General features: G+C 70.4%; 749 protein-coding genes, 1 tRNA gene, 23 pseudogenes and 2 riboswitches (2 of these 775 cut by a window edge). Of the genes and pseudogenes, 321 read left to right on the top strand and 452 right to left on the bottom strand.

The window, feature by feature from the left end:
- Positions 1-180: the 3' end of an acyl-ACP desaturase gene (locus tag OHB13_RS32000; RefSeq protein WP_328379400.1), read on the top strand. It extends 798 nt beyond the left edge of the window; only the last 180 of its 978 coding nucleotides appear in the window; its start codon lies beyond the left edge, outside the window; the stop codon is at positions 178-180.
- Positions 181-350: 170 nt separating this feature from the next.
- Here OHB13_RS32000 and OHB13_RS31995 read toward each other — a convergent pair whose 3' ends face one another.
- A complete protein-coding gene (locus OHB13_RS31995; protein WP_266851211.1) occupies positions 351-596 on the bottom strand; it encodes a WhiB family transcriptional regulator in 246 nt (81 codons plus the stop codon).
- Positions 597-666: 70 nt separating this feature from the next.
- A complete protein-coding gene (locus OHB13_RS31990; RefSeq protein ID WP_328379399.1) occupies positions 667-1446 on the bottom strand; it encodes a VOC family protein in 780 nt (259 codons plus the stop codon).
- A 241-nt stretch (positions 1447-1687) separates the two neighbouring features.
- Here OHB13_RS31990 and OHB13_RS31985 point away from each other — a divergent pair, with 241 nt between their 5' ends.
- Positions 1688-3985, top strand: a complete 2298-nt coding sequence (locus tag OHB13_RS31985; RefSeq protein ID WP_328380440.1) for a DEAD/DEAH box helicase — start codon at positions 1688-1690, stop codon at positions 3983-3985.
- Positions 3986-4042: 57 nt separating this feature from the next.
- Here OHB13_RS31985 and OHB13_RS31980 read toward each other — a convergent pair whose 3' ends face one another.
- The 15 genes from OHB13_RS31980 to OHB13_RS31910 all read right to left on the bottom strand — a co-directional run bounded on the left by OHB13_RS31980 (position 4043) and on the right by OHB13_RS31910 (position 18992).
- Complete coding sequence (locus tag OHB13_RS31980; RefSeq protein WP_328379398.1) at positions 4043-5482, bottom strand: gamma-aminobutyraldehyde dehydrogenase; 1440 nt, start codon at positions 5480-5482, stop codon at positions 4043-4045.
- A 144-nt stretch (positions 5483-5626) separates the two neighbouring features.
- Positions 5627-6868, bottom strand: a complete 1242-nt coding sequence (locus OHB13_RS31975; protein ID WP_328379397.1) for a lytic transglycosylase domain-containing protein — start codon at positions 6866-6868, stop codon at positions 5627-5629.
- Between the two features lie 41 nt (positions 6869-6909).
- Positions 6910-7695 (bottom strand): hypothetical protein, encoded by a 786-nt coding sequence (locus OHB13_RS31970; protein WP_328379396.1) that lies wholly within the window; start codon positions 7693-7695, stop codon positions 6910-6912.
- A 24-nt stretch (positions 7696-7719) separates the two neighbouring features.
- The gene (locus OHB13_RS31965; RefSeq protein WP_328379395.1) at positions 7720-8289 is read right to left on the bottom strand and encodes a hypothetical protein; all 570 of its coding nucleotides are present in this window, start codon (positions 8287-8289) and stop codon (positions 7720-7722) included.
- 11 nt (positions 8290-8300) lie between these two features.
- A complete protein-coding gene (locus tag OHB13_RS31960; RefSeq protein WP_328379394.1) occupies positions 8301-8909 on the bottom strand; it encodes a hypothetical protein in 609 nt (202 codons plus the stop codon).
- A complete protein-coding gene (locus tag OHB13_RS31955; protein WP_266851220.1) occupies positions 8906-9418 on the bottom strand; it encodes a hypothetical protein in 513 nt (170 codons plus the stop codon). The genes OHB13_RS31960 and OHB13_RS31955 overlap by 4 nt, the downstream gene beginning before the upstream one ends.
- Entirely contained in the window at positions 9415-10677 is a 1263-nt protein-coding gene (locus OHB13_RS31950) for an MlaD family protein (protein ID WP_266851221.1), read from the bottom strand. The genes OHB13_RS31955 and OHB13_RS31950 overlap by 4 nt, the downstream gene beginning before the upstream one ends.
- On the bottom strand, positions 10677-11852 hold the full coding sequence (locus tag OHB13_RS31945; protein WP_405754464.1) for an MCE family protein: 1176 nt from the start codon (positions 11850-11852) through the stop codon (positions 10677-10679). Before OHB13_RS31945 ends, OHB13_RS31950 begins: the two co-directional genes overlap by 1 nt.
- The gene (locus OHB13_RS31940) at positions 11849-13033 is read right to left on the bottom strand and encodes an MCE family protein (RefSeq protein WP_328379393.1); all 1185 of its coding nucleotides are present in this window, start codon (positions 13031-13033) and stop codon (positions 11849-11851) included. Before OHB13_RS31940 ends, OHB13_RS31945 begins: the two co-directional genes overlap by 4 nt.
- Entirely contained in the window at positions 13030-14079 is a 1050-nt protein-coding gene (locus OHB13_RS31935; protein ID WP_266851223.1) for an MCE family protein, read from the bottom strand. The genes OHB13_RS31940 and OHB13_RS31935 overlap by 4 nt, the downstream gene beginning before the upstream one ends.
- Positions 14076-15107, bottom strand: a complete 1032-nt coding sequence (locus OHB13_RS31930; protein ID WP_328379392.1) for an MCE family protein — start codon at positions 15105-15107, stop codon at positions 14076-14078. The genes OHB13_RS31935 and OHB13_RS31930 overlap by 4 nt, the downstream gene beginning before the upstream one ends.
- Entirely contained in the window at positions 15104-16345 is a 1242-nt protein-coding gene (locus tag OHB13_RS31925; protein WP_328379391.1) for an MCE family protein, read from the bottom strand. Before OHB13_RS31925 ends, OHB13_RS31930 begins: the two co-directional genes overlap by 4 nt.
- Complete coding sequence (locus tag OHB13_RS31920) at positions 16342-17145, bottom strand: MlaE family ABC transporter permease (protein WP_328379390.1); 804 nt, start codon at positions 17143-17145, stop codon at positions 16342-16344. The genes OHB13_RS31925 and OHB13_RS31920 overlap by 4 nt, the downstream gene beginning before the upstream one ends.
- Positions 17146-17148: 3 nt before the next feature.
- The gene (locus OHB13_RS31915) at positions 17149-18006 is read right to left on the bottom strand and encodes an MlaE family ABC transporter permease (protein ID WP_266851227.1); all 858 of its coding nucleotides are present in this window, start codon (positions 18004-18006) and stop codon (positions 17149-17151) included.
- Entirely contained in the window at positions 18003-18992 is a 990-nt protein-coding gene (locus OHB13_RS31910) for an ABC transporter ATP-binding protein (protein ID WP_266851228.1), read from the bottom strand. The genes OHB13_RS31915 and OHB13_RS31910 overlap by 4 nt, the downstream gene beginning before the upstream one ends.
- A 505-nt stretch (positions 18993-19497) precedes the next feature.
- Between OHB13_RS31910 and OHB13_RS31905 the strand changes: the two genes are divergently transcribed.
- Complete coding sequence (locus OHB13_RS31905; RefSeq protein ID WP_328379389.1) at positions 19498-20442, top strand: hypothetical protein; 945 nt, start codon at positions 19498-19500, stop codon at positions 20440-20442.
- Positions 20443-20591: 149 nt separating this feature from the next.
- Here the strand turns inward: OHB13_RS31905 and OHB13_RS31900 are convergent, their stop codons facing one another.
- Together OHB13_RS31900 and OHB13_RS31895 are read right to left on the bottom strand one after the other, a co-directional pair.
- Positions 20592-22097 (bottom strand): DUF6801 domain-containing protein, encoded by a 1506-nt coding sequence (locus OHB13_RS31900; RefSeq protein ID WP_328379388.1) that lies wholly within the window; start codon positions 22095-22097, stop codon positions 20592-20594.
- A gap of 171 nt (positions 22098-22268) precedes the next feature.
- Positions 22269-22841 carry a hypothetical protein gene (locus OHB13_RS31895; protein WP_328379387.1) on the bottom strand — a complete coding sequence of 191 codons (573 nt, stop codon included), beginning with the start codon at positions 22839-22841 and terminating at the stop codon, positions 22269-22271.
- Between the two features lie 644 nt (positions 22842-23485).
- On the opposite strand from OHB13_RS31895, the gene OHB13_RS31890 reads away from it, so the two are divergent.
- The 7 genes from OHB13_RS31890 to OHB13_RS31860 all read left to right on the top strand — a co-directional run bounded on the left by OHB13_RS31890 (position 23486) and on the right by OHB13_RS31860 (position 33287).
- Positions 23486-24688 (top strand): helix-turn-helix domain-containing protein, encoded by a 1203-nt coding sequence (locus OHB13_RS31890; RefSeq protein ID WP_328379386.1) that lies wholly within the window; start codon positions 23486-23488, stop codon positions 24686-24688.
- A gap of 132 nt (positions 24689-24820) precedes the next feature.
- Positions 24821-25282 carry an SCP2 sterol-binding domain-containing protein gene (locus OHB13_RS31885; protein ID WP_328379385.1) on the top strand — a complete coding sequence of 154 codons (462 nt, stop codon included), beginning with the start codon at positions 24821-24823 and terminating at the stop codon, positions 25280-25282.
- Between the two features lie 130 nt (positions 25283-25412).
- Complete coding sequence (locus OHB13_RS31880) at positions 25413-27476, top strand: MDR family MFS transporter (RefSeq protein ID WP_328379384.1); 2064 nt, start codon at positions 25413-25415, stop codon at positions 27474-27476.
- Between the two features lie 177 nt (positions 27477-27653).
- Positions 27654-28025, top strand: a complete 372-nt coding sequence (locus OHB13_RS31875) for a BlaI/MecI/CopY family transcriptional regulator (RefSeq protein WP_266851235.1) — start codon at positions 27654-27656, stop codon at positions 28023-28025.
- The gene (locus OHB13_RS31870) at positions 28022-28969 is read left to right on the top strand and encodes a M56 family metallopeptidase (protein ID WP_328379383.1); all 948 of its coding nucleotides are present in this window, start codon (positions 28022-28024) and stop codon (positions 28967-28969) included. The genes OHB13_RS31875 and OHB13_RS31870 overlap by 4 nt, the downstream gene beginning before the upstream one ends.
- 105 nt (positions 28970-29074) lie before the next feature.
- Positions 29075-30349: an FAD-binding protein gene (locus OHB13_RS31865; RefSeq protein ID WP_328380438.1), complete on the top strand. Its 1275-nt coding sequence runs from the start codon at positions 29075-29077 to the stop codon at positions 30347-30349.
- Positions 30350-30404: 55 nt separating this feature from the next.
- On the top strand, positions 30405-33287 hold the full coding sequence (locus OHB13_RS31860) for a glycoside hydrolase family 2 TIM barrel-domain containing protein (protein WP_328379382.1): 2883 nt from the start codon (positions 30405-30407) through the stop codon (positions 33285-33287).
- A 65-nt stretch (positions 33288-33352) separates the two neighbouring features.
- Here the strand turns inward: OHB13_RS31860 and OHB13_RS31855 are convergent, their stop codons facing one another.
- Genes OHB13_RS31855 through tdh form a run of 3 tightly spaced genes read right to left on the bottom strand, consistent with a single transcriptional unit; the run spans position 33353 to position 36533 of the window.
- Positions 33353-34267, bottom strand: coding sequence for a LysR family transcriptional regulator (locus OHB13_RS31855; RefSeq protein WP_266851238.1), 915 nt, complete (start codon positions 34265-34267; stop codon positions 33353-33355).
- Positions 34264-35451, bottom strand: a complete 1188-nt coding sequence (locus OHB13_RS31850) for a glycine C-acetyltransferase (protein WP_266851240.1) — start codon at positions 35449-35451, stop codon at positions 34264-34266. Before OHB13_RS31850 ends, OHB13_RS31855 begins: the two co-directional genes overlap by 4 nt.
- Before the next feature lie 53 nt (positions 35452-35504).
- Positions 35505-36533 carry an L-threonine 3-dehydrogenase gene (tdh, locus tag OHB13_RS31845; RefSeq protein WP_266851242.1) on the bottom strand — a complete coding sequence of 343 codons (1029 nt, stop codon included), beginning with the start codon at positions 36531-36533 and terminating at the stop codon, positions 35505-35507.
- Between the two features lie 268 nt (positions 36534-36801).
- On the opposite strand from tdh, the gene OHB13_RS31840 reads away from it, so the two are divergent.
- Positions 36802-37197: a ribonuclease gene (locus tag OHB13_RS31840; protein ID WP_266851243.1), complete on the top strand. Its 396-nt coding sequence runs from the start codon at positions 36802-36804 to the stop codon at positions 37195-37197.
- A 6-nt stretch (positions 37198-37203) separates the two neighbouring features.
- On the opposite strand, the gene OHB13_RS31835 is transcribed toward OHB13_RS31840, so the two are convergent.
- A complete protein-coding gene (locus tag OHB13_RS31835; RefSeq protein WP_328379381.1) occupies positions 37204-37707 on the bottom strand; it encodes a YchJ family protein in 504 nt (167 codons plus the stop codon).
- Positions 37708-37899: 192 nt separating this feature from the next.
- Here OHB13_RS31835 and OHB13_RS31830 point away from each other — a divergent pair, with 192 nt between their 5' ends.
- Together OHB13_RS31830 and OHB13_RS31825 are read left to right on the top strand one after the other, a co-directional pair.
- Entirely contained in the window at positions 37900-38829 is a 930-nt protein-coding gene (locus tag OHB13_RS31830) for a GNAT family N-acetyltransferase (protein WP_328379380.1), read from the top strand.
- 10 nt (positions 38830-38839) lie between these two features.
- A complete protein-coding gene (locus OHB13_RS31825; RefSeq protein WP_328379379.1) occupies positions 38840-39133 on the top strand; it encodes a YciI family protein in 294 nt (97 codons plus the stop codon).
- A gap of 193 nt (positions 39134-39326) precedes the next feature.
- On the opposite strand, the gene OHB13_RS31820 is transcribed toward OHB13_RS31825, so the two are convergent.
- Positions 39327-39989 (bottom strand): TetR/AcrR family transcriptional regulator, encoded by a 663-nt coding sequence (locus OHB13_RS31820; protein WP_328379378.1) that lies wholly within the window; start codon positions 39987-39989, stop codon positions 39327-39329.
- A gap of 274 nt (positions 39990-40263) precedes the next feature.
- On the opposite strand from OHB13_RS31820, the gene OHB13_RS31815 reads away from it, so the two are divergent.
- Positions 40264-41412, top strand: coding sequence for a DMT family transporter (locus OHB13_RS31815; protein ID WP_328379377.1), 1149 nt, complete (start codon positions 40264-40266; stop codon positions 41410-41412).
- Here OHB13_RS31815 and OHB13_RS31810 read toward each other — a convergent pair.
- Positions 41330-43513, bottom strand: coding sequence for an alpha-galactosidase (locus OHB13_RS31810; RefSeq protein ID WP_328379376.1), 2184 nt, complete (start codon positions 43511-43513; stop codon positions 41330-41332). The genes OHB13_RS31815 and OHB13_RS31810 overlap by 83 nt on opposite strands.
- A 182-nt stretch (positions 43514-43695) precedes the next feature.
- Here OHB13_RS31810 and OHB13_RS31805 point away from each other — a divergent pair, with 182 nt between their 5' ends.
- On the top strand, positions 43696-44781 hold the full coding sequence (locus OHB13_RS31805) for a terpene synthase family protein (protein ID WP_328379375.1): 1086 nt from the start codon (positions 43696-43698) through the stop codon (positions 44779-44781).
- Here OHB13_RS31805 and OHB13_RS31800 read toward each other — a convergent pair.
- The 6 genes from OHB13_RS31800 to OHB13_RS31775 all read right to left on the bottom strand — a co-directional run bounded on the left by OHB13_RS31800 (position 44775) and on the right by OHB13_RS31775 (position 52166).
- Positions 44775-46277: a cytochrome P450 gene (locus tag OHB13_RS31800; protein ID WP_328379374.1), complete on the bottom strand. Its 1503-nt coding sequence runs from the start codon at positions 46275-46277 to the stop codon at positions 44775-44777. The two genes, OHB13_RS31805 and OHB13_RS31800, sit on opposite strands and share 7 nt — an antisense overlap.
- 45 nt (positions 46278-46322) lie before the next feature.
- Positions 46323-46937: a GTP-binding protein gene (locus OHB13_RS31795; protein ID WP_266851258.1), complete on the bottom strand. Its 615-nt coding sequence runs from the start codon at positions 46935-46937 to the stop codon at positions 46323-46325.
- A complete protein-coding gene (locus OHB13_RS31790) occupies positions 46918-47292 on the bottom strand; it encodes a DUF742 domain-containing protein (RefSeq protein ID WP_266851260.1) in 375 nt (124 codons plus the stop codon). Before OHB13_RS31790 ends, OHB13_RS31795 begins: the two co-directional genes overlap by 20 nt.
- Positions 47289-47696: a roadblock/LC7 domain-containing protein gene (locus tag OHB13_RS31785; RefSeq protein ID WP_266851262.1), complete on the bottom strand. Its 408-nt coding sequence runs from the start codon at positions 47694-47696 to the stop codon at positions 47289-47291. Before OHB13_RS31785 ends, OHB13_RS31790 begins: the two co-directional genes overlap by 4 nt.
- Complete coding sequence (locus OHB13_RS31780; RefSeq protein WP_328379373.1) at positions 47693-49273, bottom strand: ATP-binding protein; 1581 nt, start codon at positions 49271-49273, stop codon at positions 47693-47695. Before OHB13_RS31780 ends, OHB13_RS31785 begins: the two co-directional genes overlap by 4 nt.
- Positions 49274-49532: 259 nt before the next feature.
- Complete coding sequence (locus OHB13_RS31775) at positions 49533-52166, bottom strand: ATP-binding protein (RefSeq protein ID WP_328379372.1); 2634 nt, start codon at positions 52164-52166, stop codon at positions 49533-49535.
- Positions 52167-52518: 352 nt separating this feature from the next.
- On the opposite strand from OHB13_RS31775, the gene OHB13_RS31770 reads away from it, so the two are divergent.
- Entirely contained in the window at positions 52519-53292 is a 774-nt protein-coding gene (locus tag OHB13_RS31770; protein ID WP_328379371.1) for a DUF2127 domain-containing protein, read from the top strand.
- Here OHB13_RS31770 and OHB13_RS31765 read toward each other — a convergent pair.
- Together OHB13_RS31765 and OHB13_RS31760 are read right to left on the bottom strand one after the other, a co-directional pair.
- Entirely contained in the window at positions 53282-53905 is a 624-nt protein-coding gene (locus OHB13_RS31765; RefSeq protein WP_266851269.1) for a histidine phosphatase family protein, read from the bottom strand. The genes OHB13_RS31770 and OHB13_RS31765 overlap by 11 nt on opposite strands.
- A gap of 251 nt (positions 53906-54156) precedes the next feature.
- A complete protein-coding gene (locus OHB13_RS31760) occupies positions 54157-54726 on the bottom strand; it encodes a histidine phosphatase family protein (protein ID WP_266851271.1) in 570 nt (189 codons plus the stop codon).
- A gap of 282 nt (positions 54727-55008) precedes the next feature.
- Between OHB13_RS31760 and OHB13_RS31755 the strand changes: the two genes are divergently transcribed.
- The 3 genes from OHB13_RS31755 to OHB13_RS31745 all read left to right on the top strand — a co-directional run bounded on the left by OHB13_RS31755 (position 55009) and on the right by OHB13_RS31745 (position 57780).
- Positions 55009-55233, top strand: a complete 225-nt coding sequence (locus tag OHB13_RS31755; RefSeq protein ID WP_328379370.1) for a CbtB domain-containing protein — start codon at positions 55009-55011, stop codon at positions 55231-55233.
- Between the two features lie 27 nt (positions 55234-55260).
- A complete protein-coding gene (locus tag OHB13_RS31750) occupies positions 55261-56028 on the top strand; it encodes a CbtA family protein (protein ID WP_328379369.1) in 768 nt (255 codons plus the stop codon).
- Between the two features lie 324 nt (positions 56029-56352).
- Positions 56353-57780: an alkaline phosphatase family protein gene (locus OHB13_RS31745; protein WP_328379368.1), complete on the top strand. Its 1428-nt coding sequence runs from the start codon at positions 56353-56355 to the stop codon at positions 57778-57780.
- Positions 57781-57956: 176 nt separating this feature from the next.
- Here OHB13_RS31745 and OHB13_RS31740 read toward each other — a convergent pair whose 3' ends face one another.
- The 5 genes from OHB13_RS31740 to OHB13_RS31720 all read right to left on the bottom strand — a co-directional run bounded on the left by OHB13_RS31740 (position 57957) and on the right by OHB13_RS31720 (position 63317).
- The gene (locus OHB13_RS31740) at positions 57957-58385 is read right to left on the bottom strand and encodes a VOC family protein (protein WP_328379367.1); all 429 of its coding nucleotides are present in this window, start codon (positions 58383-58385) and stop codon (positions 57957-57959) included.
- Between the two features lie 229 nt (positions 58386-58614).
- Positions 58615-60660, bottom strand: a complete 2046-nt coding sequence (locus OHB13_RS31735; protein ID WP_328379366.1) for a hypothetical protein — start codon at positions 60658-60660, stop codon at positions 58615-58617.
- Positions 60661-60799: 139 nt separating this feature from the next.
- Positions 60800-61294 (bottom strand): HD domain-containing protein, encoded by a 495-nt coding sequence (locus OHB13_RS31730; protein WP_328379365.1) that lies wholly within the window; start codon positions 61292-61294, stop codon positions 60800-60802.
- Between the two features lie 61 nt (positions 61295-61355).
- Positions 61356-62525: an agmatine deiminase family protein gene (locus OHB13_RS31725; RefSeq protein WP_328379364.1), complete on the bottom strand. Its 1170-nt coding sequence runs from the start codon at positions 62523-62525 to the stop codon at positions 61356-61358.
- 144 nt (positions 62526-62669) lie between these two features.
- Positions 62670-63317 (bottom strand): TetR/AcrR family transcriptional regulator, encoded by a 648-nt coding sequence (locus tag OHB13_RS31720; RefSeq protein WP_328380437.1) that lies wholly within the window; start codon positions 63315-63317, stop codon positions 62670-62672.
- A 112-nt stretch (positions 63318-63429) separates the two neighbouring features.
- Here OHB13_RS31720 and OHB13_RS31715 point away from each other — a divergent pair, with 112 nt between their 5' ends.
- From OHB13_RS31715 to OHB13_RS31645, 15 genes and pseudogenes are all read left to right on the top strand, one after another.
- Complete coding sequence (locus OHB13_RS31715) at positions 63430-64011, top strand: TetR/AcrR family transcriptional regulator (protein WP_328379363.1); 582 nt, start codon at positions 63430-63432, stop codon at positions 64009-64011.
- Positions 64012-64328: 317 nt separating this feature from the next.
- Positions 64329-65066, top strand: a complete 738-nt coding sequence (gene ureA / locus OHB13_RS31710; RefSeq protein ID WP_328379362.1) for an urease subunit gamma — start codon at positions 64329-64331, stop codon at positions 65064-65066.
- Complete coding sequence (locus OHB13_RS31705) at positions 65063-66811, top strand: urease subunit alpha (protein WP_328379361.1); 1749 nt, start codon at positions 65063-65065, stop codon at positions 66809-66811. Before ureA ends, OHB13_RS31705 begins: the two co-directional genes overlap by 4 nt.
- Before the next feature lie 85 nt (positions 66812-66896).
- The gene (locus OHB13_RS31700; protein WP_328379360.1) at positions 66897-67916 is read left to right on the top strand and encodes an agmatine deiminase family protein; all 1020 of its coding nucleotides are present in this window, start codon (positions 66897-66899) and stop codon (positions 67914-67916) included.
- A gap of 72 nt (positions 67917-67988) precedes the next feature.
- Positions 67989-69647 carry an ABC transporter substrate-binding protein gene (locus OHB13_RS31695; protein ID WP_328379359.1) on the top strand — a complete coding sequence of 553 codons (1659 nt, stop codon included), beginning with the start codon at positions 67989-67991 and terminating at the stop codon, positions 69645-69647.
- Complete coding sequence (locus OHB13_RS31690; RefSeq protein WP_328379358.1) at positions 69644-70603, top strand: ABC transporter permease; 960 nt, start codon at positions 69644-69646, stop codon at positions 70601-70603. The genes OHB13_RS31695 and OHB13_RS31690 overlap by 4 nt, the downstream gene beginning before the upstream one ends.
- Positions 70600-71460, top strand: coding sequence for an ABC transporter permease (locus OHB13_RS31685; protein ID WP_328379357.1), 861 nt, complete (start codon positions 70600-70602; stop codon positions 71458-71460). Before OHB13_RS31690 ends, OHB13_RS31685 begins: the two co-directional genes overlap by 4 nt.
- Positions 71457-72461 (top strand): ABC transporter ATP-binding protein, encoded by a 1005-nt coding sequence (locus tag OHB13_RS31680; RefSeq protein ID WP_328379356.1) that lies wholly within the window; start codon positions 71457-71459, stop codon positions 72459-72461. Before OHB13_RS31685 ends, OHB13_RS31680 begins: the two co-directional genes overlap by 4 nt.
- Positions 72454-73251: an ABC transporter ATP-binding protein gene (locus tag OHB13_RS31675; RefSeq protein ID WP_328379355.1), complete on the top strand. Its 798-nt coding sequence runs from the start codon at positions 72454-72456 to the stop codon at positions 73249-73251. The genes OHB13_RS31680 and OHB13_RS31675 overlap by 8 nt, the downstream gene beginning before the upstream one ends.
- Positions 73252-73357: 106 nt before the next feature.
- Positions 73358-74521 (top strand): agmatine deiminase family protein, encoded by a 1164-nt coding sequence (locus OHB13_RS31670; protein WP_328379354.1) that lies wholly within the window; start codon positions 73358-73360, stop codon positions 74519-74521.
- A gap of 84 nt (positions 74522-74605) precedes the next feature.
- Positions 74606-75337, top strand: a complete 732-nt coding sequence (locus OHB13_RS31665) for a response regulator transcription factor (RefSeq protein WP_328379353.1) — start codon at positions 74606-74608, stop codon at positions 75335-75337.
- 109 nt (positions 75338-75446) lie between these two features.
- Positions 75447-77393 carry a sensor histidine kinase gene (locus OHB13_RS31660; protein WP_328379352.1) on the top strand — a complete coding sequence of 649 codons (1947 nt, stop codon included), beginning with the start codon at positions 75447-75449 and terminating at the stop codon, positions 77391-77393.
- Positions 77394-77515: 122 nt separating this feature from the next.
- Positions 77516-78004: a hypothetical protein gene (locus tag OHB13_RS31655; protein ID WP_266860567.1), complete on the top strand. Its 489-nt coding sequence runs from the start codon at positions 77516-77518 to the stop codon at positions 78002-78004.
- 129 nt (positions 78005-78133) lie between these two features.
- On the top strand, positions 78134-78790 hold the full coding sequence (locus OHB13_RS31650) for a class F sortase (protein ID WP_328379351.1): 657 nt from the start codon (positions 78134-78136) through the stop codon (positions 78788-78790).
- 164 nt (positions 78791-78954) lie between these two features.
- Positions 78955-79377: pseudogene (locus OHB13_RS31645) on the top strand (SPW repeat protein); the annotation flags it as partial.
- Positions 79378-79603: 226 nt separating this feature from the next.
- Here the strand turns inward: OHB13_RS31645 and OHB13_RS31640 are convergent.
- The 3 genes from OHB13_RS31640 to sucC all read right to left on the bottom strand — a co-directional run bounded on the left by OHB13_RS31640 (position 79604) and on the right by sucC (position 82040).
- A tRNA-Leu gene (locus OHB13_RS31640) sits at positions 79604-79688 on the bottom strand.
- Positions 79689-79864: 176 nt separating this feature from the next.
- The gene (gene sucD, locus OHB13_RS31635; protein ID WP_328379350.1) at positions 79865-80818 is read right to left on the bottom strand and encodes a succinate--CoA ligase subunit alpha; all 954 of its coding nucleotides are present in this window, start codon (positions 80816-80818) and stop codon (positions 79865-79867) included.
- Position 80819: 1 nt separating this feature from the next.
- A complete protein-coding gene (sucC, locus tag OHB13_RS31630) occupies positions 80820-82040 on the bottom strand; it encodes an ADP-forming succinate--CoA ligase subunit beta (RefSeq protein ID WP_328379349.1) in 1221 nt (406 codons plus the stop codon).
- A gap of 165 nt (positions 82041-82205) precedes the next feature.
- Here sucC and OHB13_RS31625 point away from each other — a divergent pair, with 165 nt between their 5' ends.
- The 4 genes from OHB13_RS31625 to OHB13_RS31610 all read left to right on the top strand — a co-directional run bounded on the left by OHB13_RS31625 (position 82206) and on the right by OHB13_RS31610 (position 88731).
- Positions 82206-83888 (top strand): thiamine pyrophosphate-binding protein, encoded by a 1683-nt coding sequence (locus OHB13_RS31625; protein ID WP_266851289.1) that lies wholly within the window; start codon positions 82206-82208, stop codon positions 83886-83888.
- An 11-nt stretch (positions 83889-83899) separates the two neighbouring features.
- A complete protein-coding gene (gene frc / locus OHB13_RS31620; protein ID WP_328379348.1) occupies positions 83900-85129 on the top strand; it encodes a formyl-CoA transferase in 1230 nt (409 codons plus the stop codon).
- A complete protein-coding gene (locus OHB13_RS31615) occupies positions 85129-87264 on the top strand; it encodes an acetate--CoA ligase family protein (RefSeq protein ID WP_328379347.1) in 2136 nt (711 codons plus the stop codon). Before frc ends, OHB13_RS31615 begins: the two co-directional genes overlap by 1 nt.
- A gap of 69 nt (positions 87265-87333) precedes the next feature.
- A complete protein-coding gene (locus OHB13_RS31610; protein ID WP_266851294.1) occupies positions 87334-88731 on the top strand; it encodes an OFA family MFS transporter in 1398 nt (465 codons plus the stop codon).
- 148 nt (positions 88732-88879) lie between these two features.
- Here OHB13_RS31610 and OHB13_RS31605 read toward each other — a convergent pair whose 3' ends face one another.
- Both OHB13_RS31605 and OHB13_RS31600 read right to left on the bottom strand, forming a co-directional pair.
- Positions 88880-89557, bottom strand: a complete 678-nt coding sequence (locus OHB13_RS31605; protein ID WP_266851295.1) for a GntR family transcriptional regulator — start codon at positions 89555-89557, stop codon at positions 88880-88882.
- 141 nt (positions 89558-89698) lie between these two features.
- Positions 89699-90637: a beta-ketoacyl-ACP synthase III gene (locus OHB13_RS31600; protein WP_328379346.1), complete on the bottom strand. Its 939-nt coding sequence runs from the start codon at positions 90635-90637 to the stop codon at positions 89699-89701.
- Between the two features lie 296 nt (positions 90638-90933).
- Between OHB13_RS31600 and OHB13_RS31595 the strand changes: the two genes are divergently transcribed.
- The 6 genes from OHB13_RS31595 to OHB13_RS31570 all read left to right on the top strand — a co-directional run bounded on the left by OHB13_RS31595 (position 90934) and on the right by OHB13_RS31570 (position 98526).
- Positions 90934-91950, top strand: a complete 1017-nt coding sequence (locus OHB13_RS31595) for a 2-dehydropantoate 2-reductase (RefSeq protein WP_328379345.1) — start codon at positions 90934-90936, stop codon at positions 91948-91950.
- 104 nt (positions 91951-92054) lie between these two features.
- Positions 92055-94013: a molybdopterin oxidoreductase family protein gene (locus OHB13_RS31590; protein ID WP_328380436.1), complete on the top strand. Its 1959-nt coding sequence runs from the start codon at positions 92055-92057 to the stop codon at positions 94011-94013.
- A gap of 4 nt (positions 94014-94017) precedes the next feature.
- A complete protein-coding gene (locus tag OHB13_RS31585; RefSeq protein WP_328379344.1) occupies positions 94018-95973 on the top strand; it encodes an NAD(P)H-dependent oxidoreductase subunit E in 1956 nt (651 codons plus the stop codon).
- Positions 95970-96827 (top strand): 2Fe-2S iron-sulfur cluster-binding protein, encoded by an 858-nt coding sequence (locus OHB13_RS31580; protein ID WP_328379343.1) that lies wholly within the window; start codon positions 95970-95972, stop codon positions 96825-96827. The genes OHB13_RS31585 and OHB13_RS31580 overlap by 4 nt, the downstream gene beginning before the upstream one ends.
- Before the next feature lie 67 nt (positions 96828-96894).
- Complete coding sequence (gene fdhD, locus OHB13_RS31575) at positions 96895-97734, top strand: formate dehydrogenase accessory sulfurtransferase FdhD (RefSeq protein ID WP_328379342.1); 840 nt, start codon at positions 96895-96897, stop codon at positions 97732-97734.
- Between the two features lie 147 nt (positions 97735-97881).
- Positions 97882-98526 carry a hypothetical protein gene (locus tag OHB13_RS31570; protein WP_328379341.1) on the top strand — a complete coding sequence of 215 codons (645 nt, stop codon included), beginning with the start codon at positions 97882-97884 and terminating at the stop codon, positions 98524-98526.
- 53 nt (positions 98527-98579) lie between these two features.
- Here OHB13_RS31570 and OHB13_RS31565 read toward each other — a convergent pair whose 3' ends face one another.
- A complete protein-coding gene (locus tag OHB13_RS31565) occupies positions 98580-99047 on the bottom strand; it encodes a MarR family winged helix-turn-helix transcriptional regulator (protein WP_328379340.1) in 468 nt (155 codons plus the stop codon).
- 113 nt (positions 99048-99160) lie between these two features.
- Here OHB13_RS31565 and OHB13_RS31560 point away from each other — a divergent pair, with 113 nt between their 5' ends.
- The gene (locus OHB13_RS31560) at positions 99161-100087 is read left to right on the top strand and encodes a quinone oxidoreductase family protein (RefSeq protein WP_328379339.1); all 927 of its coding nucleotides are present in this window, start codon (positions 99161-99163) and stop codon (positions 100085-100087) included.
- Here OHB13_RS31560 and OHB13_RS31555 read toward each other — a convergent pair.
- Positions 100077-101099: a bile acid:sodium symporter family protein gene (locus OHB13_RS31555; RefSeq protein WP_328379338.1), complete on the bottom strand. Its 1023-nt coding sequence runs from the start codon at positions 101097-101099 to the stop codon at positions 100077-100079. The two genes, OHB13_RS31560 and OHB13_RS31555, sit on opposite strands and share 11 nt — an antisense overlap.
- A 119-nt stretch (positions 101100-101218) precedes the next feature.
- Between OHB13_RS31555 and OHB13_RS31550 the strand changes: the two genes are divergently transcribed.
- The 3 genes and pseudogenes from OHB13_RS31550 (at position 101219) to OHB13_RS31540 (ending at position 104559) form a co-directional block, all read left to right on the top strand.
- A complete protein-coding gene (locus OHB13_RS31550) occupies positions 101219-102085 on the top strand; it encodes a LysR substrate-binding domain-containing protein (RefSeq protein ID WP_266851316.1) in 867 nt (288 codons plus the stop codon).
- A gap of 270 nt (positions 102086-102355) precedes the next feature.
- Positions 102356-103564 (top strand): IS701 family transposase, encoded by a 1209-nt coding sequence (locus tag OHB13_RS31545; protein ID WP_328378665.1) that lies wholly within the window; start codon positions 102356-102358, stop codon positions 103562-103564.
- Positions 103565-103729: 165 nt separating this feature from the next.
- Positions 103730-104559 (top strand): annotated as a pseudogene (locus OHB13_RS31540) (IS5 family transposase).
- A 25-nt stretch (positions 104560-104584) separates the two neighbouring features.
- On the opposite strand, the gene OHB13_RS31535 reads toward OHB13_RS31540, so the two are convergent.
- Both OHB13_RS31535 and OHB13_RS31530 read right to left on the bottom strand, forming a co-directional pair.
- Complete coding sequence (locus tag OHB13_RS31535; protein WP_328374641.1) at positions 104585-104890, bottom strand: DUF7677 family protein; 306 nt, start codon at positions 104888-104890, stop codon at positions 104585-104587.
- A 55-nt stretch (positions 104891-104945) separates the two neighbouring features.
- Positions 104946-105956 carry an Lrp/AsnC family transcriptional regulator gene (locus OHB13_RS31530; protein ID WP_328380435.1) on the bottom strand — a complete coding sequence of 337 codons (1011 nt, stop codon included), beginning with the start codon at positions 105954-105956 and terminating at the stop codon, positions 104946-104948.
- Between the two features lie 136 nt (positions 105957-106092).
- On the opposite strand from OHB13_RS31530, the gene OHB13_RS31525 reads away from it, so the two are divergent.
- A complete protein-coding gene (locus tag OHB13_RS31525) occupies positions 106093-107595 on the top strand; it encodes an MFS transporter (RefSeq protein WP_328379337.1) in 1503 nt (500 codons plus the stop codon).
- A gap of 458 nt (positions 107596-108053) precedes the next feature.
- A complete protein-coding gene (locus OHB13_RS31520) occupies positions 108054-109874 on the top strand; it encodes an AMP-dependent synthetase/ligase (protein WP_328379336.1) in 1821 nt (606 codons plus the stop codon).
- A 108-nt stretch (positions 109875-109982) separates the two neighbouring features.
- On the opposite strand, the gene OHB13_RS31515 is transcribed toward OHB13_RS31520, so the two are convergent.
- Positions 109983-110975 carry a chitinase gene (locus OHB13_RS31515; protein ID WP_328379335.1) on the bottom strand — a complete coding sequence of 331 codons (993 nt, stop codon included), beginning with the start codon at positions 110973-110975 and terminating at the stop codon, positions 109983-109985.
- Between the two features lie 293 nt (positions 110976-111268).
- On the opposite strand from OHB13_RS31515, the gene OHB13_RS31510 reads away from it, so the two are divergent.
- Positions 111269-112105, top strand: a complete 837-nt coding sequence (locus tag OHB13_RS31510) for an aldo/keto reductase (protein WP_328379334.1) — start codon at positions 111269-111271, stop codon at positions 112103-112105.
- A 183-nt stretch (positions 112106-112288) separates the two neighbouring features.
- On the opposite strand, the gene OHB13_RS31505 is transcribed toward OHB13_RS31510, so the two are convergent.
- The gene (locus tag OHB13_RS31505; protein WP_328379333.1) at positions 112289-113152 is read right to left on the bottom strand and encodes a class I SAM-dependent methyltransferase; all 864 of its coding nucleotides are present in this window, start codon (positions 113150-113152) and stop codon (positions 112289-112291) included.
- Positions 113153-113255: 103 nt separating this feature from the next.
- The gene (locus OHB13_RS31500) at positions 113256-113561 is read right to left on the bottom strand and encodes a 4a-hydroxytetrahydrobiopterin dehydratase (protein ID WP_328379332.1); all 306 of its coding nucleotides are present in this window, start codon (positions 113559-113561) and stop codon (positions 113256-113258) included.
- 49 nt (positions 113562-113610) lie between these two features.
- On the opposite strand from OHB13_RS31500, the gene OHB13_RS31495 reads away from it, so the two are divergent.
- On the top strand, positions 113611-114417 hold the full coding sequence (locus tag OHB13_RS31495) for a helix-turn-helix domain-containing protein (RefSeq protein ID WP_328379331.1): 807 nt from the start codon (positions 113611-113613) through the stop codon (positions 114415-114417).
- A gap of 280 nt (positions 114418-114697) precedes the next feature.
- Here the strand turns inward: OHB13_RS31495 and OHB13_RS31490 are convergent, their stop codons facing one another.
- The 4 genes from OHB13_RS31490 to OHB13_RS31475 form a co-directional block, all read right to left on the bottom strand.
- On the bottom strand, positions 114698-115651 hold the full coding sequence (locus tag OHB13_RS31490; RefSeq protein ID WP_328374625.1) for an IS481 family transposase: 954 nt from the start codon (positions 115649-115651) through the stop codon (positions 114698-114700).
- A gap of 120 nt (positions 115652-115771) precedes the next feature.
- Complete coding sequence (locus OHB13_RS31485; RefSeq protein ID WP_266851329.1) at positions 115772-115996, bottom strand: hypothetical protein; 225 nt, start codon at positions 115994-115996, stop codon at positions 115772-115774.
- Between the two features lie 112 nt (positions 115997-116108).
- The gene (locus OHB13_RS31480) at positions 116109-116480 is read right to left on the bottom strand and encodes a hypothetical protein (RefSeq protein ID WP_328379330.1); all 372 of its coding nucleotides are present in this window, start codon (positions 116478-116480) and stop codon (positions 116109-116111) included.
- A gap of 72 nt (positions 116481-116552) precedes the next feature.
- The gene (locus tag OHB13_RS31475; protein WP_328379329.1) at positions 116553-117956 is read right to left on the bottom strand and encodes an NADP-dependent succinic semialdehyde dehydrogenase; all 1404 of its coding nucleotides are present in this window, start codon (positions 117954-117956) and stop codon (positions 116553-116555) included.
- A gap of 173 nt (positions 117957-118129) precedes the next feature.
- Here OHB13_RS31475 and OHB13_RS31470 point away from each other — a divergent pair, with 173 nt between their 5' ends.
- Together OHB13_RS31470 and OHB13_RS31465 are read left to right on the top strand one after the other, a co-directional pair.
- A complete protein-coding gene (locus OHB13_RS31470) occupies positions 118130-118588 on the top strand; it encodes a MarR family winged helix-turn-helix transcriptional regulator (protein ID WP_405756138.1) in 459 nt (152 codons plus the stop codon).
- A gap of 197 nt (positions 118589-118785) precedes the next feature.
- The gene (locus OHB13_RS31465; RefSeq protein WP_328379328.1) at positions 118786-120843 is read left to right on the top strand and encodes a phosphocholine-specific phospholipase C; all 2058 of its coding nucleotides are present in this window, start codon (positions 118786-118788) and stop codon (positions 120841-120843) included.
- 95 nt (positions 120844-120938) lie between these two features.
- On the opposite strand, the gene OHB13_RS31460 is transcribed toward OHB13_RS31465, so the two are convergent.
- Complete coding sequence (locus OHB13_RS31460) at positions 120939-123020, bottom strand: phage holin family protein (RefSeq protein WP_328379327.1); 2082 nt, start codon at positions 123018-123020, stop codon at positions 120939-120941.
- 366 nt (positions 123021-123386) lie between these two features.
- Here OHB13_RS31460 and OHB13_RS31455 point away from each other — a divergent pair, with 366 nt between their 5' ends.
- The 6 genes from OHB13_RS31455 to OHB13_RS31430 all read left to right on the top strand — a co-directional run bounded on the left by OHB13_RS31455 (position 123387) and on the right by OHB13_RS31430 (position 129109).
- Positions 123387-124157, top strand: coding sequence for an MBL fold metallo-hydrolase (locus OHB13_RS31455; protein WP_328379326.1), 771 nt, complete (start codon positions 123387-123389; stop codon positions 124155-124157).
- Positions 124154-124786: a DedA family protein gene (locus tag OHB13_RS31450; protein WP_266851339.1), complete on the top strand. Its 633-nt coding sequence runs from the start codon at positions 124154-124156 to the stop codon at positions 124784-124786. The genes OHB13_RS31455 and OHB13_RS31450 overlap by 4 nt, the downstream gene beginning before the upstream one ends.
- A gap of 215 nt (positions 124787-125001) precedes the next feature.
- Positions 125002-125970, top strand: a complete 969-nt coding sequence (locus tag OHB13_RS31445) for an alpha/beta hydrolase (protein ID WP_266851341.1) — start codon at positions 125002-125004, stop codon at positions 125968-125970.
- On the top strand, positions 125963-127129 hold the full coding sequence (locus OHB13_RS31440; RefSeq protein WP_328379325.1) for an acyltransferase family protein: 1167 nt from the start codon (positions 125963-125965) through the stop codon (positions 127127-127129). Before OHB13_RS31445 ends, OHB13_RS31440 begins: the two co-directional genes overlap by 8 nt.
- Positions 127116-128444 (top strand): sensor histidine kinase, encoded by a 1329-nt coding sequence (locus OHB13_RS31435; protein WP_328379324.1) that lies wholly within the window; start codon positions 127116-127118, stop codon positions 128442-128444. Before OHB13_RS31440 ends, OHB13_RS31435 begins: the two co-directional genes overlap by 14 nt.
- Complete coding sequence (locus OHB13_RS31430; protein WP_266851347.1) at positions 128441-129109, top strand: response regulator; 669 nt, start codon at positions 128441-128443, stop codon at positions 129107-129109. The genes OHB13_RS31435 and OHB13_RS31430 overlap by 4 nt, the downstream gene beginning before the upstream one ends.
- Before the next feature lie 127 nt (positions 129110-129236).
- Here OHB13_RS31430 and OHB13_RS31425 read toward each other — a convergent pair whose 3' ends face one another.
- Both OHB13_RS31425 and OHB13_RS31420 read right to left on the bottom strand, forming a co-directional pair.
- Positions 129237-130418: an MBL fold metallo-hydrolase gene (locus OHB13_RS31425; protein WP_328379323.1), complete on the bottom strand. Its 1182-nt coding sequence runs from the start codon at positions 130416-130418 to the stop codon at positions 129237-129239.
- Between the two features lie 31 nt (positions 130419-130449).
- The gene (locus OHB13_RS31420; RefSeq protein WP_328379322.1) at positions 130450-131667 is read right to left on the bottom strand and encodes an aminotransferase class I/II-fold pyridoxal phosphate-dependent enzyme; all 1218 of its coding nucleotides are present in this window, start codon (positions 131665-131667) and stop codon (positions 130450-130452) included.
- 306 nt (positions 131668-131973) lie between these two features.
- On the opposite strand from OHB13_RS31420, the gene OHB13_RS31415 reads away from it, so the two are divergent.
- Both OHB13_RS31415 and OHB13_RS31410 read left to right on the top strand, forming a co-directional pair.
- Positions 131974-133479: a bifunctional phosphatase PAP2/diacylglycerol kinase family protein gene (locus OHB13_RS31415; protein WP_328379321.1), complete on the top strand. Its 1506-nt coding sequence runs from the start codon at positions 131974-131976 to the stop codon at positions 133477-133479.
- Between the two features lie 120 nt (positions 133480-133599).
- On the top strand, positions 133600-134553 hold the full coding sequence (locus OHB13_RS31410) for an IS481 family transposase (protein WP_328379320.1): 954 nt from the start codon (positions 133600-133602) through the stop codon (positions 134551-134553).
- Positions 134554-134990: 437 nt separating this feature from the next.
- On the opposite strand, the gene OHB13_RS31405 is transcribed toward OHB13_RS31410, so the two are convergent.
- Positions 134991-136859 (bottom strand): transketolase, encoded by a 1869-nt coding sequence (locus OHB13_RS31405; protein WP_328379319.1) that lies wholly within the window; start codon positions 136857-136859, stop codon positions 134991-134993.
- Between the two features lie 312 nt (positions 136860-137171).
- On the opposite strand from OHB13_RS31405, the gene OHB13_RS31400 reads away from it, so the two are divergent.
- Both OHB13_RS31400 and OHB13_RS31395 read left to right on the top strand, forming a co-directional pair.
- The gene (locus tag OHB13_RS31400) at positions 137172-137981 is read left to right on the top strand and encodes a methyltransferase domain-containing protein (RefSeq protein ID WP_328379318.1); all 810 of its coding nucleotides are present in this window, start codon (positions 137172-137174) and stop codon (positions 137979-137981) included.
- 115 nt (positions 137982-138096) lie between these two features.
- Positions 138097-138471, top strand: coding sequence for a VOC family protein (locus OHB13_RS31395; protein ID WP_328379317.1), 375 nt, complete (start codon positions 138097-138099; stop codon positions 138469-138471).
- 65 nt (positions 138472-138536) lie between these two features.
- Here OHB13_RS31395 and OHB13_RS31390 read toward each other — a convergent pair whose 3' ends face one another.
- Positions 138537-140477, bottom strand: a complete 1941-nt coding sequence (locus tag OHB13_RS31390) for a DUF5107 domain-containing protein (RefSeq protein WP_328379316.1) — start codon at positions 140475-140477, stop codon at positions 138537-138539.
- A gap of 253 nt (positions 140478-140730) precedes the next feature.
- Here OHB13_RS31390 and OHB13_RS31385 point away from each other — a divergent pair, with 253 nt between their 5' ends.
- On the top strand, positions 140731-141066 hold the full coding sequence (locus OHB13_RS31385; protein WP_266851362.1) for a DUF6204 family protein: 336 nt from the start codon (positions 140731-140733) through the stop codon (positions 141064-141066).
- Positions 141067-141149: 83 nt separating this feature from the next.
- Here OHB13_RS31385 and OHB13_RS31380 read toward each other — a convergent pair whose 3' ends face one another.
- From OHB13_RS31380 to OHB13_RS31355, 6 genes are all read right to left on the bottom strand, one after another.
- Entirely contained in the window at positions 141150-141704 is a 555-nt protein-coding gene (locus OHB13_RS31380; RefSeq protein ID WP_328379315.1) for a GNAT family N-acetyltransferase, read from the bottom strand.
- Positions 141705-141768: 64 nt separating this feature from the next.
- On the bottom strand, positions 141769-142749 hold the full coding sequence (locus OHB13_RS31375) for a S66 peptidase family protein (protein WP_328380433.1): 981 nt from the start codon (positions 142747-142749) through the stop codon (positions 141769-141771).
- 53 nt (positions 142750-142802) lie between these two features.
- Positions 142803-144800, bottom strand: a complete 1998-nt coding sequence (locus tag OHB13_RS31370) for a S9 family peptidase (protein ID WP_328379314.1) — start codon at positions 144798-144800, stop codon at positions 142803-142805.
- A gap of 13 nt (positions 144801-144813) precedes the next feature.
- Positions 144814-146160 carry a M20/M25/M40 family metallo-hydrolase gene (locus OHB13_RS31365; protein WP_328379313.1) on the bottom strand — a complete coding sequence of 449 codons (1347 nt, stop codon included), beginning with the start codon at positions 146158-146160 and terminating at the stop codon, positions 144814-144816.
- Positions 146153-146986: a M55 family metallopeptidase gene (locus OHB13_RS31360; RefSeq protein WP_266851370.1), complete on the bottom strand. Its 834-nt coding sequence runs from the start codon at positions 146984-146986 to the stop codon at positions 146153-146155. The genes OHB13_RS31365 and OHB13_RS31360 overlap by 8 nt, the downstream gene beginning before the upstream one ends.
- A 106-nt stretch (positions 146987-147092) precedes the next feature.
- Positions 147093-147857: a helix-turn-helix transcriptional regulator gene (locus OHB13_RS31355; protein ID WP_266851372.1), complete on the bottom strand. Its 765-nt coding sequence runs from the start codon at positions 147855-147857 to the stop codon at positions 147093-147095.
- A 100-nt stretch (positions 147858-147957) separates the two neighbouring features.
- Between OHB13_RS31355 and OHB13_RS31350 the strand changes: the two genes are divergently transcribed.
- Complete coding sequence (locus tag OHB13_RS31350; RefSeq protein WP_328379312.1) at positions 147958-148782, top strand: phytanoyl-CoA dioxygenase family protein; 825 nt, start codon at positions 147958-147960, stop codon at positions 148780-148782.
- Between the two features lie 48 nt (positions 148783-148830).
- On the opposite strand, the gene OHB13_RS31345 is transcribed toward OHB13_RS31350, so the two are convergent.
- Positions 148831-149994 carry an ROK family protein gene (locus OHB13_RS31345; protein WP_266851376.1) on the bottom strand — a complete coding sequence of 388 codons (1164 nt, stop codon included), beginning with the start codon at positions 149992-149994 and terminating at the stop codon, positions 148831-148833.
- A gap of 152 nt (positions 149995-150146) precedes the next feature.
- Here OHB13_RS31345 and OHB13_RS31340 point away from each other — a divergent pair, with 152 nt between their 5' ends.
- The 6 genes from OHB13_RS31340 to OHB13_RS31315 all read left to right on the top strand — a co-directional run bounded on the left by OHB13_RS31340 (position 150147) and on the right by OHB13_RS31315 (position 158124).
- Positions 150147-151451, top strand: coding sequence for an extracellular solute-binding protein (locus tag OHB13_RS31340; RefSeq protein WP_328379311.1), 1305 nt, complete (start codon positions 150147-150149; stop codon positions 151449-151451).
- A complete protein-coding gene (locus OHB13_RS31335) occupies positions 151448-152374 on the top strand; it encodes a carbohydrate ABC transporter permease (protein ID WP_328379310.1) in 927 nt (308 codons plus the stop codon). Before OHB13_RS31340 ends, OHB13_RS31335 begins: the two co-directional genes overlap by 4 nt.
- Entirely contained in the window at positions 152371-153249 is an 879-nt protein-coding gene (locus OHB13_RS31330) for a carbohydrate ABC transporter permease (protein WP_328379309.1), read from the top strand. Before OHB13_RS31335 ends, OHB13_RS31330 begins: the two co-directional genes overlap by 4 nt.
- Positions 153246-154502, top strand: a complete 1257-nt coding sequence (locus OHB13_RS31325) for a Gfo/Idh/MocA family protein (RefSeq protein WP_328379308.1) — start codon at positions 153246-153248, stop codon at positions 154500-154502. The genes OHB13_RS31330 and OHB13_RS31325 overlap by 4 nt, the downstream gene beginning before the upstream one ends.
- 83 nt (positions 154503-154585) lie before the next feature.
- Positions 154586-156973 (top strand): Ig domain-containing protein, encoded by a 2388-nt coding sequence (locus OHB13_RS31320; RefSeq protein ID WP_328379307.1) that lies wholly within the window; start codon positions 154586-154588, stop codon positions 156971-156973.
- Positions 156974-157131: 158 nt separating this feature from the next.
- Complete coding sequence (locus tag OHB13_RS31315) at positions 157132-158124, top strand: MASE1 domain-containing protein (RefSeq protein ID WP_328379306.1); 993 nt, start codon at positions 157132-157134, stop codon at positions 158122-158124.
- A 55-nt stretch (positions 158125-158179) separates the two neighbouring features.
- Here OHB13_RS31315 and OHB13_RS31310 read toward each other — a convergent pair whose 3' ends face one another.
- The 4 genes from OHB13_RS31310 to OHB13_RS31295 form a co-directional block, all read right to left on the bottom strand.
- Complete coding sequence (locus OHB13_RS31310; protein ID WP_328379305.1) at positions 158180-158902, bottom strand: class I SAM-dependent methyltransferase; 723 nt, start codon at positions 158900-158902, stop codon at positions 158180-158182.
- 110 nt (positions 158903-159012) lie between these two features.
- Entirely contained in the window at positions 159013-161457 is a 2445-nt protein-coding gene (locus tag OHB13_RS31305; RefSeq protein WP_328379304.1) for an ATP-binding SpoIIE family protein phosphatase, read from the bottom strand.
- 218 nt (positions 161458-161675) lie between these two features.
- Positions 161676-164081, bottom strand: a complete 2406-nt coding sequence (locus OHB13_RS31300) for an MFS transporter (protein ID WP_328379303.1) — start codon at positions 164079-164081, stop codon at positions 161676-161678.
- A 186-nt stretch (positions 164082-164267) separates the two neighbouring features.
- Positions 164268-164723 (bottom strand): SRPBCC family protein, encoded by a 456-nt coding sequence (locus OHB13_RS31295; RefSeq protein WP_266851393.1) that lies wholly within the window; start codon positions 164721-164723, stop codon positions 164268-164270.
- Positions 164724-164867: 144 nt separating this feature from the next.
- On the opposite strand from OHB13_RS31295, the gene OHB13_RS31290 reads away from it, so the two are divergent.
- Positions 164868-165923 (top strand): Rv2578c family radical SAM protein, encoded by a 1056-nt coding sequence (locus OHB13_RS31290; protein ID WP_328379302.1) that lies wholly within the window; start codon positions 164868-164870, stop codon positions 165921-165923.
- Between the two features lie 28 nt (positions 165924-165951).
- Here the strand turns inward: OHB13_RS31290 and OHB13_RS31285 are convergent, their stop codons facing one another.
- The 4 genes from OHB13_RS31285 to OHB13_RS31270 form a co-directional block, all read right to left on the bottom strand.
- Positions 165952-166536: a HEAT repeat domain-containing protein gene (locus OHB13_RS31285; protein WP_328379301.1), complete on the bottom strand. Its 585-nt coding sequence runs from the start codon at positions 166534-166536 to the stop codon at positions 165952-165954.
- A 107-nt stretch (positions 166537-166643) separates the two neighbouring features.
- Positions 166644-167342 (bottom strand): gamma-glutamyl-gamma-aminobutyrate hydrolase family protein, encoded by a 699-nt coding sequence (locus tag OHB13_RS31280; protein WP_328379300.1) that lies wholly within the window; start codon positions 167340-167342, stop codon positions 166644-166646.
- An 88-nt stretch (positions 167343-167430) separates the two neighbouring features.
- Positions 167431-168909: an ethanolamine permease gene (eat, locus tag OHB13_RS31275; RefSeq protein WP_328379299.1), complete on the bottom strand. Its 1479-nt coding sequence runs from the start codon at positions 168907-168909 to the stop codon at positions 167431-167433.
- Between the two features lie 137 nt (positions 168910-169046).
- The gene (locus OHB13_RS31270) at positions 169047-169778 is read right to left on the bottom strand and encodes a FadR/GntR family transcriptional regulator (protein ID WP_328379298.1); all 732 of its coding nucleotides are present in this window, start codon (positions 169776-169778) and stop codon (positions 169047-169049) included.
- Between the two features lie 74 nt (positions 169779-169852).
- Here OHB13_RS31270 and OHB13_RS31265 point away from each other — a divergent pair, with 74 nt between their 5' ends.
- The 12 genes from OHB13_RS31265 (at position 169853) to pssA (OHB13_RS31210) (ending at position 184720) form a co-directional block, all read left to right on the top strand.
- Positions 169853-171220 (top strand): glutamine synthetase family protein, encoded by a 1368-nt coding sequence (locus OHB13_RS31265; RefSeq protein ID WP_328379297.1) that lies wholly within the window; start codon positions 169853-169855, stop codon positions 171218-171220.
- Positions 171221-171231: 11 nt separating this feature from the next.
- Positions 171232-172605, top strand: a complete 1374-nt coding sequence (locus tag OHB13_RS31260) for an aldehyde dehydrogenase family protein (RefSeq protein ID WP_328379296.1) — start codon at positions 171232-171234, stop codon at positions 172603-172605.
- A gap of 10 nt (positions 172606-172615) precedes the next feature.
- Positions 172616-173401, top strand: a complete 786-nt coding sequence (locus tag OHB13_RS31255) for a 3-oxoacyl-ACP reductase (RefSeq protein WP_328380432.1) — start codon at positions 172616-172618, stop codon at positions 173399-173401.
- Between the two features lie 441 nt (positions 173402-173842).
- Positions 173843-175624 carry a 3-hydroxyacyl-CoA dehydrogenase family protein gene (locus OHB13_RS31250; protein ID WP_328379295.1) on the top strand — a complete coding sequence of 594 codons (1782 nt, stop codon included), beginning with the start codon at positions 173843-173845 and terminating at the stop codon, positions 175622-175624.
- A 91-nt stretch (positions 175625-175715) separates the two neighbouring features.
- Positions 175716-176531 carry a TetR family transcriptional regulator gene (locus tag OHB13_RS31245; RefSeq protein ID WP_328379294.1) on the top strand — a complete coding sequence of 272 codons (816 nt, stop codon included), beginning with the start codon at positions 175716-175718 and terminating at the stop codon, positions 176529-176531.
- 388 nt (positions 176532-176919) lie between these two features.
- Entirely contained in the window at positions 176920-178314 is a 1395-nt protein-coding gene (gene ccrA / locus OHB13_RS31240; protein WP_328379293.1) for a crotonyl-CoA carboxylase/reductase, read from the top strand.
- A gap of 9 nt (positions 178315-178323) precedes the next feature.
- Positions 178324-180336, top strand: coding sequence for a protein meaA (locus OHB13_RS31235; protein WP_266851412.1), 2013 nt, complete (start codon positions 178324-178326; stop codon positions 180334-180336).
- Positions 180333-181307, top strand: coding sequence for an HpcH/HpaI aldolase/citrate lyase family protein (locus OHB13_RS31230; protein ID WP_266851414.1), 975 nt, complete (start codon positions 180333-180335; stop codon positions 181305-181307). Before OHB13_RS31235 ends, OHB13_RS31230 begins: the two co-directional genes overlap by 4 nt.
- Before the next feature lie 3 nt (positions 181308-181310).
- On the top strand, positions 181311-181814 hold the full coding sequence (locus OHB13_RS31225) for a MaoC family dehydratase (RefSeq protein WP_266851416.1): 504 nt from the start codon (positions 181311-181313) through the stop codon (positions 181812-181814).
- A 42-nt stretch (positions 181815-181856) separates the two neighbouring features.
- Positions 181857-183062, top strand: coding sequence for an acyl-CoA dehydrogenase family protein (locus OHB13_RS31220; RefSeq protein WP_266851417.1), 1206 nt, complete (start codon positions 181857-181859; stop codon positions 183060-183062).
- A 169-nt stretch (positions 183063-183231) separates the two neighbouring features.
- Entirely contained in the window at positions 183232-183879 is a 648-nt protein-coding gene (locus OHB13_RS31215) for a phosphatidylserine decarboxylase (protein WP_266851419.1), read from the top strand.
- A complete protein-coding gene (gene pssA, locus OHB13_RS31210; protein ID WP_328379292.1) occupies positions 183866-184720 on the top strand; it encodes a CDP-diacylglycerol--serine O-phosphatidyltransferase in 855 nt (284 codons plus the stop codon). Before OHB13_RS31215 ends, pssA (OHB13_RS31210) begins: the two co-directional genes overlap by 14 nt.
- A gap of 91 nt (positions 184721-184811) precedes the next feature.
- On the opposite strand, the gene OHB13_RS31205 is transcribed toward pssA (OHB13_RS31210), so the two are convergent.
- The 5 genes from OHB13_RS31205 to OHB13_RS31185 form a co-directional block, all read right to left on the bottom strand.
- On the bottom strand, positions 184812-185258 hold the full coding sequence (locus tag OHB13_RS31205) for a MarR family winged helix-turn-helix transcriptional regulator (RefSeq protein WP_443062979.1): 447 nt from the start codon (positions 185256-185258) through the stop codon (positions 184812-184814).
- A 132-nt stretch (positions 185259-185390) separates the two neighbouring features.
- Positions 185391-186551, bottom strand: a complete 1161-nt coding sequence (locus tag OHB13_RS31200; protein ID WP_328379291.1) for a glycerate kinase — start codon at positions 186549-186551, stop codon at positions 185391-185393.
- A gap of 99 nt (positions 186552-186650) precedes the next feature.
- Positions 186651-187193 carry a methylated-DNA--[protein]-cysteine S-methyltransferase gene (locus tag OHB13_RS31195; RefSeq protein ID WP_328379290.1) on the bottom strand — a complete coding sequence of 181 codons (543 nt, stop codon included), beginning with the start codon at positions 187191-187193 and terminating at the stop codon, positions 186651-186653.
- A 31-nt stretch (positions 187194-187224) separates the two neighbouring features.
- A complete protein-coding gene (locus OHB13_RS31190) occupies positions 187225-188694 on the bottom strand; it encodes an AlkA N-terminal domain-containing protein (RefSeq protein ID WP_328379289.1) in 1470 nt (489 codons plus the stop codon).
- 76 nt (positions 188695-188770) lie between these two features.
- Positions 188771-190186 carry a phytoene desaturase family protein gene (locus OHB13_RS31185; RefSeq protein WP_328379288.1) on the bottom strand — a complete coding sequence of 472 codons (1416 nt, stop codon included), beginning with the start codon at positions 190184-190186 and terminating at the stop codon, positions 188771-188773.
- Positions 190187-190273: 87 nt separating this feature from the next.
- On the opposite strand from OHB13_RS31185, the gene OHB13_RS31180 reads away from it, so the two are divergent.
- A complete protein-coding gene (locus tag OHB13_RS31180) occupies positions 190274-191077 on the top strand; it encodes a nucleotidyltransferase domain-containing protein (protein WP_328379287.1) in 804 nt (267 codons plus the stop codon).
- A 38-nt stretch (positions 191078-191115) separates the two neighbouring features.
- On the opposite strand, the gene OHB13_RS31175 is transcribed toward OHB13_RS31180, so the two are convergent.
- A complete protein-coding gene (locus tag OHB13_RS31175) occupies positions 191116-192660 on the bottom strand; it encodes a purine-cytosine permease family protein (RefSeq protein ID WP_328379286.1) in 1545 nt (514 codons plus the stop codon).
- A 203-nt stretch (positions 192661-192863) separates the two neighbouring features.
- Here OHB13_RS31175 and OHB13_RS31170 point away from each other — a divergent pair, with 203 nt between their 5' ends.
- Entirely contained in the window at positions 192864-193637 is a 774-nt protein-coding gene (locus OHB13_RS31170) for a GntR family transcriptional regulator (protein WP_328379285.1), read from the top strand.
- A 30-nt stretch (positions 193638-193667) separates the two neighbouring features.
- Here OHB13_RS31170 and OHB13_RS31165 read toward each other — a convergent pair whose 3' ends face one another.
- The 5 genes from OHB13_RS31165 to OHB13_RS31145 are packed head-to-tail and all read right to left on the bottom strand — an operon-like array spanning position 193668 to position 198246.
- On the bottom strand, positions 193668-195173 hold the full coding sequence (locus OHB13_RS31165) for an aldehyde dehydrogenase (RefSeq protein WP_328379284.1): 1506 nt from the start codon (positions 195171-195173) through the stop codon (positions 193668-193670).
- A complete protein-coding gene (locus tag OHB13_RS31160) occupies positions 195145-195924 on the bottom strand; it encodes an alpha/beta fold hydrolase (protein WP_266851438.1) in 780 nt (259 codons plus the stop codon). The genes OHB13_RS31165 and OHB13_RS31160 overlap by 29 nt, the downstream gene beginning before the upstream one ends.
- Positions 195921-196472 carry an amino acid synthesis family protein gene (locus OHB13_RS31155; RefSeq protein WP_328379283.1) on the bottom strand — a complete coding sequence of 184 codons (552 nt, stop codon included), beginning with the start codon at positions 196470-196472 and terminating at the stop codon, positions 195921-195923. Before OHB13_RS31155 ends, OHB13_RS31160 begins: the two co-directional genes overlap by 4 nt.
- A complete protein-coding gene (locus OHB13_RS31150) occupies positions 196469-197071 on the bottom strand; it encodes an amino acid synthesis family protein (protein ID WP_266851442.1) in 603 nt (200 codons plus the stop codon). Before OHB13_RS31150 ends, OHB13_RS31155 begins: the two co-directional genes overlap by 4 nt.
- Entirely contained in the window at positions 197068-198246 is a 1179-nt protein-coding gene (locus tag OHB13_RS31145; RefSeq protein WP_328379282.1) for an LLM class flavin-dependent oxidoreductase, read from the bottom strand. The genes OHB13_RS31150 and OHB13_RS31145 overlap by 4 nt, the downstream gene beginning before the upstream one ends.
- 304 nt (positions 198247-198550) lie before the next feature.
- On the opposite strand from OHB13_RS31145, the gene OHB13_RS31140 reads away from it, so the two are divergent.
- The 3 genes from OHB13_RS31140 to OHB13_RS31130 are packed head-to-tail and all read left to right on the top strand — an operon-like array spanning position 198551 to position 200185.
- Positions 198551-199042, top strand: coding sequence for an ester cyclase (locus OHB13_RS31140; RefSeq protein WP_328379281.1), 492 nt, complete (start codon positions 198551-198553; stop codon positions 199040-199042).
- Positions 199039-199560, top strand: coding sequence for a flavin reductase family protein (locus tag OHB13_RS31135; protein ID WP_328379280.1), 522 nt, complete (start codon positions 199039-199041; stop codon positions 199558-199560). Before OHB13_RS31140 ends, OHB13_RS31135 begins: the two co-directional genes overlap by 4 nt.
- Positions 199544-200185, top strand: a complete 642-nt coding sequence (locus OHB13_RS31130) for a cysteine hydrolase family protein (RefSeq protein ID WP_328379279.1) — start codon at positions 199544-199546, stop codon at positions 200183-200185. Before OHB13_RS31135 ends, OHB13_RS31130 begins: the two co-directional genes overlap by 17 nt.
- 9 nt (positions 200186-200194) lie before the next feature.
- Here OHB13_RS31130 and OHB13_RS31125 read toward each other — a convergent pair whose 3' ends face one another.
- The 6 genes from OHB13_RS31125 to OHB13_RS31100 form a co-directional block, all read right to left on the bottom strand.
- Positions 200195-201022 carry an inositol monophosphatase family protein gene (locus OHB13_RS31125; RefSeq protein ID WP_328379278.1) on the bottom strand — a complete coding sequence of 276 codons (828 nt, stop codon included), beginning with the start codon at positions 201020-201022 and terminating at the stop codon, positions 200195-200197.
- A gap of 41 nt (positions 201023-201063) precedes the next feature.
- The gene (locus OHB13_RS31120) at positions 201064-202866 is read right to left on the bottom strand and encodes a gamma-glutamyltransferase family protein (protein ID WP_328379277.1); all 1803 of its coding nucleotides are present in this window, start codon (positions 202864-202866) and stop codon (positions 201064-201066) included.
- 445 nt (positions 202867-203311) lie between these two features.
- On the bottom strand, positions 203312-203830 hold the full coding sequence (locus OHB13_RS31115; RefSeq protein WP_328379276.1) for a DUF2231 domain-containing protein: 519 nt from the start codon (positions 203828-203830) through the stop codon (positions 203312-203314).
- 134 nt (positions 203831-203964) lie between these two features.
- Positions 203965-204732, bottom strand: a complete 768-nt coding sequence (locus OHB13_RS31110; RefSeq protein ID WP_266860576.1) for an FAD:protein FMN transferase — start codon at positions 204730-204732, stop codon at positions 203965-203967.
- Between the two features lie 633 nt (positions 204733-205365).
- Positions 205366-206229 (bottom strand): universal stress protein, encoded by an 864-nt coding sequence (locus tag OHB13_RS31105; protein WP_266851456.1) that lies wholly within the window; start codon positions 206227-206229, stop codon positions 205366-205368.
- A complete protein-coding gene (locus OHB13_RS31100) occupies positions 206226-206522 on the bottom strand; it encodes a hypothetical protein (RefSeq protein ID WP_328379275.1) in 297 nt (98 codons plus the stop codon). The genes OHB13_RS31105 and OHB13_RS31100 overlap by 4 nt, the downstream gene beginning before the upstream one ends.
- Before the next feature lie 170 nt (positions 206523-206692).
- On the opposite strand from OHB13_RS31100, the gene OHB13_RS31095 reads away from it, so the two are divergent.
- From OHB13_RS31095 to OHB13_RS31080, 3 genes are all read left to right on the top strand, one after another.
- Positions 206693-206971 carry a dsRBD fold-containing protein gene (locus OHB13_RS31095; RefSeq protein ID WP_328379274.1) on the top strand — a complete coding sequence of 93 codons (279 nt, stop codon included), beginning with the start codon at positions 206693-206695 and terminating at the stop codon, positions 206969-206971.
- Positions 206972-207423: 452 nt separating this feature from the next.
- Complete coding sequence (locus tag OHB13_RS31085) at positions 207424-208773, top strand: ferredoxin reductase family protein (RefSeq protein ID WP_328379273.1); 1350 nt, start codon at positions 207424-207426, stop codon at positions 208771-208773.
- 11 nt (positions 208774-208784) lie between these two features.
- A complete protein-coding gene (locus OHB13_RS31080) occupies positions 208785-209237 on the top strand; it encodes an FMN-binding protein (protein ID WP_328379272.1) in 453 nt (150 codons plus the stop codon).
- 340 nt (positions 209238-209577) lie between these two features.
- Here OHB13_RS31080 and OHB13_RS31075 read toward each other — a convergent pair whose 3' ends face one another.
- Positions 209578-210018, bottom strand: coding sequence for a phage holin family protein (locus tag OHB13_RS31075; protein WP_328379271.1), 441 nt, complete (start codon positions 210016-210018; stop codon positions 209578-209580).
- 242 nt (positions 210019-210260) lie between these two features.
- Between OHB13_RS31075 and OHB13_RS31070 the strand changes: the two genes are divergently transcribed.
- From OHB13_RS31070 to OHB13_RS31050, 5 genes are all read left to right on the top strand, one after another.
- Positions 210261-210920, top strand: coding sequence for a DedA family protein (locus tag OHB13_RS31070; protein ID WP_266851462.1), 660 nt, complete (start codon positions 210261-210263; stop codon positions 210918-210920).
- The gene (locus tag OHB13_RS31065; protein ID WP_328379270.1) at positions 210917-211522 is read left to right on the top strand and encodes a phosphatase PAP2 family protein; all 606 of its coding nucleotides are present in this window, start codon (positions 210917-210919) and stop codon (positions 211520-211522) included. Before OHB13_RS31070 ends, OHB13_RS31065 begins: the two co-directional genes overlap by 4 nt.
- Positions 211519-212271, top strand: a complete 753-nt coding sequence (locus OHB13_RS31060; protein WP_328379269.1) for a phosphatase PAP2 family protein — start codon at positions 211519-211521, stop codon at positions 212269-212271. Before OHB13_RS31065 ends, OHB13_RS31060 begins: the two co-directional genes overlap by 4 nt.
- A 256-nt stretch (positions 212272-212527) precedes the next feature.
- Positions 212528-213361: a COG4705 family protein gene (locus tag OHB13_RS31055; protein ID WP_328379268.1), complete on the top strand. Its 834-nt coding sequence runs from the start codon at positions 212528-212530 to the stop codon at positions 213359-213361.
- Between the two features lie 101 nt (positions 213362-213462).
- A complete protein-coding gene (locus tag OHB13_RS31050; protein ID WP_328379267.1) occupies positions 213463-214512 on the top strand; it encodes a lipoate--protein ligase family protein in 1050 nt (349 codons plus the stop codon).
- A 30-nt stretch (positions 214513-214542) separates the two neighbouring features.
- Here the strand turns inward: OHB13_RS31050 and OHB13_RS31045 are convergent, their stop codons facing one another.
- A complete protein-coding gene (locus OHB13_RS31045) occupies positions 214543-215541 on the bottom strand; it encodes a TIGR03842 family LLM class F420-dependent oxidoreductase (RefSeq protein WP_328379266.1) in 999 nt (332 codons plus the stop codon).
- A gap of 410 nt (positions 215542-215951) precedes the next feature.
- Here OHB13_RS31045 and OHB13_RS31040 point away from each other — a divergent pair, with 410 nt between their 5' ends.
- Both OHB13_RS31040 and OHB13_RS31035 read left to right on the top strand, forming a co-directional pair.
- On the top strand, positions 215952-216536 hold the full coding sequence (locus tag OHB13_RS31040; RefSeq protein WP_328379265.1) for a nuclear transport factor 2 family protein: 585 nt from the start codon (positions 215952-215954) through the stop codon (positions 216534-216536).
- A 153-nt stretch (positions 216537-216689) separates the two neighbouring features.
- Positions 216690-217655, top strand: a complete 966-nt coding sequence (locus OHB13_RS31035) for a cyclase family protein (RefSeq protein WP_266851476.1) — start codon at positions 216690-216692, stop codon at positions 217653-217655.
- 31 nt (positions 217656-217686) lie between these two features.
- Here OHB13_RS31035 and hydA read toward each other — a convergent pair whose 3' ends face one another.
- The 4 genes from hydA to OHB13_RS31015 form a co-directional block, all read right to left on the bottom strand.
- Positions 217687-219090 carry a dihydropyrimidinase gene (gene hydA / locus OHB13_RS31030; protein WP_266851478.1) on the bottom strand — a complete coding sequence of 468 codons (1404 nt, stop codon included), beginning with the start codon at positions 219088-219090 and terminating at the stop codon, positions 217687-217689.
- A 216-nt stretch (positions 219091-219306) separates the two neighbouring features.
- The gene (locus OHB13_RS31025) at positions 219307-220584 is read right to left on the bottom strand and encodes an aspartate aminotransferase family protein (protein ID WP_328379264.1); all 1278 of its coding nucleotides are present in this window, start codon (positions 220582-220584) and stop codon (positions 219307-219309) included.
- Entirely contained in the window at positions 220581-221423 is an 843-nt protein-coding gene (locus OHB13_RS31020; RefSeq protein ID WP_328379263.1) for a nitrilase-related carbon-nitrogen hydrolase, read from the bottom strand. The genes OHB13_RS31025 and OHB13_RS31020 overlap by 4 nt, the downstream gene beginning before the upstream one ends.
- Positions 221424-221687: 264 nt before the next feature.
- Positions 221688-221939, bottom strand: coding sequence for a helix-turn-helix domain-containing protein (locus OHB13_RS31015; protein ID WP_266851482.1), 252 nt, complete (start codon positions 221937-221939; stop codon positions 221688-221690).
- Between the two features lie 41 nt (positions 221940-221980).
- Between OHB13_RS31015 and map the strand changes: the two genes are divergently transcribed.
- Positions 221981-222748 (top strand): type I methionyl aminopeptidase, encoded by a 768-nt coding sequence (gene map, locus OHB13_RS31010; RefSeq protein ID WP_328379262.1) that lies wholly within the window; start codon positions 221981-221983, stop codon positions 222746-222748.
- Positions 222749-222769: 21 nt separating this feature from the next.
- Here map and ggt read toward each other — a convergent pair whose 3' ends face one another.
- Positions 222770-224596, bottom strand: a complete 1827-nt coding sequence (ggt, locus tag OHB13_RS31005) for a gamma-glutamyltransferase (RefSeq protein ID WP_328379261.1) — start codon at positions 224594-224596, stop codon at positions 222770-222772.
- Between the two features lie 118 nt (positions 224597-224714).
- Here ggt and OHB13_RS31000 point away from each other — a divergent pair, with 118 nt between their 5' ends.
- The gene (locus OHB13_RS31000) at positions 224715-225458 is read left to right on the top strand and encodes a hypothetical protein (protein ID WP_266851487.1); all 744 of its coding nucleotides are present in this window, start codon (positions 224715-224717) and stop codon (positions 225456-225458) included.
- Here OHB13_RS31000 and OHB13_RS30995 read toward each other — a convergent pair.
- On the bottom strand, positions 225397-226020 hold the full coding sequence (locus tag OHB13_RS30995) for a hypothetical protein (RefSeq protein ID WP_266851489.1): 624 nt from the start codon (positions 226018-226020) through the stop codon (positions 225397-225399). The two genes, OHB13_RS31000 and OHB13_RS30995, sit on opposite strands and share 62 nt — an antisense overlap.
- Before the next feature lie 94 nt (positions 226021-226114).
- Here OHB13_RS30995 and OHB13_RS30990 point away from each other — a divergent pair.
- A pseudogene (locus OHB13_RS30990) lies at positions 226115-226423 on the top strand (CocE/NonD family hydrolase C-terminal non-catalytic domain-containing protein); the annotation flags it as partial.
- A gap of 210 nt (positions 226424-226633) precedes the next feature.
- Here the strand turns inward: OHB13_RS30990 and OHB13_RS30985 are convergent.
- The 6 genes from OHB13_RS30985 to OHB13_RS30960 form a co-directional block, all read right to left on the bottom strand.
- Positions 226634-227074, bottom strand: a complete 441-nt coding sequence (locus tag OHB13_RS30985; protein ID WP_266851491.1) for a DUF6278 family protein — start codon at positions 227072-227074, stop codon at positions 226634-226636.
- An 82-nt stretch (positions 227075-227156) separates the two neighbouring features.
- Positions 227157-227936, bottom strand: coding sequence for an exodeoxyribonuclease III (locus OHB13_RS30980; RefSeq protein WP_328379260.1), 780 nt, complete (start codon positions 227934-227936; stop codon positions 227157-227159).
- Between the two features lie 30 nt (positions 227937-227966).
- The gene (locus OHB13_RS30975) at positions 227967-228605 is read right to left on the bottom strand and encodes an MBL fold metallo-hydrolase (protein WP_401608675.1); all 639 of its coding nucleotides are present in this window, start codon (positions 228603-228605) and stop codon (positions 227967-227969) included.
- Between the two features lie 13 nt (positions 228606-228618).
- On the bottom strand, positions 228619-229920 hold the full coding sequence (gene pcaDC / locus OHB13_RS30970) for a bifunctional 3-oxoadipate enol-lactonase/4-carboxymuconolactone decarboxylase PcaDC (protein WP_328379259.1): 1302 nt from the start codon (positions 229918-229920) through the stop codon (positions 228619-228621).
- Between the two features lie 13 nt (positions 229921-229933).
- Positions 229934-230344 (bottom strand): hypothetical protein, encoded by a 411-nt coding sequence (locus OHB13_RS30965; protein ID WP_328379258.1) that lies wholly within the window; start codon positions 230342-230344, stop codon positions 229934-229936.
- Positions 230345-230832: 488 nt separating this feature from the next.
- A complete protein-coding gene (locus tag OHB13_RS30960) occupies positions 230833-231738 on the bottom strand; it encodes an RNA polymerase sigma factor (protein WP_328379257.1) in 906 nt (301 codons plus the stop codon).
- A 98-nt stretch (positions 231739-231836) separates the two neighbouring features.
- On the opposite strand from OHB13_RS30960, the gene OHB13_RS30955 reads away from it, so the two are divergent.
- Positions 231837-232052, top strand: a complete 216-nt coding sequence (locus tag OHB13_RS30955) for a hypothetical protein (RefSeq protein ID WP_266851499.1) — start codon at positions 231837-231839, stop codon at positions 232050-232052.
- 128 nt (positions 232053-232180) lie between these two features.
- On the opposite strand, the gene OHB13_RS30950 is transcribed toward OHB13_RS30955, so the two are convergent.
- The 4 genes from OHB13_RS30950 to OHB13_RS30930 all read right to left on the bottom strand — a co-directional run bounded on the left by OHB13_RS30950 (position 232181) and on the right by OHB13_RS30930 (position 234702).
- Positions 232181-232324, bottom strand: coding sequence for a hypothetical protein (locus OHB13_RS30950; protein ID WP_328379256.1), 144 nt, complete (start codon positions 232322-232324; stop codon positions 232181-232183).
- A 144-nt stretch (positions 232325-232468) separates the two neighbouring features.
- On the bottom strand, positions 232469-232795 hold the full coding sequence (locus OHB13_RS30940) for a hypothetical protein (protein WP_266851501.1): 327 nt from the start codon (positions 232793-232795) through the stop codon (positions 232469-232471).
- Positions 232796-232894: 99 nt separating this feature from the next.
- Positions 232895-234292: a DUF4331 domain-containing protein gene (locus OHB13_RS30935; protein ID WP_328379255.1), complete on the bottom strand. Its 1398-nt coding sequence runs from the start codon at positions 234290-234292 to the stop codon at positions 232895-232897.
- 77 nt (positions 234293-234369) lie between these two features.
- The gene (locus tag OHB13_RS30930) at positions 234370-234702 is read right to left on the bottom strand and encodes a hypothetical protein (RefSeq protein ID WP_328379254.1); all 333 of its coding nucleotides are present in this window, start codon (positions 234700-234702) and stop codon (positions 234370-234372) included.
- Between the two features lie 736 nt (positions 234703-235438).
- Here OHB13_RS30930 and OHB13_RS30925 point away from each other — a divergent pair.
- Both OHB13_RS30925 and OHB13_RS30920 read left to right on the top strand, forming a co-directional pair.
- Entirely contained in the window at positions 235439-236623 is a 1185-nt protein-coding gene (locus OHB13_RS30925; RefSeq protein WP_328379253.1) for an alpha/beta hydrolase, read from the top strand.
- Between the two features lie 74 nt (positions 236624-236697).
- A pseudogene (locus tag OHB13_RS30920) lies at positions 236698-237493 on the top strand (IS5 family transposase).
- A 5-nt stretch (positions 237494-237498) separates the two neighbouring features.
- Here OHB13_RS30920 and OHB13_RS30915 read toward each other — a convergent pair.
- Positions 237499-237654: a hypothetical protein gene (locus tag OHB13_RS30915; protein WP_405754322.1), complete on the bottom strand. Its 156-nt coding sequence runs from the start codon at positions 237652-237654 to the stop codon at positions 237499-237501.
- Between the two features lie 85 nt (positions 237655-237739).
- Here OHB13_RS30915 and OHB13_RS30910 point away from each other — a divergent pair, with 85 nt between their 5' ends.
- The 3 genes and pseudogenes from OHB13_RS30910 to OHB13_RS30895 all read left to right on the top strand — a co-directional run bounded on the left by OHB13_RS30910 (position 237740) and on the right by OHB13_RS30895 (position 240380).
- The gene (locus OHB13_RS30910) at positions 237740-238534 is read left to right on the top strand and encodes an SDR family oxidoreductase (RefSeq protein WP_328379252.1); all 795 of its coding nucleotides are present in this window, start codon (positions 237740-237742) and stop codon (positions 238532-238534) included.
- Positions 238535-238588: 54 nt separating this feature from the next.
- A pseudogene (locus OHB13_RS38820) lies at positions 238589-239481 on the top strand (IS5 family transposase).
- A gap of 69 nt (positions 239482-239550) precedes the next feature.
- Positions 239551-240380: pseudogene (locus tag OHB13_RS30895) on the top strand (IS5 family transposase).
- 25 nt (positions 240381-240405) lie between these two features.
- Here the strand turns inward: OHB13_RS30895 and OHB13_RS30890 are convergent.
- Positions 240406-240711: a DUF7677 family protein gene (locus tag OHB13_RS30890; RefSeq protein WP_328374641.1), complete on the bottom strand. Its 306-nt coding sequence runs from the start codon at positions 240709-240711 to the stop codon at positions 240406-240408.
- A gap of 191 nt (positions 240712-240902) precedes the next feature.
- Between OHB13_RS30890 and OHB13_RS30885 the strand changes: the two genes are divergently transcribed.
- The 3 genes and pseudogenes from OHB13_RS30885 to OHB13_RS30875 form a co-directional block, all read left to right on the top strand.
- On the top strand, positions 240903-241262 hold the full coding sequence (locus OHB13_RS30885) for a hypothetical protein (RefSeq protein ID WP_328379249.1): 360 nt from the start codon (positions 240903-240905) through the stop codon (positions 241260-241262).
- Between the two features lie 218 nt (positions 241263-241480).
- Positions 241481-242068 (top strand): annotated as a pseudogene (locus tag OHB13_RS30880) (DUF1206 domain-containing protein).
- An 11-nt stretch (positions 242069-242079) separates the two neighbouring features.
- A pseudogene (locus OHB13_RS30875) lies at positions 242080-242249 on the top strand (RNA polymerase sigma factor SigF); the annotation flags it as partial.
- Positions 242250-242273: 24 nt separating this feature from the next.
- Here OHB13_RS30875 and OHB13_RS30870 read toward each other — a convergent pair.
- Genes OHB13_RS30870 through OHB13_RS30860 form a run of 3 tightly spaced genes read right to left on the bottom strand, consistent with a single transcriptional unit; the run spans position 242274 to position 244739 of the window.
- The gene (locus OHB13_RS30870) at positions 242274-242651 is read right to left on the bottom strand and encodes an STAS domain-containing protein (protein ID WP_266851515.1); all 378 of its coding nucleotides are present in this window, start codon (positions 242649-242651) and stop codon (positions 242274-242276) included.
- 1 nt (position 242652) lies between these two features.
- On the bottom strand, positions 242653-243936 hold the full coding sequence (locus tag OHB13_RS30865) for a PP2C family protein-serine/threonine phosphatase (protein ID WP_328379248.1): 1284 nt from the start codon (positions 243934-243936) through the stop codon (positions 242653-242655).
- Complete coding sequence (locus OHB13_RS30860) at positions 243936-244739, bottom strand: alpha/beta fold hydrolase (RefSeq protein WP_328379247.1); 804 nt, start codon at positions 244737-244739, stop codon at positions 243936-243938. Before OHB13_RS30860 ends, OHB13_RS30865 begins: the two co-directional genes overlap by 1 nt.
- Before the next feature lie 205 nt (positions 244740-244944).
- On the opposite strand from OHB13_RS30860, the gene OHB13_RS30855 reads away from it, so the two are divergent.
- Positions 244945-245958: a YdcF family protein gene (locus OHB13_RS30855; RefSeq protein WP_328379246.1), complete on the top strand. Its 1014-nt coding sequence runs from the start codon at positions 244945-244947 to the stop codon at positions 245956-245958.
- Between the two features lie 149 nt (positions 245959-246107).
- On the opposite strand, the gene OHB13_RS30850 is transcribed toward OHB13_RS30855, so the two are convergent.
- Complete coding sequence (locus OHB13_RS30850; protein ID WP_328379245.1) at positions 246108-246485, bottom strand: hypothetical protein; 378 nt, start codon at positions 246483-246485, stop codon at positions 246108-246110.
- Between the two features lie 151 nt (positions 246486-246636).
- Between OHB13_RS30850 and OHB13_RS30845 the strand changes: the two genes are divergently transcribed.
- Both OHB13_RS30845 and OHB13_RS30840 read left to right on the top strand, forming a co-directional pair.
- A complete protein-coding gene (locus tag OHB13_RS30845; protein ID WP_328379244.1) occupies positions 246637-247155 on the top strand; it encodes an adenylate kinase in 519 nt (172 codons plus the stop codon).
- 577 nt (positions 247156-247732) lie between these two features.
- Complete coding sequence (locus tag OHB13_RS30840) at positions 247733-248941, top strand: IS701 family transposase (protein ID WP_328378665.1); 1209 nt, start codon at positions 247733-247735, stop codon at positions 248939-248941.
- 117 nt (positions 248942-249058) lie between these two features.
- Here the strand turns inward: OHB13_RS30840 and OHB13_RS30835 are convergent, their stop codons facing one another.
- Entirely contained in the window at positions 249059-250027 is a 969-nt protein-coding gene (locus OHB13_RS30835) for an alpha/beta hydrolase (protein WP_328379243.1), read from the bottom strand.
- 215 nt (positions 250028-250242) lie between these two features.
- On the opposite strand from OHB13_RS30835, the gene OHB13_RS30830 reads away from it, so the two are divergent.
- Positions 250243-250659, top strand: coding sequence for an NmrA family NAD(P)-binding protein (locus OHB13_RS30830; protein ID WP_328379242.1), 417 nt, complete (start codon positions 250243-250245; stop codon positions 250657-250659).
- Between the two features lie 318 nt (positions 250660-250977).
- On the opposite strand, the gene OHB13_RS30825 is transcribed toward OHB13_RS30830, so the two are convergent.
- Together OHB13_RS30825 and OHB13_RS30820 are read right to left on the bottom strand one after the other, a co-directional pair.
- Complete coding sequence (locus OHB13_RS30825; protein WP_328379241.1) at positions 250978-251391, bottom strand: NUDIX domain-containing protein; 414 nt, start codon at positions 251389-251391, stop codon at positions 250978-250980.
- Positions 251392-251465: 74 nt separating this feature from the next.
- Entirely contained in the window at positions 251466-252575 is a 1110-nt protein-coding gene (locus OHB13_RS30820) for a hypothetical protein (RefSeq protein ID WP_328379240.1), read from the bottom strand.
- A gap of 423 nt (positions 252576-252998) precedes the next feature.
- Between OHB13_RS30820 and OHB13_RS30815 the strand changes: the two genes are divergently transcribed.
- Positions 252999-253646: a hypothetical protein gene (locus tag OHB13_RS30815; protein ID WP_328379239.1), complete on the top strand. Its 648-nt coding sequence runs from the start codon at positions 252999-253001 to the stop codon at positions 253644-253646.
- A gap of 511 nt (positions 253647-254157) precedes the next feature.
- Here OHB13_RS30815 and OHB13_RS30810 read toward each other — a convergent pair.
- Positions 254158-254982 (bottom strand): SDR family oxidoreductase, encoded by an 825-nt coding sequence (locus tag OHB13_RS30810; protein ID WP_328379238.1) that lies wholly within the window; start codon positions 254980-254982, stop codon positions 254158-254160.
- A 153-nt stretch (positions 254983-255135) separates the two neighbouring features.
- Positions 255136-255496: pseudogene (locus tag OHB13_RS30805) on the bottom strand (DNA polymerase III subunit alpha); the annotation flags it as partial.
- A gap of 30 nt (positions 255497-255526) precedes the next feature.
- On the opposite strand from OHB13_RS30805, the gene OHB13_RS30800 reads away from it, so the two are divergent.
- Entirely contained in the window at positions 255527-255985 is a 459-nt protein-coding gene (locus OHB13_RS30800; protein WP_328379237.1) for a GlcG/HbpS family heme-binding protein, read from the top strand.
- Between the two features lie 108 nt (positions 255986-256093).
- On the opposite strand, the gene OHB13_RS30795 is transcribed toward OHB13_RS30800, so the two are convergent.
- The 6 genes from OHB13_RS30795 to OHB13_RS30770 all read right to left on the bottom strand — a co-directional run bounded on the left by OHB13_RS30795 (position 256094) and on the right by OHB13_RS30770 (position 261881).
- Positions 256094-256675 (bottom strand): hypothetical protein, encoded by a 582-nt coding sequence (locus OHB13_RS30795; protein ID WP_328379236.1) that lies wholly within the window; start codon positions 256673-256675, stop codon positions 256094-256096.
- Positions 256675-257820 (bottom strand): ROK family glucokinase, encoded by a 1146-nt coding sequence (locus tag OHB13_RS30790; RefSeq protein ID WP_266851538.1) that lies wholly within the window; start codon positions 257818-257820, stop codon positions 256675-256677. The genes OHB13_RS30795 and OHB13_RS30790 overlap by 1 nt, the downstream gene beginning before the upstream one ends.
- 25 nt (positions 257821-257845) lie before the next feature.
- Positions 257846-258769 (bottom strand): ATP-binding cassette domain-containing protein, encoded by a 924-nt coding sequence (locus OHB13_RS30785; protein ID WP_328379235.1) that lies wholly within the window; start codon positions 258767-258769, stop codon positions 257846-257848.
- Positions 258766-259803 (bottom strand): ABC transporter permease, encoded by a 1038-nt coding sequence (locus OHB13_RS30780; protein ID WP_266851542.1) that lies wholly within the window; start codon positions 259801-259803, stop codon positions 258766-258768. The genes OHB13_RS30785 and OHB13_RS30780 overlap by 4 nt, the downstream gene beginning before the upstream one ends.
- Complete coding sequence (locus tag OHB13_RS30775; RefSeq protein ID WP_266851544.1) at positions 259800-260804, bottom strand: sugar ABC transporter substrate-binding protein; 1005 nt, start codon at positions 260802-260804, stop codon at positions 259800-259802. Before OHB13_RS30775 ends, OHB13_RS30780 begins: the two co-directional genes overlap by 4 nt.
- A 312-nt stretch (positions 260805-261116) precedes the next feature.
- Entirely contained in the window at positions 261117-261881 is a 765-nt protein-coding gene (locus tag OHB13_RS30770; RefSeq protein WP_266851546.1) for a GntR family transcriptional regulator, read from the bottom strand.
- A 76-nt stretch (positions 261882-261957) separates the two neighbouring features.
- On the opposite strand from OHB13_RS30770, the gene OHB13_RS30765 reads away from it, so the two are divergent.
- A complete protein-coding gene (locus OHB13_RS30765) occupies positions 261958-262962 on the top strand; it encodes a Gfo/Idh/MocA family protein (RefSeq protein WP_328379234.1) in 1005 nt (334 codons plus the stop codon).
- A gap of 72 nt (positions 262963-263034) precedes the next feature.
- Here OHB13_RS30765 and OHB13_RS30760 read toward each other — a convergent pair whose 3' ends face one another.
- The 5 genes from OHB13_RS30760 to OHB13_RS30740 form a co-directional block, all read right to left on the bottom strand.
- On the bottom strand, positions 263035-263463 hold the full coding sequence (locus OHB13_RS30760) for a PaaI family thioesterase (RefSeq protein ID WP_328379233.1): 429 nt from the start codon (positions 263461-263463) through the stop codon (positions 263035-263037).
- Positions 263464-263506: 43 nt separating this feature from the next.
- Positions 263507-264694, bottom strand: coding sequence for a cytochrome P450 family protein (locus OHB13_RS30755; protein ID WP_266851569.1), 1188 nt, complete (start codon positions 264692-264694; stop codon positions 263507-263509).
- Between the two features lie 4 nt (positions 264695-264698).
- A complete protein-coding gene (locus tag OHB13_RS30750; RefSeq protein ID WP_405756133.1) occupies positions 264699-265313 on the bottom strand; it encodes a response regulator in 615 nt (204 codons plus the stop codon).
- A gap of 53 nt (positions 265314-265366) precedes the next feature.
- The gene (locus tag OHB13_RS30745; protein ID WP_266851571.1) at positions 265367-266581 is read right to left on the bottom strand and encodes a sensor histidine kinase; all 1215 of its coding nucleotides are present in this window, start codon (positions 266579-266581) and stop codon (positions 265367-265369) included.
- A 192-nt stretch (positions 266582-266773) separates the two neighbouring features.
- Positions 266774-267601 carry an AIM24 family protein gene (locus tag OHB13_RS30740; RefSeq protein WP_266851573.1) on the bottom strand — a complete coding sequence of 276 codons (828 nt, stop codon included), beginning with the start codon at positions 267599-267601 and terminating at the stop codon, positions 266774-266776.
- A gap of 217 nt (positions 267602-267818) precedes the next feature.
- Between OHB13_RS30740 and OHB13_RS30735 the strand changes: the two genes are divergently transcribed.
- Positions 267819-268556: an SDR family NAD(P)-dependent oxidoreductase gene (locus OHB13_RS30735; protein ID WP_266851575.1), complete on the top strand. Its 738-nt coding sequence runs from the start codon at positions 267819-267821 to the stop codon at positions 268554-268556.
- Between the two features lie 133 nt (positions 268557-268689).
- On the opposite strand, the gene allB is transcribed toward OHB13_RS30735, so the two are convergent.
- On the bottom strand, positions 268690-270027 hold the full coding sequence (gene allB, locus OHB13_RS30730; RefSeq protein ID WP_266851577.1) for an allantoinase AllB: 1338 nt from the start codon (positions 270025-270027) through the stop codon (positions 268690-268692).
- Between the two features lie 298 nt (positions 270028-270325).
- Here allB and OHB13_RS30725 point away from each other — a divergent pair, with 298 nt between their 5' ends.
- Positions 270326-271129 carry an IclR family transcriptional regulator gene (locus tag OHB13_RS30725; protein WP_266851579.1) on the top strand — a complete coding sequence of 268 codons (804 nt, stop codon included), beginning with the start codon at positions 270326-270328 and terminating at the stop codon, positions 271127-271129.
- A gap of 109 nt (positions 271130-271238) precedes the next feature.
- Here the strand turns inward: OHB13_RS30725 and OHB13_RS30720 are convergent, their stop codons facing one another.
- Both OHB13_RS30720 and OHB13_RS30715 read right to left on the bottom strand, forming a co-directional pair.
- Positions 271239-271931, bottom strand: a complete 693-nt coding sequence (locus tag OHB13_RS30720; RefSeq protein WP_266851581.1) for an ABC transporter ATP-binding protein — start codon at positions 271929-271931, stop codon at positions 271239-271241.
- Positions 271928-272971 (bottom strand): ABC transporter permease, encoded by a 1044-nt coding sequence (locus OHB13_RS30715; RefSeq protein WP_266851583.1) that lies wholly within the window; start codon positions 272969-272971, stop codon positions 271928-271930. The genes OHB13_RS30720 and OHB13_RS30715 overlap by 4 nt, the downstream gene beginning before the upstream one ends.
- 135 nt (positions 272972-273106) lie before the next feature.
- Between OHB13_RS30715 and OHB13_RS30710 the strand changes: the two genes are divergently transcribed.
- On the top strand, positions 273107-274312 hold the full coding sequence (locus OHB13_RS30710) for a sensor histidine kinase (protein ID WP_328379232.1): 1206 nt from the start codon (positions 273107-273109) through the stop codon (positions 274310-274312).
- Positions 274309-274953, top strand: a complete 645-nt coding sequence (locus OHB13_RS30705) for a response regulator transcription factor (RefSeq protein WP_328379231.1) — start codon at positions 274309-274311, stop codon at positions 274951-274953. Before OHB13_RS30710 ends, OHB13_RS30705 begins: the two co-directional genes overlap by 4 nt.
- Here OHB13_RS30705 and OHB13_RS30700 read toward each other — a convergent pair.
- Both OHB13_RS30700 and OHB13_RS30695 read right to left on the bottom strand, forming a co-directional pair.
- Positions 274922-275278 carry a VOC family protein gene (locus OHB13_RS30700; RefSeq protein WP_266851587.1) on the bottom strand — a complete coding sequence of 119 codons (357 nt, stop codon included), beginning with the start codon at positions 275276-275278 and terminating at the stop codon, positions 274922-274924. The genes OHB13_RS30705 and OHB13_RS30700 overlap by 32 nt on opposite strands.
- A complete protein-coding gene (locus tag OHB13_RS30695) occupies positions 275278-275586 on the bottom strand; it encodes a DUF5955 family protein (protein ID WP_266851588.1) in 309 nt (102 codons plus the stop codon). The genes OHB13_RS30700 and OHB13_RS30695 overlap by 1 nt, the downstream gene beginning before the upstream one ends.
- A gap of 263 nt (positions 275587-275849) precedes the next feature.
- Between OHB13_RS30695 and OHB13_RS30690 the strand changes: the two genes are divergently transcribed.
- The 5 genes from OHB13_RS30690 (at position 275850) to OHB13_RS30670 (ending at position 281806) form a co-directional block, all read left to right on the top strand.
- A complete protein-coding gene (locus OHB13_RS30690; protein WP_266860582.1) occupies positions 275850-276419 on the top strand; it encodes a nucleotidyltransferase family protein in 570 nt (189 codons plus the stop codon).
- Positions 276420-276632: 213 nt separating this feature from the next.
- The gene (gene aceB / locus OHB13_RS30685) at positions 276633-278255 is read left to right on the top strand and encodes a malate synthase A (protein WP_328379230.1); all 1623 of its coding nucleotides are present in this window, start codon (positions 276633-276635) and stop codon (positions 278253-278255) included.
- Positions 278256-278767: 512 nt separating this feature from the next.
- On the top strand, positions 278768-280207 hold the full coding sequence (locus OHB13_RS30680; protein ID WP_328380430.1) for an NCS1 family nucleobase:cation symporter-1: 1440 nt from the start codon (positions 278768-278770) through the stop codon (positions 280205-280207).
- An 82-nt stretch (positions 280208-280289) separates the two neighbouring features.
- The gene (locus tag OHB13_RS30675) at positions 280290-281054 is read left to right on the top strand and encodes an aspartate/glutamate racemase family protein (RefSeq protein ID WP_328379229.1); all 765 of its coding nucleotides are present in this window, start codon (positions 280290-280292) and stop codon (positions 281052-281054) included.
- Between the two features lie 98 nt (positions 281055-281152).
- Positions 281153-281806 carry a TIGR03086 family metal-binding protein gene (locus OHB13_RS30670; RefSeq protein ID WP_443062978.1) on the top strand — a complete coding sequence of 218 codons (654 nt, stop codon included), beginning with the start codon at positions 281153-281155 and terminating at the stop codon, positions 281804-281806.
- Positions 281807-281995: 189 nt separating this feature from the next.
- Here OHB13_RS30670 and OHB13_RS30665 read toward each other — a convergent pair whose 3' ends face one another.
- Together OHB13_RS30665 and OHB13_RS30660 are read right to left on the bottom strand one after the other, a co-directional pair.
- Complete coding sequence (locus OHB13_RS30665; protein WP_328379228.1) at positions 281996-283393, bottom strand: purine-cytosine permease family protein; 1398 nt, start codon at positions 283391-283393, stop codon at positions 281996-281998.
- Positions 283385-283479: riboswitch (TPP riboswitch) on the bottom strand. It overlaps the preceding gene by 9 nt.
- A gap of 116 nt (positions 283480-283595) precedes the next feature.
- Positions 283596-284279, bottom strand: coding sequence for an alpha/beta fold hydrolase (locus OHB13_RS30660; RefSeq protein WP_266851593.1), 684 nt, complete (start codon positions 284277-284279; stop codon positions 283596-283598).
- Positions 284280-284546: 267 nt separating this feature from the next.
- Between OHB13_RS30660 and OHB13_RS30655 the strand changes: the two genes are divergently transcribed.
- Positions 284547-285461: a chitosanase gene (locus OHB13_RS30655; RefSeq protein ID WP_328379227.1), complete on the top strand. Its 915-nt coding sequence runs from the start codon at positions 284547-284549 to the stop codon at positions 285459-285461.
- 109 nt (positions 285462-285570) lie between these two features.
- On the opposite strand, the gene OHB13_RS30650 is transcribed toward OHB13_RS30655, so the two are convergent.
- From OHB13_RS30650 to OHB13_RS30620, 7 genes are all read right to left on the bottom strand, one after another.
- Positions 285571-286920, bottom strand: a complete 1350-nt coding sequence (locus OHB13_RS30650; protein WP_266860586.1) for a nucleobase:cation symporter-2 family protein — start codon at positions 286918-286920, stop codon at positions 285571-285573.
- A 456-nt stretch (positions 286921-287376) separates the two neighbouring features.
- Positions 287377-288762, bottom strand: coding sequence for an 8-oxoguanine deaminase (locus tag OHB13_RS30645; protein ID WP_266851595.1), 1386 nt, complete (start codon positions 288760-288762; stop codon positions 287377-287379).
- Between the two features lie 174 nt (positions 288763-288936).
- The gene (gene pucL / locus OHB13_RS30640) at positions 288937-289860 is read right to left on the bottom strand and encodes a factor-independent urate hydroxylase (protein WP_328379226.1); all 924 of its coding nucleotides are present in this window, start codon (positions 289858-289860) and stop codon (positions 288937-288939) included.
- Between the two features lie 7 nt (positions 289861-289867).
- On the bottom strand, positions 289868-290257 hold the full coding sequence (gene uraH / locus OHB13_RS30635; protein ID WP_266851597.1) for a hydroxyisourate hydrolase: 390 nt from the start codon (positions 290255-290257) through the stop codon (positions 289868-289870).
- Positions 290258-290262: 5 nt separating this feature from the next.
- Complete coding sequence (gene uraD, locus OHB13_RS30630; protein WP_328379225.1) at positions 290263-290832, bottom strand: 2-oxo-4-hydroxy-4-carboxy-5-ureidoimidazoline decarboxylase; 570 nt, start codon at positions 290830-290832, stop codon at positions 290263-290265.
- 217 nt (positions 290833-291049) lie between these two features.
- Positions 291050-291427, bottom strand: a complete 378-nt coding sequence (locus OHB13_RS30625; protein WP_266851599.1) for a helix-turn-helix domain-containing protein — start codon at positions 291425-291427, stop codon at positions 291050-291052.
- A complete protein-coding gene (locus OHB13_RS30620; RefSeq protein WP_266851601.1) occupies positions 291424-291684 on the bottom strand; it encodes a hypothetical protein in 261 nt (86 codons plus the stop codon). Before OHB13_RS30620 ends, OHB13_RS30625 begins: the two co-directional genes overlap by 4 nt.
- Before the next feature lie 125 nt (positions 291685-291809).
- Between OHB13_RS30620 and OHB13_RS30615 the strand changes: the two genes are divergently transcribed.
- From OHB13_RS30615 to OHB13_RS30605, 3 genes are all read left to right on the top strand, one after another.
- On the top strand, positions 291810-292631 hold the full coding sequence (locus tag OHB13_RS30615; RefSeq protein WP_266851603.1) for a TIM barrel protein: 822 nt from the start codon (positions 291810-291812) through the stop codon (positions 292629-292631).
- A gap of 35 nt (positions 292632-292666) precedes the next feature.
- A complete protein-coding gene (locus OHB13_RS30610) occupies positions 292667-293557 on the top strand; it encodes a 2-hydroxy-3-oxopropionate reductase (RefSeq protein ID WP_266851604.1) in 891 nt (296 codons plus the stop codon).
- Between the two features lie 199 nt (positions 293558-293756).
- Complete coding sequence (locus tag OHB13_RS30605; RefSeq protein ID WP_328379224.1) at positions 293757-295214, top strand: catalase; 1458 nt, start codon at positions 293757-293759, stop codon at positions 295212-295214.
- A gap of 435 nt (positions 295215-295649) precedes the next feature.
- Here OHB13_RS30605 and OHB13_RS30600 read toward each other — a convergent pair whose 3' ends face one another.
- Complete coding sequence (locus tag OHB13_RS30600; protein ID WP_266851607.1) at positions 295650-296306, bottom strand: response regulator; 657 nt, start codon at positions 296304-296306, stop codon at positions 295650-295652.
- Positions 296303-297508: a sensor histidine kinase gene (locus OHB13_RS30595; protein WP_328380428.1), complete on the bottom strand. Its 1206-nt coding sequence runs from the start codon at positions 297506-297508 to the stop codon at positions 296303-296305. The genes OHB13_RS30600 and OHB13_RS30595 overlap by 4 nt, the downstream gene beginning before the upstream one ends.
- A gap of 343 nt (positions 297509-297851) precedes the next feature.
- Between OHB13_RS30595 and OHB13_RS30590 the strand changes: the two genes are divergently transcribed.
- Together OHB13_RS30590 and OHB13_RS30585 are read left to right on the top strand one after the other, a co-directional pair.
- Positions 297852-298838 carry an ABC transporter ATP-binding protein gene (locus OHB13_RS30590; RefSeq protein ID WP_328379223.1) on the top strand — a complete coding sequence of 329 codons (987 nt, stop codon included), beginning with the start codon at positions 297852-297854 and terminating at the stop codon, positions 298836-298838.
- Complete coding sequence (locus tag OHB13_RS30585; RefSeq protein WP_328379222.1) at positions 298835-299857, top strand: ABC transporter permease; 1023 nt, start codon at positions 298835-298837, stop codon at positions 299855-299857. The genes OHB13_RS30590 and OHB13_RS30585 overlap by 4 nt, the downstream gene beginning before the upstream one ends.
- Before the next feature lie 95 nt (positions 299858-299952).
- On the opposite strand, the gene gcl is transcribed toward OHB13_RS30585, so the two are convergent.
- Positions 299953-301743, bottom strand: a complete 1791-nt coding sequence (gcl, locus tag OHB13_RS30580) for a glyoxylate carboligase (RefSeq protein WP_328379221.1) — start codon at positions 301741-301743, stop codon at positions 299953-299955.
- Positions 301744-301946: 203 nt separating this feature from the next.
- On the opposite strand from gcl, the gene OHB13_RS30575 reads away from it, so the two are divergent.
- Positions 301947-302801, top strand: coding sequence for a hypothetical protein (locus tag OHB13_RS30575; RefSeq protein WP_328379220.1), 855 nt, complete (start codon positions 301947-301949; stop codon positions 302799-302801).
- Positions 302802-302851: 50 nt separating this feature from the next.
- Here OHB13_RS30575 and OHB13_RS30570 read toward each other — a convergent pair whose 3' ends face one another.
- Both OHB13_RS30570 and OHB13_RS30565 read right to left on the bottom strand, forming a co-directional pair.
- Positions 302852-304450: an AMP-binding protein gene (locus OHB13_RS30570; protein WP_328379219.1), complete on the bottom strand. Its 1599-nt coding sequence runs from the start codon at positions 304448-304450 to the stop codon at positions 302852-302854.
- Positions 304447-306126 carry an AMP-binding protein gene (locus tag OHB13_RS30565; RefSeq protein ID WP_328379218.1) on the bottom strand — a complete coding sequence of 560 codons (1680 nt, stop codon included), beginning with the start codon at positions 306124-306126 and terminating at the stop codon, positions 304447-304449. The genes OHB13_RS30570 and OHB13_RS30565 overlap by 4 nt, the downstream gene beginning before the upstream one ends.
- Before the next feature lie 139 nt (positions 306127-306265).
- On the opposite strand from OHB13_RS30565, the gene OHB13_RS30560 reads away from it, so the two are divergent.
- Together OHB13_RS30560 and OHB13_RS30555 are read left to right on the top strand one after the other, a co-directional pair.
- On the top strand, positions 306266-307093 hold the full coding sequence (locus OHB13_RS30560; RefSeq protein WP_328379217.1) for a helix-turn-helix transcriptional regulator: 828 nt from the start codon (positions 306266-306268) through the stop codon (positions 307091-307093).
- A 126-nt stretch (positions 307094-307219) separates the two neighbouring features.
- Positions 307220-308074, top strand: a complete 855-nt coding sequence (locus tag OHB13_RS30555; RefSeq protein WP_328379216.1) for a GNAT family N-acetyltransferase — start codon at positions 307220-307222, stop codon at positions 308072-308074.
- A 24-nt stretch (positions 308075-308098) separates the two neighbouring features.
- On the opposite strand, the gene dmpI is transcribed toward OHB13_RS30555, so the two are convergent.
- The 3 genes from dmpI to OHB13_RS30540 all read right to left on the bottom strand — a co-directional run bounded on the left by dmpI (position 308099) and on the right by OHB13_RS30540 (position 310478).
- Complete coding sequence (gene dmpI, locus OHB13_RS30550; protein ID WP_266851622.1) at positions 308099-308281, bottom strand: 4-oxalocrotonate tautomerase DmpI; 183 nt, start codon at positions 308279-308281, stop codon at positions 308099-308101.
- 115 nt (positions 308282-308396) lie between these two features.
- Positions 308397-309287, bottom strand: coding sequence for a LysR family transcriptional regulator (locus OHB13_RS30545; protein ID WP_266851624.1), 891 nt, complete (start codon positions 309285-309287; stop codon positions 308397-308399).
- Between the two features lie 87 nt (positions 309288-309374).
- Positions 309375-310478 (bottom strand): winged helix DNA-binding domain-containing protein, encoded by a 1104-nt coding sequence (locus OHB13_RS30540; RefSeq protein ID WP_328379215.1) that lies wholly within the window; start codon positions 310476-310478, stop codon positions 309375-309377.
- A 264-nt stretch (positions 310479-310742) separates the two neighbouring features.
- Here OHB13_RS30540 and OHB13_RS30535 point away from each other — a divergent pair, with 264 nt between their 5' ends.
- Positions 310743-311897: a magnesium and cobalt transport protein CorA gene (locus OHB13_RS30535; RefSeq protein WP_328379214.1), complete on the top strand. Its 1155-nt coding sequence runs from the start codon at positions 310743-310745 to the stop codon at positions 311895-311897.
- Positions 311898-312146: 249 nt separating this feature from the next.
- Positions 312147-314369, top strand: a complete 2223-nt coding sequence (locus tag OHB13_RS30530) for an NEW3 domain-containing protein (protein ID WP_328379213.1) — start codon at positions 312147-312149, stop codon at positions 314367-314369.
- A gap of 192 nt (positions 314370-314561) precedes the next feature.
- Here OHB13_RS30530 and OHB13_RS30525 read toward each other — a convergent pair whose 3' ends face one another.
- From OHB13_RS30525 to OHB13_RS30500, 6 genes are all read right to left on the bottom strand, one after another.
- Entirely contained in the window at positions 314562-315326 is a 765-nt protein-coding gene (locus OHB13_RS30525; RefSeq protein ID WP_328379212.1) for a hypothetical protein, read from the bottom strand.
- 172 nt (positions 315327-315498) lie between these two features.
- Entirely contained in the window at positions 315499-316788 is a 1290-nt protein-coding gene (locus tag OHB13_RS30520; protein ID WP_328379211.1) for an MFS transporter, read from the bottom strand.
- 152 nt (positions 316789-316940) lie between these two features.
- On the bottom strand, positions 316941-317879 hold the full coding sequence (locus OHB13_RS30515) for a sugar phosphate isomerase/epimerase family protein (protein WP_328379210.1): 939 nt from the start codon (positions 317877-317879) through the stop codon (positions 316941-316943).
- A 145-nt stretch (positions 317880-318024) separates the two neighbouring features.
- The gene (locus OHB13_RS30510) at positions 318025-319143 is read right to left on the bottom strand and encodes a Gfo/Idh/MocA family protein (RefSeq protein ID WP_328379209.1); all 1119 of its coding nucleotides are present in this window, start codon (positions 319141-319143) and stop codon (positions 318025-318027) included.
- An 83-nt stretch (positions 319144-319226) separates the two neighbouring features.
- Positions 319227-320150, bottom strand: a complete 924-nt coding sequence (locus tag OHB13_RS30505; RefSeq protein ID WP_328379208.1) for a sugar phosphate isomerase/epimerase family protein — start codon at positions 320148-320150, stop codon at positions 319227-319229.
- On the bottom strand, positions 320147-321328 hold the full coding sequence (locus tag OHB13_RS30500; RefSeq protein ID WP_328379207.1) for a Gfo/Idh/MocA family protein: 1182 nt from the start codon (positions 321326-321328) through the stop codon (positions 320147-320149). Before OHB13_RS30500 ends, OHB13_RS30505 begins: the two co-directional genes overlap by 4 nt.
- Positions 321329-321497: 169 nt before the next feature.
- Here OHB13_RS30500 and OHB13_RS30495 point away from each other — a divergent pair, with 169 nt between their 5' ends.
- The 5 genes and pseudogenes from OHB13_RS30495 (at position 321498) to OHB13_RS30475 (ending at position 327502) form a co-directional block, all read left to right on the top strand.
- The gene (locus OHB13_RS30495; RefSeq protein WP_328379206.1) at positions 321498-322685 is read left to right on the top strand and encodes an ROK family transcriptional regulator; all 1188 of its coding nucleotides are present in this window, start codon (positions 321498-321500) and stop codon (positions 322683-322685) included.
- 352 nt (positions 322686-323037) lie between these two features.
- A pseudogene (locus OHB13_RS30490) lies at positions 323038-324111 on the top strand (alkaline phosphatase family protein); the annotation flags it as partial.
- Complete coding sequence (locus OHB13_RS30485) at positions 324112-324984, top strand: chitosanase (RefSeq protein WP_328380427.1); 873 nt, start codon at positions 324112-324114, stop codon at positions 324982-324984. It abuts the pseudogene before it with no gap.
- Between the two features lie 194 nt (positions 324985-325178).
- Positions 325179-326444, top strand: coding sequence for an MFS transporter (locus tag OHB13_RS30480; protein WP_328379205.1), 1266 nt, complete (start codon positions 325179-325181; stop codon positions 326442-326444).
- Between the two features lie 41 nt (positions 326445-326485).
- On the top strand, positions 326486-327502 hold the full coding sequence (locus OHB13_RS30475; RefSeq protein ID WP_328379204.1) for a TolB family protein: 1017 nt from the start codon (positions 326486-326488) through the stop codon (positions 327500-327502).
- A 55-nt stretch (positions 327503-327557) separates the two neighbouring features.
- On the opposite strand, the gene OHB13_RS30470 is transcribed toward OHB13_RS30475, so the two are convergent.
- The 3 genes from OHB13_RS30470 to OHB13_RS30460 form a co-directional block, all read right to left on the bottom strand.
- Positions 327558-328355: an SAM-dependent methyltransferase gene (locus OHB13_RS30470; RefSeq protein ID WP_328379203.1), complete on the bottom strand. Its 798-nt coding sequence runs from the start codon at positions 328353-328355 to the stop codon at positions 327558-327560.
- A 108-nt stretch (positions 328356-328463) separates the two neighbouring features.
- Positions 328464-329168: a M24 family metallopeptidase gene (locus OHB13_RS30465; RefSeq protein WP_328379202.1), complete on the bottom strand. Its 705-nt coding sequence runs from the start codon at positions 329166-329168 to the stop codon at positions 328464-328466.
- Positions 329155-329973: a class I SAM-dependent methyltransferase gene (locus OHB13_RS30460; protein ID WP_266851651.1), complete on the bottom strand. Its 819-nt coding sequence runs from the start codon at positions 329971-329973 to the stop codon at positions 329155-329157. Before OHB13_RS30460 ends, OHB13_RS30465 begins: the two co-directional genes overlap by 14 nt.
- A gap of 374 nt (positions 329974-330347) precedes the next feature.
- On the opposite strand from OHB13_RS30460, the pseudogene OHB13_RS30455 reads away from it, so the two are divergent.
- Positions 330348-330734: pseudogene (locus tag OHB13_RS30455) on the top strand (sensor histidine kinase); the annotation flags it as partial.
- Positions 330731-331387 carry a response regulator transcription factor gene (locus tag OHB13_RS30450; RefSeq protein ID WP_328379201.1) on the top strand — a complete coding sequence of 219 codons (657 nt, stop codon included), beginning with the start codon at positions 330731-330733 and terminating at the stop codon, positions 331385-331387. The pseudogene OHB13_RS30455 and the gene OHB13_RS30450, both read left to right, overlap by 4 nt.
- A gap of 6 nt (positions 331388-331393) precedes the next feature.
- Here the strand turns inward: OHB13_RS30450 and OHB13_RS30445 are convergent, their stop codons facing one another.
- The 7 genes from OHB13_RS30445 to OHB13_RS30415 all read right to left on the bottom strand — a co-directional run bounded on the left by OHB13_RS30445 (position 331394) and on the right by OHB13_RS30415 (position 337353).
- Positions 331394-332335: an urease accessory protein UreD gene (locus tag OHB13_RS30445; RefSeq protein WP_401603021.1), complete on the bottom strand. Its 942-nt coding sequence runs from the start codon at positions 332333-332335 to the stop codon at positions 331394-331396.
- Positions 332332-333009: an urease accessory protein UreG gene (gene ureG, locus OHB13_RS30440; protein WP_266860594.1), complete on the bottom strand. Its 678-nt coding sequence runs from the start codon at positions 333007-333009 to the stop codon at positions 332332-332334. Before ureG ends, OHB13_RS30445 begins: the two co-directional genes overlap by 4 nt.
- Before the next feature lie 113 nt (positions 333010-333122).
- Entirely contained in the window at positions 333123-333809 is a 687-nt protein-coding gene (locus tag OHB13_RS30435) for an urease accessory protein UreF (protein ID WP_328380425.1), read from the bottom strand.
- A 77-nt stretch (positions 333810-333886) separates the two neighbouring features.
- On the bottom strand, positions 333887-335611 hold the full coding sequence (gene ureC / locus OHB13_RS30430) for an urease subunit alpha (protein WP_328379200.1): 1725 nt from the start codon (positions 335609-335611) through the stop codon (positions 333887-333889).
- Positions 335611-336057, bottom strand: coding sequence for an urease subunit beta (locus OHB13_RS30425; protein WP_328379199.1), 447 nt, complete (start codon positions 336055-336057; stop codon positions 335611-335613). Before OHB13_RS30425 ends, ureC begins: the two co-directional genes overlap by 1 nt.
- Positions 336058-336089: 32 nt before the next feature.
- Positions 336090-336395, bottom strand: coding sequence for an urease subunit gamma (locus OHB13_RS30420; protein WP_328379198.1), 306 nt, complete (start codon positions 336393-336395; stop codon positions 336090-336092).
- Between the two features lie 4 nt (positions 336396-336399).
- Positions 336400-337353, bottom strand: a complete 954-nt coding sequence (locus OHB13_RS30415; protein WP_328379197.1) for an urea transporter — start codon at positions 337351-337353, stop codon at positions 336400-336402.
- A gap of 580 nt (positions 337354-337933) precedes the next feature.
- Between OHB13_RS30415 and OHB13_RS30410 the strand changes: the two genes are divergently transcribed.
- Positions 337934-338284 carry a hypothetical protein gene (locus OHB13_RS30410; protein WP_328379196.1) on the top strand — a complete coding sequence of 117 codons (351 nt, stop codon included), beginning with the start codon at positions 337934-337936 and terminating at the stop codon, positions 338282-338284.
- Between the two features lie 58 nt (positions 338285-338342).
- Here the strand turns inward: OHB13_RS30410 and OHB13_RS30405 are convergent, their stop codons facing one another.
- A complete protein-coding gene (locus OHB13_RS30405; RefSeq protein ID WP_328379195.1) occupies positions 338343-338822 on the bottom strand; it encodes a hypothetical protein in 480 nt (159 codons plus the stop codon).
- 374 nt (positions 338823-339196) lie between these two features.
- Here OHB13_RS30405 and OHB13_RS30400 point away from each other — a divergent pair, with 374 nt between their 5' ends.
- Positions 339197-340339, top strand: coding sequence for a D-alanyl-D-alanine carboxypeptidase family protein (locus OHB13_RS30400; RefSeq protein ID WP_328379194.1), 1143 nt, complete (start codon positions 339197-339199; stop codon positions 340337-340339).
- Positions 340340-340448: 109 nt separating this feature from the next.
- On the opposite strand, the gene OHB13_RS30395 is transcribed toward OHB13_RS30400, so the two are convergent.
- Entirely contained in the window at positions 340449-341318 is an 870-nt protein-coding gene (locus OHB13_RS30395) for a UbiA family prenyltransferase (RefSeq protein ID WP_328379193.1), read from the bottom strand.
- A 167-nt stretch (positions 341319-341485) separates the two neighbouring features.
- Here OHB13_RS30395 and OHB13_RS30390 point away from each other — a divergent pair, with 167 nt between their 5' ends.
- The 3 genes from OHB13_RS30390 to OHB13_RS30380 all read left to right on the top strand — a co-directional run bounded on the left by OHB13_RS30390 (position 341486) and on the right by OHB13_RS30380 (position 344226).
- On the top strand, positions 341486-342553 hold the full coding sequence (locus tag OHB13_RS30390) for a type III polyketide synthase (protein WP_328379192.1): 1068 nt from the start codon (positions 341486-341488) through the stop codon (positions 342551-342553).
- 117 nt (positions 342554-342670) lie between these two features.
- Positions 342671-343216 carry an isoprenylcysteine carboxyl methyltransferase family protein gene (locus OHB13_RS30385; RefSeq protein WP_328379191.1) on the top strand — a complete coding sequence of 182 codons (546 nt, stop codon included), beginning with the start codon at positions 342671-342673 and terminating at the stop codon, positions 343214-343216.
- Positions 343213-344226 carry an NAD(P)/FAD-dependent oxidoreductase gene (locus OHB13_RS30380; RefSeq protein WP_328379190.1) on the top strand — a complete coding sequence of 338 codons (1014 nt, stop codon included), beginning with the start codon at positions 343213-343215 and terminating at the stop codon, positions 344224-344226. Before OHB13_RS30385 ends, OHB13_RS30380 begins: the two co-directional genes overlap by 4 nt.
- A gap of 13 nt (positions 344227-344239) precedes the next feature.
- Here the strand turns inward: OHB13_RS30380 and OHB13_RS30375 are convergent, their stop codons facing one another.
- From OHB13_RS30375 to OHB13_RS30350, 6 genes are all read right to left on the bottom strand, one after another.
- Positions 344240-345646 (bottom strand): LLM class flavin-dependent oxidoreductase, encoded by a 1407-nt coding sequence (locus OHB13_RS30375; protein WP_328379189.1) that lies wholly within the window; start codon positions 345644-345646, stop codon positions 344240-344242.
- Between the two features lie 123 nt (positions 345647-345769).
- Entirely contained in the window at positions 345770-346525 is a 756-nt protein-coding gene (locus OHB13_RS30370; protein WP_266851673.1) for an ABC transporter ATP-binding protein, read from the bottom strand.
- Positions 346501-347433: an ABC transporter permease gene (locus tag OHB13_RS30365; protein WP_328379188.1), complete on the bottom strand. Its 933-nt coding sequence runs from the start codon at positions 347431-347433 to the stop codon at positions 346501-346503. Before OHB13_RS30365 ends, OHB13_RS30370 begins: the two co-directional genes overlap by 25 nt.
- Positions 347430-348494: an ABC transporter substrate-binding protein gene (locus OHB13_RS30360; RefSeq protein ID WP_266851677.1), complete on the bottom strand. Its 1065-nt coding sequence runs from the start codon at positions 348492-348494 to the stop codon at positions 347430-347432. The genes OHB13_RS30365 and OHB13_RS30360 overlap by 4 nt, the downstream gene beginning before the upstream one ends.
- 50 nt (positions 348495-348544) lie before the next feature.
- The gene (locus OHB13_RS30355) at positions 348545-349087 is read right to left on the bottom strand and encodes a flavin reductase family protein (RefSeq protein ID WP_328379187.1); all 543 of its coding nucleotides are present in this window, start codon (positions 349085-349087) and stop codon (positions 348545-348547) included.
- Between the two features lie 369 nt (positions 349088-349456).
- Positions 349457-350746: an ROK family transcriptional regulator gene (locus tag OHB13_RS30350; RefSeq protein ID WP_328379186.1), complete on the bottom strand. Its 1290-nt coding sequence runs from the start codon at positions 350744-350746 to the stop codon at positions 349457-349459.
- Positions 350747-351171: 425 nt separating this feature from the next.
- Between OHB13_RS30350 and OHB13_RS30345 the strand changes: the two genes are divergently transcribed.
- Positions 351172-351678, top strand: a complete 507-nt coding sequence (locus tag OHB13_RS30345) for a MarR family winged helix-turn-helix transcriptional regulator (protein WP_328379185.1) — start codon at positions 351172-351174, stop codon at positions 351676-351678.
- Between the two features lie 40 nt (positions 351679-351718).
- On the opposite strand, the gene OHB13_RS30340 is transcribed toward OHB13_RS30345, so the two are convergent.
- Positions 351719-352966: a cytochrome P450 family protein gene (locus OHB13_RS30340; RefSeq protein ID WP_328379184.1), complete on the bottom strand. Its 1248-nt coding sequence runs from the start codon at positions 352964-352966 to the stop codon at positions 351719-351721.
- A 150-nt stretch (positions 352967-353116) separates the two neighbouring features.
- Between OHB13_RS30340 and OHB13_RS30335 the strand changes: the two genes are divergently transcribed.
- The 3 genes from OHB13_RS30335 (at position 353117) to OHB13_RS30325 (ending at position 354962) form a co-directional block, all read left to right on the top strand.
- Entirely contained in the window at positions 353117-353296 is a 180-nt protein-coding gene (locus OHB13_RS30335) for a hypothetical protein (protein ID WP_266851686.1), read from the top strand.
- A 197-nt stretch (positions 353297-353493) separates the two neighbouring features.
- The gene (locus tag OHB13_RS30330; RefSeq protein WP_323183625.1) at positions 353494-354477 is read left to right on the top strand and encodes a glycosyltransferase family 2 protein; all 984 of its coding nucleotides are present in this window, start codon (positions 353494-353496) and stop codon (positions 354475-354477) included.
- A complete protein-coding gene (locus OHB13_RS30325; protein ID WP_328379183.1) occupies positions 354474-354962 on the top strand; it encodes a GtrA family protein in 489 nt (162 codons plus the stop codon). The genes OHB13_RS30330 and OHB13_RS30325 overlap by 4 nt, the downstream gene beginning before the upstream one ends.
- Here the strand turns inward: OHB13_RS30325 and OHB13_RS30320 are convergent.
- The 6 genes from OHB13_RS30320 to OHB13_RS30295 form a co-directional block, all read right to left on the bottom strand.
- Positions 354937-356433, bottom strand: a complete 1497-nt coding sequence (locus OHB13_RS30320) for a DUF6056 family protein (protein WP_266851689.1) — start codon at positions 356431-356433, stop codon at positions 354937-354939. The genes OHB13_RS30325 and OHB13_RS30320 overlap by 26 nt on opposite strands.
- A gap of 153 nt (positions 356434-356586) precedes the next feature.
- The gene (locus OHB13_RS30315; RefSeq protein WP_328379182.1) at positions 356587-357738 is read right to left on the bottom strand and encodes an XdhC/CoxI family protein; all 1152 of its coding nucleotides are present in this window, start codon (positions 357736-357738) and stop codon (positions 356587-356589) included.
- A 38-nt stretch (positions 357739-357776) separates the two neighbouring features.
- Complete coding sequence (locus OHB13_RS30310) at positions 357777-359255, bottom strand: NCS2 family permease (protein WP_266851692.1); 1479 nt, start codon at positions 359253-359255, stop codon at positions 357777-357779.
- A gap of 236 nt (positions 359256-359491) precedes the next feature.
- Positions 359492-361876: a xanthine dehydrogenase family protein molybdopterin-binding subunit gene (locus OHB13_RS30305; protein ID WP_328379181.1), complete on the bottom strand. Its 2385-nt coding sequence runs from the start codon at positions 361874-361876 to the stop codon at positions 359492-359494.
- Between the two features lie 2 nt (positions 361877-361878).
- Positions 361879-362472: a (2Fe-2S)-binding protein gene (locus OHB13_RS30300; protein ID WP_328379180.1), complete on the bottom strand. Its 594-nt coding sequence runs from the start codon at positions 362470-362472 to the stop codon at positions 361879-361881.
- Positions 362472-363362: an FAD binding domain-containing protein gene (locus OHB13_RS30295; RefSeq protein WP_266851698.1), complete on the bottom strand. Its 891-nt coding sequence runs from the start codon at positions 363360-363362 to the stop codon at positions 362472-362474. Before OHB13_RS30295 ends, OHB13_RS30300 begins: the two co-directional genes overlap by 1 nt.
- Positions 363363-363648: 286 nt before the next feature.
- On the opposite strand from OHB13_RS30295, the gene OHB13_RS30290 reads away from it, so the two are divergent.
- Together OHB13_RS30290 and OHB13_RS30285 are read left to right on the top strand one after the other, a co-directional pair.
- Positions 363649-365352, top strand: coding sequence for a PucR family transcriptional regulator (locus tag OHB13_RS30290; protein ID WP_328379179.1), 1704 nt, complete (start codon positions 363649-363651; stop codon positions 365350-365352).
- Between the two features lie 151 nt (positions 365353-365503).
- A complete protein-coding gene (locus OHB13_RS30285; RefSeq protein ID WP_266860600.1) occupies positions 365504-366274 on the top strand; it encodes a hypothetical protein in 771 nt (256 codons plus the stop codon).
- A gap of 86 nt (positions 366275-366360) precedes the next feature.
- Here OHB13_RS30285 and OHB13_RS30280 read toward each other — a convergent pair whose 3' ends face one another.
- Positions 366361-367191: a GntR family transcriptional regulator gene (locus OHB13_RS30280; RefSeq protein WP_266851702.1), complete on the bottom strand. Its 831-nt coding sequence runs from the start codon at positions 367189-367191 to the stop codon at positions 366361-366363.
- Between the two features lie 120 nt (positions 367192-367311).
- On the opposite strand from OHB13_RS30280, the gene OHB13_RS30275 reads away from it, so the two are divergent.
- Both OHB13_RS30275 and OHB13_RS30270 read left to right on the top strand, forming a co-directional pair.
- A complete protein-coding gene (locus OHB13_RS30275; protein ID WP_328379178.1) occupies positions 367312-368160 on the top strand; it encodes a (2Fe-2S)-binding protein in 849 nt (282 codons plus the stop codon).
- A gap of 166 nt (positions 368161-368326) precedes the next feature.
- Entirely contained in the window at positions 368327-369397 is a 1071-nt protein-coding gene (locus tag OHB13_RS30270) for a DUF2637 domain-containing protein (RefSeq protein ID WP_266851705.1), read from the top strand.
- Positions 369398-369423: 26 nt separating this feature from the next.
- On the opposite strand, the gene OHB13_RS30265 is transcribed toward OHB13_RS30270, so the two are convergent.
- Positions 369424-369822, bottom strand: a complete 399-nt coding sequence (locus OHB13_RS30265) for an ATP-binding protein (RefSeq protein ID WP_266851707.1) — start codon at positions 369820-369822, stop codon at positions 369424-369426.
- Between the two features lie 220 nt (positions 369823-370042).
- Between OHB13_RS30265 and OHB13_RS30260 the strand changes: the two genes are divergently transcribed.
- Positions 370043-373189 carry an alpha-mannosidase gene (locus OHB13_RS30260; RefSeq protein WP_328379177.1) on the top strand — a complete coding sequence of 1049 codons (3147 nt, stop codon included), beginning with the start codon at positions 370043-370045 and terminating at the stop codon, positions 373187-373189.
- A gap of 182 nt (positions 373190-373371) precedes the next feature.
- Positions 373372-374571: a cytochrome P450 gene (locus OHB13_RS30255; protein WP_328379176.1), complete on the top strand. Its 1200-nt coding sequence runs from the start codon at positions 373372-373374 to the stop codon at positions 374569-374571.
- Positions 374572-374613: 42 nt separating this feature from the next.
- On the opposite strand, the gene OHB13_RS30250 is transcribed toward OHB13_RS30255, so the two are convergent.
- Together OHB13_RS30250 and OHB13_RS30245 are read right to left on the bottom strand one after the other, a co-directional pair.
- Positions 374614-376356 (bottom strand): pyruvate dehydrogenase, encoded by a 1743-nt coding sequence (locus OHB13_RS30250; protein WP_328379175.1) that lies wholly within the window; start codon positions 376354-376356, stop codon positions 374614-374616.
- Between the two features lie 108 nt (positions 376357-376464).
- On the bottom strand, positions 376465-377823 hold the full coding sequence (locus OHB13_RS30245) for a protein phosphatase 2C domain-containing protein (RefSeq protein ID WP_328379174.1): 1359 nt from the start codon (positions 377821-377823) through the stop codon (positions 376465-376467).
- Positions 377824-378089: 266 nt separating this feature from the next.
- Between OHB13_RS30245 and OHB13_RS30240 the strand changes: the two genes are divergently transcribed.
- The 3 genes from OHB13_RS30240 (at position 378090) to OHB13_RS30230 (ending at position 382244) form a co-directional block, all read left to right on the top strand.
- Positions 378090-379133 carry a helix-turn-helix domain-containing protein gene (locus tag OHB13_RS30240; protein WP_328380424.1) on the top strand — a complete coding sequence of 348 codons (1044 nt, stop codon included), beginning with the start codon at positions 378090-378092 and terminating at the stop codon, positions 379131-379133.
- A gap of 140 nt (positions 379134-379273) precedes the next feature.
- Entirely contained in the window at positions 379274-379756 is a 483-nt protein-coding gene (locus OHB13_RS30235; protein WP_328379173.1) for a DUF456 domain-containing protein, read from the top strand.
- 133 nt (positions 379757-379889) lie between these two features.
- Positions 379890-382244: a glycosyl hydrolase family 95 catalytic domain-containing protein gene (locus OHB13_RS30230; RefSeq protein WP_328379172.1), complete on the top strand. Its 2355-nt coding sequence runs from the start codon at positions 379890-379892 to the stop codon at positions 382242-382244.
- Positions 382245-382404: 160 nt separating this feature from the next.
- Here OHB13_RS30230 and OHB13_RS30225 read toward each other — a convergent pair whose 3' ends face one another.
- The 4 genes from OHB13_RS30225 to OHB13_RS30210 form a co-directional block, all read right to left on the bottom strand.
- Positions 382405-383187, bottom strand: coding sequence for an ABC transporter permease (locus OHB13_RS30225; protein WP_328379171.1), 783 nt, complete (start codon positions 383185-383187; stop codon positions 382405-382407).
- Positions 383184-384203, bottom strand: a complete 1020-nt coding sequence (locus OHB13_RS30220) for an ATP-binding cassette domain-containing protein (protein WP_328379170.1) — start codon at positions 384201-384203, stop codon at positions 383184-383186. Before OHB13_RS30220 ends, OHB13_RS30225 begins: the two co-directional genes overlap by 4 nt.
- An 81-nt stretch (positions 384204-384284) precedes the next feature.
- Entirely contained in the window at positions 384285-385142 is an 858-nt protein-coding gene (locus OHB13_RS30215) for a DUF4097 family beta strand repeat-containing protein (protein ID WP_328379169.1), read from the bottom strand.
- 110 nt (positions 385143-385252) lie between these two features.
- Positions 385253-385777, bottom strand: coding sequence for a toxin-antitoxin system HicB family antitoxin (locus tag OHB13_RS30210; RefSeq protein ID WP_266851724.1), 525 nt, complete (start codon positions 385775-385777; stop codon positions 385253-385255).
- 255 nt (positions 385778-386032) lie between these two features.
- On the opposite strand from OHB13_RS30210, the gene OHB13_RS30205 reads away from it, so the two are divergent.
- Positions 386033-386398, top strand: a complete 366-nt coding sequence (locus tag OHB13_RS30205; RefSeq protein ID WP_266851726.1) for a PPOX class F420-dependent oxidoreductase — start codon at positions 386033-386035, stop codon at positions 386396-386398.
- An 83-nt stretch (positions 386399-386481) separates the two neighbouring features.
- Here OHB13_RS30205 and OHB13_RS30200 read toward each other — a convergent pair whose 3' ends face one another.
- Positions 386482-387813 (bottom strand): DNA-3-methyladenine glycosylase 2 family protein, encoded by a 1332-nt coding sequence (locus OHB13_RS30200; RefSeq protein ID WP_328380423.1) that lies wholly within the window; start codon positions 387811-387813, stop codon positions 386482-386484.
- Between the two features lie 81 nt (positions 387814-387894).
- Entirely contained in the window at positions 387895-389013 is a 1119-nt protein-coding gene (rsgA, locus tag OHB13_RS30195; RefSeq protein WP_328379168.1) for a ribosome small subunit-dependent GTPase A, read from the bottom strand.
- A gap of 460 nt (positions 389014-389473) precedes the next feature.
- Here rsgA and OHB13_RS30190 point away from each other — a divergent pair, with 460 nt between their 5' ends.
- The 3 genes from OHB13_RS30190 to OHB13_RS30180 all read left to right on the top strand — a co-directional run bounded on the left by OHB13_RS30190 (position 389474) and on the right by OHB13_RS30180 (position 394050).
- Complete coding sequence (locus tag OHB13_RS30190) at positions 389474-391090, top strand: N,N-dimethylformamidase beta subunit family domain-containing protein (RefSeq protein ID WP_328379167.1); 1617 nt, start codon at positions 389474-389476, stop codon at positions 391088-391090.
- Between the two features lie 125 nt (positions 391091-391215).
- Positions 391216-392433 carry an alpha/beta hydrolase gene (locus OHB13_RS30185; protein ID WP_328379166.1) on the top strand — a complete coding sequence of 406 codons (1218 nt, stop codon included), beginning with the start codon at positions 391216-391218 and terminating at the stop codon, positions 392431-392433.
- Positions 392434-392520: 87 nt separating this feature from the next.
- Positions 392521-394050, top strand: coding sequence for a hypothetical protein (locus OHB13_RS30180; RefSeq protein ID WP_328379165.1), 1530 nt, complete (start codon positions 392521-392523; stop codon positions 394048-394050).
- Positions 394051-394079: 29 nt separating this feature from the next.
- On the opposite strand, the gene OHB13_RS30175 is transcribed toward OHB13_RS30180, so the two are convergent.
- From OHB13_RS30175 to OHB13_RS30160, 4 genes are all read right to left on the bottom strand, one after another.
- Complete coding sequence (locus OHB13_RS30175; protein ID WP_328379164.1) at positions 394080-394286, bottom strand: hypothetical protein; 207 nt, start codon at positions 394284-394286, stop codon at positions 394080-394082.
- Complete coding sequence (locus OHB13_RS30170) at positions 394283-395077, bottom strand: COG4280 domain-containing protein (protein ID WP_328379163.1); 795 nt, start codon at positions 395075-395077, stop codon at positions 394283-394285. Before OHB13_RS30170 ends, OHB13_RS30175 begins: the two co-directional genes overlap by 4 nt.
- A gap of 6 nt (positions 395078-395083) precedes the next feature.
- Entirely contained in the window at positions 395084-396433 is a 1350-nt protein-coding gene (locus OHB13_RS30165) for a hypothetical protein (RefSeq protein ID WP_328379162.1), read from the bottom strand.
- A gap of 458 nt (positions 396434-396891) precedes the next feature.
- The gene (locus OHB13_RS30160; RefSeq protein WP_328379161.1) at positions 396892-397659 is read right to left on the bottom strand and encodes a TetR/AcrR family transcriptional regulator; all 768 of its coding nucleotides are present in this window, start codon (positions 397657-397659) and stop codon (positions 396892-396894) included.
- A gap of 146 nt (positions 397660-397805) precedes the next feature.
- On the opposite strand from OHB13_RS30160, the gene OHB13_RS30155 reads away from it, so the two are divergent.
- A complete protein-coding gene (locus OHB13_RS30155; RefSeq protein WP_328374641.1) occupies positions 397806-398111 on the top strand; it encodes a DUF7677 family protein in 306 nt (101 codons plus the stop codon).
- 25 nt (positions 398112-398136) lie between these two features.
- On the opposite strand, the gene OHB13_RS30150 is transcribed toward OHB13_RS30155, so the two are convergent.
- Positions 398137-398964 (bottom strand): IS5 family transposase, encoded by an 828-nt coding sequence (locus OHB13_RS30150; RefSeq protein ID WP_328380422.1) that lies wholly within the window; start codon positions 398962-398964, stop codon positions 398137-398139.
- Between the two features lie 137 nt (positions 398965-399101).
- Between OHB13_RS30150 and OHB13_RS30145 the strand changes: the two genes are divergently transcribed.
- Positions 399102-400673, top strand: a complete 1572-nt coding sequence (locus tag OHB13_RS30145; RefSeq protein ID WP_328379160.1) for a carboxylesterase/lipase family protein — start codon at positions 399102-399104, stop codon at positions 400671-400673.
- A 135-nt stretch (positions 400674-400808) separates the two neighbouring features.
- On the opposite strand, the gene OHB13_RS30140 is transcribed toward OHB13_RS30145, so the two are convergent.
- Positions 400809-401144, bottom strand: coding sequence for a hypothetical protein (locus OHB13_RS30140; RefSeq protein WP_266851743.1), 336 nt, complete (start codon positions 401142-401144; stop codon positions 400809-400811).
- Positions 401145-401350: 206 nt separating this feature from the next.
- Between OHB13_RS30140 and OHB13_RS30135 the strand changes: the two genes are divergently transcribed.
- Complete coding sequence (locus OHB13_RS30135) at positions 401351-402151, top strand: SAM-dependent methyltransferase (protein WP_266851745.1); 801 nt, start codon at positions 401351-401353, stop codon at positions 402149-402151.
- Positions 402152-402387: 236 nt separating this feature from the next.
- Here the strand turns inward: OHB13_RS30135 and OHB13_RS30130 are convergent, their stop codons facing one another.
- Positions 402388-403167: a FadR/GntR family transcriptional regulator gene (locus OHB13_RS30130; protein WP_328379159.1), complete on the bottom strand. Its 780-nt coding sequence runs from the start codon at positions 403165-403167 to the stop codon at positions 402388-402390.
- Positions 403168-403576: 409 nt separating this feature from the next.
- On the opposite strand from OHB13_RS30130, the gene OHB13_RS30125 reads away from it, so the two are divergent.
- Together OHB13_RS30125 and OHB13_RS30120 are read left to right on the top strand one after the other, a co-directional pair.
- Positions 403577-404746 (top strand): Gfo/Idh/MocA family protein, encoded by a 1170-nt coding sequence (locus tag OHB13_RS30125; protein ID WP_328379158.1) that lies wholly within the window; start codon positions 403577-403579, stop codon positions 404744-404746.
- A gap of 383 nt (positions 404747-405129) precedes the next feature.
- Complete coding sequence (locus OHB13_RS30120) at positions 405130-406173, top strand: enolase C-terminal domain-like protein (protein WP_266851751.1); 1044 nt, start codon at positions 405130-405132, stop codon at positions 406171-406173.
- Positions 406174-406374: 201 nt separating this feature from the next.
- On the opposite strand, the pseudogene OHB13_RS30115 reads toward OHB13_RS30120, so the two are convergent.
- A pseudogene (locus tag OHB13_RS30115) lies at positions 406375-406719 on the bottom strand (NF041680 family putative transposase); the annotation flags it as partial.
- An 805-nt stretch (positions 406720-407524) separates the two neighbouring features.
- Between OHB13_RS30115 and OHB13_RS38815 the strand changes: the two are divergent.
- Positions 407525-407890, top strand: a pseudogene (locus OHB13_RS38815) (hypothetical protein); the annotation flags it as partial.
- A 165-nt stretch (positions 407891-408055) separates the two neighbouring features.
- Here OHB13_RS38815 and OHB13_RS30105 read toward each other — a convergent pair.
- From OHB13_RS30105 to OHB13_RS30090, 4 genes and pseudogenes are all read right to left on the bottom strand, one after another.
- Positions 408056-408370, bottom strand: a pseudogene (locus tag OHB13_RS30105) (amidohydrolase family protein); the annotation flags it as partial.
- A gap of 86 nt (positions 408371-408456) precedes the next feature.
- Complete coding sequence (locus OHB13_RS30100) at positions 408457-409287, bottom strand: carbohydrate ABC transporter permease (protein WP_328379157.1); 831 nt, start codon at positions 409285-409287, stop codon at positions 408457-408459.
- Positions 409287-410264 (bottom strand): carbohydrate ABC transporter permease, encoded by a 978-nt coding sequence (locus tag OHB13_RS30095; protein ID WP_328379156.1) that lies wholly within the window; start codon positions 410262-410264, stop codon positions 409287-409289. Before OHB13_RS30095 ends, OHB13_RS30100 begins: the two co-directional genes overlap by 1 nt.
- Positions 410264-411556, bottom strand: coding sequence for an extracellular solute-binding protein (locus OHB13_RS30090; RefSeq protein ID WP_328379155.1), 1293 nt, complete (start codon positions 411554-411556; stop codon positions 410264-410266). Before OHB13_RS30090 ends, OHB13_RS30095 begins: the two co-directional genes overlap by 1 nt.
- A 318-nt stretch (positions 411557-411874) precedes the next feature.
- Here OHB13_RS30090 and OHB13_RS30085 point away from each other — a divergent pair, with 318 nt between their 5' ends.
- Positions 411875-414256, top strand: a complete 2382-nt coding sequence (locus OHB13_RS30085) for an Ig domain-containing protein (RefSeq protein WP_328379154.1) — start codon at positions 411875-411877, stop codon at positions 414254-414256.
- A gap of 94 nt (positions 414257-414350) precedes the next feature.
- Here the strand turns inward: OHB13_RS30085 and OHB13_RS30080 are convergent, their stop codons facing one another.
- The 4 genes from OHB13_RS30080 to OHB13_RS30065 form a co-directional block, all read right to left on the bottom strand.
- Positions 414351-416747, bottom strand: a complete 2397-nt coding sequence (locus tag OHB13_RS30080; RefSeq protein ID WP_328379153.1) for an Ig domain-containing protein — start codon at positions 416745-416747, stop codon at positions 414351-414353.
- Between the two features lie 50 nt (positions 416748-416797).
- The gene (locus tag OHB13_RS30075) at positions 416798-419203 is read right to left on the bottom strand and encodes a ricin-type beta-trefoil lectin domain protein (RefSeq protein WP_328379152.1); all 2406 of its coding nucleotides are present in this window, start codon (positions 419201-419203) and stop codon (positions 416798-416800) included.
- Positions 419204-419703: 500 nt separating this feature from the next.
- Complete coding sequence (locus OHB13_RS30070; protein ID WP_328379151.1) at positions 419704-420918, bottom strand: low temperature requirement protein A; 1215 nt, start codon at positions 420916-420918, stop codon at positions 419704-419706.
- A 155-nt stretch (positions 420919-421073) separates the two neighbouring features.
- Positions 421074-422057, bottom strand: a complete 984-nt coding sequence (locus OHB13_RS30065; RefSeq protein WP_266860609.1) for a L,D-transpeptidase — start codon at positions 422055-422057, stop codon at positions 421074-421076.
- A 248-nt stretch (positions 422058-422305) separates the two neighbouring features.
- On the opposite strand from OHB13_RS30065, the gene OHB13_RS30060 reads away from it, so the two are divergent.
- Together OHB13_RS30060 and OHB13_RS30055 are read left to right on the top strand one after the other, a co-directional pair.
- Positions 422306-426346 carry an amino acid adenylation domain-containing protein gene (locus OHB13_RS30060; protein ID WP_328379150.1) on the top strand — a complete coding sequence of 1347 codons (4041 nt, stop codon included), beginning with the start codon at positions 422306-422308 and terminating at the stop codon, positions 426344-426346.
- 91 nt (positions 426347-426437) lie between these two features.
- Entirely contained in the window at positions 426438-426788 is a 351-nt protein-coding gene (locus OHB13_RS30055; RefSeq protein WP_328379149.1) for a hypothetical protein, read from the top strand.
- A 204-nt stretch (positions 426789-426992) separates the two neighbouring features.
- Here OHB13_RS30055 and OHB13_RS30050 read toward each other — a convergent pair whose 3' ends face one another.
- The 3 genes and pseudogenes from OHB13_RS30050 to OHB13_RS30040 form a co-directional block, all read right to left on the bottom strand.
- Positions 426993-429359: an ATP-binding protein gene (locus OHB13_RS30050; protein ID WP_328379148.1), complete on the bottom strand. Its 2367-nt coding sequence runs from the start codon at positions 429357-429359 to the stop codon at positions 426993-426995.
- Between the two features lie 269 nt (positions 429360-429628).
- Positions 429629-429733 (bottom strand): annotated as a pseudogene (locus OHB13_RS30045) (AraC family transcriptional regulator); the annotation flags it as partial.
- Positions 429734-429811: 78 nt separating this feature from the next.
- On the bottom strand, positions 429812-429988 hold the full coding sequence (locus OHB13_RS30040) for a hypothetical protein (RefSeq protein ID WP_266851779.1): 177 nt from the start codon (positions 429986-429988) through the stop codon (positions 429812-429814).
- Between the two features lie 165 nt (positions 429989-430153).
- Here OHB13_RS30040 and OHB13_RS30035 point away from each other — a divergent pair, with 165 nt between their 5' ends.
- A complete protein-coding gene (locus OHB13_RS30035) occupies positions 430154-430678 on the top strand; it encodes a hypothetical protein (RefSeq protein ID WP_328379147.1) in 525 nt (174 codons plus the stop codon).
- Positions 430679-430717: 39 nt separating this feature from the next.
- Here OHB13_RS30035 and OHB13_RS30030 read toward each other — a convergent pair whose 3' ends face one another.
- Positions 430718-431572, bottom strand: a complete 855-nt coding sequence (locus OHB13_RS30030) for an alpha/beta fold hydrolase (RefSeq protein ID WP_328379146.1) — start codon at positions 431570-431572, stop codon at positions 430718-430720.
- Between the two features lie 90 nt (positions 431573-431662).
- On the opposite strand from OHB13_RS30030, the gene OHB13_RS30025 reads away from it, so the two are divergent.
- Entirely contained in the window at positions 431663-432619 is a 957-nt protein-coding gene (locus tag OHB13_RS30025) for a LysR family transcriptional regulator (protein WP_328380421.1), read from the top strand.
- A 389-nt stretch (positions 432620-433008) separates the two neighbouring features.
- Here the strand turns inward: OHB13_RS30025 and OHB13_RS30020 are convergent, their stop codons facing one another.
- Positions 433009-434163, bottom strand: coding sequence for a YihY/virulence factor BrkB family protein (locus OHB13_RS30020; protein WP_266851787.1), 1155 nt, complete (start codon positions 434161-434163; stop codon positions 433009-433011).
- 17 nt (positions 434164-434180) lie between these two features.
- Between OHB13_RS30020 and OHB13_RS30015 the strand changes: the two genes are divergently transcribed.
- The 17 genes from OHB13_RS30015 (at position 434181) to OHB13_RS29935 (ending at position 452675) form a co-directional block, all read left to right on the top strand.
- Entirely contained in the window at positions 434181-435818 is a 1638-nt protein-coding gene (locus tag OHB13_RS30015) for an acyl-CoA dehydrogenase family protein (protein ID WP_328379145.1), read from the top strand.
- A 284-nt stretch (positions 435819-436102) separates the two neighbouring features.
- On the top strand, positions 436103-437416 hold the full coding sequence (locus OHB13_RS30010) for a helix-turn-helix domain-containing protein (protein ID WP_328379144.1): 1314 nt from the start codon (positions 436103-436105) through the stop codon (positions 437414-437416).
- A gap of 39 nt (positions 437417-437455) precedes the next feature.
- A complete protein-coding gene (locus tag OHB13_RS30005) occupies positions 437456-440098 on the top strand; it encodes a GNAT family N-acetyltransferase (RefSeq protein WP_328379143.1) in 2643 nt (880 codons plus the stop codon).
- 33 nt (positions 440099-440131) lie between these two features.
- Positions 440132-440710: a GNAT family N-acetyltransferase gene (locus OHB13_RS30000; RefSeq protein WP_328379142.1), complete on the top strand. Its 579-nt coding sequence runs from the start codon at positions 440132-440134 to the stop codon at positions 440708-440710.
- A 134-nt stretch (positions 440711-440844) separates the two neighbouring features.
- Complete coding sequence (locus OHB13_RS29995) at positions 440845-440928, top strand: putative leader peptide (protein ID WP_310591794.1); 84 nt, start codon at positions 440845-440847, stop codon at positions 440926-440928.
- 174 nt (positions 440929-441102) lie between these two features.
- Positions 441103-442800, top strand: coding sequence for a nitrite/sulfite reductase (locus OHB13_RS29990; RefSeq protein WP_328379141.1), 1698 nt, complete (start codon positions 441103-441105; stop codon positions 442798-442800).
- Positions 442797-442985: a hypothetical protein gene (locus tag OHB13_RS29985; RefSeq protein WP_328379140.1), complete on the top strand. Its 189-nt coding sequence runs from the start codon at positions 442797-442799 to the stop codon at positions 442983-442985. Before OHB13_RS29990 ends, OHB13_RS29985 begins: the two co-directional genes overlap by 4 nt.
- The gene (locus OHB13_RS29980; protein WP_328379139.1) at positions 442982-443683 is read left to right on the top strand and encodes a phosphoadenylyl-sulfate reductase; all 702 of its coding nucleotides are present in this window, start codon (positions 442982-442984) and stop codon (positions 443681-443683) included. The genes OHB13_RS29985 and OHB13_RS29980 overlap by 4 nt, the downstream gene beginning before the upstream one ends.
- Complete coding sequence (cysC, locus tag OHB13_RS29975) at positions 443683-444252, top strand: adenylyl-sulfate kinase (protein ID WP_328379138.1); 570 nt, start codon at positions 443683-443685, stop codon at positions 444250-444252. Before OHB13_RS29980 ends, cysC begins: the two co-directional genes overlap by 1 nt.
- On the top strand, positions 444249-445184 hold the full coding sequence (gene cysD / locus OHB13_RS29970) for a sulfate adenylyltransferase subunit CysD (protein WP_266851804.1): 936 nt from the start codon (positions 444249-444251) through the stop codon (positions 445182-445184). Before cysC ends, cysD begins: the two co-directional genes overlap by 4 nt.
- The gene (locus OHB13_RS29965; RefSeq protein WP_328379137.1) at positions 445185-446543 is read left to right on the top strand and encodes a sulfate adenylyltransferase subunit 1; all 1359 of its coding nucleotides are present in this window, start codon (positions 445185-445187) and stop codon (positions 446541-446543) included.
- Positions 446544-446789: 246 nt separating this feature from the next.
- The gene (locus OHB13_RS29960) at positions 446790-447902 is read left to right on the top strand and encodes an aliphatic sulfonate ABC transporter substrate-binding protein (RefSeq protein WP_266851807.1); all 1113 of its coding nucleotides are present in this window, start codon (positions 446790-446792) and stop codon (positions 447900-447902) included.
- A gap of 103 nt (positions 447903-448005) precedes the next feature.
- Positions 448006-448791, top strand: coding sequence for an ABC transporter ATP-binding protein (locus tag OHB13_RS29955; RefSeq protein ID WP_266851808.1), 786 nt, complete (start codon positions 448006-448008; stop codon positions 448789-448791).
- Positions 448778-449656, top strand: coding sequence for an ABC transporter permease (locus OHB13_RS29950; protein ID WP_328379136.1), 879 nt, complete (start codon positions 448778-448780; stop codon positions 449654-449656). The genes OHB13_RS29955 and OHB13_RS29950 overlap by 14 nt, the downstream gene beginning before the upstream one ends.
- A gap of 6 nt (positions 449657-449662) precedes the next feature.
- The gene (locus OHB13_RS29945) at positions 449663-450412 is read left to right on the top strand and encodes a sirohydrochlorin chelatase (protein ID WP_266851812.1); all 750 of its coding nucleotides are present in this window, start codon (positions 449663-449665) and stop codon (positions 450410-450412) included.
- A 366-nt stretch (positions 450413-450778) separates the two neighbouring features.
- A complete protein-coding gene (locus OHB13_RS29940) occupies positions 450779-451687 on the top strand; it encodes a zinc-binding dehydrogenase (protein WP_328379135.1) in 909 nt (302 codons plus the stop codon).
- 70 nt (positions 451688-451757) lie between these two features.
- The gene (locus OHB13_RS29935) at positions 451758-452675 is read left to right on the top strand and encodes an AraC family transcriptional regulator (RefSeq protein WP_328380420.1); all 918 of its coding nucleotides are present in this window, start codon (positions 451758-451760) and stop codon (positions 452673-452675) included.
- 260 nt (positions 452676-452935) lie between these two features.
- Here OHB13_RS29935 and OHB13_RS29930 read toward each other — a convergent pair whose 3' ends face one another.
- Together OHB13_RS29930 and OHB13_RS29925 are read right to left on the bottom strand one after the other, a co-directional pair.
- Entirely contained in the window at positions 452936-455584 is a 2649-nt protein-coding gene (locus tag OHB13_RS29930; RefSeq protein WP_328379134.1) for a fibronectin type III domain-containing protein, read from the bottom strand.
- 182 nt (positions 455585-455766) lie between these two features.
- Positions 455767-456789 (bottom strand): ketopantoate reductase family protein, encoded by a 1023-nt coding sequence (locus tag OHB13_RS29925; RefSeq protein ID WP_328379133.1) that lies wholly within the window; start codon positions 456787-456789, stop codon positions 455767-455769.
- A 237-nt stretch (positions 456790-457026) separates the two neighbouring features.
- Here OHB13_RS29925 and OHB13_RS29920 point away from each other — a divergent pair, with 237 nt between their 5' ends.
- Positions 457027-457215 carry a hypothetical protein gene (locus tag OHB13_RS29920; RefSeq protein ID WP_328379132.1) on the top strand — a complete coding sequence of 63 codons (189 nt, stop codon included), beginning with the start codon at positions 457027-457029 and terminating at the stop codon, positions 457213-457215.
- Positions 457212-458012: an ABC transporter ATP-binding protein gene (locus OHB13_RS29915; RefSeq protein WP_266851821.1), complete on the top strand. Its 801-nt coding sequence runs from the start codon at positions 457212-457214 to the stop codon at positions 458010-458012. Before OHB13_RS29920 ends, OHB13_RS29915 begins: the two co-directional genes overlap by 4 nt.
- Positions 458013-458033: 21 nt before the next feature.
- Here the strand turns inward: OHB13_RS29915 and OHB13_RS29910 are convergent, their stop codons facing one another.
- Entirely contained in the window at positions 458034-458582 is a 549-nt protein-coding gene (locus OHB13_RS29910; protein WP_328379131.1) for a DUF1697 domain-containing protein, read from the bottom strand.
- A gap of 68 nt (positions 458583-458650) precedes the next feature.
- On the bottom strand, positions 458651-459862 hold the full coding sequence (gene mgt, locus OHB13_RS29905) for a macrolide-inactivating glycosyltransferase (RefSeq protein ID WP_328379130.1): 1212 nt from the start codon (positions 459860-459862) through the stop codon (positions 458651-458653).
- Positions 459863-459994: 132 nt separating this feature from the next.
- On the opposite strand from mgt, the gene OHB13_RS29900 reads away from it, so the two are divergent.
- Together OHB13_RS29900 and OHB13_RS29895 are read left to right on the top strand one after the other, a co-directional pair.
- Positions 459995-460846: a phosphotransferase enzyme family protein gene (locus OHB13_RS29900; protein ID WP_328379129.1), complete on the top strand. Its 852-nt coding sequence runs from the start codon at positions 459995-459997 to the stop codon at positions 460844-460846.
- A gap of 191 nt (positions 460847-461037) precedes the next feature.
- Positions 461038-461382 (top strand): VOC family protein, encoded by a 345-nt coding sequence (locus tag OHB13_RS29895; protein ID WP_266851827.1) that lies wholly within the window; start codon positions 461038-461040, stop codon positions 461380-461382.
- 156 nt (positions 461383-461538) lie between these two features.
- Here the strand turns inward: OHB13_RS29895 and OHB13_RS29890 are convergent, their stop codons facing one another.
- The gene (locus OHB13_RS29890; RefSeq protein WP_328379128.1) at positions 461539-462252 is read right to left on the bottom strand and encodes a 3'-5' exonuclease; all 714 of its coding nucleotides are present in this window, start codon (positions 462250-462252) and stop codon (positions 461539-461541) included.
- A 144-nt stretch (positions 462253-462396) separates the two neighbouring features.
- Entirely contained in the window at positions 462397-463629 is a 1233-nt protein-coding gene (locus OHB13_RS29885; RefSeq protein ID WP_266851830.1) for an SAV2148 family HEPN domain-containing protein, read from the bottom strand.
- Positions 463630-463847: 218 nt separating this feature from the next.
- Here OHB13_RS29885 and glgX point away from each other — a divergent pair, with 218 nt between their 5' ends.
- Both glgX and treY read left to right on the top strand, forming a co-directional pair.
- Entirely contained in the window at positions 463848-466040 is a 2193-nt protein-coding gene (glgX, locus tag OHB13_RS29880; protein ID WP_328379127.1) for a glycogen debranching protein GlgX, read from the top strand.
- Positions 466041-466089: 49 nt separating this feature from the next.
- On the top strand, positions 466090-468441 hold the full coding sequence (gene treY / locus OHB13_RS29875) for a malto-oligosyltrehalose synthase (protein ID WP_328379126.1): 2352 nt from the start codon (positions 466090-466092) through the stop codon (positions 468439-468441).
- 39 nt (positions 468442-468480) lie between these two features.
- Here the strand turns inward: treY and OHB13_RS29870 are convergent, their stop codons facing one another.
- Positions 468481-469047 carry a DUF1707 and FHA domain-containing protein gene (locus OHB13_RS29870; protein ID WP_266860612.1) on the bottom strand — a complete coding sequence of 189 codons (567 nt, stop codon included), beginning with the start codon at positions 469045-469047 and terminating at the stop codon, positions 468481-468483.
- Positions 469048-469175: 128 nt separating this feature from the next.
- On the opposite strand from OHB13_RS29870, the gene OHB13_RS29865 reads away from it, so the two are divergent.
- Positions 469176-470138: a GNAT family N-acetyltransferase gene (locus OHB13_RS29865; RefSeq protein ID WP_328379125.1), complete on the top strand. Its 963-nt coding sequence runs from the start codon at positions 469176-469178 to the stop codon at positions 470136-470138.
- A gap of 81 nt (positions 470139-470219) precedes the next feature.
- Here OHB13_RS29865 and OHB13_RS29860 read toward each other — a convergent pair whose 3' ends face one another.
- Positions 470220-471332 (bottom strand): alpha-L-fucosidase, encoded by a 1113-nt coding sequence (locus OHB13_RS29860; RefSeq protein WP_328379124.1) that lies wholly within the window; start codon positions 471330-471332, stop codon positions 470220-470222.
- Complete coding sequence (locus OHB13_RS29855; RefSeq protein ID WP_328379123.1) at positions 471329-472708, bottom strand: GH1 family beta-glucosidase; 1380 nt, start codon at positions 472706-472708, stop codon at positions 471329-471331. The genes OHB13_RS29860 and OHB13_RS29855 overlap by 4 nt, the downstream gene beginning before the upstream one ends.
- Positions 472709-472857: 149 nt before the next feature.
- On the opposite strand from OHB13_RS29855, the gene treZ reads away from it, so the two are divergent.
- A complete protein-coding gene (gene treZ / locus OHB13_RS29850; protein WP_266851841.1) occupies positions 472858-474603 on the top strand; it encodes a malto-oligosyltrehalose trehalohydrolase in 1746 nt (581 codons plus the stop codon).
- A gap of 28 nt (positions 474604-474631) precedes the next feature.
- On the opposite strand, the gene OHB13_RS29845 is transcribed toward treZ, so the two are convergent.
- Entirely contained in the window at positions 474632-475756 is a 1125-nt protein-coding gene (locus OHB13_RS29845; RefSeq protein WP_328379122.1) for an aminopeptidase P family protein, read from the bottom strand.
- Between the two features lie 77 nt (positions 475757-475833).
- Positions 475834-476454, bottom strand: coding sequence for a nucleoside/nucleotide kinase family protein (locus OHB13_RS29840; protein ID WP_266851845.1), 621 nt, complete (start codon positions 476452-476454; stop codon positions 475834-475836).
- 35 nt (positions 476455-476489) lie between these two features.
- Here OHB13_RS29840 and OHB13_RS29835 point away from each other — a divergent pair.
- Positions 476490-476615: pseudogene (locus OHB13_RS29835) on the top strand (VOC family protein); the annotation flags it as partial.
- Between the two features lie 34 nt (positions 476616-476649).
- Entirely contained in the window at positions 476650-478140 is a 1491-nt protein-coding gene (locus OHB13_RS29830) for a hypothetical protein (protein ID WP_328379121.1), read from the top strand.
- Between the two features lie 245 nt (positions 478141-478385).
- Here OHB13_RS29830 and OHB13_RS29825 read toward each other — a convergent pair whose 3' ends face one another.
- Complete coding sequence (locus OHB13_RS29825; RefSeq protein ID WP_328379120.1) at positions 478386-479243, bottom strand: class II fructose-bisphosphate aldolase; 858 nt, start codon at positions 479241-479243, stop codon at positions 478386-478388.
- A gap of 3 nt (positions 479244-479246) precedes the next feature.
- Positions 479247-480131: an SIS domain-containing protein gene (locus OHB13_RS29820; protein ID WP_266851852.1), complete on the bottom strand. Its 885-nt coding sequence runs from the start codon at positions 480129-480131 to the stop codon at positions 479247-479249.
- 124 nt (positions 480132-480255) lie between these two features.
- Here OHB13_RS29820 and OHB13_RS29815 point away from each other — a divergent pair, with 124 nt between their 5' ends.
- Positions 480256-481041: a DeoR/GlpR family DNA-binding transcription regulator gene (locus OHB13_RS29815; protein ID WP_328379119.1), complete on the top strand. Its 786-nt coding sequence runs from the start codon at positions 480256-480258 to the stop codon at positions 481039-481041.
- Here OHB13_RS29815 and OHB13_RS29810 read toward each other — a convergent pair.
- The 10 genes from OHB13_RS29810 to OHB13_RS29765 form a co-directional block, all read right to left on the bottom strand.
- Complete coding sequence (locus tag OHB13_RS29810; protein ID WP_266851856.1) at positions 481028-482245, bottom strand: Gfo/Idh/MocA family protein; 1218 nt, start codon at positions 482243-482245, stop codon at positions 481028-481030. The two genes, OHB13_RS29815 and OHB13_RS29810, sit on opposite strands and share 14 nt — an antisense overlap.
- Positions 482246-482292: 47 nt before the next feature.
- A complete protein-coding gene (locus OHB13_RS29805; RefSeq protein WP_328379118.1) occupies positions 482293-483942 on the bottom strand; it encodes an extracellular solute-binding protein in 1650 nt (549 codons plus the stop codon).
- A gap of 34 nt (positions 483943-483976) precedes the next feature.
- Complete coding sequence (locus OHB13_RS29800; RefSeq protein WP_401602866.1) at positions 483977-484915, bottom strand: carbohydrate ABC transporter permease; 939 nt, start codon at positions 484913-484915, stop codon at positions 483977-483979.
- Positions 484912-485925 (bottom strand): ABC transporter permease, encoded by a 1014-nt coding sequence (locus OHB13_RS29795; protein ID WP_266860616.1) that lies wholly within the window; start codon positions 485923-485925, stop codon positions 484912-484914. Before OHB13_RS29795 ends, OHB13_RS29800 begins: the two co-directional genes overlap by 4 nt.
- A gap of 337 nt (positions 485926-486262) precedes the next feature.
- A complete protein-coding gene (locus tag OHB13_RS29790) occupies positions 486263-486991 on the bottom strand; it encodes a 4'-phosphopantetheinyl transferase family protein (protein ID WP_328379117.1) in 729 nt (242 codons plus the stop codon).
- An 8-nt stretch (positions 486992-486999) separates the two neighbouring features.
- A complete protein-coding gene (locus tag OHB13_RS29785) occupies positions 487000-487620 on the bottom strand; it encodes an acyl-CoA-like ligand-binding transcription factor (protein WP_328379116.1) in 621 nt (206 codons plus the stop codon).
- A gap of 136 nt (positions 487621-487756) precedes the next feature.
- On the bottom strand, positions 487757-488164 hold the full coding sequence (gene msrB, locus OHB13_RS29780) for a peptide-methionine (R)-S-oxide reductase MsrB (protein WP_266851863.1): 408 nt from the start codon (positions 488162-488164) through the stop codon (positions 487757-487759).
- Between the two features lie 9 nt (positions 488165-488173).
- Complete coding sequence (gene murC, locus OHB13_RS29775) at positions 488174-489568, bottom strand: UDP-N-acetylmuramate--L-alanine ligase (protein WP_328379115.1); 1395 nt, start codon at positions 489566-489568, stop codon at positions 488174-488176.
- Between the two features lie 45 nt (positions 489569-489613).
- The gene (locus OHB13_RS29770) at positions 489614-490084 is read right to left on the bottom strand and encodes an indole-3-glycerol phosphate synthase (RefSeq protein ID WP_266851865.1); all 471 of its coding nucleotides are present in this window, start codon (positions 490082-490084) and stop codon (positions 489614-489616) included.
- Positions 490085-490188: 104 nt separating this feature from the next.
- Complete coding sequence (locus tag OHB13_RS29765; protein WP_266851867.1) at positions 490189-490986, bottom strand: pyrimidine reductase family protein; 798 nt, start codon at positions 490984-490986, stop codon at positions 490189-490191.
- 35 nt (positions 490987-491021) lie between these two features.
- Here OHB13_RS29765 and zapE point away from each other — a divergent pair, with 35 nt between their 5' ends.
- Complete coding sequence (gene zapE / locus OHB13_RS29760) at positions 491022-492092, top strand: cell division protein ZapE (protein ID WP_405943724.1); 1071 nt, start codon at positions 491022-491024, stop codon at positions 492090-492092.
- A 43-nt stretch (positions 492093-492135) separates the two neighbouring features.
- Positions 492136-492561: an OsmC family protein gene (locus OHB13_RS29755; RefSeq protein ID WP_266851870.1), complete on the top strand. Its 426-nt coding sequence runs from the start codon at positions 492136-492138 to the stop codon at positions 492559-492561.
- 43 nt (positions 492562-492604) lie between these two features.
- On the opposite strand, the gene OHB13_RS29750 is transcribed toward OHB13_RS29755, so the two are convergent.
- The 4 genes from OHB13_RS29750 to OHB13_RS29735 form a co-directional block, all read right to left on the bottom strand.
- Positions 492605-492802 (bottom strand): hypothetical protein, encoded by a 198-nt coding sequence (locus OHB13_RS29750; RefSeq protein WP_328379113.1) that lies wholly within the window; start codon positions 492800-492802, stop codon positions 492605-492607.
- A gap of 81 nt (positions 492803-492883) precedes the next feature.
- The gene (locus OHB13_RS29745) at positions 492884-493552 is read right to left on the bottom strand and encodes an ABC transporter (protein ID WP_328379112.1); all 669 of its coding nucleotides are present in this window, start codon (positions 493550-493552) and stop codon (positions 492884-492886) included.
- The gene (locus OHB13_RS29740) at positions 493549-494418 is read right to left on the bottom strand and encodes an ABC transporter ATP-binding protein (RefSeq protein ID WP_328380419.1); all 870 of its coding nucleotides are present in this window, start codon (positions 494416-494418) and stop codon (positions 493549-493551) included. Before OHB13_RS29740 ends, OHB13_RS29745 begins: the two co-directional genes overlap by 4 nt.
- Positions 494415-495092 carry an AIM24 family protein gene (locus tag OHB13_RS29735; protein WP_266851876.1) on the bottom strand — a complete coding sequence of 226 codons (678 nt, stop codon included), beginning with the start codon at positions 495090-495092 and terminating at the stop codon, positions 494415-494417. Before OHB13_RS29735 ends, OHB13_RS29740 begins: the two co-directional genes overlap by 4 nt.
- A 114-nt stretch (positions 495093-495206) precedes the next feature.
- Between OHB13_RS29735 and OHB13_RS29730 the strand changes: the two genes are divergently transcribed.
- Positions 495207-495932 carry a peptidyl-tRNA hydrolase gene (locus OHB13_RS29730; protein ID WP_328379111.1) on the top strand — a complete coding sequence of 242 codons (726 nt, stop codon included), beginning with the start codon at positions 495207-495209 and terminating at the stop codon, positions 495930-495932.
- 101 nt (positions 495933-496033) lie between these two features.
- Here OHB13_RS29730 and yicI read toward each other — a convergent pair whose 3' ends face one another.
- The 5 genes from yicI to OHB13_RS29705 all read right to left on the bottom strand — a co-directional run bounded on the left by yicI (position 496034) and on the right by OHB13_RS29705 (position 502746).
- Positions 496034-498343, bottom strand: coding sequence for an alpha-xylosidase (gene yicI / locus OHB13_RS29725; protein WP_328379110.1), 2310 nt, complete (start codon positions 498341-498343; stop codon positions 496034-496036).
- Between the two features lie 107 nt (positions 498344-498450).
- Positions 498451-499266 (bottom strand): carbohydrate ABC transporter permease, encoded by an 816-nt coding sequence (locus OHB13_RS29720; RefSeq protein WP_328379109.1) that lies wholly within the window; start codon positions 499264-499266, stop codon positions 498451-498453.
- Between the two features lie 5 nt (positions 499267-499271).
- A complete protein-coding gene (locus tag OHB13_RS29715) occupies positions 499272-500228 on the bottom strand; it encodes a carbohydrate ABC transporter permease (protein ID WP_328379108.1) in 957 nt (318 codons plus the stop codon).
- 12 nt (positions 500229-500240) lie between these two features.
- Complete coding sequence (locus tag OHB13_RS29710; protein WP_328379107.1) at positions 500241-501476, bottom strand: sugar ABC transporter substrate-binding protein; 1236 nt, start codon at positions 501474-501476, stop codon at positions 500241-500243.
- A gap of 196 nt (positions 501477-501672) precedes the next feature.
- Positions 501673-502746, bottom strand: coding sequence for a LacI family DNA-binding transcriptional regulator (locus tag OHB13_RS29705; RefSeq protein ID WP_328379106.1), 1074 nt, complete (start codon positions 502744-502746; stop codon positions 501673-501675).
- A gap of 279 nt (positions 502747-503025) precedes the next feature.
- Between OHB13_RS29705 and OHB13_RS29700 the strand changes: the two genes are divergently transcribed.
- Positions 503026-504402 (top strand): DUF692 domain-containing protein, encoded by a 1377-nt coding sequence (locus OHB13_RS29700; protein WP_328379105.1) that lies wholly within the window; start codon positions 503026-503028, stop codon positions 504400-504402.
- A 136-nt stretch (positions 504403-504538) separates the two neighbouring features.
- Positions 504539-506197: an alpha/beta hydrolase gene (locus tag OHB13_RS29695; protein WP_328379104.1), complete on the top strand. Its 1659-nt coding sequence runs from the start codon at positions 504539-504541 to the stop codon at positions 506195-506197.
- A gap of 30 nt (positions 506198-506227) precedes the next feature.
- Here the strand turns inward: OHB13_RS29695 and hemQ are convergent, their stop codons facing one another.
- The gene (gene hemQ, locus OHB13_RS29690; RefSeq protein ID WP_266851883.1) at positions 506228-506965 is read right to left on the bottom strand and encodes a hydrogen peroxide-dependent heme synthase; all 738 of its coding nucleotides are present in this window, start codon (positions 506963-506965) and stop codon (positions 506228-506230) included.
- A gap of 4 nt (positions 506966-506969) precedes the next feature.
- On the bottom strand, positions 506970-508391 hold the full coding sequence (gene hemG / locus OHB13_RS29685; RefSeq protein WP_266851885.1) for a protoporphyrinogen oxidase: 1422 nt from the start codon (positions 508389-508391) through the stop codon (positions 506970-506972).
- Between the two features lie 216 nt (positions 508392-508607).
- Between hemG and OHB13_RS29680 the strand changes: the two genes are divergently transcribed.
- Positions 508608-509987 (top strand): FAD-dependent oxidoreductase, encoded by a 1380-nt coding sequence (locus OHB13_RS29680; RefSeq protein WP_266851887.1) that lies wholly within the window; start codon positions 508608-508610, stop codon positions 509985-509987.
- A gap of 69 nt (positions 509988-510056) precedes the next feature.
- Here the strand turns inward: OHB13_RS29680 and hemE are convergent, their stop codons facing one another.
- Positions 510057-511121 (bottom strand): uroporphyrinogen decarboxylase, encoded by a 1065-nt coding sequence (gene hemE / locus OHB13_RS29675; RefSeq protein WP_266851889.1) that lies wholly within the window; start codon positions 511119-511121, stop codon positions 510057-510059.
- Between the two features lie 92 nt (positions 511122-511213).
- Between hemE and OHB13_RS29670 the strand changes: the two genes are divergently transcribed.
- From OHB13_RS29670 to OHB13_RS29640, 7 genes are all read left to right on the top strand, one after another.
- Positions 511214-511864: a DUF3000 domain-containing protein gene (locus OHB13_RS29670; RefSeq protein ID WP_266851891.1), complete on the top strand. Its 651-nt coding sequence runs from the start codon at positions 511214-511216 to the stop codon at positions 511862-511864.
- Positions 511865-512152: 288 nt separating this feature from the next.
- On the top strand, positions 512153-512809 hold the full coding sequence (locus OHB13_RS29665) for a response regulator transcription factor (protein WP_164259399.1): 657 nt from the start codon (positions 512153-512155) through the stop codon (positions 512807-512809).
- 118 nt (positions 512810-512927) lie between these two features.
- Positions 512928-514211, top strand: coding sequence for a ribonuclease D (locus tag OHB13_RS29660; RefSeq protein ID WP_328379103.1), 1284 nt, complete (start codon positions 512928-512930; stop codon positions 514209-514211).
- Positions 514212-514352: 141 nt separating this feature from the next.
- The gene (locus OHB13_RS29655) at positions 514353-518009 is read left to right on the top strand and encodes a beta-galactosidase (RefSeq protein WP_328379102.1); all 3657 of its coding nucleotides are present in this window, start codon (positions 514353-514355) and stop codon (positions 518007-518009) included.
- Between the two features lie 181 nt (positions 518010-518190).
- Positions 518191-519420: a thiolase family protein gene (locus OHB13_RS29650; RefSeq protein WP_266851897.1), complete on the top strand. Its 1230-nt coding sequence runs from the start codon at positions 518191-518193 to the stop codon at positions 519418-519420.
- Positions 519417-521549, top strand: coding sequence for a 3-hydroxyacyl-CoA dehydrogenase NAD-binding domain-containing protein (locus tag OHB13_RS29645; RefSeq protein ID WP_328379101.1), 2133 nt, complete (start codon positions 519417-519419; stop codon positions 521547-521549). Before OHB13_RS29650 ends, OHB13_RS29645 begins: the two co-directional genes overlap by 4 nt.
- Before the next feature lie 180 nt (positions 521550-521729).
- A complete protein-coding gene (locus OHB13_RS29640; RefSeq protein ID WP_328379100.1) occupies positions 521730-522761 on the top strand; it encodes a phage baseplate protein in 1032 nt (343 codons plus the stop codon).
- 108 nt (positions 522762-522869) lie between these two features.
- Here the strand turns inward: OHB13_RS29640 and OHB13_RS29635 are convergent, their stop codons facing one another.
- The 5 genes from OHB13_RS29635 to OHB13_RS29615 all read right to left on the bottom strand — a co-directional run bounded on the left by OHB13_RS29635 (position 522870) and on the right by OHB13_RS29615 (position 530207).
- Positions 522870-524486, bottom strand: coding sequence for a glycosyltransferase family 2 protein (locus OHB13_RS29635; RefSeq protein ID WP_328379099.1), 1617 nt, complete (start codon positions 524484-524486; stop codon positions 522870-522872).
- 43 nt (positions 524487-524529) lie between these two features.
- Positions 524530-525357 (bottom strand): Ig-like domain-containing protein, encoded by an 828-nt coding sequence (locus tag OHB13_RS29630; RefSeq protein WP_328379098.1) that lies wholly within the window; start codon positions 525355-525357, stop codon positions 524530-524532.
- On the bottom strand, positions 525354-526169 hold the full coding sequence (locus OHB13_RS29625) for a rhamnogalacturonan acetylesterase (RefSeq protein WP_328379097.1): 816 nt from the start codon (positions 526167-526169) through the stop codon (positions 525354-525356). The genes OHB13_RS29630 and OHB13_RS29625 overlap by 4 nt, the downstream gene beginning before the upstream one ends.
- 50 nt (positions 526170-526219) lie before the next feature.
- Positions 526220-528373, bottom strand: a complete 2154-nt coding sequence (locus OHB13_RS29620; protein WP_328379096.1) for a hypothetical protein — start codon at positions 528371-528373, stop codon at positions 526220-526222.
- A 262-nt stretch (positions 528374-528635) separates the two neighbouring features.
- Positions 528636-530207: a hypothetical protein gene (locus OHB13_RS29615; RefSeq protein ID WP_328379095.1), complete on the bottom strand. Its 1572-nt coding sequence runs from the start codon at positions 530205-530207 to the stop codon at positions 528636-528638.
- A 286-nt stretch (positions 530208-530493) separates the two neighbouring features.
- Between OHB13_RS29615 and OHB13_RS29610 the strand changes: the two genes are divergently transcribed.
- Complete coding sequence (locus OHB13_RS29610; protein WP_266851912.1) at positions 530494-531555, top strand: LCP family protein; 1062 nt, start codon at positions 530494-530496, stop codon at positions 531553-531555.
- 156 nt (positions 531556-531711) lie between these two features.
- Here the strand turns inward: OHB13_RS29610 and OHB13_RS29605 are convergent, their stop codons facing one another.
- The 10 genes from OHB13_RS29605 to ngcE form a co-directional block, all read right to left on the bottom strand.
- Complete coding sequence (locus OHB13_RS29605; protein WP_328379094.1) at positions 531712-532758, bottom strand: hypothetical protein; 1047 nt, start codon at positions 532756-532758, stop codon at positions 531712-531714.
- Between the two features lie 112 nt (positions 532759-532870).
- Positions 532871-534346 carry an amino acid permease gene (locus OHB13_RS29600; protein WP_266851915.1) on the bottom strand — a complete coding sequence of 492 codons (1476 nt, stop codon included), beginning with the start codon at positions 534344-534346 and terminating at the stop codon, positions 532871-532873.
- Between the two features lie 163 nt (positions 534347-534509).
- Entirely contained in the window at positions 534510-536432 is a 1923-nt protein-coding gene (dxs, locus tag OHB13_RS29595) for a 1-deoxy-D-xylulose-5-phosphate synthase (protein ID WP_328379093.1), read from the bottom strand.
- Positions 536433-536617: 185 nt separating this feature from the next.
- Positions 536618-537904, bottom strand: coding sequence for a sugar ABC transporter permease (locus OHB13_RS29590; RefSeq protein WP_266851918.1), 1287 nt, complete (start codon positions 537902-537904; stop codon positions 536618-536620).
- A complete protein-coding gene (locus OHB13_RS29585) occupies positions 537901-538689 on the bottom strand; it encodes an ATP-binding cassette domain-containing protein (RefSeq protein WP_266851920.1) in 789 nt (262 codons plus the stop codon). The genes OHB13_RS29590 and OHB13_RS29585 overlap by 4 nt, the downstream gene beginning before the upstream one ends.
- Positions 538690-538862: 173 nt before the next feature.
- Positions 538863-539969 carry an ABC transporter substrate-binding protein gene (locus OHB13_RS29580; RefSeq protein WP_328380418.1) on the bottom strand — a complete coding sequence of 369 codons (1107 nt, stop codon included), beginning with the start codon at positions 539967-539969 and terminating at the stop codon, positions 538863-538865.
- Between the two features lie 132 nt (positions 539970-540101).
- Positions 540102-541301: an ROK family transcriptional regulator gene (locus tag OHB13_RS29575; protein ID WP_266851922.1), complete on the bottom strand. Its 1200-nt coding sequence runs from the start codon at positions 541299-541301 to the stop codon at positions 540102-540104.
- 305 nt (positions 541302-541606) lie between these two features.
- The gene (locus OHB13_RS29570) at positions 541607-542521 is read right to left on the bottom strand and encodes a carbohydrate ABC transporter permease (RefSeq protein WP_266851924.1); all 915 of its coding nucleotides are present in this window, start codon (positions 542519-542521) and stop codon (positions 541607-541609) included.
- 1 nt (position 542522) lies between these two features.
- Positions 542523-543446, bottom strand: a complete 924-nt coding sequence (locus tag OHB13_RS29565) for a carbohydrate ABC transporter permease (protein WP_266851926.1) — start codon at positions 543444-543446, stop codon at positions 542523-542525.
- A gap of 49 nt (positions 543447-543495) precedes the next feature.
- Positions 543496-544941 (bottom strand): N-acetylglucosamine/diacetylchitobiose ABC transporter substrate-binding protein, encoded by a 1446-nt coding sequence (gene ngcE / locus OHB13_RS29560; RefSeq protein WP_266851928.1) that lies wholly within the window; start codon positions 544939-544941, stop codon positions 543496-543498.
- A gap of 472 nt (positions 544942-545413) precedes the next feature.
- Here ngcE and OHB13_RS29555 point away from each other — a divergent pair, with 472 nt between their 5' ends.
- The gene (locus OHB13_RS29555) at positions 545414-549238 is read left to right on the top strand and encodes a GH92 family glycosyl hydrolase (protein ID WP_328379092.1); all 3825 of its coding nucleotides are present in this window, start codon (positions 545414-545416) and stop codon (positions 549236-549238) included.
- A gap of 259 nt (positions 549239-549497) precedes the next feature.
- Complete coding sequence (gene xylA, locus OHB13_RS29550) at positions 549498-550667, top strand: xylose isomerase (protein WP_328379091.1); 1170 nt, start codon at positions 549498-549500, stop codon at positions 550665-550667.
- A 92-nt stretch (positions 550668-550759) separates the two neighbouring features.
- Here the strand turns inward: xylA and acnA are convergent, their stop codons facing one another.
- Positions 550760-553474 (bottom strand): aconitate hydratase AcnA, encoded by a 2715-nt coding sequence (gene acnA / locus OHB13_RS29545; protein WP_323183627.1) that lies wholly within the window; start codon positions 553472-553474, stop codon positions 550760-550762.
- A gap of 446 nt (positions 553475-553920) precedes the next feature.
- Between acnA and OHB13_RS29540 the strand changes: the two genes are divergently transcribed.
- A complete protein-coding gene (locus OHB13_RS29540) occupies positions 553921-554961 on the top strand; it encodes a hypothetical protein (protein ID WP_328379090.1) in 1041 nt (346 codons plus the stop codon).
- Between the two features lie 173 nt (positions 554962-555134).
- Here the strand turns inward: OHB13_RS29540 and OHB13_RS29535 are convergent, their stop codons facing one another.
- Positions 555135-556073, bottom strand: coding sequence for a S41 family peptidase (locus tag OHB13_RS29535; RefSeq protein WP_328379089.1), 939 nt, complete (start codon positions 556071-556073; stop codon positions 555135-555137).
- A gap of 57 nt (positions 556074-556130) precedes the next feature.
- Between OHB13_RS29535 and OHB13_RS29530 the strand changes: the two genes are divergently transcribed.
- Positions 556131-556673, top strand: a complete 543-nt coding sequence (locus OHB13_RS29530) for an ArsR/SmtB family transcription factor (protein WP_328379088.1) — start codon at positions 556131-556133, stop codon at positions 556671-556673.
- A 270-nt stretch (positions 556674-556943) separates the two neighbouring features.
- Positions 556944-558473, top strand: a complete 1530-nt coding sequence (locus tag OHB13_RS29525; RefSeq protein ID WP_328379087.1) for a helix-turn-helix domain-containing protein — start codon at positions 556944-556946, stop codon at positions 558471-558473.
- A 1119-nt stretch (positions 558474-559592) separates the two neighbouring features.
- Here OHB13_RS29525 and OHB13_RS29520 read toward each other — a convergent pair.
- Positions 559593-559997, bottom strand: coding sequence for a MerR family transcriptional regulator (locus OHB13_RS29520; RefSeq protein WP_328379086.1), 405 nt, complete (start codon positions 559995-559997; stop codon positions 559593-559595).
- A 79-nt stretch (positions 559998-560076) separates the two neighbouring features.
- Between OHB13_RS29520 and OHB13_RS29515 the strand changes: the two genes are divergently transcribed.
- Positions 560077-560886: an alpha/beta fold hydrolase gene (locus OHB13_RS29515; RefSeq protein ID WP_328379085.1), complete on the top strand. Its 810-nt coding sequence runs from the start codon at positions 560077-560079 to the stop codon at positions 560884-560886.
- A gap of 771 nt (positions 560887-561657) precedes the next feature.
- Here OHB13_RS29515 and OHB13_RS29510 read toward each other — a convergent pair.
- From OHB13_RS29510 to OHB13_RS29400, 23 genes are all read right to left on the bottom strand, one after another.
- Entirely contained in the window at positions 561658-562509 is an 852-nt protein-coding gene (locus OHB13_RS29510) for a class I SAM-dependent methyltransferase (RefSeq protein WP_328379084.1), read from the bottom strand.
- Between the two features lie 5 nt (positions 562510-562514).
- A complete protein-coding gene (locus OHB13_RS29505; RefSeq protein WP_328379083.1) occupies positions 562515-563303 on the bottom strand; it encodes an alpha/beta fold hydrolase in 789 nt (262 codons plus the stop codon).
- Positions 563300-563938, bottom strand: coding sequence for a LysR substrate-binding domain-containing protein (locus OHB13_RS29500; protein WP_328379082.1), 639 nt, complete (start codon positions 563936-563938; stop codon positions 563300-563302). The genes OHB13_RS29505 and OHB13_RS29500 overlap by 4 nt, the downstream gene beginning before the upstream one ends.
- Before the next feature lie 2 nt (positions 563939-563940).
- Positions 563941-564750 (bottom strand): DUF6182 family protein, encoded by an 810-nt coding sequence (locus OHB13_RS29495; RefSeq protein WP_328379081.1) that lies wholly within the window; start codon positions 564748-564750, stop codon positions 563941-563943.
- Positions 564747-565880: a hypothetical protein gene (locus OHB13_RS29490; RefSeq protein ID WP_328379080.1), complete on the bottom strand. Its 1134-nt coding sequence runs from the start codon at positions 565878-565880 to the stop codon at positions 564747-564749. The genes OHB13_RS29495 and OHB13_RS29490 overlap by 4 nt, the downstream gene beginning before the upstream one ends.
- Positions 565880-567355, bottom strand: a complete 1476-nt coding sequence (locus OHB13_RS29485; RefSeq protein WP_328379079.1) for an NAD(P)/FAD-dependent oxidoreductase — start codon at positions 567353-567355, stop codon at positions 565880-565882. Before OHB13_RS29485 ends, OHB13_RS29490 begins: the two co-directional genes overlap by 1 nt.
- On the bottom strand, positions 567352-568209 hold the full coding sequence (locus OHB13_RS29480) for a class I SAM-dependent methyltransferase (protein ID WP_328379078.1): 858 nt from the start codon (positions 568207-568209) through the stop codon (positions 567352-567354). The genes OHB13_RS29485 and OHB13_RS29480 overlap by 4 nt, the downstream gene beginning before the upstream one ends.
- 108 nt (positions 568210-568317) lie before the next feature.
- The gene (locus OHB13_RS29475; RefSeq protein ID WP_328379077.1) at positions 568318-570030 is read right to left on the bottom strand and encodes a GH3 family domain-containing protein; all 1713 of its coding nucleotides are present in this window, start codon (positions 570028-570030) and stop codon (positions 568318-568320) included.
- Positions 570027-570707 carry a hypothetical protein gene (locus tag OHB13_RS29470; RefSeq protein WP_328379076.1) on the bottom strand — a complete coding sequence of 227 codons (681 nt, stop codon included), beginning with the start codon at positions 570705-570707 and terminating at the stop codon, positions 570027-570029. Before OHB13_RS29470 ends, OHB13_RS29475 begins: the two co-directional genes overlap by 4 nt.
- Positions 570708-571083: 376 nt before the next feature.
- Complete coding sequence (locus OHB13_RS29465; protein ID WP_328379075.1) at positions 571084-571983, bottom strand: alcohol dehydrogenase catalytic domain-containing protein; 900 nt, start codon at positions 571981-571983, stop codon at positions 571084-571086.
- Positions 571980-573083, bottom strand: coding sequence for an acyltransferase family protein (locus OHB13_RS29460; RefSeq protein WP_328379074.1), 1104 nt, complete (start codon positions 573081-573083; stop codon positions 571980-571982). Before OHB13_RS29460 ends, OHB13_RS29465 begins: the two co-directional genes overlap by 4 nt.
- Positions 573084-573277: 194 nt before the next feature.
- Positions 573278-574060: an alpha/beta fold hydrolase gene (locus OHB13_RS29455; protein WP_328379073.1), complete on the bottom strand. Its 783-nt coding sequence runs from the start codon at positions 574058-574060 to the stop codon at positions 573278-573280.
- A gap of 77 nt (positions 574061-574137) precedes the next feature.
- Complete coding sequence (locus OHB13_RS29450; RefSeq protein ID WP_328379072.1) at positions 574138-575268, bottom strand: acyltransferase family protein; 1131 nt, start codon at positions 575266-575268, stop codon at positions 574138-574140.
- Between the two features lie 86 nt (positions 575269-575354).
- The gene (locus OHB13_RS29445) at positions 575355-576524 is read right to left on the bottom strand and encodes an acyltransferase family protein (RefSeq protein ID WP_328379071.1); all 1170 of its coding nucleotides are present in this window, start codon (positions 576522-576524) and stop codon (positions 575355-575357) included.
- 83 nt (positions 576525-576607) lie between these two features.
- The gene (locus OHB13_RS29440) at positions 576608-577789 is read right to left on the bottom strand and encodes an MFS transporter (RefSeq protein WP_328379070.1); all 1182 of its coding nucleotides are present in this window, start codon (positions 577787-577789) and stop codon (positions 576608-576610) included.
- Positions 577790-578053: 264 nt separating this feature from the next.
- Positions 578054-579370 carry an MFS transporter gene (locus OHB13_RS29435; RefSeq protein ID WP_328379069.1) on the bottom strand — a complete coding sequence of 439 codons (1317 nt, stop codon included), beginning with the start codon at positions 579368-579370 and terminating at the stop codon, positions 578054-578056.
- Positions 579367-580437, bottom strand: coding sequence for a zinc-dependent alcohol dehydrogenase (locus OHB13_RS29430; protein ID WP_328379068.1), 1071 nt, complete (start codon positions 580435-580437; stop codon positions 579367-579369). Before OHB13_RS29430 ends, OHB13_RS29435 begins: the two co-directional genes overlap by 4 nt.
- Positions 580434-581234: a sugar phosphate isomerase/epimerase family protein gene (locus OHB13_RS29425; RefSeq protein WP_328379067.1), complete on the bottom strand. Its 801-nt coding sequence runs from the start codon at positions 581232-581234 to the stop codon at positions 580434-580436. The genes OHB13_RS29430 and OHB13_RS29425 overlap by 4 nt, the downstream gene beginning before the upstream one ends.
- Positions 581231-582325, bottom strand: a complete 1095-nt coding sequence (locus tag OHB13_RS29420) for an alcohol dehydrogenase catalytic domain-containing protein (RefSeq protein WP_328379066.1) — start codon at positions 582323-582325, stop codon at positions 581231-581233. Before OHB13_RS29420 ends, OHB13_RS29425 begins: the two co-directional genes overlap by 4 nt.
- On the bottom strand, positions 582322-583335 hold the full coding sequence (locus OHB13_RS29415) for an ROK family protein (protein WP_328379065.1): 1014 nt from the start codon (positions 583333-583335) through the stop codon (positions 582322-582324). Before OHB13_RS29415 ends, OHB13_RS29420 begins: the two co-directional genes overlap by 4 nt.
- On the bottom strand, positions 583332-584012 hold the full coding sequence (locus tag OHB13_RS29410; protein WP_328379064.1) for an HAD-IA family hydrolase: 681 nt from the start codon (positions 584010-584012) through the stop codon (positions 583332-583334). The genes OHB13_RS29415 and OHB13_RS29410 overlap by 4 nt, the downstream gene beginning before the upstream one ends.
- A gap of 64 nt (positions 584013-584076) precedes the next feature.
- A complete protein-coding gene (locus OHB13_RS29405; RefSeq protein WP_328379063.1) occupies positions 584077-584844 on the bottom strand; it encodes an SDR family NAD(P)-dependent oxidoreductase in 768 nt (255 codons plus the stop codon).
- The gene (locus OHB13_RS29400) at positions 584841-586088 is read right to left on the bottom strand and encodes a sedoheptulose 7-phosphate cyclase (protein ID WP_328379062.1); all 1248 of its coding nucleotides are present in this window, start codon (positions 586086-586088) and stop codon (positions 584841-584843) included. Before OHB13_RS29400 ends, OHB13_RS29405 begins: the two co-directional genes overlap by 4 nt.
- Before the next feature lie 216 nt (positions 586089-586304).
- On the opposite strand from OHB13_RS29400, the gene OHB13_RS29395 reads away from it, so the two are divergent.
- On the top strand, positions 586305-586760 hold the full coding sequence (locus OHB13_RS29395) for a hypothetical protein (RefSeq protein ID WP_328379061.1): 456 nt from the start codon (positions 586305-586307) through the stop codon (positions 586758-586760).
- Positions 586761-586774: 14 nt separating this feature from the next.
- On the opposite strand, the gene OHB13_RS29390 is transcribed toward OHB13_RS29395, so the two are convergent.
- The 4 genes and pseudogenes from OHB13_RS29390 to OHB13_RS29375 form a co-directional block, all read right to left on the bottom strand.
- Positions 586775-587947: an MAB_1171c family putative transporter gene (locus OHB13_RS29390; protein WP_328380417.1), complete on the bottom strand. Its 1173-nt coding sequence runs from the start codon at positions 587945-587947 to the stop codon at positions 586775-586777.
- A 2-nt stretch (positions 587948-587949) separates the two neighbouring features.
- Positions 587950-588381, bottom strand: coding sequence for a hypothetical protein (locus OHB13_RS29385; protein ID WP_328379060.1), 432 nt, complete (start codon positions 588379-588381; stop codon positions 587950-587952).
- A 298-nt stretch (positions 588382-588679) separates the two neighbouring features.
- Positions 588680-589870 (bottom strand): transposase, encoded by a 1191-nt coding sequence (locus OHB13_RS29380; protein WP_328379059.1) that lies wholly within the window; start codon positions 589868-589870, stop codon positions 588680-588682.
- A gap of 106 nt (positions 589871-589976) precedes the next feature.
- Positions 589977-590249, bottom strand: a pseudogene (locus OHB13_RS29375) (IS1380 family transposase); the annotation flags it as partial.
- 1008 nt (positions 590250-591257) lie between these two features.
- On the opposite strand from OHB13_RS29375, the gene OHB13_RS29370 reads away from it, so the two are divergent.
- The 3 genes from OHB13_RS29370 (at position 591258) to OHB13_RS29360 (ending at position 595053) form a co-directional block, all read left to right on the top strand.
- Positions 591258-591494: a hypothetical protein gene (locus OHB13_RS29370; RefSeq protein ID WP_328379058.1), complete on the top strand. Its 237-nt coding sequence runs from the start codon at positions 591258-591260 to the stop codon at positions 591492-591494.
- Between the two features lie 79 nt (positions 591495-591573).
- Positions 591574-592017: a hypothetical protein gene (locus OHB13_RS29365; RefSeq protein WP_328379057.1), complete on the top strand. Its 444-nt coding sequence runs from the start codon at positions 591574-591576 to the stop codon at positions 592015-592017.
- A gap of 207 nt (positions 592018-592224) precedes the next feature.
- On the top strand, positions 592225-595053 hold the full coding sequence (locus tag OHB13_RS29360) for a glycoside hydrolase family 2 protein (RefSeq protein WP_328379056.1): 2829 nt from the start codon (positions 592225-592227) through the stop codon (positions 595051-595053).
- A gap of 83 nt (positions 595054-595136) precedes the next feature.
- Here the strand turns inward: OHB13_RS29360 and OHB13_RS29355 are convergent, their stop codons facing one another.
- A complete protein-coding gene (locus OHB13_RS29355) occupies positions 595137-596732 on the bottom strand; it encodes a hypothetical protein (RefSeq protein ID WP_328379055.1) in 1596 nt (531 codons plus the stop codon).
- Between the two features lie 88 nt (positions 596733-596820).
- Here OHB13_RS29355 and OHB13_RS29350 point away from each other — a divergent pair, with 88 nt between their 5' ends.
- A complete protein-coding gene (locus OHB13_RS29350; protein ID WP_328379054.1) occupies positions 596821-597543 on the top strand; it encodes a TetR/AcrR family transcriptional regulator in 723 nt (240 codons plus the stop codon).
- A gap of 219 nt (positions 597544-597762) precedes the next feature.
- On the opposite strand, the gene OHB13_RS29345 is transcribed toward OHB13_RS29350, so the two are convergent.
- From OHB13_RS29345 to OHB13_RS29335, 3 genes are all read right to left on the bottom strand, one after another.
- Positions 597763-598137, bottom strand: a complete 375-nt coding sequence (locus OHB13_RS29345) for an SH3 domain-containing protein (RefSeq protein WP_266851949.1) — start codon at positions 598135-598137, stop codon at positions 597763-597765.
- A gap of 298 nt (positions 598138-598435) precedes the next feature.
- Positions 598436-599242: an ABC transporter permease gene (locus tag OHB13_RS29340; RefSeq protein ID WP_328379053.1), complete on the bottom strand. Its 807-nt coding sequence runs from the start codon at positions 599240-599242 to the stop codon at positions 598436-598438.
- Positions 599243-599425: 183 nt separating this feature from the next.
- Entirely contained in the window at positions 599426-599944 is a 519-nt protein-coding gene (locus OHB13_RS29335) for a hypothetical protein (protein ID WP_328379052.1), read from the bottom strand.
- A 198-nt stretch (positions 599945-600142) separates the two neighbouring features.
- Here OHB13_RS29335 and OHB13_RS29330 point away from each other — a divergent pair, with 198 nt between their 5' ends.
- The 6 genes from OHB13_RS29330 (at position 600143) to OHB13_RS29305 (ending at position 605591) form a co-directional block, all read left to right on the top strand.
- Positions 600143-601264 carry a PP2C family protein-serine/threonine phosphatase gene (locus OHB13_RS29330; RefSeq protein WP_328379051.1) on the top strand — a complete coding sequence of 374 codons (1122 nt, stop codon included), beginning with the start codon at positions 600143-600145 and terminating at the stop codon, positions 601262-601264.
- 446 nt (positions 601265-601710) lie between these two features.
- A complete protein-coding gene (locus tag OHB13_RS29325) occupies positions 601711-602868 on the top strand; it encodes an ATP-binding protein (RefSeq protein WP_266851956.1) in 1158 nt (385 codons plus the stop codon).
- Positions 602865-603275, top strand: coding sequence for a roadblock/LC7 domain-containing protein (locus OHB13_RS29320; protein WP_328379050.1), 411 nt, complete (start codon positions 602865-602867; stop codon positions 603273-603275). The genes OHB13_RS29325 and OHB13_RS29320 overlap by 4 nt, the downstream gene beginning before the upstream one ends.
- Complete coding sequence (locus tag OHB13_RS29315; protein ID WP_266851959.1) at positions 603272-603652, top strand: DUF742 domain-containing protein; 381 nt, start codon at positions 603272-603274, stop codon at positions 603650-603652. The genes OHB13_RS29320 and OHB13_RS29315 overlap by 4 nt, the downstream gene beginning before the upstream one ends.
- A complete protein-coding gene (locus tag OHB13_RS29310) occupies positions 603627-604217 on the top strand; it encodes a GTP-binding protein (protein WP_328379049.1) in 591 nt (196 codons plus the stop codon). Before OHB13_RS29315 ends, OHB13_RS29310 begins: the two co-directional genes overlap by 26 nt.
- Positions 604218-604229: 12 nt before the next feature.
- Positions 604230-605591, top strand: a complete 1362-nt coding sequence (locus OHB13_RS29305; RefSeq protein WP_328379048.1) for a cytochrome P450 — start codon at positions 604230-604232, stop codon at positions 605589-605591.
- A gap of 8 nt (positions 605592-605599) precedes the next feature.
- Here OHB13_RS29305 and OHB13_RS29300 read toward each other — a convergent pair whose 3' ends face one another.
- The 4 genes from OHB13_RS29300 to OHB13_RS29285 all read right to left on the bottom strand — a co-directional run bounded on the left by OHB13_RS29300 (position 605600) and on the right by OHB13_RS29285 (position 610461).
- Positions 605600-607525, bottom strand: coding sequence for an acyl-CoA dehydrogenase (locus OHB13_RS29300; protein ID WP_405945297.1), 1926 nt, complete (start codon positions 607523-607525; stop codon positions 605600-605602).
- Between the two features lie 558 nt (positions 607526-608083).
- Positions 608084-608917, bottom strand: coding sequence for an alpha/beta fold hydrolase (locus tag OHB13_RS29295; RefSeq protein WP_328379046.1), 834 nt, complete (start codon positions 608915-608917; stop codon positions 608084-608086).
- Between the two features lies 1 nt (position 608918).
- Positions 608919-609317: a RidA family protein gene (locus OHB13_RS29290; protein ID WP_328379045.1), complete on the bottom strand. Its 399-nt coding sequence runs from the start codon at positions 609315-609317 to the stop codon at positions 608919-608921.
- 34 nt (positions 609318-609351) lie between these two features.
- Positions 609352-610461 (bottom strand): acyl-CoA dehydrogenase family protein, encoded by a 1110-nt coding sequence (locus OHB13_RS29285; protein ID WP_266851969.1) that lies wholly within the window; start codon positions 610459-610461, stop codon positions 609352-609354.
- 88 nt (positions 610462-610549) lie between these two features.
- On the opposite strand from OHB13_RS29285, the gene OHB13_RS29280 reads away from it, so the two are divergent.
- A complete protein-coding gene (locus tag OHB13_RS29280; protein WP_328379044.1) occupies positions 610550-612148 on the top strand; it encodes an AMP-binding protein in 1599 nt (532 codons plus the stop codon).
- 73 nt (positions 612149-612221) lie between these two features.
- A complete protein-coding gene (locus OHB13_RS29275; protein WP_328379043.1) occupies positions 612222-613064 on the top strand; it encodes a GNAT family N-acetyltransferase in 843 nt (280 codons plus the stop codon).
- On the opposite strand, the gene OHB13_RS29270 is transcribed toward OHB13_RS29275, so the two are convergent.
- Together OHB13_RS29270 and OHB13_RS29265 are read right to left on the bottom strand one after the other, a co-directional pair.
- Positions 613057-615375, bottom strand: coding sequence for a bifunctional salicylyl-CoA 5-hydroxylase/oxidoreductase (locus OHB13_RS29270; RefSeq protein ID WP_328379042.1), 2319 nt, complete (start codon positions 615373-615375; stop codon positions 613057-613059). The genes OHB13_RS29275 and OHB13_RS29270 overlap by 8 nt on opposite strands.
- Positions 615360-616187 (bottom strand): enoyl-CoA hydratase family protein, encoded by an 828-nt coding sequence (locus tag OHB13_RS29265; RefSeq protein ID WP_266851977.1) that lies wholly within the window; start codon positions 616185-616187, stop codon positions 615360-615362. Before OHB13_RS29265 ends, OHB13_RS29270 begins: the two co-directional genes overlap by 16 nt.
- Before the next feature lie 267 nt (positions 616188-616454).
- Here OHB13_RS29265 and OHB13_RS29260 point away from each other — a divergent pair, with 267 nt between their 5' ends.
- Entirely contained in the window at positions 616455-616886 is a 432-nt protein-coding gene (locus OHB13_RS29260; RefSeq protein WP_328379041.1) for an ATP-binding protein, read from the top strand.
- On the opposite strand, the gene OHB13_RS29255 is transcribed toward OHB13_RS29260, so the two are convergent.
- From OHB13_RS29255 to OHB13_RS29200, 12 genes are all read right to left on the bottom strand, one after another.
- Complete coding sequence (locus OHB13_RS29255; RefSeq protein WP_328379040.1) at positions 616858-618324, bottom strand: amino acid permease; 1467 nt, start codon at positions 618322-618324, stop codon at positions 616858-616860. The two genes, OHB13_RS29260 and OHB13_RS29255, sit on opposite strands and share 29 nt — an antisense overlap.
- Before the next feature lie 146 nt (positions 618325-618470).
- The gene (gene argF, locus OHB13_RS29250; protein ID WP_328379039.1) at positions 618471-619478 is read right to left on the bottom strand and encodes an ornithine carbamoyltransferase; all 1008 of its coding nucleotides are present in this window, start codon (positions 619476-619478) and stop codon (positions 618471-618473) included.
- 136 nt (positions 619479-619614) lie between these two features.
- Positions 619615-620841, bottom strand: coding sequence for an arginine deiminase (locus OHB13_RS29245; protein WP_328379038.1), 1227 nt, complete (start codon positions 620839-620841; stop codon positions 619615-619617).
- A gap of 87 nt (positions 620842-620928) precedes the next feature.
- On the bottom strand, positions 620929-623550 hold the full coding sequence (locus OHB13_RS29240) for a polynucleotide kinase-phosphatase (RefSeq protein ID WP_328379037.1): 2622 nt from the start codon (positions 623548-623550) through the stop codon (positions 620929-620931).
- Positions 623547-625061 (bottom strand): 3' terminal RNA ribose 2'-O-methyltransferase Hen1, encoded by a 1515-nt coding sequence (locus OHB13_RS29235; protein WP_328379036.1) that lies wholly within the window; start codon positions 625059-625061, stop codon positions 623547-623549. The genes OHB13_RS29240 and OHB13_RS29235 overlap by 4 nt, the downstream gene beginning before the upstream one ends.
- A gap of 44 nt (positions 625062-625105) precedes the next feature.
- The gene (gene mmuM / locus OHB13_RS29230) at positions 625106-626020 is read right to left on the bottom strand and encodes a homocysteine S-methyltransferase (protein WP_328379035.1); all 915 of its coding nucleotides are present in this window, start codon (positions 626018-626020) and stop codon (positions 625106-625108) included.
- An 8-nt stretch (positions 626021-626028) separates the two neighbouring features.
- Positions 626029-626949, bottom strand: coding sequence for an LLM class F420-dependent oxidoreductase (locus OHB13_RS29225; RefSeq protein ID WP_328379034.1), 921 nt, complete (start codon positions 626947-626949; stop codon positions 626029-626031).
- A 106-nt stretch (positions 626950-627055) separates the two neighbouring features.
- The gene (locus OHB13_RS29220; RefSeq protein ID WP_328379033.1) at positions 627056-627544 is read right to left on the bottom strand and encodes a DUF6099 family protein; all 489 of its coding nucleotides are present in this window, start codon (positions 627542-627544) and stop codon (positions 627056-627058) included.
- 122 nt (positions 627545-627666) lie between these two features.
- Positions 627667-628017 carry a nucleotide pyrophosphohydrolase gene (locus OHB13_RS29215; RefSeq protein ID WP_328379032.1) on the bottom strand — a complete coding sequence of 117 codons (351 nt, stop codon included), beginning with the start codon at positions 628015-628017 and terminating at the stop codon, positions 627667-627669.
- Complete coding sequence (locus OHB13_RS29210; RefSeq protein ID WP_266851996.1) at positions 628014-629138, bottom strand: AAA family ATPase; 1125 nt, start codon at positions 629136-629138, stop codon at positions 628014-628016. Before OHB13_RS29210 ends, OHB13_RS29215 begins: the two co-directional genes overlap by 4 nt.
- 56 nt (positions 629139-629194) lie before the next feature.
- Positions 629195-629590 (bottom strand): cell division protein SepF, encoded by a 396-nt coding sequence (locus OHB13_RS29205; RefSeq protein ID WP_164266402.1) that lies wholly within the window; start codon positions 629588-629590, stop codon positions 629195-629197.
- A gap of 175 nt (positions 629591-629765) precedes the next feature.
- On the bottom strand, positions 629766-630641 hold the full coding sequence (locus tag OHB13_RS29200) for an ABC transporter substrate-binding protein (protein ID WP_328379031.1): 876 nt from the start codon (positions 630639-630641) through the stop codon (positions 629766-629768).
- A gap of 296 nt (positions 630642-630937) precedes the next feature.
- On the opposite strand from OHB13_RS29200, the gene OHB13_RS29195 reads away from it, so the two are divergent.
- From OHB13_RS29195 to OHB13_RS29185, 3 genes are all read left to right on the top strand, one after another.
- Positions 630938-631288, top strand: a complete 351-nt coding sequence (locus OHB13_RS29195) for an SCO4225 family membrane protein (protein WP_328379030.1) — start codon at positions 630938-630940, stop codon at positions 631286-631288.
- Positions 631289-631358: 70 nt separating this feature from the next.
- Positions 631359-631691, top strand: a complete 333-nt coding sequence (locus OHB13_RS29190; RefSeq protein WP_266852001.1) for a cupin domain-containing protein — start codon at positions 631359-631361, stop codon at positions 631689-631691.
- Positions 631692-631777: 86 nt separating this feature from the next.
- Complete coding sequence (locus OHB13_RS29185) at positions 631778-632200, top strand: hypothetical protein (RefSeq protein WP_266852002.1); 423 nt, start codon at positions 631778-631780, stop codon at positions 632198-632200.
- A gap of 112 nt (positions 632201-632312) precedes the next feature.
- On the opposite strand, the gene OHB13_RS29180 is transcribed toward OHB13_RS29185, so the two are convergent.
- Complete coding sequence (locus tag OHB13_RS29180; protein WP_328379029.1) at positions 632313-633041, bottom strand: GntR family transcriptional regulator; 729 nt, start codon at positions 633039-633041, stop codon at positions 632313-632315.
- Entirely contained in the window at positions 633038-633565 is a 528-nt protein-coding gene (locus OHB13_RS29175) for a peptide deformylase (protein WP_266852005.1), read from the bottom strand. Before OHB13_RS29175 ends, OHB13_RS29180 begins: the two co-directional genes overlap by 4 nt.
- A gap of 25 nt (positions 633566-633590) precedes the next feature.
- Between OHB13_RS29175 and OHB13_RS29170 the strand changes: the two genes are divergently transcribed.
- On the top strand, positions 633591-634499 hold the full coding sequence (locus OHB13_RS29170; RefSeq protein WP_266852007.1) for a threonine ammonia-lyase: 909 nt from the start codon (positions 633591-633593) through the stop codon (positions 634497-634499).
- Positions 634500-634650: 151 nt separating this feature from the next.
- Positions 634651-635430 carry an SDR family NAD(P)-dependent oxidoreductase gene (locus OHB13_RS29165; RefSeq protein WP_266852009.1) on the top strand — a complete coding sequence of 260 codons (780 nt, stop codon included), beginning with the start codon at positions 634651-634653 and terminating at the stop codon, positions 635428-635430.
- A 54-nt stretch (positions 635431-635484) separates the two neighbouring features.
- On the opposite strand, the gene hypB is transcribed toward OHB13_RS29165, so the two are convergent.
- Both hypB and OHB13_RS29155 read right to left on the bottom strand, forming a co-directional pair.
- Positions 635485-636312 (bottom strand): hydrogenase nickel incorporation protein HypB, encoded by an 828-nt coding sequence (gene hypB / locus OHB13_RS29160; protein WP_328379028.1) that lies wholly within the window; start codon positions 636310-636312, stop codon positions 635485-635487.
- A 2-nt stretch (positions 636313-636314) separates the two neighbouring features.
- Positions 636315-636644: a hydrogenase maturation nickel metallochaperone HypA/HybF gene (locus tag OHB13_RS29155; protein WP_266852011.1), complete on the bottom strand. Its 330-nt coding sequence runs from the start codon at positions 636642-636644 to the stop codon at positions 636315-636317.
- A 353-nt stretch (positions 636645-636997) separates the two neighbouring features.
- Between OHB13_RS29155 and OHB13_RS29150 the strand changes: the two genes are divergently transcribed.
- From OHB13_RS29150 to OHB13_RS29095, 13 genes are all read left to right on the top strand, one after another.
- Positions 636998-638053 carry a hydrogenase expression protein HypE gene (locus OHB13_RS29150; RefSeq protein WP_266852012.1) on the top strand — a complete coding sequence of 352 codons (1056 nt, stop codon included), beginning with the start codon at positions 636998-637000 and terminating at the stop codon, positions 638051-638053.
- 34 nt (positions 638054-638087) lie between these two features.
- Positions 638088-639881, top strand: a complete 1794-nt coding sequence (locus OHB13_RS29145) for a nickel-dependent hydrogenase large subunit (RefSeq protein ID WP_266852013.1) — start codon at positions 638088-638090, stop codon at positions 639879-639881.
- A complete protein-coding gene (locus tag OHB13_RS29140) occupies positions 639881-640825 on the top strand; it encodes a NifU family protein (RefSeq protein WP_328379027.1) in 945 nt (314 codons plus the stop codon). The genes OHB13_RS29145 and OHB13_RS29140 overlap by 1 nt, the downstream gene beginning before the upstream one ends.
- On the top strand, positions 640822-641475 hold the full coding sequence (locus OHB13_RS29135; RefSeq protein WP_266852017.1) for a DUF5947 family protein: 654 nt from the start codon (positions 640822-640824) through the stop codon (positions 641473-641475). The genes OHB13_RS29140 and OHB13_RS29135 overlap by 4 nt, the downstream gene beginning before the upstream one ends.
- Positions 641472-642128 carry a DUF6084 family protein gene (locus OHB13_RS29130; protein WP_328379026.1) on the top strand — a complete coding sequence of 219 codons (657 nt, stop codon included), beginning with the start codon at positions 641472-641474 and terminating at the stop codon, positions 642126-642128. The genes OHB13_RS29135 and OHB13_RS29130 overlap by 4 nt, the downstream gene beginning before the upstream one ends.
- Positions 642129-642133: 5 nt before the next feature.
- On the top strand, positions 642134-643549 hold the full coding sequence (locus OHB13_RS29125) for a hypothetical protein (RefSeq protein WP_328379025.1): 1416 nt from the start codon (positions 642134-642136) through the stop codon (positions 643547-643549).
- The gene (locus tag OHB13_RS38810; RefSeq protein WP_371534969.1) at positions 643546-643665 is read left to right on the top strand and encodes a DUF6893 family small protein; all 120 of its coding nucleotides are present in this window, start codon (positions 643546-643548) and stop codon (positions 643663-643665) included. Before OHB13_RS29125 ends, OHB13_RS38810 begins: the two co-directional genes overlap by 4 nt.
- A 52-nt stretch (positions 643666-643717) precedes the next feature.
- A complete protein-coding gene (locus OHB13_RS29120; protein ID WP_328379024.1) occupies positions 643718-644212 on the top strand; it encodes a hydrogenase maturation protease in 495 nt (164 codons plus the stop codon).
- Between the two features lie 2 nt (positions 644213-644214).
- Complete coding sequence (hypF, locus tag OHB13_RS29115) at positions 644215-646842, top strand: carbamoyltransferase HypF (protein WP_328379023.1); 2628 nt, start codon at positions 644215-644217, stop codon at positions 646840-646842.
- Between the two features lie 108 nt (positions 646843-646950).
- Positions 646951-647253, top strand: a complete 303-nt coding sequence (locus tag OHB13_RS29110) for a HypC/HybG/HupF family hydrogenase formation chaperone (protein ID WP_266852026.1) — start codon at positions 646951-646953, stop codon at positions 647251-647253.
- Positions 647250-648353 (top strand): hydrogenase formation protein HypD, encoded by a 1104-nt coding sequence (hypD, locus tag OHB13_RS29105; RefSeq protein WP_328379022.1) that lies wholly within the window; start codon positions 647250-647252, stop codon positions 648351-648353. The genes OHB13_RS29110 and hypD overlap by 4 nt, the downstream gene beginning before the upstream one ends.
- 8 nt (positions 648354-648361) lie before the next feature.
- A complete protein-coding gene (hypE, locus tag OHB13_RS29100; protein WP_328380416.1) occupies positions 648362-649429 on the top strand; it encodes a hydrogenase expression/formation protein HypE in 1068 nt (355 codons plus the stop codon).
- Complete coding sequence (locus OHB13_RS29095) at positions 649430-650146, top strand: DUF6390 family protein (protein ID WP_328379021.1); 717 nt, start codon at positions 649430-649432, stop codon at positions 650144-650146.
- Between the two features lies 1 nt (position 650147).
- Here OHB13_RS29095 and OHB13_RS29090 read toward each other — a convergent pair whose 3' ends face one another.
- A complete protein-coding gene (locus tag OHB13_RS29090) occupies positions 650148-650675 on the bottom strand; it encodes a DUF6790 family protein (protein ID WP_328379020.1) in 528 nt (175 codons plus the stop codon).
- A 57-nt stretch (positions 650676-650732) separates the two neighbouring features.
- Between OHB13_RS29090 and OHB13_RS29085 the strand changes: the two genes are divergently transcribed.
- Entirely contained in the window at positions 650733-651197 is a 465-nt protein-coding gene (locus tag OHB13_RS29085) for a MarR family winged helix-turn-helix transcriptional regulator (RefSeq protein WP_328379019.1), read from the top strand.
- 166 nt (positions 651198-651363) lie between these two features.
- A pseudogene (locus OHB13_RS29080) lies at positions 651364-652404 on the top strand (transposase); the annotation flags it as partial.
- Here OHB13_RS29080 and OHB13_RS29075 read toward each other — a convergent pair.
- Positions 652405-652749 (bottom strand): annotated as a pseudogene (locus OHB13_RS29075) (transposase family protein); the annotation flags it as partial. It lies immediately after the preceding pseudogene.
- Between the two features lie 2 nt (positions 652750-652751).
- Here OHB13_RS29075 and OHB13_RS29070 point away from each other — a divergent pair.
- Positions 652752-653096: pseudogene (locus OHB13_RS29070) on the top strand (transposase); the annotation flags it as partial.
- Positions 653097-653363: 267 nt separating this feature from the next.
- Here OHB13_RS29070 and OHB13_RS29065 read toward each other — a convergent pair.
- A complete protein-coding gene (locus OHB13_RS29065) occupies positions 653364-654929 on the bottom strand; it encodes a gamma-glutamyltransferase (RefSeq protein WP_328379018.1) in 1566 nt (521 codons plus the stop codon).
- Between the two features lie 66 nt (positions 654930-654995).
- On the opposite strand from OHB13_RS29065, the gene OHB13_RS29060 reads away from it, so the two are divergent.
- From OHB13_RS29060 to OHB13_RS29045, 4 genes are all read left to right on the top strand, one after another.
- Complete coding sequence (locus OHB13_RS29060; protein ID WP_328379017.1) at positions 654996-655982, top strand: transcriptional regulator; 987 nt, start codon at positions 654996-654998, stop codon at positions 655980-655982.
- 31 nt (positions 655983-656013) lie between these two features.
- Entirely contained in the window at positions 656014-656733 is a 720-nt protein-coding gene (locus OHB13_RS29055; RefSeq protein WP_328379016.1) for a VC0807 family protein, read from the top strand.
- A 139-nt stretch (positions 656734-656872) separates the two neighbouring features.
- A complete protein-coding gene (locus tag OHB13_RS29050; RefSeq protein WP_328379015.1) occupies positions 656873-657136 on the top strand; it encodes a DUF1877 family protein in 264 nt (87 codons plus the stop codon).
- Positions 657030-657389, top strand: coding sequence for a DUF1877 family protein (locus OHB13_RS29045; RefSeq protein WP_328380415.1), 360 nt, complete (start codon positions 657030-657032; stop codon positions 657387-657389). Before OHB13_RS29050 ends, OHB13_RS29045 begins: the two co-directional genes overlap by 107 nt.
- Before the next feature lie 98 nt (positions 657390-657487).
- On the opposite strand, the gene OHB13_RS29040 is transcribed toward OHB13_RS29045, so the two are convergent.
- Both OHB13_RS29040 and OHB13_RS29035 read right to left on the bottom strand, forming a co-directional pair.
- Positions 657488-658417, bottom strand: coding sequence for a LysR family transcriptional regulator (locus OHB13_RS29040; RefSeq protein ID WP_266852040.1), 930 nt, complete (start codon positions 658415-658417; stop codon positions 657488-657490).
- A 170-nt stretch (positions 658418-658587) separates the two neighbouring features.
- On the bottom strand, positions 658588-659190 hold the full coding sequence (locus OHB13_RS29035) for a TetR/AcrR family transcriptional regulator (RefSeq protein ID WP_328379014.1): 603 nt from the start codon (positions 659188-659190) through the stop codon (positions 658588-658590).
- Positions 659191-659333: 143 nt separating this feature from the next.
- Here OHB13_RS29035 and OHB13_RS29030 point away from each other — a divergent pair, with 143 nt between their 5' ends.
- The 5 genes from OHB13_RS29030 to OHB13_RS29010 all read left to right on the top strand — a co-directional run bounded on the left by OHB13_RS29030 (position 659334) and on the right by OHB13_RS29010 (position 666757).
- Complete coding sequence (locus OHB13_RS29030) at positions 659334-660830, top strand: purine-cytosine permease family protein (RefSeq protein WP_328379013.1); 1497 nt, start codon at positions 659334-659336, stop codon at positions 660828-660830.
- Complete coding sequence (locus OHB13_RS29025) at positions 660827-662299, top strand: aldehyde dehydrogenase (protein ID WP_328379012.1); 1473 nt, start codon at positions 660827-660829, stop codon at positions 662297-662299. The genes OHB13_RS29030 and OHB13_RS29025 overlap by 4 nt, the downstream gene beginning before the upstream one ends.
- The gene (locus tag OHB13_RS29020) at positions 662296-663609 is read left to right on the top strand and encodes an ArgE/DapE family deacylase (RefSeq protein ID WP_328379011.1); all 1314 of its coding nucleotides are present in this window, start codon (positions 662296-662298) and stop codon (positions 663607-663609) included. The genes OHB13_RS29025 and OHB13_RS29020 overlap by 4 nt, the downstream gene beginning before the upstream one ends.
- A 122-nt stretch (positions 663610-663731) precedes the next feature.
- Complete coding sequence (locus OHB13_RS29015) at positions 663732-665081, top strand: aminotransferase family protein (protein ID WP_266852049.1); 1350 nt, start codon at positions 663732-663734, stop codon at positions 665079-665081.
- Positions 665082-665218: 137 nt separating this feature from the next.
- Positions 665219-666757 (top strand): APC family permease, encoded by a 1539-nt coding sequence (locus OHB13_RS29010; protein WP_328379010.1) that lies wholly within the window; start codon positions 665219-665221, stop codon positions 666755-666757.
- Positions 666758-666786: 29 nt separating this feature from the next.
- Here the strand turns inward: OHB13_RS29010 and OHB13_RS29005 are convergent, their stop codons facing one another.
- Complete coding sequence (locus tag OHB13_RS29005) at positions 666787-667935, bottom strand: hypothetical protein (RefSeq protein WP_328380497.1); 1149 nt, start codon at positions 667933-667935, stop codon at positions 666787-666789.
- A 330-nt stretch (positions 667936-668265) separates the two neighbouring features.
- A pseudogene (locus OHB13_RS29000) lies at positions 668266-668451 on the bottom strand (helix-turn-helix domain-containing protein); the annotation flags it as partial.
- A gap of 212 nt (positions 668452-668663) precedes the next feature.
- On the opposite strand from OHB13_RS29000, the gene OHB13_RS28995 reads away from it, so the two are divergent.
- The 3 genes from OHB13_RS28995 to OHB13_RS28985 all read left to right on the top strand — a co-directional run bounded on the left by OHB13_RS28995 (position 668664) and on the right by OHB13_RS28985 (position 671399).
- Positions 668664-669089, top strand: a complete 426-nt coding sequence (locus OHB13_RS28995) for a hypothetical protein (RefSeq protein WP_328379009.1) — start codon at positions 668664-668666, stop codon at positions 669087-669089.
- Positions 669090-669267: 178 nt separating this feature from the next.
- Positions 669268-670080, top strand: a complete 813-nt coding sequence (locus tag OHB13_RS28990; RefSeq protein ID WP_323183628.1) for a FadR/GntR family transcriptional regulator — start codon at positions 669268-669270, stop codon at positions 670078-670080.
- Positions 670077-671399, top strand: a complete 1323-nt coding sequence (locus OHB13_RS28985; RefSeq protein WP_328379008.1) for a CynX/NimT family MFS transporter — start codon at positions 670077-670079, stop codon at positions 671397-671399. The genes OHB13_RS28990 and OHB13_RS28985 overlap by 4 nt, the downstream gene beginning before the upstream one ends.
- 84 nt (positions 671400-671483) lie before the next feature.
- Here the strand turns inward: OHB13_RS28985 and OHB13_RS28980 are convergent, their stop codons facing one another.
- The 3 genes from OHB13_RS28980 to proP form a co-directional block, all read right to left on the bottom strand.
- On the bottom strand, positions 671484-674366 hold the full coding sequence (locus tag OHB13_RS28980) for an FUSC family protein (RefSeq protein ID WP_328379007.1): 2883 nt from the start codon (positions 674364-674366) through the stop codon (positions 671484-671486).
- On the bottom strand, positions 674363-674821 hold the full coding sequence (locus tag OHB13_RS28975) for a MarR family winged helix-turn-helix transcriptional regulator (RefSeq protein WP_266852067.1): 459 nt from the start codon (positions 674819-674821) through the stop codon (positions 674363-674365). The genes OHB13_RS28980 and OHB13_RS28975 overlap by 4 nt, the downstream gene beginning before the upstream one ends.
- A gap of 95 nt (positions 674822-674916) precedes the next feature.
- Complete coding sequence (proP, locus tag OHB13_RS28970) at positions 674917-676449, bottom strand: glycine betaine/L-proline transporter ProP (protein ID WP_266860631.1); 1533 nt, start codon at positions 676447-676449, stop codon at positions 674917-674919.
- 392 nt (positions 676450-676841) lie between these two features.
- On the opposite strand from proP, the gene OHB13_RS28965 reads away from it, so the two are divergent.
- Positions 676842-678149 carry an MFS transporter gene (locus OHB13_RS28965; protein WP_266852069.1) on the top strand — a complete coding sequence of 436 codons (1308 nt, stop codon included), beginning with the start codon at positions 676842-676844 and terminating at the stop codon, positions 678147-678149.
- Between the two features lie 160 nt (positions 678150-678309).
- Entirely contained in the window at positions 678310-678885 is a 576-nt protein-coding gene (locus tag OHB13_RS28960; RefSeq protein ID WP_328379006.1) for a DUF4232 domain-containing protein, read from the top strand.
- An 82-nt stretch (positions 678886-678967) separates the two neighbouring features.
- Here OHB13_RS28960 and OHB13_RS28955 read toward each other — a convergent pair whose 3' ends face one another.
- Both OHB13_RS28955 and OHB13_RS28950 read right to left on the bottom strand, forming a co-directional pair.
- Complete coding sequence (locus OHB13_RS28955; RefSeq protein WP_328379005.1) at positions 678968-679768, bottom strand: DUF4232 domain-containing protein; 801 nt, start codon at positions 679766-679768, stop codon at positions 678968-678970.
- Positions 679769-679833: 65 nt separating this feature from the next.
- The gene (locus OHB13_RS28950; protein ID WP_328379004.1) at positions 679834-681732 is read right to left on the bottom strand and encodes a protein kinase domain-containing protein; all 1899 of its coding nucleotides are present in this window, start codon (positions 681730-681732) and stop codon (positions 679834-679836) included.
- A gap of 13 nt (positions 681733-681745) precedes the next feature.
- Between OHB13_RS28950 and OHB13_RS28945 the strand changes: the two genes are divergently transcribed.
- The gene (locus tag OHB13_RS28945; RefSeq protein WP_401602729.1) at positions 681746-682381 is read left to right on the top strand and encodes an RNA polymerase sigma factor; all 636 of its coding nucleotides are present in this window, start codon (positions 681746-681748) and stop codon (positions 682379-682381) included.
- Positions 682382-682558: 177 nt separating this feature from the next.
- Here OHB13_RS28945 and OHB13_RS28940 read toward each other — a convergent pair whose 3' ends face one another.
- The 3 genes from OHB13_RS28940 to OHB13_RS28930 form a co-directional block, all read right to left on the bottom strand.
- Positions 682559-683836 (bottom strand): MFS transporter, encoded by a 1278-nt coding sequence (locus OHB13_RS28940; protein ID WP_266860632.1) that lies wholly within the window; start codon positions 683834-683836, stop codon positions 682559-682561.
- A 263-nt stretch (positions 683837-684099) separates the two neighbouring features.
- Positions 684100-685269: an acyl-CoA dehydrogenase family protein gene (locus OHB13_RS28935; protein ID WP_328379003.1), complete on the bottom strand. Its 1170-nt coding sequence runs from the start codon at positions 685267-685269 to the stop codon at positions 684100-684102.
- 45 nt (positions 685270-685314) lie between these two features.
- Complete coding sequence (locus OHB13_RS28930) at positions 685315-686871, bottom strand: acyl-CoA synthetase (RefSeq protein WP_328379002.1); 1557 nt, start codon at positions 686869-686871, stop codon at positions 685315-685317.
- A 142-nt stretch (positions 686872-687013) separates the two neighbouring features.
- On the opposite strand from OHB13_RS28930, the gene OHB13_RS28925 reads away from it, so the two are divergent.
- Both OHB13_RS28925 and OHB13_RS28920 read left to right on the top strand, forming a co-directional pair.
- Positions 687014-687655: a TetR/AcrR family transcriptional regulator gene (locus tag OHB13_RS28925; RefSeq protein WP_328379001.1), complete on the top strand. Its 642-nt coding sequence runs from the start codon at positions 687014-687016 to the stop codon at positions 687653-687655.
- Between the two features lie 86 nt (positions 687656-687741).
- Positions 687742-688953 carry a serine hydrolase domain-containing protein gene (locus tag OHB13_RS28920; protein ID WP_328379000.1) on the top strand — a complete coding sequence of 404 codons (1212 nt, stop codon included), beginning with the start codon at positions 687742-687744 and terminating at the stop codon, positions 688951-688953.
- Between the two features lie 48 nt (positions 688954-689001).
- Here OHB13_RS28920 and OHB13_RS28915 read toward each other — a convergent pair whose 3' ends face one another.
- Positions 689002-690018: an Lrp/AsnC family transcriptional regulator gene (locus tag OHB13_RS28915; protein ID WP_266852081.1), complete on the bottom strand. Its 1017-nt coding sequence runs from the start codon at positions 690016-690018 to the stop codon at positions 689002-689004.
- A 171-nt stretch (positions 690019-690189) separates the two neighbouring features.
- On the opposite strand from OHB13_RS28915, the gene OHB13_RS28910 reads away from it, so the two are divergent.
- Positions 690190-691599 (top strand): MFS transporter, encoded by a 1410-nt coding sequence (locus OHB13_RS28910; RefSeq protein ID WP_328378999.1) that lies wholly within the window; start codon positions 690190-690192, stop codon positions 691597-691599.
- Complete coding sequence (locus tag OHB13_RS28905) at positions 691596-692789, top strand: amidohydrolase (protein ID WP_328378998.1); 1194 nt, start codon at positions 691596-691598, stop codon at positions 692787-692789. Before OHB13_RS28910 ends, OHB13_RS28905 begins: the two co-directional genes overlap by 4 nt.
- A gap of 67 nt (positions 692790-692856) precedes the next feature.
- Here the strand turns inward: OHB13_RS28905 and OHB13_RS28900 are convergent, their stop codons facing one another.
- The 11 genes from OHB13_RS28900 to OHB13_RS28850 all read right to left on the bottom strand — a co-directional run bounded on the left by OHB13_RS28900 (position 692857) and on the right by OHB13_RS28850 (position 704942).
- Positions 692857-694170 carry an MFS transporter gene (locus OHB13_RS28900; protein WP_328378997.1) on the bottom strand — a complete coding sequence of 438 codons (1314 nt, stop codon included), beginning with the start codon at positions 694168-694170 and terminating at the stop codon, positions 692857-692859.
- The gene (locus OHB13_RS28895; protein WP_328378996.1) at positions 694167-695468 is read right to left on the bottom strand and encodes an ATP-grasp domain-containing protein; all 1302 of its coding nucleotides are present in this window, start codon (positions 695466-695468) and stop codon (positions 694167-694169) included. Before OHB13_RS28895 ends, OHB13_RS28900 begins: the two co-directional genes overlap by 4 nt.
- Positions 695469-695503: 35 nt before the next feature.
- Entirely contained in the window at positions 695504-696349 is an 846-nt protein-coding gene (gene pssA / locus OHB13_RS28890) for a CDP-diacylglycerol--serine O-phosphatidyltransferase (RefSeq protein ID WP_443062977.1), read from the bottom strand.
- A 138-nt stretch (positions 696350-696487) separates the two neighbouring features.
- Positions 696488-697477, bottom strand: a complete 990-nt coding sequence (locus OHB13_RS28885) for a branched-chain amino acid transaminase (RefSeq protein WP_328378995.1) — start codon at positions 697475-697477, stop codon at positions 696488-696490.
- Positions 697474-698151: an HAD family hydrolase gene (locus OHB13_RS28880; protein ID WP_328378994.1), complete on the bottom strand. Its 678-nt coding sequence runs from the start codon at positions 698149-698151 to the stop codon at positions 697474-697476. Before OHB13_RS28880 ends, OHB13_RS28885 begins: the two co-directional genes overlap by 4 nt.
- Positions 698148-699485 (bottom strand): D-arabinono-1,4-lactone oxidase, encoded by a 1338-nt coding sequence (locus OHB13_RS28875; protein WP_266852095.1) that lies wholly within the window; start codon positions 699483-699485, stop codon positions 698148-698150. Before OHB13_RS28875 ends, OHB13_RS28880 begins: the two co-directional genes overlap by 4 nt.
- Positions 699482-700390, bottom strand: coding sequence for an SDR family oxidoreductase (locus OHB13_RS28870; protein ID WP_328378993.1), 909 nt, complete (start codon positions 700388-700390; stop codon positions 699482-699484). Before OHB13_RS28870 ends, OHB13_RS28875 begins: the two co-directional genes overlap by 4 nt.
- 9 nt (positions 700391-700399) lie before the next feature.
- A complete protein-coding gene (locus OHB13_RS28865; protein WP_328378992.1) occupies positions 700400-701074 on the bottom strand; it encodes an RraA family protein in 675 nt (224 codons plus the stop codon).
- A 50-nt stretch (positions 701075-701124) separates the two neighbouring features.
- Positions 701125-703041, bottom strand: a complete 1917-nt coding sequence (locus OHB13_RS28860) for a transketolase C-terminal domain-containing protein (protein ID WP_328378991.1) — start codon at positions 703039-703041, stop codon at positions 701125-701127.
- 34 nt (positions 703042-703075) lie between these two features.
- On the bottom strand, positions 703076-703885 hold the full coding sequence (locus OHB13_RS28855) for an SDR family oxidoreductase (RefSeq protein ID WP_328378990.1): 810 nt from the start codon (positions 703883-703885) through the stop codon (positions 703076-703078).
- 7 nt (positions 703886-703892) lie between these two features.
- On the bottom strand, positions 703893-704942 hold the full coding sequence (locus OHB13_RS28850; RefSeq protein ID WP_266852102.1) for an N-acetylneuraminate synthase family protein: 1050 nt from the start codon (positions 704940-704942) through the stop codon (positions 703893-703895).
- A gap of 402 nt (positions 704943-705344) precedes the next feature.
- On the opposite strand from OHB13_RS28850, the gene OHB13_RS28845 reads away from it, so the two are divergent.
- Positions 705345-706505, top strand: a complete 1161-nt coding sequence (locus OHB13_RS28845) for an ATP-grasp domain-containing protein (protein WP_328378989.1) — start codon at positions 705345-705347, stop codon at positions 706503-706505.
- Positions 706502-707773: an ATP-grasp domain-containing protein gene (locus OHB13_RS28840; protein WP_328378988.1), complete on the top strand. Its 1272-nt coding sequence runs from the start codon at positions 706502-706504 to the stop codon at positions 707771-707773. Before OHB13_RS28845 ends, OHB13_RS28840 begins: the two co-directional genes overlap by 4 nt.
- A gap of 56 nt (positions 707774-707829) precedes the next feature.
- On the opposite strand, the gene OHB13_RS28835 is transcribed toward OHB13_RS28840, so the two are convergent.
- The 3 genes from OHB13_RS28835 to OHB13_RS28825 form a co-directional block, all read right to left on the bottom strand.
- Positions 707830-708675: a hypothetical protein gene (locus tag OHB13_RS28835; RefSeq protein ID WP_328378987.1), complete on the bottom strand. Its 846-nt coding sequence runs from the start codon at positions 708673-708675 to the stop codon at positions 707830-707832.
- Between the two features lie 367 nt (positions 708676-709042).
- Positions 709043-711850: a helix-turn-helix transcriptional regulator gene (locus tag OHB13_RS28830; RefSeq protein ID WP_266852109.1), complete on the bottom strand. Its 2808-nt coding sequence runs from the start codon at positions 711848-711850 to the stop codon at positions 709043-709045.
- Between the two features lie 116 nt (positions 711851-711966).
- Positions 711967-712767, bottom strand: coding sequence for a TetR/AcrR family transcriptional regulator (locus OHB13_RS28825; protein WP_328378986.1), 801 nt, complete (start codon positions 712765-712767; stop codon positions 711967-711969).
- Positions 712768-712849: 82 nt separating this feature from the next.
- Between OHB13_RS28825 and OHB13_RS28820 the strand changes: the two genes are divergently transcribed.
- From OHB13_RS28820 to OHB13_RS28810, 3 genes are all read left to right on the top strand, one after another.
- Positions 712850-713035: a hypothetical protein gene (locus OHB13_RS28820; protein ID WP_328378985.1), complete on the top strand. Its 186-nt coding sequence runs from the start codon at positions 712850-712852 to the stop codon at positions 713033-713035.
- A 374-nt stretch (positions 713036-713409) separates the two neighbouring features.
- A complete protein-coding gene (locus tag OHB13_RS28815; RefSeq protein ID WP_266852111.1) occupies positions 713410-714981 on the top strand; it encodes an MFS transporter in 1572 nt (523 codons plus the stop codon).
- Positions 714982-715243: 262 nt separating this feature from the next.
- On the top strand, positions 715244-715924 hold the full coding sequence (locus OHB13_RS28810; protein ID WP_266852112.1) for a TetR/AcrR family transcriptional regulator: 681 nt from the start codon (positions 715244-715246) through the stop codon (positions 715922-715924).
- A 33-nt stretch (positions 715925-715957) separates the two neighbouring features.
- Here the strand turns inward: OHB13_RS28810 and OHB13_RS28805 are convergent, their stop codons facing one another.
- From OHB13_RS28805 to OHB13_RS28740, 14 genes are all read right to left on the bottom strand, one after another.
- Positions 715958-721249: a type I polyketide synthase gene (locus OHB13_RS28805; RefSeq protein WP_328378984.1), complete on the bottom strand. Its 5292-nt coding sequence runs from the start codon at positions 721247-721249 to the stop codon at positions 715958-715960.
- Between the two features lie 19 nt (positions 721250-721268).
- Positions 721269-737579 (bottom strand): type I polyketide synthase, encoded by a 16311-nt coding sequence (locus tag OHB13_RS28800; protein ID WP_443062976.1) that lies wholly within the window; start codon positions 737577-737579, stop codon positions 721269-721271.
- A 123-nt stretch (positions 737580-737702) separates the two neighbouring features.
- Positions 737703-738371: an O-methyltransferase gene (locus OHB13_RS28795; RefSeq protein ID WP_266852118.1), complete on the bottom strand. Its 669-nt coding sequence runs from the start codon at positions 738369-738371 to the stop codon at positions 737703-737705.
- 219 nt (positions 738372-738590) lie between these two features.
- A complete protein-coding gene (locus OHB13_RS28790; RefSeq protein ID WP_328378982.1) occupies positions 738591-739700 on the bottom strand; it encodes an HAD-IIIC family phosphatase in 1110 nt (369 codons plus the stop codon).
- Positions 739701-739724: 24 nt separating this feature from the next.
- Positions 739725-740834, bottom strand: coding sequence for an acyl-CoA dehydrogenase family protein (locus OHB13_RS28785; protein ID WP_405913567.1), 1110 nt, complete (start codon positions 740832-740834; stop codon positions 739725-739727).
- Positions 740827-741117 carry an acyl carrier protein gene (locus OHB13_RS28780; RefSeq protein ID WP_266852121.1) on the bottom strand — a complete coding sequence of 97 codons (291 nt, stop codon included), beginning with the start codon at positions 741115-741117 and terminating at the stop codon, positions 740827-740829. The genes OHB13_RS28785 and OHB13_RS28780 overlap by 8 nt, the downstream gene beginning before the upstream one ends.
- Positions 741114-741980, bottom strand: a complete 867-nt coding sequence (locus OHB13_RS28775; protein ID WP_328378981.1) for a 3-hydroxyacyl-CoA dehydrogenase family protein — start codon at positions 741978-741980, stop codon at positions 741114-741116. Before OHB13_RS28775 ends, OHB13_RS28780 begins: the two co-directional genes overlap by 4 nt.
- The gene (locus tag OHB13_RS28770) at positions 741977-743389 is read right to left on the bottom strand and encodes a methylaspartate mutase (RefSeq protein ID WP_328378980.1); all 1413 of its coding nucleotides are present in this window, start codon (positions 743387-743389) and stop codon (positions 741977-741979) included. Before OHB13_RS28770 ends, OHB13_RS28775 begins: the two co-directional genes overlap by 4 nt.
- On the bottom strand, positions 743386-743877 hold the full coding sequence (locus OHB13_RS28765; protein WP_266852127.1) for a cobalamin B12-binding domain-containing protein: 492 nt from the start codon (positions 743875-743877) through the stop codon (positions 743386-743388). The genes OHB13_RS28770 and OHB13_RS28765 overlap by 4 nt, the downstream gene beginning before the upstream one ends.
- Complete coding sequence (locus tag OHB13_RS28760; RefSeq protein WP_328378979.1) at positions 743874-745115, bottom strand: type III PLP-dependent enzyme; 1242 nt, start codon at positions 745113-745115, stop codon at positions 743874-743876. The genes OHB13_RS28765 and OHB13_RS28760 overlap by 4 nt, the downstream gene beginning before the upstream one ends.
- Positions 745112-746587, bottom strand: coding sequence for an AMP-binding protein (locus OHB13_RS28755; RefSeq protein WP_328380413.1), 1476 nt, complete (start codon positions 746585-746587; stop codon positions 745112-745114). Before OHB13_RS28755 ends, OHB13_RS28760 begins: the two co-directional genes overlap by 4 nt.
- Before the next feature lie 155 nt (positions 746588-746742).
- On the bottom strand, positions 746743-746940 hold the full coding sequence (locus OHB13_RS28750) for a ferredoxin (protein ID WP_266852131.1): 198 nt from the start codon (positions 746938-746940) through the stop codon (positions 746743-746745).
- Positions 746941-746956: 16 nt separating this feature from the next.
- A complete protein-coding gene (locus OHB13_RS28745) occupies positions 746957-748072 on the bottom strand; it encodes a cytochrome P450 (protein ID WP_328378978.1) in 1116 nt (371 codons plus the stop codon).
- A 264-nt stretch (positions 748073-748336) separates the two neighbouring features.
- Positions 748337-749905, bottom strand: coding sequence for an AMP-binding protein (locus tag OHB13_RS28740; RefSeq protein ID WP_328378977.1), 1569 nt, complete (start codon positions 749903-749905; stop codon positions 748337-748339).
- Positions 749906-750092: 187 nt separating this feature from the next.
- Here OHB13_RS28740 and OHB13_RS28735 point away from each other — a divergent pair, with 187 nt between their 5' ends.
- Positions 750093-750335: a phosphopantetheine-binding protein gene (locus tag OHB13_RS28735; protein WP_266852135.1), complete on the top strand. Its 243-nt coding sequence runs from the start codon at positions 750093-750095 to the stop codon at positions 750333-750335.
- A 104-nt stretch (positions 750336-750439) separates the two neighbouring features.
- Here the strand turns inward: OHB13_RS28735 and OHB13_RS28730 are convergent, their stop codons facing one another.
- The 6 genes and pseudogenes from OHB13_RS28730 to OHB13_RS28705 all read right to left on the bottom strand — a co-directional run.
- Positions 750440-751339, bottom strand: coding sequence for an ACP S-malonyltransferase (locus OHB13_RS28730; RefSeq protein WP_401602681.1), 900 nt, complete (start codon positions 751337-751339; stop codon positions 750440-750442).
- Positions 751340-751534: 195 nt separating this feature from the next.
- Complete coding sequence (locus tag OHB13_RS28725) at positions 751535-752452, bottom strand: proline iminopeptidase-family hydrolase (protein ID WP_328378975.1); 918 nt, start codon at positions 752450-752452, stop codon at positions 751535-751537.
- Positions 752449-763809 (bottom strand): type I polyketide synthase, encoded by an 11361-nt coding sequence (locus OHB13_RS28720; protein WP_328378974.1) that lies wholly within the window; start codon positions 763807-763809, stop codon positions 752449-752451. The genes OHB13_RS28725 and OHB13_RS28720 overlap by 4 nt, the downstream gene beginning before the upstream one ends.
- Positions 763810-763816: 7 nt before the next feature.
- A complete protein-coding gene (locus OHB13_RS28715; protein ID WP_328378973.1) occupies positions 763817-774625 on the bottom strand; it encodes a type I polyketide synthase in 10809 nt (3602 codons plus the stop codon).
- 44 nt (positions 774626-774669) lie between these two features.
- Positions 774670-779385 carry a type I polyketide synthase gene (locus OHB13_RS28710; protein ID WP_328378972.1) on the bottom strand — a complete coding sequence of 1572 codons (4716 nt, stop codon included), beginning with the start codon at positions 779383-779385 and terminating at the stop codon, positions 774670-774672.
- A 131-nt stretch (positions 779386-779516) separates the two neighbouring features.
- Positions 779517-785063 (bottom strand): annotated as a pseudogene (locus tag OHB13_RS28705) (SDR family NAD(P)-dependent oxidoreductase); the annotation flags it as partial.
- A gap of 358 nt (positions 785064-785421) precedes the next feature.
- Here OHB13_RS28705 and OHB13_RS28700 point away from each other — a divergent pair.
- The 6 genes from OHB13_RS28700 to metF all read left to right on the top strand — a co-directional run bounded on the left by OHB13_RS28700 (position 785422) and on the right by metF (position 790242).
- A complete protein-coding gene (locus OHB13_RS28700) occupies positions 785422-786195 on the top strand; it encodes a thioesterase II family protein (RefSeq protein WP_328378970.1) in 774 nt (257 codons plus the stop codon).
- 38 nt (positions 786196-786233) lie between these two features.
- The gene (locus OHB13_RS28695; RefSeq protein ID WP_328378969.1) at positions 786234-787103 is read left to right on the top strand and encodes a metallophosphoesterase family protein; all 870 of its coding nucleotides are present in this window, start codon (positions 786234-786236) and stop codon (positions 787101-787103) included.
- Positions 787100-787870 carry a 4'-phosphopantetheinyl transferase family protein gene (locus OHB13_RS28690; RefSeq protein WP_328378968.1) on the top strand — a complete coding sequence of 257 codons (771 nt, stop codon included), beginning with the start codon at positions 787100-787102 and terminating at the stop codon, positions 787868-787870. The genes OHB13_RS28695 and OHB13_RS28690 overlap by 4 nt, the downstream gene beginning before the upstream one ends.
- A gap of 107 nt (positions 787871-787977) precedes the next feature.
- Positions 787978-789195: a methionine adenosyltransferase gene (metK, locus tag OHB13_RS28685; RefSeq protein WP_328378967.1), complete on the top strand. Its 1218-nt coding sequence runs from the start codon at positions 787978-787980 to the stop codon at positions 789193-789195.
- A gap of 1 nt (position 789196) precedes the next feature.
- Positions 789197-789322 carry a hypothetical protein gene (locus tag OHB13_RS28680; RefSeq protein ID WP_328378966.1) on the top strand — a complete coding sequence of 42 codons (126 nt, stop codon included), beginning with the start codon at positions 789197-789199 and terminating at the stop codon, positions 789320-789322.
- Positions 789319-790242 carry a methylenetetrahydrofolate reductase [NAD(P)H] gene (metF, locus tag OHB13_RS28675; RefSeq protein WP_328378965.1) on the top strand — a complete coding sequence of 308 codons (924 nt, stop codon included), beginning with the start codon at positions 789319-789321 and terminating at the stop codon, positions 790240-790242. The genes OHB13_RS28680 and metF overlap by 4 nt, the downstream gene beginning before the upstream one ends.
- On the opposite strand, the gene OHB13_RS28670 is transcribed toward metF, so the two are convergent.
- The 3 genes from OHB13_RS28670 to OHB13_RS28660 all read right to left on the bottom strand — a co-directional run bounded on the left by OHB13_RS28670 (position 790194) and on the right by OHB13_RS28660 (position 796968).
- A complete protein-coding gene (locus OHB13_RS28670) occupies positions 790194-792464 on the bottom strand; it encodes a GH92 family glycosyl hydrolase (protein WP_328378964.1) in 2271 nt (756 codons plus the stop codon). The two genes, metF and OHB13_RS28670, sit on opposite strands and share 49 nt — an antisense overlap.
- 234 nt (positions 792465-792698) lie before the next feature.
- A complete protein-coding gene (locus OHB13_RS28665; RefSeq protein ID WP_328378963.1) occupies positions 792699-795497 on the bottom strand; it encodes a galactosylceramidase in 2799 nt (932 codons plus the stop codon).
- Between the two features lie 814 nt (positions 795498-796311).
- Entirely contained in the window at positions 796312-796968 is a 657-nt protein-coding gene (locus tag OHB13_RS28660) for a TetR/AcrR family transcriptional regulator (protein WP_328378962.1), read from the bottom strand.
- Positions 796969-797146: 178 nt separating this feature from the next.
- On the opposite strand from OHB13_RS28660, the gene OHB13_RS28655 reads away from it, so the two are divergent.
- The 5 genes from OHB13_RS28655 (at position 797147) to OHB13_RS28635 (ending at position 805199) form a co-directional block, all read left to right on the top strand.
- Positions 797147-799423 carry a glycoside hydrolase family 3 C-terminal domain-containing protein gene (locus OHB13_RS28655; RefSeq protein WP_328378961.1) on the top strand — a complete coding sequence of 759 codons (2277 nt, stop codon included), beginning with the start codon at positions 797147-797149 and terminating at the stop codon, positions 799421-799423.
- Positions 799424-799542: 119 nt separating this feature from the next.
- The gene (locus tag OHB13_RS28650; RefSeq protein ID WP_328378960.1) at positions 799543-800757 is read left to right on the top strand and encodes a glycoside hydrolase family 1 protein; all 1215 of its coding nucleotides are present in this window, start codon (positions 799543-799545) and stop codon (positions 800755-800757) included.
- A gap of 157 nt (positions 800758-800914) precedes the next feature.
- Complete coding sequence (locus OHB13_RS28645; RefSeq protein WP_328378959.1) at positions 800915-802678, top strand: sulfatase; 1764 nt, start codon at positions 800915-800917, stop codon at positions 802676-802678.
- Positions 802679-802856: 178 nt separating this feature from the next.
- The gene (locus tag OHB13_RS28640; RefSeq protein WP_328378958.1) at positions 802857-804200 is read left to right on the top strand and encodes an MFS transporter; all 1344 of its coding nucleotides are present in this window, start codon (positions 802857-802859) and stop codon (positions 804198-804200) included.
- 42 nt (positions 804201-804242) lie between these two features.
- Positions 804243-805199 carry a formylglycine-generating enzyme family protein gene (locus tag OHB13_RS28635; protein ID WP_443062975.1) on the top strand — a complete coding sequence of 319 codons (957 nt, stop codon included), beginning with the start codon at positions 804243-804245 and terminating at the stop codon, positions 805197-805199.
- Between the two features lie 128 nt (positions 805200-805327).
- On the opposite strand, the gene OHB13_RS28630 is transcribed toward OHB13_RS28635, so the two are convergent.
- Positions 805328-806656: a class I SAM-dependent RNA methyltransferase gene (locus tag OHB13_RS28630; protein ID WP_328378956.1), complete on the bottom strand. Its 1329-nt coding sequence runs from the start codon at positions 806654-806656 to the stop codon at positions 805328-805330.
- Between the two features lie 150 nt (positions 806657-806806).
- Entirely contained in the window at positions 806807-808936 is a 2130-nt protein-coding gene (locus OHB13_RS28625; protein WP_328378955.1) for an APC family permease, read from the bottom strand.
- A gap of 235 nt (positions 808937-809171) precedes the next feature.
- Here OHB13_RS28625 and OHB13_RS28620 point away from each other — a divergent pair, with 235 nt between their 5' ends.
- Positions 809172-809840 (top strand): potassium channel family protein, encoded by a 669-nt coding sequence (locus OHB13_RS28620; RefSeq protein ID WP_266852179.1) that lies wholly within the window; start codon positions 809172-809174, stop codon positions 809838-809840.
- Positions 809840-810517 (top strand): potassium channel family protein, encoded by a 678-nt coding sequence (locus OHB13_RS28615; protein ID WP_266852181.1) that lies wholly within the window; start codon positions 809840-809842, stop codon positions 810515-810517. The genes OHB13_RS28620 and OHB13_RS28615 overlap by 1 nt, the downstream gene beginning before the upstream one ends.
- A 150-nt stretch (positions 810518-810667) precedes the next feature.
- On the opposite strand, the gene OHB13_RS28610 is transcribed toward OHB13_RS28615, so the two are convergent.
- The 8 genes from OHB13_RS28610 to OHB13_RS28575 form a co-directional block, all read right to left on the bottom strand.
- Positions 810668-811405, bottom strand: coding sequence for a DUF3159 domain-containing protein (locus OHB13_RS28610; protein ID WP_266852183.1), 738 nt, complete (start codon positions 811403-811405; stop codon positions 810668-810670).
- A 3-nt stretch (positions 811406-811408) separates the two neighbouring features.
- Positions 811409-811759 (bottom strand): OB-fold nucleic acid binding domain-containing protein, encoded by a 351-nt coding sequence (locus OHB13_RS28605; protein ID WP_266860640.1) that lies wholly within the window; start codon positions 811757-811759, stop codon positions 811409-811411.
- 145 nt (positions 811760-811904) lie between these two features.
- Positions 811905-812603, bottom strand: coding sequence for a response regulator (locus tag OHB13_RS28600; protein WP_266852185.1), 699 nt, complete (start codon positions 812601-812603; stop codon positions 811905-811907).
- Positions 812600-815158, bottom strand: coding sequence for an ATP-binding protein (locus tag OHB13_RS28595; protein WP_328378954.1), 2559 nt, complete (start codon positions 815156-815158; stop codon positions 812600-812602). Before OHB13_RS28595 ends, OHB13_RS28600 begins: the two co-directional genes overlap by 4 nt.
- Before the next feature lie 214 nt (positions 815159-815372).
- Positions 815373-816515 carry an XdhC/CoxI family protein gene (locus OHB13_RS28590; RefSeq protein ID WP_328378953.1) on the bottom strand — a complete coding sequence of 381 codons (1143 nt, stop codon included), beginning with the start codon at positions 816513-816515 and terminating at the stop codon, positions 815373-815375.
- A complete protein-coding gene (locus OHB13_RS28585; RefSeq protein WP_328378952.1) occupies positions 816508-818649 on the bottom strand; it encodes a xanthine dehydrogenase family protein molybdopterin-binding subunit in 2142 nt (713 codons plus the stop codon). Before OHB13_RS28585 ends, OHB13_RS28590 begins: the two co-directional genes overlap by 8 nt.
- Entirely contained in the window at positions 818646-819638 is a 993-nt protein-coding gene (locus OHB13_RS28580; RefSeq protein WP_328378951.1) for an FAD binding domain-containing protein, read from the bottom strand. The genes OHB13_RS28585 and OHB13_RS28580 overlap by 4 nt, the downstream gene beginning before the upstream one ends.
- Positions 819635-820252: a 2Fe-2S iron-sulfur cluster-binding protein gene (locus OHB13_RS28575; RefSeq protein WP_328378950.1), complete on the bottom strand. Its 618-nt coding sequence runs from the start codon at positions 820250-820252 to the stop codon at positions 819635-819637. The genes OHB13_RS28580 and OHB13_RS28575 overlap by 4 nt, the downstream gene beginning before the upstream one ends.
- 297 nt (positions 820253-820549) lie before the next feature.
- Here OHB13_RS28575 and OHB13_RS28570 point away from each other — a divergent pair, with 297 nt between their 5' ends.
- Positions 820550-821128: a TetR/AcrR family transcriptional regulator gene (locus tag OHB13_RS28570; protein ID WP_266852197.1), complete on the top strand. Its 579-nt coding sequence runs from the start codon at positions 820550-820552 to the stop codon at positions 821126-821128.
- Positions 821129-821313: 185 nt separating this feature from the next.
- On the opposite strand, the gene OHB13_RS28565 is transcribed toward OHB13_RS28570, so the two are convergent.
- From OHB13_RS28565 to OHB13_RS28530, 8 genes are all read right to left on the bottom strand, one after another.
- The gene (locus OHB13_RS28565; protein ID WP_328378949.1) at positions 821314-821979 is read right to left on the bottom strand and encodes a potassium-transporting ATPase subunit C; all 666 of its coding nucleotides are present in this window, start codon (positions 821977-821979) and stop codon (positions 821314-821316) included.
- Positions 821980-821984: 5 nt separating this feature from the next.
- A complete protein-coding gene (gene kdpB / locus OHB13_RS28560) occupies positions 821985-824081 on the bottom strand; it encodes a potassium-transporting ATPase subunit KdpB (RefSeq protein ID WP_328378948.1) in 2097 nt (698 codons plus the stop codon).
- A complete protein-coding gene (kdpA, locus tag OHB13_RS28555; protein WP_266852202.1) occupies positions 824078-825754 on the bottom strand; it encodes a potassium-transporting ATPase subunit KdpA in 1677 nt (558 codons plus the stop codon). The genes kdpB and kdpA overlap by 4 nt, the downstream gene beginning before the upstream one ends.
- A gap of 6 nt (positions 825755-825760) precedes the next feature.
- Positions 825761-825859, bottom strand: coding sequence for a K(+)-transporting ATPase subunit F (gene kdpF, locus OHB13_RS28550; RefSeq protein WP_266852204.1), 99 nt, complete (start codon positions 825857-825859; stop codon positions 825761-825763).
- Positions 825856-825990, bottom strand: coding sequence for a hypothetical protein (locus OHB13_RS28545; protein ID WP_266852205.1), 135 nt, complete (start codon positions 825988-825990; stop codon positions 825856-825858). Before OHB13_RS28545 ends, kdpF begins: the two co-directional genes overlap by 4 nt.
- A 207-nt stretch (positions 825991-826197) precedes the next feature.
- The gene (locus OHB13_RS28540; RefSeq protein WP_328378947.1) at positions 826198-826971 is read right to left on the bottom strand and encodes a DUF3710 domain-containing protein; all 774 of its coding nucleotides are present in this window, start codon (positions 826969-826971) and stop codon (positions 826198-826200) included.
- Position 826972: 1 nt separating this feature from the next.
- Positions 826973-827488 (bottom strand): dUTP diphosphatase, encoded by a 516-nt coding sequence (dut, locus tag OHB13_RS28535; RefSeq protein WP_266852209.1) that lies wholly within the window; start codon positions 827486-827488, stop codon positions 826973-826975.
- Positions 827485-828069: a PaaI family thioesterase gene (locus OHB13_RS28530; RefSeq protein ID WP_266852211.1), complete on the bottom strand. Its 585-nt coding sequence runs from the start codon at positions 828067-828069 to the stop codon at positions 827485-827487. Before OHB13_RS28530 ends, dut begins: the two co-directional genes overlap by 4 nt.
- Before the next feature lie 58 nt (positions 828070-828127).
- Here OHB13_RS28530 and OHB13_RS28525 point away from each other — a divergent pair, with 58 nt between their 5' ends.
- The gene (locus OHB13_RS28525; RefSeq protein ID WP_266852212.1) at positions 828128-828580 is read left to right on the top strand and encodes a DUF3093 domain-containing protein; all 453 of its coding nucleotides are present in this window, start codon (positions 828128-828130) and stop codon (positions 828578-828580) included.
- Positions 828581-828596: 16 nt separating this feature from the next.
- Here the strand turns inward: OHB13_RS28525 and OHB13_RS28520 are convergent, their stop codons facing one another.
- The 4 genes from OHB13_RS28520 to OHB13_RS28505 all read right to left on the bottom strand — a co-directional run bounded on the left by OHB13_RS28520 (position 828597) and on the right by OHB13_RS28505 (position 832180).
- A complete protein-coding gene (locus tag OHB13_RS28520; RefSeq protein ID WP_328378946.1) occupies positions 828597-829580 on the bottom strand; it encodes a hypothetical protein in 984 nt (327 codons plus the stop codon).
- A gap of 11 nt (positions 829581-829591) precedes the next feature.
- Complete coding sequence (locus tag OHB13_RS28515; RefSeq protein ID WP_164260119.1) at positions 829592-829888, bottom strand: DUF4193 domain-containing protein; 297 nt, start codon at positions 829886-829888, stop codon at positions 829592-829594.
- Between the two features lie 395 nt (positions 829889-830283).
- Positions 830284-831519 carry a sensor histidine kinase gene (locus OHB13_RS28510; protein ID WP_328378945.1) on the bottom strand — a complete coding sequence of 412 codons (1236 nt, stop codon included), beginning with the start codon at positions 831517-831519 and terminating at the stop codon, positions 830284-830286.
- A 7-nt stretch (positions 831520-831526) separates the two neighbouring features.
- Entirely contained in the window at positions 831527-832180 is a 654-nt protein-coding gene (locus OHB13_RS28505; protein WP_266852218.1) for a response regulator transcription factor, read from the bottom strand.
- Between the two features lie 299 nt (positions 832181-832479).
- On the opposite strand from OHB13_RS28505, the gene OHB13_RS28500 reads away from it, so the two are divergent.
- The gene (locus tag OHB13_RS28500; RefSeq protein ID WP_266852220.1) at positions 832480-832689 is read left to right on the top strand and encodes a hypothetical protein; all 210 of its coding nucleotides are present in this window, start codon (positions 832480-832482) and stop codon (positions 832687-832689) included.
- A 98-nt stretch (positions 832690-832787) separates the two neighbouring features.
- Here the strand turns inward: OHB13_RS28500 and OHB13_RS28495 are convergent, their stop codons facing one another.
- Positions 832788-833588 carry an inositol monophosphatase family protein gene (locus tag OHB13_RS28495; protein ID WP_266852222.1) on the bottom strand — a complete coding sequence of 267 codons (801 nt, stop codon included), beginning with the start codon at positions 833586-833588 and terminating at the stop codon, positions 832788-832790.
- 55 nt (positions 833589-833643) lie between these two features.
- Positions 833644-834756: a ferrochelatase gene (locus tag OHB13_RS28490; protein WP_328378944.1), complete on the bottom strand. Its 1113-nt coding sequence runs from the start codon at positions 834754-834756 to the stop codon at positions 833644-833646.
- Between the two features lie 139 nt (positions 834757-834895).
- Here OHB13_RS28490 and OHB13_RS28485 point away from each other — a divergent pair, with 139 nt between their 5' ends.
- The gene (locus OHB13_RS28485) at positions 834896-836173 is read left to right on the top strand and encodes an MFS transporter (protein WP_266852226.1); all 1278 of its coding nucleotides are present in this window, start codon (positions 834896-834898) and stop codon (positions 836171-836173) included.
- Positions 836100-837452: a D-arabinono-1,4-lactone oxidase gene (locus OHB13_RS28480; protein WP_328378943.1), complete on the top strand. Its 1353-nt coding sequence runs from the start codon at positions 836100-836102 to the stop codon at positions 837450-837452. Before OHB13_RS28485 ends, OHB13_RS28480 begins: the two co-directional genes overlap by 74 nt.
- Positions 837453-837498: 46 nt before the next feature.
- On the opposite strand, the gene OHB13_RS28475 is transcribed toward OHB13_RS28480, so the two are convergent.
- Positions 837499-838461 carry a hypothetical protein gene (locus tag OHB13_RS28475; protein ID WP_328378942.1) on the bottom strand — a complete coding sequence of 321 codons (963 nt, stop codon included), beginning with the start codon at positions 838459-838461 and terminating at the stop codon, positions 837499-837501.
- 496 nt (positions 838462-838957) lie between these two features.
- Between OHB13_RS28475 and sepH the strand changes: the two genes are divergently transcribed.
- Complete coding sequence (sepH, locus tag OHB13_RS28470) at positions 838958-840016, top strand: septation protein SepH (RefSeq protein WP_328378941.1); 1059 nt, start codon at positions 838958-838960, stop codon at positions 840014-840016.
- 68 nt (positions 840017-840084) lie between these two features.
- Here the strand turns inward: sepH and OHB13_RS28465 are convergent, their stop codons facing one another.
- Entirely contained in the window at positions 840085-840912 is an 828-nt protein-coding gene (locus tag OHB13_RS28465) for a sulfurtransferase (protein ID WP_328378940.1), read from the bottom strand.
- 205 nt (positions 840913-841117) lie between these two features.
- On the opposite strand from OHB13_RS28465, the gene OHB13_RS28460 reads away from it, so the two are divergent.
- Positions 841118-841891 carry a VOC family protein gene (locus OHB13_RS28460; RefSeq protein WP_266852236.1) on the top strand — a complete coding sequence of 258 codons (774 nt, stop codon included), beginning with the start codon at positions 841118-841120 and terminating at the stop codon, positions 841889-841891.
- An 81-nt stretch (positions 841892-841972) separates the two neighbouring features.
- On the opposite strand, the gene OHB13_RS28455 is transcribed toward OHB13_RS28460, so the two are convergent.
- The 7 genes from OHB13_RS28455 to argH all read right to left on the bottom strand — a co-directional run bounded on the left by OHB13_RS28455 (position 841973) and on the right by argH (position 849666).
- Positions 841973-843418 (bottom strand): MmgE/PrpD family protein, encoded by a 1446-nt coding sequence (locus OHB13_RS28455; RefSeq protein ID WP_328378939.1) that lies wholly within the window; start codon positions 843416-843418, stop codon positions 841973-841975.
- Complete coding sequence (locus tag OHB13_RS28450) at positions 843415-844389, bottom strand: polysaccharide deacetylase family protein (RefSeq protein ID WP_328378938.1); 975 nt, start codon at positions 844387-844389, stop codon at positions 843415-843417. The genes OHB13_RS28455 and OHB13_RS28450 overlap by 4 nt, the downstream gene beginning before the upstream one ends.
- The gene (locus OHB13_RS28445) at positions 844382-845296 is read right to left on the bottom strand and encodes a polysaccharide deacetylase family protein (RefSeq protein ID WP_328378937.1); all 915 of its coding nucleotides are present in this window, start codon (positions 845294-845296) and stop codon (positions 844382-844384) included. Before OHB13_RS28445 ends, OHB13_RS28450 begins: the two co-directional genes overlap by 8 nt.
- Positions 845297-845357: 61 nt before the next feature.
- Positions 845358-846233 carry an ABC transporter substrate-binding protein gene (locus tag OHB13_RS28440; protein ID WP_328378936.1) on the bottom strand — a complete coding sequence of 292 codons (876 nt, stop codon included), beginning with the start codon at positions 846231-846233 and terminating at the stop codon, positions 845358-845360.
- 118 nt (positions 846234-846351) lie between these two features.
- Positions 846352-847155 (bottom strand): amino acid ABC transporter ATP-binding protein, encoded by an 804-nt coding sequence (locus OHB13_RS28435; RefSeq protein WP_323183632.1) that lies wholly within the window; start codon positions 847153-847155, stop codon positions 846352-846354.
- Positions 847152-848081 (bottom strand): amino acid ABC transporter permease, encoded by a 930-nt coding sequence (locus tag OHB13_RS28430; protein WP_328378935.1) that lies wholly within the window; start codon positions 848079-848081, stop codon positions 847152-847154. Before OHB13_RS28430 ends, OHB13_RS28435 begins: the two co-directional genes overlap by 4 nt.
- A gap of 160 nt (positions 848082-848241) precedes the next feature.
- Complete coding sequence (argH, locus tag OHB13_RS28425; protein ID WP_328378934.1) at positions 848242-849666, bottom strand: argininosuccinate lyase; 1425 nt, start codon at positions 849664-849666, stop codon at positions 848242-848244.
- Between the two features lie 215 nt (positions 849667-849881).
- On the opposite strand from argH, the gene OHB13_RS28420 reads away from it, so the two are divergent.
- The gene (locus OHB13_RS28420) at positions 849882-850529 is read left to right on the top strand and encodes a GntR family transcriptional regulator (RefSeq protein ID WP_328378933.1); all 648 of its coding nucleotides are present in this window, start codon (positions 849882-849884) and stop codon (positions 850527-850529) included.
- A 98-nt stretch (positions 850530-850627) separates the two neighbouring features.
- Here the strand turns inward: OHB13_RS28420 and OHB13_RS28415 are convergent, their stop codons facing one another.
- From OHB13_RS28415 to OHB13_RS28400, 4 genes are all read right to left on the bottom strand, one after another.
- The gene (locus OHB13_RS28415) at positions 850628-851278 is read right to left on the bottom strand and encodes a thymidine kinase (RefSeq protein ID WP_266852251.1); all 651 of its coding nucleotides are present in this window, start codon (positions 851276-851278) and stop codon (positions 850628-850630) included.
- Between the two features lie 62 nt (positions 851279-851340).
- Positions 851341-852537 (bottom strand): alkaline phosphatase family protein, encoded by a 1197-nt coding sequence (locus tag OHB13_RS28410; protein WP_328378932.1) that lies wholly within the window; start codon positions 852535-852537, stop codon positions 851341-851343.
- Positions 852537-853124: a DUF5998 family protein gene (locus OHB13_RS28405; RefSeq protein ID WP_164260094.1), complete on the bottom strand. Its 588-nt coding sequence runs from the start codon at positions 853122-853124 to the stop codon at positions 852537-852539. Before OHB13_RS28405 ends, OHB13_RS28410 begins: the two co-directional genes overlap by 1 nt.
- 151 nt (positions 853125-853275) lie before the next feature.
- Positions 853276-856260, bottom strand: a complete 2985-nt coding sequence (locus OHB13_RS28400) for a bifunctional acetate--CoA ligase family protein/GNAT family N-acetyltransferase (RefSeq protein ID WP_328378931.1) — start codon at positions 856258-856260, stop codon at positions 853276-853278.
- A 140-nt stretch (positions 856261-856400) separates the two neighbouring features.
- Between OHB13_RS28400 and OHB13_RS28395 the strand changes: the two genes are divergently transcribed.
- Entirely contained in the window at positions 856401-856682 is a 282-nt protein-coding gene (locus OHB13_RS28395; protein ID WP_266852258.1) for an HPr family phosphocarrier protein, read from the top strand.
- An 11-nt stretch (positions 856683-856693) separates the two neighbouring features.
- Here OHB13_RS28395 and OHB13_RS28390 read toward each other — a convergent pair whose 3' ends face one another.
- Positions 856694-857587, bottom strand: coding sequence for an NADP-dependent oxidoreductase (locus tag OHB13_RS28390; protein WP_328378930.1), 894 nt, complete (start codon positions 857585-857587; stop codon positions 856694-856696).
- Between the two features lie 70 nt (positions 857588-857657).
- Here OHB13_RS28390 and OHB13_RS28385 point away from each other — a divergent pair, with 70 nt between their 5' ends.
- On the top strand, positions 857658-858227 hold the full coding sequence (locus OHB13_RS28385; protein ID WP_266852262.1) for a TetR/AcrR family transcriptional regulator: 570 nt from the start codon (positions 857658-857660) through the stop codon (positions 858225-858227).
- A 205-nt stretch (positions 858228-858432) separates the two neighbouring features.
- Here OHB13_RS28385 and OHB13_RS28380 read toward each other — a convergent pair whose 3' ends face one another.
- The 4 genes from OHB13_RS28380 to OHB13_RS28365 form a co-directional block, all read right to left on the bottom strand.
- On the bottom strand, positions 858433-859110 hold the full coding sequence (locus OHB13_RS28380) for a GntR family transcriptional regulator (protein WP_328378929.1): 678 nt from the start codon (positions 859108-859110) through the stop codon (positions 858433-858435).
- A 229-nt stretch (positions 859111-859339) separates the two neighbouring features.
- Positions 859340-860101, bottom strand: a complete 762-nt coding sequence (locus OHB13_RS28375; RefSeq protein WP_328378928.1) for a M23 family metallopeptidase — start codon at positions 860099-860101, stop codon at positions 859340-859342.
- A 12-nt stretch (positions 860102-860113) separates the two neighbouring features.
- Positions 860114-860273: riboswitch (cyclic di-AMP (ydaO/yuaA leader) on the bottom strand.
- A gap of 260 nt (positions 860274-860533) precedes the next feature.
- Entirely contained in the window at positions 860534-861901 is a 1368-nt protein-coding gene (locus OHB13_RS28370) for a M16 family metallopeptidase (protein ID WP_266860644.1), read from the bottom strand.
- A gap of 20 nt (positions 861902-861921) precedes the next feature.
- On the bottom strand, positions 861922-863316 hold the full coding sequence (locus OHB13_RS28365) for a M16 family metallopeptidase (protein ID WP_328378927.1): 1395 nt from the start codon (positions 863314-863316) through the stop codon (positions 861922-861924).
- Between the two features lie 181 nt (positions 863317-863497).
- Between OHB13_RS28365 and OHB13_RS28360 the strand changes: the two genes are divergently transcribed.
- Positions 863498-865945 carry a DNA gyrase/topoisomerase IV subunit A gene (locus OHB13_RS28360; protein ID WP_328378926.1) on the top strand — a complete coding sequence of 816 codons (2448 nt, stop codon included), beginning with the start codon at positions 863498-863500 and terminating at the stop codon, positions 865943-865945.
- A 30-nt stretch (positions 865946-865975) separates the two neighbouring features.
- Here the strand turns inward: OHB13_RS28360 and OHB13_RS28355 are convergent, their stop codons facing one another.
- Together OHB13_RS28355 and OHB13_RS28350 are read right to left on the bottom strand one after the other, a co-directional pair.
- Entirely contained in the window at positions 865976-867127 is a 1152-nt protein-coding gene (locus tag OHB13_RS28355) for a CobW family GTP-binding protein (RefSeq protein WP_328378925.1), read from the bottom strand.
- A 152-nt stretch (positions 867128-867279) separates the two neighbouring features.
- Positions 867280-868419 carry a citrate synthase/methylcitrate synthase gene (locus OHB13_RS28350; RefSeq protein WP_266852272.1) on the bottom strand — a complete coding sequence of 380 codons (1140 nt, stop codon included), beginning with the start codon at positions 868417-868419 and terminating at the stop codon, positions 867280-867282.
- Between the two features lie 165 nt (positions 868420-868584).
- On the opposite strand from OHB13_RS28350, the gene OHB13_RS28345 reads away from it, so the two are divergent.
- Complete coding sequence (locus OHB13_RS28345) at positions 868585-869913, top strand: citrate/2-methylcitrate synthase (RefSeq protein ID WP_328378924.1); 1329 nt, start codon at positions 868585-868587, stop codon at positions 869911-869913.
- A gap of 41 nt (positions 869914-869954) precedes the next feature.
- Complete coding sequence (locus OHB13_RS28340; protein ID WP_328378923.1) at positions 869955-871589, top strand: sensor histidine kinase; 1635 nt, start codon at positions 869955-869957, stop codon at positions 871587-871589.
- Between the two features lie 111 nt (positions 871590-871700).
- Here OHB13_RS28340 and OHB13_RS28335 read toward each other — a convergent pair whose 3' ends face one another.
- The 7 genes from OHB13_RS28335 to OHB13_RS28305 form a co-directional block, all read right to left on the bottom strand.
- The gene (locus OHB13_RS28335; protein WP_328378922.1) at positions 871701-872213 is read right to left on the bottom strand and encodes an SRPBCC family protein; all 513 of its coding nucleotides are present in this window, start codon (positions 872211-872213) and stop codon (positions 871701-871703) included.
- Between the two features lie 240 nt (positions 872214-872453).
- Positions 872454-872945: a nucleoside deaminase gene (locus OHB13_RS28330; RefSeq protein ID WP_328378921.1), complete on the bottom strand. Its 492-nt coding sequence runs from the start codon at positions 872943-872945 to the stop codon at positions 872454-872456.
- Positions 872946-873011: 66 nt separating this feature from the next.
- The gene (locus OHB13_RS28325; protein WP_328378920.1) at positions 873012-873419 is read right to left on the bottom strand and encodes a Dabb family protein; all 408 of its coding nucleotides are present in this window, start codon (positions 873417-873419) and stop codon (positions 873012-873014) included.
- Positions 873416-874063, bottom strand: a complete 648-nt coding sequence (locus OHB13_RS28320; RefSeq protein ID WP_328378919.1) for a TetR/AcrR family transcriptional regulator — start codon at positions 874061-874063, stop codon at positions 873416-873418. The genes OHB13_RS28325 and OHB13_RS28320 overlap by 4 nt, the downstream gene beginning before the upstream one ends.
- 334 nt (positions 874064-874397) lie before the next feature.
- On the bottom strand, positions 874398-875429 hold the full coding sequence (locus tag OHB13_RS28315; RefSeq protein WP_266852284.1) for an ABC transporter substrate-binding protein: 1032 nt from the start codon (positions 875427-875429) through the stop codon (positions 874398-874400).
- Positions 875430-875600: 171 nt separating this feature from the next.
- Positions 875601-876503 (bottom strand): ABC transporter permease, encoded by a 903-nt coding sequence (locus tag OHB13_RS28310; protein WP_328378918.1) that lies wholly within the window; start codon positions 876501-876503, stop codon positions 875601-875603.
- Entirely contained in the window at positions 876493-877308 is an 816-nt protein-coding gene (locus tag OHB13_RS28305; protein ID WP_328378917.1) for an ABC transporter ATP-binding protein, read from the bottom strand. The genes OHB13_RS28310 and OHB13_RS28305 overlap by 11 nt, the downstream gene beginning before the upstream one ends.
- Before the next feature lie 168 nt (positions 877309-877476).
- On the opposite strand from OHB13_RS28305, the gene OHB13_RS28300 reads away from it, so the two are divergent.
- Entirely contained in the window at positions 877477-878199 is a 723-nt protein-coding gene (locus tag OHB13_RS28300) for a response regulator (RefSeq protein ID WP_328378916.1), read from the top strand.
- Here the strand turns inward: OHB13_RS28300 and OHB13_RS28295 are convergent.
- From OHB13_RS28295 to OHB13_RS28285, 3 genes are all read right to left on the bottom strand, one after another.
- Positions 878173-879765 (bottom strand): solute symporter family protein, encoded by a 1593-nt coding sequence (locus OHB13_RS28295; RefSeq protein ID WP_328380412.1) that lies wholly within the window; start codon positions 879763-879765, stop codon positions 878173-878175. The two genes, OHB13_RS28300 and OHB13_RS28295, sit on opposite strands and share 27 nt — an antisense overlap.
- An 11-nt stretch (positions 879766-879776) precedes the next feature.
- Positions 879777-880247: a DUF485 domain-containing protein gene (locus tag OHB13_RS28290; RefSeq protein ID WP_266852291.1), complete on the bottom strand. Its 471-nt coding sequence runs from the start codon at positions 880245-880247 to the stop codon at positions 879777-879779.
- A gap of 174 nt (positions 880248-880421) precedes the next feature.
- A complete protein-coding gene (locus OHB13_RS28285) occupies positions 880422-881009 on the bottom strand; it encodes a hypothetical protein (protein ID WP_328378915.1) in 588 nt (195 codons plus the stop codon).
- On the opposite strand from OHB13_RS28285, the pseudogene OHB13_RS28280 reads away from it, so the two are divergent.
- Positions 880890-881593 (top strand): annotated as a pseudogene (locus OHB13_RS28280) (zinc-binding dehydrogenase); the annotation flags it as partial. The gene OHB13_RS28285 and the pseudogene OHB13_RS28280 overlap by 120 nt on opposite strands.
- Positions 881594-881682: 89 nt before the next feature.
- On the opposite strand, the gene OHB13_RS28275 reads toward OHB13_RS28280, so the two are convergent.
- The 4 genes from OHB13_RS28275 to OHB13_RS28260 all read right to left on the bottom strand — a co-directional run bounded on the left by OHB13_RS28275 (position 881683) and on the right by OHB13_RS28260 (position 886309).
- Positions 881683-882357, bottom strand: a complete 675-nt coding sequence (locus OHB13_RS28275; RefSeq protein WP_266852297.1) for a response regulator transcription factor — start codon at positions 882355-882357, stop codon at positions 881683-881685.
- Entirely contained in the window at positions 882354-883502 is a 1149-nt protein-coding gene (locus tag OHB13_RS28270) for a sensor histidine kinase (protein ID WP_328378914.1), read from the bottom strand. The genes OHB13_RS28275 and OHB13_RS28270 overlap by 4 nt, the downstream gene beginning before the upstream one ends.
- Entirely contained in the window at positions 883499-884020 is a 522-nt protein-coding gene (locus OHB13_RS28265; protein WP_328378913.1) for a DUF1453 domain-containing protein, read from the bottom strand. The genes OHB13_RS28270 and OHB13_RS28265 overlap by 4 nt, the downstream gene beginning before the upstream one ends.
- Before the next feature lie 168 nt (positions 884021-884188).
- Positions 884189-886309, bottom strand: a complete 2121-nt coding sequence (locus OHB13_RS28260) for a DNA gyrase/topoisomerase IV subunit B (RefSeq protein WP_328378911.1) — start codon at positions 886307-886309, stop codon at positions 884189-884191.
- Between the two features lie 432 nt (positions 886310-886741).
- On the opposite strand from OHB13_RS28260, the gene OHB13_RS28255 reads away from it, so the two are divergent.
- Positions 886742-886972 carry a DUF7455 domain-containing protein gene (locus OHB13_RS28255; protein WP_266852304.1) on the top strand — a complete coding sequence of 77 codons (231 nt, stop codon included), beginning with the start codon at positions 886742-886744 and terminating at the stop codon, positions 886970-886972.
- 238 nt (positions 886973-887210) lie between these two features.
- Here the strand turns inward: OHB13_RS28255 and OHB13_RS28250 are convergent, their stop codons facing one another.
- The 7 genes from OHB13_RS28250 to OHB13_RS28220 all read right to left on the bottom strand — a co-directional run bounded on the left by OHB13_RS28250 (position 887211) and on the right by OHB13_RS28220 (position 897447).
- A complete protein-coding gene (locus tag OHB13_RS28250) occupies positions 887211-888038 on the bottom strand; it encodes a S1 family peptidase (RefSeq protein ID WP_328378910.1) in 828 nt (275 codons plus the stop codon).
- A 152-nt stretch (positions 888039-888190) separates the two neighbouring features.
- Positions 888191-889738, bottom strand: coding sequence for an RNA polymerase sigma factor (locus OHB13_RS28245; protein ID WP_266852307.1), 1548 nt, complete (start codon positions 889736-889738; stop codon positions 888191-888193).
- Positions 889739-890068: 330 nt separating this feature from the next.
- Positions 890069-891010, bottom strand: coding sequence for a FadR/GntR family transcriptional regulator (locus tag OHB13_RS28240; RefSeq protein ID WP_323183633.1), 942 nt, complete (start codon positions 891008-891010; stop codon positions 890069-890071).
- 105 nt (positions 891011-891115) lie between these two features.
- A complete protein-coding gene (locus tag OHB13_RS28235; RefSeq protein ID WP_328378909.1) occupies positions 891116-893026 on the bottom strand; it encodes an ABC transporter ATP-binding protein in 1911 nt (636 codons plus the stop codon).
- Between the two features lie 100 nt (positions 893027-893126).
- Positions 893127-893897: an NUDIX hydrolase gene (locus tag OHB13_RS28230; protein WP_328378908.1), complete on the bottom strand. Its 771-nt coding sequence runs from the start codon at positions 893895-893897 to the stop codon at positions 893127-893129.
- 95 nt (positions 893898-893992) lie between these two features.
- Complete coding sequence (locus OHB13_RS28225; protein WP_406070911.1) at positions 893993-896029, bottom strand: glycogen debranching N-terminal domain-containing protein; 2037 nt, start codon at positions 896027-896029, stop codon at positions 893993-893995.
- A 122-nt stretch (positions 896030-896151) separates the two neighbouring features.
- Positions 896152-897447: a DUF4192 domain-containing protein gene (locus tag OHB13_RS28220; RefSeq protein WP_328378906.1), complete on the bottom strand. Its 1296-nt coding sequence runs from the start codon at positions 897445-897447 to the stop codon at positions 896152-896154.
- A gap of 110 nt (positions 897448-897557) precedes the next feature.
- On the opposite strand from OHB13_RS28220, the gene OHB13_RS28215 reads away from it, so the two are divergent.
- Positions 897558-899726 carry a RecQ family ATP-dependent DNA helicase gene (locus OHB13_RS28215; RefSeq protein ID WP_328378905.1) on the top strand — a complete coding sequence of 723 codons (2169 nt, stop codon included), beginning with the start codon at positions 897558-897560 and terminating at the stop codon, positions 899724-899726.
- Between the two features lie 215 nt (positions 899727-899941).
- Positions 899942-900574, top strand: a complete 633-nt coding sequence (locus tag OHB13_RS28210; RefSeq protein WP_328378904.1) for a hypothetical protein — start codon at positions 899942-899944, stop codon at positions 900572-900574.
- A 153-nt stretch (positions 900575-900727) separates the two neighbouring features.
- Here OHB13_RS28210 and OHB13_RS28205 read toward each other — a convergent pair whose 3' ends face one another.
- From OHB13_RS28205 to nrdR, 7 genes are all read right to left on the bottom strand, one after another.
- The gene (locus OHB13_RS28205) at positions 900728-901390 is read right to left on the bottom strand and encodes a hypothetical protein (RefSeq protein WP_328378903.1); all 663 of its coding nucleotides are present in this window, start codon (positions 901388-901390) and stop codon (positions 900728-900730) included.
- 96 nt (positions 901391-901486) lie between these two features.
- Positions 901487-902197, bottom strand: a complete 711-nt coding sequence (locus OHB13_RS28200) for a ribonuclease HII (RefSeq protein WP_328378902.1) — start codon at positions 902195-902197, stop codon at positions 901487-901489.
- Positions 902198-902728: 531 nt separating this feature from the next.
- Positions 902729-903658, bottom strand: a complete 930-nt coding sequence (locus OHB13_RS28195) for an ADP-ribosylglycohydrolase family protein (RefSeq protein ID WP_328378901.1) — start codon at positions 903656-903658, stop codon at positions 902729-902731.
- A 33-nt stretch (positions 903659-903691) separates the two neighbouring features.
- Positions 903692-904351 (bottom strand): histidine phosphatase family protein, encoded by a 660-nt coding sequence (locus OHB13_RS28190; RefSeq protein WP_328378900.1) that lies wholly within the window; start codon positions 904349-904351, stop codon positions 903692-903694.
- A 52-nt stretch (positions 904352-904403) separates the two neighbouring features.
- Positions 904404-905009 (bottom strand): YdbC family protein, encoded by a 606-nt coding sequence (locus OHB13_RS28185; protein WP_266852327.1) that lies wholly within the window; start codon positions 905007-905009, stop codon positions 904404-904406.
- A gap of 301 nt (positions 905010-905310) precedes the next feature.
- Positions 905311-908193: a vitamin B12-dependent ribonucleotide reductase gene (locus tag OHB13_RS28180; protein WP_328378899.1), complete on the bottom strand. Its 2883-nt coding sequence runs from the start codon at positions 908191-908193 to the stop codon at positions 905311-905313.
- A 125-nt stretch (positions 908194-908318) separates the two neighbouring features.
- Positions 908319-908831, bottom strand: a complete 513-nt coding sequence (gene nrdR / locus OHB13_RS28175) for a transcriptional regulator NrdR (protein WP_266852331.1) — start codon at positions 908829-908831, stop codon at positions 908319-908321.
- Positions 908832-909385: 554 nt separating this feature from the next.
- On the opposite strand from nrdR, the gene lexA reads away from it, so the two are divergent.
- On the top strand, positions 909386-910180 hold the full coding sequence (lexA, locus tag OHB13_RS28170; protein ID WP_266852333.1) for a transcriptional repressor LexA: 795 nt from the start codon (positions 909386-909388) through the stop codon (positions 910178-910180).
- Between the two features lie 172 nt (positions 910181-910352).
- Here lexA and OHB13_RS28165 read toward each other — a convergent pair whose 3' ends face one another.
- The 5 genes from OHB13_RS28165 to OHB13_RS28145 form a co-directional block, all read right to left on the bottom strand.
- Entirely contained in the window at positions 910353-912323 is a 1971-nt protein-coding gene (locus tag OHB13_RS28165) for an ATP-dependent DNA helicase (protein WP_328378898.1), read from the bottom strand.
- A 38-nt stretch (positions 912324-912361) separates the two neighbouring features.
- Positions 912362-914167, bottom strand: a complete 1806-nt coding sequence (locus OHB13_RS28160; protein ID WP_328378897.1) for an IucA/IucC family protein — start codon at positions 914165-914167, stop codon at positions 912362-912364.
- 270 nt (positions 914168-914437) lie between these two features.
- On the bottom strand, positions 914438-915178 hold the full coding sequence (locus tag OHB13_RS28155) for a GNAT family N-acetyltransferase (protein WP_328378896.1): 741 nt from the start codon (positions 915176-915178) through the stop codon (positions 914438-914440).
- Between the two features lie 38 nt (positions 915179-915216).
- Entirely contained in the window at positions 915217-917175 is a 1959-nt protein-coding gene (locus OHB13_RS28150; RefSeq protein ID WP_328378895.1) for an IucA/IucC family protein, read from the bottom strand.
- A gap of 44 nt (positions 917176-917219) precedes the next feature.
- Positions 917220-918650, bottom strand: coding sequence for a diaminobutyrate--2-oxoglutarate transaminase family protein (locus OHB13_RS28145; protein ID WP_328378894.1), 1431 nt, complete (start codon positions 918648-918650; stop codon positions 917220-917222).
- A gap of 309 nt (positions 918651-918959) precedes the next feature.
- On the opposite strand from OHB13_RS28145, the gene OHB13_RS28140 reads away from it, so the two are divergent.
- Positions 918960-920186 (top strand): trypsin-like serine peptidase, encoded by a 1227-nt coding sequence (locus OHB13_RS28140; RefSeq protein WP_328378893.1) that lies wholly within the window; start codon positions 918960-918962, stop codon positions 920184-920186.
- Positions 920187-920261: 75 nt separating this feature from the next.
- Entirely contained in the window at positions 920262-921431 is a 1170-nt protein-coding gene (locus OHB13_RS28135) for a trypsin-like serine peptidase (protein ID WP_328378892.1), read from the top strand.
- 133 nt (positions 921432-921564) lie between these two features.
- On the opposite strand, the gene hflX is transcribed toward OHB13_RS28135, so the two are convergent.
- Positions 921565-922746: the 3' portion of a GTPase HflX gene (gene hflX, locus OHB13_RS28130; protein ID WP_328378891.1), read on the bottom strand. 336 nt of this gene lie beyond the right edge of the window; the window shows 1182 of its 1518 coding nt (coding positions 337-1518); the start codon falls outside the window, past its right edge — the gene reads right to left on this strand; the stop codon is at positions 921565-921567.

Raw genomic sequence — 922746 nt, 5'->3', positions numbered from 1 at the left:
CTCCAGCCCGTCCTGCGGTACCTGAAGGTCCTGGACATCGACGGGCTCGGCCCGGAGGGACTGAAGGCGCAGGAGGAGTTGGGCATGTACATGGGCGGTCTGGACTCCGAGGCTGCCAAGTTCGACGCGAAGCTCGCGGCCCGCAAGGCCCGGATGGCCGCACGCGCCGCAGCGTCGTAGCCCCGGAGGCTCGGACGCCCGGAGAACCCGGAGCCACGGTGGAGCCGGTGGCTCCGGAAACGCACCGGCGCGCTCTTCCCACCCCGGCCGGTGCCGCATGGCGGCCGTCGGCCGGGGTGGTGGCGCCCCCGGTTGCGGGCCCCCCGGCCCGTGTCCCCGTCCGGCCCGCGTCAGCTCGCGTCGCGTCTCAGGCCGTACCGCTCCTTCTCGGAGAGTCCTCCCCAGACTCCGAACCGCTCGTCGTGATCGAGTGCGTACTCCAGACAGGCCACTCGCTCCTCGCAGATTCCGCAGAGCCGCTTGGCCTCACGCGTGGAGCTGCCCGGGTCGGGAAAGAAGAACTCCGGCCCCGTCTGGGCGCACAGAGCCCGCTCCTGCCAGGCGAGCTCAGGGGCGTTGCTGGTGGTGATCGACATGATGGACACAGTGCCCGGCAGCGATCAATGTCTGTTCAACAAACGATGAACGAGCTTCCCGCCGCAGGTCTCACGCACCGCCGGACTCACCCTTGATCAGCGCGAACTGCGCTCCGTGGGGGTCGGTCGCCTTGGCGATCCGGCCCACGCCCGGCAGGTCGACCGGCTCCATGACGACGGAGCCGCCCAGCCGTTGCGCCGATGCCACCGCCGCGTCGGTGTCGGACACCTCGAAGTACGGCAGCCAGTAACCCGCGTCGGCCGCGCCGGTCTGGACGAAGCCCCCGATATTGGCCTCGGGGCCGCGGCCCGCCGGGGCCGCCATCGTGTACGTACCCCCGGGGTACGGCGCGGAGTTGGTCTCCCAGCCGAACACCGCGTGGTAGAAAGCGGCGGCAGCCGGGACATCCGTGGTGTACAGCTCGGTCCAGCAGAGCGAGTTCGGGTCGTTCACCACGCCCATGCCCTTGTTCTCCCCCGGCTGCCAGGTCGAGAAGGGCGCACCTGTCCTGTCCTTGAATCCGGACATACGACCCAGCGTGGCCACGTCGTGCGGTCCGAAGAGCGAGGTTCCGCCCGCCGCCTCGACGTCCCGCGCGGTCGCTTCGGCGTCCTCGGTCCGGAAGTAGACGGACCAGGACGCCCTGCCCGCCGGGCCCTCCGTCCCCTGCATCACCCCGCCGACCATTTTCCCGTCCAGGAAATACAGGCCGTAGCCGCCGAAATCGGGGCCCGCCGACCGGAACTCCCAGCCGAACAGCGCGCCGTAGAAGGCGGTGGCCCCCTCCTGGTCGGGGGTCGCCAGATCGATCCAGTTGGGTGAGCCTGCGACGAACGGGATGCTCAGCATGGTGCGCTCCTCGGTTCGGGGGTGGTCGGGGTCCCCCGTCGGCCTGCGTTTCCGAGTCTTGCACCGGGCACTGACAATCCGGCCCGCCGCGGGCCTCCGGGTACGGCCGGGCGGGTAGCCGGGCGACCCCAATGGCGTACCTGATCCGCACCCCGGACGCCGCCCTGCCCGCCCTTCCGGCGCGCCCCGGGACCGGCCGGAGTGTCCGGCGCCGCGTGAGATCATCCCTCCGGTGAGCGGCGTGAAGCACGGTCCGGCCCCGGCCGGCAGAAGAGCCCGAGCCCTCCTCCTGGAGGCGGAGCGGCTGCTCGGTGCGGCGCGGGCCGTCGTCGCCGACCGTGCCGCGGCCGCCGACGCCGTACGGAGCGCGCTCGCCCCGCTCCAGCAGGAGCTGGCCAGGGCCGAGCTGGAGCCGATCCCGCTCTCGCGGTTGCGGGACGTCACCGAGGGGCGGCTGCGGCTCGGCGCCCTGGAACAGGCGGGTCTCACCACGGTCGTCCAGGTGCACGACGCGGGCCGCTACGCGCTGCGGCAGCTGCCCGGGGTCGGCGCCCAGACCGCCGACCAGGCCGTCGCCGCCGCCGGGCAGATCGCCCGGGCGGTCGAGGAGACCGTCACCGTACGGATCGACATCGACCGCCCCGAGCCGCGCACGACGGCGCTCGTCAGATCGCTGCACGTGCTGGCGCAGGCCGGGCCCGAACTGCGCCGCGCCCATGACGCGGCGCAGCGGCTCAGCGCCGGGCTCGACCGGCTCCTGCCGCCGGCCGGGCCGGCCCGCAGCAGGCTCCGCATGGCGCTGGCCGGCCGGACCCGGCGTACGGAGGTGCTCGCCGCGCTCGAAGCCGTCGGGGAACTCACCCGGCAGTCGGCGGCGGACGGGGTGCCGCTGCTCTTCGCTCAGGTCTCGGCCGATCTGCTGCGGGTGCCCGCGTCCGACGCCGAGGCCTGGGTCGGCTTCGAGCTGCGCTCCGCCGACTACTACAGCCTCCTGGCGGAGTTCTCGGGCCAGGGCGCCGATCTCGCCGCGGCGGAGGGGTTCGTGCCCTCCGCCATCGCCGAACGGGTCCGTGCCCAGCCGCTGGACGACAGCAGGCTGCGGGTGTCCCTGCGCGGCTACCAGGCTTTCGGGGCACGGTTCGCGCTGGTGCAGCGCCGGGTGATCATCGGGGACGAGATGGGGCTCGGCAAGACGGTCCAGGCCATCGCGGCGATGGCCCATCTCGCGGCGGGCGGCGCCACGCACTTCCTGGTCGTCTGCCCGGCGAGCGTACTGATCAACTGGACGCGCGAGGTGGGCTCGCGCTCCACGCTGGCCGCCCGGTCCGTGCACGGACCGGCGCGCCGGACGGCCTTCGCCCGGTGGTGCGAGCAGGGCGGGGTGGCGGTCACCACCTTCGACGTGCTGCCTCTGCTCGCGGTCCCGGACGGCGTACGCCCGGGGATGCTCGTCGTCGACGAGGCGCACTTCGTCAAGAACCCCCTCACCCGGCGGGCGAAGGCCGTGGCGGACTGGGCCGGCCCGTCCGAACGGGTGCTCTTCCTGACCGGCACGCCGATGGAGAACCGGGTCGAGGAGTTCCGCAGTCTGGTCCGCAGGCTCCAGCCCGAGCTGGTGCCCGCGGTCCGCGACCGGGACGCGGCAGCCGGCTCACAGGTGTTCCGCAGGGCGGTGGCCCCGGCCTATCTCCGCCGCAACCAGGACGATGTCCTCACGGAGCTGCCCGCGCTGGTGCACGTGGACGAGTGGGAGGAGCTCAGTGCGGGGGACCTGACCGCGTACCGGGAGGCCGTGGCGGACGGGCACTTCATGCGGATGCGCCGGGCCGCGTACGCCCGCCCGGAGGGTTCGGCGAAGCTCCGGCGGCTGCGCGAGCTGGTCGGTGAGGCGGCCGCCAACGGGCTGAAGGTCGTGGTGTTCTCGTACTTCCGCGAGGTACTGGCCACAGTGGGGACGGCCCTCGGCGGGACGGCGTACGGACCGGTGGAGGGCGCTCTGCCGGCCGCCCGCCGCCAGGAGCTGGTCGACGCGTTCTCGGCTGCCCCCGGGCACGCGGTGCTGCTGAGCCAGTTCCAGGCCGGCGGGGTGGGCCTCAACATGCAGGCGGCTTCCGTCGTCATCCTGTGCGAGCCGCAGATCAAACCGGCCATGGAGCACCAGGCCGTGGCGCGCGCCCACCGCATGGGCCAGGTCAGGACGGTGCGGGTGCACCGGCTGCTGGCCGCCGACAGCGTGGATACGCGGATGCTCGGCGTACTGGCCGACAAGACCCGGCTGTTCGACGCGTACGCCCGGCGCAGCGAGGTGGCCGAGGCGACGCCCGACGCCGTCGACGTCTCCGACGGGGGCCTCGCCCGGCGGATCGTGGAGGAGGAGCAGCTGCGGCTGTTCCTGGCGAAGCGGGAACCGGCCGAGGGGGGACCCGCCGGGAGCGAACTCTCCGGGGGACAGCCTCCCGCGCCGGAGATGCGGGAGATCCCGCGGCAAGGGGCTCCTGAGCGGCGGATCTGTGAGCAGGAGGCGGCCGGGGACGGGTGAAGGCCCGCATCCCTGCGGGCCTTCACGGGTACCGGTGTCGCGGCGGACCGCCGAGTGTCAGAGCGCGGTCATGACGTGCTTGATCCGCGTGTAGTCCTCGAATCCGTACGCCGAGAGGTCCTTGCCGTAACCGGAGAGCTTGAATCCGCCGTGCGGCATCTCCGCGGCGAGCGCCCCGTGGTTGTTGATCCACACACAGCCGAAGTCCAGGCTCCTGGACATCCGCATCGCGCGCTGGTGGTCCTTGGTCCACACCGATGAGGCGAGCGCGAAGTCGACGCCGTTGGCGTAGGCGACGGCCTGGTCCTCGGTGCTGAACGACTGGACGGTGATGACCGGGCCGAAGACCTCGTTCTGGATGATCTCGTCGTCCTGGTGCAGTCCGGAGACGACCGTGGGGGCGTAGAAGTACCCCTGGTCGCCGACCCGGTGGCCGCCCGCCTCGACCGTGGCGTGACCGGGGAGCCGGTCGATGAACCCGGTCACCTGGGCCAGCTGGTTCGCGTTGTTCAGCGGGCCGAAGAACGCGTCGGCGACCTCCGGGCCGCCGGTCCTGGTGGCTGTCGCCGCCTTGGCGAGCGCCTCGACGAACGCGTCGTGGACCGACTCGTGCACGATGACACGGGTCGCCGCCGTGCAGTCCTGGCCCGCGTTGAAGTAGCCGGCCACCGCGATGTCCTCGGCGGCCCTGGTGAGAGCTTCCCCGTCGAGGTCGTCGAAGACGACGACCGGCGCCTTGCCGCCCAGTTCCAGGTGGACCCGCTTGACGTCCTTGGCCGCCGAGGCCGCGACCTGCATGCCCGCCCGTACCGAGCCGGTGATCGCGGCCATCGCCGGGGTGGCGTGCTCGACCATCAGCCGGCCGGTCTCCCGGTCTCCGCACAGGACGTTGAACACGCCTTCGCTGTGGCCGAGTTCGGCCAGCACTCCGCCGATGATCTCCGCGACCAGGACGGTCGACGCGGGGGTGGTGTCGGACGGCTTGATGACGACCGTGTTCCCGGCCGCGAGGGCGGGAGCGAACTTCCAGACCGCCATCATCAGCGGATAGTTCCACGGCGCGACCTGCGCCACGACGCCGACCGGCTCCCGCCTGATGATCGAGGTCAGCCCCTCCATGTACTCGCCCGCCGACCGGCCCTCCAGGAGCCGGGCCGCCCCCGCGAAGAAGCGGATCTGGTCCACGACCGGCGGGATCTCGTCGTCCGTCAGCTGCGCGAGCGGCTTGCCCGTGTCGCGCGCCTCGGCCGCGATCAGCTCGGCCGCCCGCTCCTCGAAGACGTCCGCCACCCGCAGCAGCACCTTCTGGCGCGCGGCGGGGGTCGCGTCGCGCCACGCGGGGAACGCGGCGGCCGCGGCCTCCATGGCGGCGTCGACGTCGGCGGCCCCCGACAGCGCGGACGTCTCGTACACCTCTCCCGTACAGGGGTCGATCACATCGAGAGTGCGGCCGTCGGCCGCCTCCTTGAACTCACCGTTGATGTAGTTGCGCAGCATGGACACCAGCCTCACGGAATCCGCGGCCCGCGTGACCGGACAATGTGGAGCACCCGCCCCAGCCGCCCCCTACAGAACGGCACAGTCGGAGGAGCGGCACGGACGAAGGAGCCTGGTTGGAGGAGCAGGGCCCGAGGAGCACCGTCAGGACGGCACACCCGGGGCTCCGGGGCCGGACGCGCAGCCGTCGCCCGGGGTGCCCGGCGTGCTCGTCGGGGCCGGGTCCGGCGTGGGCGAGCCGGAAGGCGACGGTGACGGCGACGGGCAGTCCGGCGGTGTGCTGCCGCCGCCGCCGGGGTCGGGCGACGAGGTGTCCGGCGGTCCCGATGTGGGGCCGGACGAAGGCGAGCCGGTGCCGCCGCCCGGATCTCCCGGGGCACTCGGTGAACTGCCGGGCGGAGTCGGCGTGCCGCCGTCGGACGGGCTCGCGGACGGTGTGTGGGAGGGCGCGGGACCGATGACGATCCCGCCGCCGTGGCCCCCGTGTCCGTGCCCCTGTCCGTGTCCGTGTCCGCCGTGCTGATGCGCCTTGCCGGTCTGTGCACCGTCGTTCGCGCCGCCCGCGCCCGGGCTCCTCGGCAGGACCCCTTCGCCGTCCGGGACCGCGTGCGTCCCGTGCCGGTAGAAGGAGAGCCAGGACAGCACCAGCCTCAGATAGGCGTCGGAGTGGTTGTAGCTGAGGACGGCGCTGTCCAGACCGCCGCTGCTGCGGAGATCACGGCCCCCGGCACAGAGATAGTGTCCGGCGGCGAGCGCGGCGTCGAAGACGTTGTCGGGGTCCTTCTTGCCGTCGTGATTCCCGTCCTGCCCCCAGGCCGCCCAGGTGGACGGGATGAACTGCATCGGGCCCACCGCCCGGTCGTACGTCGCGTCACCGTCGTACGCGCCGTGGTCGGTGTCGGGGATGTGCGCGAAGCCCGAGCCGTTGAGCACCGGCCCGAGGATCGGCGCGAGGGTGGTGCCGTGCTTGTCGACCGCCCCGCCCCGCGCCTGCCCCGATTCGACCTTGCCGATAGCGGCGAGCAGCTGCCAGGGCAGCCCGCAGGCGCGGTCGCTGCGGCGCAGCTGTGCCTCGGCCGACCGGTAGGCGGCCAGCACGGTCGCCGGGATCCCCGACTGTTCGTACACCGGTCCCACGCCACTGGCATCGACCGGATTGCCCGGCGGGGGCGGAGTGACCAGCGGCGGGATCTCGGTGTGGAACGAGTTGTCCGTGGGGCCTTCGACCTGAGCGGTGGTCTCACCGGCCGGTACGGATGATCTCTTGGGCTGCGGCAGCTGATGGTGCACGAGCCCTGGCGCCTGCGAGGCCGTGAGCGCGGCCATGGCCACCGCGGCCACCGCACTGCCCCCCAGTCCCCGCCGCATCCGCCGCACGTGCCTCATATGCCGCTCCCTCATCGGAGTTCCGGAATCCCCGGGCTGGGTCACCGGGTGAAGGTGTCGATGTTCGCGATCCGCCACTTGCCGCCACCGCGCACCGCGTCCACGGCGAACATGGCCGCGGCGTAGGTCGTCCGGTCCTTCTTCGCCGCTGTGCCGGTGTTGCTCTGGTCGGCGTAGAGGAGCACGCGCGCGCGGTCGCCGTCGATCAGCTCCACACCGCTCTCGGTGACGGTGGTGGTCAGCACGAGCTTCTGCTTGGCCGCCTGCGCGCGTACGGCCGCCAGCATGTCCTTGTGCTGCTTGACGGCCTTGCCGGTGAGGAGGGTCGCCGCGGCCCGGTCGGCCTTGGCCGTGTTGGTGTAGTCGTACGAGAAGAGGGCGTTGACGGCGCTGGTGACCTGACCCTTCACCTCGGTCGTACGGGCCACGTCGCTCAGTGCGCCGTTGCTGGTCGCGGCGGAGTCGTGCAGGGCGGACGCCCGCGTCCCCGCGTAGGCGGCGAATCCGCCGAGCAGCACGGTGAGGACGGCGAGCACCACGGGCAGCCGCACCAGGGTACGGAGCCACGGGCGTGCAGCCCCGGCCGTCCCGGACGCGGCCCCGGCGCCGGACCCCGTAGCCCCGGCCTCTTCCGGTCCGGTCTCTTCCCGTTCGGCCTCTTCCGGTTCGGCCCCTACGGCTTCGGCATCCGCGACGGCACCAGGACCGGCACCGGCGCCGGGACCGGGCGCTTCGGGCTGGTCCTCCGCCGGCCGTGGCCTGACGCGTACCGGGGCCACGGCCGCCAGTCGCCGCTGCCGGTTGATGAGATGACGGGTGGTCGACATGTCGTCCTCAGCTCCTCTCCTGGGTCAGCCGGCGGTGTTGCCGACGGGTGCCTGGCCCAGGGCGCTGAGTTTCCAGCCCCCGGACGTACGCGTGAGTTCGCCGAGCAGCCGGCTCTCCTTCTCGGCCGGTTTGCCCTTCGGCGCGGTCACCGTGATCCGCAGCGCCACCATCACGCTCGCCCTGCCCGCCCGGACGTCCAGTTCGGTGACCGCGCCGGAGAGCACCCTCGCCGTGGAGACCGTCTGCGCCTGTTTGATCTGCTTCTCGAACTCTGGCCTGCCATCGGTGAGTTGCTTGTGCAGATCCCCGGTGGTCGACGCCTCCCACGCGTCGAGGCCGGTCGTCAGCTTCCGGTGGTCCAGGGTGTTCATGTTCTGTACGGCCTGCTCCCCCGCGGCCAGTACCTGGTCCCGCGACCGTGCGTACGCGGCGGAGTCGTCGTGCGCGGCGGCGTACCAGGACCACCCTCCCCAGCCCGCCGCACCCGCGGCCAGCAGCGCCAGCGCGAGCGCCACGACGGTCAGCGGATTCCTTGCCGTCCTGAGCGTCCCGAGCGTCCCGAGCGTCCTGGTTGTCCTGGGTGTCCTGCGCATGTACGTCTCCCTCAGCGGGCCGTGATGTCGGTGATCAGCCAGTTGCCGCCGCGGAGTTCGGCGGTCACCGACAGCTGCGCGGCCACCACCCCGGCCGGTCTGCCCTTGCGCTGTGCGGTCTGGTCGAGGAAGACCAGCAGTCGCGCCTCGCTGCCGGTCAGCCGGGTGACTCCGGCCCGTACCACCTGGGTCGTGAGCGTCAGCTTCTGCTCCTTCGCCCGCTTCCCGACCTGTCCGAAGAGCGCCGTGTACTGCTTCGCGGCCTTCCCCGCGAGCAGTTCGCGCGCCGACTGCGCGGTGACGTCGGTGGCCTGCGGCGTGTAGGAGAGGACCTTGCCGAGCGTGTCACTGACGTCCCCGGTGACCTGCGAAGTGGCCTCCGTGTCGGTGAGCGCGCGGTTCCCGGCGGCCGGGGTGCTCCTCAACTGGTGGGCCCTGAACAGCATCCCGGCCCCACCGAGCACCAGCAGCAGGACGGCAAGACCTGCCGCGAGCAGGGCCCGCCGGTGACCGCGACCGCTCGCCTCGGGCGTCTCCTCGTCCGGGGCGTCCGGGGCGCCCTGCGTGTCCTGCGTGTCCTGGGCGTCCACTCCTCCGACGTCCTCCACAGTGCTGCTCACGCGCCCTCCTTGCCGACCGGCACTGCGCTGAGTGCGGTGACTTTCCAGCCGTCCGGGGTGCGGGCGAGCGTGGCAGTGAAACGTTTACGGTCGGTCGTGGCCGTACCGCCCCTGGGGGTGATGGCGACCTTGACGGTGGCGATCAGCGCCGCCGTGCCCGCCCGGTCGTCGAGCGCGGTGAGCGCGGCGTCGGTGACAGTGCCGCGCGCGGAGGTGCCGGCCTTGGTGAGGGTGGTGCGGTCGGTGGCCCGGGTGGCCGCCAGCTTGTCGTGGAGCGCTCCGGTCGAGGCGTCGAGCCACTGCCGAAGCCCGCTGTCGGTGTCCTTCACATCGAGGGTGTTGAGCTGGGCGACCCGTTCGCGCCCGGCCGCCAGCGCGGCGTCCCGGGACGCCGCGTACCTCAGCGAACCGTCCTGGTGCGCCTGCCAGTACACCCACCCGGAGACCGCGCAGAAGACGACGGCCAGCGCGACGGCCACCCAGCTCAGCACCTTGGTACGGGTGGTCACGCGCCGCCTCCGAGACCGAGCAGGCCGCCCAGATCGGTGGGGCCGCCGGCGGGCAGTGCGGGCGTCCCCAGGGCGCCGGGGAGTGAGCCCGACCCTCCGGCGTCCGTGCCCAGGAGCAGGGATCCCGGCTTGGCGGGTGCCCGGAGCGGGCCGCCGCCCGGTGCGTTCGCCGAACCGCGCACTTCCTTGCCGGTACTGGGCGGGGAGGTGCAGCGGGCGCTGGTGTTGAGCTCCGAAGTGGCGCTGGTGTCCAGGCCGTTGCGGTACGTCGTCCCGCCGTACCCGGCGGTGCACGGCAGCGGCGAGAAGAAGGTGACGGCCATACCGAAACGTGCTCCCTTGGCGTTGATCGCCGTCGCCCCGGCCGCGGCCACCGCCGGCAGTTTCACCAGCAGTTCCTCCGTACCGCGCTGCCGGGTGACCGCCACGTCGGAGGTGGTCAGCAGATTGGCGACGACCACACTCAGATCCGGGTTCAGATCTCTGAGCAGTCCGCTGACCTGTGTCGCGGCCTCGGGTGTGGCCGCGATGAGCGCGCGCAGATCGGTGTCGGATTCCACCAGCTGTCCGGCAAGGCCCTTGGCGCCCCTGGCGAAGGACTTCAGCGCTTCGCCCTCCTGTGTCTGGGTGTGGAGCACCGTCTCGCCGTCGGTCATCAGCTTGGTGTCGGTGGGCAGCGCCTTGTCCGCTGCCTTGAGGAAGTCCTTGCTGCTGTCCATCAGGACCTGGAGGTCCTCGCCGCGCCCGTCGAACGCGGCGCCCGACTCGTCCACGACCGTGCGCAGCGCGTCCAGATCCACCGAGGACGTCAGGTCGTTGACGCTGGTGAGGACGTTGGTCACCGGGGCCGGGATGCTGGCGTCGGCGCGGGCGATCCGGGAGCCGTCCTCCAGGTACGGGCTGCCCGTGGCGGCCGGCCGCAGGTCGATGTACTCCTCGCCGACCGCCGACAGGTTGGCGACGGACGCCTTGAGATCGGCGGGGATGGGGGGCGCCGAGTCACTGATCCGCAGGTCGGCCTCCACCCCGTCACCGGTCAGCCGGATCGGTCCGACCCGGCCCACCGAGACGCCCCGGTAGGTGACGTTGGCGTGGGTGAAGAGGCCTCCGGTCTCCGGGAGTTCGACCTTCACCACGTAGTAGCCGCGCAGCCCGACCAGATGCCCGAGGTCGGCGTAGCGGGCGCCGAGGTAGCCGAGGACGAGCACCGCGATCAGCAGGAAGGCGATGTTCTTCAGCCGGGTGGCCCTGGTGACCATCAGTGGCCGCCTTCCGTGGACGGGGCGGTGAGGGAGGGCAGCGGCAGCGGCGGGGTGGCGGCGCCCGCCTTCCGCGACGCGGTGGCCCCGTCGGTGGTACCTCCCTGCGCGCCTCCTCCCGAAAGGGTGATCGGCGGAACGATCCGGGTCCCGGGCACGGCCGTCACATCCAGATAGACATTGAGGTAGTCGCCCTTCACGCCGCGCAGCACCTCATCGGTGAAGGGGTACGTGAAGAGCACCTGCAGCGAGTCGGGCAGGTCCTTGCCGGAGTCGGCGAGCTGCCGGAGCGTCGGCGCGAGCGCCTTGAGGTCGGCGACCATGTCGGCCTTGCTCTTGTTCACGGTGTCGACGGCGACCCCGGAGAGGGTGTCGAGCGCCTTGAGCATGGTGATCAGGGAGCCGCGCTGTTTCTCCAGCACCTTCAGCCCGGGGCTGAGCCCGGTGAGCGCCTTGCTGATCTTCTCCTTGCGGGTGGCGAGCGTCGCGGAGAGCCGGTTGACGCCGTCGAGCGCCTGGGTGATGTCGCTCTTGTGCCCGTCCAGGCTGGTCACCAGGGTGTTGACGGACTGGAGCGTGGAGCGGATCTGCGGCTCCCGGCCGCCCAGGGTCTTGTTGAGTTCGGTACTGATGGTCTTGAGCTGCTGGACGCCGCCGCCGTTGAGCAGCAGCGAGAGCGCGCCGAAGACCTCCTCGACCTCCGGGTTGCGGTTGGTGCGCGAGATCGGGATGGTCTGGCCGTCGGTGAGCCGGCCGGCCGAAGCGCCCTTGTCGGGGGCGGTGAGCTGGATGAACTTCTCGCCGAGCAGGCTGGACTGTTCGAGTTGGGCGTAGGCGTTCCGCGGCAGGCGCACCTTGCCGTTGACCCGCATGGTGACCCGCGCCGACCAGCTCCCCGGCGAGAGCGTGATCCTGGAGACCCGGCCGACGGCCACATCGTTCACCTTGACCGCGGCCTGCGGGACCAGATTCAGCACATCGCCGAAGTCCGCGGTGATCTCGTACGGGTGCGAGCCGAGGTCGGCGCCACCGGGCAGCGGCAGGTTCTCGATGCCGGAGAACGACGGCGCCGCGCAGCCGCCGAGGGCAACGGTGCAGCCGACGGCCATAGCGACCGCGGCCGCGATGCCCGTACGCGAGGTGCGGGACGTACGGGAAGCAGTGGTCCGGCTCATCGGGCGGCCCCCTTGTGTGCCGTGGGATTCGCGGCCGTCCTCGACGGGGACCCGTACACGTCACCGACCGCCGGGAGCGGCAGCGTGGGCAGCGACTTCCGCTGTGACGGCTGTATGGGGACCAGGCCGTCGAGCCCCGCGCCGGCCGGGACCCCGCCGGCGGCTCCGGTCGCCGTTCCGGCCGTGGACGCCGCGCCCGCACCGCCGAGTTGGCCGTTCATGCTGATCTCGTTGAGGTTGCCCCGGCCGTCGATGGTGCGGTGCACGGGGTCGTAGGCGTTGAGGAGGTTCCCGGCCGCGAGCGGCGCGTCATCCAGCATCTCGGCGAGCGAGGCCCGCTGTTCGACCAGCGTGTCGGTGATGGGCCGCAGCCGGCTGACGCTCTTCTTGAGGGACCCGCGGTTCTCCTCGATGAAGGTCTTCACCTGGCCGAGCGCGGTGCCCAGTTCCTTCAGGGCGGTCCCGAGATCGTCCTTGTCGTCGTTGAGGAAGCCCGAGACCGTGGCGAGCTGCTGTTCCGCCGTGTGCACCTTTCCGTCGTTGCCCTTGAGCATCGTGGTGAAGGACTGGAGGTAGGCGAGGGTGTCGAAGAGGTTGCCGCTGCTCTTGTCGAGTGTCTTGGCCGCCTTGCCGAACTGCTCGATCGAGTCGCCGATCGCCTTGCCGTTGCCCTTCAGGTTGGCCGCGCCGGTCTTGAGCAGATCGTCCAGCGCACCCTTCGAGTTGGCGCCCTTCGGCCCGAGTGCGGTGGCCAGCTGGGTGACGCTCGCGTACAGCTGGTCGACCTCGACGGGGGTGGCGTTGCGGTCCGCCGCGAGTGTGGCCCGGTCCTTGAGCTGCGGGCCGCCGGCGTACGCGGGTGACAGCTGGACGTACCGGTCGGCGACGATGCTGGGCGCGACGATCAGGGCGCGGGCGTCGGCCGGCACCTTCACGCCCTTGTCGAGGGCGAGGACCACCCGTACCTCCCGGCCCTCCGGCCGCACGGAATCGACCCGGCCCACCTTGACTCCGAGAATCCTCAGGTCGGAGCCTGCGTAGAGGCCGGTGGCCCGGTCGAAGTAGGCGGTGATCCGGTGGCCTCCCGCGCTGTCGAGGGCCATGACCCCGGTGGTGGTCACTCCCGCGACCAGGACGAGCCCGGCCCCGATCCCCACGAACCGCCTGGTGGTGTGGTTCATCGGCTGCTCCCCTGGCTCTGCCGGGGCGACACACATCCGGTGGCCGGAGGTGTGCCCGCGGGCAGGTAGTTCTTCGGGACGAGCCCGCAGATGTAGCTGTCGAACCAGCGCCCGTTGCCCAGGGTGTTGCCGACGAGCCGGTAGTAAGGACCGGCCAGGGACAGCGCCTTGTCCAGGCTCTTGCGGTTCTTCAGCAGGACGGCCGTGACCTTGTCGAGCGCGGTCAGGGTGGGCTTCAGCTGTTTGTTGTTGTCCTTGACCAGACCGGTCAGTTCCGTACCGAGGTCGGTGGTGCCGGTGAGCAGCCGGCGGATGGAGTCCCGGCGGTTCTGGATCTCGCCGAGCAGCAGGTTGCCGTCCTTGAGGAGGGCGTCGAAGCTGCTGTTCTTGTCGGAGAGGGTCTTGGTGAGCTGTTTGCTGCCCTTGAGCAGCTTGGCCAGTTCGGCGTCGCGCTGCGAGACCGTCCGCGACAGCGCGGAGAGGCCGGTCGCCGCGTTCTTCACGTCGGGGGGCGAGTCCTTGAAGGTGTCCGAGATCGTCTCGAAGCTCTTCGCGAGCTGCTTGGTGTCGAGGTCGCCGATGGTGTCGCTGAGTCCGCTGAATGCCTGGGTGACGTCGTACGGCGATGTGGTGCGGCTCAGCGGGATCCGGTCCGACGGGTTCTGCGGCCCGGTGCCGACCGGGTCGAGTGCCAGGTACTTGTCGCCGAGCAGCGTCTTGATGGCGATGGCCGCCGTGCTGGAGTTCCCGACCCAGGCGTCCTTGACCTTGAAGGTCACCTTCACCTTGGCGCCGTCGAGCGCGACCGCTTTCACCTGGCCGACCCTGACTCCGGCGATCCGTACCTCGTCGCCGGGGCCGATCCCCGCCGACTCGGTGAAGTCGGCGGTGTACGTGGTGCCGCCGCCGATGAAGGGCAGCGAGTCGGCGCGGTAGGCGGCGAGCCCGATCAGGGCGAGCACCAGCAGTCCGACCACGCTCACGGCGACCGGGTTGCGCTCCCGTACGGGCTTGAGCCGCGGGAGCCGCAGGCGGGGCGCGTTCATCCCTGGCACCTCGATTCGGTGACCGCGATGCCGGTGGGCGGCTTGCTGCCGTCCGATGTGGTCACGCCCGTCACGCGGGCCTCGCAGAGATAGAGGTTGAGCCACGATCCGTAGGAGGCGAGCCGGGTGACGGCCTGCATCTTGGCGGGTGTGTTCCGCAGGAAGTCCTGGAGCTGCGGGGTGCCGTCGCCCAACTGCTTCGACACCCTGCCGAGTTCGCTGATGTCCTTCTTCAGCGGCGCCCGGCCGTCCTGGAGCAGTCCGGCGGTCGAGGTCGTCAGTGCGCCCATCGCGGTGATCGCGTCCCCGAGGGGCTTGCGGTCCCCGGCGAAGCCGGTGACGAGCTGCTGGAGGGTGACGACGAGGTCGTTGAAGTCCGACTCCCGGTCGTTGACCGTCGTCAGTACCGTGTTGAGGTTCTTGATGACCTGGCCGATGACCTTGTCCTTGGCGGCGACCGTGGTGGTCAGCGATCCGACGTGCTGGAGCAGGCTGTCGACGGTGCCGCCCTCGCCCTGGAGCACCTGCACGATGGAGTTGGCGAGCTGGTTCATCTCGGCCGGGGCCAGCCCCTGGAGGAGCGGCTGGAACCCGTTGAACAGCTCGGTGAGGTCCAGGGCCGGTGTGGTGTGCGAGAGCTGGATGGTGTCGCCGGGCGGGAAGTGCTTCCCGACGGGCCCGGTGCCCTGCTCCAGGTCGACGTACCGCTGGCCGACCATGTTGAGGTACTTGATCGACGCGGTCACCGAAGCGGGCAGGGCGCGCCCCTTGTCCACCGCGAAGCGCACCTCGGCGAGCCGCCGGTCGGCGACCTTCACGGACTCGACCTGGCCGACCTTCACCCCGGCGATCCGTACGCTGTCCCCGGCGATCAGCCCGGTAGCGTCGGTGAAGCGCGCCCGGTAGGAGACGGTGTCGCCGACATCCGTGTTGGCGATGCTCAGCCCGAGTACCACGGTGGCCAGCGAGGTCACCAGGACGAAGACCAGGGACTTGACGAGCGGAGCCGTCAGGCTGCGGCGCTTCACTTGAGCTTCACCTCCGCACCGCGGAAGACCGGGCCGGCCAGCAGGCTGCTCCAGTCGGGAAGGGACTGCGCCGAAGCCTTCGCGCCGGGGGCAAGGAGTTCGTTGACGAGCTGGTTCTCCTGGGGCGAGTTGGGCAGCCCGAGGCTGTCCGACTTCTTCGCGCCGGTGGCTGCGGTCGGCACGGTCTTGCCGATGTAGGGGACGGAGTAGCAGTGCGGCCCGCCGCTCGCAGTGTAGGACGGGGCGTCCCGGCCCGGTGTGTACTTCCCGAGTGAGGGGACGGAGACGAGGCTGACATGCAGTCCCGGCTCGTCCGTTCCCTTGCCGAGTGCCTTGTCCATGGCGGGGACGAAGCCCGCCAGGGTGCTCAGGATGCAGGGGAATTCGGGGGCGTACTTCGCGAGGAGTTCCAGGGTGGGCCGGCCGGTCGCGGAGAGCCGGATGATGTTGTCCTTGTTCTGCTGGAGGAAGGCCGTGACGTCCTGGGCGGTTCTGGTGGTGGTGCCGTACAGGCCCGCCAGTTCGGCCTGCTTCTCGGCGAGCGTCGAGCTGGTGGTGGTGAAGTCGGTGAGCGCGCTGAGGATGTCGGGCGCCGCGTCGGAGTAGACCTTGGTGACCTTCACCAGTTCCGCGATGTCCCGGTTGAGCGTGGGCAGTTGAGGGTTGAGCTTCCTCAGGTAGGTGTCGAGGGTGACGAAGGTGTCGCCGAGCTGCTGCCCCCGGCCGCTCAGGGCCTGCGAGACGGCGGTCAGCGTGGCGGAGAGCTTCTGCGGCTCGACCGCGGTGAGCAGCGGCAGCACATGGTCGAGCACCTGCTCCAGCTCGATGGCGTTGCGCGAGCGGTCCTGCGGGATGGTGTCGCCCGCCTTCAGCGCGCGGGTGGACGCGTGGGCCGGGGGTACGAGTGCGACGTACCGCTCACCGAACAGTGTCGTCGGCAGCATCTGCGCGGTGACGTCGGAGGGGACCTGGCCCAGCTTGTCCGGCTGGATGGCGAGGGTGAGCCGGGCGCCGCCGCCGTCCGAGCTGATGCCGCGCACCTGCCCGATGACGACACCGCGCAGCTTCACATCGGCGTTGAGGTGCATCTCGCTGCCGACGGTGTCGGTGTCCACCCGGACCGTCGCCGAGTCGGTGAAGTCCTTCTGGTACACGGCGATCGACAGCCAGATCAGCAGGGCGGGGACCACGATGAAGACCACGCCGGCGAGCCTGCGCCGTACGGTCCGCGCGTTCATCCGGCCACCTTCACCGTCGTGGTGGCGCCCCAGATGGCGAGGGAGAGGAAGAAGTCGGTGACGCTGATGAGCACGATGGCGTTGCGCACCGAACGGCCGACCGCCACCCCGACCCCGGCGGGGCCGCCGGTGGCGCGGAACCCGTAGTAGCAGTGGGCCAGGATCACCAGCACGCTGAAGATCAGCACTTTGAGCACCGAGAGCAGGACGTCGTCCGGGGAGAGGAACAGGTTGAAGTAGTGGTCGTAGGTGCCGGACGACTGCCCCTTGAAGAGGACGGTCACCAGACGGGACGCGACGTACGAGCTGAGCAGCCCCATCGCGTACAGCGGGATGATCGCGACGACCCCGGCGATGATCCGGGTGGTGACGAGGTACGGCATGGAGCGCACCCCCATCGCTTCGAGGGCGTCCACCTCCTCGTTGATGCGCATCGCGCCGAGCTGTGCGGTGAAGCCCGCGCCGACGGTCGCGGAGAGGGCGAGTCCGGCCACCAGCGGGGCGATCTCGCGGGTGTTGAAGTACGCGGAGATGAACCCGGTGAAGGCGGCGGTGCCGATCTGGTTGAGCGCGGCGTATCCCTGGAGGCCGACGACCGTCCCCGTGAAGAGGGTCATGCCGACCATCACGCCGATGGTGCCGCCGATCACCCCGAGGCCCCCGCTGCCGAAGGCGACCTCGGCGAGCAGCCGCTGGACCTCTCTGATGTAGCGGCGCAGGGTGCGCGGGACCCAGATGAGCGCCCGTACGTAGAAGACGAGTTGGTCGCCGGAGCGGTCGAGCCAGCCGAGCATGGACATCTCTCAGCTCCCCTTCGCGGGGACGATCTGGAGATAGACCGCCGTGAGGACCATGTTCACGAAGAACAGCAGCATGAAGGTGATGACGACGGACTGGTTGACCGCGTCGCCGACGCCCTTGGGGCCGCCCCTGGGGTTCAGACCTCGGTAGGCGGCGACGATCCCCGCGAGGAACCCGAAGATCAGCGCTTTGACCTCGCTGATGTAGAGGTCGGGCAGCTGGGCGAGCGCGGAGAAACTGGAGAGGTAGGCGCCCGGTGTGCCGTGCTGAAGGATCACGTTGAAGAAGTAGCCGCCGAGTGTGCCGACGACCGAGACCAGTCCGTTCAGCAGGACCGCCACGAACATGGTGGCGAGCACCCGGGGGACGACGAGGCGCTGGACGGGTGAGACGCCCATGACCTCCATCGCGTCCAGCTCCTCGCGGATCTTCCGGGAGCCGAGGTCGGCGCAGATCGCCGAGCCGCCGGCGCCCGCGATGAGCAGCGCGACGATCAGCGGGCTGGCCTGCTGGATGACGGCGAGCACGCTCGCTCCGCCGGTGAAGGACTGGGCGCCGAGCTGCTGGGTGAGCGAGCCGACCTGGAGGGCGATGACCGCGCCGAAGGGGATCGAGACCAGGGCGGCGGGCAGGATGGTGACGCTCGCGATGAACCAGAACTGCTCGATGAACTCCCTCACCTGGAAGGGTCTTCGGAAGACGGCCCGGGTCACGGTGGCTCCGAGGGCGAAGAGCTTCCCGGTCTCGCGCAGCGGGGCGAGCACCCGCAGCGGCGGGCGGGGCTGCCGGTAGTCGGCGGCCTTGCCCCCGCCGCCGTCCGCGGACGGCTCGGACGGTCGGACCGGTACCTGTGCGGTCATGGCCGGCCACCGCCGGAGGCCGGGGCCGCGTAACTCCTGAGGATGGCGGTGCGCGCCGCTTCGGGCAGCTCCGCCATCATGCCCAGCACGCGTTCCCTGCGGCGCAGCACCGCCTGGCGCTCGGGCAGCCCTTCGGACGGTTCGAGCTGCGGGACGATGGGCCGCGGCGCCTGCGGGCGGGAGCCGGCCGCGCTGCGCTGCTCGGCCGCGAGGGTCGCCGCGTCCTTCTCCTCGGACATCCCGATCGGCCCTTCGCGCCGGCCGCTCAGGAACTGCGCGACCACCGGCTCCTCGCTGGTGAGGAGCAGTTCGCGGGGCCCGAACGTGACCAGGTTGCGCAGGAAGAGCATCCCCATGTTGTCGGGCACGGTGGCCGCGATGTCGAGATTGTGGGTGACGATCAGCATCGTCGCGTCGAACTGCGCGTTCAGATCGATGAGGAGCTGGGAGATGTACGACGTACGGACCGGGTCGAGTCCGGAGTCCGGTTCGTCGATGAGGATGATCTGGGGGTCGAGTACGAGGGCGCGCGCGAGACCGGCGCGCTTGCGCATTCCGCCGGATATCTCCCCCGGCAGCTTCTCCTCCGCGCCCAGGAGGCCGACCATGTCCATCCGCTCCATGACGATGCGGCGGATCTCGGACTCCTTCTTCCTGGTGTGCTCCCGGAGCGGAAAGGCCACGTTGTCGAAGAGGGTCATCGATCCGAAGAGTGCACCGTCCTGGAACATCAGGCCGAAGAGCTTGCGGGTCTCGTAGATGTCGCGCTCGGGGCTGTTCACCATGTCGACGCCGTTGATGAGCACGCTGCCCCGCTCGGGTTTCAGCAGCCCGATCAGAGACTTCAGGAACACGGTCTTTCCGGTGCCGGAAGGGCCGAGCATCACACTGACTTCACCGGCCGGGAGCGTGAGTGTCACGTCCTGCCAGATTCTCTGCTTGCCGAAAGACTTCGTGAGCCCTTCAACAACTACTTCGATTCCCATCTCACCTCCTGCATGCACTCACGAAGTGACAGAAGTGCGCCGAGAGGCGCACGTTAAGTTCACCGGCGCCGCCGGGACAAGCCCTTGAACAGGTAACTCCCCAAGAAATTGAGCTACTTGTCATGAGGTGACAAGCCCGTGCGGAAACCTTGTTGAAAAGTGCTCACTCACAGCATGGACGCAGGTGAGGGACTTACGCCCCGGCCTCAACCGGCCGAGAGGTTCGCGGAGAGCGACGTTACGGCCGGGTAACCTGGGGCCGCAATAGCCAGCCCCGCAAGTTTTGTCCCGGCATCTCGCCGCCGCCCTCCCCTTTGCGGTAACTGAGCAGCTCAGCAAGGAAATTCATCCAGAAGTGATAAATTCCGCGAGCAGGATTGTGCAGCGGTGTTTCCCGCCAGTAACCTCACGGCTCGGTGAATTCACACCTGTTCCGGCACGCCGCAGACCCATCAGGTCCGAGTACGGCACCGCCTTCCGGCCGGCTGCCGAAAAAGGGGAAGACATGAGATCCGTTTCCACCCGGTCGCGTCTGGGGCTGCTCGCCGGCTCCACCGCCCTCGCCGCATTCGTGTCCGTGGGCACGGCCACCGCGGCCAGTGGGCCCGTGAACCTCAACGGCAGCTGGGCGCCGTTCTCCCGGTGCCCCGTGGACGCTCCGGCGATGCTGGCCGCCGACGGGCAGAGCGACACCGCGCTCTGCGTCTCCTCGCACTCGGCGAACGGCTCCATCAAGCTCGGCAACTCCGTCGTGCCCACCGGGGCGAGCGATCTGCAGCTCGGCGTGATCACCCACCCCGACGGATCGTCGACGCTGGTCTCCCCCGCGGGCGGCGCCCTGGTGGCCGACCCGGCACAGCTCCCGGGCGGCCTGCTGGGCCTGATGTGCCCGAGCAACGTCCCGGTGGTCAGCGGCATCTGCCACCAGATCACCGACAACAGCCTCAACCGGGTCACCGCCACCATCGAATCGGTGAACAACCCGAGCGACTTCACCCTGCTGGCCGGGGCCACCACGGGGAAGCCGATCGTGACGCTGCCGGTGCGGATCCATCTGCAGAACCCGTTCCTCGGCGACAAGTGCTACATCGGCACCTCGTCGGACCCCATCCTGCTGCGCCCGCAGAACGTCACCGCCCCGACCCCCGGCACCGAGGCGTTCGACGCCGACGGCACCGCCGACCCGAACGGCGCCCTGGGCCGGATCAACCTCATCGGCGCGAACCAGGGCGACTCGGCCTACGCGGTCCCCGGCGCCAGCGGTTGCGGGCTGGACCTGCTGAACTGGGCGGTGAACCTGAAGACGGCGCTGCCGTCCGCATCGGGCAAGAACAGCGTGACCCTGAACAGCGCTTCGACCTATGTCGCCACCCTCAACGACCCGGCGAGCGTCGCCCCCGGCGAGGGCAAGGCACTCTCGGACGCCTGGCACTCGGCCGTACGACCCTGACGGGTCTCGCCACACCTGCCCCGATGGGGCCGCCCCGGCTGCGGGGGCGGCCCCATCGGCCTGCCGGGCCCGGTGATGCGGCCCGGCACAGCGCCCGGTGCCGACAACCAGCCATTCATGGCGAGCGGCCGGCACGACGGAGCGTCACCTCACGGCTTGGAGGTCCCGGAGCCCGGCAGCTCGGGCATATCGGGCGGGCAGAGATTGTTGGGCGAGTCAGGAATGCAGGTCGTCCCCTGATTCATCTCAATACTGTTCCCGGGCCCCGAGAGTGATGCGGTGAAAAGCGGATCCAGGTCCTCACCGTTCGCACCGCACCCGGAGAACTTGGGAATGTCTATCGTGCCGTCGAGCGTGCCGCCGTAGAAGACATTCGTGTATTTGGCACCGCCGTTGAGAACCACCTTGTACGGTGTCGCGGTTCTGCACGCACTGCCGACATCCAGTGGAGTCCCGTTCACCTTCACGTCGTACAGCCGCAGGGACTGTTTGAACGAGATCACCGAGAACACACTCGTGCCGACATTCCCGGTCGATATGGTGACCGGCCCTGTCTCGAAATGCACCTTCGCCGTGACCGGCTGGAAGCCGAACGTCAGGAACGTCGATTCGGCGTCGGGGAGCCGCAGGTCCGCGAGTGAGTCGAGCCGCAGATAGAGGCCACCCGGCTGGACGCTCGACCGCACCGAGGAGTGGACGACCGCCAGCACGCTGATCGTCACCGGCTTGCGCTTCGGGTCATTGATGATCATCGCGCCGTTGAGCTTGCTGACGTTGGCCACCCCGAGGGCGTACGCGCAGCCCGGACTCCCGGGCAGGTCGTACTCCCCGGGTGTGGCACCCGGCGGCGCCACGGGCGCGTCGCTGATGTCGACCTTTCCCTTCGGTATCACGGTCGGGCACTTGCCCACCGGGGCGGGGTCGGACCGGGGCTGCACCGTGACACCGCCGTCCGCGTCCTTCCGTCCCTTCCCGCCGGCCGGCGTGCTGGCTCCCGGGCTGCCCGGCGAGGTGGAGGGACCGGTGCTCCCGGCCCCCGGTACCGGAACGGTCCCCAGCCGCAGGTCCTGGCCGGCGGCCGGCTCACAGACCAGCGGGACCGGCTCCGGGGCGCCCTGCTGCCCGGTGCCGGGCGTCGCGGTCAGCAGCCCGAGCTTCAACTCACCTGCGGCCAGGGTGACATCACCCGTGCCGCCGACCGTGACGGTGGGCACCGGGCCCGAGTGGACGAGCCGCACATCGCCCTCCGCCGGAACAGGCGTACTGGGCGCGGCGAGATCCGACCACATCGCCGTGGCCGACTGGTCGTTCTGGCTCACCTTGACGGCGAGTGAGGCGGTGCTCAGCACCGCGTCGGTGTCCTTCGGCAGCAGCGCCGCGAGATCCCCGCGGGCCAGCCCGACCGTGACCTTCACCGGCCCCGGCTGCACGGGTTTGCCGGCCTCGGCGGATGCCGGCAGGTTCATCGCCACCTCGACGGTGGCACGGCCGGAGCCGGAAGGGAGACCGCAGTCGTACGAGAGGGTGGCCGGGGTGCCGCCCTCACCGGCGGCCGAGCCGTTGCCGGCCAGCAGTCCGGCGACGAGCGCGGCCGCCGCGGCGGAGGCCAGCCGTACCGGCCGCCTGCCGCCCTTCGCAGGTGTCCTGGGATTCATGCCGGCCCTGTCCCTCCGCCTCATACGGTCTTGTCGCTGTACGGGTCTGGTCGCTGTACGGTCCGGTCGCTGCTCTGCCGCGCGGTCCTGCCGGCCGCCGGGCCGCAAACGTGAAATCCGGGCCGGAGGCAGTCCTGCCGCCTCCGGCCCGTAGCGCTGTGCCCACCCGCGTTACGGTGTGCTGATCACCGGCAGGGTGCTCACCGCGTACGAGGCGTTGAAGCTCGCCACGTCACCGTTGTTGATGAGTCCGAGGCAGCTCGCGCCGGACGCCACCAGGCCGTTGCCCGTGCCGTCGATCACCAGGGCGTGGGCCGTGTTGTCGTAGTGGCCGTTGACCGTTCCGGTGAAGTCGGCCGCGCAGCCGACGCCCGAGATGTGCGCCGAGATCGCGCTGACGGTGCCGTTGACCCAGGTCGGGTGGGTGGAGTTCATGCTGACCGCGTTGATCTTCCACGGGGTGGCCTTCATCGTGACGTTGAAGGTGATGCCGGCCACGTTGCAGCTGGTGAACTTGATGGTGCCGATGGTGCCGATCCCGGCGCCGTCGGGGCTCGTCGCCTGGAGCGAGCCCGCGGTCACGTCGGACGACGCACAGTTCAGAGTCGCCGCGGGCACCGCCAGTGAGGGGTTGACGGCGTGCGCGGTGTAGGCGCCGGAGTGGGTGACCGTCCACGAGGACGTGGCGGTGGCCGATGCCGATGTCGCGGCCAGCCCGACGGCCGCACCGATGGCGGCGGTCACGACTGCGGCTCTTGCGGCAAACTTGTGCATGGTGTGATTTCCCTTCGTGGCGTCTTGATCAGATTCCCGGAGTTCCGTCCCCGAAGAACGGAACCCCCACGAGGTTCACTTGGCCGGAAGGCGGTTTCGTCCCGGGCGACCGTTTGTCCCGACCGTGCGGCGATGACGCTACGATTGAGTAACCTGAGTCCGCAATGGCCTGTACGAAGAAATCCGGGGGCGGGTTCTCCGTGGTGGATTTCCTGTTGTCCGGCGAGTAAGCGCCGAGGTCCGCACTAGCTGAAAGTGAGTAATTCCGCGTGGCCCGCCGTGTGACCGGGTGACAGTTGCCCGTTCCTGGCCCGGCCGGCTCCCGGCGTCACAGCACTCGTTCCGGCCGGCGCCTTTTTCTTGTCAGCAGATGACAAAGGAACGCGCCGAAACCGGAGAGGAATTGACCGGCCGGCCCGTCCGGCGACCGGAACCCACGCCATGGATTGGCTGGATACGCTCCCCCGCTCACCTCCGGCCCTGTCGTGGTTGTGTCCACCGGCCCCCGGCTTCGGCTATGTTCGGCAGCCCAAATTGGTACGCACCTGAAGGTCTCCGGGAGCGCTCTCCCGTCGGCCACCCCCACCGGGCGCCGGAGAGCAAGGGGTCGAGGAATGCCGGGAGTTGCACAACCCTCGGACATCGGAGAACCACTGGGACCGCTCCCCCAGGAGTTCGCGGCCGTCATGCGGCCCGAACTCCCCAGCCTGATCAAGGAGATCGGGCTTGAGGTCACCCGCGCCTACCCCGAGTACGCACGGCTGCTCGAAGGCCCCTACGCCCAGGGCATCCGGATCGGCGTGGAGCAGAACATCTCCGTCTTCGTCGACCAGGTCGCCGAGCCCACCGCGTCGTCCGCGCTGCGGGACGAGATGTGCCGGAGATTCGGCCGGTTCGAGGCGTACGAGGGCAGGAGCCTGGACCAGCTCCAGGGCGCGTACCGGCTCGGCGCCCGGATCGCGCTGCGGCGGGCGAAGCGGGTGGGGCGGCGCTACAACCTCTCCCCCACCCTGATGCTCACCTTCGCCGACGCGCTGTTCACCTATGTCGACGAACTCGAAGCGCTGTCCCGCGAGGGCTATCTGGAGGTCAGGACGGCCGGAGGGGACCAGCTGGACAACCAGCGGCGCCGCCTGCTGCATCTGATTCTCGCGGGCTCGCCGGTACCCCGCGCCGCCATCGCCGAACTCGCGGAGCAGACCTGCTGGACACTGCCCGAACAGGTCACCCTGGTCGCCCTGCGACCGCCCGCGGGTATCCCTTCCGCCCTTCTGGACAACGATGTCCTCGCCGATCTGGCGGAGCCGCAGCCCCATCTGCTGATCCCCGGGCCGTTCGACGAGCGAAGACAGCACATGCTCGACGTCGCACTCCCCGGAGCGCACCGCACCATCGGCATCGACGTCCCCCTCGCGAACGCCGCGGACTCGCTCCGCTGGGCACGCCGGGTGCTCGACCTCGTCGACACCGGCATCATCGGGGACGCCCCGACGATCCGCTGCGAGGACCACCTGGTGACCCTCTGGCTGCTCTCCGACCGGGCGCTCCTCGAACAACTGGCAGGGCGGGAACTGGCCCCCGTCTCCCACCTCACCGCGAACCGCAAGGACCGTCTCCTGGAGACGCTGCACGCCTGGCTCGCGACCCGCGGCACCGCCGCCCAGCTGGGTGAGGTCCTGGATGTGCACGCACAGACCGTCCGCTACCGGATGCGCACCCTGGAGAGCATCTTCGGACAGCAACTGTCCGATCCGGAGCGGCGGTTCGCCCTTGAGATCGTCCTGCGCGCGATGCGGCTCGAATCGAGCGGCAGCTGATCCCGGCGAGGGCCCTCCGGATCCGGGCTCTTCCGGGCGCCGGCCCGGCGGCCGGACCGCCACCTTGCCCGTACGCCCGCCGCGCCATAACGTGACCTCCCGGCAAATTTACTCGGTAGTAGGGAAGCGCTCGTGGCGGACAACATCAGCGAGAGACTGGCGGAGCTGGATTTCGCTTCCGTCACTCCGCGAGAGTTCGCGAAGATCATCAAGGGGCTCTCCCCCAGGCAACTCGGCGAAATCGCCCGCGGTGACCTGCGACGGCAGGTACTCGCGGAGGTATTCGGGCGCGTGGAGCGGCAGTTCCGCCCGGACAGCGCCGGTTCGCTCGCCGCCGTGATCCGCTGGAAGATCACGGGCGAGAGCGACGTGGTGTACGAGACCACGATCGCCGACGGCGTGTGCACCGTCACCGAGGGCCGCTCGGAGGCCGATCCGCGTCTCACACTCACCATGGGCGACGCCGATTTCCTCAAGCTGGTGTCCGGCAACGCGAGCCCGGTGACCCTCTTCATGCTGCGCAAGGTCAAGATCGCGGGAGACCTGGGCCTGGCCTCGGGGCTCACCCGGTACTTCGACATTCCCAAGGCCTGAGAGCCATGCACTGAAACACGGGTACCGCCGAAACACGGGTACCGCCGAACGGCCGAACCTCACGGCGCGGCGATCGCCGGTCCGGCCTCCTGCGTATGCGCCGTTCGCGCGCCGGTGTGAGGGTGCCACTGTGACGACCGCCAGCAGTCCGGCCCCTGCCGCACCCCCGGTACTCGACGTCCGGCAGCGGAACATCGTGTTCGGCACGATCATGCTGGGTGTGCTGCTGGCCGCTCTCGACCAGACGATCGTCGGTACCGCGCTGCCGACGATCGTCTCGGACCTGGGCGGGGCGTCGCACATGTCCTGGGTGGTCACCGCGTATCTGCTCGCCGAGACGGTGGCGACCGTCCTGGTCGGCAAGTTCGGTGACCTCTTCGGCCGCAAGCTGGTCTTCCAGGTGTCGGCGGTCATCTTCATCACGGGCTCGTTCCTGTGCGGCCTGGCGACGGACATGTCCCTGCTGATCGCCTGGCGTGCGGTCCAGGGCATCGGCGCGGGCGGGCTGATGGTCACGGCGATGGCCCTGATCGCGGATGTCATCCCGCTGCGCGAACGCGGCAAGTACCAGGGCGCGATCGGTGCCGTCTTCGGGGTGTCCACGGTGATCGGCCCGCTGCTCGGCGGTGTGTTCACGGACCATCTGACCTGGCGCTGGGCGTTCTACGTCAACGTCCCGATCGCCGTCCTGGTGGTGATCGCGGCCGCCCGCAACATCCCGTCCGTCAGATCCGCCGGCCGGCCGGTCATCGACTACCTGGGCATCTCGCTGGTCACGGTCGGGGCGAGCGCGCTCATCCTGGCCACCAGCTGGGGCGGCAACCAGTACGCCTGGGGCTCCGGCGCCATCATCGGGCTGTTCGTGCTCGGCCTGGCCGCGCTCGCGCTGTTCTGCGTCGTCGAGACACGTGCGGCGGAACCGATGCTGCCGATGCGGCTGTTCTCGAACCCGGTGTTCGCGGTCTGCTCGATCCTCAGCTTCATCGTCGGCTTCGCGATGCTCGGGGCGATGACCTTCCTGCCGACCTATCTGCAGTACGTCGACGGTGACTCGGCGACGATCTCCGGAGTGCGGACGCTGCCGATGGTCATCGGGCTGCTCATCGCCTCCGTGTTCAGCGGGAACGTCGTCAGCAAGACGGGCAACTACCGGATCTTCCCCATCGTCGGAGCACTGGTGATGGCGGCGGGGCTGTTCCTGATGTCCCGGATGGGCCCGCACTCGGGGGTGTGGCGCGAGTCGCTGTACATGTTCGTGCTCGGCCTCGGCATCGGGCTCTGTATGCAGGTGCTGACCATCGCCGTGCAGAACACCGTCGACTACGCCGATCTGGGCACCGCGACGTCCGGGGTGACGTTCTTCCGTACGCTCGGCAGCGCCTTCGGTACCGCGGTGTTCGGCACCATCTACGCCAACACCCTCAAGCCGAAGCTCAGTACGGCCATCGGCCAGGCAGCAGCGGTGTCCGGTACCGGGCCGGTGCGGATCGCCCGCGCCGCCCAGGACCCGAAGTCGCTGCACAGGCTGCCCGGCCCCACGGCGGCCCCGATCATCGAGGCGTACGCGCACACCATCCACACCGTCTTCCTGTGGACGGTGCCGGTCGCGCTCATCGGGTTCGTCGTGGCGCTGTTCCTGAAGCAGGTGAAGCTCCGCGACTCCGCCCGCGCCGGGTCGACCGACATGGGTGAGGGCTTCGCCGCCCCCGCGTCCGGGGACTCGGCCACGATGCTGGAGTTCTCCGTCGCGAAGATCCTGCACAGCCAGGGCCCGGACTCCGCCCGCCGGATCGTCGCGGAGTCCGACACCCGGCTCGACGTGGCGGGAGCCTGGGCCGTGATGCAGGTCGAGCTGCTCACCCGGCTGGTCGGGCACGCGAGCATCGGGGTGACCGCCGCCCGGTACCGGATCCCGCCGGAGGTGCTGGTGCCGGTCTTCGACCGGATGGTCGACGAGGGCTACCTCACCCGGGACGGCAACCTCTTCTCGCACACCGAGGCCGGCCGCCGGGAGGCCGGGACGATCACTGCGGCCTGGGCGCACTGGCTGAACACCCGGCTGGAGGCGGACACCGGCAGGCCGCGCAGCGCCGAGCTGCGGGCGGCGGCGGACGCCATCGCCAAGCGGCTGCTCGCCGAGGACCTGGCCACCGGTCTGCCGCACGCCCGCGGGACGGCCCCGGCCGCGCGCTGACCCGGGCCCGGCGCAGCCCCGCCCGGGGAACATCGCAGGCCAGGGGGGCTCAGGATCCGGACGCCGGGCGTTCTTTCATAATGGTGTTCGGGGCCTTCGCGGCGAAGGCCCCGGACGACCACGACAGTCCGGCCCGCCGACCGGATCAGCAGCGCCCATTCCTGGAGGAAGAGCCCCATGAGCGAGGAGCACCCGGAACGGCGCCCGGCCGGCGAGCTGGAGGCGAGCGTGCTGGCCGTGCTGTGGGCTGCCGGGGATCCGCTGACCCCCGCCGATGTGCAGCGCACCCTCGGCAGCGGGCTCGCCAGGACCACCGTGACGACGATCCTGAGCCGGCTGCACGACAAGGGGTGGGTCACCAGGTCCCGCGAGGGCCGCGGCTTCGCCTACACCCCGACCGAGGACTCCCCCGGGCTCACCGCCCGCCGGATGCACTCCGAGCTGGAGAAGGAGCAGGACCGCTCCACGGTGCTCGCCCGTTTCGTCTCCCGGCTGAGCTCCGACGACGAGCGGCTGCTGCGCGAGCTGCTGGAGAGCGAGGGCAAGTGATCTACGCGGTGTGGGTACCCCTGCTGATGCCGCTGCTCGTGGCGCCCGCCGCCCGGTGGCTCGCCGAGCTGCTGGCGCCGCGGCAGGCCGTCCGGCTGCTGACGGCGGCGGCGCTCACGCTCGGCTGCTGCTCGGCCACGGCGCTGGGGCTGCTCGTCGTGGCGGGTCTGCTGCGGCTCCCGCCCGTAGCCGCCCTCGGCCGGCTGATCCACCCGGTGGGCGGTGACGGGCCGGACACCACCGTCGTCGCGGCCGTTGCGGCCGGTGGCGCGCTCGCCGTCGGCGCCACCGCGCTGGTACGGACCGTGCTGCGGCAGCGCGCCGAGCTGCGCGCGGCCCGGCGGCAGGTCGGGGCCGGCGGCGAACTGGCCGTGGTCCGGGACACCGCCCCCGACGCGTACGCGCTGCCCGGCCGCCCCGGCCGGATCGTCGTCACCACCGGGATGCTGCAGGCCCTGGCACCGGCCGAGCGCGAGGCGCTGTTCGCCCATGAGCGCGCGCACCTCACCGGGCGCCACCACCTCTTCATCGCGGCGGCGGAGCTGGCCGCGCTCTGCCACCCGGCGCTGCGCGGGCTGCGGGCACCGCTCGGTTACGCCCTGGAGCGCTGCGCCGACGAGTCGGCGGCCGGGGCGGTCGGCGACCGGTCCCTCGCGGCCCGTGCCATCGGCCGCGCCGCGCTGGCCGGCCACCGGGTGCCCGCCGCCGCGCGCCCCAGCGTCGTACTCGCCGCCACGGCCGGCCCTGTCCCGCGCCGGGTCGCGGCGCTCCTGGGCCACCGTCCGGCCGGCACCCCGGACCGCGGGTGGCACGGACGGGCCGCCCGTGCCCTCGCCGGGGCGTTGCTGGTGTGCCTCTCGCTGTCGGCGGGCGGAGCGCTCGACGCCGCGACGGATCTGCACGGCGGCATCGAGGCGGCCCAGGCCGCTTCCGGCCACCACTGACTGCGTCCGGACACCACTGACGCGTAGCGCGGCGGCGGCACCGGGCGGGCCCCGGCGGAATGCCCCGCTCAACACCCCTGCTGCGCCGCCCGACCGGCGATTAGCATCTCGAAGATGTTGACGAACTGGGCGGGGAACATCGCCTTCACGGCACAGCGCATCGACCGGCCCACCACCCTCGACGAGCTCCGTGCGCTCGTCGCCGCCTCCGCCCGGGTGCGCGTCCTGGGCAGCGGCCACTCGTTCAACACCATCGCGGACACCGACGGCACGCTGGTCTCGGTGGCCGGACTGCCCCCGGAGATCGAGGTGGACCGGGCCGCGTCCACGGTCCGGGTCTCGGCCGGCGTACGGTACGCCGAGCTGGCCAGGGAGGTGCACGCGCACGGGCTGGCCCTGCCCAACATGGCCTCCCTCCCGCACATCTCCGTGGCGGGCTCGGTGGCCACCGGCACCCATGGGTCCGGGACCGCGCTCGGCGGGCTGGCCACCGCGGTCAGGGAACTCGAACTGGTCACCGCCGACGGCGAGCTGCGGACGACCGGCCGCGACCGGGACGGCGAGCGCTTCGCCGGGTCCGTGGTCTCGCTGGGCGCGCTCGGCGCCGTCACCTCGCTCACCCTGGATCTGGTGCCGGGTTTCGAACTGGCGCAGCGGGTCCGCACCGGGCTGCCCCTGTCGGTCCTGGACGAGCACTTCGACGCGGTGACATCGGCGGCGTACAGCGTCAGTCTCTTCACCGACTGGAGCGGTCCGCACTTCGGGCAGGTGTGGCTCAAGTACGTGGCCGGCCGCGAGCCCGAGTTCCCCTGGGCCCCCGAGGCGCCGGGTCCGCTGCACCCCGTACCGGGTGTACCGCCCGTGCACTGCACCCAGCAGCAGGGGGTGCCGGGGCCGTGGCACGAGCGGCTGCCGCACTTCCGGGCCGGGTTCACACCGAGTTCGGGCGAGGAGATCCAGTCGGAGTATCTGGTGGACCGGCGCCACGGGCTCGCCGCGCTGCACGCCGTCGACGCGGTCCGGGACGTGGTCGCACCGCTGCTGCAGGTCTGCGAGGTGCGGACGGTGGCCGCCGACGACCTGTGGCTGAGTCCGGCCTACGGTCACGACACGGTCGGGCTGCACTTCACCTGGGTCAGGGACACCGTGGCCGTACTGCCGGTGCTCCGCCTGCTCGAAGAGCGTCTTGAACCGTTCGCCGCGCGTCCACACTGGGGGAAGCTGTCCACCGTGCCGGCCGGGCGGCTTCCCGCGCTCTATCCGAAGCTGGCCGACTTCCGGGCCCTGGCCAGGGAGTACGACCCGCGGGGCAAGTTCACCAACGCCTTCCTGGCGCCGCTGCTCGATGATGCCCGGGCATCGAACACAAGCCTGTCGTAAGGGCGTTGTCGCGCGCATCCGGCCCGGGAGACCCAGAGCGAGGAGAGCAGCACCGATGAGCACCCCGTACTACGAAGACGTGTCCCCCGGCACCGGCGCCCTTCCGGCGCGTGCCAGGTATCCGGCATCCGATGCCATGACCCTGTCGCTGAACGGAAGGTGGCGCTTCCGGCTCTCGCCGACCGCGGACGCGGCCGACGACTCGTTCGCCGCGCGGGGGTACGACGCCGCGAGCTGGGACGAGGTGGCGGTCCCCGGCCACTGGGTCCTCCAGGGACATGGTGCGCCGATCTACACCAACCATCTCTACCCCTTTCCGGTCGACCCGCCGCGCGTACCGACCGGCAACCCGACCGCCGACCATCTGCACACGTTCGACCTGCCGTCCCAGTGGCCGTCGGCCGGAGACGCCGTGCTGCGGTTCGACGGGGTGGAGTCGTGCGCCCGGGTCTGGCTGAACGGCGAGGAGCTGGGCGAGTTCAAGGGCAGCAGGCTGCCCCACGAGTTCGCGGTGGGCGCACTGCTGCGACCGGGCGGCAATGTGCTCGCGGTCCGCGTCCACCAGTGGTCGTCCGGGTCGTATCTGGAGGACCAGGACCAGTGGTGGCTGCCGGGCATCTTCCGCGATGTCACGCTGCTGCACCGCCCGGAGGGGGCCGCGGGTGACTTCTTCGTGCACGCCGGCTACGACCATGTGACCGGCCGGGGCACCCTGCGGGTGGACAGCACGGTTCCGGGCCGGGTGACCGTGCCGGAGCTCGGGGTCGAGCTGGCGGCCGGTGACGAGGTGTCGGTGCCGGTCGAGCCGTGGACGGCGGAGACCCCGAGGCTGTACGAAGGTGAACTGGCCACCGCGGGTGAGCGGGTGGCGCTGCGCATCGGTTTCCGTACGGTCCGGGTCGAGGACGGCGTCATCAAGGTCAACGGGCGGCGGATCCTCTTCCGCGGGGTGAACCGCCACGAGTTCCACCCGGACACCGGCAGGACGCTGGACCTGGAGACCATGCGGGCCGATGTGGTGCTGATGAAACAGCACAACATCAACGCGGTGCGCACCAGCCACTACCCTCCCCACCCGGACTTCCTCGGACTCTGCGACGAGCTGGGGCTCTGGGTCGTCGACGAGTGCGACCTGGAGACCCACGGCTTCACCGAGCAGGACTGGCGGGGCAATCCGGTCGACGACGAGCGCTGGACCCCCGCCCTGCTGGACCGGGCGGCCCGCATGGTGGAGCGCGACAAGAACCACCCCTCGGTCGTCATCTGGTCGCTGGGCAACGAGTGCGGGACCGGACGCGGGCTGACCGCGATGGCCGGCTGGATCCGGGACCGCGACCCGGACCGGCCCCTCCACTACGAGGGCGACCGGTCCTGCGCGGACACCGACATGTACTCGCGGATGTACGCCTCGCACGCCGAGGTGGCGGCCATCGGCCGCGGCGAGGACGGCGGACCCGCGGAGCGGCGCCAACTCCCCTTCATCCTCTGCGAGTACGGGCACGCCATGGGCAACGGCCCCGGTGGCCTCACCGAGTACCAGCAGCTCTTCGACGCGTACGAGCGCAACCAGGGCGGCTTCGTCTGGGAGTGGATCGACCACGGCCTGACCCACCCCGCACTCGGCTACGCGTACGGCGGTGACTTCGGCGAGGAGTTGCACGACTCCAACTTCGTCTGCGACGGGCTGCTCTTCCCGGACCGCACCCCGTCCCCCGCTCTCGCCGAGTACAAGAAGGTCATCGAGCCGGTCGGTATCGAAGGCGACGGAGCGGCGGGGACGGTCCGTATCGTCAACCGCTACGACTTCACCGGTCTGTCGCACCTGGTCTTCGAGTGGTCGTACGAGGTGGCGGGCGGGACCGTGAGCGCGGGCGTCCTCGACATACCGGAGCTGGCACCCGGCAAGCGGGCCGAGGTACCGCTCCCCGCCCCGCCGGACACGGACCGGGACGCCGAGAGCTGGTGGACGGTGCGGGCGCTGCTCGCCGACGGCAGCCGCCACGAGGTCGCCTGGGCGCAGTTGCCCGCCGCGCCCGGCCGGCGGGCGGCCGTGGCGGTGCCGGAGAGCAGCGGCCCGCGCCGCGCCGGGGAGCTGATCACGCTCGGCCCGGCCGCCTTCGACGCGCGCACCGGGGAGTTGCGCACGGTCGGGCGCACCGCTCTGCGGGAGCTGCGGCTGGACGTCTGGCGGGCGCCGACGGACAACGACAACGGTACGGACCCGGTGACCGGCGCCCGTTACGGGCAACTCTGGCGCGAGCTGGGGCTGCACCGGATGCAGCACCGCCTGGACGCCGTCGAGCTGTCCGGCACCGCGCTGACGGTACGGACCAGGGTGGCGCCCGCGGCGCGGGACGCCGGACTGCTGACCGTGTACCGGTGGACCAGTGACGGGACCCGGCTGCGGCTCACGGTGTCCGTCACGCCCGACGGCGCGTGGAATGTGCCCCTCCCACGGCTCGGGATCCGCTTCGTGCTGCCGGCCGGCGCCGAATCTGCCGTCTGGTGCGGCGGCGGCCCGGGAGAGGCGTATCCGGACACCCGGGCGGCGTCGAGGCTCGGCCGGTGGGAGTCGTCGGTCGACGGCCTCCAGACGCCGTACGTCCGTCCGCAGGAGAACGGCGCCAGGGCCGACGTCCGGTGGGCCGCGATCGGGGGCGTACGGGTGGCGGGCGACCCGGAGTTCGGCTTCACGGCACGCCGCTGGACGAGCGAGCAGCTCGACGCGGCGGAGCACCGCGCGGACCTGCGCCCGGCCGGCCGGCAGGTCTGGGTGAACCTCGACCACGCCCAGCACGGCATCGGCTCGCAGTCCTGTGGTCCCGGCGTCCTCCCGCAGCACCAACTCCATGCGGAGCCAGCCGAGTTCAGCTTCATCTTCACGGAGGACACAGAGTCGGCCATCGTCACCGGCGAGACCGGTGAGCCCGTGTCCTGAACCGGTACGCACACCGGGCCGGGCCGGGTCGGGCCGCGCACCCCGGCGCCCGGCCCGGTGTGCGGTCAGCCCGTGGGCAGTCCGGCCGAGGCCGCGACGAGGGCGTCGAGGAGCGGCCGGAACAGCGGATGCTCCTCGGCGCCGCGCCGTACGGCGGCGAACACCCGGCGGGTGGCGGCCGGGCCCTCCACCGGGCGGACCACCGTGTCCTTCAGCTCCATTCCGCGCAGCGCCGAGCGGGGCACCAGCGCGACCCCGGCGCCCGCGCCGGCCAGCGCGACGACCGCCCTGAAGTCGTCCGACGAGTGCACCAGGCGGGGCTGGAACCCGGCGCGCTCGCAGGCGAGGAGCACCACGTCGTGGCAGGGGTTGCCCGGATAGGGGCCGATCCACTCGCTGTCGGCCAGCTCCGCGAGGGTGACGTGCGGGCCCTGGCCGAGGGGGTCGCCCGCGGGCAGTACGGCGTCGAAGGGCTCGGCGTACAGCGGCACCCGGGCGAGCCTGCGGTCGTCCTCGCGGGGCGCGCCGCGGTACTCGACGGCCAGCGCCAGATCGGCCTCGCCGTCCAGGACGAGGGTGAGGCTCTCGTCCCCCTCGGAGTCCCTGGCCCTGACCCGGATGCCGGGGCTGCGCTCGGCGAGGGTGCGGATGGCCGGGGCCAGCACCTCGGCGATCCCGGTCGCGAAGGCGGCGACCGTGACCTCGCCGGAGACTCCGCCCGCGTACGAGGCCAGCTCGGCTTCGGCCCGCTCCAGCTGGGCGAGTACGGCGTGGGCGTGGGTGAGCAGGATCTCACCGGCGGCCGTCAGCCGTACCCCCCGGCCGCTGCGGGTCAGCAGCGCGTGCCCGGTCTCCTGCTCCAGCGCGGCGAGCTGCTGGGAGACGGCCGAGGGGGTCAGATAGAGCGCTGCGGCCGCGGCGGTCACCGTACGGTGGTCCGCCACGGCCCGCAGAATACGCAGGCGGCGGGGGTCGATCACCCTGCCATTGTCGCCCGTGCGTCGATGAACGCCGCCACGGCACGTTCCACGTCGGCGGTGGAGTGCGCGGCCGAGAGCTGGACCCGGATGCGGGCCTTGCCCATCGGGACCACCGGGTACGAGAAGCCGATCACGTAGACCCCGCGTTCGAGGAGCAGCTCGGCCATCCGGCCCGCCTCGGCCGCGTCGCCGATCATCACGGGGGCGATGGCGTGGTCGCCGGGCAGGATCTCGAAGCCCGCGTCGGTCATCTTCGTACGGAACAGCCGGGTGTTGGCGTCGAGGCGCTCACGCAGCTCACCCGCCGACTCGATCAGGTCCAGGACCTTCAGCGACGCGGCGGCGATCACCGGGGCCAGCGAGTTCGAGAAGAGGTACGGGCGCGAACGCTGGCGCAGCAGGGCGACGATCTCGGCGCGGGCCGCGACATAGCCGCCGGAGGCTCCGCCGAGCGCCTTGCCGAGGGTGCCGGTGATGATGTCGACCCGGTCCATCACCCCGTGCAGCTCCGGGGTGCCGCGGCCGCCCGCGCCGACGAAGCCGACGGCGTGCGAGTCGTCCACCATGACCATCGCGTCGTAGCGGTCGGCCAGATCGCAGATCTCGGCGAGCGGGGCGACGTACCCGTCCATCGAGAACACACCGTCGGTCACGATGAGCCGGCGGCGGGCCCCGCCGTCGGCCGCTGCCTTGAGCTGCTGCTCCAGGTCGGCGAGGTCGCGGTTGACGTAGCGGAAGCGGCGGGCCTTGGAGAGGCGGATGCCGTCGATGATGGACGCGTGGTTGAGGGCGTCGGAGATCACCGCGTCCTCGGGGCCGAGCAGCGTCTCGAAGACTCCGCCGTTGGCGTCGAAGCAGGAGGAGTAGAGGATCGTGTCCTCCTGGCCCAGGAAGGCCGACAGTCGCTGCTCCAGCTCCTTGTGGACGTCCTGGGTGCCGCAGATGAAGCGTACGGACGCCATGCCGTAGCCCCAGCGGTCCAGCGCGTCCTTGGCGGCGGCGACCACGTCGGGGTGGTCGGCGAGACCGAGGTAGTTGTTGGCGCAGAAGTTCAGCACCTCGCCGGACGCGACGCCGACGGCGGCGCTCTGCGGGGTGGAGATGACACGCTCGGGCTTGAAGAGACCGGCTTCGGTGATCTCGTCGAGGGTGGCGCGCAGACCGTCGCGGACGGACTCGTACATCAGGGTGCTCCTCGTGGTGTTCGGGTCAGGAGGTTCGAGTCAGGCGGTCCGGGTCAGGCCGTCCAGTCCAGAATGATCTTGCCGCAGTGGCCGCCCGCGGCTTCGTCGAAGGCCGCGTCGAAGTCCTGGTAGGCGTACTTGCCGGTGATCACCGGGGAGAGGTCGAGACCGCCTTCGAGCAGCACCGTCATCGCGTACCAGGTCTCGAACATCTCCCGGCCGTAGATGCCCTTGACCGTGATCATCGAGGTGACGATCTTCGCCCAGTCGACGGCGAACTCCTCGGCGGGCAGGCCCAGCATCGCGATACGGCCGCCGTGGGTCATGTTGTCCACCATGTCGCGCATGGCCTCGGGCCGCCCGGACATCTCCAGACCGATGTCGAAGCCCTCCTTGAGGCCCAGGGCGCGCTGCGCCTCGGCGATGCCGCTCTCGGCGACATTGAGCGCGAGCGTCGCACCGGCCTTGCGGGCCAGGTCCAGGCGGTAGGGGCTGACATCGGTGATCACGACGTTGCGCGCGCCGGCGTGCTTCGCCACGGCCGCCGCCATGATGCCGATCGGGCCCGCGCCGGTGATCAGCACGTCCTCGCCGACCAGCGGGAAGGAGAGCGCGGTGTGGACGGCGTTGCCGAACGGGTCGAAGATCGCGGCGATATCGAGGTCGACCTTGGTGCGGTGCACCCAGACGTTGGAGGCGGGGAGCACCACGTACTCGGCGAACGCGCCGTCGCGTCCCACGCCGAGGCCCACCGTGGAACGGCACAGGTGCCGGCGCCCCGCGAGACAGTTGCGGCACTTGCCGCAGACGAGGTGGCCCTCGCCGCTGACCAGGTCGCCGACGGCGATGTCGGTGACGTCGGCGCCGACATCGGCCACCTCGCCGACGAACTCGTGGCCGAGGATCAGCGGCGTCCCGACGGCCTGCTGCGCCCAGCCGTCCCAGGAGCGGATGTGGAGGTCCGTGCCGCAGATGCCGGTGCGCGCCACCTTGATCAGTACGTCGCCGGGTCCGGCCTCGGGCTCGGGGACGTCCAGGAGCCACAGCCCGGGCTCGGCATGCTGCTTGACAAGGGCCTTCATCGCGGCGGCTCCAGGCGTGACGGTGACGTTCGGTGGACGGCACCAATCTGCCGAGCGGCGGCCCCCCAAGTCCATCGAGGATTTCTTAAGCGGGGTCACAGCGGAGCTTCACGCGACGTCCCGGCGGCCTTCGCCTGCCGCCTCCGTGCCGACCGGTGCATGCGTATTGCGTGAAAGTTCGGTAGAGGTCAATTACCCCCTGGTAAAGCGGAAGTGACGGTTCATCACGTCTCTTCCGCTGGGCTCCCGGCACCCTCATCCTGGACCCATGCGAATCACTCTACGCGCGTTGCGCACCCGTGCTGCTGCCGTCGGCATCGCCACCGCGATCGTCGTCACGCCTACCGTGTTCCTCGCGACCGAAGCCCATGCCACCGTGAGCGGCACCATCTGTTACGGCGCCCTCCCCTCCCAGGCACACGACACGCTGGACCTGATCAAGACCAACGGCCCGTTCCCGTACTCACAGGACGGAGTCGTCTTCCAGAACCGGGAGGGCGTGCTGCCGTCGCAGTCCACGGGCTACTACCACGAGTACACGGTGAAGACACCGGGCAGCTCGACCCGCGGGGCCCGGCGCATCATCACCGGCGAGAAGACCGCCGAGGACTACTACACCGCCGATCACTACGTCACGTTCAAGCAGGTCGACTTCACCTGCTGACCGGGGTCAGGATCCCTGCCCGGCTCCGCCGTCACCCTCCACGACCCCGTCCACATACACCCAGGCGCCCTCGTACCGCTCGAACCGGCTGTGCTCGCGAAGCTCGCCGGGCTCCCCCCGAAAGGTGTAGTGGGCGCGGAAGGTGACCGTGCCGGTGGTGTGGAAGGCGGTGCCGCCGGTGGTCGCCAGGATCTCCAGGCGCCGCCACCGCTGCCCCGCGTCGAAGTCGACGCGGGGCGGCCGTGTTTCCGGGTGCCAGCTGCGCAGCAGATACGCGGCGTCCTCGACGGCGAAAGCGCTGAACCGGGACCGCATGAGCGCCTCGGCGGTGGGTGCGGCGGACTGTCCGCTGTGGAAGCGGCCGCAGCACTCGCCGTACGGGGCGGACAGACCGCAGGGGCAGGGCGCGTCGGCGGCCGGCCGGCCCCGGCGGCCCTGCTGTGCCTGCTGTGCCTGCTGTGCCTGCCGAGCTCGCTGAGGCCTCTGCGGCCGGGGGGTACGTCGGGACATACCCTGCATTCTGCCCGCAGACGGCACACGGCGGCACCGGGGCTCCCGTGCGGGGCGGGCATCCGTCCGCCGGCAGATATCCGGTTGCTGCGGGGGCCGTTCGCTGACTAGGTTCACCGGGCCTTCCGAACCGTCCTCGCCGCCCGAACCGTCCTCGCCGCCCGAACCGTCCGCACCGGCCCTGGAGTTGCCTTGTCCGTTCGCCTCACGCCACTGACAGACCCGGGGAGCAACCCGTCGAGCCACCGGCTGGTCTGGCTGGCGTCGGACGCGGACGGCAACCCAGTCGGCTCCTTGTTCCTGCGGCTGTTCACCAAGCCGGGCCAGGACCATCTCGCGGAACTGGAACTCCAGGTCCACCCGGCCGAGCGGCGCAGGGGCACCGGGTCGCGGCTGCTCGGAGCGGCCGTGGACGCCGCCCGGCAGGACGGCCGCAGCACTGTCATCGCCCAGGCCGGAGCCGGATCCGATGGGGCGGCCTTCCTGGCGGGCCGGGGCTTCCGGGATGTCCTGAGCCTCACCTACACACGGCTCACGCTCGCCGACGCGGACCTCCCCGCCCTGGCCCGCATCGTCGCGCAGCGCAGGCCCGGCTACCGGTTGCTGTCCTGGGACGGAACGGTCCCCGACGAGTTGGCCGACACCTTCGCGGCAGCACACCGCGCGATGGACGACATGCCGATGGGCGAGACGGACTACGGCTCGGTGGTCTGGGACGCGGACCGCGTCAGGGAGGCCGCCGCGGTCGTCCGCAAACGGGGCGACCTGCTGTACACGGTGGCGGCGGTGGACGAGTCGGACGGCTCGATCGCCGGGTTCACCGAACTGGTCGTCCCAGGCGACGGGACGGGCGACGCCCAGCATTACGGCACCGGCGTACTGCCCGAGCACCGGGGGCGCGGACTGGCGCGCTGGATGAAGGCCGAGACGATCCACCGGACCCGCGAACGCCACCCCGCACTCGGCGGACTGCTCACCGACACCGCGGACGGCAACCTGCCCATGCGGGCCGTCAACGACGCGCTGGGCTACACGCCGACCCACCGGACGATCGAGTACCAGCTCGACCTGCACCAGAACCGGGAGCGGGGAACGGCAGCCGCACCGGACAGCGACAGCTAGCCTGCGGATCATGTTCGTACTGGAATTGACCTACACCGGCCCCATCGAGCGCGTGGACGAACTGCTCGGGGAGCATGTCGCCTGGCTGGACGCGGCGTACGCGGCAGGCGTCTTCATCGCATCGGGCCGCAAGAACCCACGCGACGGCGGGATCATCCTCGCGGCCGGCGATGACCGCACATCGATGGAGAAACTCACCGCGACGGACCCGTTCATGATCGCGGGCGTCTGCACCTACCGGATCACCGAGTTCATCGCAACGAAGACGGCGCCCGGACTCGATGCGTTCCGCCAGGAGTTGTAGAGCGCGGACCGATCCGGATCGCCGGAGCCCCCTGCGCCGCCCGGAGTCCGCCGTTGTGCGGGCGGGCTCCGGGCGGAGGGGCGCGCCGCCCCCGTCCCCACGGTGCGGCGCAGGCGGTCCGCCGTCATCCGCTCGGCGACGGCCGCCAGTCTTCAGGGCCGGGTGCCTTCAGGCACGGGCTTCTGGATGTCCATCAGGCCGGACTCGCGGGGTCCGGCACCTTCGGGGTCTCGCGGTCGCGGGAGCCCGCCAGCCCCAGAGCGGGAAGCACCGCACCCTCGATGAAGCGGCTGAGGTACTCCGCATCACCGTAGTGGCCCTCCAGCATCGGCCGGATACGCATCGCACCCAGCAGCTGGGGCGCGACGAACTCCAGCGCCGGGTTGTCCGCCGCGACCTCGCCCCTGGCCACCGCACGGGTGACCATCGCGTTGATCGCGGCCGCCGCCGGCTCGACCAGCCCTTCGCGCAGCGCCTCAAGAAGCTCCGGGTTCTGCAGCGCCGCGTGGCTCAGCGCGTGCATCAGCGGGGTGTCGCGCCCCGAGTGCGCCCCCAGCGACGTCGCGGCCTCCCGCAGGTCCCCGGCGAGCGTACCGGTGTCGATGCTGGTCAGACTCCCGGCGCGGGTGCCGCGCAGGGCGCACGCCACCAGCTGGGGCTTGCTCCCCCACTGCCGGTAGAGCGTGGACTTGCCACAGCGCGACCGGGACGCGACGCCCTCCATCGTCAGCGCGTCGTAGCCGCCCTCACGGAGAAGCTCCAGTACCGCCTCGTAGAACTCCTGCTCACGCTCCGGTGTGATCTTGGAGCGCGAGGACGCCGTCGCGGGCTGCGTCGCGGAGTCCTGGGATGACATGAGCTCTCCCTATTCCGTGTGACGAGGAGCATCGTTATTCCATCGTACCGATACGCCAGTGTACCGATACGCTGGTGTACCGATACGTCTCCGTATCGGTACACTGTTGTTTCGATGGCGTGTGATCCGGACTCCCCGGACTCCGGATCGAACTTCTGTTACGCAGTGCAAAGCGATGAAAAGGGGTCGGGGTGATGAGTGCCCTCGCCACACCAGTCGAACGGGCGCCGTACTCCGCGCCCGCCCGTGCGCTCGCCTCCCGTGGAGCGTGCCCGTGAATGCCACCCTGGCCGCCGTCGCCCTCTCGCTCCTCTCCGCCGTCGGTTATGCGACGGCCGCGGTCGCTCAGGAGCGTCTCGCGTCCCGTACCCGGCCGGGCTCCGGGCTGCTGCGGCTGCTCGGCCACGGCGCCTGGTGGTGGGCGGTCGGCCTCAACGCGGCAGGGGCCCTCCTGCATGTGGCGGCGCTGAAATACGGGTCGCTCACCCTCGTACAGCCGCTCGGCGCACTCACTCTGGTCGCGGCCGTCCCGCTGGGCGCACGTCTCGCCGGGCGCCGGGTCGCCAGGACCGAGTGGCGCGGCACCGTACTCACGCTTCTCGGCCTGGCGGCGCTGCTGCTGGCCGCCGGGGGCACGCCTCCGCACGAGACGCTCTCGCTGCCCGAGGCACTGGGGATCGCGGCGGTGGCTGTCGTCCTGGTCGCGGCGCTCGTACGGCGCTCGGGCAGGCCGGGCGCACGCCCCGGGCTGCGCTTCGCCACCGCGTCCGGACTCGTGTCGGGCGTCGCATCGGCGCTCACCCAGACCGTGACGGTCTCGGTCACCGACCACACCCACGGTCCGGCGATCAGCTGGCGGACGGCCGTCGTGGCGCTGCTCGTCGCGGCCTTCGCGGTGGGCGGGCTGCTGCTCTCGCAGACCGCGTACCGGGGCGGCCTCGGCGCCCCGCTCGCCATGGTCACACTCGCAAACCCCGTCGCCGCGTCGGTGATCGGCCTGGCCCTGCTGGGCGAACGCCTCCAGGGCGGGGCCGTCGGGGTGCTGCTCGCCGGGGTGGGGGCGGTGGCCGCCGCCCGGGGAGTGGTCCTCCTCACCCGGGCGACCGCCACGGCACCGGCCGCGACTCAGCCGCCGGCCGCGCCACCGTCATCCACCCCGTCCACCCCCTCGGTGCCGCCGCCCCTGCTGCGGTCGTCGGCCGCAGCCGAGCCACCGACACCGCTGCCGTCGTCCGCGGCTTCCGAGCCGCCGGCCCTTCCCCGGCCGTCCACCAGGCCCGAGCTGCCGGTCACCGTCCCGCTCCGGCCACCGCAGCCGCAGACCGCGCCCGCGTCGTCCGCTACGCCCCCGCCACCCTCCGTACCTCGATCAGCAGCGCCTGCCCAGGATCGAGCACCGGCATCGGCACCCCTGCTCCGCTGAGCACCGGTCCGGGCAGCGCCACCCATCCGTCCAGGGCGGCCGTGACCCAGGCGGGCGCGAGCACTTCGCGGAACGAGGGCAGTCCGGCTTCCGTCCGTACGCGGACCCGGTAGCTCCCCGTACGGTCCAGGCCGGGCAGCGCGATACGCCCCGGCTGGGCCTCCGGCGAACTGGCCAGCTGCGCCCAGCAGTACAGGGCGGCGCTCGCGTCCGGAGCCACCACCCCGTGCAGCAGCGCGGCGTCGCCGCCGAGATCCGCGCGGACCACCCGTCCGCTGTGCAGCAGCGGCCGCAGCTCCTTGTAGAGCGCGCCCCAGGCCGTCAGCTCCGCCAGCTCGTCCGGCGAGCAGGCACCGAGGTCCCGCTCGATTCCGGCGTGGGCGAACAGCGCGGTGAGCAGCCGGAAGGAGCTGTCCGTGATCCGCCCTGTGGTGTGGCTGCGGGCCTCGCCGACATGCGAGCCGATCAGCTCGGGCGGCAGCAGCTGGCCGGTCCAGCGCTGGATGGCCTGGCGCTCGACGGGGTCGTTGCAGTCCGAGGCCCACACCCGGTCCGTACGGGCCAGGACCCCCAGGTCGACGCGGGCCCCGCCGCTGGAGCAGCTCTCGATCTCAAGACCGGGGTGCCGTTCCCTGAGTGCGTCGAGCAGCCGGTACAGCGCCTCGGTCTGCGCGTGCACGCCCGGACGGTCACGGCCGTCCGCCGACCGCTGGACGGCTTCGTGCAGGTCCCGGTTGTGGTCCCATTTCAGATAGTCGACGGAGTACCGCGTGACGATCGCGTCGAGCGATGTGAGCAGATACGCCCATGCCTCGGGATGCCCGATGTTGAGGCCGTACTGATGGCGGGAGCCGGGACCCAGTCCGGCGCTCGGCCCGAGGATCCACCCGGGGTGGGCGCGGGCCAGCTCCGATTCGAGGTTGACCATCTCCGGCTCGACCCAGAGCCCGAACTGCATACCGCGCGCGTGCACCCGGTCGGCGAGCGGCGTCAGCCCGTCGGGCCACACCGCGGTGTCGACGGTCCAGTCCCCCAGCCCCGCGGTGTCGTCCCGGCGGCCGAGGAACCAGCCGTCGTCCAGCACGAACCGCTCCACGCCGATGTCGGCGGCCAGGTCGGCGAGGGCGACAAGACGCTCGGGCCGGTGGTCGAAGTACACGGCCTCCCAGCTGTTCAGGGTCAGCGGGCGCGGCGTCACCGGATGCGAGGGACGTGCCCTGAGCAGCGCGTGGAAACGGTCGGCGAGCCCGTCGAGCCCGGTGCCGGACCAGCTGAACCAGCAGACCGGCGAGGTGTACGTCTCCCCCGGCGCCAGGCGTATCTCCCCCGGCGCGAGCAGTTCCCCGCCGCCGAGCACGGCGGCGTGCGCCCCGGCGCCCTCGGGCAGCCGCTCGGCCAGCCAGCGCTGATTACCGCTCCAGCCGATATGGACGCCCCACACCTCGCCGGTGCGGAATGCGAAGCCCGGCACCCCGGCGGTGAGCAGGTACGGGGCGTCCTGGCCGGTCCTGCCCCGGCGCTGCTCCCGTACGTGGCTGCCGTGCCCGAGCGGCCTGCGCTGCGGGGACCGTTCGCGGCACCACCGGCCGGTGAAGTCGAGGATCTCCGAGGCCCTGCGCGGCAGCGGCAGCAGGGTGGTGACACCGCTGAGGTCGTACGGAACGGGGTCCGCGTCAGGCCGCCGGGCGACCGTGGTCCGTACCGCCAGCACCCCTGAGCGGTCCAGCCGGTAGGTGAGGGTGAGGTCGAGGCCCGCGCCGTCCTCGGTGAGGCGGACGACCAGTTCACCGTCGCTCTCCTCGGCAGCGACGAAACGGGGCTTCGGCGTGGTGGCGATGCCTGCCAGATGACCCTGGTGGGCAGGGGTACCCGACCAGCCGTCGGCCTCGGTGGGCCAGACCGTGAACTGCCGTGGTTCGTCCAGGGCGTTGTGGAGCGCGGCGCCGTCGGCGGTGAGTGCGAGCGCGGCGCATTCCTCGTTGGTGAGTGCGCCCAGATCCTCACCCCAGTGCAGGATCCGGGGCAGCGGCGCGGACAGGTCGACGACCAGACCCACACCTGCTGCGCGCAGTTGGACGGTTCTGGGGGCGGTGCGGGTCATACGGGGCTTCCTCTCTCCGGTCACAGACCATCGACCGCGGAACACACCTGCGCTAGATTCGATTCAAGACAATTATTGATCAATTGAGGCCACCCGTCTGGTAGTTGTAAGGTAAACAACGATCGGGCGTGGGCGTATATGCTCCAGCGCATCGTCAGGCATTCCGCACTTGGAGGCTGATCATGACCATCGCCCCGCAGCAGCGGCTGGTTCAGCAGCTCCCAGCAGCGCCTTTCTACTGCCCGGTGCCACCCGGCACGCACCCCGCGGCGGCCTCGCTCAATGAGGCGACCGTACGCTGGATGCTGCAGCAGCACATGGACACCGACGAGCAGCAGCGCCGCCGTCTCACCCTCTGCGACTTCGGTGGTCTCACCGCATCGACCATGCCGTACGGATGGATCGAGCCACTGACTCTGATGGCCCGGTTGCACGCCGTGCTGTTCTCGCTCGACGACGGACTGTGCGACGAGTCCTACGCGACCGCCGGTCTGCTCGCCCAGGAGACCGGCCGCATCATGCGCGCGGTCGAGGCCCCGTACGCGGCCCCTTCGTCCGGCGAGTCCGCGCGCACGGCCGCGCTGCGGTCGATCAGGCTCGACCTCGCCCGCCATGCGACGCCGGTCCAGCTGCGTCGCTGGACCGAGGCCATGCGCGTCTACACCTCCGGGCTCGTCTGGGAGGCGTCCTGGCGCAGCAGCCCCGGCCTCCCCTCACTGGACGACTACGTCACCCTCTGGATGCGGGCCATAGGGATGGCCCCCTCCACCGCGATGATCGAGATCGCCGGAGGGCTGACGCTCGCCGACGAGGAACTGGACGATCCCCGGATACGCGCGCTGACCGAGATGGCCTGGACGCTGGTCAGCTGGGACAACGACCTCTACTCCCGCAACAAGGAACTCCTGCGGGCCGACGACGATCTGAACCTGATCGACGTACTGGCCCAGGAGTACGGCATCGACGCACTCCGCGCCCAGCAGGAGGCCGTGGTGATGCGCGACCGGGTGATGGTGCTCTTCATGCGGCTGCGGGAGCGCGCGCTCCGGGACGCCGGGCCCCAACTCCGGCAGTACGTCAACGGTTTGGGCCAGTTCGTGCGCGGCCACCTCGACTGGGCCTCGGTCTGCCCCCGGTACACCGTGCCGGGCGCACCGGCCGCCGGGCCCGACGGCTGGTGGAAGCGGCTCCCGGCCGTGGTGGACCAGGACCCGCTTCCCCTGCCGTCGATCTCCTGGTGGTGGGACCAGCTGGACGACGGTCAGTAGCCGCGCCACCAGCTGGTCAGGGCCCGCCAGAGCCGCTTCGGTGCCGAGCCGCGCTGGGCCGGTACCGCCGCGGCGGGCGGCGGCGTCCCCACGGGCGTCGCCCGGGCCGGTGGCGCGGGCTGCGGTACGACGGGCGGCGCGGCCGGCGCGTGCGAGGTGACCTCCCAGTCGGCGCGGGGCGGCGGCATCGCCGCGGGGGACGGCGCGACCATGATGTCCTGCGGCGGTCGCGGCGCGAACGTCACGGGCAGCCGGTCCAGATGACGGGACATCAGCGAGCCGGTCCAGCTCAGTTCGTGTTCCTCCAGGGCCAGTTCCACATCGGGGAGCCGCATCAGCAGCGCGTCGACGCCGACATCGGCGATGGCGCGTCCGATGTCCTGCCCGGGACACTCGTGTGCCCCGCCGCTGAAGGCCAGATGGGCCCGGTTGCCCTGCATGGAGGCGTTCGGGTCGGGGCGGACGACCGGGTCGATGTTGGCGGCCGCGATCCCGACCACGAGGGCGTCGCCCCCCTTGATCTGCTGGCCGCCCAGTTCGGTGTCGCCGACCGCCCAGCGGCCGAGGATCGTGGTGAAGGGCGGTTCGTCCCACAGCGTCTGCTCGACCGCCTCGGGCACCGTCATATGACCGCCGCTCAACTGGGCCCTGAACCGCGGGTCGGTGAGGACCATGCGCAGCACATTGGCGATGAGGTTCGCGGTGGTCTCGTACGCGGCGATGAGCACCAGCCGCATGTGCTGGCTCACCTCGTCGTCGGTGAGCCCGGCGGGGTGCGTGATCAGCCGGCTGGCGAAGTCCTCCCGCGGCACTGATCTGCGCTGGGCGACCAGCCGGTTGAGCGCGGCCATCACGAAGGCGTTGCTCACGATGGCGGTCTCGGTGCCCTTGATCATGTCGCGGGCGGCCTGCACCAGCCGTTCGCTGTACTCCTCGGGCATACCGAGGATCTGGCACATCACCATCATCGGCAGATGTTCGGCGAACCGGCTGACGAGATCGGCCTTGCCGTCCTGGCAGAAGTCGTTGACCAGCCGGTTGCTGTAGCGGTTGATGAAGCGGCGGGTGCTGCGGGTGTCGATGTGCGACATCGCGTCGGTGACCGCGCCGCGCAGCCGCTCGTGTTCGGCGCCGTCGGCGAAGACACAGATCGGCTGCCAGGTGAAGACCGGCGCGAGCGGGTGGTCGGGGGCCGCCGTGCCGTCCTGGAGGGCGCGCCAGCGGCGTGAGTCACGCGAGAAGAGCGAGGGCGTACGGGTCATGTACAGGTTCTCGCTGTGGCCGAGCACCAGCCAGGCGGGGACGTCGCCGTGCAGCAGCACGGGTGCCACCGGGCCGTGCTCGGCGCGCAGCTTCTCGTACAGGCCCATCGGGTCCTGCTCGGCCTCGGTCCCGTACAGCCGCCGCAGCCCGCCGGGCCCGAGCCCGTGGGCCGGGCACTGCGGAGGCGGGACTGCCGCGCCGGTGCCGGGCTGGTGGTCGAAGGGGGTTGTCACGGTCACTCCAATACGTACGGACGGGGACGGTACGGCCGGTACGGCCTAGGCACGCCGCATGGCGAGGGAGTGCAGATAGCGCATGAGGGCCATCAGGGTGTCGCGGCTGGAGGCGCGCTGCCGCGCGTCGCAGTCCACGATCGGGACCTCGTCGGGCAGGTCGAGCGCGGCCCGCAGCGCCTCCAGGCGGTGGCGGGGCGCGTCGGGGAAGGTGTTGATGGCGACGATGAACGGCACGCCGCGCTCCTCCAGCCTGCCGATCACATCGAAGCTGACCTCCAGCCTGCGGGTGTCGACCAGCACGACGGCGCCGAGCGCGCCCTCGAAGAGGCCGTTCCACAGGAACCAGAAGCGCTCCTGGCCGGGGGTGCCGAAGAGGTAGAGCACAAGCTGTTCGCTGATGCTGATCCGGCCGAAGTCCATCGCCACTGTGGTGGCGGTCTTGCTCTCCACACCGGAGTTGTCGTCGACTCCGACCCCGGCCTGGGTCATCGTCTCCTCGGTGGTCAGCGGGCGGATCTCGCTCACCGAACGCACCATCGTCGTCTTGCCGACCCCGAACCCGCCCACGATCACGATCTTGACCGCGGCCGTGGCCGTGTCGGGCAGTACGTCTTCCCTCCTGGGGCCTGCGATCGTGTCAGAGCTTCTGGAGTCCATGCATCACCGCTTCGAGAAGGGCCCTGTCCGGCAGCGCCGCGCGGACGATGGGCGCGCGCGACTCGACGAGTTCGGCCGCGAGGAGATCGGTCAGCAGCGCGGTCACCACGCTGAACGGCAGGCGCAGATAGGCGGAGATCTCGGCCACGGACAACGGCGACTTGCACAGCCGTACGATCGCGGCCTGTTCCGGCTGGACGGTCGGGGACGGCTCGGCCCGGGACACCACGATGGTGACCAGGTCGAGGGGGGCCCGTTCGCCGCCGTCCGGCCCGCCGGTGATCACATAGAGCCGTTCCGGGTCCCCCGAGTCCGGCTCCGCCTTCCGGCGTTCTCTGCGGGGCGGCGAATTCATCCGGCCTTCCCGTCGTGCCGCGGCGGGCTGGCCAGATGAGCTCCGATCCGTACCACCATGTCGCGCATCTGCGCGCCGACCAGGCCCGCTTCGACCCGTTCGTCGGTGAGGACGGCGAGATAGGAGCCGGTGCCCGCGGCCATCAGATAGAAGAACCCCCCGGTGATCTCGATGACGACGAGCCGCATCCGGCCGTCGCTGTCCGGGATCTCGGTGGCGACCGCGGCTGCCAGGCTCTGGAGCCCGGCGCAGGCAGCGGCGAGCCGGTCCGCGCCGTCGGGGTCACCGCCGTGCCGGGCGATCCGCAGGCCGTCCGCCGAGAGCACCACGATCTGCTGGATCCCGGGGACCCCGTCGGCCAGCTCCTTGAGCATCCAGTCCATGCTGCCCAGTTGCTGAATCACGCCAGGTCCCCCTTGTCCCATGGTTCGCCGGACTCTCCGACGGCCGACGGCTCCTGCGGCACTCCGTTGGCCGCCTTGGTGAAGGCCTCCAGCCAGATTCCCGGCTGGGGCTCCTCCTTCTCCGGTTGCTGCGTCTCCTCGGGCGCCCGGGGCGTGTACGGGTCGGGCTCGGGCGCCGGGGCGGGCACCACGGCCTGTTCGGACCCGAAGGACGAACGGAGACGGCTGCGGCGCTGCGGCAGCCCGTTCGGGGTCCACTCGGTCACCACCGGTACGTCGTCCTCCATCGACAGCGCCGCCGGGGCGGGCCGCTTCGGCGCGGTGGCCTTGCGCGGCGCCCTGGAGGGGACCCGGTCGGCGAACGCGCCGATGTCCGTGTCCGCTCCGGTGCGGGGCTGTCCGGCCGCACCGATTCCGTGTGCGATCCCGGGGGCGGGCCCTGTGGTGATCATCTCGCGGGGCACGATCAGCACCGCCCGGACGCCACCGTAAGCAGACTGACGCAGCGCCACCTTGAGGTTGTACATCTGGCTCAGCCGGCCGACGACGGCCATGCCGAGCCGGGGCGACTCGCCCAGCTGGTTCAGGTCGGCGCCGGCCTGCGCCTTGATCAGCATGCCCTCGGCCCGCTTCCGGGCCTCCTCGCTGAGGCTGACCCCGCCGTCCTCGATCTCGATGGCGATCCCGGTCTGCACCTCGACCGCGGTGACATGGACGCGGGTCTGCGGCGGGGAGTAGCGGGTCGCGTTGTCGAGGAGTTCGGCGACGGCATGGATCAGCGGCTCGACGGCAGGGCCCACGATGGCGACCTTGGCGATGGAGTGCAGATCGACCCGCGGGTACTCCAGGATGCGGGACATCGCGCCGCGCAAGACGCTGAACAGCGGTACGGGCTTGGGCCACTGGCGTCCGGGCCGGGCACCGCCGAGCACGGAGATGCTGTCGGCGAGACGTCCGATGAGCGCGTTGCCGTGGTCGAGGCGGAGCAGGTCGTCGAAGACCTCCGGCTGGCGGCCGTGGTCCTCCTCCATCTCCCGCAGTTCTGCCGCCTGCTGGTGGACGATGGCCTGGACGCGGCGGGCGATGCCGACGAACGCGAACTGCGCGCCCTCACGCTGCGACTCCTCGTTGTCGACGATCTGCAGCAGTGAGGCGAGGATCTCGCGCTGTGCGGAGGGGAGGTCGCGGTACATCTCGCTGTTGTCGACGAGGATACGCATGACCTCAAGGGGCGACTCACCGTGCTTGAGCCGGTGGATCGCGGCGGGCATCAGCTCCTTGGCGAGCCGCACGGTCTCCGCGTCGTGCGCGGCGAGCCGCTGTTCCAGGAACGCCAGCCGCTCGCCGTAGGCCCGGTGGAGGGTACGGGTCGCGGAGGCGCGGCGGACGAGTGCGGTGACGAGTACGGCGACGACGACGGTGGCCAGTACGCCGGCCCAGACAAGGGGTATCCGGGCGGCCCGGTCGACCGCGACCGCGCCGACGGCCGTGGCTGCCGACGTCAAAACGACGGAGAGCAGCAGCGCACGAACCAGTGGCGCTGTCCGATCGGTTGGAGGCGCCTCAACGCGAACCATGTGATCCCTCTGGCAGTTGACGGTGGGGAGAATCGAACTATCAAGACATGTGGGAACAAGTGCATGAATACATGTCATCTCAACTCACAATGAGCGAGCGTAGCCCGATCAGATCACCGCGGCGGCATATTCTCCCAACCTTGTGCGGTGGCCACTCCAGAGAAATAGACTCGCCGGTTTTACACAGTCAGCTCCCGTTCACACAAGAGGAGTCACCGAACATGTGTCCCAACTGCCCCCGAATGAGGACAGCTTGGTATCAGCGCAGGTGCAGGGCGCTCCGGGCCCGTTCGGCCAGCCCGTCGGCGCCGCAGGACTCGGCGAGGGCGAGCCCGCGCACCAGGTCGGGCTCGGAGCGGGCGGCGATGGCGAACTCCACCCGGGCCTGGGCGTGTTCGTACGCGCAAGGCGACGCTTCGAGATAGGCGACGGCGCCACCGAGCAGCTCCACGGCACGGCCACCGCTCTCCAGGACGGCCGCGGTCCGCAGCGACTCACCGATCGCGGTGTCCGTCCCGTACCGCTCGGCCCGGTCGCGTACATACGTCACCAGCCGCGCGGCGCGGGCCGGGTCCTCGGTCGCGAGAGCCCGCACCAGATCGGCCGCCCAGGGGGCCATGACGCTGTTGTGCCGGCCGCGCCCGCGCAACGCCTCGCCCGCGGCCTCCAGTTCGGCGATCGCTTCCTTCGTACGGCCGCATGCCAGCAGCAGCCTGCCGCGCACGGAAGGCGCGTCGGGAATGACGATGGTGGAGGGATACGGGGGCGCGAAGCCGTACTGTTCGGCGGCCTCCCGCGCGGCCTGGACATGGCCACGGGCCAGCAGCGTGTCGATGAGCATGCAGGCGGCGTCCCAGTTCATCGGGAGGCCGTTGCCGACCCGCTCCGCGAGGCGCAGGCTCTCGCGCAGATAGGTCTCCGCCTCGGCCAGCCGGCCGCGCCTGCGCTGGAGATAACCGACGAGCGCGTTGGCGAACGAGAGATGGCCGCCGCTCCAGCCGGACGCCTCGAACGAGCGGAGCGCCTCCGTGAAGAGGCTCTCGGCCCGGTCCAGCCGGTCGGCGAAGGCGTAGGAGAGGCCGAGCAGCGCGGCGGGCTCGAACCCCCAGGAGGTGCCGGTCCAGCCGATGCCCGGTGGCAGCCGTCCGTTGACCAGGGCCCGGTCGCAGATCTCGACGATCTCCTCGGCGCTCTCACCACGGGCGGTGCCGTCGAACGCGCGCAGTATGAGCAGGATCCGCTCGGAGTTGTCCTGGCCGCCGAGGCCGTCGGTCATCTCGGCGAGGCGGCGGGAGCGCGCCGGTCCATCGTCCTCGACCGCCTGGACTCCCTCCCAGAGGAAGTGCGCGGTCTGGAGCCGCCGCCTGGCGGGGCCAGGCTCGGTCACCTCCGCCTCGGCTGCCACCACCTCGGCCGCCTCACGGGTCTGGTTGTTGTGGGTCAGCGCCTGGGCGAGCCGGAAGACCGCGTCCACCCGCAGGGCGCCGTCGAGCCCCGGCAGGGCGAGCGCGGCCCGCAGATGACCGACCGTGGTGGCCGGTGAGGTCAGCAGCGTGGCGCAGCCCAGCTCGTACAGGACGCTGGCGCGCACGGTCGGCAGCGGCGGCTCGTCGAGTGCCCGCTCCAGACACCGCCTGGCCGCGTCCGGTGCGCCCACCGCCAGGTGTTCGGCCGCCGCCTCCCGCAGCTGTGCGACCAGCTCGGGGTCGTCGTCGGGGTGGACCTGGAGCAGATGCGGTGCGGCGGCTGCCGCGCCCCGGCCCGCCATCGTGACGGCCCAGGCCGCCTGGCCGTGCATCGCGGTACGGGTGGCGGCCGGCACGGCCCGGTAGACGGCGCCGGCGATCAGCGGGTGGACGAACTCCATCGGGTCGGTGCCGGTCAGGATGCGGGCCGCCCTCAGCCGCTCGGCGCAGTCGGCCGCCTCGCCCTCGTTCATACCGGCCAGCCGCCCGGCCAGCTGCAGCGAGATACCGGTGCCCAGGATCCCGGCGGCCCAGGCGAACCGGGTGGTTCCGGTGCCCAGTTCCTCCAGGCGCGCGATCAGCCCCGAGCCGCGCGCCGACGCGCCCAGTGCGCGCAGGGCTCCCGCCGAGTCCTCGACCGGGTCGAGCGCGTCGTCCCGCACCCTGGCGAGAAGCTCGACGGTCTCGTACGCGTTGCCCCCGGTCACCGCCCAGACCTCGCGGCAGAACGGATCGTCGGCGTGCTCCCCGAGCGCGCTGCGGGAGAGCTGGGCGATGGCGTCGGGGGTGAGGGCGCGCAGCTGCACGTTCTTCTCGGCCGCCGCTTCCAGCATCCGCAGATACTCCGCAGCGTCGCCCACCGCCTCGCCCGTGCGGTACGCGAGGACCACGAGCACGGGCGGGCCGCCCTCGCGCCCGGTGAAGGAGGCCAGCCAGGCGAGCGTCTCCAGATCGCACCACTGCGCGTCGTCCACGATGAACACCAGCGGGCGGAACAGTCCGGCGATCCGCACGGCCACGGCGTCCAGCCCGTCGCGGACCCCCTGCGGGTCGGCCTGCTGCGCGCTGGGCGGGGCGACGCCGAGTGCGGGCCCGACGATGTCGTACCGGTCGTCGAGCAGATCGCGCGCGTCCCGGATCCCGGGCATCGCCAGTGCGGGCTGCAGGAGTTGGCGTACGACGTGGAAGGGTACGGAGGTGAGCGTCTCGCCGCCACGTGCCGACCACACCGTGCAGCGGCCGGCCGCATGGGCACTGACCGTGTCGAGCAGCGCGGTCTTGCCCAGACCCGCCTCGCCGCTGTAGATGAGGAGGCCCCCGGCGGACTCCCCCGCGCACAGCGCCTCGACGGCGTGCGTGCCCACGGCGATCTCGTTCTCCCGCTCCAGCAGCGGTACGGCAGCCGGGCGTTCCTTCCGGGACCCCATCGTTCCTCCCCTGCCTGACAACGGATTTCGAGAATATCCCGGCAGGCCGGGGCCGCGGGGCGGTCCGGAGGGACCGGTTCACGAGTGAGCAGAAGTTCGCATGCCCTGCGGGCGTTGGCAGTAATCTTGTCGACAGCCCCTGTCTTGATCGCCTGCGCCCCGGTCTCCGCTGCCCTGAACCGCCCCGGCCTCGTCTCCGGCGTCTGTCGGTGCCCTGTCATCCGGGCGCATACGATGCCCTGCTACGGTCCGCGCTGGACCGGCCGGCCGCCACCGGCAGCATTCCTGCCGCCACCGGCGACATCAAGATTCACCGGCGACATCAGGAACCGACAAGCACGGGGAAGACTGCATGAAGATCGACTGGGACCGGCGCACCTGCGCACGGCGCGGGCATGTGACATACGCCCCGCAGGAACCGGAACTGGCGGCGCGGCTGCGCGCCGAGACGGGATTCGGCGAAGCCTGGCGCTGCCTCCGCTGCGGGGACTTCACCCTGGGGGACCCGCACGGAGCGGGGCCGGCACAGGACGCCCCGCTGGTGCCGCGCGGCAAGGTGTTGCGCGATCTGTTCATCCTGCGCTTCCTCGCCGTGGAGCGCGCGGTGCGCGGCGTGTTCATCGTGCTGGCGGCCGTGGCCGTCTGGAAGTTCAGCAACAGCCAGGACGCGGTGCGCCGGCTCTTCGACCAGAACCTGAACGTCCTGCGCCCGGTGTTCCGCCACTTCAACTACGACCTGGACAACTCGCCCGTGGTCGGCACCATCCAGAAGACCTTCGGCTACAAGCACTCCACGCTGCTGCTCGTGGCGGCGCTGCTGCTCGTGTACGCGCTGATCGAGATCGTCGAGGGCGTCGGGCTGTGGCGCGCGAAGCGCTGGGCGGAGTATCTGACCGTCGTCGCCACCGCGATGTTCCTGCCGCTGGAGATCTACGAACTCACCGAGAAGATCAGCTGGCTGAAGATCGCCACTCTGACGATCAATATCCTCGCGGTGCTCTACATCCTGCTCGGCAAGCGCCTGTTCGGTCTGCGGGGCGGGCACGCGGCCTTCGAGGCCGAGCGGCAGAGCGCCTCGCTGCTGGAAGTGGAGACGACGGCCGGGGTGACGCCCGTCACCCGCTGACGGGCCCCGGGACCTGGTTCCACACGGCGAGGGCGGGCCGCCCGTGTTCGGTGCCGATCCGGCTGACCGATGCGGTGTCCAGCCGGAACAGCGCTCCGGCGGACGCCGGCAGTCCGAGGCGGCGCGCGGTCAGCACCCGCAGGAAGTGGGCGTGCGCGACCAGGACGACGTCTCCGCCCTCGCCGTCGAGGTCGGCGTCGCGCAGCGCCACGTCGACCCGCTTCAGGACACGGTCGGCGCGCTCGCCGACCTGCTGCGGGCTCTCACCGGGGTGCTCGGGCGGCCCCTCGGCCACTCCGTCGGTCCACAGGTCCCAGTCGGGCCGGTCCTGGTGGATCTCCGCACTGGTGATGCCCTCGTACGCCCCGTAGTCCCACTCGTGCAAGTCGGCGTCGGAGTGTGCGGGCACGAGCCCGGCCAGCTCGGCGGTCCGCCTGGCCCGGGTCAGCGTGCTGGTCAGGGTGAGCGCGATCCGCCGCTCGGCCAGCAGCGGTGCGACCTTGCGGGCCTGCTCCTCGCCGGACGCCGTCAGCGGCAGATCCGTCCAGCTGGTGTGTTTCCCGGTGCGGCTCCAGCTGGTCTCACCGTGCCGTACGAGAATCAGCTCTCCCATGACCGCCCTGCCTTTTCGCGTCTGTCACCTCGGCTCCGGTGATGTGATTCCGGTGCCGGCGGCGACGTCTTTGTTGATGTTGTACAAGGGTTGATGCTGCACAAAGGTTGATGTTGTACAAGGGCTTCAGCCTGTCACGACCAGCGAAGATTCCCGCAGCGGCGGTCCATCGGTGTGATGCTCGGCGCACTGCCGCCCGCCCTCCTCCATCCATCCATCGGAGCGCACCCGCCACCGGCGCGCATCCCGGGTCACTGCTCCAGCGGCCGTCCGATGCGCAGGTTCCACCGTCCGGCCCTGCCGCTCAGCTCGGTCAGCGTCAGCGGCGCCGCGTCCAGCCGCCAGAACGCCTCGGCGGGGAGCGCCAGCGCGTGCAGCACGGCTGCCCGCACCACGGCGGGGCCGGCCACCGCCAGCACCCGGCCGCCCTCGCCCGCCAGCCCCTCCAGCCAGCCGCCGGCCCGCTCACGGAGTGCGTCCAGCGACTCACCGCCGTGCGGCGCCGCGGAGGGGTCGGTCAGCCAGGCGGCCACCGCATCCGGTTCGCGCACGGTCAGATCCTCCAGGGTGCTGCCCCTCCAGCGACCCAAGTCCCAGCCCCGGACGGAGGGTTCGGGCTCGGCCCGCAGACCCAGCGCGGCAGCGGTCTCCCGGCAGCGGGCGTCGGGGGCGGTCAGCATCCGGCCGGCGCCCGGTACCGCGCTCGCGGCCCGCGCCGCCCGGCGGGCGCCCGCCTCGTCCAGCGGCCCCTCGTCGTCGATGCGGGCCTCGCGCAGCGCGGCGCTGTGAGCGGCTGAGATCAACATCACGCGTACCGTCATCGCTCTCCTCCTCCAGCGGTCCGTTCGCCGGGCGGGGCAAGCAGATCACGTGGGCCGGGGGCCCGGAGCGCAGGGGGTGACGGGCCGTCCGGCCGACCCGCACCGTAGCGGAGCCTGCCCGGCAGGCGGTACGGTCCACGTGAACATGACGAAGGCGTAATGGAAGTCCGGTGGAAACCCGGCACGGTCGCGCCACTGTGAACCCGCCCCGCGGGAAGTCAGACCCAGCACCTTCGTCTCAGGCACCACGACCGGGACGCGTGTTCCCCAGGAGGTTCTGCCATGGCAAACTCCCTTGCCCCCACACCGAGCGCCCCCGCCACTCCGGCGATCGCTCCCATCTCCCTCAAGGCCATTGCCCCCTGGGCGGTCTTCTTCGGGATCCTCATGCTCATCCTGCTGTACTTCGTCGGCGCCGAGCAGGGTGCCACCTCGGTCTTCTCGGGGACCGACGTGCACGAGTGGGTCCACGACGGACGTCATCTTCTCGGCTTCCCCTGCCACTGACCTTCTGACGTCCAGGGGACCTCTCTCATGAACTCCATATCCATACGCGCCCTGCTCGTCCGCGGAATGCTGGCCGGCCTCGCCGCCGGTGTGCTGGCTCTGGTCGTCGCCTATCTGCTCGGTGAGCCGCGGGTGGACTCGGCCATCGCGTTCGAGGACGCGCACAGCCACGAGCACGAGATGGAGGTGGTCAGCCGCTCCCTCCAGTCGACGGCCGGCCTGGCCACCGGTGTGCTCGTCTTCGGCGTCGCGATCGGTGGCATCGCCGCGCTCGCGTTCTGCTTCGCTCTCGGCCGTACCGGCAGGTTCGGTCCGCGGGCGACCGCCATGCTGGTGTCGGCCGGCGCGCTGCTCGCCGTGTACGTCGTGCCGTTCCTCAAGTACCCGGCAAATCCGCCGTCGGTGGGCGACCCCGACACCATCGGCAAGCGCACTACCCTGTACTTCCTGATGATGGTGCTCAGTGTGCTGCTCTCCGTCGCCGCGGTGATCCTCGGTAAACGGCTCGCGCCACGCCTCGGCAACTGGAACGCGACCGTGGCGGCGGGGGCGGCCTTCCTCGTCCTGGTCGGGCTGGCCTACGAGTTCTTGCCCGCCATCAACGAGGTGCCGAAGGACTTCCCGGCCACCCTGCTCTGGCAGTTCCGGCTCTCGGCGCTCGCGATCCAGCTCACCCTGTGGACCGCGTTCGGACTGCTCTTCGGTCACCTGGCCGAGCGTCATCTTCTGCCGCGGGCGGCTCCGGCACGCGACGCGAACGGCGCGGCGGCGCCGACGACCGCTCCCGTCGGCTGACCGACCGGGAGTGCGCCGTACCGGCCGGCGGGCCGCCGCGTCGGGCCCTCCTGCGGTGACGCACTGACTGTTCCGCCTCCGCACGGCGGCCACCACGGATCCCGCCCGGACCTGTCCGGGCGGGATCGTCCGTGCGCGGACACCTTTTCCGCCCGTGCCCGAAGTTTCCGCCCGTGCCCGAACACCAGGTTCTGGCTTGGCCAACCCCTTGCCGCTCATTGGCCACCTGTTCATCGTTTCACTCCTCCCCACCTCACCGGCCGCCCGCAAGAGTTCAGGAGGGGCCTGGAAAAGGGCCCGTCCGAGCTTGAGAAGGGGATGTTCATGGCCGAGTTGACGCGACGCAGACTCCTTGGCTCAGCGGCAGGCGCCGTCAGCGGTGCGGCGGCGCTCTCGCTGCTGCCGCCCAGCGTGCAGAAGGCGGTCGCGGCCGGACCGCCGCGCCACGGCTCCCTGCGCGACATCGAACACGTCGTCATGCTGATGCAGGAGAACCGCTCGTTCGACCACTACTTCGGCACGCTGTCCGGCGTGCGCGGCTTCAGCGACCCGCACGCGCAGAAGCTGGCCAATGGCAAACCGGTCTTCTACCAGCCCGACTCGGTGAACCCGAAGGGCTATCTGCTCCCGTTCCATCTGGACACGCACACGTCGAGCGCCCAGGCCATCCCGTCCACCAGCCACGCCTGGTCCGTGCAGCACGAGGCGTGGAACGGCGGCCGGATGGACCAGTGGCTCCCCGCGCACCGCAAGGCCGACGGCCTCAACGGCCCGTACGTCATGGGCTATTACACCCGGGAGGACATTCCCTTCCAGTTCGCGCTGGCGGAGACCTTCACCATCTGCGACAACTACTTCTGCTCGGTGTTCGGCCCCACCTGGCCGAACCGGCTGTACTGGATGACGGGCACGCTCGACCCGAACGGCACCCAGGGCGGCCCGATCCTGAACAACACGGCCCCCACGCCGTACCGCTGGACGACCTACGCCGAGCGGCTGCAGGCGGCGGGTGTCAGCTGGAAGGTCTACCAGCAGGAAGACTCCTACGGCTGCAACATGCTGGAGAACTTCCAGACCTTCAAGGACGCCAAGCCCGGTGACGAGCTGTACGAGCGCGGGATGCGCCCGCAGCCGGAGGGCACGTTCGAGGACGACGCCCGCAACGACCGGCTGCCGGCCGTCTCCTGGATCATGCCGACGAGCTACCAGTCCGAGCACCCGGACTACCTCCCGGCGGCGGGCGCGGACTTCGTGGCGCAGAAGATCGAGGCCATCGCGTCCAACCCGAAGGTGTGGGCGAAGACAGCGTTCATCCTCAACTACGACGAAAACGATGGCCTGTTCGACCATGTGGCACCTCCCACCCCGAAGCCCGGCACGACGGACGAGTTCGTCCAGGGCCTGCCGATCGGCGGCGGTTTCCGGGTCCCGGCGATCATCGTGTCGCCGTGGACGGTGGGCGGCTGGGTCGCGGGCGAGCGGTTCGACCACACGTCGGCGCTCCAGTTCCTGGAGCGGTTCACGGGCGTACGGGAGCCCAACATCACCCAGTGGCGCCGCCGCACCTTCGGTGACCTGACGTCGGCCTTCCGCTTCTCCGGCACCCACCACCGCCCGCCGCACCTGCCGGAGGACACGGCCGAGCAGCTGGAGCAGGCGAAGAAGGAGGTGGCCACGCTCCCGAAGCCGACACTGCCGGGGGCCGACCAGCGGTTCCCGCGCCAGGAGCGGGGGCACCGGCCGCGCACATAGGTATAGGTCCTTTGGTTTGACTCATGCCCAGGGCACGAGCGTGCGCGGGAGGTCACCGAAACCCGCGGCGAGATCCTCCCTCCGACTCACCGCAATTTCCTGCGAGTTGGAGGGAGGACGCGGCCTGCTCCTGGTGCCGTCCTCACGGACCGCTGGGGCTAGTATCCGCGTACGTCCTACGGCCGGGCGTAGGGCCGCGTCATGATCTCCATGTTGTGACCGTCCGGATCGTCGAAGTACGCACCGCAGCCGCCGAAGAGGCGGTTGATCCGGCCGGGCTCGGTGTGGCCGGGGTCGGCGTAGTAGGTGACTCCCACCGCCTCCAGCCGGGCGATCATGGAGTCGAACTGCGCATCGGGCACGAGGAACGCATAGTGCTGCGACTGGATCGGCTCGTCCCGCTTCTCGTAGAAGTCGAGCGTCACACCGTTGCCGGTATCGACGGGGAGGAACGGCCCGAACGGGGCGCCGACCTTCAGCCCCAGGATCGCGGCGAGGAACTCGGCCGACAGGTGCCGGTCACTGGCGTAGACGGCGGTGTGGTTCAGCTGGACAGTGGTGACGGTCGGCTCGGTTCCGGGCCGGCGCTGCTGTTCGTACGGCAATTCTGGTGCCTCTCCGGGTCTTGGGCTCCGCTGGTATCCGGCGCCACGCTCGGGCGCCGGGAGGGAAAACACGGAGAGGCAGGCGGGGCTCGTGCCCGCCATGCGCTCACGCCAAGGCCGGGCGCCTCTCTCGTGCATGGCTCAAGGCCGACCCGGTAGTCACCCGGTCGATGTTAGGGCCTGTCCGGCGGATCGGAAACCGCCGGACAGGCCCGGGGCCGGAGCTCGCTCACCTTCGGCGTTCGTGGCCCCCGCCCGTCCCCTCGTGGCGGCTCCTCCGGTGGACGCGGCCGACCCGGGCGGCGGGCCGTCGGGTGGCCCGGGCCGCTAGCTCCCGCAGGTCTTCCATCCCCGCCCGGTCAGGGTGGCCGGAGGCGAGGGCCGGCTTCAGGATCTTCTGGGTGTCTCCATCCTGACCTGCGAGCATCTCCAGGACACCGTCCTGCCCTGCCGTCTCCAGGAGCTGGAGGAGGCTCTCGGCGATCATGAGGAGGCTTTCAGGTTCGGTGAGGTCCTCTGCGTCCAGGATCTCGCGGCGCACCAGAACGCTGATCGCGGTGGGAGCGAGCAGCGGGTCGCCCCGCAGCGAGCGGGCCACGGTCTCGCCGTCGGGGTGGGCGTCGGTGAGTACCTCCAGCATGGCCTCGGCGCGGGTACGGAAGGGGCACACGCGCAGGGCGTCGGTGAGCTGGTCCAGGGCGGCGGCCGGGTCCGGGCGGGCTGCTGTCCAGCCGGCGAGTTCGGTGCGGGCGGAGTCCGGGTCGTAGTGGTCGGTGAGGACGCCGAGGAGACCGGCGGCCGGGGCGTGGATGAGTTCGCCGATGAGCGGGGCGTCGCGTCCCTCGGCGAGCAGCCGACGGCGTACGGAGTCGTGGCCGAGGGCGGTCAGCCGGATCAACTCGACCATTCCGTCGGTGAGTTCGGACCGGTACGCCTCGGCGGAGGCATCGGCGCCGGGGTGGCCGCCGAGCGAGCCGAAGAGTTCGGCCAGTTCGGGCGGCAGCCCGGCGGGTGGCTCCAGAGCCTCGGTGGGCGGCGCATCGAGGAAGACCGGGTCGGCCATCCCCGCATAGCGCTCGATCGCACCCAGGTCCTCCAGGGCGTCGAGCATCCGGCGCAGAGCGTGGTCCGTGGTTCCGGGCGACATGTCGTACCCGTCGCCGTATCCACCGCGCACGGTGTCCCGCAGCCGGGGCCAGGGCATCGGATACGGGAGGCTGTACAGGGTGTTGAGGACGTCGGGCACCACTTGCTCGAAGGCGGTGGCGAGGGGCGAGGGGAGGTGCCGTCCGGCGCGCGGAACGATCAGCGGTTCCCGGAGATCGGTGAAGGCGTCGAAGGTGCGGCGCCAGAGGGCCAGAGGGTCGTCGAGGAGAGGCCGGGCCGCGGCGACGGCGTACATCCGGCCCTTGGCGATCCGCACCGTCCTGGCCTTCTTCGCCCATTCCACAGCGAGGCCGAGTTTCGGCAGTCGGGCCGAGGAGCGGACGCCGGCGCAGTCGTCCCCGGTGGCCAGTTCGGCGACGAGTGCCCGGGCGTCCGCGATGCGCGGATTGCCGGTCGTGGTGACCGGCCTGCCTTCGCTGCCCGCCCAGTCGGTGATGCCGCGCAGCCAGGTCAGGAGCGGGGACTGTGCGGCGAGCGCGCGCAGTTCGTCCTCGGCCGGCAGGGCGATGGGGAGCTGCGGCTCGGCGCGTCGGGCGGTGGCCGGTCCGTGCGTGTGGTGCCGGGCCACGATGTGGTCCAGCACCTTCTCGTCGTACCTGACTTCGCCGCGCCGGGCCCGCTCGACGAAGTCGCTGAGAGCCTGCTGGTCATGTACGTCGATGCCCTGCTCGGCGGCGGTGGTGAGCCAGAACCTGGCCATGCCCCAGCGGGTCCGGTCCTCCATCGCGGGCCGGTACCGGGGTGCGGCCGCCTCGATGGCCGCGAGGTTTTCGGCGAGAGTCGCGCCGCGTGGGTCGGCGAGCCCCACGGTGTCGAGGTAGCGCAGCAGGAGGGCGAGGGCGCCCGGCATGTTTCCGGGCTCGTCCTCCGGCAGCAGGGATACCGTCCGGGGCAGCCACTCCAGCAGGAATTCCTCGACATGCCGGGGCTCCCACAGGCCGAGGCGCCCGTCTCGGGTGCCCCGGTGACGGTAGTCGAGCGCGGACTCGGCGCCGAAGCCGTCCAGCGACTCACCGCGCTCGTCCGCCCACTGCCCGGCCCGATGGATCAGGAGCCCGCACGCCGCCTCGAACTCGTCGGTCTCCTCAGGCGCGAAATATAGGCGCACCACAACGCTCCTGCCTGTCCTGCGGTCGTCTCCGGGGAGCACGATACGGGCGGACGCCATGCCCCTCGCGGTCGACCGAACCGGTCACCCCGCACCTGAGGCGTGTCATCACCGCCTCGCCCGGGTACCTGTCGGGACTTCAGCCCGCAGCCAGTCCCAACAGCCGTCGCATCCGGGCGTACTTGGCGGTGAGCCGGTCCCGGGTCGGGGTGTCCAGTTCGGCCAGTCGCTGGGGATCCGCGTTGTGCGCGATGTCGGATTCCTTGATCAGCAGCGCGCCCGGCACCGCGAGGATCCGGGCCGCGTAGGTCTCCGGGCTCTCCCCCGGCCGCTTGGTCATGGCGGACACCATGTCCTTGACGCTGCGCGGCAGCGGCGCGTTCTCCAGCCAGGACTCGCTCAGCGCACCGTCCTCGACCGAGTCGTGCAGCCAGGCGGCGGCGATCTGTTCGTCGGTGCCGCCGCGTGCGGCGACTCCTTCCGCGACCGCTGCCAGGTGCACGGTGTACGGCCGGCCCGCTTTGTCGGTCTGCGTGGCGTGCACCCGGCGTGCGAGTGCCTCGACCTCGGTCAGGCTCAGGCAGCCGTCGGGCTCCGGCTCTCCGGCCTTCTCTGCCTTCTCCCAGTTCTCCATTTGCCCTCATGGTAGGCACTGCGTATGCCGTACTGGTGCGTGAGAGTGCAACGTACGACGCTCAGTCGGCCGGCTTGCCCGGCTGGTCGTGCGTGGAGCAGTGGATCCCGCCGCCGCCGGATGCGATCGTGTCGATCCGGACGGGGACGATATCGCGCTTGGGGAAGTGCTCCTGCAGGATGCCCCGTGCGCGGTCGTCCGCCTTCCGGTCACCGAACTTGGGCATGAACACCGAGTCGTTGGCAACATAGAAGTTGGCGTAGGTCGACACGAAGTCGTCGCCGCTCCCGGTGATCCGGTCGAGGTCGGGCTCCGGCAGGTCGATCACTTCGAAGCGCCTGCCCCGGACATCCGTCGCCTCGCTGAGTACCGAGTCCGCTTGGTCGGACGAGCGCGACCAGGAGTCCGCGGGCATACCGGGGAACGCCCGGTCCAGGAGGACGACTCCGGGTGCCGTGAACCGTACGAGACTGTCCACGTGCGCGTCGGTGATGTCCTGGCCCCGCACACCGGCCAGCCAGACCACCTTTTTGATGCCCAGAGTCTGCTTGATTTCCGCCTCGATCCGGTCCCGGCTCATTCCGGGGTTGCGGTTGCTGTTGACGATCGAGCTCTCGGTGATCAGCAGCGTCCCCTCGCCGTCGGTCTCGAAAGAGCCGCCCTCGGCGACGAAGGGCGCCCGCACCCGGGGGATGCGGTACTTCGGCAGCAGCGTGCGTCCCACACGGCCGTCGTTCGCGTGCTCCTGCTTCCCTCCCCAGCCGCTGAAATTGAGGTCGACACCGACGACCTTGCCCGCCTCCTCCACGAACAGGGGGACGGTGTCGCGCGCCCACAGGTCGTCGACGGCCAGCGGAATGACCTCGACCTGTGAGCCGCAGGCCCGCTGGGCCGCGGCCAGCTGATCGGGCCTGGCCATCATCACGACGTACTCGTAGTCCGCGATGGCCCGCGCCACCCGGGCGATGTCCTTGCGGACGTACGGCAGGTCCTCGGCCCACACCGATTCCAGTGCGGGCCACGCCATGAAGGTGCGTGTGTGGCTCTCCCACTCGGCGCCGAAACGGCGCTCGGTGTCCGTACCGGTGCTCTCATCGGCTGTCGCGGCGGCGTGAGAGGCCCCGGCCCGTGGAGAATCGCCGGACCCGCAGGCCGCGGAGCCGAAAGCCAGGGCGCCGAGCCCGGAGAACGCCCGCAGGGCGGTACGACGGGAATGCGGACGGTGGAACACGGTGAGCTCCGATCGTGAACTGTCAACTCTATCCAGGGGTGGCGGACCGAGCGCAGCGAGAAGAGTGGGGGGTGACGACGCGTGGCTACGGCAACGCGTGGCTCTGCCGACACATTGCCATTGACTGAAATTTCAGTCAACCAGTCAGACATCAACCGCGACACGGTCGCAGTCGGCCCGGACACCCGCCCCCAGTTGCTGCAACTCCACGGCGATCGCTTCACGCATCAGCGCACGGGCGTGCTCCAGCGGCAGGATGCCGCTCAGCCAGCGGGCACTCAGCCCTTCGAGCAGCGCGGTCAGCCGTTCCGCGGCCGCGACCAGGACAGGGCCGGATACTCCCGCTCCGGTCCGCGAGGTGGCGGACCGGAGGAGGTCCGCCACCTCGCGGACCCAGCTCAGGCCCGACCGGGCCAGCTCGCCCCGCAGCTCTGGATCGAAAACGGCGCTCGCTCGCAGCTCGCCCCAGGCAGCACTGTTCTCGCGCACCTCGGGTACGTCCTGGAATTCCAGCAGAAGCGACCGCTCCAGCTCTTCCCTCCCAGCCGGCGGAGGGGAGGCACCGGAGAGGGAGGCGGGGCCGGACGGGCCCGCCGTGTAGCGCTCGGCCCGGTCGCCGATGAAGCCGAGCGTGCTGCCCAGAAGTCCGGCGCGGCCGTCGAAGTGGTAGTAGATCAGCGCCTTCGAGACGCCCGCCTCAACGGCGAGTTCCTCGACCCGCAGCCCTCTGACGCCCCGGCGCGCGATCACCCGGGCAGCCGCTTCGAGGATGGCCGTTCTGCGGTCCCTCACCATGTGACCCCTTCTCGCAGTTCGACTGATCACTGTCTCATATTGACTGAATCTTTAGTTAGAGCCTCATCCGGATCATGGAGCGCAGCCCGGCCCGGTATGGTTCGTGGTCATGGCATCTCGCAGCACTCAGATTCTTGAAGCGGCCGCACGGGTCATCGCCCGGCGCGGGGTCCGTGGTCTGCGCGTGGAGGAGCTCGCCGCGGAGGCGGGCGTGTCCACCGGGTTGATCTACTACCACTTCAAGGACCGCACCGGGGTTCTGCGCCACACGCTCGAATTCATCAACGACCGGGCCGAGCGCTACACGACGGACCGCGACCCGGGCGAAGGGCCGCTCGATCCCCGCGCGGAACTCGAACAGATCCTGCTGCTGGAGCTGCAGGACACCGCCGAGGTGAGAGAGAACAGCTCCGCCTGGGGCGAGTTGCGGGCGAGCGCCGTCTTCGAACCGGTCCTGCGCGAGGATCTCGCCAAGGCGACCCTCGTGTGGGTGCAGGAGGTGGCAGCCCTGCTGGGCCAGGTACAGCCGATGGCCTCGGCACCGGCCCTGGCCACGGCCGCCGAGCGGCTCACCGCACTGCTGGAGGGGCTGAGCATGCGCTGGCTCAGCGCGGGTCTTGAGGTCGACCATGCGCGCGACCTGATGCGGGGCGCCATCGAAGCGGAACTCGGCCGGCTGCGGAGGCAGTAGCCCGGCGCGTCACGCTCCGCGTCGCCCTCTTCGCTCCTCCCCACACACGCCACCCCCATCCCGGCCTTCCCCGCGGCCCGACACGGTCTGATCCGGTCTGATCCGGTCTTCGCCGCAGGGAATCGAGGTCTCGTACGCAGCTTCGTCCGACGTCTTGACTGAATTTTCAGTCAATGCCACAGTGATTTCACCGCCGGGCCACTCCCCCAGCCCCGCCGCGTGCCGCTCGATAGCGCCGCCGACCTTCCGGAGGACAGAAAAATGCAGATCGTCCATGAGACCGGAGCCCCTGCCGGCAGCGTCAGCCGGAGGCCGCTGTGCGGCTGACACCCACTGAGCGCGACCGGCTGCTGCTGTTCACCGCAGCCGGGCTCGCGCGGTCCCGCCGCGAGCGTGGACTGCGGCTCAACGTTCCCGAAGCGACCGCACTGATCGCGGACACCGTCTGCGAAGCGGCCCGTGACGGGCTGCGACTGGCCGAAGCCGTGGAACGCGGCCGCGGCGTCCTGGGCCCCGACGACATCCTCCCCGGGGTCGGCGACGTGGTCACCGAGATCCAGGTCGAGGCGGTCTTCGACGACGGCACCCGCCTCGCGGTCATCAGCGATCCGTTCGGTGCGGCGGCCCGGTGCGACGGCGCCCCGGGCGCCGTGCTGCCGGCCTCGGACACCGTGGAGCCCCCGGTACCGGCCACGGTGGTGACCGTACGCAACACCGCCACGGTGCCGATCAGTGTGACCTCCCACTTCCACTTCTTCGAGGCCAACCCGCGCCTGGAGTTCGACCGGAGCGCCGCCTACGGGATGCGCCTGGCCGCAGCCGCCGGATCGTCGACGCGGTTCGACGCGGGCAGTGCCGCCGAGGTCGGGCTGGTACCGATGGGCGGCGCCCGTGTCGCCATCGGCTTCGCCGGTCTCGTCGACGGGCCCCTGGACGCTCCGGGCGCGAAAGAAGCGGCCCTGCGCAAGGCCGTTGCCTGCGGTTACCTCGGCGCCGACGGCCCCCTGAGTCACGGCACACCCGGCGCCCACTCCCCGGAGGGAACCACTCCATGAGCAGGCCGACCAGACACAGCGACCACTGCGCGCCGGGCAGCAGACACATCGACCCGCACGAGTACGCGACCGTGCACGGGCCCCGCGCCGGTGACCGTGTGCGGCTCGGCGACTCGGGGCTCGTCGTGCGCGTCGAGTCCGATGCCCAGCGGCCCGGCGACGAGTTCCTGGCCGGATTCGGCAAGACCGCCCGCGACGGACTGCACCTCAAGGCCGCCGCCGTACGCGACACCTGCGACGTCGTGATCAGCAATGTGCTGGTGATCGACGCGGTGCAGGGCATCCGCAAGGTGTCCATCGGTATCCGGGAGGGCCGGATCGCGGCGATCGGCCGGGCCGGCAACCCCGACACCCTCGACGGGGTCGACGTCGTCGTCGGCACCGGCACCTCGATCGTCTCGGGCGAGGGGCTGATCGCCACCGCCGGAGCCGTCGACGCGCACGTCCACCTGCTCTCACCGCGCATCATGGAGGCCTCGCTCGCCTCCGGCGTGACGACCATCATCGGCCAGGAGTTCGGCCCGGTCTGGGGTGTCGGGGTGAACTCGCCCTGGGCGCTGCGCCACGCGTTCAACGCCTTCGACGCCTGGCCGGTCAACATCGGCTTCCTGGCGCGCGGTTCGTCGTCAGACCCGGCCCCGCTGGTCGAGGCCCTGGCGGAGGGCGGAGCCTGCGGATTCAAGGTGCACGAGGACATGGGCGCTCACACACGGGCGCTGGATACGGCACTGCGGGTGGCCGACGAACACGACGTCCAGGTCGCTCTGCATTCGGACGGCCTGAACGAGTGCCTGTCGGTCGAGGACACCCTGAGCGTTCTGGACGGCCGTACGATCCACGCGTTCCACATCGAGGGGTGCGGCGGCGGCCATGTGCCGAACGTGCTGAAGATGGCCGGCGTCCCCAACGTCATCGGCTCATCCACCAACCCGACGCTCCCCTTCGGCCGGGACGCGGTCGCCGAGCACTACGGCATGATCGTCTCCGCCCACGCGCTGCAGCCCGACCTGCCCGGCGACGCGGCCATGGCCCGCGACCGGATTCGCGCGGGGACGATGGGCGCCGAAGACGTCCTGCACGACCTGGGCGCCATCGCGATCACCTCGTCCGACGCACAGGGCATGGGCAGGGCCGGTGAGACCGTACGCCGCACCTTCGCCATGGCCGGGAAGATGAAGGCCGAGCTGGGGCCGCTGGAAGGCGACGGCGAGGGCGACGACAACGCGCGCGTCCTGCGGTACATCGCCAAACTGACCATCAACCCGGCCATCGCACACGGCCTCGCCCACGAGATCGGCTCCATCGAGACCGGCAAGATGGCCGACCTCGTGCTCTGGCAGCCGGCGTTCTTCGGTGCCAAACCGCAGATGGTCCTCAAGAGCGGGTTCCCCGCCTACGGTGTGACCGGCGACCCCAACGCTGCCACCGATGCCTGCGAACCGCTCGTGCTCGGGCCGCTGTTCGGCGGCCACGGGGCCGCACCCGCGGATCTCTCGGTGGCCTTCGTCAGCCGCGCGGCCGCGGAGTCCGGGCCGCCCGGCGGAACCCTTGGCACCATGGCCACCCGCCGCCGACGGGTCGCCGTGCGCGGGACTCGCGGGATCGGCCCCGCCCACATGGTCGGCAACGACCGCCTGGGAGAGGTCCAGGTCGACGCCCGTAGCGGCCTGGTCACCCTCGACGGAGCGCCGCTGACTTCCGAGCCTGCGGACGAGGTCTCCCTCAGCCGCCTCTATTTTCTGTGACTCCGTTTCTGACCGAATTCTCAATCAATAGGTCCAATCAGCAAGTCCCCCTCCCCTCAGATCCCTCAGTGAAAAGAGTCCCGTGATGACCGAGTTCCGTATGCCCGCCGAATGGTCCGAGCACGAAGGCTGTCTGATGGCCTGGCCCACCCGGGCCGAGCTGTGGGGGGAAGTCCTGGACACCGCCAAGGGGGAGTACGCGGAAGTCGCCCGCGCCGTCGCGGAGTTCGAGCCCGTCACGATGGTCGCCCCGCCCGGCTGCGGCAGTGACGCCCGTAACTGGTGCGGCGACGGCGTCACCGTGGTGGAACTGCCCCTGGACGACTCGTGGTTCCGGGACTCCGCACCGCTGTTCACCCTCGACGGCCGGGGCCGGCGCCTCGGCGTCGACTTCCGCTTCAACGCCTGGGGCCGCAAGCACCACCCGTACGACGCCGACGACCGCGTGAGCCGCCTGCTGCTCGACCACCTCGGTATCGGCCGCGTCCACTCCGACATGGTGCTGGAGGGCGGATCGCTCACGGTCGACGGCGAGGGCACACTGATCACCACCGAACAGTGCCTGCTCCACCCCAACCGCAACCCCGGCATGGAACGGGGCGCCATCGAGGCCGAGTTGAAGGCCCGGCTGGGCGTCCGCAAGGTGATCTGGCTGCCGTACGGCGGACTCCTCGACACCGAGACGGACGGTCACGTCGACGGCGTCTGCGCCTTCGCGGCCCCCGGCAAAGTGGTGGTGTCGCTGCCCGACGACCCCGCGCATCCCGACTTCGCCCGGATGCGCGCCAACCGCGCGGTGCTGGAAGCCGTCACCGATGCCCAGGAGCGGGCCCTGGAGATCGTGGACATCCCGCAGACCGCGTTCACCGAACTGGCCCCCGCCGGCACGGAGGTGGAGGTGTCGTACCTCAACCACTACATCGCCAACGGCGGTGTAGTGGTCCCGGTGGCCGGCGTACCGCAGGACGAGGACGCCCTGGCCGTGCTCGCCTCGGTGTACCCGGGCCGCAAGGTCGTCGGCGTACGGACACCCGCGATCGCGTTCGGCGGCGGCGGTGTCCACTGCATCACCCAGCAGATCCCCCTGGCACGTCCCACCGCATGAGCCCGGCACCGATCCGGGTGACGGTGCGGCCGTGCGGCTGCGCCGTCACCCGCCGACGGAAGAAGCGCCACCATGACCGCACCACGCTCACCCCGCGTCCACAGCCGCCCCGGACTGCCCGGCCGGTTGGCGGCGACGGCCGCCGTGCTGTCCGCGGCTGCCGTGCTCACGGCCTGCGCCGGGCCGCCCAGGAGCGGTCCGGGCGCCCCCCGCTACGTCCTGTCGGCGGGAACACCCCGGGCCAGGGGGGACATTGACTCCTTCACCTGGGCCCTCTACGCGGAGCCGCCCACGCTCGACTACACGGCGGCGTTCGACTATCCGCAGAACACGATCCTCTCCAACGTCTGCGAGAGCCTGATGCGCTGGACACCGGGGCTCACCACCGAACCGGGACTCGCCCGCAAGGCGTCGAACCCCCATCCCACCACCTGGGTCTACGACCTCCGCAAGGGTGTCCGGTTCCACAACGGCAGGCTGATGACCGCCGACGACGTGGTGTTCAGCCTCGGCCGCCAGATGGACCCGCACAACGCGGCGGCCTGGGCGCAGGTCTTCCAGAACGTCGCCGCCGTGACGAAGACCGGCCCGCTCCAGGTCACCGTCAAGCTGAAGAAGCCCGATTCCCAGTTCCCCCAGTACATGGCCACGGCCGCCGGGGTGGTGGCCTCCAAGGCCGGTATCGAGGCCGCGGGCAAGGACTACGGCACGTCCGGCGGCCTCGCGTGCACCGGCCCGTTCAAGCTCGGTACCTGGCACAAGGGCCAGTCCATCGAACTCGACCGATTCGACGGCTACTGGGGCACCAGGGCCAGATCCGGGAAGGTTGTCTTCCGCTTCCTGACCGATGCCTCCGGCCGGACCAACGCCCTGCTCAGCGGAGAAGCCGACGGCGGCTTCCTGATCCCGACCGAGAGCTACGCCCGGCTGAGCAGGAGCAGTGCCGGCACCCTCTCCTTCGGCGAGGGACTGAGCACGGTCAACGTCGACATCACCAACATGCGGGGTCCGCTCGGCGACATCCGCGTACGCCGCGCGCTTTCGCTGGCCCTGGACCGCTCCGGGTTCGTGAAGGCCGGGCTCAGCGGGGCGGGCACCGTCACCGGCTCGCTCACCCCCCGGGCCGCCTGGGCCGGTTCGCCGCGAAGCGTCCGGAAGGCTGCTTTCGACGGTCTGCCGCCGACCACGCGGGACATCGACAAGGCCAGGGCGCTGGTCAAGGAGGCCGGTGCGACGGGCAAGCCGCTGACCGTCGCCACCAGCTCCATCGGCCAGGACGTGTCCCTGCTGGCCACCGCCGTGCAGGCGGCCGGCACCCGGATCGGCCTGGACATCCGGCTCAAGTCCATCGCCCCCAACGCCTTCACGGCGCTGTTCACCGACCCCGGGGCGCGTGCGGGCATCGACATGTTCCCGCTCACCTACTACGAGTCGATCACCGATCCGCTGGACCTGCTGTCGAACTTCCGGACCGGCGCTTCGCTGAACTTCGCGGGATACAGCGACCGGCATTACGACCAGCTCCTGGACCGGGCCACCGCAGCCTACGATCCGCGGCGGCGGCTGCGGGACGAGACCACCCTCCAGAAGCAGGCCGCCGACGAGCTGCTGTGGATCCCGGTCGCCGAGTGGCCGTCGACGGTCTTCCAGAACAAGCGGATCACCGGCGCCCCCACCACCATCGCCTACATGTACTACCCGTGGGCCGCCGATGTGGGGGCCGCACGGTGAACTTCGTGAGATTCGCCGTCCGGCGGGTGGCGGAGATGGCCGTGACCCTGCTCGCCGCGTCCTTCGTGGTCTTCGGCGCGATGTACCTCGCACCCGGCAACCCGGCCAGCTTCCTCCTCTCGGGCCGTTCGGCCTCGCCCGCCGCCGTCGCCGCGATCAACGCGCAGTACCACCTGGACGAGCCCTTCGCCGTCCGCTACTTCCGGTGGCTCGGGGACGTGCTGCACGGGGACTTCGGACGGTCCATCACCTACCGCACCGATGTGTCCCGGCTGCTGGCCGACCGGCTGCCCACCACCCTGCTGCTGACCGCGATGGCGCTGGTCATGGTGGTTATCGTCAGCCTGCTGCTCGGCTGGATCGCCGCCGTGCGCGGTGGAGCCACCGACTCGGCGGTCCTGCTGACCACGACGTTCGCCGTCGGCACCCCGTCCTTCGTCGCGGCCGTGCTGCTCCAGGGCCTGTTCGCGGTCCGCCTCGGCTGGTTCCCCAGCAGCGGATCGGGCGCCGGGTTCGGCGACATGCTCTGGCATCTGACCCTGCCTGCGCTCGCCCTCGCGCTCTATCTGATCGGCATGCTGGCCCGGGTCACCCGCTCCGCGATGGTCGAAGCCCTGCGCAGCGAGCATGTCACCGTCGCACGCAGCCGGGGCGTGTCCGGGCACCAGGTCGTGCGCCGCCATGTGTTCCGTAACGCGCTGGGCACCGTACTGACCACCGGCGGCCTGGTCATCTCCACCCTGCTCGTCTGCACGATTCTGGTGGAGTCCGCCTTCAGCGTCGGCGGCATCGGCCAGCTGCTCGAACTGGCCACCAGTACCAAGGACTTCCCCACCGTCCAGGCCATCTCCCTGATCATCGTTGCCCTGTTCATGATCGTGAACCTCGTCGTCGACCTCCTGCTCCCGCTGGCCGACCCGCGCATCACCCTCGGCTCACGGAGGGCCTCCGCATGACCGCGATCGCAACCTTCGCCCGTCGCCCCGTCCTCGCCAGGATCAGATCCACCGGCGCTCCCCTGTACCCGGTCTGCCTGGGGTTCGTGGTGCTCGTCGTCGCCGCTGCCCTGCTGGCGCCCTGGGCCGCGCCGCACGATCCCAATGGCGTGGACCTGGGCAGCGCTCTCGCCGGGCCATCGGCCGGCCACCCGCTGGGCGTGGACGCGGTCGGCCGCGACACGCTCTCGCGGCTGCTCCTCGGCGCCCGGACCTCTCTGCTCGGCCCGCTCGGCGTGGTCGCCTTCTCCACCGTCGCGGGAATCGCCGCCGGTACGGCCGCGGCCTGGCGGGGCGGCTGGCTCGACTCCGTCCTCTCCCGCAGCACCGAACTCGTCTTCGCCTTCCCCGGGATGCTGCTGGCCATCCTGATCATCTCGGTCTACGGCGAGGGCCTGCTCGCCCCGGTCATCGCGCTGGCCATCGCCTATCTGCCGTACGTCAGCCGGCTCACCCGCTCCCTGGTGCTGGCCGAACGCGAACGCCCCTACGTCAGCGCCTACCAGGTCCAGGGCCACTCGGCGCTCCAGATCTGTCTGCGCCACATCCTCCCGAACATCGCCCCGGTCGTCCTCGCGCAGTCGACCATCAACTTCGGCTACGCATTGATGGACCTCGCGGGGCTCTCCTTCCTCGGGCTCGGAGTGCCCGCGCTCACTCCCGACTGGGGCCGCATGGTCTTCGACGGCCAGACGGCCATCCAGTACGGCTACCCGTTGTCCGCCGTGCTGCCCTGCGCCCTCATCGTGCTGACCGTCGTCGCCTTCAACGTGGTCGGGGAACGCTGGGCCGACCGCGTGGCCAGGAGGGACCGATGAGTACCCTCGACATCCAGGGGCTGCGGATCACCCTGCCCGGCACCGCACGGCCCGTCATCGACGGCGTCGATCTCACCGTCGCTGCCCGCGAGACCGTGGCACTCGTCGGGGAGTCCGGCTCCGGCAAGACCCTCACCTCTCGCAGCGCACTGCGCCTGCTGCCGCCCGGCGCCGCAGCCGAAGGCACCGTCCGGGTGGGCGGCCACGACGTACTCACCATGGACGCGGCCCAGTTGCGCGAACTGCGCACCGGCACGGCCGCCATGATCTTCCAGGACCCCCGTGCGGCGATCAACCCGCTGCGCCGCATCGGGGACTTCCTCACCGAGAGCGTCCGGCTGACCAAGGTCATGAACCGGGCCGACGCCACCGCCCGCGCCGCCGTACTCCTGCGGACGGTGGGCCTGGACGACGCCGTCCTGCGGGCATACCCGGGCCAGTTGTCGGGCGGGATGCTGCAACGCGTCATGATCGCCGCGGCGCTGATGGGCGACCCCGTCCTGCTGCTCGCGGACGAGCCCACCACGGCCCTCGACGTCACCACCCAGGCCGAGGTGGTCGCACTGATCGGCCGGCTGCGCGAGACCTTCGGCACCGGACTGCTCTTCGTCACCCACGACCTGGACCTGGCGGCGGCCATCGGGGACCGCGTGTACGTCATGTACGCGGGGCGTATCGCCGAGAGCGGCCCCGCTGAACAGCTCTTCGCCCACCCGCGCCACCCCTATACGGCGGCCCTGCTCGCTTCCACGCCCCGGCTGGCGGCTCCCGGCGGCAGGCTCGCCGCCATCGAAGGGCAGCCACCCGACCTGCGTACGCCACTGACGGGCTGCGCGTTCGCCACCCGCTGCCCGCTCGCCACCGAGGTCTGCGACCAGCGTGTGCCCCCGCACCGGCCGGTCCCGGGCCACCCGGAACACCACACGGCCTGCCACCACAGCGACCGGCTCGACCGGACCGCGGAGATCTACCGGCCGGAGAAAGGCGCAGCTGATGCCTGAACATGTACTGGAAGCCGTGGATCTGCGCCGTACCTTCGGGACGGTGCGGGCCGTGGACGGTGTGTCCTTCACCCTGCCCGAGGGCGGCTCCCTCGGTATCGTCGGCGAATCCGGCTCCGGCAAGACCACCACAGCCAGGATCGTGGTGGGTCTGGAACAGGCCGATGCCGGTGAAGTGTTCGTACGGGGAACGCCCCGGTCCGGCGGCGCACGGGGCCGTGCACAGCGCCTCGCCCGTGCGCGCGAGGTCCAGATGGTCTTCCAGGACCCCTACCTCTCCCTCGACCCGAGGACGAGCGCGGATGCGGTGCTGCGCGAGACGCTGCGGCTGCACTTCCCCGGTACGGACCACGGCCTGCGGGTCCGCGAACTCCTCGACCAGGTGGGCCTCGGAAGGCGTGCGGCCGACGCGCTGCCCCGCGAGCTGTCGGGCGGCCAGCGCCAGCGCGTGGCCATCGCGCGGGCCCTCGCCGTGCAGCCGGACGTCCTCGTCCTGGACGAGGCAGTGGCCGCACTCGATGTGTCGGTGCAGGCGCAGATCCTCAACCTGCTGGCCGACATCCGGCAGCAGACGCCGATCGGCTACCTCTTCATCACCCACGACCTCGGGGTGGTCCGCTGCGTCACCGACCAGGTCATCGTCATGCGCCACGGCAGCGTCGTCGAAGCGGGCGCCACTTCCGAAGTACTCACCGCGCCCCAGCACCCCTACACCCGGCTGCTCCTTCAGTCCGTGCCCCGGCCCGGCTGGGATCCGGAACGCATCACGGCAGCCCGGCGGGGGCTGTGACGGTCCGGCACCGGCCGGGCTCACCCACCGCTCGGCCCTCCCCCTTCTCCGTACTCCCCCACGCACCGCAGCACACTCCGCGGAACCACCACCACAGGAGGCACACGTGAACGAGCACGCAGTGAACCGCCGTCCGGCCGGACCGGCCCTCGGCAGGCGCGCCTTCCTCACCGCCGCAGGACTGACCGCGGCGGGCGCGGCCCTGGCGGCGGCGTCCCAGGGACGGGCGGGGGCAGCGTCCCGGCCCGGTCCTGATGCCGTCCGGGACGCCTCCAGCCGCGTACCGGCCGAGGACGTCCGCCACACCCGCACCTGGATGGCCTGGCCTGACAGCACCGCGATCTGGGGCGGCGTACTCACCGGTGTGCAGGCGGATATCGCGCTGATCGCCCGGACCATCGCCGCGTACGAGCCCGTCCTCATGTGCGCCAATCCGGCGAGCGCCACCCGGGCGCGGAGCCTGTGCGGAGCCTCGGTGACGGTCCTCGACTCCATTCCGGTGGACGACTGCTGGATGCGCGACAGCGGCCCGGTCTTCCGCACCGACGGCGCCGGCGGCCTGAACGCGGTCGGGCTGAACTTCAACGGCTGGGGCAACAAGCAGACCCACGCCCGGGACGCCCTGGTCGCCGGGCGGGTGGCCGCATACGCAGGGGTGCCGTTCACCAGGGCCGGTCTGATCGGTGAGGGCGGTGCGATCGAACAGGACGGCGCGGGAACCCTCATGGCGACCCGCAGCAGTCTGGCCGGCCGCAATCCGGGAATGTCGCAGACACAGCTGGAGGCCGCGGTCCTGGACGCCTACGGCGCTTCCGAACTCATCTGGTTCGACGGTGTCAGCGGCCAGGACATCACCGACGACCACGTCGACGCCACCTCGCGCTTCCTGGCGCCAGGAAAGGCCGTCGTCCAGATGCCGCTCGCATCCGACGGCGACCCGTTCGCCAAGGACGCCCGCCGGCAGTACAGCGCCCTGCGCGCGGCGGTGACCGCCACCGGCGGGCCGATGGACGTACAGCAGCTCCAGGGCCCGGACTACGACCGGATCCGCTCCACCGACCCGGACTTCCTCGCCTCGTACGCCAACTACTACGTGTGCAACGGCGCCGTTGTCTGCGGGCAGTTCGGCGACACCGCGGCGGACCGGGCGGCCAAGGCCACGCTCGCCCGGCTCTACCCCGGCCGGGCCGTCGAACAGCTCGACATCGACCGTCTGGGCACCGGTGGCGGCGGCATCCACTGCGTCACCCAGCAGCAGCCTCTTCCCTGACCGGAAGGGCGGGAGCGACGGCCGCGGGGCCACCCGGCACCCATCCGAATCCCGTGATGTCCGAACTCATCTACGATCAACGGCGTGTGCGCACATGTCATCGTCGCTGAAGACGACGAGAAACAGGCCGAACTGGTACGCCGATACCTGGAACGCGAGGGCCACGCCGTCACGGTGGTGGGTGACGGCCTGGCGGCCCTGGAGGAGGTACGCCAAGGAGCACCGGACCTCCTGGTCCTGGATGTGATGATGCCGCGCGCCGACGGACTGGACGTCGTACGGGTCCTGCGCGCCGAGTCACGGGAGCTGCCGGTGCTCATGCTGACGGCCCGTACCGCCGAGGACGATCTGCTGCTCGGGCTCGATCTGGGCGCCGACGACTACATGACCAAGCCGTACAGCCCGCGGGAGCTGATGGCGCGGGTCCGCACTCTGCTCCGCCGCTCGCAACGGTCCGCGGGGACGGCGCCCGCCCCCGCCCCCGATCCGCTGCTGTCGGTGGGCACGCTGGTCGTCGATCCGGCACGGCACTCGGTGTCGGTCGGCGGCCGGCCGGTGGACTGCACCCCGGGCGAGTTCCGGGTGCTGGCCGCGATGGCCGCCGAACCCGACCGGGTCTTCACCCGGCAGCAACTGCTGGCCGAACTGCACGGCTTCGACCGGTACATCAGCAACCGCACGGTCGACGTACACGTCATGAATCTGCGCAAGAAGATAGAGACGGCCCCGCGCAGACCCGCCCGGCTGCTCACCGTGTTCGGCGTCGGCTACAAACTGACCGACCCGGCGAAGGGCGCCCAACTTGCCTCGCAGTAGCCGTAGCAGTCGCAGTACAAGCCCCGGTGGAAGCCGACCCGAGCGTGCGCGGCGGACGCGGCTGCCGCTCCGCAAGAGTCTGTTCGGCCGGCTGCTGGCCGTGTCGGCGATGGTGGCAGCGTGTTCGGTGGTGGCGACCGCGTGGCTCGCCGCACAGACCACATCCGGTGCGATCAAGCAGGAGCAGGGCCAGAACCTCACCGCCGACACCCGCATCTACAACACCCTGCTCGGTTACGCGGCCGCCCATCCCCGGTGGGACGGTGTCGACGCGACAGTGCGCAAACTGGCCCACCAGTCCGGCCGCCGGATCGCTCTGACCACGGAGAACCACCAGACCGTCGCCGACTCGGCGGCGGGCCGGAAGCCGCCGCCGGCGCTGCCGCCCCAGGTCTCGGCGGTCGTCGACCCGCTCTCCATGGACACCACGCTGGCGGCGCGGAGTTCCACTCCGACCGACACCACGGCCGACCGGATCGACCCACGGGCGGTCGGACCGTTCCGGCTGCCCGCATCGGAGCGCGGAAGACTGAAGCGCGCCGCCGACCGCGCCGTGGCCTGCCTCGGCCGCCTCGGGATCGCCTCGGACGCCGTGGAGGGGCCGAGCGGCCGACCCCGTATCCAGCCGGTGGGCAACGACCCGGACCGCACGCAGGGAACGAGGTGCGAGACGGACGCACTGGACGCACCCACCCCGACGGAGCAGAAGGCGCTCACCGCGCTCAACCACCTGGCGGACGCCTGTCTGGACCGCCAGCACCGCGACCCGATACATCTGAGCCTGAACCTCTCCTGGAACGAAGCCGCGGCCCCTGAGGTGAAAAGGGCGGCCGCGAGAGCCGTGACCGCCGAGCCCACTCCCGTGCCGCCGACGAGCCCCCGCAACAGCGATGACGACCGGGCCATCGCGTCCTGTGTCGGCACCGCGCGCCGCGAACAGCTCAGCTCGTACGTCGCGTCGCCGGCCCTGCTGTTCATCGGCGACCAGGGCGGGGCCACGGTCCCGGGGTTCAACCTCTCCCCGGCCAACACCGCCCGTATCGCGGGTGTCGCGGCCCTCGTCCTCGCCCTCACGGTCGGCGCTTCGGTGCTCGCCGGGGCCCGGCTGGTGCGCCCGCTGCACGCGCTCACCAACGCGGCGCAGCGGATGCGGGACGGCGGGAGTTCGGAGCCCGTCGAGGTCACGACGGACAACGAGATCGGGCGGCTGGCGGCCACGTTCAACGACATGTCGGCGCACCGCGCACGTCTTGAGGAGCAGCGCAAGGCGATGGTGAGCGATGTCGCGCACGAGCTGCGTACCCCGCTCAGCAACATCCGCGGCTGGCTGGAGGCCGCACAGGACGGCCTGGCCGAACCCGACCCGGCCTTCGTCTCCTCGCTCCTGGAGGAGGCGGTGCAGTTGCAGCACATCATCGACGACCTCCAGGACCTGTCGGCCGCCGACGCGGGGTCGCTGCGGCTGCATGTGGAGCCGGTACGGATCCAGGACCTCCTGGGCCAGGTCGCGTCGGCCCACCAGGCGCGCGCGGAGACGGCGGGGGTGACGCTGACGGTGACCGGAGCGCCACCGGGAGCCCCGGCGCTGGTCCTGGCGGCCGACCCGGTCCGGCTGCGGCAGGCGGTGGGCAACCTGGTCTCCAACGCGGTACGCCACACACCGCCGGGCGGACGGGTCACGCTGCGAGTGCGGGGCGGTACACCCGGTCCGGCCGGAGGCCGGGCCGCGGAAGCGCCCTGCACGGAGGCCGTGGTGGAGGTGGCCGACACCGGCACCGGCATCCCCGCCGAGTACCTTCCGTACGTCTTCGACCGCTTCTGGCGGGCCGAGAAATCACGTAACCGCCGTACGGGCGGCAGCGGCCTGGGCCTGGCGATCGTCCGCAAACTCGCCGAGGCGCACGGCGGCACCGCGAGTGCGGCCAGTACGGAGGGGGAAGGCTCGGTCTTCACTCTCAGGCTGCCCCTGCGACGGCCGGAGGCGGCAACGGACAGCGACGAGCCGACCGGGAGAACGCAGAACCCGGCGGCTGAAACCTCGCCGCCCTCGCCCTGATCCGATGACCACAGCGTCCTGACAGCTTCCTCATAACTGCTTGCGAGTCTGTCGCTGTGCCCGGCGCCTGCTGCGAACCGCAGCCAGGAATCACCAAGGCCGGGCTGGAACTGGAGCTGTTCATGTCCCCACGTCTGTCCCTGCGTACCGCTGTGCTCGCCGCCGTCGCGGTCGGCACGGTGATCGTCCCGTCGACCGCAGCCTTCGCGTCCGACAGCCCCAAGCCCGTCGCCCCCAAGGCCGAGCCGTCCGCGGCGTCGTCCGCCAGCAGGGCCAAGCCCACGCCGCCGACCGTGAAGCCCTCCACCGCCCGGGCGGCCGCCCGCCGCGAGGCAGCCCGGGCGGCCGCGCAGCCGACGGTGGCCCCGCGAGGCGCCGTGGCCGCGGGCGACAAGCCCACTCCGGCTGCACGGGCCGCCAAGCCCTCCGCGGCCCCCCAGGTCGCCAGGGCGGCCGCCGCGCCGCGAGGCGCCGTCGCCGCCGGTGAGCGGCCGGCCGGCAACAGCAGCGACACCACGGCGATCATCGGCTCGGCAGTCGGGGCCGCTCTGCTCTCGGGCGCCGGCACGATCGTGCTGCGCCGCCGCTCCGCCGCACAGCGCAACGGCTGACGCACCCCCAGCAGTGGCGCCGTCCGTCACCGGGCGGCGCCACTGCCTGCGTCCGCGCCCTCGCCGGTGCCCCTGTACTCACCCAGCCCCGTACCGCTCTCCTGTAGCCCTGAACGTCCTGGAGCCCTCATGTCCCGTACGCACCAGCCGATATGGCGATCCGCCGCACTGCCCGCAGCAGCCGTCTGCCTCACCCTGGCAGCGCTCACGGGCTGTTCGTCCGGCTCCTCGGACTCAGCGGGGCACAAACCCGCCGGCACGGCGAGTACGGCGTCGGGCTCCGACGCAGGCAAGAGCACCGCGACCGACACCAAAACAGACACCAAGACGGACACGAAGCAGCCCTCGCCCCCGACGGAGGTGTCGATCCCGTCGATCGGGGTGACGAGTTCGCTGCTGCAGCTCGGTCTCAACGCGGACCGCACGGTCGAGGTCCCGCCGGCGGACAAAGGCATGACCGCGGGCTGGTACACGGGCAGCGTCACCCCCGGCGAAAAGGGAGCCGCCGTCCTGATCGGCCACAACGACACCCGCTACGGCAGGGCCGTCTTCCACGACCTCAGGAAGATCCACAAAGGCGCGGACATCGCCGTCCGCAACAAACTGGGCAAGACGGCCCACTTCACGGTCACCGGCACGGAGAGCGTCAGCAAGAAGGCGTTCCCGACCGACCAGGTCTACGGCAAGACCACGGACCGCGCCCTGCGCCTGATCACCTGCGACGGATCGTTCGACGCGCAGGGTCACCCGGTGAACAACCTGATCGTCTTCGCCACGCTGCGCTGACCAACTGGCCCAGCCCGCAGGCCTTTGCCCCAAGGAGCCAGGACCACAGATCCTGGGCGCTTTATCTTGCCTATACAAAGCGCACAAACAGGCGCAAAATGGAACTTGCGCGGCTCAGCCGTGCAAACGCGGTCGGACTTGCAGCAGAGAAGGAGGCGAGTCGCATGGCCGACGTCTCACACACAAGAGGCGATCTAGCAACCCACCCCGACGTCCCAGAGATGCGGGCCCGGTATGACCGGATGCTCGGCGGGCGCGATGTGGCACTCGTGGACGGGCCGGTGTTTCTCGTCGGCGTGTACTGCGCGGTGTCCGCGTGGGTGATCCACTTTTCGAGCACCCAGTCGGCGCTGACGACGCACAACCTCATCATGGGCATCGCGATCGCCCTGCTGGGCCTCGGATTCACCATCATGCCGGAGCGGATGTACGGCCTCAGCTGGGCCATGGTCGTGATGGGCGCCTGGCTGGTTGTTGCCCCATGGGTCGTGGGCAGCCATCCGGACAAGGGCATCATCTGGAGCAACGCGGTCATCGGAGGCGTCACCGCCCTACTCGGGTTGGTGTGCACCGTCGTAGCGGCAAGGCGCAGTCGTCACGCCCACACCACCGGCGGCTCCATGGGCACCAGGGGAGCAAGCCGGCTCAGTCGCGCAAGCCGACCCGACCGCGCCGACTGAGGTGACGTGACGTCCAGCGAAAGCAGAAGAAACGGGGAACACAGAGAGACGGGTGGTGCGGGCCGGATATCCGGCCCACACCACCCGTCTCTTCATTGCTCAAAGCTTTACTGCTCAGCTTCACTGCTCAAAGTGTCCGAGGGGGGACTTGAACCCCCACGCCCGATAAAGGGCACTAGCACCTCAAGCTAGCGCGTCTGCCATTCCGCCACCCGGACAAGGTGTCTGTCGGCCACGGCTTTGTTCCCCGCGGCGACAAGAACAACAATACCAGGGGTTTGCGGTCGCCTTCACCTGTGTTTGCCGTGGTCAGCGGCTGGCCCCGGGGCGCGGCCCTGCGCCGTTCGGCGGCTCCTCAGCGCCGACGGCACCATGCGTAACAGCGTGCGCACCGTCAGTGTCCGAGGAGGCTCCCGGGGGCGGTCACGGCTGGAGCTGTCAGAGCACTGCCAGGCGCCGTGCCCCGCAGGGCCGCGAGGCGCGCCAGGACCAGTTCCGCGGCCTCCGAAGGGGTCGAACCGACGCTCACACCCGCCGCTTCGAGGGCTGCCGTCTTGGCCTGGGCGGTTCCCGACGAGCCGGAGACGATCGCTCCGGCATGTCCCATGGTCCGGCCCTCCGGAGCGGTGAAGCCCGCGATGTAGCCGACCACGGGTTTCGTGATGTGCCCGGCGATGTATGCGGCGGCCCGCTCCTCGGCGTCGCCGCCGATCTCCCCGATCAGGACGATCAGTTCGGTGTCCGGGTCGTCCTGGAACGCCGCGAGGCAGTCGATGTGCGTGGTGCCGATGACAGGGTCTCCGCCGATGCCCACCGCCGAGGAGAAGCCCTCGTCGCGCAGCTCGTACATCAGCTGGTAGGTGAGCGTGCCGGACTTGGAGACCAGCCCGATCCGGCCGGGCGTGCCGGCGATGTCGGCGGGGATGATGCCGGCGTTGGACTGTCCGGGGCTGATCAGGCCCGGACAGTTCGGTCCGATGACCCGGGTGCCCCGGTTTTCGGCGTAGGAAGTGAAGACCACCGCGTCGTGTACGGGGATGCCCTCCGTGATGACGACGGCGAGGCCGATCCCCCCGTCGGCGGCCTCGGCGACCGCGGCGCCCGCGGAGGGCGGCGGGACGAAGACGACGGTGACGTCGGCTCCGGTGGCCTCGATGCCCTCGCGCACCGAGCCGAAGACGGGGACGGTCACACCGTCGAAGTCGACCGGCAGTCCGGCCTTGCGCGGGTTGACGCCGCCGACGACGCGCGTCCCCGCGGCGAGCATGCGCCGGGTGTGCTTCATGCCTTCGGTGCCGGTCATGCCCTGGACGAGTACCTTGCTCTCCGCGGTGAGGAAGATGGCCATCTCAGGCTCCCGGGTCGGTGTGGGCCACGGCGCGGACGCCGGTGAGGGCATCGGCGGGCGTGGCATTGGCGGGTACGGCGTCGGCGGGTGCGCCGGCGCCCGCGAGGGCGGCTGCCCGGCGGGCCGCGCCGTCCATCGTGGTGACCTGCTGGACGAGAGGGTGTGCGCGCCGGTCGAGGATCGCGCGGCCCGCTGCGGCGCTGTTGCCGTCGAGCCGTACGACCAGCGGCTTGGTCACCTCGACCGACTCCAGGGCCTGGACGATGCCCTCGGCCACCGCGTCGCAGGCGGTGATGCCGCCGAAGACATTGACGAGGACCGACTTCACCTGGGGGTCGGAGAGGACGAGTGCGAGTGCGTCGGCCATCACGCGGGCCGACGCACCACCTCCGATGTCGAGGAAGTCGGCAGGCCGGGCGCCGCAGCCGGCGACGACGTCGAGGGTCGACATGACCAGGCCCGCGCCGTTGCCGATGATGCCGACCCGGCCGTCGAGCCGGACGTAGTTGAGTCCCTTGGCCCGGGCCTGTGCTTCCAGCGGACCACCGTACGGATCGGTTTCGTCGGCGCCCCAACGCGTCTGCCGGAAGCGGGCGTTGTCGTCGATGGTGACCTTTCCGTCGAGGGCGAGCAGCCCGCCGCCGGTGGTCCGTACGAGCGGATTGACCTCCACCAGCAGGGCGTCCTCGCGGACCATGACCTGCCAGAGCCGCTGGAGCACGCCGGCGGCCCCGGCCGGCAGCCCGGCGGCGAGTGCCATCGCCGCGGCCTTGGCCGCGGTGACGCCTTCGGCCGGATCGACGGGGATCCTGACCACCGCGTCGGGCCTGGCCGCCGCGGTCTCCTCGATCTCCGTACCGCCGTCGGCCGATCCGATGGCGACGAAGGTCCCCGCCGCGCGGTCGAGGACGTAACTCACGTAGTACTGCGCCTCGATGTCGGCCGGCCGGGCCAGCATCACCTTGCGGACGGGGTGGCCCTTGATGTCCATGGCGAGCATCTGACGGGTTGTCAATTCTGCTGCCGCCGGGTCCGCCGCGAGTTTCACACCGCCCGCCCTGCCCCGGCCGCCGGTCTTCACCTGGGCCTTGACGACGACGCGTCCGCCGAGGAGTTCCGCGGCCGCACGCGCCTCGCGCGGGGCGGCGACGACCGCCGCGTCCGGTACCGGGATGCCGTGCGCCTTGAAGAGTTCCCTTGCCTGGTGCTCGTACAGATCCATGCCCGTACCTGCTCCCTGTGCTGTGAAGGAAAGTGCCGCACGCCCCCTGGACACCACCCACCGGATGAGGGATAACAAGGTTCATACAGTATTCGTCGACTGTATGCAATCTGCGCGCAGCTCCAGCAGAGCTCCAGTACCCCTACGAAGGGAACGGACTTCGCCATGCCCGACCCCAGCCAGGACCTCATCTCCGGTGGGCACTTGGTCGCCAAGGCGCTCAAAGCGGAGGGTGTCGACGTCGTCTACACCCTCTGCGGTGGCCACATCATCGACATCTACGACGGCTGTGTGGACGAGGGCATCGAAGTGGTCGATGTCCGCCATGAGCAGGTCGCCGCCCACGCCGCCGACGGCTACGCGCGCATCACCGGCAAGCCGGGCTGCGCCGTCGTCACAGCGGGCCCCGGCACGACCGATGCCGTGACCGGTGTCGCCAACGCGTTCCGGGCCGAGTCGCCCATGCTGCTGATCGGTGGTCAGGGAGCGCTGAGCCAGCACCGGATGGGGTCCCTCCAGGACCTCCCGCACGTCGACATGATGACGCCGATCACCAAGTTCGCCGCCACCGTGCCGCACACCGCACGCGCCGCCGACCTGGTCTCGATGGCCTTCCGCGAGTGCTACAACGGCGCGCCGGGCCCGTCGTTCCTGGAGATCCCGCGCGATGTGCTCGACGCCAAGGTGCCGGCCGCACAGGCCCGCGTCCCGCAGGCCGGCCGGTACCGCGCGTCGACCCGCTCGGCCGGTGATCCGGCCGGCATCGAGAAGCTCGCCGATCTCCTCGTCCACGCGGAGAGGCCGGCGATCCTGCTCGGCAGCCAGGTGTGGACCACCCGGGCCACCGAATCGGCGGTCGAGCTCGTCCGTACGCTCAATGTCCCCGCGTACATGAACGGCGCGGGGCGCGGGACACTGCCGCCCGGCGACCCGCACCACTTCCAGCTCTCCAGGCGCTACGCCTTCTCCAACGCCGATCTCATCGTCATCGTGGGCACCCCCTTCGACTTCCGGATGGGGTACGGGAAGCGCCTCTCGCCGGACGCCACCGTGGTCCAGATCGATCTCGACTACCGCACGGTCGGCAAGAACCGGGACATCGACCTCGGGCTCGTCGGCGACGCGGGGCTCATCCTGAAGTCCGTCACCGAGGCGGCGTCCGGCCGGGTCAACGGTGGTGCGGTCGGGCGGAAGGCCTGGCTGGACGAGCTGCGGGCCGCCGAGCAAGTGGCGATCGAGAAGCGGCTGCCGTCGCTGAAGTCGGATGCCTCGCCCATCCACCCGTACCGCCTGGTCAGCGAGATCAACGACTTCCTCACCGAGGATTCGATCTACATCGGCGACGGCGGCGACATCGTCACGTTCTCCGGGCAGGTCGTGCAGCCCAAGTCGCCCGGCCACTGGATGGATCCGGGCCCGCTGGGCACGCTCGGCGTCGGCATCCCCTTTGTGCTCGCCGCGAAGAAGGCACGGCCGGACAAGGAGGTCGTGGCGCTCTTCGGGGACGGCGCGTTCTCGCTCACCGGCTGGGACTTCGAGACGCTGGTCCGCTACAACCTGCCCTTCGTCGGAATCGTCGGCAACAACTCGTCGATGAACCAAATCCGTTACGGCCAGGCGCAGAAGTACGGCCCGGAGCGCGAGCGCGTCGGCAACACACTCGGAGACGTCCGCTACGACGAGTTCGCCCGGATGCTCGGCGGCCACGGCGAGGAGGTCCGCGACCCGGCCGGCATCGGCCCGGCGCTGCGGCGCGCCCGCGAGTCGGGCAAGCCCTCCCTCATCAACGTCTGGGTCGACCCGGACGCGTACGCACCCGGAACCGTGAACCAGACCATGTACAAGTAGGGAGCCCCGCCATGACCAAGGCTCTTGAGGGCGTACGCGTCCTCGACATGACCCACGTCCAGTCCGGTCCCTCCGCCACCCAGCTGTTGGCCTGGCTCGGCGCCGATGTCGTCAAACTCGAAGCGCCGCACGGCGACATCACCCGCAAGCAGCTGCGGGATCTGCCCAATGTCGACTCGCTCTACTTCACGATGCTCAACTGCAACAAGCGCAGCATCACCCTCAACACCAAGTCCGAACGCGGCAAGGAGCTCCTGACCGAGCTGATCCGCCGGTCGGACGTGATGGTGGAGAACTTCGGTCCCGGCGCCGTAGACCGGATGGGTTTCACCTGGGAGAAGATCCAGGAGATCAACCCGCGGATCGTCTACGCCTCCATCAAGGGCTTCGGCGAGGGCCCCTACACCAACTTCAAGGCGTACGAGGTCGTCGCCCAGGCCATGGGCGGGTCGATGTCCACCACCGGCTTCGAGGACGGTCCGCCGCTCGCCACCGGAGCGCAGATCGGCGACTCGGGCACCGGTATCCACCTCGTCGCAGGGATACTCGCGGCGCTCTTCCAGCGTGAGCACACCGGCCGTGGCCAGCGCGTCAACGTCGCGATGCAGCACGCCGTACTGAACCTCTGCCGGGTGAAGCTGCGCGACCAGCAGCGGCTCTCCCACGGCCCGCTGGCCGAGTACCCGAACGACGACTTCGGCGACGAGGTGCCGCGCAGCGGCAACGCGAGCGGCGGCGGCCAGCCCGGCTGGGCCGTCAAGTGCGCGCCGGGCGGCCCCAACGACTACGTGTACGTCATCGTCCAGCCCGTCGGCTGGCAGCCGATCAGCAGGCTGATCGGCCGGCCCGAGCTGGCCGACGACCCCGGCTGGGCCACGCCGGAGTCCCGCCTGCCCAAGCTCGGCAAGATGTTCCAGCTGATCGAGGAGTGGTCGTCCACCCTTCCCAAGTGGGAGGTGCTCGACCAGCTCAACGCCCACAACGTGCCCTGCGGACCGATCCTCTCCACCAAGGAGATCATCGAGGACACCTCGCTCGCCGCGAACGAGATCGTGGTCGAGGTCGAACACCCCGAGCGCGGCACCTTCACCACCGTCGGCTCGCCGCTGAAGCTCTCGGACTCCCCCGTCGATGTGCGCAGCTCGCCGCTGCTCGGCGAGCACAACGCGGAGGTGTACACCGGTGAACTCGGCCTGGGCCAGGAGGAACTGCGACTGCTGAAGACGGACGGAGTCATCTGATGGGGCAGCAGGACAAGGCGGCGGTACGGGCGGTGCTCGACGCCGCACTGGCCGGGGGGCGCCGGGCGCTCACCGCGCCCGAGGCGAAAGTGGTCGCCGACGCGTACGGCATTCCGGTCCCGGCCGAGGCGCTGGCCGAGTGCGCGGACGAGGCCGTCGCCCTCGCCGACCGGATCGGGTTCCCGGTGGTGCTGAAGATCGTCTCGCCGGACATCGTGCACAAGACGGATGCGGGCGGGGTGCGGGTCGGGGTGAGGTCCGCCGCCGAGGTGCGGACCGCCTTCACGTCGATCGTCTCCCACGCCCGTGCCTACAGCCCCCGGGCGGCCATCAGGGGCGTCCAGGTCCAGCAGATGGTGCCGGCCGGCACCGAGGTACTGGTCGGCACCGTCACCGACCCGACCTTCGGCAAGATCGTGGCCTTCGGCCTCGGCGGGGTGCTGGTGGAGGTGCTCAAGGACATCACCTTCCGCCTCGCACCCGCCTCGCACGACGACGCGCTGTCGATGCTGGACTCGGTCCGGGCCGCCGAGGTGCTCCGCGGGGTGCGCGGCGGAGCTGCCGTGGACCGCGCGGCGCTCGCCTCGCTGATCACCGGGGTCTCCGGACTGGCCGCCGACTTCCCGGAGATCGCCGAGATCGACCTCAACCCGGTCTTCGCGTCCGCGGACGGCGTGCTGGCCGCCGACGTACGGATCCTGCTCGACCCGTCGCCCGTGACGCCGCGGCGCGCCTACAGCCGCGCCGAGATCCTCACCTCGATGCGCCGGCTGATGGAGCCGCGCTCGGTCACCGTCATCGGCGCCTCCAACGAGGACGGCAAGATCGGCAACTCGGTGATGCGCAATCTCGTCGACGGCGGATTCGCCGGGGAGATCCACCCGGTGAACCCCAAGGCCGATGACATCCTCGGCCGTAAGGCGTACAAGAGCGTGATGGATGTTCCCGGTGAGCCGGATGTGGCGGTCTTCGCGATCCCCGCGAAGTTCGTCGCGGCCGCCCTCGAAGAGGTCGGGCGCAAGGGCATACCGAACGCCGTGCTGATCCCGTCGGGCTTCGCCGAGACCGGGGAACACGCCTTGCAGGACGAGATCGTGGCGGTCGCCGAGCGGTACGGGGTCCGGCTGCTGGGCCCGAACATCTACGGCTACTACTCGACATGGCAGGACCTGTGCGCCACGTTCTGCACGCCGTACGACGTCAGAGGCGGGGTCGCGCTCACCTCGCAGTCCGGCGGGATCGGCATGGCCATCCTCGGGTTCGCCCGCACGACGAAGACCGGCGTGTCGGCCATCGTGGGGCTCGGCAACAAGTCGGACCTGGACGAGGACGATCTGCTCACCTGGTTCGGCGAGGACCCGCACACCCAGTGCATCGCCATGCATCTGGAGGACCTCAAGGACGGCCGGGCGTTCGTCGAGGCGGCACGGGCGACCGTGCCGAAGAAGCCCGTCGTGGTACTGAAGGCGGGCCGCACCAGTGCGGGCGCCAGGGCGGCGGGGTCGCACACCGGCGCGCTGGCCGGTGACGACGCGGTGTACGAGGACATCCTGCGGCAGGCGGGAGTCATCCGGGCGCCGGGGCTCAACGACATGCTGGAGTACGCGCGGGCGCTGCCCGTGCTCCCCACACCCCGGGGCGACAACGTCGTCATCATCACCGGGGCCGGGGGCTCGGGGGTGCTGCTCTCGGACGCGATCGTCGACAACGGGCTGTCGCTGATGGAGATCCCGCCGGATCTGGACGCGGCGTTCAAGGCGTTCATCCCGCCGTTCGGGGCCGCCGGGAATCCCATCGACATCACCGGCGGTGAACCTCCGGCGACCTACGAGGCGACGATCCGGCTCGGCCTGGAGGATCCGCGGATCCATGCGCTGGTGCTGGGCTACTGGCACACGATCGTCACTCCCCCGATGGTCTTCGCCGAGCTGACCGCGCGTGTCGTCGCTGAGTTCCGGGCGCGCGGCGTCGAGAAGCCCGTCGTGGCGTCGCTCGCCGGCGACGTCGAAGTCGAGGAGGCCTGCCAGTACCTCTACGAACGGGGAGTCGTCGCGTACCCGTACACCACGGAGAAACCGGTGGAGGTACTCGGCGCGAAGTACCGCTGGGCACGGGCGGCCGGGTTGCTCGGCTGACCCGGCTCCTCGGAACGAAAGGTTTGGACAGGGGGCGCTGGCCAGTTCTTTCGAGACCAAGGGGACCTGATGAGTACAGGGAACGAACGGTCGGCGGCCGGGGCGGTCGCCTACCGGGAAGTGTCGGACAGCAAGGGCCGCGTCTACCGCGTCGGCGAGACGGACCGGGATCTTCTGGGCCACTCGCGCAAACTCATGGTGTATCTGCCGTGGGTCGCGATGATGGCCATCAGCGTGTCGGAGTACGCATACGGTTCGGCCGAGGACACTCTCTCCTCGGCTCATGGGTGGACGCAGAGCAACACGTTCTGGATTCTGAGTGTCTGGGTCTTCTTCCAGGCGGGAATCGCCTTCCCCGCGGGCTGGATGCGGGAGAAGGGGATACTCAACGCCCGCCGCGCGACGGTTCTGGGCGCCGTTCTCTGTCTCGTCGGTTTCGTCGCACTCGCCCATCTCGACAATGTCTTCCTGGCGATCTGCGGTTTCGGCGTCATCGGCGGACTCGGCTCCGGCCTCGTCTACGCCACCTGTATCAACATGGTCGGCAAGTGGTTCCCCGAACGGCGTGGTGCGAAGACGGGGTTCGTCAACGGCGGGTTCGCCTATGGGTCGCTCCCCTTCATCTTCATCTTCAACTACGCCTTCGACACCTCCAACTGCGCCGAGGTGCTGGATCTGATCGGTGTCTATGTGCTGATCGCCGTGGTGATCTGCGCGTGGTTCTTCAAGGACCCGCCGAAGAACTGGTGGCCGTCGGAGATCGACCCGCTGCACTTCACGGGCGACCGGAGGAGCGCCCGGAGTCTGGCCAAGAACCCGCCCGCGGTGAAGCAGTTCACCCCGAAGGAGGCCATCAGGAGCGGCATGCTCCCGCTGATGTGGGTGGCCGTGGTCATCACCGCCGGGGTGTCGATATTCGGCATCTCCTTCCAGGTCGACTTCGCGAAGGAGGTGGGCTTCGGTCCACTGGTGGCGGCCACGTCCATGGGGCTGATGGCCGTGGTGAACGGCGTCGGCAGGGCGGTGGTGGGCTGGCTGTCCGATCTGTGGGGACGGAAGCTCACCCTGTTCTTCGTCATACTCGTCCTGGGTCTCGCGCAGTTCGGCGTGATCTGGGCCGGTGACATCCACAGCGAATGGCTGTTCCTGGTCTTCGCGTTCCTCTCCGGATTCGGCGGCGGTGCGTTCTACCCGATGTTCGCGGCCCTGACGCCGGACTACTTCGGAGAGAACTACAACGCCACCAACTACGGTCTGGTGTACAGCGGAAAGCTGGTCAGCGGACTGTTCGGCGGCGGGCTCGGGTCGACGGTGGTGGACGCCTGGGGGTACAACGGCGCGTACGCACTCGCCGGAGGGATCTCCATGGTGGCCGCGGTCATCGCACTGCTGCTGAGGCAGCCGGGGCGGCCACGCGCCGCCGACATCGCTCCGAACCCGCTGCCGGTCAGCAGGGAAGCCGTCTGATCCGGGCCGTCACCGGCGTACGGAACAGCGTGTACGGAACGGCGTGTACGGAACGGCGCAGCGCAGCAAGTGGCCCTCCGCGCGGCTCGGTCCGAGCTGCGCGGAGGGCCGCTGCCGGATACCGGCCATGCCTCCGGGATCCGGGTGTTCAGCCCTTCTCGCGCTGGTGGTAGCTCGTACGGGTGTGCTCCGTGTGCGCCTGCATGACCGATGTCGCGGCCGCCTCGTCCCGTGCCGAGATCGCCGCGATCAGTGCCCGGTGCTCGGTCCAGGACTGTTTGCCGCGCCGTCGGGCGACCGGCTGGTAGTACCAGCGCACCCGGCGGTCCACCTGGCCGGCCAGCTCCGACAGGACGACATTGCCGGCCAGTTCCATGACCTTGGCGTGGAACTCGGCGTTGGTCGCCACGGCCAGGTCCACGTCGTCGTCGGCGACCGCCCGCTCGCCCTTGGCGCACAGCTTCTCCAGCGCGGCGATTCCCGCGGACCCGGAGTTCGCCGCGGCCAGCCGTGCGGCCTCCGCCTCCAGAAGCGTACGGACCGAGAGCAGCTGGTCGGCCTCCTGCTCGGTGGGCTCGTGGACGAACGCGCCCTGCGCGGGCCGCAGATCGACCCACCCCTCGGTGTTGAGCCGCTGGAGTGCTTCGCGCACGGGCTGCCGGGAGACGCCGAGATGGCCGGCGAGTTCGCTCTCGACCAGATGCTGGCCCGGGGACAGCGCCCGTGTGGTGATGAGTTCGAGCAGCGCCTCGTACACCCGCTCACGCAGCGGTCCCGGCCGTTCGAGCTTCGGTACGGCCCCTTGCGGCAGTCCTGTGGACAACATCGCGGTCCCCCTTCTGACCCCGGAGGAGCCAGCGGCGTGTCGGCGTAGAGCAATTGGCTATCGTCTACAGTCTACCGAGCGCAACAGGCCGTAACCGAACTGCCCGGCCTCAGTGACGTACCCCTCACCGGCCGGCGGTGGTCACGGGCAGCGGACGACCTGTCCCGCGTACGAGAGGTTTCCGCCGAAGCCGAAGAGCAGGACCGGCGCGCCGGACGGGATCTCCCTCCGCTCCACCAGCTTGGACAGGGCCATCGGGATGCTGGCCGCCGATGTGTTGCCGGAATCGACCACATCACGGGCGATCACCGCGTTCACCGCACCGATCTTCGCGGCGAACGGCTCGATGATCCGCAGATTGGCCTGGTGCAGTACGACGGCCGCCAGCTCCTCGGGGGTGACACCCGCCTTCTCGCAGACCTTGCGGGCGATCGGCGGCAGCTGGGTGGTGGCCCAGCGGTAGACGGACTGCCCTTCCTGGGCGAAGCGCGGCGGTGTCCCCTCGATCCGTACGGCGTCCCCCATCCCGGGGACCGATCCCCACAGCACCGGGCCGATGGCGTCCTCCGCGCACGCCTCGATCACGGCGGCGCCTGCCCCGTCCCCCATCAGGACACAGCTGGAGCGGTCGGTCCAGTCGGCGATCTCGGTCATCTTGTCGGCGCCGATCACCAGGGCACGCCCTGCGGATCCGGCGCGTACCGCGTGGTCGGCGACGGCCAGGGCGTGGGTGAAACCCGAGCAGACGACGTTGACATCCATGGTCGCGGGCGAGCCCATGCCCAGCTTGGCGGCCACCCGCGCGGCCATGTTCGGCGAGCGGTTGATCGCCGTGGAGGTCGCGACGATGACCAGGTCGATCTCGCCCGGCGTGAGTCCTGCACCGGCGAGGGCCTTGGCTCCGGCCTGGGCAGCGAGTTCGTCCACCGGCTCGTCGGGTCCGGCGATGTGGCGGGTCTTGATGCCCACCCGGGTCCGGATCCATTCATCGCTGGTGTCGACAAGGGCGGCTACATCGTCGTTGGTGAGCACCTTGGCCGGCTGGTAATGGCCGAGTGCGGCGATGCGTGTTCCGGTCATGCCCGGGACCCCTCTGCTGCTGATGTCAGGAGCCCTCCAGTCTCGTCAGCGACTCACGGGTACGACGGCATGTAAAGCAACAGGATTCGGGCGTTCCTCTTGGAGGCTTCGGATCACTTCCGGGCGTGGACCGGGCAGCGGCGGCGGACAGGGAAGCGCGTCAGCACCCTTGTCGACCGAAGCCCGATACTGTAGACACTATTTTGTCGACAGAATATGAGCGCGGCGACCGGTCATGAGCACTCCGAGTGATCACCCGGTTTCCATCGGTACGTTCGACCGAACGGAGAGCCCTCGTGAAAGTCGCAGTTCTCGGCGCCGGAGCAATCGGCGCCTATGTCGGAGCGGCACTGCACCGCGCCGGCGCCGATGTCCATCTGGTGGCCCGTGGACCGCATCTGGCGGCCATGAGGCGGGACGGGGTGCAAGTCCTGAGCCCGCGCGGTGACTTCACCGCGCGGGTGCACGCCACGGACGACCCGGGAGCCATCGGCCCGGTCGACTATGTCTTCCTCGGTCTCAAGGCCACCTCGTACGCGGCGTGCGGGCCCCTCGTCGAGCCGCTGCTCCAGCGGCACACCGCACTGGTCGCCGCGCAGAACGGCATCCCCTGGTGGTACTTCCACCGGCACGGCGGCCCCCACGACGGCCATCGGATCGAGAGCGTCGACCCGGGCGGGGCGGTCAGCGCCGTCCTGCCACCGGAGCGCGCGGTCGGCTGCGTCGTGTACGCGGCGACGGAGCTGGCCGGGCCCGGGGTGGTCCGGCACCTGGAGGGGACCCGGTTCTCCATCGGCGAGCCGGACCGTTCGACGTCGCGGCGCTGCCTGGACTTCAGTGCCGCCATGACGGCGGGCAGCCTCAAGTGCCCCGTGGAGGGCGACCTGCGCAAGGACATCTGGATCAAACTGCTCGGCAACATCTCCTTCAATCCGCTGAGCGCCCTCACCCGGGCGACCATGCGTCAGATGTGCGTCCACCGCGACACCCGCCGGGTCATCGAGGTCATGATGGCCGAGACGCTCCAGGTCGCCACGGCGCTCGGCAGCCGCCCCGGCATCTCCATCGAGAGGCGGCTGGCCGGCGCGGAGCGGGTGGGCGACCACAAGACCTCCACGCTCCAGGACCTGGAGAAGGGCAAGCCGCTCGAACTCGACGTGCTGCTCGCGGCGGTGGTCGAGCTGGCCGGGGTGACCGGGGTGCCGGTGCCCACGCTGCGGACCGTGCACGCCATGGCGGACCTGCTGAGCCGGTCGACGACGGCCGCACCGGCCACATCCGCTCCGACGAGCGCGACCACCACAGCCGGCTGATCCGGCCCGGCCGGAACGCAAATCCCTTGCGAGGGTCTTCCGTTCGGCCGGCGCCTACAGGATACTGTATGCAATTGGGCGCTGAATCATCGCTGATCATCTCCATGAGGAGCGCAGGCGTGAAGAAGCGAGACCGAACCCCGAAGACCTACGCCCGGCTCACCCACCCCCTGGTGCGCGACAGTAACGGCGCACTGCGCAGGGCCAGTTGGGACGAGGCGCTGGAGCGGGCCGCGGAGGGATTCCGGGCGGCGCGCGGCGCCTTCGGGATGTTCTCCTGCTCCCGGGCCACCAACGAGATGAACTATGTGGCGCAGAAATTCGCCCGGGTCGTGATGGCCACCAACAACGTCGACTCCTGCAACCGCACCTGCCACGCACCCAGTGTCGCGGGGCTGTCGGCGGCGTTCGGATCCGGCGGCGGCACCTCGTCGTACGGAGAGGTCGAGCACACCGACCTGATCCTGATGTGGGGCTCCAACGCGCGGTTCGCCCATCCGATCTTCTTCCACCATGTACTGAAGGGGATCAGGAACGGCGCCCGGATGTACGCGGTCGACCCGCGCCGCACGTCGACCGCCGAGTGGGCGGAGAGCTGGCTGGGGCTGAACGTCGGCACCGACATCCCGCTGGCGCACGCCGTGGGCCGCGAGATCATCCACGCGGGCCTGCACAACAGGGCGTTCATCGACCGGGCCACGACGGGGTTCGACGCGTACGCCGCCGAGGTCGAGCCCTGGACGCTCTCCGCCGCCGAGCAGGTCACCGGCGTACCGGCGGAGGCGATCCGCGACCTGGCGCACGCCTACGCACGCGCCGAGCGGGCCCAGCTGTGCTGGACGCTGGGGATCACGGAGCATCACAACGGCACCGACAACGTACGGGCGTTGATCAACCTCTCGCTGCTGACGGGGCACGTCGGCCGGTACGGCTCGGGCGTACAGCCGCTGCGCGGGCAGAACAACGTGCAGGGCGGCGGCGACATGGGAGCCATCCCCGACCGGCTGCCCGGCTTCCAGGACATCCTGGAACCGGCCGTCCGCAGCAAGTTCGAAGCCGCCTGGGGCACGGTCATCCAGCCTTCGTACGGTCTCAATCTGACCCGGATGTTCGAGGCGATGGAGAGCGGCGACCTGAGGGCCGTCTACTGCGTCGGAGAGAATCCGGCGCAGTCTGAGGCCGACAGCGAACAGGCCATGGACCGGCTGCGGCGGCTCGACTGCCTGGTCGTGCAGGACATCTTCCTGACGAGGACCGCTGAACTGGCCGACGTCGTTCTGCCGACGACCGCCGCCTGGTGCGAGACCGAAGGCACCACGACCAGCAGTGAACGGCGGGTGCAGCGGGTGCGCAAGGCGGTCGGCCCGCCCGGCGAGGCGCGTGAGGACATCGAGATCATCTGTGACCTCGCCGGTCGGCTCGGCCATCCCTGGAAGTACGCCGACGCGGAGTCCGTCTGGAACGAGCTGCGGTCGGTCTCCCCCCAGCACTGGGGCATGACGTACGAGCGGCTGGAGGAGCACCAGGGCATCCAGTGGCCGTGCCCGGACACCGGGAAGCTCGAACCGCCTTTCCTGCACGCCAGGTTGTGGGAGCCCGATCCGGGACGGCGGGGGCGGCCGGCGCCGTTCGGAATCGTCCGGCACGACCCGCCGGTCGATCTCACCGATGAGGGCTTCCCGATCCGGCTGACGACCGGGCGGCGGCTCGACTCGTACAACACCGGTGTGCAGAGCGGCAGTTTCGCCTCGCCGCTGCGGCGGGGCGAGTACATCGAGCTCTGCCCCGAGGACGCCGCGGCGTACGGGGTGGAGGCGGACGAGGAGGTACGGATCGCCTCACGGCGCGGTTCGGTGGTCGCCCCGGTGTGGATCGACCCCGGTCTGCGCCCCGGTCTTGCCTTCATGACGATGCACTTTCCGGACGAGGTCGACACCAACCAGCTCACCATCGAGGCGAACTGCCCGATCGCCGGCACGGCCGAGTTCAAGGCGTCGGCCGTCCGGATCGAGAAGCTGTCCGCCGCGGCCGTGCCGGACAGCGTCGCGGCTGTGAGGAGCTGACGCAGTGGACCTGCACTTCGGTGACTGCAAGCCGACCGACGAGGAGCGGGAGGCGGTCGACGCACTGCTCGGACCACCCGCTTCGGCCTGGGAGGGCGGGGCGGAACGCGGGGAGGCAGATCTGCGCTGGGCGGTCGGCGGCCGGGCCGCACGCGAGCGGCGCGATCTGCTGCTGCCGGCTCTCCACGCGGTCAACGACCGGACGGGCTGGATCAGCGAGGGGGCGCTGGACTATGTGTGCCGCAGGCTGACCGTGCCGCCCGCCGAGGCGTACGGGGTCGCCACGTTCTACGCGATGTTCGCGGTCCGGCCCCGGCCGGCGACAGTGGTGCACGTCTGTACGGACCTGGCCTGCGCGGTGAACGGATCGGCGGGGCTCCGCGCGGGGATCGAGGAACGCCTGGGCGCCGCCGGCATGGCCGCCGGAGGTGTCACCTGGCAGCCGAGTCCGTGTCTGGGGCTGTGCGAGCGGGCTCCGGCGGCGCTGGTGCTGCGGGCCGGTGAACCCGCGCCCGCGCCCGGGACGGAGGGACCATCTGACGGGCGCGGCGCCCTGCGGCGCCGGGCCTCCGCCGTGGTCGCTCCCGCCACCGCCGAGGGTGTCGCGTCGGCCGCCGGAGCTCCGGAGGCGGCCCCATCCGAGCCGTCCGCCGCCATGGCCGTACCGCAGGCCGGACAGGACGGGCTGATCCTCCTGCGGCGGGTCGGCGTCGCCGATCCGGCCTCGCTGGACGACTACCGCGCGCACGGCGGCTACTCCGCCCTGCGCCGGGCCTTCGCCCTCGGTCCGGCGGGGGTGATCCGCGAGGTGACCGACGCCGGGCTCGCCGGACGCGGCGGCGCCGCCTTCCCCACCGGCCGCAAATGGCAGGCCACCGCGGCCCAGCCGGACCATCCGCACTATCTCGTCTGCAACGCGGACGAGTCCGAACCGGGCACGTTCAAGGACCGGGTGGTGATGGAGGGCGACCCGTACGCCCTGATCGAGGCCATGACCATCGCCGGGTACGCGACGGGCGCCCACCGGGGATACCTCTACATCCGCGGCGAGTACCCGTCGGCCGTGGCCCGGCTGGAACACGCCATCGGCCGGGCCAGGTCCCGCGGCTTCCTCGGCGATGACGTCCTGGGGCAGGGGTACGCGTTCGACATCGAACTGCGGCGCGGCGCGGGCGCGTACATCTGCGGCGAGGAGACCGCCCTGTTCAACTCGATCGAGGGCTACCGGGGCGAGCCGCGGTCCAAGCCTCCCTTCCCGGTCGAGAAGGGCCTTTTCGGGAAGCCGACGGCGGCCAACAACGTCGAGACACTGGTCAATGTGGGGCCCATCCTGACGATGGGGGCCGAGGCCTACGCCGCGATCGGTACGGAGAGTTCCACCGGGCCGAAGCTCTTCTGCGTCTCGGGGCGGGTGGCACGGCCGGGGGTCTACGAACTGCCGTTCGGTGCGACCCTCGGCGAGCTGCTGGATCTTGCGGGCCGGCCGGAGTCCCTGCGGGCCGTGCTGCTGGGCGGAGCCGCGGGCGGCTTCGTAGGCCCGGACGAGCTGGACATCCCGCTCACCTTCGAGGGGACCCGCGCGGCCGGGACGACACTCGGTTCCGGTGTCGTCCTCGTCATCGACGACACCGTCGAGCTGCCCCGGATCCTGCTGCGGATCGCGGAGTTCTTCCGTGACGAGTCGTGCGGTCAGTGCGTGCCCTGCCGGATCGGGACCGTACGGCAGGAAGAGGCGCTGCACCGGTTGCTCGACCGCGGCGGGGCCGGCGCAGCCGCCGATGTGGCGCTGCTGCGCGAGATCGGGCAGGCGATGAAGGACGCGTCGATCTGCGGGCTCGGGCAGGCGGCCTGGAGCGCCGTCGAGTCCGCGATCGACCGCCTCGGCGTCTACGGAACACCCGTGTACGGAACACCGCAGCAGGGATCAGAGGCCGGGCAGGGACCGAGGGGTGACACATGACCGCCGTACCGCTGCAGCCGCCGAGGCGGCTCATCGAATTCAGCCTGGACGGGCAGGACACCCGGGTTCCCGAGGGTTCCACGATTCTGGAGGCGTGCCGGGCGGCCGGAAAGGACATTCCGACGCTCTGCGAGGGCGACACGCTCACCCCCAAGAACGCCTGCCGGGTGTGTGTGGTCGAGGTCGAGGGCGCCAGGACCCTGGCACCGGCCTGTTCGCGCCGGGCGGAGCCCGGTATGGCGGTGCGGACGGACACCGGTCGCGCCCGGCACAGCCGGAAGACCGTCCTCGAACTACTGGCATCGGCGACAGACCTCTCCACCACTCCGCGCGCCGCCGAATGGATCAAGGAGTACGGTGCCGAGCCGGGCCGTTTCGGGACGGATGCGGCGCGGCTCAATGAGGAACCGAAGGTCGACAATGACCTGTACGTCCGCGACTATGACAAATGTATCCAGTGCTACAAGTGTGTGGACGCCTGCGGTGACCAGTGGCAGAACACGTTCGCGATCTCGGTGGCGGGCCGTGGCTTCGACGCCCGTATCTCCACCGAGCACGACGCACCGCTCACCGGTTCGGCGTGTGTGTACTGCGGCAACTGCATCGAGGTGTGCCCGACCGGGGCGCTCAGTTTCAAGTCGGAGTTCGACATGCGCGAGGCGGGGACCTGGGACGAGTCGGCGCAGACGGAGACGACCACGGTCTGCGCCTACTGCGGGGTGGGCTGCAACGTCACCCTCCATGTCCAGGAGAATGAGATCGTCAAGGTCACCTCGCCGCACGACAACCCGGTGACCCACGGCAACCTGTGCATCAAGGGCCGCTTCGGCTTCCAGCACGTATCGCAGCGCTGACCGCAGCAGTACTGATCGCCGCAGCTCTGATCACCGCCGTACCGATCGAAGAGTAGGACTGATTCCCATGGGCCGGGTCACCGAACGCCGCCGCACCATCCGTATCCGGGACGGAGCGGTGACGACCCGCCCCGACACCCTGGTGGCCGAGGAGCCGCTGGAGATCCGGCTGAACGGCAAGGCTCTCGCCATCACCATGCGCACCCCGGGCGACGATTTCGCGCTGGCCGCCGGCTTCCTGGTCAGCGAGGGCGTGCTCGGTTCGGCGGACGAGCTCCAGTCGATCGTGTACTGCGCGGGGGCCACCGCCGACGGCTCGAACACGTACAACGTGGTGGACGTCAGGCTGGCGCCGGGCGTCGAGCTCCCGGACATCACGCTGGAACGCAATGTGTACACCACCTCGTCGTGCGGGCTCTGCGGCAAGGCCAGCCTGGACGCGGTCCGGACCACCGCGCGCTTCCCGATCGCCGACACTCCCCCGGTCCGGGTGGAACCCGATGTGCTCGCCGTCCTCCCCGACCGGCTGCGGGCGGCACAGCAGGTGTTCGACCGGACCGGGGGTCTGCACGCGGCCGCGCTCTTCACGCCGGAGGGCGAACTGCTGGACATACGCGAGGACGTGGGCCGCCACAACGCGGTGGACAAGCTGGTCGGCCGGGCCCTGCAGAACGGCCTGCTCCCGCTCTCGCAGGTTGTTCTCCTGGTCTCCGGCCGCGCCTCATTCGAACTGGCCCAGAAGGCGGTGATGGCGGGAATCCCGGTCCTCGCCGCCGTGTCCGCCCCGTCCTCGCTGGCCGTCGACCTGGCCGCCGAGTCCGGCCTGACCCTGGTCGGTTTCCTCCGTGGCTCGTCCATGAACGTGTACGCGGGTGACGAGCGGGTCGCCCTGCACTCCGGGGTCTGACACGCCCCGCGGCACGGGTCGGCGGACCGGCCGGCGGGGAGCGCCCCCTGCGCCGGCCGGCCCCGGGCCCGCCCGTCCGCGGCCGCGCCTCGAAGGGAGGCGGCGAGCGCTGTCGCTGTGCCGTACGGCGGCAGTACGGTCAGGGGCATGACCCGCCAGCCGTCCGCAGCCCAGCGCCGGGCGATCCGCACCGCCGACGCCGAGTCCGGACTGCTCCGGGGCCCCGCGGCGGCGCTGGCCTCGCTGGTCACCCAGGGTCTCGCGCTGCGCCACCCACGGCCCCCGCACCGGCACTATCTGACGCCGGCCGGACAGCGGCTGCGGGAACGGCTGGCCGCCGAGCCGGTCAGGCTGGTCCCGCCGCCGGACCCGGACCCCGCACCGGCGCCGGGATCCGGGGCCGGGGAGCCGACCGGCATCTTCCAGACCCGCACCGCCACCGGGGACACCGGAGCCCCGGCCGATCCGGACCCCCTGCGGGAACGCGAGGTGCGCAGCGCCTGGGCGGGTCTGGTCGAGATGCGCCGGGTCACCAACCCGGACCGCTCGGTGGAGCGGCCGTGCGACTGGGAGCGTACGCATCTGACGCAGGCCGCCGCCCTCGCCCTGGAGGCGGGCTGCTGCCGCGGCTATCTGGTGAGCGAGTCGGCGCAGCCCCAGGCGGTCCGGGTGGACGGTCCGGACTCCCGGGCGTACGCCGAAACGCTGGAGCGTGCGGGCTGGCAGACCTCGGCACATGCGGACCGGCGGGCGGGCGCGGCCTATCTGCTGGCCTCACCGCGGCGCGTCTGACCGCCCGGGGACCACCTCTGCGGGATCACTTCTGGGAGATCACTTCTGGGGGATCACGTTTCCTTGCCGGCCGTGCCGTCGGGCGCGTGCACGATCCGGGTGAGCAGTGCGGTGAGCTGGGCCCGTTCGGCCGGATCGAGCGGCGCGAGCAGTTCGTCGTTGGCGGCGTCGCCCAGCTCCTCCAGACGGCGCAGCGCGGTGCGCCCCGGGGGCGAGACGGCGATCGCGTTCTTCCGCCGGTCCGCGGGGTCGGCGGTGCGGGTGACCATGCCCTTGTCCTGGAGTTCGTTGAGCACCGTGACCATGTCCTTGGGGTCGATGCGCACTGTACGGCCCAGCTCCGCCTGGGACACGGGTCCGAGCGCGGCGACGGCGGTCAGCACCACATGGTGCGGCAGCCGCATCCCCTCACCGGCGAACGAGTCGGCGAGCAGCCGGTGTCCGCGGGCCGCTGCCCGGCCGAGCAGCCAGCTGGGGAGAGCGGTGATCCGGGCGAGGGCGGGAGGGGTGTCGGGAGTCATGAGGAAACCCTAGCGCGAAACCATTGGGCCTCCCAACGAAAATCAGATACCGTTGGGGCTCCCAACGACATCACTCCCACGACACCGCTCCCCCACGACTTCTGGAGGCACCCATGCGCCGTGTTCGGTACGACAGGAACGGCGGGCCGGACGCCCTGTACCTGGAGGACGTTCCCGCCCCCGAACCCGGACCCGGCGAACTCCTGGTGCGCTCGGAGGCAATCGGCGTGACCCTGCCGACCGTACGGAAAGTGCGCGAGGGCAGTGAACCCGCGCCGCTGGGCGGGGAGATCGCGGGCACCGTCGTCGCCGTCGGGGCCGGGGCCGGCGGCTTCTCGGCCGGCGACCGGGTGACCGGGCTCTGCTTCGCCGGTTCCTATGCGGACCTCGCCGTCCTGGCAGAGCCGTTCGCCACCAGGATCCCGGAGCACGCGAGCGCGGTGGACGCCGTGGCCCTGGTGCGCAGCGGGCTGGTGGCGCGGGGCGCGCTGGCTGCCGCCAGGACCCGCCCCGGCGAATCGGTGCTGGTGACAGCCGCGGCGAGCGGCGTCGGCCATCTGGCGCTCCAGCTCGCCCGGCTGGACGGTGCCGCCCGGGTGGTCGCCGCCACCGGCTCGCCGGAGAAGTCGGAATTCCTGCGGGGGCTCGGCGCCGACGCGGTGGTGACCTACGACGCCCCGGACTGGGGCGAGCCGGTGGACGTCGTCGTGGACGGGGTCGGCGGAGCGCTGCTCACCCCGGCGGTCGCGGCCCTCGCGCCGAACGGACGGCTGGTCGCGTTCAGTTCGGGTGGCGGCACCCTTCAGGCGTACGACCTGCTGACCGGCGCCAAGTCGGTCATCGGGTTCCAGATGGCGCTCATCGCCAGGAACGAGCCCGAGCTGTACGCGAGGTGGTGCGCCGAACTGTGGGAGCTGCACCGCACCGGGCAGCTGCGGGCCGCCGTACACGCCGAGGTCCCGCTCGAAGAGGCCGCGCGCGCCCACCGGTTCATCGAATCCCGTGCCAATCTCGGCAAGGTGGTGCTGGTCACGTCATAGCGGTCTGGGCGGATTCGGCCTGCACGGCCTCTTCGGGCAACGGGTCGCGCGAGCGGCGCTTGGCGATCACCGCGCAGACCATCAGCTGCATCTGGTGGAAGAGCATCAGCGGCAGCACCGCCAGCGAGGCCTGTGCGCCGAACAGCACGCTCGCCATGGGCAGTCCGGCCGCCAGGCTCTTCTTCGACCCGGCGAACTGGATGGCGATCCGGTCACCACGGGCGAAGCCGAGCCGCTTGGCCCCGTACCAGCTCAGGGCGAGCATGACGGCGAGCAGCACCGCCTCGGCCCCGAGCAGCCCCAGCAGCCGGACGAAGCTCACCTGGTGCCAGACGCCGCGCACCATGCCCTCGCTGAACGCGGCGTAGACGACCAGCAGGATCGAGCCCCGGTCGACATAGCCGAGAACCTTCTTGTGCCGTACGAGGAAGCCGCCCACCCAGCGGCGCAGCAACTGCCCCGCCACGAAGGGCACCAGCAGTTGCAGCACGATCTTCAGCAGGGAGTCCGCGGAGAAACCGCCCCCGCTGCTGCCCAGGACCAGCGCCGCGAGCACCGGGGTCACCACGATGCCGGCGAGCGAGGAGAAGGAGCCGGCGCAGATCGCCGCGGGCACATTGCCGCGGGCGATCGAGGTGAAGGCGATCGACGACTGGATGGTCGACGGCACCAGGCAGAGGAAGAGCAGCCCGTTGTAGAGCTGCGGCGTCAGGACGAACGGTACGAGTCCCTTCGCTGCCAGACCGAGCAGCGGGAACGCGACGAAGGTGCAGGCCAGGACGGTGAGATGGAGCCGCCAGTGCTTCAGCCCCTCGACCGCCTCGGCGGTGGAGAGCCGGGCGCCGTAGAGGAAGAAGAGCAGGGCCACCGCTCCGGTCGACGCACCCCCGGCCACATCGGCCGCCGTGCCGCGGGCCGGCAGCAGCGCCGCCACGGCGACCGTGCCGATCAGAGCCAGGATGTACGGATCGATCGGCAGCCAGGACGGAAACTGCATCTTGCGGCGGCTCATGTTCTCCACTTGCTCTCGGGGTGCGGAACGTGCCCTCTCCATCGTCCACGCGATATCCATGATCGGGAATCCTGCATACCACTCTGACTGACATCACGATGCGCGATAACCTATGGATCATGTACGACCCCGCGCAGCTGCGTACCTTCCTCACCGTGTCGCAGACCCTGAGCTTCACCCAGGCGGCCCACCGCCTGGGGCTGCGCCAGTCGACGGTGAGCCAGCATGTCCGCCGGCTTGAGGACGCGACGGGCCGGATGCTCTTCACCCGGGACACCCACAGCGTGGAGCTGACCGAGGACGGCGAGGCGATGCTCGGCTTCGCCCGGACGATCCTTCAGGGGCACGAGCGGGCGGCGGCGTTCTTCGCGGGCACCCGGCCGCGCGGCAGGCTGCGGTTCGGCGCGTCGGAGGACTTCGTACTGACGCGGCTGCCGGAGATCCTGGAGTCGTTCCGCACCGAGCACCCCGAGGTGGATCTGGAGCTCACCGTCGGCCTCTCCGGCATCCTGCACGAGCAGCTGGCGGCGGGCGCGCTCGATCTGGTGCTCGCCAAGCGGCGCAACGGGCACAGCCACGGCGAGCTGGTCTGGCGCTCCGCCCTCACCTGGATCGGCGCCCCCCGGCTGCGCATCGACCCCGATCGCCCGCTCCCGCTGATCCTCTTCCCGCCGCCCGGCATCACCCGCGCCCGTGCGCTGGAGGTGCTGGAGGAGGACGGCCGCGCCTGGCGCATCGCCTGTACGAGCACCAGCCTCAGCGGACTGATCGCGGCGGCCCGCGCGGGCCTCGGCATCATGGCGCACACCCGCGGCCTGATCCCGCCCGGCCTCACCCAGGTCCCGGCCAGGGCCGGGCTGCCCGACCTCGGGGACGTGGACTTCGTCCTGCTGCACGGCCGTGCGGGCGGAAGCGCCCAGGAGGCAGCCGACGCACTGGCGTCGGCGATCCTGGCGGGCGCCGACCGGCTGCACCACCAGGCCTAGGGGCTGTCGTCAAAGTGCCGTCGTTGCCCGAAGGGCAGCCGCGCGGCGTCTGGTGCGTGCGATCGCAAGGCGCCGGAATGTTCTCGCAGCGGAGCTACTAGGGCATTTCGGCAACGCCGCGAGCGTGCGTGCCAGACGCCGCGCGGCAGGCGGCACTTTGACGACAGCCCCTGGGGGCTGTCCGGGGCCTGGCCCGATCCGCCGGACAGCCCCTAGTAGGGCTTTGTTACGTCTCTAGGCAAGTGGGCGCGTTGGTGGTTTCCTGCTGGTATGAGGGCGAATGAACTCGCAGCGTGCCGGGGCCGGTTGGAGGAGTTCGCTGGGGAGGTGTTCGCGCCTTTGGCGCGTGCTGATCAGCGGGTGAAGGGCGGGCTGTATCTGCGGGGTCTGTTGCTGGACGGGCGTCGGAAGTCGATGCAGCCGATGGCCGGGCGACTCGGGGTGGACCATCAGCAGTTGCAGCAGTTCATGACGTCGTCGACCTGGCCGGTGGACACGGTTCGTGCCGGATTGGCCCGCCGGGCGGTGGCGGTGGTGCGTCCGCAGGTGTGGGTGGTGGACGACACCGGGTTCCCGAAGGACGGGACGTCCTCGCCCGGGGTAGCCAGGCAGTACTCCGGCACCCTGGGCAAGGTCGGGAACTGCCAGATCGGGGTCAGCGTCCACGCCGCGTCCGACACCGCGTCGTGCCCACTGTCCTGGCGTCTGTTCCTGCCCGGCAGCTGGGACGGGGCCGAAGCTGCCGGCCGTCGGGCCCGCTGCCGCATTCCTGATGAGCAACAGCACCGGCCGAAGTGGCGGCTCGCGCTGGACATGCTCGACGAACTGGCGGCCTTGGGGTTGCGGCCCGCGGTGCTGGTCGCGGACGCCGGCTACGGAGCGAACGCCGACTTCCGCCACGGCCTGGAGGACCGCGGCCTCGCCTACGCCCTGCAGGTCAAGGGCGAGATGACCGCCCATACCGAATCGGCCGTGCCACACCAGCCGCCCTACGGCGGGCTCGGACCGCGTCCGCTGCCCCGCTACCGGACCCGGCCCATCAGCCTGCGCGAACACGTCCTGGCCGCCGGACGTGCACGAGCGGTCACGGTCACCTGGCGCAAGGGCTCCAAAGCAGCCATGTCCGCCCGCTTCGTGTTCCTGCGCGTCCGCCTAGCCGGCCGCCGCCCGAAACCCGCCCCGGACGGTGCCATCGCTCTTCGGTGGTTGATCGCGCAGTGGCCCGAAGGGGAGAACGAGCCGGTCAAGTACTGGATTTCCAACCTTCCGGCCGACATTCCGGCCCGGGACCTCGTCCGCCTCGCGAAACTACGGTGGCACATCGAACACGACTACCGCGAGCTGAAAACGACGCTCGGACTCGACCATTTCGAGGGCCGCTCATTCACCGGCTGGCACCGCCACGTCACCCTCGTCACCGCCGCCCACCTCTTCCTGACCGAACAGCGGTCCTCCCCAAAAGCCCCTGCCAGGGCCTGACCCTCTACCAGGCCCTGGCACTCCTCCAACACCTGTTAGCCACCTGGACCGGAACCTGCCCCACCTGCCGACAACCCACCCCATGGCAGACCTACGACACCACCTAACAAAGCCCTACTAGGCAGTGTCTTCAAATGATCACCGCTGGTGGATCATGGTGTCGTGATACGTCGCCATGAACTGTCGGATGCCGAGTGGGAGTTCGTCCGGCCCCTGCTGCCCAGGCCGCTGCGGGGTAGGAAGCGGCTGGACGATCGCATGGTGCTCAACGGGATCGTGTGGAAGTTCCGGACGGGGGTGGCCTGGCGGGATGTGCCCGACCGGTACGGTCCGTGGGCCACACTGCACACCCGGTTCCGGCGGTGGGCTCTGGACGGAACGTTCGAGCGAATGCTGCAGGCCGCCCAGGCCGGGGCGGACGCGGACGGGGACGTCGACTGGCTCGTGTCGGTCGACTCCACCGTCGTCCGCGCCCACCAGCACGCCGCCGGGGCACGAAAAGGGGGCTCCGCAGCCCCGCACTCGGACGTTCCCGAGGTGGCCTGACCAGCAAAATCCATCTGGCCTGCGACGGTGCCGGCCGTCCGCTCGCTTTCACGCTCACGGGCGGCAACACCAATGACTGCACCCAGTTCACTGCGGTGATTGAAGCGATACGAGTGCCTCGCATCGGCCCGGGGCGGCCCCGAGTACGACCCTCCCACGTGCTGGGCGACAAGGGCTACAGTTCCCGGGCCATCCGCACCTGGCTGCGACGACGCAGCATCGGTCACACCATCCCCGAGCGGGCCGACCAGGTCCAAAACCGGCTCCGGCGCGGCAGTCGCGGCGGGCGCCCACCGGCCTTCGACAAGCAGCGCTACAAGCAGCGAAACGTGGTGGAACGCTGCTTCAATCGGCTGAAGCAGTGGCGCGGCATCGCCACTCGCTACGACAAGACCGCGGAGTCCTTCCATGCAGCCGTCACTCTCGCGTCGCTCCTGATGTGGGCGTGATGTTCTGACGGTGAACGCCGGGTCATCAGAGATGGAGCTCCGTCTCCCAGGCATCGAAGGGCGGCTCGACCCGATAGCTCGGGTCGCAGCACACTCGGACCCACTGCGCGACCCGGTACTGCGCGTCTCCGTCGTTCAGCACCATGCCGTCGGTGTCGATTTGCAGCACATTGCTATAGATCGCGAAGACCTGTTCCAACGAGGAGCCGGAGTGAAAAACGGTCGAGCGATAGTCAAACCCTTCGAGCAGGTCCAGGTCGAGGGTGCCGTTCGCCAAGTAGAAAGCGAAGAGCCGGAGCGAAGCGCGCACGTCGACAGAAAGATGTTCCACCAAGGCATCATGCTCAGCTACCGCGCCATCTTGGCAAGATCTTTGAAGACACTGCCTAGGAGACCGTGCGGCCGGTGAGCCGCTCCTCGTACGTGAGCTGCTTGACCCGGCGCAGCATCGGTGTGCACTCCACATGCTGGACCCCTTCCAGCCGGCCGAGGCGTGCGCTCACATACGCGTACAGCTCGGGGGTGTCGCGGCACACCACCACCGCGAACAGATTGCACGGCCCCGAGACGGCGCTCGCGGTGGCCACTTCCCGGTGGGTCGCCAGCGCCCGCCCGACGGAGTCCAGGGCCGAAGGAGCCGCGGTGATCCACAGCAGGGCCGCGATCCCGTACCCGAACTGCTCGGAGTCGAACTGCACATCGACGAAGAGCGTGCCGGAGCCCAGCAGCTGGTCGAGCCTGCGGCGCACCGCCGACTCCGAACGGCCGGTCGCCTTCCGGAGTTCGGCGAAAGTGGCGCGGCCGTCGCGTTCGAGCGCGGCGACCAGCGGTTCGTCGTCCGCGGTGATGCCGGAGTCCGTGATGGCGGCGCCATCCGTCCGCCCGGCCCCGGACGGCCGGAGCGCCGCCACCTGTGCGTCGGTCAGGGCGCGGCTCTTGCCGAGCCAGCCGGCGGGGCCGCCGTAGAAGCGGTGCAGCAGCTGGTGGGCCCTGATCTCGGTGATGCTCGGGGTGCGCGGCAACTTGCCGAGCAGCAGCTCCTCGTGTTCGCCGCGGGTGCGCGCGCTGGTCTGGCCGACGACTTCCGTACCGCCCGACGTGAGTCCGATCCAGGCGGTGTCGGGGCGCCGGGCGAGCGCCCTGGCGATCGAGTCGGCGGCGTCGGGCGCACAGCGCAGCCGGAGCATCCAGGTGTCCTGGCCGAGGCTCGCTGCGTCACGGACCCCGACCACCCGCAGACCGCCTTCGGTGTGCAGCCGCCGGTACCGGCGGGCGACCGTCTGGTCGGAGACACCGAGCACGCCCGCGAGTCGGCTGAAAGAGACACGTGCGTTGACTTCGAGCCCGTGCAGCAGCTGGAGGTCGAGCTCGTCGAAGTCATGCGATTCCACCCGGATCTCGCCTCCTGATGTCGGGTTCCGGCGAATATCCGGCTGTGGTTAACGGATCCCGCCGTACTTCACCGATCGTACGGGTGACCGGAAACAGTACGGACCACCGGTCGTGGAACACGGGCACACCGGGAGAGAACGAATGCGTAAGTGGGGGCCGCTCATAGCGGTCTGTCTGGGCACCTTCATGCTGCTGCTCGACGTGACGATCGTGATCGTGGCACTGCCCGACATGGCGGGTTCGCTGCATGCGTCGCTCTCGGATCTCCAGTGGGTGATCGACATCTATGCGCTCGCGCTCGCCGCGCTGCTGCTCGGCGCGGGGGCGGCGGCCGATGTCACGGGGCGGCGCAGGCTGTACGCGGCGGGCACCGCGCTGTTCGCGCTGGCGTCACTGGCCTGCGGCCTCTCGACAAGTCCGGCGATGCTCATCGCGATGCGCGGGCTGCAAGGGGTGGGCGGCGCTGCCATGTTCGCGACGACCCTCTCACTGCTCGGCGCCGCCTACCAGGGGCGGGACCGCGGCGTCGCGCTCGGGGTGTGGGGCGCGGTGAGCGGCGCCGCCGCGGCCATCGGCCCGGTGCTCGGCGGGGTGCTGACGCAGTCGCTGGACTGGCGGTGGATCTTCTTCGTCAATCTGCCGGTGAGCGCGGCGGCCATCTGGATCACGCTGCGTACGGTCACCGAGTCGCAGCGGCAGACCGACCGCAAGGTCGACTGGGCCGGTACCGCGGCCTTCGCGGTGTTCGCCGGGGCCCTGACGTTCGCCGTGGTGCGCGCGGACACCGTGGGCTGGATCTCCGGACGTACCGGGGCCGCCGTGGCCGTCGCCGTGGTGGCGCTGGCCGCGTTCGTGGTCGTCGAACGGCGTGCCGCCCATCCGCTGCTCGACCTGGGGCTGCTGCGCCGGCCGTCGTTCGCCGTGGTGATGGTGGGCGCGCTGGCCTTCAACGCGGCCGCCTTCGGCGTGCTGCCCTACACCTCGATCTGGCTCCAGACGCTGCTCGGGATGAGCCCGGTACGGGCGGGGCTCGCCGTACTGCCGCTGGCCGTGGCCTCCTTCGTGGTGGCGGCGCTCGGTGGCCGGCTGCTGCACGGCAGGTCGCCCCGGCTGGTGATCGGCGGTGGTCTTGTCCTCATCGGGGCAGGGGCGCTGGCCCAGGCCACGCTGGACGCGGGGTCGGACTGGACCGGTCTGTCGGCCGGACTCGTGCTGGCCGGGATCGGGGTCGGCCTGGTGTCGCCGGCGCTCGCGGGCGCGGCGCTCGCCTCCGTACCGCCGCGCAACGCGGGTATGGCGGGCGGCGCGGTCAACACCTTCCGCCAGCTCGGGTTCGCGCTGGGCGTCGCGGTGTTCGGCACCGTGCTCACCTCGCGGATGGAGGCGGCGCTGCCCGGCCCCTCCGCGCAGGCGCACACCGCCGCCCATGTCCTGGCGGGCGGCGGAGCGTCCGCGCTGCGCTCCCGGATCCCGGATGCGACGCTGCACAGCGCCTTCGCGTCGGGGCTCAACGGCGCCGCGCTCATCGCGGGCATCCTGGGCCTGGTGGCCGGGATCGCCGTACTGGCCTTCCTGCGGCCCGCGCCGGCCGCGCCCGCGCCGGTGGTGCGCACCGAGGAGCCGGAGGTCGCCGCGGCCCGGTGACCCTGGCCCGTCCCGGGACAGCACACGGCAACGCGGAGGGTGCCCGAACGAGTCGTTCGGGCACCCTCCGCGTTGTCCCCGGCTTCTGCATTTTCCGGCCACCTCGTGACCGTCCGTCACCACAGGTGACACCCCCGCGGTCACAGCGGGATCACAGCGACGTCACGGGACGCTGCCGCCGACGGAACGTGCGGCCCACATGACCTCCGCAGGTCACAGGGGTTGAGCGGCCTCCGTGCCTTCTCCGTACAGATTCGGTGGAGATTCCACCTCGCGGAACTTACCGTTCGGTCAGGAGGGTGCCCAACACTTCGCCATCTGGGTACATTTCACCTGCTGGGCCCCTCCAGAGCCTCGCGATATCCCCACATTCCGGTCACCGGACCCCTCTCCCGCCGGAACTCGCGTTGGGGTAGCGTCACGGCGCTGTGCGGAGCGTCACATAGGAGCAGGTCATTTTGCGCGAGTTCACTGTCCCACCCATAGTGACGGCGCCCCAGGTCGGCGGACTGGCGGACGTCGTGTTCGAGCACGCCGAAGATGATCCCCACCGGTCTGCCCTCGGCCGGAAGGAGGACGGGCGCTGGTACGACATGTCGTCCGGCGAGTTCCGCGACCAGGTGCTCGCGCTCGCCAAAGGGCTGCTCGCCGACGGAGTGCGCTTCGGCGACCGTGTCGCGATCATGTGCCGGACCCGCTACGAGTGGACGCTCTTCGACTTCGCCCTCTGGGCCGTGGGCGCCCAGCCGGTGCCCGTGTACCCGACGTCGTCCGCCGAGCAGGTCTTCTGGATGCTGTACGACTCCGAGGTCAGCGCCTGCATGGTCGAGCACGAGGACCACGCCATGACCATCGGCTCGGTGATCGACCGGCTGCCCAATCTGCGCAGACTCTGGCAGCTGGACGCGGGCGCGCTGGAGGAACTGCTGGCCGCGGGCGTCGGCATCGACGACGAGGTGGTGCACCGCCACCGGCGGGCCGTGACCCCGGTGTCCGTCGCCACGGTCATCTACACCTCCGGCACCACCGGCCGCCCCAAGGGCTGCGTGATCACCCACGCCAATCTGATGTACGAGGCGGACACCATGGTCGCCCGCTGGGAGCCGGTGTTCCGCTCCAAGCGCGGCGAGACCTCGTCCACCCTGCTCTTCCTGCCGCTCGCCCATGTCTTCGGCAGGATGGTCGAGGTCGCCGCCATCCGCGGCCGGGTCAAGCTGGGCCACCAGCCCGAGCTGGCGGCCCGCGCGCTGCTGCCCGATCTCGCCGCCTTCCGGCCGACGTTCATCCTCGCCGTGCCCTACATCTTCGAGAAGGTCTTCAACGCCGCACGCCGCAAGGCCGAGACCGAGGGGAAGGCGGGGCCCTTCGACAAAGCCGTCGAGGTGGCGGTGCGCTATGCGGAGGCCCTGGAGCACAAGGCGTTCGGGCTGGGCCCTGGCCCCTCGGCGAGCCTGCGGATGCAGCACCAGTTCTTCGAGAAGGTCGTCTACGCGAAGGTGCGCGCGGCGATGGGCGGCCGGGTGCGGCACGCGATGTCCGGCGGCTCGGGGATGGACCGGCGGCTGGGTCTGTTCTACGAGGGCGCCGGTGTCTCGATCTACGAGGGGTACGGGCTCACCGAATCGACGGCGGCGGCCACCGCCAACCCGCCCGAGCGCACCCGCTACGGCACGGTCGGCCAGCCGATCCCCGGCAACACCGTGTACATCGCCGACGACGGCGAGGTGTGGGTGCGCGGCCTGAACGTGTTCGGCGGGTACCTCAACTCCCCCAAGGCGACCGACGACGTACTCCACGAAGGCTGGCTCTCCACCGGCGACCTGGGCTCGCTGGACGACGACGGTTATCTCACGATCACCGGCCGCAAGAAGGAGATCCTGGTGACCTCCGGCGGCAAGAGCGTGTCACCGGCGGGGCTGGAGGAGCGGGTACGGGGCCATCCCCTGGTCGGACAGTGCCTGGTCGTGGGCAACGACCGGCCGTACATCGCGGCGCTGGTCACGCTCGACCAGGAGGCGGTCGCCCACTGGCTCTCCCTCCACGGCAAACCGCAGATGTCCCCGGCCGCCCTGGTGCGTGATCCGGAGCTGGAGACCGAGGTCCGGCGGTCGGTGGTGGCGGCGAACACCCTGGTGTCGCAGGCCGAGTCGATCAGGACGTTCCGGATCCTCGCCCATCAGTTCTCCGAGGAGCACGGTCTGCTCACCCCGTCGCTGAAACTCAAGCGCAAGGCGATCGAGACGGCGTACAGCGAAGAGGTCGAGGCGCTCTACCGCTGAAGACCGGACAGGACGCGCGCCGTCAGGAGGGGTACGGCGGGGCGGCGGACAGCGGGGGCCGGCCCCCGCCGCCGGCCGCCCCGGCCGCCCCCACCCCGTCCCCCGCTCTCAGCCCGTGTACTTGACGGCGATCTTGGTGAAGGCGTACGGCGACTGGGTGATCCCGCTGCACGCGTCCGAGTCGCTCCCGGACCCGCACTGGCGGTCCCGGTTGACCGCCCAGAAGGCGAACCGCGCGATGTGGTGCTGCTGTGCGTACCCGAGGATCGTGTTGAAGTCCCCGGTGGTGACGGTCTCGTCGGCGTCGTCCGTCTTCCCGTTCATCGACGAGACACCGATGTGCCGGTACGCGGTGGCGTCGTCGTAGCCGTACGCGCTCTTGACCGCCGCCTTGAGACCGTCCATGGCCCCGACCGTCGCCTGGCCCATCGAGCCGCTGTGGCCGCCGAAGTCGAACGGCATGATCACCCAGGCGTCGTTGTCCAGTCCGGCCGCCGCGCCCTTCTTGATGAGGTCCTTGCCGGTGGCGTCGGGACCGCTCGGGGTCGTGCCCATCGTCACGTACGTCAGGATGCCGGCGTTCTTCGACTTGACGATCTTCAGCGCGTCGACGACGCGCCGGCGGACCGTGCTGTTCGTGAACTCGGTGTCCTCGATGTCGATGTCGAGCGCCTTGAGGCCGTAGGCGTCGATCACCTTCTGGTAGGCACCCGCCAGGGCCGACGCACTGGAGCACTTCTCGCCGAGCTTGTTGCCGCTCCAGCCGCCGACCGAGACGACGACATCGCCACCCTTCGCCCGGATCGCCTTGATGGCGGTCTCGTCGGAGCCGCCCTTCAGCGCCCGGTCACCGTCCCACTTCGGGTTGCAGCCGCCGTCGGAGAGGACGAAGGCGAGGGTGAACCACTTCACGCCGGTCGCCGCCATCACATCCGCCGGTTTCTGCGGGCTGCCCCAGCCGAGGTATTCGTACGGGGCAGCCGCCATGGCGCCGGCGGCTGCCGCCGGGGCGGTGGACCGCGCGGCGCTGGCCGCAGGGGCAAGCGCGACGAGGGAGACCAGGCCGAGGGCCGCTGCGGGTACCGCCGTGACTCTGCGCATGTGGGGGTGGTCCTCTCGGAACAGTGTTAGGAAACTTTCCTGACCGACACCGCATATCAGCGGGCGGGACACTGGTTGTCAAGGGGACGCACAGGATCAACTCGAACTGCCCGCAAGGGAGTTCGAGCCATCAGGGCAGTCCGGACGGGAGCCCCCTGGGGGCGTGAGCACCCTCGGGGCGGGAGATTTCCCCGGGACGGGGGCGGGAATGGGCCGCGGCGTGTGATCGTTGACCATTGGCGTATCAACCGATGACGTATTCGCCATCACGCACCAAGAGGAGTCAACCGCTCGTGAGCAAGGTCCCCTTCATCACCCTCAACAACGGCTCCCGGATGCCGCAGCTCGGTTTCGGGGTCTGGCAGGTCGCCGACGACGAGGCCACGAAGGCCGTCGGCACCGCGCTGGAAGCCGGCTACCGCAGCATCGACACCGCTGCGATCTACGGCAACGAGGAGGGCACAGGGAAGGCGCTCGCCGCATCGGGAATCGCCCGTGACGAACTCTTCGTCACCACGAAGCTGTGGAATTCCGAGCAGGGGTACGACTCGACCCTGCGCGCCTTCGACGCCTCGCTGTCCAAGCTCGGCCTCGACTACGTCGACCTGTATCTGATCCACTGGCCGGTCCCCTCCAAGGACGCCTACGTGGACACGTACAAGGCCTTCGAGAAGATCCACGCCGACGGCCGCGCGAAGGCCATCGGTGTCTCCAACTTCCTTCCGGAGCACCTGAAGCGTCTGCTGGGCGAGACCTCGGTGGTCCCGGCCCTCAACCAGATCGAGCTCCACCCGCAGCTGCAGCAGGCCGAGTCGCGCGCCTTCCACACGGAGCACGGCATTCACACGGAGGCCTGGTCGCCGCTCGGCCAGGGCAAGGGGCTGCTGGAGGTCCCCACCGTCGTCGCCATCGCGCAGAAGCACGGCCGCAGCGCCGCTCAGGTGGTGCTGCGCTGGCATCTGCAGACGGGGAACGTGGTCATCCCCAAGTCCGTGACGCCGTCGCGGATCAAGGAGAACATCGACGTCTTCGGCTTCGAGCTGGACGCCGACGACCTCGCGGCCATCGCGGCACTCGACGAGGGCAAGCGGCTGGGCGCCGACCCGGCCACCATGTCTCTCGGCGTCTGATCCCCGCCGGACGGCCCTCGGCGCCTGGTCCCGCCGTCCCGCACATCGCCCCGGGCCCGGTGACCCGTACCGCATCGGTTCGGTCACCCCGTACGGCGGCGGCGCCGCCCGGTTCGTTCCGGGCGGCGCCTTCGTGTGCGGGGCCGGTGTCCCCCGTCGGCCGACGGGGACGGGTCCGGTGCGTCAGCCCCGGCGCGCGGTGTACACCGTGCGGGCCGTGAGCAGATACGTGTCGTCACGCAGCAGCAGTCCGCGCGGGTCCTCGGGGGTCAGCAGCAGATCGATGGCGGCCGTGTCCTCCTCCGTGAGCCGGCCCGCATAGACCTCCCGCTGCCGGGTGAAGTGCGCGACGAGCTGCTCGCGTGCGGCGTGGGGCAGCGGCGCGGGGATGTCGAGCAGGAACGACCGGGTGCCGCTTGGTGCGAGCCCCGACGCGGTCAGCAGCGCGCGCCAGTCCTCGACCTCGCGCCGGGCACCGGGCAGCTTCGCCCGCATCTCGTTGAACCAATCGGCCCCGGCCGCGTCGAGCCGCGCCTCCAGGTCCGGCCTGCCGATGCCGGTGTCGCGCGGCAGATGGCGGGAGGTGAGGCCGCCCTCGACCAGCGCGAGGAGGCCGCCGGGGCGCAGCAGCCCGGCCAGGCCCTCGACGGCGGCGCGCTGGTCGCCGATGTGGTGCAGGGAGCTGCCCGCCCAGACCAGATCGGCTTCACCCAACTCGCCCAGCCCCTGGGGCAGTTCGGTGCAGTGGGTCTGGACGCGGTCGCCTGGACCGGTGCGGCCCGCCCGGTGCCGGGCGCGGTCGAGCAGGGCGGGTGAGGCGTCGACCGCGACCACTTCCGCGTACGGAAAGACCTCCGCGAGCAGGCAGCTGACGACTCCGGGGCCACTGCCGATGTCGAGGATCCGGCGGACGCCGGCCACGGGGAGCTGTTCGGCGATCCAGGCCGCCGCCGCCTCGTGGGCGGGCCTGTGCAGCTCGGCACCCCGCTCCAGGAGCGGGGCCATGACGTCCCAGTCGATTTCGGTGGTGTCGTGGTGGTGGCTCATGCTGCCAGGGTGCCCCGTCCCGCCCCGATTGCGGGAGCGGTGTTGCCGTTGCGGCAAATCCCTCGCGCTGTGCGACGGTACGCGGGCGGCTGCGGACAGCTCCTCAGCCGGCGCCGTGCCCGGGAGCGGCCTCCTCGACCCGGCGGGCCAGTTCGAAGTCCTTGTCGGTGATCGCGCCGCCCGCGTCGTGTGTGTGCACGCTCAGCGCCACGGAGTTGTAGCCGAGTGTCAGATCGGAGTGGTGGCCCAGCTCCTCCTGGATCTGTGCGATGTGGACGACCATCGCGGTGGCGGCGAAGTGTCCGGGAAGCCGGTAGGAACGGGCGATCCGGTCACCGTCCAGGGACCAGCCGGGCAGCTCGCGCAGCCGGTCCTCGGTCTCTTTCTGCGTCAGCGGTTCTGCGGGCATGTTCGAAACTCCTTCCGGAAGACTGTGCACACGACGTTACGGTCTGGGTATGACAACTGTCGCTCTCGACACCGGAGTGGGGCCACTGCTGCGCGACTGGCGCAGGCAGCGCCGGGTCAGCCAGCTGGAACTGGCCCTGCGGGCCGACTCGTCGGCCCGCCACATCAGCTTCATCGAGACGGGCCGCGCCCGCCCCAGCAAGGAGATGGTGCTGCGCCTCGCCGAACACCTGGACGTGCCCGTCCGTGAGCGGAACGCCCTGCTGGTCTCGGCCGGCTACGCGCCGCGGTACACGGAGACCACGCTCGACGACCCTTCGATGGGTGCGCTGCACGAGGGGATCAACCAGCTTCTGCGCGGCTACGAGCCGTACCCGGCGCTGGTGGTGGACGGGCGGTACGACGTGGTCGCCGCCAACCGCGGTATCGCGATGCTCCTTGAAGGGGTGCCCGACCGGCTGCTCACTCCCCCGCTGAACGCGATGCGGCTCACGCTGCACCCTTCCGGCCTCGCGCCCCGTATCCGCAATCTCCGGGAGTGGCGGGGGCATCTGCTGCACCAGATGGAGCGCCAGATGGCGCTGGCCCGCTCCGAATCGCTGCGTGAGCTGTACGAGGAGGTCGCCGCCTATCCGCTTCCCGCGTCGGCGGGAGAACAGCCTGAGCGGGTTGCGGGGTCCCTTCAGCGTTTCGCGCTGCCGCTGGAGATCGAACACGACGGGCGGGTGCTGTCTTTTCTTTCGTCCATCTCCACCTTCAACACACCGATGGATGTGACGGTGGCCGAGCTGGCGATCGAGACGTTCCTCCCGGCCGATCCCGCGACGGTCGCCTATCTGCGGTCGCTGGCGGACTGACGGTCCCGCGCCGCCCGGGACCGAACGACTAGGTCCTGTCCGGCCGAACTTCATGGGCCCGCGGCGTCCGGCACGGCCTGATCCACGACGATCAGGCGGACAGGACCTAGGGCCTGTCGTCAAAGTGCCGTCGTTGCCCGAAGGGCGGCCGCGCGGCGTCTGGTGCGTGCGATCGCAAGGCGCCGGAATGTTCTCGTAGCGGAGCTACTAGGGCATTTCGGCAACGCCGCGAGCGTGCGTGCCAGACGCCGCGCGGCAGGCGGCACTTTGACGACAGGCCCTAGGTGTATTCACCCGTGAGGTTGGGGACGCGGCTGGCGGGTGGTTGGCCCTTAAGCGCGGTGTGTCCGCGGTGGTGATTGTAGGAGTGCAGCCAGCGGGGGAATGCGTCACGTCGTTCCTGCTCTGAGCGGTAGGGCTTTGCGTAGGCCCACTCGTCGAGCAGGGTGCGGTTGAGTCGTTCGACCTTGCCGTTGGTCTGCGGTCGGTAGGGCCGGGTGCGCTTGTGGGTGATCCCGGCCTTTGCCAGGGTCTCGCGCCAGAGGTAGGACTTGTAGCACGCCCCGTTGTCGGTCAGGACCCGTTCGACGGTGATCCCGCAGTGGGTGAAGAAGGTCTGGGCCCGCTGCCAGAACGCGGTGGCGGTCTCTTTCTTCTCGTCCGTGTGGATCTCGCTGTAAGCCAGACGGGAGTGGTCGTCGACGGCGGTATGGATATAGCTGTAACCGGCCCCGGAGCGGGTCTTGCGGCCTGCCTGGCGGCCCAGGGCCTTGTGACCGCCCCCGTCGGGAATGTTGCCAAGCTTCTTGATGTCCACGTGCACGAGTTCGCCGGGCCGGTCGCGTTCGTAGCGGCGTATGACACGGCCGGTGACCCGATCGAGATGGCTGAGCCGGGCCAAGCCAAAGCGAACCAGCACCCGGTGCACGGTGGATGGCACCAGGCCCAGCAGGTGTGCGATGCGGGCCGGTCCCCACCGCCTCGCGAGGCGGACTTTGATGATCCGGCGTTCGGTCCGGGTCGGCGTGCGTCGAGGGCTGTGGTGGGGGCGGCTGGAACGGTCGCTCATCCCCGCTTCGCCGAGCCGGCGATAGCGCCCGGCCCACCGCTGGGCTGTGGTCGGTGATACCTGGAACCGCTCCGCTGCCCGGCGCAGAGGCCATCCGTCATCAACCACACAGCGGGCCAGCCGCAGGCGTCCGGTCTCGGTCAGAGGTGCATTACGGTGAGGCATGAGGGCCTTTCGGGCTGGTGTAGACGTCGCAATCCACACCGAACCCGGAAGGCCCTCACTCGTTCAAGATCCCCAGACGGTGATCACTGTCACCGCACCCAACCTCCGTGGACAGAACACCTAGGGCACCTGCCGCAGATACAGGGCGCCGCAGGAGTGGCAGAAGGGCTGGCTCTCAGGGGTACCCCAGACGTCCGTCGACTGTTTGGGCGCGGCCGGGTCCAGCTCGCGTCCGCACAGGGCGGTCGTGTCATTGACGTGCGCGATATGCCACCACTGCACCCTGGGGTGCTCGTCCGTGGGCGACGAACCCTCCTCAAGGTGGGCCTGCATCACGTATTCCATTTCCGCCTCCTTCCTTGTAATTCTCCCACCTCGCCGGGTTCCCGAACCGGTCACGACGGTCTGGAGCAGTTCAAGTCGGGGCGCGCCGGATGACCGGGGGCAGCCCTGGGCGCTACTTGTTCGCCAACTGGAGGTTCAGCTCTTTCTCCTGGTCACCGAGGGCCTCGCCCTGCTCCTGTACGGAGAACACCGTGCCCAGCGCGTGCCGCATCACGTCCACCGCGTGGTAGCCGCCCTGCACGGTCGCCAGGACCGGTGCCGTCAGGGTGGCTGCGCCGAGCTTCCCCGGGTCCGCGTCCAGCACCTCGTAGGACGCCGACCACACGGTCACCCGGCCGGGGACCTCCGCCTGCGGGGCGTCCCCGGCCGGCCGGTCGCTGGGGAAGGCCGAGCGCAGCGCGCCGAAGACGGCCGCCGCGTCCTCCTCCGAGTGGCCGGTGAGTGCCACCGTGACAAGCGTGTCCTGGTTCTCCGTGTCGGCCATCGTGCTCACTTTCCTTGCTGGATCGCGCGGGCGCGCGGGGTACGGGGAACGGGCCCGGGGCCCGGCTCCGGGTCACTCGCCGGGGTCGGCGCCGTGCCAGACGGTGGTGATGTTGCAGAACTCGCGGATGCCGTGGCCGGAGAGCTCACGCCCATACCCGGAGCGCTTGGCCCCGCCGAAGGGCAGGGCCGGGTGGGAGGCGGTCATGCCGTTGAAGAAGACACCCCCCGCTTCGAGGTCCCGTACGAACAGGTCCACGTCGTCCTGGTCCCGGGTCCAGACATTGGAACTCAGCCCGAACGGAGTGTCGTTGGCCACCCGTACCGCTTCCTCGGCGCTCGTCACCCGGTAGACGGTGGCCACCGGGCCGAACGCCTCCTCCTGGTGGATCCGCATGTCGCTGGTGATGCCCATCAGGACGGTGGGCGAGTAGAACCAGCCGCGGTCGGCCCCCTTCGGCCGCCCGCCGCCGCAGAGCGCCGTCGCTCCCCTGCGTACGGCGTCGTCGACCAGCTCCTCCAGATCGGTACGGCCCTGCTCGGTGGCGAGCGGTCCGACGTCGGTCGACTCGTCCAGCGGGTCGCCGACCGTCAGTGCGGCCATCCGGGTGGTGAACTCATCCGTGAACGCGTCATAGACATCCGTATGGACGATGAAGCGCTTGGCGGCGATACAGGACTGTCCGTTGTTCTGCACCCGGGCCGTCACCGCGGTCCGCGCGGCCCGGCCGACGTCGGCCGACGGCATCACGATGTACGGATCGCTGCCGCCCAGCTCCAGTACGGTCTTCTTGACCTCGTCGCCCGCGACGGCCGCGACCGAGCGGCCGGCGGGTTCGCTGCCGGTGAGGGTCGCCGCGGCCACCCGGGGGTCGCGCAGGATCGCCTCGACCGCGCCGGAGCCGATCAGCAGGGTCTGGAAGCAGCCCTTCGGGAATCCGGCCCGCTCGAAGAGTTCCCCCAGGTAGAGGGCGGTCTGCGGCACGTTCGACGCGTGTTTGAGCAGACCCGTGTTGCCCGCCATCAGGGTGGGCGCGGCGAACCGTACGACCTGCCAGAGCGGGAAGTTCCACGGCATGACGGCCAGCACGACGCCCAGCGGGCGGTAGCGGGTGTACACACGGGCGGCTCCGGAGTCCTCGGCGTCGGCCCGTGACGGGTGCTCGTCGGCCAGCAGCTCGGCCGCGTGCCTGGCGTACCAGCGCATCGTCCTGGCGCACTTGGCGGCCTCGGCGCGCGCCGCGGCGACCGGCTTGCCCATCTCGGTCGTCATCGTGCGCGCGATGTCCTTCTGCTCGCTCTCCAGCAGATCGGCGGCACGGTTCAGCAGTCGTGCCCGCTCGGCGAACTCCGTGGTGCGGTACTCGCGGAAGGTGGCGTGGGCGGCCGCGAGACAGCGTTCGATCTCCTCGGCGCCCAGCGCCTCGAAGGTCTGGAGCGTTTCACCGGTGGTGGGGTTCACCGTGGCGATGGGCATGGGTGGGTCCTCCTCGTACTCGCCCTTCCGACCTTCGCGCGCCCGGTGCGCCGCCGCAACGCGGGCGGCGGACGGGTGGGGCGGGGTTCGCCCGTCCGGATCGTTCGCGGTGCGAACCAATCATGCGGGGCGCCTATGCTGACCCGATGGCGATGATCAAGAGTGAGGAGCCGATGGGGATCGCGGCCGCGCTGGTGCGGACGTCGTTCCTGGTGCAGGCCGTGTACACGGAAGCCAGCCGGGAGTACGGACTGCCCGTGCAGCAGGCCCAGTTGATCTGCGTTCTGATGGCTCAGCCGCGCGGCATGGGGGAGTTGAGCACCATGCTGGGCCTGGAGAAGTCCAGCCTGACCGGTCTCGTCGACCGGGCGGAGCGGCGCGGGCTCGTGCGCCGGGAGCCGGATCCGCTGGACAGGCGCGCGGTGCGGGTCGCGCTGTCTCCCGAGGGCGCCCGAGTGTCCGGCGATTTCTACGCCGATGCGAGCGCGCGGATGGAGGCCCTGGCCGACGGAGTGGGCCCGGCGGAGCGCGACCGGCTGGCGGCGGTGCTGGGGCGGCTGGTGCGGAGCAATGAGGTACCGATGGTCTTCATGGAGCCGAAGCAGCAGCAGACGGGGACGCCGACGACCTGACGGCAGACGTTCGGGTCCTGGCCGGGTGGACGAGTTGTATGAACAAGTCGCGGGAAAGGTGACCGGAATCAGCCGGGTTGTTCGCTTCAAATGCCGTGTTCTGTCACTCGGGTGTCGCCAGCTCTTCCCTTTCACCCCGTCATCTGGGAAGACTCGGCTGGATCATTCCCCTCACACTGCGAGAGGTCCCCCTACACATGCCTCAGTTCAATCGGCGCCGCTTCCTCCAGATCGCGGGCGCGACCGCAGGTTTCTCGGCCCTGTCGAACAGCATCGACCGCGCCGCCGCCATCCCCGCGAAGCGGAGCTCGGGAACGATCAAGGACGTCGAGCACATCGTCGTCCTCATGCAGGAGAATCGTTCGTTCGACCACTACTTCGGGTCCATGAAGGGTGTTCGCGGCTTCGGTGACCCACGCCCGGTGACGCCCGTCGACGGCAAGCCGGTCTGGTACCAGTCGGACGGCGCCAAGGACGTCCTGCCCTACCACCCGGACGCCGAGGATCTCGGCATGAAGTTCATCGCCGGCCTCGACCACGACTGGGCGGGCGGCCACAAGGCCTGGAACCAGGGCAAGTACGACCAGTGGATTCCCGCCAAGTCCGCGGGCACGATGGCCCATCTGACCCGCAAGGACATCCCGTTCCACTACGCGCTGGCCGACGCGTTCACGGTGTGCGACGCCTACCACTCGTCATTCATGGGGGCCACCGACCCCAACCGCTACTACCTGTGGTCCGGTCACGTCGGCAACGACGGCAAGGGCGGCGGCCCGGTGCTCGGCAACGCCGAGGCCGGCTACGACTGGACGACCTACCCCGAGCGCCTGGAGGCGTCCGGGATCTCCTGGAAGATCTACCAGGACATCGGTGACGGCCTGGACAAGGAAGGCTCCTGGGGCTGGATCGACGACGCGTACCGCGGCAACTACGGCGACAACTCGCTGCTGTACTTCAACAAGTACCGCAACGCGAAGGCCGGCGACCCGCTGTACGAGAAGGCGCGTACCGGCACCGACGCCAAGAACGGCGACGGCTTCTTCGACATCCTCAAGGCCGACGTGAAGGCGGACAAGCTCCCCCAGGTCTCCTGGGTCGCCGCCCCCGAGGCCTTCTCCGAGCACCCCAACTGGCCTGCCAACTACGGGGCCTGGTACGTCTCGCAGGTGCTGGACGCGCTGACCTCGAACCCGGAGGTGTGGAGCAAGACGGCGCTCTTCGTCACCTACGACGAGAACGACGGCTACTTCGACCACGCCGTCCCGCCGTTCCCGCCCGCCTCCGCGGACCGGGGCCTCTCCACCGTGGACACCTCGCTCGACTACTTCCCCGGCGACGCGAGTTACGGCGCGGGGCCCTACGGCCTCGGCCAGCGCGTCCCGATGACCGTCGTCTCCCCCTGGAGCACCGGCGGTTACGTCTGTTCCGAGGTCTTCGACCACACCTCGGTCATCCGCTTCATGGAGCGCCGCTTCGGGGTGGCCGAGCCGAACATCTCGCCCTGGCGGCGGGCCATCTGCGGTGACCTGACGTCGGCCTTCGACTTCGGTCTCCAGAACACCGAGCCGGCCACGCTGCCGGACACCGACGGCTTCCGGCCGCCGGACAACAAGCGGCACGACAGTTACGTGCCCACGGCGCCCGCGGACCCGGCGCTGCCCAAGCAGGAGGCGGGGTCGCGGCCGTCCCGGCCGCTGCCCTACGCACCGCTGGTGAACGGGAAGGCGGCGCCGGCCGACGGGAAGTTCACGCTCACGTTCGGCGGGGGCGCGGCCGCCGGAGCCTGCTTCACGGTGACATCGGCCAACCGCGGCGACGGGCCGTGGACGTACACCGCCGAGGCGGGCAAGCAGCTCTCGGACACCTGGAACACGTCCTACTCCAAGGGCGCCTACGATCTGTCCGTGTTCGGCCCGAACGGCTTCCTCCGCACGTTCAAGGGCCCCGACACCACCGCCGGCCCCGAGGTGACCGCCCGTCACCAGGCCGCCGACGGCTCGGTCGAGCTGACGATGACCAATGCGGGCAGCGCCGACTGCCACCTCACGGTCACCAACGCGTACGGCGGGAAGAGCGAGACCTTCGCGGTCCGCAAGGGGAAGACCGTGGTGCACACGGTGGACCTGCGCTCCACCCGGCAGTGGTACGACCTGACCGTGGTCTCGGACCAGGACGGCAGCTATCTGCGCCGGCTGGCCGGACATGTCGAGAACGGCAGGCCCGGTGTGAGCGACCCGGCGATCATCACCGGCTGAACCGCCGCCGGTACCGGGTCCCGCGAGCCGGGGCCCGGTACCGGAGCGGATGCCCGCCGGCGCCGACAGCGTCCGGAGCGCGGCGGACCCCTGGCTCAGGCCGTGGCGTCGGGCGCGGCTCCGTCCGGCACGGGGACCGCTGCCCCGAGGGGGACCTCGGGACCCTGGCACTCGGTCAGCCAGCGCCGCAGGACGCCGTGCACCTGCTCGGCGCCGACCAGCTCCTGCCCCTCGTCCACCGGCGCCGAGAGATCGAGCGGCGCCAGCAGGAAGGGCGCCGACTGCTCGCCGCCGAGGCCGCCGTGCGACCCGATCTGCCCCTCGAAGGCGTGCACGGCACCGGTCTCCGGGTCGTACATCGAATTGACCATGACATCGGCGACATGCGGGAACCTGTCGGTCCTGCGTACGGCGTCGGCCGCACCGGGCCCGAAGCCCGCGAGCGGCCCCTCGCCGTCGGCCAGCCGGTCGACGGGCACCTCGGCGCCGCCCGGCCCGAGCACCACCGAGCCGTGCCTCTCGCTCGCCAGGAGCAGGAAGCCGATCCCCGGATGGTTGGCCAGGGTGGGCAGCAGCGCCGGGTGGCGGCGGTCCAGCTGCTCACGCGTCATCCGGCCGGGCGCGCCGGGAAAGGAGATCAGCCCGAGGTTCCCGGAGGCCAGCACGACCGGGTCCGAGCCGGGGTCGGGCGGGGTTTCGTCGCCGGCCGGCGCCGGCCGGTGCAGCACCACACGGACCGCGGCCCGCGCCTCCGAGCCGCTCCTCGTCCGCTGCGCCCGGCGCGAAACCGGCAGTCCGCAGCCCGCCCGCACCAGGTCCTTGAGCGTCAGCCCGTACCGCCCCTCGAAGGTCTGCCCCGGGCTCTGCCCGTGGTCGGAGAGCAGCACGATGCGGTACGGACGCGGTGCGTGGTCCTCGGCCTTCGCGATCAGCGCCAGCGAACGGTCGAGCCGTGCGAGCACCTTCGCCGCGTCCCTGCTGTGCGGCCCGCTGTGGTGCGCCACCTCGTCGTACGCCACCAGGTCGGCGTAGACAGCGGTCCGTCCGGCGAACATGTCACCTATCACCGCGGACACCACCACGTCCCGCTCCACCACGGTCGCGAAGGCCCTGATGAACGGGTAGAGGCCGCCGCGCTTGATCCGGGGCTCCTCCTGCCGGGCGCGGGCCCGCGTCGACTCACCGATCTCGCGGCCGACCTCGGCGAAGAACGAGATCGCGGTCCGGACGGCGTTGGCCGGGTCGGAGAAGTACGCGAAGTAGCCGGCCCGGGAGCGGTGGTCGCGGTCCCGCCGTGCGGCGACCGAGAGGACCAGGGCCAGCTCGTCGGCGCCGCCGCTGAAGAGGTTGCCGCGGCTGGCGCCGTCCATGCTGAGCAGCCCTCCGTGGCCGGTGCGCGCTACCGCCCGGCGCTGGAGCTCCGCCGCGCTGGCCGGCCGGTTGCAGACCATCACGTCGCCGGTCTCCTTCTCGTACCAGCGGAAGGCGGGGATGTCGTGGTTGGAGCCGTGCAGGATGCCCAGCTGGCTGGCGCCGGTCTGGCTGGACCAGTCGGTGCGCCAGGCGTCGAGCCGGTGGGTGGAGCCGATCCACCCGGCGACGGTGGGCATCAGCCCGTCGTGGACCGCGCGCAGCAGCGCCGCGTGGCCCACCCCGTCGAGCTGGAGGAAGACCGTGCCGTGCGGTCCGCCCCGCCCGGTGTCCTCGCCGCGTCTGCGCCGTCTGCGGGAGGCGAGGCGCGAGAGCCTGCGGCGGTACGCCTCGTCGTCGCGCACCGCGAGAGCGGTGGAGGTCGCGGAGGCGACGGCGGACATCACGGCGGCGACCACGACCGCCGTCTCGGGGTTGGACGCTCCCCGGCCGTTCGGGATCAGGTCCAGGGCGACCAGCAGGAGCGAGCCGTTGAGGAAGAAGACCAGCAGGCCGAGGACGAGAGCCGGGACCAGCAGCAGCGCGCGCACCACGAGGGGCCACACCAGCGCGGTGAGCAGGCCGAAGGCCGCGGCGCCCCACCCGGCGGTGATCGCCACCGTGGTGGCGCTGTCGCCGTTGTCCGACTCCAGCTGGAAGTCCGGCAGGATCCCGGCGAGCGCCAGCATGGTCAGTGTGGACACGGCCCACACCACGATCACCCGGAACAGAGCGCTGCCCGCCCTGCGCCATCGCCCTGCGGCCACGCCTCTTCCACCTCACGTCCGTGCGGGACCCCGGGTGGGCCCGTCGGTCAGCTTTTCACAGGACCTGACAGCGGCCCGGCCACGGCCACCGGGCGGCAGGAGTCACGTCAGGGCGGGGACGAGTACCCGCAGGAGTGGCAGATCTTCCAGCCGTCCTGCGTGACGGCGAGGACACCCCCGCAGCGCGGACACTGCACCGAGCACAGGGTCACGGAGCCTCCTCCCGTTTCGCCCTGATCGCTACCCACCGTGGGCCGGGACAGACGTGACAGGCTGTCCCGGGGACGGGGCGCATAAAGTCGCGTAGAACCCGGCGCGAACCGCCGTGACCAGATGTGACGTGACCAGACGTGAGGAGGCGATCAGGTGCCGGTCGATGTGACCTGGTGGGGACATGCCACGTGTACGGTCGAGGACTCCGGGGTCCGGGTGCTGACCGACCCGCTGTTCGCGCGCAGGCTGGCCCACCTCCGCCGCCGCCGCGGCGCGGTGCCGCCGCCCAGAGCGGCGGCCGCCCGGGCCGTCCTCATCTCGCATCTGCACGCCGACCATCTGCATCTGCCGTCGCTGGCCCGCCTCGCCCCGGGCACCGCGCTGATCGTGCCGCGCGGCGCGGTCCGCGCCGTGCCGGGGCTGCGGCGGCTCGGCCTGGACATCACCGAGGTCCGGGCGGGCGACGAGGTACGGGTCGCCGATCTGGTCGTCCGTGCGGTGCCCGCGCACCACGACGGCCGCCGGATGCCCTTCGGCCCGCATCGCGCGCCCGCGCTCGGCTTCGTCGTGAGCGGTGAGGCGCGGACCTACTTCGCCGGGGACACCGGCCTGTTCGACGCGATGGCCGAGTCCGTGGGCGACGTCGACGTGGCGCTGCTTCCGGTCGGTGGCTGGGGCCCCTTCCTCGGGCAGGAGCATCTGGACGCCCGGCGGGCAGCCGAGGCGCTGGCCGTCCTGCGGCCGCGTTCCGCCGTACCGGTGCACTACGGCACGTACTGGCCGGTCGGGATGGACGGTGTGCGCCCGCACGAATTCCACACGCCGGGCGACGAGTTCGTACGGCAGGCGGCGCTGCTGGCGCCCGAGGTCTCCGTGTACCGGCTCGCACACGGTGAACTGGTGCGGCCGGAGGTGGCCGGGTGATACCCGAACTGGTGAGCCAGGTCCCCCCGGAGTCGACTCAGCAGGCCGTGGGTTACCCGTCGTTGTTCCTGCTGGTGGCCCTGGGGTCCCTGGTGCCGGTGGTGCCCACGGGCGCGCTGGTGAGTTCCGCTGCCGTGGTCGCCTTCCACCAGACCGATCCGCTGTCGCTGCTCTTCGTGTTCGCCGTGGCCTCGTTCGCCGCTTTCCTCGGGGACATGGCCCTGTACTGGCTCGGCCGGCGCGGTGTGCACTCCAGGAACGGTTCGCGCTGGCTGGAGGCGCTGCGCAAGCGGGTCCCGCAGGCGCGTCTCGCGAAGTCGCAGAACCAGCTCGACCGGCACAGCAAGTCGGTGCTCGTGCTCTCCCGGCTGGTCCCGGCCGGGAGGATTCCGGTGATGCTGGCCTGTCTGCTCGGCGAGATGCCGCTGCGCAGGTTCGCCCGCGGAGACATTCCGGCCTGTCTCGCCTGGGCCGCCGCGTACCAGCTCATCGGCATACTCGGCGGCTCGCTCTTCGACGAGCCCTGGAAGGGCGTGGTCGCGGCGGTCGCACTCACCCTGCTGGTGAGCGGGGCGCCCGCCGCGTGGCGCAGGCTCAGGACGCGCCCCGGTTCGCCGGCGCCCCGCTGAGCACTCCCGCGGGATCCGGCGGAGCCCTTCGCCACCGGGATCCCGGGTCCGCCAACTGCCCTTCCGCCGGGTCCCGTTCGACCCACCCCTCCCCTACCCGTAGTACTCGGGAGTGACGCGGGAGGTTCGCTCCGCAGCGGGACGCCGGCACGGCAGGGTGCTCCATAGCTTCGGTACCGGAAGCACGAAAGCCATCCGGTACGGAAGGACCTCCCATGGCGTCCCGCCACCACAGCAGCCGACTGCGCCGCGCCCTGCTCACCGCTCTTGTCACCGCTTCGGTGACCGTGCCGGTGTCGGGTGCGGCCCGCCCGGCGGCGGTCCCCGCACCCGCGCCGACGGCCCTGGCCCCGCTGCGGACGGTGGCCCCGGCGGCCCTCGCCGTGCGGTACGCCGCGACCCGCGCCGACATCAGGGCCGCGGCGCGCACCGCCGAGGCCGACGGCGACACCGGGCGCGCCGGTTCGCTGCGTGTCATGGCACGGCCGGGCCGCCACTTCCTCTCCTTCGACGGGCGCGACGGCGGCCGCACCACCGAGGTCTTCGGCGACCTGTCGCGGGCCCGGCGGATCGCCGTACTGGTGCCGGGTTCCGACACCGGGCTCGACCAGTACGGACGTCTGCTGGCCGGTGCGCAGGCGCTCCAGCGGCAGTTGGGGAGCGGGGCTGCTGTCGTGGCCTGGCTCGGATACGCGACACCTGCCACGGTGAGTCCCACGGTGCTGACCACCGGCCGCGCGGACGACGCCGCACCCGTACTGCGGCGCTTCGTCGGGGAGTTGGGCGGCGCCGCACCGGCCGCCCGGATCTCGCTGCTCTGCCACTCCTACGGTTCGGTGGTCTGCGGCCGGGCCGCCCCCGGTATCGATGCCGCCGGCATCGTGCTGTACGGCAGTCCGGGCGCCGGGCGGAGCAGCGCCGCCGCCCTGCACACCCGGGCCACCGTCTGGGCCGGCCGGGGCGGCGACGACTGGATAGCCGACGTGCCCCACGTACGGATCCCGCTGCCGTTCGTCACCGTCGGTCTCGGCGCCGATCCGGTCGCGGCCGGCTTCGGTGCCCGGGTGTTCGACGCGGGCGGCGGAGGCCACAGCGACTATCTGAAGCCCGGTTCGCTCTCACTGGCGAACCTCGCCCGGATCGTCTCGGGACAGACCCCTTCCGGGGTGGTCCGTCATGCGTGATCTCGTACGACGGATCGAGTCCGCGACCCCGCCAGGACGCGACCGGGCCGTCGACGCGCTGCGCGCCCTCGCGATCCTCGGTGTGGTGCTCGGCCACTGGCTGGTGACGGCCCTGGTCACCGACAGCGGCACGGTGCACGGCGCGAGCCCGCTCCAGCACATGCCCGAACTCACCCCGGTCTCCTGGCTGTTACAGACCCTGGCGGTGTTCTTCCTGGTGGGCGGCCAGGTGGGCGCGGCGAGTTACGCGACGGCCCACGGCCGGGGCGTCACCTACCGGCAGTGGCTAGAGGCCCGGCTGGTGCGGCTGGGCCGGCCGGTCGCCGCCGTACTGGTGGTGTGGACCGTGGCGGCGGCCGTGATGCTCGTGTCGGGCGCCGGCCCCGGGACCGTGCATACGCTGCTCAAGCTGGTGCTTTCGCCGCTCTGGTTCCTGCTGGTCTTCGCGGGGCTCACCGCGGCGACCCCGCTCGTCACCCGGCTGCACCCGCTGTGGCCTATCGCCGTGGTGCTCCATGTCGACCTGATCCGCTTCGGTCTCGGCGGGCCGTCCTGGCTCGGCTGGATCAATGTGGCGGCGGGCTGGCTCGTCCCGTACTGCCTGGGCGCGGCCTGGGCCCGCGGCGCGCTCAAGGACCGCCGGACGGCCTGGACACTGCTGCTGGGCGGCGCCGCGGCCACCGCGGGGCTGGTCCTGTGGGCGGGGTACCCGGCGTCCATGGTCGGGGTGCCGGGTTCCCGGATATCCAACCTCGATCCGCCGACCCTCGCCGCCGTCGCCTTCGGTCTCGCCCAGTGCGGAGCCGCTCTGCTACTGCTCGGCCCGTTGCGCAGGATCCTGGTGCGCCCGGCTGCCTGGGCCGCGGTGGCGCTGGTCAACCTCTCCGCGATGACGGTCTTCCTCTGGCACCAGACTGCGATGATGGCGGTCACCGCCGTCGGTATGCTCACCGGCCGGGCGCTGCCGGGCCTGCACACCGTCCCGGAGGGCTGGGGCTGGGTGCTCGCCCGGCTGGCCTGGCTGCCGGTGTTCGCCGCGGCGCTGCTGGTGTGCTGGGCCGCGTTCCACACGTACGAGCAGGGGCGGCGCGGGCACAGCCGGGTCGTGCGCATCGGGGCACCCGCCCCACGGGGGGAGACACATCATGACCATGCCTGAGACGGGCCGGGCGGCGGAGCAGGAACCGCCCCGGTGGGGCCGGGAGCGGGTGCGGGCAGCCGTGCGGCGTGCGCCGCGCGCCCTGCTGCACGGTCTGACGGACCCGGCCGACCCGCTGCCGGCCGGGGCTCGGCCCGGACGTGCGTCCTGGCGGCCGGTGCTGGTGGTGCCGTTGGTCCTGTGCGCGGCGCTGCTCGCCGTGACGCAGGCGAACAGTCTCGCGCCGGACGAGGACGGTGCCATACCCGGGTTCACGGTGCTGCTGGGCCTCGCCCAGGGAGTGGCGCTCGTCGCGGGGATGTTCCGCCCCGTGCTCGCCTGGTGGGCGTCGACGGGCCTGCTGGTCGTCACCGTCGGCCTCGCCGAACCGGGGCTCGGTGCCGACGTGCCCTACCCCTGGACCGTTCCCGGGATGTTCCTGACGGGCGGGACGCTCTTCCTGCTGGCGCTGCGGGTACCGCCCCGGCGGGCGGGCGGGGCGCTGGTGGTCACCCTGCTCGCCGGAGCTGCCTGCGCCGTCTTCACCGGGCGGCCGCACAACTACGACATCGACCGCGCGGTGCCCATCCTGCTCGCTGTCGTGGTGGTCGGCTCCTCGCTGCGCGGACTGCGGAAGGCCCGCAGGGAGACCGACGCCCAGGCCGAACTCACGGCCGAGGAGCGGAACTTGCGCACCCTCCTGGAGGAGCGCAACCGGATCGCCCGCGAGCTGCACGATGTCGTGGCGCACCACATGTCGGTCATCTCCATCCAGGCGCAGGTCGCCCCGCACCTGGTCGAGAATCCGTCGGACGAGCTGCGGGAGAACCTCGCGGGCATCCGCGAGAACGCCGTGACCGCGCTCACCGAACTGCGCCGCGTACTGGGGGTGCTGCGCTCCGACGACGCGTCGGCCGACAGCCTGCGGCACGCGCCGCAGCCCACCCTGGACCAGCTGGACGCACTGCTCGGCCGGGTGCGTACGGCAGGGCTCACCGTCACCGCCGAGACGACCGGGCTCCCCCGGGCCCTGCCGCCGGGCGTCGGGCTGACGGCGTTCCGTATCGTGCAGGAAGCGCTCAGCAACGTGCTGCGCCACGCGCCCGGAGCGGAGGTACAGGTGGAGATCGCGTACCGGTCGTCCGCCGTCGACGTGCGGGTCACCAACACCGCACCGGCCGGACCCCCCAAACCCGCGACCGCACCCGGCACCGGCCACGGGCTGCTGGGTATGCGCGAGCGCGCCGCCATGCTGGGCGGCGACTTCGCCGACGGGCCGACCCCCGGCGGCGGGTACGAGGTGGCGGCGATACTTCCCCTGGAGGGGCCCTCATGACCATCCGGGTACTGATCGCCGACGACCAGATGATGGTCCGTCAGGGCTTTACGGTGCTGCTCAACGCGGAGCCGGACATCGAGGTCGTCGGGCAGGCGGTCGACGGTCTCGACGCCATCGCCCGGGTCGCCGAACTCGCCCCGGACGTCGTCCTGATGGACATCCGGATGCCCGAACTCGGGGGCATCGAGGCCACCCGCCGGATCACCGGGCCCGGCGGTGCGGCGGTGCGGGTCCTGGTGCTGACGACCTTCGATCTGGACGAGTACGTGTACGAGGCGCTCCGCGCGGGCGCGGCGGGGTTCCTTCTGAAGGACGCGTCGGCGGACGAACTCGCCCACGCCGTGCGGGTGGTGGCGGCCGGTGACGCGCTGCTGGCCCCGAACATCACCAAACGCCTCATCGCCGAGTTCTCCCGGGTGACCAACTCCCCCCGCACCGCCCCGAAGGGCCGGGCCGGCGATCTGACCGAGCGCGAGACCGAGGTCCTCTCCCTCATCGCCCAGGGGCTGTCCAACGCGGAGATCGCCGGGCAGCTGGTGGTGGCGGAGCAGACCGTGAAGACCCATGTGAGCCGGATCCTGGTCAAGCTGGGCCTGCGCGACCGGACCCAGGCCGCGGTCTTCGCGTACGAGACGGGCCTGGTGCGCCCGGCCGGATACTGACGGGCCCCGTCGGGGGGAACGGCCGGATGCTGCCGGGCCTGGTGGCACAGCCGGAGGCTCAATGCCCCCGTCGCGGAACGGCCGGGTGCTGACGGGCCGTACGGCCGGGTGTCCGTGGCCGGTCGGTTCAGTCGGCCGGCACCTCCTGGAGCACCCTGGACCCGCCGACCGGCAGGTCCCACAGCTCGTCACGGGGACGGCCCGCCAGCTCCCAGGCCACCCGGACCCGGGTGAGCGGTTCGAGCACCGGTTCGGCGGAGAGCAGGAACGCGCCCCAGTGCATCGGCGCCATCCGGCGCGCCCCCAGATCCTCGCAGGCCGCGACCGCCTCCTCCGGGTCGGTGTGCACGGGCCCCAGCATCCAGCGCGGTTCGTACGCCCCGATCGGCAGCAGCGCCAGATCGATGCCCGGGTGACGGTGGCCGATCTCCCCGAACCAGTGGCCGTACCCGGTGTCGCCCGCGAAGTACACCCGCTGCCCCCGCTCGTCGGTGAGGACCCAGCCGCCCCAGAGCGAGCGGCAGGTGTCGGTGAGGGTGCGCTTGGACCAGTGGTGGGCGGGCACGAAGTCGAAGCGGACACCGCCGGTCTCGGCCGACTCCCACCAGTCGAGCTCGGTGACGCGGCTGAACCGGCGGCGCCGGAACCAGCGGGCCAGTCCGGCCGGGACGAAGAGCGGGGTGTCGCGCGGCAGCCGCTTGATGGTGGGGGCGTCCAGGTGGTCGTAGTGGTTGTGGCTGATGACCACGGCGTCGATCTTCGGCAGGTCGGCCCAGCGGACCCCGACCGGCGTGACCCGGGCGGGCGTGCCGAGGATCCTGCGCGACCAGACCGGGTCGGTGAGAACGGTGAGACCGCCGATGCGCACCACCCAGCTGGCGTGACCCGCCCAGGTGACGGCGATGGTGGTGGCGTCGGTCTCGGGGAGCGGGCCGGGGGCGTACGGCAGCAGCGGGATGTCCCGCAGCCCGTCGGGGCGTGGCCGCACGGCGCCTTCGCGGGCCAGTCTGGCCATCGCCCTGACGCCGGGCAGCGGGGCGGTGAGCCGGTCGGCGAAGGACTTCGGCCAGAGCCTGGTCTCGCCGGGCGGACGCAGGATGCCTGGTGTGCGGGTACGGGGCCGGGTGTGCGGCCGGAGCTGTGTCTTCTCCGCGGCGGGGGCCTGCTGCCCGGTCCGGGTGCGGGACCCGGAACCGGAACCGGAACCGGACCCGGACCGGGCCTGCGGCTGCGGCTGCGACTGCGACTGCGGCTTAGTTTGTGTCGGCGGCTGCGGCTCGGTGAGGGAGCTCTCGGTCTGTTCCGTCATCGAAGGGCTCCGTCCGGTGGCGGTGAGTCGTTCATCGCAGATGCTCCAGGGCCGTCGCAAAAGTTCTCAACGCGCGTGCCACATGGGGAAGTTCGAGTGGCTCCGCCGAGTTGAGGGACTCCAGGCGCTCCTGGGGGGTTGATCCGACGAGCGGGCCCGTCGCGAACCGCACCCGCAGTGCGGCCGGATCGTCACCGAAGCGGTGGCCCCCGGGGGCCGGTGCGCCGATCCGCTGACCCAGGTAGTCCTCCAGTTCCATCGCGTCGGTGACTCCGAGGGCCGCGAGGCCGGAGCGCAGCGGGTCCAGATCCGCGTACAGGTGGCGTCCGGCCTGCGGGGGCCTGGCGACCGCGCCGGCGGCGAGCACCGCGTGGTGGGCCGCGGTGGCCACCCGGGAGTGCAGCCGGTTCGCCCGCGCCGCCCGTTCCCGTACGACCGCCGGTTCGCCCAGCGCGAAGGCGGCCGCAGCGGCGACCGGTGCGGACACCCCCGCGCCGATCGCGGTGAGCACATCAAGCGTTCTGGCGCGCCGGGCGGCCCCGTCCGCCGTGGCGGGGAACCGGGCGACGGCCACCGGCCAGGCCGTCGGGGTCAGTGAACCCGCCAGGTCGGACAGGACGGTCACCTCGTCCGGCCACATCTCGGCCGGGCTGAGCAGCACGGTCTCGTCCGGACGGTGCCTGGTGTCGCGCCAGGTCTCGTCGCTGATGATGTGCAGCCCCTCGGAGAGGGCGGCCTCGCAGGCCTGGTGCAGCAGTTCGGGCGGGGCGGCGGTCGCGGTGGGGTCGTCGGCGACGGACAGCAGCAGCAGCCGGGGGTTGCCGCCCTCGGCGCGCACTCTGCGTACGGTCTCCAGGAGCGCGTACGGATCGGGCACCCCGCCGCACTCCGCCGGGGTGGGCACCGGGTAGGCGGACCGCCCGACGAGACGTGCCTGCGGTATCCACCAGGCGGGGCACGGGCGGGGCAGCATGAGGTCGCCGCCGTCCGCGGCGAGCAGCGCGAGGAGCAGCGACTGGGCGCCGCCGGCGGCGACCGTGTCACCCGGTGCGCAGCCGAGTCCACGGCGGGTCCAGTAGCCGGCGGCCGCCGACCGCAGCGCGGGTCCGCCGCCGGGCGGCTCGGGGTCGGTACGGAAGGCGGCGCCGGTGAGTGCGGCGGCCAGTTCGGGGAGCACCGGCAGTCCGGGTCCGGGGGCGGGCGGCCCGTAGCGGACAGGGCCGCGGCTCTCCGGAACCGTCCGCTGCATGCCCGCACCTCCGCTGTCGCCGGCCCCCCAGAGACCTTTATACGTAGATTTGCCCGGCCGGGCGACCGTGGCCACCGGGGTCCCTCCGGGCGGGGGACCGCGCGGAGGGACCCCGGTGGCCACGGCTTCCGGTGCTCGCGCCGGCCGGGGGCGCCCGCGACGTGCGACGACGCGCCGGGGGCCGCGGAGGCATCTCCCGGGCCGGACGGGGTACGACGATCGGTCAGCAGAACCGCCGCACAGGGCCGTCCGCCGCACGGGCAGTCGGCCCGGGACGTGCGGCGCTCACCGAGAGGGTTGATTTCCATGGCATCCGCCGTCCCCCGCAGCGGTCCGGTCCGTCTCGATCGGCTCACGGGCTGGCTCGGGGCAAGGGACCAGGCGCTGTTCCGGTCCGCGGCTGCCCGGCACTGGCCGGCCGCGGCGCCGGTGCTGCCCCGGCTGAGCCGCAGCGCCAACCACGGCATGCTCTGGCTCGGCGCCGCCGCCGGGATCGCCGTGGCGGGCCGCTCGACCCGGGCGCGGCGGGCCGCCCTGCGCGGGGTGGCCTCGCTGGCCGTGGCCTCGGCCGTCGCCAACACGGTGGCCAAGGGGTCGGTCCGCAGATCGAGACCGATACTGGACGCCGTACCGGTGATGCGGCAGCTCAAGCGGCAGCCGGTCACCACGTCCTTCCCCTCCGGGCACGCGGCTTCGGCCGCCGCCTTCGCCACGGGCGTCGCGCTGGAGTCGAAGGGCTGGGGCGCGGTCGTGGCGCCGCTCGCCATCAGCGTCGCCGCTTCCCGTGTCTACACCGGGGTGCACTACCCGAGCGACGTGGTGATCGGGGCGGCGCTCGGGGTGGGTGCCGCCTTCGCGGTGCGGGGGCTCGTACCGACCCGCGACCAGCTGCCCGCCCCCGGCCGCCCGCACACCGAGGCACCGGTCCTGCCCGGCGGCCAGGACCTCGTCGTCGTGGTCAACAGAGCATCGGGTTCGGCCGCGGCCAAGTCGGCCCTCGTCAGGGACGCGCTGCCGCTCGCGGAAGTGGTGGAGTGCGATCCGGACGAGCTGGTGGCCACCCTGGAGAAAGCAGCACAGAACTGCCGGGCCCTGGGCATCTGCGGCGGGGACGGAACGGTCAACAGGGCGGCCGTGGCCGCCGCCCGTCATGGTGTGCCGCTTGCCGTCTTCCCGGGCGGCACACTGAACCACTTCGCGTACGACGTCGGGATCGAGGAGGTCCACGACACCTGCCGGGCGCTGGCCTCGGGCGACGCGGTCAAGGTCGACCTGGGCCGGTTCACACCGGGGCCCGACGGGCCCGGCGGCGGCCCGGGGCACTTCCTCAACACCTTCAGCCTGGGCTCCTATCCGGAGCTGGTGCGGATCAGGGAGCGCTGGTCCCCGAAGATCGGCGGCTGGCCCGCCGGGGTGCTGGCGGCCGCGCGAGTGCTCAGCTCGCAGCGGCCGCTCCGGGCCGAGTTCCAGGGCGAGCAGCGGGCCCTGTGGATGCTGTTCGCGGGCAACGGCATGTACCAGCAGATGGGGCCGACCCCCGGCCGGCGTTTCGATCTGGCGGACGGCCTGCTGGATGTCCGGGTGGTGCACGGCGGCCGGCTGCCGGGGCTGCGGCTGCTGGCGGCGGCCCTCGCGGGGCCGCTGTCCCGCTCCCCCGTGCACGCGGCGCAGCGGCTGCGCCGGGTCCGGGTCGCCGGACTGGCGCCCGGCACGCCGCTCGCGTTCGACGGGGAGATCACGGAGGCACCGGAGACGCTGTGGATCGACAAGGACGACGAGGCGCTCACGGTGTACCGCCCGATGCCGCTCTAGGTGTTCTGTCCACGGAGGTTGGGTGCGGTGACAGTGATCACCGTCTGGGGATCTTGAACGAGTGAGGGCCTTCCGGGTTCGGTGTGGATTGCGACGTCTACACCAGCCCGAAAGGCCCTCATGCCTCACCGTAATGCACCTCTGACCGAGACCGGACGCCTGCGGCTGGCCCGCTGTGTGGTTGATGACGGATGGCCTCTGCGCCGGGCAGCGGAGCGGTTCCAGGTATCACCGACCACAGCCCAGCGGTGGGCCGGGCGCTATCGCCGGCTCGGCGAAGCGGGGATGAGCGACCGTTCCAGCCGCCCCCACCACAGCCCTCGACGCACGCCGACCCGGACCGAACGCCGGATCATCAAAGTCCGCCTCGCGAGGCGGTGGGGACCGGCCCGCATCGCACACCTGCTGGGCCTGGTGCCATCCACCGTGCACCGGGTGCTGGTTCGCTTTGGCTTGGCCCGGCTCAGCCATCTCGATCGGGTCACCGGCCGTGTCATACGCCGCTACGAACGCGACCGGCCCGGCGAACTCGTGCACGTGGACATCAAGAAGCTTGGCAACATTCCCGACGGGGGCGGTCACAAGGCCCTGGGCCGCCAGGCAGGCCGCAAGACCCGCTCCGGGGCCGGTTACAGCTATATCCATACCGCCGTCGACGACCACTCCCGTCTGGCTTACAGCGAGATCCACACGGACGAGAAGAAAGAGACCGCCACCGCGTTCTGGCAGCGGGCCCAGACCTTCTTCACCCACTGCGGGATCACCGTCGAACGGGTCCTGACCGACAACGGGGCGTGCTACAAGTCCTACCTCTGGCGCGAGACCCTGGCAAAGGCCGGGATCACCCACAAGCGCACCCGGCCCTACCGACCGCAGACCAACGGCAAGGTCGAACGACTCAACCGCACCCTGCTCGACGAGTGGGCCTACGCAAAGCCCTACCGCTCAGAGCAGGAACGACGTGACGCATTCCCCCGCTGGCTGCACTCCTACAATCACCACCGCGGACACACCGCGCTTAAGGGCCAACCACCCGCCAGCCGCGTCCCCAACCTCACGGGTGAATACATCTAGGGCCTGTCGTCAAAGTGCCGTCGTTGCCCGAAGGGCGGCCGCGCGGCGTCTGGTGCGTGCGATCGCAAGGCGCCGGAATGTTCTCGTAGCGGAGCTACTAGGGCATTTCGGCAACGCCGCGAGCGTGCGTGCCAGACGCCGCGCGGCAGGCGGCACTTTGACGACAGGCCCTTGGGCCTTCCGTCCGGATCGGGCCGGGCGCGCCGGCCGGCCGCCGGGCCCGTGTCCTGCCGGTGGGAATCCGGGTGGCCGAGCCGGCCACCCGGCAGAGCCTGCGGAGCCCCACGAAGGGGCCCGCTGGGGGGGGGCGGAAACCCACGAAGCGAGCCCGCCCGCCGGCCGAGCCCCGGCCGAGCCCCGGCGAGGGAACAACGCCCACCGGCAGAGCCCCGCGAGGGAGCAACGCTCACGGGCGGAGACCCACGGAGTAGCCCCGCTCAGGCGGCCGAGCCCGGGCGGATCACTGCCCGCTCCACCAGCAGCCGAGCACTCGCCGCGATGCTCTGCGCGTCGATCCCGGCCGCCACCAACTGCTCGTGCGGGGTGGCGGAACCCGGCATATTGCCGACCGCGAGCCGGACCAGCCGGGGAACCGGCCTGCCGTCCGCGAACGCCTCCGCGACCGCGTCCCCGAGACCGCCCTCGGGGTGGTGGTCCTCGACAGTGACCAGGCAGCCCGTCTGGTCCGCCGCGGTCCGCAGGGTCCCCGCGTCCACGGGCTTGACCGAGTAGAGGTCGATCACCCGCACGGCGATGCCCTCCTGCGCCAGGATGTCGGCCGCCTCCAGGCACTCGTGGAGGGTCTGGCCCGCGCCGATCAGGGTCAGCTCGTCCTTCGCGCCGGAGCGCAGGACCTTGCTGCCGCCGATCGGGAACTCCTCGTCAGGACCGTAGATGACCGGGGTCTCCCCGCGGTTCGTGCGCAGATAGCGGATGCCGCGCGCGTCCGCCATCTCCGCCACGAGCCGGGCCGTCTGGTTGGCGTCGCTCGGATACAGGACCGTGCTGCCGTGGACCGACCGGAACATCGCCAGGTCCTCAAGCCCCATCTGGGACGGGCCGTCCTGGCCGATCGCCGTACCGACGTGCGAGCCGACGACGTTGATGTCGGCGGCGCCGATCGCGGCCATCCGGAAGAAGTCGTGCGCCCGGGTGAGGAACGAGGCGAAGCTGCACGCGAACGGGACATAGCCGCACGCCTGCATACCGACCGCGCCCGCCGCCAGCTGCTGTTCCGCGATATAGCACTCGAAGTACCGCTCGGGGTGCTTCTTCGAGAAGAACTCGGCGCGGGTCGAGTCGCCGACCTCCCCGTCCAGTACGACGACTTCGCCGCGCGCCGTACCGAGGGCGGTGACCGCCTCACCGAACGCGTTGCGCGTCGCGACCTCGTCGCCCTTCTCGTAGCGCGGCAGCACCAGCTCCCCGCTGCCGGTGATCCGCCGCGGCTGGACGTCGGCGGGCTTGTGCACACCGACCCGGATGGACCGCCGGCCGCCCAACTCCTCGACGGCCGCTGCGGCGTCGGGCAGCGGCTTGCCGTGCATGCCCTCGCGGTCCTCGACCGAGGCCACCCCGCGCCCCTTGCGGGTGCCCGCGACGATCGCGGTGGGCCGGTCCGTGACGGCGAGCACCTCCTCGTACGCGGCGTCGACGGCGGCGATGTCGTGCCCGTCGACCTCGACCGTGTGCCAGCCGAAGGCCTGCAGCCTGCGCGCGTACGCCGCGAGGTCCCGGCCGTGCCGGGTGGGACCACGCTGTCCGAGCCGGTTGACGTCGACGATCAGGGTCAGCCGGCCGAGGTTCTCGAACCCGGCGTGCTCGGCCGCCTCCCAGACGGAGCCCTCGGCCATCTCGCTGTCACCGCTCAGCACCCAGACCCGGTAGTCCACCTGGTCCAGGCACTTTCCCGCGAGCGCCATACCCACGCCGACCGGCAGCCCCTGCCCCAGCGATCCGGTGGCCACGTCCACCCAGGGGATGCGCGGCGTCGGATGGCCTTCGAGACGGCTGCCCTTCTTGCGGAAGGTGAGCAGTTCCTCGTCGTCAATGGCCCCCGCCGCGCGGTACATCGCGTACAGGAGCGGTGTGGCGTGCCCCTTGGAGAGGACGAAGCGGTCGTTGCCGGGATCGTCGGGCCGGTCGAAGTCGTAGCGCAGATGCCTGGCGAGCAGTACGGCGGCGAGATCCGCCGCGGACATCGATGAGGTGGGGTGCCCGGAGCCTGCCGCGTCCGCGGCGCGCACCGCGTCCACACGGAGCTGCTGGGCCAGTTCGAAGAGTTCCGCGTTCTGATACGTGGTCATTGCTGTTCCCTTCCCGCGACCGGACCTTCAGCGGGGCCGTCGGTGCGGTGTGGCGTGGGCCGCTCCTGGAGTGGGCGTGCCCGGTTGCTCAGCCTGTCCCGGTCGCACAGCACCGCGTACCCGGTGCGCCGCGACGCGCACACGTTTCCCCGGCTTGGCGGCAGAAACCGCGCCAGGACCGGCCCTCGCGGGGTGATCGGCGCACCCCATCGCGTATCAGAATGCGAGATATGTATCTCACTATCCGGGTGGAGGATCTACGGTGGTGACACCACTTCGGATGAGTTCGACGTCGAACAGGGAGATCCCGCCATGCCGGAAGAGACTGCCGTCTACACCCACGGCCACCACGAGTCGGTACTGCGCTCGCACACCTGGCGGACCGCCGCCAACTCAGCGGCGTATCTGGTGGGCGAGCTCAAGCCCCATATGCGGATCCTGGACATCGGCTGCGGCCCCGGCACCATCACCGCCGACCTGGCGGCCCTGGTCCCGCAGGGCAGCGTCACCGGAGTGGACAGGGCTCCCGGGATCCTGGACAAGGCACGTGCGCTGGCCGCCGAACGCGGCCTGACCAACACCGAGTTCGCGGTCGCGGACGTGCACGGGCTGGACTACCCGGACGACAGCTTCTGCGTGGTCCACGCCCATCAGGTGCTCCAGCACGTGGGCGACCCGGTGCAGGCGCTGCGCGAGATGCGGCGGGTCACCAAACCTGGCGGCATCGTCGCGGTGCGCGAGAGCGACTACGGGGCGTTCACCTGGTACCCGGAGTCCCCGGTGATGGACGACTGGCTGGACCTGTACCACCGGGTCACCCGCGGCAACGGCGCCGAACCGGACGCCGGACGGCGGCTGTTCTCCTGGGCGCGGCAGGCGGGCTTCACGGACATCAGGACGACGGCCACCAACTGGGTCTTCGCCACCGAGGAGGAGCGCGCGTGGTGGAGCGGGCTGTGGGCCGACCGTACGGTCGAGTCGGTCTACGCACAGCAGGCGGTCGAGGGCGGCCACGCGACGCAGGAAGAGCTGGCGGCGGTGGCGGGCGCCTGGCGCGAGTGGGGCGGGCAGGACGACGGGTGGTTCCTGGTGCCGCACGGCGAGGTCCTCTGCCGGGTCTGAGGCACCGTCCGGGAGCGGGCCGGCCGGCCCTGGGCTCCCCCGCGAGCGGGCCTGCCGCATCGGCGCAAGGCCCGCTCCCGCCGGCCCGGTTCCGGCGTCAACTAGGCTTCTCCGCATGGAGATCCTAGGCACCACGCTGCGTATCTGCGTCGACGACCTCGAAGCTTCGGTGTTCTTCTACGAACGCCTCACCGGCGCCAAGGCGCTGCGCTTCGAGCGCGGCGGGGTGTCCGTCGCCGCCGTCGGCTTCTTCCTTCTGATGAGTGGTCCTGAGTCGGAGCTGGAGATTCTGCGCAAGGTGACGGCGACCATCGCGGTACGTGATGTCGACGAAGCCCACACCACGCTCACCGAGGTCGGCGCACAGGTCATCGCGGGGCCGGTACCGACCCCGGTGGGCCGCAATCTGATCGCGGTCCACCCCGACGGGTCGGTGTTCGAGTACGTCGACAGAAACGGAACCGGGACCGGGACCGGTTCCACCGCCTGATCCGTACGGCAGCCCGGCCCCGGGGCTCCGGGGCCGTCAGCCCGCGGCCATCAGCTCACCGGCCGTCAGCTCACCGGCCGCATCCGGTACTCGTACGCCTCCGGCAGCGGATCGTCCGTGAGGGCCGACCAGATCTCGTTGAGGATCTCCGCGCCCTCCCGGAGGTCCGCCACCTCGAAGCCCGCGTCGAATATCGCACGCGCCGCCCCGGTGTCCCCTTCGGCAAGCAGCAGTTGAGCCTCGATCAGCCGGAACCGGCCACGGGCGCGGGTCTCCTGCCCCAGCCGGTCCCAGACGCGCCGCGCGTCCGCGGTGCGCCCCACCGCGAGCAGTACGTCGATCGCCTCGCGCCCCAGGGCGGCCGTCACCGCCGTCCAGTTCCGGCCTTCGCGGCGCTCCTCGCAGAGGTCGTCGAAGGCCTCGGCGCAGCGGTCGGCCGCCCTCCCGTCGTGGCCGTCGCACCGGTCGGCGACCGCGAGGCAGCGCAGCAACGGCCAGCGGGACGGAGCCAGTTCGAGGCCGCGCTCCCAGCTGCGCACCGCCTGGGCCCGGTCGCCGCCGTGCCACTGCGCGATACCCAGGTGGTACTCGGTCAGCGGTTCGGCGCGGGCCGTCTCCAGCATGTCCCGCCAGTGCCTGGAGACCAGCGAGGGACCGGGCGGGGTGACCTTGCGCGGCGCCGGGAACGCACCGGAGCGGTACAGCTCCAGCCAGGGCTGCTGGTCGTCGTCGAGCGCCGACGCGTAGAACGGCGTGCCCGGCAGCTTGTACCCGCCGCGCAGCACTTCCAGCGCGCCCCAGCCGGAGCCGGTGGCGAGCATCTCGTGCGGCTCGCGGTCCACGCAGCCGCGCCACCCGTCGTGGGCCGCCTCGACCGCGGCCCTGGGCAGCGCGGCTTCGAGCCGGCCCGCCGCCTCGTCGCGGGCCGCGGCCCAGTCGTCGCCGTGCACGGCCGACGCATCCGCTTCGAGCGGCCCGTACGCCTCCAGCCAGCTGAACTCGGCGCCCGCTTCCAGACGTACATGCTCCAGCTGGGTACGGGCGAGACCCGCCTGGATCTCCGCGTAGCCGCCGGTGCCCGGCTCGGTCAGCCACTGCTGCCAGCGCCGGCCGCCGGTGCCCGAACCCCAGAGGAAGAGCTTGCGGCCGCGCAGCTGGTCGGTCGATGTCTGGACGAGCCCCCGTCCTCCCTCGTCGAGCGAGGCGATCCACTTCCTCTCCTCGGGCGGGACCTCGTAGAAGTAGTCGGCCGGGTACTCGCTGCGGAGGGGGTACGTACGGTCGGCGCCGTTCCATCCGGGGACCGGGACACGGCGCAGACTGCGCTCGTAGCCGAAGTGCCAGGCTTCGTCGGCGGGGGCCAGGACACGGGTCTTCGGGCCCTCGGGCACGGCGATGTTGGACCACCAGTAGGTGGGCACCGGCTGCTCGTGCGGGTTGCGGATCCGGACGCCGACGTAGAGGAAGTCGGAGTCCTCCGGCAGCCAGAGGTCCACCTGGAAGGGCAGGTCGCGCAGCCGCTCCCACTCCCAGAGCCGCACCATCTCACCGCCGTCGGGTGCGGTCACCAGCGCCGCGTGCAGCGGGGCGCAGCTGAGCGTGGTGTGCCCGGTCGCGCCGATGTTCCACTCGATGCCGCCGGAGAACCAGGCGCCGTTCAGCGCGAAATCGGCGGGCTGGAGGACGGGGTTGCGGTAGAGCAGTTCCCGGCCCGACGGCTTGTGGAAGAGGGAGTGGATCCGGCCGCCGAGACCGGGCAGCACGGTGGCCCGCAGCCGGTCGTTCTCGATCACGATCGTGTCGATGCCGGTGGGCGTGCGCTCCCTGGCGTACCCGTCGAGGACGCGCACGGGCAGCACGCTGGTCAGCTGCTCGTACCCGACCTGGCGTGCCATGTCGTGCGGGAGCCCGGCCCGCCCCTCGGCGTCCACGGTGTGCATCTCGTCGAGCGGCCGCAGCGCGGGAAGGGGGTTCTCCGGCCCCAACGGGGCAGCGGGCAGCGTCATTACGGCACGTCGCACGGTCGTGGCCAAGGCAACCTCACTCGCTCGTGGGGGCAGCCGTCCGCCCGGCCCCTCCCCTGATGACCATGGAACACCGGCGGGCCTGGTCTGACCAGGGGTTCCCGCAGGCCGATTTATCCGAAAGGCTGCCCGATCCGCGCGGAAGGCCGCCCCGGAGAAATTGGTCTGCGCCGGACTCGGCCGGACCCGTACCCTTCGCCGGGAACGGTGTACGAACGAGACGAGGGCGGACGAGATGGCCGAGCAGCACACCTACCGGGTCATTGTGCGGGGAACCTGGGACGGGCTGACGGACACCTCGCGGACCCGGCTGCTCGCGGACGTGGACGACCACGGGCTGACGCAGATGCACTTCACCGAGCAGGGCTCACTCACCTACGACAGGGCGTTGCGGCACTTCTCGTTCCGCTATGTCGTCGTCTCCGACGCGGCGGACGGCGAGGAGATGGCGGGCGCCATCGCCGAGGACCGGGCCGAGACCGCGCTGAAGGAGCTGGGGCACGGCTTCGGTCCGCTGCGCTCGACCGTGACGGACATGGACACCATGAAGATCAACCGCAAGGGCCGCTGACGGGCCCGGCCCAGCCCCGGTCCGGGCCGGAAGACGGGCCGGGGGATCCGTCTGAGGGATCCGTCTGAGGGGCGCGGCCGCCGTCAGCGGACCGTCATTTCGGCGGTGAACGCCCAGCGTTCGTGGTCCCGCCAGGCACCGTCGATGAAGAGGAAGTCCGGAGAGAACCCCTCCAGCCGGAACCCGGCGCGGCGGATCAGCGCCAGCGATGCCTCGTTGGCGGGCTGGATGTTGACCTCCAGGCGGTGCAGGCCGAGCGGGCCGAAGGCGTACGCCATCACCAGGCGCAGCCCCTCCCCCATCAGACCCCGCCCTGCCGCGTGCGCGAACGCGCCGTATCCGAGCGCCCCGCTCCGGAACGCGCCCTCGACGATGTTGTTGATGTTGATGAACCCGGCGATGCGTCCGGCCGCCGCGCCCTCGTGTTCGCAGACCAGGAAGCCCGCCTTGGCCGGGTCCTCGATCAGCCGCCGCGCGTAGACGAGGAAGCTCTCGTGGTCGGCGGGCGGGGCGAGCCAGGGGTGGTGCAGTTCCCTGCTCTCCCGTACCAGCGCGGTGAACTCCCCCGCGTCCTCGTACGAGAAGAGACGTACGCCCACCCGGGGGCCTGCGGCGAGGTATGCGGTCGTGTCTGACATCGGGCAAGGCTAAACCGCCCGGGGCGCGCGGTACCGGGGCGGCCCGGATTCGCGCCCCGGCGGTTCAGACCAGTGCCGGCACGTCCAGCGTGAGGGTGCCCGCGCCGGCGTCCAGGACCGCGGGCACGCCGAGCGGCATCGTCTGCGCCGTGGAGCAGTGCCCGAAGCCGAACTCCGCGGCCACCGGCACACCGAGACCGCCGAGCCGGTCCTCCAGCACCGCCCGTACCTCGTCGCCCGGGGCGCACTCCTCCCAGGAACCGAGAGCGATGCCCGCGACGCCGTCCAGCAGGCCCGAGCGGAGCAGCTGGGTGAGGTTCCGGTCGATGCTGTAGCCCTTCTCGCCGACGTCCTCGATCAGCAGCAGCCCGCCGCGCCCCGTGGGGCGGGCGTGCGGTGTGCCGAGCTCGGCGGCGAGCAGCGCGACGCAGCCCCCGAAGGTGATGCCGGCCGCCCGGCCGGGGGCCAGGGTGCGGGCGGTGCCGAGGCCGAGCGTGCGGACCGTGTCGGGCTCGAAGAGTGTGGCGCGCAGGGATTCCTGGGTCTCCGCGTTCTCGATGAAGCTGAGGGCCGCGGTCATCGGGCCGTGCAGCGTGGAGAGCCCCAGCCGTACCGCGAACGCCTCGTGCAGCGCGGTGGCATCGCTGTAGCCGACGAACACCTTGGGCCCGGCCGCGCGCATCGCCGCCCAGTCCAGCAGATCGGTCATGCGCTGCGCGCCGTATCCGCCGCGTGCGCAGAGGACCGCGGAGAACTCCGGGTCGCACCAGGCCGTCTGGAGGTCGCGGGCGCGGGCCTCGTCGGCGCCCGCGAGGTATCTGAACCGCGGGTGCCTGTCGAGCACATGGGGCATCACGACCGGGTCCAGGTCCCAGCCGCGGAGGATGTCGAGCCCCGCCGTGAGCCGGTCCTCGGGGACGGGCCCGCTGGGCGACACCACGGCGACCCTGGCCCCCGGCCGCAGCCGGGCGGGCCGGGTCAGCGGCACGAGGGCGGGTGCGGTGCGGCCGGGCTGTGCGCGGCCCGGCGCCGTCGGGGACGGCATGGCGGGGGACGGCTGGGCGAGTGACGGCGGCGTGGGGGACGGCGGGGTGAGGCTCACTGGTTCAGCTCCAGGGCGGGCACGTCGGGCCGGTCGATGCCGAAGGTCTGTGCGTACAGGGAGAGTTCGGCCTCCAGCGCGCGGACCATGGTGTCGGCCCTGCGGAAACCGTGCCCCTCGCCCTCGAACGTGAGGTAGGCGTGCGGCACGCCCCGGCCCGCCATCAGCTCCAGGAACCGCTCGCACTGCACCGGTGGGCAGATCACGTCGTCCAGCCCCTGGAGCAGCAGGAACGGCGCTGACACCCGGTCCGCGTGCTGGGCGGGCGAGCGGTCGCGGTAGCGCTCGGGGACCTCGGCGAACGGCCCGATGAGGGTCTCCAGGTACTGGGACTCGAAATCGTGGGTGCCGTCCTCCGACGCCCAGTCGGTCAGATCGAGGATGGGATACATGATGGTGCCGCAGGCGTAGACGCCGGACGACGCCAGCGAGGCGGCCGATGTCCAGCCGCCCGCGCTGCCGCCGCGGATCGCGAGCCGGGCCCGGTCGGCGGTGCCCTCGTCAGCGAGTGCCCCGGCGACGGCCGCGCAGTCCTCCACGTCCACGACGCCCCACTGCCCGCGCAGCCGGTTGCGGTACTCCCGGCCGTAGCCGGTCGAACCGCCGTAGTTGACTTCGGCCACCCCGATGCCCCGCGAGGTGAAGTAGGCGATCTCCAGGTCGAGTACGAGCGGTGTACGGCTGGTGGGTCCGCCGTGCGCCCAGACCACGAAGGGCGGCAGTTCGCCGTCCGGTGCGGTCAGGTCCGGGCTGTGCGGCGGGTGGATGTGGGCGTGGATCTCCCGGCCGCCGGGCCCGGTGAACGTACGGGTCTGCGGATCGGGGTAATAGGCGGGGTCCACCGCGTCCCGGTGCGGGGAGCCGATGACGCGGGTGTGTCCTGAGCTGGTGTCCAGCTCCACGATCTCGAACGTGGAGCGCGGGCCCGCCGCCAGGCCGATCACCCGGCTGCCGTCCGCGGCCAGGGTCGCGGCCCACTCGCTCCAGTGGCCCGGCGCGTCGACGAGTTCGCCGGATTCCGGGTCGAGCACACCGAGCGCGGTGGTGCCCGCGCCGTGGACGACGGCGATCAGCCCGCTGTCCAGCGGCTCGAACCACTTCTGGCCGATCTTCCAGAGCGGCCCGCCGAACTCCTCGTCGCGGGGGCAGAGCGCGACGGCCGCGCCGTCGTGGTCCACGTCCGCCCGGTAGAGGTTCCACCAGCCGGTGCGGTCGGACGCGAACAGCAGCCGCCCGTCGGCCGCCCAGCCGACCTGTGCGACGGACTCGCCGGGTCCCCCGGCGAAGTGCCGGGCCCCCTCGAAGAGGCCGTCGCCCGTGACATCGGCGACCATGACATCGGTCCCGTCCCACGGCATCCGCGGATGGTCCCAGCCCAGCCACGCTGCACGCCGCCCGTCCGGCGAGAGCCGTGCGCCGGTGACGAAGCGGTGCCCGCCGTCGGAGAGTTCGCGTACGGCAGCGCGGTCCCCTGCGGCCGAGCCGTCCAGCGGTACGGCCGCGAGGACCCGGCGCACATCGGTGGGCGAGCCGCCGGTGAACTCCTCCAGGACGCACCAGACTTCGCCGCGGTCCAGGTGGATCACCGGGTCCACCCAGCGCAGTCCGCCGCCCACGGCGGAGACCGGGGTCAGCGGCTTCGGCTGCGCCCCGGCGCCCCGCGCGTCCGGCTCGTACGCGTAGAGCCGCTGGTCGGCGAAGTGGACGAAGACCACGAGCGGTCCGCCCGCGGGCCGCGCCGCCCCGGCCCAGGGCTGTCCGCCGTACTCGATGACCCGGCTGCGGACGTTCCACGGAGCGGGCAGGGCCGTCTCCTCACGGCCGTCCGCCCGCCGCCGCACCAGTGCGCGCCGGCCGCCCTCGGCGGGGCGCGGCGCGGTCCACCACACTTCCTCGCCGACCGTGCCGATGAACTCGGGACGGCCGTCCTGCGACGCGGCGAGGGCGGCGTCGATCGGCGAAGGCCACGTTCCGTAGGCCCCGGTGGATGCCATGCAGACAACTCCCCTATGCAGTACGCAGATAGTGATCGAGCACCCGGACACCGAAGTGCAGCGCGTCCACCGGTACCCGCTCGTCGACCCCGTGGAACAGGGCCTGGTAGTCGAAACCCGGGGGCAGCCGCAGCGGTGAGAAGCCGTACCCGGTGATCCCCAGCCGGGAGAACTGCTTGGCGTCCGTACCCCCCGACATGCAGTAGGGCACCACATGCCCCTCCGGTGCGAACTTCTCGACGGCCGCCCGCAGTTTGGCGTACGTCGGTGAGTCCACCGGCGCTTCGAGCGCGACCTCACCGTGGTCGAACTCCCAGTCGACGTGCGGCCCGGTGAGCCGGTCGAGCGTCGTGCGGAACTCGTCCTCGCCGCCGGGCAGCATCCGCCCGTCGACGTACGCCGTCGCATGCCCGGGGATCACGTTGACCTTGTAACCGGCTTCCAGGATCGTCGGGTTGGCGCTGTTGCGGACGGTCGGCTCGACCAGCGCGGCCGCCGGGCCCAGCTTCGCGAGCAGCGCGTCCACGTCGAAGTCCGGGTCGGCGGTGTCGGTTTCGATGCCGTGCAGCGCGGCGATCTCGGTGAGCGCGGCCCGCACGGTCGGGGTGAGCCGCACCGGCCACTGGTGCTCGCCGATCCGGGCGACGGCGGCGGCGAGCGTGCTGACCGCGTTGTCCCGGTTGACCTTGGAGCCGTGGCCGGCCTTGCCGTGCGCCGTGAGCTTCAGCCAGGCGGTGCCGCGCTCACCGGCCGCGATGGGGTAGACGGGCAGGTCCGGGCCCGCGTGGAAGGTGAAGGCACCGGATTCGCTGATCCCCTCGGTGCAGCCCTCGAAGAGCCCGGGGTGGTGGTCGGCGAGGAAGCCGGAGCCGTCGACGGCGCTCGCCTCCTCGTCGGCCGTGTACGCGATGACGATGTCGCGCCGGGGGCGGACGCCCTCGCGCGCCCAGGCCCGCACCACCGCGAGGACCATCGCGTCCATGTTCTTCATGTCGATGGCGCCGCGGCCCCAGACCACACCGTCGCGGATCTCACCGGAGAACGGGTGCACGGACCAGTCGTCCGGCTCGGCGGGCACCACGTCGAGGTGCCCGTGGACCAGCAGCGCGTCCGCCGACGGGTCGGTACCCGGGATCCTCGCCACCACATTGGTACGCCCCGGGGTGCGCTCAAGGAGCACCGGCTCGATCCCCGCACCGGCCAGCCGCTCGGCGACGTACTCCGCGGCGGGCCGCTCCCGGCAGTCGCCGCCGCCCCGGTTGGTCGTGTCGATCCGGATCAGTTCCGAGGTGAAGTCCACCACCTCGTCGAGTGCCCTGGCGTCCAGCGGGACCGCTGCCATCGGGTTCACGTCAGCCATACTGTTCCTCCACCGCGGACGAGACGAGCGTCGTAACCGCCTTGAAGGTCCGAATGCCCTCATACATCGTCGCGCTGGTGTAGGCGACACGCCGTTCGGCTGTCCGCCTGACCCCCGGAACGACGGTCGCGGCGCCCACCAGATGCTCCGCGTCGAACTCCAGCTCCACCGTGAAGGACCGACCTGTCACGGGTTCATGGCGCACGGCGAGCGCGGTGGCTCCCGCTGCGGCCGACCGGATGTCGGATGCCGTACGGGCCGGGGTGCGGCAGACCGCCGCGTACCGCGACACGTGGTCCTTCACCGCCACCGTACGGGCCCGGGGCGCGTAGCCCAGCGCGTCGGCGCAGGCCAGGTCGTCGCCGGTGACGAGCACCACCGGGACTCCGTACTCCGCGACGACATGCGCGTTGAGGAGACCCTCACTCGCCCGTACGCCGTTGAGCCAGACGCCGGTGATCGAGTTGGCCAGGTAGGTGTGGGCGAGTACGCCCTCCATACCGGCGCCGGTGTGGTACCCGACGAAGGCGATCCCGTCGACGTCGCCGTGCTGGACGCCCTCCACCATGGACAGCGACTTATGGCGGCCCGTGAGCATCTGGACCCGCTCGTCGAGCTGCTCGATGAGCAGATTCCGCATGGACCAGTGGGCTTCGTTGATGAGCACCTCGTCGGCTCCCCCGTCGAAGAAGCCGAGGGCGGCGGCGTTCACATCGGACGTGAACAGCGACCGGCAGCGTTCCCACTGCGCACTGCCGGGCAGCACATCACCGGGCCAGGTCACACCGGTCGCGCCCTCCATGTCGGCGCTGATGAGGATCTTCATGCGCATGACGCTACCTGCCGCCGAATATGCTGGCCAGCAGGTGTTCAACCACCACAGGTCCATACCGCTGGCGTCGGTTCGTCCGCATGGCCGCAGCGCCGGCCGGTCATCCCCGCTGCTGCTGGGTACGGAAGGCGGACGGGGTGACGCCGGTCCGGCGGGTGAACTGGCGGGTGAAGTAGCCGGGGTCGTTGAACCCGGTGCGGCGGGAGATCGCCACCACGGTCAGATCCGTCTCCGCGAGCAGTTCCTTGGCCCGGTTGATACGCAGCCGCTGGACGTACTCCTTCGGACCATGTCCGGTCTGCTGCCGGACGACGCTCCTCAACCTCTCCGCGCTCAGGGACAGTTCGCGTGCCGTGACGGCCAGCGGGAGGGCGCTGTTGCGGGCCAGTGCGACCAGGACGGGGTGCGTGACCCGCGGGCGGCCCAGCGCGGTGATGAGTTCGTGGAGGGCGGCGGCGGACGCCGTCTCGGGGTCGGGGCGGTCGAGGGCACGGCGCAGCCGGGTGAACAGCAGGGCGGCCGATGCGGCGTCGGCCAGTGGGGTCACCTCGGCCGGGAGGTAACCGAGTTCGGCGTACGCGCCGGCGGCCGGGCCGTCGTACAGCGCCCACTGCTCACTCCAGCCGTGCCTGTCAGGACCGTAGGTGTGCGGCACGCCCGCCGGCAGGTGGAACAGGGCGGGCGGGCCGACCGCACGGCCGTTGCAGCGGCCGCGGCCGGCGGTCACGAGGACCACGGCGTGCGACGACAGCACCCTCTCGCGCACCGTGCCGATGTGGCCGCTCTGCCCGCCCGCTCCCAGGCACACCAGACCGAGTCCCCAGTGCGCGGCGGCGGGAGTGAGATAGCGCGACCAGCCCGGCATGCGGTCACTGTAGACGGCACGGACCGCGTACCGAAGAGTCCCCTTCACTACCCGCTTTCGTGCATGGCACCGCGGGCCCGGCACGGTCAGGCTCGTAGCCATGCTGACGTCCAACGGCTACGTACTCGACACCGCACCCGCCAGGATGGGCGCCCTCGCACCGGTACCCGACGAAGAGCGGCACGATCGTGACGCCCTCTGGGCCCGCCTGCGCCGCGACGGCTACCTCTATCTCAAGGGCGCCCTGCCCGTGGCCGCCGTGACCGCGTTCCGCCGCCACTACTTCGACACCCTCGCCCCGACCGGCCTGCGGGAGCGCGGCCGGGCCGACCCGGACCCGGCGGCCCTGCGCCGGGTGCTGTTCAAGGAGCTGGTGCCGGGCCGCGCCTACCAGGAGTTCTGCACCCAGCCCGCGCTCCGTGACTGGTACGCGTGGTTCCTGGACGCGGCGGCCTTCCTGCACCGACGGAAGATCATCCGGCACCAGCGGGCGGGCGACACGGGCATCGGGTTCGCCACCCAGGCCCACTACGACCTCGTGTATCTCCGGGAAGGCACCGACCGGGTGCTCAGCTCCTGGATCCCGCTGGGCGACTGCCCCGCCACGCGCGGCGGCCTCGTCTACCTGGAAGGCAGTCACGCACGGGTGCGCGCCGAAGAACGGGCCGGCCGGCTGCGCAGGCCCGCCGCGTCGATCACCGCCGACCTCCCCGCCCTCGCCGACGCCTACGACACCCGCTGGCTGACCACCGACTACGAGGCCGGCGACATGGTGGTCCACTCCCCCTACCTGGTGCACGCCGCCCTCGACAACACCGACCCGGAAGAGGTGACCCGCCTGTCCACCGACATCCGGTACCAGCGCGCCGACGACCCCATCGACTGGCGCTGGCAGGAGCACTGGCACGACCGCGACGGCCTGTGACCGGAGACAGTTTCGATACTGCCTTTCGTATCTGAGGGCTCCGTATGTCTACCCGAGTGCGGGAGCGGGCCGCAAGGGTCCGGTCAGCAGCCGTTCCTTCACACCGTCAGCGGCCAGCCGGACCGCTCCCAGGGCGACCGCCTCGTCGCCGAGTCCGGAGACCGCGACTTCGGGCGGGAAGAGGCAGTGTGCGGCCAGATGCCGCCGCACCGGTCCGGCGAGCAGTTCCCCCGCACGTGACAGTCCGCCGCCGATGACGACGATCTCGGGGTCGACGGCCAGGACCATCGCGGCCAGCCCGTCGGCCAGCTCGCGCGCGAACGCGTCGACCAGGTAGCCCGCCTGCCGGTCACCGTCGCGCAGTGCGGCGAAGACCCGCGCCGCGGGCTCCGCACCGGCCGCCGGACCGTGCTCACCCTCGCGGTAGTCCGCGAACCGCTCGAAGGAGTGCATCCAGTTGAGGTAGCTGAGGTGGCCGATCTCCCCCGCGGCGCCGTGGCTGCCCCGCCGGGGCCGGCCGCCGAGCAGCAGGCCGGCACTGAGCCGGCGTCCGGCATGCAGCAGGATGACGTCCTCCGCACCCTGGGCCGCACCCCGCCAGTGCTCGGCCAGGGCGCCGAGCCGTACGTCGTTCTCGACCAGTACCGGGACGCCGGGCAGGAACTCCCCTGCGGTGGCGGTCAGGTCGAGCCCGGTCCACTCGGGCAGGATGCTGCAGAGCGCGACCTGCCCCCGCTCGTCGATCACGCCACTGGTGCCGATCCCGGCGGCCAGCAGGCCGTCCGGTGCGAGGCCGGCGCTCTGCAGGCAGGCGAGGGCGTTGTCCCGGGCGGCGGCCAGCCGCGCGGCGGCGCCCATCTCCGGATCGAGCGGTGCCCGGCGCTCGGCTCGGACGTCGCCGCGCAGGTCGGCGGCGGCGGCCAGGGTCTTGTGTGCGCCGATGTCGATGCCGATGACGTGCCCGGCGTCCGCGCGGAAGCGGTAGCGGCGGGCAGGACGTCCGACCTGTCGGGCGGCGGTCGGTGGTTCCTCCTCGGCCCAGGAACCCGCGATCAGTTCGTTGACGATCCGCTCGGCGGGTGGCCGGGTGACGCCGATGACGCTGCCCAGTTGGGCGACGGTGAGCGCGCCGGGGGCCTCCATCAGGGCACGCAGGGCCGCGGCCGAGTTGAGCTGTCGGAGGATCGAGGGGTCACCGCTGGTGCGCGCCATGGGGGTTGGAGTCTCCTCGTGCCGATTCTTGAGCTCTGCATAGTTCTTGACTGGACATCGGATGTCTTGCTAGACCTGCCCGGTACCGCATTACGTTAGCAAGTTTAGTAATTGACGCCTTGCCGGCTCGAACCTTCGTTTCAGGGAGACCCATGTCCAGACGCCGCTACGGGCTCGCCGCGGCCGCCGCCGGCGCGGTCCTCGTCCTCGCTGCCACCGGCTGCACCGCAGGTGGCAGCGGGTCCTCATCGGCCGGTTCCGGCGGCAGGCCGGTGCTGACCTTCCTCACCTTCGAGACCCCCAACCTGGACGCGAAGTACTGGGACGCGGCCATCGCCCGCGCCTCGGCGAAGGTCCCCGGTGTGAAGATCAAGAAGCTGGTCGCACCCAGTGCCGACCGCAACGGCTACGTCAAGCAGCTCGCCGCCTCCGGCCAGCTCCCCGACCTCATGATCTCCGTCAACCCGGACGGCCTCGCCCAGTCCGGCAAGCTCACCGCCTGGTCCGCGGCCGACCTGGCCGACTACGTCTCCCCGAACGCCAACCCCATCGGCGGCAAGATCTACCAACTGCCCTACAACACCCAGCCCACCCCGCTCGTCTACTACAACAAGGACCTGTTCGCGAAGGCCGGGATCACCGCGACTCCGGCGACGTACCAGCAGTTCCTCGACGACTGCGCCAAGCTCAAGTCCAAGAGCATTGACCCGATCATTGTCGGGGGCGGCGGTAAGGACACCTTCGCCGACGGCTACCCCGATATCGCCGCCGTCGGCACCGACGTCTACCGGGCCAGGCCGAACTGGCTGGCCGAACGCCGGTCCGGCAAGCGCTCCTTCACCGATCCGGCCTTCGTGGGTGCGCTGAAGAAGGTCCAGGACCTGGCCGCCAAGGGCTATATCGACAAGTCCGGTCTCAGCCGCGACTACGCCGCCACCGAGCAGGCATTCCGCGACGGCAAGGGCGCGATGTATCCGATGGGTTCCTGGTTCGCGGCCTCCGCCGACGCCAAGAAGCCCGGCTTCGGCGTCGGCGTCTTCCCCTGGCCGAGCGACGACGGCAAGACCGTGGTCCCCGCCTACACCGGCGGCGGAATGAGTGTCAGCTCCACGGCCCCGGACGTCCCGCTGGCGAAGAAGTGGGCGAAGGCGTTCATGGAGGACAAGGCCAACCTCGACGCCTCGGTGAGGGCCGACGGGTCGATCATCGCCATCAGGGGATACACCCCACCGGCCGGTATGGGCCCGGTGTACCGAGCCACCGACGCGCTCTACCAGGACGCCGCCAAGCGGCATGCTCTGGTCAATTCCTTCACCGTCGAGACCGGCGACACCGGCCTCGTACCCGGCGTGTCCGACCGGCTGTGGGCCGGCACCGCCGACCTGATCAGCGGTCGCACCACCGCGGACGAGCTGGCCAAGAACCTCGACACCGAGTGGGCCAAGGACACCAAGTGACCATCACAAGCCCGCCGTCCAGGACGGCCCGTCGCCCGAGCCGCCGGGCGCCACTCGCCGGCATCGGCCACTTCCTCGCCTTCGGCGCCCCCGGCCTCCTTCTCTACCTCGGCCTCGTCCTGGTACCCGTCATCATGAGCGTGCGGTCCAGCCTCACCGACGAGAACCCGCTGCACCGGTCGACCCGGTATACCGGTCTTGCCAACTACCGCGAGCTGTTGGGCGATCCGGCGTTCCACCGGGCGCTCGGCAACACGGTGATCGTCACCGCCATCGTCGTGGTCGTGCCCAACGTACTCGGCCTGGGCGTCGCGATTCTGCTGGACCGGCGCGGGCGCCTCTACCACGCACTGCGCGCCGTGTTCTTCACACCCGTGGTGCTCAGCTCCGTGGTCGTCAGCGTGATCTGGCAGGCGCTGCTGACCGACGACGGGATGGTCAACTCGCTGCTGCGGTCGGCCGGTGTGGACCATCCGCCGGGCTGGCTGTCCGACCCGTCGATCGCGCTGTACTCCGTCGCCTCCATCATCGCCTGGCAGATGCTCGGCTTCTGCGTCGTCGTCTACCTCGCCGGACTCCAGGGCGTGCCGCCGGAGCTGCATGAGGCCGCCGCGCTGGACGGGGCGGGCGCCGGCGGGCGCTTCCGGCACGTCACCTGGCCGATGCTGGCCCCCGCCGTCACCATCAACACCGTCATGCTGCTGATCACCGCGTTCAAGGCGTACGACCACATCCAGGTGATCACCAACGGCGGACCGGGCGACGGGACCACGGCCACCATCGCCTTCTCCGTCGTCACCACCGCCTTCACCGGGAACCGGATCGGCTACGCCGCGGCCATGTCCACCGTGATGCTCGCCCTGGTCGCCGCGATCTCCGTCCTCGCCCTCCGCTTCCTTCAGCGCCGAGAGGTGAACCTGTGACCCTCGTACTCGACCGCGAACGCGCCCGGCCGGGCGTCGCCGCCCGCAACGGCCGGGCCCGCACCTGGCTGCGCCCCGTCGCCGCGGTCCTGGTGACGGCCTGCTTCTTCCTTCCGCTGTACCTGGTGCTGGCGAACGTCTTCAAACCGGGGGACGAGATCGTCAGGAGCCCGGCCGCACTGCCGTTCCCCCCGACGCTCGACAACCTCACCGCCGTACTGACCCGCACCGACCACTTGTTCTGGTTCGGGCTCATCAACAGCGTCGAGATCACCGCCATTTCGATCACCGTTCTCACCGTGCTCTCGGCGATGCTCGGCCACTATCTGGCGCGGGCCGCCGGCCCGCTGCCGAAGATCGCCCTCGCGGTGCTGTTGTGCGGGCTGATGGTGCCCCCCGCGGTCATCATGACGCCGATCACCGAGGTCCTGCGCACGCTCGGGCTGATGACCTCCGTGGCCGGCGTGGTGCTGTCCAATGTCGGCTACTACGTGCCGTTCGGCGTGTTCGTGTTCACCGGGTTCGTCAAGACCATCCCGGTCGAGCTGGAGGAGGCCGCCGCCCTCGACGGTGCCGGGCGCTTCCGGACCTTCTGGCAGGTGATCTTCCCGCTGCTGCGGCCGGCCTCCGCCAGCGTCCTGATCTTCCTCGGGACCTGGATCTGGAACGACTTCCTCAATCCGCTGATCATCCTCGGACCCGCCTCCGGTACCACCGTCACCGTCGGCGTCTACCGCGCCATCGGCGAGCACCAGTCCGACTACGGCGCCGTGTTCGCGTTCATGTTCCTCGCCTCGATACCGATCCTCGTCTTCTACCTCGCCTTCCAGAAACACTTCGTCAAGGGCCTCACCGGAGGGGCCAGCAAGGGATGACCACCATGCGAATCGCCTTCGCCGGGGCCGGCGCCCGCGGCGCCGCCTACGCCGAGCTGACTGCCGAACGCCCCGAACGGGCCGTGGTCACCGCGGTCGCCGAACCCGACGACGCGCGCCGCGAATCCTTCGCCGCCCACCATGAACTGGCGGACGGCCAGGTCTTCGCCGACTGGCGCGAGCTGGCCGCCCGGCCCCGCCTGGCCGATGCCGTCGTCATCGCCCTTCTCGACGACCAGCACCTGGACGCCGCGCTCGCCTTCATCGCCCGCGGCTACCACGTGCTGCTGGAGAAGCCCATGGCCGTCAGTGACGAGGACTGCGTCCGCATCGCCGAGGCCGCCGAGAACGCCGGTGTCCTCCTCGGCCTGTGCCACGTCATGCGCTACACCCGCTACACCCGTGCCCTCAAGCGCGAACTCGCCTCCGGGGCGGTAGGCGACATCGTCTCCGTCCAGCACCTGGAACCGATCGGCTCCTACCACTTCGCGCACTCCTTCGTACGCGGCAACTGGCGGCGCGAGGACGAGACCGGGCCGCTGCTGCTCACCAAGTCCTGTCACGACATCGACTGGCTCGGCGACGTCATCGGCCGGGCCCCGCGCCGCGTCTCCTCCTTCGGCTCCCTCACCCACTTCCGCCCCGAGAACCGGCCGCCCGGCGCCGCCGACCGCTGCCTCGACTGCCCGGCCGAGGTAGAGGCCGGATGCCCGTTCTCCGCCGCCCGCATCTACCGGCAGGGCCTGCGCGACGGTCACGGCCCCAAGCACTACTTCGCGAGTGTGGTCGCGCGCGACCTCACCGAGGACACGCTGACCGAGGCGCTGCGTACGGGGCCCTACGGGCGCTGCGCCTACGCCTGCGACAACGACGTCAACGACCACCAGACCGTCACCGTCGAATACGAGGGGGGCCTCACCGCGAGCTTCACTCTTACCGCCTTCACCCCGCAGGAGAACCGCCGCACCAGGATCTTCGGCACGCGCGGCCAACTGACCGGCGACGGGCGGTACCTGGAGGTCTACGACCTGCTGACCGAGCGCCGGACCGTCATCGACACCTCGGTCGACGGCTCCAACAACACCGAGGGGCACGCCGGCGGCGACCGGGCGCTGCTGTACGCATTCGTCGACGCGCTCAGCGACGGATGCCCCGAGCTGGTCGTCTCGGGCGCGCGTACCGGCGTGGCGAGCCACCGGCTCGTCTTCGCCGCCGAACGTGCCCGCCGCACCGGAACCGTCGTCACGCTCTGATCACCCGCCACCAGCACAGCAATGTCCTGCCGAGCGGTCCGGGGTCCGCAATCGCCCGCTCACGAACCGAGAGGAACGATCGAATGACGCCACCCAGCAGAAGGAACCTCCTCCTCGCCGCCGGAGCGGGCGCTGCCGCTGCCGCGCTCGGCCCCTGGAGCGCGTCGGCGGCCGAACCGGTCCCCGGCGACCGCCAACCGGCGGCCGGGATCCGGGTGGGTGCGGGCCACCTCACCGTCGGCCTGGACGCCACGGGCACCGTGTCCTTCCTCAAGGACGCCCGCACCGGCACCGACCACCTCGCACCCGGCAGAGCCGCCCCGCTGGTCAGCCTTGTCATCGACGGGCGGCAGGTGGCGCCCACCGCGGTGCGGCGCAGCCCCGCCCACCCCGACCTGCTGACCTTCACGAACCGCGCCGCGGGATGCGCGGTCGACGTACGAGTGGTCGACCACGGCACCTTCACCACCCTGGTGGCCACCCGCGTCGCCGCCCCGGCCGGGGCCGACGTGCAGACGCTGCTGTGGGGGCCGCTGGCGACCGCCATCACGCAGACCGTCGGCGAAACGGTCGGCGTGGTCCGCGACGACGACTTCGCGATCGGCCTGCGTCCACTCACCGACCGGACGGAGGGTGCCTGGCCGCAGGAGTACCAGGACTTCGGCTGGGAGACAGAGGTGGCGGACAACCCGTCCGGGCTCCAGGTTGCCGCGCACGAGGAGTGGAGCGCCGCCGGCCGGACCACATGGGGCTCGGTGCTGCGTGCCTTCACGTACGACTACACCAAGGAGCGTTCGCGGCTCACCCGCGCGGGCCACCACATCCCGGTGGGCCCGCTGCCCGGCGGCGAGGGGCGGATCGCGGGATCGACGATCGCGCTGTTCGGCTCGGCACCGGACCTCGTTCCGACCGTGCTGTCCGAGATCGCCACCGGCGAGCACCTGCCGTACCCGACGCAGAACGGCCAGTGGCAGAAGGCCGCTCAGGCGTCCAGCCAGTCATTCCTCGTCCTGGGCGACCTCACCACCGGCAACATCCCCACCGCGGCCCGCCTCGCCGAGGCCGCCGGGATCGGGTACCTCTACTCGCTGCCGAACGCGGTGGGCCCCTGGCAGACCACCGGGCACTACCAGTTCGACGCGAGCCTCGGCGGCGACGACGCGGGCGCCAAGGCCGCGGTCGAGCTGGCGCGGGCGCACGGTATGCGTCTGGGCGTCCACACCATCTCGGACTTCATCAGCACCGACGACCGCTATGTCGTGCCGTCCCCGGCCGACCCGCGGCTGGCCCTCGGCGGACGCGCCGCCCTCGCGCGCCCCGCCTCAGCCACCGACACCACGCTGTACTTGGACTCCGGTGCTCCGCTGGAGGGCGGCCTGCACGGTCAACTGCTGCGCATCGGTGATGAGTTCGCTTCCTACGGAAGCGCTCAGCAGTCAGGCGGCGCATGGCAGCTGACCGGTGTGAAGCGTGCGCAGTGGGGTTCCGCCGCCGTCGCGCACCCGTCCGGTGAACGCGCGAGCCGCGTCATCGTCAACAGCTATGACGGTGCGACCGGCGGCCGGGACATCCTCCAGGAGATCTCCACCCGCCTGGCCACCGCCTGGAACACCACGGGAATATCGTCCAATTCCTACGACGGTGTCGAATCGGCCTCCGAGTCCGGCTGGGGCAACTACGGCCAGGCGCTGCTCATCAACGGCACCTACCGGCAGAACCGCACCAGGGACGGCTTCATCACCGAGACCAGCCGGATGACGTCCAACACCTGGGACGCGCTGACCCGTGCCAGCTGGGGCGAGGTCGGCGTCACCACCATGGATCAGGTCTTCGTCAACAACGAGTTCTACCGCGCCAACTTCCTTCCCGCGATGCTCGGTTGGATCAGCCTGTCCGGCTCCGAGAGCCTGCTGAGCATCGAGGGCAAACTGGCGCGCGGCGCCGGCCTCAACGCCGGCGCCGGCTTCGAGACCTCGGTGGCCGGGCTCGAAGCCGGCGGGGACAACACCCTCCGCGTACTGGACGCGATCAAGCAGTGGGAAACCGCCCGCAACCTCGGCGCCTTCACCGAAGCGCAGCGCGCACTACTGCGGGACACCACGACCAACTGGCACCTGAGCGTTGTCGAGGAGGGTCGCGAGTGGTCACTGCAGCGGCTCGACGCGGACGGCAAACCGGTCGGGGCCCCGGAGCGGGTAGTGGTACCGACCCCGCGACTGACGACGACCGCACTGCCCCCGGCGGCGCGGGGCGACCTCTACGCGGCGAGGGTGGAGACGAACACCCCGGCGACGGTGCGCTTCGAGGTGACGACCGGCGCACTGCCCCAGGGCCTGACGCTCAACCGGGACACCGGTGGCATCACCGGCACACCGCGCAGGGCGGGCACGGCTTCGTTCACCGTCACGGCCCACCAGACGGGTGGTGCGCCGGATGCCACGGCGCACTACCGGATACGGGTCGCCCGCTGAGGAGGCCCGACGTCACTCGTCCGCCCCGGCGGACCGGAGGTCTGCTCCGCTGAAGGGCCGGTTGCTCTGGATCAGCTAACTTTCCAGGATTCGGCACGCCCCCGGCCCTCCATGGGGAATACCGGATCAAATCGACTCTTCTCCCCCGGGGCGCACTGATGGCGACTGCTCTGTTCGCGCCAGACACCCGGCGCCCGACAATGGTCGTCCTGCAGATGGTGCTGGTGGCAGCCGCCTACTACGGAGCAGCGCGTCTCGGCCTCCTCAGGGAGGTGGTCGTCGACGGAGCTGTGATCACACCGCTCTGGCTGCCCACCGGTGTCGCGCTCAGCGCCCTGCTCTATCTGGGGCTGCGCGTCTGGCCCGGCATCGCCGCCGGCGCGCTGCTCTCCATCTCCACGATCAGCGGGACCCTCACCCAGCCCGGTGTCACCATCGCGGCGGGCAACACCCTGGCTCCCGTCTGCGCGTTCCTGCTGCTGCGCAGGGTGGGCTTCCGCCCGGAGCTCGACCGGCTCCGGGACGGCGCGGCCCTGGTCTTCCTGGGCGCCATGGTGGCGATGCTGGTCAGTGCCTCGACCGGCTGCGCCACGCTGGCGGTGACCGGCAAGCTCCCCCTGCGGGACTTCTGGCCGGTGTGGTCGGCGTGGTGGACCGGTGACGTGATGGGGGTACTCGTGGCCACCCCGGTGCTGCTGGTGCTGCGCAGGGCCAGGCTCCCCCGGGCCGGCGACAGATGGCCGGAGGCGACCGCGCTGGCCGTCGCCGCGGTCGTGGTCACCCTGCTGGCCACGCGGAACTCGCTCCCCCTCCTCTTCCTCGTCTTCCCCCTGCTCATCTGGGCGGCGCTCCGCTTCCAGCTGCCGGGCAGCGCACCCTGCGCGTGCCTGGTCTCGGTCTTCGCCGTGCTCGCGGCGACCGAGTACAACGGCCCCTTCCGCCACCGGACCCTGTTCGAGGCGACAGCCAATGTCGCGGTGTTCAACGGCTCGGTGGCGCTGACCGCCCTGCTGCTGGCCGCCATCGTCACCGAGCAGCAGAACATCCGCAGCAAGATCGAGCTGGCCTGCCTCGAACTGGCCGACCTGGTCGAGCAGCTCGCCCCCGGGCAGGTGGACATCCTGCCTTCCGCCGATGACGAGCCGGGCTGACCCACCCGCCCGGCCGCCCCGCCCGGGGCCAACCGCCCCCACGCGCCGCGACGGCTCAGGAAGCCGCGGCGAGTACGAACCAGCGCGCCGGCAGCTCGATACGGGTGCCGTCCGCCATGTGTTCGGTCTGGGCCAGTGCCGTGTCACCGCTCGCCAGTACCGTCATCCCCGCGCCGATGAGCAGCTCGGGCACCTCCTCCTCGGAGGCGTCGGCCGGCTTGAGGCCGTGTTCGATGACCCTGCGCAGCTTCACCGGCGGCCCACCGGGACCTTCCGTCGCCTTCCGGAGCACCTCCTTCGAATCGGGTGTCAGCTCCACGACGAAGGCCCGCCCCCGCTCGCCCAGCAGCGCCGCGACGGCCGCGGCGACGGCCGGGCGCGCATCGGGTTCGCTCTGGTGGATGACCGCACGCATATAGACGTTGGTGTCCCCGATCCGCCGGCCCAGGGCCCGGACCGCGTCCGTGTCGGCCAGGTCGAGCTGCTCGAACTCGGCCGCACCCGCGCTGTCCGCGCGGCGCGCGTGCCCGATCGCGGCGTGCGAGAGGTCCACGCCCAGCGCGCGGGCGAAGACGGTGGACAGATAGCGGGTCTGGGTGCCGTTTCCGCAGCCGAGGTCCACGATCGGCAGTGCGGGGTCGGCGTACGGCAGCAGCAGTTCGCTGTGCGGTACGGAGGTGAGCGACGGGTCCGAGTCCCAGATCGCCTCGCCCTGGGTGTCCGATGTGGCCGACCAGAACCCTTCCCACGACTCCCGGTACCGCGGCGACACGTTCATACGTACTCCCAAGTCCATTGCGCCCTTGTGCACTGCTGGAGAACGACTACCGTTCCCTGGTGGGTGCGTGCAAGAGCACGGACGGACTCAGTTGCCTGCCGGCACCGCTCTCACCTGGTGTGCGCTCCGCGGCGGGGCGCCCGGGTCAGCGCCTGTTCGAACCAGACGGTCTTGCCGTGCGCGGTGGCGCTGGTGCCCCACTCGCGGGCGAGACCGCTCACCACCAGCAGACCGCGGCCCGACTCGTCGTCGGCCGACGGGCCGAGCAGCGCGGCGGGCGCCGGTTCGTCGTCGCTGACCTCGCAGAGCAGCGCGGCCGTCCTGACCAGCCGCAGCCCGACCTCGTGGGTACGGCCGTGCCGGACGGCATTGGTGACGAGTTCGCTGACCATCAGCTCGGCCGGCTCCACCGCGTCCGGCAGCCCCCAGTCGAGCAGTTGCCCGCGCACCAGCCGCCGGGCCCGCGCCACTTCGCGGGGATCGAGGGCGAGCCGCCACTCCGCGACGTCGTCGGCGGGGATCCCGTTCACCCTGGCCATCAGCAGGGCCACGTCGTCCTTGCGGCCGCCGCTCGGGTTCAGCGCGCGGATGATCGTGTCGCAGGCGTCGTCCATGGACGCGGCGGGGTGCGCGGCGGACGCGCAGAGCGCGGCGAGACCGGCCCCGATGTCCTGGCCGCGTACCTCCACCAGACCGTCGGTGCAGAGGATCAGCCGGTCGCCGGGGCTCACCCGTACGGTCGCGGTCTCGAAGGCGACACCTCCGACACCGATGGGCGCGCCGGTCGGCAGATCGAGCAGTTCGGCCCGGCCGTCGGCGGCGCGGACCAGGACCGGCGGGATGTGTCCGGCGTTGGCGATCTGGAGTTCGGAGCGGATCGGGTCGTAGACGGCATACAGACAGGTCGCCAGATACTGCTCGCCGAGCCGCTGCGCCAGGTCGTCGAGGTTGCGCAGCAGCTGGGCGGGTGGCATCTCCATGGTGGCCATGGTCAGGACGGCGGTGCGCAACTGGCCCATCATCGCGGCCGAGTTGAGCCCGTGTCCCATGACGTCACCGACGACGAGCGCGGTCCGGGAGCCGGGCAGCTTCACCGAGTCGAACCAGTCGCCGCCGACCCTGCCGAGCCGGGCGCCCGGCAGGTAGCGGGTGGCGATGTCGCAGCCGGCCATCCGCGGTTCGACCGTGGGCAGCATGCTGTCCTGGAGCGTCTCGGCGACATTCTCCTGGTAGGTGTACATACGGGCGTTGTCGAGTACGAGGCCGGCACGGGCGGCGAGTTCGGCGCCCGTGGTGCGGTCCATGTCGTCGAAGGGCTCACGCCCCGGCCGCCGCATCAGCACCATGAAGCCGAGCACCACGTCGCGGGCCTTCAACGGCACGATCAGCAGCGACCTGTGGGTGATCAGCGGCCTCAGGTCGCGCTTCTCGAACTCGCCGGAGATCCGGTTGCTCAGCTCCTCGTCCACATGCCGGACGAGGACGGGCTCGCCGGTGACCATGCACTGGAAGAACGGTGTGTGCTCGGGGAACGCGATGGCCTCGCCCACCGGCACGGTGTCGTCCCACCGGCCCGGTTCGTCGTTGTGCTCGACCCACACCCGGTGCCAGACGGTGGTGACATCGGGCGGGCCGTCGGGGAAGCCTTCGCCCGCGAGCACCGCGGCGCGCAGATGGGTGCCCGCGAAGTCGGTGAAGCGGGGTACGGCGGCACTGGTCACCTCGCGGATGGTGCGTTCCAGGTCGAGGGAGGTGCCGATCCGCCCGCTGGCCTCGTTGAGGAACTCCAGCCGTTCGCGGACGGCGGCGTACTCCAGGTCGAGTTCGGGACGGGGCGCTGTGCGGGCCGCGCGGGGGCCGTCGCCCGTCCCCCGGGGCTCATCACCGGGCAGTCCGCGCGAGGTGTGCCGCGGCACACCCCAGTCCGGGGTGACGGGGACCTGGTCGCGACGGCTGAACTCCAGTACCGGATAGCCCAGTTCGAGGACCTGGGCAACGATCCCGGTGGCCTCCTGGACGCTCATGTTCGGCAGGATCTCGGGGAGCCGTCCGGCCAGCTCCCGGTAGCCGGGGAAGTCGGTGTGGAGCGCGAATCCGGGGGCTATGGTCCCGGGGGTGCCGTCCTCGTCGCCGTCCGTCAGCTGGGCGGCGTCGGCCGCGAGGACGAGCAGCCGTTCCGGGCCGGGGCCGACCAGCGGATACGCCCACCAGAGCACATCGATACGGCCGCGCACCGGCTCGTCGAGCCGGGCCCGGCCCGCTGACGGGTAGGCGATGATCCCGCTGACCGAGCTGTCGAGTTCGGGGCCGAGGTCGGTGTACGTCCCGTCCGGGCCGGGCTCTCCCTCCTGGCGCAACGCCCCGGAGACCGGCAGGAGTTCCCCTGCGGCGCAGCCGACCGCCTCCTCGCGCGGCACGCCGAAGAGCCTGCGGGCGCCCGTCGACCAGTGCGAGACCAGCCCTTCGGTATCGACGACCACCACGGCGAGCGGCACACGGCCCGCCGCGGCGCCGCGCGGCCGCTCCGGCCTCGGCCGCGGTACACCAACATCCATGGCTGGAAGGCTCCTTCCCGGCCGCAACGCTCTGCGGCACGTGAGTCCACCGTACGGCCCCGCGTCCGGCGCCCGGGGGCCATCGGCGGAATCGGCCCCGACGGGTGGTGCGCCCGGCGCACGCCGGGCCCGGTGCACCCGTCGTGGGCCGGTTCTCACCAGCCGGTTCTCACAGACCGGTCCTCATCGGCCGGTCCTCGGGGGCCGGCCCTCGGGGGTCAGTCCTCGTGCCCGAGCTGGAGATCGCGCTCGGTGCGCCCGCCGCCCGCGACCTGGAGCACCGTCGCCACCGGCGGGTAGCCGGCCGCGATCACCGTGTACTCGCCGGACGAGAGATCCACGAAGCGGAAGGTGCCGTCGGGGCCCGTGGTGAGGGTGTCCACCACGTTCCCCGCCGCGTCGAGCAGCGTCACCCGCGCGTCCTCGACCGGCCGTCCGCCGCCTGCCCGCACGGTGCCGCGCAGCACGGCGCCGCCCGCGAGTTCGACGTCCTGCCGGGTCTCGCGTGCGGCCTGCACGGTCACCGGCATCGCGGCCGGGCGGAACGCGGGGGCGCTTCCGGCCAGGGTGTACTCACCGGCCACCAACTCGTTGATGACATAGCCGCCTTCCCGCCCGCTGCGGGTGGACGCGACGACTTCGCCGCGTACGTCGGTGAGCGTCACGGCCGCGTCGCGCACCGGCGTGCCGTCCGCGGTGACCACGGTCCCGGCCAGCCGTCCGGCGCCGCCGAGCACCACGTCGAGATCGACGGGGCGCTCACCGACGGTGACGCTGACGGCCTGCGGCTGGTGGCCGCCCGCCGCCGCGATGAGGACGTACGAGCCGGATCCGGGCACGCTCAGCGCGTACCGCCCGTCCTCGCCGCTCGCACCGCGCCCGATCTGGCGCCCGGTGATGTCGATGAGGGTGAGTGCCGCGCGCGGCACCGTTGATCCGTCGTAGTGCTGGACGGTCCCGCAGACGGGGACGCCCGGGACGTACGGGGCTTCCGGAGCGCGGGCCGCGGGCACGGTGGCATCCGGTGCGGCTGCGGGGGCGTTGTGGGACACCAGCGGTTTCTCCTTGAGGAAGAAGGCGATGAACAGGCCGAGCACGAGCACCGGCACCAGGTAGAGGAAGATCCGGGGCATCGCGTCGGCGTACGCCCGGATGTAGCCGTCCCGCAGAGCGGGCGGCAGCGAGTGGACCAGCTGCGGGGTGATCGACTCGGGGTCGGGGAGGTGCGCTCCGGACGGGATGCGGACCTTGAGGGCGTCGGTGAGGCGGCCGGCGAAGAGCGCGCCGAAGACGGCCGCGCCGACGCTGCCGCCGATCTGCCGGAAGTAGTTGTTGGCGCTGGTGGCGGTGCCGAGGTCGCGGGGGTCCACGGAGTTCTGCACGGCCAGCACCAGGATCGACATGATCAGGCCGATACCGGTGCCGAGTACGGCCATCCAGATGCTGTACGTGAGTTGGGGGGTGTCGGTCTCCAGACGGGAGAGCAGCCACATCCCGACGGCGGAGATCGCGCTGCCGAGCACCGGGAAGATCTTGTACCGCCCGGTGCGGCTGGTCAGCTGCCCGGAGACGATGGAGGCGATCACGACGCCGCCCATCATCGGCAGCATGAAGAGCCCTGACTCGGTGGCGCTGGCGCCGTCGACCATCTGCAGGAAGGTCGGCAGATAGCTGGCGGCGCCGAAGAGCGCGACGCCCACGACGGCCCCGACGAGCGCCGTCACATTGAAGATCGAGTCGCGGAACAGCCGCAGCGGGATGATCGGTTCGGGCGCCCGGTGCTCAACGGCCAGGAAGAGCAGGGTCGCCACGGCGCAACCGGCGGCGAGCCCGACGATGGTGTGCGAGCCCCAGGCGTACTCGTTGCCGCCCCACGTCGTCAGCAGCACCAGACAGGTCGAAGCGACGGCCAGCAGCAGCGCGCCCAGGATGTCCAGGCGGGGCTTGGCAGTTGGCTTCGGCAGCTTCAGCACGACCGCGATGACGGCCAGAGTGACCAGCCCGAACGGCACGTTGATGTAGAAGCACCAGCGCCAGGAGGCGTGGTCGGTGAAGAAGCCGCCGATGAGCGGGCCTGCGACGGACGCGAGCCCGAAGACCGCGCCGATCAGCCCCATGAAGCGGCCGCGCTGGCGCGGCGGCACGATGTCGCCGATGATCGCCTGCACGCCGATCATGAGGCCGCCGCCCCCGATGCCCTGGACGGCGCGGAAGGCGATCAGTTCGTTCATCGTCCTGGACCAGCCGGCCAGGGCGGAGCCGATCACGAAGACGATGATCGCGAACATGAAGATGCTCTTGCGGCCGAAGAGGTCGCCGAGCTTTCCGTAGACCGGCAGGCCGATCGTGGAGGCGAGGAGATACGCCGTGACGGCCCAGGACATCTTGTCCAGGCCGTGCAGTTCACCGACGATCTTCGGCAGCGCGGTCGCCACGATCATCTGGTCGAGGGCCGCGAGCAGCAGCGTGAGCATCAGCCCGAAGAAGACCATCCGCACCCGGCCGGCACCGAGTTCGGGCTGCTCCCCCGGTGCGGGGGGTGGTGGGGGCGGGACGGCCGCCGCTTCCGTCAGGACATCGGTCTGCCCGTCCGGACCGTCCTTCACCAGAGTGATGCCACCCACGTACCGCTCCCCTCGTCGCGCCTGCGCCGCCCTTTTCTCGCATTCGGCGACAAGGGGTGCAAGCGCGACGATTGGCGCGCGAGGCGCACGCCGGGGGCTTCAGGGCCGGTGGGAGCACCTACGGCGCACAACAGGGCCGTACAGAAAACCACTCGAACCGGTGAGCATCATTTCCGCCCGAAGGGGTTACGCGGCCGACTGCTTGCCCACTTCGGCGTCGAGCTTCGCGAGCAGCTCGTCGTAGATGCGGCCGAGGCCCTTGGGGGCGAAGGTCTTCTCGAAGAAGCCACCGATGCCGCCGGCGCCGTTCCACACGGTGGAGACGACGGCCTTCGACTTGCCCTCCCCGGCGGGGGTGACCGTCCAGGTGGTCACCATGGAGGAGTTCCGGTCCTTCTCGACGAGCTGTCCGTCGGTCGGCTCGGTCACGTCGAGCAGGCAGTCCCGGATGCGCTTGCTGGTGGCCTGGAGCTTCCAGTGGACGAGCGTGCCGTCGCCGTCGCCGCCCTCCCGGACCTCGTACTCGCTGAAGTGCCCCGGCAGGAGCTTCTCGCGGGTACCGCTGTAGTCGGCGAGCGCGTCGAACACCGCCTCGGCGTCCGCCTCGATGATCCGCTCCGTGGTGGCCTCTACCTGCGCCATACCAGTTCCTCCAGCTGTCGTACTTCAGTCGGTGTGATGAACCGTGCTGAGCCAACCACCTCGGGTGCGGGCACGGAAATCCGGGTTGCATGAATCATGGGAACAGGTGTTCTATTCGACAGTACGTGCTATCGAGGAGGCGCCATGCGCTGGGACCAGCTGACCGGGAAAGCCGGGAACGACACCACCGCGGGGGACGCCGGAACCGGTGGGAACGCCGCGCTGTTCGGGGCGGACTCCGTGACGACTCGCACCGTCGACACCCCGGAGTTCCGCGGAATCACCTTCCATGAGGTACGGGCCCGTTCGATCGTGAACCGGGTGCCCGGCGCCTCCCGGATGCCGTTCGAATGGACGGTCAATCCGTACCGGGGGTGCAGTCACGCCTGTGTCTACTGTTTCGCGAGGAAGACCCACAGCTATCTGGACCTCGACACCGGTCTCGGCTTCGACTCGCAGATCGTCGTGAAGACCAACGCGCCGGAGCTGCTGCGCTCCAAGCTCGCCTCCCGCCAGTGGCAGGGCGCGCACATCGCGATGGGCACCAATGTCGACTGTTACCAGCGGGCGGAGGGACGGTACGGGTTGATGCCGGGCATCATCTCGGCCCTGCGCGACTACGCGAACCCGTTCAGCATCCTGACCAAGGGCACTCTGATCCTGCGCGATCTGGAGCTGCTCCAGCAGGCCGCGCGGGTCACCGATGTCGGTGTCTCCGTCTCGGTCGGCTTCGTGGACGAGGAGTTGTGGCGCACGGTGGAGCCGGGCACCCCTGCACCGCTGCGCCGGCTCGATGCCGTACGCACCCTGACCGACGCCGGGATCGGCTGCGGGGTGCTGATGGCACCGGTGATCCCGTTCCTCGGCGACCACCCGGACCAGCTGCGCGCCACGGTCCGCGCGGTCGCGGCCTCCGGGGCGACCTCGGTGACCCCGCTCGTCCTGCATCTGCGGCCCGGGGCGCGCGAGTGGTTCATGTCCTGGCTCGCGGAGCACCATCCGCACCTGGTCAGGCGCTACGAGCGGTTGTACGCGGCGGGAGCGTACGCCCCCAAGTGGTACCAGCGCCGGATCACCCGCCAGGTGCACGAGCTGGCCGCCGAGTACGGCATCGGCCCGGCCCAGCGCGGTGTGCCGCGCCGGATCCCGGCACCGCCCGAGACCTCTCCGGCGGTGCCCACCCAGCTGACGCTGATCTGAACGGGCCCTGCCCGGCCGGGCGTTGCCCCTATCCGAGCAGCCCCAGCGCCCGGGACGCCGCGACGTGCAGCGCCGGGCGGGCCAGGGCCGCTTCGAGTACCGGACGGGCGCGCGGGTCGCCGAGCACCCCCAGCCCCTCGACACAGCCGAGGGCGACCCGCGGATGAGGGCTGTCGGGTGCCAGCAGCGGCGCCAGTGTGCGGATCAGCGCGGGCGCGGACTCGGGGGCCCGCAACTCGGTGAGCAGCCGCACCGGCTGGAGTGCGTAGGCCGTGCGCAGCGGGTTGGTCGCGAGGGCCGCCGCTGCGCGGGCGGTGCGCGGGTCACCGAGGCGGGCGAGCGCGTACGCCGCCGGGGCACAGCGCTCCGGGTCACGGTGGTTGAGCAGCAGCACCAGAGCCTCGAAGGCCCGGCGGTCCCCGGCGCAGCCCAGCCGGAACGCCGCCAGCTCCCGCGCCCACAGCGGCCGTCCCGGCTCGGTCAGGACGCCGGCCAGCTCCTCCAGGTCCCCGGTGACGGCCAGCCGTTCGTACGCCGCCGAGCCCCCGGCCTCACCGCGCAACCGGTCCATGAACGACCGCAGTTCCTCGTCCGTGCCGGAAGCCTCGTCCATGCAGGAAGCGTAATCCCGCGGCCGCGACCACGGCAGACGGCATCCGCGGCTGAGACGGGCGGGGAGTCCGTCCGGAAACGCCGGCCCACCTGCCGCTCCTCACCGGCTCACCGCACGGCGGAGCCCTCGCGGGCCGCCGCCACCAGCGCGGCCACCACCCGGGTGTCGTCCCCGGCCTCCGGATGCCACTGCACGGCCAGGGTGAAAGCACGCGCGCCGGGCAGCTCCAAGGCCTCGACGGTGCCGTCCTCGGCATACGCCGAACCGAGCAGCCCGCGGCCGAGCCGGTCCACCGCCTGATGGTGGTAGGTCGGCACGGACACCGGCTCGGGCAGCGTCCTGCCCAGCAGTGTCCCGGGGACGGGCCTGATGACATGCCGTCCGAAGACGCCGGGCGCACCGGCGTGCCCTTCGAGGTGCTGGACAAGGGTGCCGCCCAGCGCCACGTTCAGCAGTTGCAGTCCGCGGCAGACGCCCAGCAGCGGTACGCCGCACTCCAACGCGGCCTCGATCAGGGCCAGTTCCCAGGCGTCCCGGTCCAGGGCGGGCGGCCCGGTCCTGGAGTGCGCGGCCGCGCCGTAGCGGGCGGGCTCGACGTCCGCCCCGCCTGCGATCACCAGCCCGTCCAGACGGGCGACGGCCGACGCGGCTGCCGACGGACTGTCCGGCGGCAGTAGCGCCGCGAGCCCACCCGCGCGCTGCACCAGCCGGTGGTAGCCGGCGGGCAGCACCGCCGCGGGGAGCGACCACACCCCCCACCGGGCCTCCTCCAGATACGTGCTGATGCCGATCAGCGGCTGGGACATCGGCTCCTCCGTGCGTGTGGATGGCGGGGCGTGTGGTTGGCGTGTGGTCGGCGGCCGCCGGAGTGCGGGGCCGGGCCGCCGGCCGGGGTCAGCCTCGTTCGAGTTCGGCCTCGGCCGCCGCCAGCGCCGCGAATTCCTCCTCGGGCGCCGCGGCCACCAGATGGTGGCGGGAGTAGCAGGCGAAGTAGGCGAGCGCCACGCCGTAGACACCCAGCGCGATGAAGGCGGCCTCCTTGTCGACCAGGAAGGTCGCGACCAGCGCCGAGCAGGCCAGCACGAACGCGACGGACGAGGTCAGCATCCCGCCGGGGGTGCGGTACGGGCGGTACAGGCCGGGTTCACGGCGGCGCAGCACGATGTGCGAGAGCGACATCAGCGCGTAGGAGATGGTGGCGCCGAAGACCGCGACATTCAGCATCCGGGCGCCGTCGCCGGTGGCCGCGGCGAGCGCGAAGCCCAGCGCGCCGGGGATCAGCAGGCCGAGGTAGGGCGCCTTGCGCCGGCTGGTGAGGGAGAGGAAACGGGGGAGGTAGCCGGCCCGGGAGAGCGCGAAGAGCTGCCGCGAGCCGGCGAAGATGAGGGAGAAGAACGAGGCGACCAGGCCCGCGAGACCCGCGTAGTTGACGATCCGGCTGACCACGGTCGGCTCGCCGTGCGGCTGCAGCGCGTGGACCAGTGGATCGCCCACCGACTGGATAGCCGCGGAGCCGCGGGCACCGGTCGCCGCGGTGAAGGTGACCAGGGCGAGCAGCAGCAGAATGCCCATCGCGGCGGCCATCGCCTTCGGCAGGACGCGGGCCGGGTCCCTGGTCTCCTCGGCTGCCAGAGGTACGCCCTCGACGCCGAGGAAGAACCACATACCGAACGGGAAGGCCGCCCAGATGCCCAGAACACCGAACGGCAGCCAGGAGTTGGCACCGAGGGCGCCGCTCCTGACCGGGATGTCGTTGAGCGTGTCCACATGGAAGTCGGTGAGCGCGGCCAGCGCGAAGACGACGATCGCGGCGACGGCTATCGCGGTGACGACCAGGCTGAACCGCAGCGCCTCGCCGACGCCCCACAGATGGATGCCGATGAAGATCACGAAGCAGGCGAGATAGACCGGCCAGCCGGAGTGCAGGCCGAACAGGCCGAGCGCTTCGACATAGTCACCGAGGAAGATGGCGATCGCGGCGGGCGCCAGCACATATTCGATGAGGATCGCGGTTCCGGTCAGAAAGCCGCCCCAGGTGCCCAGCGCGCGCCGGGCGAAGCCGTAACCACCGCCCGCGGTCGGCAGGATCGAGGACAGCTCCGCCAGCGCGAAGACCAGGCAGGTGTACATCAGGCCCATCAGGACGGCGGCGATGGCCAGGCCGCCGAAGCCGCCGTGCGCCAGGCCGTTGTTCCATCCCGAGAAGTCTCCGGAGACGACGTAGGCGACGCCCAGACCGGTCAGCAGCAGGGGCCCGGCGCTGCCCCGGCGCAGCGCCCGACGCTCCAGATAGGTGTCCTCGGGCGACGGGCCGCCGCCCGGGGAGGGCGCGGGCGGTGGTGCGGTGCGTGCGGTTTCCTCGCTGTCGGCCATGAGCCGCTCCTGCCTCGCCGATGGGGATCCGGGTAAAGGTTCAGCCGCACACCTTTGCCGCCCGCGCCGTTCCGCGCAAGACCTCTGCACGAGACTTGGCGAGTTCCCGTACCCCCGAGGGGCCCGCCAACGGACCGTCAGGGCGCTGGGGTTGTCAGGAATCCCCGCAGGAGGGCGGCGGTCCCGCAGCAGTGCTCGCGCATCACCTCGCGCGCGCCGTCCGCGTCACCCTCCAGCACCGCCTCCACCAGTGCACTGTGCTGGGCCTGCGAATGCTCCAGATTCCGTACCAGCAGCGGAATGCAGTCCAGCAGGTCGTTCACGCCCGCCCGCACCGCCGCGTACTGGGCCGCCAGCGACGCCGAACCGGACAGCTCCGCGAGCGTCAGATGCAGCATCGTGTCGCGCCTGCGGTAGTCCGCCAGCGGCGCGTCATGGGTCGCCGCGAGCGCGGAGCGCAGCCGGTCGCTCTCCATGCCGGTCAGCCCGTGCGTCGCGCACAGTCCGGCCGCGCCGACCTCCAGCACCTCCCGGAAGCGCAGGGCGTCCTCGACATCGGTCTTCCCGATCCGGCGCCGCAGTTCGGCCTCGCCGGGATTTTCCGTACGCACCCGTACGAAGGTGCCGCCGTAGCGCCCGCGCCTCGCCTCCACCAGGCCCTGGTCCTGGAGTACCTTCAGCACCTCGCGCAGGGTCACCCGGCTGATCTGCAGCCGCTCGGCCAACTCCCTTTCGGAAGGCAGCCGTTCACCCTGCGGGACCAGACCGAGCCGGACTATCTGGAGTATCTGCTCCAGTGCCTCCTCGAAACCGTTGCCCGCGCGCACCGGCCGCAGCACGGGCGCAAGCCGGTCCAACGCACCGTCCATCACCAACACCTTCCCAATCAATGGTTCACCCGCATACCTTATGACCTCCGGATGCAGTGACAGGAGGCAGAACCGTGGCTGACCGCACGCCCCCACTCTCGACCGAGGAACTCGGAGTCCTCGTTGACGCCGGAGAGATCGACACTGTCGTCCTCGCCTTCACGGATATGCAAGGCAGGCTCCAGGGCAAGCGGTTCGCCGCCCGCTACTTCCTCGACACCGTCCTCGAACACGGCACGGAGGGCTGCAACTACCTCCTCGCCGTGGATGTGGACCTGAATACCGTCGGGGGCTACGAAATGTCCTCCTGGGAGCGCGGTTACGGAGATTTCGCCATGCACGGCGACGCCGCGACCCTGCGCCGCACCCCCTGGAACCCCGGCACCGCACTCATCACCGCCGACCTGGCCTGGCACGACCGCTCGCCGGTCGTCGCCTCCCCCCGGCAGATCCTGCGCCGCCAGCTGGACCGGCTCGCCGAGCGGGGCTGGAGCGCGTACGCCGGCACCGAGCTGGAGTTCATGCTCTTCAAGGACACCTACGAAGAGGGCTGGTCCCGCGGCTACCGCCAGATGAATCCGGCCAACCAGTACAACGCCGACTACTCGGTGCTCGGCACCGGCCGGGTCGAACCACTGCTGCGCCGCATCCGCAACGAGATGGGCGGGGCCGGCATGACGGTCGAGTCCGCCAAGGGCGAGTGCAACCTCGGCCAGCACGAGATCGTGTTCGTGTACGACGAGGCGCTCACCACCTGCGACCAGCACAGCATCTACAAGACCGGCGCCAAGGAGATCGCGGCCCAGGAGGGCATGTCGCTCACCTTCATGGCGAAGTACGACGAGCGGGAGGGCAACTCCTGCCATATCCATCTCTCGCTGCAGGACGCGGACGGCCGGCCCGTGCTGGCCGACGACAACGGCCCGTACGGCATGTCGCAGGTCATGCGGCACTTCCTCGCGGGACAGGCCGCCGCCATGCGGGACTTCACGCTCTTCTACGCCCCGAACATCAACTCGTACAAGCGCTTCCGCGACGGCTCCTTCGCGCCCACCGCCGTCGCCTGGGGCCCTGACAACCGGACCTGCGCACTGCGGGTGATCGGCCACGGCCGCTCGCACCGGCTGGAGAACCGGCTGCCCGGCGGCGATGTGAACCCCTATCTGGCGGTCGCCGCGATGGTCGCAGCCGGCCTGTACGGGGTGGAGAACGAGCTGGAACTCCCCGAGCCCTGCACCGGCAACGCCTACAACAGCGACGCCGTACATGTCCCCACCACGCTCCGCGAGGCCGCCGAGCGCTGGGAGAACAGCCCGATCGCCCGGGAAGCCTTCGGCGACGAGGTCGTCGACCACTACCGCCACATGGCCCGCGTCGAACAGGACGCCTACGACGCGGCCGTCACCGACTGGGAACGCTTCCGCTCCTTCGAGCGCATGTGAGGAACAACCACATGGTCAATGTGCACGAGCTGGACATCATCAATCCGGCCAACGAGGAACTGGTGGCCACCGTCCCCACCACATCCCCCGCCGAGGTCGACGCCGCAGTACGCCGGGCCGGCGCCGCCCAGGTGAAGTGGGCCGCCCTGGCACCCGCCGACCGGGCCCGCATACTGCGCCGGTTCGCCGACGTCGTGGACGCCCACCGCGGGCCGCTCGCCCGGCTGGAGATGCAGGAGGCCGGCCACCCGCTGGGCAACGCCGAGTGGGAGGCGGGCAACGTCCGCGATCTGCTGCACTACGCCGCCGGCGGAGTGGAACGCCTCAACGGCGCCCAGATCCCGGTCGCGGGCGGTCTGAACGTCACCTTCCAGGAACCGCTCGGCATCGTCGCCGTGATCGCCCCCTGGAACTTCCCGATGCCGATCGCCGCCTGGGGCACCGCCCCCGCGCTCGCGGCCGGCAACGCGGTCCTCCTCAAACCGGCCGAGACCACCCCCCTCACCGCGCTCCGGCTCGCGCAGTACGCGCTGGACGCCGGACTCCCCGAGGGCCTCTTCCAGGTCCTGCCGGGTGAGGGCCCGGTCACCGGCGCCGCCCTCGTCGACCACCCCGGCGTCGCCAAGGTCGTCTTCACCGGCTCCACCGCCACGGGCCGGCGGATCGCGGCCCGCTGCGCGGAGCAGACCAAGCGACTGACCCTGGAACTGGGCGGCAAGAGCCCCAACATCGTCTTCGCCGACGCCGACATCGAGGCCGCAGCGGCCGCCACCCCCGGATCCTTCCTCGACAACACCGGCCAGGACTGCTGCGCCCGCAGCCGCATCCTCGTCCAGCGCTCGGTCTACGACCGCTACATGGAGCTGCTGGAGCCCGCGGTCAGAGCGTTCGTGGCCGGCGATCCCGCCGACCCCGCCACCCGGATGGGCCCGCTGATCTCCCACGCCCAGCGCGAACGGGTACGGTCCTACGTTCCCGAGGGGACACCGGCCGCCATCCGCGGCGAGGCGCCCACGGGCAAGGGCTTCTGGTATCCGGCCACCGTCCTGGAAGGGCGCCCCGACGACCGTACGGCCGTCGAGGAGATCTTCGGCCCGGTCGCCGTCGTCCTCCCCTTCGACGACGAGGCCGATGCGATCCGGATCGCCAACGCCACCGACTACGGGCTCTCCGGCTCCCTGTGGACCCGCGACGTCGGCCGGGCGCTGCGCGTCTCGCGCGCTGTCGCGGCCGGCAACCTCTCCGTCAACTCCCACAGCAGCGTGCGCTATTCGACCCCCTTCGGGGGATTCAAACAGTCCGGACTCGGCCGTGAGCTGGGTCCGGACGCACTGTCCGCCTTCACCGAGACCAAGAACGTCTTCATCGCAGCCAAGGGGTACTGAAGTGACTGAAGTGACCGACCAGAGCCCCGTGTGCCGCCGGCTGGTGGGCCGCACCGCAGTGATCACCGGAGCCGCCAGCGGCATCGGGCTCGCCACCGCCCGCAGGCTGGCATCCGAAGGCGCCAACGTCGTCTGCGCCGACATCGACGACAAGGCGGGCAAGGCCGCCGCCGCCGAGGTCGGCGGCCTCTTCGTCCAGGTGGACGTGGTCGAATCCGACCAGGTCGAGGCGCTCTACAGGACCGCCTTCGACACCTACGGCTCGGTCGACATCGCCTTCAACAACGCCGGTATCTCGCCGCCCGACGACAACTCGATCCTCACCACGGAACTGGACGCCTGGAAGCGCGTGCAGGAGGTCAACCTCACCTCGGTCTACCTCTGCTGCAAGCACGCCCTGCCCTATATGCGGGACCAGCGCCGCGGCTCCATCATCAACACCGCGTCCTTCGTGGCCGTGATGGGTGCCGCCACCTCCCAGATCAGCTACTCCGCATCCAAGGGCGGCGTGCTCTCCATGTCGCGCGAACTGGGCGTGCAGTTCGCCCGCGAGGGCATCCGGGTCAACGCCCTGTGCCCGGGTCCGGTGAACACCCCGCTCCTGAAGAAGCTGTTCGCCGACGATCCGGCGCTCGCCGAGCGCCGGCTGGTGCACGTCCCCGTCGGCCGGTTCGCCGAGCCCGAGGAGATCGCGTCCGCCGTCGCCTTCCTCGCCAGCGACGACTCCTCCTTCGTCAACGCCGCCGAGTTCCTGGTCGACGGCGGGATCGCGGGCGCGTACGTCACGCCCGTCTGACGCCCTGCCGCACAGCTCACCCGCCTCACCTCGCACCTCACCCCTCTCACCTCTCACCTCTCACCTCTCACCGGGCCGGCACCACCGTGTGCCGGCCCCGGCGGCGTCGTACCCCGGCCGCGTCGTACCCCCGGCCGCCGGCGCCGCGGCGATCCAACGGCGCAGCAGCGATCCAGATCACAGCGCTCCAGGGATGGCGCGCTCGTTACTCACCGGTTAGTCTCAAGTGAGCGGGACACCCTCCCGCTCGTTCCACCTCAGCGCGGCCTGGTGACGCAGCCGCCACGAGTGTCTGTCGGTTCAGCACTTCTGTACGACGTGGCCCCGGGACCGGGTCCGTCGGCCCCTCTCACGACACCTCACGCACGCCCCCGGTGTACCGCTGGTACGGCCGGGCACCGCGTGCACCCCTCAGTCGTCACTCATCCCTGGAGTCCCCTGATGGACATCCCTCTCCACACCATCGCCGTGGTCGGCCTCGGCACCATGGGCACCGGCATCGCCGAGGTCCTGACCCGCGGCGGTCGCGAGGTCATCGGAATCGACGTCAGCCCCGACGCCGCGGCCCGCGCCGTGGCGGCACTGGAAGCCTCCACCGCCCGCGCCGTGCAGCGGGAGCGCCTCACCGATCAGGAGCGGCTGGACGTCCTCGCCCGGTTCCGCACCTTCTCCGACCTCCAGGCCGCGGCCGACGCCGACCTGGTGATCGAGGTCGTGCCGGAGTCGTACGAGACGAAGCAGCAGGTCCTCCGCGCCCTGGACGGGATCGTGCGCCCCACCGCGGTCCTGGCCACCGGCACCAACGCCCTGTCCGTGACCCGGCTCGCCGCCGACACCTCGCACCCCGAGCGCGTCCTGGGCCTGCACTTCTTCAATCCGGCGCCGGCGATGAAGCTGGTCGAGGTGGTCTCATCGGTGCTGACCGCTCCGACGGCCGTCGAAGCCGTCACCGACCTCGCCCGCGAGCTCGGCAAGGAGCCCGTCGCGGTCGGCGACCGCCCCGGTTTTGTCGCTGACGGGCTGCTGTTCGGCTATCTCAACCAGGCAGCGGCGATGTACGAGGCCAAGTACGCGTCCCGCGAGGACATCGACGCGGCGATGCGGCTCGGCTGCGGGCTGCCGATGGGCCCGCTCGCGCTGCTCGACCTGATCGGCATCGACACCGCGCGCACCGTCCTGGAGGCGATGTACTCCGCGTCCCGGGACCGGCTGCACGCGCCCGCCCCGATCCTCAAGCAGCTCAGCAACGCCGGGCTGACCGGCCGCAAGTCGGGCCGCGGCTTCTACACGTACCAGGAGCCGGGCAGCGCCGACGTGGTGCGGGACGCCCTCACTCCGCTCGACAGTGCGCAGCTCGCCGCGGCCAGGCCCGTCACATCGGTGGGCGTCGCGGGCTCGGGGACGATGGCATCGGGCATCGCCGAGGTCTTCGCCAAGGCCGGTTACGACGTGGTGCTCGCCGCCCGCAGCCCGGAGAAGGCCGACGCCGCGAAGGCCCGTGTCGCCAAGTCGCTCGCCCGCTCCGTCGACAAGGGGCGGATGACCGCGGCGGCCCGTGACGAGGCGCTGGCCAGGATCGCCCCGGCCGGTTCGCTCGACGCGTTCGCCGGGGTGGATCTGGCCGTCGAGGCGGTCGCCGAGGACCTGGAGGTCAAGCAGCAGCTCTTCGAGATGCTCGACAAGGTCTGCAAGCAGGGCGCGGTGCTCGCCACCACCACCTCGTCGCTCCCGGTCATCGCGTGCGCCCGCGCCACCTCGCGCCCGCAGGACGTCGTCGGGATGCACTTCTTCAACCCGGCCCCGGCGATGAAGCTGGTCGAGGTGGTCCGTACCGTCCTCACCGCCGACGACGTCCACGCCACGGCCCGCGAGGTCTGCACGAAGGTGCGCAAGCACCCGGTGGACTGCGGCGACCGTGCCGGATTCATCGTGAACGCGCTGCTGTTCCCGTACCTCAACAACGCGGTCAAGATGGTCCAGGAGCACTACGCGACGCTCGACGACATCGACGCGGCGATGAAGCTGGGCGGCGGCTATCCGATGGGCCCCTTCGAGCTCCTGGACGTGGTCGGCCTGGATGTCTCGCTCGCCATCGAGCGGGTGCTGCACCGCGAGTTCCGCGACCCGGGTCTCGCCCCCGCGCCGCTGCTCGAACACCTGGTGGCGGCGGGCTGTCTCGGCCGCAAGACCGGGCGCGGTTTCCGTGAGTATGCCCGTCGCTGATCCGCCGGGCGACTGGGGCGGGCTGCTGGAACCGGGCGGCGGCCCGCCCCCGCAAACACGTTCCGCAGGTCCGATGCAGTACGTTCGGACCATGCCCGAGCTCACCGGCCCCGTCCGACGGCCTGTCCGCAAGAAGGCGTCGTCAGACGCCCCTGAGAGTGCCGCAGGCAGCCGCGCGGCCGCCCAGCGCCTCAAAATGCGCCGCGAACTGGCTTCGGCGGCGATGGAGCTCTTCGCTGCCAAAGGGTACGAGGCGACGACCGTCGACGAGATCGCGGCGCAGGCCGGGGTCGCCCGCCGGACCTTCTTCCGGCACTTCCGCTCCAAGGAAGAGGCGATCTTCCCGGACCACGACGACACACTGGTGCGGGCCGAGGCGGTGCTGAACGCGGCGCCGCCGCACGAGCATCCGCTCGACACCGTGTGCCGGGGCATCAAGGAGGTCATGCGGATGTACGCGGCGTCGCCGGTGGTCTCGGTGGCGCGGTACAAACTGACCCGTGAGGTGCCCACGCTGCGGGAGGCCGAGATCGCCTCGGTGGCCCGCTACGAGCGGCTGTTCACCCGCTATCTGCTGGGCCACTTCGACGAGCACGAGCAGCACGACGGCAACGACGACCCGCTGCTGGCCGAGGTGGCGGCGTCCGCCGTGGTCACCGCACACAACCACGTACTGCGCCGCTGGCTGCGGGCCGGCGGCCAGGGCGACGTGGAGGCCAGGCTCGACCACGCCTTCGCCATCGTCCGGGACACCTTCGGTACCGGGATAGGCGCCGGCCGCACCGCCGAGCGCCCCCCGGCCGCGACCGTGCGGAGCAGTGGTGAGGTGCTGGTGACGGTGGCGCGTACCGATGCCCCGCTCGACGAAGTCATGCGCACCATCGAGCAGGCGCTGAGGAAGCGCTGAGCACAGAACCGACCAGTATCTGACCGATCTGCATCGCGACGGCCGTCCCTCCGGGGGCGGCCGTTCCGGGTTTTCTGCTCATCCGTGGCCCGGGGGTGACAACTGAGAGAATTTGTTGGCACTCAGTGTCTTGCGGCTTGGCACGGGGTGCCATACGTTGAAGGTGTCCGGGCGGCCGGCGTACAGCGACCTTCGTATGCCGGCTGTCCCCGTGAACCACGTGTTCACGCGCCCGGACGCCTGCGTCACAGGCACCTTCAGCGCCCCACCAGAGCGCCGCCGCTCCACTCACGCCGAACCGACGGCACACCTCCACAGCAGCAGCCCCGCCTCCCGCGGGGCTCACCCCCGACCAACTCCCCCAACACGCTTCGCCGGAGGCAGCACCGTGAAGGAAATCCTGGACGCGATCCAGTCGCGGACCGACACAGCAAGCGGATCCAGCGCTGCCACGGCGGCCGACTTCGCCGCCCTGGCACTCCCCGATTCGTACCGCGCGGTGACCGTGCACAAGGACGAGGCGGAGATGTTCGCCGGCCTCGAAAGCCGCGACAAGGACCCGCGCAAGTCCCTCCATGTCGAGGACGTGCCGGTGCCCGAACTCGGCCCTGGCGAGGCCTTGGTGGCCGTCATGGCCAGCTCGGTGAATTACAACTCCGTCTGGACCTCGATCTTCGAGCCCGTCTCGACGTTCTCCTTCCTGGAGCGGTACGGCAGGCTCAGCGAGCTCACCAAGCGCCACGACCTGCCGTACCACGTCATCGGCTCCGACCTCGCGGGCGTCGTGCTGCGGACCGGACCCGGGGTCAACGCCTGGCAGCCGGGCGACGAAGTCGTCGCGCACTGCCTGTCGGTGGAGCTGGAGAGCTCCGACGGCCACAACGACACGATGCTCGACCCCGAGCAGCGCATCTGGGGCTTCGAGACCAACTTCGGCGGCCTGGCGGAGATCGCCCTCGTCAAGTCCAACCAGCTGATGCCCAAGCCCGGCCACCTCAGCTGGGAGGAGGCCGCGGCCCCCGGCCTGGTCAACTCCACCGCGTACCGCCAGCTGGTCTCCCGCAACGGCGCCGGGATGAAGCAGGGCGACAACGTGCTGATCTGGGGTGCCAGCGGCGGACTCGGCAGCTATGCCACCCAGTTCGCGCTGGCCGGCGGCGCCAACCCGGTCTGTGTCGTCTCCAGCGACCAGAAGGCGGACATCTGCCGCCGGATGGGCGCCGAGGCGATCATCGACCGCAACGCAGAGGACTACAAGTTCTGGAAGGACGAGCACCACCAGGACCCGCGCGAGTGGAAGCGGTTCGGCAAGCGCATCCGCGAACTGACCGGCGGCGAGGACGTGGACATCGTCTTCGAGCACCCGGGCCGCGAGACGTTCGGTGCGTCGGTGTACGTCACGCGCAAGGGCGGCACGATCGTCACCTGTGCCTCGACCTCGGGGTACACCCACGAGTACGACAACCGCTATCTGTGGATGTCACTGAAGCGGATCATCGGCTCCCACTTCGCCAACTACCGCGAGGCCTGGGAGGCCAACCGGCTGATCGCCAAGGGCAAGATCCACCCCACCCTGTCGAAGGTGTACTCGCTCGACGACACCGGCCAGGCCGCGTACGACGTGCACCGCAACCTGCACCAGGGCAAGGTCGGCGTCCTGGCGCTGGCGCCCGCCGAGGGGCTCGGGGTGCGCGACCCGGAGCTGCGTGCGCAGCACGTCGACGCCATCAACCTGTTCCGCAGCACCCCCGCGGAGCAGACCGCCGCCGGCCGGAACGTCTGAGGTCTCCAGATGACTGAGCGCCAGAAGGACCGCCCCTGGCTCATGCGGACATACGCGGGCCACTCGACGGCCGAAGCGTCCAACGAGCTCTACCGGCGCAACCTGGCCAAGGGCCAGACAGGTCTGTCCGTCGCCTTCGACCTGCCCACGCAGACCGGCTACGACCCGGACCACATCCTGGCCCGGGGCGAGGTCGGCCGGGTCGGGGTGCCGGTCTCCCACCTCGGTGACATGCGGCGGCTGTTCCAGGACATCCCGCTGGAGCAGATGAACACGTCCATGACCATCAACGCCACGGCCATGTGGCTGCTCGCGCTCTACCAGGTGGTCGCGGAGGAGCAGGGCGCGGACGCCGACCGGCTCCAGGGGACGACGCAGAACGACATCGTCAAGGAGTATCTGTCGCGCGGGACGCATGTGTTCCCGCCCGGACCGAGCCTGCGGCTCACCACCGACATGATCACGCACACGGTCGCCCACATCCCCAAGTGGAACCCGATCAACATCTGCAGCTACCACCTGCAGGAGGCGGGCGCCACCCCCGTCCAGGAGATCGCGTACGCCATGTCCACCGCGATCGCGGTCCTGGACGCCGTACGCGACTCGGGGCAGGTGCCGCCCGAGCGGTTCGACGCGGTCGTCGCACGGATCTCGTTCTTCGTGAACGCGGGGGTCCGCTTCATCGAGGAGATGTGCAAGATGCGCGCCTTCGGCCGCATCTGGGACCGGCTGACGCAGGAGAGGTACGGGATCACGGACCCCAGGAAGCGCCGCTTCCGCTACGGCGTCCAGGTCAACTCGCTCGGGCTCACCGAGGCGCAGCCGGAGAACAACGTCCAGCGCATCGTCCTGGAGATGCTGGCGGTCACCCTGTCCAAGGACGCGCGGGCCCGCGCCGTGCAGCTGCCCGCCTGGAACGAGGCTCTGGGGCTGCCCAGGCCCTGGGACCAGCAGTGGTCGCTGCGGATCCAGCAGGTGCTCGCCCAGGAGAGCGATCTGCTGGAGTACGAGGACATCTTCGACGGCTCCCATGTCATCGAGGCCAAGGTCGATGAGCTCGTCCAGGAGTCGCTCGCCGAGATCGACCGCATCCAGCAGATGGGCGGCGCGATGGCGGCCGTCGAGTCCGGCTACCTCAAGTCGGAGCTGGTCTCCTCGCACGCCGGGCGGCGGGCCAGGATCGAGGGCGGCGAGGAGAAGATCGTCGGCGTCAACTGCTACGAGTCGACCGAGCCCAACCCGCTCACCGCCGACCTGGACACGGCGATCATGACGGTCGACCCGGAGAACGAGGCGAAGGTCGTGGCCGCCCTGCACACCTGGCGCGACAACCGCGACGAGAACGCGGCCCAGGAGTCGCTCGCAGCACTCAAGGCGACCGCGGCCGGTGACGGCAACCTCTTCGAGGCGACGGTGACGTGCGCCCGCGCGGGCGTCACCACGGGCGAGTGGTCCTGGGCGCTGCGCGATGTGTTCGGCGAGTTCCGGGCACCGACCGGGGTGGGCGGCGCGCCGGTCGCGGTGACCGCGGAAGAGGGCACCCCGCTCGCCGCCGTACGCGCGGCCGTGACCCGTACGGCCCAGGACCTCGGCAGCGGACGGCTGCGCCTGCTGGTCGGCAAACCGGGCCTCGACGGACACTCGAACGGCGCCGAGCAGATCGCCGTGCGGGCCCGCGACGCCGGGTTCGAGGTGGTCTACCAGGGGATCAGACTGACCCCCGAGCAGATCGTCACGGCGGCCCTGGCCGAGGACGTGCACTGCGTGGGCCTGTCGATCCTGTCGGGCTCGCACGCCGAACTGGTCCCCGATGTGCTCGAACGGCTGCGCGAGGCAGGCGCGTCCGACATCCCCGTGATCGTCGGCGGGATCATCCCCAACGCCGACGGCACAGCCCTCAAGGAGGCCGGCGTCGCCGCCGTCTTCACCCCGAAGGACTTCGGGATCACCGAGATCATCGGACGTATCGTCGAAGTGATCCGGAAAGCGAACAAGCTCGACCCTCTGGAGGTCCCCGCATGACCGAGTCAAGCAGCCCTGTGAACCGTCTGCGTCCGAGGCGTTCGTGTCTCGCCGTGCCCGGATCGAACCCTCGCTTCCTGGAGAAGGCCCAGGGCCTCCCCGCCGACCAGGTCTTCCTCGACCTGGAGGACGCCTGCGCACCGCTCGCCAAGGAAGGCGCCCGGCACACCATCGTCGAGGCACTGAACAAGGGCGACTGGACCGGCAAGACCCGCGTGGTGCGCGTCAACGACTGGACCACCCACTGGACCTACCGCGACGTCATCACCGTCGTCGAGGGCGCGGGCCACAACCTCGACTGCATCATGCTCCCCAAGGTCCAGGACGCCCAGCAGATCGTCGCCCTCGACCTGCTCCTCACCCAGATCGAGAAGACCATCGGCCTCGAAGTCGGCAAAATCGGCATCGAAGCTCAGATCGAGAACGCCAAGGGCCTCGTCAACGTCAACGAGATCGCCGCTGCCTCGCCCCGCAACGAGGCCATCATCTTCGGCCCCGCCGACTTCATGGCATCCATCAACATGAAGACCCTCGTCGTCGGCGAGCAGCCCCCCGGCTACGGCGCCGACGCCTACCACTACATCCTCATGAAGATCCTGATGGCCGCCCGCACCTACGACCTCCAGGCGATCGACGGCCCCTACCTCCAGATCCGCAACGTCGACGGCTACCGCGACGTCGCCAAGCGCGCCGCCGCCCTCGGCTTCGACGGCAAGTGGGTCCTGCACCCGGGCCAGGTCGAGGCGTCCAACGAGATCTTCTCGCCGTCCCAGGAGGACTACGACCACGCCGAGATGATCCTCGACGCCTATGAATGGTGCACGTCCGAGGCCGGCGGGAAGAAGGGCTCCGCGATGCTCGGCGACGAGATGATCGACGAGGCCAGCCGCAAGATGGCCCTGGTCATCTCCGGAAAGGGCCGCGCCGCCGGGATGCGGCGCACCACCGCCTTCGAAGCCCCGGAGGCCTGAACCATGCAGTTCGGACGCACCTACGAGGAGTTCGAGGTCGGCGCCGTCTACAAGCACTGGCCCGGCAAGACCGTCACCGAGTACGACGACCACCTCTTCTGCCTGCTCACCATGAACCACCACCCGCTGCACATGGACAGCAACTACGCGGAGAAGACCACCGACTTCGGCAAGAACGTCGTCGTCGGGAACTACATCTACTCCCTGCTCCTGGGCATGTCGGTCCCCGACGTATCCGGCAAGGCCATCGCCAACCTGGAAGTCGAGTCGCTCAAGCACATCGCACCGACCTTCCACGGCGACACCCTCTACGGCGAGACCACCGTCCTGGACAAGACCCCCTCCAAATCCAAGACCGACCGCGGAATCGTGTACGTCGAGACCAAGGGCTACAACCAGGACGGCACCGTCGTCTGCGTCTTCCGCCGCAAGGTCATGGTCCCCACCGCCACCTACATCAAGGAACGCGGCGGAGAACAGCCCGGCCGCCCCACGCCTTCCCAGTAGGCGAATTCCCACCAACTGCGTGACGTCACAGGAGAAGCAGTCATGAGCCGACTCGCCCAGACACCGGGTCTCACCGATGTGCAGCAGGAAATCCTGGCCACCGTCAGGGACTTCGTCGACAAGGAGATCCTGCCGGTCGCGACCGAACTCGAACACCGCGACGAGTACCCGTCCCAGATCGTCGAGGGCCTCAAGGAACTCGGCCTGTTCGGGCTGATGATCCCCGAGGAGTACGGGGGCCTGGGCGAGTCGCTGCTCACCTACGCGCTGTGTGTCGAAGAAATAGCGCGTGGCTGGATGAGCGTGTCGGGCATCATCAACACGCACTTCATCGTGGCGTACATGCTCAAGCAGCACGGCACCCAGGAGCAGAAGGACACCTTCCTGCCGCGGATGGCCGCGGGCGAGGTCCGCGGCGCGTTCTCGATGTCCGAGCCGGCGCTGGGCTCGGATGTGTCGGCGATCACCTCGAAGGGGATCAGGGACGGCGACGACTACGTCCTGGACGGCCAGAAGATGTGGCTGACCAACGGCGGCACGTCCTCACTCGTCGCGGTCCTGTGCCGCAGTGACGAGGGTCACCCCGAGGGGACCGCCCGGCACAAGTCGATGACGACCTTCCTGGTCGAGAAGGAGCCGGGCTTCGGTGAGGTCCGGCCGGGTCTGACCATCCCCGGCAAGATCGACAAGATGGGCTACAAGGGGGTCGACACCACCGAGTTGATCATGGACGGCCTGCGAATTCCGGCCAATCGCGTACTTGGTGGCGTTACGGGCCGAGGGTTTTACCAAATGATGGACGGAGTGGAAGTCGGGCGGGTGAATGTCGCAGCGCGTGGCTGTGGAGTGGCACAGCGCGCCTTCGAGCTGGGCATCAGCTACGCACAGCAACGTCACACTTTTGGCAAACAGATCGCCCAGCATCAGGCAATTCAGTTCAAGCTGGCCGAAATGGCTACCAAGGTAGAAGCCGCCCATGCGATGATGGTCAATGCGGCACGCAAAAAGGACTCCGGGGAACGAAACGACCTTGAAGCGGGGATGGCCAAGTATCTGGCCTCCGAGTACTGCAAGGAGGTTGTGGAGGACGCCTTCCGCATCCATGGTGGATACGGGTTCTCCAAGGAGTATGAAATCGAGCGGCTCTACCGCGAGGCCCCGATGCTGCTGATCGGCGAAGGTACCGCCGAGATCCAGAAAATGATCATCGGTCGGCGCCTCCTCGAAGAGTACCGATTCCAGGGCTGATTGTCCCTTTCGTGGTGATATATCAGCGAAGAAGATCACAGCCAGTCATCATCTTCCGGCCGCCGACTCGGCTTCCTGGCTTGCCCAGTTGTGGTCCACAACCGATAGCATCGCCCGAAAGCCGCCGTCCCCCGTTCCCGCGCGGCATCATCCGCTACGAAGGTCATTCATGCCCCACAGCCAAACCTCTGCACCACGCGGTCGAGTCCGTCTCGCGCGCGGAGCATCGCCGTGGCTCCTGCCGACTGTCGCAACCGCGGCGCTCAGCCTCGCCCGGGCCCGCCGGTCCGGCCGCTGGGCTGCTGTCGCCGTGCCCACCACCGCCCTCGCGGCGGGAATGCTGTGGTTCTTCCGCGACCCCGAGCGGGAGATCACACAGGGCCGGGTCATCTCCCCGGCCGACGGTGTAGTGCAGAGCATCATGCCGTGGAAGGACGGGCGCACCCGCGTCGCGATCTTCATGAGCCCGCTGAACGTCCACGTGAACCGCGCACCGCTGGCGGGCACCGTGACGTCCGTCGAGCACATCCCCGGCGGTTTCGTTCCGGCGTTCAACAAGGAGAGCGAGAACAACGAGCGCGTTGTCTGGCACTTCGACACCGAGCTCGGCGACATCGAGATGGTGCAGATCGCCGGCGCCGTCGCACGACGCATCGTGCCGTACCTTCCCCAGGGTACGAAGGTGGAGCAGGGCGAGCGGATCGGCCTGATCCGTTTCGGCTCTCGCGTCGACATCTACCTTCCGGAAGGTATCGATGTCGCGGTCGAGGTCGGCCAGCCCACCACCGCGGGGGTGACTCGAATTGACCGTGATTGATCCGGAGACGCAGACCGCCTGGGTTCCCGAGGCGGAGGCCGAGGACGACATCGAGGACATGCCGCTGTCACTGCGGCTGTCGATAGCGGACACGCTGACTCTCGGTAACGCGACGTGCGGATTCATGGCGGTGTACTTCACCACCACGGGAATCCTCATCCCGCACCTCCAGGGCAGCCAGGAGACCGGCATGGGGCGGCACTCCGCCGCGACCGCCGTGATCCTGATGCTGCTCGCCGCGATCTTCGACCTCTGCGACGGGCTGGTGGCGCGGAAGCTGCGCAGCTCGGCGATGGGCGCGGAGCTGGACAACCTCTCCGACCTGATCAGCTTCGGGCTCGCCCCGGCCTACTTCGTGCTCGTGTACGGGATGGTCGCGGACGACGCGCACCAGCGCGTGGCGGCGGTGGCGGCGATCGTGGTGCTGCTGGCGGTGGTGCTGCGGCTTGCGCGGTTCTCCTGCGTGACCATGAAGGACGGCACCTTCCAGGGGATGCCGTCCCCCTTCGGGGCGCTGACGGTGGTCTCCATCGTGCTCCTTGAGCTGCCCTTCGTGCCGACGCTGCTCGCGGTCATCGGGGTCGCCTGGCTGATGGTGAGCCGGGTCGAGTACCCGAAGCCGCGGGGCGTCCTCGCGGTGGGGATGCTCAGCTGGATCGTGGGCGCCATGGGTCTGCTCGCCGCCTGGGCGTTCGACGCCCCCGGCGGCCAGCTGCTCCTGCAGACCGGCTGCGTGCTCCAGGTGGTGCTGGGTGCGGTCATTCCGCTCTTCGCCACCGCACGCCGGGTGAACACCTTCCGCGGCAACCGCCGCGAGGCGCGTACGGCGCAGCTGCCGTAGCTCCTGGACAACGCCGGAGGGCCCCGAGTGCATCAGCACTCGGGGCCCTCCGGCGTTCCCGGCCCGGACCGCTGAGCGCGGCCCGCCCGGGTCACGGAGTCCGGCCGGCCTCGGCACGGGCTGCGAAGACCCGCTCCAGCAGGTCCGCGAGTGCGGTCCGGTCGGCGTCGGGCAGGGCGGCGAGACCGGCCAGCGTCGTGTGCATCCCCGCCCTGATCGCGTCGACGGTGCGCTCGCCCTCCGCGGTGAGGAGGACGTTCTTGACGCGCCGGTCGGTGGGGCTGGGTTCCCTGCGTACGAGTGCGCGCTTCTCCAGCCGGTCGATGATCCCGGTCATGTTGGAGGCGTCACAGGCCAGTGTGGTCGCCAGGGCGCGCATCGCGGACGGCCCCCGGCGCAGCACACTGAGCGTCTTGCCCTGGCTGGCGGTGAGGCCCTCGGCGGCGGCCGCGGTCGTGAAGTCGCCGTAGTAGGCGCCGAGCGAGACCGAGAGCAGCTCCATGAGCCGGTCGGTACCGGCTCCGGGGGTTTCTGGCATGGGGCGATGCTACGCCAGGAAAGTTGACCATCTCAAACATTCGGGCGGGGGCCGGCCGCCCCTGCCCTGCGGCACGGGCCGGGCCGGGCGGTGACCCGCCCGGCCCGGTTCACACTCCGGAGTGACCGGCTGTCACTCGCGTACCAGGAAGTCGCGGGCGATGTTCTCGGCGGCCTGCTCCAGGAGCGGGCCCGCGTTGGCGATACAGCGCTCCACGTCGGGTTCCAGCTCCGTGAGGGCGTACGCACGGCGGATGCCCGCCCTGCCGAGGACGTCGGCCGGGAGCGTGAGGCGGCCGCAGACCGCGACGACCTCCTTGCCCGCGGCCCTCGCCGCCGCGGCGACACCCGCCGGTGCCTTGCCGTGCAGGGTCTGCTCGTCGAGCGAGCCCTCGCCGGTGACGACCAGGGTCGCCCGGGCCACGGCCGGGGCAAAGCCCAGGACGTCGAGCATCACGTCGATACCCGCGCGGAAGCTCGCTCCCAGGCCGACCAGCGCGCCGAAGCCGATACCGCCCGCGGCGCCGGCCCCCGGCGCGAGAGCGGCTTCCGCGGCCCCCGCACCGATGGACTTCTCCAGCACGGCGGCGAAGTGCGTCAGCGCGGCGTCCAGGGCCGCGACCTGCTCCGGGGACGCGCCCTTCTGCGGCCCGTACACCGCGGGCGCGCCCTTGGGCCCGGTCAGCGGGTTGTCCACGTCGCTGGCGAGGACGATCTCCGTACCGGCAAGACGGGTGTCCAGACCGGACAGATCGGCGGTCGCCAGCTCGCTCAGTCCCCCGCCGCCCGGCCCCACGGGCTGTCCGGCCGCGTCCAGGAAGCGGGCGCCGAGCGCGGCCAGCATGCCCGCGCCGCCGTCGGTCGTGGCGCTGCCGCCGACGCCGAAGACGATGGACCTGGCCCCCGCGTCGAGCGCCGCGCGCAGCAGCTCACCGGAGCCGTACGTCGTGGCGGTCAGCGGTGCGAACACGCCGGCGGGCAGGTGCTGGAGGCCGGATGCCTCGGCCATTTCCACCACGGCCACACCGTCACGCAGCGCGAACGCCGCGGTCAGCTGCTCGCCGAGGGGCCCGGTGACCCGCACCTCGTGCCGGTCGAACCCCGCCGCGACCGCGGCGGCGACGGTGCCGTCCCCGCCGTCGGCGACGGGCAGGGTCTCGACCTCCACACCGGGAACGATCCGCCGCAGGCCGGCCGTCACCCGCTCAGCGACCTCCACGGCCGTGAGGGACCCCTTGAATTTGTCGGCCGCCACGAGCACCCGTGCGGCTTCAGTTACTGCTCCGTCCGTCACCTTGTTTATCCCTTGCTTTCGAACAGGCAGTCGCGCCGCTCCGACCCTATCCGCACCACCTGCCCGCTGCCCATACGGACCGGTCAGAAGACGGACCGGTCAGAAGAGGGCGTACTCCCCCGGAGCTGCGCCGCCCGACTCGAAGGCCAGCAGCCGCTGCTTGCGGTCGAGCCCGCCGCCGTATCCGGTGAGACTGCCCGTCGAGCCGATCACCCGGTGGCAGGGGACGATGATCCCGACCGGGTTCTTGCCGTTCGCCAGGCCCACGGCCCGTGAGGCGCCCGGTCTGCCGAGCCGGTCGGCGAGGTCGCCGTACGAGCGGGTCTCGCCGTACGGAATCTGCCGCAGCTGCTCCCAGACACTGCGCTGGAAGGGCGTGCCCGCCAGGTGCAGCTCCACGGTGAACTCGGTCAGCGCGCCGTCGAAGTACGCGGTCAGCTCCTCCCTGACCTGCCCGAAGGGCCGGGGGTCGGGTTCGCCGAAGGTCTCGTCGGGCGGCCTGTGGCGCTGTTCCGTCATATACAGGCCGCTCAGCAGGCCCCCGGTCGCCACGAGGGTGAGCGGACCGTACGGGCTGTCGACCACGGTGTGCTGCTTCGCGGCCGGGTTCACTGACGGTTTCACGGACAGTTTCGCGGACATGGATGTGCTCCTCTCCCCGGAATTTCGGGAGTCAGACGGGCAGCTGGTTGATGGGGTGGGAGTCGGTGGCCCACAGGTACTGCACGGCGTACGCCCGCCAGGGCCGCCAGGCCGCGGCCCTGGCGGTGAGCGCGGCAGGTGTCGACGGCAGGCCCAGCTCCCCCGCCGCCCGCCGGATGCCCAGGTCGGTGGGGAGGAAGGCGTCGGGGTCGCCCAGGGCGCGCATCGCGATGACCTCGACCGTCCAGGGGCCGAAGCCGGGCAGGTCGAGCAGCCTGGCGCGGGCCTCGTCCCAGTCGCTGTCCGGTCCGAGCGTGAGCGACCCGTCGGCGAGCGCGCCGACCAGCGTGGTCAGGGTGGTGCGCCTGCTGCGGGGCAGCGCCAGGGCCTCCGGGTCGAGGGCCGCCAGGGCTTGCGGCGACGGGAAGAGATGGGTGAGGCCGCCCCTGGCGTCGTCGACGGGCACGCCGTGCGCGGCGACGAGCCGGGCGGCGTGGGTGCGCGCTGCGGCCGTCGACACCTGCTGGCCCAGCACCGCCCGTACCGCGAACTCCGCCGCGTCGACGGTACGGGGCACCCGCCGGCCCGGTGCCTTGTCGACCATCGGAGCCAGCAGCGGGTCGTTGCGCAGCTCGCCGTCGACGGCCACCGGATCGGCGTCGAGGTCGAGCAGCCAGCGGCAGCGGCTGATGGCGTGGGTGAGGTCGCGCAGATCGGTGAGCGAGAGCAGACAGCCGATGTGGTCGGGCCGGGGCGTGAGTTCGGCGATGCCGTGCCCGTACGGCAGGGAGAGCGTTCTGCGGTACGCGCCGTCCCGCCACTCCTCCACGCCCGGGACCCCGGTCGCCGCGAGGTGGCCGAAGAGGTTGTCCGGGTTGAGGGGCGCGCGGAACGGGAGCCGGAGCGGGATGGTGCCCGGGGTGTGCGGTCGCGCGCCGCGGGCGACGCGGGCGCGCAGTTCGCCGGGGGCGAGCGCGAAGACCTCGCGGACGGTGTCGTTGAAGGTACGGATGGAGGAGAACCCGGCGGCGAACGCCACGTCCGCCAGGGGAAGTTCCGTCGTCTCGATGAGGATGCGCGCCGTCTGGGCACGCTGTGCGCGGGCCAGTGCGAGCGGGCCGGCACCGAGCTCGGCCAGGAGCTGGCGCTCGATCTGCCGGGTCGAGTATCCGAGCCGCCCGGCGAGGCCGGGCACGCCTTCCCGGTCGACGATGCCGTCCCGGATCAGGCGCATGGCGCGGGCCACGACATCGGCGCGGGCGTTCCACTCCGGGGATCCGGGGCTGGTGTCGGGGCGGCAGCGCTTGCAGGCGCGGAACCCGGCCTGCTGGCAGGCGGCGGCGCTCGGGTAGAAGGTCATGTTCTCGACCTTGGGCGGCACGACCGGGCAGCTGGGACGGCAGTAGATCCTGGTGGTCAGGACGGCCGTGAAGAACCAGCCGTCGAAGCGGGCGTCCTTCGACTGGACGGCGCGTACGCAGCGCTCGGTGTCAGTGTGCATGGCTCAAGCATCGGCCACCTCCGGTACCGGCGGCTGGCGAGAATCCGACATCTCCCTCGCCGGGGATGCTGCCGGCTCACGTCCGGCGCAGCCGCCGCCATACCGCCTTCGCCGCGTTGTGGCCCGACATGCCGTGGACCCCGGGTCCTGGCGGGGTCGCCGCCGAGCAGAGGTACACCGCAGGGTGCGAGGTCGTGTAAGGGAACAGCGAGAGCTTGGGGCGCAGGAGCAGTTGCAGTCCGGAGGCCGCCCCGCAGGCGATGTCGCCGCCCACGTAGTTCGCGTTGCGTGCGAACAGCTCGGCGGGTCCCGCGGTGGCGCGGGCGAGCACGCGGTCACGGAAGCCGGGCGCGAAGCGTTCGAGCTGCCGCTCGACGGCCTCGGTGAGGTCGCCGTCCCAGCCGTTCGGCACATGTCCGTACGTCCAGAAGACGTGCTTGCCTTCGGGCGCCCTGGACGGGTCGACCAGACTCGGCTGGGCGCTGATCAGAAAAGGTGTTCCGGGGGCGCGGCCGCCCGATGCCTGGCGCAGCGCCGTACCGATCTCACGGCTGCTCGGGCCGATCTGCACGGTCCCGGCGACCCGGGGGGCCTCCGCCGTCCAGGGCACCGGCCCGTCGAGTGCGTAATCGATCTTGAAGGCGCTCGCCCCGTACCGGTATCCGTCGTAGGCCCGGCCGAGACCGGCGATGCGCGCGGCGGCCGTCGGCGAGGTGTCGAAGACGTACGCACGGGCGGGCGGCAGGTCGTCGAGCCGCTTCACCTCGAAGCCGGTGTGCACCACACCGCCCAGAGCACGCAGATACCCGGTCAGTGCGTCGGAGACGGACTGCGAGCCGCCACGCGGCAGCGGCCAGCCGCCCTCGTGCGCGGCCAGCGCGAACGTCAGGCCGACGGCGCTGGTGGCGAGGCCGTCGAGCGGTGCGATGACATGGGCCACGAGTCCGGCGAACAGCGCGCGCGCCCGGTCGTCGCGGAAGCGCTTCATCAGCCAGGTGGCCGGCGGGAGACCGGCCAGTCCGAAGCGGGCGAGGGTCAGCGGATCACGCGGCAGCGCGGTGAGCGGCAGCGACATGAAGTCCCGGGACAGCGTGTCCCACCGGCCGAGGAAGGGGGTGACGAGCCGCCGGTACGCACCCGCGTCGCGCGGCCCGAAGGAGGCCGCGGTCTCGGCGACCGACCGGGACAGCACAGCTGCGGTGCCGTCGTCGAAGGGGTGCGCCATGGGCAGTTCGGGGTGCAGCCACTCCAGGCCGTACCGGTCGAGCGGCATCGTCTTGAAGACCGGCGAGCCGACGCCCAGCGGGTGGACGGCGGAGCAGGGATCGTGGCGGAAACCGGGGAGCGTGAGCTCCTCGGTCCGCGCGCCCCCTCCGACGGTGTCCCGGGCCTCGAAGACCTCGACGGCGAATCCGCGGCGGGCCAGCTCCACGGCGGCGGTCAGCCCGTTGGGTCCCGCCCCCACGACGACAGCATCGAGCATCGACGGCACCTTCGGGCTCCTTCATCAGCCGACGGCCAGAGACCCCCAGGATATTCCCGCGCACCGACAGTGCGGCCGGGGGTAGCGTCACGGCCGATGAATCCGATGATCGAGACCATGGCCGAGCAACTCCGCGGCGTCCCCGGCATCACGGCGGTAGCCCTCGGCGGAAGCCGCGCGCGGGGCGCCGAGCGTCCGGGCTCCGACTGGGATCTCGGCCTGTACTACCGCGGCGCCCCGGACACAGCGGCCCTCACCGCGCTCGCGTGCGCCACGGCCGACCGGCCCGTCGAGGTGGCAGGCCCCGGCGGCTGGGGCCCCTGGGTGGACGGTGGCGCCTGGCTCACGGTCGGCGGGGTGGCGGTGGACTGGATCCTGCGCGACCTCGACCGGGTGCAGCGGGTCTGGTCGCAGTGTCGCGAGGGCCGTTACGAGGTGGGCGTCCAGCCGGGGCATCCGCTCGGCTTCTGGTCCCCCGCGTACCCGGGGGAAGTGGCGCTCTGCCGCGTACTCGCCGATCCCGCCGGGGAGTTGACGGCGCTGCGCGAGGAGACGCGCCGCTATCCGGAGCCGCTGCGCGCCGCGCTGACGGCGGCCGCCTGGGAGGCGGAGTTCTCGGTGGCCGCGGCCCGCAAGTCGGCGGACGGCGGGGACACCTTGCATGTCTCGCTCTGCCTCTCCCGGGCTTTCGGCATCCTTGCCCAGTCCCTGCACGCACACCACCGTGTCTGGTGCGTCAACGAGAAGGGCGCGCTGGCCGCGGCCGCCGCCCTGCCTCGGACTCCGGCCGGCTTCGCCGAGCGGGCGTCGTCGGCGCTGCGCGCACTGGACCCGGCGGCCGTGGAGGCGGCGGCCGCCCTGGTGGCCGAGGTGCGCGCGGTGCTCGGCTCCGGCGACTGACGGGCCCGGCCGGCCGAAGTCAGGGCGGCGGAGGCCCGTCAGGGCTTGGCCGGTACGTGCTGGTCCGCGGCCGGGGAGCTGTCCTGGCCCGGCTCCGCGCCCGCCGTGTCCTGCGTCTGCGCGGGCGCCGTCCCCGTCGCCTTCTCGGCAGCTGTCGGCTCCCCCGCGGCCCCCTGTTCCGGCAGCGCGGCGGGCCGGCGGTGCCACAGCGGTGGCAGGCGGTAGGTCAGCAGGTAGAGCACTGCGGCCACGGCGAACCCCACGTAGTACGTCAGCTCGCCCCAGCCCGGATGTGCGGCGGCGACCGGTCCTGTGTAGAGGTCCGACTGCCAGAAGGGCACCGAGCAGACGACCCCGGCCAGCCAGGCCACGAAGCCCCACTCCAGGATGCGGCGCTTCTCGTACAGCTCGGGGATCCGCGCCTTGTCGCGGCGCGGGCCGACGAAGTAGTCGAGCAGGATGACGGCCACGTACGGCGCGACGAAGTAGGCGGTGAGGTTGAGGAACACCTCGAAGGACGTGTAGATCCCGTCGGCTCCCCACAGGCTGACGCCGAAGGCGGCGGCGCAGATGAGGGTGACGCTCTGCCAGCGCTTGAGGGGCAGCCCCAGCGTCTGGAGGGAGATCGCGCCGCCGTAGACGTTGAGGAAGTTCTGCGAGAAGGAGGAGAGCAGGATCGCCAGCATCGCCGGGACGGACCACGGCCCGGTGAGTTCCTTCAGCGCCAGGATCGGGTCATCGGTGCTGGTCGCCGCACCGGCCAGGACGACTCCCGCGATGCCGAGCCAGGACAGGGTGACGAAGTTGCCCAGTGCCGTCAGCAGGCCGGCGGAGGTGCTGACCCGCTTGCTGTCCGGCAGATAGCGCGAGTAGTCCGAGGCGAACGGCAGCCAGGCGATGAGGAAGGCCAGGAACCAGCCGCCGAGCGTGACCCAGCCGCCGGCGGACCCGATGTATCCCGGAGCGCCGGGGTTGGCCGCCAGGAAGTGGCCGCCCCGGTACAGCGCGACGACCGTCACCAGGGTGAAGAGCAGGAACAGCACGACGGCCAGGATCCGCTGAAGGTAGTGGATCATGTTGTAGCCGAAGACGGCGACGGTGAGCTGGAGCGCGGTCAGCACCGCGGCCGAGAGCCAGAACGGGGTCCCCAGCAGGACGCCGAGCGCCTTGCCGCCGAGGATGACCGTGACGGCGGCCCAGCCGACGCCCGCGAAGACATTGATGTACGCCACGGGCAGCAGATTGCCCACGAAGCCCAGCGGGCCGCGGGCCTGCATCTGCTGGGGCACGCCGAGGCGCACCCCCATCCGGGACATGATCCCCATCGTGGCCGAGCCGACCAGGGCCCCGGCGAGGATGGCGGTGACCGCGGCGGTCATGGACAGGCCGAGGGCGGCGGCGCTGAAACCGAGCAGCATGATCGGGAAGTTGAGTCCTGCGGCGAACCAGATGGAGAACTGGGAGCCGGCCTTTCCGTGGCGCTCCACTTCGGGGATGTGGTCCACGCCGTACGGCTCCACCTTGGCGATGCTGTCGCGGTACCCCAGGTCGGGCGGTTGCTGCGCGGGCTTGTCACTGTCCATGCCATGCCTCCTACAGACTGCTGCCATGTTGTATGCCAGTGGTTAGAGTGAAAGTGCCATGTGTGCTTGTCAAGGGTTCCGGCAAGGACCGGTTCGCACTCCGCCCAACAGCCTTACGCGGGTGGGCAGAGGGGTGCACCGGGGTGCGACAGCGGCGCGATATCGTCTTGACGCTGCAAGGAAGAGCACCCTAGGTTCGTGCCATGCAAGATACTTCTTCGAGCGAGTCTTCGAGCGGGTCTTCGAGTGAGGGTGCGCTCCCGGCCGACCGCAACCCCGCCGTACGCAAGCAACGGCTGAGCGGTATGAGCATCCAGAGCCGGGTGATCGTCGAGCTGCGCGGCCGCATCATCTCCGGCGAACTCGCCCCCGGTACCAGCCTGTCGGAGATCGTGCTGGCGGAGGCGTTCGGCGTCAGCCGCACCCCGGTGCGCGAGGCTCTGAAGCAGCTGCAGACCGAGGGGCTCGTCGATATCCGGCCCCGGGTGGGGACCTTCGTCGCCGCGCCGTCGCGGCGGGAGATCACCGAGCTGTTCCAGATGAAGGAACTGCTCGAAGGCGCCGCCGCGCGCCTGCTCGCCCAGCGCGGCCGGGTCCCCGAACTGGACGCACTGGAGGCCAATCTGTCCACCGCCGATGCCGCGGTGCGCAGTGGCAACCAGGAGGGCTACGCCGAACTGGTCCACGAGTTCCACGACTTGGTGATGCGCGGCGCCGACAACGCCAAGCTCGCCGACCACTACCGCACCCTCATGAACCAGCTCGCCTACCCGCGCCTGGTGCACACCTCGCTGGCGCAGCCCGGCCGCCCCACCCGGTCCGACTCCGAACACCACCATGTGCTCGAACTGATCCGGGCCAAGGACGGGGACGGCGCGGAGCGGGTGATGCGTGAGCACGTACGGGCGAGCCACCGGGCGCTGATGGACGGTCTCGACCGGGCCGCTCCCGCCGCGGACGGCGGGGAGCCCGGCTGACCGGCATCAGGGCTTCAGGGCTGACCGGCATCAGGACTTCAGGACGAACGGGTCGTCGGCGGGGCCCTCGTCCGTGTTGATCCAGACGCTCTTGAGCCGGGTGTACTCCCCCATCACCTCGGTCCCGTGCTCCACGCCCATCCCGCTGGACTTGAAGCCGGAGCGCGGCGACATCGGGGACATCGAGCGGTAGGTGTTGACCCACACCGTGCCGGCGTCGAGCCGGGACGCGACGCGGTGTGCGCGGGCCAGGTCCCGGGTCCACAGCCCGGCGGCGAGGCCGTAGTCGGTGTCGTTGGCGAGCCCCACCAGCTCGTCCTCGGTCCCGAAGGGCATGATCGCCACGACAGGTCCGAAGATCTCCTCCCGGCAGAGCCGCATGCTGTTGTCGGCCCCGACGAAGGCGGTGGGACGGTAGAAGAACCCGTCAAGACCGCCGAGCCCGCCGGGTTCGGGCCGGCTGCCGCCCGCAACGGTCACCGCGCCCTCCGCCCGGCCCACGGCGACGTACTCCTCCACCTTGTCGCGCTGGCTCTCGATCGCCAGCGGCCCGAGCTGGGTCGCCGGGTCCAGCGGGTCGCCGAGCCGGATCGCGTCGGCCCGCGCCGCCACCCGCTCCACCACCTCGTCGTAGACGGCCTGTTGGGCGTAGACCCGGCTGCCCGCCACACAGGTCTGCCCCGCGGCGGCGAACACTCCGGCGACGATACCGACCGACGCGTTCGCCACATCCGCGTCGCCGAAGACGATGTTGGGCGACTTGCCGCCCAGCTCCAGCGTGGTGCGGACGAACCGGGAGCCGCAGCTCGCCGCGATCCGCGACCCGGTGCGGGTGCTGCCGGTGAACGTGACCTTGGCGACCAGCGGATGCTCCACCAGCGGCGTGCCGACCTCGTCCCCGTAACCGGTGACGACGTTGACGACACCGGGCGGGAAGCCGGCCTTCTCAAGGAGCGGAGCGAGCTGGAGCAGCGAGGCTGAGGTGTGCTCGGACGGCTTGACGACGACGGTGTTCCCGGCCGCCAGCGCGGGCGCCAGCTTGGTGATGGTCAGCAGCAGCGGAGAGTTCCACGGGGTGATGGCCACGACCACACCGAGCGGTTCGCGCACCGTGTAGTTGAGTATCTCCCGGCGGGAGGCCGGGATGGTGCTGCCGTGCACCTTGTCGGCCAGACCCGCGTAGTAGTGCACGTACTCCGGCAGGCTGGCCAGCTGGGCGCGCATCTCGCTGAGCAGTTTGCCGTTGTCCAGCGTCTCGGTACGGGCCAGTTCCTCGCCGTGCTCGCCGATGAGTTCGGCGAGCCTGCGCAGCAGCGCGCCGCGCCGGGTCGCCGTCAGATCGCGCCAGGCCGGATCCTCGAACGCGGCGCGCGCGGCCCGGACGGCGCGGTCGGCGTCGGTGGCGTCGCCGCGCGCCGTCTCGTACCAGACCTCGGCGGTCGTCGGGTTGACGCTGGACAGATAGGCGCCGCTCGCGGGCTGTACCCGGGCGCCGTTGATGTAGTGGTCATGACGCGGGAGCCGCGGTGCGGTCACGGTCCACCTCCGTGGTGTGTCGGATGATCTCGTCGGTGAGCCGGTCCGGCGCTTCCAGCGCGAGCAGATGCCGGGCGCCGGGAATGACCGCGGCCCGCGCCCCGGGTACGGCGCCGGCCAGCGCCCGGGTCATCGCCTCGGTCGAGCCGGGGTCGGCGCCGCCGGTGACGGCGAGCGTCGGCACCGTGAGCGACGGCAGCTGGGGCCACAGCTCGGCGTCGGCGCGGGTGAACACCTCGTAACAGGCCAGGTATGAGACGTGGTTCTGGCTCAGCAGGGTCGCCCTGACCTCTTCGACCAGGCCGGGCTCGGCCACCTGCCACTCCCGGGTGAACCAGCGGTCGATCGCCGCGTCCACCGAGCCGGGGAAGTCCTCCCGGGCACGTTCGAGCCGGCCGGCCACGTCCCGGCTCTCCTCGGGCGTGCGGCGGGCCACCGATGAGACCAGGGTCAGGGACGCCACGGCGGCCGGGCGCAGCAGGGCGGCCCGGGTCGCCACCAGGGCGCCGAGCGAGAACCCGACGAGGTGGGAGGGGCCTTCGAGGGTGTCCAGGACGTCGGTGGCGAGGTCGTCCAGGGTGATCCCGGGCGCGGCCGGCGGTGAACCGGCGTGGCCGCGCAGATCGACGGCCCGCGTACGGTGGCGGGCCGCGAGCGCCGGAAGGCAGCGGTCCCACATGTGCCGGTCGAGACCGACCCCGTGCAGCAGCACGAGGTCCGTGCCGCTGCCGTGGTCCTCGTATCCGATCACTGCTCGGTCGCCAGGGGCGCGAGGCGGGCCTGCGGGCGGCCCTGGGCGGCGGCGGCCAGCGCGACGACGATCTCACCGGCGCGCGGCGCGTCGGGGATGCGGACCTCCATGGTCTGGTGGTGCGAGCGGATGGTGGCGTCGGTGATGTGCTTCAGCGGGATGTCGAAGACCGCGGCCGCCCCGGCGCGCTTCTCCACCGCGGGGAGCAGGGTGGTGGCGGCCGTCGCGTCCCGGAAGTGGTTGCCGAACTTCAGCGTGTGGATCAGCGCCGAGCCGTGCTCGGTCTCACCGTCCAGGCCGACGATGGCCGCCTTACCGTAGGCCTCGACGGTCCCGCCGAGCGCCTTGACGACCAACGGGGCCAGCAGCGCGCCGAGTTCGGACGCGGTCGCCTCGATACCGGGGCCGAGGTCCTGGACGAAGCCCTGGCCGGCCCAGGGGTTGTCGATGACGGCCGCGACCACAGCGGTACGGGCGGCGGGTTCGACGGGGGCGCCGCCCTCGGTGTGGATCTCGTCCACGAGGGTGACGATCTTACGGATGTTCATGGGGTCCTCTCGGGGGTTTCCAGGGTCGCCAGGGTCACTACGGGGTCGGTGCGCCGGTCCCCGATCCGGGCGTTGGGGCGCGGCCCGGTGGCCGCCGCCGCGACGATGACCAACTCGTCGGCGCGGGGACCGTCGGGGACCCTGATCCGGGTGGCGGCGTAGTGCGAGCGGGTCGCCGCTGCGGTCTTGTGCCAGATGGGGACCGTGACCGTGGTGCCCGCCGGGGCCTGCTCCTCGCTGAAGGCGATGATCGAGGTGCCTTCGAGGATCTCGCGGACGACATTGCCGAAGTACGGGGTGTGGATCAGGGCGCCGCCGTGCTCGCTCTCGCCGTCCAGGCCGACGACGGCAGCCTTGCCGAAGGACTCGATGGCGTCCGCGCCACCGAGCATGGCGGTCAGTCGGGAAGTGATCTCCCGGGCCAGGACCGGGGCGAGTTCGCGGGCCTCGGCCGACAGGTCGGGCACGGTGCCGCGGCCTGCCCAGGGGTTGCGCACGACCACCGCGACGGCGCCGCGCCGGACGGTCGTGGCGACGGGCTCGCCCAGTTCGCTGACGAAGTCCTCGCAGGAGGAGACGATGCGCCGGATGACGGTCACGAGCGGCCCGCGCCGCTCGTCCCGGCGGTGCTCAGCTCCGAGGTGCCCGTCTCCGAGGTGAAGCGGGGCATCACCTGCTCGGAGAAGAGCTCCAGACTGCGCATGGCGTGCTTGTGCGGCAGTCCGGGGTGGGTGGTCCAGAGCATCAGATGCTCCAGGTTGATCTCGTCCTGGAGTTCGCTGATCTTCTCGGCGACGTAGTCCGGGGTGCCCACCAGCAGGTTGCGGTCCTGGAGGAAGTCGAAGCTCAGCTCGTGCTCATCGGTCAGCTCCTCGCCCTCCTCCATGAGGTTGGACAGACCCCGCCAGTGCGTGACCCACCGGTAGGTCTGCAGGAGCGCCTCCTGGAACTCCTCCCTGGCCTGCTCCATGGTGTCGGCGACATAGACGTCGCGTACCAGGGCGAGTCCCTCGCCGAGGGCGTGCTCACGGCCGGTCGCCTCGGTGGCGGCCCGCCGGTACAGGTCGAAGCGTCCCTTGAGCGCCGAGACCGGCGGCAGCCAGAGGATGCCCTGGATCCCGTTCCTGGCACAGGACTCGATGGACCGGGGCGAGTCCACGACCTGCCACATCGGCGGGTGCGGGCGCTGGTACGGGGCAGGGGTGACGGCCAGCTTGGCTATCTCACCGTCCGTGGTGAAGTCCTCGGTGGCCGGGGAGAGCGGGTGGCTCCACTTCAGGCCGGGGGCCGGGAAGTCGTAGAAGCGGCCGTGGTGTTCGAAGAACTCGCCGGTCCACGCCTTCTTCAGGATCTCCAGGGTCTCCTCGAACAGGGCGCGGTTCTGCTCCTGGTCGCGCGGGTCCGCCTGCGGGTTGAGGTTCATCGCCTCGCGGCCGTAAAGACCGCGGCCCACCCCGACCTCGACGCGCCCGCCGGAGAGCTGGTCGAGCAGTGCCAGGTCCTCGGCGAGGCGCAGCGGATGCCAGAAGGTGACGATATTGGCGGCCTGGCCGATGCGGATGCGCTCGGTCCGCGCGGCGATGTCCGTACCCATCAGGACGGGGTTGGGCGTCAGCTCCTGGCCCTCGTGGCCGAAGTGGTGCTCGGTGTACCAGACCGACCAGAAACCCGCGTCCTCGGCAGCGACCGCGAACTCGCGCGCCTCCCGCATCAGACGGTGGTACTCGCCGAGCTGCCCAGGAGCGCCGAGCGCGTGAAAGATCGAGAAACGCATGGACCTGCCTCTCTGTGCCGGCCAGCAGCTGCTGGCATACAACAGACCGTAGGTGTCCGCTCTTTCAGTCGTCAAGACTCGGAATGACGTTTTTCAGAACGGCCCCTTTCACTGTGACATAGCCTCTATATCCGTACAGAACAACGGAGTTGAGGCCGCGAAGACAGCAAGAACGGGGCGATCTCTTGACATGCAAGAGGAGCATTCATAGCGTCCTGCCACACAAGAGCAGTGCACGGCGGAGCGGGACCGGCGGATCATCCCCGGGGCCCGGCTCCTCCGGAAAGGACACGGTGGACGACGTATGGGTACCGGAAGCACCGACATCAGGGAGCGCATCGCCGCGGCCTGGGGCGCGGCCTGGCAGCGCGGCGAGGTCGACGCACTCGACACGGTCCTGGCCGACGGCTACCGGCGGCACGGGCGCACCGCGCAGGACGCGGCGGATCTCAAGGCCAACATCACCGCGTGCCGTGCGGGCTTCCCCGATCTGGTCACCGTGATCGAGGACTGCGTGGTCGAGGGGGACCGCGTGGCGACCCGCTGGGTCAGCAGGGGCACGCACACCGGCCGTCTGATGGACGTACCGCCGACCGGCCGGACCGTCACGGTCTCCGGCGCCACGTTCTCCCGTATCGAGGACGGCATGGTCGCCGAGGAGTGGGTGACCTGGGACCCCCGTCAGCTGCTGACCGCCCTGGGGATCATTCCGCTGGACAGCGCGCGGGCCGAGGCTCCCGCACCGGCGGCGGCCGAGGCCCCGGGGCGTCACGCACGATCGGTGGTGGCGTCATGAGCACGACCGCCGACAACCGGCCGGCAGCGGAAGTGGCCGAGTCCGATGTGAAGGGGCTGCACCGCAAGTTCATCACCGGGGTCACCATCGTGACCACGATGGACGGCGAACGGCCGCGCGGCCTTGCCGTCAACGCCTTCTCCAGCATCTCGCTGAGCCCCCCGCTGGTCATGGTCTGCGTCCAGCGGACCTCATCCACCTATGAACCGCTCTTCCGCGCGGACCACATGGGCATCAGCATCCTGGCCTCCGACCAGCTGCCGGTGGCGACGGTCTTCGCGGGCAAGGGCGACGACAAGTTCGCTGAGCTGCGCTGGACCGCCGGGGCCAACGGCTCGCCGCTGATCGACAGCAGTGCGGCCGTACTGGAGGCACGGATCCAGGAACGCCTGCAGACCAGTACGCACACCATCTTCATCGGACGGGTCACCCAGGCCGCCCACTCCGAACGGCCACCCCTGATCTACAGCGCGGGCGGCTTCTACGACGGCGGGCAGCTCGATGCCGCCGCCCTCTGAACAAGCCGGACAGACCGGGGAACAAGCCGGTCCGGCCGGGGAACAAGCCGGCTCGGCCGGGGAATCCGCGCCCGCGCCCTGGCTCGTCGTCATCGACATGCAGCGGGCCTTCGCCGAGCCCGGCAGCGCGTGGTCGGTGCCCCGCTACGCACAGATCGAGCCGGTCATCGACGCGCTGTGCGAGCGGTTCGCCGGCCGCACCGTCCACACCCGCTTCGTACCCGACCCGGCCGAACCTGGCCAGTGGGCCCGCTATTACGACCGCTGGAGCACGATGCGCCGGCCGCCCGGCTCGCCGCTGTGGGGGCTCACGCGGCAGCTCCCCGACGGAGCACCGGTGGTCTCGCTGCCCACATTCGGCAAGTGGGGCGAGGAGCTGGCGGTGCTCACCGCCGGCGCCCCGCTGGTGCTGTGCGGTGTCGCCACGGACTGCTGCGTCCTGGCCACCGCCCTGGCAGCGGCGGACGCGGGGCGGGCGGTCACAGTCGTGGCGGACGCCTGTGCGGGCGCCGACGACCGCAGCCACGGCGACACCCTGCGCCTCCTCGGTCTGTTCTCCCCCATGGTCGAGGTGGCCGGGGCGCGCTCCCTGACCGGGGCCGGAGAGGCGGCCCCGCGACAGTGAGTCCGCGCCTCAGGCCCCCGCCGCCAGCAACTGATGCACCCGGTGGGCCGTGGCCGCGTCGCGGGCGGCTGTGAACGGCAGCGCGTTGCCGCCGGTGACGCGGAACGGCTCGCCCGTGAACGTCAGATGGGCGCCGCCCGCCTCCTCCACCAGGAGCAGACCTGCCGCGTGGTCCCACGCCAGTTCCCAGTTGAACGCCACCGCGTCGAGGGTTCCCCCGGCGACGGCCAGATACTCCAGGCCCGCCGAACCGCACGGCCTGGTGCGGATGCCTTCGGTGCGCAGGGCGAGCAGCGAGCTCTTCTGCTCGGGTGTGGTGAAGTCCGGGTGCGAGGTGGCCACTTGGAGTTCGGCGCCGGGTGCGGGTGAGCCCGCCAGGAGTGGTTCCCCGTTGAGGCGGGCGCCACCACCCCGTACGGCAACGGCCATCTCGTCGAGCGCCGCGGCGTACGTCCAGGAGGCGAGGAGTTCGCCGCGGTGGGCGAGCGCCACCAGGGTGCAGAAGCCCGCTTCACCGCGCACGAACTGGCGGGTGCCGTCGACCGGGTCGACGATCCAGACGGGCGCGTCGCCCCGTATCGCCTCGTACGTGGACGGGTCGGCCGCCACGGCCTCCTCACCGACCACCACCGAGCCCGGCAGCAGTGCGGTGAGGGCGGCCGTGAGGTGTTCCTCGGCGCCGCGGTCGGCCACGGTCACCAGGTCGTGCGGACCGCTCTTCTCGGCGATCTCGTGCGCGGCGAGCTGCCGGAAACGCGGCAGGATCTCGGCGGCGGCCGCCTCGCGGACCACCGCCTCGACCTCGGTCAAATCCCTGGCCAGAAGCTGTTCGGTCATGCCTCCATCTCAGCACACCCCGGTGAAGGGACCGCACCGGTTCAGCGACCGACGGCGTAACCCTGCATACCGCGCGGGTTCGCAGCGGCGCTCAGCACCCCGGTCCGCGGATCGCGGGCGACCGCGCACAGCCTCCCCTCCGACCAGGCGTCGCCGACGGTGACGTCGTGCCCGCGGCGGCGCAGCTCCGCGATGGCCCCCTCCCCGATCCGCGACTCGACGGTGACGCTGCCGGGCCGCATGGCGCGCGGGTAGAAGGAGCTGGGGAAGGAGTCGTTGTGCCAGTTCGGGGCGTCGATCGCGCCCTGGAGGTCCAGGCCGCCGCGGACCGTGGCGGTCAGCGCGACGGCGAGGAAGAAGTGCAGCTGCCACTGGTCCTGCTGGTCGCCGCCCGGCGTTCCGAAGGCGAGCACCGGCACACCGTCGCGCAGGGCGAGTGAGGGGGTGAGGGTGGTGCGCGGACGGCAGCCGGGGGTGAGCGAGTTCGGCAGTCCCTCGTCCAGCCAGGCCATCTGGAGCCGGTTGCCGAGCGGGAAGCCCAGTTCGGGCACCACCGGGTTGGACTGGAGCCAGCCGCCGCTCGGGGTCGCGGAGATCATGTTCCCCCAGCGGTCGACGATGTCGAGGTGGCAGGTGTCGCCACGGGTGGCGCCGTTCTTGGCGACGGTCGGCTCGCCCGCCCCCGCCGCGGAGATTCCCAGGGCGTCGAATCCGGGCTCACCCGCCGCCACGGCGGTGGCCTGCCTGCTGAGCCGGGGCGCGCGGCCGTCGGGGCTGCCGGGGCGCAGTTCGTGCGAGGCCTCGCCGGTGATCAGGGCGCGGCGCTCCGCGTTGTACGCGTCGGAGAGGAGCGTGTCGAGCGGTACGTCCCCGGCGTCGCCGTACCAGGCCTCCCGGTCGGCCATCGCCAGTTTGCAGCCCTCGACGAGCAGGTGGACGTAGTCGGCGGACCCGTACCGGGGAAGCTCCTCGGGGAGCAGGGCGAGCTGCTGGAGGAAGACGGGGCCCTGGCTCCAGCCGCCGGCCTTGCAGAGGGTCCAGCCGTTCCAGTCGTACGTCACGGGCGCCTCGTAGGACGCCGACCAGCCGGCCAGGTCGGCCGCGGTGAGGGTGCCGGTGTGGTGGACGCCGCTGGTGTCCTGGGTGGGGCGCTGCGACTGGCGTACCAGCGCCTCGGCGATGAAGCCCTCGCGCCAGACCGCGCGGGCGGCGTCGATCTCGCCGGCCCGGTCCTGCGATCCAGCGGTGGCCTCGGCGATCAGCCGGCGCCAGGTCGCGGCGAGCGCGGGGTTGCGGAACAGCTCTCCGGGCGCCGGCGACCTGCCGCCGGGGAGGTACACATCGGCGGAGGACCGCCACTCGGTCTCGAAGAGTTCCCGTACGGTCTCGACGGTCTGGCCGACCCGCTCGACGGGCGCGTGTCCGTCATCGGCGTAACCGATGGCGTACTTCAGGACGTCGGCGAGGGACTTGGTGCCGTGGTCGCGGAGCAGCAGCATCCAGGCGTCGAAGGCTCCGGGCACCGCGGCGGCCAGCGGTCCGGTGCCGGGGACCAGGTCGAGACCGAGCGAGCGGTAGTGCGCGGCGGTCGCGCCCGCGGGGGCGGGGCCCTGCCCGCAGAGCACCCGGACCTCGCCGCCGGCCGGGGCTATGACAGCGGGCACCTCGCCGGCCGGCCCGTTGAGGTGCGGCTCGACGACATGCAGGACGAAGCCGGCGGCGACGGCGGCGTCATAGGCGTTCCCGCCGTCCTCCAGAACGGCCATCGCGGACTGCGAGGCGAGCCAGTGGGTGGATGACACCATGCCGAAGGTGCCCTGCAGAGTCGGCCGAGTGGTGAACATGGCACGTTCCCTTGCTAGTTACGCCTGTGAACGAACCGACCACGGCTCACCATCGAGCCTGGGAAGAATCTGGGGAGTTCGGTCCCGCCGGCCTGTTCACCTCATCTCCGAGCAGGCTATCGATTGCCCGTCACCCCTTGCTACCCGCTGCGGGCACGAAGTGTGGCCCGCAGCGGAATGGCTCAACCTCCCCTGTGGGCAGGGGTTGGCGTGCTCGGCCGTCTCGCCCGCAACAGATTCGGCATATCCATCAGGCGCGCCCGGCCGCCCTTCAGGAGCACGGAGTGGCCCGCGTCGAGATGTGCCCCTGACTTCGGCCCGGCGCGGGTGGTTGGAAGTGACTCTGCGCAGACTGCGATTATCCCCAGCGTGCGATCGGTGGCTCCCTGTCGCAACGTGACGGTTGACCACGGCCCGTAGCGGTCGTCCTGCTCGATGGTTGGTGTCAGCTGTGATCGGAGTGAGCGGTGGCGGAGTAGCCGTCGTGCCAGGCGGCTTTGGCACCCGAGTCGCCGATTCGGTAGACCTGCACGGCCGCGCCCACGCCTATGACGAGGGACAGCACGGCGGCGGCTGTACGCAGCGGCGTGGCCACGGTGATGCCGGTGGATCCAGCTGCGTCGGCCGAGTTGTGGGAGGCGCGGCGGTAGAACCACCACACCGCTGCGGATACCAGGAACAGCGCGACAACCCAGGGGAGCAGCTCGTCTCCGAGTTCGGTGTGTTTGCGGACCAGCGCGTCGCTCTCCACATGACGCTCCAGCCACTCGCCGGCCTGTGTCGTCAGAGGCACGCTGATCAGAGTGACCAGGGCCAGGACCGGGAGGGCGAGACCGAATCGGCGCATGACCGAGGGCCACACGGCGCACAGAATGAGCGCCAGTGCGGTCAGCGGTACCAGAACCACGACAACGTGCACGAACAGGACGTGCGCGGGGATGCCGTTGATCAGGTCGGGTCCCATGGAGGGGCTCCTTCAGAGCTGGTGTCGAACGCTGGACAGGGTGTGGGCCTGGGCGGTGCGGTGGTGTGTGCAGGAGAAGGCGTGGGCTGGTGCGCCCCTCTTCCTCACGGTCAGTCAGGAGCCTGCGTCCGGCTTCATGATCCGTATCCGCTGAATCCCGTGGTCCGCCATTCCCGGCCGTCGGGCAGGATCGCGAGGGCTTCGTAGCCCTCCAGGGTCTCCAGCCAGTCCCGGGCGCCCTCTCCTCTCGCGAAGGCGGCGGTGGCGTAGGTGTCGGTCGTGGTCAGGCGTGGGCCGATGACGGTCAGGGAGGCGAAGGTGGTGATCGGGGCGCCGTCGTGCGGGTCGAGGATGTGTGCGCCGCGTTCGGCGGTGCCGGAGGTGGCGACGGCCAGGTCGTGGTGGGTCGTGACGACCGTGGCGAGGTCGCCGGTGCGCAGAGGGTGGGCGATGCCGATGCGCCACGGGGTGCCGGGGGCTGCCTGGCCGCGGAGTTGGAGGTCGCCGCCGCCGTTGACGCAGGTGTTGCGTGCACCGGCCTCGTGGAGGAGACGGGAGGCTGCTTCGGTGGCCCAGCCCTTGACGAGGCCCGAGGGGTCGAGCACACCGGCGGGGACGATGCTGAACCAGCCGTCGCTGTCGCCGGTGGCCTGTGCGCAGAGGGAGAGCACCTCAGGGACTTCTGGCGGGCAGTCGGCGAGACAGATGTCTCCGCGGTCGAGGCGGCTGATGTGGCTGTCGGGCCGGTAGGTGGAGAACACGGCGTCGACCCGGTGGAGGTGGCGTACGGCCTCGGCGAGAGCGCGGTGGATGGCGGGGGTGGGCTCGTCCCGGATGTCGAAGGAGAAGGCGGTGCCCATCACGTGCTCGACGTGGCGCAGTCCGCGTGCGGTGTCATGCATCGTCATGGTCCGTAGCCCTCCGGAGGGACTGGATATGGCGCCGGCCCTGTCCGGTGCAGCCGGGGCCGGTGTACGTACCCGTCCCCGTGGACGGGCCCGACGAGGCGCCCGCAGGGGTGTGCCGGGCGGACGAATGTGCTGGTCATGAGGCACCTCCAAAAGGAACTCGCTCAGACTGGGCTCGCTCCGACCGTGGATGGCCAGCCTCACAGCTCAACTTCTGTGAACCTTCTGAATTCACCCCCGCCGACAGGCCCTCAGAGCGGATTCAGAGGAACCTCTGAGACGCGGCTCCCGCAGCGGCAGCCCGTTCACCGTCGCCTTCGAGGAGGCTGCCCGGCGCGGTGGACACCCACGGCCGGTCCCGGGGCCGGCCGACCCCTTGCACGCCAAGCACCGCGAACTCAGGCTTTTGGTGAACAGCGCTTCCCGCCCGGGAGGGATCACGCACTCCCCGCGCCTTGTGAGTGATGGGATCCGAGCCGTTCGGATCAGATGCGCCCGTCAGGCCCTGCCGAGCAGAGACCCCGCCTCTTCACCGTAGCGGTGAGCGGCGCCCGGGCGTCTTGCGAGTGGGCGCCCGGCGCCTCGTTCCCGGGCTCCTCGGACTGCCCTGCCAGGTTTTCCGGGAAGTCAGGTGTGGGGGACGACGGCAACCGGGCAGGGAGCGTGGTGCACGGCCGCCGACGGCACATGACCGATACGACGGGGAAACGGTCGATGCCTCACCCGACGGCCGACGACGAGCAGTCCCGTACCGGCGATGTCGCGCACGACGGCGCGCGCCGGGCTCTCCATCTGCACACTCTCCACGACCCGCACGTCGGGGAACCGGCCGCGCCATGGACTGAGCGTCCTGGTGAGATCCTGCTGCGCCTCGCGAGTCAGTTCATGGGAGAGGTACGGGTCGAGTCCGCCCCGGTTGTAAGCCGATGGCGGCAGATTTCTGCCGTGCACCACCCGCAGGGTGGAGTCTCGTCGGATCGCCGCGTCGAAGGCGTACTCGATGAGCTCGTCGCACGGACGTCGCAGGCTCAGCCCCAGCACCACATCACCGTCCTCCGTGATCGGGGCCGTATCCTCCCCGGCCCGTACGAGGACCGTCGGAACCTCGGCCCGCGCAAGGACGTGCATACCGATGTCGCCGAGGAAATACCCGGTGAGCGAGCTCAGTGCGCGTGAACCGAGAACCAGCGTCTGCGACTCCGTGGCCGCTTCCAGCAGGGCGTCCATCGGCTCCCTGGCGACCAGGTCCTCGTAGACCCGCAGGTCGGGAAAGCGCTGCCCGATTGCGTCGCGTGCATCGGACACGATCCGCTTGGGCCAGTAGTTGGGGTCGTTCTCCGACTGCTGCGCATCCCCTTCTGGTGCGAGCATCACCCAGGCGTGCAGCAGCCGCAGCGTCGCGCCGCGCGCCGATGCCTCCTGAGCGGCCCAGAGCGCCGCAGACAGTGACTCGGGGGTGCCGTCCAGCCCCACCGTGACAACCGCATTCATGGCATCGCTCCGTTTCCCGCACGGACGGGGTCCGTCCGGTAGCTCAGCCGCTCGGAGACCGAGACGGCTCCGTCCACGCTGGTCCACTGCCCTGTCAGCACGGGGGCCGGACCGCTGTCGTCCACCGTGCCGCGCACAAGGACCTGCCCCTCACTGGCCTCGACGGCGACGTCGGACGGCGCGAAACCCAGCGTCGTGGTGAGTACGTCGTGCACGATCTCCTCGACCGGTGGATCGGTCCGCACGCTCACCACATCGCGGGTCATGAGTTCACTGATCCTTCGGTGATCCATGTCCTCGCTCCCTTTCGCCGTAACCGCTCGCCGTAACCGCCGAACCGCAGCCACACATCCAGGGTGCGCTCGCTGCCGTCTTTCGGCAGGCGCCACCCGGCCCCTCCCGCAAGATGCTTCCTCCGGCGGACACTGGAAGGAGGAAACCAACATGCCGCTGGAGAGCGATCATGGAAGCCAAGCAGTGGACCGCACAGATTTCCCTCACCGAGGACGGCGACGAGACCCGGGCCCGCGCGGTTCTGACCACGCAGGACTCCTGGCGCGACGACACCGCACACGTGGTGGGCCGAGGGGTCGCCCGCCGGAATCCGATCGACCGGCCAATCCCCGAGATCGGCGACGAACTGGCCGCGAGCCGTGCGCTGGAGGATCTCGCAGTGCGTCTGCACGATGTCGCCTCGGACGACATCGTGGACCTGGCCGGGCCGGCCGACCCGCCCCGGTGAGGCCGCAGGCCGGCCCGCGGCCGTCGATCCAGAGCCATGAACGTCGGGAGACCCCTCGTACGCCGGCGCCGTTCCGTATCGGATCGGGCGGCGGGGACGCCTTGCCGCTCCCGGAACAGCGAGACCTCGGCGAGGACGAAGGCGCGGTAGGCGACGTAGTGGTGACACAAGGACGTCGGCGCGCAGTCGCCCGAGTACTCGCTGTAATGGACAAGGAAGTAGGCGGCGGCCTCAGGTGCTCCGAGCCGCCGCGGCGTACGAGATCGCGGGCGCGCTGCCCCATGTCCCTGGTGCGCGTGTCGCACCAGGTGCGCACGACCTTTGAGGCCGATCGCACCGACGAAGCGTCCCCCTCCCGCATACGGACAGCGGCACCCGGCCGGGCTGTCGTTCTCAGAGGCTCCTCAGAGGTCGCGTTGTAACACTTGGTACGAGGTGGAGAGTGAGGCCCCATGAGTACGGCGACCAGCACACACCATTCAGTGATCCGCTCCCGTCGTCCGCGCTCGCTCGTTCCCCTCCTGACGCAGTGCGCCATCTGGGCGGGTGCAGCCGGAGTGCTCGCCCTGTGGTGGACCAACACCACCTCGGTCGTGGGCGCAGCGGGGTGGCTGACCGACGCGGGCCGGATCACGGGGCTGCTGGCGGGCTACTCCTGCGCCGTACTGGTCGCCCTGATGGCCCGCGTACCCCTCCTGGACCACACCATCGGCAGCGACCGGCTGGCGCGCTGGCACGCGACGGGCGGCCGGTACACCATCTCCCTCGTACTCGCCCACACGCTGCTGATCATCTGGGGGTACTCACTGACCTCCCACACCGGCGTGGTGCATCAGACATCGACGCTGGTGCTGCACTATCCGGACATGCTCAAGGCGACCGGCGCGTTCATACTGCTGGTCGCCACCGGGATCATCTCGGTCCGGGCCGCGCGCCGCAGGATGCGTTACGAAACCTGGCACTACCTGCACTTCGCGACCTACCTGGCGGTCTTCCTCGCCTTCTTCCACCAACTCAGCAACGGCGCGGACTTCGTCGACAACCTCCCCGCCCGGGTGGCGTGGTACGTCCTGTACCTCGGGGTGGCCGCACTGATCGCCTGGTACCGGTTCATCGTCCCCGTACGTCGGGCCCTGCGACACCAACTGCGTGTCGCCACCCTGCGGGAGGAGTCACCGGGAGTCGTCTCCATTCGTCTGACCGGCGATCACCTGGACGAACTGGGCACGCTGCCGGGACAGTTCTTCCGCTGGCGCTTCCTGGCGCCCGGCCTGTGGTGGGCCGCCAACCCGTACTCACTCTCCGCGCCCCCGCTCCCGCACGAGCTACGGATCACCGTCAAGGCGGCGGGCGCACACAGCGCCGCCCTCGCCACGTTGCGGCCGGGAACACGAGTGTGGGCCGAGGGCCCGTACGGTGCCTTCACCGCGGAGCGGAAGCGGTCGTCCAAGATACTGCTGCTGGCGGGCGGTGTCGGGATCACGCCGCTGCGGGCGCTGTTCGAGACCTTGCCGGGCGAGGTGACACTGATATACCGGGCCCGCCGCCCCGAGGACCTCGCGCTGCGGGGTGAACTCGACGCGATCGCCGCCGACCGGGGCGCCGTTGTGCACTATGTGGTCGATCAGCCGGCCGTGCCCTCGCCGCTCACCGCCGGCGCCCTGGCCCGCCTGGTGCCGGACCTCACCGCGCACGAGGTCTATCTCTGCGGCCCGCCCGGCATGACCGACGCCGCTCTGCACGCCCTGCGCGTGGCCGGGATTCCGCGTCGGCACATCCACCACGAGTCGTTCGCGTTCTGAGGAGGCTCACCATGTCCGTAGCCGTCCGCCGAGCCGTGCTGGCCGCTGCATCGACCAGCGCCGTGGTCGTCATGCTGCTCTCCTTCAAACCGCACCACGCTGCCGAAACGGCGGGCCAGCCACCGGCGCCGACCGCGCCCCAGCCCCGGAGTGCATCGTCGCACCCACCGGGCAGTTCGCACCCGGTGAGCGGCACCTATACCGGCGCTGCCGTGCCCACCAAGTACGGCACGGTGCAGGTCACGGCGACCGTCAAGAACGGCAGGCTGACCAGCGTCAAGGCCCTTCACACCCCGTCCGGGGACGACCACAGCCGACAGCTCGCCGCCTCGGCCGTACCCCAGCTGACAAAAGAGGCGCTGGGAGCGCACAGTGCGCATATCGACGCGGTCTCCGGGGCCAGTTACACCAGCCAGGGCTACGTCCAGTCCCTGCAGAGCGCGCTGGACAAGGCCGGTATCTGACCGCCCGCGCTACCCCGCCCAGTGTCGGTGGAGAACGAACCCGAGGACTCACGCTCCGTCCCGCTGTACTCGGCACCGGAGCAAGGGATACAGGACGTCAGCCTCATTCGCCCGGTACGGCGGCGGACGCGTCGGGTGCGGTGCCCTCGTCGGTGACCAAGTGACAGGAGACCTCCCGTCCCCCGACGAGGGTGCGCAGGGCCTACCCTGCGGCAAAAGGGGCATCACGCCGTCAACGGCCGGTCACGCGGCCCGCCCGGAGGCCAGGACCACGGAAAAGAAGCGTACGGAGAAGTGCCGAAACCCGGAGAGGGACCGCAGCCAGGTCACGCCGCCCGGTTCACGGCCGGTGGTCTCCCGTACCGGGCCCGTGCTCCCGCCGGCGCGGGGGGCGCCTGTGCAGGTCCCGGCGAGGGGGGATCCGGTGGTGCGGGCGGTGGACCGGCTGCGCCGGCCTGCGTCCGGCCCGCCCCCGCCGCGCGGTGGACCGGCCGCCCCCGCCGGTCACACCGGGCGAGGCCTCTTCGCCGCCACCACCGCCGGGCCTCTCCGTCCTCTCGGCGGCCTGCGCCCGCTTGCGCAGCCGGAGCCCCTGGGCGGCGAAGACCGCGGCGATGACGATCCACAGAACGGTGGCGATCCAGGCGTACGGCTTCGGCGCCCAGGCCAGCCAGATGAACGCCCAGACGAAGAAGATTCCCGCCAGCGCGAAGTACCTGGTCGCCGTGGTGCGGACGAGCCACCTCGAAGCGGCTGCGGCCGGCCGTTCATCGCGCTCCATGAACGGAACCTACCCCGGGATCACACCCCGCCGTCCGCCGGCGGCGCGCACGGCGGAACCCCTGGGGGCCTTGAGCGGGATGTAAACATGACCGCGGCCCCTTATCGTCTACAGTTACGTAGACCGTCGACTGAACCGCAGTCACTTCGATGTGGTCCGCCGCCCCTGGCCAGGACCGCACGGCCCTCCGGTGCGGCGCCCCGGTCCGGGCCGTCCCCCGTCCGACCTGAAAGGCCGGAACCTTGCTCACAGCCTCGACACTCGCGGTGAACATCCTCGACGCGCAGTCCGTGCTGACCGCCTTCGGCGTGGCCGGAATCGCCGTGGTGATGTTCGCCGAGACCGGCCTGCTGGTCGGCTTCTTCCTGCCGGGCGACACCCTGCTGTTCACCGCGGGGCTGCTCTGCACCGGCAGCTCCACCGGCTCCCTGAAGCTGTCGCTGCCCATGGTGCTGCTCGCGTCAGCGGTCGGCGCGCTCGCGGGAGCACAGTGCGGCTATCTGATCGGGCGGAAGGCGGGGGGCGCCCTGCTCGCCCGCAGCCGTTCGGAACATCTGCGCAAGGGAGCGGCCCGCGCCGAGGAGCTGCTCGGCAAGTACGGACACGCGAAGGCCATCGTGCTCGCCCGCTTCGTCCCGGTGGTGCGCACGGTGCTCAACCCGATGGCGGGCGCGCTCGCCGTACCGGCCAGGACGTTCACGCTCTGGCAGGTGGTCGGCGGGCTCATCTGGAGCCAGGGCCTGGTGCTGGCCGGATACGCGCTGGGGTCGTCCATCCCGAACGTGGACCACTATCTGCTGCCGATCGTCGCGGTGATCGTCGTCGTCTCCCTGCTGCCCCTCGCCCTTGAGCTGCGACGCTCCCGCAAGAACCGCCCGCGCACCGACGGAGCCAGTGGATGAACCTCGCGTACGACGGATCGTCGATCGACGGCGGTCTCTACACGGACACGGTGGACCTGGCCCATCGCGCCCCGGGGTGGCTGGACTCGGCCGTCTCGGCCTGGTCGGGGTACGGTCTGGCGCTGTTCGCCGTGCTGATGCTCGCCGGCTGGTGGCGGGCACGCCGGGAGGGCGCCACCGCCGGGCTGATGGCGCTGGCCGTGCCGGTGATCGTGGTGCTGGCGTACTGCGTCAATGACGCGGTCAAGCTGGTCGTACGCGAGGACCGGCCGTGTCAGAGCCTGCATGTGACGACGCTGGAGGCGTGCCCGGCACCGGGCGACTGGTCCTTCCCCAGCAACCACGCGGCTCTCGCCTTCGCGGCGGCGGTGGCCCTGCTCTTCGTCTCCCGGCGGCTGGGCGTGACCGCCCTGGTCTGCGCGGTCGCGATGGCGGCCTCCCGGGTCTGGGTGGGCGCCCACTACCCGCACGATGTCGCCGTCGGCGCGCTGGTGGGCGCGCTGGTCGCGCTGGTGCTCGCGACGGCCCTGCGCCGGCGGCCGGAGGCCCTGGCGAGGCGGCTCACGGACACCAGACTGCGGCCGCTGCTGGTCTCGTCGTGAACCGCAGGGCCGCCGCCGACCTGGCCGTGTCGGTGGCGGTGGGGACCCTGGTGGCCTTCGTACTGCTGGCACTGGTGGTGGCGGGACACCACGGCGCCCCGCTGCTGACGGACCGCGGGCTCCTCTCGTGGTCGGTGCACCACCGGCCGCCGGTCGCGATCGCAGCGGCGCGCGGTGTCACCGACACGGGTACGGGCGCCGTCCCGTATCTGCTGGCCGTGCTGGCGGGCGTGATCGCCGGGCGCGGTGTGCGGCAGCGGGTGACCGCCGCCGTCGCCTGCCTGGTCTGTCTGGGCTTGGCGCAGTTGGCGCGTTACGGGGTGATGTCGCTGGTCGCGCGGGCGCGCCCGCCCGTCGGCGACTGGGCCGCGCAGGCCACGGGCTGGTCGTTCCCGTCCGGACACACCACCACGTCGGCCGTGACGGCGGGGCTGCTGGTCGCGGCGGTACTGCTGCGGGCGACACACGGCAGGAGGACGATCGCGGCCGGTATCGGCTGCTGGGCCGTGCTGGTCGGACTGAGCCGGGTGTACCTCGCGGTCCACTGGTCCACGGATGTCGTCGGCGGCTGGCTGTTCGCCCTCTGCTGGCTCTGCGTCTGCTTCCGGCTGGCTGTCCGGTTCTGCCCCGCCGTACCGTCCGCACCGGACGAGGACACCGCCCGCCTCCGGGACGAGGCCCCCGCGCACCGCTCGTGGGACGGCGCCGACGGGCCCGCGGGTTCGCTGGGCGGCTCACCGGCAGGCTGACCGGGTTCACGGCCGGCGACGCCCGGCCGCCCGAGCCGTTCCGTCTCGCCGAGACCGCCGAGACCGCCGAGACCGCCGAGACCGCCGAGACCACAGAGCCCACTGCCCCGGCTGTGCACCCCACAGCCACACCGTCTACAGTGCTGTAGACGCCCGACGGCCGGCCTGCACCGCCGGCCGTCGGGTTCCACCGGACCGGGAGCGCCCGGACGGCAGTTGACGTGGCGCCCGGCGCCCGGAGGGGTGACAGAGAACCATGCGAGAGCCAGTGGGCCGAACGGCCGTCGGACCGGCGCACGCGGTGCGCAGCCCGCGGGGACGGACTGCGCCCGGGTGGAGCAAAGTACCCGAGGTGACGGTCTGGTTCTGGGTCGTCAAGGTCCTCACCACCGGGATGGGAGAGACGGCGTCGGACTATCTGGCCCGGGTGCTCGGCCCGGTCCTGGCCGGCGCCCTCGGGCTGACCGGCCTGGTGGCGCTGCTGGTGCTCCAGTTCCGCACGACGCGCTACAACGCCTGGACCTACTGGTCGGCGATCGTGATGGTCAGTGTCTTCGGCACGATGGCCGCCGACGTCGTCCATGTGGTGGTGGGTGTCCCCTACGCGGTCTCGGCCGCGGGCTTCGCGGTCGCCCTGGCAGCCGTGCTGATGACCTGGTACGCGTCCGAGGGCACCCTCTCCATCCACAGCATCCGCACCCGTCGCCGTGAGGGCTTCTACTGGGCGACGGTGCTCGCCACCTTCGCCCTGGGCACCGCGGTCGGCGACCTCACCGCCGGGACCCTGCACCTGGGCTACTTCCCGTCGGGTGTGCTCTTCGCCGCCCTCATCGCGGTCCCGGCGCTGTGCAGGCGCTTCCTCGGACTCAACGCGGTGGCCGCGTTCTGGTGGGCGTACGTCCTGACCCGGCCGCTCGGAGCCTCGTTCGCCGACTGGATGGGCGCGTCCACGCACCACGCCGGCCTCGGCTGGGGCACCGGCCCGGTCAGCCTGGCCCTGCTCGTGCCGATCGTGATCCTGGTGAACCATCTGGCCGTCAGCGAGCGCCGCCACACCCCGGAGGCACCGACCGCGGCCCCGGCCGACTGACTTCCGGCCGGAATGACCCAGCCTGCTCCGGCGTTGTCGCTGGCCGGAGCCGGTTCGCGGGTGGACTCGCGGGCGGGCCGGGCAGATCTGGAGGCAAGGCTGTGCACGGTGAGTACAAGATCCCGGGCGGCAAGCTCGTCGTGGTCGACCTCGATGTCGAGGGCGGCGCACTGCGCAACGTCCGCGTGGCCGGTGACTTCTTCCTGGAACCCGACGAGGTGATCCTCGACATCGACGCGGCCCTGGAAGGCGCGCCCGCCCACACCGACGCCGCCGGGCTCGCCGCCCGGATCACCTCCGCACTGCCCCCCGCCGCCGTGCTGCTCGGCCTCTCCCCCGAGGGTGTCGCCGTCGCCGTACGCCGGGCCCTCACCCGGGCCACCGAGTGGAGCGCCCACCGCTGGCAGCTGATCCACGACCGCCCGCAGTCCCCCGCCCTCCACATGGCCCTGGACGAGGTCATCACCGCCGAGGTCGCGGCGGGCCGGCGCCCGCCGACGCTGCGGGTCTGGGAGTGGGCCGCCCCCGCCGTGATCATCGGCAGCTTCCAGTCCCTGCGCAACGAGGTCGACCCAGAGGCCGCCGAACGCCACGGCGTGACGGTCGTCCGCCGGATCTCCGGCGGCGGAGCCATGTTCGTGGAACCGCGCAGCACCATCACCTACTCCCTCTCCGTGCCCGAGTCGCTGGTGTCCGGCCTCTCGTACGCCGACAGCTACGCGTATCTGGACGACTGGGTGCTCGGCGCGCTGGCCGACATGGGCATCAAGGCCTGGTACCAGCCGCTCAACGACATCGCCACCGAGGCGGGCAAGATCGCGGGCGCGGCGCAGAAGCGCATCGCGGGCGGCGGGGTGCTGCACCACGTGACCATGGCGTACGACATCGACGCCGACAAGATGACCGACGTGCTGCGCATCGGCCGCGAGAAGCTGTCGGGCAAGGGGATCGAGAGCGCCAAGAAGCGCGTCGACCCGCTCGCGCGGCAGACGGGTCTGCCGCGCGAAGAGGTCATCGAGCGGATGATCGGGTCCTTCCGCAGCCGTTACGGCCTCGCCGACGGCAGCGTGACGGATGAGGAGATGGCCCGGGCACGGGAGTTGGCGGCGGCCAAGTTCTCCACTCCGGAGTGGACGGCGCGGGTTCCCTGACCGCCGCGGCACCAGATCGGCTGCCCCGGGTCAGGTGAGGGCCGGGATGATCTGTTCGCCGTACGCGTCGATGACGGTCTCGCGCGCGTCGTGCATCGCGTACACCGCGAACTGGTCCACGCCCAGGGCCCGCAGCGCCCGCAGCTTCTCGATGTGCGCCTCGGCGGGGCCGAGCAGACAGAAGCGGTCCACGATCTCGTCGGGGACGAACGCGGTGTCCGGATTGCCGGTGCGGCCGTGGTGGCTGTAGTCGTACCCCTCGCGCTGCTCGATGTACGTGGTGAGCGCGTCGGGGACCAGGGCGGAGTGCTCGCCGTAGCGGGCCACCAGGTCCGCTACGTGGTTGCCGACCATCCCGCCGAACCAGCGGCACTGCTCGCGGGCGTGGGCCAGGTCGTCGCCGATGTACGCGGGCGCGGCGACGCAGATCGTCACGGAGTCCGGGTCCCGGCCCGCGTCGGACGCGGCCGTCCGCACCGCCGCGACCATCGACTCGGTGAGGAAGGGGTCGGCGAGCTGGAGGATGAACCCGTCGGCCCGCTGCCCGGCCAGCGCGAGGGCCTTGGGGCCGTACGCGCCCATCCAGACGGGCAGTTTCCCGTTCTCGACCCAGGGCAGCCTCAGCGGCCGGCCGTCCACTTCGGCCTCGCGCCCCTCGGCGAGATCGCGGATGACGCCGATCGCTTCGCCCAGCGTGGCCAGTGTGTTGGGCTTGCGCCCCGCGACCCGCATCGCCGAGTCGCCGCGCCCGATTCCGCAGACGGTGCGGTTGCCGTACATCTCGTTGAGCGTGGCGAAGGTGGATGCGGTGACCTCCCACGTCCGGGTGGACGGGTTGGTGACCATGGGCCCGACGATCAGGCCGGTGGTGTGCTCCAGGATGCGGCTGTAGATGACGAACGGCTCCTGCCAGAGGACGGCCGAGTCGAAGGTCCAGCCGTAGCGGAAGCCGTTGCGCTCCGCGCGCCGCATCAGCCCGACGACGGCAGAAGCGGGCGGATCGGTCTGCAAAACGAGTCCGAAGTCCAAGGCGTGGCCTCCTGGTGCGGATGCGGATGCGGGTGCGGATCTGCGGGTGCGGATGCGGATTTCGGGGGGGGGCGGCGACACGGAGTCAGGTGAGGCCGGGTCAGGTGAGGCGGCGGCCCGGCAACGCGCAGCCGGGCGGAAGCGGTCCGGCTCCGCGGACGCCCGTATCACGTGCCGCGTCCCGGGAGATCCTTCCATATCGGGCCGTGCAGAAGCCTGTGCGACGACTCCTGGGACGCGAGTCGCGAGGGGACAATCCTGGACCGCTCGCCGGGCCTTGGGAAGACGCCCGCACAGAGCACAGATGCCTGCCCACTGCATCTGCCCGCTGCATCCGTACCGGCCGCGAAGGGATCTTGTGTAGCGTCGGGCAGCAGCAGAGGGCCCTGACCCCGTAGAAGGAGAACGAGATGACCGTGAGCACGCGCGTCGAGGACCGTTCCGCCATCGCAAGCCTGATGACCGGGTGGATACACCGCGACCTCGGTGAGTGGGAGCAGCTGGGTGAGCTCTTCCATCCCGACGGCACCATCGAGATCAGCTGGTTCGAAGGGCCGGCCGCCGACTTCGTGGCCGCCTCCGCCCGGATGGGCGCGTCCGACCTGCGCTCCAAGCACCAGATCGGCGGCCCGTCGATCACCTTCAACGGCGACCGGGCTCTGGTCGAGACGAGCGCGATGCTCATCGCCGAGAACGTCGCTCTCGACCTCGGCTGCACCGCCCGCAACCGCTTCTGGGACCGCGTCGAAAAGCGCGACGGCGACTGGCGCATCGTCCACCGGGCGAGTGTGTACGACATGAGCTCGTTCAACTTCCTCGCGAAGGTCCAGGACATCGACGAGAGCGCCGTCCGCCGCTACCCGCGCGAGTACGCGGCCCTCGCCTACGTCCTGGAGAAGTCCGGCTACTCGGTCGCCCGTGAATTCCCCACCAGGAACAGCGAATTGGAGGCCCGGATGAAGGCGGCGGGCCGGGCCTGGCTCGACGGAGCCTGAACCCCGCGCGAGACCCGTCCGAAGGCGAGCCGCGCGGCCGGGAGCGATCCGCGCCCCCTCACCGGCGGATTCCGGCGCGACGGTGACATCATGAGCGGGCCGGTCAGCAGCCCGGCGCTCAGCACACCCGCACATCATCACGGAGGAGGCCGCATGGGCCTGAACCGCCACGACCCCGAAGGCGCGATCGCCGAGTCCGCCAAGGCGTACTCGAACTGGGGGCGTTGGGGCGCGGACGACGTGCTGGGCACCCTGAACTTCCTCGACGAGGCCAAGCGCCGCGAAGGCGCGGCCCTCGTGCGCCGGGGCGCGAGTTTCTCGCTGTCGCAGAGTTTCGACATGGACGGCCCGCAGAACGGCTGGCGGCGGCGCACCAACCCCGTACACACCATGCTCGACACCGGCACCGACGCCGTCATGGGCCACCAGGGTTTCCCGCACGGCATCGGCGGCGCCGACGACGTGATCTCGATGCCGCTGCAGTGCTCCACCCAGTGGGACGGCCTCGGCCACATCTTCGACCACGGCATCGCCTGGAACGGGCGGCCGGCGGAGCATGTCGTCACCTCCGCCGGTGACCTGGTCACCGGTATCGAGCACATGGCGCCGTACGTCGCGGGGCGCGGTGTCCTGCTGGACGTGGGCCGGTTCGTCGGAGGCGGAAAGGGCGAGCTGCCCGACGGTTTCGCCATCACCGAGGAGCAGTTGACCGACACCGCGCGGGCCCAGGGCGTCACCGTCGGACGCGGTGACATCGTGCTGGTGCGCACCGGACAGCTCACCCGCGTCCGCCGCGAAGGCTGGGGCGAGTACGCGGGCGGACCGGCCCCCGGCCTCTCCTTCACCACGGCCGGCTGGCTGCACCGTACCGAGATCGCCGCGATCGCCACCGACACCTGGGGCTTCGAGGTCCGGCCCAACGAGTTCGAGGCCGCGTTCCAGCCGCTGCACCAGGTGGTCATCCCCAACATGGGCCTCCTTGTCGGCGAGTTGTGGGATCCGGACGCACTGGCCGAGGACTGCGCCCGCGACGGTGTGTACGAGTTCTGGCTCACCGCCGCCCCGCTGCCCATCACCGGAGCCGTCGGCTCCCCGGTCAACCCGATCGCCGTCAAATAGCACGACGGCGCCTCGTGCGCCGTCCCCGCGCTCAGTGCGCGTACTCACCGAGCCCGCGCGGCACATAGGCCCCGTGCCCCGCGTGGCCGGCGTACTCACGGTTGTCGATCACCGGAACACCACGTGAGAGCACCGTCTCCACCCGGCCGGTCACCCGCTTGCCCTCGTACGCCGAGTAGTCGACGTTCATGTGATGCGTCGAGGCGGACATGACCTGCTCGGCGGCCGGGTCGTAGACCACGATGTCGGCGTCCGCGCCCGGGGTGATCGTCCCCTTCTGCGGATACAGGCCGAACATCCGCGCCGGTGCAGCGCAGGCGATCTCGATCCAGCGGCGGCGGCTGATGTGCCCGTCGACGACGGCCTGATGGAGCAGGTCCATGCGGTTCTCGACACCCGGCATACCGTTCGGGATCTTCGAGAAGTCGCCCTTCCCCAGGTCCTTCTGACCCTTGAAACAGAACGGGCAGTGGTCGGTCGACACCACCTGCAGGTCATTGGTGCGCAGGCCCCGCCAGAGCGCCGCCTGGTGCTCCTTCGGCCGCAGCGGCGTCGAGCACACATACTTCGCGCCCTCGAATTCGGGCTCGGCGAGATTGTCCGTCGACAGGAACAGATACTGCGGGCACGTCTCACCGAACACCGGCAGGCCCTCATGACGCGCCCGCGCGATCTCCGCCAACGCCCCCTGCGCCGACACATGCACCACATACACCGGCGCCCCCGCCACCTGCGCCAGCTTGATCACCCGGTGCGTGGCCTCCGCCTCCAGAAGCGCGTTGCGGACCTCGCCGTGATAGCGCGGGTCCCGCTCACCGCGCGCCAGTGCCTGCTCCACCAGGACATCGATCGCGAGACCGTTCTCCGCGTGCGTCATCACCAGACCGCCGTTGGACCCGGCACGCTGCATGGCCCGGAGGATCTGGCCGTCGTCGGAGAGGAACACCCCCGGGTACGCGGTGAAGAGTTTGAACGAACTGACGCCGCCCGAGACGAGCCGGTCCATCTCCTTGAGCGACGACTCGTTCACATCGGACATGATCATGTGGAAGGCGTAGTCGATCGCGCACTTCCCGTCCGCTTTCGCGTGCCAGGTGTCGAGCCCTTCACCGAGTGATCCGCCCTTGGACTGGATGGCGAAGTCGATGATGGTCGTCGTGCCGCCCCAGGCGGCCGCCCGGGTCCCGGTCTCGAAGGTGTCGGACGCGAAGGTGCCGCCGAAGGGCATCTCCATGTGCGTATGGGCGTCGACCCCGCCGGGGACCACGTACTTCCCGGTGGCGTCGATCGTACGGTCGGCGGTCCAGGCGTCCGCGGCGGCGGAGCCGTGCGCGGCGAGAGCGGCGATCCGGCCGTCCTCGATGAGGACGTCGGCGTGGGTCTCCTCCGCGGCGGTGATGACGAGACCGCCGCGGACCAAGGTGCGGGTACTCATGGTGCTCTGCTCCCTCTTTCGTACACCGGTGCGTGCTGCGGAACCCGCCGACCAGGCCCTGTCCGGTCTGTCTTCGTGGATCAGGCCGCGGCGTCCGGTGCGGTGCCTCGCAAGGCGGAGGATCGCCCCCGTACTGGACGTACTGGGGTGACTCCGACAACGCGGCGAGGTGCCGTGCCGGGCGTCGCGGGCCCACGAAGACCAGCCGGACAGGACCTACCCCGCCCGCAGGGCCTGTTCGATGATGGCCGCGCCCGCTTCGGCCTCTGCGACATTGAGCGACAGCGGCGGTGCGATGCGCAGCACGCTGGTGTCGTGCCCGCCGCCCTTGCCGATCAGCAGCCCGCCTTCCCTGGCCGCCTCCAGGACGGCCGCCGCCTCCGGGTTGGCCTCGTCGGTGCCGGGCTTCACCAGCTCGACGCCGATCATGAGGCCCCGGCCGCGCACTTCGCGTACGAGCGGGGAGTGCGCGCCGACGGCCCGCAGCCGTTCGAGCAGGAGGCCGCCGATCCGGCGCGCGTTGCCCTGGAGGTCGTGTTCCAGCAGATAGGTGAGGTTGGCGAGGCCCGCGGCCATGGTGACCGGGGAGCCGCCGAAGGTCGAAATGGAGTTGGCGTCCAGGCAGTTCATGACGTCGGCGCGGGCGACGACACCGCCGATGGACATGCCGTTGCCGATGCCCTTGGCGAAGGTGAGGATGTCCGGCGGGCCGTTCTCGGCGTGTGCCTGCCAGCCCCAGAAGTGGTCGCCCGTGCGCCCCCAGCCGGTCTGCACCTCGTCGGCGATCCAGAGGATGCCGTGCCGGTCGAGCACTTCGCGGAACGCGGCGTAGAGGCCGTCGGGCGGCGCGGTGAAGCCGCCGACGCCCTGGATCGGCTCGGCGATCAGGGCCGCCGCGTCATGGGTGTGGCCGAGCAGGTCCTCCAGGTCGGCGACGCACGCCTCGATGAACCGGGCGTCGCTGAGCTGCGCGTACGGGCCCCGGCTGCGGACAGCGCCGTGGACGTAGAGCGTCTGGAGCGGGGAGAGGCCGGTCGGCGACCAGCTGCGGTTGCCGGTGATGCCGACGCTCGTGAAGGAGCGCCCGTGGTAGCTGTTGCGCATCGCGAGGATCTGGCTGGACCTGCGGTACGCGGTGGCGAGCAGCAGCGCGGTGTCGTTGGCCTCGGTCCCCGACGTGGTGAAGAAGACACGGGCGTCCGGGATCCCGGAGAGCGTCGCGATCCGCTCGGCCAGCTCCACCATCGGCCGGTTGAGATAGAGCGTCGAGGAGTGCACGATCCGGCCGGCCTGCTCGCTGACCGCCTTGGTCACCTCGGGCAGGGCGTGCGCGGTCATGGTGGTGAGGATGCCGCCGAAGAAGTCGAGATAGCGGTTGCCGTCCGCGTCCCAGACGTACCGGCCCTCGCCATGGGTGATCTCGATGGGCTCCCGGTAGTACGTGGCGAGCCACTCGGGGAGGACGGCCCGGTGCCTGTTGTACAGATCGCTCACGGCTGCACCAGCCCGTCGTACGCGTCGGGCCTGCGGTCCCGGTAGAACGCCCACTGCTGCCTGACCTCGTCGATGAGGTCCAGGTCGAGGTCGCGGACGAGGAGTTCCTCGCTCTTGTCGTCGGCGACGTCCCCGACGAACTGGCCGCGTGGGTCGACGAAGTAGCTGGTGCCGTAGAAGTCGTTGTCGCCGTACTCCTCCTGGCCGACCCGGTTGATCGCGGCGATGAAGTACTCGTTGGCGACGGCGGCGGCGGGCTGCTCCAGCTGCCAGAGATGGGCGGAGAGACCGCGCGAGGTGGCCGAGGGGTTGTAGACGATCTGCGCCCCGTTCAGGCCGAGTTGGCGCCAGCCCTCGGGGAAGTGGCGGTCGTAGCAGATGTACACGCCGACCTTGCCCACGGCCGTGTCGAAGACCGGCCAGCCCATGTTCCCCGGTTTGAAGTAGTACTTCTCCCAGAATCCCTTGACCTGCGGGATGTGGTGTTTGCGGTACTTGCCGAGGTACGAACCGTCGGCGTCGATGACGGCCGCCGTGTTGAAGTAGAAGCCCGACTGCTCCTGCTCGAAGACCGGAACCACGATCACCATGCCGGTCTCGCGGGCGAGTTCCCGCATCCGGGTGACCGTCGGCCCGTCGGGCACGGACTCCGCCCAGCGGTAGTGCTCGGCCTCCTGCACCTGGCAGAAGTACGGGGCGTTGAAGACTTCCTGGAATCCGATGATCCGCGCACCCTGACGGGCCGCCTCGCGGGCGTGCTCCTCATGCTTGGCGATCATGGATTCGGTGTCGCCGGTCCAGGTGGCCTGGACCAGTGCGGCGCGTACGACGTGGGACATGAGCAGCTCCTTCAACAGGGCGCCACGAAGCTCTACGCACGTAGACGGGTTGCGTAGGAGGAGAACGTAAGCCCCGTCACACACTGGGGCAAGACCATCGCCGTTAACCGGCAGAGTCGATCACGTTTCGCCCCTTCATGATCACTTCGCCATCCCGCCGTGATCAGATTGCGCGCCCGCCCCAGCGTGGCGACCAGGCCCGGACCGCCCGCGCACCAGGTCGGACCCACCACCGGCGGCGCCGCGACGGCCTGGGCGCTCAGGTCACACGGGCACCAGCGCGCAGCGCCCGGCGATCTCGTCCATGGAGAGCCCGAGCGCCGCCGCCAGCGCGGCGACCGTGAAGAAGGCGGGGGTCGGGGCCCGGCCTGTCTCGATCTTGCGGAGCGTCTCGGCCGAGATGCCCGCCGCAGCGGCCACCTCGGTCATGGTGCGCGCGCCGCGCGCCTCGCGGAGCAGACGGCCGAACCGTTCGCCGCGTGCGTGCTCTTCGGGTGTGAGAGGGGTACGGACCATGCCGTCATTCTAATACCGCTCGGACCGGTATAGTAATTGGCATGATCGAGATCAAGACAGACCTGTCCGTCGATGCGATGCGTGCGGCGGGCCGTGTGGTCGCCCAGGCCCTGGCGGCGGTACGGTCCGCCGCCCGTGTGGGAGTCACCCTGCGCACCCTCGACGCGACAGCCCACGCCGTCCTGCGCGAAGCCGGCGCCGGGTCCCCCTTCCTGGGCTACCACCCCGAATTCGCCCCCGGACCTTTCCCCGCGGTCCTCTGCGTCTCCGTCAACGACGCGATCGTGCACGGCGTCCCGGACGACTACCGGCTCCGCGACGGTGACCTGGTCAGCGCGGACTTCGGAGCGATCCTGAACGGGTGGGCCGGGGACTCCGCCATCAGCTTCACGGTCGGTCGCCCCCGCCCCGAGGACCTGCACCTCATCGACACCGCCGAACGCGCCCTGGCGGCGGGCATCGCCGCAGCCGTGGTCGGCAACCGCATCGGCGACATCGCCCACGCGGTCGGCCGGGTCTGCCGCCGGGAGGGGTACGGCATCCCGGACGGTTTCGGCGGCCACGGCATCGGCCGTGCCATGCACGAGGACCCCGGCGTCCCGAACGAAGGCCGCCCGGGGCGCGGGGTGCCGCTGCGCCACGGCATGGCGCTGGCGATCGAGCCGATGGTGATCGCCGGCGGCGGTGACGGCTACTACGCGGCCCCCGACGGCTGGACGCTGCGCACCCTGGACGGCAGCCGCGCCGCCCATGCCGAGCACACGATCGCCATCACCCACGCGGGCCCGCGCATCCTCACGGCACTCTGAGCCGCCGGCCCGGGGCCGCCCTCAGGGGCGCCCGTCCGGGCGGACCACCATCGCGGAGCCGCCGCCCCGGCGGACCGGTTCCGCAGCGGCCAGCCAGCGGCCGTCCGGCAGCCGCTGCACCCCGGTCGCCGCGCCGATCTCCGGGTTGAGTGTGAACTTGTGCCCGAGTGCCTCCAGCCGGCCCCGCAACGGGCTGTTGTAGAGCGCCGGTTCGAGCTCTGTCGTCGTGGCGTTGCGCTGGCTCGCCCGTGGCGCGGCGATCGCGTCCACCAGGGGCAGCCCCCGGTCGAGATGGCCGATGAGCGTCTGGAGCACGGTGGTGATGATGGTGGCGCCGCCCGGCGATCCGACGGCCAGCACCGGCTTCCCGCCGTGCAGGACGATCGTCGGCGAGATCGACGAGCGCGGCCGCTTGCCGGGCCCCGGGAGGTTGGGGTCGGGCACGGACGGACTGGCCGGGGCGAACGAGAAGTCCGTCAGCTCGTTGTTGAGCAGGAACCCGCGGCCCGGCACGGTCATGGCACTGCCGCCCGTCTGCTCGATGGTGAGCGTGTACGCGACGACGTTGCCCCACTTGTCGGCCACCGTCAGATGGGTGGTGTTCTCGCCCTCGTACGTGGTGGGGGCCGCGCTGCCGCTGTTCCCGCACCGCTCAGGGTGACGCGGGTCGCCGGGCGCCAGCGGGCTGGTCAGGACCGCGTTGTCCTTGATCAGGCAGGCGCGCGAGTCCGCGAAGCGCTGGGAGAGCAGTTCCTTGGTGGGTACGGGTTCGGAAGCCGGGTCACCGACCCAGCGGCCCCGGTCCGCGAAGGCGATCCGGCTCGCCTCGATGTAGTGGTGCAGATACTGGACCTGCGAGGCTTTCGAAAGGTCGGTGCGCTCCAGGATGTTGAGCGCCTCGCCGACCGTCGTACCGCCGGAGGACGACGGCGCCATGCCGTACACGTCGAGACCGCGGTAGGAGGTCTCCGTGGGAGCGCGGTGCAGCGGTTCGTACGACCGCAGGTCCTGCGCGGTCAGGTCCCCGGGGCGGGCGTTGCGGGTCGATCCGGGTGCCAGGTCCGGCTTGCGGACCGTACGTACGATGTCCTGCCCGAGGCGTCCCCGGTAGAGCTCGCCGACCCCCTTGCGGCCCAACTCCTGGTAGGTGCGGGCCAGATCGGGGTTCTTCAGCGTGGAGCCCACGGCAGGCGGCTGCCCGCCGGGCAGGAAGAGCTTCGCCGTCGCGGGGAAGTCCGCGAAGCGCGCCTGGTTGTCCTGCGTCTGACTGTGGAAGGTCGGGTCGACGGTGAAGCCGTCCGTGGCGATCCGCTCGGCCGGTTTCAGCACCGTCCCCAGCGACTTGCGGCCCCAGGAGGCGAGCGCGGAGTCCCAGGTGGCGGCGGTGCCCGGCGTGCCCACGCTCAGACCGCTGGTCACCGCGTCCGCGAAGGGCAGCGGTTTGCCGTTCTCCAGGAAGAGCGAGGAGTCGGCGGAACGCGGCGCGGTCTCGCGGCCGTCGATGGTGTGCACCCGGTGGGATCCGGCGTCGTAGTAGACGAAGTAGCCGCCACCGCCGATGCCCGCCGAGTACGGCTCGGTCACGCCGAGGGCTGCGGCCGTGGCCACCGCGGCGTCCACCGCGTTGCCGCCCTCACGGAGCACCTCGATGCCCGCGGCCGACGCGTCCTGGTCGACGCTCGACACCGCGCCGCCGTACCCGACCGCGACCGGAGTCTTCGCCGCCGTGCCCCCTCCGGGCGATCCCGCCGGCGCTCCGGCGGCGGAGGGCGGTGCGGTCGCGCCCACCGACAACAGGGCGGCGGCGACGGCCAGATAGGAGAGCTTCCGGACGGTGACACGGCGCATCCATGACCTCCAGCGGAGAGACGTACGGCGCAGCGTAGCCCGCCCACCGCCCCTTCGTCATGGACACGTCGGTACCATGCCGCTCCGGACAGGACCGGACGGCCGAGGGGTATGCCACGTGAACGACGACCTACGCAACATCCTGCTCGGCGTGATCGCCGCCGGCGTCAGCGGCGCGCTCGGCTGGCTCGCGCGCACCTCGCTGTGGCGCCGCAGACTCCGCAGGAAGCAGCGCTTCTTCGGGCTGCCCCGGAACTCCGAGTGCCTGCTGGTGGTCAACCGCGAGGCGGGCGGCGACGGGGCCGTCGCCCGTAATGACGTCTTCGCGCTGCTCGAACTCTCCTCCCTCATCAAGGACTGCGGCGCGCACGCCCAGATCCTGTCGGCAGACACCGCGCAGCAGGGCATCGGCGAGCGTACGGAGTTCTGCCTCGGGGGCCCCTCGTCCAACCGCCGGATGGCCGCCCATCTCCAGTCGCTGCTGCCCGGGGTCGACGTGAACACCGATGTGGACCCGGGCCCTGACCGCGCCGCCTTCCAGATCGGCAGCGAGCGCTACCGGCTGGAGAGCGGCCGGCTCGCCCATGTCCTGCTGGCCCGGCTGACCGCACAGCCCGGCGCCCGGCCGGTGTTCCTCTTCTGCGGCCAGCAGTCGATCACCAACCAGGCAGCCGCCCGCTATCTGGCCCGCAACCACGAGAAGCTGGCGCGCAAGTACGGCGACCGGTCCTTCTGCCTGCTGCTGAAGGTGGTCAACTCCCAGGCGTACGGCCCGGATGTGGTGGAACTGATGGCGGACGTCACCCGTGCGGCGCAGACCCCGATCCCGGCTCCCCGTACCTCGCACCGGGCGGATCGCTGACGGGGATGCCGCCGGGCGCGTACTCCCGGATCAGCGCCACCAGCCCGGCCGGGTCCACATCGAAGACCTGCGCCTCGATACAGAGGCCCTGCGCCTGCTCGCTCCGGCCGAGTGACGGCGCGAGCCTGCGATACATCGACCGCGGCCGGCAGAACCGGGGCAGCGCTTCGGCTTCCGGCGAGAAGTCCACGACGACATGGGCGCTGGTCCGGCCGCCCTCGGTGACGTCGGCGGCCGCCACGCCCGCCACCGCGGACCACGGCACGGTACGGGCGGGCCAGAGGGGCAGGTGCACGGTCAGGCCGTCGGCGCCCGGGGCCAGCCGCAGCGGCCGCACCAGATAGCCGACGAACGTAGCGGTGAAGAAGGCGAGCAGCAGTCCCGCGATCACCATCAGGGTGCCGCCGACCGCGCCGTACGCCCCTGAGACGACCGGCGGGATGGCCACCACCCAGGCGACCAGCACCACCACCGCCGCCACCGGGACCCACTGCAGCTTCCCCCTGAGCCGCAAGGTCATGTCCGTTCGCCCCCGGTCCGCGCCGTTCTCTGAATTCGTCACACGGAGAGCTTGGGACGCGGGGCGCGGTCGCGCCAGGGTTTCGCTGAATTCCGGTCAACAATTCGCCGACGGCGGCGTCGCCATGCTCTCCAACACCCTCATCAGCACCAAGGGGAGCGGCACCCTCGTCGCGTACCTCTGCGACGTGGGGCCGCTCGGCCTCGGCAAGCTGGTCAGCAACGCGCCGTACACCTTCCACGGGAAGACGCCCGGCATGGCGTTCCCCGTGGACCTGGATCTGTTCTCCACGGCGTACGACGTGCCGGCGGGCCACCATCTGGCCCTGGTGACCGACACCGTCGACCCGCTGTACATCGAGCACAACCCGACCGGCGCGCAGCTGACCTTCTCCTCGCCCGAGTCCGACCTGTCGTACCTGTCGGTCCCGCTTCGCGAGAAGTGATCACCGGCTGCTGCCGGGCGGGCATGGTGCCCTACGTGCTACTGCGCACCCGGCAGCAGCGTTCCTGGTTCGGCCGGACCCGGCCGTCAGCGGACGGTCGATGACGCAAACTATCCACCCCGACAAGGGACTTCACACCCGACACGCGCTAGGTGACGATAAACCGTATTTGCATTGAAAAGCGGTGAAGTTGGTCAATTCGGGCGGCGGTCAGGCCTCTGCTGCCTCCGAGTAGACCTGTGAGAGTTCGGGTGCTCCGGTGACCGCCCAGTCGAGTCCGGCCTCGACCACATTGATCTCCCGCCCCGACGCCAGGCGGACCACCGGCGTGCCGCCCGGCAGGACGTCCCAGACCGCGCCGGGGACGGTCCTGACGATGGTGGTCCCGAGGTAGAGACCCGCGTCGTTGCCCAGCCAGGGCAGCTCCTCGGGGTCGTCCCGCCAGTGCGGCGGAAGCTGGTCGAGTGCGGTCAACGAGGCCGGTGAGTCGTCGAGTTGAAGCCCTTCCTGACCGGCTCTGGCGCGCAGCAGCTCGCACTCGGCGAGCAGTTCGCCCACTCCCTGCGGGTTGTTCCGCACCGCCGTGGCGAGCGTCTCCGCGTGTTCCGTGCCGTGCCTTCTGCGCCAGTGTTCAAGGAAAGGGATATTCACACCGCTCAGCCTCGCATTCCGCCGGACAGTCGCACCAACAGGCGCGCGGATCCCCCGGCCCCGGAGGTCACCCGACAGCCTCTCAGATGTCGAGATCGACGACGACGGGAGCGTGGTCCGAAGCGCCCTTCCCCTTGCGCTCCTCCCGGTCGACATAGCTGTCCTTGACCGCAGCGGCGAAGGGCTCGTTGCCGTACACCAGGTCGATGCGCATGCCCTTGTTCTTCGGGAACGCCAGCTGCCGGTAGTCCCAGAAAGTGTACGGGCGTTCGTACTTGAGCGGGCGGGGCACCACATCGCTCAGTCCCGTCTCGCGGAGCGCGGTGAGCGCGGCCCGCTCGGCCGGGGTGACATGGGTGGCGCCCTCGAACAGCGCCGGGTCCCAGACGTCCTCGTCCGCCGGGGCGACATTGAAGTCCCCGAGGACGGCGAACGGGCGCCCGCCCGCCGCGTCCGTTGCGGCCGCCGCCTTCAGCGCGGCGAGCCACTGGAGCTTGTACGTGTAGTGCGCGTGGTCGACCTCGCGGCCGTTCGGCACGTACACCGACCAGACCCGGACCGGGCCGCAGGTCGCCGAGATGGCTCGCGGCTCCTGCGTGCCCTCGTACTCCGGGCCGCCGGGCAGTCCCATGACCACGTCGTCCAGTCCCAGCCGGGAGATCAGCGCCACCCCGTTCCACCGGCCGGTGGCGTGGACCGCCGACTCGTACCCGAGCTCACGCAGCTCGTCGGCGGGGAACTGCTCGGCGGAGCACTTGGTCTCCTGGACGCACAGCACGTCCGTGCCGGTGCTCTCCAGCCAGGCCAGCAGCCTCGGGAGACGGGCGGTGATCGAATTGACGTTCCAGGTGGCGATGCGCATGGGACCAAACCTAGCCGGTGGCACCGACAGTCACAGGTCCGTGGCGTCGCCCGGCATCAGACGGGTGTGGCCGGCGCCGCCGAGGTTGCCGATGTGTGTGTCGTACACACCGCGCGCCAGATCCTTGAGCAGCACGTCATGGATGTCGATGGCGCGCTGCGGCCGCACCTCGCGCACGTAGTCGATCACCTCGGAGATCTTGTTCCACGGGGCGTGCACCGGAAGCATCAGCGTCTCGACCGGCTGGTCGGGAACGGTGAAGGCGTCGCCCGGATGGAAGACCGAACCGTCCACCAGGTAACCGACGTTGGTGATCCGCGGCAGATCCGGGTGGATCACCGCGTGCAGTTCGCCGTGCACCTGGACGCCGAACCCGGCGGCCTCGAAGGTGTCGCCGTGGCCGACGGTGTGGACCCGGCCGGGGAACGCCGCGGAGAGCTGCTCGGCGACGCTGCGCAGGGTCCAGATCTCGGCGGCCGGGTTCGCCTCCATCCCGGCGCGCAGCCGGTTCTCGTCGAAGTGGTCGGGGTGCTCGTGCGTCACGAGGATGGCGTCGGCGCCCAGCGCCGCGTCCTCCTCGCTGAACCCGCCGGGATCGATGACGAGCGTCCGCCCGTCCTTCTCCAGCCGGACACAGGCGTGGGTCTTCTTCGTCAGTTTGATCGTCATACCCACCATCCTGCTACGCCTCGGGGGTGGTCTCCTGCTGGATCACAGCCCTGGCCACCTCGAAGGCGGAATTCGCCGCGGGAACACCGCAGTAGACCGCCGTCTGGAGCAGCACTTCCTTGATCTCCGTGGGGGTGAGTCCGTTGCGCAGGGCCGCACGGACATGGGAGGCCAGCTCCTGCGGATGCCCGCCGGCGACCAGCGCCGTCAGGGTCACCACGCTGCGAGTGCGGCGGTCGAGCCCGCCCCGGGTCCAGACCTCCCCCCAGGCGTACCGGGTGATCAGCTCCTGGAAGTCCCCGGTGAACGCGTCGGCCGCGGCCTCCACCCGGTCCACATGGGCGTCGCCCAGCACCTCCCGGCGTACCTTGATGCCCGCGTCGTACGGGTCGGGGCGCCCGGCGGGGACGGCGTCCGGCTGGGGCGCCGCGGGGGCGATCTCGGCGATGGGAGCCACCGGGACCGAGAGGCCCGGCACGTGCGGCGGCACCGGAATCGACGGCGAGGTGGTCGAGGTGGTCGACGAGGCGTTGTCCTGCCACGCGGTGGAGAAGTGCCGTACCAGCAGATCGGTTACGGCCGCGGGCTGCTCGACCGGTGCCAGATGGGAGGCGGCCGGGACCATCGCGAGCCGGGCGTCCGGTATGCCCGCCACCAGGGTGCGGGCGTCCCCGGGTCCGGTCACCCGGTCCTCGGCGCCGACGACGACGAGGGTCGGCACGCCGATCCGGCCCAGTTCGGTGCGGATGTCGAAGGCCGCCAGAGCCTCGCAGGCCGCGATGTAGCACCCGGGGTCGGTGGTGCGGACCATCTGCACGGCCCACTCCACGATGGCCGGCTGCGCCGTCGCGAAGCCGTGCGTGAACCACCGCTCGGGGGCGCTGCGCGCCATCGGGTCGAGCCCGTTGGTGCGGACGATCACTCCGCGCTGGCGGAACTCGTCCGCCGTACCGAACCGGGGCGAAGCGGCGACCAGCGCCAGCGAGGCGACCCGCTCCGGGTGGCGCAGGGCCAGCTCCATGCCGATCGCGCCGCCGATGGAGCACCCCGCGTAACCGAAGCGCTGCACGCCGAGCTCGTCGAGCGTGGCGAGGAGCCGCTCGGCGATCCCGGCGACCGAGGGGACGGGGTGGGCGGGGGCGCCGCCGTGGCCGGGCAGGTCGAAGCGCAGGACACGCCAGGTCCTGGACAGCTCGGGCGTCTGCCGGTCCCACATGTGCCATGTGGTACCCAGTGAGGGACCCAGGACCAGGACCGGGGCGCCTTCTGGCCCGTCAAAGCGGTACTGGAGGGTCTGCTGCGTCGTCTCGCTCATCCGGCTCACGCTCTCATATCTCACAATCTCTCACGACGCCCGGTATGTCGTCTCCGGACCCATGCAGTCCGCCCCACACTGTGGCAGCTCCACGAAGACCCTTCACACCCGGCGTGACGTAGCGCCTCTTGGTGGTCCGGACGTTCGTGTCTCCCGCCCACCGAGCCAACACGTGGTCCGGAACACCCATGTCGGCGAGGTATGTGAAACAGGACGCCCGGGCGTCGTACAGGCGCACTTGGCGTAGCCCCAGAAGCGCCATGATCCCGTATGCTCGCCGGCGGAGTTGCTTGATGTTCCGAGCCTCCCCCATCTCGTCCACCAGGACGTAGCCGGAGTCAAGGTAGCCAGGTCCGAGGACCAGCTTTTCCTTGGCCTGGAGAGACTTGAACGACCGGAGCTCGTCCCGGACCGGAACTGGCAAGGGAAGCTCGCGCTATCCGGCCATCGACTTAGTATTTTCCCCACCACCGTCTCATTCCCCATCATCGTGCGGGTATTGGCGATGCCGATGGTTCCGGATTCCAAGTCGACATCCCCCAACGGAGTCCGCAGACTTCTGCCGGGCGGAGACCCATGAGGGAAAGCAGGAGCGGTGCGCAGAGCCTGTCCGCTCTGATTCCCTGCACGAACACATGGACCTCCGCGACGTCCCAAGGTTTCAGTCCGCCTTGGTCCTCCGCTCCTCCCTTCGAGCCCGACGCGGAATCGTAAGATGCTGAGCCACATTCATAGGGACAAGCCGCTTGGATACCGCGTTTCAGGCACTCTTCAAGTCGCGCGATGCCCAGGGCGCCTATTGGCGCGAGGAGCCGGTGTGCCGCCGGCGACGGGCACCGGGCGGTTGCGAGCAATGGTCAAGACCCGTGGATGGTCGTGCGGGACGGTGGTCACGACCGGTTTCCCTTCAGGTCAGCGGGGCCTGACCTTCCACGACCGGATCCGGGAGAGGAATCCCTTGCCTGGCCTACGCGCCGTAGCCGGGGCGGGCCGGGCGGCGGGTGTGAGGTCCCGGTAGCCCAGAACATCGTCGAAGACCGCCGGCCAGCTGACGCCGTCAAGCAGCACCACGGGCTGAAGAGACGTCAGCTGGCGGTTGACGTGGGTCATCTCGCCCTGCGCTGCCGCGCATTTCTTGCAGGTGGCGATGTGGTCGGCGACCTTGCGTGCCTCGCGCCTGCCCAGGCTTCCCCGGGTGTACGCCGCGAGCCTCACCTCGTCCTCACCGCACGTCGAATACGTCATCACCGCCGTCAGGTAGGCGTGGGAGAGAGCCTCCCGGGCCCGGTGCGCAGCGACAGAAGTCGCGTTGGGTGTCAGTCCCAGCATGGGTGCGACCTGTGAAGCCGGGAGGTCGTGCATCACCGTCAGTGCCAGGATCTGCTGGACGTGTTCGGGAAGCCGGTTGAGCGTCTCACGCGCGATCAGGACGTCCTCGACACGGCTCTGCTCCTCTCCCCACACGTTGACCGGCACAACGGCTGCGCTGATGCCGCTGTCGAAGACCAGGGGGAGATCCTGCGCGTGGCCATCACGCAGAAGGTTGTGCAGCACGGTGAACAGGTACGCCTTCGGATACTCGCGAGGTCCCTTTCCCTTGCGCAGCGCCGCGAGGGTGCGCGCGAAGCACTCGGCCGCCAGATCCTCGGCCTGGCCCGGATCCGGGGCCCGCCGTGCCGCGTAGGCACGCAGCAGGTCGACGTGCCGGAGGTAGAAGCAGGCGTAGGCGTCCTCGTCCCCGTCACGGGCCCGGGCGATGAGGGCCGTGTCGTCGAGGTGTTCCACCGTATGGGAGGGCGGGTCTTCGTAGGTCGTCACATACACAGAGACCGCGCGGACGCCTGCCTCTTACGCCGGTTCACAAAAAAATCTTCGCAAGGCTGTAAGAGGAGACGCTGCCCCGGGTCTCAGACGGCATGAACATCACTCTCATCGTCGCCGCGGTCCCCGCATGCGCCGTCACCACCATCGCCGCACTCGCCATCGTCGGACCAGCCGCCCTCCGCCAGCGCGCCCTGGCCGTCCTGACCATCCTGCTTCACTCCCCCGCCGGCCCCGAACAGCTGCCCGACCACCCCGACACCCCGCCGCCCGGCGGCGTCGACCCCGCCTCAAACGATTCGGCCCGATAGCCCCCAGGGGAGCGCACGTGCCGGCGTTCTTACCCGCGTTGTATCGAGGTCGTCCGGGTGCGGTTGGCCCGCGTCGCCTTCACCTCCGTCGAGCGGCGCGGCTGGAGGGCTGGGCTCCGCCCCCGAAATCACCGAAGTGGTGAAGGGGCATCGTGGGCGCGCTGCGCCGCTTGCTGGATCTCGTTGCGGGACAGCGGGGCCAGGGCAGTCGACACCGGGGCGCGGGTGTGGCCTTCGGCACGGACGACGGTGAGGAAGGTGTGGGTGAGCATGGCGAGGGGCGGCCAGTTCGATGACCGCCCAGTCGTAGAAGCGGTCCCTTGGCGCCAGCCTCTGCATGCAGCTTCTGCCAGGCCCGCTTCGGCGCCTTCCCGGCCAGGACATCTGCACGGAGCATCCCTGTACCGGTGGTGACTTCACGACCAGTGGTATTCGGTGACGCTTCCTCCGGTCACGGTGAGGGTGCCGTGTGGTGTGGTCGCGTCGAGCCACACGGTGTATTCGCCAGCGGTGAGCGGGGAGATGACCAGGCAGTGGATGGTGCGGTCTGCGAGGTGACGGGGCCGGACGGCAGCGTGGGTGCGGCGGTCCGGCTCATCCGTGGGGCTGACTTCGATTTCCAGACCGTCGTGTTCGGCGCGAGTGTGGATGATTACGGCGCCGGTGTCGGCTCCGATGTCGAGGACGACGCTGCCCTCGGTGGACGGTGCGGGCAGGGGCGCGTGGGTGTGGACGTCTGTCATGGCTGACTCCGTGCGGGTCGTGGGGACAGCTGGCGCCGCGCGCCGCGGCAGGAGTGGTGGCGGCACCAGCTGTTCGTCCGGGTGACGTGCGGGCGGGGGTCAGGCGGAGGGGTGGTGGTATCCGTCGTAGGGGACGCCGAGGTAGGGGAACTTGTTGAGGTAGGGGTTCTTCACGTCGTCGGGTGTCAACCCGTCGGTGACCTGTCCTGCTGCGGGGTCAGGGGTGTAGGTCTTGTCGACGAGCGGGACGGTGACTCCGGCGAGTGCGCGAAGTTCGACAGTGACGACGTCGTCGAACACGCGTCGGCCGTTGGGGAATCCGGCCGCGTCACCTGCGATGAGGCCCAGGATGTCGGGCTTGGTTGTGGGCGGCACCGCGACATTGAGGCGGAGCATGTCGGCCTGTGTGTCCCCGGTGTGGTTCTGGAAGCCTGGAACGACTCCGTCGGGGATGCCGGTCAGCAAGATCGCGAGGAGGTCGGCGCGCGCTTTGCCCGAGGCGTTGAGGGCGGCCAGCTTCGGAAAGACGCCGGGGTAGAGGGTGGGCAGGAGTGTGGCCAGCTCGGGGTGGGCGACGTACGTCGCGAAGCGCTTGTCCTGCGAGGGTGGCAGCGTGTTCCAGAGGTCTTTCTTACCGAGCGGGACGAGGACTTCGTTGAAGAGCGGGTTGCCGAGGCGGGAGACCTGGACGAACGGACCCGTTTCGTGGTCGGTGGCCTTCCCCGGCGACAGTACGCGGGCCTGGCGCCGGCTTGCCGTGGTCCACACACCGATCGTGGCCCTGGGGTCCTTGACGTCCCGGCCCCGCCAGCCGCGGCGGGTCAGTTCGGTGATCGGGACCTGCAGGGCCAGCGTGTGGACGTTGAGTTCCTTGGTGGTGTTGACGCCGTCCGCGGGCTGGGTGAAGACGCTCATACCGAACTGGTTGTGCAGGTTCTGGAACGGCCTCAGGTTTCCGAGGTCGAAGATGGAACCGAGGTCTACGTAGAACCCTTCGGCGCGCTGGCCGGCGAAGACCTTGCGGCTGCGGCCGGCGCTGTGGACGGCCTTCGCGGCGAGTCCGGCGTAGTGCGGGGTGGAGAGCGGGCCGATGTTGCACGGAGGGCACTTCAGGTCGCGGCCCAGGACTGTGGTGCGTCCGCCTCGTTCGACGCGGGTGAGCGTGTAGCTCTGGTGGCGGTTCCAGTTGGGTGAGTCGAGGCTCAGGATCGGCCCGGTGTTGTAGAGGAAGCTGTCGGGGTTGCGCAGGCGGGTGGTGAACCGGAACTGGTAGGTCACATCCGGGCAGCCGTCGCCATCGTTGTCGATGTGGATCTCGTACAGGACGTCGTCGCCGAACTCGTAGAAGTTCGGTCCGCCCGCAGGGTTCTGGAGCGGAATGTAGTTGGCGATCAGAGTGACGCTGTCGGGCTGATCAGGGCTGACGAACGCATACACGTCCGTGCTGTCGGCGACGGGGTCCTTGGAGATCTCGGGTGCTTCGCGGTGGGAAGACATCGAATGCCTCGCAGAGTTGGGTGCGGCCTGGGTCGCCGCGGGCGGTGGACGCAGCTGGGTTGCGGGGAACCTGTGGTTCAGCGGAGGTTGCGCATGATGGCCTCGGCCAGTCCGCGGTCGACTACCTCGGTGTGCTGGTCACCGTGGAAGATGTCGGCTGCCCCGGTCATCGCGTTGCGAAGGTGCACCACCACCTGCTGGTCATCCCGACCGGCGGTGCCCGCCACTGACGGCGCGGTGATCGGGCCGCCCTGAGGCTGATCGGCAGCGGCGCTGCCGGCAGCGCCGAGGACCAGCACAGAGGCAGCTCCGGCACCCGCGACGGCAGTGTTCTTCATCAGCCCCCGTCGCGAGAGCGGGGTCGTCTGCCCGGGTTCTGCCGGCTCGGATACTGAGATCTCTTCGGACATGAATACTCCCTGTTCCGGATGGGGATGGGGCGAGTCTGCGCGCACGGGTGTGCACCTCAATGCGAGAGCAGAGGTGAAGTGGTGTCCCGTGACGGAAGGAGAACGCGCCGGATCCGACGCGAACGGCCGCCGTCGGCAGAGGGAGACGGCCTTTCTTCTTCCGGAAGAGAAGCCCGCCGACCTACAGCAAGTCAAGGAGACACGCACAGTTTCCGTACGCCTCGCTGAACCGGACCAGCTCCGTCCGGGTGAATAAACACTCCCTGAGAACCCCGGCCAATCCAAAGCACGCGTGGCTACGAATGCACTACCGGCAGACCATCGAAAGGCGGCACCGAAACTGGCCTCGTAAACCCAATAGAAAGCCGCACCGCGACACCTCAACGCGCCCCACCCCATGCCCTGTTCAGGTCGCGTATCCCGGGTGCCGCCATCATCTGACGCCAAGGGCCTTCCTCCGCATGCCCTTGAATCATCTCAACTGGCTTGATCACTACGCCTGTCCGACGATGAGGGGGTGTAGTGCGATCCGCGTGGGAGGCCGTGTGCGGGTGGGGCGTCGCCGGTGAGACGATTTGGCCGTCCTGAGGGTGTGGGTACTCGACCCTGGACGATGAGCTCTGGGTGCTGATCGAACGGTTGCCCCCACCGTTGCGCCTCGCCTGCGGCTTGGACGGGCAGCTACCTCAAGTGCACCTTCGCAGCAAGCACTTCACCCTCCCGCATCATCCCAACCGTGGTACCACAGAAGGGGATTGTCAGGTCGACTGTCGAACGGGGTGATGTGGTGGCTGTGGGCTATCTGGTGACCGTGGTGTTGGCCGTACTGATCGTGGTGTTCTGTCTGGCTCGCATACGCGGGCCGAAACCGCTCTTCTACTTCAGCTACCGGCTCGGCCTGGTCTTCAACGAGATCCCGCACCTCGCTCTCTACGCGTTGGTGGCCTCGACGGCACTGGCCTTCTCCGAGGGCGACATCACCACGACCTCCGACCGGGTGAACGTCGGGGTGGCAGGGGCCGCGGCTGCCGGGCTTGTGGTGGTCACCCTGCGCGGAATGCGGGCGGCGTCCGTGGTGCGTGTCGCCTTGGACGACGCGCTCGGCGTCGGGACGGGGACGCACCGCCGGCCGCCGCTGGCACGCATCCTGCTCAGGCCCGTCCTTCGCCGCCGCCGTGACGTCAAGCGGGTGGGCAACCTCAGCTACGGGGACGCAGGCCGTCGCAACCTCCTCGACGTCTACCACCACCGCTCACGCCCCGAGGGCGGCTCCGTAATGATCCACTTCCATGGTGGCCACTACGACCAGGGTCGGAAGAACACTCAGTCGCTGCCCCTGCTCTACCGGCTCGCCAGCCAGGGCTGGGTCTGCATCAGCGCCAATTACCGGCTGCGCCCCGACTTCCCGCATCCCGCCCATCTGATCGACGCGAAGAAGGTCATCGCCTGGGCGCGCGAACACGCAGCGGAGTACGGCGCGGCGCCTGCGGCGGCCGTGTTCGTGGCGGGGAGCTCCGCGGGTGGGCACATGGCGGCTCAGGCAGCACTCACCCCCAATGAGCCGGCCTACCAGCCCGGGTTCGAGGAGGCGGACACCTCCGTGACCGCCGCCGTCGTGCTCAACGGTTTTCTCGCGGAGTACTTCGACGGCGACCCGGCGACCTCGCCGGTGAACCTCGTCCGGACGGATGCACCACCATTCCTCATCGCGCACGGGGACCTGGACGAGCTGGTGGACACGGAGAACCCCAGGGCTCTTGTCACCGCTCTGGGGTCGGTCTCCACCTCGCCGATCGTGTACGTCGAACTACCTGGTGCCCACCACGCTTTCGACCTCTTCCACTCATTCCGGTTTGAGGCGCTCATCGGCGGCGTCGAGGACTTCGCCACGTGGGTGACGGCCCGGAAAAACCGGGCCTAGAGCTCGTATCAGGGACTTGTTGATGTGGGCTGGTTGGGCGTAACCGGTGTGACGATTCGGCCGTTCGTGAGGGTGTGGGTACTCGACCGTGGATCGCGGACGATGAGTTGTGGGCGTTGATCGAGCCGTTGCTGCCGCCGTGGCCCGGATCGGTCGCCGGGACCGCGGCCGGTGTGGGACCGGCTCTGCCTGCAGGGCATCTTGTTCGTCCTCTACAACGACATAGCCTGGCAACTGCTGCCGCTCGTGCTGGGGTTCGGCTCGGGACAGACCTGCTGGCGGCGGCTGGACCGGTGGCAGAAGGCAGGGGTTTTCGACCGGCTGCACCGGGTCCTGCTCGCCGAGCTGAACGCGGCCGGCGAGCTCGACTGGTCGCGGGCGTGCGTGGACGGCTCCCACATCCGCGCGAAAAAAGGGGACCCGGCACCGGTCCGTCGCCGGTCAACCGGCGGAAGACGGGCAGCAAACACCACCTGATCTGCGACGGACGCGGCACCCAGCTCAAGGTCATCACTACTGCGGCCAACGTCAACGACGTCACCCAGACCCTCGCCCTGGTCGACGGCATCCCACCCCGGCCGACCCCGCCGACGACCAGAAGCCTTGCTCGGCGACAAGGGCTACGACTCCAAGCCCAACCGCGACGAGCTCCGTCACCGATGGATCCTGCCCGTCATCTCCCGCAAGGGCTCACCCAACATCAAGGGCATCGGCAAGCTCCGCTACGTCGTCGACCAGACCTTCGCCCTGCTCCACCACTTCAAACGTCTCGCCGTCCGCTGGGAACGTCGCACCGAACTCCACGACGCCGTCCTCTCGCTCGCCTGCGGCCTCATCTGCTGGAGACGACTCAAGAAGGCCCGATCATGATCGTGTTACGAGCAGGCGATGCTTGTGAAGGCGAGGAAGTGCTCGGCTTTGCGCTCGTAGCGGCGGTGGAGACGGCGGCAGCCGGCGAGCCACGACATGGTGCGTTCGACGGTTGCGGACGCGGCCCGTCGGGACCGGGACTCCGCTTGCTTGGAGTGCACTCCAGGGTCATAGCGTCGAGACAGCTGAACCGAACACCCGACGCGTCGACGCGTCATCCCGCACGACCAATGAGAATGGCGGCAAGTGGTAGCCAACCAATTCACAACGCATGCAGAACTTTTCGATCTGTCTGGAAAGCGCGCGCTCGTCACCGGTGGCACCAGAGGCATCGGAATGATGATCGCGCGTGGCCTTCTCCAGGCGGGCGTCCGCGTGGTCATCAGCTCACGCAACGCAGAAGCGTGTGCTCAGGCGCAGGAACAGCTGTCCAAATTCGGTGAGGTGCGGGCCATCCCCGCCGACCTGTCCCACCACGACGAGTGTCGGCGACTGTCCGACCTCGTCACCGCCGACTCGGAACGTCTCGACATCCTCGTCAACAACGCGGGCGCCATGTGGGACGAGCCGCTGGCGACGTTCCCGGACGCGGCCTGGGACACGGTCGTCGACCTCAATCTGAAGTCGCCGTTCTGGCTGGTCCAGGCGCTGCTGCCCGCACTTCGCAGGGCGGGCACCGCCGACGATCCCGCGCGGATCATCAACATCGGCAGCATCGCCGCCATCCACATCCCCCAGCGGCCCAACTACTCGTACTCCAGCAGCAAGGCCGCACTGCATCAACTCACCAGAGTGCTCGCCAAGGAACTAGGACCGCAGCACGTCACCGTGAACGCCGTGGCGCCGGGACCGTTCCCGTCGACGATGATGGCTGCAACCCTCGATGAGTTCGGCGAGGCGATCGCGGCGTCGGCCCCCCTACGCCGGATCGGCCGCGACGACGACATGGCGGGTGTCGCCGTGTTCCTCGCCAGCCGGGCAGGCGCATACCTAACAGGCGCCGTGATCCCCGTCGACGGCGGCATCGCCACAACCGCGTAGGCCGCCCAGGGTCCGTTTGTGAAAGTTGATCTTGATCGTTGATGATCATGTCCTGTGGGACGTGGGGAACTGACGAACGGCCAGTGGGCCCGACTTGAGCCGCTGTTGCCACGGGGGATCAAGTCGGGCCGTCCGCCGGTATGGACGCGGCGGCAGCTGATGGACGGCATACGGTGGCGGACCCGGACGGGTGCTCCCTGGCGTGACGTGCCGGAACGCTACGGGCCGTGGGACCGGGTCTATGACCTGTTCCGGCGCCGGCAGCGCGATGACACCTGGGCCCGGATCGTCACTCAGCTGCAAGCCGAGGCGGATGCCAAGGGCCTGATCACCTGGGACATGAAGATCGACTCCACGGTCTGCCGGGCCCACCGGCACACGGCTGGGGCGGCGAAAAGGGGGATCTCCAGAAGGAACCGCCCGGCGGGATCAGTCGAGCCGGCCGACCACGGGCTCGGACGCTCCCGGGGCGGCCTGACCGGCAAGATCCACTTCGCCGTCGAGCAGGGTGAGAAGCCGCTGTCCGGTGGTGATCACCGCCGGACAGCGGGGTGATTCGCCTCAGTTCGAGTCGGCCCTGGAAGCGATCTGGGTGCCCCGGCTCGGAGTCGGCAGGCCGCGCAAACGGCCGGACCGGGTCCGGGCCGACAAGGCGTACGACTCCCGCAGCAATCGCGCCTGCCTGCGCAGACGCGGGATCAAGGCCACGATCCCGGCCCCGGCGGACCGCGTCCGCAACCGCCTCAAGCGCGGATCGCGAGGCGGACGGCCGCCCAAGTCCGACAAGGACGACAAGGACGACAAGGGCGACAACAAGCAGCGGCACCCGGTCGAGTGCGGGATCAACCGCCTCACGCGCCACCGGACTGTAGCCACGAGGTATGACACCATTCGCGGTCCGCTATGAGTCGACCGCGCTGGTCGCAGTCCTCAACGAGTGGCTGTGACCAGCACTTTCACAACAGCCCCTAGGCAGTGTCTTCAAATGATCACCGCTGGTGGATCATGGTGTCGTGATACGTCGCCATGAACTGTCGGATGCCGAGTGGGAGTTCGTCCGGCCCCTGCTGCCCAGGCCGCTGCGGGGTAGGAAGCGGCTGGACGATCGCATGGTGCTCAACGGGATCGTGTGGAAGTTCCGGACGGGGGTGGCCTGGCGGGATGTGCCCGACCGGTACGGTCCGTGGGCCACACTGCACACCCGGTTCCGGCGGTGGGCTCTGGACGGAACGTTCGAGCGAATGCTGCAGGCCGCCCAGGCCGGGGCGGACGCGGACGGGGACGTCGACTGGCTCGTGTCGGTCGACTCCACCGTCGTCCGCGCCCACCAGCACGCCGCCGGGGCACGAAAAGGGGGCTCCGCAGCCCCGCACTCGGACGTTCCCGAGGTGGCCTGACCAGCAAAATCCATCTGGCCTGCGACGGTGCCGGCCGTCCGCTCGCTTTCACGCTCACGGGCGGCAACACCAATGACTGCACCCAGTTCACTGCGGTGATTGAAGCGATACGAGTGCCTCGCATCGGCCCGGGGCGGCCCCGAGTACGACCCTCCCACGTGCTGGGCGACAAGGGCTACAGTTCCCGGGCCATCCGCACCTGGCTGCGACGACGCAGCATCGGTCACACCATCCCCGAGCGGGCCGACCAGGTCCAAAACCGGCTCCGGCGCGGCAGTCGCGGCGGGCGCCCACCGGCCTTCGACAAGCAGCGCTACAAGCAGCGAAACGTGGTGGAACGCTGCTTCAATCGGCTGAAGCAGTGGCGCGGCATCGCCACTCGCTACGACAAGACCGCGGAGTCCTTCCATGCAGCCGTCACTCTCGCGTCGCTCCTGATGTGGGCGTGATGTTCTGACGGTGAACGCCGGGTCATCAGAGATGGAGCTCCGTCTCCCAGGCATCGAAGGGCGGCTCGACCCGATAGCTCGGGTCGCAGCACACTCGGACCCACTGCGCGACCCGGTACTGCGCGTCTCCGTCGTTCAGCACCATGCCGTCGGTGTCGATTTGCAGCACATTGCTATAGATCGCGAAGACCTGTTCCAACGAGGAGCCGGAGTGAAAAACGGTCGAGCGATAGTCAAACCCTTCGAGCAGGTCCAGGTCGAGGGTGCCGTTCGCCAAGTAGAAAGCGAAGAGCCGGAGCGAAGCGCGCACGTCGACAGAAAGATGTTCCACCAAGGCATCATGCTCAGCTACCGCGCCATCTTGGCAAGATCTTTGAAGACACTGCCTAGGCCGCCCCCATGCGCCGGCTTCGCCCCAGAGCCCCGGCGAGGCGAACACTCGGGCAGAGCTGCACTGCCTGCCCAGGTCAGAGCGCGAAGCGACTCCTCCCCTCCGTGCTGGCGTCGGGCTACTGTCCAGGCATGAGCAATGTGGATCCGCTACTGAAGAGGCTGACCGACCGCGTGGAGCGGGAGGGCCTCGCCCTGCCGATCACGCTCGTGGTGAAGGGCACCACCATCACAGGAGAGGTGGTGCAACATGCCGTCTGGGCCGAGCACATCGCCGAGCAACTCGCCGAATCCGAGAGCCGGGCGAGCGCCTTCGCGGCCGACTTCGCGTGGGCGCAAGCACAGCCCGAGAGCGGCGGGAGCTACCTCCATCTGAACGGCGGCAAAGTTGTCAGCGACGGGGCCTCGTTCCCGGAGCACGGGGGGCTGTTCCGTATCGGACTGGATGAGGTGAGCGGTTGGTTCCTGGGAGAAATCCGAGTTCACGGTTAGCAGTGGCCGCAATTCGTATCCGGCTCGGCGGGTCAGAGGGAGCGGTGGTGGAAGCCCGACGAGCCGGCGAGTGCGTTCGCTCCACAGGTGAGCACTCCACGCAGGGGTCGTAGTTGCCGCTTCTCGACGATGGCCAGGTAACAACGTGGCAGGCGGCCACCTCTGGGGATCGCATCCCCGTGCGGGGGCAAAGGACCGGGATGGCAACGGGATCGGCAATGACACGCGGACGCGGTCAGGCCCAGCGCGCGGCGGACAGTACAGCGGTCTCGGCCGGGGTCCGTGCGGGCTTCGCTGCCCGAGGGGTCATCTACGTACTGATCGGTGTCCTCTCGCTGCGAATTGCGTTTTCCGACGGCGATGGCAAACAGGCGGGGCGGGGCGATCGCAGAGATAGCGCCTCAGCCCTTCGGTACTGTCCTGCTGTGGCTGCTCGGCATAGCTCTGGCGGGTATGTCGCTGTGGCGGCTGTCGGAAGCCGTCTTCGGACAGGCGGGCCCGTACGGCACGAAGGCGAGCAGGAGGGTGACGGCTGCGGGCCGTTCTGTCTTCTACGCCTTCGTCTCCTGCTCCGTGCTGTTCTACGCTGCGGGAGACAAGGCAGCGGCAGCGGCAGTTCGGACAAGAACTCCCGTGACTGTCGCGGCCGCTGTTCAGCACAAGCCTGGTAAGCCAAAGGCATGGACGACACATTGCGCTCATTCACCGAGACGCCCGCGGGCCCCTGGCTGCTGGCGCTGATTGCAGTCGGCCTGGCGGCCTTCAGAGCCTTGTCCTGTGCCAACGCCCGCTGGCGCGAGGTCTGACGAGGGCGGTCTCTGTTCCTTACATCGCCGGCGATATCAAGCGATTCGTCCGCGACACCACGTGGTCCGTCCACGTCCCCAGGCGCTGCAGGAACTGCGCGTCACCCTCGCCAACTTCAGAGCGGAATTCGCTGCCACCCTGGGCCGGGGCGCCACGATCGCCGAACTGGCCGCGTACCTCGGATCAGCGAGGAAGGGGATCCGCTCACGCACCTTCCATACTGCTCATGGCTCGGCCCGGTAGCTGTGGGCCAGTGGCGGTGACGGCGTCCGGGTAGAGCGTGAAGACCCGGTCCAGGCCGATGGTGCGCAGGACTCGGGCGGTATTCGCCGGGACCGCGGCCAGGGCGATATCGGCGCCCTGTTCGGTGGCGATGTTGCGCGCAGCGAGCAGGACGGTGATGCCGCTGGAGTCGCAGAAGTCCAGCCGGGCCAGGTCCAGGACCAGCAGTTGGCCGCCGGCGATGGTGAGGTTCGCCAGGGCCTCACGGACTTCAGGGGCGGTTGCGTGGTCGAGGTGGCCGCTGATCTCCAGTACGGGACCGGTTGCGGCGTCTCGGGTGGTGACCGTCAGCGGCCTCATGTCAGGTTTCACTCCCAGTGGTGGTCGGACGAACGGGGACGCCGAGGGCGAGCAGAGCTGTGTCATCGTCCAGGCCGTCGCCGAAGCCGGCGAGGAGTCCGGTCAGGGCGGTGATCAGAGCCTGGGGGCCGTCCGGGGGCTGTGCGGTGGTGAAGGCGTGCAGGGCGTCCTCGCCATAGAGGTCACGTGTGGGGCCGACCCTCGCTTCGGTCAGGCCGTCTGTGTAGAGGAGCAAGGTGTCCCCGTGGAAGAGCACGGTGCTGGCGGGTGTGAACTCGGCGTTGGGCAGGACTCCGATGAGCATCCCGCCGGGAGTGGTCAGGTACTCGGCGGTGCCGTCGGTGCGCTGTACCAGGGCCGAGGGGTGGCCGCCGGAGGCCAGGCGCACCGTGAAGCTGTGCTCACCAGGTTCCAGGAGGCCGAAGATGGCGGTGCAGTACCGGGCGTCACCGCTGGTGTAACGCTCGTTCAGCACGGTGTTCAGAGTCGTCAGGACACTGACAGGGTCAGGGTCGTGCAGGGCGGCGGCGCGCAGGGTGTACCGGGTCAGGGATGTCACGGCGGCAGCTTTGGGGCCCTTGCCGCACACGTCGCCGAGGAAGAACGCCCACCGGGTGCCGTCCAGGGGGAACAGGTCGTAGAAGTCACCGCCCAACAGGTCCGGTGAGGCGGTGAGGTAGTACGAGGCGGCCTCCAGGCCCGGCACTGCGGGAAGCTGGGAGGGAAGCAGGCTCTGCTGCAGTGCTTCCAGAGCTTCCTGCAGGCGCAGACGGTCGGCTTCGGCGCGCAGGCGGGCTTCTTCGGCGGCCTGGCGTCCGCGCAGCAGCTCGGTTTCGTAGGCGCGGCGGTCGCGGGCGTCGAAGACGGTCGTGCGAATGAACAGCGGTTCACCGCCCTCGCTGGTCTTCACCTTGGAGGTGAGCAGCACCGGAAGCCGCTTGCCGTCGGCTGCTTTGATATCCAGAGCGATACCGCTGGCCTCGCCGTTCATCTGCAGCAACGGTGCAAAGTGCGTCTCGTGGTAAAGCTTGCCGCCCACAGTGAGCAGGTCGATGAAGCGCATCCGGCCCACCACCTGTGGCGCGGACAGCCCCAGCCAGTCCAGAAGGGTTGTGTTGATCTTCGCGATGGTGCCGTCCATGAGGGTGGACAGATATCCGCACGGCGCCTGCTCGTACAGCTCCTCGGCACTCTCCTCAAGCAGGGCGGTGAAGGCCGCGTCGGTGGCGGCAGTTGTGTCCTCTCCCCCGTCCGGCTCGTGGGGCAGCCGGCCGGTGCGGCACATCACCGGCTCTCACTCACGAAGCCGACGATAGCCTCGGCCGTGGCCTCAGGTGCGCTCAACTGCGGGCAGTGACCCGTTGCATCCAGCGTCACCAGTCGGCTGCCGGGGATCGCGGCGTGGACGTAGGCTCCCACCTCGCGGGGTGCGATCACGTCCTGCGCGCACTCCAGTACCAGTGTGGGCACTGCCACCTTGGGGAGATCCCTGCGGCTGTCCGACAGGAACGTGGTGCGGGCGAAGACGCGCGCCATCCCCGGGTCGGTCGCGCAGAACGACGCGGTCAACTCCTCACCGAGTTCCGGCCGGTCCGCATTGGCCATGATCACTGGAGCCATCGCCGCCGACCATCCCAGGTAGTTCGACTCCAGGGACTCCAGCAGTTCATCGATGTCCTCGGCGCTGAACCCGCCCCGATAGCCGTCGTCATCGATGTAGCGGGGGGAAGGAGCGATCATTACCAGCCGGGATATCCGCTCCGGTGCCTCTGCCACCGCGAGCGCACCGGCCATGGCACTCACCGAATGCCCCACCAGGGCCACGTCCCGCAGGTCCAGCTCTTCGCAGACCTCCACGATGTCCCGGGCGTACCCGTCCAGCGAGCTGTAGCGCTCCTCACTCCACGCTGATGCGTCCGAGCGGCCGGAGCCGACATAGTCGAAGAGAACCACTCGGTGCTCCCTCGCCAGTGCCGGGACGACCAGTCGCCACATGTTCTGATCACAGCCGAACCCGTGCGCAAGCAGCACCACCGGCCCGTCCGCACACCCCGTGACCACAACATTGTTCCTACTTACGGTATCCATTCCCCCATCCTTCCACTGTCCCGGTGGGCGCCCGCCGGACAGCTGCTGGTGAGGATGCCTGATGCCGGTGAGGAGCCGGACTACGCCAAGCAGAGAAGTGCAGCAGGCGCCTCATCAGGGGCGGAACGTCAGATGACGGCCTCCCACGGGAATCCGGTCCGACCGGGTCGCTTCACCTTCCCCCAGGCCGCATACCCTGTGGAACATGCTGATCTACCTCCCGGCGGCGCTGCTCCTCCTCCTGTTCTGCGCGCGGGTGTTGGGGGACCGCCGCCGGATCGGCAATGCCGTTCTGTTCGGCCTCGTGCTGGTACTCGCCCTCGCGGCGTGGTTGGTCGAACTCTCCCGGGACCATCCGGCCCTTGCGAAGGATGTCGTAGTAGCGCTGACGGCTCTGCTGGCACTGGGCGTAGTCACGCTCGCCTGTTGTCTGCTCGCCAACGGAGTGGTCATGGTGCGCAAGGAGGGGGCGAGTCCGGGAAATCTGCTGTCCCTGCTCTCCGGGATGGCGCTGGTATGCGTGCTGGCCCTTCTGGTCACGGCGGCGGCCACGGAGCAGCACACGCTGCTGGTCATGGCGGCGACCGCTGCCGCCCTGTCCAGCTACATCGGCTTCTTGTTCCTGTGCTATCTCGGATATGCGTTTGTCTACGGACGGCTGTACGTCCCCCGCAAGGCCGACTATGTGGTGGTACTCGGATCAGGCCTGATCGGCGGAGCGACGCCGCCGCCCCTGCTGAGGAGCCGGCTCGACCGGGGCCGCAAGCTCTACGTGCGGCTCGCGGCACGGGGGGCACGGCCCGTACTTCTCGTCTCCGGGGGCCAGGGACCCGACGAGAAGGTACCCGAGTCGCATGCCATGGCCGACTACCTCGTCGAGCACGGAATCCCAGCCGGCGCGATCGAGCGTGAGGACCGGTCGACGAGTACCGACGAGAACCTCCGGTTCAGCGCGACGCTCATGGAGAAGGCGCGTCCGCACTACCGATGCGTGATCGTCACCAGCAACTACCACGCCTTCCGTGCTGCCGTGTCCGCCCGCCGCGCAGGGGTGAGGGGTCATGTCGTGGGTGCGCCGACGGCCGCCTACTTCTGGCCCAGTGCGACGATCCGTGAGTTCGTCGCACTGTCTGTGCTCTACCGGCGGACCAACCTCGCTGTGTGCCTGGTCCTCCTGCTCGGCGGGTTCCTCCTGTGGTGGCTCAGGCCGCTTTCGTGACGCCTCGCCAGTCTCACCGCGAACGCTCCTTTGAACATCGGGGGACGCCGAAGGCTCGTGGGGCAGTTCAGGCCCACGACGATGCGCAGCTCTACCTGGTGTGATCGTGACGGGCTGGTCGGCCACCAGTGGCCTGCGAGACCCGCACTTCAGCCCGGCAGGCAGGAGCGAAATCGGCGGAGCAGTTCAAGTGCGGCAGGACTCTCCGCGTCGAAGCTCTGGACTTGTTGTTCGACAGGAAGGTCCAGCCCCCACATACGGACACCGTGACAGCGGAAGCAGAAGGCGATCGCGAAGAGTTGATCCGTGGGGTCGTGTGCCCGGATTCCCCAGCCTGGGAGGAAGCAGCGATACAGCCCACTGCCTGGTAGGTCGGCGATCAGAGACAGGGCCTGCTGAGCTTGGTCGCCATCCCAGATGGCGGCGGTGTCGCCCGCCAGGTCCTCCGAGCTGAGGTGCCTGGCAGGATCGGTGATACGGATGACCTCGATGAGCTCGGTCTTCCCATGGGGTAGCGGCAGCAGCATGCCTCTAGACTCTCCGATCACGACTTCGCTGACCAGGACGCCAGAAAGCAAGATTTTCGTAGCCTCAGACGTCGTGTCATTCGATGAGTCGGGGGTTGCAGATGAGGGGCGCGGGAACGTTCCCACCAGGACGCCGGGATAGGGTGCGCCCGTGGAACGGATCTTGGTGGTGGGTGTCACCGGTGCAGGCAAATCCACGCTTGCCCGAGCCCTGAGCAGTCGTCTGGGCCTGCCCTACCATGAGATGGATGCGCTGTACTTTAACGGTCCCAACTGGGCCGTAAATGACAACTTGGCCGAAGACGTATCAAGGCTCACCGCCAAGTCTTGCTGGGTCATGGACTCCCTCGGCTATCCGGAAGTCCGTGATCTGCTGTGGGACCGGGCCGACACCGTGATTTGGCTGGACTATTCCAAACGCGTCATCATGCTTCGCGTCCTGCGCCGGTCCTTCCAGCGCACCGTCACCCGCAAAATTCTCTTCGGCGGCAACAGGGAAACCTGGACGGGCTGGCTGAGCCGGGAACACCCGGCCTGGTGGGCGTGGTCCCAACACGGGGCCCGTCGCCGCGAAGTCGGGCGCCGTATCCGCGATCCCCGTTTCGCCCCTCTCGACACTCTCCGCTTCGGCCACCCCGACGACACCGCGGCCTGGCTGGCATCCTTCTGACCGGTCGGGCTGCAGCTGGGACCTGCTCCGTCAACGGGCTGGGCGTCCCACCCAGGTGACCCTGATCTCGATCGTCATCCAGCGAGCCGGCGGTAGCAGATGAGTGCTGCGGCGATGCCGGCGAAGACCAGGAAATGCTCCGCCTTGCGCGGCCAACCGCACTCCTGGGCCGGTCATCTGTCCCCCGTGGTAAGCCCAGCCGAGCCCCGCCCTCCACAGCCGCCTACCAAGGCTCTGACCAGCGTGGTCAGAGGTGAACCACAGCCCAGGTGAACGGGCGGTTCGCAACGCTGAACAGGACGTCGTCACATCCTTCGCATCGCGCCACAGCCGCGACCTCTGCTCCGTGCAACGGGTGCCCGGGCGGAAGCTCGCGATGCAGCTCCAACTCGAAACCGTGCGATGCCACCATCGGGCGCCCATCACGGGGCGGGCGAGAGCGAAGAATCATCCGGCGGGTGCTGCATCGCAGCATCCTCGCAGAACCCCGTGCGCCAACCATGACCGGCCGGACAAGTCCTAGTAGGGCTTTGTTACGTCTCTAGGCAAGTGGGCGCGTTGGTGGTTTCCTGCTGGTATGAGGGCGAATGAACTCGCAGCGTGCCGGGGCCGGTTGGAGGAGTTCGCTGGGGAGGTGTTCGCGCCTTTGGCGCGTGCTGATCAGCGGGTGAAGGGCGGGCTGTATCTGCGGGGTCTGTTGCTGGACGGGCGTCGGAAGTCGATGCAGCCGATGGCCGGGCGACTCGGGGTGGACCATCAGCAGTTGCAGCAGTTCATGACGTCGTCGACCTGGCCGGTGGACACGGTTCGTGCCGGATTGGCCCGCCGGGCGGTGGCGGTGGTGCGTCCGCAGGTGTGGGTGGTGGACGACACCGGGTTCCCGAAGGACGGGACGTCCTCGCCCGGGGTAGCCAGGCAGTACTCCGGCACCCTGGGCAAGGTCGGGAACTGCCAGATCGGGGTCAGCGTCCACGCCGCGTCCGACACCGCGTCGTGCCCACTGTCCTGGCGTCTGTTCCTGCCCGGCAGCTGGGACGGGGCCGAAGCTGCCGGCCGTCGGGCCCGCTGCCGCATTCCTGATGAGCAACAGCACCGGCCGAAGTGGCGGCTCGCGCTGGACATGCTCGACGAACTGGCGGCCTTGGGGTTGCGGCCCGCGGTGCTGGTCGCGGACGCCGGCTACGGAGCGAACGCCGACTTCCGCCACGGCCTGGAGGACCGCGGCCTCGCCTACGCCCTGCAGGTCAAGGGCGAGATGACCGCCCATACCGAATCGGCCGTGCCACACCAGCCGCCCTACGGCGGGCTCGGACCGCGTCCGCTGCCCCGCTACCGGACCCGGCCCATCAGCCTGCGCGAACACGTCCTGGCCGCCGGACGTGCACGAGCGGTCACGGTCACCTGGCGCAAGGGCTCCAAAGCAGCCATGTCCGCCCGCTTCGTGTTCCTGCGCGTCCGCCTAGCCGGCCGCCGCCCGAAACCCGCCCCGGACGGTGCCATCGCTCTTCGGTGGTTGATCGCGCAGTGGCCCGAAGGGGAGAACGAGCCGGTCAAGTACTGGATTTCCAACCTTCCGGCCGACATTCCGGCCCGGGACCTCGTCCGCCTCGCGAAACTACGGTGGCACATCGAACACGACTACCGCGAGCTGAAAACGACGCTCGGACTCGACCATTTCGAGGGCCGCTCATTCACCGGCTGGCACCGCCACGTCACCCTCGTCACCGCCGCCCACCTCTTCCTGACCGAACAGCGGTCCTCCCCAAAAGCCCCTGCCAGGGCCTGACCCTCTACCAGGCCCTGGCACTCCTCCAACACCTGTTAGCCACCTGGACCGGAACCTGCCCCACCTGCCGACAACCCACCCCATGGCAGACCTACGACACCACCTAACAAAGCCCTACTAGTCGGTGGCGAGGAGTCGCTCCAGCCAGTTGTGGCGCGCCGCGACGGCGGCCTTGCTGATCCGTGCCTCCGGGGCTTCCCGGTCGAAGGCGTGGATGCCGCCGGGCCACACGTGCAACTCGGCCTTGCCGCCGGCCTGCCAGATCCGGCTGGCGTAGGCGAGGATCTCGTCGCGAAGGCACTCGGCGGAGCCGACGTCGAGGAACGCGGGCGGCAGGCCGGTCAGGTCGGTCGCGCGGGCGGGCGCAGCGTACTGCGGTACGTCCGCTCCGCCGGGGACGCCGCCGAGCAGAGAGCTCCAGCCGAACCCGTTGTAGCTGCGGTTCCAGAATTCGATTCCGTCCATCTGCATGGCCGAGGCGCTGTTGTTGCGGTCGTCGAGCATGGGGCACATCAGCAGCTGGCCGAGCAGGCGGGGGCCTCCCTTGTCGCGCACGGTCAGGGCGAGCGCGGCGCTGAGGCCGCCGCCGGCGCTGGGGCCTGTGACGATGATGCGGTCCGGGTCGATGCCGAGCTCGTCCGCGTGCTCGGCGGTCCACAGCAGCCCGGTGTAGGCGTCGTTGATCTGGGCGGGGTAGGGGTGCTCGGGCGCGAGCCGGTAGCCGATCGAGATCAGCGTGGCCCCGAACTGCTCGGCTGTTTCAAGTACCTGGTCGAGCCCGGTGCGGTGATCGTTGCAGAAGAAGCCGCCACCGTGCATGTAGTAGAGCACTGGCCGCGATGCGGGCGCGTCGGCGGGCGTGCAGACCAGTAGCGGGATCTGGGGGTCGCCGTCCGGGCCGGGCACCGAGGGTTGGGAGACGGTGAAGCGCCCGCCACGGCTGAGGTCCCCGAGCGCTGCCACCTCGGCGTCGACCTCAGCGCGGATCTGCGGCAGCATCGCGAGACTCATCGGCGCCAGCTCCGGCTCCTCCGCCATGTAGGCGTCATAAGCGACCTGGAGTTCGGCGTCGAGTGGAACAGGCACGGTGGGCACAGTCTTCCCCGGTTCAAGATTCACGCGCGCACGCTAGCGACCCCGTTCCCTGCGCGCCAACCGATTTTCAGTACCGCGCCGATCGCGCAACGGGGCTGGGCGAATCAGCCGCCCGGGGCAGGCGGGCGAATGCCTGCTCGACCTGGGCCTTCAGGGAAAGCGGCCTCGGACGCTGCGGGCCCCGGACGCTCGGAACGGGTTCCAACATGACTGGCAATTCACCACTGTTTGCACGAAGGGTGACCAAACGGTTCCAACAGCGTTGCCCACAGGGTCCGACCCGCCGGTTCACCACCCTCAGGTGGTTCCACGCCGACGCCTTCGACGCCTCGGCCGACTATCTGGGACGCACCGTCGAGATCGCTGCAGACGCGTTGACCGGCCCACAGATGGCCGAGGTCTTCACCCGCGCCGCTGGCCGCCCGGTGCGCTTCCACTCCCAACCGACCGATCAACTCCGTGCCCACAGCGAGGAGATGGCCGCCATGTTCGACTGGTTCAATACCGTGGGCTTCCGAGCCGATCCGGCCGCCCTCCGTGCACACCACCCCAATCTGACCACCCTGGCCACATGGGTGCACGACCACTGGTCGGCACCGGTGGAACCGACGCAGCCCAGCTGACGGGTCCATCGCGGCGTGCGTCTACTGAGCGCTTCAGTTGGCGATGCCTGCCAACTGAAGCGCTCAGTCACACGAGCGCCGACCCAACCGTGGTGGCCAATGCGCCCGCCGAGCACCTGGTCGACGCCACCGAAGCGGGCCACCCGGCAAGACCATCCGCACGGTGTAGTACGGGTTCTGGGTCATCGAGCAGATTTGCTGGCTGCCCCCGGGAGTCCTGCGTTCGACCGGAGCTGCTCGCTCCTGGCGTCGGCTTCCGTCGTTCTTACCGCAGGATGGCGGGCCGCTCGGGTGCACCTTGCGTCTGGTAGCTGGTGATCAGGTCACCGATGCCGAGCGGATAGACGGTCTCCCGGGTGGAGTTGAGATCATCGATCGACCACCAGCGGGTGGCCGTGATGGTATCGGCCTGCGTGGCCTGGGCCAGTTCAGGTCGGCCTCCGTGAGACGGGCGATGTAGTACCGCTCGATCTGGCGGACGTCACCGTCACCGACCGTGTGGTCCGATGTGCGCTCGGCGAGCTGCGGACCGAGACGGACTCGGTCGCCGTCGACTCCGAGCTCCTCGCCGAGCTCGCGCCTCAGGGCCGCGGTGTGGTCCTCACCGCGGTCGAGAGAGCCGCCGGGCGTCGCCCAGAAACCGCCGTTCTCCTCGTAGCGCAGCAGGAGAACCCGCCCGTCGCCATCGAGGGCGATGACGCGGGCGGCGGGCCGCACAGGGAGCGTTGTCATGGGGCCCAGTCTGCCGTCGTGCTAGCCGTCGTACTGCGGGCGGTCGAGGTACGGCTGCGCTGAGGCCCTTCTTCTTAGGAGACGGGCGCTGGTGTTACATCGGCGGGCAGGTTGGGCGACGAGCAACCGTGGCGGGCGGCTGAGCGTTCAGCGAATGTCCGCAGATCGGCTTGCTCTCTTGCCGTGAGGGGTTGGGGATGGGGCTGGAACTTGGTCTCGGCCCGTTCTGTCCAGTACAGCGCGGTGCCTTGGGCCCCTGTGCATGTCGCTGAACCCCACACCATCCCCGCTTCATCGGTGCCTGCGGCTTTGTCGAAGGGCCCGAATCTTCCGCCATCGTGGTTCTGTGAGGTGACGAACGGGCCGTAGAAGGACTTCAGACGCAGTCCGCCCTCAAGCACGCAGAACTCGACCGGAGCGGTGCCCGCTGCCGTCTCCCGTACTACCGCCCGCGAGTGCACGCCCGCGCAGGTACCCCGGGCCTCGCCGGCTCTCTTCTTCGCGGTGGCAGCCGAGGAATCGACACGGCTGATCCTGTCGCCGAACCCCGCTTTGCACCCGGTGCGCTGCGCAGCTCGCTTCGCCGTCCCAGTGACCATCCGGGCGAGTTCTGCCCGCGCAGCGGGGTCGTTGTTGTCGCGAACATGAGCGAGGTGGGCGAGATCGGCACTGGCGGTCACCAGGATGCCGCTGCCGTGGCGGCCGTCCCAGTTCGGGCAGTCCAGCAGCACCGAAGCGCCTATCCCTTCCTCACCATCGGGAGCCAGCAGGCCCGACCAGTGCGCCCCCAGGGGGACCGGCAACACGTCATCGCCGCGAGAGAAAGTGGATAGACCAAGGCCGCTGGGGCCATCACTCGCAGGCTCGATGTGTACCTCAACGCCGTTGGCCCGGCACGCGGCAGGCAGCCCGTCCGGCTCCGTCACCTCCACGTCCCTCGACGGACCGTACTGCCAGCTGTCGGTCTTGAGATCCGCGCCGCTGATCCCGCTCGCGGTCGTACCGGTCAGCGCCAACATGTCATCGACGGGCAGCATCCCGCTGCACACCTCGGCCAGCCGTACCTCAGGCGTCCCCTGCCTGAACCAGACATAGCCGCCCCCCAACACCGCCACCGCCACGCCCGCCACCACGACGCGCCTGACCCAGACATTGATATTGCCCCAGTGCACGAACGCCCCCATCAGTCTCCCCGTCGCCGCTCAATTCGGAGGCTCAGACTCTCATCATGGCCGGAGCTGCTTCCGGCGGCCTCGGCTGTGCACCTGTCCGTAGCGAAGGAACTGGGCGACGGCGACCGGGGAGAGGTCAAAGCCCTCCAGCCGCAGGGCGAGTGCGCGGGCCGGCCAAACGCCGACGCCGCCGGTCCCGCGCCCGGCGTCGATGGCACTCGGTGCTCTGCACCGGGAGGAGCGGGCCGCCGGCTGGGTGTGCGCGCCGGGGGGCGCGGGAGCGGCCAAGCGCCTGACGGCGTTCTTGCAACCCGGACAACCGCCGCGAGTGGCGTGTTCGGTGGGGCATCGGCTCACGCAGGGGGAACGGGCAGCACCGGGACGGAAGCACCCCAATGGGCTTTCTGCAACGGGCACTTGGGGCAGACTGAATTCGTGGCTAACGAGTACTCACCCCCCACGTCAATGGAGTGGGGCGACCAGCGCAACGTGAATGAGCTGCTCAAAGCAGCGTGGGCCCGGGCCGACACCCTGCCCGATCCCACACAGGTCCATTTAGCTCTGGCCTGGACGGTGTCAAAGCCTGGCCCGCAGTCAGCCCCCGTAGTGCAGCAGGTACGGGACGCAGGCGGCCGAGGCGCGGAGATCCTGCGGGAGTTCACTCACTCCCTACAGCGCGCCCTCGATGAGGAGTCCGCGGAGGCAGAGCCCAGGGACATGAGCGAGGGCACACGTTCGAAGCCGAAGCGGCGTGCAGCGTCGAAAGCAAGGACGGCGGACTCGGGCGATCGGAGGCGGAGGAGGCATATCGAGAGTGCCGACGAGGCACTCAAGCGCCAGGCCGAACCCGAGCTGATCAACGAGATCCTGGCCGGTGGCGCCGTTGCCGCCTCCTTCACGGCTGCTGCCGGCGTCGCCAAGGCGAAGATTGAAGCCACTACCCAGCGCCGGAAGAACGATCTTGATGCAGATACTCAGCGGCTCAAGATCGCATCAGATGAGCGCATTGCAATGTTGCAGCCGAGGTTCCAGGAGCCCGTCTTCCAGACCAACGCAGAGGATGCCGAACCCGACGACGCTTGACTCGGTCTCGTGAGGCCCGCGCACGGACGACGTTCACCCTCGGAGACTGTGTGAAGGTGAGGAAGCACAGCCTGCGCGCCCGACGGGTATGGTCCACGCGGATCTCGTCGGGAAGACGGCGTTGGCCATGTGGGCCACACCTCATGCAAACGCGTAAGGAACCCCTGTGGCCGCCGACGGCCTTGCTGCCTTCCGACCGCACAGACGGATCCACGTCTGGGGCCGCATCTACCGAAGATCTCCCGGTGCTGCGAGAGTCTGAGGTCAGGACGGAACCCGAGACCCGCCTGCGCCACTCTGCGACGACATGGGAGTACACCGTGTCTGGCTACTGATCAGAACAGTCCCTCCGTCAGTCATTCGGCATGGGCAGAACACAAGCAGCCCCCTGCCCCACAGCCCCACGGAAGAGGGGCCGACCGGATTTCACCACGGTCGGCCCCCTTCTTCGCGCACGGGCTTGTTTCCGTGTGCGGCTGCCCGCTCCGTGCGCCGGGTCTCCCGCCCCGGCTCAGCCCTGCGCCAGATCCGCCACGGGCTGCCACTTCTCCCAACCCGCGAGACGCTGCTCGTAGTCGGCCTTGGCGATGCCCAGCGGCCCCGAACCGAAGAAGCAGCGCAGCGGTGGCTCGTCGGCGTCGACGATCTCCAGCACGGCTGCGGCGGACGCGGTCGGATCGCCCGGCGTGCCGACGCGCTTGCGGCGCTGCTCCTGCACCTCGTTGTGGAAGTCGGCGTACGCGGGCAGCGGCTCGGACGTGCTCGACGAGGAACCTGCCCAGTCGGTGGCGAACCCGCCGGGCTCGATCAGCGTGACCTTGATGCCGAACGGCGCCACTTCCTGGGCCAGCGTCTGGCTCATGCCTTCGAGCGCCCACTTCGACGCGTGGTAGATCCCGACCAGCGGGAAGGCGCTGATGCCGCCGATGGAGGAGACCTGGAGAATGTGGCCGCTGCCCTGCTCACGCAGGAACGGCAGCGCCGCCTGTGTGATCCACAGGGCGCCGAACAGGTTGGTCTCCAGTTGCGCGCGTGCCTCGGCCTCGGTGAGTTCCTCGATCATGCCGAAGTGGCCGTAACCGGCGTTGTTGACCACCACGTCGAGGCGCCCGAACCGCTCGTGCGCCTGCTGCACGGCGGCGAAGTCGGCGTCACGGTCCGTCACGTCGAGACGCAGGGGCAGCAGCCGTTCTCCGTACTGCTCGCGAAGGTCACCCAGCGTGGAGAGGTCGCGTGCGGTCGCGGCCACGGAATCGCCGCGTTCGAGGGCGGCGATGGCCCACTCCCTGCCGAAGCCGCGTGAGGCACCGGTGATGAACCAGATCTTCTGCGTCATGGTGTGCTCCTCAAGGAAAGTCGTCATGCGTACGATTCAGCACGTCGCGGTGTTTCTCCCACCACCCAACACCTTCGAGCGGGCTCGAAGGCAAGTTCAGTACTCGCATTGGCGGCCTCCATCGCTACGAGGAGTGACTGTCCTGCGGGGCTGTCATCCGGCGCTGCCGGGGGATCTGTGTCCAAGTCGGCGCAGGTCGGCGTAGCGACTGCCCGCGGGCTGAAGGTCAGCCCAGGCGTCGAGCTTGGCGCCGGCGGTTCCATGGTCGAGTACCCGCTCAGCGGGTGCGGTGGACTTGGTGTTGTGGTCGGCGGGGGTGGTGTGGCTGAGGAGGTCGAGGGCTGCCTGCGGGCCGTGGTCACGGCGGGCTGCCCGCGACGGCGTCCAGGTCCCGGACTATGTCGCCGACCACGGTGCGGCGCGGTCCGCGGGCCTCGACGGTGCCGCGGACCAGGAGCAGCCCGGAGTGGAGGATCGTGTGCGCGCACCTCTCGTGGGAGTTGTCGAAGAAGGCGAAGCCGAACCCGCATCCGGGTACCTGAGCATGCTGCGCGCCGGACGCGAACAACGCGAGACCGCCCGCTCTGCCATCTCTGAGCTGCGCTCCCTCATAGCCATCGCCGAACAGGAAGAACCCGCACTGGCGCAGGCAGCGCATCTGAACGTCGCTGTCACCGTCGCCGTCGTGGACAGCGGTGGCAATCTCCAGACTCTCGCCCGTATGGACGGCGCCACGTTCTGGGCGACCAACGTCGCCACCCACAAGGCGGTCACGGCGGCGGGGCTCGGCGTACCGACCGTGGCCTTCGGCAAGTTCGCCGCACAGGATCCCGTCCTGCTCGCCACCATGGCCACCCAGCCGGGCTCCGCGTTGCTCCCCGGTGGCATCCCGATCACGGTCGGCGGGGCGATCGCGGGGGCCATCGGTGTGGCCGGTGGAACCAAGGGCGAGGACCAGCCCATCGCCGAGGCAGGCGCTGCCGCCGCGGCAGCCTCGGACTGACTGACGCGGCAGCCTCGGACTGAACAGAGCACGGGACTGGCCGAAGAGCACGGCCCTCCCTCCCGCGGGCACGGGAGGGAGGGCCGACTCCGATGGCCGCTACGCCCCTCAGGGGGTGTCGGTCGAGACGAGGTACACCCTCTTGCCGTGCGGGAAGGTCCTGTCGACGGTGATGTCGACACTGGGCTGCGGACTCTTGCGGGTGACGGTCGTACCGGCCCAGTCGCGGGTGTCGGGGAACTTCCAGCCGACGATCTTCGCGTCGCGCGGGCTGACGGTGATCTTCCCGTCCTTGAGTGCGGCGGTGCTGGTGCCCGCCTTCTTGAGGAAGGCGTCGAGGCCGGCCTGGTTGGTGGTGAACCGAACGTACAGCCTGCTGACCTTCCAGTTGCTGGTCTGGTAGTACCAGACGCCCACCGCGTTCTCCGGGATCGGTACGTCGAACGTGCGGCGCAGCACCTTCGACGGCCAGTGGTGGGTGAGGCCGGTCGCCATGGCCTCCTTCTCGTTGGCCCGGCCGCCCTCGCGGCTCTGCTCGGCGGAGATGGCCAGATAGCCGGCCGGGATCCCGATGAGCAGCACGATGATGACCGCGGTGAGCCATCGGCGGCGGATCATGTGCCGGTGATCCTCCGGCGACTGCCCACCGCCCTCGGGGGGCGCGGTCTGGTGCGGCACGGACGTCGTCATTACGGGGATCCCTGGGTGGTGCGGGTGGTACGGGCAGCCTGTGCGTACCGCTCGTAGCGCTCCACACGGCGGCGGTTCGCCCTGCGGAACCGCCGGGCGATCAGCCTGGAGAGGTCGGCCGCCCCGACCATACCTGCCTCGGGCCCGAGCTGCGCCTTCGCGATCCGGGCCTCGGGGCGGTAGCCGCGGCCGGTCAGCTGGCGCCGGAAGGCGTCCCGCGCGGGTCCGATGAGCAGGTCGTCGGCGGCGCTGACGCCCCCGCCGATGACGAAGCAGGACGGGTCGAGCGCCGCGGCCAGATTGGCGATGCCGACGCCCAGCCACTGGCCGATGTCCTGGAACAGTTCGACGCACATCGCATCGCCCTCGCGGGCGAGTTCGGTGATGAGCGGCCCGGTGATGTCGGGGATGTTGCCCTTGACCCGGTCGATGATGCTGTACGCCACCGGGGAGTCGGCGGCGGCCATCTCCTTGGCCTCGCGGACGAGGGCGTTGCCGGAGCTGTACTGCTCCCAGCAGCCGCGGTTTCCGCAGGGACAGCGGTGGCCGCCGGGGACGACCTGCATATGACCGAATTCACCCGCGACGCCGTACTTGCCGCGCTTGACCTGACCGTCCTCCAGGATCGCGCCACCGATGCCGGTACCGAGCGTGATCATCACCAGATGGTCCTCGCCCCGGCCGGCGCCGAAGCGCCACTCGGCCCAGGCTGCGGTGTTGGCGTCGTTGTCGACCATGACGGGGACGGCGAGCCTGCCCTGGAGCGCGTCGCGCAGCGGCTCGTCGCGCCAGGCCAGGTGGGGGGCGAAGAGGACCCTGGAGCGGTCGGCGTCGACCCAGCCGGCCGCTCCGATGCCGACCGCGTGCACATCGTGGCGGTCGGAGAGATCGAGGACCAGCTCGACGATGGTGTCCTCGACGACCTTGGCGCTCTTGGACTTGTCCGGCGTCTCGGTCTTGATCTTCTCCAGGATGACGCCGTCGGCGTCGACGACGCCCGCCATCACCTTCGTACCGCCGATGTCGATGCCGACGGTCGGGACGCGGGGCGCTGTGAGGTGCGAGCGCCGCTCGCGGGTCCCGACGGTCCGCAGGACCGTGGCGCGGGCGGAGCCGCGGTGCGCGAAGTCACGGTACGTACTCATCGGTCAGATGATGCCACCCGAAACCTCAGGAGGCTCCCCCGGCGGGATTTCCGTCCGTCTTGTCTGGGCCGTGCTCGTCTGGGCCGTGCTCGTCAGGGCCGGGCTCTTCGGTGCCGGGGCTGTCTCCGGGCCGCGGCGTCCGCCGGAGCTCGTGGCTGAGCTCGTCCAGTTCGCTGCCGCCCGCCATCTGCCGGGTGAGCTCGTCCAGGGTGATCTGGTCCTTGCTGTGGCTCCCGAACATCGCGCCGCGCTTCAGCAGCACGAAGCGGTCACCGACCAGGTAGGCGTGGTGCGGGTTGTGCGTGATGAGGACCACGCCGAGCCCGGCGTCCCGGGCCGCCGCGACGTACTTCAGCACCACCCCGGACTGCTTCACGCCGAGCGCGGCGGTGGGCTCGTCGAGTACCAGTACCTTGGCCCCGAAGTGGACGGCGCGGGCGATGGCCACACACTGGCGCTCGCCGCCGGAGAGCGTGCCGATGGGCTGGTCGACGTCGCGCAGGTCGATGCCCATGCGCAGCAGCGCGGAGCGGGTCGTCTCGCGCATCAGACGGACGTCGAGGCGCTTGAAGGGGCCCGCGCCCTTCGTCGGCTCGGAGCCGAGGAAGAAGTTCCGCCAGACGGGCATGAGCGGGACGACGGCGAGGTCCTGGTAGACGGTGGCGATACCCCGGTCGAGCGCCTCGCGCGGCTTGCCGAGGCTCGTCTCGTCGCCGTCGATCAGGAAGCGGCCCGCGTCATGCCGGTGCAGTCCGGAGATGATCTTGATGAGGGTCGACTTGCCCGCGCCGTTGTCGCCGAGCACACAGGAGATCTCGCCCGCGTGCACGACGAGGGAGACCTCTTCGAGCGCCTTGATGTTGCCGTAGAACTTGCTGACGCGGTCGAGTTCCACCAGCGGTGTGGTCCCCTCCGGCTCCGGCCGCTCCGGCGCTGTCTGCTCCGTCATCGCGACGCCTCCGCTCGCTTGCGCACCCAGGCATTGAGCAGGGCGGCCAGGAGCAGCATGGCTCCCAGGAAGAACTTGAACCAGTCCGGGTTCCACTCCGCGTACACGATGCCCTTGCTGGTCATGCCGAAGATGAACGCGCCGACCGCGGAGCCGATCGCCGAACCGTAGCCGCCGGTGATCAGACAGCCGCCGATGACGGCCGCGATGATGTACGTCAGCTCGTTGCCGACTCCCTCGCCCGACTGCACCACGTCGTAGCTGAAGAGCAGGTGCTGGCCGGAGATCCAGGCCGCGAAGGCCACTCCCATGTAGAGGCCGATCCGGGTCTTGACGACCGGGACACCGACCGCGCGGGCCGCGTCGTCGTTGCCGCCGACCGCGAAGATCCAGTTCCCGGCGCGGGTGCGCAGCAGCACCCAGGTCGCCACGGCGATCAGCGCCGCCCACCACAGCAGGGTGACCTTGAGGTCGACGTTGCCGATGGTCAGCTGGGAGGCGAAGACCTTCTTCGCCGAGGGGAAGCCCTCCATGTCGCCGATGGACTTCGTCGACACGGTGCCGCTGATCAGCTTGGTGAAGCCGAGGTTGAGTCCGGTCAGCATCAGGAAGGTGCCCAGCGTGATGATGAAGCTGGGGAGCTTGGTGCGGGTCAGCATGAAGCCGTTGAAGACGCCGATCGCGAGCGTGACCAGCAGCGAGACACCGACGCCGACCCAGACGTTCGCCGTCATCTGGTAGCTGAACATCGAGGAGATCAGCGCCGAGCTGGTCACCAGGACCCCGGCCGACAGGTCGAACTCGCCGCCGATCATCAGCAGCGCCACCGGTACGGCCATGATCCCCAGGGTCGACGCCGCGTAGAGCACCGTGGAGAGGCTGGAGGGCCGCAGGAAGCTGTCCGCGACGACCGAGAAGAAGATGAAGACGGCGACAGCGCCGACGACCGAGCCCAGCTCGGGGCGGCCGAGCAGCCGGCGCAGCGGTGAGGAGCGCAGCAGCCGTTCGTCCGGCGTCTGTGCGGCGGTGCTCATCGAGTCCCCCGCTGGGTGTAGGCGGCCAGCGCGCCCGCGTCCTTCTTGGTGATGACCTGGGGGCCGGTGAGGACCGGGCGGCCGCCGCCGAGGACGTTGGCGTTGTACTTGTAGAGCCAGAGCAGGTCGACCGCCTCGTACCCCTGGAGGTACGGCTGCTGGTCGACGGCGAAGCCGAGGGTGCCCTTCTGCAGGGCGGACGCGACCTTGGCGTTGAGGTCGAAGGTGTCGATCTCGGCCTTGCTGCCCGCGGTGTCCTTGGCCTGGACGGCAGCGTCGGCGAACGGTGCGCCGAGGGTGACGACCGAGTCGATGGCGGGGTCGGCCTGGAGCTTGGCCTCGATGGAGGACTGGACGTCGGGCATGTTGGTGCCGTCGACGTACAGGTTCTCCATCGTGCCGTGGAAGTTCTTCTTGGCTCCGGCACAGCGCTGCTCGTGGCCCACGTTGCCCTGCTCGTGCAGGATGCAGAGGGCCTTCTTGCGGCCGCGCTTGTTCAGCTCGTCACCGACCGCCTCGCCCGCGATCGTCTCGTCCTGGCCGATGTGGCTGAGGGCGCCGAACTGCTTGGACTCCTCGGAGCCGGAGTTCACGGTGATCACCGGGATGCCGGCCTTCTCGGCCTTCTGCACGACGGCCTTCATCGAGTCGGGCTTGGCGAGGGTGACGATCAGTCCGTCGACCTTCTGGTCGATCGCGGTCTGCACCAGCTGGGCCTGCTGCTGGCCCTCCTCGCTGTGCGAGTAGAGGAAGGTGACGTTGTCCTTGGCGGCCGCCTGCTTGGCGCCCTTCTGGACGATGTCCCAGAAGGTGTCGCCGTCGCCGGAGTGGGTGACCATCGCGATCTTCCAGCGGGGGGTGTTCACCGCGGCCTTTCCGACGGCGGCGGCCCGTGAGGCGCGCTCCTCGGCCCGCTTGCCGCCGGTGCTGCTGCATCCCGCCAGGGAGAGCCCCAGCGCTAGCGCCAGCGCCCCGCTGACCCAGGTTCGTACCCTTGCCACGACGTGATGCCCTTCTCGGTGTTCCTGTGCTTGCTGCGGGCGCTGCGACTGCGGTGCTCGCTGCGGACGGTGGCCGGTCCCGTCCGGTCCGGCGGCCCAAGTATGGGTCACCCCTGATCGCCGGCGAGTCATCGGGTACCGCCCACGGGTGCGGCGAGGTGCGCTGCTGCTGTACGGGTCGTACGCAAGGGGGGTCCGCCCTCTCTCCCGGCCGCCGGGTTGCGGCAGAGGAGTTCTAGCGGCGGGCACCGGGGCTCGTCAATGGTTTGTCAGAACATTCTTACGAACTGCGCCGGCCGCTCACCGGTCGCGCTACGGGCGCACCAGGAGCTGGAACTCGAAGGAGTACCGCGAGGCGCGGTAGGTGTGCGTGCCGAACTCGACGGCCCGTCCCGTGGAGTCGTACGTGGTGCGCTCCATCGTCAGCAGCGGCGCACCCTCGGGTTCCGCGAGGCGTATCGCTTCCTCGGCGGTCGCGGCCCGTGCGCCCACCGACTGGCGGGCGCTGTGCAGGGTGATCCCGGCGACGCGCAGCAGCCGGTACAGGCCGGTGGCCTCAAGGCGGGGTGTGTCGAGGGTCAGCAGCCCTTCCGGCAGGTAGTTGCGGAGCTGCGCCATGGGCTCTCCGTACGCGAGCCGCAGCCGCTCGACGTACCGGACCTGGCTGCCCTCGGGCACCGCGAGCGCGGCGGCGGCCTCGGCCGTCGCGGGGACGGTCTCGTTGCGCAGGACCCGGGTGGTGGGCCGCTGGCCCGCGGCGAGCAGGTCGTCGTAGAGGCTGCTCAGTTCGAGGGGGCGCCTGATCCGGCTGTGCACCACCTGGGTGCCGACGCCTCTGCGGCGTACCAGCAGCCCCTTGTCGACCAGCGACTGGATGGCCTGACGGACGGTGGGACGCGACAGGCCGAGCCGGCCCGCGAGGTCGATCTCGTTGCCCAGCAGGCTGCCCGGGACGAGCCTGCCCCGCTCGATGGCCGACTCCAGCTGCTGGGCGAGCTGGAAGTACAGCGGGACCGGGCTGCTGCGGTCCACGCTGAGCTCAAGGCTGAGGGCGGGGTCGGCCGCGGGTTTGGACACGCCGAGAGGGTAGCCCAGGTCCGGTTGTCAGGACAAAGGCTTGACAGTGGGCAGAGCTGCGGCCACGTTGGGGTCCATGCGTATCGGACTCATCGGGACAGGCCGGATCGGTTCCTTCCACGCGAGGGTGCTCAGCGGCCACCGGGACGTCGGCGCGCTGGTGGTGGCCGACACCGAGGGGGCGCGCGCCGCCGAGGTCGCCCGGCGGACCGGTGCGACTGCCGCCGCTTCGGTCGACGAGGTCTTCACCTCGGGCGTGGACGCGGTCGTCATCGCTTCCGCGACCTCGTCGCACGCCGCTCTGATCGGCAGGGCCGCCCGCGCCGGGCTGCCGGTCTTCTGCGAGAAGCCGATCGCCACCGACCTGCCGGGCACACTGACGGCGCTGCGTGAGGCCGAGGAGGCGGGCACCGTGCTCCAGCTGGGCTTCATGCGCCGCTTCGACGCCGGATACGCGGCGGCGCGCGAGCGCGTGCGGTCGGGTTCGCTGGGCCGGCTGCACACCGTCCGCGCACTCACCTCCGACCCCGCGCCGCCGCCCGCCGCATATCTGCCGCTCTCCGGCGGGCTCTTCCGGGACTGCCTGGTGCACGACTTCGACATGGTGCGCTGGGTGACCGGGCGCGAGGTGGCCGAGGTGTACGCGACCGGGTCGGACGCGGGGCCCGCGATGTTCCGCGAGGCCGGTGATGTGGACACGGCCGCCGCACTGCTCACGCTGGACGACGGCACGCTGGTCACCGCGACCGCCACCCGGTGCAACGGCGCGGGCTACGACGTCCGGATGGAGCTGGCGGGGGAGCTGGACCAGATCTCGGTGGGGCTCGGCGACCGTACGCCGGTGACCTCGACCGAACCGCAGGGCCCGCCGCCCGCGGACCGGCCGTGGCCCGGCTTCCTGGAGCGGTTCGCCCCGGCCTACGAGGCCGAGCTCGACGCCTTCCTGCGGGTGGCGCGGGGCGAGCTGGCCAACCCGTGCGACGGCCGGGAGGCGCTGGCCGCGCTGCGCATCGCGGAGGCGTGCGAGCTGTCCCGGCGCGAGCGGCGCCCGGTCCGCACGGACGAACTCGTCACCGGCTGAACAGACGCCCCGTCAATACGTACGGAGCGATGACCCCCTGCCAGCTGACGCTTGCCCTGAGTTGACACCCCGTCAGGCTGACGGTGGCGCGGCAGCCGGGAGCACGGTCCCCTGCGCCACGGCGCAGAGCACCTCCTCACCGTCGTCGCGCACCATGACCAGATCGCAGCGGACGGTGGCCTGGCGGCGCCCGGTGTGCACCACCTCGGCGCGGGCGACGAGTGTGCGGCCCGCGCCGGGGCGCACGTACTGAATGGAGAAGCCGCCGGTCAGCACGGCGGCCCCCAGCGTCGTCCCGGCCGCGAAGGTGAGCGCGTTGTCGGCCGCGTACGCCAGCACTCCCCCGTGCAGAAAGCCGTTCTGCTGCAGCAGCTCGTCGCGGACGTCCACCTCCAGTACGGCCGAGCCGCCGCCGAACCGGGTGACGCGCGCCCCCAGCAGCCGGCTGAACGGCTGCGCGTCGAGCGTCCGGCGCGCCAGGTCCAGGTCGAGTTCACTCATCCCACCGCTCCTCGCGGTCCGGCGCCGGACCGCAGGCCCCGCCTCACCAGCGCACCGGCAGTTTCCGCACCCCGTGCATCAGCAGTCCCGGAATCCAGTGGTACGCGCCGCCGTCCGGGTCGAGTTCCAGATCGGGGCAGCGCTCCAGCAGCGTACGGACGGCGATCCGGCCCTCCATCCTGGCGAGCGGCGCGCCGAGGCAGAAGTGGATGCCGTGCCCGAAGGCGAGGTGCCCCTGCGGGGCGCGCCGGATGTCGAACCGGTCGGCGTCCGGGAAACGGTCCGGGTCACGGTCGGCCGAACCGAGCGAGACCAGTACGGGGTCGCCCGCCGCGATGTCCGCGGAGCCGATCCGCAGAGGCTCCGCCGCGTGCCGGTAGGTGGCGGTCTCCACCGGACCGTCGTAGCGCAGCATCTCCTCGACCGCGCCGTCCAGCAGGCTCATGTCGGCGCGCAGCGCGGCGAGTTGCTCGGGGTGGGTGAGCAGTGCGCGTACGCCGTTGGAGATCAGGTTGACGGTGGTCTCATGGCCCGCGACGAGCAGCAGGAAGGCCATACCGACGAGTTCGGGTGCGGACAGCTGGTCACCGTCCTCGTCGCGGGCCCGGATCAGCGCGCTCAGCAGATCATCGCCCGGCCGCTCCCGCTTGGCCTCGATCAGCGAGACGAGGTATCCGCTCATCTCCCGGACCGCGGCGCTCTCCTGGTCACCGCCGGTCGGGCCGATCAGCTCGTTGGACCAGACACGGAAGCTCGCCCGGTCCAGGTCCGGCACACCGAAGAGTTCACAGATCACGGTCATCGGCAGCGGGAACGCCAGCGAGTCCACCAGATCGGCCGTGCGCTCCGGAGCCGCGAGCATCGCGTCGATACAGGCGTCGGTGACCTCCTGCACGCGCGGGCGCAGCGCCTGGACCCGGCGCGCGGTGAACTCCCGTACCACCAGCTTGCGCAGCCGGGTGTGGTGCGGCGGGTCGGCGTCCAGCATGTTGGCGAAGAGCCCGCCCGACTCGTCCTTCCAACCCTCCATCTTCCGGGGGTCCTTGATGAGCCGGGGGTCGTTGAGCGCGGCCCGGGCCTCCTCGTGGCCGACGACCAGCCAGACACCGGCGTCCTCGGTGTCCTGAGTACGGACGCGGTGCACGGGCCCGGCGGCGCGCATCTTCTCGTAGTACGGATACGGATTCGCGTTGAAGTCCTCGGTGTCCTGCCGCAGATCGATCAGCGTCATCGCCTCAGCGTACGTCGCCGTCCCCGTCGAGGAACCCCGCATCGTGGACCAGCAACGCGATCTGGACACGGTTGTTGAGGCCGAGCCGGGCCAGCACGCGCGACACCTGGGTCTTGACCGTGGGCACGCTCAGATACAGGGCGGCCGCGATGGCCGCGTTGGACTCGCCGCGCCCTACGGCGACTGCCACTTCCCGCTCGCGGTCGGAGAGTTGGCCCAGCTGCGCGCGGGCCCGCACCGCACGGTCGTCCGCCGCGCCGCCCGCCACATGCGTCATCAGCTGCCGGGTGACCGCGGGCGAGAGCACCGGATCGCCGGCCGCCACCCGGCGGACCGCGGCGACGATGTCGGCGGGCGGGGTGTCCTTCAGCACGAACCCGGCCGCCCCCGCGCGCAGCGCCCGCAGCACCTGTTCGTCGGCGTGGAAGGTGGTGAGCAGGACGACCTCGGGCGCACCGGCGGCGCTCCGCAGCCGCTCGGTGGCCGTCAGCCCGTCCACGCCCGGCATCCGGATGTCCATCAGGACCACATCGGGGTGGACGGCGGCCACCAGCGCGGGCACCTCGGAGCCGTCCGCCGCCTCGCCGGCGATCTCGATGTCACCGGCGCCGCCGAGCATGAGGGCGAGCCCGGCCCGGACAAGGGGGTCGTCGTCGACGACGAGAAGCCTGATCACGCGGGCCAGGGTAGCCAGGCGGCGACCCGGAAGCCGCCGCCCTCCGTCGCGCCGTGGTCCAGACGGCCGCCCGCGAGGGTGGCCCGCTCGGTGAGGCCGATCAATCCCTGCCCGGATCCCGGCACCTTCGGTACGTCTCCGGGCGGCGGCGGATTCCGTACCTCGACGGTCAGCCCGGCCCCGGGGCTGCCGGTGACCGTGACGGTGACCTCGGCCCCCGGCGCGTGTTTACGGGCGTTGGTGAGCCCTTCCTGGACGATGCGATAGGCGGTGCGGCCGGTCGCGGCGGGCACGGTGGCCGGGTCCGCGACCTTGTTGTGCAGGGTGACCGACATCCCGGCCTGCCGGGACTCGGCGGCCAGGGCTTCGAGCGTGACCAAGGTGGGCTGCGGCCGGTTCTCCTCGCCCTCGCCGGGGGTCCGGAGCACCCCGATGATCTCGCGCAGGTCCTGGAGCGCCTCGTGGGCGCTGTCCCGGATGACCCCGGCGGCGCGGGCGACCTCGGGCGCGGGTGCGCCGGGCCGGAATTCCAGGGCTCCGGCGTGGACGCTGAGCAGGGTCAGCCGGTGCGCCAGTACGTCGTGCATCTCCCGGGCGATGGCCTCGCGGGCCAGCCGCTGCGCCTGTTCGGCACGGAGATCGGCCTCCGCCTCGGCGCGGTGGGCGCGTTCGCGCAGCACCACGACGAGCTGGCGCCGGGAGCGTACGAACAGGCCCCAGATGATCACCAGCAGCACCAGCACCGTGCCGAAGAGCGTCGAGCTGATCCAGGACATGGTCGGGTCGGGGCGCAGCGCGGCCTGCACTCCCCCGGCCGCCACCGCCCCTGCCCCCAGTACCAGGACCGGCCGGAACGGGCGGTGCACGGCCAGGCTGAACAGCGCCACCAGCACGGCACCGGCGGCGAGCGGAGCGAACGCGCTGACCACCACGAGCACCGCGGCGAGCCCGACGGGCCAGCGCCTGCGCACCCAGAGCGTGCAGCAGGAGAGGACGCCGATCACCTGGTCGGCGGCGCTGTCGAGGTCGGTGTAGCCCGCCTGGTTCTTGATGGCGTCCAGGGCCAGCACACCGATGCCCAGCGCGATCAGGAAGGCCGTGATGTCCACGATCCAGTCGCGCAGGGTCCGGCGCGGCCTCTCCCGGTCCGCGGCGGGCTCGGCACCTGCCAGGGCCGAGGGCAGCAGCCAGCGGTACTCCGAACGCGTCATGTCCACAAAGTTACGCAGGAGCCGCGCCGGGTGCGGTGTTCAGCGGAGCAGTCGAGACCAAAGTCGCGGAGTCCGAGACTTTGGGAGTCATCGCGCAGGCCCCGCTGGTCAGCGGGTGTCCGCACAGCCTGCCTGCGCGCCCGGCCGCATGATCCGCCCCGCGCCCCGCGCCCGGCCGCCGGTGCGTCCCGGCTATCCGGCGTTCGTGGAGAAGAGTCCGCCCGTGGGCCCCTGCTTGTCGCCGCCCTGCGCCTTCTTCAGCGCGTTCGCCAGACCCTCGATGGTCAGCGACTGGAGGATGACACGGCCGTTGCCCTCCAGCGTGGCCAGCGACAGGCCCTCGCCGCCGAAGACGGCGTTCATCATGCCCTGGCGGTTGAGGCCGCCGATGCGCTGGACGCCGTACTCGATGCCCTCCTCGAAGGCGACGATGCAGCCGGTGTCGACCTCGATACGGCCGCCGAAGTCGGCCGGGTTGAGGTCGATGAAGTTGCCCGCGCCGCAGATGATCACGGTCCCCCGGCCGGTGAACTTCTCCAGGATGAAACCCTCACCGCCGCTGCGGCCCGTCCGGCCGCCCTGCCAGGCGATACCGAAATCGACGGTGGACTCCGCCGCCACGAACGCGTCCTTCTCGGCGAACCACGCCCGGGAGCCGTTCAGCTCCAGGGCGCGCATCTCGCCCGGGAGCACGCCCGCGAAGCCGACCGTGCCCTCGCCGCCGGTGGCCGCGAAGTACTGGAAGGCGAGCGATTCACCCGCCAGGGCCCGCTGGCCCACCTGCATCGCGGTGCCCATGGCCTGCCTGAGGATCCCGCCCATGCCGCCGGCCTGCCCCTGCTGACCGCCCTGTCCCTGCTGGCCGCCACCGCCGCCGGGCCCGGAGAGACGCGTCTCCATGCTCACGTTCGAGGTCTTGAAGAGGAACTTCCCGGCCTCGCAGTAGACGGTCTGGCCGGGCTGAAGGCTGACGACGGCCATCTGCATGGCGTTGCCGACGATCTCTTGCTGGAGGGTCACGGCCGGTTCTCCTTGGGGCGGTGGCGGGGGCCGGTACATCCGTACCGGCAGGTGAACGGCCGGGGCCCGCTGTTCGGTTCCGGCTGTCCGGTTCCGGGCGGGGCTGTCGGCACCGGACCCCGGACTCGCAGTCCGTTTCCCGCCGGTACGGGTGGCCGTCCGCCGCTTTGCTGGGACGTGCGAACACTACCGACGAAACGACGGGGCGGGACACACCATGTCTTCTCTGAACAGGTCAGCGCTGGACGGCCGGGCGGCGCTGGTGACGGGCGGCAGCCGCGGGATCGGGGCCGCCGTGGCACTGCGGCTGGCGCGGGAGGGCGCGGACGTCGCGATCACCTTCGAACGGAACGAGACCGCAGCCAAGGAGGTCGTCGCCGGGATCCAGGAGGCGGGCCGCCGGGGCCTGGCGCTGCGTACGGACGCGGCGACCGCCGTGGCCCGCACCGCCGAGGAGTTCGGCGGGCTCGACATCCTCGTGAACAACGCGGGGGTCGGTGTGCTGGCCCCGGTCGGCGATCTCACGGCGGCCGACCTCGACCGTACGCTCGCGGTCAACGTACGAGAGGTCTTCCTCGGCTCACAGGCCGCGGCCGCGGTGCTCAGGCCGGGCGGCCGGATCATTTCGACCGGCACGGCGCTGACCCGCTACGCGGGCGGTCCCGGGGCCAGCCTCTACGGAATGAGCAAGGCCGCGCTGACCGGGCTGACCCGGTCGCTCGCCCGGGAGCTGGGCGAGCGGGGCATCACGGTCAACGTGATCCAGCCGGGCCCGGTCGACACGGAGATGAACCCGGCGGACGGCCCGTACGCCGGGCCCCAGCGCGCGGCAACGGCGCTGGGACGCTTCGGGACGGCGGACGAGGTGGCCTCGCTGGTGGCGTATCTGGCCGGCGAGGAGGCCGGGTATGTGACGGGGGCCGAGCTGCTGGTGGACGGCGGGCACGCGGCGTAACACCGGCGCAGGGGGCCTCTCACACGCCGGTCTCCGCCCCGGAACCGGGCCGCCCGGCCACCGCTCCGGGGCGGAGGCCGGCCGGCCCGGGCGTCGCGTTACCGGCGGCTCGGGCGTCGCGAAACCGGCAGGCTCAGGCGTCGCGTTCGAGCAGCCGGCCCACCGGCTCGCCCACTACGCCGTTCTCGGCGATCCGCTCGCCCCGCAGCCAGGTGGAGCGCACGACCCCGTACAGGGTCTTCCCGGCGTATGCCGTCACCTGGTTCCGGTGGTACAGCTCCGCCGGGTCGACGGTGAAGGTGTCGTCCGGCGCCAGCACCGCGAAGTCGGCGTCCCGGCCGGCCTCGATCGCGCCCTTGCCTGACAGCCCGGCGAGTGCGGCCGGCGCCGTGGACATCCAGCGGACCACGTCGTCGAGGCTGTGGCCCCGCTCGCGCGCCGCCGTCCAGATCGCCGGGAGCCCCAGCTGGAGGGAGGAGATGCCGCCCCAGGCGTCGGCGAAGTCGGGGGTCTTGAGGTCAGTGGTGCAGGGCGAGTGGTCGGAGACGATGCAGTCGATCGTCCCGTCGGCAAGCCCCTGCCACAGCGCGTCCTGGTTGGCGGCCTCACGGATCGGTGGGCAGCACTTGAACTCCGTTGCCCCGTCCGGGACTTCCTCGGCCGTCAGGGTGAGGAAGTGCGGGCAGGACTCCACGGTGACCCGGACGCCCTCGCGCTTGGCGGCGGCGATCAGCGGAAGCGCGTCGCTGGACGAGAGGTGCAGGACGTGGATGCGCGCGTCCAGCCGCCTGGCGAGCGCGATGAGGCCCTCGATCGCCTGGTTCTCGGCGGCGCGGGGGCGGGAGGCCAGGAAGTCCGCGTACTGCGGGCCGCTGCGCTGCGGGGCGTCGGCCAGCTGGTGCGGGTCCTCGGCGTGGACGATCAGCAGCCCGCCGAAGCCGGCGATCTCGGCCATGGACCGGGCGAGCTCCTCCTGGTCGAGCTCGGGGAACTCCTCGACGCCGGAAGGCGACAGGAAGCACTTGAAGCCGAACACCCCGGCGTCGTACAGCGGGCGCAGGTCCTTGACGTTGGAGGGGATCGCGCCGCCCCAGAAGCCGACGTCGATGTGCGCCTTGCTGCGGGCCACGTCCTGCTTGGTCCGCAGGTTGGCGGCGGTCGTGGTCGGCGGCAGCGAGTTGAGCGGCATGTCGAGCAGCGTGGTGATCCCGCCGGCCGCGGCGGCCCTGGTCGCGGTCCAGAACCCCTCCCACTCGGTGCGGCCGGGGTCGTTCACATGGACGTGGGTGTCGACGAGGCCGGGGAGCAGCACGTCGTCGCCGAAGTCCGTCAGCCGGGCGCCATCCGGCACCTCCGCGTCGTAGGGCAGCACTGCTGCGATCTTCCCATCGGCGACAGCGACCGATGCGGCGCGCGTCCCCTGGGGGGTGATGACTCGCGTCGAGCGCAGTACCAGTTCGGTGGTGGACACCCGGGCCCCTCTTTCCATATAGCGAAATTCACGTTCCAATAATGGAGTGTTCGCTGCGCGCCGTGGCTCGTCAAGACCGGACCGGCCGCCTGGATGATTCCACAAAGCAAAAGCCGAATTTCGGGTGCCGGAATGTGCTTCCCTCCGGTACCCCTGGGTCCGGATCGTACCCATCCGGCCGCCTGATCCGGACAAAGGGGTCCTGACCGGCCCCAACGCCTGCCGCCGAGGGGGATACAGCGGGCTCCGGCCCGGTAGGCTGGCGCCTTGCCCCGCCCGCCTCGAAAGGACCGCCGCCGTGCCGCAGTCCCACGCCAGCGCACCCGACGCCAAGACCGCAGCACCGAGCGGTGGCGTCCAGTCCCTGGAGCGCGCCTTCGATCTGCTGGAGCGGATGGCCGACGCCGGTGGAGAGGTCGGCCTGAGCGAGCTCTCGGCCGCCAGCGGTCTGCCGCTGCCCACGATCCACCGGCTGATGCGCACTCTGGTCGCCTGCGGCTACGTACGCCAGCAGCCCAACCGGCGCTACGCGCTGGGCCCGCGCCTGATCCGGCTCGGCGAGTCGTCGGCCCGGCTGCTCGGGACCTGGGCCCGCCCCTATCTCGCGCGGCTGGTCGAGGAGACCGGGGAGACGGCGAACATGGCCCTGCTCGACGGGGACGAGGTCGTGTACGTCGCGCAGGTCCCGTCGAAGCACTCCATGCGGATGTTCACCGAGGTGGGGCGGCGGGTCCTGCCGCACTCCACCGGAGTCGGCAAGGCGCTGCTCGCGCACACCTCGCCGCCCGAGGTCAGGGCGCTGCTGGCACGGACCGGTATGCCGGCCGCCACCGAGAAGACGATCACCACGCCCGAGGGGTTCCTGGACGCCCTGGAGGTCGTACGCCGCGCGGGGTACGCGGTGGACGACAACGAGCAGGAGATCGGGGTCCGCTGCCTCGCGGTCCAGGTCCCCAACTCCCCCACGGCCGCCGCGATCTCGATCTCGGGTCCGGCGGGCCGGGTGACGGAGGAGGCGACCGAACGGATCGTGCCGATCCTCCAGGGCATCGCCCTGGAGCTCTCGGCCACCCTCGCGAGCGCGGGACCCCAGCAGGTCTGATCCGGCGCAGGTCCGGCCGGATGCAGGTCCGATCCGGCCGGGGGCGCGGCGGATCCGGCCCCCGGACGCCGGGCGGTTCGGACGCCGGGCGGTCCGGACCACCGGCGGCTCAGACGACCGGCGGTTCAGCCACCGGCACCGTCAGCCGCCCGTCGGCCATCGACACCGTCCGGTCCATCCGGTCCAGGTGCGCATGGTCATGGGTGACCAGCACCGTCGCAGTACCGCGTGCCCGGGTCAGCGTGACCAGCAGGTCCAGCACGCCCGCACCCCGCTCATGGTCGAGGGCGCTGGTGGGCTCGTCGACCAGCAGTACCGACGGCTCGTTCATCAGCGCCCGCGCGATGTTGACGCGCTGCCGCTGACCGCCGGAGAGCTGGTGCGGGCGCCTGCCCGCCTGGTCGGCGAGGCCCACCGCGTCCAGCAACTCCACGGCGCGGCCGCGTACTTGACCGGCCGGCCGGCCCGAGAGGTGCGCCATCACCTGGAGCTGCTCGGCGGCGGTCAGCGCGGGCAGCAGGTTCGGCTGCTGGAAGACGATCCCGATCCGTTCGCGCCGGAGTGCCGCCTTCGCCGCCCGGCTCAGCGAGGCCGTGTCCGTTCCGTCGACGACCACCCGGCCCCGCTCCGGGGTCACCAGCGTCGCCGCCACCGCCAGCAGGCTGGACTTGCCGGATCCGGACGGTCCGACCACCGCCGTCAGCGAACCGGCCGGAACATCGAGCGTCACCGTGTCCAGCGCGACCACCCGGCCGTCCCCGTCCGGGTAGGTCAGCGTCACATCGTCCAGGGCCAGGGTCATCGTGCGCTCCCGAGGGCGGTCAGCGGGTCGACGGCGGTGATCCGCCGGATGGAGAGGGCCGCGCCGAGCACCCCGAGGACGACGATCACGGCGGCGGGGAGAACGGAGGTCAGCGGGTCGAGCACGAAGGGAACACTCCCGGGCACGACGGCGCCGACCCCGGCGGCAAGGGCGGTGCCCAGCAGCGTCCCGGCCAGCAGCATCAGCACCGCCTGGCCCAGAGCGTCGCGCAGCAGATACGGAGTGGAGGCACCCAGCGCCTTCAGCACGGCGATGTCACCGCTGCGCTGGATCGTCCATACCGTGAAGAACGCGCCTATCACCATGGCCGAGATGACGAACAGGAAGCCGCGCATCAGCTGGAGCGATCCGTTCTCCGCCTGGTACGAGGGGAGCGCGCTGAGCGAGCCGTCCAGGGTGAGCGTCTTCGTACCGGCCGCCCGGTCTCCCGCGCCGAGGTCCGCCCCGCCGGTGGTGGTCAGGGCCACCACACTGGCGTGCTCGCCCGCGCGGAGCGAGGTCCACGCGACCGGGGTGTGGCTGTAGGAGTCGTCCCCGGCGACCGCCGTCACCGTGAACTTCCTGCCGGAGAGCGTGACGGTGTCCCCGGTCGCCGCGCCCAGGTCGTGCGCGGCGCCCCTGGACAGCACCACACCGGAGTGCCCGGGCTCCGCGGGCGCCAGACCGGAGCCGGGCCGTACCGCGAACTCGGAGACCGCGGCCGTGCGGCTGCCCGCTTCCGCGTTGCCGGTGCCGATGGCGACGGGCTGCGCGCTCTTCACCCCCGGCTGCGCGGCCCAGGTCCGCCAGGCGCTCTGCGGCAGCTGCGACCCGGTGAAGGAGGCGGACTGCCCCGAGGGCGGCGCGGCGAAGGCCAGGTGGTCGGCGGGCAGTCCGGTGACGGCCGATGTGTTGTCCCTGGCCAGCCCGGCGGTCAGCCCGGACAGCAGTCCGACCAGCAGGGTGATGAGTACGATGACCGTCCCCATCAGGGCGAACCGGCCCCTGGCGAATCTCAGATCTCTCCATGCGACGAACATGTGCCCAACCCTGCTGGCACCGGGGGTGCTTGGGCATCGCGCCACGGATGGCTCCGGGCGGATCGAAAGACGGAGCCGGCAATCAAACTTTCGATTGAGGGCGTTCCGGGACGATCCGCCTACGCTGGGAGGATCATGGATCCCCGTGCACTGACCCCCGCGCTGCTCGTCCTGCGGCTCTGCCTCCATCTGCTGATGGCGGGACTGCTGGTGCTGGCCGCGGTACGGGCGCTCACCGGTCACGCGGCGAACGCCCCCGCGGTGGTGGCGGCGGCCGTGGTGCTGGGCGCGGTGTACGCGGCGGGTGCGGTCTGGCCTTCGGTACGGACTTCGCGCCGGTCCGCCGCCGTCTGGCTCGGCGTGCTGGGTCTCGCGTGGCTGGCGCTGCTCGTGGTCTCCCCGGAGGGGCTGTGGGTGGCGTTCCCGCTGTACTTCCTCCAGTTGCATCTCCTGCCGGTGCGCTGGTCGGTGCCCCTGGTCGTCGTCACGGCGGGCGCGGCCATCGCCGCGTACGTGGGGCACGGGGCGGCGCTGAACCCGGGTGCGTTCATCGGCCCGCTCCTCGGAGCGGCGGTCGCCGTGGCCACCGTCCTCGGCTACCAGGTGCTCTACCGCGAGAGCGAGAGCCGCCGCCGGCTGATCGAGGAGCTGATCTCGACCCGGGCCGAACTCGCCGCCGCCGAGCGGACCGCGGGCACGCTCGCCGAGCGTGAGCGGCTCGCCCGCGAGATCCACGACACCCTCGCCCAGGGGCTCTCCTCCATCCAGCTGCTGCTGCGGGCCGCCGGGCGCACCCTGCCCGCCGACGCGCCGGCCGCCGCCCACATCGAACAGGCCAGGCAGGCCGCGCAGGACAACCTCGCCGAGGCCCGCCGCTTCGTACGGGCGCTGTCGCCGCCCGCGCTGGAGCACGGTTCGCTGGCGGCCGCGCTCGACCGCCTCTGCACGGGCGGCCCCGGTCCGCGGGTCCGCTTCTCCACCAGCGGTACGCCGGTCGCGCTGCCCACGCCGTACGAGGTGGCGCTGCTGAGGATCGCGCAGTCGGCGCTCGCCAACACCGTCCAGCACGCCGGGGCGTCCCGCGCCGAGATCACCCTGAGCTTCATGGAGACCGCGGTCGCCCTGGACGTGGTCGACGACGGTTCCGGCTTCGATCCGCTGCTCGCCGGTACCGCGTCCGGCGACGGAGGTTTCGGGCTGCCCGCCATGCGCTCGCGCGTCGAGTCACTGGGCGGCACCTTCGCCGTCGAGTCCACACCGGGCCAGGGGACGGCCATCGCGGTCACGCTGCCGCTCCCCGACTCCGAAGAGGTGCCCATGTCCGAAGAGGTGTCCTCATGACGATCCGGCTGCTGCTCGCCGACGACCATCCGGTGGTACGGGCCGGGCTGCGCGCCGTCCTCGACACCGAGCCGGGATTCCGGGTGGCCGGGGAGGCGTCGACCGCCGAACGGGCAGTGGAGCTGGCCGCTTCGGGAGAGTTCGACGTCGTGCTGATGGATCTCCAGTTCGGCGCGGGTATGCACGGCGCGGAGGCCACCGCCGCCATCGCCGCCGTCGAAGGGGCACCCCGGGTCCTGGTGCTGACGACGTACGACACGGACGCGGACATCCTGGCCGCGGTCGAGGCCGGTGCCAGCGGCTATCTGCTGAAGGACGCGCCGCCCGAGGAACTGGCCGCCGCCGTGCGGACGGCGGCGGCGGGCCGCTCGGCGCTGGCACCCGCCGTCGCGCACCGGCTGATGGACCGGATGCGCGCACCGGGCGAGTCGCTCACCCGCCGGGAGCTGGAGGTGCTGCAGCTGGTCGGGGACGGTCTGTCGAACCAGCAGATCAGCAAGGCGCTGTTCCTCAGCCAGGCGACGGTGAAGTCCCATCTGGTGCATATCTACGCCAAGCTGGGTGTGGACTCCCGTACATCGGCGGTGGCCACGGCCTCCGCGCGGCGGCTCATCCGCCGTGCCGGTGGCTCAGCACATTGACCACCTTGCCGTTCGGATCACGGACGAAGAACCGCCGTACGCCCCACTCCTCGTCCCGCAGCGGGTGCACGATCTCCGCCCCCGCTGCCAGCACCGCCGCGTGCACCGCGTCCACGTCGTCCACCTCGATGGAGAGGTCGGGCTGCACGGTGGCGCTCGCGTCGTGCGTGGTGAGGGTGATCTGCGCGGTCGGGTTGACGGACGAGGCGAGCGTCATGACCCAGCCCTGGTTCATGACCTCGCCGAGCCCGAGCAGACCGTAGAAGTCCCGGCTCTCCTCCATGGCGTGCGTCGTGATGTCCGGCACCACCCTGCGGACGGCCATCAGGAGGCCGATCCGAACAGCTCCACCGCGTTCCGCACCTCGGAGAGCGACACCGCGAGTGCGCTGACCGAACCGATCGCCCCCGCGACCAGCAGCAACGAGCGACGCAGCCGCAGGATTTCCGGCACTCCGCTCCGGGCCATCGCCTCCAGAGCCGCCAGTTCGTCCTCGGCGATGGCACGGTCCGGGAACTGGGCCGGGTGAGCGGCCAGTTCACGGCGGAGCCGGGAGACGGAGGAGCTGAGCTCCGTCACTCTGGGGTCCGCACCGGTGCCCGTTACGCGTTTCTGCCCCGCACTTCGCAACAAAGTTCCCCCTCGCACAACTCTGTGCTGGCCATCCCTACGGTTGAACGACCGTGTGGCGCCGGTCGAACACCGCGGGTCACGAGTCAGTTAACGCCACCACGCGGCGTTCTCGCCACTCCACGACGGGAATTCAGCCGGACGGGGTGGTGTCCATGAGGTATCCAGTCCTGATGCGACACGAAGGCGGAACCGAAGTGAACAACACGGACACGGATGCCTCGCGGCCGGGACCCGGCCGGACGGCCGGACCGGTGATCGCCGGACTGCTGCTCGCGGCGGGCGGCGGGCGGCGGCTCGGAGGACGCCCCAAGGCGCTGCTCGAACACCGCGGCCGGCCGCTCGTCGAGCGCGCGGTCCGGGTGCTGCGCGCGGGCGGCTGCGGTCCGGTGCATGTCGTACTGGGTGCCGCCGCGGACGACGTACGGAAGCGGGCCGATCTCACCGGCTGTGTGCTGGCCGACAACCCCCGGTGGGAGGAGGGCATGGGGTCGTCCCTGCGCGCCGGACTCGCGTCGCTCGCCGGATCGGGCGCGGACGCCGCCCTCGTCCTGCTGGTGGACCAGCCGGGAATCGGCGCCGCGGCGGTGGCCCGGGTACGCGAGGCCGGCGGCTCCGCGACGAGTCTGGTGGCCGCCTCGTACGAGGGGAAGCGCGGCCACCCGGTGCTCTTCGGCGCCGACCGCTGGGCGGACATCGCGGCGACGGCGGTAGGGGACCGCGGGGCCCGCAGCTACCTCAAGGCCCACCGGGAAGCCATCACGCTGGTGGAGTGCTCCGACATCGCCGAGGAGTACGACATCGACACGGTCGAAGACCTGTTCCACTTGGAGTGACCGACCTGGCACTCTGCGACGAATTCTGTCGATCCGGAGAATCTCGATGTCAACATACGTTGAACTTCCACCATGAGGAAACTAGTATCCACACGTCAGAAGCGCTCTGTGCCCCACAGAGCGCCCGCGACCGTATCGCGACCCCGTGGCACTCCGTGCCACCATGAGAGTCCTGCGGCCGTCAAGTACCGCCCGCTGAAGGAGTGACAGCTCATGTCCGCACCAGCGCCGTCTCCGCTGGCCATCGTCGATGCCGAGCCCCTGCCCCGGCAGGACGAGGTCCTCACCGATGCGGCCCTGGCCTTCGTGGCCGAGCTGCACCGGCGGTTCACCCACCGCCGTGATGAGCTGCTCGTCCGCCGCGCTGAGCGCCGTGCCGAGATCGCCCGGACGTCCTCGCTCGATTTCCTCCCGGAGACCGCGAGCATCCGTAACGACGACAGCTGGAAGGTCGCGCCGGCCCCGGCCGCGCTCAACGACCGCCGCGTCGAGATCACCGGCCCGACCGACCGCAAGATGACCATCAACGCCCTGAACTCGGGCGCCAGGGTCTGGCTCGCAGATTTCGAGGACGCGTCCGCCCCCACCTGGGAGAACGTTGTCACCGGCCAGCTGAATCTGACCGACGCCTACGAGCGCCGGATCGACTTCACGGACCCGAAGTCCGGCAAGTCGTACGCACTGAAGCCCGCAGCCGACCTCGCGACCGTCGTGATGCGCCCGCGCGGCTGGCACCTCGACGAGCGCCACCTCGTGCTGGACGACCGTCCGGTCCCGGGCGCCCTGGTCGACTTCGGCCTGTACTTCTTCCACAACGCCAAGCGCCTCATCGAGCTCGGCAAGGGCCCGTACTTCTACCTCCCGAAGACCGAGTCCCACCTGGAGGCGCGCCTCTGGAACGAGATCTTCGTCTTCGCGCAGGACTACATCGGCATCCCGCAGGGCACCGTCCGCGCGACCGTCCTGATCGAGACGATCACGGCGGCGTACGAGATGGAGGAGATCCTCTACGAGCTGCGCGACCACGCCTCCGGGCTGAACGCGGGGCGCTGGGACTACCTGTTCTCCATCGTCAAGAACTTCCGCGACGGCGGCTCCAAGTTCGTCCTGCCGGACCGCAATCTGGTCACGATGACGGCGCCGTTCATGCGCGCGTACACCGAGCTCCTGGTCCGCACCTGCCACAAGCGCGGCGCGCACGCCATCGGCGGCATGGCCGCCTTCATCCCCTCCCGGCGCGACGCCGAGGTCAACAAGGTGGCCTTCGAGAAGGTCAAGGCGGACAAGGACCGCGAGGCCGCCGACGGCTTCGACGGCTCCTGGGTCGCGCACCCGGACCTGGTGCCGATCGCCATGAAGTCGTTCGACGCGGTCCTCGGCGAGAACCCGAACCAGAAGCAGCGCCTGCGCGAGGACGTCGCGGTGGCACCGGGCGACCTGATCGCGATCGACTCCCTGGACGCCAGGCCGACGTACGAGGGCCTGGTCAACGCCGTCCAGGTCGGCATCCGCTACATCGAGGCGTGGCTGCGCGGCATGGGCGCCGTGGCCATCTTCAACCTGATGGAGGACGCCGCGACGGCGGAGATCTCCCGCTCGCAGATCTGGCAGTGGATCAACGCGAACGTGGTCTTCGAGAACGGCGAACACGCGACGGCTGAGCTGGCCCGGAAGATCGCGGCGGACGAGCTGACCGCGATCGAGAAGGAGATCGGCGAGGAGGCGTTCGCTGCGGGCAAGTGGCAGCAGGCACACGACCTCCTGCTGACGGTGTCCCTGGACGCCGACTACGCGGACTTCCTGACGCTGCCCGCGTACGAGCAGCTGGGGAGCTGAGGCACCACCCGCTGATCGCTCGACCCACTGACAGCAGGGGCTGTCCCGGAGCCACCTGGCTCCGGGACAGCCCCTGCTGTTTTCGTGGCCCGACTGCTTCTCGGACCCCGCTGTTTCTCGGGTCCTGTTTCTCGGGTCCCGTTTCTCGGGCCCTTCTTCCGGGCGTCCGGTTTCGCGCGTACCGTGCGCAACCGGAACCAGCACCTCCGGATATGTCCCGATCGCCCCCTCCACGGCCGCCTGCAACCGCACCCACCAGGCATGTTGGAGAAACCCACAATCTATTGACAGTCCACTTGGACGAACCTAGCCTTGCCGCATTCCGATACTTATATTCCACATGGTGGAATCTACTCAGAATGAGTGGCCCGGTGATGAGTGCAGACACGCCTGTGGAACCACCCCGAGCAACGCCCTCCGTGAACACCACCGATATCGCCACTGATGTTCACGACAGTTCCGGAACACCGTCCGGCGGCGACCGGTCGTCACCGGTTCACGCCGCACCTCCGCTGAGTCCCCGTCTGTACAACAACGACCTGGCGCCCACCGAGGTCCACGGGCGCCGCTGGGGCAGCTACAACATCTTCACCCTGTGGGCGAACGACGTGCACAGCCTGGGCAACTACACGTTCGCCACTGGGCTGTTCGCCCTCGGGCTCGGCGCCTGGCAGGTGCTGCTCGCTCTCGCGATCGGCGCGGCGCTGCTCTTCGGGATTCTCAACCTCTCCGGGTACATGGGCCAGAAGACCGGGATCCCGTTCCCGGTCATGAGCCGTATCAGCTTCGGTGTCCGGGGCGCCCAGATACCGGCTCTCATCCGTGGCGCCGTCGCCATCGCCTGGTTCGGCATCCAGACGTATCTCGCGTCCCATGTACTGAACGTCCTGCTGATCACGCTGCACCACCCGCTCGTCCACCTGACCGAGAACTCCTTCCTCGGGCTGTCGACCCTCGGCTGGATCTCCTTCGGGTTCCTGTGGTGCGTGCAGATCGGCATTCTGATGTACGGCATCGAAATGGTGCGGAAGTACGAGGCGTTCGCGGGCCCGGTCATCCTGTTCACGCTGTCCGCGCTCGCCGTCTGGATGTTCTGGAAAGCGGGCTGCTCCATCTCGCTGTCCAACAACCACCCGCTGACGGGCGGGAAGATGTGGCACGAGATCTTCGCGGGAGCGTCTCTCTGGGTCGCCATCTACGGCACGTTCGCGCTGAACTTCTGCGACTTCACCCGGTCCTGTACGAGCAAGAAGTCGATCACGATCGGCAACTTCTGCGGCATTCCCGTCAACATCATGCTCTTCGGAACCATTGCGGTCGTGCTGGCCGGGGCGCAGTTCCGGATCAACGGGAAGGTCATCAACAGCCCGGCGGACGTCGTACAGGCCATCCCCAACACCTGGTTCGTGGCGCTCGCCAGTCTCGCGCTGATCGTCCTCACCGTCGCGGTCAACCTCATGGCCAACTTCGTGGCCCCGGCCTACGCGCTGGCCAATCTCTTCCCCAAACACCTCGACTTCAGGCGGGCCGGGATCGTCAGCGGCGTGATCGGCATCGTCATCCTGCCGTGGAACCTCTACAACAACCCGACCGTCGTCAACTACTTCCTGGGCGGCCTGGGCGCCTTCCTCGGCCCGCTGTTCGGCGTGATCATCGCCGACTACTGGCTGATCAGGAAGGGCCGGGTCAATGTGCCCGAGCTGTACACGATGGAGACGTCCGCCGCGTACCACTACACGCGCGGCGTCAACCTCCGCGCCATCGCCGCCTTCACCCCGGCGGCCGCCGCGGCCATCGTCTGCGCCCTGGTTCCGCTGTTCTCCGCCGTCGCACCGTTCGCCTGGTTCATCGGCGCCGGAATCGCCGCCGCCGTGTATGTCGGCGTCGCGGAGCGGAACGGCAGCCACGAGGACGTTCCGGGCGCGTCCATAGCCGTTCCGAGCGTGCACTGAGCCGGCGCAGGCCCTGTGACAGGCGCCGTCCGGCGTCCGCCAGAAACTCCCGCACCACCCGAACCACCTGTGAGGTACCTCCATGCGGATACTCGCCGTGAACGTGAACACCACCGAATCCATTACCGAGGCGATCGCCGCACAGGCGAGGTCGGCGGCGTCGGACGGCACGGAGATCGTGGGCCTGACCCCGCGATTCGGGGCCGAGTCCGTGGAGGGCAACTTCGAGAGCTACCTCGCGGCGATCGCGGTGATGGACCGGGTCCGCTCCTATCCGGAGCCCTTCGACGCCGTGATCCAGGCGGGCTACGGCGAGCACGGCAGGGAGGGACTCCAGGAGCTGCTGGACGTACCGGTCGTGGACATCACCGAGGCGGCGGCCAGTACCGCGATGTTCCTCGGGCACACCTACTCGGTGGTCACCACGCTCGACCGTACGGTTCCCCTGATCGAGGACCGGCTGAAGCTCGCGGGGCTCTACGACCGCTGCGCATCGGTCCGGGCCAGTGGCCTGGCCGTACTGGAGCTCGAAGAGGACCCGGCGGCCGCCGTCGAGTCGATCGTGTCGCAGGCGGAGCGCGCTGTGGCCGAGGACAGGGCCGAGGTCATCTGCCTCGGCTGCGGCGGCATGGCGGGTCTTGACGCGCAGATCAGGGAGCGCACCGGTGTTCCGGTCGTGGACGGTGTCAGTGCCGCCGTCGCCGTTGCCGAGTCGCTGGTCCGGCTCGGCCTCTCCACCTCCAAGGTGCGCACCTACGCGACGCCCCGCCCCAAGCACATCGCCGGCTGGCCGTCCGCCGCCTTCGCGGACGCCGGCCGGACGACGGGCCACGACGCCCGCATCTGAAACGGCGCCGCATCCGGGGTGCGGGGGCGGGCGTCACGTCACCGCCCCCGCCCGACCAGGCAGGATGCCGGGGAGTCCAGGGGACTTCCCGCCGACCGATGAGTTCTCGTACCGGGTCCGGTCTGAAGGACATGAACACGGACACGCATACGGATGCACCCGAGGAACCCGACAACGCCCGGCCCGACCTGGAGCCCCCGGCCCGGTACATCGCGAAGCTCGCCGACGCCGTCAGCGACGCGCAGCTGGGCGGTCCCACGCCCTGTCCGGACTTCGCGGTCCGGGACCTGATCGCCCACATCTCCGGATTGAGCGTGGCGTTCCGCGACGCGGCCAGGAAGGAGTTCGGGCCGAACACCAACACGGCACCTGGCACCGGCTCCCACCCCGAACTGGCCGCGGACTGGCGGTCCGCGCTGCCCCTGCAGCTGGAGGAGCTGATCGTGGCCTGGCACTCCCCCGCCGCCTGGGAGGGCGACACCAAGGCGGGCGGATTCACCCTCCCCGCCCCGCTGGCCGCGCGGATCGCACTGAACGAACTGGTCGTGCACGGCTGGGACCTGGCCCGCGCCACCGGCCAGCGGTACGCGCCCGATCCGGCGAGCCTCGGCGTCTCGTACGCGCTGCTCGCTCCGGCGGACAGCGTGGCGCGCGAGCCTGCCTTCGGCCCGGCTGTCGAGGTGCCGCGGGACGCCCCGTTCCTCGACCGGGTGATCGGGCTCAGCGGACGCAACCCTGACTGGAAGCCTTAGGGCCTGTCGTCAAAGTGCCGTCGTTGCCCGAAGGGCGGCCGCGCGGCGTCTGGTGCGTGCGATCGCAAGGCGCCGGAATGTTCTCGTAGCGGAGCTACTAGGGCATTTCGGCAACGCCGCGAGCGTGCGTGCCAGACGCCGCGCGGCAGGCGGCACTTTGACGACAGGCCCTAAGGCCTTTCGTCTGGATCAGGCCGGGTGGCGGCGCAGCCTGAGGGGTGCGTAGACGACGAGCGCGGTGAGGAAGGCCACGTAGTAGGCGAGGTCGGCGCCGTGCAGTGCGGCAGCCACCGGACCTGTGTAGAGGCCCGTGTTCATGAACGGAATCGCCGCGGCGAAGGCGGCGCAGAATGCCACCAGAGCGGGTCGGCCCGACCGGGAGCGGACGCTCTCCAGGGTGGGGTCGACCGGTTCGCCCGCGCGAGCCCTGGCGAACCAGTCGACAGCGACGACGGCGACGAAGCCGGGGATCCAGTAGCCGACGAAGAGCAGCACGTTCTGGAAGCGGGCGGCCGTGTCAGCTGCGTGCATCCACAGCACCAGGGGGAAACCGAGTACGGCGGCGAGAGCGGCCGCGAACGGACGCGGGATGCGCAGACCGATGGTCTGCAGGGCCAGCGAACCGCTGTAGTCGTTCATGGCGTTGCTGCACAGAGCGGCCAACGCCACGGCCAGCAGCCCCAGGCCCCCGAGTATGCCGCCGCCCAGCAGTCCGTCGACACCCCGGGCGGTCTGGTCGGTGAAGACGGATGCCCCCCACAGCCCGAGTGACTGGACGGCCACGAAGGAGACGCTGACGCCGAGGAGCGTGTACCAGAACATGCGCGGGCGGGAGGTCTCCTGCGGCAGGTAGCGGCTGAAGTCGCTGGCGTACGGGGCCCACGACAACGCCAGACTGAGAGCGATGGTGCTGGTCAGGATGAACGCACCGGCACGGTCGGCGCCGTGGGCGCTGCCGGCAGCCGCGGGATGGACACCGTCCGGGAGCCTGAAGGCCAGGGCGACGAAAGCTGCCGCGAGTACGAAGGTCATCAGCTTCTGCAGCCGGTGGATCGCTTCGTAGCCCAGTACGCCGAGGGACCCTTGTCCCACCATCATCACCAGCACACCCAGCCAGAACGGCCAGCCGCAGAGCCGGGCCAGCGCGTCCCCGCCGAACAGCCCGATGAGCGCGTCCCAGGCGACCGACGAAAGCCATTGCAACAGGCCGGGCACCGTGACGGACCGGCCGAACGCGAGCCGGGCCAACGGCAGCTGACCTGCCCCGGTGCGGCTGCCCCACGTTCCGAGGTACGCGGTGGGAACAGCGCCGATGACGGTGCCCAGTACAACGGCGGCCAGCGCGGTGGGCAGGTCCAGACCGAGCGCGATACCGACGGTGCCGGTGAACACGCCGGTCATCGTCAGATTCGGGGCGAACCACACGGTGAAGAGCCGGCCGGGGCCGCCGTACCGGTGGTGTCCTGGCACCGGCGCAATTCCCCGAGCCTCGATCCGCAAATCGCCGGGCTGGGCAGGCATCCGGCCGTCGAAGACGGACCCGGCATCCGTGGCCGGCGCGTTGCTGGGAGCAGGTGGCAATGACATGAGCGACATCCCTCCGCCAGTACTAACTGGTTCAGGTTCGGCGGGTGTGATCTCAGCCCCTGGGCGGGGCACCCCGTGTCCGGTACGACTGCAAGGCTAACGTGCGGCGCCACGCTGTCCATGGCGAGGGTGTGTGGCTGCGGACGCCGGCGGCGGGTGTCAGGTCTCCGTGTTCGCCAGGCCGAACACCCGCACCCGCCGCTCAGCTGGTGAAGAAGTCGCTGACGGCTGCCGAGAACTGTCCGGGCTCCAGAGCGTGCACGGTGTGGCCGGCCGGGATCGTGATCACCCGGCAGTCGGGAATCCCCGCTGCCATGTCGGGGATCCGGTCCTGCGGCATGGAGCTGTCCGGGCCGCCGGTCACGATCAGTGTCGGGGCGACGATCTCGCCGAGCCGCTCGGCCCACTCGGGAGCGGGCTCCCGGATCTCGTTCTTGATGGCGGGCACCACGTTCCAGTCGTAGTCGACGGGTCGTTCGGGGTGCTCCGGCTCGGCCACCTCCCTGGGGTAAGGCGGCGGAGTCTCCTCCAGGACGAGCCGCTCCACCCGGTCCGCGTGCTCCTGGGCGAGCAGATAGGCGACGACGCCGCCCATGGAGTGGCCGACGACGCCGACCCGGTCCAGTTCCAGTTCGTCCAGGAAGCCCAGCACGTCGTCGCGCATGAGCTCGAACGAGTACTCGTCCGGCCAGTCGCTCTCCCCGTGTCCCCGCAGGTCGAGGGCGTACACCCGCCAATCGTGTCCGAGTGCCCGGCCGGTGTCCTCCCAGGTCGCGGACGAGCCGCCGAGACCGTGCAGCAGCACCACCGGCGCGCCGAAGGGGTCGCCCCAGGTGCGGTACGCGAGCCGTACGTCGCCGACATCGACTACTGAGTGATCGTCCATACCGCAGACGCTACCGCGCTCGGGCCGGTGCCTTCGCCGCCGTGGCGCACGGCCGTGGTCCGGTCGCATGGAGTCACAATCAGGCAAAATAGTCTGTGCAATCCTCGGTCATCCCGACTCAACCCAGCGGGTCAGCGGTCAGGAACGGTCCAGGACACATCTGATTCGCTCAACTCCTTTCCCTCCAGGGGGTGTACGGCCCTTGAGGCAGCTGATAGGAAAGCTTCCTAACAGAACGCCGACGCATGAACTCCCCTTGGAGGACCGGTGAAAGCCCCCCACCGCAACACCGCTGGACGCAACAAGAGGATCATCACGCGCACCGTGCTCGGCCTGGCCCTGGTAGCCGTACCGGCCACCGCCTACGCGGCCAACGCCCCTGCGGACCACGCGAGTTCGCACAGCACACAGCACAGCTCGCCGTACGGCACGCAGCACGGCACTCAGCACAGTGCGCAGCGCGCCGCCTCGGCGACCGGACTCGACGACCCGGCGAAGAAGGAGATCGCCATGAAGCTGGTCTCCAGTGCCGAGAACTCCTCGCTGGACTGGAAGGCCCAGTACAAGTACATCGAGGACATAGGAGACGGCCGCGGCTACACCGCCGGCATCATCGGGTTCTGCTCGGGCACCGGCGACATGCTGGACCTGGTGAAGCTGTACACCGACCGCGAGCCGGGCAACCCGCTCGCCAAGTACCTCCCCGCACTGGAGAAGGTCAACGGCAGCGACTCGCACTCGGGCCTAGGCTCGGCCTTCGAGAGCGCCTGGAAGACCGCGGCCAAGGACACCGCGTTCCAGACCGCGCAGAACGACGAGCGCGACCGGGTGTACTTCGACCCGGCGGTCAAGCAGGGCAAGGCGGACGGCGTCGGCGTCCTGGGCCAGTTCGCCTACTACGACGCCATCGTCATGCACGGTGACGGCGACGACAAGACCAGCTTCAGCTCCATCCGCAAGAGGGCGCTGGCCAAGGCCAAGACCCCGGCCCAGGGCGGCAACGAGACCACGTATCTGAACGCCTTCCTGGACGCCCGCGTGTGGGCGATGCAGCAGGAGGAGGCCCACAGCGACACCAGCCGGGTCGACACCGAGCAGCGCGTCTTCCTGAAGAACGGCAATCTCGACCTGCACACGCCGCTCAACTGGAAGGTCTACGGGGACCCGTACAGCATCAGCTGACCGGCCGGCGTACCCCGGCGGGCCCGGCCGCGCACACCGGCGGGGCGCGTTCCGCACCAGCGATGCGGAACGCGCCCCGTATGTCATGCCACCGTCAGTCACACCACCGTCAGTGCAGTGCGGCTGCCGCCTTGGCGACGGCCTGCTGCGTCGCGTTGTCGTCGACGGACGGCTCGTTCACCGTCTCCAGGGCATCGGGGCCCTTCTTGCGCCCGAGGTGGTTGAAGGCCAGATTGAGCACGATGGCCACCACACACCCGGTGGAGATGCCCGAGTCGAGCACCACCAGCACGTTCTTCGGGAACGCGTGGTAGAAGTCCGGCGCCGCGATCGGTATCAGCCCGATACCCAGCGAGGTCGCGACGATCAGGGCGTTCTCGCCCTTCTCCATGGCCGCGCCCGCCAGCGTCTGGACACCGCTGGCGGCGACCGAGCCGAAGAGCACGATCCCGGCACCGCCCAGCACCGGCAGCGGTACGAGTGCGATCGCTGCCGCGGCCATCGGACAGAGACCGAGCAGGATCAGGATCCCGCCGCCGGTCGCCACGACGTACCGGCTGCGCACCTTGGTCATCGCCACCAGGCCGATGTTCTGTGCGAAGGCGCTCGCCATGAAGCTGTTGAAGAACGGGCTGATCAGGCTGGAGAGGGTGTCGGCTCGCAGACCCCCCTCGATGGTCCGCTCGTCGGCGGGGCGCCCGACGACCTTGCCGAGCGCCAGCATGTCTGCGGTCGACTCCGTCATACAGACCAGCATCACGATGCACATCGAGATGATGGCGGAGATCTCGAACTGCGGGGCGCCGAAGTGGAAGGGCGTCGGGAATCCGACCGGGTCGGCGTTGCGCATCGCGTCGAAGCTGGTCATGCCCATCGGTATCGCGACGAGCGTACCGACCACCAGACCGAGCAGGATGGCGATCTGCTGGAGGAAACCGCGGAGCAGTTTCCGCAGGGCCAGGACTATCAACAGGGTGAGAGCGGCCATGCCGATGTTCTTCATCGAACCGTAGTTCGCCGCCCCTTGGGTGCCCTGCGCCCACCCGAAGGCGACCGGCAGCAGCGAGACCCCGATGAGGGTGATCACGGTGCCGGTGACGACCGGCGGGAAGAAGCGGAGCAACTTGCTGAAGTACGGGGCGAGTATGAACCCCAGTACGCTCGCCACGATGATCGCGCCGAATATCACGGCGATGCCTTCGTGCCCGCGGCCCTTGCCGATGGCGATCATCGGGCTGACGCCGCCGAACGAGACACCGTTGACGAACGGCAGCCGGGAACCGACCCGCCAGAACCCGAGGGTCTGGAGCAGGGTGGCGATACCCGCGGTGAAGAGGCTTGCCCCTACGAGAAAAGCGGTCTCCTTGGCGTTGAGCCCCACGGCGGGGCCGACGATCATGGGCGGGGCGACAACTCCCGCGTACATGGCGGCCACATGCTGGAGGCCGCTGCTGAACATCTTGACGGGCGGAAGGACTTCGTCGACCGGATGGTGCTTCGCGGAGGTCTCTCCCTGTCCCGCTGAGGTGGTGCCGGGGTCCTCGGAGGTCGCTCCGGGGGCTCCGGTCGATTCGGTGTCGGCGGCTGTTTCTGCTGCATCAGTGCGAAACCTGGGCTCGGCGGCCACGGCGGCTCCTCCGGTCGGGTACACGTCAGCGGTGACGTGGGTGTCAGGGAGGTGGTGCGGAATGCAGGTGCGGCTGCGGGAGGGGTGAGGGCGGGCGGTACTGCTGCGTTTCTCGGTCAAGTACCGGGCGGGGCACGGGGGTTCCGGGGGTGGCTTCCGGGTACGTCACCGCCCCGGAGGGCGTATGCACTCTGGGCACACACCCCCCGGTCACGGCTGCCGTGAACCCCGCTCGGGTTCGCGGCCGCCGGCCGGGGACCGTCCTCCCCGGCCGGAGCTTGTCGGACGTCAGGCCTGCGCGGCGATCTGCGCCAGGCGCCGGGCCTCGTCCCGCGTGGAGCGGGCGATGGCGTCCTCGTCCACCGTGGTCAGGTGGTTGTCCTCGACGACGGGCTTGCCGTTGACGAGGGAGAGGGTGACGGGGGCCGCGGCGCCGAAGACGAGCGCGGTCACCGGGTCGGCGATGGAGGCATGGGCGAGGGTGTCCATCTTCCACAGCACGAGGTCGGCGAGCTTCCCCGGTTCCAGCGAACCGATCTCCGCGGCACGGCCCAGGACCTGGGCTCCGCCGTACGTCCCGAGGCGCAGCGCCTGACGGGCGTTGAGGGCCGCTTCGCGGTGGGCGCCGAGGCGGTTGATGAGCAGGGCGTTGCGCAGCTCGGTGTGGAGCTCGCCGGACTCGTTGGACGCGGTGCCGTCGACCCCGAGGCCGACCGGCACGCCGGCCTTGAGCATGTCGGGGACACGGGCGATGCCGGCCGCCAGACGGGCGTTGGACGACGGGCAGTGGGCGACGCCGGTCCCGGTGCGCGCGAAGGCGGCGATGTCGGAGTCGTTCATGTGGACGCAGTGCGCCATCCACACGTCGTCACCGAGCCAGCCGGTCGACTCGAAGTAGTCGGTCGGGCCCATCCCGAACAGCTCCTTGCAGAACTGCTCCTCCTCGACGGTCTCGCTGCCGTGGGTGTGCAGGCGTACGCCCTTGCGGCGGGCCAGCTCGGCACCCTGCTTGAGCAGTTCGGTCGAGACGGAGAAGGGCGAGCAGGGGGCGACGGCGACCTGGGTCATCGAGTCGAACGAGGCGTCGTGGTGCTGGTCGACCGTCGCTTCGGTGGCCGCGAGCGCGCCTTCGAGGGTCTCGACGGCGAAGTCCGGGGGCAGCCCGCCGTCCTTCTTGCTGCGGTCCATGGATCCGCGGGCCAGCGTGAACCGTACGCCCATCTCGGCGGCGGCGCCGATGACGGCGCTGGACAGGTCGCCGGAGCCCTGCGGGAAGACATAGTGGTGGTCCATCGCGGTGGTGACACCACCGCGGGCCATCATCGCGAGGGATCCCTGCGCGGCCGAGCGGACCATCTGCTCGTCGATGCGCGCCCAGGTCGGGTAGAGCGCGACGAGCCAGTTGAAGAGATTGTGGTCGGTGGCCACACCCCGGGTGATCCACTGGTAGAAGTGGTGGTGGGTGTTGACCAGACCCGGGGTCACCAGGTGTCCGGTGCCGTCGATCCGGCGTACGACGCCGGTGAGTCCGTCGGGGGCCTTGCCCGCGCCGACGGATTCGATGCGATTCCCTGCGACCACGACATGACCCGATGCGTACTCGGTGTCGTGGGCGTCGACTGTCGCGATGGCTACGTTCTCAATGACCGTGCGCGCGGCTGCCGTTGCTGCCATGGGGATACCTTCTCTCGCAGTAGCGATGTGGGCACGGCAGGACCCCAGGAGGATTTGAGTGCCGCAGCCGCGTGGCTCCGGGTGCCGAAGTGGTGAAGTGAAGTTGTCTGTCGGGTCCGGGTCCGGTACGCCGCCGCCGGCTGAGGCGGCCGGCGACGGCGTACCGGTCGGGTCTCAGAGGTTGGTCATGTCCACCGGGATACGAGGATCGGCGCCGTCCCGCAGGACGGTCCCCTCGATGAGCCCGTACGGCCGGTCCGCCGCGAAGTAGACCTCGTTGTCGTTCTTGAGCCCGAAGGGCTCCAGGTCCACCAGGAAGTGGTGGCTGTTCGGCAGCGAGAACCGGATCTCGTCGACCTCGCTGCGGCTGTTGATGATGCGCGCGCCCATCTGGTACATGGTCTGCTGCAGGGAGAGCGAGTACGTCTCGGCGAAGGCCTGGAGCATGTGCTTCTTGCACTGCTGGTAGGACTTCTCCCAGTTCGGCATACGGTCCGCGTCGCTGGTCCAGTTGTAACGCCACTGGGCGGCAACCTTGGTCGCGAGGATGCGGTCGTACGCCTCCTTGAGGGTCGTGTACTTGTCCTTGGCGTAGCCCCAGAACTCCGAGTTGGTGGAGTTCATCACCGTCAGGTCCTTCAGACCCGAGATGACCTGCCACTTCTCACCGTCGAAGGTGATCTCCGAGGTGCGCAGTTCCTGGCCCTTGCGGACGAAGGAGTGCTGTACGTCGTCGGCTCCGATGAACTGCGAGCTGGCGTCGGAGGTGGCGATGCGCTCCCAGGCGTACTCCTCGATCCGGATCCGGGCCCGGTGGATCCCTTCCTGGGTGGTCACGAAGTGCCGCGCCAGGTGGATGCCGAACTGCTCGGCGGACTCGATGCCGTGCTCCTTGGCGAACGCGAACACCGTGTTCTTGGTGGTGTCGGTCGGCAGGACGTTGGCGTTCGAGCCGGAGTAGTGGACGTCGTCCATCTCGCCGGAGAGCGCGACCGAGACGTTCAGGTCCTTGATGTGATGGGTGTCGCCGTCCCGCGTGATCTTGACTACGCGGTTCTCTGCTTTGCCGTACTGGTTCTGGCCGAGAATCGTGGGCATGACGTTGCTAGCTCCCTCGGTATACGGAGTAGCCGAACGGGTTGAGCAGCAGCGGTACGTGGAAGTGCTCACCCGGGACGACGGCGAATGTGATCGCCACCTCCGGGAAGAAAGCGCCGCTGTCCCTTACGCGGGGGGCGTCCTGCTGTGCCTCGGCTTGTTTCTTGGAGAAGTACGCCTCGGTTTCGAAATCGAGGCGTACGTGGGTTGTTCCTTCCGGCAGAGCCGGCAGGTCCTTGCAGCGCCCGTCGGCGTCGGTCGCGGATCCGCCCAGTGCCGTCCACTGCTCGCCGGAGCCACTGCGGGCCGCGAGCGAGATGGCGACACCTTCGGCGGGGCGTCCCACGCTGGTGTCCAGGATGTGCGTGGACACCGAAGCGGTGGTCTGCGTGCTCAAGGCCTTCACTCTCCTTCTTCCGCGGCCGCCGCGTTCTCCGCGGTGGCCGCTGCGACCAGATTCAGCCGGATGCGGTTGATCTTGCCGAGTTCGGTGCGCACGATCGCGCGCTCCTGCTCGGGCGTATTGCCGGACCGGGCCTGCATCGCGTCGCGCATCTGCTCGCCGGTGGCACCGGTCGCGCAGATCAGAAAGACATGTCCGAACTTCTCCTGGTAGGCCAGGTTCAGTTCGAGCATCTCGGCCTTGAGCTCCTCGGTGGCCCCGGCCATCCCCCGCTGTTCACGGGAGGACGTCGGGTCTCCGGGTTTCGGCCGCCCGATCGGCGGGTGCCCGGCCATCGCCTCGGCCAGATCTTCCGCGGTCAGCTCGGCCGTGGCGGCGTCGCTGGCGAGAAAGAGGGCTTCAGCTGTGGCGTAGGGGCGCTGGGCGAGGATTTTGCTCCCCCAGACCGAACTGGCGCAGACCTCGTGAAGCACGGCTTGCGCCGCGCTGTCCCGCAGGGTGTTGAACCGGGCGAGACCCGCGGGGGTTCCGGGGTTCTCCCCCGGCAAGCGCTCTGGACTCGAAGTCACGGGGACCTCCGTGGCCTTGTATGGGCCTTGTGCTGGACGGGCTGCGGATAGCTAACGCCCTCGGAAACACCACGTCAACACTTTGTTGAAAACTTGGTGAGACAAAAACCGCCGCCCGGCATCCCGGACGGCGGCTGTCGGACGTGACGGGGCCTGCTTCGCCCGCCACGGCACGGCTCAGTCATCACAAGGCCCGGTCACGGGCCCAGTCACGGGCTCAGTCACTCTTGGCGACGTTTTCCCGGTTCAGGTAGTTGTAGACGGTGAAGCGGCTGACCCCGAGCGCACCCGCCACCGTCTCCACGCCATGGCGTACCGAGAAGGCACCGCGCCCCTCCAGTATCCGCACCACGGCCTGTTTCGTCTTGCGGTCGAGCTCCGAGAGCGGCACCCCGTGCCGGCGCTCCAGGGCCGCCAGGATGTGGTCCAGGGAGTCCGAGAGCTGCGGCAGCCGCACGGCCAGGACGTCCACCCCCTCCCAGGCGAGCACGACGTCGTCCTCCCTCGCCTGGTCCGGTACGAGGATCTCGGCCCCCATGGCATCGGCCAGCGGCTTCACCGCTGCAACAAGGGGGTGGTCTCCCGGCTCGGTCACTTCTGGTCCTCCCCGTCCTGCCCGATCACGTTCACCTGGAGGGAGACCCGGGTGGCGCCCGCGCCCAGGGCCTGGCGGAGCAGCGCGTCCACCGCGGTCAGCACCGCGTCCGACGCGCCCTCGGCGGTGTTGCCGAACGGCCCGACGTCCACCGCGTCCAGCTCGGCAGCCTGGATGACCTCCCGGGCGACCACCGCATGGGGCGGCGCATCGTCCAGATCAAAGGGCTCCGTCGTGAATTCCACTCTCAATCGCACGCGCACAACCTACTGCGCGAGTGACGAAAAAAGGCAGGCCCACTTGACAGCTGACCAGGACGGCAGGCAATCTTCCATCAAGTAGAAAGTAACTTCCGCAATACGGAAGGAGCGCCGAACGCCTTATGGGCTACACGGACCAGCGCTTCGATGTGAACCTCTCGATCCTCTTCACGGAACTCCCGCTTCTGGAGCGTCCCGCGGCCGCCGCCGCGGCCGGCTTCAGCGCGGTCGAGCTGTGGTGGCCCTGGATCGAGACCCCCACCCCTCCGCAGGCCGAGCTCGACGCGCTCAAAAAGGCGCTCGACGACGCCGGCACCCAGCTGGTGGGTCTCAACTTCTACGCCGGCCGCCTCCCCGGCCCGGACCGGGGCGCGCTCTCCGTCCCCGGCCAGGAGTCCGACCGCTTCCGCGCCAACATCGACATCGCGGCCGACTTCGCCGCATCGGTCGGCTGCAAGGCGCTCAACGCGCTGTACGGCAACCGCGTCGAAGGTGTGGACCCGGCGGTCCAGGACGAGCTGGCCCTGGAGAACCTCACGGTAGCGGCCCGCGCCGCCGACCGGGTGGGCGCGATCCTGCTCATCGAGGCGCTCAACAAGCCGGAGTCGCCGCTCTGCCCGCTGGTGAGCGCTCCGGCGGCCATCGACGTGGTCAACAAGGTCAACGCCCTGACGGGGCTCGGGAACGCGAAGTTCCTGCTCGACCTGTACCACCTGTCGATGAACGGCGAGGACCTCAACGAGGTCATCGACACCTACGCCGCGCAGACCGGCCACGTGCAGATCGCGGACAACCCCGGCCGCGGCGCGCCCGGTACGGGTTCGCTGCCGCTGGAGGACCTGCTCGACCGGCTGACCAAGGCCGGCTACGACGGCTGGGTCGGCCTGGAGTACAAGCCGGGCGACCGCCCGAGCGCCGACGCCTTCGGCTGGCTCCCCAACTGACCATCTCCACCCGCGTGTTGAAAGAGGACCCCCGCATGAGCAATCTCCCCAAGGTCGCATGGATCGGCCTCGGCATCATGGGCTCCCCGATGTCCGAGAACCTGATCAAGGCCGGCTACTCGGTGACCGGCTACACCCTGGAGCAGGACAAGCTGGACCGGCTCGCCGCCGCAGGCGGCACCGCCGTGTCCTCGATCGCCGAAGCGGTGCGCGACGCCGACGTGGTGATCACCATGGTGCCCGCATCGCCGCACGTCGAGGCCATCGCGTACGGTCCTGACGGCATCCTGGAGAACGCCAAGGCGGGCGCGCTGCTGATCGACATGTCGTCGATCACCCCGCAGACCTCGGTCGATCTGGGCAAGGCGGGCGGCGAGAAGGGCCTGCGCGTCCTGGACGCCCCGGTCTCCGGCGGCGAAGCCGGTGCCATCGAGGCCGTACTCTCCATCATGGTCGGCGGCGAGCAGGCCGACTTCGACGCCGCGAAGCCGATCCTGGACGCGCTGGGCAAGACCATCGTGCTCTGCGGTCCGCACGGTTCGGGCCAGACGGTGAAGGCCGCCAACCAGCTGATCGTCGCCGTCAACATCCAGGCGTGCGCCGAGGCCGTGGTCTTCCTGGAGAAGTCCGGTGTGAACCTCAACGCCGCCCTCGACGTCCTCAACGGCGGCCTGGCCGGTTCGACCGTCCTGACACGCAAGAAGGACAACTTCCTGAACCGGGACTTCAAGCCCGGCTTCCGGATCGACCTGCACCACAAGGACATGGGCATCGTCACCGACGCCGCCCGCAACGTCGGCGCCGCGCTGCCCGTCGGCGCGGTTGTCGCCCAGCTGGTCGCCTCGCTGCGCGCCCAGGGCGACGGCGGCCTCGACCACTCCGCGCTGCTGCGCTCGGTCGAGCGGCTGTCCGGCTCGCAGGTCTGAAACCAAGTTCCACCCTTCCGGGGCTCCGTCCGGCCCCTTCCGCACTCCGGTCCGCGGCAGCGCTGACACCTGTCCTGTCGCGCCCAGGCGCTGCCGCGGCCCGGTCTCCTCACTTCAATTTCAACAAACTGTTGACGCGGCGTTCGCAGTGTATTTACGCTCCTCAAGCCGCCAGCAGCCCCAGTACGGAAGGTCCACGATGTCGAAGCGCGTGCTTACGACCGAGTCAGGCGCCCCGGTCGCCGACAACCAGAACTCTGCCACCGCCGGCGTCGGTGGCCCCATCCTCCTCCAGGACCAGCACCTGCTGGAGAAGCTCGCCCGGTTCAACCGGGAGCGCATTCCGGAGCGCGTCGTCCACGCCCGCGGCTCCGGTGCGTACGGCTACTTCGAGGTGACCGACGACGTCACCGGCTTCACCCGCGCCGACTTCCTCTCCAGCGTGGGCAAGCGGACCGAGACGTTCATCCGCTTCTCCACCGTGGCCGACTCGCTGGGCGGCTCCGACGCGGTGCGCGACCCCCGCGGCTTCGCGCTGAAGTTCTACACCGACGAGGGCAATTACGACCTCGTGGGGAACAACACCCCGGTCTTCTTCATCAAGGACCCCATCAAGTTCCCGGACTTCATCCACTCGCAGAAGCGTGACCCGTTCACGGGCAAGCAGGAGCCCAACAACGTCTGGGACTTCTGGGCGCACTCCCCCGAGGCCACCCACCAGGTGACCTGGCTGATGGGTGACCGCGGCATCCCCGCCTCGTACCGTCACATGAACGGTTACGGCTCGCACACCTACCAGTGGACGAACGCCCAGGGTGAGGCCTTCTTCGTCAAGTACCACTTCAAGACGAACCAGGGTGTCCGCAGCCTCTCCGCCGACCAGGCTTCGGAGCTGGTGGGCAAGGACGGCAACAGCCACCAGACCGACCTGCTCCAGGCGATCGAGCGGGGCGTCAACCCGTCCTGGACACTGCACGTGCAGATCATGCCGGCGGCCGAGGCGGCCGAGTACCGCTTCAACCCGTTCGACGTCACCAAGGTGTGGCCGCACAGCGACTACCCGCTGCAGCGCGTGGGCCGTCTGGTCCTGGACCGCAACCCGGACAACGTCTTCGCCGAGGTCGAGCAGGCGGCGTTCTCGCCGAACAACTTCGTCCCCGGCATCGGTCCCTCGCCGGACAAGATGCTCCAGGGCCGTCTCTTCGCGTACGCCGACGCGCAGCGCTACCGCGTGGGCATCAACCACACGCAGCTGCCGGTCAACGCACCGCGTAACGCCACCGCCGACAACTACGGTCGTGACGGCTACATGGCGACCCGCTACGGCAAGCGCGACGACAAGAACTACGAGCCCAACTCCCACGCGGGCCCGGCCCAGACGGACGCGCCGCTGGCCGCCCCGCTGGCCGTGACCGGCTGGACCGGAGCGCAGGCCGCTGCCGAGCACGTGAAGGACGACGACTTCTTCCAGGCGGGCGAGCTGTACCGGCTGATGTCCGACGACGAGAAGTCGCGACTGATCGCCAACATCGCGGGCGGCCTCTCCCAGGTCACCCTCGACGAGGTCATCGAGAAGAACCTCGCGCACTTCCACGCCGCCGACACCGAGTACGGCAAGCGCGTCGAGGAAGCGGTCCGCGCCCTGCGGGAGGACTGAGGCAACCGATAGACGGCGCCGGTGACTTGACGGGAGGTCAGGTCACTGACGCGGTCCGGGCCACCGTCCCGATGAGGGGTGGCCGGCGGTCCGGACAAGCCTGCGGACCGCGGCGGAGTGACGATGCCAGTGCGGTGGTCAAGGCTCCCCCGGCGCTCTCCTGATGTGAAGGAGAGGGACCGGAGGGCCGATCGCACTCCGCCGCGGTCCCCTGCTGTACCCACCAGCTGAAACCCTCCCCACAGCCACATCGTTCAGAGGTTCGGAGCACCACCCCCAAGGCCCCGCCCGGCGGCACGAATGTCCTGTCGCGCCCAGCCTCGTACCGTCGGGCGGTAACCAGCACCACGAGCCGGAGTGCGGAACAGGGTCCACGATCCCTTGTTCCGCACTCCTTTTCGTGTGCCCTCAGGTGCCCTCGGAGCCGGAGGGGGCTCACCCCCGCCCGTCGACCAGGCCGGACTCCCAGGCCCAGGCGGCGATCTCCACACGGTTGCGGGCGGACAGTTTGATCTGCACGTTGGCGAGATGGGTCTTCACCGTGCCCACCGAGATGGACAGTTCGGTGGCGATCTCGGCGTTGGTCAGCCCTCTGGCCACCAGTCGTACCAAGTCCGTCTCCCGTGCCGAGAGCGCGGTGTGCGGCTCCCGGGGGGCGGGCACGGCGCTGTTGAGGCGCCGCAGCAGCCGGACCGTGATGGCCGGGCTCACCAGCGCCTCGCCCGATGCGGCCGCCCTGATGGCCTCGACCAGCAGGGCGGGGCCGGAGTCCTTGATCAGGAAGCCGGAGGCGCCTTCGCTCAGGGCGCGCTGGACGTACTCGTCGTCGTCGAACGTCGTGACCACGACGACCTTCGGCGGATTCACCGTGCCGGGGCGCGTCAGTCTGCGCAGTGCCTCCAGCCCGTCCATGCGGGGCATACGGATGTCCATCAGCACCACGTCGGGCCGGTGGCGCCCGGCGAGTTCCACGGCATGTACCCCGTCCGTGGCCTCCGCGACCACGTCGATGTCGTCCTCGGCGGAGAGGATCATCGCGAACCCGGCACGGACCATGGCCTGGTCGTCGGCGATCAGTACACGGATCGTCATGAGACCGCCAGCCCTGCCGTGGACACCGGGAGCATCGCCTCGACGCCCCAGCCGCCGGCCGTCACCGGGCCCGCCTGGACGCTTCCGCCGATCAGGCCGACCCGCTCGGCCAGGCCCTTCAGCCCGAAGCCGCCGTGGGAGAGGTGGCGCGGACGTCCGTCGTCGCTGACCCGTACGGTGAGCCGGTCTCCCGACCGGCCCACCCGCACCAGCACTTCGGTGCAACCGTGGGCGTGTTTGCGTACGTTGGTGAGAGCCTCCATCACCACCCGGTGTGCGGTGGTGGTCACCTCCACCGGCAGGTCATCGAAGGTGCCTTGCAGATCGAGCCGCGCCCGGGCACCACCGACGGCCGAGAACTCCTCGACCAGCGAACGCACTTCGCCGATGCCGGCCAGCGGCGTCAGCGCCACTTCTCCGTCGGCGTCGCGCAGCATCCCCACCATGTGCCGCATGGAGGTCAGCGCCTCCGAGCCGGCCTGTTCGATCCGCTGCAACGCGGGCGGCACCAGTTCGGGCCGCCGGCCCGCCATCACCTGGGCCCCCTGCGCCTGTACGACGATGCCGGTCACATGGTGGGCGACGAAGTCGTGCAGATCCCTGGCGAACTCGGTCCGCTGCTCCAGCCGGAGAGCCGCCGCCTGCCGCCGCCGGTCCACCAGGAGCAGGCGCATCCCGAGGCCGATACCCAACGCCGTGACCGCTGCCAGGGCGAAGAGCAGCGCCAAGATGAAGGTGGACTGCCTCGCCGCGACCGACACCGGCCGCAGCACGACCGCCATGCCCAGCAGAAGGACGGCGAGCGTCGCCCACGAGGGCTTCCCCCTTCGGGCGACGAGCAGCAGGAGCCACACCAGCGCCGCCGGTTCGGCGAATCCCATCGCCTGCGACCCCACGTCCATCTCCACGTGCAGCCATACCGAGAGGCACAGCGACTCGACCGCGAGTACGCAGGCGGCCACCGGCAGCGCCCGGCTGCCGAGCCGGGGCGAGGCCACGACGAGACCGACGCCCAGCAGGGCGCCGACCAGCTTGGCGGGGCCGTGTTCCACGACCCAGTAGAAACCGGCCACCCAGTCCAGCAGGACGAGACCGGCCAGGCCCCCGACCAGCAGCAGCCACGCCGTGACAGGCAGTAGCCACGACCGCCCCTTCCCCCGTGCGGCTGTGGGCGCGACCGCTCCGTTCGCCGCCTCCAGCATCTCCCTCACCGTCTCCCTCGTGTACCGGCCGAAAGTCGGAGCCGGCCGCACATGATCTGTCTTTCGCCCGATCCGCTGCGAGACGCGGCGGAGCAGAGTCGTGTCCACCGGGCGGCGTTCGCCATTCATCGCACAAGGAGCATGCCATGACCACGGCAGACGTCGTCCCGGTGGGGAAACCCCGGGGACCCCGGAGCACGCATCCGTCGCGCCGCCCGCCCCGGTGACAGCCGCGCAGACCGCCCGCGCAGGCGATTTCCCGCAGTGGCCGACCCGCCCGCACAACAGCCGGCCCTCCCCCACCCGCACACGGCCGCCCCTCCCCCACGTACAGGAGCCACACATGGACCACGCAGAGACACACCACGGCGACGGAACGGGGTTCGATCGCCCTGTTGGCGGGTCGGCGATCGAGGCTCAGGGGCTCGGCAAGAAGTACCGGCGCGGCTGGGCCCTGCGGGACGTTTCCTTCCGGCTGCCGACCGGACGGGTATGCGGCCTCGTCGGCCCCAACGGCGCGGGCAAGAGCACCCTGATGGGCCTGGCCACCCACATGATCCGGCCGACGACCGGCGGCCTGCGGGTGTTCGGCGCGGCGCCGGGGTCGACGGACGCGGTCCTGCGGACCGCGTTCCTCACCCAGGAGAAGCCGCTGTTCAAGCGCTTCACCGTGGCCGAGACCCTGCGCCTCGGCCACGAACTGAACCCCCGCTGGGACCAGGAGGTCGCCGAGGGCATCGTCCGCGCGGGCCAGGTGCCGCTGGAAGCGAGGATCGGAACACTGTCCGGCGGCCAGCGCACCCGCGTCGCCTTCGCGCTGGCTTTCGGCAAGCGCCCGGATCTGCTCATCCTCGACGAGCCGATGTCGGATCTGGACCCGCTGGTCCGCCGCGAACTCATGGCCACACTGACGGCGGAGGCCGCCGGACACGGCACGACGGTACTGGTGTCCTCACACATGCTCGCCGAGCTGGAGTACATCTGCGACTACCTCCTCGTCATCGCGAACGGCGGTCTGCGTCTCGCGGGCGAAGTGGACGAACTGCGCGCCGCACACGCCCTGTTCGCCGTCCCGCCGGACGGCTCGCGCCCCGCGGTCGCACCGCACCGGGTCATCGAGTCCCGCAGCGGCGACGGCCGGCCGGGCGTCCTGGTGCGGCTCGGCGGACCGGTCGAGTACGGCAGGCAGGCCGAGCCTCCGACCCTGGAGGAGCTTCTGCTCGCCTATCTGCGTTCACCCGACGCGCCCCCGCTGATCGCCCCCAGCGCCCGGGTCGGCGACATCCACGACATCATCACCCGCGACCCGAAGAAGGCTGTGACCGCATGAGTACGCTCACTCGTGACCCGGCCCGTACGGCGCCCGCCGGACCCACACGCAACAGCTGGATCCCACGGCTCGGCGGTCCGGTCTGGCTCGTCTGGCGCCAGCACCGCGCCGCGTTCTGGACGCTCATCGCCGTCACCCTCATCGGCACGCTCGTCATGCTCTGGCTGCGCGGGCAGATGATGGACTTCCTGGCCGCCCAGGACCCGGCCTCACGGAAGTCCGGCGGCCTGCCGCCCGAGTTCGAGACCTACGTCAACCCTCTGTTCAGCATCGGGAGGTACCTCGGCTACATCCCTGTCCTGGCCGGTGTCCTCCTCGGGGCTCCGCTCATCGCGGGCGACCTGGAGTCCGGCACCGCCAAGCTGGTGACCTCGCAGTCCGTCAGCCGACTGCGGTGGCTGATCACGAAGCTCGCCCTTCCCGCCGCGATGCTCACCCTGTCGACCGGCGTGCTCACCGCCGTCCTCACCTGGTGGTGGGACCCGGTCAAGGGACTTTCCAGCGGCCTCATTTGGACCGCCTTCTTCAGTGTCACGGGGGTCACGCCGGTGGCCTACGCCCTGCTCACGTTCACCGTGGGCGCGGCGGTCGGCATGCTCCTGCGCCGCACGCTGGTGTCGATGGTGGTCACGCTCGGCATCGTCGGGGCGATCGGGTTCGTCTGGAGCGAGGTCTGGCGGAAGCTGGGACACACCATGTCGATCAGCACCGACAAGGGCGTCGGACACGGCGCGGTACCGCCGGAGCTGCCCGCCCAGGCGGAACAGCAGGGCCAGGGCACCTACTTCCTCACCGGTTCCGGAGGCCGCCTGGACTGGACCACCTGTCTCGACAAGATGGACAACGACCGGGCGCACACCGCCTGCCTGGAGTCCAAGCACGTCGTCGGCTGGTCCCTGGACTACCTCCCCGTCTCCCAGATGCACACGATGCAGTGGCTCGGAGCCGGCATCATGCTCGCCCTCAGCGCCGCCGTCGTCGCCTTCGTCATCCTCTGGGGCCGCAAGCGGCTGCTGTGACCCGTAGCCTCCGGCCACTCCCGTGCGGCGGGGCGCCGGAACGCGCAAAGGGCGGACCGCCGTTGCCGGTGGTCCGCCCCTCGGGGTGCGAAGGGTCAGGAAGCTGTCATCGGACGGATCGCCGTCGGGGCGTGGCCCGGCTCGGTGGCGATCTCCTCGAACTCCTTGACCGCGCTGATGTCCGCGGTCGGGCTCATCGCGATATTGGTGATGCGCTCCAGGATCGCCTCGACGACGACCGGGACGCGGTACTCGGCGGCCAGCTTCTTGGCCTCCTCGAACGCGGGGAGCAGCTGGTCGGGCTCGGTGACGCGGATGGCCTTGCAGCCGAGTCCTTCGACGACCTTGACGTGGTCGACGCCGTAGACGCCCAGCTCGGGAGCGTTGATGTTCTCGAACTCCAGGTTGACCTGGAAGTTGATGTCCAGGCCGATCTGCGACTGGCGGATCAGGCCCAGGTAGGCGTTGTTCACGAGGACGTGGACGTAGGGGATCTTGTGCTGCGCGCCGACCGCCAGCTCCTCCAGCATGAACTGGAAGTCGTAGTCGCCGGAGAGCGCGACCACGGGGGTCTCGGGGTCGGCGGTGGCGACACCGAGCGCGGCCGGGATGGTCCAGCCCAGCGGGCCCGCCTGGCCGCAGTTGATCCAGTGGCGCGGCTTGTAGACGTGCAGCATCTGCGCGCCCGCGATCTGGGAGAGACCGATGGTGGTGACGTAGCGCGTCTCCGGGCCGAAGGCCTTGTTCATCTCCTCGTAGACCCGCTGCGGCTTCATCGGCACGTTGTCGAAGTGCGTGCGGCGGTGCAGCGTGGACTTGCGCTCCAGGTGCGAGGCGACCCAGGCGGAGCGGTCGGGCAGCTTGCCCGCGGCCTTGAGCTCCTTGGCGATCTCGACGAAGAGCTCAAGCGCGGCCCTGGCGTCGGAGGCGATGCCGTAGTCCGGGGCGAAGATCTTGCCGATCTGGGTCGGCTCGATGTCGACGTGCACGAACTTGCGGTCCTTGGTGTACACGTCCAGCTTGTAGCCGGTGTGACGGTTGGCCCAGCGGTTGCCGATGCCGAGGACGAAGTCCGACTCCAGGAACGTGGCGTTGCCGTAACGCGTACCGGTCTGCTGACCGACCATACCGGCGTTCAGGTCGTGGTCGTCCGGGATCGAACCCCAGCCCATGAGGGTGGGGACGACAGGGGTGTTGATCAGCTCGGCGAACTCGACCAGCAGGTCCGACGCGTCGGCGTTGAAGATGCCGCCGCCCGCGATGATCAGGGGGCGCTCGGACTCCAGCAGGAACTGGATCGCCTTCTCGGCCTGGGCGCGGGTCGCGGCCGGCTTGTAGACCGGCAGCGGCTCGTACGTGTCCGGGTCGAAGTCGATCTCGGTCTGCTGGACGTCGATCGGCAGGTCGATGAGGACCGGTCCGGGACGGCCGGAGCGCATCAGGTGGAACGCCTGCTGGAAGACGCCGGGAACCTGAGCGGCCTCCAGGACGGTGGTCGCCGCCTTGGTGACCGGCTTGGCGATCGAGGCGATGTCGACGGCCTGGAAGTCCTCCTTGTGGAGGTAGGCGACCGGCGCCTGGCCCGTGATGCAGAGGATCGGGATCGAGTCGGCGATCGCCGAGTAGAGACCGGTGATCATGTCGGTGCCCGCGGGGCCCGACGTACCGATGCAGACACCGATGTTGCCGGGGTTGGCCCGGGTGTAGCCCTCGGCCATGTGCGAGGCGCCCTCGACGTGGCGGGCGAGCGTGTGGTGCACGCCGCCGGCGGCCTTGAGAGCCGCGTAGAACGGGTTGATCGCCGCGCCCGGCACGCCGAACGCGTTGCTGACGCCCTCGCGCTTGAGAATCTCGACTGCCGCTCGGGCAGCGGTCATACGAGGCATTGAATACTCCTGCTCGCCAGTCGGAGTGGGCCTCCTGTCGCGCCAACCTGAGATCGCCCAATTCCGTATTACGGAAGTTCATTTCTGCTATACGGAAGCAATGTAAGAGCTGGCTGCGCCTGCCGTCAAGGGAGGGGCTGCCGGCGTGCGTCACCTGTCCGAAGTACGCCCCCGGGCCGCGCCGCTTGATGGACGATGGGCCCATGGGAGAGGGAGCGGGAAAGGGTGCGGGAAGAAGCGCGGACGGATGGGCGACGAGCGCTGTCGTGCGCTGCCCCGTCTGCCACAAGGAACACGCCTATCTGGCGACGGTCCTGCCGTGCGCCTGCGGCGCTCCGCTCGCTCCGCCGCTGCTGACGGACGCCCCGCCGGAGCCGCTCACCCGCCGCAGCTGGTCGGACGAGTGGGTCGCGGTTCGCTGCACGTCGTGCGGCCGGCAGGACGAGTGGCCGCGACCGGAGCTCGGCTGCTCCTGCGGCACGGTGCTGCGCCTCGCGGTGCGCCCGGTGACGGCGCCCCCGGACACGGCTGCTTCGGACACGGCGGTACCGGGCACGGACGCTCCGGATGCGACCGCTCAGGGCCTGACCGGCCGTACCGCCCCGGACGCCGCCGGCCCAGCCCGGCCCCCGGCGCATATCCCGCTGCCGCGCACAGCCGCCGCGCCCCGGCCCGCCTTCCGGCCCATGGCGATCCGCACCGCCGGCGACGTGGTGTCGACGGCGGCGCGCTATCTGGAGTGGCTGGGCTTCCAGGACATCGTGCAGCCGGAGCGGCGGCCCGCCTCCGGGATCGATCTGCACGGCCCCGGACTGATCGCCACGGTGGAGGCCACCACCCGGCCCGCCGCCCTGCGCGACATAGAGTGCCTGTGGCTGCACGGGATGAGTTCCGCGGCGGCGTGCGTCTTCTTCTCACTCTCCGGGTACGCCCAGGACGCGCGCGACCGGGCCGACGAACTGGCCGTCCCGCTCTTCGCGCTGGATCTCACCGGCGCCCCGCAGCCGGTCAACGGGCCGGCCGACGAACTGGTCAGTACGGGCGCGGCGCCGGCGTGACCGGATACCCCGCACCGGCCTGACCGGCTCCCCGGCGCCGGCCCGGCCTGCTACCCGGCGGCGCCCGGGCCGTACCGGTCGCGCAGCTCCACCTTCCTGACCTTGCCGCTGACCGTCATCGGGAAGGTCTCCAGGATCCGCAGCCCGTGCGGGATCTTGTAGTGGGCCAGCCGGTCGCGGCAGAACTCCCGGATCCCGTCCAGCGTCGGCGGGTCGGCCGGATCCCGCGGGATGACGCAGGCCAGCACCTCTTCGCCGTACCGCTCGTCCGGTACACCGACCACCTGGACGTCGGCGATCTTGGGGTGGCCGTAGAGGAACTCCTCGATCTCACGCGGATAGACGTTCTCGCCGCCCCGGATGATCATGTCCTTGATCCGGCCGACGATCTGGACGTAGCCGTCCTCGCGGATGACGGCCAGATCCCCGGTGTGCATCCAGCGGCCCGCGTCGATCACCTCGGTGGTCCGCTGCGGCTCCTCCCAGTAGCCGAGCATCACGCTGTAGCCGCGGGTGCACAGCTCGCCCGGCTCACCGCGCTCCACCGTGACCCCGGTCGCCGGGTCGACGACCTTCACCTCCAGATGCGGCAGCACCCGTCCGGCCGTCCCGGTCCGGCGCTCCAGATCGTCGTCGCGGCGGGTCTGGGTGGACACCGGCGAGGTCTCCGTCATCCCGTAGCAGATCGACACCTCGGCCATATGCATCTCGGCCACGACCCGCTTCATCACCTCGGCCGGGCACGGCGAGCCCGCCATGATCCCGGTACGGAGCGAGCTCAGGTCGTACGCCGCGAAGTCCGGGTGGTTCAGCTCCGCGATGAACATCGTGGGCACCCCGTAGAGCGAGGTGCAGCGCTCCTGCTCGACAGCGCGCAGGGTCGCCCCGGGGTCGAAGGAGGGCGCCGGGATGACGATGCACGCGCCGTGCGACGTGGCCCCCAGATTGCCCATGACCATGCCGAAGCAGTGGTAGAAGGGCACCGGCAGACAGATCCGGTCCTGCTCCGTGTAGCCCACCAGTTCCCCGACGAAGAAGCCGTTGTTGAGGATGTTGTGGTGGGAGAGGGTGGCGCCCTTGGGGAATCCGGTGGTGCCCGAGGTGTACTGGATGTTGATCGGGTCGTCGCAGGACAGCGCCGCGTCGAGCCCGAACGGCCGGGCGGCGGCGGTCAGTTCGTCCCAGGACGGGTCGCCTATGTAGTGGATGGACCGCAGCGCCGGGCAGTTGCCGCGCACCTCGCCGACCAGGGCCCGGTAGTCGCTGCCCTTGTGCCCGGTGGAGGCGATCAGCACCGACACCCCGGCCTGCCGCAGTACGAACTCCAGCTCGTGCGCCCGGTACGCCGGATTGATGTTGACCATGATCGCGCCGATCCGCGCGGTGGCGTACTGGACGAGCACCCACTCCGGGCAGTTGACCGCCCAGATCCCCACCCGGTCGCCCTTGCCGACCCCGCTGCCGGTGAACCCCCGGGCCAGCTCGTCCACCGCGGCGCCGAACGCGGCGTATGTCCACCGGCGCCCGGACGGCACATCGACGAGCGCCTCACGGTCGGGGAACGCCGCGACGGCGCGGTCCAGATTCGCGCCGATCGTGTCGCCCAGGAGCGGCGTCGTACCGGTGCCGTGCGTGTAGGAGAGGGTCATCGCAGGTCCCCCTCGTCGTACTCGGCGGTGGAGCCCTCCGCGGTCGCCCGGCGCAGTTCGATCCTGCGGATCTTCCCGGAGACCGTCTTGGGCAGCTCGGCGAACTCGATCCGCCGGATCCGCTTGTACGGGGCGAGCACCGCACGCGAGTGCGCGAAGAGCACCTTCGCCGTGTCGGGGCCGGGTTCCCAGCCCTCCGCCAGGGCCACGTACACCTTCGGGACGGTGAGCCGCAGCGGGTCGGGGGCCGGCACGACCGCGGCCTCCGCCACGGCTTCGTGCTCCAGGAGCGCGCTCTCCAGCTCGAACGGCGAGATCTTGTAGTCGGACGACTTGAAGACGTCGTCGGAACGGCCGGTGTAGGTGATGTAGCCGTCCACGTCCCGTGAGCCGATGTCGCCGGTGCGGTAGTAGCCACCGGCCATCGCCTCGGCCGTGCGGTCCGGATCGCCGTGGTATCCGGTCATCAGACCGACGGGCCTGGCGGAGAGGTCCAGGCAGATCTCGCCCTCGCTCACCCCCGGCTCCCCGGTGACCGGGTCGAGCAGCTCGACCTTGAATCCGGGCGTCGGGCGGCCCATGGAGCCCGCCTTGAGGAGCTGGCCGGGGCTGTTCGCCACCTGGACGGCTGTCTCCGTCTGCCCGAAGCCGTCCCGGATCGTCGCACCCCAGGCGCGCCGTACGGTCTCGATGACCTCGGGGTTCAGCGGCTCACCCGCCGCCGCGACCTCGCGCGGCGGTGTGCGCAGCCGGGTCAGGTCGGCCTGGATCAGCATCCGCCAGACGGTCGGCGGCGCACAGAAGGACGTCACCCCCACCCGGTCCATCTCGGCCATCAGCCGCGCCGGGTCGAAGCGCGTGTAGTTGTGGATGAAGACCGTCGCCTCGGCGTTCCAGGGCGCGAACAGATTCGACCAGGCGTGCTTGGCCCATCCGGGTGAGGAGATATTGAGGTGGATGTCGCCGGGGCGCAGACCGATCCAGTACATCGTCGCCAGATGGCCGACCGGGTACGAGGTGTGGGTGTGCTCCACCAGCTTGGGCCGGGCGGTCGTGCCCGAGGTGAAGTACAGCATCAGCGGATCGTCCGCACCGGTGGCTCCGTCGGGCTCGAAGCCGGCCGGTGCGGCGGCGGCGTCCCCGTACGACAGCCAGCCGTCCGGGGTGCCCGCGCCGACCGCGATCCGGGTGTAATCGCCCGCCACCTCGGCGAACTTGGGGGTGTCCTCGGTCCGTACGAGCACATGGCGGGCGCCGCCGCGGTCGACGCGGTCGCGCAGATCTGCCGCTCCGAGCAGCGGAGTTGCCGGGATCACGACGGCGCGGAGCTTCATCGCGGCGAGCGCCGTCTCCCACAGCTCCTGCTGGTTGCCGAGCACGACCAGGATGCGGTCGCCGGCCCGGACGCCCTGCGCCCGGAGCCAGTTGGCGCCCCGGTCGGACCGCACGGCCATCTCCGCGAACGAGACCTTGGTCTCGGTGCCGTCCTCCTCGACGATGTGCAGCGCGGTCCTCGCGTTGTCCCTGGCGATGGTGTCGAACCAGTCGAGCGCCCAGTTGAAATGCTCGGGGCGTGGCCAGCTGAAGCCCTCGTAGGCCGTGCGGTACTCCGTACGGTGACGGAGCAGGAAGTCCCGTGCGGCCCGGAACTCCTCCGTCGCGTTGTTCGACACCATGTGTCCTCCTCATTGCGGGACTGCTGCCCAGCATCGTGTAATCAGTGGTCCGGGTCCCACCACCCCCGAACGGGGGCAAAGCGTGGGTCCGCCCGAGGAGCGCCGGAGGCCCCGCCCCCCGGCGGAGAGGAGCGGCCGCGTGCCGGAGCCGGTCGAGGCAGTGGACATGCGGGCGGCGCTGCTGCGGATGCGCCGCACCACCGGGCTGCCGGTCGCTTTCGGGGGTCTGCTGACGGGGAGCGGGCAGCTGCGCATCGCCGAGCTCAGCGGTACGGCGACACCGGCGCTGCGCGGCCTCACGGTGTCGGCCGGCAACGGTCTCGGCGGCAAGTCGATAGCGCTGTCGCGGCCGTGCGCGGTGACCGACTACCGCTCCTCGGTCCACATCAGCCATGAGTACGACACGGCGGTGGGCGCTGAAGGGCTGCACGCGGTGCTCGCCGTGCCGGTGGTGGTGAGGCGGCAGGTGCGCGGTGTGCTGTACGGGGCGGTACGCGAGCGGCTGTCGTTCGGCGACCGGACGTACAACGCCGCGGTCGAGGCGGCCCGCGACGTGGAGCAGTCGCTGGCGGTGCGGGACGAAGTGCAGCAACGGCTGGCGGCGGCGCGCGAGCCGGTGGCCGAGCCCGGCGCGTGGGAGCAGGTGCGCGAGGCGCACAGTGAACTGCGCGCGCTGGCGACACGCATCGCGGACCGGGAGCTGCGCGATGAACTTCTCGCCGTCTGCGCCCGGCTGGCCGGTGGCGGCGGCGGAGCCGGGCTTGAACGCCCGGTCGCGCTGGCGCCACGTGAGGTGGACGTGCTGGCCTGGGTGGCGACCGGCGCGACGAACGCGGCGGCCGGTGCGCGGCTGGGGCTGAAGCCGGAGACCGTGAAGGGCTATCTGCGGTCCGCGATGCGCAAGCTGGGGGCGCACACCCGGCTCGAAGCGGTCGTGGCGGCCCGGCGGGCGGGTCTGCTGCCGTAACATCCCGGCCGAAGCCATGAGAAAAGCCCCATGCGAGTTCAGGCAGCTCAGACATGCAAGTCAGCCGTGCAACTCAGCCATGCAACCCAGCCATTCAACCCAGAACTCACGACTTACGGAGCAGGCATGACGTACTCATCCGCCGGGCAGCTCGTCGTCGGGCCGGCGGCCGAGGAGGACTGGCCCGTCATCAGCGGGTGGGCGCACGACGAGGGCTGGAACCCGGGGACCAGCGACGCGCGGAGCTTCTTCGCCCAGGACCCCGACGGGTTCTTCCTCGGACGCCTCGACGGGGAGCCCGTCTCCGCGGTCTCGGTCGTCAACTACGGTGCGCACTACGCGTTTCTCGGCTGCTATCTGGTCCGCCCGGACCTGCGGGGCCGCGGCCACGGCCTGGCCACCTGGCAGGCCGCGCAGGGCCACGCGGGAAGCCGGACCATCGGCCTGGACGGGGTCGTGGCCCAGCAGCACAACTACCGCAAGTCGGGGTTCTCACCCGCTCACAGCACCTTCCGCCACACCGGCGTCCTGCCGCCCCGCGGATCGACGGGCGTACGGCCGGTCCGGGCCCAGGACCACGAGGCCGTCGCGGCGTACGACAGCGCCTGCTACCCGGCCGATCGCCCGCGCTTCCTGAAGCACTGGCTGACCACGGACGGGCACCGTGCGTTCGTACGCGTCGACGACGGGCATCTGACCGGGTACGCGGTGATCCGCCCGACGGTCGGCGAAGTCCTCCGTATCGGACCGCTGTTCGCCGATTCGCCCGCGGACGCCGAGGCACTGTTCGGGGCGCTGGCGGACGAGGCCGGTACGGCGCAGGTCGCCGTGGACGTCCCCGAGTCCAATGCGTCCGCCGTCGCACTGGTCAGGTCGCTGGGCCTCACGCCCTCCTTCGAGACGGCCCGCATGTACACGGGTCCGATCCGTCCGGTCGCCGACCAGTGCGTCTACGGCGTCACCACGCTCGAACTGGGGTAGGGCCTTTCGTTCGGATCAGCCGGGCTACTTGTCGGCAGTGAGCTTGCCGCCGATGGCCCAGCTGTCGGTGGGGACCTCCTGGATCCAGACCTGTACGGCCTCGGCGGGGATACGGAGCGAGTCGACGAAGGCGTCCGTGACGCGCTTGACCAGCTCGCGCTTGAGCTCGATGTCGCGCGGGCCCTGCTGGATAGTGACGATCGGCATGGCTGAACTCCCTGTCCCACGGCGGCTTCCCGGCTGTTCCGGGCCGCTCACCGGCATGACCCCAGTCCATCCGAACCGCGACGGGCGGCCAAGAGCCAGATCGCGACCACAGCGATCAGGATCCGTGATCGCTGCAGTCCGGCGGCGCGGCGCAGGCTTCGAGGAGCAGATCGATACCGGCAGGCGGGGCCGACCGCCGCACGGCGAGCGCCGTGGGCAGCGCGAGCGGTGCGGGCCGGAACGGGAGGAACGTCACGCGCGGACTGTGCAGTTGGCGGGCGTGTGCGGCGTACACGACGGTCCACTGCGGTGCCGGGGAGGCACCGATGGTGGCGAGGATGTCCTGGAGCGAGCCGCCGACCGGTCCGGACAGCGGCTCGAACCCTGCGGCGTCGCAGGCGGACATCACGAGGTCGACGAGGGGCGGATTGCTGCGCCGGGCCACGATCCTGAGCCGGAGTCCGGCCAGGTCCTCCAGGGCGACGTCGGGCCGGTCCGCGAGCGGGTGCCCGGCTGGAACGGCCGCGACCAGCGGGTCCTCCCAGAGCGGGATGAGCCGCACCCCGCGCACCGGCTCCGCGGCCCGTACGAACGCCGCGTCCAGCCGCCCGTCCGCGACCTGTTCCAGCCGGGTCCGGGTCGGCGCGGAGACCAGCTCGACCGCCAGGTCCGGCGCGATCCCGGCCAAAGCGGTCAGGACCCGGTCCAGATGTTCGCCGAGTCCGGTGCTGGTCCCCAGCCGCAGGGTGGTACGCGGTGCGACTGCCGCCCTGGCCCGGTCCACCGCCGCCAGCACGGCCCGCGCTTCGGGCAGCAGCCGCTCCCCCGCTTCGGTGAGCCGTACGTGCCGGGGTGAACGGTCGAACAGCTCCTGCCCCAACTCCCGCTCCAGGCGCTGCACTTGCTGGCTCACGGCCGACTGGACGATGTGCAGGCGGTCCGCGGCACGGCCGAAGTGCAGTTCCTCGGCGACGGTCACAAAGTAGCTGAGCTGGCGCAACTCCATGCCCAGGACAGTAACCGGCCGCTGCGGAGCCAGCACATGCGGTTCACGCAGCTCACGGGGGCATCCGGGGCAGGAGGCTCGCCCGGCTCATGCGTCGAGAGTGCCGAGAGTGCCGAACCCGATGTCGTGGACCTCGGCCTCCGTCATGCCGGTGAGCATCCGCTCGCCCTCGTCCGCCAGGGCCACCCGGTCGGCGCGGGTGAGCCGGGCGAACGGTTCGATACGGAGCGTGGCCGTGGTCCGGTGCTCCTTCAGCCGCCAGATGCCGGCGAGGAACCCGTCGAGCAGGAAGCTGCCGAAGGCCTGGTTGCCCATGCCGTTGCGGCCCCGGTACTCGGCGGGGATGACGCGCGTACGGTCCGCGTGGGCGAGCAGCAGATTGTCGAACTCCGGCAGGAAGCGCGGTGGTGCGGGAGTGTCCTCGTCCGGCCGGGGCGCGTCGGGCAGGTCGAAGAGTTCGGCGCCACCGGGGCCCCGGAAGGTGATCAGCTGCGGCCGCAGCCGCTCGAACACCCCGGCCAGCCGGGTCAGTCCCGCCCACATCTGCATGTCCTTGACCGAGGCGGGCCCGAAGGACCGCAGATAGCGCAGCACCGTCTCGTCGGGTGCCGGGGCGGGCGCCGACGCACGGCCGAGCCACTGTCCGACGGTGGTGAGCGCGACCTGCCCACTGCGGCCCCACAGGCCGCGCGGGGTGACCTGCACGAGCGGGAGGCGGCAGCGGGCGGCGACGGAGAGAGCGAGCGGGTCGGCGTCCGGCCACTCCGTGAGCAGGTGCTCCCTGAGCTCCTTCATCGTGCGGGGACGTTCCTCCACCAGGTCGCGGGCCAGCTCCGCCAGCCGGTCGAGGTCGACCCCGGTCAGCCCGGCACGGAAGGCCTTCAGCTCTCGTTCCCGTGCGGCCTGGACGAGCGGCCGCAGGGTGAGGGCGTCGTCGGCGGTGTGCAGATGGATGGTGGAGCGCATGGTCACCATCCGTACGGCCGCACGGCTCTCCAGCAGCTCCGACAGCTCGTACGGGTCGAAATCCGCGAGCCGGGACCAGAGCTGGAAGTACGGCGGCCTGGTGTTCTGCGCCTGGAGCCCCAGCAGCCGCGCGACGGCCTCCCCGGCGGGCAGTTCGGCGCGGCGCAGCAGAAGCTGGCGTTCCAGGGTGGCGCGGTTGAGTGCGCGGGTGCTGATCGGGGCCATGCGGGGCACGCTACCGGGGCGTGCGGTCCCTCCCGGCTGTCATGGGCTTGCGGGGGCACCGCCTCGGACCCGGCCGGCGGGCACCGCTCACCGGCGCGGCTTACGCGTACCGCTCACGAGCGCGGCTTGCCGACATCTCCTGTCCGTGGTCGGGTGGCCGCTCCGTCATGCCTGCGTCATGCGGCCCGTATATCCTGCACCGAAGCCGGGCCACGCCGGTCGGAGCCGGGCCCGGCCCAGCCGGAACGGGAGGTGAGAGCCCATATGCCGCTGTCCCCGAGGAACCGGAACGCCCGTAAGCACTTCTGGCGCAGGCCCTCCCCGCCCGACCGTACGGAGCAGCCGCCCGACAGTGCCCCGCCCGCCTCGGCCGCGCCCGAGCCCGTACAGCTGGACAACACCAGCGTGGTGCAGGCGGCGCTGTACCGCGACGGCCGCCGCGTCTCCACCCCCGCCTCGCTCGCGGAGACCTTCCGGCAGCTGCGCGAGTACCCGGACGGTATGGCCTGGATCGGTCTGCACCGCCCGACGGAGGAGGAAATCCTCTCGCTGGCAGCGGAGTTCGACCTGCATCCGCTCGCGGTGGAGGACGCACTGGAGGCCCATCAGCGGCCGAAGCTGGAGCGGTACGGCGACACGCTCTTCGTCGTCCTGCGTGCGGCGCGCTATCTCGACGCCCCCGAGGAGGTCGACTTCGGTGAGCTGCATGTCTTCATCGGCAGGGACTTCCTGATCACGGTCAGGCACGGCGCGGCGCCCGACCTGTCCGCCGTACGCACCCGTATGGAGGAGACCCCGGATCTGCTGGCGCTGGGCCCCGAGGCCGCGCTGTACGCGATCCTGGACGCGGTCGTCGACGGCTACGCCCCGGTCGTGACCGGCGTGCAGATCGACATCGACGAGATCGAGACCGAGGTCTTCAGCGGCGACCCGGCGGTGTCCCGCCGTATCTACGAACTCTCCCGCGAAATGGTCGAGTTCCAGCGCGCCACCCGGCCCCTGGTGGGAATGCTGAACGGCCTCATGGCGGGATTCGCCAAGTACGGGACGCATGAGGAACTGCAGCGCTACCTGCGTGACGTGGCCGACCATGTGACGCATACGAGCGAGCGGGTGGACGGATTCCGCCAGGCGCTGACCGAGATCCTCACCGTGAATGCCACGCTGGTGACCCAGCAGCAGAACGCGGAGATGCGCGCACTCGCGGAAGCGGGTTTCGAGCAGAACGAGGAGATCAAGAAGATCTCGTCGTGGGCGGCCATTCTCTTCGCGCCCACCCTGGTGGGGACGATCTACGGGATGAACTTCGACAACATGCCGGAGCTGCACTGGTCGTTCGGCTATCCCTTCGCGATCGGCCTGATGGCGGTGGTGTGCGTGAGCCTGTACTTCATCTTCAAGAAGCGGGACTGGCTGTAGGCGTCGGACCGGACTCTTGCAGACCGACGCTCAGGTGCTGATGGACCTGAGCGGTGCCCGGCGATATCGCAGCGCTACTTGTCGCGATCCGTGGAGTCAGCAGGAGGCCGATCAGCATGGTCGTAGGCTTCCTGCGACGCATGACTGTTTGTGCAAGAAACTCGATCACATCTTGCACAAATGAACTTACGGAGGCACGGTGTTGGCCATCGCGCCGTCACTGAGGCGCGCTCGATGACGGGAGACGCCTTGTCCGCGAGAACGACCCCGATCCCCGCTTCCCTGCGACGGAGCCTGTACGCCCTGGCGGCGGCCACCGCACTCGCCCTCGGCGGGCTCGCCGGCCCGTCCGCCGCGGCGACGGGCACCCCGCTTCCCGCGCAGGGCGCGGGAAGCGCCAGTGCTTCGGGGAGCTCGTACCCGAATCTTGCCCCCACCCCGCCCATGGGCTGGAACAACTGGTCCTACTACGGCTGTGACATCGACGAGGCCACGGTCCTGTCCAACGCCCGGGCCCTGGTCTCCTCCGGTCTCGCCGCGAAGGGCTACAACACGGTCACCACCGACGACTGCTGGATGTCGCACAGCAGAAATGCCGACGGCGACCTGGTCCCCGACCCCGACCGCTTCCCGCACGGAATGGCCTACATCGGTCAGCAACTGCACGCGATGGGGCTGAAGTTCGGCATCTACGAGGACGCAGGCACCTCCACCTGCGGTGGATATCCCGGCTCGTACGGCCACATCCAGCAGGACGCCGACCTCTTCGCCAAGTGGCGCGTCGACTATCTGAAGCTCGACGGCTGCAACGTGCCCGAGAGTGACACCCGGACGCCCGACGAGGTCTACCACTCGCTCTACAGTGATATGAGCAATGCTCTCCTGCGGACCGGCAGGCCCATCACCTTCTCCGTCTCCGCCCCCGCGTACTTCGAGGGCGAGAAGGACTGGCACGACGTCATCGGCTGGTCGGCCCAGGTGGGCAATCTGTGGCGGGAGGGCGCCGACGTCGCGGTGGAATCGGCATCGGCGAGTTCCAAGTGGTCTTCGATCAAGTACAACTACGGCTACAACGTGCCGCTCGCCGATCTGCAGAGCCCCGGCCGCTGGAACGACCCTGACTTCCTGCTCGCCGGCCAGTCCCGGCTGACCGGCGACGAGATCCGGAGCCAGATGTCACTGTGGTCGGTGATGGCCGCGCCGCTGATCTCCAGTACCGACCTGGCCAAGGCCTCCCCTGACGCCCTGTCCGTTCTCGGTAACCGTGACGTCATCGCGGTCGACCAGGATCCGACGGGGTTGCAGGGCCGCATCGTCCAGCAGGGCGACGGCTATGACGTGCTGTCGAAGAAGCTCCGCGGCGGGGACAGGGCCGTGGCACTCTTCAACTCCTCGGACCAGGCACAGACCATCACGACCACGGCGGCCAAGGCCGGGCTCCCGAAGGGCTCCTCCTATCTGCTGAAGGACCTCTGGTCGAAGCGGACCACACAGTCCACGGGCACCATCGCGGCGAATGTCCCCGCTCATGGCACCGTCCTGTACCGGATACACGCCGGGCAGGCACACAAGGTGCCGCCGGCCAGCGCGATCACCTGGAAGCGGACGGGGGGTGAGGGGACGTCCTCGACCTGGCAGGTCAGTCTGGCCGACCACGGCCCCGGCGGGCTGTCCGCGGCAGCGCTCGAAGTCGACGTGCCGCAGGGGTGGTCGGTCAGCCCGTCGAAGGCACGGCTCGGCCGCATCGCCCCCGGTGGCTCGGCCGGAGCGAAGTTCACCGTGAAGGGCCCGGAGGCGAAGCCGGGAACGACGACTGTCACGCTGAGCGCAACCGCCCGGTACCGCGCAGGATCCGCCGGCGAGTCCCGTACGACAGGACAGGGTTCCGTCGTGTCGGTCGTGCCCTATCCCGCTCTGGCGGACGCCTTCAACAATGTCGGTGTCACCAGTGAGGACGCCCCGCCGGCGGACGGCAACTACACGCTGGGCAATTTCGACGGCGGTGGTGACAGTTACTCCGCCCAGGCACTGGCCACCGCGGGTGTGACACCGGGAAGCACCGTCACCAAGGACGGCGTCAGCTGGGCGTTCCCGAAGACAGCACCCGGCGCGCCGGACAACGTGACCACAGCGGGTCAGGTGATCAACATGGCAGGCAGCGGGACGAAGCTGTGGTTCCTGGGCGCTGAGGCAGGTGCCGCAGCGGGCAAGGTGACCGTCACGTACACCGACGGCACCACCAGCAGCGGCGATCTCGGGCTGCCCAACTGGTGCTGCACGGCGGGCACCGAGTACGGCGCCACGACGGTCGTCACGACCGATCACCGCAACACACCGCAGGGACCCGCCAACTTCGGGGGCGGTTACAAGCTGTTCGGGAACTCCGTACCGCTCGACGCAGGCAAGACAGTCCGCGCGGTGACGCTCCCGGACGAGGACGCCCTGCACATCTTCGCGATCACGGCACAGTAGAGGTCCGGACCTGCTCCGGTACTGCGACAGGTCATCAGTGAAAGGACGAGGCCAGTAGCTCGGCGAGGCGCTCGGCCGGGGTCTCCCGGTCGAGCGTTGACGTGGGCGGCGGGACGTCCTCACCGGCCCCGGGTCTTCGGCGAGCGCAGGGCCCGGGGTCCTGACGGCGGAGTGGCCGGGAGCCGGACCGGATCAGCGGTTCGGCCGTCGGCGGACCAGCACCCCGGCGATCACCAGCAGCAGCGCTCCACCTGCCACGTACCAGACGGCCGACGGGCCGGTCACCGTGAATCCGGGACGGGACCTGGGTGCGGGCCCGGCCGGCGAGCGGTCTGCGAAAGCGACGGTTTCCGGCCCGTGCCCGCCGGCCGTGATGGGGCCGTTCGCCGGGGTTGCGTTCCACGGCCGGTACGAGCACCGCTCGCCCGGGATCCGGACGTATTCGGGGGCGTCCCAGGTGTACGCGTTGTTGATGACGGCCGGGTCGTCGGCCCCGGGCGGTCGCCACGACGGCGTCGGCGGGGTGGCCGACGCCGTCGTGGCGACCGCAGGGTCCGCGCCGGCCGCTCCCGTACCGGTCAGCGGCAGCCCGTCGGGGTGTCCTTCGTTCAGCGAGATGTGCGACCTCGAACGGGGGATGAGGCTGTGCTGACCGGTCATCGGCCGGCCGCTGCCCTCGGGCCAGAACACCGAGCGGCCGTACGCCGGTTCCTCGTCGCCACCCCGTACCCGGATCCCTGCGGGGTACCACGCGCCGTCACTGCTGCCCGCCTCGATGAGCAGGGCCGTCGGGTGGTAGTCCACGGGTGCGGTGAGCACGCTGGGTGTGTGCAGTGCGACGTGGTAGCCGTGCCCGTCGGGGGCACTTCCGGCGGCCATCGCCCTGTCGTGCTCGGTGGGAGCGGCGGCCGGGCACATGGCACAGGCGGTCACGGAGAGAAGACTGGTGCGACTCATGCCCGGCACGTTAAGCACACGATTTACGGCTCACCGGGGTGTCGGGCTCTGCCGGGTACGAATGCCCTCCGCACGGGTGCGCCTGGTCCGCCGGATGGCGGGTGAGGGGCACCGCTCGGCTGAAGGGCCCTGCTCGGTCAAGGACGCTTCCTCGATCGAAGGGCCCGCTCGGTCAGTTGACCCCGCGGATTCGCTTGACCGCCGGGATGCCGAGCAGCGCGAGCACGATCCCGGAGACGAAGAGCGCCGGATAGTTGTCGCCGCCGCCGGTGCCGAGCAAGGTGGGTGCGTAGATCGGGACCAGGGAGCTGGGCAGGGTGACCGCGATGTTGACGACACCCATGTCCTTCGCGGCGTCCTGCTCACTGGGCAGGACCGAGCTGGGCAGGGTGTAGTGCCCGCTGTAGAAGAAGCCGGTGCCGAAGCCCAGGACGATCGCGCCGGTGAACATGCCGGCCATCGAGCGCGTGGTGATGAGGATGAGGAATCCGGCGATGGCCAGGATCCCGGCGAAGACCATGTAGAACTTCCGCCGGTGGAAGCGGTCGGCCAGCCAGCCGGAGACGAGGGCCGTGAGCGCGCTCGTTCCGTTGATGACGAGGGTGAGGACGAACGTCAGACCGGGGAGCCTGGATTCGCTGATGTGGAGGTAGTCGGAGAGGTAGTAGACCTCGTAGGTCACGAACGTCATGATCGCCGTGGAGATCAGCAGGATGCTGAGGATCGCCCAGCCGAAGTCGGGGCTCTTGCGCGGGTTGAACCAGAAAGTGCGCAGGAACTGCACCGCGTTCCAGGGCTCTTGGTGTGCCCGGTCGAGCCTGCGGTCCTTGAGCTTGGCACACAGCAGGAGCACCGTCGCGGCGGCGATGGCCATCGGTGCCAGGATCATCGCCCGGGGTGCGGTGGTGGCCAGGCGCTGTGCGATCCAGGTACCGAGGATCAGGCCGACGGGATAGCAGATGCCCATCAGGCCCCCGACGACTCCGCGTTGGCGGGCCGGTATCTGGTCGGGGAGTACGGCGACGAGCGGGGCCAGCAGCGCGTTGAAGAAGATCTGGGCCACGCACCAGCCGATGAGGACCGTACCGGTGTTGGTGGCGTAGGCGACGAGCGCCAGGCCGGCCGCTCCACCGATGAGGCCCACGATCATCCATGGCCGGCGCATACCGAACCGGGAGGTCGTGCGGTCGCTGAGCTTCCCGAAGAGGGGGTTGGCGATGACTGCGCACAGCGCGCCGACGCTGAGGACCAGGGAGAGCGAGCCGACCTTGCCGGCGGGGTCGATCTGCTGGATCTTCAGTGCCAGCGAGACGACGGACGGGGTGATGATCGCGACGTAGCTGCCGAAGAGAGCCAGGATGTAGAGAGCGATGAAGGATCCGCTCGCACGCGCCGGGGCAGCGGGGGCGGACGGTGGGAGCTCACCTGACTTCTCCGGTGAGCTGACGACTCTGTCACTCATGGGTACGCCTTTCGACGGGCCAAAGCGACCCTTGTACGGGTGGAGCCGGGCGGACGCGCCGAGCGGCGAGGGCCGCCGCTCAGCGCGCGGGATGTGCTGTTACGGCAGGACACAGCGGGAGAGGCTGTGACGGGAAGCCGGCGGCGTGGCCGTCACGGGAAGACGGTCGAGAGGGACTGCTCGATGAATTCGCGGGCCGCCGTGATCTCCGTGACCGGGTCGGCGACCGCGTCCAGTTCCAGCAGGGCGAGGTCGGTGAAGCCGATCTCGCGCATGAGGCGGCCCCAGGCGAACCAGTCGACGGAGCCGGCGCCGACCCTGCGGAAGTACTCGCGGTGGCTGTCGTGGATCGAGTCGTCGATGGGAACCCGCAGCGGCGCGGGGCCGGTCGCGTCCTTCCAGTGCGAGATGACGACACGCTCGCGGTGGCGGGAGACGATCTGCGTGGGCTCGCCGCCGGCGAGCGCCAGATGCCCCGTGTCCGGGCACAGGCTGACGAACAGCGGGTCGGTGAGAGCCATCAGCAGGTCGACGTCGCGGGCCGTGCAGAAGGTGGAGTGCGCCTCGGTGTGCAGCGCAGTGGTCACGCCCTCCTGGAGGCTGGCGTGGCCGACCACATGGGCGATGTCGGCGACGTTCTTGAGGAAGTCGAAATCGTTGAACTGCGGGGGCTCGGCGTTCCATGTCGTACGCATCGGGGGCGCGGCGACCAGCACGTCGCCGCCCGCCTCCTTGATGAAACGGGCGTAGGCGGCCGCGCTGTCGGCTATCTCGCCGCGGTCGGCGTCCGGCTCCCAGCTTCCTTCGAGGTAGAAGGCGCTCTTCAACTCCATCCCGCGGCCGTCGAGTTCCTTCTTGAACTCGGTGGCCGAGCCGAAGGCGCGGCGGATGCTGCCGATGTCGGCCGGGCCGAAGGTGACTTCGAGGCTGGTGACACCGGCGGCTGCCGCCGAGTCGAGGATCTTGCGCCAGATCGCGTCGGGGTCGCGGTCCGACAGCTCCTGGATGGCGCTCTCGTCGGGCAGGTTCCAGAACGACGGGTTGTAGAAGGTGATCAGGTCGACGCCGAACTTGGGTGTGTTGCTGCTCATGCGGTTGCCGCTCCTCGGTTCTGTGCTGCGTATTGGATGCGCTGTGCGGTGATGGATTCCGCTGCGTGTTGCATGCGCTGTGTGCTGGATGCGCCGCGTACTGGATGCGTGGCGTGCTGGATGCGTGGCGTGCTGGATGCGCCGCCTATGCCGATTGCCGGGGCATCGCCGCGGGGCGTTCGGCGGTCGAGGTGAGTTCCACGACCTGCCGCGTGCGGCTGGAGGTCTCGACCGCTTCGAGCGCTTCCAGTACGTGGAAGGCGAGTTCGGCCGATGCGCGGTGCGGTGCGCCGTCGACGGCGCCGGCCAGGTCGTCGACACCCGCGCCGCGCAGCATCTGGACTTCCATGTCGAGCGGGCCGGACGGCGGGAAGACGGGCGGCAGCGTCCGCCACTGCTCCTCGTGGTTGCCCCGGAGGCGGACGTCGCCGTCGAAGCCGTTCGGGTCGGGGATCGTCAGGGTGCCCTCGGTGCCGTAGATCTCGATGAACGGCAGGTGGTGGTTCCACACGTCGAAGCTCATCTGGAGTGAGCCGATGACACCGGAGGCGAAGCCGAGGACGGCTGCCGCGTGCGTGGGTGTGGTGACCTCGATGCTCTCGACCACGCGGTCCGGGCTCGTCACCTTCCGTACGGGCGCGCCGATCCGGCTCAGGCCGGAGACGGTCGCGATCGGGCCGAGCAGGTTGACCAGGCTCGTCAGGTAGTACGGGCCAAGGTCGAGCCCGGGGCCGCCGCCGGGCGCGAAGAGGAAGCCGGGGTTCGGGTGCCAGGTCTCGGCCTTGCTGTGGGTGACGAAGGCGGTCGCGCCCACCGGTTGGCCGATCAGGCCGTCGTCGAGCGCCTTGCGGGCCGTCTGGGCCGCGCTGCCGAGGAACGTGTCGGGAGCCGAGCCGAACAGGACGCCGCTCCCGCCGGCCATCGCGGTCAGCGGCGCCGCCTCGGCGACGGTCGCTGCCACGGGCTTCTCGACGTAGACGTGCTTGCCTGCCGCGATGGCCTGGGCGGAGACCGCTGCGTGCGCGAGCGGCGGGGTGATGTTGACGACGATGTCCACGTCGGGGTCGGCGAGCAACGCGTCGACGGAGTCGTACGCCCTGATCCCGTGCTCGGCCGCGGCCTTGAGCGCGCGGGCGTGGTCCAGGTCGGCGCAGCCGGTCAGGCGCAGGCGCGGGTAGCGGGCCATGCCCTGGACGTACCTGTCGAAGATGTTTCCGGTGCCGACGATGCCGACCCGGGCCGGGTGTGCGGGTGAGAAGGTCATGGAGCGCTCCACATCACTGGTGCTGTTCAGAACGGGTGTTGGTGTCTGGTGCCGGGTCTCGGTGTCAGCTGTCGGGACGCCCGTCAGCCGACGATCAGGGGGCGCAGGGTGCGGTAGGCGATGTCCAGGCCCTGCTTGGTACGGGTCTCCTCGCCGCCCCAGACGGGGTCCTCGTGCTCGACGGAGAGCGTGCCGGTGAAGCCGGCTTCGTAGAGCCGGTCGACCACACGCACCCAGTCGACCTGCCCGAGGCCCGGGACGCGGTAGCGCCACCAGCCCATGTCCCAGGGGTTGCCGCTGCGGTCCACGGCCGGGCCGAAGTGCCCCCAGCGCTGCCGGTCGCCCGGCCGCAGCTCCACGTCCTTGGCCTGGGCGTGCGCGATGTGCTCGATGTAGGGCGCGATGGTCTCCACCGGGTCGATACCGATCCAGGTGAGGTGCGAGGGGTCCCAGTTGAGGTACAGGCCGAGCGAGAACATCCACTCCCACAGCTCGGGCGAGTAGGCGAGGTTGCCCGGGTAGCCGTCCGGGTGCCAGCCCTCCATCACGCAGTTCTCGATCAGGAGCTTCACGCCGCGCTCCCCCGCGTACTCGACCAGTGGCGGGAAGACCTTCTCGGCCTCGGCGAGGTTCTGCGCGACGGAGCGGTTCCAGTCGCGGCCGATGAACGTACCGACGTAGGGCACCTCCAGGGCCGCGGCCGCGTCGATCGCGTGCCGCAGATGGGTGCGGATCTCCTCGCGCCGGCCTGTGTCGGGGTGCAGGTTGTTCTCGTAGTACGCCAACGCCGAGATGGCCAGGCCGTGTCGGTCCAGGACCGCACGGGTGGCGTCGGCCTCGCGGGGGCCGAAACCGGCCACCGGCAGATGCGCGGCCTCGAAGTCCCGCCCTCCGGTGCCGGGCCACACCGCGACCTCCAGGGCCTCGTACCCGCGCGCCGCGGCCCATCCGGCGATCTGCTCCAGTGAGAGCTGCGGCAGGCAGGCGGTCAGCATTCCGAGTTTCATACGGCGTACTCCTTGGGGGTCGCGGAGGTCACGGCGGCGGTGGCGGCGGTCATGGTCATCGCGCCGGTCGCCTTGCCGACGGGGGTCCAGGCCAGTGAGCGGGAGGATTCGAGGACCGCTTCGACGAGCCGCGCCGAGCGCACCCCGTCGGCGGCCACCGGCAGTCCGTCCGGCGCTCCCCCGTCGGCCGCCGCGTAGGCGTCGGCGACGAACGCGCGGAAGCAGTCCGCGTACCCCTGCGGATGTCCTGCGGGCAGCGTGGCCAGCCGCCGCTGCTCCGGGCTGCCCCGGCCGGGGTCGCGGGCGAGCACCCTGGCCCCCTCGGGAGTGCCGAGCCACACGGTCTCGGGCTGCTCCTGGTCGAAGACGGCGCTCGATCCAGCGCCGTCCAGTTCGAACCAGAGGCGGTTCTTCCGGCCGGCCGAGACCTGCGAGACGGTGAGCGTGCCCAGTACGCCTTCGGCGGTGCGCAACAGTACGGCCGCGGCGTCCTCGGTACGGACCGGCGTGCGGGGCGCACCGGGTGCGTCGCCTGCGGGGCGCTCGGGGACGGTGGTCGCAAGCCGCGCCGAGACCTCGCTGAAACGCACTCCGGCGACCCACTCGACCAGGTCGCACCAGTGCGAGCCGATATCGGCGAACGCCCGGGACGGGCCGCCGCGTTCGGGGTCCACACGCCACCCGGTGGTGTCCGCGTCGAGCATCCAGTCCTGCAGATAGCTGCCGTGCAGGAGCTGCCAGGCCCCGAACTCGCCCGCCCGTACGCGCGCCCGGATCTCGCGGACCAGCGGGTGGTAGCGGTAGACGAACGGCACGGCCAGCAGACGCCCCGTCTCCTCGGCCACGGCGGCCAGCCGTTCGGCGTCCGCCACCGAGGTGGCGAGCGGTTTCTCGCAGATGACGTGCTTCCCGGCGCGGAGCGCGGCCTCGGCCTGGGTGGCGTGCAGCCCGTTCGGGGTGCAGATGTGCACCACGTCCACGCTCTCGTCGGCCAGCGCCGCCTCCAGCTGCGGATAGCTCCGCGGGATTCCCCACTCCGCGGCGACCCGCGCGCCGCGCTCGGGTGAGGAGGCGACCACCCCGCGCACTGTCGCGCCTGCTCCGCGCACCGCCTGGGCGTGCACCCCGGCGATCATGCCGGTGCCGACGATGGCTGCTCCCTTGTACCCGCGGGACATCTGGAGAACCTTCCTGTTGCTTTCGTTCAGTCGGACGGTGATCGATTCCGGTGTCCGACGGATTCCAGCCTTGTTCAGCCCGTTGACACACACAAGACGCCGGTTTTAGTTTTCTGTAGTGCATAAAGACGGCGACAGTGAGAGCTTTGAAGCCTTAAGCGGTCCGACCATGAACTCGGCGACCGTCGCCCTGCGCCGGATACTCGGCGCCGTGGCCTCGGGGGAGGCCACCAGCCGCGCGGAGATCGCCCGCCGTACCTCGCTGGCCCGCTCCACGGTGGGACACCAGGTCGACCAGCTGCTGCAGCGCGGCATCCTGGAGGAGACGGAGGTCGGCGCCTCCGTACGGGGCCGGCCACCCCGGGTGCTCTCGATCAGCCCGCATGCGGGAACCATCGCGGTCGCGGATGTGGACGTCAGCGGGACCAGGGTCGTCATCGCCGACCTCAGCCGCCGGATCCTCGCCCGCGACGTGGTCGCCGTACCGGTCGAGGACGGCCCGGCAGCTGTGCTGGGTGCGGTCACCGACCGGCTGTGCGAGCTGCTCCAGGAGCACGGCCGGGGACGGGATTCGGTGCGGGAGGTCGTCGTCGGACTGCCGGCCCCGGTGGACTTCCAGCACGGCTGCGCCGTACGGCCGCCGATCATGCCCGGATGGGACGCCTTCCCGGTCGGCGCCTATCTGCGCGAACACTTCCACGCCCCTGTCGTGGTCGACAACGACGTGAATCTGATGGCGCTCGGCGAAGCCGAACGGCACGATGTGGACGCGCCCCTCCTGGCGGTCAAGGTCGGGGCCGGAATCGGTGCCGGAATCATCACCGCCGACGGCCGGGTGCACCGCGGCGCGGACGGAGCCGCGGGCGACATCGGCCATCTGCGGGCATCCAGCCACTCCGACACCCTGTGCAGCTGCGGCAAGACCGGCTGCGTGGAGGCCGTGGCCTCACACCACGCCGTGCTGCGCGACCTCGGATTCCATACCGGACCGGGCGACGCGTCGGCGGGCGCCCGGCTGCTGGCGGAAGCCGTCGCGAACGGCGACCCCCGGGCGCTCTACCGCATCCGGCAGGCCGCGACCGAAATCGGCGAAGTCGTCGCCATGCTGGTGCACATGTACAACCCGCGCACCCTGGTACTCGGCGGGCCGATGAGCGAGCAGCGCGACGAGCTGCTCTCCGGCGTGCGCGCCGTCGTCTACCAGCGAGCTCTCCCGCTGGCCACCCGCAAGCTGACCATCACCACCACGGAACCGGGCTCCGAGCCCGGACTGACCGGCGCTGTCGCCCTGGCCGCCCGCGACATCTTCAGCCCCGACGGCATCACGCGACTCCTGCAGTCCCAGCCGCGCATCTGACCGCGGCCCATCGCCATTTCCAGCAACCGGCATACGAATCAAGGCAGTTGAGGCCTAGCACCGTCATCGCCTACCTCGATTCACCAACTGTTAGTTAACTTTCCTGACGGTCCGAATTTTTACCGACCTGTCGATGCTCAGTCAAGAGCCGCAGGCGAACTCGGCCACCCCTGCGGAACGGTTGACAGGCCGCCGCGCCGACGAGTAGGAATCTCCGTCAGCGGCCTGGCGCGGAAGTTCGTAACCCGACGCGCTCAGTTGATTCTGTCCCGGCTGCCCGCGGCCCGATGCCGCTCGCGCTCACTGCGGCACCGGTTCGCCGCAGCACCAAGCCAATGCTGACACCTGCGGCATGGCCGAAACGCAGCCGGATGGTCCGCAGGCGTTCAGAAACCTCCACAGGCACGTCCCAGAACACCTCCTCAGGCACAGGCACGTCCTCAGGCACTCCCCCAGGTACCTCCCACGTCTGCCGAACCGACGGCAACCGCCCGTCAAGGAGATCCGTATGACGCCTCCCTACCCACCCCTGCGCGCACGCCGCACCCATGATCCGTCCGACGACGGCCCGGCCACCTGGATTCTGGCCGGAACGCGCCGTACCCGCCGCGCCGTTGTCGCGGCCGGCACAACGGTGGCGCTGAGCCTGCTCGGAATGGCCGGATCCGCCGCATCGGCGGAGACAGCGCCTCCCCCGCCGAAGGCGCTGACCACCACCGCATCCGGGATACCCCAGTACGACCACGTCGTGGTGCTCATGGAGGAGAACAAGTTCTACGACGACATCGTGGGCAGCAAGGACGCCCCGTACATCAACTCCCTCGCAAAGCAGGGGGCTTCGTTCTCCGACTTCCACGGAACCACACACCCCAGCCAGGGCAACTACGTGGCGCTGTACTCCGGTTCCACACACGGAGTCGCCGACGACGACTGCCCGCACGACTTCAGCGCCGACAACCTGGGCCACCAGCTGATCGGCAGCGGCCACAGCTTCACCGGATACTCCGAGGACCTGCCGTCCGCGGGTTCGAAGGACTGCGGTGACGACGGCGACAGCGGGTACGCCCGGAAGCACAACGGATGGGTGGACTTCGCCAGCACCCCGGCCTCGTCCAACCTGGGATTCGACCGATTCCCCTCGGACTACAGCAAGTTGCCCACGGTGTCCTTCGTGACGCCCAACCTGGACAACGACATGCACGACGGCAGCGTCAAGCAGGGCGACAGCTGGCTGAAGAAGAACCTCGACGGCTACGTCCAGTGGGCCAGGACGCACAACAGCGCCCTCATGCTGACCTGGGACGAGGACGACGGGGACGACTCGGACAACCAGATCGCCACCATGATCGTCGGCGACCATGTGCAGCAGGGCGCCAAGTCGAAGGCCCACTACAACCACTACTCGCTGCTCCGCACGCTGGAGGACATGTACGCGCTCTCTCCGCTGGGGAAGGCCGCGTCGGCGAAGCCCGTCACGGACATCTGGGACACCTCCGTCGCGCCCCCGAAGGGCTACGGAGCCGCCCCTGCGCCGGCACCGGCAGGCCCGCCGGCCAGTGCCCCGGCCGGCAGAGCGGCCGGTTCGGCAGCGGACCTGACGGACCCGCGCAAGAAGGACATCGCGATGGAGCTGGTCTCCAGTGCGGAGAACTCCTCGCTCGACTGGAAAGCGCAGTACACCTATGTCGAGGACATCGGGGACGGGCGCGGCTACACGGGCGGGATCGTCGGGTTCTGCTCCGGCACCGGTGACATGCTCGACCTGGTCCAGCTGTACACGCAGCGCGAGCCGGGCAACCCGCTGGCCGCGTATCTGCCCGCGCTGCGCACGGTGAACGGCAGCGACTCGCACGCCGGTCTGGGATCGGGCTTCGTCTCGGCCTGGCACACGGCAGCGTCGGACCCGGCGTTCCAGCAGGCCCAGAACGACGAACGGGACCGGGTGTACTTCACCCCGTCCGTGGACCGGGCGAAGCAGGACGGGCTGCACGCGCTGGGGCAGTTCAGCTACTACGACGCGATGGTCATGCACGGCCCCGGAATGGACCCGGTCAGCTTCGGCGGGATCCGCGCCACGGCGATGAAGCATGCCAGGATCCCCGCACAGGGCGGCGACGAGACGACGTATCTCCACGCCTTCCTCGACGCCCGCAAGGCCGCGATGCTCACCGAGGCGGCGCACGACGACACCAGCCGGGTCGACACGGAGCAGCGGGTGTTCCTCGCCGCCGGCAACCTCGATCTGAACCCGCCGCTGTCCTGGAAGACGTACGGGGACCCGTACACGATCGCGCAGTGATGGCGTGACCCACCGGGCCGGCGGAACTCCGACCGGTCCATGAACCCCTGCCAGCCGGCACACACCGGTGTACGGCGTGCCGGCCGGCAGGCTCAGAAAGCGGGCACAACAGCCCAGCAGCACGGCAGTTCAGCCGGCGCAGGGGTTCAGGCCCGGCGCGGCGCAGTCAGCAGAAGCCAGCAGGGAGGACAGCCATGTACGTCTCATCGAGCCGGTCCACCCCGGCGCCCGGCACCGCCGGGGTCGCGCGGCCGGGGCCCGGACGGGCGCGGGCGGCCGTGGCACCCAATGTGGTGGCACTGGGGTCGGTCAGCCTGATCACCGACATCTCGTCGGAGATGATCACCGCGGTCCTGCCGATGTACGTCATCTTCACCCTCGGCCTGAGCCCCCTCCAGTTCGGCGCTCTCAACGGCATGTACTTCGGGATCACCGCTCTCGTACGCCTGGCCGGAGGGCACGCCGCGGACCGCTGGCAGCGGCGCAAACTCGTGGCGGGCAGCGGGTACGCCCTGTCCGCCCTGTGCAAACTGGGCCTGTTCGCCGCAGGCGCGTCCGTGCCCGCCCTGGGCGCGGTGATCGCCGCCGACCGTACGGGCAAGGGCCTGCGCACCGGACCGCGGGACGCGCTGATCTCACTCAGCAGCACCCCCGGGACGCTGGGCCGCTCGTTCGGCATCCATCGTGCGCTGGACACCACCGGCGCCTTCCTCGGTCCGCTGGTCGCGTTCGCGCTGCTCATGGCAGATCCGGACCGGTACGACACGGTGTTCGTCGCGAGCTTCTGCATCGCGGCGTTCGCGGTGGTGGTGCTGGCCCTGACGGTCCGCGACCGGCGCGAGGCCCTGGTCGGCCCGCAGGGCGTGACCGTCCGCGCCGCGCTCCGGCTCCTCCTGCTGCCGCGCTTCCGCCGGGTTTGCATCGGCGCGGCCCTGCTGGGCACGGTGGCGCTGAGCGACTCGTTCGTCTACCTGCTGCTCCAGGAGCGCCTGGACATCGCCGTCGAATACTTCCCGCTGCTGCCGCTGGGCACGACGGCCACCTATCTGCTGCTGGCGGTCCCGTTCGGGCAACTGGCCGACCGGCTCGGCAGGCTACGGGTGTTCACCGGCGGGTACGTGGCGCTGCTCGGCGCGTATCTGCTGCTGTTCGGCCCGGTCGGTGGAGCTGCTCTGCTGATCACCACGCTCGTCCTGCACGGCCTGTTCTACGCGGCCACCGACGGGGTTCTGATGGCCGCCGTCGGACCGCTGCTGCCGGTGGAACTGCGCGCCAGCGGCATGGCACTGATCCAGACGGGCCAGTCCGTGGCGATGCTGGCCTCCTCGGTACTGTTCGGCGCCGCCTGGACCCTCTGGGGGCTGCACGCGGCGCTCGCGCTGGCGCTCGCCGCCCTGGTGACGGCGGTACTCGCCGCGCTGTGGATCCTCCCGCTCCGTGAAGAAGGCAGCCGCACATGAGCCCGCAGACGAACGCCGCGAACTCCCCGAAGGATCCAGGCATGAGCACCCGGACGAGGGTGCTGGTCCTGGTCGTGACCGCTCTGGTCCTGGCCACCACCATCACCGGTTACGTCATGCACTCGCGGGACGACACCGCTGCCGGTCCTGCCGGCCGCATCCAACTGGACAGGCCGGGCCGGATCCTGTTCCGCGACACCGCGCCGGGCGCCGGTTTCGGCCATGCCGCGACCGTGTCCACCGCGCGCCCCGGCGGCGCCAGAACAACCGGGGCGGCGCGCTGCGACCGCCTCTACACCGCCCACGGCACCGGCATCTGCCTGCAGCGCAAAGGGCCGGTGCCGGCGACCTACGTCAGTGTCCTCGACCGCGACATGCACCGGACCCGCCAGATCAAGGCCGCCGGTTTCCCCAACCGCGCCCGGGTCTCCGCCAGCGGCGCGATGCTGTCCTGGACCACGTTCGTCCAGGGCGACTCCTACCTCCGCGACGACTTCTCCACCCGTACGTCGATCCTGGACACCAGGACCGGCAGGCTCCGGAGCAACATCGAACGGATCCCGCTCACGCTCGAAGGCAAGCCGTACCACGCGGCGGACGTGAACTACTGGGGCGTCAACTTCGCCGCCGACGACAACACCTTCTACGCCACGGTACGTACCGGTGGCCGCACCTACCTGGTCAAGGGCGACTACCGGAAGTGGGCGGCGCGCACCCTGCGCACCAACGCCGAATGCCCGTCCCTGTCACCCGACGGCACCCGCATCGTGTTCAAGAAACGCGTCAACGCCAGCGCCAACCGCCCCTGGCGGCTGTACGTCCTGGACCTGGCAACCATGCGGGAGACCCCACTCGCCGAGATCCACAGCATCGACGACCAGGCGGCCTGGCTGGACGGACACACCGTGATGTACGGCCGGCCACGCGGTTCCGGCGGCGGCTGGGACGTATGGGCGACCCCGGCCGACGGCACCGGCACCCCGCACATCCTCATCCACGACGCGACATCCCCCGCCGTGCTGAACGGCGGCGGCGGGCAGGCGGGGTCAGTGCGGTGAACTCCCCTTCCCCACTAGCCGGTTCGACGGTTCAACGCGCCAACGGGCCAGCAGGTCAGCCGGTCTTGCGGGCCACCCCGCCGTAGAAGCCGATCTCGTCGGACCCGGCCGGCGGCGGGGTGTCCGGGCGCCAGAACGGCACCTGGGCCAGGCCGGGTCCGACGAGTTCGAAGCCGTCGAAGAACCGCTCCACCTCGGCCCGGGAGCGCAGGTTCAGGGTGGCGGTGGCGTTGTTGTAGACGGCCTGGGCCGCGCTTCGGTCGGCGAAGTCGCTCGTGGCGTGCGAGAGCACCAGGAAGCTGCCGGCCGGCAGCGCGTCGCGCAGGGTGGCGACGACCTGCTCGGGCTTCTCGGCTTCGGTGAGGAAGTGGAGGATGGCGATGAGGAGCACGGCGACCGGCTCGTCGAAGTCGATGACCCGGCGGATGTCGGGGTGGTGCAGGATGGCTTGCGGGTCGCGCAGGTCGGCGAGCACGACGCTGGTCGCGCCGGAGCGGCTGAGCAGCGCGTTGGCATGTGCGTTCACGATGGGGTCGTTGTCGACGTACGCGATGCGCACGTCCGGCGCCACTTCCCGGGCGGTCTCGTGCACATTGGGCGAGGTGGGCAGCCCGGTGCCGATATCGAGGATCTGCCGGACGCCGCTGCCGAGCACATATCTGACGGCGCGCCGCAGGAAGGCACGGTTCGCCCGTACCCCGATCCGCACCTCGGGCGCCGCGGCGGCGAGTTCCTCGGCGGCCTGCTGGTCGACCTGGTAGTTGTCCTTGCCGCCCAGCAGGTAGTCGTAGATCCGCGCGGGGTGCGGCCTGCTGGTGTCGATCCCCTCGGCACGGAAGCCGCCCTGTGTCACGCTGCGCCCCTCTCGACGACCGCCCCGGCTCCACGCCGGCGAGCGGTTGCCGACAGCTTCCCACACCAACTTCACTGCGGATGAACGCAGTTCCTTCTGTTCCTGGCGTCAGGCGAGGTCGAGAAGCTGCTCGTAGAAACCACCGAAGCGGTTCTCCTCGTCGACCAGATGGATCTCCAGGATCCAGTGGCAGCGCCACCCGGCGCGGTCGGTGCGGCGGAGCGGGGTGTCGTTGTCCGGCGTGATGTACGACTCCGCCTTCGCCCCGTCGATCGTCTCGTGCGGGAACTCGCCGACCAGATGGCCCGCGTGCCAGCCGCCCAGCGTCCAGCCCGCTTCGGCGGCCAGCCGCTCGACCTGCGCGTACAGCTGCTGCCCCGTGATGTCCGGGTCCGCCCGGAACGCCTCCCGGCCCGCCGCGAACACCGTCGCCAGGTCGTCGCGCAGCCGCTGCTTGTGCGGGTCGCCGCCGAGGACGAAGGTGCGTCCGAAGTCCGCCTCGTACTCCTCGAAGATCGGGCCGAAGTCGGCGAACGCGATGTCGTCCGCACCGATCATCCGGTCCGGCGGATTCTCCTGGTACGGGAACATCGTGTGCGGGCCGGAGCGGACGATCCGCTTGTGCCAGTGCTTCGTCGTCCCGAACATCTCGTTCGCGAGGTCCCGGATCCGGTCGCTGACCTCCCGCTCACCGGCGCCCGGCGCCACCAGGCGCCGGGTCTCGACCTCCGCGAAGAGGGCCACCGCCTTGCGCTGCGCCTCCACCAGCCCGAGCGCGCGCAGTTGCTCGTCCATCCGATCAGGTACCGCCATGGTGCTGTTCCTCTGTTTCCTGGGCATCTTGCGGTGTCGCACGCACGATAACGAGCGATCCCTCGTAGTGCGACTGGCTGCGCAGGTGACCGAAGCGCGCGTCCCACGCTCCGGAGTCCAGATCCGCGCGCAGCCGGTCCGTGAACCGCTCGCGCACCCCGTCGTCCACGAAACTCCAGGCCGAGCACGCCTGCCGGGCGGCCGGGTCGAGCAGCATCTCCGGGCGGCCGTAGTACGCCTCGTTGAACCCGTCCGTGCAGTCCAGCGGGATCGGCACGGCCTGTACGTCGACGGTGCCGCCGAGGGCCTCGGCCATCGTCCCGAGCGCAGGGTAGCGCCGCGCCTCGGTATCCAGGACCTCGGGGGCGTACTCGTACAGCCAGAAGTCCCTGACCAGTCCCGGATCGCAGGTCAGTACGGCCACCGGGCCACGTGTCACCCGGCGCATCTCCCGCAGACCCACGTCGACGTCGGACCATTGGTGCACGCTGAAGAGAGTCATCGCCCCGTCGAACTCCCCGTCCGCGAACGGCAGGTTCTCCGCGACCGCGTCCACCGCCCTGGGCAGACCCGTGGACCGCTGCGCCCGCATCGACTCGGACGGCTCGACCGCCGTGACGGCCACTGCGGCGGACTCGTACGAACCCGCTCCCGCACCCACGTTGACGACCTTCCGGGCACCGCCCAGAGCGTCGGCGATGACCTGGGCGATCCGGGGATCGGGCCGCCGGTAGTTCGCGTAGCCGGTGCCGAAGCTGCCGTAGTCGACATCACCGGCGCTGCCATCAGAGCTGCGGACATCCATGAAGATCCAAACCTCGCCTCGTGAGCAGGAAATCAGGGAAGGAGGGAAGGCCGGACCACCCGGCGGACGCGGTGAATCCGCCCGACGGCTCCCGCACCTCGGACCTCTCCGCGACACCAGCCACCGTCTTCGCCTCCGCACCTACCGGGAATCCGTCACCCCACATACTGCATCTGCCATAGCCTTGACGTAAATCAGCTGGCTAATGCTCGTCCCATCAACCAAAAAGCTCGCAGATGTGATCCTGTGGACACCTCCAGGGAAACGTCGCAGGGGTTTGGTTGTACGGGGGCGGCCTGCCCGGCCCGGATGCTCGGAAGATCCTCCGGGAGCCCTCCGGCACGGTGTGCAGGAGAGGCCCGCCCGAGGTCGGACGGGCTGTCAAGTGCGGGCTGCGGATCGCCCAGGGCGGGCTGGCCAACGTACGCGAGCACTCCGGTGCCACCACCGCCGCACTCACCCTGACCAGCCTGGACGACCAGGTGGTCCTCGACATCGCGGACGACGGCCGGGGCTTCGACCCCGAGCGGCCCGGGGCGCGGTCGTCCGCACACGGGCAGGGTCGGCGCGGAGAGGATCCGCACGGGCAGGATCGGCGCGGAGAGGATCTGCGCGGGCACGGCCTGCCCCCGATCCGGGCGCGCGCCCGGCAGCTCGGCGGCACCCTCACCGTCGAGTCGGCTCCGGGCCGCGGCACCGTACTGTCCGTGTCGGTCCCCCTGGCCACACCCGCGCCGACGGCTCCACCGGAGAGCCCGTGAGCACCCCGTCCGAGGTCTCGGGGCGGGTGCGGATCGTCGTCTGCGACGACCACGTCGTCGTCCGCGCGGGCGTGCTCGCCCTGCTCGGCAGCGCCCCCGGCATCGAGGTGGTCGGCGAGGCCGGCACCGGGGAGGAGGCCGTGACGCTCGCCGCCGGGCTGGTCCCCGATGTCGTCCTCATGGACCTCCAGCTGGGCGCGGGTATCGACGGCGTCGAGACCACCCGCCGCATCACGTCCGCCGCGGTCCCCCCGGGCGGCCCGCATGTGCTGGTCCTCACCACGTACGACACGGACGCGGACATCACCCGGGCCATCGAGGCCGGCGCGACGGGTTATCTGCTGAAGGCCGTGCGCCCCGATGAACTCTTCGACGCCATCCACGCGGCAGCACAGGGCCGCACCGCGCTCTCCCCTCCGGTCGCCAGCCGGGTGATGGCCCGGATGCGCAGCCCCCGGCCCTCGCTCACCCCCCGGGAACTGGACATCCTCGGCCAGCTCGCCCACGGCCTCGGCAACCGCGACATCGCCCGTGCCCTGTTCATCAGCGAGGCGACCGTGAAGACCCATCTGGGCCGTATCTACAGCAAGCTGGGCGTCGAGACGCGGGCGGGGGCCGTCGCGACGGCGAAGGAGCAGCGTCTCATTCCGTAGCCGCCGTCAGGTCTTGCGCAGGTCCGGCGCCGGCACCCCGATGAGCAGGCGGCGTACGGCATCCCACGCGGCACGCAGCGCACGGGTGACGGCCGGGGAGTCGCTTCCCATCACGCGCACCCACGCGCCCGTGTCGTCGGGCAGCACGCTCACGCCGAAGACCAGGCCGGTGGCCGCCAGCGCCTCGTGGAGGGTGTCGGCGACCAGGGCGGCGGGGGCCAGCGGTGTGAGCACATACAGCGAGGCCATCAGGTCATGACCCGCGAAGACCGCGGGTCCTGTCACCCCGCCCGGGCCGTGCGGTTCGAGGCGTACGGTGTCGGCCGCCAGCAGCGTGCCGTCGGGGCGCTGGACCTCCAGGTCACTGAAGAGCATCCGGTAGGCGTGCCGTTCGTCCCGGGCCAGCCGCCCGGCCGCGATCGTCTCGCCGAGGAGTACGGTCGCCGACGGATCGGCCGTCACCAGGGTGTGCTGGTAGAAACGCGCGTCCCGGTACGGGATCAGCGGATCGGGCAAGTACTCGACGTAACTGCCCTCCCCCACAGTCAGGTTGACCATCTGGGTCGCGTGGTCGAACTCCATGCGGTGCACCTTGGTGGCGGCCTGCGTCGTCAGGTGCACGGAGGTGCCGGGGCCGCAGTCGATGTCGATCCGGTTGCGGTCGGCCTGGAGGATGCCGCCGCCGGTCGACATCAGATAGGTCACCGGCAGGTCGGGCCGGTGCGGGTCGATGTACAGCGGCCGCATGATCTGCAGCGGCGACTTCTGGTAGCGGTCGACGAGTTCGGTGCGGTCGCCGACGCGCGCGTAGCGCAGTTCGAGCAGGCCGACCTTGCCGGGGCGCCCGGCGGCCAGGGTGTCCGCCGGACCGGCCAGGCCGAGCAGCCGGGCCGGTGTCCGCCGGGGTTCGTAGTGCGCGGGATCCAGCCGCGCGGGCGCCGTGGTCACGCGGGAGCCGCCTCCTGGGCGGCTTCGTGGGCCAGGATGAAGTCGGCGATGGTGTCGAGGCCGTCGCCGGTGAGGGAGTTGGTCAGCACCACGGGCCGCCCCTCCCGGACCTTGAGGGCGTCCGACTCCATGGTCTCCAGGTTGCACCGCACGTACTGGGCGATGTCGACCTTGTTGATGACGAGCAGTTCGCACTCGGTGATGCCGGGGCCCCGCTTGCGCGGCATCTTGTCGCCCTCGGCCGTGTCGAGGACGAACAGGAAGAGGTCGACCAGTGCGGGACTGAAGGTGAGCGTCAGGTTGTCGCCGCCGCTCTCGAAGAGCAGCGTGTCCACGTCGGGGTGGCGCTCCAGGAGCTCGTCGGCCGCCGCCTGGTTCATCGTCGGGTCGTCCCGGACCGCGGTGTGCGGGCAGGCCCCGGTCTCGACGCCGACGATCCGGTCCGCGTCCAGGATCCCGTCGAGCGTGCGCCGGACGTGGGCGGCGTCCTCGGAGGTGAAGATGTCGTTGGTGATGACGGCCGGGGTACGGCCGCGCGCGAACAGTACGGGGACGAGCGCCTCGATCAGAGCCGTCTTCCCCGAGCCGACCGGACCTGCGATCCCTACCCGCAGGACGCCGTCCTTCGGGCGCCGCAGGAGTTCGTCGTGGCTGTGGTGGTGCCGGGCCTGCATGGGGTCGTGCATGATGATCCTTCTCTGGTGTGGTGTCTTCGGGTGGGTGGCGCCCGGTGCTGTCCCGGCGGTACGGCCGCACGGCCGGGACAGCACCGCGTGCCGCGCTCCGCCTAGCTGGCGAACAGCCGGGCCTCCGCCCGCTCATGACGGCCGGCCATGATGTCCGCCACCGGAACGAAGCCGCCGATGTCGGACAGCTCCCGCTCCAGGGCGGCTTCCGCGGTCTCCTCGATGACCGGCACCGCCCGGTGCAGTACGACCTGCGCCTGGCGGTGGTCGGTCAGCCGGAGCCGTAGGGCGGCCCCCACGAAACTTGCCGCGAAGGCGAACAGTTCGCAGGTGACCGCCTGCCGTACGGACACCGTGTTGCCGGCGTGGACCGCGGCGGCGACGACCGGCTGGCAGCCGCGCACGGCGCCGTCCCGGTAGAGGGTGCGGTACTGCTCGATCTCCGGGGTTCCGTACACCTCCGCCGCCAGGTCGAGGAGCTGCCGCCCGGTACGGACACAGGCCTGCCGGGCCTCACGGCCCAGTTTGGTGGCGTGCAGCCGCTGCTCGACGGCCGTCACCTCCGCCCAGTCGCCGGCGGTGACGGCGCGGTGCGCGAGCGCGAGCGCGGTGGCGTCGGACGGCCCCGCGCTGTGGCGCAGCAGGTCGTTCAGGAGGCCGGGCAGGGTGCGCGGGGTCACCGCACGGGCCTGCTGGAAGCCCTCCAGACCGTGGGAGAGCGTGTAGTAGCCGCTGGGGAAGGCCGAGTCGGTGAGCTGGAGCCCGGTCAGCAGCGCGGCTGTGGGCATCGGGTCGTTCACGCCGGGGCTCCTTTCGTGCGAGGGGGTGGTTCGCGGTGATCCGGCTGTCGAAGACCGCGGGGGGGTCAGACGATGTAGAAGAGGTGGTTGAGCGGGAGTTTCTCGGCGGGTTCGATCGTCGCGGGCTCGCCGTCGACGGTGACCTTGTACGTCTCCGGGTCCACCTCGATGCGCGGCAGCGCGTCGTTGCGCACCATGTGCTGCTTCCCGATGGTCCGGCAGCGCTGCACGGGCTCGGTCCGCCGCTGCAGACCCAGTTCCGCGGGGACGCCCGCGGCGATGGAGGCCTGCGACATGAAGGTGACCGAGGTCTGCTGCTTGGCGCGGCCGTACGAGCCGAACATCGGGCGGTAGTAGACGGGCTGCGGCGTCGGCAGCGACGCGTTGGGGTCGCCCATCAGCGCCCAGTTGACCATGCCGCCCTTGATGATCAGCTTCGGCTTGGCGCCGAAGGAGTGCATCGGCCAGAGCACGATGTCGGCGAGCTTGCCGGGCTCCAGGGAGCCGATCACATCGGCCGCGCCGACCGCGATGGCGGGGTTGATGGTCAGCTTGGCCAGGTACCGCAGCACGCGTGCGTTGTCGTTGCGGGAGCTGTCCTCGGCCAGCGGGCCGCGCAGCTCCTTGCAGTGGTGCGCGGTCTGGAACGCCCGGACGAACGACTCGCCGACCCGGCCCATGGCCTGGGAGTCGGAGGAGAAGATGCTGATCACGCCGAGGTCGTGCAGTACGGTCTCGGCCGCGATCGTCTCGGCGCGCACCCGGCTGTCGGCGAACGAGACGTCCTCGGGGATGTCGCGGGACAGGTGGTGACAGACCATCACCATGTCGAGCAGCTCGTCCACCGCGTTGACCGTGTACGGCAGCGTCGGGTTGGTGGAGGCGGGCAGTACGTTGGCCTCGCCCGAGACCCGGATGATGTCCGGGGCGTGGCCGCCGCCCGCTCCCTCGGTGTGGAAGGTGTGGATGGTCCGGCCATTGATCGCGGACAGGGTGTCCTCGAAGAAGCCGCCCTCGTTGAGGGTGTCGGTGTGGATGGCCATCTGCACGTCGTGCTCATCGGCGACCCGCAGCGCGGTGTCGATGGCGGCCGGGGTCGCGCCCCAGTCCTCGTGCACCTTCAGACCGGCCGCGCCCGCCTCGATCTGCTCGCGCAGGGCCTCGGGCCGGCTGCCGTTGCCCTTGCCGAGCAGACCCACGTTGACCGGCAGGTCCTCCACGGCCTCCAGCATCCGGTGGATGTTCCACGGGCCGGGGGTGCAGGTCGTGCCGTTCGTGCCGTCGGTCGGCCCGGTGCCGCCGCCGAAGAAGGTGGTGATGCCGTTGGACAGGCCCTCCTGGGCCTGCTGCGGCGAGATGAAGTGGATGTGCGTGTCGACGCCGCCCGCGGTGGCGATCAGGTGCTCGCCGGAGATCACCTCGGTGCCGGGGCCGATGACGAGCTTGGGGTCCACGCCGTTCTGGAGCTGCGGGTTGCCGGCCTTGCCGACCCCGACGATCAGACCGCCGCGGACACCGATGTCGCCCTTGACGACGCCGAGCACCGGGTCCATGACCACGACGTTGGTGATGACCAGGTCGAGGGCGCCCTCGCGGTTGAGCGCGGACGGGTCCTGGGCCATGCCGTCACGGATGGCCTTGCCGCCTCCGTAGACGGCCTCTTCCCCGTAGGAACCGGCGTTGTGGTCGTACTCGACCTCGACGACCAGGTTGGTGTCGGCGAGGTGGAACCGGTCGCCCACGGTGGGGCCGAACAGGTCCGTGTACTGCTTGCGCGGAATGATCGCCATCAGTGCTGAGTCCCCTCGGTGCCCGCGGTGCTGTCGGCGCCGGGCGTGTTCCCTGTGCTGTCCGTACCGGCGGTGTCGGCGTGTGTGAATCCCAGCTCCGACGCGCGGCGCAGCGCGTCGCGCTTGGTGTCGGGTGCCGAAAGGCCGCCGTTGACGAGCCCGGCGAATCCGACGAGCCGCCCGGCGCCGCCGAAGGCGCACAGGCCGACCTCCCGGCTGTCGCCGGGCTCGAAGCGCACGGCGGTGCCGGAGGGGATGTCCAGGCGCATACCGAAGGCGGCTTCACGGTCGAAGCGCAGCGCGCGGTTGATCTCGAAGAAGTGGTAGTGCGACCCGATCTGGATGGCACGGTCGCCGGTGTTGGCGACCGTGAGCCTGACCGTGGCCCGGTTGGCGTTGATCTCTACGGGGTCATCTCCGTAGAGGTAGTGGGCTCCGCCCGACATCTCTGTCTCCTCGGTGGTTCAGGCTTCAGGCTTCAGGCACTGATCGGGTCGTGACAGGTGACCAGCTTCGTCCCGTCGACGAACGCCGTCTCGACCTGAAGGACCGTGAGCATCTCGCGCACGCCGGGCATCACGTCGTCCTGGGCGACGATCTTGCGGCCCAGCTCCATGCACTCGGCGACGGTGTGGCCGTCGCGTGCTGCCTCCAGGACGGCCTCGGTGATCAGCGCGGCGGCCTCGCTGTAGTTGAGCTTGGTTCCCCTGGCCCTGCGGCGGCGGGCCAGGTCGGCCACCACATAGACGTGGAGCTTGTCGATTTCGCGTGGTGCGAGATTCATGGCGTCACTCTGCTTTCTCGAATGAGATGCCGGGCCGGCCCAGCGCTGGACCCGCCGCGAGGAAGAGCCAGGTCGTCACAACGAACGGCCAGGTGAAGGGGGATCCGCCGGACGGCCGGGTGAACGCCTCCCAGGCGGCGGTGAAGGGGACGGAGGCCACCACGGCGAGTGCGGCGTACCCGGCGGTCCACGGAGTGAGTGTCAGGAAGGTGGCTCCCAGCGCAATGGCACAGAGCACCCCGTTGTAGCCGTAGAGGCCCTCGGTGATCCGGTCGGCCGGCAGCCCGGCGACGCAGGCGGTCAGCAGCGCGAGAGCGCTGGCGCCGGCCGCTGCGACGGCGGCGGCCCGCGAGGTGACCAGGATCCCGACCAGCAGGATCAGGCCCGCGTACCACTTGTCGAGGAAGAAGATCTGCCCGATGTTGTCGCAGAAGGCCCGGCCGGCCTCTGCGGCGCTCAGTGTGGTGAACCCGCCGACCCGCGCGGTGGCCGCGGCCGCGGCCGGGGCCGTCGGCAGCGCGATCATCAGCGCTCCGGCGACCAGGCAGTACGGGGCTGTCAGCACGGGCAGTCCGACGCGCCCGAGGACGCGGCCGGCCGCCGCGCTCAATATGGGGCAGACCGCCGCGCCGAGGACCGTGAGCAGGACGGTACGTCCCGACGAGCCGAAGGTGACGAGAAGGGCGAGACCGGTCAGGCAACCGCAGTAGCCCTCAAGCCCCTTGACGAGATTTCCGCGATCGGCGCCCAGCAGGGCGGCGGTCGCGGCGGACACGCCCGCGCCGAGCAGCCCGTACACGCCGGTACGCCACCCTTCGGCGAACAGCCCGACGGTGAACAGCAATCCGGTCCACGGGTTCGCGCTGAGGGTGACCTGTGCGATGCCCCGCAGCTGTACCTGCCCGATCCGGAACGGTGCCCGGCTCCTTGCCTGCACCGCTTGTTCCGCCGCAGACATGTCTACTCCCTTGAGGACATGGCGAATTGGCCAGATACCCCCAGATCAGGGGGGATTGGCACTAGATCAACTTTCTGTTGAAAACCGTACGCCCGGCTCAAGGGGAGCAGCGTCCGGAAGATCGGACACCGAGCGTGCCCGGGGCGGTACGGTACGACATAACCGCTGTTGGGATGTGGTGCTCCACCGGCCCACCGCGACCTGCCCCCTGTCGGCCCGGCCGCAAGTCTTGGTAAGAGGTTGAACGTCTTTTGAATGCTTCATACCTGTCATTTGACCGAACTGGGCCTGGACTACCGGGCGCCCCGCCGACCTGGTGTTTCGGACCGGAGGAAGCATCCGGTTGCGGGGCCGCCGCCCCACGGCCATGCTGGAACGGCTTCTGCAGGCTCTGCCCCCTGTGCCCCGACCGCATGCGCCCCGACCGCCCGCGTCTCCACCGCCCCGGCAGAGCGACATCTCCATCGGCGCGACAGATTCTGATGTCGTCGTCGCCGTGCAGGCCGTGTGAGGACCACCGCGGCCGGCCCCGGGGCGGCTCGCCCCGGACCTGCCTTCGACGAGCCGAAGGAGCCCCGCCATGCAATCCACACTGATGCGTACCGCGCTGGCCACGGCAGCTCTGGCCATCACACTCACCGCCGGCGCGATCACCCCGGGAAGTGTGCTCCACCCGACTGCCGCGCAGCCGTCGGCGCCCCGGACCGCGCCCCGGGCGGCTCCCCAGGCCGCTCCCCGGACCGAGGGCGACACGAATCCGCCTCCGTACGACCGGCGCGCGTTCACCGAGCAGACCGTACGGCTCAGCTGGAAGGGCACCACGGCGGCCGGCCGCGCCCGTATGTGCGCGCATCCGGACAGCTTCATCAGCCCGGCCCTCGACGCGCGCTACGCCGCGCAGCTGATCAGGGCGGAGTGCCGGGCCCACTGAGGCCCTGGCCCCGGCGGCAGCCACGCCGCCGGGGCAGCCCCCGGTACGGCGTTCCGGATCAGGATGCGCCGTGTGCGGTGCGCCGGCGCAGATGGAGGACCCCGCCGAGAGCCGCCGCGATCAGGACACCGCCCGCGACCAGCTCGGTGGTGTCCAGGTCGGTGAGCGAACCGCTGAGGACCGCTCTGATGCGCTTGTCCGGGGTGCCGGAGACCAGCAGCGGGGCGCTGCTCCGCCGCCCCGCGCACGCGAACGTCACGTCGTACCGCTTCCCGGCTTGCGCGCCCGGGTCGACGACCACGGTCGCGGGGTGTCCGTGGTGGAGGGTGACCGGGCCGAAGACGCCGGACGAGACAGTGACGCCCGGTGCCCGGCAGCCGGTGGCGCCGAGGGTGACCGTGCCCCCGGGGGCAACCGATCCGGGTGACACGGTGAACCCCGACGGCGGGGCCCCGCCGTCGTCGCCCGCCGCCGCGGCCGGGGCGGCCAGGGACAGCACGGCGGCGCTCAGCAGGGCGGCAGACCCGATACTCGTCAAGCGCAATGGGGTACCTCCGGACACACGATGCGGGTACAGGACCGCGGCAGCAGGCCGGTGCGGGGCGCTGCGACGACCGGGCTGCGGCCAACAGGGGTGCGCGGCAGAGGAACACGCGCACGGACCTGCCGGTGCAGCGGCCACGCGCTCAGCGGGAAACGCACACCACTGCCGGGCCACGGTAGGCGGATCCACCGTCATCTGGCGAGCCCTGACACCCGAACGGGGCGTCGGGTTGCGCCGGACAGGCCAGCCACGCGGTCCGGCTGCTCGCGGGGCCGGTGCGGCGCCGTGAGCAGCCGCGTTTCGGCCGTTCGGACTCCTCGGCGTACGCCTGAGATGCGGGTGACGCACAGTGTTTTTAACGTGACTGAATGATCTTCAGACCAGTGGTACGAAGCCTCTGCACCGGAGTTGTGGTGCTGGCCGCCGGCGTCACCGCGATCGCTCCCTGTGCCGCGTCGGCCCCGCAGCCCCGCTACCGCCCGCCCGGCAGCACGACGGGGAGCGGGACCCAGGCCCCGGCGTTGCCGGGAGAGGTCTCGGCTCTGTCCTGGGTGGTCGCCGACGCGACCACCGGCGATGTGCTGGCGTCGAAGGACGCCCACCGCCATCTGCCCCCGGCCAGCACCCTCAAGACACTCTTCGCCCTCACGGTGTTACCCCATCTGGCCACGCACCGGCTGCACACCGTGACCCGCGCGGATCTGGACGGCCTCGGTGAGGGGAGCAGCCGCGTCGGAGTGGTCGAGGGGCGCGCCTACCGGGTCGACGACCTGTGGCGCGGGGTCTTCCTCCGCTCGGGCGGCGACGCGGTGCACGTGCTGGCGTCCATGAACGGCGGCTGGCAGAAGACCAGGGACGAGATGCGCAAGCGGGCCGTCCGGCTGGGGGCCCAGGACACCCGTGTCATGTCCCCGGACGGCTACGACACACCCGGCCAGTACTCGTCGGCCTTCGATCTCGCGATCTTCGGCCGCACCGGCCTGGCCGACCCGGCGTTCGCCCGCTACTGCTCGACGAGCGTCGCGGAGTTCCCCGGCGGCCTTGAGAAGTCCGGCCGGACCGACGCACCGTTCGAGATCCAGAACACCAACCGCCTGCTGGCTGGTACGCAGGACGTCAGCCCCTACCCGGGTCTCATCGGCGTCAAGAACGGCTACACCACTGAGGCGGGCAACACCCTGATCGCCGCGGCGCACCGGGGCGGCCGCACGCTGATCGTGACGGTGATGAACCCTCAGGAGGGCACGGTCTACGAGGATGCCCGCTCGCTTCTCGACTGGGGCTTCGCCGCGTCCGGCAAGGTGCGGCCGGTCGGCTCGCTCCGGCCCCCCGTCGCGAGGACCAGTTCGGCGTCGGCCGCCGGCCCGGCGCAGGCGGGCGCGGCGCTCGTGGCGACCCACCACTCCACGACCAGGAAGGCTTCGGTGCTGGGAGGCTTCGCGGCGGTCGGGGCCCTGCTGGCTTCGCTCTCCGCGTCGCTCTGGCTGCTGCGGCGGCGGATGCGGCGCTGAGGCGGTCGGGCGCCGGAAGCTGTCAGGCCGTCAGGCCGTCAGGCCGTCAGGCCGTCAGGCCGTCAGGCGCTGGGGCGGTCAGGCGCCGAAGCCGTCACACATGGCGCGTTCAGACGATGGCGGCGCCGCTGAACAGCAGCAGCGTCACATCGACCGCGGCGACGACGACCGCCGCGGCGAACGCCGCCCGCTCCCTGCGCCGGCCCAGCAGCGTCCCCGCGACGGCGGCCGCGGTCGCCGCGGTGAGCGCCGCCAGGGACCGGCCGGAAGGCGGTCCCGCGGGCCCCAGGACGAGGACGGCGGACGCCGCGACCAGCGGGACGGGGAGCAGCAGCCGCGCCCCGTCGGGGCCGAGCCGGTGCGGCCAGCCGCGTACTCCGAGTACCAGGTCGCTGCGGATGTCCGGCAGGACGTCGCCCAGGTGGGCGCCGATTCCCAGCAATGCGCCCGCGGTGACGATCCACCAGACGGGCCACGGCTGTCCCGGCAGCCCGAGTGCGACGAAGGCGGGCAGTGCGGCGAAGCCCACCGCGTACGGCAGCCAGGACCAGGCGGTCGCCTTGAGCCCGAGGTCGTACGCCCAGGCCCAGGCGACCCCGGTCAGATGGACGGCGCCCGCCCATGGCCCGCAGCCGAACGACAGCGGCACGCAGAGCGCCAGCGCGGTGAACGCCGCGGCCCACACGGTGCGTACGCCGACCGCGCCGTCGGCGACCGGCTTGTCGCTGCGGCCCGCGGCGGTGTCCCGGCGGGCGTCGACCGCGTCGTTGCACCAGCCGACGGACAGCTGCCCGGTGAGCACGGCGGCGGCGGTCAGCACACAGCGTGCCGGGCTCTGCCCGGCGGACACCGCGAGCGCCGCCAGCAGCACGGTGACCGCCACGACGGGACCCGGGTGGCACGACCCGGCGAGGGCAGCCACGACACCGCCCCGCCGGACGGCGGGTCCATCTGCCAGAGGCTGTTCGGGAGTTCCCACCCGGTGATCGTAGGCGCGGGCGCCCGCACTGCGCGGTTCCCCGCGCCCTCCACACGTACGGGCGAATCGGCGGGCGGTGCCGGGACACCGGCCAGGGTGTCGGGGGCCGTGCCCGGGGCAGGGATGCTGCAATGCAGGGCACGTCATCCCCGAGGTGGGAGAACACATTGACCCGGATCGCAGCTGTCCACGGTGTCCTGGCACCGAACCGTCACGCCCAGCACGAGATCACCGACATGGTGGCCCGCGTCTGTCTGCCCGAAGGCACCGACCGGCGGGTCCTCGACCGGCTGCACCGCAGCGCCCGGGTCCGCTCCCGCCATATGACCCTGCCGCTCGACGCGTACGAGAAGCTGGACGGCTTCGGGGCCGCCAACGACGCGTTCATCACCGGCGCGACGGAGCTCGGCGCCACGGCGGTGCGGGGCGCGCTGCACGCGGCGGGGCTGCACCCCGAGGACGTGGACCTGCTGATCTTCACTTCGGTCACCGGAATCGCCGCCCCCTCGGTCGACGCACGGCTGGCCGGGCGGCTCGGGCTGCGCCCCGACGTCAAGCGGCTGCCGCTCTTCGGGCTCGGCTGCGCCGGGGGCGCGGCGGGGCTGGCCAGGATGCACGACTACCTGGTCGGCCATCCGGACCAGGTCGCGGTGCTGCTCTCGGTCGAGCTGTGCTCCCTGACCTTCCAGCGTGACGACAGCTCGATGGCCAATCTGATCGCCACCGCCCTCTTCGGGGACGGCGCGGGGGCCGTCGTCGCCTGCGGCCCGGACCGCTCCGCCGGAGAGCGGGAACTGCCGGGCCCGACCGTCGTGGACACCCGCAGCAGGCTCTACCCCGACACCGGTCATGTCATGGGCTGGAACATCAGGAGCTCCGGCTTCCAGGTCGTGCTGGACGCGTCCGTGCCCGATGTGGTCCGCCGTCACCTCGGGGCGGACGTCACGGGTTTCCTCGCCGACCACGGGCTCAAGCCGAAGGACGTGGCCGCCTGGGTCTGCCACCCGGGCGGGCCCAAGGTGCTGGAGGCCGTGACCGAGTCGCTCGGACTGCCCGACGATGCGCTCGGCGTCACCTGGCGCCACCTCGCCGACGTGGGAAACCTGTCCTCGTCGTCGGTGCTGCACGTACTGCGCGACACCCTGGCAGGGGACCCCCCGGCGCCGGGCACACCGGGGCTGCTGATGGCGATGGGCCCGGGGTTCAGCTGCGAACTGGTCCTGCTGCGCTGGTAGGCCGCTGCTCCCCATCAGCAGGCCCGGGCCGGACGGACGAGCCGGACTGAGCAGGACCGAGCCCAACCGAGCCGGAGGACGCCATGTTCCGGAGGACGCAGTGATTCGGAGGACTCCATGATCTGGTACGTGCTGCTGGTGGCCGCTGTCGCCGCCGAGCGCATCGCCGAACTCGTCGTCGCCCGGCGCAACGAGCGCTGGAGCATGGCGCGCGGTGCGACCGTCGCCGGGCAGGGCCACTATCCGGCGATGGTCGCGCTGCACACCGGTCTCCTCGCGGCCTGCGTGGCCGAGGTCTGGCTGGGCGGCCGGCCGTTCCTGCCCGCGCTCGGCTGGTCGATGGCTGCCGTGCTGGTGGCCGCCCAGGGGCTGCGCTGGTGGTGCATCGGGACCCTGGGTCCGCGCTGGAACACCCGGGTGATCGTCGTTCCCGGCCTGCCGCTGGTGCAGGGCGGCCCCTACCGGTGGCTGCGGCATCCGAACTATGTGGCCGTGGTCGCCGAGGGGTTCGCGCTGCCGCTGGTGCACACCGCGTGGCTCACCGCGCTGGCGTTCACCGCGCTCAACTCCGTACTGCTGGCCGTCCGTATCCGCTGTGAGAACGCCGCGCTGGACGGCGCCCGGCCTGCGCGGTCCGGTCCGGCGGGGAACGTCACCGCGTGATCGACGTACTGGTGGCGGGCGGCGGTCCCGCCGGGCTCGCCACCGCCGTCCACGCCGCGCTGGCCGGTCTTGAGGCGGTCGTCGTGGAGCCCAGGACCTCGCCGGTGGACAAGGCCTGCGGTGAGGGAGTCATGCCCGGCGGTGTCGCCGCGCTGCGTGCGCTGGGGGTGGAAGCGGAGGGGCGGGACCTGCGCGGCATCCGCTATCTCGACGGCCGTCGCAGCGTCGAGGCGGCGTTCCGGGGCGGTACCGGCCTCGGGATCCGCCGTACGGTGCTGCACGCCGCGCTGCACGAGCGCGCCCGCGAGCTGGGCGTACGGATGGTCACGGGCAAGGTCGGCGAAGTGCGCCAGCGCACCGACAGCGTCAGCGCGGCCGGGCTCACCGCGCGCTGGCTGGTGGCCGCCGACGGCCTGCACTCACCGCTGCGGCGCGGTCTGGGGCTCGATCTGCCCGGCCGCTCCCCCGGCCGGTACGGGCTGCGCCGCCACTACCGGTGCGCTCCGTGGACCGACTTCGTGGAGGTGCACTGGTCCGCGTACGGGGAGGCGTATGTGACCCCCGTCGGCGAGGAGTTGGTCGGGGTCGCGGTGCTCAGCCGCAGCCGTCGCGGCTACGACGAACACCTGGCCGGGTTCCCGGCGCTCCACGCGGCGTTGCGCGGGCCGCACGCGAGCACCGTGCGCGGGGCGGGACCGCTCCGTCAGCGGGTACGGCGCCGGGTCGCCGGGCGGGTCCTGCTCGTCGGGGACGCGGCGGGGTACGTCGATGCCCTCACCGGCGAGGGCATCGCCCTGGCCCTGGCGAGCGCCGGGGCGGCGGTGCGCTGTCTGGCCGCCGGCCGGCCCGCCGACTACGAGGGCGCCTGGCAGCGTCTGACCCGCCGTCACCGGCTGCTGACCGGCGCCCTCCTGTCCTTCAGCGGCAGCCCGCGGACCGCCGGCCTCGTCGTACCGGCGGCCGCCCGGCTGCCCGCCGTCTTCACGGCGGCCGTCCACGCACTTCAGTAGCCGCGCCGGCGCCTCACCGTGCCCGCGCAGGCACGGGCCGGCCCACAGGTGTCTGTCCGCCGCTCCCGGCGGGAGGGTCGAACAGCTGGTTGGCGGGGCGCGGCAGGCCGTAGTGCTCGCGCAGCGTTCGCCCCGTGTACTCGGTGCGGAACAGTCCGCGCTCCTGGAGGATCGGCACCACCCGGTCCACGAAGGTCTCAAGGCCGGAGGGCAGCACGGCGGGCATGATGTTGAACCCGTCGGCCGCTCCGCTGTCGTACCAGTGCTCGATGGTGTCGGCCACCTGCTCCGCCGTCCCCGCGAAGGTACGGTGGCCGCGGCCGCCGCCCAGCCGTCCGATGAGCTGCCGCACGGTCAGCCGCTCGCGCCGGGCCAGCTCCACGACGAGGGTGTACCGGCTCTTCGCCCCCTCGATCTCGTCCTCGGTGGGGATGTCATCGGGCAGTTCCTCGTCGAGCGCCAGGTCGTCCGGGGCGATCCTCAGCCGCTCGGCCAGCTGCCGCTTGGCGTACTCGGGCACGATCAACCGGTCCAGTTCGGCGTCCAGTTCACGCGCTTCGGCCTCGGTGTCGCCGATGACCGGGACGATCCCCGGCAGGATCTTGATGCCGCCGGGGTCACGGCCGACGGCCTGCGCGCGCCGTTTGACGTCCTGGTAGAAGGCGATGCCCTCCTCCAGTGTCTGCTGGGCGGTGAACACCGCCTCCGCGTAGCGGGCGGCGAAGTCCTTGCCGTCCTCGCTGGAGCCCGCCTGCACCAGCAGCGGATAACCCTGCGGCGGACGCTGGACGTTCAGCGGTCCGTCGACGCGGAAGTACGGGCCGCTGTGGTCGATCCGGCGTACGCGGTCCGCCAGCGCGTGCACCCCGCGCTCCTTGTCGGCGACCACGGCGTCGTCGGCCCAGCTGTCCCACAGTTTGGTGGACACCTCGACGAACTCGGCGGCCCTGCGGTACCGGTCGCGGTGCAGCGGAGTGTCGTCGAGGCCGAAGTTACGGGCCGCGTCGGCGCCCGCGGTCGTGACGATGTTCCAGCCGGCCCGGCCCCCGGAGACATGGTCGAGCGAGGCGAACCTGCGGGCCAGGTTGTACGGCTCGTTGTAGCTGGTGGAAGCCGTGGCGATGAGTCCGATGTGCTCGGTGGCGCCCGCCAGCGCGGTGAGCAGGACGGTGGGCTCCAGCTTGGCCGAGGGCCGCCTGCCCGGGTCGCCCATCAGGACCGGGCTGTCGGCGAGGAACAGCGAGTCGAGTCTGCCGCGCTCGGCGATCCTGGCGAGGTTCTTGTAGTGCTCGATGTCGGAGTTGGCGCGCGCCGGGCTCTCGGCGAGCCGCCAGGACGCCTCGTGATGGCCGGTGGACATCAGGAACGCGTTGAGATGCAGCGGGGCGCGGCCGGGGGTGGCGCCGGGGGTGCGTGGCATGACGGTGTCGTCTCCTCGGATGGTTCGCGGGTGTAGAGGTACGCGGGTGTGTTCGCGCGTGGGGCGCTTGCGCAGGGGCGCCCCTGACACTCGGACAGGTGCTCGGAAGGGCCGGGGCGGGGGTTACGGCTGGGGCTGAAGCTGGGGTTCTGTCACGCCGAGGGCGGTGAGCAGGGTGTCCCGGTACTCCTGGAACCGGGGATCGCGCCGGCTCCTGGGTGCGTCGAGGCCGATCGTCAGGTCGAGGGAGATCCGGCCGCCCTCCAGGACCAGCACCCGGTCGGCGAGTTCGACCGCCTCGTCGACATCGTGGGTCACGAGCAGCACGGCGGGCCGGTGGCGTTCGTACAGCTCGCGCAGCAGCCCGTGCATCCTGAGCCGGGTGAGCGCGTCCAGCGCGCCGAACGGCTCGTCGGCCAGCAGCAGTTCGGGATCGCGGACCAGGGCGCGGGCGAGCGCGGCCCGCTGCTGCTCGCCACCGGAGAGTTCGTGCGGCCAGGACCGCTCACGGCCCGCCAGGCCGACCTCGTCGAGCGCGGTCAGCCCGCGCTCCCGGGCGCCGGGACCGCGTACCCCGAGCACCACGTTGTCCAGGAGGCGCAGCCAGGGCAGCAGCCGGGAGTCCTGGAAGGAGAGCGACACCCGCTCGGGGACGCTCAGCCCGCCTGAGCCGTCGACCGCGTGGTCGAGGCCGGCCACGGCCCGCAGCAGGGTGGACTTGCCCGAGCCGCTGCGGCCGAGCAGGGCGGTGAACTCGCCCCGGGCCAGCGTCAGATCGAGCTCGTGCAGGACGGTCCGGTCGCCGAATCGGCGCACCAGCTTCGTCATCCGTACGGCCGCCGGAGGCGTACCGGTCAGCCCGCCAGGGTGCGTCGCCACGACAGCGCCCTCCTTCCGATCGTCTGGACCAGGGCGTCCGATGCGAAGCCGAAGATCCCGTAGACCACCAGACCGACGATGATGACGTCGGACTGGGCGTACTGCTGGGCCTGGAACATCATGTAGCCGATTCCGCTGGTCGCGTTGATCTGCTCGACCACGATCAGGCCGAGCCAGGAGGCCGTCACACCCAGCCGCAGCCCGACGAAGAAGCCGGGCAGCGAGCCGGGGCCGACCACCTTGCGGATGAACTGGAGGCGGCTGAGCCCGAGGGATTCGGCGAGCTCGACATACCGGCTGTCGATACCGGTCAGCGCGGCGTACGTGTTGACGTACACGGTCACCGCGACGCCCAGGGCGATGACGGTGACCTTCATCTCTTCGCCGATGCCCAGCCAGAGGATCAGCAGCGGCAGCATCGCCAGCGAGGGAATGGCCCGCTTGATCTGGAGCGGGCCGTCGAGCAGATACTCCCCGGTGCGGCTCAGCCCGGCCGCCACGGCGAGGACCGTACCGGCCGCCACTCCGAAGAGGAGACCGAGCCCGGCACGCTGGAGCGAGATCAGGACGTTGGCCTGGAGCCGTCCGTCGGCGGCCAGATCGCCGGCGGTGGAGAGCACGGTGCCGGGCCCCGAGAGGATCCTCGGGTCGAGATAGCCGAGAGCCGACGCGGCCCACCAGACGACGACCACCAGCACAGGACCGATCAGCCGGCCGAAGGGCACGGCCCGCCCGGGCCCCAGCCGCCTGCGGGCGGCACGGCCGGGAGGCCGCTGTGCCAACTCGGGGTGCGCGGGGTCGGTTTTCGTGGAGTCGGCGTGCGTGGAGTCGGCGTGCGTGGAGTCGAGATGCGGCAACTCTGCGTCCGCCGCTTCCCGGACGCGGGCGTTCGGCAGTACTTCGGTCATGATCCCTCCCGGTAGGCGGCGGGTACGGCCTCGGCGGCCAGCCGCTCGAAGCGCCGGTCGAACAGCTTGGTGACGTCCTGACGGGGTACGAAGCCGCCCGAGGCCATCAGGTCGGCGGTCTCCTGCTCCCAGGCGATCGCCCGGTCCCAGTTCGTCGTGAAGACCGGTCTGGCCAGCGAGGCGACGATGCGCCTGCCGTCCGCCGCCGTGACGCCCTGGTCCTTGACGTAGTACCGGTCGATCCACTGGCCGGGGTGCTCCCATGCCCAGACCTGGCCGCGCGCCCAGAGCGGGATGAAGTCACGGACAGCGGCGGCCTTGGCCCGGTCGTCCAGCACCTCGTCCGGCGCCCAGAGAACGGTGAGCAGGTCGACCACATCGGTGTGCACGCCCCGGGCGCCGTCCTTGGCGTACTGGCCGAGGTACTTGGTGAGCGTGGGCTCCGCGAGCGGGGCCACGTCGACCTGCCCGGACTGGAGTGCGGTCAGGAACTGGGTGCTGGGCAGGGCCACGAGGGTGACGTCGCTGTTGCGCAGACCGGCCTTCTGCAACGCCCGCAGGACGACCACGCCCTGGGCCTGCCCCTGCGAGAAGCCGATCTTCCTGCCCCGGAAGTCTCCGGTCCTCCTGATCGACGAGCCGGGCGCTGTGGCGAAGACGTACAACGGGTGATTGCGCTCCTGGACCGCCACGATCCGCGCGCCGACCCCGATCGCGGCGGCCTGGATCGGGGGAATTCCCGCATTGACCGCGAGGTCGATGGAGTGGGCGCGGAATCCCTGGATGATGTCGGGGCCCGCATTCAGATTGGGCCAGTCTGAGACGGTGAACCGCAGATCCTTTTTCAGCCCGGACGGGGCGAGTTGGAGTTGTGTGGTCCGTACGGCCACCGAGAGTTTCGTTCCCGGCGGCGGGGCGCCGGACGGGAGTTTTCCGAGCGGTTTCCCGCTGGCGGCCGTCGTGGTCTGCGGGGCGCAGCCGGCGAGGCCGAGTGCAGCTCCGCCCATGAGGGCGAGAAAGGACCTGCGGCCGGCGGGAGCCGATGGCGGAAAAGCTGGCATGGTGATTCCTGATCAGTGGGCGGTGGCGGACGGCGGCACGGACAACGGGTTCAGAGCGACAGGTAGTTGCCGTCGTGGAACACCAGCGGGCCCCGGCTCTCGTCGAGCCAGGACTCCTCGACCCGCGCCACCACGATCCGGTGGTCCCCGGCCGGCACGATCTGCTCGACGCCGAGTCGCAGCCAGCCGGCCACCCCGCCGAGCACCGGCTCGCCGCCCGGCAGCCTCCGCCACTGGGTCGGCGCGGCGAACCTGTCGATGCCGCTCTTCGCGAACGTCCTGGCCAGCGGCTCCTGGTCGGAGCTGAGGAAGTTGATGACGGCGGTCGTGGCGCGCTCGATGTGCGGCCAGCTGGAGGCGGTCACCGCGATACCGAAGGACACCAGCGGCGGTTCGAGGGAGAGCGAGGTGAGTGAGGTCGCGGTGAACCCGACCGGCCCCCGGCCGGAGTCGGCGGTGACAGCGACCACCCCGGCGGGATAACGGCGGAACACCTGCCGGAACCGCTCGGGAGCGATTCCGGGAGCAATTCCGGGCGCGGAGTGCGCGGACGGCACGGGGGACGGAGCGGCTGGAGTGGCGGTGACGGTCATGATCTCCCCAGGAGGAATCGGCCCTCAGGCATGACGGATCAACACGGCATACCCAGGGCAGGAAAGAACGGAAGAAGGAAAGCGGGATCGCGGGATCGCGGAAAATGCGAACCCCGGAAGCGGGGACTACGTGCGCTCTTCAACGGGAGCGGACGAGACGCCCAGCGGCTATCGGGACACCCGAGCCGAGCGACAACAGAAAAGGCGGGCGAAGAGGCCGGCCGACGCAGCCGCGCAGCAGTCGCACACCCCGAGGGGCATGTACGGGGAAATCCGCTGCGTTCCGGTCATGAATCCATCCTCGCGTCCTCTTTCCCGCCGGGTCAACAATGCAACCTTCTGAATTAATTCGGTGTACCGCCGGGAGCGTCAGCAGGCCGCGGTCACCGCGGGCCAGGGGCCGAGCGGGTCCGCGTACAGGGCACCGAGCGCCACCGCGCCGCCCGCGGTGGCCAGCACCGATCCGGTGAAACTGCCGGGTACCACGGCCCGTTCGGGGTCGTCGCAGACCAGGGAGCGCTCGCCCGCCTCCGCCCGCAGCACGGCCAGACACTCCGGCAGCCGGGCAGCCCCCGGCTCGGCGACCACCAGGATCTCGGGGTCGAAGGTGTCCAGCAGCAGGGCCGCCGCCCGGCCGACGTACCGTGCCCGGCGCCTGAAGAGTTCCCGCGCGCGGGGCTCCCCGGCCAGGGCGAGATCGAGCAGCTCACTGAACACCCTGACATGCAGGCCCTGTTCGGCGGCCCGGCGCAGCAGTGCGGACTCCGAGGCCATGGAGTGGAGGCAGCCCGGCCTGCCACACGCGCAGACCGCTGCGGCACCGGTCCCGCAGTCCGGGCCGACCGGCAGATGCGCCACACTCCCCGCCCCGGCACGCGGCCCCAGATGGACGGTTCCGGCGGAGGTGAACGCCGCGTCGATGACGGCACCGACGAAGAGCAGGACCGCGCTGGTACGGGTGGTCACCTCACCGAACATCTGCTCCGCGCGCGCCAACGCCCGTGCGTGGCTGTCGACATGGACGGGCAGCCCGGTGGCCGCGGCGAGGTGCTCGCGTACCGGCACATCGCGCCAGCCCAGTTGGGGATGGTGCACGATCGTCCCGGCGGCCGGGTCGACGCGGTTCCCGGTGGCCACGCCGAGCCCGAGCACGGTGCGGCCGCCGGCGTGCGCGGCCACCAGCCGGGGCAGCCGCGCGGCCAGTGCACGCAGCACCGGCCGGGGGTCCGTGTCCCGGTGCGGCTGCCGGTCCTCGGCCACGATCCGGCCGCGCAGATCCATCAGGGACAGCGTCGAGTGCGCCACGGCGATGTGCGCACCGGCCACCAGGCACTGGCCGGTGTCGATCTCGACCGGAATGTGCGGCCGACCCAGACCGCGTGGCCCCGCGGTCTCCGCTGCCTCCCGGATCAGCCCGCGTGCCAGCAGCTGCCTGGTGTGGCCGGTGACCGATGCGGGCGAAAGGCCGGTGAGACGGGCGACGGTGGAGCGGGCGACCGGACCGTGGTCGAGGATCGCGGAGAGTACGGCGCCGGTGGCGGCACCGGCAGCACGGCGCTGCGGTCCGGCGGCCGGTATGTCGGAGCGGCGGACGGGGGTGGGACGGCGGACAGGGACGGGGCGGCGGGCGGGCGCGGGCGGACGGTCCACGGATGGCATCCCGTTGCTCGGTGGGGTGGCACTCCAGTACGGGGCTCCGCTGCGGAGCCACACGGCAGGCGCCGCCGACGAGGGCCGGTGGAGCTCTGCTTCTTCCGGGAAGGGCGCCGCGCTGCCCGGCGAGACGGGTGCGGGGAGGTGAAGTCAGCGGGCGGCGCGTACAGCCAGGGCGTTCAGGCCCGGTTACACGCCGCGGAGCACACACGCTTCAGGTCGACATGACCACGCGTCGTCAGGTGTGCGGAAGGCTGCATGGCGCGCAACGTATCCGGCACGGCTGAACCCGGTCAAACCACCGACCACATCATGGACAGCCGCGGCGAAGGGCTGCTGGTACGTCGCACCGCGCCGCCGGTACCGGCCGCTTAGGGAGACAGCTCCAGAGAGGGCAGAATCGATCCGGACCGAGAGCGAGGAGGGTGTACATGGCCGAGGACATCGTCGCGGGGGTGATCCGGCAATGGGAGCAGGTGCTGCCCGGGCTCGACACCGACCCGATGGCGGTGATCGGACGGCTCAACCGCTGCTCCGCACTGCTGCAGCAGGCCGCCGACGCACCGCTCCGCCAGGAGGGTCTCTCCCGGCCGGAGTTCGACGTACTCGGCACACTGCGCAGGGTGGACCGGGAGCTCACGCCGGGCCGGATCGCCCGCGAGACCTTCGCTTCGGGGGCCGCGGTGACCAAGCGCGTACGGCAGCTGGAGGAGCGCGGGCTCGTCGCCCGGCGGCCGGACGACCGCGACCGCCGTGTCTCGCACCTCTCCCTCACCGAGGAGGGCCGCACGCTTCTGGACCGGCTGCTCCCCGTCCAGCTGCGGTACGAGGCAGCCCTGCTCGACGGTATCGACGCCCGGGGACGCGCCGAGCTGTCCGATGCGCTGAGCGAACTACTGGTGCTGCTCGAAGGGCGGCTGGGCGGCCCGGTGGAGTGACCGCCGCCCCGGTCCCAGCGCGGGTCCGCCTGCCGCCGGTTCAGCGGGGCGGCGCAGCCCGGTCGGGCCCGAGTCGTACGGGAAGCTCGCGCACCCCGTTCCCCACGAAGCCCGGGTGCCGGGCCAGCTCCTCTTCGGGAACGGCCAGTTCCAGTCCGGGAAAGCGCGTGAAGAGCCGTTCCAGGGCGACCGTGGCCTCCAGCCGGGCCAGCGGTGCGCCGAGGCAGAAGTGCGGGCCGTGCCCGAGGGAGATGTGGCGGGCGTCCCGGGTGATGTCGAACCGGTCGGCGTCCGGTCCGTGGACGGCCGGGTCGCGGCCTGCCGCCGAGTACCCGGCCAGCACCGGGGTGCCGCGTGGGATCACCGTGCCCGCGACGGGCAGATCGCGAGTCGGGTAGCGGAAGGGGAAGAAGCTGACCGGGCTGTCCCAGCGCAGCGTCTCCTCGACGACGTCCAGCCAGGTGGCCCGGCCCGCCATGACCAGGGCGAGCTGGTCCCGGTGGGCGCAGAGCGCCCGGACCGCGTTGGCGACGAGGTTCAGCGTGGTCTCGTGACCGGCGACGATCATCAGGAGCAGGGTGCCTATCAGCTCCGGCTCGCTCAGCCGGTCGCCGTCCTCCTCGCGGGCAGCGATCAGCGCGCTGGTGAGATCGTCGCCCGGCCGCTCACGCCGCCCCGCCGCGACGGCGGCCAGCACGGCGACCATCTCCTGGTTGGCGGCCACCACCTCATCGGGACCGATACCGGTGGAGACGACCTGGTCGGAGAGGTGGTGCAGCCGCTCCCGGTACTCCGGACCGACCCCGAGGAGCTCGCAGATGACGCCCATCGGCAGCGGCAGCGCGTACTGCCGACGGAGGTCGACCGTGCCGTCGCGGTCCGCCGCGGCCGCGACGCCGTCGAGCAGCCCCGCGGCCAGCGTCTCGATCCGCGGACGCAGCGACTCCACCCGGCGCCCGGTGAACGCCCGGCTAACCAGGGAGCGCAACCTGCGGTGGTCGGCGCCGTCGGCCGTTGTCATGGACCGTACGGTGGCGAAGGTCCGCAACGGCCAGCCCTCCTCGATCCGCCCCTCCTGGAGTGCGGTGAAGTGCTGCGACCCCTTGGCGACGTCGGGGTGCGCCAGGAACTCCCTGAGCGCCGCGTGTCCGAGGACCGCCGCCCCCTCGACCTCGCCGGGCAGGACGACCGGGACCACCGCGCCCTGGGCCAGGAGCAGCGCGTTGGCGGCGTGCGGGCAACCGCCGGACGGGTCCATCCGGTGCGGGGAGACGGGTGAGGTGGTCATCTCGGGACTCCTGGCTGGTTCGGGGCGGGTCCGGGGTACTCCGTGCCCCGGCGAGGTCGCCGGGGCACGGAGCAGCCGATCGTGCATGGTCCGGCGCTTTCCGGGCACCAGCGGCTGGACAGGAACCCGAGTTCTAAGGAACGTACGACCGTGAGCTATCCCTCCACCCCAGGTTCGCCGATATACGACCAGCTGGTCCAGGAGCAGGGCGACGTCCTCGCCGAGGCGCGGAAGCTCGCCGAGGAAGCCCTCCAGCAGGCGGACCCCGCGCAGTACTGGCAGGGCGCGCTGCCCCACCGGCGGACGTCCGGGAAGGTCCCGCAGGGCTGAGCCGTACACCGGCCCGCATCTCCGGGGCGGGTCCGACTCGCTACCGTTCGGATCCTTTTCGATCGTGATGGCCCGGTGACGCAAAGTCTGAATCGGTTTGGTCACGACAGGCAACCCTTCGCTCTCAGCACCGTTCTTCATGGGTAGCGATTTCCGGAGGGAGATCGCCGTTCGCAACAGACACGGAGTGAATGACGATGGTGCACCTTTCGGTTGTCGTACCGTGCTACAACGAAGCGGAGGTGGTCGGCGCCTTTCACACCGCGCTGGTCGCCGCACTCGAACCGACCGGGGAGACGTTCGAGATCTGCTACGTCGACGACGGCAGCGGAGACCGGACCCTGAGCGAACTCCGCCGGCTCGCAGCCGACGATTCACGAGTGCGCTACACCTCCTTCAGCCGCAACTTCGGCAAGGAGTCGGCGATGCTCGCCGGCCTGCGGATGACAGCGGGTGACGCGGCGGTCCTGATGGACGCCGACCTCCAGCATCCGCCCACGCTCCTGCCGCGCATGCTCGACCTGCACCGGCACGGTTACGACCAGGTCGTCGCCCAGCGTGACCGTACGGGCGAGGGCGCGCTGCGGTCCGCTCTCAGCCGGATGTACTACCGGCTCGTCCGGCGCTGCATGGACGTCGAAGTCATCGACGGAGCGGGCGATTTCCGGCTGCTGTCCCGGCGCGCGGTGGACAGTGTGCTGTCGCTCCCGGAGAGCAACCGCTTCTCCAAGGGGATCTTCTCCTGGATCGGTTTCGACACCGTCAGCTTCACCTACCAGAACGTCGAGCGGGCGGCCGGAGAGTCCAAGTGGGGCGGGCGCCACCTGCTCAACTACGGCATCGACGGGCTGCTCTCGTTCAACAGCAAGCCGCTGCGGCTCGCCATCCACACGGGCCTCTGCCTCTTCCTGTCGGCGCTCGTCTACGCGCTGTACATCATCGGGAACGTCGTGCTGGACGGGGTCGACACCCCCGGATACACCACGCTGATCACCGCGATCGTCGCGCTCAGCGGGGTCCAGCTCGCCACCCTCGGCGTCATCGGTGAGTACGTCGGGCGGATCTACCACGAGTCGAAGCGCAGGCCGCACTACGTGGTCAGCGAGACCGACGACCGCGCCAGGGACTTCTCGGCGCGCTCCCCGCTGGAGGCCGCGGGTCAGGTGCGGCCGACCTCATGAGCTCCGACGAAACGCGCACGTCCTCCGCACCTCCCCCGGTCCCGTCCCCGGCGCCCGCGAAGAAGGCCCGCACGCTCGGGCAGTTCGTCACGTTCGCGGCGATCGGGGTCGCCAACACCGCGGTCTACTACGCGGTGTTCGCCACGCTGAACCACTGGCTGCCGTATCTGGCGGCCCATGTGCTGGGCTGGGCCGTGGGCATCACCGTGTCGTTCCTGCTCAACTCGTACATCACCTGCCGCACCCGCCCCACCTGGCGCGCCTTCGCGCGCTACCCGCTCTCCGGCCTGGTCAATGTCGTGGGCAGCGGAATCCTGCTCTACCTGGCGGTGAGCATGCTCGGGATGAACGAGGACATCGCCGCCATCGCGGCCGGTGTCCTCGTCACTCCCCTCTCTTTCCTGCTGGCCCGCTGGGCCATCGACTCGGGCACGGCGCCCGCGCCCGGCGAGGACCCGGTCAGGGCAGCCGCTTCGCGTGGGTGACGCGGTCGACGTGGTAGTAGTCGGCGACGCAGCTGGCCGGCCAGCCGTGCGGCTTCTTGCTGAACGGCTCCAGCATCTTGGCCACATGGAGCGGCTTGTACGGCAGCACCTTCGCCCCGGCCGCCGACTCCTTCCGCATCCACTGGTCCTGGCGGTCCCACTTCTCGGCCCTGACGTGCATCTGGTGCCCGAGGGTGTGCAGCGGTACGGCCAGTGAGACGCAGACTCCGGCGCAGATGACGCCCGCCGCGGCCGTCACGGCCAGCGCCCCACGCGGGCGCTGCCGGATCGCGCGGCCCAGCAGCGCGCCGACGCCGACGAGCAGCAGGACGTAGAGCAGCAGATAGTCGTTCCAGGTCCGCTGGGTGGTCAGGACGTGCTTTCCGAACACCGGGTACGTGATGACGGTGCACAGGAAGCCGGAGACCAGGACGGCCAGCGCACCGACGCCGGTCAGCAGGAACGGACGGCACGGCAGCAGGGCCGTCGGCCTCTCCCGGCGAGCCACCAGACCGAGCACCAGTCCGGCCGCGACCGCGCCCAGGTACTGCCAGGTCGACAGGACCGTCCAGATGATGTGGGCGTAGAGGTGCAGGGAGGTGGTCAGCGAGTCGGGGGCCACCATCGAGGTCCCGGCGCCGAACTTCTGACGGCGCTCACGCGAGCCCGGTGAGGTCACCAGGAGCAGTACACCGATGACGACTCCGGCCATCGTGGCGAGCGACCAGTGGCGGGCGTAGCGCCGTGCTTCGGCGGAGAAGACCTGACCGGCGAAGAGCACGACGGCCGAGAGGACCACGAGGAGCACGACCGAGGTCTCCTCGGACAGGGTCCCGATGAAGGTGCCCGCGAACACGGTGATGACCAGGGCTGCGATCCGGGCCCGGGGGCTGCGGGCCAGCAGCGCGGGGATGACCGCGGCGAGGGCGAGCACGGGCGCCACGGTGTGCGAGACGGAGGCCGCGGGCCAGAAGAACGTCTTGTACGTGTTGGTGGTGGCGAGGAGGAAGACCACGGCGGTGACGGACGCCACGAGCAGTGGTACGCCGCGCGGCACGGTGAGCCGGCCCGCCCGGACGGCCAGGGCGATCACCGCCCAGAGCAGCCCCACCATCAGCACGCCGCTGACCAGTCCGAACCACTGGTGGCCCGGGACTCCCGGCTCGGCATAGAGGCCGACGAGCCAGCCGTTGGCGATCCGGCCGTTGTCGTGGAAGTAGAACTTGCCGGTGAGCCCGGAGATGCCGTGGTCACGTACGTACGGCAGGAAGCACCACTCGTCGGCGCTGGGGCGCACATACTGCCCGTACCAGACCGCCACGGTGAGCAGGCCGAGCGGCACCAGGGAGAGGACGAGCGCCCAGGACCTGGCCAGTTCCCGGAGCGGTCCGTCGCGCCCGGGGCCTCTCGACGTCCGGTCTCCGTCGCCCGGTTGCCTGGGGACGGTGACGCTCGATGCGTCGACGGCCATGTTCACCACTGCCTCTCGGGGTTATTGCCGGTCAGCCCCGAAGACGTGCTGCGATGCCCGCGCGTTCCATCCCGTACCCCCTCAGGACACCTAATTGCCCCGATCGGGTGAAGCCGGGCAGTGCGCGCCCGGGGGACGCACTGCCCGGGGGTGTCAGGCGACGGAGCCTATCCGGCCTGCCGGGCCCGTCGAGCCGTCGTGGTGGATGGGTGTGTGTGCGCCGGTGAGCGGGACACCGGTGCCGCCCCGCCGGTGGGCGACGATCTCCGCACCGATGGACAGGGCGGTCTCCTCGGGGGTCCTGGCGCCGAGGTCCAGGCCGATGGGCGAGCGGAGGCGGTTCAGTTCCATCTCGGTGACGCCGACCTCGCGGAGCCGGGTGTTCCGGTCGAGGTGGGTACGGCGTGAGCCCATCGCGCCCACATAGGCGACCGGCAGGGTGAGAGCCAGTTTCAGCAGCGGCACGTCGAACTTCGCGTCGTGCGTGAGGACGCAGAGCACGGTCCTGCTGTCGACCTCGGTGGACTCCAGATAGCGGTGCGGCCAGTCGACGACGATCTCGTCGGCGTCCGGGAAGCGGGTGGCGGTCGCGAAGACCGGGCGTGCGTCGCAGACGGTGACCCGGTAGCCGAGCAGTTTGCCCACGCTGACCAGGGCCGACGCGAAATCGATCGCACCGAAGACGATCATCCGGGGCGGCGGCACGCTCGACTCGACCAGCAGCGTCAGCGGGCGCCCGCAGAGGGAGCCGTCCTCGCCGATCGTGATGGTCTCGGTACGGCCCGCGTCCAGCATGGCCAGCGCCTGGGAGACGGCGGTGCGGTCCAGCTCCCGTTGGCCGCCCAGCGTTCCTTCGTACGATCCGTCGGTGTGGACCAGCACGGCGCGGCCCAGCAGATCGTCGGGGCCTTCGGTGATCCGGGCCACGGCTGCCGACGTGCCGGCGGCGGCGGCGGCCAGCGCGGCCACGTACGTCTGGCGCGACGGTGCGCCGGCCCGGAGCGGGGTGATCAGTATGTCGATGACTCCGCCGCAGGTCAGGCCTACGGCGAAGGCATCCTCGTCGCTGTAGCCGAAGCGTTCGACGACGCTGCGGCCGGTTTCCAGGGCTTCCTGGCAGAGTTCGTAGACCGCCCCCTCCACACAGCCGCCGGAGACCGACCCGATCGCGGTGCCCTCGGTGTCCACCGCGAGTGCGGCTCCGGGGCGGCGCGGTGCGCTTCCGCCGACCGCCACCACGGTGGCGACGGCGAATTCGCGTCCCTGCTCGACCCACCGGTTCAGTTCTTCGGCGATGTCCAGCATGTCGGTCTCCTCACGGATATGTGAAAGGGGGCGGGCGACTAACTGACGCCCAGCCAGCTCTCAATGGGATGGAGTGCGAAGTAGGCCAGGAACACTGCGGTGAGTACCCACATCAGCCAGCCGATCTCCCGGAACTTGCCCTGGACGGCCTTGATGAGGACGTGGGAGATGACGCCGGCCGCGATGCCCACGGTGATGGAGTAGGCGAACGGCATCAGAACGGTGGTCAGGAACACCGGGATGGAGGTGGCCTGGTCGTTCCAGTCGATGTGCTTGGCGTTGGTCAGCATCATCGAGCCGATGACGACCAGCGCGGCGGACGCGACCTGGGTGGGGATGAGCTGGGCGAGCGGGGTGAAGACCAGGCAGAGCGCGAAGCCGAGGCCGGTGACGACGCTGGCGAGGCCGGTGCGCGCACCGTCCCCGACGCCCGCGGTGGACTCGACGAAGACCGTCTGGCCGGACGCCCCGGCGAGACCCCCGACGATGCCGCCGGCGCCGTCGATGGTCAGGGCCTTGTTGAGGCCCGGCATCTTCCCGTCCTTGTCGACGAGGTTGGCCTGCTGGCCGACACCGATGATCGTGCCGATCGCGTCGAAGAACCCGGCGAGCACCAGGGTGAAGACGATGACACCGACGGTGATGCCGCCGACGTGACCGATACCGCTGAACGAGACACTGCCGAAGAGACCGAAGTCCGGCGCGCTGACGGGCGAGCCGTGGAGCGCAGGGGCGTTGAGTCCCCAGTCCTTCTGACTGAGCCCGGCGACCTGGTTGACGATCGCGGCGAAGACGGTGCCGCCGACGATGCCGATCAGGATCGCGCCGGGGACCTTGCGGACCTGGAGTGCGAAGATCAGCAGGAGGGTGACGGCGAAGCAGACCACCGGCCACCCGGTGAGCATGTCACTGGTGCCCAGCTGGAGCGGCTTGGCTCCGGAGACGCCGCCGGGGCCCTTCATCCCGGTGACGAAGCCTGCCTGGACCAGGCCGATGAGGCAGACGAAGAGGCCGATTCCCATGGTGATGGCGTGCTTCAGCGCCAGTGGGATGGCGTTCATGATGAGTTCGCGCAAGCCGGTGACGACCAGCAGCACGATGATGGCGCCGTAGATGATGCACATCGCGAACGCGTTGCCCCAGGTCATCTCCGGGGCGACCTGGTACGCCATGACCGCGGAGACGCCGAGCCCCGCCGCGAGGGCCAGCGGCACGTTGCCGATGAAGCCCATCACCAGGGTGGTGACGGCCGCGGCGAGCGCGGTGGCGGTGGTGATCTGGCCGCCGTTGAGATGGTGGCCGGTGACATCGGCGCCGGAGAGGATCACCGGGTTCAGGAGGATGATGTACGCCATCGCCATGAAGGTGGTGATGCCGCCGCGCACCTCCGTCGCGACCGTCGATCCTCTCTTTGTTATGTGAAAGTACCGGTCCAGCCAGGACCTGCCGGCCGGCTGGCGCGTGCCCGCGCCGGCGTCTTCCGGCACGGTGTCTGGCTCAAGGGACTGCTGGGTCATGGTGCCTACTCCCAAGGTTCAAAGGGGCACCCGCCTGGAGATTGGAGACGCGGGATTTGGGATGCTGCGTGGGCTGCACGACCCGGGGGACGGCCCGAGACGAAGGGGGTACTGCTCTGTGGGGACTGTGGGGGCAAGGACCGCGAGCGGGGCGGTACTGGTAACTCCGGGCGGCGCGCGCTGGGAAGTGTGACGTTCCTAGGAGGCACAGCGCCGCCCGGAGAGCTTGGGGCCGGTCAGGTGGCCGTGAGGTGCTCCGGCCTGATCGGTGTCCGGTTCAGTTCGAGTCCGGTCGCATTGCGGATCGCCGCGAGGACCGCCGGGGTGGAGGACAGCGTCGGAGCCTCGCCGATACCGCGCAGACCGTACGGGGCGTGCTCGTCGGCGAGTTCGAGTACGTCGACGGGGATCGTCGGGGTGTCGAGGATCGTCGGGATCAGGTAGTCCGTGAAGGAGGGGTTGCGCACCTTCGCGGTCTTCGGGTCGACGATGATCTCCTCCATCACCGCGACGCCCAGGCCCTGGGTCGTACCGCCCTGGATCTGGCCGACGACGGAGAGCGGGTTGAGCGCCTTGCCGACGTCCTGGGCCACCGCGAGTTCGATGACCTTGACCAGGCCGAGCTCGGTGTCCACCTCGACGACCGCGCGGTGGGCGGCGAACGAGTACTGGACGTGCCCGTCGCCCTGGCCGGTCACCAGGTCGAAGGCGACCGTGGGACGGTGGCGCCACTCCAGTTCCAGGTCCACCGCCTCGTCCTCCAGCACGTCGACCAGGTCCGCCAGGACCTCGCCGCCGTCGGTGACGACCTTGCCGCCCTCCAGGAGGAGTTCGGCCGTCGCCCAGGCCGGGTGGTACGTGCCGAGCTTGGCCCGGCCGATCTCCAGGACCTTCTCGCGGACGGCCTCCGCGGTGTTCTTCACCGCGCCGCCGGTCATGTACGTCTGCCGGGAGGCGGATGTCGAACCAGCCGAGCCGACCTGGGTGTCGGCCGGGTGGATGGTCACCTGGTTGACGCCGAGTTCGGTGCGGACGATCTGCGCGTGGACGGTGACGCCGCCCTGGCCGACCTCGGCCATCGCGGTGTGCACGGTCGCGACGGGCTCGCCGTTGATGATCTCCATCCGCACCCGGGCGGTGGAGTAGTCGTCGAAGCCCTCGGAGAAGCCGACGTTCTTGAGGCCGACCGCGTAGCCCACACCGCGTACGACGCCCTCGCCGTGCGTGGTGTTGGAGAGGCCGCCGGGCAGGGCGCGGACGTCCGCGTCCTCGCCGGCCGAGAGCCACTGCTGCTCGGGCGGCAGCGGACGCGACTTGACCAGGCGCAGCAGTTCGGCGACGGGCGCCGGCGAGTCACAGGCCTGGCCGGTCGGCAGCAGCGTGCCCTGCTCCATGGCGTTGAGCTGGCGGAACTCCACCGGATCCATGTCCAGCTTCGCCGCGAGCTTGTCCATCTGCGCCTCGTACGCGAAGCACGCCTGGACCGCGCCGAAGCCGCGCATGGCGCCGCAGGGCGGGTTGTTGGTGTAGAGCGCGAGGGCCTCGATGTCGACGTCCTCGATGACGTACGGGCCCACGGCGAGCGAGGAGGCGTTGCCGACGACCGCCGGGGAAGCGGACGCGTAGGCGCCGCCGTCCAGCACGATCCGGCACTTCATGTGGGTGAGCTTGCCGTCCTTGGTGGCGCCGTGCTCGTAGTGGAGCTTCGCCGGGTGGCGGTGGACGTGGCCGAAGAAGGACTCGAACCGGTTGTAGACGATCTTGACCGGCTTCCCGGTGCGGAGCGCCAGCAGGCAGGCGTGGATCTGCATCGACAGGTCCTCGCGGCCGCCGAACGCGCCGCCGACGCCGGAGAGCGTCATCCGGACCTTCTCCTCGGGCAGGCCGAGGACCGGCGCGATCTGCCGGAGGTCGGAGTGCAGCCACTGGGTGGCGACGTACAGGTCGACACCGCCGTCCTCGGTGGGCACGGCGAGGCCGGACTCCGGGCCGAGGAACGCCTGGTCCTGCATACCGAAGTAGTAGTCGCCGGTGACGATGACGTCGGCGCGCTTCGCGGCCTCGTCGGCGTCACCGCGGAAGATCGGCTGGCGGTGCACGATGTTCGGGTGCGGGACGTGGCCGATGTGGTGGTCGTCGCGGCCCTCGTGGATGAGCAGCGCGTCCGGCCCGGTCGCCGACGCCTCGTCGGTGATGACGGGCAGCTCGACGTACTCGATCTTGATCTTGGCCGCGGCCCGGCGCGCGGTCTCCGGGTGGTCGGCGGCGACGAGTGCCACCGGCTCGCCGTGGTGGCGGACCTTTCCATGGGCGAGAACCGGGGTGTCCTGGATCTCCAGGCCGTAGTTCTTCACCTCGGTGGGCAGGTCGTCGTACGTGAGCACGGAGTAGACGCCGGACGTCGCGAGCGCCTCGGAGATGTCGATCGACTTGATCTCGGCGTGCGCGGTGGTGGAGCGGAGGGTGAAGCCCCAGAGCATGTCCTCGTGCCACATGTCGGACGAGTAGGCGAACTCGCCGGTGACCTTGAGGGTGCCGTCGGGGCGGAGCGTGGACTCGCCGATGCCGCCCTTGGTCTTCGAGCCCTGCTTGATGTTGGTGGGTGAACCAGTGACGCCCATGATCAGACCGTCTCTTCCTGGCGAGCGGCCGCGAGGCGGACCGCGTCGAGGATCTTCTCGTAACCGGTGCAGCGGCAGAGGTTGCCGGAGAGCGCCTCACGGATGTCCGCGTCGGACGGTGAGTCGTTCTGCTCCAGCAGTTCGTCGGCGGCGACCAGCAGACCCGGGGTGCAGAAACCGCACTGCACGGCGCCGGCGTCGATGAACGCCTGCTGGATCGGGGAGAGGTCACCGGCCTCGCCGGAACGGCCGTCGGTCGGCTTGGACTGCCAGCGCTTGGCGGCGTCCAGGCTGGTGCCGCAGCCCGACGAGGAGCAGCCGGTGCCGGGGTGGGCGCCGTCGCGGTGCTTGGAGTAGTCCGCCAGGCCCTCGACCGTGACGATCTCGCGGCCCTCGGCCTGCCCGGCGGCGACCAGGCAGGAGCAGACCGGGACGCCGTCGAGGCGCACCGTGCAGGAGCCGCATTCGCCCTGCTCGCAGGCGTTCTTGGAGCCGGGCAGGCCCATGCGCTCGCGGAGCACGTAGAGCAGGCTCTCGCCCTCCCAGACGTCGTCGGCCTCCTGCGGACGGCCGTTGACCGTGAAGTTCACGCGCATTATGCGACTCCCTCTGTGCTGCGGCCGTTGCCGCGGTACGACTCCCAGGTCCAGCCGAGCGTGCGGCGGGCCATGATGCCGACGGCGTGACGGCGGTAGTTGGCCGTGCCGCGGACGTCGTCGATCGGGTTCGCGGCGCCGGAGACCAGCTGGGCGAACTGCTTGGCGATCGACGGGGTGATGATCTTTCCGCTCTCCCAGAAGCCGCCCTCGTCGAGCGCCGCGTTCAGGAAGTCCTCGGCCGCCTTCGCCCGGATCGGGGTCGGGGCGGCCGAGCCGATGCCGGTGCGGACCGTGCGGGTCTCGGGGTGCAGCGCGATACCGAAGGCGCACACCGCGATGACCATCGCGTTGCGGGTGCCGACCTTGGAGTACTGCTGCGGGCCGTCGGCCTTCTTGAGGTGGACCGACTTGATGAGCTCGTCGGGTGCGAGCGCGTTGCGCTTCACACCGGTGTAGAAGTCGTCGATGGGGATCAGCCGGGAGCCGCGCACCGATTCGGCCTCGACCTGGCAGCCGGCGGCGAGCAGCGCCGGGTGGGCGTCACCGGCGGGCGACGCCGTGCCGAGGTTGCCGCCGACACCGCCGCGGTTACGGATCTGCGGAGAGGCCACGGTGTGCGATGCGAGCGCGAGACCGGGCAGCTCCGTGCGCAGATGCTGCATGATCTTGGCGTACGGGACGGACGCGCCCAGCTGGACGGTCTCCTCGCCGACATGCCACTCGCTGAGGAGGCCGATCCGGTTCAGATCCAGGAGGTACTGGGGCCGGCGGTGGTCGAAGTTGATCTCCACCATGATGTCGGTGCCACCGGCGATCGGCACAGCCGTGGGGTGCTCGGCCTTGGCGGCGAGCGCCTCCTCCCAGCTGGCGGGGCGAAGGAAGTCCATGTAGCGGCTCTCTTCTTCTCATTCGGGGTTGTTCGCTGGGGCCCGGGACGGCCGGCCCTCGACTGGACGTTCATCTGCTGTTAACGCTTGACGGCACAAGTACACAAGCCGGGCCGCGCGGGGTGCAGTCACCGAAACCATGAAGGAGTTGGCTGGTGTCCTTGGTCGTCTTGTATGTTCGAACGAAAGACGGGGTTCAGTTACCTCTTGGCTTTCCTCTGGAAACGACTAGTTCCGCCGACCGGCTGTACCGGGACGGCGGACGATACGGATCGGCGGCGACGAGATGCGGCTGCGCGCACTGCTGGACACGGACGCGCTGGGCCTGCGCCTGCTCGGTGGTGAGGACGAGCTGGACCGCACGGTCCGGGGCGTGATGACGACGGATCTGCGTGATCCGAGCCGGTACCTCACCGGGGGTGAACTGGTCCTGACGGGGCTCGCCTGGCGGCGCTCCGCCGAGGACTCCGAGCCGTTCGTACGGATCCTGGCGAGCGCCGGGGTGGTGGGGCTCGCGGCGGGCGAGGCGGAGCTGGGGGACATCCCCGACGACCTGGTGGAGGCCTGTGTGCGCCACCGGCTGCCGATCTTCGCGGTGGAGGAGTCGGTCGCCTTCGCCGTCGTCACCGAGTACGTGGTGCGGCAGGTATCGGGCGAGCGGGCCGGGGACCTGGCCGCCGTCGTGGACCGGCACCGCAGGCTGATGACGTCGGGCCCGGCGGGCGGCGGCCCCGACGTGGTGCTCGACCTGCTGACCACCGACCTGGATCTGCACGCGTGGGTGCTCTCCCCCACCGGCCGGCAGATCGCCGGGGCGGGCGACCCGCTGCCGGAAGGGACCGGCGCCGTGCTGGCGGCCGGGCACCTCGCCGCGACCCGGACCGGGCGCCGGGGACCGCACCGGGTGACGGTGCACTCCACCTCGTACTCGCTGTTCCCGGTGCGGGGCGGCGGGCGCGGCGCGGCCTCCGGCCTCCGCGATGTGCGCGAGACGGTGCTCTCCGACTGGCTGCTCGCCGTCGAGGCGGACGCGAGTGACTGGCCGGCCGCCCGGCTGGATCTGCTCCAGGGTGTGACCCAGCTGATCGCCGTCGAGCGCGACCGGCGCGATGCGGCCCGTACCGTACGGCGCAGGCTCGCCCAGGAAGTTCTCGAACTGGTCCAGACGGGTGCGCCGCCCGCCGAGATCGCCGCCAGGCTGCGGGTGGCTGCGCCGGTGCTGATGCCCGGGATCGGGGCGGCTCCGCGCTGGCAGGTGGTCGTCGCCCGGGTCGACTGGGACCAGCAGGACGGACCGGTCATCGACGCGGGCCCGGTGGCCCAGTCCCTGCTTGAGGAGATCCTGGTCGAGCAGGCGCTGCCGGGCGGCTCGGGCCCCGGTTCGTCCGACCGGATCGCGGTGGCCCACACGGGTGACGAGGCCATCGCGCTCGTGCCCCTGCCGCCGCTCGCGCCGGACGCCGGGGACGACGAGGCGGACCGGACGCCGGACACCGGGCTGCACGCGGACGAGCTGCTCACCTCCGTACGCGAACCGCTCACGGCCGGGCTCGCCGACGACGGGCGGCTGACGCTCGGGGTCTCCGCATCCGTGCACTCGGCCGAGGGGCTGCGCGGCGCCCTGGAGGAGGCCAGGCACGCCCGGCGGGTGGCCGCGGCCCGGCCGGGCCGGGTCTGCGCCGCGGGCCACCACGAACTGGCCTCGCACGTGCTGCTGCTGCCGTTCGTCCCCGATGACGTACGGCGGGCGTTCACCGCCCGGCTGCTCGACCCGCTGCGGGACTACGACAGGCGGCACCGGGCGGAGCTGATCCCGACCCTGGAAGCCTTCCTGGACTGCGACGGTTCATGGACCCGGTGCGCGACCCGGCTGCATCTGCATGTCAACACGCTGCGCTACCGCGTCGGCCGGATCGAGCAGTTGACGGGACGTGACCTCTCGCGCCTGGAGGACAAGCTCGATTTCTTCCTGGCCCTGCGGATGAGCTGACGCGCGGGCCCTGCGGGGGGCCCACGCGGAGCCGCACATTGTGAATTGATTCACCCAACCCCTTGGCCCGGCATGCCAATCCGTGCTGAGATGCGCCCAGACTCAACAGCTCAATGGTGCGCTCGGGGAGGGCAATGTGGCCTATACCGCCATGTCTGGTTACGGAACGACAGCTGATGACGATCCTCCACTCCAGACCGCGGTATGGCGGCTGCGCTCGCGCGGCTGCTGGGCGGACGCGGCCGCCCTGCTGGAACCACACGCGAAGCACGACGCCGAGGCGGCCCTGCACCGGGCCGCGCTGCTGATCGAGCGGTGTCTCTACACGGAACAGGGCTGGACGGACGCGGAGGACGCCCTGCGGACGGCCGAAGCGCTCGCCCGCAGCGACGAGGCACGGGGTGCCGCGGCCTGTGAACGCGGCCAGCTCGGTTACGCGTCAACACTGTTGGGCGTACGGGACCGGGCCGACGAGGCGCGGGCCGCGATGGGCAGGGCCGCCGCCCTGATCGCGCCGGGCTCGGCGGGCCGGCCGCTCCTGGACTTCCGCCGCGGGCTGATCGCCCAGAACCTGGCCGACTCCGCCCAGTCGGCGCGCGCCGCCTACCGCCGGGCCCACGCGGGCGCCACGGCGCACGGTCAGACGCTGCTGCTCTCCTTCACCTGGCGCCATCTGGCCTCGCTGGCCCTGCGGGAGGGCGAACTCGCCGAAGCCAGGCACGGGTTCACCGAGTCCCTGCGGATACGGGAGGAGCTGGGCTACCTCGTCGGTACGGCCCCGGCACTCGCCGCGCTCGCCGACGCGGAGCCCGAACCGGAGGCGACCAGACTGCGGGCCGAGGCGGCCCGGCTGTTCCGGCTGCTCGACGGCGTACCGACCTGGCTGGCCGCGCAGCTCACACCACCGGCCGCGGCGGTGTGAGCTCAGCCGCGGCGCGGGGGGTGCGGTGCTGGGTGCTTCACCGGTGGCACAGGGCCGGTCGGTGCGGCCCCCGCCGGTACTCCGGTTCAGCCGGGCGCCCCGGTGAAGTGTTCCCGTACGAGTGACTGGACGACCGTGAGGTCGCGGGCGATCAGGGCGTCCAGCAGGGCCGTGTGCTCCGACGCGTCGGCGAGGAGGTCGGCGCGCCGGGTGACGGGCGCGCTCACCAGCGGCCACTGGGCCTTGCGGTGCAGGTCGTCGGCGACGGCGACCAGCTGCTGGTTCCCGGAGAGCCCGAGCACGGCCCCGTGGAAGGCACGGTCGGACTCGGCGTAGCGGGCGCGGTCGCCGACCGCGGCGGCGGAGACCGTGGCCTCGGCGAGCGGCCGCAGCTCGGTCCAGCGGTCCGCCGGGACGGCGCGCGCCAGCCGCAGCATCACCGGGACCTCGATCAGGGCCCGCACCTCTGCCAGCTCGGCGAGTTCCCGGGCGCTGCGCTCGGCGACCCGGAAGCCCCGGTTCGGCACGACCTCGACGGCGCCCTCGACCGCGAGTTGCTGCATGGCCTCCCGTACCGGGGTGGCGGAGACGCCGAAGCGCTCGCCGAGCGCCGGTCCGGAGTAGACCTCACCGGGGACCAGCTCGCCGTCCACCAGGGCGGTGCGCAGCGCGTGCAGGATCTGGCCGCGCACCGAGTGGCGCCGCACCTGCTTCGCCCCGGACGCAGGCGCGTACGGCCCGTCGGGCACCGGCCGTACGGCGGACGCGGGCTGCTCGCAGCGGCTGTGCTCGCCGGGGGCCGGTTCCGCCGTTTCCCGCCGCTCCGGGCTGCGAGCGGGGTCGGGGATCCGGGCCGGGCCGGACGGGCGCGGGGGCGCGTACGGCTGTACCGCATCGCGTGCTCTGCCCTGTTCCACCTGGGTCCTCCTCCGGCGTCCTGTTCAGCACGATAGGCGGACGGGGCCCCAGTTCAAACATCGATCGGATCGGATAAGGTAAGGCTTACCTGCAAACGATCGCGATTCGGTGGTCCCTGCATGCCCGTCTCCACCTTGCTGCGCTCCCCCGTGACCGCCGCCTACGAGCGACTGACCGAGGTGTTCCCCGGCCTGTCCGTCACCGAGCCCGCGGACGGACTCACCCCGTCGGGCGGCGGCTGGGTGACCGCCACCGGCCTCGCGGAGGGCGGCAGCGCGCTCGACGCCTTCCTCGGCTGGGACAGCGCGCAGGTGGAGCGCGACTACGGGCAGCGGGCCCGGCCGGACGTCATCGCCGGCTTCGGTTTCCACCGGTACGCCTGGCCCGCCTGTCTGCTGATCACCGTCCCGTGGTTCCTGCACCGCAGGGTGCCGAGGCTCCCGGTCGGCGCCGTCTCCTTCCAGCGCGCGCTGGGCCGGATGGCCGTACGGACCGGCGCCTTCGCCTGTCTGCCGGACGACCCGGCCGCCGGGGAGCCCGGCGCGTATGTGGTCGCGGACGAGGACGCGCTGCGCGCCGAGGTGCGGGCGGCGGTCGCCGAGCATCTGGAACCGGTGCTCGACGGCTTCGGTCCACGGATGCGCCGCGGCCGGCGGGCCCTGTGGGGGATGGCGACCGACGAGATCGTCGAGGGCCTCTGGTACGTCGCCCATCTGCTCGGCGAGGAGTCGCGCGGGGTGGCGGAGCTGGAGCTGCTGCTGCCGGGCGCGACCGCCCCGTACGCCGGCGGGGCGGGCTTCCGGGAGCTGGCCGGGCCGCAGGGCCGGCCGCTGCCGACCCGCGACCGCGCGAGCTGCTGTCTCTTCTACACCGTGCGCCCCGGGGACACCTGCGTTACCTGCCCCCGCACCTGCGACGCCGACCGAGTGGCCAGGCTCAGCGCTGACACCCCTCTTTCGGCTGACTGAATTCGAACCCAACACGGCTCGCACGCAAGGCAGTTCGATCAGATCGCCCCTATCCGGTGCTCCCTGCACTCCGTTGGCGTGCTCTTGTCCCGAAACGCTCTGAGCGCCCCGGGATCTGAGCCAATATTGCGGCCGCAATGCACTGACGCGATGCAAGGGACACCGCATGCGACTGACCGACATATCTCTGGACTGGCTGCTTCCCGGTGGCGTGATGATCGCGGGGGTCCTGGTCGCTGTGGCGGTGCTCGTGCGCGGCAGGCGCTCCGCCGACAAGGGAGCGGCCGACGACACCTGGGAGCGCAGCGAGGAACGCAGACGGCACAAGGAGGCGGTCTACGGGACCGCCTCGTATCTGCTGCTGTTCTGCTGCGCGGCGGTCGCCGCCGCGCTGTCCTTCCACGGACTGGTCGGCTTCGGCCGGCAGAACCTCAACCTCACGGGCGGCTGGGAGTACCTGGTCCCGTTCGGCCTCGACGGCGCCGCCATGTTCTGTTCCGTGCTGGCGGTGCGGGAGGCCAGCCACGGTGACGCGGCGCTCGGCTCGCGGCTGCTGGTGTGGACGTTCGCCGGAGCGGCGGCCTGGTTCAACTGGGTACACGCGCCGCGCGGCCTGGCCCACGCGGGCGCCCCGCAGTTCTTCGCGGGGATGTCGCTCTCGGCCGCGGTGCTGTTCGACCGCGCGCTGAAGCAGACCCGAGTGGCGGCGCTGCGCGAGCAGGGGCTCGTACCCCGCCCGCTGCCGCAGATCCGGATCGTACGGTGGCTGCGCGCGCCCCGGGAGACCTTCGGCGCCTGGTCGCTGATGCTCCTGGAGGGTGTGCGGACGCTGGACGAGGCGGTCGACGAGGTCCGTGACGACCGGCGCCAGAAGGAGCAGAACCGGCTCCGGAAGCGGGAGCACGACAAGCTGGAGCGGGCCCACCTCAAGGCGATCAACAGGCAGCACCGGTCGCTGGGCCGTGGCCGCGGCAGCCGTCAGGTGGAGGTGGCGGGCACGGCTCCGGCTGCGGGCGCGCCGAAGGCGGTATCGGAGCCTGCCATACCCGAGCCGGGACAACTGCCCTTACGCGCCAGGCCCTCCCTCCAGGCCGTGACGAGTCCTGACTCCGACCGGGCCGCGGCGGGAACCGATGCCGTAACGGTCGACCTCACCGCCGAGGACGACACCCAGACGCTCCCCCGCCTCGACTCCCTGGAGCAGAAACTGAAGGATCTCGAACAGCAATTCGGCTGAGTGGTCCGGAGGCGGTCAGGTGTGAGTCATGCCTGGCCGCCTTCGAGTTCGAACCAGACCGACTTCCCCACCTCGTGCGTCCGTACGCCCCAGGCGTCCGCGAGCGCCTGCACCAGGAGCAGCCCCCGGCCGTGCGTGCTCTCGTCGGTGGCGCCGCGGGGCTCCGGCTGCCCGTTCGTGAAGTCCCTTACCTCCACCCGGAGTCCGGCCGGGCCGACCCCGGCGGTGACGACCGCCCCCCGGTCCGTGTGGATCAGTGCGTTCGTCACCAGCTCGCTGGTGAGCAGCTCGGCCACATCGGCGCTGCTCTGGCTTCCGCACCGGCGCAGCAGCTCCCTGAGCCCGTGCCGTACGTCCTTCACCGCGGGCAGATCCCCCCGGCCCAGTCTGCGGCGCAGCCGCCCGGTCCGGCGCCCCCCTGGCATGCCGGATCCCTGGCCGCACCGGTCGGGTGCGGTACTCGTGCCACTGTGACGCCCCGTCATATCCCCCGCCTGCAAGTCGTGGTGCTCTGTCGTGCTCGAACAGCCTCCCGGAATGCATGCCCGGCAGGCGGGTGCTCACGCATGACGGGCGGGTGCCGTGCGCTCCGCCGGGGAAGGCAAGCGGGGAACGTCACGCCGAGCCGATCCCGTAGGAGCCGCGATGCACGACGACCGATCGCTGGTTGAGGGCCGCCTGGAGCGGGCCCTCAACCAGTTCATCCGCCCCGCTCAGTACACGGACCGGGTGGGGCTCACCCTGTCCGTCTGGCACGCGCCGGGCGAGCCGGTGCCCGTGGCGGAGGCCTTGCGCGGCATGTACGAGCCCTTCGTGGCCGGGACGGAGTGGGGCAGGCCCTGGTCGACCAGCTGGTTCCGGTTGGAGGGCGCCGTCCCCGACGCCTGGGCCGGGCGGCGGGTCGAGGCCGTGATCGACCCGGGATTCACCGGCGAAGGGCCGGGGTTCCAGGCCGAGGGGATGATCTACGACGCCGAAGGCGTGCCGGTCAAGGGCATCCATCCGCGTAACCGCCAGGTGCCCGTCGCGGCGCCGGCCGCGGGCGGCGAGCCGGTACGTCTGCTGCTGGAGGCCGCCGCCAATCCCGCCGTACTGCGGCACGGCTTCGAGCCGACACCGCTGGGCGACGTACTGACCGCGGGCGACGATCCCGTGTACCGCTTCGCCTCCGCGGATCTCGCCGTGCTGAACGAGGACGTCTGGCAGCTGGTCATCGACATCGAGGTGCTCTCCGAGCTGATGCGGGAGCTGCCGGCCGACCGCAGCCGGCACCACGAGATCCTGCGCGCCCTGGAGGACATGCTGGACGCGCTGGACCTGCACGACGTACCGGGTACGGCGGCGGCCGGGCGGGCGGCGCTCGCGCCCGCGCTGGCCAGGCCCGCCGAGGCGGGCGCCCACCGGATCTCGGCCACCGGCCACGCCCATATCGATTCGGCCTGGCTGTGGCCGCTGCGCGAGACCGTGCGGAAGGCGTCGCGGACCTTCGCGAATGTGACGGCGCTGGCGGCCGACTACCCGGAGCTGGTCTTCGCCTGCTCGCAGGCCCAGCAGTACGCCTGGGTGAAGGAGCACCAGCCACACATCTGGGAACGCATCAAGAAGGCGGTGGCGGACGGGAACTGGGCTGCGGTCGGCTCCATGTGGGTCGAGTCGGACGCCAATATGCCGGGCGGTGAGGCGCTGGCCCGCCAGATCGTGCACGGCAGGCGCTTCTTCGCCGAGGAGCTGGGCGTCGAGACCGAGGAGATCTGGCTGCCGGACTCCTTCGGCTACACGGCTGCCTTCCCGCAGCTGGCGAAGCTCGCGGGGATCAGGTGGTTCCTCACCCAGAAGCTGTCCTGGAACCAGGCCAACCGGATGCCGCACCACTCGTTCTGGTGGGAGGGCATCGACGGGACCCGGGTCTTCACCCACTTCCCGCCCGTCGACACGTACAACTCCCAGCTGCACGGTGCCGAACTGGCCCACGCTGAGCGGAACTTCGCCGACAAGGGGCGTGCGACGCGCTCCCTGGTGCCGTTCGGCTGGGGTGACGGCGGGGGCGGCCCCACGCGCGAGATGCTGGAGAAGGCGCGCAGGCTCCGGGACCTGGAGGGCTCACCGCGCGTGGAGATCGAGAAGCCGTCGGCCTTCTTCGCGGCGGCCGAGGAGGAGTACGGGCGGCAGGCGCCCGTCTGGTCGGGCGAGCTCTATCTGGAGCTGCACCGCGCCACGTACACCACGCAGGCGAAGACCAAGCAGGGCAACAGGCGCAGCGAACACCTGCTGCGGGAGGCGGAGTTGTGGGCGACAGCGGCCGCGCTCCGGTCGGACACGTACAGCTATCCCCATGACGAGCTGGACCGGATCTGGAAGACCGTGCTGCTGCACCAGTTCCACGACATCCTGCCGGGTTCGTCGATCGCCTGGGTGCACCGGGAGGCGCGTGAGACCTACGCCGGGGTACGGGAGGAGCTGGAGGCGATCATCGCCGGGGCGGTCTCCGCACTCGAACTGGGCCCGGACGTCCGGCCGTTGAGTGAGAGCCACTCCCCCAGGTCCGTGCTCAACGCCTCACCGTACGGGCGCCGAGAGGTCGTCCGTACGGCAGCCGGAACCGGCGGCACGGCGGACAGCACCGGAGGTACGGCGTTCAGCACCGGGGGTTCGCAGGACGGCGCCCTCGCCTTCGCCGAGGTACCGCCGCTCGGTTCCGCGCCGCTCAGCGGTACGGCGCCCGGCGCGCCCGTGACGGTGACGGAGGACGGGCCGGCGATCGTGCTCGACAACGGGCTGCTGCGGGTCACGGTGGACGCGGACGGGCTGCTGTCCTCGGTACGCGATCTGGCGGCTGACCGCGAGGTCCTGGCGCCCGGCAGCCGCGGCAACCTGCTCCAGCTGCACCCCGACCACCCCAACCAGTGGGACGCCTGGGACATCGACCGGCACTACCGGCGCAGCCGCACCGATCTCACCGCCGCCGAATCGGTGGAGTTCGTCGCTACGGGGCCACTGCGGGCCGCGGTGCGGGTGGTACGGACCTTCGGGGCCTCGCGCATCACTCAGGAGCTGCGCCTCGACGCCGAGAGCCCCCGGCTGGACATCCTCACGGAGGCCGACTGGCAGGAGTCCGAGAAGGTCCTCAAGGCGGCCTTCCCGCTCGATGTGCACGCCGAACGGTCCACGGCCGAGATCCAGTTCGGCCATGTGCACCGCGCCACGCACACCAACACCAGCTGGGACGCGGCCCGTTTCGAGATCTGCGCGCACCGCTGGCTGCGGGTCGCCGAACCGGGGTACGGGGTCGCGGTGCTCAACGACTCGACGTACGGCCACGATGTGACACGGGCCGAGCACCGGGACGGTCTTGGCACGACCGTACGGCTGACGCTGCTGCGCGCCCCGCACAGCCCGGACCCGGAGACGGACCTGGGGACCCACCGGTTCAGCTACTCGCTGTATCCGGGCGCCGGGGTGACCGACGCCGTACGGGAGGGGCTGGCGGTCAATCTGCCGCTGCGGACGGCGGACGCCCCCGCCCTGGCACCGCTGATCGCCACGGACCATCCGGCCGTGACGGTGGAGTCGGTGAAGCTCGCCGAGGACCGCAGCGGGGATGTGGTGGTGCGGCTCTACGAGTCGGCGGGCGGACGCGCGGACGCCGCGGTCAGGTTCGGGTTCCCGGTGGGGCGGGCCGAGATCACCGACCTGCTGGAACGTCCACTGCGGGAGGTGACAGCGGACGGGGACACGCTCGCGGTGGCGCTGCGCCCCTTCCAGATCCTGACCCTGCGGCTGCGCCCGGCCTGACCGCCGCCGCCCGCCCCGAGGTGGGTCCCGGGGCGGGCGGCGCCGCTTCCCGCCCCGGACACCACCCGCCCTGCGAGCCTGCCTGATCCAGACGACAGGCCCCGGGCGTCTTGCACTGCGCAGCGGCTGGGCAGGGAGCAGACGCCATTGACTCCTGCGGGCGCCGCCCCCACCCTCCCGGCATGACCCCATCCCATCAGGCCCCGTTCGCCCCGTGCGCCGGCGAGAGCTGGCGCTCGCCGTGGGAGATGTACGCGACACTGCGCGACGCGCACCCCCTCCACCACGTCGCCGAGGGCGACTACTGGGTCCTCTCCCGTTACGCGGATGTGCTCGCCGCCGCCCGCGACACCGACCGCTACTCCTCCGCCGACGGCCTGACCATCACCTACGGCGAGCGCGAACGCCTCGGCATCACCGACGCCGCACCGATGGTGATGCTGGACCCGCCCGACCACACCGCCTTCCGCCGGCTGATCACCCGCGGTTACACCCCGCGCCGGGTCGCCGCCATCGAGCCGCATGTCCGGGCCTTCGTCAGGGCCCGCCTGGACCGCATCGCCGATCTCGGCGGCAGCTGCGACATCGTCGCCGAACTCTTCAAACCGCTGCCCAGTTACGTCGTCGGCCGCTATCTCGGCGTCCCCGAACACGACCGCGCCCACTTCGACGGCTGGACCCACGCCATCGTCGAGGCCAACGCGCTGGGCGACCCGCTCGCCGCCGCCGAAGCCGTCACCAGCCTCTTCGGCTACTTCAGCGAGCTGATCGAACGCCGCCGCACCGAACCCGCCGACGACACCGTCTCCGACCTGGTCGCCCTGATGCCGTCCGACGACACCACCACCCTGCTGCGCATCCTCGGCTTCGCCTTCACCATGGTCGCCGGCGGCAACGACACCACCACCGGCCTGCTCAGCGGCGCCGCCGAACTCCTCACCGCCCACTCCGGCCAACGCCGCGCCCTCCTGGACACCCCCGCCCTGCTCCCCTCCGCCATCGAGGAATTCCTCCGGCTGACCTCCCCCGTGCAGTGCCTGGCCCGCACCGTCACCGAGGACACCACCCTCCACGGCCGGACCGTCCCCGCCGGCCGCAAGGTCCTCCTCCTCTACGCCGCCGCCAACCGCGACCCGCGCGCCTTCGGCCCCACCGCCGACGACCCGGACCTCACCCGCGAGGGCCCCCAGCACCTCGCCTTCACCCACGGACCGCACCACTGCCTGGGCGCCGCCGCGGCCCGCCTCGTCTCCCGAACGGCCCTGGAGGAACTCCTGGCCCGCTTCCCGGACTTCGACGTCGACTCGGCGGCGGGCACCTTCGCCGACGGCAACTACGTACGGCGGTACGCGTCCCTGCCGTTCGCCGCGGCCGGGACCTGAGCGGTCTGTTGTGCTGGCGTGCTGGCGTGCTGGCGGTCCCGGCTACGGCCTCGGCACGTTCCGCAGGTTGGAGCGGGCCATCTGCACCATCCGGCCCACGCCGCCGTCCAGCACGATCTTGGACGCGGAGAGCGCGAAGCCGCTCACCATGTCCGCGCTGATCCGCGGCGGGATGGACAGCGCGTTCGGGTCGGTGACCACGTCCACCAGAGCGGGGCCCTTGTGCTTGAAGGCGTCCGTGAGCGCCCCGGCCAGCTGTTTCGGCTTCTCCACCCGGACGCCGTAGGCCCCCGCCGCCCGCGCGATGGCCGCGAAGTCGGAGTGCTGGTGGGTGGTGCCGTACGCGGGCAGGCCGCCCACCATCATCTCCAGCTCGACCATGCCGAGCGCCGAGTTGTTGAAGACGACGACCTTCACCGGCAGGTCGTACTGCACGAGGGTCAGGAAGTCACCCATCAGCATCGAGAAGCCGCCGTCGCCGGACATCGCGACGACCTGCCGCTGCCGGTCGGTGAACTGGGCGCCGATGGCCTGCGGCAGGGCGTTGGCCATCGAGCCGTGGCTGAAGGAACCGATCACCCGGCGGCGGCCGTTGGGGGTGAGATAGCGGGCCGCCCACACGTTGTTCATCCCGGTGTCCACCGTGAAAACGGCGTCGTCGTCGGCCACTTCGTCCAGGACTGACGCCACGTACTCGGGGTGGATCGGGGTGTGCTTCTCGACCTTGCGGGTGTAGGCCTTGACGACGCCTTCGAGGGCGCCGGCGTGCCTCTTCAGCATCTTGTCGAGGAACTTGCGGCTGGTCTTCGCCTTCACCCGGGGCGTCAGCGCCAGCAGGGTCTCGCGCACATCGCCCCAGACCGCGAGGTCCAGCTTGGTACGGCGGCCGAGGTGCTCCGGACGGATGTCGACCTGGGCGATCTTCACGTCGTCGGGCAGGAAGGCGTTGTACGGGAAGTCGGTGCCGAGCAGGATCAGCAGATCGCACTCGTGCGTGGCCTCATAGGCGGCCCCGTAGCCGAGGAGGCCGCTCATGCCGACGTCGTACGGGTTGTCGTACTGGATCCACTCCTTGCCGCGCAGCGCGTGGCCCACCGGGGACTTGATCCGCTCGGCGAACTCCATCACCTCGGCGTGCGCACCGGCCGTACCGCTGCCGCAGAAGAGCGTCACCCGGTCGGCCTCGTCGATCAGACGGGCCAGCTTCTCGATCTCCGCCTCGCCCGGACGGACCGAGGGGCGGGAGGTGACCAGTGCGGTCTCACCGGTCCGGTCCGGGGCCGGGGCGCCCGCGATGTCACCGGGAAGGGTCACCACACTGACACCGCTCTGGCCGATGGCGTGCTGGATGGCGGTCTGGAGCAGCCGCGGCATCTGCTGCGGGCTGGAGATCATCTCGCTGTAGTGGCTGCACTCCTGGAACAGCCGGTCGGGATGGGTCTCCTGGAAGTACCCGAGGCCGATCTCGCTGGAGGGGATGTGCGAGGCGAGGGCGAGGACCGGCGCCATGGAGCGGTGGGCGTCGAACAGGCCGTTGATCAGATGCAGGTTCCCGGGGCCGCAGGAACCGGCGCAGGCCGCGAGCTTCCCGGTGACCTGGGCCTCGGCGCCTGCCGCGAACGCGGCGGTCTCCTCGTGCCTGACCTGGATCCAGTCGATGGCCGCGTTACGCCGGATGGCGTCCACGACAGGGTTCAAGCTGTCGCCGACGACTCCGTACAGGCGCTCCACGCCCGCGCGGACGAGGATGTCGACGAACTGCTCCGCAACGTTCTGTTTGGCCATGCCTCCATCAACCCATGGGCGCCACGGTCTCGCCTGCGCTATTACGCCTTTCCATGAGCCCGGCTCCGAGGAGCCCCCGGGCGCTGGGGTGGGGGCCACCGGTGCACCTCAGGTCTCCCAGACCGCGGCGGCGGTGCGGTCGTCGGCGTACCCCTTGACGCGTACCTGGGCATCGGCCAGGAACTCCGCGAGCCCCGGCGGCTCGGGCGGCGCCCAGCGCGCGGCCAGTTCGTCGGAGAGTGCCGGCTCGCCGCGCAGCGGTTCGGCGAGGCCCGCGCTGCACAGCAGCAGGGTGTCTCCCGGCCGGGCCACCGACGCACGGAAGCGGAACGGCTCGGTGGGCGGCAGCTGCGGGGTGCCGGGGTGCGCGGCGGGCTCCAGGTCCTGCCAGGCACCGTCTCGGAGGCGGAAGAGCCCGCCGTCCCCGACGCCGAAGAAGACCCGGGTGCGGCATTCGGGGTCTCCGGTGAGCAGCAGGCAGCGCAGGGACGCCGTGTACTCGTGGGGTTCGAGGCCCAGTTCGACGGCGCGGGCACGCAGTTTGCCGAAGCCTCGCCCGGTGAGCCGGTGCAGCCCCGATTTGAGATCGCCCCTGCGGCCCGCCCTGATGTCCTCGGCGAGCCGTAGCCTGCTGCGCCCGACGGCCCCGCCGATCCAGCGGCAGGCGTCGGCCGCTGCCAGGTGCGCGCCTTCCGCCGCCCGGGCGCCACTGGCGACGGCGACCAGCACGAGCGCGCTGTCGCCGCTGCCGAAGCGGGCGGTGAGCAGGGAGTCCCTGCGGGGCTCACCCCGGTACCGCGCGGAGTCACCGCGTACGGAGGTGGCGCGCACGGTGTAGGAGCCGTAGCAGGCGCCGTCGATGACGGTGTCGGCGACGAGCTCGTCGAGGGCGTCGGGGTGCGCGTCGGGCAGGGCAGTGGGCTCGGCGTCGTAGGTGGGCGGCCCGTCACCCACATGAGCGACGGCGGGGCGCGCAGGGGTGACCGGGGTGGCGTGGGGGGCGGTACGGGGAGCGGAGGGCGGCGCGGGTGTCGGGGATGGTGACGGTGATGGAGCGGGCGTCGCGGATGGTGTGGGGGCTGTGGGTGCACCGCCGCTCCTCCCCCGCTGGAACGGGAAGGTCCGGGAGGGCAGTACGCCCTCCACGGGCGGCTCCCACGGCGCCCGGTCCCTCGGTTCGGCCACCGGCCACGGAGCGGGCTCGGGGACGGAGGAGGAAACGGTCCCGTACCGCGGGTCCACCGACGGCGGCAACTCCGCCTCTGTCCCCGGTGGTTCCTGCCGGACCGCACCGGGAGCCGCACCGGCATCCACCCCCCGTACGGCGCCCAGCGTCCCTGCCGCGGAGTCGAAGCGGTCGTCCAGGCTGTCGCCCTTGTCGGCGGTCGTCTGGTCCTCTGCGGTCTCGTCGTACAGCCGGCCCCACCAGTCGTCGGCGGTGGCGGGCTGCTCCCCCTGCTGACTCATGCCCCTATTGTCCACGGATGGGGTGGTCCAGGTACAGGGTGCGTGGAATTGCCCGTTGGGCCGCACCGCCCCCCACGGGGGTGCGGCCCAACGGAGTTGCGGAGTGAGCCGCCGCAAACCGCCCGATACGGTCAACCGGACCTGCCCGGAAGCCGGGTTCTGTTACACCAGTTCGATCACCCTGGCAGAAACCGGAGTTGAGCGGCGATGATGTGCCGCGGCGGAAACCCGCCGTGACTCAAAACCGCCAGCGGATCGAGGTTCCCTTGCTCGGTGTCATAGGTCTGGACGACCTCCAGGAGTCGGCGTACCGCTCACTCGTCGCGCTGGGCGCGGCCGATGTGGCCGATCTCGCGCACCGGCTCCAGCTCTCCGAGACCGACACGGAACGCGCCCTTCGCCGCCTCGAACGGCACGGACTGGCCGCGCAGTCGTCCGCCAGGACCGGCAGGTGGGTGGCCGCGCCGCCGGGTGTCGCGCTGGGAGCCCTGCTCACCCAGCACCGCCATGAGCTGGAACAGGCCGAGCTGGCAGCCGCGTTGCTGGTCGAGGAGTTCAGGGCGGAGGCCAGGGAGCCGGCGGTACTCGACCTGGTGGAGGTGGTCACCGGGGCGAACGCGGTGTCCCAGCGTTTCCTGCAGTTGCAGCTGGGCGCGGCCGACGAGGTCTGCGCGCTGGTGACCGGCGGCAGTCCGATCGCGGTGTCCGGCGGTGACAACGATGCCGAGGAGCGGGCGGCGAGCCGCGGGGTCTCGTACCGGGTCGTGCTGGAGCGAGTGGTCCTGGAGGAGCCGGGCGGGACAGCCGCGCTGGCCGAGGCGCTCGGCCGCGAGGAGCAGGTGCGCGTCGTCGACCGGGTGCCGACGAAGCTGGTGATCGCGGACCGGAGCCTGGCGATGGTGCCGCTGACCGGCCGGGGCGCGCAGCCTTCCGCGCTGGTCGTCCACGAGAGCGGGCTCCTGGAATCACTGCGGGGACTGTTCGAAGCAGTGTGGCGGGAAGCGCTGCCCCTGCGGCTGGGTCCCGGTGGAGAGGTCGCCGAGGACGGTGAGCCCGGTCCCGATGCCACGGATCTGCAGATCCTCTCGCTGCTGCTCGCCGGGATGACCGACGCGAGCGTCGCCAAACAGCTGGAGCTGGGGCTGCGGACGGTGCAGCGGCGGGTAAAAGGCCTGATGGAACTGACGGGGGTCACCACCCGGCTGCAGCTGGGCTGGCACGCGTACGAAAAGGGCTGGGTCGCCAGGACCCCCGACCGGAACACGCCGGGCCGGAAAGCGCCGGTCGGCTCCGCCGACGGGAGCGGCTGACCGGGCCGGGTGGGTCGCACCCCGCGCACCTGCCGGTCGCCCGCGCCGGATCCGTCCGGCCCGCTTCCGCTGTACGGCGCCGCCGGCTGGCGGCCCGGCGCCGCGCTGCGGGAGCCGGTCGCTTCCGGCACGCTTGGCAGATGAGTCTGTGGCAGCTCGTCGCGGTGGGCCTGGTGATGCTGCTCGGCCTGGTGGGGGTCCTGGTTCCCGGTGTGCCGGGGCCGGCGATCGTCTGGGCCGCCGCCGCGTGGTGGGCACTGACCGACACCACCGGCCTGGCCTGGGGCGTCCTCGCCGGTGCCACGGCTCTGCTGCTGCTCAACCAGGCGCTCCGTCCGCTGCTGCCCACGCGCCGTCCGCGCGAGTCCGGGGCGCCGCGCAAGACGGTGTACATCGGCGGGGCCGCGGGCATCGTGGGCTTCTTCATCGTGCCCGTGCTCGGCGGTATCGCCGGTTTCATCGGAGGGATCTACGGGGCGGAGCGGGTGCGGCTCGGCAGCCACCGGGCCGGCCGGGCGTCCACCCGTACGGTCATGCGGGCCATCGGGACAGCGATTCTCGTCGAACTGCTCGCCTGCCTCACCGTCATCGGCACCTGGCTCGGCGCCGTCATCTGGGGCTAGCACCTTTCCGCCCCGACGGACAGCAATACATGGGATCTCTCCCGACTCATTGACGCACCTCAGTGCCGTGTCTACCTTTCTACGGTGGATAGCTCGGATGAATTCATGGTGTTACGAGCCGCCGGGAGGCGTCATGGCCGCTGTACCTGAACCACCGAAACGACGAACCGTTCTCGCCACAGGCACCGCCATCGGCGGCGCCCTGCTCACCGGGGGCCTGGCCGCCGTACCCGCACAGGCCGCCCCGCGCGACGCCGCCACTGCCACGCCCCGGATCACGCCGACGGCCGTCCAGTCATCGGACGACAGCTGGAAGGCGATTCTCGACGACGCCGACCTCGTCTGGCAGAAGATGCCGAAGACCTGGTACGAAGGCCCGTACCTCGGCAACGGCTACCTCGGTTCGGGCATCTACGCCGAGCCCGGCCGGAACGCGGTCCGCTTCAACGTCCAGCACTCCGAGGTCACGGACCACCGCCCCGAGTTCGGCTCGCTCTTCGGTCTCGCCCGGCTGCCCATCGGCTACTTCACGCTGGAACCGGCCGGCACCATCACCGGCATCGACTGGCGGCTGGGCCTGCGCGACGCCGAGCTGACCGGCACGCTGACCACCGACCGCGGCACCCTCACCCTGCGTGCCCTGGTCCACAACTCGCTCTCCGTACTGGCCGTCGAGATCACTCCGAGCAGCGGCGAGAAGGACTTCCGCTGGGTCTTCCACCCCGCCGAGTCGATCAGCCCGCGTGCCGCGTCGAAGCCGCTCCCCGACGGCTACACGGCCAATCCGCCCGCGGTGACCGAGGAGCACAGCGGGGTGACGACCGCCGTGCAGCCGCTCCTCGCGGGCGGCCAGCACGTGACCGCGTGGCAGGAACGCGCCCACGGCACACGGCGCACGCTGTACGTCACCGTGGCGCACTCCCATCCGAAGAACACCGCACTCGACCGGGCCGTACGGCTGATACGCGGTGTGGCGCCGGTCCCCTTCGACGTACACGCGCTGACCCACCGCGCCTGGTGGCACGGCTACTACCGCAAGAGCTTCCTCTCCGTACCCGACGCCCGTATCCAGCGCTTCTACTGGATCCAGCTCTACAAGGTCGCGTCCGCCGCCCGTGCCGACGCGCCCGTCATGGCGACGTCGGGCCCCTGGCTGGAGCCGACGCCCTGGCCCAACACCTGGTGGAATCTCAACGTCCAGCTGGAGTACTGGCTGATCCACGGCTCGAACCATCTGGAACTCGACGCGGTGACGCGGGCGTTGGGCGAGTTCCGGGAGAACCTGTCGAACCAGCTGGCGGCGCCGTACCGCAAGGACTCGGCGGGCATCCCGCGCACCACCGACCCCCAGCTGGTCAACGGGGCGGCCGTCGCCAACGGCGGTTACGGCGTGGGCATCCCCGGCGAGGACCCGCCGACGCCCGAGGTCGGCAACCTCACCTGGGCACTGCACAACGTCTGGCTGAGCTACCGCCACACCATGGACGAGCGGATCCTGCGCGACACGCTCTTCCCGCTGCTGCGCAAGGCCGTCAACTACTACCTGCACTTCCTGACCCCGGGCAAGGACGGCAAGCTGCATCTGCCGGCCACCTTCTCGCCGGAGTACGGCGTCGACGCCCCGGACACCAACTACGACCTGATGCTGCTGCGCTGGGGCTGCCGCACCCTGGTCGAGTCGGCCGACACCCTGCGCATCAAGGACCCGCTGAAGGAACGCTGGCAGGAGGTGCTGGCCAAACTGACGCCGTACCCGGTCGACGAGAACGGCTTCATGATCGGTGCGGGTGTCCCCTTCGCGATGTCCCACCGCCACTACTCGCATCTCCTCGCGGTCTACCCGCTCTACGAGCTGACCGGCCGCACCCCGGACGAACGGGCGCTGATCGAGAAGTCGCTGGCCCACTGGGTCGGCTTCGAAGGGGCCCTCCAGGGCTACACGTTCACCGGTGCCACGTCGATGTCCGCGCTGCTCGGCAAGGGCGAGGACGCGCTGAAGTACCTGGGCGAGCTGATGGCCCGCTTCATCCAGGCGAACACCATGTACAAGGAGTCGGGTCCGGTCATCGAGACGCCGCTGTCCGCGGCGCAGTCGCTGCACGACATGCTCTGCCAGTCGTGGGGCGGTGTGATCAGGGTCTTCCCGGCGGTCCCGGCGGCCTGGCGCGACCTCGTACTCCACGACTTCCGTACGCAGGGGGCGTTCCTGCTCAGTGCGGTACGGGAGAAGGGGGTGAACCGCTGGGTCAGGGTGACCAGTGAGGCAGGCGCACCATGTGCCGTGCGCCATGGGATCACGGGACCCGTCGACGTACGCGACGGCCACGGGCACGCGCTGCGCTACGAGGACGCGGGCGATGGCACCGTCGTCATCACGCTCCGCAGGGGCGAGTCGGCGCTCATCACCGCGGCGGGCGACCGCCCGGATCTGACGGTGCGGCCGGTCACACCGAACGAACAGGCCGCCCGCTGGGGCCTGCCCGCCTGAAACAGCGGGAGGCCACCGCGACGGGTACGGCCTGCTGTCCGTACTCAGGCCCTGAGCGCGGACAGACCCGGAGCCCGTACAGACCCCGAGTACGGACGCGAGGGCGGGCCGCTCACTCCCTGCCGGTGAGTGAGCGGCCCGCCCTCGCGCGGCCGGATGCTCAGCGCTTGGTGCTGCTGTTGAAGAGCGACCGCGCCCAGACGTAGCCGACCAGGGCGATACCGGCGCACCAGGCGAGCGAGATCCAGCCGTCGTTGCCGATCTCCGAGCCGGAGAGCAGGCCTCGCAGCGTCTCGGTCATCGGCGTGAAGGGCTGGTACTCGGCGAACCAGCGCAAGCCCGGCGACATCGACCCGGCCGGCACGAACGCCGAGCCGAGGAACGGCAGGAACTGGACGAGCAACGGCTTGTTGCTCGCCGACTCGACGGTCTTGGAGATCAGACCGAGCGCCGTGGACAGCCAGGTCACCGCGAAGGCGATGGCCGCGAGGAGGCCGGCCGCGGCCAGCCACTCCAGCGGGGTCGCCCCGGACCGGAAGCCGACGGCGAGCGCGACACCGACGACCAGCACGGCGCTCAGCATCGTCTGGACGACGCTGCCGATGACATGCCCCGTCATGAACGACGAGCGCGTGATGTTCATGGTGCGGAAGCGGTTGATGATGCCCTCGGTCATGTCGGTGCAGACCGCGATCGAGGTCGACATCGAGCCGGCGGCCACCCCCATGATGATGATGCCGGGCGTCAGATAGTTCAGATACGCGTCCCGGCCGCCGCCGATGCCGGCGCCGATCGAGTCGCCGAAGGCGTACACGAACAGCAGCAGCATCAGGATCGGCGTCATGGCGCTGCCGAGCCCCACGGACGGATAGCGGATCGCGTGCTTCACGTTCCGCCGCAGCATCGTCATCGAGTCGTGCACGGCGTAGGTGAGGGTGCTCATCGCGCGGTCTCCTTCACATGGGCCTCGTTCACGTGGGTCTCCTTCACATGGAGCGCGGTGTTGGTGCTGCCGCCGCCGGTCAGCGCGAGGAACACGTCGTCGAGGTCCGGGGTGTGCACGGAGAAGCCGGTGGCACGGATACCGGCTGTGTCGAGCCGGTCGAACAGGGCGCGCAGCGCATCGAGGCCGCCGTCGCCCGCGACGCGCAGGGCGAGCTGGTCGTCGTCCCGGGCCGCGCCGGGGAAGGCGGCGGCTGCGCGCTCGTACTCGTCGGGGCCGCTGAACCGCAGGCGTACATGACTGCCGGGGATCTGTGCCTTGAGCTCGTCGGCCGTCCCCTCGGCGACGATCCGCCCGCGGTCGAGCACCGCGATCCGGTCCGCCAACTGGTCGGCCTCCTCCAGGTACTGGGTGGTGAGGAAGACGGTGACGCCGCCGGCGACCAGCGATCGCACGGTTTCCCACATGGTGCGGCGGCTGCGCGGGTCAAGACCGGTCGTCGGTTCGTCGAGGAAGATCACCTGGGGGTCGCCGACCAGCGTCATGGCGAGGTCGAGCCGGCGCCGCATCCCTCCGGAGAAGAACGCGGCGCGCTTGTGCGCGACGTCGGCGATCTCGAACCGCTCCAGCAACTCCCCCGCCCGCTTGCGTCCTTCGCGCTTGCCGAGGCGCAGCAGGTCGGCCATGAGAAGCAGATTCTCCTCGGCGGTGAGCAGGTCGTCGAGTGCGGCGAACTGCCCGGTGACGCCGATCGCCGCGCGCACACCGTCCGGCGACGTGACGACGTCGTGGCCGGCGACCTGGGCCCGGCCGCTGTCGGCGGAGATGAGCGTGGACAGGATCTGCACGGTGGTGGTCTTGCCGGCGCCGTTCGGCCCGAGCAGCGCGAACACGGTGCCGGGCGGGATCCGCAGATCGATGCCGTCGAGGACGGTCTTGTCGCCGTACGACTTGCACAGATCGGTGGCGAAGACGGCGGCGGCCGGCTGCTGACCTCCCCGCCTGAGCGTGGGCATGACAACAGAATGCATGGGGTCCTCCCCTTCGAAGGCGTGCTGAACGGTGAAGTGGCCGTGATCCTCAGGAGATCGGACGGGTCAGGCCCGGGCGCGGCGGATGTCGATGTTGCCGTAGCTCGTACGGGCCCTGACCTCGACGGTGTCCTCGGTCTTGTCCGGGCTGTCGGACGCCCCGAGCGCGTTGTGCACCTTGCCGAAACCCGAGCCGGCGTCGACCCAGGCGGCCGTGCCCTCACGGATGCCGATCTCGATGGCACCGTGGGAGGTCTCCAACTTGACGGTGCCGCAGGAGACATCGCCGACGCGCACGGCGCCGTTGGCCGTGGCCGCGGTGACCGAGGTCCGGGCGCGCTCGATGGAGATGTCGCCGTTGGAGCCGTTGACCCGCAGTTCGCCCATCGCGTCACCGACGGTCGTGGAGCCGTGCGAGTTCTTCAGGACGGCGGCGCCTTCGATGGTGCCGATGCGCATGCTGCCGGAGCTGGTGGCCATCTCCGCGGGGCCCTCGACGCGGTCCACGGTGATACTGCCGTGGGACGCCGCCACATGCAGCGGCCCGGTGGTGTCGAAGCGGACGTCGCCCGACGAGGTCTTCACACGGACCTCGCCGAGCCGGCCCTCGCCGTACACCTGGGCCCAGGCGCCGGTCATGTCCACCCGCGAGCCCGTGGGCAGTTCGACCGTCACGTCGACGCTGCCGGTGCGCCCGATGATGTAGCGCTGCTTGGGCGTCCTGATGGTCAGCAGACCGCTCGCGTACCGCACTTCGGTCTGCTCGGCGACCCGTACGTCCTGGTTCCTCTTCGGATCACGGGGCTGCACATCGACGACGGTGTCGACACGGTCGGTCGCGATGAACCGGATGGATCCGGCGTCCACCTGGGCGGTGGCCGAGATCGGTTCGGGGGTGGCGAAAGGAGCGTCGAAAGTAGGCATGGCTGTCCCGTCCTCTTGGGTCTTCATGGCGTCCCCGCTGGTGGGACGTGGTGTGGGTCTGAAGTGGGTTGGGTTTGAAGTGGTGTGGCTCTGCGGTGGTTTGGGCGGGGCTAGCGCACCCAGCCCGTGAAGCTCTGTCCGGTACTCCGGGTGGTGCGGGTCTTCTCCGTCGTACGCGACGGGGCGCCGCCGTCGACCGCGGCCGACACGGCTCGTACCAGCCACGCGTTGACCGACAGACCCTCGCGGCTCGCGGCCTCCTCGGCCCGCGCCTTGAGGTGGGCGGGCAGGCGCAGATTGACACGGGCGGTGCCGCCGTCGTCGCCGTCGGCGGGTGCCGGGGCCTTGAGCAGCTCGGCGGGCCCGCTCCTGTCCTCGTACGCCTCGCCGCCCGCCGGCCGCGTCACCACGAAGTCGGGGTCGAGCCCGCGCAGTCGTACGTCGACCGACCCGGGGGCGAGTTCACGAGTGATCTCGTCCATCGCGGCGGAGAGCACATTGAGCATCGCCAGTCGGGTCGCCGACTCCAGGGGAGCGGTGAGCCGCTCGGCCAGCTCGCGGGCTTCCTCGCCGCCGGCTTCGGCGGCCACCGCGAGTTCGCGGCGGAGTGTGTCGACATACGGCGTGAGGTCCATGACGTCATAGTGGCACCACTATGGCGCCATACGCAAGGCCGTAAGCGGGGCAACTGTCGGCCGGGGCTAGTCGAACACCCCTGACCTGCGGAAACGCACTGGCATCAATCCGAGTCAATGCGATGCCACGTGACGCCTCGCCTCCTGTGGCGCATCCAGTGGCACCGCATGGCGCCACGTGACACCACGTGGCACCACCAGCACCCGGGCCGCGCCACCCATGCGGTGGCGGGGTCCGCGCGCGATGCTTGGCGCATGAGTGAATTCACCGATGCCGAACGCGCGTATCTCGCCACCCAGCGCCTGGGAAGGCTGGCCACCGTCGACCCCAGGGGGCAGCCGCAGGCGAACCCGGTCGGCTTCTTTCCGCAGGAGGACGGGACGATCCTGATCGGCGGGTACGCCCTCGGCACCACCAAGAAGTGGCGGAATCTGCAGGCCAACCCGAAGGTCGCGCTGGTCGTGGACGACATCGTGAGTGTGCAGCCGTGGTCGGTGCGCGGGGTGGACATCAGAGGTGAGGCCGAGCTGCTGACCGGGCCGCACGAGCTGGGCCCGCACTTCAGCGACGAGCTGATCCGCATCCGCCCCACGAAGATCCACAGCTGGGGCCTGGAGTGACCCGGTAGGCACTCCCCCGGCGCACCGCCACCCTGCCGCCCGCGGCCGGCCAGATGCTCACGTGCTCATGGCTGACCGGGTGCTCACGGCTGATCGAGCCAGATGTGCCGCAGGGCGTACGAGCGCCAGGGCCGCCAGATCTCCGCGCCCGGCTCACCGGCGAGCGCCACATCGGGGTCGCCGAGCGCCCGCATCCGGATCAGTGCCGCCGCCCGCGGGGTCATGCCGGGCAGCGCGAGAAGCGCCTGTTCGGCTTCGTCGCGGTCGGCCCCCGGGTCGAGACGTACGCCGGACACGGCGCCCAGCGACGGCTCGTCGGCCAAGAGTTCGGCCGGTGCGGGGAAGAGGTGGGTGAGGCCGCCGCAGGGCTGGTCGAGTGCTGTGCCGTAGCGCTCGACCAGCCACTGCGACTTCTCCCGCCCGGCCAGCGCCCGTACCGCGAACTCCTCGGGCTCCGCGGCACCGGGCGAGCGCAGCCCCGGGCGGCGCGCGACGAGCGGTGCGAGGCGCGGGTCGGCGGAGAGCCGTTCGTCGATGGCGTACGGATCGGCGTCCAGGTCGAAGAGCCGGCGCAGGCGCTGCACGGCGGTGGTCAGGTCCCGCAGATCGGTGAGGTGGATCCGCGCGTCCAGCCAGCGCCCGGCCGACCGCTCGCTGACAGCGGCGATGCCCGAGCCGTACGGCAGCCGCAGGGTGCGCCGGTAGGTGCGGGAGCCGGACGTGCCGAGCACCTCCTCGATCCGCGGGATCGTCTCCCGTGCCAGCAGGTCGAAGGCCTCCCGTGCCGCGTAGGGGCCGCGGTGGGCGAGGCGCAGCGGGATACCGGCAGCCGTCCCGGCGGCGGCCCCCGGCACGACGGTGGCGGCCTCGGCCCGCAGCTCGCTCGGCGTGCGGGCGTAGATCTTCCGGATGGTGTCGTTGAACTGCCGCACGCTCGCGAAACCGGACGCGAACGCGATCTCCGTGACCGGCAGTCCGGTGGTCTGGAGCAGGACGCGCGCGGTGTGCGAGCGCTGTGCGCGGGCCAGCGCCACCGGACCCGCGCCGACCTCGGCGGTCAGCTGCCGCTGGACCTGCCGGGTGCTGTACCCGAGCCGTACCGCGAGGCCCGGCACACCCTCGCGGTCGACCACCCCGTCCCCGATCATGCGCATGGCGCGGCCGACGACGTCGGCGCGGATGTTCCAGGCGGCGGAACCGGGCACGGCGTCCGGCCGGCAGCGGCGGCAGGCGCGGAATCCGCTGCCCTGGGCCGCCGCCGCCGTCGGGTAGAAACGGACGTTCCGGCGTTTGGGGGTCACCGCCGGGCAGCTGGGCCGGCAGTAGATCCCGGTGGTGCGCACCGCGAAGAAGAACTCCCCGTCGAAGCGCGCGTCGCGGCTGCTCACCGCCTCGTACCTGGTCTCTTCATCCATCACGAGACCAGTGTGCCCCGGTCTCCGGGCCCCGGCTGGCGGAAAACGGACAGCGCACCCGGGGCCGGGGACCCGGCTGGTTCAGGGTTTGCGGACCTTGCCGCGCTTGGCCTCCATGTTGGCCCGGCCCTCCGCACCCTTCAGCTTCCAGTCGCGCCGGATCTCGGCGCGCATCCGGGCGTCGGTCCGCGCCAGGATGCGCTGGTTCTCCCGGAGCAGCTTGCGGTAGCTCTCCAGGCGGCGGACCGGCAGCGAGCCGTCGTCCATGGCCGCGAGGACCGCGCACCCCGGCTCCGACTCATGGGCGCAGTCGTGGAAACGGCACCCATCGGCGAGCGCGTCGATCTCGGAGAAGACCTGGCTGACCCCGCTCGACGCGTCCCAGAGTCCGACACCGCGCAGTCCCGGGGTGTCGATCAGGACGCCGCCGCCGGGCAGGACGAGCAGATTGCGGGTGGTGGTGGTGTGCCGGCCCTTGCCGTCCGCATCCCGGGTGGCCTGCACCTCCATCACGTCGGCGCCGATCAGGGCGTTGGCCAGGGTCGACTTGCCCGCGCCGGAGGCTCCGAGCAGCACGCTCGTCCCCCCGGCGACCACGGCGGCCAGGACGTCCACGCCGTCGCCGGTGGCGGAGCTGACGGGCAGCACCTGTACGCCGGGTGCGGTGGTCTCGACGTCGTCGACGAGATACGAGAGCCCGGTGGGGTCCGGTACCAGGTCGGCCTTGGTGAGGACGACCAGCGGCGTGGCGCCCGACTCCCACGCCAGGGCGAGGAACCGCTCGATCCGGCCGAGGTCGAGCTCGACGGCGAGCGACACGGCGATGATCGCGTGGTCGACGTTGGCGGCGAGGATCTGGCCCTCGGACCGCTCGGACGACGTCGAGCGCACGAAAGCGGTCCGGCGCGGCAGCAGCGCCCGCGCGAACTGCGGGTCGCCCGCCGGATCGACGGCGGCCCAGTCACCGGTGCACACGACCTTCATGGGGTCGCGCGGTACGACGAACTCGGTGTCGGCGCGGACGGGTCCGGCCGTGGTGATGACATCGCACCGCCCGCGGTCGACGCGTACGACACGACCGGGCAGGAGGCCCTGCTCGGCGTACGGAGCGAACTCGGCCTCCCAGTCCGCGTCCCAGCCGTAAGCGGCGAGCGGGTGCGCGGAAGCGGAGGAAGCCTGGGAGAAAGAAGAGAAAGACAAGGGGTGACCCTTCACAAGGGTGGCCCCGGCACCGCGCTCACTGGCGCGGAGAAAGAATGATCAGAGAGGGATCAGCCGGAGGCCACAGAGGTGGAGTGGATGAGCTTCCGGGTGCGGACAGCACCCAACATGACGACAGCCATCGGTCACACCTCCTGCCTTGCGTCAGCCAATACCGGCAGCAGCAGGCCGCCGGAGGAACACCGCAAACCTTAGACACAGGCCCGACCGCGCGCCAGCTCTTTTCTCCCGCCGAACCCCGCCGAACCCCGTCACGCGGCCAGACGCGCGCGAGCCTGCTCTGCCGCGGTGGTTTTCGCCGCTCCCCGTGCGTTCATCGAGCCGGACCACTACCCCCGCGAACGGACGTCCTGCGCTCGTGGGGCATCCCCTGCCGGTTCATGATGATTCCGACGCACGCACACCTGCACCGGGCAGGGCGGACTGGTGAGAGGTTCGGATGGGCGAGGACACGGAGCGCGAGGGCCGCCGTCGGGGCCGCGCACCGGACGGTGCCGGAGCGGGCCTGGACCGCCGGCACTTCCTCGGGACGGCCGCCGCAGTGGGTGCCACCGGCCTCACGGCGGGCCTGCTGGCCGGATGCGACGCGTCGCCGGACGTCAGCACCGGCGCCCTGCCCCACCCCGACGCGTCGGCCGGTGGGGTGAAGGCCGCCGCCGCGGCGGAACGGGCCAGGCCCGGCAGCCCCGACTGGCGGATCCGCTCACAGGGCCCGCCCGAGGCAGTCGAGGGCTACACCGACAAGGTGAGCGTGCTGCCCGGCGAGGAGTTCGGGCTGCACGTCTCCACCACCGCCCCCGGCTTCCGGGTCTCGGCCTACCGGGTCGGCTGGTACGACGGAGCACAGGCCCGGCTGGTCTGGCGGTCGGGCCGGGTCGCCGGAGCGCACCAGCAGCAGTCCCGGATGATCTCCAGCACCCGCAGCATTCGGGCGGACTGGCAGCGCACCCTCGGCGTCCGGACCGAAGGCTGGCCGGCCGGTGCGTATCTGCTCAGACTCGACGCGGAGAACGGGCACCAGCGATACGTACCGCTGATCGTCCGCTCGGCGAGCGCCTCGGGCGCGACCCTGCTGATGCACGCACCGACGACCTGGCAGGCGTACAACGCCTGGGGCGGGTACAGCCTTTACCGGGGGCAGGACGGCGCGTACATCACGCGTTCGCTGGCCGTCGGCTTCGACCGGCCGTACGACAGGAACGGGGCCGAGAAGTTCATGGTCTACGAGCGGGCCGCGGTCGTCCTCGCGGAGCGGCTCGGCATCCCGCTCGCCTACACCACCGGACTGGACATCCACCTCACCCCGTCGGTGCTCCACGGGGCCACCTCGGCCGTCTCACTCGGCCACGACGAGTACTGGACCCCGGAACAGCGTCAACACGTCACCCGCGCACGCGACACGGGCACCAATCTGGTCTTCCTGGGCGCCAACACCTGTTTCCGCCGGGTCAGGCTCGAACACGGACCGTCCGGCGCCGGCCGCACCGTGGTCTGTTACAAGTCCGCCTACCCCGACGACCCGCACTTCGCGGACCACCACGGCCTGCCGACCCACGACTTCCGCCAACCGCCCGCCGCGGACCCGGAGTCCACACTGACCGGCGTCCTGTACGAGGGGTTTCCCACGGACGCGCCCTATGTCGTCCACAGCGCGGATCACTGGCTCTTCGAGGGGACCGGGGTGAAGCGGGGCGACTCGTTCAAACACCTGGTGGGTGTGGAGTACGACCGGGTCACCCCCGGCGCGCCCACCCCGGCGCCCCTGGAGATCCTGGCCCACTCCCCGCTGGTCTGCGACGGCCGGAAAAGCCACTCGGACTCCGCGTACTACACCGTCCCGAGTGGGGCCGGCGTCTTCTCCACCGGGACGATGCGGTGGGTCGAGGGGCTGATGGCCGGGACCCGGGACAGCTGCCGTGATCACGGGATGGACGCCCGGACAAGGGCCTTCGTCACCCGCACCACCGAGAACGCACTCCGGGGCTTCGCCGCCGGCCCAGCGGCGAAAGCCCGGGCCGCGCCGAAGGACAACGTACGGAGTGTGTACGCGAGTTGACCGACCAGCCCGGCCACCGCCTGCCACCGGGTCCAGCCGCGCAGGCCCATGGCCTCCGCCCGCCTGCGTAAATCCATGGCAAAACGGGCAACCGACAGGCTCTCATGCTGCTCTTGCCTGCCGTGATGAGCCTGACCGGAACTCCCTTCTTCGTGACCGCGGTCCTGATGGCCGCCCTCGCCGTTACGGTGCCGCTGTTTCTCTGGCACAAGGTCGACGGACCCGTCGTGGTGCGCGGCGCCGTGCGGTTCGGCATGGTGCTCCTCGCGCAGGCGGCGGCGGTAGTCGCCGTATTCGTCGCCGTCAACAACGCCAACGGGCTCTACGACAATTGGGGTGACCTGCTCGGCACCGCCAGCCACGTCGGCGCGGCCCCCGACCTCGGCGTCGACGGGACCGGCGGGCGGGGCGTCTCCGGAGGGCCGCGGGTCAAGCAGACGTTTGTGCCGGTCGACGACTCCGGAATGGGGCCGGGCGTACGGGTCACGCATCTGACGGGCCGGGTGTCCGGGGCGGACGGTGAGGTGTACGTCTGGCTGCCGCCGCAGTACTCCGACCCTGCGTTCAAGGCCAAGGACTTCCCCGTCGTGGAGATACTCCCCGGCTACCCGGGCTCGGCCAAGGACTGGTTCTCCAACCTCGATGTGAACCGCCAGCTCCGGCCGCTGATGGCGAAGGGCGAGGTCAAGCCCTTCATCCTGGTGGCGCCACGCACCTCGCTGCTGGGCGGGGAGGACACCGGCTGCGCCAATGTGCCGGGCGTCGTCGACGCCGACACCTGGCTCAGCGTGGACGTACGCAAGATGGTCAGCGACAACTTCCGGGCCGAGACCGGGGCCCGCGGATGGGGCGTCGCCGGGATCTCGGCGGGCGCCCACTGTGCCGCCAAGCTCGCCATCGAGCACCCCGACCGCTACCGCGCCGGGGTCGCACTCTCCGGCTACAACGACCCGGCCGCCGAATCCGACTCGATCACGGCGAACGACCCGGTGCTGCGCCGCGAGACCAACCCGCTGTGGATACTCACCCACGCCAAGCACCCGCCACGCACCTCGCTCTTCCTCACCGGGCAGCACGGCGACGGCTACGAGGACGGGCTCGCGCTCCGCAAGGCCGCGAAGGCGCCCACCAAGGTATGGGTGCAGCGGACCTACGGCGGCCATCTGAACGTGGTGTGGAAGCCGCTGCTTCCCGAGGTCTTCCGCTGGCTGTCCGGCCGGCTGAGCGGCGTCCAGGACGTCCGGGGCGGGCTGCATGCGCACGGCGGGAGCGGCGGCGCCGCTGCGCTCCAGGCCCCCGGCAGCCAGAGGCCGCCGCTCCGGCACGAGAGTCGCCACCCCTGACTCCGCTCCAGGCAGGCCGCGTTGACCCTTTCGGCCGGATTCAGCACCTTCACCGGATTCCCGGCCGGCGGCTTGTAGGGTACCTGGATGAATGACGCTTATGCGGACAAATTGGGCAGCGGAATTCCGAGTGACCTCTCTTCCCCCGCCTCGTACCGTGTGGGCGTCGGATGGCTCGTAGCAGTTGCGGTGGCCTTCACGTCGTTGCAGTTCGCCTTCGTACTGCCGCACTTGGGGCTCGGCTGGGACGAGGCCGTGTACGTGAGCCAGGTGAGCTCCCACGCCCCGGCGGCCTTCTTCAGCGCTCCGCGCGCCCGCGGCATCTCGTACCTGGTGGCCCCCGTAGCTGCGCTGACCTCGTCGACCGTGGTGCTGCGCTGCTACCTCGCGGTGCTGTCCGGTGCCGGCCTGCTGGGTGCACTGTGGGTATGGCGGCGATTTCAGCCCGCGCCCCGGCTGGCCCTGGCGGGCGTGCTGTTCGCAGGGTTGTGGGTCACCCAGTTCTACGGGCCGCAGGCGATGCCCAATCTGTGGGTCGCGCTCGGCTCGCTGTCCTGTGCCGGATTCTTCCTGAGGGCGGTGGTCAGCCGTGGCGCCGGGCGGACGGACCGCCGGGCGCTGTCCGGCGCCGCGCTCTGCCTCGCCGCCGTGGTCCTGCTGCGCCCTCCCGACGGTTTCTGGCTCGCCCTCCCCCTTGTCGGCGCTGCGTTCCTGGTTCGCGAGTGGCGTCACTGGGCCGTGTTCGCCGCGATCGCCTCCGGGCTGGTGGCGGGCGGTGCGGAATGGGTGGCGGAGTCGTACCTGCGCTACGGAGGGGTGGTGTCCCGGCTGCAGACCTCCGGCCACGTCGAGGGTGGCTTCAGCTGGCATCTGGCCTTCGCCGACCAGTTGCGGGCGCTGAGCGGCCGCACGCTGTGCCGGCCGTGCAACGTGCCGTGGTCGGACAAGGCGGATTCACTGTGGTGGTTCGCTCTGCCTGTCCTCGCCGCCGGCGGGGTGGCCGTCGCCCGAAAGGGCCGCCGCCTGCCGTCCGTGCTGCTGCCCGCACTGTGCGGGGTGTCGATGGCAGTGCCCTATCTGTTGCTGGTCAACTATGCGGCGCCGCGCTTCCTGCTGCCGACGTATGCGTTGCTGGCGCTTCCGGTCGCCGACTGCCTGTGGTGGCTGGCCGCGGGCGCGGGCCGGCCGAAGCTCCGTCCGGTCGCCACAGGCTTGGTGACCTTGGTCCTCGCCGCCCACCTCGCCGTTCAGTACGCCGTGCTGGCCCACACCGTCAACCGCAACGTGACGGCCCACGCCGACTACGGGCGGGTCGCTGCCGACCTGCTCGGTCTCGGCCTCAGCCGGCCCTGTCTGGTGACCGGAACCAACGCCATCCCGATCGCCTACTACGCGGGCTGCGCCTCCGGCGCGACCTCGGGCAACAACGCCAACATCACCGTCCGGGGCATCACCGACACGGCTGGGCAGCGGCCGACTGCTGTCCTCGTCCCGGCAGGTCAACAGCCGCCGGCGTACGCCCGGACGTGGACCGGCCACCGGCTGTCGGACGTACAGCAACTCGGCCCCTACACGGCATACGTGGCGCCGCGCCCCGCACGTCCGGGATCTCGCTGACGGCCGACTGCCCGGCGAAGGAGAGTGGCTCAGCGGCGGGTGCTGTGTGCGGCCCGGTGCAGTGAGAGGCCGAGGACGGTGACCGCGGTGATCGGCAGAAGCCACCAGGCGTTGATGCCGATGTGGACCAGTCCCGCGGTCGCGGCGAGCGCGAGTGCGACGCCGACGGCGATGCGCCAGTCGTCCCCGACGACGAAGTCGTACCAGAACAGCGCGAAGGTACGGAGGCGGTTCACGGAGCGTCTCCTTCCGGGCCGGTGGGATCCCCGTCACCCTGGTTGTCGGGCGGCCCCGTCGTCGGGGTGGCGGTGCGGCGCAGCCATACGACCGCTGCGGCGGCCAGCACTGCAATCGTGGGGACGAGGATGAGCAGGGCCGCGTCCGAGCCGGGCCAGGTGGCCCCGGCACCCTCGGCGGCCCAGAAGGTACCGAAGGCGGTCAGCATGGTGCCGACCGCGAACTTCATGGCGTTCTCCGGCACGCGGGCCAACGGTGTGCGCACCGCGATGCCCACACCGGCCACCGCAAGTACCGCGCAGCCGGCGGCGAGTACCGCAAGCGGCAGGTTGCGCTGGTTGTTGCCGAAGGTGACGACGATGAACGCGACCTCCAGTCCTTCGAGGAAAACACCTTTGAACGCCAGGGTGAAGGCGTACCAGTCGCGAACCCTCCCCCTCCGGGATGCGGATGCGCCCCGTGCACCGGCTGCTTCCCGCTCGTAGATGGCGTGTTCGTCGTGCAGGGCCTTCAGCCCGGCGGCGCGCAGCACGGCCTTGCGCAGCCACTGCAGGCCGAACACCAGCAGCAGCGCGCCCACGACCAGACGGAGCGCGCCGAGTGGGATGGCCCCTACCGCGGGGCCCAGGGCTGCCACCACGACGGCCAGGGCCGCCAGGGCGGCGACGCTTCCCTGCAGGGTCGAGGCCCACTGCCGGGTTGTACCGACGGCGAGAACCACCGTCAGGGCTTCGACCGCTTCGACCGCGCAGGCCAGAAACACCGTCAGGAACAGTGCCAAGCCGTTCATCCGTGGTCACCATTTCGTGCCATGGCCACCGCCGTTGTGGCCCAGGGCGAGGATGGTGGTCGTCAGGACCAACCAGCGGTCCGGCGGGCCGCCGCGGGGAAGCAGCGCCGCAGTGCTCCAGACTATCGCCGTGTACCAGGGCATCGAATACGGAGCCACCAGGACCCACGCGAATGCCAGCGCGAAGGGCGCTGAGACGGTCAGTGGGGTTTCCGGGGGGATCCTGCGGTGGATCAGCAGGGTGAGGGCGAGCATCAGAACGGGCCAGGCGACGCTGATGACGGTGCTCGTCGCACCTCGGCCGACAGTTGCCTGGCCCAACTGCTGAATGGGCGCCCAGAGCGTGGGGGCGGAGACCATGTGCGAGGCCGCGGAGAGTGGTACGAGCGCGTGCAGCCCGTAGAAGCCGTATCCGGAGAGCAGGACGAGCAGGCAGACGGATGTCTGCCGGGTGGCTCGGCCCCAGGCGCGTTCGCGCAGCAGGGGCCAGAGCAGCGCCAGTCCCAGCAGGGCTGCGCTGATCTTGATGCTGCAGGCCAGGCCGACGAGCAGGCCGATGAGCAGGTCACCGCGCAGCCGGGGGGCCTGGCCGGCCACGGCGATGGCGCCGACCGCGAGTGCGGCGACGAGGGTATCCAGGTGCCCGCCCGCGACCAGTTCCACGATCAGCACGGGATTGGCGACCCAGATCAAGCCGGCCCGGACCGGATCGGGAGCCATGCGGAGCAGAACGTATCCAGCAGTGAGGAACACGGCACCGTTGGCGAGCATGAACAGCCAGATGGTCAACCATGGCCTGTGTCCACCGATTTGGGCCGCCGTGGTCTGCAACCAGGTCGCGGCCGGCCCGTACACCGAAGGGCTGTTCAGCCAGGCGTTGCCGACCCAGTGTGCGTAGGTCCCGCCGAGTTGTGCGGGTGTGGTCGTGTAGGGATCGCCGCCGAGGGCGGAGATCCGGCCGTATGCGGCGTAACTGGCCGTGTCGGAGGAGCCGACCGGCGTCAGATTGACGACGACCGCCACGGCCAGAGCGCCGAGGCCGAACAGCTTTCGTGGACTGGGGCTCCAGCCGCGGCGGTGAGCCCCGAGCATGCCCATCGTTCCGAGGGACGACAGGGTGATGGAAGCGAAGGTGGCCAGGGTGGCGGCGAGGTCCGGCATGAGGGCCTGCGGCGGAATCGGCAGAGGCAACCTGAGTGTGTTGTTGTTGGGCGCACCGGCGCCTACGAGAATCAGCAGGACCATGCCGGTCACCGACATCGTCACGGCAACCCCCGGCCGGGTGAACGGCCGGAACCAGTGACGGTGGGGTGAGACCGCCTTCGCCTCGGACTCGATGTCGTGTGCAGCCGGCAACCTCTTCGCATCCGCGGCTTCACTCTGCCTCGGACGGACCGTCATTCTCATCGAACGGCTGCTCCGCGTCCCTCCCTGAGTCCGGGAGGTGGCCGGTGCTTGCTCGTCGGTCGTCACGCTCGTTCTCTCACTCATGTACGTCTAAGGCATCAAGGGCGGGGCATTCTGGCGGCCTTCGGCGCCGGGCGGAGCGTCGCCGGCTCCTTGGCTCTGCCACCTGACCTGTCGCCCTCCATGATCCGGACAGCCCGGTTACCCCCGCGATGCAAGCTACTACACGCATGTAGACGGCAGGGGGCCGCGACGCAGTGCCCCCCCTCCCCCGGCGGGCCGGCCGGCCTGTCCGAACGGTCCGCCCGCCAGGACTGCCGGCGGGTCAACAGGTTGGTCAGGGGTTGCCTGGGCGCGTGGCCGTGCCGACTGCCGGAGGGCCGATTTCCCGCTTGTTGAGCCACAGTTCAGCGCGCCTTCGTTCGTCGGGCGATCAGGACCTCGATTCCGTCCAGGATCCGGGTCAGGCCGAAGTCCACCTCGTCGTCGCCGATGGCATCGTCGTATTCGTTGTGCGTCATCATGGACGCCAGAATGGGATAGCCGTGCTCATGCAGGAGCGGTTGCAGGAACCGTGTCACCGCGGCCGACTGAACCGGCGCCGCACTGCTGTCGCGCACGTCGCGGCGGGCACTGGCGATGCGCCGCGCGTAGCCGTCAAGCAGCAGCGCACACCCCAGCGATTCGGCAGAGCTCAGCCCGGCGCCGGTAAGCGCTTCCAGCAGCACTTCTGTCCAGCGCAGCAGATTCGGGGTCGCGGGCGCCCCCCGGATGGGCAGGTCGGGCAGCCATGGATGAGTGTCGCATCGCTCGATCATGGCCCTGGTCCACCTGGCGGCCGCGGCTCGCCACTGGTCCGTGCCGGTTTCCAGGTCCGGCGCCGGGCCCCACGCGGCCTCGGCGGCGAGCACCAGCAGTTCGTCCCGCGAACTGACGTACCGGTAGACCGCGTTGGCGGTGAGCCCCACCCGCCTGGCGATGTTCGGCATGGACAGGGCCGCGAAGCCTTCCGCGTCGGCCAGCCCGACAGCCGCTTCGACGATTCCCTCAACGCTCTGCGAGGGTTTCCGGCCCAGTCGCCCCGTCTTGGCGGTCAGCCCCCACGCCAGAGCGAGGCCAGGTGGCAGCCGCTCATCGTCACTTGCCGGCATCGGGCTCGTCTCCTTCTCGTCCACGGGTCATTGACTTTGTGGGTGCCTCGCACTTTATATTAGTGTGGACCCCACACGAACTCTTTGAGGATGTGAACGCCGGTGAATCCCCTAGGCAGTGTCTTCAAAGATCTTGCCAAGATGGCGCGGTAGCTGAGCATGATGCCTTGGTGGAACATCTTTCTGTCGACGTGCGCGCTTCGCTCCGGCTCTTCGCTTTCTACTTGGCGAACGGCACCCTCGACCTGGACCTGCTCGAAGGGTTTGACTATCGCTCGACCGTTTTTCACTCCGGCTCCTCGTTGGAACAGGTCTTCGCGATCTATAGCAATGTGCTGCAAATCGACACCGACGGCATGGTGCTGAACGACGGAGACGCGCAGTACCGGGTCGCGCAGTGGGTCCGAGTGTGCTGCGACCCGAGCTATCGGGTCGAGCCGCCCTTCGATGCCTGGGAGACGGAGCTCCATCTCTGATGACCCGGCGTTCACCGTCAGAACATCACGCCCACATCAGGAGCGACGCGAGAGTGACGGCTGCATGGAAGGACTCCGCGGTCTTGTCGTAGCGAGTGGCGATGCCGCGCCACTGCTTCAGCCGATTGAAGCAGCGTTCCACCACGTTTCGCTGCTTGTAGCGCTGCTTGTCGAAGGCCGGTGGGCGCCCGCCGCGACTGCCGCGCCGGAGCCGGTTTTGGACCTGGTCGGCCCGCTCGGGGATGGTGTGACCGATGCTGCGTCGTCGCAGCCAGGTGCGGATGGCCCGGGAACTGTAGCCCTTGTCGCCCAGCACGTGGGAGGGTCGTACTCGGGGCCGCCCCGGGCCGATGCGAGGCACTCGTATCGCTTCAATCACCGCAGTGAACTGGGTGCAGTCATTGGTGTTGCCGCCCGTGAGCGTGAAAGCGAGCGGACGGCCGGCACCGTCGCAGGCCAGATGGATTTTGCTGGTCAGGCCACCTCGGGAACGTCCGAGTGCGGGGCTGCGGAGCCCCTTTCGTGCCCCGGCGGCGTGCTGGTGGGCGCGGACGACGGTGGAGTCGACCGACACGAGCCAGTCGACGTCCCCGTCCGCGTCCGCCCCGGCCTGGGCGGCCTGCAGCATTCGCTCGAACGTTCCGTCCAGAGCCCACCGCCGGAACCGGGTGTGCAGTGTGGCCCACGGACCGTACCGGTCGGGCACATCCCGCCAGGCCACCCCCGTCCGGAACTTCCACACGATCCCGTTGAGCACCATGCGATCGTCCAGCCGCTTCCTACCCCGCAGCGGCCTGGGCAGCAGGGGCCGGACGAACTCCCACTCGGCATCCGACAGTTCATGGCGACGTATCACGACACCATGATCCACCAGCGGTGATCATTTGAAGACACTGCCTAGGTCGGAATCTGTTACCGGGGCATCGCAGGTCGCAGGTCACAGCGCGGCCGCGCCTACGGACCCTGCTGGCCGCTCTGCTCTGCGGCGCCATGATCAGCGGCGCAGCCGGACCCTCGCAGGCAGCACAGCACGCCGAAGGTGGCCAAGGCGGTCCTGCCACCGTGGTCAGGACGGACGCCGGCTCGGTCGAAGGCCGCCTCGGCACGGACACCCGGATGTTCCAGGGAATCCCTTACGCCGCCCCGCCGGTCGGGCAGCTGCGCTGGGCGTCGCCCCAGCGGGCCGCGTCCTGGTCGGGCGTACGGACCGCGACCGCACCCGGCCACCGGTGTGCACAGGCAGCAGGGCTCATCGACCAGCAGAGCACCAGTGAGGACTGCCTCTATCTGAACGTCACCACGCCTGTGCGCAGCAGCGCGCGCAAACTGCCGGTGATGGCGTGGATCCACGGCAACGGCTACATCAACGGCGCCGGGAGCCTTTACGACGCACAGCGCCTGGCCGGCATGGGCAAGGTGATCGTGGTCAGCTTCAACTACCGGCTCGGTATCTTCGGATTCCTCGACCATCCCGCGCTCGACCACGGTCCGGCCAAGCACCTGTCGGGCAACTTCGGCCTGGAGGACCAGCAGGCCGCGTTGCGGTGGGTGAGGCGCAACGCGGCGGCATTCGGCGGCGACCCGGCGAACGTCACACTCTTCGGCGAGTCGGCCGGCGGCACCAGCGTCTGCGCGCATCTCGTGGCACCGGGGTCAGCGGGCCTGTTCCAGAAGGCGATCCTGCAGAGCGCCCAGTGCACGGGACGCAAATGGTCACCGGGTCCGCCGACCTGGTTCCCGCTGCCGCGCGCGGAGCGCGAGCGGCACGGGCTTGACGTAGCGGCCAAGCTCGGCTGCTCCGACCCCCGGACAGCAGCGGCCTGCCTACGCGCCGAATCCGTGGAGGAACTCCTCAAGTGGTCTGACTACGGACTCGGGTCCGGACCGGCGGTCGGCGCCGGCATACTGCCCGTGAGCCCCGAACAGGGGTTCGCCACCGGCCACTTCAACCGGGTCCCCATCATCCAGGGAACCACCCGGGACGAACATCGCCTGTTCACCGCGGCCATCGAGGCCGCGACCGGCCGGACGACGACCGGCGCCGGCTACCGGCAACAGATCCGGACACTCTTCGCCCCGAGCGACGCGGCCCGCGTCCTGGCCCGCTACCCCGCCGACCGTTTCAAGTCCCCTGGCGAGGCGCTGTCCGCCGTCATCACCGACTGGGCCTGGGGGTGCACGGTCCTCGACCGGGACCGGACCCTGGACCGGCACGTGCCGACCTACGCCTACGAGTTCGCCGACGAGAAAGCTCCCTGGTTCAGCACCCTCAAGAAACCCAACTTCCCCACCGGGGCGTTCCACGGCAGCGAGCTGGAGTATCTCTTCGACGACGAGCAGCTCCCCGGCCCGGCCACACCCGCTCAGCACCAACTCGCGGACACGATGGTGCGCTACTGGGCCCAGTTCGCCCACACGGGCGACCCGAACGGCCACGGCGCGGCGCCCTGGCCCCGGTTCGGAACCGGCCAGCACGTCCAGTCGCTGCAACCGGGGAAGACGGAACCGGCCGATCTCACCCAGGAACACCAGTGTGGCTTCTGGAAGACCATCGGCAGCTGACGGCTGCCACGGCGCCTGCCCTGGCTGGGCTCGCGGCCCGCCGGTCTGCGGCAGCTCCTTCTTCGCCCTCGGACCGGAAATGGACGACCGGTCGACGGTCCGCCCACACGGAAGCAGGCGCCATCACGTGCCGGATCACTCCGGATGATCGAGTGCTGCCTTCTGCAGTTGCACCGCCGCCAGCAGGCTCAATTTCGGCTCCGCCTGGCGCAGCGCCTTCACCGCCGCGACCGAGTCGATGTCTCCGGTGAAGCCGACGGCTGCCAGCCGGGAGCGGACCCAGCGGGCACGCAGCCGGCCCTCGGTGGCTGCGGCGGTGGACTCCACGATTGCGGCGGCCCGTTCCAGACCCGGGCGCTCCTCGGGCGATGCCTCGGCCAACGCCTGACGCAGGGTCGCCGCGACCACGTCCGCGTCCCGGATGACCGGCACGAAGTTGTGCTTTCCGCTCAGTCCTGCAATGACTGCCATGGGATCACCGTGACGGCCGTGCTCCTCGTATGGCAAGGGACTTGAGGTTTTCCAGAGGATCAGCCCGAACCACGCCTCGCGCTCGACATCACCGCGATCGCCTGCCGCGTAGGGAGCCCACCGGCCGGCGTCGCCTCGCTGTTCGGGTACTGGTTCGGCCCTGTACCGTCTGAGATCACTTTCGGCAGCGAGAAACGGAGCGGCCTGTGCGCAGTGCGCGCGATCGGATCGACACTTCAACGGCTCACTCCGCCCGGGTGTACGACTACATCCTCGGCGGCAAGGACCACTACCTCGTCGATGTCGAGGCGGGCGACGCCATGTGTCAGCACTGGCCCGCGCTGCCGGTGCACATGGGAGAGAACCGGCGGTTCATGCACCGCGCCGGACGTTACCTTGCTCAGGAACGGGGCATCCGGCAGTTCCTCGACATCGGGACCGGCCTCCCCACCGCACCGAACCTGCACGAGGTGGTGCAGGAGGTGGCACCGGAAACGCACGTGGTCTACGTCGACAACGACCCCATCGTGCTCGCCCACGCCCGTGCTCTCCTGCAGGGCTCATCCGAAGGCGCGACGGCCTACGTCGACGCCGACATGCACGATCCGGACGCCATTCTGGACAGCCCGGAGTTCCATGAGCTGCTCGATCTGGACAAGCCGGTGGGCCTGATGATCATCGGGATCCTCCACTTCATCCAGTCGCCGGAGGACCGGCGCCTGGTGCAGCGGCTGCTCGACCCGCTGCCGTCGGGCAGCTACCTGGCGATGACGATCGGCACCGCCGACTTCGCGCCCGAGGAGGTCGGGCGGGTGGCCGACGAGTACGCCCAGCAGGGCATGCCCATGGTGCTGCGCGACCTGGCTACCGCCACCTCGTTCTTCGACGGCATGGAACTGGTGGGGCCCGGCGTCACCCAGGTCCACAAGTGGCGGCCCGGGCCCGAACAGGACGGCATCGACGACGCGGCCATCGCCATGTACGGAGCGGTGGCCCGCAAGCTCTGAGGCGGTGGCGGACTGCGCTGCGGGCCCGCCCACCGCGTTCCGCCGACAGTCCTCCCTCGTATCCCATGGTTGAAGTCCCCCGGGGCGACCGGCAGTTGTAGGTACCCGGGGTGATGGGCTCCGGTGTGGAAGCTGTTGGTCGCGCCGGACGAATTCCCCGTGTTAATTCCGTATCTCCGCGAAGGACTGACTGGAGGAGACGGCTTGACGGCCGGCGACACGGTGGCCCGTGTGGTTCAGGCGTGGGGATCGTCGCCGGGCACGACGCGGCGCCAGATCTCCTGCTGGAATTGCTGAGCGGTCATGTCGATGTGCTCGGCCATCAGTGCTTCGGCCCGAGCGGTTTCTCCGGCGGCGATGGCCACGGCGATGGCCTCGTGCTGTTCGGCGGCCACGCGCAGGGATCCACCCGCGATACCGGCCAGCCCTATGGTCGTGACCTGGCGCTGCAGGCGCCGCATCGCGTCGACGGTCGAGGCGAAGAACATGTTCGAGGCGGCGGCCGCGATGCCGGTGTGGAAGGCCTCGTCGGCGAGCGTGAAGGCGTCGATGTCGCCCTGTTGTGCCGCCTGAGTGGACTGCTGCGCGGCTTCGCGCACCGTCTTGACCTGCGCGGGGGTGGCGCGCTGCGAGGCCAGGTTCGCGGTGGTGGTCTCCAAGTGGCGGCGGAACTCGAAGAGTTCGTCCACCTGCCGCAGGTCCGCGGGCAGAAAGTTGGCGAGCGACTGCTGCCAGGAGGACTGCTCCGGCTCGGACACATAGATGCCACGGCCCTTTTGCACGGACAGTCGCCCCAGGGCGGAGAGGATCTTCACCGCCTCCCGCACCACGGTCCGGCTCATTTCGACTTCTTCGGCCAGGTCCTTCTCGGTGGGCAGCCGGTCACCGGGCTGCAGCCCCTCCCGGACGATGTACTCAAGGACGCGCTCGGCCGCGACCTCGTACCCGGGTCGGTAGCCGCCCCCCGTGCCCGTCGGCACAGGCGCGGGCGCGGCGATCCTCTCTGAGTGGATCAACAGCTCTCCTCGCTTCCCTCTTCGAGACCCCCGGTCCGGCAGACCCCAGCCCCGACGCCGGCCAGATGTTTCCAATACATCATACGCCGCCAACCCAGTGAATCACACGCAAACTCTTGACGCCAGGATCCGGCAACCGCAGACTCTCCCTGTTCTTTTCGTGCCGCCTCACCTGAGACATTCCGTCCCAGGCGGCTACGGAAGCCCTCCCGGTCGGCCACCTCTACTGGCACAGATCTTACCGACAGAACCTCGCATGTATCTGAGTTATCTCCTCTCCGTGGCCCTCGCAGGCAGGGATACCTCCACATGCATGCACTCGACTCTCCTCACGCCCCTCACCGGCCGCACAGCCCCAGCGGCAACCGTAACTCCGAACCCCGTCAACCCCCTTTGAAAGGACAGCACGTTGAACGACATCAAGCTCGGCGTCATCGGCCTGGGCATTCGCAGCGACCTGGTCGAGCTGGTCCATCGGCCGGACTCGGGTTCCGTGGTGGCCGCCGCCTGCGACCGAGATCCACGGATACTCGCGCTCGCCGAGAATCGCTTCGGCAAGCACGTGCGGACAGCTGCCGACCATCACGAACTGCTCGATGCCGGACTCGACGGGGTGTTCGTCCTGACTCCCGACCATACGCACGAGCAGATCGGTCTCGACTTCCTCGCGGCCGGCGTCCCGGTCTTCCTCGACAAGCCGATGGCGATCACCACCGAGAGCTGCGACCGGCTCCTCACGGCGGCCCGTGCACACCGCACCCCGCTGTACGTGGGCCACAACATGCGGCACATGCCGGTCGTGGTGGCCATGCGCGAGCTGATCGACAGCGGGGCCATCGGACAGGTGAAGGCCGTCTGGTGCCGCCACTTCGTCGGCCACGGCGGGGACTTCTACTTCAAGGACTGGCACGCCGACCGACGCAACACCACAGGTCTGCTGTTGCAGAAGGGAGCTCACGACATCGATGTCATCCACTGGCTCGCCGGTGGATACACCCGGCGCGTGAACGCCATGGGCGCCCTGACCGTCTACGGCGGGATCAGCGACCGAAGGGACCGCAGCGGGGAACGGATGACCGACTGGCTGTCGCACGACAACTGGCCGCCGCTCAGCCTGACCGGTCTCCACCCGGTGGTGGACGTGGAGGACCTCAGCATGATGCAGATGCAGTTGGACAACGGGGTTCTCGCCAGCTACCAGCAGTGCCACTACACACCGGACTACTGGCGCAACTACACGGTGATCGGCACCGAGGGCCGGCTGGAGAACTTCGGCGACTCCGAGGGGGCGGAGGTCCGGGTGTGGAACCGTCGCTCCGACTACCGGGCCGAGGCCGATCTGGTGGTGCCCGTGCCCACTCCCACCGGCACCCACGGTGGTGCCGATCCGGTTCTGGCCGCCGAATTCCTGAGGTTCGTACGCGAGGGCGGGGCGACCGTCACCTCGCCGGTGGCGGCCCGGGAGGCGGTGGCCGCCGGGTATGCGGCCACCCTCTCGCTGCGGGACGGCGGGGGCGCCGTCGATGTCGCGCCCGTACCGGCCGACTTGGCCTCGTACTTCGCACACGGTCAGCGGTGAGACCGCCGGCAGGGCGCCGGCCACCGAGGTGACCCGGCGGTGGGGGCAGAACCACCAGCTCCGTTACTGACACACGAGCAAGCAGTCGATAGATCTGATGCATGACAGGGCTCCGAGAGGCGGAGCGGTGTCGCCCCGCGTGCAGAACCACCGAGGGTGCGGAGGGTTCGACGGCAGTCAGCTGGAGGCATCTCCGCACCCAAGTCCTGGTAAGAACAGGCCAAACGGGAGGGGAGGAGTCCGGGGTTGCCGAGTCCTGGCGTCCAGAGTTTGGATGTGATTCACTGGCCACGAATTGAGCCATGTATAGGAAACATTGATGGCACCGAGGCCAGAGTGCGGGCCACTCCTGAACCCCGGACCTCCAGCCGTGAAGGACATCCATGCGAATCACCGATGTGACGGTGGAACTGGTCGACCTGCCCGCTCAGCCGCCCTTCCGGTGGCGGGCCGGACTGCCCGGCTCGGAACCCGCGGTGACGGGCGGAATCCTGCGGGTCCACACCGACGAGGGCCTGACCGGCGAGGCGCACACACGGCGCGGAGTGATCGTCTCCGACCTGGTGGAGCGGCGGATCCGCACGGACCTGACCGGCCGCGATCCGCTGATGCGCGAACTGCTGTGGCAGCGGCTGTGGGAGCTGGACCGCATCGAGGAGCTTCCGATCTATGCGCTCGGTCTGGTCGACGTGGCGCTCTGGGACCTCGCGGGCAAGGCGGCCGGTCTTCCGGTCCACCGGCTCCTCGGCCCGTACCGCGAGGCCATTCCCGCCTACGCGAGCACGGTCACCTTCGGCAGCACCGAGGAGTATCTCGATGTGGCCGACCAGTGCCTGGAGTTGGGGTACGTCGGCATCAAGCTGCACGGCTGGGGCGACCCGAAGGCGGACGCGGAGCTGTGCCGGAAGCTGCGGTCGCACGTCGGTGACGACGTCCCGCTGATGTACGACGGTTCGGCCGGCTTCGACCTCGCCGACTCGGTGTACGTCGGCCGCGCGCTGTCCGAGGCCGGGTACCTCTGGTACGAGGAGCCGATGCGCGAGTTCAGCGTGACCTCGTACCGCTGGCTGGCCGAGCGGGTCGACGTACCCCTGCTGGTCGCGGAGACCTCCGACGGCGCGCACCTGAACGCCGGTGACTTCATCGCGGCCGGTGCGGCGGGTGCGGTCAGGACGAGCGCGCAGCTCAAGGGCGGGATCACCGGGGCGCTGCGCATCGCACATCTGGCCGACAGCTACCAGCTGCGGGCCGAGGTGCACGGCAGCGGCGTGGTCAACGCCCATCTGTGCATGGCGATACCGAACACCACGTCCTACGAGTCCCTGGTGTACACGAACCCCGTGGTGCGCGAGCCGTCGGTCGGTGCCGACGGTCTGGTCCGGGCTCCTTGCGCTCCGGGGATCGGATTCGACGCGCCCGGCTGGTGACCGTCCGCCCGGACCTTTCCTGTGCCGGGCGGCGCACCAGGACCTTCTCACTCAGTTCCTCTTCGAGATCTCGACTCCCGAACTGTTCGAACCAGTCACCCGTGAAGTCTGCCAACGATGGCTACGCGTCCTGCAGACGTCGATGGCTTCCGATTCCGCAGCGACCGAAGGTTAAACAACAAGCTCAGGCTTGTTGTTTATCTACCAAGATCTTCCAGGCTTGCCGATGGCTTTGAGGGTCTCGCGGCGTTTGGCGATTTTGCCGACGTCGTAGCGGGGTGCCCGGTGTTTGTTCTTGGCACCGGGTGGCCGTCCGGGGCCGGTTCCTTGGGGTTGGGGAACACGGGTCCGGCAGGCGAGGTGAGCGCGGATGTTCCGAAACCTTCGGCGGACACGGGGCGGCGTGACCCGGATTGGGACGGTGTGTGTCTCCCAGGGCCGGCGGCGGCCCGCGGCGAGGGGCCGGGCGAGTCGGAGCTGGGTGTGGGCGACGCTCAGGATCCAGGTCCAGCGGCCCGCGGCGTCGGGAGTGCGGAGTTTCGGGGTGGCGTCGGTACATCGCTCCGTGCCCGTGACAATGCTCGGGCAGCAGTGTCAGGTCCGGCGGATCCCCATGCGAGCGAATCCGTTCTGGACTGACAGCAGGGCAGGATGAGGCGCATGGGAAGCGCGCGGTTCACGGAGCTGTTCGAACGAGGACGGGATGCACTCCTGTCCGGGGAAGTCCCCTGTCAGGAGCCGCCCCTGGACGGTGGCGGACGTTGGGGGATCACCGTGGTTCTGCGACCGGACCCATCGGCTGCGCGACGCATGGAACGCGTTACCGCAGAGGCCATGGCTGTAGCGGGAAACTCCCATTGGGCGACAGGTTCCGCAATCTCCTCGCATTTCACCATCCGCACATTGGAGAATTACCGGTCATTCGTCCCTACGGGGGATGAGCGGGTCAAGCGATATCAGACAGCGCTTCGGCAGGCATCTGTCCGGGTGGGCAGCATCCGGCTGGAGCTGTCAGGGCTGACCCTCACTCCTGCGAGTGTCATGCTGTGCGCCTCTCCGTCAGGCCCCACGGCCGAGCGGTTCGCCGAGTACTTGGCGGAAGAGCTGGCGGACGACGCCTGGTTCGAAGCCGGACTCAACCGCGACATCTGGTACTCGAACTTGGTGCACCTCACCCGGTTGCCCGCGGATCCCGCGGCCCTTGTCGAGTGGGTCGCTGCCCGCCGGAACCTGGACCTGGGATCCAGCGTTCACACCTGCGCGGACCTGGTCGCCTGGAAGTTCAACAATCGACACCGACACTTGGTGCCTGCGACTCTTGGGAGAGCGGAACTGAACGGTCCTGCTGCTGATGCCGGAGCACGGTCGTGGCGAAGCGGGTGATGCCTGCTGCCCTGGAAACGGCGATGTGCGCTACGTCGTCGAACTCCATGCCAATGGTGGCTCACCGTCAGAGGCCCGTCGTACTCTGCCGCAGGTGACACACCATCTGGTAGATCCCCGCACTCTCGAAGCTGCCATCCGTGATGCGCAGGAAGCTCTGGCTGAGTACGACAATGCCCTGAAGTGGCTGCTCCGTCCTGGCGCGGCCCAGGACGGTCCGCTGGCGACTGAGGTGTGGGTGTTCGATTCGAACTTGACGCACGTCTTGATGGTGGATCACCGCTGGCGTAGGTGGGTGGCGCCGGGCGGCAAGGTGGATCCAGGAGAGACTCCACGAGAGGCGGCCGGGCGGGAACTATTCGAAGAAACCGGTCTGACGGTAGAACTCCTTGGTGCCCCGGCTGCTGTAGGCAGGGCGTTTTTCCGTCCAGTTGTCGGCGCGGGGGCCGTTGCGGCTCAGGCGTCCGGTCATGAGAATGAGTGTCCGCCCAGGTCATCAGGGGCGCAGCAGCCCGTCCGGTTCGTTCTCGCCCTGCGCCTGATGGCGGATGCCGACCAGGCGGTCGCCGCCGGGCAGGGCACGCAGTTCGGCCAGGGGTTGGGCGACCGCCGGCGAGGTCAGGTCGGTCCGGCCGACGACCCCGGCAACCAGCGGGTCGGCGGCGGCGAGCGCCAGGTACTCGGGGGTCTCCTCCGGTACGCAGATCGTCTGCACCGGTACGGTGGCGTCGACTCCGGCGGCCGAGGCCTGCGGGCAGGGGTCGCCGAGGGTGAAGCCCCGCCGCACAAAGCTCAGTTCGGGTCCGGTGGTCCGCTGCTGGCTCTGCCGGGTGGTCGGGGATACAGCACAACGGGGCGGGGGTGCCGGTCAGCACCCCCGCCCCGACGCCGGGCGGCCGCTCAGCCCTTCGTCGCACCTCCGGTGAGGCCCTTGACGAACTGCTTCTGGAAGGCCAGGTAGAAGACGAGAATGGGCAGGGTCGCCAGGAACATGAGGGCGAACACCGCGCCGTAGTCCGCCTGGTGTTCACCGATGGCCCGGTAGATGCCGACGGTCACCGTGGTGCCGGTGGCCGGGCCCAGGACGATCAGCGGGTTGAGGAAGTCGTTCCAGATCCAGACGCCGAGGAAGATCAGTACGCTGGCCGACGCCGGTCGCATCAGCGGGAAGACCACCTGCCAGAAGGTGCGGAACGCGCCGGCGCCGTCGATCGCCGCCGCCTCCTCGATCTCCCTCGGGATCGTCTTGACGAACCCGGCGAAGACGAAGACGCCGAACGGCATGTAGTACCCGACGTACGCGAGGATCAGGCCGGGGACGGTGCCCATGAGGCCAAGTCCCCTCAGTACATCGGTGATCGGGGTCAGGATGACCGCCGGCGGCACCATCAGCCCGCACAGCAGCACGACCATGGCGACCTTGGCCGGGGTGCCGCTCGCCCGGGCCAGGTAGTGGCCGAGCATCGCGGAGATCGCGGTGGTGACGAGGATGGAGATCACGGTGACCTCCGTGCTGTTGACGAGCCCGTACCAGAAGAGGTGGTCGGGCCGGGACAGCACGCTCTCAATGTTGGCCGTGGTCGGCGGGACCGGCAGCCCCACCGGGTCCGACACGATCGCCGAACCGTCCTTGAACACATTGACCAGCACGAGGTAGATCGGCAGGAAGAAGAGGAGGCCGGCGAGGAGCGCGACGACCGGACGGAGCCAGGCCCTGGATGCGTTGACCATCAGGAGGACACCTCGCGTTTCTGCAGGAGGCCGAGCGCGATCACCGACACGGCGGCGACCAGGAGCAGCATCGCCACCGCCATCGCGGAGGCGTAGCCGACGTGGTTTCCGTTGAACGCGGTCTGGATCACCTGGAAGGCGAGGGTGGAGGTGGTGCCGGGTCCCGGGCCGCCGTTGGTGAGGACCTGGACCTGGTCGTAGGCCTTGAAGCCGCCGATCAGCGACATGACCGTGTTGATGGTGACGGCGGGCGCCAGCATCGGCCAGGTGACATGGCGGAAGCGTGTCGCCGGGCCGCAGCCGTCGATCGCCGCCGCCTCGTGCAACTCCTGGGGAATGGACTGGAGTCCGGCCAGGTAGATGACGACGCAGAAGCCGAGTCCCTGCCAGGCGATGACCCACGAGACCGTGTAGAGGGCGAGGCTCGGATCGGAAAGCCACCCCGGCGGATGACTCACCCCCAGCTGCCGCAGCATGGAGTTGAGCAGCCCGTCGTCGACGAGGATCGCCTGCCAGATGACGCTGACGACCACGGCGCTGAGGACGACCGGGACGAAGAACACGCTGCGCAGGACGTTGTAGAGCCAGCCGCGCCGGTCGAGGAGCATGGCGATCGCCAGGCCGCCCGCGTTCGTGACGAGGGTGACGAGAACGGTGACGAGGACGGTGTTGCTGAGCGCTTTGAGGAATTCGTCGTCGGAGGCGAGGCTGGTCAGGTTGTGCAGGCCGACCCACTTGGTCGGCGGGTTGAACGGGTTCTTGTTGGTGAGGCTGTAGCCGATCGTGATACCGATGGGCACGAGCACGAGGGCCAGATAGACCAGCAGGCCCGGCGCCGCGAAGACGGCGAAGCGGGTCGCGCCGTCGCGGGAGCGTGCCTGCCGGGCCCGCTCCGGCGATCGTGGTGTCGAGCCCGTGGGCGCCTGCCGCCCGGACGGTGCGTCCGGCTCCACGGCAGTGAGGGTACGAGGTCGCATCAGTGGGTGGCCTTCTCCCACTGCTCGTCCATGTACGAACCGAACTGAGTGGCCGTCATCCGGCCGCTCAGGAGCTTCTGCACACCTGCCGCGGCCTTGTCGGACAGGCCCGGCGGCATCGAACCGTCACCGGTCTCCTGGGAGAAGGAGTTGACGACTCCGTCGGACTTCTGGGCCTGCCGGTAGGCGTCCGCGGTCTCCTTGTACACGGGGCCCATGTTCTTCGGCGGCGTATAGCCCTTGATGTCGATGATGAGCCCGTCGGCCTTGACGGCGGCGTCGAGGTTCGTCTCGTCCTCCATGAACGCCTTCGCCCACTTCTTGGCCAGCGCCACGTCCGGAGCCTTCGAACTCACCGTCATCCCACCGCCGGTGACGCCCGGCAGTGCCGGCGCTCCCTGATCGGTGGGCCATGCGAAGACACCCGTGTCGAAGTTCGGTTTCTTCGCGTCGGCGGAGGCGGAGAACCAGCTGCCCATCGGGTACATGGCACCCTTGCCGTCGCGGAAGGCCTGCTCCGTGTCGGCGTAGGAACGGGAGAGCCCCGCCCGGTCGATGTAGCCCTTCTTCGCCAGGTCGGCGACCTTCTGAGCGGCCGTCACGAATGCCTGGTCGGTGAACTTGACCTTGCCCGAGCCGCGTTGGGAGAGCCAGTCCGGCGTCTTCTTGTAGACATCGGTCGCCACGGTGCAGATCAGCGGGAACATGTCGGCCCACGAGTCCTTGCCGCCACCACCGACCACGAACGGGTTGACTCCCTTGGACTTCAACTTTGCGCTGTCGTCGACCAGTTCGGCATACGTACGCGGTGGAGCCTTGATACCGGCCTTCGCGAAGTCACCCTTGTTGTAGTAGACGAGCGTCGTCTGGGCGGCATAGGGCAGTTGGTAGACCTTGCCGTCGTACGTGTTGGCATGCGGATCCGCGTACTTCGCGAGCTCCTTGTCCGACCACGGCGCCAGCTTGCCCGCCTCGGCGAACCCGGCAGGGTTCAGGCCGATCATGATGTCCGGGAACTGGCCCGTGCTGTCCAGCTGCTTCGCGTACCCGGTGCGGTCGGCACTGGGCGAAACGAGCTTCTTGACGGTCACTCCGGGCACCTTCGCCGAGGCGCGGGCGATCGCCGCGTCCCAGTACTTCGCATCCAGGTTGGGCGTCTCGAAGGTGAGGAAGGTCAAGGTCACCTTGCCACCCGATGACGCGCTCCCACTGGTGCCACCAGCCGTACATCCGGTCAGTACCGCAGCACCCGCGAGGGCCGCGACCCTCAGCAGCATCGGATTGCGTGTCATGCGTCTCTTCCCCTACCCGCCGAATCCAAGAACGCTCCCCCGGCGAAAGCGCTCTGAGTATCAAAGTCCGCTCACGACACTGTCAAGAGATGAAGCGCAACTATTTACCCCAACTGGGTGCAATAGATCTCATCTATCTCTTGACTCGCTCCGCGGTCAGCTGCACGCTAGATCGCACTTGTACTGGGCGTCTACCCACAAGAGGCAAGGAATTTCCCCTCCTGGCGAGGACGTGAAGACGTCCGCCTGCCACTCCTTCTGCCTTCCGTACGCCGACGAAGAGTACGAACTATCAAGGCTTCCCTCTGAGGAGGAACTATGGACAGACGGCGATTTCTCGTCGTCAGTGGTCTGGGCACGGTCGCGGCGGCAGGAGCGATGGGGCTCACCGCAGCCCCCGCTCAGGCCGAACCGCCCACCGCAGGCGGGGCGGCGTCCCGGGCGCGGCGCATCACCGCGGGCTTCCTGTCGCTGAGCCTCGACGCGTCCGGCCGGGTGACCGGTCTGGTGGACCTGCGCAGCGGCACCGACCATCTGGCGGCGGGCACTTCGGTGCCACTGGTCAGTGTGGTGGCCGACGGCGGGCATGAGGTGCCCGCCACGATGAAGGTCTCGCCGCGGGACCGGCGCGTGTTGGTGTTCAGCGGCGAGAAGGTGACGATCGAGGTAAAAGTCGTCGGATTCCCGACGCACAGCACACTTGAGGTGGTGGGCCTGACGGCTGCTCCTGGTGTGGACGTGCAGACGCTGTTGTGGGGACCGCTGCCGACGAAGCTCGACCGGACCATCGGTGAGACCGCCGGAGTGGTGACGGACGGCGACTTCCTCCTGGGAGTGCGACCGCTCAACGACAAGACCGTGGGCGGCTGGCCGAACGAGCACCTGGCGTACGGGTTCGGTCCGGATCTCGTCTGGAATCCGTACGGGTTGCAGACGGGCGAGAAGGACGAGTGGCTGGCGAGCAACGTCGCGGCGAAGACGACATGGGGCAGCGTGCTGCGCGCCACCACCTACGACTACAGCCGGGAGCGGATCCGGCAACGCACCACCGGGTACGAGATCCCGCTCGGGCCGCTGCCCGCGCCGGAGGGCCGGATCGTCGGTTCGAGGATCGCGCTCTTCGGCAGCGCTCCGGACCTGTCCCTCACCACGCTGAGCCACATCGCCAGGGAACACGGGCTGGCGTACCCGACGCTCGACGGCCAGTGGCAGAAGGTGGCCCAGCGCACCGCGCAGTCCCACTTCTGGATCCACGATCTCACCACGGAGAACGTCACCGCCGCCGCCGGCTACACCAAGCAGGCCGGGGTCAGGAACATCTACGCCATCTCAGGCGACGGGCCCTGGGTGTCGCACGGGCACTACCAGTTCAACAGCGCGTTCGGTGGATCCGACGCCGCGGCCGCCCGGTTGGTGGCCGCCGCGGCCCGGGAGGGCATCGAAGTCGGCGTGCACACCCTGTCCTCCTTCATCGACGCCAGTGACCCGTATGTGAAGGCCCCCGCCGACCCGCGTCTCGCCGAGGGAGGAAACGTCAGGCTGACCCGCGCACTCGGCACCTCGGACACCACCCTGTACGTGGACGGCGACCGCCCGCTCGCCGCCGGCGTCGACGGCCAACGGCTGCGCATCGGCGACGAGTTCCTCACCTACACCGCCGTCACGAAGACCGGTGACGCCGAGTGGCGGGTCGACGGCCTCGCACGGGCGCAGTGGGGATCGGCCGCACAGTCGTACCCGGCCGGGACCCGTGCCGCCCGGCTCATCCAGAACGGCTACGGCGGCGCGCTGGGCAGCCTGCCGATCATCGACGAGATCGCGACCCGCCTCGCCACCGCGTACAACGACACCGGTGTGCACGCCACGTCCTACGACGGCCTGGAGTCGGCGGGCTACAACGGCTGGGGCGGCTACGGTTTCGCGCACCTGGTCAACGGCGTGTACCGGCAGCTGGCCACCAAGGAGTTCATCACCGAGTGCAGCAATCTCGCGTCCAACACCTGGGACGCCCAGTCCAGGGCCAGTTGGGGCGAGATCGGCAAGACCGACTACGCCCAGCTGCTGCGCAGCAACACCTTCTACCGGGCCAACTACCTGCCCGGGATGATGGGCCAGCAGGGCTTCTCCGGCGACGACGACCTGGGGACCATCGAGGTCACCATGGCGCGCGCCGCGTCTCTCGACGCCGGAGTCAACTTCGAGACCAGCGTGCAGAGTCTGGCATCCGGGAGGAACACCGCGGCCCTCTTGGAGGCCGTCAGGACGTGGGAGTCCGCGCGCCAGGCGGGCGCGTTCACCGCCGATCAGAAGAAGCTGCTGGGCGACCCCGACAAGCGGTGGCACCTGAGCGAGGTGACGCCACATCAGGAATGGTCACTGCAACAGGTGGACACGGAGGGCGATCCGGTCGGCGAACCGCAGCCGGCCAGGGCCCCGATGCCTGGCTTCACCACGCCGCAGCCGCCGGACGCCCGGGTCGGTGAGCTGTACGCGTTCAAGGTCACCTCGGCGACGCCGCGGACCATCCGCTACGAGGTCACGTCCGGCCACCTGCCGAAGGGGCTCACCCTCAACCAGGACACCGGCGGCATCACCGGCGTTCCGACCGCCGCAGGACCCAGCAGGTTCACCCTCACCGCCCGGGGCGGCGAGGGCGTCGACGACGCGGAGATCACCTACCGGGTGACGACCAAGCGGTGAGCACGGCCCGTGACAACCCATGACAACCCGTGACACCAGGAAGGCCGCTCCCCCGTATCGGGAGAGCGGCCTTCCTGCCATGTCTGACGAGTGATCAACTCACCTTATTTTCCGAGACGTTCATCCGATACGTCACTGACGCGTCGGGTACACCGGCACCGCCACGGGCTGTGATGGTGAACGTCCTGGCGCCGGGCCCCGTGGGGACTCCGGTGATCCCGCCGGTGTCCTTGTTCAGGGTCAGCCCATTCGGCAGGGCGCCGGACGTGATCTCGTAGCCGACCGTCTGCGGTGTGCTGGAGGTGACCTTGAACGCGTACAGCTCACCGGCCTTGGCCTCGGGCGGGGCGGCCGTGACGAAGCCGGGCCGCGGCGCCCGTACGGTCTGCGCCGAACCGACCGGGTTGCCGTCCGCGTCCGTCTCCTGGAGCGACCAGCGCTTACCCTCGGCCTCCTCGCTCAGGTGCCAGTACGTGCCCTGGTCCGCCATGAGCTGCCGCTGGGCGGAGGTGAAGGCACCGGCCGCGATCGCGGCGTTCCACGTCTTGACGGCGGCGAGGACCGCCTGGGTGTTGCCACCCTGGGACAGGCTGCTCATGCTGGTCTCGAACCAGCCGAAGTTCACGCCGAGGGACGCGCCCCGCGCCAGGTTCGTCTCGACGTCGAGCGTCTTCGTGTCGCTGCCGATCGGGAGTGAACCACCCATCAACGGGAGGTAGTTGGCCCGGTAGAAGCCGACGTTCCTGGACATCTGGTCGTAGTTCGAGTCGGACCATCCGATGCCACCCCAGCTGACCCGGGACTGAGCCTGCCAGGAGTTGGTCGACGGGTTGGAGGCCTCTGCGATGAAGTTGTCCTGCGACTTCAGCCGGCGGTGGAAGCCGTTGATCATGTGTGCGAAGCCCTGCCCGCTCCAACCGTTCCAGGCCACCTCCTCAAGGCCGTCGAACGAGATGTTCCTGATGCCGGTGGTGTTGCAGACCGTGGCCAGGCGGCTGGCGATCTCGTCGATGATCGGCAGGTCGCCCCGTGCGCCGCCGTACTGGTTCTCCGATGTCCGGACGGCGTCGGCCCCCTTGGGGCAGGACGCCGCGGCGGAACCCCACTGCGCGCGCTTGACGTCGGTGAACTGCCATTCGCCGTCGCCGGCCCGGGTCACACCGGAGAACGTCACGAACTCGTCGCCGAGCCGCAGCCTGCGGCCCAGGACGTACCCGCCGCCGCCCGAGTCGCCGTCGGCGTACAGCGTCGTGTCGGCCGCGGCGAGCGGGCGGGTCAGCTTGACGGTCTTGCCGGTCGTGAGCCGCTCGTCGGCCGGCGCCGGTACGACATAGGGGTCGTTGGCGGCGATGAAGTTGGACAGGGTATGCACACCGACCCGTATCCCGCTCGCGGCGGCGGTCCTCGCCATCCGGGTCGCGGTGGCGTCCGAGCCGCCGAAGTTGCCGTTGAACTCGTAGTGGCCCGTCGACTTCCAGGGTCCGGCGGCGCTCTCGACGGAGTAGACGTTCCTGATCCCCGCCTGCTCGGCGAAGGCGACGGCCGCGGCCAGGTTCGTGGTGCTCAGGTCGTGCAGCGTCAAGAACGGCTGCCGGGTCGCCTCGGCCACCTTCTGCCACTGCCCGTCGATGGTCGGATACGCCAGCTTCTCGGCCTGCGCGACCTGGCTGAGCACGGTGAGCACGAGATCCGGTGCACTGCCGTACACCGCGAGCCCGGAGCCGACGATCTCGGCCTCGGATCCGGCGAGCGGGCCGGTCGGGATCTGCCCGTCCCTGATCCTCGCTTTCGTGTAGTCGTAGGTGTAGGCGCGCAGGATGCCGCCCCACGACGTCTTCGCACCGGCGCTCCAGTCGTTCTGTGTCCCGCTCTGCCCGTACGGTTTCGCCTCGACGTCCGCGCCGAACCCGAACGCGGCGAACTCCTTGGGCCAGGCCCCGACGGTCTTGTCGTTGAGCGGGTGGATGCCCAACACGAAGCGGCTGTCGCCGACGACGCCGACGCCCTCGCCGACCGTCTCGTTGACGCGCGACGCCAGCGGCCCCCACAGCAGTGTCTGCACCTCGACACCCGGGGCTGCGCTGAGATCGACGACTTCCAGCGTGGAGTACGTCGCGTGCGCGGTGACCCGGACCTCGACGGTCACCCTGGCGCTGCTGAACACCAGCACCCGCGGATCACGTCGCGACACCCGCACCCGGGTGGGGACCTCCTGCTGTCCGTCCGCCAGCACGACGGACACCAGCGGGCCCGTTCTGTCGGCCGCCAGGTAGTCGGTGCCGTTGCGCAGGTCCACGAGGCCGGTCACCCGGCCCGTCCCGTCGAGACCCACGCCGAGGAAGCCCGCCGTGATACGCAGCGCTCCGGACGCGCCGGATACCCCGGATATCCCGGATTCCTGTGCCGCGAATGCAGGTTCTGCCGAACTCGGAAGAGCGACCGTCGCGAGCGAACCCACCCCGCCCGCGATCAGGAACCTCCGCCTGTCCATGATTCCTCCTGGTTGTTGTGATCAGTGCCCGTGCGGGTGATGGTCACGGCTCAGGGAAGCGTCCACCGTTGGTTGTCCTTGGCGTTGCAGTCCCACAGCGCCAACTGCACCGCGCCGTTGCCCGCGGCACCTCCCGGGACGTCGAGGCAACGTCCGGAGCCCGCGTTCCAGAGGGTTCCGTCGGAGCGGGACACCCAGCGCTGGTTCTCGCCCCGGTCGCACGTCGCGAGCTGGACCGGGCTGCCATTCCGGGTGCTGCTGGCGTCGGCCTCGACGCACTTCCCCGCCCGGCCGCCGAGCCGCAGCGCGCTCCCGTACGAGAACCACTTCTGCGCGCCGGACCCGTCGCAGTCCCAGAGCTGGATGCGGTTCCCGTCCGTCGTGGCGCCGCCGGCGTCGTCGAGGCACTTGCCGCTCAGGCCTGAGGCGACCTGACCGGTGCCGGCCTTCGGGGCCGCACCCGGGGTGAGCTTGAAGTCGTCGAACTGGTCCGTCCGGTAGCCGGTCACCCCGAGGCCCGCCTGGCCGCGGGTGAAGGTGGAGTCCTCCACGCCGCCGAGCTTCCTGCCGTCGAGGTACGCCGTCAGCGTCGGGCCCTGCATCGTGAACGCCAGCTTGTGCCACGTGTTCAGGCCCACGACGTGGGTCTTGCCCTTGGCCAGGGTCACGTAGTTCCATGTCCGGTCGCTCTTGTCGATCGACCAGGATCCGTCGTCGCCGAGCCTCAGGTGGTAGGCGTCCAGGCCGTTGTTGTTACGTCCCTGCATACCGAGCCGGCCGAGGAGCTCGACGCTGCCGGACTGCTCCAGCATGACGTCGGCGGAGACCGTGTAGTTGGACCACGAGGCGTCGCCCATGAACGAGTACGGGGCGTGGTACGGCTCGTCGGTCCAGCGGATGGGGGTGGTCGGGGCCATCTGCCGCAGACACTTCCCGGAGCGCCCGCCGCCGCAGGCCACCTTCTCGAAGGCGCCGTTCATGTCGGAGAAGTACGTGGCGTCCGTGGATGCGCCGGGCTTGTCGAAGGTGTCGGTGTAGGGCAGCTTCATCGCGGCGCCCGCCGGGGCCTTGGCCGTGCCCTTGCCCTGGCCCGTGGTGGTGGTCAGCGAGTAGACGTGCCCCGGCTTCAGGGTCAGGCTGTACGTGCCGTCCTGCGCCGGTGTGATGTCCTGGCCGCGCACGAAGTCGTCCGCGCTGCTGTCCGACGCCACGTCGGTGGACCACACGTGCACAGTGCCGGTGGACAGACCGCCGCCGACGGCGACGTTCACGGTCTGGTCCTCCTTGGCGTCCACGGTCTCGACGACCGTGGAGTAGTCACGGTCGTTCGCCGACTTCAGTGAGACGTAGCTGCCGTTCGCCCGGTCGCCACCGAGATAGCCGCTCGCCGAGTCGATGTAGTGCCAGCCCGGCTTGGTGAACTGCGCGGTGTGCGCGGTGATCCAGGTCGTCGTGCCGGTGCTGTAGTGGCCCGACCAGGGCTGCGCGGCGACCGACATGCCGTCGGTCGAGAAGAACAGATTCGGGTAGAGCGCGGAGATGGCCGGCCAGTTGAAGTACGCGGTCATCCGGCCGTCGATGTAGTCGCGGTTGATGGCGCGGGCCACCGCGGGAGCGCCGGTGTCGGTTTCCAGGGATCCGTTCTCGCTCGCCCACAACTGCTTGCCGAGACCCTGCGCGGTGTCGGTGCTGGGGCACGAGGTGAAGGCCGTCTGGTAGCCGCACGGATAGTGCACGCCGACGACGTCGACCGCGTCCTTGAACTCGGGGTCGTTCTTGAGGGCGTCTGCCACGCCCCAGTCGCCGTAGTCGGCGGCGACGACCTTGGTGTGGTACCCCTTCGCCAGGAGCGTGGACTTGAGCTTCTTGTACCAGTCGGCGCTGAAGCCGTGCTCGTTCCAGCCGCCGATGGAGTCGATGTCCAGGTGGTGCTTCTTCGCGCAGCCGAACCAGGACAGGTAGTAGTCGATCATGTCCTGGGACCAGAAGTCGCCGTCGCCGACCCACCCCGGGGCGCCCCAGGCGAGGCCGGCCAGCTTGATGTCGGGGTTGCGCTTCATCGCCTGCTCGGCGAGCCACCACTCGTAGCCCTGGCCGCAGTCCACCTGGCCGCGGGTGTGTTCGTGGCTGGGCTCGGCGCCGTCGGTGGAGTTGGTGTCGCCGCCGACCTCCAGCTTCAGGACCTGCAAGGAGGCGCCGTATCCGGGCTTGAACAGGTAGTCGAGCAGCTGGCTGCGCTGCGGCTCCGGATAGTCGATGAGCAACCGGGAGTTGCCGCCGCCACCGCTGATCGCCCCGACCCCGTCGAAGGTGCGGCCGGGTTTCGTGCCGTCGACCGTGATGGAGGTACTCGGGGCGGCCGCCCGGGCGTGGGGCGTGGGCCCGTACACGAGGCCACCGATCACAAGGAGCAGAAGAGCAAGGAGAGTTGGTCTGCGTCTGAGCAGGGGTGTCATGTCGACTCCGGGAGAGTAGGGAGGACCGACCGTCAAACGCGCAATCTGCAACACGAACGAACACAGACGCGCAGTCGTGCCGATGGTGAGGGGTCGGAGACATCCTGTCAACGCCGAGCGACATGTTTCCGGTCTCCACCGGAGCTCGGATGAACCCCGGTGGAGACATGGACGGTTCACTTCACTCGCCGCCAACTCCGCGACACCCAGGGGCGATTCACTCTTCGCCGCGCCGATCGATCCCCGCCCGGCGGCCACGTCCTACCCGCCGTCCACCCCGTGTCGGCTCGCAGAATGGCTCCGAACTAGCCCGCTACGTATGCGCCTTGAGGCGGGAATGCTTCAGGAACAAGAGGGCGCATCACTCTTGACGCCCAGGGCTCCGGACTGTTCTCGTGACTCACGCCGCGCGAGGCCGTCCAGGACTCTGCGCCGGGCAAGGGTGTGCCGCGGAATCCCGCCGCTGACGCCGCCGGCCCGCGAGGGGCCGGCGCCGGCGGTCAGGCGGGCAGGACCGCCGTACCCGGATCCCGGTGGGCCAGCGCGACGCCCACCGCGACGGTGGCGGCGGCGACGAGGCCGGCCAGTGGCACCGCCCAGTGGCCGGCGAAGGTCGTCGCGAGCACCAGTGGCACGCTGACCGGCAGCACCGCTCGCTGGGCCGCACCCCGTTTGAAGTGGCGCGTGTGCAGCAGCGACACCGTGAGCAGGAACAGCGCGGTGGGCACGGTGGCCGCCGCCGCTGCCGCGACCGCCGGGATGTGCGCGTGGCCCGTCACCTGCTCGACGGTGACCTCGATGCCGGCGCCGATCGCGGCGGCCGACGCGAAGACCAGATAGTGGCCGTAACCCCAGAGGAACGCCTGCCGGTTGGAGGCCAGGTGCTCGTGGATGGGCACCGCGAAGTAGATCCAGTAGGCGGCGAAGACGATGACGAGACCGCCCGCCGCGATCGGCAGCAGTTCGCCGAGTGCGGCCGACTCGTCCACCGCCGACTGCACAGCGACCGTCGCGGCCGCGACGGTCTCGCCGAGCATGATGATGGTGAAGAGGCCGTAGCGCTCGGCGATGTGGTGCGGATGCCACTGGGTCCGTTGACGGTGCTCGGCGAACGCGGGCACCGACAGATCGGCGACGGCCATGGGCACGAAGCCCCACTCCCACGCGGCGTCGGGCAGTAGCAGCAGAACGACCCAGCCGAGCTGTACGACCACGAGCCCGGCCGCGTACCGCAGGGCCGTGGTCCTGGCGGCGCCCGTCTCGCCGCGCGCCGCCCGGAGCCACTGGAGCGTCAGCACGACGCGCATGATCAGATAGCCGACGATCGCGACCCCGTAGTCGGCGTGGTCGAAGGCGCGCGGGACCCCGGCGGCGAGGACGAGCACCCCGGCGATCTGGACCAGGGTGGCGACCCGGTAGAGCGCGTCGTCGGTGTCGTACGCGGACGCGAACCAGGAGAAGTTGACCCAGGCCCACCAGATCGCGAAGAACACGACCAGATAGCCGGTGATCCCGTGCGCCGGGTGGCCATCGGCCAGCGCGTGCACCAGATGGCTGCCCGCCTGCGACACCGCGACGACGAAGCACAGGTCGAAGAAGAGCTCCAGCGGGGTGGAGGCACGGTGCGGCTCGCCGGGATCCCGGGCCCGCATCCGCACCCCTGGCAGCGGGAGCCCGCCGCGTCCTGCCCCGGACGCCGCCGTCTCTTCGTTCATCAGCGCGCCGCTCCTCCGCTCACACCCGGCACCGGTCCCGTCCCGGGGCCGCTCAGCAGCTCACCCTGACACGCGAACCGGCCCGCAGCGAGAACTGCGGGCCGGGAAACGCGGGTCGGCCTGGCGCGTGCGTCGGGCCGGTGCGGTGCGGTGGGTCAGCCGGTGGTCGTCGTCTGCTGACCGGTGGCGCTGTCCTTCAGCCACTCCTGCCAGGAGAGGTTGAAGTCGGCGTAACCGTTGTCACCGGCCGCCTTGCCGCGCGGGGAGCCGGTGATGGTGATCGGGTCGCCCTGCTTGACGAAGTCGTAGAACCACTTGGCGTCCGCCATCGAGAGGTGCACACAGCCGTGCGAGCCGTAGCTGTGGCCCGGGTAGGGGTCGCCGGTCGAGTAGTGGATGTAGGTACCGGAGTTGGTGAGGTGCACGTCCCACGGCAGGGTCAGGTCGTAGAAGTCGGGGCTGCCCTTGGTGCAGCTGATGCCGACGCTGCACGAGGTCATGTGGACCTCCTTCGCCTTGTCCATCACGGCCATCGTGCCGTCCCAGGAGGGGAAGCTGGGGCTGCCCGCGTCGATCGGAAGGGTGCGGACCGGCTTGCCGTTGCGCGTCACCTTCATCGAGTGGCCGGGCACCGACGCGGTGGCCTCGACGTCATCACCGATGGTGAACTTGTGCTGGTAGTTGTGCGTCCCGTAACGGCCGTTGCCGTTGCTCACGTCCTTCAGGTCCGCGTTCAGCGTCACCTTGGTGCCGGGCTGCCAGTACTTCTCGGGCCGCCAGTCGGCGCGGGTGCTGCTGAACCAGTGCCAGGCGCCGGTGACCGGCGCGGACGTGGAGACCTTGAGGTGCTTCTCGACCTTGTCGCGGGCCGAGGTGGCGACCGGGTTGGTGAAGACCACCGAGATCGGCATCGCGACCCCCACGGTCGTACCGGTCTTCGGGGCTATCGTTTCCAGCAGCATCGGCGGACCCGCGGGGTGCGTCGGTGACGGATGTGCGGCGGCCGACGCCTTGGGCGACCCCCCGTTGGCCGAGTCGCCCGAGGCGGACGCCGAGGCATTTCCCCCACAGGCACTCGTGCCGGCCAGTACCGCGCTGACCAGCAGTGCGATCCCTATGCTGCCCTTGACCCGCCCCATGCTCATGCTCCGCTCACACTACTTCCCGCCGGATACAACACCCGTAGAGACAATAGTCCGTGCGCAGCGGTTGCAGAGAATCTCGTAAAGCGCAGGCCAAGTCTTGGTACGGAACAGGCCACTCGGAGCGCGGCCCGTCCGGGAACGCCGGTCCAAAGAGTTTCGCCCCGGACCAATACACCTGTCCGGTGACGCTCGTTGGCCCTGATGGCCCTTAGACCAAGCACCTGCGTCAGGAGACGGCACGCATGAACAGGAAGTCCGGCAACCGGAACGGTCGCTTGCCGCTGACCGCCGCACAGACGGGGATGTGGTTCTCCCAGGAGCTGGACGCGGAGAACCCCAACTACCGCGCGGCCGAGTTCGTCGAGATCCGGGGCCCGCTCGACCTGGAGCTGCTGGAGGAGTCCCTGCGCGAGGCCGTCGGCGAGACGCAGGCGCTGCGGGCCGGGTTCGAGACCGACGGCGAGGGCCGCACCTGGCAGCGCGTCGGGCCGGCACCCCGGTGGTCGCTGCCGCTGGTGGACCTGCGCGGCGCGGACGACCCGTGGGCCGCCGCGCACACCTGGATGTGGGACGACATGCGGTGCCCGCTGGACCTCGGGCGTCCGCCGCTCTTCACCTTCGCGGTGCTCAGGACAGCCGATGACTGCTTCCTGCTCTACATCAGCGTGCACCACATCGCGCTCGACGGTTACGGCTTCTCGCTCTTCATCCAGCGGGTGGCCGAGCTCTACTCCGCGCTGGAGTCCGGCCGGTTCCGCCCGGACCCGGCCTGGGGGACGCTGGAGGAACTGCTGGCCGACGAGGCCGCGTACCACGCGTCGGAGCGGTTCGCCGAGGACCGGGAGTACTGGGCGGCGCAGCTCGCCGACCACCCGGCGGCGCCCGACGCGGCGGGCCGGCTGAAGTCGGTCCCGCACCGCTTCGTACGGGAGAGCGGCCCGGTCGGCGCCCCGGCCGCCGCCGGACTGCGGGCCCTGGCCCGGCAGGCCAGGACGAGCCTGCCGTCGGTCGCGATGGCGGCGCTCGCGCTGTACGTGCACCGGCTGAGCGGGCGGGACGAGGTGTCACTCGATCTCACGGTGACCGGCCGCACCGGAGCAGTGGCCCGCACGGTCCCGGTGATGCTGGCCAACGTGCTTCCGCTGTCGGTACGTCCGGAGCCCGGCTCCACGGTGTCCGAGCTGGTACGCCATACCGCGCGGCAGGCACGCGAGCTGCTGCGCCACCAGCGCTACCCGGCGCCGTATCTCGTCAAGGACCTCGGCGGTATCCCCACCGGCGGGTATCTCGGCGACTGGGGCATCAACATCATGGGATACGACCCGCAGCTGTCGTTCGGCCGGCACCCCGCCGTCCTGCACAACCTCTCCAACGGCCCGGTGACCGGGCTCGGTGTGAACGTGTACGACCGCCCGGCGGACGGTTCACTGCGGATCGACTTCAACGCGGACCCCGGCCTGTACAGCGCGGAGGTCACGGCCGGACACCACCGGCGGTTCCTGGCCCTGCTCGACACGCTGGCCACGGCGGGTCCCGACCGGCCCGTGGCGGAGATCGGGCTGCTGACATCCGACGAGCGGCACCGGGTGGTGAGCGGCTGGAACGACACCGGGCGCCCGGTACCCACCGCCACACTGACCGAGCTGTTCGAGGCCCAGGCCCACCGGACCCCGGAGGCGACCGCGCTGGTGTGCGGCGCGAGCGTCCTCACGTACGGCGAACTGAACGCGCGGGCCAACCGGCTGGCCCGGCTGCTGATCTCGCGCGGTGCCGGTCCCGAGACCTTCGTCGCGCTGGCGCTGCCGCGCACCGCCGACTACCCGGTCGCGCTGCTCGCCGTGCTCAAGTCCGGCGCGGCGTGTGTACCGGTGGATCCGGAGCACCCCGCCGAGCGCATCCGGTATCTGCTCACCGACGCTGCCCCGCTCTGTGTCGTCACCACCGCCGCTGCCGCCCCCGGGCTGCCCGCCACCGTGCCCGCGCTGCTGGTCGACGCCCCCGGTACCGTCCGCGAACTGGCGGCCGTGCCCGGCACCGACCCCTGCGACAGCGACCGCCGGGCCCGGCTGCTGCCGCACCACCCGGCGTACGTCAGCTACACATCGGGGTCCACCGGAGCGCCGAAGGGCGTGGTCGTCGAGCACCGCTCGCTCAGCAATCTCTGCGCCGACCACCACAGCGAGCTGATCGCACCGGCGGTCGCGGCGGCGGGCCGGCCGCTGCGGTCCGCGCTGACCGCGACGTTCACCTTCGACACCGCGTGGGAGGGTCCGCTCTTCCTGGCGGCGGGCCAGGAGCTCCATCTGATCGACGACGCCGTACGGCTCGACCCGGCGGCGCTGGCCCGCTATGTCGACCGGCACGGGATCGACTTCCTGGATGTCACGCCCTCCTATCTCCACCAGCTCATCGCCGCCGGGCTGCTCACCGGCGCCCGGCACCGCCCGCGGCTGCTGATGGTCGGCGGGGAGCCGCTGGACGAGGCGCTGTGGCACACGCTGCGGGAGTGCCGGGACACGGTCGCGTACAACTACTACGGCCCGACCGAGTGCACGGTCGACGCCGTGTACTGCCGGCTGGACGCGGAGGGTGATCTGCCGGTCATCGGACGGCCCGGTCACAACGTCCGCGCCTATGTCCTGGACCAGGCCCTGAACCCGGTGCCGCCCGGGGTGCCCGGCGAACTGCACCTGGCCGGTGCGCAGGTGGCGCGCGGCTACCTCAACCGGCCCGAGCTGACGGCCGAACGCTTCCTCGCTGATCCGTTCGGTGCACCGGGCAGCCGTATGTACCGCACCGGCGATCTTGTGCGGTGGACCGGCCGGGGCGCGCTGGAGTACCTCGGGCGCACCGACGACCAGCTCACGCTCCGGGGGCTGCGGATCGAGCCGGGTGAGATCGAGGCGGTGCTCGCCCGCCACCCCGGGGTGGCTCGCGCGGCGGTCGCGGTACGCCGGTCTCCGCAGGGCGAACCGGTCCTGGCCGCGTACGTGGTGCCGGCCGGCCTGCAGGCGCCGCCGGCGGTCCCGGCGCCGAGGACCGCGGCCGACGGCGCCCTGTCCACCGCCGCACTGCGGGCCTGGGCCACGGAGCGGCTGCCGGGCTATATGGTCCCCGCCTCGTACCTGCTGCTCGGCACGCTGCCGCTCACGCCGCACGGCAAGCTGGACCGGGCCGCGCTGCCGGCGCCCGAGGCGGCGGCCGAACCGTCCGGGAGGCCCGCCCGCAGCGCACAGGAGAGGACGCTCTGCGCGCTCTTCGCCGAGGTGCTGGGCGTCGGCGACGTCAGCATCGACGACGACTTCTTCGCCCTGGGCGGGTACTCGCTGCTGGCCGCCCGGCTCATCGGCCGTATCCGCTCCTCGCTGGGCGCCGCCCTCTCCATCGGCGCGGTCTTCGAGGCGCCGACGGTGGCCGGACTTGCCCGGCTGCTCGACAGCGGCGGGGCCCAGGACCCCTTCGCGATGCTGCTGCCGCTGCGCACCGACGGTTCCCGGCCGCCGCTGTTCTGCGTCCACCCGGCGGGTGGTCTGAGCTGGTGCTACGCGGGAATGCCGCGCCATCTCGCGGCCGATCTCCCGGTGTACGGGCTGCAGGCGCGGGGGCTCTCCGGGCCGGGCGGGCTGCCGGCGACCTTCGAGGAGATGGTCGCCGACTATGTGGCGCACATCCGCTCCGTACAGCCGTCCGGCCCCTACCACCTGCTGGGCTGGTCCCTGGGCGGCGCGCTGTCGCACGCCATCGCGGTACGGCTCCAGGACCGGGGCGAAGAGGTCGCCCTGCTGGCCATGCTGGACTCCCGGCCCATCGACCCGCGCAGCCGGCTCAGGTCGCTGCCCGACGACCACGCGGCCCTGGCCCTGCTGCTGGAAGCGGCCGGGCACACCCCGCGGGGCCCCGGTCTGTCGGCGCTGACCGCCACGGATGTCGCCGCGATCCTCAGCAGCGACGGCGGGAACGGGCGCCCCGCCCCGCTCACCGAGCGCCATGGGCTCGCCGAGCACCATGTGGCGGCGATGACCTCGGTCCTGACCAACTCGGTCCGGCTCCAGCCGACTTTCGTCGAGGGCGTGTTCGAAGGGGATCTGCTGTACTTCCACGCCACCCAGGGAAAGTCGGCGCAGGCCCTCACCGGGGAGGCGTGGCGCCCCTGGGTGACCGGCCGGATCGAGTCGCACGACATCGCGTGCACCCATCACGCCATGACCCAGGCGGCGCCGCTCGCGCACATCGGGCGGTCTCTCAACCGCCATCTCGACGCCGCCACCGCGTCCTCCGTCTGACCGGACGCAGGACGCGGCGGGGCGCGGGAAATCGTCCCGGCGGAACTACCGCGGAGACATCACCACGAAGGAATCGGACACACTCACAGGTATGAGCACCCCGGAGAGAGAACCATTCGACGACGAACGCGTGGGTACGAGGTACCGCGCCGACGTGGAGGCGGCGTACCGGAAGGTGGAAGCGGCCTCGGCTCCCGAAGCGCGGAATCAGCTCTCGCTCGGTGTACTGACCGGGTATCTGTGGGCCCTGGGCCGGGCGGACGCCGCGCCGGCCACCGGCATCACGGGCGGCGCGCCGGATCTCGGGCGGCTGACCGCCGAGGTGGACGCGGTGACCGTACAGCTGGAGGACGCCGTCCAGCGCGGGGTCCCGGACGACCATGCGCGCGGGCTGTACGACGCGCTGTCCTGGATCTGCGGCCAGAGCGACCGGCAGCCCTGACGCCGCTGCCGCCGGCGGGCGCTGCGCCGGGGCGCGGGGCGGCACCGTCGGGGCTCGCGGTCCGTACGGGCGAGGCCCGGGCGCGGGCCGCTCGGGCGCGGGCCGGGTGCGCTCGGGTCTGCTTCCGTACGGAACCGGGCGGGCGGCTACGGCCCGGCCGGAGCCCGGGTGCTGTCCGGTCTGTTTCCGTACGGAACCGGGCGGCTACTGCGGTGGCGCCGCTTCCGTGTCCGTGACCTGGGGCCGCCCCGCCAGTGCCGCGATCTGCGCGCGGGACGAGAAGCCGAGCTTGGCCAGGATGTGTTCGACGTGGGCGTCGGCCGTGCGCTTGGAGATCACCAGCTGTTGGGAGATCTCCCGGTTGGTGAGACCTTCGGAGACCAGCGCGGCGACCTGCCGCTCCCGGCGGGTCAGCATGTCGCCCGGTGCCGAGTCCAGCTGCCGGGGCAGCAGGGTGGCCGGGCTGTCGGCGTCCATGAGCGCCAGCTCGACGGCCCGGTCCAGCGGGAGTTCGGCACCCTGCGCGAACAGCCGGGCGAACTCCGTGTCCCCCAGCTCGGCGCGGACGGCCCGCTCCACCCGTGCGTGGTCGTCCAGATACACCGCGGCGCCCATCATCGGGGAGCCGACCTTGCGCCACAGCGCCCCGGCGGCACCGAGGAGCCAGGCCGCCCTGCTGGGGCTGGCCAGTTCGGCAGCCCCCCAGGCAAGCAGTTCCAGGCTGTTCGCCGCGCCGAACATCTCCCGGACCTCGCGGCTGCGGTGCAGACCGGAGCGGGCCAGCGCCACACACTCCGCGGGCTCCCCACGTCCCCAGGCCGCCATGGCCTCGATGACCAGGATCTGGCCCTTGATGATGCATTCGCCGCTCTCGTCGCCGAGCAGCAGCAGCGCCTTCTCGCACTCCTCGACCGCTGCGTCCGAGTCGCGCAGCACCGCGTGCATATAGCCCTTCTGGTAGTGGAAGACGACCAGGCTCAGCCGGTCGTTGATGCGGTGCTGGCGGTCCAGCGCCTCGTCGAGAAGCCGCTGTCCCGTCTCGGGGTCGCCGAGGAGCCAGCGGACGCCGCCGGTGTAGCCGGTGGCGAGGGCGAGATCGAGTTCCGATCCCGCCTGCCCTGCCACCTCCCTGGTCGCCTCGAATCCGGCGAGTGCCGGTTCGAGATCGCCCTGCACCAGGGCGAGGAGGCTGCGCCAGAGCATCGCGAGCGCCCGTTCGGGGCAGGGCTCGGGGTCGGCGTCGATGCCCTTGCCCAGCCAGTAGCGGCCCTCCTTGGAGAGCCCGGCCGTCAGCCAGAACGGCCAGAGCCTCGCGGCCATCTCCAGGCCGGGCCTGATGCCGTCGGGCCGGGAGAGCGAGTAGTCGAGTGCGCTCCGCAGATCGGCGAGATCGCGGTACAACTCCCAGTAGAGCGGGACCTGTTCGGACGTCAGTACGGTCTCGTAGAAGTGCTGGACCCGGGCCAGATAGTGGGTGCGGTGGCGGGCGCGGCAGCGTTCCTGCTCATCGCCCAGAGCCGCGCAGCGGTCCGCTCCGTACTCCCTGATGGTGTCGAGCAGCCGGTAGCGGGAGCCGGTGTCGCCGCCCCGCACCACCCGCAGCACCACCGACTTGTCGACCAGGCCGACGAGGTGCTCAAGGATCTCGTCGCGCGGCAGCCCGGCGCCCGAGCAGACCTCTTCGACGGCCGCCAGGTCGAACGGCCCGGCGAACACCGACAGCCGCGCCCAGAGCAGCCGTTCCTCGGCCGAGCACAGGTCGTGGCTCCAGTCGATCGCGGTGCTCAGCGTCTGATGACGGGGCAGCACGGCGCTGCGCCGGCCACCGGTGAGCAGCCGGAAGCGGTGTTCGAGCCGGGCGGTCAGCTGGTCCAGCGGGATGGCTCTGAGCCGTACGGTGGCCAGCTCGATGGCGAGCGGAATGCCGTCCAGACGGCGGCAGAGCGCCAGCACGTCCTGGTGGTTGCCCGCGTTGATGCGGAAGCCGGGCACCACCGCCGCAGCCCGCTGTTCGAAGAGTGTCGCCGCGTCGTCGCAGGCCAGCGGCGGTACGTGCAGGGTGTGTTCACCCGGGACGTCCAGCGGCTGCCGGCTGGTGGCCAGCACCGTCACGCCGGGTGCCTCGCGCAGCACCAGGTCGGCGAGGAACGCGCAGGCGTCGAGATGGTGTTCGCAGGTGTCCAGGACGAGCAGCAGCCGGCGTTCCTGGAGGTGCTCCATGACGACGTCCAGCACGAGCCGCCCGGACTGCTCGGCCAGCCCCAGCGCGCTCGCCACTGCCTGGGGCAGCAGTTCGGGGTCGTGCAGCGGGGAGAGCTCGGTCAGGACGACGCCGTCCGTGTAGTTCCCCTTGAGGGTCAGTGCGGCGCGCAGCGCCAGCCGGCTCTTACCCACTCCGCCGGGGCCGACGAGGGTCACCAGTCTCGCCCGCGCCACCAGCTCCCGGATCCGGTCGAGTTCCGCGGAGCGGCCGACGAATCCGGTGACTTCCACGGGCAGTTCGCCGGTGCGCCGGCTGTAACCGAGTGCCATACCGCCCCCGCCGCGCTTCCTGAACGTCTCTGCGTACACCGCGCGTCTCTGTCGCGCACCTCAGCGTACGGGGTGCGCCACGGTCAGTGACACCGGACGACCGGCAGAGCCACCGGACGAGCGACCCCGGCGGGCCGGGCGGGAACATTCCGTAAGGGCCTTCCCAAGCCTTTCCCCAAGGCCGTAAAAGGCCGTAACCGGCGGCCCCGCGGACGGTTGCCCCGGGTACGACGCCGCGCGGTCCGGGGCGGGGATGGCGCCCTCGCCCCGGGACGGCGTACGGACCGCCCACGGGGCCGGGGCACGTCCGGTCCGTAGCCGAAGGCGTCCAGCGAACGGCGGTGCAGCCGGCGGGCGCCGAGCCCGACCGCGTCCGCGGTGGCGGCGACCGACCACCCGGCGCCGAGATGCGCGGCGACGGCGATCAGGCCGGGCTTGCCGTACGGACCACCCCTCGCAGGCCCTGGCCCGGTGAGCCGGCTGAGCCCGGGTCAGGCGGTGCCTGCTGTCACCTTCGACGCCGCGGCCAGGCAGGCCAGCACCAGGGGCCGCGCGTCGTCCCGGCGGGCGGCCACCGCCGGCCGGGACGGGGAGATGCCACGGACCGGCACGGCGGTCACCTCGTCGCGGACGACCAGCGGGGCGTTGCCGCCGGCCAGCAGGGCCACGCCCTGGCCGTTGGCGACCGCCTCGTGGGTCTCCTCGGCGCTGGCCGGGGGTGACCGGGTTCAGGGCTTCATCACGCCGACTGCGTATCCTGATTTCTGCTTTCGCTCGGGTTCCGCTCGGATTTCACTCGAAGGCATATCGGCGAGCACACGAGGAGCAAGCGGATGGCGCGAAGGATCAACGGCCGGCCCCGCAGCGTGTTCGGCCTCGGCGTTGCGGCGGCTGTTCTGGCTGCGGTGTCGGGGTGCGGCGGTTCAGTATCCGCTCCGAAGGCCGCGGCAACTCATTCGGCCACTGCGCCGGGCTCGTCCGCGGCGACGACACCACCACCGGCCGCCACGCCCAGTGCGGTGACGTCGGCGAAGTCCGCTGTGGTGTATGGCTGCGACCAGAAGCCGGTCGCTTCGCCCGCGGACTTCACTCTCGCCTGCGGTGACGGCGAGGTGGGTCTCAAGGACCTGGTCTGGTCGGACTGGGGGCGGCCGACAGCCGTCGCCAAGGGAAAGTACCTGGCTGTGAGCTGCGTGCCGTCCTGCGCGCAGGGCACCGAGGTCCCCTACCCGGCCAAGGTGACCGTCAGCGGCCTGAGTCACGGCAGTTACACGGTGCTGCACATCAGCGCGCCCCGGGCTCCGAGCCCTGCCCCCGCATACCGGCTCGACGCCCAGGGCCCGGTCGAGACGCACTGACCGAGTGCTCGCACGATGGGCTCATGAACCGACCGCCGGTCACCGGACCAGGGCCTCGGCGAGTTCCCGCGGCCGGGCGGCGAACGGGCTGTGGCTGCCCGGCAGGGTGTGGACGGTAAACGGTTCGCCCGGCATGGCCCGGTCGGCCTCGGCGATCATCAGGTCCTGTGCGGCCGGCGCCAGCGCCCGGTCCTGCGCGCAGCGCAGGAAGGTGCGTGGGATGCGGCCCCACCGCGCCGCGGTCACGGTGACCGGGGTTGTCGGGATGGCCAGTGGCAGGTCGGGGCTGAGCGCGGAGCGCCAGCGGTCGAAGCGGCCGGCCGGCGTGTCGTGGTAGTGGGTCTGCCGTAGCTCCTCGACGTAAGCGGGGTCCGGCGAGAGCGGGTTGATGCGTACGGCGCCCAGTGCCCCGGGATCACCGAGGTTGAGGCTCTGTCCTTGTGCGGTGGCGTTCTCGGGGGTGCTGAGGTAGTCGAAGAACCGGGGGCGGCCGGCGGGGACGAACGCGGAGAGGTAGACGATGCGGTCGACCAGCTCGGGGGCGCGCTCCGCGGCCAGCGACGCGGGTCCGCCGCCCGCGCTGTGGGCGACGAGCACGACACGGCCGTAGCGGCGGACCCGGCGCAGCGTGTCCAGGACGGCATCGGCGCAGTCGTCCATCGTCACGGCGGCGAGCTGCGACTTCTCGGTCAGCAGACCCGGCTGACCGGGCAGCAGGTACCCGCTGGGCAGGGGGACATCGAAGCCGTGCCCGGGCATGTCGACAGCCAGGCTCGCGGCACCGAGACCGGCGAGTGCGCGCTGCGTCGCCGCCCACTGCCATGAGCCGTGCCAGGCGCCGTGGACGAGGACCAGGACGGTGTCGTTCACTTCGGTGTTCGGGGAGGTCGTCATGGCCGCCATCCCAGTCGGCGACGGCCGCTTCATCCAGCAGAAGATATGGCACGCTGGGTGGCGATACTTTTCGTGTATGAAGGGGTGGTCATGGAGGCGCGGCATCTGCGGTACGCGCTCACCCTCGCCGAGCACGGACACTTCGGCCGGGCGGCCCACGCGCTGGGCATCGCGCAGCCCCCGCTCTCGAAACAGATCGCCGACCTGGAGCGCGAAATGGGAGCCCGGCTGTTCGACCGCACGCGCCAGGGCGTGTTCCCGACTGCGGCGGGCCAGGCGTTCCTCGCCCGGGCGCGGCGGGCTCTGGAGGAAATGACAGCGGCCACAGTGGACGCCGGCCGGGCCGCGCGCGGCGAGACGGGGCGGCTGCGCCTGGGGTTCATCGCCTCCGCGTTGCTCAACCCGCTGCCGGACGTCCTGAGCCGGTTCGGCCGCGAACGTCCCGATGTCAGGCTGGAGTTGCACGAGATGGCGTCCAGCCGCAGCGCCGCCACCCTCATCTCGGGCGAACTGGATGTGGCCGTCACCCTCGGACCGCCACGGGGCGCCGGGGCCGAGCACCTGGTGTCCGTCCCGGTCGGGCACGACCACCTGATCGCCGTCGTCAGCAGCACGCACCCCTACGCAGGTCAGACGTCGGTGAGCGTGGACCAGGTGCGGCGGCAACCGCTGATCGTGGCCGCCGGGGAGGACGAGCCCGCGGTGATCGCCGGGCTGCGCACCCTGTTGGGCGACGACGCGGTGGACGGCGCGTCCGTCGCCAGGGACGTGCACACGATCATCGGCCTGGCCGCCTGTGGGGTCGGCGTGGGCCTCGGGCCCTCCCGCATGCTGTCGGCCCCGCGCCCGGGCACCCGGTTCTGCGAGGTGACCCCGCGCACGGCACTGCCCGAACTGATCCTGTCCTTCAACGGCCAGGACCGCTCCCCCGTGCTGGGCGCTTTCCTCGACACCGTCCGCCGGAACTGTCCCGACGTCGGTGCCGCGCTCGACCGGCGGTCGGGCCACGCATGGAGACCGGATTCGGTTCCGTCAGCCGCCCCCTGAACCATGGTTGTGCTCTGCACGATGAGGGGACCGGAGTGCTGCCGAAGTCCGAGGTCGGTCTGCACGCGGCGATCCGCCGTGATTCGCACCAACGGTGAAGCGGATCTTCGAGCTGCTGCTGGCTGATCACCGAGGCGGGGCCGTTTCACGGCGGGCGGCGGAGAGGTCATCCATCATTTCTCCGCGGTGGTGAGGGCCCGCGCGCGATGGCGGCTGACCGAGGCGGCGGCTCACAAGCCGATCGGTGCGCCTGGTGGGCACCTGACGCCGTCCATTGGAGAGTTCCCGGGGCGCGGAGGGTTGGCGAAGGCGGTCCGGTCCGGGCTCGGTGGCCGTCGGGCTCGGCAGCTGTCGGGTTCCGTGGCTGCCGGGCGCGTGCCTGTCCGCCGTCAGTCCTGGTCCGGGGTGGAGCGTCTGTCCTCGGGCTTCTTCGTACGCAGCCGGGCCGTGACGTCCTCGGGGGGCAGGAATTTCGACCAGCGCTCGGGGAATTCGGACGGCATGTCCGACTCTTCGTCGTCGGCCTCGGGGGCTCCGGCACCCGGGTGGTCCGCGGTGTGCGCTCCGCCCTCCGGGCGGGCGGTCTGCTGGAGCCGGAGCCGCTCGTTCGCCGCGCGTGCCGCCGCGGTGGCCACCGAGGGCCAGATCCGGTCGATCGCGGCGTTGACCGCGGCGCCGACCAGGACGGAGAAGGCCGAGACCCCGATCCACAGCAGCACCGCGACCGGCGCGGCCAGTGAACCGTAGATCGTCGGTCCCTCGACCGTGCTCGTGAGGTAGATACGCAGCAGCAGACTTCCCAGGAACCCCATGCCCAGCGCCACCAGGGCCCCCGGCACATCCTCGACCCAGGGCGAGCGCACCGGTACGGACACGTGGTAGAGCGTGGTGAGGAAGGCGATCGACAGCAGGATGACGACCGGCCAGTACAGGACCGAGATGACCTGTTCGGCGCCGGGCACGAACTGCACGACCCGGTCGGGGCCCGCGACCGCGAGGGGCAGCACCACCGCCCCGATCACCAGCGCGACGACGTACAGCACGATGGAGAGCAGCCGGGTCATGACAATGCCGCGCCGGCCGTCGAGCCCGTACATCACCGTGATCGTGTCGATGAAGACGTTCACCGCCCGCGATCCGGACCACAGGGCGAAGGCGAAGCCGATGGAGACGACATCGGGGCGCTTGCCGTGCGTGACGTTCTCCAGGAGCGGCTCGGCGAAGTCGTGGACGCCCCGGTCGGAGAGGACGGTGCTCGCCGCGTGCAGGATGTTCTTCTCCAGGCTGGCGACGGTGTGTGTGTCGGTCCAGCCGTCGACGTAGCCGAGCAGGGCGATCAGACTGAGCAGCAGCGGCGGCAGCGAGAGCAGCGTGAAGAACGCCGCCTCGGCCGCGAGCCCCAGGATCCGGTACTCCATGCACGAGTTGACGGTGTCCTTGAGGAGCAGCCACGCCATTCTGCGTTTGGAGACGTTTCGATAGAGGGCTCTGGCCCGACGGAGCAGACCCGGATGCTGCTCCCCTGTTTCATTTGCTGCCTGCACCTCCATACCGTAGCCCCATGGCACCGAGCACTCACACAGTGACCAACCAGCCTCCGCCGCTGGTGGGACATGACGTCTTCACGACCGACCGGGTCCTGGCCGAGGCCGTGGACCGGCATACCGCGCCGGAACTCGTCGACGGCGTACGGGCGGAGCTGACTCTGCTGGGCCACAGCGCCGGGTCCTCGCAGGCGCGCGAGTGGGGGTTCCAGGCGAACGAGAACCCGCCGCGGCTGCGGACCCACGACCGGTACGGGCACCGGATCGACGAGGTCGAGTTCCATCCGGCCTGGCACCGGCTGCTCGGCAAGGCCGTGTCGGCCGGGCTGACGGACGCCTGGGGCCGGCCGGCCGGGCATGTGCGGCGTGCGGCCGGGTTCCTGGTGTGGTCGCAGGTCGAGGCGGGGCACAGCTGCCCGGTGTCGATGACCCATGCGGCGGTGCCCGCGCTGCGCGCCTATCCCGCGCTCGCCGCCGAGTGGGAGCCGCGGCTCACCTCGCACGTGTACGAACGTGAGCTGGGGGCTCCTGGCCGGAAGCCGGGGGCGCTGTTCGGCATGGCGATGACGGAGAAGCAGGGCGGCAGCGACGTCCGCGCCAACACGACCGCCGCGGTACCGGCCGCGGGCGACGACGGCGCGTATCTGCTCACCGGGCACAAGTGGTTCTGCTCGGCGCCGATGTCCGACGGCTTCCTGGTGCTGGCGCAGGCACCGGACGGGCCGACCTGCTTCCTGGTGCCCCGGGTACTGGCGGACGGGACGCGCAACGTCTTCGCGATCCAGCGGCTCAAGGACAAGCTCGGCAACCGGTCCAACGCGTCGGCGGAGGTCGAGTTCGACGGGACCTGGGCGCGCCGGGTGGGCGATGAGGGCCGGGGGGTGCGCACCATCATCGAGATGGTGGCGGCGACCCGGCTGGACTGCGCGATCGGCTCCGCCGCGCTGATGCGGCAGGCGGTGGCGCAGGCGGTGCACCACGCCACGTACCGCAGGGCGTTCGGCGGGGAGCTGATCGACAAGCCGCTGATGCGCAACGTCCTGGCCGATCTGGCGCTGGAGTCGGAGGCGGCGACGACGCTGGCGATGCGGCTGGCCGCCGCGTACGACAGCGACACGGAGGAGGAGCGGGCGTTCCTCCGGCTCGCGGTGCCGGCCGCCAAGTACTGGGTGACGAAACGCTGTACGCCGGTGGTGGCGGAGGCTCTCGAATGCCTGGGCGGCAACGGCTACGTGGAGGAGTCGGGGCTGCCCCGGCTGCTGCGCGAGTCGCCGCTCAACTCCATCTGGGAAGGCTCGGGGAACGTACAGGCGCTGGACGTGCTGCGGGCGCTCCAGCGCGAGCCGCAGGCGCTCAACGCGTTCCTCCAGGAGGTGGGCCGGGCGCGCGGCGCCGACCACCGGCTGGACCGGGCGATCAGGGACCTGCTGACCGAACTCGCCGATCTGGACGGCATCGAGGCCCGTGCGCGCCGGGTCGCCGAGCGCATCGCGCTGGTGCTCCAGGGCTCGCTGCTGGTGCGCTGGGCGCCGCCGGAGGTCGCCGACGCGTTCTGCGCATCGCGGCTGGGCGGTGACTGGGGTACGGCGTTCGGCACCCTGCCGCACACGTTGGATCTGGGGTCGGTCGTCGACCGGGCACGCGCCGGCGGCTGAGGTCCTGTCCGGCCGGGGCACCGGCCGGCGGCGCGGGGCAGCACCGGGGGGGCCAGCCGGGGCTGATGCTGCGCCGACACGGCATCTCCCCGGCTGGGCAGCCCCCACCTTCGTACAACCGGCTGTGGTTGCGCCAGGGTTGCAGACGGTTGCACAAGGTTCTGTCGACTCCGGTGTGCCGCACCCCTCCGGGATGCACCATGGGGCACCGCATCAACCGGGCCGGCTCGACCGGACCGGCCGGCCCATCAGTCCGACGTCGTGGATCACATTCAGGAGTACCCATGAGGACCGGAGCCTTCAACGCGGCCGGCCCCCCGGCCCGGCACACCCGGGAGAGCGCCCGCACCCTGCACGGCATACGTGAGGCGACGCTCTCCGGGGACCGTCCGGAGGTCGCGCCGCGCCCCGTCATCGGTGCGTCGTGGCAGCGGATGCTCCGGATCGGCCTCGACCCGGAGCGGGACACCAGCAGTGTGCTGCTGGGCGCGGAGGAGCTGGAGCACCGGCGCAGATCCACCGTGCTCGGTGAGCTGCTGCCGACGCTCAGCAGCGGACTCGCCTCGGTCGCCGACGCGTCGATGCAGGTCATGGTGGTCACCGACGGAGACGGCCGGGTGCTGTGGCGGGAGGGCAACCGGGCCGTCCTGCGCCGGGCCGACGGCATATGGCTGCAGGAGGGCGCCGCCTGGAGCGAGGGCTCCACCGGCACCAACGCGGTCGGCACCGTCCTGGCGACCGGCCAGACCGTCCAGGTGCACTCCGCCGAGCACTTCGTCCGTACGCTGCAGGAGTGGACCTGCGCCGCCGCGCCCGTCCAGGATCCGCGCGACGGGCGGCTGCTCGGGGTCATCGACGTCAGCGGCCCCGACTCCACCTTCCATCCGGCGATGCTCGCGCTGGTGGACTCGGTGGCCCGGCTGGCGGCGGCGGAGCTGCGGGACCGGCATCTCGACTCCGTCGAACGGCTGCGGTCGGTGGCCGCGCCGATCCTGAGCAGGGTGGGCGGCCGGGCTCTGGTGGTGGACGCGCACGGCTGGCCCGCCGCGGTGACCGGGATGCCGCCGGCCGGGCGGCTGGCACTGGCCAAGTCCTTCGGCCCGGGGCGGGTCTGGCTGCCCTCGCTCGGGATGTGCTCGGTGGAGCCGCTGCCCGGGGGCTGGCTGATCCGGCCGGACGAGGAGAGGCCCGGGGTGCGACAGCCGGCCGAGGGGGCGGCGGTGAGCCGCGTCGTACTCGATCTGAGCGGGCGCAGGCGCTGGTCGGTGACCGTGTCGGGAGCGTCCGGCAGCTGGACCCAGGATCTGACGCCCCGCCACGCGGAGCTGCTGTATGTGCTGAGCCTGCACCGCGAGGGCCGCACCGCGGCCGAGCTGGCGGACGACCTGTTCGGCGACGCGACCCGGACAGTGACCGTGCGCGCGGAGATATCGCGGGTGCGCCGCGGTCTCGCCGAGGTGCTGGCGCACCGCCCGTACCGGTTCGCCGAAGGGGTCGAGGTGGAGGTGACCTGCCCGGACGACCCGGCGGAGCTGCTTCCGTACTCGACAGCGCCCGCCGTGCGCCGGTCGGTTCCGCAGCCGGGAATTGCCTCCTGACCAGGCATGTATTAGCTTAGGTGAGCCTAACCTAATGGAATGGGGGCAAGGGTGAGTGCCGAACTGCACCGCGACCACTGGGGCATTCCGCATCTGCGGGCGGACAGCGCGCAGGCCCTGGCCCACGCGCAGGGCCGCAACGCGGCGACGGACCGCGCCTGGCAGCTGGAGACCGAGCGGCACCGGGCGCAGGGAACGAGCGCCGCCTTCCTGGGCCCCGAGGCCGTCGCCTGGGACAGCTTCGCCCGGCAGGTCAGGCTGGCGGACACCGCCAGACGCTGTTACGCGCACCTCGACCCGGACACCGCCGAGTGGGTCCGCTCGTACACCGACGGCGTCAACGCCGGGCTGGCCGAAGGGGCCCGGAACGCGACGGAGTTCACCACCGCCCGTCTGGAGCCGGGCAGCTGGCAGCCGTGGACGCCGCTGGCGGTCTGGCTGTCCACCCACATCCTCTTCGCCGGGTTCCCCGCCAAGCTGTGGCGCGAGGAAGCGGCCGCCGCGCTGGGCGACCGGGCCATCGGCCTCTTCGCGACCGACGGCCCCCACACCTCGGGCAGCAACGGCTGGCTGGTCACCGGGGAACGCACCGCGAGCGGCGCGCCGATCCTCGCGGGCGACCCGCACCGCTTCATCGAGGCGCCGGGCATCTACCAGCAGATCCACCTGGCCTGCCCGGAGTTCGACGTGGCGGGCCTCGCCGTGCCGGGCGTTCCCGGCATCGCGCACTTCGGGCACGCGTCGACGGTGGCCTGGTCGATCACCAACGCCATGGCCGACTATCAGGACCTCTACCGGGAGCGTCTGCGGCGCACCGGCGCGGGCGTGGAGGCGTACGGCCCGGACGGCTGGGAGCCCGCCCTGTCGCACACCGAGACCATCGAGGTGGCGGGCGGCGAGCCGGTCGTGGTGGAGGTGACCGAGACCGCACGCGGCCCGGTCATCGCCGGCGGCCCGGACTCCCCTTCGGCGATCAGCCTCCGGTATCCCCCGCGGGTCACCGGTGAACTCGGCTTCGAAGCACTGCCGTTGCTGCTGCGGGCCCGCACGGTCACCGATGTGGACCGGGCTTTCGACCGGTGGGCCGAGCCCGTCAACGTCGTCCAGGCCGCTGACACCCGGGGCGGTCTGCTGCACCGGGTCGCCGGGGCCGTTCCGGTCCGCGACCGGGAGAACGGGCTGCGTGTCGTCCCCGCCTGGGAAGCGCGGTACGCCTGGCGCGGTACGCGTGCGCCGCTGCCGCGCGAGGCGGTCGACGGGGCGGCGGCCGACGGGATGGCGGTGATGGCCAATCAGCGGGAGCTGGCCGCCCCGCTCGGGGTCGAGTTCGCTCCCCCGCACCGGGCCCGGCGGATACGGCAGTTGCTGGCCGGGACGGAGAACTGGTCGGCGCCGGACATGGCGGCGGTGCACATGGACACCCAACTGCCCCTGGAGCAGTCCCTGCTCGACCTGCTGGACGGGCTCGACGAGCCGGGTCCCGCTGCGGCCGCGCTGCGGGAGCGGCTGGCCGGCTGGGACCGCAGGATGGACGCCGGGAGCACGGAGGCCGCCGCGTACGCCGCGCTCCGTGCGGTCGTGGTGCGGCGGCTGGCCGGACACCCGGCGCTCGCCGCGCTGGCCGGGCCCGAGGTGGCCGGGAAATATCCGGAGGTCTTCCGCCCCTGGCTGGCCCTGGTCACCCGGGTCGCCTTCGCGCTGGACGGCCTGCTCACGTCGGAGCTGCTGCCGGAGACCGAACGGGCGGCGGTCGTCCGGGCGGCGGCCGAGGAGACCGCGCCGCCGGACGTCCCGTGGGGCGAACTGCACCGGCTCGCCCCGTGGCAGGCACTGCCCGACGAGCCGGGCGGCCCGTCGGGACCACCGCCCGGCGGGTGGCCCGGCCTCTCCGGCGACCACGACTGCGTCCTGTCCACCTCCAGCGTCCCCGGACTCACCCATCGCACCGGCCGGGCCTCCGCCGCCCGCTACGTCTGGGATCTGGCCCGGCGCGACGACAGCCTCTGGGCGGTCCCGCTCGGGGCGTCCGGCGTGGCCGGCGATCCCCACCGGCTCGATCAGCTGCCGCTGTGGGTACGCGGCGGGCTCGTCCCGGTGATCACCGACTGGAACCAGCTGAGGAGCTCCATGACCACCGTGCACGAGCAGCGGATCGACGGATTCGGGACCGTCCGGATCAGCCCGGTCGACCCGCGGCGGGACAGCGCCCTGATCCACAGCTGGGTCAGCCAGGAGCGGGCCCGCTTCTGGGGCATGGGCGACGCGAGCCCCGAGGACGTCCTGGAGACATACGAGTACGTCGACTCGCTGACCACGCACCACGCCTATCTGCTGTACCGCGACGGCGTACCCGCGGCGCTCTTCCAGAGCTACGAGCCGGAGGCCGACCCGGTGGGCGACTGCTACGACGTCCAGCCCGGCGATCACGGAATCCATCTGCTGATCGGCCCCGCCGACGGCAGGCCCGAGCACGGCTTCACCACCACGCTGCTGAGCGTCTTCCTGCGCTTCGTCCTCGCGGACCCTTCCCGGCAGCGCATCGTCGTCGAACCGGACGCCCGCAACCAGAAGGTGATCGACCGGCTGACGGGCTTCGGCTTCGAACTCGGTCCGGAGATCGACAAACCGGAGAAGCGGGCCCGGCTGGCGTTTCTGCGCCGGGGGTCCGCGGGGCTGCTGTGAGCCACCGCGCCGCCGCGTGATTCGCTGGCCCTCATGAAGAGCGAGCGCACCGTCACCGTGACCACCTGGTATCTGGAGCAGACCTCCCCGGCCGATCTGCGCCCGGCCGCCGAGCCCGGCGGCGACATCCGGATCGTCCGGGCCGAGGTCCCCTCGCCCGAGTTCAGCCGGTACCTCTACGCCTCCGTGGGCGGGGACATCCGCTGGACGGACCGGCTCTCGATGTCGTACGCCCAGTGGCAGGAGGTGCTTGCCCGGCCGGGCACCGAGACCTGGGTGGCGTACGACCGGGGCACTCCGGCCGGATACGTGGAACTGTGCGCGCACGACGACGGGGCCGTGGAGATCATGTACTTCGGGCTGATCCCTGCCTTCCGGGGGAGGCGGATCGGCGGCCACCTGCTCACCTACGGCATCCGGCGGGCCTGGGACCTCGCCGACCGCGCCCCCGGGCGGGCGGCGACCGAGCGGGTCTGGGTGCACACCTGCAGCAAGGACGGCGCCCACGCGATGGACAACTACCTGAGCCGGGGCTTCCGCCTCTTCAACACCGAGACCGGGGAAGAGCCGGACGTCGAGACGCCGGGCCCGTGGCCGGGTGCGGGCGCCTGAGCCCGCACCGCATGACACCCACCGCGTGAGCCCCACCGCGTGACGGACACCACATATTCCACGATGCGAGACTATCTCGTCCAGATAGTGGATAGTAGTGGACTGGCGCGAGATCGTCGTGACACGCTTCCGTCATGTCTGGAACTGGAATTGCCTTGGTGAGTCGACGCCACGTCGATCTCGGCCGCATGTCCAGCGCCATCTGTCCGGCGCGCTGATCTCCACCAGCCACGCCGTTTTCCCGCCGTCCCCGTCGTAGCGGACGAGCGAAGCCCCCCGCTGGGGTCCTGCAATCCCACCGCCACCGTGCCCTGCCCTGAACCGGCAGGTCACAGGGGTCCCTTCAGCTTGATCAACCGCCCCCTTGAGCCGCCACAGAAGGACGAAGCATCATGGCCGCCAGCCCTGGAACGCCCCCGCCAGCCACGCCCCGACGCAAGGCAAGCCGTCACCGTGGCGAAGGCCAGTGGGCCAAGGGCCACTTCACCCCGCTGAACGGCAATGAGCAGACCAAGAAGGACGACGACGGTCTCAATGTGCGGACACGCATTGAGACGATCTACGCCAAGCGCGGATTCGACTCCATCGACGGCGGCGATCTGCGCGGCCGGATGCGCTGGTGGGGTCTCTACACCCAGCGCGAGCAAGGGATCGACGGCGGCAAGACCGCGATCCTGGAGCCGGAGGAGCTGGACGCCGAGTTCTTCATGATGCGGGTGCGCATCGACGGCGGCCGCCTCACCACCGAGCAGTTGCGCGTCATAGGTGAGATCTCGCAGGAGTTCGCACGCGGCACCGCGGACCTCACCGACCGGCAGAACATCCAGTTCCACTGGATCCGGATCGAGGACGTCCCGGAGATCTGGCGGCGCCTGGAGGCGGTCGGCCTGTCGACCACCGAGGCGTGCGGTGACACCCCCCGTACGATCCTCGGCTCCCCGGTGGCGGGCGTCGCCGAGAACGAGATCATCGACGGCACCTGGGCCATCGACGAGATCCAGCGCCGCTTCATCGGCAACCCCGCGTTCTCCAACCTGCCGCGGAAGTTCAAGACCGCGATCTCCGGCTCCCCGCAGCTCGATGTGGCGCACGAGATCAACGACATCGCGTTCGTCGGTGTCGACCACCCCGACCACGGCCCGGGTTTCGACCTGTGGGTCGGCGGCGGGCTCTCCACCAACCCGAAGCTCGGTGTCCGGCTCGGCGCCTGGGTGCCGCTGGACGAGGTGCCCGACGTCTTCGAGGGCGTCATCTCGATCTTCCGGGACTACGGCTACCGCCGGCTGCGCACCCGCGCCCGGCTGAAGTTCCTCGTCGCCGACTGGGGCCCGGAGAAGTTCCGGCAGATCCTGGAGGACGAGTACCTCCAGCGGAAGCTGACCGACGGCCCCGCTCCCGAGCAGCCCGCCGACGTGTGGCGTGACCACCTCGGAGTGCACAAGCAGCAGGACGGCCGCTTCTACGTGGGGTTCGCGCCCCGCGTCGGACGGGTCGACGGCACGACCCTGACGAAGATCGCCGAGGTCGCCGAGGCACACGGCTCCGCTCGGCTGCGGACCACCGCCGAGCAGAAGATGATCGTGCTGGACATCGCGGAGTCGCAGGTCGACTCGGTGGTCTCCGCTCTCGAAGCGCTCGACCTCAAGGTCAACGCCTCGCCGTTCCGGCGCTCGACGATGGCCTGCACCGGCATCGAGTACTGCAAGCTCGCGATCGTCGAGACCAAGGCGCGCGGCGCCCTGCTCATCGACGAACTGGAGCGCCGCATCCCGGAGTTCGACGAGCCGATCACCATCAACATCAACGGCTGCCCCAACGCCTGCGCCCGTATCCAGGTCGCCGACATCGGCCTCAAGGGCCAGCTGGTGCTGGACGGCGAGGGCAACCAGGTCGAGGGCTTCCAGGTGCACCTGGGCGGCGCGCTGGGCCTCGATGCGGGATTCGGCCGCAAGGTCCGCGGGCTGAAGGTCACCGCGGCCGAACTGCCCGACTACGTCGAGCGGGTACTGAAGAACTTCCAGGCCGAGCGCGAGGACGGCGAGCGGTTCGCGACCTGGGCCGCGCGCGCGGACGCGGAGTCCCTCTCATGACCGAGCGGGCGGCGCCCTTCTTCTGCCCGTACTGCGGCGACGAGGACCTGCGCCCCAACGAAACAGGGCACGGCGCCTGGGAATGCGCGGCGTGCAACCGCGCATTCCAGCTGAAGTTCCTCGGGCTGCTGGCCCGCGGGCTCCAGCACCACTCGACCAACAGCGTTGAAGGCGACGGGATATGACCGGCACTCTGGAGACCGAAGATCCGAAGACCCTCGCCGAGCGCGCGGGCCGCGAACTGGAGGACGCGTCGCCCCTGGAGATCCTCACCTGGGCGGCCGGCACCTTCGGCAAGCGCTTCTGTGTGACCTCCTCCATGGAGGACGCGGTAGTCGCCCACCTGGCCTCCCGCGCCTTCCCCGGGGTTGATGTCGTCTTCCTCGACACCGGCTACCACTTCCCCGAGACCATCGGCACCCGCGACGCGGTGGAGGCCGTGATGGACGTCAACGTCATCACGCTGCTGCCCTGGCAGACCGTCGCCGAGCAGGACGCCGAGTACGGCCCGGAGCTGCACGACCGGGACCCCGACCTGTGCTGCGCACTGCGCAAGGTCAAACCCCTGGAGGACGGGCTCAGGAACTACTCGGCCTGGGCGACAGGACTGCGCCGCGACGAGTCCCCCACCCGGGCGAACACCCCCGTCGTCGGCTGGGACGAGAAGCGGCAGAAGACCAAGATCTCGCCGATCGCCCGCTGGACGCAGGACGACGTGGAGGCGTACGTCGCCGAGCACGGCGTCCTCACCAACCCGCTGCTGATGGACGGATACCCCTCCATCGGCTGCGCACCGTGCACCCGGCGGGTCGCGGAGGGCGAGGACGCCCGCGCCGGCCGCTGGGCCGGCCGGAACAAGACCGAGTGCGGGCTGCACGGCTGATGACGAAGGATCAGGAGAACGAGATGACGACGGACCAGGGAGCCACTGTCTGGCTCACCGGTCTGCCGAGCGCGGGCAAGACCACCATCGCCCACGAACTCGCGGACGCCCTCCGCGGCGAGGGCCACCGGGTGGAGGTGCTCGACGGCGACGAGATCCGCGAGTTCCTCTCGGCGGGCCTCGGCTTCAGCCGCGAGGACCGGCACACCAACGTCCAGCGGATCGGCTTCGTCGCCGAACTGCTGGCGTCCAACGGCGTGAAGGCGCTGGTGCCGGTCATCGCGCCGTACGCCGACAGCCGCGACGCCGTACGCAAGCGGCACGCGAGCACCGGCACCGCGTATCTGGAGGTGCATGTCGCGACCCCGGTCGAGGTGTGCTCCGTACGCGATGTGAAGGGCCTGTACGCCAAGCAGGCGGCGGGCGAGATCTCCGGTCTCACCGGGGTGGACGACCCCTACGAGGCGCCGGAGACCCCGGACCTGCGCATCGAGTCGCACACCCAGACCGTGCAGGAGTCCGCAGCCGCGCTGCACGCGCTGCTCACCGAGAGGGGCCTGGCCCGATGACGACCGCCGCCACTGTCACCGAAGGTACCGACAGCCCGTTCGCCCTGAGCCACCTGGACGCCCTGGAGTCCGAGGCCGTTCATATCTTCCGCGAGGTCGCGGGCGAGTTCGAGCGGCCGGTGATCCTCTTCTCCGGCGGCAAGGACTCCATCCTCATGCTGCATCTGGCGCTGAAGGCCTTCGCCCCGGCCGCCGTGCCGTTCTCGCTGCTGCACGTCGACACCGGGCACAACTTCCCCGAGGTGCTTGCCTACCGCGACCGGGTGGTGGCCGAGCACGGGCTGCGGCTCCATGTGGCCTCCGTCCAGGAGTACATCGACGCCGGGAAGCTGCGCGAGCGGCCCGACGGGCTGCGCAACCCGCTCCAGACCGTCCCGCTGACCGAGGGCATCCAGCAGCACCGCTTCGACGCGGTGTTCGGCGGCGGACGCCGCGACGAGGAGAAGGCGCGCGCCAAGGAGCGGGTGTTCTCGCTGCGGGACGAGTTCTCCCAGTGGGACCCGCGCCGCCAGCGCCCCGAACTGTGGCAGCTCTACAACGGCCGCCACGCGCCCGGCGAGCACGTCCGGGTCTTCCCGCTCTCCAACTGGACCGAGCTGGACGTCTGGCAGTACATCGAGCGGGAGCAGATCGCCCTCCCGGAGATCTACTTCGCGCACGAGCGTGAGGTGTTCAAGCGGTCCGGCATGTGGCTGACCCCCGGTGAGTGGGGCGGGCCCAAGGACACCGAGACCGTCGAGACCCGGCTGGTGCGCTACCGCACCGTCGGCGACATGTCCTGCACCGGCGCCGTCGACTCCGACGCCACCACGCTCGACGCCGTGATCACCGAGATCGCCGCCTCCCGGCTGACCGAGCGGGGCGCTACCCGCGCCGACGACAAGATGTCCGAGGCCGCGATGGAAGACCGCAAGCGCGAGGGGTACTTCTAAATGACCACGTCAACCAACCCGTCGGCCGAGCAGTTGTCGGCCACCACGCTGCTGCGCTTCGCCACCGCGGGCTCCGTCGACGACGGCAAGTCCACCCTGGTGGGACGGCTGCTGCACGACTCCAAGTCGATCTTCACGGATCAGCTGGAGGCCGTCGAGCAGGCGTCGATAGGCCGGGGCCAGGAGACCCCCGACCTGGCCCTGCTCACCGACGGGCTGCGCGCCGAGCGCGAGCAGGGCATCACCATCGATGTCGCGTACCGCTACTTCGCCACGCCCCGGCGCCGGTTCATCCTCGCGGACACCCCGGGCCATGTGCAGTACACCCGGAACATGGTGACCGGCGCCTCCACCGCCGAGCTCGCCGTGGTGCTGGTCGACGCCCGCAACGGCGTGGTCGAGCAGACCCGCCGCCACGCCGCCGTCGCCGCGCTGCTGCGGGTGCCGCATGTGGTGCTCGCCGTGAACAAGATGGACCTGGTCGACTACGCCGAGCCGGTGTTCGCCGCCATCGCCGAGGAGTTCACCGCGTACGCGGCCTCGCTCGGTGTCCCGGAGATCACCGCGATCCCGATCTCCGCGCTGGCCGGTGACAATGTGGTGGAGCCCTCCGCCCACATGGACTGGTACGGCGGCCCGACCGTCCTGGAACACCTGGAGACGGTCCCCGCCAGCCATGACCTCACCGGCTGCAAGGCGCGCTTCCCCGTCCAGTACGTCATCCGCCCGCAGACCGCCGAGCACCCCGACTACCGGGGATACGCGGGCCAGATCGCCTCGGGCGCGCTGCGGGTCGGCGAGGCCGTTACGGTGCTGCCGTCGGGCCGTACGTCGACGATCGCCGGCATCGACGTACTGGGGCAGAGCGCGGACATCGCCTGGGCCCCGCAGTCGGTGACCGTGCGGCTCACCGACGACCTGGACATCTCGCGCGGCGATCTGATCGCACCGACCGCGCACGCCCCGGCGCCGACCCAGGACGTCCTGGCGACGGTCTGCCATGTGGCCGACTCGGCGCTTTCGGTGGGCCAGCGGGTACTGCTCAAGCACACCACCCGCACGGTCAAGGCGATCGTCAAGGACATCCCGTCCCGGCTGACCCTGGACGATCTGTCGCAGCACCCGGCGCCCGGTCAGCTGGTCGCCAACGACATCGGCCGGGTCGTCATCCGCACCGCCGAGCCGCTGGCGCTCGACGCGTACGCGGACTCCCGGCGCACCGGCTCGTTCCTGCTGATCGACCCGGCCGACGGCACCACGCTGGCCGCCGGGATGGCGGGCGACGCCTTCGCCGCCACGGCGCGGACCGCGGCGGAGACGGACGGGACCGCACCGGACGAGACCGGGTGGGACTTCTAGCCATGGCTCTTTACGTCCTGGACATCTACGCCACCTTCGCCAAGGAGGGCGGCCGGATCGGCAGCGGCGCCCTCGGCAGCGGTCAGGGCGGGGTCGGGCGATGTGCGTGAAGGCGTACGCGCACTGCCTGCGCGCCCGGACGCACCACTCGCCGCGCCCGACCCGGCGAAGACCTGGAAAACCAGCCGTCCGCCCGGCGGTGTCCTGAGGGACGCCCGCACCGGGCCATCGAGAGGAAACCCTCCCGTGCCTGCCACTCTCCCCCTGCGCCGCGGCCTCGCGGTTGCCGCCGCCCTCCCGCTGCTGGCCGTGGCGCTCAGCGCCTGCGGCTACGGATCGGCCAAGGCCAAGGACGACCAGGGCACGTCCCAGGTCGCGGCGGGGGCCAAGAAGCTCTCCGCCGACTCGGTGAAGATCGGCTACTTCCCGAACCTCACCCATGCCACCGCGCTGGTCGGCGACCAGCAGGGGATATTCCAGAAGGAGCTGGGCGGGACCCGGCTCAAGGCGTCCACCTTCAACGCGGGGCCCTCCGAGATCGAGGCGCTCAACTCCGGCTCGATCGACATCGGCTGGATCGGCCCGTCCCCGGCGATCAACGCGTACACGAAGTCCCAGGGCAAGAGCCTGCGCATCATCGGCGGCTCCGCGTCCGGTGGCGTCAAACTGGTGGTCAACCCGAAGAAGATCAAGACCCTGGACGACGTCAAGGGCAAGAAGATCGCCACCCCGCAGCTCGGCAACACCCAGGACGTCGCGTTCCTCAACTGGATCGCCGGCAAGGGGTGGAAGACCAATGCCACCAGCGGCAAGGGCGATGTCTCCGTTGTCCGCACGGACAACAGCGTGACCCCGGACGCGTACGCCTCCGGCTCCATCGACGGTGCCTGGGTCCCGGAGCCGACCGCGTCCAAGCTGGTGGCGCAGGGTGGCAAGGTGCTGCTCGACGAGAGCGACCTGTGGCCGCAGAAGAAGTTCGTGATCACGAACATGGTGGTGTCGCAGAAGTTCCTCAAGGAGCACCCGGACGTCGTCGAGGCCGTGCTGCGCGGTTCGGTGAAGACCAACGCCTGGATCAAGGCCCACCCGGACGCGGCGAAGGCGTCGGCCAACGCCGCGCTGAAGAAGCTGTCCGGCAAGGCGCTGCCGGCCAATGTGCTCGACCCCGCGTGGAAGTCGATCCAGACCACGGACGACCCGCTCGCGTCGACACTCAGCGCGGAGGCGGACCACGCGGTCAAGGCCGGTCTGCTGGAGAAGCCCGACCTCAAGGGCATCTACGACCTGCGACCGCTCAACAAGGTCCTGAAGGCCGCCGGACAGCCGGCTGTCCCCGACGCCGGTCTCGGCGTCAAGTAGCCCCGGATCCGGACCCGTTGATCCGGACCCGGATCCCGCTGACCCAGCGCCCCATTGATCCAGACCCCGTTGATCCAGACCCCGTTCCCAGGAGGTGACGACCATGGCCACAGCACTCGCCAAGGCCGACGACCGGACCGCGGTGACACACGCGGCCCGTATCGGCCACGTCTCGAAGTCCTTCGGCGGACCCGCCGGGCAGCTCGTCCTCGACGACATCACCCTCGACGTCGCGCCGGGCGAGTTCGTCACGCTCCTGGGGGCGTCCGGCTGCGGGAAGTCCACCCTGCTCAATCTGGTGGCCGGACTCGACGCGCCGTCTTCGGGGACCATCACCACCCCGGGCGGCCGGCCCGCGCTGATGTTCCAGGAGCACGCGCTGTTCCCGTGGCTGACCGCGGGCAAGAACATCGAACTGGCTCTGCGGCTGCGGGGCGTGCCCAAGGCCGACCGGCGGGACGAGGCGGAGCGGCTGCTCGCTCTCGTACGGCTGGAGGGCGCGTACGCCAAGCGGGTGCACGAGCTGTCCGGCGGGATGCGCCAGCGGGTGGCGCTGGCGCGCGCGCTGGCCCAGGACAGCCAACTGCTGCTGATGGACGAGCCGTTCGCGGCGCTCGACGCCATCACCCGCGATGTGCTGCACGACGAACTGACCCGGATCTGGCGCGAGACGAGCGTCTCGGTCCTCTTCGTCACCCACAACGTGCGCGAGGCGGTGCGGCTCGCCGAGCGGGTGGTGCTGCTCTCCTCGCGGCCGGGCCGGGTGGCGCGCGAGTGGGCGGTGGACATACCGCATCCGCGCCGGATCGAGGACTCCGCGGTCGCGGAGCTCTCGGTGGAGATCACTGAACAACTGCGTGGGGAGATCCGCCGACATGGCCAACACTGACATCAGGACGGACGAGCTGGCCGGCCTGGAAGCGGGCCTGGACGCGCTCGACACCGTACGGGTGGACCGGGTCCCGGTCCGCCAGGTGCTGGTGGGGAAGGTACTGCCGCCCGCCGTGGCGGTGGTGCTGGTGCTGGTCGTCTGGCAGATCCTGATCTGGGCGAAGGTCACCGACAGCTACAAGCTGCCCTCGCCCGCCCAGGTGTGGGGCGAGGTGACCGACGCCTGGGCGCAGGGCACCCTGCTCGGCTACATCTGGACGAGCGTCTCGCGCGGTCTGCTGGGCTTCCTGCTGGCGCTCGTGATCGGCACCCCGCTGGGTCTGCTCGTGGCGCGGGTGAAGTTCGTCCGCGCGGCGATCGGCCCGATCCTCTCGGGCCTCCAGTCCCTGCCGTCCGTCGCCTGGGTGCCGCCCGCGGTGATCTGGCTGGGGCTCAACGACACGATGATGTACGCGGTGATCCTGCTGGGCGCGGTCCCCTCGATCGCGAACGGTCTCGTCTCCGGCATCGACCAGGTCCCGCCGCTCTATCTGCGGGCGGGCCGTACCCTCGGCGCGTCGGGTCTGCGCGGCACCTGGCATGTGGTGCTGCCCGCCTCGCTGCCCGGATATCTGGCAGGCCTGAAGCAGGGCTGGGCGTTCTCCTGGCGCTCGCTGATGGCCGCGGAGATCATCGCGTCCTCGCCCGATCTGGGCGTGGGGCTCGGCCAGTTGCTGGAGCAGGGCCGGGAGACCAGCAGCATGTCGATGGTCTTCCTGGCCATCTTCCTGATCCTCATCGTCGGTATCGCCATCGACCTGCTCATCTTCAGCCCGCTGGAGCGGCGCGTGCTGCGCAGCCGCGGTCTGCTGGTCAGGAGCTGAACCGCGATGTACGACGACCGTCCGGTGCTGCTCGTCGTGGCGCACGGCAGCCGTGACCCCCGCCATGCCGCGGCCGTCCGCGCGCTGACCGGGCGGGTGCGGGCGCTGCGCCCCGGGGTGCGGGTGGAGACCGCGTTCCTGGACTTCGCCGCACCGTCGGTCCCGCGGCTGCTCGAACGGCTGGCCTCCGAAGGCGTACGGGACGTGGTGGCCCTCCCGCTCCTGCTGACCCGTGCCTTCCACGCCAAGTGGGACATCCCGGGGGTGCTGCGCGAGGCACCGGCCGGGATGCGGGTGCGCCAGGCAGAGGTGCTGGGCCCGTCCCCGCTGCTGCTGACCGCACTGGAACGACGGCTGTACGAGGCGGGGCTCTCCCCGTCCCGGAAGCGCTCGACGGGGCTGGTCCTGGCCTCGGCGGGCTCCACCGACCCGGAGGCGATCGCAGTGATCGCTGAAATTGCGCGGGAGCTGCGGCACACCGGTTGGTGCGCCGTGCGGCCTGCGTTCGCCTCCGCTGCTCTGCCCCGTACCGAGGACGCGGTACGGGAGTTGCGGGCCTCCGGCGTCAGCCGCGTCGCGGTGGCGCCCTATGTCATCGCTCCGGGCCGCCTGCCGGACCGTATCGAGGCGGGCGCCCGCGCGGCCGGCGCCGATGTGCTGTCCGGCGTACTGGGCCCCTGCGGTGAGCTGGCCCGGCTGCTGCTGACCAGATACGACGAGGCCCGGGTGCCGGCGCCGGCGGCACTGAGTTACTGACCGGACCACGAGAAGACACGCCGGAGGCCTGTGCCTCACCCGCGTGGCCTGGCCGGTACACGTTGCGCATCCGAACGACGAAGGAGCGTAACGGTCTTGGGGCTCCCTCCCCGGAGCTGACGCCTCAAGATCATTACATTGCCGGGCGTGTCTGTGCCCGTCACAGCGTCATCCACCGGACGGGTGCAGGGTTCGACGCGCCGCGAGTCGCAATGACACAGATCGTCAACTGATTGATTCTCACGGGTCTGGTCGCTGTCCCGGTCCTGCGTAGGGTTTCAAGAAGACGGCAGTGCGGCATTTGCGCACTCGATCTGCTGCGCCGAGAGTTCAGGCGCACCCACCAGAGAAGGAAACACACCCCTTATGCGCGCCCTTGTGGTCGATCACAGTGAGGCCGGACCTGTCCGGTTCGCCGATGTCGATGAGCCCGTACCGTCCGCCGGTGAGACGTTGGTGGAGGTACGGCACATCGGTCTCAACTTCGGAGAGCTGAATTACGTGGACCAGTGGCCAGCCGGCGCTGTACACGGTCACGACGCGGCCGGCGTCGTGGTGCGCGCCGCATCCGACGGCTCGGGGCCGCCCGAAGGTACGCGCGTCGCAGTGGGAATGGCTCCCCACGCGTGGGCGGAGCGGGTGGCAGTCAGCCCGGCCTCGATCGGCACCGTCCCCGAGGGCGTGGACCTGGCCGACGCCGCCGCGCTGGGGATCGCCGGAGTCACCCCATTCCGGGTGCTGCGCAAGCGTTCCCTGCTGGCGCGCAACGTTCTGATCACCGGCGCCAGCGGGGGCGTGGGGCACTTCGCCGTCCAGCTGGCGGCGCTGGCGGGCGCCCGGGTGACGGCACTCGTCGGTTCGCCGGAGCGGACCGCCGGACTCCGTGAACTCGGCGCCGACAAGGTCCTGACCGACTTGGCCGAGACCGGGGACCGGTTCGACCTCGTCCTGGACACGGTCGGCGGACCACTGGTGGCCCAGGCCTGGAGTTCCCTCGCCGAGGGGGGCACCATCCACCTGGTCGGTTACTCCTCGGGGCAGGAAACCACGTTCCCGTCAGGGGCCTTGTTCGGCTTCGGTGAACCCCGCAGCATCGCCACCTACGGCGACATGACGCCGACCAGCGGGGAGCTGACGGACCTGCTGGGCCTCATGGCCACCGGGAGGCTCTCGGCACCGGTCGGACTGCGAGGCGACTGGCAGGACGTGGACGACGCCGTCCACGCGCTGTTCGCGCGGAAGGTGCACGGAAAGGCCGTTCTTGACGTCGCCTGACGCTGTGGACGAGGACACATGCGCCTCGCCCGCCGGTGGGCGGTTCGCCGTGGTGGACGAGGATGGACCCATGGATGTGCTGGCGGAGGTCTTGCGTGTTTCGGGTGCGCGAGGCGCGCTCGGGGTCGTGCTGAAGGCCGGAGGAACCTGGGGCCTGCGGCTGGACTCCTCTCCAGGAGCGGCACTGCACGTGGTGTCCCGCGGCACCATGTGGCTCCACGTCCCAGGCGAGAAACCTCTTCAGGCGCAGGCCGGAGACGCCGTCCTGGTGTCGCCGGGCACCGCACACGGGATAGCCGGCGGGGCCGGCGTGACGATGGGTTCCTGCGACCGTGAGGCAGCGGCCCGGTCTTTTGGCGATGGCCGAGCCCTGCGTCTGGGCTCGGCGCCGGTGCAGACGGAAGTGATCGTGCTGCACTACGAGCAGGACCCGGAGGTGCGCACACCGGTGCTTACCTCCCTCACTCGGCCGATGCATGTCACAGCCCGGGAGAACGCGCAGCTCAGAAGGACCGTCGAACTTCTCGCCGCGGAGCTCGCACAGCCGCAGATCGGCACCACCGCCGCCATCAACAGCATCATCGACCTTCTGCTCGTCCAGTTCGTACGCGCCTGGCTGGCCCGCCACCCGCAGGAACAGTCCGGCTCATGGCTGGGAGCGATGCGTGATCCGGTCGTGCGCGACGCTCTGGCATGTGTCCACGCCCAACCGGAACACCCCTGGAGCACGGAGACCCTGGCCGCTGCGACGAGCGTCTCCCGGGCGACGCTGTCCAGGCGCTTCCGGTCCGCCCTCGGACAGACACCGGGCGCGTACGTGACGCAGTGGCGCATCGACCTGGCGTCCGTCCGGCTCCGCGATACCGATGAGCCGGTCGAGTCGATCTCCGGCGCGGTCGGATACGGCTCTCCGCACGCTTTCAGCCGTGCCTTCAGACGTGCCCGAGGCACAGCCCCTGGCGAGTACCGTTCTCGACTTCGCAAGTGATCCGGCCTCGGGACCGGTGGGCTCGCATGTTGAGGTGACGAGTTGGCGGATCGCGGGGGCCCTGCCACGCTGTGGCGGGACGCCGATCTCCCGCAGGTGGACTTGGAGACTGTCCGGATTCATCTCCTGTCCGGGCCGGTGGCCGGGGAAGAGCCACTCCGAACTTCTGCCGCTGACGTAACAGTCACCTGCATGTCGGCGGGCACTGCGGTGCGCGGTGCCCGCCGGCGTGCGGCGGGTTCTGCTGTCCGTTCCGGTTCCTATCCGGCCGTGGTGGTCGCCGTGACGGTGGCCGCCGGGCCCACGCCCGCCGCGGTGACGGAGGCGACTGTCACCGTGTAGCTGGTGCCGGGCCTGAGGCCGCCGATCACCCGGAACATCCCCTTGCCCGAGGGCTGTCCGACCATCGCGTCCCGGCCGGTGACCTCGATGGTGCGGCCGTCGGAGACCGTCAGGCGGTAGCCGGTGACCTTGGCGTCCCCCATGTTCTTGGGCGGCGTCCAGGCGAGCGTCGCGGCCGTCTCCTCGGTACGGAGTTTCGGGCCGGTCGGCGCGTCGGGGAGCACGGTGGCCGCCGTCGGGACGAGCGGGGCGGATGCGAGGGACGGGGCGCTGCTCCCGTGCGCGTTGGCAGCGGTGACAGTGACGGTGAAGGGGCCGCCGCCGGCGGGGAGTCCGCCGATGCGGATGTACGCCAGCCGCTTGTAGTCGGCTGCCGACACGGTCTGCCGCGCGGCCTCGGTGCCGTCCGGCCGCAGGGCGTGCGCGGTGTAGCTGCGGACCGGTGAACCACCGTCGGCGAAGACCGGGTTGAAGATGGCGTACAGGGCGTCCGCCCCTGCGGTGCTGGTACCGACCCGGGACGGCGCCTCGGGAACGGAGACGGCTCCCGGGGTGCGGCTGAGAACGCTCCGGTAAGCGGGCTCGATTCCCGCGGCGGCGACGATCGCCGCGGGGGCGTCCGACGGCGAGGCCATGATGTGGTTGCCGGTCGTCACCAGACCCTTGTTGTCGCCGTCGGCGGTGCCTTCCTCCCACCAGTTGTCCTTGACGAGCGTCGGGTCGTTGTTGCCGAGCTGGTCGCGGTAGTCGGTGTGGCGGCTGGCGACATTGGCGTACGAGGCGCCGTAGAGCACGTTGCCCTCGACGGTCTCGTACGTGCAGCCGTTGTCGGTGTAGACGCTCTTGCCCAGGCCCCACTGGTCGTGGATGACATTGCCCGTGACCTTCTCGCCGTCGGCCTGCGAGGTGCCCGTCAGGCCCTGGGTGTAGATCCCGCCGCCGTCGTCGAACATCTGCATGTAGTCGAAGATGAGATTGTCGCTCACCGCGTTGTCATGGCTGGGGTTGGGGGTCGCGGGTGAGCCGACCTTGTCGGGCCAGCCGCCCCAGCCCATGGAGATCGCGCTGTAGCCGAGGTGGTCGAGCTGATTGTGCGCGATGGTGTTGTGCTGGGTGTATCCGTTGAGGATGCCGACCGAGCCGTGGAACTCGCGTGGCAGGGCGTACAGATGATTGTCCGTCACTTCGACGTGGTCGGCGGGGGTCCGGCCGTCGACTCCGCCGATCTCCAGGCCGTTGCCCGAGATGTCGGTGAAGGTGTTGCCCCGGACCCTGGAGTCGCTGGTTCCGGTGCCCAGTTCCAGACCGGCGGCGCCCAGGTGGGTGAAGTCGTCGTCGCTGAACTCGATGCGTTTGCCGTACGTGAACGAGACGTTTCCCGGCATCGGGGTCCAGGAGGCGAACGGGCAGGTGCCGCCCTTGACGAATCCGCACAGTCCCTGAGTGGCCCAGCCGTTCGCACCGGTGATGGTGTAGCCGGCCTGGATCTCCGAGAAGCCCTCGGGTGTGGACGGGGTCAGCCAGGTCGCGTAGCTGAACCGCACCCCCCGGAAGGCGACATCGTGGACCGGGGCTGATGCGGTGCCCCGCCCGTCGAGGAGCTTCTGCGCCGCCGCGGCCTCGACATCCGCGTGCCGGATGTCCTCCCCCTTGCGCGGGAGGTAGTAGACCGTGTGTGCCGTGCGGTCCAGGTACCACTCGCCGGGCTGATCGAGGAGTTCGTACGCGTTCTCCACGTACGACGCCTTGCCGTTGTTGGTGAGATGTCCGGGCCCGACCATGGAGACGGTGCGCCCGGGGATGTCCGGGAACTCCACCCGCTTGTTGGAGTTGTCCCAGCAGGGCTGGGCCATGGTGAGCGTGGTGCCCTTCGCCGCGGCGATCCGGCAGCGGGGTTCGGTCCACTGGCCCAGGCCGTTGCGCTCGACGTTCCAGAGCTCCTCGCCGCTGGAGTACACGAATTCGGCGTCGGAGGGGTGACGCCAGTGGGCGATGGTGTCCGCCGTCGTGGTGTACCCGGTCGGTGTGGCGGTCAGCCCGACGGGCACCTCGCCCCGGGCACGCTGGGCCCGGACTCCGTCGACGTACAACTGGCGGGTGTCGGTGAGGCCTTGGGGTGCGGGCGCCGCGTAGAGACCGGGGCGCCCGTGAACCGGTTTCCAGCCCTGGACCTGCTTGCCTCCGCTGATGACGGTGGAGCCGGTGCCCTGCCAGATGATCCGGTGGCCGTCGTGCCCGGAGTCCCTGGCATCGAGGACGAGCGGCTCCGCCGTCCGGTAGGTACCCGATGCGAGGTGGACGGTGAGGTCCCCGTGCTGGTGGGCGGAGTTCACCCGGGCCAGATCCCGGGCGCGCCGAAGGGTTCTGACGGGGTGTCGGGCGGTGCCCCGGGCGTGGTCGTCGCCGGACGGGGTGACATATACGTCCGCGGAGTGCGAACCGGCGGAGCCGCCGGCGCCGGAGTCGGCTCCGGCCGCGGTCACGCCGCCAGGGACGCCGAGCGCCAGGACGGCGGAGAGAGCCGCGGCGAGCGTGGCTCTTCGGGGTGCGAGCATCTTCCCTCCCATGGAATCAGGTTCATAAGGCAGGAGAAAGGTAGGAGGGTTGTGATGCAACGGTCAACGGATCGGACAAGAAATGCCCTTCTGATCCGATCTGATTCGACTGACACCCCTTCAGGTCATCGGAGGATTCAAGTCATCGGAGGTTCCACCCGGCCCTCTCAGCACTGGACCGGCGGCTCACCCCACTACTGCGCCGCGTCGGCAACCAGCGCGGCCAGCTCGGCGGCCGGCATGGAGCCCGCTGGGCGCCGCTCGCGCGCGAAGGTGTTGGCCACCCGCTGGAGTACGTCGTTCACCGGGGTCGGCACTCCGTACAGCCGGCCGAGCAGGGCGATCTCGCCGTTGAGGAAGTCGGCCTCGATGGTGCCCGTGCCCCGGCTGAGGCTCTGCCAGGAGGAACCGCCGCCGCGCGGCCGCCCCTCGGCCGGCAGCTGGGTGATCTTGTCGCCGCGCACCCGCTGCTGCTCCTCGGCGCTCGCGGCCTCGATCCCGGCTGCCGCGTACACGGCGCACCCCTCGGCCTCCGCCTGCTGGAGCAGCTCCGCCATGATGGCGTCCGCCGCGGGGTCCGTGCCGTGGATTCCGCAGGCCGCCTGGAGTGAATTGACCAGGTTCGAGAGGAGTTTGCCGTACTTCCAGCGCATCACGTCCGGGACGACCGGCGCCTCGAACGGAGCCTTCTCCAGATCCGCAGAGATCTGCCGGGCGGTACGGTCCGTGCCCGCCGGATAGCAGCCGATGTGCAGCATCCCGGAGAGCGGGGAACCGGCCGCGGCGACGGAGCCCGGCTCCAGGAAGGTCGCGGGCAGCCAGACGCACATGCCGTACACCCGGCGGAAGCTGCGCAGCGCGAGGCGTTCGCTCTCCACGCCGTTCTGCGCACAGACCAGCGGGAGCACTTCGGCGGCCGTCGCGCCGGTGCCGGCCACCGGCCGCGGGCCCCAGGCGTCGAGGGCCGCGATGCTGTCCTGCGTCTTGACCGTCAGGACCAGGACGTCATCGGGGCGCAGTTCCACCGCGGCGGGGCCGTCGGCGACCGGCAGTGCGAGTGTGCGGGTGCCCTCCGGGGTCGCGATCCGCAGCCCGCCGTCCCGGAGCGCCTCGTAGTGCGCCCCACGGGCCACCAGAACCACTTCGCTGCCGCTCTCGGACAGCCGCCCGCCGATGATGCCGCCGACGGCGCCGGCTCCGATGATGATGTAGCGCATACCGGGACTCTGGCACAGCCGGACGGCGCCGGGCCATGATCCAGGACACCTCTCGGCCCGGTGCCGGGGTTCCCGTACTGTCCCGCTGTCCCGGTTCCCGTACTGTCCCGGTTCCCGTACGACGTCCCGTTCCGGCGCCGCGCGGCCGGCCGGACCGGGAGCCCGGACCGGGAGTAGTCGGGCGCCGTCGGCGCGCTGTGGCAGAAGAGTAGGATCCGGTACGTCGGCCTGGACACGATGACCGCCGACCACCCTGAGCAGGCGCTGTCCCCGACCGGGACCGCCTCGGTGCAGAGCCGCCTCCCCCTCCTCGACCACGCGTCGGCGGACGTACGAGCGGTGTGCGAGACGCACGGCCTCGCCTTTCTGCCCTGGTTCCCGCTGCCGGAGGGCATGCAAGAGATGAAGGAGCTGAACGACCTGTGAGCACCGTCGTGATCCGTGCGGACGACGTCGATTTCGTACGGGACGGAAACCTGCTGCTGGACTCGGTCTCGCTGACCGTGCACAGCGGGGAGCACTGGGCCCTGCTCGGTGCCAACGGCGCGGGCAAGTCGACCCTGCTCGGGCTGCTGGGCGCGGTGACGCACCCCACCCGCGGGAAGGTGGAGATCCTCGGGCGGACGCTCGGCCGGGTGGACCTGCGGGAGCTCCGCTCCCATCTGGGCCACATCAACCCGCGCCATCCGCTGCACTCACCGCTGCGGGTCCGCGACGTCGTGCTGACCGGTCTCACCAACTCCATCGAGCCCGTGCCACGCTGGTCGCCGACCGAGGAGCAGGTCAAGCGGGCCGACCGGCTGCTGACCATGCTGGGCATGGGCGGCGAGAAGGCCGAGTCGCGCTGGCCGACGCTCTCGCAGGGCGAGCGCGGGCGGACCCTGATCGCCCGCGCCCTGATGCCCAGCCCCCGGCTCGTCCTGCTCGACGAGCCGGCCACCGGACTGGACCTGGCAGCCCGTGAGCAGCTGCTGACCAGCCTGGACGAGCTGCGCGCCGAGCACCCGGAGCTGGCGACGATCCTCGTCACCCACCATCTGGAGGAGCTGCCCGCGTCCACGACGCACGCGATGCTGCTGCGCGGTGGCGCGTGCCTGGGTTCGGGGCCGGCCGATGAGGTCCTCACCACCGACCAGGTCAGCAAGTGCTTCGACCATCCGGTACGGATCACTCGCACGGACGGCCGCTGGGCGGCCCGTTCGGAGCGGGCCGCCCAGCACTGACGGCGGGCCGCCTGCCGCCGGTCAACCGCCGGTCAGCTCAGCCAGCTTGAGCACGGTGTTCCAGTTGCGGGAGGTGCCGGTGACGCCCTTGTTCACGGCGGGCCTGTTCAGGGCCTCAGCGAGCTTGGAGCGGCCGAGCCCGTCCGGGGCGTACAGATAGAGCGCCCGGTCGCCGAGCCTGAACTCCTCGGGCAGATAGGCCTGCTGGTCGATGGCGGCGTACCGCTCGGGCTCGACGGGGCCGGAGAAGTAGGTGACGTGCAGCTGCTTGCCCTGGAGTCCGGCCGCCTGGAAGGGGCAGTTGTCGGCCACGGCCCGCAGATAGGCTCCGCTGCGGACGAGGCAGGCCACCGTGAAGCCGAAACGGTTCGCGATGGCCTCCTCCACTGCCGCCGCCAGCTTGTCCTCGCCGGCCGTCGCGCTGCTGAAGACGGCGTTCCCGCTGTTGAGGTACGTACGGACGTCGTCGTGGCCGAGTCCGGTGAGCAGCTCCCTGAGGTCCGCCATGGGGACCTTCCTGTTGCCGCCCACGTTGATCCCGCGCAGCAGTACCGCGTATCTGGTCGTCATGGGGACGAACATAGACCGCGCGCCCGCGCCGGTAGCTGCTCACCCCGGCAGTGCCCGGCCGGCAGGGCCTACTCCGCGGGCAGTTCCGCCTCGATGAGGTCGGCCGCGCGCCGGGTGCCTCCTTCCGTCGCCATCCCGGCGCCGATACGCGCGAGCCGCCGGGCGACCTCCGGGTCATCGGCCAGCGCGAGCACCGCTTCGCGCAGTGTCGCCGCGTTGGCGTCCGCCATCGGTACGTGCCGGGCCACGCCCAGCGACTGGAGCATGTCCGCGTTGGAGAACTGGTCCACGGCCTGCGGGACGGCGACCATCGGCGTCGCCGTGGCCAGTCCCTCCTGGCTGCCGCCCGCGCCCGCGTGGGTGATGAAGGCGTCGGCCTGCCGGAGCACGGAGAGCTGCGGGGTCCAGCGCATCACCTCGAAGTTGGCCGGGACCGGGCCCAGTTCGGACACCTCCACGTACTTGCCGATCTGGAGCACCACATGCCAGCCGGGCAGGCCACCGAAGGCCTCGATGCACTCGCGGTAGAAGCCCGGCTGCTTGGTGAAGGTCGAGCCGAGCGAGACGAGCAGCACCTTCTCGGCGCCCTCCGGACGCTGCCACTCCCCCTGTTCCTTGCGGTCGCCCTGGCAGGCGCCGACGAAGGTGTACCTGGTGTCGTCCACCCGGTCGCCGTTGGGCTGCATCGCGCGCGGCATGAGGACGATGCTGCGGCGGGGGCGGCCGACGAACGGGTCGGGGTGCTCGTCGATGCCGTTCTCCTCCAGCCAGGCGTGGAAGCGCGCGTAGTAGGCCCGGCCCCGCTCGGTCGCCATGAGCTGGGCGACCACCGGCTCGCCGACCTCCTCCTCGTACCCCTGCCAGGCGACCAGGTTCGGGGAGAGCGAGACAGCGGGGATGCCCCAGCGGCGGGACAGCACGATGGCCGGGTAGGAAGTGATGTCGTGCACGATCAGGTCGGGTACGCCCACGCCGTCCGGTCCCTCGTGCGCCTCGATCAGCTGCGGCAGGGCGGAGATGGCGTCGCGGAGGAACGGTTCGATGTTCTCGATCACCTCGGTGCCCCAGGCCTCGGGGTCGTCGTCGGTGGGCAGGGTCGATGTGTAGACGACGGGCTCGGCACCGGTCTCCGCGACCTTCTCGGCGAAGGATGCCGGGATCGCGTAGGTGACGCGGTGGCCGCGGGCGACGAGTTCCCGGATCACTTCGATGCTCGGGTTCACGTGCCCGGCAGCCGCGATGGAGAACATGGCGATATGAGCACGCTTGGGTGAAGTCATGCGATGACGGTAGGCGAGACGAGACGTCTCGTGCAACTTATTTCGACGGACCCGGTGACCACCCGCAGATGCCGGGCCCCGTCTGCACGGATGCGAAACTTGGCCCGTTCCAACGAGAGCGGGAGACACCACATGGACGAGTCAACGGCGCGGGACATACTGCGCACGACCGGTCTGGCGAAGGACGCGGAGCTGCTGGCGCTGGGTGAGAACGCGGTCTTCGCGGACGGCGGGCTCGTCATCAAGGTGGGCAGGGCCCCGGAGCTGCTGGAGCGCGCGGAGCGCGAACTCTCCGTGGCGGGCTGGCTCGCGGAGGCGGGCATCCCCTCGGTGCGCGCGGCCGAGCCGTCGCCGCGGCTGGCGGACGGGCATCCGGTCACGCTCTGGCACCGGCTCCCCGACGCGGTCCGCCCGGCCGAGCCGGCGGACCTCGCGGCGCTGCTGCGCTCCGTCCACACGCTGCCCGCACCGGACTTCGCGCTCCCCCGGCGTGAACTCCTGGGCGGGGTCGAGCGCTGGCTGCGGCTCGCGGGGGACGCCATCGACCCGGCGGACGCGGACTACCTCCGCGAGCGCCGCGACGGCTTCGCCTCGGCGGCGGCCGCACTGACGCCCCACCTGCCCCCGGGCCCGATCCACGGCGACGCGCTCCCGCGCAATGTCCACATCACCCCGCAAGGACCGGTCCTGGTCGACCTGGAGACGTTCTCTTCGGACCTGCGGGAGCACGACCTGGTCGTCATGGCCCTGTCCCGCGACCGCTACGGGGTGCCCCCGGAGGCGTACGACTCCTTCGTCCGCACCTACGGCTGGGACGTCCGCGAATGGGAGGGCTGCACGGTCCTGCGCGGCGCCCGCGAGACGGCAAGCTGCGCCTGGGTCGCCCAGCACGCCCCGGCGAACCCCCGGGCGCTCGACGAGTTCCGCCGCAGGGTGGCGTCACTGCGCGAGAACGACCCCGGGGTCCGGTGGTATCCGTTCTAGACGGACGAGTCCGATACCGGGGCGCTCCGGAAATTCGGCATGGATTTGCCGATCGGGCTGATCAAGAAGGTCAAGTAACGCACCATCGAGTCGGGCATGTCGTTGTCGGCGCTGGTCGCTGACGGCCTGCGCGCCTGACTCGGCGACGCCGAACGGACACCAACAGCAATCGACCGGAAAGGACACCTGACATGGCGACCGAAGGAATCGAGGCCGTGTTCCTGACGACCCACAACTGGGGCAGGGCGGCGAAGTTCTTCCAGGCGCTGGGCTACGAGCTGGAGTTCTCGACCGACCACAACTCCGGCCGGCTCCGCAGCGTCGACGGACCGTACCTCTTCATCGCCGAAGTCCCCGAGGACCAGGAGCCCCAGACGCAGATGGTGCTGAAGGTGCCGGACGCGGACGCGTTCAGTCCGGATCCTGCCGTCGAGGTCGTCACGCCGTTCGAGGAGACCCACTTCGGAACCAGGGCGATGACCATCCGCGACCCCGACGGGCGCCACTGGAGCGTCCAGGCCCCCGCCAAGAACTGACCGCGGCAGAAGGCGCACACCATGGCTGACGGGCGGACCGCGGTGCCCGACGGCTTCTGCACCCCGTCCGAGATGCTTCCACTGGCATGAAGTGAACACTGGCCAACCCGTCCGGGTGCCGGCCCGGTCCGCGTCATCCCCCCGTCCCGCTCCGTGTCACCGGCTCCGGGGGATGACCGGCCAGGCCGCCTCCACGACCGCCGCCGGGTCGGCGGTGCGTCGCAGATACGCCTCCAGTGAGGCCGACTGCTCCGCTGCCGCACGCACCTGGAGGCCGTGCAGGTCCGCCAACGGCATTCTCCCCACGGGCTCGTGCAGCTCCCCCATGCGGCGTACCACCCGGGCGGCGGCCACCGCGTCCGCGCTCGCGTCGTGCGCGTCGTCGAGCGCCACCCCGTAGTAGGCGCACAGCGCCTGGAGGGCGCGCTTGCCCCTGCGGTACTTGTCGACGTGTTTGTCGATCACCAGCGGGTCGATGACGGGCGACGGCACGGTGCCGAGCCGCTCGCTGACCGACGCCACCCCATGACGCCCGCACTCACGGTCCAGGAGCGACAGGTCGTACCGCGCGTTCATCACCACCAGCGGCACCCCCGAGCGCAGCACCCCGGCAACCGTGTGAGCGATCTCCTCGACAGCGGAGGCCGCCCGGGCCCCGTGCTCGCGGGCGTGGTCCGTCGAGATGCCGTGGATCGCCGCCGCCTGCTCCGGTATCGCCACCCCCGGGTCGATCAGCCAGGTGCGCTGCTCCTCGATGCCACCGTCCGCGCCCAGCCGCACGACCGCCGCCGTGACGATGCGGTCGGTCTCGACGTCGGTGCCTGTCGTCTCCAGGTCGAAGCCGACCAGTGGTCCCCGGTGCCAGCTCATGGCGGCCCTCCTCGTGGTGTGCCGTGGTGCGTCGTGGTAAGTCCCCCAGGTCGTGACCACCCTCGCACGCGCCACTGACAACCGGTCCGGCCGCCCGGTCCACCGGGTCGGTGGCGCCCGCGGTGAGGCCCGGTCAGAAATCGGTCAGGAAACCGGCCGCGAATCGCCCCACACGGACTCGAACTCGTCCCGGTACGTCTCGAAGAGGCCGTGCTCCGAGTCCTGCCCGTGCCGGACCACCGCACGCCCGCCGCCCCGGAGCACCAGGACCGGCGCCTCCATCCCGCGCGCCCTGCGCAGATACGACTGGACGACCGCGAGACCGTCCGCACCGTCGCCGTCGACCAGACAGGCCATGAAGCGCGGCGTCTCGTCGAACACATGGATCTCGAAGGCCCCGGGGTCCCGCAGCCGGGCTCGCACCCGGCGCATGTGCAGGATGTTCGTCTCCACCGCCCGGCTCAGCTCGCCCTTCTTGAGCCCCAGTTCCCGCTCGCGCCGCTTGACCGCGCTGCTGGCGGGGTTCAGGAAGAGCAGCCGGACCCGGCATCCCGACTCGGCCAGCCGGACCAGCCTGCGGCCCGAGAAGTTCTGGACGAGGAGGTTCAGGCCTATCCCTATCGCGTCGAGCCTGCGCGCCCCGCCGAAGAGGTCCTCGGCGGGGATCTGCCGCTGGAGTCGGACGCGGTCCGGGTGGACGCCGATGACGTCCGCGTACCGGTCCCCCACCAGGTCCTCGACCGCGTCCACCGGGAGCCGGTCGGCGGACGGCGCGCCCGACCCCGCGCCCAGGATGTTCAGCAGGCGCGACGAGGCCCGTTCCGCCTGGGCCAGCACCGCCTCGGAGAGCGCCCGGTTGCGGGAGACCACGTTGCGGGTGACCTCCAGCTCGTCCAGGGCCAGTTCCACATCGCGCCGGTCGTCGTAGTACGGCTCGAAGCACGGCCAGTGCTGGACCATCAGCTCGCGCAGCTGCGGCAGGGTGAGGAAGCTCAGGACGTTGTCGTCGGCCGGGTCCAGCAGATAGCCCTTGCGGCGCGAGACCTCCCGTACGGCAACGGCACGCTGCACCCACTCCTGACCTGCCGGGCCCGCGGCCGCGACCACCCAGTCGTCGGCGTGCACCGGTTCGTAGATGGGGCGCAGCACGGCGGCCACCACCGCGCGGAGGCGCTGCTCGACCAGATTCAGCCAGATGTAGGCGCGTCCGGCGCGCTGCGCACGGGTCCGCACCTCGTTCCAGGCGCCGGCGTCCCAGTCGAGTTCCGCCCCGATCTCCATGGGCCTCGCCAGGGAGACCGCCCCGGGTGGGACACCTGCGGAGCCCCCGTCGTGACCCGGGTCACCTGGGGGCAACTCCAGCCCTCCCGAGCCCACCCGCGTACCGCCTTTCACTCCCCCTGCAACGATCAAGGAAGGGTACTCCGCGCGCGGGAGCCGGTGCAGCCGGATGCACAGGCTCCTTTCCCAACTCCCGTATTCGTGGTGACCGTTCCCCTCGGCCGTACGGGGCCGAGTGAGGGGATTCATAGTGGTTCGTGGCGAGGACGCGCTGACACGCGTGACTCGGTGCCTGATGTGGAAGAGTCGTGCCCATGCAGGTCTGGCCGGGACAGACATACCCGCTCGGTGCCACGTACGACGGCGCCGGGACCAATTTCGCGGTCTTTTCGGAGGCCGCCGACCGAATCGAGTTGTGCCTGCTGCACGACGACGGCTCAGAGACGGCGGTGGAGCTGAGGGAGACGGACGCCTTCGTACGCCATGCCTATCTGCCCGGCATCATGCCGGGCCAGCGGTACGGGTTCCGGGTGCACGGTCCGTACGCGCCGGAGAGCGGGCAGCGCTGCAACTCGGCGAAGCTGCTCCTCGATCCGTACGCCAAGGCGGTGAGCGGCGAGGTCAAATGGGACGAGTCGGTGTACGGCTACCACTTCGACCGGCCGAACTCGCGCAACGACCTGGACTCCGCCCCGCACACCATGACGTCGGTGGTGGTCAACCCCTACTTCGACTGGGGCGACGACCGGCTGCCGCGGACCCCGTACCACGAGACCGTGCTCTACGAGGCCCATGTGAAGGGCCTGACCATGCTCCATCCGGCGCTCCCCGACGAGATGCGCGGGACGTACGCGGCGCTCGCGCATCCGGCGGTCATCGAGCATCTGACCGGGCTCGGGGTCACGGCGCTGGAGCTGATGCCCGTTCACCAGTTCGTCAAGGACCACCGCCTGGCGGACAGCGGGCTCTCGAACTACTGGGGCTACAACACCATCGGGTTCTTCGCCCCGCACAACGCGTACGCCTCCTGGGGCGACCGCGGTGAACAGGTGCTCGAATTCAAGCAGGCGGTACGGGCGCTGCACGAGGCCGGGATCGAGGTCATCCTCGACGTGGTCTACAACCACACGGCCGAGGGCAACCACCTGGGCCCGACGCTCTCCTTCCGCGGCCTGGACAACGCCTCCTACTACCGGCTGACGGACGATCCGCGCTACTACATGGACACCACGGGCACCGGCAACAGCCTGCTGATGCGCTCCCCGCACGTCCTCCAGCTGATCATGGATTCGCTGCGCTACTGGGTGACCGAGATGCACATCGACGGTTTCCGCTTCGACCTGGCGGCGACCCTGGCCCGTCAGTTCCACGAGGTGGACCGGCTGTCGTCCTTCTTCGACCTGGTGCAGCAGGACCCGGTGGTCTCCCAGGTGAAGCTGATCGCGGAGCCGTGGGACGTGGGCGAGGGCGGTTACCAGGTGGGGAACTTCCCGCCGCTGTGGACCGAGTGGAACGGCAAGTACCGCGACACCGTACGAGACCTGTGGCGGGGCGAGCCCCGTACGCTCGCGGAGTTCGCCGGGCGGCTGACCGGCTCGTCGGACCTGTACCAGGACGACGGGCGGCGCCCGCTCGCCTCGATCAACTTCACCACCTGCCACGACGGGTTCACGCTGCACGACCTGGTGGCGTACAACGACAAGCACAACGAGGCGAACGGCGAGAACAACCGGGACGGCGAGAGCCACAACCGGTCGTGGAACTGCGGCGTCGAGGGCGACACCGACGACCCCGGTGTGCTGGAGCTGAGGGGCCGCCAGATGCGGAACTTCATGGCCACGCTGCTGCTCTCGCAGGGGGTGCCGATGCTGAGCCACGGCGACGAGTTCGGCCGTACGCAGCACGGCAACAACAACGCGTACTGCCAGGACAGCGAGCTGGCCTGGGTGCACTGGCCCAGCCCGGAAGGGACCGGGCCGGAGGACGGGGTCGGGCCGGAGCAGGACAGCTCGGGCCGGGACGGCTCCGCTCCGAACGGCCCGGGCGGGGGCAGCACCCTGCTGGCCTTCACCCGTGCGATGGTGGCACTGCGCCGTGAGCATCCCGTCTTCCGGCGGCGGCGCTTCTTCCACGGCCGCCCGGTGGAGGGCACCCACGACGACCTCTCCGACATCGCCTGGTTCACCCCGGAGGGCGAGGAGATGGTCCAGCGCGACTGGCAGGCGGCGCACGCCAAGGCCCTGTCGGTCTTCCTGAACGGGAACGCCATCTCGGAGCCGGGGACGCGCGGCGAGCGCATCGCCGACGACTCGTTCCTGCTGATGTTCAACGCGAGCGCGGACGAGATCGAGTTCCTGGTGCCGGTGAACCACGGCAGGCAGTGGGAGGTCGTCGTGGACACGGCCCATGAGGACGGTGTGCCGCCGGGACCGGGCCCGAAGGTGGACGCCGGCGACCGGCTGGCGCTGATCGGACGGAGTCTGGCCGTGCTGAAACGGCCGGCCTGACCGGCTGCGGGGTGACAGGGAGCCGGCGAAACGGGGTACGTAGGTTCCCATGACGCCCACTGCGACGTACCGGCTCCAGATCCAGCCGCAGTTCCCGTTCTCGGCCGCCGAGGCAGCCGTGCCGTATCTGGCCGCCCTCGGCGTCTCGCACCTCCATCTGTCGCCGGTCCTTGACGCCGTCCCCGGCTCCACGCACGGCTACGACGTCGTGGACCACACCCGGGTCCGCGACGAGCTGGGCGGCGAGGCCGGGCTGCGGGCGCTGGCGCACACCGCGCGCACGCACGGACTCGGGCTCGTCGTGGACATCGTGCCGAACCACATGGCGGCGGCCCCCCGGTACAACCGGCCACTGTGGGACGTACTGCGCGAGGGCCCGGTCTCGCCGTACGCGCGCTGGTTCGACATCGACTGGGAGTCGGGCGGCGGCAAGGTCCTGCTGCCCGTGCTCGGCCACCGGCTCGGCGACGAGCTGGAGCGGCTGCGGGTCGACGGGGACGTGCTGCGCTATTACGACCACGCCTTTCCGCTGCGCGAGGGCACCGCGAAGCTGCCGCTGCCCGAACTCCTCGACGCCCAGTGGTACCGGCTCACCTGGTGGCGGCTCGCCCGCACCGAACTCAACTACCGCCGCTTCTTCACCATCTCCGACCTGATCGGGGTGCGCGTCGAGGACCCGGCGGTCTTCGACGCCACCCACGCCAAGATCCTGGAGCTGATGGACGACGGCGTCATCGAGGGGCTGCGCATCGACCACCCGGACGGACTCGCCGACCCCGGCGCGTATCTGCGGCGGCTCGGCGAGGCGACGGGCGGCCGCTGGACGGTCGTGGAGAAGATCCTCACCGGCGAGGAGCAGCTGCCCGCCGACTGGGCGGTGGCGGGGACCACCGGTTACGACGCACTGCACCGGATCGACGGCCTGTTCACCGACCCGGCGGGCGCCGACGAACTGGTGCGCCGCTACCGGGACTACGCGGGGCCCCCGGGCGACCGGGGCGGGTACTGGGAGTCGACGGTCCGCCGGGCCGCGTACAAGGTCATCACCCATGAGCTGGCGGCCGAGACCGCCTTCCTGGTCCGCACCGCCGAACGGATCTGCGCGGCGGACCCGGCGCTGCGCGACCACGCGCCGTGGGCGCTGCGGGCCGCGCTGCACGAGCTGCTGGTACGGGTGCCCGTCTACCGGCCGTATGTGACCGCGGGCGGGCCGACGCCCGACACCGCGGAGGCCACGCTGGATCCGGAGACGGTACGGCAGGCCGCCGCGTCCTTCGCCGTGCCGGAGGAGTCGGCCGCCGTCGGGGTCGTACGGGACCTGGCGCTCGGCAGGCTGGGTGGCGGCCCCGACCGCGCCGCTTTCTGCGCCCGGTTCGCGCAGACCGCGTCGGCGCTGCGCGCCAAGTCCGTCGAGGACACCGCCTTCTACCGGTACGCGCCGCTGGTTTCGGCCGGCGAGGTCGGCGGCGACCCCGGGGCTCCGGCGGTGAGCCCGGCACGGTTCCACGCGTTCTGCGCACGGGCGGCCCGCGACTGGCCGGCCGGCGGGACCGTACTGACCACGCACGACACCAAGCGCAGCGCGGACGTCCGGGCGCGGATCACGGTCCTCACCGAGTGCCCCGGGCAGTGGGCCGCGCTGCTGGACCGGCTGACCACTCCGGCGCCCGATCCGCAGCTGGCCTGGGTGGCCTGGCAGAGTGCGTTCGGCTTCGGGCTGCCCGACCGGGACCGGCTCGGTCCCGCGCTGCTGAAGTCCGTGCGGGAGGCGGGGCTGCACACCAGCTGGACCGAGCAGGACGAGGCGTACGAGCAGGCGGTCGCCGACTTCACGGCTGCGGGGCCCGCGGGTCCGCCGCAGTCGGCAGTCGCCGCGTTCGCCCGCGGGCTGGCCCCGTACGTACGGGCCAATGTGCTGGGCGCCGCGCTGGTCCACCTCACGATGCCTGGCGTGCCCGACGTCTATCAGGGCACGGAGGGCACGTACATCGCGCTGGTGGACCCGGACAACCGCAGGCCGCCGGTGCCCGTCGACCCCTCGGACGAGAAGCTGGCCCTGACGACCACGGCGCTGCTGCTGCGCCGCGACTGCCCGGATGTCTTCGGCGAGTCGGGCACCTACACACCGCTGACGGCGGAGGGCCCCGCCGCCTCCCACTGCCTGGCCTTCTGCCGCTCGGGCGAGGCCGTGACCGCGGTGACCCGGCTGTCGCTGCGGCTCGAACAGGAGGGCGGCTGGCGCGACACGGAACTGCCGCTGCCCGCCGGGGTGTGGCTCGATCTGCTGGCGCCCGAGCGGGAGTTCACCGGGCGGGTCGCCCTGAGCGAGCTGTTCGCGGCACGGCCGGTGGCGCTGCTCAAGCGGGTGGCACCGGCGGCGGCAGAGCCGTACCAGCGCTGAACCGCTGTGCGCGGCACGGCGGTCGGGCGGCCACCGGGGTCACTGCGACGCGAGCCGGAAGTGGATCCGTCCGAAGCCGACCATGTCGCCGTCGCGGACCACGACCGCGCCGGTGACCCGGTGTCCGTTGACCGTCGTCCCGTTGGCCGAGCCCAGATCGCGCAGCACCCACACCCCGGCCTGCGCACCGAGTTCGGCGTGCAGCCGGGACACCGTCTCGTGGTTCAGCCGCAGGCCGTTGACCGGGTCGCGGCCGATGCGCAGTGGGTACGGGCCGGCCATGGGCAGCAGCAGCTTCGGCAGCCGCTCGGCGGCCCAGGCCCTGCGCATCCGGCCGGGGAAGGCCGACACCTGGCCCACCGCGCCCAGCAGCCGCTGCGACCAGCCGGTCCCGCTCTCCAGGTCCGCGGTGAGCGCGGCCAGTTCGTCCGACCTGCGGGCCGCCAGGGCCAGTTCCATCCGGCGCATGAAGGTGTCGTGGGAGAGCTTGCCCTGGACCGCGCCCTCCTTGAGCACGCTGAGCACCCGGTCACGCTCGGCGTCGGACAGCCGGGCAGGAACCGCGTGCGGCTCGTGGGCGGGCGCCGGGGGCTCTGGAGAGGACATCACAGGACTGATTGTCGGTGGGACCCGATCCAGGTGTCCAGGCGGACCCCGGGTTTGCGATATCCATGTGACCAGGCCGGACGCCGATTGTTACGGTCTGCGGACATCCCCCCGTCCCAGGAGCCGAATTGCCCGAGCAGCCGCACGCCCACGAGCTGGTGATCCGCCCGTTGACCGGGCCCGAAGAGCTCCCTCTCTTCCGTACGCTGCCCTACGTCCTCGACCATGAACTCGCCGACGACCTCGCGGGCGGTCTGCGCCGTCCCGAGTGGATGTGGGTGGCGCTGCGCGGCGACCGCGTACTGGCGCGGGCCGCCTGGTGGGCCCTCTCGTCCGGCGGCGCCCCGTACACCCTCGACTTCTTCGATCTGGACGACAGCCTGCCCGCACCGGAGCGCGTCGAGACCGGCGTACGGCTGCTGGAGACGGCGATGGCACGGCTCTTCCCGGCGGGGGCCGAGCGCCCCGAGTACGGCCGTTACATCCCGCCGGACTGGCGCACCGACCCGGTCGCCCGCGATGTGGTCGAGGCGCGGATGCGGGCGGTGGAGCGGACCGGGGCGCGGCTGCTGGTCGAGCGGCTGCGGCTGGAGTGGACCCCCGGAGCGGCGGCGGCTCCGGCGCCCGGAGCCCGGCTGATGTTCCGTGCGGTGCGCGACCGGGAGGATCTCGTCCCGCTGATGACGCAGGTCGCCGAGGGCTCGCTCGACGCGCACACCCGGGCCTCGTTGGAGTCCGGGCTGAGCCCGCGTGCGGTGTCCGAGGCGCAGTACGACGAGGAGCTGGCGGGCTACCGGAGCCCGGACGGCTGGTGGCGGATCGCGGAGCTGCCGGACGGGGATCCGGTCGGCTTCGTGATCCCCGCACGCAACAACTACCACGCGATCATCGCGTACATCGGGGTGCTGCCCGGCCACCGGGGACACGGGTACATCGACGAGATCCTCGCCGAGGGGACCCGGATCCTCGCCGGCCAGGACGTGCCCCGCATCCGCGCGTCGACGGACGTCGGCAACGTCCCGATGGCGCGGGCCTTCGAACGGGCCGGCTATGTGAACTTCGAGCGGGCGGTCAACATGGTGTGGGACTGATCCGATCGCATCCGGCCTGACCCGATCTGCCCGGAACAGCAGGTGAGTTGGAGCGTGCCGCTCGCCGGGGTCTACGGGGGTCTACGGGGCCGAGCCGACCCCCGCGGCCTCGCCGAGCCAGTCCAGGCGGCGCTGCTGCTCGGGCGGGATGGTGGCGTCCTCGCCGCGCGGACCGACGTTGAGCAGCAGATTGCCGCCGTCGGACCGGACCGTCCCGAGCAGCGCGGCCAGCGCGTCACGGCCGATGAAGGAGTCATCGCCCGAGTTCCGGTTGTAGCCGAAACTGTGGTCGACACCGCGGGTGATCTCGAAGGGGTCGGGGCCGGTGTAGTGGGAGTACTCCGGTGTCCTGAAGTCGTAGTACGGCGGCTTCTTGGGTACGAAGCCCTCGTCGCTGACGACCGTGCGGCGCTCCCAGCTGTTGTACGCGGCCCGCAGACCGGGCAGCCGCAGCGCCCGCCAGAGCGGTGTGTACGGATAGAGCCGGTCGTTCACGACACCGTGCGGGACGGTGAACCGGTAGTACTCCACCAGGTTCCGGATCGCGGCGCGCCCCGCGGGCCAGGCGATGTCGTTCCAGAGGATGTCCGGGTGGTAGCGCCTGATCAGCTCCCGCAGCTGGGCGTCCGCGTACGCCGGGTACGCGCCGCGCGGGACGGCGGCGACGGTGTCAGCGGCGGTGGCGATGGGGCGCGGCTGGAACGTCCAGTCGAGGCCGCCCGAGTAGTAGACACCGAAGCGCAGCCCCTCGGCCCTGACCGCTTCGGCGAACTCACCGACGACGTCGCGCGGGGTGTGCCAGCCGGGGCGGTGGGGGTTGCGCACCTCGGAGGGCCAGAGGCAGTAGCCGTCGTGGTGCTTGGTGACGAGGACCGCGTAACGGGCCCCGGCCGCGCGGAAGCGGCGCGCCCACTCCGCCGGGTCCCAGCCGCTCAGCGCGTCCGCGAAGTCCCCGCCGAACTCCGTGTACGGGCGGCTGCCGTAGGTCTCCCGGTGGTGGGCGGAGACCGGGCTGCCGGGGAAGCGCAGGGAGTTCTCGTACCACTCGCCGTACGACGTCCAGCCGAGGTGTGCGCGACCCGCGGGGTCGTACGGCGGGGCCCACCCCGGCACGGACGCGGGCGTCCAGTGCACGAAGATCCCCAGCTGAGCCTGTTGCCACCACGGAGCGACCATGGTTGAAGTATTGATCATTTCTCGGGGTCTTCGTCAGGGTGTCCGGCCTGTGAACTGCGGATCACCTCGCGGTACCACCGGTAGGAGTCCTTCGGGGTGCGCCGCATCGTCTCGTAATCCACATGGACCAGGCCGAACCGCTGGGCGTTGCCCTCGATCCACTCGAAGTTGTCGGTGAGCGACCAGGTGAAGTAGCCGCGGACGTCGATGCCCTCGGCCATGGCCGCGTGCAGGGCGCGCAGATGGCCGTCGAGGAAGTCGATCCTGCGGCTGTCCCGCAGACCGTCGTAGCTGCAGCCGTTCTCGGTGATGTAGAGCGGCGGCAGCCGGTCACCGTAGCGGCTCTCCAGCTGGATCAGCATGTCGCGCAGCCCGTCGGGGACCACCGGCCAGCCGAAGTCGGTGCGGTCGTACCCCTCTATCTCCCTGATCCCGAAGGGCAGTTCGGCCGGTATCCCGAACCCGGCGAAGGTGTCGAGGGCCTGCGGGGCGGGCGCGCCGACGAGGGTGGGGTTGTAGTAGTTGACCCCGTACCAGTCGAGCGGGGCCGAGATGATCTCCAGGTCGTCGGCGACCGGTCCCGGCATCAGCGCCGCGAAGTTCTCGTCGGGGTAGGCGCCGGTGAGGAGCGGGTCGGCGAACAGCCAGTTGGAGACCGTGTCGTAGAGCCCGGCCCCGAACCGGTCCTCCTCGCTCTCGCCCGCCGTCCAGACCGGGGTGTGCGAGACGGCGATCCCGATGTTCGATGCCCCTGCCGCACGCAGCGCCCCCACGGCGAGGCCGTGCGCGAGCAGCTGGTGGTGAGCGGCGGGCAGCGCGTCGAAGAGCAGCTTCTTGCCGGGGGCGTGCTCGCCCAGCGCGTAGCCGAGGAGCGTCACCTCGGCGGGTTCGTTGATGGTGATCCACATCGGGACCCGGTCGGCGAGGCGTTCGGCGACGGCGCCCGCGTAGTCGGCGAAGCGGTACGCGGTGTCGCGGTTCAGCCAGCCGCCGCTCTGTTCGAGCGCGAGCGGGGTGTCCCAGTGGTAGAGCGTCGGCGCGGGGGTGATGCCCCGGCCGCACAGCTCGTCGACGAGCCGGTCGTAGAAGTCCAGGCCAGCCGGGTTGAGGGGGCCGGAGCCGTCCGGGACGACGCGCGGCCAGCTCACCGAGAAGCGGAAGGCCCCGGCGCCGAGCCCGGCGAGGAGCGCCACGTCCTCGCGGTAGCGGTCGTAGAAGCCGGTGCCGCGTGAGCCGTCGGCGCCGTCCTTGATACGGCCGGGGAGCGCTGCGAAGGCGTCCCAGCCGGACGGGCCCTTGCCGTCGGTGCCTGCCGAGCCCTCCGTCTGGAAGGCGGAGGCGGATGCGCCCCACAGGAAACCGGGCGGGAAGGCTGGCAGTGGCGGAATCGTCATGGCTCGCGACCCTAATGGCCCGAGTGCGCACGCTCCAGCCCCTGATCTTGTCAAGATGAGAGCCTGCCGGCCGGCCGATGGCGGTCCCGACGACATGACCTGGTCCCGACGGCACGATCTGGTCCCGAAGAGACGACCGAGGGGATGCTGTGCTGTTCGAGGTGTGGGCACCGGAGAAGAGCGACGTCACGCTGGAGCTGGCCGGGCGCCGGTCTGCCATGGAGCGTGATCCGCTGCGGGACGGCTGGTGGGCCGTCACCGCGGATGCGGAGGACGGCGACCACTACGGCTTCCGGCTCGACGGGGGCCCCGTGCTGCCCGACCCGCGCTCGCGCCGCCAGCCGGCGGGCCCCGACGGCCTGAGCGCCGTCGTCAGGCACGACGCATACCAGTGGCGCCAGGAGTGGCCGGGCCTGGCGCTGCCGGGCGCCGTGCTGTACGAGCTGCACATCGGCACGTACACCCCCGAGGGCACCTTCGACGCGGCGGCCGGGCGGCTGGACCATCTGGCCGCGCTGGGCGTCACCCATGTGGAGCTGATGCCGGTCTGTCCCTTCCCCGGCCGGCACGGCTGGGGGTACGAGGGGGTCTCGCTGTGGGCGGTGCACGAACCGTACGGCGGCCCCGAGGGGCTGAAGCGCTTCGTCGACGCGGCTCACGAGCGCGGACTCGGGGTCGTGCTGGACGTGGTCCACAACCACCTCGGCCCGTCCGGCAACCATCTGCCCTCCTACGGCCCGTACTTCACCGACACCCACCACACGCCGTGGGGCTCGGCGGTGAACCTGGACGCGCCCGGCTCCGACGAGGTCCGGGCGTATCTGCTGGGCAGCGCGCTGGCCTGGCTGCGCGACTACCGGATCGACGGGCTGCGTCTTGACGCCGTCCACGCGCTCGCCGACGGGCGGGCGCTGACCTTCCTGGAGGAGCTGTCGGCCGCCACCGACGCGCTCTCGGCCGGTCTCGGGCGCCCGCTCTTCCTGATCGCCGAGTCGGATCTCTGCGATCCCCGGACGACGACCCCGCGCGAGGCGGGCGGCCTTGGCCTGCACGCCCAGTGGAACGACGACTTCCACCACGCCCTGCACACCGCGCTGACCGGCGAGTCCCAGGGGTACTACGCGGATTTCGCCCGCGCGCCGCTGGCCGCCCTGGCCAAGACGCTCACCCGGGTCTTCTTCCACGACGGCACGTACTCGACGTTCCGCGGCCGGACCCACGGCCGTCCCGTGCACCGTGCGTCGACGCCCGCGCACCGCTTCGTCGGCTTCTCGCAGACCCATGACCAGATCGGCAACCGGGCGCTCGGCGACCGGCTCTCGGCGACCCTGTCGCCCGGTCTGCTGGCGTGCGCGGCGACCCTGGTGCTCACCGGGCCCTCCGTGCCGATGCTGTTCATGGGCGAGGAGTGGGGGGCGGCCACCCCGTGGCAGTTCTTCACCGACCACACCGATCCGGACCTGGCGGAGGCCGTACGGAACGGCCGGCGCCGGGAGTTCGCCGAACACGGCTGGGCCGAGGGGGAGATCCCGGACCCGCAGTCACCCGCCACCAGGGAGCGGTCCTGTCTGAACTGGGGCGAGCTGGACGGCGGCCACCACTCACGGCTGCTCGCCTGGTACCGCGAGCTGGTCGCGCTGCGCCGCACCTGCCCGGACCTGGTCGACGCGGATCTGGCCTCGGTCAAGGTGGCGTACGACGAGGAAGCGCGGTGGCTGGCGTTCCGCAGGGGCGATCTGCGGATCGCGGTCAACCTCGGCGACGGGGAGGCCAGGATCCCGCTGAACGGGCGCGGCAGCCGGATCCTGGCCTCCTGGGAGCCGGTCCGGCCGCCGGGCCCCGACGGTCTGTTGCTGCTGCCGCCGGAATCGTGTGTCGTACTGACGGACTCCTGACGGCCCTCCAACAGGTGTGCGGAGGCGACTACTCGACGATCGCCAGCTCACGGCGGGTGGTGTTCAGCCGTCGTCCGCCGTCCCCGGTGACGGTGACGATGTCCTCGATCCGCACGCCGAAGCGGCCGGGGAGATAGATACCCGGCTCGACGGAGAAGCACATACCGGGCACCAGCGGCTGCTCCTCGCCCTCGATCATGTACGGGGGCTCATGGGTGGTGACGCCGATGCCGTGACCGGTGCGGTGGATGAACCGCTCGCCGTACCCGGCTTCGGTGATGACCGCGCGCGCCGCCCGGTCGATCTCCTGGCAGGCGACGCCGGGACGCACCGCCCGGCAGCCCGCGTCCTGCGCCTCGCGGACGATGTCGTGCACCCGCTGCTCCTCGGCGCCCGGGGCGCCGACGTGGACGGTGCGGGAGGTGTCGGAGCCGTAGCCCTCCTTGAGCCCGCCGAAGTCCAGGACGACCATGTCGCCGGACCCGATGACCCGTTCGCCCGCCTCGTGGTGCGGGTTGGCGCCGTTCGGGCCGGAGCCGACCACCGTGAAGTCCACCTGCGAGTGCCCGAACTGCCGCAGCAGCGCGGCCAGATCGGCGGCGACGTCGGTCTCCCGGCGCCCGGAGAAGCGGACCTTGAGGATCTCCTCGTACGTCGCGTCGGCCGCGGCGCCCGCCGCTTCGAGGCGGGCCAACTCGGGCGCGTCCTTCACGGCGCGCAGCATCGGCAGGGCCTCCGTCAGCGACTGGTACGAGCTGTCGGGCAGGGCACGCTGGAGCCCGAGCAGATGCATCGCCCAGCCGTTGTCGCTGACCGCGAACCGGCCGTCCGGGTCGAGGAGCGCGGCGGTGATGCCGTACGGATCCTTCCCGTCCGTCCAGTCCAGCAGGGTGAGCGCGGGGGCGCCGACGGCGTGCTCGGCGTCCGCGGCCTCCAGTGTCGGTACGACGAGGACCGGGTCCTGGCCTGCCCTGATGACCAGCATGGTCATCCGCTCGGTGGCGGCGGTCGGCCGGTAGCCGGTGAGGTGGACGAGGTCGGGGCCGGGTGCGACGAGTACTCCGGCGAGTCCGGCGTCCGCCGCGCTCTGTGCGGCACGGGCCATACGGGCGCGGTAGTCGTCGGCGGTGAACGGTACGGGTTCGGTGGACATGGCCCCATCCTGCCGGGCCGCGTCCGGGGATGCGACGCGGTGCTCGTCAAGCGACGCGGAGCTGCGGGATGTTCCTCTCAGGGATGCGGCACGAGCAGGTCCGCCCGGTCCCTGGTGCGCTCGACGACCCGTGCGTTGGCCTCGTCGGACCGGTGCACCCAGCGCTCGGCCTCCGCACGGGTCCTGCCGTACCGGATGTGACGTTCGATGAGTCTGCGGACGCGTGCCTCGTTCCCGGGGCTCCTTGGGTTCTCGTCACCGATGAACCACGCCTCGTCGAGCAGGGCCCTCGCGCGCGGCCAGTGCAGCAGATAGTTCCCCTCGGTGATCACCAGCGGAACGTCGGGGGCGACCGCCACCGATCCCGCGACGGGCTCCTCCAGCGCGCGGTCGAAGGCGGGCGCGTACACCACGTCGCTGCCTGGCGTACGCAGCCGGGCGAGCAGAGCCACGTACCCGGCCTCGTCAAAGGTGTCGGGGGCGCCCTTGCGGTCGGCGCGTCCGAGGCGGCGCAGCTCGGCCCCGGCGAGGTGGAAACCGTCCATCGGGACCACGACGGCGCTCGCCCCGAGCGCGCCGGCGAGACCGGCGGCGAGGGTGGACTTCCCGGCACCCGGCGGGCCCGCGATGCCGAGGATCCGCCGGTGCCCGGTCCCGGCGAGCAGCCGGGCCCGGTCGATGAGGTGCTGCTCAGTCATGGCGGCCATTGTCGCCACAGCGGCCGCCTCCGCGCGAGTGGGCCGGCGCCCGGGCCGCGGGCGTCCGCTTCCTGGAGGAGCCGCGCCATGAGCCGTACGGTTCGGTCGCCGTCTTCGAGGACCTCTACGGGAACCGGTGGGACCTTCTGCAACCGGCGTGAGAGTCATGTCGGACATGGCTGTTACGTTTCCCGTATGACGTTTTACGGACGTGCCATCGCTCTCCTCGTGGACCGGCCGGAGCTGGCCGAAGTGGCCGCGTACCCCTTCGGTTTCGACGTGGCCGGGGCCGCACACGGCGCGGCGGTCCGGCTGGCGTCGGGCGCCCCGCTGGAGGCGGTGGCCGGGGACGGCACGGGTGGCACGTTCTTCGTGTGTGGCGGAGGCCCCGTGCTGTACGCCTCGGGCGACGGCGCGGCCGGGCTCGTCGCCGCGAGCGCCGACGAGGCGCTGGAGATGGCGATCGGGCTGCCCGGGTGGCTCGGTCTGCTGCACCTGTCCCCCGCCGGGGCCGAGGCGGGACTGCCGGCCGCGGTGACCGCGTCGGAGGAGGCGATACGGGAGTCGCAGCCGGATCTCGACGCCCGGCGGGCCGCACTGCGCGGGGCACTGGGACTGCCCGTCCACTCCCCCGCCGAGCTGTTCGCCCGGCTGCACGCGGCCCTGCTCCGTACCGAGCCGGACCATCTGCTGCTCGACACGGCCGGCGGCCGGGCCCGTGCACGGCTCGATCCGCATCCGCGCACGCCCTTGCGCGAGACCGTACTGAGTCCCGGTCTGGCGGATCTGGCACGGCTGCGCGACGACACGGCGCAGTGGACCGAAGTGGCGGGCGACAAGGCGCGGCGCGCCACGGTGCTGCGTGCGGCGCAGTTCGACCGGCAGGAACACGATCTGCCGCTGCTGCGGCGTCTGCTGGCGGCCGAGACCGCTGATGCGGGGACGAGCGAGGAGCTGCGGCTCGCCGCAGTGCTGGTCGCGCTGCACGGCAGCGCGGAGGATCTGCCACTGCTGCGGGCCGCCCACGCCGCGCCGCAGGCCGTCCGGTGGGGCCTGCCGGAGGTGCCCGAGCAGCCCGGGGCCGTCGTGGAGTGGGCGCGCGGGCTCGACGGCTCGTACCTGGGCGAGGACCCCGCACGGGAGCCGGAGCTGACCTGGATACGGCTGGCCAGGCGGCAGGGCCGCACCGAGCTCGCACGGGCGGCGCTACTGCGCATCCTGGACTCCGCCGAAGAGGCCGCCACGGCTGAACAGGCCGATCTGCTGCGGGTGCTGAGCGTCGAGCTGGAGGCGCTCGGCGACCTCGGCCAGGCGGCGCGCGCCCAGTCCGGGCACGCCGCTCTGGTGGACGAGCCGCGCGACCGGGGGGTGGCGTGCCGCAGGCTCGCCGAGCTCCAGCGGCGCACCGGTGATCTGCCGGCGGCCTGGCGGACTCTGCGGCCGGCCCCGGAGATCCTCGACACGGACGGTTCCGAGCTTCGGTGGCGGCGGCTGGGCCTGGGACGGATGGTCGCCGCCGAGCACTTCGAGCTCGCCCGGGCGGCCGCCGGGGCGGGGCTCGCGCCGATCGCCCTGGAGTCGCTGGCCGTCGCCAGGGAACTGCACGCCGGAATGGGCAAGTCCGCCCAGCGGAGCCTCGGCATGCTGGCCCAGGAGACGAAGTGGGCCGTGGCCCGGCTCAAGTAGCACCGTGCGCCAGCCGGTCGCGGCGCCGTTCAGCGGTCCGGGGTTCGACGGACCGGGGTTCAGCTGTCCGGGGTTCGGCAGTCCGGACATCGGCGGACCGGACATCGGCAGTCCGGACATCGGCAGTCCGGACATCGGCGGCAGGCACGCTTCCGTACCTGCCGCCGGCGCAAGCCGTGTCCGCGATGCCGCGCCCGGCTCAGGGTTCCCCCTTCCGGCACCGCCACCGGCCCGCTGCCGCCTCGTCAGGCGGTGGTGCCGACCAGCTTGACAAGACCGGTGACGGTGTCCGCCATGGCCTGCCGCCCGGCCTTGAGGTACTTCCGTGAGTCGACCGCATCGGGCTGGGCCGTCAGCACCTCACGGATCGCCGCGGTCATGGCGATGTTGAGCGCCGTACCGATGTTGACCTTGGCGATACCGCCGGTGACGGCCGCCGACAGTTCGGTGTCCGGCACCCCCGATGAGCCGTGCAGCACCAGCGGCACACCGACGGCGTCCCGCAGCCTGCCGAGCAGTTCGTGGTCGAGGACCGCGGTGCGCGAGGTCATCGCGTGCGAGCTGCCGATCGCGACGGCGAGCGCGTCCACGCCGGACTCGGCCACAAAGGCTGCGGCCTCCTCCGGACGGGTCCGCGCACCGGGTGCGTGCGCGTCCAGCGGCGCCGCCCCGTCCTTGCCGCCGACCTCGCCCAACTCGGCCTCGATCCACAGCCCATGGGCGTGCGCCCAGTCGGCCGCGGACCGGGTCGCGGCGAGGTTCTCCGTGTACGGAAGGTGCGCGGCGTCGTACATCACCGAGCTGAACCCGGCGTCGGCGGCCTGCCGCAGCAGGGCGTCGCTCTTCACATGGTCGAGGTGGAGGGCGACCGGTACGGCAGCCGCCCGGGCCAGTTCGGCGGCGGCGCGGGCCAGCGGAAGCACCTGGCCCTGCCGGTACTTCACCGCGTTCTCGCTGATCTGGAGGATGACCGGGGCGCCCGCGGCCTCGGCCCCGGCTATCACGGCCTCCGCGTGCTCCAGCGTGATGATGTTGAACGCGGCCACCGCGCCGCGCTGCGCCGCCGCGCCCGCGACCAGCGCTCCGCTCTCGGCGAGGGCCATCGCTCAGCCCTCGTCGAGGATGACGGAGCGGGTGAGGTGGCGCGGCGAGTCCGGGTCGAGGCCGCGCGCGGCCGCGATGGCGACGGCGAGGCGCTGCGCCCGTACCAGCTCGGCGAGCGGGTCGAGACCGCCCGCCACCCACATCCCGCCGGTGGCGCGGACCTGCTCCTCCAGGCCCTCGGGGGTCTCGCCGAACATCCAGGTGGCGGTGCCCTCGGTGGTGATGCTGATCGGACCGTGGCGGTACTCCATGGCCGGGTACGCCTCGGTCCAGGAGAGCGACGCCTCCCGCATCTTCAGCGCGGCCTCCTGCGCCAGGCCGTTGCTCCAGCCGCGGCCGAGGAAGGTGAACTGCGAGCAGTCGACGAGCCCTTCGGGCAGCGGCTCGGTGAGCGCGGTCCGCCCGTCGGCCACGACGGCGTCCGTGTGCAGGCCGAGGTGGGCGCGGAACAGGGTGAGCGCGGTGGTGGCGAACCGGGTCTGGACGACGGACTGCTCGTCGGCGAAGTCGAGGACGACGATGTCGTCCGCGGCCTCCATGACCGGCGTCTTGGGGTCACCGGTGACGGCGGTCGTCCGGGCCTGTCCGCGTACCTTGCCGAGGAGTTCGAGCACCTCGGTCGTGGTGCCCGAGCGGCTGAGCGCGATCACCCGGTCGTAGCTGCGGCTGAAGGGGAACTCGGACGCGGCGAAGGCGTCGGTCTCGCCCTGGCCCGCCCCTTCCCGCAGCGCGGCCACGGCCTGCGCCATGAACCACGAGGTACCGCAGCCGACGATCGCGACGCGCTCCCCGGCGGCCGGCAGCGCCGCCGCCTGGCTCCCGGCCAGCGCCGCTGCGCGCTCCCAGCACTCGGGCTGACTGGCCAGCTCGTTCTGGACATGGCTCATGCTGATCCACCCCTCAAGGTAATGATTGTTTCTGCAAGATACTGCGTTGTTTCAAGCACAATCAAGCACGTAGACGTTTCTGGGTTAAGGTCACAGCGTTCCACCGAAGAGGAGAGTGCGAGAGATGTCCCAGTCCCGCGACGCGCGTTGGAAGGCACTCCTGGAACTGCTCGTCGAGCAGGGCCGTCTCGATGTCGAAGCGGCGGCTCTCGCGCTCGACGTCTCGGCCGCCACCATCAGGCGCGATTTCGACCAACTCGCCCAGCAGCAGATGCTGGTGCGCACCCGTGGCGGCGCCGTGGTCCACGGTGTCAGCTACGAACTCCCGCTGCGCTACAAGACGGCCCGGCGCGCCTCCGAGAAGCAGCGCATCGCGCAGGCCGTGGCCGAGCTGATCACCGCGGGCGAGGCGGTCGGCCTGACCGGCGGCACCACCACCACGGAGGTGGCCCGCGCCCTCGCCGTCCGGCCCGACCTGGCGTCCGGCACCCCGGCGCTCACGGTCGTGACCAACGCGCTGAACATCGCCAACGAGCTGGCGATCAGGCCCCAGTTCAAGATCGTGGTGACCGGCGGGGTGGCCCGCCCCCAGTCGTACGAGCTGACGGGCCCCCTCGCCGACGGCGTACTCGGCCAGATCACCATGGACACCGCCGTGCTCGGGGTGAACGGCTTCGATGTCGTCCATGGCGCCGCCGCGCACCACGAGGACGAGGCGGGCATCAACCGGCTGCTGTGCGAGCGCGCCGAGCGGGTGGTCGTCGCAGCGGACTCCACCAAGCTCGGGACCCGCGCCTTCGCCAGGATCTGCACCACCGACCAGGTGGGCACCCTGGTCACGGACACCGGCATCAGTGAGGAGATGACCGCTCTCTTCACCGATGCCGGTGTCGAGGTCATCGCGGTGTGAGCGCCGGGGCCGCGTCCTGCGCGCCCCGCTGCTGGCCCGACTCGAAGTAGGCGATCAGTTCCGGGTCGAGCGGCGGCACGTCGTACGGCGTCCCGCCGGCCCGCAGCGACTGTGTGGCCATCACTCCGGCGGCCACACTCATCCGGGCGGCGACCGGCGAGGTGTCGGTCACTCCGCCGTCCCTGGCGAAGCGGCAGAACTCACCGATGATCCGCTCGTCCGAACCGCCGTGCGAGCCCTTCGAATCCGGCACCTTGTAGACCACGTCGGCGTCGGCACGGTAGCCGGTCGGACCGGTGTTCCAGACCTTGACCTCGTCGCCCGGCCGGTCGCCGAAGTTCTCCAGCCGGCCCTCGGTCCCGATGACCGTGTAGTTGCGGAAGTAGTCGGGGCTGAAGTGGCACTGCTGGTAGGCGGCGATCACGCCGTTGTCCAGCCGCATGTTCATGACGGACACGTCCTCGACGTCCACCACGTGGTGGAGGTCCTTGCGGGTGGCCGGCGGCCAGTCGAACTCCCGCAGCCAGCCGTCGGGCCTCGGCGTGCCCGGCTCGCGGCGCGGCAGGTCCCCGTACATCATCAGGTCGCCCATGGCGTTGACGCGTGAGGTGTAGCCGTTGGCCAGCCAGTGCACCACGTCGATGTCGTGGGCGGCCTTCTGGAGCAGCAGCCCGGTGGTGCGGGTGCGGTCCGCGTGCCAGTCCTTGAAGTAGTAGTCGCCGCCGTACGAGACGAAGTGCCGCACCCACACGGTCTTCGGCTCACCGATGTCGCCGCGCGCGATGATGTCGCGCATCAGCCGCACCACACCCATGTGGCGCATGTTGTGGCCGACATAGAGCCGGGTGCCGGTCTCGTGGGCGGTGCGCAGGATGGTGTCGCACTGCTCGACGGTGATGCCGAGCGGCTTCTCCACGTACACCGGCTTGCCCGCACGCAGGATGTCGCAGGCGACGGCCTCATGGGTGTCGTCGGGGGTGGCCACGATGACGGCATCAATGTCGTCAACGAGGTTGCCGTCGAGCAGCTTGCGGTAGTCGTCCACGGCGACCGCCCCGGCGAACCGGTCCGCCACCTTGGCCCGCACGGCGGGGTCGGTGTCGGCGACGGCGGCCACGACGGACCCGGCGCCGGGACGGTGGGCGGCATCGGCCAGATTGGCCCGCAGACCGAGGCCGACCACACCGATACGGAGGTCTTGCATGGTGCTCCTTGAACGCAGTTGTGCGGATGCGGTGGCGGTACGGCCGGTCACTTGGTGGTCAGCGCGATGGACTTCTCGAACTCGGCGCGGATCTTGTCACCGCCGCCGGAGCGCCAGGTGCGCACCAGGCCGTCGTACGCCGAGATCGGCTTGCGTCCGGCGACGATGTCCTTGATGCCGTCGTGGACGGCCATCGTCAGGGAGGCACCCTGGCTGGCGTTCGTGTCCGAGTAGTGGCCGACCGTCGGGTCGATAACGGCCATGGCGATGAGCTTCTTCTGCCAGTCGTGGATCCGGCGTGTCAGACCGGCCTGGCCCGGCAGGTAGAGGTACTCGGGCGCGTTGGCCAGGAAGGAGACCGGCATACCCGTCGTCACGGCTTCCGCGTTGCCCTTGTCCGTCAGCTCGACGTCGCCCTTCGCGGTGCGGTGGAAGTGCGTTCCCTCGATCCCGTTGTCGAGGAAAAGCCGCTCCTCGGTGCCGAACGGGGCAGCGAGGTAGTCGAGGACCTTGAGGAGCATGTCCAGACGCTTCTTGTCGGCCTTCTTGTTGATCGCGGTGAAGCCGACCGAGCCCAGACCGTAGTAGAAGTGCGGGGTCACCCCGGCCTTCGCCGCGAACGGAAGGATCATCCCGAAGGGGAAGTTGTACGTCTTGACGTCCACCAGGAAGGAGGGGAAGGACTGCACGTACGCACCGAGGGAGCCCTGCGCCATCTTCTCGCGGGTCGTGGTGAGGTTCGGGTCCGGCCAGAACAGCCCGGCCTTGCTCACCTTGACGCCGAATTCCAGCGCCTCACGGAATTCATCGGTCTCGAACTGGTGGGTCAGCTTGCCGTTCCTCAGGGACCAGGCAGACGGCGCGCCGAACCACTGGGCGTACATGCCGACGTGGTTCACATAAGCGGGCTCCAGAACGTACTTGTGGCGTTTGGCGTCCAGCAGTTCCTTGCCCTTGGCGAGGAAGTCCTCGGCGCTGGTGAACGTGGCACCGCCGACCGGCTTCCAGAAGTCCTCATTGGTGACATAGACCTGGCCCATGCGGCCGTACGCCACCGGGATGCCGAAGATCTTGCCGTTGATGACGGCCGTCTTCCAGGCGAATTCCGGGAGGTTGGCGAGGTTCGGGTACTTCTTGACCGCGTCGCCCGAGAGGTGCGCTGTGAGGTCCTGGAACTTCGCGTCCAGCAGCTCGGGGATCCTGCGCAGCCCCTGGTTCGGGGGAATCCATACGAGATCGGGGATCTCGCCGCCCGCTATCGCCGCATTGAATTTGGACGAGTAGCTGTCGTCGGTGGTCTCGACGACGATGTTCATCCTGAATTCGGAGCCCAGGCGCTTGTTGAGCTCCTTCCAGTACGCGTTCTTCCCCATCGCGGGGGCCGGCGTCGTGAAGGTCTCGGTCAGCGCGGTGATCGGGGAGCCGTCACCGGGCGGCGCGGCGACCGACTTGACGAGGTTCTTCGGGTAGCGGAGGTAGGCGGCGTCCAGGCCTTCGGCGCTGCCCGCGAGGTCCGGCGCCGCGACCTTGGCGGGCACGTACGTCGGGAGTTTGACCTTGTTGAACGCTTCGGCGCCCTTGCCCGCGGCGGCGGTCCCGGTGGAACACCCGGTGAGCGTCGACATTCCGGTGGCGGCGAGTCCGATGACGCCCGCTGCGCCGAGGAACGTACGCCTGTTGACGTGCTGAGAAGACATGATTCTCCTGGAAAGGCAGGATCGGTGAGAGGGGTCAGCCCTTGACGGCGCCCGTGAGGACACCCTTGGCGAAGTGCTTCTGCAGGAAGGGATAGACCAGCAGGATCGGCACGAGCGCGATGATCAGCACGGCCATCTGGAGCGAGATCGAGGGCGGCAGCACATTCACGCCGAGTGCGTGGGCGTTGATCGTCTCGCCCTGGACGACATACGAGCGAAGGATGACCTGGAGCGGGTATTTCCCCGAGTCGTTCATGAACAGCAGCGCGTTGAAGAAGCTGTTCCAGTAACTGACCGCGTAGAAGAGACCCGCCACCGCGATGACGGCCTTGGACAGCGGCAGCACGATGCGGCAGAGAATGGCCAGTTCACCCGCGCCGTCGAGGCGGGCGGCCTCGTACAGCTCGGTGGGAATTCCCTGGAAGAACGCCCGCACCACGATCACGTTGAACACATTGAGCAGGACCGGCAGGATCAGCGACGCATAGCTGTCGAGCAGACCGAGCTGCTGCACCACGAGATACGTGGGGATGATGCCCGGCGCGAAGAGGAAGGTGCCGAGCACGATGAGCAGGATGGGCTTGCCCATCAGCATTCCGGGCCGGGAGAGGCCGTAGGCCAGTGTGACCGTGCAGAGCAGGCTGAGCGCGGTGCCGATCAGGGTGATCCCGATGCTCACCAGCGTCGCCCGGGTCACCACACCGCCCTGGAGCAGCACGTTGTACGCCTGGAACGTCGGGTGGTGCGGGATGAGGACGTAACCGCCGCGCGCCTCCAGCTCCTTCTGGCCGGCCAGGCTGGTGCCGAGCGCCAGCAGGAACGGGTACGTCACCATGACCACGATCAGGGCGAGCGCGAGCGCCTTCGCGCCCTGGCCGAACCAGCTGGGGCGTTCCATCCACGGTGGCCGCTGCCCGCCGGACCGCAGCCGGGCCAGGTAGTTCTCTCGCTTCGGAGCGACTGACGTGGTCATCGGTAGACCCCCTGCTCACCGAAGCGGTGCGCCAGCTTGTTCGCCGCGATGATCAGCCCGAGGCCGATCACGCCCTTCATCAGCCCTGCGGCCGTGCTCATGCCCCAGTCCCCGTCGATCACGCCGTGGTAATAGACGTAGGTGTCGAGCACTTCCGACGCATCGGGTCCCACCGCGTCGCGCTGGAGCAGCATCTGCTCGAAACCGACCGAGAGGATGTCGCCGAGGCGCAGGATCAGCATCATGATGATCACCGGCCGGATCCCGGGCAGGGTGACGTGCCACATGCGCCGCCAGGTGCCCGCGCCGTCCATCGCGGCCGACTCGTACTGCGTCATGTCGATGGAAGCCATCGCGGCGAGGAAGATGATCGCGCCGTAGCCGCAGTCCTTCCAGATCATCTCCGAGGTGACGAGCACCTTGAAGGTGTCCGGGTTGCTCATGATGTTGCCGACCGCGAGGCCGTGGTTCTGCAGCAGGCTGGTGACCGTGCCGGTACCGCCGAACACCTGCTGGAACATCGCCACGACCACGACCCAGGACAGGAAGTGCGGGAGGTACACGACGGTCTGGACGAGCCGCCTGACCTTCTCCCCGACCAGGGAGTTGAGCAGCAGCGCCAGGGCGATGGGGGCCGGGAAGTAGAGGATCAGCTGGAGGACGGTGATCTCCAGCGTGTTCCGCACGGCGGACCAGAACTCCGGCTGTGCGAGCAGTGCGGTGAAGTTCTGGAAGCCGACGAACGGGCTCGACTTGAAGCCGAGGAACGGCTGGTAGTCCTGGAACGCGACGACGTTGCCGGCCAGCGGCAGATAGAAGAACACCGCGAAGTACAGGACGCCCGGCACACACAGCAGCAGAAGCATGCGGTCACGCCGGAACCGCTGACGGAACGACGTCCGCCCGCGAGGGCGCCCGGCCGGGGTTGCGACCGGGGAAGACGGCTTGTCGTCAGGGGCTTCCGACTGAGATGTGTCCGGACGGGGCGAAGTGGGCGCAGCGGCCGACACAGTCACCTCCGCGTAGAGGGTGGTCAGGGGACGCAGACCTGCCGAACCCCGTCCAAAAGCGGAATCTGGTGTTCTGGCCTGCAAGATGCACTGATCCTGCACTGTCATGGCCGGAAATGACAAGAGCTGCTCGGAAAAACCTTTGACAGCGCAGTTACGAGCACGTTTCACGCACTCTTCGAGCACGGAACGGTCTCTGACCTGCACGGCGGCGGGGGCGCGGGGTCGCCTCAGCGGCCCCCGCCCCAACTGGGCTGCGGAGGAACGGAGTACACGCGCGGGCGGAGTGTCCGAGAACTGTCGCTTCAGAGAACCGGAGTACGCGCGGGCGTCGGCATCAGTGGCCGACGGCGACCGCGGTACGGATCAGTCCGTCCTGAATCGTCCACGTTCCGTCGAACCCGGCGAGCGTCTTCCCGGCGACCACGGGGCCGGGCACGAGCAACCGTGCGGTGAACGTGCCCGTGTCCGGGTCCGGGGTGATCACGGCATCCTCGAAACCGAGCCACCGGCCGGTGATCGGGTACCAGGCCTTGTACACACTCTCCTTTGCGCTGAAGAGCAGCCGGTCCCAGCAGACCTCCGGGCGCCGGGCGGCCAGCTCCAGCAGATGCCGACGCTCCTCGGCCACCGTGACCAGCCGCAACTCCCCCTCCCCCGGCATCGGGAGGTGCGGTTCGGCGTCCATGCCCAGCGAGACCACGTCGGCCGCGCGGGCCACGGCGGCCGCACGGTACCCGGCGCAGTGCGTCATGGCGCCGACGATCCCGGCGGGCCACAGCGGCTCGCCTCGCGCACCGCGCAGGATGGCGGCGGGCGCCACACCCAGCTGGGCCAGCGCCGCGCGGGCGCAGGCCCGCGCCGTCGCGAACTCGGCCCTGCGGGAGGGCACCGCGCGCGCCACCAGCTGTTCCTCCCCGGGGAGCAGCGGGGCTGTCTCCGCGGGGTCGCCGTAGGACTCGACGAGCACGACCGGACCGGACCGCGACTCCTCCGCGCCCGGTGCGAACGGCCCGAACCTGCCGGTCCTCAGACCGGGCCCGGGGGTGCCCCCCGGCTGTGTCATCCGCACGGTCAGATCCTCAAACCATCGGAGAGCAGGGACAGTTGGCGGTCGAAAAGCTCGGCGAGGTCCTCGGCGCCGCCGCCCTCCGTCCAGTACCGGACGACCGCCGAGAAGACAGCGGTGATCGCCGCGGCGGCGCAGTGCACCTCAAGGTCGCCCGGTTCGCGGCCCGTTCGCTCCACGATCAGCGCGGCGACGGCGTCCTGGCTGCGCAGCTGCTCGTCCGCCGCACGCACCCTGATGGCCGGGACGGCGAAGGCGAGCCGGGTCCTGAACAACAGCTCTTCCCGGTCGGCGCCCAGGAGTTGGGCCAGCGAGCCGGTGAACGCGTGCCGGAGGGCGTCCACGACCGGTTCGCCGGCCGGCCGGGACTTCAGCGCCTCGGCGAGCACCGGGGTGTACTCGTCGACGAGGACCACGTCCTCCTTGGTGGGGAAGTACCGGAAGAAGGTGCTGGGCGAGACCTCGGCCGCCTCGGCGATCCGGTCGACCGTCGTCGCCGCGTACCCCTGCTCGGCGAAGAGGCGGTACGCCTCCCGCCGGATGGTCTGCCGGGTCTTCAGCTTCTTGCGCTCGCGCAGCCCGGGAGCGGGCGTCGCAGAGGCGGTCGGGGTCTCCGTGGGGCTCATACCGGTGATTCTCCGTGCCCGGGCCCCCGGCCGGCCACCTCGGGGGCCGCTTCCGCGGTCCCGGCCGGGAGGGGACGGACACGGGCAGGGGCCCGGCCCGCGGCGCCGACGGCCGCGGGCCCCTGCCCGGTAACTCTCAGCCCGCGTCCGGTGTCAGCCGCAGCGAGATGGAGTTGATGCAGTACCGCTGGTCGGTCGGGGTCGGATAGCCCTCCCCCTCGAAGACGTGCCCGAGGTGTGAGCCGCACTTCGCGCAGCGCACCTCGATCCGGCGCATCCCGTGCGAGCGGTCCTCGATCAGTTCGACCGCGTCCGTGTCCTTCGGGTCGTAGAAGGACGGCCAGCCGCAGTGCGATTCGAACTTGGTGTCCGAGCGGAAGAGCTCGGCGTCACAGGCCCGGCACGAGTAGACACCGGTCGTCTTCGTGTCCGTGTACTCGCCGACGAAGGCGGGTTCGGTGCCGGCCTTGCGCAGCACGGCGTACTCCGCTTCGGACAGCTCCGCCCGCCACTGCTCGTCCGGCTTCTCGATGTCGTACGGCATGGGGCTCCCTCAGCTCGACAGGTGGTCCAGGATCCGCGGGCCGAGGTCGGTGACGTCGCCCGCTCCCATGGTGAGAACGAGATCACCGGGCTTCGCCATTCCCGCGACGGTCGCGGGGACCTGCTCCTTGTCATGGACGGCCGTGACGTCGGCGCCTGCCGCACAGGCGGCGTCGATGATCAGCTCGCTGGTGATGCCCGGGATCGGGTCCTCGCGGGCCGGGTAGATGTCCAGGACCACCGAGGCGTCCGCGAGACGGAGCGCCTGGCCCATCTCGATGCCCAGTTCCTGGGTACGGGAGAACAGGTGGGGCTGGAAGACCACGAGGATCCGCGCGTCACCGACCGCGCCGCGCATGGCTTCGAGGTCGGCGGTCATCTCGGTGGGGTGGTGGGCGTACGAGTCGACGACCTGGACCCCCGCCGCCTCGCCCTTGAGCTGGAGGCGGCGCTTGACCCCGGTGTACTTGCCGAGCGCGGACGCCAGGTTGTGCGCCGGGATGCCGAGGGCGACACCGGCCGCCAGAGCGGCGACCGCGTTGTGGGCGTAGTGACGGCCGGGGACGGAGACCGTGAAGGTCAGGAACTTCCCGTTGAGCAGGACCGTGACCTCGCTGGTCAGACCGCGCGGGGTGACCTTGTGGACGCGGACGTCGGCGGTTTCGGACGCCCCGTAGGTGACGACCTTCAGGGTGGAGAGGTCGCGGACCCGGGAGGTCAGTTCGACCGCACCCGGCTGGTCGGCGTTGATCACCAGGGTGCCGCCGGGGACGATCTTGCCCACGAAGGTCTCGAAGGAGTCGTAGATCTCGTCCATCGAGGCGTAGTTGGCGTGGTGGTCCAGCTCGACGTTGAGGACGACGGCGACCTCGGGGTCGTACTTCTGGAAGCTGCGGTCGCTCTCGTCGGCCTCCGCGACGAAGATGTCGCCCGCGCCGTGCCGGGCGTTCGTGCCCGGCCCCGCGAGGTCGCCGCCGATCGCGTACGCCGGGTCGAGTGCCAGCTCGGTCAGGGCCACCGCGAGCATCGAGGTGGTCGTCGTCTTGCCGTGCGTGCCGGCCACCGCGATGGAGCGCAGCCCCGTCATCAGCGAGGCGAGCGCGTCCGAGCGGTGCACCACCGGGATGGACAGCTCCGCGGCGCGGACCAGCTCCGGGTTGTCCTCGCGGATGGCGCTGGACACGACGACACAGGTCGCGTCCTCCGCCAGATGCCCGGCCGCGTGGCCCACGTGCACCGTCACACCCAGCCCGCGCAGCGCCTCGGCGGCCGGCGAGTCACGGGCGTCACTGCCCGCCACCCGGGCGCCGCGCTGGGCGAGGATCTTCGCGATGCCCGACATCCCGGCGCCGCCGATGCCGATGAAGTGCGGTCGGTCCATGGCGGTCGGGCTACCGGGTGCCATACGGGTGTCTCCCCAAGCTGTACGTGCGTAATGGAAGGCCCCAGCCTATTCGCTGTGCGCGAAGAGTTTGAGCACCGGTACGCCCACCTTGTGACGGGCTCGCGAGGCCCAGTCCCGGTGGAAGAACTCCTCCACGTAGTGCGGCGCGGTCAGCACGATCACCTCATCGGCCGACTGCTCCGCGACCACGGACTGCAGCAGATCGAGCGGATGCTCCTCGACGACCCGCCCGGTCGCCTTGCAGCCGGTGGCCCGCAGCGCCTCCAGCGACTGCAGGAGCGCCGACTCCGCCGGGACCCGCGCCTCCTGCCCTTCCGGCACCTCGGTCTCGCGTCCCGCCTCGTCGAGCTCGCCCAGGGCCACGTCGTCGATCGCCCGGAGCAGGAAGTCCGCCTGGTCACCGCGTGGCTGCATGAGCACGATGAAGGAGACGGGTTCGTCCCCGTGCAGCGTGGTCACGAACTCCACGTCCTCGGACGTCAGTGGTTTCTCGATCATCAATACGCTCGTGAACAACTGAGGGCCCTTCTGCTGAAACCATCCTTCCCCGTGCCCGCACGGGGTCTGCGATCTAAGTCTGCCCAATGAACGGAAAGCGGAACGGTAGATTCCGCAGATTGTCAGATCCGAAGGTATCGGGCAAAAAGGAACCCGGCCTCTTCCAGCAGCGATGCCAGGGCGAACCGGTCGGGCACCGCGAGCCCCGGACCACCCACGATGCGCTGGGCGTCACCCGATGTGAGCATCGGCGAGAGCGTCAGGCACAGCTCGTCCAGCACCCCGGCCGACACGAACTGACCGAGCATCCGCGGCCCGCCCTCGGTCAGCAGCCGCCGGAAGCCGAGAGCGGCCAGCTCCCGCACGGCCCTGGCCGGGTCGACCACGCTCGCGTCCCCCGCGATCACGACCCGCGCACCGGCCTGCCGGGCCGCTTCCAGCCGGTCCGAAGGGGCCCCGGCGCCGGTGACCACCAGGGTCGGCACGAGCGGAGCGGTGAACAGCGGGAGCGAGAAGTCCAGCTCCAGACTCGCGCTGACCACCGCGATGGCGGGCGCGGGGGCCTGCCCGGCCGCCTCGCGCCGCTCGGCGAAAGCCGCCCGCGCCCGCGCCGGGCGATACCCCTCCAGACGTACCGTTTCCGCGCCGACCACCACCACATCGGCGAGCGCGCGCAGCGTGCCGAAGATCCGCATGTCCGTCTCGGTCGAGATCGGCTGGGAGCGCCCCTCGTGCTGGGCGGCGCCGTCCAGCGAGGAGACCATGTTGGCGCGCAGCCACCCACGGTCCTGTCCGGCGTCCACCGGATACGCGTAGGCCTCGGCAAGCTCGTCCAGGCTCCACTCACGAGCGGCCCCGCCGGGCTGCTCCGTTCCGGGAGCGGCAGCTGTCTGGTCGGTCACAGGGAGCAGGCGTCGCATGTCAGGCAGTGTGGCACGGCCATTACCCTGGGGTCGTGTCGTCGCCCATAGCTGAAGTGGTCCCCCAGTCCCTCTGCGCCCGCGAGCCGCGCGTCCCCGCCGACCGTCTGGTCGCCGAGATGGTGCCGCCGCCGCGCTTCGACTCGGTCCGCTTCGATACGTACGTACCGGACCCGAACCAGCCGAGCCAGAGCGAGGCAGTGACCGTGCTCAGCGCCTTCGCCGCGGGACTCGGCGGGGCGACGGCCAGCGGCTCGGGCCGCAAGCGCTGGTTCGGCGGCCGCAAGCCCGCCGCGCCGACCGGGCCGCGCGGTGTCTATCTCGACGGCGGTTACGGCGTCGGCAAGACCCATCTGCTCGCCTCCCTCTGGCACGCGACGCCCGCCCCGGCGGAGCACAAGGCGTTCGGCACCTTCGTCGAGCTGACGAACCTGGTCGGCGCGCTGGGCTTCCAGCAGACCGTACGGACGCTGAGCGGCCACCGGCTGCTCTGCATCGACGAGTTCGAACTGGACGACCCGGGCGACACCGTCCTCGTCTCCTCGCTGCTCAGCCGGCTGGTCGAGGCGGGTGTCGCGCTCGCCGCCACCTCCAACACACTGCCGGGCAAGCTCGGTGAGGGCCGGTTCGCGGCAGCCGACTTCCTGCGGGAGATCCAGGGGCTCTCGGCCCACTTCAGGCCGCTGCGGATCGACGGCGACGACTACCGCCACCGGGGCCTGCCCGAGGCCCCGGCCCCGTACGACGACGAGCAGGTCACCAAGGCGGCGTACGCGACCGCCGGGGCCTCGCTCGACCCCTTCCCCGCTCTCCTCGACCATGTCGCCCGGATCCACCCGAGCCGCTACGGCGCACTGACCGAGGGCATCAGCGCGGTCTGCCTCACCGGTGTGGAGCCGGTGGGCGACCAGTCGACGGCGCTGCGTCTGGTCGTACTCGCCGACCGGCTCTACGACCGCGAGGTCCCGGTTCTCGCCTCCGGGCTCCCCTTCGACCGGCTCTTCAGTGACGAGATGCTGAACGGCGGATACCGGAAGAAGTACTTCCGGGCGATCTCCCGGCTGACGGCGCTGGCACGCGACGCGAAGCCGCTGGTGGGCCAGTAGGTTGGAGATCCGCCACCGGATCCGCCACCTGAAGGGAATCAACATGGCCACCACGCGTGTCGCTCACACGGTCTGGGAGGGCGAGCTCTTCAAGGGCTCGGGCACGGTCACCTTCGACACATCGGGCATCGGCGACTACCCGGTCACCTGGGCCTCCCGCGCCGAGACGGCGAACGGCAGGACCAGCCCGGAGGAGCTCATCGCGGCCGCGCACTCCAGCTGCTTCTCGATGGCCCTCTCGAACGGCCTGACCGGCGCGGGCAATCCGCCCGCCAGGCTGACCACGCAGGCGGAGGTCACCTTCCAGCCGGGCGAGGGCATCACCGGTATCCACCTCACCGTGGAGGGCGAGGTTCCCGGCATCGACGCGGACGGCTTCACCGCTGCGGCCGAGGACGCCAAGGCCAACTGCCCGGTCAGCCAGGCCCTCACGGGTACGAAGATCACGCTCACCGCCAAGCTGAGCTGAGCCGCCCGCACCGCCGGCCGGGCGCACCCCGGCCGGCCCGCGCTCAGCCGGAGCAGGCGGTCCGGCCCGCTTCCTGCCACTCGCAGACGGGGCAGAGCGTCGCACCGCGCGTCGACTCCGGGTACTCGGTCGGCTTGCGGCACAGCACGCACTCGGCATACGGAGGGCCGCCCGGCACGGTCTCGTCCGCGGGTGTTGCGGGTGCGGGTGCCGCAGGGGTCTCGCAGTAGGACTCGTCCATGCGTACGAGCGTACTCAGCCGGGCCCCTGCTCCATCGGGCCGGCCGCACTCAGCCGGACCCTGTCCGGCCGGGCCCCTGCTTCAGCCCCGTCGTGCGGCGAGCGCGCTCGCGCCGGTGGCCGCCAGGGCTGCGACCAGCACCGCGAAGAGCAGGGGCAGCACCGGGGTGTGCACAGTGCCGGTCCGCGACCCGGAGACCAGGCCGTACACCGCCGACCTGGCGGGTGAGCCCTCGGTGACCAGCAGCAGGAGCGCGGCGAGTGAGGTGGCCGCGACCGACCAGCCCCTGCCGTGCAGCACCGGGCGGGTGAGGACCGCGCCCGCAGCGGCGCCGGTCAGCGCGCAGACGAACGAGGCGAGCAGCCCGGCCACCCCGGCCGGGAACAGTGGAACGGCCACCTGGTGGCTGGTGTCGGTCGGCGAGCTGATCAGCGTGATCACCAGGGTGCCCGCGCAGCCGAGCAGGGCCGCGCACCCCGCGGCGACGCCCAGCGAGGCGAGATGGCCCCGGCGCGGGCTCGTCGCGGCTGCGACGCAGTCGCGGGCGGCCGCCGGTTCCTGGTTGACGCAGATCCGCACCAGCCAGGCCGCGACCGGCAGCAGCGCGGCGGCGGCGTAACCGAGCGAGTCGAGCACCGGATCGCCGCTCCCGGCGCCCACCGCGAGGAAGATCCCGTACAGCAGGACGGGCGCCAGCCAGCGCTGGGAGCGGAGCAGCAGAGCCGCCTGGTAGCGGAGGAGTGCGGTCATCGTTCCCCGTCGGTGAGCGGCTCCGCGAGGGAACCGGCGGCGGTGACCGCGCGGATGTGCCAGGGCGGGCCCGCCGCGAGCAGGGCGCGCAGCAGGGCGTCGGAGTACGCGGCGGAGACGGTGAACACCGTGGTGTCCGCCCGGCTTTCGTGCACCGGGTTTCCCGGCAGCCCGGCGGGTACCACCGCTCCCGGCGGCCCGCCGGCCTCGATCCGGACCATGCTCCCCCGGGCCGCGGCCGACTGCCGCGGCACCGCCGGGACCTGGACGAGCGAGGCCCCCTCGACCCGTAGTCGGAGGTCGACCGCGTCCGCCAGACGCTGCGGATCGTGGTCGACGAAGACAGCCGTGGCACCGGCCGCGACCCGCTCGGCGACCGCCCGGTCGAGCTCCGCACGGGCCGCGGTGTCCAGGCCGGTCCAGGCCTCGTCGAGGATCAGCAACTCCGGCCCGGCCAGCAGCGCCTGGGCGACCGCGACCTTCTGGGCGGTGCCCTTGGACAGTTCACCGAGCGGTGTACGGGCATGGCCCACCGCCCCGAAGCGGGTCAGCCACTCCTCGGCGCGCGCCGCAGCGTCCGCCCGCCGCAGGCCGTGGATCCGGCCGAGGTGGACGAGGTAGCCGGTGGCGGTGAACGGCAGAGCGGCGGAGAAGCGTTCGGGGACGTACGCGGTACGGGGACGGCCGGTGATCCGGCCCGCCGTCGGGGTGTCGATCCCGGCGAGCAGCCGGAGCAGGGTGGATTTCCCGCTGCCGTTGGGGCCTTCGACCCGGACCAGCGCGCGTGCGGGCAGGTCGAGGACCACCCCGCGCAGCACCCAGGGGCCGCCGAGGCCGTACCGGCGGCCCACCGCTTCGAGCCTCAGTGCTGCTGCGGTTTCTCGGGCTTGGCCTCGCTGGGCCGTACGATCACGAATCCCTCGCCCTGGAGCATCAGTTGGACGGCCTCACCGGAGCCGCCGCGGATCATGGAGCCGATCGACTGCGAGCGGTGCAGCGAGGTCTGCAGGTGGGCGGACCAGCCGACGACGGCGTCGGTGTCGACGTAGACCGGCTGCTGCGGGGTGACCGGGATGACGATGGGGTTGCCCTCGCAGATCAGCCCGAGCTTGCCGTAACCGGTGAAGAGGCTGTTGAAGAGCCCGCCGCCCGCGATGCCGGAGCCCTTCACGGTCTTGATCTCGTACGAGAGCGTGGAGTCGAAGCACAGGACGTTGCGGCCGTTGATGGTGAGCGCGTCGCCCTGCTCCACGTCGACGATGAAGCAGTTCGCCGCTTCGTGGGCGAACCAGGCCTCGCCCTGCCCGGTGACGGACATCAGCGGCAGCCCCTCGCCGGTGACGGCGCGCTTGAGCATTCCGCCTATGCCCTGGCCCTTGCGCTCGAACTGGAGATTCCCCCGGTAAGCGATCATCGCGCCCTGCCGCGCGAGCATGTCACCGTTGACGGTGTACTTGATCGACTTGGCGTTCTGCAGGGTCATGCCGGGGGCAGTCGCCTGCTGCGCCATGTACTCGGTCTGGAAAAGATCGCTCTTCATGGGGGCATCCTCACCCGGAAGATTCCCCTCCGCCAAGAATCGGTGGAGCACCGCCGGGAATCCAGGGGGAATCCGCGGGAAATCCGCTGGCACCCGACTGGCAGACTGGGGCGGGTGAGCAGCAACGACAGCCCTTTCCGCGCGGAGCCGACGGCACGCGACGAGGCCCCGCAGTTCGTCCTTCCGCTGGTGGTTCACATCGAGAAGGCCGAACCCCCGGCCCGTACGGACGCGCTGGAGACGGCGGCTCGTGCGGTGCTCGTGATGCTGTCGGACGAACGCTCGCTGGGTGACGGCGAGTGGGCGCAGGCGATGGCGGACTGGCAGGACGCCCGGATCCGCAAGGTCGTACGGCGGGCACGCGGCGCCGAGTGGCGGAAGGCTTCGGCGCTGCCGGGCATCACCGTCACCGGTTCCGCGGCCGAGGTACGGGTCTTCCCTCCGGTGCCGCTGGACGGCTGGCCGAAGGAGCTGGCGAAGCTCCAGGTCAGCGGCACCGACCTGGACGATCCCGAGCTGCTGCCCGCGCCGGACCGCACCGCGCCGGTCATCTGGCTCAACCCTCAACTGGACATGTCGGCGGGCAAGTCGATGGCACAGACCGGCCATGGCGCACAGCTCGCCTGGTGGGAGCTTTCCGACGCCGAGCGGGACGCGTGGCGGGCCGCCGGGTTCCCGCTGTCGGTTCGGACGGCGGCTCCTGGGCACTGGGGCGAACTGACCGCGAGCGGGCTGCCGGTCGTACATGACGCGGGGTTCACCGAGATCGCGCCCGGGGAGACCGTCGCGGTCGAAGGGGGCAGCCGCTTCTGCCCGCTCCCGCAGGGACGACGGCCGTAGGCGGCTGCTCCACGCCGGCACCACCCGGCGGCCGTCGAGCCAGCTGTTCTCCTTGAGACCTCCCGGTGCCGGATGTCCCGGTCGCCACGACCGGCAGCCTGCTACGACCAGTGGGCCGTCAGCCGGGGTGTGCCGGCCGGGCAGGAGTGCAGCGCGCCGAGCGGATGCGAAGTGCCGCCCCTGGCCGTGCTCGCGCCCACGAGTAGTACGTTCCAGGGCAGTTCGCTCGCGGTCTCCACGACGATCTCGTCCCCCGATCGCCGGGTGGTGAAGACCGCCGCCTCTCCCGAGCCGTCGGGCAGCGGGATGGCCGTCACTGCCGTCGACCCGTCGGCCGGGGCGTGGACGCCCAGCGTCACACCGTCCGCCCAGTCGTACGCCGGCCTGTCGGCGACTGCTCCGAACGGCACGACGGCGCCCTCCCTGGCGAGCAGCGGAAGGGTGTCGAAGCCGTGCGTCTCCCGCCGCCAGCCCCGCCCCGGGATCCGTTCCCCGGTGAGGACGTTGGTCCAGGTGCCGGCCGGCAGGTAGTACTCGACGGTGCCGCCCTCGGTGAAGACGGGCGCCACCAGCAGATCGTCGCCGAGCATGTACTGCCGGTCGAGGAACCGGCAGGCCGGGTCGTCGGGGAACTCCAGCACCATGGCGCGCATCACCGGTGTACCCGCCTCGCCCGCCTGGACGGCGGCCCGGTACAGGTACGGCATCAGCCGGTGCTTGAGCCGGGTGAAGGAGCGGGTGACGGCTACCGCCTCGTCGCCGTAGTCCCACGGGACGCGGTAGGACCTGCTGCCGTGCAGCCGGCTGTGCGACGACAACAACCCGAACTGGACCCAGCGTTTGAACAGTGCCGGTGTCGGCGTGCCCTCGAAGCCCCCGATGTCGTGGCTCCAGAATCCGAAGCCCGAAAGGCCCAGCGACAGGCCGCCGCGCAGCGATTCGGCCATCGCCTCGAAGGACGATTCGCAGTCGCCGCCCCAGTGCACCGGCAGCCGCTGGCCCCCGGCGGTCGCCGAGCGGGCGAAGACCACGGCCTCCCCCTCGCCGCGCACCTCCCGCAGCAGGTCGAAGACGGTCTCGTTGTACAGCTGCGTGTAGTAGTTGTGCATCCGCTCCGGGTCCGAGCCGTCGTGCCAGGCCACGTCGACGGGTACACGCTCGCCGAAGTCGGTCTTGAAGCAGTCCACGCCCTGGTCGAGCAGCAGCCGCAGCTTGCCCGCGTACCAGTCCCGCGCCGCGGGGCTGGTGAAGTCGACCAGCGCCATACCCGCCTGCCACCTGTCCCACTGCCATACGTCGCCGTCCGGCTTCTTCAGCAGATGCCCGAGCGCCATGCCCTCGGCGAACAGGGGTGACTTCTGGGCGATGTACGGGTTGATCCAGACGCAGATCCGCAGGCCCTGCGCCTTGAGCCGGGCCAGCATGCCCACCGGGTCGGGGAAGACGTCCGGGTCCCAGACGAAATCGCTCCACTGGTACTCGCGCATCCAGAAGCAGTCGAAGTGGAAGACGCTCAGCGGGATATCGGCCTCGGCCATGCGCGTGACGAACCGGGTGACCGTCGCCTCGTCGTAGGAGGTGGTGAAGGACGTGGACAGCCACAGGCCGAACGACCAGTCCGGCGGCAGCGCGGGCCGGCCGGTCAGCGCCGTGTAGCGGGCGAGGATCTCCTTGGGCGTCGGGCCGTACACGACGAAGAATTCCAGCGACTGGTCCTCGACGCTGAACTGGACCCGCCCGACGGACTCCGAGCCGACCTCGTAGGACACCTGGCCGGGGTGGTTGACGAAGACTCCGTACCCCCGGTCGGTGAGGTGGAACGGGACGTTCTTGTAGGCCTGTTCACTGCTCGTCCCGCCGTCGGCCTGCCAGATGTCGACGCTCTGGCCGTTCCGTACGAGCGGGGTGAAGCGCTCGCCGAGTCCGTACACACTCTCACCGACGCCCAGCGACAGCTGTGTGAGCATGAAGTGCCGGTCGTCACCGTCGGTCGCGAAGCCGGTGCCGCGCGGGCCGACGGAGGTCAGAGCCCGGCCGCCGCCGCTGAAGTCCAGCTGCCAGGGCGCCTCGGTGTCCACCTTCAACGACAGCTCACCTGAGATGAGTTCGATGGCCGGTCCCTCGCGCACAATCCTGACCGTGGATTCCCCGGATGGGCTGAGGGTGAACTCGGGTCGCCGGGGGGCCCGTCCGCCGTGGTGGGTGGTACGGACGCCGATCACGCCTTCGGCGGGCGACCAGCAATCCACCGTCAGCAGCGGCCCGTTGAGGGTGTCGCCACGCTTCGTGACCCGGCTCACCGGCGCGTACAGCGTCAACCGGTCGTCCGTGACGACGGCGTCCGCCACGGAGACCGCGTGGTGGGCACTGACGCCGGGGCGCATGAGCCAGTAGCCGTCGGTGAACTTCATCGGTTCTCCTGCTCGGGTGCGAGGTGTCCGGACCGGCAGTGCTCATCGCTCCGAGGCCCTTCCGGGTCTGTTCGGTGAAGCCGGCCGGTTCCGCAGTGCATGCGGAGCTATTTGACGGAGCCGCCGGTGATCCCGGCCGCGACGTACTTCTGGGCCACCACGAGCAGGACCGCGGCCGGTACGGCGGATACGACCGCCGTCGCCATGACCGCGCCCCAGTCGCTGACGTGTGCGCCGATGTACTCGTACATGGAGAGCGTGACCGGCTTGACGTCGTCGGTGGTGTTGAGGGTCAGCGCGAACATGAAGTCCGACCAGGCGAAGAGGAATGCGAAGAGGCCGGAGGTGATCAGGGCGTTGCGGCTCATCGGCAGGACGATGCGCCAGAACGCGGTGAACCGGTTCGCCCCGTCGACCAGCGCCGCCTCTACGACCTCCCGCGGTATGGACACCATGAAGGCCCGCAGCAGCACGATGGAGAACGGCAGCCCGAGCGAGGCGTCGGCGAGGACGAGACCGAACGTCGAATTGACCAGGTCCAGGTCGACGTAGGCGCTGTAGAGCGCGTTGGCGATCACGATGCCTGGCACCATCTGCGTGATCAGGGTGCCGAAGACAACGGTGCGGCTGCCCCGCGGCCCGAGCTGGGCGAGGCCGTACGCGGCGGGTGCGGCGAGCGCCAGACACACCACCACGGCGCCGAGCGCGACCACCAGGCTGGTGCCGAGCGGCCCGCCCTGGCTGCTGAGCGCGCGGTGGAAGTTCTCCCAGCCGGGCGCCGTCGGTATCCAGTCGGTCGATGCCAGGCTCTCGCCCGGCTGGAGGGCGATGTTGAGCATCCAGTAGAGCGGGAAGAGCAGGATGACCAGAATGATCAGTGCGATGACGGTGTTTCCGCCCCGGCGCAGTCGGCGGGTGGACATGGCGATCACTTCCCCTGACCGAGGTTGGCGCGGTTGAACCGCAGATAGAGCACGGCGAACACCGCGCTGACAAGAATGAGGATGTCGCCGACCACCGCGCCCTGCCCGAAGTCCAGTTCCTGGAAGGAGAGTTGGTAGGTGACCGTGCCGAGGGTCTGGGTGGAGTCGGCGGGGCCGCCACCGGTGAGTGCGAGGATCAGGTCGAGGATCTTCACCGTCGACATGAAGCCCAGCACGAGGACGACGGTCACCACCGGACGCAGCAGCGGCAGGGTGACGCTGCGGAACGTACGCCAGGCTCCGGCGCCGTCTAGGGCCGCCGCCTCGTACAGATCGCGCGGTATCTCCTGGAGCCCGCCGTAGAGGATCACCATGTTGAACGGGATGCCGATCCAGATGTTGACCAGGGTCGCCGACAGCAGGGCGACACCGGGGCTGCTGAGCCAGGGCACCGGCGACGAGACGATGTGCAGATTCGTCAGCAGGCTGTTGATGACACCGGTGTCCTGGTCGAGGAGTTTGCGCCAGACGACCGCCGACACCACCATCGGCACCAGCCAGGGCAACAGCAGCACCGCACGGACGAATCCGGACAGCCGGAAACGGCGGGAGAAGAACACGGCGAGTGCGAGGCCGAGGACGAACTGGCCGAGCAGCGAGCCGAGCGTGAAGACCAGGGTGTGCCAGAGGGAGCCGGTGAACAGCGGGTTGTCGAACACGGCGCGCCAGTTGTCGAACCCATTGAAGGGCGACTCACCGGTGAAGAAGGAACGCGGTGTGTAGTGCTGCAAGCTCATCACGACGTTGCGGACGAGCGGGTATCCGAAGAAGGCCAGCATGTACAGGACGGCCGGAGCGGCGAAGCCCCAGCGCAGCAGCGTGTCACGGCGCCTGTGGGCCCCGGGTGTTCCGGCCGCGGTGCTTCCTGCCGGTGGCGCCTGGACGGCGGCGGTGATCGTCATGGCAGTCGTCTCTCACTCGCCGGCCGTGGCCCGTGACTGGGCCTGCTTCAGAGCCGCTTCAGGTGTGGAGCGGCCGGTCAGAACGGACTGGAAGGCGCCGGCCAGGGCGTCGGACACGGCCGGCCAGTGCGCACCGACCCGGTCGGTGCGCGAGCGCGCCGTCGCGACCTCGTCGGCGAAGGCTCCGAGCTTCGGGTTCCGGGCCTTGTACGCGGCAGCCGCGGAAGTGCGGGTGGGTACGTTGTTGACGGCCTCGCCCCAGGCGACCTGGTTCTTCCGCTCGTTGAGGCAGTTGATGATCTTCGCGGCGGTCCCCTGCCGCTGCTTGTCCTTGGTCTGCGGAACCGTCATCACGGTGCCGCCGATCGGCGGCACCGGCGTGCCGCCGGCCCGTGGCACCGGTATCGCGGCGACCGCCCAGTGCAGATCCTTGTGCTCACTGAGCACCGGGACCTGCCATGGACCGTTGATCATCATCGCGGTGCGGCCCGCGATGAACTGGTCGTTGACGTCCTGCTGGTTCCAGGTGACCGCGGCGCTCGACGCCGACTTCTGGTGCACCAGGTCCGTCCACAGCTGCAGCGCAGGCGCGCCCTTGCCGTTGTCTAGATGGGCCTCGTCGCCACCGCCCGACCAGAAGAACGGCAGGAACTGATAGACCCCGTCGGCGTCCGGCGTCGCGCTGAAGGCCATCCCGTACGTCTTGCCGTGCGTGAGCTTCCTTGCCGTCACCTTGAGCTCGTCCCAGGTGGTGGGGGGTTCGACCCCGGCCTTCTTGAGCAGGTCCACGTTGTAGATCAGGGCGAGCGAGTTGACCGAGCGCGCGATGCCGTAAAGGGTGCCGCCGAAGCTGCCCATGGTGATGGCGCTGCCCGACATCCCGGACACGTCGACACCGGTGTTCTTCAGCGGCACGAGGCCGCCCGTGTCCGCGAACTGCGGCACATCGGAGCCGTCCAGCTCCAGGATGTCGGTCAGCGAGCGGGACGAGGCCATCCGCAACGCCTTCGAGACCACCTGGTCGGCCGGGACGCTGGTCTGTCTGACCTTGACTCCGAGCGGCTTCGCGCACACATCGAAGAACTTCTGCTCCTGATCGTGTTCGAGGGTGTCCGTGGCCGAGTTCAGCACGGTGATCGTGCCCGGGTCGGGGACGTTCCCGCAGCCGGCGAGGCCGGCCACGGTCAGGAGGGCCGTAGCGGTGGCGATCGCGACCGACGCCGGCGGGCGTCGGCGGAGGAGGTGCATGGTGGCTGCTCTCCGTTCGGTCTGCGGCTCTGTGAGAGGACGGAGGTTCGATGTGCCGACATGTCGATCCGGTCGACCCGGTCTACGCGGTCGATCTGTCGAATCGATTCGACAGATCGCAGTGATGCTAAACCCTCGCAGAGACGCCGACAAGAGGTGCGGCAACGCAATGAAGTGGTCCCGGTGGGACAGGAGTTCAGCGCAGTGGCGCGGTGAACGGCGCCGCCCCCGGCAGCAGGACAGGCGCGATGAGCAGATGCCCGATGGAGGCGGCGAGCAGCTGCCCGCTGGGCTCGGAGTCGCCCGCGGCACGCTCGCGCAAGGCGGTGGCGGCGGACACGGCAAGCCGGGAGACCTCGGTTGCCAACGTCTCGACGGGCAGTTCGACACGGGGCAGCCTGCGGCTCGACGGATCGCCCGGGAGCGAACCGATGACCACCACACTGAGGTCTTCCGGTACCCGCAGACCGGCCGCGGCCACGGACGCCATGATGTGGTGGTGCGCTGATGGATGCTGCACGACAAGAGCGGTCGGCGGCCTTCGGCTCGCGTTACCCCTGGGAGCCGGGAGCAAGGTCCGCAGCCTGCGGGCGAGCTTCGCCGCATCGTCCACGGAGTGAACCAGCTTGACAGAAGCGCCTGTCGCGCGGGCCCCTCGCCGCGCCCCGGCGATACCGCGCAACGCGTAGCTGCGCCGGGCCCTGACCTCAGCCTCGCTGGGCGCGAGATACACCATGTCACTGTGTCCCGCGGCAGCCAGTTCACGTACGGCGAGGACGGCGGCCTCCTCCCAGTCGAGGTCGGTCCACGGCAGGGCGTCCTCGTCAGCGGGCCGCCCGATCAGGGCTGACGGGAAGGCCAGCTCCCGTACGACGTCGATCCGCGCGTCCTCCATGTCGACGGCCATCAGGATCGCGGCGTCCGCGAGACCACTGAGCGCCACACGCCGCAGCCCTCCCGCCTTGTCCTGGGAGGTGGTGAGCAGCAGGTCGTAGCCAAGGCTGTTGACGGCGTCGCTGACGTCGATGGCGAATCTGCCGTCCACGGAGTGCTGCACACCGGCCGCCCGCGGCAGGGCCAGCGCGATCACCTGCGTACGGCTGCTGCGCAGCGTCCGCGCGCTGGCCCGGGGGTGGTAGCCGAGGGTGTCCACCGCTTCCTGGACACGTATGCGCGTCTCCGTGGAGATGCTCCTGGAGCCGTTGAGCACATACGAGACGGTGCTCGGGGCGACACCTGCCCGCTGCGCGACGTCCCTGATGGTAGCCATCCTCGACCCCTTCGGTGGCCCGTCATCGTACCCAACGCGGCACGCGGTGCCCGGGCCCCGGGCCAGGTGGCAGCGCCCGCGGGGCGCAGGCCGGTCGCTCCGTATGCCGCAGCGCATCGCCGGGCCGGCGCACGGGCCGCAGCAGCCCCCGTCCGGCCTTCACCCCGCCCGCCGGGAACCTCAAATCAAGCTCTGAACGTCCCATCGGGTGGATTCACCGCGGCCCCGCGGGGTCATCACCCCCGCACGCGCCGCGATTGCGGCGGCGGAGGGGGAACCATGGGAACCATCGAGAAGCTGGGCACCGGTATCGGATGGCGGCCGGAGATCGCCACGGCGGTGGAGGAGCTGCCGGGCATCGACTGGGTCGAGGTGGTCGCGGAGAACCTCTGCCCCAGCCATCTCCCGGACTCTCTGCTGCGGCTGCGCGAGCGCGGGGTGACGGTGGTTCCGCACGGTGTCTCACTGGGCGTCGGCGGCGCCGAGCGCCCGGCTGCCGACCGGCTCGCCGCGCTGGCCGAGCGGGCCCTCCTGCTGGAGTCGCCGCTGGTCACGGAGCACATCGCCTTCGTCAGGGCCGGCGGCCCGCTCACCGCGTCCCCCGGTCTGGAGGCCGGCCATCTGCTGCCGGTCCCGCGCACCTGGGACGCGCTGCATGTGCTGTGCGAGAACGTCAGGGCCGCCCAGGACGCCCTGCCGGTCCCGCTCGCCCTGGAGAACATCGCCGCGCTGATCTCCTGGCCCGACGAGGAGCTGACGGAGGGGCAGTTCCTGGCGGAACTGGTGGAGCGCACGGGCGTACGGCTGCTGATCGACGTGGCCAACCTCCACACCAACCACGTGAACCGCGGCGAGGACCCCGCGGCCGCCCTGGACGAACTCCCGGTGGAGGCCATCGCGTACGTCCATGTCGCGGGCGGTGTGGAGAAGGACGGCGTCTGGCACGACACCCATGCCCACCCGGTGACCGCGCCGGTCCTCGACGTGCTGGCACAGCTGCGGGACCGGGTGGACCCGCCGGGGGTGCTGCTGGAGCGGGACGACGACTTCCCTCCCGCGGCCGAGCTGGCCGGTGAGCTGTCCGCGATACGGGAAACCCTGGCAGCCCGGGAGGCTGTGACTGCCAGGGGGGCTGTGACCGTCGGAGAGTCCGCCACCGCCCGGGAGGCTGCGGCTGTCAAGGAAACTGTCACCGCCGGAGAGTCCGCCACCGCTCGGGGGACCGCCCCCGCATCCACCACCGGCCCCCGGCAGCGGCTCGGCCTCGCCGAGACCGCGCTGCTCTCCGCCCTGGTCGCGGGCACCCCCTCGCCCGAGGGGTTCGACACCCGGCGGCTGGGGGTGCAGAGCCGTGCGCTGGCCGCCAAGCGCGCCGATGTCGTGGCGCAGGTGGCCCCCGAGCTGCCCGCCCTGCTCGGCGCCGGGTACCGGACCGCTTTCCTGGCGTACGCCAAGTCCCGCCCGATGACCGGTGGTTACCGGCGCGACGCGCTCGACTTCGCGGAACAGCTGCTCCGCGCCGGGCTCCCCGCCGACGCCGCGGCCCGGCGCCGGCTCGCCCTGTGGTGGCAGGAGCGGTCGGCCCCGCGCCGGCCGACCAGGGCGGCCAGGTTCGCCCGTGCGGCCCGGACCCGGTTCGGCCGCGCGTACCGGTGACTCCCGGCCCGTCCGCCACGGGTCGGCGGGGTCATTGACACCGACACCGCCGAACGGTCCTTTACAACGTCAGCCGCCGGACGAATTATCCCTTTTATTCAGTAGCTGCAGGAAGCAGCTGGACGAAGGGGTCCCGATGAAGGCAGTCGCGCTGTACGGAACGGCCGGTGTTCTGCTGCTGTCCGGACTGGCCGCCCTGGCCGCCGCGCCGCCGGGCAGCGCGGATGCCCCGGCCGGCACGTACGCGGACGTCGGCGGCCCGGGCGGCGGGACAGCCACGGCCCCGGGCACCCGGGCGGCCGAGGCGGCGGGCACCCTGACCGCGGCCGCCCGGGCCGCCGCCGCGGGTATCGCCTTCGGCATCTGCCCGACGAGCGAGTCGCTGCCCGCGTCCGTGCGGTGCGGCAGCGTCCGGGTCCCGCTCGACTACGCCCGGCCGGACGGCGCGCAGATCTCCCTGACCGTCAGCAGGGCGCACGCCACCGGCAAGCCCGCCGACCGCCAGGGCGCACTGATCTACAACCCGGGCGGCCCCGGCGCCTCCAGCATGTACTTCCCGATGGCGGCCGCGGTCCCCGCGTGGAAGCCGCTGGCCGCCGCGTACGACCTGGTGGGGTACGCGCCGCGCGGCGTCGGCCGCTCGGCGCCGCTCTCGTGCGAGGACCCCGCCGCTTACGCGAAGCCCTCGAAAACGGCGCCGATCTACCCGTCGGAGGCGTTCAAGCAGAAGAAGATCGCCCAGGCGAAGGCCTACGCCCAGGGCTGCGCCCGCCGGGCGGGTGCGGCCCTGGGGCAGTACAACTCGCTGAACAACGCCCGGGACCTGGATGTGCTGCGGGCCGCGCTGGGCGAGCGGAAGCTGACCTTCATGGGCGCCTCGTACGGCACGTACTTCGGTGCGGTCTACGCGACGCTCTTCCCCTCGCACGTGCGCCGGATGGTCTTCGACTCGGCGGTCGACCCGGACCCCGCCAAGATCTGGTACCGCGACAACCTCGACCAGTCACTCGCCTTCGAGCGGCGCTGGACCGACTTCCGCACCTGGGTGGCGCTCCACGACAAGACGTACCACCTGGGGCGCGACGCGTCGGATGTGCTGGCGGGCTACGAGACGGCGCGGTCCCGGCTCGCGGAGCGGCCGGCGGGCGGTGTCGGCCCGGCGCAGCTGCAGAGCACCTTCCTCCAGGCCGGTTACTACGACGACGTCTGGCCGGCCACCGCCAGTGCGCTCGCACGCTATCTGCAAGGGGACCCGAAGCCGCTGATCAAGCTGGCCGCTCCGGACCCGGCGGCGGCGAAGGCGGACGAGAACAGCACGGCGGTCTACACGGCCGTCGAGTGCAACGACGCGCAGTGGCCTGCCGACTGGCACGTCTGGGACACGGACAACACCGCGCTGGCGCGCCGGGCACCTTTCGAGACCTGGGACAACGTCTGGATGAACCTGCCGTGCGCCTACTGGCCGGCACCGCGGCAGCAGCCGCTCGATGTCCGCAGCTCCGGCGGTGCGCTGCCGCCGACGCTGATCCTGGCCGCCGAGCGGGACGCGGCCACCCCCTACCCGGGTGCGCTGGAGCTCCAGCGGCGGCTGCGGGGGTCGGTACTGATCACTGAACGGGGCGCGGGTACGCATGGCATCGCCGGCGGCCCCAACAAGTGCGTCAACGCGTATCTGGACGACTACCTGCTGACGGGGCGGACGCCGGTGCGGCGCGCTACCTGCGCGCCGCACCCGCTGCCGGACCCGGTGTCGCTGGAGAAGCGGACGCTGCCGAGGCCGCGGCCCGCTCTCTGATCTTCCGGGTCATGGACGACCGGGTCCGCCTCAGGCGAGCCCGGCCACCAGGTCGGCCACCGACTTGCGCCGGCCGGTGAAGAAGGGAACCTCTTCGCGTACGTGCATCCGCGTCTCGGAGCCGCGCAGATGACGCATCAGGTCGACGATGCGGTACAGCTCGTCGGCCTCGAAGGCCAGCAGCCACTCGTAGTCCCCGAGCGAGAACGACGCAACCGTGTTGGCGCGCACGTCCGGGAAGCCACGGGCCATCTTGCCGTGCTCGGCGAGCATCCTGCGGCGGTCCTCGTCGGCCAGCAGGTACCAGTCGTAGGAGCGCACGAAGGGATACACCGAGACGTAGTCCCGGGGGGTCTCGTCGGCGAGGAACGCCGGAATGTGCGACTTGTTGAACTCGGCGGGGCGGTGCAGCGCCATGTTCGACCAGACCGGGTCGAGGGCGCGGCCGAGACGGGTGCGGCGGAAGAGGTTGTACGCGGTCTGGAGCTCGTCCGAGGTCTCCGCGTGCCACCAGATCATCACGTCGGCGTCGGCCCGCAGCCCGGAGACGTCGTACGTGCCGCGGACGGTGATGTCCTTGGCGGCGAGCTGGTCGAACAGCTCCTGGACCTCACCGGCCACCGCGGTGCGGTCGGTGTCGCCGGGGAGCACGTCGCGCAGCTTGAAGACGGACCACAGCGTGTAGCGCACGACCTCGTTGAGGTCCTTGGCCTTCTTGCCCGCGTTCGGGGCCTTGGGGGACGTCACGGTCTCCGGAGCATCAGTCATGCCGCTATTCTCCCGCGCCGCCGGTGGTGCCCGACGCCAGGGTTGCTGTGATCTCCTTCGCAGCCCGCTCGGCACTGGCGACACAGGCCGGAATGCCCACTCCGTCGTAGGCCGCGCCGCAGATCCGCAGGCCGGGCAGCGCGGCCACCGTGTCCCGTACCCGGGCCACCCGGGCGAGGTGGCCGACGGGGTACTGGGGCAGTCCGCCGATCCACCGGGTCACCTCGGTGGCGACCGGCTTCGCGGTGAGCCCGACGGCCTCGCCCAGGTCGCGCAGCGAGAGATCCACCAAGTCGGCGTCCTCGCGGTGCAGATGCTCCTCGTCGCCGTAGCGGCCGAGCGAGGTCCGCAGCACGACGAGCTCCGGGTCTGCGTCGGACCAGGCCCACTTGCGGCTGGAGAAGGTGGACGCCTTGATGGAGTGGCCGTCCACGGGCGGTACGAGAAATCCCGTGCCGTCGGGGAGGTTCAGCTCCGTACGGCGGAAGGCCAGGGTGACGAGCGACATCGAGGCGTACTCGACGGCGGCCAGCTCGGCGGAGGCGGCGGGCGCCTCGTCGGCCAGCAGCGCGGAGGCCGCCCAGGCCGGTACGGCGAGCACCACGGCGTCGGCCTCGATGGGGCGGCCACCGTCCTGCCCGCCGGTGCGGATCAGCCAGCCGTCCGCGGTGCGCCGCAGCTCCAGCGCGGGCCGGTGCAGCAGGACTTCGCCGCCCCGGGCGCGGACCGCGTCGGCCACGGCGGGCGGCAGGGTGCCGATGCCCCCGTCCAGTCCCATGAAGACCGGGCCCGACGCGGGGGTGACGCGCTGCTGGAGCGAGCGCACGGCGGCGCCGAGCGTGGGGTGGGTGCGGGCGGCCTCGTAGAGCGCGGGGACCGCGGCGCGCATCGAGGTGCGGTAGACGTCGCCCGCGTAGACCCCGCCGAGCAGCGGCTCGACGAGCCGGTCGACGACCTCGCGGCCCATCCGGCCGGCCACGTACTCGCCGAGTGCGATGTCCTCGCCGATCTCGGCGGGCGGCAGTTCGGCGTCCTGGCCGATCCGGCGCAGCCCCTCGTCCGAGAGCACACCGCCGAGCCGGCCCGCGTCGGCCGGTACGCCCATGACGTGGCCGGTGGGCATCGGGGTCAGCGCGCCCCTGTTCCAGAGGGCGGCGCCGCTGGTGGCGGGCGGCTGGAGCGCGTCGCCCAGACCGGCCTCACGCGCGAGCGCGACCGCCTCGGGGCGCCGGGCGAGCATCGACTCGGCGCCGAGGTCGACCCGTACGCCTTCGATCTCGCCCGTGTGGAGCTTGCCGCCGACCCGGCCGGTGCCCTCCAGCACCGTCACCCGTGCCCCGCCGCCGGTCAGCCGGAGCGCTGCCGCGAGACCCGAGATCCCACCTCCGATGACGACGACATGAGCCGTACGCGTGTCCGCATTCATGCCCCCACTCTCTCAAATCCTTTCCGGGGCCCGAACGTCACCGTGGTCCGGTGGATCACGGGGGGCGTTCGCGCGACCCGGGTACGGCCTCCCGCGCCGCGGGGGAATGTTCCGGGGTCCGCACACGTACCTTCCCAGAGGGCGACGGAGCGGAAAGCGCCCGCACGGAAAGCGGCAACAGCGGCAACAGCGGTAACAGCCACGGAGGTACGCGCAATGGCAGCGGAGCGACTGGTGGTCATCGGCGGGGACGCGGCGGGCATGTCCGCAGCGTCCCAGGCCCGCAGGCTCAGGGGTCCGGACGAGCTGGAGATCACCGCCTTCGAACGCGGCCACTTCACCTCGTTCTCGGCGTGCGGCATCCCCTACTGGGTGGGCGGCGAGGTCGGCGAGCGCGACGACCTCGTCGCCCGCACCCCCGAAGAGCACCGGGCACGGTCGATCGACCTCCGGATGCGGACCGAGGTGACGGAGATCGACGTCGCCGGGCAGCGGGTGCACGCCCGCGACCTGGAATCGGGGGCGGCCGGCTGGACTGCGTACGACAAGCTCGTCATCGCCACGGGCGCGCGTCCGGTACGCCCCGAGCTGCCCGGCATCGACGCGCCGGGCGTGCACGGCGTGCAGACGCTGGACGACGGCCAGGCCCTGATCGACTCGCTGCGGACGGCGTCCGGCCGCCGCGCGGTGATCGTCGGGGCCGGTTACATCGGCGTCGAGATGGCGGAGGCGCTGCTGCACCGCGGGTACGAGGTGACGGTCCTGACCCGCGGCGCCCAGCCGATGTCCACGCTCGACCCGGACATGGGGAAGCTGGTCCACGACGCGATGGACGGCATGGGCATCACCACGGTGACCGGCGCGGAGGTCACCGCGGTCCGCACGGACGAGCGGGGACGGGCCAGCGCCGTCGCGACGGACGCCGCCGAATACCCGGCTGACGTAGTGGTCCTGGGGATCGGCGTGGAGCCGCAGACCGGCCTCGCGGCCGCCGCGGGGCTGCCGCTGGGCGAGTACGGCGGGCTGCTGACCGATCTGTCGATGCGGGTGCGCGGCCACCGGAACATCTGGGCGGGCGGCGACTGCGTCGAAGTCCTCGACCTGGTCTCCGGCCGGGACCGGCACATCCCGCTCGGCACACACGCGAACAAGCACGGCCAGATCATCGGCGCCAACGCGGGCGGTGGATACGGCACGTTCCCCGGTGTCGTCGGCACCGCGGTGAGCAAGGTCTGCGATCTGGAGATCGCCAGGACCGGGCTGCGCGAGAAGGACGCGCACGCGGCCGGGCTGCGGTACGTCACGGCGACCATCGAGTCGACCAACAGCGCCGGTTACTACCCGGGCGCGGCCCTGATGACGGTGAAGATGCTCGCCGAGCTGCGGACCGGGCGGCTGCTCGGCACGCAGATCGTGGGGCGGGAGGGCGCGGCGAAGCGGGTGGACATCGCCGCCGTCGCCCTCACCGCGGGCATGACGGTGGAGCAGATGGTCTCGCTGGACCTGGGGTACGCGCCGCCGTTCTCACCGGTCTGGGACCCGGTGCTGGTCGCCGCGCGGAAGGCGGTCACAGCGGTGCGCCGGGCGGGCGGGTAGCGGTGCGGTGTGCGCTCCCGGTGCGCGGGTCGGCCTGTGGACCGTCCCGCGCACCGAGGGCGGGACGGTTCAGCGGGCCGTGCGGGTGTGGACGTACTCCACGAGCCGGGTCAGCGCGTCGGGGTCGGTGTTGGGCGGGACGCCGTGGCCGAGGTTGAAGACATGGCCTTCGAGCCCCGCCGCCGCGGCCAGCACCTCGTCGGTCTTGGCCTCGACCGCCTCCCGGGTGGAGAAGAGGACGGCCGGGTCGAGGTTCCCCTGGAGCGCCTTGCCGGGGCCGACCCGCCGGGCCGCCTCGTCCAGCGGCACCCGCCAGTCGACGCCGACGACGTCCGCACCGGCCTCGCCCATCAGCCCGAGCAGCTCACCGGTGCCGACACCGAAGTGGATGCGCGGCACCCCGTACGGCGCCACCGCGTCCAGGACCTTCGCCGAAGCCGGCAGCACCGAGTGCCGGTAGTCGGCCGGGGCGAGGGCGCCCACCCAGGAGTCGAAGAGCTGGACGGCGCTCGCGCCCGCCTCGATCTGGATCCGGAGGAAGGCGGCGGTGATCCCGGCGAGGCGGTCGAGCAGGTCGGCCCAGAGCTCCGGGTCGCCGTACATCATCGCCTTGGTGTGCTCGTGGTTGCGGGACGGACCGCCCTCCACGAGGTAGCTGGCGAGCGTGAAGGGCGCACCGGCGAACCCGATGAGCGGTGTCTGTCCCAGCTCGGCGGTGAGCATGCCCATCGCCTCGGTGACGTACCAGACGTCGGCGGGCTCCAGATCGCGCAGCCGGGCCAGGTCGGCGCGGGTGCGGATCGGGCTGGCGATCACCGGCCCGACACCCGGCTTGATGTCGAGGTCGATCCCGATGGCCTTGAGCGGCACGACGATGTCGCTGAAGTAGACCGCCGCGTCCACCTTGTGGCGGCGGACCGGCTGGAGGGTGATCTCGGTGGCCAGGTCGGGCCGCATGCACGAGTCGAGCATGGCGATCCCCTCCCGCGCCTTCAGGTACTCGGGGAGTGAGCGTCCGGCCTGCCGCATGAACCAGACAGGGGTGTGCGGCACCGGCTCTCGCCTGCACGCCTTGAGGAAGGCGGAGTCGGCTGTCGGGTTCTGGGCGCCCATGGGGCGGTCGTTGGCACTCACGCCGAGAAGTTTCGCATGTGCGGGGGAAGCGGATGCCCCGGGCCGGGTGTCCTTCCCCCCGCAACTGCCTCGTTCCGCCTAGTCTTCCCGGCATGGCTGCGGCTCAGGGACGATTTTCAGATGGCGCTGACGGTATGACCAGCGCGGAGACGGACTCCGTCCCGCCCGCGTTCAGGGAGGCGGTCGACGCCTTGCAGTCAGCCCGTCTGCGGCCGGAGATGGAGATCGACCCGACGAAGCCGCCGCGCAAGCTCGCCCCGTACGCCTACGCCCTGGAGGCGGCGGTCGTCGAGAACGACAACGACCTGGCGGACGGCAGGCTCGTCCTGCTCCACGACCCCGCCGGCCATGACGCCTGGCAGGGATCCTTCCGTCTGGTGACACTCGTGCGCGCGGAGCTGGAGCCCGAGATGGCCGCCGACCCGCTGCTGCCCGAGGTCTGCTGGTCGTGGCTGACGGGCGCCCTCCAGGGGCGCGGACTGTCGTACGGGGAGGCCAGCGGCACGGTCACCCGCGCCGGGTCGCACTACTTCGGCGGGCTCTCGGAGCGCAAACCCGCGACCCAGATCGAGATCCGGGCGTCCTGGACCCCGCGCGAGGGTCTGAGCGGAGTGCCGGACACCGGGGCGCATCTGGCGGCCTGGTGCGATCTGCTCTGCCAGATCGCCGGGCTGCCGCCGGTCGGGCCGCCGGACGCCGGTGTGGTCTCGCTGCCGCAGCGGCGCGGGCCCCGCGCGCACTGACGCGCTCCATGCGCTGACGGGCTCGTGCGCTGGCGCAGCTGCCGGCCGGCGCATTCGACGGACCCACTGGCTGACGCGCCGACGGCACGAACAGCATCTTCGCAAACACGGGCATCTTTCGAACGATCGGTCAGGCATCCGATTTGCCCGAATTGTTACTCACTAAATCGTGATCATTCTCTAAAGGCGGGCGGGTTTGCTGCCGAAGAAGTCTGTGACCCTTCAAGCACGGTTCGCCCCGGCTCTTCCCCCGGCCGGCGTTCGTTCCGCACCTTCCCAGGAGGCCTGGTGTCCGTTCTCCTTGAGCAGCCCGCAAGCCTGGTCGCCTACCGCCCGAACAAGCCGACGGCCATGGTCGTCGTGGCCGACCCACGCGTCCGCTCCACCGTCACCCGCCATCTGTGGGCCCTTGGAGTACGTGACGTCATCGAGGCGTCGTCCATCGCGGAGGCGCGTCCCCGCGTCGGCAAACCACGTGACATCTGCGTGGCCGACGTCCACCTGCCCGACGGTTCCGGGCTGACCCTGCTGTCCGAGACCCGGGCCGCAGGCTGGCCCAACGGTCTGGCCCTCTCCGCCGCCGACGACATCGGCGCCGTGCGCAACGCCCTCGCGGGCGGCGTCAAGGGCTATGTCGTCACCGGCACCCGCAACAACATCGGCCACCCGACCCGGCCCGGCGCCGCACCCATCGGCGCCGCCCGGATGCAGCGCCGCCCCCCGGGCACCCCGAGCCACCCGGGCGGCTACCGCGAGCTCTCCGGCCGTGAGGTCGAAGTGCTGCGGCTGGTCGCCGAAGGCCAGTCCAACAAGGCCATCGGCGTCTCCATGGGGCTCTCGGCCCTGACCGTCAAGAGCCACCTCGCCCGCATCGCGCGCAAGCTCGGCACGGGTGACCGGGCCGGGATGGTCGCGGTGGCACTCCGTACCGGAATCATCCACTGACGTGACCCGTCCGACAGGGCCGGCCACGACACGGCACTGACTGGTTTCAGCCCCCTCAGCACCCGCCGACGCAGCGTTACGTCGGCGGGTGCTGTGCGTTCACCGATACCCTTGACGGGTGACCGACGCTCAAGAGACCGCAGCAGAGACAGCACTGCGAACCACTGGGGGCGCTCCCCCGGACGACGTCGAACAGGCGCCGATCCCCTTGCTGGAGCCCCGCGAGGGCATTCCGCCGGTGGTTGCCACCGATGAAGCACTGGCCGCCGTCGTGGCGGCGTTCGCCGCGGGGACGGGGCCTGTCGCCGTCGACGCCGAGCGCGCGTCCGGCTACCGCTACGGACAGCGCGCGTATCTGGTGCAGCTGCGCCGCGAGGGCGCGGGCAGCGCCCTCGTCGATCCGGTGGGCTGCCCCGACCTCTCCTCGCTCGGCGCGGCCATCTCCGACGCCGAGTGGGTGCTGCACGCCGCGACCCAGGACCTCCCGTGCCTGCGGGAAATAGGCATGATTCCCACCCGGATCTTCGACACCGAGCTGGCCGGGCGACTGGCCGGCTTCCCGCGGGTCGGCCTCGGCGCGATGGTCGAGAGCGTGCTGGGCTTCACGCTGGAGAAGGGCCACTCGGCGGTCGACTGGTCGACCCGCCCGCTGCCCGAGCCGTGGCTGCGCTACGCCGCGCTCGACGTGGAGCTGCTGGTCGATCTCCGGGACGCCCTGGAGGAGGAGCTGGACCGGCAGGGGAAGCTGGGCTGGGCGATGGAGGAGTTCGACGCCATCGCATCGGCACCGCCCGCCCCGCCGCGCAAGGACCCCTGGCGCCGTACGTCCGGGATGCACAAGGTGCGCAGGCGCCGTCAGATGGCGGTGGTACGGGAGCTGTGGAACACCCGCGACGCGGTGGCGCAGCGGCGGGACGTCTCCCCCGGGAAGGTCCTCGGGGACGGTGCGATCGTCGAGGCCGCCCTGGGCCTCCCGGTGAATCTCCAGGAGCTCACCGCGCTGCCCGGTTTCGGCCACCGCATGGGCAAGCGCCAGCTGGAGCAGTGGCAGGCGGCCGTCGACCGGGCCAAGGCGCTCCCCGACACCGCGCTTCCGCAGCCGGGCCAGCAGGTGGCCGGCCCGCCGCCGCCCCGCGCCTGGGCGGACAAGGACCCGGCGGCCGCCGCCCGGCTCTCCGCGGCGCGCGCGGCCGTGTCGGCCCTCGCCGACGAGCTGAACATGCCGCAGGAGAATCTGATGACCCCCGACACCGTGCGCCGGGTGTGCTGGGAGCCGCCGCGGGAGCGGACGGCGGAGAAGGTCTCAGCCGTGCTCGCCGAGCTCGGCGCCCGGAACTGGCAGATCGAGCAGGTCGCTCCGCTGCTGACGGCCGCGGTCCAGGACCCGCCGGGCCAGAACTGACATCCCGGGTCTGCGGCAGCCCCGCCGCAGACCCGGAAAACACCAAGACCGGACCGTATCCAACACGGACCAACAGCTTTAGGCTGTGCGTCGCATCAGATTCTTTCAGCATGCCCATGCGACTGAAGGCGCAGGAATGACATGCACACGCCATTGAACCTGTTGAGACGCCCCCTCACCGCCGCACTCGCCGTGCTGGCGCTCAGCGCCGGTGCGCTCACCCCGGCCGCGGGGGCGGAGCGGCCCGCACGGGACGCCGCACACCCCGCCGGAGCCAGGGCCGTCGCACACCCCACCGCCCACACCGTCGGACACAACGACACCGCCCTGACCATCGACGGCAAACCGCTGAACATCTGGTCCGGCGAGTTCCACTACTGGCGGCTGCCCAGCCCCGACGCCTGGCGCGACGTCCTGCAGAAGATGAAGGCGGGCGGTTTCAACGCCGCGTCCATCTACTTCGACTGGGACTTCCACTCCCCCAAGCCCGGCGTCTACGACTTCAAGGGGATCCGCGACGTCGACAAGCTCCTCGACATCGCCCAGGAAGCGGGCATCTACGTCATCGCCCGCCCCGGCCCGTACATCAACGCGGAGACGGACGGTGGCGGCTTCCCCGGCTGGCTCACCCAGCAGAAGGGCAAGGCCCGTACGACCGCGCCCGACTATCTGGCGGCGGCCGACGAGTGGCTGTCGAAGATCGACCCCATCATCGCCAGGCACCAGCTGACCAACGGCACCGGCCCGGTGATCGCCTACCAGGTCGAGAACGAGTACTACCAGGACACCCCCGACGGCCACGCCTACATCCAGCACCTGGCGGACAAGGCGCGCGCCGACGGCATCACCGTCCCGCTGACCGGCAACCACAACGGCGTCTTCGCCAAGGAACTGGACATCGACGGGCACGATTCGTACCCCCAGGGCTTCAACTGCTCAAGTCCGGACAAGTGGAGTGGACTGCCCGATTTCTCCGGTGCGAAGACGGCTGGGCAACCGCTATTTCTGGCCGAATTCCAGGGCGGTTCGTTCGACCCCTGGGGCGGGCCCGGCTACGACAAGTGCCGGCAGCTGACCGACGGTGACTTCGAAAAGGCCGCGTACGAGAACAACATCGCCTCCGGCGCCACCATGCAGAACTTCTACATGGCGTACGGCGGCACCTCCTGGGGCTGGCTGCCCTCACCGAGCGCGGTCTACAGCTCGTACGACTACGGCGCGCCGATCCAGGAGGACCGGCAGCTCGGCGAGAAGTACCTGACCGACAAACGGCTGGGCTACCTCGTGCAGTCGCTCGCACCGATGACGAAGACCGAGCCGCTGACGGCTGCCGCGCCGGAGAACTCCGCGGTGCAGCGCCGCGACCGGCGCAACCCCGACGACGGGACGACGATCACCGTCGTACGCCACAAGGACGTCAACGACAAGGCGAAGGACACCACGCATCTGGCGCTCGGCGGCTATCCCTCGGTGCCGCAGGAGCCGGGGACCGCGCTGACCGTCGACGGGCGCGACTCCAAGCTGCTGGTCTCCGACTACGCCATGGACCACCAGCAGCTGCGGTACTCGACGTCGGAGCTGATGACGCACGGGACCTTCGGACAGCGTGATGTGGCGCTGCTGTACGGACGGCACAGCCAGGACGGCGAGACCGTGCTGCGGTACGCCGCGAAGCCGGACGTCAAGGTGACCGGCGGGACGGTGAAGCAGAGCTGGGACCCGGCCACGGGCGACCTGCGTCTCGACTACCGGCACGACGGGCTCGCGCAGGTGCTGATCACCCCGCCCGGTGCGAAGACGCCGCTGCTGCTCCTGCTCGCCGACGACGCGACCGCCGACACCTACTGGCGGCTCGACACCCCGCAGGGCCCGGTGCTGGCCGCCGGTCCCGAACTGCTGCGCACCAGTGCGTACGCGAACGGCGTGCTGAAGCTGACGGGCGACACCGGCAAGGCGTCCCAGCTGAACGTCATCACCGGCGCCCCCGCCACCGCCGTGAGCTGGAACGGGCACCCCGCCAAGGGCGCACTGAACACCACAGGCGCCGCGCTCCCCGGGCCGAAGCCGGTCACCCTGCCGACGCTCGGGAAGTGGAAGTTCCAGCGCGAGACCCCGGAGGCGCAGCCCGGCTTCGACGACGCCGCCTGGCGGGCCGCCGGCGGGCAGGCGCTTGCGGCCGACGGCTACGGCTTCCACGCGGGCTCCGTCTGGTACCGGGGGCACTTCTCGGCCACCGGCACGGAGAGCGCCGTACAGGTCAACGCCAGTACGGGGAAGGGCGGTTCGTATCTGGCCTGGCTCAACGGCCACTACCTCGGCAGCTCGGACTCCGCCACGCATACCTTCACCGTCCCGCCGGGCACGCTGAAACCCGGCGAGGACAATGTGCTCGCCGTGCTGGCCGCGGACATGGCGCACGAGCAGGACTGGTCGGCGGACGACGGCCACAAGCAGCCGCGCGGTCTGACATCGGTACGTCTGGTGGGCTCGGCGCGGCAGATCGGCTGGCGGATCCAGGGCGCACTCGGCGGCGAGAACCTGGTCGACCCGGTGCGCGGCCCGCTCAACACCGGTGGTCTGTACGGCGAACGCCAGGGCATGCACCTGCCCGGCTACCCGGACGCCGGGTGGCCGGACGTCTCACTGCCGGACACCCGCAAGGGCGCACCGGGCGTCTCCTGGTACCGCACGGGCTTCGACCTGCGGCTGCCGAAGGACCAGGACGTCCCGATGGGGCTGACCTTCTCCGACGACAAGGCGAAGAACTACCGGGCTCTGGTGTACGTCAACGGCTGGATGGTGGGCCTCTACATCAACGACCTGGGGCCGCAGACCAGTTTCCCGGTGCAGCCGGGGATGCTCCGCACCGATGGGCACAACACGGTCGCCGTCGCCGTCATCGGTGAGGACACCGCGGGCGACGGGCTCGGCAAGGTCTCGCTCCAGCAGTACGGGAACCACACGACGCCGCTGCGGTACGGCGACATCTCGTCGCCGGGGTGGTCGGCCGCGGTCAACCACGACCCGAAGGCGAGTGCGGATGTACGGATCACCGCGCCGGACACCGTCGGGCGCGGTGGCTCGGGTTCGGTGACCGCCTCCTTCACGCCGCGCGCGAAGACCGCGCGCGACGCCGCGCTGGAGCTGCGGCTGCCCGAGGGCTGGAAGGCGGACACGGCGCTGCGACAGCCGCTGGGCGACGTGCGGGCCGGGCGGACGGTGACGCGCAGCTGGCGGGTCACGGCTCCCGAGGGCTCGCAGCCGTGGTCGGCCGTGCTGTCGGCGGCGGCCCGGTACTCGGGTCGTGGCTCGGCGGCAGCCGCGGTGAGTGTGGCGTCGCCGCCGCCCGCGCCGGGGGCGGGGAAACACGACCTCGCCGCCCTGGACTTCACCGCCACCAACGGATGGGGTCCGGTGGAGCGCGACACCTCCAACGGCGAGGAGGCCGCAGGGGACGGCAGACCGATGTCCGTCGCGGGCACTGCGTACGCGAAGGGCATCGGGACGAACGCCGACAGCGACATCACCGCCTATCTGGGCGGGGCCTGCACCCGGTTCACCGCGTCGGCCGGGGTGGACGACGAGACGAACGGCGGCGGCTCGGTGACCTTCACGGTGCTGGCCGACGGGAAACAGGTCGCCACCACCCCGGTACTCAAGGGGAAGCAGGCGGCCGTGGCGCTCGACGCGGATGTGTCGGGCGCCCAGGTGGTGGATTTGGTCGTCGGGGACGGCGGGGACGGCAACGGGCTCGACCACGGCGACTGGGGGAACGCTTCGGTGAGCTGTACGGGCTGAGCGCACCGGCACCCGGGCACGCCGGGCGGGCCCGTTCGCGGGCCCGCCCGGCGTGTGACCTACGACGCTCCCGGCCCAGGGACTGGGCAGCATGGTTACCCGTGGGTAGCATGGCCTTGTGCAGCGCGCTCCGGCGCGCCCGCAGCAGCAGTGCCATCCCGCACCCTGGAGGAGAGCCATCGTGCCTCGTACCATCCGGGACGTCGTCTTCGTCGACGGCGTCCGCACCCCGTTCGGCAAGGCGGGCCCGAAGGGCATCTACCACGAGACCCGCGCCGACGATCTCGTCGTGAAGGCGATCCGGGAGCTGCTGCGCCGCAACCCGGATCTGGACCCCGCGAAGATCGACGAGGTGGCCATCGCGGCGACCACGCAGATCGGCGACCAGGGCCTGACCCTCGGGCGCACCGCGGGCATTCTGGCCGGGCTGCCGCAGTCGGTGCCCGGCTTCTCCGTCGACCGCATGTGCGCGGGCGCGATGACCGCCGTGACGGCGACCGCCGGCTCGATCGCCTTCGGCGCGTACGACATCGTCCTCGCGGGCGGTGTCGAGCACATGGGACGCCACCCGATGGGTGAGGGCGTCGACCCCAACCCCCGGTTCGTCTCCGAGAAGCTGGTCGACGAGTCCGCCCTCTTCATGGGCATGACCGCGGAGAACCTGCACGACCGCTACCCCACGATCACCAAGCAGCGCACGGACGAGTACGCCGTGCGCTCGCAGGAGAAGGCCGCCAAGGCGTACGCCAACGGCAAGATCCAGCAGGACCTGGTGCCCGTGTCGGTGCGCAGGACCAACCCGGAGGCCGGGGAGACCGGCTGGGGTCTGGCGACCGCCGACGAGCCGATGCGCCCCGGCACCAGCATGGAGTCGCTCGCCGGCCTCAAGACGCCGTTCCGGGCGCACGGCCGGGTCACCGCGGGCAACGCCGCAGGGCTCAACGACGGCGCCACCGCCTCGCTGCTCGCGTCCGAGGAGACCGCGCGCGAGCTCGGGCTGCCGGTCAAGATGCGCCTGGTGTCCTACGCGTACGCGGGCGTCGAGCCGGAGGTCATGGGCTACGGCCCGATCCCGTCGACCGAGAAGGCCCTCGCCAAGGCGGGTCTCTCCATCGACGACATCGGCCTCTTCGAGATCAACGAGGCCTTCGCCGTCCAGGTGCTCGCGTTCCTGGAGCACTACGGCATCGCCGACGACGACGCGCGCGTCAACCAGTACGGCGGCGCCATCGCCTTCGGCCACCCCCTCGCCTCCTCCGGTGTGCGTCTGATGACGCAGCTGGCGCGGCAGTTCGAGGAGCAGCCGCAGGTCCGCTACGGCCTGACCACGATGTGTGTCGGCTTCGGCATGGGTGCCTCGGTCATCTGGGAGAACCCTCACTTCGACACCACCGCCGGAGGCACCAAGTGAGCACCACCACCTCCGATCTCCTGAAGGGCGCGGCCGAGCTGTTCCCCGGCGAGGTCGTCACACAGGCGCACGTACGCCACCTCGAACTGCCGGGCGGCGCGGGCAGGTTCGCGCTGATCACGCTCGACAACGGCCTGGACCACACCAAGCCGACCACCTTCGGCCCGCAGTCGCTGGCGAACCTCGACGCCGCCATCGACCAGGTCGAGAAGGAGGCCGCCGAGGGCACGGTCGTCGGTGTAGGAATCACCGGCAAGCCGTTCATCTTCGCGGTCGGCGCCGACCTCAAGGGCGTCGAGCTGCTGAAGAACCACTCGGACGCGCTCGCCATCGGCAAGGGCGGCCACGACGTCTTCAAACGGCTGTCCACGCTGGCCGTCCCCACCTTCGCGTACTACAACGGCGCCGCGATGGGCGGTGGCGTCGAGGTCGGTCTGCACTGCGCGTACCGCACGGTGACCAAGTCGCTGCCCGCCTTCGCGCTCCCCGAGGTCTTCCTCGGCCTGGTACCGGGCTGGGGCGGCTGCGCGCTGCTCCCCAACCTGATCGGCGCGGACCGCGCGGTCTCGGTCATCATCGAGAACTCGCTGAACCAGAACCGTCAGTTGAAGGGCAAGCAGGTCTACGAGCTGGGGATCGCCGACGCGATCTTCGAGGGCGCGGACTTCCTGGAGCAGTCGCTGATCTGGACCTCCGCCGTCCTGCGCGGCGAGATCGAGGTCGTACGCCCGGAGATCGACCGCGGCGACGCCTGGGACGCTGCGGTCGCGCGCGGCCGGGCCATCGCCGACTCGAAGGTGCACGGCGCGGCCCCGGCCGCCTACCGCGCGCTGGACATCATCGCCGCCGCCAAGGACGGCGACCTGGACCGGGGCTTCGACTCCGAGGACCAGGCGCTGGCCGACCTGATCATGGGCGGCGAACTCCGCAGCGGCATCTACGCGTTCAACCTGGTCCAGAAGCGTGCCAAGCGCCCGGCCGGCGCCCCGGACAAGAACCTGGCGCGCCCGGTCACCAAGGTCGGCGTCGTCGGCGCCGGTCTGATGGCCTCGCAGCTGGCGCTGCTCTTCCTGCGCCGCCTCGAAGTGCCGGTGGTGCTCACCGACATCGACCAGGAGCGCGTCGACAAGGGTGTGGGCTATGTGCACGCCGAGATCGACAAGCTGCTGCTGAAGTCCCGTATCAACCAGGACAAGGCCAACCGCCTCAAGGCTCTGGTGAGCGGTGTACTCGACAAGGCCGAGGGCTTCGCGGACGCCGACTTCATCATCGAGGCGGTCTTCGAGGAGATCGGCGTCAAGCAGCAGGTGTTCGCGGAGGTCGAGGCGGTCGCCCCGGCGCACGCGATCCTCGCCACCAACACCTCCTCGCTGTCGGTCTCCGAGATGGCGTCGAAGCTGAAGCACCCCGAGCGGGTCGTCGGCTTCCACTTCTTCAACCCGGTCGCGATCCTGCCGCTCCTGGAGATCGTGCGCGGCGAGCAGACCGACGACGCCTCGCTGGCCACGGCGTTCGGCGTGGCGCGGAAGCTGAAGAAGACCGCGGTCCTGGTGAAGGACGCCCCGGCGTTCGTCGTCAACCGCATCCTCACCCGCTTCATGGGCGAGATCCAGAACGTCATCGACGAGGGCACCCCCGTCGAGGTCGCCGAGAAGGCCGTGGAGCCGCTCGGTCTCCCGATGTCCCCGCTGGTGCTGCTCGAACTGGTCGGCCCGGCCATCGGTCTGCACGTCTCGGAGACGCTGCACCGCGCCTTCCCCGAGCGCTTCACCGTCTCGGAGAACCTGGCCGCCGTCGTCAAGGCGGGCAAGCGCGGCTTCTACGTCTACGAGTCGGGCACGCCCGAGCTGGACCCGGAGGTCGCCGCACTCCTCAAGCAGGGCACGTCGGTGCTCTCCGCCGAGCAGACCCGGGACCGTGTCCTGGACGCGGTGGCGCAGGAGATCGGTCTGATGCTGGACGAGGGTGTCGTGGCCGAGGCCCAGGACATCGACCTCTGCCTGATCACCGGCGCCGGCTGGCCCTTCCACCTCGGCGGCATCACGCCGTACCTGGACCGTGAGGGTGTGTCGCAGCGGGTGAACGGCAAGCCGTTCCTCGCGCAGGGTGTGGCGAGCGTTCCGGCCTGACCCGCGGGCTCCCGCAGTCCGGAGCCCCTTCGTGCGAGTGCCCGTCCCGGTCGTCCCGGGGCGGGCACTCGCCGTTGAGGGCCCGCGGTCGTGGTGTGACAAAATGACCTTTCCCCGGGTTCGTGGGGGTTGGGAGTCGAGTACCTGCCGGTCGGCGGACGCTGGGGAGCAATTCGGTTCGTGGAACGGCAGCGGAAGTACTCACGCAGGACCGCGCTGTGGGCGGGCGTCTCGGCGGCGGCCGCGGCCGGTGGCCTGGCCGGCGGCCGGTGGTATGCGGAACAACGGGCGCACGGGGACGGCACGTTCGAGGCGGCGGACCCCTCGCAGATCCTGGCCCCCACCGCGCTGCACCAGACCACGGTGCCCCAGTCGTTCGCCTTCGACGACAGCCGGGGCGACATCTACGCGGTGCAGCTGGTCCAGGGCGGTATGCGGCTTCCGGGTGAGCCGCGCCGGCTGTCGAGCGCGGAGCGGGACAAGCGGGGCGATCTCTGTGTGACGCGGCTGTCCGCGGACGGGCGGACGCGCGGCCATATGTTCCTGCGCGGGTTCGGCCACGGTGTCTCCCTCGGGGTCGAGCCGTCGGCGTCCGGCGCGCTCCTCTGGACGGAGTCGCAGGCCCACCCGGAGACCGGGTACGGACAGGCCATCACCCGGTTCGCGTTCCGGGACGGCGCTGTGCTCGACAGCGACCACCCCGGACTGCGCCACCACCGCCCGGTGCCCGGCTCAGTGGCCAACCAGCCCAGTGTCGACATGACCGCGCGGCGGGTGATGGTGAGCTACTGGACGGTCCCGGCGTACGGGAGACGGCAGCAGTGGTACGCGGTGTACGGCATGGCCGACTTCCTCGCGGGCCGCTACGAGCCGCTGCACACGGTGCGCCAGCGGGGACGGGCTGCGGCCGAGACGTTCCAGGGGTGTGTGCTGTACGGGGACCGGGTGTACCAGCTCGCGGGCAACGCGTACACACCGTCGTCCGGCGCCAACCCGGCCGTTTCCGGGGGCAATGCCCGGGTCACCGCGGTCGGCCTGCGGGGTGGCCAGGTCCCCGCTCCGCGACGGATCACCGTGGCGGCGGACCTCGCCTACCGGGAGCCGGAAGGGCTCGCCGTCAGGCTGACGGGCGGCCCCCGGCTCTGTGTGGGCTTCGCTACCGGCAGCTCGCGGGCCAGGATGCTGGCGATCCACTCGTGCGGCAGGGTGTGAGAGATCCGCGGGGAGGACCGGCTTGAGGGAGCCGCGTGAAGGACCCGTGTGGCAGACCCGTGCGACAGACCCCTGTGACAGACCGTGTGACAGACCCGCGCCCCGCCGTCACTGCGGCAGCGGGCGCCTCGCGGAGACCTCGGCGGTGAGGTTCCCGGCCTTCGTGGCGTAGAGGTGGCAGACCGTCTCCAGCCCTGACGCGTCCGCCCGGCCGACCACGACACCCTGCCGCGTCCGGTCGGTGACCGTGTCCGCACGGGTCCCGCCGAGCCGTACCTCCTTGCCCGCTCCCTGGTAGGAGACGTGCAGGAACATGTCCCAGAGCCCGGGGGCGACGGGCTGGGAACCGTCGGCGGCCGACAGGTCGAGCCGCGCTTCGAACCCGGCCTGCGCACGGTCGGCACGGGTGGCGGCGTCCAGCTTGGGGGTGGGCGTGGAGTAGACGCGGAAGCGGTACTCGGCGCCGCTCGCCCGCTCGCGCAGCACCACGCGGACGGCAGGATCGCGGGTGGACAACTGCTCGATGTAGCAGTGGCCGTGCACACTGAGCACGGTGCCCGACCAGCTCAGCCCGGTCAGCCGGTGCTTGGCCCGCAAGGTGTGAGTGATCTCGAAGTACTCGTCGGGCAGCCCCAGTTCGGGGTCCCGGAAGAACGGGTACCGGCGGAACGCCCGCCCCTCCTCCACGAGCAGCGCGGCCTTCTCCTTGCCCTGCTCGAACGCGATCATCCGCTCGGCCTCGGCGAACAGGCCCCGGCGGATCAGCTCCAGGCGTACCGAGAGCGGCCGGGGCAGCTTCCGGAACACCTCGGGACCCGCGTGGAGTTCGAGCAGCCCACGGCACTCGGTGAGCGCGGCCCGGCGCAACTCGTGATCCTCGCAAGCCAGATAGGCGGACCCGGTGGCCTTGCCGAGTTCCAGCTCGAAGTGGCGGGCGAGCAGCTGGTCCCGGAGGGGGCCCGGCTGGACCCGTTCCGTGACGAGGGAGACCATCCGGCGGGTGAGCGCCATCCGGTCGGCGAGAGAACCGCTGAACCGCGAGGTGTTCACCCCGGCGACCCGGCGCGCCTGCTCGACGCAGACCTGGCCGGCGACGACCGAGATCCGGTCCGCGTACAGATAGGCCAGCGCGGTGAACGCCTGGTCCTCACCGAGGGACCAGTCGTCGGGGAAGCGCAGACCGCAGCGGTCGACCAGCGAACGGCGGAACAGCTTGTCGGCGCTCAGCGACCAGTACACGCGTGAGGCCGCGACATCGGCGTCGGCCACGCTCCGGGTGAACATGGACGTGCCGACCTTCTGCCCGTCCAGGCCCGCCACCTTGCCGAGGACGACATCGGCGTCGTTCTCGTCGGCTGCCCGCACCATGCTCTTCAGCGCGCCGGGGGCGAGCCGGTCCGTACCGCTGAGGAACAGGAGATGGCGGCCGGTGGCCTGCTCGATGCCCGCGTTGCGCGCCTGTGCCGGAGTGTCCGTCGTGGTGGGCGACGAGGAGCACTTCAGCGCCGGGTACCGGGCCGCCCACTGCTGGAGCGTCTCGCGGGTGCCGTCCTGGGAGCCGCGGTCGAGGACCAGCACCTCCACCAGGAATCCGTCATCGCCCTGCGCCAGCACCGATTCGAGGCAGCCGCCGATCCGGCCGACGGCGTCGGCCACGTCGACGATCACGCTGACGTCGGGCTGTTCCTTGGGGTGGAGGGACACGGGGTTCACGACGCTGATCACCAGACTTCATTGCGTACGGGGGTGGTGCGAGCGGGGGCGCGGGTCAGCCGGGGAGGGCTGCGCCCTCGTGCGGCCAGGGCAGCGGACCGTGGATCTTCGGCTGGGTCCACGGCGCGTGCGCGGTGGTGCCGGCCCCGTTGAAGCCGGGCGGGGTCAGCAGCCCCGGGGTTTCGGAGAGATCACCGATGTGGATGACCACCCGGCCCTCGGCCCGCTCCCCCGACGGCGACTGCACGGCGTACTGGAAGTGGTCGTAGCCCACCGCGCCCGGAGCCGCCTGGAAGGCCAGCACACCGTCGTGGGTGACGGTCACCTGCCCGGAGCGCGGCTGGCTGTGTCCCACCACGACCGTGCCCTGCGGCAGGCCGTCCCGTACATCGACGAGCGCGGGCGCGTACGCGGCGTGCTCGGAGACGTTCAGGGCGCGGCCGGGGGCGGAGAAGCCCCTGATCCGCACCCCCAGGTCGGCCAGTGGTTCGGTGCGCAGGAGCCTGCGGGGGTCCCGGCCGGGGATGGCGGCGGAGACCGCCGGACGCAGCACGTGCTCCGTGCTGTCCTGGCGGATCCGCAGGGTCAGGACGGCGCTCTCCGAACCGCCGCTCTCGGCGCGGGACCGGTAGTGCCGCAGGAGGGAGGAGTACTCGGCGCCCTGGACCGCCACCACGTCCGCGGCCCCGGCGAAGGAGTCCTCGGCGAGGTAGCCGTAGGCATGTCCGATGCCCGGTCCCGCCTGGACCGTCAGGGCGATCCGGACGGTCTGCCCGGGAGCGACGGAGGTCATGGGGTGCGCGTCGCAGTGCACGGCCGCCTGGGTCGCGCTGTCCGGGAAGCCCGGTTCCTGGATGCGGACCACGCCCAGCAGGAAGGTCATCGCCCGGCTCCGATCCGCGCCGCGTCCGGCACCTGTGCCACTCGCTCCTTGGTCAGCCGGTCGAACGTCGCGGTGTCCAGCCAGCCCATCTCGTCGGTGGTGAAGTCCGACCGGTCGAGGCTGTGCACCCAGGACGCGGGGACGAGCCCCTGGTCCCGCAGGGCGCGGGCGATGAAGCGCGCGCACTCCACCGCCGCCTCGGCGCGGAGGTGGGTGTCGTCGGCGCCCTTGAGATTGGCGACGGGGTTCTCGTAAGGCCGCAGATGCGCGAAGAGCTCCTTGGCGGCGTCGCTGCCGAGCTCCTCCCACCAGGCCAGGCTCTGGGCGTAGAGGTCGACGAGGGGTGCAGACATCTCCTCCGCGACCTCCCGCACGGCCATCGGGTAGGTGCGCAGGAAGCGCCGGAGATTGCCGTACGCGTCGAACTTGCGCCGCTCGTGGGTGAGTACGAGGACGGGGTGCGCCTGCGCCTCCCTGGTGAGGTGCACCATCTGCCGCAAGTACTGCTGGTACGCCTCGAAGGGCTCGGTGTGCAGGCCGTCCGCCGGCTCCCAGTCGACCTGGCCGAAGCTGATGAGCACGTAGTCACCGGGGGCGGCCCGTTCGAGGATCCACTGGAAGCGGCCCCGGTCGTAGAAGCTCCTGGAACTCGCCTTCGCCCGCGCACAGTTGATGACCTCCACCGCCGGGCCGAGGAACAGCGGGAGCGTCTGCCCCCAGCCGGCCATCGGGAGGTAGTCGACGGAGCGCGTCACCACCGTGGAATCGCCCGTGACGAACATCCGTCTGCGAGGCATCTCCTGCCCGTACATCGCCGTACCCTCCATCGGATCGTGTCACCGCCCGCAGGCCGGAACACAGGTCAGAAGTACTGTTCCATCGATTCCTGCGGCCCGAGCTGCTGCCCGATCCACCCCAACTGCGGCATGGGCGCGGTGTTTTCCAGCAGCTGGTCCGGTACCGCGGCGGCCCCCTGCGTGAACGGGTTGGCGAGGATCGGCTCCGCGGTGTCCCCGGCCGGGAATTCCGCGATGCCCCGCGCGAACAACTGGTTCACCGCATCGTTGAAGCGGACCATGGAGTCCCCGTCGCCGAGCAGATAGCGCTTGAGGTGCTCCCGGTGACCGGCCAGCCGGTCCCGGCCGCCGGAGCGTGCGGCGTCGACGCAGACGGCCAGCTCCTCGCAGGCCGGGCCGAGGATGTACGCGGCGGACGCCGCCGGGTTCAGCTGCTTGAAGAGCTCGGGGTCCGAGTCGGACGGGTTCGACACCGCGTACGGCTTCTCGCTCGCCACGAAGTCGGACACGACGCTGGAGATGTCACTGATCAGCATGTCGGCTTCGTTGAAACAGCTGTAGAGGGACGGGAGTTGCCCGGTGACCACCTGGTGGCGCTCACCGCCGCCCGCGGCCCAGAAGGTCTCGTGCCACTGGGTCTGCAACTCCTCCCAGGTCTCCTTCGGCGGCCGGGCGAGCACGGACCTGTCCTTGTGCCAGAGGCCGTAGACCCCGACCACGGTCCATGCCTTCAGCCGGGCCATCCGGCTCTCAAGGCCGGCCAGCTTCTTGTCGCCGTCCGCCTGCGAGGCGCGGGAACTCCGGCCGTCCTTGGTGCGGTCGCGCTTGGCGTTGTCGGCGTCGAGGAGAGCCACGATGCGCCGGTGCACCCGGGTCGCCTCGGCCGACCGCTTGCCCGTCAACGGGTGCGGCTTGTAGAGGATCCGGACCGGTTCCTGCTGGTTCAGCAGCATCCGGATGAGCTTCTCGCCCATCAGGATGAGCGAGGTGTGGAACGGGTCGGCCGTCCACCCCTCCCAGGTGGGCGCGTACAGCACGGTGGTCATCCGGCCGCCCGGCCGGGCCGAGACCGACTCGACCGCGCTGAGCTGCGGGCGGCCGACCGGCACGAGGGCGGAGCCGGGGATGGTGCCGCGCAGCCGCTGGTAGCGCTCCTCGCCGCCCTGGCCCGCCGTCCATATCTCGTCGTAGACCTTGCTCACCCGGTTGCTGCTGGCCAGCTTGTCGCTGTCGCCGTGTCCGATGAAGACGTGCTTGGCCTCCGCCACCCGCAGCATGTGGACGTTCTTGCCCGCGTTCGCCGGATAGAGGATCACCCGGACCTCGGGCAGCTCCAGCAGGCTGAGGTCATCGGCCTTCGGGAGGCAGACGACCGGCAGCGAGGTGTACGCGAGGAAGCGCAGGGTGGTGACCTCGCGGAGCACGATCAACGGCCGCCTGCCGAGCCGGGAGAGAGTGTCCAGCCACATGTTGACCTGGTAGGCGGAGTCGCGCGCGCCGGCCGCGTAGGTGAAGTAAAGGACGACCTCGGGGCGGTACTTGGCGACCTGCTTGTTCAGGATGCGGAAGGTGCGCTCGTGGCTGGGCACCCGGCGGCACTGCCTGATGGTCGGCAGCAGGATCACCATGCCGAGAACGGCGACGGTCACCGCGAGCGCGCCGCCGAGGACGCTGAAGCCGATCACATGTGTGGCACGGGAGGCGATGGCGCCGGCGATGACCGCACTGTCCAGGTGAAGCAGCTTCCGCTCGTAGGACTTGAAGGCGATCGGGGGCGGCGGCTCCGGCATGTTCAGGGCGCTGAGATCCAGGTTGCGCACGCGCACCGGGAGGGCGCGGCGCCGCTTGATGAACATGCAGAGGAACGTGTACAGCAGGCGCAGTGAGTGCACGGCCGCGAAGCCGAGGAAGACCACCGTGAAGATGTCGCGGTCGTCGCCGACGGTGTCCCGCAGCAGCACCAGCACGCCGAGTTCCCGTGTCAGGACACGGATGCTGAGGCCCCACTTGAGCTTGCCGAGGAAGCGGATCAGGTCGGGTTCGGCGCGGTGCAGGTAGAAGTCGGTCGCGTAGCTGAGGACCAGGGTTGCAGTGAAGGCCCAGAGGAGACCGAGGGCGCCCGAGACCAGCATGCCGAAGTAGCTTGCCAGCAGCAGGAACAGGACAAGAACGTTCTTGCCCTTGCCTATTTCGGCATGGCGGATCAGTGCGGCTATCAATCTCGTCCTCTTCTCATCGTCGAAACGCACACCCGGACCCGCATTTCCCCCCCCAGGGCATGCGTGCGCGACAGAGCGCGGACGCAAAAGCGGCACCACAGTGACGGCAAAGCTTCAGGGGACCCACCCAAAACGTTAACCTGAGCTTTACCTTGGGTCAGAATAGTACCCGGAACCAGGTTACGGACAAGACACCAGTACGTTACGTACCGGCAGGTTTTGGCCGCCCCCGCGAGCCGCCGGACGCCCGGACCTGGCCCAACTAGGCCCAGGGGGCGAGATCCAGCCCCTGCCCGCCGGGCAGCTGCCGCGTGACGGCGAGCCGGGCATCGGGCCCCAGCGCGGCGATCGTGATCCGGCCGAGCCGGTCCCGGACGAGGGCGGGCGGAACGAGGCACCACTGCTCCGTACTCGACCACCACACACCGGAATCGGGCCGTCCGTCGACATGGAAACCGGCCAGGCAGTACCCGTACGCGTCGGTCGAGACGAGCACGGTACAGGCCCAGCCGCCGATGTCGGCACCGGTCGCACCGGCGACCCTTCCCATGGCATCGGAGCTGTGCAGCGTCACGGGGCCCGGGGCGTTCCACTGCCACTGGCAGAGCTCGCCGGTCCCCGCGTACCGGTAGCGCAGTGCTCCGCTCTCCGGCGCGGGAGCCAGACTGTCCGCGGCCGCATGGACGTTGGAGCCGGTGTCCTCGGCCCAGGCGCCGTCGCGCCCCGTCCGGCTCCAGCGCGCCGTCCCGGGGGCGTCCCGCAGCCGGGCGAAGAGCTCCACCCTGCCGTCCGGCACCCGGAGGGCCACCAGCTCGTCCGCGGTCTTGGCGCCGCGCAGATGCTGCCAGGACGACCACGACCCATTGGGCTTCTCGTGGCGGGTGTTCACGGTGTGCTCGTCGTTGCGGATGAAGACATGGAGCGTCCCGTCGTCGTCGAACGCGGCCACGGGGAAACCGACATGGCGGCCCCGCTCCGGTTCGGCGCGGTGCGGATTGCCCAGCGAGTGCCACGGCCCGGCCGGGCGCCCCGTCTGGTACTGGGTCGCGCACACGACGTCGACGGTGACCGCGCCACCGCGGCCTTCGGTACGGCGCAGACCGACGAGGCGTACGTAGCCGTCCGGCCCCTGCACCACGGTCAGCCCGGGCAACAGGCCCGGGGCTTCCAGCCGTTCGGGGCCCGACCACCCGCCGGTCACGCCCTCGGTCCAGCGCAGCACCGCCCCGGCCGTGGGCAGATAGCCGGAGAGACGGCCGTCGTTGCCCCTGATCAGCCAGGTGCCCGGCGGCGCGTATCGGGGGCGGAGCACCGGGCCGACGGCGTCGGTGGGCGCCGCCTCCCGGCAGTCGACGAGAAGCGGCTGCCCGCTCTCGCGCTGGTAGGCATCGGCCGCCCGGAGAGCGGCGCTCGCGGCTGCGGTGCGGCGCTGCTCCGTACCGGGGTCCCCGGCGGGAGTTCCCGAGGGTGCGTCGGGGCCGGTAGTGAGGACCACCGCCGGTCGTACGGCGCGGAGTTCGCCCAGGACCGCCTGCGTACCGTCGCCACGTGACGCGAGGACGCGCGGCTCGCCCCGGACCCGCCGGCCCTGCCGTACGGCGTCGGACACGGCCCGGTCGAACATCTGCCGCTCCTGCGGTCCCCCGCTCTCCAGGCAGACCACGGCGACCTCGCCGGGACCGCCGGCGCTGGCGCCGGCGAGCAGGACGGCCGCGTCGGCGGGTGTGGCCGCGACGAGCAGGACGGCGCCCGCCTCCCGCCGGGCCCCGGCAGACTCCGCGGGCCGCGGGTCCCGCCCGTACTCCTCGGCACGGGGCCCGGTTGATGCCACCATCGCGCTGTCGCTCCTTCCGCCGCGGAATCCGCGGTTCCCGCCCCTGAGCCTGCTGGACGGCCTCCGGCCGGGTGGCCGCCCGTCAGGCTCTTACGCACACCAGCACGATAGACGCACACAAGACGCACACATTTGCCTATATGCTCTGGTGCCAATCGAAACCGGCGGCAACGACGCCCCCCTTTTTTCGCGCTGTCGCACTCGACCGACCGCCAGTCCCCCCATGCCAGACGCGGTCGTCACCCCGCCACAAAGCCGATTACCGGGATCAGAGGACAACTACGGCATGACTCAGGCCACCACCACACCGCCCCACTCGCGCAAAGCCCCCCGGCAGCGCCGTCGTGGGCTCCGCATCGCTCTGCTCGTACTCCTGGTGCTGCTGCTCGCCGCGGGCGGAACCGCATGGTGGCTGTACAGCAACCTGAACGGCAACATCAAGGGCGTCGACATCAACAAGTCGCTCGGCAAGGACCGTCCGGAGAAGCTGCCCACCACCGGACAGAACCTGCTGGTGCTCGGCTCCGACTCCCGCGCCGGGGAGAACGGGAAGATAGCCGGCGGCAACGTCAGCGGCGCCCGCTCCGACACCGCGCTGGTGATCCACGTGCCCGAGGGGCGCAGCAGGGCGACCGCGGTCAGCATCCCGCGCGACACCCTGGTGACCCGGCCCGAGTGCGCCAAGTCGGACGGCTCGTCGGTGCCTTCCGCGAACCGGGTCATGTTCAACTCGGTCTACTCGCAGGTCGGTCCGGCCTGTGTGGTGAAGACCGTGGAGCAGATGTCCCACGTACGGATCGACCACTACATGGAGGTCGACTTCGCCGGATTCAAGGGCCTCGTGGACGCGCTCGGCGGGGTCACCGTCGATGTCCCGCAGGACATCCACGACGGGGCCAGCGGCCTCAACCTCAAGGCGGGCCCGCAGAAGCTGAACGGCACCCAGTCGCTGGAGTTCGTACGGACCAGGCACGGCATAGGCGACGGCAGCGACCTGGGCCGGATCGGGCTCCAGCAGCAGTTCCTGCTCGACCTGCTGAGCGAGGTGCAGAAGCAGGACGTGCTGAGCAGCCCCACCAAGACGTACAAGATCGCCAACTCCGCGACCAAGTCGCTGACCACCGACTCGGATCTGGCGTCGCTCACCAAGCTGGCGGAGTTCGCCCGCAGCATGAAGGGCGTCAACCCGGACACCATGGAGACGATCATGCTCCCGGTGGCGTACGACAAGGCCGACCCCAACCGGGTGGTGGCGGCCGAGCCACAGGCCACGCAGTTGTGGAAGGCCATCCACACGGACACGGAGATCCCCGAGTCGGCCAAGAAGTCACCGGCGCACGGCGGTTGACCGCTTTGGTCCGGCTCCGTACGGACCGGTTCTGATTCCGGCACGGCCCCGTTTCGGCGAATTCGAGGGGCGGTGCCGGAAATCAGTCCGTGGAGCCGGCCACGGGACCGCCGTTTCCGGCTGTCATCCGGTACCACCTGCCGCAGGAACGGCAGTTCAGGCCCTGGTCCATGCCGCCAGTGCGAGGCCCGGTTCCGCTTTCTGACGTGCCACCCGCAGGGTGCCGTCCCCGGCGATGGCGGCGAGCACCACCCGCCCCTCCGCGTCCACCGCCAGCGCGGGCGCGCCGACCGACGGCTCGCCGGTCTCCGTCCACCACAGGCCGTCCGCCTCGCCCTCGGTCGGGCAGGCCGCGATGGCCGGGCGGCCGTTCCTGGCGCGGTGGGCGAGGACCGTGCAGTCATAGCCCTCTATGGAGGTGCGCAGCACCGCCACCGGACCGCCGTCCGGCGCGCCGCCCAGCGCCAGGGCTCCGGTCCCCCGGCGGTGCGCGGTCACCCCGGCGCCGCCGGGTGCGCAGCCGTAGTACGTGGCGCGGTCGTCCGCCGTGCACAGCCCGGTGACGGATCCGGCGGCGGCCGTGGCGGTGAACGGTTCGGCTTCGGTGAAGTCGCCCCCGGGCTCCTCCTGGCACCAGCGCGACAGCTGCTCATCGGCGGGGACCAGCAGCTCGACCCGGCCGCCGACGGCGACCGCCGCGGGCATCCCGTCCAGGAGGTGACTGCCCTTCAGGTCCTTCCACCCCTCCCACTTGCCGGACTTGCCCTGTCTGCGCAGGCTGACGCCGCCGGCCGCGTTGCGTACGAAGACATGAACCCGGCCGTCGTCGGCGACCGCCGCCGCCGGGACCCCGACCGCGCGGGCGCGGTCCTCCTCCTTGTGCGGATTGCCGAGGGAGTGCCAGGGGCCGAACGGCCGGCCCGTCTGGTACTGCGTCGTGTGCATCAGCTCGACACCCTTGGCGGTGGTGCGCCGGGTGATCAGATGGACATAGGTGTCCGGGCCCTGGGCCAGGGTGGCGTGGGTGAGACCGGGGGCCTCGATGAAATCCGGCCCCGTCCAGTCGGGCCCGCCGGGCCGCTGTTCGGTCCAGCGGAGCAGACCGCCGTCCGCCGGGGCGTAGGCGCTGAGGCTGCCGTCCTTGCCCCGCAGCAGCCAGCAGCTCGTGGCGGGGCCTGCGGCCTGTACGGAACGCGACGACATGGCTGGCTGCCAGCCTTCCCTCAACCGGTCGAACGGTACCGCTGAGAATAACATTCCGCCTGGTGAGAGCGGTGGGTGCCCGAGCCCGCCGGGGCCCGGGCACCGGGCCGGGCTACTTCTGCGCCCGCTCGGACATCCGGCTGTGCCCGCGCCCGTACCAGACATACACGACACCGCCGACGACCATCCAGATACCGAACCTGATCCAGGTCTCGGCCGGCAGGTTCAGCATCAGCCAGAACGAGGCGAGCGCCGAGAGGATGGGCACCAGCGGCACGAGCGGGGTCCGGAAAGCGCGCGGCAGATCCGGGCGCTGCCGGCGCAGGATGATGACTCCGACAGCCACCAGGACGAACGCGAACAGCGTCCCGATATTGACCAGGTCGGCGAGCACGCTGATCGAGGTGAAGCCCGCCACCAGCGCCACGATCAGACCGAGCAGGATCGTGGAGCGGTAGGGCGTACCGAACCTTGGGTGCACCCGCGAGAAGACCTTGGGCAGCAGTCCGTCACGGCTCATGGCGAAGAAGACCCGGCTCTGGCCGAGCAGCAGGATCATACAGACGGAGGTGAGGCCGACGGCCGCGCCGAAGCTGATCACGCCCGCCCAGAAGGGGTGTCCGACCGACTTGAACGCGTCGGCGAGCGGGGCGTCCGTGGACAGCTGGGTGTACTTCTGCATCCCGGTGACGACGATCGAGACCGCCACGTACAGCACGGTGCAGACCGCCAGCGAGCCGAGGATGCCGCGCGGCACGTCGCGCTGCGGATTGCGGGTCTCCTCGGCCGCGGTCGCGACGATGTCGAAGCCGATGAAGGCGAAGAACACGACGGCGGCCGCGGTGAAGATGCCCATCACACCGAAGGAGCCGGGCGCGAACCCGAAGAGCTGTACGAGCGGGGCGCTGAGGCTGCTGCCTGCCGAACCCTTCACGGTCGGCGGGATGAAGGGGTGGTAGTTCGATCCGGTGATGTAGAACGCGCCCACAATGATCACCAGCAGGACCACGGTGACCTTCACGGCCACGATGATCGTCGTCACGCGCGAGGAGAGCTTCATCCCCAGGACCAGGATTCCGGTCAGCACCAGGACCAGGATGGCCGCCAGCAGATCGAAGCCGAACTTGCCGTTATGCGTCCCGGAGAGGACCTGCGGCATACCGATCCCGGCCGTGTCCATCAGTGAGCGCACATATCCGGACCAGCCGACCGCCACCACCGCACAGCCCAGGGCGAGTTCGAGGACCAGGTCCCAGCCGATGATCCAGGCCGGCAGCTCACCGAGCGACGCGTACGAGAAGGTGTAGGCGGAACCCGCGACCGGCACCGTGGACGCGAACTCTGCGTAACAGAGAGCCGCAAGGGCGCAGACGACACCGGCCACCACGAAGGCCAGCGCCACCGAGGGGCCCGCAGTCTCCTTGGCGATCAGACCGGTCAGGACGAAGATCCCGGTACCGATGACGACCCCGATACCGAAGACCGTCAGATCCAGTGCGGACAGCGTTTTCCTGAGTGCGTGCTCCGGTTCCTCCGTGTCCCGGATCGACTGCTCCACGGATTTCGTCCGGAAGAGACTGGTGCTCACGGGCGTACCTCCACGCTTGTAGTCCTCGCCATGATCGGAGCGCGTGAGTGCGATGTACCCGCAGGTGAGGACCTTTCACACGAATGAGCCGGTGGGACCACCCGTACAGGTAGGCCCCACCGGCTCGTCCGGTGCCGCGCGGCCGCGCGCGTGGGTGGTGCGGTCAGTCGCGGGCGGGCTCCGCCGACGCGGCCGACGGGCTGTCGTACCGGCCGTCGATCTTCGCGACGAGGCCGGTGACCTGGCGCGCGATGTCCGGCGCGGTCAGCCCGATCTCGGCCATGACCTGCTTGCGCGAGGCGTGGTCGAGGAAGCGCGGCGGGATGCCGAAGTCCCGCAGCGGGACGTCGACCCCGGCGTCGCGGAGCGCCTGGGCGACCGCTGAACCGACGCCCCCGGCCCGGCTGTTGTCCTCGACGGTGACGACCACCCGGTGCTGCTCGGCGAGCGGGGCGAGCGCCTCGTCGACCGGCTTGACCCAGCGCGGGTCGACCACGGTGGTGGAGATCCCCTGCTTGTTGAGCAGTTCGGCGATCTCCAGGCACATCGGGGCGAGCGCGCCGACGGAGACGAGCAGGACGTCCGGCGCGGTGGTGCCCGCCTCGCGCAGCACGTCCATCCCGCCGACCCTGCCGACGGCGGGGACGGCCGGGCCGACCACGCCCTTCGAGTAGCGCACCACGGTCGGCGCGTCCTCGACCCGGACGGCCTCACGCAGCTGGGCGCGGACCTGCTCGGCGTCGCGCGGGGCGGCGATGCGCAGCGTCGGGACGCACTGGAGGATGGACATGTCCCACATGCCGTTGTGCGAGGCGCCGTCGTCGCCGGTGACCCCGGCCCGGTCCAGTACGAAGGTGACACCGCACTTGTGCAGGGCCACATCCATCAGGAGCTGGTCGAAGGCGCGGTTGAGGAAGGTCGCGTAGACCGCGAAGACCGGGTGCAGCCCGCCCGTCGCGAGCCCGGCGGCGGAGACCGCCGCGTGCTGCTCGGCGATCCCGACGTCGTACACCCGCCCGGGGAACTCCTTCGCGAACTTGGTCAGGCCGACCGGCTGGAGCATGGCCGCCGTGATGGCGACGATGTCCTCGCGCTCCCGGCCGAGCTTGACCATCTCGTCGCCGAAGACCGAGGTCCAACTGGCGGCGGACGCCTTGATCGGCAGACCGGTGTCCGGGTGGATCGGGCCGATGCCGTGGAAGTGGTCGGCCTCGTCCTGCTCGGCGGGCTGGTAGCCGCGGCCCTTCTCCGTGAGGCAGTGCACGATGACGGGTCCGCCGAAGCCCTTGGCGCGCTCCAGCGCCGACTCCAGGGCCGCGATGTCGTGGCCGTCGATCGGGCCGACGTACTTCAGGCCGAGGTCCTCGAACATGCCCTGCGGGGCGATGAAGTCCTTGAGGCCCTTCTTCGCGCCGTGCAGGGTCTCGTACAGCGGCTTGCCGACGACCGGCGTGCGTCCCAGGAGGTCCTTGCCGCGGGCCAGGAAGCGCTCGTATCCGTCGGTCGTGCGGAGCGTGGCGAGGTGGTTGGCCATCCCGCCGATGGTGGGCGCGTAGGAGCGCTCGTTGTCGTTCACGACGATGACGAGCGGGCGGTCCTTGGCGTCGGCGATGTTGTTCAGCGCCTCCCAGGCCATACCGCCGGTGAGCGCGCCGTCACCGATCACGGCGACGACGTGGTCGTCCTTCTTGAGTACCTGGTTGGCCTTGGCGAGGCCGTCGGCCCAGCCCAGCACCGTCGAGGCGTGCGAGTTCTCGATGACGTCGTGGTCGGACTCGGCGCGCGAGGGGTAGCCGGAGAGGCCGCCCTTGGTGCGCAGCATCCCGAAGTCCTGGCGGCCGGTGAGCAGCTTGTGCACGTAGCTCTGGTGACCGGTGTCGAAGAGCACCCGGTCCTTCGGTGAGTCGAAGACGCGGTGCAGGGCGATGGTCAGCTCGACAACACCCAGATTCGGGCCGAGATGGCCACCGGTCTTGGACACGGCGTCGACGAGGAAGGTCCGGATCTCCCCGGCCAGCTGTTCCAGCTGCTCCGGGCCCAGCCTGTCCAGATCGCGCGGTCCCCTGATGCGGGTCAGCAGCGGCACCCGTGCCTCCTTGCGTTCGAACTGTGATCGAGCTTTGCCGGGTCTGTCGAGTCTAATGTTCCATCCGGGACAGTCGTCATCGGGCGGTGCGTCGTACGTCACCCGTTCGGCGTACGGGACGCACGGGAGCCCGGCGCGGGAGTGTCCCGGCCGGGCGTCCGATGTGCGGGTTGTCCGCCGCGCGGTCAGGCGCGGCCGGCGGACTTCTGGGTCTTGCGGGTCACGGCGTCGATCACGACCGTGGCGAGCAGGACGCCACCGGTGATCATGTACTGGATGGGCGAGGCGATGCCCTGCAGCGACAGGCCGTACTGGATCGAGACGATCACGAGTACGCCGAGCAGCGCGTTCCAGGTGCGGCCGCGGCCGCCGAAGAGGCTGGTACCGCCGATGACGGCCGCCGCGATGGCGTTCATCAGCAGGTCACCGCTGCCGGCGCCCTGGTTGGCGGTGGCGATCTTGGAGGCCAGGAAGAGACCCCCGACGGCGGCGAACGTACCGGCGATGGCGAAGACGGAGATCCGGATCATCGTGACGTTGATACCGGCCCGCCGGGACGCCTCGACGCTGCCACCGAGTGCGAAGACCTTGCGGCCGTACGTGGTGCGGCGCAGGGCGAAGTCCGTGCCGACCAGTACCACCAGGAAGATCAGGACGGCGAGCGGCAGGCCCTTGTACTGGTTGTACATGTAGGCGACGGCGAGGCCGACGACCGCAAGCACGGCGGTCCGCAGCACGATCTCGCTGAGCGGCCGGGACGGCACGCCCGCGGCCTCACGGCGCCGGGCGTCGAGGAACGAGGTGAGGAAGAAGATCACCACACCGACCACGGCGACGGCGTAGGCCACCGCCACGTCGGAGAAGAAGTAGCCCGTCATGTTCGCGATGGGCCCGTCGTCGGGCAGGTTGATCGTGCCGTTGTCGCCCAGGATCTGGAGCATGAAGCCGTTCCAGAACAGCAGACCGGCCAGGGTCACCGCGAACGCGGGAACGCCGATACGGGCGAAGAAGAAGCCGTGGATCGCGCCGGCGACCGTGCCGGTGAGGATGGCGAGCACCAGGGCCAGCCACTGGTTCATCCCGTGTGTGACGTTCAGCACGGCGAAGGCCGCACCGGAGACACCGGAGACCGAGCCGACCGAGAGGTCGATCTCGCCGAGCAGCAGGACGAAGACGATACCGACGGCGATCATGCCGGTACCGACCATGGTCACCGAGATGTCGGTGAGGTTGCCCGCGGTGAGGAAGCGCGAGTTCACGCTCTGGAAGATCGCGGCGATGACGATCAGGCCGACGATCACCGGGATGGAGCCGAGCTCACCCGCGCGTATCTTGCGCCGGAACTCGGACAGGTAACCGGCGAAGCCCTGCTCGCGGACGAGCAGCCGGGGGTCGACGGCGGCCACCGCGTCGGCGGCCGGAGCCGGGGCGTCCACCGCGGCGGGCGCGGGGGAGGTCTTGTCGATACTCACTTCTGAACCTCCACACCGCGCGACGCACGACGGGTCACAGCGTTGTCCGTGGCGCCGGTGATGGCGGCGATGATCTCTTCCTGCGAGGTGGTCTTCACGTCGAAGACACCGTTGTTGCGGCCGAGCCTGAGCACCGCGACCTTGTCGGCGACGGCCTTGACGTCCGCCATGTTGTGGCTGATGAGCAGGACCGCGTGGCCGCGCTCACGGAGCCGCTCGACGAGGTCGAGGACCTGCGCGGTCTGCTCCACGCCGAGGGCCGCGGTCGGCTCGTCGAGGATGACGAGCTGGGGCTCACCGAGCATGGACCGCGCGATGGCCACGGTCTGGCGCTGACCGCCGGAGAGCGAGGCGATCGGGATGCGCACGCTGGGGATGCGGATCGAGAGCGTGGTCAGCAGCTCGCGGGAGCGGCGCTCCATCTCGACCTCGTCGAGGATGCCGCGCTTGCGCAGCTCCCGGCCGAGGTAGAGGTTGCCGACGACATCGATGTTGTCGCAGAGCGAGAGGTCCTGGTAGACGGTCGCGATGCCCAGGTTCTGCGCGTCGTGCGGCTTGTTGATCTGTACTGCCTTGCCTTCCCACTCGATGACACCGTCATCGATGGGGTGCACGCCTGCGATCGTCTTGACCAGCGTGGACTTTCCGGCTCCGTTGTCGCCGACCAGGGCGAGCACTTCACCGCCGTAGGCTTCGAGCTCCACATCGGTGAGCGCCTGGACGGCACCGAATCGCTTGGAGACCCCACGCAACGCCAGCACGGGCGTAGCGGACACTTGAACCATCTCCTTCGCCGCCTGACCGGCGGGGATACCGCGCTGCCATGAGAGCGCGGTGGCGTAAAGGACCCCTTGACCGGGGTGTACCGTCCGACGCCCGGCCCCGGTAGCGGGACGGTTGGGGGGCGGGGCGCCGGACGGGCTTCAGTGAGGCGTAATTCCCTTGCGGGGCAGGGGGATTACTTCAGACCGATCTTGTCGCACGCGGCCTTGTAGGCCGGGGTGCAGATGTCGGCGACCGTGTAGATGCCGTCCTTGATGACGGTGTCCTTGATGTTCGCCTTGGTCAGTGAGTAGACCGGGAAGATCACCGAGGGGATGTTCTTCTCGCTGGAGCTGTCGACCTTGGTCTTGACGATCGAGTCGAGCTTCTGGCCCTTGGCGAGCGCCACTGCCATCTCGGCCGCGACCGGGCCCTCACGGAGGTACGGCTTGTAGACGCTCATGTACTGCGTACCGGCCACGATGCGCTGCACACCGGCGAGTTCGGCGTCCTGACCGGTGACCGGCGGGATCGGGGAGACACCGGCGGACTTGAGGGCGGTGATGACGCCGCCCGCCATGCCGTCGTTGGCGGAGAGGACGCCGATGACGTTCTTCTTGCCGATGGCGGTGATCGCGCCCTCCATGTTGGAGTTGGCGTTCTCCGGCTTCCACTCCTTGGTGTCGTACTCCTTGCCGATGTTCACCTTGCCGTCGAGGACGGAGTGAGCGCCCTTCTTGTAGTCGGCGGCGTTCGGGTCGGTCGAGGAGCCGTTCATCATGACGATCTTGCCGGACTTGGCCTTGGAGCCGAGCGCCTTCAGCAGCGCGGTGCCCTGCGTCTTGCCGACGGTCCGGTTGTCGAAGGAGACGTACGAGTCGATCGGTCCCTCGGCGAGGCGGTCGAAGGCGACGACGGGGATGTCGGCCTCCTTGGCCTTCTTGACCGAGGAGGCTATCGACTTGGCGTCGACGGCGTCCACGATGATGGCGTCCACCTGGTTGGTGACCATGGTGTCCATCTGCTGGCTCTGCGTGTCGGCCTGCTGCTTGGCGTTGACGTAGGTGATCTTGCCCTTGCCGTGCGTCAGCTCCTTGACCTTCTTCTCGATCAGGGGCTTGTCGAACTTCTCGTACCGGGCGGTCTGGTTCTCCGGCAGGAGCAGACCGATGTTGAGGGCATCGCCCTTCTTGGCGGAGTTCGAGGACGCCTTGTCCTTCCCGCCCGACTCCTTGGCGCTGCCACAGGCCGCGAGAGAGACAGCCATAGCGGTGACGGCCACGGCCACGGCGGCACGACGCATCTGCGTGTTCACTTCAGAAACCTCCCTGACGAGGCCGCGACATTGCGGCCGAGGTGCCTGGAGTCAACTCGGCTGCCAGGCCAGCGTCAAGGAGTAAATCCTTAACGAGATGGCAACGGTGTCATTCGTTATCTAAGTGAAGGCAGGAGTGCCGGTGGGCAGCGCCGTGTCCAAAAGACTTGAATCGCCCATTTCACTGAGGACCAGCGCCAGCGCGCCCAGCACTTCCGCCCGGCCGCCGAGCGCCCCGGGGAGCACCGACAGCTGCCGCGCCGCGCTGGGGATCGCGTACCTGCCGACCGACTCCCGGATGGGGTTGAGCACCAGCTCACCGGCCTCGGCGAGATCCCCGCCGAGCACCACCCTGGTGGGGTTCAGGAGGTTGCAGAGGTTGGCAACGCCGCTGCCGATGTGCCGGCCGACGTCCGCGATCACCCGGCGGCAGCCCGGATCGCCCCCGCGGGCGAGCTGGACGACCCGCTCGATGGTCAGACCGGTGCCGTGGCTGGACTCCAGCAGGGGCAGGACGTACCGGGCCGCCGTGAAGGTCTCCAGGCACCCGCGGTTGCCGCAGCGGCAGACAGGGCCCGACTCGTCGAGCGTGATGTGCCCGATCTCGCCCGCCGTGCCGCCGGGGCCCCGGTAGATCTGCCCGTCGATCACCAGACCGGCTCCCACCCCGCTGGCGACCTTGATGTAGGCGAGGTCCCTGACCCCGCGCCCGCTCCCCCAGACCAGTTCGCCGAGCGCGCCCAGGTTGGCGTCGTTGTCGACGTACACCGGCACTCCGAGCCTGGACGCCAGCTCGTCGCTCGGGTTGATCCCGGACCACCCCGGCAGGATCGACGTGGAGCCGAGGGTGCCCGACTCGACGTCGATCGGCCCCGGCACCCCGAGCCCCACACCGACGACCTTGTCGGCGCCGATGCCGGTGGCCTCGATCAGCCGGTTGACCAGCTCCTCGGCCCGGCCGAAGCCTTCGGCGGCCGAGGCGTCCACATCCAGCGGCTCGGACTCCTCGGCGAGCACCTGGTGGGCGAGGTTGCCCACGGCCACCCGCAGATGCGTATGCCCGAAGTCGACCCCGATCACGATGCCCGCGGACCCGCTCAGCGAGACGCTGCGGGCGCGGCGGCCGCCGGCCGATGTCGGGGTGACCTCGACCGTGCCGCCCTCTTTCAGCTCGCGGACGATATTGGAGACCGTGGCTGCCGAGAGCCCCGTGCTGCGGGCGATCTCCGCCTGAGTGAGCGAGCCCGCCATACGCACCGCGCGTACGACCCGCTCAAGGTTGGCCCGGTGCAGAGATGTCTGCGACCCCGGAGTCTCCATCGACTCATCCACTCCTGCCACTGGCGGACGGCACGACGGCCGCCCCCGCGCGGGGCGCGTGTATTGAGCCCCGCCCTATCTCCAACATGTGAACCCTCAGCTGACCCTTTGGCCCTCTCTCCCGTCAAGACCTTGAGCAAGACCTTGAGCAAGGGCCGACACGGATGAGCGGGCGACACCCGGGGTGAAACGGACGAACCGCCCGACAGCGGATGCCGTCGGACGGTTCGGAGCACAGATCCGGCGTGAAGATCCGGGCTGGGACCCGGGCTGGAGACCCGGGGGGGCGAACGGAAGAGGAAGTTCTACTTCAGTGCTCCCGCGGTCAGCCCCGCCACGACCTGCCGCTGGAAGATGATGTACGCCGCGAGGACCGGCAGCATCGCCATCACCAGACCGGCGAAGAGGCCGGAGTAGTCGCCCTTGTAGCCCTGGCTGGTGGCCAGTTCGACCAGGCCCTGGGCCAGCACCCGCTGCTTCGGGTCGGTGTTCAGCACCGTGGGCAGCAGGTACTGGTTCCACTGGCCCAGGAAGTTGAAGATGCCCACGCTGATCAGGCCCGGCTTGGCCATCGGCAGCATCACCTGGAAGAAGGTCCGGGTGTGCGAGGCGCCGTCGAGCGTCGCGGCCTCGGCCACTTCTCCCGGCAAGGTCCGGAAGAACGAGGTGAGGAAGAAGACGGTGAACGGCAGTGAGTAGGCGATGTAGACCAGGATCAGGCCCTGGGTCGTGTTCAGCAGACTCATGTTGTTCATGACGAAGAACAACGGCACCAGCGCCAGGATGATCGGGAAGCTCATCCCCCCGACGAACAGGTAGTAGATGAACCGGTTCCCCGGGAAGTCGAAGCGCGCCAGCACATAGGCCGCCATGGAGCCGAGCAGCAGCGTGCCGATCAGCGAACCGCCGACGACCACGATGGTGTGCCCGAAGTACTGACCCATGTGCGCCTGGCCCCAGGCACGGGACCAGTTCTCGAAATGCAGCCGGTCGGGCAGCTTCCACGGCTTGGCGAGGATGTCGTGGTCGTTCTTGAACGAGGACATCACCGCCCACAGCAGCGGCACCACGACCAGGACCGCCCAGATGATGAGCACGCCGTGCGAGAAGACGTTGAGGGTGCCGCCCTCGCTCTTCTTCGCCGGGGGCGCGGTGGGCTTGGCCGGCGGCGCGGGCTCGCGGTCCTTGGTGAGCTCGGCCGGAGGGGTGTCAGTGGTCATCTCAGAACTCCAGCCGCTCGCGCCGGCCCAGTCGCATCACGATGGCGGCGAACACCATGGTGAGTACGAGGAGGGCGACACCGATCGTTGTCGCGTATCCGGCCTGCCCGTCGCGGAACGCCGTCTGGTAGACGAACAGCGGCAGCACGGTGGTCGATTGGGCGGGCCCGCCCGGGCCCACACTCATGATGTTCACCGCGGCGAACGCCTCGGCGCCGAGGGACAGGATGCCCATGTACACCCAGCCCGACTGCACGGTGTCCCAGAGCAGCGGAAGGGTGATCCGGAAGAAGGTCGTGACCCGGCTGGCGCCGTCCAGCAGCGCCGCTTCGTAGAAGTCCTTCGGGATGGACGCCATACCGGCGGAGAAGAGCACCACGAAGAAGCCGACCTGGGACCAGACCAGGACCGCGAAGATGCACCAGAGGGCCAGCTTCGGGTCACCGAGCCAGTCCGGCTGGATGCTGTCGAGATGGACCGCGCTCAGGGCCCCGTTGAGGATGCCCCCGTCGGGGTTGTAGATGAACCTGAAGAGCAGGGCGACGATCGCGATCGACAGCACCTGCGGGAAGAAGTACGCGATCTTGTAGAACCCCGAGCCGCGTACGCCCGCGATGGCCGCGCCCTTACGGCGGCGGCCGCCGACATTCAGCATGAAGGCGAAGAACAGCGCGAGGCCGAGCGTCACCAGCGGCAGCAACAGCACGAAAAGGACGCTGTGTTCCAGGGACTTCCAGAATGTGGAGTCGTGGAGCATCCGGCTGTAGTTGTCGAAGCCGACCATCTTGAAGTCCGGGCTCAAGCCGGTCCAGTCGGTGAACGAGTAATAGATCGACTGAATGAACGGCCATATGACGAAGACTGCGTACAACGCCAGTGGGACTACCAAGAATCCCACAATGAACCGGTACTTACCTTGTTGCATGGTTACCGACCCCGATCTTCCGGCGGGTGCCGCCGCTGGTGACGCGTGCTCACTGGTGCTTGTAGTGGGTGATCGACGTGTCCTTGGCCGCCGCGTCCGTGTACTGCTGACACTTCTTGATGGCCTCGGCCGGGGTCATACGGCCGGCCATCATCTCGCCGAGTACGGAGACACCGATCTGCTCCTTCTGGAGCTTCACGTACCAGTCCTGGAGGCGCGGGTTGAGGACGTTGTCGCCCGCAGCCTTCAGAGCGCCGAGGGCCGACTTGAGGCCCGGCGTCAGCGTCAGACCGTCGGTGCCGCCGTTGAAGGCGGACAGCGACTTCACCTTGGACGTGAAGGTCTTGGAGGAGGCCTCGCTGAGCATGATGCGCAGCTGGTCCATGCCCGCCTCGGGGTTCTTGGCGTTCTTCGGCACGATGAAGGGCTCACCGCCACCGGCCCAGAGGGTGCCGAACGGCATCTTGTCGGAGGAGTCCAGGCTGGACGGCGCGCCGACCCGCATCTCGAAGTCCTTGGGCGTGGTCTTCGCCGACTCGTTCTCCACCCAGGAGCCGTTGGGGATGAAGAGCGCCTTGCCCGCGGTCCAGGCCGTCTGGGACTGGATGTGGTCGATGCCGGGCGTGCCCTTGAGGATGTAGCCCTTCTTGAAGAGCTCGTAGTAGGCCTCGAACCCGGCCTTGACCGCGGGGTGCTTCCAGGCGTTGGGCGCCAGGTCGTCGATGTCGTCGAGGACCTTGCGGCCGCCGATCTTGCCGATGAAGGGGAAGAGCGAGAACGGCAGGTAGTACGGGTACTTGCCCGCGTACGTCCAGCCGGCGATGCCCTTCTTCTTCGCCTTGGCACAGACGGAGAGCATGTCGTCCCAGGTCTTCGGGTACTCGACGCCGAGCTTGTCCAGGTTGGTCTGCGAGTACCACACGCCGTAGACGGTGTACGCGTAGTTCATGATGTAGCAGGCCTGGCCCTCGTACTGGCCCATCTCCACGATGCCCGCGCGCAGGGTGTCCCTGACCTTCTTGGCCGGGTCGTCGACGGACGGCGCGTCCAGCAGCGGCGTGAGGTCGGTCAGCTGCTTCTTGCCGACCAGGACACCCATGTCCATCTGCTCGGCGCCCGAGTTGTCGATCAGGTCCGGCGGGGTGCCGCCGTTGAAGCGCGGCTGCAGCTCCGACTGGATCTTCTGCGTGGCCGAGAAGTTCACCTTCGACTTCGGGTGCGCCTTCGAGTACAGCGCGTTGGCGGCCTTGGCGTAGTCGGTGCCGAAGCCACCGTCGAAGACGACCATGTCGAGCGGGGCGGTCTCGTTCACACCCAGCGGGTTACTGGCGGTCGTCTTGCCCTTTTTGACCTGCTTGTCGCCGCTGCTGTCACTGCTCGCGCAGGCAGAGAGGAAACTCATCGTCGGAACGGTGATCAGGCCGAGAGCGGCAGACCGCTTGATCAGATCACGACGGCCGAGGCCCTCATTGGTGCGGGCGGAGGTGGATCCCATGCTCAAGTCCTCGCCTTCTACAGGACTCAGGCGGTGTACCGGTCGCCCGTTGAGAATTCGCCTCAGGCGAAGGGCCCCGCCACCGCGGTCAGTTGACGCTGGGGTTGCACTGGCTGCAGGAGGGAAAGCTTGGGAATACGGCCGGGGTGCCGTGAAGCCCCCGCCCCGATCCCCGCCCCCCTGGTCCGCCGCCAAAGACACGGCTAGGCGGACGTCGACAGGTATAGTCCACTTCCCTTCGACTGGGCAAGATCGAATGCAGGTTTGAACGTCAGTCTTTCCCGAGTTGAGACCTCACAGACATCTGGTGCACTCCGCCCACGGAGTGACACCCACTCCTGAGAGCGCGTCCAATTCTTCCTGCCGCGCGCCGTCAACACCCTTGACTCAGCTGTCACTTACCTTCCTACTGGACTTTGCGCAGCAGAATGACAACGTTGTCCATAACGTTCAGGTGAGAGGAAAGACCCTCATGCAGACCAGACCTCGGCACAGGGCCGGCCCGGCCGCCGCCCTGGTGGCGGCCGCTTTTGTGCTCGTCGTGGCGGGGCAGGGCGCGGCCGTCGCCCAGCCCGCCCAACCCCATGTAGGGGACAAGGGGTTCAGCTCCTCGTTCGAAGCGGACCAGCCGCAGCCGGACTGGCGCAATACCGTTGAAGTGGACCAGGACGGCCATAAAAGGTCCTCCGGTATCGATGGCACCATCAATGCGGGAATACCCGGCAATGTCACGGACCATGTCGTCACCGTGCGGGCCAGTGACGAGAACGCCGGAAGCGGTGAGGGCAAGGGCAGCCTCATCGACATCAACCCGGACACCAAATGGCTTGCATTCCACCCCACGGCATGGGTGGAGTTCGATCTCGACGAGGCGGTCAAGCTCAAGACGTACGCGCTGACGTCCGCCAACGACCACGACGAGCGCGACCCGAAGGACTGGACCCTCCAGGGCTCCACCGACGGCAAGGACTGGAAGACCCTCAGCACCCAGCAGGGCCAGGACTTCGACAAGCGGTTCCAGACGAAGTCGTACGACATCGCGGGCGCGGACACCGCGTACGCGCACTACCGCCTCGACATCACCGCCAACCACGGAGCCACCGACGCGGTGCAGCTCGCCGACGTCCAGTTCTCTGACGGCGACACGAGCACGCCTCCGCCGTCGGACATGGTGACCCGGGTGGACAGCGGGCCCACCTCGTCGCCGACCGCCAAGACGGGCGCCGGGTTCACCGGCACCAGGTCGCTGCGGTACGAGGGTACGCAGAAGGGCACGGGCCGCGCGTACTCGTACAACAAGGTCTTCGACGTCAACACCCGGATCAGCCGGAACACCGAGCTGTCGTACAAGGTCTTCCCCGAGATGGGCAAGACCGACCTGAACTACCCGTCCACCAATGTGGCGGTCGACCTCGCCTTCACGGACGGCACCTATCTGAGCGATCTGAAGGCCACCGACTCCAATGGCGGGCTGCTGACGCCGCAGGGGCAGGGGGCCGCCAAGCGGCTGTATGTCAACCAGTGGAACGCCGTCTCGGCGGACATCGGGACGGTCGCCGCCGGCAAGACCGTCGACCGGATCCTGGTGGCGTACGACTCCCCCAAGGGCCCGGCGGTGTTCCGGGGCTGGATCGACGACATCTCGCTGGCGGCCAAGAAGGCGGAGAAGCCGTCCGCGCACCTCTCCGACTACGCCCTGACCACCCGGGGCACCAATTCGAGCGGCTCCTTCTCGCGCGGCAACAACTTCCCGGCGACCGCCGTCCCGAACGGCTTCAACTTCTGGACGCCGGTCACCGACGCAGGCTCCACCAGCTGGCTCTACAACTACGCGAACGGCAACAACGCCGACAATCTGCCCACACTCCAGGCCTTCAGCGCCAGCCATGAGCCGAGCCCCTGGATGGGTGACCGGCAGACCTTCCAGGTGATGCCGTCGGTGGACTCCGGCACCCCCGACGCCTCCCGGACCAAGCGCGCCCTCCCCTTCAAGCACGAGAACGAGGTCGCGAAGCCCGACTACTACGGGGTCACCTTCGAGAACGGCCTCAAGGCCGAGATGACGCCGACCGACCACGCGGCGATGATGCGGTTCACCTACCCCGGTGACAACGCCAGCATGATCTTCGACAACATCTCCAACGACGGCGGCCTCACGCTGGACCCGAAGACCGGCACCTTCAGCGGCTACTCGGACGTCAAGAGCGGCGGCTCCACCGGGGCCACCCGGATGTTCGTCTACGGCGTGGTCGACACCCCGGTCACCGCGAGCTCCAAGCTCACCGGCGGGGGCGGCGACAACGTCACCGGCTACATGCGCTTCAAGCCGGGCAAGAACCGCACGGTCACCCTGCGCATCGCCACCTCGCTCATCGGCGTGGACCAGGCGAAGTCCAACCTCGCCCAGGAGCTCCCCGCGTCGTCCACCTTCGCCGGGACCGAGGCGAAGGCCCGCTCCCAGTGGGACAGGATCCTCGGCAAGATCGAGGTGCAGGGAGCCACGCACGACCAGCTGACCTCGCTCTACTCGTCCATGTACCGGCTGTATCTCTACCCGAACTCGGGCTCGGAGAAGGTCGGTTCGAAGACGGAGTACGCGAGCCCCTTCTCGGCCAAGGCCGGTGACAACACCCCGACGCACACGGGCGCCAAGGTCGTGAAGGGGTCGGTGTACGTCAACAACGGCTTCTGGGACACCTACCGGACGACCTGGCCGGCGTACTCCTTCCTCACCCCGAAGAAGGCGGGAAAGCTGGTCGACGGCTTCGTCCAGCAGTACAAGGACGGCGGCTGGATCTCCCGCTGGTCCTCCCCCGGCTACTCCGACCTGATGACCGGCACCAGTTCGGACGTGGCGTTCGCCGACGCCTATGTCAAGGGCGTGAAGTTCGACGCGAAGGCGGCGTACGAGGCGGCCCTGAAGAACGCCACGGTCGTCCCGCCCAGCTCGGGCGTCGGACGCAAGGGCATGGACACCTCGCCCTTCACGGGCTACGCCTCCACCGCGACCAACGAGGGCATGTCGTGGTCGATGGAGGGCTACGTCAACGACTACGGCATCGCGCAGATGGGCAAGGCGCTCTACAAGAAGACCCACGAGACCCACTACAAGGAGGAGTCGGAGTACTTCCTCAACCGGGCGCAGAACTACGTCAAGCTCTTCGACCCCGAGGTCGGCTTCTTCCAGGGCCGTACCCCGGACGGCAGCTGGCGGCTCCCGGCCGACAAGTACGACCCGAGGGTCTGGGGCTACGACTACACCGAGACCGACGGCTGGGGGTATGCCTTCACCGCTCCGCAGGACTCGCGCGGTCTGGCCAACCTCTACGGCGGCCAGGCGGGTCTGGCGAAGAAGCTGGACACCTACTTCTCGACGCCGGAGACGGCGGGCCCCGAGTACACCGGCTCGTACGGCGGTGTCATCCACGAGATGACCGAGGCGCGCGACGTACGGATGGGCCAGTACGGGCACAGCAACCAGGTGGCGCACCACGTCACCTATATGTACGACGCGGCGGGTCAGCCCTGGAAGGCGCAGGAGAAGATCCGCGAGGTGCTCGGCCGGCTGTACACCGGCAGTGACATCGGGCAGGGCTACCACGGCGACGAGGACAACGGCGAGCAGTCGGCCTGGTACATCTTCTCCTCGCTCGGCTTCTACCCCCTGGTGATGGGCAGCGGCGAATTCGCCGTCGGCTCACCGCAGTTCACCAAGGCCACCGTGCACCTGGACAACGGCAAGGACCTGGTGGTCAAGGCTCCGCAGAACAGCGCCAAGAACATCTATGTGCAGGGCCTCAAGGTGAACGGCAAGGCCTGGAACTCCACCGCGCTGCCCAATGACGTTCTGCAGCACGGCGGCACCCTGGACTTCGCCATGGGCCCGCAGCCGTCGAAGTGGGGCACCGGGAAGAACGCGGCCCCGGTCTCGATCGCCAAGGACGACAAGGTGCCGTCGCCGCGCGAGGACGCGACGAGTGGTTCCGGTGCACTCTTCGACAACACGTCGAAGACGGACGCCACGTTCACCTCGGCCGACCTCCCCGTGAAGTCGGCGACGCGGACCGTGCAGTACACCCTCACCTCGTCGGACAAGGCCAAGGCCCCGACCGGGTGGAAGCTGGAGGGCTCCACGGACGGCACGAAGTGGACCACTCTGGACCAGCGCTCGGGTGAGTCGTTCGGCTACGACAAGCAGACCCGGGTCTTCTCCGTGGCCCACCCCGGCACGTACCAGAAGTACCGCCTGGTGAGCACCGGGACGGCGACGCTGGCGGAGGTGGAGCTGCTCTCCTGATCCGCGGGTGATCGACCGCACGGAGTGAACTGCGGGGGCGGGGCCGGGACTTCCTGGCCCCGCCCCTCGGTGCGTACGGGGCCCGGCCGCCACGCCGGTCCCGGGCCGTGCGCTCCCGTACCCACGGCCGGGTTCCGTGCGGATCACCGCCGACCTCTGGAAACATCCCCGGCGATGCCGTATTAGTAATGTCGGCAAACAAATCGATCGGGCGGCAGTCCGCGACCCCGCCCGACCCCTCGTCGACAAGAGGCTGAACATGCCGGACCGCTTCACCCCCACGCCCGCAGACAGGTTCACCTTCGGTCTGTGGACCGTCGGCTGGAAGGGCAACGACCCCTTCGGCGACCCGACCCGCCCCGCCCTGGACCCCGTCGAGTCCGTGGAGCGCCTGGCTGAACTGGGCGCGCACGGTGTGACCTTCCACGACGACGACCTGATCCCGTTCGGCGCGTCGGAGAGCGAGCGTTCGGCGCTCGTCGCGCGCTTCAAGGACGCGCTGGACCGCACCGGTCTCAAGGTCCCGATGGCCACGACGAACCTGTTCACGCACCCCGTCTTCAAGGACGGCGGCTTCACGTCCAACGACCGCGATGTGCGCCGCTTCGCGCTGCGGAAGGTCATCCGCAACATCGATCTGGCGGTGGAGCTGGGCGCGCGGACCTATGTGGCCTGGGGCGGCCGCGAGGGCGCCGAGTCCGGGGCCGCCAAGGACGTACGGGTGGCGCTCGACCGGATGAAGGAGGCCTTCGACCTGCTCGGCGAGTACGTCGTGGACCAGGGGTACGACCTGCGCTTCGCCATCGAGCCCAAGCCGAACGAGCCCCGCGGCGACATCCTGCTGCCCACCGTCGGCCACGCCCTCGCTTTCATCGAGCGGCTGGAGCGCCCGGAGATGTACGGGGTGAACCCGGAGGTCGGCCACGAGCAGATGGCCGGGCTGAACTTCACCCACTCCATCGCCCAGGCGATCTGGGCGGGCAAGCTCTTCCACATCGACCTCAACGGCCAGTCCGGCATCAAGTACGACCAGGACCTGCGCTTCGGGGCGGGCGACCTCCGCCAGGCGTTCTGGCTCGTCGACCTCCTGGAGAGCGCCGGCTACACCGGACCGCGCCACTTCGACTTCAAGCCGGTCCGCACCGACGGCTTCGACGGCGTCTGGGAGTCGGCGAAGAACTGCATGCGCAACTACCTGATCCTCAAGGAGCGCGCGCTGGCGTTCCGTGCCGACCCGGCCGTCCAGGAGGCGCTGGCCGCCTCGCGCCTGGACGAGCTGGCCGTGCCCACCGCCGCCGACGGCGTCAAGGGGCTGCTGGCGGACCGCTCCGCGTACGAGGAGTTCGACACCGGCGCGGCAGCGGAGCGCTCCATGGCCTTCGAGGCGCTCGACCAGCTGGCCATGGAGCATCTGCTCGGCGTCCGCTGACCCGCGGGTACGGGGGCGCATGGGAAAGGGCCGTACCCCGCCGTGATGTCCGGCTGGGGTACGGCCCTTTCGCGGCCTCGCGGCCCGTCCGCCTACTTGCGGATCAGGTTGCGCAGCACGTACTGCATGATGCCGCCGTTGCGGTAGTAGTCCGCCTCACCGGGGGTGTCGATGCGGACGACCGCGTCGAACTCGACACCTGTGTCGGTGGTGACCTTGACCGTGCGGGGCGTGGTGCCGTTGTTCAGCTCGGTCACACCGGTGAAGGAGAAGGTCTCCTGGCCGGTCAGGCCGAGCGACTCGGCGGTCTTGCCCTCCGGGAACTGGAGCGGCAGGACGCCCATGCCGATGAGGTTCGAGCGGTGGATGCGCTCGTACGACTCGGCGATGACGGCCTTGACGCCGAGCAGCGCGGTGCCCTTGGCCGCCCAGTCGCGGGACGATCCGGAGCCGTACTCCTTGCCCGCCAGGACGGTCAGCGGGATGCCTGCGGCCTGGTAGTTCTGGGAGGCGTCGTAGATGAACGACACCGGTCCGTCCGGCTGGGTGAAGTCGCGGGTGTAGCCGCCCTCGGTGCCCGGCGCGATCTGGTTGCGCAGGCGGATGTTGGCGAAGGTGCCGCGGATCATGACCTCGTGGTTACCGCGGCGCGAGCCGTAGGAGTTGAAGTCGCGGCGCTCGACGCCGTGCTCCGTGAGGTACTTGCCGGCCGGGGTGTCGGCCTTGATCGCGCTGGCCGGGGAGATGTGGTCGGTGGTGACCGAGTCGCCCAGCTTGGCGAGGACCCGGGCGCCGGTGATGTCCTCGACCGGGGTGGTCTCCATCGTCATGCCCTCGAAGTACGGGGGCTTACGGACGTAGGTGGACTCGGGGTCCCACTCGAAGGTGTTGCCGGTCGGGATCGACAGCGCCTGCCACTGGGCGTCACCCGCGAAGACGTCCAGGTAGGACTTGTTGAACATGTCCTCGCCGATGGTGTTCGCCACCACGTCGTTGACCTCGGCCTCGGTGGGCCAGATGTCCTTGAGGTAGACCGGCTTGCCGTCCTGGTCGGTGCCCAGCGAGTCCTTGGTGATGTCCACCTTCATGGAGCCCGCGATGGCGTACGCGACGACCAGCGGCGGGGAGGCCAGGTAGTTCATCTTGACGTCGGGGTTGATGCGTCCCTCGAAGTTACGGTTGCCCGAGAGCACCGACGTCACGGCCAGGTCGTGGTCGTTGACGGCCTTCGAGACCTCCTCGGGCAGCGGGCCCGAGTTGCCGATGCAGGTGGTGCAGCCGTAGCCGACGAGGTTGAAGCCGACCTTGTCGAGGTACGGGGTGAGCCCGGCCTTGTCGAAGTAGTCGGTGACGACCTTCGAACCCGGGGCGAGGGTGGTCTTGACCCAGGGCTTGCGGGTCAGGCCCTTCTCCACGGCCTTCTTCGCGACGAGCGCGGCGGCGACCATGACGTACGGGTTCGAGGTGTTGGTGCAGGAGGTGATCGCGGCGACCGTGACGGCGCCGTGGTCGATCTCGTACGTCGAACCGTCGGGGGCCGTGACGGTGGTCGGACGGCTCGGCACACCGTTGTGGGTGGCCGGGGCGTCGGAGGCCGGGAAGGACTCCTTGCCGGACTCCTCGTCCTCGGAGACGTAGTTGCGGACGTCCTGGGCGAACTGCGCCTTGGCGTTGGCGAGGACGATGCGGTCCTGCGGGCGCTTCGGGCCGGCGATGGAGGGGACGACCGTGGCGAGGTCGAGCTCCAGCTTCTCGGAGAAGTCGGGCTCGGCGGCCGGGTCGAGCCAGAGGCCCTGCTCCTTGGAGTACGCCTCGACGAGCGCGACCTGCTTCTCGTCACGGCCGGTCAGACGCAGGTAGTTCAGCGTCTCGGCGTCGATCGGGAAGATCGCGGCGGTGGAGCCGAACTCCGGCGACATGTTGCCGATGGTGGCGCGGTTCGCGAGGGAGGTCGCGGCGACGCCCTCACCGTAGAACTCGACGAACTTGCCGACGACGCCGTGCTTGCGCAGCATCTCGGTGATCGTGAGGACCAGGTCGGTGGCGGTGGTGCCGGCGTTCAGCTCGCCGGTCAGCTTGAAGCCGACGACGCGCGGGATGAGCATCGAGACCGGCTGGCCGAGCATCGCGGCCTCGGCCTCGATACCGCCGACGCCCCAGCCCAGCACGCCCAGGCCGTTGACCATGGTGGTGTGCGAGTCGGTGCCGACGAGGGTGTCGGGGTACGCCTGGCCGTTGCGGACCATGACGGTGCGGGCCAGGTGCTCGATGTTCACCTGGTGGACGATGCCGGTGCCCGGGGGGACGACCTTGAACTCGTCGAACGCGGTCTGGCCCCAGCGCAGGAACTGGTAGCGCTCCTTGTTGCGGCCGTACTCCAGCTCGACGTTCTGCGCGAAGGAGTCCGACGTACCGAACTTGTCGGCGATGACGGAGTGGTCGATGACCAGCTCGGCCGGGGCGAGCGGGTTGATCTGCGCCGCGTCACCGCCGAGCTCCTTCACGGCCTCGCGCATGGTGGCGAGGTCGACGACGCAGGGCACGCCGGTGAAGTCCTGCATGATCACGCGGGCCGGCGTGAACTGGATCTCCTGGCTCGGCTGGGCCTGCGAGTCCCAGCCGCCGAGCGCCCGGATGTGGTCGGCGGTGATGTTCGCGCCGTCCTCGGTACGCAGCAGGTTCTCCAGCAGGACCTTCAGGCTGTAAGGGAGGCGAGCGGAGCCCTCGACCTTGTCCAGCTTGAAGATCTCGTACGACTCGTCGCCCACGCGCAGCGTGCTGCGGGCGTCGAAGCTGTTCGCCGACACGACAGTCTCCTTCATCAAAGTGCGCGTTCTACCGCGCCGCGCCTCATGAGCGCCGGCGCCGCGTGGTGCCGCCTGCGGCTGCTCGGCCATCCGCTACAGTGAGGATTAGTTAGGTAACCCTTACCGAGTGACGGCCGCGATGCGCCTCGGCAGATATCTCGATGTCGAGATAACTCTAGTACACGTCCGCTCGGAGGTCATGTGGGGCCACTGTCCTGTCTCAATGACAGGGGTCACCGCCCGGGCGATCACGAGCATGCCGCCTGCATGGTCGACAGCCGCGCCGCGGCCCTGGGCATGGGCCGAACGGGTGCATCTGAGCCGCTCTGCGGGCTGGGCCGCTGTGATCGCGATCTCGCCTCGGCCGCCGGGTTAAGGTCCGCGTGGAAACGCTCCCCCGAGGCAGTTCCCGCTGCTCCCGCCGGCGTCCTTGGAGGCTCGCAGGTATGCCCCGTTCGTACGGCGGGCCAGCGAACGGCCGACGTGACTTCCTGGCCGGGCTCCCGTCGAGAGCGGCCGCCCTGCTCGCAGCGGTCGCTGCGGTGCTGAGCACGCTGATCATCGCCACGCCCGCCGCTGCGGCCGTGCCCAGTTGCAGCGTCGGGGCTTACGTCACCGACCTCTACGCGGTGGATCCGGTCCAGGGCACCGTGAACGCGGAGCTGTGGCTGTGGAGCGTATGCCCACGCAAGGATCTTGACGCTCTCCAGCGTCTCGAATTCACCAACGCGACGAAGACCATGCTGACCGCGCCTTCCAGCGAGAAGGTGGACAACGAGTACTGGACCCAGGTCAAAGTGGCCGGGACCTTCCGGCAGACCCTGAACCTGACGGACTTCCCGTTCGACAAACAGGTCGTCCGGATCCAGGTTGAGGAAAACAAACTGGACAAGTCACGGTTCGTCTACCGGGCGGATGTGAAGAACTCCACGTACAGCCCCAGGATCCATCCCGGCGACTTCAAGATCACGCGATTCCGGATCGGTGTCGGTGACGCGCCCTACCGGACGAGCTTCGGCGATCCCCGGCTCAAGCGAGGAGGCAGCAGTCACTACTCCCAGCTGGTGATCGACTTCCAGCTCACCCGAGTGGACATCACGAGTTTCGGCAAGCAGATCCTGCCGGTCTATGTGGCTCTCCTGGTCGCCCTGGTCTCGTTTCTGATCTGGTCGAAGGACAACGAGGTCGCCATGGTCGCACGGCTCGGGATTCTCGGTACCGCGCTCTTCACGATCATGCTCAACCTGCGGGCGGTCGACGAGGCGCTGGGCACCTTCCTGAACGTGACGCTGGTCGAAGAGATCCACTTCATGAGCCTGATCTACGTACTGGTCGGCGTCGCCAACACCACCTACGTCATGAAGCTGTTGACCGATCCCATGGCCGAACCGGCGGCGCGGCGCTTCAACAACCGCACCTTCGCCATCTCGACGGGCTTGTACCTCATCGCCAACATCGTCGTCATCGCCCTCACCGTGTCGTTCTGAGTCTCCGGGAAGCGGTGGAGGCTCGCCGACGCCGCCGCATCCGCACTGATACCCCCCAGTGCACTGAGCCGCGCGACCAGGTTCGCCGGGATGGAAGCCCGAATGGCTGGGTCGTTGAGATGACGGCTCGATTGCGTGCGAAGGGACAGCCGCCCGGCCGCCCCTGTCCTTTGTCATGCCATCGAGGCGTTCGACTGCGAACCAGCTGTTTCTGTCAGCCGGGCGAGGGCCAGCGCGTGCGCACGGTCGAGGGAGTCGGCGGCAGCGCAAAGGATGTCCGGTTGCACACCGGCGCCCTCCCAGTTCGTGCCGGAGACGGGATTGATCGCGCGACCCACGGGGACGGTGGCTTCCAGGCGCGGGTGCACGGTCCAGCCCTGGCACGGATGTGCGCCACCGCGGGTGCGCTCGCCGACGACAACGGCGCGGCCGAGCTGCTGGAGGTCGTACGCCAGCTCTTCAGCGGCAGAGAAGGTGCTGTCGCTGGAGAGCACATACAGCGGTTTGCTGCCACCGAAGCAGGCGCCGGGTACGTGCGGCAGGCTCCAGGACTGCTCGCTGCGCTCACCGCCGCGCCAGTACATGGTGTTGAGGTGAGTGCGCTCGTCCAACAGGTAACTGCAGACGAAGGCGACCGTGTCCGGGTCGCCGCCCCGGTTGGCACGAAGGTCCACGATCAGCGCCTGGGCGCGGGACGCCAGGGTGAGCGCGGCGCTCAGCGGTTCAGCGGCCCACTCCAGCGGAAACAGCATCGGCGCCAGCTCCACCACGGCGACCCCGCCGTCGAGCAACTCCACCCGGGGCGCGCCGCCCAGCGAGGTGTCGAAGTCCCGGCGCATGGAGGCCAGGGTGGCCGCCCCCTGCTCCGGAGGCACCCGGTCAGCGTGGTACTTCAGCCTCAGGTGTCGGTCGCCGTTGACGGACTGCAGGTCCGCGGTGACAAGCCGACCGAGCTCTTCGGCGCCGTCGACGTCATAGGCGCCCTCGGCGAGGCGCCGTCGCAGCAGGCCCGCAAGCTGCTCGGCTGTCTCCGGGAAAACGTAGTGCTCGATCAGGAGCCGGGCCGTCTCGTCGATGACAGGTGCTGGCCGAAACTGCGTAAGCGTCGTCATGGCTGGGAGTAGAGCACCGCCCTTGCGAAAGCGTCAAGAGAGTTAGACACTTTCGGTATGCCCGACCAGCCTCCCTATCCGCCACCTCCTGAGGACGTCCAGGAGATCGGTGCGCCCGAGCAGTTCGCGGCGCTCGCCCACCCGTTGCGTCAGCGGCTGCTCTTCGCCCTGGGCCACCGGCCTGCCACCATCAGCCAGCTTGCGGTGCAACTCGACGCGAAGAAGGGCAATGTGGCCCACCACCTCAAAGTGCTCCGCGAAGCCGGGCTGGTCCACATCGCCGAGACCCGCCAGGTCCGCGGCGGCACCGAGCAGTACTACCAGCGCACGGCCCGCCACATGGTCGTCGCCGAACCCCGGGCGGCAGGCACCGCCGCGATGCTCGCCGCGGTCGCCCAGGAACTGGACCGCTCGCCCGCCGAGACCCACCTGGCACTGCGCCACCTGCGCCTCAGCCCCGCGAAGGCACGAGAGCTCGGCGAGGCCCTCGCCGAACTGGTCGACGGGGCCGAGGAAGATATCGAGGACCAGCCCGTGCACGGTGTGTTGGTAGCGCTCTACCAGCAGGCTCCGCCGACCGGCACCACCAGCTCCGCCTGAGCAGCACCAACCTCCCGGCACCCCCGCTCCGCCCAGAAGTGGACAAACCAGCCGGGCCGCCTCCGCCTCACATGCGACTCACAGACGACGCGCCCGCCCGCCCGCCATACCTCCGACCCCGGGGCGCCCAGCCGGATGCGTGGCGGGCCCGGTCGGCAGCCGGGGCGTCGCGTCGCGGAAGGCGTCCGCGTCCGGGCCGTCGCCACACCCGTCACTCCAATGGCCCACCCCGACGAGTCGGCATCTCATATGTGAGATAACGTCTGCCGTATGGCAGATGACTACCTCGTACGCATCGGCAAGCTCATCCGTGACGCCCGTCAGCACCGGGGCTGGACACAGACTCAGCTGGCCGATGCGCTCGCCACAAGCCAGAGCGCCGTGAACCGCATCGAGCGCGGAAACCAGAACATCAGCCTTGAGATGATCGCCCGGATCGGCGAGGCTCTCGACAGCGAGATCGTTTCGCTGGGCTACGCCGGGCCGATGCATCTGCGGGTGGTCGGCGGACGCCGGCTCTCCGGCGCGATCGACGTCAAGACGAGCAAGAACGCCTGCGTGGCGCTGCTTTGCGCCTCGTTGCTCAACAAGGGGCGGACGGTGCTGCGCAGAGTCGCCCGCATCGAGGAGGTGTACCGCCTGCTGGAGGTGCTCAACTCCATCGGTGTACGCACCCGTTGGATCAACGACGGCAAGGACCTGGAGATCGCCCCGGGCGCCGAGGTGGACATGGCCGCCATCGACGCGTCGGCCGCCCGCCGCACCCGCTCGATCATCATGTTCCTCGGCCCGCTGCTGCACCGCCTGGACAACTTCAAGCTGCCGTACGCGGGCGGCTGCGACCTGGGCACCCGCACCATCGAGCCGCACATGATCGCGCTGCGCCGCTTCGGTCTTGAGATCACGGCGACGGAGGGGCTCTACCACGCGCAGGTGGAGCGGGGCGCCACTCCCGACCGCCCGATCGTGCTGACCGAGCGCGGCGACACCGTCACCGAGAACGCGCTGCTCGCGGCCGCGCGCAGCGACGGCGTGACCGTCATCCGCAACGCGTCCTCCAACTACATGGTCCAGGACCTGTGTTTCTTCCTGGAGGCGCTGGGCGTACGGGTGGACGGCGTGGGAACGACGACGCTGACCGTGCACGGAGTGCCGGACATCGACGTGGATGTCGACTACTCCCCCTCCGAGGACCCGGTCGAGGCGATGAGCCTGCTGGCCGCCGCCGTCGTGACGGAGTCGGAGCTGACGATCCGCCGGGTCCCCGTGGAGTTCATGGAGATCGAGCTCGCGGTCCTGGAGGAGATGGGCCTCGACCACGACCGCAGCGCCGAGTACGCAGCCGACAACGGCCGGACCCGGCTGGTGGACCTGACCGTACGGCCCTCCAAGCTCGAAGCCCCGATCGACAAGATCCACCCGATGCCCTTCCCGGGGCTCAACATCGACAACGTGCCGTTCTTCGCGGCCATCGCGGCGGTCGCGCAGGGCCAGACCCTGATCCACGACTGGGTCTACGACAACCGCGCGATCTATCTGACGGACCTCAACCGGCTGGGCGGCCGACTCCAACTCCTGGACCCGCACCGGGTACTGGTGGAAGGACCGACCCGCTGGCGCGCGGCGGAGATGATGTGCCCGCCGGCGCTGCGCCCGGCGGTGGTGGTGCTGCTGGCGATGATGGCGGCCGAGGGCACGTCGGTGCTGCGCAACGTGTACGTGATCAACCGCGGATACGAGGAGCTGGCGGAGCGCCTCAACTCCGTTGGCGCACAGATCGAGATCTTCCGGGACATCTGAAAGCCCGCAGAAGTAGTTCCGTCACACCTCTCCTGACCTGCATAAATGCGAGGTTAGGTGGGGCGTGACGAAGTCTCTGGGACTTCTCTGGGACTTTGAGCCAGGAGCGACGACTTCCGGCACAGCGTTCTTCACATGATGAGTCATCGAAATCACGTCACAGGGAACGAGGCATCGAAAGCCGCAGGTCTGAAATGGTTTCCCCTCTCGGTAGGCAACATCTCGCGACCCATAGCGTCAAACGAGCGGCACGGCCTGCCCTGCATTCCGGGTCACCGTAGGCTTGCCGTTGCCACCATTGAGGTGTGCCAAGGGGCGGCTTTCCTCGCTCCACGCGGGAAGTCACGCCTCCGCCACTCGGCACGCTTACTGCAGCCGGACGCGCTCACAGCCGAGCTCGGCTGTGAGCGTCCCCCAGGCGGGCGAACGGAGCTCGGACGCGGCCACTCCCAGGTGCTTGCGCGATTGACCCGAAGACGCCGGTGTAGCCGTGGCCGGCTACGTCTTGTCGTTCGAACGTGCCGCACGGGGCGGAGAGACCGTCGTGGAAGTCGGCAGTCCGCGGCGGTCAAGGGTGCGTCGAGGCTGGGCACGGTCAACTTCCAATCGCCGCTTCCGTGGTCGGTGTGCTGGAAGTGGGTGAGGGTGTCTGCGTCGTCCTTGAGTTCAGTGATCCAGGGGGCCATCTCCGGTGGTGCCAGACGCTCGGGTGCGGGCCCCTTCAGGTCGGGTCCGAGCCAGGTGACGCGCGAGGGTTCGCCGTCCGGGGTGCGCAGTTGGCGGTCGAACCGGGGGCGTCCGCTGATGTGGTGTGTGGCGCTGCCGACGGTGGGAGTGCCAGAAGTGCTTTCCGACCGGCGCGTACTGTCCGTCCAGCCCCGAGGAGGGGGAAGAGGCCGGATCCGCCGTTGTGAGCACGGGGCCCTCCCGTCGGAGGGTGAGCTGGACCGTTGCGGTGTCCGTGGTGCCGGAGATCTCCATGAAGTCCAGGTCTCCGCTGGTCGCCAGAATCGAGGTCCGGGCGCCGAGGGACGTGCCGGACCGTGTCACCCCTCCGGGGGCTACCCGCACCCCACCATGCGCCTCGCAACAGCAAGCCACTCGATCCGGGGCTTTCTGTCAGCTTGCCTCGGCAACGCCCGGCTGAGACGACCTCGGCTTCCAGGCTCCCTCAGGGGGCACAGCGGCGATGATGGTGTCGAGGATCGCGTGGGACGCCTGTAAATCCTCGATGGCGCGGGTGATTCGCTCGCTCTCCCGGCGCAGTTGGGCGAGCAGGTCCGGGCAGGTGGGCACGAGGCGCTCGTCGTCCGCCCGGATACACGGTAGAACCTGAGCGATCAGCGCGGTGGAAAGACCTGCCGCCAGCAGACAGCGAATGCGGCGAACTGTCTCGACGTCCGACTCGGCGTAGACGCGGTAACCGCTGGGCAACCGCTCAGGCGTCAGCAGTCCCTGCTGCTCGTAGTAGCGCAGCAGCCGCTCATGCACCGTGGTGCGCTGCACCATTTCGTTCATGCGCATACCGCTCGCCCCATTCCCGCTTCCCCTGCACACACCACGACTTGACTCTGACACTGATGTCGGAGTTTAACGTCGGTGTATGACCACTGATCACGTGCTTCCCATCCCTCACCTCGATGTCCTCGTGCAGGGGCGCGGCCCCGCGCTCCTGCTGGCCCACGGTGCCGGAGGCAGCATCGAGGGAAACTTCGGCCTCGTCCTCGACGACCTCGCCCAGGACCACACCCTCGTCGGCCCGCACTACCCCGGAGCGGGTGGCTCCCCCGCAGCCATCGAACCCCTGGACCTGGACGACCTCGCCGACCGCCTGGTCGCAGCAGCCGTCGCGGCCGGCCAGGACTCATTCGCCGTCCTCGGGGAGTCCCTCGGCAGTGCCGTGGCCGTCCGGATCGCCACACGGCACCCCGACCGTGTCCGGGCCCTCGTCCTCACAGCCGGTTTCTCTATCGCCGACCCCGTCCTGGCACTCGGCGCCCAGCTGATCAAGTCCCTTGCGGCGGCCGGCCAGTGGGAGGACGTGGCACGGCTCGCCCTCCTGTCCTGCATGTCGCCGGCGGACCTGGCGGACCTCGAACCGGCCGCCCTCGACGAACCGGTCGCCCAGACCCTGACCGCAATGCCGCCGGGCATGCTGGACCACTTCGACCTGGTGTCCCGCGTGGACGTCCGGGCCGACCTCGCGACGGTGTCCGCCCCCACCCTGGTGGTGGCGCCGACCGGCGACCGGCTGGTGCTGCCGGAGAGCTCGTACCGCCTAGCGGGAGGCATCCCGGGCGCCCAGCTGATCGAACTGCCCGGCGCAGCGCACCTCCTGAACCCGGCAGACCGAGCGACCTGGCTCCGCCACGTCCGCGATTTCCTCGCCGCCCTCCCCGCCACGTCACCGTGAGCAACGCTCCTTCCGGATCAGGCCGTCCGCCCACGACGTCGCCGCGGCGTCGGGCCGGCCTGCTCGTTCTCGCCGCCACGACCTGCGTCGTCGTCACCACGGAGCCCCCGTCGGTCGGACTGCTGACGCCGATCGCCGACGAGCTGCGAGTCGCGCGATCACGGATGGGCTGCTGGTCATCGTGTACGACTCCGCCTTCGGACTGACGACAGCTCCGCTCACCTGCTGGACCGCCGGCCGGCCGCGTGCTTCTGCGTAATCGTGCATGCGGTCTGCTCTCTCGGCACCGTGCAATCCGCGGCCGCGGTGAGCTACCCGACGCCAGCGTTCCCTGCGCGGGGCGGCGCACAGAGTATTCGGTCGATCGTCGCCGGGTACGCAGCCGCGCCGGCCACACCCGGCCGCTGGGCTGTACGACAGCCGTCGCCCTTCGCCGGAACTCGACGGACGGCCCCGACCCCTGTGGTGCCGGGCCTCGTTTGTGCCCGGATCACGCGGGCAGCTTTCTCCCACCCTCGTTTGCTTGCCGTCGGGTCGGTGCAGCGGCACCGGCGTATGAGGGCCGTTCTCGCATCGACAACAGTCCTCGAACGGCCCGCCCGCAGCTGACACCTGGCGGGAAGGCCGGCACGAGGTACCCACCCGCCTCGTGCCGACCCGCGGTGGTTTCGTGGAAGGGCGTCGCCCCCTTCGACCAGCTCGTCGCCTGACGAGGGCGAGTGGCAGCTCTGCTCCTCTTCACCGTATCCGGTGCGACATGGGCGGCGATCTTCAGGAGGCCGTTGGGACGATGCCCACAGCGACGCTATTGCCCTCACTGATGTAACCGTCGTGTGCCCGTAGCGGGTTGGCCGCGTCGTCCGGATCAAGGAAGGGCTCCCAGCTGCCCGCCAGCCCCATGCCGACCGCCTGCCGGGCGACAGCGGCGCAGGCTTGTGCGTAGAACCCCAGGGTCGCCCGGTCCAGCGGTGCGTGGTGCTCAATCAGCATCGTCCGCTGCCGCACCGCCACCAGTCCCGCCTCTTCCAACGCCCGGTGCAGCCGGCGGGTGCGCAGCAGTTGGCGCGCGTAGCCGGAGGTGCGGGCAGCATGCCGGAAGAAGTCCGTGTACAAGAAGGGGTCACCCGGGCCCACGGTGATGAGCGAGGCATCCAGGTCTTTGACGGCAACGATCCCGCCAGGTCGCACAACGCGGCGGAACTGCGCTATTGCGTAACCGAGTTCACTGTCGTCGAGGTACTGCGTGGTATTGGCGCACCAGACTGCGTCAAAAGTGTCGTCTTCATAGGGAAGGTCGAGTATGTCGCCCTGCCTGACATCGAAGGTGCAGTGGGTACGGACCTCGCGCATTCGCCCGGCGGCGAGCGCCGCGTTCTCCTCAGCGAGATCGATCGCCGATACCTGACCAGCGGGACCGACCAGGTCGGACAGCCAGGGAAGGAAGGCGCCGCTACCGCAGCCGGCATCGAGAACATGCCAGCCGGAGCGGATGCCCGCCTGGTCCAGGGCCGCTTGGTAGTGCGGTGCGCACGCGGCGAAATGTGCGTCGACGATCTCGTCGTGGGTGAAGCCGAGACCCGTCGACGCCGTGTGCCCCCACGACGCATGATCCTTTGTCAGCATGAGTTCTACCTGTTCCGATCTGCCGTCATGGCATCGTCGAGCAGCGTGGTGAGGAGGCTGGTGACCTGGGCGGACGCTTCCATCGGCTGGAGGTGACCGGTCCCCGGCACGACGACCAACCGCCCGCGCGGCAGGGCGTCGGCCGTACGCGCCGCGTCCTGGAGGGAGACGAGTTCGTCCTCCGCCCCTGTAACGACGACGGCAGGTACGCCGGTGGCCCGCAGGACGGACAGAGAGTCGGGGCGTGCCGCGATGGCGCGCTGCGCCCAGGCCACTGTCTCGGGCGGGGCGTCCTCGGCCATGGCCAGGACCTCCTCGACCAGGTCCGGGCATTGGGCTCGGGTACTGGCACCGAGGAGTAACGGAGCAGTTCGGCGCACCACTTGGCCGTGGAGTGTCTCGTCGAGCATCAGATCGGCGAACCGCAGTCGCTCGGCCGCCGTCTCGTGCGTGTCCGCGGTAGCCCTGCTGGCGAGCAGTGCGAGGGCGCGGACGCGGCCGGGGTGGCGGCGCAAGAACGCCATCGCCACGTAGCCGCCCATCGAACATCCGGCAAGGGCCACACCATCGATGTCACGCTCGTCGAGGAGGGCGGCGAGGTCGTCGGCCACGATGTCGAGGGACGGCGGCCCGGAGCCCAGCGGGGTGGTGCCGAAGCCACGCTGGTCGGGGGTGAGGACGAGGTGGCCGCGAGCGCGCAGCGCGGCCGCCTGGGAGCGCCACATCGCGGAGTTGAGCGGCAGGGCGTGCAGGAGAACGACGGGATGGAGCCGGGACCCGACAGCGCTCGTCACCGCGCACCTCGCTCGGCATCGGCCAGCAGGGCTGCGGCGCGTGGTGGGAGCTCCAGGCCGCGAAGCCGGGCGAGGGCCACGGGGGCGGGGGGCAGGTCGTGCATGGGAACCGCACGGATATGGGGTGGCAGCACCGCGTCGAGCGATCGGAACGAGACGTGGACGGCCTGCGTGGTGGCGAGTATCCGGGCCATGCCTTCCACGGTGGTCATCGGGTGCGGGCGGCGGATCGGTGTGCCGGAGGGTGTGCGAGGCGGGACCACCTCGTCCCAGACGTACGAGGGGAAGCCACCCGGGCAGGAGAAGGAGTCGTAACAGGCGGCTTCCTCGATGGAGACCGTGTCGCGGCCGGCGAGAGGGTGGTGGGCGCCGACGATCAACGCGCGGCCGTCGAAGGCCACCGGCCTGCTCACGGCGATGTCCGGCTCCCGTGGATCATATTTGACGATCATCATGTCCATGGCGTGCTCGCGTAGTGGCCCGAACGGATCGGCGACGTCGTAAGGGACGAACTCCACCTCCCGCGGGTTGTGTCCTGCTGCCGTGACGATGCGGGCTGCGAGGTGCGGAGCGCCATGGACACCCAGGCGGACGGTGCGCGCCGGGGCCGTGGCGGTGGGCAGTGTGTCGGGCATATTCAGATCTCCTCGGTCAGGCCGGCGTAGGCGCGGAGTTCCTCCGGCCGGTGGGTATCCGTGTCGACACGCAGAGCGGCGAAGGGGACCGCCGGGCCGGTCAGCCGGTCGACGGACCGCAGGGTCAGCCGGTCCCCGTGGGCGATCAGACCGTCCAGAACCGCCTCGACGAGGAGGTGGTTCACCTGGACCAACAGCTCGGAGACGGTGATCTGCTCGGTGGCGACATACAGGTCGCGGTGAACGGGCCGACGCTCCGCGACGCCGTGGGACGGTGCCCGCACCTCCACGTCCATGGGGGCCCACGCGGAGACTTCCCGGGTGCCGCTGAACGTCTTGAGCAGTCGGCGCAGTGCGGCGGTCTGTCCGCCGGGAACAGGGCCCGCCCAAGCTACGGAGCCGTTCCCGGCCACGTGGTCGAAGAAGAACCGGTCGGTGAGGTTGACCGGCCGGCCGGCCAGAAAGACCGTGCGGGTGAAGGCGCGCCACCACGGCTCGGCGCGCTCCGCCGGAACGGAGAGCGCGAAAGCGCAGGTCTCGGCCACCCACTGAGGGAGGCGGAAGCGGTCCACAACCGTGACGGTCAGAGGGCCTCCCGTCGGATCCGTGTCGTCGGCGGCGAGCGCGGTCCTGGCCGCGAGAAGGCCGGCCGGGCTGGTCAGGTCGAACCGCGCGGCCAAGGCGGGCCGGGCCGCACGCAGCCGTCCGGCCGCGACCGTGAGCAGCTGCTCGGGCCCGAGAAGCTCGGTGGGAACCCGACAGGCGCCATGACTGCCGGGAGCGCTCAAGGGAACAGAGCCGGCGGAATTCATGGAGACACCGTGGCGAGCAGGGAGCGGCCGACGGCCGGACCGCGTCGGCCGAGCAGGGACGAGGTGAGCCGGTAGGGATCCACATAGGTGTGGATGTGACCTCGCCTGTGCCGCCGGAGCAGCGCCGACAGGGCCTCGGGCCCCACTTCAGGCGCCTCGGCGGCCCGGCTCAGAAGCCCTTCCGCACGGACCAGGTATCTACCGAGCAGGTCGCGCCGGAACGAATCCTGCTGCCCCGGCCCGAGCGAGGCGATGAAGTACAGCCGCATGGCGAGCCGGACGGCCGCCGGATCGGCGGCGTCGGCGAACGAACGCAGCAGTGCCTCCACGGTGTGGTCGCCCCAGCCACCGCGCCGGGCCGAGCTGATCTTCCCGCCGATGGGGACCCGACCGATCGGCACTCGGTGGACGGTCGGCCCCTTGAGGCTCAGTACGCGCTCCAACGCCCGGTAGTCGGGGTCGAGTTCCCGGTCGTAGAGGAGCACGATCTCGTCGTACCGAGGCGCGAGCGGCAGGAGCTCGCGAAGCGCGCAGGCAACGTAGTTGGGGCGCCCGTCGGCGGTGACGATCTGCCGCAGCGGCAGCCCGTACCGTGTGGCGTCGAGGTACACCGGCCCGCCCACGTCCCGCTGGTCGAGGCCCAGCCCTGTGGCGAGCAGGTCCTCGATCATCTCCTCCAAGCCGAATCCGGGGGGCTGGTGTGCGAGCAGTCCAGGGTCGTGCAGTCCGAGCCGCTCGTAGTGACCCGCCCACAGCCTCAGCACGCGAGCCCCGGCTGGGTGCACGAAGCCGTCGTTCTCGATGGCCTCGGCGTAGGGGCGGAGGGCGCCGGCGGTGGGAGCGTGGCCCTCGGCGCGGTAGCGGACATACAGCTCCCCGACGTCGGACTCCGACAGTGCCGCGTAGTCGGCGCCGGGTCGGACGCGGTCGAGGAACTCCCAGAAACCGGAAGTCTGTTCGGTGCGGTGGTACGTGGTGTGGCTGTAGCGGTAGGTCACCTCGGCGTACGCCTTGGTGGCCCGGTACATCACGTCCGCCCAGAGCAGGCCCTTGAGATGGCTGGGGGTCAGCGGTTTGGACGGGGTGACGGTGACCGGTGCCAGCAGCACCTTGCGCCGCGCGTCGGCCATCAGTCCCGCCCGCCTGTGCCCAGAGCGGACAGCAGTTCCGCGCGGGTGGGGGGCAGCAAGTCGGCCGGCACACCACCAGCGGCGTCGGCCGCCCGAACCCGTACTCTGAAATCGGCCGAGTCGAGTATCTCCGCAGGCGTGTTGAGGCCCATCAGGATGCGGACCAGGCCACGCCAGAGCGTGGCGTCGCCGGCCGCCCCGCTCGCCACCTCGGACAAGGCGGGACGGCCGGGCGCGACGGGCGGCACCGGCGCCGGCCCGGTGTTCTCGGCACGGGCCCGCCACAGCCGGGTGCGCGCCCGGCTGTCGTGGACGGCCTGCTCGAACCAGGGGCGGTGGATTCTGTCGGCGATCCGTACTGCCCGCTCGCTCTGCGCTGCACCCGCCTCCGGGTACGACGCGAGGAGTTCAGCAAGCGCGAAGGCATGCTGGAGAGCCAGCGACATGCCACGCCCGTACAGCGGATCGGTGACGCACGCGGCTTCCCCGACGGGGAACAGGCCGGCCACCTGCCAGCGGCCCGGCCGGGCGGTGGAACGAAGGATGTTGGGAGGCGTGGTGATGGCGCGTACACCTGTCAGTGGTGTCGCGATCCGTTCGTCGGCGAACGGCGCCACGTGCGGCGACAGACGAGCGGCAGCCGTGAAGCCCGCTGGTGTGCGCAGAGGATTCGTGCCGGTGTCGCCGGTCGGCGCCCCTATGGAGATCGCGAAGATGCCGTTGTCGGCGGGGTGCACGACCGCGGCGTAGTGGTCCCAGATGCCCCCGGCGGCGTTTCCTCGGTTGAGGGGGCCTGGCAGCGTGTGGCCGTGGGTGGACAGTTGGTAGAAGCGGGAGAAACAGCGCAGCTGGGTGGGGGCCGTCAGGTCCTCGCCCACGGGTACCCCGGCGTCCGCCAGCCAGGAGAGAGAGGCGGCCCGACGGCCCGTGGCGTCCACCACGAACCGCGCGGGCAGCCGCTCGCCGCGCTCGGTCACCACGCCCGTCACACGGGACCGGGGTGGGTCGAAGAGCAGACTCCGCACCGTCGTCCCGTGATCGAGGATGACGCCCGGCAGGTCGCGTACCGCGCGGTACAGAAGCAGTTCGAGCAAGGTACGGCGCACGGCCAACGCCACAAGGTCGTCGTCGGCCGGCTCGCCTGGCCCTGCGACGGGCGCCGCCTCCGTGATGTCGAGGAGTCGCGCGCCTTCCGCCACGGCTCTCTCCAGGAGCCATGGGGCGGACCGGCGCAGAACGCGCACCCCGAGCGAGGTGAGTGTGTGCGAATGGTCGCTCTGTGGGACGGTGGGGCGGTCCCAGAGCCCGGCGGCCTTGGCGACCGGGCCCTCCGGGGGCGGGGCGGAACGCTCCAGGACCATCACCCGGAAACCATGTCCGGCGAGGGCCAGGGCGGTGGCGAGGCCAGCAAAGCTGCCACCCACGACGACCACGGGAGCGGCGGCCGTCCCCGGCCCGTCCCCCCACGCGGTCAACGTCGCCGCCCGTGGACGAAGAAGACCCGGCGCACGTCCTTGACGCCGCGTGCCGGAACCGGGTCGGGCCAACGGCCGAAGTCCGCTCCCGTGTCGCCGGGCTGGTCTGCCACGGCATCGAACCCGAAACGGGCGAAGAGGGCTTCCGGTTCGTCGCTGCCGAACAGCCAGGGGCAGCCCCATCCCGCGAAGACGTCCAGCAGGCCCCGCATGTGCGGCAACGTCAGGGCAGCCTTGTTGACGAGGTCGGCGGCGATACGGCTGCCGGGCGCGGAGACTGCCGCCACCCGTTCCAGCATGCGGTGGGTGTCGGCTTCCGGAATGTAGTAGAGCAGCCCCTCGAGCAGCCAGGTGGACGGCAGCGCGGGGTCGTACCCGCTGTCGATGAGCCGGTGCTCCCAGTCGTCGGCGGTAAGGTCCACGGCCACGGTACGGTGTGCCACGCGCGGAGGCACACCTTCTAGCCGGTCGGCCTTGAACTCCAGGACCGCCGGGCGGTCCACCTCGAAGTAGCGGATGTGGGCGGGCCAATCCATGCGGTAGGCACGGGAGTCCATACCGGAGGGCGCCAGAACGATCTGCGTCATGCCCGGATCCTCCGCGGCGCCGCGCAGGAACTCGTCGAAGAACCGGGTACGGATGGCGTTGTAGTCGGGGGTGCTGGGCAGCGACCGCGGCCGGTCGGGTGGAAATGTGGCGGCCCGCACCTCGGCAAGCAGTTCGGGCCCGGCGTCACCGCAGAGCCGCGCGGCGTACGGATCCTCGTAGAGCCGGTCCTCCCGCCGCGTCTCGGCGGCCCGAAGCGCCGCTGTGAGCAGTGCGGTCCGTTCGACCGGGTTGAGCAGTTCGGTCATCTGGGGCTCTCCTTGTGCGTGGATGCTCGGGGTGGAACTGGGCGTGGCGCGACAGCGCACGGCCGTGAAGGCCGGGCATGGTGGCAGGCGGCGCTTCTCCCGTACGTCTCAGACGCCGCCTGTCAGGCGGCGCCAGAGCGCGTCGTCCTGGCGGAACAGACGGTCCTTGACCTGGGTGGGACGGATTCCGGTGGCGACTGCGGCGTGCCAGTCCCGTTGGAAGGCGTCCCGGTCCAGGAGACGCAGGACCGGGGCTGCCAGACGGCGCTGGGTCCGGGCCCCGGCGTAGCCGGCTGACTCACGCGCCAGTGCCTCGTCGAGGAGCTCGGTGAAACGGACGATCTCGGCCGGCTGCCAGGGGGACTCCGGAGCAACGGCGAAGACGTAGTACGCCGCGTCCTCTCCGGGCCTGCGCTCGGTCCGGCAGCACACGTTGACGAGTCCCAGGCCGGTGGCAGTCAGCGCGGAGCGCAGGGCCCTGAGCACCTGCGACTCACGCAGACGCTCCCCCGCCGCGTCGGACCGGCCGGAACGGCCCGCGTAGGCGACCCTGGGCACCCCGCCGGGCATGTCCACCACCCTCACGACATCGCCCCCCGCGTACCGGTAGAGGCCGCCCACGTGACTGAAGATCACGTGGTACTCGCGTCCGGCCTCCAGCTCGCTCGGCAGCAGCGTCTCGGTGTCGGGAGTGAGATCGGCGTCGGCGTCGACGAACTCGTACACGGACGCGGTGACGACCAGGCTGCCCGCCGAGCCGTGCCGGTCCAGCGGCACCCCGACCGGCCCCTCCGATGCGGCCACAGGAGCCGGCAGCGCCGCGACGCCGATCCCGAAACGCTCACGCAGGGAGGGCAGGTACAGGGAGGCTACACCCGTCGTCCAGCCGAACAGGGCCCGGATCCGCGGCCACACGCGGGCCGGGTCCACTGCGCCGAAGTAGTCTGCGATGAAGGCCAGTTCGGCGGCTCGCGCCGGGTCCGGGCTGCCGTACGGCATACCGCCCAGCGTTCCGTCGCGTACCTCCTTGACGATCCGTTCCCACCACAGGGTGAGCTGGTACGGCACAGCGGCGATCATCGCCGGATTGATGCCGATCAGGCAGCGTACGTCGCTCTGCACGGCAAGCCGCAGCCGCAGGTACATCTTCTCCGCGTGGTCGTCGGGAGCGACGTCCACGGGAAGGGTGCCCCAGGGGGCGGCGGTGCCCAGTTCGGCGGACAACGGCTCGCCGAACTGGGCACCGAAGTCCACCTGGCTCGCGCCGACGTGGGGCCGGCCCCCCGACGTGGTGGGTGGGGCGGTCAGTGGATCGTGCTTGAGGTTGAGGACGGCGTCGGGCCGGTGCGTCACATCGGGGAAGTTCTCGATGAGCGGAGCCCAGGCCGCGTAGTAGAAGGGGAAGAAGGTGGTCCGCATGAACTGCGGCGTGACCGGGATCTTCTTGTGGGCGCCGGTGCTTCCGCTGCTGGTGAAGTACACGACGGGCTGGTCGGCCGAGAGCAGGTTCGGCTCGCCGCCCGCCATTCGCTCGATGAGTGGTGCATGGGCGGAGTAGTCCCGCACGGGGACGGCCTTGCGGAAATCGTCGATGTCTCGCACTCGGCCGAATCCGTGCTGCCTGCCGAATTCGGTGCCGCTGTTGAAATCGAGCAGATCGGCGAGGACATCGTGCTGCCAGCCCCGCATGTCGCCGAGTGCGTGGGCGAGCCGGGACCGTTCGTCGAGGACCCGCCGGCGGTAGCGGTCCGCGTGCCCGGGCGCCGCCCAGCCCTGTCCGTCGTCGGCGGCGCTCGCGGCGCTCCGCATGTCCGTGGTCATGGCGCGAGCACCTCCACCACGGCCTCGGCGGCCCTGGCCGCACTCGGCTGCTCCTCGATGATCGTCACTGGCACGTCCCGCACCTCTTCCAGCATCAGTTTGCGAAGACTCGTCTGATAGCTCTCGAAGCCCAGCCATTCGGGGCGGTCTCCGAAGTACTCCAGGGGGTTGAGCCGTGCGCCGTCGTCCGAGCGCCGCCAAGCGGACTCGGGCGTGACGTCGACGTAGACGACGGAGCGGGGCCGGGGGAAGGAACGCCACCAGTCGTACATGGGGTTGTGCCGGATCCCGGCCAGACGGCACTTCGCGAGGATCTTGTAGTAATAGGAGTCGACGAGCAGTGGCACACCGGCTTCGTGCCGGGCCAGTTCGTCCTTGAGATGGACCACGGCGGTCTGAAGCACGCTGGCCAGGAAGTCAGCCGAGTAGTGGGTGCCCAGGTGCGGCAGGACGTCCTGGACGACCTGCCGGCGCAGCGTTCCGACGAGTTCGTGTCCTGGTTCGAGGAGGCCGTGGTCGGTGGAGAGGGTCCGCCAGCCGGGCAGCCGGGTGGCGATCTCCACCATGACGGAGGACTTTCCCGCGCCGTCCGGACCCAGCAGGACGTGGAACGGCGGGCGTTCGTCGGCCACGGGCGCCTCGGTGAACGGCATCACCGCCTCCGCCGAGTCGTCCATGCCACGCGCGGGGTCCTCGGAGCGCGTACTGCCCGTCGGTTCGCCTCCTGCCCAGTGCCCGCCGGCTCGCCGTGTGCGGCGGACACCGTGTCGGTGTACATCCCTGACCAGTGCATCTCTTCCGCTCCGATACCTTGTTCAGCAGTGGGAATGGTTCGTTCCGGGCCATGGCGGACGGCGCCTGCCGCCCGGTGGGCGCGGGAGGGCGGTGGACGCGCTGTCGAGCAGTCGAAGAGCGGCCCGGGGCTCGTGGGGGCGGGGGACAGCTGCCCGGCGCCGGGGACGACTGCCGTCCCCGGCATCTGCGGAGGTCCGTCGCAGTCGGCTGAGCGCGGGGACGGGTTCTGTTCTCCTCCCCGCCCCGCAGCCGTACGGATCAGGTGTCCGGTGTCAGAAGGATCTTGCCGCGGATACCGCCCCCTTCAAGGAGGGCATGCGCCTTCTGCGCGTCCTCGAAGGGCAGGACATGGGCGATGCGCAGGGTCAGATGCCCCGCGTCCACCGTGCGTGCCAGAGTGCCGAGCATGCTGCCGTCGGTCCGCACACCGTAGATGTCCACCGTTACGGACCTCTCGGGCTCCGGCACGGCGAAAGGCGTCAGTGACAGGTAGCGTCCCCCCTCGCGCACCGCCGCCACCGTCTCCGGCCGGCCGGCCGCGTCGATGACGACATCGAACGCCCCGGCGGGAGGTGCGTCCAAGTCGGAGAAGACCTCGCAGGCCCCGAGGGCGGCCACGGCCGCCGCGTCGCCGCCGCGAGCCAGGCCGCTCGGCCGCCATCCGCGCAGTGCCGCGAGCTGGACGACGAAGCCTCCCACCGCGCCGCCGGCGCCGGCCACCAGCAGACGGCCGCAGTCGGGACCCAGCTGCGCCAGTGCCTGCTCCGCGGTGAGAGCGGCCAGTGGCAGCGCGGCGGCCTCCTCCAGCGGAACGCCGACGGGTGCGTGCGCCGCGAGCGACTCGTCCAGGGCGACGAATTCGGCGGACACCCCGGCTCCGGTGGACAGCGGGGACCGCGCGGCAATCACACGGTCACCCGCCCGGAAGCGGGTCGCACGGGGTCCCGCCTCGACGACGGTGCCGGAGACGTCCCAGCCCACGACGGCCGGCAGCAGCGGGGAGGGGATGTCACCCCGGCGTACTGCCACGTCGACCGGGTTGACCGCCACCGCGGCCACCCGGACCAGGATGTCCTGGGGTCCGGGCCGTGGCATGGTCCGCTCTGCCACGGTGAGGACCTCCGGCGGTCCGTACCGGTCGAAGGTCACGGCCCTCATGCGGTCACCTTCTTCCGGGGACGGCCCCAGCGGTTCATCGCAGGCCGTTCGACCGCCACGTACATCAGCCAGGCCACTCCGAGCGTCGCCACGGCCTCCAGCAGCAGCACGCAGAAGCCCGCTGCGGTTCCGAAGAACAAGTCGGGTCCGAGCAGCTCCCGGACGACGTTCAGCAGGATCAGATGGACCATGTAGAAGGCGAAGGAGACCTCGCCGAGCCAGTGGAGGAAGCGGTTGCGCAACAGTGACGGCCTGCCTTCGACATCGGCCATCGCGACTGCCGGGATCAAGAGGGCCATCGGGATGACGAAGACCGCGTCGAGGGCGTAGAGCCAAGGAATGTACAGGGAGAGCGCGTAGGCCGCCACGCAGGCAAGTGCGGCGGGCAGCGGCTTCACGCGGAACCTGACCCCGGTGAGGACGATGCGTGCCATCAGCATGCCGAGTACGAAGTCCATGGCGCGTACCGGAGGGAGCATGTACACGCTCCAGTACTGCCAGACGGAGGCCGGGGAGCCCTCCGGCATGGGCGGGTCGCCAGGGAGCAGCAGGTACGCGAGCGCCGGGACGGCGATCACCGCAGCGGCGGTCCCGATGGCCCAGCGCCACAGGTGTGCGGACGGGATCCGCTTGATCCAGCGCAGGAACAGCGGGAAGCAGAGGTAGAAGAAGAGCTCGCAGGCGAGTGACCAGCTCGGCGGGTTGACCCCGAGGAACACCGAGAACTCCGGCACCCACGCATGCACCAGGAAAAGGTTCGGCACGGCCTGCCACCACTGGGTGGCGGCGCCGGTGAGGAGTACGAGGGCCAGTACCCAGGTGACCAGATGGTTCGGGTAGACCTTGAAGAAGCGACGGCGCCAGAAGTGCCGGGGCCGGTCGCCGGACCGTGCCGACCAGGTCAGGACGAATCCGCTGAGGATGAAGAAGAAGGTCACGCCGGCCCAGCCGGCGTTACTGAACAGCCACCGGTAGCCGTCCGCGACGTCGTCCGAGGCGAAGGGGTTGAGGGCCGGCAGGGCCAGCGAGGAGTGGTACCCGAACACCAGCAGGGCGGCGATGAAGCGCAGCCCGGTGAGGGACGGGAGCCTTCCGTGCACCGCCCGGTTCGTCGGGGGCGCCGGGGGTGCCTCGGACGTCCGGGACGTCTGGGCAGTGCGCTCCGCGGATATCGCGGAGGATTCCGAGGTGATGGACAAGGTGGCTCCGGAGGAATACGGGAAGCGGGAAGGGGCCGGCGGGCGCGGGCGGGATCGTGCCGCCCACGCCGGCCGTGGAGGCGCTGTGTGTCCGGTCAGTCGCGGTCGAGGAACTCGCCCACGAGCTCGACCAGTTGCTCTGTCTTCTCGAAGACGACCATGTGACCGCTCTCGAGTTCGGCGTAGTCGCTGCCGGTGATGGCCGCGTGGATCTCACGCGAGTGCTCGACGGGGATCAACACGTCCCGGGTGGAGCCGATGACCAGGGTGCGGGCGGTGATCGACGCCAGGCGGTCGCGGATGTCGACCCGGCCGTCGAGTTCGATCTGCCGCAGGGTGCCCAGCTCGGCCTTGATCCCGGCGACGGTGCTCTTGACCCCCTCGCTGCCGAACCCGGCGAGGAAGGGCGGGGAGAAGATCAGCAGTGCGCTGTATGCGGCGAAGGCGTCCTCGTCGATGTCCGGCAGGCGTCGCCACAGGTCGAGGGCCAGCTGCTGGCGGGGGTCGTCGTTGCGGGCCCACCCGTTGATGAGGATCAGGCGGCGGACGAGCTCGGGGTGCTTGGCGGCGGCAGCCGCCGCGACGACCGCGCCGAGCGAGAATCCGACGATGTCGATCGGCTCGTCGGTCGCCGCGCGGGCGGCCCCGATCACCTGGTCGACCAGCTCGTCGAGGCTCAGCTCTCCCTCGTGCAGGGGGGTGTGACCGCTGCCCGAGTAGTCGGGGGTGATGACGGTGAATCGGTCGGTGAAGTGCTCCCGCACATGGCCGAAGTTGGTTTCGCCGTCGGCGGCGGTGCCGTGGACGAACAGCAGGCCGCGGCCGTTGCCCTGGGCGGTGTAGTGGACGGCGATGCCGTTGACGTCGATCTTGGACACGAGTGCCTCCGAGGGATCGGGGATGGATGTACGGGAAATGTGAGAGGTCGTGGGAGACACCGCGGGCGGAGCCGGGGTCAGCGCAGAGCCGGGGCGGGCCGGCGCTCTTCCTGTCCTGGCTCCGGTGCGGCGCCCGCGCCCCTGTCCGGTCTCGCCCAGCGGCGCATGACGGGACGCTCGACACACATCAGGAGCAGCCAGCCGACCAGCAGGGTGGCGAAGAAGAACCCGATCAGCACCAGGGTTCCGGGGAACGGGTCGAAGAGCCGCTCGTCCATCAGCGCGGTGCGGCCGAAGTACATCACCACGTACTGGGCGAGGTAGAAGCCGAAGGAGACCGTGCCGAGCCACTGCATCGTGCGTCCGCGCAGCACGGTGGGCCGGCGCTCGATGTCGGCGCGGGCGACCGCGCAGATCAGCAGGGAGACGGGCACGATCGTCGCCAGGTTCAGGCCGTACAGGAATGGCACCACCATCGCCACGGCGTACCCCACCACGCACAGCAGGGCCGCCGGAAGAATCCGGATCCGGGTGAACGCTCCCGACAGCACCAGCCGCGCCAGGATCATGCCGAGGACGAACTCGAACATCCGCACCGGCGGGAAGTTGTAACCGAACCAGAACTGCGCCACGGAGATGCCGAAGCCCTCGGGTCCCTCCGGCTGCTGGGGCACCAGGAAGTCCGTGACCAGCTGCACGGCCAGCATGCCGCCGGCCATGGCCCCCGCCCACACCCACAGGAAGCGCTCCCTGATCCGCAGGACGGGCCGGATCAGGAACGGGAACAGCAGATAGAAGAGCAGTTCGCTGCAGAGCGACCAGCTCGGCGGATTCACACTGATGTAGGTACCGTGCTGCGGGAACCAGGAGTGGAGCAGGAAGAAGTTCGGCAGCCAGGCCGAGACCGGAGTCATCGCGCCGGCGAACAGCACCATGGCGAGGGCCCACATCGCGACGTGGTTGGGGAAGATCTTCAGGAGACGACGGCGCAGGAACCCCGTGATCGTGTCATGGGGCTTGGCCGACCAGGTCAGGACGAATCCGCTCAGCACGAAGAAGAACGAGACCCCCATCCACCCGGCCTTGCTGAACAGCCAGCGGAAACCTTCCTGCCAGTTCTCGTCGGCGTACGGATTCATCGGCGGGTCGCTGAAGGTGGCGTGGAAGAAGAAGACCAGTGCGGCGGCTATGAACCTCAGCCCCGTCAACGAGGGGAGTTTGACTCTCGGGCGCTCGGCAGATCCGACCGCGCCGGCAGGAGGGGACGACGAGGGCATGGGAAGCGAACTGCCTTTCACGAGGCGGGGGTGAGCTGCCGGTCGGAAGTGGATTCCGCGGGCAGGAACGGGGGTTTGGCGCGGGGCCTGGCCCAGCGCCGCATCACGGGACGCTCCACACAGGTCAGGAGCAGCCAGCCCACCGCGAGGGCGGCGACGAACTCCGCAGCCACAATGGCGATGCCGACCGGAGTGGAGTACGTCTGGAGATCCATCAGTGTGTCGCGGAAGAAGGTGAGAACGATCTGCTGGGCGAGGTAGAAGCCGAAGGAGACCGTGCCGAGCCACTGCATCGTGCGTCCGCGCAGCACGGTGGGCCGGCGCTCGATGTCGGCGCGGGCGACCGCGCAGATCAGCAGGGAGACGGGCACGATCGTCGCCAGGTTCAGGCCGTACAGGAATGGCACCACCATCGCCACGGCGTACCCCACCACGCACAGCAGGGCCGCCGGAAGAATCCGGATCCGGGTGAACGCTCCCGACAGCACCAGCCGCGCCAGGATCATGCCGAGGACGAACTCGAACATCCGCACCGGCGGGAAGTTGTAACCGAACCAGAACTGCCAGACCGTCACGTCCGTACCAGGGGCATCGGGGCTGCTGGGCGCGAGGAAGTCGGTGACCAGCTGCACGGCCAGCATGCCGCCGGTCATGCCCCCCGCCCACACCCACAGGAAGCGCTCCCTGATCCGCAGGACGGGCCGGATCAGGAACGGGAACAGCAGATAGAAGAGCAGTTCGCTGCAGAGCGACCAGGCCGGGGCGTTGAGGCCCATGTGGACCGTCGGGTCGGGATTCCACGAGTGGACCAGCAGTATGTTCGGCAGCCAGACCCCCAGCGGGATGGCCGTCCCGCCGAAGAGGAACATCGCCATCACCCAGGTGGCGACGTGGTTGGGGAAGATTTTCAGCAGACGACGGCGCAGGAACCCCGTGATCGTGTCATGGGGCTTGGCCGACCAGGTCAGGACGAATCCGCTCAGCACGAAGAAGAACGAGACCCCCATCCACCCGGCCTTGCTGAACAGCCAGCGGAAACCGTCGGCGACGTCCTCGTCGGCGAAGGGGTTCATGGAAATGAAGATCAGCGAGGCGTGGAAGAAGAAGACCAGTGCGGCGGCTATGAACCTCAGCCCCGTCAGGGACGGGAGCTGGGGCCTGGCGGACGGCGCTGAGGTAACAGGCATACGTCTGGCTCTCTCGGTAGGGACAGCGGTTCACGGGGTCGGCGCGGCGGAGGCCGCGGGCTCGGCGCGGGTCGTGCCACCGGTCAGGCGGGGACCCGCGAGCCGGTGTCCGCGTCGGATTCCGCAACCGCCTTCCGGCGCCGCTCGACGTGGACGATCTGGGCGATCAGCAGGGCCCCGAGGGCGGTGAACACCGCCGCGCCGAGCGTCACGGAGCGCGTACCGAAGCCTTGGTCGATGACCTGCCCGCCCGCCCAGGAGCCCAGTGCGGCGCCGAGACCGAAGGCGGACATGTTGGCGGTCAGTGAGAGTGTCGGGGCGTCCGCCGCCGCGGTGAGGACTTTGGTCTGGAGTCCGGGGATCAGAGCGAACGTGGCAATGGAGAACAGAGCAAGAAACACCGCCCCACCGACCGCCGAGGGGGCTACGAACCAGTACAGGACGCAGACCGCGGCGAGTACCCAGGACAGGGTGAGGACGGCCGTGTCGACGGACTTGTTGGCGATCCGGCCGCCGACGGCGTTGCCCACGAGTGAGCCCAGCCCGTACGCCAGCAGCACGGCCGGGACCCAGGCGGACGGGAAGTTCCCGACGTCCGTGAGCAGCGGCACCATGTAGGTGATCAGCGTGAACATTCCGGCCGAGCAGAGCATGGTGGCCACGACCGTGCCGATCACCTGCCACTGCCGGAACACCCGCAGTTGGTGGGCGGGGGGCGCATCGGCGGTGGCGTCGTCATCGGGGATCACCAACAGGATGAGAACGAGGGCGACCAGGGCGAGCACGGCGACGCCCCCGAAGGTGGCCCGCCAGTTGAACTGCTGCGCTACCAGTGTGCCGAGGGGAACGCCTAGCACGGTCGCAAGATTGATGCCCAGTTGCGTGTTCGCGACCGCCGACCCCTCCCGCCCCTTGGCGGCCATGCTGCTCGCGGTGACGACGCAGACGGCGAGGAAGGTGCCGTGGATGACAGCGGTCAGCACGCGGCCGGCGACCAGCACGCCGAAGTTCGGCGCAAGGCTCGAGACGGCGTTGCCGGCGACGGAGACCAGAAGGAGCGCCGCCAGCAGGTACTTGCGGCGGATCCGGGTGGAGACGGCGGTGACGAGTGGGCCGCCGATCACCACGGTCAGCGCGTAGACAGTGACGAGAAGGCCCGCGGTGGGGACGGTCACCGACAGGTCCCGGGACAGGTCTCCCAGCATCCCGCTCGGCGCCAGTTCTGCAGTACCGACGCAGAAGATGGCCAGAATCAGTACCGCCATACGAAACCGCATGGGCTGCCTCTCATTGACTACGGGCGACGGTGGACGCGGCCGGGCCGGCTCGACAAGCACCTACGGCGCGGCAAGGGGGGCGCCGACGGCTGCCCTGGCCCGCACCGTTGCGGCCGGGCCGAAGGCGCGGGGTCCGAATCGATGAACGACAAGCCAGAAGTTGACTATGTCGCACAAGTGCTTCCCTGGAAGCGTCAACGTAACTATAGAAGTTATTTGGCTAATATACAAGCAGCTTGCTGCTCGCGCCGTTCACCGCTCGTCACCCACAGCCGGAACGGGCCGCCACAGGAGGACGACGGCCAGCGTCAGAAGGGCGAGCGCCGTCGAAACCGCGGGAAGCCAAGCCGTCGAGACGCCGAGCAGGATCGCTCCCGAACCCGATCCGCAGGCGATCCCGATCTGGAAGACCGTGACGTAGACCGACGACGCCCGGTCGGCGTCCCTGGCCGCCAGGCGCATGACGCCCGTCTGGAACACAGGCCCCGCCGCGGCGAACGCGCCGCCCCACAGAGCGACGGCGACAGCGACAGCTGTGTACCGCACCGCCGTCGGAACCGGGGCGAACCCGAGGGCCAGAAGACCGACGCCCGCCAGGAAGGCCGCCATGGTGACGGCCGCGGTCTGCTGCGGCACTGTGTCGTTGTAGCGCCCGACGAGATAGGTCGCCGCGGCTCCGGCGAGACCGAAGACCGTGAGCAGCGTGACCATCGCACGCGAAGCTCCTGTGACGTCGGTGACGATGACGGCGAAATAGGTGTAGCTCAGGAAGTGCGCCGTGACGAGTACCAGCGCCACGCCGCACAGGATCAGTACCCCTCGCCAGTTCACGGAGGCGTCTCCCCCCTCCCGCACGGTGGCGGTCCCTCGCGCCACGGTCGCGGTCCCGCCTGTGGGAGAGGCCGTGGCGTCACGCGCGGGAGAGGCTGTGGCGTCGTACGCCGGCCCTTCCTTCCGGGCTGCCCCTCCGCCCGTACGCGGCCCGAGGGCCCAGACGAGGGCCAGGGTCACCGCCACCGTGGCGGCCGCGAGCACCAGGACGGTGGCTCGCCAGCCGATGAGTCCGCCGATCAGGGTCGTGCCCGGACTCCCCACGATCGCCGCGAGCGACGCCCCGCCGAAGACCGCGGCGGTCGCGGTTCCCACCCGGTCACGCGGCACCAGGGTCGCGGCCGCCGGCGCGATCAACGACCACAGCACCCCATGGGTCAGTGCTGCCGCGACCCGGCTCACCACCATCATTGTGTACCCGGTCGCGGCCGCGGCGAGCAACTCCGCCCCGACCAGGACCGCCAGGGAGGCCACCAGCGCCGTGCTGCGGGAGACCCGCGAGGCCAGCGCCACGGTCGGGATGGTGACGACGGCCGCGACCAGGGCGTATCCCGTGACGAGGAGCCCGACCCGACCGGGCGTCGCGTCAAGGCTGTGGGCGATCTCCTGCATGAGCCCGACCGGGAAGACCTCGAAGGTGACGTAGACGAACGTGGCAGCGGCGAGTACCGCCAGACGGACGGCAGTCCGCCCGTCGATCCCGGCCGTCAAAGTCGTCGACGCCTCGGTGGCACTCACAGGCAATCGGTCCCCTCTGCGCCGGAGTCGCCGCGGGCCGGCTCTTCGCGACTGTCCAGGTCGATGCGCACCAGCACCTTGGGGCGGGCGCGGTCACCGGACGCCAGGTGGGCGAAGGCGGCGTCGAGCTGGTCGAGCGGGAAGATCCGGTCGACCAGCGCGTCCAGGTTCACCGCGCCCGACTGCACGAGACCGACGAGCCGGTCCCAGTGGCCGACACCGGACAACACGCCGTGAAGCGTCACGTCACGGATCACCAGCGTGGCCGCGTCGAACCCGTCGGTGGTGCGGTGCGGAGTCCCGAGCTGGGCCACCCGGCCGCCCGGCGCGATCAGCTCCACGGTCGAGCGGACAGCGGCGGTGCTGCCGGACGCTTCGATCACGACGTCGTAGGACGCCTCGTCGGCCTCGGCGGGGGCCACCGAGGAGCGAAGGCCGAGCCGGCCCGCCAACTCTCGGGCGGCGGGCTGCGGATCGAACACGACGGTGGCGGCTCCGAGAGCGGTGGCGATCTGGGCCGCGGCGAGCCCGAGGGTCCCCGCGCCAAGCACCGCGACCCGGTCCTTCCCCGTCACGGCGAGCCGGTCCACGGCGTGGACCGCTGCGGCTGTCGGCTCCAGGAGGACCCCTGCGGCGTCGGACAGCCCGTCGGGGATCAGTGTCAGCGTTTCCCGCGGGGCGGTGAGGAACTCCGAGCCCGCACCCGGCCGGGGGCCGAGTACCCCGATCTCGCTACGGTCCGGGCAGTATCTGATCCGGCCTTGTGCGCAGTGGGAACACTGGCCGCAACCACGGAAGTTGTGGCCCGAAACACGCCGGCCGACGATCGCCGGGCCGGTGCCGGGGCCGACGCTCACCACGGTGCCGAGCCACTCGTGGCCGACGACGAAGGGGTAACTCTTCAGCCCGTCGCGCAGATAGTTGCTGCTCCCGTCGAAGAAGCCGAGGTCAGTCCCGCACAGACCGAGCACGGCCACCCGGATCAGCGCCTCACCAGGGCCCGGTTCGGGTACGTCGGTCTCCGTGACCGACACCGCGCGCGGACCGGTGAGCTGAATGGATTTCATCGATCGTCCTTGGAAGGGCTGGGCTCGGCCGCGGCTCGGCAGAGCGTGATGTCGGTGCGCAGTCGGGCGACTGCCCACCGGTAGTCGTTCTCGACGAGCACCGAACGGGCGCCGGTGCGCCGCAGCAGGTTCCGCAGCTCGTCGTGGGCCGGCGTCACCCCGTCTCCCTCGGCGCCGGCGGTGGGCTCCTTCACGTGAAGGTCCGGGAGGAGCATCCCGGCAGCGCCGACCGATGCGGCGAACTCCATGGGTGATTCACCTGCGTCCAGGAGGTTGCCGATGTCCAGCACCAGTCGCAGCTCCGGCCGGCCCACCGCCCGGGCCAGCGCGAGGGAGGCGCCGGGCCCGAGGGGGGATTCGTAGGCGAGGGTCAGACCCGCCGCACAGACGCTCCCGCACAGGACGCGCAGTGCCTCGACCGTGCCGGCCCGCATTCCTTCGGTGTCCGGCAGGCTCCGCCGGAAACCGGGAACGTGGAGCACCCGCGCCCCGAGACTCGATGCGCTCTCCAGGGCCCGCTCCACGAGGGCGAGGGCCGCCGCATTCGCGACTCCCCCGGGGTGCGCCAGGCCGATGTCGTTCACGTGGTTGACCGCGAGCACGGGTACCGGGATGTCCCCGGCGAACGCCATGGCCGCACGCAGCTCGCCCGGCTCACTCAGCAGGGCGCCGCGGTGGGCGCCGCCGAAGTCGAGGTGCAGCTCGTCGGCGCCGGCTGCCAGGGCCACGCGGGCCGCGTCACTGCGGTCGGTGCCGATCCGCCATTGCGGGGCGGCGACGGCCAGGGCAGCGGTCATGGCCGCTCCCCGACCCGGATGGCGGCCTTGAGCACCCGGCGCCCGTCGAAGTGCCGCCCGGTGGAGGTGAGCACCGAATTGATCAGGCCGGCCGCGGACTTCAGATCCGACTCATGGGTCAGCGCGTGCCGCCCCAGCGGTTCGGCCCGCGTCGCGAGGAGGAGGTCGACCGCCTGGCGCAGATGGTCCCGTGCCACGCCGCGATGGCCGAAGAGCAGCAGAGGACCGGCCGGACGGTCGAAGGTGAAGATCTCCGGCGGCCACGGCACGCCCCCGCAGTTGGCCGCGCGTAAGGCCGCCACGTCGATGTCGCGGCCGGCCAGGGGCATGGCACCGGACGGCAGGCCCGCGTGCACGTCGACCAACAGCGCACCCCGTACATGACGGTCCAGCGCGGACAATGCCTCCCGTGTGCCGGTACGGGGCGTGGCGATCACTGCCGCGACCGGTGACGGCAGGCCGGCCAGTCTCTGCGGCAGATCCTCGTCGTGCGGGTCCACCGCATCGTTCCCACGCCCCACCAAGAGAGTTTCGACGCCGGGAATTTCGCGCGTCCAAGCCTCCCGGGCCAGCCGTCCGACGATGCCGTCACCCCACACCACCAGGGTTGCGGGCCGCAGAGTGTGGAGTGCGATCCGCAGGCCGTACAGGACCGAGGCGAGCGGCTCGGCGAGCGCGGCGACGCGTGGGTGGTCCGCACCGTCCGGCACCGGGACGACCAGTCCGGCACGGACGGCACCGGCGGGTATCCGGGTGCGCTCCGCCCACAGCCCCGGCAGGTTGTGGCCGAGCAGGAACGCGGGGTCGTCGGGGTGGGTGGGGTTCACGGTGACCAGTGAGCCGGTCGGCAGGCCGGTGTCACCGGGCTCGACGACGTGGGCCACGCCCTCGTGCCCCAGGACGGGGCTCGGGTCGTCGCGCAGTCCCCGGAGGATCTGCCAGTCGGTTCCGCAGACGCCGACGGTCAAGGGTGCCAGCAGGGCGTCACCTGGATCGAGCGCCGGTGTCCTCACTTCGGTGACGTCGACCGGAGTGCGGCCGAGGGCATCCGGTGGTCGGCGCACCAACGCGAGGTGTGTCGCGGCGCTCACGGCATGATTCCCGACGCCCAGCCGCCGAGGCGCTCCGCCCCGCGCAGCGCGTCGACCTGGCCGGGTGCGCAGAACACCAGCCGGTCGTCGAGCCATGTCTCGCTGCGCCCCCTGTCCGCGTACGAGGTCGGTTCGGCGAGCTGCCGCCGCAGCTCGGTGAAGTAGTGGATGCCGAGTCCCTCGACGACTCCCCCACCGAGACCGAGCAGATCGAGGTGGGGGTCGAGGCACCACAGGGTGCGGATCATGTGCGCGATTGGTTCGACGCACAGCTCGAGCAGCCGGACCGCCTCGGGGTCGCGCACACCGAGCGCGCGGGGGAGCCATTCCTCTGCCGCCATGGCCTCGGGGACGCCGAGCCGGCGGGCGACGTTCGCGATACCGGGCCCGGAGGCGATCGACGCGAGGTGATCCGGCGCTCCGCACGCGCAAGGCAGCCCCACGAGCCGGGACCCCGGTCCTGCCATGGCCGGGAGGTGGCCGATCTCCCCCTGCAGGCCCCACTCGTCGACGGCGATCCGTGTCCGGTCCAGGTCCGCGACACGCATCGCGATACCGCTGCTGATGGTCAGGTATCCGATGCGCCGGGTGCCGCTCCGGGCGCTCGTGGCGGCGAAATCCAGAAGCCCGGCAGTCACGTCGTTGACCAGGACCCAGTCGACGTCGGGCCGACGCCGCCGCAGCTCGCCTCCCAGCTCGTACGGCGACGCCTCGGATCCCCACAGGGGCGCCGAACCGTAGACCATGCCGGTGAGGTGGTCGATGGCCGCGCCGAAGGAGATCGCGGTGCGGGCTCCGGGCGGGGCGGCCCGGCACAACAGCTCGGCCATGTCCTCCCGCAAGTCCTCGACCGACCGGTCGGGGTGGTTGAGCCGGCTCGGGGAACGGAGACGCTCGACGGGAGCGTCGGCACCGCCGGAGCGCAGCCGCACCCAGGTGCCTCCGATGTCCGCGGCGAACGTCGTCGCCGCCGAGGGGCCCGCCGGAGGTGTCGCGACGGCGCTAGTCACGGCCGGGCCGCCGGGACGGCGATCGGCGCGGGAACGTCCAGCACCACGCCGGGGCGCGGGGAGCTCGCCTCGGTGATCCGGAAGCCGCGGAAATCGGCATACCTCTCGGCGACGCCGTCGAAGGTGGCGAGGGCGCCGATGACGACCGTGCGCCCGCCGGTGTCCAGGCCCGCCCGTACACCGGCTTCGGAATCCTCGAAGACGACGGTGGACCCCGGGTCCGCCCCCAGCGCGGCTGCGGCCAGCAGGTAGCCCTCCGGATGCGGCTTGCCGTGGGTCACGTCGTCCGCGCTCAGCAGCACCTCGGGCACGGGAAGCCCCGCCGCTGCGAGCCGCACCTCGGCCAGTTTCCGCCCGGCCGACGTGACGACCGCCCAGGACGCGCGCGGCAGTGCCGCGAGGAACTCTCCTGCACCGGGGATCTCCTTGATCCCGGTGGTCTCCGACTCCTCGTGTGCGACGAGCCTGCGGGTCTCCGCCGCGGCCAGTTCCGCGTCGAGGAGGAACTGACTGACGGTGTTCGCGGTGGGGCGGCCGTGCGCGAAGGCCAGGACCTCGCCGAGGTCGAGTCCGTGCCGGTCGCAGAAGCCACCCCAGGTGGACTCGACGAGTGCCGTCGAGTCCACCAGGGTGCCGTCCATGTCGAACAGCAGCGCCTGGGCTTGTATCTGGGGCAAGGGGTCCTCCTGGGACGAGTGGGGCGGGAGAGCCTGTGACGGGCGGGTTTTCATCGCCTCGGTCCTACGGACGGGAGTCGGCCGGGGACAGCGACTGGGACACCGGCAGTCCGTCGCCGATAGGGGTCCAGGTGCCGTCCTCGTGCACGACGAGTGCGTCACCGGCGTACGGAACACCGCGGGTGCGGGCGAGCTCGATGCCGAGCGGGGCGAACGCGACAGGGGTCATGTAGTCGCTGTAGTCGAAGTCCGGCGACCGCCGGGCCCGGATCCCCGGGGAGTCGACCATGCCGGCGGGCAGCGCCTGGACGAAGGCGACCTCGGCAGGGTCGGTCTCCTGGGCGACGGATCCGATCAGCGAGCTGGCCGCTGCCTTGGTCGCGGCGTAACCGGACCTCTGCGGACCGGCGTTGTAGACGACCTCGGACGAGATGTGCAGGAACATTCCGGAACCCGCTGCGCTCAGGAGCGGCAGCGACGCACGCAACGTCCGGGCCAGGCCGTGCACGTTGACGGCGAACTGGTCGTCCCAGTCCGCCTCGTCCGTCCGGAGGAACGGCTCGCGCCTGGACGTGAAGTAGACCGCCGAGTAGCAGACCAGATCGATCCGGGACGGCAGACCGGCTCGCAGAGCCGCCCCGGAACCATCGGCGTCTCGGAGGTCGAGCCGGTGCCAGACCAGTCGATCGGCCCCGGTCCCGGCCGGCCTGCTGCGGCTGAACACGTGTGTCTCGAATCCGGCTGAAGCCCACGCGTCGGCGACGCCCCGCCCGATTCCGGTCGACCCGCCGACCACGACCGCCGTGGCCGGGTCGCGGTTCGCCCCGGTCACACGCCCACCCGCGCGGACACGAACGTCTCCAGGGGGAACCCGGAGGGCGGCTGCTGCCCATAGCCGCGCACCAGCCGTGCGGCCTCGCGCAGTTCCTTCGGCGTGACGTCGTCGACGAACCGGTGGTGTCCGATGCCGACCGGCAGCGGCAGACGCTGCCTTCCGTCACGGTGCCGCACCGTGTCCTCCAGGGCGTTCTCCAGCAGGTCCGGTTCGTCCAGGACCTCATTCCACAACGGCAGACCGAGCGAGTGGATCACGGAGTAGATCCGGTCGGCCTGGGTCTCGCTGACATAGCCGCGCAGGGCCGACAAGGCCGTCGTGAGCGCCATGTCGACGACGACGGCCTCCCCGTGCAGCAGCTCGGGCAGCGCGTGCATCTCGATGGTCGGGCTGAAAGTGTGCCCGTAGTCCACACAGCGCTCCAGCGAGGACTCCCAGAGGTTGGGCTGGAGTTCCTCCAGCATGAGGTGGATGGACTCGGCGATGATCGTGTCCGCCGCCGCGCCGAGCGCGCCGGTGGTCCCCTGGAACCGGTCCGCGCGCACGGCCGCACCGCTCGACTCCAGCAGGGCGAACAGGTCTTCGGAACGAATGAGGGCCATCTTCAGGATCTCGGCGAGGCCGTTGCTGATGTGCCGCAGGTCGAGGCTGCGCAGGAACGACCGGTCCAGGAACGTGGCTGTGGCCGGCGCGTACGTCCCGAGCCTGTTCTTGCCCAGCTCGTAATTGACTCCGGTCTTGACACCGACTCCGGCGTCGACCAGCCCGATCAGGGTCGTGGGGATCCGGATGTACGGGGTTCCGCGCCGGTAGAGGCTCGCGGCGAACCCGACGATGTCGGTCAGCACTCCGCCCCCGACGGCGATGACCGGCTCACGCCGGCGGTCGATGCCGAAGTCGTTCATGGCGTCGACGACGCGCGTCACGGCATCCCACTGCTTGACCGCTTCGTCCGCGCGCAGCGACACGACCTGCGCGTCGACCCCATGACAGGCGAAGTACTCGCGCACCGTGGCGCCGTAGAGCGCGTCGACGTTCTCGTCCAGTACCACGAGACGCCTGTCCCCCGGGCGCAACGGCACATCCGGGCAGCCGTTCAGCAGAGTCGTGTTGTCGGGGGCGAACAGGCCGTCGGAGCTGACGACGTGGTAGCGCACCTGCCGGACGGCCTCGACCGTCCATACCGGACCGTTGTCGACGGCCTGGCGGAGTCCTTGAGTGAAAGCAGTACCGCTGCGCATTTCCCCTCCAGTTGTGAGCGCCGATGAACTAGGCGGCAGGCCTATTTAACGGCGTCGAGACCAATATAATAGCAGCAGAGCTTCGTGGGTGACATTCGTGTTACACTTCTCACGCATCGACCGATATAGCGTGGCAACGAACATTGGGCCGAGGTCGAGGCCCGCCACGCCCGTCTGCCGTGCCCCGAATCGCCGTAGACCAAAGGAGGTCGAACCATGGCAACGCTGGCGGAACGCCTGAATGCCTGGTTCACCGACGCAGCGACCGCGGATGCCGTGGGCCGCCTTCGTGAACCGTCGACGTCGGAGGTCGCTCAGGCGATCTCGAACGACACGAGCCACGAGGTGACCATCTCCAGGAGCTACCTCACGGCGCTGCGCAACGGGTCGCAGACAAATCCGACGGTCAACGTTCTCTCCGCCATCGTGAAGTACTTCCAGTCCCGCGACATGACCCTTCCGGTGTCGGTGAGCACACTTGTCAACGAGGCACCTCAGGCCCCCGCCGAGGAGAAGGACGAATGGGCGACGGCCCTCTCCGACCGGCAGGTCCGCTCGATTGCGATGCGCGCGGGCCAGCTCACGCCGGGTCTGCGCGACCAACTGCTGTCGATCATGGATGTGCTGGACGCGTCGAAGGGATCACCGGACACACCCGGTAGCGACGCCTGAGAAGCATCCTCCGGTCACGGACTCCGGAGGTCGTTCCGTGCACCGGAGCGCAGTTCACTCAGCTCGCCGGACAGCCGGATGAGTGCTTCGAGATCGTTCTCGTAGTCGCGGCCGGTGGAACGGCGGTGCTCCTCGGGAGCGATGACGAACGCCGCTGTCGTCGGCAGCTCGGTGTCCCGGGCACGCTCGCCACGAAGCAGGTGCAACGCACGGTCGACCAGTCGGGCGGATGCCTTGGTGTCGTCGCGTGCGGGGGCCGGCCCGTCGTCGGCTGCGCACTGCAGATAGGGGCCGAGGCGGGTCAGGCCGTCCCGGCACTCCACATAGCGTCGGTACACGGCCGAGGCGTTGGCGGGCATTGCGCTTCGGCGCCGGCTCCCACGGTCGAGGGCCAGCTCGGGATGGAACTCCATCATCCTGTTCCAGAGTTCCTCCAAGCCTCGGTACTGGGCCCGGCAGTCCATCCTCTCCTGCGCGATCTGCACGAGACTCACGACGCAGGGCACAGTCAGCCCGGCGCACACCACGATGGTGGCGATCTGGCCGAAGACGAAGACGTCTACGTAGTCGACCGGCCTCCCGGGCTCCCGGAGCGTGGGCAGGTTGACCCAGAAGAAGCGCAAGACGCAGGTGAAGGCGAGTCCGCTCAGCCCTACGGTGATGGCGCTCAGAGAGAGCTTGCGCAGCGGGTGTCCATGCCGCGCGTGCCGCCCGGCCAGAACGGCACAGGCGGTGTACCCGAAGAGCAGGTAGAAGTTGCCGAGGTTGTAGAAAACCCGGGTGCGCCAGTCCACGAGAAAGACCGATGTCAGGTCGTGGTTACGCAACGGTGGTGGAAGCAGCAGCGTGACGACGAGCATGCCCGCCAAGCAGGTCAGACAGGCTCCGAGCTCCCACGGCCACGGCAGCCTGAAGCTGTTCAGCGGGCTCTCCCGCAGGAATCCGACCATGAGACAGAGCCCGATCAGAACCGCCGCGTTGTAGGCGAACTTGGTGAAACCGACGAGAGTGTACTGGTCCACGAACCGGAGGACGACCGGTTGGCTCAGCGTGTTCCCCGTCCCCATCAGGAACAGCGCCAAACACAGGTGCACCCGCATCGAATCACGGAAGCGCCGCTGAATCAGAGCAGGCGTGGTCCATGCCGCGCCCCCGAGCAGGGTGACGATGGCAACCAGGTTGAGCATGCTCACCTGAGCCCATCCGTCAGGACCAGGCTGTTGTATACGGACGGACGCCACGGCTCGTCGAGGCCGTAGCGCTGCGCCCGGCGACTCATCGATATCGCGTGATGCATGACCGTCGAAGCGATGATCTCGGCGTCGCGCTCGTCCCGGTCCGCGTAGCACGTCCGAAGCTGCAACTCCGCCGGCCGCTCTCCCGCGAGGTCGTAGGCCACTATGTGTCCGACCTCGTGCAGAATGATGTGCGCTTGATGCGCCTTGGTGGTCCTGGCCTGATAAGCAATGACATCCTCATCCTCCCGCGAGATGAGCACACCGAAAGGTCCGTCGGCGGGAAGATCCCATTCGAGCAGGCGGATCGGCGTACCCCGCAGATCGCCCAGCAAGTGACACAGCGTGACGACATTCAGTGGCAGCGGCGGCGCGAGCTTTCGCATCAAGCGGCGACTGTGAGCGCGGAGCTGAGCATCACGCAAGCGGTTGCTACGAAGATCATGGCGGCGCCCCCAAGACCACCCCATCCTTTGACCGAGCATGCAACAGCCCTCCCCCGAGATAGTGCACAGGCTCAAGCCCCCACCAGGCCGGCCGTCCGCTTCACTCTGCCCGGGGATCAACCTACGACATGCGCCGCAGTCCGCCACTCGAAAAAAACGGTCTCTGGCCACTCCCCATGCCGGTGCGTCTTCGGTCATCCCCCTGACCGGCCCATAAATTTCGCGTATCCGACGCCTTTCAACTGTCATCGTGCTGCGCGTCAGCGAAGAAGGCCGATAATCGGATCACCCGCAGCTCTGAGCGGGCAGTGCTCAGAGGCGTACGATCGGCTGGAATGCGCACAACATCGGCAGCATTTGGCCAGATCACGACGGGACCGGACCGGGAACCCACGGCCTGTCGTGCCTGGTCAGGTACTCCGAGCTCCTTGACTCCTGATGTTGAACACACGAGACACTGGATCCGGATCGGACGTCTCAAGATCCACACGCGGAGGCAGTACATCGTGATCGCCGGCGGCTCCAGGCCGGATGGGCCGGGCGGCCCGGGCACCTCTCCCGCTGCCCAACGATCGCCGCCAAGGCTCCGCCATGACGTCACGCTCCGTACTACCCAGCCAGCTCGACGTGAGCTTGTTCCGGTTTGACGGACGCCTTTGGTGTGGTGGTCAGGCTGCGAGTGCGGTCTCGTACTCGGCGGGGCTGACGCCGGGCGCCCCGGACGATCGAGGCGTATGCCCGCGGGCTGCGAGCGGTGCAGTACGTCCAGGAACTGGCTGTGGCCCGAGCCGGCGATGCCCCACATGTGGCGGATGTTGGTGGCGGTGATGCAGTATCGCCAGCCGGTCTTGTTCTCGAAGGCGGTCAATTTCTTCAGATGCCGCCGGGTGGGCTTGACCCGGCGCACGATCAGCCGCATGCCGTCCGGCCAGCCTTCGCGGATGTTCAGCCCGGTCAACTCGGCGACGAAGTATCCTTCCTGGAGGCTGCCGCCCTGGTGTACGGAGGTCTCCCAGGCGGCGTCGGGTAGTTGGGCAATGGCCTTCTCGTCGTCCTCGGTGACCTTCCAGCCGACCGTGTAGCGGACCGTGCGCCGCGTGGTGTTCAAGGCTTCCAGGTGTTCCAGCAGCCCGTGGGTGGCTCCGGCCCCGTCCACCCGCACCAGTATTTTCGACGTGGAGGAGCCGGGGATCTGGGCGAGGGCCTCGGTGAGCACGGTGAGATGGTCGGCCACCGTGTTCGATCCGAAGTTTCCCGGCCGCAGGAGCATCGCCAGCGATTCGGTGGTGTTCGCGCACCACGCGGCCAGCGGATGAAACCCGAACGTCTTTTTGAAGGTGACCGCAGCCCCGGTCTTCTTCGAGGCTGCGGTGATGATGGTGGCGTCGAGGTCGATGACGATCCAGCCGGTCAGCCACTTGCCCGCCACGGTCAGCCAGGGGAAGCCGCCCAGCCGGCAGACGCAGCAGACTCCACACGTGCCGGCGCACCCTCGCCCGCGCCTTTGCCATCTTCGCCAGGGTGGCCTCGTCGAGCGCGGCCAGCATCCGGCGGGCGGTGGAGTCCGAGGCTGCGGTCCCGAGCAACGGCCGGTGAAGCAACTGAAGTTGCTCAGCCTCCGACAGGTTCGCAGCCCCCAGCGCGATCGCGATCGCCAGGTGCACCAGTACCCCGGCGCGTTCCCGCCGGCCAGCTGCTGCGCTGGACGGCAGTACCCCGGCCAGCGCACCCGTCAGCCCCATGCGGTCCGCGCACCGGCGCAGCAGCACCGCTCCCGCATGCCCGACCAGCCTCTTCCCGTCAGCCACCACGGACAGCCGACGGTCCCGCCCTGTACTCTCGACCACCAGAAAGGCGCCTTGCTCCCTCCAGCGGATACGATCTAGACACTCGCGTTCTCGCAGGTCAACGGCACCTTTCTGCTAGCGGGGCGTCAGATCACCCAATTCCGCTGAATACCCAGGGTTAATGCATCGAGTGGCGGGGCCGACTGGGCAGTCACAGCCGAGGGACCCGTCCGCCTCGCGACCGCCGCGGCGAGGCCCAGGGCTGGGTCGACCTGATGGACCAGCTGGGCTGGAAGCCGCTGCGCAACCGCCACCTGCTGCCCGAACGCGTGGCCCGGCGCCAGGTCACCACCGACCCTGTGCCGCGGCGGACGATCCCGGACAACCGCTGGCCTTCATCGATCTCACGGAGGCGTACTCGTTCGGCCACCCGCACAGCTTGACGCCGCACGCCGACCAGGACAGGACCCAAACGGTCCGTCACGTCACGACGAGGCAAGCGTTGCCTGAGGCGGCACTGGGCTCCAACGCCCGCGCAGGAAACGAGGCCGTTCGATGAGCCCGTACCGCCGTGTAGAGCCGAAAGGCGCCCGTCAGCCCTGGGAGTCCCCTGGGACTTTTCTGGGACTTCCGGCCCCATCAAGCGGCACGAACGTGAAATAGCCGAAAGGTCATTCGCCCAGGTCAGCGGCCATCGCACGCCTATCACAGCAGGTCACGACACTCGCTCGTCTCTTCCGGGACATCTGAACCGGTCCTGCCCGCCGCACCCCTTCCTGGCCCGCATTCGTGCGGCCGGGAAGGGGTGCGTCGCCATCTCCTCACAAGCTTCACTCGGACATGTCACACCTTTCCGCACAACCCCCTCCCCGTCCTCCGTAAGGGGGTTTCGAGTTATGGGTGTTCCTCCAAGCAACCGTGAACCATGTCTCAATAGCCGTCAACTTCCGCTGGAAGCAACGGGTTTACTCTGCATTTACAGTCCCTTGATGATCGCTCGCGACGAGCGATCCGGAAGGGACACACAAGTTGAGTACACACATCACCGGACGCGCGGCCCGATCCGGACGAAGGAGGGCCCACGTCCCTTCACTCGCACCGCTGTTACTGGCCGCCGGCATCGGTCCGGCCGACGGTCGGGCGGCAGCCGCCGAGCCCGTCGCCACCGCGGTCGCGGGGAGCGAGCCGCGGGCCCGGCAGCCGTCTGCGGCGGCCGAAGTCCATGAGGCCGACCCGGCCTGGGCCACCCAGCGCAGCGCCCCCTGAATCGCCTCCCGAAAACAGCAACGCGCGGCGGATACCGGCAAGCCCAGCCATCTCGCCAGTCAGATTCGACAGGACCGAATTGAACAGCCTTGAGATCCATACGATCAGCCGGCAACTCGCCGCCCTGCTGTGGCGTCAGCACACCGTCTACCGGGAGCGCGGCGGCAGCGCCGTCATCCGCGGCGAGCACGTCGGAAAGTGGATAAGCCTGACAGCCCGCGGAACAGGCCACGTACACATCCGCGCCGGGCGGCTGCTCGATGGCGGCACCTCCGCCCCGGCCCGCGCCGAGACCACCGCACCCTTCGACGGCGACATCACCGAACTGGCCGCGCACTGCCGTGCGTTGCTGCTCGAAACGGTGGACACCACCACGGGCACCGCACCTGCGGACCCGGCCACGCCCGCCCACGGACAACGCCCGTTACGGTCCGGCAATCGGGGCTCGATCACCTTCGCGCCGGCCTGTGGCGCTGTCGCTCTCGGGCTGTTCCTCGCCGCCATGGGCGGTGTGCTGGGCTGACCAGAGACGCCACCGCCACCACCCCGACCTGCGACATGCCGGTTCAGGGAGGGGTGGTGGCGTCTGCGGGCCGGCCGTCGGCGGCAGGTGGGAGCCCGTCGGTACCGAGCCCTGGTCCCAAGGCCGTTGACAAAGGGATCAGGGCCTGCCGACCATGGAACTCACATCGGCACTGACAACGTTGTCGAACGACGCACCGGGAGCGACGTGACCCAGTTGAATCGCAGGCGTTTCCTGTCCAGTGGGATCGCCACCGCCGGTGGTGGTGTTCTCGGCGCGCTCGGGCTGTCCGGCGTCGCCGACGCAGCGCCGGGCGGCGGCACCACAGGCACCCCGAACTCCCAGAGCACCCATCTCGTCCGCACCGACGGCCGCGAGATCACCAGCGGCTGGACCTTCACCGCGGCGGACGGCACGACGCCGCCCGGGAACCGGATGGCCAGCGCGCAGCGCATCACCGGCCTGAAGCCGGCTGTCGTGCCGGGCACGCCGCTCACGAGCATGATCGCCAACGGCGAGTACCCCGATCCGCTGTACGGCCACATCGTGACCGACACGATCCCTGACACCCTCAAGGACACCGACTACTGGTACCGGGTCGCGTTCCCCGTGCCGCGGCTGATCCCGGGCCAGCGGTTCTGGCTGCGGTTCGACGGCATCAACTACCTCGGGACGATCTGGCTCAACGGCACCGAGGTGGGCACCATCGAGGGTGCGTTCAAACGGGGCGTCTTCGATGTCACGGACATCATCGCGAAGGCCGACGGCACGGCTCACCTCGCGGTGCTGATCGGCAAGCTGGACTACGCCGACCCTCCGGCGTTGCCGAGCTACGCCAGCGGCGTGACCCGCGGCGGGCGCAACGGCGGCAAGACCGGGATCACTCTGAAGAACGGCCCGACGTTCTTCTGTACGGCGGGCTGGGACTGGCTGCCGACCATCCCCGACCGGGACCTGGGCATCTGGCAGCCGGTCACCTGGTCCACGACGGGGCAGATCCGGCTGACCGACGTGCACGTCGATCCGACGCTCTCCGCTGATCTGAGCACGGCCGACATCGCGATCGGACTCACCCTCGACAGCGCCTTCGACTCGTCCCGGTCCGTGGTGGTCAGGGGTACCCTGGACGGCCACGAGTTCGCCCGGACCGTGACCGTGCCGGCCGGCGCATCCACGGTGACGGTGACGTCGAAGGACATCGACTGCCTGCGGCTGAACCGCCCGAAGCTGTGGTGGCCCAACGGGTACGGCGACCCCCACCGCTACCGGCTCTCGATCGGCGTCGAGTCCGGCGGCCAGGTCCACGACGAGCGGACGGTGGACTTCGGCGTCCGGCGGATCGAGTACACCAAGCCGATCCAGTCACAGACCGGCACGCCGACGGACTGCCTTGCGATCACCGTCAACAACCAGCCGATCCTGGTGATGGGCGGCAACTGGGGCCTGGACGAAGCACTCAAGCGCATTCCGCGGGAACGGCTCCGCGAGCAGGTGCGGCTGCACAGCGAAGCCAACCTCAACCTGATCCGGAACTGGAACGGCCAGAGCAGCACCGAGGACTTCTACGAGGCGTGCGACGAGTACGGCATCCTCGTCTGGCAGGACTTCTTCTGCTCGACGGAAGGTCCTGCCCCGGCGAACGTCACCCGCGACCTGGACAACATCCGGGAGTGCATCGTGCGGTTCCGCAACCACCCGTCGGTCCTGCTGTGGTGCGGCGGCAACGAGGGCCCGCCGCCGCAGCAGCTCGTCGACGGCCTGGACGCGCTGGTCGCCGAGCTGGACCCCAAGCGCGCCTCGCTGACCAGTTCGGCCGGCGACACCGGCAAGAACCCCATTGGCGGTTACAGCTCGGGCGGGCCGTACCACTGGGTCACCCCCAGCACCCACTTCGACCTCAACGACGGCACCCACTGGCCGCCGTTCCACAACGAGGTCGGCTCGTACTCGATCCCCACGCTGGAGTTCATCAAGAAGATGATCCCCGAGGCGTCGTGGGAGCACCCGGACGACTCCTGGGCCGACCGGGACGTCAACGGCAACGGCGGCAACGGCGGCGGCGCGGGCTACCTCCAGATCACCGCGAAGCGCTACGGCGATCTGCAGAATCTCCCGGACTTCGCCCGCAAGTCCCAGCTGATGAACTACGAGTGCATCAAGGCGATCTACGAGGCGCACGCCGCGAACATGGAGAGCGCCGCGCCGGGCAAACCGTACCCGCGCACCGGCGTCATCATGTGGATGACCAATCCCGCGCAGCCCAGTTTCGTCTGGCAGATGTACACGCACGACCTTGAGGCACACTCGTCGTTCTACGCGGTCCAGCACGCCTGCAGGCGGGTCAACGTGATCCTCAACAGCAAGACGTACGACGTGGTGGTGGCCAATCACACCCGAGAGGCCGTGCTGGGCACCGTAGCCGTCACGCTCTACGACCTGGACGGGAAGGCGTTCGCCAACACCTCCTGGCGCGTCGGCGGGGCGGCGGCGTCCGACCACACGGTGACCGGCAACATCGCCGCGCAGCTGAACGGCGCACCTTCCGATGTCGCCTTCGTCCGGCTCTCGTTCGAGGATGCGCACGGCGCCGAACCGGTCCGCAACTTCTACTGGATCGAGAACCCGGCCCGGGCCGCGGGATTCCTGAGCCTGAACGATGTGGCCCCGGCCGCCGTCTCCGTCACGGCCGACGTGAAGCACGGGAGGGACAACACCGAGCTGACCGTGGAGGTCGAGAACACCGGCGGGGCCGTGGCACTGATGGTGCACCTGCAGGTGTACGACACCCGGACCGGCGAACGCATTCTGCCGGCGACGTTCGACGACAACTACCTGAACCTGGTGGGCGGTGAGTCGCGCACTGCCAGGGTCCAACTGGACACCGGTCAGGTCCGGGACCACAAGAACATCGGGGTGCGGATCGACGGCTGGAAGATCGACCAGCGCGCCTCCCGGCTGCGGGGACACGGCGTGGCCGTCACCTTCAACCAGGCGGCGTTGTCGACCCATCCGGCGACGAAGACCTTCGGCGGGTAACCGGAACGCGCGGGTAGGGCCGGCCACGGCGGTCGGCCCTACCCGTCATCCGGGCCTTCGCCCACCTTGTAAACCCAGTGGAACTAGCGGCCGGTCCTGTCGTGGACCCGGACGATGCCGCTGTACGTGGAGATGTAGGCGGAGCCGTCCGGACCGAGGGTGATCGGGGACCAGTTGTTGTTGTAGGCGTCGCCCGTCCCGGTCAGGATGCGGAAGCGCGTCTTACCGGTGCGCCAGTCGATGGCGCTGAGGTACCAGGCGTCGACCCCCTTGCTGCTCTCCGGCTTCGAGTAGGCGTACAGCAGGCCGTTGGAGCGGGAGAGCTTGGTGACGACTGTGGGGGACTGTTCCTTGCTGGTCCAGGCGACCTTGCAGCCGGTGCCCGCCTTGTTGACCTCGATCTTGGTGATCCCGCCGGGGGTGCTCCGGCCGCCCTGGGTGCTCTTGGTGGATGTGTAGCCGTAGTCGTTCTCCACCGAAAAACCGTTGCCCCAGGCGGTCAGCGAGTTTTCGGTGGCGCCCGCGCCGGGCCGGAAGACAGGAACGGAGCAGACCAGGCGGTTGCCGTTGACGTGGTTGCCGCGCCGGTAGACCAGGACGTGCATACGGGGATCGGCGTTGTCGGTGATGCCTGCGTACTTGTTGCCGAGCAGGGCGGGCGTCGCGCCTGTGCCCTGGTTGATCTGGCCGGGCTTGGTGCGGGTCCCGCGGTCGTACGTCTCGCGCCAGTCGGTCCGCGGCGTACCGTCCGGCCCCGCATGCATCTTGTACAGGGCGTGGTCGGTGGCGATGAATGCGCCGTCGGGGCCGGTGGAGAAGGAGTTCTCGATCTGCTCGCCGTGGAGGTCGACCGTCCGGACGGTGCCGGTGTCCGCGTCGACCGTACCGACGCGGCCGTGGTCACTGACCCACCACATCAGGCCCTGGTAGTCCACCTGGACCGCGGTCACCGGGTCGCACTCGCCCTTCGGGTCCGGGTCGGCTGCGGTGGCGCAGGTGTGCGACAGGTACGGGCGCAGGTCCCAGTTGTCCGACTGCTTGAACTCCCAGCGACCGGAGGATATGTGATTCACCGTCAGTCGCTGGATGTGCTGGTCGGCGCTCGCGATGACGATCCGGTCGCGGTTGTCCAGGTAGTAGTAGGAGCCCGAGGTGTCGGAGAACATCAGGGCGGGGTTGCCGGTCGCGGCCGCCTGGTAGGTGGAGGGCCGCACCGGGAGCGGGTAGGAGGCCAGGTCCTTGAGGGTGGCGGGGTCCTCCAGCCGCAGGGTCGGATGGTGCGAGGCGCCGCCGCAGTTGAGGACCATCAGCCCGTTGCGAAGGAACGTGGCCGTGGCGCACTGGGCCGGGTCCTTCGGGTCGGTGACCTTGCTGGAACCGGTCACCCCGGGGTGGCGTCCCAACGGACCCCCCTGCGGCTGGGTGTTGCTCGCATAACTGTCGCCGTGCATGGCGCTCCGGCCGTCCTGCGCCATGAACGGGTTGTGGACCTCGCTGCCCGGCACCGCGTGCGGGCTCGCCGGGCGGCCGGTGGAACCGGGGGCCCGGCTCGGGCCGGGGCCGCTCAGCAGTGGCCCGGCCTGCGCCGCTCCGGTGCCGGCGAGCACCAGCGCGGCGGCACCGGCAGCCGATGCGGCCAGGGTCGCGACGCGACGCAGTTTCGAGGTGGGGGATTTCATGGGGGATCCTTCCCTGGCGCTCAGAAATAAGGCGAGTGCCTTAGCAAGGTACACCAATCTTTAAGGCGGGTGCCTTATAATAGGATCCATGACCAGAGGAAGCACGACACGCGAGGCCATGGCCGAGGTGGCCCTGCACATGTTCGCCGAGCGGGGGATCGACGCCGTATCGCTCCGGGAGATCACCGCGGCCTCGGGTCAGCGCAACAAGTCGGCGGCCCAGTACCACTTCGGCAGCAAGGAACAGCTAGTCCGGGAGATCTTCGAACGCCATACGGGGCAGGTGGACATCCGCCGTCAGCACCTGCTGGCCACCCTGTACGAGAACGGCCGGGAACCCTCCCTGGAAGAACTGGCCGACGCCCTCATCCGTCCGCTGGCCGGCGCGCTCATCGAGCAGGAGCACAGCCATTACGCGCGCTTCCTCGCCCAAGTGGCCACTCCCCCATGGACGGTGGCCCTCGTACCGGCCGATCCAGCGGCGACACAGAGCGTGCAGACCGTCTTCAGCGCAATCGCCCGCCTCCTGGACGACCTGCCCGAAACCATCCTGCGCACGCGGCTCGCCCTGGCCATGATGCTCACCGTCCGCGCCCTGGCCGCGTGCGAGCACGCCATGGAACAGAGCGGGTCCGACAACGCGCGGCGGGTCGCGCTGCTCACCGCAAACCTCATCGACAGCACCATCGGAATCCTGCGGGCACCCGTGTCCGAGGCCACGCGAAGCCTTCTCCCCCCGGACCCGGAGCCGGTGACCCGCGATGACGACTGGCCCTGGCACCTTCTCATCGGTGCCGAAGCGGGGTTCTGACCACAGAACTCGATGCCGCCGTTGGGGCCCTCGCCCGGCCGGACCGCACGGTGCGGGCGGCGAACGCCCTCGTCGGAGAATTCCGTATCAAAAACGCTTCGTCGCCGGCCCCCTGGAGCACAGGGCCGGCGACGAATGCAACAGCGGCAGATCAAGCCCCTTGCGCAATATGGCGCGACAGCAGGAATGTCACCGCACAAGGGGTGTTTCCGCTCGGGTTCAGCAGAAGCGCGGAATGGCACCGATGTTGGTGATGTACCGCGCCGACACGAAGTTACCGCGGGGCGTCTTGTACCACAGGTTGTTACCCGCGACGTTCTGGCCGTGCACCTTGCACACGATCTCGATGATCGAGTTGTGCGAGTAGGAACCGACGACCCGGAAGCGCTGGCTGGGGCCGCTCCGCACCAGCACGCCCGTCGGGGAGATCACACGCCCCTTGTAGAAGGACTTGGCCGCGACAGTCATCTGGCCGTTGCTGGCCGTGCCGTTGCTGAGGTCGCCGGCCAGAGCGGGACCTGCGGCCACGCCGACGGCCATCACACCGGCAGTCAGCGCCATGACGAGCTTGCTGGTCTTGGGCTTGGGGAACACGCATTGCCTCCACGAGGTCACAGACCGATGGGTAGATGCCGTGAGGCGACGTCCCCGTACATGCGCCGACACGAACGGCTCACTGCTCGCACAATCCGCCGTCGAACGGCCCACAGAGGGAAATGAATCGCCTCAGCAAGAGGAAGCTACTGCCACCACCACAGCAACCGTCCGAACACGCAATTCAACACACAGCGCGATCTCCTGAATGGGCGTACGGCATTGATCCGTTCGAGGTAATTCGACTGTGCAGCCGGATCTCCTGGACGGATCAGCGGGCTCCAGCAATTCCGCACGGTCAGGAGGCTCGCCCGGTCTCCGCCCGCGCCGGGCGGAACAGGCGCCGACGAGCTATCAGTTCGACGGTCACGGCAACGGCGACGGCCTGCACAGCCATGAGGGCGATCAGGACGAACAGCTGCGCAGCGCCGGCCATCATCGGGCTCGCACCCCCAAGGAGCATGCCCACGAACGCCCCGGGAAGGGTGACCAGCCCGACAGTACGCGTCTGATCCAACCCCGGAAGCAGGGCGTCGGATGCCGCGGGACGCGCGATCTCCATCCGCGCATCCCGGTCGAAGAAGCCCAGCGCCATCGCAGCCTCGACCTCTCCCCTGCGCTGTTCCAGCTGGTCCAGGGCGCGGCGTCCCGCGAGCACCGTCGCGGTGAGGGCGCCGCCGATGAGAATGCCGGTGATCGGAATGAGTACGAGGCCCTTGAGGGGAACCAGCCCCGTCAGCAGCAGCGCGGTCACCGTGGGGACGACGCCGGCCGCAAGGGGTGCGGCCGTGAGCCACCAGGTGTGGTTGCTGGTCAGCCGTCGGCCTGCCGTGCGTACGGCGACGGTGAACATCACGACCAGGAACGCTGCCAGCCCGGCCACCCTGGTGACCGCCCAGGTGATGATCAACGACACCACGGCGAGCTGGGCGGCCGCGCGCACTCCTGCGACCAGGATTTCCCGGGGACGCCCGGCCGGGGAATCAGAGGAATCAGGGGACAGCCGGAAGAACCAGGCGACCCCCGCCGCCACCGCCAGCAGCACCACCAGCAGGACTCCGAGGGTGATGTTGACCGGCAGAAGAGATCTCGCACTCAGGGTCACATGCCTCACCGTAAGGGGCACCACCGGCGCGACCCAGCCCGGGCTGGAGCATCACGTTCCACAGCCTCACATCACGGTGGAACACGGCCAGTTCGCGGCCGTCGCCAGCGTGCCGGCCGGCGATCCGGTCCGGCAGCCACAGCGCGGCAGCGGATCACGCCCGGCTTCCGAACGGCCGCTCGCTCAGTGGCTCAGGATGTTCGCCGCCACGATCAGAAGCCCGATCAGCATGTCCACGCCACCGGTGCGGGACGCCCTGCCCCAGCTGCGGCCCGCCACACGTGCGGCCCAGAGCCCCCAGCCGAACAGCGCCACCGTGTTGATGCCGAGGGAGAACGCGATGGCGGATTCCTCCCCCCACCAGCCCGCGTGCGCGCCGAGCAGGGCGGCCACCGTGGGCAGCACCGCGGCGGCCAGCGGCCACTCGGTGAGCACCGACCGTACGGTGCTGCTGGTGACCGGCACTCCGTCGGCCTTTCGGTGGGCGATGGCATGGGCGTAACCGTGCGCCGCCGCCGACGCGAGTGACGTGAGCAGAACCCAGAGCGCGTCGTACCCGGGGTCCGGGCTGCCGTTGTCGTTGTCCAGAGCGGCGGCCAGTGCGCTGGCGAGGATCGTTCCGTAGATGCCGCCGAACAGGAGCCGTTGCAGTGGTTCGGCGCGCCGGGCCGGGGACACGGGAACACTCGGGCTGGCGGGCAAGGCGCATCCTCCATGGCGAACGAGTCAGTCGATCGATACAGGGATACAACCCCATACCGTCGTGATTCCCCCGTATCTGCGTGCGGGAGCCGCTCGGTCCGGCAGCGGCTCACCCCGGAGCGCGGCGGCACGGCGGCACGGCGGCACGGCGGCACGGCCACGGGGAGCGTGAGCGGCCCGTGTGCGGTATCCAGAGATATGAGCCCGCTGCGGATACTGCGCCCGCTCCACGAGGACCTACCGCGCCCGAAAGCGCTCATCGCGGTGCCGTTCGCCCTGATCGCCACCGTCACGGTGCTGGACATCCTCGCGCCACCGGACGTCCACCTCGGCCCTTTTCTCGTGGCGGCTCCGGCGATCACGGCGTCGTTCGCCGGACCCCGTATGACCGGCTTCGTCGGTGCGGTCGCGGTCCTGGCCCAGTCGCTGGTGGGCATCGCGCGCACCAGCATCAACGACCTCAATCACACGTACCAGATCGCCGCGCTGTTCCTGATCTCCGTCTTCGTCACCTTCTTCGCCCATGTGAGGGAGCAGCACGTACGGGAGATGTCGCAGCTCCGCTGGGTGGCACAGGCGGTGCAGCGTGTGGTGATGCCCGCGCTGCCCGAGCGGAGCGGGACGCTGCGCATCGCGTCGCGCTATCTGGCCGCCGAGGCGGAGGCGCAGCTCGGCGGTGATCTGTACGCGGCGGCCCGCACGACCTGGGGCACCCGCGTGATCGTCGGAGACGTACGCGGCAAGGGACTCGACGCGATGGGCGAAGCCGCCCAGGTCCTGGGCTCCTTCCGGGCCCTGACCCACCAGGAACCCGGACTTCCGCAAGCCGTGGCCCAGTTGGAGGCCGGGGTCGCCGCGTACGCCGACGGACTACCGCCCTCGGAGGGGGACGCGGAACGCGGTACGGAGGCGTTCGTGACCGCTGCCGTGCTGGACATCCCGGACGCCGACCCGGAACTCCGTCTGGTCAGCTGCGGGCATCCGCCGCCCCTGCTGCTGCGGTCCGGCCGGGTGCTCTCGCTCGACGTCCGGGAGCCCGCACCGCCGCTGGGGCTGGGGGCGCTGGCCGGGTCGGCCTTCACCGCCCAGACGTTCCCCTTCGGCGCCGGCGACATCCTGCTCCTGTACACGGACGGCGTCATCGAGTCCCGCGACGGGGCAGGCCGCTTCTACCCGCTGCCCGACCGGATCGCAGCGTGCCGCGCCGACGGACCGGACGCGCTGCTGGAGGATCTGTGCGCCGATCTGCTGCGTCACGCCGACGGCAGCCTGGGAGACGACGCGGCCCTGGTGGCCATCGAACGGCTCGCCGCACCCTGACGACACGGCCGCCGGACGGCCCCGGCCGAGGCTTCCCCGGGCCCGGCCCATGCCCGCGGACATTCGTCCCGAAGAATTCACAATCATGATCAATCGGGCACGTCCGGCAAATAGTCAACGCCCACAAGACCCCATATGAGCACCTTGCTGAATTTCCGTCAGATGCCAGAAAGATAACGCTTCCCCGGGATCGTCACCCCATCCCGTGGTGCTAAGATCATCACGCTTGCCAGGCGGTACCAAACCCGCTATGGCGCTTAATTGCGCAGCGCGTCGGGCCAGAATTCCGCCACCCCGGGGGGAACTTTGCCATCAGCCGGGCCTTTAAAGGCAGTCGGGCAGGAGAACGCGCGCGACCGATCCCGTATGTCTGCGGCCACGAGTGCACTCGACCGCGCCCCCGAGACATTCAGAGCCCGGCGGCCCCGCCACCCGAAGAGAGCCCTATGACTCAGTACCTCCAGGATCCAGCACTCTGGGCTTTGATAGCTGGTACTCCTGTCGCCGCTACCGCGATCGTTCGCGGAAGAAAGTCGATTTCCAAGCTCCGTACGGAAAAGCAAGAACTCAGAAGCCACTACGCCACCCTGGAAGAACACTACGCGGAATCCGTGGAAGAGGCGAAAGAGCGGGCCGAAGAAGCCACCAAGACCGCTCTGAAATCCGCCATGCGGACGCTTCAGGGTCTTGCGAGTGAGCAGCAGCTCGCCATTTCGAAACTCCAGGGCAAGTACGGCGAACTCCAGATTCTCCAGGACCTCCTGGACATCGACCACATGAATTCCCAGTTCGCACGGCGCGCCCAGTCCATTGCCGTGCTCTGCGACGGCTGGCTCGGCCGTCAGCGCGCCGACGCGTCGCTCTACGACGTGGTCCGCAGCGCGAAGGGCCGTATCCGCCACTTCACCCGAGTGGAGATCCGGACCCAGAGTCATTTCGCCATCGTGAGCCGCGCCGTCGAACCGGTCGCGCTGACACTCGCGGAGCTGCTCGACAACGCCACCAGTTACTCGGCGCCGGAAACCATGATCGAGATCAACATCCGGCCGGTTCCCAAGGGCGTCTGCATCATCGTCGACGACGCCGGTGTCGGCATGAACGAGGAGGAGAAGAGCCGCGCGGCCAAGCTCCTTTCGAGTGAGCGCTCCCCCGGCGTCGCGGGACTCGGCAACCCGCCGCAGTTCGGATTCACCGTGATCGGCGTGCTCGCCGCACGCTACGGATTCAGTGTCTCCGTGGACACCACGTCGCCCTACGGCGGTGTGCGCGCGGTCGTGCTCCTGCCCGACGACCTCCTCACGTCGATGCCGGAACCCGCCCCCCAGCCCCAGGCGAAGGAGATTCCCACCGTGGCCGCGTCCTCCCCGATGCCGCCCGAAGAGGATCCGGCGGCAGCACCGGCACCGGCTCCCACGACCACCTTCGGCGGCCTCCCGAAACGCAGCAGAAGGGGGCCGATCTCCATCGTGCCGGAAGCCGACGCCGGGGCCGCCCCTGCCAGGTCGACCGAGCAGATCGCCTCCGTGATGGGGGCGTTCCAGCGGGGGACCCAGTCGGGACGCCGTTCCACCAGTGCAAGCAGCGAAGGGCCTGAGACTCAGTGAACTACGACCTGTCATGGATGCTTGACAGCGCCCTGGAAGTCCCCGAAGCGCGGCACGCGATCCTCGTCTCGGCGGACGGCCTGCTCATGGCCCGCTCCAAGGAAGTCGGCAAGGACCACGGCGACACCATCGCCGCCGCGATGAGCGGGATGCAGTCCCTGAGCCGCACGGTGGCCGACTTCTGCGGCCGCCCGCCGAACGGCCGGCCCCAGTGGCGCCAGACGCTGGTCGAGTTCGAGCACGGCTGGGTGTTCCTCATCTCCGCAGGCGAGGGCGCCTACCTCGCCGTTTCGGCCTCCCCCGAGGTCGACATGGCGGAGATCTCCTTCCGTATGCAGCAGTTGGTCGGCCAGCTCGGCAAGGCACTGACCAGTCCTCCGCGCGAGATTGCCGACGCCGACGCATGACGACGACAGAGGAGCCGGACCAGGAGCCGGAAGCCCCGCAATTAGTGCGTCCGTACGTCATCACCAACGGCCGCAGCCTGGTGGACGATCACGAGTTCTCGCTGATCACGCTGATCACCGTGGCCGAGAACTGCCCCGCGATCGGCCATCTCGACCCGGAGAAGCGCCGGTTGGTCGAGCTGTGCTCCGGGGGGTACCTCGCGGTCGCCGAGATCGCGGGTCACACCCAGTTGCCCGTCGGCATTGTCCGCGTCCTGCTCGCCGATCTCACCGATGCGGGATACCTCTACACGCGCAAACCCATTCCGCGGGCCGAGCGTGTCGAACGACGCATACTTGAGGAGGTGCTGAATGGCCTTCAAGCCCGTTTCGGATAGCGGGGTCTATCTGAACGAAACCGTGCAGACCGCGGCGAAGATCCTGGTGGTCGGGCACTTCGCCGTCGGAAAGACCACATTCATCGGAACCATGTCGGAGATCCCTCCGTTGCGGACCGAGGAAGTAATGACGCGGGCCGGCGAGGAGATAGACGACCTCAAGGGAACGCGCGGCAAGACCACGACAACCGTCGCGATGGACTTCGGCCGGCTCACGCTGAGTGAGAATTTGGTGCTCTATCTCTTCGGAACACCGGGACAGCAGCGTTTCGTCCAGGTATGGGAAGACATGTCGCGCGGGGCGCTCGGCGCCCTCGTACTGGTCGATCCCGAGCGGCTTCAGGAGTCGTTCCCCGTGATGGACCTGGTGGAGCAGTACGGCATTCCGTACACCATCGCCGTCAACCGGTTCGACATCGGTACGAAACACGAGGACACGGAGATCAGAGAAGCTCTCGACCTGCTTCCCGAGACACCTCTGGTGAGTTGCGACGCGCGCGATCAGCGCTCGTCCGCGAATGCTCTGATCGTCCTCGTGCGATACCTCCAATCCCGTCTCACCTAGGAGTTCCACCCCATGCGACCCCCCTCGGAGTCCTCCCCGCCACCCGGCTGCCCGGCGCACGACACCGGCCACCGCACCGCCCTCTACACGCAAGAATTCGCCAAGGACCCGCAAGGCCACTACAACTACCTGCGGAAGTTCGGCCCCGTCGCACCCGTCGAGCTGGCCCCGGGTGTGGACGCTTCGCTCGTCACCGACTACGCCGCAGCGCTCCAGGTGCTCCAGAGCCCCGACACCTTTGTCCGCGACTCGCGGCGCTGGCGCGCGCTGAACGAAGGAGAGGTGCCGCTGGACAGCCCCGTGCTGCCGATGATGGCGTACCGGCCGGGCCCTCTGTTCGAGGACGGCGCACGGCATTTGAGGCTCCGTCAGGCAGTGACGGACAGTCTGGCGAAGCTCGATACACACCAGTTGACCCGGATGGTGGAGCGCACCGCCACCTATCTGATCAGTCAGTTCAGTGGGCGCGGCCAGGTCGATCTGATCGGCGACTATGCGCGCCTTGTGCCGCTGCTGGTCTTCAACGATCTCTTCGGCTGCCCGGGCGATCTGGGTGACCGGGTCGCCTTCGGCATTTCCGGCATTTTCGACGGGACCGACGCACAGCGGGCGAATGATGTCCTCATAGAGGCGCTGCTGGAGCTGGTCACGCTGAAGCGGACCCAGCCCGGCGATGACATCCTCACCCACCTGCTCCAGCATCCGGCGGGGCTGAGCGACGAGGAGATGATCCCCCAGCTCATCCAGCTCATCGGCGGCGGCTTCGAGCCGATGTCGAATCTGATCGGAAACGCCCTGCGGGTCCTGCTCTCGCAGGGCCAGGCCGACGGTCCGCAGGCCGGCATCGTCCTCGTCGAGGACGCCATCAACGACGTTCTCTGGAACAGCTGCCCCATAGCCAACTACGCCACGCACTTCCCCCTGTATGACGTCGATCTGGCGGGCAGCAGGCTGAACGCCGGAGACCCCGTACTCATCTCCTTCGCCGCCGCCAACTCCGACCCGAGCCTCGCCGCAGGCCGTGGGACGGTGAGCAGGCGCGCCCATCTGGCCTGGGGTGCGGGCCCGCACGCCTGCCCGGCCAAGGACCCGGCGATGATCATCGCCGTGCAGGCCATCGAGAAACTGCTCAACGAACTGCCGGATATCGAGATGTCGGTGGATCCTGACGCTCTGGCCTATCGGCCGGGCCCCTTCCACCGGGCACTCAGCATCCTACCCGCCCGGTTCACCCCGGTCCGGAGCACGCTGCCCCGAACCAGCAGCAGCACAGCCGCGGTTCGCAGCCCGGGAGGCCGCCCGGCGGAGGCAGCGCCTGCCGCCGCGCAGAAGGGCAAGTTCTGGAGCGGGTTCCTGACCTGGTGGAAGGGATGACCGCGCCACTACCGCGTGGCGGGCGCCAGAGGGCTTGATCTGCGCAGGTGCCACGTGGACCAGGTGTCTTCCTCGTCTCCGATCCGTCCGCCACTGGCGATCGGCACGGCGGCGAGGAATTCATCCGGCAGGTCAAAGGCGTCCACCAGGGTCAGCATATGAGGTGCGAGCGCGGCCATGACGTCGGTCGTGGCATCGGGGAACGCGCGGACATGGCCGGCGGTCAGATGGCCGTCGGCGAGCAACTCCCCGGTATGGGCGCTCAACTGGCGGAGCAGGAACAGCCTGCACAAGTCCTCCAGCAGGGTTCGTGCCGTCGGATCCGTCGCCCGTGCCGCGGCAGCGATGAACGCGTCGGCAGCCCGGCGGCAGGCGTGCGCCGAGACCATCTCCAGAGCCGGCGTGGACGCCGCGTTCCAACGTCCGAGCGGATCACCCGCGGGGCCCCGGCGCAGAGCGGTCCTGGCCCGGCCCTGTGCGGCGGACTCGACCTCCACGAGGAGAGCACGCAGAAAGGCGAGGTCGGTCAACGACCTCTGGACCAGGGGCACATGGGGCAGGTGGTCCTGTTCCACCTCATGGCCGAAGATCATTTCGGCCCCCGCCTTCACCCAGATGACAAGATTGTCGCCTTCCGCGGTGATGCCACCCTCTATGTTCAACGGCAGATCCGAAATCCCGTTGACCGGGAAGAGCCCCTGCGCCCCGCAGCGCTCCCGGGACTCGATCGCGATCGCCCGGGCCTGCCAGCTGATCCAGCCCTTCGCGACCGCGACCAGACGCTCGGTCTCCGTCCGGTTCTCCGCCGTGTGCCCGACCCACTGAGAGACGACCTCCCGGTGAAGGAACGTCATGGCGTACGCCGTCGCTGTCGCGTCGAGCAGCCTGCCGTGGTGGCTGCGATGCGCCACCAACGGCACCCGCTCGCCGAGCCTCGGCCCGCTGATATGCCGGGTATGCGCGTGCCGCACGGCAATGGTCAGCGCCGCTCGCGACATCCCGAGGGTGCCCGCGCTCATGCATAGCTTCCCGCTGGTCACCCGCCCGATCGAATGCAGGAACCGCTTTCGCGCGCTGCCCAGGCTGCTGTGCAGTGTCCCGTCCCGGTCGAGACGGCCGTGCTCCGCCTCCAGCAGAGCCTCACGTGGTAACTGCACTTGGTCGAACGAGGTGAGGCAGTGGTCCACCGGGGTGCCGGTACGGTCCGGAAGCTCCCGGACATGGACCCCGGGAACACGGCCGTTGTCATCACTCAGCGGCGTCAGGAAGAGGAAGCACCCCTGGTCCACTCCATCGACCAGCAGCCTCGCCGCGACCACCGCGCTCTTCGGACCGCCGGCCAGGCTGGTGTTCGGCATGAACTTCTGGGCGCCCGGCGTGGGGGTGTGCAGGACGAACCCGCCGGTCTCCCAGTCGAGTTCGGCGGTTGTCCCCAGGGCCGAAGCGTCGTTGCCGTGGTCCAGCTCCGTACAGAGGAACGTCCCTATGCGGCGCATCGACGTAAAATCGGACACATCACGCCCGGCGGTGCCGGCACGCTGATCCAGCAGGCTCCCCAGGAACAGGTTGTAGTGGATGCTCGCCACGGTGCAGAGGCCGCCGTCCACCACCCCGGTCCACTCGTGCAGCGCGGCCAGCCGCCGGACGTCGAAAGCCAGATCCGCGGCATCACCGGCCGCATCGTTCACCAGACGCAGCCGTGAGTACGAGAGCTGAACACGTTCCGCCGGGGAGAGCCCGGGCCGGTGCCGAAAGCTCTCCGTGGCGATGAGGTCCCGCCAGGCTCCATGCACCCGGGCCTGGTCCTCACCGTCGAAGAGGAGATGGGCCAACTCGCGGCTCCGGGCAGAGGCATGGGCCACGCCCCGCTCCTCCGGCAGGCGGCTCCGTTCCGACACGACTTCAAGGAGACCCTTGTCATGGAGTGGCTGCATGGTCACGAAGTACTCCGCAAGAACGCTTTCGCCAGTGAATAGAAAGTTGAAACAAGTGAATACCCGCCGCCATCTCTTCTCCAGGTCTCGCGTGGTTTTTTTTTGAGTGGAAGATCACTGGGGAAATGGCTTGAGCAATGGTGACGCCTCCATTACCCTCGGCGCTCGCGTGACTCCAGTGCGTAAGATGACAGATCGGGCAAAAATGGTATTTTGAGCGAATACCGCCGGGTGGCGAGCGATGTTTATCCATCGGACCTCGCAGGGTATTCTCCTCTGTGGCCGTGCGAGACATCGTCTCACCCGCCGCATAAAGCACCGTACCCAGGGGGCGGTAGCTCCCGGCGTCGTCTTTAATTTAGACTCTCAGGTACAAGGATTCCCTGTAAAGGAAATAGCGATCGGACAACTTTCGGGCGATATGGTGAATCCTTGCAATTTCGGGGACTTCCGGGCTTGTCATGCCATCGCGCTGAAACGCACCGGCTCGCGAAGCCGTGCGGCAGCGCCGCGCCACCGCGAACCGCGCGGGCAGGCCCCCTCCCGGCGCAGCCGCCTTCAGCCAGTGCCGGCGATGAACTCCCGCAGTGCGGCGATCAGTTGCTCCGGCTGGTCCTCCGCGATCAGCGTTCCGCTGTCCTCGATCTCCAGGAGCCGCCCCTGCGGCAGCAGTTCGGCGAGACGACGGCCGTGGGCCCGGGGCATCATGCGGTCCTCCAGCGCCCACACCACCAGCGCGGGTCTGTCGAACGTCCGCAGTCCCTCCGCTGCCTCCAGCAGCTCCGACTTGCGTACGCCCAGACCGTAGCGGCGGAAGTCCTCGCGGATCGCCCTGTCGGTGCGGAGCGGGCGGAGCCAGCCGTTGACGATCTCGTCGGGCACGGGCCGCTTGGTGAGCGCTCCGAAGCCGACCGGCAGACGCCGCAGCGGCTTGATCGCGAGGGTATGGACCAGCAGCGGGATGCCGCCCGGCATCCGGCAGGCCAGTACGAGCAGCTTGCCCGGGATGCCCGGCGGGTAGTTGTCGAAAGCCTCGCAGGAGATCAGGACCAGCCGGGCGAGCCGCTCCGGGTGCCGGGCTGCGACGGACTGGGCGCGGCCGCAGTCGTTCTCGACGAGGGTGACGTCCCGCAGCTCCAGCCGGTCGAGGAACTCGGCGATGAGCTCCGCCACCGAGTCCGGTGTCAGCGGTACGTCGCGGCGCATGGGGGTGCGGTGTGCGCCGTACGGCAGGGTGGGCGCGAGCACCCGGTGGTCGGAGCGCAGGCCGTCGATCACCTTGCGCCAGACGGTGGCGTCGTGCACGAGCCCATGGAGGAGGACGACGACGGGGCCTGAGCCGCCGGTGTCCACGTAGTCGACGGTGCCGGCGGTGAGTGTGATCTCGGGCATGTCAGGACAGTACGGCGACTCCGTCGATTTCCACCATCGTCTGCTCGTCCCAGAGCCGCGTGGCGCCGATCACCGCCATCGCCGGGTAGTCGCGGCCGGCCAGCTTCCGCCAGATACGGCCCAGTTCGGCGGCGTGCGCGCGGTAGTCGGCCACATCGGTGGCGTACACCGTGACACGCGCGAGGTCGGCCGGATCGCCGCCCGCGGCGCGCAGCGCGGTGAGCAGGTTCGACAGCGCCACCTCGAACTGGGCCGCCAGGGTGGTTCCGGTGACCTCCCCCGCACCGTTCAGCGCAGTCTGCCCCGCGAGGAACACCAGCCGGGTACCGGTGGCGGCGACGGCGTGGGAGAACCCGGTGGGCGGGGAGAGCTCCGGCGGGTTGACTCGGTCGAGGCTCATGCGTACAGCTCCTTGGCGTCGGCTCGGTCGGGACTCATCGGTACAGCTCCTTGGCGATGATGGTCCGCTGGACCTCTGTGGCGCCCTCGTAGATCCGCGGGGCGCGGACCTCGCGGTAGAGGTGTTCGAGGAGGTGGCCGCGCTGGAGGGCCCGGGCGCCGTGCAGTTGGACCGCGGTGTCCACGACGTACTGGGCGGTCTCGGTGGCGAAGAGTTTGGCCATGGCGGAGCGCTTCGCGATACCGGGGTCGCCCGCGTCGCAGGCGGCCGCCGCCGCGTGGACCAGCAGGCGTGCGGCCTCGGTGCGGGTGGCCATCTCGGCGACCTGGTGGGCCACCGCCTGCAGGTCCTTCAGCGGGCCGCCGAACGCGGTACGCCGGGAGGTGTGGCCGATGGTCGCGTCCAGGGCCGCCTGTGCCATGCCGACGGCGAAGGCGCCCACGCTGGGGCGGAAGAGGTTCAGGGTGTTCATCGCGACCCGGAAGCCCCGGTCCGGCTCGCCCAGGACGTCCTGCGGCCCGACCGGCACCCCGTCGAAGTCCAGCGTCCCGATGGGGTGCGGCGAGAGCATGTCCAGCCGCGAACCCGTCAGCCCCGGGCGGTCGGCCGGCACCAGGAACGCGGTGATCCCCCGGGCACCGGCGCCCTCGGTCGTACGGGCGAAGACGGTGTAGAAGTCGGCGTCGGGGGCGTTGGAGATCCAGCACTTCGTGCCGGTCAGCCGCCACCCTCCGCCGTCCGGTGCGGCCTTGAGCTCCAGGGCCGCGGCGTCGGACCCCGCGCCGGGCTCGCTCAGCGCGAAGGCGGCGACGGCCCGGCCCGCGATCACCTCGGGCAGCAGCCGCTCGCGCTGGTACATGGTGCCGGCCTGGACGAGGGGGTAACTCCCGAGGCCCTGGAGCGCGAGCGCGGTCTCCGCCTCGGTGCAGGCGTACGCGAGCGACTCGCGCAGCAGGCAGAGGTCCAGCGCGCCCGCCCGGAACAGCCGCTCCAGCAGGCCATGTTCACCGAGGGCGGCGACCAGAGGGCGGTTGACACGGCCGGGCTCCCCGGCCGCGGCGAGCGGGCCGAGCCGTTCAGCGGCCAGGGTGCGCAGTTCGGCGCACCACTTGCGCTGGTCCGGGTCCAGTGCGAATGCGGTCATCCCCGATCCCCTCTATCGTGAACCGTTGACTGTCGTCACGCAAACGATACGCTCCATGTGCGATGCCGCCTAAGGGGGCGATCCTGTGATGGAGCTGAAAACCTCAGCGCACGTCGACACTTTTCCCCGCGACCAGCTGCCGCCCGCCGACCAGTGGCCCCGGCTGCTCCTCGATGACCTTCCCGGGCCGGCGTATCCGGACCGGCTCAACTGCGGGGCGGAGCTGCTGGACCGGACCGTCGAGCGCTTCGGCGCCGACCGCCCCGCCTTCCGCACCGGCGCCGGTGAGCTCTGGACGTACGGCGAACTCCGGGCCGAGGTCGGCCGTATCGCCCATGTCCTCACATCGGATCTCGGCGTCGTGCCGGGGAACCGGGTGCTGCTGCGCGGTCCCACCACACCCCATCTCGCCGCCTGCTGGCTCGCGGTGGTGAAGGCGGGCGCGGTGGCGGTGACCGTGCTGGCCACCCAGCGCCCGCACGAACTGGCCGAGGTGTGCTCCCTCGCCCGGGTCAGCCACGCGCTGTGCGACATCCGCGCCGTCGACGATCTGGTGAAGGCGGAGGTCCCCGCGCTGCGGATCACCACGTACGGCGGTGAGGGGCCACAGGACCTGCTGCGGCTCGCCGCGGCCAGACCCGATGTGTACGAGGCCGTCGCGACCTCCGCCGACGACGTGGCGCTGATCGCCTTCACCTCCGGCACCACCGGGCGGCCGAAAGGCTGTATGCACTTCCACCGCGATGTGCTGGCCGTCGCGGACACCTTCGCTCGGTACGTGCTGAAGCCCCGCCCCGACGATGTCTTCGCGGGCAGCCCGCCGCTCGGTTTCACCTTCGGCCTGGGCGGTCTGGTGGTCTTCCCGCTGCGCGCGGGCGCCTCGGCCCTCCTGCTCGAACGGTCCGGGCCGCGCCAGCTGCTGCCCGCGCTCGCCACGCACCGGGTGTCGGTGCTGTTCACGGCGCCGACCGCGTACCGCGCGATGCTGGACGAGCTGGACTCGTACGACGTCTCGGCACTGCGCCGCTGTGTCTCGGCCGGGGAGAATCTGCCCGCGGCCACCTGGCACGCCTGGCACGAGCGGACCGGACTGCGCATCATCAACGGCATCGGGGCGACGGAGCTGCTGCACATCTTCATCTCCGCCGCGGACGAAGCGGTGCGCCCCGGGACGACGGGGGTTCCGGTGCCCGGCTGGCAGGCCCGGGTGGTGGACCGCTCCGGCCGCCCGGTGCCCGACGGCGAGCCGGGCCTGCTCGCGGTGCGCGGTCCGGTGGGCTGCCGCTATCTGGCCGACGAGCGCCAGTCGGAGTACGTACGGGACGGCTGGAACCTCACAGGCGATACGTATCTGCGTGACGGGGACGGCTACTTCACCTATGTGGCACGCGCCGATGACATGATCATTTCCGCCGGGTACAACATCGCGGGCCCCGAGGTCGAGGACGCACTGCTGCGCCATCCCGACGTCCTGGAGGCGGCGGTGGTGGGCCGCCCGGACCCGGAGCGGGGGCAGGTGGTGGTGGCGCATGTGGTGCTGCGCGAGGGGGCGGCGCGGGAGGCGGAACCGCTGCGGGAGTTCGTGAAGTCCGAGCTGGCTCCGCACAAGTGCCCCCGGGAGGTGGTGTTCGCAGGGTCACTGCCGCGGACCGGGACGGGCAAACTCCAGCGGTTCCGGCTGGGGTGAGCGGGTTGACGGCGCAGCCCGTCGCCCGGAAACCCGCGTGCCTCCCGCGCCGCCGCCGCGCACCATGTGCTGCATGACATGGACCTTCACCCACGATCTCGACAGCTTTCTCACCACGGCGGAGCCCGCCGCCGCCCTGCACCCGGCCGGGAACACGCTCGTGCTGACCATCACCGCTGCACTGAAGCGCCATGGGTTGCGCTTCTACGGGGACGGCGCCCCGCTCTTCGGCTGGTGGCGGTCCCCGGCCGGCGTGGTGGACGGTGTCATCGTGTGGACGCCGCCGCACCCTCTGCAGGTCGGAATGGTGCCCGACGAAGCCGTGCTGTCGCTCGCGAACGCCTTCGAGGAGTGGGGGGTGAACGCCGTCAACGCCGAACGGGCGGTGGCCGATGCGCTCACCGCCTCGTGGCCGGATCGGGCCATCGCACAGGAGCAACGCCTCCACCGACTGGCCGAGTTGACCCCGCCGTCGCCCTGCCCGGCCGGACAGGCCCGTACCGCCACAACCGCCGACCATGAGCTGCTGGTGGAGTGGCACCGCGCGTTCGGTCGCGACACCGGACAGCCGGTGGCCCGGGCGGAGAGCTCCGTCGACGACCGGATCTCGTACGGCGGACTGGCTCTCTGGGAGCACCGGGGCGTCCCGGTGTCCATGGCCGGGATGACCCGCCCCACCGCGGGCACGGTGCGCGTCGCCCCCGTGTACACCCCGCCCGGCCTGCGCGGTCGCGGCTACGCGGCGGCGGTCACCGCGCACATCAGCCGGGCGGCGCTGGACGCGGGCGCGGCCGATGTACTGCTCTTCACCGACCTCGCCAACCCGACCAGCAACGGCGTGTACCGGCGCATCGGATACCGGCCCGTGGCCGACCGGGCCGTTGTCACCAGGACGGCCGTCCCTACCGTCACTTGAGCGTGAGCCTCGGCTTCGGGGCGTCCGTTCTGCCGGTCCTCGGCGCGCGGCTGCCCGCCCGGTACGGGAGGGGCCAGGGGGCGGCCGGGCCCTCGTAGCCCTGCTCCGCCGCCGCGTGCAGGGTCCAGTGCGGGTCGTACAGATGCGGGCGGGCCAGCGCGCAGAGGTCCGTACGGCCCGCCAACAGCAGCGAGTTGACGTCGTCCCAGGAGGAGATCGCCCCCACCGCGATCACCGGGACGCCCAGTTCGTTGCGGATGCGGTCGGCGAACGGGGTCTGGTAGGAGCGGCCGTAGGCGGGTTTCTCGCCGGGGACGACCTGCCCCGTCGAGACGTCGATCGCGTCGGCCCCGTGGGCCGCGAAGGCGCGGGCTGTCGCGACCGCTTCGTCCGGTGTCGTACCGCCGGGTGCCCAGTCGGCGGCCGAGATACGGACCGTCATCGGCCGGTCATCGGGCCAGACGGCCCGCACCGCGTCGAAGACCTCCAGGGGGAAGCGCAGCCGGCCCCGGAGCGGGCCGCCGTAGCCGTCGGTGCGCAGATTGGTGAGCGGGGAGAGGAAGCCGGAGAGCAGATAGCCGTGGGCGCAGTGCAGTTCGAGCAGGTCGAAGTCCGACCGTGCGGCGCGGCGGGCCGCCTCGGCGAACTGTTCGCGCACCGCGCTGAGTCCGGCCGCGTCGAGTTCCGCCGGGAGCTGGCTGACGTCCGGCAGGTACGGGAGCGGGGACGCGGCCGACAGCGGCCAGTTGCCGTCCGGGAGCGGCTCGTCCATGCCGTCCCACATGAGACGGGTGGACCCCTTGCGGCCGGAGTGCCCGAGCTGGACGCCTATCGCGGTGCCGGGCGACTGCTCGTGCACGAAGGAGGTGACGCGGCGCCAGGCCGACGCCTGTTCGCCGGTGTAGAGGCCGGTGCAGCCGGGTGTGATGCGGCCCTCGGGGCTCACGCACACCATCTCGGTCATCACCAGACCGGCACCGCCGAGGGCGCGGGCGCCCAGGTGGACGAGGTGGAAGTCGCCGGGGACACCGTCGTGTGCCGAGTACATGTCCATGGGCGAGACGACGACGCGGTTGCGCAGTTCGAGACCGCGCAGCCGCAGCGGGGTGAACATCGGCGGTGTGCCGTCCCGGCAGCCGAAGTCGCGTTCCACCGTGTCCGTGAAGGCGCGGTCGCGGAGCCGCAGATTGTCGTGCGTGACCCGGCGGCTGCGGGTCAGCAGGTTGAAGGCGAACTCCCTCGGTGGCTGGCCCAGATACATGTCCAGCTGCTCGAACCACTCCAGGCTGGCTCGTGCCGCCCGCTGGGTGGAGGCGACGACCGGGCGGCGCTCGCTCTCGTACGCGGCAAGGGCCGACGGCAGGTCGGGCTGCTCCTCGATGTTCGCCGCCAGCGCGAGCGCGTCCTCGACGGCGAGCTTGGTGCCGGAGCCGATGGAGAAGTGCGCGGTGTGGGCGGCGTCGCCGATCAGCACCGTGTTCCCGTGCGACCAGCGGTCGTTGACCACGGTACGGAACGCGGTCCACGTGGAGTTGTTGCCGGTGAGCGGCCGGCCGCCGAGCGCGTCGGCGAAGATCCGGGCGCACCGCGCGGTGGACTCCCGCTCGTCGCACCGGTCGAGTCCCGCGGCCTGCCAGACCTCCTCGCGCATTTCGACGATGACGGTGGAGTCCTTGGGCCCGTACGGGTAGCCGTGCAGCTGCATCACACCGTGCTCGGTCTCGGCGATCTCGAAGCGGAAGGCGTCGAAGGCGAAGGGCGCGGAGAGCCAGATGTAGCGGCAGCGGTGGGTGGTGACGCGGGGCGCGAAGACCTCGGCGTAGGCCCGGCGGGTGGCGCTGTGCACCCCGTCGGCGGCGACCACCAGGTCGTGGGTGGCGGCCAGTTCGGCGGGGGGCGGCGCTTCGGTGCGGAAGCGGATCCGTACCCCCAGCTCGTGGCAGCGCTCGTGCAGGATCTCCAGGAGGCGGCGCCTGCCGAGCGCCGCGAAGCCGTGACCGCCCGAGGTCAGGGTGGTGCCGCGGTGGACGATGTCGATGTCGTCCCACCGTACGAACTCGTCCTGGAGCGCGCGGTGGACGGCCGGGTCCGCCTGCTCGATGCCGCCCAGGGTCTCGTCGGAGAGGACGACGCCGAAGCCGAAGGTGTCGTCGGGGGCGTTGCGCTCCCAGACGGTGACGGACCTGGCGGGGTCGAGACGTTTGAGGAGGGTGGCCGCGTAGAGACCGCCGGGTCCGCCGCCGACGACCGCGACCCGAAGGGCGGCGGAGCGCTCCCCCTTACCGGCCGCCACGGCTACCTGCCCTGCCACTTGGGGGGCCGCTTCTCGGTGAAGGCGGCGTGGAACTCGGCGTAGTCCTCGCCGTTCATGAGCAGCGCCTGTGTGGTGGCGTCCAGTTCGACGGCGGCGGCGAGCGGCATGTCGAGTTCGGCCGTGAGCAGCGCCTTGGTCTGCGCGTACGCGAGCGCCGGGCCCTCGGCGAGGCGGCGGGCCAGCGCGGCGGCCCGCTCGCCCGCCCGGCCCTCGTCGGCCAGTTCGCTGATCAGGCCGATCCGCTCGGCCTCGGGCGCCAGGACGGGCTCCCCCAGCATCAGCAGCCGGGTCGCGTGCCCGAGGCCGACGACGCGCGGCAGCAGATAGGCGGCGCCCATGTCGCCGCCGGACAGCCCCACCCGGGTGAAGAGGAACGCGAAGCGGGCGGTCGGGTCGGCGACCCGGAAGTCCGCGGCCAGCGCGAGGACGGCGCCCGCGCCCGCGGCGACCCCGTGCACGGCGGCGATCACGGGGAAGGGGCACTCGCGCAGCGCCCGGACGACCTGTCCGGTCATCCGGTTGAAGTCGAGCAGCTGGGCGGTGTCCAGGGCCAGGGTGGCGCCGATGATCTCCTCGACGTCGCCGCCCGAGCAGAATCCGCGGCCCTCGCCGGCGAGAACGAGCGCCCGTACCGACCGCTCGCGGGACAGTTCCGCGAGCAGGTCGCGCAGATCGGCGTAGGCGCCGAAGGTCAGGGCGTTCAGCTTCCCGGGCCGCGCGAAGGTGACGGTCGCGACCCCGTCCTGCCTGGTCACACGGAGATGGTCCCAGTGCTCCACAGAGTCTGCTGAGCCGGAAAAGGGGCTCATGGTGTGCGGCCTCCTTCGGTCGGGGGACTCGTCCGAAGGCCGGTCGGAGACCCGGTGAAAGAGCGGCGTTCGCCTTTAAATTATCACTCGTACGTGACTACCGTCACGAGTACGCGATAACAAGATGGTGAGGCTTCCCGCCGGAAGTCCGGTCAGAATGTGGCACAGGTCCCATTTCCTCCCGGCCGCTGCCTCTACTCGCAACGCCTCCGGCTCCGTATCGTTGAAATCAGGACAACCCCCTCCACACCGAACGGAACACCAGCCGTGCCGGACACCTCGCGCCCCGCCTCGTGGCGCATCGCACTGCCGCACACCGCGGCCGCGGTGCCGATAGCTCGTGCGCTGATCCGTACCGTGCTCGCCGACCTGGAGGGCGAGGACGCCGCGGACTCCGACACGGCCGAGCTCCTCACGTCCGAGCTGGTCGCCAACGCCGTGGAGCACACGGTCGGCAGCGACCCCATAGAGCTGGTCGTGGAGGTCCTGCACACCGGCTGCCAGGTCGAGGTGCACGACCGGGACCCGGTGGCACCCGGCGAGCTGACCCGGACGCCGCCGACAGGCCCGCCCGACCCCATGCAGGAGCACGGCCGCGGCCTGCTGCTCATCCGGACCCTCAGCTCGTCCTACGGCCACCGCCCCACCGAGCACGGCAAGGCCGTCTGGTTCACCCTGCCGGCGGGTCCTGGCGACTGAGCTGCTGCGCTCCGAGCCGGGAGCGGCGGCGCCCGTAGGCGGCGTAGACGGCCGCACCGGCCAGCAGGAAGCCCGCGAACTGGAGCCAGGTCCGCCAGCCGGTCCCGTACATCAGATACGCGCAGAACCCGACCCCCAGGACGGGACTGACGGGGAACAGCGGCACCCGGAAGGTGCGCGGGAGCGCCGGGTGGCTGCGGCGCAGCGCGATCACCGCGACGTTCACGGCCACCATCGTGGCCAGCGCCCCGATGGTCGTCAGGTTCACCACGACGTCGAGCGAGGAGAACGCGGCGGGAACGGCGACCACGGTCGCCACGATCCAGGTGTTGGAGACCGGCGTCGAGGTCTTCGGGGAGACCTTCTCGAAGACCGCGGGGACCAGCCCGTCGCGGGACATCGACATCAGGATGCGGGTCTGCCCGTACATCACGGCGAGCACCACCGATGCGATGGCGACGACCGCGCCGAACGCGATGACACCGCCGCCGACCGATGAGCCGGTGACCTGGTTGACGATCAGCGAGAGCGCGGCGGGCCGGTCGGCGACGGCGGGCGCTCCGAACGCGCCGATGGCCGCCACGGCGACCGCACAGTAGAGCACGGTGACGATGCCGATACAGATCATGATCGCGAGCGGGATGTTGCGCCGCGGGTTCCTGACCTCCTCGCCGGCCGTGGTGATGGCGTCGAAGCCGATGTACGAGAAGAACGCGATCGAGGCGCCCGAGGTGATGCCTCCGATGCCGTCGGGTGCGAACGGCACCAGATGGCCGTGACGGAACGCGGTGAAGGCGATGGCGCAGAAGGCCAGCAGGATGCCGATCTTCAGTACGGCCATCGCGGCCGTGGCGCGGGCACTCTCCCGGACACCGCGCACCAGCAGGACGGCGGCGAGTCCGATCACCACGACGGCGGGCAGATTGATCACTCCGCCGTCGGCCGGACCGCTGGAGAGCACGGCGGGCAGCTGCCATCCGGTGACGCTGTTCAGCAGCTCGTTGAGGTACTGGCTCCAGCCGACGGCGACCGCGCTCACCGAGATGCCGTACTCAAGGAACAGACACCAGCCGACCAGGAAGGCGGTGCGCTCGCCGAGCGTGGCGTACGCGAAGGAGTACGAGCTGCCCGACACCGGGATCGCGCCGCCCAGCTCGGCGAAGGAGAACGCCGTGAAGACGCAGGTGATCGCGGCGAGTACGAACGAGACGATGACGGCGGGACCCGACTTGGCCACCGTGTCGGAGAGGCCGACGAAGATCCCGGTCCCGACGATGGCCCCGACGCCGAAGCACACCAGCTGGAAGAGCCCCATCGTGCGGCGGAGGCCGTGCCCCTCCAGATCCGCGCCGGATTCGGCGATCAGAAGCTCGGGCGACTTGACGCGCAGCCCCGGCCGACGGGGCGGCCGGGGTCCTGCGAGGTGGGGGGAACGCATGGGGGCGGGTCTCTTTCCGGACGTGCGCGGAGCGGCGCGCACAGCAGCACACACAGCGAAATGGGGTTCGAGCGTGCGAGCTCGAACCCCACCAATGGACGACATAGTAGCCGCCCTATCGCATATTCACCCAATTGGGCGTATGACTATCCCTTGCCCGACAGGGTGGCCACCAGGACGGCCTTGATCGTGTGCATCCGGTTCTCCGCCTCGTCGAAGACGACCGAGTGCTCCGACTCGAAGACCTCGTCGGTGACCTCCAGCTCGCACAGCCCGAACTGCGCGTGGATCTCGCGCCCGACCCGGGTGCCCAGGTCGTGGAAGGCCGGCAGACAGTGCAGGAACTTCACCCCCGGGTTACCGGTGGCACGCAGCACGTCCATCGTCACGGCGTACGGCGCGAGCGCGGTGATGCGCTCGGCCCAGACCTCCTTGGGCTCCCCCATCGACACCCAGACGTCGGTGACGACGAAGTCGCAGCCCCGCACGGCCTCGGTGATGTCCTCGGTGAGGGTGACGGTCCCGCCGCTCGCCGCGGCCAGCTTCCGCGCCTGCGCGACGACGTCGTCGGCGGGCCAGTAGGCGCGGGGCGCGGCGATCCGGACGTCGAGTCCGAGCAGCGCGCCGGTAATCAAGTAGGAGTTGCCCATGTTGAAGCGGGCGTCGCCGAGATAGGCGAAGACGATCTGCTCCAGCGGCTTGTCGGTGTGCTCGGTCATGGTGAGCACGTCCGCCAGCATCTGGGTGGGGTGCCAGTCGTCGGTGAGCCCGTTGTAGACGGGGACCCCGGCGTGCTCGGCGAGCTCCTCGACCTGCGGCTGGCTGTCACCGCGGTACTCGATGGCGTCGAACATCCGGCCCAGCACCCGGGCGGTGTCCTTGAAGGACTCCTTGTGCCCGATCTGTGAGCCGGAGGGGTCGAGGTACGTCGTCGACGCCCCCTGGTCGGCCGCGGCCACCTCGAAGGCACAGCGCGTCCTGGTCGAGGTCTTCTCGAAGATCAGGGCGATGTTCCGGCCGCGCAGCCGCTGCACTTCGGTGCCCGACTTCTTGGCCGCTTTGAGCTCGGCGGCCAGCTCGACCAGAGCGCGGAACTCCTCCGCGGTGAAGTCGAGCTCCTTGAGGAAGTGGCGGCCTGCGAGGTCTATCGCCATGGTGGCTGCTCCTTGGGGCGCGAGTGGATGGAGGGATGGAGAGAGGGACGGCACAGGGATTCAGTGGAATTCTATGCGGTTGAGCGCATCACTATACGGCATCCCGCATACGGCATCCCCTCAGACCGCATCCCGCTCAGACCGCATCCCGCTGGACCGGACAGCTCATGCACCGCGGCCCTCCCCTGCCCCGCCCCAGTTCGCTGCCGGGAATCTCGATGACTTCGATGCCCTCCTTGCGCAGATGCGTGTTGGTGGTGAAGTTCCGCTCGTACGCCACGACCACACCCGGCTCGACGGCGAGGACGTTGCAGCCGTCGTCCCACTGCTCGCGCTCCGCCGAGTGAACGTCCTGGGTCGCGGTCAGCACCCGGATACCGCTCAGCCCCAGCGCACCCGCGATGGCGTGGTGCATCCGCTCCGGCGGGTGGTCGGTGACCTTCAACTCCCGGTCGCCGTAGCCCGGTTCGATGGTGTACGAGCGGAGCATCCCGAGCCCCGCGTACTGGGTGAAGGTGTCTCCGTCGACCATCGTCATCACGGTGTCCAAGTGCATGAACGCCCGCCGCTTGGGCATGTCGAGTGCCACGATGGTGCGCGCGGACCCGGCCGCGAAGAGCCCGCGGGCCAGCATCTCCACCGCCTGCGGGGTGGTCCGCTCGCTCATCCCGATCAGGACGGCGCCGTTGCCGATGACCAGGACGTCGCCGCCCTCGATCGTGGACGGGTAGTCGACCTGCCCCTGTGACCAGTGGTGGAAGGCGCCCGAGCCGGTGAAGAGCGGGTGGTGGCGGTAGATCGCCTCGAAGTGGACGGTTTCGCGCTGCCGGGCCGGCCAGCGCATCGCGTTGATGGAGACACCGTCGTAGATCCAGGCCGATGTGTCGCGGGTGAACAGGTGGTTCGGCAGCGGATCGAGCAGGAAGTCGTCCAGATCCATCACATGGAAGCGGACCGAGACCGGCTCCCGGTACCGCTCCAGGAACTCCCGCTTGGTCATTCCGCCGACCAGCACCTCCGCCAGGTCACCGACGGACAGGTCGTCGAAGACCGTCCGCAGATGGTGGGTGGCGAGCGGGCCGTACTCCTTCTCGTCGAAGACCCGGTCCAGGATGAGCGTGCGGGCCTCGGGCACCTCCAGCGACTCCCGCAGCAGGTCGTCGAAGAGATGCACCTCCACACCCCGCTCGCGCAGGACGTTGGCGAAGCCGTCGTGCTCCTGGCGGGCGCGGCGCACCCACAGCACGTCGTCGAAGAGCAGTGCGTCCTTGTTGCTGGGGGTGAGCCGCTTCAGTTCCAGACCCGGCCGGTGAAGGATGACGCGGCGCAGCGGCCCCGTCTCGGAGTCGACATGGAATCCCATCCCCCCATCCTGTCCCCGGTCCGCCCCGCTCACCCCTGAAGGGACGGGCGGGGCGTGTCCGGTCGCGCCTTCGGAGGGGAGCGCCGCTCAGAGTCTCGGGTCGACCGGCTCCGACTCCAGGGCCAGCACGGCGAATACCGCCTCGTGGATCCGCCAGAGCGGTTCGCCGTCGGCGAGCCGGTCCAGCGCCTCCAGGCCGAGGGCGTACTCGCGCAGGGCGAGGGAGCGCTTGTGGCCGAGGGAGCGCTGCCGGAGCCTGGCCAGGTTGTCCGGGCGGGTGTACTCGGGGCCGTAGATGATCCGCAGGTACTCGCGTCCGCGCACCTTGATGCCCGGCTGGACGAGCCGCCCCTTGCCGTCGCGCACCAGCGCCTGGAGCGGCTTGACGACCATGCCCTCACCGCCGCGTCCGGTCATCTCCAGCCACCAGTCGGTGCCGGAGCGGACGGACTCCTTGTCGCCCGTGTCGACGACCAGCCGGCGGGTGGTCCGCAGGAGGCCGCTCTGGTCGTGCTCGACCAGCCGGTCGAGCCAGGCCAGCTGCTCGTCGTGCGGTACGGCGGCGAGGGAGCGGCCCTCGGCCGCGAGCAACTGGAACGGGGCGAGCCGTACGCCGTCCAGGCCGTCCGTCGTCCAGCAGTACCTCCGGTACGCCTCGGTGAAGGCGACCGCGTCATCGGCCCTCGCGCGCTGCCCGGCGAGCAGCCCGCCGACCTCCACGCCCCGGGCGGCGGCCGCTTCCAGCGCCCCGACGACGCCGGGGAACACGGCGCGCGACGCGGCGCCCACCGCCGCGTACTGCTTGCGCAGCAGCCCCGTCGCCTTGAGCGACCAGGGCATCAGCTCCGCGTCGAGCAGCAGCCAGCCGGTGGCCAGTTCGTCCCAGAGACCGGCGTCGGTGACGGCCGTGCGCAGCCGTCCGAGGATCTCCTCGGTGACGGCGGGGTCGTCGAAGAAGGGGCGGCCGGTCCTGGTGTGCAGCGAACCGGTCGGCCCGGACACCCCGAAGCGCTCACGCGCGGCTTCGGCGTCCCGGCAGACGAGGGCGACCGCGCGGGAGCCCATGTGCTTCTCCTCGCACACGACCTTCGCGACACCGTCCGACCTGTACTGCGCGAAGGCCTCGGCGGGGTGTTCCAGATAGCCGTCCAGATGCGAGGTGCCCGTGGGAGACATGGTCGGCGGAAGGTACGCGAGCAGCTGCGGGTCGACCGCGAACCGGCTCATGACCTCCAGCGCCGCCGCCGCGTTCTCGTCGCGGACCGCGACCCGGCCGGTGTGCCGGGTCTCCACGACGCGCCGGCCGCTGACGTCGGCGAGGTCGAGCGGGCGGCCGTCGTGGCCGCCCGGCGCCTCGGTGGTGAGCGGGCGGGCCGGTTCGTACCAGACCTGTTCGGCGGGGACGTCGACCAGCACGCGCTCGGGCCAGCGCAGCGCCGTCATTCGCCCGCCGAAGACCGCGCCGGTGTCCAGGCAGAGGGTGTTGTTGATCCAGCTGGTGCTCGGTACGGGTGTGTGTCCGTAGACGACGGCGGCGCGGCCGCGGTAGTCCTCGGCCCAGGGGTAGCGCACCGGCAGCCCGAACTCGTCGGTCTCGCCGGTCGTGTCCCCGTACAGCGCGTGGGAGCGGACCCGTGCGGAAGTGCGGCCGTGGTACTTCTCGGGCAGCCCGGCATGGCAGACGACGAGCCGGCCGCCGTCCAGGACGTAGTGGCTGACGAGCCCGTCGATGAACTCCCGCACCCGCACCCGGAAGTCCGGGTCCCGCGCGTCCTCCTTCTCCAGCTGCTCGATGGTCTCGGCGAGTCCGTGGCTGTGCTGGACCTTCCGTCCCCTGAGGTAACGGCCGAGCTTGTTCTCGTGGTTCCCGGGCACACAGAGCGCACTGCCCGCGGCGACCATCGACATGACGCGGCGCAGCACACCCGGGCTGTCCGGGCCGCGGTCCACCAGGTCGCCGACGAAGACGGCGGTACGGCCTTCGGGGTGCGCACCGTCGGTGTAGCCGAGGCGGGTGAGCAGGGTGTCCAGCTCGGAGCTGCAGCCGTGGACGTCACCGATGATGTCGAAGGGGCCGGTGAGGTGGGTGAGATCGTTGTACCGCTTCTCCAGGACGACTTCGGCCGTCTCGGCCTCGGCCACGCTGCGCAGGATGTGCACCTTGCGGAAGCCCTCGCGCTCCAGGCCGCGCAGTGAGCGCCGCAGTTCGCGGCGGTGCCGCTGGATGACGTGGCGGGGCATACCGGCCCGGTCGGGACGTACGGCGTTGCGCTCGGCGCACACCTCCTCGGGCAGGTCGAGGACGATCGCGATGGGCAGCACGTCGTGCTCGCGCGCCAGCCGCACCAGCTGCTTGCGGCTCTCGGCCTGCACGTTCGTCGCGTCCACTACGGTCAGCCGCCCGGCGGCCAGCCGCTTCCCCGCGATGTAGTGGAGGACGTCGAAGGCGTCGCCGCTGGCGCTCTGATCGTTCTCGTCGTCGGCCACCAGGGCGCGGCAGAAGTCCGACGAGATGACCTCGGTGGACTTGAAGTGCCGTTGCGCGAAGGTGGACTTGCCCGAACCGGTGGCTCCGACGAGGACCACGAGGGAGAGATCGGTCACCGGGAGGACGCGCGGTCCGGCGGACGCGCGGGGGCCGGTGCCGGTGGTGGTGCCGGTGCCGGTGGTGGGCGTTTCGGTGCTGCTGGTGTCTTCGGTGCCGCTCATGCCGCTTTCGCCTCCTTCGGGGCCGTGGTGGACTCCTGGGTCACGGTGGATTCCGGGCCCGTGGCGGACTTCGGGATCATGGTGAACACGGCGAGCTGGGTCGGCGGCCCCACCTCGGGGTCATCGGGCCCCACAGCCCTGAACTCGACGCCGTATCCGTGCCGTTCGGCCACCTTCCCGGCCCAGCCGCGGAACTCCTCGCGGGTCCACTCGAAACGGTGGTCCCCGTGGCGCACCTGCCCGGCCGGCAGGGACTCCCAGCGGACGTTGTACTCGACGTTCGGCGTGGTCACCAGGACGGTCTGCGGCCGCGCGGCGCCGAAGACCGCGTACTCCAGCGCGGGCAGCCGCTCGGGGTCGACATGCTCGATGACCTCGCTCAGCACCGCGGCGTCGTACCGCTTGAGCCGCTTGTCCGTGTACGCGAGAGAGCCCTGGATGAGCTTCACCCGGGCCGCACGGCGCTCGCCGAGCTGGTCCAGACGGAGTCTGCGGGCCGCGATGTTCAGCGCGCGCATCGACACATCCATGCCGACGACCTCGGTGAAGCGGGCGTCCTTCAGCAGCTCCTGCACCAACTGGCCCTGGCCGCAGCCCAGGTCGAGCACCCGGCTCGCGCCGGCCGTGCGCAGCGCGTCCAGGATCGCCGCGCGGCGCCGCACCGCCAGCGGTACCGGCTTCTCCTCGGTGTCCGTGGTCTCGTCGACGGCGTTGTCGATCGACTCGACCTCGGTGTCGTCGGCCTCCGCGAGCCGCACCAGCTCCAGTGCCTCCATCGCCTGCCGGGTCAGTCCCCAGCGCCGCGACAGATAGCGGCTGGTGATCAGTTTCTGCTCGGGGTGCTCGGCCAGCCAGCCATCGCCCGCGCGCAGCAGTTTGTCGACCTCGTCGGGTGCCACCCAGTAGTGCTTGGCGTCATCGAGGACGGGCAGCAGCACATAGAGCTGCCGCAGCGCGTCGGCGAGCCGCAGCCGGCCTTCCAGCACGAGCCGCACATACCGCGATTCGCCCCACTCCGGGAACTTCTCGTCCAGGGCGACCGGCTCGGCCTTCACCCGCTCCCAGCCGAGCGGGGCGAAGAGCCTGTGCACCAGGCCGGGGCCACCGCTCGCGGGCAGTGCGGGCACCTCGATCCGCAGCGGCATCGGGGTCTCGGCCCGCTCCGGGAGTGCGGTGCACACGCCGCGCAGAGCGCTCTTGAAGACGGTGGTCATGGCGACGGACAGCAGCGAGGACGCGGCGTACGGCCGGTCGTTGACGTACTGGGCGAGCGCCGCGTCGGGTGCGCCGCCGCGCCCCTTGCCCCTGCCGCGCCGCACCAGCGCCACCGGGTCCACCTCCAGCAGCAGCGCAGCCGTGCAGCGTTCGGCGGTGGCCTCCGGATAGAGGACGTGGGCCGTGCCGTGCGAGGTGGAGAACGCCTGCGCCTTGTCGGGATGCTTGTGCAGCAGGAAGCCGAGGTCGGTGGCGGGGCGCTCTGGGGTGCCGGTGGTGCTGATCGTCAGGAACACGGGTCCGAGTATCACCCGGTTGGCCGGGCCCGACCAGAGGGTTTTCATGGTCTTCGGGGCGGCTTCCGGAGCCGTGCGAGGCCCGCGATCTCCTCAGGGCCGACCCGGCAGCAGCCGCCGACCAGCCTGGCTCCGGCCTCCTCCCAGCCGTGCACCTGTGCGGCCACGAAGGTGGAGCGGCCACGCCAGCCGCGGCGCTCCGCGTCCCACTGCTCGCCGCTGTTCGGATAGACGACCACGGGCTTGCCGGTGACCGACGACGCGAGTGCCGCGGCACGGCCCACGTCCTCGGACGCGCAGCAGTTCACGCCGACGGCGACGACCTGGTCCCGGTCCGCCGCAAGCGCGAAGGCCTCGGCCAGCGGCTGCCCGGCCCGGGTCCGCTCCCCCGTGATGCTGTACGAGAGCCAGACCGGCGTCCCGCGACCGTCGGCCGCCCGCAGCAGCGCCTCGGCCTCGTCGGTGTCCGGCACTGTCTCCAGCGCGAGCACATCGGGGTCCGCCGCGGCCAGCGCCTCGATCCGCGGCCGGTGGAAGAGCTCAAGCTCCCGGACGGTGAGCCCGTACCGCCCGCGGTACTCGCTGCCGTCGGCGAGCATCGCGCCGTAGGGACCGACGGAGGCGGCGACCCAGACCTCGCGGTCCACCGTCCCGGCGGCCTCCCGGGCCAGCCGCACACTGCGGGCCAGCAGCCCGGCGGCCTCGGCCCGGCCGGCTCCGCGCCGGGCGAAGCCCTCGAACGTGGCCTGATAGCTCGCGGTGATGAGTACCTGGGCGCCCGCCCGTACATACGCCGTGTGCGCCGCCACGATCTGCCCGGGATCGTCGGCGAGCAGCCGCGCCGACCAGAGCGCGTCGGAGAGATCACAGCCCTGCGCCTCCAACTGGTTGGAGAGGCCGCCGTCGAGGACGACGGTGGACTCGGCCAGCGCGGCGGCGAGTGTACGAACGGGGCGCACCCTTGCTCCTACGTCAGCTGGGAGAGGACCTGCGAGGAGATCAGCTCCAGGTGGTCCAGATCGTCGAGGTCGAGCACCTGGAGGTAGATGCGCGACGAGCCGATGGCCCCGTAGCGGCCGATCTTGTCGACGACCTCGGCGGGCGAGCCGCCGAGCCCGTTCGCCTTCACGTCCGCCGTGTCGCGCCCGATGGCCTCCGCGCGGCGCGCCACTTCGGCGTCGTCCTTGCCGACGCAGACAACCAGCGCGTTGGAGTACACCAGGTCGTCCGCCCGGCCGGCCGCCTCGGCCGCTGCCCTGACCCGCCCGAACTGCCGCTCGCTGTCCTCGATCGAGGCGAACGGGATATTGAACTCATCGGCGTACCGCGCGGCCAGCCGGGGTGTACGGGTCGCCCCGTGCCCGCCGATCAGCACGGGCACCTTCGCCTGGGCGGGCTTGGGCAGCGCGGGCGAATCGCTGAGCTGATAGTAGGTGCCGTCATAGCTGAAGGTCTCACCGGTCCTGGTCTCCCAGAGCCCCGTGATGATGGCCAGCTGCTCCTCCAGGCGGCCGAACTTCTCCCTGGGGAACGGAATCCCGTACGCCCGGTGCTCCTCCTCGAACCAGCCGGCGCCCAGGCCCAGTTCGACGCGGCCTCCGGACATCTGGTCGACCTGCGCCACCTGGATCGCGAGGACACCGGGCAGCCGGAACGTGCCCGCCGTCATCAGCGTCCCGAGGCGGATCCGCCGGGTCTCGCGGGCGAGCCCCGCCAGGGTGATCCACGCGTCGGTGGGGCCGGGGAGACCGTCCCCCGATCCCATCCGCAGATAGTGGTCCGAGCGGTAGAAGGCATCGAAGCCGAGGTCCTCGGTTGCCTTGGCGACGGTCAGCAGAGTGTCATAGCTGGCCCCTTGCTGGGGCTCGGTGAAGATTCGAAGATCCATGCATCCATCCTGCACCTTCGGCCGTCTCCCGACGCCTCCCGCAGTGCCCGTCCGGCTGGTGTCCGGCGATCCCCTCGCGCCTCCGACGGGAGACCACCGCCCCCCCTCACTCCGAACCGCTCCGGCTCCGGCTCTGCCCCGGGGACTTCTCCACGTCCCGCTCCTCCAGCTTCCGCAGCATTCCGCGCACCCGGTCACCCGACTCGTCCGCCGCGTCCATGGCCTCGATGCACTGCCAGTAGACCGACTCCTCGTCGGTCCCGCAGGCGACACCGACCAGGGCGATACCCACCTCGCCGAGCAACACCCCGAGCGCCGTCAACACCTCCCGCACATCCGACACTTCGGTCAGCTGCGCAGCCCGTATCAGCCCGCCGCGCACGGTAGGCACTTCGAGCGCCCCGCAGCCCCGGCCGCCCGATTCGCTGAGCGCCCGCGCTTCGGCCCGCAGCTCCTGCGGACCGCGCAGGGCCAGATGCCCACCCACGGCACCGGAGAGCGCCTGCGCCTGCCAGGCCTCCACCATGGTGTCCCGTTCCGGAAGGCTCCGTGCCAGAGCGTCCCGGCTGATTGCGATGAGCCGCACTCCGTCCATCCCTGTCCCCGTTCGTATGACTTACCATCTCCCCTTTCATTACCCAGAGTGAAGGCTGATGGACCATAAAGCCAGAGGAATTCGGAAATCTGTGGACGCAAGAGGCATTGTTGATAACTCACTCACTCCGGAGAGTGACGACCCACGGTGCGCTTCGCCGGAAACCGTGTCTCATTTCGGTCAATTTTGTCCGAAAGTGCCGTAAGAACATCGATCCCCAGCACCTCGCAGAACTGCAGCAGATACGCGAGAACATCGGCGACCTCGTCCGCCACCCGGTGCGCCGACCCGGGATCGTCCATCACCCGCGCCGACTCGTCGGGCGTCAGCCACTGAAAGATCTCGACCAGTTCGGACGCCTCCACGCTCAGCGCCGCGGCCAGGTTCTTCGGCGTGTGGTACGGCTGCCAGTCCCGCGCCGCGGCGAACTCGGCCAGCCGGCGCTGCAATTGCGCTACATCCAGTTCCGTCACGCGCCCAGGTCTACCACCGAGACACCCGCCAGCTCACCGGCCCACCGCGCGTCCGACACCGTGCCCACCACCCTGATGTGGCCCTGGGCGCAGATCGCCGCGGCGAGAGCGGCGATCTCCCGGGCCTGCCGCGGATCGAGGGAACGGTCGAACCCGTCGGCCAGCACCGTCAGCGACTGCATCGCGGGCGGCACCTCGCCCGCGGGATCCACCGCGAGCACCCCTGGCCCGGTCAGCAGCACCACAGCGAGCGCCAGGTAGCGCAGCTCGCCCTCGCCCAGCCGCTCCACCGGTGTGCCCGCTCCACCGCCCCGGCCGAGCACCGCGCGTACCCGCCCGTCCGTCAACTCCTCGGCCGCGAGCCCCGCCACCGGCCCCGCGCACCCCGCACGCGCCGCGGCGACCAGCTGCCGGTGCCGGTTCGCGCACTCGGACTGGGTTCGGTAGAGCACCGAAGCCAGGTTGTCGCAACCCCGCCGCAGCAGCCCCGCACCGACGGCCACCGGACGGCGCATCCGGTGCGGCTGGGGGTCGCAGGCGAAGGCCGAGCGCAGCGCCACCACCACCTGCTCGGCAGCGGCCAGCACCTTCAGCTGCCCGTCGGTCTTGCCCGCCACCCGCAGCGGAAGCAGCGCGGTCCCCATCCGGTCGTCGGGCAGCGGCGCCCGGGTCACCGGGACCGCGCCCGCCGTGTGCCAGGCGGCCTGCACGGCCCTGCGCGCCGGATCACGCAGCGCCGTGGAGAGCAGCAACTGACCGTCCGCGGTGAGCCGTTCGCCCACCACACGCAGTTCGGGCTCGGCCTGCACCGCCAGATCGAGGTGTACGGGGCCGGCCGGGCCGTCGACGGTGCAGCCGATCCGGAACCCCCGCCGCCCCTGCGCGTCCGCGCCGGCCCGCTCCGGGACACAGCCGGCCGGATCATCGAAGACCTCACCCAGTTCGTCCCCCGCGCCGAGCCGCGCCAGCGCCTCGTACACCTGGAGCGCGCTCGTCTTACCGCTCCCGCTCGCCCCGGTGAACAGGGTCAGCGGGGCGAGCGGGAAGACGGCGCCGCGGTGCGACTTGAAAGCCGAAAGCCGCAGTTCGGTGACGGTGGGGCGTGCGTAGGTTGTGTCCATGGTCCGGACCGTACGCACGCGTCACGGTGGCGAACCGTTCCGTCTGCATGACCTTCCTACGATCGGGGGACTGCCGCCGCTGCGATCCCCTCCACTTCCATGCCGGCCGGGGCCAGCAGGAAGACGTTCTTGTCGACCCGGTGCATCCCGCTGCCGAGGCCGAAGACCACACCGCTGCTGAAGTCCAGGATGCGCTTGGCCACTTCGGTCTCCGCGCCGGTCAGGTCCAGCAGCACCGGCACCTGCCCGACGAGGTACTCGGCGACTTCACGGGCATCCGCGAAGACCTGGACGCGCAGGACCACGAAACGGCGCTGCTCGGCCGCGTACTCGTTGGGGATCGTCTCGTGATCGACTCGCGAGGGCCATTCGTTGCGCCCCCGCAGCGGCACCACCTGGGCGAGCCCCTCCCACTGCTCATCGGTGACGTCGTACTCGTCGTACCTGCTCACCGGACCACCTCGGCTGGGCTTTCTATCTGCATCAGCCAATTCTGACCCCCATCACCCGTTCGGCCCAACACCGACACGGATGAGTGCCTTGATCAGCGCCGGGTGTGAGCGCACTCACTCGGCACACTCACTCCGTCCGCCCGCTCCGTTCACTCCGTCCGCCCGCTCCGTGCACTCACTCCGCAGCGGCCTCCAGCGCGTCGGCCACCGAGGCGAAGAACCGGGTGTGGGACCGGGCGCTGTCCGGGGCTTCCGGATTCCACGGCAGGACCCGGGCCCGGCCGGTGAGGCGCAGCCACTCGTCGTTGCCGCGCAGTTCACCGAGCGGGGTGGCGTTCGACCGGACGTCGGCGAGCACCACATCGGGGCGCAGCGCCGCCGCCTCCGCCCAGCTGACGGTGGCCCAGTTCGCACCCGCGCCGTCGGGCGGCCGCACCATGCTGACGCCGTGCTCCGTCAGGGCGCGCAACTCGGGCCAGGCGCCGGGGCGCGCCAGATGCACCTGGTCGGGCCCGGCGGGCGAGAGCGCGAGCACCCCCGGCCGGGTCGGCAGGTCCGCCGCCGCGCGCAGCCGGTGGTGTGCGGCGTCCAGCGACTGCTGCTGTTCTCCGTCGCCGCGGGCCCCCAGCGAGCGGGCGAGCGCGTCGAACCGGCCCCTGATCCCGTCCAGCGTGTGTGTCTGCCCCACGTCGATGACCACGACGGGTATCTGCTCCTCCAGGTGTTTGGCGGTGTCCGGGTCCAGTCCGTACACCTGACCGCCGCCGTAGCTGACCGCGACGACGAGGTCCGGGCCGCCGCTGAGCAGCGTCTCCAGGTCCAGGGCGCCGCCCGCCCCCAGATAGCGGATGTCGTCGGGCGACAGCGTCCCCGCCTTCGCCGGGTCGACCGCCGCGCCGTCGTGCAGGGAGCCGAAGACCGCGTGCGGGGCGAGTCCGTGGTCCCACAGAGTGGCTCCGGCCCGGATGTACGCCGTCACTCTCGACGGTGGCCGTCCGGCCGTCGACAGCTGTCCACGGTCGTCGGAGAACTGCCAGCCAGCTTGTTCCATGACGTCTCGCGCCCCCTCCGGGCCGGCACCGACGGGCCTTCCGGGCGCCGCACACCCGTACCTGCCCAGCTCGCGTGTACGGCATTCGGAGCGGGCCGGCCCACGTCCGGGATTCGCGCACCGCCGCGTACTCGGCCACGGTTGAGTAGCGGTACTCACGTCACGGCCGCCCGGTTCCGGCAGTCTGGAAGCAGAGGGAAGCGGGGGTGCGGCCCACGGGAACGCACACGCGGGGCCTGCGGTGACAGGCAGGCGCGGCATCCCGGTCACAACGACACGACGGTGGTGGAGAGACGATGAACGGCAGGAGCCTGGTGCAGCGGATCGGCCGGACAGTGGCGGGTGACTGGGTCTCACGCGGGTACCTCGTGGTCATCGCGGCCCTGCTGGTCTGGGTATGGGTGGACACCACACTGGTCTCACACCCGGACGCGTCGTTCTCCGGCGTGTACCCGATCCTGCTCACCATGCCGACCAGCCTGCTTCTGCTGCTGCCCGCCGTCGAGGCACCGCTGACGTGGGTCGTGCTCGTGGCGGCGGCGCTGGTCAACTCGACCGTCATCAGCCTGATCGTCCGCCAGGCCTTCGGGCAGGGGCACGGGCACGGCAGCCGCCGTACCGGGCCTGGTGCGGCCTCGGCCCGGTGACGTACCCGGCCCGGTGACGTACCGGTCCCGTCCGCGTTGCCCGGGCGGGCGGATGCGGGAGAATGACAGCATGCAGAGACTCTCTCTCGAAGCCCTGGCCCGCCAGCAGATCGAACTGGCTGCCACGGCCGGTGGCGGTCACACAGCGGACACCGTCTACGGCGGTCATGAGAAGGTCCTGCGCCAGACGGTCATCGGGATGACGCGCGGATCGCTCCTCGCCGATCACGAGAATCCCGGCGAGGCCACGGTGCAGGTGCTGCAGGGCCGGGTGCGGCTCTCGGCAGGCGATCTGTCCTGGGAAGGCCGGCAGGGCGACCTGATCATCGTGCCCGACAACCGCCACCGGGTGGAGGCCCTGGAGGACTCCGCCCTTCTGCTGACCGTGGCCAAACTGCTCTGACGGCCCCGGGCACACCACTCCCCGGGCAGCCCGGTTAGCCTCTGCGGCCTGATGGTTTTCGGCCGAAGGGCAGCGGGGGTACAGCAGTGAGCGGCGAGCGCGACGACATACCGGGAGAACCCGAACGAGTCCGGCCCGCACGGTCGTTGGGCAGGCTGCCCACGGTCGTACGCGGTGGTGCGACCCTCGCCCTGCTGATCGCGGTGGCAGCGGTGGGTCTGCTGCTCCTGCCGGTGTCCCCGACGGTCCCCGACCCCTCCGAGTACGCGGAGCAGAACGACACCGTGCAGGTCACCTGCGGCTCGGTCCTGAGGCCGGCGGGCGACGACGCACTGGCGGACAACCGCGACACCGCACCGGCTTGCGGCTCCGCCCGGATCCAGCGCATGGGATGGTCCGGCGTGGGACTCGGCTCCGCCTTCGTCGTGCTGGTGCTGTCGCTGCTCATGGGGGACGGAATGTCCGAGGACCCCGCGCCCCGGCAGGACCCGCCCGAGAAAACCCTGTGATCCGTCCAGGGGCCCTGATCGGCTGAGAAGACGCTCATCGGCTGGTGCCGCAGCACCGGGGAGTGCCTTTCCGATGGTCCGCGCGGGTCGGCACGGGTCCGAGCACGACAGCTCACGACGCCCGGTCCGTGTGGGGCCGGGCAGGTGCAGAACCGGCTGACGGGGCCGTCGTCCCCAGTTCCGACGAGAGCCATTCGGCGATACAGCGCCTGCCGTCGTGCCAGTGCTCCTCGATGACCGCTGCCGCGCGCTCGCGGTCGCCCGCCGCCAGCGCCGAGAGCACCAGCCGGTGCTGCCGGTCCGCCGGACCGCGCGAGGGGGTGTGCTGCATGTAGGCGATCTCGTAACGGGAAAGGCTGGTACGCAGTTTCGCGATCGCCTCCTGGAGGTGCTGATTGCCGCAGAGGCTGATCAGCCCGGTGTGGAAGGCCGTGTCGAGCGCGCGCCGCGCCACCGCGTCGCCGCTCGCCTCCAGTTCGTCCAGCAGCCCGGCCAGCCGGTCGTGCTCCGCGGTTTCCAGCGGGCGGGGGGCCGATCGTACGGCGAGTGCTTCGAGAGCGGCCAGGATGGGGTACACCTCGGACACCTCACGGTCACTCAGCGGCCTGACGACGAAGCCGCGCGCCAAGGAGGAGTGCACGACACCTTCGGCCTCCAGGCGCAGCAGAGCCTCGCGCACCGGTGTGCGGGAGACATCGAGAGAGCGGCTGAGGGCTGCCTCCGTCACGGACATACCGGGCGAGAGGCGCCCGGTGGAGAGCAGCGTGACGATGCGGGCGTAGACGGCCTCCCGCAGCGGCTCGTTCCGGGTGATGGGAGCGACGGGGTCGGGTGTGCTCATCGGCGGTAGGGGCTTTCGTCGCGGTGCCGCGCCTCGAATTCCGTGCGCATGCAGAGGGTGGAAAGGTCGGTCATGCGGTCGACGGCGAGGCAGCCGTCGAGGTGGTCGATCTCGTGCTGGAGCAGTTCGCTGAGCTCTCCGTCGGCACGCAGGGTGTGCGCCCGGCCGTCCGGTGACCGGTAGTCGACGGTGACCCAGGTATGGCGGCGGACGCGGCAGAAGATCTCGACGGAGAAGCTGAGGCAGGCGTCCCAGGGCTCCCAGGTCGTCTCCGAACGCTCCGTGATGCGGGGGTTGACGAGCGTCCAGGGCTCGTCGAGCCGCAGGTGCACCATCCGGACGCCTGCCCCGATCTGCGGAGCGGCGATCCCGCGGCCGTAACCGGTGCGCTTCACCCAGTCCGCCAGGGTGTCGTCCAGGTCGGCGGCGAGCGCACGCGCCCGACCGGACAGCGGAGTGGTGAGCGGCTGAGCCGGAGTACGCAGGAACGGGTCGCCGAGTTGCAAGGTTTCTCGTACCGTCACCCGCCTATCGTATACGATCGACAGCATGGTGTCAGCAGAGGATATTGAGGAAGCAAGCCGTGCCATCGACTCCGCGTTCGTCAACACCCCTCAGTTCGAGGACGACGCGCTCTGCGCCGCCGTCGGCCGCCGGCTGATCGTCAAGGTGGAGACGCTCAACCCGGTTCGTTCGTTCAAGGGCCGCGGCGCGGACCACTTCATGAGGGGGCTCGCCCCGGGCCGCCACGTGGTGTGCGCATCGGCCGGGAACTTCGGACTCGCCCTGGCCTGGGCGGCGAACCGTCACGGCGTCACCGTGACCGTCCACTGCGCGGAGAACGCCAACGCCGTCAAGCTGGCCCGCATACGCAGCCTCGGCGCTCAACTGGAAGTCGGCGGACAGGACTTCGACGAGGCGAAGGAGCGCGCGCTCCGGCATGCCGGAGAAGACCGCGCCGCAGTGTTCGTGGAGGACGGCGACCACCCGCGCATCACGGCCGGCGCCGGGACCATCGCCCCCGAACTCGCCGCCCTCGCCCCCGACACCGTCCTTGTCCCGGTCGGCAACGGAGCACTCGTCAACGGTGTCGGCACCTGGTTGAAGGCCCGCTCGCCCCGCACGCGCGTGGTCGGGGTGTGTGCGGCAGGCGCCCCGGCGATGGCACTGAGCTGGCGCGCCGGCGAAGCCGTCACCACGCCCACCGTCCGTACGGCCGCCGACGGGGTGGCCGTACGGGTTCCCGTGCCGGGCGCCCTGACCACCATGCTCGAAGTCGTCGACGACATGCTGCTGGTCGACGAGACGGCCATCGGCCGCGCACAGGCGCTCGCACATGAGCATCTGGGGCTGGTCCTCGAACCGGCGGGCGCGGTGGCTCTGGCCGCGGTCCCAGGGTTCGGCGCCGGCGAGCGTCCAGCGGTGGTCCTCACCGGCGGCAACCAGGCACCTCGGTAGAAACCCGGTGTACGGGCCATGGCAGGCTCCGTACGGGACCGACGGGCCGCGTTCGCCCGGCCGGCCACCACACACGGAAGGACTGCACGTTGATCACCACCGCCACAGCGTCCGCGCCGGAGGGCACCGTCGTCCACTCCGGGAGGCACGCATGACCTCCGGGGCCTACCTCTCCGAACTGTTCTCCCTGGACGGCCGGGTCGCCATCGTGACCGGTGGGAGTTCCGGCATCGGCCGCAGCATCGCCGGAGCACTCGGCCGGGCCGGTGCGAGCGTCGTCATCGTGGCGCGCAGGGAGGCGGAACTGGCCGCCACGGTCGACGGACTGACGGCCGACGGCTGCCGGGCAGCATGGGTGAGCGCCGACCTGGGCACCCGCGAGAGCGTGCGCGCGGCGGCCGAAGAGGCAACCGAAGCGTTCGGCGAGCCCGACATCCTGGTCAACTGCGCCGGAGTCAACCTGCGCCCGCCGATGGGCGAGTTGGACGACGAGGTGTGGGACACCACGATGGCCGTGAACCTGGAGGCGCCGTACCTGCTGGGGCAGCGGTTCGGTCCCGGCATGGCCGAGCGTGGCTTCGGGCGGATCATCCACGTCACCTCGCAGCAAGCGCACCGGGCCTTCGTGCAGAGCGGCGCCTACGGGGTGTCCAAGGGGGCGCTGGAGTCCCTGGCCCGTTCGCAGGCCGAGGCCTGGTCGCCGCACGGCGTCACCTGCAACACGCTCGTGCCCGGTTTCGTGATGACGCCGCTCAACGAGCGGCTGTCGTCCGACCCGGAGAAGACAGCCGCACTGGCGGCGCGCACGATGATCGGGCGCAACGGCCTGGCAGAGGACTTCGAGGGCGCAGCGGTGTTCCTGAGCAGCCGCGCCTCCGCGTATGTCACGGGCCAGGCGATCTTCGTGGACGGCGGGCTCTCCGTCCACTGAGCCGCCGGCCCGCCGCTCAGAGGCTCAGGGGCTCAGGGGCTCAGGGGCTCAGCGTCAGCTCAGGAGCATCCGGTCGTCCAGCGCCGCCACCCACGCGTACCACTGGTCCATCCCCTCGCCCGTCGTCGCGGACACCGTCAGCACCCGTACGTCCGGGTTGACCGAGCGCGCGTACGCCTCGCACCGGGCCACGTCGAAGTCGACGTAAGGCAGCAGATCCGCCTTGTTGATGAGGACCAGATCGGCGGCGCCGAACATATAGGGGTACTTGAGCGGCTTGTCGGTGCCCTCGGTGACCGAGATGATGACGATCCGGCTGCTCTCACCCAGGTCGAAGAGAGCCGGGCACACCAGGTTCCCCACGTTCTCCACCAGGACCAGCGCTCCCCTTTCCGGAGCGAGGGCCGTGAGAGCACCCTGCATCATCTCGGCGTCGAGGTGGCAGCCGGCGCCCGTGTTCACCTGCACCACGGCGCATCCGGCGCGCTTGATGCGCTCGGCGTCGAGCATGGTCTCCTGGTCGCCCTCGACCACGGCCACCGGACGCCGTCCGGAGAAGTCCCTGATGGTGCGCTCCAGCAGGGTGGTCTTGCCCGCGCCGGGCGAACTCATCAGATTGACCGCCACGATGTGCCGCTCGGCGAGCCAGGCACGGTTCTGCTCCGCCTGGAGCTCGTTCTTGGCGAGCACCCGCTGCTCAAGAGTGACTGTCTCGCCGGTGTCGTGGGCGCCCTCGTGGTCGTGGCGGCCCTGGTCATGGCTGTGACTGTGGCTCTGGTCATGGCTGTGGTGCGGACGGCCGGTGGCCCGTGTGTGCTCCTCGTGGGGCAGGGAAATCCGCGTACCGCCGCCCTCGTCACCGCAACCGCAGGTACCGCACATGGTCAGCCCACTTTCATCGAGATGATCTGCAGTTCACGCCCCGACGTGATCTCCACGTCGGCGCTGCCGCACGGACAGAGCAGTACGGGATCGGGCAGGGCGAAGTCCTGTTCGCAGGTACGGCAGCGCGCCGCTCCCGGAGGCTGGTCGATCTCCAGTCGCGCGCCCTCGGCCACCGTGCCCGCCGTGATCAGGTCGAAGCAGAACCGCATCGACTCGGCCACGACCGCCGTGAGCACACCGACCCGCACCCTGACCGTGCGGACCGGTCTGCCTTCGGCGCGTTCGCAGACCATGTCGACGACGCTCTGCGTGATCGATAATTCATGCATCTCTGCCTCGTTCCCGCATCGGTGGCACGACCGTAGGACCTGAAACCCGGGCGTGCCTCTTACGGTTGATTCGGTCGGCCCTTTTCCCATTCCGGTTTCATTCGACCGGCGCAATCCGCGTCAGGTCGCACCCGGAAACCCCCGCCAGTTCTGTCCTGCCGGTTCACATCCGGCGTTCGCACCGCCGAATGGCACGGTCCGAGGCCGCTCATACGGATTTCTTCTCGCGTTGACAGGGCACGCGCACCGGGCCTAGATGGTAGCAATGTGAGCGAAAACACACTCATGAGCCAGGCGCCCCGGTCCAGTGCCATCTGGGAATGGGAACGCCGGCCCCGGAAGGCGGCAGTGCTATGCCGACAGAAGCAGCGGTAAAGGCAGAAGAGACGCTGATCCACGTTCTCTGGATCAATGCCGGACTCAGTTGTGACGGCGATTCCGTGGCCCTGACGGCGGCCACTCAGCCCAGCATCGAGGAGATCGCGCTCGGCGCCCTGCCCGGCCTCCCCCAGGTCGCGGTGCACTGGCCGCTCATCGACTTCGAGTGCGGGCCGACCGGCGGCGCCGACGACTTCCTTGAGTGGTTCTTCAAGGCCGACCGAGGAGAGCTGGAGCCGTTCGTCCTGGTCGTGGAGGGGTCGATCCCCAACGAGCAGTTGCACGACGAGGGCTACTGGTGCGGCTTCGGCAACGACCCCGCCACCGGACAGCCGATGACCACCAGCGAGTGGATCGACCGGCTGGCGCCGAAGGCCACCGCGATCGTCGCGGTCGGGACCTGCGCGACCTACGGCGGTATCCATGCCATGTCGGGCAACCCGACAGGTGCGATGGGAGTGCCCGACTACCTGGGCTGGGACTGGAAGTCCAAGGCGGGAATTCCGATCGTGTGCGTCCCCGGATGCCCGATCCAGCCGGACAACCTGTCCGAGACACTGACCTATCTGCTCTACATGGCCACCGATCAGGCCCCGATGATTCCGCTCGATGACGCGCTGCGCCCTTCCTGGCTGTTCGGACAGACGGTCCATGAGGGGTGCGACAGGGCCGGCTACTACGAGCAGGGTGATTTCGCCACCGAATACGGATCGCCGAAGTGCATTGTCAAACTCGGCTGCTGGGGACCCACGGTCAAGTGCAATGTGCCGAAGCGCGGCTGGATGAACGGTATCGGCGGCTGCCCCAACGTCGGCGGAATCTGCATCGGCTGCACCATGCCGGGATTCCCGGACAAGTTCATGCCGTTCATGGATGAGCCGCCCGGCGGGAAACTCTCGTCGAACGCGGTCGGACTGTACGGCGCGACCATGCGCCGGCTGCGCCATATGACCACTCACACGCTGGACCAGGAGCCGAAGTGGCGCAGGCCCGGCAGGACTCTCACGACCGGCGCCACCCGCAACTGGTAACCGACCGCAACGGACAGAAAGATGAGGCGGCGCAATGACCGCGACGCAACGCAGGGGTGGCAGCGGGAAACAGGGCAAGGACGGCCTTGTCGAGATGGCGTGGGACCCCATCACCCGCATCGTCGGCAGCCTGGGCATCTACACGAAGATCGATTTCAAGCAGAAGGTGGTGGCCGAGTGCCACAGCACCAGCTCCATCTTCCGCGGCTACTCGGTCTTCATGAAGGGCAAGGACCCGCGCGACGCGCACTTCATCACCAGCCGCATCTGCGGTATCTGCGGAGACAACCACGCCACGTGTTCCTGCTATGCGCAGAACATGGCGTACGGGGTGAAGCCGCCGCACATCGGTGAGTGGATCGTCAACCTCGGCGAGGCCGCGGAGTACATGTTCGACCACAACATCTTCCAGGAGAACCTGGTCGGGGTGGACTACTGCGAGAAGATGGTGGCGGAGACCAACCCGGGCGTGCTGGAGCAGGCCAACCGCACCCCGTCACCGCACGCCGAGGACCACGGGTACAAGACCATCGGCGACATCATGCGCTCGCTGAACCCCTTCACCGGTGAGTTCTACCGCGAGGCGCTCCAGGTCAGCCGGATGACCCGGGAGATGTTCTGCCTCATGGAGGGCAGGCACGTACACCCCTCCACGCTCTACCCGGGCGGCGTGGGCACCGTGGCGACCGTGCAGCTGATGACGGACTACATCACCCGGCTCCAGCGCTACGTCGAGTTCATGAAGAAGGTCGTGCCGATGCACGACGACCTCTTCGACTTCTTCTACGAGGCGCTGCCCGGCTACGAGCAGGTCGGCAACCGGCGCATCCTGCTGGGCTGCTGGGGCTCGTTCCAGGACCCGGAGTACTGCAACTTCAAGTACCAGGACATGACCGAGTGGGGACGGAAGATGTACGTCACCCCCGGTGTGGTCGTGGACGGGAAGCTGGTCACCACCGACCTGGTGAAGATCAACCTGGGCATCCGGATCCTCCTCGGCTCGTCGTACTACGGCGACTGGGAGGAGCAGGAGATGTTCGTGACCCACGACCCGCTCGGAAACCCGGTCGACCGCAGGCACCCGTGGAACCAGCACACCAACCCGCAGCCGCAGAAGCGGGATCTGGACGACAAGTACAGCTGGGTCATGTCGCCACGCTGGTTCGACGGCAAGGACTATCTCGCCCTCGACACCGGCGGCGGCCCGCTGGCCCGGCTGTGGACCACCGCGCTGGCCGGGCTCGTCGACATCGGGTACGTCCAGTCCACCGGGAACAGCGTCAAGATCAACCTCCCGAAGACCGCGCTCAAGGGCCCGGTCGAGCTGGAGTGGCACGTCCCGAAGTGGAGCAACACGATCGAGCGCAACCGGGCGCGCACCTACTTCCAGGCGTACGCGGCCGCCTGCGCGCTGCACTTCGCGGAGAAGGCGCTCGTGGAGATCCGGGCTGGCCGGACGAAGACCTGGGAGAAGTTCGAGGTACCGGAGGAGGGCGTCGGCTGCGGCTTCACCGAGGCGGTGCGCGGTGTGCTCTCGCACCACATGGTGATCCGGGACGGCAAGATCGCCAACTACCACCCGTACCCGCCGACCCCCTGGAACGCGAGCCCCCGCGACACCTTCGGTACGCCGGGGCCGTACGAGGACGCGGTGCAGGGCCAGCCGATCTTCGAGGAGAACGACCGGGAGCACTTCAAGGGGATCGACATCATGCGCACGGTGCGCAGCTTCGACCCCTGTCTCCCCTGCGGAGTGCACATGTATCTCGGCGAGGGCAAGAAGCTGGAACTGCTGCACTCCCCCACCCAGTCCGCGGGCAGCGAGTGATGGCGGAGGAGACCGCGTCCGGGCCCACCGACTGGCGGGCCACCGGCGACCGCATCGACATGCTGATCGCCGCCAGCGCGGCGGGCGGCGCCGTGGCCCGCGAGCGGAGCGAGGAACTGGTCCGGCTCGTCACGGACTTCTACGGCGCCGGGCTCGAACGGCTGCTCGACCTGGTGCACGAGCAGGGCCGGCTGGACGACGAGGTGCTGGCGGCCCTGGCGGCCGACGATCTGGTGGCCAGTCTGCTGCTGGTGCACGGGCTGCACCCGTACGGCGTGGAGACCAGGGTCGAGGAGGCGCTGGAGAGCGTCCGGCCGTATCTGGGTTCGCACGGCGGCGATGTGGAACTGCTGGGCGTCACGGCGGACGGGGTCGTCACCCTGCGGCTGCTCGGCAGCTGCGACGGGTGCCCCTCGTCGTCGGCCACCCTCAAGCTGGCCGTGCAGAGCGCCGTCGAGGCCGCGGCCCCGGAGATCACCGGGATCGAGGTGGAGGCACCCGCCGAGGACGGGACGGGGGAACCCGGACCGCTGGTCACGGTGGACTCGCTGTTCTCCCGGCTCCACGAGGCGGCGTCGGCTCCCGGCGACGGCGGTTCGTCCTGGGAGGCCGTGCCCGGACTGGAGGCCCTGGAGCCCGGTGGCGTACGGCACTTCACCGCGGGCGCGGTCCCGGTACTGGCCTGCCGGATCGGCGCCGACCTGTTCGCCTTCCGTGACTGGTGTGCCCGGTGCGACCGGTCCCTGGAGGGCGCCGCACTGGCCCGGCGGCTGGGCGGCGGGGCTGCTGACGCCGTGCTGCGGTGCCCCGGCTGCCGTGCGCACTACGACGTACGGCGGGCCGGTGCCTGCCTCGACGCCGACGGGCTGCATCTGGACCCGCTGCCCCTGCTCGTGGACGGCCCGACGGTCTCCGTCGCGGTGCCCGCCCCGGTCTCCGCGTGAGCGCCCCGGGCCGGACGGCGACCCCGGTGTCCGCGCTGCGGCGGATCACCCGCAACCGTCCGCAGCCGGCGGCCGGGGAACGCTGCGAGATGTGCGCGGAGCCGGTCGCCCCCGAGCACTCGCACGTGGTGAACCTGGAGAGCCGCGCGCTGATGTGCAGCTGCCGCGCCTGCTATCTCCTCTTCACCGAGGAGGACGCGCGACAGCGCTACCGGGCGGTGCCGGAACGGTATCTCCGCTTCGACGGAGTGCCGCTGGACGCACGGGCCTGGGACGAACTCCAGATCCCGGTGGGTCTGGCGTTCCTCTTCCGCAACTCGGTGCAGGGCCGCACGGTCGCGTTCTACCCCGGGCCCGCGGGCGCCACCGAGTCCGAACTTCCGCTGGAAGCCTGGGACTCCATCGTCGCGTCGGCGCCCGCGCTCGCGGTGCTGCGTCCCGACGTGGAGGCGCTGCTGATCCGCCGGCCCGGCACCGGCGACGGCTCGTGCCATCTGGTCCCGGTCGACGCCTGCTACGAGCTGGTCGGCCGGCTGCGGACGCTGTGGCGCGGCTTCGACGGCGGCCGTGAGGCGCACGCGGCGATGGACGCCTTCTTCGACCAGGTGCGGGACCGCAGCAGGACCGTCCCGGCGGAGGGGGTCTCGTGAGCGGCACGGACTTCTCCGTACTGGACTTCTCGGTGCTCGATGTGGTGGCCGAACGGTACGCTGCGGCGCCCCAGTTGACGGCCCGGCTGCGGATCGAGGAGAGCAGCGGCGAGCGGATCCACGCGATCGTCCTGCAGTGCCAGGTCCGTATCGAACCGCAGCGCCGTTCGTACGACAAGGCCGAGGAGGAGGGCCTGCGCGGGCTGTTCGGGGAGCGGTCCCGGTGGGCGGACACCCTGCGGCCGTTCCTCTGGATGCAGTGCAACACCACGGTCCAGGGGTTCACCGGCGCCACCGAGGTCGACCTCGCGCTGCCCTGCACCTATGACTTCGACGTGACCGGCTCGCGGTATCTGCACGCACTCGGCGAGGGCGCGGTCCCGCTCACCCTGCTCTTCTCGGGCACCGTCTTCACCAAGGGCAGCGCCGGCTTCGGCGTACGGCAGGTGCCCTGGGACTGCGAGGCCCGTCATCCGATGCCCGTCGCGGTATGGCGGGAGATGATCGCCGCCCACTACCCGAACGCCGGGTGGATCAGGCTCGACCACGACGTCATCACCGAGTTCGCCGGCTTCCGCGCCCGGCACGGGCTGATCAGCTGGGAAGAGACGGTCCGCACCCTGCTGGCCGAGACCGGAGAGGTGGTCCAGTGACCCCCGTGAACGCCCCGAGCCTGGACCACGTCCGTACGGTCGCCGACGCGGTGCTGTACGAGGGGTATCTGCTGTACCCGTACCGGGCCAGCTCCCACAAGAACCAGTCACGCTGGCAGTTCGGGGTGCTGGGGCCGCCGTCCGCGGCGCCCGCCTGCTTCGGCGAGGAGCCGGACATGGCGATGGAGTGCCTGCTGGCCCCGGACGGGTCGCCCACCGCGGTCACGGTTCATCTGCGCTTCCTCCAGGTGCAGGTGCGTGAGGTGCAGCGGCGCGAGGCGGACGGCGGCCACACCCCGGTCGCCGAACTGACCGTCGACGGCGCCCAGGTGCTGAGCTGGGAGGAGGCGGTCGAGCAGGAGATCGTGCTGCCCGCGCTCTCCCTCACGGAGCCGGCCGATGTGCGGCGCACGGTGCCCGGCGGCGAGGAGAGGGAGCAGCTGACGGACGCGGACGGCGCACCGGTCGGCCGGATCGTACGGCGCCGGCTTCCGCTGGACCTCCGGATCCGGGTGGGCGCCACCGCCGACGACGGTCTGCTCCGGCTGTCCCTCGCCGTGGTCAACGAGCACCCGGGGACGCCCGGATCCAAGGACGAGGCGATCCGCAGCTCGCTGATCGGAGCGCATCTGATCCTGCGGGCGCACGGCGGCGCGTTCGTCTCGCTGCTCGAACCGCCGGAGCACGCGGTAGCCGCCGCCGCCCGCTGCCGGCAGCGCAGATGCTGGCCGGTGCTGGCCGGTGCCGAGGGCTCGGCGGACACCGTCCTGGGCGCGCCGATCATCCTCTACGACTACCCGGAGGTGGCCGAACAGAGCCCGGGTGCCCTCTTCGACTCCACCGAGATCGACGAGATCCTGACCTTGCGGGTCATGACCATGACCGAGCAGGAGAAGGCAGAGGCGCGGGCCACCGACCCACGGGCCAGGGAGATCATCGAACGCTGCGACGCCATGTCCGCCGCGGATCTCCAGCAGTTGCACGGTCTGCTGCGCGAACCGCACGCGGCAGCGGTGCCCGGCTCGCTGCCACCGCTGAACGCCGACCTCCGGGACAGTGAGCCGCCCGGGTTCGACACCGGCGGCGCGCCCTGGTGGGACCCCGCTTCGGACGCGGCCGTGCGTCCGTCGTCCGACGCGGTGGTGATCAACGGCGTCAGCGTCTCGCAGGGCAGCCTGGTGCGGGTGCACCCCTCGCGCCGCGCGGACGCCCAGGACCTCTTCTTCGCCGGTCAGGTGGCGCGGGTGACCGCGGTGCTCTCGGACGTCGACGGCGGGACGCATGTCGCCCTGGTCCTCGTCGACGATCCGGCGGCGGACATGCACGACTGGTACGGCCGTTACTTCTATTTCGCCCCCGACGAGCTGGAGCCCCTGCCCGTCGGGACCACCCTCGAAAACCGAGAGGAGAGCCCATCGTGAAGACCCTTGGCGTGATCACCGCAGTCGCGGGCGCAGTTCTGGTGGCAGCCGCTGTGGCCGTGGGAGTCCAGTCGATCCCGGACATCCGCCGGTATCTGCGAATGCGTTCGATGTGAGCGCGGCGTCGGCCCCGGCGCCCGGCCCCGCAGCAGCCGGGACGTGGCGCCGGTGACGGATCGCGTCCTGATCGCCGGGGTCGGCAACCTCTTCCTGAGCGACGACGGCTTCGGCCCCGAGGTGGTCCGCGCACTCACCGGCGCGGGCTCACTGCCGCCCGGCGTCCGCGTCGTGGACTACGGAATCCGGGGCATGCACCTCGCGTACGACCTGCTGGACGGGTACGACGCGCTGGTGCTGGTCGACGCCTGCCCGGGCGGGGGGCCGCCCGGCGAGGTGACCGTACTCGAAGTGGGTCCTGACGACCTCGGTTCGGGTGAATTCGACGCACATGGCATGAATCCGGTAGCAGTGCTGGCAAATCTGGAACAACTGGGCGGTACCCTTCCGTCCACCTACGTCGTGGGCTGCACCCCCGCCGACGTCGGTGAGGGCATCGGGCTCAGCCGCGCGGTCCTCGCGGCGGTGCCCGCGGCCATGGACGCCGTACGGATTCTGGTGGACCGGCTGCTGCCCGCCGAGCCCGCCCCGACCAGGAGGTCCTGATCATGTGCCTTGGCATTCCGGGCCGGGTCGTGGAGCTCGTCGACGGATATGCCGGTCAGCTCGCGCTCGTCGATGTCGAGGGCGCGCGGCGGCGCATCAATGTCGGGATGCTCGACTCTCCTCCGGCCGACGGCGACTGGGTGCTTCTCCATATGGGCTTCGCGCTGGAGGTCATCGACGCGGCGAAGGCCGGGGAGGCGCTCTCCGGCCTGGAGATGATGGGCCGCGCCCGCGACGAGGAACCCGCGCCCGGTGAAGCGACTCCCGGTGAGGCGACGCCCGCCGAGTCTGCGCCCGGTGCACCCGCTGAGCACCGGCTGCGGCGGCGCTTCAAGGTGCACGGTGTGGTCCAGGGGGTCGGCTTCCGGCCCTTCGTCTACGTCAGCGCGCGCGAACTCGCCCTCAGCGGAACGGTGGTGAACACCGGCTCCGGTGTGGTCGCCGAAGTCGAGGGCGGCGCAGCGGCGGTGGCCGAATTCGGCAGGAGGCTGCGGACGGACGCGCCGGTGCTCGCCGTGGTCGAGTCCGTCCACGAGTCGGACCTGTCGCCCCTGGGCGGGACGGAGTTCACCATCGGGGAGTCCCGTGGCGAGGGGCCCGCCCGCACTCTGGTCTCGCCGGATGTCGCGACGTGCCGGGAGTGCCTGGCCGAGATGCGCGATCCGGCGAACCGCCGCTACCGCCATCCCTTCATCACCTGCACCCACTGCGGCCCCCGGTTCACCATCGTCACCGGTGTGCCGTACGACCGGGCGGCCACCACGATGGCCGCGTTCGAGATGTGCGCCGACTGCCGGGCGGAGTACGGCGATCCGGGCGACCGCCGCTTCCACGCCCAGCCGGTCGCCTGCCACGCGTGCGGGCCCGCTCTCGAACTGGTCCGCAAGGACGGGGCGCCGGCGGCGAGCGGCGAGGACGCGTTGCGGGGAGCCCGGGAGCTGCTGGCCGATGGCCGGATCGTCGCGGTGAAGGGGCTCGGCGGCTACCACCTCGCGTGTGACGCCCGCAACGACACGGCGGTGGCCGAGCTGCGGCGGCGCAAGCGGCGCGGTGGGAAGCCCTTCGCGGTGATGGTCGCGGACACCGCTGTGGCGGCGGAACTGGTGACGCTGACCGGCGACGAGGAGCGGCTGCTGACCGGGGTCCGCAGGCCGATCGTGCTCCTGCCGCGGCGCGGGACGCCGGAGGGGGCCGGGGTCTCCTCGTCGGTGGCGCCGGGCAGCCCGGATCTGGGTCTGATGCTCCCGTACACGCCTCTGCACGTCCTGCTCTTCGGTATCGGGGACGACCGGCCGGGCCCCGACGCGCTGGTGATGACCTCGGCCAACCTGGCGGGTGAGCCGATCGTCACCGACGACGCCGCGGCCCTCACCGGTCTTGCGCCGCTGGCCGATGCCTGGCTGCGGCACGACCGGCGGATCGAGGTGCCCTGCGACGACTCGGTCAGCCGTTTCGTGGCGGGCGCGGAGCTTCCGCTGCGCCGGTCCCGCGGGTACGCCCCGCTGCCGTTGGCGCTGCCCTTCGAGGTACCACCGCTCCTCGCGGTCGGCGCGGATCTCAAGAACACCTGCGCGCTCGGCGACGGGCGGTACGCCTGGGTCAGCCAGCACATCGGCGACATGGACGACCTCGCCACGGCCGACGCGCTGACCAGGACCGAGCGGCAGCTGGAGCGGATCACCGGGGTCGAGCCCGCTCAGCTGGTGGCCGATCTGCACCCCGGCTACCGGTCGGGCGCCTGGGCCGTGGCGCACTCGGGGTCCCGGCCGGTGCGGCGGGTGCAGCACCACCACGCCCATGTCGCCTCGGTCATGGGCGAGCACGGCATCGGGGCGGACGAGAGTGTGATCGGTGTCGCCTTCGACGGCACGGGCGCCGGTACGGACGGGGCCGCGTGGGGCGGCGAGGTGCTGATCGCCGGCTACAAGTCGTTCGAGCGGGCGGCGCACCTGGGGTACGTACCGCTGGCGGGCGGCGACGCGAGTGTGCTGCGGCCGTACCGGATGGCGCTGGCCCACCTCCGTGCGGCCGGGGTCGCCTGGGACGAGGGGCTGCCGTCCGTACGGGCGTGCCCGCCGAGGGAACGGGACGTGCTGGCCCATCAGTTCGGTACCGGGTTCGGCTGTGTGCCGACGTCCAGCATGGGCAGGCTCTTCGACGCCGTGGCCTCGCTGGCCGGGGTCCGGCACGAGGTGGAGTACGAGGCCGAGGCCGCGATCGGCCTCGAAGGGCTGGCCAGGTCGGCCGGGCCGGACGGAGCGGGTGCGGACGGCCGGTACTCCTTCGGGATCCGGGAAGCGGTGGACGGGCAGCCTCTCGTCGCCGACCCGGGGCCGGTCGTGCGCGCGGTGGTCTCGGACGTACGGGCCGGGGTGCCGGCCGAGCTGATCGCGGCGCGGTTCCACGCCTGCGTCGCCGCCCTGACGGTCTCCCTCGCCGAGCTCGCACGCGCCCGCACGGGGCTCGGGGTGGTGGCTCTCGGCGGTGGCGTCTTCCAGAACGCCGTACTGCTCGGGGCGGTCCAACACGGCCTGGAAGCAGCGGACTTCAGGGTGCTGCGGCCGAGACTCCTGCCCCCGAACGACGGGGGAATCGCTCTGGGGCAACTCCTGATCGCCGCGTCGGGCTGACCCTCGTACGCCAGGTCATCCGCGCCAGATCATCCGCGCCAGGTCATCCGTGCCAAGCCATCCGTACAGATCCACGGGATCCACGGGGATCCACAGAGAAGAGGGACCATGTGTCTGGCAGTTCCGGGGCGCGTCCTCAGTACCGCCGAGGTCGACGGCACGTTGATGGCCGATGTCGACTTCGGCGGGGTGCGCAAAGAGGTGTGCCTCCAGTACATCCCGGATGTGACGGCCGGTGAGTACGTCGTCGTACATGTCGGGTTCGCCATTCAGCGGCTCGACGAGGAGTCGGCCCGGCGGACGCTGGCCGATTTCGACAGGCTCGGCATCCTGGAGGAGGAGTTCGGAGACGGTTTCGAACTCGCCGCACGGGCCGGGCAGCAGGAGTTCCCCGAAGGAGTCGGCCGGTGAAGTATCTCGACGAGTTCAGCAACCCCGAGTCGGCCAAGAGGCTGCTCGAACAGATCCACGCGGCGACCACTCGGCCGTGGGCCATGATGGAGGTCTGCGGCGGCCAGACCCATTCGATCATCCGGCACGGCATCGACCAGCTGCTGCCCGACGGCGTCGAGCTGATCCACGGACCGGGCTGCCCGGTCTGTGTCACCCCGCTGGAGATCATCGACCGGGCGCTCGCCATCGCGGCCAGGCCCGGGGTCATCTTCTGCTCGTTCGGTGACATGCTCCGGGTGCCGGGCAGCAGCCAGGACCTGTTCTCGGTGAAGAGCGCCGGAGGCGACGTCCGGGTGGTGTACTCGCCGCTCGACGCGCTGAAGCTGGCCCGGGAGAACCCGGACCGGGAGGTCGTCTTCTTCGGGATCGGCTTCGAGACCACGGCCCCGGCCAACGCCATGACCGTGTACCAGGCCAAGCGCCTGGGGGTACGGAACTTCTCCCTGCTGGTCTCCCATGTCCTGGTGCCGCCCGCGATCTCGGCGATCATGGAGTCCGCCACCTGCCGGGTGCAGGCCTTCCTGGCCGCCGGGCACGTGTGCAGCGTGATGGGCACGGCGGAGTACCCACCGCTGGCGGAGAAGTACCGGGTGCCGATCGTCGTCACCGGCTTCGAGCCGCTGGACATCCTCGAAGGCATCCGGCGCACGGTCGTCCAGCTCGAAGAGGGCCGCCACGAAGTGGAGAACGCCTACCCCCGCGCCGTACGCGAGGAGGGCAACCTGCCCGCCATGGAGATGCTGCGGGATGTCTTCGAGGTGACCGACCGGACGTGGCGCGGCATCGGAATGATCCCGCGCAGCGGCTGGCGGCTGGCGCCCGGTTACGCCGAGTTCGACGCGGAGCAGCGCTTCGACGTGACCGGTATCCATACGGCCGAGTCGGCCCTGTGCCGGTCGGGAGAGGTTCTCCAGGGCCTGATCAAACCGCATGAGTGCGCGGCCTTCGGCAAGGAGTGCACCCCGCGCAACCCGCTGGGCGCCACGATGGTGTCATCCGAGGGCGCCTGCGCCGCCTACCACACATACCGCCGACTGGAACTGGTCGAAGCCAAGTGACCGAAGCGATGCAGTCCCCCGCCGAGCTCGACTTCGAGAGCTGGGTCTGTCCGGTCCCGCTGGGCGAGACGCCGTCCGTGGTGATGGGCCACGGGGGCGGCGGCGCGATGTCGGGCGAGTTGATCGAGCATCTGTTCCTGCCCGCGTACGGCGCGGCGGCCGCGGCCGAACTGGGCGACTCCGCCGTGCTGTCGGTCGGTGGCGGCCCCCGGCTCGCCTTCTCCACCGACTCCTATGTGGTGAAGCCGATGTTCTTCCCCGGCGGGTCGATCGGCGATCTGGCCGTGAACGGGACGGTGAACGACCTCGCGATGTCGGGCGCGGTCCCGCTGTTCCTCTCGACGGCCTTTATCCTCCAGGAGGGGACCGCGCTCGATGAACTCGGCCGAATCGCCGAGGCGTTGGGAGCTGCGGCGCGGTCCGCGGGGGTTCAGCTGGTCACCGGGGACACCAAGGTCGTCGACAGCGCCAGCGGTGACGGCGTCTTCATCAACACCTCCGGGATCGGTGTGGTGCCCGACGGCGTCGACATCGGCCCGCGCCGTGCGCGCCCCGGTGACGCGGTGCTCGTCAGCGGTGACATCGGCGTGCACGGGGTGGCGGTGATGAGCTGCCGGGACGGGCTTGAGTTCGGCACGACCGTCGAGAGCGACACGGCAGCGCTGCACGGTCTCGTCGCCGACATGATCGCCACAGGTGCGGATCTGCATGTACTGCGGGACCCGACCCGTGGCGGTGTCGCGGCCTCACTGAACGAGATCGCCCGTGCTTCGGATGTCGGTATCGAGCTGGTGGAGCGGGAGTTGCCGGTCCCGGAGACGGTGCACGACGCGTGCAGTCTGCTGGGGCTCGACCCGCTGCAGGTGGCCAACGAGGGCAAGCTGATCGCGGTGGTTCCCGGTGAGAGCGCCGACCAGGTCCTCGCGGCGCTCCGCGCCCACCCCCTGGGCCGCTCGGCCTGCCGGATCGGCACCTGCGTCCCGGACCACGCCGGGATGGTGGTGGCCAGGACCGGGCTCGGCGGCAGCCGGGTGGTCGGGCTGCCGATCGGCGAGCAGCTGCCCCGGATCTGCTGAATGAGCGCCGAGGGCGCGCTGCTGTTCGCGCGATACGCCTATCCCCCCAACGAACTCGGCTACTGCGGTCCGGACGACGCCGCGGCGCTGCTGCACCCCGGCGCGGTGGCCGGGATGGAGGAGCGGGCCCGGCAGTTCGAGGGTGCCTGGTGCTATCTCGAATTCCTGGCGGAGTCCGCGGGCATCCCGGATCCGCTCGACGTCCGGGTGGTGGAGGCGTACTGGATCGGCAACGAGCTGCTGGACCTGGCCGACTCCGGGGCGCTGGTGGACCGCCTCCTCGACCGGTTCCGGGGGCAGCCGGGCGGCACCTGGCGGGAGGCGGCGCACCGGGCCGTCCCCCACCACAGCTTCCAGGTGTTCGACGTGTACCCGTGGGCGGCCCTGCTGCGCGCAGGCGGCAGCCCGGTCGCGCTGTCGGTGCTCGACCAGTGCCGTATCCGTACGGGCGTGGTCGTCGGCGTCGACGGTGAGTCGGCGACCGTGGAGTCCCGTCCGCTGAGCTGGGACGGGAAGGTGTTCGTACCGGCGCCGCCCCGGCGGGAGCAGGTCCGCTGGTCGACCGGCGGCAGGTCGCTGATCGCCGGGGTGTCCCCCGGCGACCGGGTGGCGCTGCACTGGGACTGGGTCTGCGACGTGCTCACCGACGACCAGGCCGCGCGCATCGAGTCGATCGAGGGCCGGCGGCACGGTGCGGTTCCGGAGGGCGCCGCTTAGCTTATCGTCCATCGTCCGGCTGCTGGCGGTGGTCCGAGCCGGTGCGGCGGACGTCCCGGGCGGCCAGGGCGATCATGACGGCGGGAATGAGAACGTCATTGGCCAGGATGCCGCCCGTGTTCCCGGCGGCGTGGTCGCCGTTGGCGAACCATTGGTAGACGTGGCCGATCGTGGCTCCCCACAGGAACGCGGCGGCCGCCAGCCCGCTCGTGAGGCGCTCGCGGGGCGACGCGGACGCGCCACGGAAGCCCAGCACGGCGAGGCCGAGGTTGGCGAAGGCGATCTCGAACTGGAACGGCGAGGTGGCGAAGCCGATGGCGTCGGCCATGCCCTTCGGGATCGCCAGGAACGAGATCGTGATCCACAGGCTTCCGATGCCGAGGGCGCCGACCGCCCACCAGCGCTGCCAGATCTCCGCCGCCGACCGGCCCGGGCTGCGGCGACGGCAGCTCAGCAGCGCCCCGAGAGCGGGTACCAGCATGAAGAGAAGCGGAAACGTGGTCCGAACGGCGTAAGGGAGGTTGTCCATGAAATTGAGTGTTGCATGGTTAATATTAACGCTGCAAGTGTCCGCTAGGGTGGACGTATGGACGAAGGACTGGCAGAGCTCCTGTACCGCGTGGTCATGCTGATGGGCGAGGCGAGCCGGCGCCGCTCCGACCCGAACCAGCGCCTTTCCCACAGTCAACTGCGGCTGCTGGGCACTCTTGAGGAGATCCAACCCGCCACCCAGCACCAGCTCGCCGAGGCGCTGACCCTGTCCGACCCCGCCATCAGCCGCTCCCTGCGCCCACTGGAGGCGCAGGGGTACGTGACAGTCAGGGTCGACCCCGCCCACCGGCGCCGACGCCTGGTCACCCTCACCCCGACGGGCCAGGCGGCCTTCCTGGCCGAGGGCAAGCCCCTGGAGGAAGAACTCCGCACCGTCCTCCTGCAGGCCGGCTTCCCCTACGACCGCTACCTCGCGGAGACCCACCGGCTCGCCGCGCTGCTGACACCCGCGCAGCCACGGCGCGCAGCCACGGCCCGGGGATCAGAAACAGGTTCCTAGCTTGCCGTTTATCCACCTGCGTCGAACTGAGCTCGAACTTGTTCGGGTTTCCCCGGTTCACCGGACGTGCGAGAGGCGGCCCCGATCCTGTGCTCAGGGTTGATTGAGTACGGAGGCCGGGATCGTGGGACTGGTCGAGCACAGCGTCCAACGAGATGCGTTCGCGATGGTGTCGGGGTTCCGATCGGAGCTGTACGCGTGCCTGACAGCGCGGTCGGATGCCCTGTTTGACTTGTGCGACGCGTTGCTGTGCACCGACGGACCGGTCCGCACCCTCGTGGACCTGGCGCTCGCGCCGGAACACCGGCGCGGGCACGGAGCCCTGTACTCCGGGATCAACCGGGGCCGGATCGACGTCGCCCGGCTTCGTCGCGCGCTGGCAGGTGTGCCGTTGCCCCGGGCGAGCGACGGCCGGCTGGTGTTGGCCGTGGACGTCTCCCCGTGGCTGCGGCCGGACGCCGACACCTGCTCGGACCGCTCCTTCTGCCACACCTTCGGCCGCGGCCTGGGCAAGCACCAGATGGTCCCCGGCTGGCCCTACTCGATCGTTGCCGCCCTGGAGACCGGCCGCACGTCGTGGACCGCGCTGCTCGACGCGATCCGGCTGGAGCCCGGCGCCGACCTGGCCGCAGTCACCGCCCACCAGGTCCGTGCCGTCATTGAACGTCTCGTGGAAGCCGGCCAGTGGCAGGAGTGCGATCTGGACGTCCTGGTCGTGCTCGATGCCGGATACGACGCACCCCGTATCGCTCACCTCCTCAACGACCTGCCTGTCGAGGTGCTGGGCCGGCTCCGCTCGGACCGGGTGATGCGCAAGCCCGTTCCGGTGCCATGGATCTGCCCGCCGCAGGGTGGCCGCCCGCCCAAACACGGCGGCGAGTTCGTCTTCGGCCGCCGCGAGACCTGGGGCGAGCCGGACGCGGTCACCGTCACGAACACCGACCGATACGGGACTGCGACCGCGCTGGCCTGGGACCGGCTGCATCCCCGGCTGCCCCGCCGGGCGGCATGGGGTGACCACGAGGGCCCGCTGCCGATCATCGAGGGCACTGTGATCCGCCTGTCGGTCGAGAAGCTGCCCAGCGGCGGGGTGAACAAGCCCGTCTGGCTGTGGTGGTCGGGCACCGGTGCCGCCACGAAGGACGTTGACCGGTGCTGGCGCTCCTTTCTCCGCCGCTTCGACGTGGAGCACACCTTCCGGCTCCTCATCCCAGCGGCCCCCGTAGGGCAGTCGTATGGTGCCGCCGGCGCCGCGGTAGCCCTTGTCGGCGAAGCATTCGAGGCCGGCTTCGGTCAGGGCGTCGAGGATGCCGTGGGTGCGGGCGACCTTGATGTCGTGGACGGTGCCGGGCAGGGCGGGCGAGGCCCACAGCAGTCGCCCCATCGGATCGGTGATGACCTGCACGTTCATGCCGTGTTTCTTGTGTTTCCCGGAGTAGAAGGGCCGGTCGGCCGCTGTCCGGTCGATCGGCAGCAGCGTGCCGTCCAGCATCACGAACGCCTTGGTGGAGGCAGTCTTCATCGCTTCGGCGAGGGTCGGCGCGAGAGCGGCGGCTGATCGACGAGCTGGTGGGCCGGGCTCAGGCCGAGGGCCTGCAACTGACCGGCGAAGGCGGGCAGCTCCAGCAGCTGACGAAGCGGCTCCTGGAGTCCGCTCTTGAGGGTGAGATCACCGATCACCTCGGCTATGACAAGCACGATCCGGCGGGGAAGAACGGCGGCAACTCCCGCAACGGCACCCGCGCCAAGACCGTACTGACCGATGTCGGCCCGGTGGAGATCACCGTGCCCCGCGACCGCGACGGCTCCTTTGAACCGAAGATCGTCAAGAAGCGGCAGAAGCGTCTGACCGGCGTCGACGAGATGGTCATCTCACTCGCGGCGAGCCGGTCGTCCACAGACTTCGACGGGGTCGTCTCAGACGGCTCGACGGGCTCGGCCCCGGTCACATTGTTGCTGGTCATCGATGCATCTTCCATGCTCGGGAGTTACACCGAACGTTTTACAGCCCCCTTCGTGACGGTCTGCCGACGTAGTGAGTGAACCGTTGGGGCTATCAGGAATCACCATTGATTGCTGATAGCCCCTCGTGACTTATCGCTGCGTCGACAGGAGACGCGCGATCGACTCATGCAGCCAGCACTACATGGTGTGTGCTCCTGTCGGTCATCCGATCGTGCGCGCCGGGCCTTGGCCGTACGGGGTACGTGCTGCGGTGTGCACCCCGGTATCGGGATCGGTGCTGATCGCGGCCCAGAAACCGCGGGGCAGCGTCGGGTCATCGGCGGATCGTGGCGTCACGGCGTGTCCAGCGTCGCGAGCCGCCTCCAGACACGCGTCGGGGAAGCAGTCGTCGATGACTCGGCTGGGCGTCGGCAGTTCGCGGTGGGCCAGTATGGAGGTCACCGAGTCGCCCATGATGATGTCGTGGCCGTGGACCAGCGGGGCATCGACCGCCGCCGCGAGAGGTTGTTCGAGGGCGAGAACGCGGTGCAGACCGAGCACGGTGGCCGGGTGCAGTCCGACGCCGATGCTGCTGCAGGCGAGGACGGGGCGACCCTCGCGCAAGGCAATGGCGGGCTCGACGGGCATGGGGAGGTGGTCCCCGGGGGTGAGTTCGGCGAGGAGCGGCTGCTGGAATGCCGCCGGGTCGGGGAGGGGGATGCCGTCCACGACGATGCCGGTGGTGCCCCACATCGCGGTGTTGATGCTGTGGCACAGTGCGGCGAGGTTGCCCTCGGCGTCGACGGCTAGCACGTAGTCGGAGTGGCTGCCGGTCGAGGGCGAGCCGTCGAGGGCCGTGAGGAATCCGGCCAGGGCGTGCGGGTCCTGTGCGGGTTCGCCGATCTCGGCTGTCTCCAGTCGTGCGAGGTTGGCAAGCAGATTGGTCCCACCGGTGTCCGGGGCGGGCAGGGTCGCGATCTCGTGGCCTGCGAAGGACCCGCGTGCCGGTTCGCCGCAGCGGGCCCGGTAGCCCGCGAGATCCTCCATGCTCGCCTGGCCTCCCTCCCTGCGCACCGCCGATACGAAGTGCTCCGCCCAGGGCCCCTGATACATCCAGTCCGGTCCGTGTTCGGCGAGGGCCGCGGCGGTGGCCGCCAGACGCTGCTGGGTGAAGAGTTCGCCGGCCCGCGGTAGCCGTCCTTGCGCAGCGAATGCGGCGCGGCCCTCGTCGGTGCGGGTGAGGACATCGGCTCGCTGGGCAAGTAGGCGCGAGAGGTGCTCGGTGACTGGGACACCCCGTTCGAGCAGGTACCGCGCGGGTGACCAGAGCTGCTCCCAGGGCAGTCGGCCCGAGCGGGTGTGGGCGGCGTAGGCCCCTGCGATGAATCCGGGGACCAGGGCGGTGCGTCCGCTCGGTTGCGGGGCGGGCGGGATCTCCAGCGGGTGGGTTTCTCCGGCGAAGGTCCTGAATCCGGCGGACACGCTGGTCGTCGCTCCGGTGGCGGCCTCGTGGTGCACCATGCCGAACAGTCCGGCGTAGCTGACCCATGAGCCCAAAGACAGCGCGATCTGGGTGAAGGCGGTAGTCAGCACGGCATCGGTGGCGCTGCCTGCGGCGTCGAGGGTGTAGCGGCCGGCGAGGGTCGCGAAGGGGCCGGTGGACCCGACCAAGGCCCCCGACGTCCCGGTCGCGCTGGCGGAGCGCGGATCGAGTCCGACGTTCCGCCAGTCCAGGGCGTGCGCGCGTTCCCCGGGATCCCAGCCACTGGGGTCGAGCTTGTCAGTCATGTTTAGCGACCTTTCCCTTTTGGAGTGTAGTCTCAATCTGAGACTACACATGGATCAGGAGTTCAAGTGGCGGAGCAAGAGCCCGAGTCAGGGTTGCGCGAAGTGGTTCACCAGCGGGTACGCCTCGGCGTCTTGGCCATCGTCGACCGACGTGGACCGTGCACGTTCTCGCAGTTGCGGGACGCTCTGGGGCAGTCCAACGGCAGCCTGAGCCGCCACCTGGGCGTACTGGAGGAGCACGGCTACATCACCACGGAGAAGGTGTTCGAGAACCGGCGGCCGCGGACCTGGGTCCGAATGACCGCGGCCGGAGCCGAAGTGTTCCGGGAAGAGCAGGAACTGTTGACCAAGCTGCTCACCACGGCTTCGCAGGAGGCCGGCCGGACCGGAACCGACCCGGACGAGGACCGCGTCGCGGCCATGTCCATCGTGTTCGCAGCCCTGCTCGCTGACGACGACACCGCCGCGGACACCGCCCGGGACGCGCGAGCGGACGGCTGTGGTGAGGACGCGTCCCCGGGCCGGATCGACCACTCGACCCTCCTACCGACCGACCCGGTGCTGGCCGGGCGGCGCGCGGAGCCGCTGCGTTCCGGGCCCATCAGTGCGCGCTACGACATGCCGGCCGGCTACGCGAGCTTCACCGAACAGCGCGAACAGCGGCTGATGTTGATGAGTCACGGGCTGCGCGGTGGCTGGATCACGTCATGGCCGATCGTCGGCCCAGAGCACAACAGCAGCGTGGGGGACGGGGGTGAGCAGGAGGGCCAGGGCATCGCACACGCGATCGTGGTTGAACTCGGCGGCGCGTCGGACTGCACATCGATCCTCGCGGTCATGAATCCCTCCGCGGTGGACGTCGGCGTGCCGGCAGCCCGCGGCTACCTGCTGCCCGCCAACGAGGACGGAGCACCGGCCACGGCGGTGGCCTGGTTCTCCGTCGGCCGCTACCTCGTCTCGATCGCGGTGGCCGCGCTCGCTGACATCGCCACTGCGGTGATGAAGGACCTCGCGGTCGAGGTGTACCGCCCGCTGTCCACCCGTCACCCCTGACCAACTCCGACTGTCCGTGGAGGGCACGCTCATGACCACCCCAGCCCCGGCCCCCAGTGCCTGGCGCTCGATACTGCTCAACCTCGTCGTCGACGTGGTCCCGTCGATACTGGTCTTCTACGTCCTGCGGGCGTTCGGGATCAGTGACGTGCTCGCCTATCTCGCCGGTTCGGTCGTCCCGCTGGCTCGACTGATCGCCGACCGCCTCCGTGGACGTCCGTTCAACGCGATCTCCGGCCTGATCCTGATCTTCCTCGTGGTGTCGATGGTGCTGGCGCTGGTGACCCACGACGCCCGGGCGGTGATCGCGCGCGGCGGCCTGATCTACCTGGCCCTTGCCGTGGCCGCGGCCGTCTCGGTGCCCACACGCAGCCCGCTGATCTTGCTGATCGCGCGCTACTTCACCATCCGCAACCGGCCCGATGCGGCCCCGCGATTCAACGCGGTCTCCCGCCAACCGCGTGGTCTACGTGCCATGCGGATCCTCACTGTCCTGTGGGCGGTCGCGTTCGGTGTGTCCGCCCTGGCCTGCGTCGCCTTCGCCTACACGCTCCCGGTGACCGTGTCCGCCGCTGCCACCTCGCTCGTCGAGCCGGTGATGGCACTGCTCGTGGCCGTCGGGACAGGGCGGTACATGCGTCGGTCACTGGCCCCGCTGTTCAAGGCCGCGGCCACGCCCAGCTCCGACCCGTCGCAGCCCCCGGCTGGCACGTTCGAGGGCGGCTCCGACACACCGATCACACGTCAGTAGCCGACCTGTCACCGCCGCACCCCGACCGTGCCCTGCCCACTCCGAACAGCCACTCCAGGACCGACACACGACTACGCGGCACCCGAAGCCTCGCGTGGTGCCTTCAGCGGGGTCGGCAAGCCCACGGCCACTGTCAGACATGCTTCGTATGCTTCCGCCCATGAGCATGAATGGGGAGTACCTGCGTGTCACACCGGCGGAACTGGACCGGGCCTTGAAGGATCCCGCATGGGCACTGGATCTCGCCGAGGAGATTCAGGACGCAGGAAGAGAGCGAGCCCGCCCCCTCCGAAGCGCTGCACTTCACCACGCACAAGACATGGCACCTGCTGGAGTTCCTTCTGCAACGCTCCGCTTTCCCTGTCGGCATCGTCCACGGCGAGGAGCCCCTCACCACCGATGACTGGGGCTACGGACCGCCGCGATACGTCGCCCCGGACCGAGTGCAGCTCGCCGCTGACATCCTGCAACAGACGACGTATGACCAGCTCATCCAGGATGTTGACCCCTCCGAACTCACCAAGGCCGAGATCTACCCCCAAATCTGGGACTCGCCCGCCTCGATGGAGTGGGCCCGCGACCTGTTCACACCCCTTACCGAGTTCTTCCGGGGTGCCGCATCCACCGGTCACGCGGTGCTCATCTGGCTCGACTGATCCACCCCGGAGCGGCGCCAGACGTTAAACGTCAAGCCTAGCGGGACACGGTCCCCCCGGGGGGGGGCGCCGCGTCCCCGGTGCTGCGGGCTCGTACGTCAGGACGGAACCCCGGGCGGTACGGCGCCCGCCACCACCTCGCGGACCATGTCCATCAGGGCCCTCGCCCGGTGCGTCTGGCGCACTCCGGCGAGCTGGGCGATCACCAGGTCCAGCGGGGTGTGCGCACTGGCCAGCGGGAGTGCGACGACCTCACCGCCGCTGTATGTCTGGGCCGTGGCCGGCAGCTGGTTGAGCACCGAGAACCCGTGCCCGCGTGCCACCAGCGAGCGCACCGTCTCATAGCTCTGGGTGCGGTGGCGGACGACCGGGCGGGTGCCTGTCGCATTCACCATCGACCAGAAGTAGTCGCGGCTGTACGGCAGATCGAGCAGGACGAGCGGTTCGCCGGCCAGCTCGGCCAGGTCGACCGACTGCCGTCCGGCCAGCCGGTGGCCCGCGGCCACCAGGGCATGGGCCGGCACGGTGGCAACGGTCTCCCGCTGGACCTCGGGGCCGAACCCGAGGTCGTAGGTCAGCGCCCAGTCGATCCGCCCCTCGCTCAACGCCCGGCCGAGCTCGGTCGCTTCGGCCTCCAGCACGGTCACCTCGACGCCGGGGCAGCGGTCGGCGAACTCGGTGAGCAGCGCCGGGAGGAAGAACGGCGCCAGCGTGATGAAGCAGCCCAGCGCCACCGGCCCGGTGAGCTCCGCGCCCGTCCCCTTCGCCTCGTCGGCGACCTCCCTCGCATGGGCCAGGAGCTTCCGGGCCTCGTGCAGCAGACGGCTGCCCGCAGGGGTCGGTGTCAGCCCCTTGGCCCGGCGCCTGAGGAACAGCTGCACGCCGAGTTCGTGCTCCAGATTGGACACGGCCGTGGAGACCGCCGACTGGGCGATCAGCAGGCGTTCGGCGGCGCCCGTCATGCTGCCCGCCTCGGCCGCGGCGACGAAGTAGCGCAACTGGACCAGGGTGAACGCGACAGGCGGCATGGGCAGTTCCTCTCCTGGAGTCCGGTCCTGGATCCCGTCCTGGATCCGGTGCGGAGAACCGTATCTCTATTTTCGATGAACCAGTTCCAAAAGATTAGCTTTACTGATGCGGTTCGTTCCTCCCATAGTGGTGGCGCCGCACGCGGCCGCCGCGGGGCGGCGTCGGCGGCTCACAGTTCCGGGCAACCGGTGACCGTGCGCGCGTAACCGGCGATCATCCGCAGCGCGGCCGTGCGGTCCACGGCGGTGTTGCGGCTGACGATGTGCAGGCCGTAGCCGTCCTCCAGGGTCACCAGATTGCGGGCGGTGTCCTGGAGGGGTTCGGTCAGCGTGAAGTCGCCCGCCGCGGCGCCGAGTTCGAGGATCGTCGCGTACAGCGCGGTCTCCCGGGCGAAGAGCGAGCCCATGAGCGCGGCGTGCGAAGCGCTGCGGTCGGCCCTGCTGTGCAGTTCGTACAGCAGCCGGTGCGCGGCGTCGTCGGCGTCGGCCGGCAGGCCCGACGCGATGGCTTCGCGCAGCCGTGCCACCGGATCCGCGATGCCGTCCGTACGGCTGTGCCGGTCGGCGAGGAACCGCTCGACAGCACCCTGGTGGACCTCGAAGACGAGGTCGTCGAGGTCCGGGTAGTAGTAGAGCACCGAACCGGCGGAGACGCCCGCCTCGGCCGCGATGTCCTTGATCCGCAGGCCGGCGATGCCTCGTTCGGAAATCGCCCGGCCGGCCGCGTCTATCAGCGCCTCGCGTCGGGCTCCCTGGTTCTTGGGTCGAGCCATGAAGTCATTCTCCGTCCGTCGATTCAAGTTACCCGATCTCAACGTGCCGTTGGTATTGACGACGCCATCCATCATTGTTTGAATCTCGCATCAAAGAATCCGGCCTTGCAGGGCGCGCGCCGAACGGGCGCCGAGGAGGCAGCATGGAACACCACTCGTCGCCCGTCCCGGGCGTCGTGGAGAAGCGCACCATCGACGCAGTCCCCGCCACCGAGCGGCACGGTCGCACCCGCGATCTGTTCACGATCTGGTTCAGCGCGAACCTGGGCCCGCTGACCGTCGTCACCGGCGCCCTCGCCCCGACCGCTTTCGGCCTCTCCTTCCGGTGGAGCCTGGCGGCCCTGCTGGTCGGCCATCTCGGCGGCGGCTTCCTCATGGCCCTGCACTCGGCTCAGGGCCCGCAGCTCGGCGTACCGCAGATGATCCAGAGCCGGGGCCAGTTCGGCTCCGTGGGCGCGCTCGCCGTCGTCCTGGTCGTCATCGTCATGTACCAGGGGTTCTTCGCCTCCAACCTGGTCGTCGGCGCCCAGTCGCTGAGTGAGGTGACCCCGGTCGGACAGCACACGGGTGTGCTGCTCGGCGCCGTGGTCAGCCTGGTCGTCGCCGTGGTGGGGTACCGCCTCATGCACCGGATCGGCGCCCTCACCAGCTGGGTGTTCGGAGCGGTCCAACTCGTCGGCGCCGTATGGCTGTTCGTCGGCGGCCTGCCCGAGGGCTTCCTGACCCGGGGAGGCTTCAGCATCGGCGGGTTCCTGGGCGTGGTCTCCGTCGGCGCGCTCTGGCAGATCGCGTACGCGCCGTACGTCTCGGACTACTCGCGCTACATGCCGGCCGACCGGGCCGGTGTCCGCTCGACGCTCTGGTGCACCTACGCCGGGTGCGTCCTCGGCAGCCTGCTCCCCATGGTGGTCGGCGCCGCGATCGGCCTGGCCGGCGGCGACAACCCGATCGCGGCGCTCGACGGTCTGCTCGGGAACACGCTCGGGCAGCTCACCCTGTGGAGCTTCGCCCTGGTCACGATGCTCACCAACTCCATGAACCTGTACGGGGCGGTGCTGTGCGCGGTCACCGCGGTGCAGACCTTCGCGCACCGCTGGCTGCCCCGCGCCACCGGCCGCGCCGTCCTGGGGACGCTGCTCACCGTGCTCTCCGTGTTCCTGGCCCTCAAGCTGGCCGGTTCCTTCATGAGCAGCTATCTCGATCTGATCTACGTCCTGCAGTACGTCCTGATCCCGTGGACGGCGATCAATCTCGTCGACTTCTATCTGATCCGGCACGGCGACTACGACATCGCGTCGTTCTTCGCCAGGGACGGCGGCATCTACGGCCGCTGGAACCCGACAGCCCTGGGTGTCTACGCACTCGGCATCCTCGCCGAGATCCCGTTCATGGCGCAGTCCCTCTACACCGGGCCCGTCGCCCACGCACTCGGCGACACCGACCTCGGCTGGATCGCCGGGCTCGTGGTCACCGTCCCCGTGTATCTGCTGGCCGCCCGGCTGACCGCGCGCAGGCGCCGCCCGGCCGCCGGCGCCGAGTCCCCCGGCACAGAGTCCGCCGACGCAGCCGGTGATGAGTCCCCCGACACCACGACACCGCCCGCCTCCCCCGCACCGACCTCCGGAGCCCCGACCGTATGAACACCCTCGCCGACTGGCAGCGGCGCGCCGCAGCCCTCGACATCCGTACCCGCGTCTTCACCGACGGCCGCTGGACCGACGCCGCCGACGGAGCCACTTTCGCCACCGTCGATCCGGCCACCGGCCGGACCGTCGCCGACGTCGCGCAGGGCGGCGCTCCCGAGATCGACGCCGCCGTCCGGGCCGCCCGTACCGCCTTCGATGACGGCCGCTGGTCCCGCACCGACCCCGCCGTCCGCAAACGGGTCCTGCTGCGCCTCGCCGCACTCATCGAGGCGAACGGCCCCGAACTGGCGCTCCTCGACACCCTCGACATGGGCAAACCGATCACCGAGTCGTACGGCACCGACGTACCCGGCGCCGCCGGCTGCTTCGCCTGGTACGCGGAGGCCGCGGACAAGCTGTACGACGAGGTCGCCCCCACCCCGCCGGGCAGTCTCGCGCTCGTCCGGCGCGCACCGCTCGGGGTCGTCGGCGCGGTGGTGCCGTGGAACTTCCCGCTGGACATCGCCACGTGGAAGCTCGCGCCCGCGCTGGCAGCGGGCAACAGCGTCGTGCTCAAGCCCGCCGAGCAGTCCCCGCTGTCGGCCCTGCGGCTGGCCGAACTCGCCGCGGAGGCCGGGCTGCCGGACGGGGTGCTCAATGTCGTCCCCGGCCCCGGTCCGACGGCCGGGCGCGCGCTCGGGCTGCACCCGGACGTGGACACCCTGGTCTTCACCGGCTCGACGTCCGTCGGCAAGCAGTTCCTGTCGTACGCGGCCGACTCCAACATGAAGCAGGTGTGGCTGGAAGCCGGCGGCAAGAGCCCCTGCCTGGTCTTCGCCGACGCCGACCTGGACGCCGCGGCGGAGCGCGCCGCGTGGGGCTTCCTCTACAACGCGGGCCAGGTCTGCTCCGCCAACACCCGGCTGCTCGTGGACGCCTCGATCGCCGACGAGTTCACCGAACGGGTCGTCAAGCACACCGCCGACTACGTGCCCGGCGATCCACTCGATCCGGCCACCCGGCTCGGTCCACTGGTCGACGAGCGGCAGGCCGCCCGGATCCTCGGGGCGGTCAACGGATCGGGTGGCCGCATCGCCTGCGGAGGCACCCGCCCCGACCGGGACGGCGCCTATCTGGACCCGACCGTGGTCACCGGTCTCGCCCCGGACGCGCCGCCGGCCCGCGAGGAGCTCTTCGGGCCGGTGCTGACCGTGCTGCCGTTCACCGACGAGGCGGACGCGGTACGGATCGCGAACGACTCCCCGTACGGGCTGGCCGCGTCTCTCTGGACCCGCGACCTCTCCCGCGCCCACCGTGTCGCCGACGCGCTGCGGGCCGGGACGGTCTCGGTGAACACCGTCGACGCGCTGAGTCCTGCCACCCCCTTCGGCGGGTTCAAGCAGTCGGGCTTCGGACGCGATCTCTCCCTGCACTCCTTCGACAAGTACACCGGCCTGAAGACGACTTGGATCGACTACGCATGAACACACGTGTTCTGGACGAGATCGACCGGCGCGCCGACGACCTGGTCAGCCTCACCTGCGACCTGGTGGCCTTCGACACGACCGTGCGTGGCAGCGCGGCCGAACCCGCCCGCGACGAGGCCGACCTCCAGGAGTATCTGGCGGGCCGGCTGCGCGCGGCCGGTGCCACCGCCGACGTCTTCACCCCGGCCCCGGGCGGCCTGCCCGCGTCGCCGCAGACACCGCCCGGCCTCGGCTTCGACGGCCGCCCGCAGCTGATCGCCCGCTTCCCCGGCACGGGCGGCGGCCGGTCGCTGCTGTTCAACGGCCACATCGACGTGGTGTCCGCCGAACCGCGGTCCGCCTGGACCAGTGATCCGTTCCGCGCCGAGGTCCGCGACGGGCGGCTGTACGGGCGCGGCACCTGCGACATGAAGGGCGGCATCGCGGCGGCGGTCGTCGCTGCCGAGGCGCTCGCCGCCCTCGGTGTCCGGCTCCCCGGCGACCTGCTGATCAACACCGCGACCGACGAGGAGTGGAACGGCGCGGGCACCCTCGCCTCGGTCCACCACGGCGTACGCGCGGACGCCGCGATCGTCCCGGAACCGACCGACCTCGATGTCGTCACCGCGCAGCGCGGCATACTCGGCGGCACCGTCACCGTCGCGGGCCGCCCCGGGCACGCCGAACACCCGCCGGGAGACTGGCGGGCCGGGGGCGCAGTCAACGCCATCGAGAAGACCCTTCCGGTACTCGCCGCCCTCCAGGGGCTGCGCGAACGCTGGGCGGCCGACCCCGCGCACCGGCACCCGCTGCTGCCGCCTCCTTCGATCGTGCCGACCACCATCCGGGGCGGTGAGTGGTGGGTGACCTACCCGGCCTCCTGCGAAGTCGGCCTGGACATCACCTATCTGCCGGTCCAGGCCGACGACGGCGGCTGGGCGAGCCGGGTACGGGACGACATCGAGCGGACGGTACGGGAGGCCTGCGCGGCGGACGGCTGGCTCACCGCGCATCCGCCCCGGTTCGCCTGGGACACCGAACTGCCGCCCGCGGAGATCGGATCCGGCCACCCGCTGGTCGGCCGGCTCGCCGACTGCGCCACCGCGCTGGGCCGTACGCCCCGGGTGCTCGGCGAACCCTCCTGGACCGACGCGGCGACGCTCACCCGCATCGGCGGCACGCCGGCCGTCTGTCTGGGCCCCACCGCGACCCGGCCCGACGGATCGCCGACCCTCCACACCATCGACGAGTACATCGAGGTCAGCGATCTCGTCGACACCGCGAAGGCGCTGGCACTCGCCGCCGTCGAACTGACCGGCCCCGCCTGACCCGCACCACCGGCCGGCACACCCCGACCACCTCAGTCACAGCTCCTCAGTCACGAGCAACCCAGTCACCAGCAACCCAGTCACCACCACCTCAGCGCACATGAAGGAAAGGACGCACGGCCATGCCGTTCAGCCACGCCGAACTCGCCGCCACCGACCGGGCGCACATCATCCATCCGTACCTCCCCGGGACCGCCGAGGAGCGGGTCGTGATGACCGGCGGCTCCGGCTGCCGGCTCACGGACGCCGAGGGACGCTCGTACCTCGACGCGACCGGCGGGCTCTGGCTCGCGCAGATCGGCCACGGCCGTGAGGAGGTCGCCCAGGTCGCCTTCGACCAGATGAAGCAGCTGGAGTACTTCACCAGCTTCTGGGAGTTCTCCAACGACAAGGCCGTCGCGCTCGCCGCCCGGCTGGCCTCGCTCGCCCCCGCGGGCCTGGACCACGTCTACTTCACATCGGGCGGCTCCGAGGGCAACGAGGCCGCCATCAAGATGGCCCGCTACTACCACCACCGGCGCGGCGACACCGACCGCACCTGGATCCTGGCCCGCGACAAGGCGTACCACGGCATCGGTTACGGCGGCGGCTCCGCGACCGGATTCCCCGTGTACCACGAGGGGTTCGCCCCGATGATGCCGCATGTCTCGCACCTCACCCCGCCGTGGCCGTACCGCACCGAGCTGTACGGCGGCCAGGACCCCACCGACTTCCTGATCGGTGAACTGGAGGCCCGTATCGCGGAGATCGGGCCCGGCAACATCGCCGCCATGATCGGCGAGCCCATCATGGGCGTCGGCGGGATGCTCGTGCCGCCCGCCGACTACTGGCCGCGGGTGCGCGAAGTCCTCGACCGGCACGGGATCCTGCTCATCTTCGACGAGGTCGTCACCGCCTACGGGCGCGTCGGCGAGTGGTTCGCAGCCCAGCACTTCGGCGTCACCCCCGACATCATCGTCACCGCCAAGGGCATCACCTCCGGGTACATCCCGCTCGGCGCGCTCCTCGTCGCCGACCGGGTGGCCGAGGTGCTGCTGCGCGACCACGGCTTCCCGATGGGCTACACGTACAACGGCCATCCGGTGGCGGCCGCCGTCGCCCTGGCCAACCTCGACATCATCGAACGCGAGGGGCTGCTCGGCCGCGCCGTCACCATGGGCGCCCGGCTGCACGCCGAACTGGACGCGCAGCTGGGCCAGTTGCCGATCGTCGGAGAGATCAGGTCGGTCGGCATGATGCTGGCCGTGGAACTCGTCGCCGACCGCGGAACCCGCGCCCCGCTCCCGCTGGATCCCGCCCGGATGCCGCACGACGTCATCCGGCGCGAGACCGGGGTCATCGTCCGCGACTCGGCGCACAGCCTGGTCCTGTCGCCGCCGCTGATCATGACGGATGCCGAGGCCAAGGAGGCCGCGGTGGCGCTGCGTTCGGTCCTGGAGCGCACCCTGCCCACCGGAGAGGTCCAGGCCTGATCACCGGGCGGGACCATCCCGGGCCTCCCTCCGTACGGGAGGCCCGGGATGGTCCCGCCTGCCGCCGGGAACGCCATCAGCCGACCGCAACCGTTCGTCACGTGCCTGCCCGCGGCGCGTGCCAGCAGGAGGACCCCGTGTCTGCACCACCGGCCTCACCCGCACCAGCCGCCGTGCCCCCACCACCCCATCTCTCCCGCAGCCTGCGCCGCTTCGACATCATGGCCATGGGGATCGCCGCCGTCATCTCCTTCGACGTGGTCGGCCAGATCGCCACCGGCGGCGGTGAGGCGGTCACCTGGACCGCCGTCATCGCGCTCCTCTTCCTCGTCCCGTACGCGCTGCTCTTCGCGGAGACCGGCGCCGCCTTCCCGCAGGAGGGCGGCCCCTATGTCTGGGTCAAGCTCGCCTACGGCAAGGCGACGGCCGCGCTCACCACACTCTTCTACTGGGTCACCAACCCGGTCTGGCTGGGCGGTTCGCTGGTCTTCGCCGCTTCCGACGCGTGGAACAGCTATGTGTCGCACCTGGGCAGCGGCACCTTCGCCGACTACGTCTTCAAGCTCGCCTTCATCTGGGCCTCGATCCTGACGGCAGTCGTCTCACTGCGCCGCGGCAAATGGATCACCACCGCCGGTGCGGTCGTCAAGGTGGGCTGTGTGCTCCTGTTCACCGGAACCGCCCTGGCCTACGGCCTGCGGCACGGTTTCGCGGGCCTGCACCACGCCCGGTTCACCCCGACCACTGCGGGGTTCCTGGCCCTGGTCCCCGTCCTGCTCTTCGCGTACGTGGGCTTCGAGGCCCCGAACGCGGCCGGTGACGAGATGCACGACGCCAAGCGGGACGTCCCTGTCTCCATCGCGGTGTCCGCCTCCGTCGCGACCTGCTGCTATCTGCTGCCCGTGCTCGCCATCCTGTCCGTGGCACCCGCCGACAAGGTCACCGGCATCGGCGGGTTCATGGAAGCCGCGGCCCTGGTCTTCGGGGTGTACGGCTCCTGGAGCGGCCCGCTGCTGACCGCGGCCGGGGTGATGTTCGCCTTCGCGCTGCTCACCCAGGGCAGCGCCTGGATGATCGTCAGCGACCGTATGCAGGCCATGGCGGCGGCCGACGGCGGGTTCTTCGGCCGCTCGCTCGGCGCCTTCCACCGCGGGCTCGGCACCCCGGTACGGATGAATCTGGTGTCGGGGATCACCGCGACGTTCTTCATGATCGCCGCGACGAACCTCGTACGGGGGGACAGTGCGGCGGTCTTCGGTGTCGTCCTCACCGTCGCCATCACCACGCTGCTGCTCTCCTATCTGGTCGTCGTGCCGGCGCTCGTGACCCTGCGCCACCGCCACCGCGAAGCCCCCCGCCCCTACACCGTGCCCTTCGGCAATGCGGGCTTCCGGGTCTGCGCGGTCCTCGTCTACGTCTGGATCCTGCTCGGCTCCTGGGTCGCCCTCTTCCCCGGCACCCTGGAAGCGGTCCTCGGCGTCGGCTACGACTTCCGGCACACCTGGGGCGTCACGCGCACCACGTTCGAGGCGTTCACGCTCGGCACGGTGCTGCTCCTGCTCGCCATCGGCGCACTCGGCCGGGGCGTGGGCGCGATCCGGGACCGTGCGACGCGTACCGGGGAGGGCGCTGACGCCTCCGGATCCACTGCGCGCGTGCACACCACTGCCCCGTGACAGGCCCCGGCGTCCGCCTGCTCAGTACGTCATCCGCCCCCGGCTGTTCGGCTGACCGGGGAGAGTGTGATCAACACGGGCTGTTCGGTGATACGCAACCTGTCCGGCGCCGGGGTTGAGGCGCCGTCCAGGGACCGGACGGTGCGTGCGCCGCGGTCGGTGCGCATGGAGACCGTTCCGGATTCGGTCCAGCGGATGACGGCCGGGAGCAGTGTCTTCGCGTCTGCTGAAGCAAGGAGGTAGCGGCACTCCCAGACCTGCCCGGCCAGCCCGTCCTGCTTGCCGTGGCCGCACGACGTGATCCGGGCCCCGGCAAGCCAGCGCTGCAGCACAGCCACCGCACGGGCGGCGCTGGTCGGGGAACCCCCGGCGGGCTGGAGGACGAGCGGGAGCTTCGTACCGCCCCAGTTGTAGAAGTACATACGGTCGTAGCGCAAATACATACCGACCAGATAGAACCGCGCCGCGAACGCGATGGCGTGGGCCTGGTCCAACGGCCGGTCCTCAGGGATGCGGTAGGTGGTTCCGGTGTTCCACAGACGGGGGTGTACTCCCGCTTCGTGGAAGGTCCGCTCGATCGCCTGAGCGAGGCGGACGAAGGTCTCCGGAGGGTCGTCGTCGCTGCGGGGAGAGAGCTTCACCCCGGCGACGTCACAACCCTGGTAGCCGCCGGCCGCCGCGAAGTCACGCAGGAACCGGCGCGGGTCCGGCTCCCACAGATCCCCCATGGAAGGGCACACCACCGTTGCCCTCGGGTCGGCCCGGCGGATCACGGCACTGGCCCTCCGGGCCATCCGGGCGAGCGTGGCGGCGTCACCGGTGAAGAAATGCGGGGAGGGCACGAGCGCCCAGAGTTCGTATGCCGCGATCCGGCCCGCGTACCTGGTGGCGACAGCCTGGACGAAGGGGACCCAGTCGTTGATGTCATCGGGAGGGGCTACACGCGACCCGTCGCTGTACGGGCCCAGCGGCGCGTCGGGGGCAGCCCATGACGGGGTACCACCGAAGGTGTACAGGACCGGGAGCCGCTTGCGTCCGGCCCCCTTGACCAACCGGTCCAGGCTGCTCCAGTCGAACTGGTCGCGCGCGGGCTCCACTTGTGCCCAACGGGTCTCGCTGTCCCACAGCCGGACCGCTCCCACCCGGAACGTGGGCATCGCCCCGCTGCTGCTGTTCATCGTCACCCCGTAGAACGCAGCGGGCACTGCGGCCGGGTACTGCGACCAGGCCGGGCCCGATACGTGCTGAACTTCCTGTGCATCATGGCGCCGGGCCGGAGACGATGCGGTCGCGCCGAGAACCACGACGATCAGCAGAGAGCTCAGGGCCGCCAACGACCGCAGCACCCCGGACCACCTGCGGGGTGGCCGCCGAGTACGCAGGGCCGGCGCAGGGGCCGGAACCTGTGCGGGTGCCTCGACGGTATCGCTGCCGGCGCGAATGCTTCTGCTGCCAACTCCAACTCGGGCGGCGTCGGCTTGCTCCCACAGCCGGTAGAGATCCGCCAGCTCGGCCCGCTCGGCCCCACAAGCTCGGGCTACGCGCTCCACCATTCCGTAGCTGTCGGGCAGGACCTGGCCCCGGCAGTAGCGGTGCAGGGTGGACGTGCTGATGCCGCATCGAACGGCCAGCTCGGCGTAACTGCACCCACTGCGCTGCTTCAGCTCATGTAATCGTCCCGCAAGGTCCGGCATCCCCAACTCCCCCGCAGTCGTCCCCACTCCGGTATCCCAGCACTCCTCATCGGGGCAGGTCAGAAGGTTCATTTCATCCCTTCCCCCAACAGGGACGCGGAAGCCTTGCAGCGCAGTTGCACCGCTCGGCAGGCTCAATGCGTCGTGACCCACGGCGAACGGGGAGCCGCGCCGCCCCGGCAAACGGCGCAGTCACAGCAGAGAGGCCAGCTATGCACCTACGCACCCGCCTCGGCACCGTGATCGGTGCCGGCGCCCTGCTCACCACGGCGCTCGTCAGCACCCCCGCGCACGCCGCCCCGACCGACGTCCACCCCATGGGCGGCTGTTGGGCAGGCGCCGTCTGCGGAACGATCTTCAACAACACGACGCACAACGTGAAGGTCTGCCTGAACTGGAACTCCGCAGGAACCGATCAGGCCTACCAGCCCAAGGCCCACTGCGCGTCGGTCGCTTACGCCAAGCCCCACAGCGTCTACGGAGCGCCACAGCACAAGGACATCGACGCGTTCTACATCCCCAGCGGCACCGCCTATTACGGCGCCTACAGCGGCATCCCGAAGAAGTGGACCCACACCCGGAGCGGATGGTGGAAGTTCTCGGACGCCACCGACGTGCACATCGACTGGACCGGCTGACCACTGACGGCCGGTCATGACGGCTCGTCGGACGATGTGGGAGTGAGGGCAGGCACGGTCTACCGGGATTACGGAGTTCTCGGCACCCCGGGACCCGACTGGAAGGCCGTGCCTGCCGACGCCTCACCGGTGGCGGTCCGGCCCCCGGCCGCGCGTCAAACATGGGATGTTAGGTTGATTGGAGGTATTGAACCTGGAGAACCTGGAGGTGGACATGCCGCTACGCGCGACGGAGCGCTCCAGCCTGGTCGGACGCGTGATCGACCAGCTGCAGACCCTTATCGAGTCACGGGAGTGGCCGGTCGGTACGAAGATTCCGGCCGAGCCGGTCCTGGTGGAGCTGCTGGGGGTCGGCCGGAACACGGTGCGCGAGGCGGTGCGCGCGCTGGTGCACAGCGGAATGCTGGAGCCCCGCCAGGGAGACGGGACCTACGTACGCGCCGCCGACGACCTCGGCGCCGCGCTGCTGCGGCGGCTGCGGCGGGCGAGCCATCTGGAGGCGCTGGAGGTACGGGCCGGTCTTGAGCGCGACGCCGCCCGGCTTGCGGCCGAACGCCGCACCCCCGAGGACGTGGCGGCGCTGCGGGCCGCCCTGCGGCGCCGCGACGAGACCAGGCAGGAACCCGATCCCGCGGAGTTCGTGGACGCGGACGTCTCCTTCCACCACGCGGTGGTGGCCGCGGCGCACAACGGGATGCTCACCGATCTGTACAGCCATCTCACCGACGGGCTGCGCGCCGCGATCACCTCCGTCGCGCACGCTCCGCTGCCGGACGGGCCGCGCTTCCAGCTGGATTCGCACGCCGCCCTGGTGGACGCGATCGAGGCGGCGGACGCCGACCGGGCGATCCGCTGTGTCGAGCAGTACATCAACGAGACCATCGCCTCCGTACGGACCCTGCAGGACGCGGATCCGCTGCCCGGACGGCCCGGCAGCGGCGATTCCGGCCCCGGGACAGGCACCGGCGAGAACACCGGAGGCCGCTCATGAAGGGCACCCCTGCTGAGCGGAGTGCGACCCGGCCGCCCGGCGAGCCGATACCGGCCGCACCCGCGTCCGCACCGGCACGGGACGCGGCGCGGACACCGGTCCGGCCGGGCGGGCTGCTCACGTTCGGCGTGATCATCCTGGCGCTGAATCTGCGCCCCGCCCTGGTCGCCGCGTCGCCGCTGCTCGACACCATCCGTACCGGAACGGGCATGTCCGCCACCGCGGTCGGGCTGCTGACCACCCTGCCGCTGCTCTGCTTCGGCCTGCTGGCCCCCTTCGCACCGCGCCTGGGACGCAGGTTCGGCATGGAGCCCGCGCTGCTGGGCACCATGGTGCTGATCTGCGCCGGAACCGCGCTGCGGCTGGTGCCGTCGATGGCTGCCCTGCTCGGCGGCACCGTCGTCGTCGGCGCGGGCATCGCCGTCGCCAACGTCCTGCTGCCCGGGGTCATCAAGCGCGACTTCCCGCACCGGGTCGGCCTGATGACCGGTCTCTACTCGATGTCACTGTTCGGCGGGGCCGCGCTGGCGGCCGGTATCACCGTCCCCGTCGAGCACGCCGCCCACCTGGACTGGCGCTCCACGCTGGCGCTGTGGGGGCTGCTCGGTGTGCTGGCGGTCATCGTCTGGGCCCCGCAGCTCCGCCGCCACAGCCGGGCCACCGCGGCCGAGGCGCGCAGCGCGGCGCATCCCGTGCGGGGGCTGTGGCGGCACCCCGTCGCCTGGCTGGTCACCGGCTACATGGGCCTGCAGTCCCTCTCGTACTACGCCGCCGCGGCATGGCTGCCGACCATCCTGAGCAACGCGGGGATGGCCGAGGGCACCGCGGGCTGGATGCTGTCGTTCTCCAGCCTGCTGGGGATCGCCGGGGCCTTCGTCTCCCCCGTCCTCGCCTCGCGGGGCGTGCGGCCCGGGCTGCTGGCGACGGTCGGCGCCGTGCTGACCGCTGCCGGTTTCGCGGGGCTCGTCCTGGCCCCGGTGGGCTGGGCCTACCTCTGGATGGTGCTGCTCGGGCTCGGTCAGGGCGCGGCGATCTCGCTGGCGATGCTGTTCATCGTGGAGCGGGCGCCGGACGGCCGGCACGCCGCGCAACTGTCCAGCATGGCGCAGTGCTTCGGCTATCTGCTGGCCTCGGTGGGGCCGCTCGCGCTGGGTGCCGTGCACCAGCTCACCGACAGCTGGACGGTGCCGCTGGTGATGCTGATCGTGCTGCTGGTGCCGCAGGCGTTCATCGGCATCGGTGCCGCCCGCGACCGCCACGCCGCGCCGGACCAGGGCACAGAGGACCAGGGCACGCCGGTGCGGGGAACGACGGACTGACGGAGCCTGCCGGGGACACCACCGCCGGCCGGACCGGCTGTGCGGGCCACTCGCCCGCGCAGCCGGTCCGGCCGGCGCTTTCCTTCACTGCCCCGACGCCGGGTGGAGCTGGATGTCGCGGTGCATCTCGCCCTCCGTACCCGTCACCGAGAGGAACTCGGCGCGCGGAGCGTGGGACGAGCCGGCCGCGATGAGCGTGTACGTGCCGGGCTCCAGACCGGTGATCCGGTAGCGGCCACCGGCCGCCCGGACGCCTGCCTGGCGCTTGCCCCGGGAACTGACCACCGTGATCCACGCACCGCAGTCGACCGGGTGGTCGGCGCACCGCACGGAACCGCTGACGGTGACGGAACCGCCGGTCCTCGAACCGCCGTTCCGCGCACCGGTGGTGTCCGGAACGCCGCCGTTACGCGCCCGGTCCCGCCCGCCGTCGGCCGTGCGGGCGGCGGGCGCCGTACCCGGGCCGGCGTTCTGCGCGGGAATCGCCGTTCCGGGGCCGGCCTGGGCCGTGACCGGTCCGTGCGGTCCCGGCGTGCTGCCCGGCGTCCGCTCACCGGCCTGGAGCCGGGTCTGTGCGGCCCACGCTGCCAGGACCTCCTGGGTACGGCGCTCCCGTGGCGTGCTGGCCGGCGTACGGGGAGCTTCGGCGGGCGTGGTGGCCCGCTCGGCGGAGGCGGTGACGGTCTCCAGACCGCGGCCCTCGGCCAGTCCGGCCAGCACCTCGTCCAGTGCGGCCAGTTCCCTGAGCGCGATGTGCAGCCGGTCGGCGCGTGGACCTGCCGGCGCCCCCCGCAGCTCCCCTTCGAGGTCACGGATGAGCGGGCTCACCCGGACCCAGGTACCGCCGGGCTCCCCGGTCGAGAAGTGCAGGTCGAGCGCCCGCAGCGACTCCAGGAGCGTCTGCGTGATCCGCTCGACGTGCCCGGTGAGCCGGGGCCCGAGATCGATGTCGACATCGGCCGCGGCGGCGAGTGCCCGTGCGTGCGCGGTGGCGGTGGCGAGGAGTGCGAGCCGGTTCTCGGCGCCGCGTCCCCGTATCCCCAGCGGCATCCGGACCAGCGGCCGGGCCACGCTGCGGACCTGGAAGAGGGCCGCGTCGACCCCGCGGGCCGCGCCGCGCAGCCGGACCGGGGCCTCGGGGTCCTCCCAGCGTTCGCGGATCTGGGTGATCAGGTGCTGGAGCGCCGCGACATAGCCGCGATCGGCCTCCTGGGCGACCTTCCGGGTGGAGAGCGGGAAGATCAGCGCGGCACAGGCGGTGGCGACGAGGATTCCGAGCCCGTTGTCCAGCAGACGCTCGCCCAGCAGGTGGTCCATCCTGCTGTAGGGGGTGGACATCCCGTAGAGCTGGACGAGCGCGGTGACGAGTCCCACGACCCAGTAGGCGTACTGGCGCTGCATGCCCCAGGCGCCCAGGCCGAGTCCCGCCACGATGACCAGCAGCGTCCAGTAGACGTGGCCGGGGCCGATGAGGTGGAGCAGCCAGATGCCGATCACCGCGCCGGCGACCGTGCCGACCATGCGGTGGGCGAGCTTGCGCAGCCGCTCATGGGTGGTGTTGGTGCCGAACAGCGTGATCATCACGCCGATCAGTCCCCAGTAGAAGCGCCGGGGGTCGATGGCGTCGGTGATCGGACAGACGATGGCGCAGGCCACCGCCGCGTGCAGCGGTACGCGTACGTACGGAATGACGCGGCGCCAGCCCTTCCGCTCCTGGGCCGCCGCGATCCGCCGGGCGACCGCGCCGGCTCCGGCCGGGCGGTTCTGCTCCAGGGCGACCGTGGGCTGGAAGGGGACCTTGGCGCGGGCCTTCGGCGCGTTCCAGCCGAGTTCGAGCCAGTGCGCGAGGGAGTCGGCGAGCGAGTCGAGGAGGTGGCCGACCCGCCGGGCCAGCATCGCGGCTTCGGCCTCGTCGGGGCTCGCGTCCCGGTCGGAGAGAATCTCGGTGGCCTGCTGCTGGATGAGCCGGGCCGCCGGGTGCAGGGCGTCGGCCCGGCCGAGCGGGGTGTCGCGGGCGACGACCAGCGCGACGACCATCGCCTCGCGCAGGCGCGGCGGCACGGGCATCCGGGCGAGCCGCTGCACCGCCTGGCCTATGCCCTGGAGGGCCAGCTCGGCGTCGAAGAGGTACTGGTGGAGCAGTTCGGCGGTGTGCGGGTCGGCGGCGACCTCGGGCTGGGCGAGGCGTCCGTCGATGGTGACGGTGGTGATGTTGAGACGGCGCAGGCTCCGCCGCATCCGCTTGATGGCGACGTCGTGGTCGGCGTCGGGGTCCAGCGCGGCCGTGGCGGCGTCACCGACCCGGCGCGCCTCGACGACGAACGCGCGCTGGGTACGGAGCAGGTCCTCGCGGGGCATCGGGCAGCAGAGCAGCAGCCGGGAGACGAGGATCCCCACCGCGGACACCAGCGCCACGACGAACAGCTTCCCGCACAGGTTCAGCGGGATGTTCGACATCATGCCGACCATGAACGAGTTGAAGAGCATCATGCCGGTGAGCAGCGCCAGCGACCCGAACCGTGCGAGGAAGAACGTCAGCGCCAGCGCCACCACCATCAGGGTGAGCTCCAGCACACGGTCACCGATCAACCACGCGGAGAGCGCCAGCACGGCCGAGAAGGGGAACGGCATCCACAGGATGGAACGGGTCAGCCGGAGCGGGGTGTTCTCCGCGATGGCGAACGCGCTCATCATGCCCAGCATGCCGCCGACCATCATGCCGAGCATGGCCGGCAGGGTCAGGGCGACGGACATCCCGTAGCCGACGGCGAGGCCGGTGATGATGGCGACCATCGAGCGCCACCCGGCCTGTAGCTGACCGAGACCGGGGTCGGCGGCGAGTACCCCGTCCCACCAGCGTCTCGGCCCGCCGACCCGGCGGGGTGCGACGGAACCTCCTGTACGGGGTGGCCGGCCTCCGTCCGGCTCGGCTGTGGCTTGGGCGGCTTCGGTAGCTGGGGTGGTCAACTGACCTCCGGTTCGACGGCGTGCAGAAGGGTGGATACCGCATCCCGGGCCAGTCCCACAGCCCGCTCCGGATCGTCGACGTTCGTCCCCAGTCCTTCGAGAAGGGCCGAGGCCATACGCTGCCGCGCCCGCTCCATGAGCTCTGCGCCGGCAGGTGTGAGCGACGCCTCGACGACGCGCCGGTCCTTGACGCAGCGCTCGCGCTCGATGAGTCCGCGCTCCTCCAGCTCCTGGAGGACGACGGTCACCCGCGGCTGGGCGATGCCGGTGTAGGCGGCGATCTCGGTGACCCGGCGCGGCCTGGGATCCAGGGCGTCGAGTATGGCGGTGTGGCTGCGCGGAAGTCCGAATTCTCCGGCCCTGAACAGCGCCTGGGAGAGCCGCCCGATGCCTCGCAGAAGCCCTCGGGCGGCGTCCTCGATCCGCTGCTCGTCGGAGGCCGGAGATAGATGCATATCGCAATTATATATTGCCGTCAGGAGTGCTCATCGACACGCCGCCCGCCGGACGGCACCGTCAGCCCGCGCGGACGGTGCGGCCCCGGCGGATGTCAGCCCTGCTTGTCGCCGTTGTGCCGGGCCCACGGGTGCCGCAGATGGATCCACACGTCCCGCGCCCGGCGTCCGGCCTCCGTACGGCTCTCGGCGACCAGTGAGCGCGCCTGGTCGTGGGTCTCCACCATGGGACCCGAGCCGCGCAGGGGCCGGCCCGCCGTCTCGTGCAGGAAGTAGGTGGCGATGAATCCGATGACCCCGGCGACCATCAGGTAGTACGCGGGGACCATGTCGTTCTTGGTGACCTCGACCAGACCCGATGCGATCAGCGGCGTCGTACCGCCGAAGAGCGAGACCGAGACGTTGAACGAGATCGACAGGGCCCCGTACCGCAGCCGGGTCGGGAAGAGCGCCGGCAAGGTGGAAGCCGACGTACCGGCGAAGCACACCAGCAGCAGGCCCAGGATGAGGCAGCCGAACGCGGGCAGCAGGATGCCACCCTGCTTGATCAGGAGGAACGCCGGAACCGAGAGGACGATGAGCGCGATACTGCCCGCCATGAAGACGGGCCTGCGGCCCCAGCGGTCGGAGCTGCGGCCCACCGTGGTGATGGTGAGCACCACCACGATCATGGTGCCGAGCACCAGCAGCTGGGCGGTGAGCGCGTCCTGGTTGAGCGTCTCGGTCATGAAGGTCGGCAGGTACGACGTCACCATGTAGTTGGTCACGTTGTAGAGCAGGACAAGACCCATGCAGATGAGCACCGCCTGCCAGTGCTGGGTGAAGATCTCCTTCAGCCGTCCGTGGCCGGACTGCCGGGCCACTTCCACCGGGTCCTCGTCGCCCTCGTCGTGCGGCTCCTTCGCGTACTCCGCCGCGGCCTCCTCGGCCTGGCGCTTGAAGGCGGGGGTCTCCTCCAGCCGCAGCCGCATGTAGAGGCCGATCAGCCCGAGGGGCCCGGCCACCAGGAACGGGATCCGCCAGCCCCAGTGCACCATCCCGTCGTGCCCGAGCACCGCGGTCAGGATGGTGACGATGCCGGAACCGAGCGAGTAGCCGACGAACGTACCGAAGTCCAGCCAACTGCCCAGGAATCCACGCCTCTTGTCGGGTGAGTACTCGGCGATATAGGTGGTCGCCCCGGCATATTCACCACCGGTGGAGAAGCCCTGCACGAGACGGCAGACGAGCAGCAGGATCGGTGCGGTGAATCCGATCGAGTCATAGCTCGGCAGGAACGCGACAGCGAATGTACTGATCGCCATCATGATCATGGTCGCGGCGAGTACGCGTTTACGTCCGATACGGTCGCCGAGCGGGCCGAACACCAGGCCGCCGAGGGGCCGTACGAGGAATGCGGCGGCGAACGTGGCGAACGTGGACACAACCTGTGCACCGGGCGAGCTGGAAGGGAAGAAGACCTCGCCGAGGATGCCCGCCAAATAGGCGTACACACCGAAGTCGAACCACTCCATCATGTTGCCGAGAGCGGATGCGGACACCGCTCTGCGCACTTCGGGTTTGTCGGTGACCGTCACGTCATCGACGCTCAGTGACCGTTTGCGGCGCCGTAGCAGGATACGGAGCAGCCGGTCGTTGGCGGAGTTCGATCCGCCGGACGGCCGTGTTTCTCGTCGGGGGCGTCCCTTGCTCATGTCATCCCGTCTGCAGAGCGGCATTGCCGCGTTCATCATCGCTTCGGTCTCCCCTGTCCAGTTTCTTCGGGGAAACACAGGAGACCGCGTGTCGGCGCGCCCTCACGCACAACCGTCCGCAGTACGGAGTGCCGGACCACTCCGTACCCCGCATTGCCGGGACAATGCAGCTGCGAAATCCCGGCTGCCCGTGCCGGCCGCTCCATCAGTGCAGTACAGCGCAGTACAGCGCACAGACGGTCGCGCCGCAGCCGGCGCGGACCACGGGCCGCCGACCGCCGGCCGCCGACCAGGACCGCGAACCACGAACAGATCCGGAGAAAGGCATGATCCCCCAGGAGACAGGCGATTTCGGTACGGCAGCTGCGGAAACGGCGGACAGCGAGGACGGGAAAGTCACAGCCGAGCAGTGGAAATGGTCGGTGCTGGCCGGTATGGCCTCCTACATGGACGCCGGATCCATCGTCGCGCTGGGCGCGGGGCTCGTGATGTTCCAGTCCTATCTGCACCTGAGTTCGAATGCCGTGGGGCTGCTCGCGGCACTCGGACCCAATGCGGTCGGCTGCGCGATCGGCGCGTTCATCGGGGGCCGGCTGGGTGACACGCTGGGCCGCAAACGTATCTACAAGTACGACCTGCTGGTCTATGCGGCGGGAATTCTCTGCATCGCTCTCGCGGTCAACCCGCTGATGCTCTTTCTGGGTACTTTTGTCGTCGGACTGGCGGTCGGCGCGGACGTCCCCACTTCGCTCGCCCTGGTGGGTGAGTTCGCACCGGCAGCGGCGCGTGGAAAGCTTCTCGGATTCACCCAGATCGCCTGGAGTCTGGGCCCGGTCATTGTGCTGCTGCTCGCGCTCGCCCTCGCCCCGTTCGGCCTGCTCGGTATTCGGCTGGTGTTTCTCCAGCTGTTCGTCGTGGCGCTGGTCACGTGGGCACTGCGGCGCGGTCTGGCGGAATCGGCGCGCTGGAAAAGGGCGTTCGCATCGGGGCTGTCGGCGCGGCCCACCGCGAGGGCTCTCTTCCAGGGGCCCAACAGGAACGCGCTGATCTGGACCGGGACGATCTACCTCTTCTGGGGACTGGCCGCAGCGACCAACGGCATCTTCACCCCGTACATGATCAGGACCCTGCACGCGGGCAGCCAGTCGGCGGGGGTGGGTCTCGCCTGTGCGGGGTTCGTGGTGAGCATCGGTGCGGCGCTGCTGTTCATGAGCTACGTCGACCGGAGCCACCTCACCCGCAAATGGATGTGGGGTGCGGGCGGCGCCATGCAGGTCATCGCCTATGTCAGCTATCTGGTCCTGCCGTTCACCATCCCGGTGATCATCCTGAACATCGTGCTCTTCGCGGTGGGCGGCACATTCGCCGGGGAACCGCTCTACAAGATCTTCAGCCAGGAGCTGTTCCCGACCATGCTGCGCGGCACGGCCCAGGGCTTCACTTTCGGCCTCTCACGGACCTTCGTCGGTATCTGGAGCCTGTTCGTACCGGCGCTCGCCAGCACCGGCATCCGGCCGGTGGCCGCGCTGCTGGCCGTGTTCCTGGTGATCAGCGGGTCGGTCGGCTTCTTCTTCATGCCCGACACGGCCGGCAAGTCACTGGAGGAGATCGAGGCGGAGCGCGCCTTCGCCTGAGGGGGCCGTTCCGCTTCCGTCACCCGCCGTATCCGGCGTATCTGGGCGGATTTACCGTGAACTTTCTGGCTGTCTTCCCCATCTCATTGCATGGGGGACGCGAAGAGAACCCGCACCGCAGCATCGAGAAGCGCACCATTGAGAGTGGAGATCGATCGACATGGCTGAGCAGTATCGGAACAGCACCGCCGGGCGCGCAGGCGCCGGCACCCGCATCGCCCGCCGTATAGGCGGCGCGGGGCTCGCCGTCGTCGCTGTCGCCGGACTCGGGCTCGCCGGAGCCGGGGCCGCCCAGGCGGCGTCCGTGCCCACCTGCGCCACATCGGGGCTCACTGCCTCCTTCGGGCAGGGACTGTCCGGGGGGATGAACCACGAGGGCGTCGTCCTCAAGCTCAAGAACACCAGCGGCCACACCTGCGACCTGCGCGGATACCCGGGACTCGGGCTCCAGGACGCGAGCCACCACACGCTGGGGTCTTCGGTGCACTGGGGCAGCACGTGGTACGCCAAGAGCCCGGCCAAGCAGACCCTGACCCTCAAGGACGGTCAGAGCGCCGAGTCGGTCATCGCCTGGACGCACGCCAACACCGGTACCTCCGATGCCCGGCACGCCTCCTACCTGGTGGTCACGCCGCCCGCGTCCACCACGCACAAGACCCTGAAGTTCCCCCAGTGGGTCGACAACGGTGAACTCGACGTCACCGCGCTCGCCTCGCACATCAGCGTCACCGGCTGACCGAGGCACCGGAACACGTGGCACATCGGAAGGGGCGGACCGCAGATGCGGCCCGCCCCTTTCTGGTTCCCGCGTCCTGTACTCAGCCGCCCGAGCCTGCCGAGAACGACCCGACCTGCGGCCCCGAACTCCCGTCCGCCGGCACCGCGCCGCCGTTCCACGGCACGATCAGCGCGACCTTCTCGTCCGGCGGGGTGACTCGTACGGTCGGCGGTGTCACCTTGCCCGCCCCCGACACATCCGGGTTGGTGAACGTCAGCGGCGCCCAGGCGCTCGCCCCGGGTGCCACCTTCACCGGCCCGCCGGAGGAACCGGTGCGTTCGGGATCCACCGAGACCTGGCTGCCGCCGTTGTCCACGAAGGCCAGGCCCGGGAAACCGCTGACGGTGCAGGTGTGGCCGGACATGTTGGTGAGGACCAGCGCGAAGTCCTCCTGCCCCGCGCCGGGGTGGTCGTCGCCGATCGTCAGACGGAGTTCGGAGGTGTGGCAGCGGGTCGGGGCCGCCGGTGGGGGTGTCTTCCCACCTCCGCCGGTGCCGCCGGTGCCGCCGCTCCGCTGCGGCGCTGCGCTGCTGCTCCCGGAGCTGTCCGCCCCGGGCGGAGGGGTGGGCGACCCCTGGCCGCTTCCGGACCCCGACTCCTGCGGGGTCGGTTCCTTGCCGGTGCCGGCCGCGGGGACCGACGCGCCACTGGTCACCGGGCCGCCGACGCTGGCGACCTTCTGCGGTCCTGAGTCGCTGTTGCCGCACCCGCCGAGCAGCAGTGCGCTCGCGACGGCCGCTGCGGCGGCCCCGGCGACCATGCCTCGGCGGCCGGCGAACGTGGCCCTCCCGCCCGCCCCGGTCAGATGGCCCTCGCTGCCCCGCTGTCCTCGATTCGGCATGGTGCCGACCGTCCCTTCTGTGGCGTCCCTATGACTACCTCCGATGACCGGAAGGACCGAAAAGTTCACGCCGCGGCCCGCACACTCCGCAGAATGCGGTCGGTGGCGCCGGAGCCGAAGCTCTCGGCACACCTGATCTGTACGTACACCGGAGGGTTGCCCTCGGCGACCGGGACGAGCGCGATCTCCTTGAGACTCCTGCCCCCGGTTCCGCAGGAATCCCAGGTGCGGACGGTGCCGTGCCACCTGCTGTCCGAGTACGTCTTCGTGCCGGCGTCCCGGCAGCCCGGGTGGGTGCTCTTCTTCACCTTCGCGGTCAGGGCCGCCGAACTGCTCGTCCCGGGAGCGACCGTACCGGCGAACACGCCGTCGTCGTCCGTCCGCAGATCGGACCAGCCCGAGACGGAGTCCGCCACTGTCAGGCCGGCCCGGTGCGTACGGCCGAGGCCGAGGACGCCGGGTGACCAGCCGGAGTCGGCCAGCTGCACGGCCCAGGCGTGCGGGACTTCCAGACTGAGCTTCCCGGTGGCGTCGCTGACCTGCTCCGTGCTGGGCGGCCTGCGCTCCCACAGGGTCAGCGCCGTTCCCGCCCCGGCGACGACGACCACGGCCGTCAGTACGGTCAGTACGGTCCGCAACGTCCGGGGACGCCGCGTACGGGTGGGCCGCGGGGCATCAGGGCCGCCCCCGCCGGGTGCCGCAGGCACCGGGGACACGGAGCCCGCGGGCTGCCCGGGCCGCTCGGGCGAGGTGAAGGACGCGGAGGCCCCCGGGGAGGCGACGAATTCGGGGGCGCCGAAGGACTCGGAGAACGCCACGGGCTCCGGGGAGGGCGACGGCGCGGCGAAGTCGCCCGGATTCGCCGGTACGGGCGAGCCGAACACCGGACCAGGAGGTACGGGCGAAGCGCTGGGGGCCGAAGGTGCACCGAAGGCCGGTGGTACGGGCGAACCAGCAGGGGCCGAAGACGCACTGGAAGCGGACGGTACGGGCGAACCACTGGGGACGGAAGGTGCACCCGGGGCCGGCGGAACGGGCGAACCCACAGGGGCCGAAGACGCACCGGAGGCGGACGGTACGGGCGAACCGGCCGGGGCGGACGGTGCCGGCGAACCAGCAGGGGCCGAAGGTACCGGCGGGCCGACCGGGGCCGGTGCCGTCGCCCCGGACGTGGGGAGCTCCCGCAGCCGCTCCAGCTCCGCCGTGAACGCCCGCGCGCTCTCCCAGCGCTGCTCCCGGTCCGGCTCCATGGCCCGCTGCACCGCCGCCACGACCTGCGCGGGCAGGCCTGGCCGCAGCTCGTCGGCGGGGAGCACCTTGCCGGGCGGGCCGGGAACCGTGCCGGTCAGCAGGTGGTGGAGGACGGCGCCGAGACTGTAGACGTCGGCGCGCGCGTCGATGCCGTCGTACGGCTCCGCCTGCTCGGGCGCCATATAGCCACTGCTGCCCGCGATCACGGTGAGGCCGGACGCCTGGGCCAGGTTCTTCGCCAGGCCCAGGTCGGCGATGAGGACCCGCTCGTGGCCGCCCGGACGGCCCTTGAGCAGGATGTTCGACGGCTTGATGTCCCGGTGCACGATGTCCGCGTCGTGCAGTGCGGCCGCGCCGCGCGCCGCCTCGGCGGTCAGCCGCAGCGCCTCGTCCACGTCGAGCTCGCCCGCGGTCAACAGGTCGTCCAGGGTGCCGTGGTCGGCGTACTCCATGACGAAGTAGGGCCGTCCGTCCGGGAGATCGCCGATGTCGAAGACCTGGACCACGCCACCCGAGTTGGCTCTGCGCAGCAATCGCGCCTCCGCCACGAAGCGTTCGCGGATGTCCAGGCGGTACGACCAGTTGTCGGCCATCACCTTCACCGCGACCTCGGCGTGCAGCCGTTCGTCGTGGGCCAGCCACACCACGGCGAAGGCCCCCGTGCCGAGGCGCCGCAGTACGCGGTACCGGCCAATCTCTTCTGGTACGGACATGTGGCTATCATGCATGGGTGATCCCCCAGCGAGTCCAGCCGGCCCGAACGGCGGACACCCTCCCGTGACCCGGCCCGCCGATGGAACAGAGGCCCTGGCCGTCCGTGCGTCCAGCGGCGACCAGGCAGCTCTGGACGCCCTGCTGCGGGACATCAGTCCCGATGTGCTGCGCCGCTGTGCCCGGTTCCTCCTGTACCGCGAGGACGCCGAGGAGGCGGCCCAGGACGTGCTCGTCCAGGTGGCGCGCAACATCCACCGTTTTGAAGGCCGCAGCAAGTTCAGCACCTGGCTGTACACGGTGGTCGCCAACTGTTCGCGGCAGAAGTACCGCGAGCTCAAGCGGCGCTCGGCCGAGACCCCGCTGACCACGGCGGAGGCGACCCACCCCGACCCGCGCACCACCAGCGTGATCGCGGGCTCGCGCGTCGATCTGCTCGAAGCCCTGGAGCGGCTGGAGCGCGAGGCTCCGCAGCTGGTGACACCGCTGATCTACCGCGACATCTGCGAACTCGACTACGCGGAGATCGCCGACCGGATGAACCTGCCGGTCGGCACCGTGAAGTCCCGCCTGCACCGCGCCCGCCAGCAGGTCAGGCCCTGGCTGATGGGCGGGGACACCAGCCGGGAACCGGGCGGCGCCGAAGCCTGAGGGCTGTCGCAGCCGCACTTCCGTCATGCCCGGTATGCCGGACATGACGGTTGTCATGTGTCCGCCCGTCAGCGGCTCGCCCCGCGGAGCCCGATCAACACTCCCCCTCAGCCAGGTCGAGAAGCGCTTGCTGCTCCCAGTCGGGTCATCAGCTCCCGGGCGGGCCCCATCCCGAAATCATCCACAGCATGTTCCGCCGGGCTCCGGACACTTCGGCGAAGTCGGTGAACAGCCCGGCCTCCTCCCGGTGGCCAGGCCCAGGCGCCGTGCGTCGTGTTCGGGCCGGATAGCGGCGATGGCCACCGCTCCGGCGACGAACATGACGCCGGCAGCGAGGAGAAACGCGGTGCGGTAGCCCTCCTGTTGGGTCGGCCCCGCGTCGATGAGGTGGCCGGTGACGGCGGGAACGACGAGGCCGGGAAGGGTACCGGTGGCGGCGACGATGCCGAACACCGCGCCTCGCTGGGAGGCGGGAACGGCCTCGGCCGTGGTCATGTAGTGCAGGGGAACAGCTACCGAGGCAACGGCGAAGGCCACGGCGATGAGCAGGACGCGGGGGCCCGGCGCATGGGTCAGGGGGAAGCCCGCCATGGCCACCGCCGCGACGCACACCACGGCGCCCTGCAGCCCACCGCACGCCCAACGGCTCGACATGCCGCGCGACTTGAGCCGGTCGACGAAGAGGGAGACCGTCAGCAGGAGGACGAGGCTGAAGGCCGATACGGCGCTGATGGTGGTCGCGGCGGTCCCCGCCGACATGCCGAGCTGTGTCCGGAGGTAGGGGGCCAGCCACGCCTGGCTCAGGGACAGCGCCCAGGAGGCGCCGAAAGCGCTGGATATGCTCCCCAGCACCGTGCCGCTGAGCAGCAGTTTGCGGTAGGGCAGCCGGTCGGAGGCCTGCGGGGCGGCCGGGCCGTGAGGCGGCCGGCCAGCATCGTCGTACGGACCGTCATGTCCGCCCTTCCACCACAGCAGGCTCCAGACCGCGCCGGCCACGCCGAGGGCGGCGAAGGCCGAACGCCAGCCGAAGGCGCTGATGAGCCAGGTGACCACCGGTGCGGCGACCAGGGTACCCAGGGCCGCGCCGCCGATCTGCAGCGCCGATGGCAGCCCGCGCCGCTCGGGCGGGAACCACTTGTACAGGGCGTGCATGGACATCGAGGCGGCGGGCCCTTCGGCGGCGCCGAGCAGCAGGCGGCCGGCGACGAGGGTGGGCACCGTGGCCACGACGACGACCGGGAGTTGGGCCACCGCCCACAGCAGCCCCATGACGAACAGCAGCAGCCGGCTGGACAGCCGCGAGGAGAAGAACCCGACGACCAGACCGGAGAGGCTGAACAGCAGGGAGAAGGAGCTGGAGACCAGCCCGTAGGTGCTGTTACTGATGTGCAGGTCGGCCATCACCGGGACGGCGGCCAGGCCCAGGGCGGACTTGTCGGCGAAGTTGACGACCATGAAGGCCACGATCAGGGCGGTGACCAGCCAGGCGCGGCGGCGGTCGTAGGAGGGAGAGGGCGCTGCGCGGCCGCCGCTGCCTCCGTCGGCAGAGGACCGGGGTTCGGGGAGGGGACGGGGTTCAGGGAAGGGTCGGGGTCGGGGCCGGGGTGCCAAGAGTGACTCCTGCGGGTTCGTGGAAGAGCAGGGGGGCCGGAGTGCCGGGCGGTCCGTGCTCGGCACGCACCTGCCCGGCGCGCGGCTGCCCGGCCGACGGCTGCCGCTCAGATCAGCGACTTGGCGATCGCGTTCTTGTGGATCTCGCTGGTCCCGGTGACGACGCGGAACATGCGCAGCGTCCGGAAGATCTGCTCGACCTCGTGGCCGCGGGTGAGCCCGGCCTTGCCGTGGATCTGTACGGCCTGGTCGGCGACGCGGAAACAGGACTCGGCGGTGAGCAGCTTGCACATGTTGGCCTCGACGCCGATGTTCGCCCCCTGGTCGGCGCGGGCTGCCGTGGCCATGACCGCGGAGCGGGCGGCGTAGATGTCGGTGGCCATGTCCGCGAGCTTGTGCTGGATGGCCTGGAGGGCGAGGAGTGGCTGCTCGAAGGCGACGCGGCTCTTGGAGTACTCCACGGACAGATCCCAGGCGCGCCGTGCCGCACCGATGAGCGAGGGGCAGTGCAGGAGGCGGTTGAGGGTGATGCGGCCGATGCCGATGCGCAGCCCCTGGCCGATCTCGCCCAGCAGGTTCGCGGCGGGGACACGGCAGCCGTCGAAGTCCAGGTCGCCCTCCATCTGCTGCCCGGACATGGGGACTTCGCCGTCGAGTACCCGGCAGCCGGGGCTGTCGAGGTCGACGAGGAACGCGCTGTACGCCTCCTCCGTACCGGCCATGCGGGCGACGACGACGGCGAAGTCGGCGAAAGGCGCGGCCGAGCTGAACACCTTCCGGCCGGTGAGGACGTAGGAATCGCCGTCAGGTGTGGCGGTGGTGGTCATGCGCCGTACGTCCGAGCCCGCGTCCTGCTCCGTGATGGAGAAGCAGCAGGCACGTTCGCCCCGGATGACGGGGAGCAGATAGTGCTCCAGCTGGTACTCGGTCGCGTACTTGACGATGGAGCCGGCGCGCAGCGGTCCGCCCATGTCACCGAGGACCGAGTGGGACAACACGGCTCCGGATGCGGTCAGTTCCTCCTTCAGAGCGCAGAGTTCGGCCAGGCTCAGCCCCTGTCCGCCCAGTTCGGGGGGCAGGCTGACGCCGTAGAAACCGAGTTCGCGGCTGCGTTTCCAGACGTGTTCGAGAGTGGCCCGGTCGAGCTTGGTCTCCGGGGTCAGGCCCCGCTCGCGCTCGTACGGGATGAGCTCCTCGTGGAGGTAGCGGCGCAGGTCGGCGACCAGTGTCCGCAGGCGCGGGTTGTCGTCGTAGGAGGGTTCGAGGGTGAAGGGCATGGTGTGGCTCCTGTTCAACGGGGGTCCGGGGGCAAGCGGCAGACCTCAGTGGACGCGGCGCCCGGAGCCCGCCCAGTAGGGGTCGCGGATCGCACGGCGGTCGATCTTGCCGTTGGGGTTGTGGGGCAGCGCGTCGACGAAGTCGACCGAGCGGGGCTTCTTCATGCGGGCCAGGCGTTCGGCGCAGAAATCGATGAGCCCGGCCTCGGTCAGCGTGCTGCCCTCGCGCGGCACGACGACGGCCTTGACCGCCTCGCCCCACCGGTCGTCCGGGACACCGACCACGGCAGCCGCGTACACCTGCGGATGCTGGTGCAGGACGGACTCGACCTCGACGGCGTAGATGTTGAAACCGCCGGAGATGATCATGTCCTTCTTGCGGTCGACGATGAAGACGTAGCCGTCCGCGCGGCGGCGCGCGAGGTCGCCGGTGAGGAACCAGCCGTCGCGGAAGGAGGCGGCGGTGAGGTCCGGTTCGTTGAAGTACCCGGGCACGACGTCAGGGCCCCGTACCGCTATCTCCCCGATCTCGCCGTCCGGCACCGGCACCCCGTGCTCGTCCACGACCTCGACCTCGGCCTCGGCCCGCGGCCGGCCGCAGGACAGCAGCAGTTCCTCGTCCTCGCCCTCGATGGCACGCCGGTGGTCATCCGTCGACAGGAACAGCACTCCCGATGTGGTCTCCCCGCAGCCGTACCCCTGGGACAGCACCGGGCCGAACAACTCCCAGGCCTCACGGATGCGCTGGGGCGACATGGGCGCGGCCCCGTATATCAGCTGGCGCAGGGTGGAGACGTCGTAGGAGCGGGCTTCCGGCAGCGCGAGCACCGTGTTGACCATGGTCGGGACGACGAACGCATGCGTCGCGCGTTCCCGTTGGACGGTGGCGAGGAAGCCCTCGGCATCCCAGCTCGGCAGCACCACCGCGCACCCGCCCGCGAAGAAGATGCCGAGCAGCGGCATACCGGAGGCGTGGGTCACGGGGCCGGCCAGGATCTGCCGGTCGCCGGGGCCGACGCGGGTGTCCGGACCCATCACCATCTTGCGCATCACCGCTGCCCGGTTGCCGTACGTCTGGATCGCGGCCTTGAGCTTGCCCGTCGAGCCGGAGGTGAAGTGCAGGACGGCGGGGTCGCCGTCGTCGCAGTCGGTGTCGACCGGGTCGGGGACGGCGTCGGCGAGGAGGCCGGCGTAGCCGGGACCGAGGTCGCTCGGCCCGTCGTAACCGATCACCGTCCGCACCCCGCTGCCGGGCACCGCGTGCCGCGCCGCGTCCAGGTGGGAGGCGTCGGCGAGCAGGACGCGCGCTCCCGACTCGCGCAGCAGATGGGCCACTTCCCCCTCACCGAGCCGGGCGTTGACCGGGGCGCGCACCAGCGCCGCCTTGTACAGGGCCATCTCCGTGACGACGAGTTCCGCGCGGTTGCCCGCCAGGGTCGCCACACAGTCGCCCTTGCGGAGGCCCAGGCCGTGCAGGGCGGTGGCGAGCCGGTCGCTCTGCTCGTCGAGGGCCGCGTACGTGAGCCGGGTCGCCCCGCAGACCACGGCTTCGGCGCCGGGCTGATGGCTGGTTGTCCTGCGTACGTACCGTCCGAGGTTCATCGCGCTCCCTCACCAGTTCCTGATCGTTCCTGAACGACATCGTTCCTGAACATTCTGTCCGGTAACAATCTTGGTGTACGAGAACGTAAATGCAGCGTTAGTGTCAGGTCAACGGTTCGCACGAAGAGGAAATAATCCGGCCATGAAGCCCGCAGCCCCGAAACCCGCCGAGGACCGCCGCGTCCGCCGCACCCGCCACGCACTGCGCTCGGCTCTCGTCGGTCTCGTCCTGGACCACGGATTCCACGCGATCACCGTGGAGGAACTCACCGAGCGCGCGGATGTCGCCCGCGCCACCTTCTACTCCCACTACCGCGACAAGGAGGACCTGCTCGTCGACGTCGTCCGGGAACTCGCCGCGGACCGGGAACGGCTGCTGCCGGCCGTCGAACAGGCCCAGGCCCAGGGCTTCACCGGCCTGCCGGTCCTCTACATCTTCCAGCACGCGGAGCAGGAGAAGCCCGTCTACCGGGTCATCCTCAGGGGCGAGGGCGACGGCCGGGCGCTGCGGGAGTTCACGGAGATCACCTGCGACCGCGTCGAGCGCCTCTTCCGTGAACGCGCCGGGGAGCTCGGCGTCACCCCGCGCATCCCCTTCGACGTCATCGCGCGGGCATGGACGGGCGAGCTCATCGGCATGCTGACCTGGTGGGTGGAGAACGACACCGGGTACAGCGCCGCCGAGATCACGGGGCATCTGCGGGACCTGTCCGTGTACGGGCGGGTGTGGGCCTCGGGGCTGACACCGTCGGACGCACCGGGAGCCGTCGACAGCACGCCCTGACCGCGCCTCCCGCTCACTCCTACTCCACACTTACTGAACACTTCGTATGGTATCTATCGGTACTTCAGACCGATAGGAGTGAGCGCATGACGCAGCCGGTGGAGATGTCCTCGTTGGCGGACCTCGTCTGGGCACTAGGTTTCACGGATCCGGCGTGGGTGCGCCGGCACAATGCCGCAGGCCGTGAGACGGTGCCCAGCCGCCGTGTCTGGCGCGGCCGGGACCGGCCACGCGAACTGCCTGCGGCGGAGCGGGACTCCGGCATCGACAGCCTCCGGCTCACCACGCCGGACGGCCGCGCGATCCCTCTCCCCGAGGTGTTCGCCGCGGCCCAGACGGATGCCTTCCTCGTCCTCCACCGCGGAACCGTCGTCCACGAGACCTACCTGCACGGCTACGAGGCCCACGTGCCGCACTTCAACGCCTCGGCGGCGAAGTCGTACATAGGCCTGCTGGCGGCGGTACTCGCACACGAGGGACTGCTCGACCGGACGGCCCGGGTCACCACATACGTCCCCGAACTGGCGGGCACCGCCTTCGGTGAGGCCGAGGTCGGCCACCTGCTCCACATGGGCACGCAGATGAGCTATGCGGGCCGCCCCTACGACAAAGCGCTCGAAGCCCAGCGCTACGCCGCCATCCTCGCCCCGCGACTGCGCCCGTACGGCTACACGGGCCCGGCGACCATCCGCGAACACCTCGCCACCGCACGGGCGACCGCCGCCCCGGGCACCGGGTTCCGCTACGAGAACGGCAATGTGGAGGCGCTCGCCGAAGTCCTGCGCCGGGTCACCGGAACGACCACCTCCGCGCTGCTGTCCGAACTCCTCTGGTCCCGCATCGGGGCGGAGGAGGACGCCTACTACATCCTGGACTCCGAAGGCGCCGAGGCCGCCTGCGGCGGCTTCAGTGCGACGGCGCGGGACGTGGCCAGGCTCGGCGAGATGATCCGCTGCGGCGGCGCGGCCGGCGGTCGGCAGGTGGTGCCGGAGTCCGTTGCCGCCGCCATCACCACCCCGGTCCCGGACTACACCCGGCGCGTCCGCTTCCCCGCGGCCCCCGCGACCACGCCCGCCACCCTCTCGTACCACGACCTGTGGTGGATTCCGAACGACCCGCACGGCTCCTTCATGGCCAGCGGCATTCACGGCCAGCGGCTGTTCGTCTCACCCGGACTCGACCTCGTCATCGTGCACTTCGGCTCACAGGTCATGTCACCCGCGGTGCCGCAAGTCCCCCTGATCGAGGCGTTCCTCCTGGTGGGCGCCCACCTCAACGGCGCCCGTACCCACGGCTGAGGAGGGGCAGCCGTCCAGCCTGTACGCCGGGGCCCCCGCGGGCCCCGGCTACCAGGGGGCGATCGGCTGCACCCCCACCCGGCGCCCCTCCGCGTCGAGCAGATGGCCCATGCGTTTGACCGTGTGCAGGCCGACGATGCGGTCGGTCACCGTGAGGGTGGGCAGCCGGGCGCACAGGGCGGTCTCGCGGCGCTGGATGTCACCGAGGTCGTGCACCCAGAGCGTGGTGAAGATGTTCGAGGGACCGGTCACGGCGGCCACCAGCCGGCATTCGGGCAGAGCCACCAGTGTGCGGTGAACGGTGCCGATGTCGCGCGCGGGCACCTGCCCGAGCAGCGAGACCGGGACCGGATGCCCCGCCAGGGCTGAGGCGATGTCACAGCGGAAGGTCAGGACCGACGAGTCCGTGAGGCGGCGCATCCGGCGGCGGACGGTGGCCGGGCTGGTGGACGTGCGCTCGGCGAGTTCGGCCAGACCGAGCCGGCCGTCGCGGACCAGTTCGTCGAGCAGGGCCCGGTCGACGGCGTCGAGTCCGGGCGTACGGGTGGACTCCCCCACCGCCGCCGGGCTGCCGAGCGCCGTCAGCTGGGCGGGGGCCAGGGAGCGCAGCCGCCAGCGGCTGCCCTCGACGTAGAGCTCCGTGGTGAGCAGGCAGGTCATCGATGTGATGCCCGGTATCGGGTCCAGCTTCTCGCTGAGGAACCGGGTGAGCGCCGTCAGGTCCGGGGCGAGCACGTCGAGCAGCAGATCGGCGGTGCCGGCGCCGGTCAGCTCGATCGTCACGGCTTCCGGGAGCGGGCTCAGCTCCGCCATCAGCCGGGACCGGTCCCGGGGAAGGCAGCGCAGCAGGACGAAGGCCGAGCAGCGGTTGCGGGAGAACTCGCGCCCGGGCGCCGCGTACACCCAGGCGAGCCCCTCCCCGGTCAGCCGCTCCCAGCGGCGGGCCAGCGTGCCCGCGGTCACGCCGAGCAGCGGGGCCAGCTCCGTCCAGGGGGCTCTGGGCCGCAGCTGGAGGGCGTTCACCAGCGCGAGGTCGAGTTCGCTGGTGGTGACCGTTTCTCGCATCACAAGGCCTCCGTACGGACGAATCCATGAATATTCGAGGTCGTTCGTGCCTCGGCCCGCACAGTAGCCACGACATTCGGTTCCGGCCACCCATTGATCCACCGGCCCCAGTGATCCAGAGGTGAAGCTGTGCTTCCACGTATATCGGGAACGGAACGCGGACCCGGAGCGATGAGCTCCGGACCCGCCATGCTCGCGACCATGGCGTTCGTGATCCTGCTGAGCGGCATCGCCCAGGGCTATCTGACGCCGCTGCTGCCCGCGGTGGGCCTCAGTCTGCACATCAGCACGGTGGGCCAGAACAACATCTATCTGCTGTCCCAGGTGGCCTTCGCGGTGATGACACCGCTGCTCTCGCGCCTCGGCGACCTGTACGGCCACCGCAGGCTCCTGCGGGTGTCCATCGCGATGGTGGCGGGCGGCTCGCTGCTGATCGCCGTGCATCCGTCCGCCGTGACGCTGGCCGTCGGGGTCGTGCTCCAGGGCGCCGTCGTCGGCTTCTTTCCCCTGCTCGTGGGCATCCTGCGGTCCCGTGCACCCGAGCGGAACCGCAGCGGGATCTCCCTCCTCGTGGGGGTCCTGCTCCTGTCGATCGGTGTGGGGGGCCTGGTGGCGGGCGCGCTCAGCGAGCACCACGCCGAGGCCGGGCTGTGGACGGCCGTTCCGGTCGCCGCCCTCGCCGTGGTGGCCGGAATCGTGCTGCCCCCCAGCGACGCACCGCGCGGCGGCCGCTTCCACTACGGGGCGGCCGTGCTGCTCACCGCGGGTCTGGTGGCGCTCGTCCTGGTCCTCGCGCAGGGCAGTACGTGGGGCTGGGGAGCACCGCGTACGCTCGCTCTCGCCGTCGGAGCGGTCGTCCTCCTCACCGTCTGGGTGGCGGTCGAGCGGCGCTCGGTGAACCCGCTGGTCAGCGTGCGGATGCTGAGCAATCCACGGCTCGCTGTGGTCAGCTGCTTCACCTTCTGCGCCGCCTTCGGCACGATCGGCTTCCTCGGCGCCAACGCCCTCTTCCTGGGCGCTTCGCGGTCCGCGACCGGTTACGGCATGGGTCTGGGGCCGCAGGCCATCGCCACGATCTCGCTCGCCATGGTGACCGTCGGATTCGCCGGATCCGCACTGACCCCGCGCCTCACCCGCCGGCTCGGTGACCGTGCCGTGCTCGCGTCGGCGGGCGGCCTCGTCGCCCTGGGCTTCCTGGGGCTGGTCGTCTTCCACCGCACCCTCACCCAGTACGTGATCTGTGCCCTGGTCGTGGGGCTCGCCACCGGACTGTTCGAGTCGATCACGCGGACGCTCTCCGCCGAGGCCGTCGCGGAGAAGGACACGGCCCTGGCCGTCGGGCTCAACGAACTGGCCCTGTCCCTCGGCGCGGCCATCGGCGCCGCCGTGATCGGCGCGTTCTTCGCGGCCCACATCACGCCCGGCACCACGAACATCGCCGAGTCCGGCTACCTGTGGGGCTGGGGCGCGTGCGCCGTCATCGCCCTCGCCGGCACGGGCCTCGCACTGCGCTACCGCAGCCCGCGCGAGACGGACCCGGCGCACCATCAGCACCTGACCCAGAGCGGAGAGCTCGCATGACGGAGCCCAGCAGCAGTGCGGACATACGCAGGACCGTGACCAAGGCGGTCGGCTCCTGGAGCGGGCAGCTCGTGGACCTCAGCCACGGACTGCACGACGAACCCGAGATCGCGCTCCAGGAGCACCGCGCCGCCGCCAGGATCGGGGACCTGCTGGAGACGGCGGGCTTCACGGTCGCCCGGGGGGTCGCGGACCTCCCCACGGCCCTCGTCGCCACCTGCGGGACCGGGGACCTCGTCATCGGGTTCTGCGCCGAGTACGACGCCCTGCCCGGTATCGGCCACGCCTGCGGGCACAACGTCAACGGAGCATCGGCCGTCGGCGCCGCCCTCGGCCTCGCCGCCGTGGCGGACCAACTCGGCCTGACCGTGAAGCTGATCGGCACACCGGCCGAGGAGGACATCGGCGGGAAGGTCCTCCTCCTCGACGCCGGGGTCTTCGACGACGTGGCCGCGGCGATGATGGTGCACGCCGGCCCGGACGACAGCGTCGGCGCCTCCTCACTGGCCATCGGCTCCTGGGACATCACGTACCGGGGCAAGCCCTCGCACGCCGCGCTCGCACCCTGGGAAGGGATCAACGCCCTCGACGCGATGACCGTCGCGCAGACCGCCGTCGGGCTGCTCCGCCAGCAGTTGCCGCCCGGGGTGGTCGTCCACGGCATCGTCACCGACGGCGGCCGGGCCGTGAACGTCATACCGGACCGCACCGGTGCGCGCTGGGAGGTCAGGGCCCGTACGGTGGAGCAGCTCGCCGAGGCGTGGCAGCGGGTACGTGCCTGCTTCGAGGCCGGCGCCCTCGCCACCGGAGCGGCGCTCCAAGTGAGCCCGCACGGACGGGACTTCGCCGATCTGCGGCAGGACGCCGACCTGACGGACGCGTATGTGGAAGCCCTCGGCGAACTGGGCCGCACGGCGACACCACTGCACGGCGAGTCGATGGCGTCGACCGACATGGGCAACGTCTCGCAGCGCGTCCCCACGATCCACCCGACGATCGGCTACGAGACGGACGGCGCCAGGCAGCACACCCCCGAGTTCACCGCGTACGGCAAGAGCCCCGGCGCCGACCGGGCCGTACTGGACGGCGCCACGGCCCTGGCCCTGACGGGCGCGGCCATGGCGGCGTCCCCGGACCGCCGGAGCCGGCTGCTGGACGGGGTGCGGGAGCGGCAGCGGAGCCGCCGCTGAAACGCGGGACGCTCACCGGGGCCGGATGCGGCCCGTCCCCGCCGGTGGGCGGGGACGGACCGCCCGGTCACCCGACCGCGCTCGACCCGTCGGGCACGACGGCCGTCTCCTCCACGACGGCCGTCACGTCGTTTCCGGCCGCGCGGTCGCCACGGGTGAGCCACCAGGTGGCGCAGCCGCTCGCCAGCACGGCCACCGCGAGCACCAGCCACCCCCAGGACCGGAACGTGATCACGAGGGCGGGCAGTACCGCAGGGCCGATGACGCGTTCCGCCGTGTTGCCCAGGTTGAACGTGGAGAGGTACTGGGAGCGGTTGCCCTCGGGGGCGAGGTCCATCGAAATCTGCCAGGAGGACGCCGCCTGCCACATCTCGGCCACCGTCAGCGCGAGTACACCGGCGATCAGGACCGGGATCGCAGCGGCCGCGTCGTCCCACCACGACGACACCAGGAAGAAGCAGGCCGCCAGCGCGAGCATCGCGGCGGACGCGAACGCGGCCCGGCCCGCCCCGGGGAGGCTGGATATGTGCCGGGTGGCGGGCAGTTGCAGGAGCGAGACGATGACCGTGTTCACGATCAGCGGGACGGCCACGAAGGTGTCGGGAATCCCGGGTGTCGCCAGGATCCAGAGCGGCAGCAGCACATTGAGGGTCGTGACGTGCAGGGTGAGCAGCGAGTTGAGCCCGGTGAAGGCCAGATAACGGCGGTCCCGGAAGGCCCACTTGCGCTTGGTCCGCAGCGGCACCGGCACCGGGTTCGACAGCTTGATCCGCATGAGCAGGCCGGCGCAGAGCACATAGAACAGTGCGATGCCCAGCAGTGTCGCCTTGAAGACCCAGGGCCGGTCCGTCGCGATCGCCAGGCCGGCGACCAGCCCGCCCACCGCGTAACCCACGTTACGGACGGACCGCACGACGGCCATCAGCCGCACCCGGCGGTCGTCACCGGCGACGTCGGCGACGATGGCCTGACTGACACCGCCCGCGGTACGGTCGGCCACCGCGGTCAGCAGGACGACGGCCAGGTAGACGGGGAACGACGTGACGAAGATGTAGCAGGCGAACCCGGCGGCGCGCCACAGGTTGAGCACGATCAGGGTGCGACGCGCTCCGAAGCGGTCGCCGATGACCCCCATCGGAATGGTCAGGACGAACCCGACCGCGCCGGCGAGGGACAGCCCCAGGGCGAACTGAGTGGGTGTGAGGCCGCTGATCCGGGTGAAGAAGATCGCCGCGAGTGCGGCGAACAGGCCGGTGCCCATGGAGTCGGACAGGCAGCTCACGACAAGGGCGCGCTCCGCGGTCGAGCTGCCGCTCACCGCCTCACGGAGTCTGCGCAGCGGCCCCTTCACGGCTTCGGGCGCCGGAGCACCGGCGGTCATGCGGGGCTGCCGGGGACAGCGACCACGAAGCGCAGACCGGCCACCGCCGTGCGCGCTGCCGCCAGGGCCTCCTCGGGCCCTTCGGCGACCACCCACACATGTGCGGGACGGCCACCGGATGAGGTGACCGGTTCCAGCCGGTCGCCGGGTCCGCTGCGCACGACGACGTCGCATATCCCCGGCCGGGTCCTTATCTCATCGGCGCCGAGGACCTCCACTATCTCGCCGGGTGCCTGGGGCGTCGCGTACCAGATCGCGGCGGAGCGGGTGTCGCCCGCGGCCTTCTCCAGCTGGCTGCGGGCCTCACCGAGGGAGGGCAGGCCGATGCTCTGCCGGGCCAGCGCCGCGACGATGTCGACGCCGCGGGCCTCGCGCAGCAGATAGGGGATGCGGTCGCCGCCCTGGCGCAGGTGGGTCTCCACGATCCTGACCGTCTCCCCGGTCACGATGACCTCGGTGTGGCTGGCGCCTTCACGGATGCCCAGTGCGTCCAGGGCCCGTGCGACCGTCGTCACGATCCGGTGCTCGTCGGCCGCGGCGAGCGGCGCCGGGAGTACATGGCCCAGCTCCACGAAGCCGCCGGGCAGGAGGTGCTTCTCCGTGACGCACAGGGCGAGGTGCTCGCCGTTCTCACTGAGGCACTCGACGCTGAACTCCGCGCCCTCGTGGAAGGGTTCGACCAGCACCTCGGTGTGGTGCAGACCGGCCGCGGCCGAGCGGGAGACCGCGAGCAGGCCGTCCAGGCCGTCGGGCCCTTCGAGCCGTACCACTCCGTGGCTGCCGACCCCTTTGCCCGGCTTGCAGATCAGCGGGTAGCCCACCCGGGCGCCGAACTCGGCGATCTCCTCGGCCGTGCCGGCCTCGATGCAGGGGGTGTCGTCGACGCCCGCACCGGCGAGCCGCTCCCGCATCAGCTTCTTGCTGTCGACGGCCCGGACGGTCTGCGGGGTGTGCCAGGACAGTCCGAGCTCCAGCGCGATCTCGGCGGCGGGGGTCTGTCCCGCCTCGCCGTAACAGACCACCCGGTCCACCGGCTCCACCGCGTGCACGAAGCGGGCGGCGGCGACCCACTCGCCGGCCGGGGCGTGCTCGTCCAGGACGACCACCCTGCGATGGTCCTCGGCGCGCCCCGACTTGCGGGCTTCCTGGGGGGTGCACAGGACGCTGGTCCGCAGACCGGGAGAGAGCTCCCTGGCGTACGCCACGATGTCCCGCTCGTCACCGACGACCAGAAGGTGTCCCACCGGCGATGTGACCGGTGAGGGGGCCGGCGGTGGGGTCTGTTCATTCGAAGGCATCTGCGCCGCACTCCAAGAAGGGTCGTATGGGGGCGTCAGGCCGCGCGTCGCTGCCGCACGGCGTTGATCCGACGCATCCCCGCGAAGACTGGCAGGACGGCCGCCACCAGCACCTGCAGGGTGCAGCCGGTGACCATCAGCTTCTCGCCGCCCGCGATACCGGTGGCCCAGGCCACCAGGCACCCGATATTGGCCGATCCCCACACGATGGTGGCGACCGCCAGCTTGCCGGTGGGCTTCGGGTACTCGACCCGGCTCACCATCAGCCAGGCGACGCCCAGGACGGCGAGCAGGGTGGGAACGAACGGCAGTTGAAGCAGAACGATCGAGACGACGGTGAGAGCGGCGAAGGGAATCGGCATCCCCTGGAACATGCCGTCCTGCATCGTGGTGCAGGAGAACCGGGCCAGCCGCAACAGCCCGGCCAGCAGCACCGCGAGGCCGGCCAGGACGACGAGGCCCGGGTAGTCGGTGCCGCTCACCAGCCCCCAGACGACGACGAAGTAGGCCGGCGCGAGACCGAAGCTGATCAGGTCGGAGAGGTTGTCGAGCTCGGCTCCCATGCCGGAGCTGCGGAACCTGCGCGCGACCAGCCCGTCACACAGGTCGAACAGGGAGGCCATCAGCATGAGCAGGACCGCGGTGGCACCGGCCTGGCGTACCTCTCCCACTCCCTGGCCGGGGCCGTCACTGAGGTAGGGGACCAGCACGTTGGTCGTGATGAAGTACACCGAGGCGAAGCCGCAGACCGCGTTGCCGAGGGTCAGCACATCGGCGATCGAAAGCCGCGCAGGGGACACCGCGCTCTGAGCGTTCTCAGCGCTCTCGGCGATCTCCTCCGTTGTCCATGACGCCGGAAGCTCGGAATCGGTAACGCTCAACGGTCTCTCCTTCTGGACACTCTGGCTGTGGGCGAAGCCGACCGCGCGAATGGCCGCAGCCGGGCGGCGGGGCCCGGTGGCCGGACGGTCGAAGACCTGACCGTACAGCCGAGCACCGCCGTCGGCCCAATGCACCGATCAGAACGGGATCTCGGTCAACCAGTCCGCGTGCTGCGGGGATTGACCCCGGACGGCCGCGCCGTACGCCGCGTCCAGCGCGCGCGTCACCCCGCCGGCCGTACCGTCCCCCACCTGGAGTCCGTCCACCCAGGTCACCGGCAGGATCTCCCAGCCGGTGCCCATGAAGAACACCTCGTCGGCCAGATAGAGTTCGGTACGGTCGACCTCGCGCTCCACGACCTCGTGGCCCAGCTCCCGCAGCAGGGTCAGCGAGGTCTCCCGGGTGAGGCTCTCCAGGATTCCGCTGGTCGTCGACGGCGTGATCACCACCCCGTCGCGCACCAGGGCGATGCAGGCGCCGGGCCCCTCACTCACCTTGCTCCGCTCGTTCAGCAGAATCGGCCAGTCGTGTCCGTTCTCCCTCGCCTCGATCATCGCGAGCCGGCCGTTGTGGTAGTTGGAGAAGGCCTTGACCCGCGGAGGCATGGACGACTCGTTGATGCGGGTCCAGGAACTGACCGCGGCCCGGCAGCCCCGCTCGGTGCCCAGGCCGCTCTGGAACGTCCAGCTGTCGACGACCACTTCGCAGCGCACACCCGCCGGGACCATCTGCTCCTGGATGGTGCCCGCCGGGAAGGCCCACGGCCGCAGATACACGTCCTCGCGGTACCGGTTGGCCGCGATGACCTCCAGGACCGCCGCCCGCAACTCCCCCAGGCCGTACGGCAGATCGAGCCGCACGATGCGCGCGGAGTCGTAGAGCCGCTTGAGGTGTTCGTCGAGCCGGAAGACCAGCAGCCTGTCCCCGTCGTGCGAGAGATAGGCCTTGATGCCTTCGAACACCGCCGCGACGGAGGCATGACCCACGGCGTTGACGTGGATGGTCGCCTCCGCCCACGGCACGAGTTCACCGCTGCGCCAGAGCCACTCGGGCCCGCCGCGGTCGGGGCGCACCAGTGAATCCATGATGGACATGGCCGCGCCGGAGATCTCAGTTTCGGTCGTCATACGGATGTCACCTCTTGGTGCTTGGTGGGTGTGAGGTGTTCCAGGCTCGCCAGCACCAGGTCGGCTTCGCCCAGCGTGCGGCGGCTGCCGCGCTCTCCCGGGACCGCCACACAGCGCAGCCCCGCTGCCTTGGCAGCGGCGACGCCCGTGGCGGAGTCCTCCAGGGCGAGGCCGTCCTCCGCCCGGGTGCCGAGCAGCTCAAGTCCTCGCAGATACAGGTCGGGTGCGGGTTTCCGGGCGTGGACCTGGTCGCCCGTGACCACCTGGGCGAACCGGTCGATGACCCCCAGGCGTTCGAGGTGTCCCCGCACCCAGGCGCGGTCGGAGCTGGAGACGACCGCGCACGGGATGCCCTGCCGCCGGGCACCGTCCAGCAGCCGGGCCACTCCCGGCCGCAGCGGTTCGGCGCCGGCGAGCCGTGCCTTGTCCGCGCGCCGCTCCGCCAGTTCCTCCGGGGTGAGCGCCCGGCCCAGCCTCCCGGCCAGGTCGTCGGCGGCGTACGACTCCCCCGAGGCCCGGCCCGTCATCGCCGCCCAGACCTCGTCGGGGAAGACCAGACCGTGCCGCCCGTAGAAGTTCTCCCAGGACAGATGCGCCGCCCGTTCCGTGTCACAGATCAGGCCGTCGAAGTCCAGCAGGAGCGCCTGGGCGGTGAGGGCGCGGACGGCAGTCACCGGCCGGTGCGTGTGCCTCCGAGCACACGCCTCAGGTAGTCGCTGGTGAACAGGGACGACGGGTCGAGTTCGGCGCGGACGTCCTGGAACGTCTTCCAGCCCGGGTAGCGGTCCGCGATGAGCTCGGCCGTCGCCGTGTGGGCCTTGCCCCAGTGCGGGCGGCCTTCGTGCTCCAGCAGCACCGCCTCGAAGGTGCGCAGCAGTTCGGTGTAGCCGACCGTTCGCGGCACGGTGATGTTGACGTAGGCCGTCGTCCGCCCGTGGGCCGGGCTGAGCAGCAGGTCGTCACCGGCGCTGAAGCGGACCGTGACCGAGTACGGGGTGCGCAGACCGAAGGCCTTGACGTCCTCGTGCACATGGCGGACCGCGTCGGTCGCCGAGGTCAGCGGCAGGGCGTATTCCAGGGAGAGGAACTTGACCGGCTGCGGGAAGGTGAACGCGTTGTAGCTCACGTCCACGTAGTCCCCGGGACCGGGTCCGCCGCCGAGCTGGGCGGTCATGATCCGCCGTACGGCGCGCTGGTCGATCCGCCCCACCAGTCCGGCCGTCGTGCAGCGGACCTCGCCGAGGGTGTTCGCCCGGCGGCGGCGCTCGGCGTCCGCCGACGGCGGCGCATCGGTCGGATTCAGCTTCAGGGTCGAGGCGCTGTCGCTCCATCCCTTGAGCGAGAAGGTGGCGTGCTCGGCGCTGCGGGCGTACGCCTCGATGTCCTCCAGAATGCTGTCCAGTGGGCAACTTCCTTCTGTCACACGGAGGTTGTAGCGCGGCACGCACTGGAGGGTGACCGTCGATATGACACCGAGCGCGCCGAGCGAGGTGGCCGCAGCGGCGAACAGCTCGGGGTCCTCGTCCCGGCCGCAGCTGCGGATCGTCCCGTCGGCCGTGACGAGTGTCAGGGCGATGACCTGGCCCGAGAAGGGCCGGTGGCCTATCCCGCTGCCGTGGTTGCCGGTCGAGATGGCGCCGGCGATGGTCTGATATTCGAGGGTTCCCATGTTGGACAGGGCGAGTCCGGCCTTGTCCAGCGCCCAGTTGAGCTCCCTGAGCAGGGTGCCGCCGCGCACGGTGACGGTCGAGGCGGCGGGGTCGAGGGCGACGATGCCGGTGTAGCCGGTCATGTCCAGGACGACGCCACCGGTCGTGACCAGCGGGTTGAACGAGTGGCCGGTGCCGGCGGCGCGCAGGACAAGACCGCGGTCGGCGGCGTAGCGCACGGCGTCGACCAGGTCGCTCTCGTGGGTGGCTCGGATCAGCCGGTCCGGGGTGCAGCGGGCCGAGCGTGCCCAGTTCCGCCAACTGGTCGGGGCTCCGGCGCCCCGGTTGAGCAGGCTCATACGGTCGTCCTCCGGGATTCGGTTTCGCTGCGCAGCACCGCGCAGTGGCGGGCCACGGCGTCCTGCCAGGTCGGCATGGTCACACCGAGCGCGGCCAGCCGGTCGGTGTTGAGTGCCGAGACCTTCGGGCGGCCCCCGACGAAGGTGCAGTCGTCGAACGAGACGGCGGTCGGCGGGTGTTCCGCGTGCAGCTTCGGGTCGTACACGTTGAGAGCGTGCGCCCCGAGTTCGTACCGGGTCGCGCTGTTGCGGTTGGCGACATGCACCGTGCCGACCGGGAACTCGTCCAGGCCGATCAGGTGGATGATCGCCCGCGCCAGGTCCACGGTGTACGTGGGGCGGCTGTACTGGTCGTCGATCAGCTCCTGGCGCTCACCGCGCTCGGCGGACCGGATCGTGGCCAGGACGTCGTCGTTGTTCTCGGCGGCTCCGCCGAAGAGCCAGGAGGTGCGGACCACGAGGTGCTCGGGTACGCGTTCGGCGATCTGCTCACCGGCGAGCTTGGTCAGGCCGTACACGCTCAGCGGGTTGGGTGTGTCGGTCTCCCGGTAGTCGCCCTCCGGTGCGGCGATCCCGTCGAAGACGTAGTCGCTGGAGATGTAGACCATGCGGCTGCCGGCCGCCCGGCAGGCCTCGGCGACCTGGTGCACACCGGCGACGTTCACACGCAGGCCGAGTTCGACGTCGGTCTGGCAGGCGGCCACGATGGATATGGCGGCCAGGTGCAGGACGACGTCGGGACGGAACCCGGCGATGGACTCGGCCACGGCCCGCTCGTCGGCGATGTCGAAGTCGGATACGGAGACGCCGAGTACGGGCCAGTCCGCGGTCCGCGGGTCGGCGGCCAGCTCCTGGGTGACGGCCTTGCCGAGGCTGCCGTCCGCTCCGGTGATGTAGACGCGCATCGTCACTCCTCAGAGGTTTCCGAACTCGGCCCGCAGGTCTGCCGCGGTCGCACCGGAGCTGATCCGGTCGCGGATCTCGTTCTCGCGCGCCGCGACGCCACGGGCGCTCTCCAGTACCTCCTTGGCGGAGCCGGACGGGACGGTCGCGACGCCGTTCTCGTCGGCCACGACGATGTCGCCCGGGAAGATGACCTGTCCGCCGACCGAGACCGGGACGTTGACCTGGACGGGCTCGATGCGGTCGTGTACGGCGCCGGGCGACTGCCGCGGGGAGGTGGTGCGGTACCAGACGGGGAAGCCGATGTCGCGGATCTCGTCGATGTCGCGGGCGGCCCCGTCGATGATGGCTCCGGCGATGCCGAACTTGTGGGAGACCGTGGCGGTCAGACCGCCCCACATGGCGGTGGTCGCCAGACCGTGGCAGGCCATCACGATGACGTCGCCGGGCTGGGCGCGGGACAGGATGGGCAGCGTGTTGACCCAGTCGTCGATCGACAGGTTGATGGTGAACGCCGGACCGGCGATCTTCTGGTCGTTCCGGACGACCTGGAAGCCGCCCATGGCGCCGGCGCGGCGCTGCGCGTCGGTCACCACACAGCTGGGGCTGTACTCGGCGAGCAACTCGCGGAAGCCATCGGTGATTTCCTGGCTCGGCCGGACGAGTTCGTTGTAGACGGTGTCCATACGGTGCTCCTGTTTCGGAAGGTGTGGTTTGCGGGTCGGGCCCGGGCGGTTCAGCTGCCCGTGGCCGGCCGGATGCGGTCCTGGATCCGCGCGGCGAGCCGCTCCGCGCTGAGGCCGTGGGCGTCGAGCACCTCGGCCTCGGTGCCGCACAGCGGTACATCGGTCAGGCCGATCCCGGTGAAGGACGCGACCCTCTCGGTGCCGAGCTCCAGCAGGGCCCTGGCCAGCAGGTCCGCCTGCCCGCCGTGGGTGTAGTGGTTCTCCACGACGAACAGGTCGTCGGTGTCGGCCGCCAGGGCGGAGAGCCATCCGCTGTCGACCCGGTTCAGCCAGGGCAGCGCGACGACGGTCAGGTCCACTCCGTCGGCGGCGAGCAGGTCGGCTGCGCGCAGCAGCTGGGTCAGGACCACCGGTCCCGAGCCGATGGCCACGGTCCTGCCGCCGGCGCGTACCACCCGGCCGTGTCCGGTGGCCAGCGGCTCCGCGCCCAGGGCCTCTGCCTCGTCGGGCACCGGGGTGCTGACGAGCCGGAGATACACGCTCGCATCGGTCTCGGCACAGAACCCGACCGCGGCACGGGCCTCGGCGGAGTTGGCAGGCTCCAGCACGACCAGGCCCGGGATGGCGCCCACGGCGCTGACGTCCCGGACGGCCTGGTGGGAGTGGCCGGGGCCGGCCGGCAGCAGGCCCGCGAGGGAGCCGACGTAGACCACCTTCCGGTGCTCCGACGCGTTGGTGTACATCTGCTCGTTCGGGCGTGCGTGCAGGAAGCACGAGAAGGAGTGCACGAAGGGCAGCAGGCCGCGCGAGGCGAGGCCGCCGGCCATCGACACCATGTCCTGCTCCGCGATGCCGCACTCGACGAAGCGCTCCGGCAGTGTCTCGGAGAACGGGATGAGGCCGGTGTCGAGCACCAGGTCCGCGTCGAGCGCGACGATGCGCTCGTCCGTCCGTGCGCGCTCGGCGAGCGCGCGCCCGTACACCTCGGGCAGCCGCGGCCCGGTGGCCTTGGCGGGCGGAGCCGTGTCCGCGTGCGAGAAGGTGAGCGGGGCAAGACCGTGGCGGGCCAGCAGGGTGTCGACGGCGGTGGTGAGTTCCCGGTGTGCGCCGAGGTAGTCATCAGCGGCCGGGGCTCCGCTGTGGAAGCGGTAGCGCCATTCGTCGTCGGGCATCGAGGTGGCGGCGAAGGTGGCGCAGCCGGCGCCCTTCACGGTGTCCGCGATGATCACGGCGGGCTTGCCCGCGTGCTCCTTCTCACGGAGCCGGAACGCCTCGTCGAGTTCGTGTGCGTCGTTGCCGTCGCAGCGGAGCACGCCCCAGCCGAAGGCGGCGAACTTCGCCTCGATGTCGCCGAGATCGCTCACATGGGCGACCCAGGTGTCGGACTGGATCTTGTTGTGGTCGACGATGACCGTCAGCTCGCCGAGGCCCCGGTGGACCGCGCCCGCCAGCGCCTCCCAGTTCTGCCCCTCCTGGAGCTCGCCGTCGCCGGTCAGTACGTAGACACGCCGGTTCACGCCGGTGAGGCGGTTGGCCAGGATCATGCCCTTGGCCTTGGAGATCCCCATGCCGAGTGAGCCGCTGTTGGCGTGCATGTGCGGGATGGAGACGTCCGGGTGACCGGGCAGCCCGCCGAGCCGGCGCAGCTGGTGGAGCTTCTCCTGCGGCAGTGCTCCGAGGGCGATCAGGGCCGAGTAGAGGCCGGGTGCGTCATGGCCCTTGGACGAGAAGTAGATGTCGCCGTCCCCGGCGAACGGCGAGCGCATTTCCTCCAGCAGCAGCCAGGCGACGGTGTCGGCCGCGCTGAAGCTGGATCCGATGTGCCCGGATCCGGCGCGCATGATGCTGTACAGCGTGTTGATGCGGGCCGCGTCGGCGAAGGCCTTGTTGCGGTCGTGCCGGTCGGGGATGCCGTCGAGAATGCGGGTGAACTCGTCGGCGGGCAGCCAGGCGAGAGAGGTGTTCATGGGTTCTCCAGAAGTAGGCGGGGCGGGCTGCGCCTCACCAGCTGACGTAACCGCCGTCCACGAGCAGCTCGGTGCCCGTGACATAGCTGCTCATACCGGAGGCGAGGAAGAGCAGCGGTCCGGTCAGGTCCGCCGCCTCAGCCATCCTGCGGAGGGGGACGCGCTCGCCGAACTTGCGGCGGAACTCTCCGTCCTGATTACCACTCACACCGCCGGGCGAGAGCGTGTTGACGCGTACGCCCACCGGTCCCCACAGCGCCGCGAGGTACCGGGTGAGGGCGGCCGCTGCCGCCTTGGACATCCCGTAGGCCGGCGGCTTGAGGAACGGCGGATCCTGCGGCAGGTGCTCGTACAGGCGCGGATCGGGCGCCATCGACCCGTACAGGGAACCGATGTTGACGATCGACCCGGCGCCGTTGCGGGCCATCTCGGATCCGAAGACCTGACAGACCCGCAGGACTCCCAGGGCGTTGACGTCCAGTACGGCTGCGGACACGTCGGCCGGGATGTCCCCGAAGAGCCAGCTGCCGCCGGTGGCCGACGGTGGCTGGTCGATACCCGCGTTGTTGACGAGGATCGTGGGCGTACCGGCTATGGCCTGACATGACGTCAGTGCCGATGTGAGGCTGCCGGTGTCGGTGACGTCCGCCGCCACGAGGTGGAAGTGCCGCTCATCATGACGGCTCGTCACATCCTTGAGCGCGTCGGGCAGTACGGTCGTCCGGTCCAGGCCGACCACCTGAGCGCCCGCGCCCAGGAGTGCGTCCGTCCAGATCGCTCCGAGCTTGCCCAGGACACCGGTGACGACCGCGACCTGTCCGGTGAGATCGATGTGCGCGTTCACGGCGCCGTCAGCCGAGGTTGCTGAGCTGAATGCTGTCGTCCGCGGCCAGCGGCTCCAGCAGGGTACGGCCGACCAACTCACCCAGCAGGTACGGCCGCAGGCCGTCACCGGGCGACTTGATGGCGATGCTGTCCGTGGTCAGCGTCTCACCGGCGCGCAGGTCGCGTGCGGCGACCAGTTTCTTGGCCATCTTGTGCAGGGCCGGCTGCTCGACCGGCAGCACCTGCTTGACCGGGTCGCCCAGCGAACGGCGGGTCCGCTCCAGGCCGTCCACCAGCACGCGCAAGTGGTCGGCCTCCAGCGAGAAGTGGTGGTCGCTGCCCGGCATGGTGCGGTCCAGGGTGACGTGCTTCTCGACGACACGTGCGCCGAGCGCGTACGCGATGACGCTGGACTCCGTCTCGACGTCGTGGCCCGACAGGCCGACGACGACATCCGGGAACTCCTCGCGGAAGGTGCTGATGACCGAGAGGTTCAGCACGTCCGGGGTGGCCGGGTAGGCAGCGGTGCACTGGAGCACGGCCAGCTGGGAGTTGAGCGGCAGGACGGTGTCCACGGCGCGGCGCACGTCCTCCATGGCCGCGCCACCCGTGCTGATGACCAGCGGGATGCCGGTCTTCGCCGCGTAGGCGAGCAAGGGGGTGTTCGTCAGGTCGCCCGAGGCCATCTTGATGGCGGGCATGCCCAGTTCGGCGAGGAAATCGACGCTTTCGAAGTCGAACGCGGTCGAGAAGAAGGCAATGCCGGTCTCGGCGGCCACACCGGCGAGGTGCCGGTACTCCTTCTCGCCGAATTCCACCGCTTCGCGGTGCTCACCGTAGGTCGCGCCATAGCTGTTGCGACCGGTGTAGGGGCTGTTGTACATCGCCTTGGTGAACAGCGCCTTGTTATTGCGCTTCTGGAGCTTCGCAGCGTGCGCGCCGGACTTCGCGGCCATACGCACGAGTTCTTCCGCCAACCCGAGATCGCCACCGTGATTGTGGCCGATCTCGGCTATGACATACGCATCCGTACTGTCAGTGATGGTGGAGTTGCCGATAGTTATACTGCGCGCCATTTTTGCGTTCCCCCCGCTTATGCGCAATCCCCTGTTAAATCCCCCAGCAGGCGGCTCGGCATACCGGCCAGCATCGCCCCCGAGGTGATTGACCTTCAGAACGCTAGCATGGTCTGATGCCGAAGGCACCTGTGAAAGATGCCCCAACGCCCCTGCAATCAGGGCGTATTGTCGGAAGACGTCGCATGTACGGACCGCAGGCGGAAGGCCTGCGATGGTCGCGGCTCTGCTTTCCCGTTACCTCATCCTGGCGCGGCCTTCAACGGCACGGCCCTTCAACGAATTGAGAGACATACCACGGTGAGCATCCTCCTCCTGCACACACGGAACCTCAGTCGGCGCAAGCATCTGGCTCAGGTACGGCGCTACGCACTGGAGCACGGTGAGCGTCTCCTGATGGTCATGAAGAATCCGACGTGGGAGGCCGACTTCGTCGACCGGGTGGTCGAGGCCGACACGGCCGATCTCCAGGAGACCCTGGACGCCGCCCGCCGGCTCGCCGCGGATGAGACCGAACCCATCCGCGGTGTGCTGACGTTCGTGGAGCAGAGCGTCCCCGCGGCCGCCGCCGTCGCCGCCGAACTCGACCTGCCATCGGTGGGCGAACAGGCCGCCTACCTGGCCCGGGACAAGTTCGCCATGCGTACCGCGTTCGGCGCGGCGCAGCTGGGTCAGCCCGGCTTCGCGCTGGCCCGCGACCTGGCCGAGGCGCGCGAAGCGGCCGCCCTGGTCGGCTACCCCCTGGTCCTCAAGCCGCTCATCGGCGGCGGCAGCAAGTACGTACGGCGGGTGGATGACGACGCCGGGCTCGCGGAGCACTTCGACTCCATCCAGCGCGGGGCGTGGACGGGCTTCACCCATGACCCGCTGCATGTGAGTACCCGTCAGGAGTACGGCGAGGCCATCCTTCTGGAGGGCTATGTCCCCGGCTCCGAAATCAGTGTCGAATCCATCGTGGTCGGCGGGCGGACACATGTGGTGGCGATCCATGACAAGCCGCTGCCCATGGAAGGGCCCTTCTTCGAAGAGGTCTACTACACAACTCCTACACGCCTTCCGCAGGAGCTTGTGGATCGCATCACAGCGGCGACTGCGACAGCTCACCGCGCGCTCGGAATCGATACCGGGGCCACACATACGGAGTTCCGGATCACCGCGGAGGGCGATCTCCGCATTCTGGAAACGGCGGGACGTCTGGGGGGCGGGCCCGTATATCAGTCCGTACTCCTCAGCACGGGTATCGACATGGTCGACGCCCTGCTCGACGTGAGCACGGGGCGCGAAGCCGACCTCGTTCCGCCCCAGCCCGCGAAGCCCACCGGCTTCTATCTGTTCTTCGCGGAACGGGCGGGTGAACTGACGGGTGTGCACGGTATGGACAAGGTCGCCGACGACGAACGCGTCGCGGAAGTGGTGATGTACGGGGAGCCGGGCGACAAGGTCCTCGTACCGCCCCATGCTTCGGCCGCGCACGGACACGTTCTGTTCTCCGACGAGACCGCCGAGGCCGTGGAAGCCGGATTCCGTGAATTCCGCGACATAATCTCTGTGGAGGTCTCGTGAGATTCCTCGTACTCAACAGAACACCCCTCTCCGGCCGCCGGTTCCCGGAGTGGATCGGTGACCGGCACGAGGCGGTGCTGCTCACGGACGCGGCAGCGGTCTCGGCGGCCCCCGCGGTCCGTGCGAAGCAGCTCGCCGGTTACGCGCACGTGGAGATCGCACCCGACTTCCACTTCAACCCGCTCATGGAGCAGCACGCCCTGGAGCTGCACCGGGAGACGCCCTTCGACCGGGTGATCGCCCTGTCGGAGTTCGACATCCTGCGGGCCGCCCGCCTGCGCGGGCTGCTCGGGGTGCCGGGTCAGGACAGCGAGAGCGCGAGCGCGTTCCGCGACAAGCTCCGGATGAAGCAGCTGCTGGAGAAGTCCGGTGTGCCGGTGGCCCCTTACGCCCCGGTGTGCCATCTGGACGATCTGCTCGGTTTCGTCGCGGAGCACGGTTTCCCGGTAGTCGTGAAGCCCCGGCGGGGCGGCGGCTCCATGGGGGTCCGGGTCATCCGGGACACGGACGGTCTGCGGGCCCTGCTCGCGGACCACCGCGAGCTGGGCACGGACGACGGTGCGCAGTTGCTGGCCGAGCGGTACATCGAGCACGAGCTGTTCCATGTCGACGGCATCGTCACGGACGGCGTGCCGAGGCTGATGTGGCCCTCCACCCAGGGGGACACCTCGTGCCTGGACATCATGGCGGGGAAGCCGCTGCACAGCGCCCTGCTGGATGCCGGTGATCCGCTGCGGGAGCCGCTGGTGGCCATCACCCGTGAGGCCCTGGCCGCGCTGCCCTCTCCCGGGACGTTCATGTTCCACGCCGAGGTCTTCCGGGACACGGCGGGGCGGCTCGTGTTCAACGAGGTGGCGAGCCGTATGGGCGGCGGCATGATCGAGCAGGTTCTGCAGCTCGGCTTCGGCGTCACCCTGCCCGAGGTCTATGTGCGGTCCCTGGCCGGCAACGCGGTGCCGCAGATCCCGGCCGTCCCGCAGCGGATCGCCGGGCTGTCCCTCTTCCCGCCCCGTCCGGGCACGCTGGTGGAGATCCCCGGCGAGTGCCCGGTGCCCGGGATCACCGCCTACCACCGGCATGCGGAGGCGGGGACGGTTCTCGGGACCGCTCGGACCAGCGTGGAGAAGATCGGTTCCGTGCTGGCCACCGGAGACTCACGGGCCGAGGTGGAAGCCTCGCTCGCGGCAGCTCTGGACTGGTTCGAGCGTTCCACGGTGATCCGTACGCCGGAGGACGAGCTCGCCGCGACGGCGGTCCCCGCGGTCTGAACACGGCAGCGCCCCGGCCTCCGGGCCGGGGTGCTGCCGTGGGGGGCCTTCATGGGTCAGGCGTCCGAACTGCCCAGCAGTTCCGACGCCATACGGGCGACGGTCGTGCTCCTGAGGACCTCGGCATGCCGGTCCTCGAAGAGGATCTCCCTGCCGACGAGTGCCGCGTCCGGCAGCAGCAGCACGGACCGGGTGCGGTTCAGTCCGCTGTCGGGGCTGGACGAGCAGAGCGCCGTCCCGGCCGACCACAGCGGAACCACGTTGACCGCGTCCGCGATGGCCAGCGACGAGAGCCGCGCGGTCGCCAGGCCGAGTGCCTGGCCTGCCATCCCCGCCACGGAGCCGACCCGCTCCGGCTCATCGCCGATGGCCTGGCTGAGGACCCCGTGGAGTCCGATGGCCAGCGCCCCGGCGTCGTCATCGGCCCCGGCGTCGGCCAGCAGGGCCGCGCTCTCGCGCTCCAGCCGCTCCAGGGCCCGGCCGGTGAGGCTGTGGGACACGGTGGAGACCAGTCGGCGGAACTCGTCCACGACAGTGCCGGAATCGACGAGTTCAGGGTCGAACAGCAGGACCTCCGGGGTGCGCCCCTGGTCCCTGCCGACCCCGTCGGCGATGGCTCCGGCGAAGATGCCGCCCACCCCGTAGCCGAGTACGGCGCGCACCCGCAGACCAGCGGCGCGTACTTCATCGGTCCAGGGTGCGATGTACTCGTCGAGGCACGTGCCGCGAGGGTGGGTCCGGTCGCTCTCCGTGGCCCGCCAGACGGTGTGCCGGGTGTCCAGAAGCGGAATCAGCTCCCGGAAGTCGGAAGGGGCCGGACCGCGGGGAGGGGTGTCGACCGCGAGAATCAGTTCTCCGGAATCCCCGGAGCGCAGCTCTTCCCAATGTGCAAGACCGCGCATGGCACCCTCCACGTGGCGAGAAATGTTGTGGTGCGTGAGTCCGTCTGTGACACCTGTGCCGTCAGCACCGACGACCGGCCCGGAGTGCAGGGTTTGCGGGGGATGGATGACCCCGCCGCTCCGGACCGACCGGCGGGAGAGCGGCTCATGTCATCCGGGGATGTCATGGGGCCGCTCTCTTCGTGGACGGCCGGGACCACACGCACATGTCCCTCGGGGGGCCCGGGGCGGGACACTGATGCGCTGTTCGGCCGTTCCTCGCCTCCTACGGTATGGACGGGACCACTCCGCCCATACCCCTAGTGGCCCCTAGCCCTGGCGTGTCCTGCCCTGTCGTGTCTGCCGTGTCGTGTCCTGCCCTGTCCGGTCACATGGACTGCAGCTGGGGCAGCGGGAGGAAGGTGGGCAGCGCCCGCCTGCTGTTCACCCCGAGCTTCCGGTATACGCGCGTCAGGTGCTGTTCCACGGTGCTCACCGTGATGAAGAGCCGGCGGCTTATCTCGCGGTTGCTGAATCCCTTCGCTGCCAGCACGGCGACCCGCTCCTCCGCCTCGCTGAGCGTCACCGCGTCCGGGCAGGCGCCCGTTCCCTCGCTCGGCGGCGCCTGGTCCGGCTCCTGCGCGGGTGGCGCCGTGCGCTGGGCCGGCAGCACCGGCGCGGGCCTGAGGCCCGATTCGCAGATCTTCGTCTCCTGGACCGCCCGCCAGGCCGTCACCCTTGCCTCGTCGAATTCCCCGACGCTCCGGTGTGCCTCGCTGAGGTCCGCCAGCGAGCGGGCCAGCTCCATCCGGTCGCCGGAGAGCTGGAGCAGGTCGACCGACTGGCGCAGCAGCCTGGTGCGCTGCATCAGATCGCTGCTCCCGGCGAGCAGCCGCAGCGCCACGCCCTGGGTGTGCATGTCCACGCCCTGGGGCCTGTTGAGTTCCTGCTTGACGAGGTCCTGGGCCACCTTCGTACGGCCGAGCTGCATATTGGCCTCGGCGAGGCCGTTGCGCCACGGTACGAGTTCGGAGACGTCCAGGTCGTGGTCGTAGGCCAGCCGGCCGCAGGTCTGGAAGTCCTTGACGGCGGCCAGGACCCGGTCGGTCGCCAGGTAGTAGTGGCCTCGCGCGTTCAGGAAGCGCAGCCCCCAGACGGTGGTGGGCGCTGCCTCCGAGGTCATCTGACGAACCGATTCCTCCGCGGCCTCGTACATGTGGAGGCCCGTCTGGGCCCGGATCAGGGTACTCAGGGGGTATCCGAGCATCACCCCCCAGCTCTGCGCCGGCAGCAGGGCGAGCGCCGCCGATGCGTGCGTGGCGGCGCCACTGAGATCACCTCTGCGCAGCGCGATGTCGGCCCGGACGGCGCCCAGCGCGGCCTGCCAGGTCAGTCCGCCGCGGCGGACCGCCTCCGCGTACAGGGCCTCACAGCGCTCGGACGCACGGTTCAGCTGGTTGCCGCACAGCAGCGTGAGCAGTGCGGCGATGACGACCTCCAGCAGGGTCTCGCCGAGCCGGCAGCTCTCCAGGATGTGTACGGCGCTGGACAGGGCGGCCCTCGCCGCGGCCGAACCGGGCCCGCCGGACACCGATTTGACCGCCCGGGTCCACGGGTCCTCCTCGCATTCGGGGTTGCCGCCGTCGGAGCGGCATGCGGTGTGCCCGGACGCCGATCCGTAGAACCACCGGTAGATGAGGACGAGTTCGGCCTCGGTGTACTCGTTCCGGGGGCCTTCGAGCGTCATGTACGCCTCGTTGGCGGTCCGCGCTGTCTCCAGGTCTCCCTGCCAGAGCGACTGCCGCAGGAGCGAGACGGCGTCCTGCTTGGTCACCTTGCCCTCGTGCATCGCCTGCCGGGCACACGCGTGGTACCGGTCGGCGGCGGCCGGATCGCGCTGCCAGACAGCGCGGGCGAGCCCCCTGCGCAGTTCGCGCCGCTCTTCCGCCGAGGTGCAGGCGGTGACCGCCAACTCCAGGCATTCGATGACGAGATCGACGTCGTCGTCCGCCTGGGCCCAGACAGCGGCGCTCCGCAGGACCGGGACCGTCCAGTCCCCGACGGCTCTGCCCGACGCGATGACATGCCCCGCGACGGTCACCGGGTCGGCGCCGCCGTTCTGCAGCAGTTGGGCGCTCACCCCGTGCATCCGGGCCCGTTCGACGGTGTCGAGTGTGCCCAGCACGGCGGTCTGGGCCGCGCCGTGCCGGAACCGGGCGCCGTCCAGCAGGCCGGCCGCCGACAGCACTTGGATCACCTGCTCGGCGCTTTCCACCGGGAGCGAGAGCAACTGCCCCACCAGCGGCGCCGATGCCTCCTTGCCCAGTACGGCGAGCCCCTGGGCCACCCGCAGCAGCCGGGTGTCCCAGCGGTAGAGGCAGGTGAGCACCGCCTGGGCGAAGGCGGGACCGGCGACCTGCTCGGCGAATCCCTCCTCGTCCCCCTCACTCCCCGGGCTGCCCGGCCCGGCGTACAGGTCCTCCAGCACAGCCCGGACCAGCAGCGGGTTGCCCGAGGTGAAGCGGTGGAGATCCGGGGCGTAGCGCTCGGCGCTCTGCGGTTCCGTCTCCTGCGCCATCAGCGCGGACACCTCCGCGACCGTCAGCGGCGTGAGCCGCAGCCGCCGGTGCGGCTGCTGGGTGATCTCGGCGTGGAAGCGCGAGAGTGCCGGGTGCGCCCAGCTCCATTCGGTGAGCACGATCATCACCTGGGCCGAGGCCATGCGACGGCGCAGGTGGAGGATGAGGTGGAGCGAGAGCCCGTCCACGAACTGGATGTCGTCGATGCTGATGACCAGCGGCTGTTTGCGGGACAGCTCCAGCAGTTCGAGGCAGATCGCGTGGATGATCCGCGCGTCCTCCTGGCTGAGATCCGGGCCATCCGGGCTGGACCCCCTGGTGAGGGAGTCCGACTGAAGTACCCGGGCGATCCGTTCGGCCGTCTCCGGCGGGATCTCGGCGCTGCGGAACAGCTGGTCGATCACGCCTACCGGGAAGGCCGACTCCGCGCGGGAGCCGGTGGCCGCGAGATGGAGTGCGCCGGTCTTTTTCACCTCTCTCGAAAATTCGTACATCAAGTGGGTCTTTCCGCTCGCCAAACCGCCTGTGATCAGGGCGAGTTGCCCTGATCCGCCAGCGCATTCAGCGAACTGACCCCTAAGATTTTCCAGCGCTCCACGGTGTGCGATTTGCACCATGTTCCGCCGCCCCCTGATATCTGCAAAGATGAAGAAAAATGATGGGGCTTCACGCCCCGGCGTCATCGGTCGCGCCTAGCAGAAATAGCACGCCGTAAAGACTGACCAGAAAAAAGCTACCGGCAGCGAGCCTTCACTCCGTTGAGCACCAAGTGGGTGATCTCCCGGAGTTCGGACTGCAACTGCGCGTCGGCGCCCGAGCGGCACCATCGATAGAGCGAGCCCAGGTAGACGTCGTGCAGTACGTTGCCGACCTGCGCGACATCGATGTCCTGGGAGAACTCGCCGCAGGCCTTTCCCCGCGCCACCACATCGGCGAACAGCTCCGCCGTGAAGGGCTCTTCCGAGAGCGGGTATCCGGCCTTCACCCATGCCTTGATCATGGCCTGGGTGCATTCACCGTCGTTCTCGTTCATCTTACCGAGGGCGACCAGACAGCCCGACAGCCTCTGTTCGGCGTCACGTTCGCCATCGGCCATATTGACCTCCTCGATACAGTCCCTCAATCTCGCCCGTCTTCGCTCTCCCCATTCGACAATCAGATCCTCCTTGCGGTGGAAGTGATTGAAAAAGGTGCCGCGTGCGACATCGGCACGCGTGGTGATCGCTTCGATCGACGTGCCCTCGTAACCATTTTCGGCGAACAGCGCGATGGCCGCTTCGTAGAGTTTCGCCCTGACCTGCCGCTTGTTGCGCTCGCGGCGGCCGCCGGTCGCGACGCGCCCGTCAGCTGTCTGTTCGTGGTCCACCGTGTCTCCTCGTCCCTGTGGGGTCGTCTCCGCGTCCGAGTCACGTGCATGGGTGCCGCCCTGCCCGGTGGGCAGGCAGTCGGTCCAGACATTCGGGGTGGTGTGCGCGGCGACGAGTGAGGACGGGCGGGCGGTGGCGACCACCACGCCGGGGCCGCGCAGGTACAAGTACAGGGGAGAGCCGTCCGGCGGTGACCGCCCGGATGCGGGCTCCGGTCGAGCCCCGGGTGCTGCGCCCGCTCAACGGGCGGTGCTGATCGGCGTATTCGGCGATGACCCGGCCCACCCACACTCCGGAGCGGCCGGCGGCCACGCCGCCCGGGCCGATCCGGGCGTCTTCGAGGGCTCCCCGCGCGGCCGGGTCCTGTTCGGCGCGCAGCGGACGCTGTCGCGGATCCATGACCTCGGCCCCGGCTATGCCGTTGGCCCCCGGTAACCGGCCGCCCATCCCGATGGCAGCGACCTGCCGGCGCGCATCACTGAGCCAATCCCCCATGCCCGACGCATCCCTTCGACTTCCCCGTAGGCCCCACCGGGGCCCATCGCCGATATCCGTAGCGGGTGTTACTGCGCGAAACCTCTACTTGAGTCCAAACATAGCCCTCGGTCCACGAGAGGCACCACACCCACCTCAGGGCCACCGGCCGTCACAGGGCGTTGGACTGCTTCAGGGCAGACCGCTCAGGGGTCGAGGTCACGGATCAAAAGTTGGACTGGGGGTGACGCACTTGATGCTCACTAGAGTAGCCAGTACGCTGAGCGTATGCGATACGCTTTAGCGTGCGGCGTACACACCGAAAAGGGAGAGCGATGAACACCAATGCCAAGGCAGGGACCAAGGAGTGGGTGGGCCTCGCGGTCCTCACGCTCGGGTCGCTGTTGATCATGCTGGACATCGGCGTGCTCAACTTCGCCGTACCGGCCATGAGTGCCGATCTCCGCCCCAGCGCCCCCGAGTTGCTGTGGATCATGGATGTCTACCCGTTCGCACTCGCCGGGTTGCTCATTCCGATGGGGTGGGTGGGCGACAAGATCGGCCGGCGCAAGCTCCTGATCATCGGTGCGCTGCTGTTCGGTGTCGCCTCGGCCTGCGCGGCCATGGCGACCACCCCCGAAGCCCTGATCGCCTCCCGGGCCCTGCTCGGTGTGGCGGCCGCGCCGGTGACACCCACCGTGCTCGGAATGATCCGCGTCATGTTCAACGACGCCGACCAGCGCAAGACCGCCATCGCGGCCTGGACCGGCGTGCTCACCAGCAGCACCGCGTTCGGCCCCATCATCGGCGGCCTGCTGCTCAACCACTTCTGGTGGGGCTCGGTCTTCCTCATCAACATCCCGATCATGGTCCTGCTGGTGGTGCTCGCGCCGTTCCTGCTCCCCGAGCACAGCGACCCGTCGCGCGGCAAGCTGGACGCGATCGGCGCCGTGCTCTCCTTCGCGGCGATCCTCACGGTGGTGTACGGCGTCAAGGAATTCGCCGTGAACGGCTACAGCCTCACCTCGGTGATCAGCATCGCGGCCGGGCTCGTTCTGGGCTTCGCCTTCGTACAGCGCCAGCGCACGGCGGCCAGCCCGCTGCTCGATCTGGAACTCTTCCGCTACCGGGCGTTCAGCGGTTCGGTGACGATCACCCTGATCGTCCACGGCACGCTCATCGGCATCAACCTGCTGGTCAACCAGTACATGATGTCCGTCCTGGGGATGCGCCCCTTCACCGCGGCCCTGTGGTCGCTCGCGGCGTTCCCCGTGGTCGCCATGGCCGCGCCGATCACGGCCAAGTACTCACGCCGCGTTCGCCCGGGCAATTTCCTCGCCTGCGGCATGGTGGTCATGGCGGTGGGCTGCGGGGTGCTGTTCTTCGTCCGGATGGACTCCCATGTGCTGTTCGTCATGGCGGGTGTCGCCCTCATCGCAGCCGGCCTGCTGATGGTGAAGGCACTGGTCGCGGACATCGTCCTGACCGCCGCACCGCCCGAGCGCGCCAGCTCGTCCGCGGCTGTGTCGGAGACCGCCAACGAGCTGGGCAACGCCCTCGGCTTCGCCACCTTCGGCACCATCGGCCTGGCCGTGTTCCACCACCAGATGGCCGGTGTGCACCCCTCCGGCCTGTCCAGCAGCGATCTCGACGCGGCCCGGGGCAGTATCGGCGGCACCACCGCGGCGGCCGGCCGGCTGACGGGCGGGACCGCCGACAGTCTGCTGCACGCCGGCCGTGAAGCCTTCACCCACGGTCTCAACCTGGCGGCGCTGACGGCTGTGGGCGTCCTCGGGGTGGCCGCCGTGATCATGGCGGTCGTGCTGCGCAAGGAGCCGATCCCCGCTCCCGCACCGGCCGAGCCGGCCGAGAGCACGCCTCCCCGGGTGGCGGATCCCGCGCGGTGAGGGTCAGCTCAGCTCCGGCAGCGTCCCGTCCACGACCGGACGGGACGCTGCCGGACAGGTACATTTCAGCCAAGAACGATGGACAATGCAGACTGGACTCACGTGGGGCGGGAGGCCTGCGAGGGCCGCGCCGCCTCCGTGCGGTCGTCCGCACCATCACCTTCCATCCCTCCCCCTCGAAGGCGAGCATCAGGTGAGCACCGTAGACAAAGGGAGCGCCCTCCCCCCGAGCGTGGCACGACTCTGGGAGTCCAGGCGCCGTGTGCCCCGGAGCTCCCTGCCCGAGCTGAGCCAGGAGCGGATCGTCGCGGAAGCGGTCAGGTTCGCCGACTCCGACGGTCTGGCGAAGCTGTCCATGGCCCGGCTCGCCGAGCGGCTGGGCTGCGCGACCATGTCGCTGTACCGCCATGTGGCGACCAAGGACGACCTGCTGGTCTTCATGCTCGACACCGCGTACGGGAAGCCGCCCTTCCCCGAGGCCCCGGTGGACAACTGGCGCGCGGGTCTTGAGCTCTGGACGACGGAGCTGCTCGCCGTCTACCGCCGCCACCCCTGGATGCTGCAGATCCCGACGGCCGGCCCGCCGCTGGAGCCCGGACAGCTGTCCTGGATGGAGTGCGGGCTGCAGATGCTGCACAGGACCGGGCTCAGCGCCACCGAGAAGTTCTCCGTCGTGCTCCTCATGAACGGCTATGTGCACGCCGGTACGAAGCTGTCTCCGGCAGCCCTGCAGATGCCGGACGACGATGACGAAGCGATGCCGCAGTACGGGCGCCTCCTGGCGAAGCTCGTGGACGCGGACCACTTCCCCGTCCTGAGCGAGCTCGTCACGGCCGGCGTCATCGACGCCCCCACCGATGAGTTCGTCTTCGGACTCCAGCGTGTTCTCGACGGCGTCGAGGTCATGGTGAACGCGCGCCAGGAGAGCCCGAAGGCCTCCTGACGCACGCGGCACGCATGACGGCTGCGGACGGGGTCAGCCCGGCATCCCGAGACCATCCAGGATGTCGAAGAGTTCGTCCGCAGTCGCCGAGGTCAGCGCGGAGCCGGCGTCCTGCTCCGTGCCGCCGAAGAACTCCTCGTTCAGATGAGTGGCCAGGGCCGCCGCCGATGGATGGTCGAAGAGCAGGCTCGGCGGCAGCGGGTGTCCGATCGCGGTGATCAGACGGTTCCGCAGGTCGAGAGCGCTGAGCGAGTCGAAGCCGATGTCGAGGAAGCCGCGCTCCGGATCGATCGCCGCCGGCCGGTCATGGCCGAGAACGAACGCCGCATGGGTACGGACGACATCGAGCAGGATCCGCTCCCGCTCGGCCCCACCGCACGAGGTGAGCCGCTGCTTCAGCTCGTCCGCCGCCTCCGCCCCGGACGCGGCAGCGCCACCGCCGGACGCGGGCCGGGCCGGCCGTCGCACCAGGCCGCTCAGCAGCCCGGACACCGGCGCTGCGCCCTGGGCGGCCAGCGCCGCGAAGTCGAGCCGTGCCAGGACGAGTTGGGCCGCGTCCAGAGCGAGCGCGCTGTCGAGGAGAGCGAGCCCCTCGTCCGGCGACAGCGGTGGGAAGCCCGCACGGCGCAGCCGCTGCACATCGGTTTCGGACAGCTGCTCCCCCATGCCCGTGCCGGACCACAGGCCCCAGGCCAGTGAGGTGCCGGGCAGACCCGCCGCCCGGCGCCGGTGCGCCAGCGCGTCGAGGGAGGCGTTCGCAGCCGCGTAGTTGGCCTGCCCCGCACTTCCGAGGGTGCCCGCGACCGAGGAGAAGAGCACGAACATCGCGAGGTCGTCGGCCGCGGTCAGCTCGTGCAGATGCTGCGCCGCCCGCGCCTTCGGGCCCATCACCCGGTCCAGCTGGTCCGGGGTCAGGGTGGTCAGGACCCCGTCGTCCAGCACACCGGCGGCGTGCACCACGCCGGTCAGGCGGTGCGCCTCGTCCACGGTGGCCAGCAGCCCTGCCAGGGCGTCACGGTCGGCGACGTCGCAGGACGCCACCGTCACTTCGGCCCCGAGAGCGCCGAGTTCGGCGGCCAGTTCCGGGGCGCCCGGCGCTTCCGGGCCCCGTCTGCTCGTCAACAGCAGCCGCCGTACGCCGTGTTCGGTGACCAGATGGCGGGCCACGACCGCGCCGAGGCCGCTGGTGCCGCCGGTGATGAGCACCGTGCCGTCCGGGTCGAGCTCCTTGCGGTCTCCCGCGGTGAGCGACGCGCGTTCCAGACGGGGTACGAGCAGCGCCCCCTCGCGGGCGGCGAGCTCCGGTTCCCGGGTGGCCAGTACGGCCGGCAGGACCCCGTTCAGTTCCTCGCCGGGGCCGAGGTCGAGCAGGCGAAGCCGGTCCGGGTACTCGGCCTGGGCCGAGCGTACGAGACCCGTCACCGCGGCGAGCTCCGGGTCCGCCGGCTCTCCCGGAGCCGTGGCGAGTGCCCCGCGCGTGACCACCAGCAGCTCGGACCCGGCGAACCGCTCTCCGTCCAGGAACCGCTGGACCGTGCCGAGCACCTGGTGCACGGCGGAGGTCCGGGTCCCGCCGGGCGCGTCACCCGCCGTGTGCCGTGGCTCGAACACGACGGTGCCGGTGACCTCTCCGGCCGTCGGTACGTCGCCCCACGCCGTGTGCGCGGCGGAGCCCGCCGGGCCGGCCGGCAGGGGTGACCACAGGACCTCGAAGAGCGCGTCCTGCGGGAGCGCGGAGCCGGCTGCCAGCTGCTGCGCCTGCACGGGCCTGCCGATCAGCGAGTCCAGCCGCAGCACAGGGGCGCCGGCGGCGTCGTCCATCGCGATCGCGATCCGTTCCGGGCCGGGGCGGGTGATCCGGACGCGGACGGCCGAAGCTCCCGCCGTGTGCAGCCGGACCCCGGTCCAGCAGAACGGCAGGACAGTCCCGCCGTCGCCCGTGTCCGGGCCCGCGAGCAGATCGGCGTGCAGCGCCGCGTCCAGCAGCGCGGGGTGCAGACCGAACCGCGCCGCGTCGGCGGTGTGCGGTTCGGGCAGCGCGAGTTCCGCGTACACCTCATCGCCCAGCCGCCACAGGGACCGCAGGCCCTGGAACGCCGGCCCGTAGTCGTATCCGCGCTCGCGCAGGCTCTCGTACACGCCCGCCAGGTCCACGGCCACCGCCTCGGGAGGCGGCCAGCCGGCCGCGGCGACCGCCGGCGGCGGCCCGGCGGGCGGCGGGCCTGCTGCCGGGGCGACGATCCCCTCGGCGTGCAGCACCGGGCGGTCGCTGCCGGATTCGTCGCGCGAGTGGATGCGCACCGCGCGCCGCCCGGACGCGTCGGCCTCCGCGACCGACACACTGACCGCGACGCCCCCGTTCGTGGGCGGAACCAGCGGTGCGAGCAGGGTGAGTTCCTCCAGCAGCCCGCAGCCGACCTCGTCCCCGGCCCTGAGCGCCAGCTCCACGAACGCCGTGCCGGGCAGCAGCACGGTGTCCAGCACCCGGTGGTCGGACACCCACGGCTGCGTGGCCGTCGACAGCCGTCCGGTGAGCAGGACGCCGTCGGAGTCCGGGAGGCGTACGACCGCCCCCACGAGCGGGTGCCCCGCGGGCGTCTGCCCCAGGTCCGACGCGTCGCCCGCCGAAGGCGACTCCATCCAGTACCTGCGGTGCTGGAAGGCGTACGTGGGCAGTTCGACGGGACGGCCGCCGAGGCCGTCGAAGAACGCCTCCCAGTCGACGGGCACGCCGGTGGCGTCGAGCCGGCCGACCGCCTCAAGGAGGGTGCCCTCCTCGGGCCGGTTCTTGCGGAGCAGCGCCACCGCGGTGACCGCGTCCGTACGGGCGCACGCCCCGGCCATACCGGTCAGCACACCGTCGGGACCCAGCTCGACGAAGCGGGTGACCCCGGCGTCCTCCAGGGCCCTGACGCCGTCCATGAAGCGGACCGGCTCGCGCACATGGCGCACCCAGTAGCCGGGATCGGTGAGCTCCGCAGCGGAGGCCTGGACACCGGTGATGTTCGAGACCACGGGGATGGCCGGCGCCCGGTAGGTGAGGCTCTCCGCCACCTTCCGGAAGTCGGCGAGCATGGGCTCCATCAGCGGCGAGTGGAAGGCATGGCTGACCCGCAGCGAGGTGGTCCTGCGGCCTGCGGCGGTGAAGTGGTCCGCGATCAGGCCGACTTCACCGGATTCACCGGAGATCACCACAGCGGCGGGGCCGTTGATGGCGGCGATGCTCACGCCGGGCGTCAGCCTGGGCAGCACCTCCTCCTCACTCGCCTCGACGGCCGTCATGGCCCCGCCCGCGGGCAGCTGCTGCATCAGACGGCCACGTGCGGCCACCAGGGTCGCCGCGTCGGCGAGTGTGAGGACGCCCGCGACGTGGGCGGCGGACAGTTCACCGATCGAGTGCCCGGTCACGAAGCCGGGGCGTACTCCCCATGACTCCAGCAGCCGGAACAGCGCCACCTCCAGGGCGAACAGGCCGGCCTGCGCGTACACGGTCCGGTTCAGCGTCTGTCCGGCCCGGTCGTCCGTGGCCCACAGGATCTCGCGCAGCGAGACACCGAGCCGTGCGTCCAGTGCGGCCACGGCGTCGTCGAAGGCACGCGCGAAAGCCGGGTGGGCGGCGTGCAGTTCACGCCCCATGCCGGGCCGCTGGGCGCCCTGGCCGGTGAACATGAAGGCGGTACGGCCCTTCGTACGCGTCCAGCCACGGGCCACTCCGGGGGCCTCCGCGCCGTCCGACAGCGCCCGCAGTCCGCGCAGCAGCTCGTCGCGGTCCGCCCCGGTGACCACGGCACGGTGGTCGAGGCGGGTGCGGGTCAGGGCCAGGGAGTGCCCGAGATCGAGCGGTTCGGCATCCGTGCGGGACTCCAGGTGTGCCAGCAGGCGGCTGCCCTGGTCGCGCAGGGCCTGCCCGGTGCTGCCGGAGACCACCAGCGGGAGCACGGAAGGCCCGGCGGAGGGGCGGGGCGGCGGTTCGTCCGCCGGCGGTGCCTGCTCGACGATCACATGGGCGTTGGTGCCGCTGATCCCGAAGGACGACACCCCCGCTCTGCGGGTGCCGCCGTGCTCCGGCCAGGGCCGGGACTCGGCCAGCAGCCGCACCGCGCCGGACTCCCAGTCGACCTTGGGGCTGGGATCGTCGGCGTGCAGTGACTTCGGGAGCACACCGTGCTTCATCGCCTGGACCATCTTGATGATCCCGGCGACACCGGCAGCGGCCTGGGTGTGGCCGAAGTTCGACTTGACGGAGCCCAGCCACAGCGGCCGGTCCCCCGGCCGCCCCTTGCCGTACGTCGCCAGCAGGGCCTGTGCCTCGATGGGGTCGCCGAGCACCGTTCCGGTTCCGTGCGCTTCCACCGCGTCGACATCGGCGGTGGTCAGGCCGGCGGCGGCGAGCGCCTGGTGGATGACCCGCTGCTGCGCCGGACCGTTGGGGGTGGTGATGCCGCTCGACGCGCCGTCCTGGTTGACGGCGCTGGACCGCACCACCGCAAGCACCCGGTGCCCGTGGCGGCGCGCGTCCGACAGCCGCTCCAGCAGCAGGGTGCCGACGCCTTCGCCCCATCCGGTGCCGTCGGCCGCCGCTGAGAACGACTTGCAGCGGCCGTCCCTGGCGAGCCCCCGCTGCCGGTTGAACTCGAAGAAGGTGTCCGGTTCGACCATGACGGTGACACCGCCGGCCAGGGCCAGCGTGCACTCGCCGGCCCGCAGCGCCTGGACCGCCCAGTGCAGGGCCACCAGGGACGAGGAGCAGGCCGTGTCCACCGTGACGGCGGGGCCCTCCAGGCCGAGCGTGTAGGAGACCCGGCCGGAGACCAGACTGCCGTCGCTGCTGCCCGGCCCGTAGTCGTGGTACATCAGGCCCGCGAACACACCGGTCCTGCTGCCCTCCAGGCTGCGGGGGTCGATCCCGGCGTGCTCCAGGGCCTCCCAGGAGACCTCCAGCAGCAGCCGTTGCTGCGGGTCGAGGCGCAGGGCCTCGTTGGGGCTGATCCCGAAGAAGTCGGCGTCGAAACCGGCCGCGCCGTACAGGAACCCGCCCTCGCGGGCGATGCTCCTGTCGGGCTTTCCGGGTTCCGGGTCGTACATGCCCTCCACGTCCCAGCCCCGGTCGGCGGGGAAAGCGGCGACCGCGTCGCGCCCTTCGGCCACCAACTGCCAGAGGTCGTCGGGGGAGTTCACGCCGCCGGGGTAGCGGCAGCCCATTCCCACGATCGCGATCGGCTCGGTGGCGGCGCTGGTGAGAGCGCCGTTCTCCGAACGGAGCCGTTCGTTCTCCAGCATGGACTTGCGCAGCGCCTCGACGATCTGCTCGACGGATGTATCCACGTAGAACTCAGCCCTTCAGTCAGTTGGATTCACCGGCGGCGAGCGCTGCCCGCACCAGATCGTCGACGGACATGGTCGTGATGTCCTCGGCGGGCCCGGCGTCCGGACCGGGCTCTCCGGCGGACCCGGACTCTGCGTCCGGAGCCGTACTGGCCAGTGCGAGCAGAGCGTCCAGCAGGCCGGCCTCGCGGATGGCGGCGAACGGCACGGCTTCCAGCGCCCGCCGGAAGGCCTCCTCCTGCACCGCCTCGTCCTGCTCGTCCGACTCGTCCGGAAGGTCCGCCGTCAGCTCCTCCAGCAGGAACGCGGCCAGCCCGCGCGGGCTGGCGTAGTCGAACATCAGCGTGGCGGGCAGGCGCAGCCCGGTGGCGGCACCCAGCCGGTTGCGCAGTTCGATCGCCGCCAGCGAGTCGAGGCCGAGGTCGGTGAAGCCCTTGCCCATGTCGATGCTGTCCGGGTCGTCGTGGCGCACCTCGGCGACGTGTTCCCGTACGAGGTCCGCCACGGTGCTCGCCCGCTCGGCGGTGCTCATCCGGGCGAGCCGCTCCACCAGGGTCGCCTCGTCCGGCTCGGGCCGGGCGGCCGGCGCCGCCGACTCGGTCACCCGGCGCGCCGGGAGCGGTACGAGTTCACGCAGCAGCGCGGGGAGCGTGCCCCGGGCGGCCTGCTCGCGCAGCACCGCCAGGTCGAGGTGGAGCAGCCCCGGGACCGGCTCGCCGGAGGCCAGCGCCGCGTCGAACAGCGCCAGACCCTCGTCCACTGTGAAGGCCGGCAGCCCCTGCTTCCGCATCCGCTCCAGGTCGGCGTCGGTCAGCGTGCTGCCCATTCCGATGCCGCCCCACAGGCCCCACATGAACGACTGTGCCGGCAGGCCGCGTTCGCGGCGGTAGGAGGCGAGTGCGTCCAGGTAGGCGTTGGCCGCGGCGTAGTTCGCCTGCCCGGGTGCGCCCATCGTGCCGGCCACCGAGGAGAACGTCACGTACAGCGTGAGCGGGGACGACGCGGTCAGCTCGTGCAGGTTCCAGGCGGCTTCGGCCTTGGGACGCAGCACCGCGTCCATCCGCTCCGGTGTCAGTGCGCCGATCACGCCGTCGTCCAGTACCCCGGCGGCGTGTACGACGCCGGTCAGCGGGTGCTCCTGCGGGATCGTGCCGAGGAGTTTGCGCAGCGCGTCCCGGTCGGCCACGTCGCAGGCCTCCACGGTGGCCGCGGCCCCGTGCCGGGCGAGCTCCGCGACCAGCTCGGTGACGCCGTCGGCCGCAGCGCCCCGGCGGCTGACCAGCAGCAGCCTGCGAGCACCGTGGACAGCTGCCAGATGGCGGGCGATCGCCGCGCCCAGGCCGCTGGTCCCGCCGGTGACCAGCACCGTTCCTGCCGGGTCGACCGCCTGGGGGCGGCCGGTGCCGGAGTCGTCGCTCCGCTCGCCCGGCCGGGGTGTGCTCCCCGCTGCCACCAGCCGCGGCACCCGTATCTCTCCGTCGCGCACGGCGACTTCGGGTTCGCCCGATGCGATGACCGCGCTGAGGGCAGACGCACCGAGCGGGGCGGTGCGGCCGTCCACCGCGGTCCCGGTGCCCTGGATATCGGCCAGGACGAACCGGCCGGGGTTCTCCGCCTCGGCGGACCGGACGACGCCCCATACCGCGGCGGCCGCGGGGTCGGCCGACGTGGCCGCCATCGCGTTCCTGGTGACCACCACCAGGCGGGAGGCGGTGAACCGGTCGTCCGCGAGCCATGACTGGACCACGTCGAGGATCCGGTGGACCGGCCCGCGAGCGCCTTCGCCCGGTTCGCCTTCGGTCGCGTCGCAGTTGAAGACGGTCACAGCGGGTGCGGGCACCGTGCGGTACCGGTCCGCCCAGTCGGCCGACGGGGCCGGCGCGGCCGGTGCGACGTTCTGCGGCAGGGCCATCCACTCGACCCGGTGCAGCAACGTGCCCTGCCCGGAGTCGAGTTGTCCTTCCGATACGGGCCGGTCCACGAGGGACCTGACGGTGAGAACGGGTTCGCCCGTGAGGTCGGCGGCCTCAAGGGTGATCCCACCGGCCCGGAGGGGTGCCACCCGTACGCGCAGAGCGGTGGCCGCCGAAGCGTGCAGCGATACATCGGACCAGGAGAACGGCAGCAGCGTGCCGCCGCCTTCCGGCTCGTCGATCAGGTCGACGTGCAGGGCCGCGTCGAGGAGGGCCGGGTGTACGCCGAACCGTCCCGGTTCACCGGCCTCGTCCGGCAGCACGACCTCGGCGAAGAGCTCGTCCCCGCGCCGCCAGGCGGCACGGAGCCCGCGGAAGGCGGTGCCGTATCCGTATCCACGGGCGGCCAGCTCGTCGTACATGCCGTCCGTCTCCACCGCGACCGCCCCTGCGGGCGGCCACTCGGCGAGCGAGAACGATGCGTCCTGCGCGTGCGGGGCCAGGAATCCGTCGGCATGCAGGATCCAGGCGTCGTCCGCCCGGTCGTCACCGCGCGAGTACACCTTGACCGAGCGCCGGCCGTCCGCCTGGGCGGCGCCGACGACCACTTGCAGGGCAGCGCCGCCGGATGCGGGAAGCACGAGGGGCGCCTGCAACGTGAGTTCCTCCAGGAGCCCGCACCTGACCTGGTCGCCGGCGCGGATCGCCAGCTCCACGAAGGCGGTGCCGGGCAGCAGCACGGTGCCCTGGATCGCGTGATCGGCGAGCCACGGATGCGTGGCGGCCGAGACGTAGCCCGTCAGAACGGCTCCGTCGGAGTCGGGTGCGGTCAGTACGGCGCTGAGCAGCGGGTGCTCGGCGGGAAGCTGGCCGATGCCGCTGACTGATCCAGCGGACGCGGGGGGCAGGTCGAGCCAGAACCTCCGGCGTTCGAAGGCGTAGGTGGGCAGGTCCGTACGGCGGGGATGCAGGGGTGCGAAGAAGTCCTTCCACCGCAGACCGGTTCCGCCGGCATGGAGCCGGGCCAACGCCGTTATCAGCGACTCGGGTTCGGCACGGTCCGCCCGCAGTGCCGGCACCAGCCGGGCCGGCTCGGACCGGTCCACGCCGTCGAGGCAGGTCTCGGCCATGGCGGTGAGTACACCGGCCGGGCCAAGCTCGATGAAGGTGTCGACGCCACGGGCGGCCAGGGTGGTCACGGCATCAGCGAAACGGACCGGCTCACGCACCTGCCGCACCCAGTAACCAGGATCCGACCACTCACCCCCGACCGGACCACCGGTGACGGTCGAGACGGCCGACAACTGAGCCGTATTGAAGGTGAGTTTCTCTACTACAGCCGCGAAGTCGTCCAGCATCGGGTCCATCAACACCGAGTGGAACGCGTGACTCACATCAAGCCGCTTCGTCTTACGACCGAGCGCAGCGATCTGCCCGGCCAGCTCCATAACCTCGGCCTCAGCACCCGAAATCACCACGGAGGAAGGGCCGTTGACGGCGGCGATACACACACCGGCCGACAACAGCGCGGCAACCTCACTCTCGGGAGCCCCGACCGCGACCATCGCACCACCCGAAGGCAGCGCCTGCATCAACCGCCCACGCGCGGCCACCAACACCGCCGCGTCCTCAAGCGACAACACCCCCGCCACATGAGCCGCAGCCACCTCACCGATCGAATGGCCGGTCACGACGTCAGGCCGTACACCCCACGACTCAAGGAGCCGGAACAAGGCCACCTCAACCGCGAACAAACCGGCCTGCGCAAACACGGTCCGGTTCAGCGCACCAGCATCAGTGCCCCAGACCACCTCACGCACCGACACACCCAACCCGGCATCCGACAGCTGGGCATCCAGCAACCCCACCACCGCATCAAACGCCTCAGCAAACACCGGGAACGCCTCATACAGACCACGCCCCATCCCCACCCGCTGAGCACCCTGACCCGTAAAGAGAAACGCCGTTCCCTCACCGGCACGCGCCACATCCCGGACCACACCCGCCCCGGACTCACCCGCCGCAAGCGCCGACAACCCAGCGACAAACCCCTCACGGTCCCCCGCCACCACCACAGCCCGGTGCTCCAGAGCCGCCCGCGATGTCGCCAGCGAGAACGCCGTATCCACGACACTCACACCCGACTCCACATGCGCCACCAGAGCAGCGGCCTGACGGAAGAGTCCTGCCTCGTCCTTCGCCGAAAGCACCATCGGCACCATCGGCACCGGTGTCCCGGCGGTGTCGTCGTCACCCCGGTCCTGGGCGGCGGGCTCCTCCGGCTCCCCCGGTTCCTCCAGGATGACGTGTGCATTCGTCCCGCTCAGGCCGAACGACGACACACCAGCCCGCCGCGGACGACCCGCCTCAGCCGGCCACGCCCGCTCCTCCCTCAACAGCTCCACCGCACCCGCAGACCAATCCACCTGCGACGACGGCTCATCCACATGCAACGTCCGCGGAAGAACACCCTCCCGCAACGCCATCACCATCTTGATCACACCGCTGACGCCTGCGGCGGCCTGGGCGTGCCCGATGTTCGACTTGATCGAGCCCAGCCACAACGGCCGGCCGTCGGGCCGGTCCTGGCCGTATGTCGCCAGCAGCGCCTGCGCCTCGATCGGATCACCCAGCCGGGTCCCCGTACCGTGCCCCTCGACCGCGTCCACGTCCGCCGCGACCAGACCGGCCGAGGACAGCGCCTGCCGGATCACCCGCTGCTGCGAAGGACCGTTCGGAGCCGTCAGACCATTGGACGCACCATCCTGATTGATGGCACTCCCCCGGACGATCGCCAGGACGGGATGCCCGTTGCGTCGCGCGTCCGACAGCCGCTCGACGAGCAGAAGGCCGATGCCCTCGGCCCAGCCGGTGCCGTCCGCGGCGGTGGCGAAGGGCTTGCACCGGCCGTCGGCCGCCAGGCCGCGCTGCCGGCTGAAGTCGACGAAGATCTCCGGTGTCGGCATGACGGTGACACCTCCCGCGAGGGCCATGGTCACCTCGCCCTGCCGGAGTGCCTGACAGGCCATGTGCAGGGCCACGAGCGAGGAGGAGCACGCCGTGTCCACCGTCACCGCCGGGCCCTCAAGGCCGAGCGTGTAGGCCACCCGGCCCGAGGCGATGCTGCCCGCGCTGCCGTTGCCGAGGTAGCCGGTGAGGTCATCCGGCGCATCTCCCGGCCTGCTCCCGTACTCGTGGTACATCAAGCCCGTGTACACACCCGTCCTGGTGCCCCGCATGGTGTCCGGGTCGATACCGGCACGCTCGAACGCCTCCCAGGCCGCCTGCAACAGCAGCCGCTGCTGCGGGTCCATGGCCAGGGCCTCCCGCGGCATGATCCCGAAGAACTCGGGGTCGAACTCGGCCGCGTCGTAGAGGAAACCGCCGTCCCGTACATACGTCTTGCCGGGCAGGCCGGGCTCCCGGTCGAAGATGCTGTCGACGTCCCAGCCACGGTCCTGCGGGAACCCTCCCACCGCGTCGCGGCCCTCGGCCACCAGACGCCACAGGTCCTCGGGCGAGCGCACACCACCCGGGAAGCGGCAGCTGATGCCGACGAGGGCGATCGGGTCGTCCGTACGGTCCGGCGCCGGGACCGTCCTTGCGGTGGCCGGCGAGGCCTCCGCCGGGCCGTCCGTGAACCGTCCGGCGAGGTGGGCGGCGACTGCGCGCGACGTCGGGAAGTCGAAGACCAGGGTCGCGGGCAGCCGCTGCCCCGTCGCCTGGGTGAGCGCGTTGCGCAACTCCACAGCGGCCAGGGAGTCGAAACCCAGTTCACGGAACGCGCGGTCCGGCTTCACCTGGTCCGCGCTCCCGTGACCGAGCACCGATGAGGCGTGCTCACGTACGAGTTCCAGCAGGGCGCGCTCACGGTCCGTGGCGGACAGCGCGCTCATCCGCTGCTCGAACTCCGAGCCGGCGAGCACCGTTCCGGCCGCGTCGACCGTGCGCCGGGCCCGGCCGCGTACGAACCCCCTCAGCAGCGCGGGCACTTCGTCCGCCCTGGCCCGCAGGGCTGCCGGGTCGGTGTCGAGCGGTACGAGCACCGGCCAGGCATCAGTGGCGAGTGCGGCATCCAGCAGCGCCAGCCCCCGGGCGGGGGGAAGCGCGGGAAGGCCGAGCCTGCGCATCCGGGCCAGGTCGGTCTCGTCGAGCGGGCCGCCGAGCCCGGTGTCCGCCGCCCACATACCGAAGGCGAGGGCATGGGCGGGCAGTCCGGCCGCCCTGCGATGGTGGGCCAGAGCGTCGAGGAACACATTGGCCGCCGCGTAGTTCGCCTGACCGGCAGCCAGCACGAGCCCTCCGGCGGAGGAGAACAGCACGAAGGCCGTGAGGTCCAGATCTCGGGTCAGCTCGTGCAGATGCCAGGCGGCGTCCGCCTTCGGCCGAAGCACCGTGTCGAAACGCTCCGGTGTGAGTGTGCCGACCAGCCCGCTGTCGGCCACGGCCGCAGCGTGCACCACACCCCGGAGGGGGCGGTCGGCGGGCACCTGGCCGATCAGCCCGGCGAGGCTGTCGCGGTCCGCGACATCACACGCGGCGATGGTGACATCGGCTCCGGCGTCTGCCAGCTCCGCCCGCAGCTGCGCGGCGCCGGGGGCGTTCTCGCCCCGCCGGCTGGTGAGCAGCAGGTGACGGACGCCGTGCTCCGTGACCAGATGCCGGGCGACCAGGGCGCCCAGACCGCTGGTGCCGCCGGTGACCAGGACCGTGGCCTGCGGGTCCCACCGCACGGCGGGGTCGGACGAGCCGGACGTGCCGGTGGCCGTCGGGACGAGCCGGGGCAGCAGCAACTCGCCTTCGCGTACGGCGGTTTCGGGTTCCCCCGAGCCGGCCACGGCCGCGAGCAGCGCGTCGGATGCGGCCGTGCCATCGGAGTCGATCAGTACGAAACGGCCGGGGTTCTCCTCCTGGGCCGCCCGGACCAGGCCCCAGACCGGGGCCTGGGTGAGGTCGACGGTGTCCTGCGGCCGGGCGGCGACCGCGTTCCCGGTGACGACAACCAGGGTTGATCCGGCGCACCGGGGGTCGCTCAGCCAGAACTGGACCGCTTCCAGGGCCTCTTCGGCGGCAGCTCGTACGCCGGACAGCACCTCGCGGTCACCGGCCGCCCCGATGCGGTGGAGGACGACCGGCGGGAACGGGTCGTCACCACCACGGAGGGTGTGGAGCGCCGGCGGCTCCCCGGATCCCGCACCGGTCTCCGGGGCCGGCGCGGGGCGCCAGTCGAGCCGCAGCAGCGAGGGTGTGCCCCCGCCCCGGGCGCTTTCGAGCTGTTCGGCCGACACGGGCCGGGCAACGAGCGACTCGACGGTCGCCACCGGCCGGCCCTCCCGGTCGGCGACCCACATGGCGGACACCTCGTCACCGCGCAGCCGGCGGATGTGCACCCGCAGATCTGCCGCGCCCGACGCATGGAGCGAGACCCCGTTCCATACGAAGGGGAGAAGGGTCTGAGCATCCTCACTGCCGGCCTCGTTGAGGAGGTCGGCGTGCATGGCGGCGTCGAGCAGCGCCGGATGGAGCCCGAACCGGGCCGCCTCCGAGCGGGCCGGCTCGGGCAGCGTCACCTCGGCGAAGACGTCGTCGCCGCGCCGCCACATCCGCTGAAGCCCCTGGAAGGCGGGGCCGTATCCGTAACCTCGCCCGGTCAGTACGTCGTACGGGGCGTCGAGCGGAATTTCGTCGGCGCCGGCCGGCGGCCACTGGGTCAGGTCGAAGCCGGGCTGGGGCGCCTGCGAGACGAGCAGGCCTGCGGCGTGCCGGGTCCACGGCAGCTCGTGGCCGTGCTCGGCGCGGGAGTAGATGTGCACAGTCCTGGCGCCGTCGGCCCGTGCCGCGCCGACGACCACGCGCAAGGCGACCGAGCCACGTGCGGGCAGCATCAGCGGTGCTTCGAGAGCGAGTTCCTCAAGGGCGGCGCAACCGACCTCGTCACCGGCGCGCACGGCCAGTTCGACGAAGCCCGTGCCCGGCAGGATGATCCCGCCGAGTACCTGGTGATCTGCGATCCAGCGCTGGCTGTCCGCGGAGATACGTCCGGTCAGGACGACCGAGCCACTGTCCGGCGAGACGACCGCAGCGCTCAGCATGGGGTGCTCGACGGCATCGAGTCCGGCGGCGCCCACCTGTCCGGTACCGGCGGCAAGCCCGTCGAGCCAGTACCTCTGGTGTTGGAAGGCGTACGTGGGGAGTTCGGTCAGCCGGGCGGTGGACCCGGCGAAGAACGCCCGCCAGTCCACCGGAACGCCCCGGGCGAACAGCCCACCCAGACCGGTCAGAAGCTCCGTGGCCTCATCACGACCACGACGCTGCAACCCAACAAACGCCACCCCGTCAGCGGCCCCATCATCACCGACCACCTCCACACCCATCGGAACCAGAGCCGCATCCGGCCCCACCTCCACAAACGACCCCACACCACGAGCCGTGAGAGCCGTCACCGCATCAGCGAAACGCACCGGCTCACGCACCTGCCGCACCCAATAACCAGGATCCGACCACTCACCCCCGACCACACCACCAGTCACCGTCGAAACCGCCGACAACTGGGGTGCATTGAAGGTGAGTTTCTCCACTACAGCCGCGAAGTCATCCAGCATCGGATCCATCAACACCGAGTGGAACGCGTGACTCACATCAAGCCGCTTCGTCTTACGACCGAGCGCAGCGATCCGCCCGGCCAGCTCCAGAACCCCGGCCTCAGCACCCGAAATCACCACCGAGGAAGGGCCGTTGACGGCAGCGATACACACACCGCCCGACAAAAGCCCGGCAACCTCAGCCTCCGGGGCCCCGACCGCGACCATCACACCACCCGAAGGCAGCGCCTGCATCAACCGGCCACGCGCGGCCACCAACACCGCAGCATCCTCAAGCGACAACACCCCCGCCACATGAGCCGCAGCCACCTCACCAATCGAATGACCGGTCACAAAGTCAGGCCGCACACCCCACGACTCAAGCAACCGGAACAACGCCACCTCAACCGCGAACAACCCCGCCTGCGCAAACACCGTCCGATTCAGCGCACCAGCATCAGTGCCCCAGACCACCTCACGCACCGAAACACCCAACCCGGCATCCGACAGCTGGGCGTCCAGCAACCCCACCACCGCATCAAACGCCTCAGCAAAGACCGGGAACGCCTCATACAGACCACGCCCCATCCCCACCCGCTGAGCACCCTGACCCGTGAACAAGAACCCAACACGCCCACGCCGAACCGAATCCACCACACGACCCGCACCCGAAACCACCGAACGCAGACCCTCGATGAACCCCTCACGGTCCCCCGCCACCACCACAGCCCGGTGCTCCAGAGCCGCCCGCGACGTTGCCAGCGAGAACGCCACATCCACCGGACGCAGCTCAACCCCCGACTCCACAAACGCCACCAAAGCAGCAGCCTGCGCACGCAACGCCTCAGCACTACGCCCCGACACCACCCATGGCACCACACCACCAACAGGCACATCGGCAGACGCCGGCACGGATACGGGCACCGCCTGCGCCTCCTCCAGCAGCACATGCGCATTCGTGCCGCTGATACCGAAGGACGAGACACCGGCCCGGCGAGGGGTTGTGCGCGCCGGCCATGCGGTCTGCTCCTGGAGCAGCTGGACCGCGCCCGCCGTCCAGTCGACCTGCGGCGAGGGCTCGGCCGCGTGGAGGGTTCCCGGGAGGACGCCCTCCCGCATCGCCATCACCATCTTGATCACACCCGCCACACCCGCAGCAGCCTGCGTATGACCGATGTTCGACTTCACCGAGCCCAGCCACAACGGCCTTTCATCCGCGCGGTCCTGGCCGTATGTCGCCAGCAGCGCCTGCGCCTCGATCGGATCACCCAGCCGGGTCCCCGTACCGTGCCCCTCGACCACGTCCACATCCGCCGCGACCAGACCGGCCGAGGACAGCGCCTGCCGGATCACCCGCTGCTGCGAAGGACCGTTCGGAGCCGTCAGACCATTGGACGCACCATCCTGGTTGATGGCACTCCCCCGCAGCACCGCAAGCACCTGGTGCCCGTTGCGCCGTGCGTCCGACTGGCGCTCCAGGAGGAGCATTCCGACGCCTTCGCCCCAGCCGGTCCCGTCGGCTCCTGCGCCGTACGACTTGCACCGGCCGTCGGCGGCCAGGCCCCGCTGGCGGCTCATGTCCACGAACGTGTCCGGGGTGGACATGACGGTCACCCCGCCCGCCAACGCCAGGCTGCACTCGCCCTGGCGTAGGGCCTGGGCAGCCCAGTGCAGGGCCACGAGCGACGAGGAGCACGCCGTGTCCACCGTCACCGCCGGGCCCTCAAGGCCGAGTGTGTAGGCCACCCGGCCGGAGATCATGCTGGCGATACTGCCGTTGCCGTGGTACCCGGCGACGTCCTCGGGCAGTGGACCGAGCCGCAGGCCCCAGTCGTGGTACATGACACCGGCGAAGACACCGGTGTCGCTGCCCTTGACGCTGTGCGGGTCGATACCCGCCCGCTCGAAGGTCTCCCACGAGGTCTCCAGGAGCAGCCGCTGCTGCGGGTCCATCGCCTGGGCCTCACGGGGACTGATACCGAAGAACCCGGCGTCGAACTGGGCGGCGTCGTAGAGGAATCCGCCCTCGCTCGCGTAGCTCTTCCCGGGCTTGCCGAGTTCCGGATCGTGGATGTCCGGGTCCCAGCCCCGGTCCGTCGGGAACGGCGCCACCGCGTCCGTCCCGTCGAGGACGAGCCGCCAGAGGTCCTCGGGCGAGGTGACATCGCCCGGGTAGCGGCAGGCCATTCCCACGATGACGATCGGGTCGTCCGCACCGGCGGAGCGCTGCCGTACTCCGGGCCGCGGCCCGGTCGTCGTACCCGCGTCGAGCAGTCGCTCCACGAGGTGGGCGGCCAGCGCGACGGGTGTCGGGTAGTCGAAGGTGAGGGTGGCGGTGAGTCGCAGGCCGGTCGCGGTGTTGAGCTGGTTGCGCAGCTCGACGGCGGCGAGCGAGTCGAAGCCCATCTCGGTGAACGCCCGGTCGGGGTCGATCATTTCAGCGCCGTCGTGACCGAGGACCCTGGCCGCGGCGGTGTTGACCAGGTCGAGCACCAGCGCGGCCTGCTCGGCTCCGGCGAGGTCCGCCAGTGTCGCGGCGAGCGGCAGCACTCCGCCGCCGGCGGGCTCCGGTGTGCCTGCCCTGCGGGCGGGCGTCCGGATCAGTCCGCGCAGCAGGGCGGGCACGGGGTTCCCCTGTGCCCTCGCCGCGGTGTGGACACGTACCGGCACGACCACGGGTGCGGGGCCGGACAGTGCGGCGTCGAGCAGCTGGAGGTTCTCCCGGGTGGTCAGGGCTTCCAGCCCGATCCGCCGGATGCGCTCAAGGGCCGGGACGTCCAGGGTTCCGCCCATGCCGCCGCCGTCGCTCCACAGCCCCCAGGCGAGGGCGGTGGCGGGCAGTCCCAGCGCGCTGCGGTGGGCGGCCAGGGCGTCCAGGAAGACATTGGCGGCGGCGTAGTTGCCCTGGCCCGCGCCATCGAGGAGGCCGGCCGTCGAGGAGAACAGGACGAACGCCGACAGGTCGAGGTCACGGGTCAGCTCGTGCAGGTGCCAGGCGGCGTACGCCTTCGAGCGCAGTACGGTGTCCAGCCGCCCGGGGTCGAGGGAGGTGACCAGCCCGTCGTCGAGCGTGCCTGCCATGTGCACCACGCCGGTCAGCGGGTGCTCGGCGGGGATCGCCGTGATGAGCGCGGCGAGCGCGGCACGGTCGGCCACGTCGCAGGCCGCGACGGTCACCTGGGCGCCCAGGCCGGACAGTTCGGCGGTCAGCTCGGCCACACCGGGGGCCTGCGCTCCGCGTCGTCCCGCGAGGAGGAGGTGTCGTACGCCGTGTTCGGTCACCAGGTGCCGGGCGACGTGGGCGGCGAGACCGCCGGTTCCGCCGGCGATCAGGACCGTCCCGTCGGCCGTCCACGGCTCGGCGGGGTCGCCTTCGGGCGTCCCCGCGGTGGCGAGGCGGGGTGCGAGCAACGTGCCGCCGCGCAGGGCGAGTTCCGGCTCGTCGGTCGCGGCGATGGCGTTCCTGATGTGCGGGGGCAGGCCGTCGCCACCGGCTTCGGCGTCGGCCCAGGAGCCGCCTTCGACATCGAGGAGCAGGAAGCGGCCGGGGTGTTCCGCCTGGGCCGCCCGGACGAGGCCCCAGACGGGGGCGAGTGCCAGGTCGATGGTGTCCGTGGCCCGGGTGACGACCGCACCCCGGGTGACGATCGCCAGGCGGGCCGTGGACGACTCGTCGGCCAGCCGCAGCTGGATCTGCTCCAGTACGGCGGCCGTCGCGGCGAGCACCGCCGCCGGCACGTCCCCGGAGCCTGCGTCCGTCCCGGCCGTGCACCAGTGGACATCCAGGTCGTGCGGGGTGTCGTGGCTCGCGTCGGCTACCGCGGTCCAGCGCACCTGCAGCGGGGTCGCCTGCCGCGTCACCCGGGCGGCGCGCAGTTGTTCGTCGGAGACCTCGCGGACGAGGAAGGAGTCGACGGTCGCGACGGGCGCTCCGGTGGCGTCGGCGAGCGCCAGGGAGACCTCGTCGGTTCCGGTCGCCTCGATGCGTACCCGTACCGATGCGGCGCCGGTCGAGTACAGCTCCACCCCGCTCCAGGCGAACGGCAGCCGGGTCCGCTCGGAGACCGGCTCGTCCGCGGCGAAGTCGGTGGCGTGCAGCACGGCGTCGAGCAGCGCCGGGTGCAGGGCGAACGAGGCCGCTTCATCGGCGGCGGAGGCAGGCAGGGCGACGTCGGCGTACACCGCGCCGTCGGCGCGCCAGGCTGCCCGCAGGCCCTGGAACGCCGGACCGTAGGCGTAACCCTGGCGGGCCAGGTCGGCGTAGAGCCCGGTGAGATCGATGGTCTCGGCGTCCGGCGGCGGCCACTGGGTCAGGCCGAAGGTCTCGGTGGCGGGCCGGGTGGTGCCGGACGGTGCGAGGACACCGCCGGCATGGCGGGTCCAGGGGACGTCGGCCGGCGCGTCCTCGGCGCGCGAGTAGAACTCCACCCTGCGGCGGCCGGTCCCGTCGGCCGCGCCGACGACCACTTGCAGGGCGACGCCGCCGTGCTGCGGCAGCGCGAGCGGGGTCTGCAGGGTCAGCTCTTCGAGCAGGTCGCACGCGACGTGGTCACCGGCGCGTACGGCCAGCTCCACGAAGGTGGTGCCGGACAGCAGGTTGGTGTCCCCGATGACGTGATCGGCGAGCCAGGGGTGGGTACGCAGCGACAGGCGGCCGGTGAGTACGGCGCCGCCGGTGTCGGCGAGGCCGACGACCGCGCTGAGCAGCGGGTGTCCGGCGGCTGTCTGGCCGAAGCGGGACGCGTCGGCGGTGGAGTCCGGCGCGGCCAGCCAGAACCGGCGCCGCTGGAAGGCGTAGGACGGCAGCTCGACCTGCCGGGGGGCATGGCCGGCGAGCAGCGCGTGCCAGTCCAGGCCGGCCCCGCGGGCATGTGCGAGGGCCAGCGCGGAGAGCAGTTCGCGCTGTTCGGCGCGGCCGGCCCGCAGCAGGGGTGCGAAGGCATGGGTGTCCGGCAGCCCGTCGAGGCAGTCGCGGCCCATGGCGCAGAGCACCGCGTCGGGGCCGAGCTCCAGATAGGTGCGGACGTCCTGGGCGGCCAGCCACTCGACGGAGTCCGCGAACCGGACCGCTTCGCGTACGTGCCGCACCCAGTATTCGGGCGAGCAGAGTTCCTCGGATGTGGCGGCCCGGCCGGTCACGTTCGAGACGACCGGAATGTGCGGCCGGTGGTAGTCGAGGATCTGGGCGAGCAGCCGGAACTCGGCCAGCATGGGCTCCATGAGCGGCGAGTGGAACGCGTGGCTGACCCGCAGTCGCTTCGTCTTACGGCCCCGGTCGGTGAACTGTGCGGCCACCGCCAGGACTTCGTCCTCGGTGCCCGATATCACCACGGCCGATGGCCCGTTGACGGCGGCGATGCTCACCCCGCCGGTGAGCAGCGGGGCGACTTCCGCCTCCGTCGCCTGGAGGGCGACCATCGCGCCGCCGCGGGGCAGCGCCTGCATCAGCCGGCCCCGCGCGCCGACCAGTGTCGCCGCGTCCTCCAGCGACAGCACCCCCGCCACATGGGCCGCGGCCAGCTCACCGATGGAATGGCCGGCCACGAAGTCGGGGCGCACCCCCCACGAATCGAGGAGCCGGAAGAGCGCCACCTCGACGGCGAACAGCGCGGCCTGGGTGTACACCGTCTCGTCCAGCAGCGCCGCCTCCGGCGAGCCCTCTGCGGCGAAGAGCACGTCCCACAGGGAGCGTTCGAGCTGGAGGTCCAGGTGGCCGATGGCCTCGTCGAGCGCCTCGGCGTACGCGGGCCAGGCGTCATACAGTTCCCGGCCCATGCCGAGCCGCTGGCTGCCCTGGCCGGTGAACAGGAACGCGAGCCGGCCGCCGGCCGCGGTGCCGCGCAGCACGCCGGGGGCGTCGGTTCCGTCGGCGAGGGCCCGCAGGCCCCGGATCGCCTCGGCGCGGTCGCCTGCCAGGACGACTCCGCGGTGGGACAGCGCGGCGCGGGTGACGCCCAGGGAGTGGCCGAGGTCGGCGGGGCAGGCGTCGGGCCGGGCCTCGACATGCGCCAGCAGCCGGGTCGCCTGGGCGCGCAGGGCCGGTTCGCTGCGGGCCGAGAGCGGCAGCAGGGCGGGCCCCACGGCGGTGCCGGTCTCCGTGGCGGTGCCGGTCTCCGCAGGCGTGGCGTCGTCGACGGGCCGGTCGGCTTCGGCCGGCTCCTCCAGAATGACGTGGGCGTTGGTGCCGCTCACACCGAACGAGGACACTCCGGCCCGGCGCGGGTGGCCGGACTCGTCCCAGCTCACCTGCTCGGTGAGCAGGCGTACGTCGCCCGCGGTCCAGTCGACGGCAGGGGACGGCGCGTCGACATGGAGCGTGCGCGGCAGGATCCCGTGGTGCATGGCCTGCACCATCTTGATCACACCGGCGACACCGGCCGCGGCCTGGGTGTGGCCGATGTTCGACTTGACGGAGCCGAGCCACAGCGGGTTTCCGGCGGCGCGGTCCCTGCCGTACGTGGCGATGAGCGCCTGTGCCTCGATGGGGTCGCCGAGCGTCGTACCTGTGCCATGGGCCTCGACGGCGTCGACCTCGGCGGCGGTCAGTCCCGCGTTGGCCAGTGTCTGGCGGATCACCCGCTGCTGGGCAGGACCGCTGGGGGCCGTGAGCCCGTTGGAGGCTCCGTCCTGGTTGACGGCGGAGCCGCGTACGACGGCCAGGACCCGGTGCCCGTTGCGGCGTGCGTCGGAGAGCCGCTCAAGGACGAGGACGCCGACGCCCTCGGAAAAACCGGTGCCGTCGGCGGCGGCCGCGAACGGCTTCGCCACCCCGTCCGCTGCCAGCCCGCGCTGACGGCTGAAGGAGGTGAAGACGCCGGGGCTGCCCATGACGGCCACACCGCCGGTCAGCGCGAGCGTGCACTCGCCACGGCGCAGTGACTGCGCCGCCAGGTGCAGCGCCACCAGCGAGCCGGAGCAGGCGGTGTCGACGGTCAGCGCCGGGCCTTCCAGCCCGAGCGTGTAGGAGACGCGGCCCGAGACGACACTCGGGGCGTTGCCGGCGAGGAGGTAACCGTCGAGGCCGTCGGGGGCCTCGTGCAGCCGCATCCCGTACTCCTGGGGCTCCGCCCCGATGAAGACCCCCGTCGAGGTGCCGTGCAGCGAGTCCGGAGCGATGCCGGACCGCTCAAGGGCTTCCCAGACCGTTTCGAGGACGAGCCGCTGCTGCGGGTCCATCGCGGAGGCCTCCCGCGGGCCGATCCCGAAGAATTCCGCATCGAAATCGGCCGCGTCGGGAAGGAATCCGCCCTGCCGCACATAAGTGGTGTGCGGAGTGGCCGGGTCGGGGTCGAAGAGCTTTTCCAGATCCCATCCGCGGTCGTCCGGGAAATCGGTGATGACATGCCGGCCATCGGAAACCAGATGCCACAGTTTCTCCGCGGAATCCACTCCGCCCGGATAGCGGCAGCCAATTCCGACAATGACGACGGGCTCGTCGTCGGCGGCGCCGGCCGGCAGCGGCTCCTCGTCGGCCTCGGCGGTGATGCCGAGCAGCGCGGTCCGCAGGCGGTCGGCCAGGTGCCGTGGGGTCGGGTGGTCGAAGGTGAGGGTCACCGGCAGGTCGAGGCCGGTGGCGGCAACGATCCTGGCGTGCAGGTCGACCCCGGCCAGCGAGTCGAAGCCCAGCTCGCGGAAGGAGAGCCCCGCGTCCACCCCGTCGGCGTGGTCCCGCCCGTACCGGCTCAGGACCGCCTGCGTCTCGGCGCGGACAAGGTCGGTGAGAATACGGGTCTGTTCAGCGGCCGGCATGCTTTCCAGCCCGCCGGACAATGCCTGCGCCCATCCCTCCCCGGCCGTTTCCGCACGGTCAGAAAAGAAGCTACCGGACTCGCTCATCTCACCACTCCACGCTATCCCTGTAATACGCAGACCAACCTCAGCCACGTCCGGCCACGGCACACCCGGCACCGTATGCCGGTGCCGCACACCGACCCCACCCCTAGCTGCCCCTAAAAGGGATCAGAGGGATTTCTTGCGGACGAGCGTGATGCCGTCCGCCATGACGAGGAGGGACATCTCCACCCGGTCGTCCCCGTGCAGGAACGCGTTGAGTTCGCGTACCGCGAGGGTGTCCGCGTCCTGGGCCGCGGGGTCGATGACCCGGCCGAAGAAGAGGGTGTTGTCCACCACGATGAGCCCGCCCGGCTTGAGGAGCGCGAGCGACGCCTCGTAGTACGCCGGGTAGTTCGCCTTGTCCGCGTCGATGAACACGAAGTCGACGCTCTCCGGGCCGCGTTCGGCGGTGAGGTCCGCGAGGGTGTCCACCGCGTTGCCGACGCGCAGGTCGATCCGGTCCTGGACTCCGGCCTGCTTCCAGTAACCGGCGCCGATCTCGGGCCACTTGTCGAGGATGTCGCAGGTGATGACCTGCCCGCCGGCCGGGAGGGCACGGGCCATGCACAGGGTGCTGTAGCCGGTGAACGTGCCGATCTCCAGTACGGTGCGGGCTCCGGTCAGACCGACCAGGAGGGCCAGCAGCTGGCCCTCCTCGGCCATGACCTGCATGGCTTGCCCTGCGGGCAGCTCGGCCGTCTCCGCGCGGAGGGCGGCCAGGATGTCGTCGTCGCGCAGGGAGACCCCCCGGACGTAGTCGAGCAGCTCCGGGCCGGACAGTATCTGTTGCGCCATGGCTGGTGAGGGGGCGCCGCCGCGTCGCGGCCACGCCCCCGTCCTCCTCACGAAGAATGACCGGGCCGGCCGGGGCCGGACCGGAAGGAAAGGGCGAGTTGGGGGTTCCCCGCCCCCTACACGGCCACCGCCGGTACCCCGTAGGGGGTGCCGACGGCGGTGTCGGAGGAGCGGGGCAGGTGCGGGGCGGCCGGGTCAGGGCGGGGACGGATCCCCCGGTCAGACCGCGGAGGGCACGCCTCCGGCGAGGTGGGGGGCGATGAGGGTCAGGGTCGACGGGGCTTCGTGCCGGGCCGGGACGAGGTGCAGCCGCTGGATGTCGTCACCGCCGTCCCCGCCGCCGTCCCCGTCCGTTCCGGCGAGGCACGCGCAGTCCTCGCCGTCCCCGAAGCCCGCGAAGCGGTAGGCGACTTCCATCATCCGGTTGCGGTCGGTACGCCGGAAGTCGGCAAGGAGGTGGACGCCTGCCCTGGCCGCCTGGTCGGCAAGCCAGTTCAGGATGGCGGTGCCCACTCCGAAGGACACCACCCGGCACGAGGTGGCCAGCAGCTTCAGGTTCCAGGCGGCCTCGCCGCTGGTGTCGAGCAGCATCACGCCGATGGCGCCATGCGTGCCGAACCGGTCGGTCAGTGTTGCCACCAGGACCTCGTGGTCCGGATCGGCCAGCAGCCCGCGCAGCGTCTCGTCCGAGTAGTGCACACCCGTCGCGTTCATCTGGCTGGTGCGCAGGGTCAGTTCCTCGACCCGGGACAGCTCCTCTCCACCGGCCCGGCCGATGCGCAGCTCCAGCTGGAGCGAGCGCAGGAACTCCTCGTCGGGGCCGTTGAACTTCTCCTGCTCGGCCGACCTGCGGAAGCCTGCCTGGTACATCTCACGGCGCCGGCGGGAGTCCACGGTCACCGACGCGGGGCTGAACTCCGGCAGGTCAGGCAGCGACAGGGCCTGGGTGGCGTCGTAGCAGCGGACCTCGGGCGCGTGGAAGGCCACCTCGGCCCGCTCGGCGGGCTGGTCGTCCATGAAGGCGATGGTGTTCTGTGCGAAATTGAGCTGCTCGGCGATGTCGAGCACCGCGTCCGACTTGCGGCCCCAGCCGATGTGCGGAAGCACGAAGTACTGGGCGACGCCCAGCTCTTCGAGCCGCGCCCACGCCCGGTCGTGGTCGTTCTTGCTGGAGACGGAGTGCAGGATGCCACGGGAGTCCAGCTCGACGATGACGTCATGCACCGCATCGTCCATGCTGACCTCACCGTCCTCCAGCAGGGTTCCCGACCACAGGGTGTTGTCGAGATCCCAGACCAGGCACTTCACCACGTTCGGTTTGCCGGACACGTCGTGTTCTTCCCCTCGTTCGAGTCACTCGGCATGGCTGAGGGCGTGCTGAGACAGGATCAGCTGGCAGATCTCGTTGCTGCCCTCGATGATTTCCATGAGCTTGGCGTCGCGGTAGGCCCGCGCCACCACATGGCCGTCCTGGGCCCCGGCGGATGCCAGCACCTGCACCGCGGCCGCGGCCCCTCGTGCGGCATGGCCTGCGCCGATGTGCTTGGCCGTGACGGCCGCCACGACCATGTCCGGGGACTTCGCGTCCCAGCGGCCGCTGGCGTGCTCGCAGGCACGCGACGCGATCTGCTCGGACACATACAGTTCGGCGATGTGCCGGGCGACCAGCTGGTGTTCGGCGATCGGTTTGCCGAACTGCTGCCGGCCCTTGGCGTGGGTGGCAGCGGCGTCCAGGCAGGCCCGCAGGATGCCCACACAGCCCCAGGCCACCGACATCCGGCCGTAGCCGAGCGCCGCGGTGACGACGAGCGGCAGCGGGAGCCCCGTTCCGCCCAGCACGTTCTCCGCCGGTACGCGTACGGAGTCGAAGCGCAGGTCGGCGTGGCCGGCCGCCCGGCAGCCCATCGGCTCGGCGACGCGTTCCACGTGCACGCCCGGTGTGTCGGCCGGGATGACCACCGCCGCCGCGCCGTCGTCGTACTGGCCGACGATCACCAGCAGGTCCGCGTAGTGCGACGCGGTGATCCAGCGCTTGGCGCCGTCCACCACGACCGAGTCGCCGTCGCGGCGGATCCGGGTGCCGATCGCGGACAGGTCACTGCCCGCGTCGGTCTCGCTGAAGCCGACCGCGGCCAGCTGTCCGCTGCTCAGACCCGGCAGGAACGCGCGGTGCTGCTCCCGGGTGCCCAGCCGCTCGATGGTCCAGGCGGCCATGCCCTGGGAGGTCATGACGCTCCGCAGCGAGCTGCACAGGCTGCCCACATAGGCGGTGAACTCGCCGTTCGTGCGGCTGTCCGCGCCCCGGCCGCCGTGGGCGGCGGGGATCTGCGCGCTCAGCAGACCGAGGCCGCCGAGCTTGCGCAGCAGCTCCAGGGGCAGCAGTCCCGCACGGTCCCATACGCCGGCCTGGTCGCCGACGAGTGCGCGGACCGTTTCGCGCTCACCGTCGAGCAGGTCAGCCACGGTCGACCACGGCCTCACGGAGCCTGAGCACCAGGGAGCCCATCGACTGGACCGTGCGGAAGTTCTCCAGCTTCAGGTCGGGGCCGGAGATGACGATGTCGTACTCGCCTTCGAGGTGGACGACGAGTTCCATGGCGAACATGGAGGTGACCAGGCCCGATCCGAACAGGTCGTGGTCGGGGGTGAGCTTCGTCTTCGTCCGGCCCTCCAGGTGAGCGAGCAGCTCGGCCTCGATGGTCTCGGCGGTGATCTCGGCAGTCCGGGTGGTGTCATTCGTGGTCACGACAGTGCCTTTCCGTAGTCATAGAAACCGCGGCCCGACTTGCGGCCGTTGTGGCCGAGCCGGACCTTTTCGAGCAGCAGGTCACAGGGGCGGCAGCCCTCGTCGCCGGTCCGCGTGTACAGCGCGGCGAGCGAGTCGACGAGGTTGTCGATCCCGATCAGGTCGGCTGTGCGCAGCGGCCCGGTGGGGTGCCCGAGGCACCCTTCCATCAGGGCGTCGACCGCTTCGGCGTCGGCGGTGCCGGCCTCGACCAGCCGCGCCGCGTCGTTGATCATGGGGTGGAGCAGCCGGCTGGTGACGAAGCCGGGTGCGTCCTGGACGACGACCGAGCGCCGCCGCATCGCCGTGAGCAGTCCCACGACCCCGGCCATCGTCTCCTCGCTGGTGCGCGGACCCTTGATCACCTCCACCATCGCGATCAGATAGGTGGGGTTCATGAAGTGGGTGCCGACCAGTTCGTCCGGCCGGGCCACGGCTTCGGCGAGTTCGTCGATGGGGATGCCGGAGGTGTTGGAGATCAGCGGGGTGCCGCGCCGGATCACTCCGGAGACCTCGGCCAGCACCTTGGCCTTGAGAGCGGCGTCCTCGGTGATCGCCTCGATCACCGCGGTGGCGTCCGCGCCGTCCACGGGGGACAGCGCGGTGGTGAGCTCACCGGCGGGGGTGTCCGCCGGGAGCGCCCCCATCAGCTGTGCGTGGCGCAGCAGTTGGGAGATCTGGGTGCGGGCGCGGTCGAGCGTGCTCTGCTCGACGTCGACCAGGACGACGGGGATCCCGTGGCCCAGGGCCGTCGTCGCGATGTTCACGCCCATCACGCCCGCGCCGAGAATCGTCAGGCGCTGGTTCTGTCCATCGGTTGTCATCGGCTCTGTGCACCGTCCTTCGCTGGCGGTTGTACGGTCGCTCGGGTGGCCCCCTGAAGGGGCGTACGGGGTGCGCCGGCGGCCCCGTCACGCGGGCCGGGCAGCGGCGCGGGTCCAGGTGGCGCCTCGTCGAATCGGCGGCGCATGTAGGAGAGGTCGGTGAGCAGCCCGGCCGAGGTGACCCGGCGGCTGTGCCCGCCCTCGGCCAGCCCGCCCAGGGGGAGCGAGCCGGTGTCGGCCCAGCGCAGCCGGCCGTCCCCGTCGATGTAGCTGCGGCAGCTGCCGCGGTTGTCCGGGTGGAGGCAGTACGGGATGTCGAGGAACCCCCGCCGGAAGGCGAGGAGCAGTGCCCGCGAGATGTCGCGGTCGAGGTCCAGGGTGGCCTCGACGAGAGCGCGGGCCTCCCGGTAGGTCTGCGAGTCGGTGGCATCCGCGTCACCGATCACCGGCCCGCTGCCCGCGGCGGTGTCCCCGGCGAATTCCAGCGCGTCGACGTTCTCCTCGACGGTGGGGATGCGGCGGGACTCCGCGACGGTCTTGACGATGAGCCGCTCCGACCCGGTGCCGACCGCCAGTTCGGCCGCCCGGCCCAGCAGGGCCTGTGCGCCGTGGTCGGTCATCGGGTAGACGCCCATGTAGGCGTAGATGACCACGTGCCAGTTCTCGGTCGGCAGGAGTTCGGCGCAGAGCCGGCGCAGGGCGAGCACCGCTTCCCTGTCCTGGGCGGCGCTGGTCTGCTGGGCGTAGCTGACGGAGACGCTGCGGATTCCGTACCGGCAGAAGAACAGTGCTTCCAGGACGCTGAGCGCCACCAGCATGCTGGGCGGGCAGAGTTGTCCCAGCATGCAGCCGCCGAAGGTCTCCAGATGGGGTTCGACCCCGGCCTCCAGCAGGGTGGCGTAGCGCCGTGTGCACTGCTGCCAGTTCTCGATGGAATCGGCGAGAGCGGTGCGCCCGTACGGCAGGCAGTAGGAGACGGGGCCGCCCTCGGTCGCGTTGAGGCGCAGCTCGATGAGCCGTTCGAAGATGTCCTGCGGTACGGCGGAGCCGTGCCGGACCTGTACCGGGAAGCGGTGGTCCCGGATGCCGTCGAGTACCGCTTCGGTGACCTCCGTCCCGTAGGTGACGATCGGATAGCCGTTGAGGCCCACTCCGTGGCGCAGGGCTTCCTCGACCGACTCCAGTTCACCGACGCGGGTGAAGCTGTCGAGGGTGATGGTGCCGACCGTGGTGGCCCTGGCCGCCCTGGTCGCGGCGAGGCCCGTCCGCATCGGGCCGGGGCCGCCGAACCCCATGCGCGGCTGGACGACGAGCCCGCCCGAGCCGCCCGCACGGCGTACGAACGCACCGAAGTCGACGGGCCGGCTGTGGGCGAGGGCCCGGCGCACCGAGCGGACGATGGAGGTCATGACGCGACAGCGGCCATCTCCGCCGTGGCGCCGGCCTTCGCGGGCAGCGAGTGGACGAAGTCCTGGAAGCCCGCGGTGCTGCTGCCCTCGAACACGGCGTGGAAGCCGGCCGCCATCAGCTCGTCGACGTAGGTGGCGTTCTCATCGGAGATGCCGAGCATCCCGCCGATGACGACGGGGGTGTCGGCGAGCTCCGCGCAGGACCGCAGCCGGCCGATGACGCGCATTCCGTCCTGATAGCCGTGTCCGTTGACACTGCTGATGACGACCATGTGGGGGGAGAGCGCGCGGCATTCGTCGACGAGGAGTTCGTCGGGCACGCACGGGCCGAGGTTGACGACGTCGTATCCCAGCTCTTCCACCAGGAGCTGGAGGAAGACCAGGTTCCAGGTGTGGGAGTCGGAAGCCATCCCGGTGACGACGACGGTGCCGCGGGCAGCGGGCGCCTCCGGACTCGGGGGGAGGACTGCGGACGGTGCGCTGTTCACTCTCGTGCTCCGGTTCCGGTCGGCAGGTACGCGCGGTGGTGTTCGATGCGCGAGGCGGAGACGCTCCCGTCCGCACGGACGGTCACCTCGGTGGGCGCCGGCCTGCCGAGGAACATGAGGAGGCTCGCGGTGGGGCCGTACGCTCCGACGTTGGGGACACTGACGAGGTCGTCGGCCCGGAGCACCGGCAGTTTGATCTCCCGGCCCAGTACGTCACCGGGCGTGCACAGGGGGCCGACCAGGCTCGCGGACTCCACATCGGCACCCGCCCGGGGCTGCACCGCCACGGGCAGCAGCCGTCCCAGGCCCGACATGCCGCCGAAGGTGTTGATGCCGGCGTCCGTGATCACGAACTTACGGCCGCGGCTGACCTTGACGTTGCTGACGGAGGCGAGCAGCGTGCCGCTCGCGCCGATGAGGAAGCGGCCCGATTCGCAGGCCAGCCTGGGGCTGCCGGACCGCCACTCGGGGAAGTGCGTGTCGAGGGCGGCTTCGAGTTCGGCGCGGAGCTTGGGGTAGCTGCCGCGCTCGCCCGGGACTCCGTACGGGACGGTGAAGCCGCCGCCGATGTCCAGGTATTCCAGCGGGATGTCCAGCTCCTGGTGGAGCTGCGCGGCGACGGCGATGGTGTGCTGGAACTCGCCGATCAGCGATTCCTCGTCCTTGGCGTTGCTCAGCGGGAAGAAGTGCATGCCCGTGAGCCGGGTGCCGGGGACGTCCCGCAGTTCGGGCAGCACTTCGGCGAGCGTCTCGCTGTCGAAGCCGAACTGCGAGGGGGTGCCTGTCATCCGGATGCTGCTGGTGGCGCTGGCCGACGCGCTGTTGATACGGAGCAGACAGTCGGCCACGACGCCGTGTTCCAGCGCGGCCGCGCCGACCCTGCGCACATCGGTGACGGAGTCCGTCGAGAACATCCGCACGCCCAGGCCGATGGCCTCACTCAGCTCCCCGAGGGTCTTGCCGGGGCCCGTGTAGAGGCAGTCCGCGCCGGAGAATCCCGCTTCGAGCGCGGCAGCGAGTTCGCCCGTCGAGCTGATCTCGGGGCGGCAGGTCCGGCCTTCGCCCTCGCGCAGCGCCCGGACCAGGTCGGGGTGGGGGTTCGCCTTGAGCGCGTAGTAGAGGTGGAAGCTCTCGGGCAGCGCGTCGAACAGCTCGCGGCGGGCCGCGGTGACCTCGGCGAGGTCGTAGACGTAGAGGGGTGTGCCGTAGCGCACCGCCAGCTCTTCGTGACGGGTCACCGTCCCTCCCCTTCGAGCATGTCGATCAGCGCCTGGCGCGCGTTCTTCCCGTGGAGCGTCAGCGGCAGTTCGGGGATGACCTTGCACAGGGCGGGTACCTTGGCGGGTTCCAGCCGCTTCGCCAGCTCCTTGAGCACGACGGTCGGCGCCAGATCGGCTTCGACGAAGACCGTCAGGTCCCGCCCGTCGTGCGGCGGGAGCACCGCGGCGACCCGGACACCGGGGACGTCCATGGCGGCCGCCTCGATCTCGACGGTGCTCATGCGGATGCCCTTGCGTTTGAACATGTCGTCCCGGCGGCCCTCGAAGTAGAGGTAGCCGTCGGCGTCGAGGCTTCCGTAGTCGCCGGTGTGCAGGCGCGGTTCGCCGGTGACCGGGTCCGGCCGGAAGTTGCCGGCCGACAGCTCGGGGGAACGCCAGTAGCCGGGCATCACATGCGGTCCCGCGGCCACGATCTCGCCGGTCTCGCCGACCGGCAGTTCGGCGCCGTCCGCGTCGAGGATCAGCACCCGGGTGCCGGGCAGCGGGCGGCCGACCGACTGGAGGCGTTCGCCGTCCTCGTGGGGCGGCATGATGGAGATCCGCTTGCACTCGGTCTGCCCGAACTGGCGCACCACCCGTACGCCGGGGAACGCCTCCCGCAGCGCCGAGATGGTGGTCGCCGGGAGGGCGGCGCCGGTGTTGGTGAACATCCGTACCGGCGGCGGCTGTCCGGTGTCCCGGGCAGCGAGGGTGGCGATCATCGCGGCGAGCGAGGGCACGATCGGCACGACGGTGGCGCCGGTCTCCCGCATACGTGTGAGCAGGACGAGGTCGGACTCCTCGCCGGCGAGGATCAGTTCGGAACGCCCCAGGCAGGAGAGCAGGACCTTGTACAGGCCGTAGTCCCAGGAGAGCGGGAAGCGGCAGAAGACCACGTCGTCCGCGCGGTATCCCAGCTCCGCGTTGATCGCCGACGATGCGAAGGTGACCTGCCGGTGCGGGCACACCACGGCCTTGGGGGCCGCGGTGCTGCCCGAGGTGTAGACGAGGGCGGCGACGTCCTCGACGCCGACCTCGACGGCCACCGGCTCCGGCGTCCTGTCGGCCACGGCGAGGATGTGGGTCCAGGCGACGGAGATGTCGTGGACCGGTACGGCGGTGTTCTCGCGCAGACCGGGAGCCGAGGCGGCGTCGCCGATGACCAGCGCCGGCTCCGCGTTCTCCAGCACCGACGAGAGGTGGAACCGCTTCATGGCCGGGTTGAGCGGCACGAAGATCGCGCCGCACCGTACGACTCCGTAGAACAGGGCGACCAGTTCGACCCGGCTGGGCAGTTGCACGACCACCCGATCACCGGGGGCGACGCCCTGTCCCCGCAGCCAGTGGGCGACGGCGTGGCTCAGCTCGTGCAGCCTGCGGTAGCTCAGGGCGGTGACGGAGTCGCGTACGGCGCGGGCATCGGGCACCTCTGCCGTGGCGTCGTCCAGCAGGCTGTGGACGAGTGTCCCCTGCGGGTACGCGAGTCCCGTTTCACGATCGGTCAGTTGATTTTGGGCATGCAAAGCCGTTCTCCGATTTCTGGAAAAGGCGGGCCGGGTCGCATTCCGGTACGTGGGGAGTCAGAAACTCCCCACGTACCGCGCAATTACTCGTCGATCAGCTTGAGCGCGTCCGCCGGGCAGACGTCAATGGCTTCGAGCACGGCATCGCGCAGCTCGGAACCGGGATTGTCGATGAGCAGAAAGACCCGGCCGTCCTCATCGTTCTGCTCGAACAGGTCCGGCGCCGCGAGCACACAGCAGCCTGCACCCACGCACCGATCGTCATCAACCAGCACACGCATAAGGGGATTTCCTCCGTTACCAGGTGACCGGGAGTTCGTGAATCCCGTGGATGAGCGCGTCCTCGCGCACACGCAGTTCCACGGCGGGAACATCGAGCCGCAGCTCGGGAATGCGCGTGAACAGGGTGGTGAGGGCTATCTGGAGTTCCAGGCGTGCCAGGTTCTGCGCGACACACCCGTGCGGGCCGTATCCGAATGCGAGGTGGCTGCTCGCGCCCCGGTGGATGTCGAAGGTGCCCGGGTCCTCGAAGGCCTCGTCGTCGTAGTTGGCCGCGACGCGTGAGGTGATGATTCCGTCACCCGCGCGAATCAGCACTCCGCCGATCTCGATGTCCTCGGTCGCGACCCGGGAGGTACCCCAGTCGTTGGTGCTGGCGTAACGCAGCACCTCTTCGACGACCTTGGGCGCGAGCGAGGGGTCGGCCTTGAACTCGGCGAGCTGGTCCGGGTGCTGGAGCAGCGCGAGGACCCCGAGGGTGAGGTTGTTGGCCGTGGTCTCGTGGGCGGCGCCATTCAGGACGTTCGTCATCCAGGCGATGTCCTCGTGAGTGAGGCCGTGGCCCTCACGCTCGTTCTTCTCCAGGACACGGCTGGGCAGGTCGTCACCGGGGTTGGCGGCCTTCTCGGCGATCTGCTTGCCGAGGTACTCCTCCATCTGCCCGATGATCCGGATCTGCTCCTCGGGCAGGGTGGCGCTGTTCATCAGCGTGCCCGACCACTTCTGGAAGACTTCCCGGTCCTGGAAGGGAATGCCCAGGATCTCGCAGACGACCTGCGACGGCATGGGGATGGAGAGGGCCGCCACCAGGTCGACAGGGCCACCCTGCTCGATCATCCGGTCGATGTATCCGTCGACGATCGACTGAATGCGCGGGCGCAGCTTCTCCAGCGTCTTGACGCTGAACTCGGGGCCGAGAAGGCGTCGCTGCACGGCGTGGTCGTGACCGTCCAGGTTGAAGAGCCCCCGGCGGACCGTCTGGACGTACGCGTCGTCCACATTGATCGGGATCGGATATCCCGGCAGCTTGATGTTCGCACTCAGCCGGGGGTCGGAGAGGATCTGCCGGATGAGGTCGTATTTGGTGAAGAGCCAGGCGGGCCGGCCGTTCACGGCTACGGTCACCTTGGACACCGGTTCGGTCTTACGCAGCTCCGCGTACTCGGCCGGTGCACCGAACGGACAACGAGCGGCAAGCGGAAACGGGCGCCTTACCTCTGCCTCAGTGTTTTCCGCTTCAGCTATTTCGGTCATGATTCCCCTCTTGGGACGGGCCTTGCCGGCAGGTGATCCACCTCGCGGTCAATGGCTGCGGCCACGGTCCCGCACACGGCACGAGCGAGTTTCTTGAGCCAAACGCTATTCAGCGCGGGACGCCTCCAGCACCCCTAACGACCCCTAAACCACTGCTGTTTCAGCCATGGGGGTCCCGGTGGCGCACGCGGCCGCGAGTTTGCCCCGGTCGATCTTCCGGTTCGAGTTCAGGGGCAATTCGTCCAGGTGCCGGTACTCGCGCGGCAGCATCCCCTGCGGCAGCGTCTGGCGCAGCTCCCTGGCCAGCACGGACGGCGCGGTCGGGGATCCGGTGTAGTAGACGACGAGTTCGAGTCCGTTGCCCGAGGCGCGGGTGACGGCGACCGCTTCCGTGACACCTTCGGCTGCGCGCAGGGCGTGCTCCACCTCGGAGAGCTCGACGCGCCAGCCCTGGATCTGCACCTGGTTGTCGAGCCGGCCCAGGTAGATCAGCTCTCCGTTGTCCAGCGTGCGCACCCTGTCCCCCGTGCGGTACCACGTACGGCCGTCGTAGGGGTGGAAGCGGCCCTGCTCGTCGGCGGGATCCAGATAGCCGGGGACCATCTGGGGCCCGGTGACGCACAGTTCGCCCTCGCCCCGCACCGGGTCACCGTTGCCGTCGAGCAGCAGGTGGTCGTGGCCTTCGTTGACGGCGCCGATGGGGACCAGGCCGTTGACGCACCGGGCGGGCGAGTCCTGCGGGGACCAGCGGTGCCCGGTGATGGTGACGGTCAGCTCGGTGGGCCCGTAGATGTTCTCCAGCGTCGAACCGGGGGCCGCCGACTGCCAGTCCACGGCGTCGGCGGCCTTCAGTGCCTCACCCGCGAACAGGGACCAGCGCAGTGTGGGCAGGGATCCCGGCCCGAGGCCGCTCATCCTGCGGATCAGGGGGATGGCACTCGGCGTGGAGAACCAGACGCTGATGTCGTGTCCGGCGAAGAAGGACGGCATGTCGCTGTAGGCCTGCGCGGGCACCGCCTGCACAGTGGCTCCCGCGCCCCAGGCGTTGAAGACGTCGAACATGGCGCAGTCGAAGTTCAGGTCGAAGGTCTGGGAGAAGACGTCGTCCTGGTGGAAGTCGTAGCGCCGGTCGAGGAGTTGGAAGTAGTGGTGCAGGTTGCCGTGGGTGATCCGTACGCCCTTGGGCCGGCCGGTGGAACCGGAGGTGAAGAGCATGTACGCGGTGTCGTCGCTCCCGGCGGGCCGCGGGGCGTCGAGGGTGCCGCGTGGCCCGGTCCCGATGGCCCGGTGCCCGTGGGGCACGGATGCGCCGCCGAGCGGCAGGACGGGAAGGTCCGTGCCGGGCGCGGCCCCGTCCGCCAGCGCGGCCAGCCCCTGTTCGTCCGCCAGGACCGCCGACACCCCGGAGGTCTGGAGCATGTACCGGGTGCGGGCGGCGGGGAAGCCGGGGTTCAGCGGGACGGCGGCGGCACCGGCGTAGAGCGCGGCCAGCAGTCCCACGTAGGCGTCGACGCTCTTGGCGGCCAGTACGCCGACCGCGCGCGGCGCGCTCTCCCCGCTCGAACCTGCCAGCAGGGCGCCGGCCCAGCGCAGCGCACGCTCGTGGGCCTCCTCGTAGGTGACGGACTCCCGGCCGGCCCGTACCGCGGCCTTCCCGGGCGAAAGTTCGAGACCACGCAAGAAGCGCGCGTGGAGAGCCTTGTCGGCGGACATGTTTCCAGCCTCCTCAAGAGGTACCGAAAAGAAGGGGGAGATAGGGGGTGCCTTCATCGCACACGCCGAATACAGTCACATTGAAAATTATTGCGGCACATAGCCCGACACATAGCCAGACGCATAGTCCGGCACACAAGTCCGGCACACAGTCCGGCACCTAGCAATTACAAGATGCGGAGTCACCATGTGGGACGAGCAATTCGAAGAGCTGCTGCGCAAGTATCTGCCGTTCCTGGGTCCGCATGAGACCCTGACCGCCGATTCAGGTCTGCGTGACCTCGGACTGGACTCGCTCGGTACCGTGGAAATGCTGGCGTCACTGGAGACGATGTACGACGTTCGCTTCGTCGACGACATGCTGACCACGGAGACGTTCGCGACTCCGGGGGTGCTCTGGGCGGCGGTCTCCCGGAGTCTCGCCCGCTGACCCGGTTCCTCCTGCGGCCCCGGACAACAGCGGGTCCGGACACAGAAATTGCCCTTCGCGATCTCCTCGATTACGGAGGGCACTTCTGTGTGCGCGTTCCCTCGTTATGCGGCGCCCCGGCGGCGCGGCTGCAGCGCGAGCCTCGGATTGACCGGAACGACCTCGAAGTTGCGGGTCGTGACGCCGACCCGGCCGAAGAGGCTGTCCGGACCGGAGACGAACACCTTCCGCACGCCCGCGTCCTTCAGCGCCGTCACCACGTCCGGCCACTGGACCGCCTGGACGAAACCGTCCAGCAGCATGGCGCGCACCTCCGCACCCGTGGTGAGGACGCGGCCGTCCTGATCGGCGACCACCGGCCGCACCGGGTCGGTGAAGTGCAGGTCGGCGAAGATGTCCTGCTCCACGCTGTCGCGCAGCGGACGGAACGCGCCGGAGTGCATCGGCGGGCGCATCGTGTAGAGCGGCAGACCGCCGAGGGACCGCACACGGGACTTCAGCCACTCCAGCCGGCTCTCGTGGAGCGAGAGCATGTGGAAGTCGTGGTCGACGCGGCAGGAGATGTCGTACCACTCGCCCTGCTCGTCGAACTCGGCCAGGATCTTGGCCAGCGCGTCCTCATCGGTGCGGGCGAAGGAGTGCGTCACCACGTCCCGGTGCGCGACGGCGAAGTACTCCTCCAGGGCCCGCGCCCAGCGCGCCGTCATGCCGACGGCCTCCTCGAAGGGCAGGGCGCCCGAATACACGGCCACTGCTTTTCCGCCGAAACTCGGCCCCACACAGAGGTCCGGCCGCAGCCCGATTGATTCCTCCGCCCATTCGGCCAGCGCCAGGCAGTTGACGAGGAAAGCGACCTGGGCGTATTCGCTGTAATCCCCTTCGGTCTCCCGGAACCGGTCCACGAGTGAATATCCAAGTACTTCGTCCGCAGTGGCCACGAGTTTCCTCGCTGCGGGATTCACCAGCATGAACTTCGCCACGTCACTGAATGGGCAGGGACCCATTCCGGGAAAAATGACCGCGCTGGTCGCGCTGCCGGACGGCGGAGCACTCTCCATGGTCCTGTCCCCCTACGCAATTCTCGTATCGGCGGTGCGACGGCAGGTTCCGGCCGTCCCGGCCAGTTTGTTCCGGTGGGGCCGCCGCCAGTACCCCTAGCGGCCCCTACCGGTTCCCGGACTCCCCTGCCGCTGCCCGGACTACACGTTTCTCTGCCCGGACCGCAGACTCGTCAGATACTCCGTCATGATCTTGTTGAACAGTTCCGGCTCCTCCAGGTGCGGCAGGTGACTGGAGTTCTCCAGGATCTCCCACCTCACGTCCGGTATGAGGTCCTGGAACGGCTGGACGGTGGCAGGGGTGGCCTCGTCGTGCCGTCCCGAGATCAGCAGCGTCGGCACCTCGATGTCCGGGCAGCAGTCCTCGACGGACCAGTCGCGCAGTGTTCCGGTGACATGGAACTCGGTCGGGCCGTTCATGGTGTAGTACACCGTCGGGTCGTTGTAGACCTCGTAGAACGAGGCCAGGTAGTCCCGCGGCCAGGGCCTGAGCAGGCAGACATGCTTCTCGTAGAAGACCCGCATGGCCTGGTGGTACTCGTCGTTCTCGGTGGTGCCCGCGGCCTCGTGGCGGCGTAGCGTCTCATCGACGCCCGGGGGCAGTTCGGCCCGGAGCCGGTCCATCTCCTGGCGCCACAGCGGGTACGAGGCGGGCGAGTTGGCGATGACGAGGCCGTGCAGTCCGGCCGGCCGGGCAGCGGCGTGCCGGGCGACCAGCATGCCGCCCCAGGACTGCCCGTAGAGGATGTAGCCGCCGGCGATGCCGAGCCGCTGGATCAGGTTGTCCAGCTCGGCCTCGAACAGGTCGGTGGTCCAGAAGTCGGCGCCGCGTCCGGGCAGGTGGGTGGAGCCCCCGTTGCCGAGCTGGTCGTAGTGGACGACGGGCCAGCCCTCTTCGGCGAGCGCGGTCAGGCTCAGCAGGTAGTCGTGCGTGCTGCCGGGCCCGCCGTGTACGACGACGACGGGCGGGCGTCCGGAGCTCAGGTCGCCGGTGATCCGGTACCAGGTCTCGTACTCACCGAACGGGACCGTTCCCTTGGCGGTGGGTGCCAGCGTCATGAAGTTCGCCCTCGATCCGTTGAGTTGAGCCAGTCGGAGATCAGCGCGGCGGTGTCCGTCGCCTGCTCCTCGATGACCGTGAAGTGGTTCGCCCGTATCGGGGCGACGTCATGTTCCGGGAACCAGGGCTGGGCCCGCCAGGTGTCGGCGTCCTGCCCCTCGCTCTCCCCGGACGGTGCGAAGGACTCCGTGCACTGCACGAGCAGCACCGGAGCGGCCACGGGGGCCGGTGCGAACTCGGAGAGGACCTTGCCCCAGCCCGCCATGCCCGAAAGCCGTGCGTCGTCGAAGCCGCCGAAGGCGGACTCCTTGGCGAGCAGCCCGTGCGCCAGGGCGTCCAGTGACACCCCGCCCGTCGCCGAGTCCATCCGGAAGCTGTCGAGCAGGACGACTCCGGCCGGGGTGATGCCCAGTTCGTTCTCCAGGTACGCGGCGGTCGCGTACGCGAGTGTGCCGCCGGCCGAGTAGCCGATCAGGACGAACGGTTCGCCCTCGGCGGCGTCGAGCACCGCGCCTGCCACGACGTCGACCGCGGCGGATGTACTCGCGGGCAGCGGCTCCCCGGTCCGGAATCCCGGCAGCGGTACCGCGGAGACCTGGCGTTCCCCCCGGAACGCCGCGGCCAGCCGGGCGTGCTGGGCGACGCCTCCGGTTGCCATGGGGGTGCTGATGCAGATCAGCCGGGGTGCGCCCGGGCCTTCGGCCAGCCGTACCGGAGCCGCGAGCGGTCCGGCCTGTGCCGCCGCGTCGAACGTCGGCCGGAAGTCGGCCACCGTACGCAGCAGGTCGAATCCCTTGTCCATCCGCCCTGCCTCGGCCGCTGCCCGAAACAGTGTGCTCAGAGAGCCCGCTCCGGAGACCTCACCCGCCTCCGCTTCGCTCGCCCCCGACGGCGCCTGCGCCGCCAGCAGGCCGTGCAGGAACCGGGCCAGCTCGGCCGGGGTCTTGTTGTCGAACACAGCGGTCGGCGAAAGCCGCAGCCCGGTTGCCCGGTTGAGGCCGTTCCGCAGTTCGAGGGAGGTCAGCGAGTCGAAGCCCGACTCCAGGAAGTCCCGCTCCGGGTCCACCGCGTCGGCACTGTCGTGCCCCAGGACCTTGGCCGAGCCGTCCCTGACGAGCTGGAGGAGCAGCGCCTCCTGCTCCTGCTCGTCCAGACCGGCCAGCTGTTCGCGTACGGATACCTGAACTGGTGCACCGGCACCGGCCGGGCGGCGCCTGACCGCGGGCACCAGGCCGCGCAGCAGGGGCGGCAGTTCCTCGCCCGCCGCGGCGAGCACCGCCGGGTTGAAACCGACCGGGAGCAGTACGGGAGCCTCCGCACGGATCGCCGCGTCGAAGAGCGCGAGCCCCTGGTCGGTGGTGAGTTCGTCGATGCCGCGCCCGCTCATCCGCTCCCGGTCGTGGTCGGTCAGCGTGCTCGCCATGCCCACGTCCCTGGACCAGGCGCCCCAGGCGAGCGAGGTTCCCGGGAGTCCGGCGGCCCTGCGGTGCGTGGCGAAGGCGTCCAGGAAGGCGTTGGCCGCCGAGTAGCCGGCCTGGCCGGCGTTGCCGAACACACCGGCCATGGAGGAGAACAGCACGAACGCGGTGAGGTCCAACTCCTTGGTGAGTTCGTGGAGATGGAGTACGGCATCGACCTTGCTGTGCAGAGTCGCATCGACACGTCCGGGCGTCAGTGTGGCGATCACTCCGTCGTCCAGCAGCCCCGCCGCGTGCACCACACCGGTCAGCGGGTGTGCTGCCGGTATGCCGTCCAGTACGGCGGCCAGCTGGGCACGGTCACCCGCGTCGGCCGCCACGGCCCGGACCTCGGCCCCCATCGCGGTCAGTTCGTCCATCAGCTGCGGTATGCCGTCGGCGGCCGCACCGCGCCTGCTGGTCAGGAGCAGGTGCCTGACTCCATGGGTGGCCACGAGGTGACGCGCGATCAGCCGGCCGAGGGTGCCCGAGGCGCCGGTGACCAGCACCGTGCCGGCCTCGCCGAACCCGCCGGGGCGCACGGGGCCTGCCGGGACCCTGCTCAGCCTCGCCACATGGGCGGTACCGCCCCGCAGCACCGCCTGGGACTCCGCAGCGGCCGCGGCAGCGATCCGCGGCACTTCGACGTCGGCCACCGTGCCGGGACCATCGTCCGTGCCGAGGTCCTCGTCCGTGTCGGCGAGCAGGATGCGGCCGGGGTTCTCCTGCTGCGCCGCGCGCACCAGCCCCCATACCGTCGCACCCGCCAGGTCGGTCACGTCCTCGCCGGACATCGCCACGGCGCCCCGGGTGAGGACGAGCAGCCTGGTTCCGGCGAGCCGGTCCTCGGCGAGATAGGCCTGGACGGCTTCCAGTGCCTGCCTCGTACGGTCGTGCACGGCCGCGGCGTCGTGGCCGGGCCTGCTCCGCAGGAGGAACAGGTCGGGCAGGGGGCTGTCCTGGACCGCTGCCCCGTGCTCGGCGCGACCCGCCCAGTCCGCCCAGTCCGCCCAGGTGAGTGGCGGTCCGTCGAGTGCCGGGGCAGGAAGCGGGGCCCAATCGACCTGGTAGAGGCTCTTGTGGTGCCCGCCCGCTCCGGCTGCCCCCAGCTGGTCGAGGGACACGGGCCTGGACAGCACGGATCCGGCTGCCAGCACGGGCCGTCCGGTCTGGTCGGCCACGGCCAGTGCGATGCCCTGTTCGGTGGGGGTGAGCCGGACGCGCAGACCGGAGGCGCCGGTGGCGTAGAGGGACACATCCATCCAGGCGAAGGGCAGCACGGCGCTGTCTCCGCCGGGTGCACCGTCATGGATCAGTGCGGCGTGGGTGGCCGCGTCCAGCAGTGCGGGGTGCAGGCCGAGCCGGCCCGCATCGTCGTGGGCCTCCTCGGGCAGCGTGATCTCCGCGAAGATCTCCTCCCCGGCGGTCCATGCGGCCGTCAGTCCCTGGAACACCGGACCGTAGCCGTATCCCCGGCCCAGCAGCCGGGCGTACGCATCGGTCACATCCATCGGCTCCGCACCGGCGGGCGGCCACTGCGTCAGCTCGAACGCCGCCGGACGCGCGCCCGGCGCGAGGAACCCCTCCACATGGCAGGTCCACGGGCCGCCGGATGCGTCCTCCGCTCGGGAGTAGACGCTCAGCGACCTGCGCCCTGACGCGTCGGGGCCGGCGACCACTGCCTGGATCTGCGTTCCCTGGTCCTCGGCGAGCACGAGGGGCGCCTGGAGGGTGAGTTCCTCCAGTACATCGCAGCCGACCTGATCGCCGGCGCGCAGTGCGAGCTCGACGAAGCCGGTGGCCGGGAAGAGGATGGTCTCACCGAGCCGGTGATCACCCAGCCAGGGCTGGAGGCCAGGCGAAAGCCGTCCGGTCAGTACGCGGCTGTCATCTCCCGGCAGTTCGACGACAGCACCGAGCAACGGGTGCTCGGGGTCGCCCAGGCCGAGCGATGACGCGTCGCCGGAGCCGACGGGTGAGTGGGCCCAGTAGCGCTGGTGCTGGAAGGCGTACGTGGGGAGTTCGGTCAACCGGGCACTGGATCCGGCGAAGAACGCACGCCAGTCCACCCCAACACCCCGCGCGAACAGCCCACCCACACCGGTCAGAAGCTCCGTAGCCTCATCACGACCACGACGCTGCAACCCAACAAACGCCACCCCGTCATCATCACCGACCACCTCCACACCCATCGGAACCAGAGCCGCATCCGGCCCCACCTCCACAAACGACCCCACACCACGAGCCGTGAGAGCCGTCACCGCATCCGCGAAACGCACCGGCTCACGCACCTGCCGCACCCAATAACCAGGATCCGACCACTCACCCTCGACAGGACCACCAGTCACCGTCGAAACCGCCGACAACTGAGGTGCATTGAAGGTGAGTTTCTCTACTACAGCCGCGAAGTCGTCCAGCATCGGATCCATCAACACCGAGTGGAACGCGTGACTCACATCAAGCCGCTTCGTCTTACGACCAAGCGCAGCAATCCGCCCGGCCAGCTCCATAACCTCGCCCTCAGCACCCGAAACCACCACGGAAGACGGGCCGTTGACGGCGGCGATACACACACCGCCCGACAAGAGCGCGGCAACCTCAGCCTCCGGGGCCCCGACCGCGACCATCACACCACCCGAAGGCAGCGCCTGCATCAACCGCCCACGGGCAGCCACCAACACCACAGCATCCTCAAGCGACAACACCCCCGCCACATGAGCCGCAGCCACCTCACCGATCGAATGACCGGCAACGAAGTCAGGCCGCACACCCCACGACTCCAGCAACCGGAACAACGCCACCTCAACCGCGAACAACCCCGCCTGAGCAAACACCGTCCGATTCAGCACACCAGCATCGGTACCCCACACCACCTCACGCACCGAGAGGTCCGTACCGGCATCCGACAGCTGGGCATCCAGCAACCCCACCACCGCATCAAACGCCTCAGCAAACACCGGGAACGCCTCATACAGACCACGCCCCATCCCCACCCGCTGAGCACCCTGACCCGTAAACAAGAACCCAACACGCCCACGACGAACCGAATCCACCACACGACCCGCACCCGAAACCACCGAACGCAGACCCTCGACGAACCCCTCACGGTCCCCCGCCACCACCACAGCCCGATGTTTCAGTGCCGAGCGCGAGGTAGCCAGGGAGTAGGCCACATCCACCGGCCGCACGTCGGCGCCTTGCTCCACATGTGCCAACAGAGCCGCAGCCTGCGCACGCAACGCCTCAGCACTGCCCCCGGACACCGCCCACGGCACCACACCACCAACAGGCACCTCAACCGGCACCGGCAGCGCCTCCGGCTCCGGCTCCGGCTCCGGCTCCTCCAGGATGACGTGCGCATTCGTCCCGCTCAGGCCGAACGACGACACACCAGCCCGCCGCGGACGACCCACCTCAGCCGGCCACGCCCGCTCCTCCCTCAGCAACTCCACCGCACCCGCAGACCAATCCACCTGCGACGACGGCTCATCCACATGCAACGTCCGCGGAAGAACACCCTCCCGCAACGCCATCACCATCTTGATCACACCCGCCACACCAGCAGCAGCCTGCGTATGACCAATATTCGACTTCACCGACCCCAACCACAACGGCCGATCCTCCGCACGGTCCTGGCCGTACGTCGCCAACAGCGCCTGCGCCTCGATCGGATCACCCAGCCGGGTCCCCGTACCGTGTGCCTCCACCACATCCACATCGATCGGACGCAGGCCGGCGATGGACAGGGCGGCCTGGATGACGCGTTCCTGCGAAGGTCCGTGGGGGGCGGTCATGCCGTTGGACGCGCCGTCCTGGTTGACGGCCGATCCCTTCAGCAGCGCCAGCACCGGGTGACCGTTGCGCCGCGCGTCCGACAGCCGCTCCAGCACCAGCACGCCCACGCCCTCGGAGAGCGCGGTGCCGTCGGCGCCGCTGGCGAAGGACTTGCACCGGCCGTCGGGGGCCAGGCCCCGCTGGCGGCTGAAGTCCACGAACATGTCGGGGGTGGACATGACGGTCACACCACCCGCCAACGCCAGCGAACTCTCACCCGACCGCAACGACTGCGCCGCCAAATGCATCGCCACCAACGACGACGAACACGCCGTATCCACCGTCACCGCCGGACCCTCAAGACCCAACGTATAAGCCACCCGACCAGAAACCAGACTCCCCCCACTGGTCACCGCAGCCTCAGCACCCAAACCATAATCGTGATACATCAACCCCGCGAAAACACCCGTCGCACTCCCCTTCAACGACAAAGGATCAACACCCGACCGCTCCAACGCCTCCCACGACGCCTCCAACAACAAACGCTGCTGCGGATCCATCGACAACGCCTCATTCGGACTCACCCCGAACAAACCCGCATCAAACAATCCCGCACCCCCCAGAAAACCCCCCTCCCGCGCATACGACTTCCCCGCCCGACCCACCACCGGATCGAACAACCCACCAACATCCCAACCACGATCCCCCGGAAACACCCCCACAGCATCCACACCACCGGACACCACACCCCACAAACCCTCCGGCGACGACACCCCACCCGGATACCGACACGCCATCCCCACCACCGCAACCGACTCCCCCGCCAACAACCCCTCCGCGGGGACTGCCCGGTTGGGCTGCTTCGGCTTCACACCGGCGAGTGCCGTGTCCAGGTAGGCCGCGACGGCTTGCGCGGTGGGATGGTCGAAGATCAGGGTCGCGGGCAGCCTCAGTCCGGTGGCCGCGTTGAGGCGGTTGCGCAGTTCCACCGCGGTGAGCGAGTCGAAGCCGAGATCCTTGAACGCCTGGTCCGGGTCGAGCGCGTCCGGGTCCGCATGTCCGAGCACGCCCGCGACATGGCTCCGTACCAGGTCCAGCAGTTTCCGTATCCGCTGCTCGGGGCCGGCACCGGCCAGCATCCGCTGGACGGCGGACGCGTCCGACGTCCCGTCCGCGGCCTTGCGCAGGCGACGGCCGGGCACCCTGGCCAGACCGCGCAGCAGCGCGGGGATCTCGTCCGCACGGGCACGCAGCGCCGCCTGATCGATCCGGAGGGGGGCCAGCACCGGGGCCCCGATCTCCAGGGAGGTGTCGAGCAGGGCGAGGCCCTCGTCCACCCGGAAACCGGGCAGACCCTGACGGGCCATCCGCTGAAGATCGACGTCCTGGAGGAGCCCGCTCATACCGGCCCCCAGCCACAGGCCCCATGCCAGTGACGTACCGGCCAGGCCGTGGTGGTGCCGGTGGACGGCGAGCGCGTCCAGGAACACGTTGGCTGCTGCGTAGTTGGCCTGGCCCGAGGCCAGCACCATGCCGCCGGAGGAGGAGAACAGCAGGAACAGGCCGAGATCCATGTCGCGGGTCAGCTCGTGCAGATGCCAGGCGGCGTCCGCCTTGGCGCCGAGCACGGCGTCGAACCGTTCCGGTGTGAGCGTGCTGAGCAGCCCGTTGTCGGTGACACCGGCCGCGTGGACGACACCGGTGAGGGGGTGCCCGGCGGGGACGGTGCCCAGCAGCGCCGTCAGCGCCGCGCGGTCCGTGACGTCACAGGCGGCCACGGTGGTCTCGGCGCCCAAAGCGGCCAGTTCCGTGCGCAGTTCACCCACACCGGGGGTCTGCTCGCCCCGCCGGCTGGTCAGCAGCAGATGCCGTACGCCGTGGACCGTCGCCAGGTGGCGTGCGACTTCCGCGCCGATTCCGCCGGTTCCGCCGGTGATCAGGACGGTACCCGCCGGGTTCAGGACGGGAGGTGCGGCGTCCTCGGGGTGGTTGGCCGCCACGAGCCTGGGGGTCAGCACTACGCCGTCGCGTACGGCCGTCTCCGTCTCCCCCGACCCGATGGCAGCGGCGAGGCCCTGGGGCCCGTCCACGGTGCCGAGGTCGACCAGCAGGAAACGCCCCGGGTTCTCCGCCTGCGCCGCACGGACCATTCCCCACACGGGCGCCTGGCCCAGATCGATGTCCCCGTCCGGAGCACCGGTGCTGCCCTGGCCCGGCTCTGAGCCGGTGACAGCGACGGCGTGGCGGGTGACGACGGCCAGTCGTGAGTTCGCGAAGCGCTCGTCGGCCAACCATTCCTGGAGGGCGGCCAGCGTGCGGTGCGCGATGTCCCGTACGCCGCCGAGGACGTCGTCGGCGACGGACGGCTCCACCCGGTGCACGACGGTGTCCGGTGCGGTCTCCCCCTCGTACCGTGCGTCCCATTCGGTGAACTCGGTGTTCTCGTCCGCCCCTTCGCCCGGGACCGGCTGCCAGCTGATGCGGTACGGAAGCTCGCGGCGGCCCTCCCCGGCGGCGCCCAGCTGCTCGGCGGTCACCGGCAGTGCGGCCAGCGAATCGACCGAGAGCACCGCACGCCCCGTCGCGTCGGCGACGGCGACGGACACCGAGTCGTGCTCTGCCTTGGTGATCCGCACCCGGAGTGCCTTGGCCCCGGCCGCGTGGAGGGTGACGCCGCTCCAGGCGAAGGGCAGGACGGTCGCGCCGTCCCTGCTGCCGCCGTCTTCGAGGAGGCCGGCGTGCATGGCCGCGTCGAAGAGCGCCGGGTGCAGCCCGAACCGTTCGGCGTCGGCATGGGCCTGCTCGGGCAGCACCGCCTCGGCGAAGACCTCGTCGCCCCGGGTCCAGAGCGCCTTCAGGCCCTGGAACACCGGCCCGTAGTAGTAGCCCTGCTCCAGCAGCCGGTCGTACGCGCCGTCGAGGGAGACCTCAGTGGCGTCCACCGGCGGCCATTCGGTGAGCTCGAACGACGGGCTGGCCGCGCCGCACCCGAGGACCCCCTCGGCGTGCAGCGTCCACGGGTCGGTCGTCGCGTCCTGGAGACGCGAGTAGACCTGCACACCGCGCCGCAGCGCGTCGTCCGGCGAACCGACCACCACCTGCAGATGGATGCCGCCCTGCCGGGGCAGTACCAGCGGTGCACGCAGCGTCAGTTCCTCCAGCACGTCGCACTCGACCTGGTCGCCCGCCCGGATGGCCAGCTCCACAAGACCGGTGCCCGGCACCAGGACGGTGCCGAGCGCGTCGTGGTCACCGAGCCACGGGTGGGTCTGCAGGGAGAGCCTGCTGGTGAACACGTAGCCGTCGCTGTCCGCGAGGGCGACGGCCGCCCCGAGCAGGGGATGCTCCACGGGCAGCTGGCCGAGCGCGGTCACGTCCGACGCGCCGGCGTCGGGAATGATCCAGTCGCGCCGCCGCTGGAAGGCGTAGGTGGGCAGCGCGACCCGTTCACCCGCGGGGGCGCAGCGCGTCAGGTCCACGGAGGCACCGCGCACATGGGCCTCCGCGAGGGACAGGGTCATACGGGTGGGGCCCGCGTCCTCGCGGGCGAGTGAACCGACGGAGGCGGCGCGGGCGCCCGTGTCCTCGAAGATCTCCTCAAGTCCGGGCCTGAGCACCGGGTGGGGGCTGCACTCCACGAACAGGGTGTGCCCGTCGGCCAGCGCGGCCAGGGCCGCCTGGTGGAACTGCACGGGAGAGCGCAGATTGCGGTACCAGTACGCGGAATCCATGGCGTCCGTGGCAGGCAGGAGCGCCCCGGTGAGGGTCGAGTAGACGGGCACCTCCGGGGCGCGCGGCGTCACTCCGGAGAGGGCGTCGGCCAGTTCGCCGGCGATCTCCTCGACATGCGCCGAGTGAGCGGCGAAGTCCACACCCGGGATCGTCCAGCGCATGGCCCGGGCCTTGGCCAGGACGGTCTCGAACTCCCGCAGGGCCACCGCGTCGCCCGACACCACGACGGCGTTGGGACCGTTCTCCGCGGCCACCGAGATCCTGTCCCCGTACGGGCCGAGCCGCTCACGCACGAAGTCGACGGGCTTGACGATGGACATCATCGCGCCCTTGCCCGAGATGGAGAGCAGAGCCTTGCTCCGCAGCGCCACGATGCGCGCGCCGTCCTCCAGCGAGAGAGCACCGGCCACGCACGCGGCCGCGATCTCGCCCTGGGAGTGCCCGATGACCGCGGAGGGCCGCACCCCGTGCGCACGCCACACCTCGGCCAGGGAGATCATGACGGCCCACAGCATCGGCTGCGCCACGTCGACGCGGTCCAGGGTCGGGGCGTCCGGCGCCTGGCGTGCCACCTCCAGCGGTGACCAGTCGATGTGCGGGGCCAGCGCACGGGCGCACTCGTGCATCCGTGCCGTGAACACCTCGGAGACATCCAGCAGCCCTGCGGCCATGCCCGGCCAGTGCGAGCCCTGCCCGGGGAAGACGAACACGGTCTTGCCGGGTTCCTCGGCCGTGCCCTGTACCAGGCCGGCGGACGGCAGGCCCTCGCTCAGGGCGTGCAGCCCGGTGAGCAGGGATTCCCGGTCACTGCCGACGACCACGGCGCGCTGGTCGAAGACCGTACGGCCGGTCAGCAGGGAATGGCCGACGTCGGCCGCCCGGAGACCGGGGTGCTCATCGAGGTGCGCGATCAGGCGGCCGGCCTGGGCGCGCAGCGCCGGCCCGGTCCGCGCGGACAGGGCCCACGGAAGTACACCCGTGGCCTGCTGCGGGGGCTGCTCCGGCACCGGCGCCGAGCCGCGATCGGTGGCCTGCTCGGGGCTGAGTTCCGGGGCCTGCTCGACGATGACGTGCGCGTTGGTGCCGCTGAAGCCGAAGGAGGAGACTCCGGCCCGGCGCGGCCGCTCGTTCTCGGGCCAGGGCCTGGCCTCGGTCAGCAGCCGTACGTTGCCCGTGCTCCAGTCCACCTGGTCGGTGGGCTCGTCCACGTGCAGTGTCCTGGGCAGCAGGCCGTGCCGCATCGCCTGCACCATCTTGATGACACCGGCGGCTCCGGCCGCGGTCTGGGTGTGGCCGATGTTGGACTTGAGCGAGCCGAGCCACAACGGCCGGTCAGCGGGCCGGTCCTGCCCGTACGTCGCCAGCAGCGCCTGCACCTCGATCGGGTCGCCGAGCGTGGTGCCCGTACCATGCGCTTCGACCACGTCGACATCCGCCGGGGTCAGCCCGGAGTTCTCCAGCGCCTGCCGGATCACCCGGCGCTGGGAGGGGCCGTGCGGCGCCGAAAGGCCGTTGGACGCACCGTCCTGGTTGACCGCGGACCCCTTGATGACCGCGAGCACCTGGTGGCCGTTGCGCCGCGCGTCGGACAGACGCTCCAGGAGGAGCAGGCCCGAACCCTCGGCCCAGGCCGATCCGTCGGCCGCCGCGGCGAAGGACTTGCAGCGGCCGTCCCTGGCGGATGCCTTCTGGCGGCTGAACTCGATGAACGTCTCAGGCGTGGACATCACGGCGACGCCGCCCGCCAGCGCGAGTGTGCACTCTCCGGAGCGCAGCGCCTGCGCGGCGAGGTGCAGCGACACGAGAGAGGAGGAGCACGCGGTGTCCAGGGTCACCGACGGGCCTTCGAAACCGAAGACGTAGGAGATCCGCCCGGAGGCTATGGCGCCCGAATTATTGTTGTGCGTGTAGTCGTGGTACATCATCCCGGTGAAGACCCCGGTGGGGCTGCCCTTGAGGGGGCGGGGGTCGATACCCGCGTGCTCGAACGCCTCCCACGCCGTCTCCAGCAGCAGCCGCTGCTGGGGGTCCATGATCAGCGCCTCGTTCGGGCTGATCCCGAAGAACTCGGCGTCGAAGTCGCCTGCCTCGTGCAGGAATCCGCCCTGGTCGACGTACGAGGTGTTCTCGCGGCGCGCCTCCGGGTCGTACAGCCGCTCCAGATCCCAGCCCCGGTTGTCCGGGAACGCGCTGATCGCGTCGGTCTCGTCGGCGACCAGCTGCCACAGGGCGTCCGCGGAATCCGCGCCCCCCGGGTACCGGCAGGCCATGCCGACGATGGCGATCGGTTCACTGGAGGCCGCGGCCAGCTTGCGGTTCTGCGTGCGCAGCCGCTCGGCCTCCTTGACCGATGCCCGCAGCGCATCGACCAGCTTCTGCTCGGAGCCACCCATCACAGCCTCACACTTCCCGGTTCGCGTCGTCGAGGCCGGAGCCTCCGAGTGCAATGTTGATCAGACTCTCGGCGTCCATCTCATCGATCGAACCGAGCTCGCCCGCCGCGTCTCCGCCGGCGTGCTCCGGCCGGCTTCCGGCCAGTTCCAACAGGCTTTCCACCAGACCCGCTTGACGCAGTCTGGCGATGGGCAGGGCACGCAGGATGCGGCGCACCTCCGCGTCCTCCGGGCTGTCCGCCGGGTTCCCGTCCGGGTACCCCTCCGGACCGGATCCGCCCTGCCCGGCGCCGAGTTCCGTCGACAGCTCCAGCGTCAGATAGTCGGCGAGGGCGCGGGAGTTCGGGGCGTCGAAGACGAGCGTGGCGGGCAGTCGCAGCCCGGTCACCTCGTTCATGACGTTGCGCAGCTCCACGGCCGCGAGGGAGTCGAAGCCCAGGTCGCCGAAGGCACGGTCGGGTGCCACGGCCTCGGCACCCGGGTGCCCCAGGATCACCGCCACCCTGGACCTCACGAGGTCCAGGAGCGCTTCGTGGCGCTCGACCGTCGACAGCCCCGCGAGGCGCTGCCGGAGTGTGGCACCGGCGTCCTGGCGGCCTTGCGCCGTACGCCGGGTACGCGTCCGGACCAGGGCACGGAACAGGTCGGGCACCGCGCCCGCCGGGTCTGCGGCCAGGGCCGACGGGTCGAAGCGCATGGGCAGGAGCACCGGGGCGTCCAGAGTGCCTGCCGTGTCGAACAGGGCGGCTCCTTCGGCGCCGGACAGGGCCGTGATGCCCGTCCGGTCCATCCGCTGCCGGTCGGCGGCGGCCAGACCACCGGCCAGGCCGCTCTCACCGGCCCAGGGGCCCCAGGCCAGCGACTGACCCGGCAGCCCGTGGGCGCGGCGGTGTGTGGCCAGCGCGTCCAACAGGGCGTTGGCGGCGGCGTAGTTGCCCTGCCCCGGGTTGCCGAGCACACCTGCGGCCGAGGAGAAGAGGACGAACGCCGTCAGATCCAGGCCGCGGGTCAGCTCGTGGAGGTTCAGCGCGGCGTCGGCCTTCGCCTCCAGCACCGCGTCCAGCCGGTCCGGCGTGAGCGAACCGATCACCCCGTCGTCCAGTACGGCGGCCAGGTGGATGACCGCGGTGAGCGGGTGCTCGGCCGGAATCGCGTCCAGCACCCCGGCCAGCGCGTCCCGGTCGGCGGCGTCGCAGGCGACGACGTCGGCGTGGGCACCGAGTGCGGCGAGTTCCGCGACGAGTTCACCGGCTCCTTCGGCCTTCGGGCCCGTACGGCTGGCCAGCAGCAGCCGGCGCGCTCCCCGCTCGGTCACGAGGTGGCGGGCGAAGAGCCGGCCCAGGCTGCCGGTGCCGCCGGTGAGCAGCACCGTGCCGTCGGCGTCGAAGCCTGCGGGAACCTCGGCCGTACCGCCGACCGCCCTGACGAGACGGGCGGCATGAACGACACCGTCGCGCACCGCCACCTGCGATTCCGCCGTGGCGATCACCGCGGGAAGCAGGGCACGGGGCGCATCGGCCAGCAGGATCCGGCCGGGGTGCTCGGACTGGGCCGAGCGGGCCAGGCCCCAGACCGCCGCACCGGCCAGGTCCGTGACGTCCTCGCCGGGCAGTGCCACGGCGCCTTCGGTCCGGATCAGCAGCGTGGAGTGCGCGAAGCGGTCCTCGGTCAGGGCCGCTTGCAGCCCGGCCAGGGCCCGGTGCGTCGCCGCGTGCACCGACGCGGCATCGGTGCCGCCCGTGCAGGACAGCACGACGACATCGGGGGCGGGGCCGTCGCCGAGGTCGTCCCACTCCCCGATGGACACCTCGGCAGGCTCGGCGACGGGCACCTCGTGCCACTCCGGGCGGAACAGCGAGTCGTGCACGGCGCGCCCGGGAACGGCCGGTCCACCGGCCGGGATCTCCCGCGACACAAGGGAGTTGACCACCAGGACGGGGTTGCCCGCGGGGTCGGTGGCGGTCAGCGACACCTCACCGCCGCCGGGGGCGGTGATACGTACCCTCAGCCGGGAGGCGCCCGAGGCGCTGAGGGACACTCCGGACCAGGCGAAGGGCAGGCGGGCGGCGCCCCCGTCCACCTCGGTCAGCGCGACGGCGTGCAGCGCCGCGTCGAGCAGTGCGGGGTGCAGCTCGTAACCCTGCCCCGCGTCCTCGTCGGGCAGAGCGACCTCGGCGAGGATGTCCTCCCCGTGGCGCCAGGCGGCCTTCAGCCCCTGGAACGCGGGCCCGTACTCCAGACCTGCCTCGGCCATCGATGCGTAGAACCCGGTCAGGTCGGCCGGCTCCGCTCCCGGCGGTGGCCAGACGCCGTCGGTCACGGGCGGCTCCACCGCCCCGGGGGCGAGCACACCGGTGGCGTGCCTGGTCCAGTCGGGTTCGGTGGCGTCGGGGCGCGTGTACACCCCGAAGGTGCGCCGTCCGGAACCGTCGTCCGGACCGACCGCCACCTGGAGCGCCACACCACCGTGTTCCGGCAGGGCGAGCGCAGACTCGATGGTGAGCTCCTCCAGCACGTCGCAGCCGAACTGGTCGCCGGCCCGGATGGCTAGCTCGACGAATCCGGTACCGGGGAACAGCGTGATACCGCCGACCGCGTGGTCCTGGAGCCAGGGGTGCGACTGCGTGGACAGCCGGCTGTTGAACAGCGCGCCGTCGCCGTCGGCGAGGGGAACCACCGCACCGAGCAGAGGGTGACCGGCGGCTTCAAGACCGATGGCGGCGGGGCTGATCCCGGTGCCGGAGTGCTCCAGCCAGTAGTGCTGGCGTTGGAAGGCGTACGTGGGGAGTTCGGTCAACCGGGCAGTGGACCCGGCGAAGAACGCCCGCCAGTCCACCCCAACACCCCGCGCGAACAGCGCGCCCACACCGGTCAGAAGTTCCGTGGCCTCATCACGACCACGACGCTGCAACCCAACAAACGCCACCCCGTCAGCGGCCCCATCATCACCGACCACCTCCACACCCATCGGAACCAGAGCCGCATCCGGCCCCACCTCCACAAACGACCCCACACCACGAGCCGTGAGAGCCGTCACCGCATCCGCGAAACGCACCGGCTCACGCACCTGCCGCACCCAATAACCAGGATCCGACCACTCACCCCCGACCGGACCACCAGTCACCGTCGAAACGGCCGACAACTGGGGTGCGTTGAAGGTGAGTTTCTCTACCACGGCGGCGAAGTCGTCCAGCATCGGGTCCATCAACACCGAGTGGAACGCGTGACTCACATCAAGCCGCTTCGTCTTACGACCGAGCGCAGCGATCCGCCCGGCCAGCTCCAGAACCCCGGCCTCAGCACCCGAAACCACCACCGAGGAAGGGCCGTTGACGGCAGCGATACACACACCGCCCGACAAAAGCCCGACAACCTCAGCCTCCGGGGCCCCGACCGCGACCATCACACCACCCGAAGGCAGCGCCTGCATCAACCGCCCACGGGCAGCCACCAACACCGCAGCATCCTCAAGCGACAACGCCCCCGCCACATGAGCCGCAGCCACCTCACCGATCGAATGACCAGCCACAAAGTCAGGCCGCACACCCCACGACTCAAGCAACCGGAACAAAGCCACCTCAACCGCGAACAACCCCGCCTGAGCAAACACCGTCCGATTCAACACACCAGCATCAGTGCCCCAGACCACCTCACGCACCGACACACCCAACCCGGCATCCGACAGCTGGGCATCCAGCAACCCCACCACCGCATCAAACGCCTCAGCAAACACCGGGAACGCCTCATACAGACCACGCCCCATCCCCACCCGCTGAGCACCCTGACCCGTAAACAAGAACCCAACACGCCCACGCCGAACCGAATCCACCACACGACCCGCACCCGAAACCACCGACTCCAGACCACGCACCAACTCCACGCGATCCGAACCCACCACCACAGCGCGATGCTCCAAAGCCGCCCGCGACACCGCCAGCGAGAACCCCACATCCACCGGCCGCAAGTCGGCGCCTTGCTCCACATGCGCCACCAAAGCAGCAGCCTGCGCACGCAACGCCTCAGCACTACGCCCCGACACCACCCACGGCACCACACCACCAACAGAAGCCTCAACCGGCACCGACAGCGCCTCCGCCTCCGGCTCCGGCTCCGGCTCCGGCTCCTCCAGAATCACATGCGCATTCGTCCCGCTCAGACCGAACGACGACACACCAGCCCGCCGCGGACGACCCACCTCAACCGGCCACGCCCGCTCCTCCGTCAGCAACTCCACCGCACCCGCAGACCAATCCACCTGCGACGACGGCTCATCCACATGCAACGTCCGCGGAAGAACACCCTCCCGCAACGCCATCACCATCTTGATCACACCCGCCACACCAGCAGCAGCCTGCGTATGACCGATGTTCGACTTCACCGACCCCAACCACAACGGCCGGTCATCCGCACGGTCCTGGCCGTACGTCGCCAACAACGCCTGCGCCTCGATGGGATCGCCCAGCGTCGTGCCCGTGCCGTGCGCCTCCACCACATCCACATCAGCAGCCGACAACTGCGCATCCGCCAACGCCTGCCGGATCAACCGCTGCTGCGCCAGACCGTTCGGCGCCGTCAGACCATTCGACGCACCATCCTGATTGACCGCACTGCCCCGCAACACCGCAAGCACCTGATGCCCATGACGCCGCGCATCCGACAGACGCTCCAGCACCAGCACACCCACGCCTTCCGAGAACCCGGTGCCGTCGGTGGAGTCCGCGAACGACTTGCACCGGCCGTCGGCCGCCAGGCCGCGCTGCCGGCTGAACTCCACGAAGAGTTCCGGGGTGGACATGACGGTCACACCACCCGCCAGCGCCAGCGAACTCTCACCCGACCGCAACGACTGCGCCGCCAGATGCATCGCCACCAACGACGACGAACACGCCGTATCCACCGTCACCGCCGGACCCTCAAGACCCAGGCTGTAGGAGATCCGTCCCGAAGCCACGGCACCGGTACTGCTGTTGTACTTGTAGTCGTGAGCCATCATTCCGGCGAAGACACCGGTCGGGCTGCCCTTCAGCGACAGCGGATCGATCCCGGCCCGCTCCAGCGCCTCCCACGACGTCTCCAGCAACAGCCTCTGCTGCGGATCCATCGACAGCGCTTCGTTCGGGCTGATACCGAACAGGTCGGCGTCGAAATCGCCGGCCGTGTAGAGGAATCCGCCGTGCCGGACATAGCTGGTGTCGTCCCGGGAGGACGAGGGGTCGTAGATGTCCGGGAGGTTCCACCCTCGGTCCTTGGGGAACTCCCCTATCGCGTCCGTCCGCTGAGCGACGATCCGCCAGAGGTCCTCGGGGGACTCGGCGCCGCCGGGGTAGCGGCAGCTCATCGCGATGATGGCGATCGGGTCGTCCGTCGTACCAGCCGCCCGGCCGGCCTTCCGCGGCTGGGCCGAGCCTGCCACGGCACCGGCGCCCTCTCCCGTGCCGACGCTCTCGGCCAGCAGATGGCGGGCGAGCACCATCGGGCTCGGATAGTCGAAGACCAGGGTGGCGGGCAGCCGCAGACCGGTGGCATCGTTCACGCCGTTACGGAACTCCACCGCGCGCAGTGAGTCGAAGCCCAGGTCCTTGAAGGCCTTCTCCGGTTCGATCGCCGAGGCCGAGCTGAATCCGAGCACCTCGGCGACCTGGCGCAGCACCACGTCCAGGACGGCCGCCTCGTGCTCGTGCGCGGGCAGTGCGGCGAGCCGCTGAGCCAGGCCGCCGGCTTCGGCACCTGATTCCGCCCGCCGACGCCGTACGCCCGGGACGAGCGTACGGAAGAGACCCAGCATCCCGGCGCCCTGGGACCTCAGAGTCGCGAGGTCGAGCCTGGCCGCGACCAGGGCGGGGTCGGCCAGTCGGAGGGCTGTGTCGAACAGGCCGGTCCCTTGCTCGTCGGAGAGGGCGACGACACCTGTGCGCCCGATGCGGCCCCGGTCGTCGGCCGTCAGGTCGCCCGTCATGCCGCTTCCCTGGGCCCACATGCCCCAGGCGAGGGACTGCGCGGGCAGGCCTTCGGCATGCCGTTGTGCGGCGAGGCCGTCCAGGAAGGCGTTGGCGGCGGCGTAGTTGCCCTGGCCGGGGTTGCCGAACACTCCGGCGACGGAGGAGAACAGCACGAACGCCGTCAGATCCAGGTCGCGGGTCAGCTCGTGCAGGTTCCATGCCGCCAGGGCCTTGGGCCGCAGCACCGTGTCGAGACGCTCCGGTGTCAGCGAGCCGATGATGCCGTCGTCGAGAACGCCCGCTGTGTGCACGATGCCGACGAGCGGCCGGTCGTCGGGGATCGCGGCGAGCACGGCGGCCAGGGCCTCACGGTCGGCCACATCGCAGGCAGCCACCTCGGTCTCGGCGCCCAGGGCGGCGAGTTCGGCGACGAGTTCCGCCACACCGTCCGCTGCGGCGCCCGAGCGGCTGGTGAGCAGCAGCCGCCGTACACCGTGGGTGGTGACCAGGTGGCGTGCGAACAGCTTGCCGAGCATGCCGGTGCCGCCGGTGATCAGCACGGTGCCCGCCGGGTCGAAGGACGCGGCCGAGGGCGCGGTCCCGGCCGGGTCGAAGGACCCGGAATCGCCCGGGTCCGAGGACACTGTCGCGGCCGCCCCGGGTGCGGGCACCCTGACCAGCCGCGGCATCAGGGGTGCGCCCGCGCGCAGGGCGATCTGCGTCTCGTCCGTGCCGGTGAGCAGCGGCAGCGCGGCGTCGAGGTCCGTGCCGGCCTCCAGGTCGGCGAGTACCACGCGTCCGGGGTGCTCGGACTGGGCTGATCGCACCAGGCCCCAGACCGCGGCTGCGGTGAGGTCCACAGGCTCCCCGTCCCCGGTCGCCACCGCGCCACGGGTGACCACGAGGAGCCGGGACGCCTCGAAGCGCTCGTCCGTGAGGAAGGTCTGCAGTGCGGCCAGCACATGTTGCGTCCGTGCGCGGGCGGCGTCCGGGCCCCCGCGCCCCGTGCCGCCGGCACGGCCGGAGCCGCCCTCAGGGGCGTCGTCGGCGACGGACAGGACGACCAGCTCGGCCACGTCCTCGCCGTCGGCCGTGTCCCAGTCCTGGGTCGCCACGGTGCGGGGTGACGTCACCGGCGCCGTGGTCCAGTCGATCCGGTACAGCGCGTCGTGGAGGGCGGAGGCGGAGGCGGGCCGCTGCTCCGCGAGCCTGCGCAGCGTCAGGGAGTCCACCGTCAGGACCGGGCGGCCGCTCGGGTCGGTCACCAGGACCGACACCGCGTCCTCGCGTACCGGGGTGACGTGCACCCGTACGCTCGAAGCGCCTTCGGCGTGCAGGGCGACTCCGCTCCACGCGAAGGGGAGCACGGCCTCGTCGCCGGCGATCGGCGTCAGGCCGACCGTGTGGAGTGCGGCGTCGAGCAGGGCGGGGTGCAGACCGTAGCCGTCGACGGCGATGCCGGACGGCAGCTCCGCCTCCGCGAAGATCTCGTCGCCGGACCGCCAGACGGTCCGCAGGCCCTGGAATCCGCTGCCGTAGGCGAGTCCGGCACCGGCCAGGGCCTCGTAGTAGCCGTCGATGCCGACCGGTTCGGCGCCGGCGGGCGGCCACTGGGTGAGGTCGGCGTCCGGGGTGCCGGCCACGGGGGCGAGTACACCGGAGGCATGCCGGGTCCAGGGCGAGCCGGCGTCCTCGGCGCGTGCGTACACGGCGACCGCTCGCCGTCCGGTGGCGTCCTGGGCGTCCACCGCCACATGCACGGCGATCGCACCGCGCCCGGGAACGACCAGCGGTGCCTCGATGGTCAGTTCTTCGAGACCGGGGCAGCCGACCCGGTCACCGGCCCGGATCGCGATTTCGACGAAGCCGGTGCCGGGGAAGAGCATCGTGGAGTCCACGACGTGATCGGCCAGCCACGGGACGGACTTCACCGAGATCCGGCCGGTCAGGGCCGTCGTGTCGGTGTCCGGCGCGGCGACAGCGGCGCCCAGCAGGGGGTGGCCCACCGGTTCCAGGCCCGCGCCGGCCACGTCCCCGAGGTCGGTGGGCGGCTGGATCCAGAACGACTCACGCTGGAAGGCGTACGTGGGGAGGTCCACGGGGCTCCCGGGGTCCGCAGGACCTGCGTTGCCCGCGGAGTCACCCGCGGGCTCGCCCGTGGGGTAGAAGTCGCTCCAGCGGACGGACGCACCGTGCACATAGGCCTCGGCGAGGGAGGTGGCGAAGCGCTGTGGGCCGCCCTCCTCGCGGCGCAGCGAGCCGACGGTCACGGCGGTCGCCCCGGCGTCCTCGATGGTCTCCTTCATGCCGACCAGCAGGCCCGGGTGCGGGCTGCTCTCGATGAAGATCGCGTACCCGTCCGCCAGCAGCGCCCGGGTGGTCTCCTCGAAGCGGACCGTGTGACGCAGGTTCCAGTACCAGTACTCGGCATCCGTCGCGGCGGTGTCCAGCCTGGCTCCGGTCACGGTGGAGTAGAACGGCACCGTGGGTACGAGGGGCTGTACGTCCGCCAGTTCGGCCAGCAGCCGGTCGCGTATCTCCTCGACGAACATCGAGTGGGAGGCGTAGTCCACCGGGATGCGGCGGGCCTGGACCCCCTCGGCCTCCAGCTGCACCTTCAGCTCGTCGAGCGCGTCGGTGTGGCCGCACACCACCACCGAGCCCGGACCGTTGACGACGGCGAGCTGGAGGCGCCCGTCCCACTCGTGCAGCCGGTCCGCGGCCCGGTCGGCGGGCAGGGCCACGGACATCATGCCGCCCCGGCCTGCCAGTTCATGGCGGATGATCTTGCTGCGCAGGGCGACGACGCGGGCACCGTCCGCCAGCGACAGGGCGCCCGCCACGCACGCCGCGGCGATCTCTCCCTGCGAGTGACCCACGACGGCGCCGGGCTCCACACCGCGGGCGCGCCACAGTTCGGCCAGCGAGACCATCACGGCCCAGAGCACCGGCTGCACCACGTCCACCTCGACGAGGGACGGCGCGCCGGGCTCACCCCGCAGTACGGACAGCAGGTCCCAGTCGACGAAGGGGGCCAGCGCCTGCGCACACTCGTCGAGCCGGGCCGCGAACTCCGGTGCGGAGGAGCTGAGTTCCACGGCCATGCCCTGCCACTGCGAGCCCTGGCCGGGGAAGACGAAGGCGACCTTGGCGTCGCCGATGACCGTCCCGCGGACCACTCCGGCGCTCTTGCCGCCGTCGGCGAGGACGTCCAGTCCGGCGATCAGCTCGTCGCGCTCCGCCCCGAGGACCACCGCCCGGTGCTCCATCCGGGCGCGCGTGGTGACGAGAGCGCGGCCGATGCCTGCGACGGAGAGTCCGTCGTGTTCCCGTACGAAGGAGGCCAGCCGGGCGGCCTGCGCCTTCAGTGCCTCTCCGCCCCGGGCCGAGACCAGGAACGGCGCCACGGGGGCGTCGGCGGCGGTCACAGTGCCGGCGGGCCCGGTGGTGGCGGCCGGCGCCTCATCGGCCGGTTCCGGCACATTCTCCGCGGGAGGCGTCTCCTCGATGATCACATGCACATTGGTGCCGCTCAGACCGAAGGCGGAGACGGCGGCCCGCCGCGGGTGGGGGTTCTCGGGCCAGTCGCGCGCCTCGGTGAGCAGTTCGACTGCGCCCTCGTCCCATGCGACGTGCCGGGACGGTTCGGTGACGTGAAGTGTCTGCGGAAGCCTGCCGTTGCGGATCGCCATCACCATCTTGATGACACCGCCGACACCCGCCGCGGCCTGGGCATGACCGATGTTGGACTTGAGCGAGCCGAGCCACAGCGGCTGGTCGCCGGTCCGGTCCTGGCCGTACGTAGCGAGCAGGGCCTGCGCCTCGATCGGGTCGCCCAGTGTCGTACCGGTGCCGTGCGCCTCCACCGCGTCCACCTGGGAGGCGGGAATGCGCGCGTCGGCCAGGGCCTGCCGGATCACGCGCTGCTGGGCGGGGCCGTTGGGAGCGGTGAGCCCGTTGGACGCCCCGTCCTGGTTGACCGCGGACCCCTTGATGACCGCGAGCACCTGGTGGCCGTTGCGCCGGGCGTCCGACAGACGCTCCAGGAGCACCACCGCGGCGCCCTCCGACCAGCCCGTACCGTCGGCGGAGTCGGAGAAGGCCTTGCACCGGCCGTCGGCGGACAGCCCGCGCTGGCGGCTGAAGGCGACGAACGGGGCGGCGGTGGACATGACCATCACGCCACCGGCAAGCGCCATCGCGCAGTCGCCGCGCTGCAGAGCTCCGGCCGCCAGGTGCATGGCCACGAGGGAGGAGGAGCAGGCGGTGTCGACAGTGATCGCCGGACCTGCCAGGCCCAGCGTGTACGCGACCCGGCCGGAGATGACGGAGGCCGCACTGGCGGTGGCCATGTAGGCCTCGACCAGGTCGGAGCTGCCGGCCACGTCGCCGTAGTCCTGCGCACCGGAACCGACGTACACGCCGACCGACTCACCGCGAAGCGCGTCCGGGTCGATCCCGGCCCGTTCGAAGGCCTCCCAGCAGACCTCCAGGACGAGGCGCTGCTGCGGGTCGGTGGCAAGGGCCTCGTTCGGGCTCATACCGAAGAAGCCCGGGTCGAAGGCCCCCGCCTCACGCAGGAAGCCGCCGCCGCGCACGTAGTTCGTGCCGCCGCCGTCCGGGCCGCCGCCCAGCAGTTCATCGAGGTCCCAGCCGCGGTCCTCGGGAAGGCCCGTGATAGCGTCCCGTCCTTCGGCGACCAACCGCCACAGATCTTCGGGGGAGTTGACGTCACCGGGGAAACGGCAGCTCATCGCCACGATGGCGATGGGTTCGTCCCCCTCGGTCTCCAGTTCGCGCAGCCGGTGCCGGGTCTGGTGCAGGTCAGCGGTGACCCGCTTGAGGTAGTCGAGCAGCTTCTTGTCGTCGTTCGGCATGTCAGTCCCACGAATCCTTTGTCCGGCGGCAACGGTCCCTGCACTCAGGCGAGGCCCAGTTCCTTGTCGATGAAGTCGAAGACGTCCTCTGCCGACGCCGAATCGAGCTGACCGCTCACATCACTGCCGTTCCCCTCGTCACCGGCCAGCCGCCCCAGCAGGGCCTGCAACCGACCGGTGATCCCCATGCGCTCCACTTCCTCGGGGGCGAGCGCTGCCACCGTCGTCTCGAACCGGTCGAGCGCCGCGAGTACGGGCAGCTCCCCGGCGGCTTCCCCCTCGCACAACTGCGTGCGCAGATAGGCCGCGAGAGCCCCGGGGCTCGCGAAGTCGAAGACCATCGTGGCCGGGAGCTTCCTGCCCACGGCCTTCACCAGCCTGGTGCGCAGATCGACCGCGGCGACGGAGTCGAAGCCCAGGTCGTCGAAGGACCGGGCCGCGTCGACCTCGCCCGGTGTGTCGTAGCCGAGCAGGCCGGCCACGTGCGTACGGACCAGGTTGAGCAGCACCCGGTCCTGCTCGGGCTGCGACAGCCCGGCCAGTTCCCCGGCCAGCCGGGCCCCCGGGGTGTCCGATGTTGCGACGTCGTCGTCCTCCAGGCCCGCCACGGCCTCGGGCAGCGAGTCAAGCAGAGGACGAGGACGGGCGAGCGTGTACGTGGGGGCGAAGCGCGACCAGTCGAAGTCGGCGACCACCACATGGCTCCCGCCGCTCGCGAGCACCTCCCGCAGTGCCGCGACAGCCCGGCGAGGGCTCATGGGAGGTGCGCCGATGCGCCGGCTCATCGCGCTGACCTCGGCGTCGACCATCCCGGCCTCCCAGGAACCCCAGGCGATCGAGGTCGCGGCGAGCCCTCGTGCCCGGCGCTTGTGGGCCAGGCCGTCCAGGTAGGCGTTGGCACTGCCGTAAGCGGCCTGTCCGGCGCTGCCCCAGACAGCTGCGCCGGAGGAGAACAGCACGAACGCGTCGAGCGGTCGGTCACCGAGGATCTCGTCCAGATGGGCCGCGCCGAGCACCTTGGCGCGGGCCGTCGAGGCCAGTTCTTGGACCGTGGTCTCCGCCGCCGTGGAGGGCCGCTGCATGGCTCCGGCGGCGTGCACGACCGTCGTGAGCGGCAGCTCCGGCCCGATGGCCTCGATGAGCTCGGCGAGCGCCTCACGGTCGGCCACGTCACAGGCCGCGATGGTCACCCGGGATCCCAGTGCCACGAGTTCGGCCTCCAGCTCGGCGGCCCCTTCGGCGGCGCTGCCCCGGCGACTGGTGAGCAGCAGATGGGGTGCGCCGTCGGCCGCCATCATGCGGGCCACGTGGGCGCCGAGGCCGCCGGTTCCGCCGGTGATCAGTACGGTTCCGGGCCCCTCCGTGGCGGCCTGGGCGGGCAGCTTGGCGGACGGGACGCCGGTGAGCGGAGCCCGCACGAGGCGACGGCCGTACGCCCCGTCGGAGCGGAGCGCGACCTGGTCCTCACCACCCGGTCCCCCGGCCAGTACCTGGGAGAGCCGCTGGGCGACCGACTCGCCCACACTGACCGGAAGGTCCAGGATGCCCCCCCAGGTGTCGGGCTGGTCGAGGGACAGTCCGATACCCAGGCCCCACAGGGCGGTCTGCCCCGGGCTGGCGGCCTCGGCGGGATCGCGTACAGCCACGGCCCCGGTGGTGACACACCAGAGCGGCGCCGTGCAGCCCGCGTCGCCGAGCGCCTGGACGAGCAGCAGGGTGGCGGCGGTTCCGTGAGCCAGCTCGGGATACTGGTCGTGAGCACGGTCCTCCAGAGCCAGCAGTGACAGCACCCCGGCCGGTGTCTCACCGGCGGCGGCAGACCTCAACTGCTCGGCGAGGGCCCGCCGGTCCGTGCCGTCGCTCTCGATCAGGGCTACGGCGGCACCGCCGCGGACGAGGCCGTCTGTAACCGCGGAGACGGACTGGTCCTTGCTGCGGCCTTCCGGTACGACGACGAGCCAGAGTCCGTCGACGGAGGGACCTTCGGTGGGCGGAAGCCGGAGCCACTCCACCTCGTATCCGAGCGCGTCCACGTCGCTCTGCTGGGGGCGGGTGGCGGCCTCAGCAGCGAAGTCGTACCAGTAGTGCTGGCGTTGGAAGGCGTACGTGGGGAGTTCGGTCAGCCGGGCACTGGAGCCGGCGAAGAACGCCCGCCAGTCCACCCCAACACCCCGAGCGAACAGCGCGCCCAGACCGGTCAGAAGCTCCGTGGCCTCATCACGACCACGACGCTGCAACCCAACAAACGCCACCCCGTCATCGTCACCGACCACCTCCGCACCCATCGGAACCAGAGCCGCATCCGGCCCCACCTCCACAAACGACCCCACACCACGACCGGCGAGTGTGGTCACCGCATCCGCGAAACGCACCGGCTCACGCACCTGCCGCACCCAGTAACCAGGATCCGACCACTCGCCCCCGACCACACCACCGGTGACGGTCGAGACGGCCGACAACTGGGGTGTATTGAAGGTGAGTTTCTCTACTACAGCCGCGAAGTCGTCCAGCATCGGGTCCATCAACACCGAGTGGAACGCGTGACTCACATCAAGCCGCTTCGTCTTACGACCGAGCCCAGCAATCCGCCCGGCCAGCTCCAGAACCTCGGCCTCAGCACCCGAAACCACCACGGAAGACGGGCCATTGACCGCGGCAATACACACACCGGCCGACAACAGCCCGGCAACCTCAGCCTCCGGGGCCCCGACCGCGACCATCACACCACCCGAAGGCAGGGCCTGCATCAACCGCCCACGGGCAGCCACCAACACCGCCGCGTCCTCAAGCGACAACACCCCCGCCACATGAGCCGCAGCCACCTCACCGATCGAATGGCCAGCCACAAAGTCAGGCCGCACACCCCACGACTCAAGCAACCGGAACAACGCCACCTCAACCGCGAACAACCCCGCCTGAGCAAACACCGTCCGATTCAGCACACCAGCATCGGTACCCCACACCACCTCACGCACCGAAACGTCCGTACCGGCACCCGACAGCTCGGCGTCCAGCAACCCCACCACCACATCAAACGCCTCAGCAAACACCGGGAACGCCTCATACAGACCACGCCCCATCCCCACCCGCTGAGCACCCTGACCCGTGAACAAGAACCCAACACGCCCACGCCGAACCGAATCCACCACACGACCCGCACCCGAAACCACCGAACGCAGACCCTCGATGAACCCCTCACGATCCCCCGCCACCACCACAGCCCGATGCTCCAGAGCCGCCCGCGACGTTGCCAGCGAGAACGCCACATCCACCGGACGCAGCTCAACCCCCGACTCCACAAACGCCACCAAGGCAGCAGCCTGCGCACGCAACGCCTCAGCACTACGCCCCGACACCACCCACGGCACCACACCACCAACAGAAGCCTCAACCGGCACCGACAGCGCCTCCGGCTCCTCCAGAATCACATGCGCATTCGTCCCGCTCAGACCGAACGACGACACACCAGCCCGCCGCAGACGACCCACCTCAACCGGCCACGCCCGCTCCTCCGTCAGCAGCGAGATGTTGCCTTCCGACCAGTTCACCTGGGATGTGGGCTCGTCGATGTTGAGGGTGCGCGGGATCAGTTCATGGCGCATGGCCTGCACCATCTTGATCACGCCGCCGACACCCGCCGCAGCTTGCGCGTGGCCGATGTTGGACTTGAGCGAGCCGAGCCACAACGGTCGGTCGGCGGGACGGTCCTGGCCGTATGTCGCCAGTAGTGCCTGCGCCTCGATGGGATCGCCCAGCGTCGTGCCCGTGCCGTGCGCCTCCACCACATCCACATCAGCAGCCGACAACTGCGCGTCCGCCAACGCCTGCCGGATCAACCGCTGCTGCGCCAGACCGTTCGGAGCCGTCAGACCATTCGACGCACCATCCTGGTTGATGGCGCTCCCCCGCAGCACGGCAAGCACCTGATGCCCATGACGCCGCGCATCCGACAGACGTTCCAGCACCAACATGCCGATGCCCTCGCCCCAGCCGGTCCCGTCGGCAGCCGCGGCGAACGACTTGCACCGGCCGTCCGGCGCGAGGCCCCGGTCCTGGCTGAAGCCGACGAAGGCCCGGGGCGTCGCCATGACCGTCACACCTCCGGCCAGCGCCAGCGAACTCTCACCCGACCGCAACGACTGCGCCGCCAGATGCATCGCCACGAGCGACGACGAACACGCCGTATCCACCGTCACCGCCGGACCCTCAAGCCCCAGGCTGTAGGCGACGCGCCCCGAAGCCACACTGGCCAGGCCGCCGATGCCGCCGTCTCCGACGTAGTCGTGGTAGGCGATCCCGGCGAAGACACCGGTCGGGCTGCCCTTCAGCGACAGCGGATCGATCCCGGCCCGCTCCAGCGCCTCCCACGACGTCTCCAGCAACAGCCGCTGCTGCGGATCCATCGCCTTGGCGTCCCGCGGGCTGATCTTGAAGAAGTCGGCGTCGAACTCGTCGGCCTCGTGCAGGAATCCGCCGTCGCGGGAGTACGTCTTGCCGGGGGTCGCCGGCTCCGGGTCGTACAGCCCCTCGACGTCCCAGCCACGGTTCTCGGGAAGGGTGGTGATGGCGTCCCGGCCCTCCGCCACCAGCTGCCAGAGGGCGTCGGGCGAATCCACCCCGCCCGGGTACCGGCAGCTCATCGCGACAATGGCGATCGGCTCGTGCTGGCGTGCATCCGCCTCGCGCAGCCGCCGCTTGGTCTGCTGCAGTTCAGCAGTGGCACGCTTGAGGTACTCGCGGAGCTTCTCGTTGTCGCTCATCTCCACCTTGACCGATCTCGTGTTGCAGGGAAGCGGAATGTTGCGGGGGATGTCACCGGCGACGCGGCGGCCGTGGCCGGCCGTCGCGGCTGTCGAAGTCGCCGCAGCCTCTGTAGTGATGGGCGGCCCGGCTACGAAATGCCGAGTTCCTGATCGAGGACGTCGAACAGCTCGTCGTCCGTAGCCGCGTCGGCGATCGCCTTGATCTCAGGCTCCCCCGCACCTGCGCCCTGGGTGTCGCGCCACTTGCGCATCAGTGCTTCCAGTCGTGAGGTGACCCTTGTACGGCTGTCTGTCCGGCCGTCGTCCGTGTGGCCGTCGTCGAGCGCGGTCTCGCCGAGCAGGGACTCCAGCCGGTCGATCTCCCCGATCAGCCGACGCGCGATGTCCTCATCGGCCGGGGCGATCAGGGTCGCGATGTAGGCCGCAGCTGCAAGGGAGTTGGGGTAGTCGAAGACCAGAGTGGCGGTGAGCTGAAGCCCGGTCGCCTCGCTGAGCCGCCTGCGCAGTTCGACGCCCGCGAGCGAGTCGAACCCCAGCTCCTGGAAAGCCCGGCCGGGCTCGACGTCGTCCACCGAGGGGTGTCCGAGGACCGCTGCGGCGTGTGTACGTACGACGTCCAGCAGCTCGTCCTCACGTTCTTGAGGCGGCAGTCCGGCGAGCCGTCGCCGCAGGTCGCCCGTACGCCGGCCCGGTGCCTGCTGCCGGCGTCGCCCGTTCGCGGGCACCACACCGTGCAGAACCGGCGGCACATCGTCGCCCATCGAGCGCAGTACGGGGCGGTCGAGGCAGAGGGCGAACAGCGCCGACTCACCCGACTCGACCGACTCTCCTGACTCACCCGACTCGACGGCAAGGTCGAGGAAGGCCAGGTCGAAGAGGGCCAGCCCTTCTTCCTCGGTCAGCGCGGGGAGCCCCAGCGCTCCCATGCGCCGGTGGTACTCGTCTGCCGACCCGTCGTCCGCGTCCGCGGCCCACGGACCATAGGCCAGCGCGACCGCCGGGAGCCCCGCGGCCAGCCGGGTCGCGGCGAGTGCCTCCGCGAAGGTGGCCGCGGCAGCGGTGCCGGGCCGGCCGGCTCCGTGCAGGATTCCGCCCGATGTCCCGATCAGGACGAAGGCGTCCAGGGCGAGGTCTCGCGTCGCCTCGTGCAGGTTCCAGGCCGCGGTGGCCCGTGCACCCAGGACCGCGGTCAGCTGTTCCGGGCTCAGCGTGCCGATCAGCGCATTGTGCTCAGTGGAATCGGCGTGCACCACGGCGGTCAGCGGGTAGGCCTCGTCGATACGTGACAGCAGCCCGGCAACTGCACCGGGGTCGGCCATGTCACCCGGTTCGACGGTGACGTGGGCACCGAGTTCCGCCAGCGCGGACACCAGAGCTGCGGCTTCGGCGCCGGAACTACCGGTCAGGACCAGCCGCCGCGCTCCGTGAGCGGAGACCAGGTGGCGCGCCAGGACGGCGCCCACGCCCCGGGTGCCACCGGTGATGAGGACGGTGCCCTCCGCCGGGGCCACCGGGTGGTCTTCGCGGATGGGAGGGGAGGCAGGAGCCAGCCCGGGACGGAGCAGTACCCCGTCGCGTACGGCGGTCTCGGGCTCGCGAGCGCCGAATGCCGCTCCAAGGGCCCGCGCGCACTCCTCCGTACCGGCCGCCGGATCCAGGTCGATGAGCAGGAACGCGTCGGGGTGCTCGGCCTGGGCCGCGCGTATCAGACCCCATACACCCGCCTGGGCAGGATCGGCCGCGCCCCCGTGTACAGGAACGGCGCCCTGCGTCACCACGGCGAGGCGGGAAGTGTCCAACCCGTCCTCAGCCAGCCATTCCTGAACGGTCCGGAGAGTACGTCGTGCCAGGTCTCCTGCGGCATGCGCGACATCACCATCGGTACGGGGCAGCGGCAGGACCGCCGTACGAGGACCGGAGCCGTCCACGGCCAGCTCGGCGGAGAGTTCGGCCGGCGTCGCATAGACAGGTACGGGACCGAGCGGCGCGTACTCCGCACTGCCCAGCAGCACGACGTCCTGCGCATGGGGATCGCCGGGCCGAGTCCGTTCCCTCGGTGCCCAGTTGAGTCCGTACAGCGCGCCACGGCCTGTCGGCGCCACGGCACGGGCTTGGATCCGGCGCGACAGGAGGGAACCGACCGTGAGAACGGGAGCGCCCGCCGGATCGGTCAGGCTGACACCCACCCGGCCTGCCTCGCCGGGCACGATACGGACACGCAGCTGGGACGCTCCCGCCGTGTGCAGGGTGACGTCGCTCCATTCGGCGGGCGCGATGGGGGTTCCGTCGTGCTCCGCACCGGCGTGATGCGTCTGCAACGCCGCGTCCAGCAGCGCCGGATGGACTCCGAACTCCGCGCCCTCGCCGGCCTCTCCGGGCAGAGCGACCTCGGCGAGCAGGTGTTCCCCGTCCTTCCACGCGGCCGTGATCCCCTGGAACGCCGGCCCATAGTCGTGGCCGCGCGCGAACAGTTGCTCGTACACCTCGTCGACATCGAGCGGGACAGCTCCGACCGGCGGCCAGGCACCGGGCGGGTCATAGGCTTCCGGCGCCCCCTCACCAACCGCCAGCACGGCCTTGGCATGCAGGGTCCACGGCGTATCGATGCCTTCTGCTCGGGAGTGCACGCTCAGCGGCCGCTCCCCTGTCTCGTCAGAGGCCCCTACCCAGACGCGCAGGGCGGTGGGCGGCCCGTCATGCGCCAGGAGGAGGGGTTCCTCAACGGTGAGGCTCCGTACGACGTCGCACCCGATCTGCTGACCAGCGGCCAGCGCAAGCTCAATGAGCCCGGTCGCGGGGAACTCCTTGACACCGTTCAGGCTGTGATCTGCGAGCCATCGCTGGTCGCCGAGGCCGAGGCGTCCGGCCAGAACCAGGCCGTCGCCCTCGGGCAGCTCGACAACGGCACGCAGGAGGGGATGTTCGGCCGCCGTAAGTCCGACGCTCGCCACGTTGTCGAGCGGCTGGGCGTTCAGCCAGTAGTGCTGGTGTTGGAAGGCGTACGTGGGGAGTTCGGTCAGCCGGGCAGTGGACCCGGCGAAGAACGCACGCCAGTCCACCGGAACGCCACGCGCAAACAGCCCACCCAGACCTGTCAGAAGCTCCGTGGCCTCATCACGACCACGACGCTGCAACCCAACAAACGCCACCCCGTCAGCGGCCCCATCATCGCCGACCACCTCCACACCCATCGGAACCAGAGCCGCATCCGGCCCCACCTCCACAAACGAACCCACACCACGAGCCGTGAGAGCCGTCACCGCATCCGCGAAACGCACCGGCTCACGCACCTGCCGCACCCAATAACCAGGATCCGACCACTCACCCTCAACCACACCACCAGTCACCGTCGAAACCGCCGACAACTGAGGTGCATTGAAGGTCAGCTTCTCCACCACGGCGGCGAACTCATCCAGCATCGGATCCATCAACACCGAGTGGAACGCGTGACTCACATCAAGCCGCTTCGTCTTACGACCGAGCCCAGCGATCCGCCCGGCCAGCTCCATGACCTCGGCCTCAGCACCCGAAATCACCACCGAAGACGGGCCGTTGACGGCGGCGATACACACACCAGCCGACAACAGCCCGGCAACCTCACTCTCCGGAGCCCCGACCGCGACCATCGCACCACCCGAAGGCAGCGCCTGCATCAACCGCCCACGCGCGGCCACCAACACCGCAGCATCCTCAAGCGACAACACCCCCGCCACATGAGCCGCAGCCACCTCACCGATCGAATGACCGGTCACAAAGTCAGGCCGCACACCCCACGACTCAAGCAACCGGAACAACGCCACCTCAACCGCGAACAACCCCGCCTGAGCAAACACCGTCCGATTCAACACACCAGCATCAGTGCCCCAGACCACCTCACGCACCGACACACCCAACCCGGCATCCGACAGCTGGGCATCCAGCAACCCCACCACCGCATCAAACGCCTCAGCAAACACCGGGAACGCCTCATACAGACCACGCCCCATCCCCACCCGCTGAGCACCCTGCCCCGTAAAGAGAAACGCCGTTCCCTCACCGGCACGCGCCACATCCCGGACCACACCCGCCCCGGACTCACCCGCCGCAAGCGCCGACAACCCAGCGACAAACCCCTCACGGTCCCCCGCCACCACCACAGCCCGATGCTCCAGAGCCGCCCGCGACACCGCCAGCGAGAACGCCGTATCCACGACACTCACACCCGACTCCACATGCGCCACCAAAGCAGCAGCCTGAGCACGCAACGCCTCAGCACTACGCCCCGACACCACCCACGGCACCACACCACCAACAGAAGCCTCAACCGGCACCGACAGCGCCTCCGGCTCCTCCAGGATGACGTGCGCATTCGTCCCGCTCAGGCCGAACGACGACACACCCGCCCGCCGCGGACGACCCACCTCAGCCGGCCACGCCCGCTCCTCCCTCAACAACTCGACCGCACCCGCAGACCAATCCACCTGCGACGACGGCTCATCCACATGCAACGTCCGCGGAAGAACACCCTCCCGCAACGCCATCACCATCTTGATCACACCCGCCACACCAGCAGCAGCCTGCGTATGACCAATGTTCGACTTCACCGACCCCAACCACAACGGCCGATCCTCCGCACGGTCCTGGCCGTACGTCGCCAACAACGCCTGCGCCTCGATCGGATCACCCAGCGTCGTCCCCGTGCCGTGGCCCTCCACCACATCCACATCAGCAGCCGACAACTGCGCATCCGCCAAAGCCTGCTGGATGACGCGTCGCTGCGACGGTCCGTGGGGAGCCGTCAGACGGCTCGACGCGCCGTCCTGGTTGACGGCTGATCCCTTCAGCAGCGCCAGCACCGGATGACCATTGCGCCGCGCGTCCGACAGACGCTCCAGCACCAGCACACCCACGCCCTCGCCCCAGCCGGTCCCGTCGGCGGCGCCGGCATAGGGCTTGCACCGGCCGTCCGGGGCCAGGCCGCGCTGCTGGCTGAAGTAGATGAAGACATCGGGGGTGGACATGACGGTCACACCACCCGCCAACGCCAGCGAGCTCTCACCCGACCGCAACGACTGCGCCGCCAGATGCATCGCCACCAACGACGACGAACACGCCGTATCCACCGTCACCGCCGGACCCTCAAGACCCAACGTATAAGCCACCCGACCAGAAACCAGACTCCCCCCACTGGTCACCGCAGCCTCAGCACCCAAACCATAATCGTGATACATCAACCCCGCGAAAACACCCGTCGCACTCCCCTTCAACGACAAAGGATCAACACCCGACCGCTCCAACGCCTCCCACGACGCCTCCAACAACAACCGCTGCTGCGGATCCATCGACAACGCCTCATTCGGACTCACCCCGAACAAACCCGCATCAAACAAACCCGCACCCCCCAGAAAACCCCCCTCCCGCGCATACGACTTCCCCGCCCGACCCACCACCGGATCGAACAACCCACCAACATCCCAACCACGATCCCCCGGAAACACCCCCACAGCATCCACACCACCGGACACCACACCCCACAAACCCTCCGGCGACGACACCCCACCCGGATACCGACACGCCATCCCCACCACCGCAACCGACTCCCCCGCCAACAACCCCTCCGCACGGGAGAGACGTTCGCGCGTCGTCTGCAAATCGGCGGTGGCGCGCCTCAGGTATTCCAGAAGTCTTTCCTCGTTGCCCACCGGAGGCCCCCCTCTGCGTCAGTCCGGATACCCATGGCCCACACGGCACCGAAGCCGGGAGTTGAGTCGTTTTCAGTCATTCGTCTCGACGTTTCACAAGACGCCTGATCTTCGCTTCGGAGGCTACTGAGGCCCTTGTGGGTGGCCAACCCCTGACTGAGGCCAAGGGGGTACCCCTAGTCCGGGCCGGGCCTTGGGTTAGGGGGTGAAAGGGAGGTCCCCGGGCGTCTTCAGGGGGTGATTCGTCTGGTGGCCGCCGTATCGGTCCGGCTTGAATGTTGCTCAGGTTCGACTGCCCGTCGGCCAGGACGGCGCTCGCCTTGTGGGCGGAGCACAGAAGGGAACCCTGCCAGTGAATGAGGTCGCGGCACCGGAACGAACCAGTGCGTGGATCCGACGCTTCCAGCCGGCGCCGGAGGCAGCCACGCAGCTGGTCTGCTTCCCGCACGCGGGCGGTTCGGCAGCGTACTTCCTCCCGGTCGCCCGCGCGATGTCGCCCGCGGTGGACGTACTGGCGGTCCAGTATCCGGGTCGGCAGGACCGCCGCGCGGAGCCCTGCGTGGAGGATGTGCACCAGCTGGCGGATCTCGCGGCCGCCGAACTGCTCCAGTGGGCCGACCGCCCGCTCACCCTCTTCGGCCACAGCCTCGGGGCCACGCTGGCATTCGAGGTCGCGGTACGGCTGGAGCGTGCGGGAATCGAATTGACCGGTCTGGTGGCCTCGGGACGCCGGGCCCCTTCCCGGTACCGCGAGGAACGCATCCACGAGATGGACGACAAGGGACTGATCGAGGACCTGAAGCGGTTGAGCGGAACGGATGACCGGATGCTCAACGACCCGGAAATCCTGGCAATGATCCTTCCGTACGTACGCGCCGACTACAAAGCCGCCGAGACATACCGCTACCGTCCCGGTGACGGATCCGGCATCAACTGCCGGATCGTCGCCATGACGGGGAATTCCGATCCGCATGTGTCGACCGCCGAAGCCAGGGCCTGGTCCACGCACACATCGGGCGACTTCGGGCTGCGGGTGTTCTCCGGCGGACACTTCTTCATCAACGACCACGCACCCGCGGTGATTCAGGCAATCAGCGAGTTCATCGACGGCCGTATACCGGCCTGAGCCGAACACCACGGGCAGTTCAGAAAATGGGGCTTTCGATGTCGGGGCACGGAAAACTCCTGGCCATCAGCGACCTCCATGTCCGCTACGAGGACAACGAGGAGATCGTCCAAGGGATCCGGCCGGATTCGGACGACGACTGGCTGCTGGTCGCGGGGGACGTCGGGGAAACCAGCACCGATATCCACCGGACACTGGAGCTGCTCGCCGACCGGTTCAGCAAGGTGATCTGGGTGCCGGGCAATCACGAACTGTGGACCACTCCGGACGATCCCCTGCGGCTCAACGGGGTGCGGAGATACGAGCATCTGGTCGCAATGTGCCGCGAATTGGGTGTGGTGACTCCCGAGGACCCCTTCCCTGTGTGGGAGAGCGCGGACGGACCCACGGCGATCGCCCCGCTGTTCGTCCTGTACGACTACTCCTTCCTGCCCGCGGGCGCCGTGGACAAGCAGTCCGGGCTCGCCATCGCGGAGCGGGCGGGGATCGTCTGCAGTGACGAGTTCATGCTGCATCCGGACCCGTATCCCTCCCGGGAAGCATGGTGCCGGGCCAGGCTGGAGAGCACCGAAGCACGGCTGGCCGCGCTGCCCGCCGACCTGCCCACCGTGCTGGTGAACCATTTTCCGCTGGTCCGCGAACCCACGTTCATCCTCACCCATCCGGAGTTCGCCATGTGGTGCGGGACCGTCGCCACCGCCGACTGGCCAACCCGTTTCCGTGCGTCGGCGGTGGTCTACGGGCATCTGCACATCCCCCGGCTCATCCACCACGACGGGGTGCCGCACCACGAAGTGTCCCTCGGGTATCCACGCGAGTGGCGGCGGTACGGCAGGGCCCCGGGCCGGCTCGTGGAAGTCCTCCCGGCCGCCGCCGGTCGGAGCAACGGGAGGATGGTGCGCCCGTGATCGAAGATCTGCTGCCGTCGCCCGCAGAGGTGGCCGAGTCGTTCGGTGACGCCCCCGTCGAGTCGCTCTTCCCCGCGGAAGCCGAGATCGTCGCACGTGCGGTACCCGTGCGGCGCCGCGAGTACGCGACCGTCCGGGTGTGTGCCCGGGAGGCGCTGGGCCGGCTCGGTATTCCTCCCGGGCCGCTGCTGCCCGGGGCGTCCGGTGAGCCCCTGTGGCCGGCCGGGATCGTGGGCAGTATGACCCACTGCCGTGGGTACCGGGCAGCTGCGGTCGCCCGGTCGACGGACGTCACCACCATCGGACTGGACGCCGAGCCCAACCAACCGCTGCCCAGCACCGGGGTGCTGGACCACGTGGCGCGGCCCGAGGAGCAGCGCCTGCTCGTCCGGCTCGCCGAGAAGCGGCCCGACGTCTGCTGGGACCGGCTGCTCTTCAGTGCCAAGGAGAGCATCTACAAGGCCTGGTTCCCGCTGGCCGGCCGCTGGCTGGACTTCCTGGAGGCCACGGTCGTCATCGATCCCGATGAAGGCACGTTCTCCTCGCGGCTGCTGGTACCCGGGCCGCTCGTGGACGGCGTCCGGGTGCACGGTTTCCGTGGCGGCTGGCTGGTCAGGAACGGGCTGGTCCTCACCGCGATCACCCTGACCCGGGCCGATTCCGGGGCCGGGGCCGACGCCGCGACCGCCCGTACGGTGGCCGCCCCAGCAACTCCTCCGCACACCGGGCCGGGCCCCTTGGAACACCCGGCAGGCGCGGCCCCCTGAATCGCGGTCAGGGACGGCGGTCACGGCCCCCGCCCCTCTCGTCACCGAATCGAATACTTCGAATACTTCACATACGTCCACACCGAATACGTCCCGTACGGAGTGCCATGTCCCGTCGTCTGTTCACCTCGGAATCTGTTACCGAGGGCCACCCTGACAAGATTGCTGACCAGATCAGCGACACGATTCTCGACGCGCTTCTGCGTGAGGACCCCGCTTCCCGTGTGGCCGTGGAGACGCTGATCACCACGGGCCAGGTGCATGTGGCCGGTGAGGTCACCACGAAGGCGTACGCGCCGATCGCGCAGCTCGTGCGGGAGAAGATCCTGGAGATCGGTTACGACTCGTCGAAGAAGGGCTTCGACGGTGCTTCCTGTGGTGTGTCGGTGTCGATCGGGGCGCAGTCCCCGGACATCGCGCAGGGTGTCGACACCGCGTACGAGAAGCGGGTGGCCGCTTCGGGTACCGAGGATGATGATCTCGACAAGCAGGGCGCGGGCGACCAGGGCCTGATGTTCGGCTACGCGTGTGACGAGACGCCCGAGCTGATGCCGCTGCCGATCCATCTGGCGCACCGGTTGTCGCGTCGTCTGTCCGGGGTTCGTAAGAACGGGACGATCCCGTACCTGCGTCCGGACGGGAAGACTCAGGTCACCATTGAGTACGACGGTGACAAGGCGCTGCGGCTGGACACGGTCGTGGTCTCCTCGCAGCATGCGAGTGATATCGATCTGGACTCGCTGCTCGCCCCGGACATTCGTGAGTTCGTTGTCGAGCATGTGCTGAAGCAGCTGATCGATGACGGCATCAAGCTGGACACCGAGGGGTACCGGCTGCTGGTCAACCCGACCGGTCGTTTCGAGATCGGTGGCCCGATGGGTGACGCGGGTCTGACCGGTCGCAAGATCATCATCGACACGTACGGCGGGATGGCCCGCCACGGCGGCGGCGCGTTCTCCGGTAAGGACCCGTCGAAGGTGGACCGCTCGGCGGCGTACGCGATGCGCTGGGTCGCCAAGAACGTGGTGGCCGCAGGCCTCGCCACCCGCTGCGAGGTCCAGGTCGCCTACGCGATCGGCAAGGCCGAGCCGGTGGGCCTGTTCGTCGAAACCTTCGGCACCGCCACCACGGACACCGAGAAGATCGAGCACGCCATCAACAACGTCTTCGACCTCCGTCCGGCCGCGATCATCCGCGACCTGGACCTGCTGCGCCCGATCTACGCCCAGACCGCCGCGTACGGCCACTTCGGCCGCGAACTCCCCGACTTCACCTGGGAGCGCACCGATCGGGCAGCCGCACTGCGCAGGGCCGCGGAGGCCTGATATGCGCATCACCACCGGAGCCCCGGCCTCCACCGGTCACCTGGTGACCGCCCCTCATGAACCGCTGGTAGGCGGATGCCGCCCGGTCACCACCGTCGCCAGGGCCGTCTTCGGCGGCGCCCCATGACGACCCTTCAGGCTCCGGCAGCCCGCCGGAGCATCACGGACACACTGGCGACCGGGCAGCGCTCGTACTCCTTCGAGTTCTTCCCGCCGAAGACGGAGCGCGGCGAGCGGACGCTGTGGCAGGCACTGCGCCGCGTGGAGGCGGTGAACCCGACGTTCGTCTCCGTGACGTACGGCGCCGGAGGCTCCTCCAGGGAGCGCACTGCCGCCATCACCGAACGGATCGCGGAGGAGACGACACTGCGACCGGTCGCGCATCTGACCGCCGTCGGGCATTCGCTCGCTGAGCTGCGGCACATCATCGGACGCTACGCGGACGCGGGCATCCGTGACGTCCTCGCACTCCGGGGTGATCCGCCGGGCAACCCACGGGGACCCTGGGTGCCGCACCCCGACGGGCTTCAGCACGCCATCGATCTGGTGCAACTCGTGGGCCGCTGCGGTGACTTCGACATCGGAGTCGCGGCTTTCCCGGAGCGGCATCCGCGGTCTGCGGACTGGGAGAGCGAGATCCGGCATCTCACGGCGAAGTTCCGGGCGGGAGCCGGGTACGCCATCACCCAGATGTTCTTCAGCGCGGACCACTACTTCCGTCTGCGCGACAGACTTGCCGCGGCGGGGTGCCACGCACCGGTGATTCCCGAGATCATGCCGCCCGTACGGTTCGAGCAGATCACCCGGTTCGCCGAACTCAGCGATGCCACATTCCCCGATCAGTTGGCCCGGCGGCTGGAGGCCGCACGGAACGACCCGCAGGCGGCACACCGCATCGGCGTCGACCATGCGACGGAGCTGGCGCAACAACTCCTTGACGCGGAGGCCCCCGGCCTGCACTACATCACGCTGAACCATTCGACAGCCGCCCTCGACATTCATCGCGCGCTACGGCTGCCCGCGCATCCGGCACAGCCCATGTCATAGGCCGGTTCGGGGTTCGGCGGAGGCGGTGCGGTGGTGGCGGCCCATGCCTGCGGCGCGGAGCTCATGGTGAACTTCAGGTGTCCCCCGCGCACCAGGTCGGTCTGGCTCAGGGAGGGCTCCGTGATGCTCCGGCCGTTGAGGGACAACGACTGCACGTACGGCTTCGCTGCTGCTCCCGGTGCGCTGATCACCAGCGGACGGGAGGAGGCGGGAAGGCGGAGTACCGCCTTGTCGAAGAACGGGCTTCCGACCGCGTACTGGGCCGACGCGGGGTTGACCGGGTAGATACCGAGTGAGGACAGCACATACCAGGCGGACATCTGTCCGCAGTCCTCGTTGCCGCTGAGGCCGTCGGGACTGTTGGCGTAGTTCGTACGGGCGATGCGGCGCACCTGTTCCTGCGTCTTCCACGGCTGTCCGGCGTAGTCGTAGAGGTAGGCGGCCTGGTGGCTGGGCTCATTGGTGTGGTTGTTGTGGCCGCCGGCGAAGTAACTGTCCAGCCAGGAGGCGAACTTCTCGTCGCCGCCCTTGAGGGCGATCAGTCCGGGGATGTCGTGCAGCACGTCGAGCGTGTACACCCACTGGTCGCCCTCGGTGAACCCTCCGTCGGCCCAGGAACCGTCGAGGTTACGGGACTGCATGAAGCCGGTGGAAGTGTTGAACAGCTTCTTGTAGTTGTTGCTGCGCGCCAGGAACATATGGGCGTCGGCGGTCTTGCCCACCTTCTTGGCGATCTGCGCGACCGCCCAGTCCTCGTAGGCGTAGTCCAGCGTGCGCGACCCGGCCTCAGAGGTGTGGTCGGCTGCGACCCAGCCGTTCCGCTTGTAAGTGGTCAGACCCGCTCTCGCCTCCACGGGTGTGCCCTGCTCGCGGTCGTGGAAGTCCAGTTCGGTGTCCCGGTCCGGTGGTGTCATCGCGTCCTTGTACACCGCCCGGTAGGCCAGTTCGCGGTCGAACCCGGTGAAGCCCTTCGCCATGTCCTCGGCGATGATCGAGTCGGCGTTCGTGCCGACCATGATGTTGGTCTCCGTGATGTTCTTCCACATCGGCAACCAGCCGCCCTGCTGGTAGTCCTGGAGCATCGAGGTGACCATGCCGTTGATGCGTTCCGGGGCGAAGAGCGTCAAGAACGCGTTCTCCGCCCGGTAGGTGTCCCACGTCGAGTACCCGGTGTAGCTGACGCCGGAGTGGACCTTGTCGTCGTAGGCGCTGTAGTAGCGGCCATGCTCGGACATCTCCGACGGGTACTGCAGGGCGTGGTACATCGCGGTGTAGAAGACGGCCTTCTGGTCAGGCGTGGCACCCGTCAGATCGACCCGGTCGAGCTTGCCGCTCCACTGCGCCCGGGTCCTGGCCACGGTCTGCTCGAAGCTCTGGTCGTCGGGCACTTCGGCGGCGAGGTTGGCGCGTGCCTGGGTGACCGAGATGAACGAAGTCGCGATCCGGACCTGGACCTTCTGGGTGCCGGACGGGAAGCGCACGTACGCGGACACATTGCCGTCGGTGCGGTCGGCCCGGCCCTCGTACCGGGTGGCCCCCGTGGCGGTGCCGTAGCCGGCGAAGGGGGTGTCGAACCGCGCGACGAAGTACCCCTTGAAGTGGGGTGCCTTGAACGGGCCGAGGTCGCTGTCCTGCCGGTCGGGGTTGTAGCCGGTGATCTCCCGCGCTCGGGGATCGACGTGCACCTGGCCCGTGATGCCCGGCCGCGTGGCCTGCAGGACGAAATTGGACTCCGCGCCGTGCGGGTAGGTCATCCGCAGGAACCCGACCCGTGAGGTCGCTGTCATCTCCGTCCGGAGTGTCTGCCCTGCGCCCGTCTGCATGTTCACCGTGTAGCGCGCGGGCGAGGCGGTCTCGTCGGCATGGGTGAACGCCAGCCCGCGGTCGGCCGCGGCCGTCTTCACGGCGCCGACCCCCGGCATGCCCACCACATAGCCGGAGTCGCCCATCCAGATCGCCGGCTGGTGCGTGCCGATGAAGCCGGTGATCTTCGGGTCGTTGAGGTGGTACGGAGTTCGGCTGACGTAGTTGTCCCGGGTCATCGGCGACCACCTGGTCATACCGAACGGCGGAGCCGTGCTGGGGATCATGCCGCCGTACTCGGTACTGCTGGCACCGGTCGTCCCGATGAACGGGTTGACCAGGCTCACATTCGACGATCTGCCGTCCGCCCGGCTGGTGGCGGCGAACGGCGGGAGGCACAGGGCCACGAGCGCGGTCACGATCATGATCGTCCACGTCAGGGGCGCCGGCCCGGAGAATCGGCCGAGCCTGTGGATGCCCGAACCACCAGGTCTCTCCAGGTACATGACACACCTCCGAGTGGCAGCGTTGTCGAAGCGATCGAGTCTCGCACGAGCGGGGACCGAGCGCGGCGGTGTCGCCACGCCGGTCCCCGACCGGGGCAGCCGCGGGTCCGTGTTCCCACGGCCCCGGCTGCCGGATGTTCAGCCGGTCTACGAGGCGAGCACGTGGACCGGGGTGGTGGGCGCCGACATCAGGCCCGTCACCGGATCGACGCCGGCTGCGGTGAGTACCGCCCGCCCGCGCGGGACGTGCGCGCCGCAGCGCCAGTTCCCGTGCCGGTCGGCGGGTTGGTTCACGCAGGCGGGCTTGCCGGACACCGAGACGGTGATCAGTTCGCCCGGGGTGGCGGTGCCCTCGATCCGTACCTGGCCCGCGTGGATCGAGGAATTGTCCGCCGGCTTCGCGAGCACCGGCGCGGAGACCGCCTTGCCCGGCACGGTCACCAGGGCACCGGCCACGGAGGCGAAGGTGCCGCCGGATGCGGGGTTCTTCGTACCGGTGGCGGTCACCGTCATCGTGTGCTGCTTGGCGGGGTCGAGACCGGTGCGGGTGAACACCGGTGTCAGGCCGCCGCTGTTGCTGTAGAGGTCGGCAGCGGTGGGCGAGTCGCCGTCCACCGACACATTGACGATGCCGTTGCTGTCGTTGGCCATGGACTGGAGAGTGACGCCGTCCCCCCGGAAGGTGAGCGTCGCCTTGTCGCCGGGGGTGTCGTCCCACGTGTTTCCGCCGCCGGACTGCCATGAGCCGCTGTACTGCCACTGGTTCACCGCGCCGCCGATGGTGGCGTAGCTGACGTTCGTCACCGATTCCGGGGTGTGTGTGCCGGGCGGCAGCGTCACCGGGACGGCCGGATCGGTCAGCGTGCTCACCTTCAGGTTGTCGTACTGCTCGCCGGCCAGGTAGCCGCCGGCGACGAGACCGACCTTTCCGGCGGAGAAGGAGGTGTCCGTGACCGAGCCGACCGTGGTGCCGTCGACCGAGGCGTAGATCAGCGATCCGGCGAACGTGAGTGCCAGGTTGTGCCAGGTCTTCAGCCCGGCCGCCGAGGACACGGTTCCGCCGGTCAGCGACGCCGCGGGCTTCCCGGAGCCATCGGCGCGGTTGATCGACCAGGCGCCGGTGTCGCTGAGGGTGAGCGAGTAGTAGTGCACCCGGGACGGGTCTTCCTCCGTGCCGCCGAGATTGCTCTGGCGGCCCAGGATCCCGACCGAGCCCGGCTTGGCGTTACGCACGTCGGCGGACACCTGGTAGTTGCTCCACGCTGCGCTGCCGCCCACCGTGTAGGGGTAGGGGGTCTGGATGTTCGACTGCCACTCAAGCGGCTTGGCCGGAGTGTCCATCTGAACGCACTTACCGGCACGGCCCGCACACGGCTCGACGGTGAACGCGCCCTCCATGGTGGCCAGGTAGCGGGCCTGCTGGCCCTGGGTCCCCGTGGTGAACGAGTCGGAGTAGGGCAGTGGGAGCGGCTTGCTCGCCGGCACCGCGGTGCTTCCCTTGTGCTGCCCGGTGGTGGTGGTGAACGAGTAGAGGTAGTTCGGCTGAAGGGTCATCGTCACCGTGCCGTGCGCGTCGGGCACGAGCGTCCGGCCCTGCGCGAACCACTGCGAACGGTCGCCGGAGACCAGGTTGGTGCTCCAGACGTGCACGGGCCGGGTGGACAGGCCGCCACTGACGGTGAGCTTGACCGTCTGCGGGCCGGTGGCCCGGGTCGTCTCGACGACGGAACTCCAGTCCTTGCCGCCTGGCGACTTCAACGTCACGTAGCTGCCGACCTGGTCGGAGGTCTGGCCGCCCAGATAGCCGCTGGCGCCGTCCAGGTACTGCCAGCCCGGCTGCGCGAACTGCGTCGTGTGCGCGGTCACCCACGTCGACAGGCCGACGTCGTACGAACCCGTCCACGGCTCGTTGGCCATGACCAGTCCTTGGTCGGCGAAGCCGACGTCCGGGTAGGCCGAGGCGACGACCGGCCAGTTGATGCTCGCGGTCATCCGGCCGTCGACGTAGTCGATGTTGTCGGCACGGGCCATCGGCAGACCGCCGGCGTTGTAGCTCATCGAGCCCTGTTCACTGGCCCACAGCGGCGTGTTCAGTGCCTGAGCGGCCTGCGAGGAGGGGCAGGACGTCTCCACGTTGGGGTAGTCCGAGATCGGCGTGGGGCCGTTCCACCCGCAGGGGTAGTGCTCACCGATGGCCGATACCGCCTTGGCGAAGTCCGCGTCCTGCGCCATGGCCCCGCTGACATCCGAGAACGAGCTGACCTGATCCGCGGCCACCAACTTGACCCCGGAGAAGCCGTGCTGGTCCAGCGCGGCCCGAAGGTCCTTCCACCAGGCCGCGGTCCAGCCGCCCTTCTCGTTCCAGCCGCCCATGTAGGCGAAGGTGAGGCCGCGCTGCTTGGCGCAGCCCAGCCAGTCGGTGATGTACTGGATGCCGTTCTGCGTGTACATGCTGGAGCCGACCCAGCCCGGTGCCGCCCAGGTCAGCCCGTAGAGCTTGATGTGGGGGTTGCGCTTCAGCGCCTGCTGGGCGAGCCAGAACTCGTACCCCGCCTGGCAGTTGATCGCCCCCCGGGTCTCTTCGATCGTCTGCTCGGCGCCGGAAGTGGTGTTTCCGTCCCCGCTGGTCTCGACCTTGAGGATCTGGAGGTTGGCGCCGTATCCGGGCTTGAAGAGGTAGTCCAGGATCGCGTTGCGCTGTGCGGCCGGGTAGTCGGTGAGCAGCCGGGTGTTGCCACCGCCGCCGCTGATCGCGCCGAGCCCGTCGAAGGTACGGCCGGAGTCCTGGCCGTTGACCGCTATCGACGTGCCCGGCAACGCGGTTGCGCCGGCTCGGGCCGGGGCCAGCAGGACCGCCGCAGCGGCCATGATCAGGGCCAGGACGGCGGCGACGGCCACGAAGCGGTCCCCGCCACCCGCCTGCCGTTTGTCTCTGTGCGTGTACATGGCTTGTCTCCTGGAGCGACGACGTCCTCATCGATGGATGACTGCTGGTCCGGCGGAATGATGTGTGAAACCGATCGCTAAACACACTTGAAACAACTAAACCAATCAGATTCGCTCAGACGCCTGAGGGTAAGCAGCCGCTCGCACGGCGTCAAGGTTTCGCACAAGTAACGTCCGCGCAGGATTGATTGGAACGAGGCCGCATCGATCAACTTCACTCAGCCGTGGGCGTGTTCGGAGCATCGGCGGACCACCCGCGACCCCCGAGCGCCACGGATTCGCCGCCGGGACTTGAGGCGGCCCTCAGTTCCGTCGGGAACAGGCACAGATCGGCCAGGTGCCGGCGGACCGGCGGACCGGCGGACCGGCGGACCGGCTTGATGATGTTGTCGCCGGCTCGGGAGACGCCTCCGCCGCCGATGACCAGCGACGGGTCGACGGTCATCGACATAACGGCGAATCAGGTGTGCAGGTCGCGTGCGAAGCGGTCGACGTACCGACCCCGCGGGCGGCGCCCATGAGCTGCTCACCCGGCTCGCGCGACGGGCCCGTTGACTGTCGTACTCAGCCGGGCCTCGCCTTGGTCTCTTGAGGGAGGCCTCAAGCAAAGAAACGCCCTGATCGATCAGGCGCTGAGGGCCCTCACCTCGCGATCGGCCGGACAGCTCCCAGGTGCTGGGAAGTCGATCACGATGAGGCGACGCAACCACGCGATCCACCGCATCGTCACGGACCTCGGCCGTTTACGGAACAGGAGAAAACGTCAGCCGGCTGGCCGGCTCCGTGCGCACCACAGCCCCGTCCACCATGCGGGTCACGTTCCCGTGGTCGGCGCATCGTCCGAGACTGTCCGCTGCACCTGACCGCCATCGGCGGCCACCACTCCCAGAAGTACCTCGCTGAGCGTGGCCATGTCAGCGGCCATGTCGATGTCCGGGTCAAGGAGCCATTGCAATTGGAGGCCGTCGACCGCCGCCAGCAGGATCCGCGCCGCCCAGTCCGCGTCAGGTGTACTGCGCTCGGCCCCGAGGTCCTGCCGGTGTTCGACGCCGTCGGTCAGCAGACTGCCCAGGCTCTCGCGAAGGCGGGGGTAGCGCTCGGTGAAGTAGGCATGGGCCGGATGGTCAGGTTCGGCCGCCGCGGCGGCAACGTCCAGGAAGAGCTTGACCAGGCCGGGCGTCGTGGCGTTGTGGGCGAGGAGTTCGAATGCCGCCTTCGGATCACTGCCGGCATCCCCGAACGCGGTCCGATCGGCCTTCTCCCGCGCCTGCAGGACGGCGGTGAACAGTTCCTCGCGGCTGCCGAAGTGGTGCATGACCCCGGCATCGGTCATGCCTACACGCTGGGCGATGTCCCGCACGGAAACGCCACGGCTCCCGGCCTCCGTATAGGCGGCCAGGGCGGCGTCGATGATCTGCTCCCGCCTGGCGACGGTCTTGCGGTAGGGGCCCCTGGGGCTGCGGCTGCTCACCACGCGAGTCTAGGCCGCCGGGCGAGCCTCCCTGTCGAAAACATTGACACTCAATGTTTTTAATCCCATGCTGACCGGGTCAAATCCTCAGCTCCCCTGCGCAGCGATGTGCTGCTCGCCGCTCCGTCGCCGGGGCCTCCTCAGCCCTCCTCCTGCGGCTTCACCGAAACGGACCCCCATGCATGACAGCAAGCACACGAAGCGACCGGAACACCTGACGCTGGGTCAGAAGGCGGCGCTGACCTCGGGCGGCGACTTCTGGCACACCCAGACGCTGCCGAAGGCCGGAATCGCACCGGTCATGCTCGCCGACGGCCCGCACGGCCTGCGCAAACAGCCCGAGGGAGGCGATGCCCTGGGCATCGGGACGAGCGTGCCCGCCACATGTTTCCCGCCGTTGGTGGGCCTCGGCTCGTCCTGGAATCCCTCCCTGGTGGAACGGGTGGGCAGGGCGATCGCCCGCGAGGCGATCGCGCATCAGGTCGGCGTCGTACTGGGGCCGGGCGTCAACATCAAGCGCTCGCCCCTGGGCGGCCGGAACTTCGAGTACGTCAGTGAGGATCCGCTCCTCACAGGGTGCGTCGGCGCGGCCTGGGTCAACGGTGTGCAGTCCCTCGGCGTGGGCACGTCGCTCAAGCACTTCGCGGTCAACAGCCAGGAGACGGACCGTCTTCGGGTCAGTGCCGAGGTGGACGAGCGGACCCTGCGCGAGATCTACCTGCCCGCGTTCGAGCACATCGTCACCACGGCTCGGCCGACCACCGTCATGTGTGCGTACAACGGTGTCAACGGCGTCCCGTGCAGCCAGAACAGCTGGCTGCTGACCGACGTACTCCGCGGCGAGTGGGGTTTCGACGGCCTGGTGGTCAGCGACTGGGGCGCGGTGTCCGACCGTGCCGCCGCGCTCGAAGCCGGCCTCGACCTGGAGATGCCGCCGTCCGGCGCGGACCACACCCTGGTCGAGGCCGTGCGCGCGGGCGACCTCGACGAGCAGTACCTGGACGCCTCCGCGCGGCGGGTCCTTGAGCTGATCGAACGCACCGCCCGAGCCCGGGACACCGAGATCGATACCGCCGCAGGCGCGGAGGAGCACCACGCCCTGGCCCGGGTGGCCGCCACCGAATCGGCGGTGCTGCTGAGGAACGAGGGCAGCGTGCTGCCGCTGGATCCGCACGCCGGCACCCCCCTCGCCGTCATCGGGGCTTTCGCCGAAACACCCCGATTCCAGGGCGGCGGCAGCTCGCACGTGGTGCCTACCCGCGTCGACAATGCGCTGGAAGCCATCCGGGCGACCGTCACCGACCCCGCGCGGATCCGCTTTGCCACCGGGTTCACGCTCGACGGAATCCCGGACGGACAGCTCGTCGAGCAGGCCGTGGAGGCCGCGCGCGGTGCCGCGCAGGTGCTGCTCTTCCTGGGGCTGCCCGATGCGGCCGAGTCCGAGGGATTCGACCGCACCGACATCCTGCTCCCCGCCGACCAGCTCGCCCTGCTGAACGCCGTCGCAGAGACCGACGCGAGCATCGTCGTCGTCCTGTCCAACGGCGCCACCGTGCAGATGACCCCGTGGCAGGACAGGACCGCTGCGGTGCTGGAGGGTTGGCTGCTCGGTCAGGCCGGCGGATCGGCCCTCGCCGACCTGCTGTTCGGCATCGCCAACCCCTCCGGACGACTCACCGAAACGGTCCCGCTGCGCCTGGAGGACACCCCGTCCTATCTGCACTTCCCCGGTGGCGACGGCCATGTCCACCACGGCGAGGGCCTGTTCGTCGGATACCGCTCCTACGACACCCTCGGCAAGGCGGTCGCCCACCCCTTCGGCCACGGCCTGAGCTACACCACCTTCGCCTACAGCGATCTCGACGTGACCGAAACAGGCCCGAACCGCTTCGCCGCCTCCTTCACCGTGACCAACAGCGGCTCGCGGGCCGGAGCGGAGGTCACGCAGTTGTACGTCCACCAGCCGGTGTCGCGGCTGCGGCGCCCCGTCCAGGAACTCAAGGCGTTCGAGAAGGTGTTCCTGGACCCGGGCGAGCACACCCGCGTGACCCTCGATCTGGACGAACGGTCCTTCGCATACTGGTCGCCGCGCGACAGCGGATGGAGGGTCGACCCAGGTGCGTTCGAGCTACGCATCGGGGCCTCCTCCCGCGACGTGCGTCTTCGGGCCACCGTGCACTGCGACGGCACTGCACGCCCGGGCCGGCTCGCCGCCGACTCGACGATCGGCGAGTGGCTGGCCGATCCGGTCGGAGGCCCGCTGCTCGCGGCAGCCATGGCGACCGACCTGGCCGACTCCCCCGTGTCCGTGACCTTGGACGCCTCCGAGATCTCCGCCATGGCAGCCGCATTGCCGCTCACACGCATACCGGCATTCCTCGCCGGCGTCACACACGACCACATCGCCGCGCTGGTCGCCGCCGCCGGCGAGGCCCGGGCCACCACCGAAGCCTGATCCACCGCCGCACGGCCGGAAGCGTCACTCAGCCGTGCGGTGTCCCGCCCCGCCCCGCCACCGCCGCCCCGTGGCCCCGTCGCCCGCGCCCATTCCCGTACACACGAAAGAACCTGACCATGAGTTCCGATCGCCACCTGCCCGGCAGCTTCCTGTGGGGCGCCTCCACCTCCGCGCACCAGACCGAGGGCGGCAACACCAACAGCGACTGGTGGGCCTTCGAGCACAGCGGCATCGACGTCATCAAGGAACCCAGCGGTGACGCCTGCGACAGCTACCACCGCTGGCCGGAGGACATGGACCTCCTCGCCGAACTCGGCTTCACCGATTACCGGTTCAGCATCGAGTGGTCACGTATCGAACCGGCACCGGGTGAGTTCTCCCGCGCTGCCGTCGCCCATTACCGGCGCATGGTCGAAGGTGCTCTCGACCGCGGCCTGCGCCCCATGGTGACGCTGCACCACTTCACCACCCCGCGCTGGTTCATGGAGCGTGGCGGCTGGGCCGCCGCCGGATCCGACGAGCTGTTCGCCCGCTATGTCGAAGCGGCATCACTCGTCTTCGCCTCCGGTGTCGACCATGTCTGCACCATCAACGAGCCCAACATGGTCGCGGTCATGGCGGCCATTCAGCGCGCGCTCACAACTGACGGCTTCCAGAAGTCAGTTGGGCTGCTGCTGCCGGACGAGGCCACCACCGAGGCCCTGATCCGGGCCCACGCCTGCGCCGTCGAGACGGTCAAGTCCCGCGCGCCGCACGTACGTACAGGCTGGTCCGTCGCCAACCAGGTCTATCAGGCGCTGCCCGGCGCCGAGGACGTCGCGACGGCGTTCCGTTACCCGCGTGAGGATGTCTTCCTGGAGGCCGCCCGCGGCGACGACTGGCTCGGCGTGCAGTCCTACACCCGCGGACTCATCGGCCCCGACGGGCCGCTGCCCGTTCCCGACGACGTCGAACGCACCCTCACCGGCTGGGAGTACTACCCGCAGGCTCTCGGAGAAGCCGTACGCCACTGCGCCGCGCTCGTACCCGGCACACCGCTGATCGTCACCGAGAACGGCATCGCCACCGCCGACGACGCCCGCCGCGTCCACTACACCGCCGGCGCCCTGGACTCTCTCGCCCGCGCCATGCACGACGGCATCGACGTCCGCGGCTACTTCCACTGGAGCGCCCTGGACAACTACGAATGGGGCCGCTACGAGCCGACGTTCGGCCTGATCGCCGTCGACCGCGAGACCTTCGCCCGCACCCCCAAGCCCTCCGCCGGCTGGCTCGGTGCCGTCGGACGCAGCCGCATCCTGCCCGCCGTCGGTGAGAGCCCGGCTGGGTGAACACCGGCTGCTGAGTCCGTCCTTGTCCCGGGAGGCGGCGGCCCTGACACCGCCGCCTCCCGTCAGCCGTCCACGAAACCCGCCTCGTGAACGGCCGGAAAGTCCCCGCCCGAGTAACCGTCCCACCCACCCCCGCACGAAAGGAGTCGTCCTCGTCATGAAGGCGATCATGGTGATGTTCGACAGTCTGAACCGGCACCTGCTGCCCCCGTACGGAGGTGACTGGACGCATGCCCCCAACTTCGCCCGGCTCGCGGAGCGCACGGTGGCCTTCGACAACGCCTACGCGGGCTCGATGCCGTGCATGCCGGCCCGCCGTGAGCTCCACACCGGCCGCTACAACTTCCTGCACCGCAGCTGGGGACCGCTGGAGCCGTTCGACGACTCCATGCCCGAGCTGCTCAAGCAGAACGGCGTGTACACGCACCTGGTCAGCGACCACCCGCACTACTGGGAGGACGGCGGGGCCACCTACCACGGCCGCTACAACACCTGGGAGTTCTTCCGCGGCCAGGAGGGCGACCCGTGGAAGGGCCACGTGGCGGACCCGCCGATCCCGGAAACCCTGAAGAAGCTGCGCTCCGAGGGCTTCAGGCAGGACTGGGTGAACCGCGCCTACATGCCGACCGAGGACCGTCACTCGCAGACTCTGACGTTCGACGCCGGACTGGAGTTCATCCATACCAACCGGGAGGAGGACCGCTGGTTCGTACAGATCGAAACGTTCGACCCGCACGAGCCCTTCTTCAGTCACCAGCAGTACAAGGACCTCTATCCGCACGACTACGACGGCCCCAACTTCGACTGGCCCGACTACGCGCGGGTGACACAGACCGACGCCCAGGTCGAGCACGCCCGCTACGAGTACGCGGCCCTGCTGTCCATGTGCGACCGCTCGCTGGGACGCGTCCTGGACACCATGGACGAGTTGGGTCTGTGGGACGACACCCTCCTGATCGTCAACACCGATCACGGTCTGCTGCTCGGCGAGAAGGGCTGGTGGGGCAAGAGCGTCCAGCCCTGGTACAACGAGTTGGTCCGGCTGCCGCTGTTCGCGTGGGACCCCCGGGTGCAGGCGGCGGGCGAGCACCGGCAGGCCCTGGTCCAGACGATCGACATCGCGCCGACGCTCCTGGACTACTTCGATGTCGATGTGCCCGCCGACATGCAGGGCGCGCCGCTGCCTGTCGCCGACGACACCGCCGTCCGCGAGGCCGGCCTCTTCGGTATCCACGGCGGCCACGTCAACCTCACCGACGGCCGGCACGTCTACATGCGCGCCCCCGCCACCCCGCAGAACGCTCCCCTGGAGGAACACACGCTGATGCCGACCCACATGCGCGGGCGCTTCTCACCCGCGGAGCTGGCCGGCGCCGAGTTGGCGGAACCCTTCACCTTCACCAAGGGTGTACGGACCCTGCGCACCCAAGGCCGGACGTTCTTCAATCCCTACCAGCACGGCACGCTCCTGTTCGACCTGGCGAGCGACCCCGAGCAGCGGACGCCGATCATTGACGACGACGCCGAGCAGCGTATGGCCACCCTCATGGTGGAGTTGATGCGTGCCACGGACGCACCACCCAGTCAGTACGAACGGCTCGGTCTGCCCGCCGATGGGCCGGTGGGCGAGGAACATCTACTGGCCCGTCGTCAGGCCGAACAGGCCGGCAAGGCGGCCGAGCCGATGCCGCGCGCCGACGACTACCCGGCCGGCCGCCTCTCGCTGCGCACGCCGGTCAAGGCGCTGATCTCCGATCCCATGGCGGTGGAGATCCTGCGCCGTCATATGCCCGGACTCGTCGACTCCGAGCTCCTCCAGATCGTCGGGGCCACACCGCTCATCGACCTTGTCGCGCTCTCGGGCGGGTTCCTGTCCCCCGCGAGCCTGCGTGAGGTCGCCGAAGAACTCGCCGCGCTCTGACACGACGAGCCGTGCACCGATGCGGTCGAGTTCTGGAGACCCACGGTCACGCACGTGAGAGAGCCGGTGGCAAGGATGCCGTCCTCTGTCGCCGGTGCACGCACCCTCCCACCTCACCTCACCTCACCCTCACCCGCTCCCGCTCCCGCTCCCGCTCCCGCGCAGAAAGAGGTTCGTGGTGACCGACCTCGCCCGCGATCCCGCCAAACCCCACGAGGATGCCAAGGGCGCTGTGGTCCCGGACCGCTGGCGACAACTGCCCCTCCTCGGTGGCACGATGCTCATCGACAGCGCCGAAAGCGGTCTGATCAGCGGTCTGTTCCCCGTCATCCGGCATGCTCTGGGCCTGTCGCTCGGCGCCCTGGGCGTGCTGGGCGCCGCCGGTAAACTCATCGGCGTCATCACCGCCCCGCTGTGGGTATGGCTGGCACACCGCTGGTCCCGCAAAGGCGTCCTCATCGTCTCCACCGGCCTGTGGGGCGTGTGGGGCGTGGCAGCAGGATTCGCACAGAACTTCACCCAGCTCCTCATCCTCACCACCGTGCTCGCCGCCGGTTATGCCGCCGCCCAGCCCATCGTCACCGAAATCATCGGCGACCTGTTCGACACCCCCTCGCGCGGCCGAGCCGTCGGCCTTCTCTACGGAGGGGTCGCGCTGACCAGCGCCATCGTGGCAGCGCTCAAGGGGCAGTTGGCCGGCTTCGATGACGGCTGGCGCTGGGGTCTGTGGGGGATCGGTATCTTCAACATCCTCTTCAGTCTGGTGCTGTGGCTGTGGCTGCGCGACCCCGGCCACGGCGCGGCCGAACCCCAGCTCGCCGACCTCGCCCCCAAGGCCCGCAGAGCGACCGCGAGCGTCACCCGGGCCCAGATCGCGGCGCTGCTGAAGATCCGCACCTTCCAGCTCCTGCTGATCTCCCGCCTCATGTCCGGCCATCTGGTGGGGGCCGCATTCGCCGTCGTCTTCCTCGTCGACGTCCACGGCTTCACCACCCAGGCTGCCTCCGTCATCCTGCTCCCCCTCGGCATCGGCTACTTCGCCGGTACCGTGCTCGGCGGTCTCGTGGCCGACTGGGCCTCCCGCCGCAGCCCTCGCTACGGGCTGCCCGCCGTGCTGCAGACCGCACAGATCGCCTTCGCCGTCCTGGCCTACTTCGGCACCCAGTTCGACTACGGTTCCCTCGCCCTGTTCGCCGTGTTCTTCGCCCTCATGGGGACGGCGCAGGGCGTCAACCCCGGCGTCAACCGCCCGATGGTCATGGCGGTCACACCGCCCGAACTGCGCGGAGCCGCCTTCACCGTCTACGGCTCGATCGCCGAGGCCATTGCCTGGGCCGTCTTCAGCCTGGGCGCCGGGTATCTCGGCGACACCATCGGACTACGGGCTGTGTTCCTGTGGGTCCTGGTCGTTCTGATGCTCGCCAACGGCGCCTTCCTGACCCTGCTGTACCGCCCGTACGCCGACGACGTGCTCCACGCCCAGCAGGAACTGGACCAGCGACGATCGACCGCCCTGTCCTGACCGGCCCACCGACCGACCCACCGACCGACCGAGGTGAGAACTGTGCCCGACCGCCGTCCCGTTCCCAGCTGTTGCATGCCGCGAGGCGGCGGCGCTACCAGGGCGACCCCCCTGGCGCCACCGGCTCGACGTGGCAGCGGCGAGGGCATGGCCCGAATTCCCGGCGGCCCGTTCCTGATGGGCGGCCAGGGCAGCCACACTCTGCACGCCGACGGCGAAGGCCCGGTCCGGGAGGTACACGTGGCCCCGTTCCTCATCGACGTGCACGCCGTCACCAACGACGCCTTCCGCGCTTTCGCCGAGGACAGCGGCTATGCCACCGATGCCGAACGGATCGGCTGGTCATACGTCTTCGCCGGCTTCCTGCCCGACCGCCTTCGCCGAGGTGCGCCGAGTCCCGGCCACAGCCCGTGGTGGTGCGCGGTGCCCGCCGCCACCTGGGCACGGCCCGAAGGGCCCGGCAGCAGCCTCGATGGCAGGGGCGACCACCCGGTGGTCCATGTGTCCTGGAACGATGCCACGGCATATGCGCACTGGGCGGGCAAACGCCTGCCCACGGAGGCGGAGTGGGAGTGCGCGGCACGCGGCGGCCTCGCCCAGCGCCGCTATCCCTGGGGCGACGAGCTGAACCCGGAGGGTGAGTACCGGTGCAACATCTGGCGCGGCCGCTTCCCCCATCACAGCACCGGCGACGACGGCTTCCACGGCACCGCACCCGTCGACGCGTTCCGTCCCAACGGCTACGGACTGTTCAACATGGTCGGCAACGTATGGGAGTGGTGCGCGGACTGGTGGACCACCGACCACCACAGGCACGGGCTCACCGACCCGACAGGGCCCGCAAACGGGGACGCCAAGGTCATCCGGGGCGGCTCCCACATGTGTCACGCCTCCTACTGCAACCGCTATCGTGTCGCGGCACGCACCGCCAACACCCCCGACAGCTCCAGCGGCCACGCCGGATTCCGCTACGCCCGCGACATGCCGCGCCCAACCTGAGTTCCGCAAGGCCGGGGATTCCTTGGCCGGACTCCTGCCGAGACTTGGATCCATGGGCCGAAAGACCGGGTCCAACACCTGGCCCCGGTCAACGCACCGATCCGGACACCACCACCCGAACCCGCAGGTCAGGCGGCCTTCGCGAGGGGCTCCAGAATCGCCACGCACTCCACATGGTGCGTCATCGGGAACAGATCGAACGCCCGCAGCACCCGCACCTTGTACCCGCCCTCCCGGAAGTACGCCAGGTCCCGGGCCAGCGCTGCCGGGTCGCACGCGACGTACGCGATACGGCGGGCGCCCAGGGCCGACAAGTGCTTGACCGTCTGCTTGCCCGCGCCCGCTCGGGGCGGGTCCAGGACGATCAGGTCGGTCTCGGTGATGCCCGTGCGGGGCAGGGCCGCCTCGACCTTGCCGTGTTCGATGCGGACCCTCGGCAGTTCCTTCAGGTTGTGCCTGGCGTCCTCGCATGCGCGCTTGGAGGACTCGATGCCGAGCACCGCGCCCTGCTCGCCGACCCGTTCGGCGATGGCGCCCGCGAACAGGCCGACTCCGCAGTACAGGTCGAGCGCCGTGTCGCCCTTGCGGGGCATCAGGCCCTGCATCACAGCCTTCAGCAGAGTGTCGGCCGCCTGCGGGTGGACCTGCCAGAAGCCGCCCATGCCGACGCGGTACGTGCGGCCGTCGGCCCGTTCGCGGACGAAGGGGCGGCCGTGGACGCGGTGCACTCCCCCGTCGTGTTCCTCGACGCGCAGCACGGAGACCGGCTGGTCGAGCTCGACCAGCGGCAGCCGGCCGCCCGGCTTCGGGGTGAGGACGACCTGGCGGTCGCTGGAGCCGGTGGCCGCGATGGCCTCGACCGATGCCAGCTGCGGCCACTCGCGCTTCTCGATGCCCAGTTCCGTGACGCCCGGCGCCGCGATCATGCAGTGGTCGATCGGCTCGACCTCGTGCGAGCGGTGCTTGCGCAGCCCCGCCCTGCCCTGGTCGTCCACCGTGTACTGGACCCGGGTGCGCCACGCGGGCACCTCGCCCGCGGGAAGCTTGTCGCCCTCGGCGGGCATCACGGTGCCGTCCCAGCCCGCTTCCTCCGGGGTCAGGCCCGCCAGCCGCTGGAGCTGCTCGGCGATCACTTCGCCCTTGAGCCTGCGCTGTGCGCCCGGCTTGGCGTGCTGCCAGTCGCAGCCGCCGCACCGGCCGGGGCCGGCGAAGGGGCACGGGGCCTCGACCCGGTCCTTGGACGCCTCGATGATCCGGACGGCGTCGGCCCGCAGGAAGCGTGAGCTCGCCTCGCCATCGGTCACCCGGGCGACGACCTTCTCGCCGGGCAGGGTGTGCCGTACGAAGAGGACGCGGCCCTCCTCGTTGCGGGCGATGCAGTGGCCGCCGTGCGCGACGGGGCCGACCTCGACCTCGTACTCCTCCCCGACCAGCGATGACGTGGGTTCTGTCTGCATGGCGGGGGGACTCCAGAAGATCAAAAGGGAACAGCCGGACAACGACCCACCAGTCTACGTGGGTGTTGCCCGGCTGTTCACCAGTCGCCGTCGGATGCAGGCGGAACGCCGGCAGAACAGACCGGGCCGGTGCCGGCCCGGCCCGTCCGCTCAGCTCTCGCCCTTCGGCCCCTTCGTGTTCTTCGTGTCCTTCGTGTTCTTCGTACCCTTGGCGCCCTTCGCGCCCTTCCCTGCGGCAGCGCCCACGGGCTCCTCGGGCCGCCTGGCCACCGGGCCCCGGCGCACCGCGCCCGGCGCGTTCCAGTCGGCCCGCTTCTTCGCGCGCTTCTTCGCGAGTTCCGAGGACTCCAGCTGGTACGGGACCGAGGTCACCATGACACCGGGGGTGAAGAGCAGCCGCCCCTTCAGGCGCAGGGCGCTCTGGTTGTGCAGGACGTGCTCGTACCAGTGCCCCACCACGTACTCGGGGATGTAGATGGAGACCACGTCCCGCGGGCTCTCGCGCCGCAGGCCCCGTACGTACTCGATGATCGGCCGGGTGATCTCCCGGTACGGGGAATCCAGGATCTTCAGCGGCACATTGATGCCGCGCCGCTCCCAGTCCTCCTTGAGCGCCTTCGTCTCGGCCGGGTCCACGCCGATGGAGAGCGCCTCCAGGCGGTCGGAGCGCATCAGCTTCGCGTAACCGAGCGCGCGCAGCGTCGGCTTGTGGAGCTTGGAGACCAGCACGATCGAGTGGACGCGCGACGGGCGCAGGCTGTCGTCGGACGGCTCGTCCGGCGCCGCGATCTCCTCGGCCACCCGGTCGTAGTGCTTGCGGATCGCGGTCATGGTCCCGAAGAAGATCACCATGCCGAGCAGGGCGACCCAGGCGCCGTGGGTGAACTTGGTGGCCAGGACGACGACCAGCACCAGACCGGTGAAGAAGGCGCCGAAGGCGTTGATCGCACGCGAACGGATCATGTGGCGGCGCTTGTTGGGGTCCTTCTCCGTCGCCAGGTGGCGGTTCCAGTGCCGGACCATGCCGGTCTGGCTGAGGGTGAAGGAGACGAACACGCCGACGATGTACAGCTGGATCAGCCGTGTCGAGTCGGCGCCGTAGATCACCACGAGCAGCACGGCGGCGCCCGCCAGCAGCACGATGCCGTTGGAGAAGGCCAGCCGGTCGCCCCGGGTGTGCAGCTGGCGCGGCAGGTAGCGGTCCTGGGCGAGGATCGAACCGAGCAGCGGGAAGCCGTTGTACGCGGTGTTGGCGGCCAGGAAGAGGACCAGCGCCGTCGCCGCGGCGAGGACCACGAACAGGAAGGTGCCGTTGCCGAACACGGCGGCGGCCACCTGCGAGATCACCGGGTCCTGGTTGTAGCCGGACCCCACCGGGACACCGTGGTTGAGCAGATCGGTGGCGGGGTTGGACGCCATCCGCACGTTGGTGGCCATGGCGAGGCCGATGATTCCGCAGAACATCGTGACGGCCAGGATGCCCATCAGCGCCAGCGTGGACGCGGCGTTCTTGCTCTTCGGCTTGCGGAAGGCCGGCACGCCGTTGCTGATCGCCTCGACGCCGGTGAGCGCCGCACAGCCGGAGGAGAAGGCCCGCAGCAGCAGGAAGACCATGGCGAAGCCGCTGAGGCCGCCCCGCTCGGCGTGGATCGTGAAGTCCGCGGTCGGGGCCTTCATGGTGTCGCCGAGCACGAACCCCCTGAAGGCGCCCCACGCGATCATGATGAAGACGCCGGCGACGAAGACGTACGTAGGAATAGCGAAAAGCTTCCCCGATTCCTTCACACCGCGCAGGTTCATCAGGGTCAGCAACACGATGATCGCGACGGCGCAGAACACCTTGTGCTCGACGACGAAGGGGATCGCCGAGCCGAGGTTCTCGACGCCGGAGGCGATCGACACCGCGACGGTGAGGACGTAGTCGACGAGCAGGGCGCTGGCCACGGTGAGCCCGGCCTTCGGCCCGAGGTTGGTGGTGGCGACCTCGTAGTCACCGCCGCCGCTCGGGTAGGCGTGCACGTTCTGCCGGTAGGACGCCACCACGGTGAACATCAGCACCACCACGGCAGCCGCGATCCACGGGCTGAAGTGGTAGGCCGACACACCCGCTACGGAGAGGACGAGCAGCACTTCTCCCGGGGCGTACGCCACCGAGGACAGGGGGTCGGAGGCGAAGACGGGAAGCGCGATGCGTTTGGGGAGAAGGGTCTCGCCCAGCTTGTCGCTGCGCAGCGCCCGGCCGATCAGGATGCGTTTGGGCACGTCGGTCAGTTTGGACACGGTGAGGATCGTAAGCGTTCGATATAGGGGACGCGCACCCCCACCCCCTCATCGCCACGGGCTCGTCACGGCGGAACTTCCCCCTCCTTGTCAGAGGCTCCCCGCACAGGGCTCCCCACCCGCACCGCGCGTGTGTAGCTTGGCCGCTTGTCTGAGAGTCTTTATTCCTCGGCCGGGGCCATTTTCCGGTGGAACAGTTATGACCGAAAATTTACGGACGTGTGGAAGGACGGTCGTGCACATCGTCATCATGGGCTGCGGGCGAGTGGGAGCCGCTCTCGCGCAGACCCTGGAACAGCAGGGGCACACGGTCGCAGTCATCGACCAGGACCCCACGGCCTTCCGCCGTCTGGGCGCCGGGTTCGGCGGTCGCCGGGTCACCGGAGTCGGATTCGACCAGGACACCCTCCGTGAAGCGGGTGTCGAGGAGGCCGGTGCGTTCGCCGCGGTGAGCAGCGGGGACAACTCGAACATCATCGCGGCGCGGGTCGCCCGCGAGATGTTCGGGATCGAGAACGTCGCCGCCCGCATCTACGACCCCCGCCGTGCCGAGGTCTACCAGCGCCTGGGCATCCCGACCGTCGCGACGGTCCGCTGGACCGCCGACCAGATGCTGCGGCGGCTGCTGCCGTCCGGCGCCGAACCGCTGTGGCGCGATCCGAGCGGGGGTGTGCAGCTCGCGGAGGTGCATACGTCGGCTGCCTGGATCGGCCGCAAGATCAGCCAGCTCCAGGAGGAGACGGGCGTGCGCGTCGCGTTTCTCACACGTCTGGGGGAGGCGACGCTGCCCACGTCCCGGACTGTGCTCCAGGAGGGTGATCTGGTGCACGTCATGATGCACACGGCCGAGGTCGAAAAGGTCGAAGCGGCCTTCGCCCGAGGTCCCGAGGAGGGCGGTCACTGATGCGTGTGGCTATTGCCGGGGCCGGCGCGGTGGGGCGTTCCATCGCGGGTGAGCTGCTGGAGAACGGGCACGAGGTCCTGCTGGTCGACAAGGCGCCCACCGCCATCTCGGTGGAGCGGGTGCCGCTGGCCGAGTGGCTGCTCGCGGACGCCTGCGAGATCACCTCGCTGGACGAGGCGGCGCTGCAGCGGTGCAACGTGGTGATCGCCGCGACCGGTGACGACAAGGTCAACCTGGTGGTCTCGCTGCTCGCGAAGACGGAGTACGGGGTACCGCGGGTCGTGGCCCGGGTGAACAACCCGAAGAACGAGTGGCTGTTCAACGAGTCCTGGGGCGTCGATGTCGCGGTCTCCACGCCGCGGCTGATGTCGGCGCTGGTCGAGGAGGCCGTGAGCGTCGGCGATCTCGTGCGGCTGCTGCGCTTCAGCCACGGTGACGCCAACCTCGTCGAGCTGACGCTGCCGCCCGAGTCGGCGCTGGCCGGTACCCAGGTCAGTGATGTGGCGTGGCCCGAGGACACCTCGCTGGTCACCATCATCCGCGGCACGCGCGTCCTGACGCCGAGTCCGGAGGAGACCCTGGAGGCGGGCGACGAGCTGCTGTTCGTGGCCGCGCAGGCGCGCGAGGAGCAGTTGGAGGACCTGCTGTCGGTACGCCGGGAGGGCGCGGCCGGGTAACCGCTCCGGCCGGGAGCCGTACCGTACGGGCTGCCCGCACAGCGGAACGCCGTACCGGGATCGATCCGGTACGGCGTTCTGCGTGTGCGGGGTTGCTGTGTGCGGTGGCCGTGTACGGGTGGCCGTGCGGCTCTGCGCCGGCGCCGCCGGTCAGGCCTCGCCGCGCTGTGTCTCGGCGGCCGCGGCCGCCTTCCGGGCCTTCTCGGCCTCTTCCTCGGCTTCCATCTCCGCGAACACGTCGATGGGCGGCGGCGCCTTCGCCAGGAAGACCCAGGTGAGGTAGACCGCGAGCAGGAACGGCGGGATCTTCAGCGCGATCAGCACCCAGCCGAACTGCGTGGTGTCGGCCCACCAGTACAGCGGGAAGAGGATCGCGCACTTCGCGAGGAGGATCAGTCCCCAGGCCCAACTCGACTTCGCGTACGCCGACTTGCGGCCGGGGTTGCGGTTGCGCCAGGAGAGGTTCTCCTTGAAGACCGGCCCGAGGATCACCCCGATCAGCGGGAAGCCGACCGCCGCCGTGACGAGGTAGGCGAGAGCCAGGCCCAGCGTGTAGAGCATGCCCGGGAGATAGAAGTCCTTGGCGTTGCCGGTCATCATCGCGAAGACCACACCGAACGCGACGCCGAAGACGCCGCTGAAGGCGTGCTTGACGGTGTCCCTGCGGACCAGCCGCACCACGACGAGCACCAGGGAGACCGCGACGGCGGCGATCGCGGAGGTCTTCAGGTCCTTGTTGATCGTGAAGATGGTCACGAACAGCAGGCCCGGGAGCACGGTCTCCACCATGCCCCGCACTCCGCCGAAGGCTTCGAAGAGAGCTGCCTCCGTGACGGCTCTGGCAGCGGTGTCCTGGTCGGTTGTGGTCGGCTTGTCGAGAGACGTCACCGGCTACTCCTGTCCGAGCGGTCGCAGTTCGTATTTGGGGTTGAACAGCACCCGCCGGCCGTGGCTCATGGAGATCCGGCCGGAGGCGATCAGCTTGCGGCCGGGCTCTATGCCGACGATCGAGCGCCGCCCCAGCCACACCACGTCCAGCGGGGCCGTGCCGTCGAACAGCTCGGCCTCCAGGGCGGGCACTCCGGCCCGGGGACGCAGGGTGACCGTGCGCAAGGTACCAGTCACCTTGACGATCTCGCGGTCGGTGCACTCGGAGATCCTGGTGCACCCGGTGGCCTGCGAGTCCTCCTGCAGCTCCGCGGAGTGCAGATCCTCCTGCGAGGTCGACAGCCGGTCGATCATCCGGCGGAAGCGGCCGGTCGGCTTAGCGCTCATAGGTGAAGGGTACCGGGGGCCCGGTACCCGTTGCCCCCCGCTGTCCCATCCCTGCCGGCCCTCGCCGGCGCCTCCGCCTGCTGCCCTCGCTCTCTCGGTGCTCGAAACCCTCTCAGTGCTCGAAGCGGTACCCCATGCCGGGCTCGGTGACGAAGTGCCTGGGGTGTGAGGGGTCGGCCTCCAGTTTGCGGCGCAGCTGGGCCATGTAGACACGCAGATAGTTGGTCTCCGTGCCGTACGAGGGGCCCCAGACCTCCTGGAGCAGCTGTTTCTGGCTGACCAGCCGGCCGGTGTTCCGTACGAGCACCTCCAGGAGGTGCCACTCGGTCGGCGTCAGGCGGACGTCGCGGCCCCCGCGCTGCACCTTCTTGGCCGCCAGGTCGACAGTGAACTCCGCGGTCTCCACCAGCGAGACGTCCTCGCCCCCCGCCCCGGAGTCCGGCCCGACGGGCTCGGCCCTGCGGACCGCGGCCCGCAGCCGGGCCAGCAGCTCGTCCATGCCGAAGGGCTTGGTGACGTAGTCGTCGGCGCCCGCGTCCAGCGCCTCGACCTTCTCGTCCGATGTGTGGCGGGCGGAGAGCACCAGGACGGGAACCCGGGTCCAGCCGCGCAGGCCCTTGATGACCTCCACACCGTCCATGTCGGGCAGCCCGAGGTCCAGGAGGACCACGTCGGGGTGGCGGGCGGCTGCCAGCCGGAGTGCGGTGGCCCCGTCCTGGGCGGCGTCCACCTCGTACTTGCGCGCCTTCAGGTTGATCACAAGGGCGCGCACAATCTGCGGATCGTCCTCGACCACGAGCACCCGGGTCATAGCTGGATCTGCCTTTCTGCCGATGGGGTGGCCGTGGTGGAGCCCGCGGCTGCCGGTCCCGTGGCCGCTCTCAGGGTGAGGACCATGGTCATGCCGCCGCCTGGGGTGTCCTCGGCGCCGAGCGTGCCGCCCATGGCCTCGGCGAAGCCGCGGGCGACCGCGAGTCCGAGGCCGACGCCCACGCCGCGCGGGGCGTCGCCGAGGCGCTGGAAGGGTTCGAAGATGCGTTCCTTGGCCTCGTCGGGGACGCCGGGCCCCCGGTCGGCGACGCGCAGTTCCACGCGGTCGCCCAGCGCGCTGGCGGCCACGGTGACGGGCACGTCTCCGGGGTTGTACTTGACGGCGTTCTCGACGATGTTCGCGACGGCCCGCTCCAGCAGGCCCGGGTCGACGGCCACCATGGGCAGCGTCTCCGGGATGTCCAGCTCGGCGCTGCCCTCGGGGACCCCGCCCAGCGCCATCGGGACGACCTCGTCGAGGTCGATCTCGCGGATCAGCGGGGTGACGGTGCCGGTCTGGAGCCGCGATACGTCCAGGAGGTTGCCCACGAGGTGGTCGAGGCGGTCCGCGCCGTCCTCGATGCCCGCGAGCAGTTCCGTCTCGTCCTCGTCCGACCAGGAGACGTCGTCGGAGCGCAGCGAGCTGACAGCCGCCTTGATGGCGGCGAGCGGAGTCCGCAGATCGTGGCTGACGGCCGCGAGGAGCGCCGTACGGATGCGGTTGCCCTCGGCCAGCCTGCGGGCCTCCTCGGCCTCGCCGACGAGGCGCCGGCGGTCCAGTACGACGGCGGCCTGGGCGGCGAAGGCGCCGAGCACCCTGCGGTCCTCGGCGGGCAGCACACGGCCGGTGAGCGCCATCGCCATATGGTCGCCGATCGGCATGTCCACGTCGGCGTCCTCGGGGCGTGCCAGTGGCCGGGGCCCGACGCTGCCCACACAGACCCATGGGTCGACGTCGCTCTTCCGTTCGAGGAGTGCCACGGAGTCCATGGCGAACGTCTCCTTCACCCGTTCGAGAAGCGCGTCCAGTGAGGTCTCGCCGCGCAGGACGCTGCCCGCCAGGAAGGAGAGGATCTCGGACTCGGCGCGCAGCCGGGCCGCCTGGTGGGTACGGCGGGCCGCCTGGTCCACCACGGACGCCACCGCCACGGCCACCGACACGAAGATCACGATGGCGACGATGTTCTTGGAGTTCGAGATCGTCAGCAGATGCAGCGGTGGCGCGAAGTAGTAGTTCAGCAGCAGCGAGCCGAAGGCCGCCGATGCGAGCGCCGGCAGCAGCCCGCCGAGCAGCGCGGCGGCCACCGTCAGCGACAGGAAGAGCAGCATGTCGTTGGCGAGGCCGAGTTCGGCGTCGATGTTGGTCAGCAGCACGGTGAGGAGGGCCGGTCCGACGACCCCGGCCAGCCAGCCCCAGATGATCCGTACGTGCCCCAGGCGCGCCCCGCGTGCGACCGGCAGCCCGCGCCCCTTGGCGACCTCCTCGTGGGTGACGATGTGGACGTCCAGATCGGGCCCGGAATCCCGGGCCACGGTCTGCCCGACGCCGGGGCCGAAGATGTACTGCCAGGTCTTGCGGCGGCTGGAACCGAGCACGATCTGGGTGGCGTTGACCCCGCGGGCGAATTCCAGCAGCGCGGAGGGGATGTCCTCCCCTATGACGTGGTGGAAAGTGCCGCCCAGGTCCTCCACCAGCGTCCGCTGGAACGCCAGCTCCTTGGGCGAGGCTGAGGTCAGGCCGTCGCTCCGGGCGATGTAGACGGCGAGGATCTCGCTGCCCGAGCCCTTCGCGGCCATCCTGGCCGCGCGGCGGATGAGCGTACGGCCCTCGGGGCCGCCGGTGAGTCCCACCACGATGCGCTCGCGGGCCTGCCAGGTGGAGCGGATGTTGTGCTCGCCGCGGTACTGCTGGAGGTACTCGTCCACCCGGTCGGCCACCCAGAGCAGCGCGAGCTCGCGCAGGGCGGTGAGGTTGCCGGGGCGGAAGTAGTTGGAGAGGGCAGCGTCGACCTTGTCGGGCTTGTAGATGTTGCCGTGGGCCATCCGGCGGCGCAGCGAATGGGGCGACATGTCGACCAGTTCGAGCTGGTCGGCCCGGCGGACCACTTCGTCGGGGACGGTCTCGCGCTGGGCGACGCCCGTGATCGACTCGACGACGTCGCCGAGCGACTCCAGATGCTGGATGTTGACGGCCGAGACGACGTCGATGCCCGCCTTGAGCAGCTCCTCCACGTCCTGCCAGCGCTTGGCGTTGCGCGAGCCCGGGACATTGGTGTGGGCCAGCTCGTCGACCAGGGCGACGGCGGGCGCGCGTTCCAGGACCGCGTCCACGTCCATTTCGGTGAAGACGCCGCCGCGGTAGCCGATCTCACGGCGCTGGATCTGCTCCAGGCCGTGCATCATCACCTCCGTGCGCGGCCGGTCGTGGTGCTCGACGAAGGCGACGACGCAGTCGGTTCCCCGCTCCACCCTGCGGTGGGCCTCGGACAGCATCGCGTACGTCTTCCCGACGCCCGGTGCCGCGCCGAGGAATATTCGAAGCTTGCCTCGTGCCATGGCCCCATTGTCTTTCAGAGAACGGGTGAGTACTCTCCGTCGACCTTACGGCCAGGGATTCCGGCATAACGGACGGGGGGCCGCTTCTGCGGGTGTCTTGACGCGATCCTGATGACTGCGGCGGGCCCTGGTCGGGCAGGGCCCGCCGGGTCGGATGTCCTGGACTGCCACCCCCGGTGGACGGCATCGGCCGAGCAGCCGCCACCGGTATCCGTCAGGCAGCCGCCACGCCCCCGCGCTCTCCCCCCTCGGCGTGAATCGGGCTCTCCGAGCCCGTCAGCGGGATGCCCGTCCCTCCCCGCCGGGCCGCCACGATCTCAGCCGCTATCGACAGGGCGGTCTCCTCGGGGGTGCGGGCGCCGAGGTCGAGGCCGATCGGCGACCTCAGCCGGGCCAGCTCCCCCTCGGTCAGACCGACGTCACGCAGCCGCCGGTCGCGGTCCAGATGGGTCCGGCGCGACCCCATGGCGCCGACGAACGCGACCGGCATCCGGAGCGCCTCCTTCAGCAGGGGGATGTCGAACTTGGCGTCGTGGGTGAGCACGCACAGGACCGTGCGCCCGTCGGTCCGGGCACGCCGCAGATAGCGGTGCGGCCAGTCGACCACGATGTCGTCGGCCTCGGGGAAGCGGTCCCTCGTGGCGAAGACGGGCCGGGCGTCGCACAACGTCACGTGGTAGCCGAGGAACTTGCCGGCGCGCACGAGCGCCGCGGCGAAGTCGACCGCGCCGAAGACGATCATGCGGGGCGGCGGCACGTTCGCTTCGACGAGCAGCGTGAGACCGCCGGGGCAGTGCGATCCGTCCTCCGAGAGGCCGACCGTGCCGGTGCGCCCGGCGTCCAGCATGGCCCGGGCCTCGGCGGCCGCCGTCCGGTCCAGTTCCGCGCCGCCGCCGATGCTCCCTTCGTGCGGACCGTCGGGGCGTACGGCCAGGGCCCTGCCGAGGAGTCCGGCCGGGCCCCGGACGACCCGGGCGACCGCCACCGGCTCCCCTTGGGCGGCGCCGGCCAGCACCGCCCGGAACACCGACCGCCAGGGCGCGTCTGCGGCGACCGGCGTGACCATGATGTCCAGGGTCCCGCCGCAGGTGAGCCCCGCCGCGAAGGCGTCCTCGTCGCTGTAGCCGAACCGTTGGACGACCGTCTCCCCGTCCGCCAGCGCCTGTCGGCACAGCTCGTACACCTCGGCCTCCACACAGCCTCCGGAGACCGAGCCGATGACCTTCCCCCCGACGTCGACGGCCAGGGCGGCGCCGGGGCCGCGCGGGGCGCTGCCACCGACGGCGACGACGGTGGCGACGGCGAAGTCCCGGCCCTCCTCGGCCCAGCGGTGCAGCTCGTCGGCGATGTCAAGCACGCGGGTCCCCCGTACCGGCCAGGATGACGCGGTCGGGCCTGATGGGCAGGGCCCGGTGGCGTACGCCCGTCGCGTGCCAGACCGCGTTGGCGATGGCCGCCGCGGCGCCCACGATGCCGATCTCGCCGATGCCCTTGATGCCGACCGGGTCGTCCGGGTCGTCGGTGGCCGGGTCCTCGATCCAGTCCGCCTCGATACCGGGCACATCGGCGTGCGTGGCGACGTGGTACCCCGCGAGGTCGGCGCCGTAGTGACCGCCGGAGGCGCGGTCCCGGACGGCCTCCTCGTGCAGGGCCATGGAGATGCCCCAGGTCATTCCGCCGAGGAACTGGTTGCGGGCGGTGAGCGGGTTGACGATCCGGCCCGCCGCGAAGATGCCGAGCATGCGCCGTACGCGTACCTCGCCGGTGGCGACGTCCACGGCGACCTCGGCGAACTGCGCCCCGAAGGAGTGCCGTTCCTTCTTTTCGAGTGCGCCGATGGCCTCGGTGGTGTCCGACCGCACCGTGATGCCCTCCGGCGGGATGTCGGCGCCCGGGACGAGCCGCTCGCGCAGTTCGCCGGCCGCGGCCGTGATCGCCCATGCCCAGGACCTGGTGCCCATCGATCCGCCGGCGATCATCGCCGGTCCGAAGTCGCTGTCGCCGATCCGTACCCGGACCCGGTCCGGGGCTGCCTCCAGCGCGTCGGCCGCCACCAGGGTGAGCGCGGTCCGCGCACCCGTTCCGATGTCCGCGGCGGAGATCCGTACCGTGAAGGTCCCGTCCGCCTCCGCCGTCACAGCGGCCGTGGACGGTGCGGCCCCCGCCGGGAACGAAGCCGCCGCCGTGCCGGTGCCGAGCAGCCAGCGCCCTTCGGTACGCAGGCCGGGACGGGGGTCCCGGTCCGCCCAGCCGAACCTGCGCGCGCCTTCCCGGAAGCAGCCGTTCAGGTTCCGGCCGCTGAAGGGCAGGCCGGAGACGGGGCCCCGCTCGGGTTCGTTGCGGGCGCGCAGCTCGATCGGGTCGATTCCGCACTTCTCGGCGAGTTCGTCGAGCGCCGACTCCAGCGCGAACGACCCCGGTGCCTCGCCCGGTGCGCGCATGAAGGTCGGCGTCGGTACGTCGAGGCGCACCACCCGGTTGGCCGTGTGGTGGGCGTCGGCGTCGTACATGACGCGTGGCACCCCGGCGCTCGGCTCGATGAACTCGTGCACGGATGAGGTGAGGCTCAGGGAGCGGTGTTCCAGCGCGCGCAACCGCCCGTCGGGGCCGGCGCCGAGCCTGAGCCGCTGCGCGGTGGGGCTGCGGTAGCCGGCCAGCGAGAACATCTGGCGGCGGGTCAGTACGACGCGCACCGGGCGCTGGAGGACGGTCGCCGCCATCACTGCGGCGACCTGGTGAGCGCGCGCGCCCTTGCTCCCGAAGCCGCCGCCGACGTGTTCGGACCGCACGCGGACCGAGGCGGGGTCGAGCGAGAACAGATTCGCGAGCTCACCCGCGACCCAGGTGGTGCCCTGGTTGGAGTCGACGACTTCGAGCCGGCCGCCCTCCCAGAGGGCCGTGGCCGCATGTGGCTCCATCATGCTGTGGTGCTCTTCGGGGGTGGTGTACTCCTCGTCCACGACGACGGCGGACGCGGCGAGCTCGGCCTCCAGGTCCCCCTTCGCGGTCACGGCCGGCATATGGCCGTCCACGGGATACGCGTCCGGACGGTCGGCGGTGAACCCGACGTCGTGCGGTTCCACGTCGTACTCCACGACCAGCGCCTCGGCGGCCTCCCTGGCCTGCTCGGACGTCTCGGCGACGACCAGCGCCACCGGCCACCCCATGAACGGCACCCGGTCCTGCTGGAAGAGCGCACAGGTCGGGTCGGGCGGGCCCCCCAGGAGGCCGACGTAGTCGGAGTCGACGCGCGGCGCGTTGCCATGGTGGAGGACGGCGAGAACCCCGGGCATCGCGAGGACATCGGCGGTCTCCATCGAGCGGATCCGGCCACGGGCGACGGTGGACAGCACCAGCCAGCCGTGGGCCAGTTCGGCGAAGGGGATCTCGCCCGCGTAGCGGGCGGCCCCGGTGACCTTGTCGCGGCCCTCCACCCGGATGTGCGCGGTCCCGACCGCGCTCTTCAGCCTGGTGGTCGTGGTGGTGGTCATCGGGCGGCCTCCTCGGCGAGTTCGGTCAGCACCGCCACGACGAGATTGCGCATCAGCGCCACCTTGTACCCGTTGTGCGGCAGCGGTTCGGCGTCCGCCAGTTCGGCGTCCGCGGCGGCGGCGAACGTCTCGCCGTCGGCGGGCGCCCCGGTCAGCACCGCTTCGGCCGCCCGGGCCCGCCACGGGCGGGACGCGACCGCCCCGAAGGCCAGGCGTACGTCGTGGACCACTCCGTCCCGGACGTCGAGCGCGACGGCGATCGAGCCGATCGCGAAGGCGTACGAGGCGCGCTCGCGCACCTTCCGGTAGCGGGAGAAGGCCGCGACCGGGGCGGGCGGCAGGGTGATGCCGGTGATCAGCGCCCCCGGCGGCAGAGCGGTCTCCAGGTGTGGGGTGTCACCCACGGGCACGTAGAAGTCCGTGAGGGGCAACTCGCCGGGTCCGTCAGCCGTTTCGTACGACACGACGGCGTCGAAGGCGGTCAGTGCCACGCCCATGTCCGAGGGATGGACCGCCGCACAGTGGCCGGACGCGCCCAGGATGGCGTGATTGTGGTGCTCGCCCTCGATGGCGGGGCAACCGCTGCCGGGGACACGCTTGTTGCACGGTTTGGTCACGTCCGTGAAGTAGCCGCAGCGGGTGCGCTGGAGCAGGTTCCCGCCGACGGTGGCCATGTTGCGCAGTTGCCCGGAGGCACCGGCCAGCACGGCCTGTGTCAACGCCGGGTAGTTCCTGCGGACTTCGGGGTGTGCGGCGAGGTCGCTGTTGGTGACGGTCGCGCCGATCCGCAGACCGCCGCCGTCGGCCGCCTCGATACGGTCCAGGGGCAGTTCGCGTACGTCGACGAGGCGGGTGGGGCGCTCGACGCCGGCCTTCATCAGGTCGACGAGGTTGGTGCCACCGCCGAGATACCGGGCGCCGGAATCGGCGTCGAGCAGCGCGAGGGCGCCGGAGACGTCGAACGCGCGCTCATATCCGAACTCCTTCATGCCGCCGCTCCCCCTGCCGCCGAGGCCGCTGCGGCCCCTGTGGTCTCTGTGGTCTCTGTGGTCGATCCATGGGCCGCCGCCGCGCGGGCGACCGCCTGCACGATCGACACATAGGCGCCGCAGCGGCACAGGTTGCCGCTCATCCGCTCCCGTATCTCCTCGGCGGTCAGCGGGGGCGACCCCGCCTCGGGCCGCACATCACCGGTGACGGCGCTCGGCCAGCCCGCCGCGTGTTCCTCGATCACCGCCACCGCCGAACAGATCTGTCCCGGCGTGCAGTAGCCGCACTGATATCCGTCCAGGTCGAGGAACGCCTGCTGGACCGGGTGCAGTTGACCGCCTTCTTCGGCGACGCCCTCGATGGTGGTGATCTCGCGCCCCTCGGCCGCCACGGCGAGTTGCAGACAGGCCACGGCACGGCGCCCGTCGAGCAGGACGGTGCAGGCACCGCACTGCCCCTGGTCGCAGCCCTTCTTGGTGCCGGTCAGATCGAGCCGCTCGCGCAGTGCGTCGAGCAGGGTGGTGCGGTGGTCGACGGGCAGCGTGTGTTTCTCGCCGTTGACCTTCAAGGTGATGGCGCTGGACGCCGACGGGGTGGCTGGGACAGGGTCCATGATCAGTCTTCTTTCGCGTACGCCGGAGTCCGTCGGGAGGGCGGGCCGGCAGGCGGTCGAACGAGGAGACGTAAGGGGAACCCCCGGCCTGCGACCGTGCGCGGCGAGGCGGGCTCGGGAGAACCGCAGGCAGGGGAGGTACAAGGCGGGCACCGGCGGCCGCCGGCCGGTCGTATCGCCGCCGGCCGAATCGCCGCTATGGTGAAGGTAAGCGGACAGCTGTCCATTTGCAGGGAGCGTAATGGACACCTGTCCGGTTAGCAAGGGCCAAGATCGGCCACGCCGCCGGGAGGACGAGTGGAACAGAAGAGGGAGGCGGCTCTGCGGTCGGACGCCCAGCGCAACCGCGAGCGCATCCTCGAAGTGGCCGTGGTCGAGCTGACACGGTGCCCGAACGCCTCGCTGAGCGCGATCGCCAAGAAGGCGGGCGTCGGGCAGGGCACGTTCTACCGCAACTTCCCCAACCGCGGGGCACTCGTCCTGGAGATCTACCGCTACGAGATGCAGCAGGTCGCCGACACGGCAGCCCAGTTGCTCGGAACGCGGGAACCGGACCAGGCGCTGCGCGAGTGGATGGACCACCTGACCAGGTTCGCCATGACCAAGGCCGGCCTGGCGGACGCCATCCGGCTGGCCACCGGCGGGCCCGGGGCGCCGCCGAAACCGGGGCACACCCCGCTGACCTCCGCGGCCGGGCTCCTGCTGAGCGCCGGCGAAGAGGCCGGCACCATCCGCCCAGGGGTGACCGCCGACGACTTCCTGCTCGCCATCGCCGGCCTCTGGCAGATCGACCCGCACTCGGACTGGCAGCCGCGCGCCACCCGGCTGATGGACCTCGTGATGGACGGACTGCGGGCGGGCGCACCGGGGCGGTGACCGCCGGCCGCCGTCCCGGCGGGCGCCACGGTCAGGACGTACGGAAGCCCGGGAACCGTGAGCGACCGGTTCCCGGGCAGTCCGTACCGCAGGGGCGGTTGGCCCCCTGATCAGCCGCAGGCGGGCCCTCTTCAGCGGCACAGGGGGATCAGCCTCGGACCGGCTGCTCGGGTGCCACGTCGGGTTCAGCCTCCGGTCAGCTGCTTCAGCGCCACGTTGAGTTCCAGGACGTTGACCCGGGGCTCCCCCACGAAGCCGAGCGTGCGGCCGGTGGTGTGGTCGGCGACCAGCCGGTCGACCCGCGCCACCGTGAGGTGGTTGCGCGCGGCGATCCGGTGCACCTGGAGCTTCGCGTACTGCGGGGAGATGTCCGGGTCGAGACCGGAGCCGGACGAGGTGACGGCGTCGGCCGGCACGTCGGACGGCCGCACCCGGTACCCGGCGGTCGAATTGTCCTTGATGACGGCGGACTTGGCGTCCTTGACCCACTTGATCAGTTCGGCGTTGTCCCCGGACCGGTTGGTCGCGCCGGACACCAGCAGCTTGTACTGGGTGTTGACGCTGTTGGTGCCCAGGCCGTTGGACGGACGCGGCTGGAACCACCTGAGGTCGGGCGCGGGGGTCTGCTGTCCCTTCTTCAGCGGCAGGGTGTAGCGCTGCCCGATGAGGGAGGAACCGACCACCTTGCCCCCGGACTTGATCTCCGAGCCGTTGGCCTGATGACCCATGACCGCCTGGGCGACGCCGGTGACGGCGAGCGGGTAGATCACACCGCAGACGACGGTGAGGACGAGAAGGGCGCGCAGACCGGCCCAGAGCAGGCGGCCCGTTCCGCTCACGGAGTTGTTCATGATGGTCACCCGATACCAGGTATGAGGGAGATGAGCAGATCGATGATCTTGATGCCGATGAACGGTGCGATCAGGCCGCCGAGCCCGTAGAGCCCGAGGTTGCGGCGGAGCATCCGGTCGGCGCCGGTCGGCCTGTACCGCACGCCCTTCAGCGCCAGCGGCACCAGCGCGACGATGACCAGCGCGTTGAAGACGACGGCCGACAGGATGGCGGTCTCGGGCGACGAGAGACGCATGATGTTCAGCTTGTCGAGGCTCGGGTACGCCACCGCGAACATCGCGGGGATGATCGCGAAGTACTTGGCGACGTCGTTGGCGATTGAGAACGTCGTCAGCGCGCCCCGGGTGATGAGCAGTTGCTTGCCGATCTCGACGATCTCGATCAGCTTGGTCGGGTTGGAGTCCAGGTCCACCATGTTCCCGGCCTCCTTGGCGGCCGAGGTCCCGGTGTTCATGGCCACCCCGACGTCCGCCTGGGCCAGCGCCGGGGCGTCGTTGGTCCCGTCACCGGTCATCGCGACCAGCTTGCCGCCGGACTGCTCGCGCTTGATCAGTGCCATCTTGTCCTCGGGGGTGGCCTCGGCGAGGAAGTCGTCGACACCCGCCTCCTGGGCGATGGCCCTGGCCGTCAGCGGGTTGTCGCCCGTGATCATGACGGTCTTGATGCCCATCCGGCGCAGCTCGTCGAACCGCTCCCGCATCCCTTCCTTGACGACGTCCTTGAGGTGGATGACACCCAGCACCCGGGCGCCCTCCCCGTCCTCGACGGCGACGAGCAGCGGGGTGCCGCCCGCCTCCGAGATCGCATCGGTGAGCGTCTGCGCGTCCTCGGAGACCTGGCCGCCGTTCTCCCTGACCCAGGCCACCACGGAACCGCTCGCGCCCTTGCGGATGCGGCGGCCGCCCGCGTCCACGCCCGACATCCGGGTCTGGGCGGTGAAGGAGATCCAGTCGGCCCCGGTCAGCTCACCGCGGCTGCGCTCGCGCAGCCCGTACTTCTCCTTGGCGAGTACGACGACCGAGCGGCCCTCCGGCGTCTCGTCGGCCAGCGACGAGAGCTGCGCCGCGTCGGCGAGCACAGCCTCGGTGACGCCCCTGACGGGGACGAACGCGGCGGCCTGCCGGTTGCCGAGGGTGATGGTGCCGGTCTTGTCGAGCAGCAGGGTCGACACGTCGCCCGCGGCCTCGACCGCGCGTCCGGACATGGCCAGCACATTGCGCTGGACGAGCCGGTCCATGCCCGCGATACCGATCGCGGAGAGCAGCGCTCCGATGGTGGTGGGGATCAGACAGACCAGCAGTGCGGTGAGCACGATCATCGACTGCTTCGCACCGGCGTACGTCGCGAACGGCTGGAGGGTCACGACCGCCAGCAGGAAGACGATGGTGAGTGAGGCGAGCAGGATGTTCAGCGCGATCTCGTTGGGCGTCTTCTGCCGGGCGGCGCCCTCCACCAGCTTGATCATCCGGTCGATGAAGGTCTCGCCGGGCTTCGTCATGATCTTGACGACGATCCGGTCGGACAGCACCTTCGTACCGCCGGTGACGGCCGAGCGGTCACCGCCCGACTCCCTGATGACGGGGGCCGATTCACCGGTGATCGCGGACTCGTCGACCGAGGCCACCCCTTCGACGACATCGCCGTCCCCGGGGATGATGTCACCGGCCTCGCAGACCACCAGGTCGCCGATGCGCAGCTCGGTGCCGGGCACCTGCTCCTCGACGGCGCCGTCCAGCCGCCGGGCGACGGTGTCGCTCTTGGCCTTGCGGAGCGTGTCGGCCTGGGCCTTGCCACGGCCCTCGGCGACCGCCTCCGCCAGATTGGCGAAGACCGTGGTCAGCCAGAGCCAGCCGGTGATGGCCCAGCCGAACCAGTCGCCGGGGTCCTTCAGGGCGAACCCCGTGGTGACGACGGAGCCGACCTCGACCACGAACATCACGGGCGACTTGACCATGATCCGCGGGTCGAGCTTGCGCAGCGCGTCGGGGAAGGACCTGAGCAGCTGCCGGGGGTCGAAAAGACCGCCGCCGACGCGCCCTTCGGGCTTGGGGCCCTGCGACGGGTCCTGGTGGGGGACGCGGGCCGGGGTGAGGGTACTCATGACGCCAGCCCTTCAGCGAGCGGGCCCAGCGCGAGCGCCGGGAAGTAGGTCAGACCAGCGATGATCAGGATCGTGCCGACGAGGAGCCCGGCGAAGAGCGGCTTGTCGGTACGGAGGGTCCCGGAGGTCTCGGGTATCTGGCGCTGCTCGGCGAGCGAGCCCGCGAGCGCCAGGACGAACACCATGGGTACGAAGCGGCCGAGCAGCATGGCGAGTCCGATGGTGGTGTTGAACCACTGGGTGTCGGCGCCCAGCCCGGCGAAGGCCGAGCCGTTGTTGTTGGCGCCGGACGTGTAGGCGTAGAGGATCTCCGAGAAGCCGTGCGCCCCGGAGTTGGTCATCGAGTGGCCGGGGGTCGGGAGAGCCATCGCGGCCGCGGTGAAGCAGAGGACGAGCGCCGGGGTGACGAGGATGTAGCAGGCCGCGAGCTTGATCTCGCGGACGCCGATCTTCTTGCCCAGGTACTCGGGCGTGCGGCCGACCATCAGGCCTGCGATGAACACCGCGATGACCGCCATGATCAGCATGCCGTAGAGGCCGGAGCCGACGCCGCCCGGCGCGATCTCGCCGAGCTGCATACCGAGCATCGTGATGCCGCCGCCGAAGCCGGTGAAGGACGAGTGGAAGGAGTTGACCGCGCCGGTCGAGGTGAGCGTGGTCGCCACCGAGAAGATCGACGAGCCGCCGATACCGAAGCGGGTCTCCTTGCCCTCCATGGCGCCGCCCGCGATGTCGAAGGCGGGGCCGCCGTGGTGGAACTCGGTCCACATCATCAGGGCGGTGAAGGCGAGCCAGATGGTCACCATCGTCGCCAGGATCGCGTAACCCTGCTTGAGGGAGCCCACCATGCGGCCGAAGGTGCGTGTCATCGCGAAGGGGATGACGAGGATCAGGAAGACCTCAAGGAGGTTGGAGAGGCCGTTGGGATTCTCGAAGGGGTGGGCGGAGTTGGCGTTGAAGTAACCGCCGCCGTTGGTGCCCAGCTCCTTGATGGCCTCCTGGGAGGCGACGGCGCCGCCGTTCCACTGCTGCGACCCGCCGCCGAACTGCCCGACCTCGTGGATCCCCGCGAAGTTCTGGATGGCGCCGCACGCCACCAGGACCAGCGCGCCGACGACGGCGACGGGGATCAGGATGCGGACGGTGCCGCGGACCAGGTCGGCCCAGAAGTTGCCCAGTTCACCGCCGGACGTGGTGGTACGGGAGCGGGCGAAGCCCCGTACGAGGGCGATCGCGACGGCCATGCCGACGGCGGCCGAGACGAAGTTCTGGACCGCGAGGCCGCCGGTCTGCACGACGTGGCCCATGGCCTGCTCGCCCGAGTAGGACTGCCAGTTGGTGTTGGCGACGAAGGAGGCTGCGGTGTTGAACGCCTGGTCCGGGTCGATCGACCGGAAGCCCAGCGAGCCGGGCAGACCACCCTGCACCCGCTGGAGCAGATAGAGGAAGAGGATGCTCACCAGGGAGAAGGCGAGGACCCCGCGGAGGTACGCCGGCCAGCGCATCGCGGAGTCGGGGTTGGCGCCGATGGCCTTGTAGATCCACTTCTCGACCCGCAGATGCCGGTCGGAGGAGTAGACGCGGGCCATGAAATCGCCGAGCGGTCGGTAGACCAGACCAAGCGCCACGATGAGCGCGAGCATCTGGAGCACACCGGCGAGGACGGGGCTCATCAGGACTCAGAACCTCTCCGGGTGGACGAGGGCGAGGACGAGATAGCCCAGCAGGGAGACGGCCACCACGAGGCCGATCACCGCTTCAACGGCAGAACCGGTCACAGCTTCGACACCCCCTTGGCGATGAGCGCCACCAGCGCGAAGACCGCGACCATGGTGACGACGAAGGCCACATCGGCCATCGTGAGCTCCTGAAGAGTTCGAGAATTCGGAAGAACGGACTCCCTGAGCAAACCCCCTCGAACGGCACGTCAGCCGTTCGTTGACGCCACCCATACGGCGATCGCCCCGCCCTTGACGCGATCCCTACGCGGCGGCCTGTGATCCGGTCCCACGCGGCTGTGACCAGCAGAAAGGCCGGTGGCCCGCACCCCCGTCGGGGAGTGCGGGCCACCGGCCCTGCTGTGCTGTGCTGTGCTGTGGTTCAGGCTGTACGGCGGTCAGCGCACCTCGGTGATCTCCGGGCCGCGCTGGAGCTGGCCCATGCCACCGGAGAAGCGCGAGCCCTCCTGGTCCTCCTGCTGGACACCGTCGGGCATCATCTGCGCGTCGTCCGGCAGCTTGAGGACGATCGGGTCCCGGGGGGCCATCGGCCCCTCGCCCCGGACGACCACGGTGTCCCGGAAGATCTGCTCCAGCACCCCGGCCGCCTCGGGCTGGACAGCGCCCTGCCCCGAGATGACACCGCGCAGGAACCAGCGCGGCCCGTCGACGCCGACGAAGCGCACCAGCTGCACGCCGTTCGTACCGTCCGGGAGCTGGACGGGCACCTGGGCCCGCAGCTCCCAGCCGAGGGGCCCCTCGACCTCGTCGATGATGCCGCCCTGCTGGGTGATGCCCGAGGCGATCTCCTCGCGCACCTCACCCCAGATGCCTTCCTTCTTCGGTGCCGCGAAGCCCTGGAGCTGGACCGCGCTGTCGCGCAGGACGACCGTCGCCGCGACGATCGCGTCACCCGCGACCTCGACCCGCAGCTCCATGCCCTCGACTCCGGGGACGAACAGACCGCCGAGGTCCACCCGCCCCTCGGCCGCCTCACGGACCTCGGAGATGTCCCAGGGGCCGTCGGGCCGCGGGGCGGGGGGCAGGCCGGACCTGTGTGCCCCGCTCACCTCTGCCGACTCATCGCTCCCGGCGCCGGCGCCGTCGTCGAACTGCCCGGCCTCGCCCGTCGGGTCCTCGTCGGAACCGCTGTTCTTGCGACGTCCGAACACGTCACTGTCCTTCCCGGTCGGATACGACCGATGCGTATCGATTCCCACCCTGTGGCCCGCCCACAGCGGCATGTCCGCCGGTGGACCCGAAGCCCCCTCCGGCCCGTGCCGAGCCGGGAAGCTCCGCCACCTCGTGGAAGCGCACCTTCTCGACCTGCTGCACTACCAGCTGGGCGATCCGGTCGAAGCGCTCGAACCGCACCGTCTCGCGCGGATCGAGATTGACCACGATCACCTTGATCTCTCCACGGTACCCGGCATCGACCGTCCCCGGGGCATTCACCAGGGCAACCCCGCAGCGGGCCGCGAGCCCGGAGCGCGGGTGCACGAAGGCGGCGTACCCGTCGGGCAGCGCCACCGAGATCCCGGTGGGCAGCACGGTCCGCTCCCCCGGCGCCAGCTCGGCGGCCTCGGTGGTCACCAGATCGGCGCCCGCGTCGCCCGGGTGCCCGTAAGCGGGGAGCGGCACCTCGGGGTCGACACGGCGGATCAGTACGTCTACGGGGGTACGGCTCATGGGTTCACCTCGAAGGCGCGGACGCGCTTGATCTGGTCGGGGTCGTCCATCGCGGCCCGGATCTCCTCCGGCCGGCCGTTCTCGGTGAAGTGCTCGACCTTGACCTCGATGAACAGGCCTTCGGCGCGGACCGCGACAGGCCCGTCCGGGCCGCCGATCCGGCCGGTCGCCGTGGAGTAGATCTTCCGGCCGCTCACCGCGGTGACCCGGGCGTCGAGGTGGAGCACGGTGCCCACCGGGACGGGCCGTACGAAGTCGGTCTCCAGCCGGCCGGTCACCGCGATGACCCGCAGCAGCCAGTTCAGCGATCCGAGCGTCTCGTCGAGCGCGGAGGTCAGGACACCGCCGTGCGCGAGGCCCGGCGCGCCCTGGTGAGCGGACTGCACGGTGAATTCGGCGGTGACGGTCACGCCTTCACCGGCCCGCGCCTGGAGGTGCAGCCCGTGCGGCTGTCCCTCGCCGCAGCCGAAACAGTGCGCGTAGTGCGCTCCGAGGAGCTCTCCGGGGGCCGGGGCATCGTGGTGGCGCACGGGCGCTATGGCGTCGGCCGGGGGCGTCAGCGCTGAAGATGTTCGTGTCACAGCCGCAGACATTACCCGCGCGGCAACGCGGGGACGGCACCATGCCAAGCTTGGCTTTATGCAGCCTTACGAAGAACGTCTCACCGCGCCCCGTTCCTGGTGGCTGATCGCCCTGCTCGTCGGGATCGCGGGCGCGCTGATCACCCTGCCGCTCGGCACGCTGCCGATGCTCGGCGGCCTGGTCGGCGGGGCGGCGGTGGCGGGCATCATCGTGAGTTCGTACGGCTCGGTCCGCATCCGGGTCGTCGCGGGTTCGCTCGTCGCGGGCGACGCGAAGATCCCGCTGTCGGCGCTGGGCGAGGCCACGGTGCTGGACGCCGAGGAGACGGTCGCCTGGCGCTCGTACAAGGCCGATCCGCGCGCCTTCATGCTGATGCGCAGCTATGTGCGGACGGCAGTGCGGGTGGAGATCACGGACCCGTCCGACCCGACGCCGTACGCCTATCTCTCGACCCGCGACCCCGAGGCGCTCAAGACGGCGCTGACCGCGGTGGCCGCCGACCGGGGCTGACGGCCGCGGGGGACGCTCAGAGCCCCTCGGCCTGTCCGCCGGGGAGCTCCTTCGGCCGGCTCAGCGGTGGCAGCTCGGGAAGGGCGTCCCAGGGGACCTGGCGCTTGCGCATGTCCTTGCGCACCTTGTCGGCGAGTTTCCTGGTGTCCCGGCGGTTCATCACGGCGCCGACGGTGGCGCCCACCATGAACGGCATCAGGTTCGGCAGGTCGCGGACCGTGCGTTTCATGATCTGCTGGCGCATTTCGCGCTTCATCTGACCGCCGAGCGCCGTGAACGTGGCCGGCTTGGTGATGTCGAAGCCGCGCTCGCCCGACCACGCGTGCAGATAGGCGGTGGAGCGGTCCTTGAGGCCGCCCGGCGGGCGCATCCCGTAGACCTCGTGCAGTTCGGCGATGAGCTTCAGCTCGATCGCCGCGACCCCGGTGATCTCCGCGGCGATCTCGGCCGGCATGGCGAGCGGTACGGGGAGCATCGCGGCCGCTCCGATGCCCGCGCCGACAGTGGACGTCGCGTTGGCCGCGCCCGCGACGAGCCGGTCGGCGATCTCCTCCGGTCCGAGACCGGGAAAGTGCTTGCGCAGCGTCGTGAGATCGCGGACCGGGATCCGTGGTGCGATGTCGATGATGCGGTCGGTGATGTACGCGAACCCCGCCTTCGCGCCTTCGCCGCCCTTCTGGATGCCCTGCTGTATCCCGTGCTGTATGCCGTGTCTGAGAGCACCCAGCCGACGGGCCCCGGTCATGGGTCCGTCCTGCACGCCCCGCGCCACCGCAGCGAAGGGCGCCGCTTCGTCGAGCGAGGCCGGGAGGCCCCGCTCGTCGTCACGTGCGCTGCTGACGAGCGCGCTCGCCCCGTGGTCGTCCTCCTCCGGGGGCCGGAGGGCGAGGGGCTCGGCGGGTGCTTCCGCACCTTCTGCCGGGCCCGTGCCGCCCTGCTGGTCCTCGGGGGAACCCTTCCGCCGGAAGCGCCGCTTCCGGGACGGTGTCGCGCCTGCCACGGCCGACTACCTCAGTCGCAGTCGCGGCAGATGGGCTGGCCGTTCTTCTCGCGCGCCAGCTGACTGCGGTGGTGCACGAGGAAGCAGCTCATGCAGGTGAACTCGTCGGCCTGCCGGGGCAGCACCCGGACCGACAGCTCTTCGTTGGACAGGTCGGCGCCGGGCAGCTCAAGACCCTCGGCCTGCTCGAACTCGTCTACGTCGACAGCAGCTGTCGACTTGTCGTTCCGACGTGCCTTGAGCTCTTCCAGACTGTCCTGGTCGCTGTCGTCGTCGGTCTTGCGTGGAGTGTCGTAATCCGTAGCCATGTCGCGCTCTCCCCCTCTGGGTATTTGCGGTGTCTCCAGCGCACGTAACGCGTGAGAGGCCGGACTTGTGCCCGACCCGAGGCGGAGATTTTGCCTCACATCAAGGTCTGTTACTCAATCGACACCCAACCGGATCCCCGGGGAGAGATCGATTTGGATGGCGATCGGGACCGTACACGGTCCCGGGGTAGTGCTTTGCGGGCACCACCCCGTGTACTTCCCGTGATCGCACCCCCTGGAAACCCAGGGTTTTCCCGGGTTTTCGGGGATTTGGGGATCACGGAGAGTAGGTAGACGGAAAATCGGCCCTGTGACCGATCGCACATCTGTCTTACGGGAACGCGTCCCGAAAATTCCGCGCAAAGCGAACATCCGGCCTACCCCCGCCGACCGGCTCAGACAGGCAACGTGACACGCATCACGAGGCCACCGCCCTCGCGGGGCTCCGCGATGATACGGCCTCCGTGGGCGCGGGCGACCGAGCGCGCGATGGACAGACCCAGCCCGACGCCCTTGTCGCTGCCGGTCCGCTCGGTGCGCAGGCGCCTGAACGGCTCGAAGAGGTTGTCGATCTCGTAAGCGGGAACCACGGGACCCGTGTTCGAAACCACCAGCAGCGCCTGGCCCGGCTGCAGTTCGGTGGTGACCTCCACCCAGCCGTCCTCCGCGACGTTGTAGCGCACGGCGTTCTGGACGAGGTTGAGGGCGATGCGCTCCAGCAGGATGCCGTTGCCCTGGACGACCGCGGCCGACTGCTCCCCGCGGATCTCCACCCCCTTCGTCGCGGCCTCCGCGAGGGTCTGGTCGATGGCGCGGGTGGCCACCTCGGCCAGGTCGACCGGCTTCCGCTCGACGATCTGGTTGTCGCTGCGGGCCAGCAGCAGCAGCCCCTCGACCAACTGCTCGCTGCGCTCATTGGTGGCCAGCAGCGTCTTGCCTAGCTGGGTGAGCTCGACGGGCGCACCCGGGTCGGAGAGGTGCACCTCCAGGAGCGTGCGGTTGATGGCCAGCGGTGTGCGGAGTTCGTGCGACGCGTTGGCGACGAACCGCTGCTGCGCGGTGAAGGCCCGCTCCAGCCGGTCGAGCATCTCGTCGAAGGTGTCGGCGAGCTCCTTGAGCTCGTCGTCCGGGCCGTCCAGCTCGATCCGGCGGGTCAGGTCCGTACCGGCCACGCGGCGGGCCGTACGGGTCATCCTGCCGAGCGGGGACAGCACCCGGCCCGCCACCGCGTAGCCGAAGGCGAAGGCGATGATGCTGAGGCCGACGAGGGCGTACAGCGACCTGGCCAGCAGGTGGTCCAGCGCCTGCTGGCGCTGGTGGTTGACGCAGGAGTTCATCGCCTGGTTGAACTGGTCCGCGGAACCACCGTTGGTGGGCAGGTTGCACACTCCGCTGGTGACCTGACCCGAGACGATCTTGAAAGGCAGCTCGCCGCCGACGTTGAGCGCCTGCGCCGCCAGCATGTAGATGATCGTCAACAGCAGGATCCCGGCGATCAGGAACATCCCGCCGTACAGCAGCGTCAGGCGTATCCGGATGGTCGGCCGCAGCAGCGGGGAGAGGGACTCCGAGCTCTTCGGGTCCCAGGTCGGTTTGGGCGGCGCCGCGGGCGCCGCCGGGGTGTTGGCCACGGGGCGCTCAGATCCGGTAGCCCGAGCCCGGGACGGTCACGATGACCGGGGGCTCACCGAGCTTGCGGCGCAGCGTCATGACGGTCACCCGTACGACGTTGGTGAAGGGATCGGTGTTCTCGTCCCAGGCCTTCTCCAGGAGCTGCTCGGCCGAGACGACCGCGCCCTCGCTGCGCATCAGTACTTCGAGCACGGCGAACTCCTTGGGGGCCAGCTGGATCTCGCGGCCCTCCCGGAAGACCTCGCGGCGGTTGGGGTCCAGCTTGATGCCGGCCCGCTCCAGGACGGGCGGCAGGGCGACCGTCGTACGGCGCCCGAGGGCCCGGACCCGCGCGGTCAGCTCGGTGAACGCGAAGGGCTTGGGCAGATAGTCGTCCGCGCCGATCTCCAGGCCCTCCACGCGGTCGCTGACGTCGCCCGAAGCCGTGAGCATCAGCACCCGGGTGGGCATGCCGAGTTCGACGATCTTGCGGCAGACGTCGTCGCCGTGGACCACCGGCAGGTCCCGGTCGAGGACCACGACGTCGTAGTCGTTGACCCCGATCCGCTCCAGGGCCGCGGCGCCGTCGTACACGACGTCGACGGCCATGGCCTCCCGGCGAAGTCCGGTGGCCACCGCATCGGCGAGCAGCTGCTCGTCCTCGACGACGAGTACGCGCACGGCGCTTGTCCTTCCGTTACAGCCCGTGTCCGGGCAGGTCTTGCATGGGGTGTGTACTTCCATCCTGCCCCGTACGGCCATAAACCGGCTGTAAGGCAGCGGACGCCGGGGAATTCAGGGATTCCCGGTGCGGTTGAGGTTTCTCTGAGGCAGAGCAAGGGGAGGACGACTGCACACCCGCCGATCACGCCCTGTACGGGGCACGCCACACCCCGCTCCGCCACCACCGGGGACGCGTGATCAGTTGACAACCCTCGGCACACCCCCGTGCCACCGACCCACGACGAGGGGGCGCACCCATGGACGCATTCACCGCAGGTCTGCTGCAGCGTATAAAGGCCACCCAGACCGACCTGACGCGTGCCCGCGAGTCCGGCGACGACTTTCTGGCGGAGGTCGAGCAGGGCGAGCTGGACGATCTTCACCGCCTCGCGGCCGAACACGGTGTGGCGGTCGAGCCCGCCCTGACCGCCGAGTCCGGCGTGGACATCCACACCGCGGCCGCCTGACCAGCACAGCGCATCCGGACCAGCCCGACATCCGGACCAGCACAGCGCATCCACGAGGCCCCCGGCACCTGGGACGGTGCCGGGGGCCTCGTCCGCGCTCAGTCGTGCCAGGCGCCGTACTGCTCCAGCAGCGCCTGGAGCGGTTCGAAGACACCGGGCGGCGCGGCGACCGTCAGATCGTCCGTCGGGCGCTCCCCGGGCCGTCCCCCGGTCAGTGCGCCCGCCTCACGGGCGATCAGGTCACCGGCCGCCCGGTCCCAGGGATGCAGCCCGCGCTCGTAGTAGCCGTCGAGCCGGCCGGCGGCCACGTCACAGAGGTCGATCGCGGCCGAGCCGCCGCGCCGGATGTCCCGCAGCTGCGGGATCAGCCGCTGGGCCACGGCCGCCTGGTGGGTGCGCACGGTCGTGACGTAGTTGAAGCCGGTCGATACCAGCGCCTGGTCGAGCGGGGGCGCGGGCCTGCACCGCAGCCGCGCGCCGCCGAGGTGGGCGCCGCCGCCGAGCACCGCGTGGAACGTCTCACCGCGCATCGGGACCGCCACCACTCCCGCGACCGTCTCGCCGTCCTGTTCGGCCGCGATCGAGACGGACCAAGTGGGCAATCCGTAGAGGTAGTTGACGGTGCCGTCCAGCGGGTCGATGACCCAGCGGACACCGCTGCTGCCCTCGGCGCTCGCGCCCTCCTCGCCCAGGAACCCGTCGTCGGGACGCAGACCGGTGAGATAGCCGGTGATCAGCTTCTCGGCCGCGATGTCCATCTCGGTGACGACATCGATGGGGCTGGACTTGGTCGCCGCCACCTCCAGGTCGGCGGGGCGCCCGTCCCGCAGCAGCGCCCCTGCGCGCCGGGCGGCCTCCAGTGCCAGTTCGAGCAGTTCGGTGTGGAGCTGGTCGGTCACGGTTCTCCCTCGGATCGCGCGTACGGACACTGATGCACGTGTACGGCTGTCGGCTCTACGCGTACGGGCTGTCGGCGCCCGCGGCCGCCGGCCTGGCCGTGCGGGCCGGGCAGCAGCCGACCGGGCAGACGTCGTGCGAGGCGCCCAGCGCGCCGAGAGCGCAGCGCTCCACCGGGCGGCCCTGCTCGGCGGCCGCCCGCTCCAGCAGGAGGTCGCGTACCGCAGCGGCGAAGCGCGGGTCGGCGCCGACGGTCGCCGACCGCACGGCGGGCAGGCCCAGTTCGGCCGCCTTCGCGACCGCCTCGGTGTCCAGGTCGTACAGGACCTCCATGTGGTCCGACACGAAGCCGATGGGCACCATGACGACGGCGGGCACCCCCGCCCCGTGCAGCTCCGTGAGGTGGTCACAGATGTCCGGTTCCAGCCACGGGGTCTGCGGGGAGCCGCTGCGCGACTGGTAGACGAGCTGCCAGGAGTGGTCGGCGCCGGTCTCGGCGCGGACCCTCTCGACGATCACCCGTGCCACGTCCAGGTGCTCGGCGACGTACGCCCCGCCTTCGGGCCCCGAGCTGTCGGCCGCGGCGGTGGGGATGGAGTGCGTGGTGAACGCCAGGTGCGCGCCGGCCCGGACCGCGTCGTCCAGCTCCGCCAGGGACTTCAGGACGCCGTCGGCCATGGGCCCGACGAACCCCGGGTGGTTGAAGTAGTGCCGCAGCTTGTCGACGCGCGGCAGATCGAGCCCTTCCGCCTCCAGCGTGGCCAGCGCCCCCGCGAGGTCCTCGCGGTACTGGCGGCAGCCGGAGTACGAGGCGTACGCGCTGGTGGCCAGGACGGCGATACGGCGGTGCCCGTCGGCGGTCATCTCGCGCAGGGTGTCGGTCAGATACGGCGCCCAGTTGCGGTTGCCCCAGTACACCGGCAGGTCGAGACCGTGTCCGGCGAAGTCCTTGCGGAGCGCGTCGAGGAGGGCCCGGTTCTGGCCGTTGATGGGGCTGATCCCGTCGAACAGGAAGTAGTGCTGCCCCACCTCCTTGAGCCGTTCCTTCGGGATGCCGCGGCCGCGGGTCACGTTCTCCAGGAACGGGACCACGTCGTCCGGGCCCTCGGGACCGCCGAAGGAGAGCAGCAGGAGGGCGTCGTAGGGAGCTGGATCGCGCTGATCGGACATGCCCCAGATCCTGCCACCCGGGTCCGACAGGCTCCGGGACCCCCCACGGAACGCCTGGTCGTAGCTGCCCCCCGGTGCTCGGCGCCGATCACCGCCCGTAAGCTGCGCAAACCATCAGTACGCCTTACCGGAGCCCTTCTTGACCAGTCCTTACCGTGCGATCTTCGCCGCCCCCGGCACCAAGGGGTTCTCGGCGGCCGGACTCCTCGGCCGGATGCCGCTGTCCATGCTGGGCATCGGCGTGGTGACCATGATCTCGCAGCTCACCGGGCGGTACGGACTCGCCGGCGCGCTCTCGGCGACGCTCGCGCTGTCCGCGGCAGCCATCGGCCCGCAGATCTCCCGGCTCGTCGACCGGCACGGACAGCGGCGGGTGCTGCGCCGGGCGACCGTCGTCTCCGCCGTCGCCGTGGCCGGACTGCTGGTCTGTGCGCAGCAGCGGCTGCCGGACTGGACGCTCTTCGTCTGCGCGGCCGGCGGGGGCTGTGTCCCGAGCGTCGGCTCGATGGTCAGGGCCCGCTGGGCGGCGATGCACCGGGGCGATCCGCGCATGCTGCACGCGGCGTACTCCTGGGAGTCGATCGTCGACGAGGTGTGCTTCATCTTCGGTCCGATCCTCTCCATCGGGCTCTCCACCGCCTGGTTCCCCGAGGCAGGCCCGCTGATGGCGGGCGGCTTCCTCGTCGTGGGGGTGTGCTGGCTGACCGCGCAGCGCGCCACCGAACCGGCTCCGCACCCGCACGGCCACGGCCCCGGTGGCTCCGCGCTGGGCTCCCCCGGGCTGCGGCTGCTGGTGCTGACGTTCGTGGCGACGGGCGCGATCTTCGGATCGATCGACGTGGTGACGGTCGCGTTCGCCGACGAGCGCGGCCACAAGGCGCTGGCCAGTCTGGTCCTCGCGGTGTACGCGCTCGGATCGTGTCTGGCCGGGGCGGTCTTCGGGCTGCTGCATCTCCGGGGGGCCGCTTCCAGCAGGTGGCTGGTGGGGGTGTGCGCGATGGCGCTGAGTATGATCCCCCTCCAACTGGCCGGGAACCTGCCGTTTCTGGCCGGGGCGCTCTTTGTCGCGGGGCTCTTCGTCGCACCGACGATGGTGACCACGATGGCCCTCGTCGAGCAGCACGTACCGCGCAGCAGGCTGACCGAGGGCATGACCTGGACCAGTACCGGGCTCGCCGTCGGGGTGGCACTCGGCTCTTCGGCCGCCGGCTGGGCGGTCGACGCGGGCGGGGCACGCCAGGGTTATCTGGTGCCGCTCGTGGCGGGAGCGCTCGCGGCCGTGGTGGCGTTGCCCGGGTACCGCCGGCTCAATCTGCCGGTGCCACTAGACGGGAGCGGGGCGGATGACCGGTACAGCGAGAACACCGGCTGCGGCACGGACGGCGACGGCGGTACGGCCGGCGGGGACCTGGCGTAACTGGGCGGGGAATGTCACCGCCCGCCCGGCGCGGGAGGTGACCCCGGCGTCCGCCGCCGAGCTGGCCGAGGCCGTGAGGCGGGCGGCGGACGAGGGCCTGAAGGTGAAGGCCGTCGGCACCGGCCACTCCTTCACGGCTGCGGCGGCGACCGACGGGCTGCTGATACGCCCCGGTCTCCTCACCGGCATCCGGGAGATCGACCGCGCGGCGGGCACGGTGACCGTCGAGGCCGGAACACCGCTGAAGCGGCTCAACCAGGCGCTGGCGCGTGAGGGGCTCACCCTCACGAACATGGGCGACATCATGGATCAGACGGTGGCCGGCGCCACCAGCACCGGCACCCATGGCACCGGCCGCGAGTCCGCCTCGATCTCCGCGCAGATCCGGGCGCTCGAACTGGTGACGGCCGACGGCTCGGTGCTGACGTGCTCGGCGACGGAGCACCCCGACGTCTTCGCGGCCGCCCGGATCGGGCTCGGTGCGCTGGGCGTCGTCACGGCGATCACCTTCGCGGTGGAGCCGGTCTTCCTGCTGACGGCCCGCGAGGAGCCGATGGGCTTCGACCGGGTGACCGCCGACTTCGACCAGCTGGTCGCCGAGAACGAGCACTTCGAGTTCTACTGGTTCCCGCACACCGGCAACTGCAATACGAAGCGCAACAACCGCAGTGCGGGTCCGGCCGCCCCGCCCGGCCGGGTGTCCGGCTGGATCGAGGACGAGCTGCTCTCCAACGGTGTCTTCCAGGCGGCGTGTTCGCTGGGGAAGGCCGTCCCCGCGACGATTCCCGCGATCGCGAAGATCTCCAGCCGGGCGCTGTCGGCCCGCACCTACACGGACATCCCGTACAAGGTCTTCACAAGTCCGCGCCGGGTGCGCTTCGTGGAGATGGAGTACGCCCTGCCCCGGGAGGCCGCGGTCGACGCGCTGCGGGAGGTCAAGGCGATGGTGGAGCGCTCGCCGCTGCGGGTGAGCTTCCCCGTGGAGGTCCGCACGGCGCCCGCGGACGACATCGCGCTCTCCACGGCCTCGGGCCGGGACAGCGCGTACATCGCTGCGCATGTGTACCGGGGCACCCCGCACCGGGCGTACTTCACCGCGGTGGAGCGGATCATGACCGCGCACGGCGGCCGGCCGCACTGGGGCAAGCTGCACACCCGCGACGCGGCGTATCTGGCGGAGGTCTACCCGCGCTTCGGCGAGTTCACGGCCGTACGCGACCGGCTCGACCCGCAGCGGCTGTTCGGCAACGACTACCTGCGCCGGGTCCTGGGCGAGTGACCTCCGCCGGGTGACGGGCCTGCGGGCCCGTCACCCGGCGGAGGTGCTATCCCGCCGGGTTCTCGGCGGCGTCCGGCGCGTTGTCCTGCCCGCCGGTGCTGTCGTGGCCCGAGCCGGAGCCGGAGCCGTCACCGGACGAGCCGGAGGGCGTCGGATCCGGAGTCTGGCCGCCGCCCGTCGCGGACTGCGAGGGGCTGGGCGTCGGATCGGTCGACATGCCGCTCTTTCCAGGGTCGGGCTTCGACTGGCCGGTGTCGCCCGAGCCCGTGCCGGAGCCGGTGCTCGGCGACGGGTCCGGGCCGGTGCTCGGCTGCCGGTCGTGCTGCTGGGGGTCCTGGCTCTGCTGCGGGTCGGTCGAGACCGCCGGCGCCGGCGAGTGGTGCCGGGTGCCGTTGCCGCCCTGGACCACTGAGCCCACGGTCGTCCCCGAGCCGCCGCTGAGACCGTGACCCGAGAGCAGCTCGTAGCCGGTGATCCCGCTCATCGCCACCAGGAACACGACCAGGGCCGCGATGGAGGAGCGCTTCCAGCCCCGCACCCGCGTCCCGTGGGTCGTGGCCTCGGTGAACTCCTCGTCGGTGACGGGCGTCAGCAGCCGCGTCGCGTCCGGCTCGCCGTCGCCGTGGGCGTGCCCCGTCCACTCCGTCCGGTCCGCATCGGACGGCCCGGGCCACGGCACCACGATCGTCGGCGGCGCCTCCCCCGGCTCCGAGGCCCCCGGCACCTGCCGCACCGGGACCTTCAGGACCTTGGGTTTGACCTGCACCGTCACTTCGCGGATCTGCTCCCCGGTACGCCGGAAGAGATGTTGGAAGATCGTGCCGCCACAGGTGGCGACCACGCTCACCAGACCCGCGCCGATGATCGTCCCGTACACGCCGAGCTGCGAGGCCAGCACCGCTGCCACCACAGCGGCGAACGCGCTGCCCGCGACCTGAGGGACGCTCAGATCGAGCTGTCTCCTCTTCCCGCTTCCGGCCTCTGCGCCGCCGTCCGGCTTCTGCTCCATCACCAGCCCCTGTTGTCCATCTGGGTACACCCTGCACCAGAAAGGGACATTTGAGCGAAGTGGATAGTTCCGCTTCGGGAGATTCTGTGAAGCACAACACCCGCAGGCATACGCTGGCGGCACTTACGAGGCTCCCCCTCCGCCGGACCCCGGGAAGTTCAGCGGCGAGCCGTCCACCCGCTTGGCCCGAATGGAGTACTGTGGCGAGCCCTGGGCCCGGCCTCCCTCAGGGGTGTCCGGACCAACGGGAGGGGGCCTAAGGCGGCACTCGAACCGGCGGCACCATGGCACTGCACGGGGGCCTTGCTGCACAGAGTGACCGACGGTCGCTCTGCGTCGCAAACAGGTAACCGTGCCATAACGGCGTTCCAGGGCTGAGGCCCGACACGCCGGATAACTCGGCAAGGTTGTGGCGTGCTGTACCCGGGCAGGCCACACTCGACTAGCGGAAGCAGCGACGCACGTGACGTCGGCAGGCACCACCCGGGAGGTTCCCATGCCCGAACTGCGTGTCGTGGCCGTCTCGAATGACGGCACACGACTGGTGCTCAAAGCTGCGGACAGTACGGAGTACACGCTTCCGATCGATGAGCGGCTGCGTGCTGCGGTCCGTAATGACCGCGCCCGCCTCGGCCAGATCGAGATCGAGGTGGAGAGCCACCTCCGGCCCCGTGACATCCAGGCGCGTATAAGGGCCGGTGCCTCCGCCGAGGAGGTCGCCCAGATGGCCGGGATCCCGGTCGACCGGGTCCGCCGCTTCGAGGGTCCCGTGCTCGCGGAGCGCGCGTTCATGGCCGAGCGCGCCCGCAAGACACCCGTACGGCGTGCCGGTGAGAACACCGGCACCGGTCCGCAGCTCGGCGAGGCGGTGAACGAGCGGCTGCTGCTGCGCGGCGCCGAGCGGGACACCGTGCTCTGGGACTCCTGGCGCCGCGACGACGGGACCTGGGAGGTCCTGCTGGTCTACCGGGTCGCCACCGAGACGCACTCGGCGAGCTGGAGCTACGATCCACCCCGCCGTCTGGTGCAGGCCATGGACGACGAGGCGCGGTCGCTGATCGGCGAGTCGGACGACTCGCTGGCGGCGCCGGAGCCGAGCTTCCCGTTCGTACCGAGGATCGCCCGGCTGCCCCGCGACCGGCCGCTCGACCGTGCTCTGGACCGGCAGATGGAGCGGCCCACCGCACCGGTGCCTGCACCGCCCGAGCCCGAGGAGAGCGGCAGCGGCGAGCGGGACTCGCTGACCAGCCTGCTGGAGGCCGTACCGAGCTTCCGGGGCGACATGATCGTGCCCGAACGCCCCGCGCCGCCCGAACTCCCGCCGTCCGAGCCCGCGCAGGAGCCGGAGTCCGAGGAGCCGCCCGCGGCGTCCGCGGGGGCCGGTTCGGCGTACGCGGATGTGCTGATGCCGCGCGCGGTGGCCGGTCACCGCGACCGGCTGACCGGGACGACGGACCGGCAGGCCGAGGCGGACGGTGTCCGCCCGGGCCGGCGCGCCGCCGTGCCGAGCTGGGACGAGATCGTCTTCGGCACCCGGCGCAAGAAGCAGGAGTAGCGGGAACAGCAGGAGCAGTTGACCGAGCTGGGGCCCGTACGCAGTGCGTACGGGCCCCAGTCAGGTGATCAGGGCGTCGGCCCCGTGGCGACCGGGCGGGACTCGTCCGACGACCACTGCGACCAGGAACCGGCGTAGAGCGCGGCCCGGATCCCGGCGATCTCCAGCGCCAGCACCTCATGCGCGCCCGACACGCCCGATCCGCAGTAGACCCCGACCTCCGTGCCCTGGTCCGCCGCCCCCAACGCGGCGAACCGCGCGGCCAGTTCGCCGGCGGCCAGGAAGTGCCCGCCGGCCGCGGTGTTCTCCGACGTCGGGGCCGACACCGCGCCGGGGATGTGTCCGCCGACCCGGTCGATGGGCTCCACATCACCCCGGTAGCGCTCGGCGGCGCGGGCGTCGAGCAGTACGCCCTTGCGGGCCAGCTCGGCCGCGCCGTCCGCGTCGAGGAGCGGCAACCCCCCGGGCACGGGTACGAAATCGCCCGGCGCGGGCACCGGTGTCTGCGTGGAGAGCGGCCCGGACCAGGATGCGAGACCTCCGTCCAATACCCGGACGGCCTGGTGGCCGGTCCAGCGCAGCAGCCACCAGGCGCGCGCCGCGGCCCACCCCTGGCCGCCGTCGTACACGACGACCGGGGTGCCCCCCGAGACACCCGCCCGGCGCAGCACGGCGCCCAGTTCGGCGGGGTCGGGCAGCGGGTGGCGGCCGCCCGCGCCGGGCGGACCTGCCAGCTCCGTGTCCAGGTCGACGAAGACCGCGCCGGGGAGGTGGCCGGCCTCGTACTCGGAGCGCAGGTTCGGGCCGCCGAGCTGCCAGCGGACGTCGAGGAGCACCGGCGGACGGGGTCCGGCCAACTCGCTCGCGAGATCGGTTGCCGTGATGATGGGTGTCATGACTGCCATCCTCGCCCAGAGTCCGGCGCGAACGTAACGCCGTAGAAAAGGACGAGGAGTACCAAAACAGGCATCCTCCTGCTGGAACATGCAAAATGCGGCGCGGCCGGGGCGCGGCGCGCGGCAGGTGGTGGAAGCATCTGGGCGGGGGGCGGCCCACCGGCCCCCGCACGGCCACCACCGATGGTCCGAGGAGAGAGCGAAAATGACCGAGGCAGCCTCGCGGCGCAGGCCCGGAACCCCCTGCTGGGTGAGTCTGATGGTGCACGGCCTGGCAGAGACCCGGGAGTTCTACGGCGACCTGTTCGGCTGGGAGTTCCAGCCGGGCCCCGAGCAACTGGGCCCCTACGTACGTGCGCTGCTGGACGGCCGTGAGGTCGCGGGGATCGGACAGATGCCGCCGGACCGCCATCTGCCGATCGCCTGGACGACGTATCTGGCATCCGACGACGTCGACGCCACCGCGGAGACCGTCAGGCACTGCGGCGGGACGGTAGGAGTGGGCCCGCTCGATGCGGGAGAGGCGGGGCGGCTGGCCATAGGGTCGGACCCCGACGGTGCGGTCTTCGGCGTCTGGCAGGCGGCGGCCCATCTGGGCACCGCGGAGTGGGGCGTGCCCGGAACGCCGGTGTGGAACGAGCTGGTGACCCGGGAGACCGGCTCGGTCGCCAAGTTCTACCAGGCGGTGTTCGGTTACGAGACGGAGGCCGTCGTCTCGGCCGACTTCGACTATCTGACGCTGTATCTGGAGGGCCGGGCGGTCGCCTCGCTGCACGGCGTCGGCCAGGCGCTCCCCCGTGACAGGGGGGCGCACTGGATGACGTACTTCGAGGTGGCGGACGTCGACGCGGCCGCGCGCCGGGTGACCGAGCTGGGCGGGCAGGTGCTCCAGCCGCCGCGCCAGGGCGAGACGGGGCGGCTGGCCACGGTCGCCGATCCGGAGGGCGCGGTCTTCACCGTCGTACGGACGGAGCGCTGACGTCCTGCCGGACGCCAAGCGCCAGGAGGGCGCGCGCCGTTGGCGGTGTCACGGTGATCCGGGCGACTGCCGGATCGCGGGTCATCCGCGCCCCTGGGCACCGGTGGGCGCACCGGGTCCGGGTGCCGTGGTGGCGAGTGCCGAGAGCAGCACCCGTACATCGGGCAGGTCCGGGAGTGCCCGCACCGTGTCCGCGACGGTGTGTGCGACGGCGGGGTCCAGTACCCGGGTGGCGAGGCCGTGGAACTTGGCGGTGACCGCGGCGCTGTCCAGGGGGTTCGTGGGCGAGCCGAGCGGGTCGGTCACCTGGCCGGTGTGACAGGCACCGGTGCGGGTGGTGAGCGTGATCACGGGCTCGGTGTCGCCGGTCATCGACTCGTCCACCTCCAGGGTGATCCGGTCCAGCACCGACCGGACAGCGGGCGACGCACGGCTCTCCGCGGAGTACGCCGTGAGGTCGGCCGTTCCGAGCGCCACCCGCACGGCCACCGCGTACGGAAGGCTGAGCTGGGCCGCGGCGAGAGTGCCGCACTCGGCGGCCCCGCACATCCCGTGGATGAAGGCCGAGAGCCGTACATGGACCGAAGCGACGTCGTCGGGCCCGAGCTCGTGGTCCGCCAGGAGCCCGGCCACCGCGTCGACCGATGAGTGGGTGGAGCGGCACGAGGCGTACGGCTTGATCGAGCACCGGGAGACGCACCACCGGTCACCGAGACGGGCGGTGAGCGCGGCCGGTGTGGCGGAGCCGGGCGCGATGGTGCGCAGGAAACCGCCCCAGGTGTCGTCGAACACCCCGCGCGGCCCGGTGATCCCGTGCCGCGCCGCGAGCGCGGCGGTGAGCCCCGCCTCCGCTGCCCGCCCCGCGTGCAGTCGCTTGCTCATGGCCCCGTCGTGGACGAACGCCCAGATGCCGCCGCTGAAGCTGGCGGAGAGCGCGAGGGCGTGGGCGGTGCTGTCCGGGCCGAGTCCCAGGACGGCTGCCGCCGCAGCGGCCGCCCCGAACGGGCCGCAGGTGCCGGTGGAGTGCCAACCCGCCTCGTTGTGCGGCGCATAGCCGCCGCACGCCTCCAGAACACGGCGTGCCACGTCGTAACCGACGATGACGGCGGCGAGCAACCGGGCTCCGGACACCGGGTGTTCCGCCACCTCGGCGGCGGCGAGTGCGGCGGGGACGACGACGGCGCCCGAGTGGTCGCAGCCACCGGCGTCATCGAGTTCGAGGGCGTGCGCCGACACCCCGTTGACGAGAGCCGCCGCACGCGGCGCCACCCGGGGGCCGGTTCCCCAGACCGTGCCCGCTCCGCCCGGTTCGGAGGCGGCGAGCAGCTGGAGCAGGGCGGTGGTTTCCGTACTCGCGGAACCGGCCAGCGCGGCCCCGAGGGTGTCCAGGACGTGGTGCTGGGCCTTGGTGACCACCGGCCGGGGAATCATGGCGAGCCGGGTGTTCGCGGTGAACCGGGCCAGTGCGCCGAGCGCGTCGCCGGCCCGCCCGGAGCCCGGCGCCGTTGGGGACGTTGCGGCTGTCATGCCAACTCCCTGGCGCAGCGGTCGAATACCTCGGCCGGATGGCCGGGCGCGTTGCCGGTGTTCCTGGACCTCCACCAGTCGGCGACCTCACCGGCTGTCGCGATCCAGACGTCGTCATGGCTGCGGATGTGGCGGAGGAGTTCCCGCACGATGCCGATCCGGCCGGGGGTTCCGGTGACCTCGGGCTGGAGCCGCAGGGTGTAGCAGAGCCCGAACCGGCGGTAGGCGTCGAACTCCGTGGTCCAGTTGCCCAGCACCTCGCGGTACGACGCGATCCTCGACTGGCCGACGGGGAACGCCGGGTCCAGGTTGAAGAAGAAGTACGGATGGTCGTGCAGTTCGTGGTGGACCGGGATTTCGATCAGCCGGCGCGCGGTGCCCCTACCGGTCCCCGTACCGACGCGGGGACCGGCCGTCCTGGCCGGATGGAAGTGGGGCAGATCGTCGCCGTGCAGCGACGAGGACCAGATGAATCCCCGGTCCGCCAGGGCGTCGGGGAAGCCCGCGGCCCACTCCCCCGCCGGGATACGGAAGCCGCGGGGCCGCTCGCCCGTCACGTCCGCGATGGCCTCGGAACCCCGGTCGGCCACTTCCAGCTGCCCGGCCAGACCGAGGCGGCTGAAGTCCTCGTGCGCGTGGCCGTGGTGGGCGATCTCGTGTCCGTGCCCGGCGATGGCGCGGATGAGGTGCGGATACCGTTCCGCGTTGCGGCCGGGAACACACCAGGTGGTCGTCACCCCCTGCGACTGGAACTCGGCGAGCAGCCGGTCCACCCCGCGAGTCGCGCCGTAGCGGCCGACGGAGAGGGTCTTGACCCGCTGTGCGGTGGTCGGGTCGGCGGCCAGCAGTGGAAGTTCGGCGTCGAAGTCGACGCTCACGACGACGGCGCAGCGGATCCCCCGGGGCCAGCGCGGGGACTCCACGGCGGCCTCGGCCGGACCGGGGGCGGGGGCGGCGGTCGTGTCAGGCATGCGCGGTCGCCTCCGGCCCGCCACCGGCCTGCGGGGCCGGGCGCTGCGCCCACCATGCGGCGATCTCCCGGCAGGCTGCGAACCAGACCCCGGGCTGTGCGCTCATATGCGCCAGGAACCGTTCGAGCAGCAGCAGTCGGCCCGGCTTGCCGGACACCTTGGGATGGAACAGGGTGGTCATGCACAGCCCTTCGGCGTGGTGGCCGTCGAACTCCCTGATCCAGTTGTCCAGGGTCAGTTCGTAACTGGCGATACGGTCCTGGCCCTTGGGGAAGTCGGGCTCACGGGTGTAGGCGAGAGAGGCGTAGTCGTCGAGGTCCCACCGGCCGGGAATCTCCACCAGGGAGGTCGGCGCCCCGTCGATCTCGTGGAAGTAGGGCCGGTCGTCGCCCCGCATGGAACTGGAGTAGGTGAATCCCGCTTCGAGCAGGAGCCGTGGTGTCTGCGGATGCCAGTCGCCCGAAGGCGTACGGAATCCCTGGGCCGGAGCGCCGAGCACCCGGGTGAAGACCTCTTGGCTACGGGAGATCACCTCGGCCTGCTCTGCCGGTGTCAGATCCCAGTACCGCTCGTGCCGGTAACCGTGGTGGGCCACTTCGTGCCCCTGCTCCACGATGGCGAGGCACGCGTCGGGCCAGGTCTCGATCACCCACGCGGGCACGAAGAAGGTGGCGGTCACTCCGGCCGACCGGAGGAGGCCGAGAATGCGCGGCAGCGCGCGGTACGGACCGTAGGCGCCCAGCGAGAAATAGGCGGGCTTGCGCCAGATCTCGCCGCTCAGCATCGCGTCGCCGGTGGGGCCGTCCAGATCGAAGGCGAGCGCGACGGCGCTCCGGGCCCCGCCGGGCCAGCGCGCTCCGGGTGCGGCTGCGGTGGACAGGGCGGTCGGGTGTGCGGGCGTGCTCAAGAGCGCTCGATTCGCTGGAAATTGGCGTGCGGGCAGGCGGGCTGACGTCAACCGGGCCGGGTCATGACCCGGTGCCGTTGATCACCGGCTCCGTGATGCCGTAGCCGAGGCCCGCGGCCTTGAGGACGCGTTGGTACTCGCCCGACTTCTCGACGGCCTTCAGCGCCTTCAGTACCGCGTTGGCCATCGTGGTGTCGCCCTTCTTGATCACGACGGCGAAGGGGGTGCTCGGCAGCGGGGGCATCACGACGGAGTACGCGGACGGGTCGCTCTTCCCGAAGTAGGTGAGGTTCTCCTCGCCCTGCGCGGCGAGTTCGACCCGGCCCTGCTGAAGCTGGAGCCGGGCGGCGGCGCCGGAGTCGGCGGGCAGGATCCGGATCGGCGGACGCCCGGCGTCCACACAGTATTTCCGGCTCACGTCCTGGATCTGCTGGTAGTAGTCCACCTTCTTGCCGACCGCGAGGTGTTTGCCGCAGGCGTCGGTGAACTTCCGGTAAGCGCCGGCCTTGCCCTTGAGCGTGTAGATGCGCCCGCGTGCCGCGAAGTAGTCGACGAAGTCGACGGTCTTCTGCCGTTCCACCGTGTCGGAGAGGCCGGACATCGCGATGTCGGTTCTGGTGGTCTGTACGGAGCTGGTCAGCTGGTCGAAGGACTGCTGGACGATGTCGACGCGCACGCCCATCTGCTTGCCGACGGCCCTGATCAGATCGATGTCCACCCCGGCCACCTGGTGCGTCTTGTCGTCCAGGTACTCCATGGGCGGGAAGTCCGGCGACATGCCCACCCGGAGAGTGCCCGTCTTGGCGACGGCATACGGGAGACCGGCGGCCTTGGCCTTCGCCGCCGGCACCGGGTGGTAGTGCGTGCAGCCCGAGATGAGCAGGACCGCGGCGGTCGTGAGTACGGCGAGGCGCGGCCGGCCGGAGTTACGGAGCATACGGATCTCCCAATGAGTGTCCGCCGACAGGGATGGGCGGTCGCCCGGTTCACGAGACACGGGACAGGACGGGACACGGGACGGGACGTGGGACGGGACGTGGACGGGGCACGGCCGGTCACAGGACATGGGACAGAAAAGCCTTGGTGCGCTCGTTGCGGGGAGAGCCCAGCACCTCGGACGGCGTGCCGATTTCGAGGATTCTGCCGCCGTCGAGGAAAGCCACCCGGTCGGCCACCTCCCGGGCGAAGCCGATCTCGTGGGTGACCACGATCATGGTGAGCCCGGTGTCCGCCAGGTCCTTCATGACGGTGAGGACTTCACCGACGAGTTCGGGGTCGAGGGCGGACGTGGGCTCGTCGAACAGCATCAGCCGGGGCTCCATGGCCAGCGCCCGCGCTATGGCGACCCGCTGCTGCTGTCCGCCGGAGAGCTGACGTGGATAGGCATCGCTCTTGTCCCCGAGGCCCACCCGCTCCAGCAGCCGGATCCCTTGCTCGCGCGCGGCTTTGGGCTTCTCGCCCTTGACCCGTACGGGCCCCTCGATGACGTTCTGGAGCGCGGTGCGGTGCGGGAACAGATTGAAGCGCTGGAAGACCATGCCCATGGACAGCCGTTGGCGCACGATCTCCCGCTGGGACCTCTCGACCAGGTGCCCCTTCCGGCGGCGGTAGCCGATCGTCTCGTCGCCCAGCCATATCTGCCCCGCGTCAATGGTCTCCAAGTGATTGATGCAGCGCAGGAATGTGCTCTTTCCGGACCCCGAGGGGCCCAGCAGACAGAGCACTTCACCGGCCGGGACTTCCAGATCGATGCCCTTGAGCACATGGTTCTCACCGAACCGCTTCTGGACGGCTTCGGCACGGAGCAGCGGGGCTTCGCCGGGGGCCGCACCCGGCCCGGAGAGGTGGTCGGGGTTCATCGGAGCACCGGCTTTCCGCGCGTGGCGGCGAGCAGGCGCCGCAGGGGGCTGGGGGGAACGGGCCGGGCGGAGCCCCTGGCGAAGTACCGCTCCAGATAGAACTGCGCGATGCTCAGTACGGAGACCGCCAGCAGGTACCAGACGGCGCAGACGATCAGCAGTTCCATGATCCGGTTGTTGACGAAGTACAGGTGCTGGGCCTGCAGCAGGATCTCGGTCACCCCGACCGCCGAGGCGAGCGAGGTGGTCTTGAGCATCCCGATCGTCTCGTTGCCGATGGGCGGAATGATCACCTTCATCGCCTGGGGAAGCACCACCCGGCGCATCGCCTTGGCCGTGCTCATACCGATCGTGTAGGCGGCTTCGAGCTGCCCTTCGTCCACCGACAGAATCCCGGCGCGGACGACCTCCGAGGTGTACGCGCCCTGGTTGATGCCCAGGCCGAGGGCTGCGGCCACGAACGGCGTCATCAGGTCGACGGTCCGCGCCGTGTAGACACCGGGCACCGAGACCAGCGGGAAGATCAGCGCCAGGTTGAACCACAGGAGAAGCTGCAGATACACCGGCGTCCCGCGGAACACCCAGACGTAGAACCAGGCGACGCCGCTCGTCACCGGATTCTTCGAGAGCCGCATGACGGCGACGAGCAGTCCCAGCGCGATACCGAGCACCATGGAGACAAGCGTCAGAACGAGGGTCGTCACGAGGCCGGTCATCAGCTCGGTGGCCCCGAGATAGTGGCGGACGACTCCCCAGTCGATCTGGGCTCCGGCAAAGGCGCGGACGAAGAACACCGCGACCAGGGCGACCACTACCGCGCCGACCCAGCGGCCGGGGTGGCGGCGCGTGCGGGTGAGCAGATCCTGGTCGGGGGCGCGGCCCGGCGAAGGGCGTGCTCGGCCGGCCGTGAGCGCTGGCTCAGTCATGTCGTGTCCCTAAGAATGGTTGGCGGCCCGGTCCGGCTGCGGCCCGCGGAATCGGGGGCGGACGCGGGTCGGACCGAAGGGGGTGTGGAGTTCACGTGCGCTGGGCTTCGGCGGGAACAAATCCGGTGCTTCGGACCGACCGGCACATGGGGGGGCGGTCTCAGACGCGCGGGCCCCGGTAGTCGGCGGCCCACCGGCGGTGTGTCCCGACGTGTTCGGTCAGTTCGCCGATCTGCGCGACCACTTGGGCCGGCGCGGTGCCGCCCGTCGCGGACCTCGCCGCGAGCGCGCTCTCCACGGTGAGCACATGACGGACCTCGGGGGTGAGCCTCGGATCTATCCCCGCGAGTTCGGCATCGGTGAGATCCGTCAGGTCGACGCCCGAGTCCTCGCAGGTGCGTACGACAGCCCCGGTGATCTCGTGGGCCTCGTGGAACGGCACGCCGCGCAGCGCCAGCCAGTCCGCGATCTCGGTCGCCAGGGTGAACCCGGCGGTGGCCTGGACCCGCAGCTCCTCGGTGTTCACGCGGAGGGATCCGATGAGACCGGCCATCGCGGGCAGCACGATGAGCAGCGTCTCCACACTGTCGAACGCGGCGTGCTTGTCCTCCGCGAGATCTCGGTTGTAGGCGAAGGGGAGCCCCTTGAGCGCGCCCAGCAACCCCATCAGATTGCCCGTCAGACGACTGGCCTTGCCGCGGGCGAGTTCGGCGATGTCCGGGTTCTTCTTCTGCGGCATGATCGAGGAGCCGGTGGCGTAGCGGTCGTCGAGTTCGACCCAGCGGAACTGCCGCGAGGACCACAGGCACACCTCTTCGGCCAGCCGCGACACGTCCACTGCGAGCATCGAGGCCACGAACAGGAATTCAGCCACGTGGTCCCGGCTGCCCACCGCGTCCAGCGAGTTGGCACAGGGCCGGTCGTATCCGAGCTCGGCGGCGGACAGCTCCGGATGGCCCGCGATGGAGGATCCCGCGAGGGCCGCGGCACCGAGCGGCGAGCGCGCCGTGCGTACGTCCCAGTCACGCAGCCGGTCCATGTCCCGGTCCAGTGCGTGGGCGTGAGCGAGCAGTTGGTGGCCGAACACGATTGGCTGGGCGGGCTGGAGGTGGGTGAACCCCGGAGCCGCGGTGTGCGTGTGGTCGGCCGCCTGCGTGGTCAGCGCCTCGATCAGCTCGCAGGAGGCATCGCTGATCCGGCGCGCCTGGTCACGCAGATAGAGCCGCAGGTCGTTGGCACACTGGTCATTGCGGGAGCGACCGGCTCTCAGCTTTCCGCCGAGCGTCCCGAGCCGCTCCATCAACACCCGCTCCAGGAAGGTGTGCACGTCCTCGTCGCCCGGTTCCGGAGTCACGGCGCCGTCGCGGTAGTCCTGGTCCAGTACGTCGATCGCGTCGAGTACGACGGCCAGTTCGCCGTCGTCGAGGATGCCTGCCCTGACCAGTTCCCTGGCGTGGGCACGGGAGCCCGCGAGGTCGTAGGGGGCCATGTCGAAGTAGCTCGGTTCGGAGCGGGAGAGCCGGGTGAGAGCGGGCGCCGACGGTTCACGGAATCGGCCGCCCCACAGGCGGGTGGTCACAGTCACGTGGGTGCGCTCCTAAGGGGCCTGAGGGAGGGGGCAGAACGGAGAGGGCATAGCGGCGGGCATGGCAGCGGGCATGGTCCGGCCGGGACGAGCCGGAACGGGATGTTCCGCAGCGCAGATCTCCCGCTCCGGATTGTCCGACAATCTGCCATCGCAGTTCCCGGGAAGTCAATAGATCGTCCGACAATCAGACAACCCGGCAGTAGAGTGGGCTCATGGAATCAATCCAGATCTCCCGGTCCAGCGTGGTGGACCGGGTCGCCGAGGCTCTGCGCCAGGAGATGTACAGCGGGCGGCTGCGCCCGGGAACGCCGTTGCGTGAGAGCAGTCTGGTGGAGAGCTTCAAGATCTCCCGCAGCACCGTGCGTGAGGCACTGCAGATGCTGACGGTCGAGGGGCTGCTGGTGAAGGTGCCGAACAAAGGCGTCTCCGTCCGGCGGCTGACGCACACCGAGATCGACGACATCTTCCGTACCCGACGCATCCTGGAGGTCGCCGGAGTCCGCGCGGTGGTGGACGCGGACCACGCCGAACTGGCCGCGCTGGCCGACGCGATGTCCGCCTACGAGGCCGCGGTGGAGGCCGGTGACCCCTCAGCGATCAGTGAGGCACATCTGCGGTACCACGTGTCGATCGTGGGGCTGCTCGGCAGTTCACGGCTGGCGGCCGTCGAGGAATCGCTGATGGCCGAACTACGGCTCGCCCTCACCCTGGTGGACATGGACAGCGACGATCTGCCGGAGATGTTGCGCGAGCACAGCGAGATGATGTCCCTGATCCGGCAGTCCAGGGTCGAGGAGGCGGTGGTCCGGGTCGAACGCCATCTCTCCCATGCCAAAGCTTTCGTCATGCTGTCGGACTGAACGCTGTCGGACTGAACGCTGTCGGACTGGGAACCCCCCCTGGCCCCGGCCTCCCTGCGGCCGGCCCGGCCGCAGGGTGAATACCGGAAGGCGTGCTCTCAGGCGGAGTTGGAGGGAAGGACGTCGGGAGAGAGCGCCGCGGCCCGGACCGCGCCACTCGTCATGCGCCGGCGGTGATGCCGCCGGCAGAGAACCTCGTAACCGACCTCCTCGGCCGAGCGGTCGACGTCACCCACGACGACCTGCTCGCCCTCCACGACCATCGCGCCGTCCACGGTACGGGCGTTGTGGGTGGCGCGGGCGCCGCACCAGCACAACGCCTCGACCTGCAAGGATTCTATCCGGTCCGCGAGTTCGATCAGCCGCTGCGAGCCCGGGAAGAGCTTGGTGCGGAAGTCGGTCGTGATGCCGAAAGCGAAGACGTCCAGGTTCAGGTCGTCCACGACGCGGGCCAGCTGATCGATCTGTTCGGGCGCCAGGAACTGCGCCTCGTCCACGATGACATGGTCGACCCGGCCGCCCTTCGACATCAGGTCCACCAGATGGGCATAGAGGTCCATGCCGGGCGCCGCCTCGACAGCCTCCGTCACCAGACCGAGGCGGGAGGAGAGCTTGCCCTGGCCGGCGCGGTCGTCGCGGGTGAAGATCACGCCCTGCAGCCCGCGCGCGGAGCGGTTGTGTCCGATCTGGAGCGCCAGCGTGCTCTTTCCGCAGTCCATCGTTCCGGAGAAGAACACCAGCTCGGGCATGGGGGGTCGCGGGCCTTTCAGATCTGGGGGGGGGGAGAGCAGGTGGGGGGCGCCGGGCGCGGTTACGAGCGTACTTCGAGCAGCGGTACCAGCTGCTCCGCAGGGGTCATCGAGCCGTGCATACCGACCATGGCCGACTCGTGCGGCTCGCGGCGGGACGCGGTGATCACCACGTCGGCGTGGGCCGCGGCGACGACGTCGCCGATCCGCCCGTACACCCGCTCGTCGACCGCCGGGCCGAACCAGCCCGCCGCGATGGCCTCGTCGCGGCTCGCCACCCAGAACTGCTCGCCGAGCACCTCACGCCAGACGGCCAGCACATCGCTCCGGGCGCCCGGAACCGCGTAGACGTGCCGGGCCCGGCCCTCGCCGCCCAGCAGGGCGACGCCCGCGCCCAGTTCCCAGTCCTCGTCGAAGTCGATGCGCGACTCCTCGTCGAACGGGATGTCGATCATGCCGTGGTCGGCGGTGACATACAGCGCCGAACGGGGCGGGAGCTGCTCGGCGAGGCGCTGGACGAGCCGGTCGACGTACATCAGCTGGCCGCGCCAGGCGTCCGAGTCCATGCCGAACCGGTGACCCTTGGAGTCCACCTCGCTGTAGTACGTGTAGATCAACGAACGGTCGGCCGCACCCAGTTGGGCGGCGGCCAGGTCCATCCGGTCCTCGCCGGTGAGCCGGCCCCTGAAGGTGCCGCCGCTCAGCGCGATCTTGGTGAGCGGGGTGTTCTGGAAGTCCGGCGACGAGACCTGCGCGGTGTGCACGCCCGCCGCGTCGGCGAGCTGGAAGACCGTGGGGTACGGCTGCCAGACATGCGGGTCGGTCCACGGACGCCAGCGCAGCTGGTTCATCAGCTCGCCGGTGGCCGGGTTGCGGGTGGTGTACCCGGTGAGGCCGTGCGCGCCGGGTGGCAGTCCGGTGCCGACCGAGGCGAGCGAGGTCGCCGTGGTGGCGGGGAAGCCGGCGGTGAGCGGACGGCCGGAGCCGCCGCGCGAGGTCGGCAGCAGCGAGTGGAGGTACGGCGCCTCGTCGGGGTGCGCGCGGATCTGCTCCCAGCCGAGGCCGTCGATGAGGAAGACGCAGTTCCGGTCGGCGGGTGCCAGCTCCGGGATCGCGGAGGTGCAGCCGGGAACTCCCAGCCCCGCGGCGAGCGTCGGCAGCAGATCGGCGAGCGAACCCGAGCCGTACTCCGGTACCGGGGCGGTGGAGAGGGCGAGCGGAGCGGCGTCGTCCGCGTACGGCCAGTCGGGCAGAGCCATCAGCGGCCGGCCGCCGCGGTCGCCTCGGAGAGCGCCTGGGAGAAGGCGAGGGTCTGGCGGACCGTGTCCGGGCCGTCGCCCGCCTCGCTCACGCGAAGGCTCAGGTCGTCGGCGGTGGAGCTGCCCGTATACCCGTGGTCCGCCTCGCAGTTGGGGTCGCCGCAAGCGGCGGGCTCCAGGTCGAGCCGGGCGACCGCGCCCCAGCCGATGGTCAGGACGACCTCGCGGGGCAGGGTGCCGGGGACGTACTTCTCCGGGTTCGCCACGACCCGGCTGAGCACCACGGAGGAGATCCGGCCCAGCTTCACCGACTCGGTCGACGTGGTGGCGAACGGCGTCGGGGAGCTGCCGTCGGCGGCCTGCTCGTCGGTGTGGCTGACGATGAAGCGGTTGCCCGTCAGGACGAGGACCGTGACATGGCGGCGGACCTCGTTGGAATCGAACGTCGTCTCCTGATGCACCAGATACGAAGAAACCGGCTCGCCTCCGACAGCGGCCTCCACCGCCTCGGCCACGAGGGCCGGGTAGTAGCCGCTGCGCTCGATCGCCGCGCGGAGCCCCTGGGTCGTTGTACCGGTCTTCGCCATGGGCTCCATCTTAGACCGATGGCTGTGGGGGAAGAGGCCCCCGGAGCAGGGCCTGTACGGGGCCCTGCGGCGGCCCGCAGCAGGGGCGGCCCTCGGCAGCCGGCCCGCCACAGCGGCGGGCAGCCGGCAGCTTGCCGTCAGCAGCTCGCCCTCAGTAGCTGGGGAGGCGGCGCGGACCGAGGTCGCCGAGTGTGTTCGCGGGCGCGAGCCGTACGGCGGCCCCGAGCACGGAGAGTCCGTTCTGCCCGACCACTACCGGTTCGAGAGCGACGGACACCACTTCGGGGTGGTCGTCCACCAGCCGCGACACCCGCAGCAGCAGCTCTTCGAGAGCCGCCGTGTCGACGGGCGCCGAGCCGCGCCAGCCGAACAGGAGGGGTGCGGTCCTGATGCTTCTGATCAGTTCGGCGGCGTCCCGGTCGGTGGCCGGGACGAGGCGGTGGGCGGTGTCACCGAGCAGTTCGGACGGCGCCCCGGCCAGGCCGAAGGAGAGGACGGCTCCGACGGCCGGGTCGATCGCGGACCGTACGACCGTGTCCACACCGCGCCCCACCATGGCCTGCACCACGGGCCGGACCTCGGCCGGGCCGCCCAGGTCGGCGGAGAGTTCGGCGTAGGCGCGGCGCAGTCCCGCCTCGGTCGCGATATCGAGCCGCACACCGCCGAGATCGGGGCGGTGGCGCAGATGGGGCGCCGTGGCCTTGAGCGCGACGGGGTAGCCGAGGTGCTCCGCCGCGGCGCCGGCGGTGTCCGCGTCCGGGGCGGGACGGACCGGCAGGACGCGGATGCCGTACAGGCCGAGGAGTTCGCAGGCGTCGTCGGGCGAGAGGGCCAGGCCGCGTGTGACGTCGACGCGGGCGGTGCCGAGCAGCGCCTCGATCCGGCCGGCGGCGGCGTTCTCGTCGATGTCTTCGTACTCGGGGACCCGGCCGGGCTCGGCGGCCTCGCGGCGCCACCGCGCGTACCGGACCGCCTGGGCGAGTGCGCGGACGGCCCGCTCGGCGGCCGGGTAGGCGGGGATGCTCCGGGTGCGGGCGGCGGGGGGCGCGACGGCGGGGGCTGCGGTGTCGGCGGTGTCAGCTGTGACTGCTGTGACTGCTGAATCGCCTGTGGCGCCTGTGGCGCCTGCGGCTGCCGTGTCTCCTGTGCGTGCTGTGCCCGCCGTACCGGTGTCTGCTGCTGTGTTCGCGCCGGCCCGCTGGACCTCTCCCCCGTCGCTTTCCGGGGTGGTCGCCGGACCCGGGCCTGCCGTCCCTGCGGCCGTCCCGCGGCGGCCGCGCACCGTGCCGGTGGCCGCCGCCAGGGCCTCGGCGAGACCGCCGATCTCCAGATGCACCACGGCGACCGGCTTGGCGGGGGCGTCCGCGACCGCTTCACGCAGGGCCGCGGCCAGCACTTCGCCGTCACCCGACTCGGTCACGCCGTTCTCGCCCACCCAGGGGATCGCCGTGATCAGCACCGCGTCGCACCCGTCGTCCGCCAGGGCCCGGCCGAGCGCGTCCCGGAAGTCCTGCGGGGTCGCGTCCGTCGTCAGGTCGACAGGCGGGAGCGGACGCAGGCGCTCCGTGAGACAGGCGTCGTACGTCAGCAGGCCGAGCGACTCGGAGTTGCCGAGGATCGCGACACGCGGCCCCGCGGGCAGCGGCTGGTCCGCGAGCAGCAGACCCGCGTCGACGAGTTCGGTGACGGTGTCGACCCGGATCACACCGGCCTGCCGCAGCAGCGCGGAGACCGTGGCGTCGGGGACCCGGGTGACCGGGACCGCATGGCCGGGCGGGGCGCTGCCGCTGTGCCGGGCGCCCTTGACGACCACGACCGGCTTCACCGCCGCGGTGCGCCGGGCGAGGCGGGTGAACTTCCGGGGATTGCCGATCGACTCCAGGTAGAGGAGGGCGACATCGGTGTCCGGGTCGTCGTGCCAGTACTGGAGGAAGTCGTTGCCCGACAGATCGGCGCGGTTGCCCGCCGAGATGAAGGAGGAGAGTCCGGCGCCGCGCCGGTGCAGCGTGGAGAGCAGCGCGATCCCGATGGCGCCGGACTGGGTGAAGAGTCCGACCCGCCCGCGCGCCGGGGACTCGGGGGCCAGCGAGGCGTTCAGCCGGACGGCTTCCGCGGTGTTGATGAGGCCGAAGGCGTTCGGCCCGATGATGCGCATGCCGTACGAGCGGGCCCGGCGCAGCAGTTCGCGCTGGCGCAGGAGCCCTTCGGGCCCGCTCTCCGCGTAACCGGCGGAGATCACGACGAGCCCCTGCACCCCGCCGGCCCCGCAGTCGGCGACCACGTCGGGCACCTGTGCGGCCGGTACGGCGACGACCACCAGGTCGACCGCCTCACCGGTGGCGGCGATGGACTCCACCGAGCGGTAAGCAGGGGCGCCGTCCACCTCCGTGAGCCCGTCGGGGAAGGCGCGGTTCACCGCGTAGGTGCGCCCGGTGAAGCCGGAGCCGTGCAGATTGCGCAGGACCGCGCGCCCGACCCCGCCTGGGGTGCGTCCCACTCCGACGACGGCGACGGAGCTGGGGGCCAGCAGCCGCTGTACCGACCGTGCCTCTGCTCGCTGTTCGCGGGCGCGCTGGACGGCGAGGGACGCCTCGGTGGGTTCCAGATCGAAGGTCAGGTGGACCGAGCCGTCCTCGAAACTGCGCTGCTGCTCGTACCCGGCGTCCGTGAAGACCTTGATCATTTTGTTGTTGGCGGGCAGCACTTCGGCGACGAAGCGGGTGACCTCGCGCTCCCTGGCGACCGCCGCGATGTGTTCGAGCAGCGCGGAGGCCACACCGCGCCCCTGGTGCGCGTCCTGGACGAGGAAGGCGACCTCGGCCTCGTGCGTGCCGATCCGGTCGTAGCGGACGGTCGCGATGAACTCGCCGCCCACGGTCGCCGCAAGACCCACCCGGTCGACGTAGTCGTGATGGGTGAAGCGGTGCACGTCCTTGGCGGAGAGCCGGGGGTACGGAGCGAAGAAGCGGTAGTACTTCGACTCGGGCGAGACCTGCTCGTAGAAGCTGACGAGCCGGTCGGCGTCCTCGGTGGTGATCGGCCGGATCCGCGCGGTACCGCCGTCGCGCAGCACCACATCCGCTTCCCAGTGGGCCGGGTACTCCTGGTGCGGGTTCTCCTCCAGCGGGGGCTGCATGCTGAAAGCGTACGGGTCGCGGTGGTACGGGGAGCGGTGCAGTCTGGGATCCGGCAGAGCGGTCCCGCACCACATCCGCCCCCGCACCACCCGTGCAAGAATGGTCTAGACAACTAGCACAGAACTCGAAGGGCAACACCATGGCTGAGCGTCGTGTCAAGGTCGGCTGGACCGAGGGCCTGCACGCCCGGCCGGCCTCCATCTTCGTCCGTGCCACCACCGCTTCCGGCGTCCCGGTGAAGATCGCGAAGAACGGCAGCGACCCGGTCAACGCGGCGTCGATGCTCTCCGTCCTCGGCCTGGGCGTGGAGGGCGGCGAGGAGATCGTGCTCACCTCGGACGTGGAGGGCGCCGACGCCGCCCTGGACCGGCTGGCCAAGCTGGTCGCCGAAGGGCTCGACGAACTCCCCGAGACCGTCTGAGCGGAAACGGCTCAGACGACCATGACCCGGCGCCCGCGCGTGTGACCGGCATGGCTGTCGATGTGCGCTGCCGCGGCCTCGGCCAGCGTGTACGACCTCTCGACCGGGATGTGGAGCTTCCCCCGCGAGATGAGGGCGGCCGCCTCGGCGAGCGCATCCGGCACGCTCCCGGCCACACCGGAGAACCGGACACCGAGGGCCGGCGCACCGAGATCGGCGATGGAGATCACCTTCTGCGGATCCCCGGTCAGCTCGACGAGCTCACCGATCACGCCCGTACCGGCCAGATCGAGAGCCGCGTCGACGCGGCCGAGCTGCCGCACCCGCTCGACCCAGCCCTCGCCGTACGTCGTGGCGACGGCACCCAGGCTCCGTAGATAGTCCTGGTTCGCGGCGCCGGCCGTGCCGATCACCGCGATGCCGCGGTCGCGGGCGATCTGCAGCACCGCCGAACCGACTCCCCCGGACGCACCGCTGACCAGCAGCGTCTGCCCTGAGCGCACACCGGTCTCGCGGATGACGCGCAGCGCGGTCTCCACCACGGAGGGGTACCCGGCCGCCTCTTCGAACGTCAGGCCCTCGGGCATCCGGGCCCAGGCCGACAGCACGGCGAACTCGGCGTAGGTGCTCGCCCCTTCACCGAACACATGGTCACCGGCCTCGACCCCTTCGACGCCCTCGCCGACCTCGTCCACCACCCCGGCGGCGTCCAGCCCGACACCGGAGGGCAACTCGGTCGGATGGGCCCCCAGGACCTGGCCTTCACGGACCCTCCAGTCGACGGGGTTCACACCCGCCGCCCGCACGGCGATACGTATCCGGCCGGGGCCCGCATGGGGCTCCTCGGCATCTATGAGTTGCAGAACGTCCGGACCGCCGAACTCGGCGAAGCTCACTTTCTTCATGCGGCCGAACGTAGCACTAACCGTTAGCGTTTAACAACGACTACGCCTTTGTAACTGATAGCATCACGGCATGACCGAGCCGCCCGGACGCCGTGAGCGCAAGAAGGCCGCGACCCGCCAGAAGATCGCTGACACCGCCCTGCGGCTGTTCCTGGAACGCGGGTACGACGCGGTGGGCATCCGCGATGTGGCCGCCGAGGCCGACGTGGCCGTCACCACGCTCTTCTCCCACTTCGCCTCGAAAGAGGCCCTGGTGTTCGAGCGGGACGACGACTTCGAGCAACGCCTCATCCAGGCGGCCACGGGCCGGGCTCCGCACGAGCCGCTCATCCCTGCGCTGCGCCGCGAGATCCTGGCCCTGGTGCGACATTGCACAGCGGACAGCGCCGCCCCGATCTGGCACATGGTGGACGGATCACCCGCCCTGCGGGAGTACGAGGAGTCGATGAGGCTGCGCCATGCGGAGTCGCTGGCAACAGCCATCGCCGCCGATCCCGGCCTGTCACGGACCACAACGGCCTGCCGGACGATCGCGAGGTTCGTGATCGACGCCTATTCACTGGCCCGCGAGGCGGCCGATCCGCAGGCCGCGGTGGACGAGATCTTCCGGATGATCGAGGCGGCCTGGGAGGTCACCTGACCTTCCCGCGCTTTCCGGACCGGGTGCCCGGCACCGGGCATCCGGGACCGGGACCGCACCGGGACATCAGAAAAGCAGAAAATAAAAAGACGGCACGGGGCTGAGCGGCGAATCCGACAGGACGGATACGGCAGGACGGATACGGCAGAGGGAAAAGCCGAAATCCCCCGCCCCTTTATCCCCTCCCCTGTATACGGCAGCACTGTTAATCAGTGATGCCCGCAATGTTTACAGCATGTTGCGAATCCCTCACGCGCCCCCGCTTCCGCAGCCGGTGCGCCGCCATGGCGCGTTCGGCGTGCACCGCGGTCAGAGCGCGGGCCCGCTCCGCGTCGCCGCGCGCCACCGCGTCCACGATCGAGCCGTGCTCCGCCCAGGACACGACAGGAAGGGCCGGCTGGTCGACCGCGTACATCCAGCTGATCTTCTGCCGCAGCTGACCGAGCAGCGTGGTCAGCGCCAAACTGCCCGACGCCTGCGCCAGCGTCTCGTGGAACCAGCCGCCGAGCGACCGCAGATCCTCGCCCTGGCCGCGCCCGGCCCGCTCCTGCCCCAGCCTGACCAGGCCGCGGAGCACCTTCAGATGGGCTTCGGTCCGCCACTGGGCGGCGCGCGCCGCCCCCATCGGCTCCAGCAGTATCCGTATCTCCAGCAGGTCGGCCGCCTCCCGCTCGGTCGGCTCGGCGACACAGGCGCCCGCGTGCCGGCGGGTGACCACGAACCCCTCGGACTCCAGGGTCCGCAGGGCTTCGCGGACCGGGACACGGGAGACGCCGTACCGGCGTGCGAGCACCTCCTCGGTCAGCCGGCCGCCCCGCTCGTACACCCCCGAGATGATGTCGTCCCGGATTGCCGTGCATACCGAATGTGCGGGAACGCGCATGACCGAACCTCCGCATCGACGCCCGCATATCGCGGTCTGTGCACACCTGTGCGGCGACTCTATGGCAGGGCATGTTAATTCCCGAAGGCCCCCGGTAAATCATGGATATCTTTTGGCCGGCCAAAAACCGGACGTACGAACACCCGGCGCGAGGAAGATATCCGTGCGAACCCCGGAACGCGTATGGCCCCGGCGCGACGAGCGCCGGGGCCATACGGGACAGCCGGGTTCAGACCTTGACGCCGTGCGAGCGCAGATACGCGACGGGATCGATGTCCGAGCCGTAGTCGGGGCCCGTGCGGGCCTCGAAGTGGAGGTGCGGGCCCGTGGCGTTGCCGGTGGCGCCGGAGAGTGCGATCTGCTGGTCCGATGTGACGGACTGGCCGACCGAGACGCCGATGGACGAGAGGTGGCCGTACTGCGTGTACGTGCCGTCGTGCATCCGGATGACGATGTTGTTGCCGTACGCGCCGCCCCAGCCGGCCTCCACGACCGTGCCCGCGCCGACGGCGTGGACCGGGGTGCCGCTCGCGGCGTGGAAGTCGATGCCGGTGTGGCTGCCGGACGACCAGAGGCTGCCGCCGGTCTTGTAGCCGGTGGAGACATACGAGTTGGCGACCGGGGCCACATAGGCGTTGAGGCGCTTGCGGGCAGCGGTCCGGGCCGCGCGCTGTTCGGCCGCCTTCTTGGCCTCGCGCTCGGCCTTCGCCTTCGCGGCTGCCGCCTCGGCCCTGGCCTTCGCCACGGCCTCGTGCTGCTGTGCGGTGGCCTGGGCGGCTATCTCGTCGGCCACGGTGTCACCGACAAGGATGGTCCGGTCGAGACGGACTTCCTGCGCCGTGGAGACCGTCGCGCTGTCGGCCATCGCCGGGGAGGCGAGGGTGCCGACGACACCGGCCGTGGCGAGGGTGGCGACTCCGGCGACGCCCGCGGTCCTGCGGGTCAGGCGCTTCGGGCCACGGTGCTTGCCGGTAGGGCGGCTGAACGCCATGAAGGGGCTGGTCCTTTCCTTCCCTCTCGCCTACCGGGTTAGCTGACGGGTTCGGAGCAGGAAGGTCTCCTACGGGCCCGCCCCTGTGGAGCGGCCCCGATTCACCCCAGGGACTGAGTGGGTCCCCGGCTCCCCGGGCTCGCGCCTGACGGGGACTCGGCGATCGCTGCCCGGCGCCGCGGTTGCGGCTTACGTCCGACGGACAGCGAGTGTGACGGTAAGTGGTCCGTCCTGGTTGCGCCAAACAGACAGCGGATTTTGTCGCACATCCCACAGACGCCCATCCCACAGACGCCAACCCGCAGGCGTACACAGCCACGCGTCCCGGAGGCCCGCACACCCCCGGCATGCAGTCGGGGCCCCGGTGGACGAACTGCCCACCGGGGCCCCGCAGATCCGGTCCGGCCGCCGGTGCCCCGGAGCGGCCGGGACTCAGCTCTCGACCACGGTCACTTCGCCGATGCCCAGCGCCCTGACCGGCTCCACGATCTGCGCGGCGTCCCCCACCAGGACCGTCACCAGCCGGTCGGCGGGGAAGGCGGAGACCACGGCGGCGGTCGCCTCGACCGTGCCGGTCGCGGCGAGGCGCGCGTACAGCTGTGCCTGGAAGTCGTCCGGCAGGTGCTGCTCGACCTGATCGGCGAGCGTGGCCGCGACCGCGGCGGCCGTCTCGTACTTCAGCGGGGCGACGCCCACCAGGTTCTGTACGGCGATGTCCCGCTCGGTGTCGGTCAGCCCGCCCGCGGCCAGCGTCCTGAGGACCTTCCAGAGGTCGTCGAGCGCGGGGCCCGTCGACTCGGTGTCCACCGAACCGCTGATGGCGAGCATGGCGGCGCCGGTGCCGTCGGGGGCGGAGCGGAGCACCTGGCTGAAGGCCCGCACGCCGTAGGTATAGCCCTTCTCCTCGCGCAGAACGCGGTCCAGACGGGAGGTGAGCGTGCCGCCCAGGCAGTACGTGCCGAGGATCTGGGCCGGCCAGACACGGTCGTGCCGGTCGGCGCCGATCCGGCCGATCAGCAGCTGGGTCTGGACCGCTCCCGGCCGGTCCACGACGATCACCCGGCCGGTGTCGTCCGCGGTGATCGGGGGCACCGGCCGGGGCGTGCCCGCGTTGCCCTTCCACTCGCCGAGGCTCTCGGCGAGCACCGCGTCCAGGTCGGTCCCCGCCAGGTCGCCGACGACCACGGCGGTGGCGGTCGCCGGCCGGACGTAGGCGTCGTAGAAGGCGCGGACGGCGGCCGCGTCGATGCGCGCCACCGTCTCCTCGGTGCCCTGGCGCGGACGCGACATGCGCGCGGTGGCCGGGAAGAGCTCCTTGGAGAGCTGCTTGGCCGCGCGGCGGGCCGGGTTGGCCAGCTCGTGCGGGATCTCGTCCAGCCGGTTGCCCACGATCCGCTCGACCTCGCTCGGGGCGAAGGCGGGCGCCCGCAGTGCGTCGGCGAGCAGACCGAGCGCCTTGGGCAGCCGGGAGACCGGCACTTCGAGGGAGACCCGGACGCCGGGGTGGTCGGCGTGCGCGTCGAGGGTGGCGCCGCAGCGCTCCAGCTCGGCGGCGAACTCCTCCGCGCTGTGCTTGTCGGTGCCCTCGGAGAGCGCCCTCGCCATGATCGTGGCGATGCCGTCGAGCCCCTCGGGCTCGGCGTCCAGCGGGGCGTCGAGGCTGATCTCGACCGCGACGACCTGCTGTCCGGGACGGTGGCAGCGCAGCACCGTCAGGCCGTTGGGCAGGGTGGAGCGCTCGGGGGCCGGGAAGGCCCAGGGCCTGGGCGCACCCGCCTGGGGCTGCGGGTGGAAGGCCATCATCACGGCCGCGGGGTCGGTCACTGGTCCGCCTCTGTGCTCTGGGTGGCTGCGGTGGCTGCGGTGGCCTCGTCGGACGCGCCGTCCGCACTGGTCTCTTCGGGCTCATCGGCGGTGGCGGGCTCGTACACCAGCACAGCCCGGTTGTCGGGGCGCAGCCGGGCCTTGGCGACCTGCTGCACCTCTTCGGCGGTGATGTCCAGCACCCGGCCCACAGCGGTCAGCGCCAGCTGCGGGTCGCCGAACAGCACGGCGTACCTGCACAGTTCGTCGGCACGGCCGGCGACCGTACCGAGCCGGTCGAGCCACTCGCGCTCCAGCTGGGCCTGCGCGCGCTCCATCTCCTCGGCCGTGGGGCCTTCGGCGGCGAAGCGGGCCAGCTCCTCGTCGACGGCCGCCTCGATCTGCGGGACCTCGACACCGCCCGACGTCTTGACGTCCAGCCAGCCGAGCGAGGGGGCGCCGGAGAGCCGCAGCATGCCGAAGCCCGCGGCGACCGCCGTACGGTCCCGGCGCACCAGCCTGTTGTGGAGCAGCGACGATTCGCCGCCGCCCAGGATGGTCAGCGCGATGTCCGCCGCGTCGCACGCGCGGGTGCCGTCCTCGGGGAGCCGGTAGGCGGCCATCAGGGCACGCGAGGGCACCTCCTCGTACAGCTCCTCGCGCACCTCACCGCCGAGGGTGTCGGGCAGCGAGCCGTCCCGCGGCGGCTGCTTGCCGTCGTGGGAGGGGATGGTGCCGAAGTACTTCTCGACCCAGGCGAGCGTCTGCTCCGGGTCGATGTCGCCGACGACCGACAGCACGGCGTTGTTGGGTGCGTAGTTCGTACGGAAGAACGCGCGGGCGTCCTCCAGCGTCGCCGCGTCCAGATCGGCCATGGAGCCGATCGGCGTGTGGTGGTACGGGTGGCCCTCGGGGTAGGAGAGGGCGGTCAGCTTCTCGAACGCGGTGCCGTACGGCACGTTGTCGTAGCGCTGGCGCCGCTCGTTCTTGACGACGTCCCGCTGGTTCTCCATGGACTCCTCGTCGAGCGCGGCGAGGAGGGAGCCCATCCGGTCGGCTTCGAGCCAGAGCGCCAACTCCAGTTGGTGCGTGGGCATCGTCTCGAAGTAGTTGGTGCGCTCGAAGCTGGTGGTGCCGTTGAGCGAGCCCCCGGCCCCCTGTACCAGCTCGAAGTGGCCGTTGCCCCGGACCTGTCCGGAGCCCTGGAACATCAGGTGCTCGAAGAGGTGGGCGAGTCCGGTACGCCCCTTGACCTCGTGGCGTGAACCGACGTCGTACCAGAGGCAGACCGCGGCGACCGGGGTCAGGTGGTCCTCGGAGAGCACCACCCGCAGGCCGTTGGCCAGCCGGTGCTCGGTCGCTGTCAGGCCGCCGGAACCGGCCTCGGCTGTGGCCGTGTGACCCATGGGCATGTACGTCCCTTCGATCGCGTGTGTTGACCGCGTTGAAATGCAGTCCTGCCACTGTATGCAAGCCCGCCGACAGCCGGCAGCCATCCCGGTGTGCACGGGTCGCGGTCGGTGTTGTCAGTGGGACAGTCCACAATGGTCGGCGTCAGTACCGGACCAGGCACGTGAAGGAGCCGCAGCAGCGATGGCCCGCCGCAGCACGAAGACCCCGCCGCCGGAGGACTTCGAGGAGAAGATTCTCGACATCGACGTGGTCGATGAAATGCAGGGCTCCTTCCTGGAGTACGCGTACTCGGTGATCTACTCACGGGCCCTGCCGGACGCCCGTGACGGCATGAAGCCCGTACACCGGCGCATTCTCTACCAGATGAACGAGATGGGGCTGCGGCCCGACCGCAGCTATGTGAAGTGCGCCCGTGTCGTCGGCGAGGTCATGGGCAAGCTGCACCCGCACGGCGACGCGTCGATCTACGACGCCCTGGTGCGGCTCTCGCAGCCCTTCTCCATGCGGCTCCCGCTGGTCGACGGACACGGCAACTTCGGCTCGCTCGGCAATGACGACCCGCCGGCCGCGATGCGGTACACCGAGTGCCGGATGGCTGACGCCACGTCGCTGATGACCGAGTCGATCGACGAGAGCACCGTCGACTTCGAGCCCAACTACGACGGCCAGGAGCGCGAGCCCGTCGTGCTCCCGGCCGCCTATCCGAACCTGCTGGTCAACGGCTCGTCCGGGATCGCGGTCGGCATGGCGACCAATATGCCCCCGCACAATCTGGGCGAGATCATCGCGGCGGCCCGCCATCTGATCAAGCACCCGGGCGCCGACCTCGACACCCTGATGCGCTTCGTGCCGGGCCCCGACCTGCCGACCGGCGGCCGGATCGTGGGTCTTGACGGGATCAGGGACGCCTACGAGCGCGGGCGCGGCACCTTCAAGATCCGCGCGACGGCCACGGTGGAGGACGTCACCCCGCGCCGCAAGGGCATCGTCGTCACCGAACTGCCCTTCGCGGTCGGGCCGGAGAAGGTCCGCGCCAAGATCAAGGACCTGGTGGCATCGAAGAAGCTCCAGGGCATCGCCGACCTGAAGGACCTCACGGACCGGGCGCACGGACTGCGGCTGGTCATCGAGATCAAGAACGGCTTCGTGCCCGAGGCTGTGCTCGAACAGCTCTACAAGCTCACCCCGATGGAGGAGTCCTTCGGGATCAACAACGTGGCGCTGGTCGACGGACAGCCCCTGACGCTGGGCCTCAAGGAGCTGCTGGAGGTCTATCTCGACCACCGCTTCACGGTCGTCAGGCGGCGCAGCGAGTTCCGCAGGACCAAGCGGCAGGACCGGCTGCACCTGGTGCTCGGCCTGCTCGTGGCGCTGCTCGACATCGACGAGGTCATCCGTCTCATCCGGTCGAGCGACAACTCGGCGCAGGCCAAGGAGCGGCTGATCTCGCACTTCTCGCTGAGTGAGATCCAGACGCAGTACATCCTGGACACTCCGCTGCGCCGGCTCACCAAGTTCGACCGGATCGAGCTGGAGAGCGAGCGCGACCGGCTGAACGAGGAGATCGAGGAGCTGACCCGGATCCTGGAGTCCGACGCGGAGCTGCGCAAGCTGGTCTCGGGCGAACTGGCCGCGGTGGCGAAGAAGTTCTCCACCGACCGCCGCACGGTGCTGCTGGAGTCGGCGGGCACCCCGGTCGCCGCGGCCTCGCTGGAGGTCGCCGACGACCCGTGCCGGGTACTGCTGTCGTCCACGGGGCTCCTGGCGCGTACGGCCACCGCCGAAGCGCTCAGCACGGAGGGTCAGAAGCGCACCAAGCACGATGTGGTGGTCTCGGCCGTACCGGCGACCGCGCGGGGCGACATCGGTGTGGTGACGTCGGCCGGGCGGCTGCTGCGGCTCGCCGTGATCGACCTGCCGCAGCTGCCGGACACCGCGGCCGCGCCCAGCCTGGCGGGCGGCGCGCAGATCGCGGAGTTCGTCTCGCTCGCCGACGGTGAGGAGGTCGTCTGCCTCACCACGGTCGACGAGTCGTCACCAGGTCTGGCGATCGGCACCGAACAGGGCATCGTCAAGCGGGTGGTGCCCGACTACCCGGCCCACAAGGACGAGTTGGAGGTCATCGGCCTCCGGGACGGTGACCGGATCGTCGGCGCGGCCGAACTGCGCACCGGCGACGAGGATCTGGTCTTCATCACGGACGACGCGCAGCTGCTGCGCTACCCGGCCGGGCAGGTCAGGCCGCAGGGACGCCCGGCGGGCGGTATGGCAGGCGTCAAGCTGGCCGACGGGGCCAAGGTGATCTCGTTCACCGCGGTGGATCCGGCGGCGGGCGCGATGGTCTTCACGGTCGCGGGCTCGCACGGCACGCTGGACGACTCGGTGCGTACGGCGAAGCTGACCCCGTTCGACCAGTACCCGCGCAAGGGCCGGGCGACCGGCGGGGTGCGCTGCCAGCGCTTCCTGAAGGGCGAGGACCTGCTGGTGCTCGCCTGGGCGGGAGAGACCCCGGTACGGGCCGCCGCCGCGAACGGCGCCCCGGCCGAACTGCCCGACCCCGACCCGCGCCGCGACGGCTCGGGCCTGCCGCTCACCTCGGCGGTGGCGAAGCTCGCGGGACCGGTCTAGCCCGGACCGGCACATCGGCCGCGCCGGTGTTCAGTACAGCAGCCCGGCCTCTTCGGTCCCGTCCGGTTCCCCGGGCCCTTCGGAGAGGCCGGGCACGTACCGCAGGACGCCCCACATGGATTCGGCGGGGACGTCCTGCGGAGCGTGCTCCCGGCAGCCGTCCAGCCGGGCGCGTACCGCTTCGGTGTCGATGCCGGAGCCGATGAGGACCAGCTCGGTGAGGGTCTCCTCGCCCTCGGCCCGGGGCGAGGGGTAGAAGCGCAGGAAGTTGCCCACCGCGTGCAGGGTGTACTTCTCCGGGTGGCCGGGGACCCCGAAGTGGACGAACCCCTTGATGCGGTAGAGGCCGTCGGGCCGTGCGTCCAGGAACTCCATGAGCCGCCGCGGGTTCATCGGCTCGGCCGAGACGAACCCGACGCTCTCGTAGAGCGCGTGCAGATGGCCGCTGTGATCACCGTCGTCCGCGCGGCTGCCCGCTTCCGCCGGTGCGGTGTCCGTCCCGTCCGGCCCCCGGTCGTCATGCCCGTCGTCATGCACGTCGTCACGCAGGTCGTCGAAGGAGAGCTGCCCGACGCGCTCACCGGCCGGTCTGCGGTCGATGAGCAGCCCGGGGTCGATCTGCCCGTACGCGGCACTGACCACCGGAACCCCGACGGCGTGCTCGCCGACCGCGGCGCGGATACGCGCGCGGCCGGCCTCGTCCACCCGGTCGGCCTTGTTGAGGACGACCAGATCGGCGAGGGTCAGATGGCGGTCGGTCTCGGGGTGGCGGCTGCGGGTCGCGTCGAACTCGGCTGCGTCGACGACCTGGACGAGCCCCCCGTACACGATGTCCGGATTGTCGCTCGCCAGGATCATCCTGATGAGCTCCTGCGGCTCCGCGAGGCCGCTCGCCTCGATGACGATGACGTCGATCCGCAGGTCGGGGCGGGAGAGCCGGCCCAGATACTCGTCGAGTTCGCTGGTGTCGACGGCGCAGCACAGACAGCCGTCGCCGAGCGAGACCATCGAGTCGACCTGCCCTGCGACGGTCATCGCGTCGATCTCGATGGCGCCGAAGTCGTTGACGACGGCGCCGATCCGGGTACCTCTGCTCTGCCGGAGCAGATGGTTGAGCAGCGTGGTCTTGCCGGATCCGAGGAATCCCGCGAGGACGACGACGGGCACGGGTTTCCTGGACATGGGCACCGATCCTAATCGAGCCGCACACCGCGGAGACCGGGCGGACCGCGCGGACCGGGCAGGAGCCGCCCCCCGCCGGCCCCTGCCTGACGCACCCCGCAGGCGCACCCGCCCGCTGCCCACCCGCCGCACCCCGGCCCGCACGGACCAGGTCAGCCGATCGCCGGCACCGGCTGCGGCGGGGGCGGGCCCACATAGCGGGCCGCAGGGCGGATGATCTTGGAGTCCGCCGCCTGCTCCAGGATGTTGGCGCTCCAGCCGATCACCCGCGCCACACAGAAGGTCGGTGTGAACATCTCGCGCGGCAGCCCGCACTGCTCCATGACGACCCCGGCGTAGAACTCGACGTTGGTGTGCAGTTCACGGCCGGGTTTGAGTTCGGCGAGCAGCGCCTCCACCCGCTCCTCGACCTGGACGGCGAAGTCGACGAGCGGCCCGCCGAAGCTCAGGGCGATCTCCCGCAGCATCCGCGAGCGCGGGTCCTCGGTCCGGTAGACGGGGTGCCCGAAGCCCATGATCCGGTCGCCCGCCAGCACCCTCTCCCGTATCCACGGGTCGATCCTGTCCGGTGTGCCGATCGCGTCGAGTGTGTCGAGCGCCCGGCTCGGCGCCCCGCCGTGGAGCGGCCCGGAGAGGGCGCCGACCGCGCCGGTCAGGCAGGCCGCCACATCGGCGCCGGTGGACGCGATGACGCGGGCGGTGAAGGTGGAGGCGTTGAAGCCGTGGTCGACGGTGGAGACCAGATACTGCTCGACAGCGCGCGCCCGGTCCGGGTCCGGCTCCGAACCGGTGATCATGTAGAGGTAGTTGGCGGCTGCGGGCAGGTCGTCACGCGGCTCGACGGGCTCCAGACCCTGGCCGATCCGGTACAGCGCGGCCAGCAGCGTCGGTACGACCGCGCAGGCGGCGAGGGTGTCGGCGACCCGGCGGTCCGTGCCGATGTCGTAGACCGGCCGGAAGTCCGACTCGGCCCCGAGCAGGGAGAGCGCGGTCCGCAGCCCGGCGAGCGGACCGGATCCGGCGCGGGCGATGGCAGGCAGTACCTCCCGGACCCCGGCGGGAAGCCGGCGCAGCGCGGCGGTCCGGGCGGTGAAGGCCTCGCGCCGGGCGGCGTCGGGGAGTTCACCGTGGAGCATCAGGTACCAGACGTCCTCGAAGGTACGGAGCCGGGCGAGGTCGACCGCCGAGTACTGCCGGTAGTGGTAGAAGCCCTCGCGGCCCCGCACATCGCCCAGTTCGGTGTCCGTGACGACTACACCCGCGAGCCCTCGTGGGGCGGTGATGGTGGACATGGCTGCCTCCTTGGTCAAAGTGCGCCGCTCGGTCACAGTGCGCCGCATGGGACGTGTCCCGTCAGGTGTGCTCCGTGACGCGTTCCCTCTTCATTGATTCGACTGTCCATGATTGACTTGAATCCTGTCAATGTTGATTGAATCAATGTAGATACGGTGAACCACATGAGCGATCAACCAGCGGCAGCGGAACCCCGGCGGCTGACCACCAGGGAGGCGGCCGACCGGCTCGGAGTGAAACCGGAGACCCTGTACGCCTATGTCAGCCGCGGCCAGCTCGGCAGCCGCCGCGCACCGGGCGGCCGGGGCAGCACCTTCGACGCCGCCGAAGTCGAGGCGCTGGCCGCACGCGGCGCCCGGCGGGAGCCCCAGCCCTCCGGCGCCGACCTCGCCTTCCGCACCGGCGTGACACTGATCGACCCGGACGCCGACCGCTACTACTTCCGAGGGGTGGACGCGACCGAACTCGCCGGGCGGTACTCCTACGAGGAGGTGGCCGAATGGCTGTGGACCGGAACGCTCCGCCCCGGGACGCGGTTCACCGCTCCCCCCGAAGCGCTGGCGGCCGGGCAGCACGCGGTCGCGGCACTGCCCGCGCACAGCACGGCGATGGACCGGCTCCGGGCGGCGGCCGTCGCCGCGTCGGCTGCCGATCCGCTGCGTTTCGACCTCTCGCCCGACGCCGTACTGGGGACGGCACGCGCCCTGATCCCCACGCTGGTGGGCTCACTGCCACCCGTGGCAGGCGCACCGGGCGACGCTGCGGCGGAAGCCGGGGCAGCCGGAGACGCAGAGAATGACAGGGACGGGGCAGACAGCGACAGGACGGGGCTGGCGCGCGGGCTCTGGCGCCGGCTCACCGCACGCACACCTGACGACAGCTCACTGGCCGTACTGGAGGCGGCTCTTGTGCTGCTCATCGACCACGACCTGGCGGCGTCCACGCTGGCGGCACGCGTCGCGGCATCCGCCCGCGCACACCCGTACGCCGTCGTCTCCGCCGGGCTCGGCGCGCTGGAGGGCCCCCTGCACGGCGCGGCCAGCGGACTGGCCCACCGGATGCTGGCGGAGGTGCTGGAGCGGGGCGGGGCGGCCCCGGTCGTCGCCGACCATCTGCGGGCCGGGCGGCGGGTACCGGGGCTCGGGCACCGGCTCTACCGGGGCGAGGACCCCCGGGCCGCGACGCTCTTCGCGCTGCTCGACCGGGTCCCCGCGGCCGGTCCTGCGCTCGCCGCCGCCCGCGACGTGGTGACGACGACGGCCCGCCACACCGAGCTGCACGCCAACGTCGATCTGGCACTCGCCGTGCTCTCGGTGGCCTCGGGAATGCGCGCCGAGGCGGGGGAAGCGGTGTTCGCCGTCGCCAGGACGGCGGGCTGGATCGCCCATGCCCTTGAGGAGTACGCGGAACAGCCGCTGCGACTGCGCCCGAGCGGCCATTACAATGGTCCGCGCCCACCACGTGCCCTGCCCCTGCCCGTACCCCTGCCGTGAGATCTTCCGGTAGCTCCTCCCGCCCTCTACCGTTCTGCCTCATGAACACCGGACACCCCTGGAAACGTCGCATCGGACTGCCCCGACGGGTGTTCTCCCAGGTGCTGCTGATGCAGCTGACCATCGCCGGCGGCGTACTCGTCCTGGCCACCGGCCTCTTCCTGCGCCCCCTCGGCGCGCAGCTGGACGACCAGGCCATGCGCCGCGCCCTCGCGATCGCCGAGACCACCGCCTCGCCCCGGCTCGCGGCGGAACTTCTCGCCTCGCGGCCGACACCCGGCGGCCCCGTCCAGGCCGAGGCCGAACGCATCCGGCACGCCACCCACGCCGAGTACATCGTGGTCATGGACCTGCACGGAATCAGGTGGTCGCACACCACCCGCTCCGAGATCGGCCGCCCAGTGTCCACCAGCGCCAAGGCGCCGCTGTCCGGCCGCGAGGTGATGCAGATCGACAGCGGCACCCTCGGCCGGTCCGCCCGCGGCAAGGTCCCGCTGCGCGACAGCCACCACCGGATCGTCGGCGCGGTGTCGGTCGGCATCAGGTACGACAGCGTGCGCGCTCATCTGCTCGCGGCGATCCCGGGGCTCCTCGCGTACGCCGGCGGTGCGCTCGCCGCCGGGGCGCTGGCCGCGTATCTGATCTCCCGAAGGCTCCAGCGGCAGATGCACGACCTCGCGTTCTCCGACATCTCGGGACTGCTCGCCGAGCGTGAGGCGATGCTGCACGGGATCCGCGAGGGCGTCGTCGCACTGGACGGCGGCGGCAGGATCCGGCTCATGAACGACGAAGCCCAGCGACTGCTGGACCTCGGCCCCGAGATCATCGGGCTCCCCCTCACCGAGGCGCTGGGCGAGGGGCGCACCACCGATGTGCTGGCGGGCCGGGTCACGGGTGAGGACCTGCTGGCGGTACGCGGCCGCCGCGTCCTGGTCGCCAACCGGATGCCCACCGACGACGGAGGCGCCGTGGCCACTCTCCGCGACCGGACCGAGCTGGAGCGGCTGGGCCGTGAACTCGACTCCACCCGCGGGCTGATCGATGCCCTGCGTGCCCAGGACCACGAGCACGCCAACCGGATGCACACACTTCTCGGCCTCCTCGAACTGGAGATGCACGACGAGGCCGCTGAGTTCATCACCGAGGTGGTCGGGGTGCACCGCACCACCGCCGAGCAGATCACCGAGAAGATCCATGATCCGCTGCTGGCGGCCCTGCTGGTCGGCAAGGCCACCGTGGCGGCGGAGCGCGGGGTCACCCTGCACCTCACCCCGGAAACGCTGCTGCCCGACGGGCTTGTCGACCCGCAGGGACTGGTGACGATCGTGGGCAATCTGGTGGACAACGCCCTGGACGCGGTGTCCGGTTCAGTCGGCGCGCGGGTGGAGGTCGAGCTGCTCACCGAGGGCCATACGGCCGTTCTGCGGGTCTGCGACACCGGCGATGGGATACCGGAGGAGCAGCATGAGCTGATCTTCACCGAGGGCTGGTCGACCAAGAAGCCGCCCGCGCACGGCAAACGCGGGCTGGGGCTGCCGCTGGTGCGCAGACTCGCCGAGCGGCAGGGCGGCAGCGCCGGGGTCGGGGCCGGCGCCGACGGTGGGGCCGAGTTCACCGTCGTACTCCCGGAGGCGCTGACCGGGCAGCGGACGGCAGCACAGGAGTCGGCCGTCTGACGACCGGGATGTGCGGTGCGCTCCTGCCCGCAGGGCTCTGGTGCCGGCCGGGCCTTTCGTACGGATCAGGCGTGCCGGGCCCGTGAGCCCGGCACGATCCGGACGTGAGCCCTACGCCTCCGCCTCGGCCTTGACCCCGGCCAGCGTCGCCTCGATGCCATTGCGCAGCAGCGCCAGGCGGCCGGCGATGATCTCTTCCTCCTGCTCCGGGTGCTTCTCGACGAAGTCCTGCAGCGGGCCGCGGGCCGCCCCGATCCGCATGCCGTGCTGCAGACGGGTGCCCGACCCTCCCGCGACCGGCTCCAGCGTGTACGTCCATATCGCCAGCGCGTCACCGTCGCGCCGGTCGTGGTCGTAGACGACCTCCCACTGGAAGGTACGAGGCTCCTCCAACTCCGCGATGCGGCTGACGGTGTGCCACTCCCCCAGCCCTTCATTGCGGTTGCGGCCGGAGAAACACGCGCCGACGGCCGGACCTTCGACGCCGTCCAGCCACGCCACCTCCTGCAGTTCCGGACTGTGCCGGGCCGAGGTCGCGATGTCCGACACCAGCCCCCACACCTGCTCCGGTGCAGCGGCGATCTCGATCTGGCACTCGATGTGCGGACCATCGGCAAGACGCATGGTGCTACCTCCAGGGAGTGTTCCGGGCCGCACACAGCCGAGGCTCGAACTCGGATCCTGGACACGGATCGCGGCGTCGGCCAGGGTAGTTGATGGTGCTCGCAGTGGTCTCGGAAACCTGGTGGCGATGCCGGCGTCGGCGCCGTACCGGCCCGTGCCGCGGTCTCTCCGCCGTCGAAGGTGCGGCGTCCGGGGACCGGGACGCTCACAGCTGTGCAGACCGTCCCGGTCCGGGTGGGGTCAGCCCCAGAACCCCTCGTGGACGGCGCGCGCGCCGTCCATGTCGACGGGGCCGACGACGGGCAGCTCGCGCTGGCCCGCTGCGAAGACGTCACGGCAGGGCAGGGCCATGGTGGGGTTCTCCGGGTCGGCTCCGGTCATGGCGAGCAGCTGATCCTCGCCGAGTGCGTAGACGACGCGGCCGATGCCGGACCAGTAGATCGCGCCGGAGCACATCGCGCAGGGCTCGGTGCTGGTGTAGAGGGTGCAGGTGCGCAGGAACGCCGCGTCGTATGCGGCGGTGGACAGGCGCACCAGGTTGGTCTCGGCGTGGCCGGTGGCATCGCGTTCGGTGATGACGGTGTTCTCCGCCTCCAGCAGGATCGTGCCGTCGGGGCCGGCGAGCACCGCGCCGAAGGGGTGGTTACCGGCCTCGCGGGCGCGCCGGGCGACCGTGACTGCGGTGTGCAGGTGCTGGACGTCGGTGGCGGAGGCGGTCTGGGCGGCGGCCATGGGGGAATCTCCTCTGGTTGAGCCGGAAAGGGAACCTCGGGGTTGGACCGGAACGGGCAATGACGGTCAGCCCACCGGTGCGCTGCTCCCGGTGTAGGAGGGCAGATCCGTGACCAGCTGGGTGAGGACCGGGTCGTCCGCGTAGCGGCGTGCGTGGAGTTCGGCGATCTTCTGGGCGATATCGGGGTCACCGCTGTCGGTGGTGTCGTAGGAGACGAACGTTTCGAGCAGCGGCAAGCCGATCCGGTCGGTCCGGGCGTGTGAGGGCGCCCTCAGATACTCGTCGTACCCGTCGAGGTCCCTGAGAACGAAGACGGCGCCGTACTCGAACTCGCCGCCGACATCCCTGCCGACGACGTACCGCTCGACCGCTTCGATGGACTCGCCCTGGTTGCGCAGGCTGTCGAGAGCCTCCTCCCGCTGCTCGGCGGTAACGGTCTCCTTGAACGCGAAACGGTTGTGGTGATAGATCATGTCTCTCCCCTGTCTGCCGGGCGGTCGACGGTCGGGCGGCGCTCTTGCGGGTGCGTGGGCGGTCCTGACCAGTAGCCGAGCAGCGCCGACACGGCCTGACCTGCGAGGTGTTGGGCACGGTCGAATCCGACGTCCTCGATCGCCCCGATACCTGCGAGGCCGTGCAGCGCGCTCCACAGCAGATCGCAGGCGTCCTCGGTGCAGTACGGTCCGGCTCCGGTCTCGGCCGCCCACGCGTGAATGATCTGCTGGGTGAAGACGAGCACGTCGGCGGCGGCCGCGCGGCGGGTTGAGGCGTCGACGTCCGTGCCGGGCCCGCCCGACATGAGCTGGTACAGCCCCGGTCGCGATCGAGCGAACTCCAGATACGCGGCTGCCGCCAAGTGCGGCCCCCGCGAAGCCGGTTCGTCGGCGACCGCAGCCCGCATCCGCTCCAGCAGGTCCGTGTTGCCCCGCTCCAGCAGCGTCCGCAGGACGGCTTCCTTGCTCGGGAAGTGCTGGTAGATCACTGGCGCGCTGTAGCCGATCTCGGTGGCGATCCGCCGGATCGTCACGGCCTGCCAGCCCTCCGCCTCCGCCATCCGGCCGGCGGTTTCCAGAATTTCGGCGAACGTCCGCCGACGCACCTCTTCCCGCTTCCCCACCCGAACTCCTAACGCCGTTAGATTATCTAACGGCGTTAGCATTTTGCGGATCTCCGGTTCTGTCAAGCCCGCCCGGCCCTCCGCCCTGCCTGCGATCGCACGCACCGGTGCACAGGTGCGGCGCCCGACCGACAGGCCGGGCGCCGCAATCCGTACATCACACCTGCGAGGTGGCCCCGCGGCCGAAGTGCCGGGCGAAGACCGCGGCCGTGATCCGGGGGTCGGCCGCCAGGAACGGCACTCGGGCGGTGTCACGGCCGCCGGGAAGCCACCAGCCCGGACACGCCGGCCTCCACCCGTTCTGCCGCGACGTGATCACCACTCCGGACAGCCCCTAATGGGCCTTCTTCGCGAACTCCGTCGTGTACGTCTTGGACAGGTCCACCGTGGCGTTCTTGAGGTTGGGGTTGAACGCCTTGAGCACCTTCTCGACCGTCTCGGGGCCGTTGGCCGGCATCACCCCGTCCTTGGTGAACATCGGCAGGGTCGCCTTGATCGACTGCGCGTAGAGGCTCTTGCCGCCCTGCGCGTAGTCCGCCGGCATCTTCGCCGCGATCTCCTCGGGAGAGTGCGACGACATCCACTTCAGGGTCTTCACGAACGCGTTGACCAGCTTCTGCACCGCCGGCTTGTGACCGTCGACCCAGTCGGCGTTCATGTAGAGGCTGGACGAGGGGTAGGGACCGCCGAGCGCCGCCTGCGAGCCCTCGGGGGTACGCATGTCGATGAGCACCTTGCCGAGCTTCTGGTCGAGGATGTTCGCGACCGTCGGGTCGGTCGTCATACCGCCCTGGATCGATCCCTGCTTGAGCGCGGCGATGAACGTCTGCCCCGCGCCCACCGCGACGGGTGTGAAGTCGCTGCTCTGCCCGCCCGCGCGGACCGCCAGGTACTTGGTGAGGAAGTCGGTGGACGAGCCGAGGCCGGTGACACCCAGCTTCTTGCCCTTGAAGTCCTTGGGGCCGGTGAGGGATCCAGCCGCCTTGTTGGAGACCACCTCGACCTCGCCGGGCGCATGCGAGAACTGCACCACCGACTCCACGTGCTTGCCCTTGGACTGGAGATCGAGCGTGTGATCGTAGAAGCCGACGGTGCCCTGGACGTCCCCGGAGACCAGTGCGGTCTCGGCCTGGACACCCGCGGGCTCGGTCAGCAGCGAGACATCGAGGCCCTCGTCCTTGAAGTAGCCGAGCCGCTGGGTGAGCATCGCGGGCAGATAGATGACCTTGTCCAGGCCGCCCACCATGATCTTGATCTTGCCGGCGTCCTTGCCCTCACTCGGGGAATCGCCGCCGCAGCCGGTGAGCGCGGTCAGCGCCAGCACACCTGTCACCGCGACTGCCGACACTCTGCTGATGCTGCGCATGTTCATCACGTCCCTGTGATTCGTACGAAGATTTGTGCGGAGATTTGCACGGAGATTTGCGCGCGGAATTGCCTGGCGCGGAATCTGCCGGGAGGTCCGGATCCGGGGCCGGGGCACCGGGGTGCGAGCCGGGGGCGCCCCGGCCCCGAAGCGGGGGCGTCCTCGAAGCCGTCAGCGCTCGCTCCCGGCATCCACCGGCCGCCATCGGAACAGCCGCCGCTCGGCGAAGGTGAGCAGTCCTTCGGTGATCAGGGCGACGACCGCGAGGATCACCATCGCCGCGTACACACCGGCGGCGTTGAAGGTTCCCTGAGAGGCGGACACCAGCAGTCCGAGGCCCTTGGTCGCGCCGATGTACTCGCCCACGATCGCGCCGATGAGGGCGAAGCCGAAGCTGACATGAAGGCTGGTGAAGATCCAGGAGGTGGCGGAGGGGATGACCACCTGGAAGGTGACACGCCGGTTGCTCGCGCCGAGGATCCGCGCGTTGGCGACCAGGTTGCGGTCGACTTCCCTGGCGCCCTGGAAGGCGTTGAAGAAGACGGGGAAGAAGACCAGCACCACGGCGGATGCGACCTTCGAGGCCGGGCCGAGACCGAACCAGATGAGGAAGACCGGCGCCAGCACGATACGCGGAATGGCGTTGAGGACCTTGATGTACGGGCCGAGCACATCGGAGAGGAACCGGATGCGGCCGAGAGTGATACCCAGGACCACACCGGCGATCACACCGATGACCCAGCCGAGCAGCGCCTCGTACATCGTGTACCAGATCTGTTCCCAGAGGGATCCCTGAGCGGTGCCGTGCAGCGCCCACTCCCGGATCTGGTCCCAGATCTTCGACGGCATCGAGAAGTTGAAGGGGTCGATGACCTTGGCGCGGGCCAGGATCTCCCAGAGGGCGACCACCGCGATCAGCAGCAGCGCACGGCTCACGTACACCACCGCGCGGCGGTTGCGTGCGGCCCGCTGACGCTCCTCGGTCCGGCCGGTCCGCTTGTCGGGGGTGGCCGTCGGGCCGACGGACGGCAGGGTGGTCGTGCCACCCGGCACGGGTTCGGTCTCAGGCGGCATCAGCGGCACCTCGCTCACGGGTGATACGGACTTCCTCGCCCAGCGAGGCCCAGATCTCGCGGTAGATCTCGACGAACCGTGGTTCGAGCCGGACGGCCTCGACCTTGCGGGGCCTGGGCAGGTCGATCTCGAAGACCTGTTTGACGGTCGCCGGGCCGGCCGTCATCACCACCACCCGGTCGGCGAGCGCGATGGACTCCTCCAGGTCGTGGGTGACGAAGACGACCGAGGTACCGGTGCCCGCGCAGAGTTCGAGGAGTTCGTCGGACATCAGCGCCCTGGTCTGGACGTCGAGCGCGGAGAACGGCTCGTCCATCAGCAGGATCTCGGGATCGTTGACAAAGGTCGCGGCGAGCGCGACCCGCTTTCGCTGGCCTCCGGAGAGCTGGTGCGGGTAGCGGTCCTCGAACGCGGAGAGGCCGACACGGGCCAGCCACTCGCGGGCCCTCTCCTTGGCTTCGGCCTTCGGTGCGCCGCGGAAGCGCGGGCCCGCCATCACATTGGACAGGACGGTCCGCCAGGGGAAGACAGCGTCCTGCTGGAAGACGAATCCGACCTTGTCACCGATGCCGCGGACCGGCTCACCGGCCACCAGCACCTCGCCCTCGGTGGGCTCCTCCAGGCCGCTGACCAGGGTCAGCGTGGTCGACTTGCCACAGCCCGTGGGGCCGACGACCGCGACGAACTCACCGCGCCCGACGGTGAGATCCAAGTCCCGCACGGCGGTGTGCGGCACCCCCGACGGGGTCCGGAACACCTTGCTGGCGCCCCGCAGCTCAATGGCGGGGCTCGTGTCTGTGCTCATGAACCGGGACCGTAGATGTGGCACACAGCACAGCGGCAGCCTTGTGGGCGCAAGGCAGTCTTCTGCCTGCAAGAGACTGTTGTGCTCGTTTTGCGCGCGCTACAACTACGTGGTTAACAAGAACGTCTCAGACCGGTAATGGCACCGGTAATGACAGAGAGCGGCCCGATGATTGATGTCCTGGTGGTCGATGACGACTTCCGTGTCGCTGAGATCAACGCTGCGTACGTGGGGAAGGTTCCCGGATTCCGCGTCGCGGCCCGTGCGCACAGCGCCGCCCAGGCCATGGCCGCACTGGAGCGCGAACGCATCGATCTGGTCCTGCTCGACCACTATCTGCCGGACGAGACGGGACTCTCACTGGTCCGGCGGATGCGCGAACTGGGCCACCACACCGACGTGATCATGGTGACCGCGGCCGGCGACGTGGCGACCGTGCAGGCAGCCATGCGCCATGGCGCCCTGCACTACCTGGTCAAACCGTTCACCTTCTCGGTGCTGCGTTCCCGGCTGGAGGGCTACGCGGCGCTGCGGCGCACGGTCAGCCGCGTCGGAGGCAGCGGGCAGTGCGCGGGGCAGGAACAGGTCGACCGGATCTTCGGCGCGCTGCGGACCACCGGGCCCGCCGCGTCATCGGGCCTGCCGAGCGGGCACTCCGTACCGACTTCCGACCTGATCCGCGAGGTCCTGACGGGCGCCCGGCAACCGCTGTCGGCGCACCAGGTGGCCGCCCGGACGGGGCTGAGCCGCTCCACCGCACAGCGCTACCTGCGGCAGCTGGAGCAGACGGGGCGGCTCAGACTGACCCTGAAGTACGGGGACACGGGGCGGCCCGAGCATCGCTACGCCTGGGCCGCGCCCGGATCAGACGGCCCCGGCGCCGGTCAGTGACCGCACCTCCGTCTCGGCGTGCCGGGCGGCGTCCGGCGGTTCGGACGAGGTGACCGTGCCGAGCCAGCCCGCGAGGAATCCGAGGGGGATGGAGAGCAGGCCCGGATTCTCCAGGGGGAAGAACTGGAAGTCCACGCCGGGGAAGAGCGAGGTGGGGCTCCCGGAGACGACCGGCGAGAGGACCACCAGGACGACTGCGGGGATGAGCCCCCCGTACACCGACCAGACCGCGCCGCGCGTGGTGAAGTTCCGCCAGAACAGCGAGAAGAGCAGCACGGGGAGATTGGCCGATGCCGCGACGGCGAAGGCCAGCCCTACCAGGAACGCGACGTTCAGGTCCTTCGCCAGCAGACTGAGCCCGATGGCCACGGCACCGATCCCGGCCGCCGCGACCCGGGCGACGGCCACCTCGCTGCGCTGCTTGGCGCTGCGGCGTGTGAGGGTCGCGTAGAGATCGTGGGCGACCGAGGCCGACGAGGCCAGCGTGATCCCTGCGACGACGGCGAGGATGGTGGCGAAGGCCACGGCGGCGACCACGGCGAAGAGGACCGTCCCCCCGGTGGACTCCGCTCCCCCGCCGACCTCCAGAGCGAGCAGCGGTACCGCGGTGTTCCCCGCCGGGTTCGACGCCCGTACCTGGTCGGAGCCGACGAGCGCGGCCGCACCGAAGCCGAGCACGATCGTCATCAGATAGAAGCCCCCGATGAGCCCGATCGACCAGACGACGGAACGGCGGGCGGCGCGGGCGGTGGGCACGGTGTAGAAGCGCGACAGGATGTGCGGCAGCCCGGCCGTTCCGAGGACCAGCGCCAGGCCGAGGCTGATGAAGTCGATACGGGAGGTCCAGTCTCCGCCGTACTTGAGTCCGGGAGCCAGGAACTTCATGCCGTGGCCGCTGCGGTGCGCGGCGGAGTTGAGCAGCAGGTTGAAGTCTCCGTGGAAGCGCACCAGGACGAGCACCGTGAGCAGGATCGATCCTGTCATCAGCAGGACGGCTTTCACGATCTGGATCCAGGTGGTGGCCCGCATCCCGCCGAGCGTCACATAGATCACCATCAGCGCCCCGACACCGATCACGGCCCAGGCCTGGGCCGCGCCGCTGTTCCCGCCCAGCAGGAGCGAGACGAGGCTTCCGGCACCGACCATCTGCGCCACCAGATACAGCACCGACACCGTGACGGATGACGAGCCCACCGCGATCCGGACCGGGTGTTCGCTCATCCGGGCAGCCACGACATCGGCGAGCGTGAACCGGCCGCAGTTGCGCACCAGTTCTGCCACCAGAAGCAGAACGACCAGCCAGGCGACGAGGAAACCGACCGAGTAGAGCATGCCGTCGTAGCCGAAGAGCGCGATCAGTCCCGAGATACCGAGGAAGGACGCCGCCGACATGTAGTCGCCGGCGATGGCGAAACCGTTCTCCATCGGGGAGAAGAGGCGCCCGCCGACGTAGAACTCCTCTGCGGAACCATGCCGGTTGCGGCCCACCCAGGTGGTGATCGCGAGGGTGGCCGCGACAAAGACGCTGAACAGCAGCAGCGCCAGGGTCTGGTGCTGCGTCGTGATCGCATGGTTGCTCAACGGCTGATCCCTCGTGTCAATTCCTGTGTGTCCCAGCGGAGATCGAGCGCCGCCCGGTCCCTGCGCAGCCGCGCGTGACGGGTGTATGCCCAGGTGAGCAGGAAGGTGGAGAGGAACTGCCCGAGCCCCGCCAGCATCGCCACATTCACCGCTCCGGCCACCGGGCGCGCCATGAACCCCGGTGCGGCCGTGGCCATGACGACATACGCGAGGTACCAGACGAAGAACGCGCACACCGCGGGGACGACGAACCTCCGGTAGCGGCTGCGCACTTCCTGGAAGGCGGAGCTGCTCTGTACTTCCAGGTAGATGTCGGCCGCGCTGCGTCCCCGCTCCGGGGCGGCCTGCGCCGGTACGGCCACGGGAACACCGGTGCCGTCCGACTCGCCCCAGCCGGAGGCCAACGCGTCGTACCAGGGGTCGTCCAACCGCACCTCAGCGGCGTCGAGCCCGTCGTCCTTCTCCACCGAACACCCTCTCCCTGTGCGCGACCGCTTCAGCCGCGTGCCCAAGGATGGGTACTTCGGAGGGCTTCCGAACCCTTATCGCCCCCTCTTCACCCCTTTAGGTGATGGACCAGGCAACGGACCAGCGCACGGCACTCGACGATCCGTTCCAACTGTTCCAAGGGATTCAGCGGTTCACGCGGAGAGCCTGGATGCCGCTCGCTCACGGTCGGGCGCCGGCCGGTGCTGCGGATGCCAGTCGCGCCGCTGGTGGGAGCGGTGCGTGGTGGGGCGGGCTTCGAACGCCTGGATCGCCAGCGCTGTGAAGCGCCGGGAGGCCGTGACCTGGGCGGCGGTGGATGTGGCATGGATCCCCTTGTTGGCCATGAGGACGAGGATGAGGTCGTCCAGGACGAAGTCGGGCCTCAGGCGCCCTGCGTCCTCGGCCCGCCGGACCAGTCCGACGACTGCTTTCACCGTGTACTCACGTCCCGCAACATCGGGCGCCCCCCGGAGGGTTGACACGAAGGCTTCGGTGAAACCCCGGTCGCGTGCCTGCAGTTCACAGATCTTCTCGATCACCAGGCAGAGGCCACGCCACGGATCAGGATCTGCGCACCCCTCGTCGACGATGGTGCGGCATGCGTGCAACTGGTCCGCGAAGGCTCCGGCGGAGGCTACGTCGAACAGGCCGTCACTCGGGTCGATGAGGTCCTCCCCCTGCCCAGTGGCCTGTCCGCCGTCGACGCGGTGACGCTCGGCACTTCCGGTGCGGTGGCCCACTTCGGGCTTCGCCACGCCCACTTCGCTCCCGGGGAGACGGTCTTGGTGCGTGGCGCGGCCGGCAGCATCGGGATCATGGCAGTGCAGCTCGCGGTGGCGCCGCCGCGGTGGCGGTCACAACATCGTCGGCCGAGCGCGGTGAGCGGCTGCGGCGTCTCGGCGCGACCCATGTGCTGGACCGCTCCGGCAACGGACGGGAAGGGGCTCCCGCGGGCTATGACCTCATCATCGACGTTGTGGCCGGTGAGGACATGCCGTCCTTCTTCAACCGACTCAACCCGAACGGCCGCATGGTCGCTGTGGGCGGTGTGGGCGCTGTGGGCGCTGTCGCAGGTCAGCCGCCTGCGGACTTCGGTACGAAGATGATGGCGGCTTTCCAGAAGTCGATGTCCTTCGCGACTTTCAGCACGGCCACCGTCACCCAGGCCGACCTGCGTGCCGTGCGCAGCGAACAGTTGGCCGCAGCCGGTCGCGGCGAGACCGAAACGGTGGTGCACGAGGTGCTGCCACTGGACCAGGCCGTGCTGGCTCACCAGAAGATGGCCGCGGGCGAGGTCTTCGGCAGGATCGTGCTGACACCGTAATCGAAGGTATCCACGCCGCAAGGGCGGGCCGGAACAGCCCAACGCACCCCCGATAAAGAGCCGTTGCGGCAGGTCATCGAATCCGTCACCTAGGTGACGGTCGCTCCCGGCGGGAGGGCGAGACCGTGCCGGTAGGCATAGCGCACGGCCTGCGCCCGGTCGCGGATCCCGGTCTTGGCAAAGAGATTGTTGATGTGCGTCTTCACGGTGGCAGGCGAGATGTGGAGCGACCGGGAGATCTCCGAGTTGGACAGCCCTTCCGCGATCAGGGCCAGGATCTCGGCCTCCCGGGGGGTGAGGCCGTCGGGCAGCTCCACGGCGGTCCGCGGGGCCGGCGCGGGCGGCGCGGTGACCCGCTCGACGAGGAGCCGCTGCACGCTCGGCGAGAGCCCGGCCTGTCCGGCCATGACGTCCTCGATGGCCCGGACGATCTCCTCGCCCCCCGCGTCCTTGGTGAGGTACCCGCGCGCCCCGGCCTGGAGTGCGGGAAAGAGCGAGTCGTCGTCGGAGAACGTCGTGAGCACCACGACCTGGGTGGACGGATACTGCTCGCGGATACGACGGGTCGCCTCCACCCCGTCGCAGCGTGGCATCCGCAGGTCCATCAGGACCACGTCGGGGGCGTGTTCGCCTACGAGCGCGACGGCCTCCACTCCGTCCCTCGCTGCTCCCACGACCTCCACCCCGGGCAACAGCCCCAGCAGCATCACGATGCCCTCACGCACGACGGACTGGTCGTCGGCCACCACCACCCGTGCCGTCATGCCGGCACCCTCAGCCGTACCAAGAAGCCCTCCTCATCGGGTCCAGCCTCCAGCGTCCCGCCGAGCAGCTCGGCGCGCTCCCGCATTCCGACCAAACCGTATCCCGAGCCACTGACAGCGAGCTCATCAACCGCTTCCCCTCGGCCCGAGTCCCGTACTTCCAGGGTGACTTCGTCCGGCAGATACTCCAGCCGCAACCGGACCTCGGCGCCCGGAGCGTGTTTGCGCACATTCGTCATCGCCTCCTGCGCCACTCGCCGTACGGCCTGCGAGGCCTCGGCGGGCAGCTGTCTGCGATCCCCCGTCACAGCGAGCCGCGAACTGCCCGCCACCTCCTCCAGGAACTCCTCCACCGGCGTCATCTCACCACGCAGCGCCGAGAGCGCCTGCCGGGTCTCGACGAGCCCCTCACGAGCCATCCCCCGCGCCGCCACCACCCGTTCCAGGATCTGGTCCCGCCCCGCGTCGCGCTCGATCAGCAGCCTGGCCGCCTCCAGATGCACCATCTGCGCGGAAAGGCTGTGGGCGAGAACATCGTGGATCTCCCGGGCGATACGGGAACGCTCGGCCAGCGCCGCGGACTCCGCCTCGGCCGCCAGGGCCGCCCGCTCCTGCACCAGCAGCCGCTGAGCGCTGCCCCTGGCCTCCGCGTCGAGCCGCATCACGTAGCCGACAAGCGCCAGCCCGACGGTGGTCACCGCGATCGTCAGCCGCTGGCCATCGCTGAGCAGGGCGTAGGCACCGAGGGCTGCGGCCGTACAGGGCAGTGCTGCCGCCAACGGCAGCCGCTCCAGTGCGGTGACGGCGCAGCCGCACCAGAGCACGGCGGCAGGAGCGGTGAGCCCCGTCCACTCCGCCAGGGCGGCGACGCCCAGCAGCACCGCGAGCAGCGCCACGGAAGGCCACAGACGGTGCTCCAGGCTGGTCCGGAAGAAGGCCCAGGTCGCCCCCACGCAGACGGCGAGGCCGGACACCGCGGCGACCAGCGCCCCGGCGTCGTCGCCCACCTTCGTGAAGGTGCTCCACAGGAGCACGCCGAGAGCGATGCACCGTACAGCCCAGTTGAGCGAGCGCCGCGCACTGGTCAGGTCCGTCCGGGAAAGAGCCTCCCGGGAGGGCCAGCTCGTCCAGGCGCCGGGCGTCATACGCGGTCCTTCCTTGCCCCTCCGGGCGATGCTGCGGCAGGGACACCGTACGACGGGTGTATTCGCCCGGCCCGCCATGCCAGCACCCCGGCCCGTACGAGCAGGGAGGACGCCAGCGCGAGCAGCATCGCCCCGGTCCCGAGGCTCACTCCGGCCAGCGCGCCAAGACCCGCCACCCCGAACCTGACGATCATCCCCACTATCCAGACAGCCGCTGTGGCCTTCGTGCCCCTGGTCCAGACCGACCCGTCCGGCTCACTCCACACCTTGGTGGTCCAGGCCCAGCCCGCGCCCATGAGCAGGCCGGCCAGCAGCTCGCCCCCGATCACCAGGACGGACAGAGCGGGGTGATGCGCGTCGAGCAGGCCGTGCTGGCGCAGGGCGACGAAGACCAGGATGGCCGGCAGCAGCCACCAGCGCCTGTCGTGATTGACCTGCTGGGGCCGGAACTGCCGCACGAGCACCAGGGCGATGACTGCGACAGCCACCGCGACGTCGGAGAGCGTGGACGCTGACATGGGGGCCTCCGGTGAGCGGGGAAGGTTGATGCCTTCGACGCTACGGAAACCGACGGGTCAGCAGATCGGAGCAGAGGTGGACTCCGGGTGGAGCTTGCTGCTCCACCCACGGGTGGAGACCCCGTGGGTGGAGCAGAGCCAGTAGGTGACTCGGAGCCGGCAAGTGGCTCAGGCGTCGATCCGCGAACGGTCCAGCGTCGCGGCCGAGCTGGTGATGAACTCCTTGCGGGGCGCGACCTCGTTGCCCATCAGGAGGTCGAAGACCTGCTCCGACGACTCCAGGTCGCCGATGTTGATCCGTCGCAGCGTACGGAACCGCGGGTCCATCGTGGTCTCCGCCAGCTGATCGGCGTCCATCTCGCCCAGGCCCTTGTAGCGCTGGATCGAGTCCTTGAAGCGGACGTTCTTGCGCTGGAATTCCAGCAGCTTCTGCCGGAGCTCGTTGTCGGAGTACGTGTAGACGTACTTGTCCTGGCCCTTCTTGGGCTGGACCAGCTCGATGCGGTGCAGCGGCGGTACCGCGGCGAAGACCCGGCCCGCCTCCACCATCGGCCGCATGTACCGCTGGAAGAGCGTCAGCAGCAGGATGCGGATGTGCGCGCCGTCCACGTCGGCGTCGACCAGCAGGACGATCTTGCCGTACCGCGCCGCGTCGATGTCGAAGGTCCGCCCTGAGCCCGCTCCTATGACCTGGATGATGGCGCCGCACTCGGCGTTCTTCAGCATGTCCGAGACCGACGCCTTCTGGACATTCAGGATCTTGCCCCGGATGGGCAGCAACGCCTGGAATTCTGAATTCCGGGCGAGCTTGGCCGTACCGAGCGCTGAGTCCCCCTCGACGATGAAGAGCTCGCTGCGCCCCACGTCGTCACTGCGGCAGTCGGCGAGCTTCGCCGGCAGCGACGAGGACTCCAGGGCGGTCTTACGGCGCTGGGCGTCCTTGTGCTGGCGGGCCGCGATCCGGGTACGGGCCGCCGCAACGGCCTTCTCCAGTACCGCACGTGCCTGCGCCTTGGAATCGCGCTTGGTGGAGGTCAGGAAGGCCTTGAGCTCCTTGGCGACGACGTTGGACACGATCCGGTTGGCGGCGGAGGTGCCGAGCACCTCCTTGGTCTGGCCCTCGAACTGCGGCTCGGCGAGGCGCACGGTGACCACGGCGGTCAGCCCCTCCAGCGCGTCGTCCTTCACCACGTCGTCCTCGGCGACCCGCAGGAGCTTCGCCGACCGCAGCACCTCGTTGACCGTCCTGGTCAGTGAGCGCTCGAAGCCCGAGACATGCGTGCCGCCCTTGGGCGTCGCGATGATGTTGACGAAGGACCTGACCGTGGTGTCGTAGCCGGTGCCCCAGCGGAGCGCGATATCCACGCCGAGATCACGGGTGACCTCGGTCGGGGTCATATGGCCGCGGTCGTCCAGGACCGGGACGGTCTCCTTGAAGGTGCCCTGCCCGGACAGCCGCTGCACGTCGCAGACGGCCTTGTCCTGGGCGAGGTACTCGCAGAATTCGCTGATGCCGCCGTCGAAGCGGAACGTCTCCTCGGTCTTCCCCGCGCCGTCGAGGCCGCGCTCGTCGCGCACGACGAGCGTCAGCCCGGGTACCAGGAACGCCGTCTGGCGGGCCCGCTGGTACAGGTGGTCGAGGGAGAGCTTGGCGTCCTTGAGGAAGATCTGGCGGTCCGCCCAGTACCGGACACGGGTGCCCGTCCTCGCCTTGGGTACGCGCTTGCCCTTGAGCAGCCCGTTGGCCGGGTCGAAGGGGCTGTCGGGGCCCGCCTCGGTGAAGATCCCGGGGACGCCGCGGCGGAAGCTGATGGAGTGGGTGGCGCTGCTGCGGTCGACCTCGACGTCCAGCCGGGCGGAGAGGGCGTTGACGACAGAGGCACCGACACCGTGCAGACCGCCGGAGGCCGCGTACGAGCCACCGCCGAACTTTCCGCCCGCGTGCAGCTTGGTCATCACGACCTCGACGCCCGAGAGCCCGGTCTTGGGCTCGACGTCGACCGGGATCCCCCGGCCGTTGTCCCGGACCTCGACGGAGCCGTCCTCGTGGAGGATCACATCGATGTGGTCGCAGTAGCCACCGAGAGCCTCGTCGACCGAGTTGTCGATGATCTCCCAGAGGCAGTGCATCAGACCGCGGCTGTCGGTGGACCCGATGTACATCCCGGGCCGCTTCCGGACCGCTTCGAGCCCTTCGAGTACGAGCAGGTGCCGCGCGGTGTAGTTGGAGCCGTCACGGTCTGCACCGCTCAGCAGCGCAGTGGAAGGCACGGACGTATCGGCGGTCACGCGGTTCGCTCCTCGCTGAATTTATTTTGGGACCCAATGGGTAAGGCCCGGGCGTCGGTCGCCCGTCAGAGCCTACCGAGCCCTGGTAGAGCCGTTGTTACGCCACCCTAGAAGAGACGGGCGCCAAACCTGCACCGTACACCTGTTCGATAGCTCGATGGAGTGAAGCACACATCACGTTCCCTTCGAGGCATGAACCATTTAGGCTCCGGGCACGTCCTCATCAACAACCGGCAGCCAGTCGGGAGGATCAACCGAAGACAAGCAACGCGAAACCGTAAAGCCACCGCAATACGGCTTATTCGCCGCCAACCGGCAGCTGACAGCCACCTTGACAAAAAGTTTCAAGGAAAAGCCCCGAGCGGGAACGTTTTGGGCCTGGTTGGATGTTGACCCTGGTACGACAGCTCGTCGAGCTAGAGAAGAGGCGACGTGACTACTGTTCTGACCCCCGCGAGCCCGCTGACGGCCGCTGACCGCTGCGACCGATGCGGCGCCCAGGCATACCTGCGCGTTGTCCTCACCAGCGGTGGCGAACTGCTCTTCTGCGCCCACCACGGTCGCAAGTTCGAGCCAGAACTCAAGAAGATCGCCGCGGACATCCAGGATGAGACGGATCGCCTGACGGCCGTCCCGAGCCATTCCGAAGAAGAGGACCGCTGACACCTCGCACCCACGACGAGCCAGGGACCGGTATCAGCCCGGTCGACGGGCGGCCCCGCCTGCACTCCACAGGAGAGGCCGCCCGTTCTCATGCCCGGGCCCGGAGAGCACCCACCGGGCCCCCGAGGGCGTCGGCCGGGGCTCTGACGCGTCACGTGCGGCGCCAGGGCCCCACCACCGGTGCGTGCGGTGGTGGGGCGGCCAGTGACCAGGCACAGCCGCCGCCAGGCGTCCTCCGTCAGCTGTGCGACTCCACAGCCTGAGTCATCGCGGACATCCGCGTGTAGACACCCGGGCTCTTCGCCCTGCCGCAGCCCGCACCCCACGAGACCAGTCCGATGAGCCGCCCCCGAGCAACCAGCGGCCCTCCGCTGTCGCCCTGACACGCATCGTGACCACCCTGGGGCTCGCCGGCGCACAGCATGGTCTCCGACTGGAAAGTGCCGCTCGACGACCCGGGGTACGCGGATGCGCACTGCCCGTCCGGCAGCACCGAGACACGGGTGGCGTGCAGCCCCGACGGATAGTCCCCCGTACCGGCCGTGTCCCCCCAGCCGTAGACGGTCGCATCCGTGCCGGGCTCCTCAGCAGGGTCGTGCGGATCGGCGATTCCGATCGCGTACGAGCGGGGCAGCGCCCGGGAAAGCCTCAGCACGGCGAGGTCTGCCGCGTTGCTGACCCGGTCGTACCGCGGGTCGGTCCAGGTGGACCGCACGCGGATCTCACGGCCGGCCGACGTACGCAGATCACTGCGGCCCGCAACGACCGACAGATCACGCACTTGGCCCAGCGGGGCCCCGAGGACTTCCTGGCTCAGGCAGTGGGCCGCTGTCACGACCGCCCGCGGCGACACCACCACTCCCCCGCAGAACTGGCCCGCCCGGCCCCCTCCGAAGCGCTCACGGCTGGATACCGCGACCACCCAGGGGCTGTCGGTCACGGACACCCCCTGGCCACCGATCACCGCCATCCCGGCGGCGGACGCGGACCCGGTCACGCCCAGCGGCAGCGCTGTCGCGGCCAGCGCCAGCACGCCTGTCAGCGCTCGGACGATAGGACGACACATACGACCTCCTGACTCTCCAGTGAACTTGTCTCACTCAGAGTGAATCAGTCTCGTGGCGCATACACCCACACCGGAAACGCGAAGCGGGCCCGCATCTCTCGTTACGGAGAGGTACGGACCCGCTTCGGCGCATCCTGTGACGGACTGACGGACTAGTCGAGGTAGTCGCGCAGTACCTGCGAACGCGACGGGTGCCGCAGCTTCGACATGGTCTTCGATTCGATCTGGCGAATACGCTCACGCGTCACGCCGTAGACCTTGCCGATCTCGTCCAGCGTCTTCGGCTGACCGTCGGTGAGACCGAAGCGCATGGAGACCACGCCGGCCTCACGCTCGGACAGCGTGTCCAGGACCGAGTGCAGCTGCTCCTGGAGGAGCGTGAAGCTGACCGCGTCGGCCGGGACGACTGCCTCGGAGTCCTCGATGAGGTCACCGAACTCGCTGTCACCGTCCTCGCCCAGCGGAGTGTGCAGGGAGATCGGCTCACGGCCGTACTTCTGGACCTCGATGACCTTCTCAGGGGTCATGTCGAGCTCCTTGGCCAGCTCCTCCGGGGTGGGCTCGCGGCCCAGGTCCTGGAGCATCTGACGCTGGACGCGCGCGAGCTTGTTGATGACCTCGACCATGTGCACCGGGATACGGATGGTGCGGGCCTGGTCGGCCATGGCGCGGGTGATCGCCTGACGGATCCACCAGGTGGCGTACGTGGAGAACTTGTAGCCCTTGGTGTAGTCGAACTTCTCGACCGCGCGGATCAGACCGAGGTTGCCCTCCTGAATCAGGTCCAGGAAGAGCATGCCGCGGCCCGTGTAGCGCTTGGCGAGCGAGACGACCAGACGGAGGTTGGCCTCAAGCAGGTGGTTCTTGGCCCGGCGGCCGTCCTCCGCGATGATCTCCAGCTCACGCTTGAGTTTCGGCGCGAGCTTGTCGGCGTTGGCCAGCTTGTCCTCGGCGAAGAGGCCGGCCTCGATGCGCTTGGCGAGCTCCACCTCCTGCTCCGCGTTGAGGAGCGGGACCTTGCCGATCTGCTTCAGGTAGTCCTTGACGGGGTCCGCGGTGGCGCCGGCGACAGCGACCTGCTGCGCGGGCGCGTCGTCCTCGTCGTCGTCGGAGAGGACGAAGCCCTTGGCCTCGCCGCCCTCTTCCTCCTCCTCGCCGGACTTGGCAACCGGGGTCTCCTCGGCGGCCTCGTCGCCGTCGTGAAGCTCGTCGGCGTCCTTCTTGGAGGCGGTCTTCTTGGCCGCGGTCTTCTTGACTGCCGTCTTCTTCGCGGCGGTCTTCTTGGCAGCCGTCTTCTTGGCAGCGGCCTTCTTCGCGGGCTCGGCGTCGTCAGCCACAGCGTCCACACTGTCGGCAGAAGGAGCGGCAGTGGCCGCCACCGTCCTCGCCGCGGTCGTCTTGACCGCGACAGTCCTGGTGGCGGTGCGCTTCACCGGGCTCTTCGCTGCGACGCTCTTGCGGGGGCGCTTCGGCGACTCCGCGGCACTGACCATCAGAGTCACACCCTCTTCCTCGAGGATCTGGTTGAGGCTGCGCAGAACGTTCTTCCACTGGGTGGCCGGAATCTGGTCAGCCTCGAAGGCCCGGCGTACATCGTCGCCGGCGATCTGCCCATCAGCCTTTCCCCGCTCGATGAGCGCCATGACAGACTCGGACTCGGCGATCTCCGGCGGGAGAGTACGGGATGTGCTGGCCGACACGAACAACCTCTCGAAACGATGGAAACGGCTTCCGGCTCCGCCCTTGACGGGCCTGGAACCGACGACCGCCGGCTGGGGATGACCGACGGCGCGGGCTGAGCTTCGGAGCTGTACAGCGCCGCCAACGACGCCTGCATTCCCTCTTCGGCTACCACCTCTTAGGTCATCGCGCTGCCTCAAAGAGTGTTACGCCCAATCCGCGTGGCCCGAGTCACACCCTATTCGCGACATACGGCTCCCCAAGGGACGCATACCCATAATTACGCCGCCGGACCCCCCTGGGATCCGGCGACACCGGGTTCAGCCCCGCACCCCGGCCACGCCGCGGGATCAATGCACGCGCGGCGCGGGAACGACGCGCTCCACCTCCGGGTGGACGGTCAGCAGTTGACGCATGGCCGCCTCCGCGGCCTGCGGGTCGTTCGCGGCCAGCGCGTCGGCGATACGGGCGTGGTGAACGAGCGAGATCTCGGTGGGACGGTCACACCCTGTAACGGGGCCGCCTGAGACCTGGAGGGCGCCCGAGACGATGCCCGAGAGGTGCTCCAGCATGCGGTTGCCCGCGAGCTGGATCAGCAGGGCATGGAACTCGGCATCGGCACGGGAAAAGGTGACCGCGTCACCCTGGGCCAGGGCGTGGCTCATGATTTCGACCATGTCCGCGAGGCGCTGCTGCATGTCCTCACGCCCATGCCCGGCCGCCAGACGCGCGGCCAGCGGCTCGATCGTCCAGCGCAGCTCGCTCAGCTCCCGTCGCTGGTCGTCACGCTGCGGCCCGAATGCCCGCCATTCGATGATGTCCGGGTCCAGCAGATTCCAGTCGCTGACCGGGCGGACCCGGGTTCCGACATTGGGTCGGGCGCTGACCAGGCCCTTGGCCTCAAGGACGCGCAACGACTCCCGCACCACCGTGCGGGACACCTCGAAGCGCTGGCCGATCTCCTCAGGAACGAGCGGGCGGTCGGCGCCGAGGTCGCCGGAGACAATCATCTGGCCGAGCTGCTGAACCAGCTGGCCGTGCAGACCGCGGCCACGGCTGCCCGTCGCCCGCCGGCCCACCCTGCCCATCTCGGCATCGCCGCCGCCCCAGGGAGAAGCTCCGGCACGGCCGGCGCCGGGCGCCTCTGCGTACGGATGGCGGTCGAGTTCACCCGAGCCTGCGAGGCCGGAATCGGCAGAGCGGGCGGTGGTCATCATGGAGTGCGCAAGGGTAGTCACGCATCCTTTGTCGGCGCGCCTCGGGCCCCCCTTGAGGTCTTTGGTGAAAAGCACACGAAAGGGTGATCATCGACCTCCCTGCAATTGACGCCTTATCGGAAAGAACCGGGCATTCTTCTGGGAGTTGCCTGCAAGGCGTCGCCAAGTGAACCAGGACAGTCACCAACGGGCCCTGCGCCGAAGGCCGGTGACCAGATACGCGCAGAGCAGAGCCGTGAGCGACAGGGCGAGGGCCGCACCAACGGGCTGCGAGAGGAGACGGAGAGCCGCGATCAGCCAGCGGTCCGTCTCGTGGGGCCAGACCCAGGCGAGTTCACGGAGCCTGGCGGGGAGCCCCGCGACCGAGCGGGCCGCGGGTGCTGCCAGGGCTGCCTGCACCAGCGGCACGACGGCGACCGGGACCGACAGCACGGCGGCCAGCCCCGCGGTCGTACTCCTGAAGACGCCGGCGCCCAGCAGCCCCGCCCATGCGCAGCCGACGGCCAGACCCGACCAACCCACCGCCAGCGATGGCCAGTTCTGTGGGATACCTGCCAAGTCGCCGCCGTACACGAGCCGTAGGACCCCTGTGTCGGCCACGGCCGTGAGCAGCGCCAGCAGGAGGGCCGTCGCACCCGATACGGCGAGTTTGGCCACCAGCAGGCCGAACCGCCTCGGGACTCCACCGCGGCCCACCGCCAGCGCCGGATACCGGAATTCGTCGCCGAACGCGAGAGCGCCGAGCAGTCCGGACGCAAAGGCCGCGGGCGGCAGCGGAAGCAGATCGGGCCACGCCATCAGCAGATGGGAGACCGGCGTCCGACCGGTCCTGGCCAGCGCGACGGACAGCGCGATGGAGACGGGGAGGATGATGCTCACGACGAGCAGAGCCGTCCGGACGCCGAAGACTCGCCGCAGCTCGTAACGGAGCGGCCTGCTCGGCCCCCTGGCCGGGAGCGGAGTGATTACCGGCTGCTGCTCGGAGAGTTCGGATCGCGCCGCGATCAGGGACTGGAGCTCCGGGAGTGCGGACCGGGCCGCGAGTACGGGGGCGTCGGGAGCGGGGCCCGCGGAGTCGAAGGGTCCGCGATCGGATCCGTCGTAGGGGTATCCATCACGGCCACCTGCTTCGGAGTGACCTTGGGGCTCGGAAGGTTCGGGCTCGAATGGCTCGGAGCCGGACGAGCCGGCAGCCAGGGCGTCGACCCCGCCCGTCGGCCCCATGTCGCCGGTCTCGTCGGCGAGCTGATGGATCAGGACCCCGTTCCGGAACGCCGCCTCACCGACCTCGGCACAGCTACTGCCGTAGACGGAGAGCCTGCTGCCGCTCTCGGTGACGACTTCCACGGAGCGGTGCCCCTCGCGGGCCTCGCGGCCGAGCAGTCCGGCAAGGCGTGCCGTGTGGGGTGTACGTACGGCGACCCGGGGGCGGAGCCGGGTGCGGGCGAACTCGGCTCCTTGCTGGTCCGCCACCAGCCGTCCGGCGTCGATGGTGACGACATGGTCGGCCGTACGGGCCGCCGCCTTGGGGTCGCTTGTGGTGTACAGAACGGTGCCCCCCTGGGCCACGTGATCGCGGAGCAACCCGAAGAGCCAATTGCTGTCGCGTGGTGAGAGCCCTTCAGCCGGTTCGTCCAGGACAAGCGTCTGCGGATCGGCGAGCAGGGCGACGGCGAGGCCGAGCCTGCGGTCCATCCCGTGGGAGAGCGTGCCGAGCCGCTGACCCGCGAGGCTGACGAGATCCACGCCTTCGAGCAGTTCATCGGCGCGCGAGGCCGGCATCCCGGTCACCGCACAGAGCATGCGCAGGTGTCCGCGCACGGTACGCGAGGGATTTCCGGGCACATCACCGAGCAGGGTTCCCACTTCGGCGGCCGGGCGGGCGATCCGGTGCAGCGGAAGGCCACGGAAATAGGTGACGCCACGCCCGTGGTCCAGTTCGAGCATCAGCCGCAGGGCGGTGGTCTTGCCGGCGCCCGGGGCGCCGAGAAGTGCCGTGATCTGCCCGGGTTCGGCCTCGAAGGTCAGGTCCTCCACCGCGGACGGCAGATCCCGGCGGGGGTGGCTGGTGAGTCCGATGGCCTGGAGCATCGCTTCTCCCGCGAGTAGCAGGGCCGCCGGGCGGCATGGGCGGCTACCGAAGCAAGATAACTCGACATTTAGGACTTTTGGTGCAGCACGGCGGTAGTTCTCAGACCTCGGGGCGGAGCATCGGGGGGTTGAGCAGCGTCGCACCTCCCGCTCTGAACAATTGAGCGGGGCGACCGCCCTGGCGGGTCGTGGTACCGCCCGAGGGCACGAGGAACCCCGGCGTACCGGTGACCTTGCGGTGGAAATTACGAGGATCGAGGACCACGCCCCACACCGCCTCATACACGCGGCGGAGCTCACCGACGGTGAACTCCTGAGGGCAGAAGGCAGTGGCCAGCGACGAGTACTCGATCTTCGACCGGGCCCTCTCCACACCGTCCGCGAGGATCCGCGCGTGATCGAAAGCAAGGGGTTCGGGCGGCTCGGCAGCCCTGGCTACGGCGCCCTCCTGGCCCAGCAGGACCTCGACGGGCGCCCACCGGGCGCTGTGGGCGTCGCCACCGGCCCGGGGCGCGGGCAGATCGGGCGCGAGCGCCAGATGAGCCACACTGACGACCCTCATGCGAGGGTCACGCTTCGGGTCGCCGTAGGTGCCCAGCTGTTCGAGGTGCGCACCATTGCCCGGAGCCGGGACAGGGGCTGAGGGATCGAGGGCGCACAGCCCGGTCTCCTCCGCCAGCTCCCGCGCCGCGGCCGCGCCGAGGTCCTCGTCCGTCTTGACGAAGCCGCCGGGCAGCGCCCACCGGCCCTGATAGGGCGCCTCCCCACGGCGCACAGCCAGTGCGCACAGCGCATGACTGCGCACCGTGAGCACGACCAGATCGACGGTGACAGCGAAGGGCGGAAAGGCCGACGGGTCGTAGGGCGACATGCCATGATCATAGTCGTCTCTCTGACGATAAACACGCCCTTCGGCATCCACAGTGTTCTCCAATTCACCCGTACTCCGGCGCTCCTCAAGCGCGTTCACAACCCCAGCTGGAGCCCGGCCGCGGCTTCCTCGACCATCCCGAGGCCCAGCCTGCTGACACGCACGGAGAAGGGCTCCCCAGCCACCGACAGCCCTGACAACTGGATCGCGCCGAGCGGGGCGCTGCTCATCGGCCGGAGTGCGACCGTTCCTGCCGGAACATCGGGACGGACACCCGCGAGAGTCGTGAGCAGATGGATCCCCGCAGCAGCGGAGACAGCCGCCGGACGGCAGGCGGCCGGATGCGGGAGGGGGACACTGTCCTCGGTCCGCTGCACCCCGGCATACATCTCGGGAAGCCTGTGGCCGAAGGTATCGGACGCGGCGAGCACTCCACCCAGCAGCGAGCACGCCTCCTTCTCGAATCCCGAGGCCGCCAGCCCCGCTACCGCGAGAGCGGTCTCATGCACGCGTACGGCGCCGCCCCTGTGCCCGAACGGATTGTGGCCCCGCTCCCTGACGCCAAGGCTGCGGAGCCCCCAGCCCGAATCCATCGCCGGACCGCCCAGCAGTCTGGCAACCTGCTCCGTCCGCACCTTGTCCAGCAGCCCCTCGGAGAATCTGCCACCGCCCAGCAGACCGGTGTCCAGAAGATGAGCCGCTCCCGCGCCCAGCTGCGGAACCAGTTGGCCGGCGGGAGTACGCGCGGCCGCGGGCCTGCCCCCTGTCCGGTCCTCGATCCAGAACGCCTCCCGGAATCCCTTGCGCAGCATGCCGGCCCATTCACGCCAGCCGTCCGCGCCCGGCCGGCCGCACTCGTCGAGCAGCTCGGCCGCGAGCACCGCGGCGCGGTGGGCGTGCGCCTGGGTCTCCGCGCGCTGCAAGCCTCCGGCTCCGGGCTCGCCGAGCAGGCTCTCCTCGTCCGCCGCCGCGCGGAGCCACGCAAGACAGCGCTCGGCCGCGGGAAGCAGCCCCGCCACCTCCCGCTCGGGCAGGCCCCAGCGCCTGGCCTCCGCCAGCAGCACGGGGAAGAGCAGTGTCGCCTCCACCCCGGTACAGGTGGGCGGCAGATGGGGGCCGGCATCCCTGAGGGGCCCCGGAATACGTCCGGCGCCGGGCCCGGTCCCCCCGAGCTGAGTACGGGCGAGTCGGCGCAACGCTGCGGCGGCGAGACGCGTACCGAGGGGAAGGGTCATCCGGGCGGTCCAGAGGATCTCCGCGGGCGCGAACCCGCAGCGCCATGGCACGCCCGCCACCGGATAGATGTCGGCGGGGTGGCCCGGATCCCGGACCAGCATCGCGCGCAGATCCTCCAGACTGGTGCGCATCAGTGTCTGTGCCCGGGGATCGTCGCTGTCTGCGCTCGCCGGGGACAGCGCGCCTCCGAGCAGCGGACCCGCAGGGCGGGGCTGCGCGTCCGTGCGGATTCGGAGTTCGATGTTCCTGGAACCTCCCGGAGGCAGTTCGAGCTGCCATCTGAGCAGTCCTGTGGCGGCCAGCGCGTCCTCCGGCGGAGGATCTGCCGTGACGACGGCATGGCACCCGTCTCCCGACCAGCGAAGACCGGCTCCGTGGACGCTGGCGGGCAGTTCCGTCCCCGGGGAGCCGGCCGCGACGGCTCCCAGGAACGCCAGGTCGGTACCGAGCCCGATCTCCACCGGTACCCGCAGAGTCCGGTCCGATGCACTGCGCAGGGTGATCCGCTCTGTGCCATCGGCGGAGCGCAGGCGCTCCACGACCAGCTCGGGATCGGGCCCCACCGCGCCGGGCAGACGCACCACAGCGACGAACCGGGCCCGGCCGGCTCCGATCAACCCGCCCCGGACGGCGACCGGTTCACGCCCGGACACGCGTACATGGCAGCGGGAGAGGAGCCGTCGCCCCGACTGGTAGTAACCGTCGAAGCCCTGGCCGGTCAGTTGCCCGTGCGCAGGGGAAATGGCCAGTCCGGGGAGGCCCACGCAGATCAACGCGTTGTGCACGGAAGGCAGTTCACCTCGTCGACGCGGACCTGCGGGCGCGTCCGCGGGAGCGGGTCCTGGGGAACGGCCCCCGGCCGCCCCGCGGGTTCCTGAAGGGACGCTGAGAGCCATCTTCCGCCTCCTGAGCGCTACGGCCGGTTGCGGCGGAGCTCCCGGCGCGGACCGCCGCGCACCACCATCCGGATGAACGGCGCTGGACGCGGCCGGGTCACGGCCGTACCTGTGTCCCGCTCTCATCGGCCGGTCCGCGACCCGCGGTGACCGCTGCGGCGGCGCGACCGGCCGCGACCGGCCGGCACCCCGGGCCGGTCGGTCCCCGGGAGGGGGTCCTGGCGGGCGCCCGGCGGTTTGGGATGAGTGCGCCGGCCGCTCTGCGCGGGTGCCTCACTCGATGCCGCCCGGTTGCTCCGCTCCCGGCGCAGGCAGTGCCGGAGCGCCTCGGGGTCGAGTCCTTCATTGCACGCCTGGTGAAGCAGCCGGGCGAAAATGTAATCGGGGTCGAGGGCCAGAGCACGCCCCAGGGCTACCCGGGCACTCGGTTCGTCCCCTGTCGACCAGGCCACCCAGCCCGCGAGAGTCAGTGGCGCCGCGGCGTATTCGGCGTACGGGCCGACACAGCGGCGCGCCAGGGCCCGCCACAGCCGCACGACCGACGGGGCGGAGGGCCCTTCCATCCACTCGGCGGCGCGGTCACGGGTCGTACGGTCCTGAAGCCCGAGAAGAACCAGAGCGGCCTCATCGTCGGTGATGAGCGCATCGTCCGCCACATCGGCCTCGGCCCAGCCCGGCTTCTGCGGTGTCCGCCCGATCCGGCGGACGAGTCGCCGGGCCGCGTCCAGCGTCTCCTGTCCGACCTGTTCACGGTCGGCACCGGCCAGGATCCTCGGCACCAGAGCGCCTGCCGCCTCATCGAGCGCGCGTTCCTGCGCCGCCGTGCGAGGCGGCTGCCACGGGGTGAGCCTGGCCTCCATCTCCTGGAGGGATCCGCGCACCTGGATTCCCGCGTACGCCGCGGCCGCGGCCATCACCGAAGTGCCGGGCAGGGCCATGGGGTTCCCGTCGGAAGGGCAGCACCGGGTGTCGGGGCAGCAGTACGAGAAGAATCTGCCGTCGGAGATGCAGAGGGCCTCGGGAACGGGCACGTCCCGGGCGCCGCAGGCCGTACGCAGATGCTGGGCGAACGGGCGAAGCCGCTCCATGACATCCGCCGGGGTCTCCCCCGGACCTGGATCCTGGCAGAGGAAGACGATGATGCCCTCCGGCCGCCGGCCTCGGTTCTCGCTGCCGGTGACCAGCCCGTCGGCGAGCTGGTCGGCGACTGGCTGCCACTCCTGCGGCGAGCGCGGGATACCGAGCCTGAGCCGTCCGCCGAAACGGCCGCGGGCTCCGTGCAGCGCGACCATCACCACCGAGTCGGTCGGATGGAATCCCAGCAGATAGGGCAGTGCGTCGGCGAGTTCGGCAGGGCCGCGCAGCGTGACCTGTTCCTGAACGGGTGAAGGACCGTTGGTTTCGTCGTGCTTGTTCATGGCTCGAAGGTCCCGCGATCCGCCCGACTCCGCGACCCCTGTGGATAAAGTTATCCACAGGCCGGCTTCCTCATTCGCGCATTGTCAGTGCGATCGGGTTGCATGGGGTCATGACCAACTCAGACCGCTCCGGCCTCAGAGCATCGGCCGATTCCGTACTGGCCCGTCTCGTCGGCGACCCCACTGGTGCCGCCGCACTGCGCGAGGATCAGTGGCGGGCCATTGAGGCCCTCGTCGCGGACAAGCGCCGGGCGCTGGTCGTGCAGCGGACCGGGTGGGGCAAGTCCGCGGTCTATTTCGTGGCGACCTCGCTCCTGCGGGCTCAGGGCAGCGGCCCCACAGTGATCGTCTCTCCCCTCCTCGCGCTGATGCGCAATCAGGTGGATGCGGCAGCACGGGCCGGCATCAGAGCTCGCACCATCAACTCCTCGAACACGGAGGAGTGGGAGACAGTCCAGGCGGAAGTGGCCGCGGGCGAGGTCGACGTGCTGCTGGTGAGCCCGGAGCGGCTGAACAATCCGGACTTCCGCGACGATGTGCTGCCCAAGCTCTCGGCCGCCACCGGTTTGCTCGTGGTCGACGAGGCCCACTGCATCTCCGACTGGGGCCACGATTTCCGGCCCGACTACCGCAGGCTGCGCACCATGCTCGCGGACCTTCCGCCGGGCGTGCCCGTGCTCGCCACCACAGCCACGGCGAATTCCCGCGTCACCGCCGATGTCGCCGACCAGCTGGGGACAGGGGCGGGTACCGATGCACTGGTCCTGCGGGGTCCGCTCGACCGGGAGAGCCTGAGCCTGGGTGTCGTGCGCCTCCCGGACGCAGCGCACCGTCTGGCCTGGCTGGCCGATCACATCGACGAACTGCCGGGCTCCGGAATCATCTACACGCTGACGGTCGCCGCCGCCGAGGAGGTCGCCGCCTATCTGCGCCAGCGCGGCCACACCGTCTCCTCGTACACCGGCAAGACGGAGAACGCCGACCGCCAGCAGGCGGAGGACGATCTGCTCGCCAACCGTGTCAAAGCGCTCGTCGCCACGTCCGCTCTGGGCATGGGTTTCGACAAACCCGACCTCGGGTTCGTGGTCCACCTCGGTTCGCCTTCCTCGCCCATCGCGTACTACCAGCAGGTGGGCCGCGCGGGCCGAGGTGTCGAGCATGCCGAGGTCCTGCTGCTGCCCGGCAAGGAAGATGAAGCGATCTGGCAGTACTTCGCCTCGGTCGCCTTCCCGCCCGAGCAGCAGGTGCGGCGCACCCTCGACGTGCTCGCCCAGGCGGGGAGGCCGCTTTCGCTGCCGGCCATCGAGCCCCTGGTCGAGCTGCGGCGCACCCGGCTGGAGACGATGCTGAAGGTCCTCGACGTCGACGGCGCGGTGAACCGGGTGAAGGGCGGCTGGACCACCACGGGACAGCCCTGGACGTACGACGCGGAGCGCTACGCCTGGGTGGCCCGGCAGCGGGCGGCGGAACAACAGGCCATGCGTGACTACGCGACCACGGACGGCTGCCGGATGGAGTTTCTGCGTCGGCAGCTGGACGACGAGGAGGCAGCGCCCTGCGGTCGCTGCGACAACTGTGCGGGCGGCCGGTTCACCGCAGAGGTTTCCACTGCGGCGCTCGACGGTGCGCGGGGTGAACTGAGCAGGCCAGGCGTAGAAGTAGAGCCCCGGAAGATGTGGCCGACGGGGCTCGCGGCAGTCGGCGTCGACCTCAAGGGCCGCATCGCCAAGGGCGAACAGGCGCTTCCCGGCCGGGCACTCGGCAGGCTCTCGGACATCGGCTGGGGCAACAGACTGCGACCGATGCTCGCACCACAGGCCCCCGACGGCCCCGTGCCCGACGCTGTGGCGGATGCCGTAGTGACCGTACTGGCCGACTGGGCCCGGGGACCGGGCGGATGGGCCTCGGGCGGGCCGGACGCGCCGCCCCGGCCGGTGGGCGTCGTCACCATCGCCTCGCACACCCGGCCCGAGCTCATCGAGTCGCTCGGCCACCGCATCAGTGACATCGGGCGCATGCCCCTGCTCGGCCGGGTCGAGTACGCGCAGTCGGCCTATGAGCGGATCGCGCCGAGCAACAGCGCCCAGCGGGTGCGGGCGCTGCACGAGGCGTTCACGGTGCCACCCGGACTGGCGGCGGCGCTCGCCTCTGCCGACGGTCCCGTTCTCCTGGTCGACGACCAGTCGGCGAGCGGCTGGACACTCGCCGTGGCGGCCCGGCTGCTGTGCCGTTCCGGAGCGAAGGGGGTGTTTCCGCTGGTCCTCGCCGTTCAGGGGTGACGACATGAGTCGCTAGGTGCCACGGTGGGCAGAGATATGTGAGCCGTACCCGCAGATTCCCGGCAACCGCATGAATTGCTCGTTGCCGCTTGCCCGTTCGGCAGGAAGAATTGGGGCTGCTCCCCGCACGGCCCGCCTGTGTTCGGAAGGGCTGTGTCCCGGTGCGCCTCACCCGACCCTGCCCGCACCATGGGCGGGTATGCGAAGGGAGGACCGTGACCTTCGGATTCACTCCGTCCGCCGCCCTTACAGCCTCTTCGACGTCCATGGCCGCCGACTCGGGAAACCGGATCGGGCGGCTGCTCGAACCTGCCGAGTGGGCCGCCACGGGCATACCCCTGCTCCGCAGCCCCCGTGACGTCGTGAGCGGTCTGCACTCCAGACACCGCCCCATCCCTTCGACCGCCGTCGTGGCCGTGCTCGATCATGAGGAACGGCTCGTCGCCAGTGCATCGTTCACACGCCGTTCCACTCCGGCGGACGGCTGGGACTTCCGCAACGCACTCCTCGACCATCTGCGCCGGGTCATCCCGCATGACCTCCGCCGGCGCACGCCGGTCCGCACCGCCGTACTGCTCTACTGCCGCGAGGGGGACGAGCGGTGGACCGAGGAGGACGGTGCCTGGATGTGGGGGCTGCGCGATGCCTGCACGTTGCACGGGCTGCGCTGCGGGGCGTACATCACGCTCACCCGGGGCGGCTGGCAGGTGCTGGGCGAAGGCCGCGGCGGGCGGCGGCCCAACTCGCTCTCCCGCCCAGCCGCTATCGGCGGCAGCGGTAACGACTCGCCCCCGGCGCCACTCCGGTCGGGTGCGCCGGGCGCGCTCCGCCGGGTCGCGGCCCGCTGAACCAGGCCGCCGATCGCAACCAACGACCGCCGCGGCACAGTCCGTTGCGCACCGTGCCGCACGGCGTACGCCCGCGGCCGGCCGACCGTACCGAACGCGCCTCCGCCCGGCCTGCTCCTTGCGGGAGAGGGCCGGGCGGAGGGGACGTACGTTTCAGACGCCTGCGCCGAGTACGGCGTTGACGCGCTGCGGGTCACCGCAGACGATCAGCAGCGCTCCCGCGTACTTCCTGGCCGCAGGCAGCACCTGGGCCACGGATTCGTCGGTTCCGCCGTTGAGCGCGACCACCACGACGGGACGGGCCTTCGCCCGGCCCACTGCGTCGGCGCTCGCGTAGAAGACGTCCTCGCGGGCATCGTGCTGTGCCCAGTAGGCGGCTTCGCCGAAGGACAACTCGTGTGCTGCCCACGGGTGCTGCTCGCCGGTGGTGAGCACCAGGACGTCACCCGGTGCACGACCGGTGTCGAGCAGCAGGTCGACCGCTTCTTCCGCCGCGTCCAGCGCACCGTCCGCCGAAGCGGGGAGCAACTGGACCTGCGGCGCGGAAGAGTCTCCCGCAGGGGTCTCGGGACGGGCGTCCGGACGGTTGCCCGGCCGGTTGTCCGCACGCTGGGAAGAGGATGTCCGCTGCGCGGGAGGCGTGGTGGGCGCAGGCCTGGCAGCAGGACGGGGCCCCGGACGAGCGGGGCGTGGCACGGCCGCGGGACGCGGGCCGGGTACGGGGCGAGGGGTCGACGCAGTACGGCCGGCGGCCGGAACAACGCGGGGACCCTGGGCACTCTCGTGAATCTGAGACTCCTCGGGGATGAGAGGCATGAATGGATGTCTATCAAACGGCGGCGCACGAGGCACCACCGGGTGGGCACGTCAGTGCGATTCGGACGGAGTTTTCTCCGCCGGTCCACTGAAAGTTCAGAAGTCGAAGCCGAGTTGGCCCCCGCTTTCCAACGCGACGGCCTCCGCGGGGAGACGGGTCTTCTTCAGGTGCCGCCACTGGGGCAGCCCATCCAGATAGGACCAGGAGAGCCGGTGGTACGGGGTGGGCCCCCGCTCCTCCAGCGTCGCTTTGTGCACAGGCGAGGGGTAGCCCGCATTGGCTTCGAAGGCGAAGCCCCCGCACACGTCGGACTCCGCGGCGAGCTCGGCCATCATCGCGTCCCTGCGCACCTTGGCGATCACCGAGGCGGCCGCCACGGCAACGCAGGACTGGTCACCCTTGATCACCGTACGGACCCGCCAGGGAAGACCGAGATAGTCGTGCTTGCCGTCGAGGATCACCGCGTCCGGGCGGACCGGTAGCGCTTCGAGCGCCCGCCCGGCGGCGAGCCGCAGCGCTGCCGTCATCCCCAGATCGTCGATCTCCAGCGGAGAGGCGTGCCCGAGCGCGAAGGCGGTGACCCACGACTCCAGCAGCCCCGCCAGCTCCGTGCGGCGCTTGGGGCTGATCAGCTTGGAGTCGGTGAGTCCGGCCGGCGGTCGACGCAGTCCGGTGACTGCGGCGCAGACGGTGACGGGGCCGGCCCAGGCCCCGCGTCCGACCTCGTCGACGCCGGCGACGGTCTTGGCACCCGTAGTGGCGCGCAGTGAGCGCTCGACGGTGTGCGTGGGTGGTTCGTACGGCATGGCGCCAGCAAGGGTACGCCGCCGGACACCTCCTGCGACACCCCGGTACCGGCCATGAATTCAGCGACCGCTTCAGCGCAGCGGCGACACGTTCACTTCGTCGACCATCCGGGCAACACCACAGTCCATAAATTTGCATGCGCATATAAATAGGCGAAACATCATCAACCTTGGGATCCGATCGCAGACCAGATCACTCACCACGTCCGGACAGCCACCGCCACCCGAAATCCCGCAACCCGCAATGCATTTGAAGAGCCGGACAACGGCTCAGCGGCCCGCTGGATGATCAGCACACGGAAGGGCCTCACCGCAGAATTATCACATTCGTGAAGCACGGCACGCGGTGCAAATTCCGGCGTGGAACGTGCGCCGCGGACCCCGGCCCAGCCGACACAGATCCGCGCCCGCACCACCGTCTCCGGGATGACCGGCCACGAGTCCGCGGCCGCGTCCGGGCTGCTCATCAACACCACGCGGGGAGAGCGCTGGGCCTGGCCGCATCCGGGCCACCGGAAGCGCCCCCTCACCTCACGACAGGCGCGAAGGCGTCCACTCGGGCAGTTCCTCGGTCCGTTCCAGCCACCCGGCGGGCGGCATACCGCCCAGTCCGGCGGCCACGACGCCCCCCGCGATCGCGCAGGTCGTGTCGACATCACCGCCGACCTGGGCCGTCGTCCAGAACGTCCGCTCGAAATCGCCGAGGCCCCGCGCGGCCGACCACAGCGCGAACGGCACGGTGTCGTGCGCGCTGGTCCGCCGACCGCACCCCAGCACCGCGGCGACCGTACCCGCGTCGTCGTAGTCCAGCATGTCCTTGGCCCGGCGCAGCCCCGCACCCACGGCGCTGCGCGGGACGAGTGCGATCACGCCGTCCAGCAGGTCGGCGGCGGACGGGGGTCCCGCGGGATCCGCGGCCAGGGCGGCAGCAGCGGCCACCGCCATGCTCCCCACCACCGCCTCACGGTGCTGATGTGTCGTGTACGCGGAGATCTCGGCCTGGTGCGTGGCCTGCTCCGGATCGTGCGCGTACCAGGCGCCGAGCGGCGCGATCCGCATCGCGGCGCCGTTACCCCACGAACCCTGGCCGTTGAAGAGGCCGCTGGCCAGTTCCCGCCAGTCGCCGCCTTCCCTGACCAGCCGCAGCATCCGGTTGACCGCCGGGCCGTACCCTCGGTCGAAGTCATGGTGCGCGGCGAAGGAAGCGGCGAGTACGTCCTGGTCGATCCGGCCCTCCGAGGCCAGCACCGCCAGCACCGAACAGCCCATCTCGGTGTCGTCGGTCCACTGCCAGGGGCCTGCGGGCAGCTCGCGCCGGGCCAGCAGCGGATAGTTGTCGGGGACGAAGAACTGGGAGCCCAGAGCATCTCCGACGGAGAGCCCGCGCAGGCTGGCCCGAGCGCGTCCGAAAGCATCGGGAAGAGATCCGGAAACGGAATGAAAAGCGTAGTCAGCGGTCATCTCACCTCCACTCTAACCGGTGACGCCGTACCGTTAACCGGTGACGCCGTACGGTTCCGGAACGCGCCAGTGGTCGAACGGCCGGTCCAGCGTGTACTTGCCGTCCTCGCCCAGCACCAGCGTCCGCGACTCCCCGTTCCCCGGGTTGGACAGCGCCTCGAACTCCGCGACCGACCAGTGGAACCAGCGCATACAGAAGAGCCGCATCGTCAAGCCGTGCGTGACCAGCAGGACGTTCGGCGGATGGTCAGGAGCCTCGAAGCTCCGGTGGAGGCTCTCCAGGAACGAGCCGACGCGATCGTAGACATCGGCCCCGGACTCCCCCTGCGCGAACCGGTAGAAGAAGTGGCCGTAGGCGTCCCGGTACGCCTTCTGCAGACGCACGTCGTCGCGGTCCTGCCAGTTCCCCCAGTCCTGTTCACGCAGCCGGGGCTCTTCCCTGACCCGTACCTGTTCCGGATCGAGACCGAAGGCCCGTAAGGTCTCGTGGGTACGGCGGTAGGGCGAGACATAGGTGCTCACCTGTTCCCGGCCGAAGAGTTCCCGCAGCCGCGCCCCGGTCGCCTCCGCCTGGCGCTGCCCGCCCGGGGTGAGCTTCAGCGCGTGGTCGGGTTCGCGTTCGTACACCGTGTCATCAGCGTTGCCCTCCGACTCCCCGTGCCGGACAAGAACGATGCGTTGTGGTCGAGCCATGCCAAAACACTAGATCGGATCGCCGTCGAGTGCGCCGACGCCCCTCATGCGGCTATACGGTCCAGGACGGTTCCAGCTGTACGACGTCCCCCGCCAGCGCCGCCACGTCCGCGTCGGTCTGGGCACGCAGCGACAGCCGCTCGATCCGCTCCGGCCGGTATTTCCCGCGCTCGGCCGCGGACTGCCACATCGAGAGGACGAGGAACTCGTCCCCGGGCGCCTCTCCGAACATTCCGCGCAGCATCCCGGGCGACCCCGCCATCGCGGGGTTCCAGACCTTCTCCTGCATCAGCGCGAAGTGCTCGGCCCGCTCGGGGTGCACACGGGAGTGCGCGACCCGGACCACGTCCGCATCGCCGAAGCGGGGTTCGAACCCTGTTCTCACATCGAAGCGGTACTCGAAGAGCTTGGCCTGCATGTCCTTGAACGTGCCCGCCTGGGCGGCAGCGAGCCGGTCGTGCGCCCGGGCCATGAACGAGTCGTAGAAGGGCCGGCTCTCCCAGAAGGCGAACACATGCGCCACACTCCGCCGACTGCGGCTCCAGCCGCCCCCCTGCCCCCGGAATCCCGGCTCACCCAGCAGCCCCGCCCACCTCCGCTGCCCCTGTTCGAACCCTCTGGGGTCTGTCACCGTGCAGCGAATCCACTTGACCAGCACCGCGCCATCGTACGGCCAGGAGAGTGACGCCGGGTCATGGTCCGGCGGAGCACATCCGGATCAGCTGCCGCAAACATCCGGGCTGTTTCCAATACCGATCACATAGTTGGGAAAACCGGTCAACCGGGCGACCGCAGCGGTCCGTTCACCTGCCCCAACCACTGCACACCACCGGTCCTGAGCACGGGAGCCGGAACAAGAAAAAGAGGGCGCCGACCAGTGGTCGGCGCCCTCTCCAGCGCGGTTCAGCGCCCTCGGCCATCGGTGCTCAGAGGCGCATCAGCCGCAATCGCAGCCCGTGTCAGCTGCAGCCGCTGGTCGAGCCGCACCCCTCGCAGAGGTAGCAGCTGCCCGCACGGCGCATCTTCGTACCGCAGGAGAAGCAGAGCGGCGCATCGGCGTTCAGGCCGAGCGTGATCTCCATCAGCTCGGTCGAGTTGTGCGCCTGCTTCGGAGCGGGCACCTCGGCGGCAGCCTCCGGCTGCGGTGCGGCCGCCTTCGGAGCCTCCACGTGGCGCGGTGCGGACTGGGACAGACCCTCCACATCCACATCGTCGTCGCCCGGCTCGTACGACCCGGTGTCCAGGTGGCGCTGACGCTCCGATGCCGAGTGGATGCCCAGCGCCGAGCGCGTCTCGAAGGGCAGGAAGTCGAGCGCCAGACGGCGGAAGATGTAGTCGACGATCGACTGCGCCATCCGTACGTCGGGGTCGTCCGTCATACCGGCCGGCTCGAAGCGCATGTTGGTGAACTTCGAGACGTACGTTTCGAGCGGAACGCCGTACTGCATACCGACCGAGACCGCGATCGAGAAGGCGTCCATCATGCCCGCGAGGGTCGACCCCTGCTTGGACATCTTCAGGAAGACCTCACCGAGACCGTCGTCCGGGTAGGAGTTGGCGGTCATGTACCCCTCGGCGCCGCCCACCGTGAAGGAGGTGGTGATGCCGGGGCGGCCCTTCGGCAGGCGCTTGCGGACCGGGCGGTACTCGATGACCTTCTCGGTCTTCGGCTCCGTCTTCTCGGCCTCGTCGGCGGACTTGGACTTGGCCGAGAGCGGCTGGCCGACCTTGGAGTTCTCGACGTAGACGGCAAGCGCCTTGGTACCGAGCTTCCAGCCCTGGAGGTAGATCTCCTCGACGTCCTCGACCGTGCTGGACGCCGGCATGTTGACCGTTTTGGAGATGGCACCGGAGAGGAACGGCTGGGCGGCCGCCATCATCCGTACGTGGCCCATGGGCGCGATGGAACGCTCGCCCATGGCGCAGTCGAAGACCGAGTAGTGCTCCGTCTTGAGGCCGGGGGCGTCGACGACATTGCCGTGGTCGGCGATGTGGGCGACGATCGCCTCGACCTGCTCCGGCTGGTACCCGAGACGCTTGAGGGCCTTGGGGACCGTGTTGTTCACGATCTGCATCGATCCGCCGCCGACGAGCTTCTTGAACTTGACCAGGGCCAGGTCCGGCTCGACGCCCGTGGTGTCGCAGTCCATCATCAGGCCGATGGTGCCGGTCGGTGCGAGCACCGACGCCTGCGCATTGCGGAAACCGTTCTTCTCACCGAGGCGCAGGACGTCCTGCCAGGCCTCCGTGGCCGCGGCCCAGACCGGGCTGTCCAGGTCGTCGGTGCGCGTGGCCGACGCGTTGGCGTCCGCGTGCTGCTTCATGACGCGCTTGTGGGCGTCGGCGTTGCGGGCGTAGCCGTCGTACGGGCCGACGACCGCGGCGAGCTCGGCGGAGCGCTTGTACGAGGTGCCGGTCATCAGCGAGGTGATGGAGCCGGCCAGGGCGCGGCCGCCGTCGCTGTCGTACGCGTGGCCGGTCGCCATGAGCAGCGCGCCGAGGTTGGCGTAGCCGATGCCCAGCTGGCGGAAGGCGCGGGTCGTCTCGCCGATCTTCTCGGTGGGGAAGTCGGCGAAGCAGATCGAGATGTCCATCGCGGTGATGACCAGCTCGACGACCTTGGCGAAGCGCTCGGCGTCGAACGACTGGTTGCCCTGGTCGTCGTCGCGCAGGAACTTCATGAGGTTGAGCGAGGCAAGGTTGCACGACGAGTTGTCCAGGTGCATGTACTCGCTGCACGGGTTGGACGCGGTGATCCGGCCCGTCTCGGGCGAGGTGTGCCACCGGTTGATGATGTCGTCGTACTGGATCCCGGGGTCGGCACAGACGTGCGCGGCCTCGGCCATCTTGCGGAAGAGCGCCTTGGCGTCGACCTTCTCGATGACCTCGCCGGTCATGCGCGAGCGCAGCCCGAACTGGGACCCGGCCTCGACCGCGTGCATGAACTCGTCGTTCACACGGACCGAGTTGTTGGCGTTCTGGTACTGGACGGACGTGATGTCGTCGCCGCCCAGGTCCATGTCGAAGCCCGCGTCGCGCAGGGCGCGGATCTTCTCCTCCTCCTTCACCTTGGTCTCGATGAAGGCCTCGACGTCCGGGTGGTCGACATCGAGGACGACCATCTTGGCCGCACGGCGGGTGGCGCCACCGGACTTGATCGTTCCTGCGGAGGCGTCGGCCCCGCGCATGAACGAGACCGGGCCGGACGCGTTGCCGCCGGAGGAGAGCAGCTCCTTGGAGGAGCGGATTCGGGAGAGGTTGAGACCGGCGCCCGAGCCGCCCTTGAAGATCATCCCCTCTTCCTTGTACCAGTCGAGGATGGACTCCATGGAGTCGTCGACCGAGAGGATGAAACAGGCGCTGACCTGCTGGGGCTGGGCCGTGCCCACGTTGAACCAGACCGGCGAGTTGAAGCTGAAGACCTGGTGCAGCAGCGCGTACGTGAGCTCGTGGTCGAAGAGCTCGGCGTCCTCCGGGGAGGCGAAGTAACCGTTCTCCTCGCCCGCCTTGCGGTACGTCCTCACCACACGGTCGATGAGCTGCTTGAGGCTGTTCTCGCGGTTGTCCGCGCCGACAGCGCCGCGGAAGTACTTGCTGGTGACGATGTTGACCGCGTTCACCGACCAGAAGTCGGGGAACTCGACGCCACGCTGCTCGAAGTTGACCGAGCCGTCGCGCCAGTTGGTCATGACGACATCACGGCGCTCCCAGACGACCTCGTCGTACGGATGCACGCCGGGAGTGGTGTGGATGCGCTCGCTGCGCAGCCCCTGCCGATTAGCAGCCGCCTTGGTCCCCTTCGCGCGGGAACCTCGTGCCGGGCCGCTCGCCGTCTCTGTCATGCCGCCTCCCATATGCGGGCTAAAACGCCCAAAAGTGCCCAGTTCTTCCCATGGCACTGTGTCTGTCTGACACCTGCGGGGCAGGAAGCACCGCAGGCAGGTCTGTGTCCGCCGGCCCCGGAGGGTCAGTCGGTGGCAGTGGCGGGCACGGGGGCCACAGGGGCCCCTCCGCACTCGCATCCCACTGCGGGGGGCTGCGCGTCGCGGAGTTCCGCGATGGCGGCCTCAAAGTCGTCGAGCGAATTGAATGCCCGATAGACGGACGCGAAGCGCAGGTACGCGACAAGGTCGAGTTCCTGCAACGGCCCGAGTATGGCCAGCCCGACGTCGTGAGTGGTCAGCTCGGCGCCCCCGGTGGCGCGCAGCGCCTCCTCGACCTGCTGGCCGAGTTTGGCGAGGGCGTCCTCGGTGACCGGCCGACCCTGGCACGCTTTCCGCACACCCGAGATGACCTTCGTACGGCTGAACGGTTCAGTCACTCCGCTGCGCTTGATGACCATCAGCGATGCTGTCTCCACCGTCGTGAAACGGCGGGAGCAGTCGGGGCACTGGCGGCGCCTGCGGATCGACGTGCCGTCGTCCGTCGTACGGCTGTCGACAACGCGGCTGTCAGGGTGCCTGCAGAAGGGGCAGTGCATGGGTTCCGAGCCTCCTTCGCAGTACGACCGAATAGCCTCGCCGGGCCCGGAACGAGCCCCTCGAAGCAGCACCAAGCATAGGCGATGACCCAGGGCGCGAAAGACCAGGGACCACAACTTCTGGGTGGCTGTTGCAATCCAACCACTAGATCTGGGGTTCAGCCCCGCTTTCACGGCAGAGCGTGTCGCGTTCGGCCGCGGAGGCCGTCCGGCTCGGAAGAGGCTACGGGAAGCGTATCGGTGGCCGGATCGGGGGCCACCCCACGGCCACCGGCAAGCGATGGACAGCAACAGACGCACGACGGGCGCCGACAGACCGGGGACTCGCCGCGGCACTCCGCAGCCGACCGCCCCCGCGGCGCGGAACGCAACCGGCGGACGGTACCGTAATCGACCGAATTGCCTTTCGGTCCCGGCCGCACTCATACACCCGACACCGCGCTCACGTGAAGGGTATTTTATTTTTTCACTCGAACGTGTGTTTGGCGCAACCTTTCGAAAGCCACTACCGTTGTCCAATCTAGGGAGAGAACATCTCGAGAGGGGCCGACGACGTGACCACGACCGCAGACACCGCCACCATCACCGCCCAGGACCGTTCGCAGAACCGACTCGAGCCGGTGCACACCATGAATGACGCAGCAACGGGCCCCGAGGGCCAGCTGCCCCCGCGCCCCGCACGCTCGCTGCCCGGACGGCCTCCCGGTATCCGGGCGGACAGTTCGGGGCTCACGGACCGGCAGCGGCGGGTGATCGAGGTGATCAGGGACTCCGTGCAGCGCCGTGGATACCCGCCCTCCATGCGCGAGATCGGTCAGGCGGTGGGGCTGTCCAGCACCTCGTCCGTCGCTCACCAGCTGATGGCCCTGGAGCGCAAGGGCTTCCTGCGCCGCGACCCGCACCGCCCCCGGGCCTACGAGGTCAGGGGCTCCGACCAGCCGAGCACCCAGACCACCGACACCACGGGCAAGCCCGCCGCGTCGTACGTCCCGCTGGTCGGCCGGATCGCCGCCGGTGGGCCGATCCTGGCTGAGGAGTCGGTCGAGGACGTCTTCCCCCTCCCCCGGCAGCTGGTCGGCGACGGCGAGCTCTTCGTCCTCAAGGTCGTCGGCGACTCGATGATCGAGGCCGCGATCTGTGACGGCGACTGGGTCACGGTGCGACGCCAGCCCGTCGCCGAGAACGGCGACATCGTGGCAGCCATGCTGGAGGGCGAGGCCACGGTCAAGCGCTTCAAGCGCGAGGACGGGCATGTGTGGCTGCTGCCGCACAATGCCGCCTACCAGCCGATCCCCGGCGACGAAGCCACGATCCTCGGCAAGGTAGTGGCTGTGCTCCGACGCGTGTGACTACCGCGTCGGCCCTGAACAGGGCTCCGGAACTTACTGCGCCGGTTCCGGGGCCCTGCTTGTTTTCCCGGCATTTTCCGCGCCCTGGTCTCGGCGCGTTTCTCCATGCTTCTTCCGTTTCACGCCCTGTGCCACCGCTTCTCGCTGCGGCGGCACAGGAGAGCATTCCCGGCTACTGACCGGCCTCCTTGGCCACAGCGTCGATCGCTGCCAGTGACCGGCGGATCTGGTTCCGGTCCGTGGTGAACCAGAAATCGGGCAGCGAAGCCCTCAGATAGCTTCCGTAGCGCGCGGTGGCCAGCCTCGGGTCCAGCACCGCGACGACACCACGGTCCCCCATGGCCCTGACCAGCCGGCCGGCGCCCTGGGCCATCAGCAGAGCGGCATGCGTCGCGGCAACGGCCATGAACCCATTGCCGCCGCCCTCCTCGACCGCTTTCTGTCGAGCGCTCATCAGCGGGTCGTCGGGGCGGGGGAAGGGGATCCGGTCCATCACCACCAGCTGACAGCTGGGTCCCGGAACATCGACCCCCTGCCAGAGGGACAGCGTCCCGAAGAGGCAGGTCTCGGGATCGGCCGCGAAATTCTTGATCAACTCACCGAGCGTCTCCTCGCCCTGGAGCAGCACCCGCCTGTCCTGCCTGCTGCGCAGCTCCTCAGCGGCTGCCTGGGCGGCACGCATGGAGGAGAACAGGCCGAGTGTGCGTCCGCCCGACGCCTCCACCAGTTCGGCGAGCTCGTCCAGCATGTCGGTACGCGATCCCTCCCGGCCCGGGGCCGAGAGGTGTTTGGCGACGTACAGGATGCCCTGCTTGGCATAGTCGAAGGGCGAGCCGACATCCAGGCCCTTCCACTGCGGGACGTCCTCCCCCTCGGTGCCCTCCGGTGAGAGTCCGAGTGAGGCACCGACCCCGTTGAAGTCACCCCCGAATTTGAGCGTCGCGGAGGTGAGAACGACCGAGCGGTCGGCGAAGAGCTTCTCCCGGAGGAGCCCCGAGACCGAGAGCGGCGCGACACGCAGAGAAGCGCCGAAACGGTCATGGCGCTCATACCAGACGACGTCGTAATCGGATCCGAGGGTGATCCGCTCGGTGACATCGTGGATGGACTCGACGGACGCCAGAGCCTGTTTCCGTACGACGTCCTCGTCCTGCACGGACTTGTCCCGGGTCGCACCGATGGCGGAGATGACCGTCCGGGCCGCGTCGCGCAGGGACATCAGCGCATATCCGAGGTCTTCGGGGATCTCTTCGAGCCGGCCCGGGAGCGCCAGCTCCATGACACGTTCAAAGGTCTCGGATGCGGTCTGGAGGGCGTCTGCCGCCTTCTCGTTGACAAGCTTCGCCGCCCGCCGCACCGCCCTGTTGACCTGGCCCGGAGTGAGCTCGCCCGTGGCCACGCCGGTGACCCGGGAGACCAGTTCATGAGCCTCGTCCACGATCAGCACCTCGTGCTGCGGCAGGACCGGTGCGCCCTCGATCGCGTCGATGGCGAGCAGGGCGTGGTTGGTCACGACGACATCAGCGAGCTTGGCCCGCTCACGGGCGGCCTCGGCGAAGCACTCGGCCCCGTAGGCGCATTTGCTCGCCCCCAGACACTCCCGGGAGGAGACGGAGATCTGGCCCCAGGCGCGGTCGGAGACGCCAGGAGTGAGATCGTCACGGTCGCCTGTCTCCGTCTCGTCCGCCCAGTCCCGCATACGCAGCAGGTCCTGGCCGAGCTTGCTGCTGGGGGCGGCCGTCTCGAACTGGTCGAACAGTCCGTCCTCCTCTTCCTGCGGTACGCCCTCATGGAGGCGGTGCAGACAGAGGTAGTTGGACCGCCCCTTCAGCATGGCGAACTGAGGGCGTCGCCGCAGCAGTGGCTGCAGGGCCTCGACGGTACGCGGGAGGTCTCGCTCGACGAGCTGCCGCTGGAGTGCGAGCGTCGCGGTGGCCACCACGACGCGCTCCCCATGAGCCAGCGCAGGGACGAGATACCCCAGCGACTTTCCGGTACCGGTGCCGGCCTGGACCAGCAGGTGGGCGTTTTCGTCAACGGCTTCGGCAACAGCCTCGGCCATGGTGACCTGGCCGGGCCGCTCCGTACCGCCCACAGCGGTGACGGCGGCGTGCAGGAGCTCGGGGAGGGAGGGCTTCGTCATAGCGGGACCACCCTACGGGGCAGCACTGACAATCGGGGTCACACCTCGTGCAGAGGGTTGGCGACCGTCCCGTGCACGGCGGCGTGCGGCCGGTTCGGGCGGTCGCGGTAGCCGTCGAGGTGGAGCCGGTTGCGGTTCAGACAGAGCCGCTCGATCCGCGGGGTGAGCAGGTCGAACGTCTCGTAGCGCTCCTTGAGCTCGGGGAACCGGGCTTGATGGCGGAGGATCTCGGCGCGCACCAGCCGCCAGAAATCCGCCTCCGGAAATCCTAGTTGATCTTCACAGAGCGGGGCGAGGTAACGGAACACACCGACGAAGAGCCCGGAGTGGATGAACTGCGTCAGGAAGGCCGGCTCCTCGGTCAGCAGCACGTCCCGCACGTCGGCGGGCATCGAGTCGTGCTCCGGCAAGGGCTCCGCGCTGACGTTGACGTCGTCGACGAAGTCCTTGATCGCGAGCCGCACGGGGACATCGTGGTCGTCGAATACGACGATGGCGTTCTCACCGTGTGGGGAGAAGACCGTTCCGTAGCGGTAGAGGAAGCGCAGCAGCGGGGGAAGCAGCGCGGCGAAGAGCCGCCCGAGCCAGGCGGCGGGCGCGAGTCCCGACCGGGCGACGAGCTCAGCCGTGAAGGAGCGTCCCTGGATGTCGGTGTGGAGCAGGGAGGCGAGCGTACGAGCCCCTTCGCCGGCGGCCAGCTGCACACCGAGCGGCTCGCGCCAGATGGCGCCGAGGAGTTCCCGGTACTGGTAGGGGACTTCCGGCAGGTGGTCGTACAGAGGGTGCTCGACCGCGACGGAGGCGACTTCGCCCAGCAGGATGACGCCGCACTCGTCGCGCAGGAACGCATCGCTGTCGCGCAGTCCCTGGACCCAGGCGGTCACGGCGGGCGCGGCGAGTGTCCGCTCAGTGGGGAGGCCGCGCCAGACCAGGGTGTTGAGGATCGACAGCGGCAGCTTCACCGTGTGCCGCTCGGGGTGTTCAAGGTTGAGGAAGGTCCGGATGGACTGTTGCGGCAGGCGTAGATCGGCATCGGCATGGAGCGGGATGATCTGGTGGTGGGCAATGGCGGGTGCGTAGAGCGGAAGGATCACTTCGTCCCACTGCCAGGGGTGCACGGGCAGGTAGAGATAGCCGTCCGGGTCCAGCCCGCGGGCCCTTAACTCGGCGGCGAAGGACTCCCGGACCGCGGTGTCGAGTTCGCGGCGGTAGAGCCGGTCGGGTGTCGCGAGGCCGGTGACACCCCGGTACTGGGCGAGGTCCGTGCTGACGGCGATCCACGGCAGCCGGGCGGGCCGGCGGGACTCGGGTGTCCAGCGGGCGGCGTCGGCCGCGGAGAATCCGATCCGGCCCTTGTTGAGAACGAGCCAGGGGTGGCCGGTCTGGTGCCCTTCCAGCCGCGCGTAGTCGAGTTCGGCGAGTTCGGCGGCGGGGAGCGCGGTGTGATCGATCCGGACATCGGCAGCGAGGGTGGTGGTGAGCTCGCGGACCAGGTGCCCGAGAGTCGCCCCGTCCAGAGCGAGCAGCCTGCGCGCCAGGACGAGGAAGCGGAGCGGGTCGCTGAACGGTTCGCCCTGGAGCGCGATGGTGCCCGGGTCGATGTGCCAGTGCCCGTAGGCGCCACGCCGGGCCCGGAAGGTCAGCGGCAGATCGTCGTCCAGGGTAAGCGTGTGACGGCCGCCGGTCCGTGCCACCGGCTCGATGATCTCTTCGTAGGCGAAGGCGCTGAGCATCTTGGCGAGAAGACGGCGGGCCGCACGGTGCCAGTCCTCGGGGTTCAGCTCGGCGGGAGCGAGCAGCGTCGGTTCTGCTTCGGAGTCGAAGCCAGCAGACGGGTTCAGCACGGGGACTCCTCGGGGTGGAACCGATTCGGGACGGGCGGTGTATCAAAAGCAGCAGGTCGTCAGGGGCAGGGATGGGCGGGCAGGAGATGTACGCAAGGGAGGCAGGGGCAAAGGAGGCAGGGGCAAGGAGTGAGGCAGTACGGGGTGCACATGTGCGGGGGCAGAAGCGAGAGGTCCAGAAGTGGCGCGAGGTCCAGAAGTAGGGGGTGTACAGGCAGTCGCACGGAGGTGGTCGCCACGGGGCGGTGGCAGGGGTGTCCGGATCGGGGTTCACATCAGGTCGCGGAAGGCGCGGTCGCGGACCATCAGCGCCGCGCGTTTGTCGGGGAGGTCGACTTCGGCCGAGTAGCGGAATCCCGCACCGAGAAAGGCCGAGACCGAGGGGGTGTTGCGCAGGTCCGGCTCAGCGACGACACGGGTGCAGTGGGGTCGGTTGTCCAGTACGAGGTCGGAGACGGCACGCAGCAGGGTGGTGCCGGTGCCGCGCCCCCGGTCGGCCACACCGCCGATCAGGAGGTGCAGACCGGTGTCGTGGGGGTGTGCCGGATAGTGCCGGGCCAGCGGATCGAGGTCGGCGCGGTAGATCTCCCAATAGCTCATGGGGGTGCCCTGGAGCACACCGAGGCAGGGGACGCTCCGGCCGTCACCGTCCAGTTGGGGGCGCAGATGAGCACGGGTGACCGACTCGGGGCCCGAAAGCTCCCAGAAGGCGGCGACGGCAGGGTCGTTCATCCAGTGGCTGAGGAGAGAGAGATCGCGTTCGATGTCCACGGGTACGAGTTGGAAGACACCGGCCGGGGTGGCGACCGGCTTCCAGGCGCCGGGGCTGTCCAGCAGGTCGCCGGCGGCGGAGCCGGGAGTCGCGGGCCACGGAGCCTGTGCCAGGTCTCCAGCGCGCAGCAGTGACAGCAGGTCCTCGGACAACTGCAGGTCAAGGGTGTCCTCGGACTCTTCGTCGGTCCGTGGGACAGGTCCTGTCCCGGTCTGGGCGCTCGCATCCGTGGAGGGCACAGCCACGCTCCTCATTCTCTGGTCAGCTATCGGTCGGGTCATGCCCCAGTGGGGTGAAGGGGGTTGGTGAGACGGACATAGACGGACTGGGTGTCGACCGGGCCGATGAGCTCGTCGAGCCCGTGGAGTCGGGTCAGCAGATTGGCCTTGGTACGCAGGACGGGGGTGTCGAGGAGTTGAGCAGGCAAAGGGGAGCCGAGTGCGGTGGCTCGGGTGAGGAACTGCCGGAAGGCAGCGAGCAGCAGCCGTTCGTCGGCCAGTCGTTGGGCGCCGAAGGCGCCGATCAGTCCGAATACGTTGTTGATGGCGAGGTAGTAGGCGAAGCGCTCATCGGTGACGTCGTCGGCAACGAAGGTGTCGCTGACGGCTCCGATCCCGGGGAGGCGCTTCTCCAGCTCGGCACGGTGGGACTCCCGGAAGTAGTAGCCCTGGTTGTCGCGGTACCGGCCGCCGACGGGCCAGCCGCCGGGGCCGAGGATGACGATGGTGTTCTGCTGATGTGCTTCGAGGGCGATGCCGGCGGTGCCGTCCAACCACAGCACCGGGCGTACGACGTGGTCGAGATAGCGCAGGAACCACTCGGTGGCGACAGCTCCGGTGGACCGCCCGGTCCTGGCCGCGAGTGCGGTCACGATGTCGGCGAGACGCGAGCGCATGGCTCCGCCGCCGGGGCGGGGATGGATCGCGGTGAGACCTGCGATGCAGACGGCGTCGTCGGTGGCACTGAACGGATTGTGGCGCAGGACGACATCGAAGCCGGGAAGCGGTTCGCCGTCAGGCGTGTTCACGCCCAGCCAGGCCGGGTCACGGACGATACCGAAACCGGGGTGGGCTGCCTGCCATGCACCACCGAGACCACTCCGCAGGACCCGGTGGACCTCCACGCCGCGGTGGAGTTCCTTGCGGAGGTTCTCCCGGCGGGAGTTGGTGATGCGGACCCCGAGGGACAGCTTGAGCATCGCTTCGCCGCCCGGCCGGTGGACGGTGCGTACGGAGGAGGTGGGATACCAGCGGTCGCCGTACGGACCGAGGTCGTGCAGCAGCCCCGCGTCGAGAAGGGCGGCGACCGCGGGGCGGTGGGCCAGGTCCCGGGCCTGCCAGGGATGGAGCGGCAGAAGGGCTGTGTTGCCGGGGTGCTGGACGGCACCCGCGAAGCGGGCGGTGAGCCGGTCGGCGGGCAGCGTGCGTCCCCCCTCCGTCCACGCCGAGTCCTGCGCGAGTACGGAGTGGTCGACGGCCATCCAGTGCAGAGCGAACGAGCCGTGCAACTCCGGCGAGTACAGCCGGATTTCGGCGTCCGAGAGTCCCTCCCGGCTCTTCGGGGTGGGGTGCAACGGGTGACCGAGCAGGAGAGACTGCTCGGCGGTCAGGAAGAGGTCCGCCTCACTGGACGGCTCGGGGCTGCGACGACGCTCCGAAATGAAGGCGGCGGTCCGGTGTACCGAATCGGCGACCCTGCCGACCAACTCTGTGCTGTCGCTCTGGCCCGCCTCCCGGCCGAGGAGGGCGGCGACGGTGACGGCGTCGGCACGTGGCGCGCCGATCGATCCGCCTTCGAGCACCGGTTTGCCGAACCGGTGCCAGCCGGTGGCCGACGAGTACAGGACCGGGACGAGCAGCGCGATGCCGCTGGCGTTCAGGGGGATGCGCAGTGTGGGCCCGGTGGGCGCGGACAGGTTGGTCTCCCGGACCCAGCAGCGCAGCAGGTTCTCGACGGCCGCAGCTTCGGCTGCCGTCGTGGGGTCCGATACATCGACGGGGTCTTCGAAGAGGCCCGGTGCAGGGTGCCCGTCCGGGGTACGGTCCGCCGTCATCTGGCGCGGCACCGTCTCGGGGCCGGCCGAGAGCGAGCCGGTCGACACCGGGCCGACGGTGAGGGAGTCGGCCCGCAGCGGCTGGGCCGGGAGCGAGTGGGCCGGGAGCGGGCCTGCTGTACGGCTGCTGGGGACGGCGGAGTCACCGGTCTCGGGGGCGTCAGGGTCGGGCGTGGGGTTCACAGGGTGCTTCCTTGCGCGGCCGGGGGAAATTGGGGGGGGTGGCTTCAATGCGGGCGATGGGTCTCATGACGGCTGCGGATGGCGCGTTCGGCGGCGGACAGGGCGTCGGCCAGCCGGTCCAGAACTGCCTCCGCCTGTTCGTCGGTGAGGGTGAGTGGAGGCAGCAGACTCACAACGCTTGTGTGGCGGCCGCCGAGTTCGACAATGAGTCCCCTGGCCAGACACTCCCGCTGTACGGCGGCCGCGAGTACGGGGTCAGCCGGCGCGGGGCCGGCGGCACCCGTCTCCCGGGCATCCGCAGCAACTGTGGCTTCGGCAGATTCGGCGGCTTCCGGGTCGACGAGTTCCAGGCCGATCATCAGGCCCCGGCCGCGTACGTCGCCGATGGCCGGGTGGTCGGCGGCCAGGCCCCGCAGCCTGCGGATCATGCGCGCGCCCAGGTCGGCCGCCCTCTCGGCGAGCCGGTTCTCACGGACATGGGCGAGGGTTGCGGCGCCCGCGGCCATGGCGAGCTGATTGCCGCGGAAGGTACCCACGTGGGCTCCGGGCTCCCAGCAGTCCAGATCCGACCGGTAGACGATGACAGCGAGCGGGAGGGAACCCCCGATGGCCTTGGACATCACCATCACGTCGGGAACGATCCCGCTGTGCTCCACCGCCCAGAAGGCACCGGTGCGGCCGACGCCGGTCTGCACCTCGTCCGCGATGAGTGGAATGGACCGGTCGGCGGTGATCTTCCGCATACGGCGCATCCAGCTGTCCGGTCCGGGGATCACCCCGCCCTCACCCTGCACCGGTTCGAGGATCATCCCGGCCGACGGGACCACCCCGCTCTTCGGGTCATCGAGAAGGGTCTCGGTCCAGTTACCGGCCAGCTCCTGGCTTCGGGCGCCGCCGACCCCGAACGGGCAGCGGTAGTCCTGCGGATACGGCAGCCGGGTCACCCGTACATCGGGGGCGCCGCCGGACGCTGTCGGTTCCCCGGCCGTCATTGCCCCTGCTGTCATGCCATGGTCGGCGCCGGTGAACGCGAGGATTCCGCTGCGCCCGGTGGCGGTGCGGACGAGTTCGAGGGCCGCTTCGACCGCGTCCGTACCGGTCGGCCCGCAGAACTGCACGCGTGCGTGGTCGGCGAATTGTCGCGGCAGCGTCTCGAACAGCTCGGTGGTGAACGCGTCCTTGACCGGCGTGGCGAGATCCGGGACATGCAGGGGAGCACCCGAATCGATCACCTTCCTGATCGCTTCGAGGACCACCGGGTGGTTGTGTCCGAGCGCCAGAGTCCCCGCCCCCGACAGGCAGTCGAGATACCGCCGTCCGTCCGCGCCCTCGATAGTGAGCCCGCGCGCGCGTACCGGCACGATCGGCAGCGACCGCGCGTAGGTTCGGGCTGCGGATTCACGCATCGACTGGCGGCGCAGGATCCCCTCGTGCGCTGTTGTCGCCGCCGACGGTGCGATTTCGGTCACGGCCACTGCTGTTGGTCCTCCCGCTGTACGGATCGGCCGGCACGCCCCTCGTCCCACGACCGTCGCCCCCGGCACTGAACGCAGCCCAAAAGCCCCCATCCGTACCAACGATGAAGTCGCCTCGGGATCACGGGTAAGTCGGAAGATCCTTGCGGGGACGGAACCGCTGCCCTGCCTTATGCCGTCCACATCGGCACCGGCATAGTGGGGCCCGCACTTTGGTTCCGATCAGTTCCACAGCTCCAGTTCCAGTTCCGCAGTTCCGCACCACAGCGCCGAAATCCGTTATTCCGGAGTCCCAGGGGGAATCACCACATGCGACCGCTACGCCCGACTTCCACCGAACGCCGCAGGGGGCGCACGTCCCGGCGAACCGTCCCCGTCATGGCCGCTGTTGGCCTCACGGCGGCGCTCGCCCTCACCGCGACCGGCTGCGGTCCCGGCAACGACAACGCCAGTGACAAGCCGGCCGCCACCGCCCCGTCCTCGTCGTCCTCGGACGGCAAGGTCGTCATACCGGACAACGTCAAGGGCGCGCTGAAGAAGCACGGCATCGACCTGGACAAGTGGAAGCACGGCGAGTGGAAGAACTGGAACAAGGACAAGTGGCTGCGTGAGGCGCAGGACTTCGTCAACCCGGTCATCTCCGGGCTCTGGGACCCGTCCAGGATGCGGCACGCGTCCAAGCCCCCGGAGAAGCCGGTCGACAACGACATCTCCGGTGACAAGGGGGTGACCGACCCGACCCCGGCGCCGGTGACCGCGCAGGGCGTGAGCGCCCCTTACCACCAGAGCATTCCGGAGGCGGGCAAGGTCTTCTTCGACAGCCCCGAAGGGTCGATGGTCTGCTCGGCGACGGTCGTGGAGGACCCCGCGCACCCAGGGAAGTCCAACCTGGTGTGGACCGCGGGCCACTGTGTGCACGCCGGGAAGAAGGGCGGCTGGTACCGGAACATCGCCTTTGTCCCCTCGTACAACGACAGTGGCGAGTCCGCCGCCCAGTTGCAGAACGCCAAGAAGGACGAAGTCGCTCCGTACGGCGTCTTCTGGGCGGACTGGGCCCAGACCTCCGAGCAGTGGATCAACGACGGCGGCCCCACCGGCGGTCAGGGTGCCCCGTACGACTTCGCGGTCCTGCACGTCACTCCGGAGAAGGGCAGCACCAAGTCCCTTGAGGAGACGGTCGGAGGCGCGCTCCCGGTCAACTTCAACGCGCCCGCGGTACCGAAGATCCCGAGCCTGACGGCGACCGGCTACCCGGCGGCGCCCCCCTTCGACGGCCAGAAGCTGTTCCAGTGCTCCGACCGTCCGGGCCGTCTCTCGCTCTCCGCGGCCGACCCGACGATGTACCGCGTCGGCTGCACCATGACCGGCGGATCCTCCGGCGGCGGCTGGATAGCCAAGGGCGCCGACGGCAAGCCCGCGCTGGTGTCCAACACCTCCATCGGCCCGGTGACCGCAGGCTGGCTGGCCGGTCCGCGCCTCGGCAAGGTGGCCAAGGGCGTCTACGACTCGGTCAGCAAGAAGTACGCAGCCCAGTAGGCGCGGTTCTTGCCTCTCAGACGGCTGTCCCGCGGACAGCGACAACGATCACGCTCCATCAGGGGGAACAGCTCCATGCGATCCATCCGTCCGATACTGACCGCCACCGGAGTGGCCGCCGCCCTGGCGCTGACGGCCACCGCGTGTGGCGGCGGTGACGACAAGGCTGCCGCTCCGGCCGCCGACAAGTCCGCGGCATCCGCGGCGTCCGGCGCCGAAGCCGCGGCCGGTGTGACCGACGCCCTCAAGCGCCACGGAGTCGACCTGGCGAAGTGGAAGAGCGGTCAGTGGAAGAACTGGAACAAGGACAAGTGGCTCCGTGATGCCAAGGACTTCGCCAATCCGGTGATCAAGGGGCTGTGGAAGCCCGACCGGATGGCGACGGCCAAGGACCCGCAGAAGACCATGGCCTACGGCGACAGTTCGGGCAACCAGAACGGGTCGGACCCGGCGCCCGCTCCGGTGAAGGCCCAGGAGGAGAAGCACCCGTACCACCGGTACGCGGCGCCTGTCGGGAAAGTCTTCTTCGACTCCCCCGAGGGCTCCATGGTCTGCTCGGGCACGGTCGTCAAGGACCCGAAGCACCCGGGCAAGTCCAATCTGGTGTGGACCGCGGGCCACTGCGTCCACGCGGGCGGCAAGGGCGGCTGGTACCGGAACATCATGTTCGTGCCGTCGTACAACGACCAGGGCGAGTCGATCGCCCAACTGCGGAGCGCACCGCCGCAGGAAGTCGCCCCGTACGGCAAATACTGGGCCGACTGGGCCATGACGTCCAGCGCGTGGATCAAGGACGGGGGCCCCACGGGCGGGCAGGGCGCGGCGTACGACTACGCCCTGCTCCATGTGAAGCCGGAGAACGGGGGCAAGTCCCTCGAAGAGACCGTCGGCAACGCGCTGACCGTCGACTTCAATGCCCCCGCGGCCAAGAACATCCCCTCGATGGGCGCCTGGGGATACCCGGCCGCGCCACCGTTCGACGGTCAGCTGATGAACAAGTGCGTCGACCGGCCGGGGCAGCTGTCCGTCAATCCCAGCGCGCCGGCGATGTGGCGCATCGGCTGCACCATGACCGGCGGTTCGTCCGGTGGCGGCTGGTTCATCTCGGGCCCGGACGGCAAGTCGGAGCTGGTCTCCAACACCTCGATCGGCCCGGTCACCTCCGGCTGGCTGGCGGGGCCGCGGCTCGGCCAGGGTGCGCAGCAGCTCTACCGGGCGATGAGCGACCGGTACGCGAACCAGTAGCGCGGCAGGCCGGTGTGATCCCACCGGCGTTGCATCGGCAACGGCCGAGGCCCGTCCTCTCACCGGTGAGAGGACGGGCCTCGGCCGTTGCGCAAGGAGGCCGTTGCGCCAGAAAGCTGTCGCGCTGTCGGCGTCAGGGCGCCACGAGTACGTACGGCGCCAGATCGGCGGCCAGTTCCTCGTGCACCAGTGCCTTGAGGAGAGTGCCCTCCGGGGTGTGCTCCTCGGAGATCACTTCACCGTCGGAGTGCGCACGGGCGACGAGCTGTCCGTGCGTGTACGGCACGAGCACCTCCACCGACACCTGCGGCCGGGGCAGCTGCTCGTCGATCAGCGCGAGCAGTTCGACAATGCCCTGCCCCGAGCGGGCCGACACAGCGATCGCGCGGCGCTCGATACGCAGCAGCCGCTGCAGGACCAGCGGATCGGCCGCGTCCGCCTTGTTGATCACTACGATCTCCGGGACGTCAGTGGCTCCGACCTCCCGGATCACCTCGCGTACGGCGGCGAGCTGCTCCTCCGGAGCCGGGTGCGAGCCGTCCACGACGTGCAGGATCAGGTCGGACTCGCCGACCTCCTCCATGGTGGAGCGGAACGCCTCGACCAGGTGGTGCGGCAGATGCCGGACGAACCCGACGGTGTCCGCCAGCGTGTAGAGACGACCGCTGGGTGTCTCGGCCTTGCGCACGGTCGGGTCCAGGGTGGCGAACAGGGAGTTCTCCACCAGCACCCCCGCGCCCGTCAGCCGGTTCAGCAGCGAGGACTTGCCCGCGTTGGTGTAACCGGCGATGGCGACCGACGGCACCTTGTGGCGCTTGCGCTCCTGCCGCTTGATGTCGCGCCCGGTCTTCATCTCCACGATCTCCCGGCGCATCTTCGCCATCTTCTCGCGGATCCGGCGCCGGTCCGTCTCGATCTTGGTCTCACCGGGACCACGCGTAGCCATTCCGCCGCCGCCACCCGTACCGGCGCCGCCCATCTGCCGGGAGAGCGACTGTCCCCAGCCGCGCAGCCTCGGCAGCATGTACTGCATCTGCGCGAGCGCGACCTGCGCCTTGCCCTCCCGGGACTTGGCGTGCTGGGCGAAGATGTCCAGGATCAGCGCCGTGCGGTCGACGACCTTGACCTTGACGACGTCCTCAAGGTGGATCAGCTGGCCCGGGCTGAGCTCACCGTCACAGACCACGGTGTCCGCACCGGATTCGAGCACGATGTCGCGCAGCTCCTGTGCCTTGCCCGACCCGATGTAGGTGGCCGGGTCCGGCTTGTCGCGGCGCTGGACCACACCGTCGAGGACGAGCGCGCCCGCGGTCTC

It is taken from the genome of Streptomyces sp. NBC_00440 (assembly GCF_036014215.1).
Lineage (GTDB): Bacteria > Actinomycetota > Actinomycetes > Streptomycetales > Streptomycetaceae > Streptomyces.
The sequence above is the reverse complement of the archived record's forward strand: the minus strand, read 5'-3'. Positions and strand labels throughout refer to the sequence as shown.

Bases quoted from the DNA above. Each gene is read 5' to 3' on its own strand.
- dmpI (WP_266851622.1), bottom strand. From the start codon at position 308,281: ATGCCGATCGTCACTATCCAGCAGGGCCCGCGCGACATCGAGCTCAAG.
- OHB13_RS29990 (WP_328379141.1), top strand. From the start codon at position 441,103: ATGGCCGCCAGCCCTGGAACGCCCCCGCCAGCCACGCCCCGACGCAAG.
- OHB13_RS31105 (WP_266851456.1), bottom strand. From the start codon at position 206,229: ATGAATGCGGTTGTCACGGTGGGGCTGGACGGCACCCCCGAGTCACTG.
- OHB13_RS30735 (WP_266851575.1), top strand. From the start codon at position 267,819: ATGTCTTCTCTGAACAGGTCAGCGCTGGACGGCCGGGCGGCGCTGGTG.
- OHB13_RS28410 (WP_328378932.1), bottom strand. From the start codon at position 852,537: ATGGCTCTGCCCGACTGGCCGTACGCGGACGACGCCGCTCCGCTCGCC.
- OHB13_RS31805 (WP_328379375.1), top strand. From the start codon at position 43,696: ATGACCATCGCCCCGCAGCAGCGGCTGGTTCAGCAGCTCCCAGCAGCG.
- OHB13_RS30410 (WP_328379196.1), top strand. From the start codon at position 337,934: ATGCAATCCACACTGATGCGTACCGCGCTGGCCACGGCAGCTCTGGCC.
- OHB13_RS30100 (WP_328379157.1), bottom strand. From the start codon at position 409,287: ATGGTCAACGCATCCAGGGCCTGGCTCCGTCCGGTCGTCGCGCTCCTC.
- OHB13_RS29330 (WP_328379051.1), top strand. From the start codon at position 600,143: ATGAGCCCGCTGCGGATACTGCGCCCGCTCCACGAGGACCTACCGCGC.
- OHB13_RS30385 (WP_328379191.1), top strand. From the start codon at position 342,671: ATGATCTGGTACGTGCTGCTGGTGGCCGCTGTCGCCGCCGAGCGCATC.
- OHB13_RS31555 (WP_328379338.1), bottom strand. From the start codon at position 101,099: ATGAGCCGCCGCAAGATGCAGTTTCCGTCCTGGCTGCCGATCGATCCG.
- OHB13_RS30030 (WP_328379146.1), bottom strand. From the start codon at position 431,572: ATGACGACCTCCCCGAACACCGAAGTGAACGACACCGTCCTGGTCCTC.
- OHB13_RS28975 (WP_266852067.1), bottom strand. From the start codon at position 674,821: ATGCATCTATCTCCGGCCTCCGACGAGCAGCGGATCGAGGACGCCGCC.
- OHB13_RS31980 (WP_328379398.1), bottom strand. From the start codon at position 5,482: ATGCTGCGCAACTACATCAACGGTGAGTTCAAGGAGGCGGCCGACGGC.
- OHB13_RS30605 (WP_328379224.1), top strand. From the start codon at position 293,757: ATGTCGAAGCGCGTGCTTACGACCGAGTCAGGCGCCCCGGTCGCCGAC.
- OHB13_RS30870 (WP_266851515.1), bottom strand. From the start codon at position 242,651: ATGAGGCCGCTGACGGTCACCACCCGAGACGCCGCAACCGGTCCCGTA.
- cysC (WP_328379138.1), top strand. From the start codon at position 443,683: ATGACGAAGGATCAGGAGAACGAGATGACGACGGACCAGGGAGCCACT.
- OHB13_RS30300 (WP_328379180.1), bottom strand. From the start codon at position 362,472: ATGCGCGTGAACTTCACGGTCAACGGCCGTCCGCAGGAGGCCGACGAC.
- OHB13_RS31355 (WP_266851372.1), bottom strand. From the start codon at position 147,857: ATGCCGGGCTGGTCGCGCTATCTCACTCCCGCCGCCGCGCACTGGGGA.
- OHB13_RS30500 (WP_328379207.1), bottom strand. From the start codon at position 321,328: ATGTCCCGCGGGTACAAGGGAGCAGCCATCGTCGGCACCGGCATGATC.
- OHB13_RS30215 (WP_328379169.1), bottom strand. From the start codon at position 385,142: ATGCCTACTTTCGACGCTCCTTTCGCCACCCCCGAACCGATCTCGGCC.
- OHB13_RS30000 (WP_328379142.1), top strand. From the start codon at position 440,132: ATGAAGAGCGAGCGCACCGTCACCGTGACCACCTGGTATCTGGAGCAG.
- pcaDC (WP_328379259.1), bottom strand. From the start codon at position 229,920: ATGAGCGAGACGACGCAGCAGACCCTCCAGTACCGCTTTGACGGGCCA.
- OHB13_RS30565 (WP_328379218.1), bottom strand. From the start codon at position 306,126: ATGGTGTCGAACAACGCGACGGAGGAGTTCCGGGCCGCACGGGACTTC.
- OHB13_RS28580 (WP_328378951.1), bottom strand. From the start codon at position 819,638: ATGAAGGAGTTCGGATATGAGCGCGCGTTCGACGTCTCCGGCGCCCTC.
- OHB13_RS31470 (WP_405756138.1), top strand. From the start codon at position 118,130: ATGGGGATCGCGGCCGCGCTGGTGCGGACGTCGTTCCTGGTGCAGGCC.
- OHB13_RS29555 (WP_328379092.1), top strand. From the start codon at position 545,414: ATGCAGACCAGACCTCGGCACAGGGCCGGCCCGGCCGCCGCCCTGGTG.
- OHB13_RS30010 (WP_328379144.1), top strand. From the start codon at position 436,103: ATGAGGACCGGAGCCTTCAACGCGGCCGGCCCCCCGGCCCGGCACACC.
- OHB13_RS29925 (WP_328379133.1), bottom strand. From the start codon at position 456,789: ATGCGCTACATCATCATCGGAGCCGGCGCCGTCGGCGGCATCATCGGC.
- OHB13_RS31935 (WP_266851223.1), bottom strand. From the start codon at position 14,079: ATGAACGCGCCCCGCCTGCGGCTCCCGCGGCTCAAGCCCGTACGGGAG.
- OHB13_RS29745 (WP_328379112.1), bottom strand. From the start codon at position 493,552: ATGACCGCACTCCTCCGCTACCAGGCGGCTCTGCTGCTCCGCTCCCAG.
- OHB13_RS29610 (WP_266851912.1), top strand. From the start codon at position 530,494: ATGACTCAGGCCACCACCACACCGCCCCACTCGCGCAAAGCCCCCCGG.
- map (WP_328379262.1), top strand. From the start codon at position 221,981: ATGATCGAGATCAAGACAGACCTGTCCGTCGATGCGATGCGTGCGGCG.
- OHB13_RS30305 (WP_328379181.1), bottom strand. From the start codon at position 361,876: ATGGGCGTCACTGGTTCACCCACCAACATCAAGCAGGGCTCGAAGACC.
- OHB13_RS28135 (WP_328378892.1), top strand. From the start codon at position 920,262: ATGCGATCCATCCGTCCGATACTGACCGCCACCGGAGTGGCCGCCGCC.
- OHB13_RS29700 (WP_328379105.1), top strand. From the start codon at position 503,026: ATGGGAACCATCGAGAAGCTGGGCACCGGTATCGGATGGCGGCCGGAG.
- OHB13_RS31315 (WP_328379306.1), top strand. From the start codon at position 157,132: ATGGCGACTGCTCTGTTCGCGCCAGACACCCGGCGCCCGACAATGGTC.
- OHB13_RS28740 (WP_328378977.1), bottom strand. From the start codon at position 749,905: ATGTCCGCCGACAAGGCTCTCCACGCGCGCTTCTTGCGTGGTCTCGAA.
- OHB13_RS29265 (WP_266851977.1), bottom strand. From the start codon at position 616,187: ATGAGCCCCTTTTCCGGCTCAGCAGACTCTGTGGAGCACTGGGACCAT.
- OHB13_RS30540 (WP_328379215.1), bottom strand. From the start codon at position 310,478: ATGGCCCCGATCAGCACCCGCGCACTCAACCGCGCCACCCTGGAACGC.
- OHB13_RS31445 (WP_266851341.1), top strand. From the start codon at position 125,002: ATGGCGTCCCGCCACCACAGCAGCCGACTGCGCCGCGCCCTGCTCACC.
- OHB13_RS31135 (WP_328379280.1), top strand. From the start codon at position 199,039: ATGAGCACGACCGCCGACAACCGGCCGGCAGCGGAAGTGGCCGAGTCC.
- OHB13_RS29025 (WP_328379012.1), top strand. From the start codon at position 660,827: ATGAACACCCTCGCCGACTGGCAGCGGCGCGCCGCAGCCCTCGACATC.
- OHB13_RS31600 (WP_328379346.1), bottom strand. From the start codon at position 90,637: ATGACCGGAACACGCATCGCCGCACTCGGCCATTACCAGCCGGCCAAG.
- OHB13_RS31390 (WP_328379316.1), bottom strand. From the start codon at position 140,477: ATGACGCTGCCCGCTGCCCCGTTGGGGCCGGAGAACCCCCTTCCCGCG.
- OHB13_RS29940 (WP_328379135.1), top strand. From the start codon at position 450,779: ATGCGCGCCCTTGTGGTCGATCACAGTGAGGCCGGACCTGTCCGGTTC.
- OHB13_RS30645 (WP_266851595.1), bottom strand. From the start codon at position 288,762: ATGGCAGCAACGGCAGCCGCGCGCACGGTCATTGAGAACGTAGCCATC.
- OHB13_RS28330 (WP_328378921.1), bottom strand. From the start codon at position 872,945: ATGGCCGCCGCCCAGACCGCCTCCGCCACCGACGTCCAGCACCTGCAC.
- OHB13_RS30765 (WP_328379234.1), top strand. From the start codon at position 261,958: ATGCGTATCGGACTCATCGGGACAGGCCGGATCGGTTCCTTCCACGCG.
- OHB13_RS30705 (WP_328379231.1), top strand. From the start codon at position 274,309: ATGACGATCCGGCTGCTGCTCGCCGACGACCATCCGGTGGTACGGGCC.
- treY (WP_328379126.1), top strand. From the start codon at position 466,090: ATGACGCCCACTGCGACGTACCGGCTCCAGATCCAGCCGCAGTTCCCG.
- OHB13_RS31145 (WP_328379282.1), bottom strand. From the start codon at position 198,246: ATGCGTTTCTCGATCTTTCACGCGCTCGGCGCTCCTGGGCAGCTCGGC.
- OHB13_RS29355 (WP_328379055.1), bottom strand. From the start codon at position 596,732: ATGAAATCCCCCACCTCGAAACTGCGTCGCGTCGCGACCCTGGCCGCA.
- OHB13_RS28515 (WP_164260119.1), bottom strand. From the start codon at position 829,888: ATGGCTACGGATTACGACACTCCACGCAAGACCGACGACGACAGCGAC.
- OHB13_RS29540 (WP_328379090.1), top strand. From the start codon at position 553,921: ATGCCCCGTTCGTACGGCGGGCCAGCGAACGGCCGACGTGACTTCCTG.
- OHB13_RS30570 (WP_328379219.1), bottom strand. From the start codon at position 304,450: ATGACCCTCTCCTACACGCACGGCACCGGTACGACGCCGCTCCTGGGC.
- OHB13_RS30460 (WP_266851651.1), bottom strand. From the start codon at position 329,973: ATGGATGTCCGCAGCTCTGATGGCAGCGCCGGTGATGTCGACTACGGC.
- hydA (WP_266851478.1), bottom strand. From the start codon at position 219,090: ATGAGTACCCGCACCTTGGTCCGCGGCGGTCTCGTCATCACCGCCGCG.
- ngcE (WP_266851928.1), bottom strand. From the start codon at position 544,941: ATGGGATCCACCTCCGCCCGCACCAATGAGGGCCTCGGCCGTCGTGAT.
- kdpB (WP_328378948.1), bottom strand. From the start codon at position 824,081: ATGAGTACCCTCACCCCGGCCCGCGTCCCCCACCAGGACCCGTCGCAG.
- OHB13_RS28795 (WP_266852118.1), bottom strand. From the start codon at position 738,371: ATGGCGCAACAGATACTGTCCGGCCCGGAGCTGCTCGACTACGTCCGG.
- OHB13_RS30265 (WP_266851707.1), bottom strand. From the start codon at position 369,822: ATGCCAGGGGGGCGCCGGACCGGGCGGCTGCGCCGCAGACTGGGCCGG.
- OHB13_RS31260 (WP_328379296.1), top strand. From the start codon at position 171,232: ATGGTCAATGTGCACGAGCTGGACATCATCAATCCGGCCAACGAGGAA.
- OHB13_RS31480 (WP_328379330.1), bottom strand. From the start codon at position 116,480: ATGGCCGACACGGAGAACCAGGACACGCTTGTCACGGTGGCACTCACC.
- OHB13_RS30250 (WP_328379175.1), bottom strand. From the start codon at position 376,356: ATGGCCAAACAGAACGTTGCGGAGCAGTTCGTCGACATCCTCGTCCGC.
- OHB13_RS31755 (WP_328379370.1), top strand. From the start codon at position 55,009: ATGGCAAACTCCCTTGCCCCCACACCGAGCGCCCCCGCCACTCCGGCG.
- OHB13_RS30330 (WP_323183625.1), top strand. From the start codon at position 353,494: ATGGTGCACCTTTCGGTTGTCGTACCGTGCTACAACGAAGCGGAGGTG.
- OHB13_RS31080 (WP_328379272.1), top strand. From the start codon at position 208,785: ATGTCCGTAGCCGTCCGCCGAGCCGTGCTGGCCGCTGCATCGACCAGC.
- OHB13_RS29310 (WP_328379049.1), top strand. From the start codon at position 603,627: ATGGCCTTCAAGCCCGTTTCGGATAGCGGGGTCTATCTGAACGAAACC.
- OHB13_RS29965 (WP_328379137.1), top strand. From the start codon at position 445,185: ATGACCACGTCAACCAACCCGTCGGCCGAGCAGTTGTCGGCCACCACG.
- OHB13_RS28715 (WP_328378973.1), bottom strand. From the start codon at position 774,625: ATGCCGAACGACGACAAGAAGCTGCTCGACTACCTCAAGCGGGTCACC.
- OHB13_RS29495 (WP_328379081.1), bottom strand. From the start codon at position 564,750: ATGAATTCCGCCGGCTCTGTTCCCTTGAGCGCTCCCGGCAGTCATGGC.
- metF (WP_328378965.1), top strand. From the start codon at position 789,319: ATGACGACCCTTCAGGCTCCGGCAGCCCGCCGGAGCATCACGGACACA.
- OHB13_RS31310 (WP_328379305.1), bottom strand. From the start codon at position 158,902: ATGAACGTGTCGCCGCGGTACCGGGAGTCGTGGGAAGGGTTCTGGTCG.
- OHB13_RS28845 (WP_328378989.1), top strand. From the start codon at position 705,345: ATGAAGAATCCGACGTGGGAGGCCGACTTCGTCGACCGGGTGGTCGAG.
- OHB13_RS30505 (WP_328379208.1), bottom strand. From the start codon at position 320,150: ATGAAACTCGGAATGCTGACCGCCTGCCTGCCGCAGCTCTCACTGGAG.
- OHB13_RS31560 (WP_328379339.1), top strand. From the start codon at position 99,161: ATGCGCCGTGTTCGGTACGACAGGAACGGCGGGCCGGACGCCCTGTAC.
- OHB13_RS31750 (WP_328379369.1), top strand. From the start codon at position 55,261: ATGAACTCCATATCCATACGCGCCCTGCTCGTCCGCGGAATGCTGGCC.
- OHB13_RS28405 (WP_164260094.1), bottom strand. From the start codon at position 853,124: ATGGCGAAGACCGGTACAACGACCCAGGGGCTCCGCGCGGCGATCGAG.
- OHB13_RS29490 (WP_328379080.1), bottom strand. From the start codon at position 565,880: ATGGCCGACGCGCGGCGCAAGGTGCTGCTGGCACCGGTCACCGTCACC.
- OHB13_RS29085 (WP_328379019.1), top strand. From the start codon at position 650,733: ATGGACGAAGGACTGGCAGAGCTCCTGTACCGCGTGGTCATGCTGATG.
- OHB13_RS29580 (WP_328380418.1), bottom strand. From the start codon at position 539,969: ATGCGTCGTGCCGCCGTGGCCGTGGCCGTCACCGCTATGGCTGTCTCT.
- OHB13_RS30015 (WP_328379145.1), top strand. From the start codon at position 434,181: ATGGCACCGAGCACTCACACAGTGACCAACCAGCCTCCGCCGCTGGTG.
- OHB13_RS31660 (WP_328379352.1), top strand. From the start codon at position 75,447: ATGGTGGCAGCGTGTTCGGTGGTGGCGACCGCGTGGCTCGCCGCACAG.
- OHB13_RS30660 (WP_266851593.1), bottom strand. From the start codon at position 284,279: ATGGACGATCACTCAGTAGTCGATGTCGGCGACGTACGGCTCGCGTAC.
- OHB13_RS28900 (WP_328378997.1), bottom strand. From the start codon at position 694,170: ATGACCGCCGGTGCTCCGGCGCCCGAAGCCGTGAAGGGGCCGCTGCGC.
- OHB13_RS30650 (WP_266860586.1), bottom strand. From the start codon at position 286,920: ATGTTCAGCAGCGGCCTCCAGCATGTGGCCGCCATGTACGCGGGAGTT.
- OHB13_RS31015 (WP_266851482.1), bottom strand. From the start codon at position 221,939: ATGGTCCGTACCCCTCTCACACCCGAAGAGCACGCACGCGGCGAACGG.
- cysD (WP_266851804.1), top strand. From the start codon at position 444,249: ATGACGACCGCCGCCACTGTCACCGAAGGTACCGACAGCCCGTTCGCC.
- OHB13_RS30935 (WP_328379255.1), bottom strand. From the start codon at position 234,292: ATGTCTTCCCACCGCGAAGCACCCGAGATCTCCAAGGACCCCGTCGCC.
- OHB13_RS29440 (WP_328379070.1), bottom strand. From the start codon at position 577,789: ATGGCGGTACTGATTCTGGCCATCTTCTGCGTCGGTACTGCAGAACTG.
- OHB13_RS28945 (WP_401602729.1), top strand. From the start codon at position 681,746: ATGGGTGATCCCCCAGCGAGTCCAGCCGGCCCGAACGGCGGACACCCT.
- OHB13_RS29790 (WP_328379117.1), bottom strand. From the start codon at position 486,991: ATGACACAGCCGGGGGGCACCCCCGGGCCCGGTCTGAGGACCGGCAGG.
- OHB13_RS30800 (WP_328379237.1), top strand. From the start codon at position 255,527: ATGCTGCGCGCCGGACGCGAACAACGCGAGACCGCCCGCTCTGCCATC.
- OHB13_RS30615 (WP_266851603.1), top strand. From the start codon at position 291,810: ATGGGCTACACGGACCAGCGCTTCGATGTGAACCTCTCGATCCTCTTC.
- OHB13_RS29150 (WP_266852012.1), top strand. From the start codon at position 636,998: ATGCCGACAGAAGCAGCGGTAAAGGCAGAAGAGACGCTGATCCACGTT.
- OHB13_RS30085 (WP_328379154.1), top strand. From the start codon at position 411,875: ATGGACAGACGGCGATTTCTCGTCGTCAGTGGTCTGGGCACGGTCGCG.
- OHB13_RS28440 (WP_328378936.1), bottom strand. From the start codon at position 846,233: ATGCTCCGTAACTCCGGCCGGCCGCGCCTCGCCGTACTCACGACCGCC.
- OHB13_RS28430 (WP_328378935.1), bottom strand. From the start codon at position 848,081: ATGACTGAGCCAGCGCTCACGGCCGGCCGAGCACGCCCTTCGCCGGGC.
- OHB13_RS30475 (WP_328379204.1), top strand. From the start codon at position 326,486: ATGAGCACCCGGACGAGGGTGCTGGTCCTGGTCGTGACCGCTCTGGTC.
- argF (WP_328379039.1), bottom strand. From the start codon at position 619,478: ATGGCGATAGACCTCGCAGGCCGCCACTTCCTCAAGGAGCTCGACTTC.
- OHB13_RS28380 (WP_328378929.1), bottom strand. From the start codon at position 859,110: ATGCGCGTTCCCGCACATTCGGTATGCACGGCAATCCGGGACGACATC.
- OHB13_RS28655 (WP_328378961.1), top strand. From the start codon at position 797,147: ATGCATGACAGCAAGCACACGAAGCGACCGGAACACCTGACGCTGGGT.
- OHB13_RS30355 (WP_328379187.1), bottom strand. From the start codon at position 349,087: ATGACCGTCACCGCCACTCCAGCCGCTCCGTCCCCCGTGCCGTCCGCG.
- OHB13_RS29710 (WP_328379107.1), bottom strand. From the start codon at position 501,476: ATGCACCTCCTCCGCCGACGCCCGCCGGCGTCGGTCGCGATCGCCACC.
- OHB13_RS29095 (WP_328379021.1), top strand. From the start codon at position 649,430: ATGAGCGCCGAGGGCGCGCTGCTGTTCGCGCGATACGCCTATCCCCCC.
- OHB13_RS31790 (WP_266851260.1), bottom strand. From the start codon at position 47,292: ATGAATTCGCCGCCCCGCAGAGAACGCCGGAAGGCGGAGCCGGACTCG.
- OHB13_RS31375 (WP_328380433.1), bottom strand. From the start codon at position 142,749: ATGCCGTCCCCGACGGCGCCGGGCCGCGCACAGCCCGGCCGCACCGCA.
- OHB13_RS28735 (WP_266852135.1), top strand. From the start codon at position 750,093: ATGTGGGACGAGCAATTCGAAGAGCTGCTGCGCAAGTATCTGCCGTTC.
- OHB13_RS28395 (WP_266852258.1), top strand. From the start codon at position 856,401: ATGGCTGAGCGTCGTGTCAAGGTCGGCTGGACCGAGGGCCTGCACGCC.
- OHB13_RS30535 (WP_328379214.1), top strand. From the start codon at position 310,743: ATGCCGCTGTCCCCGAGGAACCGGAACGCCCGTAAGCACTTCTGGCGC.
- OHB13_RS29195 (WP_328379030.1), top strand. From the start codon at position 630,938: ATGAACGGCAGGAGCCTGGTGCAGCGGATCGGCCGGACAGTGGCGGGT.
- OHB13_RS28885 (WP_328378995.1), bottom strand. From the start codon at position 697,477: ATGACGACCGAAACTGAGATCTCCGGCGCGGCCATGTCCATCATGGAT.
- OHB13_RS29145 (WP_266852013.1), top strand. From the start codon at position 638,088: ATGACCGCGACGCAACGCAGGGGTGGCAGCGGGAAACAGGGCAAGGAC.
- OHB13_RS31140 (WP_328379281.1), top strand. From the start codon at position 198,551: ATGGGTACCGGAAGCACCGACATCAGGGAGCGCATCGCCGCGGCCTGG.
- hypE (WP_328380416.1), top strand. From the start codon at position 648,362: ATGCAGTCCCCCGCCGAGCTCGACTTCGAGAGCTGGGTCTGTCCGGTC.
- OHB13_RS28475 (WP_328378942.1), bottom strand. From the start codon at position 838,461: ATGGAGCAGAAGCCGGACGGCGGCGCAGAGGCCGGAAGCGGGAAGAGG.
- OHB13_RS30495 (WP_328379206.1), top strand. From the start codon at position 321,498: ATGAACTCGGCGACCGTCGCCCTGCGCCGGATACTCGGCGCCGTGGCC.
- OHB13_RS31915 (WP_266851227.1), bottom strand. From the start codon at position 18,006: ATGACCGCACAGGTACCGGTCCGACCGTCCGAGCCGTCCGCGGACGGC.
- OHB13_RS29570 (WP_266851924.1), bottom strand. From the start codon at position 542,521: ATGACCACTGACACCCCTCCGGCCGAGCTCACCAAGGACCGCGAGCCC.
- OHB13_RS29995 (WP_310591794.1), top strand. From the start codon at position 440,845: ATGTCTGGAACTGGAATTGCCTTGGTGAGTCGACGCCACGTCGATCTC.
- OHB13_RS29615 (WP_328379095.1), bottom strand. From the start codon at position 530,207: ATGGTGGCATCAACCGGGCCCCGTGCCGAGGAGTACGGGCGGGACCCG.
- OHB13_RS30940 (WP_266851501.1), bottom strand. From the start codon at position 232,795: ATGACAGACGTCCACACCCACGCGCCCCTGCCCGCACCGTCCACCGAG.
- OHB13_RS30060 (WP_328379150.1), top strand. From the start codon at position 422,306: ATGAACAGGAAGTCCGGCAACCGGAACGGTCGCTTGCCGCTGACCGCC.
- OHB13_RS31040 (WP_328379265.1), top strand. From the start codon at position 215,952: ATGACCGTGAGCACGCGCGTCGAGGACCGTTCCGCCATCGCAAGCCTG.
- OHB13_RS29935 (WP_328380420.1), top strand. From the start codon at position 451,758: ATGGATGTGCTGGCGGAGGTCTTGCGTGTTTCGGGTGCGCGAGGCGCG.
- OHB13_RS28615 (WP_266852181.1), top strand. From the start codon at position 809,840: ATGCGTGTGGCTATTGCCGGGGCCGGCGCGGTGGGGCGTTCCATCGCG.
- OHB13_RS30830 (WP_328379242.1), top strand. From the start codon at position 250,243: ATGACTGGCAATTCACCACTGTTTGCACGAAGGGTGACCAAACGGTTC.
- OHB13_RS28375 (WP_328378928.1), bottom strand. From the start codon at position 860,101: ATGGCGTTCAGCCGCCCTACCGGCAAGCACCGTGGCCCGAAGCGCCTG.
- OHB13_RS28830 (WP_266852109.1), bottom strand. From the start codon at position 711,850: ATGGTGCAAATCGCACACCGTGGAGCGCTGGAAAATCTTAGGGGTCAG.
- OHB13_RS31380 (WP_328379315.1), bottom strand. From the start codon at position 141,704: ATGTCAGACACGACCGCATACCTCGCCGCAGGCCCCCGGGTGGGCGTA.
- OHB13_RS31650 (WP_328379351.1), top strand. From the start codon at position 78,134: ATGTCCCGTACGCACCAGCCGATATGGCGATCCGCCGCACTGCCCGCA.
- OHB13_RS29525 (WP_328379087.1), top strand. From the start codon at position 556,944: ATGGCAGATGACTACCTCGTACGCATCGGCAAGCTCATCCGTGACGCC.
- OHB13_RS31130 (WP_328379279.1), top strand. From the start codon at position 199,544: ATGCCGCCGCCCTCTGAACAAGCCGGACAGACCGGGGAACAAGCCGGT.
- OHB13_RS31440 (WP_328379325.1), top strand. From the start codon at position 125,963: ATGCGTGATCTCGTACGACGGATCGAGTCCGCGACCCCGCCAGGACGC.
- OHB13_RS31795 (WP_266851258.1), bottom strand. From the start codon at position 46,937: ATGGACTCCAGAAGCTCTGACACGATCGCAGGCCCCAGGAGGGAAGAC.
- OHB13_RS28460 (WP_266852236.1), top strand. From the start codon at position 841,118: ATGACCGAGGCAGCCTCGCGGCGCAGGCCCGGAACCCCCTGCTGGGTG.
- tdh (WP_266851242.1), bottom strand. From the start codon at position 36,533: ATGAAGGCCCTTGTCAAGCAGCATGCCGAGCCCGGGCTGTGGCTCCTG.
- OHB13_RS31350 (WP_328379312.1), top strand. From the start codon at position 147,958: ATGCTGACGTCCAACGGCTACGTACTCGACACCGCACCCGCCAGGATG.
- OHB13_RS28365 (WP_328378927.1), bottom strand. From the start codon at position 863,316: ATGCCCATGGGTCACACGGCCACAGCCGAGGCCGGTTCCGGCGGCCTG.
- OHB13_RS31175 (WP_328379286.1), bottom strand. From the start codon at position 192,660: ATGGACAGTGACAAGCCCGCGCAGCAACCGCCCGACCTGGGGTACCGC.
- OHB13_RS29200 (WP_328379031.1), bottom strand. From the start codon at position 630,641: ATGGAACAAGCTGGCTGGCAGTTCTCCGACGACCGTGGACAGCTGTCG.
- OHB13_RS31385 (WP_266851362.1), top strand. From the start codon at position 140,731: ATGGCCGAGCAGCACACCTACCGGGTCATTGTGCGGGGAACCTGGGAC.
- OHB13_RS28860 (WP_328378991.1), bottom strand. From the start codon at position 703,041: ATGAACACCTCTCTCGCCTGGCTGCCCGCCGACGAGTTCACCCGCATT.
- OHB13_RS30220 (WP_328379170.1), bottom strand. From the start codon at position 384,203: ATGCCCACGCTCAGGCGGGGAGGTCAGCAGCCGGCCGCCGCCGTCTTC.
- OHB13_RS29225 (WP_328379034.1), bottom strand. From the start codon at position 626,949: ATGGATCTTCGAATCTTCACCGAGCCCCAGCAAGGGGCCAGCTATGAC.
- OHB13_RS30710 (WP_328379232.1), top strand. From the start codon at position 273,107: ATGGATCCCCGTGCACTGACCCCCGCGCTGCTCGTCCTGCGGCTCTGC.
- OHB13_RS29445 (WP_328379071.1), bottom strand. From the start codon at position 576,524: ATGCCTGTTACCTCAGCGCCGTCCGCCAGGCCCCAGCTCCCGTCCCTG.
- OHB13_RS29300 (WP_405945297.1), bottom strand. From the start codon at position 607,525: ATGCAGCCACTCCATGACAAGGGTCTCCTTGAAGTCGTGTCGGAACGG.
- ureC (WP_328379200.1), bottom strand. From the start codon at position 335,611: ATGGCGATCATTCCGCGCAAGCAGTACACGGACCTGTTCGGCCCCACC.
- OHB13_RS28230 (WP_328378908.1), bottom strand. From the start codon at position 893,897: ATGTCGCCCTACGACCCGTCGGCCTTTCCGCCCTTCGCTGTCACCGTC.
- OHB13_RS30790 (WP_266851538.1), bottom strand. From the start codon at position 257,820: ATGAGTACGTACCGTGACTTCGCGCACCGCGGCTCCGCCCGCGCCACG.
- OHB13_RS28370 (WP_266860644.1), bottom strand. From the start codon at position 861,901: ATGGCCTTCCACCCGCAGCCCCAGGCGGGTGCGCCCAGGCCCTGGGCC.
- OHB13_RS29810 (WP_266851856.1), bottom strand. From the start codon at position 482,245: ATGCAAGACCTCCGTATCGGTGTGGTCGGCCTCGGTCTGCGGGCCAAT.
- OHB13_RS30700 (WP_266851587.1), bottom strand. From the start codon at position 275,278: ATGGCCGTCCGCAGGGTGGTGCCGGACATCACGACGCACGCCATGGAG.
- OHB13_RS28665 (WP_328378963.1), bottom strand. From the start codon at position 795,497: ATGTACACGCACAGAGACAAACGGCAGGCGGGTGGCGGGGACCGCTTC.
- OHB13_RS29275 (WP_328379043.1), top strand. From the start codon at position 612,222: ATGACATGGACCTTCACCCACGATCTCGACAGCTTTCTCACCACGGCG.
- OHB13_RS28605 (WP_266860640.1), bottom strand. From the start codon at position 811,759: ATGATCGACCGGCTGTCGACCTCGCAGGAGGATCTGCACTCCGCGGAG.
- OHB13_RS30780 (WP_266851542.1), bottom strand. From the start codon at position 259,803: ATGAGCACCGCCGCACAGACGCCGGACGAACGGCTGCTGCGCTCCTCA.
- hypF (WP_328379023.1), top strand. From the start codon at position 644,215: ATGTGCCTTGGCATTCCGGGCCGGGTCGTGGAGCTCGTCGACGGATAT.
- OHB13_RS29910 (WP_328379131.1), bottom strand. From the start codon at position 458,582: ATGACGACCAGATACGCGGTACTGCTGCGCGGGATCAACGTGGGCGGC.
- OHB13_RS29605 (WP_328379094.1), bottom strand. From the start codon at position 532,758: ATGTCGTCGCGTTCCGTACAGGCCGCAGGCCCCGCCACGAGCTGCTGG.
- OHB13_RS31990 (WP_328379399.1), bottom strand. From the start codon at position 1,446: ATGCTGAGCATCCCGTTCGTCGCAGGCTCACCCAACTGGATCGATCTG.
- msrB (WP_266851863.1), bottom strand. From the start codon at position 488,164: ATGCCGTACGACATCGAGAAGCCGGACGAGCAGTGGCGGGCGGAGCTG.
- OHB13_RS30745 (WP_266851571.1), bottom strand. From the start codon at position 266,581: ATGACGCGTTCGGAGTACCGCTGGCTGCTGCCCTCGGCCCTGGCAGGT.
- OHB13_RS28500 (WP_266852220.1), top strand. From the start codon at position 832,480: ATGGACGCATTCACCGCAGGTCTGCTGCAGCGTATAAAGGCCACCCAG.
- OHB13_RS31970 (WP_328379396.1), bottom strand. From the start codon at position 7,695: ATGTCGACCACCCGTCATCTCATCAACCGGCAGCGGCGACTGGCGGCC.
- OHB13_RS30760 (WP_328379233.1), bottom strand. From the start codon at position 263,463: ATGAGTGAACTCGACCTGGACCTGGCGCGCCGGACGCTCGACGCGCAG.
- OHB13_RS30235 (WP_328379173.1), top strand. From the start codon at position 379,274: ATGAGTCTGTGGCAGCTCGTCGCGGTGGGCCTGGTGATGCTGCTCGGC.
- OHB13_RS29535 (WP_328379089.1), bottom strand. From the start codon at position 556,073: ATGACGACGCTTACGCAGTTTCGGCCAGCACCTGTCATCGACGAGACG.
- OHB13_RS29350 (WP_328379054.1), top strand. From the start codon at position 596,821: ATGACCAGAGGAAGCACGACACGCGAGGCCATGGCCGAGGTGGCCCTG.
- OHB13_RS28200 (WP_328378902.1), bottom strand. From the start codon at position 902,197: ATGCCGTACGAACCACCCACGCACACCGTCGAGCGCTCACTGCGCGCC.
- OHB13_RS28225 (WP_406070911.1), bottom strand. From the start codon at position 896,029: ATGGCTCTCAGCGTCCCTTCAGGAACCCGCGGGGCGGCCGGGGGCCGT.
- OHB13_RS30075 (WP_328379152.1), bottom strand. From the start codon at position 419,203: ATGACACCCCTGCTCAGACGCAGACCAACTCTCCTTGCTCTTCTGCTC.
- OHB13_RS31940 (WP_328379393.1), bottom strand. From the start codon at position 13,033: ATGAACCACACCACCAGGCGGTTCGTGGGGATCGGGGCCGGGCTCGTC.
- OHB13_RS29520 (WP_328379086.1), bottom strand. From the start codon at position 559,997: ATGCGCATGAACGAAATGGTGCAGCGCACCACGGTGCATGAGCGGCTG.
- OHB13_RS30230 (WP_328379172.1), top strand. From the start codon at position 379,890: ATGGCCGCTGTACCTGAACCACCGAAACGACGAACCGTTCTCGCCACA.
- OHB13_RS29210 (WP_266851996.1), bottom strand. From the start codon at position 629,138: ATGGACACAACCTACGCACGCCCCACCGTCACCGAACTGCGGCTTTCG.
- OHB13_RS29705 (WP_328379106.1), bottom strand. From the start codon at position 502,746: ATGGCTACCATCAGGGACGTCGCGCAGCGGGCAGGTGTCGCCCCGAGC.
- OHB13_RS28340 (WP_328378923.1), top strand. From the start codon at position 869,955: ATGAACACCGGACACCCCTGGAAACGTCGCATCGGACTGCCCCGACGG.
- OHB13_RS30485 (WP_328380427.1), top strand. From the start codon at position 324,112: ATGTACGCGCTCTCTCCGCTGGGGAAGGCCGCGTCGGCGAAGCCCGTC.
- hemQ (WP_266851883.1), bottom strand. From the start codon at position 506,965: ATGACTGATGCTCCGGAGACCGTGACGTCCCCCAAGGCCCCGAACGCG.
- OHB13_RS29955 (WP_266851808.1), top strand. From the start codon at position 448,006: ATGGCCACAGCACTCGCCAAGGCCGACGACCGGACCGCGGTGACACAC.
- OHB13_RS31700 (WP_328379360.1), top strand. From the start codon at position 66,897: ATGACCGAGTTCCGTATGCCCGCCGAATGGTCCGAGCACGAAGGCTGT.
- OHB13_RS28940 (WP_266860632.1), bottom strand. From the start codon at position 683,836: ATGGTCGTCAACTTCGCCGACAAGTCCGCCCTGGGCCTGGCCGCCGTC.
- OHB13_RS30055 (WP_328379149.1), top strand. From the start codon at position 426,438: ATGAGCACCCCGGAGAGAGAACCATTCGACGACGAACGCGTGGGTACG.
- OHB13_RS31775 (WP_328379372.1), bottom strand. From the start codon at position 52,166: ATGGGGTCCCGGAAGGAACGCCCGGCTGCCGTACCGCTGCTGGAGCGG.
- OHB13_RS30090 (WP_328379155.1), bottom strand. From the start codon at position 411,556: ATGACACGCAATCCGATGCTGCTGAGGGTCGCGGCCCTCGCGGGTGCT.
- OHB13_RS29280 (WP_328379044.1), top strand. From the start codon at position 610,550: ATGGAGCTGAAAACCTCAGCGCACGTCGACACTTTTCCCCGCGACCAG.
- OHB13_RS28815 (WP_266852111.1), top strand. From the start codon at position 713,410: ATGAACACCAATGCCAAGGCAGGGACCAAGGAGTGGGTGGGCCTCGCG.
- OHB13_RS29385 (WP_328379060.1), bottom strand. From the start codon at position 588,381: ATGCGAAAGCTCGCGCCGCCGCTGCCACTGAATGTCGTCACGCTGTGT.
- OHB13_RS30325 (WP_328379183.1), top strand. From the start codon at position 354,474: ATGAGCTCCGACGAAACGCGCACGTCCTCCGCACCTCCCCCGGTCCCG.
- OHB13_RS29155 (WP_266852011.1), bottom strand. From the start codon at position 636,644: ATGCATGAATTATCGATCACGCAGAGCGTCGTCGACATGGTCTGCGAA.
- OHB13_RS31905 (WP_328379389.1), top strand. From the start codon at position 19,498: ATGAGATCCGTTTCCACCCGGTCGCGTCTGGGGCTGCTCGCCGGCTCC.
- OHB13_RS31695 (WP_328379359.1), top strand. From the start codon at position 67,989: ATGACCGCACCACGCTCACCCCGCGTCCACAGCCGCCCCGGACTGCCC.
- OHB13_RS30595 (WP_328380428.1), bottom strand. From the start codon at position 297,508: ATGCTGGAGGCGGCGAACGGAGCGGTCGCGCCCACAGCCGCACGGGGG.
- OHB13_RS29820 (WP_266851852.1), bottom strand. From the start codon at position 480,131: ATGAGCCATGTCCAGAACGAGCTGGCCAGTCAGCCCGAGTGCTGGGAG.
- OHB13_RS30515 (WP_328379210.1), bottom strand. From the start codon at position 317,879: ATGAGCAGCAACACACCCAAGTTCGGCGTCGACCTGATCACCTTCTAC.
- OHB13_RS29670 (WP_266851891.1), top strand. From the start codon at position 511,214: ATGGCTGCGGCTCAGGGACGATTTTCAGATGGCGCTGACGGTATGACC.
- OHB13_RS28920 (WP_328379000.1), top strand. From the start codon at position 687,742: ATGACGCAGCCGGTGGAGATGTCCTCGTTGGCGGACCTCGTCTGGGCA.
- OHB13_RS31115 (WP_328379276.1), bottom strand. From the start codon at position 203,830: ATGGGACCCGACCTGATCAACGGCATCCCCGCGCACGTCCTGTTCGTG.
- OHB13_RS29870 (WP_266860612.1), bottom strand. From the start codon at position 469,047: ATGTCCTCTCCAGAGCCCCCGGCGCCCGCCCACGAGCCGCACGCGGTT.
- OHB13_RS31360 (WP_266851370.1), bottom strand. From the start codon at position 146,986: ATGAAGATCCTCATCAGCGCCGACATGGAGGGCGCGACCGGTGTGACC.
- OHB13_RS29735 (WP_266851876.1), bottom strand. From the start codon at position 495,092: ATGAAGAGCGATCTTTTCCAGACCGAGTACATGGCGCAGCAGGCGACT.
- OHB13_RS30825 (WP_328379241.1), bottom strand. From the start codon at position 251,391: ATGACAACGCTCCCTGTGCGGCCCGCCGCCCGCGTCATCGCCCTCGAT.
- OHB13_RS31055 (WP_328379268.1), top strand. From the start codon at position 212,528: ATGCGAGAGCCAGTGGGCCGAACGGCCGTCGGACCGGCGCACGCGGTG.
- OHB13_RS28250 (WP_328378910.1), bottom strand. From the start codon at position 888,038: ATGTGTCGTCCTATCGTCCGAGCGCTGACAGGCGTGCTGGCGCTGGCC.
- aceB (WP_328379230.1), top strand. From the start codon at position 276,633: ATGTCCGCACCAGCGCCGTCTCCGCTGGCCATCGTCGATGCCGAGCCC.
- OHB13_RS31465 (WP_328379328.1), top strand. From the start codon at position 118,786: ATGCCTCAGTTCAATCGGCGCCGCTTCCTCCAGATCGCGGGCGCGACC.
- OHB13_RS31860 (WP_328379382.1), top strand. From the start codon at position 30,405: ATGAGCACCCCGTACTACGAAGACGTGTCCCCCGGCACCGGCGCCCTT.
- OHB13_RS30145 (WP_328379160.1), top strand. From the start codon at position 399,102: ATGATCAGCGGCGCAGCCGGACCCTCGCAGGCAGCACAGCACGCCGAA.
- OHB13_RS29065 (WP_328379018.1), bottom strand. From the start codon at position 654,929: ATGACTGACAAGCTCGACCCCAGTGGCTGGGATCCCGGGGAACGCGCG.
- OHB13_RS31405 (WP_328379319.1), bottom strand. From the start codon at position 136,859: ATGACCACGTATCAGAACGCGGAACTCTTCGAACTGGCCCAGCAGCTC.
- OHB13_RS31205 (WP_443062979.1), bottom strand. From the start codon at position 185,258: ATGCCAGAAACCCCCGGAGCCGGTACCGACCGGCTCATGGAGCTGCTC.
- OHB13_RS29825 (WP_328379120.1), bottom strand. From the start codon at position 479,243: ATGGCCCTCGCCGAGAGCGGAGCGCTGGTCGCGGGCGCGGCGGCGCAG.
- OHB13_RS28585 (WP_328378952.1), bottom strand. From the start codon at position 818,649: ATGACCACCACCACGACCACCAGGCTGAAGAGCGCGGTCGGGACCGCG.
- OHB13_RS29090 (WP_328379020.1), bottom strand. From the start codon at position 650,675: ATGGACAACCTCCCTTACGCCGTTCGGACCACGTTTCCGCTTCTCTTC.
- OHB13_RS31155 (WP_328379283.1), bottom strand. From the start codon at position 196,472: ATGAACATCCGTAAGATCGTCACCCTCGTGGACGAGATCCACACCGAG.
- OHB13_RS31285 (WP_328379301.1), bottom strand. From the start codon at position 166,536: ATGGACGAGGCTTCCGGCACGGACGAGGAACTGCGGTCGTTCATGGAC.
- OHB13_RS30750 (WP_405756133.1), bottom strand. From the start codon at position 265,313: ATGCTCGGCGGCGCCGGTGACATCGAGATCGCCGGCGAGGCGGCGGAC.
- OHB13_RS30170 (WP_328379163.1), bottom strand. From the start codon at position 395,077: ATGAACGGCTTGGCACTGTTCCTGACGGTGTTTCTGGCCTGCGCGGTC.
- OHB13_RS31430 (WP_266851347.1), top strand. From the start codon at position 128,441: ATGACCATCCGGGTACTGATCGCCGACGACCAGATGATGGTCCGTCAG.
- OHB13_RS29055 (WP_328379016.1), top strand. From the start codon at position 656,014: ATGACCACCCCAGCCCCGGCCCCCAGTGCCTGGCGCTCGATACTGCTC.
- OHB13_RS29190 (WP_266852001.1), top strand. From the start codon at position 631,359: ATGCAGAGACTCTCTCTCGAAGCCCTGGCCCGCCAGCAGATCGAACTG.
- OHB13_RS31605 (WP_266851295.1), bottom strand. From the start codon at position 89,557: ATGTTGTCCACAGGACTGCCGCAAGGGGCCGTACCGAAGCTCGAACGG.
- OHB13_RS31680 (WP_328379356.1), top strand. From the start codon at position 71,457: ATGAGTACCCTCGACATCCAGGGGCTGCGGATCACCCTGCCCGGCACC.
- OHB13_RS29325 (WP_266851956.1), top strand. From the start codon at position 601,711: ATGACTCAGTACCTCCAGGATCCAGCACTCTGGGCTTTGATAGCTGGT.
- OHB13_RS30480 (WP_328379205.1), top strand. From the start codon at position 325,179: ATGTACGTCTCATCGAGCCGGTCCACCCCGGCGCCCGGCACCGCCGGG.
- OHB13_RS31760 (WP_266851271.1), bottom strand. From the start codon at position 54,726: ATGACGGTACGCGTGATGTTGATCTCAGCCGCTCACAGCGCCGCGCTG.
- OHB13_RS29470 (WP_328379076.1), bottom strand. From the start codon at position 570,707: ATGGACGACTCGGCGGAGGCGGTGATGCCGTTCACCGAGGCGCCCGTG.
- OHB13_RS28325 (WP_328378920.1), bottom strand. From the start codon at position 873,419: ATGATCTATCACCACAACCGTTTCGCGTTCAAGGAGACCGTTACCGCC.
- OHB13_RS31500 (WP_328379332.1), bottom strand. From the start codon at position 113,561: ATGCCCGCAGAACCGCTGACGCAGAAAGAGACCGAGGACCGGCTGCGC.
- OHB13_RS31705 (WP_328379361.1), top strand. From the start codon at position 65,063: ATGAGCAGGCCGACCAGACACAGCGACCACTGCGCGCCGGGCAGCAGA.
- OHB13_RS30420 (WP_328379198.1), bottom strand. From the start codon at position 336,395: ATGAATCTCGCACCACGCGAAATCGACAAGCTCCACGTCTATGTGGTG.
- OHB13_RS31195 (WP_328379290.1), bottom strand. From the start codon at position 187,193: ATGTCCGCGAAACTGTCCGTGAAACCGTCAGTGAACCCGGCCGCGAAG.
- OHB13_RS31475 (WP_328379329.1), bottom strand. From the start codon at position 117,956: ATGCCCATCGCCACGGTGAACCCCACCACCGGTGAAACGCTCCAGACC.
- OHB13_RS31415 (WP_328379321.1), top strand. From the start codon at position 131,974: ATGGCATCCGCCGTCCCCCGCAGCGGTCCGGTCCGTCTCGATCGGCTC.
- OHB13_RS30600 (WP_266851607.1), bottom strand. From the start codon at position 296,306: ATGACGATCCGTGTACTGATCGCCGACGACCAGGCCATGGTCCGTGCC.
- OHB13_RS31765 (WP_266851269.1), bottom strand. From the start codon at position 53,905: ATGGGAGAGCTGATTCTCGTACGGCACGGTGAGACCAGCTGGAGCCGC.
- OHB13_RS31485 (WP_266851329.1), bottom strand. From the start codon at position 115,996: ATGGAATACGTGATGCAGGCCCACCTTGAGGAGGGTTCGTCGCCCACG.
- OHB13_RS29510 (WP_328379084.1), bottom strand. From the start codon at position 562,509: ATGCTGACAAAGGATCATGCGTCGTGGGGGCACACGGCGTCGACGGGT.
- OHB13_RS28595 (WP_328378954.1), bottom strand. From the start codon at position 815,158: ATGGCACGAGGCAAGCTTCGAATATTCCTCGGCGCGGCACCGGGCGTC.
- OHB13_RS30670 (WP_443062978.1), top strand. From the start codon at position 281,153: ATGAGTTCTCGTACCGGGTCCGGTCTGAAGGACATGAACACGGACACG.
- OHB13_RS31245 (WP_328379294.1), top strand. From the start codon at position 175,716: ATGCCCGAGCTCACCGGCCCCGTCCGACGGCCTGTCCGCAAGAAGGCG.
- OHB13_RS31270 (WP_328379298.1), bottom strand. From the start codon at position 169,778: ATGGACGGTGCGTTGGACCGGCTTGCGCCCGTGCTGCGGCCGGTGCGC.
- OHB13_RS30310 (WP_266851692.1), bottom strand. From the start codon at position 359,255: ATGACCCAGCAGTCCCTTGAGCCAGACACCGTGCCGGAAGACGCCGGC.
- OHB13_RS31085 (WP_328379273.1), top strand. From the start codon at position 207,424: ATGAGTACGGCGACCAGCACACACCATTCAGTGATCCGCTCCCGTCGT.
- OHB13_RS30785 (WP_328379235.1), bottom strand. From the start codon at position 258,769: ATGACGGAGCAGACAGCGCCGGAGCGGCCGGAGCCGGAGGGGACCACA.
- OHB13_RS30200 (WP_328380423.1), bottom strand. From the start codon at position 387,813: ATGGATGAAGAGACCAGGTACGAGGCGGTGAGCAGCCGCGACGCGCGC.
- OHB13_RS30005 (WP_328379143.1), top strand. From the start codon at position 437,456: ATGGGGGCAAGGGTGAGTGCCGAACTGCACCGCGACCACTGGGGCATT.
- OHB13_RS28420 (WP_328378933.1), top strand. From the start codon at position 849,882: ATGGAATCAATCCAGATCTCCCGGTCCAGCGTGGTGGACCGGGTCGCC.
- sucC (WP_328379349.1), bottom strand. From the start codon at position 82,040: ATGGATCTGTACGAGCACCAGGCAAGGGAACTCTTCAAGGCGCACGGC.
- OHB13_RS31900 (WP_328379388.1), bottom strand. From the start codon at position 22,097: ATGAATCCCAGGACACCTGCGAAGGGCGGCAGGCGGCCGGTACGGCTG.
- yicI (WP_328379110.1), bottom strand. From the start codon at position 498,343: ATGAAGTTCACCGACGGCTACTGGCTCATGCGCCCCGGCGTCAGTGCC.
- OHB13_RS30375 (WP_328379189.1), bottom strand. From the start codon at position 345,646: ATGCCACGCACCCCCGGCGCCACCCCCGGCCGCGCCCCGCTGCATCTC.
- OHB13_RS31965 (WP_328379395.1), bottom strand. From the start codon at position 8,289: ATGCGCAGGACACCCAGGACAACCAGGACGCTCGGGACGCTCGGGACG.
- OHB13_RS31525 (WP_328379337.1), top strand. From the start codon at position 106,093: ATGCGTAAGTGGGGGCCGCTCATAGCGGTCTGTCTGGGCACCTTCATG.
- OHB13_RS28925 (WP_328379001.1), top strand. From the start codon at position 687,014: ATGAAGCCCGCAGCCCCGAAACCCGCCGAGGACCGCCGCGTCCGCCGC.
- OHB13_RS28730 (WP_401602681.1), bottom strand. From the start codon at position 751,339: ATGGGTCCCTGCCCATTCAGTGACGTGGCGAAGTTCATGCTGGTGAAT.
- hemG (WP_266851885.1), bottom strand. From the start codon at position 508,391: ATGAATGCGGACACGCGTACGGCTCATGTCGTCGTCATCGGAGGTGGG.
- OHB13_RS29930 (WP_328379134.1), bottom strand. From the start codon at position 455,584: ATGGGAGGGAAGATGCTCGCACCCCGAAGAGCCACGCTCGCCGCGGCT.
- OHB13_RS29040 (WP_266852040.1), bottom strand. From the start codon at position 658,417: ATGCCGCCTGTCGCGTTCACCCTGGTCCAGTTGCGCTACTTCGTCGCC.
- OHB13_RS30520 (WP_328379211.1), bottom strand. From the start codon at position 316,788: ATGAGTGACAGAGTCGTCAGCTCACCGGAGAAGTCAGGTGAGCTCCCA.
- OHB13_RS28455 (WP_328378939.1), bottom strand. From the start codon at position 843,418: ATGACAGCCGCAACGTCCCCAACGGCGCCGGGCTCCGGGCGGGCCGGC.
- OHB13_RS29860 (WP_328379124.1), bottom strand. From the start codon at position 471,332: ATGATCAATACTTCAACCATGGTCGCTCCGTGGTGGCAACAGGCTCAG.
- OHB13_RS31565 (WP_328379340.1), bottom strand. From the start codon at position 99,047: ATGACTCCCGACACCCCTCCCGCCCTCGCCCGGATCACCGCTCTCCCC.
- OHB13_RS31580 (WP_328379343.1), top strand. From the start codon at position 95,970: ATGACCGCCGTACCGCTGCAGCCGCCGAGGCGGCTCATCGAATTCAGC.
- ureG (WP_266860594.1), bottom strand. From the start codon at position 333,009: ATGCAGGCCCGGCACCACCACAGCCACGACGAACTCCTGCGGCGCCCG.
- OHB13_RS28905 (WP_328378998.1), top strand. From the start codon at position 691,596: ATGACGGAGCCCAGCAGCAGTGCGGACATACGCAGGACCGTGACCAAG.
- OHB13_RS29140 (WP_328379027.1), top strand. From the start codon at position 639,881: ATGGCGGAGGAGACCGCGTCCGGGCCCACCGACTGGCGGGCCACCGGC.
- mgt (WP_328379130.1), bottom strand. From the start codon at position 459,862: ATGACTTCACCCAAGCGTGCTCATATCGCCATGTTCTCCATCGCGGCT.
- OHB13_RS29240 (WP_328379037.1), bottom strand. From the start codon at position 623,550: ATGAGCGGCACCGAAGACACCAGCAGCACCGAAACGCCCACCACCGGC.
- OHB13_RS28645 (WP_328378959.1), top strand. From the start codon at position 800,915: ATGAAGGCGATCATGGTGATGTTCGACAGTCTGAACCGGCACCTGCTG.
- OHB13_RS28955 (WP_328379005.1), bottom strand. From the start codon at position 679,768: ATGCCGAATCGAGGACAGCGGGGCAGCGAGGGCCATCTGACCGGGGCG.
- OHB13_RS28265 (WP_328378913.1), bottom strand. From the start codon at position 884,020: ATGTCAGCGTCCACGCTCTCCGACGTCGCGGTGGCTGTCGCAGTCATC.
- OHB13_RS29170 (WP_266852007.1), top strand. From the start codon at position 633,591: ATGGTGTCAGCAGAGGATATTGAGGAAGCAAGCCGTGCCATCGACTCC.
- OHB13_RS28710 (WP_328378972.1), bottom strand. From the start codon at position 779,385: ATGAGCGACAACGAGAAGCTCCGCGAGTACCTCAAGCGTGCCACTGCT.
- OHB13_RS30400 (WP_328379194.1), top strand. From the start codon at position 339,197: ATGATCTTCAGACCAGTGGTACGAAGCCTCTGCACCGGAGTTGTGGTG.
- OHB13_RS30975 (WP_401608675.1), bottom strand. From the start codon at position 228,605: ATGACGATCAAACTGACGAAGAAGACCCACGCCTGTGTCCGGCTGGAG.
- OHB13_RS29630 (WP_328379098.1), bottom strand. From the start codon at position 525,357: ATGACCTTCCTGCTGGGCGTGGTCCGCATCCAGGAACCGGGCTTCCCG.
- OHB13_RS30510 (WP_328379209.1), bottom strand. From the start codon at position 319,143: ATGACCTTCTCACCCGCACACCCGGCCCGGGTCGGCATCGTCGGCACC.
- OHB13_RS30795 (WP_328379236.1), bottom strand. From the start codon at position 256,675: ATGACGACGTCCGTGCCGCACCAGACCGCGCCCCCCGAGGGCGGTGGG.
- OHB13_RS28630 (WP_328378956.1), bottom strand. From the start codon at position 806,656: ATGCAGACAGAACCCACGTCATCGCTGGTCGGGGAGGAGTACGAGGTC.
- OHB13_RS29315 (WP_266851959.1), top strand. From the start codon at position 603,272: ATGACGACGACAGAGGAGCCGGACCAGGAGCCGGAAGCCCCGCAATTA.
- OHB13_RS29625 (WP_328379097.1), bottom strand. From the start codon at position 526,169: ATGTACGGGCAGGAGATGCCTCGCAGACGGATGTTCGTCACGGGCGAT.
- OHB13_RS29785 (WP_328379116.1), bottom strand. From the start codon at position 487,620: ATGAGCCCCACGGAGACCCCGACCGCCTCTGCGACGCCCGCTCCCGGG.
- OHB13_RS31120 (WP_328379277.1), bottom strand. From the start codon at position 202,866: ATGTTCACCACTCGGCCGACTCTGCAGGGCACCTTCGGCATGGTGTCA.
- OHB13_RS28140 (WP_328378893.1), top strand. From the start codon at position 918,960: ATGCGACCGCTACGCCCGACTTCCACCGAACGCCGCAGGGGGCGCACG.
- OHB13_RS31235 (WP_266851412.1), top strand. From the start codon at position 178,324: ATGACTGAGCGCCAGAAGGACCGCCCCTGGCTCATGCGGACATACGCG.
- OHB13_RS31425 (WP_328379323.1), bottom strand. From the start codon at position 130,418: ATGACGGAACAGACCGAGAGCTCCCTCACCGAGCCGCAGCCGCCGACA.
- metK (WP_328378967.1), top strand. From the start codon at position 787,978: ATGTCCCGTCGTCTGTTCACCTCGGAATCTGTTACCGAGGGCCACCCT.
- OHB13_RS28400 (WP_328378931.1), bottom strand. From the start codon at position 856,260: ATGCAGCCCCCGCTGGAGGAGAACCCGCACCAGGAGTACCCGGCCCAC.
- OHB13_RS29890 (WP_328379128.1), bottom strand. From the start codon at position 462,252: ATGAGCTGGCACCGGGGACCACTGGTCGGCTTCGACCTGGAGACGACA.
- OHB13_RS29815 (WP_328379119.1), top strand. From the start codon at position 480,256: ATGTCCCAGTCCCGCGACGCGCGTTGGAAGGCACTCCTGGAACTGCTC.
- OHB13_RS30465 (WP_328379202.1), bottom strand. From the start codon at position 329,168: ATGGCGGTACCTGATCGGATGGACGAGCAACTGCGCGCGCTCGGGCTG.
- OHB13_RS30675 (WP_328379229.1), top strand. From the start codon at position 280,290: ATGCGGATACTCGCCGTGAACGTGAACACCACCGAATCCATTACCGAG.
- OHB13_RS30225 (WP_328379171.1), bottom strand. From the start codon at position 383,187: ATGAGCACCCTCACCTACGCCGTGCACGACTCGATGACGATGCTGCGG.
- OHB13_RS30425 (WP_328379199.1), bottom strand. From the start codon at position 336,057: ATGTCGGGCGGAGCCCACTACCTCTACGGAGATGACCCCGTAGAGATC.
- OHB13_RS31225 (WP_266851416.1), top strand. From the start codon at position 181,311: ATGCAGTTCGGACGCACCTACGAGGAGTTCGAGGTCGGCGCCGTCTAC.
- OHB13_RS28965 (WP_266852069.1), top strand. From the start codon at position 676,842: ATGATCCCCCAGGAGACAGGCGATTTCGGTACGGCAGCTGCGGAAACG.
- dut (WP_266852209.1), bottom strand. From the start codon at position 827,488: ATGAGCCGTACCCCCGTAGACGTACTGATCCGCCGTGTCGACCCCGAG.
- OHB13_RS28300 (WP_328378916.1), top strand. From the start codon at position 877,477: ATGATTGATGTCCTGGTGGTCGATGACGACTTCCGTGTCGCTGAGATC.
- OHB13_RS31250 (WP_328379295.1), top strand. From the start codon at position 173,843: ATGGACATCCCTCTCCACACCATCGCCGTGGTCGGCCTCGGCACCATG.
- OHB13_RS31220 (WP_266851417.1), top strand. From the start codon at position 181,857: ATGAGCCGACTCGCCCAGACACCGGGTCTCACCGATGTGCAGCAGGAA.
- glgX (WP_328379127.1), top strand. From the start codon at position 463,848: ATGCAGGTCTGGCCGGGACAGACATACCCGCTCGGTGCCACGTACGAC.
- OHB13_RS31850 (WP_266851240.1), bottom strand. From the start codon at position 35,451: ATGTACGAGTCCGTCCGCGACGGTCTGCGCGCCACCCTCGACGAGATC.
- OHB13_RS28360 (WP_328378926.1), top strand. From the start codon at position 863,498: ATGGCCCGCCGCAGCACGAAGACCCCGCCGCCGGAGGACTTCGAGGAG.
- OHB13_RS28215 (WP_328378905.1), top strand. From the start codon at position 897,558: ATGACCAACTCAGACCGCTCCGGCCTCAGAGCATCGGCCGATTCCGTA.
- OHB13_RS29950 (WP_328379136.1), top strand. From the start codon at position 448,778: ATGGCCAACACTGACATCAGGACGGACGAGCTGGCCGGCCTGGAAGCG.
- OHB13_RS30340 (WP_328379184.1), bottom strand. From the start codon at position 352,966: ATGACCACCTCACCCGTCTCCCCGCACCGGATGGACCCGTCCGGCGGT.
- gcl (WP_328379221.1), bottom strand. From the start codon at position 301,743: ATGCCTCGTATGACCGCTGCCCGAGCGGCAGTCGAGATTCTCAAGCGC.
- OHB13_RS29750 (WP_328379113.1), bottom strand. From the start codon at position 492,802: ATGGACGAGTCCTACTGCGAGACCCCTGCGGCACCCGCACCCGCAACA.
- OHB13_RS29430 (WP_328379068.1), bottom strand. From the start codon at position 580,437: ATGAAATCCATTCAGCTCACCGGTCCGCGCGCGGTGTCGGTCACGGAG.
- OHB13_RS31340 (WP_328379311.1), top strand. From the start codon at position 150,147: ATGTCCAGACGCCGCTACGGGCTCGCCGCGGCCGCCGCCGGCGCGGTC.
- OHB13_RS29985 (WP_328379140.1), top strand. From the start codon at position 442,797: ATGACCGAGCGGGCGGCGCCCTTCTTCTGCCCGTACTGCGGCGACGAG.
- OHB13_RS31230 (WP_266851414.1), top strand. From the start codon at position 180,333: ATGACCGAGTCAAGCAGCCCTGTGAACCGTCTGCGTCCGAGGCGTTCG.
- OHB13_RS28270 (WP_328378914.1), bottom strand. From the start codon at position 883,502: ATGACGCCCGGCGCCTGGACGAGCTGGCCCTCCCGGGAGGCTCTTTCC.
- OHB13_RS29030 (WP_328379013.1), top strand. From the start codon at position 659,334: ATGGAACACCACTCGTCGCCCGTCCCGGGCGTCGTGGAGAAGCGCACC.
- OHB13_RS28345 (WP_328378924.1), top strand. From the start codon at position 868,585: ATGAGCGATCAACCAGCGGCAGCGGAACCCCGGCGGCTGACCACCAGG.
- OHB13_RS29845 (WP_328379122.1), bottom strand. From the start codon at position 475,756: ATGTCCACCGAACCCGTACCGTTCACCGCCGACGACTACCGCGCCCGT.
- OHB13_RS30555 (WP_328379216.1), top strand. From the start codon at position 307,220: ATGACGTACTCATCCGCCGGGCAGCTCGTCGTCGGGCCGGCGGCCGAG.
- OHB13_RS30210 (WP_266851724.1), bottom strand. From the start codon at position 385,777: ATGGACCTCACGCCGTATGTCGACACACTCCGCCGCGAACTCGCGGTG.
- OHB13_RS31975 (WP_328379397.1), bottom strand. From the start codon at position 6,868: ATGAGGCACGTGCGGCGGATGCGGCGGGGACTGGGGGGCAGTGCGGTG.
- OHB13_RS29500 (WP_328379082.1), bottom strand. From the start codon at position 563,938: ATGCCCGACACACTGCCCACCGCCACGGCCCCGGCGCGCACCGTCCGC.
- OHB13_RS29245 (WP_328379038.1), bottom strand. From the start codon at position 620,841: ATGGGATTCCATGTCGACTCCGAGACGGGGCCGCTGCGCCGCGTCATC.
- OHB13_RS29800 (WP_401602866.1), bottom strand. From the start codon at position 484,915: ATGACCACGTCAGTCGCTCCGAAGCGAGAGAACTACCTGGCCCGGCTG.
- OHB13_RS29900 (WP_328379129.1), top strand. From the start codon at position 459,995: ATGGACGAGTCAACGGCGCGGGACATACTGCGCACGACCGGTCTGGCG.
- OHB13_RS28895 (WP_328378996.1), bottom strand. From the start codon at position 695,468: ATGCCTTCGAATGAACAGACCCCACCGCCGGCCCCCTCACCGGTCACA.
- OHB13_RS31685 (WP_328379357.1), top strand. From the start codon at position 70,600: ATGACCGCGATCGCAACCTTCGCCCGTCGCCCCGTCCTCGCCAGGATC.
- OHB13_RS31655 (WP_266860567.1), top strand. From the start codon at position 77,516: ATGTCCCCACGTCTGTCCCTGCGTACCGCTGTGCTCGCCGCCGTCGCG.
- OHB13_RS28180 (WP_328378899.1), bottom strand. From the start codon at position 908,193: ATGACAGAGACGGCGAGCGGCCCGGCACGAGGTTCCCGCGCGAAGGGG.
- OHB13_RS29720 (WP_328379109.1), bottom strand. From the start codon at position 499,266: ATGTCCACCCGCCGACTGCGCCGGGGCGGAAACACCGTCATCGCACTG.
- frc (WP_328379348.1), top strand. From the start codon at position 83,900: ATGACCAAGGCTCTTGAGGGCGTACGCGTCCTCGACATGACCCACGTC.
- OHB13_RS31400 (WP_328379318.1), top strand. From the start codon at position 137,172: ATGCCGGAAGAGACTGCCGTCTACACCCACGGCCACCACGAGTCGGTA.
- OHB13_RS31075 (WP_328379271.1), bottom strand. From the start codon at position 210,018: ATGGAGCGCGATGAACGGCCGGCCGCAGCCGCTTCGAGGTGGCTCGTC.
- OHB13_RS29220 (WP_328379033.1), bottom strand. From the start codon at position 627,544: ATGGACGGAGTGCGGCTCATCGCAATCAGCCGGGACGCTCTGGCACGG.
- OHB13_RS30320 (WP_266851689.1), bottom strand. From the start codon at position 356,433: ATGGCCGTCGACGCATCGAGCGTCACCGTCCCCAGGCAACCGGGCGAC.
- OHB13_RS31505 (WP_328379333.1), bottom strand. From the start codon at position 113,152: ATGAGCCACCACCACGACACCACCGAAATCGACTGGGACGTCATGGCC.
- OHB13_RS29005 (WP_328380497.1), bottom strand. From the start codon at position 667,935: ATGAACAGCAGCAGCGGGGCGATGCCCACGTTCCGGGTGGGAGCGGTC.
- OHB13_RS31370 (WP_328379314.1), bottom strand. From the start codon at position 144,800: ATGGCATCCACCGGGGCCTACGGAACGTGGCCTTCGCCGATCGACGCC.
- OHB13_RS30120 (WP_266851751.1), top strand. From the start codon at position 405,130: ATGCGAATCACCGATGTGACGGTGGAACTGGTCGACCTGCCCGCTCAG.
- OHB13_RS30820 (WP_328379240.1), bottom strand. From the start codon at position 252,575: ATGGGGGCGTTCGTGCACTGGGGCAATATCAATGTCTGGGTCAGGCGC.
- OHB13_RS29695 (WP_328379104.1), top strand. From the start codon at position 504,539: ATGAAGGCAGTCGCGCTGTACGGAACGGCCGGTGTTCTGCTGCTGTCC.
- OHB13_RS28695 (WP_328378969.1), top strand. From the start codon at position 786,234: ATGTCGGGGCACGGAAAACTCCTGGCCATCAGCGACCTCCATGTCCGC.
- OHB13_RS30035 (WP_328379147.1), top strand. From the start codon at position 430,154: ATGGCGCGAAGGATCAACGGCCGGCCCCGCAGCGTGTTCGGCCTCGGC.
- OHB13_RS28600 (WP_266852185.1), bottom strand. From the start codon at position 812,603: ATGACCCGGGTGCTCGTGGTCGAGGACGATCCGCAGATTGTGCGCGCC.
- OHB13_RS29475 (WP_328379077.1), bottom strand. From the start codon at position 570,030: ATGACCACGGACATGCGGAGCGCCGCGAGCGCCGCCGACGACGGACAG.
- OHB13_RS30065 (WP_266860609.1), bottom strand. From the start codon at position 422,057: ATGGGGCGGGTCAAGGGCAGCATAGGGATCGCACTGCTGGTCAGCGCG.
- sepH (WP_328378941.1), top strand. From the start codon at position 838,958: ATGCCCGAACTGCGTGTCGTGGCCGTCTCGAATGACGGCACACGACTG.
- OHB13_RS31810 (WP_328379376.1), bottom strand. From the start codon at position 43,513: ATGACCCGCACCGCCCCCAGAACCGTCCAACTGCGCGCAGCAGGTGTG.
- OHB13_RS28165 (WP_328378898.1), bottom strand. From the start codon at position 912,323: ATGACGAAGCCCTCCCTCCCCGAGCTCCTGCACGCCGCCGTCACCGCT.
- OHB13_RS30955 (WP_266851499.1), top strand. From the start codon at position 231,837: ATGAACATCACTCTCATCGTCGCCGCGGTCCCCGCATGCGCCGTCACC.
- OHB13_RS31345 (WP_266851376.1), bottom strand. From the start codon at position 149,994: ATGGCGCGCACCAGCGGTGACCCCTCGATCCTCCGACAGCTCAACTCG.
- OHB13_RS30095 (WP_328379156.1), bottom strand. From the start codon at position 410,264: ATGCGACCTCGTACCCTCACTGCCGTGGAGCCGGACGCACCGTCCGGG.
- OHB13_RS31170 (WP_328379285.1), top strand. From the start codon at position 192,864: ATGCAAGATACTTCTTCGAGCGAGTCTTCGAGCGGGTCTTCGAGTGAG.
- OHB13_RS30980 (WP_328379260.1), bottom strand. From the start codon at position 227,936: ATGCGCATCGCCACCTGGAACGTCAATTCGATCACCGCCCGTCTCCCG.
- OHB13_RS28275 (WP_266852297.1), bottom strand. From the start codon at position 882,357: ATGACGGCACGGGTGGTGGTGGCCGACGACCAGTCCGTCGTGCGTGAG.
- OHB13_RS31495 (WP_328379331.1), top strand. From the start codon at position 113,611: ATGACAACTGTCGCTCTCGACACCGGAGTGGGGCCACTGCTGCGCGAC.
- OHB13_RS30840 (WP_328378665.1), top strand. From the start codon at position 247,733: ATGAGGGCGAATGAACTCGCAGCGTGCCGGGGCCGGTTGGAGGAGTTC.
- OHB13_RS29015 (WP_266852049.1), top strand. From the start codon at position 663,732: ATGCCGTTCAGCCACGCCGAACTCGCCGCCACCGACCGGGCGCACATC.
- OHB13_RS31610 (WP_266851294.1), top strand. From the start codon at position 87,334: ATGAGTACAGGGAACGAACGGTCGGCGGCCGGGGCGGTCGCCTACCGG.
- OHB13_RS28960 (WP_328379006.1), top strand. From the start codon at position 678,310: ATGGCTGAGCAGTATCGGAACAGCACCGCCGGGCGCGCAGGCGCCGGC.
- OHB13_RS28725 (WP_328378975.1), bottom strand. From the start codon at position 752,452: ATGACGCTGGCACCCACCGCCAAGGGAACGGTCCCGTTCGGTGAGTAC.
- OHB13_RS28750 (WP_266852131.1), bottom strand. From the start codon at position 746,940: ATGCGTGTGCTGGTTGATGACGATCGGTGCGTGGGTGCAGGCTGCTGT.
- OHB13_RS29895 (WP_266851827.1), top strand. From the start codon at position 461,038: ATGGCGACCGAAGGAATCGAGGCCGTGTTCCTGACGACCCACAACTGG.
- OHB13_RS31290 (WP_328379302.1), top strand. From the start codon at position 164,868: ATGCGCTGGGACCAGCTGACCGGGAAAGCCGGGAACGACACCACCGCG.
- OHB13_RS28850 (WP_266852102.1), bottom strand. From the start codon at position 704,942: ATGGCGCGCAGTATAACTATCGGCAACTCCACCATCACTGACAGTACG.
- OHB13_RS28650 (WP_328378960.1), top strand. From the start codon at position 799,543: ATGAGTTCCGATCGCCACCTGCCCGGCAGCTTCCTGTGGGGCGCCTCC.
- OHB13_RS28935 (WP_328379003.1), bottom strand. From the start codon at position 685,269: ATGCCCTTCACCCTCGAACCCTCCTACGACGACAACCCGCGCCTGCGG.
- OHB13_RS28355 (WP_328378925.1), bottom strand. From the start codon at position 867,127: ATGTCCAGGAAACCCGTGCCCGTCGTCGTCCTCGCGGGATTCCTCGGA.
- OHB13_RS30180 (WP_328379165.1), top strand. From the start codon at position 392,521: ATGAATGACGCTTATGCGGACAAATTGGGCAGCGGAATTCCGAGTGAC.
- OHB13_RS31920 (WP_328379390.1), bottom strand. From the start codon at position 17,145: ATGTCCATGCTCGGCTGGCTCGACCGCTCCGGCGACCAACTCGTCTTC.
- OHB13_RS28995 (WP_328379009.1), top strand. From the start codon at position 668,664: ATGCACCTACGCACCCGCCTCGGCACCGTGATCGGTGCCGGCGCCCTG.
- OHB13_RS31095 (WP_328379274.1), top strand. From the start codon at position 206,693: ATGGAAGCCAAGCAGTGGACCGCACAGATTTCCCTCACCGAGGACGGC.
- OHB13_RS30025 (WP_328380421.1), top strand. From the start codon at position 431,663: ATGGAGGCGCGGCATCTGCGGTACGCGCTCACCCTCGCCGAGCACGGA.
- OHB13_RS29945 (WP_266851812.1), top strand. From the start codon at position 449,663: ATGTACGACGACCGTCCGGTGCTGCTCGTCGTGGCGCACGGCAGCCGT.
- OHB13_RS28415 (WP_266852251.1), bottom strand. From the start codon at position 851,278: ATGCCCGAGCTGGTGTTCTTCTCCGGAACGATGGACTGCGGAAAGAGC.
- OHB13_RS28435 (WP_323183632.1), bottom strand. From the start codon at position 847,155: ATGAACCCCGACCACCTCTCCGGGCCGGGTGCGGCCCCCGGCGAAGCC.
- OHB13_RS30610 (WP_266851604.1), top strand. From the start codon at position 292,667: ATGAGCAATCTCCCCAAGGTCGCATGGATCGGCCTCGGCATCATGGGC.
- OHB13_RS31910 (WP_266851228.1), bottom strand. From the start codon at position 18,992: ATGGGAATCGAAGTAGTTGTTGAAGGGCTCACGAAGTCTTTCGGCAAG.
- eat (WP_328379299.1), bottom strand. From the start codon at position 168,909: ATGGCCGACAGCGAGGAAACCGCACGCACCGCACCACCGCCCGCGCCC.
- OHB13_RS29515 (WP_328379085.1), top strand. From the start codon at position 560,077: ATGACCACTGATCACGTGCTTCCCATCCCTCACCTCGATGTCCTCGTG.
- OHB13_RS31875 (WP_266851235.1), top strand. From the start codon at position 27,654: ATGAGCGAGGAGCACCCGGAACGGCGCCCGGCCGGCGAGCTGGAGGCG.
- OHB13_RS29680 (WP_266851887.1), top strand. From the start codon at position 508,608: ATGGCAGCGGAGCGACTGGTGGTCATCGGCGGGGACGCGGCGGGCATG.
- OHB13_RS28350 (WP_266852272.1), bottom strand. From the start codon at position 868,419: ATGTCCACCATCACCGCCCCACGAGGGCTCGCGGGTGTAGTCGTCACG.
- OHB13_RS28205 (WP_328378903.1), bottom strand. From the start codon at position 901,390: ATGCCTCTCATCCCCGAGGAGTCTCAGATTCACGAGAGTGCCCAGGGT.
- OHB13_RS31730 (WP_328379365.1), bottom strand. From the start codon at position 61,294: ATGGAGAACTGGGAGAAGGCAGAGAAGGCCGGAGAGCCGGAGCCCGAC.
- OHB13_RS29050 (WP_328379015.1), top strand. From the start codon at position 656,873: ATGCTTCGTATGCTTCCGCCCATGAGCATGAATGGGGAGTACCTGCGT.
- OHB13_RS28480 (WP_328378943.1), top strand. From the start codon at position 836,100: ATGACCGGTACAGCGAGAACACCGGCTGCGGCACGGACGGCGACGGCG.
- sucD (WP_328379350.1), bottom strand. From the start codon at position 80,818: ATGGCCATCTTCCTCACCGCGGAGAGCAAGGTACTCGTCCAGGGCATG.
- OHB13_RS29480 (WP_328379078.1), bottom strand. From the start codon at position 568,209: ATGACCGAACTGCTCAACCCGGTCGAACGGACCGCACTGCTCACAGCG.
- OHB13_RS31995 (WP_266851211.1), bottom strand. From the start codon at position 596: ATGTCGATCACCACCAGCAACGCCCCTGAGCTCGCCTGGCAGGAGCGG.
- OHB13_RS30435 (WP_328380425.1), bottom strand. From the start codon at position 333,809: ATGCCCACAGCCGCGCTGCTGACCGGGCTCCAGCTCACCGACTCGGCC.
- OHB13_RS28565 (WP_328378949.1), bottom strand. From the start codon at position 821,979: ATGAACAACTCCGTGAGCGGAACGGGCCGCCTGCTCTGGGCCGGTCTG.
- OHB13_RS30545 (WP_266851624.1), bottom strand. From the start codon at position 309,287: ATGGAGTTGCGCCAGCTCAGCTACTTTGTGACCGTCGCCGAGGAACTG.
- OHB13_RS30345 (WP_328379185.1), top strand. From the start codon at position 351,172: ATGGCCGAGGACATCGTCGCGGGGGTGATCCGGCAATGGGAGCAGGTG.
- OHB13_RS29305 (WP_328379048.1), top strand. From the start codon at position 604,230: ATGCGACCCCCCTCGGAGTCCTCCCCGCCACCCGGCTGCCCGGCGCAC.
- OHB13_RS31110 (WP_266860576.1), bottom strand. From the start codon at position 204,732: ATGCATGACACCGCACGCGGACTGCGCCACGTCGAGCACGTGATGGGC.
- OHB13_RS28220 (WP_328378906.1), bottom strand. From the start codon at position 897,447: ATGAACAAGCACGACGAAACCAACGGTCCTTCACCCGTTCAGGAACAG.
- OHB13_RS31545 (WP_328378665.1), top strand. From the start codon at position 102,356: ATGAGGGCGAATGAACTCGCAGCGTGCCGGGGCCGGTTGGAGGAGTTC.
- OHB13_RS28770 (WP_328378980.1), bottom strand. From the start codon at position 743,389: ATGACCTCCATCGTCCGCTCGGTGCGCCGGGCCCTCGCCCACAGCCGG.
- OHB13_RS29805 (WP_328379118.1), bottom strand. From the start codon at position 483,942: ATGTCTTCTCAGCACGTCAACAGGCGTACGTTCCTCGGCGCAGCGGGC.
- OHB13_RS30275 (WP_328379178.1), top strand. From the start codon at position 367,312: ATGCCCGTCTCCACCTTGCTGCGCTCCCCCGTGACCGCCGCCTACGAG.
- OHB13_RS30855 (WP_328379246.1), top strand. From the start codon at position 244,945: ATGCTGATCTACCTCCCGGCGGCGCTGCTCCTCCTCCTGTTCTGCGCG.
- OHB13_RS31280 (WP_328379300.1), bottom strand. From the start codon at position 167,342: ATGTCCCAGCCGCTGATCGGCATCAGCACGTATCTGGAGGAGGCCCGG.
- OHB13_RS31770 (WP_328379371.1), top strand. From the start codon at position 52,519: ATGAAGATCGACTGGGACCGGCGCACCTGCGCACGGCGCGGGCATGTG.
- OHB13_RS31125 (WP_328379278.1), bottom strand. From the start codon at position 201,022: ATGACCGAACAGCTTCTGGCCAGGGATTTGACCGAGGTCGAGGCGGTG.
- OHB13_RS30755 (WP_266851569.1), bottom strand. From the start codon at position 264,694: ATGACGCTGATCGATCTGCGGCAGGACACCGAGGACTTCAACGCGAAT.
- OHB13_RS29715 (WP_328379108.1), bottom strand. From the start codon at position 500,228: ATGACGATCACCGCCGCCGTCCAGGCGCCACCGGCAGGAAGCACCGCG.
- OHB13_RS29655 (WP_328379102.1), top strand. From the start codon at position 514,353: ATGCACACGCCATTGAACCTGTTGAGACGCCCCCTCACCGCCGCACTC.
- OHB13_RS30365 (WP_328379188.1), bottom strand. From the start codon at position 347,433: ATGACCGAAGTACTGCCGAACGCCCGCGTCCGGGAAGCGGCGGACGCA.
- OHB13_RS31615 (WP_328379347.1), top strand. From the start codon at position 85,129: ATGGGGCAGCAGGACAAGGCGGCGGTACGGGCGGTGCTCGACGCCGCA.
- OHB13_RS28835 (WP_328378987.1), bottom strand. From the start codon at position 708,675: ATGCGCGGTCTTGCACATTGGGAAGAGCTGCGCTCCGGGGATTCCGGA.
- OHB13_RS31715 (WP_328379363.1), top strand. From the start codon at position 63,430: ATGGCATCTCGCAGCACTCAGATTCTTGAAGCGGCCGCACGGGTCATC.
- OHB13_RS30295 (WP_266851698.1), bottom strand. From the start codon at position 363,362: ATGGACTTCCTTCGCCCCGCCAGCTGGGAGGAGGCGCTCGCCGCCAAG.
- OHB13_RS30665 (WP_328379228.1), bottom strand. From the start codon at position 283,393: ATGTCATTGCCACCTGCTCCCAGCAACGCGCCGGCCACGGATGCCGGG.
- OHB13_RS31295 (WP_266851393.1), bottom strand. From the start codon at position 164,723: ATGGCGCAGGTAGAGGCCACCACGGAGCGGATCATCGAGGCGGACGCC.
- OHB13_RS29575 (WP_266851922.1), bottom strand. From the start codon at position 541,301: ATGGAGACTCCGGGGTCGCAGACATCTCTGCACCGGGCCAACCTTGAG.
- OHB13_RS29425 (WP_328379067.1), bottom strand. From the start codon at position 581,234: ATGACCGCTGCCCTGGCCGTCGCCGCCCCGCAATGGCGGATCGGCACC.
- OHB13_RS31950 (WP_266851221.1), bottom strand. From the start codon at position 10,677: ATGGTCACCAGGGCCACCCGGCTGAAGAACATCGCCTTCCTGCTGATC.
- OHB13_RS31190 (WP_328379289.1), bottom strand. From the start codon at position 188,694: ATGCACACTGACACCGAGCGCTGCGTACGCGCCGTCCAGTCGAAGGAC.
- OHB13_RS30930 (WP_328379254.1), bottom strand. From the start codon at position 234,702: ATGTCCGAAGAGATCTCAGTATCCGAGCCGGCAGAACCCGGGCAGACG.
- OHB13_RS28915 (WP_266852081.1), bottom strand. From the start codon at position 690,018: ATGCGAGAAACGGTCACCACCAGCGAACTCGACCTCGCGCTGGTGAAC.
- OHB13_RS29920 (WP_328379132.1), top strand. From the start codon at position 457,027: ATGACCGCCGACCACCCTGAGCAGGCGCTGTCCCCGACCGGGACCGCC.
- OHB13_RS31215 (WP_266851419.1), top strand. From the start codon at position 183,232: ATGCCCCACAGCCAAACCTCTGCACCACGCGGTCGAGTCCGTCTCGCG.
- OHB13_RS30810 (WP_328379238.1), bottom strand. From the start codon at position 254,982: ATGACGCAGAAGATCTGGTTCATCACCGGTGCCTCACGCGGCTTCGGC.
- OHB13_RS29755 (WP_266851870.1), top strand. From the start codon at position 492,136: ATGGCCACCACGCGTGTCGCTCACACGGTCTGGGAGGGCGAGCTCTTC.
- OHB13_RS29980 (WP_328379139.1), top strand. From the start codon at position 442,982: ATGACCGGCACTCTGGAGACCGAAGATCCGAAGACCCTCGCCGAGCGC.
- OHB13_RS29035 (WP_328379014.1), bottom strand. From the start codon at position 659,190: ATGGCTCGACCCAAGAACCAGGGAGCCCGACGCGAGGCGCTGATAGAC.
- OHB13_RS28910 (WP_328378999.1), top strand. From the start codon at position 690,190: ATGAGCTCCGGACCCGCCATGCTCGCGACCATGGCGTTCGTGATCCTG.
- OHB13_RS30360 (WP_266851677.1), bottom strand. From the start codon at position 348,494: ATGCCAGCTTTTCCGCCATCGGCTCCCGCCGGCCGCAGGTCCTTTCTC.
- OHB13_RS31100 (WP_328379275.1), bottom strand. From the start codon at position 206,522: ATGGATCACCGAAGGATCAGTGAACTCATGACCCGCGATGTGGTGAGC.
- OHB13_RS31570 (WP_328379341.1), top strand. From the start codon at position 97,882: ATGACCCGCCAGCCGTCCGCAGCCCAGCGCCGGGCGATCCGCACCGCC.
- OHB13_RS31625 (WP_266851289.1), top strand. From the start codon at position 82,206: ATGCCCGACCCCAGCCAGGACCTCATCTCCGGTGGGCACTTGGTCGCC.
- OHB13_RS30865 (WP_328379248.1), bottom strand. From the start codon at position 243,936: ATGTGCCGCACCGGCCGGCTGCCCCACGAGCCGGACGGGGGAGAGGAC.
- OHB13_RS29840 (WP_266851845.1), bottom strand. From the start codon at position 476,454: ATGACTGAGCAGCACCTCATCGACCGGGCCCGGCTGCTCGCCGGGACC.
- OHB13_RS30185 (WP_328379166.1), top strand. From the start codon at position 391,216: ATGAGCCTGACCGGAACTCCCTTCTTCGTGACCGCGGTCCTGATGGCC.
- OHB13_RS30585 (WP_328379222.1), top strand. From the start codon at position 298,835: ATGAGTACGCTCACTCGTGACCCGGCCCGTACGGCGCCCGCCGGACCC.
- OHB13_RS28190 (WP_328378900.1), bottom strand. From the start codon at position 904,351: ATGGCTCGACCACAACGCATCGTTCTTGTCCGGCACGGGGAGTCGGAG.
- murC (WP_328379115.1), bottom strand. From the start codon at position 489,568: ATGGCACCCGGTAGCCCGACCGCCATGGACCGACCGCACTTCATCGGC.
- OHB13_RS28775 (WP_328378981.1), bottom strand. From the start codon at position 741,980: ATGACAACCGATGGACAGAACCAGCGCCTGACGATTCTCGGCGCGGGC.
- OHB13_RS31180 (WP_328379287.1), top strand. From the start codon at position 190,274: ATGAATCCGATGATCGAGACCATGGCCGAGCAACTCCGCGGCGTCCCC.
- OHB13_RS28800 (WP_443062976.1), bottom strand. From the start codon at position 737,579: ATGAGCGAGTCCGGTAGCTTCTTTTCTGACCGTGCGGAAACGGCCGGG.
- OHB13_RS30720 (WP_266851581.1), bottom strand. From the start codon at position 271,931: ATGACCCTGGCCCTGGACGATGTGACGCTGACCTACCCGGACGGGGAC.
- OHB13_RS29165 (WP_266852009.1), top strand. From the start codon at position 634,651: ATGACCTCCGGGGCCTACCTCTCCGAACTGTTCTCCCTGGACGGCCGG.
- OHB13_RS29585 (WP_266851920.1), bottom strand. From the start codon at position 538,689: ATGGTTCAAGTGTCCGCTACGCCCGTGCTGGCGTTGCGTGGGGTCTCC.
- OHB13_RS31745 (WP_328379368.1), top strand. From the start codon at position 56,353: ATGGCCGAGTTGACGCGACGCAGACTCCTTGGCTCAGCGGCAGGCGCC.
- OHB13_RS29830 (WP_328379121.1), top strand. From the start codon at position 476,650: ATGACGTTTTACGGACGTGCCATCGCTCTCCTCGTGGACCGGCCGGAG.
- OHB13_RS28720 (WP_328378974.1), bottom strand. From the start codon at position 763,809: ATGGGTGGCTCCGAGCAGAAGCTGGTCGATGCGCTGCGGGCATCGGTC.
- OHB13_RS28870 (WP_328378993.1), bottom strand. From the start codon at position 700,390: ATGCGCGTCTACATCACCGGAGCGGACGGCAGCCTCGGCAAGGCCGTC.
- OHB13_RS31840 (WP_266851243.1), top strand. From the start codon at position 36,802: ATGCGAATCACTCTACGCGCGTTGCGCACCCGTGCTGCTGCCGTCGGC.
- OHB13_RS31780 (WP_328379373.1), bottom strand. From the start codon at position 49,273: ATGGTTCGCGTTGAGGCGCCTCCAACCGATCGGACAGCGCCACTGGTT.
- OHB13_RS31420 (WP_328379322.1), bottom strand. From the start codon at position 131,667: ATGCAGCGGACGGTTCCGGAGAGCCGCGGCCCTGTCCGCTACGGGCCG.
- OHB13_RS31410 (WP_328379320.1), top strand. From the start codon at position 133,600: ATGCCTCACCGTAATGCACCTCTGACCGAGACCGGACGCCTGCGGCTG.
- OHB13_RS30290 (WP_328379179.1), top strand. From the start codon at position 363,649: ATGCGGCTGCGCGCACTGCTGGACACGGACGCGCTGGGCCTGCGCCTG.
- xylA (WP_328379091.1), top strand. From the start codon at position 549,498: ATGCCGGACCGCTTCACCCCCACGCCCGCAGACAGGTTCACCTTCGGT.
- OHB13_RS29465 (WP_328379075.1), bottom strand. From the start codon at position 571,983: ATGAGGGCCGTGACCTTCGACCGGTACGGACCGCCGGAGGTCCTCACC.
- OHB13_RS31890 (WP_328379386.1), top strand. From the start codon at position 23,486: ATGCCGGGAGTTGCACAACCCTCGGACATCGGAGAACCACTGGGACCG.
- ggt (WP_328379261.1), bottom strand. From the start codon at position 224,596: ATGCGCCGTGTCACCGTCCGGAAGCTCTCCTATCTGGCCGTCGCCGCC.
- OHB13_RS29255 (WP_328379040.1), bottom strand. From the start codon at position 618,324: ATGCGTTCCCCCCACCTCGCAGGACCCCGGCCGCCCCGTCGGCCGGGG.
- OHB13_RS28310 (WP_328378918.1), bottom strand. From the start codon at position 876,503: ATGCCGCCTGAGACCGAACCCGTGCCGGGTGGCACGACCACCCTGCCG.
- OHB13_RS28680 (WP_328378966.1), top strand. From the start codon at position 789,197: ATGCGCATCACCACCGGAGCCCCGGCCTCCACCGGTCACCTGGTGACC.
- OHB13_RS29395 (WP_328379061.1), top strand. From the start codon at position 586,305: ATGGCAACGCTGGCGGAACGCCTGAATGCCTGGTTCACCGACGCAGCG.
- OHB13_RS28985 (WP_328379008.1), top strand. From the start codon at position 670,077: ATGAAGGGCACCCCTGCTGAGCGGAGTGCGACCCGGCCGCCCGGCGAG.
- OHB13_RS28385 (WP_266852262.1), top strand. From the start codon at position 857,658: ATGACCGAGCCGCCCGGACGCCGTGAGCGCAAGAAGGCCGCGACCCGC.
- OHB13_RS31365 (WP_328379313.1), bottom strand. From the start codon at position 146,160: ATGGCTGACGTGAACCCGATGGCAGCGGTCCCGCTGGACGCCAGGGCA.
- OHB13_RS30715 (WP_266851583.1), bottom strand. From the start codon at position 272,971: ATGTTCGTCGCATGGAGAGATCTGAGATTCGCCAGGGGCCGGTTCGCC.
- OHB13_RS30315 (WP_328379182.1), bottom strand. From the start codon at position 357,738: ATGCTGGACATCGCCGAAGAACTGAACCGGTGGGTCGAGCAGGGACGC.
- OHB13_RS31065 (WP_328379270.1), top strand. From the start codon at position 210,917: ATGAACCTCGCGTACGACGGATCGTCGATCGACGGCGGTCTCTACACG.
- OHB13_RS30140 (WP_266851743.1), bottom strand. From the start codon at position 401,144: ATGGCAGTCATTGCAGGACTGAGCGGAAAGCACAACTTCGTGCCGGTC.
- OHB13_RS30415 (WP_328379197.1), bottom strand. From the start codon at position 337,353: ATGTCTGCGGCGGAACAAGCGGTGCAGGCAAGGAGCCGGGCACCGTTC.
- OHB13_RS28490 (WP_328378944.1), bottom strand. From the start codon at position 834,756: ATGTCCGATCAGCGCGATCCAGCTCCCTACGACGCCCTCCTGCTGCTC.
- OHB13_RS29565 (WP_266851926.1), bottom strand. From the start codon at position 543,446: ATGCAACAAGGTAAGTACCGGTTCATTGTGGGATTCTTGGTAGTCCCA.
- OHB13_RS31675 (WP_328379355.1), top strand. From the start codon at position 72,454: ATGCCTGAACATGTACTGGAAGCCGTGGATCTGCGCCGTACCTTCGGG.
- OHB13_RS28865 (WP_328378992.1), bottom strand. From the start codon at position 701,074: ATGGACACCGTCTACAACGAACTCGTCCGGCCGAGCCAGGAAATCACC.
- OHB13_RS28315 (WP_266852284.1), bottom strand. From the start codon at position 875,429: ATGCGCAGCATCAGCAGAGTGTCGGCAGTCGCGGTGACAGGTGTGCTG.
- OHB13_RS31320 (WP_328379307.1), top strand. From the start codon at position 154,586: ATGACGCCACCCAGCAGAAGGAACCTCCTCCTCGCCGCCGGAGCGGGC.
- OHB13_RS31925 (WP_328379391.1), bottom strand. From the start codon at position 16,345: ATGAACGCGCGGACCGTACGGCGCAGGCTCGCCGGCGTGGTCTTCATC.
- OHB13_RS29180 (WP_328379029.1), bottom strand. From the start codon at position 633,041: ATGAGCACACCCGACCCCGTCGCTCCCATCACCCGGAACGAGCCGCTG.
- OHB13_RS29290 (WP_328379045.1), bottom strand. From the start codon at position 609,317: ATGAGCCTCGACCGAGTCAACCCGCCGGAGCTCTCCCCGCCCACCGGG.
- OHB13_RS30070 (WP_328379151.1), bottom strand. From the start codon at position 420,918: ATGAACGAAGAGACGGCGGCGTCCGGGGCAGGACGCGGCGGGCTCCCG.
- OHB13_RS28195 (WP_328378901.1), bottom strand. From the start codon at position 903,658: ATGACCGCTGACTACGCTTTTCATTCCGTTTCCGGATCTCTTCCCGAT.
- OHB13_RS29390 (WP_328380417.1), bottom strand. From the start codon at position 587,947: ATGCTCAACCTGGTTGCCATCGTCACCCTGCTCGGGGGCGCGGCATGG.
- OHB13_RS28875 (WP_266852095.1), bottom strand. From the start codon at position 699,485: ATGAGCCTGCTCAACCGGGGCGCCGGAGCCCCGACCAGTTGGCGGAAC.
- OHB13_RS28390 (WP_328378930.1), bottom strand. From the start codon at position 857,587: ATGAAGAAAGTGAGCTTCGCCGAGTTCGGCGGTCCGGACGTTCTGCAA.
- OHB13_RS31020 (WP_328379263.1), bottom strand. From the start codon at position 221,423: ATGTCCCACGTCGTACGCGCCGCACTGGTCCAGGCCACCTGGACCGGC.
- OHB13_RS28930 (WP_328379002.1), bottom strand. From the start codon at position 686,871: ATGAACCTCGGACGGTACGTACGCAGGACAACCAGCCATCAGCCCGGC.
- OHB13_RS29295 (WP_328379046.1), bottom strand. From the start codon at position 608,917: ATGCCCGAGATCACACTCACCGCCGGCACCGTCGACTACGTGGACACC.
- OHB13_RS29285 (WP_266851969.1), bottom strand. From the start codon at position 610,461: ATGACCGCATTCGCACTGGACCCGGACCAGCGCAAGTGGTGCGCCGAA.
- kdpA (WP_266852202.1), bottom strand. From the start codon at position 825,754: ATGAGCCCCGTCCTCGCCGGTGTGCTCCAGATGCTCGCGCTCATCGTG.
- OHB13_RS31435 (WP_328379324.1), top strand. From the start codon at position 127,116: ATGACCATGCCTGAGACGGGCCGGGCGGCGGAGCAGGAACCGCCCCGG.
- OHB13_RS28525 (WP_266852212.1), top strand. From the start codon at position 828,128: ATGCAGCCTTACGAAGAACGTCTCACCGCGCCCCGTTCCTGGTGGCTG.
- pucL (WP_328379226.1), bottom strand. From the start codon at position 289,860: ATGCCCACGATTCTCGGCCAGAACCAGTACGGCAAAGCAGAGAACCGC.
- OHB13_RS30950 (WP_328379256.1), bottom strand. From the start codon at position 232,324: ATGCTCACCCACACCTTCCTCACCGTCGTCCGTGCCGAAGGCCACACC.
- OHB13_RS30525 (WP_328379212.1), bottom strand. From the start codon at position 315,326: ATGAGTCGCACCAGTCTTCTCTCCGTGACCGCCTGTGCCATGTGCCCG.
- OHB13_RS30080 (WP_328379153.1), bottom strand. From the start codon at position 416,747: ATGGACAGGCGGAGGTTCCTGATCGCGGGCGGGGTGGGTTCGCTCGCG.
- OHB13_RS30190 (WP_328379167.1), top strand. From the start codon at position 389,474: ATGGGCGAGGACACGGAGCGCGAGGGCCGCCGTCGGGGCCGCGCACCG.
- OHB13_RS31395 (WP_328379317.1), top strand. From the start codon at position 138,097: ATGGAGATCCTAGGCACCACGCTGCGTATCTGCGTCGACGACCTCGAA.
- OHB13_RS29020 (WP_328379011.1), top strand. From the start codon at position 662,296: ATGAACACACGTGTTCTGGACGAGATCGACCGGCGCGCCGACGACCTG.
- OHB13_RS31945 (WP_405754464.1), bottom strand. From the start codon at position 11,852: ATGAGCCGGACCACTGCTTCCCGTACGTCCCGCACCTCGCGTACGGGC.
- hypB (WP_328379028.1), bottom strand. From the start codon at position 636,312: ATGTGCGGTACCTGCGGTTGCGGTGACGAGGGCGGCGGTACGCGGATT.
- OHB13_RS31305 (WP_328379304.1), bottom strand. From the start codon at position 161,457: ATGGATGTTGGTGTACCGCGGCCGAGGCCGGAGCGGCCGCGCGGCGCC.
- OHB13_RS31820 (WP_328379378.1), bottom strand. From the start codon at position 39,989: ATGTCATCCCAGGACTCCGCGACGCAGCCCGCGACGGCGTCCTCGCGC.
- OHB13_RS29765 (WP_266851867.1), bottom strand. From the start codon at position 490,986: ATGCGACGCCTGCTCCCTGTGACCGACCAGACAGCTGCCGCTCCCGGA.
- OHB13_RS29400 (WP_328379062.1), bottom strand. From the start codon at position 586,088: ATGCGCAGCGGTACTGCTTTCACTCAAGGACTCCGCCAGGCCGTCGAC.
- OHB13_RS28305 (WP_328378917.1), bottom strand. From the start codon at position 877,308: ATGAGCACAGACACGAGCCCCGCCATTGAGCTGCGGGGCGCCAGCAAG.
- OHB13_RS30590 (WP_328379223.1), top strand. From the start codon at position 297,852: ATGGACCACGCAGAGACACACCACGGCGACGGAACGGGGTTCGATCGC.
- OHB13_RS31590 (WP_328380436.1), top strand. From the start codon at position 92,055: ATGAGGAGCGCAGGCGTGAAGAAGCGAGACCGAACCCCGAAGACCTAC.
- nrdR (WP_266852331.1), bottom strand. From the start codon at position 908,831: ATGCACTGCCCCTTCTGCAGGCACCCTGACAGCCGCGTTGTCGACAGC.
- OHB13_RS28450 (WP_328378938.1), bottom strand. From the start codon at position 844,389: ATGCCTGACACGACCGCCGCCCCCGCCCCCGGTCCGGCCGAGGCCGCC.
- OHB13_RS28575 (WP_328378950.1), bottom strand. From the start codon at position 820,252: ATGGACCCTGTCCCAGCCACCCCGTCGGCGTCCAGCGCCATCACCTTG.
- OHB13_RS31825 (WP_328379379.1), top strand. From the start codon at position 38,840: ATGTTCGTACTGGAATTGACCTACACCGGCCCCATCGAGCGCGTGGAC.
- OHB13_RS30255 (WP_328379176.1), top strand. From the start codon at position 373,372: ATGACCCCATCCCATCAGGCCCCGTTCGCCCCGTGCGCCGGCGAGAGC.
- OHB13_RS30850 (WP_328379245.1), bottom strand. From the start codon at position 246,485: ATGCTGCTGCCGCTACCCCATGGGAAGACCGAGCTCATCGAGGTCATC.
- OHB13_RS29530 (WP_328379088.1), top strand. From the start codon at position 556,131: ATGCCCGACCAGCCTCCCTATCCGCCACCTCCTGAGGACGTCCAGGAG.
- OHB13_RS31490 (WP_328374625.1), bottom strand. From the start codon at position 115,651: ATGCCTCACCGTAATGCACCTCTGACCGAGACCGGACGCCTGCGGCTG.
- OHB13_RS31325 (WP_328379308.1), top strand. From the start codon at position 153,246: ATGACCACCATGCGAATCGCCTTCGCCGGGGCCGGCGCCCGCGGCGCC.
- OHB13_RS28235 (WP_328378909.1), bottom strand. From the start codon at position 893,026: ATGCTCCAGGCCATCGGACTCACCAGCCACCCCCGCCGGGATCTGCCG.
- OHB13_RS30350 (WP_328379186.1), bottom strand. From the start codon at position 350,746: ATGCCATCCGTGGACCGTCCGCCCGCGCCCGCCCGCCGCCCCGTCCCT.
- fdhD (WP_328379342.1), top strand. From the start codon at position 96,895: ATGGGCCGGGTCACCGAACGCCGCCGCACCATCCGTATCCGGGACGGA.
- OHB13_RS30285 (WP_266860600.1), top strand. From the start codon at position 365,504: ATGTCTGGTTACGGAACGACAGCTGATGACGATCCTCCACTCCAGACC.
- OHB13_RS29110 (WP_266852026.1), top strand. From the start codon at position 646,951: ATGTGTCTGGCAGTTCCGGGGCGCGTCCTCAGTACCGCCGAGGTCGAC.
- OHB13_RS30245 (WP_328379174.1), bottom strand. From the start codon at position 377,823: ATGAGTCAGCAGGGGGAGCAGCCCGCCACCGCCGACGACTGGTGGGGC.
- OHB13_RS28465 (WP_328378940.1), bottom strand. From the start codon at position 840,912: ATGACACCCATCATCACGGCAACCGATCTCGCGAGCGAGTTGGCCGGA.
- OHB13_RS31035 (WP_266851476.1), top strand. From the start codon at position 216,690: ATGGGCCTGAACCGCCACGACCCCGAAGGCGCGATCGCCGAGTCCGCC.
- OHB13_RS31835 (WP_328379381.1), bottom strand. From the start codon at position 37,707: ATGTCCCGACGTACCCCCCGGCCGCAGAGGCCTCAGCGAGCTCGGCAG.
- OHB13_RS30260 (WP_328379177.1), top strand. From the start codon at position 370,043: ATGCACGACGACCGATCGCTGGTTGAGGGCCGCCTGGAGCGGGCCCTC.
- OHB13_RS30575 (WP_328379220.1), top strand. From the start codon at position 301,947: ATGGGAGAGGGAGCGGGAAAGGGTGCGGGAAGAAGCGCGGACGGATGG.
- OHB13_RS31515 (WP_328379335.1), bottom strand. From the start codon at position 110,975: ATGCGCAGAGTCACGGCGGTACCCGCAGCGGCCCTCGGCCTGGTCTCC.
- OHB13_RS31550 (WP_266851316.1), top strand. From the start codon at position 101,219: ATGTACGACCCCGCGCAGCTGCGTACCTTCCTCACCGTGTCGCAGACC.
- OHB13_RS28335 (WP_328378922.1), bottom strand. From the start codon at position 872,213: ATGCGTCTTGCCGATGGTCCGCACATCGAGTGCCAGATCGAGATCGCC.
- OHB13_RS29855 (WP_328379123.1), bottom strand. From the start codon at position 472,708: ATGACGATTCCGCCACTGCCAGCCTTCCCGCCCGGTTTCCTGTGGGGC.
- OHB13_RS30885 (WP_328379249.1), top strand. From the start codon at position 240,903: ATGAGCAATGTGGATCCGCTACTGAAGAGGCTGACCGACCGCGTGGAG.
- OHB13_RS30860 (WP_328379247.1), bottom strand. From the start codon at position 244,739: ATGGATACCGTAAGTAGGAACAATGTTGTGGTCACGGGGTGTGCGGAC.
- OHB13_RS30205 (WP_266851726.1), top strand. From the start codon at position 386,033: ATGAGTGAATTCACCGATGCCGAACGCGCGTATCTCGCCACCCAGCGC.
- OHB13_RS28950 (WP_328379004.1), bottom strand. From the start codon at position 681,732: ATGTCCGTACCAGAAGAGATTGGCCGGTACCGCGTACTGCGGCGCCTC.
- OHB13_RS30270 (WP_266851705.1), top strand. From the start codon at position 368,327: ATGCGACTGACCGACATATCTCTGGACTGGCTGCTTCCCGGTGGCGTG.